Annotated in this window: 672 protein-coding genes, 10 tRNA genes, 2 other RNA genes and 7 pseudogenes (1 of these 691 only partly in view); 415 read left to right on the top strand and 276 right to left on the bottom strand. The window is 51.4% G+C overall.

Translation table 11 applies throughout. The annotated features are described in order from the left end of the window. Nucleotides 1-89: 89 nt before the first annotated feature. The 9 genes from tatC to KDX31_19505 form a co-directional block, all read right to left on the bottom strand. Nucleotides 90-872, bottom strand: coding sequence for a twin-arginine translocase subunit TatC (gene tatC / locus KDX31_19545; protein UTW03473.1), 783 nt, complete (start codon nt 870-872; stop codon nt 90-92). Next, nucleotides 859-1,239, bottom strand: a complete 381-nt coding sequence (tatB, locus tag KDX31_19540) for a twin-arginine translocase subunit TatB (protein ID UTW03472.1) — start codon at nt 1,237-1,239, stop codon at nt 859-861. The genes tatC and tatB overlap by 14 nt, the downstream gene beginning before the upstream one ends. A 17-nt stretch (nt 1,240-1,256) precedes the next feature. After that, the gene (tatA, locus tag KDX31_19535) at nt 1,257-1,502 is read right to left on the bottom strand and encodes a Sec-independent protein translocase subunit TatA (GenBank protein UTW03471.1); all 246 of its coding nucleotides are present in this window, start codon (nt 1,500-1,502) and stop codon (nt 1,257-1,259) included. A 107-nt stretch (nt 1,503-1,609) separates the two neighbouring features. Continuing rightward, the gene (locus tag KDX31_19530) at nt 1,610-1,945 is read right to left on the bottom strand and encodes a phosphoribosyl-ATP diphosphatase (protein UTW03470.1); all 336 of its coding nucleotides are present in this window, start codon (nt 1,943-1,945) and stop codon (nt 1,610-1,612) included. A gap of 9 nt (nt 1,946-1,954) precedes the next feature. Then, nucleotides 1,955-2,344 carry a phosphoribosyl-AMP cyclohydrolase gene (gene hisI, locus KDX31_19525; protein UTW03469.1) on the bottom strand — a complete coding sequence of 130 codons (390 nt, stop codon included), beginning with the start codon at nt 2,342-2,344 and terminating at the stop codon, nt 1,955-1,957. Between the two features lie 105 nt (nt 2,345-2,449). Further along, nucleotides 2,450-4,087 carry a ubiquinone biosynthesis regulatory protein kinase UbiB gene (gene ubiB, locus KDX31_19520; GenBank protein UTW03468.1) on the bottom strand — a complete coding sequence of 546 codons (1,638 nt, stop codon included), beginning with the start codon at nt 4,085-4,087 and terminating at the stop codon, nt 2,450-2,452. A 100-nt stretch (nt 4,088-4,187) separates the two neighbouring features. Continuing rightward, the gene (locus KDX31_19515) at nt 4,188-5,723 is read right to left on the bottom strand and encodes a diguanylate cyclase (protein ID UTW03467.1); all 1,536 of its coding nucleotides are present in this window, start codon (nt 5,721-5,723) and stop codon (nt 4,188-4,190) included. A 149-nt stretch (nt 5,724-5,872) separates the two neighbouring features. Continuing rightward, complete coding sequence (locus KDX31_19510) at nt 5,873-6,496, bottom strand: thiol:disulfide interchange protein DsbA/DsbL (GenBank protein ID UTW03466.1); 624 nt, start codon at nt 6,494-6,496, stop codon at nt 5,873-5,875. A gap of 131 nt (nt 6,497-6,627) precedes the next feature. Beyond that, nucleotides 6,628-7,230: a cytochrome c4 gene (locus KDX31_19505; GenBank protein ID UTW03465.1), complete on the bottom strand. Its 603-nt coding sequence runs from the start codon at nt 7,228-7,230 to the stop codon at nt 6,628-6,630. A 205-nt stretch (nt 7,231-7,435) separates the two neighbouring features. Here KDX31_19505 and KDX31_19500 point away from each other — a divergent pair, with 205 nt between their 5' ends. Continuing rightward, complete coding sequence (locus KDX31_19500; protein UTW03464.1) at nt 7,436-8,071, top strand: YihA family ribosome biogenesis GTP-binding protein; 636 nt, start codon at nt 7,436-7,438, stop codon at nt 8,069-8,071. Nucleotides 8,072-8,316: 245 nt separating this feature from the next. On the opposite strand, the gene polA is transcribed toward KDX31_19500, so the two are convergent. After that, entirely contained in the window at nt 8,317-11,058 is a 2,742-nt protein-coding gene (polA, locus tag KDX31_19495) for a DNA polymerase I (GenBank protein ID UTW03463.1), read from the bottom strand. 116 nt (nt 11,059-11,174) lie between these two features. Here polA and KDX31_19490 point away from each other — a divergent pair, with 116 nt between their 5' ends. The 4 genes from KDX31_19490 to KDX31_19475 all read left to right on the top strand — a co-directional run bounded on the left by KDX31_19490 (nt 11,175) and on the right by KDX31_19475 (nt 16,206). Next, nucleotides 11,175-11,462: a DUF2782 domain-containing protein gene (locus tag KDX31_19490; protein ID UTW03462.1), complete on the top strand. Its 288-nt coding sequence runs from the start codon at nt 11,175-11,177 to the stop codon at nt 11,460-11,462. 17 nt (nt 11,463-11,479) lie between these two features. Beyond that, entirely contained in the window at nt 11,480-12,430 is a 951-nt protein-coding gene (locus KDX31_19485) for a homoserine kinase (GenBank protein UTW03461.1), read from the top strand. Between the two features lie 245 nt (nt 12,431-12,675). Beyond that, a complete protein-coding gene (gene uvrD / locus KDX31_19480) occupies nt 12,676-14,892 on the top strand; it encodes a DNA helicase II (protein UTW03460.1) in 2,217 nt (738 codons plus the stop codon). Between the two features lie 84 nt (nt 14,893-14,976). Next, nucleotides 14,977-16,206, top strand: a complete 1,230-nt coding sequence (locus tag KDX31_19475) for a spore maturation protein (GenBank protein UTW03459.1) — start codon at nt 14,977-14,979, stop codon at nt 16,204-16,206. A gap of 8 nt (nt 16,207-16,214) precedes the next feature. Here the strand turns inward: KDX31_19475 and KDX31_19470 are convergent, their stop codons facing one another. Then, nucleotides 16,215-16,613 carry an acyl-CoA thioesterase gene (locus KDX31_19470; GenBank protein ID UTW03458.1) on the bottom strand — a complete coding sequence of 133 codons (399 nt, stop codon included), beginning with the start codon at nt 16,611-16,613 and terminating at the stop codon, nt 16,215-16,217. A gap of 219 nt (nt 16,614-16,832) precedes the next feature. Here KDX31_19470 and KDX31_19465 point away from each other — a divergent pair, with 219 nt between their 5' ends. The 5 genes from KDX31_19465 (at nt 16,833) to phoU (ending at nt 23,672) form a co-directional block, all read left to right on the top strand. Then, nucleotides 16,833-17,804: a phosphate ABC transporter substrate-binding protein PstS family protein gene (locus KDX31_19465; protein UTW03457.1), complete on the top strand. Its 972-nt coding sequence runs from the start codon at nt 16,833-16,835 to the stop codon at nt 17,802-17,804. A 185-nt stretch (nt 17,805-17,989) separates the two neighbouring features. After that, nucleotides 17,990-20,266, top strand: a complete 2,277-nt coding sequence (locus KDX31_19460) for an ABC transporter permease subunit (GenBank protein ID UTW03456.1) — start codon at nt 17,990-17,992, stop codon at nt 20,264-20,266. 27 nt (nt 20,267-20,293) lie between these two features. Further along, nucleotides 20,294-21,982 (top strand): phosphate ABC transporter permease PstA, encoded by a 1,689-nt coding sequence (pstA, locus tag KDX31_19455; GenBank protein ID UTW03455.1) that lies wholly within the window; start codon nt 20,294-20,296, stop codon nt 21,980-21,982. 105 nt (nt 21,983-22,087) lie between these two features. Next, nucleotides 22,088-22,921 carry a phosphate ABC transporter ATP-binding protein gene (locus tag KDX31_19450; protein UTW05464.1) on the top strand — a complete coding sequence of 278 codons (834 nt, stop codon included), beginning with the start codon at nt 22,088-22,090 and terminating at the stop codon, nt 22,919-22,921. Nucleotides 22,922-22,937: 16 nt separating this feature from the next. Then, nucleotides 22,938-23,672 carry a phosphate signaling complex protein PhoU gene (gene phoU, locus KDX31_19445; GenBank protein UTW03454.1) on the top strand — a complete coding sequence of 245 codons (735 nt, stop codon included), beginning with the start codon at nt 22,938-22,940 and terminating at the stop codon, nt 23,670-23,672. Nucleotides 23,673-23,749: 77 nt separating this feature from the next. On the opposite strand, the gene KDX31_19440 is transcribed toward phoU, so the two are convergent. Beyond that, on the bottom strand, nt 23,750-24,043 hold the full coding sequence (locus KDX31_19440) for a hypothetical protein (GenBank protein UTW03453.1): 294 nt from the start codon (nt 24,041-24,043) through the stop codon (nt 23,750-23,752). 194 nt (nt 24,044-24,237) lie between these two features. After that, nucleotides 24,238-24,813 (bottom strand): DUF1415 domain-containing protein, encoded by a 576-nt coding sequence (locus tag KDX31_19435; protein UTW03452.1) that lies wholly within the window; start codon nt 24,811-24,813, stop codon nt 24,238-24,240. 86 nt (nt 24,814-24,899) lie between these two features. Here KDX31_19435 and KDX31_19430 point away from each other — a divergent pair, with 86 nt between their 5' ends. The 4 genes from KDX31_19430 (at nt 24,900) to phoR (ending at nt 28,471) form a co-directional block, all read left to right on the top strand. Continuing rightward, nucleotides 24,900-25,448: a chorismate lyase gene (locus KDX31_19430; protein ID UTW05463.1), complete on the top strand. Its 549-nt coding sequence runs from the start codon at nt 24,900-24,902 to the stop codon at nt 25,446-25,448. Nucleotides 25,449-25,464: 16 nt separating this feature from the next. Further along, nucleotides 25,465-26,355, top strand: a complete 891-nt coding sequence (gene ubiA, locus KDX31_19425) for a 4-hydroxybenzoate octaprenyltransferase (GenBank protein UTW03451.1) — start codon at nt 25,465-25,467, stop codon at nt 26,353-26,355. A gap of 100 nt (nt 26,356-26,455) precedes the next feature. Continuing rightward, complete coding sequence (phoB, locus tag KDX31_19420; protein ID UTW03450.1) at nt 26,456-27,151, top strand: phosphate regulon transcriptional regulator PhoB; 696 nt, start codon at nt 26,456-26,458, stop codon at nt 27,149-27,151. Between the two features lie 9 nt (nt 27,152-27,160). Beyond that, the gene (phoR, locus tag KDX31_19415; protein UTW03449.1) at nt 27,161-28,471 is read left to right on the top strand and encodes a phosphate regulon sensor histidine kinase PhoR; all 1,311 of its coding nucleotides are present in this window, start codon (nt 27,161-27,163) and stop codon (nt 28,469-28,471) included. 61 nt (nt 28,472-28,532) lie between these two features. On the opposite strand, the gene cysZ is transcribed toward phoR, so the two are convergent. Next, nucleotides 28,533-29,330 (bottom strand): sulfate transporter CysZ, encoded by a 798-nt coding sequence (cysZ, locus tag KDX31_19410; protein UTW05462.1) that lies wholly within the window; start codon nt 29,328-29,330, stop codon nt 28,533-28,535. Between the two features lie 29 nt (nt 29,331-29,359). Further along, a complete protein-coding gene (locus KDX31_19405; GenBank protein UTW03448.1) occupies nt 29,360-29,584 on the bottom strand; it encodes a hypothetical protein in 225 nt (74 codons plus the stop codon). 143 nt (nt 29,585-29,727) lie between these two features. On the opposite strand from KDX31_19405, the gene KDX31_19400 reads away from it, so the two are divergent. After that, nucleotides 29,728-30,672 (top strand): NADP-dependent oxidoreductase, encoded by a 945-nt coding sequence (locus KDX31_19400; GenBank protein UTW03447.1) that lies wholly within the window; start codon nt 29,728-29,730, stop codon nt 30,670-30,672. A 15-nt stretch (nt 30,673-30,687) separates the two neighbouring features. Here the strand turns inward: KDX31_19400 and KDX31_19395 are convergent, their stop codons facing one another. The 9 genes from KDX31_19395 to KDX31_19355 form a co-directional block, all read right to left on the bottom strand. Next, entirely contained in the window at nt 30,688-31,476 is a 789-nt protein-coding gene (locus KDX31_19395) for a hypothetical protein (protein ID UTW03446.1), read from the bottom strand. Between the two features lie 13 nt (nt 31,477-31,489). Beyond that, nucleotides 31,490-35,356, bottom strand: coding sequence for a response regulator (locus KDX31_19390; GenBank protein ID UTW03445.1), 3,867 nt, complete (start codon nt 35,354-35,356; stop codon nt 31,490-31,492). A gap of 21 nt (nt 35,357-35,377) precedes the next feature. Then, nucleotides 35,378-37,519 (bottom strand): methyl-accepting chemotaxis protein, encoded by a 2,142-nt coding sequence (locus KDX31_19385; GenBank protein UTW03444.1) that lies wholly within the window; start codon nt 37,517-37,519, stop codon nt 35,378-35,380. Between the two features lie 41 nt (nt 37,520-37,560). After that, entirely contained in the window at nt 37,561-38,058 is a 498-nt protein-coding gene (locus tag KDX31_19380) for a chemotaxis protein CheW (protein ID UTW03443.1), read from the bottom strand. A 13-nt stretch (nt 38,059-38,071) separates the two neighbouring features. Next, nucleotides 38,072-38,434 carry a response regulator gene (locus KDX31_19375; GenBank protein UTW03442.1) on the bottom strand — a complete coding sequence of 121 codons (363 nt, stop codon included), beginning with the start codon at nt 38,432-38,434 and terminating at the stop codon, nt 38,072-38,074. Between the two features lie 51 nt (nt 38,435-38,485). Beyond that, nucleotides 38,486-39,292, bottom strand: coding sequence for a response regulator (locus KDX31_19370; GenBank protein UTW03441.1), 807 nt, complete (start codon nt 39,290-39,292; stop codon nt 38,486-38,488). Between the two features lie 583 nt (nt 39,293-39,875). Continuing rightward, nucleotides 39,876-40,310: a hypothetical protein gene (locus KDX31_19365; protein UTW03440.1), complete on the bottom strand. Its 435-nt coding sequence runs from the start codon at nt 40,308-40,310 to the stop codon at nt 39,876-39,878. A 20-nt stretch (nt 40,311-40,330) separates the two neighbouring features. Beyond that, a complete protein-coding gene (locus KDX31_19360; GenBank protein UTW03439.1) occupies nt 40,331-40,591 on the bottom strand; it encodes a hypothetical protein in 261 nt (86 codons plus the stop codon). After that, a complete protein-coding gene (locus KDX31_19355) occupies nt 40,591-41,187 on the bottom strand; it encodes a YjaG family protein (GenBank protein ID UTW03438.1) in 597 nt (198 codons plus the stop codon). Before KDX31_19355 ends, KDX31_19360 begins: the two co-directional genes overlap by 1 nt. A gap of 192 nt (nt 41,188-41,379) precedes the next feature. On the opposite strand from KDX31_19355, the gene KDX31_19350 reads away from it, so the two are divergent. Then, nucleotides 41,380-41,937 (top strand): TRAP transporter small permease subunit, encoded by a 558-nt coding sequence (locus tag KDX31_19350; GenBank protein UTW03437.1) that lies wholly within the window; start codon nt 41,380-41,382, stop codon nt 41,935-41,937. Further along, nucleotides 41,934-43,313 carry a TRAP transporter large permease subunit gene (locus KDX31_19345; GenBank protein ID UTW03436.1) on the top strand — a complete coding sequence of 460 codons (1,380 nt, stop codon included), beginning with the start codon at nt 41,934-41,936 and terminating at the stop codon, nt 43,311-43,313. Before KDX31_19350 ends, KDX31_19345 begins: the two co-directional genes overlap by 4 nt. Nucleotides 43,314-43,381: 68 nt before the next feature. On the opposite strand, the gene KDX31_19340 is transcribed toward KDX31_19345, so the two are convergent. Both KDX31_19340 and KDX31_19335 read right to left on the bottom strand, forming a co-directional pair. Continuing rightward, on the bottom strand, nt 43,382-43,633 hold the full coding sequence (locus KDX31_19340; GenBank protein ID UTW03435.1) for a hypothetical protein: 252 nt from the start codon (nt 43,631-43,633) through the stop codon (nt 43,382-43,384). A gap of 172 nt (nt 43,634-43,805) precedes the next feature. Next, the gene (locus KDX31_19335) at nt 43,806-44,927 is read right to left on the bottom strand and encodes a TRAP transporter substrate-binding protein (protein ID UTW03434.1); all 1,122 of its coding nucleotides are present in this window, start codon (nt 44,925-44,927) and stop codon (nt 43,806-43,808) included. Between the two features lie 232 nt (nt 44,928-45,159). On the opposite strand from KDX31_19335, the gene KDX31_19330 reads away from it, so the two are divergent. Both KDX31_19330 and KDX31_19325 read left to right on the top strand, forming a co-directional pair. Next, a complete protein-coding gene (locus KDX31_19330) occupies nt 45,160-46,041 on the top strand; it encodes an SIS domain-containing protein (GenBank protein ID UTW03433.1) in 882 nt (293 codons plus the stop codon). A 209-nt stretch (nt 46,042-46,250) separates the two neighbouring features. Beyond that, nucleotides 46,251-46,457 (top strand): hypothetical protein, encoded by a 207-nt coding sequence (locus tag KDX31_19325; GenBank protein UTW03432.1) that lies wholly within the window; start codon nt 46,251-46,253, stop codon nt 46,455-46,457. A 61-nt stretch (nt 46,458-46,518) separates the two neighbouring features. Here the strand turns inward: KDX31_19325 and KDX31_19320 are convergent, their stop codons facing one another. From KDX31_19320 to glmU, 4 genes are all read right to left on the bottom strand, one after another. Next, nucleotides 46,519-48,009, bottom strand: a complete 1,491-nt coding sequence (locus tag KDX31_19320; protein UTW03431.1) for an FMN-binding glutamate synthase family protein — start codon at nt 48,007-48,009, stop codon at nt 46,519-46,521. A 317-nt stretch (nt 48,010-48,326) separates the two neighbouring features. Beyond that, nucleotides 48,327-50,285: a methyl-accepting chemotaxis protein gene (locus KDX31_19315; protein UTW03430.1), complete on the bottom strand. Its 1,959-nt coding sequence runs from the start codon at nt 50,283-50,285 to the stop codon at nt 48,327-48,329. Nucleotides 50,286-50,548: 263 nt separating this feature from the next. Next, nucleotides 50,549-52,378 carry a glutamine--fructose-6-phosphate transaminase (isomerizing) gene (glmS, locus tag KDX31_19310; protein ID UTW03429.1) on the bottom strand — a complete coding sequence of 610 codons (1,830 nt, stop codon included), beginning with the start codon at nt 52,376-52,378 and terminating at the stop codon, nt 50,549-50,551. Nucleotides 52,379-52,390: 12 nt separating this feature from the next. Then, nucleotides 52,391-53,758, bottom strand: a complete 1,368-nt coding sequence (gene glmU, locus KDX31_19305) for a bifunctional UDP-N-acetylglucosamine diphosphorylase/glucosamine-1-phosphate N-acetyltransferase GlmU (GenBank protein ID UTW03428.1) — start codon at nt 53,756-53,758, stop codon at nt 52,391-52,393. 137 nt (nt 53,759-53,895) lie between these two features. Between glmU and KDX31_19300 the strand changes: the two genes are divergently transcribed. After that, on the top strand, nt 53,896-54,636 hold the full coding sequence (locus KDX31_19300; protein UTW03427.1) for a TrmB family transcriptional regulator: 741 nt from the start codon (nt 53,896-53,898) through the stop codon (nt 54,634-54,636). 104 nt (nt 54,637-54,740) lie between these two features. Here KDX31_19300 and KDX31_19295 read toward each other — a convergent pair whose 3' ends face one another. The 17 genes from KDX31_19295 to trxC all read right to left on the bottom strand — a co-directional run bounded on the left by KDX31_19295 (nt 54,741) and on the right by trxC (nt 69,505). Next, on the bottom strand, nt 54,741-55,376 hold the full coding sequence (locus KDX31_19295; protein UTW03426.1) for a DUF799 family lipoprotein: 636 nt from the start codon (nt 55,374-55,376) through the stop codon (nt 54,741-54,743). Then, on the bottom strand, nt 55,376-55,738 hold the full coding sequence (locus tag KDX31_19290; protein UTW03425.1) for a DUF4810 domain-containing protein: 363 nt from the start codon (nt 55,736-55,738) through the stop codon (nt 55,376-55,378). The genes KDX31_19295 and KDX31_19290 overlap by 1 nt, the downstream gene beginning before the upstream one ends. A 12-nt stretch (nt 55,739-55,750) precedes the next feature. After that, entirely contained in the window at nt 55,751-56,437 is a 687-nt protein-coding gene (locus tag KDX31_19285; protein ID UTW03424.1) for a CsgG/HfaB family protein, read from the bottom strand. A gap of 149 nt (nt 56,438-56,586) precedes the next feature. Continuing rightward, nucleotides 56,587-57,012: a F0F1 ATP synthase subunit epsilon gene (locus KDX31_19280; GenBank protein UTW03423.1), complete on the bottom strand. Its 426-nt coding sequence runs from the start codon at nt 57,010-57,012 to the stop codon at nt 56,587-56,589. Nucleotides 57,013-57,047: 35 nt separating this feature from the next. Further along, a complete protein-coding gene (atpD, locus tag KDX31_19275; protein ID UTW03422.1) occupies nt 57,048-58,424 on the bottom strand; it encodes a F0F1 ATP synthase subunit beta in 1,377 nt (458 codons plus the stop codon). Nucleotides 58,425-58,461: 37 nt separating this feature from the next. Then, nucleotides 58,462-59,325, bottom strand: a complete 864-nt coding sequence (atpG, locus tag KDX31_19270) for a F0F1 ATP synthase subunit gamma (GenBank protein ID UTW03421.1) — start codon at nt 59,323-59,325, stop codon at nt 58,462-58,464. A 73-nt stretch (nt 59,326-59,398) separates the two neighbouring features. Beyond that, nucleotides 59,399-60,943: a F0F1 ATP synthase subunit alpha gene (atpA, locus tag KDX31_19265; GenBank protein UTW03420.1), complete on the bottom strand. Its 1,545-nt coding sequence runs from the start codon at nt 60,941-60,943 to the stop codon at nt 59,399-59,401. 15 nt (nt 60,944-60,958) lie between these two features. After that, the gene (locus KDX31_19260) at nt 60,959-61,495 is read right to left on the bottom strand and encodes a F0F1 ATP synthase subunit delta (GenBank protein ID UTW03419.1); all 537 of its coding nucleotides are present in this window, start codon (nt 61,493-61,495) and stop codon (nt 60,959-60,961) included. Nucleotides 61,496-61,507: 12 nt separating this feature from the next. Further along, nucleotides 61,508-61,978: a F0F1 ATP synthase subunit B gene (locus KDX31_19255; protein ID UTW03418.1), complete on the bottom strand. Its 471-nt coding sequence runs from the start codon at nt 61,976-61,978 to the stop codon at nt 61,508-61,510. A 63-nt stretch (nt 61,979-62,041) separates the two neighbouring features. Then, complete coding sequence (gene atpE, locus KDX31_19250; GenBank protein ID UTW03417.1) at nt 62,042-62,272, bottom strand: F0F1 ATP synthase subunit C; 231 nt, start codon at nt 62,270-62,272, stop codon at nt 62,042-62,044. A 77-nt stretch (nt 62,273-62,349) separates the two neighbouring features. Next, nucleotides 62,350-63,192 (bottom strand): F0F1 ATP synthase subunit A, encoded by an 843-nt coding sequence (gene atpB, locus KDX31_19245; GenBank protein ID UTW03416.1) that lies wholly within the window; start codon nt 63,190-63,192, stop codon nt 62,350-62,352. Between the two features lie 15 nt (nt 63,193-63,207). Continuing rightward, nucleotides 63,208-63,624 (bottom strand): ATP synthase subunit I, encoded by a 417-nt coding sequence (locus KDX31_19240; GenBank protein ID UTW03415.1) that lies wholly within the window; start codon nt 63,622-63,624, stop codon nt 63,208-63,210. Nucleotides 63,625-63,834: 210 nt separating this feature from the next. Next, a complete protein-coding gene (locus KDX31_19235) occupies nt 63,835-64,716 on the bottom strand; it encodes a ParB/RepB/Spo0J family partition protein (protein UTW03414.1) in 882 nt (293 codons plus the stop codon). 3 nt (nt 64,717-64,719) lie between these two features. Further along, complete coding sequence (locus tag KDX31_19230; protein UTW03413.1) at nt 64,720-65,523, bottom strand: ParA family protein; 804 nt, start codon at nt 65,521-65,523, stop codon at nt 64,720-64,722. Continuing rightward, the gene (gene rsmG / locus KDX31_19225; GenBank protein ID UTW03412.1) at nt 65,520-66,152 is read right to left on the bottom strand and encodes a 16S rRNA (guanine(527)-N(7))-methyltransferase RsmG; all 633 of its coding nucleotides are present in this window, start codon (nt 66,150-66,152) and stop codon (nt 65,520-65,522) included. Before rsmG ends, KDX31_19230 begins: the two co-directional genes overlap by 4 nt. Further along, the gene (gene mnmG / locus KDX31_19220) at nt 66,152-68,041 is read right to left on the bottom strand and encodes a tRNA uridine-5-carboxymethylaminomethyl(34) synthesis enzyme MnmG (protein UTW03411.1); all 1,890 of its coding nucleotides are present in this window, start codon (nt 68,039-68,041) and stop codon (nt 66,152-66,154) included. Before mnmG ends, rsmG begins: the two co-directional genes overlap by 1 nt. A 1,026-nt stretch (nt 68,042-69,067) precedes the next feature. Then, the gene (trxC, locus tag KDX31_19215; protein UTW03410.1) at nt 69,068-69,505 is read right to left on the bottom strand and encodes a thioredoxin TrxC; all 438 of its coding nucleotides are present in this window, start codon (nt 69,503-69,505) and stop codon (nt 69,068-69,070) included. 132 nt (nt 69,506-69,637) lie between these two features. Between trxC and KDX31_19210 the strand changes: the two genes are divergently transcribed. The 4 genes from KDX31_19210 (at nt 69,638) to KDX31_19195 (ending at nt 72,478) form a co-directional block, all read left to right on the top strand. Continuing rightward, nucleotides 69,638-70,597 carry an extracellular solute-binding protein gene (locus KDX31_19210; protein ID UTW03409.1) on the top strand — a complete coding sequence of 320 codons (960 nt, stop codon included), beginning with the start codon at nt 69,638-69,640 and terminating at the stop codon, nt 70,595-70,597. 79 nt (nt 70,598-70,676) lie between these two features. Then, complete coding sequence (gene aguB, locus KDX31_19205) at nt 70,677-71,543, top strand: N-carbamoylputrescine amidase (GenBank protein UTW03408.1); 867 nt, start codon at nt 70,677-70,679, stop codon at nt 71,541-71,543. An 87-nt stretch (nt 71,544-71,630) separates the two neighbouring features. Next, nucleotides 71,631-72,257, top strand: a complete 627-nt coding sequence (locus KDX31_19200) for a hypothetical protein (protein ID UTW03407.1) — start codon at nt 71,631-71,633, stop codon at nt 72,255-72,257. Further along, a complete protein-coding gene (locus KDX31_19195) occupies nt 72,140-72,478 on the top strand; it encodes a helix-turn-helix transcriptional regulator (GenBank protein ID UTW05461.1) in 339 nt (112 codons plus the stop codon). Before KDX31_19200 ends, KDX31_19195 begins: the two co-directional genes overlap by 118 nt. A gap of 5 nt (nt 72,479-72,483) precedes the next feature. On the opposite strand, the gene mnmE is transcribed toward KDX31_19195, so the two are convergent. The 4 genes from mnmE to rpmH form a co-directional block, all read right to left on the bottom strand. Next, on the bottom strand, nt 72,484-73,851 hold the full coding sequence (mnmE, locus tag KDX31_19190) for a tRNA uridine-5-carboxymethylaminomethyl(34) synthesis GTPase MnmE (GenBank protein UTW03406.1): 1,368 nt from the start codon (nt 73,849-73,851) through the stop codon (nt 72,484-72,486). 285 nt (nt 73,852-74,136) lie between these two features. Further along, the gene (gene yidC / locus KDX31_19185) at nt 74,137-75,807 is read right to left on the bottom strand and encodes a membrane protein insertase YidC (protein ID UTW03405.1); all 1,671 of its coding nucleotides are present in this window, start codon (nt 75,805-75,807) and stop codon (nt 74,137-74,139) included. 18 nt (nt 75,808-75,825) lie between these two features. Then, the gene (locus KDX31_19180; protein UTW03404.1) at nt 75,826-76,212 is read right to left on the bottom strand and encodes a ribonuclease P protein component; all 387 of its coding nucleotides are present in this window, start codon (nt 76,210-76,212) and stop codon (nt 75,826-75,828) included. A 24-nt stretch (nt 76,213-76,236) separates the two neighbouring features. Further along, the gene (gene rpmH / locus KDX31_19175) at nt 76,237-76,371 is read right to left on the bottom strand and encodes a 50S ribosomal protein L34 (GenBank protein ID UTW03403.1); all 135 of its coding nucleotides are present in this window, start codon (nt 76,369-76,371) and stop codon (nt 76,237-76,239) included. Between the two features lie 520 nt (nt 76,372-76,891). Between rpmH and dnaA the strand changes: the two genes are divergently transcribed. Genes dnaA through gyrB form a run of 4 tightly spaced genes read left to right on the top strand, consistent with a single transcriptional unit; the run spans nt 76,892 to nt 83,175 of the window. Then, nucleotides 76,892-78,463, top strand: coding sequence for a chromosomal replication initiator protein DnaA (gene dnaA / locus KDX31_19170; GenBank protein UTW03402.1), 1,572 nt, complete (start codon nt 76,892-76,894; stop codon nt 78,461-78,463). Between the two features lie 29 nt (nt 78,464-78,492). Continuing rightward, the gene (gene dnaN, locus KDX31_19165) at nt 78,493-79,596 is read left to right on the top strand and encodes a DNA polymerase III subunit beta (protein UTW03401.1); all 1,104 of its coding nucleotides are present in this window, start codon (nt 78,493-78,495) and stop codon (nt 79,594-79,596) included. Nucleotides 79,597-79,641: 45 nt separating this feature from the next. Beyond that, the gene (gene recF / locus KDX31_19160; GenBank protein UTW03400.1) at nt 79,642-80,730 is read left to right on the top strand and encodes a DNA replication/repair protein RecF; all 1,089 of its coding nucleotides are present in this window, start codon (nt 79,642-79,644) and stop codon (nt 80,728-80,730) included. An 18-nt stretch (nt 80,731-80,748) separates the two neighbouring features. Next, entirely contained in the window at nt 80,749-83,175 is a 2,427-nt protein-coding gene (gene gyrB / locus KDX31_19155) for a DNA topoisomerase (ATP-hydrolyzing) subunit B (protein UTW03399.1), read from the top strand. Nucleotides 83,176-83,622: 447 nt separating this feature from the next. On the opposite strand, the gene KDX31_19150 is transcribed toward gyrB, so the two are convergent. From KDX31_19150 to KDX31_19130, 5 genes are read right to left on the bottom strand one after another with little or no spacing between them, the layout of a single operon-like run. After that, nucleotides 83,623-85,113 carry an aldehyde dehydrogenase gene (locus KDX31_19150; protein ID UTW03398.1) on the bottom strand — a complete coding sequence of 497 codons (1,491 nt, stop codon included), beginning with the start codon at nt 85,111-85,113 and terminating at the stop codon, nt 83,623-83,625. Between the two features lie 19 nt (nt 85,114-85,132). After that, nucleotides 85,133-86,167 carry an LLM class flavin-dependent oxidoreductase gene (locus KDX31_19145; GenBank protein UTW03397.1) on the bottom strand — a complete coding sequence of 345 codons (1,035 nt, stop codon included), beginning with the start codon at nt 86,165-86,167 and terminating at the stop codon, nt 85,133-85,135. A 13-nt stretch (nt 86,168-86,180) separates the two neighbouring features. Further along, complete coding sequence (locus tag KDX31_19140; GenBank protein ID UTW03396.1) at nt 86,181-87,089, bottom strand: flavin reductase family protein; 909 nt, start codon at nt 87,087-87,089, stop codon at nt 86,181-86,183. Then, nucleotides 87,086-87,916: an alpha/beta hydrolase gene (locus KDX31_19135; GenBank protein UTW03395.1), complete on the bottom strand. Its 831-nt coding sequence runs from the start codon at nt 87,914-87,916 to the stop codon at nt 87,086-87,088. The genes KDX31_19140 and KDX31_19135 overlap by 4 nt, the downstream gene beginning before the upstream one ends. After that, nucleotides 87,888-88,487, bottom strand: a complete 600-nt coding sequence (locus KDX31_19130) for an amino acid synthesis family protein (protein ID UTW05460.1) — start codon at nt 88,485-88,487, stop codon at nt 87,888-87,890. The genes KDX31_19135 and KDX31_19130 overlap by 29 nt, the downstream gene beginning before the upstream one ends. 166 nt (nt 88,488-88,653) lie before the next feature. Here KDX31_19130 and KDX31_19125 point away from each other — a divergent pair, with 166 nt between their 5' ends. The 5 genes from KDX31_19125 to ribB (KDX31_19105) all read left to right on the top strand — a co-directional run bounded on the left by KDX31_19125 (nt 88,654) and on the right by ribB (KDX31_19105) (nt 94,630). Further along, nucleotides 88,654-89,301, top strand: a complete 648-nt coding sequence (locus tag KDX31_19125) for a GntR family transcriptional regulator (protein ID UTW05459.1) — start codon at nt 88,654-88,656, stop codon at nt 89,299-89,301. A 14-nt stretch (nt 89,302-89,315) separates the two neighbouring features. Next, the gene (locus KDX31_19120; protein ID UTW03394.1) at nt 89,316-89,696 is read left to right on the top strand and encodes a carboxymuconolactone decarboxylase family protein; all 381 of its coding nucleotides are present in this window, start codon (nt 89,316-89,318) and stop codon (nt 89,694-89,696) included. A gap of 221 nt (nt 89,697-89,917) precedes the next feature. Continuing rightward, on the top strand, nt 89,918-91,381 hold the full coding sequence (locus KDX31_19115) for an NAD-dependent succinate-semialdehyde dehydrogenase (protein ID UTW03393.1): 1,464 nt from the start codon (nt 89,918-89,920) through the stop codon (nt 91,379-91,381). 313 nt (nt 91,382-91,694) lie between these two features. Then, complete coding sequence (locus KDX31_19110) at nt 91,695-93,308, top strand: BCCT family transporter (protein ID UTW05458.1); 1,614 nt, start codon at nt 91,695-91,697, stop codon at nt 93,306-93,308. A 215-nt stretch (nt 93,309-93,523) separates the two neighbouring features. Further along, nucleotides 93,524-94,630 (top strand): 3,4-dihydroxy-2-butanone-4-phosphate synthase, encoded by a 1,107-nt coding sequence (gene ribB / locus KDX31_19105; protein UTW03392.1) that lies wholly within the window; start codon nt 93,524-93,526, stop codon nt 94,628-94,630. A 170-nt stretch (nt 94,631-94,800) separates the two neighbouring features. On the opposite strand, the gene KDX31_19100 is transcribed toward ribB (KDX31_19105), so the two are convergent. Further along, nucleotides 94,801-97,071: a hypothetical protein gene (locus KDX31_19100; protein ID UTW03391.1), complete on the bottom strand. Its 2,271-nt coding sequence runs from the start codon at nt 97,069-97,071 to the stop codon at nt 94,801-94,803. A 210-nt stretch (nt 97,072-97,281) separates the two neighbouring features. On the opposite strand from KDX31_19100, the gene KDX31_19095 reads away from it, so the two are divergent. From KDX31_19095 to KDX31_19065, 7 genes are all read left to right on the top strand, one after another. Further along, nucleotides 97,282-97,449, top strand: coding sequence for a hypothetical protein (locus tag KDX31_19095; GenBank protein UTW03390.1), 168 nt, complete (start codon nt 97,282-97,284; stop codon nt 97,447-97,449). Nucleotides 97,450-97,753: 304 nt separating this feature from the next. Further along, nucleotides 97,754-98,548: a TOBE domain-containing protein gene (locus tag KDX31_19090; protein ID UTW03389.1), complete on the top strand. Its 795-nt coding sequence runs from the start codon at nt 97,754-97,756 to the stop codon at nt 98,546-98,548. Nucleotides 98,549-98,572: 24 nt separating this feature from the next. After that, the gene (gene modA, locus KDX31_19085; protein ID UTW03388.1) at nt 98,573-99,325 is read left to right on the top strand and encodes a molybdate ABC transporter substrate-binding protein; all 753 of its coding nucleotides are present in this window, start codon (nt 98,573-98,575) and stop codon (nt 99,323-99,325) included. Between the two features lie 20 nt (nt 99,326-99,345). Further along, a complete protein-coding gene (gene modB, locus KDX31_19080; GenBank protein ID UTW03387.1) occupies nt 99,346-100,020 on the top strand; it encodes a molybdate ABC transporter permease subunit in 675 nt (224 codons plus the stop codon). Next, complete coding sequence (gene modC / locus KDX31_19075; GenBank protein ID UTW03386.1) at nt 100,020-101,099, top strand: molybdenum ABC transporter ATP-binding protein; 1,080 nt, start codon at nt 100,020-100,022, stop codon at nt 101,097-101,099. Before modB ends, modC begins: the two co-directional genes overlap by 1 nt. A gap of 468 nt (nt 101,100-101,567) precedes the next feature. After that, entirely contained in the window at nt 101,568-102,866 is a 1,299-nt protein-coding gene (gene ilvA, locus KDX31_19070) for a threonine ammonia-lyase IlvA (GenBank protein ID UTW05457.1), read from the top strand. A 122-nt stretch (nt 102,867-102,988) separates the two neighbouring features. Further along, entirely contained in the window at nt 102,989-104,140 is a 1,152-nt protein-coding gene (locus KDX31_19065; GenBank protein UTW03385.1) for a DUF3095 family protein, read from the top strand. Nucleotides 104,141-104,328: 188 nt separating this feature from the next. On the opposite strand, the gene KDX31_19060 is transcribed toward KDX31_19065, so the two are convergent. Continuing rightward, complete coding sequence (locus KDX31_19060) at nt 104,329-104,706, bottom strand: DUF3135 domain-containing protein (GenBank protein ID UTW03384.1); 378 nt, start codon at nt 104,704-104,706, stop codon at nt 104,329-104,331. Nucleotides 104,707-104,876: 170 nt separating this feature from the next. On the opposite strand from KDX31_19060, the gene KDX31_19055 reads away from it, so the two are divergent. Beyond that, nucleotides 104,877-105,971: a response regulator gene (locus KDX31_19055; GenBank protein UTW03383.1), complete on the top strand. Its 1,095-nt coding sequence runs from the start codon at nt 104,877-104,879 to the stop codon at nt 105,969-105,971. A gap of 35 nt (nt 105,972-106,006) precedes the next feature. On the opposite strand, the gene KDX31_19050 is transcribed toward KDX31_19055, so the two are convergent. The 4 genes from KDX31_19050 to KDX31_19035 form a co-directional block, all read right to left on the bottom strand. After that, the gene (locus KDX31_19050; protein ID UTW03382.1) at nt 106,007-106,978 is read right to left on the bottom strand and encodes a zinc transporter ZntB; all 972 of its coding nucleotides are present in this window, start codon (nt 106,976-106,978) and stop codon (nt 106,007-106,009) included. A gap of 222 nt (nt 106,979-107,200) precedes the next feature. After that, nucleotides 107,201-108,232 (bottom strand): type I asparaginase, encoded by a 1,032-nt coding sequence (locus tag KDX31_19045; GenBank protein UTW03381.1) that lies wholly within the window; start codon nt 108,230-108,232, stop codon nt 107,201-107,203. Next, nucleotides 108,232-109,647 (bottom strand): aspartate ammonia-lyase, encoded by a 1,416-nt coding sequence (locus KDX31_19040; protein UTW03380.1) that lies wholly within the window; start codon nt 109,645-109,647, stop codon nt 108,232-108,234. Before KDX31_19040 ends, KDX31_19045 begins: the two co-directional genes overlap by 1 nt. A gap of 99 nt (nt 109,648-109,746) precedes the next feature. Continuing rightward, entirely contained in the window at nt 109,747-111,219 is a 1,473-nt protein-coding gene (locus KDX31_19035; protein UTW03379.1) for an alanine:cation symporter family protein, read from the bottom strand. Nucleotides 111,220-111,439: 220 nt separating this feature from the next. On the opposite strand from KDX31_19035, the gene KDX31_19030 reads away from it, so the two are divergent. After that, entirely contained in the window at nt 111,440-112,252 is an 813-nt protein-coding gene (locus KDX31_19030; protein UTW03378.1) for a helix-turn-helix transcriptional regulator, read from the top strand. A 50-nt stretch (nt 112,253-112,302) separates the two neighbouring features. On the opposite strand, the gene KDX31_19025 is transcribed toward KDX31_19030, so the two are convergent. The 5 genes from KDX31_19025 to KDX31_19005 form a co-directional block, all read right to left on the bottom strand. Further along, a complete protein-coding gene (locus KDX31_19025; protein ID UTW03377.1) occupies nt 112,303-112,581 on the bottom strand; it encodes a hypothetical protein in 279 nt (92 codons plus the stop codon). Between the two features lie 28 nt (nt 112,582-112,609). Beyond that, nucleotides 112,610-113,164, bottom strand: a complete 555-nt coding sequence (gmhB, locus tag KDX31_19020) for a D-glycero-beta-D-manno-heptose 1,7-bisphosphate 7-phosphatase (protein ID UTW03376.1) — start codon at nt 113,162-113,164, stop codon at nt 112,610-112,612. Nucleotides 113,165-113,276: 112 nt separating this feature from the next. Further along, complete coding sequence (gene glyS / locus KDX31_19015) at nt 113,277-115,364, bottom strand: glycine--tRNA ligase subunit beta (GenBank protein UTW03375.1); 2,088 nt, start codon at nt 115,362-115,364, stop codon at nt 113,277-113,279. Then, complete coding sequence (glyQ, locus tag KDX31_19010; protein ID UTW03374.1) at nt 115,364-116,338, bottom strand: glycine--tRNA ligase subunit alpha; 975 nt, start codon at nt 116,336-116,338, stop codon at nt 115,364-115,366. The genes glyS and glyQ overlap by 1 nt, the downstream gene beginning before the upstream one ends. Before the next feature lie 108 nt (nt 116,339-116,446). Beyond that, nucleotides 116,447-116,893, bottom strand: coding sequence for a YtoQ family protein (locus tag KDX31_19005; GenBank protein UTW03373.1), 447 nt, complete (start codon nt 116,891-116,893; stop codon nt 116,447-116,449). Between the two features lie 100 nt (nt 116,894-116,993). Between KDX31_19005 and KDX31_19000 the strand changes: the two genes are divergently transcribed. Next, nucleotides 116,994-117,878 carry a lysophospholipid acyltransferase family protein gene (locus tag KDX31_19000; protein ID UTW03372.1) on the top strand — a complete coding sequence of 295 codons (885 nt, stop codon included), beginning with the start codon at nt 116,994-116,996 and terminating at the stop codon, nt 117,876-117,878. A gap of 38 nt (nt 117,879-117,916) precedes the next feature. Here KDX31_19000 and KDX31_18995 read toward each other — a convergent pair whose 3' ends face one another. From KDX31_18995 to KDX31_18975, 5 genes are read right to left on the bottom strand one after another with little or no spacing between them, the layout of a single operon-like run. Then, on the bottom strand, nt 117,917-119,365 hold the full coding sequence (locus KDX31_18995) for a TrkH family potassium uptake protein (protein ID UTW03371.1): 1,449 nt from the start codon (nt 119,363-119,365) through the stop codon (nt 117,917-117,919). A 13-nt stretch (nt 119,366-119,378) separates the two neighbouring features. Further along, a complete protein-coding gene (gene trkA, locus KDX31_18990; protein UTW03370.1) occupies nt 119,379-120,755 on the bottom strand; it encodes a Trk system potassium transporter TrkA in 1,377 nt (458 codons plus the stop codon). A 39-nt stretch (nt 120,756-120,794) separates the two neighbouring features. Continuing rightward, nucleotides 120,795-122,093: a 16S rRNA (cytosine(967)-C(5))-methyltransferase RsmB gene (rsmB, locus tag KDX31_18985; protein UTW03369.1), complete on the bottom strand. Its 1,299-nt coding sequence runs from the start codon at nt 122,091-122,093 to the stop codon at nt 120,795-120,797. Beyond that, nucleotides 122,093-123,055: a methionyl-tRNA formyltransferase gene (fmt, locus tag KDX31_18980; GenBank protein UTW03368.1), complete on the bottom strand. Its 963-nt coding sequence runs from the start codon at nt 123,053-123,055 to the stop codon at nt 122,093-122,095. Before fmt ends, rsmB begins: the two co-directional genes overlap by 1 nt. Nucleotides 123,056-123,058: 3 nt before the next feature. Then, complete coding sequence (locus KDX31_18975; GenBank protein UTW03367.1) at nt 123,059-123,565, bottom strand: peptide deformylase; 507 nt, start codon at nt 123,563-123,565, stop codon at nt 123,059-123,061. Nucleotides 123,566-123,706: 141 nt separating this feature from the next. Here KDX31_18975 and KDX31_18970 point away from each other — a divergent pair, with 141 nt between their 5' ends. From KDX31_18970 to KDX31_18940, 7 genes are all read left to right on the top strand, one after another. Then, nucleotides 123,707-124,750: a LysM peptidoglycan-binding domain-containing protein gene (locus KDX31_18970; GenBank protein ID UTW03366.1), complete on the top strand. Its 1,044-nt coding sequence runs from the start codon at nt 123,707-123,709 to the stop codon at nt 124,748-124,750. A gap of 39 nt (nt 124,751-124,789) precedes the next feature. Beyond that, nucleotides 124,790-125,914 carry a DNA-processing protein DprA gene (gene dprA, locus KDX31_18965; GenBank protein UTW03365.1) on the top strand — a complete coding sequence of 375 codons (1,125 nt, stop codon included), beginning with the start codon at nt 124,790-124,792 and terminating at the stop codon, nt 125,912-125,914. 127 nt (nt 125,915-126,041) lie between these two features. After that, a complete protein-coding gene (gene purE, locus KDX31_18960; GenBank protein ID UTW03364.1) occupies nt 126,042-126,554 on the top strand; it encodes a 5-(carboxyamino)imidazole ribonucleotide mutase in 513 nt (170 codons plus the stop codon). Nucleotides 126,555-126,559: 5 nt separating this feature from the next. Beyond that, nucleotides 126,560-127,117, top strand: a complete 558-nt coding sequence (locus KDX31_18955; protein UTW03363.1) for a Sua5/YciO/YrdC/YwlC family protein — start codon at nt 126,560-126,562, stop codon at nt 127,115-127,117. Nucleotides 127,118-127,170: 53 nt separating this feature from the next. Then, nucleotides 127,171-128,085 (top strand): oxygen-dependent coproporphyrinogen oxidase, encoded by a 915-nt coding sequence (gene hemF, locus KDX31_18950; GenBank protein UTW03362.1) that lies wholly within the window; start codon nt 127,171-127,173, stop codon nt 128,083-128,085. 1 nt (nt 128,086) lies between these two features. Beyond that, complete coding sequence (aroE, locus tag KDX31_18945) at nt 128,087-128,923, top strand: shikimate dehydrogenase (GenBank protein UTW03361.1); 837 nt, start codon at nt 128,087-128,089, stop codon at nt 128,921-128,923. 84 nt (nt 128,924-129,007) lie between these two features. Next, nucleotides 129,008-131,383 carry an AAA family ATPase gene (locus tag KDX31_18940; protein UTW03360.1) on the top strand — a complete coding sequence of 792 codons (2,376 nt, stop codon included), beginning with the start codon at nt 129,008-129,010 and terminating at the stop codon, nt 131,381-131,383. A gap of 669 nt (nt 131,384-132,052) precedes the next feature. On the opposite strand, the gene KDX31_18935 is transcribed toward KDX31_18940, so the two are convergent. Both KDX31_18935 and KDX31_18930 read right to left on the bottom strand, forming a co-directional pair. Continuing rightward, nucleotides 132,053-132,649 (bottom strand): hypothetical protein, encoded by a 597-nt coding sequence (locus tag KDX31_18935; GenBank protein ID UTW03359.1) that lies wholly within the window; start codon nt 132,647-132,649, stop codon nt 132,053-132,055. A 38-nt stretch (nt 132,650-132,687) separates the two neighbouring features. Further along, nucleotides 132,688-133,230: a gamma carbonic anhydrase family protein gene (locus KDX31_18930; GenBank protein UTW03358.1), complete on the bottom strand. Its 543-nt coding sequence runs from the start codon at nt 133,228-133,230 to the stop codon at nt 132,688-132,690. 126 nt (nt 133,231-133,356) lie between these two features. On the opposite strand from KDX31_18930, the gene prlC reads away from it, so the two are divergent. From prlC to KDX31_18915, 3 genes are all read left to right on the top strand, one after another. After that, nucleotides 133,357-135,390, top strand: coding sequence for an oligopeptidase A (gene prlC, locus KDX31_18925; protein ID UTW03357.1), 2,034 nt, complete (start codon nt 133,357-133,359; stop codon nt 135,388-135,390). 96 nt (nt 135,391-135,486) lie between these two features. After that, nucleotides 135,487-135,756 carry a YheV family putative metal-binding protein gene (locus tag KDX31_18920; protein ID UTW03356.1) on the top strand — a complete coding sequence of 90 codons (270 nt, stop codon included), beginning with the start codon at nt 135,487-135,489 and terminating at the stop codon, nt 135,754-135,756. Between the two features lie 22 nt (nt 135,757-135,778). Continuing rightward, the gene (locus KDX31_18915) at nt 135,779-136,366 is read left to right on the top strand and encodes a DNA-3-methyladenine glycosylase I (GenBank protein ID UTW03355.1); all 588 of its coding nucleotides are present in this window, start codon (nt 135,779-135,781) and stop codon (nt 136,364-136,366) included. Here the strand turns inward: KDX31_18915 and KDX31_18910 are convergent. Genes KDX31_18910 through KDX31_18890 form a run of 5 tightly spaced genes read right to left on the bottom strand, consistent with a single transcriptional unit; the run spans nt 136,363 to nt 140,860 of the window. Beyond that, nucleotides 136,363-137,457: a PQQ-dependent sugar dehydrogenase gene (locus KDX31_18910; GenBank protein ID UTW03354.1), complete on the bottom strand. Its 1,095-nt coding sequence runs from the start codon at nt 137,455-137,457 to the stop codon at nt 136,363-136,365. The genes KDX31_18915 and KDX31_18910 overlap by 4 nt on opposite strands. Before the next feature lie 4 nt (nt 137,458-137,461). Then, nucleotides 137,462-138,793: an MATE family efflux transporter gene (locus tag KDX31_18905; GenBank protein ID UTW03353.1), complete on the bottom strand. Its 1,332-nt coding sequence runs from the start codon at nt 138,791-138,793 to the stop codon at nt 137,462-137,464. Continuing rightward, on the bottom strand, nt 138,790-139,581 hold the full coding sequence (znuB, locus tag KDX31_18900) for a zinc ABC transporter permease subunit ZnuB (GenBank protein ID UTW03352.1): 792 nt from the start codon (nt 139,579-139,581) through the stop codon (nt 138,790-138,792). Before znuB ends, KDX31_18905 begins: the two co-directional genes overlap by 4 nt. Continuing rightward, a complete protein-coding gene (gene znuC, locus KDX31_18895) occupies nt 139,581-140,369 on the bottom strand; it encodes a zinc ABC transporter ATP-binding protein ZnuC (GenBank protein ID UTW03351.1) in 789 nt (262 codons plus the stop codon). The genes znuB and znuC overlap by 1 nt, the downstream gene beginning before the upstream one ends. After that, nucleotides 140,366-140,860, bottom strand: a complete 495-nt coding sequence (locus KDX31_18890; GenBank protein ID UTW03350.1) for a transcriptional repressor — start codon at nt 140,858-140,860, stop codon at nt 140,366-140,368. The genes znuC and KDX31_18890 overlap by 4 nt, the downstream gene beginning before the upstream one ends. Before the next feature lie 72 nt (nt 140,861-140,932). On the opposite strand from KDX31_18890, the gene znuA reads away from it, so the two are divergent. The 3 genes from znuA (at nt 140,933) to KDX31_18875 (ending at nt 142,190) form a co-directional block, all read left to right on the top strand. Next, nucleotides 140,933-141,865: a zinc ABC transporter substrate-binding protein ZnuA gene (gene znuA / locus KDX31_18885; GenBank protein ID UTW03349.1), complete on the top strand. Its 933-nt coding sequence runs from the start codon at nt 140,933-140,935 to the stop codon at nt 141,863-141,865. 71 nt (nt 141,866-141,936) lie between these two features. Continuing rightward, a tRNA-Leu gene (locus KDX31_18880) sits at nt 141,937-142,023 on the top strand. 80 nt (nt 142,024-142,103) lie between these two features. Next, a tRNA-Leu gene (locus KDX31_18875) sits at nt 142,104-142,190 on the top strand. 609 nt (nt 142,191-142,799) lie between these two features. Here the strand turns inward: KDX31_18875 and KDX31_18870 are convergent. After that, complete coding sequence (locus KDX31_18870; protein UTW03348.1) at nt 142,800-143,711, bottom strand: DUF560 domain-containing protein; 912 nt, start codon at nt 143,709-143,711, stop codon at nt 142,800-142,802. Between the two features lie 104 nt (nt 143,712-143,815). Continuing rightward, nucleotides 143,816-145,144: a hypothetical protein gene (locus tag KDX31_18865; protein UTW03347.1), complete on the bottom strand. Its 1,329-nt coding sequence runs from the start codon at nt 145,142-145,144 to the stop codon at nt 143,816-143,818. 697 nt (nt 145,145-145,841) lie between these two features. Here KDX31_18865 and KDX31_18860 point away from each other — a divergent pair. Beyond that, entirely contained in the window at nt 145,842-146,804 is a 963-nt protein-coding gene (locus tag KDX31_18860; GenBank protein UTW03346.1) for a DUF3179 domain-containing protein, read from the top strand. Nucleotides 146,805-146,942: 138 nt separating this feature from the next. Next, nucleotides 146,943-147,335: a ribonucleotide reductase subunit alpha gene (locus tag KDX31_18855; GenBank protein UTW03345.1), complete on the top strand. Its 393-nt coding sequence runs from the start codon at nt 146,943-146,945 to the stop codon at nt 147,333-147,335. Nucleotides 147,336-147,453: 118 nt separating this feature from the next. Here KDX31_18855 and KDX31_18850 read toward each other — a convergent pair whose 3' ends face one another. Beyond that, nucleotides 147,454-147,651 carry a hypothetical protein gene (locus KDX31_18850; GenBank protein ID UTW03344.1) on the bottom strand — a complete coding sequence of 66 codons (198 nt, stop codon included), beginning with the start codon at nt 147,649-147,651 and terminating at the stop codon, nt 147,454-147,456. A gap of 96 nt (nt 147,652-147,747) precedes the next feature. Between KDX31_18850 and gcvA the strand changes: the two genes are divergently transcribed. Then, a complete protein-coding gene (gcvA, locus tag KDX31_18845) occupies nt 147,748-148,776 on the top strand; it encodes a transcriptional regulator GcvA (GenBank protein ID UTW03343.1) in 1,029 nt (342 codons plus the stop codon). A gap of 45 nt (nt 148,777-148,821) precedes the next feature. Here the strand turns inward: gcvA and KDX31_18840 are convergent, their stop codons facing one another. From KDX31_18840 to KDX31_18815, 6 genes are all read right to left on the bottom strand, one after another. After that, on the bottom strand, nt 148,822-149,895 hold the full coding sequence (locus KDX31_18840) for an LbtU family siderophore porin (protein ID UTW03342.1): 1,074 nt from the start codon (nt 149,893-149,895) through the stop codon (nt 148,822-148,824). A gap of 111 nt (nt 149,896-150,006) precedes the next feature. Continuing rightward, nucleotides 150,007-151,125 carry a DUF1513 domain-containing protein gene (locus tag KDX31_18835; GenBank protein UTW05456.1) on the bottom strand — a complete coding sequence of 373 codons (1,119 nt, stop codon included), beginning with the start codon at nt 151,123-151,125 and terminating at the stop codon, nt 150,007-150,009. Continuing rightward, on the bottom strand, nt 151,115-152,206 hold the full coding sequence (locus KDX31_18830) for an imelysin family protein (protein ID UTW03341.1): 1,092 nt from the start codon (nt 152,204-152,206) through the stop codon (nt 151,115-151,117). The genes KDX31_18835 and KDX31_18830 overlap by 11 nt, the downstream gene beginning before the upstream one ends. Further along, a complete protein-coding gene (locus tag KDX31_18825) occupies nt 152,203-153,666 on the bottom strand; it encodes a c-type cytochrome (protein UTW03340.1) in 1,464 nt (487 codons plus the stop codon). The genes KDX31_18830 and KDX31_18825 overlap by 4 nt, the downstream gene beginning before the upstream one ends. Before the next feature lie 3 nt (nt 153,667-153,669). After that, a complete protein-coding gene (locus tag KDX31_18820) occupies nt 153,670-154,947 on the bottom strand; it encodes a peptidase (protein ID UTW03339.1) in 1,278 nt (425 codons plus the stop codon). Nucleotides 154,948-155,072: 125 nt separating this feature from the next. Next, entirely contained in the window at nt 155,073-155,804 is a 732-nt protein-coding gene (locus tag KDX31_18815) for a glutathione peroxidase (GenBank protein ID UTW03338.1), read from the bottom strand. A 256-nt stretch (nt 155,805-156,060) separates the two neighbouring features. On the opposite strand from KDX31_18815, the gene nhaB reads away from it, so the two are divergent. After that, nucleotides 156,061-157,569: a sodium/proton antiporter NhaB gene (gene nhaB, locus KDX31_18810; GenBank protein UTW03337.1), complete on the top strand. Its 1,509-nt coding sequence runs from the start codon at nt 156,061-156,063 to the stop codon at nt 157,567-157,569. Nucleotides 157,570-157,633: 64 nt separating this feature from the next. Here nhaB and KDX31_18805 read toward each other — a convergent pair whose 3' ends face one another. Then, nucleotides 157,634-159,847 carry a copper-translocating P-type ATPase gene (locus tag KDX31_18805; GenBank protein UTW03336.1) on the bottom strand — a complete coding sequence of 738 codons (2,214 nt, stop codon included), beginning with the start codon at nt 159,845-159,847 and terminating at the stop codon, nt 157,634-157,636. A gap of 155 nt (nt 159,848-160,002) precedes the next feature. On the opposite strand from KDX31_18805, the gene KDX31_18800 reads away from it, so the two are divergent. The 6 genes from KDX31_18800 (at nt 160,003) to KDX31_18775 (ending at nt 164,815) form a co-directional block, all read left to right on the top strand. After that, complete coding sequence (locus KDX31_18800; GenBank protein ID UTW03335.1) at nt 160,003-160,347, top strand: hypothetical protein; 345 nt, start codon at nt 160,003-160,005, stop codon at nt 160,345-160,347. A 74-nt stretch (nt 160,348-160,421) separates the two neighbouring features. After that, nucleotides 160,422-160,835, top strand: a complete 414-nt coding sequence (cueR, locus tag KDX31_18795; GenBank protein ID UTW05455.1) for a Cu(I)-responsive transcriptional regulator — start codon at nt 160,422-160,424, stop codon at nt 160,833-160,835. Nucleotides 160,836-160,841: 6 nt separating this feature from the next. Then, nucleotides 160,842-161,321 carry a DUF411 domain-containing protein gene (locus tag KDX31_18790; GenBank protein ID UTW03334.1) on the top strand — a complete coding sequence of 160 codons (480 nt, stop codon included), beginning with the start codon at nt 160,842-160,844 and terminating at the stop codon, nt 161,319-161,321. Next, nucleotides 161,308-161,745 carry a cytochrome c gene (locus tag KDX31_18785; GenBank protein UTW03333.1) on the top strand — a complete coding sequence of 146 codons (438 nt, stop codon included), beginning with the start codon at nt 161,308-161,310 and terminating at the stop codon, nt 161,743-161,745. Before KDX31_18790 ends, KDX31_18785 begins: the two co-directional genes overlap by 14 nt. Nucleotides 161,746-162,011: 266 nt before the next feature. Continuing rightward, entirely contained in the window at nt 162,012-162,575 is a 564-nt protein-coding gene (locus KDX31_18780) for a hypoxanthine phosphoribosyltransferase (GenBank protein ID UTW03332.1), read from the top strand. 155 nt (nt 162,576-162,730) lie between these two features. Next, nucleotides 162,731-164,815 carry an elongation factor G gene (locus KDX31_18775; GenBank protein ID UTW03331.1) on the top strand — a complete coding sequence of 695 codons (2,085 nt, stop codon included), beginning with the start codon at nt 162,731-162,733 and terminating at the stop codon, nt 164,813-164,815. A 231-nt stretch (nt 164,816-165,046) separates the two neighbouring features. On the opposite strand, the gene KDX31_18770 is transcribed toward KDX31_18775, so the two are convergent. Together KDX31_18770 and cydD are read right to left on the bottom strand one after the other, a co-directional pair. Beyond that, nucleotides 165,047-166,666: an ATP-binding cassette domain-containing protein gene (locus KDX31_18770; protein UTW03330.1), complete on the bottom strand. Its 1,620-nt coding sequence runs from the start codon at nt 166,664-166,666 to the stop codon at nt 165,047-165,049. Then, complete coding sequence (gene cydD / locus KDX31_18765) at nt 166,659-168,398, bottom strand: thiol reductant ABC exporter subunit CydD (GenBank protein UTW03329.1); 1,740 nt, start codon at nt 168,396-168,398, stop codon at nt 166,659-166,661. Before cydD ends, KDX31_18770 begins: the two co-directional genes overlap by 8 nt. Before the next feature lie 97 nt (nt 168,399-168,495). On the opposite strand from cydD, the gene KDX31_18760 reads away from it, so the two are divergent. Next, entirely contained in the window at nt 168,496-169,812 is a 1,317-nt protein-coding gene (locus KDX31_18760; protein ID UTW03328.1) for a sigma-54-dependent Fis family transcriptional regulator, read from the top strand. Between the two features lie 29 nt (nt 169,813-169,841). On the opposite strand, the gene cydX is transcribed toward KDX31_18760, so the two are convergent. From cydX to KDX31_18730, 6 genes are all read right to left on the bottom strand, one after another. After that, complete coding sequence (gene cydX, locus KDX31_18755; protein ID UTW03327.1) at nt 169,842-169,940, bottom strand: cytochrome bd-I oxidase subunit CydX; 99 nt, start codon at nt 169,938-169,940, stop codon at nt 169,842-169,844. A 56-nt stretch (nt 169,941-169,996) separates the two neighbouring features. Next, the gene (cydB, locus tag KDX31_18750) at nt 169,997-171,133 is read right to left on the bottom strand and encodes a cytochrome d ubiquinol oxidase subunit II (GenBank protein UTW03326.1); all 1,137 of its coding nucleotides are present in this window, start codon (nt 171,131-171,133) and stop codon (nt 169,997-169,999) included. Next, a complete protein-coding gene (locus KDX31_18745) occupies nt 171,126-172,694 on the bottom strand; it encodes a cytochrome ubiquinol oxidase subunit I (protein ID UTW03325.1) in 1,569 nt (522 codons plus the stop codon). Before KDX31_18745 ends, cydB begins: the two co-directional genes overlap by 8 nt. A 450-nt stretch (nt 172,695-173,144) precedes the next feature. Continuing rightward, complete coding sequence (locus KDX31_18740; protein UTW03324.1) at nt 173,145-175,223, bottom strand: EAL domain-containing protein; 2,079 nt, start codon at nt 175,221-175,223, stop codon at nt 173,145-173,147. Nucleotides 175,224-175,228: 5 nt separating this feature from the next. After that, the gene (locus KDX31_18735; protein UTW03323.1) at nt 175,229-175,810 is read right to left on the bottom strand and encodes a YfiR family protein; all 582 of its coding nucleotides are present in this window, start codon (nt 175,808-175,810) and stop codon (nt 175,229-175,231) included. Then, nucleotides 175,807-177,780 (bottom strand): TonB-dependent receptor, encoded by a 1,974-nt coding sequence (locus KDX31_18730; GenBank protein ID UTW03322.1) that lies wholly within the window; start codon nt 177,778-177,780, stop codon nt 175,807-175,809. Before KDX31_18730 ends, KDX31_18735 begins: the two co-directional genes overlap by 4 nt. Nucleotides 177,781-178,263: 483 nt before the next feature. Here KDX31_18730 and KDX31_18725 point away from each other — a divergent pair, with 483 nt between their 5' ends. The 5 genes from KDX31_18725 (at nt 178,264) to KDX31_18705 (ending at nt 184,970) form a co-directional block, all read left to right on the top strand. Continuing rightward, nucleotides 178,264-179,289: a hypothetical protein gene (locus tag KDX31_18725; GenBank protein ID UTW03321.1), complete on the top strand. Its 1,026-nt coding sequence runs from the start codon at nt 178,264-178,266 to the stop codon at nt 179,287-179,289. A gap of 126 nt (nt 179,290-179,415) precedes the next feature. Then, nucleotides 179,416-180,459, top strand: coding sequence for a 2Fe-2S iron-sulfur cluster binding domain-containing protein (locus KDX31_18720; protein UTW03320.1), 1,044 nt, complete (start codon nt 179,416-179,418; stop codon nt 180,457-180,459). A gap of 138 nt (nt 180,460-180,597) precedes the next feature. Then, nucleotides 180,598-181,317, top strand: coding sequence for an ABC transporter ATP-binding protein (locus KDX31_18715; protein ID UTW03319.1), 720 nt, complete (start codon nt 180,598-180,600; stop codon nt 181,315-181,317). Nucleotides 181,318-181,438: 121 nt separating this feature from the next. Beyond that, nucleotides 181,439-183,745 carry an FtsX-like permease family protein gene (locus KDX31_18710; protein ID UTW05454.1) on the top strand — a complete coding sequence of 769 codons (2,307 nt, stop codon included), beginning with the start codon at nt 181,439-181,441 and terminating at the stop codon, nt 183,743-183,745. 7 nt (nt 183,746-183,752) lie between these two features. Further along, complete coding sequence (locus KDX31_18705) at nt 183,753-184,970, top strand: HlyD family efflux transporter periplasmic adaptor subunit (protein UTW03318.1); 1,218 nt, start codon at nt 183,753-183,755, stop codon at nt 184,968-184,970. 15 nt (nt 184,971-184,985) lie between these two features. Here the strand turns inward: KDX31_18705 and KDX31_18700 are convergent, their stop codons facing one another. From KDX31_18700 to KDX31_18670, 7 genes are all read right to left on the bottom strand, one after another. Continuing rightward, the gene (locus tag KDX31_18700) at nt 184,986-187,193 is read right to left on the bottom strand and encodes an EAL domain-containing protein (protein UTW03317.1); all 2,208 of its coding nucleotides are present in this window, start codon (nt 187,191-187,193) and stop codon (nt 184,986-184,988) included. Nucleotides 187,194-187,256: 63 nt separating this feature from the next. Further along, nucleotides 187,257-188,780, bottom strand: a complete 1,524-nt coding sequence (locus KDX31_18695) for a methyl-accepting chemotaxis protein (protein ID UTW05453.1) — start codon at nt 188,778-188,780, stop codon at nt 187,257-187,259. A gap of 162 nt (nt 188,781-188,942) precedes the next feature. Continuing rightward, nucleotides 188,943-191,603, bottom strand: coding sequence for a PAS domain S-box protein (locus tag KDX31_18690; GenBank protein ID UTW03316.1), 2,661 nt, complete (start codon nt 191,601-191,603; stop codon nt 188,943-188,945). Between the two features lie 232 nt (nt 191,604-191,835). After that, nucleotides 191,836-192,411 (bottom strand): response regulator, encoded by a 576-nt coding sequence (locus tag KDX31_18685; GenBank protein UTW03315.1) that lies wholly within the window; start codon nt 192,409-192,411, stop codon nt 191,836-191,838. A gap of 275 nt (nt 192,412-192,686) precedes the next feature. Next, nucleotides 192,687-194,297, bottom strand: coding sequence for an NAD(P)/FAD-dependent oxidoreductase (locus KDX31_18680; GenBank protein UTW03314.1), 1,611 nt, complete (start codon nt 194,295-194,297; stop codon nt 192,687-192,689). A 130-nt stretch (nt 194,298-194,427) separates the two neighbouring features. After that, nucleotides 194,428-196,092 carry a formate--tetrahydrofolate ligase gene (locus KDX31_18675; GenBank protein UTW03313.1) on the bottom strand — a complete coding sequence of 555 codons (1,665 nt, stop codon included), beginning with the start codon at nt 196,090-196,092 and terminating at the stop codon, nt 194,428-194,430. Between the two features lie 118 nt (nt 196,093-196,210). Continuing rightward, on the bottom strand, nt 196,211-197,404 hold the full coding sequence (locus KDX31_18670) for a YbfB/YjiJ family MFS transporter (GenBank protein ID UTW03312.1): 1,194 nt from the start codon (nt 197,402-197,404) through the stop codon (nt 196,211-196,213). Nucleotides 197,405-197,515: 111 nt separating this feature from the next. Between KDX31_18670 and KDX31_18665 the strand changes: the two genes are divergently transcribed. From KDX31_18665 to KDX31_18650, 4 genes are all read left to right on the top strand, one after another. Continuing rightward, nucleotides 197,516-198,328 carry a helix-turn-helix transcriptional regulator gene (locus KDX31_18665; GenBank protein UTW03311.1) on the top strand — a complete coding sequence of 271 codons (813 nt, stop codon included), beginning with the start codon at nt 197,516-197,518 and terminating at the stop codon, nt 198,326-198,328. An 88-nt stretch (nt 198,329-198,416) separates the two neighbouring features. Further along, nucleotides 198,417-198,638 carry a hypothetical protein gene (locus KDX31_18660; protein UTW03310.1) on the top strand — a complete coding sequence of 74 codons (222 nt, stop codon included), beginning with the start codon at nt 198,417-198,419 and terminating at the stop codon, nt 198,636-198,638. A gap of 200 nt (nt 198,639-198,838) precedes the next feature. Beyond that, nucleotides 198,839-200,728 (top strand): EAL domain-containing protein, encoded by a 1,890-nt coding sequence (locus tag KDX31_18655; protein UTW03309.1) that lies wholly within the window; start codon nt 198,839-198,841, stop codon nt 200,726-200,728. Nucleotides 200,729-200,915: 187 nt separating this feature from the next. Continuing rightward, a complete protein-coding gene (locus KDX31_18650) occupies nt 200,916-201,134 on the top strand; it encodes a hypothetical protein (protein ID UTW03308.1) in 219 nt (72 codons plus the stop codon). 242 nt (nt 201,135-201,376) lie between these two features. Here KDX31_18650 and KDX31_18645 read toward each other — a convergent pair whose 3' ends face one another. After that, nucleotides 201,377-201,961, bottom strand: a complete 585-nt coding sequence (locus tag KDX31_18645; GenBank protein ID UTW03307.1) for a peroxidase-related enzyme — start codon at nt 201,959-201,961, stop codon at nt 201,377-201,379. Nucleotides 201,962-202,070: 109 nt separating this feature from the next. On the opposite strand from KDX31_18645, the gene KDX31_18640 reads away from it, so the two are divergent. After that, nucleotides 202,071-203,063: a helix-turn-helix domain-containing protein gene (locus tag KDX31_18640; GenBank protein ID UTW03306.1), complete on the top strand. Its 993-nt coding sequence runs from the start codon at nt 202,071-202,073 to the stop codon at nt 203,061-203,063. A gap of 491 nt (nt 203,064-203,554) precedes the next feature. Then, nucleotides 203,555-205,393 carry an SLC13 family permease gene (locus tag KDX31_18635; protein UTW03305.1) on the top strand — a complete coding sequence of 613 codons (1,839 nt, stop codon included), beginning with the start codon at nt 203,555-203,557 and terminating at the stop codon, nt 205,391-205,393. On the opposite strand, the gene KDX31_18630 is transcribed toward KDX31_18635, so the two are convergent. Further along, complete coding sequence (locus tag KDX31_18630; protein UTW03304.1) at nt 205,390-206,301, bottom strand: LysR family transcriptional regulator; 912 nt, start codon at nt 206,299-206,301, stop codon at nt 205,390-205,392. The genes KDX31_18635 and KDX31_18630 overlap by 4 nt on opposite strands. Nucleotides 206,302-206,384: 83 nt before the next feature. Between KDX31_18630 and KDX31_18625 the strand changes: the two genes are divergently transcribed. Then, nucleotides 206,385-207,215 (top strand): phytanoyl-CoA dioxygenase family protein, encoded by an 831-nt coding sequence (locus KDX31_18625; GenBank protein ID UTW03303.1) that lies wholly within the window; start codon nt 206,385-206,387, stop codon nt 207,213-207,215. 266 nt (nt 207,216-207,481) lie between these two features. Here KDX31_18625 and KDX31_18620 read toward each other — a convergent pair whose 3' ends face one another. The 8 genes from KDX31_18620 to KDX31_18585 all read right to left on the bottom strand — a co-directional run bounded on the left by KDX31_18620 (nt 207,482) and on the right by KDX31_18585 (nt 215,470). Beyond that, on the bottom strand, nt 207,482-208,642 hold the full coding sequence (locus KDX31_18620; GenBank protein ID UTW03302.1) for an FAD-dependent monooxygenase: 1,161 nt from the start codon (nt 208,640-208,642) through the stop codon (nt 207,482-207,484). Between the two features lie 197 nt (nt 208,643-208,839). Then, a complete protein-coding gene (locus tag KDX31_18615) occupies nt 208,840-209,772 on the bottom strand; it encodes a transporter (GenBank protein ID UTW05452.1) in 933 nt (310 codons plus the stop codon). A 186-nt stretch (nt 209,773-209,958) separates the two neighbouring features. After that, nucleotides 209,959-211,089 carry an FAD-dependent oxidoreductase gene (locus tag KDX31_18610; protein UTW03301.1) on the bottom strand — a complete coding sequence of 377 codons (1,131 nt, stop codon included), beginning with the start codon at nt 211,087-211,089 and terminating at the stop codon, nt 209,959-209,961. Continuing rightward, complete coding sequence (locus KDX31_18605) at nt 211,086-211,457, bottom strand: Rieske (2Fe-2S) protein (protein ID UTW03300.1); 372 nt, start codon at nt 211,455-211,457, stop codon at nt 211,086-211,088. Before KDX31_18605 ends, KDX31_18610 begins: the two co-directional genes overlap by 4 nt. A 28-nt stretch (nt 211,458-211,485) precedes the next feature. Then, nucleotides 211,486-212,418, bottom strand: a complete 933-nt coding sequence (locus tag KDX31_18600; protein ID UTW03299.1) for a VOC family protein — start codon at nt 212,416-212,418, stop codon at nt 211,486-211,488. Nucleotides 212,419-212,442: 24 nt separating this feature from the next. Continuing rightward, the gene (locus KDX31_18595; protein UTW03298.1) at nt 212,443-213,603 is read right to left on the bottom strand and encodes a prolyl oligopeptidase family serine peptidase; all 1,161 of its coding nucleotides are present in this window, start codon (nt 213,601-213,603) and stop codon (nt 212,443-212,445) included. A gap of 31 nt (nt 213,604-213,634) precedes the next feature. Then, the gene (locus tag KDX31_18590) at nt 213,635-214,438 is read right to left on the bottom strand and encodes a cyclase family protein (protein UTW03297.1); all 804 of its coding nucleotides are present in this window, start codon (nt 214,436-214,438) and stop codon (nt 213,635-213,637) included. Between the two features lie 45 nt (nt 214,439-214,483). Next, entirely contained in the window at nt 214,484-215,470 is a 987-nt protein-coding gene (locus KDX31_18585) for a fumarylacetoacetate hydrolase family protein (GenBank protein ID UTW03296.1), read from the bottom strand. A gap of 311 nt (nt 215,471-215,781) precedes the next feature. On the opposite strand from KDX31_18585, the gene KDX31_18580 reads away from it, so the two are divergent. The 3 genes and pseudogenes from KDX31_18580 to KDX31_18570 all read left to right on the top strand — a co-directional run bounded on the left by KDX31_18580 (nt 215,782) and on the right by KDX31_18570 (nt 218,108). Next, nucleotides 215,782-216,690 carry a LysR family transcriptional regulator gene (locus tag KDX31_18580; GenBank protein UTW03295.1) on the top strand — a complete coding sequence of 303 codons (909 nt, stop codon included), beginning with the start codon at nt 215,782-215,784 and terminating at the stop codon, nt 216,688-216,690. Between the two features lie 575 nt (nt 216,691-217,265). Next, nucleotides 217,266-217,417, top strand: a pseudogene (locus tag KDX31_18575) (arginase family protein). 328 nt (nt 217,418-217,745) lie between these two features. Then, nucleotides 217,746-218,108: pseudogene (locus tag KDX31_18570) on the top strand (transposase). An 835-nt stretch (nt 218,109-218,943) separates the two neighbouring features. Here KDX31_18570 and KDX31_18565 read toward each other — a convergent pair. The 4 genes from KDX31_18565 to KDX31_18550 form a co-directional block, all read right to left on the bottom strand. Then, nucleotides 218,944-219,019: transfer RNA gene (locus KDX31_18565), tRNA-Phe, on the bottom strand. 226 nt (nt 219,020-219,245) lie between these two features. Then, nucleotides 219,246-219,518, bottom strand: a complete 273-nt coding sequence (locus tag KDX31_18560; protein ID UTW03294.1) for an oxidative damage protection protein — start codon at nt 219,516-219,518, stop codon at nt 219,246-219,248. Nucleotides 219,519-219,575: 57 nt separating this feature from the next. Beyond that, nucleotides 219,576-220,649, bottom strand: a complete 1,074-nt coding sequence (mutY, locus tag KDX31_18555; GenBank protein UTW03293.1) for an A/G-specific adenine glycosylase — start codon at nt 220,647-220,649, stop codon at nt 219,576-219,578. A 5-nt stretch (nt 220,650-220,654) separates the two neighbouring features. Continuing rightward, nucleotides 220,655-222,793, bottom strand: a complete 2,139-nt coding sequence (locus KDX31_18550; GenBank protein ID UTW03292.1) for an AsmA family protein — start codon at nt 222,791-222,793, stop codon at nt 220,655-220,657. 247 nt (nt 222,794-223,040) lie between these two features. On the opposite strand from KDX31_18550, the gene hisB reads away from it, so the two are divergent. The 3 genes from hisB (at nt 223,041) to hisF (ending at nt 225,130) form a co-directional block, all read left to right on the top strand. After that, a complete protein-coding gene (gene hisB / locus KDX31_18545) occupies nt 223,041-223,634 on the top strand; it encodes an imidazoleglycerol-phosphate dehydratase HisB (protein ID UTW03291.1) in 594 nt (197 codons plus the stop codon). Further along, nucleotides 223,635-224,282: an imidazole glycerol phosphate synthase subunit HisH gene (gene hisH / locus KDX31_18540; protein UTW03290.1), complete on the top strand. Its 648-nt coding sequence runs from the start codon at nt 223,635-223,637 to the stop codon at nt 224,280-224,282. Between the two features lie 74 nt (nt 224,283-224,356). Next, a complete protein-coding gene (hisF, locus tag KDX31_18535) occupies nt 224,357-225,130 on the top strand; it encodes an imidazole glycerol phosphate synthase subunit HisF (protein ID UTW03289.1) in 774 nt (257 codons plus the stop codon). Between the two features lie 389 nt (nt 225,131-225,519). On the opposite strand, the gene KDX31_18530 is transcribed toward hisF, so the two are convergent. The 7 genes from KDX31_18530 to KDX31_18500 all read right to left on the bottom strand — a co-directional run bounded on the left by KDX31_18530 (nt 225,520) and on the right by KDX31_18500 (nt 235,490). Further along, nucleotides 225,520-226,737, bottom strand: coding sequence for an OprD family outer membrane porin (locus KDX31_18530; GenBank protein UTW03288.1), 1,218 nt, complete (start codon nt 226,735-226,737; stop codon nt 225,520-225,522). A gap of 68 nt (nt 226,738-226,805) precedes the next feature. Continuing rightward, nucleotides 226,806-227,609 carry an ABC transporter ATP-binding protein gene (locus KDX31_18525; GenBank protein UTW03287.1) on the bottom strand — a complete coding sequence of 268 codons (804 nt, stop codon included), beginning with the start codon at nt 227,607-227,609 and terminating at the stop codon, nt 226,806-226,808. Beyond that, on the bottom strand, nt 227,606-228,511 hold the full coding sequence (locus KDX31_18520) for an ABC transporter permease (GenBank protein UTW03286.1): 906 nt from the start codon (nt 228,509-228,511) through the stop codon (nt 227,606-227,608). The genes KDX31_18525 and KDX31_18520 overlap by 4 nt, the downstream gene beginning before the upstream one ends. A gap of 21 nt (nt 228,512-228,532) precedes the next feature. Next, complete coding sequence (locus tag KDX31_18515; protein ID UTW03285.1) at nt 228,533-229,489, bottom strand: ABC transporter substrate-binding protein; 957 nt, start codon at nt 229,487-229,489, stop codon at nt 228,533-228,535. A gap of 160 nt (nt 229,490-229,649) precedes the next feature. Next, nucleotides 229,650-230,699: an amino acid dehydrogenase gene (locus KDX31_18510; protein ID UTW03284.1), complete on the bottom strand. Its 1,050-nt coding sequence runs from the start codon at nt 230,697-230,699 to the stop codon at nt 229,650-229,652. A gap of 47 nt (nt 230,700-230,746) precedes the next feature. Then, nucleotides 230,747-231,946, bottom strand: a complete 1,200-nt coding sequence (locus tag KDX31_18505; GenBank protein ID UTW03283.1) for an aspartate/tyrosine/aromatic aminotransferase — start codon at nt 231,944-231,946, stop codon at nt 230,747-230,749. Between the two features lie 19 nt (nt 231,947-231,965). Further along, the gene (locus KDX31_18500; GenBank protein UTW03282.1) at nt 231,966-235,490 is read right to left on the bottom strand and encodes an indolepyruvate ferredoxin oxidoreductase family protein; all 3,525 of its coding nucleotides are present in this window, start codon (nt 235,488-235,490) and stop codon (nt 231,966-231,968) included. A gap of 213 nt (nt 235,491-235,703) precedes the next feature. Here KDX31_18500 and KDX31_18495 point away from each other — a divergent pair, with 213 nt between their 5' ends. After that, entirely contained in the window at nt 235,704-236,174 is a 471-nt protein-coding gene (locus tag KDX31_18495) for an Lrp/AsnC family transcriptional regulator (protein ID UTW03281.1), read from the top strand. Between the two features lie 120 nt (nt 236,175-236,294). Here KDX31_18495 and KDX31_18490 read toward each other — a convergent pair whose 3' ends face one another. Next, nucleotides 236,295-237,263 (bottom strand): DMT family transporter, encoded by a 969-nt coding sequence (locus tag KDX31_18490; protein UTW03280.1) that lies wholly within the window; start codon nt 237,261-237,263, stop codon nt 236,295-236,297. Between the two features lie 102 nt (nt 237,264-237,365). Here KDX31_18490 and KDX31_18485 point away from each other — a divergent pair, with 102 nt between their 5' ends. Continuing rightward, nucleotides 237,366-238,346: a LysR family transcriptional regulator gene (locus KDX31_18485; GenBank protein UTW03279.1), complete on the top strand. Its 981-nt coding sequence runs from the start codon at nt 237,366-237,368 to the stop codon at nt 238,344-238,346. Between the two features lie 43 nt (nt 238,347-238,389). Here KDX31_18485 and KDX31_18480 read toward each other — a convergent pair whose 3' ends face one another. From KDX31_18480 to elbB, 3 genes are all read right to left on the bottom strand, one after another. Continuing rightward, entirely contained in the window at nt 238,390-239,640 is a 1,251-nt protein-coding gene (locus KDX31_18480; protein UTW03278.1) for a GGDEF domain-containing protein, read from the bottom strand. 174 nt (nt 239,641-239,814) lie between these two features. Further along, the gene (locus KDX31_18475; GenBank protein ID UTW03277.1) at nt 239,815-241,563 is read right to left on the bottom strand and encodes an EAL domain-containing protein; all 1,749 of its coding nucleotides are present in this window, start codon (nt 241,561-241,563) and stop codon (nt 239,815-239,817) included. A 112-nt stretch (nt 241,564-241,675) separates the two neighbouring features. Beyond that, complete coding sequence (elbB, locus tag KDX31_18470) at nt 241,676-242,329, bottom strand: isoprenoid biosynthesis glyoxalase ElbB (GenBank protein UTW05451.1); 654 nt, start codon at nt 242,327-242,329, stop codon at nt 241,676-241,678. 174 nt (nt 242,330-242,503) lie between these two features. On the opposite strand from elbB, the gene hemB reads away from it, so the two are divergent. From hemB to KDX31_18440, 6 genes are all read left to right on the top strand, one after another. Beyond that, nucleotides 242,504-243,514: a porphobilinogen synthase gene (gene hemB, locus KDX31_18465; protein UTW03276.1), complete on the top strand. Its 1,011-nt coding sequence runs from the start codon at nt 242,504-242,506 to the stop codon at nt 243,512-243,514. Between the two features lie 53 nt (nt 243,515-243,567). Then, entirely contained in the window at nt 243,568-245,796 is a 2,229-nt protein-coding gene (gene ppk1, locus KDX31_18460) for a polyphosphate kinase 1 (GenBank protein UTW03275.1), read from the top strand. Nucleotides 245,797-246,103: 307 nt separating this feature from the next. After that, a complete protein-coding gene (locus tag KDX31_18455; GenBank protein UTW03274.1) occupies nt 246,104-246,877 on the top strand; it encodes an ATP-binding cassette domain-containing protein in 774 nt (257 codons plus the stop codon). 73 nt (nt 246,878-246,950) lie between these two features. Further along, nucleotides 246,951-247,709, top strand: a complete 759-nt coding sequence (locus KDX31_18450) for an ABC transporter substrate-binding protein (protein ID UTW05450.1) — start codon at nt 246,951-246,953, stop codon at nt 247,707-247,709. 68 nt (nt 247,710-247,777) lie between these two features. Then, nucleotides 247,778-248,470, top strand: coding sequence for an ABC transporter permease (locus KDX31_18445; GenBank protein UTW03273.1), 693 nt, complete (start codon nt 247,778-247,780; stop codon nt 248,468-248,470). Then, nucleotides 248,467-249,219 (top strand): ABC transporter permease, encoded by a 753-nt coding sequence (locus KDX31_18440; protein ID UTW03272.1) that lies wholly within the window; start codon nt 248,467-248,469, stop codon nt 249,217-249,219. Before KDX31_18445 ends, KDX31_18440 begins: the two co-directional genes overlap by 4 nt. Nucleotides 249,220-249,240: 21 nt before the next feature. Here KDX31_18440 and KDX31_18435 read toward each other — a convergent pair whose 3' ends face one another. Next, entirely contained in the window at nt 249,241-250,104 is an 864-nt protein-coding gene (locus tag KDX31_18435) for an SDR family oxidoreductase (protein UTW03271.1), read from the bottom strand. A 53-nt stretch (nt 250,105-250,157) separates the two neighbouring features. On the opposite strand from KDX31_18435, the gene KDX31_18430 reads away from it, so the two are divergent. The 4 genes from KDX31_18430 to KDX31_18415 all read left to right on the top strand — a co-directional run bounded on the left by KDX31_18430 (nt 250,158) and on the right by KDX31_18415 (nt 254,714). Beyond that, on the top strand, nt 250,158-251,066 hold the full coding sequence (locus tag KDX31_18430) for a hydrogen peroxide-inducible genes activator (GenBank protein UTW03270.1): 909 nt from the start codon (nt 250,158-250,160) through the stop codon (nt 251,064-251,066). Between the two features lies 1 nt (nt 251,067). Beyond that, nucleotides 251,068-253,149, top strand: coding sequence for an ATP-dependent DNA helicase RecG (recG, locus tag KDX31_18425; GenBank protein ID UTW03269.1), 2,082 nt, complete (start codon nt 251,068-251,070; stop codon nt 253,147-253,149). A 63-nt stretch (nt 253,150-253,212) separates the two neighbouring features. Then, nucleotides 253,213-254,181: a succinylglutamate desuccinylase/aspartoacylase family protein gene (locus KDX31_18420; protein ID UTW03268.1), complete on the top strand. Its 969-nt coding sequence runs from the start codon at nt 253,213-253,215 to the stop codon at nt 254,179-254,181. A gap of 20 nt (nt 254,182-254,201) precedes the next feature. Then, entirely contained in the window at nt 254,202-254,714 is a 513-nt protein-coding gene (locus KDX31_18415; GenBank protein ID UTW03267.1) for a DUF501 domain-containing protein, read from the top strand. Between the two features lie 65 nt (nt 254,715-254,779). Here the strand turns inward: KDX31_18415 and KDX31_18410 are convergent, their stop codons facing one another. Both KDX31_18410 and coaD read right to left on the bottom strand, forming a co-directional pair. Beyond that, nucleotides 254,780-255,028, bottom strand: a complete 249-nt coding sequence (locus tag KDX31_18410) for a YfhL family 4Fe-4S dicluster ferredoxin (GenBank protein UTW03266.1) — start codon at nt 255,026-255,028, stop codon at nt 254,780-254,782. A gap of 35 nt (nt 255,029-255,063) precedes the next feature. After that, nucleotides 255,064-255,543 carry a pantetheine-phosphate adenylyltransferase gene (coaD, locus tag KDX31_18405; protein ID UTW03265.1) on the bottom strand — a complete coding sequence of 160 codons (480 nt, stop codon included), beginning with the start codon at nt 255,541-255,543 and terminating at the stop codon, nt 255,064-255,066. A gap of 209 nt (nt 255,544-255,752) precedes the next feature. On the opposite strand from coaD, the gene KDX31_18400 reads away from it, so the two are divergent. Next, complete coding sequence (locus KDX31_18400; protein ID UTW05449.1) at nt 255,753-256,991, top strand: M48 family metallopeptidase; 1,239 nt, start codon at nt 255,753-255,755, stop codon at nt 256,989-256,991. 350 nt (nt 256,992-257,341) lie between these two features. Here the strand turns inward: KDX31_18400 and KDX31_18395 are convergent, their stop codons facing one another. From KDX31_18395 to KDX31_18385, 3 genes are all read right to left on the bottom strand, one after another. Then, nucleotides 257,342-259,519, bottom strand: coding sequence for a S8 family serine peptidase (locus tag KDX31_18395; GenBank protein UTW03264.1), 2,178 nt, complete (start codon nt 259,517-259,519; stop codon nt 257,342-257,344). Between the two features lie 453 nt (nt 259,520-259,972). After that, nucleotides 259,973-260,596 (bottom strand): 16S rRNA (guanine(966)-N(2))-methyltransferase RsmD, encoded by a 624-nt coding sequence (gene rsmD / locus KDX31_18390; GenBank protein ID UTW03263.1) that lies wholly within the window; start codon nt 260,594-260,596, stop codon nt 259,973-259,975. Between the two features lie 31 nt (nt 260,597-260,627). Then, nucleotides 260,628-261,866: a hypothetical protein gene (locus KDX31_18385; GenBank protein UTW03262.1), complete on the bottom strand. Its 1,239-nt coding sequence runs from the start codon at nt 261,864-261,866 to the stop codon at nt 260,628-260,630. Nucleotides 261,867-262,031: 165 nt separating this feature from the next. On the opposite strand from KDX31_18385, the gene ftsY reads away from it, so the two are divergent. The 21 genes and pseudogenes from ftsY to KDX31_18280 all read left to right on the top strand — a co-directional run bounded on the left by ftsY (nt 262,032) and on the right by KDX31_18280 (nt 281,792). Then, complete coding sequence (ftsY, locus tag KDX31_18380; protein ID UTW03261.1) at nt 262,032-263,300, top strand: signal recognition particle-docking protein FtsY; 1,269 nt, start codon at nt 262,032-262,034, stop codon at nt 263,298-263,300. Nucleotides 263,301-263,376: 76 nt separating this feature from the next. Next, a complete protein-coding gene (ftsE, locus tag KDX31_18375) occupies nt 263,377-264,039 on the top strand; it encodes a cell division ATP-binding protein FtsE (GenBank protein UTW03260.1) in 663 nt (220 codons plus the stop codon). Then, complete coding sequence (gene ftsX / locus KDX31_18370; protein UTW03259.1) at nt 264,029-265,048, top strand: permease-like cell division protein FtsX; 1,020 nt, start codon at nt 264,029-264,031, stop codon at nt 265,046-265,048. Before ftsE ends, ftsX begins: the two co-directional genes overlap by 11 nt. A gap of 271 nt (nt 265,049-265,319) precedes the next feature. Beyond that, nucleotides 265,320-266,177 carry an RNA polymerase sigma factor RpoH gene (gene rpoH / locus KDX31_18365; protein ID UTW03258.1) on the top strand — a complete coding sequence of 286 codons (858 nt, stop codon included), beginning with the start codon at nt 265,320-265,322 and terminating at the stop codon, nt 266,175-266,177. 120 nt (nt 266,178-266,297) lie between these two features. Next, entirely contained in the window at nt 266,298-266,675 is a 378-nt protein-coding gene (locus KDX31_18360; protein UTW03257.1) for a DUF423 domain-containing protein, read from the top strand. Nucleotides 266,676-266,694: 19 nt separating this feature from the next. Beyond that, nucleotides 266,695-266,895: a sulfur carrier protein ThiS gene (gene thiS, locus KDX31_18355; protein UTW03256.1), complete on the top strand. Its 201-nt coding sequence runs from the start codon at nt 266,695-266,697 to the stop codon at nt 266,893-266,895. 58 nt (nt 266,896-266,953) lie between these two features. Then, a complete protein-coding gene (locus tag KDX31_18350) occupies nt 266,954-267,751 on the top strand; it encodes a thiazole synthase (protein ID UTW03255.1) in 798 nt (265 codons plus the stop codon). Between the two features lie 142 nt (nt 267,752-267,893). Beyond that, nucleotides 267,894-268,628 carry a tRNA (guanosine(46)-N7)-methyltransferase TrmB gene (gene trmB, locus KDX31_18345; GenBank protein ID UTW03254.1) on the top strand — a complete coding sequence of 245 codons (735 nt, stop codon included), beginning with the start codon at nt 267,894-267,896 and terminating at the stop codon, nt 268,626-268,628. Nucleotides 268,629-268,725: 97 nt separating this feature from the next. Further along, nucleotides 268,726-269,379: a TetR family transcriptional regulator C-terminal domain-containing protein gene (locus tag KDX31_18340; GenBank protein ID UTW03253.1), complete on the top strand. Its 654-nt coding sequence runs from the start codon at nt 268,726-268,728 to the stop codon at nt 269,377-269,379. Between the two features lie 687 nt (nt 269,380-270,066). Then, the gene (gene cofH, locus KDX31_18335) at nt 270,067-271,335 is read left to right on the top strand and encodes a 5-amino-6-(D-ribitylamino)uracil--L-tyrosine 4-hydroxyphenyl transferase CofH (protein ID UTW03252.1); all 1,269 of its coding nucleotides are present in this window, start codon (nt 270,067-270,069) and stop codon (nt 271,333-271,335) included. Continuing rightward, nucleotides 271,332-272,348: a 2-phospho-L-lactate transferase gene (locus KDX31_18330; protein ID UTW03251.1), complete on the top strand. Its 1,017-nt coding sequence runs from the start codon at nt 271,332-271,334 to the stop codon at nt 272,346-272,348. Before cofH ends, KDX31_18330 begins: the two co-directional genes overlap by 4 nt. A 14-nt stretch (nt 272,349-272,362) precedes the next feature. Next, nucleotides 272,363-272,974, top strand: a complete 612-nt coding sequence (gene cofC / locus KDX31_18325) for a 2-phospho-L-lactate guanylyltransferase (protein UTW03250.1) — start codon at nt 272,363-272,365, stop codon at nt 272,972-272,974. Between the two features lie 11 nt (nt 272,975-272,985). Further along, nucleotides 272,986-273,771, top strand: a complete 786-nt coding sequence (gene cofE / locus KDX31_18320) for a coenzyme F420-0:L-glutamate ligase (GenBank protein ID UTW03249.1) — start codon at nt 272,986-272,988, stop codon at nt 273,769-273,771. Next, nucleotides 273,768-274,436, top strand: a complete 669-nt coding sequence (gene npdG / locus KDX31_18315; protein UTW03248.1) for an NADPH-dependent F420 reductase — start codon at nt 273,768-273,770, stop codon at nt 274,434-274,436. The genes cofE and npdG overlap by 4 nt, the downstream gene beginning before the upstream one ends. 49 nt (nt 274,437-274,485) lie before the next feature. Beyond that, on the top strand, nt 274,486-275,490 hold the full coding sequence (locus KDX31_18310) for a TIGR03842 family LLM class F420-dependent oxidoreductase (protein ID UTW03247.1): 1,005 nt from the start codon (nt 274,486-274,488) through the stop codon (nt 275,488-275,490). A 172-nt stretch (nt 275,491-275,662) separates the two neighbouring features. Continuing rightward, a pseudogene (gene ribA, locus KDX31_18305) lies at nt 275,663-276,200 on the top strand (GTP cyclohydrolase II). Between the two features lie 244 nt (nt 276,201-276,444). Further along, nucleotides 276,445-277,674, top strand: coding sequence for a Zn-dependent hydrolase (locus KDX31_18300; protein UTW03246.1), 1,230 nt, complete (start codon nt 276,445-276,447; stop codon nt 277,672-277,674). Nucleotides 277,675-277,822: 148 nt separating this feature from the next. Continuing rightward, nucleotides 277,823-279,007, top strand: coding sequence for a Re/Si-specific NAD(P)(+) transhydrogenase subunit alpha (locus KDX31_18295; protein UTW03245.1), 1,185 nt, complete (start codon nt 277,823-277,825; stop codon nt 279,005-279,007). Beyond that, on the top strand, nt 279,007-279,294 hold the full coding sequence (locus KDX31_18290; GenBank protein ID UTW03244.1) for an NAD(P) transhydrogenase subunit alpha: 288 nt from the start codon (nt 279,007-279,009) through the stop codon (nt 279,292-279,294). Before KDX31_18295 ends, KDX31_18290 begins: the two co-directional genes overlap by 1 nt. Nucleotides 279,295-279,296: 2 nt before the next feature. After that, entirely contained in the window at nt 279,297-280,703 is a 1,407-nt protein-coding gene (locus KDX31_18285; GenBank protein UTW03243.1) for an NAD(P)(+) transhydrogenase (Re/Si-specific) subunit beta, read from the top strand. A gap of 195 nt (nt 280,704-280,898) precedes the next feature. Then, nucleotides 280,899-281,792 (top strand): DMT family transporter, encoded by an 894-nt coding sequence (locus KDX31_18280; protein UTW03242.1) that lies wholly within the window; start codon nt 280,899-280,901, stop codon nt 281,790-281,792. A gap of 125 nt (nt 281,793-281,917) precedes the next feature. Here KDX31_18280 and KDX31_18275 read toward each other — a convergent pair whose 3' ends face one another. The 5 genes from KDX31_18275 to KDX31_18255 form a co-directional block, all read right to left on the bottom strand. Continuing rightward, a complete protein-coding gene (locus KDX31_18275; GenBank protein UTW03241.1) occupies nt 281,918-283,420 on the bottom strand; it encodes an NCS1 family nucleobase:cation symporter-1 in 1,503 nt (500 codons plus the stop codon). A gap of 284 nt (nt 283,421-283,704) precedes the next feature. After that, on the bottom strand, nt 283,705-284,106 hold the full coding sequence (locus KDX31_18270; protein UTW03240.1) for a DMT family transporter: 402 nt from the start codon (nt 284,104-284,106) through the stop codon (nt 283,705-283,707). Nucleotides 284,107-284,224: 118 nt separating this feature from the next. Continuing rightward, nucleotides 284,225-285,667: a dihydropyrimidinase gene (gene hydA, locus KDX31_18265; protein UTW03239.1), complete on the bottom strand. Its 1,443-nt coding sequence runs from the start codon at nt 285,665-285,667 to the stop codon at nt 284,225-284,227. Between the two features lie 109 nt (nt 285,668-285,776). Then, nucleotides 285,777-287,279, bottom strand: coding sequence for an NCS1 family nucleobase:cation symporter-1 (locus tag KDX31_18260; protein ID UTW03238.1), 1,503 nt, complete (start codon nt 287,277-287,279; stop codon nt 285,777-285,779). Nucleotides 287,280-287,469: 190 nt separating this feature from the next. Continuing rightward, nucleotides 287,470-288,459, bottom strand: coding sequence for a LysR family transcriptional regulator (locus tag KDX31_18255; protein ID UTW05448.1), 990 nt, complete (start codon nt 288,457-288,459; stop codon nt 287,470-287,472). Between the two features lie 227 nt (nt 288,460-288,686). Between KDX31_18255 and KDX31_18250 the strand changes: the two genes are divergently transcribed. The 5 genes from KDX31_18250 (at nt 288,687) to KDX31_18230 (ending at nt 294,583) form a co-directional block, all read left to right on the top strand. Then, complete coding sequence (locus tag KDX31_18250; protein UTW03237.1) at nt 288,687-290,030, top strand: aspartate aminotransferase family protein; 1,344 nt, start codon at nt 288,687-288,689, stop codon at nt 290,028-290,030. 58 nt (nt 290,031-290,088) lie between these two features. Then, nucleotides 290,089-291,579 carry a CoA-acylating methylmalonate-semialdehyde dehydrogenase gene (locus tag KDX31_18245; protein UTW03236.1) on the top strand — a complete coding sequence of 497 codons (1,491 nt, stop codon included), beginning with the start codon at nt 290,089-290,091 and terminating at the stop codon, nt 291,577-291,579. Nucleotides 291,580-291,761: 182 nt separating this feature from the next. Further along, on the top strand, nt 291,762-292,430 hold the full coding sequence (locus KDX31_18240) for a response regulator transcription factor (GenBank protein ID UTW03235.1): 669 nt from the start codon (nt 291,762-291,764) through the stop codon (nt 292,428-292,430). A 133-nt stretch (nt 292,431-292,563) separates the two neighbouring features. Then, nucleotides 292,564-293,667: a 7,8-didemethyl-8-hydroxy-5-deazariboflavin synthase CofG gene (cofG, locus tag KDX31_18235; protein UTW05447.1), complete on the top strand. Its 1,104-nt coding sequence runs from the start codon at nt 292,564-292,566 to the stop codon at nt 293,665-293,667. A gap of 205 nt (nt 293,668-293,872) precedes the next feature. After that, nucleotides 293,873-294,583: a DUF5020 family protein gene (locus tag KDX31_18230; protein ID UTW03234.1), complete on the top strand. Its 711-nt coding sequence runs from the start codon at nt 293,873-293,875 to the stop codon at nt 294,581-294,583. Nucleotides 294,584-294,908: 325 nt separating this feature from the next. On the opposite strand, the gene KDX31_18225 is transcribed toward KDX31_18230, so the two are convergent. The 4 genes from KDX31_18225 to KDX31_18210 form a co-directional block, all read right to left on the bottom strand. After that, nucleotides 294,909-298,016: an efflux RND transporter permease subunit gene (locus KDX31_18225; protein UTW03233.1), complete on the bottom strand. Its 3,108-nt coding sequence runs from the start codon at nt 298,014-298,016 to the stop codon at nt 294,909-294,911. Beyond that, nucleotides 298,013-299,125: an efflux RND transporter periplasmic adaptor subunit gene (locus KDX31_18220; GenBank protein ID UTW03232.1), complete on the bottom strand. Its 1,113-nt coding sequence runs from the start codon at nt 299,123-299,125 to the stop codon at nt 298,013-298,015. Before KDX31_18220 ends, KDX31_18225 begins: the two co-directional genes overlap by 4 nt. Before the next feature lie 79 nt (nt 299,126-299,204). Further along, nucleotides 299,205-299,639: a hypothetical protein gene (locus KDX31_18215; protein UTW03231.1), complete on the bottom strand. Its 435-nt coding sequence runs from the start codon at nt 299,637-299,639 to the stop codon at nt 299,205-299,207. Nucleotide 299,640: 1 nt separating this feature from the next. Beyond that, a complete protein-coding gene (locus KDX31_18210) occupies nt 299,641-299,892 on the bottom strand; it encodes a zinc ribbon domain-containing protein (protein UTW03230.1) in 252 nt (83 codons plus the stop codon). A 144-nt stretch (nt 299,893-300,036) separates the two neighbouring features. Between KDX31_18210 and KDX31_18205 the strand changes: the two are divergent. Both KDX31_18205 and KDX31_18200 read left to right on the top strand, forming a co-directional pair. Next, nucleotides 300,037-300,381, top strand: a pseudogene (locus tag KDX31_18205) (4a-hydroxytetrahydrobiopterin dehydratase). A gap of 84 nt (nt 300,382-300,465) precedes the next feature. Then, nucleotides 300,466-301,086 carry a DUF2799 domain-containing protein gene (locus tag KDX31_18200; GenBank protein ID UTW03229.1) on the top strand — a complete coding sequence of 207 codons (621 nt, stop codon included), beginning with the start codon at nt 300,466-300,468 and terminating at the stop codon, nt 301,084-301,086. Nucleotides 301,087-301,228: 142 nt separating this feature from the next. On the opposite strand, the gene KDX31_18195 is transcribed toward KDX31_18200, so the two are convergent. After that, the gene (locus KDX31_18195) at nt 301,229-301,711 is read right to left on the bottom strand and encodes a Spy/CpxP family protein refolding chaperone (protein ID UTW03228.1); all 483 of its coding nucleotides are present in this window, start codon (nt 301,709-301,711) and stop codon (nt 301,229-301,231) included. A gap of 162 nt (nt 301,712-301,873) precedes the next feature. On the opposite strand from KDX31_18195, the gene KDX31_18190 reads away from it, so the two are divergent. Both KDX31_18190 and KDX31_18185 read left to right on the top strand, forming a co-directional pair. Beyond that, nucleotides 301,874-302,575 (top strand): response regulator transcription factor, encoded by a 702-nt coding sequence (locus tag KDX31_18190; GenBank protein UTW03227.1) that lies wholly within the window; start codon nt 301,874-301,876, stop codon nt 302,573-302,575. A gap of 36 nt (nt 302,576-302,611) precedes the next feature. Then, a complete protein-coding gene (locus tag KDX31_18185) occupies nt 302,612-303,922 on the top strand; it encodes a HAMP domain-containing histidine kinase (protein UTW03226.1) in 1,311 nt (436 codons plus the stop codon). A gap of 10 nt (nt 303,923-303,932) precedes the next feature. Here KDX31_18185 and KDX31_18180 read toward each other — a convergent pair whose 3' ends face one another. The 9 genes from KDX31_18180 to glnK (KDX31_18140) form a co-directional block, all read right to left on the bottom strand. After that, nucleotides 303,933-306,671 (bottom strand): EAL domain-containing protein, encoded by a 2,739-nt coding sequence (locus KDX31_18180; GenBank protein UTW03225.1) that lies wholly within the window; start codon nt 306,669-306,671, stop codon nt 303,933-303,935. A gap of 52 nt (nt 306,672-306,723) precedes the next feature. Next, on the bottom strand, nt 306,724-308,145 hold the full coding sequence (locus KDX31_18175; GenBank protein UTW03224.1) for an N-succinylarginine dihydrolase: 1,422 nt from the start codon (nt 308,143-308,145) through the stop codon (nt 306,724-306,726). Between the two features lie 18 nt (nt 308,146-308,163). After that, nucleotides 308,164-309,636 carry a succinylglutamate-semialdehyde dehydrogenase gene (gene astD / locus KDX31_18170; protein UTW03223.1) on the bottom strand — a complete coding sequence of 491 codons (1,473 nt, stop codon included), beginning with the start codon at nt 309,634-309,636 and terminating at the stop codon, nt 308,164-308,166. 3 nt (nt 309,637-309,639) lie between these two features. Further along, nucleotides 309,640-310,665, bottom strand: a complete 1,026-nt coding sequence (astA, locus tag KDX31_18165; protein UTW05446.1) for an arginine N-succinyltransferase — start codon at nt 310,663-310,665, stop codon at nt 309,640-309,642. A gap of 67 nt (nt 310,666-310,732) precedes the next feature. After that, the gene (locus KDX31_18160) at nt 310,733-311,956 is read right to left on the bottom strand and encodes a hydrolase (protein UTW05445.1); all 1,224 of its coding nucleotides are present in this window, start codon (nt 311,954-311,956) and stop codon (nt 310,733-310,735) included. Between the two features lie 2 nt (nt 311,957-311,958). Then, entirely contained in the window at nt 311,959-313,173 is a 1,215-nt protein-coding gene (locus KDX31_18155; protein UTW03222.1) for an aspartate aminotransferase family protein, read from the bottom strand. 139 nt (nt 313,174-313,312) lie between these two features. Beyond that, nucleotides 313,313-313,651 (bottom strand): P-II family nitrogen regulator, encoded by a 339-nt coding sequence (gene glnK / locus KDX31_18150; GenBank protein UTW05444.1) that lies wholly within the window; start codon nt 313,649-313,651, stop codon nt 313,313-313,315. A gap of 169 nt (nt 313,652-313,820) precedes the next feature. After that, nucleotides 313,821-315,080 (bottom strand): ammonium transporter, encoded by a 1,260-nt coding sequence (locus KDX31_18145; protein UTW03221.1) that lies wholly within the window; start codon nt 315,078-315,080, stop codon nt 313,821-313,823. Between the two features lie 52 nt (nt 315,081-315,132). Beyond that, nucleotides 315,133-315,471 (bottom strand): P-II family nitrogen regulator, encoded by a 339-nt coding sequence (glnK, locus tag KDX31_18140; protein ID UTW03220.1) that lies wholly within the window; start codon nt 315,469-315,471, stop codon nt 315,133-315,135. Between the two features lie 339 nt (nt 315,472-315,810). Here glnK (KDX31_18140) and KDX31_18135 point away from each other — a divergent pair, with 339 nt between their 5' ends. Genes KDX31_18135 through KDX31_18125 form a run of 3 tightly spaced genes read left to right on the top strand, consistent with a single transcriptional unit; the run spans nt 315,811 to nt 319,567 of the window. Next, nucleotides 315,811-316,077, top strand: coding sequence for an accessory factor UbiK family protein (locus KDX31_18135; GenBank protein ID UTW03219.1), 267 nt, complete (start codon nt 315,811-315,813; stop codon nt 316,075-316,077). A gap of 20 nt (nt 316,078-316,097) precedes the next feature. Further along, nucleotides 316,098-318,014 (top strand): EAL domain-containing protein, encoded by a 1,917-nt coding sequence (locus tag KDX31_18130; protein UTW03218.1) that lies wholly within the window; start codon nt 316,098-316,100, stop codon nt 318,012-318,014. Nucleotides 318,015-318,067: 53 nt separating this feature from the next. Further along, nucleotides 318,068-319,567: a YifB family Mg chelatase-like AAA ATPase gene (locus KDX31_18125; GenBank protein UTW03217.1), complete on the top strand. Its 1,500-nt coding sequence runs from the start codon at nt 318,068-318,070 to the stop codon at nt 319,565-319,567. Here the strand turns inward: KDX31_18125 and KDX31_18120 are convergent. Then, nucleotides 319,539-321,281, bottom strand: coding sequence for an EAL domain-containing protein (locus KDX31_18120; GenBank protein ID UTW03216.1), 1,743 nt, complete (start codon nt 321,279-321,281; stop codon nt 319,539-319,541). The two genes, KDX31_18125 and KDX31_18120, sit on opposite strands and share 29 nt — an antisense overlap. A 261-nt stretch (nt 321,282-321,542) precedes the next feature. On the opposite strand from KDX31_18120, the gene rep reads away from it, so the two are divergent. After that, entirely contained in the window at nt 321,543-323,558 is a 2,016-nt protein-coding gene (rep, locus tag KDX31_18115; protein ID UTW03215.1) for a DNA helicase Rep, read from the top strand. A gap of 66 nt (nt 323,559-323,624) precedes the next feature. Here rep and KDX31_18110 read toward each other — a convergent pair whose 3' ends face one another. Continuing rightward, nucleotides 323,625-324,047, bottom strand: a complete 423-nt coding sequence (locus KDX31_18110; GenBank protein UTW03214.1) for a cytochrome c5 family protein — start codon at nt 324,045-324,047, stop codon at nt 323,625-323,627. 416 nt (nt 324,048-324,463) lie between these two features. Between KDX31_18110 and KDX31_18105 the strand changes: the two genes are divergently transcribed. The 10 genes from KDX31_18105 to KDX31_18060 all read left to right on the top strand — a co-directional run bounded on the left by KDX31_18105 (nt 324,464) and on the right by KDX31_18060 (nt 337,732). Further along, nucleotides 324,464-326,590 carry an EAL domain-containing protein gene (locus KDX31_18105; protein UTW03213.1) on the top strand — a complete coding sequence of 709 codons (2,127 nt, stop codon included), beginning with the start codon at nt 324,464-324,466 and terminating at the stop codon, nt 326,588-326,590. A gap of 115 nt (nt 326,591-326,705) precedes the next feature. Then, a tRNA-Arg gene (locus KDX31_18100) sits at nt 326,706-326,782 on the top strand. A gap of 47 nt (nt 326,783-326,829) precedes the next feature. Continuing rightward, nucleotides 326,830-326,952: non-coding RNA, RtT sRNA (locus KDX31_18095), on the top strand. Beyond that, nucleotides 326,952-327,027: transfer RNA gene (locus tag KDX31_18090), tRNA-Thr, on the top strand. Before KDX31_18095 ends, KDX31_18090 begins: the two co-directional genes overlap by 1 nt. Nucleotides 327,028-327,311: 284 nt before the next feature. Beyond that, entirely contained in the window at nt 327,312-328,556 is a 1,245-nt protein-coding gene (locus tag KDX31_18085; GenBank protein ID UTW03212.1) for a L,D-transpeptidase family protein, read from the top strand. Between the two features lie 107 nt (nt 328,557-328,663). Then, complete coding sequence (locus tag KDX31_18080; GenBank protein UTW03211.1) at nt 328,664-329,209, top strand: DUF882 domain-containing protein; 546 nt, start codon at nt 328,664-328,666, stop codon at nt 329,207-329,209. A gap of 775 nt (nt 329,210-329,984) precedes the next feature. Then, nucleotides 329,985-333,335 (top strand): transglutaminase family protein, encoded by a 3,351-nt coding sequence (locus KDX31_18075; protein ID UTW03210.1) that lies wholly within the window; start codon nt 329,985-329,987, stop codon nt 333,333-333,335. Nucleotides 333,336-333,386: 51 nt separating this feature from the next. Then, nucleotides 333,387-335,945, top strand: a complete 2,559-nt coding sequence (locus tag KDX31_18070) for a circularly permuted type 2 ATP-grasp protein (protein UTW03209.1) — start codon at nt 333,387-333,389, stop codon at nt 335,943-335,945. Next, complete coding sequence (locus tag KDX31_18065; GenBank protein UTW03208.1) at nt 335,942-336,838, top strand: transglutaminase family protein; 897 nt, start codon at nt 335,942-335,944, stop codon at nt 336,836-336,838. Before KDX31_18070 ends, KDX31_18065 begins: the two co-directional genes overlap by 4 nt. Before the next feature lie 81 nt (nt 336,839-336,919). After that, nucleotides 336,920-337,732, top strand: coding sequence for a transglutaminase family protein (locus KDX31_18060; protein UTW03207.1), 813 nt, complete (start codon nt 336,920-336,922; stop codon nt 337,730-337,732). Nucleotides 337,733-337,778: 46 nt separating this feature from the next. On the opposite strand, the gene KDX31_18055 is transcribed toward KDX31_18060, so the two are convergent. From KDX31_18055 to KDX31_18045, 3 genes are all read right to left on the bottom strand, one after another. Continuing rightward, the gene (locus KDX31_18055) at nt 337,779-338,474 is read right to left on the bottom strand and encodes a phosphatase PAP2 family protein (protein UTW03206.1); all 696 of its coding nucleotides are present in this window, start codon (nt 338,472-338,474) and stop codon (nt 337,779-337,781) included. A gap of 4 nt (nt 338,475-338,478) precedes the next feature. Beyond that, a complete protein-coding gene (locus tag KDX31_18050) occupies nt 338,479-339,990 on the bottom strand; it encodes a glycosyltransferase family 39 protein (protein UTW03205.1) in 1,512 nt (503 codons plus the stop codon). A gap of 131 nt (nt 339,991-340,121) precedes the next feature. Continuing rightward, a complete protein-coding gene (locus KDX31_18045) occupies nt 340,122-340,526 on the bottom strand; it encodes a hypothetical protein (protein ID UTW03204.1) in 405 nt (134 codons plus the stop codon). A 266-nt stretch (nt 340,527-340,792) separates the two neighbouring features. On the opposite strand from KDX31_18045, the gene KDX31_18040 reads away from it, so the two are divergent. Together KDX31_18040 and KDX31_18035 are read left to right on the top strand one after the other, a co-directional pair. After that, nucleotides 340,793-342,028, top strand: a complete 1,236-nt coding sequence (locus KDX31_18040; protein ID UTW03203.1) for an HDOD domain-containing protein — start codon at nt 340,793-340,795, stop codon at nt 342,026-342,028. A 107-nt stretch (nt 342,029-342,135) separates the two neighbouring features. Next, entirely contained in the window at nt 342,136-342,882 is a 747-nt protein-coding gene (locus KDX31_18035) for a sulfite exporter TauE/SafE family protein (protein UTW03202.1), read from the top strand. A gap of 69 nt (nt 342,883-342,951) precedes the next feature. Here the strand turns inward: KDX31_18035 and ilvD are convergent, their stop codons facing one another. Next, nucleotides 342,952-344,787: a dihydroxy-acid dehydratase gene (gene ilvD, locus KDX31_18030; protein UTW03201.1), complete on the bottom strand. Its 1,836-nt coding sequence runs from the start codon at nt 344,785-344,787 to the stop codon at nt 342,952-342,954. A gap of 204 nt (nt 344,788-344,991) precedes the next feature. Between ilvD and KDX31_18025 the strand changes: the two genes are divergently transcribed. From KDX31_18025 to KDX31_17995, 7 genes are all read left to right on the top strand, one after another. Then, on the top strand, nt 344,992-345,246 hold the full coding sequence (locus KDX31_18025) for a hypothetical protein (protein ID UTW03200.1): 255 nt from the start codon (nt 344,992-344,994) through the stop codon (nt 345,244-345,246). After that, nucleotides 345,239-345,904: a Crp/Fnr family transcriptional regulator gene (locus KDX31_18020; GenBank protein ID UTW03199.1), complete on the top strand. Its 666-nt coding sequence runs from the start codon at nt 345,239-345,241 to the stop codon at nt 345,902-345,904. The genes KDX31_18025 and KDX31_18020 overlap by 8 nt, the downstream gene beginning before the upstream one ends. Before the next feature lie 121 nt (nt 345,905-346,025). Further along, nucleotides 346,026-346,214, top strand: a complete 189-nt coding sequence (locus tag KDX31_18015) for a DUF2892 domain-containing protein (protein ID UTW03198.1) — start codon at nt 346,026-346,028, stop codon at nt 346,212-346,214. A gap of 224 nt (nt 346,215-346,438) precedes the next feature. Further along, nucleotides 346,439-346,987, top strand: coding sequence for a glycine zipper 2TM domain-containing protein (locus tag KDX31_18010; protein ID UTW03197.1), 549 nt, complete (start codon nt 346,439-346,441; stop codon nt 346,985-346,987). 27 nt (nt 346,988-347,014) lie between these two features. Next, nucleotides 347,015-347,320 (top strand): PepSY domain-containing protein, encoded by a 306-nt coding sequence (locus KDX31_18005; protein ID UTW03196.1) that lies wholly within the window; start codon nt 347,015-347,017, stop codon nt 347,318-347,320. Between the two features lie 36 nt (nt 347,321-347,356). Continuing rightward, nucleotides 347,357-348,049, top strand: a complete 693-nt coding sequence (locus KDX31_18000; protein ID UTW03195.1) for a response regulator transcription factor — start codon at nt 347,357-347,359, stop codon at nt 348,047-348,049. Then, complete coding sequence (locus KDX31_17995; protein ID UTW03194.1) at nt 348,046-349,395, top strand: two-component sensor histidine kinase; 1,350 nt, start codon at nt 348,046-348,048, stop codon at nt 349,393-349,395. Before KDX31_18000 ends, KDX31_17995 begins: the two co-directional genes overlap by 4 nt. A gap of 78 nt (nt 349,396-349,473) precedes the next feature. Here KDX31_17995 and argA read toward each other — a convergent pair whose 3' ends face one another. The 4 genes from argA to KDX31_17975 all read right to left on the bottom strand — a co-directional run bounded on the left by argA (nt 349,474) and on the right by KDX31_17975 (nt 354,068). Continuing rightward, nucleotides 349,474-350,814, bottom strand: coding sequence for an amino-acid N-acetyltransferase (argA, locus tag KDX31_17990; protein UTW03193.1), 1,341 nt, complete (start codon nt 350,812-350,814; stop codon nt 349,474-349,476). Continuing rightward, complete coding sequence (gene argE, locus KDX31_17985; protein ID UTW03192.1) at nt 350,811-351,968, bottom strand: acetylornithine deacetylase; 1,158 nt, start codon at nt 351,966-351,968, stop codon at nt 350,811-350,813. The genes argA and argE overlap by 4 nt, the downstream gene beginning before the upstream one ends. A gap of 106 nt (nt 351,969-352,074) precedes the next feature. Next, complete coding sequence (locus tag KDX31_17980; protein UTW03191.1) at nt 352,075-353,340, bottom strand: inorganic phosphate transporter; 1,266 nt, start codon at nt 353,338-353,340, stop codon at nt 352,075-352,077. 47 nt (nt 353,341-353,387) lie between these two features. Continuing rightward, nucleotides 353,388-354,068, bottom strand: coding sequence for a TIGR00153 family protein (locus KDX31_17975; GenBank protein UTW03190.1), 681 nt, complete (start codon nt 354,066-354,068; stop codon nt 353,388-353,390). A gap of 284 nt (nt 354,069-354,352) precedes the next feature. Here KDX31_17975 and glnE point away from each other — a divergent pair, with 284 nt between their 5' ends. Continuing rightward, a complete protein-coding gene (glnE, locus tag KDX31_17970; protein ID UTW03189.1) occupies nt 354,353-357,247 on the top strand; it encodes a bifunctional [glutamate--ammonia ligase]-adenylyl-L-tyrosine phosphorylase/[glutamate--ammonia-ligase] adenylyltransferase in 2,895 nt (964 codons plus the stop codon). A gap of 143 nt (nt 357,248-357,390) precedes the next feature. On the opposite strand, the gene KDX31_17965 is transcribed toward glnE, so the two are convergent. Further along, nucleotides 357,391-357,975 carry a superoxide dismutase [Fe] gene (locus KDX31_17965; protein ID UTW03188.1) on the bottom strand — a complete coding sequence of 195 codons (585 nt, stop codon included), beginning with the start codon at nt 357,973-357,975 and terminating at the stop codon, nt 357,391-357,393. Between the two features lie 298 nt (nt 357,976-358,273). On the opposite strand from KDX31_17965, the gene KDX31_17960 reads away from it, so the two are divergent. Next, complete coding sequence (locus KDX31_17960) at nt 358,274-358,555, top strand: hypothetical protein (GenBank protein ID UTW03187.1); 282 nt, start codon at nt 358,274-358,276, stop codon at nt 358,553-358,555. Between the two features lie 71 nt (nt 358,556-358,626). Here KDX31_17960 and nudE read toward each other — a convergent pair whose 3' ends face one another. Beyond that, complete coding sequence (gene nudE, locus KDX31_17955; protein UTW03186.1) at nt 358,627-359,172, bottom strand: ADP compounds hydrolase NudE; 546 nt, start codon at nt 359,170-359,172, stop codon at nt 358,627-358,629. A gap of 68 nt (nt 359,173-359,240) precedes the next feature. On the opposite strand from nudE, the gene yrfG reads away from it, so the two are divergent. The 4 genes from yrfG to KDX31_17935 all read left to right on the top strand — a co-directional run bounded on the left by yrfG (nt 359,241) and on the right by KDX31_17935 (nt 363,063). Further along, on the top strand, nt 359,241-359,891 hold the full coding sequence (gene yrfG / locus KDX31_17950) for a GMP/IMP nucleotidase (protein UTW03185.1): 651 nt from the start codon (nt 359,241-359,243) through the stop codon (nt 359,889-359,891). Next, a complete protein-coding gene (gene hslR / locus KDX31_17945) occupies nt 359,892-360,302 on the top strand; it encodes a ribosome-associated heat shock protein Hsp15 (protein UTW03184.1) in 411 nt (136 codons plus the stop codon). Nucleotides 360,303-360,393: 91 nt separating this feature from the next. Further along, nucleotides 360,394-361,266 (top strand): Hsp33 family molecular chaperone HslO, encoded by an 873-nt coding sequence (gene hslO, locus KDX31_17940; GenBank protein UTW03183.1) that lies wholly within the window; start codon nt 360,394-360,396, stop codon nt 361,264-361,266. 249 nt (nt 361,267-361,515) lie between these two features. Further along, on the top strand, nt 361,516-363,063 hold the full coding sequence (locus KDX31_17935) for a phosphoenolpyruvate carboxykinase (protein UTW03182.1): 1,548 nt from the start codon (nt 361,516-361,518) through the stop codon (nt 363,061-363,063). A gap of 1,451 nt (nt 363,064-364,514) precedes the next feature. On the opposite strand, the gene ppx is transcribed toward KDX31_17935, so the two are convergent. Continuing rightward, nucleotides 364,515-366,029 (bottom strand): exopolyphosphatase, encoded by a 1,515-nt coding sequence (gene ppx / locus KDX31_17930; GenBank protein ID UTW03181.1) that lies wholly within the window; start codon nt 366,027-366,029, stop codon nt 364,515-364,517. Between the two features lie 178 nt (nt 366,030-366,207). Between ppx and trxA the strand changes: the two genes are divergently transcribed. The 7 genes from trxA (at nt 366,208) to KDX31_17895 (ending at nt 375,426) form a co-directional block, all read left to right on the top strand. Further along, nucleotides 366,208-366,534: a thioredoxin TrxA gene (gene trxA / locus KDX31_17925; GenBank protein ID UTW03180.1), complete on the top strand. Its 327-nt coding sequence runs from the start codon at nt 366,208-366,210 to the stop codon at nt 366,532-366,534. 270 nt (nt 366,535-366,804) lie between these two features. Further along, nucleotides 366,805-368,064, top strand: coding sequence for a transcription termination factor Rho (rho, locus tag KDX31_17920; GenBank protein ID UTW03179.1), 1,260 nt, complete (start codon nt 366,805-366,807; stop codon nt 368,062-368,064). Nucleotides 368,065-368,124: 60 nt separating this feature from the next. Beyond that, nucleotides 368,125-369,597: a 4-hydroxy-3-polyprenylbenzoate decarboxylase gene (gene ubiD, locus KDX31_17915; protein ID UTW03178.1), complete on the top strand. Its 1,473-nt coding sequence runs from the start codon at nt 368,125-368,127 to the stop codon at nt 369,595-369,597. A gap of 1 nt (nt 369,598) precedes the next feature. Further along, nucleotides 369,599-370,633: a 2Fe-2S iron-sulfur cluster binding domain-containing protein gene (locus tag KDX31_17910; protein ID UTW03177.1), complete on the top strand. Its 1,035-nt coding sequence runs from the start codon at nt 369,599-369,601 to the stop codon at nt 370,631-370,633. Nucleotides 370,634-370,922: 289 nt separating this feature from the next. Continuing rightward, nucleotides 370,923-371,639, top strand: coding sequence for an NYN domain-containing protein (locus KDX31_17905; protein UTW03176.1), 717 nt, complete (start codon nt 370,923-370,925; stop codon nt 371,637-371,639). Nucleotides 371,640-372,047: 408 nt separating this feature from the next. Further along, a complete protein-coding gene (locus KDX31_17900) occupies nt 372,048-373,391 on the top strand; it encodes an FAD-binding oxidoreductase (protein ID UTW03175.1) in 1,344 nt (447 codons plus the stop codon). A gap of 715 nt (nt 373,392-374,106) precedes the next feature. Beyond that, nucleotides 374,107-375,426, top strand: a complete 1,320-nt coding sequence (locus tag KDX31_17895; protein ID UTW03174.1) for a DUF4935 domain-containing protein — start codon at nt 374,107-374,109, stop codon at nt 375,424-375,426. A gap of 227 nt (nt 375,427-375,653) precedes the next feature. Here the strand turns inward: KDX31_17895 and KDX31_17890 are convergent, their stop codons facing one another. The 5 genes from KDX31_17890 to KDX31_17870 form a co-directional block, all read right to left on the bottom strand. Continuing rightward, a complete protein-coding gene (locus KDX31_17890) occupies nt 375,654-375,839 on the bottom strand; it encodes a hypothetical protein (GenBank protein UTW03173.1) in 186 nt (61 codons plus the stop codon). A gap of 45 nt (nt 375,840-375,884) precedes the next feature. Beyond that, complete coding sequence (locus KDX31_17885; GenBank protein UTW03172.1) at nt 375,885-376,163, bottom strand: peptidylprolyl isomerase; 279 nt, start codon at nt 376,161-376,163, stop codon at nt 375,885-375,887. A gap of 34 nt (nt 376,164-376,197) precedes the next feature. Beyond that, nucleotides 376,198-377,580, bottom strand: a complete 1,383-nt coding sequence (dbpA, locus tag KDX31_17880) for an ATP-dependent RNA helicase DbpA (protein UTW03171.1) — start codon at nt 377,578-377,580, stop codon at nt 376,198-376,200. Between the two features lie 89 nt (nt 377,581-377,669). Beyond that, nucleotides 377,670-378,500: an NAD-dependent protein deacetylase gene (locus tag KDX31_17875; protein ID UTW03170.1), complete on the bottom strand. Its 831-nt coding sequence runs from the start codon at nt 378,498-378,500 to the stop codon at nt 377,670-377,672. 45 nt (nt 378,501-378,545) lie between these two features. After that, entirely contained in the window at nt 378,546-379,880 is a 1,335-nt protein-coding gene (locus KDX31_17870; protein UTW05443.1) for a PLP-dependent aminotransferase family protein, read from the bottom strand. Nucleotides 379,881-380,020: 140 nt separating this feature from the next. Here KDX31_17870 and KDX31_17865 point away from each other — a divergent pair, with 140 nt between their 5' ends. Next, nucleotides 380,021-380,638, top strand: a complete 618-nt coding sequence (locus tag KDX31_17865) for a DJ-1/PfpI family protein (GenBank protein UTW03169.1) — start codon at nt 380,021-380,023, stop codon at nt 380,636-380,638. Between the two features lie 238 nt (nt 380,639-380,876). Here KDX31_17865 and KDX31_17860 read toward each other — a convergent pair whose 3' ends face one another. The 5 genes from KDX31_17860 to KDX31_17840 form a co-directional block, all read right to left on the bottom strand. Next, nucleotides 380,877-381,893, bottom strand: coding sequence for an IS110 family transposase (locus KDX31_17860; GenBank protein UTW03168.1), 1,017 nt, complete (start codon nt 381,891-381,893; stop codon nt 380,877-380,879). 109 nt (nt 381,894-382,002) lie between these two features. Then, entirely contained in the window at nt 382,003-384,180 is a 2,178-nt protein-coding gene (locus KDX31_17855) for a malate synthase G (GenBank protein UTW03167.1), read from the bottom strand. A gap of 311 nt (nt 384,181-384,491) precedes the next feature. After that, nucleotides 384,492-384,842, bottom strand: coding sequence for a hypothetical protein (locus tag KDX31_17850; protein UTW03166.1), 351 nt, complete (start codon nt 384,840-384,842; stop codon nt 384,492-384,494). A 25-nt stretch (nt 384,843-384,867) separates the two neighbouring features. Continuing rightward, nucleotides 384,868-385,281, bottom strand: coding sequence for an acyl-CoA thioesterase (locus tag KDX31_17845; protein UTW03165.1), 414 nt, complete (start codon nt 385,279-385,281; stop codon nt 384,868-384,870). 33 nt (nt 385,282-385,314) lie between these two features. Next, nucleotides 385,315-388,518, bottom strand: coding sequence for a mechanosensitive ion channel (locus tag KDX31_17840; protein UTW03164.1), 3,204 nt, complete (start codon nt 388,516-388,518; stop codon nt 385,315-385,317). A 145-nt stretch (nt 388,519-388,663) separates the two neighbouring features. On the opposite strand from KDX31_17840, the gene KDX31_17835 reads away from it, so the two are divergent. Beyond that, nucleotides 388,664-389,617, top strand: a complete 954-nt coding sequence (locus tag KDX31_17835; GenBank protein ID UTW03163.1) for an alpha/beta hydrolase — start codon at nt 388,664-388,666, stop codon at nt 389,615-389,617. A gap of 91 nt (nt 389,618-389,708) precedes the next feature. Here the strand turns inward: KDX31_17835 and serA are convergent, their stop codons facing one another. From serA to KDX31_17820, 3 genes are all read right to left on the bottom strand, one after another. Further along, on the bottom strand, nt 389,709-390,941 hold the full coding sequence (gene serA / locus KDX31_17830; GenBank protein ID UTW03162.1) for a phosphoglycerate dehydrogenase: 1,233 nt from the start codon (nt 390,939-390,941) through the stop codon (nt 389,709-389,711). 221 nt (nt 390,942-391,162) lie between these two features. Continuing rightward, nucleotides 391,163-391,444, bottom strand: coding sequence for a pyrimidine/purine nucleoside phosphorylase (locus tag KDX31_17825; GenBank protein ID UTW03161.1), 282 nt, complete (start codon nt 391,442-391,444; stop codon nt 391,163-391,165). 55 nt (nt 391,445-391,499) lie between these two features. Then, nucleotides 391,500-392,399: a LysR family transcriptional regulator gene (locus KDX31_17820; GenBank protein UTW03160.1), complete on the bottom strand. Its 900-nt coding sequence runs from the start codon at nt 392,397-392,399 to the stop codon at nt 391,500-391,502. Nucleotides 392,400-392,565: 166 nt separating this feature from the next. Between KDX31_17820 and KDX31_17815 the strand changes: the two genes are divergently transcribed. The 3 genes from KDX31_17815 (at nt 392,566) to KDX31_17805 (ending at nt 394,931) form a co-directional block, all read left to right on the top strand. After that, nucleotides 392,566-393,762, top strand: a complete 1,197-nt coding sequence (locus KDX31_17815; protein ID UTW03159.1) for an MFS transporter — start codon at nt 392,566-392,568, stop codon at nt 393,760-393,762. A gap of 75 nt (nt 393,763-393,837) precedes the next feature. Then, on the top strand, nt 393,838-394,500 hold the full coding sequence (locus KDX31_17810; GenBank protein UTW03158.1) for a fumarylacetoacetate hydrolase family protein: 663 nt from the start codon (nt 393,838-393,840) through the stop codon (nt 394,498-394,500). Nucleotides 394,501-394,517: 17 nt separating this feature from the next. Continuing rightward, nucleotides 394,518-394,931, top strand: coding sequence for a CopD family protein (locus KDX31_17805; protein ID UTW03157.1), 414 nt, complete (start codon nt 394,518-394,520; stop codon nt 394,929-394,931). Between the two features lie 92 nt (nt 394,932-395,023). Here the strand turns inward: KDX31_17805 and KDX31_17800 are convergent, their stop codons facing one another. The 8 genes from KDX31_17800 to KDX31_17765 all read right to left on the bottom strand — a co-directional run bounded on the left by KDX31_17800 (nt 395,024) and on the right by KDX31_17765 (nt 403,760). Then, nucleotides 395,024-395,647, bottom strand: a complete 624-nt coding sequence (locus KDX31_17800; protein ID UTW03156.1) for an SCP2 sterol-binding domain-containing protein — start codon at nt 395,645-395,647, stop codon at nt 395,024-395,026. Nucleotides 395,648-395,653: 6 nt separating this feature from the next. After that, complete coding sequence (ubiE, locus tag KDX31_17795; protein ID UTW03155.1) at nt 395,654-396,415, bottom strand: bifunctional demethylmenaquinone methyltransferase/2-methoxy-6-polyprenyl-1,4-benzoquinol methylase UbiE; 762 nt, start codon at nt 396,413-396,415, stop codon at nt 395,654-395,656. A 141-nt stretch (nt 396,416-396,556) separates the two neighbouring features. Next, nucleotides 396,557-396,934, bottom strand: a complete 378-nt coding sequence (locus tag KDX31_17790) for a DUF971 domain-containing protein (GenBank protein ID UTW03154.1) — start codon at nt 396,932-396,934, stop codon at nt 396,557-396,559. A gap of 58 nt (nt 396,935-396,992) precedes the next feature. After that, nucleotides 396,993-398,327 (bottom strand): ATP-dependent protease ATPase subunit HslU, encoded by a 1,335-nt coding sequence (hslU, locus tag KDX31_17785; GenBank protein UTW03153.1) that lies wholly within the window; start codon nt 398,325-398,327, stop codon nt 396,993-396,995. 30 nt (nt 398,328-398,357) lie between these two features. Continuing rightward, complete coding sequence (gene hslV / locus KDX31_17780; protein ID UTW03152.1) at nt 398,358-398,891, bottom strand: ATP-dependent protease subunit HslV; 534 nt, start codon at nt 398,889-398,891, stop codon at nt 398,358-398,360. Nucleotides 398,892-398,992: 101 nt separating this feature from the next. Continuing rightward, complete coding sequence (locus KDX31_17775) at nt 398,993-399,682, bottom strand: SPOR domain-containing protein (protein ID UTW03151.1); 690 nt, start codon at nt 399,680-399,682, stop codon at nt 398,993-398,995. A gap of 13 nt (nt 399,683-399,695) precedes the next feature. Next, the gene (locus tag KDX31_17770; GenBank protein ID UTW03150.1) at nt 399,696-401,381 is read right to left on the bottom strand and encodes an arginine--tRNA ligase; all 1,686 of its coding nucleotides are present in this window, start codon (nt 401,379-401,381) and stop codon (nt 399,696-399,698) included. Between the two features lie 177 nt (nt 401,382-401,558). Beyond that, nucleotides 401,559-403,760, bottom strand: coding sequence for a primosomal protein N' (locus KDX31_17765; GenBank protein UTW03149.1), 2,202 nt, complete (start codon nt 403,758-403,760; stop codon nt 401,559-401,561). A gap of 210 nt (nt 403,761-403,970) precedes the next feature. On the opposite strand from KDX31_17765, the gene rpmE reads away from it, so the two are divergent. Together rpmE and KDX31_17755 are read left to right on the top strand one after the other, a co-directional pair. After that, on the top strand, nt 403,971-404,186 hold the full coding sequence (gene rpmE, locus KDX31_17760) for a 50S ribosomal protein L31 (protein UTW03148.1): 216 nt from the start codon (nt 403,971-403,973) through the stop codon (nt 404,184-404,186). A 279-nt stretch (nt 404,187-404,465) separates the two neighbouring features. Further along, the gene (locus KDX31_17755) at nt 404,466-405,737 is read left to right on the top strand and encodes a malate dehydrogenase (protein ID UTW03147.1); all 1,272 of its coding nucleotides are present in this window, start codon (nt 404,466-404,468) and stop codon (nt 405,735-405,737) included. Between the two features lie 130 nt (nt 405,738-405,867). On the opposite strand, the gene KDX31_17750 is transcribed toward KDX31_17755, so the two are convergent. Then, entirely contained in the window at nt 405,868-408,390 is a 2,523-nt protein-coding gene (locus KDX31_17750; protein ID UTW03146.1) for a penicillin-binding protein 1A, read from the bottom strand. A 153-nt stretch (nt 408,391-408,543) separates the two neighbouring features. Here KDX31_17750 and KDX31_17745 point away from each other — a divergent pair, with 153 nt between their 5' ends. The 12 genes from KDX31_17745 (at nt 408,544) to can (KDX31_17690) (ending at nt 424,787) form a co-directional block, all read left to right on the top strand. Continuing rightward, a complete protein-coding gene (locus tag KDX31_17745; GenBank protein UTW03145.1) occupies nt 408,544-409,605 on the top strand; it encodes a pilus assembly protein PilM in 1,062 nt (353 codons plus the stop codon). A gap of 5 nt (nt 409,606-409,610) precedes the next feature. Next, on the top strand, nt 409,611-410,159 hold the full coding sequence (locus tag KDX31_17740) for a PilN domain-containing protein (GenBank protein UTW03144.1): 549 nt from the start codon (nt 409,611-409,613) through the stop codon (nt 410,157-410,159). A gap of 1 nt (nt 410,160) precedes the next feature. Beyond that, nucleotides 410,161-410,763 (top strand): type 4a pilus biogenesis protein PilO, encoded by a 603-nt coding sequence (locus KDX31_17735; GenBank protein ID UTW03143.1) that lies wholly within the window; start codon nt 410,161-410,163, stop codon nt 410,761-410,763. Then, nucleotides 410,747-411,295 (top strand): pilus assembly protein PilP, encoded by a 549-nt coding sequence (locus KDX31_17730; protein UTW03142.1) that lies wholly within the window; start codon nt 410,747-410,749, stop codon nt 411,293-411,295. The genes KDX31_17735 and KDX31_17730 overlap by 17 nt, the downstream gene beginning before the upstream one ends. A 5-nt stretch (nt 411,296-411,300) precedes the next feature. Further along, complete coding sequence (gene pilQ, locus KDX31_17725; protein ID UTW03141.1) at nt 411,301-413,406, top strand: type IV pilus secretin PilQ; 2,106 nt, start codon at nt 411,301-411,303, stop codon at nt 413,404-413,406. A 34-nt stretch (nt 413,407-413,440) separates the two neighbouring features. Next, complete coding sequence (gene aroK, locus KDX31_17720; protein UTW05442.1) at nt 413,441-413,935, top strand: shikimate kinase AroK; 495 nt, start codon at nt 413,441-413,443, stop codon at nt 413,933-413,935. Between the two features lie 13 nt (nt 413,936-413,948). Then, nucleotides 413,949-415,025, top strand: a complete 1,077-nt coding sequence (gene aroB / locus KDX31_17715; protein ID UTW03140.1) for a 3-dehydroquinate synthase — start codon at nt 413,949-413,951, stop codon at nt 415,023-415,025. A 12-nt stretch (nt 415,026-415,037) separates the two neighbouring features. Continuing rightward, nucleotides 415,038-416,675 (top strand): AAA family ATPase, encoded by a 1,638-nt coding sequence (locus KDX31_17710; GenBank protein ID UTW03139.1) that lies wholly within the window; start codon nt 415,038-415,040, stop codon nt 416,673-416,675. A 174-nt stretch (nt 416,676-416,849) separates the two neighbouring features. Beyond that, a complete protein-coding gene (gene gltB / locus KDX31_17705) occupies nt 416,850-421,304 on the top strand; it encodes a glutamate synthase large subunit (GenBank protein UTW03138.1) in 4,455 nt (1,484 codons plus the stop codon). Nucleotides 421,305-421,376: 72 nt separating this feature from the next. Further along, on the top strand, nt 421,377-422,798 hold the full coding sequence (locus KDX31_17700) for an FAD-dependent oxidoreductase (GenBank protein UTW03137.1): 1,422 nt from the start codon (nt 421,377-421,379) through the stop codon (nt 422,796-422,798). A 145-nt stretch (nt 422,799-422,943) separates the two neighbouring features. Continuing rightward, nucleotides 422,944-424,008, top strand: a complete 1,065-nt coding sequence (gene hemE / locus KDX31_17695; GenBank protein ID UTW03136.1) for a uroporphyrinogen decarboxylase — start codon at nt 422,944-422,946, stop codon at nt 424,006-424,008. 53 nt (nt 424,009-424,061) lie between these two features. After that, on the top strand, nt 424,062-424,787 hold the full coding sequence (gene can / locus KDX31_17690; protein UTW03135.1) for a carbonate dehydratase: 726 nt from the start codon (nt 424,062-424,064) through the stop codon (nt 424,785-424,787). 70 nt (nt 424,788-424,857) lie between these two features. On the opposite strand, the gene KDX31_17685 is transcribed toward can (KDX31_17690), so the two are convergent. Continuing rightward, entirely contained in the window at nt 424,858-426,132 is a 1,275-nt protein-coding gene (locus tag KDX31_17685; protein UTW03134.1) for an aminotransferase class I/II-fold pyridoxal phosphate-dependent enzyme, read from the bottom strand. 162 nt (nt 426,133-426,294) lie between these two features. Between KDX31_17685 and radA the strand changes: the two genes are divergently transcribed. Next, nucleotides 426,295-427,668 (top strand): DNA repair protein RadA, encoded by a 1,374-nt coding sequence (gene radA / locus KDX31_17680; protein ID UTW03133.1) that lies wholly within the window; start codon nt 426,295-426,297, stop codon nt 427,666-427,668. 14 nt (nt 427,669-427,682) lie between these two features. Here the strand turns inward: radA and KDX31_17675 are convergent, their stop codons facing one another. Both KDX31_17675 and ettA read right to left on the bottom strand, forming a co-directional pair. Next, nucleotides 427,683-428,042 carry a PilZ domain-containing protein gene (locus KDX31_17675; protein ID UTW03132.1) on the bottom strand — a complete coding sequence of 120 codons (360 nt, stop codon included), beginning with the start codon at nt 428,040-428,042 and terminating at the stop codon, nt 427,683-427,685. Between the two features lie 145 nt (nt 428,043-428,187). Next, a complete protein-coding gene (gene ettA, locus KDX31_17670) occupies nt 428,188-429,849 on the bottom strand; it encodes an energy-dependent translational throttle protein EttA (GenBank protein UTW03131.1) in 1,662 nt (553 codons plus the stop codon). A gap of 238 nt (nt 429,850-430,087) precedes the next feature. Between ettA and KDX31_17665 the strand changes: the two genes are divergently transcribed. From KDX31_17665 to ribA (KDX31_17600), 14 genes are all read left to right on the top strand, one after another. Further along, complete coding sequence (locus tag KDX31_17665; GenBank protein ID UTW03130.1) at nt 430,088-430,507, top strand: Hsp20/alpha crystallin family protein; 420 nt, start codon at nt 430,088-430,090, stop codon at nt 430,505-430,507. A 211-nt stretch (nt 430,508-430,718) separates the two neighbouring features. Beyond that, nucleotides 430,719-431,975 (top strand): serine hydroxymethyltransferase, encoded by a 1,257-nt coding sequence (locus tag KDX31_17660; protein UTW03129.1) that lies wholly within the window; start codon nt 430,719-430,721, stop codon nt 431,973-431,975. Nucleotides 431,976-432,164: 189 nt separating this feature from the next. After that, complete coding sequence (nrdR, locus tag KDX31_17655) at nt 432,165-432,650, top strand: transcriptional regulator NrdR (protein UTW03128.1); 486 nt, start codon at nt 432,165-432,167, stop codon at nt 432,648-432,650. Further along, nucleotides 432,647-433,768 carry a bifunctional diaminohydroxyphosphoribosylaminopyrimidine deaminase/5-amino-6-(5-phosphoribosylamino)uracil reductase RibD gene (gene ribD / locus KDX31_17650; protein UTW03127.1) on the top strand — a complete coding sequence of 374 codons (1,122 nt, stop codon included), beginning with the start codon at nt 432,647-432,649 and terminating at the stop codon, nt 433,766-433,768. The genes nrdR and ribD overlap by 4 nt, the downstream gene beginning before the upstream one ends. Before the next feature lie 2 nt (nt 433,769-433,770). Next, a complete protein-coding gene (locus KDX31_17645) occupies nt 433,771-434,448 on the top strand; it encodes a riboflavin synthase (protein ID UTW03126.1) in 678 nt (225 codons plus the stop codon). Between the two features lie 24 nt (nt 434,449-434,472). Next, nucleotides 434,473-435,591, top strand: a complete 1,119-nt coding sequence (ribB, locus tag KDX31_17640; GenBank protein UTW03125.1) for a 3,4-dihydroxy-2-butanone-4-phosphate synthase — start codon at nt 434,473-434,475, stop codon at nt 435,589-435,591. 5 nt (nt 435,592-435,596) lie between these two features. Then, nucleotides 435,597-436,070: a 6,7-dimethyl-8-ribityllumazine synthase gene (ribE, locus tag KDX31_17635; protein UTW03124.1), complete on the top strand. Its 474-nt coding sequence runs from the start codon at nt 435,597-435,599 to the stop codon at nt 436,068-436,070. Nucleotide 436,071: 1 nt separating this feature from the next. Further along, entirely contained in the window at nt 436,072-436,548 is a 477-nt protein-coding gene (gene nusB / locus KDX31_17630) for a transcription antitermination factor NusB (GenBank protein UTW03123.1), read from the top strand. Then, nucleotides 436,549-437,532, top strand: coding sequence for a thiamine-phosphate kinase (gene thiL, locus KDX31_17625; protein ID UTW03122.1), 984 nt, complete (start codon nt 436,549-436,551; stop codon nt 437,530-437,532). Further along, the gene (locus tag KDX31_17620) at nt 437,532-438,005 is read left to right on the top strand and encodes a phosphatidylglycerophosphatase A (protein UTW03121.1); all 474 of its coding nucleotides are present in this window, start codon (nt 437,532-437,534) and stop codon (nt 438,003-438,005) included. Before thiL ends, KDX31_17620 begins: the two co-directional genes overlap by 1 nt. A gap of 228 nt (nt 438,006-438,233) precedes the next feature. Then, nucleotides 438,234-438,560: a hypothetical protein gene (locus KDX31_17615; protein ID UTW03120.1), complete on the top strand. Its 327-nt coding sequence runs from the start codon at nt 438,234-438,236 to the stop codon at nt 438,558-438,560. Between the two features lie 10 nt (nt 438,561-438,570). Beyond that, nucleotides 438,571-439,233, top strand: a complete 663-nt coding sequence (locus KDX31_17610; protein ID UTW03119.1) for a response regulator transcription factor — start codon at nt 438,571-438,573, stop codon at nt 439,231-439,233. A 68-nt stretch (nt 439,234-439,301) separates the two neighbouring features. Next, nucleotides 439,302-440,582: a sensor histidine kinase gene (locus tag KDX31_17605; protein UTW05441.1), complete on the top strand. Its 1,281-nt coding sequence runs from the start codon at nt 439,302-439,304 to the stop codon at nt 440,580-440,582. Nucleotides 440,583-440,687: 105 nt separating this feature from the next. Then, a complete protein-coding gene (ribA, locus tag KDX31_17600; GenBank protein UTW03118.1) occupies nt 440,688-441,305 on the top strand; it encodes a GTP cyclohydrolase II in 618 nt (205 codons plus the stop codon). 56 nt (nt 441,306-441,361) lie between these two features. On the opposite strand, the gene dxs is transcribed toward ribA (KDX31_17600), so the two are convergent. From dxs to KDX31_17585, 3 genes are read right to left on the bottom strand one after another with little or no spacing between them, the layout of a single operon-like run. Further along, a complete protein-coding gene (gene dxs, locus KDX31_17595) occupies nt 441,362-443,137 on the bottom strand; it encodes a 1-deoxy-D-xylulose-5-phosphate synthase (GenBank protein ID UTW03117.1) in 1,776 nt (591 codons plus the stop codon). 5 nt (nt 443,138-443,142) lie between these two features. Next, nucleotides 443,143-444,024, bottom strand: a complete 882-nt coding sequence (locus KDX31_17590; GenBank protein ID UTW03116.1) for a polyprenyl synthetase family protein — start codon at nt 444,022-444,024, stop codon at nt 443,143-443,145. A gap of 4 nt (nt 444,025-444,028) precedes the next feature. Further along, nucleotides 444,029-444,268, bottom strand: a complete 240-nt coding sequence (locus tag KDX31_17585) for an exodeoxyribonuclease VII small subunit (GenBank protein ID UTW03115.1) — start codon at nt 444,266-444,268, stop codon at nt 444,029-444,031. Between the two features lie 228 nt (nt 444,269-444,496). Here KDX31_17585 and pomA point away from each other — a divergent pair, with 228 nt between their 5' ends. Both pomA and KDX31_17575 read left to right on the top strand, forming a co-directional pair. Beyond that, nucleotides 444,497-445,261, top strand: coding sequence for a flagellar motor protein PomA (gene pomA / locus KDX31_17580; protein UTW03114.1), 765 nt, complete (start codon nt 444,497-444,499; stop codon nt 445,259-445,261). Nucleotides 445,262-445,275: 14 nt separating this feature from the next. Next, nucleotides 445,276-446,229, top strand: coding sequence for a flagellar motor protein MotB (locus KDX31_17575; GenBank protein UTW03113.1), 954 nt, complete (start codon nt 445,276-445,278; stop codon nt 446,227-446,229). 74 nt (nt 446,230-446,303) lie between these two features. On the opposite strand, the gene KDX31_17570 is transcribed toward KDX31_17575, so the two are convergent. Both KDX31_17570 and KDX31_17565 read right to left on the bottom strand, forming a co-directional pair. Then, the gene (locus KDX31_17570; GenBank protein ID UTW03112.1) at nt 446,304-446,609 is read right to left on the bottom strand and encodes a cytochrome c5 family protein; all 306 of its coding nucleotides are present in this window, start codon (nt 446,607-446,609) and stop codon (nt 446,304-446,306) included. A 159-nt stretch (nt 446,610-446,768) separates the two neighbouring features. Then, on the bottom strand, nt 446,769-446,972 hold the full coding sequence (locus KDX31_17565) for a hypothetical protein (GenBank protein ID UTW03111.1): 204 nt from the start codon (nt 446,970-446,972) through the stop codon (nt 446,769-446,771). Nucleotides 446,973-447,270: 298 nt separating this feature from the next. Here KDX31_17565 and KDX31_17560 point away from each other — a divergent pair, with 298 nt between their 5' ends. From KDX31_17560 to KDX31_17500, 13 genes are all read left to right on the top strand, one after another. Beyond that, on the top strand, nt 447,271-447,738 hold the full coding sequence (locus KDX31_17560) for a hypothetical protein (protein ID UTW03110.1): 468 nt from the start codon (nt 447,271-447,273) through the stop codon (nt 447,736-447,738). 155 nt (nt 447,739-447,893) lie between these two features. Next, complete coding sequence (locus KDX31_17555) at nt 447,894-448,526, top strand: 2OG-Fe(II) oxygenase (protein ID UTW05440.1); 633 nt, start codon at nt 447,894-447,896, stop codon at nt 448,524-448,526. Between the two features lie 287 nt (nt 448,527-448,813). Beyond that, nucleotides 448,814-450,337 carry a glycosyltransferase family 39 protein gene (locus tag KDX31_17550; protein UTW03109.1) on the top strand — a complete coding sequence of 508 codons (1,524 nt, stop codon included), beginning with the start codon at nt 448,814-448,816 and terminating at the stop codon, nt 450,335-450,337. 217 nt (nt 450,338-450,554) lie between these two features. Next, the gene (gene ptsP / locus KDX31_17545; GenBank protein UTW03108.1) at nt 450,555-452,813 is read left to right on the top strand and encodes a phosphoenolpyruvate--protein phosphotransferase; all 2,259 of its coding nucleotides are present in this window, start codon (nt 450,555-450,557) and stop codon (nt 452,811-452,813) included. Nucleotides 452,814-452,926: 113 nt separating this feature from the next. Then, complete coding sequence (locus tag KDX31_17540) at nt 452,927-454,066, top strand: flavohemoglobin expression-modulating QEGLA motif protein (protein UTW03107.1); 1,140 nt, start codon at nt 452,927-452,929, stop codon at nt 454,064-454,066. A gap of 164 nt (nt 454,067-454,230) precedes the next feature. Then, nucleotides 454,231-455,706, top strand: coding sequence for a class II fumarate hydratase (locus KDX31_17535; protein UTW03106.1), 1,476 nt, complete (start codon nt 454,231-454,233; stop codon nt 455,704-455,706). A 478-nt stretch (nt 455,707-456,184) separates the two neighbouring features. Continuing rightward, nucleotides 456,185-457,390: an acetylornithine transaminase gene (locus KDX31_17530; GenBank protein ID UTW03105.1), complete on the top strand. Its 1,206-nt coding sequence runs from the start codon at nt 456,185-456,187 to the stop codon at nt 457,388-457,390. Nucleotides 457,391-457,564: 174 nt separating this feature from the next. After that, a complete protein-coding gene (locus KDX31_17525) occupies nt 457,565-459,013 on the top strand; it encodes a RimK family protein (protein ID UTW03104.1) in 1,449 nt (482 codons plus the stop codon). 23 nt (nt 459,014-459,036) lie between these two features. After that, nucleotides 459,037-460,167 (top strand): GNAT family N-acetyltransferase/peptidase C39 family protein, encoded by a 1,131-nt coding sequence (locus KDX31_17520; GenBank protein UTW03103.1) that lies wholly within the window; start codon nt 459,037-459,039, stop codon nt 460,165-460,167. Between the two features lie 194 nt (nt 460,168-460,361). After that, nucleotides 460,362-460,940, top strand: a complete 579-nt coding sequence (locus tag KDX31_17515; GenBank protein ID UTW03102.1) for a cytochrome c — start codon at nt 460,362-460,364, stop codon at nt 460,938-460,940. An 8-nt stretch (nt 460,941-460,948) separates the two neighbouring features. After that, nucleotides 460,949-461,860, top strand: a complete 912-nt coding sequence (locus KDX31_17510) for a cytochrome c (GenBank protein ID UTW03101.1) — start codon at nt 460,949-460,951, stop codon at nt 461,858-461,860. Between the two features lie 212 nt (nt 461,861-462,072). After that, nucleotides 462,073-462,918, top strand: coding sequence for a DUF3883 domain-containing protein (locus KDX31_17505; GenBank protein UTW03100.1), 846 nt, complete (start codon nt 462,073-462,075; stop codon nt 462,916-462,918). A 53-nt stretch (nt 462,919-462,971) separates the two neighbouring features. Further along, the gene (locus KDX31_17500) at nt 462,972-463,505 is read left to right on the top strand and encodes a hypothetical protein (GenBank protein ID UTW03099.1); all 534 of its coding nucleotides are present in this window, start codon (nt 462,972-462,974) and stop codon (nt 463,503-463,505) included. 111 nt (nt 463,506-463,616) lie between these two features. Here the strand turns inward: KDX31_17500 and KDX31_17495 are convergent, their stop codons facing one another. Then, nucleotides 463,617-464,888 carry an NAD(P)/FAD-dependent oxidoreductase gene (locus KDX31_17495; GenBank protein ID UTW03098.1) on the bottom strand — a complete coding sequence of 424 codons (1,272 nt, stop codon included), beginning with the start codon at nt 464,886-464,888 and terminating at the stop codon, nt 463,617-463,619. A gap of 382 nt (nt 464,889-465,270) precedes the next feature. Between KDX31_17495 and KDX31_17490 the strand changes: the two genes are divergently transcribed. From KDX31_17490 to KDX31_17470, 5 genes are all read left to right on the top strand, one after another. Then, nucleotides 465,271-467,196: an FAD-dependent monooxygenase gene (locus KDX31_17490; protein UTW03097.1), complete on the top strand. Its 1,926-nt coding sequence runs from the start codon at nt 465,271-465,273 to the stop codon at nt 467,194-467,196. A gap of 294 nt (nt 467,197-467,490) precedes the next feature. Next, a complete protein-coding gene (locus KDX31_17485; GenBank protein UTW03096.1) occupies nt 467,491-467,841 on the top strand; it encodes a DUF2282 domain-containing protein in 351 nt (116 codons plus the stop codon). Continuing rightward, on the top strand, nt 467,813-468,757 hold the full coding sequence (locus KDX31_17480; GenBank protein ID UTW03095.1) for a DUF692 domain-containing protein: 945 nt from the start codon (nt 467,813-467,815) through the stop codon (nt 468,755-468,757). The genes KDX31_17485 and KDX31_17480 overlap by 29 nt, the downstream gene beginning before the upstream one ends. Next, complete coding sequence (locus tag KDX31_17475; GenBank protein UTW03094.1) at nt 468,757-469,626, top strand: putative DNA-binding domain-containing protein; 870 nt, start codon at nt 468,757-468,759, stop codon at nt 469,624-469,626. Before KDX31_17480 ends, KDX31_17475 begins: the two co-directional genes overlap by 1 nt. Before the next feature lie 9 nt (nt 469,627-469,635). After that, nucleotides 469,636-470,184 carry a DoxX family protein gene (locus tag KDX31_17470; protein UTW03093.1) on the top strand — a complete coding sequence of 183 codons (549 nt, stop codon included), beginning with the start codon at nt 469,636-469,638 and terminating at the stop codon, nt 470,182-470,184. A 369-nt stretch (nt 470,185-470,553) separates the two neighbouring features. Here the strand turns inward: KDX31_17470 and KDX31_17465 are convergent, their stop codons facing one another. The 3 genes from KDX31_17465 to KDX31_17455 all read right to left on the bottom strand — a co-directional run bounded on the left by KDX31_17465 (nt 470,554) and on the right by KDX31_17455 (nt 473,256). After that, on the bottom strand, nt 470,554-471,219 hold the full coding sequence (locus tag KDX31_17465; GenBank protein ID UTW03092.1) for an RloB domain-containing protein: 666 nt from the start codon (nt 471,217-471,219) through the stop codon (nt 470,554-470,556). Further along, entirely contained in the window at nt 471,212-472,519 is a 1,308-nt protein-coding gene (locus KDX31_17460) for an ATP-binding protein (GenBank protein UTW03091.1), read from the bottom strand. Before KDX31_17460 ends, KDX31_17465 begins: the two co-directional genes overlap by 8 nt. 401 nt (nt 472,520-472,920) lie before the next feature. Continuing rightward, the gene (locus KDX31_17455) at nt 472,921-473,256 is read right to left on the bottom strand and encodes a DUF469 family protein (GenBank protein ID UTW03090.1); all 336 of its coding nucleotides are present in this window, start codon (nt 473,254-473,256) and stop codon (nt 472,921-472,923) included. Nucleotides 473,257-474,078: 822 nt separating this feature from the next. Here KDX31_17455 and KDX31_17450 point away from each other — a divergent pair. From KDX31_17450 to KDX31_17440, 3 genes are read left to right on the top strand one after another with little or no spacing between them, the layout of a single operon-like run. After that, a complete protein-coding gene (locus tag KDX31_17450) occupies nt 474,079-474,489 on the top strand; it encodes a hypothetical protein (protein UTW03089.1) in 411 nt (136 codons plus the stop codon). Between the two features lie 23 nt (nt 474,490-474,512). Next, nucleotides 474,513-474,866, top strand: coding sequence for a hypothetical protein (locus KDX31_17445; protein UTW03088.1), 354 nt, complete (start codon nt 474,513-474,515; stop codon nt 474,864-474,866). Continuing rightward, the gene (locus tag KDX31_17440) at nt 474,859-475,293 is read left to right on the top strand and encodes a hypothetical protein (GenBank protein UTW03087.1); all 435 of its coding nucleotides are present in this window, start codon (nt 474,859-474,861) and stop codon (nt 475,291-475,293) included. Before KDX31_17445 ends, KDX31_17440 begins: the two co-directional genes overlap by 8 nt. A 172-nt stretch (nt 475,294-475,465) precedes the next feature. Here KDX31_17440 and KDX31_17435 read toward each other — a convergent pair whose 3' ends face one another. The 3 genes from KDX31_17435 to KDX31_17425 form a co-directional block, all read right to left on the bottom strand. After that, on the bottom strand, nt 475,466-475,720 hold the full coding sequence (locus tag KDX31_17435) for a helix-turn-helix transcriptional regulator (protein ID UTW03086.1): 255 nt from the start codon (nt 475,718-475,720) through the stop codon (nt 475,466-475,468). Between the two features lie 345 nt (nt 475,721-476,065). Continuing rightward, entirely contained in the window at nt 476,066-477,004 is a 939-nt protein-coding gene (locus KDX31_17430) for a site-specific integrase (GenBank protein UTW03085.1), read from the bottom strand. 134 nt (nt 477,005-477,138) lie between these two features. Then, entirely contained in the window at nt 477,139-477,345 is a 207-nt protein-coding gene (locus tag KDX31_17425; GenBank protein UTW03084.1) for a helix-turn-helix transcriptional regulator, read from the bottom strand. 22 nt (nt 477,346-477,367) lie between these two features. Here KDX31_17425 and KDX31_17420 point away from each other — a divergent pair, with 22 nt between their 5' ends. Then, nucleotides 477,368-478,174, top strand: a complete 807-nt coding sequence (locus KDX31_17420; protein UTW03083.1) for a hypothetical protein — start codon at nt 477,368-477,370, stop codon at nt 478,172-478,174. Beyond that, nucleotides 478,171-478,455, top strand: a complete 285-nt coding sequence (locus KDX31_17415) for a hypothetical protein (GenBank protein UTW03082.1) — start codon at nt 478,171-478,173, stop codon at nt 478,453-478,455. Before KDX31_17420 ends, KDX31_17415 begins: the two co-directional genes overlap by 4 nt. A gap of 28 nt (nt 478,456-478,483) precedes the next feature. On the opposite strand, the gene KDX31_17410 is transcribed toward KDX31_17415, so the two are convergent. The 5 genes from KDX31_17410 to KDX31_17390 form a co-directional block, all read right to left on the bottom strand. After that, nucleotides 478,484-479,143 carry a response regulator transcription factor gene (locus KDX31_17410; GenBank protein ID UTW03081.1) on the bottom strand — a complete coding sequence of 220 codons (660 nt, stop codon included), beginning with the start codon at nt 479,141-479,143 and terminating at the stop codon, nt 478,484-478,486. 465 nt (nt 479,144-479,608) lie between these two features. After that, on the bottom strand, nt 479,609-481,747 hold the full coding sequence (fadB, locus tag KDX31_17405; GenBank protein ID UTW03080.1) for a fatty acid oxidation complex subunit alpha FadB: 2,139 nt from the start codon (nt 481,745-481,747) through the stop codon (nt 479,609-479,611). 140 nt (nt 481,748-481,887) lie between these two features. Continuing rightward, complete coding sequence (bktB, locus tag KDX31_17400; GenBank protein ID UTW05439.1) at nt 481,888-483,072, bottom strand: beta-ketothiolase BktB; 1,185 nt, start codon at nt 483,070-483,072, stop codon at nt 481,888-481,890. Between the two features lie 26 nt (nt 483,073-483,098). Further along, nucleotides 483,099-484,745, bottom strand: a complete 1,647-nt coding sequence (locus KDX31_17395) for a fatty acid--CoA ligase (GenBank protein ID UTW03079.1) — start codon at nt 484,743-484,745, stop codon at nt 483,099-483,101. 185 nt (nt 484,746-484,930) lie between these two features. Beyond that, a complete protein-coding gene (locus KDX31_17390; protein UTW03078.1) occupies nt 484,931-485,956 on the bottom strand; it encodes an AraC family transcriptional regulator in 1,026 nt (341 codons plus the stop codon). Nucleotides 485,957-486,171: 215 nt separating this feature from the next. Here KDX31_17390 and KDX31_17385 point away from each other — a divergent pair, with 215 nt between their 5' ends. From KDX31_17385 to KDX31_17315, 15 genes and pseudogenes are all read left to right on the top strand, one after another. Further along, on the top strand, nt 486,172-487,152 hold the full coding sequence (locus tag KDX31_17385; GenBank protein UTW03077.1) for a quinone oxidoreductase: 981 nt from the start codon (nt 486,172-486,174) through the stop codon (nt 487,150-487,152). Between the two features lie 11 nt (nt 487,153-487,163). Beyond that, entirely contained in the window at nt 487,164-488,012 is an 849-nt protein-coding gene (locus KDX31_17380) for a TauD/TfdA family dioxygenase (GenBank protein UTW03076.1), read from the top strand. A 78-nt stretch (nt 488,013-488,090) separates the two neighbouring features. Next, nucleotides 488,091-489,146 carry a 3-keto-5-aminohexanoate cleavage protein gene (locus KDX31_17375; protein UTW03075.1) on the top strand — a complete coding sequence of 352 codons (1,056 nt, stop codon included), beginning with the start codon at nt 488,091-488,093 and terminating at the stop codon, nt 489,144-489,146. Nucleotides 489,147-489,260: 114 nt separating this feature from the next. Then, nucleotides 489,261-490,583: an MFS transporter gene (locus KDX31_17370; protein ID UTW03074.1), complete on the top strand. Its 1,323-nt coding sequence runs from the start codon at nt 489,261-489,263 to the stop codon at nt 490,581-490,583. After that, a complete protein-coding gene (locus KDX31_17365; GenBank protein ID UTW03073.1) occupies nt 490,580-491,251 on the top strand; it encodes a DsbA family oxidoreductase in 672 nt (223 codons plus the stop codon). The genes KDX31_17370 and KDX31_17365 overlap by 4 nt, the downstream gene beginning before the upstream one ends. After that, nucleotides 491,244-491,561, top strand: coding sequence for a Rieske 2Fe-2S domain-containing protein (locus KDX31_17360; protein UTW03072.1), 318 nt, complete (start codon nt 491,244-491,246; stop codon nt 491,559-491,561). The genes KDX31_17365 and KDX31_17360 overlap by 8 nt, the downstream gene beginning before the upstream one ends. A gap of 2 nt (nt 491,562-491,563) precedes the next feature. Further along, a complete protein-coding gene (locus KDX31_17355; protein UTW03071.1) occupies nt 491,564-492,574 on the top strand; it encodes a putative sulfate exporter family transporter in 1,011 nt (336 codons plus the stop codon). Nucleotides 492,575-492,685: 111 nt separating this feature from the next. Continuing rightward, the gene (locus KDX31_17350) at nt 492,686-494,251 is read left to right on the top strand and encodes a methyl-accepting chemotaxis protein (protein ID UTW03070.1); all 1,566 of its coding nucleotides are present in this window, start codon (nt 492,686-492,688) and stop codon (nt 494,249-494,251) included. A gap of 256 nt (nt 494,252-494,507) precedes the next feature. Next, nucleotides 494,508-495,131 carry a serine hydrolase family protein gene (locus KDX31_17345; GenBank protein ID UTW03069.1) on the top strand — a complete coding sequence of 208 codons (624 nt, stop codon included), beginning with the start codon at nt 494,508-494,510 and terminating at the stop codon, nt 495,129-495,131. Nucleotides 495,132-495,358: 227 nt separating this feature from the next. Beyond that, a complete protein-coding gene (locus KDX31_17340; protein UTW03068.1) occupies nt 495,359-496,990 on the top strand; it encodes a DUF1302 domain-containing protein in 1,632 nt (543 codons plus the stop codon). A 28-nt stretch (nt 496,991-497,018) separates the two neighbouring features. Continuing rightward, complete coding sequence (locus KDX31_17335) at nt 497,019-498,392, top strand: DUF1329 domain-containing protein (protein UTW03067.1); 1,374 nt, start codon at nt 497,019-497,021, stop codon at nt 498,390-498,392. Nucleotides 498,393-498,515: 123 nt separating this feature from the next. Further along, the gene (locus KDX31_17330; GenBank protein UTW03066.1) at nt 498,516-499,589 is read left to right on the top strand and encodes a hypothetical protein; all 1,074 of its coding nucleotides are present in this window, start codon (nt 498,516-498,518) and stop codon (nt 499,587-499,589) included. A gap of 29 nt (nt 499,590-499,618) precedes the next feature. After that, nucleotides 499,619-502,054 carry an MMPL family transporter gene (locus KDX31_17325; GenBank protein UTW03065.1) on the top strand — a complete coding sequence of 812 codons (2,436 nt, stop codon included), beginning with the start codon at nt 499,619-499,621 and terminating at the stop codon, nt 502,052-502,054. A 177-nt stretch (nt 502,055-502,231) separates the two neighbouring features. Then, a pseudogene (locus KDX31_17320) lies at nt 502,232-502,759 on the top strand (IS5 family transposase). Between the two features lie 61 nt (nt 502,760-502,820). Further along, entirely contained in the window at nt 502,821-503,168 is a 348-nt protein-coding gene (locus tag KDX31_17315; protein UTW03064.1) for a hypothetical protein, read from the top strand. Nucleotides 503,169-503,840: 672 nt separating this feature from the next. On the opposite strand, the gene KDX31_17310 is transcribed toward KDX31_17315, so the two are convergent. Beyond that, on the bottom strand, nt 503,841-504,317 hold the full coding sequence (locus KDX31_17310) for a MarC family protein (protein UTW05438.1): 477 nt from the start codon (nt 504,315-504,317) through the stop codon (nt 503,841-503,843). 31 nt (nt 504,318-504,348) lie between these two features. Between KDX31_17310 and KDX31_17305 the strand changes: the two genes are divergently transcribed. Continuing rightward, nucleotides 504,349-505,704 (top strand): IS1182 family transposase, encoded by a 1,356-nt coding sequence (locus KDX31_17305; protein ID UTW03063.1) that lies wholly within the window; start codon nt 504,349-504,351, stop codon nt 505,702-505,704. Nucleotides 505,705-505,852: 148 nt separating this feature from the next. Here KDX31_17305 and KDX31_17300 read toward each other — a convergent pair whose 3' ends face one another. After that, complete coding sequence (locus tag KDX31_17300) at nt 505,853-506,095, bottom strand: hypothetical protein (GenBank protein ID UTW03062.1); 243 nt, start codon at nt 506,093-506,095, stop codon at nt 505,853-505,855. A gap of 669 nt (nt 506,096-506,764) precedes the next feature. Between KDX31_17300 and KDX31_17295 the strand changes: the two genes are divergently transcribed. The 7 genes and pseudogenes from KDX31_17295 to KDX31_17265 all read left to right on the top strand — a co-directional run bounded on the left by KDX31_17295 (nt 506,765) and on the right by KDX31_17265 (nt 517,017). After that, nucleotides 506,765-507,355 (top strand): restriction endonuclease subunit S, encoded by a 591-nt coding sequence (locus KDX31_17295; GenBank protein UTW03061.1) that lies wholly within the window; start codon nt 506,765-506,767, stop codon nt 507,353-507,355. Nucleotides 507,356-507,357: 2 nt separating this feature from the next. Beyond that, nucleotides 507,358-508,194, top strand: a complete 837-nt coding sequence (gene dinD, locus KDX31_17290) for a DNA damage-inducible protein D (GenBank protein ID UTW03060.1) — start codon at nt 507,358-507,360, stop codon at nt 508,192-508,194. A 4-nt stretch (nt 508,195-508,198) separates the two neighbouring features. Next, nucleotides 508,199-509,722: a type I restriction-modification system subunit M gene (locus KDX31_17285; protein ID UTW03059.1), complete on the top strand. Its 1,524-nt coding sequence runs from the start codon at nt 508,199-508,201 to the stop codon at nt 509,720-509,722. Next, nucleotides 509,712-510,353 (top strand): annotated as a pseudogene (locus tag KDX31_17280) (restriction endonuclease subunit S). Before KDX31_17285 ends, KDX31_17280 begins: the two are co-directional and overlap by 11 nt. Nucleotides 510,354-510,952: 599 nt before the next feature. Then, nucleotides 510,953-512,854, top strand: coding sequence for an AAA family ATPase (locus KDX31_17275; GenBank protein UTW03058.1), 1,902 nt, complete (start codon nt 510,953-510,955; stop codon nt 512,852-512,854). A gap of 72 nt (nt 512,855-512,926) precedes the next feature. Next, nucleotides 512,927-516,238, top strand: a complete 3,312-nt coding sequence (locus tag KDX31_17270; protein UTW03057.1) for a type I restriction endonuclease subunit R — start codon at nt 512,927-512,929, stop codon at nt 516,236-516,238. A gap of 8 nt (nt 516,239-516,246) precedes the next feature. After that, nucleotides 516,247-517,017, top strand: a complete 771-nt coding sequence (locus tag KDX31_17265; protein ID UTW03056.1) for a M48 family metallopeptidase — start codon at nt 516,247-516,249, stop codon at nt 517,015-517,017. Nucleotides 517,018-517,631: 614 nt separating this feature from the next. Here the strand turns inward: KDX31_17265 and KDX31_17260 are convergent. The 3 genes from KDX31_17260 to smpB all read right to left on the bottom strand — a co-directional run bounded on the left by KDX31_17260 (nt 517,632) and on the right by smpB (nt 520,400). After that, nucleotides 517,632-519,044 (bottom strand): site-specific integrase, encoded by a 1,413-nt coding sequence (locus KDX31_17260; protein ID UTW03055.1) that lies wholly within the window; start codon nt 519,042-519,044, stop codon nt 517,632-517,634. 399 nt (nt 519,045-519,443) lie between these two features. Then, nucleotides 519,444-519,802, bottom strand: a transfer-messenger RNA (tmRNA) gene (gene ssrA, locus KDX31_17255). A 124-nt stretch (nt 519,803-519,926) separates the two neighbouring features. Next, nucleotides 519,927-520,400, bottom strand: coding sequence for an SsrA-binding protein SmpB (smpB, locus tag KDX31_17250; GenBank protein ID UTW03054.1), 474 nt, complete (start codon nt 520,398-520,400; stop codon nt 519,927-519,929). A 205-nt stretch (nt 520,401-520,605) separates the two neighbouring features. Here smpB and KDX31_17245 point away from each other — a divergent pair, with 205 nt between their 5' ends. From KDX31_17245 to KDX31_17235, 3 genes are read left to right on the top strand one after another with little or no spacing between them, the layout of a single operon-like run. Continuing rightward, nucleotides 520,606-521,970, top strand: coding sequence for a sodium-dependent transporter (locus KDX31_17245; GenBank protein UTW03053.1), 1,365 nt, complete (start codon nt 520,606-520,608; stop codon nt 521,968-521,970). Between the two features lie 4 nt (nt 521,971-521,974). After that, nucleotides 521,975-522,406, top strand: coding sequence for a type II toxin-antitoxin system RatA family toxin (locus KDX31_17240; protein UTW03052.1), 432 nt, complete (start codon nt 521,975-521,977; stop codon nt 522,404-522,406). A 26-nt stretch (nt 522,407-522,432) separates the two neighbouring features. Further along, nucleotides 522,433-522,741 carry an RnfH family protein gene (locus KDX31_17235; protein ID UTW03051.1) on the top strand — a complete coding sequence of 103 codons (309 nt, stop codon included), beginning with the start codon at nt 522,433-522,435 and terminating at the stop codon, nt 522,739-522,741. Nucleotides 522,742-522,881: 140 nt separating this feature from the next. On the opposite strand, the gene KDX31_17230 is transcribed toward KDX31_17235, so the two are convergent. After that, on the bottom strand, nt 522,882-523,220 hold the full coding sequence (locus KDX31_17230) for an outer membrane protein assembly factor BamE (GenBank protein UTW03050.1): 339 nt from the start codon (nt 523,218-523,220) through the stop codon (nt 522,882-522,884). Nucleotides 523,221-523,310: 90 nt separating this feature from the next. Here KDX31_17230 and fur point away from each other — a divergent pair, with 90 nt between their 5' ends. Continuing rightward, the gene (fur, locus tag KDX31_17225) at nt 523,311-523,736 is read left to right on the top strand and encodes a ferric iron uptake transcriptional regulator (protein ID UTW03049.1); all 426 of its coding nucleotides are present in this window, start codon (nt 523,311-523,313) and stop codon (nt 523,734-523,736) included. A 107-nt stretch (nt 523,737-523,843) separates the two neighbouring features. Here fur and recN read toward each other — a convergent pair whose 3' ends face one another. Beyond that, nucleotides 523,844-525,520, bottom strand: a complete 1,677-nt coding sequence (gene recN, locus KDX31_17220) for a DNA repair protein RecN (protein ID UTW03048.1) — start codon at nt 525,518-525,520, stop codon at nt 523,844-523,846. A gap of 178 nt (nt 525,521-525,698) precedes the next feature. Between recN and grpE the strand changes: the two genes are divergently transcribed. The 7 genes from grpE to KDX31_17185 all read left to right on the top strand — a co-directional run bounded on the left by grpE (nt 525,699) and on the right by KDX31_17185 (nt 532,242). Further along, nucleotides 525,699-526,286 carry a nucleotide exchange factor GrpE gene (gene grpE, locus KDX31_17215; GenBank protein UTW03047.1) on the top strand — a complete coding sequence of 196 codons (588 nt, stop codon included), beginning with the start codon at nt 525,699-525,701 and terminating at the stop codon, nt 526,284-526,286. 98 nt (nt 526,287-526,384) lie between these two features. Beyond that, the gene (gene dnaK / locus KDX31_17210) at nt 526,385-528,307 is read left to right on the top strand and encodes a molecular chaperone DnaK (GenBank protein ID UTW03046.1); all 1,923 of its coding nucleotides are present in this window, start codon (nt 526,385-526,387) and stop codon (nt 528,305-528,307) included. Nucleotides 528,308-528,418: 111 nt separating this feature from the next. Beyond that, entirely contained in the window at nt 528,419-529,561 is a 1,143-nt protein-coding gene (gene dnaJ, locus KDX31_17205) for a molecular chaperone DnaJ (protein ID UTW03045.1), read from the top strand. Nucleotides 529,562-529,610: 49 nt separating this feature from the next. Further along, entirely contained in the window at nt 529,611-530,417 is an 807-nt protein-coding gene (gene cysE / locus KDX31_17200; GenBank protein ID UTW03044.1) for a serine O-acetyltransferase, read from the top strand. 51 nt (nt 530,418-530,468) lie between these two features. Then, nucleotides 530,469-531,275 (top strand): 4-hydroxy-tetrahydrodipicolinate reductase, encoded by an 807-nt coding sequence (gene dapB / locus KDX31_17195; protein ID UTW03043.1) that lies wholly within the window; start codon nt 530,469-530,471, stop codon nt 531,273-531,275. 184 nt (nt 531,276-531,459) lie between these two features. Continuing rightward, complete coding sequence (locus KDX31_17190) at nt 531,460-531,849, top strand: DUF3461 family protein (GenBank protein UTW03042.1); 390 nt, start codon at nt 531,460-531,462, stop codon at nt 531,847-531,849. 81 nt (nt 531,850-531,930) lie between these two features. Further along, nucleotides 531,931-532,242 carry a YqfO family protein gene (locus KDX31_17185; protein UTW03041.1) on the top strand — a complete coding sequence of 104 codons (312 nt, stop codon included), beginning with the start codon at nt 531,931-531,933 and terminating at the stop codon, nt 532,240-532,242. 274 nt (nt 532,243-532,516) lie between these two features. Here the strand turns inward: KDX31_17185 and KDX31_17180 are convergent, their stop codons facing one another. The 4 genes from KDX31_17180 to KDX31_17165 form a co-directional block, all read right to left on the bottom strand. Continuing rightward, entirely contained in the window at nt 532,517-533,125 is a 609-nt protein-coding gene (locus tag KDX31_17180; GenBank protein UTW03040.1) for a MarC family protein, read from the bottom strand. Nucleotides 533,126-533,240: 115 nt separating this feature from the next. Continuing rightward, complete coding sequence (locus tag KDX31_17175; GenBank protein ID UTW03039.1) at nt 533,241-533,402, bottom strand: YqaE/Pmp3 family membrane protein; 162 nt, start codon at nt 533,400-533,402, stop codon at nt 533,241-533,243. Between the two features lie 24 nt (nt 533,403-533,426). Further along, nucleotides 533,427-533,984, bottom strand: coding sequence for an NUDIX hydrolase (locus tag KDX31_17170; GenBank protein UTW03038.1), 558 nt, complete (start codon nt 533,982-533,984; stop codon nt 533,427-533,429). A 182-nt stretch (nt 533,985-534,166) separates the two neighbouring features. Continuing rightward, the gene (locus KDX31_17165; GenBank protein UTW03037.1) at nt 534,167-535,957 is read right to left on the bottom strand and encodes a sigma 54-interacting transcriptional regulator; all 1,791 of its coding nucleotides are present in this window, start codon (nt 535,955-535,957) and stop codon (nt 534,167-534,169) included. Between the two features lie 161 nt (nt 535,958-536,118). Here KDX31_17165 and KDX31_17160 point away from each other — a divergent pair, with 161 nt between their 5' ends. The 10 genes from KDX31_17160 (at nt 536,119) to KDX31_17115 (ending at nt 548,330) form a co-directional block, all read left to right on the top strand. Next, nucleotides 536,119-537,723, top strand: coding sequence for a benzaldehyde dehydrogenase (locus KDX31_17160; protein UTW05437.1), 1,605 nt, complete (start codon nt 536,119-536,121; stop codon nt 537,721-537,723). Between the two features lie 98 nt (nt 537,724-537,821). Next, nucleotides 537,822-539,468 (top strand): DUF1302 domain-containing protein, encoded by a 1,647-nt coding sequence (locus KDX31_17155; protein ID UTW03036.1) that lies wholly within the window; start codon nt 537,822-537,824, stop codon nt 539,466-539,468. A gap of 24 nt (nt 539,469-539,492) precedes the next feature. Continuing rightward, entirely contained in the window at nt 539,493-540,866 is a 1,374-nt protein-coding gene (locus KDX31_17150; protein ID UTW03035.1) for a DUF1329 domain-containing protein, read from the top strand. A gap of 88 nt (nt 540,867-540,954) precedes the next feature. After that, complete coding sequence (locus KDX31_17145; protein ID UTW03034.1) at nt 540,955-542,073, top strand: hypothetical protein; 1,119 nt, start codon at nt 540,955-540,957, stop codon at nt 542,071-542,073. Between the two features lie 4 nt (nt 542,074-542,077). Continuing rightward, the gene (locus KDX31_17140; protein ID UTW03033.1) at nt 542,078-544,576 is read left to right on the top strand and encodes an RND family transporter; all 2,499 of its coding nucleotides are present in this window, start codon (nt 542,078-542,080) and stop codon (nt 544,574-544,576) included. After that, a complete protein-coding gene (locus tag KDX31_17135) occupies nt 544,569-545,513 on the top strand; it encodes an alpha/beta hydrolase (protein ID UTW03032.1) in 945 nt (314 codons plus the stop codon). The genes KDX31_17140 and KDX31_17135 overlap by 8 nt, the downstream gene beginning before the upstream one ends. Before the next feature lie 28 nt (nt 545,514-545,541). Then, nucleotides 545,542-546,639: an NAD(P)-dependent alcohol dehydrogenase gene (locus tag KDX31_17130; protein ID UTW03031.1), complete on the top strand. Its 1,098-nt coding sequence runs from the start codon at nt 545,542-545,544 to the stop codon at nt 546,637-546,639. Between the two features lie 532 nt (nt 546,640-547,171). Then, nucleotides 547,172-547,765: a CoA pyrophosphatase gene (locus KDX31_17125; protein ID UTW03030.1), complete on the top strand. Its 594-nt coding sequence runs from the start codon at nt 547,172-547,174 to the stop codon at nt 547,763-547,765. Between the two features lie 48 nt (nt 547,766-547,813). After that, nucleotides 547,814-548,011, top strand: coding sequence for a DUF1289 domain-containing protein (locus KDX31_17120; protein UTW03029.1), 198 nt, complete (start codon nt 547,814-547,816; stop codon nt 548,009-548,011). A gap of 13 nt (nt 548,012-548,024) precedes the next feature. Beyond that, nucleotides 548,025-548,330, top strand: coding sequence for an MTH1187 family thiamine-binding protein (locus KDX31_17115; GenBank protein UTW03028.1), 306 nt, complete (start codon nt 548,025-548,027; stop codon nt 548,328-548,330). On the opposite strand, the gene KDX31_17110 is transcribed toward KDX31_17115, so the two are convergent. Together KDX31_17110 and ccsA are read right to left on the bottom strand one after the other, a co-directional pair. After that, entirely contained in the window at nt 548,331-549,611 is a 1,281-nt protein-coding gene (locus tag KDX31_17110) for an HlyC/CorC family transporter (protein ID UTW03027.1), read from the bottom strand. 111 nt (nt 549,612-549,722) lie between these two features. Then, complete coding sequence (ccsA, locus tag KDX31_17105) at nt 549,723-550,508, bottom strand: cytochrome c biogenesis protein CcsA (protein ID UTW03026.1); 786 nt, start codon at nt 550,506-550,508, stop codon at nt 549,723-549,725. A 259-nt stretch (nt 550,509-550,767) separates the two neighbouring features. Here ccsA and ffh point away from each other — a divergent pair, with 259 nt between their 5' ends. The 17 genes from ffh (at nt 550,768) to KDX31_17020 (ending at nt 569,537) form a co-directional block, all read left to right on the top strand. Beyond that, nucleotides 550,768-552,159 carry a signal recognition particle protein gene (ffh, locus tag KDX31_17100; GenBank protein UTW03025.1) on the top strand — a complete coding sequence of 464 codons (1,392 nt, stop codon included), beginning with the start codon at nt 550,768-550,770 and terminating at the stop codon, nt 552,157-552,159. Nucleotides 552,160-552,813: 654 nt separating this feature from the next. Then, the gene (gene rpsP / locus KDX31_17095; GenBank protein ID UTW03024.1) at nt 552,814-553,053 is read left to right on the top strand and encodes a 30S ribosomal protein S16; all 240 of its coding nucleotides are present in this window, start codon (nt 552,814-552,816) and stop codon (nt 553,051-553,053) included. A gap of 31 nt (nt 553,054-553,084) precedes the next feature. Then, nucleotides 553,085-553,618 (top strand): ribosome maturation factor RimM, encoded by a 534-nt coding sequence (gene rimM / locus KDX31_17090; protein UTW03023.1) that lies wholly within the window; start codon nt 553,085-553,087, stop codon nt 553,616-553,618. A gap of 3 nt (nt 553,619-553,621) precedes the next feature. Next, on the top strand, nt 553,622-554,371 hold the full coding sequence (trmD, locus tag KDX31_17085) for a tRNA (guanosine(37)-N1)-methyltransferase TrmD (GenBank protein UTW03022.1): 750 nt from the start codon (nt 553,622-553,624) through the stop codon (nt 554,369-554,371). Nucleotides 554,372-554,387: 16 nt separating this feature from the next. Then, on the top strand, nt 554,388-554,747 hold the full coding sequence (gene rplS / locus KDX31_17080) for a 50S ribosomal protein L19 (GenBank protein UTW03021.1): 360 nt from the start codon (nt 554,388-554,390) through the stop codon (nt 554,745-554,747). 164 nt (nt 554,748-554,911) lie between these two features. Further along, nucleotides 554,912-555,328 (top strand): hypothetical protein, encoded by a 417-nt coding sequence (locus KDX31_17075; GenBank protein ID UTW03020.1) that lies wholly within the window; start codon nt 554,912-554,914, stop codon nt 555,326-555,328. A 102-nt stretch (nt 555,329-555,430) separates the two neighbouring features. Then, nucleotides 555,431-556,342 carry a site-specific tyrosine recombinase XerD gene (gene xerD, locus KDX31_17070; protein ID UTW05436.1) on the top strand — a complete coding sequence of 304 codons (912 nt, stop codon included), beginning with the start codon at nt 555,431-555,433 and terminating at the stop codon, nt 556,340-556,342. 192 nt (nt 556,343-556,534) lie between these two features. After that, complete coding sequence (locus KDX31_17065; protein ID UTW03019.1) at nt 556,535-557,275, top strand: thioredoxin fold domain-containing protein; 741 nt, start codon at nt 556,535-556,537, stop codon at nt 557,273-557,275. Between the two features lie 196 nt (nt 557,276-557,471). Next, on the top strand, nt 557,472-558,767 hold the full coding sequence (locus KDX31_17060; GenBank protein UTW03018.1) for a homoserine dehydrogenase: 1,296 nt from the start codon (nt 557,472-557,474) through the stop codon (nt 558,765-558,767). Nucleotides 558,768-558,795: 28 nt separating this feature from the next. Beyond that, nucleotides 558,796-560,190 (top strand): threonine synthase, encoded by a 1,395-nt coding sequence (locus tag KDX31_17055; GenBank protein ID UTW03017.1) that lies wholly within the window; start codon nt 558,796-558,798, stop codon nt 560,188-560,190. 72 nt (nt 560,191-560,262) lie between these two features. Continuing rightward, nucleotides 560,263-561,072, top strand: coding sequence for a YdcF family protein (locus KDX31_17050; GenBank protein UTW03016.1), 810 nt, complete (start codon nt 560,263-560,265; stop codon nt 561,070-561,072). Next, nucleotides 561,065-562,798, top strand: coding sequence for a single-stranded-DNA-specific exonuclease RecJ (gene recJ / locus KDX31_17045; GenBank protein UTW03015.1), 1,734 nt, complete (start codon nt 561,065-561,067; stop codon nt 562,796-562,798). The genes KDX31_17050 and recJ overlap by 8 nt, the downstream gene beginning before the upstream one ends. A 46-nt stretch (nt 562,799-562,844) precedes the next feature. After that, the gene (locus KDX31_17040) at nt 562,845-563,027 is read left to right on the top strand and encodes a hypothetical protein (GenBank protein ID UTW03014.1); all 183 of its coding nucleotides are present in this window, start codon (nt 562,845-562,847) and stop codon (nt 563,025-563,027) included. A gap of 80 nt (nt 563,028-563,107) precedes the next feature. Next, the gene (gene nfo / locus KDX31_17035) at nt 563,108-563,962 is read left to right on the top strand and encodes a deoxyribonuclease IV (GenBank protein ID UTW03013.1); all 855 of its coding nucleotides are present in this window, start codon (nt 563,108-563,110) and stop codon (nt 563,960-563,962) included. 97 nt (nt 563,963-564,059) lie between these two features. Then, nucleotides 564,060-566,465 (top strand): type VI secretion system tip protein VgrG, encoded by a 2,406-nt coding sequence (locus KDX31_17030; GenBank protein ID UTW03012.1) that lies wholly within the window; start codon nt 564,060-564,062, stop codon nt 566,463-566,465. Then, nucleotides 566,462-568,639, top strand: a complete 2,178-nt coding sequence (locus KDX31_17025) for a hypothetical protein (GenBank protein ID UTW03011.1) — start codon at nt 566,462-566,464, stop codon at nt 568,637-568,639. The genes KDX31_17030 and KDX31_17025 overlap by 4 nt, the downstream gene beginning before the upstream one ends. Next, on the top strand, nt 568,632-569,537 hold the full coding sequence (locus KDX31_17020) for a sel1 repeat family protein (GenBank protein UTW03010.1): 906 nt from the start codon (nt 568,632-568,634) through the stop codon (nt 569,535-569,537). The genes KDX31_17025 and KDX31_17020 overlap by 8 nt, the downstream gene beginning before the upstream one ends. Nucleotides 569,538-569,927: 390 nt before the next feature. Here the strand turns inward: KDX31_17020 and KDX31_17015 are convergent, their stop codons facing one another. Continuing rightward, entirely contained in the window at nt 569,928-570,512 is a 585-nt protein-coding gene (locus KDX31_17015; protein ID UTW03009.1) for a dual specificity protein phosphatase family protein, read from the bottom strand. A 133-nt stretch (nt 570,513-570,645) separates the two neighbouring features. On the opposite strand from KDX31_17015, the gene KDX31_17010 reads away from it, so the two are divergent. The 8 genes from KDX31_17010 to rpsA all read left to right on the top strand — a co-directional run bounded on the left by KDX31_17010 (nt 570,646) and on the right by rpsA (nt 581,471). Next, the gene (locus tag KDX31_17010) at nt 570,646-572,412 is read left to right on the top strand and encodes an EAL domain-containing protein (protein UTW03008.1); all 1,767 of its coding nucleotides are present in this window, start codon (nt 570,646-570,648) and stop codon (nt 572,410-572,412) included. Between the two features lie 231 nt (nt 572,413-572,643). Continuing rightward, nucleotides 572,644-573,267: an NUDIX domain-containing protein gene (locus tag KDX31_17005; protein UTW03007.1), complete on the top strand. Its 624-nt coding sequence runs from the start codon at nt 572,644-572,646 to the stop codon at nt 573,265-573,267. 37 nt (nt 573,268-573,304) lie between these two features. Then, a complete protein-coding gene (locus KDX31_17000; protein UTW03006.1) occupies nt 573,305-573,745 on the top strand; it encodes a DUF1249 domain-containing protein in 441 nt (146 codons plus the stop codon). Next, a complete protein-coding gene (locus tag KDX31_16995; protein UTW03005.1) occupies nt 573,742-574,518 on the top strand; it encodes a metallophosphoesterase in 777 nt (258 codons plus the stop codon). Before KDX31_17000 ends, KDX31_16995 begins: the two co-directional genes overlap by 4 nt. A gap of 87 nt (nt 574,519-574,605) precedes the next feature. Continuing rightward, nucleotides 574,606-575,250, top strand: a complete 645-nt coding sequence (locus KDX31_16990; GenBank protein UTW03004.1) for an esterase — start codon at nt 574,606-574,608, stop codon at nt 575,248-575,250. Continuing rightward, nucleotides 575,243-577,135: a DNA topoisomerase IV subunit B gene (parE, locus tag KDX31_16985; GenBank protein ID UTW03003.1), complete on the top strand. Its 1,893-nt coding sequence runs from the start codon at nt 575,243-575,245 to the stop codon at nt 577,133-577,135. The genes KDX31_16990 and parE overlap by 8 nt, the downstream gene beginning before the upstream one ends. 61 nt (nt 577,136-577,196) lie before the next feature. Then, on the top strand, nt 577,197-579,476 hold the full coding sequence (parC, locus tag KDX31_16980; GenBank protein UTW03002.1) for a DNA topoisomerase IV subunit A: 2,280 nt from the start codon (nt 577,197-577,199) through the stop codon (nt 579,474-579,476). Between the two features lie 315 nt (nt 579,477-579,791). Then, nucleotides 579,792-581,471, top strand: coding sequence for a 30S ribosomal protein S1 (gene rpsA / locus KDX31_16975; GenBank protein ID UTW03001.1), 1,680 nt, complete (start codon nt 579,792-579,794; stop codon nt 581,469-581,471). A 374-nt stretch (nt 581,472-581,845) separates the two neighbouring features. Here rpsA and KDX31_16970 read toward each other — a convergent pair whose 3' ends face one another. The 3 genes from KDX31_16970 to KDX31_16960 all read right to left on the bottom strand — a co-directional run bounded on the left by KDX31_16970 (nt 581,846) and on the right by KDX31_16960 (nt 584,847). Next, nucleotides 581,846-582,469 carry a LysE family translocator gene (locus KDX31_16970; GenBank protein ID UTW03000.1) on the bottom strand — a complete coding sequence of 208 codons (624 nt, stop codon included), beginning with the start codon at nt 582,467-582,469 and terminating at the stop codon, nt 581,846-581,848. Between the two features lie 31 nt (nt 582,470-582,500). After that, nucleotides 582,501-583,271 (bottom strand): sulfite exporter TauE/SafE family protein, encoded by a 771-nt coding sequence (locus KDX31_16965; protein ID UTW02999.1) that lies wholly within the window; start codon nt 583,269-583,271, stop codon nt 582,501-582,503. A 115-nt stretch (nt 583,272-583,386) separates the two neighbouring features. Continuing rightward, on the bottom strand, nt 583,387-584,847 hold the full coding sequence (locus tag KDX31_16960) for a hypothetical protein (protein ID UTW02998.1): 1,461 nt from the start codon (nt 584,845-584,847) through the stop codon (nt 583,387-583,389). A gap of 156 nt (nt 584,848-585,003) precedes the next feature. On the opposite strand from KDX31_16960, the gene KDX31_16955 reads away from it, so the two are divergent. From KDX31_16955 to KDX31_16865, 19 genes are all read left to right on the top strand, one after another. Continuing rightward, entirely contained in the window at nt 585,004-586,260 is a 1,257-nt protein-coding gene (locus KDX31_16955) for a glutamate-5-semialdehyde dehydrogenase (GenBank protein UTW02997.1), read from the top strand. Between the two features lie 6 nt (nt 586,261-586,266). Beyond that, nucleotides 586,267-586,932: a nicotinate-nucleotide adenylyltransferase gene (nadD, locus tag KDX31_16950; protein UTW02996.1), complete on the top strand. Its 666-nt coding sequence runs from the start codon at nt 586,267-586,269 to the stop codon at nt 586,930-586,932. 6 nt (nt 586,933-586,938) lie between these two features. Next, nucleotides 586,939-587,289 (top strand): ribosome silencing factor, encoded by a 351-nt coding sequence (gene rsfS / locus KDX31_16945; protein UTW02995.1) that lies wholly within the window; start codon nt 586,939-586,941, stop codon nt 587,287-587,289. An 80-nt stretch (nt 587,290-587,369) separates the two neighbouring features. Further along, nucleotides 587,370-587,837: a 23S rRNA (pseudouridine(1915)-N(3))-methyltransferase RlmH gene (gene rlmH / locus KDX31_16940; GenBank protein UTW02994.1), complete on the top strand. Its 468-nt coding sequence runs from the start codon at nt 587,370-587,372 to the stop codon at nt 587,835-587,837. A 32-nt stretch (nt 587,838-587,869) separates the two neighbouring features. Next, complete coding sequence (gene mrdA, locus KDX31_16935; protein ID UTW02993.1) at nt 587,870-589,804, top strand: penicillin-binding protein 2; 1,935 nt, start codon at nt 587,870-587,872, stop codon at nt 589,802-589,804. Then, complete coding sequence (gene rodA / locus KDX31_16930) at nt 589,797-590,933, top strand: rod shape-determining protein RodA (GenBank protein UTW02992.1); 1,137 nt, start codon at nt 589,797-589,799, stop codon at nt 590,931-590,933. The genes mrdA and rodA overlap by 8 nt, the downstream gene beginning before the upstream one ends. Before the next feature lie 145 nt (nt 590,934-591,078). Beyond that, nucleotides 591,079-592,110: a lytic murein transglycosylase B gene (mltB, locus tag KDX31_16925; GenBank protein ID UTW02991.1), complete on the top strand. Its 1,032-nt coding sequence runs from the start codon at nt 591,079-591,081 to the stop codon at nt 592,108-592,110. Nucleotides 592,111-592,113: 3 nt separating this feature from the next. Continuing rightward, a complete protein-coding gene (locus KDX31_16920) occupies nt 592,114-592,959 on the top strand; it encodes a septal ring lytic transglycosylase RlpA family protein (protein UTW02990.1) in 846 nt (281 codons plus the stop codon). A 121-nt stretch (nt 592,960-593,080) separates the two neighbouring features. Continuing rightward, nucleotides 593,081-594,250, top strand: a complete 1,170-nt coding sequence (locus KDX31_16915; GenBank protein ID UTW02989.1) for a D-alanyl-D-alanine carboxypeptidase — start codon at nt 593,081-593,083, stop codon at nt 594,248-594,250. 72 nt (nt 594,251-594,322) lie between these two features. After that, nucleotides 594,323-595,174, top strand: coding sequence for an aminotransferase class IV (locus KDX31_16910; protein ID UTW02988.1), 852 nt, complete (start codon nt 594,323-594,325; stop codon nt 595,172-595,174). Between the two features lie 17 nt (nt 595,175-595,191). After that, nucleotides 595,192-595,473 carry a DUF493 domain-containing protein gene (locus KDX31_16905; protein ID UTW02987.1) on the top strand — a complete coding sequence of 94 codons (282 nt, stop codon included), beginning with the start codon at nt 595,192-595,194 and terminating at the stop codon, nt 595,471-595,473. Continuing rightward, entirely contained in the window at nt 595,473-596,153 is a 681-nt protein-coding gene (gene lipB, locus KDX31_16900) for a lipoyl(octanoyl) transferase LipB (protein ID UTW02986.1), read from the top strand. The genes KDX31_16905 and lipB overlap by 1 nt, the downstream gene beginning before the upstream one ends. After that, nucleotides 596,146-597,150 carry a lipoyl synthase gene (gene lipA, locus KDX31_16895; GenBank protein UTW02985.1) on the top strand — a complete coding sequence of 335 codons (1,005 nt, stop codon included), beginning with the start codon at nt 596,146-596,148 and terminating at the stop codon, nt 597,148-597,150. The genes lipB and lipA overlap by 8 nt, the downstream gene beginning before the upstream one ends. Next, nucleotides 597,150-598,085: a flippase-like domain-containing protein gene (locus KDX31_16890; protein UTW02984.1), complete on the top strand. Its 936-nt coding sequence runs from the start codon at nt 597,150-597,152 to the stop codon at nt 598,083-598,085. The genes lipA and KDX31_16890 overlap by 1 nt, the downstream gene beginning before the upstream one ends. Before the next feature lie 133 nt (nt 598,086-598,218). Continuing rightward, on the top strand, nt 598,219-599,253 hold the full coding sequence (locus KDX31_16885; protein ID UTW02983.1) for a glycosyltransferase family 2 protein: 1,035 nt from the start codon (nt 598,219-598,221) through the stop codon (nt 599,251-599,253). Then, nucleotides 599,228-600,814: a glycosyltransferase family 39 protein gene (locus KDX31_16880; protein UTW02982.1), complete on the top strand. Its 1,587-nt coding sequence runs from the start codon at nt 599,228-599,230 to the stop codon at nt 600,812-600,814. The genes KDX31_16885 and KDX31_16880 overlap by 26 nt, the downstream gene beginning before the upstream one ends. Continuing rightward, complete coding sequence (locus tag KDX31_16875; GenBank protein UTW02981.1) at nt 600,789-601,652, top strand: phosphatase PAP2 family protein; 864 nt, start codon at nt 600,789-600,791, stop codon at nt 601,650-601,652. Before KDX31_16880 ends, KDX31_16875 begins: the two co-directional genes overlap by 26 nt. 117 nt (nt 601,653-601,769) lie before the next feature. Then, nucleotides 601,770-602,210 (top strand): OsmC family protein, encoded by a 441-nt coding sequence (locus KDX31_16870; GenBank protein UTW02980.1) that lies wholly within the window; start codon nt 601,770-601,772, stop codon nt 602,208-602,210. Between the two features lie 264 nt (nt 602,211-602,474). Next, nucleotides 602,475-602,550 (top strand) — tRNA-Thr (locus KDX31_16865). A 73-nt stretch (nt 602,551-602,623) separates the two neighbouring features. On the opposite strand, the gene KDX31_16860 is transcribed toward KDX31_16865, so the two are convergent. The 5 genes from KDX31_16860 to leuS form a co-directional block, all read right to left on the bottom strand. Next, complete coding sequence (locus KDX31_16860; protein ID UTW02979.1) at nt 602,624-604,108, bottom strand: DUF4041 domain-containing protein; 1,485 nt, start codon at nt 604,106-604,108, stop codon at nt 602,624-602,626. A gap of 408 nt (nt 604,109-604,516) precedes the next feature. Further along, nucleotides 604,517-604,843 carry a cytochrome c gene (locus tag KDX31_16855; GenBank protein ID UTW02978.1) on the bottom strand — a complete coding sequence of 109 codons (327 nt, stop codon included), beginning with the start codon at nt 604,841-604,843 and terminating at the stop codon, nt 604,517-604,519. 136 nt (nt 604,844-604,979) lie between these two features. Then, nucleotides 604,980-605,999, bottom strand: a complete 1,020-nt coding sequence (locus KDX31_16850; protein ID UTW02977.1) for a DNA polymerase III subunit delta — start codon at nt 605,997-605,999, stop codon at nt 604,980-604,982. Between the two features lie 6 nt (nt 606,000-606,005). Then, nucleotides 606,006-606,515, bottom strand: coding sequence for a hypothetical protein (locus tag KDX31_16845; protein ID UTW02976.1), 510 nt, complete (start codon nt 606,513-606,515; stop codon nt 606,006-606,008). A gap of 10 nt (nt 606,516-606,525) precedes the next feature. Next, entirely contained in the window at nt 606,526-609,117 is a 2,592-nt protein-coding gene (gene leuS, locus KDX31_16840) for a leucine--tRNA ligase (GenBank protein UTW02975.1), read from the bottom strand. Between the two features lie 124 nt (nt 609,118-609,241). Here leuS and KDX31_16835 point away from each other — a divergent pair, with 124 nt between their 5' ends. After that, nucleotides 609,242-609,784, top strand: coding sequence for a metalloendopeptidase (locus KDX31_16835; GenBank protein ID UTW02974.1), 543 nt, complete (start codon nt 609,242-609,244; stop codon nt 609,782-609,784). Here KDX31_16835 and lnt read toward each other — a convergent pair. The 5 genes from lnt to miaB all read right to left on the bottom strand — a co-directional run bounded on the left by lnt (nt 609,728) and on the right by miaB (nt 615,024). Next, the gene (gene lnt, locus KDX31_16830; GenBank protein UTW02973.1) at nt 609,728-611,248 is read right to left on the bottom strand and encodes an apolipoprotein N-acyltransferase; all 1,521 of its coding nucleotides are present in this window, start codon (nt 611,246-611,248) and stop codon (nt 609,728-609,730) included. The genes KDX31_16835 and lnt overlap by 57 nt on opposite strands. Then, a complete protein-coding gene (locus tag KDX31_16825; protein UTW02972.1) occupies nt 611,248-612,105 on the bottom strand; it encodes a CBS domain-containing protein in 858 nt (285 codons plus the stop codon). The genes lnt and KDX31_16825 overlap by 1 nt, the downstream gene beginning before the upstream one ends. Before the next feature lie 28 nt (nt 612,106-612,133). Beyond that, nucleotides 612,134-612,592: an rRNA maturation RNase YbeY gene (gene ybeY / locus KDX31_16820; protein ID UTW02971.1), complete on the bottom strand. Its 459-nt coding sequence runs from the start codon at nt 612,590-612,592 to the stop codon at nt 612,134-612,136. Further along, a complete protein-coding gene (locus KDX31_16815; protein ID UTW02970.1) occupies nt 612,589-613,590 on the bottom strand; it encodes a PhoH family protein in 1,002 nt (333 codons plus the stop codon). Before KDX31_16815 ends, ybeY begins: the two co-directional genes overlap by 4 nt. 75 nt (nt 613,591-613,665) lie before the next feature. Beyond that, complete coding sequence (miaB, locus tag KDX31_16810; GenBank protein ID UTW02969.1) at nt 613,666-615,024, bottom strand: tRNA (N6-isopentenyl adenosine(37)-C2)-methylthiotransferase MiaB; 1,359 nt, start codon at nt 615,022-615,024, stop codon at nt 613,666-613,668. Between the two features lie 156 nt (nt 615,025-615,180). Here miaB and KDX31_16805 point away from each other — a divergent pair, with 156 nt between their 5' ends. Both KDX31_16805 and KDX31_16800 read left to right on the top strand, forming a co-directional pair. Next, entirely contained in the window at nt 615,181-615,495 is a 315-nt protein-coding gene (locus KDX31_16805) for a DUF1820 family protein (GenBank protein UTW02968.1), read from the top strand. 732 nt (nt 615,496-616,227) lie between these two features. Continuing rightward, nucleotides 616,228-619,560: an EAL domain-containing protein gene (locus KDX31_16800; protein ID UTW02967.1), complete on the top strand. Its 3,333-nt coding sequence runs from the start codon at nt 616,228-616,230 to the stop codon at nt 619,558-619,560. 55 nt (nt 619,561-619,615) lie between these two features. Here KDX31_16800 and KDX31_16795 read toward each other — a convergent pair whose 3' ends face one another. Together KDX31_16795 and epmB are read right to left on the bottom strand one after the other, a co-directional pair. Beyond that, on the bottom strand, nt 619,616-620,431 hold the full coding sequence (locus tag KDX31_16795; protein ID UTW02966.1) for a glucosaminidase domain-containing protein: 816 nt from the start codon (nt 620,429-620,431) through the stop codon (nt 619,616-619,618). Between the two features lie 7 nt (nt 620,432-620,438). Beyond that, nucleotides 620,439-621,449, bottom strand: a complete 1,011-nt coding sequence (epmB, locus tag KDX31_16790; protein UTW02965.1) for an EF-P beta-lysylation protein EpmB — start codon at nt 621,447-621,449, stop codon at nt 620,439-620,441. A gap of 110 nt (nt 621,450-621,559) precedes the next feature. Here epmB and efp point away from each other — a divergent pair, with 110 nt between their 5' ends. From efp to KDX31_16775, 3 genes are all read left to right on the top strand, one after another. Next, a complete protein-coding gene (gene efp, locus KDX31_16785; GenBank protein UTW02964.1) occupies nt 621,560-622,123 on the top strand; it encodes an elongation factor P in 564 nt (187 codons plus the stop codon). A gap of 537 nt (nt 622,124-622,660) precedes the next feature. Next, on the top strand, nt 622,661-623,632 hold the full coding sequence (gene genX / locus KDX31_16780; GenBank protein UTW02963.1) for an EF-P lysine aminoacylase GenX: 972 nt from the start codon (nt 622,661-622,663) through the stop codon (nt 623,630-623,632). A 291-nt stretch (nt 623,633-623,923) separates the two neighbouring features. Then, complete coding sequence (locus tag KDX31_16775) at nt 623,924-624,421, top strand: Hsp20/alpha crystallin family protein (protein ID UTW02962.1); 498 nt, start codon at nt 623,924-623,926, stop codon at nt 624,419-624,421. 120 nt (nt 624,422-624,541) lie between these two features. On the opposite strand, the gene KDX31_16770 is transcribed toward KDX31_16775, so the two are convergent. Together KDX31_16770 and KDX31_16765 are read right to left on the bottom strand one after the other, a co-directional pair. Continuing rightward, complete coding sequence (locus KDX31_16770) at nt 624,542-625,168, bottom strand: hemolysin III family protein (GenBank protein UTW02961.1); 627 nt, start codon at nt 625,166-625,168, stop codon at nt 624,542-624,544. 112 nt (nt 625,169-625,280) lie between these two features. Further along, on the bottom strand, nt 625,281-625,526 hold the full coding sequence (locus KDX31_16765; protein UTW02960.1) for a hypothetical protein: 246 nt from the start codon (nt 625,524-625,526) through the stop codon (nt 625,281-625,283). Between the two features lie 232 nt (nt 625,527-625,758). Here KDX31_16765 and KDX31_16760 point away from each other — a divergent pair, with 232 nt between their 5' ends. Then, entirely contained in the window at nt 625,759-626,382 is a 624-nt protein-coding gene (locus tag KDX31_16760; protein ID UTW02959.1) for a hypothetical protein, read from the top strand. A 60-nt stretch (nt 626,383-626,442) separates the two neighbouring features. Here KDX31_16760 and KDX31_16755 read toward each other — a convergent pair whose 3' ends face one another. Beyond that, complete coding sequence (locus KDX31_16755; GenBank protein UTW02958.1) at nt 626,443-627,633, bottom strand: PatB family C-S lyase; 1,191 nt, start codon at nt 627,631-627,633, stop codon at nt 626,443-626,445. Nucleotides 627,634-627,877: 244 nt separating this feature from the next. Between KDX31_16755 and KDX31_16750 the strand changes: the two genes are divergently transcribed. The 4 genes from KDX31_16750 to KDX31_16735 are packed head-to-tail and all read left to right on the top strand — an operon-like array spanning nt 627,878 to nt 631,638. Then, on the top strand, nt 627,878-629,416 hold the full coding sequence (locus KDX31_16750) for a 2-isopropylmalate synthase (protein UTW02957.1): 1,539 nt from the start codon (nt 627,878-627,880) through the stop codon (nt 629,414-629,416). Between the two features lie 56 nt (nt 629,417-629,472). Then, nucleotides 629,473-630,459, top strand: a complete 987-nt coding sequence (locus KDX31_16745; protein ID UTW02956.1) for a hypothetical protein — start codon at nt 629,473-629,475, stop codon at nt 630,457-630,459. Next, nucleotides 630,449-630,919, top strand: a complete 471-nt coding sequence (gene rimI, locus KDX31_16740; GenBank protein ID UTW02955.1) for a ribosomal protein S18-alanine N-acetyltransferase — start codon at nt 630,449-630,451, stop codon at nt 630,917-630,919. The genes KDX31_16745 and rimI overlap by 11 nt, the downstream gene beginning before the upstream one ends. Before the next feature lie 50 nt (nt 630,920-630,969). Then, nucleotides 630,970-631,638, top strand: coding sequence for an energy-coupling factor ABC transporter permease (locus KDX31_16735; protein ID UTW02954.1), 669 nt, complete (start codon nt 630,970-630,972; stop codon nt 631,636-631,638). Nucleotides 631,639-631,863: 225 nt separating this feature from the next. Here the strand turns inward: KDX31_16735 and KDX31_16730 are convergent, their stop codons facing one another. Then, nucleotides 631,864-632,415 (bottom strand): response regulator transcription factor, encoded by a 552-nt coding sequence (locus KDX31_16730; GenBank protein ID UTW02953.1) that lies wholly within the window; start codon nt 632,413-632,415, stop codon nt 631,864-631,866. Then, nucleotides 632,405-633,679 (bottom strand): HAMP domain-containing histidine kinase, encoded by a 1,275-nt coding sequence (locus KDX31_16725; GenBank protein ID UTW02952.1) that lies wholly within the window; start codon nt 633,677-633,679, stop codon nt 632,405-632,407. Before KDX31_16725 ends, KDX31_16730 begins: the two co-directional genes overlap by 11 nt. 244 nt (nt 633,680-633,923) lie before the next feature. On the opposite strand from KDX31_16725, the gene KDX31_16720 reads away from it, so the two are divergent. The 3 genes from KDX31_16720 (at nt 633,924) to KDX31_16710 (ending at nt 637,494) form a co-directional block, all read left to right on the top strand. Continuing rightward, the gene (locus KDX31_16720; protein ID UTW02951.1) at nt 633,924-634,574 is read left to right on the top strand and encodes a hypothetical protein; all 651 of its coding nucleotides are present in this window, start codon (nt 633,924-633,926) and stop codon (nt 634,572-634,574) included. 339 nt (nt 634,575-634,913) lie between these two features. After that, nucleotides 634,914-636,494 (top strand): peptide chain release factor 3, encoded by a 1,581-nt coding sequence (locus tag KDX31_16715; protein ID UTW02950.1) that lies wholly within the window; start codon nt 634,914-634,916, stop codon nt 636,492-636,494. A 232-nt stretch (nt 636,495-636,726) separates the two neighbouring features. After that, nucleotides 636,727-637,494, top strand: coding sequence for a TatD family hydrolase (locus KDX31_16710; GenBank protein ID UTW05435.1), 768 nt, complete (start codon nt 636,727-636,729; stop codon nt 637,492-637,494). On the opposite strand, the gene KDX31_16705 is transcribed toward KDX31_16710, so the two are convergent. Further along, nucleotides 637,467-637,880 carry a hypothetical protein gene (locus tag KDX31_16705; GenBank protein ID UTW02949.1) on the bottom strand — a complete coding sequence of 138 codons (414 nt, stop codon included), beginning with the start codon at nt 637,878-637,880 and terminating at the stop codon, nt 637,467-637,469. The genes KDX31_16710 and KDX31_16705 overlap by 28 nt on opposite strands. A 76-nt stretch (nt 637,881-637,956) precedes the next feature. Beyond that, nucleotides 637,957-639,864 (bottom strand): beta-ketoacyl synthase, encoded by a 1,908-nt coding sequence (locus tag KDX31_16700; GenBank protein ID UTW02948.1) that lies wholly within the window; start codon nt 639,862-639,864, stop codon nt 637,957-637,959. Between the two features lie 298 nt (nt 639,865-640,162). Between KDX31_16700 and KDX31_16695 the strand changes: the two genes are divergently transcribed. Beyond that, on the top strand, nt 640,163-640,816 hold the full coding sequence (locus KDX31_16695; GenBank protein ID UTW02947.1) for an OmpA family protein: 654 nt from the start codon (nt 640,163-640,165) through the stop codon (nt 640,814-640,816). A 281-nt stretch (nt 640,817-641,097) separates the two neighbouring features. Next, entirely contained in the window at nt 641,098-642,141 is a 1,044-nt protein-coding gene (locus KDX31_16690; GenBank protein ID UTW02946.1) for an IS110 family transposase, read from the top strand. Nucleotides 642,142-642,574: 433 nt separating this feature from the next. Here the strand turns inward: KDX31_16690 and KDX31_16685 are convergent. After that, nucleotides 642,575-643,128, bottom strand: a pseudogene (locus KDX31_16685) (hypothetical protein). A 129-nt stretch (nt 643,129-643,257) separates the two neighbouring features. After that, nucleotides 643,258-643,536 (bottom strand): DUF2489 domain-containing protein, encoded by a 279-nt coding sequence (locus KDX31_16680; protein UTW02945.1) that lies wholly within the window; start codon nt 643,534-643,536, stop codon nt 643,258-643,260. Between the two features lie 632 nt (nt 643,537-644,168). Between KDX31_16680 and ltrA the strand changes: the two genes are divergently transcribed. After that, a complete protein-coding gene (gene ltrA / locus KDX31_16675) occupies nt 644,169-645,482 on the top strand; it encodes a group II intron reverse transcriptase/maturase (GenBank protein ID UTW05434.1) in 1,314 nt (437 codons plus the stop codon). A gap of 81 nt (nt 645,483-645,563) precedes the next feature. Here the strand turns inward: ltrA and KDX31_16670 are convergent, their stop codons facing one another. Beyond that, nucleotides 645,564-645,893 carry a phosphotyrosine protein phosphatase gene (locus KDX31_16670; protein UTW05433.1) on the bottom strand — a complete coding sequence of 110 codons (330 nt, stop codon included), beginning with the start codon at nt 645,891-645,893 and terminating at the stop codon, nt 645,564-645,566. A gap of 418 nt (nt 645,894-646,311) precedes the next feature. On the opposite strand from KDX31_16670, the gene KDX31_16665 reads away from it, so the two are divergent. Next, nucleotides 646,312-646,593 (top strand): hypothetical protein, encoded by a 282-nt coding sequence (locus KDX31_16665; protein UTW02944.1) that lies wholly within the window; start codon nt 646,312-646,314, stop codon nt 646,591-646,593. 154 nt (nt 646,594-646,747) lie between these two features. Here the strand turns inward: KDX31_16665 and KDX31_16660 are convergent, their stop codons facing one another. Then, nucleotides 646,748-647,968: a flagellar assembly protein T N-terminal domain-containing protein gene (locus tag KDX31_16660; protein ID UTW02943.1), complete on the bottom strand. Its 1,221-nt coding sequence runs from the start codon at nt 647,966-647,968 to the stop codon at nt 646,748-646,750. Nucleotides 647,969-648,096: 128 nt separating this feature from the next. Here KDX31_16660 and KDX31_16655 point away from each other — a divergent pair, with 128 nt between their 5' ends. Both KDX31_16655 and KDX31_16650 read left to right on the top strand, forming a co-directional pair. After that, nucleotides 648,097-648,798: a hypothetical protein gene (locus KDX31_16655; GenBank protein UTW02942.1), complete on the top strand. Its 702-nt coding sequence runs from the start codon at nt 648,097-648,099 to the stop codon at nt 648,796-648,798. After that, the gene (locus tag KDX31_16650; GenBank protein UTW02941.1) at nt 648,795-649,295 is read left to right on the top strand and encodes an LPP20 family lipoprotein; all 501 of its coding nucleotides are present in this window, start codon (nt 648,795-648,797) and stop codon (nt 649,293-649,295) included. Before KDX31_16655 ends, KDX31_16650 begins: the two co-directional genes overlap by 4 nt. 75 nt (nt 649,296-649,370) lie before the next feature. Here the strand turns inward: KDX31_16650 and KDX31_16645 are convergent, their stop codons facing one another. The 3 genes from KDX31_16645 to map are packed head-to-tail and all read right to left on the bottom strand — an operon-like array spanning nt 649,371 to nt 653,188. After that, nucleotides 649,371-649,670, bottom strand: coding sequence for a DUF1244 domain-containing protein (locus tag KDX31_16645; GenBank protein ID UTW02940.1), 300 nt, complete (start codon nt 649,668-649,670; stop codon nt 649,371-649,373). 33 nt (nt 649,671-649,703) lie between these two features. Then, a complete protein-coding gene (locus tag KDX31_16640) occupies nt 649,704-652,394 on the bottom strand; it encodes a [protein-PII] uridylyltransferase (protein ID UTW02939.1) in 2,691 nt (896 codons plus the stop codon). A gap of 23 nt (nt 652,395-652,417) precedes the next feature. After that, nucleotides 652,418-653,188 carry a type I methionyl aminopeptidase gene (map, locus tag KDX31_16635; protein ID UTW02938.1) on the bottom strand — a complete coding sequence of 257 codons (771 nt, stop codon included), beginning with the start codon at nt 653,186-653,188 and terminating at the stop codon, nt 652,418-652,420. Nucleotides 653,189-653,480: 292 nt separating this feature from the next. On the opposite strand from map, the gene rpsB reads away from it, so the two are divergent. The 26 genes from rpsB to rpoS all read left to right on the top strand — a co-directional run bounded on the left by rpsB (nt 653,481) and on the right by rpoS (nt 681,211). Continuing rightward, nucleotides 653,481-654,218 carry a 30S ribosomal protein S2 gene (rpsB, locus tag KDX31_16630; GenBank protein ID UTW02937.1) on the top strand — a complete coding sequence of 246 codons (738 nt, stop codon included), beginning with the start codon at nt 653,481-653,483 and terminating at the stop codon, nt 654,216-654,218. Nucleotides 654,219-654,327: 109 nt separating this feature from the next. Further along, nucleotides 654,328-655,188: an elongation factor Ts gene (locus KDX31_16625; protein UTW02936.1), complete on the top strand. Its 861-nt coding sequence runs from the start codon at nt 654,328-654,330 to the stop codon at nt 655,186-655,188. A 98-nt stretch (nt 655,189-655,286) separates the two neighbouring features. After that, the gene (pyrH, locus tag KDX31_16620; GenBank protein ID UTW02935.1) at nt 655,287-656,045 is read left to right on the top strand and encodes a UMP kinase; all 759 of its coding nucleotides are present in this window, start codon (nt 655,287-655,289) and stop codon (nt 656,043-656,045) included. Beyond that, on the top strand, nt 656,035-656,592 hold the full coding sequence (gene frr, locus KDX31_16615; GenBank protein UTW02934.1) for a ribosome recycling factor: 558 nt from the start codon (nt 656,035-656,037) through the stop codon (nt 656,590-656,592). Before pyrH ends, frr begins: the two co-directional genes overlap by 11 nt. A 46-nt stretch (nt 656,593-656,638) precedes the next feature. Next, complete coding sequence (gene uppS / locus KDX31_16610) at nt 656,639-657,400, top strand: di-trans,poly-cis-decaprenylcistransferase (protein UTW02933.1); 762 nt, start codon at nt 656,639-656,641, stop codon at nt 657,398-657,400. Then, entirely contained in the window at nt 657,393-658,205 is an 813-nt protein-coding gene (locus KDX31_16605; protein ID UTW02932.1) for a phosphatidate cytidylyltransferase, read from the top strand. The genes uppS and KDX31_16605 overlap by 8 nt, the downstream gene beginning before the upstream one ends. A 12-nt stretch (nt 658,206-658,217) precedes the next feature. Continuing rightward, a complete protein-coding gene (rseP, locus tag KDX31_16600; protein ID UTW02931.1) occupies nt 658,218-659,570 on the top strand; it encodes a sigma E protease regulator RseP in 1,353 nt (450 codons plus the stop codon). 29 nt (nt 659,571-659,599) lie between these two features. Next, nucleotides 659,600-661,903, top strand: coding sequence for an outer membrane protein assembly factor BamA (gene bamA / locus KDX31_16595; GenBank protein UTW02930.1), 2,304 nt, complete (start codon nt 659,600-659,602; stop codon nt 661,901-661,903). A gap of 10 nt (nt 661,904-661,913) precedes the next feature. Next, on the top strand, nt 661,914-662,405 hold the full coding sequence (locus KDX31_16590; GenBank protein ID UTW02929.1) for an OmpH family outer membrane protein: 492 nt from the start codon (nt 661,914-661,916) through the stop codon (nt 662,403-662,405). Nucleotides 662,406-662,412: 7 nt separating this feature from the next. After that, nucleotides 662,413-663,459 (top strand): UDP-3-O-(3-hydroxymyristoyl)glucosamine N-acyltransferase, encoded by a 1,047-nt coding sequence (gene lpxD, locus KDX31_16585; protein ID UTW02928.1) that lies wholly within the window; start codon nt 662,413-662,415, stop codon nt 663,457-663,459. Further along, nucleotides 663,459-663,896, top strand: a complete 438-nt coding sequence (gene fabZ / locus KDX31_16580) for a 3-hydroxyacyl-ACP dehydratase FabZ (GenBank protein UTW02927.1) — start codon at nt 663,459-663,461, stop codon at nt 663,894-663,896. The genes lpxD and fabZ overlap by 1 nt, the downstream gene beginning before the upstream one ends. Nucleotides 663,897-663,898: 2 nt before the next feature. Further along, nucleotides 663,899-664,669, top strand: coding sequence for an acyl-ACP--UDP-N-acetylglucosamine O-acyltransferase (gene lpxA, locus KDX31_16575; GenBank protein UTW02926.1), 771 nt, complete (start codon nt 663,899-663,901; stop codon nt 664,667-664,669). Nucleotides 664,670-664,672: 3 nt separating this feature from the next. Further along, entirely contained in the window at nt 664,673-665,845 is a 1,173-nt protein-coding gene (gene lpxB / locus KDX31_16570) for a lipid-A-disaccharide synthase (GenBank protein ID UTW02925.1), read from the top strand. Next, on the top strand, nt 665,826-666,422 hold the full coding sequence (gene rnhB / locus KDX31_16565; GenBank protein UTW02924.1) for a ribonuclease HII: 597 nt from the start codon (nt 665,826-665,828) through the stop codon (nt 666,420-666,422). Before lpxB ends, rnhB begins: the two co-directional genes overlap by 20 nt. A 30-nt stretch (nt 666,423-666,452) precedes the next feature. Further along, nucleotides 666,453-669,947 (top strand): DNA polymerase III subunit alpha, encoded by a 3,495-nt coding sequence (gene dnaE, locus KDX31_16560; GenBank protein ID UTW02923.1) that lies wholly within the window; start codon nt 666,453-666,455, stop codon nt 669,945-669,947. Nucleotides 669,948-670,064: 117 nt separating this feature from the next. After that, on the top strand, nt 670,065-671,018 hold the full coding sequence (gene accA, locus KDX31_16555) for an acetyl-CoA carboxylase carboxyl transferase subunit alpha (protein UTW02922.1): 954 nt from the start codon (nt 670,065-670,067) through the stop codon (nt 671,016-671,018). A gap of 75 nt (nt 671,019-671,093) precedes the next feature. Next, the gene (gene tilS, locus KDX31_16550; GenBank protein UTW02921.1) at nt 671,094-672,413 is read left to right on the top strand and encodes a tRNA lysidine(34) synthetase TilS; all 1,320 of its coding nucleotides are present in this window, start codon (nt 671,094-671,096) and stop codon (nt 672,411-672,413) included. A gap of 66 nt (nt 672,414-672,479) precedes the next feature. Continuing rightward, nucleotides 672,480-674,111 (top strand): CTP synthase, encoded by a 1,632-nt coding sequence (locus KDX31_16545; protein ID UTW02920.1) that lies wholly within the window; start codon nt 672,480-672,482, stop codon nt 674,109-674,111. A gap of 30 nt (nt 674,112-674,141) precedes the next feature. Further along, nucleotides 674,142-675,437: a phosphopyruvate hydratase gene (gene eno / locus KDX31_16540; protein ID UTW02919.1), complete on the top strand. Its 1,296-nt coding sequence runs from the start codon at nt 674,142-674,144 to the stop codon at nt 675,435-675,437. A gap of 111 nt (nt 675,438-675,548) precedes the next feature. After that, complete coding sequence (gene ftsB, locus KDX31_16535) at nt 675,549-675,842, top strand: cell division protein FtsB (protein UTW05432.1); 294 nt, start codon at nt 675,549-675,551, stop codon at nt 675,840-675,842. A gap of 17 nt (nt 675,843-675,859) precedes the next feature. Next, nucleotides 675,860-676,912, top strand: a complete 1,053-nt coding sequence (locus KDX31_16530; protein UTW02918.1) for a tRNA pseudouridine(13) synthase TruD — start codon at nt 675,860-675,862, stop codon at nt 676,910-676,912. Beyond that, the gene (surE, locus tag KDX31_16525) at nt 676,912-677,661 is read left to right on the top strand and encodes a 5'/3'-nucleotidase SurE (protein ID UTW02917.1); all 750 of its coding nucleotides are present in this window, start codon (nt 676,912-676,914) and stop codon (nt 677,659-677,661) included. Before KDX31_16530 ends, surE begins: the two co-directional genes overlap by 1 nt. Before the next feature lie 26 nt (nt 677,662-677,687). Continuing rightward, nucleotides 677,688-678,326, top strand: coding sequence for a protein-L-isoaspartate(D-aspartate) O-methyltransferase (locus tag KDX31_16520; protein UTW05431.1), 639 nt, complete (start codon nt 677,688-677,690; stop codon nt 678,324-678,326). Between the two features lie 25 nt (nt 678,327-678,351). Beyond that, entirely contained in the window at nt 678,352-679,290 is a 939-nt protein-coding gene (locus KDX31_16515) for a DUF368 domain-containing protein (GenBank protein UTW02916.1), read from the top strand. 3 nt (nt 679,291-679,293) lie between these two features. Continuing rightward, complete coding sequence (locus KDX31_16510; GenBank protein ID UTW02915.1) at nt 679,294-680,145, top strand: peptidoglycan DD-metalloendopeptidase family protein; 852 nt, start codon at nt 679,294-679,296, stop codon at nt 680,143-680,145. A gap of 70 nt (nt 680,146-680,215) precedes the next feature. After that, nucleotides 680,216-681,211, top strand: a complete 996-nt coding sequence (gene rpoS, locus KDX31_16505; GenBank protein UTW02914.1) for an RNA polymerase sigma factor RpoS — start codon at nt 680,216-680,218, stop codon at nt 681,209-681,211. Nucleotides 681,212-681,308: 97 nt separating this feature from the next. On the opposite strand, the gene mutS is transcribed toward rpoS, so the two are convergent. Then, entirely contained in the window at nt 681,309-683,900 is a 2,592-nt protein-coding gene (gene mutS / locus KDX31_16500) for a DNA mismatch repair protein MutS (GenBank protein ID UTW02913.1), read from the bottom strand. Nucleotides 683,901-684,079: 179 nt separating this feature from the next. Between mutS and KDX31_16495 the strand changes: the two genes are divergently transcribed. Next, nucleotides 684,080-685,372 (top strand): tyrosine-type recombinase/integrase, encoded by a 1,293-nt coding sequence (locus tag KDX31_16495; GenBank protein ID UTW02912.1) that lies wholly within the window; start codon nt 684,080-684,082, stop codon nt 685,370-685,372. 194 nt (nt 685,373-685,566) lie between these two features. Here the strand turns inward: KDX31_16495 and KDX31_16490 are convergent. After that, a protein-coding gene (locus tag KDX31_16490) for an IS3 family transposase (protein UTW02911.1) occupies nt 685,567-686,726 on the bottom strand; the annotation gives its coding sequence in 2 pieces (ribosomal slippage) (nt 685,567-686,462 and nt 686,462-686,726; 1,161 coding nt in all). 409 nt (nt 686,727-687,135) lie between these two features. On the opposite strand from KDX31_16490, the gene KDX31_16485 reads away from it, so the two are divergent. Beyond that, nucleotides 687,136-688,368, top strand: coding sequence for a hypothetical protein (locus KDX31_16485; protein ID UTW02910.1), 1,233 nt, complete (start codon nt 687,136-687,138; stop codon nt 688,366-688,368). Between the two features lie 71 nt (nt 688,369-688,439). Here KDX31_16485 and KDX31_16480 read toward each other — a convergent pair whose 3' ends face one another. The 7 genes from KDX31_16480 to KDX31_16450 form a co-directional block, all read right to left on the bottom strand. After that, nucleotides 688,440-688,670, bottom strand: coding sequence for an AlpA family phage regulatory protein (locus tag KDX31_16480; GenBank protein ID UTW02909.1), 231 nt, complete (start codon nt 688,668-688,670; stop codon nt 688,440-688,442). A gap of 52 nt (nt 688,671-688,722) precedes the next feature. Then, nucleotides 688,723-689,283 carry a tyrosine-type recombinase/integrase gene (locus tag KDX31_16475; protein ID UTW02908.1) on the bottom strand — a complete coding sequence of 187 codons (561 nt, stop codon included), beginning with the start codon at nt 689,281-689,283 and terminating at the stop codon, nt 688,723-688,725. 142 nt (nt 689,284-689,425) lie between these two features. Continuing rightward, entirely contained in the window at nt 689,426-689,920 is a 495-nt protein-coding gene (radC, locus tag KDX31_16470) for a DNA repair protein RadC (GenBank protein ID UTW02907.1), read from the bottom strand. Nucleotides 689,921-689,941: 21 nt separating this feature from the next. Then, nucleotides 689,942-690,751: a DUF945 domain-containing protein gene (locus KDX31_16465; protein ID UTW02906.1), complete on the bottom strand. Its 810-nt coding sequence runs from the start codon at nt 690,749-690,751 to the stop codon at nt 689,942-689,944. 135 nt (nt 690,752-690,886) lie between these two features. Beyond that, complete coding sequence (locus KDX31_16460) at nt 690,887-691,831, bottom strand: hydrolase or metal-binding protein (protein UTW02905.1); 945 nt, start codon at nt 691,829-691,831, stop codon at nt 690,887-690,889. A 104-nt stretch (nt 691,832-691,935) separates the two neighbouring features. Next, complete coding sequence (locus tag KDX31_16455) at nt 691,936-692,988, bottom strand: YqaJ viral recombinase family protein (GenBank protein ID UTW02904.1); 1,053 nt, start codon at nt 692,986-692,988, stop codon at nt 691,936-691,938. 104 nt (nt 692,989-693,092) lie between these two features. Then, a complete protein-coding gene (locus tag KDX31_16450; GenBank protein UTW02903.1) occupies nt 693,093-693,422 on the bottom strand; it encodes a hypothetical protein in 330 nt (109 codons plus the stop codon). Between the two features lie 208 nt (nt 693,423-693,630). Here KDX31_16450 and KDX31_16445 point away from each other — a divergent pair, with 208 nt between their 5' ends. From KDX31_16445 to KDX31_16425, 5 genes are all read left to right on the top strand, one after another. Beyond that, nucleotides 693,631-693,828 carry an AlpA family transcriptional regulator gene (locus KDX31_16445; GenBank protein UTW02902.1) on the top strand — a complete coding sequence of 66 codons (198 nt, stop codon included), beginning with the start codon at nt 693,631-693,633 and terminating at the stop codon, nt 693,826-693,828. 291 nt (nt 693,829-694,119) lie between these two features. Then, a complete protein-coding gene (locus tag KDX31_16440) occupies nt 694,120-694,776 on the top strand; it encodes an inovirus Gp2 family protein (protein UTW02901.1) in 657 nt (218 codons plus the stop codon). Between the two features lie 111 nt (nt 694,777-694,887). Further along, complete coding sequence (locus KDX31_16435) at nt 694,888-695,283, top strand: helix-turn-helix domain-containing protein (GenBank protein ID UTW05430.1); 396 nt, start codon at nt 694,888-694,890, stop codon at nt 695,281-695,283. A gap of 127 nt (nt 695,284-695,410) precedes the next feature. Beyond that, nucleotides 695,411-695,653: a hypothetical protein gene (locus tag KDX31_16430; protein ID UTW02900.1), complete on the top strand. Its 243-nt coding sequence runs from the start codon at nt 695,411-695,413 to the stop codon at nt 695,651-695,653. 140 nt (nt 695,654-695,793) lie between these two features. Beyond that, nucleotides 695,794-697,245, top strand: a complete 1,452-nt coding sequence (locus KDX31_16425) for an AAA family ATPase (protein ID UTW02899.1) — start codon at nt 695,794-695,796, stop codon at nt 697,243-697,245. Between the two features lie 319 nt (nt 697,246-697,564). Here KDX31_16425 and KDX31_16420 read toward each other — a convergent pair whose 3' ends face one another. The 5 genes from KDX31_16420 to KDX31_16400 all read right to left on the bottom strand — a co-directional run bounded on the left by KDX31_16420 (nt 697,565) and on the right by KDX31_16400 (nt 703,029). Further along, nucleotides 697,565-698,086, bottom strand: coding sequence for a DUF1097 domain-containing protein (locus KDX31_16420; protein UTW02898.1), 522 nt, complete (start codon nt 698,084-698,086; stop codon nt 697,565-697,567). Nucleotides 698,087-698,440: 354 nt separating this feature from the next. Beyond that, complete coding sequence (locus KDX31_16415) at nt 698,441-698,911, bottom strand: hypothetical protein (GenBank protein UTW02897.1); 471 nt, start codon at nt 698,909-698,911, stop codon at nt 698,441-698,443. A 171-nt stretch (nt 698,912-699,082) separates the two neighbouring features. Next, nucleotides 699,083-700,522 (bottom strand): aldehyde dehydrogenase, encoded by a 1,440-nt coding sequence (aldA, locus tag KDX31_16410; protein UTW02896.1) that lies wholly within the window; start codon nt 700,520-700,522, stop codon nt 699,083-699,085. An 85-nt stretch (nt 700,523-700,607) separates the two neighbouring features. Then, the gene (locus KDX31_16405; GenBank protein UTW02895.1) at nt 700,608-702,398 is read right to left on the bottom strand and encodes a PQQ-dependent dehydrogenase, methanol/ethanol family; all 1,791 of its coding nucleotides are present in this window, start codon (nt 702,396-702,398) and stop codon (nt 700,608-700,610) included. A gap of 67 nt (nt 702,399-702,465) precedes the next feature. Beyond that, on the bottom strand, nt 702,466-703,029 hold the full coding sequence (locus KDX31_16400; protein ID UTW02894.1) for a Rieske 2Fe-2S domain-containing protein: 564 nt from the start codon (nt 703,027-703,029) through the stop codon (nt 702,466-702,468). A gap of 514 nt (nt 703,030-703,543) precedes the next feature. Between KDX31_16400 and KDX31_16395 the strand changes: the two genes are divergently transcribed. Genes KDX31_16395 through KDX31_16380 form a run of 4 tightly spaced genes read left to right on the top strand, consistent with a single transcriptional unit; the run spans nt 703,544 to nt 708,002 of the window. After that, a complete protein-coding gene (locus KDX31_16395; GenBank protein UTW02893.1) occupies nt 703,544-704,452 on the top strand; it encodes a hypothetical protein in 909 nt (302 codons plus the stop codon). Nucleotides 704,453-704,505: 53 nt separating this feature from the next. Next, on the top strand, nt 704,506-704,973 hold the full coding sequence (locus tag KDX31_16390; GenBank protein UTW02892.1) for a hypothetical protein: 468 nt from the start codon (nt 704,506-704,508) through the stop codon (nt 704,971-704,973). 27 nt (nt 704,974-705,000) lie between these two features. Then, a complete protein-coding gene (locus KDX31_16385) occupies nt 705,001-705,879 on the top strand; it encodes a hypothetical protein (GenBank protein UTW02891.1) in 879 nt (292 codons plus the stop codon). 41 nt (nt 705,880-705,920) lie between these two features. Then, complete coding sequence (locus KDX31_16380; protein UTW02890.1) at nt 705,921-708,002, top strand: 4Fe-4S binding protein; 2,082 nt, start codon at nt 705,921-705,923, stop codon at nt 708,000-708,002. A gap of 435 nt (nt 708,003-708,437) precedes the next feature. Here KDX31_16380 and KDX31_16375 read toward each other — a convergent pair whose 3' ends face one another. The 5 genes from KDX31_16375 to KDX31_16355 all read right to left on the bottom strand — a co-directional run bounded on the left by KDX31_16375 (nt 708,438) and on the right by KDX31_16355 (nt 714,041). Then, nucleotides 708,438-708,590, bottom strand: a complete 153-nt coding sequence (locus tag KDX31_16375; GenBank protein UTW05429.1) for a YjbQ family protein — start codon at nt 708,588-708,590, stop codon at nt 708,438-708,440. A gap of 118 nt (nt 708,591-708,708) precedes the next feature. Beyond that, complete coding sequence (locus KDX31_16370; protein ID UTW02889.1) at nt 708,709-709,809, bottom strand: malate dehydrogenase; 1,101 nt, start codon at nt 709,807-709,809, stop codon at nt 708,709-708,711. 97 nt (nt 709,810-709,906) lie between these two features. Continuing rightward, nucleotides 709,907-711,115: a hypothetical protein gene (locus KDX31_16365; protein UTW02888.1), complete on the bottom strand. Its 1,209-nt coding sequence runs from the start codon at nt 711,113-711,115 to the stop codon at nt 709,907-709,909. Nucleotides 711,116-711,388: 273 nt separating this feature from the next. Then, the gene (locus KDX31_16360) at nt 711,389-711,850 is read right to left on the bottom strand and encodes a hypothetical protein (protein UTW02887.1); all 462 of its coding nucleotides are present in this window, start codon (nt 711,848-711,850) and stop codon (nt 711,389-711,391) included. A 202-nt stretch (nt 711,851-712,052) separates the two neighbouring features. Continuing rightward, complete coding sequence (locus tag KDX31_16355) at nt 712,053-714,041, bottom strand: sigma-54-dependent Fis family transcriptional regulator (protein ID UTW02886.1); 1,989 nt, start codon at nt 714,039-714,041, stop codon at nt 712,053-712,055. 856 nt (nt 714,042-714,897) lie between these two features. Here KDX31_16355 and pqqA point away from each other — a divergent pair. The 14 genes from pqqA to KDX31_16285 all read left to right on the top strand — a co-directional run bounded on the left by pqqA (nt 714,898) and on the right by KDX31_16285 (nt 727,911). Further along, the gene (pqqA, locus tag KDX31_16350; GenBank protein UTW05428.1) at nt 714,898-714,972 is read left to right on the top strand and encodes a pyrroloquinoline quinone precursor peptide PqqA; all 75 of its coding nucleotides are present in this window, start codon (nt 714,898-714,900) and stop codon (nt 714,970-714,972) included. Nucleotides 714,973-715,125: 153 nt separating this feature from the next. Then, nucleotides 715,126-716,073, top strand: coding sequence for a pyrroloquinoline quinone biosynthesis protein PqqB (gene pqqB / locus KDX31_16345; GenBank protein ID UTW02885.1), 948 nt, complete (start codon nt 715,126-715,128; stop codon nt 716,071-716,073). A gap of 22 nt (nt 716,074-716,095) precedes the next feature. Next, complete coding sequence (gene pqqC, locus KDX31_16340) at nt 716,096-716,869, top strand: pyrroloquinoline-quinone synthase PqqC (protein UTW05427.1); 774 nt, start codon at nt 716,096-716,098, stop codon at nt 716,867-716,869. Then, on the top strand, nt 716,866-717,159 hold the full coding sequence (gene pqqD / locus KDX31_16335; protein ID UTW02884.1) for a pyrroloquinoline quinone biosynthesis peptide chaperone PqqD: 294 nt from the start codon (nt 716,866-716,868) through the stop codon (nt 717,157-717,159). The genes pqqC and pqqD overlap by 4 nt, the downstream gene beginning before the upstream one ends. Further along, the gene (gene pqqE, locus KDX31_16330) at nt 717,134-718,318 is read left to right on the top strand and encodes a pyrroloquinoline quinone biosynthesis protein PqqE (GenBank protein UTW02883.1); all 1,185 of its coding nucleotides are present in this window, start codon (nt 717,134-717,136) and stop codon (nt 718,316-718,318) included. Before pqqD ends, pqqE begins: the two co-directional genes overlap by 26 nt. A gap of 232 nt (nt 718,319-718,550) precedes the next feature. Then, on the top strand, nt 718,551-719,558 hold the full coding sequence (locus KDX31_16325) for an ABC transporter substrate-binding protein (GenBank protein ID UTW02882.1): 1,008 nt from the start codon (nt 718,551-718,553) through the stop codon (nt 719,556-719,558). Then, complete coding sequence (locus KDX31_16320; GenBank protein ID UTW02881.1) at nt 719,555-720,322, top strand: ABC transporter permease subunit; 768 nt, start codon at nt 719,555-719,557, stop codon at nt 720,320-720,322. Before KDX31_16325 ends, KDX31_16320 begins: the two co-directional genes overlap by 4 nt. Then, nucleotides 720,309-721,088 (top strand): ABC transporter ATP-binding protein, encoded by a 780-nt coding sequence (locus KDX31_16315; protein ID UTW02880.1) that lies wholly within the window; start codon nt 720,309-720,311, stop codon nt 721,086-721,088. The genes KDX31_16320 and KDX31_16315 overlap by 14 nt, the downstream gene beginning before the upstream one ends. Next, on the top strand, nt 721,085-721,855 hold the full coding sequence (locus KDX31_16310; GenBank protein UTW02879.1) for an ATP-binding cassette domain-containing protein: 771 nt from the start codon (nt 721,085-721,087) through the stop codon (nt 721,853-721,855). The genes KDX31_16315 and KDX31_16310 overlap by 4 nt, the downstream gene beginning before the upstream one ends. Then, nucleotides 721,845-722,822, top strand: coding sequence for a PQQ-dependent catabolism-associated beta-propeller protein (locus KDX31_16305; protein UTW05426.1), 978 nt, complete (start codon nt 721,845-721,847; stop codon nt 722,820-722,822). The genes KDX31_16310 and KDX31_16305 overlap by 11 nt, the downstream gene beginning before the upstream one ends. Continuing rightward, nucleotides 722,822-724,060 (top strand): amino acid ABC transporter substrate-binding protein, encoded by a 1,239-nt coding sequence (locus KDX31_16300; GenBank protein UTW02878.1) that lies wholly within the window; start codon nt 722,822-722,824, stop codon nt 724,058-724,060. The genes KDX31_16305 and KDX31_16300 overlap by 1 nt, the downstream gene beginning before the upstream one ends. A gap of 5 nt (nt 724,061-724,065) precedes the next feature. Continuing rightward, nucleotides 724,066-724,860, top strand: a complete 795-nt coding sequence (locus KDX31_16295) for an ABC transporter permease (GenBank protein ID UTW05425.1) — start codon at nt 724,066-724,068, stop codon at nt 724,858-724,860. Between the two features lie 1,148 nt (nt 724,861-726,008). Then, nucleotides 726,009-727,001: a U32 family peptidase gene (locus KDX31_16290; GenBank protein UTW02877.1), complete on the top strand. Its 993-nt coding sequence runs from the start codon at nt 726,009-726,011 to the stop codon at nt 726,999-727,001. 22 nt (nt 727,002-727,023) lie between these two features. Then, nucleotides 727,024-727,911 carry a U32 family peptidase gene (locus tag KDX31_16285; protein ID UTW05424.1) on the top strand — a complete coding sequence of 296 codons (888 nt, stop codon included), beginning with the start codon at nt 727,024-727,026 and terminating at the stop codon, nt 727,909-727,911. Between the two features lie 30 nt (nt 727,912-727,941). Here the strand turns inward: KDX31_16285 and KDX31_16280 are convergent, their stop codons facing one another. Beyond that, nucleotides 727,942-728,427 carry an SCP2 sterol-binding domain-containing protein gene (locus KDX31_16280; protein ID UTW02876.1) on the bottom strand — a complete coding sequence of 162 codons (486 nt, stop codon included), beginning with the start codon at nt 728,425-728,427 and terminating at the stop codon, nt 727,942-727,944. Between the two features lie 155 nt (nt 728,428-728,582). Between KDX31_16280 and KDX31_16275 the strand changes: the two genes are divergently transcribed. Genes KDX31_16275 through KDX31_16265 form a run of 3 tightly spaced genes read left to right on the top strand, consistent with a single transcriptional unit; the run spans nt 728,583 to nt 731,218 of the window. Next, complete coding sequence (locus tag KDX31_16275; protein UTW02875.1) at nt 728,583-730,310, top strand: ribonucleoside triphosphate reductase; 1,728 nt, start codon at nt 728,583-728,585, stop codon at nt 730,308-730,310. A gap of 37 nt (nt 730,311-730,347) precedes the next feature. Then, nucleotides 730,348-730,497, top strand: a complete 150-nt coding sequence (locus tag KDX31_16270) for an oxidoreductase (protein ID UTW02874.1) — start codon at nt 730,348-730,350, stop codon at nt 730,495-730,497. 16 nt (nt 730,498-730,513) lie between these two features. Next, entirely contained in the window at nt 730,514-731,218 is a 705-nt protein-coding gene (locus KDX31_16265; GenBank protein UTW02873.1) for an anaerobic ribonucleoside-triphosphate reductase activating protein, read from the top strand. A gap of 73 nt (nt 731,219-731,291) precedes the next feature. Here the strand turns inward: KDX31_16265 and KDX31_16260 are convergent, their stop codons facing one another. The 4 genes from KDX31_16260 to KDX31_16245 all read right to left on the bottom strand — a co-directional run bounded on the left by KDX31_16260 (nt 731,292) and on the right by KDX31_16245 (nt 737,801). Beyond that, the gene (locus KDX31_16260; protein ID UTW02872.1) at nt 731,292-733,043 is read right to left on the bottom strand and encodes a bifunctional protein-serine/threonine kinase/phosphatase; all 1,752 of its coding nucleotides are present in this window, start codon (nt 733,041-733,043) and stop codon (nt 731,292-731,294) included. 84 nt (nt 733,044-733,127) lie between these two features. After that, nucleotides 733,128-734,600: a NarK family nitrate/nitrite MFS transporter gene (locus KDX31_16255; GenBank protein ID UTW02871.1), complete on the bottom strand. Its 1,473-nt coding sequence runs from the start codon at nt 734,598-734,600 to the stop codon at nt 733,128-733,130. A 702-nt stretch (nt 734,601-735,302) separates the two neighbouring features. Next, complete coding sequence (gene narL, locus KDX31_16250; protein ID UTW02870.1) at nt 735,303-735,968, bottom strand: two-component system response regulator NarL; 666 nt, start codon at nt 735,966-735,968, stop codon at nt 735,303-735,305. 9 nt (nt 735,969-735,977) lie between these two features. Next, on the bottom strand, nt 735,978-737,801 hold the full coding sequence (locus KDX31_16245; GenBank protein ID UTW02869.1) for a type IV pili methyl-accepting chemotaxis transducer N-terminal domain-containing protein: 1,824 nt from the start codon (nt 737,799-737,801) through the stop codon (nt 735,978-735,980). A gap of 254 nt (nt 737,802-738,055) precedes the next feature. Between KDX31_16245 and KDX31_16240 the strand changes: the two genes are divergently transcribed. From KDX31_16240 to KDX31_16095, 30 genes are all read left to right on the top strand, one after another. Then, on the top strand, nt 738,056-739,348 hold the full coding sequence (locus KDX31_16240; GenBank protein ID UTW02868.1) for a NarK/NasA family nitrate transporter: 1,293 nt from the start codon (nt 738,056-738,058) through the stop codon (nt 739,346-739,348). Nucleotides 739,349-739,459: 111 nt separating this feature from the next. After that, a complete protein-coding gene (locus tag KDX31_16235; protein UTW02867.1) occupies nt 739,460-741,064 on the top strand; it encodes an antiporter in 1,605 nt (534 codons plus the stop codon). Between the two features lie 868 nt (nt 741,065-741,932). Then, nucleotides 741,933-745,685, top strand: coding sequence for a nitrate reductase subunit alpha (locus tag KDX31_16230; GenBank protein ID UTW02866.1), 3,753 nt, complete (start codon nt 741,933-741,935; stop codon nt 745,683-745,685). Further along, complete coding sequence (narH, locus tag KDX31_16225) at nt 745,682-747,259, top strand: nitrate reductase subunit beta (GenBank protein ID UTW02865.1); 1,578 nt, start codon at nt 745,682-745,684, stop codon at nt 747,257-747,259. The genes KDX31_16230 and narH overlap by 4 nt, the downstream gene beginning before the upstream one ends. Next, complete coding sequence (gene narJ / locus KDX31_16220) at nt 747,252-747,986, top strand: nitrate reductase molybdenum cofactor assembly chaperone (protein UTW02864.1); 735 nt, start codon at nt 747,252-747,254, stop codon at nt 747,984-747,986. The genes narH and narJ overlap by 8 nt, the downstream gene beginning before the upstream one ends. Before the next feature lie 16 nt (nt 747,987-748,002). Beyond that, the gene (gene narI / locus KDX31_16215; protein UTW02863.1) at nt 748,003-748,677 is read left to right on the top strand and encodes a respiratory nitrate reductase subunit gamma; all 675 of its coding nucleotides are present in this window, start codon (nt 748,003-748,005) and stop codon (nt 748,675-748,677) included. A 76-nt stretch (nt 748,678-748,753) separates the two neighbouring features. Continuing rightward, complete coding sequence (locus tag KDX31_16210; protein UTW02862.1) at nt 748,754-749,575, top strand: peptidylprolyl isomerase; 822 nt, start codon at nt 748,754-748,756, stop codon at nt 749,573-749,575. A gap of 20 nt (nt 749,576-749,595) precedes the next feature. Then, nucleotides 749,596-750,252 carry a carbonate dehydratase gene (gene can, locus KDX31_16205; GenBank protein UTW02861.1) on the top strand — a complete coding sequence of 219 codons (657 nt, stop codon included), beginning with the start codon at nt 749,596-749,598 and terminating at the stop codon, nt 750,250-750,252. 142 nt (nt 750,253-750,394) lie between these two features. Continuing rightward, nucleotides 750,395-751,396, top strand: a complete 1,002-nt coding sequence (gene moaA, locus KDX31_16200) for a GTP 3',8-cyclase MoaA (GenBank protein ID UTW02860.1) — start codon at nt 750,395-750,397, stop codon at nt 751,394-751,396. 1 nt (nt 751,397) lies between these two features. Continuing rightward, nucleotides 751,398-752,105, top strand: coding sequence for a Crp/Fnr family transcriptional regulator (locus tag KDX31_16195; protein UTW02859.1), 708 nt, complete (start codon nt 751,398-751,400; stop codon nt 752,103-752,105). Next, nucleotides 752,102-752,479, top strand: a complete 378-nt coding sequence (locus KDX31_16190; GenBank protein UTW02858.1) for a zinc-binding protein — start codon at nt 752,102-752,104, stop codon at nt 752,477-752,479. Before KDX31_16195 ends, KDX31_16190 begins: the two co-directional genes overlap by 4 nt. 11 nt (nt 752,480-752,490) lie before the next feature. Further along, nucleotides 752,491-753,039, top strand: a complete 549-nt coding sequence (gene moaB, locus KDX31_16185) for a molybdenum cofactor biosynthesis protein B (protein UTW02857.1) — start codon at nt 752,491-752,493, stop codon at nt 753,037-753,039. After that, complete coding sequence (locus KDX31_16180; protein UTW02856.1) at nt 753,036-754,265, top strand: molybdopterin molybdotransferase MoeA; 1,230 nt, start codon at nt 753,036-753,038, stop codon at nt 754,263-754,265. Before moaB ends, KDX31_16180 begins: the two co-directional genes overlap by 4 nt. Nucleotide 754,266: 1 nt before the next feature. Then, a complete protein-coding gene (gene mobA / locus KDX31_16175) occupies nt 754,267-754,857 on the top strand; it encodes a molybdenum cofactor guanylyltransferase (GenBank protein UTW02855.1) in 591 nt (196 codons plus the stop codon). A gap of 230 nt (nt 754,858-755,087) precedes the next feature. After that, on the top strand, nt 755,088-755,618 hold the full coding sequence (locus KDX31_16170) for a CBS domain-containing protein (protein UTW02854.1): 531 nt from the start codon (nt 755,088-755,090) through the stop codon (nt 755,616-755,618). Nucleotides 755,619-755,713: 95 nt separating this feature from the next. Beyond that, nucleotides 755,714-755,965 carry a molybdopterin converting factor subunit 1 gene (gene moaD, locus KDX31_16165; protein UTW05423.1) on the top strand — a complete coding sequence of 84 codons (252 nt, stop codon included), beginning with the start codon at nt 755,714-755,716 and terminating at the stop codon, nt 755,963-755,965. A gap of 599 nt (nt 755,966-756,564) precedes the next feature. Beyond that, nucleotides 756,565-757,059, top strand: coding sequence for a CinA family protein (locus tag KDX31_16160; protein UTW02853.1), 495 nt, complete (start codon nt 756,565-756,567; stop codon nt 757,057-757,059). Nucleotides 757,060-757,156: 97 nt separating this feature from the next. Beyond that, on the top strand, nt 757,157-758,200 hold the full coding sequence (gene recA, locus KDX31_16155) for a recombinase RecA (GenBank protein ID UTW02852.1): 1,044 nt from the start codon (nt 757,157-757,159) through the stop codon (nt 758,198-758,200). A gap of 133 nt (nt 758,201-758,333) precedes the next feature. Further along, a complete protein-coding gene (locus tag KDX31_16150; protein ID UTW02851.1) occupies nt 758,334-758,792 on the top strand; it encodes a regulatory protein RecX in 459 nt (152 codons plus the stop codon). A gap of 209 nt (nt 758,793-759,001) precedes the next feature. Next, on the top strand, nt 759,002-761,554 hold the full coding sequence (gene alaS, locus KDX31_16145; protein UTW05422.1) for an alanine--tRNA ligase: 2,553 nt from the start codon (nt 759,002-759,004) through the stop codon (nt 761,552-761,554). A gap of 52 nt (nt 761,555-761,606) precedes the next feature. After that, on the top strand, nt 761,607-762,842 hold the full coding sequence (locus KDX31_16140; protein ID UTW02850.1) for an aspartate kinase: 1,236 nt from the start codon (nt 761,607-761,609) through the stop codon (nt 762,840-762,842). Between the two features lie 150 nt (nt 762,843-762,992). Further along, nucleotides 762,993-763,175: a carbon storage regulator CsrA gene (gene csrA, locus KDX31_16135; protein UTW02849.1), complete on the top strand. Its 183-nt coding sequence runs from the start codon at nt 762,993-762,995 to the stop codon at nt 763,173-763,175. Nucleotides 763,176-763,242: 67 nt separating this feature from the next. Further along, nucleotides 763,243-763,332 (top strand) — tRNA-Ser (locus tag KDX31_16130). Between the two features lie 4 nt (nt 763,333-763,336). Next, nucleotides 763,337-763,413: transfer RNA gene (locus tag KDX31_16125), tRNA-Arg, on the top strand. Nucleotides 763,414-763,481: 68 nt separating this feature from the next. Continuing rightward, nucleotides 763,482-763,558 (top strand) — tRNA-Arg (locus tag KDX31_16120). A 51-nt stretch (nt 763,559-763,609) separates the two neighbouring features. Next, nucleotides 763,610-763,686: transfer RNA gene (locus tag KDX31_16115), tRNA-Arg, on the top strand. Between the two features lie 189 nt (nt 763,687-763,875). Continuing rightward, nucleotides 763,876-765,333: a tRNA 4-thiouridine(8) synthase ThiI gene (gene thiI / locus KDX31_16110; protein ID UTW02848.1), complete on the top strand. Its 1,458-nt coding sequence runs from the start codon at nt 763,876-763,878 to the stop codon at nt 765,331-765,333. 268 nt (nt 765,334-765,601) lie between these two features. Beyond that, nucleotides 765,602-765,844 carry an OadG family protein gene (locus tag KDX31_16105; protein UTW02847.1) on the top strand — a complete coding sequence of 81 codons (243 nt, stop codon included), beginning with the start codon at nt 765,602-765,604 and terminating at the stop codon, nt 765,842-765,844. Between the two features lie 61 nt (nt 765,845-765,905). Further along, entirely contained in the window at nt 765,906-767,687 is a 1,782-nt protein-coding gene (gene oadA, locus KDX31_16100; protein UTW02846.1) for a sodium-extruding oxaloacetate decarboxylase subunit alpha, read from the top strand. A 13-nt stretch (nt 767,688-767,700) separates the two neighbouring features. Continuing rightward, nucleotides 767,701-767,855 carry the 5' end (the start) of a sodium ion-translocating decarboxylase subunit beta gene (locus KDX31_16095; protein UTW02845.1) on the top strand. 1,147 nt of this gene lie beyond the right edge of the window, so the window shows 155 of its 1,302 coding nt (coding positions 1-155); the start codon lies at nt 767,701-767,703; the stop codon falls past the right edge of the window.

Below are 767,855 nucleotides of genomic sequence, written 5' to 3'. Positions count from 1 at the left end.
AGCGACTAGCAAGTTGCGAAGCAATGTCTGGCTCCTGAAAAGCGAAGCGTCTGGCTCCGACCAGCGACGCAGTCGAGTCTCACCGCTTTCTAATCCGCAACTTCATTCTGCTCTTCATCATCAGCAGGCGCCCTTCTCTTGATGATAACAGCCAGGATAATACCCAATTCAAACAACAACCACATAGGTACTGCCAACAGAGTTTGCGAGATAACATCCGGAGGCGTCAGTAACATCCCAAGAACAAAGCAACCGACAATGACGTAGGCACGTTTCGCTCTGAGACTCTGAACGTCGGTTATACCACTCCAGACCAACAGTAACGTTGCAATGGGAATTTCGAAGACGACTCCGAAGGCAAAGAAGATCTTGAGAACAAAGTTAAGATAACTACTGATATCAGTCATTACCGCTACATTTTCGGGTCCTACACTGGTGAAGAAACCGAAAATCAGTGGAAAAACCACAAAGTACGCAAACGCGATGCCTGAATAGAACAACACAATACTGGACGCCAACAAAGGAACGGCCAGTCGCTTCTCATGCTTATACAGCCCTGGAGAGATAAACCCCCACACCTGGTGCAGGATAAGCGGCATCGCCAGAAAAATTGACAGTACCAGCGTCAGCTTGAACGGCGCAAAAAACGGCGATGTAACATCGGTCGCGATCATACTGGTGCCTTCCGGCAGCAGTGCGGTTAAAGGCGCAGAAACGATTTCGTAGAGGTTATTAGCAAAATAGAACAGGCAGAGGAACAGAATCAGGATCGCCAGCAGTGCCCGCATCAGGCGACTGCGCAACTCTACCAGATGGGAGACAATAGGCTGCTCCTGATCATCCTCTGAATGGGTCTGGTTAGGGTCTATCATCGGCCTTGGTATTTTCCTGTTCAGGCGGCACTTCGGAAGTCTGCGGCTTTTCCGCCTGATCCGACTTATCTTCTACAGCGGTAGTGTCGGCAGTTTTGGGGGCATGAGTGGATGAGTCTTCAGATGAGGGACGACGCATCTCATCAAGTTCACGGTCAAGCTCTTCCTGCTTCATGACAATCTGACGTTTCATCTCATCCAGACGAAGTTCTTCACTTATCTCAGACTGTATACTGCCCAGGGTACGCTTTGCTTTACTCACCCAGAGACCGACGGTGCGAATAGCAACCGGAAGCTTTTCCGGCCCCAGCACTACCAGACCGACCACAGCGATTATCAGCAGCTCAGCAAAACCGATATCAAACATCTACAGTTACCTGTCGGTTACTTATCAGCTTTTGGCTCGTCTTTCGCTTGCTCTTTTGCTTCAGTTTTATCTGTTTCAGCAAAGTCGGCATCATTTTCCAGCTTTTTCTCTTCCTCTTTAGGCTCGTCATTCATCGCTTTCTTAAAGCCCTTGACTGCACCACCCAGATCACCACCCAGATTGCGCAGTTTCTTGGTGCCAAACAGCAGTACAACGATTACTAAAAGAATAGCCAACTGCCACAGACTAATACCACCTAACATATTATCGTTCTCCGATTGACTACATGGGAGGAGCTTCTCCGCACGTTAAGTTATGCTTCTTTGTTCCAGATTACTCATTTTATCATTTATCTGGAACCGCTTTAAAACTACTTTTTCTCAGTCCGGGATGCTTTCTCTTCCAGACCTGACATATCAAAGCGACTGGCAAGCTCATTTACCACGGCTTCCGGACGGACCCCCAAGTGAGAGAGCGCAACCAGCGTATGAAACCACAGATCGGCTGTTTCATAGACAACATCGCGGGTATCGCCATTTAACTCTGCATCTTTTGCGGCAATAATCGTTTCCGTTGCTTCTTCACCGACTTTTTCCAGAATTTTGTTCAGCCCTTTCGCATGCAGGCTGGCGACATAAGACTTTTCAGCCGTCGCCGCTTTACGCTGCTCAAGAATATCGCCCAACTGTGTCAGTACATCACTCATAATAAGGCCTTACTTATCGTAAATCGTATCGGGGTCTTTCAGAACGGGTTCAACCGCAACCCACTCCCCCTCTTTAAGGGTTTTAAAAAAGCAGTGTTCGCGACCGGTATGACAGGCAATACCACCTAACTGCTCTACACTGAGCAGAATGACATCATTATCGCAATCAAGGCGGATGTCATGCAGCACCTGTACGTGACCTGACTCTTCCCCTTTGCGCCATAGTTTCTGCCGCGACCGGGACCAGTATATAGCCCGGTTTTCCTGGACCGTCAGCGCCAGCGCCTCGCGATTCATCCAGGCGACCATCAACACTCTGCCCGTAATATGATCCTGGGCGATTGCCGGTACCAGCCCATCACTATTCCACTTAACCTGGTCTAACCATAACTCTGACATATCAATATTCTTCAAAATCTAAGCAGGCAAGGATACCCGATCCCCTGCAACACTACTATCCCCGGAAAATGGGAGGCGGCAAGAGTAATTGTTTATTGTTTCACTTCAGTGACGGAGCAGCAATACCGTAGCAGAAACACCCAACAGCCAGCTTATAGCCGGCAGATCCCGGACGACAAATAGCGGGTCATCTACCGAGAGCCCGACGGCAGCGATGAGGCACAGCAGACCAATCCAGCGCCCTTTCTGACTGCGTTGCTGCTGCAGCTCTTGCCGCGCCACGCTCAGCGCGAGCATATCCCGCCGCCGGTTATCATCCAGGCCCTTCAACTGATTCAGGGCATCATAAGCCATCTGCGGCAGGTGAGGCATTTTATCCAGCCAGTCCGGGGCTTGCTGCTTCATCGAACGGTAGACCGCTTTTGGCCCCATTCGTTCTTTCATCCAGCGCTCCAGGAACGGCTGTCCGGTTTGCCAAAGGTCCAGCTCCGGATACAGCTGACGCCCCAACCCCTCAATGTTCAGCAGAGTCTTCTGTAACAGCACCAACTGCGGCTGCACCTCCATATTGAAACGCCGGGCGGTCTGGAATAATCCCATCAGCACCATGCCGAAAGAGATATCCTTCAGCGGTTTTTCAAAGATCGGTTCGCAAACACTGCGAATAGCTGTTTCGAATGCCTGTACATTGGTATCCGCGGGTACCCAGCCGGAATCAATATGCAGTTGCGCAACCTGACGGTAGTCTCGCTGAAAAAATGCCAGAAAGTTACGCGCCAGATAATTTTGATCTTCCGGTGAAAGAGAACCGACAATACCGAAATCTACGGCTAGATATTGTGGCGCTGAAGGATTTTCCCGGGAGACAAAAATATTGCCCGGGTGCATATCCGCATGGAAGAAACTGTCACGAAAGACCTGCGTGAAAAATATCTCCACACCCTGCTCTGCCAGTTTCTTCATATCAGTATTCTGGGCTTTCAGCTGCTCTATATCAGCCACCGGAATACCGTGAATCCGCTCCATCACCAGGACATTCTGCCGGGTCAGATCCCAATAGATCTCAGGAACATATAATATAGGGGAGTTGTCAAAATTACGCCTGATCTGAGAGCCGTTAGCAGCCTCTTTACGCAGATCCAGTTCATCAAAGATGGTATTTTCATAGTCGGCGACCACCTCTACCGGCTTCAGCCTGCGGCCTTCGACCCAGAGAGCCTGAACCAGCTGGGCGATGGTATACAACACCGCCATATCTTTACGGATCGTTTTGTCGATGCCCGGGCGGATGACTTTAACCACCACCTCTTCACCGTTATATAACAGTGCCTCATGCACCTGTGCGACCGATGCGGATGCCATTGGCGTTGCATTAAACTCGGCAAAGATCTCGGCTACCGGGGCGCCCAGCGCACGCTCAATCAAGCGCTGAGAATAGGCTCCCTCAAAAGGAGGTACCTGATCCTGTAGTTTTTTCAGCTCCAGTGCCAAGTCATCGGATAACAGGTCACGTCGGGTGGAAAGCATCTGACCAAACTTAATAAACACCGGGCCCAGCTCTTCCAGCGCCAGACGTAAACGCTGTCCCTGCGAGCGGGAACCCACAGGAATAAAATAACGCCACAGCATCAGCTTTAATAGCAGGCGGGCATACCAACGCAGGTTGATCTGTTCAAAAAGGGTATCAAGCCGGTATTTCGCAAAAACCCGTGCAATCTTGAAAATTCGGAGTAAACGTCGCACCGCTGTTATGTTCCGTGGTCAGTTGTTCTGGAGTGAGGCAGGCATATTGCCCACTTCGACACTCAAGGTAAAGAGCTGCATCATACCGGAGTACACAAGGTTAACCCAGCTCAATACGATTTCGCCCCAGGCTCTTGGCTGCATAAAGCGCTTTATCTGCCCGACCGAACACCTCCTCAACAAAGTCATCGGCCTGTACCTCAGCCACACCAGCCGAGAGGGTAATATTGACTGGCTCGCCATGAAAGTTAAAAGGACTGCGTTCAACTGCATGACGGATTTTTTCTACGGCAGTGACCGCCTGCTCCGCAGCTGTCCCCGGCATCAGAATAACAAATTCTTCGCCGCCATAACGGGAGACAAAATCGGTGGACCGGCACTGTCGGGTAAGAATCGTGGCCACCAGACGCAATACTTTATCTCCCGCCTGGTGACCATAAGAATCATTGATCCGTTTAAAGAGATCCAGATCAACAACGGCGATCGAAAACACCTGTCCATAACGCTTCCAGCGCTCAAACTCAGAGGCGATCTGTTGATCATATCCGGCTCGGTTCGGCAGCGAGGTCAATGAATCTGTCAGCGCTTTATGACGCTCAGCTTCTATATGCCCTTTCATCTGCTGCGTCTGCGCTTCCATCTGCTCAAGGCGATTCTGGAGCTGCAGATAGCGCTCATGAAGCCGCTTTTCCCGGTTTTCCTCTTTCTGTTTAAACAGGTCCACTGACTTCACAATGCTCTGTAGCTGTGATGACACATTACTCTTCAGCTGATGCAGATCCTTTGACTCCTGCATCGCCTGCTGAATTGCCTGCACATCGTGATGGATCCCACTACTCAGCAACGCCGTCTCTTCATTCAGCTGTCCCTCTTGCTGACTCTCTTCAACGTAGGCCTGCACCTCTGCCAGCTGCCCGGTAAGGTTTAACAGATAATCTTCGAAATCCTCACTACTATAAGAACTCAACCGGGCCATCAGCCCGACAAGATCCTGAATAATCGCTGGCAGGGTGATCAGCGATATACCCGCTTCTATTCTGCTGACTAACTCCCGCGCCAGAGACATATCCCCCTGAGGAATATGCAGGCCGGACATCAGGCTAAGTAGCTCAGAAGCTATCTTTTGTAACAGCTCTTCATCTTCATGCCCCAGCTCTGCAAGAATTCCGTGTTGACGTTCGCCAATAAAATCGTCTGTCAGGAGAGGCGCCTGGAGGGAAACCAGGTCGTTAATCAGGGAGGAAACATAAGACGTCTGTCCCACAAAGGGAACCATCGTCTTTTCAATCTCACTCAGCCGCTCATTACTGAGATCGGTGGTCAGATTCAGGCGTAGCTGATATATCCACTTTTGCAGCCCTTGCACCAGTGCGTTGCGCTGCTTCTGCTGCTCAAGATCCAGTCCGCGAAGCTGCTTTTCAACCAGACTGACGGTATCGGGCTGACCGGTTTTATCTGCTTTAATCTGTTCACATAGCGTTTTTAATGACCGGTCCAGCGACTCTGACTGTCCATCAAGTGCTACTGCCATCTGACAAATAAGACGCACAAGAGGCTGCTCATCAAGTTGAGCCTGTAGCAGATCCACCTCTTCTGAAAGGATTTTGTAACGCTCTTTCCAGTCGTCCTGTTCCATCAATTACACCTATGAACCGGTCAGTCACTAAATATCAAAGGTCAATTTTATGCCAATACAGGGTATACAAGCTATAGACTCTCCCTTGGGCATTACCCAATACGCAATAAAAAAGCCGCTAAATGCGGCTTTTTTGATCTAACTTACTGTTACTGTGCATTGCGTTCCTGCTCAATAAGATACTCGGCCACTTTAAGCATCCCGGCATGCCCTCCGGCCTTATCCGCAGTAATGCGGTATTTGCCGTTCACAATCAGGGTTGGTACGCTCTGAATACCATAGCCTTTCAGCTTTGAGGCGCCCTGATTCATACGCATATTGACGGCGAAAGACTGGTTCATTTTGACGAACTTATCCTTATCCACACCCAGGTCTGCATAGTAATCAGCCAGGTCGTCAAAACTGCTAAACCGGCGCCGCTCTTTATGCAGCGCAGTAAAGGTTGCCTGATGGGTTTTATCAAGATCATTGAGAATCTCAGAAGCGTAATACGCCCGGGCTAAGGGTTCCCATGAGCGGGAAAAAACCACGGGCACCCGCGCAAAATCAACATCCATCGGCAATTTTTTTGTCCAGCTGTGCAGTAATGGCTCAAACCGGGCGCAATGTGGACAGAGATAACCAAAAGCCTCCACGACTTCAACTTTAGTTTTGTCAGCGGTCGGAACCGGCATAGCAATCACGTCATAGTTTACGCCGGCCTTATATTCCTCAGCCTGTGCGATGACGGCAGTCAGCGTTATTAACAATCCGATAGCGAGTTTTCTAAACATATCCGTCTCCAACCTTTCAGAAAATCAGTCTTATAAGACCGGCCAATATGCGTCAAGTTCAGCCCTGGCGCAAATATTTTTGCCAATAAAAAAGGCAGCTTACGCTGCCTTCCCTGACTCAGAGCTGAATATTAATTCAGACCCTGGATATAACTTGCAACCGCCTGGATCTCTTTATCGCTCAGTTTCGCGGCGATAGTCGTCATCATACCCTGAGGATCGTTATTACGGGCACCCGTGCGGAAATTCTTCAGCTGAGTCTCAACGTACTGAGCATGCTGACCACCGACCAGCGGGTAACCTGCGGTCTCAATACCCTGACCCTGGGCACCATGACAGGCAGTACATGCCGCAACACCTTTAGATGCGATACCGGCACGATAGATTTTCTCACCGGCTTCTACCAGATCAGCTTTAGCTGCGCCAATCTGTATGGACTTGGAAGAGTAATAAGCAGCAATATCAGCCAGATCCTCATCGTTCAGGTTGGTCAGCAGGCCTGTCATTTCAACAACCGTACGGCTGCCTGCTTTGATATCCTGCAACTGCTTCAGCAGGTAGCTTTCATTCTGGCCCGCCAGTTTAGGGAAGTTTCCGACAGCACTGTTGCCATCAGCTCCGTGACAAGCACCGCAGATTGCGGTTTTACCCTGTCCTGCAGCAGCATCTCCCGCCGCATGTGCAACACTTATGATACTCACGCTTGCCAGTATGGCGATCAGTAGTTTATTCATCGACTAACCCAGACTCTTGCTATAGATTGCTAACGGTTTCTGCCACAATCTGAATCTAATCAGATTGAAACAGGGCGACCTAACCAACTCCCGGGCTGGTGTAATATTACAGCCACAGGTAGAATTCCGGCGGAATTATAACCTAATATCCATACAAACTGGAACGATAAATGTCTGTATTTACAGGCTGATAGGCAAAAAGTATATGTCTTTACCCCAAATTCAGTACCATCTGACGCGTTTTAATACCAGCGCAAGCAAGCTGAGTCAGTGTCCCGAGGACACCGGAGCAGAGGTTGCATTTGCAGGCCGTTCCAATGCCGGTAAGTCCAGTGCTATCAACACACTGACCAACGCAAAGCTGGCCCGGACCAGTAAAACACCGGGCCGGACTCAGCTGATTAATTTCTTCGATACCAATGTGGAAGGCGTCCGCATCGTTGATCTGCCAGGCTATGGTTATGCCAAAGTCCCTATCGCCATGAAGGAGCACTGGCAGAAACATCTGGATGATTACCTGCAGAACCGTGAGTGTCTTCGCGGGGTTGTTTTGATGGTGGATATTCGCCACCCCCTGAAAGAGTTTGATCAGATGATGATTCAGTGGTGCAACGAGGCGGGAATGCCTTTGCACATTCTGCTGACTAAAGCCGATAAACTGAATCGCGGCGCGGCACAGAATGCACTGTTAAAAATGAAGCAGCTACTGGATGTAAAAAACAATCCGCTGCTGACGATTCAGTCATTCTCCGCGCTGAAAACAACCGGAGTCGAGCAGTTACGCGAACATCTCAACCGCTGGCTGTTAGAGGACGATGAAGCACAGCAGGACGCTGAATAGTCGTCAAACCGGAGCCATAAAAAAAGCTCCCGGAATCATCAAGGGGGAACCATTTGATTTCGAGAGCATTAAAGGCATACTTGTTTTCGTATGCTTCATTTATCATGAGAGCCTCCCAGGCATGGGCTTGTCGCTGCATCTGTATCAGATGCAGGAGTATAAGTATGACTCCCACATCCATAAGATTAGTTCAGCGCTGAAAAGTTCGCCAACCGGCCACGGCCAAACGACCAGAGGTGACTGAATCAGTGCGCCTCATCCCAGTTATTCCCGACACCCGCTTCCACCAGCAGCGGCACATCCAGCGTGGCAGCCGACTGCATCAGTTCCACCAGTTGATCAGTCACCTTCTCAAGCTGAGCTTCCGGCACCTCCAGAATCAGTTCATCGTGTACCTGCATGATCATTCGGGCCCCCGTATCGCTGCTCTGTAACCAGCTATCCACCTTCACCATCGCTTTCTTAATAATATCCGCAGCAGTTCCCTGCATCGGCGCATTAATGGCGGTGCGTTCGGCGGCCTGACGGCGCATACCGTTACTGGCTTTTATTTCCGGCAGATACAGCCGTCGACCAAACAACGTTTCCACATATCCCTTTTCCGCCGCCTGAGCACGGATATCATCCATGTAACGCTGCACACCCGGATAGGTATCGAAATAATGATTTATGTAGGTTTGCGCTTCATTCCGGCCGATGCCCAGTTGCTTAGCCAGACCAAAGGCTGACATACCGTAGATCAGGCCAAAATTAATCGCTTTAGCACTGCGGCGCTGATCCGCGGTTACTTTTTCCAGCTCCACACCAAACACCTCCGCTGCAGTCGCTTTATGGACATCCTCACCATGGGCGAAAGCATTCAGCAAGCCTTTATCCTGCGACAGGTGCGCCATGATCCGCAGCTCGATCTGTGAGTAATCCGCCGCCACCAGCTTATACCCTTCAGGGGCGACAAATGCCTGCCGGATACGGCGCCCCTCAGTGGAGCGAATCGGAATATTCTGCAGGTTAGGGTCCGATGAAGAGAGACGCCCGGTCGCCGTCACCGCCTGATGGTATGAAGTATGTATCCGACCGGTGGCCGGATTGATCATCTGCGGCAACTTATCGGTATAGGTGCTCTTCAGCTTGCTCAGGCTGCGGTGTTCGATAATCACCTTCGGCAGCGGATAATCCAGTGCCAGTTCCTGAAGCACCTCTTCTGCGGTGGAGGGTGCGCCTTTCGGGGTTTTCTTAATCACCGGCAGCTTCTGCTGCTCGAACAGGATCTCCTGCAGCTGCTTGGGTGAACTCAGGTTAAAAGGCCCTCCCGCCAACTCATGGGCTTGCTTCTCCAGCTCAACCAGCCGCTCCCCGTGCTCCCGGCTTTGAATGGCCAGCTGCGTTGCATCAACCATAGCGCCCTGTTGTTCCATGCGGGCCAGCACCTGAATCAGCGGTAGTTCGATATCAGAAAAGACTCCCTGCAATACCGGATCCTGTTCCAGCCGGGCGCTGAGCACCTGATGCAGACGCAGGGTTATATCTGCGTCCTCTGCCGCATAAGGCGCCGCCTGCTCCATCTCGATCTGATTAAAGGTCAGCTGCTTCTTACCCTTGCCGGCGATCGTTTCAAACTTAACGGTTTTCACCCCCAGATAAAAATCCGCCAGGTCATCCATATTATGTCGTGAGGCCGTAGAGTTCAGCGCATAGGATTCCAGCATGGTATCGAACGCGACACCTTTCAACTCAATCCCATAGCGGGCCAATACGTTCATATCGTATTTAATATGCTGGCCCACTTTTTTATGGGATTCACTCTCCAGTAAAGGCTTGAGCTGCGCCAGCACCGCATTCCGATCCAACTGGGCAGGCGCACCCATATAGTCATGGGCTACCGGCAGATAAGCGGCCTTACCCGCCTCGACAGAAAAAGACAGGCCGATCAGGTTCGCCTCCATGTAATTGAGACTATCGGTTTCCGTATCGAAGGCAAACAGCTCTGCAGCCTCAAGCACCTTAAGCCAGCGATCAAAGTCATCCTGATTAAGAATGGTTTCATAGATAATCTCATCGGGCAGCTGAGATTCATTCTCTATCATTCTCGCACCGTCAGCGGCAGCCGCATCCAACTCGCTGATCCAGCTACGAAACTCACTTTGCTTGAACAGTTCCAGCAATTGATCGTTATCGGCCACCGGCACCGGAATGTCTTCTATGCCACAGTCGAGCTCAAGATCGGTTTTAATCGTTGCCAGCAGGTAGGACAGTTCAGCAGCCTCGCGATTCTCCTCCAGCTTCTTCGCCATCGTCTTTGAACCACGAAAGCCCAGCGCCGCAATTTTATCCAGATTATCATACAGGTCGCTGATACCACCGATCCCCTGCAACAGCGCCAGCGCAGTCTTCTCTCCCACTCCCGGCACACCGGGGATGTTATCGACCTTATCCCCCACCAGCGCCAGATAATCGATAATCAGCTCCGGCGGAATACCAAATTTCTCATTGATCCCATCAATATCCATATGGCTATCATTCATGGTGTTGATCAGGGTGACATGCTTATCCACCAGCTGCGCCATATCCTTATCGCCGGTGGATATAATCGTATCCAGCCCTTTAGCACTCGCCTCCCGGGCCAGGGTACCGATCACATCATCGGCCTCGACGCCCTCAACGGAGATCAGTGGAAATCCCATCGCCCGGACAATATTGTGGATCGGCTCTATCTGGGTACGCAGATCATCCGGCATCGGCGGACGATGGGACTTATATTCCGCATAAATCTCATCGCGAAACGTTTTCCCCTTGGCATCAAACACCACAGCAACCGGACTTTCCGGGTATTGTTTGATCAGGCTGCGTAACATACTGGTGACCAGCCGCACGGCACCGGTTGGCACCCCCTCAGAGGTGCGCATATCGGCTTGCTGGGAAGCGAAAAATGCCCGGTACAGGTATGAGGAGCCATCGACTAATATAATAGGAGAAGTATTTGCGGTCATGGTATTGCAGTCATTGTCCGTCAGGAGATATGGTTATCGGGTTTGGTGCCCGGAAGGATCATCATATTAGATTAGTCCCTGACACAGAAGGGGCGATCCCAGTTCACGGAGTGGTTATGAAGAAAATATTATTCCTGTTTACCCTGCTTTGCTCAATTTCTCTGGCGCCGGCGGTGAGTGCAGATGTTTTACCAGAATTTGATGACAACGAGCCGGTGGTAACCATTCGCCACGGGGAAGAAGCCACATACTTTGAGTATCGGGTCAATGGCAAACTGAAGGAGATAAAAGTTGAGCCTGTGATCGGTGCAACCTATTATCTGAGGCCCACAGAAGAGGGTGAGTTTCAGCGATTTGAAGATTCAACCCTGATGTTACCTAAATGGATTCTTTTCAGCTGGTAAGAAGATAAGCGGTATTTATGGCTGTATATACAGAAGTGAGTAAGACAGATCTGGAAACCCTGTTAAAGGATTACGATCTGGGGAAATTGATAGATTTCAAAGGGATTGACGGCGGTATCGAAAACACCAACTACTTTGTTACCCTTAATAACGAAGGCCTGCAGCAGGAGTATGTACTCACTCTTTTCGAAGAGTTGAATCAGGACGAGATGCCCTACTTTGTCGAGCTGACCACCTGGCTGGCAGAGCGTGGCTGTCCGGTGCCTTTCCCGTTCAAGGACAACAACGGTATCGCCCTGAAAAGCCTGCATGGCCGCCCGGCACTCTTGCAACCCCGACTGTCCGGCCATCATATCGAAACCCTGACCGAGAGCCATTGCAGCCAGATCGGTGCGGCACTGGCACAGTTTCACCAGGCTGGGCGTGATTTTTACCTGCAACGTCAGGCCCACCGGGGGGTTTTCTGGTGGCGCCGTGAGTCACAACATATTGCCGATAAGCTATCGGATGAGGATGCACAACTACTGCGCACTGAGGTTGATCTGTTTGATCAGCTGCGTGAGCAGCCCTGGAATCTGCCACAAGGCGCTATCCACGGCGATCTGTTCTATGATAACGCGCTGTTTGAGGGTGATAAGCTAAGCGCCATTCTGGATATCTATAACGCCTGTACCGGATATCTGCTATACGATCTGGCAATTGTCGCCAACGACTGGTGCGTCAACGCCGATGGCTCGATTGATCCGCTGCGGGAACAGGCACTCCTGACCGCCTATGGCAAAGTCAGACCCTTCGACGAAAATGAATACCTCGCCTGGCCACAGCTGGTGCGTACTGCGGCGATGCGTTTCTGGTTGTCCCGCCTGATCCCGGCGCTGGACCCCGGTTCCACCCAGAAGATTAAAGACCCGGAAGAGTTCCGGCGGATACTGCTACAGCGGATTAAGACCCCCGCGACGTTGCCATAGCTAGTGGCTAGCCGGATTTTCTGGAAACCTCAGGGGGAGCGCCAACTATTTTTCTTTTAAGGCCCCACTAATGTCAGCCCTTTGATATTCCAGATAAGAAGGCTTTTCCTAACCACTGGCAAGTCACATTTTTAGTGACTCCAAGCGACTAACGGCTGCAGTTCCCCGCTTTGCGTCTGGCTACTCACCGCAGGCGCAGCTATAATCCCCTACTGAATATTTATACAGCTATCTGAAGAAGCCCTATGGACGTATCCCATCTCCTTGATTCCCTTAATGAAGCTCAGCGGGAAGCGGTCTCCGCACCGGTCTGCAATATGCTGGTACTGGCCGGTGCCGGCTCCGGTAAGACTCGTGTCCTGGTACACCGGATCGCCTGGCTGGTGCAGACAGAGGGATTATCGCCCTACTCAATCATGGCGGTAACCTTTACCAATAAAGCCGCTAAAGAGATGCGTGGACGAATTGAGGAGCTGATGGGGCTGAACCCCAGCGGCATGTGGGTCGGCACGTTCCACGGTCTGGCTCACCGGATTCTGCGGGCTCACTGGCGCGATGCCGGACTGATGGAAAACTTCCAGATAATGGATTCCGATGATCAGCTGCGACTGATCAAGCGGCTCGCCAAAGAGATGAATCTCGATGACAGCCGCTGGCCGGCCCGGCAGTTCCAGTGGTATATCAATGCCCAGAAAGATGAAGGCCTGCGAGCCCGCCATATCGATCCCGGCGGAGATCCCTATGCTCAGGTAATGGTCAATGTGTATAGCGCCTATGAGGATGCTTGCGATCGCGGTGGCATGGTCGACTTTGGCGAGCTGCTGCTACGCTGCCTGGAACTGCTGCGTGACCATAACCCTGCACTGCTGGAGCACTATCAGGAACGCTTCCGGTATATTCTGGTAGACGAATTTCAGGACACCAACTCAATCCAGTATGCCTGGCTGAAGATGCTTTGCCAGCCACTTGATCCCCGTAAGCCGAAACCTGAAAAGCTGATGGCGGTAGGTGATGATGATCAGTCGATCTACGGCTGGCGTGGCGCTAAGATCGAAAACATACAGCGCTTCAACCAGGATTATCACGAAACGATGGTGGTTAAGCTGGAGCAGAACTACCGTTCCAGCAACACGATTCTGCAGGCAGCCAATGATGTTATCCGCAACAATCAGGGGCGCTTAGGCAAAGAACTGCGCACAGATCAGCCGGATGGTGAGCAGATATCACTGTATGCCGCCTTCAATGAACAGGATGAATCCCGGTTCATTGTTGACCAGATCGACAGCTGGGTACGCCAGGGTAATCTTCGCAGTGAGAGCGCAATTCTGTACCGCTCCAACGCTCAGTCCCGGGTCTTGGAGGAAGCACTGATCCGGGCAGGAATGCCTTACCGCATCTATGGCGGTCAACGCTTCTATGATCGCCTGGAAATTAAAAACGCTCTCGCCTATCTGCGGCTGATCAGCAATCGTGAAGATGATACGGCCATGGAACGGGTCGTCAATGTACCGACCCGGGGGATTGGCGGCAAAACGATCGAAGAAGTGCGCTTGCACGCCCGCACAGAGGGCGTTTCTATGTGGCGCGCAGCGAACGAGGTGATCGAACTAAACAAACTCAGCGCCCGGGCGGCTAACGCCCTGCAGGCCTTTCTCGATCTGGTCAACCAGATGGCTCAGGATACCGAAGGTACCGATCTGCATGAACAGACTGAACATGCGATTAAAACCTCAGGGCTGATCGAGCACCATCTGAAAGAGAAAGGCGAAAAAGCGCAGGCTCGGGTGGAAAACCTGGAAGAGCTGATCAGTGCTGCGCGTCAGTACCTGTCCACCTGGCAGCCAGATAAAGAGGGCAATGAGAACAGCACGCCGCTGACCGCCTTCCTCGATGATGCGGCACTGGATGCCGGTGAAGCCCAGGCCGATGAGCATCAGGACTCAGTACAGCTGATGACCCTGCACTCAGCCAAGGGACTTGAGTTTCCGCTGGTCTTCCTCGCCGGTATGGAGGAAGGCCTGTTCCCCCATAAGATGTCTATTGAGGAACCGGGACGTCTCGAAGAGGAGCGACGACTCTGCTACGTGGGGATCACCCGCGCCATGCAGAAGCTGTTTATCACCTATGCTGAATCACGGCGCCTGCATGGCAATGAAACCTTTAACCGCCCCTCCCGCTTTATCCGCGAGATACCGGACAACTGCCTGGAAGAGGTGCGCCTGAATGCCAGCGTCAGCCGACCGGTCACCGCGCGTCAGCCGCAACGCCCTTCGATGTTTGATAACGCCGAAGTGCCGGACACACAAATTGTGCTCGGACAGCGGGTGAGCCACCAGATCTTCGGCGATGGCATTGTGGTGAATTATGAAGGCTCGGGACCAAAAGCCCGGGTCCAGGTTAATTTTGACTCCGAGGGGAGTAAGTGGCTGGTGGTTGGTTACGCTAATCTGCAACCGGCGTAAGCGATAAGATAATCACCAATTTCTCCTTTTCTTACCGGTGCAACTGCCGATACAGTGTTCTGAAACAGTCTGAAAGGAACCGGGATGTTACACAGAATCTGGCTGGGATTTTTCCTGCTCGCCTTTGCCGGCGGCCTGTATCAGTGGCTGGCAGGAGGCGATGCCGACATCTTTCAACGGATGGTGCAGTCAACCTTCGATATGTCGAAGCTCTCGGTTGAACTGGCGCTGGGACTGATCGGCACACTGGCCTTCTGGCTCGGCATCATGAAACTGGCAGAGGCGGCCGGGCTGGTGGAAAAGCTGGCCAACGGTCTCAGCCCGCTGTTTACCCGACTGATGCCGGAAGTCCCCAAAGGTCACCCGGCGATCGGATCAATGACGATGAATCTGTCGGCCAATATGCTGGGACTGGATAATGCGGCCACCCCGCTGGGGCTGAAAGCGATGCAGGATCTGCAGCAGCTTAATCCGGATAAGGCCCGCGCCACCAATGCCCAGATTCTGTTTCTGGTATTAAATACATCTTCCGTCACCCTGTTTCCGATCACAGTGTTTCTCTACCGGGCCCAGCAGGGATCAACTGACCCCACCTCGGTTTTCATTCCGATCCTGATTGCCACCTGCTGCTCCACTCTGGCAGGGCTGCTGGCCGTTGCCTGGGTGCAAAAGATCCGCCTGTGGGAACGGGTCACACTGTTCTACCTTGGCGGCTTCTTTGCCCTTCTGCTGGCGTTTATTGGTTACTTTGCCACGCTGACGGTCGAACAGTTGCAGCAACAGTCGTCTCTGATTGGTAACCTGATGATCTTCAGTGCGATTATCTGCTTTCTCGGAGTGGCCCACCTGAAAGGGGTGAATATCTATGAAACCTTTGTCGAGGGGGCTAAGGAGGGGTTTTCTGTCGCCATCATGATCATCCCCTACCTACTGGCGATGCTGGTAGCGATCGGCGTCTTCCGCGCCAGCGGCGTAATGGATGGGGTAATCTGGCTGCTGCGGGAGGGAGTATCACTGCTGGGCATGGACACCCGTTTTGTTGATGCCCTGCCCACCGCGTTAATGAAACCGCTGAGCGGCTCCGGCGCCCGGGCGATGATGCTTGATGCTATCGGCACCCATGGCGTGGATTCATTCGCCGGTCGCCTGGCGGCGATTATTCAGGGCTCGACCGAAACCACCTTCTATGTCCTGGCGGTCTATTTCGGTTCAGTGGGCGTACGCCACACCCGCCATGCACTGGCCTGCGGTCTGACCGCCGACCTGGCAGGCATTATCAGTGCGATTGTGGTGGGATACTGGTTCTTTGGTTAACCGAGAGCTTATTGTCCGAAATCCAGCGCCCGGATATGACCATGGCCATCAATGGCGACCTGTACACACTCGGTTTCTGATACTTTGCGAAGATCCCGCCCATCGGGACAGCATCCCCAGACCTCAACATTGATGCGCAAGGAACTGGTGCCCTGCTCCTTGATACGGGTATAAAAACTCAGAATAGTGCCTTCAAGCACCGGCGCCATAAAACTCATTGCCCCGATTGAGACGGTAGCAACCCTGCCCTCCGCCGCTTCCCCGGCACGGATCTCTGCGGCCAGAACCGCCTGCGATGCAACCCAGCCGCCATAGACGTCACCAAACATATTGGCTGCACTGCCAGAAGCGGGACAGCGAAGGCTTAGTTCACCTTCGGGCTTTAAGAGCGTTTTATCGGTATTCATATCGGGTCTGTTTCCGCATTGTATTTATATTTACTGGGTATATTTTACTACCAAATACCCGACCAAGGTCTAGCTAAAAAAAGTTTGTCTCGGAGAACCGCCAAGAGAAAATGTTTCAACATGTCACATGTTTGTCACAAAACACCCTTATATTCCTCACATCGAATCAAAACTGATCGTTTTTAAAGCGTATTCAAACCATACTCTGTGGAGCTTGTAATGAAACCAATGAAGAAAATTTTTGCAGCCGTTGCCCTGACCGCAACCTGCCTGACTGCATCTGCATCAGACCTGCTGGATCCAAACCTGCCAACTTACAACAAAGCTTCCGGAGTTTCTGGCAACTTGTCTTCTGTAGGTTCAGACACTCTTGCGAACCTGATGACTCTGTGGGCTGAAGAGTTCAAGCGTAACTACCCAAATGTTAACGTTCAGATTCAGGCGGCGGGTTCTTCTACTGCACCACCCGCGCTGACTGAAGGAACCTCTAACATGGGTCCTATGTCTCGTAAGATGAAAGACAAGGAACTGGAAGCGTTTGAGAAGAAATTCGGTTACAAGCCAACACCTGTTGCCGTTGCAATCGACGCACTGGCAGTATTCGTAAACAAGGATAATGCAATTGAAGGCCTGACTATTCCACAGGTTGACGCGATCTTCTCTGCTACCCGTAAATGCGGTCTTGCTGAAGAGGTTAATACCTGGGCAGATGTCGGTGCGACAGGTGCAATCGCAGCTCAGGGCTTCCAGGTTTTCGGTCGTAACTCAGTATCCGGTACTTACGGTTACTTCAAGAAGAAAGCGCTGTGTAAAGGTGACTTCCGTAATAACGTAAACGAGCAGCCAGGATCCGCTTCTGTTGTGCAGTCAGTGTCTACTTCCCTGAACGGTATCGGTTACTCAGGTATCGGTTACAAGACCTCTTCTGTTCGCGCCCTGGCTCTGACAAAGAAAGCCGGTACGCCTTTCGTAGAAGCAACTCCAGAGAACGCACTGAACGGTTCTTATCCTCTGGCCCGTGCCCTGTATGTCTACATCAACAAGAAACCAGGTCAGGAGCTGGCGCCTCTGGAGCGTGAATTCCTGAAGATGGTAATGTCTAAAGTAGGCCAGGAAGTGGTTGTGAAAGATGGTTACATTCCACTGCCAGCCTCTCTGGTTGAGAAGCAGATGAAGGAACTGGGCCTGTAATACAGACCTGTTACCCAGGAATTACTGAGCGACGCCCAGCGCGTCGAGACAGTAAACCAATCTGAAAGAGGAGCCCATGAGGGCTCCTTTTTTCGTCTGTAGCGCTTTATTACAGAGCTGTAACATATCTGTCATAAATTACGTTTATCTTTGCGCCATAACTTTTATCATTGTAGAAATATGTCATGAATATTGAGAACAACTCCGTTATTCCTGATCTGGATTTTAACTCACCAGCAGCACGTCGTAGCCGGAAATTCCGCGCTTTTAAAGATAAAACTGCATCCGTGGGTATTGGTCTGGGTGGTGTCAGCGTAATCATCGCGATCCTTTTGATCTTTTTCTACCTTCTTTATGAAGTAATACCGATGTTCCGTGGAGCTGAAGTTGAGCCCTGGAAACATAATGAGCAGGTTGTTGAACCTTATGCGGTTCCTGGCTCAGGACAAACCCTCTACATGGCGATGGAAGAGCAGGCTGAGATAGGTTTAAGGGTTACCGATCTGGGCGAGCTTAACTTTTTCAGCACCCTGACGGGTGAATTAATGAAAACGGTTCAGGCCCCTCTGCCAGCCGGAACCAGCATTACCAGCTTTGCCCTGGCCTCAGAGAACAGCCACTCTTTTGCACTGGGTCTGAGTAACGGCCAGGCACTGGTGTTCAAACATGAATATAAGTCCACCTACCCCGGCGGCGAGCGGGTGATATTACCCACGATCACGTATCCACTGGGAGAAGCCCCTATCGACGTCGCGTCGGTCGCCCTGAATCTACTGGCATTCAATGGCTCTGAAGGTAACTTTGCGCTGATTGGTGGCACACAACAAAACATGCAGGCCGTGTTTATCTCTCAAACAGAAAACCTGTTTACCGGCGACATTGAGCTTGAACAAACCACCACGGCACTACCTGATCTGGGTATCAAGATTAGAAAAATGCTGATGATGCCTGACCTGGCCTGGCTATTGGTTGCCGGGGAAAGTGGCAAAATGGAAGTTATCAATCTGCGTGACCGTGACGCACCGGTTATCACACAGGTGCTGGATGCATCATCCAGCAAGATCACAACCTTTGACCTGTTACTCGGCGGAAACGCTATCCTGATTGGCAATGAAAAGGGTCAAATCTCCCAATGGTTTCTGGTCAGAAACGATAAAGGGGAGTGGTTGATGACTAAAATCCGCGAGTTCGAAACCGGCAATTCACCGGTGATTGATCTTGCCATTGAGCATCGTCGTAAAGGGTTTGTCACTATCGATGCGGCTGGCGACCTGCGCATATTCAATAGCACCGCTAACGTTAATGTCCTGACCCAGAAAGTCGCACAGGCAAATGCCTCCATGATCACCCTGGCACCCCGGGCTAACGCAGCGCTGATAGAAGAAGCTGGCAAGCTGACCCTGTTGCACATCGATAATGAGCACCCGGAAGTATCCTGGAGCGCGCTCTGGGGTAAAGTCTGGTATGAGGGTCATGAAAAACCTAAATACGTCTGGCAGTCCTCGGCTGCAAACAATGACTTCGAGCCAAAATACAGCCTGATGCCGTTGGCATTCGGCACACTTAAAGCCGCATTTTATGCGATGCTGCTGGCGACACCCCTGGCAATCTGTGGTGCTATTTATACCGCCTACTTTATGGTGCCGTCACTGCGGCGCAAGGTGAAACCCTTTATCGAGCTGATGGAAGCACTGCCGACGGTCATCCTCGGGTTTCTGGCGGGCCTCTGGCTAGCCCCCTTCATGGAGGAAAACCTGCCGGGCATCTTTGTCACCTTGCTAATGCTACCCGCGGCAATATTAGGCTTTGCCTTCTGCTGGGCACAGATGCCGAAAAAGATTCGCTGGCTGGTCCCTGACGGCTGGGATGCGCTGCTGCTGATTCCGGTGATTATCCTGGCCACCTGGGGCAGTATTGCCATCAGCCCTTCGCTGGAGCTGGTGTTATTTGATGGCAATATGCGCCACTGGCTGACTAACGATCTGGGTATCGCTTATGATCAGCGCAACGCAATGGTGATTGGTATTGCGATGGGCTTTGCCGTTATTCCAACCATCTTCTCGATCACTGAAGATGCGATCTTTGCGGTGCCGAAGCACCTTAGCTACGGATCTCTGGCGTTAGGCGCGACCCCATGGCAGACCCTTACCCGGGTTGTCATGCCAACCGCCAGCCCGGGTATCTTTTCGGCCGTGATGATCGGTATGGGTCGTGCCGTCGGCGAAACCATGATCGTACTGATGGCGACCGGTAATACGCCGATTATGGATGTCAACATATTCGAGGGGATGCGAACTCTGGCGGCCAACATCGCGGTGGAAATGCCCGAAGCTGAAGTCGCTAGTACACACTATCGAATCCTGTTCCTGGCTGCTTTTGTGCTGTTTATGTTTACCTTTATGGTAAACACCCTGGCGGAAGTAATCCGTCAGCGACTGCGCAATAAGTATGGCTCCCTTTAACCTGAGTTGTTGAGGAAATATACGATTATGAACATCTCAGTAAAAGATTGGTTTAAGTCTGGCTCACCCTGGGTATGGATGAATGCCGGGGCGGTAGCCATCAGTATTATTATGGTTGTTGGCCTGCTGGGCCTGATCGCGGTACGTGGTCTGAGCCACTTCTGGCCAGCGGATATTCTTCAGGGTACTTATACCCAGAATGGAGAAACCCGTACGATCACCGGTGAAGTCGTTGAAACCAGTGAAGTATTGACAAAGCAGCTGATCGAAGCGGGCATAAATCTTCCCGAAGACAATGAGTTCTCTATCCGGCATCTGCTGAAAATTGGTAACCGGGACGTTTATGGTTCTGATTTCACCTGGGTACTGGAAGACTTTTTATCCGACCAGTCTCGCCCCGAAATGCTGTTTACCGCCGAACGACGCGAATGGGGAAACCTGTACGGTTATCTGCGTAGCATAAAAGAGTCCGGCAATGAGGTCGCTCGTTACGAAGGCTATGAGCCTTCCTCCGAGTACCTGGCCCTGTGGGATAACCTAGAAGCGCGGATTCAACGGGCTCTGGATATTCACGAAGATATTCTCCAGATAGAGAAACATGAGATCGGCGCAATTAACTATGAACTGGAGCGCCTGCGCCTTAAAGAGCGCAGCCTGCAACTTAAAAATGTCACCGAAACGGCGCCTTTTGCTAAAATTGAGCAGCGCCGTAAAGAGCTTGACGATGAGTATGAAAACTTGCAGCAACGCCTGATAGACCTCTACACCGACATTAACCGTGACTCTCTGACAGCTGAAGTTGCCAACGGTAAGGTTGTTGAGGTTCAACTGGCAAAAGTCGTTCGCGCTTTCCGGCCTAACGCTATGGGTATCGGTCAGAAGAGCCTTCACTATGCGGCTAAGCTCTGGGAGTTTGTCAGCGAAGATCCACGTGAGGCTAATACAGAAGGCGGAATTTTTCCGGCGATCTTTGGCACGGTGATGATGGTTCTGTTGATGTCTCTGCTGGTGACGCCATTTGGCGTTATCGCGGCGGTTTATCTGCGGGAATACGCCAAACAGGGGTTTGTCACCCGTCTGATCCGTATCGCGGTGAACAATCTGGCAGGCGTGCCGTCTATCGTCTACGGTGTATTTGGTCTGGGCTTCTTTGTCTACTTCCTTGGCGGTAACATTGACGACCTGTTCTTCCCCGAAGCCAAGCCCGCACCCACTTTTGGTACGCCGGGTCTGATGTGGGCCTCCCTGACGCTGGCATTGCTGACCGTGCCGGTCGTGATCGTTGCGACTGAAGAGGGACTCAGCCGTATACCCCGCTCGGTTCGCGAGGGTAGCCTGGCACTGGGAGCAACCAAATTTGAAACCCTGATGAAGGTTGTACTGCCGATGGCAAGCCCGGCCATGATGACCGGCGTCATCCTGGCAATCGCCCGTGCGGCAGGCGAAGTAGCACCACTGATGCTGGTGGGTGTGGTTAAACTGGCGCCCAGCCTGCCACTGGATGGTAACTACCCGTTTATCCACCTGGATCAGAAATTTATGCATCTGGGCTTCCATATCTATGATGTGGGTTTCCAGAGCCCTAACGTTGAAGCTGCACGGCCATTGGTATATGCCACCGCCCTGCTGTTGGTGGCGGTCATCGCATTGCTGAACATGTCAGCGATTGCAATCCGTAACCACCTGCGAGAAAAATACAAAGCACTGGAAATGTAAGCCATGAATAATATATTGATTCATTCATTGCGATTCGTAACCAGTAGCTTTAACGAACAATACCAAGCGCTTGAGATGTAAGCCGAACACTAGATAGGTTTAATGATGACTATGGAAGCTAAAACCCATTCAATCGATATTTCCGCGTTGCAGCGCCAGAATCAGAGCCTGCGCCTGGAAGATGAGACCATTGCCCTGACTGTACGCGATCTCCAGCTATATTATGGTGATAAACGTGCTCTGCATGGCATTAACATGGATATCCCGAAAAACCGGGTGACCGCCTTTATCGGTCCATCCGGTTGCGGTAAATCAACACTGTTGCGCTGCTTTAACCGGATGAATGATCTGGTCGACAGCTGCCGTATCGAAGGCCAGATGAGCCTGTATGATGAGAACATCTACGAGCGCGGTGTCGATGTTGCAGACCTGCGTCGCCGCGTCGGCATGGTGTTCCAGAAGCCGAACCCATTCCCAAAAAGCATCTATGAAAACGTTGCCTACGGACTGCGTATTCAGGGGATCAATAAAAAGCGTGTAATCGACGAAACTGTCGAGTGGGCATTAAAATCTGCCGCGCTATGGGATGAAGTTAAAGACCGGCTGCACGAAAGTGCCCTGGGCATGTCCGGCGGACAGCAGCAGCGTCTGGTTATCGCCCGGACTATCGCAGTAAAGCCTGAAGTGCTGCTACTGGATGAGCCGGCATCAGCGCTTGACCCGATCTCTACGCTGAAAATCGAAGAGCTGATCAATGAGCTGAAAAAAGATTTCACCATTGTAATCGTAACCCATAACATGCAGCAGGCAGCCCGGGTTTCTGATTACACTGCATTTATGTATATGGGCGATCTAATCGAGTTTGGTGTAACAGACCATCTGTTCACCAACCCCGCGAAAAAACAAACAGAAGACTACATTACCGGTCGTTACGGTTAATTAGGGGAGAACTATAATGAGTTACGAACAGGACCGTCATAGCAATCACATCTCCCAGAGCTTCAATGAAGAGCTGGAGCAGATCCGTACCGAATTGCTAACCATGGGAGGCCTCGTTGAGCGTCAGCTGAGTGATGCGGTTAATGCACTGGTAGCCGGTGATACAGAGCAGGCAGAGCAGGCCCGTAAGAGCGACCAGTCGATCAATGATATGGAGATGATGATCGATGAGCAGTGCACACTGATCATCGCCCGGCGTCAGCCAGCCGCAGCCGACCTGCGTCTGATTATCTCGGTCAGTAAAGCCACCAGCGACCTTGAGCGAATCGGCGATGAGACCAGTCGGATCTGCCGCTATGCCATTGAGCTGGCCAATGATGGCAAAAACGTCCGCGGTTATCAGGAGGTTCGCCATATCGGTAATCTGGTACGCGATATGCTGCAAAACTGTCTCACGGCGTTTGCCCGCAGTGATGCAGAGATGGCGTATAAGGTGGCTAAGCAGGATAAAGAGGTGGATTCAGAGTACCGCACCGCGATGCGCTCACTGATGACCTACATGATGGAAGATCCCCGCTATATCACCAGTATCATGAACGTTATGTGGATACTGCGTGGCCTGGAGCGGATTGGCGATCATGCCCGCAATATGGCAGAACACCTGATCTATCTGGTCAGTGGCACCGACGTTCGCCATAGCAGCCTGAAAGATATTAAACGTACCGTGCGCGAAGTTGAGCAGAAAAAATAAACCGCTGGTTTCGACAGCTATTAAAAAGGCAGCGTTAAGCTGCCTTTTTAATATCCGGGTTTTATCTCAGGTGCGCCTCAGCGTCGTAACTCTGAAATGCGCAGAGCGATTTTGCCACCACTCACCGGCTGAGCGGTAAGTTCCAGACCGTTAGCCTGATATCTTCCGGTGTTCTTCAGTTCAGACATAACTTCAGATGGGAGGTTACCGCCACTCCAGCCGGGTGCTATCTGTTTCATCGAGAGCAGAAAAACCGCATCAAGATCCCACAAGTCACCCTTCATATCACAAACTGCTTCACCCGCTTTACGCGGTTTATTACTCTGGCCCCCCAGCCCTCCCTGGGGTTGACTCTTTAGATCAACTGACACGCTTCCACCCTGTATTGATTCGGTTTAATTTCACTTACATCCTGCACAGTATAAAGCATCATCACTTACTTCAGTTCTAACTGCCGCTGGTGAATTTTAACTTAATTAAAAAACCTGTTGTACTACGTATTTAATGATTTACAAACAAACAGGAGAACGTGGGCATAGTTAAACGGAGTGCACCGATAACCGGACTAACAGTAATCGGCAAAGGGGGGAAAACGCGCAATAAGCCCTTCACGGCCTAACTCACGCAACAATTTGATATTACGCTCTGGAATCTGTTCCGGATTGGCATAGTGAGTCAGCGCACGGCTCATCTCAGCCTCTCTGATGATATGAAACGCAGGCCAGGGGGAACGGTTGCTCCAGTGGCTCAGATCATCTTCAGGGACCCCTGCAAAGCGATACGCCGGGTGAAAGCTGGCGAGCTGCAGCACACCATCCAGTCCGGCCTGCTCCAGCAGATCTTCAAACAACCGCAGATGATCCAGATAGTCGTAAAAATCTTCCAGTCCGACAGGCACTATAAACAACGTGGTCGATATCTCATGCTCATCCGCCTTAAGCATCAACTCAACCTCTGCCAGAAAAGCAGCGACCAGTGCTTCGTCCTCCTGAGCCGGGGTAACCGCATAGCGCAGAGTGTTATCTCTCACCACCGGCGCAGCAAACGGGCACAGATTCAACCCGACGACCATCGTTTCCACCCACTGACGGGTAAGCGCTTCTACCTCGGCGGGCGCATAGCCCGGCTGTGCTTTAATCATAAACCTGTACCTGACTCTGAACGGCGGCGAAACCGATACTTTTGACTTCAGCTAGGGTACTATACGGCCAGTTTTTTTGCTGAGAAATTATTGTGCCTGTCGCTCTGAGTCAGAACAGTTTTGATACCCGCTGGTATACCCTGAAACGCCCTGCAGCAACTGATGCGCCGCGGATCTGGCGCAGATGGTTACTCGACCGGGGGTCGTTAACTCAGCACCTAGTGCAGGCCAGTCAGGGCCACTTCAGAGTGGAAGTTGTGCGTCAGTTGTGGGGCCGACCCAGTCGCTCAGAAGCCCGGGCTCTGAATATTGATCCGCGGCAAAAGGTGCTGATACGGGAGGTCCGGCTGCTGGGTCATGAGCAGCCCTGGGTATTTGCCCGGACGATCATCCCCGCCTCAACGCTGACGGGCAAACAGCGAAAACTCAACGGGCTGGGGTGCCGCTCTCTGGGAACCGTCCTGTTTCGCGACCCAACCATGAAGCGAGGCCCGCTACAGGTGGGTCGCCTGACGCTGAACAGCGGGGAAATGGCCTGGGCACGGCGCTCGTTGTTCTATCTGGCCAATAAACCACTCCTGGTCACCGAGGTTTTCCTGCCCGCCCTGCAACAGGTAAACTACGGCCATAAATAAATTCGGATCGATCGCTATGCAATTGGGTACACAAATAATCAGCCCCGTCTGGCAACAGAAACTCAAAGCCTGTGGTGAACTGATGCGGGTGAGTAAACCGATCGGCACCTACCTGCTGCTCTGGCCTGCACTATGGGCGTTATGGATTGCAGCCGCGGGGATTCCGTCTGTCAGTTTACTCATTATCTTTGTGTTGGGAACATTCCTGATGCGCTCCGCCGGCTGCGTGATTAACGATTTTGCCGATCGCAAAATTGATGGTCATGTTAAGCGAACCGCACAACGTCCCCTGCCTTCCGGAAGAATCTCAGCTAAAGAGACGCTGATCCTGTTTGCCGCACTGCTGGCAGCTTCATTTGTACTGGTACTGTTCACCAACCAGTTGACTATTTTGCTATCCGTCGTTGCCGTGGCACTGGCATCCTGTTATCCCTTTATGAAACGCTATACCCACCTGCCTCAGGTGGTACTCGGCATGGCATTTTCCTGGGCGATACCTATGGCTTTCAGTGCGACCCTCAATGAGGTGCCAAAAATCGCCTGGCTGATCTATATCGCCGCAATTCTATGGATCATCACCTATGACACCATGTACGCAATGGTCGACCGGGACGATGATATCCGTATCGGCGTGAAATCCACCGCCGTGCTGTTCGGCGATATGGATAAAGCCATTATCGGCTTGCTGCAACTGCTGACTCTGGCAATTTTCATCATGCTGGGTATCGATCTGAATATGTCTTTCTGGTTCTATCTGGGCCTGCTGGGTATGGGCGGATTTTTTATCTACCAGCAATATCTCATCAGAGAACGTCAGCGCGAAGCCTGTTTCACTGCATTTCTGAATAACAATTATGCGGGTATGGCGGTTTTTATCGGTTTATTTATCCATTATCTGACAACCTGATGACAATTACCCTTCCACTGGAACTTTTGTCATATTTCTGTAACAGTTTCATAATCTAATATGACCGTCTTAATACATAGAATAAATGAGGTGATTGGTCATGACATCGGGTAAACGCGTTCTGATTGTTGACGACGAGGCTCCGATTCGCGAGATGATCGCTGTTGCACTCGAAATGGCTGGATATGATTGTATGGAGGCCGATTCCGCACAAGCGGCCCATCCAATGATCATTGATCGCAAGCCGGATATGGTTCTGCTGGACTGGATGATGCCGGGTATCAGCGGTATCGAATTTGCGCGTCGTCTGCGGAAAGACGAAATGACTTCAGATATTCCGATCATCATGCTGACCGCCAAAACCGATGAAGATAATAAGATTCAGGGGCTGGAAACCGGTATCGATGACTATATCACCAAGCCGTTTTCTCCACGTGAGCTGGTCGCCCGCCTGAAGACTGTCCTGCGACGGACAACACCGAAGGGGGTCGAGGAACCGATCACCATTGACGGTCTGACCCTTGATCCGGTATCTCACCGGGTCAGTTCAGAGCTTAAACCTCTGGAACTGGGACCCACCGAATTCCGCCTGTTGCAGTTTTTCATGACTCATCAGGATCGTGCCTACACCCGTAGTCAGTTGCTCGACCTGGTTTGGGGTGGCAACGTGTATGTCGAAGAGCGTACGGTTGATGTTCACATCCGACGTCTGCGTAAAGCCCTTGGCGACCGTCACGACTACCTGATCCAGACGGTACGCGGTACCGGTTACCGGTTCTCATCCCAGGTAGCCTGAGCCTAGCCTATGTACAACTCCAGCCATACAATAGCCGGCAACCTGCTGCTAACCGTGGTTGTCGGGCTGTTTCTGGGTTTTATTATCGGCTATCCCGGCTGGACCCTGGCACTGGCACTGATCCTCTGGGGGATCTATCAGGTCAGGCAGTTTAAGCGTTTACAGCAGTGGCTGATGCGCGAAGACCACACCGATGTCCCGGAAAGTAACGGCTACTGGGGTGAACTGTTTGATGAGATCTCCAGAGACCAGAAACGTCAGCTCCAGCGGGCCCAGTCGTTACGAAAAGTTATTCACCGGTTTCAACAATCCTCTGCTGCCCTCAGCGATGCTATCGTCATTATCGATGCCCAGAACCACCTGGAGTGGTGGAACAGGGCGGCGGAAAAGCTCTTAGGAATGAAAGCTCAGACCGACCGCGGACGTTCAGTCATGAATCTGTTGCGTGATCCCCGTTTTGTCCGCTACTACCGCAAAAGCCAATATGATGATCCGCTGCAGCTGACATCACCGGTGCATAAAGATAGCGTCCTCGAATACCGCATTACCCGCTTTGGTGATGGTGACCGGATTCTGGTCGCCCGGGACATCACCCGCCTGAAGCAACTTGAACAGACCCGTCAGGATTTCGTTGCCAACGCCTCCCACGAGCTGCGTACGCCACTCACTGTGATTCGCGGCTACCTTGAGACATTCCTTGATCAGGACCTGCCACGGCCTATGCTGCGAGGTCTGAGCCAGATGGAAAACCAGTCCCGTCGCATGGAAAACCTGGTCGCCGACCTGCTGCTGCTTTCCCGACTGGAAACCAGCGCCCATGTCTCCGATGAGCTGCCGGTTCCGATCCATTCAATGATCGCGCGCATCCGCGAGGATGCTCTGGTACTGGGGCAGGATAAAGATCAGACTATCGATATGGATCTGCAAGAAAGCAGCGCCCTGCTGGGCCAGGAATCCGAGATCTACAGCGCCATCTCAAACCTGGTCTTTAACGCGGTACGCTACACTCCGGCCGGAGGCAAAATCCAGCTCCGCTGGTGGACCGATAAAGAGGGTGGCCACTTCGCCGTTAAAGATAACGGACCGGGGATCGACAGTATCCACCTGCCTCGTTTACAGGAACGTTTCTACCGGGTGGATGAAAGCCGCTCATCCGATAGCGGCGGTACCGGTCTCGGACTGGCGATTGTAAAACATGTCATGCTGCGGCATGGCGGCAAACTGACCATCAGCAGCCAACTGGACAAAGGCAGTACCTTCACCTGCCACTTCCCCCATGAACTGGTCATTCCCGCTGCCGCCAGGGAAAAAGCCCAGTAACATAAAAAAAACGCACCCAGAGTGCGTTTTTTATGCTGAGAAGTGAACCAGATCAATCAGATTAACTACGTTTATCGTCTAACTGCTGCTGACGCATTAACCCGGAAAGATCAATCTCACTGCCATCGGTATACTCCTCAACCCAGAAGATCGTCGCACCCACCACCGCCGCAGGCATAATCAACAGGTTGAACAGCGGAATCATCATACCCACAGAGATCAGTCCGCCAAACCCCACTGAGGTCAACCGGCGCTGTTTAAGGGTGTCTTTCATATCGCGAAAACTTACCCGGTTATTATCCATCGGGTAATCGCAGTACTGTATCGCCATCATCCAGCAACCAAACAGGAACAGCAGCACGGGTGCAACCATTCCCAGTACCGGTATAAAGGCCAGAATAATCAGAAACAATAACCGGGGCAGGTAATAGAACAGCTTAGCAAGCTCCCGGGCAACCGTTCTGGGGATCAGCGCCAGAATCTCCTTCCAGCCGGAATCCGTGACCGTGACACCGCGTAAACGCTGCTCAACTTTTTCGGACAAAATACCATTGAATGGTGCGGCGATAATATTTGCGACAACGCTAAAACTGTAATACACCAAAATCAGCACCAGCGCCGCCACCAGCGGCCAAAGGATATAACGCAAAAACTGCAACCAGTCCCAGTCAGGCAGTATTGAACTGAGAAGATAATCGATCCAGTAGCCCATCTGATCAAACAGCAACCAGATGGCACCGGTAAACAGAAAAATATTGATTAACAGAGGCACCACAACAAAGTGCCGAATTCCCTTCTCTGGCAACATCGCCAGACCGCGCAAGAAATAGTTTGCGCCGCGTAACGGATTTCCTTTCATCATTTCCTCAATAAATTGGAACGTCTAAATCAGGCAAAAAAGTGGCTATAAAAACGCACAATCACGGCCAGAACCATCATCGACAGGCCGATCCGGTTAATCAGAAACTCCCGCTTGGTAAAACTGATCGTTGCCTGCCAGAATACCAGTATCGATTTGAAATCACTGGTCCTCAGTACATAGAGTATCAGTGACACCAGAAATACACCAAGACCGACCATCATTAACAGCTGTTCTGCTACCGCCAGAGTCATTTTTCTATCACCATAAATTACTTTTCAGAGGGATAAGATTACCAGAAATAGTCTGCATTAGTGGCTGGTTTAGCCTATAACTTTATGTGAATATACAAATCTCCTGCTGTTTATTTCTCTTCTGCAATTCACCGGAGTCTCTTATGCATGCTATCTCGATACATCAGTTTGGTGGCCTTAATGAGCTAATTTACAATAAACAACCCAGACCTCAGCTGAACCCGGGAGAGGTACTGGTGAAAACCGCTGCCGCCGGTGTTAACCCGATCGACTGGAAAACCTGCTCCGGTAATGGTGCCAGCGGCTTTATAGAAGAGTTTCCGTTTATTCCCGGCTGGGAGTTTTCGGGTGTTGTAACGGATCCCGGCGATACCGGTTTTAAAGAAGGTGATGCGGTCTTCGGTATGATCCGCTTTCCTCAGCCTGCTGGCTGCTATGCGGAATACATCGCCGCACCGGCAGAACAGATCTCCCATCTTCCGGATGCTGTCGACCTGATCATGGCCGGAGGCCTGGCCACAGCGAGTCTGACCGCCTGGCAGGCCCTGTTCGATAAAGGCGGATTAGAAGCGGGTCAGCAAGTTCTGGTGCTGGGAGCCGCCGGTGGTGTCGGTCATCTGGCGGTTCAGCTAGCCCGCTGGGCAGGGGCGCACGTTACCGGGACGGCCTCGCTCCACAATCATGAATTTCTTGCTGAACTGGGCTGCGAACACCCCATCGACTATCACAACCAGAGCCTCAATGAGTATGCCAACTCGATGGATCTGATTATCGACTGTGTCGGCGGTGAAACCGGTATCAGCGCGCTTCCCTGCCTTAAACCTGAGGGCGTTCTGGTGACCCTGCCATCGGTGACCAAAGAGCAGGTGATCGCTGCCGGAGCTGCACAGCGACGTCGGGTTGAGCCAATTCTCTGTCAACCCTCAGCAGAACAGTTAAATAAGATCGCCGAACTGGTCGCCGATGAGCAGCTCAAACTGCATATCGGCGAAACATTTCCGCTGGAGAAGGCCGACGAAGCATTCGAACTGAGTCAGAGCGGCCATGTCTGCGGGAAGCTGATCCTGACCTTTGATGGCCAGGAGTAAATCACCCGCAGAAGTTTATGCGCCAGCCAGAGAACGATAGTCCGACTGCAGCTGCTCCAGTTGCATAACCACTTTGACTACGGAACGGTCGACCAGCGCTGGCAGCAGGGCTCCAGGACGGGCTTTTGACACTTGCAGTGTCCGCTCCAGCGCCTGATTGAGCTGCTGCAGCTGCTCATTAATCTCAGCCGTATTCTGCGGTAGCTTCTGTAACAGAGCCATATTCTCATGCAGTTCGCTGGTGATAGTCTCATATGAGCTATCCGCTTCTGACGCAACGCCCCAGGCGGTCATCGCATAGAGAACTACCAGACGCTGACAAAGCAACTCCTGCTGTCCCAACAGCGACAGCGGTTGAGCACGCACATCCGGTTTCGCCTGAACGACCTTTTTCAACGTACTATCGGCCTCAGTCAGGAGTGTTTCGTTATCGGCATACAGCTCCTTAAAGCGCAATTTATCAGGTTTTCTCTGAAACTGTTGCTGCACTGCTGGCCAGCTCTGACTCATCCGTGCTAACTGTTGCTGTACTCCCTCATCGGCTACAAACTCAGCCAGCTGTTGCTGTTGCGAGGTAAACTGCTGAGTTGCCTCTGCTAACTGCTCATCAGCATTCCGGGAACGCACGCCAAGCGCAGAAAACAGATAATTTTTCATCATAACCTGTGTCAGCGTCCGCTGCTGCGCTGCGACACTGATCGCTTCGGGTTGAGTTTTGATATCTGCAGCCCGGGCTAATCCCGCCAGACAGATGGTCATGAGTAGGGTCGAGATTGATGCTTTGATGATTTTTTTAGTCTTCATATCAATACTGTCTTCAGGCTGTTTGCGTGGTTGTTTGTAACAGGGTTTGCACATGATCCAGCAGTGCATTTTCTGTCCAGGGCTTTGTCAGAAAAACGCTGACCCCTGAGCTATTTGCTTCATCACGATGCCGCTGTGTTGTTCTTGAGGTGATCATCAGTACCGGAATATCACTCATCCCTTCCCGGCCACGAATCATACTGGTCAGCTCCATCCCTCCCATCCGCGGCATCTCCAGATCTGTGAGCACCAGATCCGGACGTTTTTTCCGCATCTGATTCATGGCATCCAGACCATCAATTGCGGTGCTGACATCATAGCCGGTATCCCGCAACAAGGTTGACAGTGAGGCTCTTGCACTGAGTGAGTCATCCACCACCAGAAGCTTCGGCAGGCTCAGATCGCTCTGCATCGATACCGGATTAAACAGGTTCTGCTGATTCGCCAGCTTATAACGAATTCTGGCGGGCAGATCGATTACCGCAGCGGTATCACCGTTCGCCAGAATAGTCAGCCCCGGGATACCCGGCAGGTCAGGCAGATACTCGCCCATCGGCTTGAACGCCAGCTCCCGGTGGGCGATCAGCTCCCGCACCATGACCGCCGCCTTTTCCCCCTGTCCCAGATTTACCAGCAACACCGGATGAACCTCTCCCGGCGTGTATGGCGTGCCATGCTCACCCAACAGCGCTTCCAGGCCGTAAACAGGAAACTGTTCTCCATTGTGTTCAAACTTCATCCCGTCAGCGGTATCAAGCAGCACGCCGTCCAGTGAGATCATCGTCTGCTCCAGACCGTGACTGGCCAATGCATAGATCTGTCCACCAGAGCGTACCAATAGCGTTTTTATCATCAGCGCACTGGAGGGCATCGACATCTCGAAGGTGGTGCCCTGCCCTGCATCCGAGCGGATATCCAGAACGCCCTGCAAACGCATGATCTGCTGATGCACAACATCCATTCCGATGCCCCGGCCAGACAGCTGACTGATCTCTTCGCGGGTTGAGAATCCCGGAATAAGGATCAGCCGCTCCGCCTCACGCCGGCTTAACTGAATATCCGAACCGATCAGCTTCCGCTGGATTGCCACTTCACGAATCCGGTCAGTATCAATACCGCTGCCATCGTCGCTACAATCAACCCGGACCTGATCCTTGTCCAGCCAGAAGCGCAGCTCGATCCGCCCCTGTCGCGGCTTTCCGGCATTCTGTCTCTGTTCCGGACTTTCCAGACCATGATCAACCGCATTTCGAATAATATGCATCAGCGGACTGGTCAGCTGACTGAGTATATTGCTGTCAATCCGGACAGACTCTCCCTCAATAATCAGCTCGGCCTGTTTTCCGGTACTGCGACACGCCTGACGCACCACCCGGTGCAATCGGGCAGCAATCGATTTCACGTCCACCAGACGGGTGCTGAGCACCCGCTCCAGAGTCTCTTTCTGCACCCCTGACTGGGCGATATGCAACTCGCCGGTGCGACGAACATGACGGTCCATCAGTTGCTCTACTTCCTGAATATCGGCAGCTGCCTCCTGTAACCGGGACATACTGGTATGCATCTCGTTATAACGGTCCATCTCCAGCGCATCAAAGCTGTCGTCAGCATCATTTGCCGATTGCATGGTGAACTGCTCATTCAGTTGCTGCTCAAGCTCAAACATAATCCGCTGCAATATCCGCTGACGGTCACGGCTGAGACGAACATAGCTGCGCAGTTGCATAATCTGTTCATCTAACTGCGTATTCAGGGTGGTGCCTTCACCGGCAAGGCGCATCAGCTCATCCAGAGTTGTGTGCGGTACCCGGAAAAGTGTCTGTTCCTGACTCCTCTCTCCGGCGTCCGGAGATGGCTCGTTTGAAGTGTCTTCTGACAGCGCTTGCAGTTCGGGTTGAGACTCGGACAACTGCGTTGCACTCTGCGCAAGCTCCTCACTGCTCAGATCCAGCCCGTCACGGCGTAACCGATAATGCCAGTCCATTAACAGCTGCAACATGCTCTGAGCGTTCTCAGGCGCCGCTGACTGATTTATCACGGCCTCACACATCATCGCAAGGGTATCGGTGATTGCCGTCAGGTCATCGCAAAGCCGTTTTGCCGGAAGCTGTCCCGCCTCGGTATAGAGCTCGAGTATATCTTCCAGCCGGTGGGTCAGGTTAGCAATGCCACTGATACCCGCCATATTAGCCAGACCTTTGAGAGTGTGGGCAGCACGTTGCGCCTCGCGCATCGCATCGGCACTCTGGTTGTCTGCGACATCCTGAAGCTGTTCTGACAATTGCTCAGATAAAACCGGCAGCTCGCTGAACAGCATCTCCAGCAACTGGGGATCAATATCTGTCGCAATATGCAGTTGAATATCGCCCTCGCCTGCCAGCTCCTGCTCAATGGTTTGTGCTGTTTGCAGCCGCGCCAGTGACAACAAACCACCAATGTAACTGATCTGCTCCTCGGTCGGACTCGCAGGAAGCTCCAGCGCCTCAAGCTGATCCAGCAAGACCTGCTGCCGGGAGTCATCGTTAATGTCATCCAGATACGTGATCAGATCTCCGAGCAGGGCGCTGATCTGCAACAGCATTTGCGCCTGTAAGCGTGCCGGATGCTGCTGCAACCAGTCGATATTAACCCGGAGTCCCTGAACAATGTCGGCCGCACCGGACAGATGCACTGTTTGCATCGCCCGGATAACTGGCTCAAATAGCTGTTGCGAGCGATTCAGCAGGGTTGCAGTCGCTTCAGGACGGCTATCGGTCTGCTGCCACAGCGCTTCAAGCTGTTGTAGTGACCCGGTCAGCATCTGCAGCACCGCCGGATCCAGCTGTGGCCCGGGTTGTTGCAGTTGCTCCAGTGCCACCTGACAGAACAGTGGCGGTAGTTCTTGCAGCTCCGGCTCAGGTTGTATGTCACTGACAGGTTCTGGTTCTGGTTCTGGTTCTGGTTCTGGTTCTGGTTCTGGTTCTGGTTCTGGTTCTGGTTCTGCAACAACAGTCAAAACCGGTGGTTCTGACTCAGCGACCGGTTCGACCTTATCCGCCGGATTCAGCCGGTGCAGATCAGACAGCAGCAATGGCTGTAAAAACACCCGATCATCTTCCGGTAAGGGCTCCTGCCAGCGAGGCTCGCTCATCAGTAACAACAGCGTATCAACAACCTCGGGCTGCAACTCTGTCAGCAATCTGATGGTCTGGTGTTGTAGCTCTGGCCGTTGTGGATTCTCACACTCGGACTGCCACTGCTCGGCAACCAGCGCAAACAGATCGGCAAAGCCGGTGTACTCGGCATCTCCTGCTTCCTCTGCCAGCAGGTGCAGTAGTTCTATCCCCTGCCCGGTATCCGATTCGGACAGCTGTGCAACCTGTTCAGCCCAGCCGGCAGAGAGGGAGCTGATGAATGGCTGCGTGATCACAGCGGAGTCTTCAACGACTTCCGGTTCGGTTTGAACCGTGGTATCGGCAACATATCCTGACACGGTTTCCGAACTCTGTTCTGTCAGTTTCTGGCAGTCCTGCTCCAGCAGTTCTGCCAGAAACTCGCAATCCTCTTCAGGAAGCGGTTCCGGCCAGTGACTATCACTCAGGCTAGCGAGAAGATACTGCCAGATACCGGTTTGGGGGCGATGGATAAAATCATCCAGCGCTTTATGAAAATCAACCAACAGCACCCGCTGTTCGGAAGGCTCTTCAATCTGATTCAGTTGTTCAAGCTGCTCTGCAAACAGCGCCAGAGCATCAGCAATGCCCAGTAGTTCAGTCTCACTGAATGAGTCAACCAGCTGCTGCAGCGACTCAATCAACTCTCCGGTGTTCGGTTGAGTTTCAATCTGTCGCTGCAATAAAGCCAGAAATTGTTCTGCTGCGGTGATGCTTTCACGGATCATGCTATCGGCCTGTCAGGTTACTCAGGAGGCGGTCGGAGCCGCCAGCTTGAACACGCTTACAGATCGCTGAAGCTCCTGCGCGGCACTTACCAGCTCATCAGAGAGTTCAGCCTGTTGTAGCATCTCCTTGTTGGTTGCCAGGGTGGTTTCATCGATCTTACCCGCACGTACCCGCAGCTCTTTCGCTACCCGGGCCTGCCGGGCTGAGTTCTGCGCGATCCGCACGACGGACTCAACCAGCGTCTGTGTCGTAGCACGGGTTTCATCCATCCGTTCACCCGCTTCCTCTGCCAGACGGGTACCCTCGACCACGTCGGTGATTACGGTATTCATAACGTTGATGGTATCGGCTGTTTCCAGCTGAATATTGTTTACCAGAGACTCGATCTCTGACGTCGCTTCCCGGGAGTTCTCCGCCAGACGCTGTACTTCATCTACCACCACCATCAGACCCCGTCCCGCTTCACCGGCAGAGGCTGCGTGCATACTCGCATTCAACGATAACACATGGGTTCGCTCAGAGATGTTGTTGATCAGACCGACGATGCCGCCGATCTCCTGAGAACGTTCACCCAGGCGTTTAATCCGTTTTTCCGCCTCATGAATGGTCTGACGGATCTTATTGATACTGCCGATGGTCTGAGATACCGAGCTCATCGCCGTTTCCGAGGTTTTAATCGCCTTTTGCGAAGCGTTATTCGTCAGTACCGCCAGTTTTGAGATCAATTCCATCGCCTTGATTGCTGAGTCGAGTCCCTGCAGGGTTTCAACAATCTCTTCCTGTTCACGGCTGGCGTAGGTCAGTACTGTTTCAGACTGAGACTTCACCTGTACAGATGCATTATTTACCCGCAGGGAAACGGCATTTACATCGTTCAGTACCGTCACAATCGAGGCTGTCAGCTGGTTGATCGAGTCAGCGATCGCACCGGTTACATCTTCCGCAACCGGAACCCTGACGCTAAGATCCCGCTGACTGATCTGGAATACACTTTTAATCAGCTCGATAATAGAGCCGTTGAGCTGACGGTTTTCCTGCTCTTTAGTTTCCAGTGCCAGCTCCTTCTCATCCAGCAAGGTATCCAATACCAGACTGAACTGTCCCAGCTCATCCCGCGATTCAAGCTGGCTGCGGGCATCAACATCCCCCTCCCGCACCCGGTTTACCGTGTCCTGTAGTTTAGTTACCGGGTCGACCACGCCGAACTTGATAATGGACATCGCCACAGCCATTGCCACAATCATCATCGCCATCGAGAAAAAGAAGTAACTCACCATCGTGAGCGTCTCTTCTGCCTGTAACGCGCTGTTGTCTGCTTTCTGTTCATCCGCCAGCTTGATGATACGGATAATGTGCGGATCCAGTGCTACGATAATCGCGGGTAAAAGACGAAACAGGCTATCTCTGCGCTCGAGGGCGTCAGATAACTGTCCAAAAAGCTGTTCAGCTTCAGTGATATTGGCCAGAGCATTCCGGCTTTGCGATATCTGCTCAGCAGCCGCCGTCTGCAGCTGTCGCTTGAGCACCTCAATCTGCAATTTAACCGAAGCTTTAGGCACCGCCTGTCCGGCGCTGAAAACATAATCATTGATGCTGTTTTTCAAGCTGCTGAATGAACTAATCAGGTCAGGCTGACGGGTTCCGGAGACTCGCTCACCGGTGCTCGACAACAACGCTCTCATCTCCCCGGAAAGTCCCTGTTCAGGCGTCAGACCTGCGACAATGGCCGCCTCGGAAGCATCGTAAAGCGTATCCTGGTAGTTATCGATAACGGACTGCAACTTCAACACCCGTTCCTGGTCTTCAGGGGTCTCGAGATACTGCTGCAGTTTAAGAATATCCCGATCCACTGCCGCCATCGTGCGGTTAAACTGCATCAACTGCATCAGATCATTACCGATCTGAAAGCTCTTCTCATAATAGCGAGCCTGAGTGATATTCGCATCAATATTGCCCGCCAGCAGCAAGAATGCATTCACCTCCTGAGAACGCGCCTCTGCACGCTCATCGATAACAATGGTCTGGTAATAAGAAGCACCCATAAAGATGAGGCCGATCACCATCAGAACGCCGGCAATCGCGAACTTAAGTGGCATCCGTATATTACGGAATTCCCACATCTGAAAGCTGTTATCGGTTTTTATCTGCCTGAATGAAGTCATACGTGGTATTCCCCGTGTCAATATCTGCTTTATCCAGCGTCTCAGGCCGGGATAGCGGAATCTGTCTTGATAAAGCGCTGTTTCTGCCTGGAAAAATAGGCCCGATGATCGAACTCAAACCAGATGGAGTTACGATAGAGATACTGACCACTGCAGATCCCATCCACAAGTTCAGGATAAGGAGCCGCGTCGGCTACATCAGGGTTAGTGATTCCCTGAGGCGTTTCCTGCAACAGTACTGCAGCGGTAGCAGGCTGCGCATCCAGAAGCAGTAACCATCCCATTTTCGGATCGGTGATACCCAGCCCTAAAGAAGCAGCAAGGTCATATACAGGAACAGCATCTCCCCGATGATTGATAAACCCGACAAACCAGTCCGGGGTATCGGGAATGGAGCACAACCGCTCACACCGGTGCAACTCAGAACGGGTCTGTGATTGCAGCAATAACTGCAAAAAACCTACCCGGAATCCATGACGAAGGTCATAACTATCCTGAGGCCCGGCCTCACTGGCCGTGGTTATATTCTGCTGTTCCATTAATAACGAATCCTTAGAGAAATGCGTTTACCTGATCCACCAGCTCCTGATCAGAAAAAGGCTTGGCGATCATCGCTTTTGCCCCCTGAAGCTGCGCCCAGACTTTATCCGCTTCCTGGTTTTTACTGGAAACGATAACCACCGGGATCTCCCGGGTCTCATCACCTGAAGTGATCTGTCGACAGGCGGCAAAACCATCCACTTCGGGCATTACCACATCCATAAGAATAAGATCCGGTCTTTCCTCAATCGCCTTGCTAATCCCCTGTTGCCCATTCACCGCAATAATAATCTCGGCATCAACGCTTTTCAGTACATCGCAGATACGTTGCTGCTGTACGGGATCATCTTCAACGACCAGAATTTTCTTACTCATTACCACTCCATTTTAAATTTCAGTTACCAGACTATCTGGCAATACTCATATCTAGGTTCGCTTAAACTCATTCACCCAACTGGATACCCTGCCAATGACCTTCTGAAATTCATCCGGATCTATTGGCTTGGTCAGATAGGTAGAACAACCCGCCATAATCCCTTTTACCTCATCCAGAGGCGAGGTTTTAGAGGTCAGCATAATAATCGGGGTTTTCTTCAGTGCTGGCAGCTCGCGCATTCGGGTGCAGGTTTCAAACCCATCAATGCCGGGCATCATCACATCCAGAAAAATAAAATCAAACGGCTCACCGCTGACTTTATCTAATGCCTGTTCCCCATTATCAGCATAGGCTAGCTCAACCACAGCGGGTAGCTTTTCCAGCTCCAGCGTTAGTGCCTGTTGCATCGCACTATTGTCATCCACCACCAGCACCCGATAATTATCCTGCTGTGGCACTGGCTGCGGCAGCTCAATCGCGACCGCTGCATATTTACTGAAACGTTCCTCTGCTGCGGCAGCTGCAGCCTGAAGATCATCACACTGCTCCTCATTTTCAGAGGTCATCTCATCCAGAGTGCGGATAACCCGGGACGACACCAGCGGATAACGGATATGTCCCAGGCCACTCTCTGCCGGCGCCTCTTTACTCACCTGAATCATCCGCGAACGATAACCGTCAGACAGTTGCTCCAGAGCAGGATCCGCAACCGCTTGCTCACCGAACAGTAATAACAGATCCGGAGGCATTTGTGGATCAAAGGCCACCAGTTCATAACGCTGATTTCTCGATAATTCGAGTATCCGTGACAGCTTCTGCTGCTGATCGGCGGGAAAGCCTATAGTTCCAATATTCATGGTATTTCCTGATTAACCACTACAGCAAAACATTTATTCCACCTGCACCGGTGGGAATTAACATAAAACAGGTTCTCTTAATCAAAAAAGCGATAAACAAATATTCGGACAAAGGGGTACGCATGATGAAGGTAAAATATGACAGAGTCTTTAAACTGATTCAGACCAACACACTATTCGCCGCCGTAAGCGAGTTCAGATGTTGCGGAAAAAACACTCTGCATGTACCAAACTGGCCAGCCTGCTTATTAAGCAGTGCCAATTAACCTTTGTTATATTTATTTTCTGTAAACAGTGCTTTTAATTCCTTTAAGCCAGCCAGCAACACTCCGGCTCAAACAGCTGTATCAAATTACGGATAAAGCAGAATATTGACAAGCCCCGGATCGGCTGGTCAGGACAGCGAGGGGCTTTAACCGGTTATGAAAGCGTCAGAAAACGACAACCGGCATCCTGATGGATCACTTAAAAACCAGCCACTCACCAGAGAACACGCGGCCCTGGCGTCAATCACTCAAGACAAGGATTGCGGCACCAAGGGACTCCCCAATCTGGGTAGTCGATGAGGCAAATACACTTAAAACTACGGCTGCGCACCACAAAGCTGTTGTTGCTGACGCATAATCAACCGGCAACCTGTCGCCCGCAGCCCAAGCTCTGTACAGCGATCTTTTACCCAGGCTTTATCATCCTCAGTAGCCGTTTCATGATAGGCAGGAATCGTATTACAGATGCCCACTGAAGGCTGACTGCTCTCCCAGCAGGCTTTAAAAAAGGTGCCTCCGCTAACAGTACAGCGGTATTCAGACTCCTGGCAGCTTTCCACACGCTGTAACGCCTCGCTAACACACCCCTGCTGATCGGTTTCAATGCCGGCGGCAATGCCTGCCTGGCGCTGCTGCTCAACCATCTGCTGATGCTCTTCATTCCAGCCTTCCAGCCATTCCGGTGCGTTCAGCCAGCTATAGAAAACACCTACAATAATTGCCAGCAGCAGCCCCAGCCAAAAACGTCGCATATACCTTAAGTCCTTTTGATTCAGCGTCTGCGGACGTATAGCCCGAACAGACAACAGCAAAAGCCAGCGGCAGAGGCCAGCATGGTCAGATTTACAAACAGCGGATTACGGAGAGCAAAGGGGATGAATGGTTGTCTCCCCTGCATATCGCAGGCCTGCGCCGTGTAATTGTACGATCCCCCGGCTGCGAGGCACTCATTCACGGTATTCAGCTCAGACCAGAATGCCCCCATCAAAACCACGCCGGGGAGTATCAGCAGTATCAGACCCAGTCGCAACATCACTCTTCACTGACGCCTATATTACTGACACCTTCATTTGCCGCCAGGCGTTTAAGTTCATTGATGGCGGAGGCCGTAGCACTCTTCATCGTCGACAGCCGCTTAATGACCTCTTCCTGAAAGCTTTCTTCCTGCAACATCATGTCGTGATGGCTGATATAGACCAGCAACTCTTCGTCGGACATATCGGCATCGGCAGTTACTTCAATAAAGGTGGCAACACACTCCAGCGACAGATTGCCGATATTGGCGGCTTCCGTGCGGTTTGGTTCCAGCAGACAGTTGATTGTTGAGTACAGCGCAACCATCGCATCCAATGCCGGTGAAGCACCATACATATCAAACACCTGCAGATCCGGCATATTCGCTTCAACATTCGCCTGCTGAACCTCAAAGTTCATCTTCGCTCCGCTATTGCTAAGCCGGTTCCAGATACCATCCAGAATGCTGCGCACCTGATCACGGTCACCAAATTCAAGCAAAGTTGAAAACAGCGCAAAGTTGGGAAACATCCGCTCTGTCAGCGCCACTGAGAAGGCGCTCAGTTGCCAGCCATCGAGTGCTTTAAGCTCATGTTCAAGTGACCATTGTGACATCAGATATACCCCCAGGCTCTATTTGGTCCCTATTGTACCGCGCAGAAATCATTTTGCAGCAGTTATGCTCGATTTGCTGCTCCCACCCAAGCGCTTACTGCGCCTTCAACCAGGTTCATTAATCCGCTGATTCGGTTCGCTTTTTTACTGTATACTGCAACGGCAAAGTAAGCTCTGAATGGAATTTAAACCATGAATAATAAGAATCCGATTGCAACGGTCGTCAGGATACTTGACGGTCTCAGCGAATGGACCGGCCGAAGTATCGCCTGGTTGACGTTGCTGATGGTGCTGGTGACCTTTGTTGTCGTTGTAATGCGTTATGTCCTCAATATCGGCAACATCCAGTTACAAGAATCTGTGATCTATATGCACAGTTTCGTCTTCCTGCTTGGCGCGGGATATACACTCAAGCACGACGGCCATGTCCGTGTCGATATCTTCTATCGACCGCTAGGCGAGCGGGGTAAAGCCGTTATCAATATTATCGGCACCCTCTTTCTGCTGCTTCCCGTTTCGCTATTTATTCTGTGGATCTCCTGGGAGTATGTACTGTTCTCCTGGCATACCATGGAAGGCTCTCAGGAAGCCGGGGGTATTGAAGCACTGTACATCCTCAAGACCTCTCTGCTACTGATGCCTGTGCTGATGATCTTGCAGGGGATCGCTGAGCTGTTGCGCAATATACTGGTGCTGAGTGGGCTGGAGCATCTGACGGAAGCCGATACTCATGGGGAGCACCCGCTATGATTGAATATTTACCATTATTGCTGTTTGTCGGTGCAATATTTGTTCTGCTACTGGGTTACTCAGTGGCGTTCTCCCTCGCGGGAACCGGGCTGATATTTGCTGCTATCGGGATTATGACCGGGCACTTTGAAGCCAGTTTCCTTGAAGCGGTGCCTAACCGCCTGTTCGGTATTATGAATAATTCCGTTCTGATTGCAGTGCCCCTGTTTGTCTTTATGGGCGTGATGCTGGAAAAATCCAAAATCGCTGAAGAGCTGCTGGATACAATGTCCGCACTGTTTGGCCCGATGCGGGGGGGGCTGGGGATATCGGTCACCGTTGTCGGTATGCTACTGGCAGCCAGCACCGGTATCGTAGGAGCAACCGTGGTTACCATGGGTTTGCTGTCTCTGCCGACCATGTTGCGCCGCGGCTATGACCCCAAGGTAGCCACCGGCGTCATCTGTGCATCGGGTACCCTTGGACAGATTATCCCTCCCTCGATTGTGCTGGTTCTGCTGGGTGATGTGATCTCTTCAGCCTATCAGCAGGCACAACTGGATCAGGGGATCTATTCACCCGAAACAGTGACTGTCGGTGACCTGTTCCTCGGCGCACTGTTGCCAGGTCTGTTACTGGTAGCAGCCTATATCGCCTATCTGATTTTTAAAGCAATCTTCCACCCTGACACCGTCCCGGCGATCCCTAAAGAGGAACGGGATGCCATGGATAACATGTTTAAACGGGTGATCTCTGCGCTATTACCTCCGGTTTTTCTGGTCGGTCTGGTGCTGGGGTCAATACTGGGGGGCTGGGCAACCCCTACGGAAGCCGCTTCGGTCGGTGCCGTAGGCGCGATGGTGCTGGCGATGGTCCGCCGGTGCTTCACTCTGAGCATTCTCAAAGAGGTGATGCGCACGACCACTCAGGTCAGTTCGATGGTGTTCATTATCCTGGTGGGTGCATCGATCTTCTCGCTGGTGTTCCGTGGCTATGGCGGCGATGATCTGGTGCGGCAGTTCCTGTCCAACTTACCTGGCGGGGTATTTGGAGCGGTGGCGCTGGTGATGCTGGTGATCTTCCTGTTGGGGTTCTTCCTCGACTTTATCGAGATCACCTTTGTTGTTGTGCCGATTGTCGCCCCTATTCTGCTGGCGATGGGCCTCGATCCGGTCTGGCTTGGGGTGATGATCGCCCTCAACCTGCAGACCTCATTCCTGACACCTCCGTTTGGTTTTGCCCTGTTCTACCTGCGCGGGGTAGCACCGGAAAGTATCTCTACCATGCAGATCTATCGGGGGGTAATACCATTTATCATGATCCAGCTGGTGGCACTGATGGCACTTGCGCAATGGCCTGCACTGGCTACCTGGCTGCCAAATCTGGTGTATGGTTAGGTCAGAACTGATCAAAAAAAAGCCTCATGGTGCACCGTGAGGCTTTTTTATATATAAAGCTGTTTCAGTTACCTTGATGAATCAGCATCCCAACCAAAAACTGGGGCCATCATGTCGTGGCTCATCGCTTTATCAACAGATTGAGTAGACATAGACATACTACGCATTTCTGCATCATGAATTCCATAGCTGGAATTTACTTTTGAATTGTTCATTACATGTCCGGAATAAGGGTCATTTAGTGTAGGGCCAGCAGAAAATACGCTAGATGAGACCACTACCAATCCCAGAGTAATCGCTGATAAGAATTTAATGCTCATGGTGATATCCTCATTTGCTTCCATTTCACATTCAATATATGAGGCTATCCTGAAATAGAGCTGAAAATAGAGCTGAGAAGCCCTGATATCGTTATAACATTTAAAGCTTAATATTATAGATAAGTTATAAAAAAACAGGCATTAAAGCCTGTTTTTTCTTAGCCTGAATAGCTTACAGTGTCCGGGCGTTCAGATAAGCCTGCTCAGAAACAGCATGCCATTTGATCGCCTGGTCGCGGAACGTCACGAAAGACTCAAACACTTTCTGAGACATCGGATCTTTGGCTGCTTCCTCTGAAACCACCTCATCAGATAATGTCTTAATCTGTTTCAGTACATCGTCAGGGAACGCACGCAACTCAACACCATGTTCACTCTTCAGCTGTTCCAGCGCGCGGTTATTCTTCGCCGTGAAGTCAGCCAGCATATCCTGGTTGGCAACCCGAATCGCATTTCGTACGATAATCTGCAAATCTTCCGGCAATTTTTCAAAGGCTTCCTTGTTCATAAAGCACTCAAGGGTTGTGCCTGGCTCATGCCAGCCCGGGTAGTAGTAATACTTAGCCGCTTTATGCAGACCAAATGCCAGGTCATTATATGGACCTACCCACTCAGTCGCATCGATTGCACCAGACTGCAAAGATGGGAAGATCTCACCGCCCGGCAGTAGTACCGGAGTACCCCCGGCACGCTTAAGCACTTCACCGCCCAGCCCTGGAATCCGCATTTTCAGACCTTTCAGGTCTTCAACCGAATTGATCTCGCGGTTGAACCAGCCACCCATCTGCACACCGGTATTACCGGCAGCCCCCGGAACCAGACCAAACTCAGCATAAACCTCTTCCCACAACTCCATACCGCCGCCATGATACAGCCAGGAGTTCATCTCCTGCGCCGTCAGACCAAACGGCACGGCAGCAAAGAATTGTGCAGCACGGGATTTACCTTTCCAGTAATATGATGCGCCATGCCCCATCTCCGCTGTACCCCGGGAAACCGCATCAAAAATCTCCAGCGCCCCCACCAGCTCTTTTGCACCATACACTTTGACATTAATCCGGCCACCGCTCATCTGACCAATAAGATCTGCCAGTTGATTAGCGCCCGTTCCCAGGCCAGGAAAGTTTTTCGGCCAGGTGGTGACCATTTTCCACTCTATCGTTTCCGGCTTCTCTGCAACGGCCGGAGCGGCCGGCTTACAATCAGCAACCTCTTTCTTCTCTTCGGTACAGGCCGCCAGTCCCGCAGCAGCAACTCCCAGACCGAGGACTTTGACAATATCACGACGTTTCACAAGGCTTCTCCCTAATCGTCATTTTAGTTATCTAACTTATTGTATTTTTTATCTATAACGGACTGAACATAGCACCAAGTCATAATGGCTGCAATTTCAAATAGCCGGCATTGGCACATTGATTAATAAGCCACTATAAAATGCGCAGGTAATGAAAGACGCATTTATTCTATTAACCTGAATTACTGATATACTCTCTTCCGTTATGCCTAACCTGAATACGGAAACCAGCTTGCAGCCGCTTAATCTTCTTAAATCTATTGCAGACGCGAAAATTAGTCTGCGAAAATCAGAGCAGAAAGTTGCCGATTACGTATTGGAACATCCCTCCGATGTAATCCACATGCGCATTGTCGATCTGGCCTCTGAAGCGAATGTAAGTGAGCCTACCGTCGTGCGGTTCTGCCGCGCACTCCACTATGACGGCTTTCAGGACTTTAAGCTAACCCTTGCTCAGGGCCTTGCCAGCAACGCAAACTTCGAACAGTTCTCCCTGAATAGCAAAGATACCGTCAGCGAATTCAAGCAGAAGATCTTCGATTCAACGGTGGGCAATATGATGCGGGTTCGTGAAGAACTCGATGCCAATACGCTGGAAGAAGCGATCAATGCGATTGCCAGCACTAACCGGCTGGAGCTCTATGGTTTTGGCGCATCAGCGCCGGTATGCAACGACGCACAACATAAATTCCACCGCCTGAAAATTGCTGCGTCGGCTTACTCCGACCCTCACATGCAGATGATCTCAGCCACAACACTGACAGAGCAGGATGTGGTCATCGCCATCTCCCAGACCGGTCGTACCAAAGACCTGCTGCACGCAGTCAAACTGGTGAAAGATGCCGGCGTCACGGTAATCTCGCTTTGCCCCAGCAACACCCCCCTGTCAGATCTGGCCAGTATTGCCATCCATATCGATCTGGAAGAGGATAAAGACCTCAGCACGCTGATGTCATCCCGGGTGGTTCACCTGGTGGTAATTGATGTGCTCGCGGTCGGGGTGGCAATGAAACTGGGACCTGGCCTGCTGGATCATCTGAAAACGATCAAACGCAGCCTGAAGAGCCTGCGCCAGAACGATAAACGCCTGCCACTGCGAAAAACCGAAGAATAAATATCTCCGCTGTTTCCTCTTTCTGTAACATTTTTACGCCAGTATCTGCCCCGTCAGCGCCTTTGATAAGGCCTATGACTTATTGAAATTCTCTTTCTCCTGGTATAAAAAAGAGAATCCCTGTTAATCAGAAATACGAGGCGGTCGGTTAGCCTGTCAGATTTATAGGCTTCCAGGCGGACTTTACAGAGGGTATAGGAGCACATGCTATGCTTATACGGAAAGATCAGGATCTGAACGAAATCCAGACAACAGTCTTCGATATCATCGTCGGTATCGAGGAGCATGAAAAGCAAGCTAAACAAAAAATAGCCAGCAAGAAAAGTCTGGCACTCAGACGGGCGCTCGAAGAACGCAAACAGCGCAAAGAGCTCGAATATCAGATTAACGATGAGCGCTGGTTTGACGATATCTGAAACCAGAGCATAAAAAAGCCTGCAATCAGATTGCAGGCTTTTTTATTTACCTTCTGATTCACTACAGCTCGGGATACAGAATATCCAGCGGTACTGAACGGCCACTATCGATCACTATCGCCGCATGTTTACGCTTCAGTTTTCTCGGCTCTGGCACCCCGCAGGAGTGCGCAATCATCTCCACTTCATGGACCAGATTATCATGGTAGTGAGTTACCCTGACAGCCTTATCTTCCGGCACCAGCCCCCGTTGCAGAGCTTTATCATGAGTGGCAACACCGCTCGGACAGGTGTTCTTATTACACTGCAGCGCCTGAATACAGCCGAGCGAAAACATAAAGCCCCGGGCGCTGACACAGAAATCAGCTCCCATACAGAGTGCCGCAGCCACATCGGTTGGGTTGATACACTTGCCTGAGGCGATCACCCTTATTCGTTCACGCAGGCCATGCATAATCAACTTGTTCACCAGTATTGGCAAACTCTCCCGTAACGGCAAACCAACACTATCCATCAGCGGCATTGGCGCTGCACCGGTGCCTCCATCACTGCTATCCAGTGTTATAAAGTCCGGAGCCTCCTCAAGTCCCCTGGCAACCACCCGCTCACAGAACTCATCCAGCCAGTCAGTAGAACCCAGCACCAGCTTAAAGCCGACCGGCTTGCCGGTGACCTCGCGGATATGACAGACCAGGTCCAGCAGATCATCAGCAGAATCCACCTCTCGATGCCGGTTAGGACTTATAGAAGCAACCCCTTCAGGAATGCCTCGAATGGCAGCTATCTCAGCGGTCACCTTTTCAGCAGGCAACATTCCCCCTTTGCCGGGCTTGGCTCCCTGGCTCAGTTTGATCTCAAACATCCGTACCTGATGATATGCAGCCTTCTCTCTCAGCTTTTCATCGCTGAGCAGACCCTGTTCATCGCGCATCCCATATTTAGCGGTACCGATCTGACAAACGATGTCACACCCGCCCTCAAGGTGAAACGGTGATAATCCCCCCTCCCCCGTGTTCATCCAGCACCCCGCTTCACGGGCACCGTTAGACAGTGCCTGGATAGCAGGCTTTGAAATAGCGCCGTAACTCATCCCGGAGATGTTAAAAAAGGATCTGGCATCGTATGGCTGGCGACAGTAGGGACCAATTTGTAGCGGCTGATTCCTGACCGCATCTTCCGCCAGTGTCGGGAAAGGGCAGTTGAGAAAATAATAAGTACCCGGTGCCCGCAGGTCCCGGGAGGAACCAAATGCAATCGTGTTGTCGATGTTCTTGGCGGCGCGATAACACCAGCTGCGTTGCGCCCGGTTAAACGGCATCTCCTCGCGATCCATAGCAAAAAAGTATTGCCGGAAGAACTCTCCCAGATGCTCAAACACATAACGAAAACGACCAAACAGAGGGTAGTTGCGTCGAATGGTCTGGCCGGTCTGATGTTTATCGATCTGATATATAATCAGCGCAGCAATCAGTCCGACAACAAAAATTAACAGCAGGATGCCGCCCAGAATTGCTACGAAATTAATCGCAAAGCTACTGACGGGATCGATCATGTTCCGAACTCCTTAATAGTGTTTATCCGCAGGTCATTCAAGATATCAGCGCCAATCCTATCCTGTTATAACGGTATTGCCTACGGGAACTGCACCAGGGTTTCGACCCGGAACGAAAAAAGATGATCAGAAGTTTTAATCAGCTGCAGATTTAAGCACTTGATGAAGTGCTTAATTGAACCCTGGCCAAACCACACATTGATACGGTCCGAATGCAGCTCCTAAACCCGGTTTATACCACCGGGCTTAGAATAGCTGTTTAGCGGCCCTGCTCTGGCGGTTCAGTCTGTCTGGTTTACAAACTCCTATAACACTCTTCAGACTTTAAAAAGTCCGACCTGACCATGCATACCTTCAGAAAGAGAATGCAGTTTGCGGGATCGCTTCAGTCGGGTATCAGCATTTTCGAACATCTGATCGGCAATCATTTTAATCTGAGAGGTATTCTCCGATATGCCGTTATTGACCATACTCTGCTCCTCTGTCGCCGTGGCGATCTGGGCAGACATATCACTGATATTATTCACAGAATCCGTTATCAGAACCAACTGTTCATAGGCCTGATTGGCCTCAGCAACAGAAGTCTGAGCCATCGCTTCACTGCTGGTCATAATCGACACGGCCTGCTGTGTTGTAGACTGAAGTGTCGCGATCATATTGCGTATATCAGCAGTGGAGACCGTCGTTTTCTGTGAAAGACTTCTGACTTCATCAGCGACTACCGCAAATCCACGGCCATTCTCTCCTGCACGTGCCGCTTCAATCGCAGCATTTAGCGCTAACAGGTTTGTTTGCTCTGCTATTCCCTGGATCGTACCCAGAATCGAGTTTATCTGCTGAGAGTGTTCGCTCAGTTTGAGGATAACCTGCGATGCAGTACTCACCTCGCCCGCCAGATCATCGATTGAATCCCGGGCTTTCATTACCACGGCCTGGCCCTGCTTGCTAAAACGGGCGCTTTCACTGGCAGCATGGGATGTATGCTCAGCATTGGAAGCAATTTCCTGAGTCGCCGCCGACATCTCTTCCACTGACGTGGCCACCAGAGTAATCTGATCCAATTGATGCCTCACCTCAGCCATAGAACCATTCGCACTCTCCGCAGCCGCATCGGCACTACTTTTCAGTTCTCCGGAAAGCCCGACTATCTGTTGAATGATCGATTGCAGCTTTTCTATAAACTGATTGAATGAACGGGATAGCTCACCGACCTCATCATTTGACTCTATCGGTAACCGGGTGGTCAGATCCCCCTCTCCGTCAGCGATGCTTTTCAACACATCAGCGACACGATCAATCGGCCGGGTAATCAGTTTAGAAAATAATGCACCAACCGAGATAAACAGTGCGATAAGTACCGCAGCAATAATCAGCGATAGCCAGGCAATTCTGTCAGCCGTCGCAAAGACCTCATCGGCTGGAACCAGCGCAACAAAGCGCCAGCCCAGCGCAGAGGATTTAACCACCTTTGCCAGATAGTTTTCACCATTACGCTCGACTTCCAACAGACCAGAATCAACCGATACAAGCTGTTTAAACAGTTGGGTATCCAGCGCACTGACTTTTTTGAAGTTATGCTCTGGAAAAAGTGGATCAACTAAAACCGTTCCGCTGTCTTCAATCAGCAAGATGTGTCCACGCTCGCCAATTTTTATCTGCTGCACAATCTCCGTCAGCTGTTTCACGGAGACATCCATCGACTGCACCCCCATAACTTTGCCTGAACTGTCAGTAATCGTCTTGGCGGTACCAACAAAGGTGGCATCATCTCCCGCCCAGTAATAAGCCTCAGTACGCACCACCTCGCCAGGATTTTCCAGTGCTTTTTTATACCACGGACGGGGACGCGGATCGTATGCATCTTTAATGGCAACATCGGGCCACTGAATGTAACCGCCGTCAGCACGACCAGAATACACATAGGCCAGCCCAGGATGGGTCTGACCAAACTTCTCGTAAATGCGGAACAGCTCCGCCTCCTTTCCCCCGGCACTCAGATGCGATTTGAAACTGCCAGGCCCATTAAGAAAATTGGATAAGTTAAAGCTATTATCTTTAACCAGCGGAAGATCCGCCACGAAAGTTACATTATCGGCAATAGCTTTAAAAAAGATGTTAAAGGCATTATCGATCTGAGTGATCTCTTTACGGCTGCTGGTTTCAAAGTTATCCAGTGCGGTCACTCTGGCTTCATAGATAGAAAATGATGAAATGATAATAATTGGCACTATGACCGAAATTGCAATGAAGGCCAGCAACTTAGTACGAATTTTCATAGAGTAACCCTGACATATGAAATTATTATTATTTTTTCAGGAGAACGATCACTGACCCGAAAAGGTTCAAAACGTTCTGAAAAATGTAGTAATACCAGAGGGAACTATAGCAACGATTGCTTCACTATACTTTCGTATAACAACCAGATTGGGTAATAAAAGCGTCATCTTACCCTGAGGCCGCCCTTTATCTCCCTGAGCACTTGAGAGACTGGCCTGAAGACGATCAACAGGGCGTATTTCGCCATCAGGCCAGGTAAGCGTTATTCCACCGTGACGGATTTTGCCAGATTACGTGGCTGATCGACATCGGTGCCTTTCAGGCAGGCGACATAGTAAGCCAGCAACTGCAGCGGGATGGAGTAGATGATCGGCGCCATCACCGTTGGCACATCCGGCAGGGTGATCAGTTCCAGATCATTACCGGGTTTCACCTGCGCTTTAGAATCGGCGAACAGGAACAGTTTTCCGCCCCGGGCCCGTACCTCTTCCAGATTAGCCTGAAGTTTTTCCAGCAACGAGTTGTTCGGCGCAACGGCTACGACCGGCATATCCTCGTCTACCAGCGCCAGAGGGCCATGTTTCAGCTCACCTGCAGGGTACGCTTCTGCATGGATGTAGGAAATCTCTTTAAGCTTCAGAGCGCCCTCTACCGCCACCGGGTAGATGGTACCCCGACCCAGAAACAGAGCGTGGTGCTTATCAACAAAGTGTTCCGCCATTTTCTGGATCTGTGGATCCAGCGCCAGTACCTGATCAGTCAGGGCGGATAACTGCTGCAACTGAGCAACAATCTCCCGTTCGCCCTCAAAACCATAGCGACGGGCCAACACCAGAGTGGTCAGCATCAGTACGACTAACTGACTGGTGAAGGCTTTGGTTGAAGCGACTCCGATCTCCGGACCGGCATTGGTCATAATCGCCAGATCGGACTCCCGCACCAGCGAGCTGCCTGCGACATTACAGATCGACAGGAAGCCAAGATAGTTTTGCTCTTTCGCTTCCCGCAGCGCGGAGAGGGTATCGGCTGTTTCCCCGGACTGGGAGATGGTAATAAACAGGGTTCCGGGCATACACACGGTTTTGCGATAACGGAACTCGCTGGCTACTTCCACCATACAGGGGATTCCAACCAGTTTTTCAATCCAGTAACGGGCCACCACGCCGGCATTGTAACTGGTACCACAGGCAACGATCTGGACCATTTTCACCTGGTCAAACAGCTCGGATGCGCCGCTACCGAACACCTGCTCCAGCACATGCCCCTGATGGATCCTGCCTTCAAGCACGTTACGGATCACTGTGGGCTGTTCATAGATCTCTTTCAGCATGTAGTGACGGTACTCGCCCTTGTCAGCGGCATCATGACCATGTTCAAACAGCTGAACCTCACGCTTTACCGGCTGACCGGCAATATCTTCAACCTGAACCCCGGAGCGGGTAATAGAGGCGATATCCCCCTCCTCCAGATAGATAAAACGATCGGTCACCTGCAACAACGCCAGCGGGTCTGAAGCGATAAAATTTTCCTCGATACCCACACCGATCACCAGCGGACTGCCCATACGGGTCGCCAGCAGCAGATCCGGTTGCTGCTGATCGATCACTGCCAATGCATAGGCGCCGTCCAGTCGCTTTAAGGTCTCTTTCAGCGCCGCTTGCAGCCCTTTACCGGCGATCACTTCCCGGTGGATCAGATGGGTAACGACTTCAGTATCGGTATCAGATAAAAATTGATAACCATCAGCAACCAGCTCAGTCTTCAGCGCGGTGTGATTTTCGATAATACCGTTATGCACGACGGCAATGCGATCGGCAGAGAGATGCGGGTGGGCATTGCGCTGCTCAGGCTTTCCGTGGGTTGCCCAGCGGGTATGAGCGATTCCCAGATAACCGGGTAGCGGTAATTCACTCAAAGCGGCATCCAGTTCAGCCACCTTACCCACCCGCTTCAGATGATCAAGCAGGCCCGAAGTGCTATTAAGAACCGCCATACCCGCCGAATCATAACCCCGGTATTCCAGCCGTTTAAGTCCTTCCAGCAGAATCGCTGAAATATTCCGGCCAGCGATAGCCCCTACTATTCCACACATAATTCCGCTTCCTTATGATTTTTTAACCGGGCGCTGCCAGTTATTCAGATTAGTCTGTTTTGCCCGGGTAATTGCCAGTTGATCGGCCTTAATCTCTTTAGTGATAGTGGAACCTGCACCGACCGTCGCGCCTGCGCCGATTTTTACCGGTGCGACCAGAGCGCTGTTAGAACCGATAAATGCGCCATCACCAATCTCAGTCGTCGACTTATTCACACCATCATAGTTACAGGTAATGGTTCCTGCACCCACATTAACACCGGCACCGATCTCAGCATCACCGATATAACTCAGATGGTTAACCTTGCTGCCCTCGCCAATACTGGCTTTCTTAGTTTCCACAAAGTTGCCGATCTTGGCGTTGCTGGCCAGATGACTGCCGGGACGAAGCCGGGCAAACGGGCCGATATCACAGTGATCCGCCACCACTGCCTGATCCAGCAATGAGTTCGCCTTGATATGGCTACCAGACCCGATCACCGAATCCTTAATAATGCAGTTGGCTTCAATGGTTACGTTGTCGCCGATCTCTACCCGGCCCTCCAGGATCACGTTGATATCAATTGCGACATCGTGACCGACACTCACCTCTCCCCGGATATCGATCCGAGACGGGTCCGCCAGAGAAACCCCTTCCAACATCAGCGCGTCAGCCTGACGCGACTGATACCAGCGCTCCAGCTCAGCCTGCTGCAGGCGATTATTAACCCCCTGCACTTCCTGCTCGGTGGCAGGCTGAATCGCCTGTATACGCACTCCCTGCTCCGCCGCCATCGCAATAATATCGGTCAGGTAATACTCACCCTGCACGTTATTGGCGGAAAGCTGAGGTATCCACTCTCTTAGCAGCGCGGTGGGCAGCGCCAGAATCCCGGTATTGACTTCGGTAATCGCCCGTTGCGCTTCACTGGCATCTTTATGCTCAACAATTGCCACAACATCACCGGCATCGCTGCGTACGATCCGACCATAGCCTGTTGGATCGGCCAGATTAACCGTCAGCAGACCAAACTGGCCCCGTTCAGCAATCTTCACCAACTCCGCCATCGTTTCAGGCCGGGTCAGGGGGACATCGCCATACAGCACCAGCACTACCCCATTGTCAGAGATATTTGGCATTGCCTGAGCCACCGCATGACCCGTACCCAGCTGTTCGGCCTGAAGAGCAAACTGTACACCCTGCCCTGACAGGGCCGATTCAACTTTCTCAGCGCCATGCCCAATAACAATATGGGAGCGGGAATTTTCCAGCGTCATAGCGCTATCAATAACATGCTGTAACATCGATTTTCCGCCAATAGTATGCAGCACTTTAGGCAGATATGATTTCATCCGGCTACCCTGACCAGCGGCCAGAATAACGATATCAAGGGTATTCAAAGCAGAGGTATCCCTGGTTAATTACAGCAATGGCCGATCCGACGACCTGCTGTTGTTGACACGAACAGTAATTTAACAGAACTTTAATCTAACTGGTCTTAGATGCAATATTAAATGTCAGAGAAAAATTGACAATTATGAATAATGAACTGTTTGAACTGCTTGGCCTGAGTAAGCGTGAAATCACTCTTTACCGGGCACTGCTCTCGCTGGGCCCCAGCGCTATCCGAACAATTGCTGAAAAAGCGGCTATCAATCGGGGGACAACCTACGACTGCCTCAAAGAGATGCAGCAGAAAGGCATCGTCACCTATCTGCCAAAAGGAAAACGCCGGCTGTTCTCTGCCCGTGAGCCGGAAATACTGCTGCAGCTGGCTGAAGAGCGGCGTCACTCCCTTGATTCGGCAATTGATCAGTTGAAAAACCGGGTAGTACCAGAGTTGCACCACCTGATGCCAGACTTCAATACGGCCAACGTCAGCTACTACGAAGGCGACAGCGGTATCGAACAGGTTCTCAGGGATATACTCAATACCGTCGAAGCTCAACAACCCAAGCGCTATTCCGTGTTTTCTTCAAAACCGATCCGACAACATCTCTACCGTCCCTTTCCAAACTTCACTGCTCAGCGAATTCAGAAAGGGATAGAGGTAAAGGTCATCGCGATTGGTGACGGGGGCGAGGATGCGGAGCTGAGTGCACGGAAATGGATTAAAACCGAAGGCAGGGTTGATGCCGCCTATATCGCTGTATACCCGCCGAAGTGTGCAATTATCTCCCTGGCTTCAGCCAACTACCCAACCGCAGTGGTGATCGAATCGAAAGAGGTGGCTGCCGCCCAGAAAATTATTTTTGATACTTTGTGGGGGCTATTGTAGTTTCAAAATACACTATCGCGGCTAGAAGCAGCTCCTACAGTATTCAGACATTATGCAGGAGTGGCTCTCCGCTTTAATAGCGATAGAGCGGTGAAAAAATGCTGCTACGGAGCCCGGTAAGGACCATTGAGCAGCCCCCGTCCCTGATTATTAATTGCGATATTATTGGCAATCCTGGCGACGTTCGGAGTCGGATCTAAGATAGTTCCGACAACCTGATCCACCACAGCCTGAACCAACATACCGACGAGACCGCCACCATTGTCGCCTGAGCCCTGAGCATAGGACACTTTTGTGTTCCACAGGGTGGTACCTGTTTTTGCATCTACAAGTTTCATATCCGCTTTAACCACTGTTGTTGAAGAGAGGATCTCATACCTCTGCCCCCAGTCTTCAATCACAATATAGAGGATAGCATCCGGGTTAAGGTGTTCAGCAAACTTATCCAGAGAGACACTGTGCATATCAGCAGGCGACTGCAGTCCATTTTCCTGAAGAAACTGATTAATCACCGCAACCGGAAAAACGTAATAGCCTTTTTCCGCCAGAGGTCGGGATAACGTAGAAAGATAGATATTGGATGCATTAACCTCAACGGAATTATTCATCGGCGGAATCACCAGAATAGAACGGGGCTTACTGGCTTCCAGTGCGGAATAATCATAGCGTTCCTGAGTCGCACAACCGTTAATCAGCAACACCAGCAGCATTAAAGGTCCACACAAAATAGAACGTATCATCACTGATTAACTCCCTGTTTCTGATTCTTCAGTAGTGTATCAACCAGAGTGGTTGCCTCCGGATACATTGCCTTTTCTTTCAACAACGCTTCCTGAGCCAGGCCTGCTTTGCCTTCCGCAGCGTACATCATTCCCAAATGGGCATATAAACCCGGAGGAACCTTTTTACCCAGCGCATCCGACTTCTGAATATCCTCCTCCAGTTTCGCGATCTGCAACGCTGCAGGCGCATTACTAGGCTCAACGTACATTTCGTAAACCATCGCTTCGTATGATCCCCAGTAATAAAGACTGGTATCCTGAGTGGCGCAGCCTCCCAGCAAAACACTGGAAGTCATTAACAACACTGCAAATATTTTCACGTAACAAATTCCTTATTGTTCGATCGTCCAGATACCGTTTTGCATATCCATAACCAGATTATTCACCGCTTCCATAATCGCAAAATTCAGCACTTTACCATTGAGTGTTGCGTCATAACCTGCAGCTCCGCCAAAGCCGATAATTTCACGGTTTGACAGCTCATACTCACCCGCACCCTGGGTCGAATAGACGATCTGTGAGGTAACTACATCAACAATATTGAGTGATACTTTTGCGTAAGCGGTCTGCGTTTTGCCTTTACCAAGGATACCAAACAGCTGCTTATCACCCGTTACTTTGCGGCCAAACTCTGTGACATCACCGGTGACAACATATCGGGCACCCTTAATTTGCTGCTTAATACCGCTTAAGTTCGCTTCTTGCTGCATCTCAGGCATGTTTTCGCGGTCGACAACATTAAACCGGTTAGTCTGTTGCAGGTGTGTTTTGAGGATGGTTTGCGCCTGATTACCCAGCCGGTTGTTGTCGGAAGAAAACATACCTTGCAGGTAATTAGAGCGATTATCAAAATTACCCACGACCAGTGTGGTACGGGGCCCCTGATAATTTACCCGATAGGTTTCAACCTTCTGAGGCTGAATCTCACGATGACTTTCTGTCGCGCAACCCGTCACTAAAATAGTTGAGCAGATCACAACAGCACTTTTTGCAATCAATCCTTTGCCTTTAAAGAACATAAAATAAATCCTTTTTAAATTTGTATTGATAGAAGCCTATTGAGCTTCAGCGCCCATATTCACACTAAGCAATAATTCTCCTCCTTGAAAGCAAAAAAAAACAGCCCGGAGGCTGTTTTTTATTCGAGTAGCAGTTCAGTAAGCGTGGGTTATTTACCCATCTTCTTACGAATCTGCTGAATAGTACGCAGTTGTGCTGCAGCTTCGGCCAATTGAGCAGTCGCACGGGAATAATCCAGTTCGCTGCTCTTATCAGCCATCACATGTTCAGCATGCTTCTTCGCTTCTTCAGCAGCCGCTTCGTTGATATCACCCGCACGCAGTGCAACGTCCGCTAGGACAGAGACTCTGTGCGGCTGAACTTCAATGAAGCCACCGGAAACGTAGAAGACCTCCTGCTCACCACCCTGTTTCTTTAGCTCTACAGGACCTGGTTTCAGTTCCGACAGAAGCGGAGCGTGACCCGGGTAGATACCCAGATCACCCAGGCTACCTGTCACTGAAACGAACTCGATAAGACCAGAGAAGATCTCTTCTTCAGCACTTACGATGTCACAATGAACAGTCATAGCCATGTTGTTATCCTTTGTAAAAGGTTAACTAAGCGCAATTACATGCTCTTAGCTTTTTCAACCACTTCGTCGATACCGCCAACCATGTAGAACGCTTGCTCAGGCAGATCATCATAATCGCCCGCAAGGATGCCCTTGAATGCGCTGATGGTGTCTTTCAGAGATACGTACTTACCTGGAGAACCGGTGAATACTTCAGCTACGAAGAACGGCTGAGACAGGAATCGCTGGATCTTACGAGCGCGGGTTACTACCTGCTTGTCTTCTTCAGACAGCTCGTCCATACCCAGGATTGCAATGATGTCTTTCAGCTCTTTATAGCGCTGCAGTACACCCTGCACCTGACGGGCAGTATCATAATGCTCCTGACCGATTACCAGTGGATCCAGCTGACGTGAAGTCGAATCCAGTGGATCTACCGCAGGGTAGATACCCAGCTCGGCAATCTGACGAGACAGTACAACTGTCGCATCAAGGTGCGAGAAGGTTGTCGCTGGAGATGGATCGGTCAAGTCATCCGCCGGTACGTATACCGCCTGAATAGACGTGATAGAACCGGTCTTAGTCGAGGTGATACGTTCCTGAAGAACACCCATCTCTTCCGCCAGTGTTGGCTGATAACCTACCGCTGAAGGCATACGACCCAGCAGTGCGGATACTTCCGTTCCTGCCAGTGTGTAACGGTAGATGTTGTCAACGAACAACAGTACGTCACGACCTTCGTCACGGAACTTCTCAGCCATAGTCAGGCCGGTCAGCGCTACGCGCAGACGGTTACCGGGAGGCTCATTCATCTGACCGTATACCAGAGATACTTTATCCAGTACGTTGGATTCTTTCATCTCGTAGTAGAAATCGTTACCTTCACGAGTACGCTCACCTACACCCGCAAATACGGAGAAGCCAGAGTGCTCGATCGCGATGTTACGGATCAGTTCCATCATGTTTACGGTTTTACCTACACCGGCACCACCAAACAGACCAACTTTACCACCCTTCGCGAATGGGCATACCAGATCGATTACCTTGATACCGGTTTCCAGCAGCTCGTTTGAAGCTGACTGATCGGCATAGGAAGGAGCCTTACGGTGAATAGGCATACGCTCTTCTTCACCGATAGGTCCACACTCATCAATTGGGTTACCCAATACATCCATGATGCGACCCAGAGTCGCTGTACCTACAGGCACAGAAACTGGCGCACCAGTGTTAACTACGTCCAGACCGCGGCTAACGCCTTCCGTCTGACCCATAGCGATTGCACGTACAACACCGTCACCCAGCTGCTGCTGAACTTCAAGTGTGAGGCCTTTAGCCTCTACAGTCAGTGCATCATAGATCTTCGGTACACTGTCACGTGGGAATTCCACGTCGACTACTGCGCCGATAATCTGAACAATACGTCCGCTACTCATGTTCGGATCCTCTTAACATTTAAACCTGTTAACTGCCTTATACAGCAGCAGCACCACTTACGATCTCAGAAATTTCCTGAGTAATCGCAGCTTGACGAGCCTTGTTGTAAACCATCTGCAGCTCATCGATTAGGTCACCAGCGTTGTCAGTTGCATTCTTCATCGCCAGCATTCGTGCTGCCTGTTCACAGGCATTGTTCTCAACCACGGCCTGATAGACCAGGGACTCAATGTAACGAACCAGTAAGCCGTTCAACAGCTCTTTAGCATCGGGCTCGTAAATATAATCCCAGTGATGGTTAAGACGGTCATCATCGTCTTCTGCTTTCAGCGGAAGAATCTGCTCTACTTGTGGAGTCTGCGTCATGGTATTAACGAATTCGTTAGTTACCACAAACAACATATCCAGCCTGCCTTCATCGTAAGCATCCAGCATCACCTTAACGGTACCGATCAGCTCAGCTGCTTCAGGCTTATCACCCAGACCAGATTTTGCTGCGGTTACGTTACCGCCAAATGTTTTAAAGAAGCTTACAGACTTAGAACCCAACGCACAGATATCGATTTCGATATTCTGTTTGTCGAACTCTTTCATCTTGGCAATAGCTGCCTTGAACGCGTTAATGTTCAAGCCACCGCAGAGACCACGGTCAGTTGCTACAACAATGAAACCGACACGCTTTACTTCGCGCTGTTGCAGATACAGATGCTTATATTCAGGATTGGATTTCGCCAGGTGCTGAATTACGCCGCGGATATTCCGGGCATAAGGACGGCTTTCCTGCATACGATCCTGAGCTTTACGCATTTTAGATGCAGCCACCATTTCCATAGCGCTGGTAATCTTACGTGTGCCCTGAATACTGGCTATCTGCGTCTTTATCTCTTTTCCGGCTGCCATAGTTCCACCTATTAAACCTTTACTTAGTTCAGGTCTGCATCACTAGAATGCAGACCCCCACTCTGACGAGTTATTACCAAGTTTGGGTAGATTTGAACTTCTCGATACCAGCCTTGAACTGAGACGCGATCTCATCATTGTAGTCGCCGCCTTTATTGATCTTACCCATTACATCAGCGTACTCGCTGTTGAAGTAGGAGATCAGGGCCGCTTCAAAATCAAGGATCTTGTTCAGGTCGATATCGTTCAGGAAGCCTTCGTTGGCAGCGAACAGACTCAGACCCATGTCAGCGACTGACATTGGGGAGTACTGCTTCTGCTTCATCAGCTCGGTTACGCGCTGACCATGCTCAAGCTGAGCACGGGTAGCATCGTCCAGATCAGATGCAAACTGAGCGAATGCCGCCAGTTCACGGTACTGAGCCAGAGCCAGACGTACACCACCACCCAGTTTCTTGATGATCTTAGTCTGTGCTGCACCACCTACACGGGATACAGACAGACCAGCGTTGATCGCCGGACGGATACCTGAGTTAAACAGGTCCGCTTCCAGGAAGATCTGACCATCGGTGATGGAGATAACGTTGGTTGGTACGAATGCAGATACGTCACCACCCTGTGTTTCGATTACTGGCAGTGCAGTCAGGGAACCAGTCTGGCCCTTAACTTCACCGTTAGTAAACTTCTCAACATAGGTTGGGTTAACGCGCGCAGCACGTTCCAGCAGACGTGAGTGAAGATAGAATACGTCACCTGGATATGCTTCACGGCCCGGTGGGCGGCGCAGCAACAGGGAGATCTGACGATAAGCCCAGGCTTGTTTAGTCAGGTCATCGTATACGATCAGAGCGTCTTCACCGCGGTCACGGTAGTATTCACCCATTGAACAACCAGCGTAAGGCGCCAGGAACTGCATCGCTGCAGGATCAGATGCACCAGCGGCTACTACGATGGTATGTTCCATCGCGCCGTGCTCTTCCAGCTTACGTACCACGTTAGCAATAGTGGACTGTTTCTGTCCGATTGCTACGTAGATACATTTAACGCCGGTACCTTTCTGGTTGATGATCGCATCAATCGCGATCGCAGATTTACCAATCTGACGGTCACCGATGATCAGCTCACGCTGACCACGGCCAACTGGCACCATGGCATCAATGGATTTCAGACCAGTCTGTACTGGCTGATCAACAGACTGACGCTCGATTACACCAGGTGCAACCTTTTCTACAGGGTCAGTCAGTTTAGTTTCAATCGGGCCTTTACCGTCGATCGGGTTACCCAGGGCGTCTACTACACGACCCTGCAGTTCCGGACCAACAGGTACTTCCAGGATTCGGCCAGTACAACGCGCGGTCATACCTTCTACCAGACCCTGATAGTCACCCAGTACTACAGCACCTACAGAGTCACGCTCAAGGTTAAGCGCCATACCGTAGATACCGCCAGGGAATTCGATCATTTCCCCGTACATTACGTCAGCCAGGCCGTGAATCAGGATGATACCGTCAGAAACGCTGACGATAGTACCTTCATTACGGGCTTCAGAAGAGACATCAAGTTTCTCGATGCGGCTCTTAAGAATCTCGCTGATCTCAGATGGATTCAGTTGCTGCATGTTTAATCCTCACACTCAGGAGTTCATTGCTTCGGCTAGCTTAGCCAGTCGAGCACGAATAGAGCCGTCGATAACCAAATCATCGGTTCGAACGATCACACCACCGATAATGGACTTGTCCACTTCGGTAGTCAGACTCACTTCGCGGCCCAGCTTGGAGCTCAGTGCCTGAGTTAATTTTTGTTGCTGCTGCTCGCCCAGATCAAAGGCAGTTGTCACACTTACCTCAACAGAATGCTGCTGATTGGCTTTCAACTGTTCAAACTGCGCAGAGATCTCTGGTAACAAAGCCAGACGCTGATTTTCTGCCAGCAAAGTAATAAAGTTCTTTGCTGACGGTTCCATCTGCTCTTCACAGACAGAGATCATTGCCTCTGCTTTCTGATCGCTGGTGAGACCAGGATTACCCAGAACCAGTTTCATCGTCTCATGCTGTGATACTGCAGTTGCAGTTGTCAGCATTTCAGACCACTGGTCCAGGATACCCTTGCCCATTGCGTGCTCGAAAGCGGCTTTGGTATAAGGCCGAGCGACTGTATTGAGTTCAGCCATCGTAAACCTCGCTTAAAGCTCAGCAGCTAGTTTTTCAACAAGCTGTGCGTGCGCATTAGCGTCAACAGACGCCTCAAGAATCTTCTCAGCACCGGCTACTACAAGAGCAGCAACTTCAGCGCGCAGAACTTCTTTGGCACGGTTTGCTTCCTGATCGATTTCAGCTTGAGCAGCCGTTACAAGGCGTGCAGCCTCATCACGTGCTTTCTCTTTTGCTTCATCAACGATCTGGTTAGCTCGCTTATTAGCCTGTTCAATGATGGCGGCTGCTTCTTCCTTGCTCTTACGCATATCGGCCATGGCTTTTTCCTGAGCCAGTTCCAAATCACGTTGAGCACGGTCTGCAGCGTCCAGACCTTCTGCAATTTTCTTCTTTCGTTCTACCAGCGCACCAGTAATTGGTGGCCAGATATATTTCATACAAAATACAACGAAGAAGGTAAATGCAATGATCTGACCAAAGATGGTTAGATTGATATTCACGCCATTACCTCTCGCGGTTGTCTTAAAAAGTAGTTACCCATAAAGGGACGTATGTAGCTCTACTTATGCAACAGCGAACAGTACGTACAGACCCAGACCAACACCGATCATAGGTACAGCATCAACCAGACCCATTACGATGAAGAATTGAGTACGTAGCAGTGGGATCAGCTCAGGCTGACGTGCAGCACCTTCAAGGAACTTACCACCCAGGATGCCGATACCTACAGCGGCGCCTACAGCCCCCAGACCCATCATCAGTGCACCAGCGATGTACAGCAATGCCATTTCCATCAGTTTTTCTCCGATATTTAATTGCTAAAGTTTAAGTTTAAAAAGAAATCGTTTAATTATTCAGTTTTTACAACTACTTAGTGTTCTTCATGTGCCATGGCCAGATAGACAATCGTCAGAACCATGAAGATGAACGCCTGTAGCGTAATTACCAGAATGTGGAAGATCGCCCATGGCACAGACAACAGCCATTGCGCCCAGAACGGCAGCAGAGCGATCAGAATAAAGATCATCTCACCTGCATACATGTTACCGAACAGTCGCAGCGCCAGTGATACCGGCTTCGCCAGCAGGCCTACGATCTCCAGGAACAAGTTGAACGGCAGCATCCATTTACCCAGCGGCTGGAATGCCAGCTCACCCAGGAAACCACCCAAACCCTTCATTTTGATGCTGTAGAACAGAATCAGACCAAACACCGCAATCGCCATACCCAGCGTAGCGTTGATGTCGGTAGTCGGTACAACCTTCATATAGACATGATGTGGATCAGCGCCAAACGCTTCACCGATCTTCTGAGTCAGGAACGGAATCCAGTCAACAGGCACCAGGTCCATAGTGTTCATCAGGAAGACCCAGACAAAAATGGTCAGTGCCAGCGGGGCAATCAGCGCATTTTTGTAGTGGAAAATACTGCTAACGTTGTCTTCGACGAACTCGATGATTACTTCAACAAAGTTCTGCGCGCTGCCTGGCACACCGGAAGTTACTTTTTTAGCAACTTTACGGAACATCCAGATAAAAAACAGGCCCAAACCTACAGACCACAGCATAGTGTCAACGTGAATTGCCCAAAATCCCATTTCTGCTGCTTCCTGAGCGGTATGAGCAAAGCCCAGACCGTGTTCAGGATGCACACCAAACGTCCAGTTCGTCAGGTGGTGGGATATGTAGGCTGAGGAAGTCATTTCGCTAGCCATTACTATCTCTCTCATTCAAAGTTTTAAGAAACTGTTATTCAGCCTCAGCTGGGCAATAAAGCCTGTCAGCTGAAGCAATATATAAGTGCCAAATAGGGAAAATGGATTCAGAGGTTGAATCAGGATAAACACCGCAATGAAGAGTACGATGGATAAGCCCATTTTCCATATTTCACTCGTATACAGCTGCCGGATAACAGCGCCGGGAGTATTTTTTGCCTGCCGCACAATCAGTGCACGATAAGCAAATACATAGTTTGGAAGCAGAAATATCATCCCGCCACAGAGGGATGACCAGGCCGCAGTCCAACTATGCAGAAGTAAAACTCCCGCAATCACAATCAAACTAACTACTTGAATCAGGAAGACTTTCCTAAACTGCTGCAAGGCGATACGAGTATGAACGCCAGGTTTCCGGTGCCCTTTTCTCATATAAATACAGCCTCAGTTTCCCTTCATCTGCGCAAATAAAACGTCAACACGTCCTTTCACAGCCAGCGCATTATAGGGGCTTAATGCATCAGCTTCAACACGATTCAGACCGATTTGCACTTTTGTATTAGACGTCCAGAGTAGAAGAACTAAGTAAATACCCTATGAGCGGTATCTGCAGCGATCACCCGCTGCAAAAAAACGCCCTGTTTATTGTATCGCCTTAACAATCGCTTCAAATTTTTCGCGGTTTTCATACGCGATGGTGATTTTTCCCTTACCGGCCGCATTTTCGCTGATTGAAACTTTGCTGTTCAGACGACTGGAAAGTGAGTCGGACATGTCTTTAAGCAGCGGATCAGGTTTTTTAGGCTCCTGAGCCGGCTGGGTTTTCTTCAGCTGTAACTTGCGCACCAGATCTTCTGTCTGCCGCACAGACATATTCTTACCGACCACCTCCTTGGCCGCGATGACCTGATCCGGGCCGTCCATACCCAGCAGGGCCCGGGCATGACCCATCTCAAGATCACCATATTCGAGCATCTTCTTCACCTCATCGGTCAGATGCATCAGACGCAGCAGGTTCGTTACCGACGAGCGGGACTTACCAACGGCGTCTGCGACCTCCTGTTGAGTCAGATCAAACTCAATCTTCAACCGGTCAAGGGCGATCGCCTCCTCCATCGGGTTGAGGTTTTCTCGCTGTATATTCTCAATCAGCGCCATCGCAATTGCCGCTTCATCAGGCACATCACGAATAATCGTTGGTATATCCTCAAGTCCCGCCATCTGGCTGGCACGCCAGCGACGCTCACCGGCAATAATCTCATACAGATTTTCAGCCACCGGACGAACAACGATTGGCTGCATCACCCCCTGAGCTCTGATGGAGTTAGCCAGCTCTTCCAGCGCCTGCGGCTCAAGATCCCGACGGGGCTGATATTTACCCCGCTGAATCTGATCAATCGGCATCAGCCGGTAGCCATCGCCGCCCTCGGCTTTCGCCTCAGTTACCGCGTCCTCTGCAAATTTAGTACTGGTTGATAACAGTGCATCCAGCCCCCGTCCTAAACCACGCTTTTTAGCCGCCATCGATCAGCCTTCCTGTTCCTGTTTTTCTGCCTGTTTATCATTCAGACCCGATTTACGAATCAACTCACCCGCTAAAGCCAGATAGGCGACCGATCCCCGGGAATTTTTATCGTACATCAGTGCCGGTAGTCCATGACTCGGAGCTTCCGCCAGGCGCACATTACGGGGAATAACGGTGCGGTAGACCTGATCACCAAAATATTCCACCAGGTGATCGGATACATCTTTGGTCAGGCTCATACGGGGGTCAAACATGGTGCGTAAAATCCCCTCAATCTTCAACTCAGGATTGAGTCGCTTATTGATCTTATTGATCGTGCCAACCAGCGCACTGATTCCTTCCAGTGCATAGTATTCACACTGCATGGGGATAATAACACCGCTGGAAGCCGCCAGCGCATTAACGGTCAGCAGGTTAAGCGAAGGAGGATTATCGATGAGAATAAAATCATAGTTATCCTGCACCTTTTCCAGTGCCATCTTCATCCGGAACTCACGTCTTGGCAGCTGCAGAAGTTCAACTTCCGCCGCCGTCAGATCTCCGTTTGAACCGACGATATCATAACCGGCCGGGGCATTTCTGATAATCGAATCTTCCATGCTGGCTTCACCGATAAGCACTTCATACACTGAATTTTTCAGGTTGTGCTTATCCACGCCGCTGCCCATGGTGGCGTTGCCCTGAGGATCCATATCAATCATCAGCACACGCTTCTTGGTGACTGCCAGTGAAGCCGCCAGATTAACGCAGGTGGTGGTTTTGCCCACGCCACCTTTCTGGTTGGTGATGGTTAATATTTTGGTCACGTTGAAGTTCTCCCTAACATCAGCAGATGCCGCTCACCATCGGTGCCCGGAACGGTTAGCCGGATACTCTGACGCAGATTAATCGACTCGGGTAATAACTCAATTTCCTCTTCAGGATACATCCCTTTCATTGCAAGAAAAACACCCGAGTCTGAGCACAGATGTGAAGTCCAGTGAATCATATCCTGTAATGAAGCAAATGCCCTTGATATAACGCCATCAAAAGGGATTTCCGGATGATATTTCTCCACCCGTTCATGGATCACGGCAACATTGTCCAGTCCCAGTTCCGCTTTTGCCTGGAACTGAAAGCGACTCTTTTTGATATTACTGTCCAGCAGTGTGATCGGCAGATCGGGCCGACAGATTGCCAGCGGGATGCCCGGCAGACCCGGACCACTGCCCACATCGATCAGGCTTTCAACATCGATGTAGGGCAACACACTCAGGCTATCAATCAGATGGCGGCTGATCATCTCTTCCGGAGAACGCACCGCCGTCAGGTTAAATGCCTTATTCCACTTAATCAGCAACGCATGATATTTCAGCAGCTGTTGATACTGTGCATCGCTCAGCTGAAGATCGATCTGATGGCACTGTTGTTCCAGAAGGTTACGGTACTGCTGCATCAAGCCTGAGCCTTTTTATTGGTCATCTGTTTCTTTTTCAGGTGAATCAGCAACAGCGAGATAGCGGCTGGTGTCATTCCCTGTATCCGTGCCGCCTGAGCAATACTCTCAGGTCTCACCTGTTCAAGCTTGGCGGTCAGCTCATTCGACAGACCACCGACGCAGGCGTAATCAAAATCGATCGGCAGCAGAGTATCTTCCTGGCGACGAACCTTATCAATATCTTCTTTCTGGCGATCGATATAGCCGGCATATTTGATCTGAATCTCAACCTGCTCGGCCACCTGCGGATCACTCACCTGCTCACCTTTCAGACCGGCCACTGCGGCATAATTCAGCTCCGGACGTTTCACCAGATCCTGCAGGTTATATTCCCGGCTGATCGGCTGCTGCAGTTGAGCATTTAAGCGTTCCGCTTCAGGCGTTCCTGGCTGAATCCAGGTTTCCTTAAGGCGCTGATTTTCCAGCTCGATCGCCTCCCGCTTATCGCAGAAGCGCTGCCAGCGCTGATCACTGACCAGTCCCAGTTCCCGGCCCTTTTCCGTCAATCGAAGATCGGCATTGTCTTCCCGCAAAATCAGTCGGTACTCGGCACGACTGGTGAACATACGATAAGGTTCCGAGGTTCCCATGGTGATCAGGTCATCCACCAGAACACCGAGATAAGCTTCGTCACGACGTGGATACCACTGTTCCTTCTCCTGAGCGCGCAGAGCAGCGTTAACCCCTGCCAGCAGTCCCTGTGCACCGGCTTCTTCATAACCGGTGGTACCGTTGATCTGACCGGCAAAGTAGAGGCCGTTGATCAGTTTGGTTTCCAGGGTGTGTTTCAGATCCTGGGGGTTGAAAAAATCGTACTCAATGGCATAACCCGGACGGGTGATGAAAGCGTTTTCAAAGCCTTTGATAGAACGCACCGCCGCCAGCTGAATATCGAATGGCAGACTGGTTGAGATTCCGTTCGGATACAGCTCATGGGTCGTCAGACCTTCCGGTTCAACAAACACCTGATGGCTGGTCTTGTCGGCGAAACGAACAATTTTATCTTCCACCGATGGACAGTAGCGTGGACCAACCCCGTCGATAACACCGGTATACATTGGCGAACGGTCCAGTCCGGAGCGCAGAATATCATGGGTTCGCTCATTGGTATGGGTAATGTAGCAACTGATCTGCCGCGGGTGATCAGCCAGTGATCCCATAAACGACATTACCGGTGTCGGTGTATCGCCGGGCTGTTCCTGCATTGCACTGAAATCAACACTGCGGGCATCGATTCGCGGTGGAGTGCCGGTTTTTAACCGGTCAACCCGCAACGGCAGTTCCCGCAACCGGTCTGCCAAAGCGATCGAAGGCGGATCGCCTGCACGTCCTCCAGAGTAGTTATCCAGGCCGATATGAATCTTACCACCGAGGAAAGTACCGACGGTGAGAACAACGTTGTTGGCATAGAAGCGCAGACCCGCCTGAGTAATCACGCCCCTGACTGTCTCACCTTCGACAATCAGATCATCGACCGCCTGCTGAAACAATTGCAGGTTCGGCTGGTTTTCCAGGATCTCACGAATTGCTGCTTTATACAGAATACGGTCGGCCTGTGCACGGGTGGCACGTACTGCCGGCCCTTTACGCGAGTTCAGGGTACGGAACTGGATGCCTCCCTTGTCGGTGGCAATTGCCATTGCTCCGCCTAAAGCATCGATCTCTTTAACCAGATGACTTTTACCAATACCGCCGATAGCCGGATTACAGGACATCTGCCCCAAGGTTTCAATGTTATGGGTTAACAGCAGAGTTTTTACGCCTGTACGGGCTGCGGCTAACGCTGCCTCAGTTCCGGCATGGCCACCACCAATTACAATCACATCAAAGTGGTCAGGATAGTCCACTCACTTAACCTCATTATTTAATTGAAGAGAGCCCGAGTTGTTATGCCTGAAGGCAGTGGCTCAGAAAAAGGCGCTAAGTATAAACCTAAGGGGTCAATATAGAAATGGTTAAACTTTGTACAACCTTAAATCTGTTCTCTTTTCTTAATCTTTTATATATAAGTTAAATATGTTCTTAAGATATGTTTTTTATTTTTACTTCTATTATTAAGCAGCCTGTTTTCAGTTGATAACCTATATTATCGTTTAACTATCAACTATTTATAAAACATATAACCCTGTAGGATAACTGCGGTTAACCTCTTAACAGCTTGTCACAGAGCTGTGTATAACCAGGCTGTTTATGCACAGGCCCTTTTGTACACAGCTTTGTTAAGCGGTTGTCCCTATGTAGTTATACAGTTTACGCACAGGGTTTAGTGGATAAATTGCAGAGCTCAGTCGCTTTTTCCTGAAACCGCTCCAGATGACTCAATGAAGTTCAGTTCAGAATTTTCAGGCTGGGATAACTTTTCCGCCCCGTCGTTTCTGCTTGTGAGTTAAATGTACTCTTTCTGCAGTTTACCAGAGCCTGGCGAAAAGCTTTTGCCTGTTAACTATATGAATAACAATATATTAAGGTACAGAGCTGTACTGTGTTTATGACGCTATCGATGGCACTCTCTGTGTTAGGCCCACTGGAAAGAGGTTTTAGCATAAATAGTTCTGATTAAGATAAACACCGTATCTGCACAGCTTATCCGCGTTTAATACAGGGGTTATTCACATGTTTTTGTGAGTAAGTTATTTATATTCTGGGGTGTTTGTTTTAAGTTGTTGAAAAGTAAGGATATATTTCAAGTGATTTTTTTGTGTCGCGGTTTATAACTATGCATGGCTGATAGCTGTGTACAGACTTGTCGGGAGCGGAGGAATCGGAGACTGTGAATAATTCAGATTAACTGAGCTGCTAAACAGTATCGGGAGGCGTTATTCAGAGTCGGCTTGCTGAGAGTCATATGAAGAGTGATTGTTGGCAAGGGACGATCAGAGATCGACCCCGTTTTGATTAAGCCATTGCTTGAGTTGCCCCAGCGGCAGAGCGCCACTGATTCTGGCCACTTCCTTACCCTGCTTAAACAGAATCAGGGTGGGTATTGAGCGGATCTGTAGTTGCGCAGCGATTGCCTGTTGCCCTTCCGTGTCGAGTTTAGCCAGACGAAGTTTGGGCTCAAACTGTCCTGCTGCCTGCTCAAAAACCGGGGAAAACTGCTTACAGGGTCCGCACCAGCTGGCCCAGCAGTCAACCAGAACCGGAATATCATTACGCGTCACCATGTTCTGGTAGTTTGCTGCTGTCAGATCTACCGGTTTGCCCTGAAACAGTGGCTGTTTGCATTTACCACATTTCGGGCCGTCCTGAAGACGCTCCGCAGGCACTTTGTTGAGGGTTGAACAACCCGGACAGCTGATATTCAGGGGCATTTATACACCTTTGCTATATCTGTTTGAGATGAATTATAGACAAGAAAATTGTACCACGTAGTGGGGATACCGGGCACTTTCAAATACTTCTAGGCTAAAGATCAACGCAATTGATGGTAATGGTGATACATCATGAAAATAACAAAGATCAGTTTAGTCGCAGGCCTGGCGTTAAGTTTTTCAGGGTTTGTGGCGGCGGAGTCACAGACTCTCAACGTTTATAACTGGTGGGATTATATCAAGCCGGAGGTGATTAAGAACTTCGAAGCTGACACCGGGATTAAAGTTAACTATGACGTTTATGATTCCAATGAAGTACTTGAAGCGAAGCTGATGGCCGGTAACTCAGGATATGATCTGGTTGTACCCTCCGGCTCATTTCTTGAGCGCCAGGCTAAAGCAGGCATTTATCAGGAATTAGACCGATCAAAACTTTCAAACTACAGCAATCTGGATCCAACGCTACTTAAAAAGGCAGAGATCAATGATCCGGGTAACCGGGTTGGTGTTCCCTATGCCTGGGGAACGATAGGGCTGGGCTACAACGAAGATATGCTCAGGCAGCGTTTAGGAGACCGGCCATTTAATACCCTCGATCTGAGTAAAGCGACCGATCTGTTCAAAAAAGTGCGCGGGAATATAAAGTATTTTAACTCGGGGAACCTTGTTCAGGATCTGGTTAATGGTGATGTATGCGTGACGATTGGCTATAACGGTGACCTTCTCCGTGCTCAGAAACGAGCGGATGAGGCCGGTGTGAAATCAACCCTGAAATATGCCATTCCAAAAGAGGGTACCATTGCATGGTTTGACCTTGTCGCGATACCTGCTGATAGCACGAACAGCGACGCGGCCCATCAATTCATTAATTACCTTCTGAAACCTGAAAATGCTGCGGATATATCGAACTTCGTCATGTATGCCGTACCGAATACCAAGGTCGGACCCTTTCTGGATGAGGCAATACGTACCAATCAGGGGATCTATCCTGATGAAGAACTGAAGGCGAATCTTTTCTCACAAAAAGCTCACACCGCAAAATTTGATCGCAGGTTAACCAGTGCCTGGTCATCTATCAAAACAGGCCGATGATGATTTGTATCTGAATGCTGTAAGCCTGTCGCCAGGTTTGGGTGCAGGCTTTGAATAACAACGATTAGTGAGAAAAAGAATGAGAACAATAACAGTGGCAGCGACCCAGATGTCCTGCACATGGGATATTCAGAACAACGTGGCTAAAGCAGAACAACTGGTCAGGCAGGCTGTTCAGCAAGGTGCACAGATTGTGTTATTACAGGAACTGTTTGAAACCCCCTATTTCTGTGCTGAGCAGCATAGTCGTCACAACGAGCTGGCAAAAACAGTAGAAGAAAGCAGACTGATAGCACATTTTTCTGAGCTGGCTAAAGCGTTAGAGGTGGTGTTACCACTCTCTTTTTTCGAGCGTGCGGGAAATACCCGTTTCAACTCTCTGGTGGTAATCGATGCCGATGGATCAGTGAGTGATACCTATCGGAAAATGCATATTCCACAAAACCCGGGTTATGAAGAGAAATACTATTTCAGTCCCGGAGATACAGGGTTTATGGTTCATGATACCCGCTATGGCAGGATTGGTGTGGGTATCTGTTGGGATCAATGGTTTCCTGAGGCCGCGCGTATTATGGCCCTTAAGGGAGCAGAGATGATTTTTTATCCTACGGCGATAGGCAGTGAACCATCAGATCCGGATCATCACAGCGCCGATCACTGGAGAAATGTGATGAAAGGACATGCAGCCGCAAATATCCTGCCGGTTATCGCATCCAACCGAATAGGTCAGGAGACCGAGGGTAATACACCGATAAAATTTTATGGCTCATCTTTCATTGCCGATCAGACGGGCGTACTGGTTGCCGATGCTGATAGCGACAGCGAAACGGTTCTGTTATCCAGCTTCGATCTGGATCAGATAGCAACACAGAGGGACGGCTGGGGGGTATTCAGAGACCGCAGACCTGAACACTATAAAGAAATACTCTCTTTTGATCATCGTTAACAACATACGGGTCGTTAATACGGCCCGTTTTTATCCTTACCGGAACCTTATACTATTAAGGAGAAGCCTATAAATTCAGGAAGCTCAATGCATACGCCGCTGATCAGTAATAAGGAAATCAAAGAGGTTTTTGATCTCAGTGCTAAGGCAGTGGCGGCAATCGGTACTGATGAGTTTCCCCCTATACTCTGCCGAATCTGTGAGTACCTCTCGGCATATGACACAGTCATGGGCTATGCCTTTATTCCTGGCGAACTACCCCGCCCTCTGTTTAATGATTTCCATAAAAGAGAGATAGAGAACTGCTGGATTCCATATTTTGAGGGGGCCTATTTACTCGATCCTTTTTACGAGCTGTCCAAACAGAATGTGGAAGATGGCTTTTATCACCTCAGAGATATCGCTCCCGATGACTTCTTTGAAAGCGACTACTTTAAAAACTTTTATGTACCTACCCGGCTTCGGGATGAAACCACTCTGATTGTGAACATCAATGAGAGCGTTCAGATCCATCTGTCATTGGGGCTAAGAGATAACAGATCGGTTCTGACAACCGATGATCTGCATCGCTTAGACCTGATTGAGTCACTGTTTATATCACTGATCCGAAGTCACTGGCCCGAGATCAGATCAGATCAGATCTGTCTCAGGATACCGGACGTGTTGGAGCCCATCTGGAAAAATCGTTCCAGTTATTTGGCTCCTCATGTTTAAGTGACCGGGAATGCGAAATTGTCAGGTGTATTCTTCGCGGACATTCCAGTAAATCGATTGCCCGGTTACTGGAAATAAGCCCAGAGACCGTTAAAGTCTATCGCAAACGTATCCACCAGAAACTTGAGATAACATCCCATGGAGAACTCTTCTCTATCTTTCTGGAGTGTCTTAAAAGTGTTCCTGTCGGCTCTATGGAAGACCCTATCAAATATCGTTGATCCGATTATTTACCGATACAGAACGAACTGAAAATTCTGCCTAGCAGATCATCAGAACTGAATTCGCCGGTGATCTCACTCAGATGTTGCTGTGCCTGACGCAGATCTTCTGCCAATAGCTCACCGGCACCGCCGTAAATCAGTTGTTCCTGACCCGTGAGGAGTAAACTTTCAGCCCGGTTCAGGGCATCCATATGGCGACGGCGAGCGAGAAATCCACCCTCGGTGGTACTAGCATAGCCCATGCAGTCTTTCAGATGCTGGCGCAGGTTATCCACACCAATATCGGCTTTAGCAGAGAGTGATATCAGCGTATGGCCATCATGCTCACCAATTACCGGCTGCTCAGAGGTCAGGTCGCACTTATTACGGATAACGGTGATCTTACTCTTGTCGTCCAGTTGACTGACAAACTCAGGCCAGATCTGTTCCGGGTCATCGGTGGCTGTGGTGGTGCCATCGACCATCAGCAGCACCCGGTCCGCTTTACGGATCTCTTCCCAGGCGCGGCTGATACCGATCCGTTCAACTTCATCCGGCGCGTCCCTCAGGCCGGCGGTATCGATGATATGCAGTGGCATCCCATCGATGTGGATATGTTCCCGCAGTACATCCCGGGTGGTGCCGGCGATATCGGTGACAATAGCGGACTCTTTGCCCGCCAGGGCGTTCAACAGACTGGATTTCCCTGCGTTTGGCCGGCCGGCAATCACTACACTCATGCCTTCGCGAATCAGGCTACCCTGGCGGGCCTCCTGCTTTACTTCCGCCAGTGTATCGATGATCTGTTGCAGGTCGCCGGCAACCTTGCCATCGGCGAGAAAATCGATCTCCTCTTCCGGAAAATCGATCGCGGCTTCGACATAGATGCGCAGCTGGGTCAGTGCTTCAACCAACTGATGTACCCGCTCTGAGAACGCTCCCTGAAGGGATTTCAGGGCGCAGCGGGCGGCCTGTTCAGAGCTGGCGTCGATCAGATCGGCAATCGCCTCTGCCTGCGTCAGATCCAGTTTATCGTTGAGAAAGGCCCGTTCGGAAAATTCGCCGGGGTTTGCCAGTCTGGCGCCGCACTCCACTACCCGACGCAGAATAAAGTCCATAATGATCGGACCGCCATGGCCCTGCAGTTCCAGAACATCTTCGCCGGTAAAGGAGTTTGGACCGGGAAAATAGAGCGCCAGACCCTGATCCAGTTGATTGTTATCGGCATCAAAGAAAGGACCATAGTGGGCATAACGGGGCTTAGGCATAAATCCCACTACCTGTTGGGCAATAGTTGCAGCCAGTTTTCCTGAGACCCGTACAATACCCACGCCTCCGCGTCCCGGCGGCGTTGCTTGTGCGGCGATGGTGTCCTGGTTAATCAGCGTCATTGAAGCCTCGGAATATGAATAAGTGGCATATCAGATGGAGGGGATTTTAGCATAACTTAGACGCAGCTTCGCTGCTTGCCAGAACGGCACTGCGTGCCTCGCTAGTCGTTAGAAAAAGCCTGCAATCGTGCTATTACCTAAAATTTTGAGAGGCTCTTAAGTTTTTTCTAGCAAGCGACGTAGTCGCGTCTAACGACTAGCAGGAAACGAAGTTTCCGTTCTAGCGACTTATGCGAAGCGAAAAAAAGGCCTCATAAGAGGCCTTTTTTATTCGTCAGTGAAGGCTTACTTACTGCCTTCGCCTTCAATCTGCTTGTTGATCAGGTACTGTTGAGCAATCGACAAGACGTTGTTTACCAGCCAGTACAGAACCAGACCGGCCGGGAACCACAGGAAGAAGAAGGTGAAGACAATTGGCAGCATCTTCATAATCTTCGCCTGCATTGGATCGGGAGGTGTAGGATTCAGCAGCTGCTGAATAAACATCGTCGCACCCATCAGGATTGGCAGCATAAAGTATGGATCCATCACTGACAGGTCATTGATCCACAACGCGAATGGCGCATGACGCAGCTCAACTGATTCCATCAGTACCCAGTACAATGCGATAAAGATTGGCATCTGAGCCACAATCGGCAGACAGCCTCCCAGCGGATTGATCTTCTCTTTCTTGTACAGCTCCATCATCGACTGAGACATCTTCTGACGGTCATCGCCATACAACTCTTTCAGGCGGGCCATCTCAGGACCAAATTTACGCATCTTCGCCATTGACTTAAATGCCTTGGCGTTCACCTGGAACAGCAGGGCTTTAACGATGATGGTAATAAAGATGATAGAGACACCCCAGTTGCCTACAAAGCTGTGAATGGTTTTCAGCAACCATGCCAGCGGTGAAGCGATAAACCAGAGAATGCCGTAGTCAACGGTCAGTTCCAGGTTGGGTGCAGCCTGTTCCAGCAGATCGGTATCTTTAGGACCGGCATAGAAGTTAGCAACGACGGTCTTGGTTTCGCCGGGTGCAACATCGAATTCAGGTGAGACAAATCCGGCAATATAGTTACCGTTGGTCACCCGGCTGCTATAGCTGTACTCAGCTCCGGCAGCGGGAATCCAGGCACTGAGGAAGTAGTGCTGGGACATCGCGACCCAGCCATCAGGGCTGACTTTCTTAAAGTTTTCCTTCTGCATATCATCGAAGGATATTTTTTCATAGTGCTCTTCAGCGGTTGAGAAGACCGCACCCAGAAACGCCTGCATGCCCATACTGGTGGTTTGTGACGGATCCTGCGAGCCATCCCGTTTGATCTGACCAAACAGTTTAGCCTGCCAGTTTTCAGCCGAGCCATTGGTGACCAGAAACTCCTGTGCAATCGTGTAACTGCCTGGGGTAAAGGTGTAGCGCTTGGTAACAACAACCCCATCATCACCGGTATGCACCAGATCAACGCTCAGTGTGTCACCTTCCAGCTGATAGCTGTTTTTCGTTGTGGTGTACTGTGGACGACCCCCTTGCTTGGCGTCGAGTCCATCTTTACCGATCAGGCCACTCTGGGATACATAGGTACGGTTACCGTTCTGTTCCAGCAATACAAAGGGCTTGTCATCGTTCAGCGCTGCTTTGTGTTGCGGCAGCGTCAGCTCGATAATATCGCCACCTTTAGTATCGATCAGCAGTTCAAGCACATCGGTTTTAACTGAAATCAGTTGCTGCTGCGAAACGGTAGAGGCTGCTTTAGCTTCCGGAAGATCGCTATTGGCAGACGCTTCTGTGCCGGCTGAAGGCAGATCACTACCTTCCTGAGCAACGGTATCGTTACTGGACTGGTAAGCTGAAACAGACTCGCTCTGGGCAACCGCTGCCGGCTGAACCCCGTAGTCCTGGTTCCATTGAAGCACCAGCATATAGGAAATAATTGCCAGTGCTGCGATCAATATAATGCGCTGTACATCCATGGTTTCTGGACCATTCAGTTATGAGTTTGAATTTGATTTGTCAGATTTTGCCTTGGCTCGGCCAATCAGTCGGTTCCAGCTCTTATTAATAAGGGCGTGAACCTCGCTGTTATCAATATCCCCCAGACCCTGTCTGGCCAGAATTACGATATCGACATTAGGCAGCTTATGCTGATTAAGACGGAAAGACTCGCGAATGATACGCCGAACGCGGTTACGATTAACAGCTAAACGGATATTTTTTTTGGAGAAGACAAAGCCAACGCGGGGATGATCAAGATCGTTTGGACGGGCAAGGATCAACAGATGTTTATCTGACACCTTGAGACTGGCTCGGCTGAATACCTGTTTAAAATCCCCACCAGTTAAAAGTCTTAACTGGCGGGGATAGCTGAATTCATTCATTCAGAGAGCCTGACAGGCAAAAAATTATGCTGACAGACGCTTACGGCCTTTAGCACGGCGACGGTTAATGATAGTACGGCCGTTCTTAGTTGCCATACGTGCACGGAAACCGTGAGTGCGTTTACGCTTCAGGTTGCTTGGTTGAAATGTTCTTTTCATTGGTCAGTCCTACTAACATACAGTGTGGTGGTATCAGTAAGGTTGGCTGAATCCCACGGTCAAAAACAGACGCGAAATTGTAGAGAAAAGATATTCGCTTTGCAAACAATTCCTGACATCAATCGTAAAAAAGCTGTTCAGGTGATTTATGACAGAGAATAAAGCAGAGACTAATGGAGATGAAGTTATTTGCCGAAGGTTTTTTTAAGATATACACAAAGTTTTGTTGTTAACTTGTTTAAATCTATAAAAAACAATCAGATAGTCTGTTGATATATCTGAGTATTAACTGTTTTTAAATTATGGATAATTTTTTACCGCCTCCTCTGTTAACCGCGTAAACTGTGGGATTCTTGCTAATTGATTGAAAATTATACAAAAAAGAATTAGTAACAGATTGATACAAACTGTGGATAAGCAGGCGTTTAAAGGGTATTATCTGCTAATATTTTTTACGTTTACGGTCTTGTTCTCGATCACTCAAGTAGTAGTGAAAACAGAGGATGTTTAAGGATTCGCTATGTCGGCTGAGTTGTGGGAACAGTGTCTTCAAAATCTTCAGGATGAGTTCCCCTCACAACAATACAACACCTGGATCAGGCCTCTGAAGGTTTCTCCTGAGGCTGAGACCGGGCTTGTATTGCTGGCGCCTAACCGTTTTGTTAAGGATTGGGTGAGCGATAAATACCTGAACCGGATTCGCGAGATCGTCAATACGGTCAGTGGAGATATCGCCGCCAAGGTGAGTATCGATATCGCCGGACGTGCGAACGGTTTCTCCCAGCGCCCGGTGCGCCCTGCTCCACCGGCTGCACCTGCACGTCGGCCGGCCAGCCGCTTCGATGACGCAGAGCCGTTTCCATCAGCCTATGATTCTCAGAATAGTTTTGGCAACCGGCCTCAGCCCGCAGTTAAGAAGCAACCGGTCGAGGAAAATGCTCCTCAGCAGCTGGCGATTGATGACAGCAGTTTTCAGCCGATCAATCATCGCGAACATCGCGAAATCATTGTTCCCCCTTCTGTTCAGTCCACCGTGTCACGCAATGTCGATGTTGAAGGCAGTGTGCGACACCAGTCCAACCTGAATCAGTCGTTTACCTTTAACTCGTTTGTTCAGGGTAAGTCTAACCAGTTGGCATTGGCCGCAGCACAGCAGGTGGCAGATAACCCCGGCGGTTCCTATAACCCACTGTTTATATATGGTGGTGTGGGTCTGGGTAAAACCCACCTGATGCATGCGGTGGGGATGGAGATGCTGCAGCGCAATCCGAAAGCCAAGATTGTTTATCTGCACTCCGAACGGTTTGTAGCGGATATGGTGAAGGCGCTGCAGCTGAATGCGATCAACGATTTTAAACGTTACTACCGCTCGGTTGATGCCTTGCTGATCGATGATATTCAGTTTTTCGCCGGTAAAGAGCGTTCCCAGGAAGAGTTCTTTCACACTTTTAATGCGCTGCTTGAGGGGGGACAACAAATGATCCTCACCAGTGACCGCTATCCGAAAGAGATCAACGGTGTTGAGGAGCGGCTGAAGTCCCGCTTTGGCTGGGGCCTGACGGTGGCGATTGAACCGCCGGAGCTGGAAACCCGGGTGGCGATCCTGATGAAGAAGGCTGAAGAAGCTCAGGTTCGTCTGCCGGATGACTCGGCTTTCTTCCTGGCGCAAAAGATTCGCTCCAACGTCCGTGAGCTTGAAGGGGCGCTGAAACGGGTGATTGCAAATGCCCATTTCACCGGAAATGCGATCACTACACCTTTTATTAAAGAATCACTGAAAGACCTGCTGGCATTGCAGGATAAACAGGTTAGTATTGATAACATTCAGCGGGTTGTAGCCGATTACTATAAGATAAAAGTATCGGACCTGCTTTCGAAACGCCGCAGTCGTTCTGTGGCCCGGCCGAGACAGGTTGCTATGACTCTGTCTAAAGAGCTGACCAATCACAGCTTGCCTGAGATTGGTGATGCTTTTGGTGGACGGGATCATACGACGGTACTGCATGGTTGCCGTAAAGTAGCTTCGCTGCGTGAGACCGATACGGATATAAGAGAGGATTATCAGAATCTGTTGCGTCATCTGACCGCGTAACAGGCTGATCAATTAAGGGTAGCAAAAAGATGAAATTTGTTATTTCGCGAGAAGCGCTAATTAAACCTCTGCAGTTAGTTGCAGGTGTTGTGGAACGTCGTCAGACTCTGCCAGTGCTTTCCAACATCCTGCTGGTTGCAGAGGGTGATCAGCTGTCGATGACCGGTACCGACCTGGAAGTTGAACTGGTTGGCCGGGTCCAGCTGGATGAGCCGGCTGAAGCGGGTTCGATCACGGTTCCGGCACGCAAGCTGATGGATATCTGTAAATCCCTGCCAGATTCGGCGCAGATCGAGCTGACCCTGACCGGTCAGAAGATGGTGATCAAAGCGGGACGCAGTCGTTTCACACTCTCTACCCTGCCTGCGGCTGAGTTCCCCAATGTTGAAGATAGTCCTGAATCATTTGAGCTGAATGTGCTGCAGAGCCAGTTGCGTCATCTGATTGATCAGACCGGTTTCTCTATGGCTCAGCAGGATGTTCGCTATTACCTCAACGGTATGCTGCTGGAGATCACCGAGAACAGTCTGCGGGCAGTTTCCACCGACGGCCACCGTCTGGCGACCAGTGTGACCGAGGTCGACACCAACGGCCCGGCTAACCATCAGTTTATCGTGCCGCGTAAAGGTATCCTCGAGCTGGCCCGTCTGTTACAGAGCGGTGATGATCAGGTCAAACTGGTGGTGGGTGCCAACCATATTCGCGCCCATGCCGGTGACTTTACCTTTACCTCTAAGCTGGTTGACGGCAAGTTCCCTGATTATCAGCGCGTTATTCCGCAAGGTGGCGACAAGTTTATGCTTGGCACCCGTCAGGAGCTGCGTCAGGTATTCAGTCGGATTGCGATTCTGTCGAACGAAAAATATCGCGGCGTGCGTTTGTCACTGACTAACGGTTATCTGCAGGTTATGGCCAATAACCCGGAGCAGGAAGAAGCGGAAGAGACTGTTGCCGTGGACTATGAAGGCGATACTCTGGAGATCGGCTTCAACGTTAACTATCTGTTGGATGTTCTGTCGATTGTCAGCTCTGAGGTGGTTCGCTTTACCCTGGCCGACTCAAACAGCAGTGCGCTGATTGAGGGGCTGGACGATGCCAACTCCCTCTATGTTGTGATGCCGATGCGGATGTAATCCTGTCAGGGGGCCTCAGGCCCCCTTCCTATACCTCCCCCATATATGCCGATAACCCAACTCAATATTCGTGCGGTTCGCAATCTCAGCGACCTCAGTCTGTCACCTTCACCCAGTATCAATATCATCCACGGTGCCAACGGCAGTGGCAAAAGCAGTGTGCTCGAAGCGATCCATCTGCTGGGATTGTGCCGCTCTTTTCGCACCAATAAGCTTAATCATCTTATTCAGACCGGTTCGCAGCACTGTACGGTGTTTGCTCAGCTGGATGCGATGGGCAGTGGCGTCAGTCAGCCACTCGGGGTCGAGCGTAATCTCGAGAGTGACTGCCGCATCCGCTATGGCGGTAACAACATCGATATTACCACCCTCGCCGAGCTGTTACCGATCCAGGTAATCAACTCAGAAACCTTCATGATTCTGGAAGGAAGTCCGGCGATCAGACGGCAGTTTCTCGACTGGGGTGCATTTCACTCAAATCCTGAATTTATAAGGCTTTGGCGTGGTTTCAGACGGGTATTAAAACAGAGAAACTCTCTGCTGAAATATGGTAAAATCGAGCAACGGATTCGGGCGGTCTGGGACCGGGAATTTATTACCTATGCGGAACAGCTGAATACGCTTCGCGAACTGTATATTGAAGCATTAAAACCCGAATTTGATCTGATCCTTGCTGATCTGCTTGAAGGCGTCAGTATCGATCTGAGTTTTAGTCCCGGATGGGACAAAAAACGCGGCCTCGATCAGGTGCTGAACGATAACTTTGAACGCGATCTGCGACAGGGTTATACCAGTGCCGGACCACAACGGGCCGACCTGCGGCTTAAGGTGGATGGCCACACCGCTTCAGAACGTCTCTCCAGGGGGCAGAAGAAGGTGGTGGTGAGCGCCCTTAAGCTGGCGCAGGGAGTTTTATTTTACAAGTTGAACAGTCGCGCCTGTATCTATCTGATTGATGACCTTCCGTCAGAGCTGGATCAGCACCATAGTCGACTGTTCTGTAACTATTTAGAAAAAACAGCGAGTCAGTGCTTTATCACCTGTGTTGATAAAGATGCACTGACCGGATACTGGTCGGATCAGGCTGAACTCTGTTTTTTCAATATACATGAGGGTGCGTTTAGCACTCAGTAAGATAGCCAGGAGAACTGAATGAGTGTCGAAAATCAGGAATACGATTCTTCCAGTATTAAAGTCCTAAAGGGACTGGATGCGGTTCGTAAGCGCCCGGGGATGTATATCGGGGATACGGATGATGGTACTGGTCTGCATCATATGGTTTTCGAGATTGTGGATAACTCGATCGATGAGGCCCTGGCAGGCTACTGCAGCGAGGTTAAAGTTGTTATCCACCCTGATAACAGCGTCACCGTATCGGATAATGGCCGGGGTATCCCGACCGATATGCACGAAGAGGAAGGCGTATCGGCTGCCGAAGTTATCATGACCGTGCTGCATGCCGGTGGTAAGTTCGATGATAACTCCTACAAAGTCTCCGGTGGACTGCACGGCGTGGGTGTTTCTGTGGTCAACGCATTGTCCGCTGAGCTTAAACTGACTATCCGCCGTAAAGGCGATGTTTATGAGCAGACCTACCGTCACGGGGTGCCCGATGAGCCGCTGAAAGTGGTCGGTCAGACCGAAACATCCGGTACCTCAGTGCGCTTCTGGCCTTCTGAAGAGACCTTCCACAATCAGCTGGAATTTAAATTCGATATTCTGGCTAAACGTCTGCGGGAACTCTCCTTCCTCAACTCCGGTGTGGCGATCCGGCTGAAGGATGAGCGCAGTGGTGAAGAGGAACTGTTTGCCTACGAAGGTGGCCTGAGTTCCTTCGTTGATTTCCTCAATACCAACAAGAACTCTGTGAATAAGATGTTTCATATCAACGTCATGCATGAAAATGGTGTCGGCGTTGAGGTGGCGATGCAGTGGAACGACAGCTATCAGGAAAGTATCCACGCCTTTACCAACAACATTCCTCAGCGTGATGGTGGTACTCACCTGTCCGGTTTCCGAACCGCCCTCACCCGTGCCCTGAACAACTATATTGAAGCGGAAAAGCTGAATAAGAATGCCAAGGGCGCAACTACGGGTGATGATTGCCGTGAGGGCCTGACCGCCATCGTATCGGTAAAAGTACCCGACCCTAAATTCTCCTCTCAGACCAAAGACAAACTGGTCTCCTCCGAGGTGAAAACCGCGGTTGAGCAGGCGATGTATGAGCAGCTCAACGATTACCTGCAGGAAAACCCGCAGGACGCTAAAGCGGTGGTATCGAAGATGATCGATGCCGCCCGTGCCCGTGAAGCGGCGCGTAAGGCCCGCGAGATGACCCGTCGTAAAGGCGCACTGGATATCGCCGGACTGCCCGGCAAACTGGCAGACTGTCAGGAGAAAGACCCGGCCCTCTCTGAAATTTACCTCGTGGAGGGTGATTCTGCGGGCGGTTCCGCCAAGCAGGGCCGTAACCGTAAATCACAGGCGATTCTGCCCCTTAAAGGTAAGATCCTCAACGTCGAAAAAGCCCGCTTTGACAAGATGCTGGCCTCGGCTGAGGTCGGCACCCTGATCACCGCACTGGGTACCGGTATCGGTCGTGAAGAGTTTAACCCTGATAAGCTGCGTTACCACTCCATCATCATCATGACCGATGCCGACGTGGATGGATCACACATCCGTACCCTGCTGCTGACTTTCTTCTTCCGGCAGATGCCCGAGATCATCGAGCGTGGCCATGTGTTTATTGCTCAGCCACCGCTCTATAAGATCAAGAAAGGTAAGCAGGAGCAGTATCTGAAAGATGATGATGCGCTGGAAAACTACCTGCTTCAGGGCGCGCTGGAAGGTGCTTCGATGCATGTAAATGCCGATGCGCCACCGATCAGCGGAACCGGTCTTGAAGAGATCGTAAACCGTTATCGTGCTGTGGATAAGATGCTCACCCGCCTGTCCCGCCTCTATCCGGAGCCGATCATGCGTCAGATGGTGTATACCCCACGCCTGACACTGGATGATCTGAAAGATGAACAGAAGGTCGCCGAGTGGATCGATAAAGTCTGCGATGGTCTGGGTGATAGCCTGGATGGCGGTGATGTATATACCTCCTCCGCTGCAGAGGATATGGAGCACCAGGGTGTGTTCCTGCCAAGCGTTAAGGTGATTCAGCACGGCGTAAGCCATGACTACACCTTCGACCAGTCGTTCTTCGAATCCCGGGATTACACCGCCCTGACCAATCTGGGCGACACCCTCGACGGACTGCTGGAAGAGACCGCTTACTTTAAGCGTGGCGAGCGCACCCTGCCCACCACCGAGTTTACCGCCGGTCTTAACTGGCTGATGGAACAGTCCAAGCGTGGCTACTATATCCAGCGCTATAAGGGTCTGGGTGAGATGAACCCGGAACAGCTGTGGGAAACCACCATGGATCCGGAACAGCGCCGTATGCTGCGCGTCACCATCGACGACGCTATCGCTGCAGATCTGCTATTCACCACCCTTATGGGTGATGAGGTAGAACCGCGCCGAGATTTCATCGAGACCAATGCGCTGAATGTATCTAACCTGGATATTTGATGTGTCGAGTTTCATTTGAATTGAAATGAGCAACAAAAAGCAGCCTATGGGCTGCTTTTTTGTTGGTTGCTGACTTCAAATATAGAAGAGTTTAAAGCTTGGTGTAAGCCTCTCCTTGATAAGAGTATTCACCATTACCCTATCAGTGAGTCCTGCAACGAGAGCAAGATTTTATCTTCGCAGATGCTGATTATCCTGGGGCCGAAAAGTGGCCAGGGCTAAAGCATATAAAAGCAGACGGGTCGATGCATCGTTCTTTTCTATAAGCATAGGGACAAACGAAAGTTAACTCACGGGTCTGACCTGCCCGTCCGTGGTAAAGGGAGGATCGCCTGAGTAAGTTGATAAGCGAATCAGGGTGGCTACTACCGAATCGTTATAGATAAACAAAAAAAGACCCTCAGATGAGGGTCTTTTTATGAAGGATCACAGAGGTCCTTAACGTTATCACCTGATAACGAATGGATTGCTCATCGGCTCGGATGAGGTATTAATCCAGGTCGTTTTAGTTCTGATGTAATCAAGCACCGCCTGTACACCCGCTTCACGGCCATAACCGGACTGGTTGATACCACCAAAAGGCGCGATAGGTGAAGTCACCCGATAGGTATTTACCCAGCAAATACCCGACTGAATCTTGCTCGATACACGGTGTGCCCGGGCAATGTTCTGCGTAAAGACGCCGGAACCCAAGCCGTAGATACTGTCGTTCGCCATCGCGATCGCTTCTTCTTCGGTATCAAAAGCAACGATCGACATAACCGGTCCGAACATCTCAGTTTTGAGGGTTTCAATCTGATCATTCGGACACTCAACCATGGTCGGCTGGAAGTAGTTTTGTGAGCCATACTGTGGCGCACGCTGGCCGCCAAAACGGATAGTTGCGCCCTGTTCAACAGCTTTAGCAAGGGTAGCCTCAATGCACTCAACCTGAGCGACTGTACATAAAGGACCTATATGAGTGCTGCTTGACTGGGGATCGCCTATAACAATCTGCTTCGCTTTTTCTTCAATCTTTTTCGTCAGTTCAGCTAAAACAGAACGCTGAATGAAAGCCCGGGATCCGGCAACACAGGATTGTCCGGATGCACCAAAGTTACCCGCGATCAGACCATTCGCGGCACTTTCCAGATCGGCATCCTCAAACACGATGATAGGTGATTTGCCACCCAGCTCGAGCGAGGTCACTGCAAAGTTCTCTGCGGTATTTCGAATCACATGCTTGGCGGTTTCCGGACCACCGGTAAACGCCAGACGATCAATATCGGGATGCGAAGTCAAAGGGATAGCGCAGTTTGCAGCATCACCCGTAATAATCGATACCACACCATCAGGAATACCGGCTTCCTGAATTAACTTACCCAGTTCAAACAACGGTGCCGGCGCTAATTCCGACGCTTTCAGAACCACGGTACAGCCCGCAGCTAACGCAGGCCCCAGCTTTGAAGCGGTAAGGAACATTTGTGCATTCCAGGGCACTACGGCCGCAACCACACCGATCGGAACCGGTGTCGTAAAGACATGCATATCAGGCTTATCGATGGGTAGCGTTGCCCCTTCGATCTTATCAGCCAGGCCGGCATAGTAACGATAATAGCTGGCGACATAGCTTGACTGGCTAACCGTCTCCGCTGCAAGTTTTCCGCTGTCGGTCGTCTCTACTTCACCCAGTCGTTGCGCATTTTTCTCAACCAGATCTGCTAAGCGATACAGCAGTGCGCCACGCTGAGTGGCATTCATGGCAGCCCAGGGACCGGACTCCAGATTGCGTCTGGCGGCCTTCACTGCGCGATCAACATCGTCTTTATTAGCACAGGCAAACGTTGCCCAGTCATTGCCGTTCGCAGGGTTACTGCTACGCATGACCTGGTTATCAGTACCCTCGACCCACGCCCCGTCGATCAATAATTGGTAATGAGGTAAGTTATTGTTTGTCATTGTTTTTCTCGTCAATAGATTAGGTAAATGCAGGCATTACTTCATCGATGAAGCGTGCAAGAGACGTTTCTTTTTGCTCGCGGGTCATACCTGAATCAGACCAGTAAGCAAATTCGTCATAGCCTAAGTCCTGGTAGTGCTTTAAACGATCAATAATCTGCTTTGATGTACCTATCATCAGATCTTTACGCATCTGATCAGCCGAGTAGAACGGGTGTGCATCAATATCGGCCTGGCTCAGCGGTTTGATCAACCCCTGATTGATAGGCCGCTCGTTTTTGAACCAGGCACCGAAGTAACAGTAGAATTCATTTAACTGTTTGGCTGCACGGGCCAGCTCTGCCTCATCTTTACCGACATAAGCGTGCTGCAATATCATGATCTTCGGACGCTTATCATGGGTATTACAGGCCTGATTAAACTTATCCATCAACCCTTCGACTTCATCTAAGCCCTGCCATAGCGGCGTAACCTGGACATTGCAGTCATTTTCAACAGCAAATTCGTGGCTGTTAATATCGCGTGCAGCAACCCAGATCGGCGGGCCTTTTTCGGATAGCGGTTTGGGTGAAGATGTCGTTTCAGGATAGCTATAATGCTTACTGTCCATCGAGTGGTTACCTGCCCAGAGCCCTTTGACTGCAGGAACCATTTCGCGTAGCCGTTCACCGGCTTCCCAGGCATCAATGCCACCTTTAACCATGCGCTCATACTCAAATGAGTATGCCCCACGGGCGATACCAAGCTCCAGACGGCCATCGGTGATAATATCGGTCATCGCGGCTTCACCCGCGAGTCTGATAGGATCCCAGAATGGTGCTATGACCGTACCTGTTCCAAGGCGGACATTTTTAGTTCTGCGGGCTAAATCGATCAGATTCAGAAACGGATTAGGCGCAATGGTAAAGTTCATACCATGGTGTTCACCGGTCCAGACCGTGCACATGCCACCGTTATCGGCCATATCACATAAAGACAGAAACTCTTCATATAACTGAACCTGAGTCTGTTCTTCGTTGACCCGTTCCATATGTGCAAATAGAGAAAATTTCATCACATAGCTCCAGTTAGTGAATATCGCCGGTTTTGTTGTCCCCGACATACAAACGGAACACGCCGTTTTGTTTCTCGAGAACAAATCGCTGTAACATGCTCTGTATATCCGAAGACACAAAATTAAGATCTGCGATCTTATCGATATCGATATACACGCCTGATTGATTCACCGTATCGTTGTTTGCGTTGGCACGGTAATAGGTAGTGAACTTTTGCGCGTCCAGGTTTTCGTAAACGGAGTAGACGGAACCCATTTCGCAATCCAGTCCCTGGCTTTCAAGGTAGTTGCGAATGGTCTTATGTGAGCCCTGATCAGAACTGCTGGCAACCTGTGGCAAGCTGTAACCTTGCTCAGTCGAAGTGAGTAATACTTTATTGTCGTACTCAATAATAGCGCCAACAACACCATCAAGAGAGTGAGTCAGCTCTTCGGCACGGTGCTCCATACCTAAACTGAAATAACCCCCTTTGGCGTAGCCCAGGCCAAGCTTTTCATTCGCGCTGAAGTCACTGATCTGGCCAACCAGCAGGATATGATCTCCCGCGGGAATATTGCTATAGGTCGAGCAGGAAAAATGCGCCACTGTGCCATCTATGATCGGGCACCCGTTGTCATCGCTATGCCAGTTAATACCTTCAAAGCGATCGCCTTTGGCGCTGGCAAAGGTGTTTGAAATATCCTGTTGATCTTCGGCAAGGATATTTACAGCAAAGTGTTTGCAGTTATTAAAAATATCGAAGCTCGACAGATTATTTGCCGGGCACACCAATAACAAAGGTGGATCTACAGAAACGGAGGTAAAAGAGTTAGCCGTGAAACCAACTTTCTCACCTGATTCGCTGACCGCCGTTACAACGGTAACGCCCGTCATGAATGAGCCAAACGCATTACGCAGCTCACGGGTATCAATAGTTGTCATATCTGATTCCTTACTTGTGTGCCGCATTGCTTTATAAATTCGGCGAGTAACTGATTCATTTCATCGGGATGCGTCATCGGGACCATATGTCGGGCATTCTCAATCACTGCATAACGTCCATTCGGACACAGTGCGGCCATACGTTGTGACATTTCGCCTGATGAATTGCTATCGCCATCACCGGTAATAAAGATGACCGGTATCTCAAGCGCGGCTAATGCTTCATCCTGCGGACCATCATTCCGACTAAAAACGCGATAAGCTCGGGCATAACCGGCAGTGGGCGCTGCCAGCAACCACTGCTCACACAGGTCAGCCATCTGCTTTTCAAACCCCTGTGGATCCCGATTAAACCAACGCTTAATGGGTGTCGTAACTTTGTCCAAAGCTGGATTTTTGATCATATCCAGAGCGCGCTGCTGAACCGCCTGCTCGGCCTGGGGCGTTCTGCGATAAACCGAATTCAGCGCGGCAATCCCGATACACATCGCCTTGTAACGGATCCCAAAGTTAAGGGCGATCATCGATCCCATCGAGTGGCCCATCATGATGACGGGCTCCCTGATTTCAGAATCTATCCAGGCGGCAATCGCATCGACGTAGTCATCCAGGTCTGAGTCTTCCTCTGCCAGAAGATCGCTTTCCCCATGACCGGGCATATCGATTGCGTACACTGTATGCCGCTGAGTAAGCGTCTCTATCTGGTTTAGCCAGGCTTCTGCACGCAAGCCTACGCCGTGCACCAGCACGATAGGCGAACCAGAGCCGTACTTAAGATAAGCTATTCCGTTTTCTGACTTATACCGCTGCTGGGTTTTCAACGTCATGCCCCAATTCCTTCAGTTCCTGATATCTGTCACCAATTCGATGATGAGGCCGGCCACCGGTTGCCGCGCCTAAAACAACGACGACTTCATCGGGTCCCGGAGCATCTGAAATATTGAATTGCAGAGTCAGGTAGTGTGAACGGCGGCCGCCATCATCTTTATCCATCATTGGAATCATAATAGGCGCATTCGCAGGGCCGCGAGTGTTAGTGAAAGATAAGAATGACTTAGCCTGTACCGCCTCGCGAAAAATATTTCCAAAATGCAGTGTATGGATGAGTGCTGAAGCATGTTCAATTTCGCCGTTTTGTCCAACGACAGCAGCTTTACCAAAAGCCTCAATATTCGTTGCACCGCCGGCCATCGCACTGATTTTGTTAGTCAGAATTTCACCCAGGATTGGGCCATAGGCGAGCACTTCCGGACGCAGGTTTTCAACATAACGTCCTGCCCATGGGTTTTTAATAACCGCTGCAACAGCAAACATACGTACCGGCGTTTCGGCGGCTTTAAATCCTTCAATAAAGGTTTCTTCTTCAAAACTAACTATTTTTCTGATTTCAGGCTTCATGTCATGCTCACTTAAAGAATCAAGATCGTTTATTGTATTATGGTATACAATCATATAATCTTATCGCATGCAACAAAACGTTTGGAAATATAGTAATCTGGATTCCTTAGTGCTCCTCCGTTAAAAGAGAGCCCTTACCAGTCTAAATAATGGAATCATGGACAATATGCTGAAGGTAGATAGACCAAAAACGTTAAAAGAAAATGCTCTGGAATCTTTGCGAGATGCGATCACCAGCGATCACATTAAGCCAGGAGAACGCCTGATAGAACGCAGTTTATGCGAAAGTATGGGGGTTAGCCGCACAGTGGTTCGTGAGTGTATAAGGCATTTAGAAAGCGAACGGCTAATTGTGGGTGTCCCTAATGCGGGCTTTATTGTTGCAAGCATCAGTGGCGAAGAAGTTAAAGAGATTTATGAACTGCGGATTCTACTGGAATGCTCTGCAGTGAAAAGTTGCGCCCTGAAGGCTGATAAAGCGGTTATTGCTGAGCTGCGCCTGCTCTGTAAAGAGATCGCTGATTGCCTGAGAAAAGAACAAGTGATGCAGGCGCTGAAGCTGACCACTGTATTTTACAGACTCATTTTCACCACCGGCGGTAAACATATCACCTGGGATGTGGTTGAACGATTGAATGCCCGGATTTCCCGTTTGCGCGCCATGACGCTGAGCACCGCTGCGCGACGCGACAAGGGGCCAGAAAATTTAAGTAAAATAGTTGATGCAATCGAACAGCATGATACTGATCGCGCCGAAGCAATTTGCAAACAGCATCTGACTGAAGCCGCTGAAGTTGCCGCTGAAATGATTTAACTGAAGGTATAAACATGGATAAAGCACTGTTTGAATTAGGTTTGAGTAAGCGTAAGGCCACTCTGGGTGAAGAATATGTCACTAATAATTTGGCTAAAGCAGATGCCTTTAACTTACCTTTCCAGGAAGCCATGACCGAATGGTGTTGGGGATTTGGCTGGGGAGACGACACCATTGATGTGAAGACCCGCTCACTGATGAATCTCACTATGATCGCCGCCTTGGGCAAGATGCATGAATGGGAGCTTCATCTGCGTGGGGCAATCACAAACGGTGTCACTGTCGATGAAATCAGGTCTGCAATTCATGTAATCGCTATTTACTGTGGCGTACCTCAGGGTGTGGAATGTTTCAGAATCGCAAGAGACGTTCTGGAAGAACTCGAACTCATATAACGAATAACCGCTAACTCCCGGATTAGGGCGCGGTCGCTTTTATTTCGCACTGTGCCTAAGCCGCAATACAACCCTATTAAATTTTACAGGGGCAGACACCGGTCTGCCTTGTGGGTCTTCGTCGCCTTAAAAAAGGTCCCGAGCGATAAACTTCACGGCCGCTTTAGCGCATTGAGAAAGGCCGTTAATCACTAACGTATGTTAACGAGCAGAATACAAATATGTCTATTTTAAATCTGAAAGATCAATCCTTGTTAAGAACCCAGTCGTATATCAACGGAGAGTGGCTGGATGCGGATTCGGGAAAGACGTTTGCGGTAACCGATCCCTCAAACGGAAGGGAGATAGCGCAAGTCGCGGACCTGGGCGCTGCCGAAACGCGTCGTGCAATTGAAGTTGCAGATCAGGCGATGCAGGGCTGGAAAAAGAAAACCGCTAAAGAGCGTTCAGTGATATTGCGGAAGTGGTTCGACTTAATGATGGAGAATCAGGATGATCTGGCCATTATTATGACTGCGGAACAAGGCAAAGTATTTGCAGAATCTAAAGGCGAAGTGGCTTACGGTGCTTCGTTCGTTGAGTGGTTCGCCGAAGAGGCTAAACGTGTTTATGGTGACGTAATTCCAAACACGACTGCAGACCGCCGCTCTATCGTGATTAAGCAACCTATTGGCGTCGTTGCTGCGGTCACACCCTGGAACTTCCCTAACGCAATGATTACCCGGAAGGCCGCTCCGGCATTAGCCGTGGGTTGTGCCATTGTCTTAAAGCCTGCGGCTGAAACACCGCTGTCGGCATTAGCACTGGCGGAACTGGCTGACCGTGCCGGTATTCCTGCGGGTTTGTTCAATGTTGTTGCAGGCACAGCAGCCCCTGAAATTGGTGCTGAGCTGACTTCAAATCCAATCGTGAAGAAGTTTACCTTTACCGGTTCTACTCCGATTGGCAAATTGCTCATGCAGCAATGTGCTCAGACCGTTAAACGCACCTCAATGGAGTTAGGCGGCAATGCGCCGGTATTAGTATTCGAAGACGCTGATTTAGATAAAGCGGTCGCCGGTGCTATTTCAGCTAAATACCGCAACGCAGGCCAGACCTGTATTTGCGCTAATCGCATCATCGTTCAGGATACGGTTTACGATGCTTTCGTCGAGAAATTCACCGCGGCTGTGAATAAGTTCAGCTTAGGTAACGGCTTCGATAGTGCTACAACGATAGGCCCGCTGATTACAGCTAAAGCGGCCGCCAATGTGCACGCGCTTGTGGTAGATGCACAGGCAAAAGGCGCCAGCGTAACAACCGGGGGACAAATTGATACCCTCGGAGAGGCCTTCTATCAGCCGACTGTACTGGCACATCTGAGCAATAATATGCGTATCGCTAAAGAAGAAATTTTTGGTCCGGTTGCCCCTGTTTTTAAATTCAGTACTGAAGACGAAGCGATAGCCATGGCCAACGATACCGAGTTCGGATTGGCATCATATATTTTCACTAAAGATATATCGCGAGTCTGGCGTGTATCTGAAGCGATAGACTACGGCATGGTTGGGGTAAATGAAGTGGCGATCAGCTCTGAAGTTATTCCATTTGGTGGTGTTAAGGAGTCGGGTCAGGGTCGTGAAGGATCTAAGTATGGTCTGGATGACTATCTGGAGATTAAATATATCTGCATGGGTGATATTTAACGATCACGTTACAGCCTTCGGATCTAAGCCCCAACAAAAGCTCTGACTAAACGGTCAGAGCTTTTTTGTTTACAGATCAGACAGCGATTAAGTGCCCTGTCCCACCTGTTACCGAGTCTTCCATCAGTGCTACATCGAATAGAAACCTGTTGACGGCGACTAATGATTTGATCTCTGCTTGTATTATGGTATACCATAATACAAGCAGTATCGGACTGCGTTTATTTGTCGGTCTTCCCGCTACATTGGAAAATCCGACAAACATCAATTAACAAAGAATAAGAAGGGAGCATGCTATATGCAGCCCAAGAAGATGTTAGCAGATAAGGGGTTCTTCCTCGGGGTTCACCCTGGGATGGGGGTCGCTTCCAAAGCTATGGTGCTGGCCTTTGTCCTGTTCACCATAATGAATGTAGATTTCGCTAATGGAATCTACAGCGATGTAAAAAGCTGGATTCAAGCCACACTGAGCTGGTATTACGTCACCGTCGTTAGCCTGGTTTTGTTCTTTTCTATCTGGCTGGCCTTCAGCCGCTTCGGTCATTTGCGTCTTGGTAAAGATGATGAGAAACCCGAATTCGGTTTCATGACCTGGTTTTCGATGCTGTTCAGCTGTGCTATAGGCACCGGTATTCTGTTCTGGAGCATAGCTGAACCCATTTTCCACTTTCAGGGTAACCCGTTCATGGAGATGGCGGGGATAGCAGAAGGTACCAGTGAAGCCGCTCAGATGGCAATGCGTATCACCCTGTTTCACTGGGGTCTGCATGGCTGGGCAATCTACATTCTTGTCGGTCTGATGCTGGCTTATTTTGCCTACCGTCGGGGGCTGCCACTGACGGTTCGATCTGCGCTTTACCCTATTCTGGGTAACCGGATTTATGGACCTATCGGCCATGCGGTTGACCTGCTGGCGATCTTCAGTACCCTGTTTGGTACTGCAACAACACTGGGATTGGGTGTATCCCAGATGAATGCTGGCCTGAACTATCTGTTCGATATAGAGATCTCGACCACGACACAAGTGATCCTGATCGCCGTTATCTCTGTCATCGGTACACTGTCCGCAGTATCCGGCGTAGAAAAAGGCATTAAGTTCCTCAGTATCTGGAACATTCGAATCAGCGCTATTCTGATTCTGTTTTTCCTGTTGGCTGGTCCTACCGTATTCCTGTTGGGCTTATTCACCACCAGTGTAGGGGATTACCTCTGGAACCTGATTCCTATGGGTTTCTGGACCGATCCTAATCCAGAAAGTCAGTGGCAGGGCTGGTGGACAATCTTCTACTGGGGCTGGTGGTTATCCTGGGGACCTCTGGTTGGCATGTTCATCGCCCGTATCTCTCGCGGCCGTACTATTCGTCAATTCTTATTAACAGCACTGACTATTCCACCACTGGGAGGTTTCCTGTGGATCGTAATTTTCGGTGGTACCGCGCTGCATATTGAGCTTTATGGTGCCGGCGGTATTGTGGATGCGGTCAATAGTAATATGACACTTGCGCTGTACCAGACAATTGAAGCGATCGGGGTGGAGGCACTGACCTGGCCAATGGCTGCCCTGGCGACCTTCATGATCATCACCTGGTTTGTGACCTCGGCGGATTCCGGTACGTTGGTTATCTGTACTATTCTCTCCGTGGGCAACAAGAACCCACCGCAGCGCTTCCGTATTATCTGGGGTCTTGGTCTGGGTGCCGTTGCTGCCGTACTGCTGATGGCGGGTGGCCTTAAAGCCCTGCAAACCGCATCGATTGCTGCCGCACTGCCCTTCTCTGTCGTACTGCTGTTTATGTGCGCGGCCCTGGTGAAGGGACTCAACGACGAAGCTAACGGAGTGGTCTACCCCACGGCCCCTCAGCAACCTGAAGTTGAAGAGGAAGATAACGGAGCACTACTGGCTACTGAAGTAAAGGCTTCCTCCTAAGCGCATAGCCAGCATGAACTGTTCCATCTGTCCGTGGAACAGTTCTCTTACTCAGAGCTGTCTGGCTCTGAGTCTCTTTAGCGGTCACTACGACCGCTTTTTTGAGTCTGGAAGCAGATACTCTGCGCCAGATATCACAACTGCAACAGCGTAAGGTTATTCGGCTGGCCTGATGGCGATCCCGGAGCGGCCTGATTTTTAAGCGAGTAATAACGATGCAATTCAATAACAGTGAAGAGATCATCTCGGAGATCCGTCAGGGACGCATGGTCATTCTGGTGGATGACGAAGACCGGGAAAATGAAGGTGATCTGGTCATGGCGGCGGAAGCCGTGACACCTGAAAGCATTAATTTTATGGCAACACATGCCCGGGGACTTATCTGTTTAACGCTGGATGAAGCCCGTTGCGATCAGCTTGGGTTGCCGATGATGGTACCCAATAATGGCTGTGCTTATGGTACGGCATTCACCCTGTCGGTTGATGCTGCCCGTAATGTTACCACCGGGATTTCTGTTGCCGATCGGGCAGAAACAATACGTGCTGCGGTCGGCGCAGAAGCCACACCGGACGACCTGGTTCAGCCAGGGCATATATTTCCATTACGCGCCCGTAAAGGCGGCGTTCTGACCCGTGCCGGACATACCGAGGCCGGCTGTGATCTGGCGTCTCTGGCCGGATACCGACCCGCGGCGGTGATCGTAGAGATCATGAATGATGACGGGACTATGGCGCGTCGTCCGGATCTTGAAACGTTCGCCGCCAAGCATAATATCAAAATCGGTTCCATTGCTGATCTGATTCAATACCGCCTTGCAACAGAGACCACTGTGACCCGTATCGGTGAGCAGTTATTGCCGACAGTGCATGGCGAGTTCAATATGATTACCTTTGAAGATAAGCTCGATGATACTGTACATATCGCGCTGGCCATGGGTGATCTGAGCGAAGATGAAGCCACTCTGGTGCGGGTGCATGTAATTGATCCGCTGCGCGACCTGATTGGTGCTGAATACCACGGCCCGCAGAACTGGAGCCTCTGGGCAGCGCTGGAACAGGTCGCCAAAGAAGGTAAAGGGATCGTCATCGCGCTTGGAAACAGTGATACTGCTGCCAGCTTGCTACAACGTGCTCCACAGCTGGTAAAAGAAGCCAAAGACATCCGCAAGCAAGCATTTTCGGATGTCGGTACCGGTGCACAGATCCTTAAAGAACTAGGTGTACGAAAAATTCGCCATCTGGGCCCACCCTGGCGCTTCACTGGTCTCGAAGGCTATGATCTTGAAGTCGTTGAAACCATTTCATTTGAGCCGCAAGATTGATATTACCCGCCTGAGCCATCAGGCCTGTACCTGTTTTGATAGCGAGGCCTCTCCATCATAATCCGGAGCCATTTTGTTCTGTAAAACACAGATGGCCCCTCCCTTTTGATGGTCTGAGTTCTGCGTTCTCGACGGGCGAAACCCAAAACTCACTGATAATGTTTAGACATTCAGGCGTCGTCTGATGGCTTCTTATCGAGCTGTTTTTTTAACTGCTGCGTCAGGACGATAAATTCTGCGAGCAACTGTTTCAGTTGTGCGTCTTCCAGCCTCAGTTCATGCTCCGATTGAGACTGATCCATGCGCGCCTGCAGCTCGAGGAAGGTTTGATATTTCTGAGCGTCCATCCGTAAGCGATGAATCTCTTCGTAATGGCGATCTAACTTAGTGCGCATCGATTCAATGAGCTGTTCTTTTTCGCCGATCTCGACTTTCAGTTCCGCTATCTGATGCTGGAGCGCATCAACGGTGTCGCCTCTATGCTGTTCGGCTGCGCCAGGCGTATCGGTCTCCTTAATCTCTGTTGCGATATGGTGATAGATCGCTTTCAGCTCATTTGATTCTCTGGCACTGTATTGCACATAGTGTTGCATCGCCTGGTGTGAACTGGAGGTACCGATAGAGCCCGACAGTTCATTTTCAACCATGCGGTGAAATTCAACCAGTTCGATGATATTGATCTGTTTTTTAGTCGTTATGTGCAGGTCTTCCACGATCTGTTGTAACAGCAGGAGCGCTTTGTCATTGCGCAGGTAGTGAGACAGTAACTGTAAGGCTTCCTTATACTTTTCATCGAAAGATATATAGTCATCCAGTCCAGTGGGCCGTACCTGACGCTCAGTCTTGAGAGGGTTGAATAACTGCATAAAATCACTGGTCAGGTTGCGCTCCTGCTTATGCGGCGTGAACAGTACTGAGATGAGTATATAGATCAGCGTATTCAAGCCCATCGAAAAGAACATGCCATGGGCCGTCTTATCCAGCGTATCAACGCCGAAAAGCCCTTCTGGCCTGAGCCAGGAGAGATTACCGGGACCGAACTCCAGCAACCCCGGCAGCCATGCATATTCCCGCAACAGAATGGGCAGCAGAAGGGTGTAAAACCAGACCAGCAGACCCACCGACATGCCCCATATCGCCCCCCGCGTATTTCCCCTGGCCCAAAACAGTCCGCCAAATACAGGAGTCACAACCTGCAACAATGCGGTCATCCCTAAAGACCCCAGTGCGGTCAGAAAATATGAGCTGGTAAAAAAGGATATGAATACGTAGGCCAGCAAAATAACCAGCAGAGCAACAGCCCAGCGTACCTGTAACAGATAAGCCCGCAACCATGACAGCACAGACCAGCGCTCGGCTAATGGCAGCACCAGATGATTCGATATCATGGTGGAGACGGCGATGGTGGTGATTATCACCATTCCCGAGGCGGCCGCAAATCCACCGATAAAGGTGGTTAACGAGAGCACGGGACTGTTGGCCTGCAGGGGTAATAGCAGAACAAACATATCGGCCTGCTCCAGGGGTAAGCCCTTCAGCAGACCCGCTGCGGCAATCGGTACAATAAAAATCGAGAACAGCAGTACGTAGCCCGCCATCACCCAGGCAGCAGGTTTGATATGGCTCTGGCTGGTATTTTCCACCACCGCGATATAGAACTGTCGCGGTAATAACAGCAATGGAAAGAAGCCAATTATAAATAGCGACAGGAATGTTGAGATGCTATTTTCCTGGAGACCTGCCCCCGTCACCTGGTGCAGGTTGTTAGTTTTAGCCTGAGCGAAGATATCGCCAAAGCCCTGAAACAGCCCGAAAGTCACAAACAACCCTACGGCCAGCAGTGCCAGCAGTTTAATAACACACTCAACTGCCAGTACCACCAGCATGCCGTAATGGTGCTCGGTCGGGTCTAACTTTCTCAGGCCATAAAGAATGGTGAACAGCAGCAAGATGACACTGACAGAAAAACCGGCCAGCTGTTGGCTGGTATCTCCTGAGGCAGTGTTGGTGATCACCGCGATCGAATCGTTAACCGCTTTCAACTGTAAACCGACATAAGGGATGCTGCCAAACAGAGCGATCAATGAGACCAGCGCAGCAGCGTACTGTGAGCGGTTGTAACGGGCGGCAATCAGATCGGCAATACTGGTAATATGCAGCGCTTCTTTCACCTGCACCATACGTTTTAACAGCAGCCACCATAATGCCAGACAGCTGTAACTGCCGATATCCATGGCCAGATAGCGGAAGCCGTAGGTAGCGGCATCCCCGACATTGCCATAAAAAGCCCATGAGGTATCGAAGACACCCAGCGAGAGGCTGTAGATCCAGAAAAAATAGCCACCCAGAAGCGCCCGACGATTTTCAACCGCGGTTGCCAGGATAAACAGCAGGCCCATATAAAGGCAGATAACAATGAAAATGCTGAGGGGACTAAACATCGAAGTGCGAACCTGTGGATGTCGGCCAATGCCTGAATTATAGCAGCGGCCCCATCAGAGGGGGTTACAGCGATATCAATGCCGTGCTATCCCAACTTCCAGCGTAGTAAACGATAACCGTAAATCGGCTCCCTCCAGACTGCGGCCCGGTTATCAACGCTATGCTGTTTGGCGAGGATCAGGACGCTGGCGAAGGAGCACGACCTGATCATGATTATGGTGACCCATCAAATGGGATTTGCCCGGGAGATCTCCGACCGGGTGTGTTTCTTCTATGAGGGGCAAATTACCGAACAGGGAAAGCCGTCAGAGCGGCTGTCCTCTCCGCGTAACCCGCGCACCCAGACGTTTCTCGATGCGGTACTGGATGCGGACTGATGCGTATCACCGCACCCTTCCAGAGTGGGGTATGAGGCTGTGTCATAAACGCTACAGGCGATTACGTGGTTCTGTTTTTTTGTCAGCGATATAACAAAACAACAACAGACATCCCTTTATTTACAATAACTTATTATCTGGCACCTCTTGTGCAACAGGTTATTCAGCTGTTCCTGATAACAATAGTGAAAAGCTTTGCTTCTTTTTGTTATGTATTTCGCTATATAGTTAAAGGTAATAACGCTTTTATTTAAGGCAGCATTCGAGTCAACGTTTTCAGCAGACATGTGTTGAGAAAACCAGAATGAAGAAGGTGGTTGTGCAGCAACAGGACAAAAGCCCACTGATGAGCCGCGGGCGTAAATATGATCATCTGGAGTTGCTGGAGCAGATCGATGCCTGTGGCTCGATTACGGCTGCGGCAAATCGGATGGGGATGAGTTACAAAACCGCCTGGGATGCGGTTGAGGCGATTAATAATCTGGCTGAATCCCCGCTGGTTGAACGCCGGGTCGGTGGACGCAACGGTGGCGGTGCTGTGCTTACCGCAAGCGGTCGTCGGCTGGTTTCTGTATACCGGCATCTTGATAAAGAGCGGGAGCGGGTTTTGCATCAGCTCAATCAGGTGACGGACGATTTTGAGTCCTATTACAAAATCATCAGGAAGTACGATTTGAAAACCAGCGCACGGAATCAGTTTTCAGGCAAAATCAAAGCGATTAAAACCGGCGAGGTTAATGCCGAGGTGGTGCTCGACATTGGTGGCGGGGATGAGATTGTGTCGAACATCACCTGTGACAGTGTCGAACACCTGGCGCTCGAAGTAGGCGTAGAGGCCTACGCTATGATCAAGGCGTCCTGGGTGATTCTGACAAGCAATAATAATCTGAAAACCAGTTCCCGTAATGCACTTACCGGCACCGTGGTGCGATGTCATGAGGGGGCGGTTAACGCCGAGGTGATTATAGAGTTGCGCGGGGGTAAAACCCTGACCGCAATTATTTCTCACGCGAGTGTCATGGATATGACGCTGAAAACCGGGAGTCAGGTCACCGCGCTGATTAAATCATCCAACGTTATACTGGCCGTGGTCAGTTAACCGGGGAAGGAAATGAGTTTTATCATGAAGCAGATAGTCCGTTTTATAACCTGTTGTTTGCTGCTGGGCGTATCGGTTGTCCGCGCTGAAACGGTCATGGTTGCGACGGCGGCCAATTTTGCGACACCGATGAAAGAGATCACGGCGGCGTTTGAGAAACAGAGCGGACATACCGTACTGCTGACTTTTGGCTCATCGGGCAAGTTTTTCGCTCAGATTCAGAATGGCGCGCCATTTGATCTGTTTCTCTCAGCCGATGCTGCCAAGCCCCGTAAGCTGGAGAAACTGGGGTGGAGTGTGCCCGGTAGTCGTTTCACTTATGCGCAGGGTTCTCTGGTGTTGTGGTCTGCTCAAGAGGGGCTGGTGGCAGCAGACAGCCCGGATATCCTTCGCTCCGGTAGTATAAGACATCTCGCCCTGGCAAACCCTAAGCTGGCACCCTATGGTGCCGCAGCCGTTGAAACGCTGACAAGGCTGGGGGTTTACGACATCCTTTCACCTAAACTGGTGCAGGGGGAAAATATCGCGCAGGCCTACCAGTATGTGTTTTCCGGCAATGCTGAACTGGGCTTTGTGGCCCTGTCGCAGGTGATGCAAGATGGCCAGCTGAGTGCCGGGTCAGGCTGGGTGGTGCCGGCTGATCTGTATACACCGATTCGTCAGGATGCCGTGCTATTAACGCGGGGCAAAGATAATAGCGCCGCGATTGCGTTGCTGGATTATCTGCGATCAGACGCTGCGGCGGTTATTATCCGCGCCTATGGCTATAAACTCTAAACTAGCGGGGAGTCTCACCCATGTTCAGTGATGGAAACTGGGCGGCCATTATCTTAACAGTCAAGCTGGCCAGCATAGTGACCCTGTTGCTGCTGATTATCAGTACCCCGATCGCCTGGTGGCTGGCGCATACCCGTTGCCGTCTGAAATCTTTCTTTGAGGCATTGGTGGCACTGCCGATTGTATTGCCACCTTCGGTTCTGGGTTTTTATCTGCTGCTGGCGATGGGGCCACAGGGTTTTGTCGGCCAGATCACTCAGGCGCTGGGCATTGGCACCCTGCCCTTTACCTTTGCCGGGCTGGTGGTGGCGTCGGTGTTTTATTCCCTGCCCTTTGTGGTTCAGCCAATTCAACAGGCGTTCGAAAATATTGGCGAAAACTATCTCGAAGCCGCTGCGACCCTGCGCGCCACGCCGTTAGACCGTTTTTTCAGTGTCGCTCTGCCGCTAGCCCTGCCGGGATTTCTGACCGGCAGCGTTTTGGGTTTTGCCCATACGGTGGGTGAGTTTGGCGTGGTGTTGATGGTGGGGGGCAATATTCCCGGTGTCTCACGGGTGGTGTCAGTACAGATCTATGACTATGTGGAAGCGCTTGAGTATGGTCAGGCCCACTCACTGGCGATCACCATGCTGGTGTTCTCCTTCCTGACCCTGTTGCTGCTCTATACCTTTAACCCGAACAGAAGAAAGCTCTGATGTCTGTGTCCGCTGATATTTATGCTCAATTTAAGCTGAACTATGACGGCTTTGTGCTGGATGTAGATCTGAATCTGCCTTCACAGGGGGTGACGGCACTGTTTGGTCCCTCTGGCTCGGGTAAATCCACCCTGCTGCGCTGTATTGCCGGGCTTGAACGGGCTGAGGGTAAGCTAACCGTAAACGGTGAGGTGTGGCAGGATGAAACCACCTTTCTGCCCACGCATCAGCGTCCGATTGGTTATGTGTTTCAGGACGCTAATCTGTTTCCGCATCTCAGCGTTAAAGGCAATCTTAACTATGGTTTTAAACGCCAGCCGCACCGCCACGATGGCTTTTCTCTGGATCGGGTTGTTGATCTGCTGGGCATTGAACACCTGCTGCAACGCAAGCCGGACAGGCTATCCGGGGGGGAGAAACAACGGGTTGCCATCGCCCGGGCGCTGGCGGTTAATCCCCGCCTGCTGCTGATGGATGAGCCGCTGGCGGCACTGGATCTGGCCCGTAAACGGGAGATTCTGCCGTTTCTGGAGAAACTGCATGAGGAACTGGAGATGCCGGTCATCTATGTTACCCATGCTTCCGCTGAGGTTGCCCGTCTGGCGGATCATCTGGTGGTGTTGAATCAGGGGCGGCTAGAGTCTGCCGGATCGCTGAATGAAACCTTTTCCCACGTTGAGTTGCCGCAGCAAGCCAGCGATGCCGGCAGTGTGATTATCGAAGCGCGGATAACCGAGGTGCAACCGCAGTGGCATCTGGCGCTTGCCAGCTTTGATGGCGGTGAGATCTGGATCAGGGATCTCAACTTTAGCAGCGGCCAGAAGGTGCGTTTTCAGGTGATGGCCCGGGACGTCAGTCTGGCGCTGACCGCAGATCACAACAGCAGTATTGCCAATGTACTGCCGGCTGGAATTGATCGGATCAGCGAGGGGGATCATCCCGGTGTTGCGCTGGTACGATTGAAAATCGGTACAAACTTTATCCTGAGTCGCTTAACCCAGCGGTCTTTGCATACCCTGGGTCTTGCCGAGGGTGACCGGGTCTGGGCGCAGATTAAATCCACGGCGATAGTCGGTTAGGATTGCCGCGTCTGACCAGTCCAGTGTTGCCGGGTATGTTGGCGCTCACTTACTGTTTGGAGGCTGTTATAGCGGAGTGTTACTAGGAATATGAGAAGAGCTATCGTCTTGCTGGTTTGGTTCCCGACAAACATCTGATTACCGCCTGAGCACCCTCAAATTAGTCAGGCCGTGGCATTGCGATAGCATGATAAGCGCAGTATCTGCTTCAGTCAGAGCCCGGTCAGCTTAATTCGGCTGATTGACGTCACCAGAGAAATAGATCATTATCGAACCCATGAACAGATTTACAGCAGACAGCAACAGCATTATTACCATCATTTCCGAGGAACTGGTGGGTTAGCGCGTGTCTTAGCAAAACATAAAAACCCGCCCTCTCAGGCGGGTTTTTTTATATCTGAAACCCGCTGCCAGTAGAGGGTCTGGGGAAGCCATTATTCAATCACGAGTGAGGTCCACAGAGCCATGATGAACACCGCAGTTTCCACCGACACTACCGCTGAGACCAGCAACTACTACCCTGCCCTCGATGAGATCCTTGCCGCAGCGCAACGTCTTCAATCCGTGGTCACCCGCACGCCTCTGATTCGCAGTGAAAATCTGAGTGAGCGATATGCTGCTGATATCTACCTTAAGCGGGAAGATCAGCAACTGGTCCGCTCCTATAAGATCCGTGGTGCCTATAACAAGATTGTCAGCCTCACGGCGGCACAGCAGTCACAGGGAATCGTCTGTGCCAGTGCCGGGAATCATGCTCAGGGGGTTGCCTACGCCTGTGCCCTGTTGGGGTTAAAAGCCACCATCTTCATGCCGGCTCCGACGCCGGGGCAGAAAGTTGAACAGGTGCGAAAGTATGGCAAAGCACTCGTGGATATCCGTTTAGTGGGTGATACCTATGATGATGCCTATCATCAGGCGATGCTTTTCTGTTCCGCCGAGCAGGCCACTTTTGTACATCCTTTTGATGACCCGAAAGTGATTGAGGGTCAGGCATCGGTGGGGGTTGAGATCCTCAATCAGCTGGCTGCAACAGAGGGTCAGGTGGATATGTTGCTGATGCCCGTGGGCGGAGGTGGACTGGCATCCGGGGTGTCTTCCTACTTCAGAGCCCGCTCTCCCCTGACCCGGTTGATCGGTGTTGAACCGGAAGGTGCCGCGTCGATGAGTGGCTCATTAGCCGCTGGCAGCAATGAAACGCTGTCCCGGATCGATAATTTTGTTGATGGTGCGGCGGTAAAACGGGTGGGTGAACGTACCTTTGCGATCTGTAAGCAGAACCTGGACCGTGTCGTTACTGTGCCGGAGGGTCTGGTTTGCTCCACCATGATGCAGCTTTACAATCAGGAGGCCATTGTCGTCGAACCTGCCGGTGCATTATCGATTGCGGCGCTGGATAACGTTAAAGATGAGATCCGGGGTAAAACCGTGGTCTGTGTTGTCAGTGGAGGTAACAACGATATTTTGCGTACCGAAGAGATCAAAGAGCGGGCGATGCTGTTTGAGGGGTTAAAACACTACTTTATCGTTAACTTTCCCCAGCGGGCGGGCGCGTTACGTGAGTTTCTTGCTGAGGTTCTGGGACCGCATGACGATATCGCCCGCTTTGAATATGCCAAGAAGAATAACTGTGATCGCGGCCCTGCCCTGATCGGCATTGAGCTGGCCTGTAAAGAGGACCTGCAGCCACTGCTTGAGCGCATGACGGAGAGGCAGATCCGGTTTGAGTATCTCAACGATCGCCAGGATCTGTTCCGGTTTGTGGTTTAAGTCAGAGCATTCAATCAGCCCTGCTTTATCAACAAAGTGGTGTGTATAGCGTTGGTCTGCTCTGTCTCCCTGGCTGAATCTTGTTAAGATAAAACCTTCGGCAAGCTGGATGGGCAGAGCAGATGGATAACTTCTATCGGCAGTTGACAGGGTTTACTGACATCGCTCAGATTGTTGATGAGCGTTTCTACCAACCGGTACCGGATGACTGGTATGTCTCTGTTGTCGATGTGCGCGGTTCAACTGAAGCGATTGAACGGGGCTGCTACCGGGATGTTAACTTTATCGGGGCGGCCGCCATCACGGCCCACCTTAATCTGGTTAATCCCGATCTGCCGTTTATGTTTGGCGGTGACGGCGCGACGATTCTGGTGCATGAAAGTATGCGGGATAAGACCCTTAAGGTGTTGCAGTCGCTGAGTCACTTCGCCAGAGAGAGCTTTGCTTTAGAGCTTCATGCGGGGCTGGTTCCGGTCAGGACATTGCGCGCGATGGGTAAAGATCTGCAGATCGCAAAATACCTTTCTGGTGAGAACATTGCTCAGGCGATGTTTAAAGGCGGCGCAATTTCACTGGCGGAGGGTCTGGTAAAGACCCGCTCAGAGTTTCGTTGTGCACCCTGCCCGGTGTTCTGCAAAACGGAAATATTCACCGGCCTCACCTGTCGCTGGCAACCCGTTCCCTCGGGTAACGGCGTGACTATAGCGCTATTGATTCAGCCCCAGGATGAGAATAATCAGACGCTGTTAGCGGAGATAATTGCCAGAATAGAGACCGTTCTGGGAGGTTCTTTCGCCACCGCTAATCCGGTCAACATGGGTAATGCGCGTTATCGCTCTTTTCTGGATAACCTGAAACGGCAGCTGAGGGTGACGGATATTGGTTTCAACAAAGCGTCCTTGCGCACCCTTTATGAGCTCTTCTTGACGGTCCCGCTGTTCAATCTTAAGTGCTTCAGGTTTATTCCCAGCGTGCGGAACTATGTTGATAAAATTCCGTTGCACTGTGACTTTAAAAAATTCGACGATACGCTGCGGATGGTGCTGGACTGCTCGCCTTCAGATTATCGGGCAATAGAGGATTATTTGCAGTCAGAGCAACAGGCGGGCCGGGTTCGTTTTGGTATCCATGTGTCGGATGCCGCGCAGATGACCTGCTATGTGGAGAGTATAACCGATGGCGGTCATCTGCACTTTGTTGATGGTGCCGATGGTGGTTATGCGCTGGCCGCTAAAAAGCTTAAGCTCGAACAAAACCGTTTGCAGACGGCCTAGTCACTTAACAGCTTAGTCACTTAACGACTTAGCCACTTCAAACCCGGTGTGGGTTTAACGCACCACTCCAGAATTGTCATAGACGTCATGTACCCAATTGCAGAGGTGACAGGCGTTGTTGAAAGGGCCGTTCAGCGTTCTGTGATCTTGAGACCGTTGCAAGGCAGAACCATCTGTCGATGACGAACTCAGGCTTTAAATCTACCGGTACGCGACAGTGGTATCACCTTGTCAGCAGATCGCTTGCTGTTATCTGTTACTGATGTATTAGCCGGCCCCGGGTGATTTACAGAATCTCTGCTGCCATCCAAGACCTCTTTCAAACACCAAAGCTCATCGTGCATCATTTGAGATATTTTTATACAGGCGGCAAGTGGTGTCTTAGCCCGGTATCTGACCGCGTCGATACGAAACTGTAATCGCCTTAAATGAATCCTGTTCTCAGGCTTTGCAGCGTTAATTATCTGGTTAACCTTCAAGCGTAAATAACGCTCAAGTACCTGAGGTTTGGTTTGTGCCAGTGCTACCAGATGATCAAAGTCCAGCGGCTTATATTGAGAGTTCATAGAGCCCCCTACTCACTAATAGGATCCTTACAGTATGGCATTAACTCGCGTAAAGGCTCTGTTTCAGGCGCTGGAGTCACCAAAAAGTGGTTTGTTTGCCTGAGTATGGTCTATATTTCGATGAGGAGTGTAGTAAGTGCCTAATGGATTAATAGCAGAGATCTTCAGTGATGATGACAAAATCTGTGGTACTGGTTCTGAGCGACGGCGGGCATCTTCATGATGATACCGAAGATTTTTTACGGAGAAAGGGTCACGATGTGATTACCGATCCGGATAGCTTCGGTGATGCCTTTGCACAGGACTCGCATAAAATCATCCTGATTGCATATCAGGATCTGGAGCAAGGACTGGAGTGTTATAACCGGGTTGTCGCTGAGTTTTCGCTCGGGTGTTGTCCGCACTACTCGGTTATTTTGTGTATCAGCAAGGATGCTAGTGCAGCAGCTGAGCTGTGTTTAAATCAGACCGTCGATAACTACTTTATTGTGAAACCCATTTACGATATGCATCGCTTAGCGCTGCTGGTTAAGCAGGCAGATGACGCGGTCGTTCATGCAGAGCAACAAATGGCTTTAGCCTGCATTGGTGAAGAGCTGGTTGAACATAAACGGGAACTCGATCACTTCATTATCAGTAATATTGACAAAGGCGTTGAGTGTCAGGCCGATACGGTGAACGCTTTTTCTGCTGCACTGAATGAACTGACTGAACTGATTGCGGGGCACTACGACCACCATCTGATTATTGAACACAACAATGTTGCGGAACAGACCCGGCAATTAAGTGACCGAAAACTCAGGGATATATCAGAGTGGGCTGAAACCGCTAAAGAGGGCTATAACGAGATCAATCGGCTGAAGATGCCTGATGTTTCAGAAAATAAGCGTAATATTGCCCTGATTGGCAGTGATTCGAAGGATACTGTATCCGTTCAACAGACTCTATTTGACTGCGGTTACAATCCTGTTGTGTTCGCAAACGCCAGAGAAGCGCTGCCAGCGATGATCTGTCGAAAACCCGATCTGTTGTTACTTGATTACGAAGTGTCTGATCTCAGTGCCCTGAAAGTGCTGGCTTATATGCACAAGTTTAATCAGTTGACGGATATTCCGGTAATATTGCTGACTGAACTCAGGGATAAAGAGATTCTCTCAGCTTGTCTGAAAGCCGGAGCCCGTGATTTTATTGTGACACCGGCAGATAAAGAGACGCTGTGTGACAAAATTAGTAAACTGCTGCCGGACTATCAGGCTCAGACCTAGTAGCCCTGCTACAGGATGCAGCTTTATTAGATTCGTTAAAACCAGTTCTTACGTTTAAACAGCCATAGCTGTATTGCAACGGTAATCGTCATAAAGCCACTGACGATCCAGAAAGCCCAGGGGTTTTCTGCGCCGGGCATTCCGCCGACGTTGATACCCAGAAGTCCGGTCAGGAAACCGAGGGGGAGGAAAACGGCAGCAACAATCGATAGCAGATACATCCTGTTGTTCATCTGTTCTGCCAGCCGGTTCGAGAGCTCCTCCTGTGCCACCGCTGCCCGGTCCCGGGCGGAGTCCAGATCTTCAATGTAACGGATCAGCGTATCGGTGACCTCCCGGAGGTTTTGCCGGTCACCCTCTGTCAGCCAGGTAACTTTGGTATTGTTCATCTGCAGCAACGCATCCCGCTGGGGTGCCAGATAGCGCCGCAGGGAGATCACCACCCGGCGTACTGCCGATATCTTGTTTCTCAGATCGTAGCTGCTGGAGCTCAGTAGTTCCTCTTCGATCGAGTCGACATAATCTTCGGTATCGTTGATGGTGTCCTGCATCCGTACCATCAAAGTGGATGATAGCATGGCGAGAAAGTCCCCGGTGCTGGTAGGACCGGTGCCTGCTTCAATGGCATCGACGATATCTTTTGCCGACAACATCCGTCGTCGCCGGGTGCTGATAATCCGTTTTTCGTCGATCCAGATGCGGATGCCCACCATATCTTCGGGGTTGGAATCGGGGCTGAGGTTGACGCCTCTTAATGCAATTAAGAGGCCTTCATTCACCTGCGTCGTACGGGGACGGCTCTCCTCAGTCAGGAGTGCATCAATGACCACATCACTGAGCTGACTTTTTTCCGTTATCCAGTGACGGGTATCAGCATCGGTATAATCAAAATGCAGCCAGGTCAGCTGATTTTCGGGCAGACCCTTGTCGAGATCATCTCCTGACAGGACTCTGCCACCGCCCTTACCATCCAGCGAATAGCCATACACTAAACCTGAGAATCCCATATTATAATCGACCCTGAATTGTGCAAAAAAAAACTGCGTTGAGTAGATAAACTGCCACTTCAAGCGTTTACAGCATAGCATTGCAAAACAGCGTTCTGCGAGAAGTTATATCGTTCGAATATCGGTTTTAATTATCAGGTTTACGGCTGTTGAGATGCCTGAAGTGCCTGACAGGCAGACACTCGCTTTTTCGGTTATAACGGCACGACCGCCGTTGATGACTTAGCTCGCCAGGCTGCATTCACCACAGAGAGGCCGGGTTATATTTTCCCGGATGGCGGTGGCATCATCGCCCATACCAATCAGGAAGTGTAGTTTGGTGAACGCGGCTTCCAGGGTGAGATCCGCAGCGGGGATTACGCCGATCCGGTTCAGGGTTTCGCCGGTTGCATAGGCTCCCTGATGCACACTGCCCTGCAGACACTGACTGGTATTGAGTACTACGATACCGTTGTTGCCAGCGCGCTCGAGGGAAGCGATAAAGGTTTTGTTCTGGTCTGGAGGGTTGCCAACACCGTAGGATTGCAGAATCAACGCCCTGACCTCTTCAGCGTCCAGTAGTGCATCGATCACCCGGGCAGAGATGCCGGGATAGATCGGAGCTATAACGATTCCGTTAGGCTTGAAGTGAGGCAGATTAAAATTCGGCGACCCCGGCTTCAGTAGCAACGGGTGTTGTATCGCTATATGGATACCCACCTGCCCCAGCCAGGCAAAGTTGGGTGAATCAAAGGCGTCCAGTTCGGTGCTCTTCACTTTTTTACTGCGGTTGCCCCGTAGCAGACGACCGTTGAAGTAGATACAGACCTCTGGGATATCATAGTTGCCCGCCAGAATCAGACTGGTGACCAGATTGTCCAGGGCATCATTACGCAACTCAGATAGCGGAATCTGAGAGCCGGTGATGATCACCGGTTTGTTCATTCCCTGCAGAATAAATGACAGTGCTGAGGCAGTATAAGCCATGGTATCGGTGCCATGGAGCACGATAAAACCATCATAGTCGTGCCAGTTTTCGATCAGAGCCTGACCGATCAGCGTCCAGTCTGCAGGCATCAGATTCGAGCTGTCGATCAACTGATCAAACTTAACCAGCCGGTAATCGGGCAACTGATGAGCGGAACCCGGACTGTGATGCCGCTGAAGGCGACTGTTCAGCAGTGCTTCAAATCCGTCATCCGGAACATAGCCCTGCGCTGACGACGTCATGCCGATAGTGCCGCCGGTGTATAGAATCAGGATTTGTCGTTTCATCAGCTACGTTTCTCCAGTACAAATGACTGCGGTGCCAGCATCGATTGTGGGCTGAGCAGATGTTCCAGCTCGGCTTCGCTTAACAGCTTTTCTGACAGCACCAGTTCCCGAACCGTACGCCCGGAGTGCAGTGCGATCTGGGCGATCCGGGAGGCATTGCCATAACCGATATGCGGCACCAGCGCAGTGATACAACCGATACTGCGATCCACTAGTTCGGCACATCGCTCACGGTCTGCTTCAATGCCCTTTATGCAACGTGTCTCAAACATTGAGCAGGCGGAGCCCAGCATCTTCATTGAGTTAAGAAGGTTGTAGATAATCAGCGGTTCCATCGCATTGAGCTGCAACTGCCCGGCTTCTGCGGCTAGGGTCACTGCCAGGTCGCTGGCGATAACCTGATAGGCTGTCTGGTTGACCGCCTCCGGAATAACCGGATTCACTTTACCCGGCATAATGGATGATCCGGGTTGCATCGGCGGGAGTTTGATTTCGCCAAAGCCGGTGCGTGGCCCACTAGACAGCAGACGAAGGTCGTTGGCTATCTTACTCAGTTTGATCGCAAAGCGGCGCAGGACGCCTGAGAACAGCACAAAGGCTCCCATATCCGACGTTGCTTCGACCAGATTGGTCGCGGGCACCATTGGCTTACCGGAGATTTCCGCCAGATAGCTGACGGCCAGTGCCGCATAGCGGGGATGGGTATTGATGCCGGTACCAATAGCGGTGCCGCCGAGGTTGATCTCACACAGCAGCTTACAGGCGTCACCCAGACGGTCAATATCTTCGCTCAGGGTTACGGCAAAGGCTTCGAATTCCTGACCCAGGGTCATCGGAACCGCATCCTGCATCTGGGTACGGCCCATCTTAACCACATCGGAGAACTCCTGCCCTTTTGCTCTGAGGGCATCAATCAGGCTTTTGATGGTCTCTATCAGCGGGTCTGAAGCCAGCTGAATCGCCAGGCAGGCCGCAGAGGGATACGCGTCATTCGTCGACTGAGAACGGTTCACATCATCGTTGGGGTGCAGGTACTGATACTGCCCTTTCGGGTGCCCCAGTTTTTCCAGCGCGAGATTGGCAATGACTTCGTTGGCATTCATGTTGGTTGAAGTGCCCGCTCCGCCCTGAATCAGGTCGACGACAAACTGGTCATGCAGGTGGCCATCACGAATCTCTTCGCAGGCGGCAATGATCGCCTGTGACTTAAGCGGATCAAGACTGCCCAGGTCAGTATTGGCTTTGGCGGCGGCCATTTTTACCATCGCCAGTGCCTGCACCAGCTGCGGGAAATGGCTAATGGGAACGCCGGTTATGGCGAAGTTATCAACGGCGCGTTGTGTCTGAATGCCATACCAGGCGTCCGCAGGAATTTCCATATCGCCCAGCAGGTCATGCTCGTGACGTGTGCTCATTTTTCAGGTTTCCATCAGAGGTTGGGCATCTCGGCCCGTTACCATTTAGGTTATGAGTGTCCGCCGGTAACCATAGTTACCGGCGGGAGTTCGTTAATATCAGGAGGTCGCCTTAGCTGTGTCGTTGGCGGCATACTGATCGGCTGCGTCCTGTTGCGTCGGTAGCTGATCCCAGGCAGCCGGATCAATATTCAGATCGCTGAATTTCTCCGGGTCGAAAATAGGTGTTTCGATGCCATCTTTGCGTTGTTGCTCGTAATCACGCATCACCCGCAGACCGGTCTTGAACAGTAGTGCCAGCGCCAGCAGATTTGCCAGTGCCAGGAAGCCCATGGTGATATCAGCAAAGGCGAATACTGTGCCCAGATCCATAATGGCACCCCAGCAGCACAGGCAGATGATCGCGACCCGGAAGGTATTAAACAGATTCTGGTTCTCTTCACTGAAGAAGTTCAGGCTGTTTTCGCCCAGATAATAGTTGTAAAGAATGGTGCTGAATCCGAACAGCAGCAGGGCAATACTGACGAACATCCGGCCCCATTCGCCAACATGATCGGCCAGTGCGGACTGAGTGAGCGCAACACCGCCCTGCCCGGCAATAGTGGCAGGATCATAGATGCCACTCAGCAGAATGATGAATGCGGTACAGGAGCACAGAATCAGGGTGTCGATAAATACGGAGAACGCCTGCACGATACCCTGATTAGCCGGGTGTGGAACATAGGCAACCGCGGCAACGTTAGGTGCGCTGCCGAGCCCCGCCTCGTTGGAGAACAGGCCGCGTTTGACGCCCATCAGAATGGCTGCACCGATGCCACCACCAATGGCTGGATTCAGGCCAAAGGCGCTATTCACAATCAGCACGATAACGTCGGGAATACGCTCGATGTTCAGGCCCAGTACCACCAGTGTGATGCCGAGGTAGCCCAGCGCCATGACCGGAACCAGAACTTCGGATACTTTAGCGATGCGCTTTACACCGCCAAAGATGATCAGGCCGACAATCAGCGCCAGTGCGATTCCGGTGTAGTAGGTTGGGATACCAAAGGCATCCTCAAATGAGGTGGCAACCGAGTAAGACTGCATCGCGGTGAAGCCGAAGCCAAATGTTACCAGCAGCAAAACCGAATAGAGCGCAGCCAGCCATTGCCATTTTTTACCCAGTCCGCGACGGATGTAGTATGCGGGGCCACCCCGATAGGTGCCATCCGGCTCTGCTTTTTTGAAGGTTTGTGCCAGGGTACATTCGAAGTAACTGGTCGCCATGCCCATCAGACCGATGACCCACATCCAGAAGATGGCACCCGGTCCACCCAATGTAATGGCAACCGCAACACCGGCTATATTACCTCCCCCCACCCGTCCGGCAACGGAGAGTAGCAGTGCTTGAAATGAACTCAGGTGGCCCTGCTGTTCATGTTTGAAAAGCTGTTTGCCGCTAAAAATTTTGAACATCTGACCAAAGTAGCGGAACTGCACAAACCGTGATGCAATCGTGAACCAGAGGCCCAGAGAGATAAGCACACCAATCAGAACTTTTCCCCAGAGCAGATCGTTGAGAAATTCCAACATAAGACAGTCTCCATTTGCGACCACGGGTCGCTATTATTTTTGTGGTTGAGACGAATATTTAATCAGCTTCAGGGGGCGCAGAACATTTGATGCTTTAGTGCATATTGGTGTCAGATAGCGCACTCACTGCGCTAAACTGCGCCATCAATTGCTTTGCATCCGGTACAGCTTCCCCTTTAGAATGAAGTTCCCGGGCGTTGTTAAGTGGAGCAGGATCTGCATGCATCAGGACTTTGCCAGTAATCTCAGGCTGCTGTGCAGCTATTACAAATCGATAGCGGAAGTGTGCCGGCGGCTCGATATTAACCGGCCTCAGTTTAATCGTTACCTCAGTGGCCGATACAAACCCTCTGCTCATACGCTGCTGCGCTTTTGTGATTTCTTTGGTGTTGAAGAACACGAGATTCTCATGCCTCATGAGCAGTTTGAGCGTCTGATCAAAGTACGTCCCCGCCCTCAGGTTGCTGAGGCGTCTGAGCAGCTTGAGTCAGAACATCTGGATCGGCTGCAGCGAGGCGCGGCCAGCCTGGACAAATACCTGGGGTACTACTTTGAATACTATCAGTCGATGGCCTATCCCGGCCGGATTCTGAGAACGCTGATCTGTATTGAGCGGCGCGACGATCGGGTCTGCTATCAACGCACCGAGCGCCTGCGTGAGCATCCTGGCGACAAGGTCTTTCATGGGGTTTATCTCGGCATCGCCAGTTTTCTGACCGACCGTATTTTCATGGTGGATTATGAATCACTCACGGGTAATGAGATGACCCAGACCATTTTGTTTCCTTCCTTTAAGAACCGGGTATCGCGATTGAGTGGGCTTAAACTTGGCGTATCCGGTAGTGGTGAACGGATGCCCTGCTGTGCCCGGGTTGTGTATGAGTATCTGGGACGGTCGGTTGATAAGCAGCGAGCGTTGTCCCTCTGCGGATTATATGCGCAGGATTCTGATGAGATAGAGCCGTCGATCAAGGCGATGATCCGTAACGAGATGGGGGCTAAAGACTGGCACTTTCGGGCACTGTATATCTGACTATTGCGCTACAGATCTTCTTGTCAGTAGCTAACGTATACTCGCCCGGTTTATTCGTTCTTTATGAGGCCGTTTTTGATCAGCGTAGCATGAATTTTCATGGCGCTTTTCTTTAACCGATTCAGCTCACCCAGGTTTGGGATAATCCCGGCATTGATCTCCGACTCTTTCTCCTCCAGCTGCATATCCAGATAATCAAGTAACTTCTTGGCGCATCCGGTGCAGGGGCCATTGCAAAGCTTTTCTTGTGGCGTGTCGAATGGAATAGCTGATCGAATGTCTGCTATCAGCTTTCGCATCGCTATTGGAGTGTCAGGCTTGGTTATCATGGGTCAGTGTTCCACGTGGAACCTTTACTTAGTTGGTACTGTGTTGATGATAGATAATATACTGTGCTGCGGCTTCAAGGTCATCAACAATGACTGTGTTCTCAGGCAGTCCTCCTTTGGCTATCGTGCGCTCCCCCTTTCCTGTTCTGACCAGAATGGGCGGACAGCCTGCAGTTATCGCCGCTTCAAGATCGCGCAAAGAATCACCCACCACAAATACCTTGCCGGGATCGATATCCGGATAGCAGCTGAGAATGTGCTGGTAGAGACCTGGTTGCGGTTTGCGGCAGTAACAGTGATCATCCGGTGAATGAGGGCAGTACTCAATTTTCTCGATGCGCCCGCCCTGCTCCTCTGCCAGTGAGGTCATTTTTCGATGCATCTGATTCAGGGTCGTCAGATCGAAGTAGCCTCTGGCCAGGCCAGACTGATTAGTCGCCACGCAAATATCGAAGCCGGCTTTCGTTAATCGGGCAATAGCTGCCATGCTGCCTGGCAGCGGTTGCCACTCATCAACGGTTTTGATGTAGTTATCGGAGTCGTAGTTGATAACGCCGTCACGATCGAGAATTACCAGTTTCATCACTACCTTCTATGGCCTGATTGGTTACAGGATTGCAGTATAAAATCAAAATTCAGGGATAAAAAAGCCGGTTTGATAACCGGCTTTTTTGGTCAGTTTAATGGCTGAAATCTTAACTCAATGCTGAGATGTCTGCCACGCCCAGGAACAGGTTGCGAAGCTGGCTGAGAAGCGCAAGGCGATTGTTTCGGATCGCTTCGTCATCGGCCATTACCATCACCTCATCGAAGAACTTATCGACCACCGGACGCAGCTCAGCGAGTTGCTCAAGCACTGCTTTAAAATCACCCAGCGCGATCAACGGCTTCAGCTGAGTGTTTTTGTCTGCTACCGCTTTAGCCAGGTCTTTCTCAGCCTCTTCCTGCAACAGTGATTCAGATACGCTGCTGGCGATGCTGCCTTCCTGCTTGCTGAGGATGTTAGCGACTCGCTTGTTCGCTGCCGCCAGCGCTCCGGCCTCCTCCAAAGTGCGGAAGTGGCTTACGGCCTGTACCCGCTGATTGAACTCAAGCGGCTTAGTTGGGCGGAGTGCGTGCACAGCCAGGTAGACCTCGACAGCGATGCCCTCGTCGTCATACCAGGCGCGGAAACGCTCCAGCATAAAGTCAGTGATACGGGCTACCAGACCGTCTTTAGCCGGCAGGACGGCGTAGTTGTTGGCGGCAACCTGGATCAGGTCTTCCAGATCCAGATTGAGGCGCTGCTCAACGATGATTCGCAAAACGCCCAGGGATGCGCGGCGCAGTGCAAACGGGTCTTTGGAGCCGGTGGGTGGCTGGTTGATACCGAACAGGCCGGTCAGTGTGTCCAGTCGATCGGCCAGGGCAACGGCGATGCCAGGTTCGCTTTGCGGCAGTTCATCGCCGGCAAAGCGTGGCATATATTGCTCATTCTGTGCCAGAGCAACGCCTTCGTCCTCTCCGTCATGCAGTGCATAGTGGTATCCCATCAGGCCCTGAAGGTCGGGGAACTCGAACACCATATCGGTCATCAGGTCGGTCTTGGCGAGCATCGCTGCACGCTCTGCCTTGTCCTGATCCTGATCCAGTCGCTGTGCAATGTGTCTCGCCAGCGCAGCGACGCGGACGGCTTTGTCATGCAGCGTACCCAGTTCTTTTTGGAAGACGATGTTTTTAAGGTCATCGATACGGGACTCAAGGGTGCGCTTCTTGTCGGTCTCAAAGAAGAACGCGGCATCGGCCAGGCGTGGGCGAATGACCTTTTCGTTCCCGGCAATCACCTGTGCCGGATCGGTTGATTCGATGTTGGCGATGGTGATGAAGAATGGCATCAGCTGGCCATTGCTGTCGCGCACATGAAAGTATTTCTGATGCTCTTTCATTGAAGAGATCAGGGCCTCTGACGGCACCTCCAGGAAGCGATCATCGAAACGTCCGGTCAGTGCGACAGGCCATTCGTTGAGGGCGGTCACTTCGTCCAGCAGCTCTTCATCGATCTGAGCGATGCCGTTAATTGCCGCGCCTTCTGCTTCAACCTGGGCACGGATTTTTTCCCGGCGCTCCTCAAAGTCGGCGATGACATAGCCAACGCTTTCGAGGTTTTCCAGGTATTCATTTGCCTGGTTGAGAGTGATATCGTGGTTGTAGTGGAAGCGATGGCCGCGGGTGTCGCGGCCGGCTTTCAGACCGAGAATCTCGCACTCGATCACCTGATCTCCCATGAGCATGACGACCCATTTAACCGGGCGAACAAATTCAGTGCGGGAGGCGCCCCAGCGCATCCGCTTTGGAATTGGCAGCTTGCTGAGAGCAGTTTCGATAATGGCAGGCAGCTCGTCAGCAATCGCTTTGGCGGGTACGGACTGGCTGAAGCTCATCTTTCCGTCAATTTCTTGCAGGCTGTCTATGGTGGTGCCGCACTTGCGTGCAAAGCCTTCCAGTGCCTTTGACGGGTTGCCCTGCTCGTCATAGGCGATCCGCGCTGGAGGTCCCTGCATCATAAATGTGCTGCCTGGGACTTCGTCGGCAAGGTTGCTGATCAGCAGTGCAAGGCGGCGAGGTGCTGCGTATGAGCTAACAGTGGTTTCGGCAAATAGCGCTTCGGCTTGTTTGCCAAACAGCTCTTTGATACCTGAGACCACTTCGTTTTCAAGTGCCTTGGATAGTGTTTTTAGTGCTTTCGGTGGCAGCTCTTCTGTACCGAGTTCGAAGAGAAAATCCTGACGGTTAACATCGGTCATTACTTGCTCTCCTCTTCGCAGGCGGCTAAAACTTCGTTGCGGATGCTCTCTTCGGCTAATGGGAAACCCAGTCCCTTACGGGTGTTGAAGTACGCTTGTGCGACTTCACGAGCCAGGGTCCGGACACGCAGAATGTATCTCTGACGCTCAGTCACTGAGATTGCGTGGCGTGCATCCAGCAAGTTGAATGTGTGGGAGGCCTTCAGTACCTGCTCATAGGCAGGTAGAGGCAGCGGTACATCCAGTGCCAGCAGCTTGTTGCATTCCGCCTCGTGGTGGTCAAAGTTTTTGAACAGCTGGGGTACGTCTGCGTGCTCAAAGTTGTAAGTGGACTGCTCTACTTCGTTCTGATGGAAGACATCGCGGTAAGTGACCGGGCTGCCGTCAGGGTTGTAGGTCCACACCAGGTCATAAACACTCTCAACGTCCTGCAGGTACATCGCAATACGCTCAAGGCCGTAGGTGATTTCGCCGGTAACCGGGTAGCATTCGATGCCGCCGGCCTGCTGGAAATAGGTGAACTGAGTCACCTCCATGCCATTCAGCCATACTTCCCAGCCGAGGCCCCATGCGCCCAGCGTCGGTGACTCCCAGTTGTCCTCTACGAAACGTACGTCGTGTACGTTCAGGTCCAGGCCCATTCGTTCGAGCGAGCCCAGGTAGAGTTCCTGGAAGTTGGCTGGTGAAGGCTTCATGACTACCTGGAACTGGTAGTAATGCTGTAGTCGGTTCGGGTTCTCTCCGTACCGGCCATCGGTGGGACGACGGCTTGGTTGCACGTATGCGGAGTTCCAGGTTTCGGGACCGATAGCGCGCAGAAAAGTTGCTGGATGGAAGGTGCCTGCGCCGACTTCCATATCCAGTGGTTGCACTATTACACAGCCCTGCTCTGACCAATATTCTTGCAGTGCCAGGATCAGCCCTTGAAAAGTGCTTGCATCCGGTCTCGCTTTATCTGTCACTGAGATCACCATTTCGAATCTGTTTGTACAAAAATAGAGCGAAATTATACACGAATTCCAGATAGTTAGAGTGTCCGGTTAGTCGATAAGCGCTGTTTTTTCGGCTCCTTTTGGCTCAATTTAGTAGTCTTTGCACAGGTACTCTAAAATCTCAATCACCTGTCCGGTATTTTGCGCCACGGCCATTGCCGCAGCATCAATCTCTTTTAGTGGGTGAGTCAGTTCTTCGGCGTGTTCTATAATCAGGGATTTTCCCAGCGCTGTGGCTATGCCTGCATCAAAAGCAGCGTTCCACTGCTTGTATTTGTCACCAAACCGTACGATGACGATATCCGCTCTTTTGAGGGCTGTCATGTGTCTGATGCTGTTTAGTTTGGCTGCTTTATGGTCTTTCCAGAACGGGTTGTCCTCTGCCCCGAGAATATTCGTACCGCACTCGTCGCTGCTTTCATGGTCGGTATTCGGTGTCAGTATTTCTATGGGAAGATTGTTTTTGGCTATAGCGCTTTTGATCATCTCGCGCCATTCTGTATGAATCTCACCTGAGAGGTATGCGGTGTATTTCATCTCTATTTTCGCCTTCTGTTAGTTATATATGGATACTGCATTATATAATTCCTCCTGTGTTTTTGTTGTTGTTATCATTTCGCAATATAAAAGGTTCCACGTGAAACATCTTAAAGGCTGGTTGTCTGTATCGGTTCTCTGGTTGCTTGCACTGCTTCCTCTGTCTCTGGCGCAGAAGTTAGGTGTCTGGTTTGCAATGCGTGCCTATAACAAGAGAGGTAAGGCCTACCAGATTACCCGGATGAATATCGATTTTTGTTTTCCTGAGTTAACGGCCGAGGACAAAGCCGAGCTAACGAAAGCCAGTCTGATCGAAACTGGCAAGATGGCAGGTGAGTTGGGTATGAGCTGGCTGTGGAAGCCTGAGCGGGTGATGGCAAAGGTAACCCGGGTGTGCGGCGAGGAGGTCATGGAGGAGGCTCTGAGGCAGGGCCGTGGGGTGATTGTGATCGGCCCTCATCTGGGTAACTGGGAGGTGTTGGGGCTATATCTGAGTACCCGCTATACACTCACATCGATGTATCGCCCACCGAAGATTGAATTGATGGATCGGCTGATCAGAAAAAAAAGAGCCCGGTTGGGTGCGAAGCTGGCGCCGGCCAATGTTAAGGGCGTGCGTATGGCGATGAAGTCTTTGAAGGCCGGTGAAGTGCTGGGGATTCTGCCGGATCAGGAGGCCGATAGTGGTAGCGGGGTTTTCGTCCCCTTCTTCGGACAGGAAGCATATACCATGAAGTTGCTGCCGCAACTGGCAGCGCAAACCGGAGCGATTGTGGTCTCGGCGTATGCTAAGCGCCTGCCGGGTGCTGAGGGGTTTGAAATCTACTTTCATAAAACCCCGGAACAGATCAACGAGAAAGATCTGTTGCGCTCGGCTACCGCTATGAACTCAGAGGTCGAGTACTGTGTGCGACAGATTCCGGAGCAGTATCAGTGGGAATATAAACGATTTCAGCACCGGCCAGATGGTGGCCGGATGTACTAAACAGACGAAAAAAAAGGGCTTGCGCCCTTTTTTCTTTTCTAGCGTTTCCAGAAAGCGGGGGTGAACAGAACCAGCAGTGTAAACACCTCAAGCCGGCCCAGCAGCATGGCAAATGTCAGCACCCATTTGGCGGTGCTGTTCAGGTCGCCATAATGGGTTTTTACATCGCCAAGGCCCGGGCCCAGGTTGTTGAGTGTGGCGCCAACGGCCGACCATGCGGTTACCTGATCGAGACCGGTTCCCAGAAGAATGATCAGCATAATAATAAAGACGATCAGGTAGACCGAGAAAAACCCCCAGACCGCTTCCAGAATCCGGTCAGAGATAGGTTTCCTGCCCAGTTTAACGGGGATGACGGCATTGGGGTGGATCAGTCGCTTTATCTCCCGGTGACCCTGTTTCAGGATTAACAGGACGCGGATTACCTTCATGCCACCGCCGGTTGAGCCGGCACAGCCCCCGGCAAACGCGGCAACAAACAGCAGAAATGGCAGCATGACCGGCCATTGTGCAAAGTCCGCTGTGGCAAATCCGGTGGTGGTTGCGATGGACACAACTTCAAATATCGCCTTGCGGATCGACTCGCCGGGCGCATAGGTTTCTGTCAGGATGAGTACGCTGCCTGCCAGGCAGGAGATGCTGAACAGAATGGTCAGGTAAAACCTGAACTCAGGGTCCTGGAAGTAGTGGCTGAATGTGCGCTGCCGCCAGGCGAAGAAATGCAGGCCAAAATTGATGGCAGAAATTATCATGAAGAAGGTGCAGATCGCTTCGATGAGGGGGCTGTCGAAATAGCCTATACTGGCGTCGTGGGTGGAGAAACCTCCGATCGCCACCGTCGAGAAACTGTGGCCTACTGCGTCGAACAGGGTCATACCGGCAAGCCAGTAACTCAGCGCGCAGACGACGGTCAGCGACAGATAGATGTACCAGAGTGCTTTTGCCGTTTCGGTTATACGCGGAGTGAGTTTGCTGTCTTTAACGGGGCCGGGAGTTTCGGCCCGATAAAGCTGCATACCACCGATTCCGAGCATCGGCAGAATGGCTACCGCCAGAACGATGATACCCATGCCTCCGAGCCATTGCAGTTGCTGTCGGTAGAACAGAATCGACTCTGGCAGCGCATCGATTCCGGTTATCACTGTGGCACCCGTGGTGGTCAGACCGGAAAGTGATTCAAACACAGCATCGACAAACGAAAGCCCCGGATCATCTGCCAGCATAAAGGGGATCGCCCCGAACAGCCCCAGTACCACCCAGAAAAGCACGGTGATCAGGAATCCATCCCGATTTCTCAGGTCGGCCCTGACCCGGTAAACCGGTGACCAGATAATGAAGCCGGTTAGCAGAGTGATGGTGAAACCAGAGACAAAGGCCATATGGGTGCCATCATTGTACCCATAGGAGATTGCCAATGGTGGCAGCATAGAGATGCTGAATATCATCAGCAACAAGCCGAGGATCCGGAGGATTACCTTGTAGTGCATTAATACTCTCCGATCAGAAGAAACCCAGGCCTACCTGGAATAAGCGCTCGACTTCACTGATTTTTCGTTTGTCCACCAGAAAGAGGACTACGTGATCATCATTCTCTACAACGATATCATCGTGAGCAATCAGTACTTCATCCTGACGCACAATGGCGCCAATGGTTGTGCCGGCAGGAAGATCAATATCTTCGATTGTTTTGCCGACCACTTTGGAGGTGCGTTTATCACCATGGGCCACCGCTTCGATCGCTTCTGCTGCGCCGCGGCGCAATGAGTGTACCGCTGCGACATCGCCACGGCGGACGTGGGTTAGCAGGCTGCCGATGGTGGTTTGTTGCGGCGATATGGCAATATCAATCACCCCGCCCTGCACCAGATCAACATAGGCGGGGTTGTTAATCAGGGTCATGACTGTACGGGCGCCCAGTCGCTTAGCCAGCATTGAAGCCATGATATTGGCTTCATCATCATTGGTCAGTGCGCAGAAAACATCGGTGTCTTCAATATTTTCTTCCAGCAGCAGTTCTTTATCCGATGCGCTGCCCTGCAGGACGATGGTGTTATCCAGGTTTTTGGCGAGACTGTTGCAGCGACGGATATCCCGCTCAATGATTTTAACCTGATACTTGGCTTCGATATTCTGTGCCAGTCGTGCGCCTATATTACCGCCGCCGGCAATGATGATCCGTTTATAGGGGCGATCCAGTCGGCGCAACTCACTCATCACGGAGCGGATATCTTTCTTCGCGGCAATGAAGAACACTTCGTCATCCGCTTCGATGACGGTATCCCCTTTGGGGATGATCGGCCGGTCTTTACGGAAAATAGCCGCCACCCGAGTGTCCACGGCGGGCATATGCGAACGGAGATAGGATATCTCCCGGCCCACCAGAGGTCCGCCGTAATACGCTTTAACGGCGACCAACTGGGCTATGCCGTCGGCGAAATCAAGAACCTGCAGCGCACCGGGATGTTCAATCAGGCGGCGTATATGTTTGGTTACCAGCTCTTCCGGGCTGATCAGGACGTCGATAGGGATCGATTTGTCGGTAAAGATCGCTTTATCTTTGAGCAGGTAGTCATGCTCGCGGACCCGTGCGATCTTGGTGGGAGTATTGTAGAGGCTTTGAGCGATCTGGCAGGCGATCATGTTGACTTCGTCGCTGTTGGTCACGGCGATCAGCATGTCGGCATCGCGGGCTCCGGCCTGCTCGAGAATGGAGGGGTGGGATGCTTTACCCTCTACGGTGCGGATATCGAGACGATCCTGCAGTTCTCTCAGTCGGTTAATGTCGGTATCGACAATGGTGATATCGTTGGCTTCACTGGCCAGGTTTGCCGCCAGTGTGCCACCCACCTGCCCCGCACCAAGAATAATGATTTTCATATCTTAAAACTCTCCGGTCAGCTGGCAGAACAGTCTGCTTCAGTTCTGACCCTTTAGCAATACCGCATAATAAAAGCCATCGTGCCCTTGCGATCGGGGGAATAACTGACGGCCAAATGGCCGCTCAATGCCCCAGTCCGCTTCGATTGGGAGGTGGTGCGCGTCTGTTTGTGTTTTGGTAAAACGCTCAATTACCCGCTCGTTTTCCTGGGGAAAGACTGAGCAGGTGGCATATACCAGTCGGCCGCCGGGTTTCAGCATCTGCCAGCAATTCGCGAGAATAGCCAGTTGCAGCTCAGCAAGGGGCTTAATGTCCTCGTTCTGCCGCAGGTGTTTGATGTCAGGGTTACGCCGGATTACCCCCACTGCTGAACAGGGAGCATCAACAAGAATGCGATCATACTCAACGCCATCCCACCAGGTATTGGTAGCGGCATCTGCAATAATAACTTCAGCCGCGAGGTTGAGTCGGCTGAGGTTTTCCTCAATTCTGTTCGCCCGGTTGTGCTCCAGCTCCACGGCGGTAACATGACCGAGGTCCGGCTGGTGTTCAAGAATATGGCAAAGCTTGCCCCCGGGTGCGGCGCAGGCGTCGAGAACCCGCTGGCCGGGCTGCAGATCCAGTAGTACGCCGCTCAGCTGAGCCGCTTCGTCCTGGACGCTGGCGAAGCCATAGGCAAATCCGGGCAGGATGTTCACATCGACGGGCGTTTCCAGCTGAATACCGACGCTGGAATAAGGTATGGCGGATGCCGCTATGCCGGCATCATCGAGCTGCTGCAGATAGTTATCCCGACTACTTTTCTGTTGGTTTACCCGCAGTGTCATCGGTGGTTGCTGACTATTCTGCTCGAGGATCGCTTGCCAGTTCTCTGGCCAGTTATGCTGTAGCTTGGCGATCATCCACTGCGGGTGGTTGTAACGAAATTCGGGGTGCTCATTCAGCTGTTCAAACAGAGAGTCATGCTCTCTTTGCAAGTTTCGCAGCAGCGCGTTAAGCAGCCCTTTTGCCCACTCTTTATTGAGTTGGCTGGCTGCTTCAACGGTTTCGCTGATCGCTGCATGTGCGGGCACCCGCATCTCAAGTAGTTGATAAAACCCCAGCAACACCAGAGCATAAAGGTCCTGATCCTGCGGTTTGAATGGCTTTTTCAGTAACTGGTTTGCCAGACAGGAAAGGCGGGGTAAAAAGCGCATGGTGCCGTAGCAGATCTGCTGCAGCAGCGCCCGGTCGCTTTCCTGGCATTGTTGAAGTGCCCGGGGAAGCGCTGTGTTTAATGACTCTTTGCGACCAATAACCGGTCCCAGAGCGCGTGCTGCAATGGCGCGGATATTCATCAGCAGTGGCCCAGCTCCGTACCGTCGCTAAACAGCTCTCGCTTGGAGTTTAATACTGCGCTGCTATCCATCGCTTTGCTGCCGGGAAGTTGTATTTTCAGCAATCTGACCGCTCCGTCGCCGCTGGCGACAGTAATCGCCTGTTTGTCGGTGCCGATCACCGTGCCCGGTTTAGCGTTGCTCTGTTCATCGCTGGCTTCGGCGTACCAAATGCGCAGTGTTTCACCGTTCAGGGTGGTGAATGCTACAGGCCAGGGAGCCAGTCCCCGGATCTGCCGGGCGATCTCGGTAGCCGGTTTATGCCAGTCGATCTCCCCTTCCGCTTTTTCCAGCTTATGGGCGTAACAGGCCAGGCTGTCATCCTGGATTTCGGGCCGGATGGTCTGCCCGGCTATGGCTGGCAGGCTTTCCAGCAGAGCGGCTGCGCCTATCACGGCCAGCCGGTCATGCAGTTCACCGCTGGTATCTGTAGGGGTTATCGGACAGTGCTTTTTGAGCAGCATAGCGCCAGTGTCCAGTCCTGCATCCATCTGCATAATGGTGACGCCGGTTTCGCTGTCACCTGCCAGCAGTGCGCGGTGAATCGGTGCCGCTCCGCGCCAGCGTGGTAACAGTGATGCGTGAACGTTAATACAGCCCAGTCGCGGCGTATCGAGTACTGCCTGTGGCAGCAGCAACCCATAGGCGACTACCACCATCAGGTCGGCATCCAGCGCGGCCAGTTGCTGACGATCTTCGGCCAGCTTAAAGTTCAGTGGCTGATAAACGGGCAGGTCATGTTCCAGGGCAACTTTTTTGACCGGGCTTGGTGTGAGCTTGCGGCCACGTCCGGCAGGCCTGTCAGGCTGGGTATAGACGCCGATAACATTATGTCCGGCATCCAGCAGAGCCTGGAGGCTTGATGCGGCAAAGTCCGGTGTTCCGGCAAATAGTATGCGCAGTTGTCTGGCAGTGTCTGACATGTTTCAGGCCTTCTGACGGTGCAGTTTGTCCAGTTTACTGCGGATGCGATTACGCTTCAGAGGCGAGAGGTAATCGACAAACAGCTTGCCTTCAAGGTGATCAATCTCGTGCTGAATACAGACCGCCAGCAGATCGTCGGTCTCCAGAGTGTACTCCTCTCCGAACTCATTCATGGCTGTCAGGCGGATTTTGTTAGCCCGCTCAACATCTTCATAGAATCCGGGAACAGAGAGACAACCCTCCTGCATCCGCTCAGTTTCATCAGTAAGAACCTCAATCTGGGGATTAATAACCACAAGAGGGCTATTTTTTTCTTCAGAGGTATCGATAGTGATGATACGCTGGTGCACATTGATCTGCGTTGCCGCCAGGCCGATGCCCGGAGCGTCATACATGGTTTCAAACATGTCTTTGACCAGCTGACGCAGCTCATCGTTAAATTCGGTAACCGGCTCAGCAATTGTGCGCAGGCGTGGATCGGGAAATTCGAGTATTGGAAGTAGTGGCATGGCTGCTTGAGAAAGAAAAGGTTGAAAAAAATGGGCGCTAGAATCAATAATCTTCCCATTATACTGATATAGATACACAATGTATTGCCGATACTGTTATAGACTCTCAAAAATGTGGCGGTCTGAGACAAGGATTAGATGATGAAACAACTGGTAACAGGTTTTCTGGGCGCTCTTGCGGTTTGTATTGCATTAGTAATGCCGGTGCAGGCCGATGTTCGCAAAGATACCCTGGCGTTAAAAGAAAACCATCCGAAAACGTATGTCGTGGTTAAAGGGGATACGCTGTGGGATATCTCAGGGATGTTCCTGCAATCACCCTGGAAGTGGCCTCAGCTGTGGGGCTCTAACCCGCAAATTGATAACCCGCACCTTATCTACCCGGGTGATGTGTTAACACTGAAGTGGATCAATGGGCAGCCGCGCCTGGTGCTGAACGACGGTATCCTGCGTCTGAGCCCCAAGGCCAAAGTGACGCCACTGCGGGATGCGATTCCTGCGATTCCGCTGAAAGATATCATCAGCTTCCTGTCTGACAATATTATTATGGACAGTGATGAGCTGACAGCTTCACCCTATATTGTCGGTGGCACAGCAAACCGTATCGTCGCCGGTGCAGGTGACCGGGTATACGCCCGGGGAACCCTGGTGGGTGATTACGCCCGTCAGAACGTTTACCGTCCGGCAAAAGAGTATATCGATCCGGTCACTCAGGAACACCTGGGCTATGAGCTGTTCAAAATTGGCGATGCGGTCGTGGATAGCAAGAAGGGGGATATCATCACGCTGGATCTGCGCAAAACCCGGGAAGAGGTCTCTGCACTGGACCGGGTATACCCCAGCCCGAAAGAGGCCATACAGTCTGTATTCTATCCCCGCGCCCCTGAAGGTGAGATCGATGGTCGAATCCTGTCTGTGTTGCGCGGCGTTCGTCAGGCCGGACAGTATGATGTGGTCGCTATCAACCAGGGCGTGCGTGAAGGCTTAAAACCCGGTGATGTGCTGACGATTTTCCGTTCGGGTGAAGTGCTGAAAGATCCGGTGACTAAAGAACTGATCACCCTGCCGGCTGAAAAATCGGGCCTGCTGATGGTCTTCAAGGCATATGAGAAGATCAGTTATGCCCTGATTCTTAAGGCGACTGAGGTCATCGCGATCGGTGATGAAGTACATACCCCCGAGTAATCACCTTTAAAACGACCATACAATGGACAAGGAGTGTCCATGCACGACCATCTCAGAGAGTGGATCGCCCTGTCAGAGTTGCCCGGGATTGGTCCGGCAGGACTGCTCCGGCTTATGCAGCCGGAGTCAGGGTGTAGCGCTGCTCAAACATCTCTGCTGCAGCTGAGTCATAATCAGCTGCAGTCACTTAACCTGCCCGCCCGGACTATTCACCACATCAGGGGATATCAGAGGGGGGAGTGGCCGGACCGTGAATATCTCCAAGAGATTGATCGTTGGCTGCAGCAGCCCTGTAACCATCTGGTCACCTTTATCTGTGACCGATACCCGCCTTTGTTAAAACAGATTTCAGATCCTCCCCTCCTACTCTATATAAGCGGCGATCCTGAGCTGTTGCATCTGCCTCAGCTGGCCATTGTCGGCAGTCGATCTGCCAGTCGCAGTGGTATAGCGCTGAGCCGATCCTTCGCCAGTGACCTTACCGCGGCGGGAATTACCATCACCAGTGGACTTGCCAGGGGTGTTGATGGCGCAGCGCATATGGCGGCTGTGGCGCTTTCAAAGCCTACGGTCGCTGTGCTGGGCTCAGGCCTGATGAATGTCTATCCGCGTCAGCATCAGAGTCTTGCCGATGACATTATCCGCCTGGGCGGTGCGCTGGTGTCCGAATATCCATTAACGATGGCGCCGCTGCCGCATAATTTCCCCCGGCGTAACCGGATTATCAGCGGGCTGAGTGCTGGTGTGCTGGTAGTTGAAGCGGCCCGGCGCAGTGGCTCGTTAATTACTGCGCGACTGGCGCTTGAGCAGGGGCGCGAAGTATTCGCGCTGCCCGGGGCGCTGAATAATCCGCAGAGTCATGGGTGTCACGATCTGATTCGCGAGGGCGCGACTCTGATTGAAACCAGTGCGCAGATTATTGAGCCCCTGGCCAGTTTGCTGGGTAGTTACTGTTATGATGAACAACGGGAAGCACCCGACTCGATAAAGCTGACGGATGCCGAGGCAGTCCTGCTGGAGCAGATCGGTTATCAGTTGATAACGCTTGAGCAACTGATCGGGGTGACAGGGCTGAATGCCCCGGTATTGTTACCGCAACTGGTGGCGATGGAGCTGTCAGGCTACATCGAGAATACTCCGGATGGCTATCAGCGACTGATCTGAAAAAAGACTGATCTGTTTAACCCCCGGAAGCGTAAAAAAACCTGCATTTTGCGTGGTTGAATATTGTACAGTTTTAGAGTAATTTGCCACGTTTTCCCAAATAACTTCACGACTTCTGAAGGAAATCATGACTAAACCATTTGTTGCTATTCTGATGGGTTCCGACTCCGACCTGCCGACTATGAAGGCTGCTGCCGACGTGCTGCGTTCTCTCGAGGTTCCGTTTGAGATGAAAGTGAGCTCAGCGCACCGTACACCGGTACAGACTCACGACTATGTTAAAGATGCTGACCAGCGTGGTGCCGTTGCATTCATCTGTGCGGCGGGTATGGCTGCTCACCTGGCGGGTGCGGTTGCTGCCAATACCACTAAGCCTGTGATTGGTGTGCCAATCGAGTCCTCCCTGGATGGACTGGATGCCCTGCTTTCCACCGTGCAGATGCCGGGTGGTATTCCGGTGGCAACCGTTGCGATCGGTAAAGCGGGTGCTAAAAATGCAGCCTATCTGGCATGTCAGATTGTTGCTGTGCAGGATGCTGAACTGGCTGAGCGGATCAAGGCAGAGCGTCAGGCAAATACCGATGCGGTGATTGCCAAAGATAAAGCGCTGCAGGAAAGACTGGCGAACGGCGAAATCTGATCGCTATGGGCTGGTGGCATATTCGTCAGGCAGCCGGGGCGATGCACCGGGGTGGTGTTATCGCCTATCCTACAGAAGCTGTTTGGGGGCTCGGCTGTGACCCCTTCAATGAAACAGCGGTGTATCGTCTGCTTGCTATCAAGCGTCGCCCGGTGCAAAAAGGGCTGATACTGGTGGCGTCATCGGTGCAGCAGGTAAAACCATTACTGGACAATCTTGCGGCAGAAGACCGGGAGCGTGTAATGGCTTCCTGGCCTGGTCCGGTCACCTGGATTTTACCTGATCCTGATAATCTTATACCCTACTGGATTAAAGGCGATCATACTTCTGTTGCCGTGAGAGTGAGTGATCACTATCAGGTGAAAAGTCTGTGTGAAGCGTTTGGGTCAATGATTGTGTCGACCTCGGCGAATTATTCAGATAAAGAAGCTGCGAGGGATAAATTGAAAGTGAACATTCACTTCAGGGATAAAGTAGAGATGATTGTTCCCGGTGAGCTAGGTTCTCTGAGTCGGCCAACGAAAATTTATCGACTGGACAGTGATAAGCCGGTACGAAGCTAAATATGACAGCCGTTGGTTGTGACCAACAAGGCTGCAATGACAGAGGTGAGAGAATGTCAGCACCGGACATTAATGCGGTAAAAGAGTATCTGTTGGGCCTGCAGGACAGTGTCTGTGCGCAACTGGAACAGGCCGATGGGCTGGCAACGTTTGTCGAAGACAACTGGCAGCGGGAAGCGGGCGGCGGAGGTCGTACTCGGGTTCTGGTGGACGGTGCTGTGATCGAAAAAGGCGGGGTGAATTTTTCCCATGTCTTTGGCGATAAACTCCCCGGCTCGGCGACTGCGCATCGTCCGGAACTGGCCGGCCGTACATTTCAGGCGATGGGGGTGTCGCTGGTTATTCACCCCCACAACCCGTATGTACCCACCTCTCATGCGAATGTGCGTTTCTTTATTGCAGAGAAAGAAGGCGAAGAGCCGGTCTGGTGGTTTGGTGGCGGCTTCGATCTGACCCCCTACTACGGCAATAAAGACGATTGTCGTGCCTGGCATCAGGCGGCAAAAGACGCCTGTGATCCTTTTGGTGAGGATGTCTATTCCCGCTATAAGACGTGGTGCGATGAGTATTTCTATCTTAAGCATCGTGACGAACCCCGGGGTATTGGTGGTCTGTTCTTTGACGATCTTAATGAGCCCGACTTTGATACCTGTTTTGCGCTGATGCGTTCGATCGGTGATGCCTATGCTCCCGCATATTGCCCGATCGTCGAAAAACGTAAAAATATGCCTTATGGCGAACATCAGCGTGATTTCCAGCTGCACCGCCGGGGCCGTTATGTTGAGTTCAATCTGGTGTTTGATCGTGGCACCCTGTTTGGCCTTCAGTCCGGCGGGCGCACGGAGTCTATTCTGATGTCTCTGCCTCCGGAGGTTCGCTGGGGTTATGACTGGAAACCTGAGCCCGGTTCAGAAGAGGCGCAGCTGTATGAATATTATCTGAAACCGCAGAACTGGCTGGAGGATTGAGATGACCGATCATTATGCGGTATTCGGTAACCCGATTAAGCACTCAAAGTCTCCCCTGATCCATACGTTCTTTGCCAGGCAGACTCAGCAGGATCTGGATTACAGTTCAATGTTAGTCCCCGAAGATGGCTTCAACGAGGCTGTGGATAACTTTCTATCCCCGGAGGGTGACGGGAAAGGTCTGAATATAACCGTTCCGTTTAAGGTTGAGGCATGGCAGAAAGCCGAGTGTCACTCTGATCGGGCGAAACTGGCGGGTGCTGTTAATACCCTCTATCGCAATGAAGCGGGTCAGCTATGCGGTGATAATACCGATGGTCTGGGGCTGGTGGCGGACATCACCCGTAATAACGGCGGTGAAATCCACGCTAAAGAACTACTTATTCTGGGTGCCGGTGGGGCCGTGCGTGGCGTGCTGGAGCCGATTCTGGCGCTGCAGCCTGCCCGACTGGTGATTGCCAACCGGACGCTAGCCAGAGCGCAGGAGCTGGCTGAGCTGTTTCGTCATCTTGGGACGATCGAAGTGTGTAGTTTTGATCAGCTCAAAGGTCAGCAATTTGACCTGGTGATCAACGGCACCGCTGCCAGTCTGCAGGGTGAAGTGCCTCCCCTTCCGGATGATCTGCTGCGTCAGGATGCCTGGTGCTATGACATGATGTACGGTGCGGATGTTACCGCGTTCAACCGCTGGGCAGTCGCGCATGGGGCGGAAAAAGCCCTCGATGGACTGGGGATGCTGGTAGAGCAGGCGGCCGAGTCATTTGCTATCTGGCGCGGAGTTCGTCCCGATACTTCCGAACTAATTCAAGAGCTTAGACATCAACTACTGGCTAAGTAGTGACCAGTAAAATCGTTCCTTGCGTGGAGTTTCTACTCGGGTTATAACAGGAGGGGTCAACTCCAGTCGCAGGAATGATCCGTTATGGAAAAAGAGACCCGCCTCTCCCCCGATCAGCTCTACCGTCACTGCAACACTGAGTTGCTGCCTTTCAAAACTACCGAAACCCTTGAACCCTATGCCGGTTTTTTTGGCCAGGAACGCGCTGTCGAAGCGATGGAGTTCGGTATCGGTATGAAGCGCCCCGGCTATAACATGTTTGTTATGGGCAACCCGCATACCGGACGATTCTCGTTCGCCATCGAAAGCATCCGTTCAAAAGCCAAGAAAGAGCTGAAGAAGACCAGCGACTGGTGTTACCTGAATAACCTGGAAGAAACCCGTAATCCCATTGTGATTCAGCTGCCTGCGGGTAAGGGCTGGGTGTTTAAGCGGGATATCAAACACCTGATAGAGGGAATCCTCACTGAACTGCCGGCGGCATTTGAAAGCCCCGCCTATCAGCGTAAAAAAAGCAAGGTGGAACGGGACTTTAACCGCCTCTACGATCAGGCGATTGAAAAAGTTGATAGCCTGGCGCGGGAACACAGCATTGCCGTATACCGCGATGCCGGGAGTATCGGCTTTACCCCGGTAGTTGAAGGCCAGGGGATGGATGAAGCTGTTTTTTCCCAATTACCGGAAGATGTCCGCGACGAGTTCACCCGCAATATCGCCAAGCTGGAAGAGTATCTCAATGAAGAGCTTGCCAGTATGCCTAAGTGGCGCAGGGAAGCCGGCGATAAAATGAAAGTGCTGGACCGGGAAACCGCCCGCAATGCCGTGGCACCTTTGATTCAGCCCCTGCGTGAGAAATACCATAACTACTCCGGCGTTGTTGATTATCTCAGTCAGCTGGAGTCCAACCTGGTCAAGAATGCGCTGGATATCATTGAAGAAGAGAAGCCAAACGAAGCACGTACCGATCTGGCCCGACGGCAGTATATGGAGAACACCTTTGGCGTCAATATGATGGTGGATAACCAGAAAACCAAGGGCGCTCCGGTGGTGTTTGAGACCCACCCAACCTATGACAACCTGTTTGGCCGCATCGAATATACTTCAGAGATGGGCGCGCTGAGCACCAACTTCCAGCTGATCCGCTCCGGTGCCCTGCATCGTGCCAATGGCGGTTATCTGGTGCTGGAATCAGAGAAACTGCTGGAGCAGCCGTTTGTTTACGGTGCCCTGAAACGCGCCCTGAAATCCCATGAGATCCGTATCGAGAATCCGATGTCGGAGATGACCGGCATGGGCACCATCACCCTGGCCCCGCAATCGATCCCGCTGAATGTCAAAGTGGTGCTGATCGGCACCCGGGAAACCTACTATCTGCTTCAGGAACTGGATCATGACTTTGAGAAGATGTTCCGGGTGGTGGTGGATTTCGATGAGGATGTAAAGCGTGAGCCGGCCACCATCCGCAGTTATGCGCGACTGATGAAAACCCTCGCCGATGAGGAGGGGCTTGCGCCGCTGAACCGTCAGGCGGTCGCCCGGCTGGTGGAGCACAGCTCCCGGCTGACCGAAGATCAGGAGCTTCTTTCGGCACACGTCGGCGAGCTGGTGGATCTGTTGTGTGAGGCGGACTATAAGCGGATTAGTAACCGCGACGAGATCATCAACGACCAGCATGTGGAGATGGCGCTGCAGGCGAAAGAGCGCCGCACCAGCCGTATCTCATCGAAGATTCTCGATAGCATCCTCAATGAAACGGTGCTGATCGATACCGATGGCGAGGCCTCTGGCCGGACTAACGGGCTGACCGTACTGGGGGTCGGTGACGTCTCCTTTGGTTTCCCGGCACGTATTACCGTGACCGTAAATCCGGGCAACCGGGGCATCGTCGATATTGAGCGCGAGGTGACACTGGGGCAGCCGATTCACTCCAAAGGGGTGCTGATCCTGTCGGGCTATCTGGGGCATAAATACGCCAAGGACTTTCCGCTGACCCTGTCTGCCAGTATCGCCCTGGAGCAGTCCTACGGCTATGTCGATGGCGACAGCGCCTCCATGGCCGAGATCTGCACGCTGATCTCGGCGCTGACCGATATCCCGATTAAGCAGCAGTTTGCTATCACCGGTTCCATCAACCAGTATGGCGAGGTGCAGGCCATCGGCGGGGTTAACGAGAAGATAGAGGGCTTTTTCAACCTCTGCAAAACCCGTGGCCTGACGGGCTCTCAGGGAGTGATCATACCGAAAGCGAATATCCGCAACCTGATGCTTAAACGTGAAGTGGTGGACGCGGTCGCCGAGGGGCAGTTCAGCATCCATGCCGTGGCCACGGTGGACCAGTGTCTGGAATTGCTGATGGGCCGTAAAGCGGGTCAGCTGAAGGAGGATGGCGCCTTTACCCAGCGGTCGGTGAATGCGTTGGTGGTGAAGCGACTGCGGGAAATCGCTAAGGCGAAAGCCTGAAATCTGTGAAACAGATTTCAGGCCAGACCGCCGCTTCGCGGCTAGCTAGAACGCGCTTCGCGCTTGCCAGACGTCACTGCGTGACTTGCTAGTGGCTAGGAAAAGCAAAGAAAAAAGCAGTGGGTTAGCGTTGATATAACGCTTTGATTTAAGTAAAAGTGAATATTGGATTTAGACACAGTGTTGGCAGGGAAGCAGACTTTACGGGCACCATCATTCTGTAAGTAGCTCCTCTTAGTTATCCCTACCTTGTTGATATATAAAATAAAAGCGATTATTGGTCTATCAAATTTCCAGAAATATAGAGCCCGGGAGTTATAGTTCCAAATGGCTCTATAATAGCTGTTATGTATCTCGCGGAGACTTGATGTAATGAAGGACAGGATCTCCCTGCTGTAATCCTTGGTGTGGCCTGCGTTCCTTACCCGATAATCCTGACTAACCGGCAGTGTTTTCTGGATCATCTGGCGAATTAAAGAGGACAGATTTATTTTCTATCGCTAAGAATTCCCATTCTCTTTCGAGCAAGTAAACGAAATTTTACGTCGAGCAACGGCCTCTTCTTTTTCTAGCAAGGAAACGAAGTTTCCGTCTAGCCACTAGCTAGCCGCGAAGCGGCGGTCTCGCCACTTCCCTTCCCTTCCCTTTGCGAAACGGCGGTCTAGCCACTTATTTGCTTTGAGCCTCAATATTTCTGAAGCTGGTGGGTGCCAGCAGCGCTGCCAGAAACAGATAGGCGTAGGCTGCGATTTCCAGGTATTCCTCCCAGAACTTGGTCTCGGTTGGGATGATCTGTTTATCAAAGATGGCGGCCATGCTGATCAGAACGCCCCCCAGGATGATGTAGAGCATCATCGGAGAGAGCAGGTAGAGCAGGATATTGCGAAGGTAGAAACGGATATTACGGAAGATCTGCACCAGGATATAAAGCAGCGGCAGGAACCAGATATACTGACCAGGCTTACCAAAGAACATATGGGCAGATTCCGGCCAGTCGGTTTTGCGGACATCGAACTCACGGAAGAAGAACGCCAGGCAGACCCAGGCAAACATCCATGCGGCGTAGCGGGAGCTACCCTGCAGGTTTTTGCCAACCACCACCATATAAAAACAGGTCAGCAGCAGAATCCCGGCCTGCAGGTTTTCCAGTAAGCCGTTCTCTTTATAGATTGTGACCTGGTCTTCGAGATTGTAGATGAATGCACCGGCAAGGATCGCCAGTAGCAACCAGAAAATTTGCAGGGTTTTGCAATTAGCAGCTAACAATCCAGTGTCTCCAATGATTATTAAAAGGCGGCATTGTCCTACGATTTATAGTCTTCTGCCAGATGTTTATCTTTAAGCTTTACATAGTTGCCGGCGGTGTAGGTAAAGAAACTCATCTCTTTCTCTGTCAGCGCCCGGGCCTGTTTTACGGGACGTCCCACGTAAAGATAGCCGCTCTCCAGGGTTTTACCGGGTGGTACCAGGCTGCCGGCGCCAATGATGACGTCATCTTCAACCACCGCGCCATCCATCACCATCGCTCCCATGCCCACTAAAACCCGGCTGCCTATAGTGCAGCCGTGCAGCATCGCCTGATGGCCGATGGTGACGTCATCACCGATGATCAGTGGAAAGCCATCGGGATTGAAAGGGCCTGCATGGGTTATATGCAGCACGGATCCGTCCTGAACGCTGGTGCGGTTGCCGATGCGGATGCGGTGCATATCGCCCCTGATCACCGTTAACGGCCAGACCGACACATCATCGCCAAGTTCGACGTCGCCCAATACCACGGCGGTGGGGTCGATAAAGGCGGCCTTGCCCAGTTTGGGGGTGTTGCCCTGATAGCTGCGGATAGTCATATGCGTCTCTTGCTCTGATGCTCGTTGAGGGTTCTATAATAAACTCAGTGTGGTGATTGAAAACAGCGTATTGCTACCCCATTTAGTAAATACTACCGTTATTTATATCCCTGTTCAGGAGTTTATATGTCCAATCCATTGCTGCAAGACCACCTGTTGCCGCCCTTTTCTAAGATTAAACCTGAACAGGTCGAGCCCGCCGTGGATCAGCTGCTGGCCGAGTGTCGCGCGGTGGTCGAGACGGTGTTGGATGGCAATGACGCGCCTGACTGGAACAATCTGGTGGTGCCGCTGGAACAGAGCCATGACCGCCTGGCGAAAGCCTGGTCGCCGGTTTCTCATATGAATGCTGTGGTTAACAGCGATGAGTTACGCGATGCCTACAACGCCTGCTTGCCTAAGCTGTCCCAGTTCTGGACTGAGATGGGACAGCATCAGGGGCTGTTCGAGGCCTATGATAAGCTGGCCAAGAGTGAGGCGTATAGCGACCTGGACGAGGCGCAGCGCAAGGTGATTGATAACACCCTGCGGGATTTCCGCCTTTCGGGGATCGCCCTGGGCGCAGCCGACAAGCAACGCTATGGCGAACTGCAGCAGAAACTGTCTGAACTGACCACCAAATTCTCTGAAAATGTGATGGACGCGACCGATGGCTGGAGCAAGCTGATCAGCGATGAGGCGGAGCTGGCCGGGCTGCCACAAAGTGCGCTGGCCTCAGCGCGACAGCTGGCGGAAGCGAAAGGTGAAGCGGGCTGGCTGGTGACGCTGGACTTCCCCTCCTATTATGCGGTGATTACCTATGCTGATAATCGCGAGCTGCGCCGTGAACTGTATGAAGCGTATGCCACCCGGGCATCGGATCAGGGGCCGGATGCCGGCAAGTGGGATAACAGTGACCTCATGACCGAGATCCTGACGTTGCGGGCTGAACTGGCCCAGCTGCTCGGTTTTGAAAACTATGCCGCCTACAGCCTGGCCACCAAGATGGCGGAAACCCCGGAGCAGGTGGTCAGTTTCCTCAATGATCTGGCTGGCATGAGTCGCCCTCAGGCGGAAAAAGAGTATCAGGCGCTGCAGGACTTCGCCCTGGAAGAGTTTAGCGAACCGGAGCTGGAGTCCTGGGATATCTCTTACTACAGCGAGAAGCTGAAACAGGCCCGTTATGCGATCTCTCAGGAGGAGCTGCGCCCCTACTTCCCGATGGCGAAGGTTCTCGATGGCTTGTTTAACATCACCGGTAAGCTGTTTGATATCGAGATTGAAGAGGTGACTGAGTTTGATCGCTGGCATAAAGATGCCCGCTTGTTCAATATCAGTCGTGAGGGTGAGCTGATCGCCCGCTTCTTCCTCGATCCCTTTGCCCGGGCGAAAAAGCGTGGCGGTGCCTGGATGGATGATTGTCGGGTGCGGCGTGTTGATAATGGCGTGTTGCAGCTACCGGTCGCCTATCTGGTGTGCAACTTTAACCCACCGGTGGGTGATAAACCGGCACTGTTAACCCATAACGAAGTGACCACACTGTTCCACGAGTTCGGTCATGGCCTGCACCATATGCTGACCCGGATAGAGTATGCGGATGTCAGTGGTATTAACGGTGTTGCGTGGGATGCGGTTGAGTTGCCCAGCCAGTTCCTGGAGAACTGGTGTTATGAGGCGGAAGCGCTGGCGCTGATCTCGGGTCACTACGAGACTGGTGAGCCGCTGCCTAAAGAGTTACTGGAAAAGATGCTGGCGGCGAAAAACTTCCAGTCTGGCATGATGATGGTGCGCCAGCTGGAACTGTCACTGTTCGACTTTCAGCTGCATCGTGAATATAAAGCGGGTGTCACCAATATTCAGGCGGTACTGAATCGTATCCGCAGCGAGGTGGCTGTCATCACTCCGCCGGCCTTTAATCGCTTCCAGCACAGCTTCAGCCATATTTTTGCCGGGGGCTACGCGGCTGGTTATTATAGTTATAAGTGGGCTGAGGTGCTGTCGGCAGACGCCTTCTCCCGTTTTGAAGAGGAAGGCGTGTTCAATACCGCGACCGGCCGCTCATTCCGCGAGAATATTCTCGAGATGGGCGGTTCGAAAGAGCCGATGGCGCTGTTCGTTGCCTTCCGTGGCCGTGAGCCAAGTGTTGAAGCACTGCTGCGCCACTCCGGTATTACTGCCTAGACCTGCTGACTGGGGTATAATCCTGCGGGCACAGGGGTGTTAGACCTCTGTGCCTGTCTATGAAATAAGTCGTTGAGACGAGTCCTTGAGAAGAGTATGACGATTGTTAAACGTTTTATCGCCGGTGCCGTGTGTCCCCGCTGTGGCGAGATGGATTCCCTGAAGATGTACCGGGATGAGAGCCGTGAATTCCGCGAATGCATTCGCTGTGACTTCAGTGATTCGATGGCGCTGGACGGTTCTGATCAGCCCGACGGTGAGCTGGATACCCGGGTGAACCGGGGTGGGAAAGTTGAACTTGAGCCGGCACAGCCACTGAATTTTGTTGCGAATCCAGGCGCTAATCCCGGTTCTGGCAAACACTAACCCGAATCTATCAGGAACCTTTATGTGCCATCGCTGTGCCTGGGCCGCTGCCACCGAACTGGAGCAACAGTACCATGATGAGGTCTGGGGTGTGCCGCAGTCCAACGATCAGCAGTTGTTTGAGTATCTGATTCTGGAAGGCGCGCAGGCGGGGCTGAGCTGGCGCACGATTCTGCAAAAGCGTGAGGGTTACAGCCGTCTTTACGAGGGCTTTGATCCGGCCACAGTCGCGGATTTTACCCCGGAAAAAATTGAACAGATGCTGCTTGATCCCGCTATTGTCAGAAACCGCCTGAAAGTGACATCCTCAGTGAAAAGTGCGGCGATCTTTCTCGAACTGGCGGCGAAACATGGCAGTTTTGCCGACTATATCTGGCAGTTTGTCGACGGCAAGCCGCTTCAGAATAGCTGGCAAAGCCTCAGCGAGGTCCCGGCTGAAACGGTCGAGTCCCGGGCGATGAGCAAAGCACTGAAAAAAGCCGGGATGACCTTTGTCGGACCGACGATCTGTTACGCCTTTATGCAGGCTACCGGTATGGTTAACGACCATGAAGTGGACTGTATCCGTTATCAGCCCTGTCGCGCGCTGGGCGAGTCCTTCAGTCTTTAGTTTTGATAGTGCACCCGGTAGATGACCCCTGCACGGTCATCGGAGATCAGCAGGCTGCCGTCCCGGTCGGTGACAATATCCACCGGCCTGCCCCAGGCGCTCTGTCCGTTTAACCAGCCCTCAATAAATACCTCCTGTCTGGGTGGCGTCACCGACGTATCGATCCGCACCACCCGATAGCCCACTTTGCTGGAGCGGTTCCACGATCCGTGTTCGGCGATAAACAGTGTCTCTGGGGTGGTGTCGGGAAACTGGCCGCCGCCGTAGAAGGTTAATCCCAGCGGTGCTACATGGGCCCCCAACCTGAGCATCGGTGGCTGGAAGTCGGACAGGGGCTGGTCCTGATACAGGTCGGGGTCGGGTATATCTCCGGCATGCACGAAGGGATAGCCAAAATGCTGACCGGCTTGCGTGAGCCGGTTAAGCTCATCATCGGGCCGGTCATCACCGAGATGATCCCGGCCATTATCGGTAAACCAGAGCTCCCCCGTCAGCGGATGCCAGGTGAAACCGACGGAGTTGCGCACTCCCCGGGCAACGATTGTCTGCTGCCCGTTATCCGGGTTCAGTTTCATGATCGAGGCAAACCGGGGATCCTGGCTGAGACAGCTATTACAGGGCGCTCCGAGGTTAAAATAGAGATCATTGTCGGGGCCGAATTTAAGGTATTTCCAGCCATGGTGCGTGATATCGGGCAGATTGTCGGTGATCAGCTCTGTTTTGAGTGCTTGCCGGCTGACACGATCAGCATCGTCGATGCGCAGAATACGATCCACGGCTGCGATATAGAGGCTGCCGTTACGCCAGGCGATCCCGCTGGGCATATTTAAGCCCTTCAGCAGCGTCTCCCGTTTTTCGTAGTGGCCATCCCCGTCGCGGTCTCTGAAGCGGTAGACCCTGCCCTCCCGCCGACTGCCGACAAACAGTGTGCCGGGCTCCCCCAGCGCCATCTGGCGGGCATTGGTTGCCTGCGCCGCGATCGATATCTGATAACCCGGCGGCAGCTTAAGTCGCTCCAGAGGCAGTGCATGCAGGGGCTGCGACAGAACCGTGCTGAACAGCACGCTGAGCGTTAACGCAGAATGACGCATATATTTATCCCGGTGGTTGTTTGAACTCCTTAAGGAAAACATAGCCGCCAGTGACCCCGCGTGCCACAAACAGGCTTAAGAAAGCCAGCCACAGGCCGTGATTGCCCAGCGACTGGGTCAGATACCAGATGGGAGCGAACACGCCGAACACCGATATCAGCATGGTATTCTGCATCGCTTTGACCTGCGTGGTGCCGACAAAGATGCCATCGGTCATAAAGCTCCATACCGCAATCAATGGGAGAACGATTATCCAGGGCAGGTACGCTGCTGCGATTTCCCGGACCTCGGTAATATCGGTCAACAGGGAGATAATCAGTTCACCACAAAGCCAGAAGAAGAGGGTAAACAGCAGCGCGCTGATCAGCGACCAGCTGAGGCAGGCCGAGACGATTCTGTGGAATCCTTTATGATCCCTGGCACCATAAAATTTACCACTCAGAGCTTCTGCGGCATGGGCAAAGCCATCCAGTCCGTTGGATATGAGCAGGAAGAAATTAAGTAATACCGCGTTGGCTGAGAGAATCGTGGCGCCCTGCTTCGCCCCCTGAGAGGTAAAGAAGGCCAGCGTTAACAACAGCACCAGCGTGCGGACGAAAAGATAGCGGTTAACATTGATCAGGTGATAGTAATCACTCACTGACTTTAGCTGGGGCCAGGGCGTTTGGCCCGGCTGTTTCGCCAGCATCCGCAGCATCAGAGCGGTACCCAGTATCAGGCTGGCATATTCGGATATGACAGTTGCCAGCGCGACACCTTCGGCATGCATCCCCAGGCCATAGACCGCGATCAGATCCAGCAGCATATTCAGCAGGTTGGTAACCACCAGTAACAGGAGCGGGATGCGGGTGTTCTGATTTCCCAGAAACCAGCCTAGCAGCGCATAGTTGGCCAGTACCGCCGGAGCACCAAAGATTCTGATTTCGGCATAGAAGCGGGCTTCGGTGGTGACTTCAGGCTCGGCGCCGACCAGTGCCAGTGCTGTCTCTATCAGTGGATACTGAAATACCACAAGGGTCAGCCCTATGATCCCTGCCAGCACCAGCGACTGAGCGAGCAGTAACCGGCTCTGGTTATAATCGGGCGTTCCCAGCGCCTGAGCGGTGAGTCCGGTGGTGCCCATCCGCAGGAAACCAAACGACCAGTAAAGGATAGAAAATATCATCGCACCGACTGCCACCGCCGCCAGATATCGGGGGTCGGGCAGATGGCCGATCACTGCGGTATCCACCAGGCCCAGCAGGGGCACGGTAATATTGGACAGGATCATCGGCCAGGCCAGTGACCAGACCCGTTGATGATCCTGTTTGCGGGCCCGCTGCAGGTATCGGATCATGCAGCGCTGCGCAGCGGCAGCGAGTACAGCAACAGAAACTGAGCCAGTGCGGCCACAACCACAGAGGGGCCTGCCGGGGTATCAAACTGCATCGATGCCGAGAGTCCGAGTATCACCGCAACCACCCCCAGCAGGCTGGCGATCACCGCCATCTGCTCCGGAGAGCTGGCCAGTCGCCGGGCGCTGGCGGCGGGAATAATCAGCAGAGAGGTAATCAGCAGAATACCGACCACTTTCATGGCGATGGCGATAACCACCCCGATTAACAGCATCAGCGCCAGCCGTATGCGGGCCACCGGCACGCCCTCAACCTGCGCCAGCTCCTCATTGATGGTCACCGCCAGCAGCGGATTCCAGAGCTTCCAGATCAACAGCATGACGACGCCTCCGCCAGCATAGATCCACAGCAGGTCTGTGGGTGTGATCGCCAGCAGGTCGCCAAACAGGTATTCCATCAGGTCGACCCTGACATCATCCAGCAGGGCTACGGCGACCAGGCCCAGCGACAGACTGCTGTGGGCCATAATACCCAGCAGGGTATCGGTTGCCACCAGCCGCTGCCGCTGCAGACTGACCAGGATCAGCGCCAGAATCACGCAGCAGCTGACCACCGCCAGATTAAAATTGATATCAAACAGCACACCGACGGCGATGCCCAGCAGGGCCGAGTGCGCCAGGGTATCGCCAAAGTACGCCATCCTCCGCCACACCACAAAGGAACCCAGCGGCCCGGCTACCAGTGCAACCCCAATACCGCCCAGCAGGGCAAGCAACAGAAACTCAGGCATCAGTGGTGCCCTCCGCAGTGGCTATGATCGTTTTCCGTCTCTTCGGACAGCGGCAGGATATCACCATGATTATTGTGCTGATGATTGTGGTGGTGGCTATAGAGCGCGAGGTTTTCCGCACCGGGTATTCCAAACAGTTCGATATAGGAGGGATCTGCGCTAACCTGCTCCGGATGGCCGGAACAGCAGATATGATGGTTGAGACAGATCACCTGATCGGTGGCGGCCATCACCAGATGCAGATCGTGCGAGATCATCAGTACAGCGCAGTTGTATTTATCACGGATGCTGGCGATAAGCCTGTAAAGCTCTGTCTGACCGTTAATATCCACCCCCTGAGCCGGTTCATCCAGTACCAGAAGCTCAGGTTTACGCAGCAGTGCCCGGGCCAGCAGTACCCGCTGCATCTCGCCGCCGGATAAGCTGTGAACCGATTGTTTCAGTAAGTGTTCAGCGCGCACCGCCTGTAACGCGAGGCAGCGGTCTTCAATGCTGGCAAAGGCGGCGGTCTTCAGGAACCGCTCCACGGTCAGGGGAAACGTCGTATCGATATGCAGTTTCTGCGGCATATAGCCGATGCGCAGCGTGGAGGCGCGTCGAATGGTGCCGCTGGTCGGTGACAGAAGCCCCAGAACGGCTTTAACCAGCGTAGTTTTCCCGGCCCCGTTGGGGCCGATCAGCGTGGTAATCTCGCCCGGCTTGAGGGTCATGGAGACGTTATCGATAACGCTGTTGCTACCAAAACTGATGTTCAGCGCGGTAATTTCGACCAGGTTAGCCGGGCTCATACGCTCTCCTGACAGCTGGGGCAGCGTCCCAGGATTTCAATATTTTCCTGTTCCACCGAAAATCCGGCGTTGCTGGCGAAGCTTTGAATGCTGTCGTGCAGCTCGCTGGATTCAAGTTCAGCGGTAGTTCCGCAACGCTGACAGATCAGGAAATAACCCGAGTGTCTGTGCTCCGGATGACTGCAGCCAATAAAGGCGTTCAATGTGGCCAGTCGATGCACCAGTCCCTGCTCCTGAAGAAAGTCCAGTGCCCGGTAAACCGTCGGTGGCGCCGAGTTGAAGCCCGCTTTGGCAATCTCGGGTAGCAGATCATAGGCGCCCAGCGGTTTATGGCTTTGCCAGATGAGCTTGAGCACCAGTTCGCGGATCTTAGTCAGTCGCTGGCCATTGGTTTTACACAGGGTTTGTGCCTGTTGCAGGGCTGTTTTGACACAGCGACTGTGGTCATGATCGGGCTGGTGGGCGATGTTGTTCACGGATTGAGACGCCATAATAAAACCGGTTGATATATTATTTGTTATATTATAACTTTGCGTTTCTTCAATTAACAGTGGCTGCTCCCGATGATTTCCCGACTATCTTCAACAATTGTTCTGCTTTTGCTTAGTGTCGCTGTTTTCGGTACGCAAACGGTTACTGCAGGGCAGGTCCGGGTGCTGACCAGTATTAAGCCCATTCAGCTGATTGCTACGGATATGCTCGGCGATCTGGCACATATTGATGTGCTGCTACCGTCGGGAAGCTCGCCTCATCATTACTCTCTCAAACCCTCCTCGATAGGCCAGATACATGATGCCGATCTGTTTATCTGGGGCGGGCCGGGCCTCGAGCTGTTTCTGACGAAAACCGTTAGTCAGCTGGAGCACCCTGCCCTGGCACTGCTCGAAAGCGATCATGATGATGACCCTGGCGAGCATGAAGCGGAGCATGATCATAAGGCGCACTCCGATAGTGATGCCGGGGAGCATCATCATGACGGTGATGATCCCCATTTCTGGATGGCTCCGGAGCGCGCACTGGCGGCCGCTGACAAGATTAAAGACCGCTTGATAGCGCGTTATCCTGAAGATGCGGCACTTTATCAACAGGCGTATGATGATTTTGCCGCCCGTCTTGCGCAGACCGATCAGCAGCTTCAGCAACAATTGAAAAGTGTTGCTGCTTCCGGTTTCTATGTGTTTCACGATGCATTCGGTAGCTTTGTGGAACACTATCAGTTAAAGCAGCTGGGGTATTTCACCGTTGATCCGGGCCGTAAGCCAGGCGCCCGTCGGCTGAACGAGATCCGCAACGCACTGGAAACCAACCAGGCCCGTTGTGTTTTCGTTGAGCCGCAGTTCAGGGCGCCGGTTGTTGATAGCCTTATTCGGGGGCTGGATATCCGCGTGGGACGACTCGATCCGCTTGCGGTTGAGATCGAAGCGGAGCGTGGCGGATACAGTAAATATCTGCAATCTCTGGCAGATAGCTTCACTAACTGCCTCACCGGAGAATAAAAAGTAAAAAAAGTGCCCGCGGACCCTTCACAAATGAAAAGGTCGTCTTTATAATGCGCTCCTCTTTCGGAGCAGATGTGGTGGAATTGGTAGACACGCTAGCTTCAGGTGCTAGTGCTCGCAAGGGCGTGGGAGTTCGAGTCTCCCCATCTGCACCAACCGCTAACGGCGGTTGAGCGACGAAAGAGCTGGCTATGTTCATAGCAGGGGGACGCCCTTAAACGTGACAAGTTGATATGCAGATGTGGTGGAATTGGTAGACACGCTAGCTTCAGGTGCTAGTGCTCGCAAGGGCGTGGGAGTTCGAGTCTCCCCATCTGCACCAACTTATTTTTCCTGTTTCATTTTCCCTTTTTTATTCTTTGGCAGTGCAGTTTCTTAATCTGCTGCTGCAGGTTTTTCCGTTTGCCAGTCGATAGCGCTGTGATTATGTCTGATGTTACCAGTAGCATACTGATAATCCCTTCAGCTACGGGTTGAGAATTAAGTACCATCGCTTCAGGAATCATCTCGCACTACTGCTGCCAGCGCAGTAAGCTGTGCGCCTTTCTCTACGCCTGGCAATGCAACTGATCGGGTGTCGCAGATTAGCGCAACATACCCTTGATAGAGTCATGGAAATCGCCATTGGAGCCGTAAAGCGCCGCTGAGGCCGGGTTCGATTGTCAGGGAAGAGGTCGGTTCGTTATACGGCAACGCCGAAGATAGCTGCGGTTTGACGCATCGGCGTAGTCTGGCACTGCGCGCTAAGTGAAGATGCCCGGCGGTTACCCTTTGGCGCGAATAATTTGCGCCTGGGTAAGCTGGGGGCAGATAAGCAGGAGTAACGCTCCAAACTTTGTAGTTGCGCCCATGATTTCCATCGTCGACGTTGAATCCTGCGAAGGTCCTTGCATGGGCGTGAAAGCGGTCAATTTTCACCTTATCCGGTGAATTAAAAGTCCATAGCGACTTTTAATGAGATAACGTTACCCTCGGCATCTACGGAAGGTAGGTTAGATTCGGTGTTTGTGTACTCATAATTAAGTACAACATCAACGTTCTCATTGATCGGTTTGATGAACTCAAGACCGATCAGGTCCTGATTATCATCACGTTTTTTCCCTATCGAGGCAGTTGTATTGTCATAATCCCGCCAGTAATGCTCATATTTACCTTTAAAATCAATTACCTTTTTATTGTTGTAATGCAAAGGAATAGAGATAGCGGTCTTTAGATAGAGGGCCTGGTAATCCAGCTCGTTATCGTCAGCGTCTTCCTGTTCCAGTCTTGCGCCTAAAGTGATATAGGCGGCATTATCCATAAAGAAGTAATAGTTATCCGCAGATAAACTGTTTTGAGTCGCATCACGTCCAGAGGCTGAAGCAAAATCTTTTGCGACAAGGCTATAGCTAAAACGGTTATACCAGCCTTCAGCCAATGCGAGTCCTAAAGATGGGGTAAGGCTATGGGAGTCGTATAGCTCCTCGCTGCCTAAATCAACCATTGAATAGCTGTAGTAAAGGCCCAGATCTTTATCACCCACTTCTCTGGATCCAAACGCTGATAACGTGTGGATCTGTAAATCAAAGTCACTGAGCGAATTATGCTTACTTTGGTAGAGGTCATAGACCAGCTCGAGTTCAGCTGTTTCGCTCTTCATGGCCATATAGCCCGCTGAAAAGTCGACAATTAATGCTTCGTCAGATTGACCGGTCGTTGTATCCAGTGCGGAGACAGAGATATTATCATCGTATTCAGCACCAACTGATGCTGTTAGTGAGAGAGGGGCTTCCTGCGCAAATGATAGTGAGCTGGCTAGCAGCATCGCACTTGCACATAAAATATTCGATTTAGCTTTATCCATGATAAGCCGGTTATCCTTTTATCAAACGGGTATCGAGGGAACCTGAAAATAAGTCCCGTAGCGTTTATAGCTTACGGGACTTGGTATAGGTTTCCTGATTAAAGTTAAGAGAGTTTAGCTGCTTTCTTGGCGTTTTCCCGAGCGGCTTTCTTGGCAGCGTTTTTAGCCGTTTCTTTAGCGGTTGCTTTCGCCATTTCCTTGGCGGTTTCTTTAGCCGCGGCTTTCGCTGCCTTTTGGGCTTCACCTTTAGCTACTGTTTTTGCGGAGTCTTTAGCAGCACTTTTTGCGGTTTCCTGGGCTGCTTTCTTAGCCTGATTTTTTGCACCAGCTACGGATTGCGCAGAAAACTTTTCAATACGTGCGTCAAATTTTGCTTTTTGCAGGGCTCCCTTTTGCTCCATGGCAGTGGCCTTATCCAGAAAGTGCTCTTCACCGCTTTCTTCATATAAAGCGGTGAACTTATCCGCTTTCGTCAGGAAGCGAGCTTCTTGTTCAAATGACTGGGTGAAAGCGTTTATCTGCTGCTTATTAAAATTGCCGTCAATTACACGTTGTAAGTCATCAGCATCAATATCCAGCATTAATTTCCCGTTCGCTGCGTTATTTAACGCCCGGTTCATTGCAAAGAGCTGTTCTGAAGACAGCTGCCCAACCAGTTCAGCTGTTAAATCAATATCGGCTTGAATCGCATCAGCATCTGTCAGTTCAGCAATCGCTTGCAGCGCTTCAGCATCTGTCTGGTCTGCAATTGTTTGCAGTGCCTCAGCATCTGTCTCGTCAGCTAATGCCTGCATTAGCTCAGCGTCGGTTTCATCTGCTATTGCCTGTAGGGCATCGGCGTCAGTCTGATCCGCAATCGCCTGCAGCGAAGCTGCATCGGTTTCATCGGCTATAGATTGTAATGCGTCGGCATCGGTTGCATCGGCGATCGCTTGCAGCTCATTGGCATCAGTTGCATCTGCTAAAGCTTGCAGCTCTGCCGCAGTTGCCAGGTTTTCATCTGTAGGATCCGCTTCAGCGGCTGCTTGCGCTGCTGCTGCCTGAGCATCCAATTCGGCTGCTGCCTGGGCTTCTGCGTCGGCTGCAATTGCTGCCTGGGCTTCTGCGTCGGCATCAATTGCTGCCTGAGCGGCCGTGTCTGCGGCAGCCGCTTCAAGGCTAGCTGCATCGGCTTCTAGCGCGGCTTGTGCTGCGGCATCTGCTTCGGCGGCCTGTTGCGCTGCTGCATCAGCCTCTAGCGCAGCTTGTGCCATGGCATCATCAGCCAGTGCCTGCTCTAAGGCAGCCAGATCATCAGTCGTGAGGGTTGTGATTAACAGTTCTTCGCTACTAAATTTCTGATCATCAGCAGCATCAACCGCATAACTCACCGGAAGATAGGACAAAGAAAGTACCAGAGTGGAAATAGCCGTTTTTTTAAACATATAAAACATCCTTCATATACCCGTTATCAAAAATCGCTGTTAGTCAGCACAGAAACACATAGACAAGACCCTCCAGGACGTTTTCGCTGGCTGGGTATTAATATTCTGTAGAGGTGAGGATTCTTCACCGTATTTGTGAGGCGCGCTTCTAACCTTCCGATTTCCCGTTCACTGAAAGAGGGTCTGCTCCCTCGCTCACCAGAGCCCATGCCAAAATACTTTTATATACAGTGGTGGGTTATTTTTGCTGCTTCGGGGTATGGTGGTTTTAAAGTCATAACCCCAGCGCCAACAGGTGAAGCATTAACTACACCAATAAATAAATATTATTAATTTACAATGACTTATAGCTGTCCTGGTCGGTTGGCCAGCTTTGCTTCTGATCAATACAGACTGTTATAGGGGGTATGTGTCTCTTTTTGAGGGCGCTTAATGGCTTGGTATTAATAATTTCGTTATATATCAAGTGATTATCTTGTCTCTATTTTGGGTCAGCATATAAGCTAAACTTTACAGTTTGTAGTTACGGTAAAAGGGCTGGTGTCACTTGATGGCCTGAGGGCTACAGCACTGTGTTCTATGCATTCGGCCGTCAGCATAGGGGCGCTATGACGGCCTCTCTTTATTCATATTCAGGCGAAATATGAATTTTTCTCCTGACTTTGATTCTAATAGTTGATTATCCGTAGAGGTGAAGGAGTCTGTGATGACTGGTAAAGGTCTTACCTGGGGCAGGTTTTATACTGCATGGATATGTGCCTTGTTGCTGGTGCCTCTGGCTGTTTCGGCCCGTACCTTGAATGGTTTTGATCTGTCGGACAGTCTGCTCTATCAGGGACATATCATGCCGGGAGGCCCCGCTAAAGATGGCATACCTGCCATTGATCGCCCGGTATTTGAGCAGCCGGATCAGGCGGCCTGGTTAAAACCGGGCAGCCGGGTGTTGGGGGTAGTGCATAACGGTATAGCTAAAGCGTATCCGATCGCAATTTTGAACTGGCATGAGATCGTCAATGATCGCTTTTCCGATGAGGGGGTGGTGGTGACCTACTGCCCGTTATGCGGCAGTGGGGTGGTCTATCGGGCCAGAGTGGCTGAGCAAAGTTTAACTTTCGGCGTCTCGGGTCTGCTCTATAACAGTGATGTGCTGCTATATGACCGTCAGACAGGCTCGCTCTGGTCTCAGCTGCATAACTACGCGATTTCAGGTCCCATGAAAGGACAGCCGCTAGCCCAGTTGCCCTCTTCCCATACCCGTTGGGATCGATGGCGTGAGCAACATCCTCAGACGCTGGTGCTGTCCCGTAACACCGGCTCGATCAGAGACTACAACCGTAACCCTTACAGTGGATATGATGAAAGCCCGTTGCTGTTCTTTCCGGTTGAGTTTATGAGTCGGGCTTATCATCCCAAAGAGCGGGTCATCGGTATTGAGCTGGATGGCATCGCTAAAGCCTATCCTTTTGCTGAGCTCGCAAAGCTGGGGGATAACGGAGTAGTGGAGGATCGGCTGGGCAGTGTGTCTGTGGTGATTGAGTATGATGCTGAGCAGCGCGATGGCAAAGTCTTGCAGGGAGATAGGGAACTGGTGAGCACCAACCTGTTTTGGTTTGCCTGGTTTGCGTTTCATCCCCAGACGGAGGTGTTTACCGTCGAAGAAGATAAATAAAAACATCAAAACTTAGTTTTGATGTTGTGTCCTACCTCTTATGAATTGCGTTATGCAGCGGGGAAACTGATATATATCAAGATGCTTTTTATCAGACCGGTTAACCTGAATTGCATCAACTTGCGAGGTAGTTAAACAATGATTGCTAATTTTTCCGATCTGCTGGAGATCTCAGTATCCCAGGATCAACCCCAGCGTTTACTGATGCTCTTTGCTAATGCCGACGGCGGTTCATCGAACCCTAAGAAGCAACGTAAGCAGCAGCATGGCGCTATCTCTCCGGTGATGTGTGTGGATAAACTGCCCGAAGAGATTGAGTCTTTTAAAGCGTTGGTCGCGGAAGCGGATAATATTTCCAAAGAGTGGAACTTCATCATCATCGCCGGACTAAGCGGTGAGAATGGTGCTGCCCCGACAACAGAAGATGCCGACCCTTACCTGAACCAGATGGCAAATGGTCTGAAAATGGGTGAGGATCTGTCGCGATATCTGATTTTTGATCGGGATGAGAATCCGATTGTTATGCAATAGTAAAATCGTATATTCAGATCTGTAGGGGCCGCTTGCGGCCCTTTTTTGTCTCTGTCGGAAGTTATTCGAGGTAAAAAAAAGGCCACTAAAGAGTGGCCTAAAGGAGTCTCGTTTAGACCTATACGGTCCCGAATGAACGAGTGCTGTTAAAACTCTGTTTCTGGCGTTTCTTTGGCAGATTTTTTAGCCAGGCGCCCAGCGCAGTTAGCTGCTGTGCAAAATATTCGTTACGTGCCAGCTGACCCTGTCTTACATAGTAAGCGGTATCAACCATACCAAATTCGTCAAGCTTAATACCATGCGCGTTTGTGTTCATGCTATGCACCAAAATAATTCATTAAACCGTTATGTCGTTAAATGGATCAACCTGACTGGATTTAAGCGGCATATCTGGAGGTTTTCAGATTAAGCTATGATCTACAGTGTCTTGCGGTTGGATCATTGTTTCGTTGATGGTTATACTAAGGTCGCGGTGGTTATAAAACAAACGATAGAATTTCAGCTTAAATGTGAAATAAATTCACTTATTGAGGTGTGTATCAGACGCTTACCCCCTTTGAATGCTCTGCGCAGTTTTGAATCGGCTGCACGACTTGGCAGTTTCAACCAAGCTGCTGAAGAGCTGTATGTGACACCCTCTGCAGTCAGTCACCAGATTAAAGCCCTTGAGGAGTATCTGGGGTTAAAGCTGTTTCACCGTGAAAAGAGGCAGGTGCAGATCACCGTCGCCGGAGAAAAGTATCTGGTTGCGGTTTCACACGCCCTGGATGAACTGGATGCGGCCACCCGTCGCCTGATCTCTGCGCCTAACACCAGCTCGTTGACCTTTGAGGCGCCCCCCGCTTTTCTGAGTCGCTGGCTGATGCCAAGGATCAAAGATTTTCAGGCGCTTTATCCGGATGTGGAGCTGCGCCTGAGTACCGGATCTGTGAACCGGATCGACTTTGATCATTCCGATCTGGATATGGCGGTCTATTTTGGTGATCCGCCCGACGATGATGATATCGAGGTACGACTGGTACACCGTTCGGTGGTGGTGCCTGTGTGCAGTCCTCGCAAACTGGAAGAGCATCAGATTGAAACCCTGGCTGATCTGAGGAAGCAGACGCTGATTCATGTCACCAGCCGGCGCAATGAGTGGCAGCGCTTACTGCAAAAGGCCGGAATCTCCATGACCGGAGAGGAAAAAGGGTTGTCATTCTCCAGTACCCAGCTGGCGCTGGGGGCGGCCCTGGAAGGGCTGGGTGTCGCACTGTCAGATAAGTCGCTGATCAGCCGTGAACTGCAATATGGACAGCTCGTGGTACCGGTTGAAGCCGAACTGCTAACCGGAAAAGCGTTCTATCTGGTCTACCCGAAAGATCGTCAGCTGACCTACGGTATGCGTATTTTCCGGGAATGGTTGCTGGAGGTTATGGGACTGTCGGAAGAGCCTGAATAGACGGCTGCCCGGCCTATAGGTGCCGGGCAGTTACTTCATTATCGCTTAGAAACGGGTGGATAAAACAAGATTCAGTGTATCCGTGTCATCACCGGCGTAATCTTCCTCCCTGACCAGTTCAACAATCAGTTCGGCATTATCATGCACCTCCCGGGATGCCCCCAGAGTAATCCGGGAGTGGGCAAGCAGATTATCTCCGGCATCGGTCAGTAGTTCAGCGCCATCGGTGTGACTGTAGCCCAGTGACAGGTTGCCCGGAGCGCCCAGCAGCCCGGTTGCGTAATCGGCACTGACATGCCAGGCCGACACTTCCGCGCCGCCTGTTAGCTCTTTGAAGCTGCCGGTTCTCAGGTATTCAGCGGATAACGCCAGGGCCTCTGCCTCATAACTGAGATTGAGGCGTGACGCATCGACTTTTTCGTCGCTGGACAGGCTATCGGCCTGAAACGGATCGGTATTGCGAATATTGTTAATATAACCGGCGCCCAGAGCAAAACCGTTATCAAATGTCAGCGCGGCATTGAGCCCCAGATTTTCGACTTTGCTCTCATCGTTCTGGCCCTTAAACAGATAGCTTGCAGCGCTGAACATTCCCTGGCTGAAGCCAACCAGCAGCAGATCATCGGTATTATCGGTCAGGTCATTGGTCAGGGGATCAGACCAGGCATTGCCGTTGATGACCGCGAATGGAATCGCAGTACGTCCTGCAATCAGTGACCATGGGTTCCCGTCAGCAGCGATAGTGACAATGGCTTCATCGACGAACAGATCCTGATCTTCTCCATCATCCTCATACTTGAGCGTGGTTGAAAGCGCCATGTACTCATTAACTGCCGCGTCTACAGTCAGTTCCAGGCTGTCGACATCTAGATCGTTTTCACTGCTGCCGTCTGCCAGCCGGGAAGCCGTTGCCAGAAAGTCGGCGCTGCCACTGATGTTAACCGGATTACGATTATTTTCACCACTGGATTGCCTGGCCGTGGTGTCACTCAGCTGGGATTCGAGCAGGGCAATTCGCTGTTTCAGCGCAGTTAGTTCAGTTTCCATCTCGGTTGCCTGTACCGATGGAGTGACAGCGATTGTTGCTGCAATCAGTGATGCCAGAGCCGTTGTTTTCATGATTTATCCTTAATTTTGGATGTTAAAAGTTGCCCGTAAAGGCACAGAAGCGTACTTCTGGCCGGGTTACGGGGATCGGGTCGGTACTGTAAGTAGTGATTTATCTGGTGGTCACAAACTGACGCTTGTCAGGTGGTTGTCCCAGGCAGTTTTAAGCGTTAGTGGCATGCGGGTTGTTTCTCCGCTGAGGATGTTGTGGCGGATACAGCGTCCGGTGCCGGCGCTGATGATAAACTCTGCGGTGTTGTGCGTGGCTGTCAGGCCGCAGCCATCGGGGCTTCTGACAGAGGATATGAAGTGATTATCCTGCAGATCCCAGAAGGAGATCAGATCCCCTCTGGGGGCTGAAACAGCGGCGAAACGGCCGCTGTCATCAAATCGGGCACTGCCGCAGTAACCCTTCATTGCCCGGTTAACCGGCTCCGGGGCGGACAGCAGCTGAATCGCCTGGCCGGAGCGGTGCACCGCAACCAGCGGCAGGTTTTGACCAGCATCGCCCTGATGCTGCAGCGCGATCACGGTTGTCCCCTGCCGGTTGGTATCGATATGCCGGATGCTCAACTGGTGCAGCTCTGCGGGCAGTACCTGTTGTTCCAGCCGTTCACCGGTGTGCAGATTCAAGCGCATCAGCGAAGGTTGCATTGTCTCCAGATTGAGCTTCTCCCTGCCGTGATCCGGATGGGTAAGAATTCCACCGTTGGCGACCGTTAGCACTTCACTGTCCGGTTGCTGAATCAGCTCGTGGGGGCCGATGCCATAGCTGGGGTAGTCGGCAATGATCGAATAGTTGTCCTCAAGTGAGCGGATAACAATCCGGCCCTGACCGCTACTGATTTCATTTTCAGTGGTGATGAGCCAGCGCCCGTCATGGGAAAAAATCCCATGGCCAAAAAAATGTCGTCCGCTGCCGGCAATAATTCGCTTTACCAGCCGTTGCGCCTGGTAGTCGACAATATCGATGAAACTGCCCGGCCGTCGCGCAATGCAGGCAAGCAGTGGCCGCTGCGGGTGTGGCTCGGTATGGTGAGCCCGCCCCGGCAGAATATGATCCAGCAGCACCTGCGACTGCTGGCTGATGAGGTAGAGGTGGTATTGTCCGTCTCTGCCTTTGGCGGCCGCAGCAAACATCGGTTTCGTGCTGTTATCACCGGCACTCGCGGCCAGTGTGAGCCGGGGTAGCAACACGGCACTGCCCAACAGCTGGCAGAAACGGCGGCGATTAATCTCCATCACGGCTGTTAAACCCCAGTTGAATGTCCAGTGTTATCATCTCTGCACTCAGTTCACCATCCAGTTGCTGTAGTGTGTCGCTTATCTGGCGTAACCGTTTGACGGTTTCGGCTTGCGGCAGGTGGGTCACCAGCGGTGTCTGCACGGCCTTGAGCTGCTGTTCAATCGTGTTGAACAGGCTGCTGATATTATATGCCTGAGGCGCTCTGCCCTGTTCCCGCAACAGGCTGTCGACGCTGTGGGTGGTGCCGGAATAAAGGTCTTTGAGGCTGGCAATATTGAGCTGTATGTTGCGCAAAGAGCGCTGGCTGCGCCACGATTCCAGGCGACGGGGCCGTACCTGGTCACCCTCGTTTAATGGTCGGAGGATTTTCTGGTCCCGGATCGCCTCAACCGGTTCCACCAGTGACTTCATCATATCGACGGAGGCTTCCTGATGGCTTTCATAGTAGCTCGCTTCGCTGCCAGCCGTGGCGATTGAGTGACGATAGTCAGCGTTCCATTCAGCCAGCGTTGCCTGGCTGTTTTCGGCAATATAGGCGGCGATAGTCTGACTCAGATGACACCGGTAGCTGTTGTTTTCAAAGTCAGATAGCGTGCTGTCAAACAGCAGACGTTCCAGGGCGGGCAGCCCTTTTACGCCGATACTGGCTTTGTACAGATAGCCGGTCGACAGGGTTTGCGGATCCTGCTGCTGCAGTAGCAGATTAAGCTGTTTGCCGATCAGATTTTTCCGGTCTGGCCAGAACTGCATACTGAAATTACGCATCAGGGTTTCAATCGGGCCAAACTGGATATGTTGCACCGCCTGCCAGGCATCCATGGTCTGATGGTAATCGCTTTGCACTTGCTTAAGCTGCCGGGGATCCGGCTGGCGACACAGGACTGTGGAACTGGCTGCAAGCCGGGCACTGCTGTTCTGTAGTGCCTGGTAGCGAGGCAGTATATGCTCCTCTACCAGGCTGTGGTTAAGTGATTGCCATTGCTGCGCCGAGGGCGCTGCATGGAGTATGCCGAAGGTAGTGAGCATCAGAGAGATGCCCAGCAGTACCGGCCACAGGGGCTTAGAGACAGAATTCATAGTGACTCCAGGAAAGTTATTAAGGCGGTACGCTCTGCGGCAGGCAGGTTGATAACCTGATCCCGGGAGGCTGTGGCCTCGCCTCCGTGCCACAGAATCGCTTCGAGCAGGTTTCTGGCTCTGCCGTCATGAAGGAAATAGGTGTGTCCGTTTACGGTTTGGGTCAGCCCGATTCCCCACAAGGGGGGAGTTCGCCATTCGCTGCCGCTGGCGAGGAACTCAGGCCGGTGATCGGCCAGTCCGCTGCCCATATCGTGCAGCAGCAGGTCGGTATAGGGCCAGATCAGTTGCTTTGATTGTTCCGGCATGTCGGTGCGTGCGGCGGTAGTGAAGCTGGGCTGATGGCAGGTAGCGCAGCCACTCTGGTGAAATACCGCTTTACCCTTCAATACCTGAAGCCTGGCAAAGTCGGGCCGGGCCGGAGGTGCCAGGTTGCGGCTGTAAAATTCCACCAGTTTAACCATCTCTTCGGAAGCTTCGGCATTATCTTGCAGCGTGGTATTACCATCGGGCTGTCTCAGACAGTCGGCCTGTTGTGCCGTACAATCTCCCGCTGCTGCGGGAGCGAAGGGGGTGGAGATTCCCATATCGCCACTGAAAGCCCCCGCTGCCTGTTGGATCAGCGTCGGGTTACCGGCTTTCCAGCCAAACCGGCCCAGATCCTGTTGCCCGGTCAGACTGTTCCAGACCCGGTTGGTCCGGCCTGAAATCCCATCATTATTGAGATCCTCCGGATCAGCCAGTGCGTCAATATCGGCTGCAGCAATGGCTTCCAGTAATCCCAGCCCGACCATCGGCGGAGCAATCCGGGGAGAGAGCATTGTCTGAGGGTGTAACGGACCGTAACTGAGGCTGGCTATGCTGTATTCAGGCTGCCGCAGGCTGACCTGAGTGCCGTCGGCCAGGGAAACCGTGGTTTCGGTATAGTTGATCACCATCCGGCCCTCACCGGACAGTCCGTTGATCGCCAGATCCTGCAGCTGGCCACCGTAGGTCGGTTCCGGAATGGCACCGGCCCTGCCACTCTCGAGCAGTTGTCGCTGCGCTTCATTCTGCGGCGGGATGCTCAGGCGCAGGAACATCGATACGGCGTTGTCCTCCGGCCAGTTCGCTGCAGGAGGATGACCCCGGCCGTCTTTAATATGACAGCGCTGACAGGCGCGGGCGTTATAGAGCGGTCCGAGGCCATCGCTGGCGGTAGTCGATGATGGGGACGGTACCCATATCTTCTTGAAGATGCCGTTACCCAGCTTAAAGTTCAGTTCATTCTCAAAGCTCATATTCGCCGAACTCTGGGAGAAGGCATTGATATTCAGCCGCTTATGGTGGGTTGTGCTGCCACCTGGCAACTCCTCTCCTGGCTGCAACTGACTATGGTCTGCCGCCGCTGTCGCTGATACAGCGATGGCTAGCGCTGTCACAGCGATGCTGCCGGGGAGAGAAAATTGCCTGCTGATCATGCCTTACTCCAGAACCTGAGCCGGGTTATCCAGGCTGTCGGAGCCTTCCAGCTGTATTTCGTCCAGATGCAGCAGCGCGATAATATTTTCAATGGCGCGGGTCTCGTCTGTCAGCGCATCAACAAAATCCTGCACTACCTGATTGCCAGAGGTGTTGCCTTGAGCGATCAGTACATCAAAGGTGTCACCCTTGGCGGCACTATCCACCATCGCCTGGGCCGCGTCTTCTGTCGCTTGAAGTTTATTCAGCATATTCTGATCGGCTGTCGGTGCCTGAACGGCAACATAGGCTGACAGGCTGGGTCCGGAAATGGTGGAACCGTCGATACGGGTATAGGACCCTTGATACACATTACGGATTCCCCTGGCGTCGTAGTAATGAGACCAGTGGGTATTATCGGAGAAGCAGTCATGTTCCTCTTCCGGGTCATGCAGCATCAGCCCCAGTTTGGTTCGCTCGCCCGCCAGCTCGCCGTAGGCCAGGCTGCCTATTCCCGTCAGGATAGTGCCGATGGCGGTGGTATCATCCTGTTCCAGCAGTTGCTGGCGTGCAGCGCCCTGCTCTTTCCAGTTATCCACCATCTCCTGCAGGTCTGTGATCAGCAACTGAGTCGCCGCCTGCAGGTAGTCCCGGCGCCGGTCACAGTGGCCCCCGGTACAGTTTTCCAGACTGTAGTCGGATGCCGGACGGTTACCTGCACCGGGAGAGGTGCCATTCAGATCCTGACCCCACAGAAGAAATTCTATGGCGTGATAGCCGGTGGCAACGTTGGCCTCTATACCATCGATCTCATGCAGGGTGCCGGACAGCAGTTCCGGGGTGATACTGCTCGCATCAATCTGGGTTCCGCCGACCCGCAAAGTGGTATTGGCAATGATATTGGCGCGGTACTGGGTATTTTCGTCTGACTCTGAGCCGTAGTGGCCACTGTCAACATAATCGATCAGTCCCTCATCCAGCGGCCATGAATTTACCCGGCCCTCCCAGTCATCCACGATGGGGTTACCAAACCGGAATGCCTCGGATTGCTGGTAGGGAACCCGTGCTGTAATCCAGGCGGAACGGGCCTGCTCAAGTGTCTGAGCGTCGGGGGTTTGCAGCAGCGCATCAATGCTACCTTGCAGGTCTTTGGCCCCGGTCAGGGCGTCCTCATAGGTAGCCAGGGCGATATCGGCATAGGTGGTGATGATATCTGATGTCGCCGGTGTCGCGGCAAAAGTCGTGGAACAGCTGAAGGTGGCAGCTAACACGGCTGTAGAAACAATTGATTTGACGCGCATAAGAGGGGCTCCTGTCGATAGAATTCAGGAGATCGTAATACAAACAAGAATGATTCGCAATAAGGTTTGCGTTTATGCTCTGTAAATGAAACGGGAGCCGGTTGTTGCGGGCTCCCGTAGGCTAGTTAAGCGAAGTAGTGTTCTAAGTCGTCTGCGCCGCCGATGCGCTGTCCATCAATAAACACCTGAGGCGTCGTGCCCTGGCCGCTGATTGCTGCCAGCGAGCTGTAGCTCAGACCGTGGCTGCCCAGTTCGACCTCTTCGTAGCTGAAGCCCTTCTCTTGCAGCAGTTTCTTCGCCCGGATACAGTGTGGGCAGCCCGGTTTGGTCAGTATACTGACACGCTTTGGCTGCTCTGCTGTCGGGTTGATGTAATTGAGCATGGTATCTGCATCGGAGACGGTGAACGGGTCGCCCGGCAGGTCGGGTTCGATAAACTGTTTTTCAATGACGCCATCAACCACCAGCATAGAGTAGCGCCAGCTGCGTTTGCCAAATCCCAGTGCGTCCTTATCGACCAGCATATCCATGCCTGCGGTGAATTCGCCATTGCCGTCAGGAATAAAGGTAATATTTTCAGCGCCCTGATCGCCCTGCCATGCATTCATCACAAAGGTATCGTTAACAGAAAGGCAGATGATGCTGTCAACGCCCTCTTTTGCAAAGACCGGTGCCAGCTCGTTATAACGTGGCAGGTGAGTGGTTGAGCAGGTCGGCGTGAAAGCACCTGGCAGCGCAAAAACAATGACTTTCTTGCCCGCGAACAGTTCCTCAGTGGTGACATCTATCCACCGGTTGTTCTGCTGAGTGTGAAAGGTGACCTGCGGGATTTTCTGACCTTCTTGATTGCTGAGCATGATTTTATTCCTGAAAAGTAGTGGTGATTCGATAGAGAGATAATGCCAAAGCATGGATGGTTAATAAAATTAATTAATTTTAATTAATTGATAGCTTTTGGCTAATTGGAGGGGGATTCAGGTAATTAATTTATCTGAGCTTACCGCTGTTTTCTGTCATAGTGGTTAGCTGAAGTATTGGTTTAAAGTGGCTGCATAAATTAAAGTGAGGCTTCTTTAACAAAAGCACTGATATCTCTCTTTCCGGTATGGATCAATGACCAATTTTCGTCCATTTATGCAGGCTGTTTACAGTAACTTTTTGGGTCAATCTCCGAACTGGTACAAGCAGTTAATACTTTTTTTTCTGATCGTTAATCCTCTGTGTAATCTGCTTTTAGGCCCGGTGATGTGCGGCTGGCTGCTGATTTTTGAATTCATCTTTACCCTGGCGATGGCGTTGAAATGTTATCCACTGCAGCCCGGGGGGCTGCTGGCAATGGAGGCGGTGATTATCCATCTGTCGGAGCCGGGTCATGTTTACGATGAGATTGCGGCGAATTTGCCGGTCATTCTGTTGTTGATGTTTATGGTTGCCGGTATCTATTTTATGAAAGGGATGCTGCTGTTCGTCTTCACTAAGCTGCTGCTGAATGTGCGTAATAAGACCGGGCTTTCCCTGTTGTTTACCCTGTTGGGGGCGCTGATGTCTGCATTTCTTGATGCATTGACGGTGACTGCGGTGCTGATCAGCTCGGCTGTCGGTTTTTATGCGATCTATCACCGGGTCGTGTCCGGCAGCCACCCGGGCATGGATCACGATCACTCCAACGATGATAATTTGCATGACGATCACCGGCTGGAGCTGGATGAGTTCCGGGCGTTTCTGCGGAGTTTGCTGATGCATGGTGCTGTCGGGACTGCGCTGGGTGGGGTCTGTACGCTGGTGGGTGAGCCGCAAAACCTGCTTATCGGTGAGAAAATGGGCTGGCACTTTATGGCGTTCTTTACCCATGTCGCTCCGGTATCAATGCCGGTGCTGGCCTGCGGCCTCTTAACCACGGTGGTTCTGGAGAAGACCGGCTGGTTTGGCTATGGCGCCCGGATTCCTGAACCGGTATTTGAAATACTCAGAGAGTTTGATCAGGAGGAGCAGGCCAGCTGGGGCATGAAGGAAAAGTCCGAACTGTATATTCAGTTCGCCGTGGCTCTGTTTCTTATGCTGGCGCTGGCATTTCACCTGGCGGAAGCCGGCGTTATCGGTCTGACGGTGATCATTCTGCTGACCAGTCTGAATGGTGTGACTGAGGAGCATCGGATTGGCCGGGCGTTTGAAGAGGCGTTGCCCTTTACGGCATTGCTGGTAGTTTTTTTCACTATCGTCTCGGTGATTCATGACCAGCAACTGTTTACGCCGCTGATTGAGGCGGTGCTGGAGCAGGATCTTCGTAATCAGCCGGTGATGTTCTTTATTGCCAACGGCCTGTTGTCGGCGATCAGTGATAATGTTTTTGTCGCCACCGTGTATATCAATGAGGTTGCCAGCGCGTTTGATGCCGGGCGGATCAGTCGTGAGCATTTTGATGCACTGGCGGTCGCTATCAATACCGGGACCAACCTGCCCAGCGTAGCAACACCTAATGGTCAGGCTGCCTTCCTGTTTCTGCTGACCTCCGCCATCGCACCGCTGATCCGCTTATCCTATATGCGCATGGTGATCATGGCCCTGCCCTACACGATTATGCTGAGTGGAACAGGCTTGTTGGCGGTGTGGTATATGATCTGAATAGCGGCCGCCAGAGCCTGTGTTACCGGCCTGATTGTTCTGGCGGCCTATCTTCTCTCCCTGCTTATCTGGCTGAAGAGGGTTTAAACAGTCGTAGCCGGTTAGCATTGCTGACCACGGTGACCGATGAAAATGCCATGGCGGCGCCGGCAATGACCGGGCTCAGCAGCAGGCCGGTGAGTGGAAACAGTATGCCGGCCGCTACCGGAATCCCCAGGGTATTGTAAATAAAGGCGCCAAACAGGTTCTGGCGGATATTGCTCAGGGTTGCCCGCGACAGTTCAATGGCATCGGCAACTGAATGCAGGCTGTTACGAATCAGCACCATATCGGCGCTTTCGATCGCTACATCGGTACCATTACCGATGGCAAAGCCGACATCTGCCCGGGCCAGTGCCGGAGCATCGTTGATACCGTCACCGCACATGGCCACGCGGTTACCTGCCTGTTGCAGCTTAACAATTTCCCTGGCTTTATCTTCCGGCATTACGCTGGCAATAAAGTTATCCACAGCCACCTGTCGGGCCACTGCCGCCGCAGTATGCGGGTTATCGCCGGTAATCATTACCACGCCTATACCCATCTGTTTGAGTCGCTCAATCGCTGCGACTGAGTCCGCTCTGACAGGGTCGGCAATGGCGAGTATACCGGCAACCTGGTCATTCAATGCGATATAGACCGGGGTCTTGGCCTGTTCAGCCAGTTCCCTGGCTTGAGACTCGAAAGCGCTGGCGTCGATACACTGATCTGACATCCATGCGCGGTTACCGATAGTCACGGCGATACCGTCCACCCGCCCTGTGGCGCCGCGTCCGCTATGGGCCTGAAAGTTTTCCACAGCCAGGAGGCTGACATTCTGCTCCCGGGCAAAGCCGACAATCGCTTCAGCCAGCGGATGTTCTGAGGCGGCTTCAAGTGAGGCCGCCAGTTGCAGCATCTGCGGATGCTCACCGATAAGATCGGTAACCGCCGGTGCTCCTTCGGTAATAGTGCCGGTTTTATCCAGCACCAGAATATCCAGCTGAGAGGCGCTTTGCAGCGCCTGTCCGTTGCGGATCAGGATGCCATATTCGGCGGCTTTACCCACGCCCACCATCACCGACATCGGGGTGGCAAGACCCAGCGCACAGGGGCAGGCGATAATCAGTACGGTCATGGCGGTGACCAGCATATAAGCCAGCTGCGGTTCCGGGCCGACCAGATACCAGATCAGTGCGGTCACCATGCTGCACAGGATGACCACCGGGACAAAGATACCCGCCACCGTATCGGCCATTCGCGAGATTTCCGGTTTGCTGGCCTGCGCCTGTTTGACCATTTCGATGATCCGGCTCAGCGCGGTCTCGCTGCCGACCTTTTCCGCTTTGACTACCAGTGCGCCGGACTTGTTCAGCGTGCCTGCGCTGACAGTGTCGCCTACCATTTTACTCACCGGCACAGGCTCACCACTGAGCATCGATTCATCGATCAGGCTGTTGCCCTGCTCCACGATGGCATCTACCGGAACCTGTTCGCCGGGTCGGATGCGCAGCAGATCGCCGCTTTGCACCAGCTCCAGCGGCAGGTCCACCTCTTTCCCGTTACGCATCACCCGTGCGGTCTTTGGCTGCAGGTTGAGCAGTCGTTCGACCGCCTCGGAGGTCTTGCCGCGGGCGCGAATTTCCATCGCCAGACCAAAATTCACCAGACCGATGATCATTGCGCTGGCTTCATAATAGAGGTGCCGCGAGCCCTCAGGTAATACCTCTGGCAACACCACCACCGCAGTGGAAAAAAGCCATGCGGCCCCGGTACCCAGGGCGATCAGGCTGTCCATGTTGGCTGAACCGTGTTTCAGGGCGTTCCAGGCTCCGCTGAAAAAGTGACGGCCGGGAAACAGCAGAATCATCAGTGTCAGCAGACCCACGACTCCCCAGATTATCTGATCCTGCGGGGTTTGAACGCTCATATCATCCATCAGCATTCCTGCAGCCATCAGCGGTATACCGACACCCAGAGCCAGCAGGGTGTTGCGGATATATTGCCGGTACTGCGCGGCCTGCTGAGCTTTCTGCTGCGCCCGGTCCTCTGCTTCATTACTGGCCAGACGGCCGCGGTAACCAATCTCCGACAATGCTTCGATCAGCCTGTCGCCACTAATGCTTCCCTCGACATTGAGCCTTCGTTGGGGAAAGTCGACCGAAGCCAGCTCGACATCTGGCAGGGTGTTGATCCCTTTTTCAATCTTTTTAACGCAACCGGCGCAGGTCACATTTTCTAATAACAGTGTGGTAGTCATGATCTTCTCTCATAACAGATTTCTCTATCTGCAGGTTAGAGCTTCCAGCTGCTGTAAGGTCAACTGCTGGTGGACAAGAAAGTTGCATTTTTTCTCAGAACGGGCGAATCTGTATTCCACCAAACTGATTTTAGACGAGAATCTGGTCTGCCCCGATGTTGTATCGAACCCTGTTAATCCTGCTGCTCAGTGTGATGGTCATTAATCCGGCGATCTCTGCTGATAGGGCGCCTGCGGCTGTGCAAATGGATTGCCATGGCAGTGGTTCTGATATTAGCCGTGTTGATATCAACAACTGCGATATGAATCATTCGGAGTGTTGTGATGCGGAACTGTCTGGTTGCTGTCTGCAGCTTTCCGCGGCGGTGTTCATTTTGCCGACAGGTCTACAGCGCTTTGCATCGGTGGTAGTCATTCCTGAGTGGGTTCCTCCCGCTTATCACTCGGCTATAGCGCCCCCGGTTTATCACCCTCCCCGCTTTGTTGTGCTTTCTGTTTGACATATTGAAACGTTATTCCAGTATCTGAACGATAGCCAGTGTGACTATCAATTAAGCGATATCTACAAATGACTATGAATATTTCTCAGGCTGCAGCTGCCACCGGACTGACCAGTAAAACGATTCGCTATTACGAACAGCAGGCTGTGATTCCTCCGGCAGCGCGCTCAGCGAATGGTTACCGGGTCTACAGTAAGCAGCAACTGGATGCGTTGCGTTTTATTAAAAGGGCCCGGGATATGGGGTTCTCTCTCGATGAGAGCCGCGAGCTGTTGCAGCTGTCTCAGGATCCCTCCCGCACCAGTGCCAGCGTTAAACAGAAAGCCGAACAGCAGATTCAGCGGATTGATCAGCAGATTGAGTCATTGCAGCAGATGCGGGCAATGCTTGAAACCGCCGCCCGCGAATGTCGCGGTGACGATGGCGCTGAATGTCCGATTCTTGACCAGTTAAATGGCGTGATTGTCGATAACGATAGTCCGGAGTAATTAAAGATGAGAAAACTGATACTGATAGTGGCGGGCCTGCTGGGCTGGTCACTGAATGGCTATGCCGCTGATCCGGTGTGGCTGCAAGGCAAAACCGCACAGTCCTATGAGATTACCGTGTACCGCAGTGCTTCCTGTGGCTGCTGCAAAGGCTGGATTGACCATCTGAAAGCGCATCACTTCACCGTTAAAGATATTGTCGCGAACGATGTGAATGCTCATAAGCAGCGTCTGGGAGTGCCGCTCAAAGCCGCCTCCTGTCATACCGCCGAAGTGAATGGCAAAGTGATTGAGGGACATGTGCCGGCCCAGGATATCAAACGCCTGCTGGCTACGAACAGTGATATTCGGTTACTGGCGGTCCCGGGGATGCCGTCCGGCGGGCCTGGCATGGACACTGCGGGTGCCCGTAAGGATGCGTTTACCGTTTATTCGATGGACAGTCAGAAGCGGATTAGCAGTTTCAGTCATTATGAGGGTTATTGAGATGAAGCCGCTTTTGATTGTGCTGCTTGGCGCTGTTTTCCTGAGCGGCTGTGGTGAAACCGAGCCGACCGTTGATGGTCGATGGTATACCCAGTCTCAGGTGGATAGCGGTCAGCGACTGTTTATTGATAACTGCGCTGAATGTCATGGCGTGGCGGCTCAGGGAACCTCCAGCTGGAATAAACCCGGCGCGGATGGCAAATATCCACCGCCTCCGCTGAATGGCACAGCACATGCCTGGCATCATCCGCTAAAAGGGCTGAAACGTTCGATACAGCGTGGTGGAGTGCCTGTGGGCGGATCGATGCCCGGTTTTGCCGATACGCTTTCGGATGCAGACACTGAGGCGGTGATCAGCTATTTCCAGAGTCAGTGGCCGACACCGATCTATCAGGCCTGGCTTGAGCGAGGCGGTTTAAAGTAGCGAGCGGAATCGTTAAATAGCAAAGCGGCTATCGAGATGTGCGCTTCGAGAGAGGCGCTTCTTTATTTGCGGTTTGTCGGCAAACGGTACAGGAAAGCATGGCAAAAAAGCTGATCTGAGCTACCTTCATATAACGTTTTTCTCAATCATCAGGGCATTTTCCATAAAAGCAGCGACGACAGTTGCGCGACCTGATCAGAATACGTACAGTAGCGAGCCTTGCCGACAAGCCTGCATAATCAACGACCGGTGAGTGAGGTATAGAGATGACTGACAAAGTATATCTGAACGCACAGGAACTGCTGGAAGATTCATTCAGGCTGGCCCTGGAAGTATTTAACAGCGGCTTTCGTCCTGATTTTATTGTCGGTGTCTGGCGGGGAGGCACTCCGGTGGGTATCGCAGTACAGGAATTGCTGGATAATCTGGGTGTTCAGACGGATCATATCGCTATCCGCACATCTTCCTATACCGGTATCGGTACGCGGGATAAAGAGGTACGGGTGCATGGACTGGATTACCTGATCCGCAACGTTAACCACTCAGATTCACTGCTGATTGTCGACGATGTGTTTGACACCGGACTGAGTATCAAGGCGGTAATCGATACGCTGAAAGATAAAGCGCGTCTGAATGCCCCTCACGATATCCGGATTGCTACACCCTGGTTCAAACCAGTCAATAACAGAACCGATCTGGAGCCGGATTACTATCTGCACAAATCGGCAGACTGGCTGGTTTTCCCCCATGAACTCAAGGGGTTGGACCGGGAAGAGATGCTGGCGAGTAAGCCGGGTCTGAAAGAGATTTTTGAGGAATACGGAATCTGACACACTGATGTGATATCAGCGTATCCTGATGCCAGAAAATGAACCCTGAGCGGGGATATCAGAGCAAGGATTTTTCTTTGCTTAAAATATCTACAAATGCCAATGAATGCGGTATAATGCCGCGCATTTTACGCCCCTAACATTCGAGTGAAGAAATGTCTGACTTATCACACTACCGTAACATCGGTATTTTCGCCCACGTAGACGCGGGTAAAACTACCACCACCGAACGTATCCTGAAGCTGACAGGTAAAATCCATAAGACCGGTGAGGTTCACGATGGTGAGTCCACTACTGACTTCATGGAGCAGGAAGCTGAGCGGGGTATTACTATCCAGTCAGCGGCGATCACCACATTCTGGAAAGATCACCGCATGAACATCATCGATACTCCAGGACACGTTGACTTCACTGTTGAAGTATATCGTTCCCTGAAAGTACTGGATGGTGGTATCGGCGTATTCTGTGGTTCTGGTGGTGTTGAACCTCAATCAGAAACTAACTGGCGTTATGCGGATGAGTCGGGCGTTTCCCGTATTATCTTCGTAAACAAGCTGGACCGTATGGGCGCTGACTTCCATAAGGTTGTCGATCAGGTTGAAAATGTACTGGCTGCGAAGCCACTCATCATGGTTCTGCCTATTGGTCGCGAAGAAGACTTCGTCGGTGTTGTTGACCTGCTTACCCGCAAAGCGTACGTGTGGGATGATTCTGGCCTGCCAGAAAACTACGAAATCAAAGACATCCCTGCCGACATGGTAGAAGATGCTGAGATGTACCGTGAGCAGTTGATCGAACTGGCGGTAGAACAGGATGATGACCTGATGATGGCTTACATGGACGGTGAAGAGCCTTCTATGGAAGATATCAAGCGTTGTATCCGTACCGGTACCCGTGAACTGGCATTCTTCCCGACTTACTGTGGTTCTGCATTTAAGAACAAAGGCATCCAGCTGATTCTGGATGCGGTTGTAGATTACCTGCCAAGCCCAACAGACGTTATCCCTCAGGATCTGACGGATGAATTTGGTGAGCCAACTGGCCAGGTTGCTACTGTTTCCACTGATGAGCCTTTCCGCGCACTGGCATTCAAAATCATGGATGACCGTTTCGGTGCACTGACCTTTATTCGTATTTACTCTGGTAAGTTGAAGAAAGGCGATACTATCCTTAACTCGTTCACCGGTAAAACTGAGCGTGTTGGCCGTATGTGTGAAATGGAAGCCGATGAGCGTAAAGAACTTGATTCTGCTCAGGCCGGTGACATCATCGCAATTGTTGGTATGAAGAACGTTCAGACTGGTCACACACTGTGTGATCCTAAGCATGAATGTACGCTTGAAGCCATGGTATTCCCTGAGCCAGTAATCTCCATTGCAGTAACACCTAAAGATAAAGGTGGTGCTGAGAAGATGGGTATCGCTATCGGTAAGATGGTTGCAGAAGATCCAACCTTCATTGTTGAAACCGATGAAGACTCTGGCGAAACTATCCTGAAAGGTATGGGTGAGCTTCACCTGGATATCAAAGTAGATATTCTGAAGCGTACTTACGGTGTTGAACTGGTTGTAGGTCAGCCACAGGTTGCCTACCGTGAGACAATCACTCAGGCACTGGAAGACAGCTACACTCACAAGAAACAGTCTGGTGGTTCAGGTCAGTACGGTAAGATTGACTACCGCATCAAGCCGGGTGAGCAGAACACTGGTTTCACGTTCTCTTCAACCGTAGTGGGCGGTAACGTACCTAAGGAATTCTTCCCGGCGATCGAGAAGGGCTTCAAGAGCATGATGGATACAGGTCCGCTGGCGGGCTTCCCTGTGCTGGACGTTGAGATTGAACTGTACGACGGTGGTTACCACGCGGTTGACTCCTCTGCGATTGCATTTGAAATCGCGGCAAAAGGCGCTTTCCGTCAGTCCATGCCTAAAGCGGGTCCACAGCTGCTGGAGCCGATCATGAAGGTTGACGTGTTCACTCCTGAAGATCACGTAGGTGATGTTATTGGTGACCTTAACCGTCGTCGTGGCATGATCTCTGGTCAGGAAGCTGCGGGTTCAGGCGTTCGAGTTAAAGCTGACGTGCCTCTGTCTGAGATGTTCGGTTACATCGGACACCTGCGTACTATGACTTCTGGTCGTGGTCAGTTCTCTATGGAGTTCTCTCACTACGCGGCATGTCCTGCAACAGTAGCAGAGAAAGTTATCGCTGAAGAGAAAGAGCGTAAAGCCAACAAGTAATTGTTGCCTTACTGCTGATTAAAAAAGCCCGCGAAAGCGGGCTTTTTTTTTGTTCTTCGGAAATGATGCTGCGTTTCAGTTAACTGTTTCAGTCAATCAGTAAGTGACATTACAGATCCAGCAGCAGGCAGGCTGACAGCGCCCGGGAGCAGCAGGAGGCAATGTATCTGCGGCGGCGCGGTTGCTGAACCTGAAGCGGGGCAGCTTGAATAGCGGCTGAAAAAAATACAGCTAAAGCCTGAGCTCACTATCGTTGCCTGCCATCAGATCAGACTCGTGACTGCTGATTACAACGACACGGTTATACCATTGCTGGCGCAGCCGCTTAAGAATCCGCTTGCTGCGTGCGGAATCAATACCTGCGGTGGGTTCATCCAGCAGCAATACCTGCCGGTCCTGCAGAATTAACCTGGCCAGCCCCAGTCGCTTCAGCTCCCCTCCGGATGGCAGGTATGAACCTTTGCCCAGCCAGCTGTTCAGTTGTTCCGGCAGTCCGGTAGCCCAGTGATCGAGCTCCACAGTTTTCAGCACCTGCCATAGTGCTGCATCGCTATACTGCTGATGCAGGCAGAGGTTGAAACGCAGGCTGCCCTGCAGCAGGCTGATCTGTTGCGGCATCATCCCAATCTGTTTTGCCTCAGTGGCGGAAAAGACTATCCGGCCCTGCTGCGCTTGCAGCCGACCCGCTAACAGCTGCAACAGCGTGGTTTTGCCTTGGCCGCTGGGATTGGTCAGCCAGTACCAGTTTTTTCCCTGAAGCGAAGTGCTGAGGTGCTCTATAGTCGCTTCCTCACGGCTGGGATAGCGATAGCAGAGGTTCTCAATGTCAATGCTGATCGCCGGGCTGTCCGAATGGAGAAATTGCCGCCGATCGGGCTGCGGTTCTGCCGGGCATAACCGGTTGATGCGTTCCAGTGCCCGGTATCCCAGTGCGAAGGCCGCCAGGGAGCTGCTGCCGGTGGTCAGTACCTCCTGCAGTCCCAGCGTCAGTAGCAGCAGCATAAACACCAGCGTCCCCTCGAGCTGCCCGGTTGCCAGACCCTCAAGGCCGTGCCACAAGACCAGCAGGATCATCATCGCCTGAACCAGTTGATTGAGTACCTGAACGCTCTGACGGGCATTGCTGGCCCGCTGTTCGGTCTGGTCCGCCATAGCGGCACTCTGACATAGCTTATCGCTCTGTGGTGATAAGCGGTCAAACAGGATCAGGGTGCGCAGATTACTGAACAGCGAATGGGCGTCGCTCCACTGTCGGCTGCGCTGCTGATGCAGGGTGTTCTGGGGCTGCAGGACCCGGCGAAGATAGAGCGCTGGCAGTAGCAGTACGCAGGTGAGCAGTGGCAACAGCAACCACAGGGTGAGCTGGGGCAGAAACAGCATTACCGTCGCCAGATAGAGCAGCGCACTGAGCAGCATCACCAGGCCCGGTACCAGTGCGGATAGATAGAGGGCCTCGGCATGACGGATATCTTCCAGCAGGCGGCTGCTGGCCTCATGGCTGTTAAGCGGTTGCTCCTGCCAGTTATGTCTGCTGAGGGTGCCAAACATATCGCTGCGCAGGTGTGATATCACCCGGAAGGTGGCTTCATGGGTCGCCAGTCTTTCGCCATAACGGCCAAAAGTCCGGGCGATCGACAGCCCCCTGACAATCGCGCCCGGGGCAAAATAGTTAAACCCATGCGCGGCGACCAGCGAAAGCCCCGCCAGCGCCGTGGCGCTGATAAACCAGCCGGATACCGCCAGCAGAGCGATACCCGCGAGTGCCGTGATGGTTGCCAGCAGCAGTCCCAGCGCGGCCATGCCCCGTTGCTGCCAGAGCAGCTGAAAATAACGTTTTACCAGTTCAGGCATGATCAATCTCCCCGGCCGGCAAGGCTTCGAGGGCGATAACCTGATCAAACTGATCTTCGGCATCCCGGTGGCTGCTGATCAGCACGATGCCTCCCGTCGCGGTGAACCGTTTCAGGCTCTCCATAAACTGCTTCGCGGTTTCCTGATCGAGGTTGGCGGTGGGCTCATCAAGCAGTAGTAGCGCCGGTCGGTGCAGGAACACCCGGGCCAGGGCGATGCGCTGTGCCTGTCCCCCGGAGAGGAACCCGCCGGAGTCGCTGATCCGGTAATCGAGTTGTCCGGGTAGCTCCTCGACCAGCGTATCGGCACGGGCTTGCTGCAGGGCGGTAAACAGCTCTGTATCAGTGAACGTACGTCCCAGACAGAGATTATTGCGCAGGCTGTCAAACAGCAGTTCCGGCTGTTGAGTCATATAGCCGATTCGATGCTGCCAGCTGCGGTTGTGATAGACGCAGGCACGGCTGCCGTTAAGGTATATTTCGCCACTCAGGGCGGGTTGCAGTCCCGCCAGGGTGTCCAGCAGCGTGCTTTTTCCTGCGCCGGAGGGGCCTTTTAGAAGCACCGTCTGGCCCCGTTTCAGGGTGAACGTATGGGGGTTGCCGATCGCTGTTTCACCATAGCCGGTGTGCAGCTGCTGCAATGATATCTGTTCAATCACCGTGTTCTCTGGTAGCCGCGACTGCTCCGTGTCGGCTGGCACAGAGGGCGGTTTCAGCTGTATCAGTCTGAGCAGGTGATCGGCAACACTGCTGGCATCGGCGCGGGCATGATAGAGCGCTCCCAGGCGGCGTAACGGCAGATAGAACTCGGGTGCCAGCATCAACAGGAAGATGCCGTGGCTCAGGGTGAGCGGGTCCTGCCACATCCCCAGTTGATATTTGTCGAGATAGTGCAGACCCAGATATACCGCCACCATGGCGATACTGATGGCACTGAAAAACTCCAGCAGGGTTCCGGACAGGAACGCCAGTCGCAATACCTGCATGGTGGAGTGGCGAAACTGTTCCGACTGGCGGAACAGCGTGTGTTGTTCAGCGGCACAGCTGTCCGCCAGTTGCAGCGCAGAGATTCCTTTGATCCGGTCAGACAGCAGGTTGCCCAGCCGCGTCAGCTCGGTCAGGTTGCGTTGACTGGCGGCGGCTGCCTTGTGCCCGACGATAATCATAAACAGGGGAACCAGTGGGGCTGTTAGCGCCAGTAGCAGGGGAACCAGCCAGCCACTCCACAGGCAGGCAACGATGATCATCATCGGGGCCAGCATGGCCAGGCGTTGTTGGGGTAAGAACTCGGCGAAGTAGTCCCGGGTGCTGTCGAGTTCTCCGCTTAACAGGTTGCTCAGTTCTGCGTGACTGAACTGCTGCTCTAAGCTGAGCTGCAGCGTGGCACAGTGCTCAAGCACGATAGCCCGCAACTGATTACGGACTCTGATGCTGGCGCGGTCAGCCAGGCGGGTCTGCCACAGCGGCAGCAGGGCGCGTACTACCAGCAAGGCGGCCAGTAAGCCCCACCATGAGGGTTGTTGCCACAGCAGGGTGGTTGTTTCGGACTCCTCATAGACGGCATTGTTGATCAGCAGAGCGATCAGTCCGGTGATGGCGATGGTGGACGCGGTCTGCAGAATACCGGCCAGGGTCAGCCAGTGATTCTCGCGGCGGCTTATTTTCCCCGCCTGGCGCAGCAGTTGCTGGCCGTTGGCACAGTGTTGCAGTGCTGCAATATTGATCTGGCTCATCAATGATGGCCTCTGTCTGTAATGAACTGGTAATGTGTCATGGGGCTTGTCATTATTGGCATAATCGAGCCATAACTGACGGAATAGAGTCTGAGCTATGACCAAAATAAGCTGGTTGAGAACGATGCGCAATGTTCTGGATAGTTATCATAATCCCGCCGTATTGATTGATGCCGAATATAACGTCGTTGCCACCAACAGCAGTTACGACTTCCGTTTTGGTGGCCTTAACGGTCGCAGCTCGGCGAAATGTTTTTTTCTTTCCCATGGTTATCAGCAGCCCTGCGATCTTGAAGGGGAAACCTGCCCCATGCAGGAAGCCCGTGACAGCGGTCACCGGGCCAGCGTACTGCATATTCATAATACCCCGCAGGGCAAAGAACATGTGGGTATCGATACCATTCCGATCAGCGACGATGAGGAACGCGCCTACTTTATCGAGGTGATGAATCCGATTCGTGAAGTCAGCGCAGAACCGATCGCCAATAAGATGATTGGTCGCAGCGGGGCCTTCAATGAGTTGGTCGATCTGATTCAGCGGGCGGGCAAAACCGATATCAATGTCTTGCTGATGGGGCCTTCCGGAGCGGGTAAAGAGCTGGCCGCTCAGGCCCTGCACGCCTCCAGTTCCCGGGCCAGTAAGCCTTTCGTCACAGTTGAGTGCTCCGGTCTGACGGACAGCCTGTTTGAAAGTGAACTGTTTGGCCATATGAAAGGCGCTTTTACCGGTGCGATCAGTTCCCGTACCGGCCTGGTTCAGTCGGCCCACGGCGGGACCCTGTTTCTCGATGAGGTGGGTGATGTACCACTGCATCTGCAGGTCAAGTTGTTGCGACTGATTGAAACCAAAACCTTCCGTCCGGTGGGCGACAGTAAAACGATTGCGGCTGACTTCCGGCTTATCTGCGCCACCCATAAAGATCTGCCGGCGATGGTTGAGCTGGGGGAGTTCAGGGATGATCTTTTCCACCGCATCAGCACTTTTCCTATCCGTCTGCCCTCGCTGTCGGAACGGCGTCAGGACCTGCCGTTGCTGGTGGAGAGTATGCTGCTGCGGATTGAGGATAAGGCGCCCCTGAAACTGACCGATGAAGCGTTGCAGTTGCTGGCTCAGCAGTCGTTTAAGGGCAATATACGGGAGCTGAAAAATATACTCGAGCGGGCCGCAGTCTTGCGTCATAGTGACCTGATCGGCGTGGATGTCATTCGGCGCAGCCTGAACCTGATCCCGGTTTCTGCAGCGGCTGGTCAGAAAAAAGAGGGCCTGCTGCAGCTGGCGGAACAGGAACTGAGTCTGGATGAGGTTGAACAGCGGTATCTGCAGACGCTGATGCAGACCTATGCTGATAAGGGGCGGGTTGCTGAGATTGCCGGTTGCAGCCTGCGTACCCTGTACCGCAAGCTGGAGCCGTGATTCCCGGCTTTTCCCGCCCTGTTGTTTCTTTATTCAGAGTCGTCCATCTGGTTTTCCAGCCACATGGCATTGATAATGCCGAAGCTGCAGGCCAGAAGAACGCCGAGTATCCAGGCGAAATACCACATACAATTCTCCTTAGTTACGTAAGCGCGGGGCGCTTAAGTGTTGCCTTCTAAAGCGGTTAATAGTTAGAAACATTGTTCTGCTCGATAAAATCAGGCTCAATGCGGCGCCACATCTTGACGTAACACCAGGTGGTGTAGAGCAGAATGATCGGTACGAAAACCATCGCAACCCACAGCATAATCTCCAGTGTCAGTTTGCTGGAGGTGGCATCCCACAGGGTCAGGCTGCTGGACATATCGGTCGAGGATGGCATCACGAACGGGAACAGCGTGACACCGGCCAGCAGAATAATGCTGCTGATACCCAGACTGCTGGTTAAAAACGCCAGTCCATAGCGACCGGCCCAGGCGAGCAGGCTGGTTAGCAGGGGGAAAACGACGGCGGCCAGCGGCAGCAGCCATAGTTGCGGATAGAGGGCAAAATTACCAAACCAGTTTGCACTCTGAATCACGGTTTTGCTCAGTGGGTTGGAGCCGGCATCGGCAATCACGGAACTGCTGATGCTATAACCGGGAATGCTGGTGTAGAGCCACAGGCCTGCAATGATCAGCAATGCACTGAGCAGCAGACCGGTAATGCCGGCCGTATTGCGACTGCGTTGCTGAATGGCTCCGCCTGCCCGCATCTGTAACCACACGGCCCCTTGCAGTACCATCATCAGCACACTGATCAGCCCAGTGACAATGGCGAACGGGTTAAGCAGTGCCCAGAACGAGCCGGTATAGGTCGAACGGGTGAGTTCATCAAAACTGAAGGGTACGCCGAGGAACAGATTGCCGAATGCGACACCAAACACCAGTGCAGGCACAAATGACCCCAGGCAGAGTCCCAGATCCCAGTTATTGCGCCAGCGGCGGCCGGGCATCTTGCTACGGTATTCAAAGCCAATAGGGCGGAAGAACAGGGCAAACAGTACCAGTAGCATCGCCCAGTAAAAACCTGAGAAGGCGGTGGCATACACCAGTGGCCAGGCGGCGAAAATGGCACCGCCGGCGGTGATCAGCCAGACCTGATTACCATCCCAGTGAGGTCCGATGGTATTGATCATCACCCGGCGTTCGGTATCGGTTTTTCCCAGCAGGGGGAGGAGCATCGCTACCCCGAGGTCAAAGCCGTCGGTGATGGCGAATCCGATCAGCAGAACGCCTACCAGCAGCCACCAGAGCAGGCGCAGAGTTTCATAATCAAACATGCTGAGTTACTCCAGAATCTTCGTAGTGATAACGGCCGGTTTCCAGGGCGCTGGGCCCCTTGCGTACATATTTGACCATCAGGAAAACCTCGATACAGAGGAACAGGCTATAGAGGGCAGCAAAGCCGCCGATACTCATCCACAGATCGGTTTCACTGAGGGTTGAGGTGGCAACATAGGTCGGCAGAATCTCACCGATGGCCCATGGCTGTCGGCCAAATTCTGCAATAAACCAGCCGGTTTCTACCGCAATCCATGGCAGCGGCAGGCAGAGTACTGCCAGTTTAAGCAGCCAGCGGGTTTTGTATTCGCGGCGCCGGGCGGTGTAATAGAACGCGGCGGCAAAGGTAAACAACATTATCACGCCGGTTGCCACCATAATGCGGAAGGACCAGAACATCGGCGCGACCTTCGGAATGGAATCCAGTGCCGCCATTTTGATCTGTGCTTCGGTGGCATCGCTGACATTCGGGGTAAAGCGTTTCAGCAGCAGGCCGTAGCCCAGATCATCGCTGACGGCGTTGAAGGCTTCCCGGTTGGCTGGCGTATCCTCGCCGTTGCGCAGTTTCTGCAGCAGATCATAGGCCTGCATACCCCCGCGGATGCGCACCTCATTGGCGCTAATGTGATCCTTAATACCGGTTATCTCCTCATCGATTGAACGGGTGGCGATCAGGCCCAGTAGCCAGGGAATTCGCACGGCGTAGTCCGTGGTCTGCTGTTCCTGATTCGGCAGGCCCACCAGAGTAAAGGGGGCCGGAGCCGGATGGGTATCCCATTCCGCTTCAATGGCGGCCAGCTTGACCTTCTGCACCTCGCCAATCTCATAGCCACTTTCATCGCCCAGCAAAATTACCGAAAGGATCGATGCCAGGCCGAACGCTGAAGCTATCGCAAAGGAGCGACGGGCGAAGCCGACATCCCGGTTACGCAACAGATAGAAGGCGCTGATAGAGAGCACGAACATGGCGCCGGTGACGTAGCCTGCGGAAACGGTGTGGACAAACTTAACCTGGGCAACCGGGTTAAAGATGACATCGGCAAAGCTGTTCATCTCCATGCGCATGGTCTCGAAATTAAAGTAAGCGCCAACCGGGTTCTGCATCCAGCCATTGGCGATCAGAATCCACAGTGCTGAGAAGTTGGAGCCGATGGCGACCAGCCAGGTGACCGCCAGGTGCTGAACTTTTGACAGCCGTTCCCAGCCAAAGAAGAACAAGCCAACAAAAGTTGATTCGAGGAAGAATGCCATCAGCCCTTCAATAGCCAGCGGGGCGCCGAAGATATCGCCGACATAGTGTGAGTAATAGGCCCAGTTAGTACCGAACTGAAACTCCATGGTCAGTCCGGTGGTAACGCCCAGCGCAAAGTTGATGCCAAACAATTTGCCCCAGAAACGGGTCATATCCCTGTAGACTTGCTTGCCGGTCATGACATAGACCGACTCCATGATCGCCAGCATAAAGGAAAGCCCCAGCGTCAGGGGCACGAACAGGAAGTGATACATCGCTGTCAGCGCAAATTGCCAGCGCGATAGTTCGACAACTGTTTCAGAAACCATAGTTACAATACCTTAGGTTGATTTGGCTGCCAGGCCGAAGCGAAAAGAGCGTGCGTCGGGTGCAGGGTCAGGATACTCTGAATGAGTAATACGTTTTATTAGGCATATGCTGTGCCACGTCGGTTAAGCTTGTATTACTCTTTTTTTTCAATGCGTTACGTTGTCAAAGTTGGTCAGGTTAAAATGTGCTGCCATAACCTTTTGTCAATTATGGCGCAGATCTTGTCAGATTGTGATGCGGCACAGTGTCGCGGGATCAATCTCGACAATTATGGCAACTCGTCTGTCTGGCCCGCAGGCAGCAATTCCTTTCGGTGATTCAGCGGGTGCCGTGAGGACGCGAACATGGACAGCTTTATATTCCACGGCGGTCAAGTCAAGGCATGTGACATTGGGTGTCGGAGACTGAAAAGTGAGGGACGTATCTGTAGCCGTTTGGCGGTATAAAGGTCAGGCCTTAACGGGAGATTCCTGCTGCTCCATTAGCTGGATCAGTTGCTGCAGGGGGATGGGCGGGCTGAACAGGAACCCTTGTACCTGATCACAGTTGTATTGTCGCACAAAGGCCAGTTGTTCTGCTGTTTCAACCCCCTCTGCAACGACCTTCAGATTCAGGTTGTGGGCCATATCGATAATCGTTTTGACGATCACCTCGTCGTCCTGATCGCTGCCAATATCGCGAATAAAAGAGCGGTCAATTTTAAGGGTGTTCAGTGGCAGTCGTTTCAGTCGGCTGAGAGAAGAATAGGCGATACCGAAGTCATCAATAGATATTTCGACGCCCAGATCTCGAATCTGGTTCAGTTGCTCAAGCAGTGACTCATTTTCCGTTGCCATAAAGGTTTCGGTTATTTCCAGTTCCAGTGAGGTTCCCGGAAAACCGGTTTCTGAGAGAATTTCAGCTATCCGTTTATAGAGATCCCGGCGAATAAAGTGCGCCGGGGAGAAATTCACAGACAGCTGGATATGTTCGCCGAACTGCTGACGCACTTGCAGAATATCCTGGCAGGCTTTTTTAATGACCCACTGGTCAACCAGACCAATCAGACCCTGATCCTCGGCGAGGGGGATAAATTCATCGGGTGGTATCGCGCCTTCGTGCGCATCGAACCAGCGAATCAGGGCTTCCATACCCACAATTTTGTTGCGCCGGATACACCATTTTGGCTGATAATAGACTTCGAAGCGTTGTTCTTCGATCGCCTGTCTGAGCTTCTGTGCCAGATGAATGCGGCGTTCAGAGCGGATATTCATCTGTTTGGCAAAGAAACTGAACTGGTCTCTGCCGGCCGCCTTTGAGCAATACATCGCGGTATCAGCATGTTTTACAATGGTGGTTGCATCAGTGCCATCCGTCGGGTAGATACTGATACCGATACTGGTCGTCACCTGCAGGTTAAACCCATCAATAACAACAGGTTGCTGGATCGTTCTGATTAGTTTTGTGGCGATATCTGAGGCTCTGTTCTGTGAAGTATTGATCGCCAGAATAGCAAATTCATCGCCGCCTAACCGGGCCAGAGTGTCGCTGCTTCTCAGGCAGTGCTGCAGGCGTGATGACAGCTCTATCAGCAGCTGATCGCCCATATCATGGCCCAGAGAGTCATTGATATCCTTAAAACGGTCGAGATCAAGAAACATGACCGTCAGCTGTTCGTTGCGCCTCTGGGCATAACTGATTGCGGTGTTCAGGTTATTATCGAAGGTGGCTCTGTTGGGCAGGCCGGTCAGGCTGTCATGAAACGCCTGATGTTCCAGTTGCCGGGTCAGTAACAGTAATTCTGCGGTACGGTCTTTAACTTTCTCTTCCAGTTGTTGCCGGGCTTGCTCCAGTTCATTGTCGCGGACCTGAATCTGTTCAATCATCTGGTTGAAGTCGGTTGCCAGATTGCCAATCTCATCTTCAGAGCGGCTGCGAACCCTTAGCTGGTAGTTTCGTGTACGGGTGATTTTACGGACGGTCGTGGCCAGTTCAGTAATCGGCCGGGTGACTATTCGCTGGGCAACGCTTGATAGCAGCAGCACAACGATCAGGGACAGCAGAAATACCGCAAATGCGATACTCATCTGGTCGCCTCGTCGGGTTGTCAGGCTGCTGAGATCGGAGAGTAGCAGGGTGTAGCCGATGATCTCCCGATCTATTGTTACCGGTCGTACCACATAAAGGGCGTTGTTAAGCTGTCCTTCGCTGCTTTCGGGCAGCTCGGGTAACGGATAATTATGGGGTGAGTATTTTGCAAATAGCTGCCCGTCAGCATCATAGAGTACCGCCAGGACTATATCCTGAACATTATCCAGTGATGTCAGCGTGATTCTGGCGGCCTCGGCATCGCCAAAGGTGAGTGCGGCAATGGAGTTGGTGCTGATGATGTCCGCCTGGGAGCGCAGGTTCTCGGTCGCCTGCAGCTTGGAATCAAACCAGTCGTGCAGGGCAAAACCGGTGGTGGCCAGTGCCAGTACAGTACTGCTTATCAGGATTAACAGTGACATCAGCTTGCGACGCAGCGGGAGGCGTTTAAAGATCGACATCAGTGCTACCTCCTGACTCGGGCTAATTTGAGGAGTTCTGAGCTGATCGTCAGCCCGTTTCGTGTGACCTCAGGAAGATAGATGTCGAGACCTATGCGTGAACCCTGGCGGATGAGATTGACTGCCGCCCGGGAATCGGATGATTCGGTGGAGTAGCTTTCTGTCAGATCCGCGATCGTTAAGACAGGCAATGGGCCATGATGAGCCTGATCTTCAGCGAACGTCCTGAGCTGCGAGAGCGGAATGAACAGCATAGCACACTGGTCAGCCCCGGCGAGTGTACCAATCAGCTTGTCATTGATTGTTCTGTGTTGCACCCGCTTTCCATAAATGGACTGAAAAGCCGGACTAAGGGTATTTTCACGGTAGTGACAGATTGTCAGATGATCCGGGCTTTGCGATACCGTTTTGTCTGGCCAGCGGACGAACTTCGCAATATTGAACAGAATGGCGGCTTTGACCTGCTGCAGTTTGTATTCATGGGACTCGGCTTTGAGGTTGAGTGGCCACAGGCAGACGAGCAGCAACAGCAACACAGGTTTACGCCGCAGGTAAAGGGATGAAAAGTGGTGCACCGCATTCATCATAGAAGATCATGATTCCATTGCAGTCGGATCCAGAACTCTCTTTCACTGCGTTCATTGTTGTGCAGCTTGCCGAAGTCTGCGGCAGGGTCCATCACCCGTTTATCAAACAGGTTATCAACCCCAAATGCGTAATTCAGTTCCCGTGTCAGCCTTCCTGAACCAAACAGGTTGACCGTTGTGAACGAATCAGCGGCATCATTCCAGTTGTTGGTATCGGTTCGGCTGCTGCTATAGATCAGGCTGGCGCCCAGCAGATGATTCTGGCTTAGCTGATAATCGCTTTGCAGGCTGCCGCTCCAGGAGGCCAGATAGGGCTGGGCTCCTGCATCGGCGTCGGTTTCCAGGTAGCTGATGCCGAGGCGGGTATTGAGCTTTTGTGTGGGTCGCAGATTCAGCAATAATTCAGCGCCGCGCATTCGATAAACAGAGTCGCTGTTGGCAAAATACTCATCGCTACTGTCCGGACCGGGTGTCGGCATTTCCTGAATAAAATCATCAATCTGGCTTCTGAACAGGTTGATATTCAAGCTCGCCTCATCCCACTGGTAGAGGTAGCCCAGCTCAGTCATCGCGATTCGTTCAGCCTCTACCTGAGGGGGGATGAAACTGGTGCCTTCCAGTACCTTCAGATATTCCCTGAATCCCGGTGTGCGGATCGCGGTGCCGTGTTGCAGTTTCCAGGTTTGCTGATTATCAGGGGTATACACCAGTGCTGTGCGGTGGTTAAAGTAACCGCCAAACTGTTCGAAGTAATCATAGCGTCCGCCAATCGTCAGGCTCAGGTCCGGACGAATCTGCCAGATATCCTGAACGAATGCGGCATAATCATTGTTGGTTATATCGGGTTGGGAAAGCAGGTTGCCGGTTTCAGGGGTGGGCAGAAAACCACTGGCAAAATGATAATTACGGGTATAGTCGCTTCGCTCTGCTTTCTCATATCGCCAGTCCAGGCCGCCGGTCAGTGTGTGTTGATCAAACTGTTTCAGCAGGGTTAATGAGGCCCCGGCCATGGTGGCATTCTGATGTTCCTCGTACCCCAGCGACTGGGTTAGCTGCTCCAGCTCATACTCCCGGGTGTTATCCTTCTGATAATAGATGCTGCTTTTTAGCTGTCCTTCATCGATAGAACCGATTTCATAATGAGCCGACAGGTTCAGGTAGTCACTATCGATATACGCATCCTGGGTGGACGGAATGAAGAGGAAAGGGGTTTTATTGCGGTTGTAATCCAGTTGCAGCGTAAGCTGGGGCAGCGGCCGGGCTTTTATATGGATATTGCTGTAGTCCTCATTCAGAGGCTGAAGCGAATCCCCGCCGATAAAACTCTTTCGGTCCGAACTAAAGGGGGCGTCCTGCTCCAGGTAACTGGCAAACAGTTGCAGGTCTTTACTGTTATAGAGTGCTGTGCCTTTGCCGCGTCGATTGCTGCCAGCCTCCAGTCCCGCTTCCAGTTGTTCAGTGTTGCTGAAGCTTCGGGTGGTAACCGAAATAATGCCGGCAAATGCGTTGGCTCCATAGAGGCTGGATGCAGGACCCAGAATGACCTCGACGGTTTCAATGTATTCCAGTGGCAGGTTATCCCCAAGGCTGAAGTGGTTGTAGTAGAGCTGACGTACCCGTACTCCATCAACCAGCAGCACCATCTTGTCGTTATAGCGGTTCAAAACGCCGCGGGCCCAGATGGAGCGATGTCGTTTACGATACTGATTTAGCTGCAGGCCCGGAACAAACTGTAAAAGATCATCCAGTCGACGCACGCCGTAGCGGTTAAAATCATCACGACTGAAGGTGTATACCGTTCCCGGCGCTTTGTTGATCTGGGTGGGCACAAGGGAGGCCGAGGTAAATACATCCATTGCCACCAGCTCTTTCAGGGTGAGATCGCTGAAATCTTGCTGTGCCGCACTGGCTGTCGCGGAGGTAAATAATACTGAGTATATAAGCAGTGGTACGGCACTGTTTCTCGACATGCGCTTTATCCGGAGCAGGTAGCCAGCTTTAAATCGGTGGCAATATTATTATTTTAAGTAGGGGCTATCACGAGACTCCATTCTCATCAGTCTACCAGAACCCGCTATGATACAGAAAGCAAAAACAGGGGGGAATAATACCGCTACTAATTGCCATACAAATAGTATGTCTATGATGGGATTGCAATTAGTCATTAGGCGTGTCCGGTTGTAGTGATGCAGGTCGAAAGTTTAAGTTTCTGCAGATTAAATTATTGATATGAGTCAATAGTTATAGTTATTTGTATTTTTAGGTATCTCTTTTTTTGGTGCGTATTTTTGCGGATTTAATTTTTATAAAACATGTATTTAGGTTTTTTATTGAAGGTGTATATGGTTCCTATTGTGATACATTATCTTAATATTTAATGTTGATTTATGTATCTCAAATGCTAGCTTTGCCTCACTTCTACAACAAAAACAACCAGAATTGAGGTTTACGCTATGCACGATAAGATTGCTCAAACAATGGAGTTTCCACCTGCAACGCCCCAGCCAAATATCTACCCGCTGAGCTGGGAAACCAAAACCTCTAAGGCTGAGGAAATCTGGGATGCATCCTTGCGTGAAGCATGGAACCCGAAAGATCTGCCCTGGGATACCCTGGATGTTTCAAGCTATTCATGGGAGGAGCGGGAAGCGATCGCGTACTGGTGGACGCTGTTGTCGGTATTTGATGCATCGGCCCCGCCGGTGTTTGCCGAAGCGTTTATTAAAACCTATGAGGACCATGAGGAAGATGCGATTCGTCGCTGTTTCTTCTCTGTTACCCGGGATGAACAGAATCACGAGCAGATGTGTGGCATGGCCATTACCAAGTTGCTGGAAGCTAACAGTCCGCTGGAGTATGAGCCGAAAACCGATCTGGGACGCCGCCTGAAGCGCAATGCTGCCTGGTTGTATTACAACGGTGGCCGCTATTGGGGGGGGTATAAAAAAGCTGTACCCAAATACAGCCTGGCAGTGCTTTTCAGCTCTTTCCTGATGGGCGAAATTGCTGCGGCAACTATTTTTAAACAGATGTCTGAAAGCTGCGAAGAGCTGGTATTTCAGGAAGCGTTTAAAAACATCGGTCGTGATGAGGGGCGCCATATGGCGATCTGTCTGTCGCTGATGGAACGTGATTATCCTAAGCTGACAGCGGAAGAGAAAAGCGTCATTACCAAGCAGATTCGTGCCGGCTACCTGTTCCTCTCTGCAGTACTGTTTGAGCCACCCGCTGAGTTCTGGGATCTGCCGGAAGATTTTATCGCCAATCAGCGTGAAGCTGAGGCGATTGCCCGGGAAGCGGGTTTTGGTGTGCCGTCATACGATGCGAAGAAAGATAACTGGCGTACCGCAATGCTCAACCTGAAAGCGGTTCTGGATAAGTATGACACACCGTTCCCGGCGATTCCTGAAGTGGATATTACCGGTGAAGAGGTGACACAGGCGGATCTCGATTCAGCGGATATTATTCCGATCTTCTGATCTTCTGATCTTTGTTTCTTTGAGCGTCATGATGTGCCACTGGTCGGCAGACCAGTGGCTATCTGTATGCTGTGCATATAAAGATGTTGTTACAGGATTGGGCGAGTACCCGATCCGGAGGTGAGTATGACTTCGATCCGTTTATCCCCATCCGGTAAAGAGGTAGACGCTAAACCCGGTGAAACGGTATTAGAAACCCTTGAAAATGCCGGATATGCCCTGCCAAATAATTGCCGGGCCGGGGCCTGTGGTGAGTGTAAGGTTAAGGTGCTTGAGGGAGAGTTTGATCAGGGAATGGTGATGGATATGGCGCTGTCACAGGCGGAACGCGCCGAGGGCTACGGCCTGATGTGCATGTGTAAGCCGCTCAGTGACACGCTGGAGATTGATTGGGGTACCGATGATGCGATGCCAAAACTGTTTCCTCCCCGGGAAAATGTGCGCTGTGTGGTGGTTGACAGGATTGAGCGGACTTCGCGGATCGCTGAGATCCGCCTGCGTCCGGTGGGCGATGTGTTGCGCTTCTGGCCCGGGCAATATATCAGCCTGAGCGATACCTCCCGTACCGTGACGCCACGTTCCTATTCGATTGCTAATGCGCCACGGTCTGATGGTGAAATCGTTCTGCAGATTACCCGTGTTCCGGAGGGTAAAACCAGTCACTGGGTGCACGATGAGCTCCATCCCGGCTCAATGGTGAACGTCTCGGGGCCCTACGGCACCTTTATTGGTGATCCGGGCACCGATGGCCCGGTGCTCTGCCTCGCGGCCGGAACCGGTCTGGCACCGATTATGAGTCTGGCGGATGCCGCCCTGCGACGGGGCTTTAAACAGCCGGTACATCTGATCTTTTCCGCCCGTACGGAAGCAGAAATCTACTGTCGGGGGTTGATGTCGCTGTGGAATGTTCGCCATCGGCGGTTTAAATTTATTCCCACCCTGACCCGTGAAGAAAAAGAGGGCCTACAGCATGGCCGCATCCCGGATATTCTCGGTGACCTCTATCCTGATCTGTCCAGACACGCCATCTATATTGCCGGCAGTCCAGAGTTTGTGGATGCCTGTATCGGCGCGGTTAAGGCGCAGGGTGCCGATAGCCGCAATATCCATACGGAGGGATTCTTCGATCAGGCACAGCCAGAGAGGCCTTCGCCAGAACGGCTGATCTGACTCTGACCAACATGACTAAAGCCAGCTTTTCGCTGGCTTTTTGCTGTTGTTCTTATCTGGGGGAGATATTTTTTGTGCGTGTTCCCGCTTACCTATGTACTCTTATAGTGATTAGTCATTAATGCAGATGTGTCGGATATGGATTCAGACAACCCAGACATCGCCTATTCCACCAGTGGCCTGACCAAAGTGTATGGTGAGGGCAGCGCCGCTGTGCATGCCTTGAGGGGCGTAGACCTGCAGATTCCCGAGGGCGAGCTGGTGGTTTTATTGGGGGCCTCGGGCAGTGGTAAATCGACGCTGCTGAATATTCTCGGCGGGCTGGATCAGCCAACCGCAGGCGAGGTGCGGTTTTTTGACCACCAGCTGAGCCGTATGGATGATCGCGCACTGACGCTCTATCGCCGTGATCATATCGGCTTTGTCTTCCAGTTTTATAATCTGATGCCCAGCCTGACTGCGCGTGAAAATGTCGAACTGGTCACAGAGATCGCGGATAACCCGCTGACTGCGGAAGAGGCGCTGGCTCTGGTGGGGCTGAGTGAGCGGATCGATCATTTTCCGGCGCAGCTTTCCGGTGGTGAACAGCAGCGTGTTGCTATCGCACGGGCGGTGGCAAAACAGCCCCGGGTTTTATTCTGTGATGAACCCACCGGCGCCCTGGACAGCACCAGCGGCCGGCAGGTGATGGAGGTGTTGCAGCAGGTCAATCAGACGCTGGGAACGACGCTGGTGATTATCACCCATGCAGCGACGATTGCCGGCATGGCGGATCGGGTGATCCACTTTGCCGATGGACAGATACGGCAGATCGAACTGAATAGTGAAAAGTGTTTAGCTCAGGATCTGGTCTGGTAGGTTAGCGGGGTTAATGTATGAACATCAGGTTATGCAGATGCGAACCGGGCGGTTGCTAAGCGGGCTTTCACCGCTGGATCGCAAACTGTTGCGGGACTTGTGGCGGATGAAAGGTCAGGCCGTGGCGATTGCTCTGGTGATCGCTGTGGGTGTACTGATGTTGGTGATGATGAACGGGCTGGTCCGGTCACTGGAAGATACCCGCACCGCTTATTATGAACGCCACCGTTTGGCGCAGGTGTTTGCACCACTACAGAGGGCACCGCAGTCACTGTTATCCAGAGCCGCGGAGATTGAGGGTGTCACCGTCGTGGCTGGCCGGGTAACCGGCAGTGCGCTGATCAATTTGCCGGGTCAGCGATTGCCGCTGAGTGCTCAGGCGGTATCGTTGCCGGATCAGGGGGAGGCGCGGCTGAATGATATTTATCTCACCACTGGGCGGAGGCCGGATCCCGCCCATGAGGATGAGATTATTCTGCTGCAGGATTTCGCCAAAGCCCATGGCTTGAATCCCGGCGATCCGCTGTCCGCAACGATGCATGGTGCCCGCCGCACCTTCCGGATTGTCGGTCTGGCTCAGGCTCCTGAATTTCTCTATTCTGCCCCACCCGGGGAGTTTGCCCCTAATGACGCCCGCTTTGCGGTGATCTGGATGAGTCAGTCGGCGCTGGCGGCGGTTTACGATCTGAAGGGCGCTTTTAATCAGTTGCTGCTGGGGATCGCTGTAGACAGCTCGTTGCCTGCGATCCTGAATCGGGTCGATACTCTGCTGCAACCCTACGGCGGGCTGGGCGCTTATGGGCTGGAAGACCATATCTCAAACCGCTTTATTGAGGAGGAGATCAATGGACTGAGAGTCTCCAGTCGCACGGTACCACCGGTATTTCTGGCGGTGGCGGCTTTCCTCCTTAATATCGTTATCTCCCGAATGATTCAGGCCGAACGAAGCCCGATCGGTCTGCTTAAAGCCTTTGGTTACCGGGATATTGAGATCACCCTGCACTATCTTAAGTTTGTTGTGGTGATCGCCGTCAGCGGCGCGCTGGTCGGCTGTATCCTGGGAGTGTTTTCTGGCCGCAGTCTGGCGCAGGTGTATCAGAGCTATTACAAATTTCCGTTTCTGCTGTTTCAGGTTGATCCACTGACTTTTCTGATCGGGATTCTGGTGAGTATTCTGGCCGCAGCTGCCGGCGGTATGCTGGTGCTCAGATCGGTCTTTCGTCTTACCCCTGCCGTCGCGATGCAGCCGCCCACGCCGGCGGATTACAGCCGTTCCCTGGCGTTAGCCTCATTTCTTAAACACTGGCTGGATCAGCCCGGGCGGATGGTTGCCCGGCGCTTGCTGCGCCAGCCCGGCAGAGCCGCCGGCGGTGTGGCGGGCATTGCCGCGGGGATGTCTCTGGCGGTGGCGATGCTGAACGTGATGAGTGCGTTTGATCAGACCCTGGAGTTAAGCTTTAACCTGATCGATCGCAGTGATCTGTCGGTGAGTTTTGTTGAGCCGCTATCTGACAAAGTGCTGTTTGAGTTGCAGAGTATTGATGGGGTTATCGAGGTTGAGGCGCTACGCACGGTGGCTGTCAGGTTCAGCAATGGGCAGCATAGCTATCGTGGTGCCATTATTGGGTTGCCGGTTAATGCCAGGCTTAATCGTGCCCTGGATGACCGTCAGCAGATGATTCCGATGCGAACTGAGGGCGTTGTGCTGGGCACTGCGCTGGCAGATATCCTCAGGGTAAAAACCGGTGATGTTCTCGATATTGATGTCAGGGAGGGGCGTCAGCCGCAGTTACAGATACCGGTGACCGGGGTGGCGGAAACCCTGATTGGCTCGCCGGCCTATATGGCGCGGGACAGCCTCAACCGGGTTCTGCGTGAGCCAAACCGGGTATCCGGCGCTTATCTGCGTATCGATAGCGCAAAGCAGGATGCTATCTATCGGCGTATTAAAGCGTTGCCAGCCATTGCTGGCGTCAGCCTGAAGCAGGATGCCCGTGAGGCGTTTCAGACGCTGATCGACAGCAGTGCCGGAGCCGTCCGCTATCTGATGGCGCTGATAGCCGGTGTGATCACTTTTGGGATAGTCTATAACAGTGCGCGAATCGCCTTTGCCGAGCGCGCCCGGGACCTTGCCAGTCTTCGGGTGATAGGCTTTACCCGGGGGGAAGCGGCGTTTGTGCTGCTGGCTGAGCTGGCTATTATTACGTTGCTGGCGCTGCCGCTGGGAGGGTTGCTGGGCTATTTCCTGGTATTTGCCATATCGGAAGGCTTCAGTACCGATCTTTACCGGATTACGGCGGTTTTTGTACCACAAAGCTACGGCATAGCGGCGCTGGCGGTGATTGTTGCTGCGTTGCTATCCGGCTGGCTGGTGAAGCGGGATATCGACCGGATCGATCTGGTCTCGGCATTAAAAGTGAGGGAGTAAGGGGATTATGGGGTCAAAGCGGTCGGGTCACTGGGTATTGCTGGGAAGCGTTGCCATTGTGTTGTTGCTGCTGGTCTGGGCATTTATGCCCCGACCTTTGCTGGTGGATATTGGCCAGGTACAGCGGGACGCCATGCTGGAAACTATCGACGATGAAGGAAAAACCCGGGTGCGTGATGCCTACGTCGTCTCGACTCCCGTGACAGGGAGGCTGCTGCGTATCGATGTTGAGCCGGGGGACCGGGTGATTCAGGATGAAACAGTGATTGCCCGGATGCTGCCCGCCAACCCGGTCGCCCTGGATAGCCGCAGTCGGGAGCAGGCCCGTGCCACGGTGTCCTCTGCAGAAGCCGCTGTACGACTGGCCCAGGCCCAGTTAAATAAGTCGCTGGCCGACACCGAGTTGACCCGTGCCGAGCTGGCACGGCTCACCGATCTGCATCAGCGTGGCGCAATCAGTGACTCTGTGCTGGATAAAGCGAAACAGGCGTGGCGAGCGGCCAGAGCGCAACTGGACATGGCCAAAGCCTCAATCTCAATGCGTCAGGCTGATCTGGCCAGCGCCCGTTCTCAACTGATCACTTTTGTTCCGGGGCAGACTGATAACAGCGCGGCAGAGTCCGGTGTGATCAATATCGTGGCGCCCCATTCCGGCAGCATTCTGCGGGTATTGCAGGAGAGCGAAACCACGCTGCCCGCCGGTCAGGCGATTCTGGAGATCGGTGACATCAATGAAGAGCTGGAGGTGGTGGTTGAGCTGCTGTCAACGGATGCGGTGAAGGTAAAAGCGGGCAGCCGGGTGATTATTGAAAACTGGGGCGGGCCGGAGGCGCTTGAGGGTACCGTAGAAAAGGTTGAACCCTGGGGGTTTACAAAATATTCAGCGCTGGGTGTTGAAGAGCAGCGGGTCAAAACCACGATTCGTTTTGACAGCGCTAAAGCCCGTCGAGCCTCCCTCGGACACGGCTTTCGGGTGGAGGCCCGTATCGTCGTCTGGGAAGCCTCAGATGCACTCATCGTGCCTTCCAGTGCACTGTTGCGGCAGGGCAGTAGCTGGGCTGTCTATGTCATTGAATCCGGTAAGGCTGCGCTCAGAGTTGTTGAGGTGGGGCATAACAACGGTATTAGCGCTGAGGTACTGGACGGGCTTGAACAGGGCCAGCAGGTGGTGCTCTACCCCCCGGCAGAGCTGCACGATGGCAGCCGGGTAACGCCCCGGCGCTGAATTTAATCCACAGGCCTAGTCAGTGAACAGTGCGGTTATCTCATGTGAAGGCATGGGTTTATAGAAGTAGTAGCCCTGAAAGTTATTGCAGCCGATCTGTATCAGTTTGTTCAACTGCCCTTCTGTTTCGACGCCTTCGACGACGCAATGGATATCAAGGACTTTGCTCATCGCAACAATCGCCTGAATAATTGCTTTATTTCGTTCTGAAGAGATCAGCTCCTGAACAAACGACCGGTCAATTTTGATTTCATCGATATCAAGATCTTTCAGATAGCTGAGAGATGAGTAACCGGTTCCAAAATCGTCCAGTGCGATCTGAAACCCCATCTCTTTCAACAGCCCGGTATTGCGGACAGACTGTTCTAAATCAGACATCAGTATATCTTCGGTAATCTCCAGCTTGATGCTGGAGGGATTGATCCCCTGAGCATCGGTTACCTGCTTGAGTGTTGCCACCAGGTTGACATCCTGAAGCTGTGATACCGACAGATTGACTGACAATCCCAGCGCCGGATTCAGCGCCTGAATGGTTTTAAATTTTTTCAGTGCAACACGGTAGATAACCTGGCTTAGCTCGTTGATTAATCCGGTCTCCTCAGCAACCTGAATAAACTTCTGCGGAGGCACCTGTCCAATCACCGGGTCATGCCAGCGGGCCAGCGCTTCAAGCCCGCAAATTTTTGCGTCCTGCAAGACTTGTGGCTGGAAGTGAACATCAATCAGGTTCTCTTTGATTGCAATACGCAGTCGATTTTCGATCTCCATACTTTCCAGTAACGCTTCATGGTGTGCTGGTGAAAAGATTTCAAAGCGGTTCTTACCCAGCTTCTTCGACTGGAACATAGCTATATCGGCATTACGGATGAGTTCAGAGGTATTGTGAGCATCATCACCATAGATACTGACCCCCATACTTGCAGTGATACTCAGGTCACGGCCATTGATCAGAAAGGGTTGTTTAAGTGACTGAAGGTGCTTGGAACAGAACGTCTGGATTCCCTTGTGGCTGTCAGATACTTCAATCGCCATAATGAACTCGTCACCACCCCAGCGGGCAATACTATCCGCTTCACGGCAGGTTTCTTTTATCCGGCAGGCAATGGCAACCAGAAGCTGGTCGCCGATCTGATGACCCAACGTGTCATTAATGCGTTTAAAACCGTCGATATCGATGAAAATGACGCAGAGTTTCTTGTGAGTATTGTCATTGATCTGACATTGTAAACGCTCATTAAACAGGGTGCGATTTGCCAGCGAGGTCAAGCCGTCATAGTAGGCCAGTGTGCGTAACTTCTCTCTTACCAGCTCCTGTGCGGTGAACTCCGAGAACATGCCGATGTAGTGCGTGTCTTGTCCCGCTTCATCTTTAAGGGCAGTGATGGATAACCATTCCAGATAAATATCGCCGTTACGCTTTCGGTTCCATATTTCCCCCTGCCATGAACCATTTTTATCCATCGCGCGATACATTTTTTTGTAGAACTCAGCTCCCTGTTTTCCTGAGCTGAGAACAGAAGGGAACTTACCCTGAACGTCTTTATTACTGTACCCGGTGACCTGCTCGAAAGCTGGATTGGTATACTGAATCCGCTTATCCGGGCCGGTCACGAGTACGCCTACGGGGGTGTTTTCGAGTATTTTTTCGGCGATGGAAAGTTTGTTTTGTTCAGCCAGCTGCTGCGTGATATCCCGTCCCGAGAGGAAGAAGTGTTTACCCGAGCGATGCAGTTGCCACTCAATGATTATCATGGGTGTGTCTGCGGTCTGAAACCGCTGTTGCAGGGTGGTGCTTTGATGATAGTTGTTTTGCTCAAGCTGATTGAACAACTGCTCTATCTGTTGTTGTATGGATCGCAATCCCTGTAGTTGCGATACCTGGCTGAAGGCGTCGTTGCTGTGATGGATGACCTTGTGAGCATCCAGCTCAGCAATAGCATAGGGCAGCTTGTTCAGTAACTGAGCGTGTCGGGCATGGTGTTTTTTCAGTTTCAGGCTGACAATATACAGACGGCGTGCCTGACGTTGCTCAAACAGCAGCAACATAATGGCGGCTATCAGCAAACCGAGAATAATGTCCTTCAGATGTCGCGCATCAATGCCTGGATACTGCTGTAAATAATGAGTGACGAGTTGTGAAAGCTGAATCTGCATTGAGATAAGCGATACGATGACCAGTATGCAGCTAGTCAGTGTCAGGCGGAGAATTCTTATCTGGTTCATATGAAGTTCCTTTTCAGAGGCTTACTTGCAGCAGAGAGATGGCGTTATCCATTAACCTGATCTTTATTGTCTGGCCCAGAACTGAGATGAAAGCTCGGAGAAACCCTGAGAAACGGAGAGCATTTTTTCACTGGTTACAGAGGTTTGCTCAACCGCTGACAGGTTTTGTTCAGACATATCTCTGATTTTTAAGACGCTGCGATTTATCTCGTCGGCCACGACGCCTTGTTGCTCCACTGCAGCAGCGATCTGAGTGTTCATATTGCTGATCAGTTCAATCGCGCTATAGATGGCATCCAGGGCTTTTACCGTCCCCTCATTCTGACTGACACAGGTATCTGTTTTGATCTGTCCCTGACTCATTGTGAGAACGGCTTTTCCGGCGCTGCCCTGCAGCTTTTCTATCATTTCGCGTATCTCTTCTGTGGAGGTCTGGGTGCGGTTTGCCAGTAGTCGCACTTCATCGGCAACGACTGCAAAACCGCGTCCGGCATCACCTGCACGGGCAGCTTCAATCGCCGCATTCAGTGCCAGAAGGTTGGTCTGCTCAGCAATTCCACCAATCACATCGAGAATTGAATTGATACTTTTACTACTCTCCTCTACATCGGCGATGACCGTGACCGCCTGCTCAATCTCTTGTTTCAGGTCCTGTATTGATAACATGCTTTGATTTACAACCTGTTTGCCTTGCGATACTTCGAGCAAGCCATTGGCTGCGGAGTCCGAGCTGTTTTGTGCGTTAGCGGCGACCTCCTGAATGCTGGCGGACATCTGATTAACGGCTGCGGCAACCTGATCGGTTTCCGCAAACTGCTGGCGTACACCTATTTCGGATTGATTGACGGCAGAACTGAGCTCTGAAGAGCCTTGTGTCAGGGTGTCGGCTGAATCTGAAATACGTCCTACCAGTGCGCTGGCTTCAGATCTGAGCATTTTAATTGCCAGCTGGATCTGGCCTATATCATCGGTCCGCCCGGTGTAAATATATTGCGCCACCGGGTTGGTTACCATCTGTCGGGCCTGCCGCGACAGCTGTCGTAGCGGTGCAAAAAATAAACAGGTGAGCGCCGTAGAGATGAGAAGCGCGGCGCTGAAAATAGTGAGCAGCGTGGATGATAGTTCGAAAAAAAGGGCGCTTGTAGCGAGGCAAAAGAGGATTGGAAGATTAATGCTGAGAAGTATTCTGGTTTGTAACGAGGGGGTTTTTATAATGTGTCGCGGTTTTTTATTCTGTAGCAGTTGAGGGTAGATCTTTTCTGCGCGTTTCACATACTCCTGGTCGGGTTTGCGCCGGACTGACTGGTATTCAGCGATTTGTTCGCCCCTTTTAATGGGGGTTACATAGGCATCAACCCAGTAGTGATCGCCATTTTTACAGCGATTTTTGACTATTCCCATCCAGGAATTGCCTGCTTGTACCGTAGACCAGAGGTCGCCGAAGGCTGCCGGTGGCATGTCAGGATGCCGGACAATGTTATGATTCTTGCCAATTAGTTCACGGTTCTCAAAGCCGCTTATCTGAATAAATTCCGGGTTTACATAGGTAATAGCGCCCTTGGCATCGGTGGTCGACAAGATATTCAGATGCGGGTCATACGGCACTTCATAATTCGTAACCGGAAGATTTATTTTCATCAATGTTCTCTGTTTTTATTTTTAATTTGAGATCAGTGGGTTGGGGTCTGAACCCCATAGCCATATAAAAAATATGAGAATTAATATAACTAAAGGCATTATTGATAGATACTACATTTTATCAAATAGGGTATCAATTTTATCAGTTAAGGTTGCGGTTTGATGTTGCCTATCCTGATGACGATCTGGATCAGCGGGAAGCTCAAACCAGAAGGCAGACCCTTTGCCCGGCTGGCTGCTGACCCCGACCTGTCCTCCCATTAATTCAATCAGTTCCTGACTGATTGTCAGTCCGATACCTGAACCCTCGACTTTCGCGGAGGTTTGATCCAGGCGCTTGAACGGGATGAATAACTCATCAATCTGTGAGGCTGGAATTCCTGGCCCGTGGTCGATAAATTCGACTCTGACACGGCCGTTATTTGATGCTGAGGAATTGATTTTTACCGCTTCACCCGGAGGTGAGTAGTTGATCGCGTTGGTTAGCAGATTCAGGATGACCTGCTTCAGGCGCAATCGATCAGAGAATAACCGGTATTCCTCAAAGTCTTCAGATTGCAGACTGATATGGCGGGTCTCAGCCATGGGACGAAGCAGTGCTGTACATTCTGCGATAATATCAATCAGTGATACGGGTTCGAAAGCCAGACTGATCCGGCCTGATTCAATTTTAGAAAGGTCGAGGAGATCGTTGATCAGTTGTAGCAGATGATTACCGGCCTTCAATATCTCTGTGACATCCTGATGTCCTCCCGGGGGGAGTTGTGGATTTTGCTGCAACAGCTGCGCAAAGCCGAGTATCGAGTTCATCGGTGTACGTAACTCATGGCTCATGCGCGATAAGAATTCTGACTTGGTCCGGTTAGCCTGTTCGGCGGCCGCTTTTGCCCGAGTCAGCTCCTGCTGATTTTTCAGTTCCAGAGTGACATCGGTGAAGGTTGTGTAGAGGTGGGAAATAGTGCCCGATTCATTATAAATGGGGCCCGCCTGGTTCAGTGATATAAACTCAGAGCCATCCTTGCGCCGTCTTCTGGTGGTGCCCTTCCAGTTGTTTTTCTCTCTGAGCAGCATTTCTACCAGTTCTGTAGCGAGTACAGCGTCGCAGCTGAGAAGCTCTCTGCAGTTCCGACCAATGACCTCTGCCGGGGTGTAACCCATTACCCGGGTATAGGCGGGGTTTATAAACACTATTTTGCCTAGATGATCTGAAATCGCTATGCAGCAGTCACTGGTGTTAAACATCTGACGGAACAGTTTAAGGCTGTGGGAAATCTTTTCCTCGGCTACTTTTTGAACATGTATATCCTCCAGTATTCCCTGAATATGAATGGGCTTGCCATCCCTATCGCATATAGTCAGTCCTTTGACACAGAACCAGCGTTCACTGCTATTTTCTGGCGTTATTCTGAACTCTGCGTCGAGCTGAGTGCCGCTTGTCATAGCGGCGCTCAGTGCCTCTTTTATGTGCGTTCTATCATCTGGATGAATCATGTCCAGCAGCTGGCGACTGGTTAACGGAAGGTTCACGTTGTTCACTCCCAAAACGCTGGCGGCCAGCATTGACCAGCAGATCTTCTGTCTTTTGATATCCAGAACCCAGGGGGCCAGACCAGTGTGGTCCTGGTAGTTTGTTACCAATTGATCGAATTGCTGTCGCTGTGACCGGTCGTGTTGCGTTGAAGAGATATCTGAACTGATACAGATATATTGTCTTATCCTGCCGTTACTGCTTTGTAGGGGAAGTATGCGGGAATAAGTCCAGTAGAGCTGCTGCGATTTATTGCGGTTGCAGATCACCCCGTGCCAGACTTTGCCATTTTTTAGTGTTTGCCACAGGCTTTTATAGAACTGCCTTGAGTGATGACCTGATTTTACAAAACTGTGTGACCGGCCAATCAGGTCGCTCTCGGTGTATCCGGAGAGGCTGCGGAAGTTGTCATTAATGTAGGTGATTTTTCCAGCCCGGTCGGTCGCGCTGATAATGGCATGCTGGCCAAGAACCTGGGTTAACCGTTGAATCGCGTTTAAATACTGGCTGTCAGGCGTGTCAATCTGCTGCTGTGTTTTATCCTGCTGAAATTTTCTCAGTATGCCGGGTAGCAGTGATTCTGCCTGGTCGATAGGAATATCAGCATAAGCGTCTGGCAGGCAGAGTGTATCCGGCGAATTGTCAGTCAGGTATATCACCGGCAGAGCATTAGCATGCGGTTGGGATTTAAGTATTCTGACCTGGTTAATGCCAAACCCGTCGATGGCGATTATCAGGTCTGATGTTGCGTTATGCAGTGAAACATCGATATTGCTGTTTCTGGTAACCGTAACGCTGTGAATATTGTGCTTTTTCAGCAGAGCGGCGTACTTGCGGGTCGTCTGTTTTGACCCGGCAATCAGAAGTACAACCGTCTGCTCTGCCTCTGAGGCGGGCTGGGAGTGGCTCAGCAGCCGGCAGAGTGGTTGTTCAAATTCTGCAGGCAGCAGATGGTTTACCCCGGCCTCTAGCCAGTGCAGCATCGCATCACGTTTAAGCCCGGTGTCACTGATGCCTATCCATTGTGAGCACGTTTGAGCGGACTGGGTCAGGCGTTTTCTGTCAGGTTTTGACAGCGTCTCAAGCCAGCGAACGCTGGTGATGATGGACGCGTCGAGCGATTCAGGCAACTGAGTCAGATCTGTACAGGACAGTATTCTGATGCCGGGACTGAGTGCCCGGATAAAATTATACTCAGGCTGGCGCTGGAAGTTACCTATGAACAACAACTGATTGTGTTTCATAATTCTGTCCAGCCTTCAATTTCGATCATTCGGGCAGCCATTTAGAGATTGAGAGTATTGATGTACAGTAATGCTTATCAATTCATTATCAAATAAATGGATGTCTCAATTTGGCGACCTGCTTAATTGATACTCTGGTAAGACCCATGCGTAAAGCTATCTGTCATGGCGTGACACATTGATGAAGTAAACTTTGATATAGGACAACTTTGTACTTTAATGGGCAGGGCCGCTATTTCAGCTGGGTGAGGCATTTGCTCAACAAGTCTATATTCAATGGCTTGTGGAATACGCTGGTTACATAGGGGGGGATGGGTGGCAGAGATTTCAGTTCTTCTGCGTCGTAGGCGGTGGTTATGATCAGGGTGGGTTTTTCGTCACCGAGTTGCTTATGGATTGCTTCAATCATCTGCAATCCATTCATATTTGGCATATTCAGATCGGTGATCAGTATATCGGGTGGCTTTTTACCTACGCGGATTAGCGCCTCAAAGCCATCAGCCGCTTCAGCAATATCGGCATCTGGAAAAACCATCAGGATAATCTGGGTTAACAGGCGTGAATCAGTTTTGCTGTCATCGACAATCAGGAACTGTTTGGTTGCCGTGTGTGGTGATAAATCGGTGGTTAAAGCATTGCTTAACCGGTCTGAATTAAGATGTGCATGGACCGATTCTCTGGATAAACGCCGATGTCCGCCGGATGTTTTCCAGGATTCTATCCGGCGATCCTCAACCCATAATTGAACCGTGCGAATACACACGCCTAAAATCTTGGCAGCCTGTCCAGTTGTATAATATTTTGTCATAGGCTGCTTTATTTCCCTTCGGGCTGCCGCATACAATAAAAAAGCATCTGAAACAACATACCATATTTAGATAAAAACTGAATAAAAAAGCAGATACTTGGATAGTGTTATCAATTATAAGTTAAGAACGGATGGGGAAAGTGCATAAAGAGTATAGCGTCGTTATTGATACGCTATCCCTTTCTATACGGGAGGTCAGTGAACAGGTTCGAAGCGGGCTTAGAGCGCCACCGCTTGGGGGTAGCGCTGCTCATGGAGGATTCATGCCGGAGAGGTTAAATCCCGTGCTGCTCATTGATGCTCATAGCGATCGCTTCGGCGATCTTAATACCATCGATCGCTGCTGACATAATGCCGCCGGCGTAGCCTGCGCCTTCGCCTGCCGGGTATAAGCCGTGGGTGTTGATGCTCTGCATATCATAGCCGCGCTTGATAGAGACCGGCGAGGAGGTGCGGGTTTCGACACCGGTTAGCAGGGCATCATCTTTGGCAAAGCCTTTGATCTTCTTATTAAACTCAGGAATCGCTTCACGAATCGCTTCGATACAGAAGTCCGGCAGGGCTTTCGACAGGTCGGTTAATTTAATCCCCGGCTTGAAGGAGGGCTGTACCGTACCCAGTTCTTCTGAGGCTCCGCCTTTCAGAAAGTCTCCGACCTTTTGTGCCGGCGCATCGTAGTTCTCGCCCCCCATCAGGTACGCGTTGCTCTCCAACTGACGCTGAAAATCAACCCCGGCTAGCGGATTGCCGGGATAATCGGAAGGATCAATACCGACAACGATCGCGCTGTTGGCGTTGCGTTCCTGACGGGAGTACTGGCTCATACCGTTGGTCACTACCCGGCCCTCTTCGGAAGAGGCTGCCACTACCGTGCCTCCCGGGCACATGCAGAAACTATACACCGAACGGCCACTTTTACAGTGATGCACCAGCTTGTAGTCAGCGGCACCCAGAACCGGATGGCCGGCATTTTTACCGAAGCGGGCCTGATCAATCAGTGATTGTTCATGCTCTATACGAAACCCCACCGAGAAGGGTTTGGCTTCCATATAGACCCCTTTGTCATAGAGCATCTGGAAGGTATCCCGGGCGCTGTGGCCGATCGCCAGTGCGATATGTTTCGAGCGGATAGTTTCACCGCTGGACAGGGTAATCCCGGTCACCTGACCTGCTTCGGTGAGCAGATCATCAACCCGGGCACTGAAGCGGATCTCTCCGCCCAGGTCGATAATCTTGGCGCGCATCTTTTCCACCATGGATACCAGCCGGAAAGTACCGATGTGTGGCTTGCTGACATACATGATCTCTTCCGGCGCGCCGGCTTCGACAAACTCGGTCAGCACTTTGCGGCCGTAATGATTCGGGTCTTTGATCTGCGTGGAGAGTTTGCCGTCGGAGAAGGTCCCGGCGCCACCTTCACCGAACTGTACATTGGACTCGGTATTCAGTTTCTTCTGCCGCCAGAAACCAAAGGTGTCTTTAGTACGCTCGCGTACCGCTTTTCCCCGCTCGATGATCAGCGGCTTATAACCCATCTGCGCCAGTAGCAGCCCCGCCAGAAGACCGCAGGGACCAAAACCGATGACCAGCGGCCTTTCCTGCAGATCGGTGGGCGCCTGCGCGACAAACTTATACTCCATATCCGGCGTCGGGCGGATCGACTGATTACCGGTATGCTTTTTCAGTAACTCGTCGTTAACAGTGGTGTCGATATCGAGGGTATAGATCAGGAAGATGGTGTTCTTTTTACGGGCATCGTAACCACGGCGGCGAATCTCAACGGTGGTTAACTGATCAGCGCTGATCCCGAGGGTATTTAAAATGGCATCGGTGAGCGCCTGGTCATCATGATCAAGCGGCAGTTTGATATTGGAAACACGTATCATCTGAAAAATCCGGAATAGATGAGCCGCTGAAAAGCCGCTCAGTTGTTACTTAGTTATAGTAAAGCGGGCATTTTACTGTATTTCTGCGGCGGATGCCGAAGAGTTTGATGCTATAAGGGCTTTGTTTTAGTTATTCCAGCCCTTCGATTATGCCGCTGTTGAGCAGATGCATCTGGTTGGCCGCCGGTTCTTTCGGCAGCCCCGGCATGCGCAGGATATCGCCGGTCAGGATCACCAGAAATCCCGCGCCGGAATTGATCTGAATCGCGCGGACGGTGACTTCAAAGTCTCTGGGTCTGCCATGCAGTAGCGGATCATCTGACAGTGAACTGGGGGCTTTGGCGATACAGACCGGCAGATGGCTCAGGCCCAGCTGTTCGACCAGCTGAAGATCTTTTGCCGCCTCTTTTGTGAATGCCACATCATCGGCGCCATACATCTGCTTGCACACCGCCCGTACCTTCTCCAGCACGGTCAGATTCAGGTCATACAGCGGTTTGAAGGGGCTGTTGTGTTGCACTGAGGCGATGACCGCGCGGGCCAGCTCCAGCGAGCCTTTGCCGCCATCGGTATAGTGGGTGGTTTCAGCAAAGGCAATGCCTAGCTCGGAGCAGCGATCACGAATAATAGCGATCTCGGCATCGGTGTCCGTGACAAAGCGGTTAAGCGCCACCACCGGTTGTTTATTGAACATGACGACACTCTCGATATGTTTATCCAGATTACCCAGCCCCAGCTTTACGGCAGTCAGGTCTTCAGATTCCAGCGCGTGTATCTGTTTACCGCCATGCATCTTCAGTGCCCGTACGGTGGTCACCAGGACCACGGCATCCGGGTCCAGATGAGCGACCCTGCATTTAATATCGAAGAACTTTTCCGCCCCCAGATCGAAACCGAAACCGGCTTCTGTGATCGCCCAGTCGGCATACTGCATCGCCATCCGGGTTGCGATTACGCTGTTGCAGCCGTGAGCGATATTGGCAAACGGGCCGCCATGAACAAACGCCGGTGTGCCTTCAAGACTCTGTACCAGATTGGGTTGCAAGGCATCCCGTAGCAGCGCCATCATCGCTCCGGTAATCTTCAGCTGCGCGGCATATACCGGTTCGCCAGTATAGGTATAGCCGATCAGGGTGCGATCAAGGCGCTGTTTCAGGTCATTAGCATCTTCTGCCAGGCACAGCATTGCCATCACCTCTGAGGCAGCGGTAATGTCGAAGCCGCCCTCCCGGGGCGTTCCCTGTGTTTTACCACCAAGCCCCAGAACGATTTTACGCAGACTGCGATCATTCATATCCATGACCCGGCGCCAGACAATCTGTCGCGGATCAATCCTCAGGTCGTTGCCATGGTATATATGGTTATCCAGCGCAGCCGAAAGCAGGTTGTTAGCGCTGGTGATCGCATGAAAATCACCGGTAAAGTGCAGATTAATCCGGTCCGCAGGCATGATCTGACTGTAACCGCCGCCGGTGGCACCACCTTTCATCCCCAGGCAGGGGCCCAGAGAGGGCTCCCGCAACGCCATACACACCGACTCATTCAGCTGTGAAAACGCTTGTGCGAGACCGATTGTAGTGGTGGTTTTTCCCTCTCCGGATGGCGTAGGTGTGGTGGCAGACACCAGAATCAGTTTGCCGGGCTGACGGCCGTTATGGGTGAGCGCCTGCAGACTGACCTTGGCGATATCGCGGCCATAATGGTTCAGAAAGTTATGACTGATTCCGAGTTTCCCGGCAATCTCGGCAATGGGCCGGGGAGTGAATTGTAGAGCGATTTCGACATCGGTGGTCATACCAGACTCCTAAATGATCATTCAGCGATTATCTAAACATCGGAATAAAAAGGGCTGGCGTCAATTTATTCAGCTATTTAATTCAGTCACTTAATTTACATTTTGGGAGCCGGGGCGATTAAGCACTGTTACGGAGAGTCGCTGATAGTTCAGCCCGCTGCTCTATTCGCTGGGCGGTTAACAGTGCAGCGCTGCCGGTCAGCATAACCACCAGTGTCAGGATCAGACCGTTGTCAAAGTTACCATAGTACTCCGCCATCAGGCCCACGATAGCCGGGGCAATTGCCTGTGCTACACCGTAGCTGAAGGTGAGTCGGCTCATCGGTTTCGATGGATTTTCCGGAAACAGTCGTCCGACCATCGACAGCATCATACTGACGATACCGATAAAACTTGCGCCATAGATCAGGGCGCTGAGGGTGACGGCAAACAGCTGTTGGCTGAGTAGCAGAATCAGAATGCTCAGAGCATTGAGCAGGTAAGCAACAAACAGGGCCTGCCACAGGCCGGTGAGACTGGCCACTTTATCCCACAAGGCGCTGGCAGGCGCGCAGCTAAGCCCGGCAACCAGCCAGATCATCCATCCCTGTCCCGCCAGTGCGTCAATATTTTCAGCAATGGTGATCAGAAAGGTGGCAGAGATAACGTAACCGGCCCCGGCACAAAAATAGGCCAGCTGCAGAACAGGCATAAAGCTGGAAGGCAGAGGTATCTGCTGTTTGCTGTGTTTTGCCAGTGACTGCTCAGCACTGAAGTCGGGTAACCAGAGCCACACGGGCAGGATTAATAACAGGGTAACCCCGCCATAAATCAGCCACTGCTGCTCCCAGGTGAAAATATCCTGAATGATGACAGCGAGAATGGCGGTGATAACGATGCCGATACCCAGACCGGAAAAAAAGATACCCAGCTCTGCCTTATGGTTACGCTTCATTAACCAGTGCATCAGCAAACCACCCCCCAGCAGCATCCCTGCAGCGCTGCTCAGGCCAGACAGAAAACGTAGCAGATACCAGAGAGGCTCAAGCGTCGTGAGGGCCATCGCCATGCTGGTCAGCACCGCCGTCAGTAGTCCTGTTTTGTACAGGCGTGCTTTCAGCGCCAGGCTGTGGATAAACGAGATCAGCAGGGCGCCACTGAGATAACCGGCATAGTTGGCCGCCGCCAGATAGCCGGCGACCGATTCACTCAGGCCGACTCCCCGGGCCATCTCCGGAATCATCGGGGTATAGGCAAAACGGGCGATACCGATGGTTGCGACGACCCCTAAAACACAGGTGAGCAGCATGCGGAATTTACTGATTTCGGGCATGTTGATTTCTCAGGCAGGTAAACATCTATAGGTTAACGGCTAATGTTTTTGTTATCTTTCTATAAAATGACAGAATATATATAAAAGAAGACAGGAGCCGACTGGATGGTCATGACAACGGATACAGCCCGCGAACTCAGCCTTTTAACGATGCAGTCTCTGCCCCGTGAGCTGTATGTGCGTCAGCAAACGATGCCTGCGGGGCATTTTTTCCCGCTACATCAGCATGACTGGCATCAGCTGCTATACGCGGTTTCCGGGGTGCTGGTAGTCGATCTCATCGGCGAGCGCTATTTTATTCCTCCCGAGCAGGCGATCTGGTTGCCCCGTGGCTGTCAGCACAGCGTTTTTACCGAGTATGGTGCAGACCTGAAAAGCCTCTACCTTGATCCAGACTATAAGGGGCTGACATCAGAAAAGGCGGCAGTATTACAGGTATCCCCGCTGTTCCGGGAGCTGATACTGACGGCGGCGGAGTTTGAGGTCGAGTATCCGGTACAGGGCTATGAAAACGATCTGGTGCAGTTGCTGTTGCAGACACTGAGCCGCCTGCCGCGGAATGACCGATACCTGCCCTGGCCGGTTAGCGAAGACCTGATTGACCTGTGTAACCGCCTTTACAAACAGTCTGACAGTCGTGAAACGTCGGAACAACTGGCTGCTGGGCTGGCGGCTTCGTTGCGCACACTGGATCGCCGTTTTCGCCGGGAAACCGGTATGTCACTGAAGCAGTGGCGTCTGCAGTTGCGCCTGATGCAGGCGATCGAGCTGTTGAATACGGGGCAGAGCATCACTGCAATTGCCCTGGAGCTTGGCTACAGCTCTCCTTCCCCTTTTATTTACATGTTCCGGGAGCAGTTCGGCGTCAGCCCGGCGCAGTACAGAAAACAGCGCGTGTCACCAGGGTTACAACAACGCGGGTAAAAAATAACTCAACCAATATCACCGGCGATAAGCCCTGTGTTACTGTTTGCGGATTGGTTTTGAGTGTTGCTTAGCGGGAGATCGTAAGGTGAAAAAGTTTGAGCTGAATCTGGATGCGGTTATCGTTATGATACTGCTGTTTGTACTATCGCTGGGTGTTAATTTTGTCCTCTACCGGCTCTACTCCAGCGAGGCAAAAGCGAATGTTAAGCTGCAGATCCAGAGTCAGGTAGACCAGCTGAATCTGGCGTCCATGCAGGCCTATATTGATAAACTTAACATAGCTGAAAAGAGTTCTGGCACCGAGTAAAAAATTCACTCTATGGTTCACCATAATGAGATGGCCGGGTGCCGTTGCAGCCTGCTATTGGCTAAATGTTTCGATATAGTGACAGCGTTTATCAAAAGAAACCGCTGAGCGAGCTAAGGAGGGGGCTCTATTATCTGAGAGTAGACTGACCAGTGAGTTGTACATATCGGTGTCTGCGAGAAGTAATTTGGATCATATAGATGAGATATAGCACGAAAAGCAGTGATGAGATCCAGTCTGTCCGCAGTGACAGATATATTCTCCTATGCAAATTACTGCTGGCTATTGGCACGACCTTTCTATTGGCTTTCGGCACGCTATCATGGATTGATCAGCTTTATCTGCTGGGGACGATCCTGCTGGGCTGTACGGCAGCAGGTTATCTTGCCCTGTTTCTTCTGTTCCGCAATAACAATATTAAGTTTGCCGTCATCGTCATAAATACGGTCTGCGTTGTGTTGTCGCTGACGCTTCTGATCACGGGGGGGCGAGAAAATACCGGGGTATTCTGGATCTATCCGATTCTGGCGATCAATATATTTATTAACCGGTTCTGGCCAGCGGTTTTTTTGTATGGTGCTTTTCTGGTGGCCTGTAGTGCGCTGCTTTTAACCCCTTTGTCAGAACTTTTACTGACCAGCTATTCGCTCACGGAAGCGTTGCGCATAGAGTTTACGCTGACCGCTCTCTATCTGATCTGTCTGGCAACGCTGCATTCAGAGGAGCGTGCCCAGACGATGCTGGTGCAGATGCATGATGCTGATATGCATAAAATGGCTTTTTTTGACCGGCTGACCGGTTTACCCAATCGCTGGAATGTAAAACAGCGCCTTGACACATTATTGCTGAAAGCAAAAAAGAAAGATCAGCATATAGCCTTGCTCTATATCGATCTGGATAACTTTAAAAAGGTAAACGATAACTATGGCCACGATATGGGGGATAAGTTATTAAGAGCCTTTAGTAACAGCCTCCGGCAATTGGCTGAGGCGTTTAACCAGTCTTTTCAGGTTGAGCTTGGCCGCATGGCGGGTGATGAGTTCGTGGTGATAGTGAAGGACCCGCAGCATGCTGACAGGGCCAGAGAAGTGGCGCTGCAGATCCTGCAGGTGTTTGACAGTGGTCTGCCTGTTGAGAGTATCAGTCATTCGGTATATGCCAGTATTGGCATCGCCTTATTTCCTGAAAATGCAACCACAGCAGGAGATCTGATCCATTGTGCAGATCTGGCAATGTATCAGGCGAAAGGTAACGGCCGGAATCGCTTAGAGTATTTTTCAGATGAGCAGGCGCGGGAGTTGCGGGATCAGGATCTGATTGAGCGGGCCCTGAGGGTCTCTCTGCAGCAGAATTACTTTTCTCTGGTTTATATGCCGATGTTCGATTGCCAGACACTTGAAATTGTCGGTCTGGAAGTGCTTGTGCGGGCGGAAAACCTGCAGCGCCTCGGCATTGGCCCGGATCGTTTTATCCCGATTGCTGAGAAGACCAACCTGATTAAAGAGATCGATCTGTGGGTGATTGATAACGCCATGGCTCGTCTGGTTGAGCTCCAGGCTGCAACGGGTTTCATGGGTAAGTTTTGTATCAATATTTCCGGTGTGGAACTGTGTAATGAGTTGTTCCCGGCGAAGGTAAAAGAAATCATTGATAGCCATGGAGTCGATCCCTGCCTGATTGAATTCGAGATTACAGAAACCGCTTTTGTCCTGGACGATATTAAGAGTCGGACAATACTAAGTGAGCTCCGGAATCTTGGCATCTCACTGGCTCTGGATGATTTTGGTACCGGCTTTACCGCCTTCAGTCAGTTAATAAACTACCCTGCGGATTGTCTTAAAATTGACCGGTCATTTGTCAACGACCTGTTTTCAGTCGATGTGGCACGCCATAAGATGGTCAGGATCATTGAGGATCTGGCCGAACTTTACGGGCTGCGAGTCGTTGCTGAAGGCGTTGAGACAAAAGAGCAGCTTGAATACCTGCAAGAGATTGGTTGTGACTGGGTACAGGGCTACTATCTTTCACTCCCCTTGCCGTGGCATGAAATGCTGAGCCTGATCAGCCCGCCGGCTTCCGTGGCCAAGTAACCCTCATGCGCTGACTGGCGAAACGGATGCAACTGCTTGATTACCGGGCTCTGACCAGCGAGCCTGAATAGCCGTCTGATGTTGACTCTGGTGAGTTCTCATTCAGTCATTGCCGATGATTAATCTCTCTCCTGGCCGCATGTGCTATAGATAACAGTAGTATCGGAGAAAACTTCAGGAGGTGAGTATGGCTGACATTATGCCTCAGTCCAGGATTACCTGCCCCGTATGTGGTCATGAAAAAACAGAGACGATGCCCACCAACGCGTGCCAGTATTTCTATGAGTGCGAAGCCTGCCATTCGCTGTTAAAACCCAAAGCCGGAGACTGTTGTGTCTACTGTTCGTTTGGCACAGTCCCCTGCCCACCGATCCAGACAGCAGGGCAATGCTGTGGCGCAGACTGATTTTTAACGACTTCGTCTTTATTCAGCAGAGGCAAAGGCAAACGTAAAAATGCAGATACAGGGTCAGGTAGACCAGTTAAACCTGGCTTCACAGGAGGCTTATATCAAAAAGCTGCAAGCGTTGGAAAAGTGAATGGCTCAGAATCTAAAAAATTCTGTTTTTTAAGTCTGTATGCGCAAGGTAAGGCCTGCCCCAGAAGATCCTATTAACACATCCATGTGCTTGTTTTTAATAAGGCAGATTAGGACTTTGGCTCTCGTGCCATCGTGTAGAATTCACTGTTGGCCTGCATGTTAGTAACGATAGCCATTCTATTTGATAATCCGAAGAACGCCGTAACGCCTGCCATGTCTAAAATATCCTCATCATCATAGCCGTGGCTCTTGAGCTGATCATAATCGGATTGTGCGACTAATTCCGGAGTCCGTGACAGCTTAAGAGCAAATGCCAGCATAGCTTTTTGTTTTTCGCTGATGGGGGCATGGAGATAGTTTACCGCTATCTGATCGGCTAGCTGGGGTTCTTTAGAGAAAACGCGGAGCAGAGCCCCATGTGCCACAACGCAGTATTGGCAGCCATTCGCAGCGCTGGTGGCAACGACTATCATCTCTTTTTCAGTCGGACTAAGAGTGCTTCCTTCGCGCTCCATAATGGCATCGTGATAGGCAAAGAACGCTCTAAATTCTTCAGGGCGATGGGCGAGGGTTAAAAAGACATTGGGAATAAAACGTGCTTTCTCCTGCACCGCTAAGATACGAGAAAGAATATCTGCGGGTAAAGAATCCAGATCGGGGACAGGATAGCGACTTATTGGGAGTTGGCTCATTTTTGATCACCTTTTGGCTTCATTTTAAATAACTCGTAGGTTAGTCTATCGATCACTATCGACAAAAATGAGACATAAAGCTGCCAATTAGCGCGCGAATTAGGACAATATGTACCAAATACTTGGATTAGCATTTGATGGATGCCAGGCCTCTGGTCTGTGTTCTCCCTTTGATGTGTTTAATGTTACCAATACGATATGGAAGCAGCAGCGCGGAGCAGACACCGATCTGTACAATTGTCGGTTGGTGTCGCTTACAGGAGAGCCTGTGACCTGTTCAAATGGCATGCGTTTGATGGTCGATTCTTCCCTGGAAGACGCGCCTCCGGCGGACTTAATTGTGGTGCCAGGTATTCATCACTTGGATGCAAAATCGCTACTTAAAAACCTCAAATCTCTAGACAAAGAGAGACACTGGTTGCAACGCAGAGTGCAGCAGAAAACAGTGATCGCCGCCAATTGCAGTGGGGTTTTTCTATTGGCTGAAACCGGGGGGTTGGAAGGAAAAGAAGCAACGACAGCCTGGTGGCTTGGCGGACTCTTTCGTAGTCGTTATTCCGGAGTTAAACATCGAGCTGATCAGCTACTTGTGAAAAATGAAGGTACATACTGCACCGGCTCGATGACCGCAAACCTGAGCGTTATGCTGACGATTGTCGAGCAGCAAGTGGGAAGGCAGCTAGCCCAGAGTGCCGCGAGGACTATGCTAATAGACGCATCTCAAAACTATGCATCACCCTATCTGTTTATACAGGAGCAAACGGACCATCAAGATAGTCTGGTTCTGGCGGTTGAGAGTCAATTACAAAGAGATATTTCTCAGAAACTGAATATGGAAGAGTTGGCAAAGATGCATTCGGTCAGTTTGAGAACGCTGTCGCGCCGGTTTAAAAAAGCGAACGGTATTAACCTATCTGACTATCATCAGCGCATTCGGTTGGAACAGACTAAGTTGCTATTGGAAACAACCAGCCTCAGCATCGAACAGATCGTGGAGAGGGTCGGTTATAGTAGCCAAAGTTCATTGCGCCGGTTATTTAATAAGGAATTAGGGCTCTCCCCCAGTAACTACCGCCAGCAACATCAACAAGACGCGGGATAAGCCATCTCAGTTTTTTAAGTCCTGTACCGTCTTAAGCATGCATTTATCTGAGGTCTGATACTGAGAGGTTAATTCAGACGTTCGTTACTGCGCAGGCACCGACTCCGGACTATCCAGTTCGCTACAGACCTCGGCTATCTGCTCGCGTAACCACTCAAGGTCGTATAGCGTTCTCAACTCGCTGGTTGGGTGACGATGCAATCTGGGACCCCAGATCCGGAAGATGTCCGTGTTAAGCCAGGCAGCCATCCAGCGGATAATGCTATCTTCCCTGAGTATTATCGCGCTTAGATAGGGGCAGCCTCGCCACACAGAGCACCGAGGACACAGAGATAGAGTGATGGGAGAAAGAGGTGAATGAAAACTGGTTTAGTGAAGTTCTTTACTGACATTAAATACCAATTACTCTGATCCTATTGATTCCTATATAGTTTCCCCTACTGACTTTGCTACACTGCACAGACGCCTTTACCGACTGAGTAGCGTATATAATGATGCCCGCTGAAATAGTATTGAATACTCATGCCGTTGCCGTTTTATTGCTCACAGCCCTGGCACTATTTCTTTTCACGCGGGACTGGTTACCGCTGGAATCCTCCAGTCTGTTTGTGCTGGCCGCTCTGGCTACTGGTTTTCAGCTCTTTCCCTATACGTCAGATGGCAAGACCATTCACGCGGTAGATTTCTTTTCCGGGTTTGGGCATGAAGCATTAATCGCTGTTACTGCGCTGATGATAATAGGGCATGCGTTGGCCAGAACCGGCGCGCTTGAGCCTGTTGGCAGAGCGCTGACCCGTTTATGGGAGGTGTCGCCGAAGCTGTCCTTCTTGTTGACGCTGATCGTTGGGGCGGCATTGAGTGCGTTTGTTAATAACGTGCCAATTGTCATCTTACTGCTGCCTATTCTCATCAGTGTCTCGTTGCGGACTAAAACATCGGCATCACGCATTCTTATGCCGATGGGCTTCGCCACCCTGATAGGCGGTATGGGAACCACCATTGGCACATCGACCAATCTGCTGGTGGTCTCTGTGGCTGTCAGTATGGGTATGAACCCCTTTTCCATGTTTGAATTTGTGATGCCAGTGCTACTAAGCAGCATGTTGGCAATTATGTATCTATGGCTGGTGGCACCGAAAATGTTACCTGATAGGGTGTCAGCGCTTGGAGATGCGTCGCCGCGAATTTTTTCTGCTGCACTGCATATTAATCAGGATGGTATATCGGATGGTAAAACTGTCGAAGAGGTCATTGAAAAGACGGATCAACTGCTTGCTGTCAAATACGTAAAGAGAGCCGGCAGCGATGCGCTGACCCTGCCTTCCCGGCAATTAACCCTGAGGTCGGGAGATCAACTGCTGGTGAGTGATAGTCCGGAAAACCTGAAGTCCTATGAAAAGCTTCTGGATGCTGATCTATATAGCAGTGATACCAAAATAGATGAGGATCATCCCCTGCAGGCAGAAGGCCAGCAGTTAGCGGAAATTATCATTGCGCAAGGCTCTCCACTGCTTAACACTTCGGTTGCAAAAACGCGTTTTGCTGATAGGTATCAGCTGGTGGTTCTGGCTCTGCATCGTGCCGGTCCACAGAGCCCTCAGGCTGTGGCGGATATAGACAATGCACAGTTGCAGCTGGGTGACGTATTGCTGGTACAGGGGGCAAGTGAAACAATTGCAGAGCTTAAACAGCAAGGCAAGATTTTAGTACTCGATGCCACGTCTCATATTCCCCATACCGAAAAAGCACCGTTGGCATTGATGATCATGGTCGCGGTGGTTGCTATTTCAGCACTCGGCATTTTACCCATTGCCATTAGTGCCGTCTGTGGTGTGTTGCTATTGGCACTGACAAACTGCCTCGGCTGGAAAGATATGGCCGAAGCCGTAAATGCCCAGATTATCCTGATCGTTGCAGCATCATTAGCCCTGGGATTTGCAATGCTTGAGACTGGTGCCGCCGATGCGATGGCCGCAGGCTTTGTTTATCTGACAGCGGATCTGTCGGTGACTATGCAACTGAGTGGCTTAATGTTACTGATGGCGATAATGACCAATATCGTCTCTAACAACGCTGCCGCCGTGATCGGTACACCCATTGCGATAGGCATAGCCAATCAACTTGGCATGCCGCCAGAGCCTTTTGTGCTGGCGGTATTGTTTGGTGCCAATATGAGCTATGCCACGCCAATGGCTTATAAGACCAATCTGCTGGTCATGACCGTCGGGGGGTATACCTTTAATGACTTTCTGAAAGTCGGAATCCCGCTAACGTTAATTATGTGGTTATCCCTGAGCTTCCTGATTCCGGTGTTCTATCCGGTTGGTTAAGGCGGGTTATCAAGCTCAGTGCAGGTCTCGATGATCTGCTCACGCAACCATTGATGGGCCTTCGATTGGTGGGTCATTTTGTTCCAGTAGAGGCACAGTTCAAACCGGCTGACAAAGGGCGGGTCTTTAATCAGCATCGGCCCGCCAATCAGTCGTGCCAGACGTTCGGGCAGTGTCATAATCAGATCGCTACTGGCGATGGTCGGGATGAAGCCGGTTACACCGGGCAGGCGCAGTCCGACATTCAGGTTCGCCCCCTGAAGTTCCGGAGTGTTCAGATAGAGAGGTTTCCACCCACCTTCATAATGAATCTCTAAGTGCCTGGCCTGTATATAATCATCGAGTTCGATCTGCTGACTGGCTAACGGATGTTCTGCGGACATCAGGCAGACATAGCGATCCTCAAACAGCACGCGTTGATAGAGTGCTTCGTAATCATGTAGTACCGGTGAAAGCAGCAGGTCACACTGACCGCGCTGTAGTTGTTGATGACCCTTGAGATGCGACTGAATAAATGTCAGCCGGATATTGGGGGCTAACCGGTTTAATCTTTGCACCAGGCGCGGCGCGATCACCTGCAGTTCATACTGGTTACAGGAGAGTGTCATATCTAACGTTGCATTGGTGGGCTCAAACTCCTCCGGCTGAAACAGATCAGACATCCCTCTGAGCAGATTCTCAACCTCCGGCATGATCTGCTGACAGCGGCTGGTGGGTGCCACGCCCCGGCCCGAGCGTACAAACAGAGGGTCGTGCAGTGCTTCACGCAGCTGATCCAGGGTGTAGCTCACGGTTGGTTGATTCTGCCCCAGCTCAATTGCCGCAGCCGTCAGGGAACCCAGTTCATAGATCAGCTTGAGTGTCTTGAGGCTTTTGAAGCTCAGTGCGCTGTAATCAAATTTTTCCATAATAGATATCAAAATTATCGACTTAATCAATACTATTGATAGCGCTATAGTCGGGTCAACAATAAATATAAAAGGCAACCGATATGACCCAGAGAAATTTGACAGAAGATGAGATCCGCCAGTATCAGCAGGACGGCGTTGTCTATGTGCGTAATGCTGTTGACCCTGAGTGGATAGAGAAGCTGACGGCTTTTGGCAGACACCAGCTGGAAAATCCCGGAGAACTGTGTAATGACGCTAACCCAGGGGCCGATAAGGGGCGCATGTTCACCGACCGCTACCTGTGGCGCACAAATGATCTGGTGTATCAATATGCCAAGAACTCAGGCTGTGCCCGGCTGGTTGCCCAGGCGATGCAGAGCCAGACCGCGCGCTTTTATTTTGATCATCTGCTGATCAAAAAAGCAGAAACAACCACACCGACACCCTGGCATCAGGATGTCCCCTACTGGCCGTTCAGGGGTAAACAGATCGCCTCGATCTGGCTGGCCCTGACGCCGGTAACGGTGACCGGTAGCGGTCTGGAGTTCGTCAGAGGCTCCCATAGTGACGATGTGTTTTACCTGCCTGAAGCCTTTGGTGCCTCGGGTGAAAAGGCCAATGCCTGGACCGGCACCGGAGAGGGCATTCCCTGCCCCGATATTGAAGCTGCCCGTGAAAACTTCGATATTATCGGCTTCGACCTTCAGCCGGGTGACGCCCTGCTGTTCTCGGCCTGGACTCTTCATGGTTCCCCCGGTAATCAGTCAACCACGCAGGACCGTATAGCATTTTCAACCCGCTGGTTGGGCGACGATGCTATCTGGGACCCAAGACCTGGCACCGACCCTAGTGTAAACCCGGCAGAGGTGCGTGTTAGCCCCGGTAGTCATCCAGGCGATAATGCAATTTTCCCGGAGTTTTATCGGGCATAAGCGTTTACAGGGTGGTTGGGACTAAGTGTGATATTCTGCAACCTGGCGAAACTCATTAGAACATTGTGCTTTGATCTCTTTGACTGGCCCTAAGTGCAGGGTCAGGCATCAGGGGAAATAAAACCGGTCCCGTTTTCTCTTCTCAACGGTATTGAGTGTTTGTGTGGTTCTCCGCCGTCAGCGATTATCGGCGAGTCCGGCAGCGATCTTTTCCCCCGGACAATGCCGACAAACGGCTCCAGTATCTCCCCTAAAGCAGGCCAGCTTTAATTAGATGCCGGTTTAACATGTAGTTCATGCAGAGACAGACTCATCGCCTCCTGATCTTTGAGATAGTCCCGTGTGATCATCTTTTCCAGAAATCCGGTGTGGTCAAACACCAGGTCCCTGAGTCTGGCCAGGGGCGAGGGAAAATTGTGGAAGATATTGCCCAGCTTGCGGGCAAATTCCACATGGTGATTCACGTAATCAACCCGCTCTGCTTCGAATGCCGCAAAGCCCTGGGTGACGGAAGCGCCATTCCTCAAATCCTGTTGGCCCATGGCTTTACCCAGGAAATACCCGTCTTCGATCGCCATGCCCATGCCGTAGGCCGCATAGGGGGATACCGGATGTACTGCGTCTCCCAGGCACACCACCCGACCGCGACTCCATTGTTTGAGTGACGGGCGGTTGTAAATATCCCAGTAGAAAATCTGCTTGCTGAAATCGGTAACATCCGGGAAACGAGGTAAGGGATCCGCCCAGTCTTTCAGTATATTTTTAACATACGCTTTAACGTCTTTCGGTTCCGGCGCATTTTCCTTCACCGGCTCGACTATCCACCATTCATAGCCCGGTTTGCCGTCGTGCAGCATAGGAAAGAAACTGGCCTGATATTTGTTCGAGTGGGTAACCGCAGCGGTGTGCGGGGGAATACCCTCAAGACTCTCCGCATCGCACCAGGCCAGCCAAACCCGCAGGCCGACATGAAATAGATCCGGTTCGCCAAAGGCCTGGCTGGATACGCCCGAGCGAATACCATCAGCACCCACCAGAATATCCGTTTTCACCGAGTCGCCATTGGTGAATAAGATCTGGATATCATCGCTGCTCTCGCGGTAGGACTGAAACGCGTGATTGGCCACGAGGATGCCTTCCGGCAGGCACTCCATCATCCGGGCGAAGGCATTGGCGCGCAGCATGCCGTAGTGCCAGCCTTTGAGCCCGAAGGCCTCTTCAACCCGTGGATTGGAGGGCACACAGGTCCGCACCCGACCGCGATTGTTGCGAAATTCTGTATAGGTATAGGAGCCGAAATTGTTCAGATCAACGCCATAGTCGCGTAGTATCGCCAGCACCGGCGAACTTAGCAGGACACCGCCACCCAGTGGTTTGGGCTCCGGGCTCTTCTCATAGAGACGAACATCGTAACCCTGGCTATGCAACGCCAGCGCCGCAGAGACGCCCCGGACCAGCGCCGATAATAGCCACTCGTTTCCCTTTGCGCCAGGGCAATGCTGTTGCTGATGTCATCATGCACCTCTTCATTTGTAATGATTGGCTCTTCCCCGGACCGTCTAGGCGGTTTAGCCTCCCGCACGATCAGGAGATGAGAGGTATGGCTTTCAAAGTATTATCAATGTCAGAAGCTCATGGCCACGCGAACGGAGATGTTGTAACCCTCGCTACGGTTATGGGCATCGAATTCCTTGTAGGCGTGAAACCATACCGGTGGAAGACCCCGGCGGAAGAATTGTAGCGACGGCCCCAGGGCCAGGACCCGGGCACGATTGCCGTCATCTGAACCGGGGCCGCTATCGTCGGTCAACTGGTCGTAATAGTAGCCGCCCACCCCCAGGGTCCAAGGCCCGACGTGCTGACCAACGGCAAATTCGTTGCGATATTCGATGCCGTTGCGATACCCGGTGGCCTTGTTTCGGGTACTCACATCCAGTTCAGAGGTGGACGAAACTTCGAACCCGGAGTCGGTGATATAGGTCAAACTGATGATCGGGGAGTACGCCCAGTGATTCAACCCCGGGGAAACCATCCGGTCTTTGTCATAATCACCGATGGGCACCAGAATCTGGAACTGGCCATTAATAGACAGGTTTTCCGATGGGTGCCATTGCACCATCAGAGGCTGGAACAGCAGGTCGGCCTGGCGGAAAACCTGTGCCTCATCCTGAAAAACCGACATGCCGCCGGCAAAAATTTCGAGTTCGGAGTCCATCTTGAAGAACGGCGCCGCGAATCCGAACCCATACTGGCCACCCAGAATGGTTTTGTCCGTCATGCGGATATAGGCCAGCGTCAAGGCCTTCACATTCAATGAAAAATCATTGTTCTCCTTATCCCCATTACCATCCATAACGCGGTTACTGTCGTAATCCGCCAACCGCACGCCAAAGGTACCGTATTCGGTGACCGGAGGCAGCATGCCCGCGCCAAACCCATAGAGGCCCATCGCTGTTGTCGGCGCGCCGTTTTCGGTGGCACTGGCCGACAGGGGAATCCCCCACAGACCGCATAGAATCAAGATTATCGGTAACACTTTTGTTTTTATTGTGAACATTTCAATCCCAACCTTTGTTGTTTTTGTAGTTGTTTGTTCGTCCTGCGCAGTCAAACGACACTCCGGTCGTTTGCCTCACAGGGGACTGCAATCAAAGCTTCCTTCTATTTTTGTCGGGGATGTCCAAACCCCGACCTAGTTACATAAATCAAATCTGGCGACACATCCTGCCCGCAAGCGGGTTGCTCAAATGGGTTGCGCCAGGGCGATGGTGGACTCGCGCATGATATTAGCGTGCTCGACTTTGTCGCCGCCCTCAATTTCGATTTGGCCCAAACGACCCGAGTTATTGACCACCATACTGGCACGCGCCCAATGGCGATTCTGGTAAGCTTCGAAGGCCTCTTCCGCGGTCTCATGTCGCTCCAGCTCCTCAGCCAGGATAATGCCACCCTCGATGCCGATACCGGCCCCCGAAGCCAGGTGGGGCGTGGTGGCATGCACGGTGTCGCCAATCAGCACGACCCGACCGCGATACCAGGGACGCGGCATCAACAGTCCGTCCAGCGGGCGGTAGACGACAGAGTCCTCGATCATCTGCTCCGCTAGTTCGTGCACCTTGGGCGCGGTAAAGTTGTTCACTAATAGCTCTTTTAATCGGACGGCCTGTTCATTTTCCGGAATGTGCTGGCGCTGCTCGCTGTTTTCGGTCAGGAACAGGTACGCTTGATCCCCGGACACCGGGTTCAAACCCAGCTTCAGGTGCGGTCCTACCCACATCTTAAGCGTGTTTCCCTCGACGGGACGCGGCACTACCGCCCGCCAAACACCCTGGCCGGAGTACTGCGGCTTTGGTGCATAGGGAAACAGCCACTCCCGGGTTTTGGAGTAAACACCATCGGCGACGATCACCAAATCGTAACGATCGCTGCTGCCATCGGTAAGGGTCACGGTGACGCCATCCGTGTCGGGTTCGATGAACTCGTAGGTTTGCCCCAGACGCACCTGAGTACCGGATGCCACCACCTTGTCGGCCATGATACGCGCCAGTACCGGGCGCATAATCGCACTGTTGCCGGGAACATCAGGCCCCGCGATACGGGGGGTGGGTATGGTTTCAATCAGGTGGCCGTTGGGCGCGGTAATCTCTACCCCATCCTGAGCGCTGCCCTGCTGCAGAAATTGCTCCAGTATTCCCAGCGTCCTCAAGGCGCGTAAAGTCGCGCCACCCAGACTGATACCGGTGCCATCAGGGCCCCAGTTGGGATCGACCTCCAACAGGTGGGTTTCAATGTTTTGTTTACGTAACTGGATAGCCGCGGACATGCCGGAAAAGCCACCGCCGATAATCAGTACCTTACTCACGGATTTACTCATGGGTTTTCATCTCTATTATTGTTTGCTTCAAGCGTTGCCAGGACCTCACCGTCCTCGCTGACCCAAAGCGGTACCCGGACAAGTGATTCACCCAGGCAGGGGCCCGATGTACACAGGCCAGTGGTTATTTCAAAGTGAGCACCATGGGCAGCGCACACGATAGTCTCTCCCTTCCCGTCGAGGTAGGCGTCCTTGCGCCAGGGCAGTGTCGTATTGCCTAAGTGGGGACAGATATCACGATAGGCGTACACCGATCCCTCCCGGCGCACCACGAATACCGTGTCACGCCCCTGCTGCCCGGGATCAAAGCCCCGGGCACCCCGCTCGGGAAGCTCGTCCATGGTGCATAATTTTACTGTGCCGGACATAGCACCACCCTCGGAATAAGCAGCGATTTTATTCACCCATCTTCGGCGGCGGCCCCATAGGTGCCCACTTCTCGCGGGGCTGCAGCAAGAAGGCCTGCGTAGCGTCAGCGCTGAGGAAGGCTTCGCGAGGCGTCCATTGCTCATCATGTAGATCCATGTCCGCGTCATATTCCATATTGCAACCGAAGGGGCTTTTGAAATACCAGAACCAGTTGGAACCAAACAGGTGTCGGCCCGGTCCCCAGAAACTCTGGTTACCCTTGCTGACCATGTTGGTACCCGCCTGCATCAGCTCCGTCGGCCCGCCCATATGGAAAGTAAAGTGCTCACAGCCCTGCATATGCGGCGGGGTCTGGATGAAGAACAGCGTGTGGTGATCCTGGCTACCCGCCGGGCGCATGAAAGCGCCCACACCGGTAAAACGATCACTAACGATAAAGCCCAGACGCCCGGTATAAAACGCTTCAGCTCTGGCGGCATCCGGAAGGAAGTACACCACGTGAGACAGGGTACGCGGCCTGGGTTGCGCACCGTCCTCAATACCGACGACATTTACCGGCCGCTGCGGAGGCGCACCCGGAGCATTAACCGCTTCCGCCGGGAGGGACAGGGGTTTGCGCACGGTGATCTGGAAGCCCAGTACAAAACCGAGGTCATCGGTGACTTCGAGGGAGCCGTCCTGCAGCCGCTTGACTTCGCGGTCCTTGCCCAGCTCATCGACGATGGCCTCCAGCGTCGCCTGGTCGGCAACACCGTAGACGGTTTTGCGTAACATAGCACCGGTTTCAAGCGGTGCCGGCAACGCGGGATCATCCTTGGCGGTGATCATCACTGCCGTACCGTCCAGGGCTTCAAAGCGGCCGTTGCCGACCGGTTCCAGGCCGTAGTCGGTCAGGTACTGAGCACTGGCCTCGATATCGTCGACGCCAAAGAGCAGTGCGTCAGGTCCAATAATATTCATATAGTTTCCTCTTATTTTACTTATTCAGCTGGCTGTGTGTCCGCCCAAAACTTCGGCGACCCAATCGGCAATGTAGTGCCCGGGGTTAATGGCGTTATCAAAGGCAGCGTGCTGTACACCACCCTCGCGATCGGTGAAAATTTTCAGCTCACGATTCGGACTGTTAACCAATTGATCGTAAGTTCGGTGGGCCCATTTCAGGGGTATCTGGCTGTCCTTCTCGCCGTGGGTGACCAGGAAGGGCACTTTGATCTTCTCGACCACGCCGTCGAGATGAACGTTTTCGGCAATCACCATAAACTCATCGATATCCCGCGCCCCCCACACCCAGCAGACGTGCTCCCAGTAATGCGGAACCGGGAAGTCGCCCTCTTTCTCCAGGCGACGCTGTTGCACATCGCGCCAGTCGTGATTGGCGCCGAGGATCACTCCACAGGCAAAGCGCGGCTCAAAGGCCACCGCGCGCGGGCAGTAGTACCCCCCCAGCGACACGCCTTCCATACCGATGCGTTTGCTGTCCACATCATCGCGGGTTTCCAGCCAGTCCACCACGCGGCTGGCCCAGTGCTCGCTATCATAGCGGGCCGTGAAGCCCTGCAGACGCAGGGCCTCGCCGGTGCCAGGCTGATCCAGGACCAGAGAGGCGACACCGCGTTTCGCCAGCCATTTGGGCATGCCAACGCGATAGGCCAGCTCTTTGGTGGAATCCAGGCCATTCACCTGCACGAGAATTGGCGCGGGCCCCTCAACCCCTTCCGCCGGGACATAAAGTGCCGACAGGTGTTTGCCCTCATAGGGAATTTCCACCCGTTCACAGGCTTCGCCGGACAGCGCCACACCTTTCTGAAACAGCGCCAGGGATTCCTGGTAAAGTTCCAGGCGCCCGGGTGCACCGTGGGCCTGCAGACGCTCGCAGGTCGTCAGATAGATGCCGGCACGGGAGTATTTCTCGCCAGCGGACAACAGACGGCCGCGGGATTCATCTTCCTCCGCCAGCGCGCACAGCTTGTTTGCCATCTTGCCCCAGGTATCACGAAAAGCCCGGGTACCTTCGGCATCCGGCTGTTTCGCCGCTTCCTGCAGAGGCCCGCACATCGCTTCGATTTCGCCCATGCGGGCGCCCATTTCGATGGCCAGGCCGACCGACAGGTTCCAGACATAGTTGGTCGGAAAATACTTGAACATAAGAAGTCCTCAATCAGTCATTCGTCTTCAGCTATTTGTCTTCAATGATTGCAACCGCGCGCACAAAACCCGCGGAGGCGTGTTTGATCTTGTAAGGGAAGCAGGACACCAGGAAACCGTGATCCGGCAGACTTTCCAGGTTGGTCAGTTTTTCCATCTGGCCGTAACCGATATCGCGACCGGCCTTATGACCCTCCCAGACAATCGAGGCATCGCCGCTTTGGGCGAAGCGCTCCCGGGTAAAGGAGAAGGGCGCATCCCAGCTCCAGGCATCAGTGCCGACCACGCGCACACCACGCTCCAGCAGGTACAGGGTCGCTTCCCGCCCCATACCCACGCCGGCACCCAAATAGCCGGGCTCACCGAAGATGGCGCCGGCACGGGTATTCACCAGCACGATGTCGAGCGCTTGCAGATCATGATTAATACGCGCCAGTTCAGCTTCCACTTCTGCCGCGCTCACCACATGGCCATCGGGCAGGTGGCGAAAGTCGAGCTTCACCCCCGGCTGCAGACACCATTCAAGGGGCAGCTCATCAATACCGTAGGCCGGCTTGCCGCCATCAGTTGTGGCCTCATCGGTGGTGGATGCATAGTGCCAGGGGGCATCCATATGGGTGCCGCTGTGGGTGGTGATCTGCAGCCGCTCGGCCGCCCAGGCCTCCTTGCCAGGCAGATCCTCAAGTTTCAGGCCCGGAAACATGGCGGCCAAATCCGGCCAGCCCTGTTGATGGTCTACATACTCAATCTGCGGCAACAGTGGAGGGGGATCGGTGTGTGGGTTGTTGTCCAGGGTGACGGACAGATCAATCAGCTTGCGTTTGTTGAGGTTCATAAGTGTTCTCTTCTTATTATGGTGTTAGTCCGTTAGCGGCCGGTGCTATGTGGCCGGCGGGGCTACTACCCGTTGATCGATGGCGCCAAACAACTCACTCCCGTCGGGGAGAGTGGTGCTGATACGGACACGATCACCAAAGCGCATAAAACCGGTACGGATCTCTCCAAAGTCGATCATTTCGATGGCACGGCGCTCGGAGATGCAGGCCGAGCCGACACTGCGATCGTGATTGGAAACGGTGCCGGAACCGATCACAGTGCCCGCGCTCAGGCGTCGGTTCATAGCGACGTGGGCAATCAGTTCATGAAAGCCAAAGTTCATGGCGCCAGCGTGGGGGTGGCCAAACCACTCTCCGTTCCAACTGACATTCAGTGGCAGATGAATGCGGCCATCACGCCAGGCATCGCCCAGTTCATCGGGCGTCACGGCGACTGCGGCAAAACTGGTGGTCGGCTTGGCCTGGACGAAACCAAAACCGGTTTTCATCTCGCGAGGGCCCAAAGCGCGGAGGCTGACGTCGTTCAGCAGGGTTATCAGGCGCACATGGTCGAGAGCTTGTTCTGCCGTTGTTCCCATAGGCACTTCATCGACGATCACTCCGAACTCACCCTCGAAGTCGATGCCATATTCATCACCGGGCAGCACGACATCGTCACAGGGACCCAGAAAGTCGTCTCCCGCCCCCTGATAAACCAAAGGAATCCGCTCCATATCGTCGATCGGCTCCAACTGAAATGCCTGCTGCATCAGCTCACCGTGGCTCAAAAAACAGGAGCCATCCAGCCACTGCCAGGTGCGCGGCAGGGGCGCTGCTGCTGCCGAGGGATCAAAGGGCAGCGCCGTATCCAGCGAGCCGTTATTCAGCGCCCGGTCGACGTCCTGCAGGGCCGACTCAAGACTCGGCCAGTGCTCGATGGCGTATTGTAGGGTGGGCGCCAGGTGAGACACGTCTGCAACCCGTGCCAGGTCTTTCGATACCAGGACCAGGCGGCCATCTGGCGTATTGTTCTTCAGGGTGGCTAGTTTCATTATCGGTAACCTTTCTCGTCAGCAGGCTCCTGCCAGCAGGCGGTGTATATTGTTACTGCCGGTGCTCTCCGGCACCTCAGAACAGACTACGTCGAAAAAAGCATGTTTAAAAATCACTTATAGCGATGGTATGTATCGAGAATCGCAATACCTTGGAAGTGGGCGAGACGCTTAGTCAGCCGTTGTCCAGGAACATATTGTCCGGACGTGTACTAGTTGACAGGTTGATAGATAAAAGAGAATGTATTGCTAAAAATGATGATTGTATGGCCGACTTGTCACTGTTCCATACACTGGGAGAAAACCCCGTTATGCGTTTTGAACACCTCGATCTGAATTTGCTGGTAGCCCTGGACGTACTGCTGGAAGAGTGTCATATCACCCGGGCCGCAGAACGTTTGAATATGACGCAATCCGCCACCAGTGGGGTCTTGCGGCGTTTGCGCAGCTTTTTTAACGACGAACTGCTGGTGCAGGTCGGTCGGAAAATGCAGCCCACGCCTTATGCACAGGAGTTACGCGAACCGGTCCGTGAGATCATGCTGAAAATCCGCGCCAGCATTATCACCAAGCATTCCTTCGATCCATCGACCAGCAAACGTCATTTACGCATCGTCAGCGCCGATTTCGCCATCACTGTGCTGCTTTGCGATGTGTTCCGGACCCTACAGCAGGAAGCTCCCCACCTGACCTTCGAGGTACTCAGCTTCTTCCACCAGACGGAGAACCTGCTGGAGCGTGGTGAGGCGGATTTCCTGATCGTTCCCGAACGCTATACGGTGGATGGCCACCCCTCGGAACTACTGTTCGTCGAAGAGCATGTGTGCGTGGTCTGGAAGGACAACACACTGGTGGGTGAGCAGATGACCTTCGAGCAGTATATGGACATGGGTCACGTGACCGTGGGCTTTGGCAGCAGCCTGAAATTGAGTATTGAAGACTGGCTGATCAAGCAATACGACGTCAAGCGGCGCATCGAGGTCATCACCAGCGACTTCAATACCCTGCCGCAACTGGTGGTGGGTACTCAGCGCATTGCCACCATGCACCAGCGGTTGGCCCGCTATTACGCCCAATACCTTCCTATCCGCCTGCTGCCGACACCGGTCAAGTTGCCGGCGATGCGAGAACACCTGCAGTGGCATCGGGCGTTGGATAATGACCCTCTGCACCGCTGGGTGCGGGAAAAAATTCAAACGGCCGCCAGCGACCTGAATTAACCAAATACATCTACAGAGAGAAGCGTCCGGCCGAAAATTGCTGAATATGGTCGACAGGAAGCGTCCGACGGTAAGGATTTAGGGTCGAACGTTAAGCGTTCAGAATCGGCGAGTGGATTGGCAACCTCCAGTACACGGCTGCAGTCGTCCAGACTCAGCTAGTTGGCCGGTTCCGGACGAGGCTGCGGTGGTTGGGCGACGATGCTATCAGGGATCCTCGACCCGGCACCGATCCCACGTCAACCCGGCACCGATCCCACGTCAACCCGGAAGAGATCCGCGTCAGCCCCGGCAGCCATCCAAGGGATAATGCAATCTTCCCGGAGTTTTATTCTGGTTAAAGCCTTTAGGTCAGGCCAGTTGGGGTGTCCAGATGTGATTTTTTACACTGCCCTCATCTGCCTTCCCTACCTACCTTAGATAGCTGATCCCCTCAGTGTTCTCTGTGCCCTCTGTGGTGCAACGCACTTCAGCTCGTTTCTCTGCGAAGATTCACCACCGAGCCCACAGAGATAAGCCATTAATGAAAAAGGCATGCAGCACCAATTAGGGGGGGCTTAGTGAAATTTCACACTAACCCCCCAATGTCCCCTGGAACGCCGGTTGCCGGTGGGATGAATATGGACTGCGCCCTGAAGGTGGTTCGTGGCTTGCAGGGGCTGAACCTGGTGGGGATGGATGTGGTTGAGGTTGCTCCAGCTATGATCACGCCGAGATCACCTCTCTAGGGAAATGGGTAAAGAAAAAATACTTCCATGTCGAAGGGACAAGACACTGGGTGTTTGCGTCTGATGATCGGGTTAATGGCATAAGCCAACGGTTGCGGCTGTTTTCAGCAGCGACAGTTCTGATCGTAAGGCACATTAAAATACGTAGTGCAGTGAATCCCTATAATCCGACATGGAACGCTTACCTGGAGCGCCGTCATCGATCGGTTTTTCCGTAGTGATGCTCGGTCATATTAAGGCTGTTGAGAGGCTTGAGCCGTATGAGGGGTGACTCTCAAGTACGGTTCTTAGGGGAGGATGGTGTGGTAACACACTGTCCTTACCCGACTAAAAGCTCATATCGGTGTTGATGCCAGAACAGGACTGACACATAGCTTCACGACGACTGCCGCTAATGAGCATGATCTCAACCAAGCCGAACACCTTCTTCATGGCAAAGAAGAATTTATTTTCGCTGACAGTGGTTATCGTGGCGCTGAGAAGCGCGAAGAACTCAAAGCAACGAAGGCCGACTGGCAGATTGCTGAAATCCCCAGCAAGGTGCGATTGTTGTAAGTCGGGGGAAGACCATCTCATCAATTCGGTTTTACCAAGGCTCGTTACCGTGGGCTGATGAAGAACGATAGCAAACTGGCAATGCTATTTGCGTTGGCCAACATTGCTCGTGTGGATCAGATGATGCGAGTGTAGGACAAATCCGTCTGCGTGCTGGGATTTGAGCATGCAGACGGTAAAAAATTACCAGTAATCGCGCGATTCAGGTGCTAATTTTGTTTTTCAGCGGAATAGGCTAAAAGTAGGGACTTATTCGCATGTTCCTTAGCCTTGCTAAGCAAGGCAGTACATATACTTCCTTCTACTCCAAGAATTCCAAGGGCTAATGAATGACTACATCAGCACAAGATCAGAACTACTTCAGAAATCCTTTAATTGGGGATGGGATTGGTGAAACTCAAATCAACATTCAGGCAGCAATGTCACTGTTAAAACAGCTTCAGTGCGAGAATAACGGAAATGGGATAGATCTAACGGCTATATCTAACCAAGGGTTACACCTATTTAATACCTGCATTCTGCAAGCAATTGAGTACGAGATGTCTTATCGATCTGATAATTAAAAGCAAGAAATGAGAAGGGGCTATATTGCCTCTTCTCAGTTTTTTAGGCTACAGGATGTACTTGTTAAGGGAAGCAATTATCTGTGAGCATAAATTGATCGATAAGCCCATATACAAGCTGGTTCAATCAAAATGCAGGTCATACTCATCTTGCGAACAGGGTTATCCACAGAATTTGGGGGCAACTAAGTAATGATGTGCGTATCAGTTGTACAACAAGATGTGAGAAGTGCTTTGAAGCAAAGTGAAAAAATTGATGCTGGAGGGGAATAACAAATATTGAGTAATAGTAAATTACAGCAAAGAATAGGAGACAATGAGAAGATGTTTGACGTCGCCCCGACCAGAGAACGACCAGAGCCCAGAAACAACAAAGCCCTGCATTTGACTGCAAGGCTTGAAGTAAGTGGTGCCCGGAGGCGGAATCGAACCACCGACACGAGGATTTTCAATCCTCTGCTCTACCGACTGAGCTATCCGGGCAAACAGGAGGTGCGTATTAAACTGATTTCAGACCTCGCTGTCAATACAGCTTTACAGTTTTTTTAATATTCTGTCCGGTTAGTCTCTCCAGAACAGGAAACTATCCACTGCATGTGTGGCAGGCGCGTCCCCGTGGCGATGATTTTGCCTTATCGCGGCGGGGTACCCGGAGGGCATGCCAACGCCGCTCCCATAAGGTCGATCTTCTGCGAATATATTCAACCGCTTATTTTGACGGCGGTACGTAACCTTCGGCTTTCTCGTAGTCTTCGCCATCCATAAATTTTTGCATCTCTTGCTGCAGAAATTCGCGGGTGGAAGGGTCCATCATGCTCAGGTGTTTTTCGTTGATAAGCATGGTCTGGTGGTTGGTCCACTCGGTCCAGGCTTTTTTCGAAATGGTATTGAAGATCTCCTGGCCTTTGGCGCCCGGATACGGGGGCTTGTCCAGACCTTCGAGTTCCTCTTTGTATTTACGGCACATTACGGTGCGGGTCATCTCATTCTCCAAGGTTATTCCGGGCTGCTCTGAGCGCTTCATGCTCAGACCAGAGGTTTAGCTTTTTAGCTTACCCAGTAATTTTTTCACAGGGGCGGCGAGGCCGACCTTTTGTGGCTGGTGCAAGTTATACCAGAGAGTGGCGGGCTGTTCCATGACACGGTTTGTAAGGTCTTTGCTCCGCTCGTGCTCCTGATCCCCTTTCAGCAGGGCGATCTGTACCGGGGTAATATCCAGATGGAAGTGGCTGAAGGTGTGCCGTACCGGTGCCAGTGGTGAGGCGCTGTCAGGATCGACCGGCAGGCCGGTTTCCTCTGCTGCATCCCTGAGGTCGGAGGTTTCCGGCAGACTCCACAGGCCGCCCCAGATTCCGCTTGGCGGACGCTGGCGCAGCAGTATCTGTCCCTGCTCATTGCGGATCAGCAGCATCATGGTCTGTTTTACCGGAATGACTTTTTTCGGTCGGGGTTCCGGTAGTTGGTTTTCGCGGCCCTGCTGGTGTGCCTGACAGCCGGTTTGTAACGGGCAGAGCAGGCAGGCGGGTTTGCTGCGGGTACAGAGGGTGGCCCCCATATCCATCATCGCCTGGGTGTAATCGGCCACCCGCTCATGGGGCGTGTTCTGTTCAGCGTAGCGCCACAGCTGTTTTATATTTTCGGTGGTGCCGGGCCAGCCGTCGATCGCATAGTAACGGGCCAGCACCCGTTTTACATTGCCATCGAGTATCGCCGCCCGTTTACCGGTGGAGATCGACAGAATTGCACCCGCGGTGGAGCGGCCAATACCGGGCAGTTGCTCCAGTTCTTCAACGTTTTGAGGAAACTGTCCGCCGTAATCGTGGCTGACGATTCTGGCGGTCTTGTGCAGGTTACGGGCGCGGGCGTAGTAGCCCAGCCCGGTCCACAGATGCAGCACCTCATCCTGATCGGCAGCGGCCAGATCTTCCACCGTGGGAAACTGTTCCCGGAAGCGTTCGAAATAGGGGATTACCGTGGTCACCTGAGTCTGCTGCAGCATGATCTCTGAGAGCCAGGTGAAGTAGGCGGTTTTCTTATCCTGCCAGGGCAGGTCGTGACGGCCGTGCCGGTCAAACCAGACCAGCACGGCGTTGGCGAATTGTTCAGGGCTCATCTCTGTCAGTTACCAAATAACCCTTTGAGAAGCTTCTTGGCATCTTCAGTTTTACTGCCTTCACCGCCGCCGAGTTTATCCATCAGTTTGCCTTCCAGCTGCTTTTTAGCTTTCTGTTTCAGCAGCTCTTTCAGTACGCTGGCATCCGGACGGCACAGTTTAGCCGGCTCAGTGTCGAAACTGCCTTTACAGTTAACCGGCCATTCAACCCCTTCCAGGTTGTTGTTTACGGCACAGGTCTGCTTGAACAGGTTTTCTTCAATGGTCAGCCCCAGGCGGTAATCCATATTCTGTGCAGGCAGGCTGACATTACCTTTGCCGCGCAGCGTAATCGCATCCAGCTTGGTTATCAGGTCGTTGTTGCTGACCACGCCGTTAGTGAATCTGAAGTTACTGCTGAGATCGGCAAACGGTGTGGAGCGATCAACCTGATCGGCATTAACCCCCAGCGCGGCGACGTTGTTGAAGCCCTGACAGATGGTCTGCGCGATATCGATCCCTTTGACTGTACCATCGGGCATGGTGACCTTCGCGTTACCGTTAAGGCTGTTAACGATGGCGTGGACTGATTCGCCCTGAGCGGTGATATCGGTCTGAGTGTTGAAGGTGCCGGTCAGGCGGTCAACCTCAGCCATATCTTGCAGCAGGTCGCCGATCTGAATCCCGCTAATGTTTTTCTTCACATGGAAACGGGGAGTCGCTTTGCGCACATCGATCACCACTGAGTTACGCAGTGTGCCTTTGTACATATCCGCGTTGATCTTGCTCATATTGACCAGACCGCCGTGAGCGCTGGTATCCAGTTCCAGGTTGCTCAGGGTGAGGCCGTTGATCAACAGCTTGTTCAGTCCCAGATCAACGTCCATCTCCAGCCCTTTAAGCAGTTCCACCGGCACCACTGGCTCTTTCGAATAACCGCTGGATTTGGCTGCGCTGCCGGAACCCGTCTGCGCCGTCTGTTCTTTTGCCGGAGGCAGGTAACGGTCTGCATTGAGTTCATCGCCTTTCAGATTGAAAGCGATGGAACCAGTTGCCAGGTTCATCGCAAAGCTGCCGTTGAAGCGAGTGTCATCCAGTATCAGACTCATCTTGTTCAGCCCCAGGGTATTGGGGGCACCGCCGAGCTCTGCATTGAAACTGATCGCTTTCAGTACTTCCGGATCAGTGGTTTCGATAGCCGGTTGTCCCAGCGCGGCCAGCAGCTCCTGCAGGCTGAATTTTGCGACGTTTAGCGTGCCGCTGATGACCGGTTTGCTGAAACTGGTAACCGTGATATCACCATTGGCGCTGACATTGGCCGCGCTGAGACTCATCCCTTTCAGGGTGGCCGTCTCCTGATTCAGGTCACTTTCAATATCGGTGTTCAGCTTAACGCTGACGGTTTTACCGTTGAACGGTGCGCCGCCCAGTCCCAGCGTGCTTTCCAGCCCTTTGATCTTGTATTGCTGGTTGGCCAGATCGAGGAAAAACTCCGCTTTCAGGGCCGCATCGACAGTCATCTGTTGCTGATCGGCCTGATACTGCTCAGCCTGAAAACTCAGTTCGGCAGGAAAAAATGCGCCGGTGGTGACTTTACCGGAGGTCATAGTGAAATTTTTCAACAGCACTTTACTACCGCTGCTGGCATCGGTGTAACTGATATTACCGTTGCTGATGGCGATGCTTTCAATATCCAGTGCGATGGCTGCGCCCCCGGAGGCTTCAGCCGCGTCAGGCATCGGGGTTTCAACGGTGCCTGAGGCCTGCTGATCCGCACCGGAGACTGCCCAGTTGGTGCTGCCATCTTTGTTCTTTTCAAGATTCAGGGTCAGGCCGTCCAGCAGAATACTGCTCATCTTGACGTTGCCGGACATCAGTGCCGGGAGTTCTACCGATACCTGAGCCTGATTCAGCTCTGCCAGCTGAGGCTTGCCGGGGTAGCTGACCTTGATCTGGTTGATTTCGATTCCCAGCCAGGGGAAGACTGACCAGCCCAGATCGCCGTCGATCTCCAGCTGTATGCCGCCTTCCTCAAGCGCCAGTTTTTTGATTTCAGGTTTATATTCATTGGGATCAAAAAAGATCCCCAGCAGGACTCCGCCTGCAACGACGACTATCAGTAGCAGGGCAACCAGACCACCAAGAATCTTTAATAACGTTTTCATGATTTCTCCTTGAACCATCTATCGGCAAAACAGATCTCTCGGCAAACAAGAGTTATTACAGCATAGTAGCAGAACGATTTTACAGACCCTAGATTAACCGTACATGAAATCAGTCAGTTGGATATCAGCTTTTGACCGGGTTAATCGTGCCCGGTGCTACGCATTGACCCTGTATTGGTTGTATAATGGCTGCCTAATTTACGAATGTTTTTACCAACTCTACTGTTAACCCATAGCGGAGAAGATCATGGCTGAACGGAAAGCCTCCGTCACCCGTAATACCCTGGAAACCCAGATCACCGTTTCAGTGAATCTGGATGGCAGCGGTAAGCTGAATGTTGATACCGGCGTGCCCTTTCTTGAACACATGCTGGATCAGATCGCCCGTCATGGCCTGATCGACATGGATATCGTGGCGAAGGGTGATAATCACATCGATGATCACCATACCGTGGAAGATATCGGTATTACGCTGGGGCAGGCCTTTGCTCAGGCGGTTGGCGATAAGAAAGGTATTCTGCGCTATGGCCATGCCTACTGTCCGCTGGATGAGGCGCTATCCCGCGTGGTGATCGATTTTTCCGGTCGGCCGGGGCTGGATATGAATGTCGAGTTTACCCGTGCTGCTATTGGTCGCTTTGATACTCAGCTGTTCTGGGAATTTTTCCAGGGTTTTGTTAATCATGCCGGAGTGACGCTGCACATCGATAACCTGAAAGGCTTTAATGCGCACCACCAGGCTGAAACCATCTTCAAAGCGTTCGGCCGGGCGGTGCGTGGCGCCCTGACGATTGATCAGCGGGCCGCCGATCAGATGCCATCGACCAAGGGATCACTGTAAATGAGCAGTGTTGCAGTGATTGACTACGGTATGGGCAACCTGCACTCGGTTGCCAAGGCGCTGGAGCATGTCATGCCCGGCGTTGAGGTGATGGTTACCGCCGATCCTGAAAAAGTTCGCAGCGCTGACCGGGTATTGTTGCCCGGCGTCGGAGCGATTCGTGACTGCATGGCGGAGATTCGCCGTCTGGGTGTGGATAAAGAGGTGGCCGAGGCGATCGCTTCCGGTAAACCATTTCTGGGTATCTGCGTCGGCTATCAGGCGCTGATGCAGCGATCTGAAGAGAACGGTGGGGTTGGCTGTCTGGGGCACTTTGATGGCACCGTACGCTTCTTCGGCGATGACCTGAAAGAGCGCGATGGCGAGCGACTGAAAGTGCCGCATATGGGCTGGAATGAGGTTCATCAGAACTTCGATCACCCGCTGTGGCAGGGCATTGACGACGGCAGCCGGTTCTACTTTGTGCACAGCTATTATGTCGATGCGGTTGATAAACAGCGGGTGGCCGGAAACTGTCACTACGGCGTTGATTTCGATGTGGCGATCGCCCGGGATAATGTGTTTGCCACGCAGTTCCACCCGGAAAAAAGTCATACCGTTGGGCTGCAGCTGCTGAAAAATTTCCTTAACTGGGATGGCAAGCCCTGAACAGTGTAAGAGGCCGGAATCTCAGTCAGGGATTCTGGTCTAATGTTTTATATAAGTTCTTATAGGTAAAAACCATGGCACTGGCAAAACGCATAATTCCCTGTCTGGATGTTGAAAACGGCCGCGTTGTAAAAGGCGTGCAGTTCGTTGATATCCGCGATGCCGGTGATCCGGTAGAGGTGGCCAAACGTTACGACGAGCAGGGCGCCGATGAGATTACGTTCCTCGATATCACTGCGACTCACGAAGGCCGGGATACCATGGTGCATACCGTTGAGCGGATGGCATCACAGGTGTTTATCCCGCTGACGGTGGGCGGCGGTATCCGTACGGTTGATGATATCCGCACCATGCTCAACGCCGGTGCCGATAAGGTGTCAATCAACAGTGCTGCGGTGTTTAATCCGGATTTTGTGCGTGAAGCGGCTGACAAGTTTGGTTCGCAGTGCATCGTCGTGGCGATTGATGCTAAAAAAGTGTCTCAGTCCGGCGAGACTGACCGCTGGGAGATCTTTACCCACGGCGGTCGCAAGCCTACCGGCATCGATGCGGTTGAGTGGGCAAAGAAGATGGTGAAGCTGGGAGCCGGTGAGATTCTGCTGACCTCAATGGATCAGGATGGCGTCAAGAACGGTTATGATCTTGGTGTCACCCGGGCGATCAGTGAAGCCGTTAATGTTCCGGTTATCGCGTCCGGCGGCGTGGGTAATCTGGATCATTTGGTGGCCGGCTGTATCGAGGGGAAAGCGGATGCGGTACTGGCAGCCTCTATTTTCCACTTTAACGAATACAGTATCCCGGAAGCCAAGCAGTATATGAAAGAGCGGGGCATCGAGGTACGACTCTGAAGTCAGGAGCTTGTTCACAGCTTCCCGCACAAAAGCCCGGTAGCAGATCTGTTACCGGGCTTTTGTATTTTAGCGATTGGCAAAGGTTGTTTGCCCGTCAGTTGCTGTGACAGGATCTGTATCTGTTTCGAACACTCAGTGCTCCGGTGCAATGCTGGCGGGGATAGTCTGACGGGCATCATTACACGGGATCGATGCTGATGTGCGAGGTGAGTAGCCAGGATAATAAAAAATGCGGAGGCATTGCCTCCGCCAAGCGCGGTTGCCAGGGTAGACCACCAATAAAAAAATAGGCTGCCGAGCGAACAGGAGTGAACTCGCTTCGTGTGATTCGCGAGCCCTCACCGCCGATAAGGGGGAGGGCCAGCGGATGCCTGCAAAACCCGCAATCAGAACAGATTAGTCTTATAATCGATGATGAAACGGACGTCGTTAATACGCGGTACTACCGCGGCATCGCCATCTGCTCTGGCAACACGTAAACGTATGTTCAGCCCTTTTGCGGCGCCACTTTGCAGAGTGTACATAACGTCAATATTGGTTTCCCGTCGCTGTCCATCATCGCCGCCGCTGTAGTCAATATCCCAGCTTTCGGTGTGTCTGGCCATGAGGTGCAGACCTGGCAATGACGGCTGATCGTAATCAATACGGGCCTGCAGGGACTGTTCATCGCGCGCGTTGAAGTCCAGCAACTGAACGGCCCCCCAGGTGAAGAACTGGGTATTATCATCCCCGCCCCACTGCTGGTCGTATCCATCATTACCACCGATTTTCTGATACGCCAGGGTATAGGCAAGATTATCTTTCGACAGGCGGGCCGTCAGCCCGGTCAGATGGCTGTCATAATCACTGCCATACAGCGCCCCATCATCTTCTCCACGCATGTGTACCAGGTCCAGCATCAGGTCATGATCTCCCAGTGTGGAGGGATAGTTCAGATTGATGTAGCTCTGTTTCTGGTAATCGTCAGCCAGCGCATATTGCAGATGGGTGTTGAAGCCATTGTCCCATTGATAGGTTCCCCCTAAAGAGGCAATTTCATACTCTTCACCATTAGCTGAATAGGCCGTGTAATCCTCATCATTATTCATTGAGGCTTTATCTGAATAGAGGGCGTATAGCGAACCGTTGTCAAAAGTGGCGGTTGCATAAACCCCCTGGGTACTGGGTGCCGAGATGCGCGATGTCAGATCGTTCAGCAGCGGCGTCATCAGTACCATGCGGCCGGCACGCAGATCCAGGTTTTCCAGAGGGCGGAACTTGATATAGGCCTGTTCCAGTGAGTTATAGCCATTACCCTCAGGGGTCAGCACATCGGAAGAGTTCAGCGTTTTTTCGTCAATCAGCTCCACTACAGAGACCGCTGTAATATCAAACCCGATCATGTTGTTCCACAGCGGGGATTTCAGGTCCAGCTTGAAGGCCTGGCCTGCGGCAATTGTGTCCGGAATGCCCTGGTCAAAATCACGATTCATATAAAATGTTCGCAGCCCCAGGTCCAGGGTGAATTTATCGGCTCCGTCTGCAGCATTATCCGTAGCATAGGCCGGCAGTGCCGTCAGTACACTCAGCGCCATCATTGCCGCGGATCGTTTTTTAAGCATCATGTATATTTCCTTGTTATTTTTTATTATAAAAATCAGATGGTTGTAATATATGTTTAAGCCTCTGCCGCTCAGGCTTCCAGCAGCAGCTTGTCATCATCGAGTTCTTCATTATCGCCACGGGCTTTGGCAAACAGGTTGAGAAGGTCTTTAACGTCATATTGACTGCGCTCTTTGCCGCTAAGATCAAACATCACCTTACCTTCATGCATCATGATGGTTCGACTGCCATGATCCAGTGCCTGACGCATCGAATGCGTCACCATCATTACCGTCAGCTGCTTTTCCTCGACGATCTGGTCGGTAATATCCATAACCAGTGCCGCTGTCTTCGGGTCCAGGGCTGCAGTATGTTCGTCCAGCAACAGTATTTTGCTCGGTTGCAGAGCGGCCATCAGCAAGCTGATCGACTGTCGCTGGCCGCCAGACAGGAGGCCCATTTCAGCGCTGAGCCGGTTTTCCAACCCCAGATTCAAACGCTTCAACTGATCCCGGAACAGATCACGCAGATCGTCATTCAGGGCCGGCTTAAATCCACCCCGTCTGCCACGGCCATACGCCAGCGCCATGTTTTCTTCTACCGTCATATTGCCGCAGGTACCGGCCAGAGGGTCCTGAAAGACCCTGGCAACATCACGGGTACGACCTGCAGCTGATACACGGGTGACATCCCAGGCATCAAACATCAGCTTGCCACTGGAGGCGCGGATATCACCGGCGATGGTATTCAGCAGGGTCGACTTACCGGCACCATTCGAGCCGATCACCGTAACAAACTCTCCTTGCGGAATTTCCAGGTCGACACCCCTGAGAGCCTGTTTCTCAGATGCTGTACCGGCGTTGAATGTCACTTTAATCGCTTTGCAACTGATCATAATGTGCCTCCTGCTGCAGCCTTGCGCGCTCTCTGCTCGCGCCGGAGTTGTGGCACGATCAGCGCCAGTCCCACCAGTACAGCGGTAATCAGGTTAAGGTCGGATGTGGTAAAGCCCATGAAGTCCGCATTAAGTGCGGCAGAAACCGCCAGGCGGTATAGCAATGAGCCGATGATGCAGCTGAAGATGATCACCAGCATGGAGCGGCTGCCTGAGAGGCTTTCTCCCACAATGACGGCAGCCAGGCCTACCACAATGGTGCCTATTCCCATGGTGGAGTCGGCAAAACCATTGGTCTGCGCAAATAATGCGCCAGCGAGGGCGACTAAGCCGTTGGACAGCGCCAGGCCAGCATAGATTTTCTCCTTGATCACAATACCGTTGGCCTGTGCCATGCGCGGGTTTGCACCGGTTGCACGCATGCCCATGCCATACTGTGTGTTGAGGAAGTAGGCGACTGCCAGGCCGGTCAGAATGACGACTACCGCGATGAACATCAGCTTCAGATACATATCAGGTATACCCAGCGCTGCAAAGGGGGACAGCACAGTGGGTTCCATGATCAGCGCGAGGTTCGGTTTGCCCATGATACGAAGGTTGATCGTATATAAGGCGGTCATGGTCAGAATACTGGCCAGCAGGTGCAGTATATTGAACCGCAGATTCAGCCATGCAGTCACCAGGCCGGCAGCTGCACCACCAATAGCCGCACAGATCGTTGCCAGATACGGGTTAACGCCGGAAATAATCAGGGCGGCGGCGATAGCCGCCCCCATCGTGAAGGAACCGTCCACGGTCAGGTCCGGAAAATCCAGAACGCGGAAAGTCAGATATACCCCAATGGCCACCAGACCGAAAATAAATCCGATCTCAAGGGTGCCGAGGAAAGAAAATAAAGACATAGGGTCGTCCTCAGCTGTGATTTATTCTACGACTTTGGTGGCGCGTGCCAGTACCGCAGCCGGGATTTCAATCCCCATGCGACGGGCCATTTTCGGGTTGACGTACAGCTCCGAGCCCTGGGCAACACGTACCGGTATATCACCGGCTTTTTCGCCTTTGAGGATGCGCACAACTACTTCACCGGTCTGGCGACCGATATCACCATAGTTGAAGCCCAGTGAGGCAACGGCACCACGTTCTACGGCATTGGTTTCAGCGGCAAACACCGGCAGTTGACCGTCAATACCGGTTTTGATCACTGACTCGAGAGCGGTCAGGATGGTGTTATCTGTCGGACAGTAGATTGCATCCACCTGACCAATCAGCTTCTGTGATGCGATCATCACGTCGGAGGACTTCGGTGACGGTGCTTCGACGATCGTAATGCCTTTTTTCTTAGCTTCGGCTTTCAGTAGTTTGACGATCGCAACTGCATTAGGCTCACCCGGGTTATAGGGCACACCGACAGCTTTCAGGTCTGGCAGGAACTCCTGAATCAGCTCCAGATGCTGTTTAACCGGCGACATATCGGAAAGACCGGTGACATTCCGGCCCGGCTTGTCATAGTTACTGATCAGTTTGGCATCCAGCGGATCGGTGACCGCGGAGAATACGATAGGGACATCTTTGGTTGCGCTCACCGCGCTTTGTGCGGACGGTGTGGAAATAGCGACGATAACATCGGGTGTATCACCGGCCAGCTTGCGCGCAATCTGAGCCGCGATAGCCGGGTTTCCCTGAGCGCTCTCAAAGGTGAATTTCAGTGTCTGATCAGTATAACCCTGCTCTTCCAGTACCTCCCTGACACCATCGCGTACGGCATCCAGCGCCGGATGTTCAACGATTGCCGTCGCGGCAACATAGACAGGCTGCGCCTGTACTGTGGTGGCGAGAGCAGTCGCCATTAAAGCGGACGTGAGAAAATTACGTAGTTTCATGAATAACACTCCTGTTAGGAAGTCGGGGCAACCGCTTCCATAGTTATTTTTATTGCAGTTGTGCAGTCTGTTTCAGACTTGTTTACTTAGCTGATACTGTCAGCCACACATGGGTTATTGCTAAAGGCCCGCACAGACGGTGTACCTTCGGCGATTTTTATTACTGGTTGTGATGATCGAAGCTGGCAATACGCTCACGGCCGACCTGATCCGCTGCATCGCTGGTTGCAATGCCTTGCCTGTCTGCCCGTGTGAATACCTCGTTCAGGGTTTCGGCGATCTCATCTACTTTGCGCCAGACCCAGCCCTCATCGCTTTTTTCAAGGTCACCGGCAACGGCCAGCAGTCCTCCACAGTTGCTGATGTAATCTGGGACATACAGAATCCCTTTCTGCGCCAGATCAACTCCATGGGCGGGTCGGGTTAGTTGGTTGTTTGCCGCGCCGACCACGATTCCGGCAGAGATCTCATTGAGACTGTGATCATTGATCACCATGCCTAATGCGCAGGGGCTGTAGATCTCCACTGGCTGGGCATGGATGACATCCGGGGAGACGATATCGATATTCAAAAGATCCCGGGCACGGGCTGCTGATTCGGCGTTGACTTCGGCAGCAACCACTCTGGCACCGCGCTCTTTCAGCAGTTCTGCCAGTTTGAAGCCAACCTTACCCAAGCCCTGCACCGCGACAGTGCGGCCGTGCAGATCATCACTGCCGGTGCGATGCTTAACCGCAGCACAGATCGATGTCAGCACGCCATAGGCGGTCACCAGATCGGGCGCCAGAGTTGCGCGGCCCCCCAGGAAGGAGGTGCGTTCCGCCATGATTTCAACGTCGGCGGCGGTCAGACCCACATCAACACCGGTTGAGACACGCCCGCCGAGGCTTTCAATAAACTCGCCCATTGCCAGAAAGGTCGCCCGACGGTCCATCGTTTCAGGGTTGGCGATCATGACCGATTTTGAGCCGCCATAGTCGAGGCCGGACATCACCGACTTATAGGTCATGCCGCGAGACAGACGCAGGACATCGGTAAATGCCTCATCGGCGCTGGCATAATTACGCAGACGGCAGCCTCCGACTGCCGGTTTGCCGTTCCAGCGGCGGTGAACAGCGGTAATCGCTTTCAGGCCGGTCTGGTCATCGTAGTGAACGTAAACATTGATGTGTTTATCAAATTCGGGATGATCGAATAAAACTGTATTCATGGTTAACACTCATTATTTATTTTTATATTGTGTAGGTTCGGTCGGTTCTAGCAGGCGCTTAACACCTCAGTCAGGGCCGATACAAAGTAATCCATGCTGCCTTGATTCAGCCCGGCAACATTCATACGACTGGAGTTGATCATGTAGATGCTGTAGTCATGGCGTAGCTGTTCTACCTGTTGCGGAGTGATTCCGAGAAAGGAGAACATGCCAAACTGCTGTTGGATAAAGGCGAAGTCGCCATCAATGTCGGACGCTGTAATCGCGGTAACCAACTGCTGACGCAGCCCCTGAATCCGCTCGCGCATCGCTGCCAGTTCGCACTCCCAGGAGGCCGTCAGGCCTGCATCAGCCAGGATGGTTTCCACAATGGCAGCGCCATGGGCCGGCGGCATCGAGTAGTGGCTGCGGATTTTACTGAACAGCTGGCTGCCAGCGGTTTGCGCTTCAGCACGGTTGGCGGCGACAATAAACAGGGTGCCGGTTCGTTCACGGTAGAGACCGAAGTTTTTCGAGCAGGAGGTCGCTACCAGCATCTCCGGAAAACGTTCCGCCAACAGGCGCACACCGAAGGCATCCTGATCGAGACCATTGCCCAGCCCCTGATACGCCATATCGACGAAAGGGATCAGCCCCTTACGCGCCATCAGGTCTGCCACCGCACGCCACTGTTCCCGGTTCAGGTCAGCCCCGCTGGGGTTGTGGCAGCAGCCATGCAGGAGGATAAAGTCCCCCGCGCGGGCCTGCTCCAGTGCCTGCAGCATCGCCTCAAACTGAATGCCTTTGGTGGCGTAGTCATAATAGGGATATTCGGCGATCTCCAGGCCCGCACCCGCCAGCAGTGGCACATGGTTAGCCCAGGTTGGCAGACTCACCCAGACGCGGCTCTCCTGGCTGCAACCGTGGAGGAATTCGGCTCCCATTCGAAGTGCACCGCAGCCCCCCGGGGTTTGCGCTGAGACGATACGCTGATCTCTGAGCGCGGGATGATCTGCACCAAAAACCAGTGCACTCGCCAGTTGGTTATATTCAGCGGTACCGGCCGGAGCGGTGTAGCTTTTACTTTGCTCGGTCGTCAGTAACCGGTGTTCCGCCTCTTTAACCGCCTGCATGATTGGCGTATTACCCTGCTCATCCTTATAAACGCCGATGCCGAGATCGAGCTTATGCGGGTGCGTGTCTGCTCTGTAGTCTGCCAGCATCGACAGAATCGGATCCTGTGGCAGTGGTTGTAAATGTTCAAACATAGCGATCTCCCGACCGGACTTAAACGCGGTTCTGGTTGAGTTGTTGCTGCAGGGACTGAGACCGCGCCTGTGCTTCTCTGACCGCCTTTTCCTTGACCGGTCCGAAGCCGCGGATTTCTGCAGGCACGGCCGCCAGTTCAATGGCCGTCGCGAGGTTATCCCGGGTGAGCAATCTGCTGAGATCGTTGATCAGGGTGATATACCCGTCGCGTAACTGCCGTTCCAGCTTGCGTTCAGGGTTGTAACCGAACAGATCCAGAGGCGTGCCCCGCAGGCGACGCATCTGCGCCAGCATACGCAGACCTTTCAGGATCCAGGGGCCAAACTGCATTTTCTTCGGGCGTCCCTGGCTATCACGCTTACGCGCCAGTAATGGCGGCGCCATATTAAATTTAATACGGTAATCACCGCTGAAGGTTTGGGCGACTTCCTGCAGGAAGTCTGTCTCGGTATACAGGCGTGCTACTTCGTATTCATCTTTGTACGCCATCAGGCGGAACAGCTGTGTGGCAACTTGCCCGGTCAGTTTCGTGCTGTTAACTGCCAGAGATTGTTCCGCTTCAGCAATCTGCTTAACCAGTGACTGGTAGCGCTCAGCATAAGCGCTATCCTGATAGCGACTGAGAAACGCTGCATTGCGTTCAATTTTTTGCTCTAGGGTCAACGCCGGTGCGGGCGTGTGTCCACCGGCGGCCTGGCCGACAAATGCCGGATCCACCGCCGCCAGACGACCCCAGTTAAATGCGGTCTGGTTTTTCTCAATCGCTACGCCGTTCATCTCTATGGCTTTTTGCAGCGCCGTCAGTGAAACCGGCACCAGCCCCTGCTGCCAGGCGAAGCCCAGCATCATCACATTGGAAAAAACGGTATCGCCCAGCAGCGCTTCCGCGAGGCGGTTGGCATCCAGAGAGGCGAGACGATCATCGCCCAGCGCCTCGTTGAGGATACGTGTCCGGCGGGTGGATTCCATATCAGCATCCCGGTAGAGCACGTTGTCAGCTGTGGCAATCTCAGCTAGATTGAGGACTGCGCGACTATGATCCTTACGCAATACGGTGAGTGCTTTATCGGTCGTGGCTACCACCATATCGCAGGCAATCATCGCATCTGCCTGACCGGTTTCAATCCGTACCTGACGGATCGCATCGGGTTTCGGTGCCAGACGGACATAACTCAGTACGGTGCCGCCTTTCTGCGCAAAACCCATAAAATCAAGTACTGTCGCACCTTTGGATTCCAGATGTGCAGCCATGGTGATTAACGCCCCGATGGTGACGATACCGGTCCCCCCGACACCGCCAACCAACAGGTTGTAGCAGCCCGTCAGCGGTGCCTGTTGCGGCAGTGGCAGACTGGCAATTTTCTGCTGGAAGGCTGCACCGGTGGTGACGCCAGCGCCTTTACGCAGTGTGCCACCTTCAATGGTGACAAAACTGGGGCAGAATCCTTCGACACAGGAGAAATCCTTGTTACAGGATGACTGATCGATGCGGCGTTTACGCCCCTGTTCCGTTTCACGGGGAACCACGGAAAGACAGTTAGACTGTGCTGAGCAATCACCACAGCCTTCACAGACATTGTGGTTGATAAAAACGCGCTTCTGCGGGTCAGGGAACTGACCACGTTTACGTCGGCGACGTTTTTCGGCTGCACAGGTCTGATCGTAGATCAGTACGGTTACTCCCGCTATTTCCCGCAGTTCACGCTGTACGACATCCAGTTCCAGACGATCGTGGAAGGTTGCCACCGCCGGGAAGATACTCTTGTCGCTGTATTTTTCCGGCTCATCGCTGATAATGGCAATACGGTTCACACCCTCAGCATGCACCTGATTGGCAATGGCCGGTACAGTAATGACACCATCCACCGGCTGACCGCCGGTCATCGCGACCGCATCATTAAACAGAATTTTGTAAGTAATATTGGTGTTGGCTGCGACCGACTGACGGATCGCCAGCGTGCCGGAATGGAAGTAAGTCCCCTCGCCCAGATTCTGGAAGATATGCTTGTTGTCCAGGTAGCGCGACTTCGACACCCAGTTTACCCCTTCACCCCCCATCTGGGTCAGGGATTCGGTCTGTCGTCCCATCCAGGTCGCCATAACATGACAACCGATGCCGGCCTGAGCCTTACTGCCTTCCGGGACTTTTGTGGAGGTGTTGTGCGGGCAGCCGGAGCAGAAATAGGGTAAGCGGCGCACTCCCTGTGGATCACATACGTTGCTGCCACGGACGCCGATCTCTGCCAGCTGCTCGCGGAAATTCTCACCCAGCAGCAGGGTGATTCGGTCAGCAACCACTTTAGCCAGCATATTCGGGCCAAGTTCACCGACATAAGGCACCAGCGGCCTGGCCTGCTCGTCATGTTTACCGATGATCCGGACTTTAATGGTCTCATCGGGGGCCGACAGGTGTTCCTTGATCTGGCTTTCGATAATGCCGCGCTTCTCTTCAATGACCAGAACCTCTTCCTTACCGCGGATGAAGTCCATAGCGCCATGCTTTTCCAGTGGCCAGACCAGGCCTACTTTATAGATATCAATACCCAGAGCGCGCAGCTTCGCTTCACTTAGCCCCAGCATGTCCAGCGCAGCCATCAGATCAAGGTGCGCTTTACCGGTGGTGACGATACCCATGCGTGCCTGTTTGAGGTTATACAGGCAGCGGTCCAGTGGATTAGCACGGGCAAATGCCGCCACCGCTTTAAGCTTCTTCTCAATCCGGGTTTCCATCTGTGGTCCGGGCAGATCCGGCCAGCGATAGTGCAGACCATCCTCTGGCGCAGTGTAATCCTGTGGAAGGGTAAATTGCGGCAACTCAGCAATGTCGACCGAGGCGGCACTTTCGACGGTTTCTGAAATTGCCTTGAAACCGACCCAGGTGCCGCTGAAGCGTGACAGTGCAATGCCCCAGAGGCCAAACTCGAAATACTCTGAAATACTGGCTGGATTGATGGTTGGCATAAAGAACGAGATGAATGCCACATCGGACTGATGCGGCATACTGGAGGACACACAGCCGTGATCATCCCCTGCGACTACCAGCACGCCACCGTGAGGCGAGCTGCCAAAGGCATTGCCATGCTTAAGCGCATCTGCGGCGCGGTCAACCCCAGGACCTTTGCCGTACCAGATGGAAAACACGCCATCGACATTCTTATCTGCAGCTGTTTCTACCTGCTGGGTTCCCAGCACCAGGGTGGCGCCCAGCTCCTCATTCACCGCAGGGATAAAATCTATGTCCTGTGCCTGCAGCAGTTTTTTGGCCTGCCACAATGCCTGGTCATAGCCGCCTAAGGGCGAGCCACGGTAGCCACTGATAAAGCCTGCGGTATTGAGATTATTCTGGCGGTCCAGCTCCCGTTGCATCATTGGCAGACGAACCAGAGCCTGGGTTCCGGTCAGGAAGACGCGTCCGGTCTTGCGCAGATAGCGGTCATTGAGCGTATAGCTGTCTAAGCTTTGCAGCGCCGTATCGTCGGTAAAGGAATCAATAGCGGTCAGATCACTAGCGCCCTGATCCAGGCTCTTGTCGTAATGGTTCATGCCATACACCTCAGCAATCATTGTTATTGTTATGTGGTGGGAAGCGTTTATTGATCTGGATCAATTGCCCCATCTGATGGCGAAAAGTGTATGATTTTTTTTGCGAAAGGTGCTTGCGAATTATCTGAATATTTACGCGTAATAAGAAAGACTCTTTAGAATTAGTTATAATTATGTAAAGATTATTTTGTTTTTATGTGGATGTGTGAATTGATGACTGAAAAGCTTGATCGTTATGACCGCCATATTCTGGCCACCCTGCAGGACGACGGTCGTATTTCTAACCAGCAACTGGCAGACACAGTGGGTCTCTCCTCTGCCGCCTGCTGGCGCCGGGTGAAAGCCCTGGATGAAAAAGGGATACTGAAAAAGCATACGGCGCTGGTTAACCCTGAGGCATTGGGTTACGACCTATGCGTGTTGATTATGGTGACGCTGATCCGTCATCAGCAGGATCACGCCATGGAGTTTCAACAAGCCGTACAGAGTTATCCGGAAGTCCTGCAGTGCTTTGCGGTAACCGGTGATGCCGATTATGTTCTGCGGGTGATCATTCAGAGTATGGCCGCTTATGACCGCTTTTTGAATGATAAGATTTTCAGCCTGCCGGGAGTGAGTCAGGTGCGATCCAACTTTGCCCTGCGCGAGATTAAAAATGAAACTGCGATTCCTATTGATCTGTAAACGTTGCCTGTACTGATCATCTATCCTGAGCGTTTATCCGGCATTTCGGGCTGTGCTTATCGCTGCTGATTCCGCTATCTGGCGATCATCGGACTCAGTCGCGGTACAGTGTATTTTTTGTTAGCGGTCGGTAGCGACCGTTAGTCTGTGCAGAGCCTTTACCCGGCGTTTTTCCAGTACCGGGCTGATCAGCTGTACGGTGATAGCCGCAATGACCACCAGAGCCATTCCCAGCAGACTTAAACGATCGGCCTCAGCGGAAAAAATCACGCCGCTGAACACACCGAAGCTGACACAGACTTCAGACAGAATAAAGGTTACAACCGGCGCCATGGCAACGCCGGCGCTGACCTGTACGGTCTGCCAGTAATGCATCGCCTGAGCGAACGATCCATAAGCGATCAGTGTATTAACACAGCAGAACAGGGCCACCCACCGGTCTTGCGTATCAAGCTCCAGTAATGACGCCGGATGGGCGAAGGGCAGCATGACGACCAGCGCATACAGGTAGATGCTAAGCAGTATATTGGAGGGCGACAGCACCCTGAACAGAGACTTCTGCAGCAGTGCGTATGCGGTCCACCCCAGTGCCGACACCTGAATAATCAGAAAACCCAGTCCGGTCATTCCGGTACTGCTCTCAATCGCGGGATGAAAAAATAACAGCATACCGGTGGCCATCAGAGCGAAGCAGAGCCAGTGCTGCCAGAACACCTGCTCCTTCAGAAACCAGCAGCCTCCCAGCGTCAGAAACAGCGGCGCTAACTGAAAGCTGAGTTGCGCCGCACCGGGGTGGAGATAGTTCAGCCCCCAGGCCATAAAGGTGTAGTTCACGATCAGCATTGTCCCTGCCAGCATCAGCCTGACTGTATGGGGTGCCGACAGGTTGCGGAATTCTGACAGTTTGCCTCGTTTGGCCTGCCACATGAGCATCACCACACCGGCAAACGCAAATCGCAACCAGGTCAGAGTGACCGGGTCGATAAATCCGGTTGAAAGCTTCAGGGCGATTGGCAGCATGCCCCAGAACATCAGGGTGATGCAGCAGAAAAACAGGCCATATAAAAACCGGCTTCGATCCAGTGTCATGTCAGTGCTCGTCAGAGTAAAAAACCAGAGCCTGAAGCATGGCGTTTATTCTGTCTTGTTTCCAATGCATAATAGTTAATTACTTTATGCGTAATTCGGGTAATGCTAAGTGGGAACATCTGCGCAGGGAGGATTCGGGTGAGTAGTATTAAGCTGCCAGGTCTGTTTCAACAGCTGGATATAAAAAGCCTCACCGGGCTGCTATATCTGCTTGAGGAGCGCAATGTCGGGCGCGCAGCAGACCGTCTGTTTATCAGTCAGTCGGCGATGAGTCGGATGCTGATCCGCTTGCGTGAGGCATTTGATGATCCGTTATTTGTCCGCACCGCCAGAGGAATGATCCCGACCGCGAAGGCGGTCGCACTGGAGAATCCGGTCCGGCAGATGCTGGAACAGCTGGCCGGTCTGGTGTCGGCTCCGCCGTTTGTGCCGCATCTGAGTGACCGCACCTTTCGTCTGCAAACCACGCACTATCAGGCTCAGGCTTATGGGCCGAGTATTGCCGAACGCTTTTATCAGCAAGCTCCGAACGCCTCTCTGGACACCACGACAGTCACAGAATCGAGTTTGCTGGAGGACTCGGCTCAGGCATGCGATGTGGTCTTGTGCAGCAACTTTATTCAGTTGCCTCATCAGTTTGAGCGCCGGTTGCTGGGCCGGGAAAAATATGTGCTGATTATGGCCAGGGATCATCCTCTGGCAGAGCAGGATGAGGTCAGTGTTGCTGAGTATCTTTCCTTTTCTCATGTGCTGGTTAGCCTGGGTGGCGGTGCTAAGGTGCTGGGCAATGAGGCGCTGGGAAAGCTGGCGCGGGAAAAGCGTTTTGCCTTGCGCACTCCCTACTTTATGGCGGCACTGGAAGCGGTCGGCCGGACGCAGTTGTTGTTCAGTTCCAGTGGACTGCTGGCATCGCAATATGCGCAACGATTCGGTCTGACGATTAAGCCATTGCCCTTCGAATCTAACGATACGGAGTACTTCCTGGCCTGGCCTAAAACGGTCGATCAGGACCCGGGCAGCCTCTGGTTGCGTACGTTGTGCAGCCAGGTGGTAAAAGAACTGATTCCCTTTCCTGTCGGTTAAAGTAAGGCTTCACTGAAGCCTCGCGGCTTAAAGCAGGACCGGCTCAGCTTGCAACTGGCTCGGGCTGGTTATCGGAGACCGTTGCCGGTGCATCCGCGGTGCTACGGGCGATACACTGAGCGGAACTTGCCGGCCACAGCAGTTGAGTTTCCTGGATGCCGACGCTGCGCGCCCGTCCGCTGGTTTTTGCGGTGTACATGCGATGGTCAGCCAGTTCGATCAGCGCTTTCCAGTCTTTCACTGTATCCGCCTGGACTTCTGCCACACCGATACTGGCGGTGACTGGTGTCCCGTCGGGGCGCGATCCCAGACCGGCCTTCATCACTCTGGCAATAACATCGTTGGCTTCGTCGGGTGTGGCGGTCGGCAGAATAATGATGAACTCCTCCCCACCCCAGCGGATTACGCTGTCGCCTTTACGCACAGTGGCACTGAGTTGCTGTGCCGCGAACTTCAGCACAACGTCGCCAGCGTCATGGCCGTAAACATCGTTAACGGTTTTAAAGTGGTCCAGGTCGAGATAGAGAATCGATAGATTGTTTTCGCTGATGGTCGCCAGACGGTATTGCAGGTCAAGCATCTCTATCCCCGCCCGGCGGGTCAGCAGGCCGGTAAGTACATCATAACTGGCCCGGTTTACCTGCGAGAGCATGTAGCGTAGCTGGTTCAGCGAAGCGAACATTGCGACCCCCAGAATCAGAGAGAACAGCCAGATAGTTGAAACTGCCTGAGGAATATCACTCTTTGTTTCGGGGAGGGACGACAGCACAACCACCGCCAGCATCGGCGTGGCGTAGGCCAACAGCTCTTTCAGCGTGAGCGGAAACAGCGTCAGGCCGGCAATCATGACAAACGGCAGTAATGCATAAAGTTCTGCGATTACCTGTTCAGTCCCGCTCAGTTCATAGGCCTGTAGCCAGTGATTGGAGACCAGATAGAAAAGGGGTGTGACCGATAACATTCCGGCCAACATAAAGCGGGCGCGTTTCAGGTCGGGTTCTTTGCGTGCCTGCCAGGCAAGCAGTGCAAAAGCGGTAGCAGATAGTAGTCGGATCAATACTAACTCGAGCCAGAGAGAGTCCGGCAGGAACAGCCGGTCGATTAGTGACCAGGTCGGTACCAGCACTGCGAAAATAGCACAGAAGAAAAACACTCTGCTCTGCAGGATCGCCGCCCGGTGACGGGATATTGGCATGCTGTGCTGGTTGTTGCTGAGTAGCTCATGGAGCTGATCACGCGTATAGATACCCAACGATTCACTGAGTGAGATGTACATAGCGGTTAAGTACTTCATCCTTTTGCTTCCGGTGTTGATCAGAGATCGATCAGCAGAATACAAACTGGTGTCGCCAAAAACCATCGCTTTTTTAGTAAGAATGTCACTAAAGTGATACAGGTCAATCCCTCGTTAATGGTATCCACAGATTGGTTATTACGCGGTGGGGCCCCGGCGTTTTTTATAACTGCTTTAAAATGGGAATTTAGTTTTTCTGCGGGGGCTGAATTTAAGTGTCTGACGAGCTTCTCTGAGCGCCTGAAGCTCCAGTTTTTCTTGTAACAGACCGATAAGTAACGGCTCTGAATAGAGATAACCCTGCGCAAAATCACACCCCAGCCGGATCAGCGACTTTTGCTGTTCAGGCGTCTCAATTCCTTCTGAGACCGTCAGCAGGTTCATGGTGTCGGCGAGGGCGATAATCGCTTCTATGATGGGTTTGGAATTGTCAAAGTCGAGGATGAAGCTGCGATCAATCTTTACCCCGTCAATGGGTAGCCGCGCCAGATAACTCAGGGATGAATAGCCAGTACCGAAATCATCGATCCAGATGCTGTAACCTGCTGCTTTCCATTGCTGCAGCAGGGGCAGGGTGTTATCGATATCTGTCATCAGGCTGGTTTCAGTGATCTCCAGGCAGAGCCGGTGATCGGGAGCCTCAACCTTCAGCAGCGCATCGTTAACCTGCTGTGCCAGCTCCGGTTTATTCAGAATCGCGGAGGAGATATTGATCGACAGTTTGATGCCATCCTTCTGAACCGGCAGGTGCCTGAGCTCAGCGGCCACGGTTTCAATAATCCATACGGTCAGGTCACCAATCTGATCAGATTCCTCAATCACCGGAATAAAGGTTTCGGGTCCCAGGCGGCCCCGTTTAGGGTGGTGCCAGCGTAATAGTGCTTCCGCCCCGATCACTCTGTTTTTTTGCAGATGAACAATTGGCTGATATTCAAGATACAACTCGTTTTCAGCAATGGCCGTGCTGATCCCCTGTTGGATCATGACTCTTTCTTCGACCTGACGGTGCATCGCGGGAAGAAAATAGCAGGCACGGTTACGTCCGGAGCGCTTTGCCTCATACATGGCAATATCTGCGTGTTTAAGCATCCGCTCGGCGCTGTTGGCATCATCAGGATAGAGTGTGATACCGATACTGCAGGAGAGATTAAAGCATCTGTCGTTGACGGTAACAGGCCGTTGCACCGCGTCGATAATACGATTGCTGAGCTGCTTTGCTTCCTCGACCTGGCGGATATCGGGCAGCATGACAACAAACTGGTCGCCGCCGGGGCGCGACACCAGAAGCTCTTCGGGAAAAGGCAGCTGTGTATGCTGCGTTTGTTGCTGCACTGCCTGCAGCAGCCGCTGAGCGATATCTTTCAGCACCTGGTCACCATAGGCATGGCTGGAGGAGTCATTGATCTGTTTAAAATGGTCCAGATCGATATACAGCAGAGCGATCCGGCTCTCCTGTCGGCGTGCCCACAGGATCAGTTTGCTCAGTTCCTGATGCAGTCCCCTGCGGTTAGAGAGCCCGGTCAGAGAGTCCCGGTAAGCCATCATTTCCATTTTGGCGTGACTTTCTCTGAGGCTTTGCTGCATATCCTGCAGGGATTTACCTAATTGGCCAAATTCATCGTCAGAATCCAGTTCAAAGCTGACGGAGTCTCCATTGATGGTGTAGCTGCGGGTTTTTGCTGTTAATTCATGCAGGGGACTGAGCAGTTTTCCGGCCAGCACCCGGGAGAGGATAAATATGGGTGGCAGTAACACGATAAAGACTGCAGCCAGTATCGCGAGGCTATCCAGTGACAGGTTGTTTAGCTGTCCGGTATGGCTATCGCTGATCAGATAAAAACCGATCAGCAATATAACCAGAGTCAGTGCTGCGGATATCGCAGTAATGATCAGGCCGATACGCAGGGATAGTGAACGGGGCATCAGTGCAACCTGAGCGCCAGGGGCGGACTGAGATAACAGGTAAACTTCACTGATGGCATAGAACTACTCACTATCGTATCGCTTTAATTCTTGAGATTCATAATAACAGCGATCAGGAAAGTTGCAGCACCTTATCAACAAGTTTGTTAATACCGCTGGCCGCTTCGCTGATGCTGCCAGCTAACATATAAGCGGGCGTTGTTACAATTTTACGGGTCTCGTCGACGATAATGTTACTGCAGTCGCACTCCTGATGCCGGCCACCCATCTCCTCAATAGCCGCGGCAATCGCTTTATCATTGCCGACGGTGCAGGTTGTCCCTTCGCCGAACAGTAGTGGTGTCATTGTCGGTGCGATGCAGATCAGGCCAACCGGTTTCCCCGCCCCGTGAATTGCCCGGGCAAAGTTGATCAGATCCGGGTTAACCACGGCGGCAGCGCCAGCCACAGCGAAATTGCTCAGATTTTTTGCTGCGCCAAAACCTCCCGGGATAATCAGGGCATCATAGTCAGCAGGGTTTGCCTCCGCCAGATTTATAATCTCACCTCGGGCCAGGCGCGCGGCTTCAGTGAGTACATTGCGCTGCTGGTCAGGCATAACATCGCCGCTGCGGTGGTCGATGACATGCATCTGGTCAATGTCTGGTGCCATACACTGATAGCCGGCACCGCCCTGTTCAATCGCCAGCAGCGTCAAAACGGACTCATAAATTTCGGAACCATCGTAAACACCGCATCCTGATAATATCACTGCAACTTTCTTCATCATCTGTACTCCCCTGTGTGTGAAGGCCGGAATCTGTCAGCAAAAACCTGCCAGCATTAACAATGCTCTTCATCACCAAGTATAGTGCTTTATATATAGTCGTTACCAAGTTGCTTCTGTCATAATAACGTAACTGTTTTCTGGTCAAATAGCCGCTCCTGGAGGAAGATTTCCGTGTCATTTACAAATAGTCAGCGTTTTTTCCCTGAAACCCGTATGCGTCGTATGCGGGCCGATGATTTTTCCCGTCGTCTGATGCGTGAAAACGTGCTGACGCCTGATGATCTGATCTATCCGGTGTTTGTTATTGAGGGGGAGAATCAGCGTGAAGCGGTGCCTTCAATGCCGGGCGTTGAACGAATGAGCATCGACCTTCTGGTCAGGGAAGCCCGCGAGCTGGTGTCTCTAGGCGTACCTGCCATCGCCCTGTTCCCGGTGACACCGCTGAGTGTCAAAACCGAACTGGCGGAAGAAGCTTACAATCCTGATGGTCTGGCACAGCGCGCCGTTAAGGCCCTCAAAGATGCCTGCCCTGAGCTGGGCGTTATTACCGATGTGGCCCTGGACCCGTTCACCACCCATGGACAGGATGGCATTATTGATGCCAGCGGCTATGTTTTAAATGATCGCACTGTGGATACGCTGGTGCGGCAGGCGCTGTCCCATGCAGAAGCCGGTGCTGATATTGTCGCGCCAAGCGATATGATGGATGGACGTATCGGTTCGATCCGTGAAGAGCTGGAAATCAACTCCCATGTGAATACACGGATTATGGCGTACTCTGCTAAGTATGCGAGTGCTTACTATGGGCCTTTCCGCGATGCGGTAGGTTCGGCCGGAAATCTGGGTAAGGGGAATAAGTTTAATTATCAGATGGACCCTGCTAACAGTGATGAGGCGCTGCACGAGGTTGCACTGGATCTGGCAGAGGGCGCCGATATGGTGATGGTCAAACCGGGTATGCCCTATCTGGATATTGTCCGTCGTGTTAAACATGAACTGAAAGTCCCTACTTTCGTTTATCAGGTCAGCGGTGAGTATGCGATGCACATGGCTGCATTTCAGAACGGCTGGCTGGATGAGCGCAGTGTGATGATGGAATCTCTGACCTGTATTAAACGGGCCGGCTGTGATGGCATTCTGACCTATTTTGCCAAGCGGGCTGCGCAGTTGCTGAATGAGTGACATTTAGTCATTGCAGGGATGATGAAAACAAAAAGTGGTTGAAGGGTGCAGTAATGACAGAGCAGATTAAGGAACAGGTATTAGCCCAGGTTGCTGACGCGGGTGTTGAGGGAACTGGCCCGGAGCAGGTCGCTGAACTGGAAGCCGTGCATGCCGATGCGTCAAACGAAGCATCTATTGCTCTGGTTGAAAGCCGCGAAGCGATTGCCGTCACTGAACCGGTTGAAGAGCTGCCGCTGGATCTGAAGGCTTCGGAACTCTATATCAACCGCGAGCTGAGTCATTTGCAGTTTAATATCCGGGTGCTGGAACAGGCCCTGGATGAGACGCATCCGCTGATGGAACGGCTGATGTTTCTGCTGATATTTTCCAGTAACCTGGATGAGTTTTTTGAGATTCGGGTCGCCGAACTGATGTCTCAGCTAAAGTATGGCCGGGAGTCAGTCGGTCCCGATGCGATGCACCCTCAGGCGGTGATGAACCGGATTGGCGAGATTTGCAGTACCCAGGTAGAACGGCAGTATAAAATTCTCAACGAAACCATCTTTCCGCAGCTGAAAAATGCAAATATCCATTTTCAGCGACGCCGGGACTGGACCGATGAGCAGAAGGAGTGGATCCGGGTCTTTTTCGAAGAGAAGGTTCAGCCGGTTGTCAGCCCCATCGGTCTGGATCCGTCCCACCCGTTTCCTCGCCTGGTTAATAAAAGCCTAAACTTTATCGTTGAACTGGACGGCAAAGACGCCTTTGGCCGGGAAAGTGGTCTGGCGATTATCCCTGCGCCCCGCTCTCTGCCGCGGCTGATCCGTCTGCCGGATAATCTCTGTGATGGCGGCGATAACCTGATCTTTCTCTCCTCCATCATTCACGAGTTTGCCGATGAGATGTTCCCGGGCATGAAGGTTGAAGGGTGTTACCAGTTCCGTATCACCCGTAATGCCGACCTTACCTTTGATTCAGAGGAAGTTGAAGATCTGGCCCGCACCCTACGGGGTGAGCTGCACTCGCGTAAATATGGTGATGCAGTACGCCTTGAGGTGGATCAGCGTACCCCGGAAAACCTGATCCGTTTTCTGTTGCGTGAGTTCAGCCTGGATGAAGCCCACACCTACCGAGTCGATGGTCCGGTGAACCTCACCCGAATGATGGCGCTGCGAGACCTGGTTGATTGCAAACATCTGTGCTGGAAACCCTTTACGCCGGGAATGTCTGGCAGATATAAGCATAAAAACATCTTTGAAGTGTTGCGTCAGAAAGATGAGCTGTTACATCACCCGTTTCAGTCGTTTTCACCGGTGGTTGATCTGCTGCGTCAGGCCGCTAAAGATCCTAAGGTGTTGGCAATTAAGCAGACCCTGTACCGTACCGGTGTGAACTCCGATATTGTTGATGCACTTGTTGATTCTGCCCGAAGCGGTAAAGAGGTGACCGTCGTTATCGAACTGCGGGCCCGTTTTGATGAGGAATCGAACCTGCAACTGGCCGGACGTTTGCAGGAAGCCGGGGCGCTGGTGGTCTATGGTGTGGTTGATTTCAAAACCCACGCGAAAATGATGCTTATTGTCCGTCGCGAAGAGGGTAAACTGGTTCGCTACGCTCATCTGGGTACCGGTAACTACCATTCGGGAACAGCACGGCTCTATACCGATTACAGCTATATGACCAGCGATGCTGATGTCGGTGAAGATGTGCACAAAATCTTCCAGCAACTGACCGGTATGGGCAAAATCCTGCGGTTGAAAAAACTGCATAATGCGCCGTTCACGCTGCACTCACGCATGATTGAGATGATAGAGCGTGAAGCAAAGCATGGGAAACATGGACACATTATCGTCAAAATTAATGGCCTGACCGAGCCTCAGCTGATTCGTGCACTCTATCAGGCATCGCAGAAAGGGGTGAAGATAGAGCTGATTGTCCGTGGTATGTGTCGTCTGCGTCCGGGTATCGAGGGAATTTCCGAGAATATTTCCGTACGCTCTATTATTGGTCGCTTCCTGGAGCATACCCGGGTCTATTATTTTGGCAATAAAGGTAAGCCCGAAGTGCTCTGTTCCAGTGCTGACTGGATGGAGCGCAATATGCTGAACCGTGTTGAAACCGGATTTCCGCTGACTGGAAAACTGGCGGAGCGGGTTAAGTCCGATCTGGATCTTTATCTGGCCGACAACAGCCGTAGCTGGATGCTGCATTCCGATGGCAGTTACACACTCAATAAGCCGGGGGAGGGCGAAGAGCTGATCAGCGCTCAGGAAACTCTGCTGAGTCAGTTTGGTAGCTGATGGTCAGCGTTTAGTCAGGCACAAGCGCTTTTACAGCGCCCTCTTCAGGGAGATTTTCTGATCTCCCGCGTCACACAGAGTCCTCAGTAATGGGGACTCAGTTTTTTCTCAGCTCTATTTTTGTTTGCTTCCGCGTCTTTTTTGTGGACAATTGTCTGATTCAATTAAGTTTCTGATAGGAAACCTTTGTGATAGCGGCAGTCGATCCTGCTTACTCTCTCTAGCAATCAGTTGACGAGTTGAGTGCTATCCTTCACTTTATTAACCGTTACCCGCGGAACAATAAATACCAGACGGAAGCCTGATCATGGCGAATGCCCCAACAGCCCTGGTGCTGAAAGATATTCATAAATCCTACGGTGATCTTGCTGTGCTGAAAGGGGTCTCCCTGACCGCTTATGATGGTGATGTTATCTCTATTCTGGGTTCCAGTGGCTCAGGTAAAAGTACCCTGCTTCGCTGTATTAATCTGCTGGAAAACCCCAGCCGGGGAGAGATTACCGTTGGGGATGAAAGCCTCGACTTGAAACCCGCAAAAGATGGCAATCTGGTCGCCGCAAACCGCAAGCAGCTGGAACGGATGCGCTCGCGTATCGGTTTTGTTTTTCAGAACTTTAATCTATGGCCCCATAAAACCATTCTGGAAAATATTATTGAAGCGCCGATTCAGGTGCTGAAGCAGCCCAAAGCTGAAGCGATCACCCGGGCTGAGCAGCTGCTTGAAAAAGTCGGTCTGGCGGATAAGCGAAATGCCTACCCGGATAACCTCTCTGGCGGTCAGAAACAGCGGGTAGCGATTGCGCGGACGCTGGCGATGGATCCGCAGGTGCTGTTGTTTGATGAACCAACTTCCGCGCTCGACCCGGAGCTGGTGAACGAGGTGCTGGCGGTAATGAAAGAGCTGGCAGAAGAGGGGCGCACGATGCTGATTGTTACCCATGAAATGCGCTTTGCCAAAGATGTCTCCAGCCAGGTGATTTTTCTGCACCAGGGGCAGATCGAAGAGATGGGGCCGCCGGATCAGGTGTTTAATCACCCGAAGTCAAAGCGGGTACAGGAGTTTATGGCCAGTCATCGTTGAGCTTTTGCTCAGTGACAGGTTCTGAAAGCGTAATTTTTACTGAAACAATGCAATGTTTGAAGGGAAAAAGATGATGAATATACGTAAAGTGTTTGCCACAGCCGCCCTTATTGCCGGCGGTCTGCTGACCGCTCAGATGGCAACTGCGGGGGATAAGATCCGCATCGCCACTGAGGGCGCCTACGCACCGTTTAATATGGTTGACTCAAACGGTGAGCTGATCGGCTTTGATGTTGAAATTGCCAAAGCGCTCTGCGCCCAGATGCAGGCCGACTGTGAAATCGTCGCACAGGACTGGGACGGAATAATTCCGGGCCTGCGGGCGCGTAAATACGATGCCATTGTTGCCTCTATGTCGATCACCGAGGAGCGGATGCGGGTAGTCGATTTCTCTGAAAAGTATTACTCCAATGTACTGGCGTTTGTAACCCCGGAAGGCAGTGATGTTGTGGTCACTAAAGAAGGTCTTGAAGGCAAGACTGTCGGTGCTCAGCGGGCTACTATTGCGGGTCAGTATCTGGAGGATAATCTGGGTGATGTGGTTAATGTGAAACTCTATGACACCCAGGATAACGCTTATCTGGATCTGTCGACCGGCCGTCTGGATGCCCTGCTGTCGGATAAGTTCCCGGCCTATGACTGGTTGCGCTCTGATGATGGTCAGGGTTTTGCGTTCAACGGCGAAGATATCGATATCAACGATGAGATCGGTATTGCGGTACGCAAGGGTGACGCGCTGAAAGATAAGTTCAGTGCCGCGATTAAGGCGATTGTTGCCGATGGCACCTACGCTAAGATCAACGAGAAATATTTCCCGTTTTCGATCTATTAAGTGGCTGTCAGACTATCGTATTTATAACCGGGGCCGGCTCTGACCGGCCCGTTTTTTAGGCGAATTTCATGGACTTGCAAGGCTTTGGCCATCTGCTGTTATCCGGAACCTGGGTTACCATCCAGCTGGCCCTGTCCAGTTTGCTGGTGGGGCTGGTTTTTGGGTTGACCGGTGCGGCGGCTAAGCTGTCAAAAAATCCCATCGCCCGCTGGCTGGCGACAGGCTATACCACCCTTGTACGGGGTCTGCCTGAGCTGTTGCTGGTATTAACGATCTATTTTGGCGGCTCCCAGTTGCTGATGTGGATTGCCGGAAGTTTTGGCTATACCGAGTATATCGAAATCGGGCCTTTTGTTGCCGGGGTTGCGGCGTTATCAATTGCTTTCGGCGCCTACGCTACAGAGGTGTTCCGCATGGCGATGATGGAGATTCCGCAAGGCCAGTGGGAGTCAGGACTGGCCTGTGGTATGAGCCGCTCACGGACCTTTTTCCGCATTATCCTGCCGCAGGTCTGGCGTCTGGCGATTCCCGGCCTGGGGAATCTGTTTCAGGTGTTACTCAAGGATACCGCACTGGTTTCAGTGGTTGGCCTGAACGATATTATGCGTCAGTCCCAGGTGGCCATCAGCTCCACCAAAGAGCCGTTTACTTTCTTCATGGTGGCGGCCTGCATCTATCTGTTACTGACCGCCGCGACCACAGGGTTTACCATGTTTATGGAACGGGCTGCTAATCCGGCTGCCAGGGGAGATCGCGGATGACCTGGGAATGGGATGTTATCTGGAAATATTTTCCCCGCTTACTGGAAGGTGCCTGGCTGACCATGGAGCTGGTGTTGATCTCCGGTCTGATCGGTATCGCTCTGGCGATACCACTGTCACTGATGCGGGCCTCAAAGCGGCCGTGGATCAAAGCGCTGCCGTTTGCCTATATCTATTTTTTCCGCGGCACCCCGCTGCTGGTCCAGATTTTTCTGGTTTACTACGGCGCGTCTCAGTTTGAAGCGGTGCGGGAGTCGTTTCTCTGGCCGATGCTTAAGCAGCCTTATTGGTGTGCCATTATCGCCTTCAGTCTGAACACCGCAGCTTACAGTGCTGAACTGTTTCGCAGTGCCATTCAGGCGATTCCTACCGGTGAGGTTGAAGCGGCTGAAGCGATGGGCATGAGTAAGGCGATTCAGATTCGCCGGATCATTATGCCCCGGGCGTTTGGTATTGCGCTGCCGGCTTATGGCAACGAGGTGATCCTGATGCTCAAGGGCAGTGCCCTGGCGAGTACCATCACCCTGCTCGATCTGACGGGTATGGCGCGCACTATTATCGCCCGCACCTATACCCCGCTGGAGATGTTTCTTGCCGCCGGTGTTGTCTACCTGGCGATCAGTGCGCTGATCATTGCCCTGTTCCGTTTTATGGAATACCGCTTTAACCGCTATCAGTATTACCACCATACCGAGACTCCGGCAGATCTGGATCCGCTGCTGCGGGATCCCCATATCGATCAGAAGTAAGCAGATGCTGACCTCAGACGGTCAGTTTTTAAACTCATCTATCAGTTGTGGATATCCGGCGCGGTAGTTCGGGTATTTGAAGCGGTAACCGCTCTGTTTCAGCAGGGCGTTACTGCAGCGCTTACTGCCAATGGTTCTGCGTGCAGACCTCTCGGTTATCGTTACCTCCAGCTGTTCTGCCAGCCAGTCTCCCACCTCATGGAGCGGTGTTGGCTGATCATCACTGGCCAGATAGACCGGCTCCAGTGTCTGATGCTGTGACAACCGCCAGAGATGTAGCAGCGTGCCAACGCAATCATCCCGGTGAATCCGGTTGCTGTAGCGCGGCGGCTCAGAGGGGTAGCCGATACCCCGGCTGATCTGTGTCAGCATATAGTTGCGTCCGGGGCCGTAGATGCCACTGAAACGCACGACGGTCGCAGGGATGCTGCTTTGCAGAGCGATCTGCTCCGCCTCCAGCATAATCCTGCCCGAAAAGTTATCCGGCTCAGTAGCGCTGCGCTCATCGACCCATTCGTCACTGTGCTGGTGATAGACGGCGGTGCTGGAGATAAAGAACAGCTGGCGGGGGTGGATGCTCTGTTGTTGCAATGCCAGCAGCAGGTTTTGCAGGCCACCCGGGTAAGCCTGCCGGTACACCGATTCATCCCGGGAACCGGCCGCCACCACATAGAAAAGCGTGTCCAGTTGTTGCGGCAGGTTAATAAGCGTGTCAGGCTGACTCAGATCAGCTGCAATTCCTTGGATACCCGGGGGCAGCTGGTTTATATTACGTCGAAGGCCAAATACCTGGTGTCCTTCGGCAGCCAGGCTCAGTCCCAGCTGACTGCCGACATCACCGCAACCGGCGATTAGAATCTGGTCTCTGTTTAACTTATGCTTCAAAGTACTTACCCTGTTTCAGGTTGAGTCAGTATCATAACAAAGGAAAGCCCCGAATGACTCTTACTGAGTTACGTTACATCGTTACCCTGGCCCAGGAACAACATTTCGGACGCGCTGCTGAGCGCTGTTTTGTCAGTCAGCCAACCCTGAGTATCGCTGTTAAAAAACTCGAGGATGAGTTGGGTACTGCGCTGTTTGAACGCAGTAAACATGCGGTTCGGGTAACGCCGGTAGGTCAGAAAGTGGTGCGTCAGGCGCAGACCGTACTGGAACAGGCGGAATCGATTAAGGATCTTGCTCAGGAGGGCAAAGACCAACTGGCCAGTCCCCTGCGGGTAGGTGCTATCTATACGATTGGTCCCTATCTGTTTCCTCAGCTGGTGCCGGAACTGCAGAAACGGGCGCCGAAGATGCCGCTCTATATCGAAGAGAATTTTACCGAAAATCTGCGTCCTAAGATTCGCAATGGCGAGCTGGATGCAATCATCGTTGCCCTGCCATTCGACGAGCCGGATATTCTCACCCGGCCACTCTACGATGAACCGTTTATGATGTTGCTGCCTAAGGACCACCCGTTGGCGGGCCGGGACCAGATTGATAGTCAGACGTTGCATGAGCAGGATCTGTTACTGTTGGGAGAGGGCCACTGCTTCCGTGATCAGGTGCTGGAAGCCTGCCCAACTCTTTCAAGTAACGCTGCGGATAAGCACACCATTACCGAAGGCAGTTCCCTTGAAACGATCCGTATGATGGTGGCCTCCGGGCTGGGTGCCAGTGTCATCCCCCGATCGGCCACGGGTGGCTATTATCAGTCTGATATGGTGGTAACCAAACCGTTCAAATCACCGGCTCCGGTACGTTCTGTGGGGCTCGCCTGGCGTGCAAGTTTTCCCCGTCCAGAGGCAATAGATCTGTTGATTGAAGCGCTGAACAGTTGCCCTGTAGCGGATATGAACGACTGATATGAACGAGTGTCCCCTCGTGCAACGCCCGGTTACCGAGCTGAAAGGGGTCGGCGCCGCGCTGCAGCAGAAACTGGAAAAGCTGGATATCCATAACCTGCAGGATCTGCTGTTTCATCTGCCGTTGCGTTATCAGGACCGTACCCGGATCATGCCGATTGGCAGCCTTCGCCCCGGTGATGAGGGCGTGATTGAGGGCGAGGTTAAAGGCGCCGATATCGCCATGGGCCGCCGTCGCAGTCTGGTGTGCCGGTTGCAGGATGGCACCGGCACGATCACGCTGCGTTTTTTTCACTTCTCTGCGGCCCAGAAAAATAACCTCAAAACCGGTACCCGGATCCGTTGTTTCGGTGAGGTGCGCACCGGTGCCAGCGGACTGGAAATCTATCACCCTGAGTATCGCCGGGTGGATGATACGGTGATCACCCCGGTGGAGGAGTCGCTGACGCCGATCTACCCCACCACCGAGGGACTGAATCAGGCCCGCTTGCGGGCGCTGACGGATGGCGCTCTGGCGTATCTGGAGAAGGGTTCGCTGACCGAGCTGATTCCGGAACAGCTGCGTCAGCAGTGGCGCTTACCACCCCTTAATGATGCGGTCAGTTTTCTGCACCGGCCCCCCGTGGATGCAGATCAGGAACAGTTGCTGGACGGTTACCACCCGGCGCAGCGGCGGCTGGCGTTTGAAGAACTGCTGGCGCACCATCTGTCGCTGTTGAAACTGCGTCAGCGCGCCCGTCAGTCAGGGGCTCCGCCACTTGTGGCAAATGGCGGTTACCGGGATCGTTTTCTGCAACAGCTGCCCTTCCCGCTTACCGGCGCACAGCAGCGGGTCAGTCAGGAGATATCTGCCGACCTCTGTCAGCCTTATCCGATGTTGCGCCTGGTGCAGGGCGATGTTGGTTCAGGAAAAACCGTGGTTGCTGCGCTGGCTGCACTACAGGCGGTTGAGGGGGGCTATCAGGCGGCCGTGATGGCACCGACCGAGATTCTGGCGGAGCAGCACTTTATCAACTTCAGCAGCTGGCTGGAGCCGTTAGGGCTTAAGGTCGCCTGGCTGGCGGGAAAGCTGAAAGGTAAAAAGCGGCAGACACAGCTTGAAGTCATCGGGGACGGTTCGGCGCAGGTGGTGGTGGGTACCCATGCGCTGTTTCAGGATGAAGTTCGTTTTGCGAACCTCGGGCTGGTGGTGGTCGATGAACAGCATCGTTTTGGTGTCCATCAGCGTCTGGCGCTACGGGAGAAGGGCCGTAGTGATCACCGCGCCCCCCATCAGCTGATAATGACCGCCACCCCGATTCCCCGGACACTGACAATGAGTGCGTATGCGGATCTGGATTGTTCCATCATCGATGAGCTGCCGCCCGGACGAACGCCGGTCAATACGGTGGTTATTTCGGATCAGCGCCGCGCAGACGTGGTTCAGCGGGTCCAGGATGCCTGCCATCAGGGACGCCAGATCTACTGGGTCTGTACCCTGATTGAAGAATCAGAGGCACTGCAGTGTCAGGCGGCTGAGGTGACTGCAGAAGAACTGCATGAGGCGTTGCCAGAGCTGCGTATAGGCCTGATTCACGGGCGCATGAAGCCCGCAGAGAAAGCTGAGATTATGGCCCGCTATAAAGCCGCAGAACTGGATCTGCTGGTGGCCACCACCGTGATAGAGGTGGGGGTGGATGTGCCCAACGCCTCGGTTATGATTATCGAAAACCCGGAGCGTCTGGGGCTGGCGCAGCTGCATCAGCTGAGAGGACGTGTGGGGCGGGGATCGGTCGAGAGTTTCTGTCTGCTGATGTATCATGCACCGCTTTCACAGCAGAGCCGCGAGCGTCTGGCGGTCATGCGCGAAACCACCGATGGTTTCCGTATTGCTGAAAAAGACCTGGAGCTGCGCGGCCCGGGGGAGGTGCTGGGCACCCGTCAGACCGGTATGATGTCATTTAAAGTAGCCGACCTGCAGCGGGATGCTGATCTGCTGACCCGGGTTAAGCAGGTTGCCAGCCAGGTTGCCTCTGACCCGCAACTCAGCGATGCGATTATTCAGCGCTGGCTGGGGCGGGATGAGCAATACGCAGTGGTCTGAATCCCGCTTGAGTCTGGCAGCTGTCTGAGAAAACACCTTAACACTTTATTGTAAGAGTCCTATATGTCTGTACCACCATGCCGGTTCTCCATTGCTGAGTCTGACGCCCCTATCGAGCTGTTACCCCGGGATCTGAGCGCCTGGCAGCAGGGTAACTGCGGCGTTGATTATGTGCATCGGCTCGACTCAGGGCTGGAGGGGCCGGAACTGGTGATCCAGGCGCTGACCCACGGCAATGAGATCTGTGGTGCAAATGCCCTGCTATGGCTGCTGGAAAACAATATTTATCCCCTTAAAGGGGCCGTCACGCTGATCTTTGCCAATGTAGAAGCGTACAAAACCTTCGATCCTCAGCGGCCGTTTGCCAGCCGCTGTCTCGATGAGGACATGAACCGGGTCTGGTTGCCTTCGCGGCTGACCTGCCCGGACACTCATGAAGCCCATAGGGCGGTAGCGCTGCTTCCCTTCGTTGAAAATGCTGACAGTTTACTCGACCTGCACTCCACCACTTTTGCCGTCGCGCCGATGCTGATCTATCCACAAAACAGCGGTAACCGGCTTTTTGCCGACCGGCTAAGCTTTCCTTTTCCGCATCTGCTTTATGATCTCGGCAGTTACCACACCGGCATTCTGGTATCGGAGCATGAGCGCCATACCGATGGCGGTGTGTCGCTGGTGGCTGAATGTGGTCAGCACTTTGCCAGATCGGCTAGCCAGCAGGCGCTGGCGATTACCCTGCGCTTCATCGCCCTGCACGGTATGCTGGATGAATCTGTCGAGCTGCCTGACTGGGGCTATCAGCCGGATGACAGTGCGGGACATTATCGCATCGACCAGGTACTGCACGCACAGAGTGACAAGTTTCGTTTTGCCGAACCGGTCAGAGGTTTTGAGCAGTACCGCAAAGGGGAGCTGATCGCCACCGATGATCAGGAGCTGATCGCGGCGCCATTTGATAACTGTGCCCTGATTATGCCCGCCAGAGTGCCGGTTATGGGTGAAGAGGTGGCCACCCTTGCTGAACGTTTGTGAAATATTGAACAGGAACATACATGTCCATATCTGAGCAACAACTCCAACTCATCGAACAGCAGCTTGGGCGCACACCCCGGGGACTGGTGGCTATCGCCTGGCAGAATGCACAGGGAATCCCCGCCGTCTTACAGATGCGTTCACTGGTGGATGATCAGCCCTTTCCAACGCTTTACTGGCTGAGTTCTAAAGACCTTTATCAGGCGATAGCTGAGATCGAAACCGGGGGCGAGGTGAAGCGGATCGAGCAACAGATTGAAACCGACGGTGAGCTACGCGCAGCCCATCTGGCGGATCAACAGCGCTATGTGGATCTGCGCTGGCAGATGATGGCGGAGAGCGACCGGCAGCGGATTGCAGCGCTGGGCTTCAGTGAACTGTTTGATAGTTATGGTATTGGTGGTATTCGTCACTGGGAAAAGGTCCGCTGCCTGCATATGCAGTATGCCTATCACCTGGCAGTGGGTGGCACGGCCATTGGCCGGTTATTAGATATCCGTTACGGGCTGGATAAGCTGCAACTGACGCAGTAGCCGCAGGCATATTTCAGTTATAAAAAAAGCAGGCCGAGGCCTGCTTTTTAAGAGACTGTAAACGCTTACTTACCTGTTAGCTTATGGTATTTGTCCATCAGCTGATCTTCATTCTCAACATGATCCGGATCCTTAGGGATACAGTCTACCGGACACACTTCAACACACTGAGGTGTGTCATAGTGACCCACACACTCGGTACATTTTGAAGGGTCGATCTCATAGATCTCATCACCGGGAGCAATCGCCTCGTTAGGGCATTCCGGCTCACATACGTCACAGTTAATGCATTCATCTGTGATAATTAATGCCATTGTGGCTACCTCACTGACTCGTAATTACTTAAAAATTAGCGTCCGAAGTGATCTTTCAGTACCTGATTGACTGACGGATGCACAAATTGTTCTACATCACCCCCCAGACTCGCAATTTCACGTATCAGAGTAGATGAAATAAAGGACAGGTGTTCTGCCGGCGTCAGAAATATACTCTCTGTCTTCGGCGCTAGCTTGCGGTTCATATTGGCGAGCTGAAATTCATACTCAAAATCGGACACAGCACGCAGACCCCGCAGGATAATATTGGCGTTATGTCTGGTAACCAGTTCAGCCAGCAGACAATCAAAGCCAATGACTTCGATATTATCCAGATGCGATGTTACCGTTTCTACCAATCTGACCCGCTCTTCCAGCCGCAGCAACGGTTCTTTATTGGGGCTGGATGCTATGGCCACAACAACCTTATCGAACAGCTTCGAGGCGCGTTCAACCAGATCGGCGTGCCCATTCGTTATTGGGTCAAAAGTACCCGGGTATACTGCAATGTTCATTATGAGTTCACGTTACTCTGCTTGAATGAATATTAGCAAATCCGCAAGGGCGCGATATTAGCTGAATTGCAAGGCTATCACAAATACAATAATGGAATGTATTGATCTTTGGTGGTTATAAGAAGAATTATTTTAATAATGTTATAGAATATGTCTATTGAGATAGGTGAATTAAAGGTGATCGGATGAAAGTAACTCAGCGCTTAATTCTGCTGCTTATTGTGTTCAGTGTCGGCCTATTGAGCGGTTGTCAGACCCTGCAGAATATCGATAAGGGGCTGTATGACGTGGCTGAATCGATAACGGAAACGGACCGGGTAACCGGCCAGCGAACCCTGAGCGCGGCTGACCGGAGTGCTCAGATACGTCAGGGTAATGCGGCGGTTGAACAGTTACTGGCCGATGAGAACACAGCGGGCCGCAGGATAAATGCAGCGCTGGACCGTAAACAGTATCAGCGTCTGGTGCGGATTTTTGACCGGATTCATCGGGTCAGTCATCTGAGTCAGGAGCGCTGGCAACCGGTACTGATCGATCGTGACTCGTTTAATGCCTTTACCACGGGCGGGACCTATATCGTTGTTCACCGGGGGCTGATGCAGCAGCTCGATGATGATGAAGTCGCGGCGGTTGTTGGCCATGAGATTGCCCATACCGTGGCCAATCACGCCGGTGAGCGCCAGACGACACAGCAGATTAGTACGCTGGCATCCAGTGCTGCGCGTAAACAGGGTTATCAGGCCGCTTATACCCATGAACTGGAACGCGAAGCGGATCGTATCGGGGTGTTGTATGCGGCGCTGGCCGGTTTTGATCCCTATGCTGCCACCGGAATCTGGCAACGGCAGTACCGGCAGGAGGGCAACGCCCGCAGCCTGTTTGCCCATGATCACCCGGTGAATGCTGAACGGGCCGCCGAGACCAGAGCGCTGGCGGACCGGGTAAAACCGTACTACCAGGCGGGAAAAATTAACCCCGATGCGGCCGCCCTGCGGGACAATAACAGCCTGTGGCAGAAGCGCGAGAACCGGGATCAGCAGCTGGCCGGTGAGGGGGGCGGTGTTTCCGCTATTCTGTCCACCGCTCTGGGCGCTTATGTGGGCCATCAACAGGCTAAGCAGGAAGCGGTGCGTCAGTCGCAGTATGCTCAGTTTGTTCAGGCGGTGGAAAGCTACATGAAGCTTGAGCAGCAACGGCGGGTCAGTGATGAGAGCTGGACAACCCGCTGGCGCTATTCAGGTAATCTGCCTCTGAAAGGCGTTGTCATGGGCTTTCTCGCCCAGGACAGTGCGGGCAAACTGCATCGATATGTAGCCCATCAACCCGGCATCGTGCGTCCGGGACAACGTTTTGAGCTGGTTTTTAAGACCAGTGATGGCATATCACTGAAACAGCTGGAGCAGATGAAGGCCCGCTACTACGTCGATGATGCTATGCCTGCTAGGTAGAGCGAAGAAGTGGCTAGTTGCTAGAACGTCGCTTCGCGACTGCTAGTGGCTAGTCAGAGCCTCCGTTAGCGCGGAGGTCTGAAGCTGGTTTTGTTGGGGCGAGTCCTTATGGGATGCGTTTTTATTTGCGAGAAGCTTTAGGTCGGTTTTTGACATAACGCCGACCTTTCAGGAATTTTTGCTGTTCTTCAGCAAATGGCACAACGCTGACCTGATACTGAGGAAAGGTTTCCCATCCAGTTGGCCGGGGGACGAATCCCTCCTGGGGGGAATCCATCGCGGTGTGTGAAGCAGGGCGGTCACAGTGCTGACGCCCTTTCTGTTTATCCTAAGGCAATCCTGCCAGTGTTTCAGATATTAACTTCATTCGACGGGCCTGAGTATTCCACATCGGGTTCTGTACCCCTGTAGGCTCTTACCCGATAACGATAACCAAGATCAGTATCGGGATCCAGATCGACGCTCAAGTCAGAAACTCTGACGTATTCAGCATAGTTGCAAGTAACCACTCTGTTTTTGCCTCTGCCACTGGTTATCTCTTCGCAGCGCTCTACGACAAAACCGTCCTCGTTGGCTGAGTCATAGGCCCAGGATAGACTCGCAGCGCTGATAACCTTGTTCTTCCCCTTACCCGTCTTCTGCACATTGGCCACCAGATTGGTCGGTGCAGCAAGCGGTTGCTGAACCGGTTCTGTGACCGTTATGCCGTTGCTCACGTTACTGCTGGCGCCATCATTATCGGTTACGATCAGTGTGACTGTATAGCTACCGGCAGACGTATACGTATGATTCGGATTTGCCTCAGTCGAAGACGTATTATCACCGAACGCCCATGACCATGAATTAATGGAGCCGTCACTGTCACGACTGCTACTGGAATCAAACTGACAATCGGTATGGGTACAAATGTAACTGAAAGACGCAACCGGATCGGCGTTGGCATTTGATGGACCCGCAAGGGCGGCAGCCAGATCAAGGCGTCCGTGGCGAGTCCATTGCAGTAAATCCTGACTTTTGGCGCCGACTTTCGCTGCACTGTTTTCCAGTCGATTTCGTACTGCTTGATTACAGGGTTGACCATTAAACGTACAGTCAGCAGGCGCAAGGGAAGGGCCTTGTCCCAGGGTTTGATAAAGATCACTCCAGACCAGTGCGGCACTACCGGCGACTAAAGGCGCCGCCATGGACGTGCCATTCCACCAATCGACACAACTATCAGAGCCAGGATCTATGCCGCAGAAAGCGTCAGGTTGCAGACCTATAATTGCCTCGCCCGGTGCCGCCATTGCTACCCATGGATCAGCGTTATTGCTATAGGTTGAAAAGCTTGCTTTGTTATCACTGTCGTCTGATGCGGCTACGGATATTACGGTTGATTGCGTATTATCAGGTTGTAGTAAATCGCCATCCGCCACCGTACAGGCTGCCGGGTATACTCTCTCGGTAGAACCGTTGTTGCCCGCCGCTGCGACTACCACGACACCTTGCTGCCAGGCTTCGAGTACTGCGGCACATTCTGCGTTGGATGGAGAGGTCGGTGTAATAGTGCCATCTCCTCCTATAGAGTCACTACCATAGCTCATGGTAATGACATGGTATTGGCTTCTTATCAATTTGCTGTCGGCGTCATACTGATTACTGGCAGCGTTGATAATAGCTTCCGCCGATGCGGATACAGGGCAGAGCCCGGCAACAAAAACATTTACGCCGTCGGTTATTAACTCCGTGTAGCAGACTTTAAATATACCTGCACTGGTATTCCAGCCTACTCCGGCGATACCTTTGCCATTATCGGTATTGGCAATAATCTCACCGGCTGTGAATGTACCGTGCCCCAGGTTGTCGCAGGCCGCTTCAGGATCTTGACATGAATCCCAGGTCGAATTGCCAACCAGATTCACCTGTTCCAGACACTTTCCACTCAACTCCAGACTCATACAGTCGGCGCCACTGTCGAGTACCGCAACTTTGGGAGCATCATAGGAAGTTGGGTCCGTAACGGTTACTCCCTGGTTAATATCCCATCCCTGTGGTGCATTAATATCCGCATCGGCTGTGCCTCGGGTGGTGTTCAGGGTGGGCCCGAATATAGTTTGACGAATATAGCTATGGGGCTGTGCCTCATTATGCAGATACCACTGTTCGGTAAAATAATCCGCTCCCCCGGCAGGGGTCGGACCCTCTTCTTCATCAGGTACGACGAGCAACCGGTAGAAATCCGGTTCGGCATAAAGAACATTAGGGTTAGCCTGGTAAGCGGCCACTTTGGCAGGCACCGATCCGCTTTGTACCTGCACAACCTGAACGCCAATGACGGGAATGGTCTTTAAAACCAATCCTTTAGCGCTACGGTGAGCTTTCCCTATTTCGGATGCGGCAGTTCCTGGCCAGAATTTAACCAGTACTCTGTCGGGGGCAAACCGGGGAATATTCTGGGAACTCAGGTCAGGCGTTTGAGCGTTAGACAGGTTTGCTAAACAAAGGAAGCTTAGCGCGCACAATATTGCAAGAAATCGTTGGCGAGACATTGATAGCCTCCATTTGCTTAAATCAGATTGGCGGAAAATCGGCAGAGCTGTAACCAATGCTTTACAGGTTCAAAACTATGCGAGTACATTTATTTATAGGCCAGTTGTGCAGCGAAGACATTTAGGGGGATGTTGGTCAGCAAGATGCACAGTTAAAGGACATTGTTTTTTTATTCATAAAATCATGGCGTTATAGGGGAATAGTTCTAATTCTTCTACGCACATGATTTTTTTTCTTTTATGCACAGCAAACAGATAATTCTATTCATCTGTTTGATGATGCCGCTAGCGTGGCATCATCAGCGTAAGTTAAATTTTTTTTGTATACATTGACCCACAATTACAAGCGAAGAGACTGTTAAGATTGGTGCGTTTCAGGGGACGCTTGCTCCGATACTGAAAGAAGTTATGTTGATAGACCTTCTCGTCACTCGCTAGCTGCGAAGCGCCGATCTAACTACTACGGGTCACTGCTCTTTGATACAGCCGATAGGTCACCTGCCCGGCGGTTTTTTCCCGATACAGTTCCCAGTTTTCAGGCACCACCGGGTCGGTCAGCTCTTTCTCAGTTTCGAGATAGATCATTGCATTATTTGCCAGCAGGCCTTTCTGCTCCAGCAGCAGGCAGCACTGGGCGGCAAGGTCTTTGTGAAAGGGAGGATCGATAAATACCACATCGAACTGGACTTCAAGATCAGCGCTGCGTTTTTCCAGCCAGTCCAGCGCTGAATCGGTGATCAGTTCCGCAGACTGGGTTTTCAGGTCCTGTATGTTTTGTCGCAGCTGACGGATTACCACTGAGGAGTTGTCGACCATAGTGACATGGGCGGCACCGCGGGAGAGGGCTTCGAACCCCAGCGCGCCACTGCCGCTGAACAGGTCGAGGCAGCGTCCTCCGGGGATATACAGTGCTAACCAGTTGAACAGGGTTTCCCTGACCCGGTCGGGGGTCGGTCGCAGGCCTTCGACGTCCGGGAAATTCAGCTTGCGACCGCGCCACTCGCCGCCAATAATGCGCAGTTGCTGATTGCCTGAACTGACTTTCTGCGAGCTTCGTTCGGGGTGACGTCTGGCCATGGTAATTCCTTAATGTCTGACACGGTGTCTCTCAGTAAGCGGGCAGAATAAGCTGATAGTGCCCGGGATCACTGAGAAAGCCGTTGATTCTTTGCCTGATTATAGCGTTGTCGGCCTGGCTGAGGCTTTTCTCAAAGCGTTCCAGGTAGTCTGTGGGCTGCTGATAGAAGGCAACGGTATCGAGCATGTTCAGCTGGTTCCCGGTCTGTTCCATCTGTGTTTGAAAGCTTTTCTGTAACGCTGCCCGGGTGTTATCGATCAACTCATCGCTAAGCTGAGCCTGCAATTTTTCCATGGTTTGCGGCAGATCGGTATTGGCGTGGATCTGCGGACCGTGCAGAATCATAGCCAGATAACCCTGTTTGTCCAGTGATTTCCAGACCAGTCGCGCGGTGAACTGATCCTGCTGTAGCAGCAGTTGCCGCAGCGTTCTGACCGCCAGCAGCTCTGCCGCGAAATTCTCCTGTTGCCGTCCTGGCAGCGCGATCCCCCAGAGCTGATAGGCCTGATTGCCCACAGGCTCAAGCCGAAGGGGTGCCGGAGCAAGTGCGACTGACGGAATAATGGAGGGAGTACGATTTCCGCGCAGTAAGGGCGCCAGAGTTTCTGCTAATAGCCCGGCATCCGGTCCCCGCAGGGTCAGTGTGATCGCACCCGGAGCGGTGCTGCTACGGTAAAAATCGGCAAAGCGCTGCAGCGGATGGACCGATACTGGCCCGCTTATCTGGTTGCTGAACCGGTTTAGCAGGTGATTCTCAGGATCTTTCAGGTTGAGATACTGCTCGGCTTCCAGATGGGCCCAGCGCTGTTCAAGGCCGGGATCAGGCTGATAGATATTTAATTGCTGCAGCAGTGTTTCAGCGATCTCTCTGATCGAATCGCGTGCCTCGCTCTGGGTGGCCGGCAGCGTCACTAACAGGGTTATGCGGTCTGCCGCTGCCTCGGTTTTGAGCTTTACATTGAGTTGTCTGAACAGTTGCCGCGTTGTTAATTCTGTCAGCTGTTGTTCGATCTGCTGCAGTAACAGTTGTTGCAGCAGCTGCTGATCGCTGTTGATTGCCGCTCCCGTCCGCAGCAGGAAATGCAGTTGCAGGTAGGGCGCTTTTTCCTGACTAACGTAATATAGCGGAACCTCGGGTAGCTTTTTGATGTGGATAAAGTCAGGGTCTTTATTCTGGCCGGCCGTCAGCAGTACAATCGCAATGGCCACGATCCAGACAACGATCTTCAGGTAGGTACGGTTGAATAGTGGAGATTTGGCTTCCGGCATCAGTTGTTCCTGGTCATTTTCTGGCACTGTTTTCAGTGCCCCAGCCGGACTTTACTATGGTAAGATAAGCGGCCTAAATGAAACATACAGGACGACTCGCAGTTGGAACAGGGACTACCCTGTTTTTTTGCATCTTCAGCGCCTGACATCGGACAGTAATCAAGCATGTTTAAGAAGCTTAAATCAATTTTTAATTCTGAGAAAGGTGATACTCAGAAACCCCTTCCTGAGGAAGATGGCGTACATACAGAGGTAACTGAAGAGTCGGCTGCTGAGCCCTCTGCGGGCGCTGAAGCGACTGTTGATAAACAGGAAGCGGCAGCTGTAGTTACCCCTGCGGATGAAGCGGTAGCGGAAGGTGAATTGCAACAGAGCGACACGGTTGCTGCTGCGGACACGCGGATCGCTGAATCACTACCCGCAGCCGGGCCGGAATCAGAACCAGAAGCTGAAACTGCGCCGGAGATTGAGGCGGAGGTGGCTACAGAGCCTGTGGATAAGCCTGAGCCGGAACAGAAAGCCGGATTCTTTGGACGCATCAAGGCGGGGCTTAGCCGTACCAAGGCGAATCTGACCGAAGGGCTGGGGGATCTGTTTCTGGGGGCCAAGCAGATCGATGATGAGCTGCTGGAAGAGATTGAAACTCAGTTGCTGCTGGCCGATGTCGGCGTCGAAGCAACCACCGAGATTATCGGCAGACTCACCGAACGGGTGAAACGTAAGCAACTGGCCGACGCTGATGCACTGTATACCGCGCTGAAAGATGAACTGGCGTCGTTGCTGGAAGCGGCCGAACAGCCTATCGATTTCAGCCAGAGTAAGGGGCCGTTTGTGTTGCTGATGGTCGGTGTCAACGGGGTGGGTAAAACCACCACCATCGGTAAACTGGCGAAGAAGTATCAGGCGGAAGGTAAGTCTGTCATGCTGGCCGCCGGTGACACGTTCCGTGCCGCAGCGGTTGAACAGTTGCAGGTGTGGGGTGATCGCAACAATGTGCCAGTGGTGGCGCAGCATACGGGGGCTGACTCTGCATCGGTGCTCTATGATGCGCTGCAATCGGCACAGGCCAAGAATATCGATGTACTGATTGCGGATACTGCCGGTCGTCTGCAGAATAAAGACAACCTGATGCAGGAACTGGAAAAAGTGGTTCGGGTCATGAAAAAACTCGATCCAGAAGCACCCCATGAGGTGATGCTGGTGCTGGATGCCGGCACCGGACAGAACGCGATGAGTCAGGCAAAACTGTTTAAAGAAGCGGTGGGAGTCAGTGGAATTAGTCTGACCAAGCTGGATGGCACCGCCAAAGGCGGTATCATCTTTGCTATCGCCAAGCAGCTGGATCTGCCGATCCGCTATATTGGTGTGGGTGAAACGGTTGATGATCTGCGCCCCTTTAAGGCAAAAGAGTTTGTCACCGCGCTGTTTGACTGAGGTCAGACATTTTTTTAAAGGTTGGTTGATAGCCGCCAGGCATCACTTTTCGAAGTCTTTCTAAGGTAACCCGCCTGTGATCAGTTTCGACAATGTAACTAAGCGCTACCCCAATGGCTATGATGCCCTCAGTCAGGTGAATTTCAGCCTTGAGAAAGGCGAAATGGCCTTTCTTACCGGCCATTCTGGTGCCGGGAAAAGTACCTTACTTAAGTTACTGATGCTGATGGAGCGCCCTTCTAATGGTCGTGTGCTGATGGGTGATCAGGATCTGGCCAGCCTCGGAAATAGCCAGATACCCTATCATCGACGCCGCGTCGGCGTGGTGTTTCAGAATCACCAGCTGCTGTTTGACCGCTCGGTGTTTGAAAATATTGCCCTGCCCCTGCGAATCTGTGGTTTTGATCCTGCAGATGCGGCCCGCCGGGCACGTGCAGCTCTGGATAAGGTTGGACTGCTGAGTAAAGAGAAACTCAATCCGGTGGTGCTTTCCGGTGGTGAACAGCAGCGGGTCGGCATTGCGCGTGCGATTGTGCATAAACCGCAGTTTCTGTTGGCGGATGAGCCCACCGGAAACCTGGATCCTAAGCTTTCAGAAGAGGTGATGCGCTTGTTTCAGCAGTTTAATCAGGTGGGCACTACGGTGCTGATCGCCAGTCACGATCTGGGACTGATCGCACGGATGCCCCATCGGGTGATTACGCTTAATCAGGGCAGGCTGGTCAGTGATGGAAAATAATCTGCGCCGTAAAGGGGCTGTCCGGGTTGAGCCGAATACCAAAAGAGACGCCAAAGTTCACCGGGGTGCCGAACATCACCACCTGAAGGTTGCCGATCGTGGCCGCAGCTATATGCGTCACCATGTTGAGGTGGCCCGGCAATCCTATTTCTCCCTGTTGGCACAGCCGCTGACAACCTTTATGACCCTGGCGGTACTGGCGATCGCTCTGGCGTTGCCCGGAGCGCTGTATGCCGGGCTGAAAAATATCCAGCAGCTGGGGAGTGGCTGGGATGGCGATCCCCGGGTTGCTCTGTATCTGCAGCAGAGTGTAACCGAGGCTGAGGCGGAAACACTCAGCCGCGAATTGCTGTTGCGTGATGATGTTGCCGCAACGGAACTGATCACCGCCAAGCAGGGGATGCTGGAGTTTCAGGCGATGTCCGGCTTTGGTGATGTGTTCAGCTTTCTGGATAATAATCCGCTGCCGGCGGTCGTGATGGTGATTCCCCGGGATCTGTCAGTGGCTTCGGTGCCGCTGCTGCAGGCGAAACTACAGGCTCTGCCGCAGGTTGATGACGCGGTGGTTGATATGGCGTGGGTGCAGCGGCTGGCCGCCTTTGTGGTGCTGGCAGAGCGGGCGGTCTGGGTGCTAGCGGCGCTGTTTGTGATGGCGGTATTGCTGGTGGTGGGTAATACCATCCGGCTTTCGATAGAGAGTCGGCGTGAAGAGATTGTGATTGCCAAGCTGGTGGGGGCTACCGATGCTTATGTCCGTCGGCCTTTCCTCTATGACGGTGTCTGGTTTGGGGTAGCCGGTGGTGTATGTGCCTGGTTTCTGATTCAGTTCAGTTTGCTGCTTCTGGATGGTCCTGTCGGTCAGGTTGTGGCGCTTTACGATAGTCAGTTTGAACTGGCAGGGCTGGGCTTTGTTGAAACAATACTGTTACTCATGATCAGTATACTGCTGGGGCTGTGCGGCGCATGGCTTGCGGTGGGGCGGCATTTGCGACAGATCCAGCCACAATAGTTAAGCGTATACGCTACAGCAGAGACACAACCGGTAACGACATAATCGGACCGTTGAGTGTAAATATAGGTAAAGAGGCTAAACAGTCAGGCTTGCCATCTGTTAATGTTGCCGTTATCTTAGTCGGTCCGCTAAACTTGTATCGGTAAGGTAACTTAGATCATTGTTACCTAAAGCGGGCTGTATATCGTCGGAACTAGTCTGGCAGAAGTGTGTCATAGCTGTAACTTATATTGATACTCTTGAAATGAATAAGTAATGAGGTTGAGAAATGGGCAAAAGCCTTCGAGCCATTGAAGTATTATCTCCGGGTCAGAATCTGGAGGCGTATATACGTCAGGTGACTGCGATTCCTGTTCTCACGGTAGAAGAGGAGCGCGGACTGGCAGAGCGGCTGTATTTCGAGAACGATCTTGAAGCAGCGCGTCAGTTGGTACTCTCTCATATGCGCTTCGTGGTCCATGTTGCTAAATCCTACTCCGGTTATGGCCTGTCACAGGCTGACCTGATTCAGGAGGGCAATGTTGGACTGATGAAAGCGGTTAAACGGTTTGACCCTACCATGGGGGTTCGTCTGGTTTCCTTTGCTGTGCACTGGATCAAGGCGGAGATGCATGAATTCATTCTGCGTAACTGGCGCATTGTGAAGGTGGCGACCACTAAAGCTCAGCGTAAGTTGTTCTTTAACCTGCGCAGCAAGAAGAAAAACCTGGGTTGGCTGACCAACGATGAAGTGACCGCGATGGCCGGTGATCTGGGCGTGGATGAGCATGTTGTCCGGGAGATGGAAGGCCGGATGAGCAGCACCGATATGGCTTTTGATGCACCCGTGGGTGACGATGATGAGCGGGCTTATCAGTCTCCCGCCTACTTCCTCGAGGATCACAGCCAGGATCCGGCGAGTCAGTTGGAAGACTCTAACTGGGAGGCGGATTCCAATCAGCGTCTGAGCAAAGCGATGGATCAGCTGGATGAGCGTAGTCGGGATATTCTGGTACAGCGCTGGCTGGGTGAAGAGAAAGCCACCCTGCATGAGCTGGCTGCCCGCTATGAAATCTCCGCAGAGCGGATTCGTCAGCTGGAAAAGAACGCCATGAAGAAGATTAAAACAGCGATGCTGGAAGCCTGATCGCTCAGGTTTCCGGCTTCGTCGGTTATCAAGCCGCCCTCTGCTGAGCGCGGCTTTTTTATTGCTTATCGCAACCGATAAGCTTTGTTAGAATAGCCACCTTAATGTTCCGGAACTGTTATGTCTGCCCGTTTTGTCATTCTATGTACCGCACTGAGCGGCTTTATCACCGTCGCACTGGGCGCCTTTGCGTCACATATACTCAGAGCACAGCTGAGTGTCCGGTTATATGAAGTGCTGCAGACCGGCATTCAGTACCAGATGTTTCATACCCTGGCACTGTTCGGCGTTGGCTTGCTTATGCTGCGCCAGTCCGACAGCGGCCTGCGTCATACAGCTGTGCTGTTTATGGCGGGCATGGTTTTTTTCAGCGGCAGCCTCTATGCGCTGGCGCTCAGTGGTCAGCACTGGCTGGGCGCAGTCACTCCGGTGGGTGGCGTCTTGTTTCTGGCGGGCTGGTTAAATCTTGGCCGGGCAGCTTTCCGGCAATTAAGTTAATAAAAATGGATCAATCTCAATGTTGATACAGGTAAATGGTGACACTCTTGAGGTTCAGGAAAACACCTCTGTGGCGGGTCTGATCGAAACGATGCAGCTGGGTGAGCGTCGTGTTGCGGTGGAGCTGAATCTGGAGATCGTTCCCCGCAGCAGACATGCTGAAACAGTGCTGCAGGACGGTGATCGGGTGGAAGTGGTTCATGCGATTGGTGGTGGCTGATCAGCCCGGCCCTGATGTGTGTCTGAGAATATTACAGAATTTAACTGGGTAGAGAATAATGTCTGAACAACTTAACGATCCTTTGATTATTGCAGGCCGCAGCTTTCAGTCGCGGCTGTTGATTGGTACCGGTAAATATCGCGATCTGGAAGAGACCCGTCTGGCCATTGAAGCCAGTGGCGCTGAGATTGTTACCGTCGCGGTACGTCGCACCAACATCGGACAGAACCCTGATGAGCCCAATCTGCTGGATGTTATCTCCCCGGATAAGTACACCATACTGCCGAATACCGCCGGCTGTTTTAATGCTGACGACGCGGTACGTACCTGTATGCTGGCCCGCGAACTGATGGATGGCCACGACCTGGTGAAACTGGAAGTACTGGGTGACCAGAAAACCCTCTATCCTAACGTGGTACAAACCATAAAAGCCGCCGATATTCTGGTACGTGATGGCTTCAAAGTGATGGTGTATACCAGTGATGACCCGATTGTTGCCAAAGAGCTGGAGTCACTGGGTTGTGTCTCCATTATGCCGCTGGGATCGATGATCGGTTCCGGTCTGGGCATCCTCAATCCGCATAATATCAATGTGATTATGGAAGACTGCAAGGTACCGGTGCTGGTGGATGCCGGTGTCGGTACGGCTTCCGAAGCCGCGGTAGCGATGGAGATGGGCTGTGAGGCAGTGCTGATGAATTCAGCGATTGCCGGTGCCCGTAACCCGATTCTGATGGCCTCCGCGATGCGTAAAGCGGTTGAGGCGGGTCGTGAAGCGTTTCTGGCCGGGCGGATGCCGCGGAAGAAATATGCCAGCGCCTCTTCACCAATGGAAGGCACTATTGTTGGTAAATGATTAGCTGTAGGTAAGTGATTGGTTGTTGATAACTAATTGATTTACAAATAAAGGCTGCCTTTAGGTAGTTGGATTTAATGATAGATGACAGCAGCCTGATCCGTTGATCAGGCTGCTTTGTTTTAAGTGAGAACTCAGACAGATGTCAGAAGAAAACAAAACTGAACAGCCGAATCCGGATCAGTCAGTTGGTGAAAAGTATATGCGTACCGTCAGAAGCTTTGTGCTGCGTGCCGGACGGATGACCGAAGGTCAGCAGAAAGCGATGGAGACGCAGTGGCCACTGATGGGACTGGAGCCGGATGGCGGTATGCTGGATCTGGCGGAGGTGTTCGGCCGGGAAGCACCGGTCGTGCTGGAGATCGGTTTTGGTATGGGCGACTCCCTGATCCAGATGGCCAAGGCCCAGCCGGAGAACAACTATATCGGTATCGAGGTACACCGTCCGGGTGTCGGCCGTCTGCTGAGTAACGCTGAAAAAGAGGGCCTGACAAATATCCGGGTGTTCTGCCACGACGCAATCGAAGTGCTGGCCAACTGTATCCCCGATGGTAGTCTGAGCACCCTGCAGCTGTTCTTCCCGGACCCATGGCATAAGAAAAAGCACCACAAGCGCCGCATTGTACAGCCTGAGTTTGCTGAAACGATCCGCAAGAAACTCAAAGTCGGCGGCGTATTTCATATGGCCACCGACTGGGAAAACTACGCCGAGCATATGATGGAGGTGATGAGCGCGGCCCCGGGCTATCGCAACGTGGCAGGAGAAGACCAGTATTCACCTCAGCCTGAATGGCGTCCGGTGACCAAATTCCAGAAGCGCGGCGAACGTCTCGGGCACGGGGTCTGGGATCTGATGTTTGAGAGAACGGCAGACTGATACTAAACAGGGATATGATTCGCTGGTCGATTCGTTAATTACCACATGGTAAAATGTATTCTAAGTACTTAATTCTTATACCGGGTATTAATTCATCATGCCGAATTCATCGGAAGAAGTCGTTATTAACAAACCTCGTCGTCGCTCCCGTATTCGGGAGGGGCATGAGAATACGATTCTCAGGGCCGCAGAGCATCTCTTTTCCCTTAATGGGTATAACGGGACTGCGCTGGAAACGATTGCCGAAAAAGCGGGTATGTCTAAGCAGAACCTGATCTATTATTTTTCTTCCAAAGAGGTTCTCTATCAACAGGTTCTGAAAAACATCCTCGATATGTGGGTTGAGAAAATGGCTCTGCTTGATCAGCTCGGAGAGAACCCGAAGGAGATGTTGCGTAACTATATACGCGGCAAGGTTGAGTTATCCCGCAGTAACCCAGACGCTTCTAAAGTGTTTGCGATAGAGATAATCAATGGCGCGCCTTATCTGAAGGAGTATCTTAAATCGCATCTGACCCCGGCACTGGATGCTGACGTTAAACTGGTGAGAAAATGGATTGCCGAAGGGGTGATGGATGATGTCGACCCCTATCATCTGTTTTTTATGATCTGGTCGTCGACGCAAACCTATGCTGACTTCTCATCTCAGATAAGCATCTCTCTGGGGAAAGAAAAACTTCAGAATCAGGATTTTGATAATGCCACTGAGTTTTTGACACATCTGGTCATTAAAGGGCTCGGCATGAAGTAAATTCTGACGGCAATTTCATGCGCTAAATTCTTGCGCTAAGTTCTTGAATTAGTATCAAAGAAAAACAGGAACCAGATAATGCTCATAACCTGGCATTATCTGGTTTTTTTATATCTGACAGACATCCCTCTTCGTTTTACTCTTCGTTTCTAAATCTCCGATTATGACAGCAGTCAAACAACTTTTTCAGTCAGGTATCTGTCTGAAAACTGAGCTCGGGAGCTGATGTTTTTTGTCTTTCATGTCCGGTGAAATCTCACCAGGTTCAGTATTCTTAGAATATATTTATTTTATTTCAATGGCTTATGTCCATTCCTGGTATGAGATAAATATCCCTGAATAAATTCTTGACCAAGCGGTAAATATTGGTCTAGTATTATTTTACCGTTTGGTAAAAAGTTTGTGGATGCAGACCTATACCGAGAATAAGAATAAGCACGGAGTCATGAGACTGATGAATATTGAAGTATTCCCGCGTCATCAGCAGTTGGTATGTAACACCGCTTTCTATTCAGTCCGCGCGTTTAAGCACGTAGTAAAACGTGGAACTGTTCTCTCTGTTTCGTTCATTGTGAAGTCTTATTCCCGGACGGTTGGTTCAGCGTCGTGGCAGTCCAGCATTGCCCGCAGAATATGAACACCACGTCTTTTCTTAGGTGCCATTGAATTTAAGTTAAGGACAGAAATATGAACGCTCCAAGTATTTTAAGTTTGAATCACAGCGTCTCTGATCAGCATAAGCTGACAGCTCAGTTGGATGATATTGACATGAGCATCCGCAACATCTTGACCTCTGTTATAGCGGGGGCTGAGTTATCTGAGCCTGATGCAGTGACCCTGTTCGGTGTGACCGGTGCAGAACTCGACGCGCTTATTTCAACAGCCGACTTCATCCGCAATAAGGCCGTCGGAAACCAGGCCAGCTTTGTCATTACCCGGAATATTAACTTTACTAATGTTTGCTATATGGGCTGCAAATTTTGCGGTTTTGCAAAACGTAAGGAAGAGTCGACTGCCGAGTTGCTTAGTTTTGAGCAGGTTGCCGACCGGGCGGAAGAGGCCTGGAACCGGGGCGCTACCGAAGTCTGCATTCAGGGGGGCTTGCATCCGGATATTGATGGCAGCCATTACCGTGAAATTCTGAAAGCGATCAAAAAACGTATTCCGGGTATGCATATCCACGCCTTTTCGCCCTTTGAAATCTGGTTTGGCGCATTGAAAAGCAAGGTTTCAGTGGCTGAATTTATCCAGGATCTTATGGATCATGGTTTGGGGTCAATGCCGGGAACTGCCGCTGAGATTCTGGATGTTGAGATTCGTCAGCAGTTAACCCGGGATAAGCTGACCACCGAGCAATGGATAGACATTATCACCACCGCTCATCAACTGGGTTTACCCACCACCGCCACCATCATGTATGGCCATATCGATGGGCCGGAACACTGGGCATCTCATATCGGTAAAATCAGGGCGATTCAGAAACAGACCGGTGGCTTTACCGAGTTTGTGCCTCTGGGCTTCGTGCATTACGAATCGCCGCTCTATATGAATATTCCCAATGTCCGGCCAGGCCCCACGCCGGAAGAAAATATCCGCATGCATGCGGTAGCCCGTCTGATGCTGAATGGCTGGATTGATAATATTCAGGCGTCCTGGGTCAAGCTTGGGCCTGAGTATGCCCAACAGATGCTGCGGGCAGGCGCTAATGATCTGGGCGGTACGCTGATGAATGAAAGTATCTCCCGGGCCGCAGGTGGAAAGAACGAACAGGAAATTGTGCCTGAAGATATGATTCGGATGATCAGTGCTGCAGGACGTGATCCTGTGCGTCGCAACACGCTGTATGGTGTTATTGAACAGTATGAGCGGAATAGCGGAAACCGGACACTGACTCATAGTGATGCAACTGTACAGCTGATTGCGTCCTCGGCAGACGTGGTGAGGGTTGCGTCATGAATAAGCCATTGAAGATTGTGTTACTGAGTGGCGGTGTCGGTGGTGCCAAAATGGCGGAAGGCTTTGCCTTCAGCCGCTTTGCAGAGCAGTTTAGTGTGATTGGTAATGTTGCTGATGATCAGGAGTTTCATGGTCTGTGGGTTTCGCCGGATATTGATACGCTGACCTATACCCTGGCAGAACAGATCGACACAGAAAAGGGCTGGGGGCTGCAAGCAGAAAGCAATCAGGTTCTGGATCAGCTGAAGACGCTGGGAGCCGATACCTGGATGTATCTGGGTGATAAGGACTTCGCCACACATATCTACCGTACAGAGCTGCGCAGACAAGGGATCAGACCCAGTGAGATAGCGGCAAAGATTGCTCGCTCATATGGTGTTAAAACGCCGATTATCCTGCCGACAGACAGCTGTATTCATAACCAGGTGATGACTAACAGCGGCTGGATCGACTTTCAGGATTACTTCGTAAAGTATGCCTGCCTTCCGGAAGTGCTGGATTTCAACATAACGGGGATTGAGGCTGCCATAGCCACGCCCGAGGCACTCAAGGCTATTGCTGAAGCCGATCTTATTGTTATTGCGCCGAGTAATCCAATTGTCAGTATTAAGCCGATTTTATCGGTGCCGGGAATTACCGAAGCCCTGATGAGTTCTGCCGCGTTCAAGGTGGCTGTCTCGCCCCTGATTAATGGTGAGACCGTAAAGGGACCGGCTGATCAGATGATGAAAGTTGCTGGTTATCGCAGCGATGTGATCGGTGTTGCCGACTTCTATAGTGGTCTCATCGATGCACTGGTCATCGATCAGCAGGACCGTAATGCGGTTTCTGAATTGTCGGCTAGCGTGGAACATGTGTTGGCAACCGACACGCTGATGTTTAACCGGCAAAACAAGATCCGGCTGGCAGAAACGCTGGTTCATGTTTACCAGGCTGCGAATATAAAGGATAGCGCTGAAAAACCTTCGTTAGCGCATCTCTCCAGTGACACTGGCAGAAAGATCGCGGTGTAGTTGAGGACACTGTTATGAAGTTATCTATCGTGATTCCGATGAAAAGCCCAGAGCGATCGAAAAGCCGGCTTGCAAAGGTTTTAAGCCGGAACCAGAGGAAAAAGTTAACGCTTGGATTGTTTGAAAAAAACCTGCGTTTTTTCCGGCAGAGATATCCTCAACATAACCTGCTGGTTGTCACCGAATCTAAACGTATCCAGGAGATATCTGAAAGCCACGGAGCGGAGGTACTGCTAGAGGAGGAGAAGCTGGCAGGACTAAACGCCGCGGTCACGCTGGCGGCAGAGTATAACGCGAGGCGGGGGATTGAAACCCAGCTGGTTATACCGGGGGATATAGAAGCAATCGATTTTAATGAGATCGAATGTCTTCTTAGCCATCGTCTTTCGGTCCCTTCGGTTGTTGTCTGTCCCTCTTACGATGGCGGTACCAATGCAATTATGACGACCCCCCCCAATGTTTTGCCATTTAGTTTCGGACCGGACTCCTGCCAGATACATCTGCTTGCTGCTTTTGAAGAAGGGCTGCACTTTACGCGCCTTTTCCTCGAGAGCCTCTCTTTTGATGTTGACCGTCCGGAAGATTTGGACCGGGTTGATCTCTGGCCTGAAAAAATATCCGCATAGGACCTCTTATTATGAATAACAACAATCACAACCAGGTCAGTATTCATGCACTCGATGGGATTCCGGATATTCAACCCGGAGATGATCTGCCAGGCATCATTCTATCGGCCATCGATAAGAATCAATATCAACTCGATGACGGCGATATCCTTGTTATCGCGCATAAGGTGGTGTCAAAACAGGAAGGCCAGATCATTGATCTGGATGACGTTACCCCTACCGAAGAGGCTCTGAAGCTTGGCACAGAGCTGAATAAAGACCCGCGAAAAGTTCAGGTGGTTTTATCAGAATCGAAGCGTTTAGTCAGGGCATCGAAACGACCAGAACAACAGGAAGGCACCATTATTGCAGAGCACCGTCTGGGCTTTATCTGTGCCAATGCCGCCGTTGATGAATCCAATGTCGATGCCGCAGGCAAAGTCATTATTCTCCCCCATGATCCTGATCACAGCGCCCGGGAGATCTGTCGATCGATCGAGCAGGCAACAGGTAAAGCCCTGGGCGTCATCATTACCGATACCTTTGGGCGTCCATGGCGCATGGGGCTGGTGAATGTGGCTGTTGGGCTCGCCAATGTTCCCGCAAAAGTTGATCTGGCTGGTGACACGGATGCCTATGGGCGGGTGCTTTCGGTAACAGTTCCCGCGTTGGCGGATGAAATTGCAGCCGCTTCCGGCTTGCTGATGAGTAAAAACGGTAAAAAGCCGGTTTTGATATTTAAAGGCGTTGACTGGCAGGCGAGTGACAGCTCTGCCCGTGACCTGCTGCGCCCACAACAAGAGGATCTATTTCGATGAAAATTGCTATTTTGGGTGGAACAGGCCCGCAAGGGAAAGGGCTGGCTCTGCGTTTTGCTGCTGCCGGTATTGATGTTGCTCTGGGCTCTCGTGATGGTGAAAGGGCAGCAGAGATTGCTCAGGAACTGAATGAGAAACAGCCTGAGGCAACCGGTGTGATTAGTGGTGCTGATAACCGAGGTGCTACGGCAGTAGCGGATGAAATCGTGATTCTGGCGGTTCCGTTTTCAGCTCACAATGCCACGCTTGAGGCGATTAAAGGGGAACTGAGTCAGAAAATTCTGGTGGATATCGTTGTCCCTCTGGCGGAGGGCGACCCCAAAGCTGTCGATATGCCTGCGGAAGGCTCTGCCACGGAAGCGGCTCAGGCGCTGTTGGGTGATGATATTCCGGTAGTCGGTGCGCTGCACAATGTATCGGCCGCTACGCTGAACAAGCTGGAACAGACAATCAACTGCGACATTCTGGTATGCGGTAATGACCTGGCTGCCAAAGAGAAAGTGATGGAGTTGATTAGCACTTTGGGTGTGAATGCCTACAACGCGGGGCCAGCGGTTAATGCTCGCTGCATCGAAGCGATTACCCCGATTCTGATTCGCCTGAATATCTCTAAAAAGGTGCCGTTCTCCCACGCCGGGGTGAAGATCTGGGCGCCTGATCATTAATTGCCACCACTGACACGACAACAAAAAAATCCTTATCAGGAGAATAACTATGGATTTCGGTATTACTTTTAAAGGTTTTATTAGCCCAGAGCGGGCACGTAACCTGGCTAAACAAGCGGAAGATGCGGGTTTTACACACTGCTGGTTCTATGATTCTCATGTTCTGTGGCGCGAGTCATATCCAGCTATGGCGATGTGCATGGAGCATACGTCGAAGATCAGTTTTGGTCCCTGCGTAACGCACCCCAATGCGCGTGACTGGTCTCAGGCGGCAAGTTTGTTCGGTAGCCTGGCGTTGCAAAGTAATGGCCGTTTTCATGTCGGTCTGGGGCGTGGTGACAGTGGTGTTCGGGTGCTGGGTAAAAAGCCGGCCAACCTGGCACGGGTTGCTGAGTTCACCACCAAGGTTAAGGCCTTGGTGCGGGGTGAAGAGGTGATGTATGACGATTGTCCCGCGCCGGTTAAATTCCCATGGGCTGAAGGCTATGAACTGCCCGTTTATATTGGTGCCTACGGTCCTAAAGCGCTTCAGACAGCCGGTGAGGTTGGTGACGGTGTGGTGTTGCAGATAGGCTCTCCATCACTGGTTGAGTGGTTCAAGGATCAGGCCGTGAAAGCCGGTGAAGCCGCGGGTCGTGATATGAGTAACTATCAGGTAATTGCCTCAGCGCCTGCTTATTTTGGTACCAAAGAGCGTTGCCTGGAAGCCACCAAGTGGTTTCCGGCGATGGTGGGTAACCATGTTGCCGATATTGTTGAAAAGTATGGCGACAGCAGTGGCCAGGTTCCGGAAAGCCTGACCTCCTATATCAAGAACCGTCAGGGCTATGACTACTCGAAGCATGGACAGAGTGATAACCCGTTCCTGGATTTCATCACTCCCGATATTGTTGAGGAGTTCTGTGTGCTGGGTTCTGTAGAGGATCATATCGCCAAGCTGAAAGATCTGGCAGCGGCAGGCACCACGCAGTTCAACATCTATCTGGATAACGGTGATGAGGAAAGTATCGTAGAAAAATACGGTAAGCACATTATTCCAAAATTCACTCAATAATCCTGTGAATACCCGGGCCCGTGAGGGCCCGGGTCGGGTCTGCATATGTACTTAAAGTCGGGGCTTAGTGTGTCGGATTTTGGCGCAAAGGGGTTCAGCAAAATGTTTATACGGAGTGTCTATGGATAAACAAGCCAGTCTGCCCGACCTCACTGATTCTGTCACGGTGCCGATGCCGACCGCCTATGGTGAATTCGCGATGACGGTCTTTACCGATCCCTCTGATGGTAAAGAACATATTTATCTGGTTATGGGACAACCTTCACAGGTTTCTGAGCCTATCATCCGGGTTCACTCGGAATGTGCCACCGGCGATCTGTTTGCATCCTCCCGTTGTGATTGTGGTGAACAGCTTGATAGTTCGTTGAGGATTATCAGTGATGCGGGATGCGGTGTTCTGATCTATCTGCGTCAGGAAGGGCGGGGCATAGGCTTAAAGAATAAGCTCAGAGCTTATCAGCTACAGGATCATGGGCTGGATACCGTCGATGCAAATCTGCAACTGGGTTTACCGATTGATAGCCGCCGTACTGAAAGCACTGAGGATATCAAAACTACGTTTACTGACGAACAACCCTGAAAAAGTTATCAGCTTGCAAGCGCACGGGCTGGAAGTTAACCGCCTGCCGCTTCAGGCTGATTATCATCATCAGAATCTGGGCTATATGAAAACTAAGCAGATCCGCATGGGTCATCTGGTTAATCTATAGCATTTTTCACTGGTTTTATGCGGTCTGGTCCTGTGTGGCCATGGCGTTTCTGCAGGGGAAGTGGCCTCTGTATCAGTCGACTTTTAAACCTGATTTATTGAGTCTGAGAGATCTTTTGTCTTAGTGGGTACGTATTAAAAATAATTTGACCAAGTGGTAAAAATAAACTAGTTTTACCTGACGGGAAAGATTATGCAGCCCTTTTTCGGGCATCCCCAATAGAGTTAAATAGGAGCCTTTAGCGATGAAAAACATAACTACAAATGAGCAGCGACTTTGGGACAGCCTGATGCAGATGGGCGAAATCGGTGGCACCGAAAAAGGTGGTTGTTGTCGACTGGCTTTGACCGATCTGGATAAGCAGGCGCGTGATCTGTTTACTCAATGGTGTGAAGAGGCCGGTTGTACCGTACGTGTTGATAAGATGGGTAATGTCTTTGCCCGCCGTCCGGGAAAGAATAATGATCTTCCTCCCGTGGTTATGGGGAGTCATATTGATACTCAGCCTACCGGCGGTAAATTTGATGGTGTTTATGGCGTACTGTCCGGACTGGAAGTGATCCGTACCCTGAATGATCACAATATCGAAACAGATCATCCGGTTGAGGCCTCTATCTGGACCAATGAAGAGGGCTCCCGTTTTGCTCCCGCGATGGTTGCGTCTGGCGTATTTGCCGGGGTATTCGATCTTGAATATGGTTTAAGTCGTGCTGATCTCGATGGCAAGACGATGGGCGAAGAGTTGCAGCGTATTGGCTATGCCGGTGAGCATGAGGTTGGCAGCCCGGTAAAAGCCTTCTTTGAAGCGCATATCGAGCAGGGTCCTATTCTTGAAGAGGAGGAAACCACGATCGGTGTGGTCACTGATGCTCAGGGGCAGCGCTGGTATGAAGTCACGCTGACGGGGCAGGAAGCCCATGCGGGCCCTACGCCGATGCTGCGTCGCAAGGATGCGCTGCTGGGCGCTGCCAGGATCATTGATGAAGTTAACCGAATCGGTCTGACGAACCAGCCTAATGCCTGTTCGACAGTCGGTCTGCTGCAGGTCTTCCCGAACTCTCGTAATGTTATCCCGGGTGAAGTCTTTTTCACCATCGACTTCCGTCATCCGAATGACGAGGTGCTGTCTAAAATGGATGCTGAGTTACGCGAAGTGACGGCAAAGATTGCAGATCAGATGGGTCTGCAGATGAAGTTTGAGCAGATCTGGTATTCACCGCCGGTTCCTTTTGATAAAGGCTGTGTTGATTCCGTACGTCAGGCTGCAATGGATGCCGGATATAGTCATCGGGATATTGTCAGTGGTGCCGGCCACGATGCCTGCTATATCGCCCGTGTCGCCCCTACCGGGATGGTGTTCGTGCCGTGCGAAAATGGTATCAGCCACAACGAAGAAGAAAATGCTAAGCCCGAAGATCTCCATGCCGGGTGCAATGTACTGTTTCAGGCGGTTCTGAATCAGGCCTGTAACTGATCGCTTCACAAAACTCTAATAATAAATCTAAAAATAAATAAGTCCGGTTCCGGACACTCATTCACTTAAAAGAGATGCCTGTGCGTGTAAAAACACGCGCACAGGCCTTCTATTGTTTGAATAAACGGGCCGCTTAGGGAGTATCGATATGAGAATTGGTATTGCAAAAGAAACATCGGCAAATGAGTCCAGAGTTGCGCTAACGCCTGAAAATGTAGCGCGATTGTCGGGCTCAGGTGCAACATTTGCGGTTGAAAGTGGTGCGGGCCTTGCGGCCGGTTTTAGCGATCAGGATTATCGGGATGCCGGCGCAGAGATAAACCTGTCGGCAGAGGATATCTATCGGCAGTCGGATATTCTGGTGAGGGTGAATCTGTCCGGCCAAATGTTAAATACGGTATCTGCCTCGCTGCAGAGCAAGCAATTATTGATAGGCATGATGGATCCTTTAGCGGAACCCGAACGGTTTACTACTCTGGCAGAGCGGGGCGTAAGCAGTATCGCTATGGAGCTGATTCCCCGGATCAGCCGGGCACAGAGTATGGATGTGCTCTCCTCTATGGCAACGATTGCCGGTTATAAGTCGGTACTGCTGGCGGCCAGTGCGTCACAGAGGATCTACCCAATGATGATGACGGCGGCAGGTAACCTGAGCCCTGCCCGGGTATTCATTATGGGGGCGGGCGTTGCCGGTCTGCAGGCTGCCGCGACTGCAAAGCGAATGGGAGCTGTGGTTGAAGCCTATGATGTGCGTCCGGCGGCCCGGGAACAGATCATCTCTGTGGGTGCTAAGCCCATTGAGCTGGAACTTGACGCGAACACCGCTGAAGATCAGGGCGGTTACGCTCAGGAGCAGGGGGAGGCGTTTCTCCAGCGCCAGCGGGAGTTGATGGCGGACGTGTTAAGTCAGCAGGATATCGTTATCACGACCGCTGCGATTCCCGGTGCTAAGTCTCCGGTTCTCATTACGGCTGATATGGTCCGACAGATGAAGCGGGGCGCTGTGATTGTCGATCTGGCATCAGAACGGGGGGGCAACTGTGAGCTGACTCAGTATGGCAAAGTGATCGTTGCAGAGGGTGTCACTATCATCGGCCCGGACAATATCACCTCAACCGTCGCGCATCATGCCAGCCAGATGTACGGTAATAATATAGAGAATCTGCTTAACCACATTCTTGATGATCAGGGACGCCATGCGCTGGACTTTGATGACGAGATTATTCAGGAATCAGTAGTGACTCATGCTGGGGATATCCTCAACAACAGGATTCGTGAAAAGCTGAATCTGCTGCTACTGGGGCGTGAGTCTTTGCTGAAGGAGGTCGCCTAATGGAAGCCTTCATTATTTTACTATCACTGTTTGCGCTGGCGGTGTTTCTCGGCGTTGAACTGATTACTAAAGTGCCACCAACCCTGCATACCCCGTTGATGTCCGGTAGTAATGCGATCTCAGGTATTACGATTGTCGGTGCTATTCTGGCGGCCGGTTCTGGTGATGCGTCTGGCGTCATTGTCCAGTTGCTGGGATTTGTTGCGATTGTGTTTGCAACGATCAATGTGGTGGGCGGTTTTATGGTCACTAATCGTATGCTTAAGATGTTTAGGCGGAGGAGCTGATAATGAACAGCGTGATTATTAATCTCTTCTATCTTGTTGCCGCATTATTGTTTGTGGTGGGTATCAAAGGTCTGACGCGTCCGAAAACCGCGGTCAGCGGTAACCGCATGGCGGCACTGGGAATGCTGGTGGCAATTGTCATTACTCTGCTGGACCGGCAAGTGATCCACTATGAAATAGTGTTTGCAGGGCTGGCGCTCGGAACGCTCATGGGCGCGTTGATGGCGGTTAAGATCCAGATGACGGCTATGCCGCAGATGGTTGCGATCCTCAATGGACTGGGGGGCGGCGCGTCCCTGGGGGTGGCGGCTGCCAGTTATTTTTCCTTTATGGCGACAGACAGCGAACTGTCCAGCGCTACTCTGATTGTGGCCAACTGTGCAGTGATGCTGGCGATATTGATTGGTACGGTGACATTCTCCGGCAGTGCGGTGGCGTTTGGTAAGCTACAGGAGATTTTGCCGGGCCAGGCGATCGGCTTTAGCGGTATGAAGTTTGTCAATCTGGGATTGTTGCTGGCATCGTTGGCTGTGGCCCTTCTGCTGATCACGGGTCAGGCTGGCATGGGAGGCTTTATCCTTTTAGTCGCGTTATCGCTGCTATTGGGTGTCACCCTGGTGATGCCGATAGGCGGTGCTGATATGCCGGTGGTGATCGCCCTGCTCAATTCATACTCAGGTATTGCTGCGGCGGCGGCTGGGTTCATTATGGGCAACAATGTTCTGATCATCTCGGGAGCGCTAGTGGGTGCTTCAGGTATTATTCTTACCCGGATAATGTGTGTGGCGATGAACCGGTCTCTGCTGAATGTCCTCTTCGGTAAGATGGCCGAGGCTGATGGCAATAGTATTGATGCCGATGAAGTGTATAAAGGTAAGGTGACTTCGTCTTCGCCGGATGAGGTCAGTATGATGCTGGAAGATGCTCAAAGAGTCGTCATCGTGCCGGGATTTGGGCTGGCGATGGCGCAGGCACAGCATGCGGTACGGGAGTTGGCTGATACCCTTGTGAGCAGAGGTATCACCGTTGAGTTTGCTATACACCCCGTAGCCGGTCGGATGCCTGGCCATATGAATGTCTTATTGGCAGAGGCGGAAGTTGAGTATGACAGTATGAAAACCATGGAGCAGTCGAATCCCAATTTTGGTAAAACCGACGTGGTGATTGTGATTGGCGCTAATGATGTAACTAATCCGATGGCCCGGGAAGATAAAGGCAGCCCGATCTATGGCATGCCAATACTGAACGTCGATCAGGCAAAGAGTGTGGTCATCGTTAAGCGGAGTTTGAGTCCAGGCTTTGCCGGTTTGCCGAATCCACTGTTCGCTATGGATAATGCGGTGATGCTGTTTGGTGATGGCAAACAGGCTATCATGGATCTTACTGCTGCATTGCACGAAGCAGCCTGATTTTTACGTGTATAAACTTAACAACCCGGCTGGATAATCACAGACCGGGTTTTTTGCCTGATCTTTGGGGCTTTGTTGCGGGAGGCGGGATAGCTTCTTACCACGATGTGGTAACCATTGTGCCTTTGATGACGTACCCGGGTTTACGCATTAGTACTCTCTGATGCAGATGTGATTTTAAGTCTTGAGGACTTTATGGAAACGAACCCTCTGCGCGGCATTTTTTGCATGATGGGCGCCATGCTGCTGATCTCTGTTCAGGAGGCTTTGGCGAAATATTTAGGTGAGTTCTTACCTGTGGCGCAGGTCGTCTGGGCACGTTATCTGGGACATCTGGTGTTGATGATAGTCTTTCTCTGGCCTCGGCATGGTGCGAAGCTGCTGAAGTCTGAACAGCTATTCACTCAGATTGGTCGTTCACTGATCCTGTTGATTGATACGGTGTTGTTTTTTTTCGGCTTGACGATGCTGGGTCTTGCCGAAGCGACCGCCATTTTTTTCACTGTGCCATTGTTAGTCTTGTTGATATCAGTTCCATTGCTGGGCGAGCGGGTTGGTATCGCTTCAATTGTTGCTATTGCGGTCGGGTTTCTTGGTACCCTGATTATTGTCCGGCCCGGCATGAATGATCTGAATTCTGCTCAGACCGGGATAGGTGCTCTGTGCATTTTTGGCTCGGCGTGCTGCGCAGCTATTTATAACGTGACTACGCGAAAGTTGTCGGGCAATGACCCCCTGCCTGTCACGTTGTTTTATACCGCGATGGTCGGTGCTATAACAGCAAGCTTATTTGTTCCTTTTGTCTGGCAGATGCCGTCATCCCTTCTGGTATGGGCTGCTCTTCTCTGCATTGGGTTATTTGGTGGAATGGCCCATAGCCTGATAATTATCTCCCATAAATACGCACTGGCAACGACGGTAGCTCCCTTTATGTATTCTCAGATATTCTGGGCATTGGCTCTGGGGTGGCTATTATTCGCAGATCTTCCTGACTTGCCTGCATATCTGGGGGGCGTGATAGTTATCGGCAGCGGACTTTATCTGTTTTGCCATGACTATTCACGGGTTCGAACGGTTCACAAATCATAAGCCGGGAGTGCCCTCTTAACTACATCCGTTTGGGAAAAGCATCTCGGGGTTAGCGAGTTAAGGTAGCGACTGAGCTGGAAAGGCTGCCCCCGGCGTGGCGCAGGGGGCGGTGTGATATCTGAGTGTTATTCGCTCTGGGGGATCATTTTGCCGGCTTCTACGGCGTGCCCCTTGGCGCACAGCCAATAGGTTAAACCGCCGAGAATTGATCCGGTAAACCAGCCGTACTGGTAGAACCAGCTGAGCTGTCCGGTCATCAGCGAATAGAGGGTCAGTGCCACCGGAATGGCGAAAGCGATAAAGCCATTGATGTTAAAGCCGCTGTAGATTCCATGGGTTTTATACAGATCGGGCAGACTGAGCTGCTGGCGTTTAATGACGAAGTAATCGACGATCATGATGCCGGCAATCGGCCCTAGCAGTGATGAATAACCGAGTAACCAGCCACTGTACATCGCCTCAACGCTGACATCGGATTCAATCAGTCCCAGTTTTTTCAGTAGTTCCCAGGCCATCAACAGAACGCCGATCAGACCGGTCAGCAGCACGCCACGGGTCTGGTTGATCTTCTTGGGTGCAACATTCTGGAAATCGTTGGTCGGGGAAACGATATTCGCTGCCGTGTTGGTCGACAGGGTCGCAATGATAATGATCACCATGGCGATAACCACCCACACCGGGCTGTCTATTTTACCGATCAGGGTCACTGGATCAGAGATGGTTTCCCCTACCAGCGTGGTGGATGCTGCGGTCAGTACCACGCCCAGCGCAGCGAAGAAGAACATGGTCAGCGGCAGGCCGATAATCTGTCCGGCAATCTGGTCTTTCTGTGAACGCACATAGCGACTGAAGTCAGGAATATTAAGCGACAGGGTTGCCCAGAAACCAACCATGGCAGTGACGCCAGCAAAGAAGTATCCCCAGAAAGAAGCCCCTTCCGGACGGTTGGCAGGGATCGCGAGCAGTGCTTCATAGGAGATTTTAGGACTGGCCCACATCATCAGGCCGATGCCCACCGCCAACAGCAGGGGGGCCGCCAGGGTCTCCAGAACCTTAATCGACTCAGCGCCTTTAATCACGATATAGAGGTTGAGTACCAGAAAGGTGAAAAAGCCGATGACTTCACCGGTACCACCCAGGGATTCCCATCCAGGCAGCAGGTGTGAGAGCAGGATATGGATGGCGAGGCCACCGAACATGGTCTGTATTCCGAACCAGCCACAGGCGACCATCGCCCGGATCAGGCAGGGGATATTGGAGCCGACCATGCCAAAAGATGATCGCAGGAGAACCGGAAAGGGTATGCCGAACTTTGTGCCGGGGAATGCATTCAGTGTCAGTGGAATCAGCACGATGATATTGGCTACCAATATAGCCATCAGTGCTTCCATCACGGACAAACCGAAATACGCAGTGAGAACGCCACCGAGGGTATAGGTTGGGACGCAGATCGCCATCCCTACCCAAAGGGCGGCAACATTCCATACATTCCAGGTGCGTTCTTTTACTTGAGTGGGGGCGATGTCTTCGTTGTAGTGGGCACTATCGGAGACATCAGAGCCGGTCTTTAGCTCGTAGAACTCACCCACTTTTATGGCGGATGATCTGTCTGGCTTATTTATACTCATTGTGCTTCCTCATGTTGAGCCGGAAAGGTTCTAACAAGAGTGCTGCAGATAGCGTGCCATTATTTTACCATCTGTAAAATATATAGGACGCGCTAAAAATAAGACTTATTTTCAATGAGTTGAAGTGTTACAGATGTGGGTTGAAATGCTGTTCAGAGGTTTTAATTTGAACGCTCTGCCGAATTAAACTGTTTTTCTGCGTATTTATAGTGCGATCTGCTCCAAGGCAGTGCGCGGGTGATCATTAGCGAAATCGTTACTTTAAAGCAGACTGATAACAGTCGTCAGAATTTTCGGACCAGTAATACACCGGTCCCTATCAGGATGACGCCGAGGATTCGCCAGAGATTAATCTCATGAACATTGAAACCGACAGCGCCAAAGTGATCGAGCAAGAGTGAAGCGAGAATCTGCCCGCTAATGACCAGTGCCAACAGTGTCGTTGCACCAAGCCTGGGAGCGAAAAAGGCCATGCAGGTAACAAAAAATGCTCCCATCAGGCCGCCGCTCCAGGCCCATAGCGGTGCTTCTTTGAGTTCATCAAAAGAGGGCCAGGTGAGCCGCAGACTACTGTATACCATCAGGAGTGTCAGGGTACCGACGAGAAAAGAGATTCCAGACGCCCAAAGCGCATTTCCACCGGCACGGGCCAGTTGGGCATTCACCCCTGCCTGAAGCGGTAACATGCTTCCTGCGAAGAGTGCTGCAAGCATACTAAGCCAAACTATCATGGTGCAATTGCTCTATCTTAATGGGTTAAGCGAAGCTGAGGGGGATCGCTCCCCCGGTACTGATGACGCGGTTTTATGTGCGTTTCACGGCGACTGGTGTATTCAGTTCAGCTTGTTTTGATAGTGCTTCAAACACCGGATTGAAGGCGGGGCGGTTGATATAGCGTCCGGCCCCTTGTTCGACGTTGAGCTGACCATTCGCCCAGACTGTTTTACCCCGGCTGATGGTGTGGGTCGGGATACCTTTCACTGTTTTACCTTCAAAGATATTAAAGTCTACATTCTGGTGGTGGGTCTTGGCTGAGATGGTACGTGTGCCCTCTGGATCCCAGACCACAATATCAGCATCGGCACCCACAGAGATGGAGCCCTTCTGTGGGTAGATGTTAAAAATTTTGGCGGCATTGGTTGAAGTTACCGAGACAAACTCATTCATCGTCAGCTTACCGCTGTTGACCCCTTCATCCCAAAGGACAGCCATACGATCTTCTACCCCGGCGGTACCGTTAGGTATTTTGGAAAAGTCATCTTTCCCCGCAGCTTTTTGGTCCGCGCAGAAAGCACAGTGATCAGTGGCGGTAGTATGCAGATTGCCACCCTGAATACCTTTCCAGAGTGCGCTTTGATGTTCACTGGAGCGGAAGGGAGGGCTCATGACATGGGCCGCAGCAAATTCAAAACTCTCATTCCGATAAACGCTGTCATCAATAACGAGATGGCCTGCCAGACATTCGCCATAAACACGCTGGCCTTCGTTACGGGCGCGGGTGATTGCCTCAAGGGATTCTTTACATGACACGTGGACGATATAGATGGGTACATCCATGACCTGTGCGATCTGGATTGCGCGGTTGGCCGCTTCACCTTCTACAATAGGCGGACGGGATAACGGATGGCCTTCCGGGCCGGTTATTCCTTTACTTAACAGTTCTTGCTGTAGCTGGAAGACTAATTCGCCATTTTCGGCGTGGACCGTTGGCATAGCGCCTAACTCCATGCAACGGCGGAAACTCTTCACCAGGGTTTCATCATCGGCCATGATGGCATTTTTATACGCCATAAAGTGCTTAAAGCTGTTCACGCCATACTCCTTAACCAGCGTTTCCATATCCGCCGCTACCGAATCATCCCACCAGGTAATCGCAACATGAAAACTATAGTCCGCGGCAGATTTTTCAGCCCACTCACGCCATTTTTTGTAAGCGTCCAGCAGTGACTCCTGTGGGGCCGGGATAACAAAGTCAATAATCGTCGTATTGCCTCCGGCAAGACCCGCAGCGGTGCCGGTGAAAAAGTCATCGGTCGCGACAGTACCCATAAATGGTAGCTGCATATGGGTATGAGGGTCGATACCGCCAGGCATCACATATTGGCCTGAAGCATCGATGATTTCAGCACTGGATGGAACATCGAGATCAGGACCGATGGCTACAATCTTGCCATTTTCACAGTAGATGTCTGCACGAAACGTCTGGTCGGCGTTAACGACAGTGCCATTTCGGATGATAGTGGACATAGACACAACTCCTCAGTGTATTAGGGGTTGGCAGAGCAGTTGTCTGCCATTAAAAATAACAACGCTAACGGGTAAAACTGCCCTCTGCACAGGAACAGAGGGCCCTGGCTTAGTCGTTCTGCGTTACCAGACTGACGGTTGCTGCGGAGAAATTTTTAGCGCAGAACCAATAGGTTAAACCGCCGAGAATTGATCCGGTAAACCAGCCGTACTGGTAGAACCAGCTGAGCTGTCCGGTCATCAGCGAATAGAGGGTCAGCGCCACAGGAATGGCGAAAGCGATAAAGCCGTTAATGTTAAAGCCGCTGTAGATACCGTGGGTCTTATACAGATCAGGCAGGCTGAGCTGCTGGCGTTTAATGACGAAGTAATCAACGATCATGATGCCGGCAATCGGCCCTAACAGTGATGAATAACCGAGTAACCAGCCACTGTACATCGCTTCAACGCTGACATCGGATTCAATCAGTCCCAGTTTTTTCAGTAGTTCCCAGGCCATCAACACAACGCCGATCAGACCGGTCAGCAGCACGCCACGGGTCTGGTTGATCTTCTTGGGTGCAACATTCTGGAAATCGTTGGTCGGGGAAACGATATTCGCTGCCGTGTTGGTCGACAGGGTCGCAATGATAATGATCACCATGGCGATCACCACCCACACCGGGCTGTCTATTTTACCGATCAGGGTCACCGGGTCAGAGATGGTTTCCCCTACCAGCGTGGTGGATGCTGCGGTCAGTACCACGCCCAGCGCAGCGAAGAAGAACATGGTCAGCGGCAGGCCGATAATCTGTCCGGCAATCTGGTCTTTCTGTGAACGCACATAGCGGCTGAAGTCAGGAATATTAAGCGACAGGGTTGCCCAGAAACCAACCATGGCAGTGACGCCGGCAAAGAAGTATCCCCAGAAAGAAGCCCCTTCCGGACGGTTGGCAGGGATCGCGAGCAGCGCTTCATAAGAGATTTTAGGACTGGCCCACATCATCAGGCCGATGCCCACCGCCAACAGCAGGGGGGCCGCCAGGGTCTCCAGAACCTTAATCGACTCAGCGCCTTTAATCACGATATAGAGGTTGAGCATCAGAAAGGTGAAAAAGCCGATCACTTCACCGGTACCACCCAGGGATTCCCATCCAGGCAGCAGGTGTGAGAGCAGGATATGGATGGCGAGGCCACCGAACATGGTCTGTATTCCGAACCAGCCACAGGCGACCATCGCCCGGATCAGGCAGGGGATATTGGAGCCGACCATGCCAAAAGATGATCGCAGGAGAACCGGAAAGGGTATGCCGAACTTTGTGCCGGGGAATGCATTCAGTGTCAGTGGAATCAGCACGATGATATTGGCTACCAAAATAGCCATCAGTGCTTCCATCACGGACAAACCGAAATACGCAGTGAGAACGCCACCGAGGGTATAGGTTGGGACGCAGATCGCCATCCCTACCCAAAGGGCGGCAACATTCCATACATTCCAGGTGCGTTCTTTTACTTGAGTGGGGGCGATGTCTTCGTTGTAGTGGGCACTATCGGAGACATCGGAGCCGGTCTTTAGCTCGTAGAACTCACCCACTTTTATGGCGGATGAAGAGTCAGCTGATGCGTTCTTCATGGGACTTCCTCTTATTCTTATTTTTAAAATTCTAAATGAACTTTAGTGTTGTAAAGAGTGTATTTACGGCAATTAAAAATTTACCGTTTGGTAAATATAGTTTTTATTGATGCCTGTGGCAAATTTATTTGCCTGAATGACTCTGTTAACTTGGTTGTTTTTAACTTATTGATTATTAAGGTTTTTGTTTTTAGGTGCTCGATTCTGGTTGACTTTTTCTGGTGTGATCCTGATTTTTATCACCGCGGTTTCTTGGTAAGGGGGATTCAATTAACTGATTTAACCGGTCCATAAAACAGGAGAGAATCAGGTTTGGGGCCAGGTCTTTTCGAGCGATTGCAGCATAGGGCGTAGAGTAATTAAACTCCTCGGGCAACAGTGGTTTCATCTGGCCTGTCTCAACCCACCTTTGAGCAAAGTGGGCGGGCAGGTAGCCAATATAACAACCGGTTAATAAAAGGAAAGCGGCCCCTTCCCTATCTGATGCCTGGGCACTATTGCTAAACCTCCTTAGATGTTTTTTGATTTCCGGGGATTGCTGAGAAGAGGGGGAGACTATTTCATATTCGGTAATATGTTCTGCACTTATATGTTTTTCTGAGGTGTTAAACAGGGGATGTTCATTACCGCAGTACAGATACGATTGTTCATCGTAAAGATGAACATATTTCAGGTTCGGGTTCTTACTGAATACCGGGGCCACACCTATTTGTAGCTGCCCATCGAGCAGGTTTTTAATAACCTGGTTTGCTGGAATCATCTCAATATTTATATTTACTTCCGGGGCCTGATGTTTAAGCGCCTTGAGTGAATCCGTTATATACATGCTGGGCAGGCTAATCAGGCAGTCGGTAATACCGATCGCAAGATCGCCTTTAAGCTCTGAATGAATGGAGTTGATGCGCTGCTGAAACTCCTGGTGAGAGGCGAGCAGCTTCAGAACAGCCAGGTAAACCTGTTCCCCTTCATCGGTGAGAGAGAAACCACTTCTTCCCCGGTTGCAGAGCTTTAACGATAGCCTTTGTTCAAGATCAGACATCGCAATACTGATTGCGGCCCGGCTGATATTCAGCTCTGCTCCGGCGGCAGAAAAGCCCCCGCAGTTCACGACTGTTTTAAATATTTTGATCGTCCTGATATCAGCCCCGGCAATATGTCCTATTACATTTCTAGTTGTCATATGCACCCCAACCTGGATTTGACTGAATAGCAATCGAAGGTATATAAAATACACATAAGTTTTACCAAATGGTAAGTATTTGCTTGATTGAAAGTAAATTCTTTTGCATTTAACCGTTCGCGGAGCGGGTAGATGATGTAACCACTTAACCGCTGTGTATCCAGGCAGATCGTCGCGATGTCTGAGCCTCAGCCTGATAATAAGAAGACCTTATCGAGGTAATTGATATGTTTGAATTTGATGCTGGTAAAGCCGCGGGCCTGACTCGCGAGCAGCTGGAAGCTTACTGGATGCCCTATACCGCGAATCGCCAGTTTAAAAATGACCCGCGGATGTTTGTTGAAGCTAAAGGCGCTTACCTTACTGATGCCGATGGTCGGCAGGTTTTTGATGGCTTGTCAGGCTTGTGGACATGCGGTGCCGGTCATTGCCGTCCAGAGATTGCTGAAGCTGTTTCGCAGCAGCTTCGTCAGCTGGATTACGCCCCCGCTTTCCAGTATGGCCATCCAAAAGCTTTTGAACTGGCAAACAGAATTAAGGCGCTGACCCCGAAAGGACTGGATTATGTTTTCTTTACCGGTTCCGGTTCTGAAAGCGCAGATACTTCCCTGAAGATCGCCCGTGCTTACTGGCGTAAGAAAGGTCAGCCGACCAAAACCAAACTTATCGGACGTTCAAAAGGCTATCACGGGGTCAATTTTGGCGGTTTCAGTGTGGGGGGGATCGGTGCTAACCGAACCCTGTACGGCCTGGGTGTCGATGCCGATCATTTGCCTCATACATTGCTGAAAGAAAATGCTTTTTCCAGAGGCATGCCGGAAAACGGTGTCGAGAAAGCTGACGAGCTGCTGGAACTGATCGCGCTGCATGATGCATCCAATATTGCCGCAGTTATTGTCGAACCGATGGCGGGGTCGGCAGGTGTAATTCCACCGCCGAAAGGGTATTTGCAAAGGCTGCGGGAGATCTGTGATCAACACGATATATTGCTGATTTTCGATGAGGTCATAACCGGTTTCGGTCGTATGGGGTCTTATACCGGCGCGGAGGAGTTCGGCGTCGTGCCGGATATGATCAATGTCGCAAAGCAATTAACGAATGGTGCTGTGCCTATGGGCGCTGTGGTTGCTAAAACAGATATCTATCAGACCTTTATGGAGACCGGTGGGCTGGAATATATGATGGAAATTCCACATGGCTACACCTACTCAGGTCATCCGGTGGCTTGTGCGGCTGCGCTTGCATCTTTAGATGTTCTGGAAAATGACAAGCTGATTCCCCGGGTTAAAGAGATGAGTCCGGTTTTTGAACAGGCGCTGCACAGCCTTAAAGGCACTCAGTACATTAATGACATTCGTAATTATGGTCTGGCTGGCGGAATTACCATTGAGTCAGCTCCCGGCGAACCGGCTTTGCGTCCTTACCAGATTGCCATGAAGTGCTGGGAAAAAGGTTTCTATGTGCGTTACGGCGGCGACACCATCCAGTTGGGGCTGCCCTTTATTACCGAACGGGAAGAGATTGATAACGTCATTAATGCCATTGGCGAATCCATTCTTGAGTTGGATTAACAGACGATTCTTAACGTGATTTATCTCCGCTAAAAATATAAATATTTACGAGGTTACTATGCAAATTTTAGGTCATTTAATTAACGGTGAGATGCGTACAGGTTCAGCGCGGACACAGGCAGTATATAACCCATCCACCGGTGAGGAGAGCAAGCAGGTTGCGCTGGCCTCCGTGGCCACGGTTGAGGAGGCGATTGCCGCCGCTGAACAGGCGTTTCCTGCCTGGCGTAATACCCCTCCGGCGAAGCGTGCGCAGGTGATGTACCGTTTTAAAGCGTTACTGGAACAGCACGCCGATAAGATCTGCGAAATGATCGGTGAAGAGCATGGCAAGATTGCCCATGATGCTGCCGGTGAACTACAGCGTGGTATTGAAAACGTTGAATACGCCTGTGGTGCCCCTGAGTTGCTGAAAGGCGAGCACAGCCGCAATGTCGGCCCGGGCATTGATTCCTGGAGTGAGTTTCAGCCGCTGGGTGTGGTGGCGGGTATTACACCGTTTAACTTCCCGGCGATGGTGCCGCTGTGGATGTATCCGATGGCGATTGTCTGCGGCAACACCTTTGTACTGAAGCCTTCTGAGCGTGACCCATCCTCGACGATGTTTATCGCTCAGCTGCTGCAGGAAGCGGGTCTGCCCGCTGGTGTTATCAATGTGGTCAACGGTGATAAGGAAGCCGTTGACGTACTGCTGACCGATAGCCGTGTTAAAGCGGTGAGCTTTGTCGGTTCGACACCGATTGCGGAATATATCTACAGCACCGCGAACGCTAACGGCAAACGTTGTCAGGCGCTGGGTGGGGCGAAGAACCATGCCATCGTCATGCCGGATGCGGATATGGATAATGCGGTGAACCAGTTGCTGGGGGCTGCCTTTGGTTCCTCCGGTGAGCGGTGTATGGCGCTCTCGGTAGCGGTTGCCGTCGGTGATGAAGCGGCCGATGCACTGGTGGCGAAGATGCGTACAGCGATGGCGCCATTGAAGGTCGGGGCTTACAGTAATCGCGATAATGACTTCGGTCCGGTGATTACCCGGGCGCATCAGCTGAAAGTAAACGGTTATATCGATAGCGCTGAAGCGGACGGTGCGAAGATTGTTGTCGATGGCCGTAACCCTGCAGTGGCTGGCTTCGATAACGGTTTCTTTGTTGGCGCGACACTGATCGACGGGGTCACTGCCGATATGCAGAGCTACCAGGAGGAGATCTTCGGGCCGGTGTTGCAGGTTGTACGTGTGAATACCATGGAGGAGGCGATGCAGCTGATCAACGATCATGAATACGGTAACGGTACCTGTATCTTCACCCGTGACGGTGAAGCGGCACGCTACTTCTCTGACAATATTCAGGTGGGTATGGTGGGTATCAACGTGCCGTTGCCAGTACCGGTCTCTTATCACAGCTTCGGTGGCTGGAAACGCTCTCTGTTTGGTGATCTGCATGCCTATGGTCCGGATGCTGTGCGCTTCTACACCAAGCGCAAGACCATCACTCAGCGCTGGCCGTCCAGCGGGGTGCGTGAAGGCGTATCCTTCTCGTTTCCCAGCTGAGAGGGGGCGTCTGTTCTCATAAAAAACCATCAGGCTGATCTATTCTGTGATCAGCATGGATAATCAGCAAAGCAGGCTTGTCGGTGTTTAGCCGAGAGGCCTGCTGAGCAAGGATTCATCTGCATGATGCTCACCAGTGGATTGGTAGGGACACCTTTATAAAAACAAGAGTGAAGGTAGCTATGAGACTTAAAAAAATTCTTATTATCGATCCCAGGCCTTTATTAAGAGAGGGCTTAAAGAGTGTTCTTCGACAAACAGATCACGCTATAGGTTTTATCGATGCAGGCAATGAGTGCGAGTTTGTTAAAGCCGCCCGATACTCAAAGGCCTTTGATCTTATCTTAGTGCATGAAAGCATTTTATTGACCGCGAATCATGGAATGATAACTGCCTACCTGTACAAAACAGATAGTCCCATTATCGTCATCTGTGAAGAAATAAGTGAAAAGCTGGATATAAAACTAAAGTTTTTAAATGCTTCCGGAGTCATAAAAAATAGCGAACCTGTCGAGACAATCGTAACCCGCGTGTTCGATTTTCTCAGTCGCAGAAATCAGTCAGATTGTCTTTCGTATCCACATTGTTATGAAACTGAAAAAACGAATGTAGCTGATTATTTAGCTCAGCATATCCCTGTAGCCAATACACTTTTTACCCAAGACAAGCTTGAGTATCTGACTGAGCGACAAAGAGATGTACTGAATTACTTGAAAGTAGGTCTTATGAATAAAGAGATTGCATTTGAAATGGGTATTCGGGAATCGACAGTAAAAAGGCACGTGTCAGATATTTTTAAAAAGCTCAGAGTACACAACAGGACTCAGTTGGCTATAAGCTTAAGTTATTGAAATTATTGCAGGAATGAAAGCAATATAGAATATTTGACCAGATGGTAAAATTATTCTATATTGATCCTAGGAATCATCTAGTGGCGCCGTCATGCTGCCTGATTACAAAAACAATAACCCGGGAGGCTTTCCGATGATCACTGTTGAGCAAGCGTATAATCTTGAAAATGCCGATAGTCACCAGATTCAACAACTCAGAGATCAGGCGTCAGCACTGCGTGATCTGCACTGGGGTGATGTTGTTACTTACTCCAGAAAAGTATTTGTGCCCCTGACTAATATGTGTCGTGACACTTGCGGTTATTGCACCTTTGTAAAACCTCCCGGCTCTGCTGAAGCGAACATTATGACACCGGAAGAGGTTATGGCGGTTGTTTATCAGGGTGAAAAACAAGGCTGTAAGGAGGTCCTTTTCAGCCTGGGAGAGAAGCCTGAGAAAACCTACCCTGAAGCCAGAAAGTTTCTGGCTGAGCGAGGTTACAGTACGATTATCGATTATCTTTATGATATGTGCCTGCTGGTCATCAAGAATACCAGCATGCTGCCTCATATAAATGCCGGCACTTTATCTGAACAGGATATTATTAAACTGCGTCCGGTTTCAGCCAGTATGGGAATGATGCTGGAAAATGTCAGCCGTCGGCTTATGGAGAAGGGGCAGGCGCATTATGCCTGTCCGGATAAAGTTCCGCTGCAACGGTTACGCACGCTGGAGCTGACAGGAAAGCATAACGTGCCTTTTACCACGGGTATTCTGATTGGCATCGGTGAGACCTGGCAGGAGCGAATTGACAGTCTGATCGCTATTAATGAGATCCATAAACAGTATGGACATATTCAGGAAGTCATTATTCAGAATTTTAAAGCTAAACCGGGTACGGCCATGGCGGATGCACCTGAACCCAGTTATGAGGATATGCTGAAAACGCTCGCTGTAGCCCGGTTGATTCTTGATCACACTATCAGTATTCAGGCTCCGCCCAACCTGCAGGAGCATTACAGAGATTATCTGCGCTCCGGAATTAATGACTGGGGAGGGGTTTCCCCGGTTACCATTGATCATATTAACCCTGAGCGAGCCTGGCCTAATATTAAATCGCTGGAATTCAAATCATCGGAGTGTGGCTTCAGGCTCAAAGAGCGTCTGGCTATATATCCACAATATAAAAACCTGCCTGAAAAATATCTTTCCTACGCAATCTCTTGTCGGGTGGATGATATTGAAACAGCCGCATAATCTATACAGTTTTAACTGCCCTTTGCTTACAGTTATGGCCTGGAATTCTCCAGGCTTTTTTTTGTTTACCATTTGCTTAATCTAGTTAAGTTTTCACATGAGTATTTGGTTACAAAGATGTGTTTACCATTAGGTAAAAAAACCTCTAGTATCTTCTAGTCGATGTACAGATTGACTCGTATAAAAACAATTAGAGAGGTTTAAAATGAAAACAAAACTAATGTGTGCTCTTTGCTGTGCCGCAGTCTCAACGGGGGCATCCGCTAAGCAGTTGTGGAGCGATTTTAGTCTTAGTTACGTGAAAGGAAGTCAATTTGAGGTTGTTGACCCTGATCAGCAGACCATCACCGTAGAGCATGCCAGCGGTCATAACTGGGGTGATACTTTCTTCTTCGTTGATCGCCAGGAATCTGATGATGGTGATACCTCGACATATTTTGAGTTTTCGCCCCGTCTAAGCCTGGGTTATGTGACAGGAGCGGATCTCTCTCTGGGGTTGGTCAAGGATGTTTTTCTGGCGGGCACCTGGGAGAGTGGTGATGGGTTTGATAACTATATGGCAGGTGTGGGTGTCAGTCTCGACCTGCCTGGTTTTCAATATGCGAACGCGAATATTTATCAGGTTAATAATGACTCGACTTCGGATGATGTCATGCTGACATTAACCTGGGGTATACCTTTCTCTATTAGCGACGCAGAGTTTCTTTATGATGGCTTTATCGATTGGTCAACTGAAGAGGACGATCACGCGTCAGAGACCAACTTTACCTCTCAGCTGAAGTGGAATGCAGGCAAGCTGATCGGCACTGCGTCGCCCGTATATTTGGGTATTGAGTACTCACACTGGACCAACAAGTATGGAATTGAGGGTGCCGATGAGCGCAACCCATCGTTACTGCTGAAGTGGCATTTCTGATTCGTTTACTGTTGCAGGGTTTAACGGGATCTTATTAAAGGGAATCGACCATTTACAGCCCCTTCTTAAGCGATGGTCTGCACATTCCTGAATGACCTTAAATCCGCAGGCTCTTGTTGCGGCCTGATGATTCCGGAAATTATGTAAGGTTATAAATCACCGGAATCATCAGACCCGCCAGCATTGAGACGCTCAGCCCCGGATCACGGCGATCGACCGCCAGGGGCTGAAGTAGCAGATTGATCTGGCAGTGTTATCGGCAGGAAAACCTCTTTCGCTGGCCGACATGACCGGTAAATGGATTTTAACCGTCCCACGCAAGTGACTAGCTCCGGACTGAAGTTCTGTCATTGACCAGATGGTAGGTGACCGGAATAAGCACCAGACTTACCAGCATTGAGAAGCTCAGTCCCCAGATCACAGTCACGGCCAGGGGTTGAAGCATCTCGGCGCCGTCGCCCCAGCCCAGAGCCAGTGGCAGCATGCCGGCTACCGTGCTCAGGGTGGTCATGATAATCGGCCGCAGGCGCAGTCTGGCGGCCTCCAGGATCGCATCAGAGATGTTGTTGCCCTGATCTCTTGAGAGTTCAATATACTCCACCAGCAGGATGGCGTTGTTGACCACAATACCGGTGAGCATAATCATCCCCAGCCAGACCGGCATCGAGAGTGGCAGGGCGAGTAGCCAGATCCCTGCGGCAACGCCAATCGCGGCAAAGGGCACACCAAACATAATGATCAGCGGATTGCGCAGCGATTCATACTGGATCGCCATCACCACAAAGACCAGAAACAGTGCCAGCCCCAGCAGCAGGCTGGTGAGTTTATTCTGCTCTGCCAGCACTTTTTCCGACCCCCCGTCGTAGACGGTGTAGCCCGAAGGCATCGCAAAGCTTTCGCGCACCTTATTCACGGCCTCCAGCGCTTCTCCCAGGGTGATATCTGCTGCCAGTGCAGCGGATATCTCGACGATACGCATCTGGTTATCCCGCTGAATACTGGCCGGTGATTCGATCAGCTGCAGGCTGGCAACATCTGACAGGTGAACCGGTGGTGAGGCGCCGGTACCGGGAAACAGTAGCAGCGTCTCCATCGATTCCGGGGTGTTGAAGTGCTGTTCAGCCAGTCTGAGACGGATATCGTAGGCATGGTCATCGGTGATAAATTCGCTGATCACTTTACCCTGCAGTGCGATCTGGGTTGCCTCTATCAGGTCTGCCAGCTCTATACCCAACTGACTGGCACGTACCCGGTCGAGGGTGATCGACAGCTCATTGAGCTGATCCTCCGCCGAGTGGCTCAGGTTGCGCAGCTGAGGCAGCTTCTTAAGCCGGGTTGTCAGCTGTTCCGCCAGACGGGTGAGGGTTTTATTATCCGGTCCCTGCAGACGCAGGCTGATGTCCTCGCTGCCGCTATTGGTGCGGATTCCTCTGATACCGCGCTGTGTCATGCGTACCGAGAATCCTGCCAGTTGCAGTTTAGCGATCTGCTGTTGTAGCCGTTCGATCCACTGGTTGCTGGACAGATCCCGTTCGGTGACCGATTTCAGCTGCACAATCACCGTGGAGCGGTTGGAACGTTCCCGTTGAGAGCGGCCGAAAACGGAACCGCCCACCAGGGTAAACACCGTTGCGGTTTCCGGCTGACTGGAAAACAGCGCTTCCAGCTGCTGTACCCGGTTGTTCATCTCGGTCAGGGATATGCCGGTGTCCGCTGTAATTCTCACGGTAACCCGGCCATCATCCAGTGGTGGCAGGAAGATCTGTTTTCCACTGACAAATACCTGAGCGGAAATCCCCAGCGCAACGACAAAACTTAGCAGTGTTAACAGTCGATATTGCAGCAGTCTGCTGAGAATGGCGGTATAGCTGTGCTGCAATGCGCGTAAAAAACGGTCGGTCAGATGCCGAATGCCGCCACCATTAGTCGCTTGTCGGGTCGCGGCAGCCAGTGCCGGCACCAGTGTCAGTGCAATTACCATGGAGGCAAAAATGGCCGCCGAGATAGTGATAATCAGTTCCTGAAACAGCAGTCCGGTCAGTCCGCCGATAAACAGGAAGGGCAGCACCGCGCAGAGATTGGTTGAGGTCGAGGCGATAATCGCACTGTTAACCTCGGTGGCGGCGTTGTTGGCGGCGGCCAGCGGATGTTCATGGTTTTTCTGATGGCGATTGATATTTTCCAGCATCACAATGGTGTTATCCACCAGCATGCCGATCCCCAGCGCCAGGCCCCCGAGGGTCATAATATTCAGGGTCAGGCCGCCCAGCCCCATCAGCACGCAGGTAAACATAATGGCTATCGGGATGGCGCTGCCAATAATCAGGGTGTGACGCAGATTGCCGAGGAACAGATAAACCACGGTCATCGCCAGCAACGCGCCACTGATCGCTGCGGTGGCGGCATTGTTGAGGGCCTGTCTGACATAGATCGACTGATCTGAAACCTGGGTAACGCTGATATCTTCAGGAATAATCTGTTGTTGCTGCAACCACGCCAGCCGCTGTTTGACCTGATCGGCCACATAGGTGGTGTTGGCGGTAGGTTGCTTCTGGATCGATAGTTTTATGCCCTGGATAGCATCCGCGCGGATCAGAATCCGTTCATCTTCGGTGCTGAAATCCACCTGCGCCAGATCGGCAAGGGTCAGGGTCGAGTCGCCTCTGCGGGCAACGGGTAGCTGGCGTAACTGATCTAATGAGATGAGGCGGCCACTGATGCGGCTGTTCAGCTCATGACCGGGCATGGTGATCCGCCCAGCCGCCTGATCGCCATTGCCCTCTTTTACCGCAGAGATCAGGGTGCTGTAACTGATGTCGTAAGCGGCCATCCGCTGTTGATCCGGGATCACATGTACTTCACGGACGACGCCACCACCCACCTCAGCGGCAGCCACCCCGGGCAGATTAAGCAGCCATTTTGCGATGACATCGTCAGACCACTGGCGCAGGGCGGCACTGTCGCGAATCTGCGAGCTGATAACAAACTCCATAACCGGAATTTGTGAGGGATCGAGCTTATATATGACCGGGGCATCGATCGACTCCGGCAGGGTGCGCCTGGCCCTGTCTAACCGGGTACTGGCGTCTCGCAGGGCGATATCGATATCCTTGCCATACTCAAAGGCCAGATCTACGGTAGTACTGCCCTGAGTGGTGGTTGACTGAACATGGATAGCGTCTTCGGTGATTGCCAGCTGCTCTTCCAGCTTGCGGGTGACCCGGTCTTCCATCACGGGAGGGGGCACACCGCTGTCGACGACCCTGACCCTGATCTCGGGATAAATAATATGGGGCAACAGGTCAACCGCCAGACGATTGAGGGCGAAAGCGCCCAGTACAATCACCGCCAGTGCGATCATCACCACTCCGACAGGGTGATGAATGGACCAGTTAGCGAGTCCCTGGGAGTGACGCATCGCTTTCTGTTTCACGGTGCGGCCGTCCCGTCAGTCTGGCTATCCGCCGCCCGCTTAACAACTGTCACCTGCATGCCCGGTTTCAGGTTGGTAAAGCCGCGGGTGATCACCCGGTCTCCCGGCTCAAGCCCGGCCAGTACCTCAATCTGTTCGCCTGCCTTCAGGCCCGTTTGCAGCGGGCGTATCCGGACTGTGTCTTCATTATCAATGATATACACATAGCTGCCGTTGTCAGACTGGCGCAGGCTGGCAAAGGGCAGTAGCAATACCTGCTGTCGGGGAATTTGAAATTTTACCCGGGCAAACTGACCTGGGCGGGCCCCCTGCGGAGCCGGTTTGAGACTGATCTCCAGAGTGCCGCTACGGGTTGCCGGGTCTATGGTCGGGTAGATGCGGCTGACTTTTCCGGAGACCGCGAAGGCGTTGCTCCGGTTGGCAGTGCGCAACGCATCTATCTCTATTTCCACCGGCATATCGATGGCAAGCTGGTTGAGCAGCAACTCTGAGATATCCACTTTAAGTAGCAGACTGTCCAGATCGGCGACGGTCAGCAGCAGAGACGATTTTTCGGCAAGGTTTCCCGGTTCGGTATGACGGGAGGTCACCACACCGTCAATCGGCGATTTTATCCGGGTATAGCCGAGGCGGGTGGCGATCACCTGTTCATCGGCCCTGGCCACCGCAAGATCGGTCTCTTTTTGTGTCAGTTCTGATCGTGCCGTCAGGTTTCGTTTTATCAGGCCGCTGATTCTCTGAAGCTCTTTCTCGGCCTGCTGACGCACCGCCCGGGCACGTTGTAACTGGGCACTCAGCAGTTGGTCATCAAGTGTGATGAGCAACTCATCACGACGAACGGTATCGCCTTCGCGGGAGCGAATCTGTGTAACAATACCCTCTTCCTGGTTATAGATGTTGATGGTCTGAAAGGCTTCAAGGGTACCGGTTCGGATCCGTACAAGTTCAATATCCACCGGTTGCGCGGACAGAACTTCCACCAGATGGGGCTTTGGCTGACGTACTTTAGCAGGCGATTGCTGATCGCAACCGGACAGTATCAGGATAGCCCCGAGTAACAGGATATGAGCTTTGCAGAACATGAGCAGAAACCGCCGACTCTGTGACATAAAGGATACCCATATCTATATCACAGCTTGAATAATGTCTGACAGCAGTTTTCGTGGAACGTTAAAAAATAATGTTGTATCAGAATCCCAGGGACTGTTTCAGCGTATCGAGTAATAATTCAAACACACCGGGTTTCACTTTCTTATGGTATTCGATCCGTAACTGATCGACCTCTTTGAGTTGCGTCTGCAGCTGAGAAAGGTTGGTTTCAGTTGCCTCTGGCAGGCCACTGACGAGGGTTTGCACCTTGTTCAACCCTTCCAGGGAGAGTGCTTTGCGCTCCGGTGAGAATTCAAACGCCCGGGCGGTCTGTAATTCGGTTAAAAACTGGCTGATTTTGTCGTTGAAAACGGCGGGGTCTTGGGTATCGAGAGCCTGTTTATAGTACAGCCGCATCTCTTTCATGGTGGGCTTTAAGGCCCCGGCGGTAGCACTGGTGGAGAGCAACAGGCTCAGCAAAAGCCCCATAAAAAAAGGTGCCAGTGTTATTTTGCCTAAACGTTTAAAAAACATATCAGATTCCACAACGTCCGGGACAACCACCGCCACTCATACAGGGAGGGTTTTCCGGGTTTTTAAGGGTTTTATTGCTGATTACGCCAGCGGTGCTGAGCAGCTTGGTGACGGGCGCGTCAGCGGGTGTTGTTCCGGCGTCTAAGCCGCCAATATCACACAGGTCGGCCCAGGTTGATATTTTAATCGCCATTGGATGGCGCACTTCAATCACCGCCCCGGTGGTGTCACAACGATAATCATACGTCGGCATTGTTGATTTCCTGCACGATCGAGTCTTGTTTGGGGAGGCACTTTAACACGAATTCAGCTATCAGGTTAATCAATCTGCCTGGTGGCCAAGGCTGAGCCAATACCGGTCTATACTGTGCATCAGATACCCTTTACGGAGAGGCAGATGACTGAGAAATACCCCCTTAAAGAGCGCCGGTGTGTGCCCTGTGACGGCACTACGCCGGCGCTGACACTTGCCGAGAGTGAGCAACACTTAGCGCAGCTGGCGTCCGGCTGGTCGTTGAATGAAGCTGGCACGGAAATCCGCAAAAAGTTCCGCTTTAAAAATTTCTACCGCACCATGGCGTTCGTTAATTTGCTGGCGTGGATCGCACACAATTAGGATCATCATCCTGACCTTGAGGTCGGCTATGGGCACTGTGTGGTGTGCTTCAGCACCCATGCTATCGGCGGTCTGTCAGAGAATGATTTTATCTGTGCGGCGATGATTGATGCCCTGAATCCCTGAATTGTGCCGCTGTCGGGTATTTTGCCCTGATTCAGTTTTGATCAGGCATACTGGTCACCGGAAACGTTCAGAGGATGTATGGGCATGCATAGCCGAATTCTTATATTAATTATGACGCTCGGGGTATCGGGCTGTGCCACGCTGGACCGGGACAGTTGTCTGACGGCAGACTGGCAACTTATTGGCTTTAATGATGGTGTGGCAGGCTATGAAGCCAGCCGTCTGGAGCAGCACCGCGATGCCTGCAGTGAGTATGGTATCGCGCCACAGATGGATGATTATCTGCAGGGATATGACCGGGGTGTTTCACGTTACTGCACCGCGACCAATGGCTACCGGACTGCCCGGGCTGGAAAACAGTTGAATGCGGTTTGCAGTGGCGGACCCGGCCTGGCATTTGTCCGGGGCTTTGAGCTGGGTTCAGTGGCACATAAACAGGCGGTGCAGCTGGCGGATGCAGAGCGTGAACTCAGTACGATGAGATCGGAGCAGCGCTCGGATGACAGGGAGCTTAATGAAAAACGGGAGCAGTTGGTCGCGGATGGCATTTCCACGCAGGCCCGCTCTTTTCTGCTGCTCGAGATAGACGCGTTGCAGCATGATATGCGCGTACGCGCCACAGCGATTAAACGGCAAAAACAGGCGGTGCAGATGGAGCGCCATTATTTGAAAGATCTCGAGTCTGATCTGCGACAGCAGCTGTAAAAAAAATGCCCTGCATAAAGCAGGGCAAGTGGCCTGTTTAAAGGCGACGATGAATATATGATGAGAGTCATATAGTAAAAACAGATTTAACAAGCGGGCCGGCTGGCGCCTGATCCAGCCGGCCCTGATAAAGCTTAAGCGATTAAGAGCGGGGTTTCTCTGGTCGCATCTCCATAAACGTTTGCTGTTGTTCCGGCGTCAGAATTTCAAACATCGCTTTTTTCTGCTGAGCACGCATCTGAATCATCTGTGCCGTTTGCTCCTGCGCTTTAGTGACCAGGTCGGCGACCTGCTGGTCGTAGTCAGAGGCATTAACATCCAGATTCCTCAGGGCATGATGCATATCTCGCATTGCACCTCGCTGATCTTGTCTCTGACCGCGCTGTTGTTGGAAAAGTTCCTGCATCTGGTTTTTCTGTTCAGCCGTCAGGCTGAGCTTGTCTGCCATCTGATCCAAACGTCTGGCGGAATGTTTGCCTTCCATCTGCTCATACTTGCCATGGTGCCCACCCTCGTGGCGGTCACCGCAACGATCCCAGCCATCTTTAGCTGACGCCAGACCTGCGCTCAGGGCGCCGGCGCCGATGATGGTGGCTGTGATACCGATAATAAGTTGTTTACGCATGATTGTTCTCCTGAAGCATGACGTGTTTCGATGGGTGCAGTATGACTCTGGCCCCTGCTAAGTTGGGTAAAGGCGGTGTAAAGTTTGGTAAAGGGAGGCGCTGACAGGTGAAATCCCCCGCTGGCTTGATTACTCTGGCATTATCTGGAAAGGGAACGAATTATGAGTGATAACCTTAAATTGTTGCTGGTTGATGATGATCAGGAGCTGTGTGAGCTGATGGGGCAGTATCTTCAGTCTGAAGGCTTTGAGGTCAGTTTCGCCCATAGCGTTGAACAGGCACTGCCATTACTGCAGCAGGATGGCCGTTATGATCTGCTGATATTCGATATTATGATGCCAGGCCAGAGCGGTCTTGAGTTGTTACAGCAGGTCCGCCCCCGGATTAAAACTCCGGTGATCATGCTGACCGGACGGGGTGAAGATATTGACAGGATTATCGGACTGGAGATGGGCGCCGATGATTATCTGGGTAAGCCCTGTAATCCCCGTGAACTGGTGGCCCGCATCCGGGCGGTTCTGCGCCGCAGTGGACAGCAACTCGCACCCGGGGAGAGTTCTGACAGGTTAGAGATGCATGGCATTGAACTGGATTCCGGTAAACGCCAGGTTCAGGTGTCTGGCACAGAACTTGAGTTAACCAGTGCCGAATTTAATGTGCTGGCAGAGCTGATGCGCTCGGCAGGCGCCATTGTGAGTAAAGATGATCTTACTGAGAAAGTATTGCATCGCAAACTGACCGCCTATGACCGGGCGATCGATGTGCATGTCAGCAGGGTACGGCAAAAACTGGCGGGGGTGCTGCCTGGTCGGGAGTTGATTAAAACGGTTCGTGGCGCGGGCTATATGTTGGTAAACGAGTAATGATATCGTGAGACGCGAGCAAGGCAGGAAACACTGATGGCGATTCGCTGGTATAAACGACTTTTTCTGAAAATATTTGTGACGGTCTGGCTGACCAGTTTTTTGGTGATCGCCCTGACTGCCTTTGTCATCGGTCACCTTTCAGACCAGCAACGTGATCGTGATGTATTCAGTGCCCGGGTGTTGGGGCAAGCGGAACTGTTGATTGATCGCTATGAGCGCGACGGTCACCTGCCCTCCCCGAAAGAGTGGCGCCGCGGTCACGATGATGATCATGATCATAAGGCACCACGGATTTTCCCCTCCCGGGTGCAGATTACCGAGCTGAATACCGGCCAGGTTATCTTCGGTCGCGAAGGTAGCAGGAAGTTCCGAAATCCGGTGATGTTTACCGTGATTTCTGACACTAACCGGGAGTATCAGGTGGTGGCCGAGACCCGCACCCGTCCGGATCTGACAGCGAAGCTGTTCGGCTTCTTTCTCTCTGTTCAGGTGGTACTGTTGATGGTGGTTGCTGCAATCGCCGCACTGCTGATCAGCCTGATGGTGGTCAGACCGGTTAACCGCCTGCGTCAGTATACCCGTGACCTTTATAACGGTGATCTCAGTGCCCGGACGGATGATGGTCTCAGCCGTCGCGGAGATGAGATCGGTGAACTGAGCCGTGAGTTCAACCGTATGGCGGAGTATGTCGAACAGACATTGCAGTCCAATACTCATCTGTTGCAGGATGTTTCTCATGAACTGCGCGCTCCGCTGGCGCGTTTGCAGATGGCTGCAGGGCTGGCTGGGCAGAAAATTCCCGAAGCCGGTCAACAGTATATTGAACGGATCAATCAGGAGTGTGACCGGATCAACCGGCTGATAGATGAGATTCTCAGTCTTTCCCGGCTGGAGCAGATGGAAGTTTCAGATCAGAGCTTTGAGCTGACCCGGGTGATCGATACTCTGGTAGAGGATTTTCGCTTTAGCGCGCCACATCATCCGGTTCACTGGACCCCGGTCGACTATCGCATAAAAGGTAACCCGGCGTTGCTGGAGCGGGCGCTGAGTAATATTCTGGGAAACGCCGTTAAGCACACCCCGGCAGACACTGACATTACGATTTCGGCAGAGCTTGTCGCAGGAAAAGTCCTGATTCGGGTTGCTGACACAGGGCCGGGACTCAGTGCTGAACAATTAGACAAGATGTTTAAACCCTTTGTCCGTTTTACCGGGCAGCAGAACGGCTATGGTCTCGGTCTGAGTATCGCTCAGCGGGCGGTACAGTTATTGGGCGGAACGCTCACTGCCCGCAGTGATTTGGGCAAGGGTCTGGAACTGTTGCTGTCATTTCCGACGGCCTGAGAGGATTGGATCAGGCTTGTTCTGAGCTGGTTTCTGCTGTCGCTGTAGCGGTGTCCAGAATAGTATTGATCGGGCGCGGACGGCTGATAGTGTAGCCCTGAGCATAATCGACACCCAACTGTCTGAGTCGCTCCATAATCTCGTCCGTTTCAACGAACTCGGCAATGGTTTCCATCCCCATGATATGGCCGACCTCATTGATTGAACGAACCATCGCTTCGTCGATCGGGTCGGTGATTATATCCCGCACGAATATGCCGTCGATTTTGAGCAGGTCCACCGGCAGGTTTTTCAGGTACGCGAAAGAGGAGAGGCCGCTGCCGAAGTCATCAAGGGCAAAGCGGCAACCCAGGCTTTTCAGTGAGCGGATAAATATCTGGGCATCTTTAAGATTGGCAATTGCCGCCGTTTCTGTGATCTCAAACTTGATCATGCGTGCCGGAACAACCCCCTGTTCAATGCTGCGGATAATGTACCCCAGCAAGGCGTCATCGCCCAATGACTGGCCAGACAGGTTAATCGCCAGGCTATCAATATGGTCAAGGTGATCAATATTTTTTGCCATCCACTGCAGGGTATTCCGGATCACCCAGCGATCAATCTGAGACGCAATATTGTATCGTTCAGCGGCCGGGAGAAAGGCGCCGGGAGCGACCAGATCGCCCGATTCAGACAGTAGCCGGATCAGCACTTCATAGCCAGTGTTCTGCTTTTTTTGCAACGGCACAATCGGCTGAACGTAGAGCTGGAAGCGATTATCATCCAGGGCGTGGTGGATCTCGCTGGCCCACTGTATATAGCCTTTGCGAATCAGTTGCTGCTCATCATTGTCATTGTAGATATGAAACCGGTTGCGGCCGGCATCTTTTGCAGTGTAACAGGCCGTATCCACATCCTGCATCGCGCTAATAGCACTGGATGTCTGCGGGTCTATCACGGTGAGTCCGGCACTGATCTCAACCTGAAAGTTGTGATCTTCCCACTGGAAACGGAATTTTTTCAGGTCATTCATGATCATCTGTATGACCCGCTCACCCTGCGCCAGGCTAGCATTCTCGAGCAATATCAGAAACTCATCGCTGCCTGGGCGTGCGAGGATATCACGGCGGCGAAGCTTATCTCTGATAAGGTTACTGATCTGGCGCAACAGATCATCCCCCGCCATGTGTCCACAGGTGTCATTGACGATCTTAAACTGGTCGATATCGATAAAGCAGAGGACATGGTGGGAGTGGTGATTGTGGGCGTGTTCCACGATCCGGGTCAGCTCATTTTCAAACTGTCGGCGGTTTAATAACCCGGTAAGTGAATCATGGGTGGTTTGGAAGTTTATCTCATCGGAAATTCGGCGTACTTCAGTGATATCTTCCTGCAGTGCAATAAAATGAGTGATTTCGCCAAAGTTATTCGTGATCGGGGATATAACCTCTTCGGCCCAGTAAAGCTCACCGTTCTTCTTTCTGTTATGAAATACGCCGCGCCACTCCTGCCCGGCCAGCAGAGTTTTCCACAGATCTCCATAGATCTCTGCTGTGGTCTCTCCGGAGTTGAGCAGCCGGGGATTTTTGCCGATCACCTCATCCGGATAATAACCGGTAATATCCGTGAAACGGGGGTTAACGTACTCTATCTGGCCGCTTTTGTCGGTTATCACCACAACGTTAGGGCTTTGTTCGACAGCCATCGACAGTTTTTTCAGCGTATTGGTGGTGGTCTGCTGCTCTGTTGCATCGTTGAATACACCGACACCACCATTTATCTGGCCCTGAGCATCCCGCAGAGGAACAAACTCAGCGATCAGATACATTTTTCGCTGGCCTGTGACTGAGACATAAGGACCTTCGAAAAGACCGACTTTGCCATTTAATGCATCTTGCAGGGCTGCCCGGAGCTTTTCATCGGTCAGCTTGTCCAGCATGTTGAAACCCACCAGTACTTTATCGGAGGAGCCAAGAATCTCTCCAAAGCGCTGGTTGATCATGGTAATGACTGAATCCTGGTTATAGTGGAAAATTCCGACAGGCGAGTGTTCAATGATTGAACTGAGGCGTTTCTCGCTGTCATGCAACTCCCGGGTACGCTTCCGGACACTGGCTTCAAGATTGTTTGCCCAGCGGCGCTGTGCGGCAGAGAAGGTGAACATGACCGGCGACAAAAAAAGTAAAAATATAATGGCCAGCCCCAGTTGCTGAGCGAGTCGCTGGTTCAACAGGGATTCAATCTGGCTTATTTCCATATCGGCGGCGGTGATAAAGAAGCTGCCATCGGGGGATGTTTGAGGGATAAAGACGCTCCGGAAACTTCCCCACTTATCTGTGATATCAAGAAAAAGCGGTACCTTATTGGCAAAGACCTCATTTATTCTGGGATCAGCAGTCTCGTAGGGTTCGAAATAGCTGTATAGCTCTTTACCAGACGCCAGTTCAGCCTCTGTCGCGCTGGAACTGGTGAAATAGACGGTGTTCCCCTTTTTTATCAGGGTATAGAGGTAGATAGCGTCAGTATTCTGAGCGTATTGAGATAGCTGTAGTGTGTTTTTCAGGTCGTTTGCCGGATCGATATCGCCTGGTTTCATGTCCCGGTGATGGAAACTGTAGGGCAGTAACAGAGGAGCGGCGAGGGCGCTGGTAGTCAGAGTGCTATCAATCTTTTCATAGATACGACTCTGTTCACGTGAGTAATCCCACACAAGATAAAGAACTACCCAGGCAATATATACCAGGACAGCAATGTACACTCGGCCGGTCATCTTAAAAGTCATTGTGAGAGTATAGGTATGATTATACTAAAAGTGTGTGTTTTTATACCTGAAACGGGTAGAGCCCCGGGAGCTCCAGTATCTCCGTTAGTTCATCCAGGGCTGCCTGAATCTCAACCGGGAGACAGGGATCTGCCAGATCATCCGCTGTGAGTTGCTCCCGATAGTGTGTGTTGATCCAGCTTTTCAGCCGGTTGTAGAGGGTGAAATCAAGCATAACGCCCGGATGTACTGCATTTTGCTCAGTCTGACTCAGCGGAACTCTGAGACGCAGGCAGGCGGGGCCTCCACCGTTGTTCATACTCTGGGTAAGATCGATATACTCAACGGCCGCTACCGGGTTATCGCCCGCAATTAACCAGTCAATGGCTTTCAGGGCTGCGTCGGAAGCCAGGCAGTTTGTTGGCGCCAGTAACAGCATCTGTTTGGCTTCAGCGTTCAATATGTCAGGGCTCTGAATATCAGGGCTTTGCTTGTCAGGGGGATGAGGTGAACTAACGGGCGGCGATACGCTGATCAGCTGGCTATTAAAGAGATAGCTGGAAACCGCCTCCCTGACACTGAGCAGGTCCTGACTGAACTCAGTAATAATCAGGGGCTCACCACGGGAGTAGTCGGGGTGTTGCCACTGCTGTTGCAGTTGCTGCAATACCCGAGTCTGGTTGAAAAACGAGTCCTGATGCAGCATCAGAAAGTTACGGTGGCCGACACCGATAACATCATGGTGAAATACGCCCTGATCGATAACGGTCGGGTTTTGTTGTGCAAGAACGACATTAGCCGCCGGCAGCTGATGCTGTCGTACCAGTGTTTCACAGGCCGCCAGAGTCTGTCGGGCAGGATAGCGCTTCGGGGGTGGATTATTGCTGCCACGACCGTAGACCAGCAGGGTTATCCCGGGCTGGCTGTGAGAATCACACAGCCGCGTATGGTTGGCCGCACCCTCGTCTGCATAATCGCTTTGGCAAGGGAGTGATGGGTGATGACAGAAATGGGCCGGATCACTGAAAATCCGTTTTAGCATGTCGGCGCTGTAGTTCGTTTCAATCGAGCGGTGTAGGGTGGTGATCAGATTGGCCGGGGTGAAATGAACTCTGCCGTCCGGGCAGTCTCTGCTGGCGGAAACGGTCGCCGCATTGGCGGCCCACATGGTGGATGCGGAGTAGCATGCGGCCAGTAAATGGGGCGCCTGACGGTATGCCTGTCCGATAATCTCCGGAACTGAACCGCTGAAGCCGAAACGCTGCAACGTCTCAATATCGGGGCGGGAAGCGGGCGGTAAAACCCCCTGTACCTGCCCCAGCTGCACCAGGCGCCACATCTTTTCCAGCCCCTGAAGGGCTGCCTGTCGCGGTGATGCGATCTCCCCTTTATGTTGATCTGAGGCGATATTCCCCGGCGACAGGCCCGCATAGTTATGGCTTGGTCCGATCAGTCCGTCGAAGTTAACTTCCCGATAAAGCATAGCGCCTCCGTGACCCTGTTACAGTTCCAGCCCGGGACTGAGCTTATCCGGCAGGCAGGGTGAACTGCTTTCGATGGATGCCACCGGGTAGGCACAGTAATCTGCTGCGTAATAGGCCGACGGACGATGGTTACCGCTGATACCACAACCGCCAAACGGCATCGCACTGCTGGCCCCTGTCAGGGGACGATTCCAGTTGATGATGCCGGCGCGGATATGGCGTTTAAAGTGTTCATATTGTTCTCTGTCATCACTAAACAGGCCGGCAGAAAGGCCGTAACTTGTGTCGTTAGCGCTGCTAATAGCGGCATCGAAACTGCGGTAGCGGATCACCTGCAGCAAGGGACCGAAATATTCCTGGTCGGGTAACGTTCCTACGGCAGAGGTATCGATGATTGCCGGTGACAAAAGTGTTCCAGCGCTGTTTTGCAGCTGCGTCTCGAGGCGAACAGAGGCGCCGTTCTGAATCAGTTTCTGTTGCCCCGTGAGGATTGAGTCAGCTGCCTGTGTACTGATCAGGGTCCCCATAAACGGTTGCGGATCTCCGTTGTAGGCACCGATCCGTATTTTACGGCACCGCTGTACCAGTTTATCCACGAAGTGATCCCCCCAGTCGGAGTCCGGCACCAACAGGCGACGGGCGCAGGTGCAGCGCTGTCCGGCACTGATAAATGCAGAGATAATCGTATCGTGAAGTGTCGCTTTGAGGTTGTGTACCGGAGTAATCACCAGCGGATTATTGCCGCCCATCTCCAGTGCCAGAATTTTTTCCGGCTGGCCGCCAAACTGGCGGTGCAGTAACTGACCGGTCACTGCGCTGCCGGTGAAAAACAAGCCATCAATGCCCTGATGCGAGGCGAGTGCTTTACCGGTTTCGCTGTTACCCTGGATCAGATTCAGTACGCCGTCAGGCAGCTCTGCCTTTTGCCACAGGTGTAACATCAGTTCAGCGCAACGAGGGGTCAGCTCGCTGGGTTTGAAGACCACGGTGTTGCCTGCCAGCAGTGCTGGAAGAATATGCCCATTGGGCAGATGCATGGGAAAATTGTAGGGACCGAATACCGCGACCACGCCGTGAGGTTTATGTTGCAGAACCTGATCCCCCTGAGGACCGTGTTCGATCCGGGTCGGACAACGCTCCTTATGGGCACGGATAGAGATATCGGTTTTCCCGATCATCGCGGTTATCTCCGTGCGGCTTTCCCACAGGGGTTTTCCGGTTTCCTGACCGATGGTATCGGCGAGCAGTTCAGAATACTCTTTCAGCAGCTCGGTAAAGCGCAGTATATAACTCTGGCGCTGTTCCAGTGTCATGTCACACCAGCGCCCGGATGCGTTACGCGCGATCTCCACCGCCTCACTGACCTGCGATCCGGTGGCGCTATGGCCCTGCCATATCCTCTGGGCTGTTGCAGGGTTCAGTGAGGTAAAGCGTTCGCCTTTTCCCTGAACCCAGCGGCCGTTTATAAACAGAGATGCGTTTGCTTTCATGACTTAGCTCCTGCTCTTTAAGGGCACAACCCTTACCCTGTCGCCTTCACTGACCTGCAACAGGTGTGCGAGTTCTGCTGTCAGGGTTATCCGGCCTTCGGAGGGCGCTATCTCTACCACGGTGCAGCGGAAGTTTTGCAGCAATGTATTGCTGATCAGGAAAGGGGTTGTATGTTGCTGAAAGGGTCCGATATGGACCTCCACATAACGGCTTTTTCTGACGGCGCGGATATCTTTAAGCTCACAGGCCAGAGTGGGACCCGCATCAAAAATATCGATGTACTCCTCATAGCGAAACCCTTCACTTTCCAGTAGCTTGCGGGCGGGGACTGTTTGCTCATGGACCTCTCCGATGACCTGTCGGGCGGCTTCCGGCAACAGGTGTATATAGATTGAGTGTTTCGGCATCAGCTCAGCAATAAATACTTTATTGCCTAGCCCTGTGAGGTAATCCGCTTCAGAGAACTCCATACTGAAGAAGTGCCGCCCCAGACCATTCCAGAAGGGGGAAAGACCCTGAGCGTCACTGACGCCGCGCATCTCCGCGATCACCTTGCCGGGGAAGCGCTGTTTGAATTGAGCCAGAAACAAAAAACGGCAGCGGGACAGTAAACTGCCGTAATTGTCGCGCCGGTATTCCGGATCCAGATAAAGGGTACAGACTTCGGTGCAGCCGGTGTAGTCGTTACAGAGGTAGAGGGTCTGAAAACTGTTATGCACACCCAGCTCGCGGGATGCATGAACAACCGTTCCCAGGCGATAATGATAAAACGGTTCCCGCAGGCCAACCGCAGACTCGATACCGCAGACGCCGATCACTTTGCTATCCTGTGCAGCTTCGAGAACGAACAGGTAACTGGCGCCGAGCGGGTCTGCTGTGGTCTGACTAAAGGCGACTTCAGAGGCCATGATTTTGGCTTCAAGCAGGTCCCGGTTGCCGGGCAGTGAGGTGAATCCCGGACCGCTGTCCATGGCCAGCTCACAGAGGCGATCCAGATCTGATAATCTGATGGGGCGAATTATACTGATATCGTTCATCCCTAATCTCCTCTGTCTCGTTCTGAAGTAAAGCTTAGCTGCAACAGCAGATAAAAACTTACTGCATAGGTTGTCTGCGCCAGGTTTCCGGTTGCTCGGCCAGCCGCAACAGTATCAGTGTACTCAGTCGGGCGCGTTCGACCAGGCTGGGAAGCCGGATAAACTCCCTGTGGCTGTGAATATTGCCGCCCAGTACACCCAGGGTGTCAACATTGGGCAGCCCCGCCGCCGATAGATTATTACCATCACAGCAGCCTCCGGTTGGCTCCCATGAGAGAGGCACGCCGAGTTGTCCCGAACATTCGGTAACCAGCTGGAACAGCGCGAGGTGGGCCTGGTCTAACATTTTTGGGGTGCGACCGAAACTGCCATGCAGAGCCAGTGAAATCCCCTCTTTGCTGTTGATCTGCTGTCCGATTGTTTGCAGTTGCTGCTGACACCACTGTTCATCTGCGCGGATCCGGGTGCGAATATTAAAGCGGCAGTGGGCCTGATCGGGTACCTGATTGGTGGTCACTCCGCCATTGACGATGCCAACATTGATGGTGACCCCGTCGCGTTGCCCGTTCAGTTGATCAATTGCTGTTATATACTCGGCCATAGCACAGATTGCATTACGACCCAGATGGTGTTCCCGGCCGGCATGCGCGGCTACGCCCGCGATAATCGCCGTGAAATTGCCGCTGCCTTTGCGCTCACCGGCCAGTTGTCCATTGGGCAGTGCCGGTTCATAGATCATCCCCACATCATGATGTTCTGCCTGTTGTGCCAGAATCGGTGCAGAGCCGGGTGAGCCGATCTCCTCATCAGGGTTCAGAATAACGGTCCAGCCGATTCGTTGCGCCAGGGGGGATTGTTCAAATGCGCTCAGGGCTTCCAGCATGACTAACAGCCCGCCCTTCATGTCGCTTACTCCCGGCCCCTTCAGCGTCTGGTCATCTAGCCACTGACACTGCTGAAATTCTGATTCTGTCGGAAATACGGTATCGAGATGGCCGGTGAGCAATACCTGCAATGGGGCGTCCGGGCGTTTGCTCAGAATATGCAGATCCCCGAGGGGATTCTCGACGGCACGGCCATCGGAACGAAACAACGTATAGGGAGGCAGAGTTCGTTGCTGATGGTCACAACTGAGTCGCTTGCAGAACATGTCGCTCAGCAATGCGCCGACCTGATTAACTCCGGCCTCGTTGAGGGTGCCGGAGTTAATCTCAGACAACCTGATAAGAGACTCTATTAGCGACTTTTCCCTAGTCGATAGGGCGCTCACCGGGCGGGTCATCATTAGGTACCTGGTAAACCCATTTTCAGGGCTAGCATGGCCTCAGTCAGTTGCTTCAGGCCTTGATTGATATCTTTTGGCGGAATAACCAGCGAGGGAGTTAATCTCAGAATATTCGGACCGGCGGTTAAAACCATTACACCCTGTTTTTCCGCTAGTTGTTTTAGTTCGCTTGCTTTGCCGTGCCACTTTTCTTTCAGTTCACAGCCTATTAAAAGGCCTTCTGAGCGGATATCACGGAACAGACCTATCTTCTCATTGAGTATATTTAAGCTATTGATAAACATCCGCTGACGCTGATTGACTCCAGACAAAAGAGTGGGGTCATTGATCAGCTCCAGTGCTTTTGAGGCCACCGCACAGGCCAGTGGATTACCGCCGAAAGTACTGCCATGGCTACCGAAACTGAAACTCGCGGCTATTTTTTTAGTGGTCAGCATTGCGCCGATTGGAAATCCGCACCCCAGTGCTTTGGCACTGGTCAGAATATCCGGGGTAACGTTATATCCCTGGTAGGCGAACAGGTTGCCAGTACGACCCATGCCGGTCTGTATCTCATCAAAAATCAGCAGTGCATTATGCTTATCACAGAGGGCTCTCAGGCCCTCAAGAAAGACCGCTTCAGCGGGAATAATGCCACCTTCGCCCTGGATCGGTTCAACTATCACGGCGCAGGTGTGATCTGAAATATGGTATTCAAACGCGGCCAGATCATTATAGGGCAGGTGCGTGATATCCTCCGGAAGTGGCTCAAAGCCTTCGGTATATTTAGGTTGACCGCCCACGGAGACAGTCAACAGTGTGCGGCCATGAAAACTGTTATTAAAGGCGATGATTTCGGTTTTTTCGCGGCCAAAATGCTCTTTGGCATATCTGCGTGCCAGCTTCAGCGCGGCTTCATTGGCTTCGGCGCCGGAATTAGCAAAAAAGACCTGTTCAGCAAATGTAGCGTCGCACAATTGCCGCGCCAGCCTGATTGCCGGCTCGTTGGTCCAGACATTGCTGAGATGCCAGAGTTTCTGACTCTGCTCCTGTAATACTTTAACCAGCTCAGGGTGGCAGTGTCCCAGTGCGTTAACGGCGATACCGCCAGCAAAGTCGATATACTCTTTGCCTGACTGATCCCACACTCGTGAACCCGCTCCCCGAACCGGGATGATCGGGCTCGGAGCATAGTTGGGAACCATTACCTCATTGAACGTGTTACGCTTGATCATACTGTCAATAATCCTTATCAGCTGGAAAAACTTATCTCTAAGTTTAGACGCTGGAAAAGATTGGACAGTACTATTTGTCCCGTTTTGGGCAAAAAAAAGCACCCATCGGGTGCCTTTAAAAAATAAATTATTCAGTAGCTTATAGTGCGTCAGTGCCTGTTTCGCCGGTACGGATGCGGATCGCCTGTTCAAGTGGCGTAACAAAGATCTTGCCGTCGCCAATTTTACCGGTGTTAGCGGTTGAGGCGATCGCTTCAATCACCTGATCGACTAAATCATCAGAGATAGCCGCTTCAATTTTTACTTTCGGGAGAAAGTCCACAACGTATTCTGCTCCGCGGTAAAGCTCGGTATGGCCTTTTTGACGGCCAAAGCCCTTTACTTCGGTAACGGTGACGCCCTGAATGCCTATTTCTGACAGAGCTTCACGCACGTCATCCAGTTTGAACGGTTTGATTACCGCACTTACCAGTTTCATCATTATTATCCTCGCTTGGATCTGTTGTTCTGACAGGAGATGCCTGCAGGCCTCAGACGGTTGGAGATCAATCTTGGGCCTAGTATAACCAGAATCAATAACTTAATAAAACGTCAGAAGGGGAGCCGAGGCTCCCCTTTTTACAGATATCTATATATCGCTTGTTGAATTACTTACCAGAGGTGAACTCTGGGTAGGCTTCCATACCGCATTCAGCAAGATCAACACCTTCGTATTCTTCCTCTTCGCTGACCCGGATACCGATAACCGCTTTAAGGATTGCCCAGACAACCAGGCTGGTGACGAAGACCCATGTAAAGATAGTAGCAGCACCGATCAGCTGGCCGCTGAAGCTGACGTCACCGTTGGTTACAGGTACCAGCAGCAGACCCAGCAGACCACACACGCCGTGTACAGAGATCGCACCGACAGGATCATCGATACGCAGTTTGTCCAGAGTGATGATCGCGAATACCACCAGTACACCGCCGATCGCACCGAACAGAGTTGCCTGCAGAGCCGTAGGCGTAGAGGGTTCAGCAGTGATGGCAACCAGGCCAGCCAGAGCACCGTTCAACAGCATGGTCAGGTCCGCTTTACCGAACAGCATGCGGGCAGTGATCAGGGCTGCGATAGAGCCACCAGCGGCTGCTGCATTGGTATTCAGGAACACCATTGCAACAGAGTGAGCGCTAGAAACATCGCCCAGTTTCAGTACAGAACCACCGTTGAAACCGAACCAGCCCATCCACAGGATAAAGGTACCCAAAGTCGCCAGTGGCAGGTTCGCACCCGGAATAGCATTTACGCCATTAGCGGTATATTTACCTTTACGTGCGCCCAGTAGCAGAACACCGGCCAGTGCAGCGGCTGCACCTGCCATGTGTACGATACCTGAACCGGCAAAGTCAGAGAAACCAAGGTCGCCCAGGTTGTACATGCCGAAAACGTCATCGCCGTTCCAGGTCCATGCACCTTCCATTGGGTAGATAACGCCAGTCATTACCACAGCGAAAGCCAGGAATGCCCACAGCTTCATACGTTCAGCAACCGCGCCGGAAACGATAGACATGGCGGTAGCAACAAAGACTACCTGGAAGAAGAAGTCAGATGCACCGGAGTAAACAGAGCCACCATCGAATCCTTCTTCAGCAGAGTCGGCCAGAACCTGATCAACATCGAGTTCGCCAATAGTGCTCAGGAACAGGTCGCCGCCATACATAATGTGATAACCGCACACCATGTACATAACGCAGGCAATTGAGAACAGAGCCACGTTTTTAGTCAGGATCTCGGTGGTGTTTTTAGACCGCACCAGACCCGCTTCGAGCATGGCGAAACCTGCCGCCATCCACATAACTAATGCACCACACACCAGAAAATAAAAGGTGTCCATTGCATATTGTAATTCAAAAATTTGATTTTCCATCACTTCCCCCTGAAGCAAACGCTTAGAGCTATTTTAGGTTGTAAGTCAGTTGTTACAGTGCGGTATTGCCGGTTTCGCCGGTACGGATCCGGATAGCTTCTTCAAGATGCATCACGAAAATTTTACCGTCGCCGATCTTGCCGGTCTGAGCCGTTTTGCTGATCGCGTCAACCACCTGATCAACGATGCTGTCCTCCACAGCAGCGTCGACCTTTACCTTGGGCAGAAAATCGACAACATATTCCGCGCCGCGGTAGAGTTCTGTGTGACCTTTCTGACGACCAAAGCCTTTCACCTCGGTGACAGTAATGCCCTGTACACCGATTTCGGAAAGCGCTTCACGCACATCATCCAGTTTGAATGGTTTAATAATTGCTGAGATAAGTTTCATGGGATCTGATCTCCACTGAGTAAAACTGTTTTTAAGGGCTACGCTGGCTACCAGCGCAGCGATATTCGGTTGATCCATACTAAGCATTGAACATGCCATAAAGTTTTTTTTGTTTAAAAACAGCTGGTTGGTATGATTTAGTGCTGTTGTGTGATTCGGTGTTAGCGGTTTTTAAGGCTTTCTTGATGAATCACTGGTGCACAATTGTTGTGCAGGCACTTTTTTGGTGCGTTTGCCGGTGCGTACAGGCTTTCCGTTAAATGTGGGTCGGGTTATTGTCCGGTTATTGGTATAGTCTTAATGGAGATGATCAACCGATATTATTTGGATGCATGAGATATGATTAATCACAAAATACTGGAAGGGCTCAGTGAGCAGATCGGCCAGTTATTTGAGCAGGCCCGGCACAGTTCAGCAGAGTCTGAGGTTCAGCAGCAGGTCAGTGCACTATTACAGAGCGCGTTCAGGCGGATGGATCTGGTCAGTCGGGACGAATTTGATGCTCAGAGTGCGGTACTGGCCCGTAGCCGCGCTAAACTTGAACAGTTGCAGTCAGAGATTGAGCGACTGGATCAGATGGTCGATCAGACCGTTAACAAAGCCTAGTCACACACCAAGGAAACCCTATGCATCAGCCTATGTATGCCTGCATCCTGCCTGATCTGAGTTATCAGTTTGCTACTCAGGAATATCTTGGCATGCTCGGCTGGCAGGGCGAGGTGAGCGGCGTGTCGTTGTCTCGGGTTCATTCTGAGGCGGCGCTGTTTGAGTTGCGCCATGGGATGATGCTCGCCCGTTCACAGGGTACCGCCACACTCTCCTGGCAGCCTTTTGCTGAAAATCACAATCTCTGGTTGCAGCTGGAGATCTGCTGGAACCCGGTCGCCGGCCTGTATATTGTCAATGCCATGCGAACAGGACAGGCGGCGGGGCGGATACTTGCCCAGAATCCCGAGCATGGTTTGTTTGACTATACCCCTCAGGCGGTTATGTTGCTGGATGGCGATAACCGGATCTATCGGGTAAACCCCGGTTTTTCAGAAATTACCGGCTTCTCCTTTGAGGATGTTGTTGGCCAGGGGCCGGGAATTGTGACTAACCGGGAGATCTCTGCGGAAATGTTCGATCATCTGTGGCAGCAACTGATGCACAGGGGATTCTGGGAAGGGGAGTTGTGGAACCGGCATAAAGATGGCCGTAGTTATCCGGCCTGGTACTCCCTGATGGCGCAACGGGACGAGAGCGGGGAGATCGATGGCTTTGTTGCTCAGTTTTCCGATATCAGCAGCTCCTATGGCGACCAGAACCGCTATAGCCATGCCAGCTATGACGCCCTGACCGGGTTGCCGGATGAGTATACGCTGCTGGATCAGCTCAATCAGCAACTCCTGAGAGATAGCCTGGGGCACCGGGGACGGGGACTTATCTTGTTACAGCTGGAAAGTAGTGAGGGGGAATCTGCGCAGCTTATGACAGCGCTTGCAGCCCGGCTCAGTGCTCAGGTGCGGGAAAGCGATCTGTTAGCGGTGGATCAGGAGCATAATTTTGTTTTTATTCTGGAAGACTGTCCCGATGAGATGACGCTTGAGCAGTTTGCTGAGCGGGTGACCGCGGTGCTTCAGGAGCCGGTCGATGTCGATGGCCAGACGTTAGGGTTTGATCATGCTATGGGCGGCGTACTGGTAGAGAGTGGCGGGATCAGTGCTGAACTGATGCTGGACCGGGCCCGGCTGGTGTTGCGCACCCTGGACAGTCATAACGGCTTTCGCCTCTATGATGCTTCACTGGGAAGTGGAACCGTGCTCAGTCGGGATACCCTGAGTCAGGCCGTGTCAGAGGGCTGGTTGCAGCTAAGGTTTAATCCGGTTTACTCTCTGCAGGGGCATCATCTTGCTGCGGCAGAGGTTTCGCTGACGCTGAGTCATCCGCAGCAGGGGATCCTGTCACCGGAGCAGTTTATTCCTCAGTTATCCCGTTATGGATTACTGCAGGATTATCACCAGCAGCTGGAGCGTCAGTTATTGCCGCTGATCAGCCTCTGGAGTGGCTTTGAACAGTTTCATAATCTTTGTATCCGATTACAGGATGAGGAACTTTTCTCTGCGGAAGTCATTGAGCATCTGATTCGGCAGATGGTGAAGGCCGGAATACCACCGCAGCGTTTGATGGTTATTTTGAGTTTCGTTCAGCTGCAGTTGTTTCCTGATGAAATTGAAGAGCTTAAAGCCCATGGTGTACTGATTTTGCTGGATCCGCAGAAGTACTCGCTGGGGCGCTTATCAGCGCAGTTGTTTCCCGATATGTTGCTGCTGAACGCAGGCCTTGTGGAGCAGCAGATGCGTGATGACCGGTCTGTCCGGGATGTCGAAGCGCTGATCTCAATGGCGCGGGACAATGATCTGGAAGTGATGGCTGAGGGGGTCCGCACCACAGGCCAGATGACCCGGCTCACGCAGCAGGGCTGTCTGCGGATGAGTGGTAAATATGTCGGACGTGAGCTGACACTGGAACAGCTGATCGAACGGTTAGATCTGGAGCACTGAATAAAGGCCTTGGTATAACAACCTTTTAAACCCATATCCATGGATGGATTCGTATGGCACTGGCAATCGTTTACACCCGGGCTCAGCTCGGTATTCAATCCCCACCGGTTGCGGTGGAGGTTCATCTTTCGGGCGGTCTGCCCAGTTTCTCAATCGTTGGAATGCCGGAAACCGGTGTCAAGGAGAGTCGCGAACGGGTGCGAAGCTCGCTGCTGAATTGCGGTTTTGAGTTTCCGGCCCGGCGGATCACGGTTAATCTGGCACCTGCCGATCTGCCTAAAGAGGGGGGACGGTATGATCTGGCGATAGCGATCGGCATTCTGATTGCCAGTGGTCAGCTGCCGCAAAACTGTGCAGAACCTTTTGAGTTCTTAGCTGAACTGGCTCTGTCGGGTGATCTGCGCCCGGTATCCGGGGTGTTGCCGGTGGCGCTTAGCTGTCGGAATGCTAAACGTAGCCTGTGGGTCGCCAGTGATAATGCTCAGGAAGCGGGATTGGTAACCGGGCTGGGGTTATTTGCTGCCCGGTCGCTACTGGAGGTCAGTAACCATCTGGCGGCTGCCGCCCTGATCTCTCCGGTCATCGCTGCAGAGCGACAGGTTGAGGACTTTGGCGGATCTGATATGTCTGATGTCAGAGGCCAGTATCAGGCTAAACGCGCGCTTGAGATCGCTGCCGGAGGGGGGCATAACCTGCTGCTCTGTGGGCCACCGGGCAGCGGCAAAAGCATGCTGGCCAGCCGCTTGCCCGGGATTCTGCCGTCGCTGGATCCGGATGAGCGTCTGGAGATTGCGGCAATCTATTCCATTGCGGGTATAAAAGAGAAAAGCCTGTTTGCCGGAATTCGTCCTTTTCGCACCCCGCATCATACCGCATCAGCCGTTGCACTGGTGGGCGGCGGCAGTAATCCAAGGCCCGGAGAGATCTCCCTGGCCCATCAGGGGGTGTTGTTTCTTGATGAGCTACCCGAATATAGCCGGCAGGTACTGGAGGTGATGCGTGAGCCACTGGAGTCGGGCGTGATTAATATATCCCGGGCCGCGCTGCAAACCAGTTTTCCCGCCCGGTTCCAGCTCATCGCTGCGATGAATCCTTGCCCCTGTGGTTATCGTGGGGATCAGAGCGGCCGTTGCCGCTGTACGCCGGATCAGGTTCAACGCTATCAGGCGCGTATTTCTGGTCCGCTGTTGGATCGTATCGACTTGCAGAGTTGGGTCCCGGGGCTGACCCCGGAACAGTTGATGGGGCCGGCCGAAACCAGCGAAAACAGTATAGCGATCAGGGCGCGGGTGGTCAGTGCCCGGGCAATCCAGCAGCAACGTCAGGGGTGCATCAACGATCAGCTGAATGTTAAAGGGCTGGAGCAATATTGCCAACTCGGGCCGGAGCAGGAACGCTTGCTGATGCAGGCGATGACGAAGATGGGATTATCGGCCCGGGCAACCCATCGGGTGTTAAAGGTGTCGCGAACCATCGCCGATCTGCAGGGGGAATCTGAGATCAGTAGCGCAGCCTTGCTGGAGGCTATAGGTTTACGGCGCTCTCCGTTGTGAGCTGATAACCGTGTTGCAGCAGGTCTTTGAACTCAGCGAATGGCACCGGTTTGCTGTAGAGATAGCCCTGAGCCTGATGGCAGCCAAAGCTGGCGAGGAAGCTGAGTTGCTGAGCCGTCTCAACCCCTTCAGCGATAATCTCCTTATTCAGGCTGAGGGCCAGACGGATAAGGGCTTTGACAATCTCCCGGTCGTCAGGGTTATTGTTGTGTATGCCGGAGACAAATGAACGATCAATTTTCAGGCTGCTGATGGGCAGTTTCTGTAACAGCGAAAATGACGAGTAGCCGGTGCCGAAGTCGTCCAGTGAGAAGTTGATACCCAGCTTATGTAATTCCTCGATCCCTTCACGGACATGCAGCTCGTTATTAAACAGGGCGGACTCTGTCAGTTCAAACTCCAGTATAGAGGTGTCGATAGCGTACTTTTCTATTAATCGCTGGATCGTCCGGCAGAGATAACTATCCTGAAATTGCCTGAAAGACAGGTTGATACTCAGGCGTTTAATCTCCAGTCCGCTGGCCTGTAGTCGCTGGATATCCTCCCCTGCCTGCTGAATCACCCAGTAGCCGATCGGCACAATCAGACCGGTACGCTCGGCGGTAGGAATAAACAGGTCCGGATATATCAGCCCTTTTTCCGGGTGGCGCCAGCGAATCAGTCCCTCTGCGCCAATAATTTTTCCAGACAGAATATCAATCCGGGGCTGATAGAAAAGCTCAAATTCGTTACGGCGGATAGCGTTGATCAGGTCCGATTCAATGGCAACATGGGAATCATTGGAAAGGCTGTTTTTGTTATCGAAGATTATATAGCTGCAGCTGCTTGTCTCTTTCGCCTTTACCCTTGCCTGAGTGGCCTGGTTGATCAGCGTATCAGGTTCACAGCTGTGTTGCGGGGCCAGCGCTGCGCCGATGCTGCAGGGCAGAATGACTTCCAGATCATTGTAGTTATAGGGGTCGGTCAGCCGGTGGAGCAGTTGAATGCAGAGCTGGGTTGTTTGATGGGTGAGGCTGGCATCGACGGGCGCCTCCAGCAGCATAATAAACTCATCATTGCCCTGTCGCGAAATCAGCCCCGGGGCCAGTTCAGAGAGTCGCTTACTCATCTCTTTAACGACGATGTCGCCGGCTGAATAGCCATTAATATTGTTGAACCGCCTGAAACCATCCAGGTCAATACTGATCAGGGCGAAATGTTTCGAGGGTTCTCCTTTTCGCAGCAGCTTGAGTCGTTCTGACAGCTCTTTATAAAACTGCTGCCGGTTGATCATCCCCGTTAACGGATCTTGCTGATTGAGCCGTTCAATCTCGGAATCGTACTGACGAACTTTAAGGTTGTAACGCAGCACCCGTTGTAAAACGTCATCGGTCAGTCTGGCTGTGGATATATAGTCGCTGGCCCGCCAGAGCATCGATTCGTCAATGCGTTCAGCGTTCAGCTCCTGATCAAAAAGAATGACCGGAATATGAGGGTACTGCTGGCGAAGGTAGTGTAGTTCGGAGAGCGCGTTTGTATCGGTAAAGCAGGTGTGCAGGAAAATCAGATCGATATCTGTGTGTTCTAACCGCTCGGAGGTCTGGTCAAAGCTGCATTGCTGAATGCAGCATTGCTGCTGTTGCAGTCGTTTGACTATCTCCGAAGTATCTACGCCGCAACTATCTACAATCAGACATTCTATGCACGCTGGACCGCTGGAAGCTACAGATAACATATCGAATTTACTAGAGAGTAAACAGCCATGTTTATTCCCAATTGTTTTCTACTGATAAGACAATTCATTCCATGCGATAATTGTCCCCCTGTAAGCCTTTTAAGAGTAGCACGTCAATTTCCATAGTAAAACAAATGTTTAAGTATTTTTTGTTTAAAAAACAATTGATTATGGTGCTTTTGACGGTTTTTTACAGTGAGTTAACGTTACTTTATCGGCCGGGCACGGACAAAACTTTAGCAGTCAGAGTAAGTATTTAAAATGTCGAGACTTAATCCGAAGCAGCGTGAAGCTGTGGACTACATCAGCGGGCCGATGCTCGTTCTCGCAGGGGCCGGTTCGGGTAAAACCAGTGTTATTACCCGTAAGATCGCTTATCTGATTGAGACCTGCGGTATTAAAGCACATAACATCGCTGCCGTGACGTTTACCAATAAAGCGTCCCGGGAGATGAAAGAGCGCGTCAATGCGCTGGTGAAAGGTAATGCCACCCGGGGGCTGACCGTGTCTACCTTTCACAATCTCGGTTTGAATATTATTCGTAAAGAGCATAAAACGCTGGGCTTCAAAGCGGGATTCTCTTTGTTTGATGATCAGGACAGTAAGGCGTTGCTGAAAAGTTTGTTGTTACATCACAATGAAGAGACGGATCAACTGGACTTTATTCAGAGCACCATCTCAAACTGGAAGAACGATATGCTGGGGCCGGAACAGGCGCTGGCGAAAGCTGAAGGCCCCGCAGATGTCCTGGCGGCCAGAGCGTATGAGTCCTATCAGAAGAGCCTGAAAGCCTATAATGCCGTGGACTTTGATGATCTGATTCTGTTGCCGGTGCAACTGTTCCTGAATCACGGAGATATTCTCGAACGCTGGCAGCAGAAGATTCGTTACCTGTTAGTGGATGAGTATCAGGATACCAACATCACCCAGTATCTGCTGGTTAAAATGCTGGTGGGTACACGGGGGATGCTGACGGTGGTGGGCGATGATGATCAGTCTATCTATTCGTGGCGTGGTGCCCGGCCGGAAAATCTGGTGCAGTTACAGCACGACTTTCCGTCACTGAAAGTAGTCAAGCTTGAGCAGAATTACCGCTCGACCGGACGTATTCTTAAGGCCGCAAACACCGTGATCTCGAATAACCCTCACGTGTTCGACAAAACACTTTGGAGTGATATGGGGTTCGGTGATCCGATCCGGGTGGTGTTCACCCGTAATGAAGATGCGGAGTGTGATCGCATCGCCACCGAGATTCTGGACCTGCATCTGCGCAAGCGTTATCAGTTCAAAGATTTTGCCATTCTTTATCGGGGGAACCATCAGGCCCGCCTGCTGGAACTGAAACTGCAAAGCTATCAGGTACCCTATAAGCTGAGTGGCGGCACTTCATTTTTTGCCCGGGCAGAGATTAAAGACATCATGTCTTACATGAAGGTGCTGGTGAATCCGGACGACGATAACGCGTTCCTGAGAATCATTAATCTGCCACGCCGTGAGATCGGTCATACGACACTGCAGGGGTTGGGAGAGTATGCCTCTGAGCGGCATTGCAGTCTGTTCAATGCCTGTAGTGAGCTGGGCCTGGAGCAGGTGTTAAAGCCGGCGCAGGTTGAACGGTTACAGCGCTTTAAGAACTGGCTGGAAGGGATCTATCAGCAGTGTGAACGGGGTGATCCTATCGATGCTATTCGGAAGATGATAGAGGATATTGATTTTGCCGGCTGGATCGCTCAGAACAGTTCCGGTGAAGCGGTTGCTGATCGGCGGATGCAGAATGTCTGGATACTGGTTGATTCACTGCGTAATACGCTGGAGCGTTTGCGGGAGGATGATCCCGAGGCGGGTATCAGGGAGGCTATCGCCCGACTCGTGCTGATGGATATTATGGAACGACAGGAAGAGGAAGATGACTCTGACCGGGTACAGTTGATGACACTCCATGCATCCAAGGGGCTGGAGTTTAATCATGTCTACCTGATGGGGATGGAGGAGGAGATTCTGCCCCATCGCAACAGTATCGAGAATGGTGATATTGAAGAGGAGCGGCGGCTGGCCTATGTGGGAATTACCCGGGCTAAGCAGACGCTGACGATGACGCTGGCGCGTAAACGTAAACAGTTTGGTGAGCTGATCGATTGTCAGCCAAGCCGTTTTCTTGATGAGCTGCCTGAAGATGACCTGACCTTTGAAGGCCGGGGAGAGGTTTGTGAAGTGACCAATAAAGCGCGGGGTAATGCTACTCTGAGCGGTCTGCGGGGCTTGCTGGACGATCTTTGATTAATACCGTTATAAAAAAGGCCGCTGATGCGGCCTTTTTATCGGGTTTAGTTCGCTTCGTTAAGCTTACTTGGCACTGTCGACCATATACTCAACGGCGGCTTTTATCTCTTCGTCAGAACAGGTGCCGCAGGTGCCGCGTGGTGGCATAGCGTTGAAACCGTTCAGGGCGCTGTTCAGCAATGTATCCATGCCTTTAGCACCGCGGTCAGCCCAGTCACTGGTGCCAAACTTTGGCGCATCCAGTACGCCGGAGGCGTGGCATGCGGCGCAGCTGGCAGTGTAAACATCTGACCCGGAACGTGCACCGGCAGCGGCAGCAGGGGCAGCTGCACCACCACAGTCATCGCCTTCTACGCAGACAGAACCCACTTTTTGAAGACGCTCTGCAATAGCAGCGTTATCAGTGTTGGCTATAGCCGAGGTGGCCAGAAAACCCAGTGCTACAGCAAACAGGGCAGAAATAGCTTTGGCAGCAAATTTACTCACAGTCACGACCTCATCATCGCTAATTTTAGAAAAAGGTAGCTGTCGGGATGCCCTCTATGGGGCTGTTACAGCGTCTATAAATTATTATTCGGCCGGGATTATAGCGGTAAATAGGCACAACGAAAATGGGTGATGCTATTATCAGGACTAAATAATTAGTCAGCCGACAGCTGAAAACGCGACGAATGAAATCGGTTGTTATCATTTTGGGCAGTTAAAATGCGACTGTTGTTGCCTACGGAAGACGTTGGCGTTATTTTGTAGCGTTACAATTCAAGATTCTAATTCCCTTGCAGGACTGTGAGCCAGTCAGTTGTCGCATGATTTAAATACCGTAAAAGGATTTATTATGGTAACTGATAGTCTTTTTTATCTGTTGGTCTGTATCGAAGGCGCGGATTCGCAGGGATGTTCTGGTGAGTAAGCGTCCGATATTGTCTGTTACCGGCAGACTGCACCGTTTATTTGTGACTTCGGTTGCCGTGGTCCTGCTGATTACGGGGCTGGTGGTAATGAGTGTCGAGTTTTATAACCATCGCCGTCATTTGGTTGACAGAGCCCATGTTTTTTCAGGGCTGACCTCTCCCCAGCTTGCTCATGTCGTCATGACAGAGTCTCCGATGCTGGCGACCCTGTTGCTGGAAAGTTATTTCTCTGAACCCAATCTGCTGGGGATATATGTTTATCGGAATGATGGTTCTGAGCTGGTTAAACTGACTAAGCCGGGACTGGTCCAATCGCTGCCCACACCCTCCCTGCGACTTCGGGCTCAGCTTGAAAGCGCCTATAAAATCGATTTTGAACTACTCGAATACAGCGTTCCCTTAAGAGTGGAAGGTGAGCTGGTGGGGCAGCTCTATCTGCAATATGGGCTGGCTGCAGTCAAAAGGCAGATGCTTATCTATCTGCTGTTTGGTACCGCGCTGTATTGCTTCTCTCTGTTGGGGGTTTCTCTGCTCTCCAAGCGAATACAGCGTGGGATTTCGGAGCCTGTGGATAAAATTATAGATGCAATGGAGCAGGTTACCTTACATCAGAATTTCGCCCTGAAAATCCCTGAAGACGATAAGTCGGGTGAACTTCATGCCCTGATAAGTGGTTTTAACCGTATGCTGGGGCAGATAAACCGCAACGCAAAGGAGTTAAAGTCTCACCAGGCAACGATTGAGCAGCACGTGTACTTTGATCCACTGACCGGACTGGCGAATCGCCGGCTGTTAATGCAGAGCATGGAGCATGAGGTGATACGGGCAAAGCGGTCTGAACAGATCGGTGCACTGTTATATATGGATCTGGACCATTTTAAAGCGATCAATGATTCACTGGGACATAGTGTCGGTGATGCCGTGCTGAACAGTGTGTCGGCGCGTATACGCAAAGCGATAAGGGAGGCAGACACGCCAGCCAGGCTGGGGGGGGATGAATTTGTTGTATTACTACCTGACCTGGGAACCAGCGAGTCCACTGCCAGCCATAATGCCCTGAGTGTCGCGGAAAAGGTTCGGCAGTCTATCTCTTCGGTTCATCAGATTGACGGACGGGCATTACAGGTGACCCCCAGCATCGGTATCGCCCTGTTTGATGGAGAGAATGACGAGTTTGAAAACCTGATTATGCAGGCTGATCTGGCGATGTATCGGGCTAAAGAGGAGGGGCGCAACCGGGTACAGTTTTTTCTCGAGCAGATGCAGCATAGTGCCGATCATCGTCAACAGGTTGAGGCAAGCCTTCGACAAGCGATTGATAAAAACATGCTGTATATCTGTTATCAGCCATTGGTTCGGGGGAGTGGAAAAATTGTCGGTGCCGAAGCGCTGGTTCGCTGGTCAGATGGCGAGAAGGGGCCGGTTAACCCCGCGGCATTTATTCCGATTGCCGAGATGACGGACCTGATCTGCTGCTTAGGTCAGTGGGTGCTTGCTGAGGTCTGCAAGCAGATGGCTGCCTGGGAGGCGCAGGGAAAGAAACTGGTGGTGTCGGTGAACATCAGTCCGCGGGAGTTCCAGCAGAATGATTTCGTCGAGCAGGTTCAGGAGATTGTACTCAGCAGCGGTGTCAGGGCTGAGTATCTGGTATTTGAGCTGACAGAGGGCGTCCTGTTCAACAATATTGAAGCGGTGCGCTTAAAAATGGAGCGGCTTTCCCGACTGGGTATCCGTTTTGCACTCGATGACTTCGGTACCGGATATTCTTCGTTACAGTATCTGAAACAGCTGCCGCTGAGTACCCTGAAAATTGATCAGTCGTTCGTGCAGGATATAACGACCGACAGCAATGATGCGGCGATTGTGTCAACGATTATAGCGATGGCCCGTACCCTGGGTATTGATGTGGTTGCTGAAGGGGTTGAAAAGAAGGAACAGCTGGAATTTCTGGAACATTGGGGCTGTCAGCTGTTTCAGGGGTTTTATTTCAGCCGGGCGGTGAAGGCCAGGCGGATGGCCAGCCTGATACCTCCTGCAGGAAAGGAGCAGTTGCGGGAAGCGCAGATTATCTCTTTCGACCAGCATCGGTTCAGTGATGTGAACTGTGACTATAATTAAGTTACTTCGGCACAGAAATGCCGCTCTGACTGAATCAGTGAAAAATCTATTTTAGCAATAGACAGTACTCCGTTAGATCGGTAATATACCGCCCTCGTCATATCTGATGAATTGCGCGCCTGTAGCTCAGCTGGATAGAGTAGCAGGTTCCGATCCTGTTGGTCGGGGGTTCGAATCCCTCCAGGCGCGCCACTTTATAGATAGTTCTGCTATCTATATATACGCAAAACACTCTGCTCCGGGCACCAACACCTGGAGGGTGAGAATCCCCGATGGGGTTTGAGCCGAGTGAAGCGAGACAACGAAGCGTAGCGACGGCCCGAAGGGCGAGGCTAAGCCGAGTAATCCCGCTAAGCACAGTGCCGCTATAGCTCAGCTGGTAGAGCAACTGACTTGTAATCAGTAGGTCCCGAGTTCGACTCTTGGTGGCGGCACCATTTCTCCCCTTTTTTCTCTGTGATCTTCTCATGCTGTTACCAGAGGGTTGTGTCTTAGCTGACGCGTTCCTGGGAATGCCAGATACACTGTATTCGTTTCTCTCGCCCGAAGTCAGCAGGTCCCAAGCCTGGCGCTTTGTGTCGGCACGATTGCTAGTTCCCGCTCGCTTAAAATGACACAAATATCTTTGAACTGAAGCGCCATTTTTTGATTTTTGCTCTTTTTGGGTCTGTACTGAACAGGCGACAGGTTTTTATCGTGGTTAAAACCTGAAGGAGTGAATATGGGAGGTATCAGCCGGCTCGTATGTTTCTGTGCATACCTCAGTTTTTGTGTCGGTACTGCTGCGTCTGCAGTGGAGCACCCGGCTATTTATTCGGCATTGCTGCATCAGAATCAACCAGCGCCTGAAAGCCATTTTAAGAGTCTGGATAGTGCAATTAACTACTACCATGAATTGAATCGTCATGGGCCCTGGCCGCGTCTTGAAAAAGGCCCCTTATTGCGTCAGGGAGATCGTCACCCTCAGGTTGTTATTCTGCGTCAGCAATTAATGTTACTGGGCGATTATGGGCGACTGACGCTGGTAACCCGCGATGAGCAGTACTTCGATCAGGCGCTGGATGAGGCGTTGAAGCGGTTCCAGTCTCGTCATGGCGCAATAACGGATGGTATTCTGGGGCCTGAAAGTCGCCGCTTTCTGAATATAACACCGGCCGAACGAATTGATCAGTTAACGCTGAATCAGTATCGCATCAGGCAGTTCAGTGAACATGCCGGCGGACGCTATATCCAGGTTAATATACCGGAGTTCCGTCTGCGCCTGGTCGATCAGGGTGATGTTGTACTACAGATGAAAACCATTGTTGGCCGTCAGAAACGCAAGACCCCGGTATTCACAACAGCGATCAAAGGGCTGATTATGAATCCTTCCTGGACGGTGCCTAAAAGTATCGGCTGGAAAGATATTATTCCCGCATGGCAGGCTGATCCGGACTATCTGAGTCGAAAACACCTTAATGTGGCTCAGGGCCGCGGCGCGCAACGGGTCTTATTACCCAGTAACGAAGTAGACCCTCAGTCGATGTATCGGGGCGGCGAAGACCGTTATTTCTGGGAGGCCCCCGGAGAGGGAAATACTCTGGGAAGGCTCAAGTTTATGTCTCACAGTCCCTATGCGGTTTATCTTCATGATACATCGGCCCATAGTCTGTTTAATAAGGAACGTCGCGACCTGAGTTCGGGGTGTATCAGGGTTGAACGGGCTGAAGAACTCGCTCAATATCTATTGCAGCTGGATAGCCCGGGAAAGCTACCGTTGCTGCAACAAGGGCTGATGACAGAAGAAACCCAGGCAATATATCTTCGTCATCCACTGCCGGTGCATATGACCTACTGGACCGCATGGCTAGACGCTCAGGGAATGCTGAATTTTCGCCACGATATTTACCGTCGGGATGATTGGGAGCGTGATCAGCTTGTCTCAACCGCTCAGGCGGGGGGTTCAATATCGTGGCGTATTGATTAAAAACTGTACAGTTGTGCGTAATTAATAGATAATCGCTGTTCAATTTTTAAACGATGTAACTAATTTCCTACCTTATGACACATATGAAACATTCGCGCAGGCAGTTTTTGCGCAAAATCGCACTGTTATCTGCGGGTGCAGCTCTTTCTCCAAATGCTTTAGCCAGGAATACGATACCGGAATCGGGCAGCATCATGCCGCTCTCCGATATGTCCTTGTCGTTTAATAACCTGCATACCGGGGAAAAGCTGAACGCTACTTTCTTCTGTAATGGTAAGTTTATCCCCGACAGTATGGAGGCTATCTGCCACCTGTTGAGAGATCATCGTAATGATAAAGTCGGTGATATGTCACCTGAACTGATGGTCTTACTGCATGACCTGCAGCAGAAGCTGGGGGTTGATAAGCCCGTTGAAGTGATTTCTGGTTACCGCTCACCGGAGACGAATGCAATGTTGAGCCAGCGTAGCGGTCAGGTCGCGAAAAAAAGTCTGCACATGCAGGGTCAGGCGATCGATATTCGTATACCGGGAGTTCACCTGATGGACCTGCACCGGGCTGCCCGGCAGATGAACCGCGGTGGTGTAGGACTCTATACCCGCAGTAAATTTGTCCATCTGGATACCGGCAGACCCCGTTTTTGGGGGAGCTGACAGTATAAACAGAGTCGCTTAGTTAAACCCGGACGCTCCATTTATGCTGCTGTAGCCGGTCAATAGCAGCAGGAGCTGAGTTTCCGCTTCCGGGTTTACCCTGCTGTGCCGATCCTCGTAATAGGGTCGATAAGTCTCTGCCGTTAATCTGATCAGATTAACTCAGTTGTATCACCACTGTTTACAACGCGGTTCTTTGACGTAGTTACGACAACCTCGTCATCTACGCGTAGATCCATATCCCTGCAAACCACGGCGACACTATCGCCGCGCCGCATATTCTTCAGAGATGATTACCGTTTAAGTCTTTGTTAAAGGGAGGTTACCGTCGTGCCTAAAACAGGTTAATCTGTGGACTGTCTTTACAGAATTGAAGCTATCCTCTTTCTATTAAATAGCTATCGCTGGCCTGTTTATTGCTCTACCTTGTAGATAGCTCAAACCTTAGCTGTTCATGCGCTGTTTGGGGGCAAGGTTTCTGAGTGATGGAGATTTGGCTGCATTAGTCAGGGATGAGATGCTTTATTGTGGTGCGCAGCAGCGGTGAGACAGGGCGGTAATCGGATTTATAGGTTCAACCTGTCAGTGTTAATCAAAGAGCACTGCGATAAAAGTCATTATATTTGTCATATTGAACAGCGATGATGGGGGGACTCAGAGCTTAATAATCTCTGGCTGACAGATCTGAAGCAGTCTGACCAGTATCTGTTCCGCCCGGTCATAATTACTTTTGCTTTATCCAGAATAGGTTTTATATCGATCTACGGGGTACCGAATGGCCATACGAACCGCAATCCACCATATTACTGAATATCGCTTCGACAAAGCGGTAAAGATGTCCCCGCACACTATCAGGCTGCGGCCTGCGGCTCACAGCCGGACACCGATTAAAGCGTACTCATTGAAAATAAGTCCGGAAAACCACTTTATTAACTGGCAGCAGGATCCTTTTGGTAATTTCCTGGCCCGCTTGGTGTTCCCTGAAAAGAGTGACCATCTGCGTGTTGAGGTGGAAGTCATCGCCGATATGACGGTGATTAATCCGTTTGATTTCTTCCTCGAAGAGTATGCGGAGAAGTTCCCGTTTACCTATGAAAAGGAGTTGCTCTCCGAGCTCAAACCCTATCTTGAGATCGTTGATGACGGACCGTTAATTCAGGAATGGGTCCGTTCTGTACCCCGTGAACCGATGCCGACCAATGACTTTCTGGTCTATTTGAATCAGCGTCTGGAAAGTGCAATTGATTATAATATCCGCATGGAACCGGGGGTTCAGACCAGCGAAGAAACGCTGGAACTGAAACGCGGTTCCTGCCGGGATACGGCCTGGCTGCTGGTGCAGGTCTTGCGTCACCTGGGACTGGCTGCACGGTTTGCGTCCGGTTATCTGGTACAACTGGTCGCGGATGTTAAAGCGCTGGACGGACCGTCGGGGACGGATAAAGATTTCACCGATTTGCACGCCTGGTGTGAGGTGTTTATTCCGGGTGCTGGCTGGATTGGTCTGGATCCGACCTCCGGGCTGTTTGCCGGTGAGGGACATATTCCACTCGCCTGTACCCCTTCGCCACGCTCTGCTGCGCCGATCGCGGGTGGTATTGATCCCTGCGAAGTGGAATTCGCCTTCAGCAATGAAGTTACCCGGATACATGAAGATCCGCGGGTAACCAAGCCTTATACAGAACAACAGTGGCAATGCATTGAAGCGTTGGGTGCTGCGGTTGATCAGCAGCTGATCGATCAGGATGTGCGTCTGACCATGGGCGGAGAACCGACCTTTGTATCAATCGATGATATGGACGGAGCTCAGTGGAATACTGAAGCACTGGGCGAAGATAAACTCCGGCTGGCAAAAGACCTGTTGCTCCGATTGCGGGAAAAATTTGCGCCTGGCGGGCTACTGCATTATGGCCAGGGTAAATGGTACCCCGGAGAGGAGGTGCCCCGCTGGGCGCTGGGTTGTTTCTGGCGTACCGATGGTCAGCCTCTGTGGCGGGATTCCAGGCTGCTGGCGCGGGTTGACAAAGACTATGGCGTGACCCGCAAAACGGCGAAGAAATTTGCTCAACTGCTGGCCGAAAAAGCGGGCTTACCCTCCCGGCGGGTTATCCCTGCCTATGAAGACTCACTCTACTATCTCTGGAAAGAACAGAGCCTGCCGGAAAATGTTGATCCGCGTAAAGCTGACCTGAAAGATGATCTGGAACGTAAGAAACTGGCGCAACTGCTGTCGCAGGATCTGGGCAAGCCAGTTGGCTACTGTTTGCCGCTGGGCTGGAATTATGACACCCAGCATTGGCGTTCAAGCCCGTGGCCGCTTCGCCGTGATACGCTAACACTGATTCCGGGTGACTCTCCTGTCGGGCTGCGCTTACCGTTGAATTCGTTACCCCTGATGACCGATGAAGAGCTGCATCGGGAGCATGCACGTGATCCGTTTGCCCCCGTTGAGGCATTACCGGATGCTGGTGTGAGTGCGGCGCTTGCCAGTGCAGATGGGTCTGAATCTGAGCCGGTCGATAAAGCCACCACACCTGTGGAAGTGGTGCGCACGACGTTGTGTATTGAACCGCGGAACGGTTGCCTCTATCTGTTTTTGCCGCCGCTGGAGCATCTGGAACACTACATTGCCCTGATTGAGCTGATCGAAGATACCGCAGCAGAGTTTGACTTGCCGGTGGTGATAGAAGGCTATGAAGCGCCCAAAGATGAACGGATCCGATGTTTTAAAGTGACCCCTGATCCCGGTGTTATCGAAGTGAATATTCACCCTTCGGATAACTGGCGTGACCTGTCAGATAATACCCAGATGCTCTATGAAGAGGCACGTTTGTCACGGCTTGGGGCTGAGAAGTTTATGCTTGATGGTCGCCATACCGGCACCGGTGGCGGTAACCATATCACGCTGGGCGCGGCAACCGCTGCCGACAGTCCATTCCTGCGCCGTCCTGACCTGTTGCGCAGCTTTGTAACCTACTGGCAGCACCATCCAGGGCTGTCCTATCTGTTCTCCGGTATGTTTATTGGCCCTACCAGTCAGGCGCCCCGGGTCGATGAGGGTCGGGAAGAGATGCTCTACGAGCTGGAAACCGCCTTCGATCTGATGCCTGAAGGCATCGTTGATCAGCCCTGGCTGATTGACCGGCTGATGCGTAACCTGCTGGTGGATATTACCGGTAATACCCATCGTTCAGAGTTCTGTATCGATAAGCTTTATTCTCCGGGTCTGTCATCGGGACGTCAGGGGCTGCTCGAATTTCGCGGCTTTGAGATGCCACCGCATCCGCAGATGGCGTTGGTGCAGGCGCTGCTGATTCGCTGCCTGATGGCGCGTTTCTGGCAAGACCCCTATAAGAAACCGCTGGTGCGCTGGGGTACGGATCTGCACGACCGGTTTATGATGCCGCATTATGTCTGGGCAGATATCCGCGAGGTTGTTAAGGATCTGCAGGAGCATGGTATACCGTTCCAGCAGGAGTGGCTGGCACCCTTTGAGGAGTTTCGCTTCCCCCACTATGGCAGCGTCAATATTGATGATGTGCGGATTGAGTTGCGCTGGGCGATCGAACCCTGGCATGTGCTGGGAGAAGAAGTGGGTAGTTTTGGTACCGCGCGCTTTGTTGACTCATCGGTTGAGCGTTTGCAGATCAGAGTGGAGGGCCTGACCCCGGATCGCTATGTGCTGGCCTGTAATGGTCGTCGTATACCGCTGCGTTCTACCGGTCGTCAGGGCGAGTTTGTTGCCGCTGTGCGCTACAAAGCCTGGGCTCCGCAGTCGGCACTGCATCCCACTATCGGGGTTCATTCGCCGCTGATATTCGATCTGATCGATACCTGGAATGGACAAACCATCGGCGGGTGTAGCTACCATGTGGTGCATCCGGGTGGCCGCAGTTATGAAACGTTCCCGATTAACGCGTTCGAAGCCGAGTCCCGGCGTATCAATCGCTTTGGTGACACTGAGCATACGCCGACGCCACCGGCCACCACCCATATGCCGGAATTTTCCGGGATCCGCGAGTTTTTTGCCAATAATGCGCCACCACGGGCGATGGCGCCACCTGCGGAAATGCCGACCAATGAGTATCCGCATACTCTGGATCTGCGCAGGCAGATGGAAACGTAGCAAAGTCGTGGCATACTATGCAGCCTGAAATAACTTTGGTGCCGATAGCTGATGGAAAGACGAGCCGCAGAATCCCCTGATGGGTTGCAGTATTCACCCGCAGGCTCTGGATACGATGAGGTCTATGGCGATCAGTCGCAGATCCAGGCGCATTGGCAATATCTGCTTGACGGACTGAAGACTCTGGGTGTCCAGGGCATTCGTGATCGTCAGCTAAAGGCTGAGCGTATTCTGCGTGATGATGGCGCGACCTATAACAGCGGCTCGCCATCGGCTGCCACCTGGCAACTCGATCCGGTACCCGCCCTTATCTCCAGTGAAGAGTGGGCCGGTATTGAAGCGGGTCTGCAGGAGCGTGCCGAGCTGTTGGATCTGGTACTCAAGGATATCTATGGTAACCGTGACCTGATTCGTCTTGGCATCTTACCGCCAGAGTTGCTTTACAGTCATGGCGGCTTTCTGCGTGCCTGTGACGGGCTGTCCCTGCCGGGAGAGCATCAGTTGGTGATGCATGCCACCGATATGGTGCGTGATCATACCGGGCGTATGCAGGTGATTGGTGATCGTACCCAGGCACCCAGTGGTTCCGGTTATGCGCTGGAGAACCGCACAGTGATGTCCCGGGTGCTGCCATCGCTGTTCCGTGACAGTCATGTGCACCGGCTATCACTGTTCTTCCAGTCGTTACGCCTGAAGCTTAACAGTCTGGCCAGTTCGATTACCAATGAGCAACCGCGAATCGTTATTCTGACGCCGGGCTCCTATAACGAAACCTATTTCGAGCATACCTATCTCGCCAACTACCTTGGCTTCCCGCTGGTTCAGGGGAGTGATCTTCGGGTCAGTAAGGGATATCTGTGGATGAAGTCACTGGGAGGGCTGGAGCGGGTTGACGTGGTGCTGCGCCGGGTTGATGATTTTTACTGTGATCCGGTAGAACTTAAAAGTGATTCCCGTCTGGGGGTGCCCGGCTTGCTCGAAGTGGTTCGCGCAGGGCGGGTGATAGTCGCCAACCCGATGGGTTCAGGTTTTTTAGAAAATCCTGCGTTGCTGCGTTATCTGCCGCAGATTGCCAGTCACTTTCTGGGGCGTGAGCCGCAGCTATCGTCGGTAACAACCTACTGGTGCGGAGACCCTCAGGACCTGACCTATGTGATTGAGAATATCAGTCGTCTGGTGATTAAGAGCTGCTTCCGTAAACCGTCTGATCAGAGTGTGTTTGGTTCGACGCTTGATGAGACCCAGCGTCAGGCTCTGATCGATAAGATCCGCAAGGAGCCGTTAAAGTTTGTCGCTCAGGAGTATATTCGCCCCTCCACGGCTCCCTCATGGAGAGATAATCAGTTGTTGCCCCGGCCCTCTGTTCTGCGGGGCTATTCGGTGGCAACCAGCTCCTCTTACAATGTTATGCCGGGCGGACTGACCCGGGTGGGTAATCTGGCTGACAGCCTTAACCTGAGCAATCTCAGAGGGGCGATCAGTAAGGACACCTGGATACTCGCATCTGAGCCTGAAAAACAGGTCTCTTTGCTGGAGCAGCGGCCTCTGCCTGCCCCGGTTAAGACCCAGATGCAGCCGCGGATTTCGTTTCCCTGTCGGGTTGTCGAGAATCTATACTGGATGGGACGCTATGCTGTCCGGGCTGAGTCCGCACTGAGACTGCTCAGAACCGTGTTTGTCCAGCTTAACAGTACCTACCATATGCCTGCTGAGACCCGTAAGGTGCTGCTGCAGGCGGTGACCCAGCTGACCACCACCTACCCAGGTTTTGTCGTCCCTGATGAGTCGGCCTCTGTACAGCCCGAAGCGGAGTTGCTGTCGGTGGTGCTGGATGGCAAGCGCGCCGGTAGTGTTACCGCTAACCTGAACTCGCTGCTGGAGTGCTCGGATCAGGTACGGGAGATGCTGTCAGCGGATACCCAGAGGGTGATTAATGATCTTCGGGATGAACTGAATGGTCTGGCCGATTCCCTTAAGCAGGGACTGACTGCCGCCCCTGAAGAAGCACTGGATCCACTGGTCACAACATTGCTGGCGCTGTCCGGATTATGGCAGGAAAGTATGGTGCGGGGCCTGGGATGGCGCTTTATCGATATGGGGCTGCGGGTTGAGAAAGCCCTTCAGGGGGTGTCTCTGATTCGCTCCTCTCTGGTGACTGTATTACCCGAATATCAGCAGTTGCAGGTACTTGAATCAATACTGCTCAGCTCCGAAGTACTGATTACGTTCCGCCGCCGTGATCATTCCGGCAGTGATATGGCGCAGGGACTGGAACTGCTGTTGCATGACAGCAGCAACCCACGCTCAGTGTTTTATCAGGTTGATCAGCTACGCCGACATCTTGAAGTATTACCTTCGGCCGTGCATGGCGCAGGTCTGGCAGAAGAGGATCGCTGCATGCTCGAAGCGTCTTCAGCCATTCAGTTGAGTACACTTGATGCGCTGGTGGCAGAGGATAATAAAACCAAAACCCGCGCTGCGCTTGATCAGTTGCTGGCCCGTTTGCAGTATCTGCTGCAGGAAACATCGAACCAGATTAGTACCAAATACTTTGATCAGGTCAAGGTGCACCAACAACTTGTGCGCACCGATTGGGATGAAGAATTATGATCTATCGCATTCGGCATATCACCCATTACGAATATGAAAAGCCGGTGACGCTGTGCTACAACCGGGCCTACCTGTTGCCAAGGGATACTGAGTATCAGAGCTGCACCGATAGCCGGATTCAGATATACCCCGCGTATACTCTGGGGCAGCAGCGCACCGATTATTTTGGCAATAAAGCGTACTTCTTCTCACTGGAACAGCCTCATCAGGAACTGAAGATCGATGTCACCACCGATATTCGGGTGCATGAGAGTAAATATGCCCGGGAGTGCGAGCTTAATCTCGATTTTGGCAATACCTGTGGTCAGGCGCTGGTCGCACTGCAGGAAAGCCGGGAACTGGCGGTACTGGAAGCGCGGGAGTTCGTGCTCAATTCACCGATGATCAAAACCGCTGCCGGGTTGCGTGAATATGCCCGTTCATCATTCACCAGCAATCGCCCCCTGCTCTCGGCTGTACGCGAGCTGACACAGCGAATCTATACTGATTTTACCTACGACCCTGAGTCCACCAGTATCGCAACACCACTCGATGAGGTGCTGCGTAACAAACGTGGCGTCTGTCAGGATTTTGCTCATCTGGCGATTGGCTGTCTGCGCTCTCTGGGGTTTCCAGCCCGCTATGTCAGTGGTTATCTGGAAACACTGCCGCCACCGGGACAGGAAAAACTGGTCGGCAGTGATGCCTCCCACGCATGGTTTGCAGTTTTCTCCCCGGGGGAGGGCTGGTTTGAGTTTGATCCGACCAATAACAATATGCCGGCAGAGCACCATATCACCACCGCCTGGGGACGTGATTATGGTGATGTTTCCCCCTTGAAAGGGGTGTTTTTTGATGGTGGAAAGAGTCAGAAACTCACCGTGTCTGTCGATGTGAGCAGGCTGAAAAACTAGGGTTGCCCGTTATCACCCCGGCCGTTGGCGGGGGTGATCATTCAGCGAAGAATTCGCCTATTCAACCGCAAGGATATTCTGATGTGGTTACAAACGAGCTGTGATCTTTTCTTCGATATCTCAATACCGACCCCTTTTGTGCTGATGTTACGACCCCGCAGTGGTGCCCTTCAGTGGATCGCCAGTGAAGAGTATAAGATCGTCCCGAGTGTTCCGGTTTTTGAGTTTACCGATACCTACGGCAACCTGTGTCAGCGGCTGGTGGCTCCGGTGGGGAACTTCTCTATTCATACGACCTCCAGAGTGATGATCGCCGATACCCTGGACCGGGCCCCCGGAGCTCCGTTTGTCGAGGTGCAGTATCTGCCCGATGCGGTACTCAGTTATCTTCTGCCCAGCCGCTATTGTGAGTCAGACCGGTTCGGCCAGATGGCCAGTCAGATCACTGCGGATTGTTTGCCGGGTTATGATCAGGTCGCTGCCATTGAGAGCTGGTTACGGAATACGTTTCGCTATGAGCCCGGCGTCAGCGATCTGCTGCTCTCTGCCCAGGAGGTGAATCTCCTGCCTGCCGGTGTATGCCGGGATCTGGCGCATCTGGGAATCGCATTGTGCCGAAGCCTGTGTATTCCTGCACGGATGGTGGTTGGCTATCTGCATGACCTTTATCCGATGGATCTGCATGCCTGGTTTGAAGCCTATGTGGGTGGTCGCTGGTATACCTTTGATGCCACGCAGCACGATTTGTACGAGACCTTTCGTAAAGGCGGCTATGTGACACTGGGCTATGGCCGGGACGCTGCCGATGTAGCAATTTTTAACCAGTATGGTCCGGCGGTATTTCCGACGGAGCAGCGCGTGAGTGTGCAACTTTGCGCCAGTGAAAGCGCCTGATCTGCGCTTCTCAGCTGTCGTTATAACCCCTGAAAGTCAGGCCTGTTTATCTGGTGTTTAAATAGAGCGGGTGTCTGAAGTTAAACAGGGCACCCAGCAAGGAAATAACCAGATAGACCGCCCAGAAGGCAAGCACAACGTCGCTGAAAAAATGCCCCCCCTGTACTATTCGGGTCAGTCCCAGCACAACACCCACCATACAGCCGCCCCAGAACGCCCGGCGAGAGGCGAATAACCATCCGAGGATCATAAAGTAGAACCCCATCGCAGCATGGCCACTGACAAATGAACAGTTTTTGCTGCAGGCACCGGAATAAACGAATGCCGGAGTGAACGGCTTATCGCCGCCAAAGTTCTCTACCTGTACCGGGCGGGCGCGGCCGATGGAGTTATCTTTGAGGACCGTATTGACCAGCAGTCCGGGACCTAAGATCAGGGCGGTTAGCAGAAACGTGACGCTCCACTTTTTATAGTTTTTGAGTTTCAGTTTGTTAAATCTGATGAGGAGTCCTGTAACAATCAGTCCCAGCAGTATCGGGATATGGATCATCGCAAACAGCCGGTAGATAAACTGAATCAGCGGATTGTTTTTATAGATGAACTGCTGTGTCTGAGGATCGTAAAACAAGCCGGCGACAAACAGATCGATCTGAGGAAAACTGATGAAAACAGCAGCGCAGACCAGGAACAGGACGATTTCCCGACAGTGTTTCAGCTGTGTTAACGCGGTTAAGTGGACCATCTGATTACTCTTCAGTCTCTTGCTTAATGCCCTTGAAACCGCTGACTTTATAGAGGCGTGCAGTGCGGCTGAAGTTGCTGTACAGGGGCAGGGTTTGTTCTGTCAGCAGTGTTACATCAGTGAAATAGTGTGTCAGTTTAGCTGCCACATCATGCTCGCTGACAAACAGAAACTGTGTCTGCGTACTTTTGGAAAGCGGGTACTGAAGCTCATAGTGATCCTCGATATAGCTGTCATCACTCAGCGCGACCCCTTTAAAGTCCTGCGGTGTGATGTAGTAACCAAAGTAGGCCAGTAATTTACGGGAATCACTGGCCAGCTTGTAGTCTGGGTGCTGATCAAACCAGGGCTGAAACTGATGGACAAACTCTGGCCAGCCGAGTAATCGCTTATAGGGATCAGTACCCCACTTGCGTTCTATTCCAAGAGCGTTTGTCACTGCAGCGTAGTGATAGAAGGCGATCGACAACAGCAGGTTCGCCAGCAGACCGATCAGCAGTATACGGTATCCCTTGAGCTGGCTCAGATAGTAGCCCGCCAGTAGTGAGGCACCAATATAGGCGGGACCTGCCCAATTGACATTCGCGCGCGCCATGAACGCCTGCACGGAGAGCACCGCAAAGGTAGGCCAGAACAGGCTCCAGAGCAGGCGTTCAATATCGCTGCGGGGATGGCGTTTCAATCCCCGGATAGCGATATAGATAAGAAACACCGGACCAAACACAAACAGCTGGCCTGCCCAGAACTCCAACAGTCGGCTGAAGCTCAGTGAACTGCTGCTCTGGTGAGAGATCTCCGCAGTATGCTGGAAGCTGATAAAGTCGTGCTGGTAATTCCAGTAAAGGTTGGGCAGCAGGAAGCTGATCGCCAGCAGGCAGGTCATCCAGAAGCGGGGATTGAGTAACAGTTGCCGTCCTGCGGGACTCAGGGCCGCATAGAGCAGAAAGGTTGTGGGTAAAATAATAAAGGTATATTTCGACAGCAGTCCCAGTCCTCCGGCCACGCCAGCCAACAGCCACCAGAGGCCGTTATTGCTCTCTTTGGCCCGGAGGAAGGCGTAGAAGCAAAGGCACCAGAAGAAAATAAGGGGGGCATCGGTGGTGATAAACAGGCTGTTAAAGCCGACCAGAGGCATCAGCAGGAATATTGAACCACTGAACAGAGCGGCCTTCGTCGCTAACACTTTATCGTCTGAAAAACGTTCAGCGGTACGATAGATGATGATAGCAGCAGCGCTGTAAAGCAGGGGAGAGGCCAGCTTTACCGCCCACTCTGCGTTGCCAAAAACGGCAGTAGTCAGTGCGATCAGCCAGCCCACCATCGGCGGCTTTGAGTAATATCCCCAGTCCGGTGTCTGAGCCCAGCCAAGGTAATACGCTTCATCATAAAACAGGGTTATCGGGGTGCTGAGAACGATCCATTCACGGTAGAGAAACAGCAGGGCGATCAGCGCCAGAAACCAGCGGAACGGGTGTGCGGTAAAGGCAGTGGTTGAATCGGAAGATGCAGCAGACATTCTATTTTTCCGGACTGACAGGTTATATGTCCGGCAATCGGCCGGTGTTTCTTTTGGGGCGCTAAGTTTAACAGACGCCCTCTGGCAAAGAAATGTCCGGCTGCAGTTACGTCAGTAGCGGATTATGCCATCTACATCAGCCCTTTCGCCTGTAGCATCAGGCTCAGACGTTCAGATATTTCGATTTCCATATGCTTCAGCGCTTCGGCATCATCAGGATGACTGAAGTCCCAGCGGATATGCTGCTGATCGGTTGCCAGTTCCGGGAGGGCGTCGTGGCTTTTATCACAGAGTGTGATAATCGTATCAAACGGCTCCCGGGCCATCTCATTCAGGTCTTTGCTGACCGGCTTCGTCTGGCTGTGACTCAGCCGGGTGACCCATTCCGAGACGTGTTCTGGTATGGGTTCAGGCTCAGGCCCGGCGCTTGTGGCGAGCACTTTGCCATGACCCATTTTATTGGCTAAGGCTTCGGCTATCTGTGAGCGGATCGAATTGTGCCTGCAGACAAAAAGAATTCTATGGGGTGCAGTCATGCTGAGGGTTCCATTGTTCAGAGTATCTATCGGGCCTTAGATTAACCGAAACAGATAAAAACTATAACCATCAGCCATTTCCACTTGTATTCAAACTGCGTAACGCTCTGTTTTTCCCGCGGATGAGCGTGTCCCTGAAGCCTGCATCTAGTGGTGTAAAGGCTGTGGTTCTGAAGATCTGTCGGGAGCACATTTTTTTTCACTGCGGCCTCTAATGGCGGGGAATGATGGGGTATACTGGCTGATATCTGATCAGGGGATAACGAGTGACTATTGCGCTAAACGAGGATATGCAGACAGAATGTTCTGTTCTGTTAGCCAGACAACCGGTTTTTAATAAAAGTCAGGATGTGCAGGGTTACAGCCTGCTGTATCGATCCGATAGTGGCTTGCTGCCGGCGGAATTCTCTGACGAGCAGGCAACTGCATCGGTCATTCTGAATAACTATGCTGTTGCCTCGAATGATGGCAAAACTAAGCATCTGCCGTTATTTGTCAAACTGACTCAGAGTATGTTGCTGTCCGATATGTTGCCTGATCTTCCCCGGGAAGGGGTTATTTTCGAACTGTTGCGGGAAGACGGCATATCCAAGGAATTGCTGTCGGTGTTGCGTGAGCGTAAAGCGGAGGGCTATCGGTTTGCATTAACCCACTATACCGGCGATAAAGTGCAAACCCCGCTGCTGGATCTGATGTATGTGGTTAAGATCGATACCCAGCGTCATGACGATGCCGAACTTAAGCAACTGGTTAACTTCTGTAAGCCCTATCGGGTTCACCTGCTGGCCGATAAAGTTGAGAGTCAGGAGGATTTTCGCCGGGCTATCGATTTTGGTTTCAATCTGTTTCAGGGATATTTTCTCTGTCGCCCGGTATCGATTAAAGGGAAGAGTTTTGGCAGTTCTAAGGTTCTGATCCTGGAGCTGCTGGCTGAACTGAATAACCCTGCGGCAACCGCACAGTCCGTCGAGCAAATTGTCATCAATGATCCGGCGATGACCTATAAGATACTGCGTCTGGTAAATTCCGCCGCCTTCAGTACACCGAAACAGATCGACTCGATTTCCCATGCGGTGTCGCTGATCGGCATGGATCAGCTCAAGAAATGGGCTGCGCTGTTTCTGCTCAGTGGCCAGTCCGATAAACCGGTAGAGCTGACACGCATGATGCTGATCCGCGGGCGGATGTGTGAACTGTTGGCGGAGATGCTCAGTTATCAGAATCCGATCAATTATTTCATGGTGGGGCTGCTGTCTCAGCTTGATGCCATGATGGATACCGATATGCAGGTGTTGCTGGATCAGATCCCATTGGACGGCGCAATAAAAGAGGCTATTCTCTCCCGGACTAATCAGATGGGAGAGATTCTCACCGAGGTGCAGCATTATGAACGCGGCGAGTGGTCCGACATGCGTAACTTCTTAGATCGGCCATTCTATGAGGTTGCCTATCGCCATAGCTTAAGCTGGGCTGATCAGGTGTTGGCTTCGCTGCAGGAGTGATGCCAGTGGTAGCCGGAGCCCCGGCTATTGTCGCTATGCGTCTGCTCATCTGTTAATTATGTGCAGCAAACGCAGTTTTCCCCTTGCCGGATATAACAGGATAGATTGTGAACTGGCTGCCTGACCTGATCGGTATCGATACAGCGCTATTGCTGATTATAACCAGTACCCTGACCTCAATGCTGACGGCTGCAATGGGTATTGGTGGCGGGGTGTTGCTGCTGGCGGTGATGGCCACCATTGTGCCGCCCGCTGCGCTGATTCCCGTGCATGGTCTGGTACAACTCGGTTCAAATGGCAACCGGGCTTTGCTGACCCGTGAGTATATTGACTGGTCCCTGCTCCGATTGTTTCTGGGTGGCGCGCTGATCGGAGCAGTGGTCGCCTACTTTGTGGTGGTGCAATTGTCGGTTGAGCTGATTCAGCTCAGTGTCGCCGGATTTATTCTGTTTCTGGTCTGGGGCCCCGGGCTGCGTAAGCAGGAGATACCCCCTGCTGGGTTGGTTCTGGCCGGTGCAGGAACCACGCTGATTACGATGTTTGTCGGTGCTACCGGGCCTCTTGTGGCTGCCTTTGTTCATCGTCGGGGTTATGAGAAATATCGCATAGTCGCCACTTTTGCTGCCTGTATGACGGTTCAGCACCTGTTGAAAATGCTGGTGTTTGGCCTGATTGGCTTTGCGTTTACGGATTGGTTGCCGCTGATTATTGCAATGATTGCCGGTGGCTTTGCCGGCACCTGGGTCGGGTTACATATCTTGAAGAAGGTGCCTGCGGAGCGATTTCAGGAGATCTTCAGACTGCTGGTGACAGCGCTGGCTTTGCGCCTTGTGTGGCAGGTGTTTAGCAGTTAATCAATTTGCAGGCATAAAAAAGCAGCCGGATAGGCTGCTTTTTTGTTGCTGCTGATCTGCCCGGCAGGATTAATCTTCCAGCTTGGACAGGTCCCGCACCGCACCTTTATCGGCAGAGGTTGCCAGCAGTGCGTAAGCCTTAAGCGCTGCGGATACCTTACGCGGACGTGCTTCAACAGGCTTCCAGCCAATCGCATCCTGTTCTGCGCGGCGCTGAGCCAGTTCTTCATCGGACAACAGCACGTCGATGGTGCGGTTGGGGATATCGATGCGGATACGGTCACCGTTGCGCACCAGGCCGATAGCGCCGCCGGCAGCGGCTTCCGGAGACACGTGGCCGATAGACAGACCCGATGTACCGCCGGAGAAACGTCCGTCAGTCAGCAGTGCGCACTCTTTGCCCAGGCCTTTCGACTTGATGTAGGAGGTCGGATAGAGCATCTCCTGCATCCCCGGACCGCCTTTAGGACCTTCGTAGCGCACAATAATTACATCACCGGCTTTGACCTTGTCATCGAGGATGTTGGCAACCGCTTCATCCTGAGACTCGGTAATGTGTGCCGGGCCTTCAAATACCAGAATTGAGTCATCGACACCGGCGGTTTTCACCACGCAACCGTCCAGAGCAATATTACCCCGCAGTACGGCCAGACCGCCTTCCAGTGAAAATGCGTGTTCTATAGAACGGATGCAGCCGTTGGCACGATCACCATCCAGCGTTGGCCAGCGGGTTGCCTGACTGAAGGCCACCTGCGTAGGAATGCCGGCAGGGCCTGCTTTATAAAACTCCATCACTTCCGGGGATGGGTTACGCATGATATCCCACTTATCCAGTGCGTCTTTCATCGTCGGTGCGTGAACCGTTGGCGCATCGGTATGCAGTTTTCCGGCACGGTCCAGCTCTCCCAGAATCGCCATGATGCCACCGGCACGGTGAACATCTTCGACATGGTATTTAGGGGTGTTTGGTGCAACTTTACACAGCTGAGGTACCGTCAGTGACAGACGATCAATATCGGCCATGGTGAAATCGATTTCAGCTTCCTGAGCGATTGCCAGCAGGTGCAGGATCGTATTGGTTGACCCGCCCATGGCGATATCCAGTGTCATCGCGTTCTCGAAGGCATTGAAGCCTACTGAGCGTGGCAGCAGCGATTCATCGTCCTGCTCATAGTAACGCTTCGCCATCGCTACGATGCTGCGCCCCGCCTCCAGGAACAGCTCTTTACGATCGGCGTGGGTGGCAACAACCGTACCATTGCCTGGCAGTGCCAGTCCCAGCGCTTCGGCCAGGCAGTTCATTGAGTTAGCGGTGAACATACCGGAGCATGAGCCGCAGGTCGGGCAGGCGGATCGTTCAACAGCATCAACCATCTCATCGGAGGCGCTCGGATCAACCGCCATTACCATGGCATCGACCAGATCCAGCTTGTGCTCGGATAGTTTGGTCTTGCCGGCTTCCATCGGGCCGCCGGAGACAAAGATAACCGGAATATTGAGGCGCATAGCGGCCATCAGCATCCCCGGTGTGATCTTGTCGCAGTTGGAGATACACACCAGTGCGTCGGCACAGTGGGCATTTACCATATACTCAACGGAATCCGCGATAATATCCCGGGACGGCAGAGAGTAAAGCATGCCGTCATGACCCATGGCGATACCGTCATCGATCGCAATGGTGTTGAACTCTTTAGCAACGCCGCCAGCCTTTTCAATTTCACGGGCGACCAGTTGTCCCATATCTTTCAGATGGACATGCCCGGGCACAAACTGGGTAAATGAGTTGGCAATGGCGATGATCGGCTTCTGGAAATCGTCATCCTTCATCCCCGTGGCGCGCCAAAGTGCGCGGGCACCGGCCATATTTCGACCTGCGGTGGAGGTCTTGGAGCGATATTGTGGCATGCACAGATCCTCTGCGGCTGTAGTGAGTTTTTTGTATAAGACCGTCGATTATACAAAACTCTCGGCGGGAATACCTAACAATCCTGTTCATTCAGCGCAACACTTGGCGTTAATCGCTATTGCCGGCCTCTTAGCGACATATCGGGCTATTGTTTCCTGTAGTAAAAAAGTATTCTTAGTGGCATATGATCCCAGGAGGCGTTAATGGTTATAGATAAAAAACAGATCCGTTCAGATCGCTGGCTCAAAATGATGATGCGTACCGGTGTGCCGGTGGCGATCGTGAGTATACTTTGTCTCTGGCTGGGGCAGTTTCTGGCATCCCCGGCGTTGGGCAGCGTTTTTCTGGTGACGATGCCGATCGCGCTGATGATCGGCTTTATTTACAACATTCGTTATGTGACCCTGGCGTTACGTGCCCGGCGTCAGGCGGCAGATAAACCGGCAGACAATGACTGATCTGACTCTGCTGACCGACCAGTTTCCACTGCTACAGCAGCTGGATGAGGCCGGGCTGGCGATCCTCAGCCGGGCGCAGAAAGTTCAGCTGCCTGCTGATCAGGTGGTGTTTCATCAGGGCAGCGTTTGTCAGCACTTTATTATCGTGGTCTCCGGTGTGGTGAAAGTGCTGGGGCGACATGCGAATGGCAGGGAACTGATTCTGTACCGGATCGAAAACCAGGGTACCTGTGTGCTGACGACTTCCTGTCTGCTGGGCGCTGAGGACTATCCGGCAGAAGGGATTACCGAAACCGGGGTGACTGCATTTCTGCTTCCATTATCTGATTTTCAGCGCGCCATTGCGGAATCGGAAGGCCTGCGACGGTTTATATTCGATTCCTATGGTGAGCGACTGGCCCGTCTGATCGCTCTGGTACAGGAGATCGCGTTTGAGCGTATCGAAAAGCGGCTGGCCCGTTATCTGATTGAGCATGTGGGGCCTGGGTCTGTGTTGTTACGCTCCCATCAGGAGATCGCCGACGAGCTGGGCACCGCAAGAGAGGTTGTCAGTCGACAGTTGAAGCTGTTTGAGCAGAAGGAATGGGTTGCCCTGAGTCGAAATCAGGTATTGTTCCTGAATAAAGGGGCCGTCAAAAGTGCGGCAAAAGATCGTTAAGTAAAAGAAAATTAAGCAAAAGAGAGCATCAGCAATTCAGGTCAGTGTGACTTTGTCACAGACATTCTCAGCAACAGCGCCGATAATTGATTCAAACCTGAATAAATCTGAGGATGGAAAAATGGAAAAGAATATCGGATCTGTAGATAAAGTGGTGCGTATTCTGGTCGGTCTGGTACTGATTGCACTGGTATTTGTGGGACCTCAAACCGTTTGGGGATGGATCGGTGTGCCGGTCATTGCGATTGCGCTGTTTGGCTGGTGCCCTCTGTATCGGGTGCTGGGCGTCAGTACCTGTAAGAAGGGCTAAGCTGAGTCATTGCGCTGAAAACGATAAATAACAGTTTTTCAGACTTAAGAAACCGGCCCGTTCAGGCCGGTTTTTTTTATCCACACCACGCTCTGCTGCTTGTTGTATGCCCTATTGTAAAGATAGGTAAAGCAGCATCAGGCACTTTACAGTTCAGGATTGGTTCAGTCCTGCAGCACGACAATAGGCTACATACTCCAAAGAACAGAGAGGGGAGAGTAGCCATGAAAAAGTTAATTGTAGCAAGTCTTATTGCACTGGGGCTGACTTCCGGGATGGCTCAGGCGGATTCCCGCTTTAAAGAGAGCAAGCATCACCGGGAATTTGCCCGGGTAACCCATGTCGAACCGATTGTGGTTCAGACTCAGCGTCGTATTCCTCGTCGTGAATGCTGGGATGAGGATGTACGATACGAAACGCAGAGTCATCAGCGTAAATCGTACACAGGGCCTATACTTGGCGGTATCATTGGTGGGGCGATCGGCAACGAGCTGGGCGCAGGCCAGGATAATAAAAAAGTGGGGGCGGTGGTCGGAGCGGTACTGGGAGCCTCTATCGGTAATGATATTAGCCGGAACAGTCACCACCGTGGTAACAACATTGAATATCGCACCGAAACACGCTGTAACGTACAGCACGATGTTGAGTATTATGAACGGGTAACCGGCTACAAGGTGACCTACCGCTATAACGGTCGCACTTATAAGACGCGCATGGATCATGAGCCGGGTAAGCGGATCCCGGTGCGGGTCACTGTCAGCCCTGTTTTCTGATTAAGATGTAAATAATTGGTGATAATAATGTTCAGAGCGTTCTCATATACACTTTTTGCCCTGCTGATGGTAACGATTGGGGGGACTGTGGCAGCGGCAGAGGTGGTTGAGGCCAAAACTGAATTCAGAATTGAATCCATGAGTCTTGCTGTAAATGCGGTGTCGCTGCAACAGGCGGCAGCAACCGCAAAGCAGAATCATGGAGGAAAGGTTGTAAAGGCGGAAACCCGGGACCGCGACGGGCGGTTAGTGCATCTTATCCGGCTGATCAATCATGGTCGGGTAAAGACAGTTCTGATTGATGCTCAGACCGGTCAGGAGCTATCGCCTTGAGGTGGTACCCGCCATCCACAGGAATGGAGTAACAGAATGAAATTGCTGGTAATAGAAGATGATATGGATCTGCGCCGTCAACTGGTGACGGCGCTGACCGATAGTGGTTATGCCGTTGAGGAAGCAGAAGATGGCGAAGAGGGACTCTACCTTGGCAATGAGTTCCCTTATGATCTGGCGGTCGTCGATATCGGCTTGCCCAAGCTGTCCGGTGTTGAGGTTATTCGTGGCTGGCGCAAGAATGATGTGAATTTCCCGGTGATTATACTGACCGCCCGGGGCGACTGGCAGGATAAGGTCGAAGGGCTGGAAGCAGGCGCTGATGACTATCTGGTTAAGCCATTTCATATCGAGGAACTGATGGCCCGGCTGAATGCCCTGCTGCGCAGAGCAGCGGGTCATGCCAAGCCGATGCTTGAGTTTGGGCCGTTAAAGCTGGATAGCAGTGGTCGTAATGTTTATCTCAATGACAGTTCAGTAAAACTGACCAGCTATGAGTACCGAACGCTGGAGTATCTGATGCTGAATGCCGGCAAGGTGATCTCAAAAAGTGAATTGACCGAGCACCTTTACCACCAGGATTTTGATCGTGACAGTAACGTGTTAGAGGTGTTTATCCGGCGCCTGAGACAGAAGCTCGATCCGGATCAGTCACTGCAGCCGATCGCTACCGTGCGCGGACTGGGTTATCGCTTTGACCTGTCTGCGGGGGCATCAAACAACGCATGATGCCCCGTGCTCTTCGTGCCCGCCTGTTGCTCGCTTCACTGCTGTTGTTGCCGGTATTCTTTGGTCTTACCGGTTTTGCTTTACAGCAGGCGTTTCACCACAGTCTTGAAGCGGCGGAAGAGGAACGACTGAAACTTCAGCTCTACCTTATTCTGGGTGCTGCTGAGCTTCAGGGCGATCGTATTATGATACCTGATAACCTGCAGGAACCCCGCTATGCTCAGGTTGAATCGGGCCTCTATGGTTTCCTCCATGACCGTAAAGATATGCTGGTATGGTACTCAGAATCGGCCAAGCTGATCTCTGATGCGCTGGTTGATGAGTTGCAAGTGGATGGGCTCAATACCGGTGATTCAAGATTTTATCGCTTGCCGGAACAGGGTGTCTTTGTCTATCAGTTTGCCCTGTTGTGGGAGATTTCAGGGCGGGAACATAGTTATGTGTTTACCGTGCTGGAGTCTGATAATCAGGTAAAAGCAGAGCAGAAAGCTTTTAACGCCCGGTTGTGGGGCTGGCTGGGGGCGGCGATTTTCCTCTTCCTGCTGGTGGAAACCGCGCTGATTCGCTGGGGGCTAAAACCTCTGACCCGGCTGGCGGAAGATCTTAAACGAATCGAGCTGGGGCAGAGCGATAAGCTCACCGGTGAATACCCCACCGAGGTTCAGGCAGTCACCGATAACCTCAATCTGCTGATCAGTAATGAGCGTCTGCAGCGGGAGCGATATCGTAATACGCTTGGCGATCTGGCCCATAGTCTGAAGACTCCGCTGGCCGTGATCCGGGGAGCCCGCCAGGAGCGCCTCAGCTTCGATGAGTACCAGACTCTGGTGACCGATCAGGCGGGGCGGATGGATCAGATAGTGCAGTACCAGTTGTCCCGGGCGGTCAAAAGTCAGGGGCGGACCCTGGCGAAGAAAACGCCGGTAGCGCCGCTTATTGAGCGGATGGTTGCCGCGCTGAATAAAGTGTATCGGGATAAAAATATTGCGGTGTCGCTGACTCTGGATGGAGATTACCAGCTGCCTGCTGACGAGCGGGATCTGATGGAGTTACTGGGAAATATTCTCGAAAACGCTTATAAATATGGTCACAGCCAGGTGGCTGTCAATTGCAGCAACGGTGGTGGGATGCTACAGGTCGATATCGCTGACGATGGCGCCGGAATCTCCCCCGGGTTGCGTCAGACGATACTCAAGCGCGGACAGCGGGCAGATACTTCCGCGCCGGGTCAGGGCATCGGCTTGTCTGTTGCGGTGGATATTCTCAGTAGTTACGACGGTGAACTGGAGATTGGTGAATCGACTCTGGGCGGAGCGCTGTTTACTATCAGGATGCCGCTCAATTAGAGGCGGCGGATCTGTTGCCGTCTGGCAGACAGATCCGCTGTACAAAAAGTATTCTCAGGCAGCTTAACCGATGCAGCGTTAATTAAGCGATTTAATAAAAGCCTTGGAGTTACGCTGATAGTTATACATCTCCTGCTTTTTGTTGGGCAGGCCGCTGATCGCTGTCGGTTCAAAGCCCCGCTCGATAAACCAGTGCGCGGTTCGGGTGGTCAGCACAAAGAGGCGGTTGAGCTGCTGTTCCCGGGCAGATTCCTCAATCGCCTGCAGCAGTTTCTCGCCCCGCTCTCCACCGCGATATTCCTGTGAGATAGCCACGCAGGCCAGCTCGCCGATCTGTTCTTCCGGAAACGGATAGAGTGCCGCGCAGCCGACGATGGCGCCATCCAGGGCGACCACCATAAACTGATTAATTTCCGCTTCCAGCAACTCTCTTGAGCGCCGCACCAGAATACCGGCTTCTTCCATCGGCCTGATCAGCTCCAGAATCCCACCCACATCTTCAATGCTTGCCGGTCTTACCTGCTCGTAGGAATGCTCGATCACCATGGTGCCGATACCGTTACGACTGAACAGCTCAGACAGCAGCGCACCATCTTCCCGATAACTGATCAGGTGGCTGCGGGCGACGCCATGCCGGGATGCGGTCACCGCTGCCTGCAGATGACGGCAGAGTTCCGATGGCACCTGATCGGGTGAGCTGTGCTTTGCCATATACTGACTTACCAGGCGCTCAGCCGTATCGGCCAGCAGCTCAGAGCGCAGGGCTTCGCTACTGTCGCGAACCCCGCCGTCTTCGCCAAACATGATCAGTTTATCGGCATCGAGGCTGATCGCTACCTGCGTGGCGACATCCTCAACGGCGAGATTGAAGACCTCCCCGGTGGGCGAATATCCCAGATGCGACAGCAGAACGATATTGTTCATGCTGAGCTGTTGCCGGATCGCTTCCTGATCGATTCTGCGCACCTCTCCGGTATGGCACAGGTCCACGCCGTTGTAGATGCCAAAAGGCCTTGCGGTCACGAAGTTGCCACTACAGACCCGGATTTTGGCCCCATGCATGGGGGAGTTTGCCAGTCCCATCGAGAGTTTTGCTTCTATTTCGATCCGCAAGCTGGCGGCTGATTCGATCACACAGCGCAATGTGTCTGCATCGGTAACCCGCAGATGGTGGTGAACCCAGTCTTCAATATTCTGCTGTTCAAGTTTCGCTTCGATCTGGGGGCGTGAGCCGTGCACCAGCACCAGCTTGACGCCAAGACTGTTCAGCAGAGCGATATCGTGAATGATGTTGGCAAAATTCGGATCGGCGAGCGCCTCTCCTCCCAGCATCAGGACGAAGGTTTTCCCCCGGTGAGCATTGATATAGGGAGAGCTGTGACGAAACCAGTTTACGTATGGGTTGCTATCATTAATCACGATGAAAAACAGTACCTTGCAATCAGTTGTTCCAGTACCGCTACTGTAGGCTTAATCTGATCAAAAGCCAAATATTCATCGGGCTGGTGGGCCTGATCAATAGAGCCCGGCCCCATCACAATGGTATCCATCCCCAGCCCCTGTAAAAACGGGGCTTCGGTGGCAAAGGCGACGGCTTCGGCCTGATGGCCGGTGAGCTTTTCTGCGGTATTGACCAGTTCCGAGTGTTTGTCGTTGTGAAATGCCGGAATTCCCGGGAACAGGGGCTCAGTGATGATCTCTACGCCAAATGTATGCTGCAGCGGTTGTAAGCGTTTGCTTACTGCTTCGCGCAGGTTCTCTGCGGACATCCCTGGTAGCGGACGCAGGTCGTATTCCAGCTCGCAGGCGCCACAGATACGGTTGGGGTTATCGCCACCATGAATACAACCGAGATTGAGGGTGGGTACCGATACTGCGAAATCACTGTTCTGATAATCTCGCTGCAACTCCTTACGAAAGCTGAGGAGCTCGCCCAGCACTGAATGCATCGCATCCAGCGCGCTGGCACCCAGAGCCGGGTCGGAGGAATGGCCAGAGCGGCCCTTGATCCGCACCTGCTCCATCATAATGCCCTTATGCATGTAGATCGGCCGCATGCCGGTCGGTTCACCAATGACGGCATAGCGTGCCTTTGGTTGACCCGCTTCCGCCAGTGCCCGGGCACCGCTCATTGAACTCTCTTCATCGGCGGTGGCCAGAATGATCAGCGGTTGTTGCAGCGGTTTGTCGATAAACTTACGGGCCGCTTCGATGGCAATAGCAAAGAAGCCTTTCATATCACAGGTGCCCAGGCCATAGAAACGACCGTCTTTCTCGGTCAGTTTAAACGGATCGCTGTTCCAGAGTTCGGCATTAAATGGCACGGTATCGGTATGACCTGACAGCACCAGTCCGCCTGGACCGCTGCCCAGTGTGGCGATCAGGTTGGCTTTACCCGGGTGTCCCGGTATCGCCATTACCTCCGTTTTGAATCCCAGACCGGATAACCAGCTTTCAAGCTTGCCAATAACACTCAGGTTACTCTGATCCCAATGTGCTGCAGTGCAGCTGACCGAGGGGGTGGCGATCAGTTCTGTGAGCATGGTGAGCAGGTCAGGTGTGGAGGATTGCATAACGGTATCCGACTCTATTTAGTTATCCCATATTGTGCCGCTTTCAACAGAAATAAAAAAGGCGATCATTTCATGATCGCCTTTATTTATCTGATCCAGCTGTCTGTTAACTGAAAATTCCTTTCAGGGTAAAGAAGATCACAATCGACAGGAAAGCACCGGCAGGCAGGGTGACCAGCCAGGAGACGAATATGGTACCGACCACCTGCAGATTCAGTGCCGAAAGCCCCCGGGCCATGCCGACACCCAGAACCGCACCTACAAGAGTATGAGTGGTGGAGATAGGCAGACCGGTACCGGAGGCAAATACTACGGTTGAGGCCGCAGCCAGGGTTGCCGCAAAGCCACGGCTGGGGGTCAGCTCAGTAATATTGTTACCGACGGTGGCGATGACTTTATGGCCATACATGACCAGACCGGCAACGATACCACTACCGCCCAGCAGCAGAATCCAGACCGGCATTACGGATTTTTGCGCCACTTCTCCAGCAGAGTTTACCACGCCAACAACCGCTGCCAGTGGGCCAACCGCGTTGGCAACGTCATTTGAACCATGGGCGAATGCCATGGCGCAGGCGGTGAACATCATCAGTACACCAAACACCTTCTCGACACTGGCAAAGTGATAGTCAACATTATCTTCAGCCCGGGCATGTATCTTCCGCAGCATCAGAATACCGATGACCATCGTGATTAAAGCCACCCCGACTGAGATCATGGCGCTGTTGCCAAATCCCGGATTCATGCCAATATGCTTGAGGCCCTTGGTAAAGGTCACCATGGAGATCATAAAACCGACCACGAAAATATACATAGGTACATATTTCTTGGCGTTCTTGAACGGGTGTTTAGTATCGAGGATCAGTATCTGGACGGTACGGTAGAGGAAGAAAGCGATCACCCCTGCGGTCAGGGGAGAGACTACCCAGCTGGCGACAATCTTGCCGACCTTGCCCCAGTGCACCGCATCCACCGAGATGCCGACGGCCGCAAAACCGACGATTGCACCCACGATCGAGTGAGTTGTGGAGACTGGCCAGCCCATGGCTGTGGCGATCAGTAGCCAGATACCCGCTGCCAGCAGTGCTGACAACATACCGTAAACCAATAATTCCGGTGTTCCGGAGAGGATTGCCGGATCAATAATCCCTTTCCGAATGGTCGCGGTGACCGCGCCACCGGCAAGGTATGCGCCAGCAAATTCAAAGATGATTGCGATCAGAATCGCCTGTTTCAGGGTTAATGCCTTGGAACCTACCGAGGTTCCCATCGCATTAGCGACATCGTTTGCGCCCACACCCCAGGCCATAAAAAATCCAAACACACATGCCATAATGACCAGGATGGAGCCATATTCCGCAATGATGCTCATGATAACTACCTAATTTTTAAGATTCAGAGAAAGATTATTCGCAGGGCTTACTTTGCCAGTAACAACTGCAAACGACTGCCTACCTGTTGTGCTTTATCGGCGAGATCACCGATCCAGCTGATAATCTGATAGAGGAACATCGCATCGATAGGATGCAGTTCTTTCTCTACATCAAACAGGGATGAGCGAACTTCGCGTTCCATCTCATCGGCATCGTGTTCCAGATCATCGAGGTCGTGAATCATCTTTTCGACAACATCGACTTCATGTCCACGAAAGCCTGCGGTAATCAGTTCATCAAGCTCATTCAGTGCCATCAGCGCCTGACCGGATGTTTTCAGGGATGAGCGAACATATTCTGCGATAGCCGGTTGAATCTGTAAGGGAATCAGCATTTTCCGGCCAAGAATCAGACCGGCAATATCTTTTGCCCTGTTGGCGATCTTGTCCTGCATGCGAAGGAGTTCGAGGAGGTCGGTACGGGGGACTGGCAGAAACAGACTGTTGGGGAGATTCATGCGAATCTCCTTTTTCATCGTGTCGGCCTCACCTTCAAGCACGGCTATGCTATGTTGAATTTCGGCGGCCTTATCCCAGTCTTCAGCCATAACGGCATCAAAAAAGGGGATCAGCTGGATAGCACAGGAGTGAGCCTTTGCAATATGTTCCTGCATTGGCTGAAAAGGAGATCGTGCAAACATTTGCATAATCGGGTTGTTAGTCACCATAAAATCACCGGTATTCGAGCAAATTTTGCGCGAGTATACGTTGGCAGCCCGCGCATTTGTAGTCAAAATGAAACATAAGTGTAACTAAACTGACATTGAATATCTTAGCGTAGATAAATAAGTCGCTATTATTGGTCTGTAACATGCTGATTTTTGGTTTTTATTCGCTGCCTTTTAATGAATATGAAGTTTTTGTTACGGCGGGTTGCTTAGATAGCGGTCGTGCGAAAAACTGCTTTTTGGTAAGCTGAAAAAATAGATCGGTCATCAGGATACCTTCGGATATGCTCAGCCAGTTAATCAAGAAATTGCCTCCTCTGCTTCAGCCCTGTGCAAAACTAAACCTTGAAAAATGTTCAGCTTCACTCGAAAACCTCGACCACAGCGTCGATCGCTTTGATGATGATCTGATCCGGGTCCTGAGCGGTAGTGATTATGTCGCTGATCAGTTGAGCCGAAACCCCCGGTTGCTTGATGATCTGTTATCCGGTGCAGACCTTTACACTGACTATCCTGCCAGCGAATACCGTCGGCGACTGGAGCAAAGCCTGGCGCAGGTGGACAGCGAAGAGTTGCTGCATAGCGTGTTGCGCAAATTCCGTCAGCGTGAAATGGTCAGAATTATCTGGCGTGATCTGACCCGTACCACCGATATGCGCGGTACCACCGCCGATCTGTCTGCGCTGGCAGATGCCTGTATCGATCAGGCGCTGGCGTGGCTCTATAGTAACCATTGTGCTAAATGGGGAACGCCCTATTCAGTCCCCTCGGAAGACCGTCCCGCTCAGCCGCAGAAACTGGTGGTATTGGGGATGGGAAAACTGGGGGCCAATGAGCTGAACCTGTCCTCAGATATCGATCTGATCTTTGCTTACCCGGAAAAGGGCATGACACAAGGGGGCCGGGGGCTGGCCAATCAGGACTTTTTCAGTCGCCTGGGACAGAAACTGATACAGGCACTGGACAGCATTACTGCGGATGGATTCGTGTTCCGCACCGATATGCGTTTGCGGCCCTATGGCGCCAGTGGTCCGCTGGTATGCAGTTTCCCGGCGATGGAAGAGTATTACCAGAACCAGGGGCGGGACTGGGAGCGCTATGCGATGATTAAAGCGCGGGTCGTCGGTGGCGATCAGCAGGCCGGTGCCGAACTGCTGGAGATGCTCAGGCCCTTTGTGTATCGTAAATATATCGACTTCAGTGCGTTTGATTCACTGCGTTCAATGAAGGAGATGATCAATAAAGAGGTGCGGCGCAAAGGTCTGCACGGCAACGTAAAGCTAGGCTCCGGTGGTATTCGGGAGGTGGAGTTCGTCGCCCAGGCGTTCCAGCTGATACGAGGCGGCCGGGATCCCCGGTTACAGCAGCGGGAGTTACTGAATATTTTGCCGCTGCTACCGGAAACCGTTGGCATACCGGAGCAGGCTGCCACCGAGCTGGTTGATGCCTATACCTTTCTGCGCAATGCAGAGCATGCGATTCAGGCGGTTGCCGACCGACAAACTCAGGAGTTGCCAACCGATCCGGTTGGTCAGGCGCGTATCGCCTACAGCATGGGATTTGATAGCTGGGACAGCTTTATCGCAGAGCTGGATCGTCAGCGTGACCGTGTCACCGGGCATTTCGCCGATGTCATTGCGCCAACGGAGGCCGCACCGGCCGCCACAGACCAGACCAGTGACTGGCTGCAACTCTGGAATAGCGAACTGGATGATACCGAGGGGGAGGCTTTTTTTGCCCGGCACGGGCTGGATGATCCACAGCAGGCGTGGAAAGCGTTCAGTCACCTGAAGTCGAGTCGCTCCGTCCAGGTGATGCAGGCTGTCGGATATGAGCGCTTGCAGGCAGTACTGCCGAAACTGATGGACGAGGTCGCCGCCACAGAGAACTCCGCTGAGACCCTTGAGAGGGTGTTCTTGCTGATTCAGGCGGTTATCCGGCGCTCCTCCTATCTGGTCTTGCTGGCAGAAAATCCCGGTGCGATGAAACAGCTGGTGCGCTTATGTTCTGCCAGTGCCTGGTTTAGTGAGACCCTGGCGAAACAGCCGGTGCTGCTGGATGAACTGATCGATCAGCGCAGCCTCTATTCCCCGCCCTCGAAAGAGGCGCTGCAATCGGATCTGCGTCAGCAATTGCTGCGTATTCCGGAAGAGGATGAAGAGCAGCTGATGGACACTCTGCGCTATTTCAAAAGCGCTCATGCACTGATCGTTGCCGCTTCCGATATTACCGGTGTACTGCCACTGATGAAGGTCAGTGACTATCTTACCTGGCTGGCAGAAGTGATTCTGGAGGTGGTGCTTGAGATTGCCTGGCGCCAGCTGTCTGAAAAACATGGTGTGCCATTGAAAGCGCCGGGCGTTCCCTGCGACCCTGACTTTATTATCGTGGGCTATGGCAAAATGGGGGGGATTGAACTTTCCTATGGCTCTGACCTGGATCTGGTGTTTGTCCACGATGCCGATGCCAGCTTATATACCCAGGGCAACAAACCGATTGCCAACTCTGTATTCTTTACCCGTCTGGGCCAGAAAATTATTCATATCCTCAATACCTTTACCACCGGTGGCCACCTCTATGAAGTTGATATGCGCTTAAGGCCATCAGGCAATTCCGGTTTGCTGGTCAGCTCGCTGAAAGCGTTTTCCGAATATCAGGAGAAAGAGGCCTGGACATGGGAGCATCAGGCGCTGGTCCGGGCGCGGGTGATTACGGGATCTGAATCCCTCCGACAACGGTTTGAAGCGGTACGGGCCGATATTCTGATGCAGCCGAGGGAGCATGGCGCGCTCGCTGAAGAGGTGGTGAAGATGCGGGAGAAAATGCGCGAACACCTTGGGACATCGGAAAAAGAAGCGGGTGAATTGTTTAACCTGAAGCAGGATCGTGGGGGGATTGTCGATATCGAGTTTATTGTACAGTTCAGTGCGCTGGCGTATTCGCACCAGTACCCAGAGCTGATCGAGTTTACCGATAACATCAGGATTCTGGACGCGATGGAGCACACCGGGGTGATGTCTGCGGATGATGCAGAGACGCTCAGGGAGGCCTATAAAAAGTATCGTTCGGTTGGCCACCGACAGGTGCTGCAGAACCGTACCGGCCCGGTGAGTGCAAGTGAGCTGGAGGACTGTCGGGACGCGGTAATACGGATCTGGAATTCTCAGCTTAAACTATAAACGCTGTTGAACACCGGGTTTGAGGGGGCGGTTGGTGAAACCTGAGATCGGTTAAAACGTAGCAGCAAAAAAAACTCCGGTCTTTACCGGAGTTTTTTATCAGAGGTTACCGTCACCCTGAGGTGACTGGGTCACTGTTGCTGTTATGCCGCCAGGTTCTGGTTAACGAAGTCCCAGTTTACCAGTGCCCAGAAACCTTTCAGGTAGTCTGGACGAACGTTGCGGTAGTCGATGTAGTAAGCGTGTTCCCACAGATCAACGGTCAGCAGGGCAGTCTGACCATTGGTCATTGGCGTGCCGGCGTTGCTGGTGTTAACGATTTCCAGAGAACCGTCTGCGTTTTTAACCAGCCAGGTCCAGCTTGAACCGAAGTTGTTCACCGCTTTGTCGTTCAGCTCTTCCTGGAATGCCGCAAAAGAGCCCCATTTAGCGTTGATCGCGTCAGCAACTGCACCGGTTGGTTCGCCGCCGCCATTTGGAGACAGGCAGTTCCAGTAAAACGTGTGGTTCCAGATCTGGGCTGCGTTATTGAATACGCCGCCTGCTGGTGCTGACATGATAATCTCTTCCAGAGATTTTCCTTCGTATTCAGTTCCTGGTACCAGGCCGTTCAGCTTTACAACATAGGTGTTGTGGTGTTTGCCGTGGTGGAAGTCCAGAGTTTCTGCGGAGATGTGAGGTTCCAGTGCATCTTTGGCGAATGGCAGTGCTGGTAGTTCGAAGCTCATAATTAATTACCTTTATAGTGTCAGGTTCAGCATAGATTGTGAAATTGTTATATAAACCAGGATCTTTATATAGGGTCTTTATTGGAATAATTCAAGCGTTGTTGACCCGTTGGTGCTGAATCATAGCACCCTTATTTGCGCTTTTCATCGCCTGTAAATCCCTGTGAATATAGGGGAAATTCACTGTTTAACAGTCTCTATCAGACTAAAGTTAGCTGACAGATGTTACGGAACTGTTAGAATCGGATCATCTTTGAACAGATGACAATCAATACGACTACACAGGCGATAACGGGTTATGGGTAAAGTGTTTCTCTGGATTGCGGCGGTACTGCTGGTGGTATTTACCGTAAAAACTCAGTATCTGACATCGAAAACCTGGGAGCCTTTTAAGCAGGGCTGCATGGCAGGGGGCACGGCAACAGAGGAACAGTGCAGCTGTTTGTCGAACTATGTGCATAAGCATTTCAGTGATAATGAGGTTGAAAAGATTATGCAGGGCACCATCAGCGATCCGGTGATGAGACAGAAAGTCGAAGGCATTGTCCGGGTTGGCTCAAGGGAGTGTAAAGCACCTTAAGCTCTGGTGCGTATATTGCCTCTTACCGGTTGCAGTTAAGGGGCTTCCGGACAGGCGCCTTATCTAGACTTTTATTCGGAGTGCAGTTGCTGTCGTACCATATAGAGTGCAGCAATTGCCCTGCCTTCGGAAAAATCATCCCGGCTGAACAGTTCATCCAGTTTGTTCAGGGGCCAGCGAATGACCTCCATCTGTTCCGGTTCATCCCCCGGCAGGCGGCAGGCAAATAGTCCCTCGGCCATGACCACGGTGATCTTGTGGCCCATATAGTTGGGGGCCGATGTCATCTGCTTAATCACCCGCAGCTGTTCAGCACCAAAGCCTGCTTCCTCTTTGAGTTCGCGGTTAGCCGCCTGCAGGGCATCTTCACCGGGATCAATCAGTCCTTTTGGCAGAGTCAGCAGATAATCTTCCAGTCCAACGGCGTATTCTTTAATCAGCAGTACGTTCTGTTCAGCATCAATTGCCGCGATCATCACGGCGCCGCGACCACGGTTGGCCAGCCGCTCGTAGGTTCGCTCAACCCCATTAGAAAATCGTAGCTCTATCTCTTCCACCTGAAACAGCCGGCTTTTAGCTGTGGCGGTTACCTTCAAAATATCCGGTTTTACAGGCATACTGAATTGTTCCTCGTCAATCAGTGTTAAATCTGACGTAATACTAACCTGCGACTCTGACTTTTTATATGGACTGGACGAATATTGATACGGTGCTGCTTGATATGGATGGCACCCTGCTTGATCTGCACTTTGATACCTATTTCTGGCTCGAGCATCTTCCGGTTCGCTATGCTGAGCTCCACAGTATTGACCATGACGAAGCACAGACCTGGTTGCATAAGCGCATTATGCAGGAGCAGGGAACGCTGAACTGGTACTGTCTTGATTACTGGTCAGAGGAGCTGAATGTCGATATTAAAGCGCTGAAACGGGAGATCAGTGAGCGAATTGCGTTCCGGCCCCATGTACATGACTTTCTTGAACACCTTAAGGAACAGGATGTTCGGCGGGTGATTGTAACCAACGCCCATCAGGATAGTTTGTCGCTGAAGCTGGAGCAGACCGGACTGGACACCTTAGTTGACAGGATTATCTGCTCCCATGATTATCAGATACCTAAGGAACAGCAGGCTTTCTGGCACCGGTTGCAGGAGGATGAGCCCTTTGATCCGGCCCGGACCCTGCTGGTGGATGACAGTCTGTCGGTTCTGGCGTCTGCCCGGGAATACGGAATAGCCTATCTGTTAAGTATAATACAGCCGGATAGTCAGCAGCCCGGGCGTGAGATTACTGATTTTAATGCAATCGGGCATTTTAATGAGTTGATGAAAAAATAGATGAATAAACAGACCCATAATAAGCAGAATAATCCGGATCCGCATGTCCGGCTGGACAAGTGGCTCTGGGCAGCACGGTTCTTTAAAACCCGGGGTGCCGCAAAAGAGGCGATAGAGGGTGGCAAGGTGCATTATCAGGGCCAGCGGGCCAAATGCAGCCGCAATGTAGAGGTTGGCGCAAAGCTGGTGATTCGTCAGGGATTTGATGAAAAAACCGTTATTGTTATGGCGATCTCGGATCAGCGCCGGGGCGCTCCTGAAGCCCGGCTGCTGTATCAGGAAACGGAAGAGAGCATCAAGAGCCGCGAAGAGGGTGCCGCCGTGCGCAAAATTATGCGGGGCAATGTGGCTCCGGATCACCGGCCAAATAAGAAGCAGCGACGTAAGATTATACAGTTTAAGGATCGCTAGATTTGCCGCAGCTATGGTAATATACGGCCTTTCGCCGGGCTGCTTTTTTCTGGCAATGATATAGATATAGATATGGGTTTCGAACAACATCATGAGCAGTTCTGATCAGCTTCAACGGGTTATTTTTGACGAGGCGGACATCCGCAGTGTACTGGCCGGACTTGAACAGAGTTATCAACAGGCAATCGCCAAGCATAACTACCCTGCACTGATTAATATTCTGCTGGGTGAGATGATGGCGGCTGTGAGCCTTCTCAGCGCCACGCTTAAATTTGATGGACGGCTGTTACTGCAGGCCCAGAGTAATAATCAGGTAAAGGTGCTGATGGCTGAGTGTAATCATCAGCGGGACCTGCGTGCCATCGCCCGGTTTGACGGTGAGCTGCCTGAGCAGGCCGGGTTTTGCGAACTGCTACAGGGCGGCCAGCTGGTGATCACCATCGAGCCGGACCAGGGTAAGCGTTATCAGGGCGTGGTACCACTGGAAGGCAAGCGGCTGAGTGATTGTCTGGAAGCCTATTTCAGCCTGTCAGAACAGCTGCCGACTCAGATACATCTGGCCGCAGATGAACAGCGTGCCGCTGGTTTTCTGCTTCAGGTTATGCCTGCCAAAGGCGATTCTATGGCGGACTGGGAACACTTCAGCTGTCTCGGAGCCACCCTCACCGATGCAGAGCTTCTGCAGCTGGACAACGAGACGATAATTCACCGGTTGTTCCATGAGGAAAACTGTCGTCTGTACGATCCTGACTCGCTACAGTTTAAATGTGACTGCTCTCGTAAGCGCACCGCCGATGCGCTGCGCTCGATGACACAGGAAGAGTTAGAGGAGATCGTCCGGGAAGAGGGCAGTATCGATGTCAGTTGTCAGTTCTGCAATGAAGTGTATCGTTTTGATCTGGCCGATATTGCTATGATGTTCTCGGACAGCGCCAATATCGAAGGGTCTGATCAGCTTCATTAATCAACTCCGATTTATAAGTTACTGTTTTAATGTCAGTTTTAGTGCCTGTTGTTTTTTCGTCTCAGGAAGGTTTTCTTTTGCAGCCAAGAAATCTCCGGGTCGATGGTGTTTTGCAGGCTTTTTTGACATAATACGCCTCCTTATAATAACGGCCCCGTTGGTTTTCCGGCAGGAATTCACAAGAACAGGGGTCAGGCAGCTTTATCAGGTAAATTACTTTTTTTGGCTAGACGCCAAGGGAATCAAGCAATGAGCAAAGAAACCGTGAACACTGTACACGTAAATTTGAGCCCGGCTCAGCTAGTTGAAAAAGCCATTCAGCGTGGCGAAGGCACTCTCGCTGACACAGGTGCGCTGGTTGTTAAAACTGGCAAGCGTACAGGTCGTTCTCCGATGGATCGTTTTATCGTTGAGGAAGCCAGTACATCCGATGAGATTCATTGGGGTCCTATCAACCGTCCATTTGATGCAGATAAGTTTGATGCCCTGTGGGCTCGCGTTGAGGAATACCTGGCCGCCCGGGAGCATTTCGTATCCAATGTCCACGTAGGCTCTGATACTAATCATTACCTGCCGGTTGTGATGACCACTGAAACTGCATGGCAGAATCTGTTCGGTCAGAACCTGTTTATCCGCCCGGAAGAGTTTAATCCCAAGTCTAAAGAAGAGTGGCAGATTATTAATGCTGCCAGCTTCGAATGTGACCCTGAGCGTGACGGCACTAACAGCGATGGCTGTGTGATTATCAACTTTGCCAAGCGTAAAGTACTGCTGGCCGGTATGCGTTATGCGGGTGAAATGAAGAAAGCGATGTTCTCTGTGCAGAACTTCCTGCTGCCTGAAAAAGATGTGCTGCCGATGCACTGCTCTGCAAACGTCGGAGAAGATGGCGATACCACACTGTTCTTCGGTCTGTCTGGTACCGGTAAGACCACCCTGTCCGCAGATCCCGAGCGTTACCTGATCGGTGATGACGAGCATGGCTGGGGTAAAGGTGTTGTTTTCAACCTGGAAGGTGGTTGCTATGCGAAAACTATCGACCTGAGCCAGAAGAACGAACCGATTATCTGGGATGCTATCCGTTTCGGCGCGATTGTTGAGAACGTGACCCTGGACGAAAATCGTACTGCCGATTACAGTGACACCTCACTGACTGAAAATGGCCGTTGTGCATACCCTCTGGAGCACGTTGAAAAACGTACTGAAGAGAACAAGGGCGGCGAGCCTAAGGCGATTGTCTTCCTGACTTGCGACCTGACCGGTGTTCTTCCTCCGGTATCTATTCTGTCCAAAGAAGCGGCTGCGTATCACTTCCTGTCGGGTTATACCGCATTGGTTGGTTCAACTGAGATGGGTTCTGGTGGCGGCATTAAGTCGACCTTCTCTACCTGTTTCGGTGCTCCGTTCTTCCCGCGCCCGGCCAGCGAATATGCTGACCTGCTAATCAAGCGTATTGAAGAGTTTGGCAGCCAGGTATATCTGGTAAATACCGGCTGGACGGGTGGTGCTTACGGTACTGGTTCCCGCTTCAATATTCCGACAACCCGCGGCATTATTGCAGCGATCCAGAACGGCGCACTGATCGATGTTCAGACGCAGCATCTGGATGGTATCAACCTGACTGTACCGACCGCTGTACCGGGTGTTGACTCTGCTCTGCTGAATCCTCGTGATACCTGGGCAGACAAAGGTGCATACGACGCCACAGCAAAAGACCTGATCGGTCAGTTCACCTCTAACTTCACCAAGTTTGAAGGTGTTGCTGAATCAATCATCGCTGCAGGCCCGCAAGCTTAAGCGCTGATTGAATGAAAAAAGGCTCCCTCGGGAGCCTTTTTTTTAGAGCAGTCGCTAGTGGCTAGACGCGGCTTCGCCGCTTGCTAGTGGCTAGAAAAAGCGTTCTTAACTTCTTGCGAAGTGTGGGATTGTCTTATGCTTCGTAAGCTATTGCTTTAAAAGCGTAAGTTCAAAAAACAAAAGCCTCGCACCACTCCGTAACTGCTCTTCCTACTGCTAGAAAAAGCGTTCTTAACTTCTTGCGAAGTGTGGGATTGTCTTATGCTTCGTAAGCTATTGCTTTAAAAGCGTAAGTTCAAAAAACAAAAGCCTCGCACCACTCCGTAACTGCTCTTCCTACCGCTAGAAAAAGCGTTCTTAACTTCTTGTGCAGTGAGGGTTTGCTTTGCACTTTGTAAGTGATTGCTTCAAAAGCGGAAGTTCAGAAAACAAAGGCCCCGAACCACTCCGTAACCGCTCTTCCTACAGCTAGAAGAAGCGTTCTTAACTTCTTGTGCGGTGCGGGCTTGCTTTGCACTTTGTAAGTGATTGCTTCAAAGGCGCAAGTTCAGAAAACAAAAGCCCCGAATCGCTCAGTAACCGCTCTTCCTACAGCTAGAAAAAGCGTTCTTAATATCTTGTGCAGTGAGGGCTTGCTTTGTACTTCGTAAGTGATTTTTTCAAAAGCGTAAGTTCAAAAAACAAAAGCCTCGCACCACTCCGTAACTGCTCTTCCTACAGCTAGAAAAAGCGTTCTTAACTTCTTGCGAAGTGTGGGATTGTCTTATGCTTCGTAAGCTATTGCTTTAAAAGCGTAAGTTAAAAAAAAGCCCCGAACCACTCCCTAACCGCTCTTCCTACAGCTAGAAAAAGCGTTCTTAATGTCTTGAGCAGTGAGGGCTTGCTTTGTACTTCGTAAGTGATTGCTTCAAAATCGGAAGTTCAGAAAACAAAAGCCCCGCACCACTCCCTAACCGCTCTTCCTGCAGCTAGAATAAGTGTTCTTAATGTCTTGAGCAGTGAGGGCTTGCTTTGCACTTTGTAAGTGATTTTTTCAAAGGCGCAAGTTCAGAAAACAAAAGCCCCGAACCACTCCGTAGCTGCTCTTCCTACCGCTAGAAAAAGCGTTCTTAATGTCTTGTGCAGTGAGGGCTTGCTTTGTACTTCGTAAGTGATTGCTTTAAAAGCGTAAGTTCAGAAAACAAAATCTCCGAATCACTCCGTAGCTGCTCTTCCTACAGCTAGAAAAAGCATTCTTAATTTCTTATGCAGTGAAAGCTTGCTTTGCACTTCGTAAGCGATGGCTTTAAAAGCGTAAGTTCAAAAAACAAAAGCCTTGCACCACTCCGTAACTGCTCTTCCTAGCAACTAGCAGGCGCGTAGCGCCGTTCTAGCAAGTCACGCTCTTTGTGACGTCTAGCTACTCGCGCCGTTAGCAAAGTCTAGCTACTTGCGCCGTTAGCGAAGTCTGGCTACTTAAACGCCAGTGCATACCCCGCATTCGCGAGATAGCCCGCTTCCTGCTCCAGGTCCGCCTGAGTGAGTGGCTGATGGCTGAGCCAGTTGTCGGGAAATTCAAGCGTCAGTTGATTGTCTTCTGCGCTCAGATGGAAGGCTGGCAGGCGCTCTCTGCTGCGGCTGCGGTTGAGGACAAAGGCCAGTCTCAGAAGAATGGTCAGACGACTATAGTGCTTCGCCTCCCGGGGCAGTAACTGGTCAAAAGTCGACGTTGGAAACTTGCGGCGGTGCCCCTGTACAATGGCGGCCAGCTTAACCTGTTGGCGCTTGGTGAATCCTGGCAGATCCGAGTTCAGCACCAGATAAGCACTGTGTTTATGGTACTGGCTGTGGGCGATTGTCAGGCCGGTTTCGCAGCAGCGGGCTGCCCAACTGAGCATATTGTGATATTCATTATTATCCAGATGCCAGCTTTCTCTGACCTGAGTCAGGGCGATCAGGGCGGTCTGTTCTATCCGCATCGCCTGTTCCTGATCGACACGATAGCGTTGCATCATCGCATTGATGCTGCGTTCACGAACATCTTCGTGGCGCAGGCGGCCGGCCATATCGTACAGCAGCCCTTCTCTCAGCGCGCCTTCTGAAAAACGGATCTCTTTTATACCCAGCGATTCAAAGGCTGCAGAGAGGATAGCGATACCGGCGGGGAACACCGCGCGGCGGTCCTCTTTTAAGCCATCGATTTCGATCTCATCGACATGGTTGTAACTCAGAATTTTAGCTTTCAGCTGCTGCAGTGCTGAGGCGCTGACTTTGTCGGTCGCGTATCCGAGGGTGATACAGGCGTTACGAACCGCTTTAATGGTTCCGGACGCGCCAACACAGTCCTCCCAGCCCAGCTGTCGATAGGTGCGTTTGATAGACAGTAATTCGCGCAGGGCACCGAAAACGGCCAGCTGAAAGTTTTTCTCTGTGATGACACCATCGGGAAAGTAGCGGTTGTTGAAACTGACACAGCCCATCTCAAGGCTTTCCAGCTCCAGTGGTTCAAAGCGTTCGCCAATAATAAATTCAGTGCTGCCGCCGCCAATATCGATGACCAGCCGGCGGCCATTATCACCGGCAAGGGTATGTGATACCCCGAGATAGATCAGGCGGGCCTCTTCAATACCGGCGATGACCTCGATTGAACAGCCCATGATCTTTTCTGCTTCGAGAATAAAATCGTCGCTGTTGACCGCTTCCCGCAGCGCATTGGTGCCCACGATTCTGATCTGCTGCTCGGGAATATCCCTGACCCGCTGAGCAAAACGCTCCATACACTCCAGACCCCGTTGAATTGCTTCGGGCGTCAGCATACGGTTTTCATCGAGGCCCGCGGCGAGCTGAACTTTTTCTGATAAAAGATCGATTGGCTGTAACTCGCCCTGAACGAGTTTTGCGACGACGATATGAAAGCTGTTAGAGCCAAGGTCGATTGCAGCCAGCAGCGAGTACCCGCCTGAGCCGGTGGTTGTTTCCTGATTCATGTGCGTACGCTTCAAAAAGGACAATGAAACCATCTTAACAGATATATGTTGCTGATTAGAGCGCAAACAACCCGGATATTGATGCCTGTGGTATTCCCTGCATATTCACAATCGTTTGATGACAGTGGTATGATCGGTAACTATTAATATTTAGTGAATCTCACTGCAGAGGCTTTTTATGAGTGAAAATATTGTTAACGTGACCGATGCTTCTTTTGAAGATGATGTATTGAAAGCGGATGGTCCGGTACTGGTTGATTACTGGGCTGAGTGGTGCGGTCCATGCAAGATGATTGCCCCGGTTCTCGAAGAGATCGCCAAAGATTACGATGGCAAGCTGAAAGTCTGTAAGCTGAATATCGATGAAAACAATGAAACGCCGCCCAAATTCGGTATTCGTGGTATTCCGACGCTGATGCTGTTTAAAGATGGCAATGTAGAAGCAACTAAAGTCGGCGCTCTGTCAAAGTCTCAGCTGGCTGCTTTCATTGAAGACAGCATTTAAGGCGCATTAATTTACGACATTAGTCGGTAAATACGCAGGGAGTGACCGGGATCACGGTTTGCTCCCTGATTTACTGGACTCTTTTTAACCAACGCATTATAGTGTCATCTCCAAACACCGGATTCTCTTCCAGAACTCTTTTCTTCCAGAACTCTGGATTATTACTCTGGTTTAGAACTCTGATTTCACTTTATCAATTCAATCTGATCTGAATAGTTTTACTATTCCGCTCAAGGCATATTCCTGTCTTCCAACACTACACAAAAACCTATGAATCTTACCGAACTTAAAAAGAAAAGCGTTCCTGAACTGCTAGAAATAGCAAAAGAGATGGGACTAGATAACCTGGGCCGTTCCCGTAAACAAGATGTTATTTTTGCGATTCTCAAGCGTCATGCTAAGAGTGGTGAAGATATTTACGGCGATGGCGTGTTGGAAATCCTGCAGGATGGTTTTGGCTTTCTGCGATCGGCGGAAGGTTCATACCTGGCAGGTCCTGATGATATTTATGTATCTCCGAGCCAGATCCGGCGTTTTAACCTGCGTACCGGTGATACTATTTCCGGTAAAATCCGTCCGCCGAAAGACAGTGAGCGTTATTTTGCCCTGTTGAAAGTTGATCAGATCAACTTTGATAAGCCGGAAAATGCCAAGAACAAGATTCTGTTTGAAAACCTGACTCCATTGTTTGCCCAGGAGCGGTTGAAGATGGAGCTGGGTAACGGCAGTACAGAAGATCTGACAGCCCGGGTGATCGATCTGGTGTGTCCGATGGGTAAAGGCCAGCGGGCATTGCTGGTGTCTCCGCCGAAGGCCGGTAAGACCCTGATGCTGCAGAATATTGCCAACTCAATTAAACGTAATAATCCGGAAGTCCATCTGATCGTACTGCTGATCGATGAGCGTCCGGAGGAAGTAACCGAGATGCAGCGTACCGTTCGCGGTGAAGTGGTTGCGTCTACCTTCGATGAGCCGCCGTCACGTCACGTGCAGGTTGCGGAGATGGTGCTGGAAAAGGCCAAGCGCCTGACCGAGCACAAACAGGATGTGGTTATCCTGCTTGATTCCATTACCCGTCTGGCCCGTGCCTACAACACCGTGATCCCGTCATCCGGTAAAGTACTCACCGGTGGTGTGGATGCCCACGCACTGGAACGTCCTAAGCGTTTCTTTGGTGCCGCCCGGAATATCGAAGAGGGTGGCAGCCTGACCATCATCGCCACCGCACTGGTTGATACCGGTTCAAAAATGGATGAGGTTATCTTTGAAGAGTTCAAGGGTACCGGTAACTCCGAGGTGCATCTGGACCGTAAAGTGGCGGAGAAGCGGATTTATCCTGCCTTCAATATCCGTCGCTCCGGTACCCGTCGTGAAGACCTGCTGACCACTGAAGAAGAGCTGCAGCGGATGTGGATTCTGCGTAAGTTGCTGGATCCGATGGAAGATTCAGCCGCCATCGAGTTTGTCCTTGATAAGCTTAAGGACTTCAAGACCAACGAAGAATTCTTCCTCTCCATGCGTCGTTCCTGATTCATATCTCTGTTCTGAAAGGGTAAGCTTAGCGCTTGCCCTTTTTTATTGCTGAATACTATGTCGAACCTGAAATACAAAGACCTGCGAGACTTTATCCACAGCCTTGAAAAACAAGGTGAACTGGTGCGTATCACCGTCGAAGTCGATCCTGATCTGGAGATGACCGAGATCTGTGACCGGACGCTGCGGGCCGGTGGTCCGGCGCTGCTGTTTGAAAATCCCAAAGGCTATGATTATCCGGTGCTGGCAAACCTGTTTGGTACCCCGAGGCGTGTTGCGCTGGGGATGGGGCAGGAGGATGTCGCCAGTCTGCGTGAAGTGGGTAAGCTGCTGGCGATGCTGAAAGAACCCGAGCCGCCGAAAGGGATGAAAGACGCCTGGGAGAAGCTGCCGATCTTTAAGCAGGTACTGAATATGGGCCCCAAAAAGGTCCGTAATGCGATCTGTCAGACCCATGTCATTGAGGGCGATGATGTCGATCTGGGCAAGATTCCGGTACAGCGCTGCTGGCCCGGTGACGCCGGCCCGCTGGTGACCTGGCCGCTGGTGGTTACCAAAGGACCGTATAAAGAGCGTCAGAACCTGGGCATCTACCGCCAGCAGGTCATCGGTAAAAACAAGCTGATTATGCGCTGGCTGTCGCATCGGGGGGGCGCACTGGATTTCCGCGAATGGAAAGAACAGCATCCGGGCGAGAACTTTCCCGTAGCGGTGGCGCTGGGTGCCGATCCGGCCACTATTCTGGGGGCAGTGACCCCAGTGCCGGATACCCTGTCAGAATACGCCTTTGCCGGGCTGTTACGCGGCGGTAAAACCGAAGTGACTCAGTGTATCGGTAACGACCTGCAGGTGCCCGCCACCGCCGAGTTTATCCTCGAAGGCTATATCGATCCCGACGAGATGGCCGATGAAGGGCCGTTTGGTGACCATACCGGCTATTACAACGAAGTCGACAGCTTTCCGGTGTTCACCGTAGAGCGTATTACCCACCGGCCCGATCCGATCTATCACAGTACCTATACCGGACGTCCCCCGGATGAACCGGCGGTACTGGGTGTCGCCCTGAACGAAGTGTTTGTGCCGATTCTGCAGAAGCAGTTCCCGGAGATTACCGATTTCTATCTGCCACCCGAGGGCTGTTCTTACCGTATGGCAGTGGTGACGATGAAGAAGCAGTACCCGGGCCACGCCAAGCGGGTGATGCTGGGTGTCTGGTCTTTCCTGCGGCAGTTTATGTACACCAAGTTCGTCATTGTCTGTGATGATGATATCAATGCCCGGGACTGGAACGATGTGATCTGGGCGATTACCACGCGCATGGACCCGATCCGCGATACCACCATGATCGATAACACCCCGATCGACTATCTTGATTTCGCCTCCCCGGTCTCCGGACTGGGCTCGAAGATGGGGATGGATGCCACCAACAAGTGGCCCGGAGAGACGACCCGTGAATGGGGTGAACCGATCGTGATGACCCCGGAAGTTAAGCAGCGGGTTGATGAGATCTGGGATCAGTTAGGTATTTAGGGTGACTGAGCGTTATCATATAACGGTTAACGATCAATATGTTATAGAGGCTGACCCCGGGAAACCGGTGTTCGATACGCTGCAAAACGCCGGTTATACCATGCGTTTCAGTTGTCGCAACGGCGTCTGTCAAATTTGTAAAGTGACCCTGTTGCAGGGCAGCATTAAGCAACGATATCCAGAGCTGGAACTGCAGTTAGGTGAAGGCGACAACCCCGCACAGATATTTGCCTGTACCGCTGTGCCGTGTAGTGATATCAGGGTCAGAATTGATGGGCTGTTACGCCCTGGAGAGTTACGAGTGAAAAAACTGGTTTGTGATATCGCCGCCGTTGAGCAGCTAAGCCATGATGTTTACCGGGTGCGTTTGCATCTGCCGGTTACCGGCCGTCATGCCATCGAGTTTCATGCCGGACAGTATCTGGAGATGCTGTTACCGGATCAGCGCCGCGCCGCTTTCTCAATCGGTAGTGCACCGGACTTCAGCAGCGATATCGAACTGCATATCCGCCGGATGCCGGAAGGTGAACTGTCGGTTGCCATAATGGATCATCTGCAGAATAACCCCAGTGTCGAGATTGAACTGCCCAAAGGCGAGTGTTATCTGGAAGCTTCGTCGCTGAAACCCGATACCACGATTATCCTGGCGGCGGCCAGCACCGGCTTTGCCCAGATCAAATCGATAGCCGAGCACCTGCTGGCGAATCAGGTTAAGAACCCGATCCATATCTACTGGGGTGCCCGGGTCGAAGCGGATTTCTACCTGGAAAAACTACCACTGCAATGGGCCCATGAACACACCAATGTGCATGTCCATCTGGTGGTCAGCGAACCCGGCAACAGCCCTGGCTGGGGCGGCCGTACTGCATTGTTACCGGCTGCCGTGGTGGCTGACTTCGATAACTTCGATAACGCACAGATCTTCACCAGCGGTTCACCGGCGATGGTATACGCGCTGCTTGACGCTTGTGAAGAGAAGGGGCTTAAAGAGGTTCAGATACATTCCGACGTTTTTGCCTATGCTCCGAGGCAGTAGGCGTCTTTAGAACGCAACGAAGAGCGCGTTGCTCGTTAGATTGTCGCTGCGCGTTCAAAGCCGTTGCTAGACGTCGCTTCGCGACTGGCTAGACGGGCTTCGCCCTTGCTAGTGGCTAGAAAGAGCGTAAAACTAAAAAAGAGAACTGTTGGTTCTCTTTTTTGTAGGGGCCGCCAGCATGCCCCTCTGGACGCCTCACGGTAATCTGCTCACTTTTATCAGTAATACTTTGACAGCTTTACCGGTGCGGGGATAAGTTGTTAAGTCTATTCAGAGATGCGGTTTTAACATGAGCGAAATAAAGCAAAAGATAGCCCTGTTTATTGATGCGGATAACGCGCCGGCCAGCAAGTTCGTGGATGTGCTGAGCGAAGTGGCCAAGTACGGCGTGGTGACGATTCGCAAAGCTTATGGCAACTGGAAATCGCCCTCACTGAAATCCTGGGAAGAGCTGCTGCACGAGTACGCTATTCAGCCGGTTCAGCAGTATGACCTCACCAAAGGGAAAAACGCCTCCGACATCGCGCTGGTGATCGACGCGATGGATGTCATGTACACCAAAGATATCGATGTGATGTGCTTTATCTCATCCGACTGTGATTTTACCCCCATGGTCACCCGGGCATTAGCCGAAGGCAAAATGGTGCTGGGGTTTGGTGAACGGAAGACGCCATCGCCCTTTGTGAATGCGTGCTCAAAATTCCTCTTTCTGGATCAGCCGGAAGCCGTCGAAAGTGCCAGCAGCGCTAAGCCAAAAAATATCAAATCCGATACCAAACTGATCAACCTGTTGCGTCAGGCGATTGAAGCCACCGAAGATGAAGACGGCTGGGCCGCGCTGGGCCCGGTGGGTGCGAATATCTCCAACAGGACCTCATTCGATTGCCGCAACTACGGCTATAAAAACCTCAGCAGCCTGTTTAAAGAGGTCGATCTGTTCGAACTCAAACGCGGCCAGGGGCGGTCTTTTCTGGTACGCGACGCCCGGAAGGGTAAAAAAGCCTAAGACCGCAACGAAAAAACGCATTGCGTTTTTAGACCGCAACGAAGAGCACGTTGCTCGCCAGATCGTCGCTACGCGACTGGCTAGACGCGGCTTCGCCGCTTGCTAGTGGCTAGAAAAAGCGTAAAAGAAAAATAAGAAGAAGGGGGCTGTAGGCTCTCTTTTTTTGTTGGAGGCGCGTTAGCATAGCCTCTGGGGGCCTCGCGGCGATCTACCTCTTTTTGAGTAATTGAACCGGGTTTTTGTTTCAGGCACACTCAGGTGAATGGGTATTTAAATCAATGACGCTTACTTCATTGATTTTAAAGGTCTCTCCGCGGCACTATCACGCCAAAGGACCGTTGCCATCAAGTGCAGGTTCGATCATTTGGATCTTATTTATAACGCTACGCTAATCTTAAGGCTCTCATTATGATCACCCTGAACACGCCTGTTGCGTTTAATGACCCGCTACCTGATGAAGTTGATGTGGTGGTGATTGGTGGCGGAGTTATCGGTATTTTTTCTGCCCTGAATATCGTGCGCTCGGGGCTTAGCGTGATGGTGATCGAAAAAGGTCGTATTGCCGGTGAGCAGTCGTCACGCAACTGGGGCTGGATCAGACAGCATGGGCGTGATGCCGCAGAACTGCCGATTATGATGGAAGCCTCCCGGCTATGGGAGGCGATGGATAAAGAGGTCAACGGCCGCACCGGGTTTAAGCGGGTCGGGGTGATGTATCTGTCGCAAACTGAAGCGGCGCAGGCGCAACGGGAAGAGTGGCTGAGTATTGCCGCAGCCCATGGCGTCGATACCGTGGCACTGTCCAGCGCTCAGCTTGAGCAACATATTCAACTTGACCCTCGGGCAAAAAACATCTGGGTCGGCGCGACCTATACCGCCAGTGATGCCCGCGCAGAGCCATGGCAAGCCGTGCCTGCTGTGGCTGAATTAGCCCACAGCGAAGGGGTTTTTATCCGGGAAAACTGTGCCGTACGTACACTGGATATCGAAGCGGGCCAGATTACCGGGGTTATCACTGAGGCCGGCCGCATCAGAACATCACAGGTTGTCGTCGCCGGGGGCGTCTGGTCATCCCTGTTTCTGCGCCGTCACGGTATCAATATTCCGCAGTTATCGGTGCGCGCCTCCGTTGCCCGAACCGCGCCGCTGAAAAGCATTACCACAACCAGCTTTGCCGATAAAAAACTGGCGGTGCGCCGACGTAGCGATGGTGGCTATACTATCGCACTCACCGATTCACATGATCACTTAATTGGCCCGGATTCGTTCCGCTTACTGCCAAAATGGTTAAAAACGGGACTGCAGAACTACCACGAGATCAGGCCCTGGATAAACGAAATCGCCCACTCACCGGATGCCTGGCGAGTGCAACGTCACTGGAGCGCCGATGAGATCACCCCGTTCGAACTCACCCGCTTCCTCGATCCCGCCCCCGCCAAAGGTAAGGTCAAGGTGATGCAACAACGCTTCGCGCAAAGATTTCCACAGATTGGCATCCCCCCCATACTGGATGCCTGGGCGGGCATGATCGATGCGATGCCCGATATCGTACCCATCGTCGACAGAGTCCCCGATTTAGAAGGCCTCATCGTCGCCACCGGCATGAGCGGCCACGGCTTTGGTATCGGCCCCGCCTTCGGCAGAATCATCGCTCAGATCGTCAATAAACAAGAGAGTCAGCATGATTTGTCGCGCTTTCGGTTTTCTCGGTTTAGTGATGGCAGCCAGCTCGAAATTGGTCCTAATGTTTAGATCGGCTGTTAGAACGCAACGAAGAGCGCGTTGCTCGCTAGACGGGCTTCGCCCTTGCTAGACCGTCGCTTCGCGACTCGCTAGTCGTTAGAAAAAGCGTAAAAGCAAAAAGAGGAGGGCTATTGGTGCTCTTTTATTGTTGGAAGCGCTTGATCAAAATGGTTTTTGAACCCTTTAATCAGGAGGTCTACTTTATTACCGCAGTAATTCTTTGCTTCTTGTTCCGCTCTCGCTGAGCGGGTCAAGCCTTTTGGGCGCCCAAAAGTCTTAACAATCTAAAACCGTGCCCACTGTTTGGTCGGCTTCGCCGACTTCCCTACGCGTTTCGGTTTCAAATGGGGCTGCGACAGGCGAAGCCTGAACAGCTTCAGCTGGCCCGAAGGGTAGTCAGTTGCGACTATAAACTCGCCCTCAGACAGTCCTCGCCCTTATTCATTTGAAACCTGCAATGCTCGGCTGCACAGAGGGGAAGAGGTCCGTGCCATACTGTTGATCAGATTAATTGAATGGCCTTCCGGTTTAAGGCACACTCAAGGAATGGAAATGTATAGCCCCGCTATACAAACTGATCAATGAGCCCGCTCATTTTCAGTGGACGAGAATGCAGTAGCTGCCTTTTAGCTTTTCTCTTTTCTTAAAGATATGAAATAAGTGAAGTTAGAATGATTTAAGTCTGACCCCATTTGTCGTTAGATAACTGCTAAGAGGGCTGAAAATGAAGAACCAGTTTAAAGCTTTTTACAATCTTGATATCGATACACTAAAGAAAGCTTGGAAAGATGAGCAGGTCATATTTGTGTTTGATGCTAATGTGCTTCTAAATCTATATGGGTATGCAGAACAAACTAGAGATGACTTTTTTAAGATACTTCGGGCGCTAGAAGGCAAAGTATGGATTCCATATCAAGTAGGGTTGGAGTATCAACGGCGTCGTTTAGAGGTTATTAAAAATGAAAAGTCAGTTTTTAATGATATAGAAAGTAATTTAGAAAAAATACAAAATGTTTTTAACGGTGATTTTGAACGTTTGGCTCTAAAAAGAAGATTTCCTAAACTATTTGAAAATACGGAGAAGTTAGAGAAAGAAATATATAGAAGTATTTCAAACTACAAAAAATCTGTAGCGCATTGGAATAGCGAGCAGCCTTGTGTTAGATCCCATGACAAAATAAGGGATCAAATAAATTCTTGCTTCGAGAATAGAATTGGGAATAAACCAGAAGATCAGAACTGGTTGGACGAGTTATTTAAAGAGGGATCAGAAAGGTACGCTAAAAAAATACCTCCTGGATATAAGGATGCTGGGAAATCAGAGAGCGGAGATGAAACACACTTCTTTTTTGATGGATTAAACTATGAAAGACAGTATGGTGACTTGATCCTTTGGAAGCAGATTTTGCATAAATCAAGTGAAGAGAATATTAAAATAGTTGTTTTTATAACGGACGACTCTAAAGAAGATTGGTGGTATAGATTAAATTCAAATGGTAAAAAAATAATAGGCCCTTTAGCTGAGTTACAAGCAGAAATATATAGAGAGTCAAATATCGATTGTTTTCATATGTATAGCACATCAGCCTTTATGGAAGATGGTAAGACAAACCTGTCAATAGAAGTAAAAGAAAGTTCTATTGAGGATGCTAGTGTTAATCATATTAGAGAAAGAAGAGTAATCGATAATGAGAAGTTGAAAGAAATTATTGAAAGATCTAATTTGTCTAATATAAGCGCTGGGCGTCATAAAGAGATTTTGGAGTCGCTTAATAACTCTATGCGACATAAAGAGTTATTAGAGTCGATTGATTTTTCAGAAAGACCCACTAGAGATTATGAAGATTTAATGCGCAGGATAAAATCTAGAAAGCGTGATGTAAAGCACTATAAAGAACTACAGAGTATAATTGATATGAATAGGATTGACCCCGATTTTAGGGTTTTGAATCAATTCCGAAAAAGATCTAAAGGTAACGAACAAGATGATGTGTTTAATAAAGATGATGATAGTTTAAGGCACGATGATTCCGATGAAGATTGAAAAGCTCTTAGAATTCTTCGATGTGTTCGAATTTAGTTATTAAGGGAGATAGATTAATAGAAACGTGTTATTTCTTTGAGTTAAAGCCTGAAATGAACCTTGATTCACCAGCGGCGGCCTCAAAAAAAGAGAGCCTCCCGGCTCTCTTTAATCTTTTGATCTTTAAGCTTTTTCTAGCAACTAACCACTAGCAAGTCGCGAAGCGACGTCTAGCCACTTCTTAGCCCCTAATGAAGCTCCTCATATTTCCGCTGAATAGCCATCAACGCCGGCTGCGCTTCCAGCGGCGCGTAGGCGATGGCCTGATCAAACAGTTCTTTGTTCTCGTCGGAGAGGCGTTCATCTTCATTCATGGCAGAGAGTTTCTGCATCGCTTCAATAAACTTGGGGTGTTGTTTCTTGGCCGGTTTCATAGGAACCACCTCCTTAAGTTGGCGACTTTTATCGCGGCACTGGGCCTAGGTGCGATAGAGGGTCTGAATAAGATGAAAACCAAACTTCGTTTTCACCGGTCCGTGGATCTCCAGTACTTTCTTGCGGAAAACCACGTCGTCGAACGCTTTTACCATGGTGCCGGGCCGGAATTCGCCGAGATCACCACCCCGTTTGGCAGAGTTACACAGAGAGTGTCGTTTTGCCAGACGGCCAAAGTCCTCCCCTTTCTCCAGTTGTTGCTTCAGCTTTTCGGCTTCAGCCTTGGTCTTTACCAGAATATGCCGGGCCGATGCTACAGCCATATTAAAATACCTTTGCTCACACAGTAAAACTTTTTTACAACATTCTGACTTTAAAGCGACGGCCTTTGATCTTGCCGTCGACTAAGCGGCTGTGGGCTTTACGGGCTTCTTCCCGCTTTACCGCCACATAGGCCGCATAGTCATAGATGTCTATTTTGCCCACGGCGCTGCCGTCAATACCGGCTTCACCGGTCAGAGCGCCGAGGATGTCGCCGGGACGTATCTTATCCTTTCGACCACCGGCGATGCAGAGAGTTCGCATTACCGGTTTAACCGGTTCACCCGAGCTGGTTTTTTTCAGGCTGCTGAGGGAATGGGTCTGCAGGGTCTGCGACAGGTATTCGCTGATGGTTTCCAGTTTATAGGCTTCAGAATCGCGGTAGAGACTGATCGCGGTGCCCTCTTTGCCCGCGCGGCCGGTACGACCGATACGGTGGACGTAGATTTCCGGATCACGGGGCAGGTCGTAATTAATGACCATCGACAGATCGCTGATATCCAGGCCGCGGGCGGCGACATCGGTGGCGATCAGGATGGTGTTGCTGCGGTTGGCAAACTGCACCAGCACCTGATCACGGTCGCGCTGTTCCAGATCCCCGTGCAGGGCGGCGGCAAAATAGCCCAGGTTACGCAGGTAGTCTGACACCTCGCGGCACTGATCTTTAGTGTTGCAGAAGATCACCGTGGATTCCGGGCTGAAATGGCTGAGTATGCGTGCCAGCGCGTCCGGTTTTTTGGTCTGCTCCAGGGCGTAGAAGGACTGTTCGATCTGTCCGGTGCTGTGCACCGCTTCTACGGTGACCTCGACAGGATCAACCTGCAGATCGGCGCTGAGCTTTTTGATGCCCTCCGGGTAGGTGGCAGAAAACAGCAGTGTCTGACGCTGTTTCGGGGTATTGCTGATGACGCCTTCGATCTGCTCGTAAAAGCCCATATCCAGCATCCGGTCCGCCTCATCGAGTACCACGGTGCTGCAGCGGGACAGATTCAGTTTGCCTTTGCGGATCAGGTCCTGAATCCGGCCGGGAGTCCCCACTACGATGTGGGCACCGTGTTCCAGTGAGCCGATCTGCGGCCCGACGGACTGGCCGCCACAGAGAATCACCAGTTTTATATTGTCTTTAAACCGCGCCAGACGGCGGATCTCATTGGCAACCTGGGTGCTGAGTTCACGGGTGGGGCAGAGCACCAGTGCCTGAGTACCGAAATCCCGCTGATTTATTTGCAGCAGCAAACCGATGGCAAAGGCGGCGGTTTTACCGCTGCCGGTTTTGGCCTTGGCGATCAGGTCTTTGCCATCCAGGGCATGGGGCAGGCTGCCCGCCTGGATCGGCGTCATCTCGTTGTAGCCAAGGTCAGCGAGGTTGCTGAGCATAGCGGGAGGAAGGTTCAGGGAGGCGAAAGAGGTATCAGACACAGTGTACTCGGGATAAGAATTTAATTGGCGCTCAGTATACCTTATATGGATGTTTATCGCTGCCCTGAAGTGATCGTGGCCGGTGAGCTTTACTCAGCGGTTAAAGGGGGCAGTGCGCGAGCGCCGGGCTGCAGAAAGGCGCTGATATCGCCATCCAGTTTCAGGCTGAGGAGTTCATCGGCCCGGGTTTTGCCGCGGGTAATCGCCGCAATAGGGATATTCAGTTGTGCTGCCTGTTTGCAGAAGCGGAAACCGGAGTACACCATCAGTGAGGAGCCGACCACCAGCAGCGCATCCGCTTGCCGGAGACTGTCCAGGGCGCTGAAGACCCGCTCTTTGGGGACATTATCGCCGAAGAAAACCACATTTGGCTTCAGCATGCCGCCACAGGCGGGACAGTCTGTCACCCTGAAGCGGCTGAAGTCGATGCCCTCCAGATCGGCATCACCGTCCGGCGCCGCCGTGGCCGTGTAGTGAGCGAAAGCGGGATTTTCATCGGCCATCTGTTGATGAATGCTGTTGCGCGCATGCAGCGCATGGCAATCCATGCAGATCACCTGATCTGAGCGGCCATGGAGATCGATCACCCGTTGCTGACCGGCCAGCTGATGTAGCCGGTCGACATTCTGAGTCACCAGTTGCTGGCAATAGCCTTTCTCTTCTAATCGCTGCAGGCTTGTATGCACGTCGTTGGGCCGGGCATTGGCCATCAGCGGCCAGCCGATCAGGCTGCGGGCCCAGAAACGCTGGCGGGTGGCGAGGCGGGTGATAAAGTCGCGATGTTGCACCGGCGGCTGGCGTTTCCACTGGCCATTATGATCCCGGTAATCGGGAATGCCGGATGCGGTGCTGCAGCCGGCGCCGGTGAGGATAAACAGCCGGGGGTGGCTGTGGATAAAGTCGATCAGTGCTTGTGTCATAGTGCCAGTGTAATCTTTCGCCCCGCGGAGGCCAACGGAAAAGCGTTAATACAGATAGTGCCCGACCACCTCGCGGACCTGGGTTAAGGCGGCTTGCAGGGTGTTCAGATCGACCGATCCCAGTGCCAGCCGGATGGCGTGCGGGGTATGCCCAGCGATGCAGAAAGGTTCGGCGGTGGACACCGAGATATTGGCTTTGATCAGTGTCATGACAACCTGATCGGCCCGGGCCTCCTCGGGAAGGCGCAGCCAGAGAAAGTAGGATGCCGGGTGAGCGACGTAATCCAGTCCGGCGAGTACCTCTCTGGCTATCGTCTGACGGGCCCGGGCATCCCTGCGTTTCTCCGTTTCCAGGCGGGCTACGGTGCCATCCTCAATCCAGCCACAGGCGATGGCGGTCATCAGGCCCGGCGTGTTCCAGGTGGTAGCGCGGATGGTGCGCTCGATCAGTGGCACCCAGCGATCGGGTGCAACGATAAAACCGATGCGCAAGCCGGTGGCAACACTTTTGGACAGTCCGGACACATAGACCGTCAGTTCGGGGGCCAGGGTGATTAAGGGGGGCGGGGGATTTTCGGCCAGAAAGGCATAGGCTGCATCTTCAATGATCAGCAGGTTGTGCCGACGGGCGATTGCGACCAGCTGCTGCCGCTGTCCTGCATCCATAACCCATCCCAGCGGGTTGTGTAGTGTGGGCATGGTGTAAACCGCTTTAATCCGTCGGGTGCGGCACAGTTGTTCCAGTGCCTGCAGGTCGGGACCCTCATCCTGAATGGCAACCGGCACCAGTTCCAGTCGATGTACCTCTGCCAGTGCTTTGAAGCCGGAATAGGTCAGCGCATCCACGGCAACCACATCTCCTGGATTGAGCAGCGACATCACCGAGGCCGCCAGACCCTGCTGCGCCCCGCTGACGATCAGTACATTGTCGGCATCGACGCTCAGCCCCCGGGCTTCTAGGTGGCGGGCAATCACGGATCGTTCATGCTTGCGTCCCCCATGAGGCTGATAATGCAGCAGAGCTTCAAGATCGCCGGATACTGCTATCTGTCGCAGGGCTTTGCGCAGCATCTCAGTCTGACCCGGCAGGGAAGGAGAGTTGAAGTTGAGATCGATCATCCCCTCTGTCGCCGGGGGCTGATCGATACCGTGGCCCAGCGGCACAGCGGTTTCTCTGACAAAGGTTCCGCGGCCGGTTTCGCCGCTGACCAGCCCCATCCGTTCCAGCTCTGCATACACCCGGGTTGCGGTGACCAGCGCCAGTCCTTCCCGCATCGCGAGCTGCCGGTGTGTCGGCAACTGAGTTCCCGGAGGCAGGGTGCCTGAACGAATTTCGTGGGCAAACTTATCCACCAGATGTTTATAACGTGCGCGGGGCATCTTCAGATGTATCCATGACAATTTTTTTATTGTCATGAATTTAGTCCATACAATGGGACTAAGCAACTGACCTGATGGGTGTCTTCTCAGCCATGGGTGCAGTTATTTTTTAAGATTTTATGATTGCATAAGGTGGCACGATGCATATTGCTATTCTGACCTTTGATGGCTTCAATGAGCTGGATTCCCTGATCGCTCTGGGGCTTCTGAATCGGGTAAAACGATCGGACTGGCGGGTATCCATCGCCAGTCCCACGGCGCGGGTCGAGTCGATGAATGGGCTGGTCTTAGAGCGCCATATCCCGCTTAGCGAGGCGAACAATGCCGATGTCGTACTGATTGGCAGCGGTATGAAAACCCGTGCGGTGGTGGCCGATGACACCATTATGTCGCAGCTTCAGTTAGACCCGCAGCGGCAGTTAATCGGTGCGCAGTGCTCCGGTGCATTGTTGCTGGCGCAGTTGGGACTGCTCAATGGTGTGCCCGCCTGCACCGATTTGACCACGGCACCCTGGGTGCGGGAAGCCGGTGTTGAGGTTCTGAATCAGGCCTTTTTCGCCCGGGATAATGTCGCCAGTGCCGGTGGTTGTCTGGCATCGCAGTATCTGGCCTGCTGGGTACTGGCCCGACTAGAAGGCGTCACGGTGGCACAGGAGACGATGCATTATGTTGCGCCGGTGGGCGAGAAAGACAGCTACGTCGAGCGGATGATGGCGAATGTTGCTCCCTATCTGAGCGCTCAGCAGGGCCCTGCTTGAGGCACAAAAATGTATGGTTCCCCTCATGATTGCAACACAGATTTGTGATCATGAGGTGGTTTTGCGCTAATGTATTCGGAGTCTTTAATTAGGAATGTTTCATTCCTGCTCCACGATGAGCATCCGCGCCAGATAGCCCTTAAAAAACCGACAGCTTATAACAGCTGTTTTTTGTGACAGGTTTACTACCCGGACGGTCAACCCTTTTCATCATCACGCTCTGTTATTGCAAACCTGATTAAACCTGCTGTGACTGGTAAGGCTCATTCTTGCTTAAAACAGCATACGCTATTCGTGACAGCTTGTTTGCCAGAGCAATACAGACCGTATTAAATGATTTACTTGCTCTCAGCTTTCTTAGCCAGTCATACATCGGCCCCCGATAGTTATCCAATCGTGATAGGATCGCTCTGGCTCCGTGCACTAATAAGCATCTAAGGCGTTTATTTCCACGCTTACTAATACCTAATAACTTCGACCTCCCTCCTGTCGAATATTGCCGCGGCACCAACCCTAACCAAGCAGCCATTTCTCGACCGCTTTTAAACTGATGAGCATTGCCCACTTCTGCTGCTAATTGGCTTGCAGTCATATCACCAATACCAGGAACGGTTTTTAGTAGCTGGCAACGACTGCTTTGCTTAACCTGCCTAACGATTTTTATATCTTGTTCGGCTATTTGCTCATTTAAGTAGCGGTAGTGATCATGCATCACTTGAAGCTCACCTATGATGGCTGGGCATAGTGTAACTTTTTGTGTGCTTAGCCATGAAAACAGCTTTTTCATCGCTGAGTGACCACGTGGAAGGGATAAACCGAATTCCAATAACAGCGCGCCAATACGTGACATACAAGCTGTGCGCTCCGCTACGAAGCCTTCACGTACTCGATGTACGACTACCTGACTTTGTGCGTCAACTGACTTCACTGCGACAAACCGCATATCCGGACGACCTGCCGCCTCAGTAATCGCTTGCGCATCAATGAAGTCGTTTTTATTACCTTTAACAAAAGGTTTAACATATTGAGGCGGGATTAATCGGACGTCGTGACCATAACTCATGCAGAGACGGCCTAACCAGTGCGCGCCACCGCATGCTTCAAACGCAATAATGCATGGCGGTAGTTGTGCTATAAAAGTAATGAGCTGATGACGAGAGAGTTTCTTTTTGCAGACTTGCTTATCGTGAGAATCACGACCAATTAAATGAAAAGAAGACTTGCCTAAATCGATTCCAAGGACTTTGATAGACATGAGATGGTTCTCCTTGTTGGTTTCGTCGCCTTTCCAGCATAGCTGGTTAAAAGCGAGGGGAACCATCTCATTAAACCGCGCCGGGCGCGGTTTTTTTAAGGCTTAAAGCTTAACTGGCAAATTTAGCCTTGGCTTCAAGGCGGCGGCGATGCAGAACCGGTTCGGTATAGCCGTTTGGCTGAACGCGTCCCTGAATCACCAGTTCCAGAGCTGCCTGGAAGGCGACACTGTCGTCGAAGTCGGGCGCCATCGGACGGTACAGGGGATCGCCAGCATTCTGCTGGTCAACCACCGCAGCCATCCGCTGCATTGTTTCCATCACTTGCGCTTCAGAGCAGATACCGTGGTGCAGCCAGTTAGCGATATGCTGGCTGGAGATCCGCAGGGTTGCACGGTCTTCCATCAGGCCGACATTATTGATGTCAGGCACTTTAGAACAGCCCACGCCCTGATCGACCCAGCGAACCACGTAACCCAGGATACCCTGGGCATTGTTGTCCAGCTCGTTCTGAATCTCTTCGGCAGACCAGTTTGGATCAGTGGCAACCGGAACGGTCAGAATGTCGTCCAGATTCGCGCGAGGACGGCTCTTCAGCTCATCCTGACGGGCGAATACATCCACCTTATGATAGTGCAGTGCGTGCAGTGCGGCAGCCGTTGGCGAGGGTACCCAGGCGGTATTGGCACCGGATAGCGGATGACCGATCTTGGCGTCGAGCATGTTGGCCATCTGATCCGGGATCGCCCACATACCCTTACCGATCTGGGCGCGGCCCTGCAGGCCACAGGCCAGACCGTTATCAACGTTCCAGTCTTCGTAAGCGCCGATCCAGGCAGCGGCTTTCATTTCGCCCTTGCGAATCATCGGGCCCGCTTCCATGGAGGTGTGGATCTCGTCGCCGGTGCGATCAAGGAAGCCGGTGTTGATAAACACCACCCGCTCTTTGGCGGCGCGGATACACTCTTTCAGGTTGACGGTGGTACGGCGTTCTTCATCCATGATGCCCATTTTCAGGGTGAAGCGTTCCAGCCCCAGAGCGTCTTCGATACGGCCGAACAGTTCGTTAGCGAAGGCTACCTCTTCCGGTCCGTGCATCTTCGGTTTAACGATATACATAGAGCCGGTGGTGGTGTTGCTGAACTGACCGTTACCTTTGACATCGTGGATTGAGATCAGGCTGGTGATCATGCCGTCGAGGATACCCTCAGGGATCTCATTCCCCTCTTTGTCCAGAATGGCATTGTTGGTCATCAGGTGACCCACGTTGCGGACAAACATCAGGCTGCGGCCCTTGAGGCTTACTTCAGCGCCATCGACACCGGTATATTTACGGTCAGGGTTCATGCGGCGGGTGAAGGTTTTGCCGCCTTTGCTCACCTCTTCAGTCAGGTCGCCCTTCATCAGCCCGAGCCAGTTTTTATAGGCGATGACTTTATCTTCAGCATCCACCGCCGCGACTGAATCTTCGCAGTCCATAATCGCTGTCAGCGCCGCTTCAACGATAATGTCGCTGATACCGGCGGCATCGGTTGAACCGATCTGGCTGCTGCGGTCGACTTTAACGTCCAGATGCAGGCCGTTATGTTTCAGCAGGATTGAGTTGGGTGATTCTGCATCGCCGTTATAGCCGATCAGCTGCGACGGATCCTGCAGGCCGGTTTCGCTGCCGTTGGTCAGCGTGACAGTCAGTTTGCCATCAGTAATGCTGTAGCGGACGGAGTCTTTATGGCAGGCATCCGCCAGCGGGGCAGCTTCGTTGAGCACATTGCGGGCGAATTCGATAACCTTAGCGCCACGCACCGGGTTGTAGCCTGCGGTAATCTCCGCGCCATCGGTTGTAGCGATCGCATCGGTGCCATACAGGGCATCATACAGGCTGCCCCAGCGGGCATTGGCGGCATTCAGTGCGAAACGGGCGTTCATCACCGGTACAACCAGCTGCGGACCCGCCATGGTGGCCATTTCCGGATCAACATTGCTGGTAGTGGCAGAGAAGTCTTCACCTTCGGGGAGCAGATATCCGATCTCCTGAAGGAATGATTTATACGCGGCAAAATCAAAGCCGTCAGCACGGTTTTGGCGATGCCAGCTATCGATCTGTTCCTGAATAGCATCACGCTTTGCCAGCAACGTGCGGTTTTTCGGCGCTAGATCATGCACGATAGCGTCCAGACCTGACCAGAACTGCTCTTCGGTCACGCCGGTGCCCGGAAGTACCTGCTGGGTAACAAAGTTGTAGAGAGCTTCAGCAACCTGCAGGCCGCCCGTTTGTATCCGTTGACTCATAATTTACTGCCTCATTGTAATCGTCCCGTATCCGGCGCGAGGCAACCGGACCAGGTCTTTTTTGTATGCCGCAATAGCCGTGGCTCCTATCAGCGCTGCAGCTATTGTGGCTTGTGCGTTGCAACAATATCGCACTTTACAAACGCTGTCGCCCCTGAGCAATGCTAAAGTATGAAGCTTATACCCTGTTTGAGGCAGGTATTCATTTCACATTGTGGAATGTGGCTGAAAGGCATTGCCGCGGGTGATTGGCAGACACAAAAAAGCTGCCGGAGGGCAGCTCTTTGAGTGAAAACGTTGTGTTGTAACGCTCAGAACAGCCAGCTGGTGGGTTCAGGCAAGGGACGCTGTTTCTCCAGAGCGCTGAGACCCTTGACGCAGCGGATGATAAACCAGATCAGATTGAACAACAGGATCAGATAGCCGATCAGAAGCATGGTGGTGATCAGACCGATAACGGTGTAGAGCAGGCCCAGCCAGAAGGTCCGGATCTGCCACTGGTAGTGGGTTTTCAGCCAGTCGGGGGCATCGGCTTTATACACATAGGCCATGATCAGTCCGACGATACCGGTGACACCTACAATCAGGCTGACCAGATAGAGGATGTAGACAACTTTGGCATTGCTGCCATTACTCTTTTGCACTTCAATTACTTCACTCATTCGCGTTTAGCTCCTTGTTACGGTTTTATGAGATAGCGGTACGAATCGTCTCTGGCAGGGGCACGGAGCGACCCGTCTGATGATCCATCCAGACCACTTTTGAATAACCCTCACTGCAAAGCTGATCGGGATTATCGGTGGTGCTCAGTTCATACCAGACCATGAAGCTGCTACGGCCGATCTCTCCGACATAGCTTTTTATTATCATCGTGGCGGGATAACTGACCGGCCTCAGGAAGGTGCAGCCAACATTGATAATCACCGGATCGGTGCCGTTGCCGCTCATCGCGGCGCCGATATCCGCCAGAAACTGAACCCGGGCTTCTTCCAGATAGCGCATATAGAGGGCGTTATTGACATGTCCGTAGGCATCCATATCCCCCCAGCGCACCGCGATCTGGCACTGATGCAGTAGTTTTCGGTTCAGGTGTTCACTCATGCCTTAATTCCTCTCATCCCTGTAAAAACGTGCTTATTCTTTATCATTTTTGTCGGAACGCTCATCGCTGTCATTGCTGCGCAGATGCAGGTCCATCTGCGGGAATGCGATCTCGATATTGTGCGCCCGGAACAGCCGGTCAATCGCGCCGTGAAGTTCATGCAGTGCCTGGTTGCGTTTATCCATCGCGCTGATATGAGCGCGTAGTTCAAAGTCCAGTGTACTGTTTCCGAATGCCAGGAAAAAGGCCTGAGGCGATGGCTCTGTCAGGACATTTTCATTTTCCTCGGCCACCTGCAGCAATAGTTTTGTCACCAGCTCGGTATCGGATCCATAAGCGACCCCGACGGGGATCACGATGCGGGTGATTGCGTCGGTCAGTGACCAGTTGATCAACTGGTCCGTGATGAAGGTTTTATTGGGGATGATCACCTCCTTGCGGTCCCAGTCGGTGATAGTGGTCGCCCGGATATGGATCCGGTTGACAGTGCCGGTGACGCCGCCAATGGTGACGGTATCGCCGATACGCACCGGTTTTTCAAACAGGATAATCAGGCCGGAGACAAAGTTAGCGACGATCTCCTGTAACCCGAAACCCAGACCGACGCCCAGAGCCGCAACCAGCCACTGCAGCTTGCCCCACTCCAGTCCGAGAAAGTTAAGAAAACTGATCAGACCGATGATATAGAGGCTGTACTTCAGCAGGGTAGAGACCGCAAAGCTGGTGCCGGGGGGCAGTGGCAGATAGTTCAGTACCAGCAACTCTAAAAGCCCGGGGAGGTTGCGTGCGGCGATAAACGTCACACTCAGGGCGGCCAGCGCAAAAATAATCTGTTTGAGCGTGATGTAATTGAGGACCCCGTTTTCGCTGCTGCCGGTGCTCCAGAGTGTCACCGAATCGAGCACTTCCAGAGCCGGGAGTGTCCAGCCGAGGGTGAACCATGCCAGCGTGAGAAAGGTCAGGGCAGTGACCGTTTTCAGCAGCATATTGCCCTGCTCTGAAATGGTTTGCAGATCGATAAAGTTTTCATTCAGGGGTGGTGGTGTCTCTTTATGCTCCTCGCGGGCGGAAAGAATCTCGGCCCGGCGCGCCAGGGTTTGGGTAAACTGCAGTTTACGTTCCTCTATCAGCAGCCATCGACGCCCCAGATGGAAGATCAGATAGGCCAGAATGCCGATACAGATCAACAGGAACATCAGCCCGATCAGGATACTGGCAGAGAGCATGTAGCCCCACAGAATCAGCCCGGCCATCGCGACATTAAAGGCGATGATAGCGCCGATCCAGATATTGATATTGCCCCACGAATGATCGTCATCAGCCGCTTTCTGCTGTCGCGGGGCGGCGCGCCACAGACTGATCCAGAACAGCGTAAAACCGATAGTAATGGCCAGCAGGATTAAGCGGGTCGGGCCGGCAATAATGGTTTCATTGGTACTCAGGTCTAGCAGAAACAGCAAGGCGATCAGTGGCGAGTTGATCCAGAATAACCAGCGCAGCCGTTTTCGCAGCGTTGCGGTGGCATGTTCCGGCAGACTGAACTGTCCCTGCAGTAAGCCGTCTGGTTGTTGCAGCCATTGCATCACCGTCAGGTAGATCCAGCTGATCGAGGCAATAACATAGAGCAGATTTCTGACCGATGTTTCATCGCCATCCAGTTGTCGGCCCAGCAGATAGAGAAACAGGGGGATTGGCAGCGCGACTAACGGGCAATACAACAGTGGCCGGAGGGTGTGGCTGATGTGGTCCTGACTGACATTGCCGATCTGCTTACGCCAGCGGGGCTGGCGCTTCCTCAGGTATCGCTGGCAGAATAGCGCCAGCGGCAGGGCGATCAGAAACAGCCAGAATGGGATTGCTATTATGTCGGCCAGCATCGTTGAGTAAGGTCTGAGCAGAGCAGGTAACTCTTGGTTCAGAACGATCACGCCGCTCATAATCTGCGCCGGCCATCTGGCGGATACCGGCTCGGTGCTGGGTAGCCAGAGCAGGTGTTTATTAAACAGTGTCCGGCTATCGGCAACCTGGGCGTTAAATTGTTCCTGAACCAGCAATAACTGTGACAGTTCACTGATCAGCTTCTGTTGCAGCGAGCGCTGCTCGGAGATCAGCTCAGTCAGGCTCTGATTCAGTTGACTCAGTTTTGTTTTCTGCGGTTCTGTCAGAGCTGTGGTTTTCGCCGGTGATGGCGGCTGGCTCAGGGTCAGCTGGCTCAGACGCAACTCTTTAAGCCGGTTCCTGGTATTGTCTGATTTCAGGGGTTTTGGCAGTTGCTGAATATGTTTTCTAATCTCTGAACCGGTATAGCCGATACCCAGTTCCAGTTGTAACTGTATCGCCTGGTATGTCTGCTGAATAATCTGCAACTGTTGTTCCAGTTGCTTGCGCCGCTGTGCGGTTTGTTCTGCTTCAGCGAGTTCCTGGCGGATGATATCGGCGGTTTCATAGTTGCGGCTGAGGGTTTGCTGCAGCACCGGGTTGGTGTCCGTCGCGGCGGATTCGAACTGACTGAGGGTTTCTTCTGCGGACATACGGTCCTGTTGTTGCAGATGTTCTTCGGCTTTGTTGATCCAGTCCTGGTGGTTTTGAATCTGCGTTTGCAGGTTTTGCAGATTCAGCGAGGCCAGTTCTGTCCGGCCGGGCAGGGCGAGAATCTCAAGTTCGGTGACCTCAATAGCGGACTCAATCGCCATTTGCTGATACTGGCGGGCTTGCTCCCGGGCTTTTTGCCGTTCGGGGGTTGGTGCAGTAGCGGTGGCGGGCTGTGTCAGGTTGTTGAGTTGTTGTTGCAGGGCGGCCAGTTCTTCCCGCTTGCTGAGCAATAGCTTATTACTGTCGCGGATGGTACGTTGCAGTTCATCCCGATACTGTTCCAGATCGATCAGGCGTGCCTTAGCCTTCACCAGCAGGGGTTGTAGCTCTCTTTCCGCGGGAAAGGTTTGTGGCAGGTCTGAATCGGGTTGCGGCGCATGGCTGCGGGCCAGGTCGAGTTGTTGCGGCTGGGCTTCAATTTCAAGCCGCAGTTTCCGCGCCTGCTGACGCTGACTGATGAGCTCCTGAAGGTGGTTTATGGCTTGCTGATAGGCTTCTCTGGTGGGATTTTCCTGATCGTTTTCAAACTGTTGCAGCTGCTCCTCAAGGCGCGTCAGATCGGCAGTGAGATCGGCAGTGAGATCGGGTGTTGCAGCCAAGCCTTGCAGGCTGAAAAGAATAATGAAAACAAATAGCAATCGCATAGATCGTGCCTTGAGGTGATGGGGTTTACTATATACGCCAATTGACCCGGTACAAGGAATAAGTTGTAAATCTGGCCTAAATTATAAGACAGGGTCGCGCTTTTTGATGATCAGACTGGACGGCGCACTTAAGGAATCCGTAATTATGCAGATGTTAGATGCCAAATGCTTACGCGACACGCTTCCGGTATATAACCATGAGGATGGTGTGAGTGGTAGCGAGATGCTGGAGGAGTATCTTAACTGTTATCAGTTAAACCCTATTCTTCATGCCGGGCATAAGCTTTTTGCCACCCGGCAAACGGTTCTGGGGTGTACCCTGTTTGTTCAGCATTACTGTTGCCGGGATGAAAGCCGGGGAACCGTGGTGGTTCTGCATGGCTATTTTGATCACAGCGGGCTGTACGGTCATCTGATCTCATATCTGCTGGAGATCGGTTGGGATGTACTGATCTTTGACCTGCCGGGGCATGGGTTGTCTCAGGGGCAGCCCCTCTCGATTGACTGTTTCACCACCTATGCCAGACAGCTGACCGAGCTGCTTAACAGTCGTCAGGACCGCTTAAAGGCGCCCTGGGCCATGCTGGGACAGAGTACTGGCGCGGCAATATTGATGGAGCAGCAACTACAGTTTGGCTATCGCGACTGGCCAGTTCAGCATCAGTTGTTTCTGGCTCCCCTGGTGCGTCCTTGTGGCTGGCAAGAGATCGCCAGTAAGTATCGCTGGCTGAGGTTTCTGCTGCGTTCGGTGCCCAGAACGTATGGCCCCAGTTCAGGGGATCAGAGTTTTCTGGATTTTGTGCGCTATCAGGATCCGTTACAGCATCAACGGATTCCGGTGCGCTGGATCGGTGCGATGTTGCGCTGGATTGCTGAGGTGGAACAATCCGGCAGTTTACCGACTCAGCCGCTGTGTATTCAGGGGGTTGACGATGACACGGTGGAGTGGCGGCACAACCTCGGGGTGATCGGACGACTCTATCCGGGCCTTGAAATTAAACTGTTACAGAAAGCCCGGCACCACCTGGTCAATGAGGAGGCGAGCATACGGTTGCAGGTGTTTAATCTGATTGAGCAGAAGATTAATCCGTCGAACTGAACCCGTCCGCGTAATAAAACCTGACAATAAAATCGAGCAATAAAAAAGGCAGCTCCCGAAGGAAACCGCCTTTTTCATAACACTTTCTGTATCAGAACAGTCGACGGCAGCGAATCGTGCCCTTAACCTGTTTCAGTTTTTCCAGTGCAACCTCGGATGTATCAGCATCGACATCGATAACCACATAACCTACGTTCTCATTGGTCTGCAGATACTGGCCGGAGATGTTGATGTTGTTCTCAGAAAAGACGCTGTTGATGGAGCTCATCACGCCAGGGACGTTTTCGTGAACATGCAGCAGACGGTGAACGTCCGGATGCTCTGGCAGAGCCACTTCAGGAAAGTTAACGGAGGAAATTGAGGAGCCGTTATCACTGTACTTGATCAGTTTTTCGGCGACTTCGTAGCCAATGTTTTCCTGCGCTTCCAGCGTTGATCCGCCAACGTGAGGTGTCAGGATTACATTGTCGAATTCGCGCAGTGGCGAGATAAACTCATCATTATTGGAGCGCGGCTCAACCGGGAACACATCAATCGCAGCCCCCAGCAGGCGTTTTTCAGCCAGTGCTTTGCACAGCTCATCGATGACCACGACGGTGCCGCGGGCGGCGTTAAGGAAGATCGAGTCCTGCTTCATCTCAGCGAACTGAGCCGCTCCCATCATATCTTTGGTGGCAGGTGTTTCAGGCACATGCAGCGAGACAATATCACAGGTGTTCAGCAACTCTTTCAGTGAACCCAGTTGAGTGGCGTTACCCAGTGGCAGTTTGGTGATGGTGTCATAGAAGAAAACATTCATACCCAGGGACTCAGCAATAACGCTCAGCTGTGAGCCGATGCTGCCGTAACCCACGATCCCCAGCTTCTTGCCACGAATTTCGTAAGAGCTTTTGGCCGATTTCTGCCATTCTCCCCGATGCGCCTTGGCATTTTTTTCGGCTACGCCACGTAGCAGGAGAATCGCTTCGGCTATCACCAGCTCAGCAACGGAACGGGTGTTGGAGTAGGGCGCGTTGAATACCGCAACACCGCGCATGGTCGCCGCAGTGAGGTTCACCTGGTTGGTACCGATACAGAAACAGCCTACCGCAATCAGCTTGTCCGCCGCTTCAAAAACCTCTTCGGTCAGCTGGGTACGGGAGCGAAGGCCGATAAAGTGAACGTCTTTGACGCGCTCAAGCAGTTCTTCTTCTGGCAGTGAGCCGGTGTGGTATTCGATGTTGGTGTAACCGTGCGCATTCAGGGTATCCAGTGCAGACTGGTGCACGCCCTCCAGCAGCAGAATCTTGATCTTGCTTTTTTCCAGAGAGGTATTTTGGCTCATGGTATGGATCTCTTTTTAATGTGGAAATGTCCCGTGTGTGGCAGGCATCGCCGGATTAGCCGGTAAAAGAAAGGGCGCTATGTTAACACAGTGTCAGGGGAAAAGGGGTGGCCCCAATAGGGGGATTTGGTGGATTTTTATTCACTTGAAGATGAATCCAAATCAACTATTGAAAACAATGAGTGATTTGGATTCATGTTTTGGGCGGCTAAAGTGCTGAATCAGCTATAGATACAGATGTATGCCGTCGGCTGAGCAACCTGCAGCTGGAATGTCTGATTGGCTGCAACCCGGAACTCCGTGCCGGTTGGGAACGCCTGCCACTCGTCACTGCCGGGCAATTTGACAACCAGTTCACCACTGACAACTTTCATCAGTTCGTTTTCAGAGGTGCCGAATTCATATTCTCCAGCGGCCATAACACCGGAAGTTACTTTGCCTTCCGCATTTTCAAAGCCGATAGATTTTACCGCACCATCAAAGTATTCGTTTACGGTCAGCATGGTATTATTACTCCTATAAATGGGAGCGCTATAGTAGATAGCTTTGCCGAAATTGTCACCTGTTTGACGCATTTGGAGGCGTTGCCGCTGAGTGTTCAAGCAGATAGTCGACAAAGGCCTTGTTGGCCCGGGAAAGGTAACTCTGCCGACGCCAGGCGATGCTCAGATTAAACAGTAGCGGCTCGTCAAAAGGGATCCCGATCAGGTCGCGGGCATCATCGATGGCCGGTTTGAGCAGGGCTGAGATGCCAAACCCGTGCCGGACGACCGATTGAATCAGCGGAATCAGGTTGGTCTCAAAGGATATCTTCGGGGTCACGTGATAGTCTTTGGCCAGTTGTTCGGTGACCTGCCGGTGGAAAAACCCCTCTTTAAACAATACCAGCTCTTCATCCAGAAACGCCTGGTAGCTGACACTGGTTTTGCGCGCGAACGGATGGTCCGGACTGACACAGACGAGGGTTTCCACCTGCATCAGGTGAACCCGTTCAAGTTCATCCGTTTCACCGCCATCGACGACAATTCCGATATCCAGATCCCCCTTTTCGATCAGCCGGCGGATATGCGTAGTGCCCCCTTCGACGACCGATAGCTGCAGTGCCGGAAAGCTGTGGCGAAACCCCATTAACAGTTCGGGCAGATAGTAGGACCCCAGCATACTGGGAATACCCACCCGGACCTGGCCGCGGGTCAGACCGGTCAGTTCCTGCATTTCCAGCTCAGCATCGGCAACGGCCTGAAGAATCTTGTCGGCATGCAGCAGCAGCCGCTCCCCCTCATCCGTCAGGGTGATGCGGCGCTCATTGCGATGGAACAGGGTCAGCCCTAACTCATTTTCCAGCCGCTTAACCGACATGCTGACAGCGGGCTGCGCCAGGTGGAGCTGTTCCGCTGCCCGGGTGAAATTGGCTTCCCGGGCAACCATCTGGAAGCAACGTAGAGAACGGATATCCATTGGTTTACCTGTTATCTGATCTGTCTGAAAAGTGTCGATTACGCTCAGTGAGCAACCTATTGTCTGACATATCATCACAATAATTTATTAATATCATCATTTTTATATATTTCTGTGATTTTTGGTTGGCTGATACGCTTACAGCATCTAATCGGAGAGCGCTGTAATGATCGAATCGGGTAGCAAACAGTTCTGGCGGGCAACCCTTGCTCTGTGCATCGGCTCGTTTATGATTTTTGCCAATGTCTATGTCACTCAGCCAATACTGCCTCAGTTACAGCAGGAGTTTTCACTCACGACGCTGGAAGTGAGCTGGTCTTTTACCGTGACCACTTTGACGCTGGGGCTTTCATTGCTCTTTTATGGCCCGCTGTCAGACGCGGTCGGGCGCCGCTCGCTGATGCTGGTGAGTATGGCCGGTGTGTGTCTCTGTACACTGCTGCTGTCCCGGGCGGAGAGCTTTACGGCACTGGTGCTGCTGCGGGGTCTGCAAGGCGTATTCCTGGGCGGGCTGCCGGCTATTGCGATCGCTTATATGGGGGATGAATATTCCCGTAAGGCGCTGTTGCTGGCGGTCGGGCTCTATATCAGCGGCAACTCTCTGGGCGGGATATCAGGTCGTCTGATTGGCGGTTTTATCGGCGACTGGCTCGGCTGGGCGGATCTGTTTCTGGTGATGGGGCTGGTCAGCTGTGTTTGTCTGCTGCTGTTCTGGTGGCTGTTGCCAGCATCCCGGCAGTTCTCACCGCAAGTCCTTAATCTGTCGGCGATGGGGTCCCGCTTACGGGATCATCTGACAAACCCGTTATTGTTGCTGGTGTATCTGGTGGGTGGGCTGAATTTCTTTATTTTTATCAATCAGTACAGTTATATCACCTTTGTCTTGTCTGATGCCCCCTACCATCTGAGTCCGGTCTGGATTGGATTGTTGTTTCTGACCTATCTGACGGGGACTGTCGGCTCGACATTGTCGGGCCGTATAGCTCAGCAAATTGGCCAGCTGAACTGTATTAAGCTGGGCATCGTGATCCTTATCGCGGGTAGCCTGCTAACCCTGAGCAGCGCCTTGCCGCTGATTGTGACGGGCTTTTTTATCAACAGTTTCGGTTTCTTCTTCGCCCACTCCAGCGCCAGTAGCTGGGTCAGCCATCAGGCGACCCATGCCCGGGCCAGCGCATCCTCTCTCTACCTGGTGTTCTATTATCTGGGGGCCAGTTGTGGCGGTTTTTATCTTGATCCCTTCTGGCAGTGGCTGGGCTGGGAGGGCGTTGTGCTGGGCTCGGTGATGGTTCTGCTGGTGACTCTGAGTCTGACGCTGGCATTGAGCTCGCTGAACGCCAGGGGTATGATCAGAGCCCATTAAACGAAGAACATAACCGGGTCTGTAAGCCGCTTTGCAGGCCCCGTTGCAGGCGCTCAACCGGTATGGAGCATTATCATGCAGTATAAACATCAGTATGTAGACGGAACTGAAGCTAACTTTCCCGTGGGTAAGGTTGTTTGCGTCGGACGTAACTATGCCGACCATGCTGCGGAACTGAATAACCCGGTTCCGACGACGCCGATGCTGTTCATCAAGCCCTCAACCGCTATTGTGCCACTGGCTGAATCGTTTGAGGTACCGGTGGATTTTGGTTCGGTTCATTTTGAGACAGAGATGGCGATCCTGATTGGCCGGACACTTAAAAATGCTACCCATGCCGAGGTTAGCGAAGCGATTGTCGGGGTGGGTATCGCCCTCGACCTGACGCTGCGTGATCTGCAGAGCAAGCTGAAACAACAGCAGCATCCCTGGGAGAAATCTAAAGGGTTCGATGGTTCTTGCCCGCTGTCGGCCTTTCTGGAACCGGTCGCGGTGGGTGATCTGCAGGATCAGCAGATTCGTCTGACGGTGAACGGCCAGATTCGCCAAAATGGCAACAGTAGCCATATGCTGAACAAGGTTTACCCCCTGATCGCCTATATGAGCCATTATTTTACCCTGTTACCGGGCGATGTGGTGCTTACCGGAACCCCTGCGGGAGTCGGTGCGGTTAATCCTGGCGACAAGCTGTTAGTCGAATTAGGTGATCAGCTGCGAATAGAGACTCAGGCTGTCTGAGCACACGGAGTGTAACGATGTTGTGGGTTAAGGTGTTTCATATTTTGGCAATGACCAGTTGGATGGCGGGTATCTTCTATCTGCCGCGTATTTTTGTGCACTATGTTGAGGGCCGTGAAGCGGGACAGGAGGTTGCCCGGCTGGAGATTATGGCCGGTAAGCTGTTCGGTTTTATGTCAATTATGGCGCTGTTTACGCTGGGCTTCGGGTTATGGCTGTGGATGGGCTTCGGTATCTCAGGTGCCTGGTTACATGCCAAACTGCTATTTGTTGGCTTGCTGATCGGTTACCACGTCTGGTGTTTCGTCTATCTTAGAAAACTGCGAGCCGGTACGCTGGATAACAGCGGGCGTTACTTCCGTTTATTCAATGAGTTGCCGCTGCTGATCTTTATACCGATTCTGGTGTTGGTGGTGGTAAAACCATTTTAACGGGCTTGCTTTATGGGCTTTCTTTATGGAAGGGGCATTAACAGCAGGGTGCGTGTCGGTTGGGTGTTTTTTATGAGGACCTGACTGAAGCGTTAGCTTTTGAGTTGCCGACGCAGCCGTTCAATCCGCGCCTCTGCCCGTTCGGTTTCCTGACGCAGACTATCCACTTCAGTGTAAAAGCGCTTAAGTTGCGGCTGGCTTGGCAGCAGCTGCAGCTCTTCTTTCAGATACTCTTCCAGATTCTGTACCAGGCTGTGGCCAGCCTGCAGATAAAACCTGGTTTTCCATTTCAGCAGTCGGGCCAGCTCATGGGCAGGCAGGTCGCCCACCGTTTGCGCCAGAATGCCCTCCCAGTCCAGTGCTGCATCAATCATCACCTGACTAAAGCGCGTTGCCAGAGCACTGTCGCCCGAGAGCTTAATGGTTTTGCCAAACATCGCCTGGCTGTTGTCTGTGGCGCTTAACAGCTGGAAAAAGTCTGCGGCTGTCCCAGTCAGTGTGACGTCTGCATCGTCACGCGCTATCTGGTCTATCTGCAGGCCTGAAGCGCTGGGTTGCAGCGACAGAGAAATGGCCGGGGAGGTCAGCTGAATAGCAATGACTTTGCCGTCCAGCTGGCCGAGCCGGTCAACGGTTTCCGGACTGGCAAGCAGTAACCGGTTAATCGTACTTTCTGCGAGGGTCAGCAATGTTGCGTTGATCGTCTCGATAGTCATGGCGGGTCAGGGTTTGATCCCGGTATGCAGGGCGACAACGCCGCCGGTCATATTCTGGTACTTACACTGGGTCAGACCCGCTTCTTCCATCATCCTTTTCAGGGTTTCCTGATCCGGGTGCATACGGATAGACTCGGCCAGATAGCGGTAGCTATCCTCGTCGCCAGCGATCAGTTTGCCGATTTTAGGCAGCAGATTGAAGGAGTAGATATCGTAGGCTTTGGTCAGTAGCGGGTTTTCTGTCTTGGAAAACTCCAGCACCATCACTTTACCGCCGGGCTTGAGTACCCGCGCCATCGATGCCAGCGCTTTCTCTTTAAAGGTGACATTGCGCAGGCCAAAAGCGATGGTGATGCAGTCGAAGGTGTTGTCAGGAAATGGCAGTGCTTCAGCGTTGGCCTGAACAAATTCGACGTTGCCGGTGATACCGCGATCCATCAGCCGGTCACGACCAACCCTGAGCATGGAATCATTGATATCCGCCAGAACAACTTTGCCCTCAGAACCTACCAGTCGGGAGAAACGCATCGTCAGATCGCCGGTGCCGCCGGCAATATCCAGTACCTTATGGCCACGACGGACACCGCTCTGTTCGATAGTCAGGCGTTTCCAGATGCGGTGGATACCCCCGGACATCAGGTCGTTCATGATGTCATACTTGCTGGCAACCGAGTGAAAAACGTCGGCAACTTTTGCCTGCTTTTCATCGACTTTGACCTGTTCGAAGCCGAAGTGGGTCTTGTCCTGAGATTCTTTCTGGTCAGTCATAGAAAACCTGTAATCTGCATAATTCGCGTTGCCGCATTCTACCTTTGCCACAGGCAATTGTCTTTATTCTTCCGTCATCAACTGATCTGGATAAATAAAAAGCCGGATTCTGCGACCCATGATGTGTAAGGGTTGCAGTGTTTAGCCTTTGGCGATCATATTGCCGTGCCGGGTGGCGCCGGCTTCTGCCAGGGCTGCGAGATAACGGTTCCAGTAGCTATCGTGATGCTGGCACAGGTCGTAGAGATAGTCCCAGGTGTACAGGCCGCTGTCATGGCCATCATCAAAGATGATTTTGAGTGCATAGTTACCCGCAGGCTCAAGCCCTTTTATGCCGACCAGTTGCTTGCCCGTCTGCAGCACACCGTTACCTCTGCCATGGCCACGAACCTCGGCGGATGGTGAGTGAACCCGCAAAAATTCCGCGGTCAGTTCAAAGCGTTCCTGATCACTGTATTCCAGTTCAAGGGTTCTGGACTTGATGTGCAATCTGATATCTATGGGAAGTGGTGCAGCCATAACAGCCTCCGGTGACGGAGCCTTGTGGCTCCGTCTGACTGGGATTAAAGGGTTGGGTCTACAGTATATAGTGGCTCAGGTCTTCATCCTGGCTCAGCTCTGCCAGATACTGATCAACATAAGCACGGTCGACATTGATGCTCTGACCTGCGTTGTCGGCCGCCGTGAAGGAGATCTCTTCCAGCAGTCGTTCCATCATGGTATGCAGGCGACGGGCACCGATGTTCTCAGTTTTTTCATTCACCTGGTACGCCAGTTCTGCAATCCGGTCGATACCATCCTGAGTATACTCAACGGTGACACCCTCAGTTGCCAGTAACGCCCGATACTGCTCTGTCAGTGAGGCATTCGGCTCGGTCAGGATGCGGCGGAAATCATCCGGCGTCAGTGCTTTCAGCTCAACCCGGATTGGCAAACGACCCTGTAGTTCGGGAATCAGGTCGGATGGCTTGGACAGATGGAACGCGCCGGATGCAATAAACAGAATATGGTCTGTTTTGATCATGCCGTACTTAGTGGACACGGTGCTGCCTTCGATCAGTGGCAGCAGATCCCGTTGTACCCCTTCCCGGGAGACATCCGCCCCGGTGCCTTCGCGTTTGCACACCTTATCGATCTCGTCGAGGAAGACGATACCGTTCTGCTCAACCGCATCGATTGCCATCTGCTTCAGGTCATCATCGTTCACCATCTTGGCGGCTTCTTCGTCGATCACCTGTTTCAGAGCATCTTTAACCTTCATTCGCTTGCTCTTGGTTTTGCTGTTGCCCAGGTTCGAGAACATGCTCTGCAGCTGGCTGGTCATCTCCTCCATGCCTGGGGGAGCCATGATCTCGACACCGACCGGCGTCTGACTCAGGTCGATATCGATCTCTTTATCGTCCAGTTTACCCTCGCGTAGCTGTTTACGCAGCAGTTGTCGGGTGGCGCTGTCAGGCTTATGCCCGGTTGGCTGCTCATCTACACTGGTCGGGCGGACGGGAGGTAACAGAGCGTCAAGAATGCGTTCTTCTGCGGAATCCTCGGCCCGGAATTTGACTTTATCCATCGCCTGCTCACGCAGCATTTTGATCGCCATATCCATCAGGTCGCGGATAATCGTTTCTACATCGCGGCCTACATAACCGACCTCGGTAAACTTGGTGGCTTCAATCTTAATAAAGGGCGCGTTAGCCAGTTTTGCCAGGCGCCGGGCGATCTCAGTTTTACCGACACCGGTGGGGCCGATCATGAGGATATTCTTCGGTGATACTTCGGCGCGCAGCTCAGGCTCCAGCTGCATGCGGCGCCAGCGGTTTCGCAAAGCGATCGCTACAGAACGTTTAGCATCGGCCTGACCGACGATGTGCCGGTCGAGTTCGGAAACAATTTCGCGGGGTGTCATATTGGACATCAGTAGTTCTCTCTGGCTGTTCTCGGAGGCTCAGGCTGCGGTGGACTGCAGCTGCTCAATGGTCAGGTTGGCGTTGGTAAAGACACAGATGTCGGCAGCGATCAGCAGACTCTTTTCAACAACTTCGCGGGCCGGAAGATCGGTATTGGCGACCAGTGCCCGGGCTGCGGCCAGGGCATAGTTACCACCGGAGCCGATGGCGATGACTCCATCTTCGGGTTCAATGATGTCGCCACTACCGGAAATAAGGTAGGTTTTATCTTTGTTGGCAACCAGCATCAGTGCTTCCAGCTTTCGCAGCACCCGGTCACCGCGCCACTCCCGCGCCAGGCTAACCACGGCATTGAATATATTGCCCTGATGTTTCTCCAGTTGCTGCTCAAACAGATCCAGCAGGGTGATCGCGTCAGCGGTGCTGCCGGCAAAGCCGGTGATAACATCGTGCTTTGGCAGGCGGCGGACTTTGCGGGCGGTGCCTTTCATTACGGTGTTGCCAAGTGAAACCTGGCCGTCACCGCCGACAACGACCTGGTCGTCGCGACGTACAGAAACAATTGTGGTCATGGGTGCGTTTTCCCGAATAGCTATACTCAATTCTCAATGAGTATAGATATGGGAGCGCAGAGCGTTATTTCAAGGTTATGAATATCCGATGACGCAGGGATTTAGTCGATCTGTCGTACTAATGGCTGAATTCTCATCCTGACGAGACGGTCTTCGGCTTTACTCAGCATTGAACGGTTGTCGAATGGGCCGGACAGTACCTGATACCAGATGCTGCCATTGCTATTAGTCACCCGATGAGTTTTGACATTGGGCAGGCCTTCCAGAATAAGGCGTGCCCGCAGCTGCTCCGCATCGGTATGATTCTTGAAAGAACCGGCCTGAATGATATAAGTATGCGCTGATTTTGCATCTTTAGGTGTCGATTTATAGGGTTCGACATTGGCAGTATCAACTTCGCTTTCAGGCAGGATCTGATAGAAATCAAACCGTTCAGACTGTTCCTCGACCGGTATTGCCGGTTCAGCTGTCGGCTGGGTTGCTTTTGATGCTGCGGGCTTTGTTTCAGGTGCGGTTTTAGCCGTCGGTTTGGAGGCCTTTGCCGTACTCTCTTTAGTGGTTTTGGCGGTTTTGGTCGCTGCTGGTTGTGAGGTATCGCTGTTATCGGGCCTGACCGAAGTTAGCTGCCACAGGAGAAAGCCGAAGCCGATTAACACCGTCAGGCTGATAACCGAACGTATCAGCGGAAACGGTTGTTTTGCCGGCGCGCTTTTCGCCCTCGAATTGCTTCGCGTCGCCCGGCTTGCTGCCGTGCCGCTGTTGCGTTTCTTTGCGTAATCTTTGCGCGCCATCGGTTTAGCCTTCTTACATCAGGTCGGGAGCATTGACACCCAGCAGGTCCAGCCCGTTTGCCAGCACGTGTCTGACTGCAACCGCAAGGGTCAGGCGGGCGTTGCGCAGATCGGTGTCTTCAACCAGAGTTTTCTCTGAGTTGTAATAGGTATGGAAATCGCTGGCCAGTTCATAGAGATAGGTCGCGATCAGGTGAGGCTCGCGCACATCGGCTGCCCGCTTTACCACTTCCGGATAACGTCCCAGCTTGATGGTCAGGCGTTTCTCTGACTCGAGATCCAGACGTCCGAGAGCGTCCTGTCCGGTTGTCTCATCCCACTGCTGGTTGTTTTCTGCCAGTTTGCGGAAGATTGAGCAAACCCGCGCATGGGCATACTGAATATAGTAAACCGGGTTATCGGCTGACTCGGAACGCGCCAGATCGATATCAAAATTCAGATGGCTGTCTGATTTACGTGCCGCCAGGAAGAAACGGGTGGCATCGCGGCCGACCTCGTCGATCAGGTCGCGCAGAGTCAGGTAGCTGCCAGCTCGTTTGGATATTTTTACCTCTTCGCCGCCACGCATAACCGTTGCCATCTGGTGCAGTACATAATCTGGCCAGCCTTTGGGAATGCCGGCATCGAGTGCCTGCAGGCCCGCGCGGACACGGGTGATGGTGCTGTGGTGATCGGCGCCCTGTTCGTTGATGACGGTGTCGAAGCCGCGCTGCCATTTATTCATATGGTAGGCAACGTCGGGCACGAAGTAGGTATAACCGCCATCGGTTTTGCGCATTACGCGATCTTTGTCATCACCAAAATCGGTGGTGCGCAGCCACAGGGCGCCACCCTCTTCGTAGGTGTAACCATTTTTAATCAGTGTCTGTACGGTTTCCTCTACCTTGCCTTCGGTATAGAGAGACGACTCCAGAAAATAGACATCGAAGTCGACGCCAAAGGCTTTCAGGTCAAGATCCTGTTCATGGCGCAGATATGCCACCGCAAAATGGCGAATCGCTTCAAGGTCATCCGCATCTTTAGTACCGGTGAAGCTCTGGTCTTCAGAGGTCACGGTATCGCCGCGCATAAAACTTTCGGCCAGATCGGTAATATAACCGCCACGGTAACCATCTTCCGGCCAGCTTGGATCTTCCGGTGTCAGGCCTTTGCAGCGGGCCTGAACCGAGAGCGCCAGGTTATTGATCTGTTGGCCGGCGTCGTTGTAATAGAACTCGCGGGTCACTTCCCAGCCCGTTGCTTCCATCAGGCGACTGAGGCAGTCGCCTACCGCAGCGCCACGACCGTGACCGATATGCAGGGGGCCGGTCGGGTTGGCTGAAACAAACTCAATCTGAACCTTTTTTCCCGCGCCATCGTTGTTGCGACCGTAGGTGTTCTTGTGTTGCAGAATGGTTTTGATCAGGTTGCCGGTTGAGGCATCGCTGACAAAGAAGTTAATGAACCCGGGGCCGGCAATCTCGGTTTTTTCGACATTATCGGAGGCTGGCAGTGCGGCACAGATCTTTTGTGACAGCTCCCGCGGGTTGCATTTGGCAGCCTTAGCCAGCGTCAGAGCGATGTTGGATGCAAAGTCCCCATGAGACTTGTCGCGGGTGTTCTCTACCATGATTGTGGGCTGAGTGTCGGCGGGCAGGGTGCCTTCGTCCATCAGCGAGGTCAGGGCAGTACTAATCAGGTCCGCAATATGTTGTTTCATGCTCAAAAGATACCGGGTTAAATTCAGGAGCCAGATGCAACGACGCAGCGTTATCGGTTAGAAATATAAAAAAATACTCATAAAAACTAAGCCAGCTGCGCGGTTGTCTGTAAAAAAGACCGCGTATTATCCCTTTTCGTCCGCGTTTTGTTAACCCCTGAAGGGGGTTATTTGTGGCTAAAGCATATCCACTGGATCAACATCCACAGACCAGCGAACTTTGCGTGCCTCCGGATCGCCTTCTGCTTCCCGGATAATGTTTTGCAGCTGTTGATGCAGGGCTTTGCGATCGCGGCTTTGCAGCACTAGTTGGGCTCGGAAAAGGCCGGCGCGTTTTTCCATCGGTGAGGGCAGTGGACCAAGCCATTGAATGCCCTGAGGCTGGAGAATGTCAGGTTCGAGCAGGTCTCTGAGTTTGCGGAGGGCGCGTTCGGCCATCCCCGGGTGGCGGGCCTCCGCTCTGAACATTGCGCAGTGCATCGATGGCGGTAAATGAGCGGCGATTCGTTGACTGAGTTCCTGTTGCGCAAAGGCCTGGTAGCCTTCGGTGACCAGACTGGTGATCGTAGGATGATCGGCGTGGTGGGTCTGCATCACGACTTTTCCAGGATGGTCGGCTCTGCCCGCCCGCCCGGCGACTTGTAAAATAAGCTGAGCGGTGCGCTCCATGCCTCTGAAATCAGCACTGAACAGGCCGCTGTCGGCATTCAGAATGGCGACCAGCGTGACTTTGGGGAAATGGTGCCCCTTTGCCAGCATCTGAGTGCCAATCAGAATGCAGGGAAGCCCCTGATGGACCCGATCCATGATCTGTTGCATGGCGTTTTTACGTTGAGTGGTGTCTCTGTCGACCCGGATCACTGGAAAACCAGGGAACAGCTTTTGCAGGGCTTCTTCGGTGCGTTCGGTGCCCGCGCCCACGGGTTTTAGTTCTGTGCTGCCACAGCTGTTGCAGGTGGTCGGGACCGGGCGCTGGCTGTCGCAGTGGTGGCAGTGCAGGTGAAAGGGTTTGCGGTGCAGGGTCATATGCGCATCGCAGCGATTGCAGTCGGCCAGCCAGCCGCAATCGTGACACATCAGGGTCGGGGCAAAGCCTCTGCGGTTAAGGAATATAAGCACCTGGGTGCCCTGTTTCAGGTGGTCCTTTATCTGTTGGACAAGGGGGGCTGATAATCCGTCCTGCAGGGGCAACTGGCGAATATCCAGCAGTTCAAATTTTGGCGGTAGAGCGTTGCCCGCTCGCTGATTTAATTTTAACCACTGATAACGCCCCTGTTGAGCATTATAGAGGCTTTCAATGGCCGGGGTGGCTGTGCCCAGTACGACCGGAATCTGCTCAAAATTGCCGCGCATCACCGCCAGATCGCGTGCGTTATAACGAAACCCATCCTGCTGCTTGAATGAGGTGTCATGCTCTTCGTCGATAAATATCACCCCGGGGAATTTCAATGGCGTGAAGATCGCAGAACGGGTGCCGATGATTATCCGGGCAACACCTTCCCGGGCCTGCAGCCAGGCATCGAGCCGCTGGCGGTCCGTCAGGTTTGAGTGCAGAACCACGACCGGCAGATTAAAGCGGGCCTTAAAACGGGCTACTGTCTGAGGTGTCAGACCAATCTCTGGTACCAGTATCAGTGCCTGCTTCCCCTGGCGGATAAAGTGCTCTATCGCCTGCAGGTAGACTTCGGTTTTACCTGATCCGGTCACGCCCTGTAGCAGAAAGGTTTTGAAGCCATCCGCCGTAATGATGGCGTGAACTGCCTGTTGCTGTTCCGCGTTCAGCGTCAGCGGCGCTTCATGGAGTGGCTGATTGTCGTGGTGACCGTGATCCGGTTTATGTATAAAGGACTCCGCAAGTGCTTTATCGGTCAGTTTTTTCAACAGCGTAGTTTGTCCGCCTTCTGCGCGTATCGCATCCTCGCTGATGCCGTTGGGGTGCTCCAGCAGTAGTAGCAACAGCTCCCGTTGTCGGGCGGCAGTTTTACCGAGTTGGGAGATGTCGGCATCCGCAGTTGCCCGCCACAGGTGCTGGTGGGCATATTCACAGGGATCGCCTTTGCGAAGCAGCACCGGCAGAGCCTGACTCAGGGCGTCTCCCAGAGGGTGTTGATAGTAGTTTCCTGCCCAGCGCGCCAGTTTTAATATTGACTCCGGCATTGGCGGTGTTTCGTCGAGCACAGCGATTGCTGCCTTGAGTTTATCCGGGGGAACTTCCGTATGCTCGGTTACTCTGATCAGCACGCCGGTGACCTCTCTGCGGCCAAACGGTACCTTTACCCGCACGCCGGGTCTGAGCGACTCAGGTGAGCATCCTTGCGGCGGTCGGTAATCGAACAGACGGCGCAGAGGAGAGGGTATGGCTAGTTGCAGGTAAGGCATTAAAGAGGAGATCCACATCAGGAACAGATGCCACAGTGTATGTCTTTTTGTTTTCGCTGTTAACCAGTGGTTGTTTTAGTGTTGTGAAAGGCTTGCTGGGGCTGAAAACTGCGCGTATAATGTCCGGCCTTAATCCTATAGGCTTAATTGCCTGCATGCGGTGCCCGGCAAGAGATCGGGTGGCGGCATACAAAACAACTGAGGTTTCAGATGAAAAAAGATATCCATCCAGAATACTCCGAGATCAGCGCTAGCTGCTCTTGTGGAAACGTTGTAAAGACGCATTCGACTGTTTGTAAAGACATCCATATCGACGTATGCAGTCAATGCCACCCGTTCTATACCGGTAAGCAGAAAGATGCGACTACTGGTGGTCGTGTTGATCGCTTCAACAAGCGTTTCGGCGGACGTGGTCTTAAGAAGTAAACGATTCCGTATTATGAAAAAAGGCACCCTTTGGGGTGCCTTTTTTGTTTCTGGTGAATTCAGACTGATTTATATAAAACTTTAGCATAACTGGGCAGATCCCCTGATTTTGCTGGGTAATTCTTTTGTAAATTCTGCGTACTCCGGCAAAAGTAGTAGAAAATACACTAAATATCGAGAAAATTTCAGAGATATGGGCTGTTTTGGCAGTTGAGCACAAAGGATCTTTTCTATATGATTCGATCTCCGAATTTTTATAACTAAGTTGGAACCGCGACCATGTCTGAAGATATGAAACAAGCTGCACTCGATTATCACGAGTTCCCTCGCCCGGGTAAGATCAGTGTTGAGCTGACTACTTCTGCTGAGTCTGCCCGCGACCTGGCGCTGGCTTACAGCCCAGGTGTTGCTGAGCCTGTACGTGCCATAGCAGAAAACCCTGATAACGCTTATCGCTACACCGCTAAAGGTAATCTGGTAGCTGTTATTACGAATGGTACTGCTATTCTGGGTCTTGGCGATCTGGGGCCTTTGGCGTCCAAGCCTGTTATGGAAGGTAAAGCGCTGTTGTTTAAGCGGTTCGCCGGAATTGATTCTGTCGATATCGAGGTTGACTCTGAAAGTCCTCAGGCTCTGATCGATACCGTTGCCCGTATTGCTGATACCTTTGGCGGTATCAATCTGGAAGATATTAAAGCGCCGGAATGCTTCGAGGTTGAGCGTGCTTTGATCGAGCGTTGTAATATTCCTGTTTTCCATGATGATCAGCACGGTACTGCTATTGTTACCGCTGCCGGTATGATTAATGCTCTGGAAATTGCCGGTAAGAAGCTGGAAGAAGCTCAGGTTGTCTGCCTTGGCGCGGGTGCTGCGGCGCATGCTTGTATGAAACTGCTGGTGAATATGGGTGCTAAGGTCGAAAATATCTTTATGATTGACCGTACCGGTGTTATTCATTCAGGTCGTGAAAATCTGACCCCTGAGAAGGCTGCATTTGCCTCTGAGACTGATAAGCGTACGCTGGATGATGCTATTGAGGGCGCCGATGTGTTTGTTGGCCTGTCAGGGCCAAACCTGCTGAGTGGAGAGCAGCTGGCTAAGATGGCGCCGACGCCTGTCGTGTTTGCCTGTGCTAACCCTGATCCTGAAATTAAGCCTGAGCTGGCTCACTCTGTTCGTGATGATGTCATCATGGCAACGGGTCGTTCTGATTACCCTAACCAGGTTAATAACGTGCTGGGTTTCCCTTTCATCTTCCGTGGAGCGCTGGATGTTCGAGCCTCTGCAATTAATGAAGAGATGAAAGCCGCTGCGGTACGCGCTTTGGCAGATCTGGCCAAAGAGCCTATTCCTCAGGATGTGCTGGATGCTTACGAGCTGAGCTCTCTGGAATTTGGTCCTCAGTATATTATTCCTAAGCCGACAGACTCTCGTCTGCTGGGCGTTGTGTCTCAGGCCGTGGCTCAGGCTGCGATCGATTCAGGTGTTGCTCGTCTGCCGTTGCCTGCGCATTACCCGCTGACAACTGTTGATGCTCTGCTTAACCGCTAAGTTAAGTCGTTACTGAAAAAAACCCGGCATTGCCGGGTTTTTTTGTATCTGAGGGTTTTGGTGTCTCACTCGACTCGCGATTCTTAATAATGCAGTCTGTCAGGCTGAGACGAAATTCTTGTATGATCCCTCAGAAAATTTCCTCTGTTTGGGTTGTCCCTGTTGTATTAGTCAGCGCTGGATTGTGGGCAGCTTCAGTGGGTATGCTTGCTTCAGGGAATATCTCGAAAATAGCGTCTTCCTGTCCCGGGTAAGCGAGTAGTCCGGTTTTCGGGTCGATTCTGATGCTTACCAGTCCATCGGGCTGGGCGATAGGCTGGTCAGGGCTGTTGGTTAGTGCGGCTTCCATGAACTCAATCCAGACGGGTAAAGCTGCGGTGCCTCCGAACTCGCTTCTGCCAAGGGTTGATGGCTGATCAAAGCCGATCCATGCGGTCGCCACAATATCTTTGTTGAAGCCTGAGAACCATGCATCTTTCTGATCGTTGGTTGTGCCGGTTTTGCCCGCCAGGTCTGAGCGTTGCAGTACCAGGGCTCGCCGGCCGGTGCCCCGGGCGATAACATCCTGCATGATGTTGTAGATCATATAGGCTGTCTGGGGTTGCATAATTCGCTCTGCTACCGGGAAGGTTGTTACCTGCTGCCCGGTTTGCGGACTTTCTGTCGGTAACTGTTCGCTGGCAGGTTGAGTGCTGTTTTGGGTCTCGGCCTGAGTGGGGGTGATTGCGTTGCCAGTGATCTCTGTTTGCAGTGGTATCTGTTTAAAGTCCCGCGGTGGGGCGGATTTGTCAGCGATGTACGTGCACTCAGGACATACTGTAACAGGTTGGGCCTGATAGAGAATATTGCCGTCAGAGTCTTCAATCCGGGCAATAAAGTAAGGGCTGACTTTAAAACCCTGATTGGCCAGTCCGGCATAGCCTGTAACCAGTTCCAGTGGTGTCATGTCTGCGCTGCCCAGAGATAAGGACAGGTTATGAGGCAGACGGTCTTTATCAAAGCCGAACCGGGTCAGGAACTCAGTGGCCGTGTCGATTCCGATTGAGCGGAGGATGCGAATGGAAACCAGATTTCGGGATTTGTAAAGCGCCTCCCGCAGGCGGGTGGGGCCATAGAACTTTTTGCTGTAGTTTTGTGGTCTCCAGTTGGACTCCAGATTGTTGTCATGGAAAACCACCGGGGCATCGTTAATCAGGGTTGCCGGTGTATAGCCCTGCTCCAGCGCTGAGGCATAAATGAAGGGTTTGAGGTTTGATCCCGGCTGGCGTTTTGCCTGAGTTGCCCGGTTGAACTTGTTGTGGTTGAAGTTAAAGCCGCCGACCAGGGCTCTGATGGCGCCATTTTGGGGGGACAGGGCGCTCAGTGCGCCTTCGACACGGGGGATCTGGGACAGGCGCCAGCTGTTCTCGCTGAGCTCTCTGACCCGTATCAGATCGCCGGGAGAGAAAATATCAGCAGCCTGGGTGGGTTTGCTGCCCCGACGGTTAGGTCCTTTATATTGTCGCGCCCACTGCATATTTTCCCATGTCAGAGTGGCGGGTCCGTGATCTTTGATGTAGAGCTGCGCCTGTTGCTCGTCAGTGCTGATTACCAGTGCCGGCTGGAGTGAACCGTAAGTGCGTTGCTGCTCCAGAGTGGCGGTAATGTTTTCTTCCGTGAGTGATGTGGTTGCTGCGGGCTTTTCCGGGCCGAAATAGCCGTGCCTTTCGGTATAGGCGATCAGGCCATCCTCAACGGCCTGGTTGGCTGCGGCCTGCATAGTGCTGTTAAGGGTTGTGTAAACTCTGAAACCGTTGGTGTATAAGCTGTCGTTAAAATATTGATATAGCTCATTGCGAACCATTTCAGCGACATAGGGAGCGTATAGTTCAATCTGGGTGCCGTGATACTCTGCGCTAACGGGTTCGTTCTTAGCGGTTTCATAATCTTCATCATTGATAAAGCTGAGGCTGTGCATCCGCTTCAGAATCCAATTACGGCGTTCCAGTGCGCGACTGGGGTTGGTGATTGGATTGTATGCTGAAGGCGCTTTGGGAAGGCCTGCAATCATGGCGACCTGAGCCAGGCTAAGTTGATCGATATCCTTGCCGTAGTAAATGTTGGCGGCTGCCTGAATGCCATAGGAACGGTGACCCAGATAGATCTTATTGATATATAACTCGAAAATTTCCTCTTTGGTCAGTTCCTGCTCAATGCGCAGTGAGAGGAGAATCTCATTGAATTTGCGGACAAAGGAGCGTTCTCTGGTCAGAAAATAGTTTTTCGCGACCTGCATTGTAATGGTGCTGCCGCCGCTTTGAATCTGGCCGGTGCTGGCCAGCTGGAATACCGCCCGGAACAGTCCCTTGATATCGATGCCAATATGATCGAAGAAATTGCGGTCTTCCGCCGCCAGCAGGGCATTGATGTAATTTTGAGGAATCTGATTAAAGCTGATGGGGGTGCGGCGTTTTTCACCAAACTCAGAGACCAGTTTGTTATCCTCAGAATAGATTCTGAGCGGGGTCTGGAGTTGGACGTCTCGCAGTGTTTCGACATCGGGTAGCTTGGGCGCATAGTAAAAATACGCCGTAGCCAATGCCAGGCTTCCGATAACACAGCCCAGTATGGTGAGTTTAACGCTGATTTTGAGTAACGATGTCAATAGTTTCATGTTAAGTTGTTTAAAGTTAAGTTTTTTGTTGCCGAGTTATTATATCTGTAAGAAAGTGTCAGCCACTAGTGAAACAGTGGTTTAATTTTTGATGAAACCGCGCTAGAGTCAATTACGCTCGGTTTATGCGGGATTTTTTAAGGATAATTTACTGTGCTTAGCTTTCTTAGCAAACAGGAAAAAGGATGGGTCGGCATAGATATCGGCTCATCTTCAATAAAAATGGTGGCACTATCAAAGCGCGGGAAGGGACTACGTCTTGACTCGTACGCTATTGTGCCTTTGCCCTCAACTGCCGTTATAGAGAGCAGTATTCAGGATATCAGTCAGGTATCTGAAGCTGTCGAGAAAGGGTTGAAGATTTGCGGCGGCGGGCTTACTACCTGCGTTGCCGCGGTGCCTTCCTCCGCTGTAATTGCTAAGACGCTCCAGTTGAGTAATGCGTTCACTGACTTTGAACTTGAAGAGCAGGTTAAGCTTGAAGCGGATCGTTTTATACCCTACCCCCTGAACGAAATCGCTCTGGACTTTGAAGTGCTGGGGCCTTCTGAAAACAGTCCGCAACTGAATGATATCCTGCTGGTTGCCTGTCGTCGCGATGATGTTGAGATGCGTGAGGATGCGATCAACAGCAGTGGTCTGAAGTGTGAAGTGGTCGATGTCGATCGTTTTGCCACAGAGCGTGTCGTCAGTTTGCTTGATCAACCTGGGAACGCAGCCGATCAGCTTATCGGACTGGTTGATATCGGCGCATCAACCCTCACCCTGAACGTGTTCAAAAACGGCAAGATCGTTTATGACCGGGAACAGGCGTTTGGTGGGAATGACCTGAGTAATGTGATTCACCAGCAGTCAGGGCTGGAGGCTGGCGAGGTGGAGCACCTTTTGCGCAGCGGAGAGCTTTCTGAAGACCTCAAACAGAGTGTGGTGTTGCCTTTCCGGAGCACAGTTTCACAACAGGTTTCCCGTTCACTGCAGTTTTTCTACTCATCCGGACCGCATAATGAACTGAGTAAACTCTATATTCTGGGGGGGACTGCGGCGATAGAGGGGTTGGCGGAGCAGATGCAGGCTGAGGTCGGTGTACCGGTTGAAGTCGCTAATCCGTTTGCAGGTCTGGATTTTGACTCGAAAATAAATGCAGACCGGCTGCGTCAGGATGCTCCGACCCTGGTAAAAGCCTGCGGTCTTGCGTTACGAAGCTTTGAAGGGTAGCGACTATGGCAAAGATAAATTTAAGGGCCTGGCGCGAAGAACAGTCTGCCGAGAGGCAAAAACAGTTCCTTGTGAATCTGGTTGCTGCTGCATTTATTGCCGCCGTTGTAGTATTTCTGATCGGTTTCTATATCGATATGCAAACGGATCGGCAAAAAACGCGCAATAGCTTTTTACGCAGTGAAATTGCGCAGCTGGATAAGCAGTTGGCAGATATTAAACAGTTGAAAGAGCAGCGAGCCCGGCTGATTGCTCGTCTGAATGCTATCCAGGAGCTGCAGGGAACGCGTCCCCTGATAGTTCGGAGCTTCGATGAGATGGTCCGGGTACTGCCTGATGGCTTGTACTATCAGTCGCTGAGCCGAAAAGGCAATGTCATAAGCCTGGACGGGCGTGCTGATAAAAGTGACGATGTGTCGAGCCTGATGCGACATATTTATGCCAGTGTCTGGTTTGGTGAACCTAACCTCCATAAAGTGGCGAATGATGGCAAGATGAAGAGATTCAATCTCACCGTTCCGGTGTTAAAGCCCTCCCTGGAAGAGGTGAACTGATATGGCAATGGATGCATTAAAAAACAGCTTTAAAGGGTTTGATGCCGATAATCTTGACATTAGCATGGCGGGTAACTGGCCAGTTGGCATTAAGGTAATCGCTTACTTACTGGTTTTTTCGCTGGTCGTTGGCGCCGGTGTATATTTTTATATTACCGATAAAGAGAAAAGTCTTGATCGGGAAGTGCGTCAGGAAAGCGGTCTCAAACAGCAGGTTTCGGTGAAGATGACGCAGGTCGCTAGTCTGGACCAGCTTCGCGAACAGATGAAGGATGTTCAGGGGCGCTTTGCTGAGTTGCTTAAACAGCTGCCCACAGAGAAAGAGGTGCCTGGGTTGTTGGAGGATATTACCGAAATAGGCCATTCCAGTGGTCTTGATATTCAGTCAATAGCGCTCGGTGCTGAGCGAAAGAATGAGATTTTTATTGAGCTTCCGATCAATATACAGGTGAGCGGAACATATCACCAGATGGGTCAGTTCGTCAGCGGTGTCGCGGCAATTCCACGCATTGTGACGCTGCATGACTACGCTATAAAACCGGCTGGAAATCAGCTGAATATGACAATCAGTGCAAAGACTTATCGCTATGATGATACCCAGTAAACGTTTGCGTTTTCTTATTTTTGTCCCCTTTCTTCTGGGCGGTTGTGTCTGGATTGAGGATGTCAGTGATCTGCGTAGTTTTGTTGCGCAGGAGAAACAGAAAAAGAGTGTTAAGGTGGAGCCTCTGCCTGAATTTAAGCCCTATCATAGCTTTGTCTATGAGGGGGCGAGTATGCGCAGTCCCTTTAAGCCGTTAGTGTCTATAGCTGCACTGGATGCCGGGGATGGTGTCGTTACACAGGGGGATAGCGGAATAAAGCCTGATGTCGATCGTGAGAAGACCTATATGGAAACTTTTTCACTGGATAATCTTTCGATGGTTGGCAGTATCAAAATGAGTGCGGATGGTTCTCGCTGGGCGCTGATCAGGGATACCAAGGGTGAAGTGCACCAGATATCCATTGGTGATTATATGGGGCTGGATTACGGCAAAGTGGTTGCTGTTAACAGTGATAATGTTGAGCTTATTGAGATTGTTACAAACGGCCGGGGTGGTTGGATGCGACGTCCCCGTAGTGTGGTGATGGATTGATGACGATGATGGTGAATACTGTGAATAAGAATATTCAGGCGGGTAAGCTGACGTACTCCGCGCTCGCTAAGATGGCGGGAATGGTCATCGGGTTGTGGATGCTGGCTTTTAATGTATTAGCAGCGGATGCGAAACTAATGGCATCCTCTTTTGTTGCGCTTCCTGACAATAAGCTTGAGGTTCGCTTTGATTTTGATGTTCCTCCCGCGCTGCCTAAGGCCTATATGACCAACAGTCCTGCCCGGCTGGTTCTGGATATGTGGGGGGTTGAAAATACCCAGGATACCCGCTTACTGAGTGTAGAAAACGGTAATGTCGATAAGATTAACTTTGCTCAGGTCGCGGGTCGGCTGAGGGTCGTCGTAGATCTGTTCGAGGCCTCGGCTTTTGAAACCCGTACCGATGGTAATAGCCTGTTCCTGACGGTTGGTGATCAGGGAATGGCTAAGCAGGAGGTTGTTAAAGTCAGTAAAAGTGTGGCCGCAGACTCCACCGCCAAGCCAGTCGTATCCGATAAAACCCGGATAGAAGGGGTCGATTTCGAGCGGACGCCTGAGGGCGCTGGAAGGGTTGTGGTTTCTCTGTCAGATGATCGTGCCGGTGTCGATGTTATAGAAGAGGGTAATAATGTCGTTGTTAATCTTCTGGGTGTGGATCTTTCTGCCAGTATGCAGAACCGCATTGATGTTCAGGACTTTGCGACTCCGGTCATGTTTATCGATTCAATGGCCTCCGGTGAGAATGTATCAATTCTGATCAAGCCATCGCCTGAGCCATACGACTATATGGTTTATCAGACAAACAATCAGCTGGTCGTCGATCTTAAGCCGGTGACTCAGGCCGAGCTGGATAAAATTGAGCAGGAACGCTTTCCGTATCAGGGTGAGCGGATCGATCTGGATTTCCAGAACGTAGAAGTGCGTTCTGTGCTGCAAATCCTTGCCGAAGTGGCCGAGATGAACCTGGTTGTCAGCGATAATGTCGGCGGTAATATCACCCTGCGTTTGAAGAATGTTCCCTGGGATCAGGCGCTGGATCTTATCCTGACCACCAATAAGCTCGATAAGCGCGAAATGGGTAATGTGCTGTTGATCGGTACCGCCGAGGAGATTAAAGAGCGTGAACGGGTTGAATTGGAGAGCAGTAAGTCTATAGAAGAACTGGCGCCCCTGCGAACTGAGTTTATCCAGGTCGATTTCAGAAAGGCCACTGATATGGTTTCTCGTCTCAATGAGGCTAAACTGGTATCTGAGCGGGGGTTTCTGCTTGCCGATGATGAAACCAATGTGCTGATGGTGCGAGAAACAGCCAAGCGAATCGAAGAGATTCGTGCAACCCTGCGTCGCTTCGATACCGAGGTTGCTCAGGTGTTGATTGAAGCGCGCCTGGTAACGGCCAATAGCACTGTATCGCAAGACCTGGGGGTTAAGTGGGGGCTGGGATACGGTGATACAGACTCATCGGGTAATGCAATCTCCATTGGTAGTGATATCGCTGGTGTGTCATCCCCGGGAACAGTACCCAGTGGTTTGATGGTTGATCTTGGTGCCGGGGTGACCTCACCAGCATCGGTTGCGATTGGTTTAGCATCCAATAGTGCTTTGTTGCAGCTTGAGCTTTCTGCGCTGGAGACTGATGGCAAGATAGAGGTGATTTCTCAACCGAAAATCATGACCACCAACGGTAAAGCTGCCATGATCGAGTCTGGTAAAGAGATCCCGTATCAGACTGTTGAAGATGGCGAAGTGAATGTCGAGTTTAAAGATGTGGTACTGTCACTGGAAGTTACTCCGCGAATCAATCCTGGCGATCGCATCGCAATGGATCTTGTGATTCATAAGGATTCGATTGGTGAACAGTTGGATAATGGCGATATCAGTATTATCAAGAATGCCCTGGAGACCTCGGTTGTGGTGCCCGATGGACAGACCATCGTGCTCGGTGGGGTGTTTGAGAATGAGACTTTTGAAGTTGTGAACAAGACCCCGCTGCTGGGTGATATACCCGTGCTTGGAGCGCTGTTTCGGAATAAGTCGAAGTCAAATACGAAGACAGAGTTGTTGATTTTTATCACGCCTAAACTGGTACGTGAGTCTCTGTCGGCTCAGTAAGGTTGTTGTATTGAATATATTTCTAATTGGCCCTATGGGAGCTGGAAAAAGCACCATAGGGCGTCTTCTTTCTCACGAGCTGAAACTAAGATTTGTGGACTCCGATAAAGTAATAGAGGAGCGTGCCGGAGCCGATATTCCCTGGATTTTTGATGTGGAAGGTGAAGACGGGTTCCGGGACCGGGAAGCTCATGTTATCGATCTGTTGAGTGCTGAGGATAATCTGGTGCTGGCCACCGGTGGTGGCGCAGTATTGCGTCAGGATAATCGTTCAAACCTGCAGGGGCGCGGCACAGTAGTTTATCTGCAGGCTTCGGTAGCGCAGCAGCTGGAGAGAACCGCCCGGGATAAAAACCGGCCTTTACTGCAAACCCCTGATCCCGAGACTGTACTCAATCAACTGATGGAACAGCGGCACCCCCTTTACCTGCAGGTGGCGGATGTTGTCATCGACACTGAACGCCGTAACCCCAAAGCGGTAGTTACTGATATAATGGCGGAGCTTCGCGCACAGCAAATAGTTAAATAGAGAAAAGCCCGCCATGCAAACCCTGAATGTCGATCTTGGTGATCGTTCCTACCCTATCTTTATCGGAGCCGACCTGTTTCGTTCTGCCAACCTGGCACCTTATATCAGAGGTAATCAGGTTTTGATCGTCAGCAATGAAACAGTCGCTCCCCTGTATCTGGATCAGTTGAAAGCAGTGTTGCCTCCGGTTCAGATCGACGATGTGATTCTTCCCGATGGCGAGCAGTTTAAAACGCTGGAACAACTGAATGCTGTGTTCGATCGCCTGCTTGAATGCCGGCATAACCGGACCACGACACTGATCGCGCTGGGAGGAGGCGTTATTGGTGATATGACCGGTTTTGCGGCTGCCTGTTATCAGCGAGGTGTAAATTTCATCCAGATTCCTACCACGCTGCTCTCCCAGGTTGACTCGTCGGTGGGGGGGAAGACCGGGGTTAATCATCCGCTCGGTAAGAATATGATAGGCGCCTTTCATCAGCCGCAGGTGGTTCTGGCCAGTGTCGATGTGTTGCGTACTCTGCCGGATCGTGAGTTATCGGCGGGGCTGGCGGAGGTGATAAAGTATGGGCTGGTTTATGATGCTCGTTTTCTTGACTGGCTGGAAAAAAATATGTCCGGGCTGGTTGGACGTGATACTTCACTGCTGAGCTATGCAATCTATCGTTCCTGTGAGCTGAAAGCCGAAGTAGTGGCGCAGGATGAAAAAGAATCCGGTGTTCGTGCATTGCTTAATCTGGGACATACATTTGGCCATGCGATTGAGTCTTGTCAGGGGTATGGCAACTGGCTCCATGGTGAAGCCGTGGCTGCTGGAACCGTCATGGCTGCAGATCTGTCACAGCGTCTTGGCTGGATCAGCAGCGATGATTATCAGCGGGTTGTACGGATCATGAAAATGGCAAATCTGCCGGTTGAAGCGCCACAGGGTATGACTTCAGAAGATTTTATGACGCTGATGGCTGTGGATAAGAAGGTCATCGACGGGCAACTTCGCTTGATTTTGCTGAAGGCGCTGGGCAGGGCTGTGGTTACTGACCAGTTTGACCCTGCGTCGTTACAGCACACCCTTACCCGCTTCGCGTCATAAAGGAGCATGCAGATGGCGGATCTTCAGGGACGTGGTGTTGAGGCGCTGGCTGATGCATTTGCCAGTGCAGAGCAGCGTAAAAATTTCTTTTTTGAACCCTCTTCCCGGCTCCAGTTACTGGAGAAACTGGAGCATCTGAGTCGCTTCAGTGATTTTTTGTTGCTGGTGACCGGCCCGTCCGGGGCAGGTAAAACGACTCTGATTCAGCAGCTCCAGGCAGCTGAGAGCGATCGGACTTTACGGCTTTGCGCGATCGATGGCAGTAAGGCAAACGGATTAAGCGCAGTGCTGATCTCGCTGAGTGAACAGCTGAGTCCCGAGCTGGATACTCAGGTCGATAACCAGCAGATGCTGAATGCTATTTACAGCTTTGCTCAGGTCATGGCTGTCGAAAATATTCAATGGGTCATCATTATTGATAATGCTGACCTGCTGGAAAGTCCGGTTGTTCAACTTCTGTTACAAATGCTGAGCGAAGCTCAGGGGTTACCTGTTAAGCCACATCTGTTGATTGCGGCAGGCGACGGCTTTCACGAGCGGCTTCAGACGTTTGACGAGTATGCGTTGCTGGAGTCTCAGGTTCATCAAGTGGTGCTGGAGCCGTTAACCTTCAGCGAAGCCCAGAGTTACCTGCTGCAGCGTTACAGCGCCTCGGCTTCCCTGACCGAGAAGCAGCTACAGGCTGTTTATGACGCATCAGGTGGATATCCGGGCCGGCTTAATCAGCAGATAGAGTTGCTGTTTCGGTCAGGTACGGTAAAAAAATCAACTGAATCAGCGGGGCTTTCTCGTGTTCACTTGGCCAGTATTGCTGCTGTTCTGCTGGTTGTGCTGGTGGGTGGTTTGTGGCAATACTGGCCGGAAAGTGACGCCGGTACGACCCGCACGCAGGTGCAGATAGAGGTGCCGATAGAAGCCGGTCCGGTGATCGCTTCTGCAGCGGATGCGACTCAGGTGCCGGAAGTTACTTTCAGTCAGCCCGGGGCAGATCAGGATGTAGCAGCCCCCTCGGCACAGCTGTTGGCGGATAATAAGCCGATCATGGCGCCATCGCGGGTAGTCGTGCCGGAAACAACAGAAGTTCAGGCTGCAGAGAAAATAGTATCTCAGGAAACTGTTCCTCCGGTAATAGTGCCTCAGGAAGAGGTAGTTGCCGCTGAAAAGGCACAGGATATCGTTGTAACTAAAGCGCCTGAGGCTAAGCCTGTAACAAAATCAACAACCAGTGCCACATCAAAACCGGCGGTGACTGTTATTCCGGCGGAACCTAAAACGGTTAAAGTGGTAAAGCCTGAGCCTGCGCGCAAGACTACCCCGGTTGCAACAACAGTGGCTGCTGAAAGCCGGCTGACCGAAGCAGAGGAAAGTCTGATGCGCTGGCCGGCCAGCGGTTATACTCTGCAGATGTTGGGAGCTGGCGTGCGCAAAAGTGCGGAACAGTTTATCCGTGCGCAGGACGAGCCTCAAAAGTTTTATATGTTTCAGACTCGCTATAAAGGTAATCCTTGGTTTGTGGTAGTCTATGGGCAGTATAAAGACCGGGATGCGGCAAGTGCTGCAAGTGCGTCACTGCCTTCAGCGCTTGCTAAGCTGAAGCCCTGGGCGAGGACTATTCAGGGGATTCAGGCAGATCTGTCGGCCAGAAAGTAGTATTTTTTTGTATTGCCAGCGCAAACAAAAAATTTTTCTGTATTGCTTATAATTTGTCCTTCCCCCCCTCGCTGTGTAAAATACCTGTCCCTTTTTCTCTGCATTCACAACTGTGGCTGAAATTTGGTGGATGTAATATACTGATAATTAAGAACTTTTTGGTGGGATTCGTTTATGAGCATAGGTCTGTATCGCCCTGGTGAGTTCAAAGACAACTGTGGTTTTGGCCTGATGGCCCATATGCAAGGTGAACCAAGCCACAATGTATTGTTGAAGGCGATTGAAGCACTTGCATGTATGACCCACCGTGGTGGGATCGCGGCTGATGGCAAAACCGGAGACGGCTGCGGGTTGCTGATGCAGAAGCCGGATGTGTTTCTGCGTACGGCGGCAAAAAGCGAGCTGGGTGTTGAGCTGGGTGACAGTTATGCCGTGGGTATGGTGTTTTTGTCAAACGAGCCGACGCTGGCTGCGGCAGCACGGGATGTGTTGAATAACGAACTGGTGGCGCAAGGACTGAATGTCGCAGGTTGGCGGATTGTGCCGACAGATCCAAGCTGTCTTGGACCGATAGCAAAGGATACCTTGCCGCAGATAGAGCAGGTTTTTGTTACAACTGATAAAGCGGATCGTGAATTTGCGGTCAGTCTCTATACAGCCCGGCGTAAGGCTGAAATTGCTCTGAGTACAGACCCGGATTTTTATATCTGCAGCCTGTCAGATAAAGTTATCTCCTATAAGGGGCTGACAATGCCGGTGGATCTGCCGGTGTTCTATAAGGATCTCAGCGATGAGCGTCTGGAAACGGCCATCTGTACCTATCATCAGCGCTTCTCTACCAACACGGCTCCACGCTGGCCACTGGCTCAGCCGTTCCGCCTGCTGGCTCATAATGGCGAGATAAACACGATTGAGGGGAACCGTAACTGGTCCCGTGCCCGCTCAAGTAAGTTTGCAACTGAGCTGCTACCCAACGTTGATGAGCTTCAGCCAATCGTTAATACCACCGGTTCCGATTCGTCCAGCATGGATAATATGCTGGAATTCCTGCTGATCGGGGGTATGAACCTGTACCGTGCGGCACGTATGATCGTGCCTCCTGCATGGCAGAATGTTGATACCATGGATGCTGAGCTGCGCTCATTCTATGATTACAACTCCATGCATATGGAGCCCTGGGATGGTCCTGCCGGAATGGTAATGACCGATGGCCGCTTTGCCGTCTGTATGCTGGATCGCAATGGCTTACGCCCCTCCCGCTGGGTTATGACCAAAGATGGCTTGATCTGTACCGCTTCCGAGATCGGTGTGTTTGACTATAAACCTGAAGATGTTGTATCTCAGGGGCGTGTCGGACCGGGTCAGATTCTCTCTATTGATACTCAGACCGGTGAAGTACTGCATACCGCTGATGTCGATGACCGTCTTAAAAAAGCGCAGCCCTATAAAAAATGGATGCGTGAGAATGCGCTGCCTTTAGAGCAGACCATGAACCTGACTGAAGAGTCCCAGTCTTTCTGTGAAATGACCCCGGAAGAGGTTAAAACGCACATGAAGATGTACCAGGTCACCTACGAGGAGCGTGATCAGGTATTGCGTCCTTTGGGTGAAACCGCGATGGAAGCGGTGGGCTCTATGGGTGATGATAAGCCGATGGCGGTGTTGTCATCAAAAGTTCGCTCGGTATTTGATTATTTTCGTCAGCAGTTCGCTCAGGTAACCAATCCACCAATCGATCCGCTGCGTGAAGCGATCGTTATGTCACTGGAAACGTGCATCGGTGCCGAGCGTAACGTATTTGAAGAGACTCCGGAGCACGCCCGCCGGGTTATCCTTACCTCGCCAGTATTGTCTGCCAGTAAGTTTCTGCGGTTGAAGAACAATACCGTTGAAGGGTTTGGTGTTGCCCAGATTGATCTGAATTACGATCCTGAGGTTATGGGTCTTAAAGAAGCAATTGAGTCGGTTGCTGACCAGGCTGAACAACTGGTTCGTTCCGGCAAAGTTATTATCATTCTGTCTGATTTTGCGATTGTACAGGGGCGGCTACCCATCCATGCGGCGATGGCGACCGGTGCAGTGCATCACCGCCTGATCAATACCCGACTTCGTGCTGATGCCAACATTGTTGTTGAGTCCGGTACGGTGCGAGATCCTCACCATTTTGCTGTCCTGTTTGGTTTCGGTGCCACTGCGGTTTATCCATACCTGGCCTACCGTGTACTGACCGATCTCTGTGCCACTGGCGAAATGCAGATGAACTGGCTCGACAGCCACGAGAACTATCGTAAAGGCATCAAGAAAGGCCTGATGAAGATCCTCTCGAAGATGGGTATCTCGACCATTGCCTCATACCGTGGCGCACAGCTGTTTGAAGCGGTAGGGATTAACTCCGAAGTCGTTGATCTTTGTTTCCCCGGCGTTGCCAGCCGTATTGAAGGCGCTGATTTCAGTGATTTCCAGCTCGATCAGAAGAGTCTGGCTGCTGAGGCCTGGGTTGCCCGTAAGAAGATTCAACCGGGTGGCTTGTTAAAGTATGTGCATGGCGGTGAATACCATGCGTATAACCCGGATGTTATTCGCACCATTCATACTGCTGTTCGAAGTGGTAATCCGGCTGACTATCAGGCCTATGCCGATCTGGTGAATAAGCGCGGTGTCGCAACTATTCGTGACCTGATGGGATTGCGAAAAGATGTTAAACCGATTGCGCTGAGTGAAGTTGAACCGGCAGAGCAATTGTTCCCCCGTTTTGACTCCGCGGCGATGTCGCTGGGAGCACTGTCACCTGAGGCGCATGAGTGCCTGGCAATGGCAATGAATGAGCTGGGTGGGCGTTCCAACTCCGGTGAGGGCGGTGAAGATCCGGCCCGTCACGGCACTAATAAACGTTCCAAGATCAAGCAGGTGGCTTCCGGTCGTTTTGGTGTCACCCCGGAATACCTGATCAATGCCGATGTGATGCAGATCAAGGTGGCTCAGGGTGCTAAGCCCGGTGAGGGTGGTCAGCTGCCGGGCGGTAAGGTTAACAGCCTGATCGCTCGTCTGCGCTACTCGGTACCGGGTGTGACGCTGATATCACCACCGCCGCATCATGATATCTATTCGATTGAGGATCTGGCACAGCTGATTTTCGACCTGAAACAGGTAAATCCAGAAGGTCTGGTGTCGGTGAAGCTGGTGTCCCGTCCGGGTGTTGGTACTATCGCGTGTGGTGTTGCCAAGGCCTACGCTGACCTGATTACTATCTCTGGCTATGATGGTGGTACAGCGGCAAGCCCGCTGACTTCTGTGCACTATGCCGGTTCCCCGTGGGAGCTGGGATTGGCTGATGCGCATCAGTCGCTGCGGGGTAACCACCTGCGAGGCAAAATCCGTCTGCAGACGGATGGCGGCCTGAAAACCGGTCTGGATGTTGTTAAAGCCGCCATTCTCGGTGCAGAAAGTTTTGGTTTCGGTACCATGCCGATGGTGGCTGTGGGATGTAAATATCTGCGTATCTGTCACCTCAATAACTGTGCCACCGGCGTCGCAACACAGAATGATGAGCTGCGGGATAACTATTACCGTGGCACAGTGGAGATGGTTAAGAATTACTTCCGCTTTGTTGCTGAAGAAACCCGTCAGTGGATGGCATCAGTTGGTGTGCGGAGTCTGGAAGAGCTGGTGGGTCGTGTCGATCTGCTGGAGCTGCTGGAGGGTACTACTGCTAAGCATGGCAAGCTGGACCTGTCACCGCTGGTGTCGGATGCCGGTATTCCGGCAGAGTATCCACAAACCTGTCAGGTAGCGCATAACGATCCTTACGATACCGGTGCGCTGAACAGCCAGATGCTGGAGCTGGCTACACAGCCTATTGCGGATAAGTCGGGCGGGGTGTTTGAGCTGCCTATTACTAACTGTGACCGCTCTGTCGGTGCGCGGACATCGGGGGCCATTGCAAGGGTCCATGGAAATCTGGGCATGTCTGATGCGCCGCTTCGTTTTAACTTTACCGGTCATGCGGGTCAGAGTTTCGGTGTCTGGAACGCAGGCGGTCAGGAGCTTTACCTGAAAGGCGATGCCAACGATTACGTCGGTAAGGGCATGGCGGGTGGTAAGATCGTTATTAATCAGCCGGATGTGGTCACCTATGCCAGCAACGAAACCGCCATTATCGGTAATACCTGCCTCTATGGTGCTACCGGCGGTACTCTGTATGCTGCCGGTTGTGCTGGCGAGCGCTTTGCGGTGCGAAACTCCGGTTGTCATGCCGTTATCGAAGGTGCCGGTGATCACTGTTGTGAATATATGACCGGCGGTCTGATTACCGTGCTGGGCCAGACAGGTTACAACTTCGGTGCAGGTATGACCGGCGGCTTCGCTTACGTGCTGGATATGGACAACACCTTTGTTGATAAGTACAACCATGAGCTGGTGGATATCCATCGGGTTGCTCCACAGCATATGGAAGAGTACAAAAATCACCTGCGCTCGGTAATCATCGGTTTTGTTAAAGAGACCGGTAGTGACTGGGGTCAGCAGATTGTTGAAAACTTAGATGATTATATCGGTCGTTTCTGGCTGGTTAAGCCGAAAGCGGCAAGTCTGGGGGAGCTGCTGACTGATATGCGCTCCCGTCCGGAGTAATGGGTTCATCGAACAGGTGTTTAGTTATAGCTGTGTCTGCCTGCGGGCAGGCACTATTAGGCGGGGTGAAGAATGTCTGAACGTCTGAAGAATGATTTTCAGTTTCTGGAAGTAGAGCGTCAGGGACCAAATAAGATAGAAGCGGACATCCGTAAGCAGCAGTTTGCTGAGATCTATGAACCGTTTAACTCGGAAGATGCGTCTGAGCAGTCGCACCGTTGTCTCGAGTGTGGCAATCCATACTGTGAGTGGAAGTGTCCGGTACACAACTACATTCCGAACTGGCTCAAGCTGGTCTCAGAAGGCAATATTATTGAAGCGGCAGAGCTGAGCCATCAGACCAACTCATTGCCAGAAGTTTGTGGTCGGGTATGTCCGCAGGATCGTCTGTGTGAAGGTGCCTGTACGCTGAATGATGAGTTTGGTGCCGTGACAATCGGCTCCGTTGAGAAGCATATTACCGATACCGCGTTTGCCATGGGCTGGCGTCCGGATATGAGCAAGGTGCCGGTTACGGATAAAAAAGTAGCAGTCATTGGTGCTGGTCCTGCGGGCCTGGCGGCGGCTGATATACTGGTACGTAACGGCGTTAAGCCAGTGGTATTTGATCGTCATCCCGAGATTGGTGGTCTGCTGACCTTCGGTATTCCAGAGTTTAAGCTGGATAAAGACGTCATGGTTCGCCGGCGTGAAGTGTTCGCCGGGATGGGGGTTGAGTTTCGTCTGAACACTGAAGTGGGTAAAGATATCCAGATGCAGGAACTGCTTGATCAATATGATGCGGTGTTCCTGGGTATGGGGACCTATACCTACATGAAGGGTGGCTTCCCGGGTGAAGAGCTTCATGGCGTATACGATGCGCTGCCGTTCCTGATCTCGAACGTCAACCGCTGTCTGGGCTTCGAAAAAGATGTGGCGGACTATATCGGTGTAGAGGGTAAGAATGTTGTCGTTCTGGGTGGTGGTGACACTGCGATGGACTGTAACCGGACCTCTATTCGTCAAGGCGCCAGTAGCGTTACTTGCGCCTATCGCCGTGATGAAGCGAACATGCCGGGCTCTAAGCGTGAAGTTGAGAACGCCCGTGAAGAGGGTGTTCAGTTCATGTTTAACCGTCAGCCTGTCGAGGTTGTCGGTGATGCAGGCAAAGTGACCGGTGTTAAGGTTGTTACCACGCAGATGGGAGAGCCCGATGAGAATGGTCGCCGTCGTCCCGAAGTGGTTGCCGGCAGCGAAGAGGTGTTGCCTGCGGATGCTGTGCTAGTGGCTTTTGGTTTCCGTCCAAGCCCCTCTCCATGGTTTGCCGAGTTTGGTATCGAACTGGAGCAGGATGGCCGGATCAGGACGTCTGCGGATGAAGCGTTCGCCTTCCAGACCAGCAATGAGAAAGTGTTTGCCGGAGGCGATATGGTGCGCGGTTCTGATCTGGTGGTAACCGCCATTGATGAGGGACGCAAGGCTGCCGAAGGCATTCTGGATTATCTCAAAGTGTAAATGATCGTGTCAGGAAAAGGTCGCCTGCTCAGGCGGCCTTTTTTATTTGTGATTTACTTACAAGCGAACCTGCAGCAGTTGTTCGCTCCTGCCTGTAAAAACCTGTAAAATGCCCCCAGTTTTGAATCTGAGTCGAGAATATGTAATGGCTGAACTGAAGAATGATCGTTTTCTGCGCGCGCTAATGCGCGAGCCTGTCGATGTAACACCGGTATGGATGATGCGTCAGGCGGGGCGTTATCTGCCTGAATACCGCGCCACTCGGGCCCAGGCAGGCGATTTCATGAGCCTGTGTAAAAACAAAGAGCTGGCCTGCGAAGTGACCATTCAGCCGCTGGAGCGCTATGCTCTGGATGCCGCTATTCTGTTTTCCGATATTCTCACTATTCCGGATGCGATGGGACTGGGGCTGTATTTTGAAGCGGGTGAAGGCCCTAAGTTTAAAAAGATTATCCGCACTGAAGCCGATGTGGATGCATTGCCGGTACCCGACTCTGCCCGTGATCTGGATTACGTGATGGATGCGGTGAAAACCATCCGTTCTGAACTGAATGGCCGGGTACCGCTGATCGGTTTCTCTGGCAGCCCATGGACTCTGGCAACCTATATGGTTGAGGGTGGCTCCAGTAAAGATTTCCGTCATATCAAACAGATGATGTATGCGACGCCCGAAGTGATGCACCAGCTGCTCGACAAGCTGGCGCAGTCAGTGACCGATTACCTCAATGAGCAGATTCGCAGTGGCGCCCAGGCGGTGCAGATTTTTGATACCTGGGGGGGCGCTCTGAGTGGCCCGATGTATCAGGAATTTTCACTGAAATATATGCAACAGATTGCCAATGGTCTGATCCGTGAAAATGAGGGACGTAAAGTGCCTCTGATTATGTTCACCAAAAATGGTGGTCAGTGGCTCGAAGCGATGGCTGAGTCCGGTGCGGATGCGCTGGGTCTGGACTGGACGACCAATATTGATGATGCCCGCGCCCGGGTGGGTGATAAGGTCGCTCTGCAGGGTAATATGGATCCGTCAGTATTGTACGGTACCCCGGAACGTATCCGTGCTGAAGTAGCCGATATCCTGGCCCGCTATGGCAGTGGCCCGGGACATATATTTAATCTGGGCCATGGTATCCATCAGTTTGTGGACCCGGCGCAGCCGAAGATCTTCGTTGATGCGGTGCATGAGCTCAGTGCTCAATACCACGTTTAACCAACAGTTTATAAAGAGGGCCTAAAGCCCTCTTTTGCTATGTAACCGAAAAAATGAAACGACTGACGCAACTTTTAGAAAGTAATCGCCAATGGGCTGAGCAGATCAGCCAGGATGACCCCCTTTTTTTTGAAACGCTGGCTCAACAGCAGGCCCCGGAGTATCTCTGGATCGGTTGTTCTGACAGCCGGGTGCCTGCCAACGAAATAGTGGGAATGTTGCCGGGTGAGCTGTTTGTACACCGTAATGTATCCAATCTGGTTATCCATACCGACATGAACTGTCTCTCGGTGATTCAGTATGCAGTGCAGGTGCTGAAGGTTAAGCATATCATGGTGGTCGGGCACTACGGCTGTGGTGGTGTGAAGGCCGCGCTGGAAAGTACGCCTCATGGGCTGATCGATAACTGGCTCCGGCAGATTCGGAAGGTCAATCAGAAGCATCGTGAACTGTTGTCGGCCTGGGATCACTCCCATCAGCAGCTTGACCGGTTGTGTGAACTGAATGTGATCGAGCAGGCCTTTAATGTCTGTGAAACCACCATTGTTCAGGATGCCTGGGCGCAGGGACAGGATCTGACAGTGCATGGCTGGATCTATGGTTTGAATGATGGCTTGGTGAACGATCTTGAGTTTAATGCCGCCGATGCCGGCGAGGTTGAAGAGCAGTATGGTATGGCGATCAGTAAGATTGAAACCCTGCGGCAGCTGGCCAGAGCTTCAGAGAAAGGGCATAACGCCCGGACTTTGTGGGACCGGGTGCGGAAGATCTTTAACTAAGTGTTGTGGACGTTTCGCTAATAAAAAGCCTCGCAGTGCGAGGCTTTTTTTATGCTTTGCCGGCGTCAGATTACCGGGCGGCTTGCAGCGCTTGCTCCAGATCTGCCAGCAGGTCATCGATATGCTCGATACCGACGGACAGACGCACCATGTCGGGGGTTACACCGGCGGATTTAAGTTCTTCATCATTCAGCTGTCGGTGCGTGGTTTCAGCCGGAATGGATGCCAGAGATTTACAGTCACCGATATTCACCAGACGGGTGAACACGTTCAGGGCGTCGTAGAAGCTACAGCAGGCTTCGCGACCCCCTTTAACACCAAAACTGAGGATACCTGAGGCGCGACCGCCCATATATTTCTTTGCCAGAGCATAATCTTTGTGGTTTTCCAGACCGGCATACTTAACCCAGTTCACCTGATCATGGTTTGCCAGATACTCGGCCACTTTCTGCGTGTTTTCACAGACACGCTCCATCCGCAGTGCCAGGGTTTCTATCCCTTGTAGCAGCAGAAAGGCGTTCATCGGAGACAGGGCTGCGCCGGTGTTTCTCAGTGGTACAACCCGGCAGCGGCCGATAAATGCCGCAGGGCCGAAGGCTTCAGTGTAAACCACGCCGTGGTATGACACATCGGGGGTATTCAGTAGCGGGAAACGGTCGGCGTGGTCCGCCCAGGGAAATTTGCCGGAGTCGATAATAACACCGCCGATGGAGTTGCCGTGACCGCCAATATATTTTGTGGCAGCCTGAACAACGATATCAGCGCCATGCTCAATCGGGCGCCACAGGGCCGGACTGGCGACAGTGCTGTCAACGATCAGTGGCAGGCCATGTTTGTGGGCCAGCTCAGCGAGGGTCTCGATATCGGCAATACCGCCAGATGGGTTGCCGATCGATTCGCAATAGATGGCGCGGGTACGGTCATCAATCTGCGCTTCCATAGCGGCGAAGTCATCTTTGTTAGCAAAACGAACTTCAATGCCCTGGCGTGGCAGCGTATGGGCAAACAGGTTGTAGGTTCCGCCATACAGCTCACTGGTGGCGATGATGTTGTCGCCAACTTCAGCGATCGTCTGAATTGCGTAGGTAATCGCCGCCATACCTGAGGCGACTGCCAGTGCTGCAACGCCGCCTTCCATCGCCGCGACCCGCTGTTCCAGGACATCGGTAGTAGGGTTCATGATGCGGGTGTAGATATTGCCGGGAACCTTCAGATCAAACAGATCTGCGCCATGCTGCGCGTTATCAAACGCATAGGAGGTGGTTTGATAAATAGGTACGGCGACCGCTTTAGTCGTTTCTTCCGGGCTGTAACCGCCATGTATAGCAATCGTTTCCAGTTTCATCTGAAGCTCCTCATGAACAATATGATACGTCTGTAATCATTTTTTTTTCTGCATTACGTAGCGCATGATTGTAGCCCTTCAGCTGAATAAATAAAGTTCTCTTTGGTTCAAGGTGGCAGAGGGTTCCGATAGAATGCTCTGATCTATTCGCAGGAGAGTTTGATGGCCAAGGCAAAGAGTGCGTATGTCTGTAATGACTGCGGCGCAGATTACACGAAATGGCAGGGACAATGTGGCGCCTGTCATGCCTGGAATACTCTGACCGAGGTGAGGCTCAGCAGCGCTAAGCAAAGCAGTCAGCGCGGAGCCCGGTTTGAGGGTTATGCCGGCGCAGGTAGTGTGGCGAGAGTGCAGGATCTGTCGGAGGTCAATCTGGCTGATATGCCGCGCTTTGCGTCTGGTTCTGGCGAGCTGGACCGGGTTCTGGGGGGCGGGCTGGTGCCCGGATCGGCCATTCTGATCGGAGGTCATCCGGGCGCCGGTAAAAGTACTCTGTTATTGCAGACCATGTGCCATCTGGCTCAGCAGATGCCGGCGCTCTATGTCACCGGGGAGGAGTCACTGCAGCAGGTTGCACTGCGGGCCCAGCGGCTGGGGCTGACCACGACCAATCTGAAAATGTTATCAGAAACCAGTGTTGAACAGATCTGCACTATTGCTGAACAGCTGAAGCCTAAAGTGCTGGTGGTGGACTCGATTCAGGTGATGCATGTGGATGATGTCCAGTCGGCCCCCGGGAGTGTGTCGCAGGTGCGGGAAGCCGCGGCTTATCTGACGCGTTTCGCCAAACAGACAGGTACAGTACTGTTTCTGGTTGGTCATGTGACCAAGGATGGCTCCCTGGCGGGGCCAAAAGTGCTGGAACATATGATCGATTGCTCGCTGCAGCTTGAGGGAGACAGTGATGGGCGCTTCCGTACTCTGCGTAGCCATAAAAACCGTTTCGGTGCGGTGAATGAACTGGGGGTCTTTGCGATGCTGGAGCAGGGGCTGAAAGAGGTCAGAAACCCCAGCTCAATATTCCTTAACCGGGGCGAAAAAGCCAGTCCGGGGAGTCTGGTAATGGTGGTCTGGGAGGGAACCCGGCCGCTGCTGGTAGAGGTACAGGCGCTGGTGGATCAGAGTCATATGAATAACCCGCGCAGGGTTGCTGTGGGGCTGGATCATAACCGTCTGGCGATGTTGCTGGCGGTGCTGCATCGCCATGGAGGCTTGCAGACTGGCGATCAGGATGTTTTTGTCAACGTAGTGGGGGGCGTCAAAGTTCTGGAGACCAGTGCTGATCTGGCGTTGCTGTTATCGGTGGTGTCCAGCTTTCGCGACCGGGCCCTGCCACAGGATCTGATCGTCTTTGGTGAGGTCGGTCTGTCGGGAGAGATTCGCCCGGTACCCAACGGCCAGGAGCGGATTAAAGAAGCCGCGAAGCATGGATTTCGCAGGGCGATAGTACCTAAGGCAAATGCACCGAAGCAGGCCCCTGAGGGGATGGTCGTCGTGGGTGTCAGCCAGTTGTCCGAAGCGCTGGATGCGTTGTAGCAGGGCGTTGTGGCTTAGTTGCCCGTCAGGTGCTCAAGTTCTCTTTCGAGCAGTTCTTCATCACCCAGGTTCAGTTCTACCAGTCTGCGCAGGTGGGAGATGCTGTCAATATCCATGCTTTGAGCCTCAAAACCCAGATACCCGCCTAGCATGTGGCGCAGGATCACCGGCATACGGATAATAATGTCACTGGAGAGGTGGATAACCAGCTCTGCAGCATCACCAATATTCAGCAACGGGGTCTGGATGACTGAAGTCAGGGCTCCCTGGAAAGAGATGTCGATCAATTCTACCGGGCAGCTACAATCATTGGTGCGGATCTCACAGTCTGCATCAAAGGTGATTCGCTGAAAGCGGCGCCGCTCTTCTGTCATTCGTGTGCTCCGGGTTTAAGTGCCATTTAGTAAATCATTCTAGTGCATATTTTCTGCGGAGTACCTTTTATGGATACTCAGAGTGAGCAATATAAAAAAACCGGCTCGAAGCCGGTTTTTTTGAGTTGATAAGTGCCGGATCGGCTTATTTAGCCATCCGCTTATACTTAATCCGCTCTGGCTGATGATCTTTGCCGTAGCGGCGTTTGTAGTCTTCAGCGTATTCAGTGTAGTTGCCTTCAAAGAACGCTACTGTAGAGTCGCCTTCATAGGCCAGCATATGGGTGCATACGCGGTCGAGGAACCAGCGGTCGTGAGAGATCACCACGGCGCAGCCAGGAAACGCCAGTAACGCTTCCTCCAGTGCCCGCAGGGTTTCAACATCAAGGTCGTTGGTCGGCTCATCGAGTAACAGTACGTTGCCGCCCTCTTTCAGCAGTTTAGCCATATGCAGACGGTTGCGTTCACCGCCGGACAGGTCTTTAACAAACTTCTGCTGATCCGCACCTTTGAAGTTGAAGCGGCCACAATAAGCACGGGACGATGTTGTGTAGTTGCCGACGACAATGTTGTCCTGGCCATCGGAGATCTCTTCCCAGACCGTTTTTTCACCTGCCAGATCACGGCTCTGATCAACATAGGCCAGCTTGACGGTTTCACCGATCTCAATGGTACCTGAATCAGGCTGTTCCTGGCCGGTAACCATTTTGAAGAGGGTCGACTTACCCGCACCGTTACCGCCGATTATGCCAACAATGGCGCCCTGCGGAATGGTTACTGAGAGATCTTCAAACAGAACCTTATCGCCAAACGACTTGGTAACGTTATTCAGTACGATCACTTTTTCGCCCAGGCGAGGACCCGGGGGAATGTAGATTTCAGAGGTCTCATTACGGGTCTGGAATTCGCGGGAGTTCATCTCCTCGAACTGACGCAGACGGGCTTTGGATTTCGCCTGACGCCCTTTCTGGCCCTGACGTACCCACTCCAGCTCGGCATTAACCGCCTTATGGTGCGCCGCTTCCTGCTTGGATTCCATCTCCAGGCGCTTATCTTTCTGCTCCAGCCAGCTGGAGTAGTTGCCTTCATAAGGGATGCCGCGGCCCCGGTCCAGCTCAAGAATCCAGCCAGCCGCATTATCGAGGAAGTAGCGGTCGTGGGTGATTGCCACAACGGTGCCGGGATATTCCTTCAGAAAGCGTTCGATCCAGGCGATCGATTCAGCATCCAGATGGTTGGTTGGCTCGTCCAGCAACAGCATGTCCGGCTTATCCAGCAGCAGGCGGCAGAGGGCAACCCGGCGGCGCTCACCACCCGACAGATTCTTAATCTCGGCATCCCAGGGCGGCAGGCGCATCGCATCGGCAGCACGCTCCAGCATGATTTCCAGGTTATGGCCGTCTTTGGCTGCGATCAGATCTTCAAAGCGAGCCTGCTGTTTGGCAAGTTCGTCAAAATCGGCATCCGGCTCAGCGTAGGCCGCATAGACTGCTTCCAGCCCATTCAGCGCTTCTTTTACATCGGCAACCGCTTCTTCAACGACTTCGCGGACGGTCTTGCTATCGTCCAGCCGGGGTTCCTGTGGCAGATAGCCCACATTGATGCCCGGCATCGGACGTGCCTCGCCAATGTACTCCTGGTCAACACCCGCCATGATTTTCAGCAGGGAGGATTTACCCGAGCCGTTCAGACCCAGTACGCCGATTTTGGCGCCGGGGAAGAACGACAGGGAGATGTCTTTTAGTATTTCGCGCTTGGGCGGCACGACTTTGCCGACCCGATTCATGCTGTAAACGTACTGAGCCATTACACAACCTGTTAACTGTTATCTCAAAACTGCGCATATCTTAGCGGTACCGAGCGTTGATTGCCATTTGAACTGCGCCAAAAAAGATATTGGAGAAAGGTAAGTGGCATCACTACACCTAGTGTGTGTTTAGCGGCTGAGCTTATATGGGTGTTTTTTTAGGGTGCTGAGGCTATGTTGCTGAATACAGTGTTAAGGCGTGCGATCAACTGAAGTAATAACTCGGGAGGTGAAAAAGATGAGTAATCTGACACGTTTTAATAGCCTGTTTGACGATACGTTCTTTAATGATTTCTTTCGTCCGGTTCGTCGTGATGGTAGCGGAGACAGAGTGCCCGAGATTGATGTTCATGATGGCGAAGGGCAGTACCTGATCAAAGTGGATTTACCGGGCATTCGTAAAGAGGATATTGATATTAGTCTGGAAAACGGGGTGCTGTCGGTCAGTGCTGAAACGACGAAAGAGGATAAAGAAGAAAAGGATGGCAAACTGATCCGTCAGGAACGTCACTATGGAAAGTATCTGCGTTCCCTCTCAGTGGGTTCTGATGTTGATCCGGCGGGGATTAAAGCTCATTTTGAGGATGGTGTGCTGAATCTGACCTTGCCTAAGGCTATGGAAAAGCAGCCTTCTACTGTTTCTATCGCTATCGAGTAGGTCTTACCCGGTACTGGCTATGTTCCCGGCAGTTGATTGCTGTCGGGAATTTTCCCTTTATGAACGAAATTCTCTGTTAACTGACTTACTTTCATGTGCGCTTTGTCTATAAATTCGACTATAATATGCGGCTTTTCCAAGGTCCGGAATTTCGACGCTGTTAAAACAGTGTTGGCCGGGCCGGTGTAAATCTCAATCTTGGGGACCGCTAATGTTTAGCAAAGAGATGACTATCGCTGGTTTTGATCCGGACCTGTATGCTGCGATGCAGGCCGAGGCCAAGCGTCAGGAAGAGCATATCGAACTGATTGCTTCTGAAAACTATACCAGCCCACGGGTAATGGAAGCTCAGGGTTCTGAGCTGACCAACAAATACGCGGAAGGTTACCCTGGCAAGCGTTACTACGGTGGTTGTGAGTACGTTGATGTGGTTGAACAGCTGGCGATTGATCGCGCCAAAGAGCTGTTTGATGCAACCTATGCAAACGTACAGCCTCACTCGGGTTCCCAGGCAAACGCAGCGGTTTATATGGCGCTGTGTCAGCCAGGTGATACTGTTCTGGGGATGAGTCTGGCCCACGGTGGCCACCTGACTCACGGTGCGGCGGTCAGCTTTTCCGGACGTATCTACAATGCGGTACAGTACGGTCTGAAAGCTGAAACCGGTGAGATCGACTATGACGAAGTTGAGCGTCTGGCGCTGGAACATAAGCCTAAAATGATCGTAGCTGGCTTCTCTGCGTACTCCCGTGTTGTTGACTGGCAGCGTTTCCGTGATATTGCCGATCAGGTTGGCGCATATCTGTTTGTTGATATGGCGCATGTTGCCGGTCTGGTTGCTGCCGGTGTTTATCCGACACCACTGCCTTTTGCTGACGTTGTTACCACGACCACACACAAAACACTGGGTGGCCCGCGTGGCGGTCTGATCATCTCTGCTAATGCAGATGAAGAGCTGCAGAAGAAACTGAACTTCGCGGTATTTCCTGAGTCTCAGGGTGGCCCTCTGATGCATGTGATCGCAGCTAAAGCGGTCTGTTTCAAGGAAGCGATGCAGGATGACTGGAAAGCCTATCAGGCTCAGGTTGTTAAAAATGCGCAGGCGATGGCGAAAGTATTCAAGGAGCGTGGTATTAAGATCGTTTCCGACGGTACCGACGACCACCTGTTCCTGGTTGATCTGATCGGTAAAGAGTACACCGGTAAAGATGCTGATGCGGCGCTGGGTCGTGCAAACATCACCGTTAACAAAAACTCTGTACCTAACGATCCCCGTTCTCCATTTGTGACCTCGGGTCTGCGTATCGGTACACCGGCGATTACCCGTCGTGGGTTTGGTGAGGCTGAAGCTGAACAGCTGACTGGCTGGATCTGCGATGTGCTGGATAATATTGACAACGAAGAGGTGATTAACACAGTTAAACAGAAGGTACTGGATATCTGTGCACGCTTCCCGGTTTATAAGTAAACCGTTACAATAGAAACTGTTTATAAATCAGTTTCCCTGTCGGGGCGCCATGTGCGCCCCGGTTGTTTATATAAGCACTTTCAAACAGGTTTAATATCTGTTGTGCAAGCACTCATGACAAGTGCTTATATAAGCTTTTAACCGCTCTTTTCCGGCTGGATCTTCAGCCACGCTCTTTGAGGATGATATATGCACTGTCCGTTCTGTAATGCCCATGAAACCAAGGTGGTGGACTCACGCCTGGTGGCAGAAGGTCAGCAGATTCGTCGTCGGCGCGAATGTATCACCTGTCATGAGCGGTTTACCACCTACGAAGCCGCTGAGCTTCTGATGCCCCGTTTGATTAAAGCGGATGGCACCCGTCAACCCTTCGATGAAGATAAACTCCGTGCCGGTATTCAGCGTGCAGTGGAGAAACGTCCGGTCAGTGTTGAAGATATCGAAGCCTGTATCAGTCGAATCAAACAACACCTGCGTGCCACCGGTGAGCGTGAGCTGCCCTCCCGTAACGTTGGCGAGGAGGTGATGAGCCAGCTGCGCAAGCTTGATCAGGTAGCCTATGTTCGGTTTGCCTCGGTGTACCGTAGTTTTCAGGATATCAACGAGTTCAAAGAGGAGATCGACCGGCTGTCGGAACAGAAAGAGGACGCTGTAAAGGCAGAGTCATCGGAATGACAGACTGGAGCATTGCCGATCATACTTTTATGTCCCGCGCCGTGCAGATTGCCTGGCAGGGACTGTACACCACCGAACCCAATCCCCGGGTGGGTTGTGTGCTGGTTCGCGACGGGGTACAGATCGCCGAGGGTTACCACCGTAAAGCCGGTGAGGGCCACGCAGAGGTTAATGCACTTCGCCATGCGGGTGAGCAGGCAAAAGGCTGTAGCGCTTATGTTACTCTGGAACCCTGCAGTCATCATGGTAAAACCCCGCCCTGTGCGGATGCCCTGATCGCCGCGGGTGTCGCAGAAGTCGTTGTGGGGATGGTTGATCCGAACCCGCAGGTGTCCGGCAGAGGCATCGCTAAGCTGGAGCAGGCAGGCATAAAGGTCCGCTGTGGCCTGATGGAAACTCAGTGCCGGGCGCTTAATCCGGGCTTTATAAAACGGATGGCAACCGGAATGCCGTATGTCAGGCTTAAAATGGCGGCCAGTCTCGATGGGCGTACGGCGATGGCATCCGGTGAAAGTAAATGGATCACCGGGCCTTTAGCCCGTCAGGATGTACAACGTCTGCGGGCGCGCAGTTCCGCTGTGATCAGTGGCGTCGGTTCGATAATCAGCGATAATGCTTCACTGAATGTACGTGAAGCGGAACTGGGACTGGAGAATGCGGCGGAGGTGGCTGCCCGCCAGCCGCTACGGGTTGTGCTGGACAGTTCCGGGCGTATGCCGGAACGAGCTAAACTGCTCAGTTTGCCCGGCCGGACTCTGATTGTCAGCTGTGTGGATGCCCCCGGTTTTATCGCCGCCTGCGATTCAGTTGAGTGGTTAAAACTCCCCGGAAAACAGGGGGGTATTGATCTGCATGCGCTGTTAAAAACGCTTGTAGCAAGGGATTGTAATGAGATACTGGTGGAAACCGGAGCAACCCTGGCCGGTGCGTTTATTGCCGCCGGGCTGGTGGATGAACTGGTTATCTATCAGGCGATGAAGTTGTTGGGCAGTAATGCCCTGCCGATGTTTCTGTTGCCGCTGGACCGAATGAGTGAGCAGAAAAAGCTCACGCTTATCGACAGCAGAATACTGGGGGATGATCTGCGTCTGACGCTGATTCCCGGGTTGGAGAGTTAACAATGTTTACCGGAATTATTGAAGCGGTTGGCGTAATCGCCGCAGCCGAAGAGGTGCAGGGTGATCTGCGTTTGTATGTGCGTACCGGTGACCTGGATCTGTCGGATGTAAAACTGGGCGACAGCATTGCGGTCAATGGCGTCTGTCTCACCGCTGTGGCGCTGCCAGGCGATGGTTTCTGGGCCGATGTTTCGCGGGAGACGCTGGTGCACACCCGGTTTCCGGATCTATCACCGGGTGAACGGGTGAATCTGGAAAAAGCGATGCAACCGACCACGCGTTTTGGCGGTCATATCGTCACCGGCCATGTGGATGGGCTGGGTGAGGTGATTGCGATCGAAGAAGATGCCCGTTCGATCCGCTTTAAGATCAGCGCGCCTGAAACGATTGCCCGTTATATCGCCGCGAAAGGGTCAATTACCGTGGATGGCGTCAGCCTGACGGCAAATGCAGTAGACGGTCGTGTTTTTGACCTGAATGTTGTGCCCCATACAGCGCAGGAAACTATAATAGCCAGCTATACGTCTGGTCGGAAAGTGCACCTGGAAGTTGATATTATTGCCCGCTATATGGAGCGACTGATCAGCTATACAGGTGACGCTGATACTAATTTAACGGAACCGGCAGGTGGGGTGAGTATGGCTACCCTCGCTGCTGCGGGTTTCCTGAACCGCCGCTAGTGCGGCCACAGAGGTTTTAGTTTAATGGAACTGAATACACCCCAGGAACTGATCGAAGATATTCGTCAGGGAAAAATGGTTATCCTGATGGATGATGAAGACCGGGAAAACGAAGGTGACCTGGTGATTGCTGCGGAGATGGTGCGCGCAGACGATATCAACTTTATGGCGACCCATGCCCGCGGACTGATCTGTCTGACGCTGACCCGTGACCGTTGTCAGCAGTTGAAGCTGCCCTTGATGGTGCAGAGTAATGGTGCACAGTTTTCCACCAACTTTACGATGTCAATCGAAGCCGCTGAGGGAGTTACCACCGGCATTTCTGCGGCAGACCGGGCGCACACTGTACGCACAGCCGTACGTGCAGATGCCAAGCCGGAAGATATCGTTCAGCCGGGACACATCTTCCCACTGATGGCTCAGCCCGGTGGCGTGCTGAGCCGTGCCGGTCATACCGAAGCGGGCTGTGATCTGGCCCGTCTTGCGGGTATGACGCCAGCGGCGGCGATTGTCGAAATTATGAACGATGACGGCACTATGGCGCGCCGTCCCGATCTGGAAGAGTTTGCACAGAAGCATAATCTGAAGATCGGTACCATTGCTGATCTGATCCATTATCGTACTACCAACGAACATACGGTGATGCGCGAGAGTGAAGGGAGCCTGCCAACCGAGTTTGGCGAGTTTAACTTTGTTACCTATCTGGATGAGATTCAGGGCTGTACCCATATGGCGCTGACACTGGGTGATATTACCCCTGAAGAGCCTACCCCGGTGCGGGTTCACCTGCGTACAGAGGTGCTGCGTGATGTTGTCGGTGCGGCACAGGGCGAAGAGCTGAAATGGACGATGCGCCGGGCTCTGAAAAAAATCTCTGATGAAGGTAAGGGTGTGGTATTGCTGCTGGATACCGGTGTTCGTGTTGATCTGGGTGATGCCCTGAATCAGATGCTCAATAATGAGAAAAAGATTCGTCAGCACAATATCAGTGCTTCAGGTTCCTATCTGACGGTAGGTACCGGTTCTCAGATCCTGCGGGATCTGGGTGTAGGTAAGATGCGGGTGCTGAGTTCACCTATGAAATTTAATGCAATCTCAGGCTTTGATCTGGAGATTGTCGATTACATTGCATGCGAAGAGTAAAGAATATGTCAGTTCAGTATATTGAAGGTGATTTTCTGACCGGAAATGGTCAGTACGCGATAGTTGTTGGGCGTTTTAACAGTTTTGTTGTCGAAAGCCTGCTGGAAGGTGCAATTGATACCCTCAAGCGCCACGGTATTGCAGAGGAAAAAATCCGCGTGATTCGGGTTCCGGGTGCATTTGAGATCCCGTTAGCGGTTCAGAAGATCGCCGATCAGAAAAAAGATGACGCAATCATTGCGTTGGGTGCGGTTATCCGTGGCGGTACTCCGCACTTTGAATACGTTTCCGGTGAGAGCTCTAAAGGTGTGGCTCAGGTGTCTCTGGACTCGGGTATTCCTGTGGCTAACGGTATTCTGACCGTTAATTCTATTGAGCAGGCGATTGAGCGTTCCGGTACTAAAGCAGGCAATAAAGGTGCAGAAGCTGCACTGTCTGCGCTGGAAATGGTTAGTCTGCTGCGTCAGCTTGAGGTTTAAGATGAGCGACACTCCTGCACCTAAAAAGCAGAACAAAAAGTCTCATACCGAGATGCGCCGGGCGGCGCGAAGCTTCGCCCTGCAGGCGATCTATCAGTGGGAGATGTCCGGCAATGCGGTCAGCGATATTGAGCTGCAGTTCCGTATGGATAACGATATGACCGGTACCGATCTGAGTCTGTTCAACGAGCTGTTGCATGGTGTGCCTGCCAACGTCGCTGAACTGGACCGGGCTTACGAGCCGTTCCTGGATCGTGCGCTGGATGATCTTGATCCTATCGAGCGGGCTGTACTGCGTATTGGCAGCTTCGAACTGATCTATCGTATTGTGGTGCCCTATAAAGTTGTGATTAATGAGAGTGTTGATCTGGCCAAAATATTCGGTGCCACTGAGAGTCATAAGTATGTCAACGGCATACTCGACAAGCTGGCTGCCCGGGTGCGTATGACCGAGATAAACGCTAAACGCGGTAAATAAATGACCGTGGCCACAGATGAGTTTGGGCTGATCCGGGATTATTTCTCTGATATCGGCAGCGATAGCACCGGCTCGGTCCGGCTCTCTGTAGGTGATGACTGTGCGGTGATCGCGCCACCCTCTAATCGGGACATGGTGGTCTCCATTGATACCATGGTTGAGGGAACTCACTTCCCGGTGGGCACCCCCGGCGACAGAGTCGCGTCCCGGTTGCTCGGCGCCGCGCTAAGCGATCTGGCGGCGATGGCCGCTACGCCCGCTTTTTTCACCCTGGCAGTGACGCTGCCGGACACTAATGCGATCTGGTTGCGCGCATTCAGTACCCGGCTTGCCGAACTGGCCCGTCTTTATGGTGTGCAACTGGTGGGTGGTGATACTACCCGTGGTCCTCTGACACTGAGTATTCAGGTACATGGCTGGACCGTGCCGGATAAGGCATTGCTGCGCAGTGGTGCCCGCCCTGGCGACCGGATCTTTGTTACCGGCACTCTGGGAGACTCCCGGGGAGGGCTGGAAACACTGCTTAAAGATATCCATGGCGAGCAGGTCCCTTTCCTGCAACACCGGTTTTTCTGTCCTGAACCCCGTCTGGATACAGCGTTGCTGATTGCTCCCTTTGCGACCGCAGCGATCGATATTTCTGACGGTCTGCTGGCCGATCTTAATCATATCCTCGATGCTAGTCAGGTGGGTGCGATGCTGAATCCCGATGAATTGCCGGTCTCCGATGAGTTATATCATTGGGTGGGTGAAGAGCAGTCGCGGCAGTGGGCGCTGACCGGGGGAGAGGACTTTGAACTCTGCTTTACTGTACCGGCACTGCTGGAACCTAAACTTGCATGGGCACTGCGTGATCATAGTGTTGCTGTGACCTGTATTGGGCAGATCTCCGCCACTCCCGGTATTTTTCTGGCTGAGGATGGGCAGATCTGGCCTGTGGCGCCTCAGGGTTACAATCATTTTTCTGATAAAGGCAGCGCGTGATGAATCAGGCCCCAGCTTCTGTATGGCGAAATCCGGTCCACTTTCTGGCATTTGGATTGGGTAGTGGTGCCTCTCCCTGGGCGCCGGGGACGGCAGGCACAATTGCTGCTATCCCCCTGTTTCTGCTGATTCAGCCCCTCTCTCTTGCCTGGTATGCTGCTGTTTTACTGATTACGTTTATCGTGGGTATCTATCTGTGCGGCAAAACCTCGGAAGATATGGGGGTCCATGATCATGGTGGAATCGTCTGGGATGAGTTTGTCGGTTACTGGATAACGATGTATGCAGCGCCGCCCGGGTGGCTCTGGATTGTTATCGGCTTCGTGCTGTTTCGTCTGTTTGATATTATAAAACCCTGGCCAATCAGCTGGGCAGATAAAAAAGTAGCGGGTGGTCTGGGGATTATGCTGGATGATGTACTGGCGGGCCTGATGGCACTGGCGTGTCTGCAGTTGTTAACCCTGGTCTTCTGATTTTTATTCTGCTTCCGTCGTCAGATCATATTCCCTCTGCTCCCTCTCTTTGCTTTCAGTTTGAATTCAGATAGTGCTGATAGTCTTTTCATATAGTCCGGGATAACTTTTTCGGCGTGTTACGGGTATATTGATGAAATCGTAACAACTGCTGAAAGCCCTGAGACAGAATCGCAGTATACTGACTCCGAAAGCCTTGTGGCTGTTTCGGAGAGCAGTGGAGTCACTATGAAGACATTCTTACTTAAAATTGTATTTTTATTCCTTCTGGTCTCGCCGTCTCTGCACAGTGAAGCGGTCGGGATAAAGACGCTTGATGCGGAAGCTTGCCGGGTGCTGGTGCAGGCGGGTGAGATTCTCTCAATGAATGATCTGATGCGCTTGGTCAGCACCCTGTCGGAAGGTAAAATTATTGATACCCACCTGTTACAGAAAGAGCTGCTTTATATCTATGAGATGGAGATAGCCGGCTCGGACGGAATGGTGTCAATGCTCTATGTCGATGCCCGTAACGGGGATGTGGTCGATCCGGTTGTGCTCGATAGTCAGGACTAAGGGGGGGCAGATGCGTATTCTGTTAGTGGAAGATGATGCTGCACTGGGGCCTGAACTCAAGGCTTCGCTGGCGAAACATGGCTATGCGGTCGATCTGGCGATCAATGGAGTTGATGGTGAGATCATGGGTAAGGAGGATATCTATGATCTGGTGGTGCTTGATCTTGGCCTGCCTGACCGTTCAGGTCTGGAGGTGTTACGCCACTGGCGGGCACAGAAGAATAATATCCCGGTTTTGGTGCTGACGGCCCGTAGCGCCTGGCAGGAGCGCGTCGATGGGTTTGATGCCGGGGCTGATGATTATCTGCCTAAGCCGTTTCATACCGAGGAGCTTCTGGCGCGGATGACGGCCCTGTTACGCCGGGCGAATCATCAGATTTCGTCACAGCTGGAAGCCTCCGGACTGACGCTGGATGAGAATACTCAGTCGGTTATTCTCGAGGGTAAAGAGATCGCACTGACCGGGACCGAATACCGTCTGCTGCGCTATATGATGCATAATCCCGGACGGGTATTGTCTAAGCTGCAATTAGTCGAACATATGTACGATGATTGCGCAGAGAACGATAGTAATGTGGTGGAAGCCTATATCAAGATGCTGCGGAAAAAGATCGGTCACGAAATGATCTCCACCAAGCGGGGTCAGGGGTATGTTTTCGGAGCCAGTCGTTGAGGTCGATTCAGTCCAGACTTAATGTCAACTTTATCGTTGTAACGCTGATCCTGTTCAGCCTTTTCTGGGTGGGGCAGAGCTGGTTTTTGCGGCAGATGGCGTATGAGTTCGTGGCCGCGCGCCTGACCAGCGACGCCTATACCGTGCTGCGGGCCGTTGAGATGGATATCGGTGCTGGCTGGCGTATCAATGTGGACAATACCTCCTCGGTATATCAGCAGCCGATGTCAGGGCACTATTACCAGGTTGCTGTAGACGGTAAGTGGTTTTTTTCCCGTTCACTCTGGGATAGTCAGATACCTGCCGAAGTGGGGCAGGATATTGGTCAGGACAATATTCGCCTGATCCAGCAAAATAACAAACCCGCTCTGGTTTACTCAAAAACCTTTATGAAGCAGGGACGTGAGATTCAGGTGATGCTGGCTGAAGATATCAGCCGGATTGAGGAATCGTTGAATCAGCTGGGCTGGTTAATGGTGGGGCTGGGACTCATCGGCCTGATCATCCTGCTGGTACTGCAGATCTCTATTATCCGTCGTGGACTCCGCTCACTGAAAGAGGTGAAGCAGGATATATCCCGGCTTAAGTCCGGAGAGATCCGGCAGCTCTCATCAACCAATACTCAGGAGATTGAGCCGCTGGTGACTGAGATTAACTATCTGGTGCAGAATATGGAGCTGCGGTTGCAGCGTTCCCGTAATGCCGTTGGCAACCTGGCCCATGCGGCGAAAACACCGCTGACCGTTATCGATCGCCATATTGATACCCTGCTTGAACAGGGAATGCCCCAGGGACCGGTTATTAAAGAGCAGTCTCAGCGACTGCGGCAGATGATCGACCGGGAGCTGACCCGGGCACGGATTGCCGGTGCCGCCCTGCCGGGACAGCGGATCTATGTGGGTGAAGAGCTTGAGAAGCTGATCCGGACCCTGAAAGCGATCTATCGGGAGAAAGCGCTGGTCTTTGATCTGGATGTCAGCGCGAAGAGTTATTTTCCGGGTGAACGGGATGATCTGGTCGAGCTGCTGGGCAATTTGCTGGATAATGCCTGTAAATGGGCGGAGAGTCAGATTCGCATTAACGCGCACATGGATGAGCACTGTCTGGAGCTGATAGTCGAAGACGATGGTCCGGGCGTCCCTGCAGAGGCGCGGGAACGGCTGATGAATCGTGGTGAGAGACTTGATGAGTCAACCAGCGGGCATGGGCTTGGGATGAGTATTATCAATGAGATTGTTCGTCAGTATCAGGGCCGGATAATGCTTGATTCATCGGAGCCTTTAGGCGGGCTTAAAGTGATGGTTATGCTACCCCGCCGTGTTGATCCGGAGCTGGTTAAGCAAAATTAATACACCGCAACCTTTAATATTCTGATAATGCCCCCATTTCAGGGGTATGTGAAAGGCGATATCACTGCTAGAATAACCGCCTTATTTTTTCGAAGGAATCCCTTAGTGTCCGTAAAGTACGCCGCATCATCCAAGCTGCCGACCCCATGGGGGGTTTTTACCATGGTTGGGTTTGAAGACCTGGCATCCGGAAAAGAGCATGTGGCGCTGACCTATGGTGATCTGAACTCTGGCACGCCGGTACTGGCGCGTATCCATTCCGAATGTCTGACCGGTGACGCGCTGTTTTCGTTACGCTGCGATTGTGGCTTTCAGCTGCAGGAAGCGCTCAAGCGGATCAGTGAAGAGGGTTGTGGGGTGTTGCTTTATCTGCGTCAGGAGGGGCGTGGTATCGGCCTGCTGAACAAAATCAAAGCCTATCATCTGCAGGACGGTGGGGCTGATACGGTTGAGGCCAATGAGAAACTGGGCTTTGCCGCCGATATGCGTGATTACAGTATGTGTCAGGTGATGCTTGAACACCTGGGCGTTAGCAGCGTCAACCTGATGACGAATAACCCGCGTAAGGTGAAAGCGTTAGAGCAGTACGGTCTGAACGTTGCCGCCCGCGTGCCCCTGCAGGTGGGTAAAAATCGCCACAATGAGCAGTATCTGGCGACCAAGATGGGTAAGCTGGGTCACTTGATGAGCGAACATCATTTTCAGGATGATGAAGAGGAATAATTGAAAAACCGGCTTATGCCGGTTTTTTTATAGCTGATCGGCGATCAGGCGAATCGTTACAGCCGGTTTTGTATCGAGTCGATAATCCCCTGGCTATCCAGCCCGCACTCCGACAGCTGCTCTGAGCGCGTTGCATGTTCAATCCAGCGATCCGGAATGCCGAGGCAAAGTAACTGGTTGCTATGCCTCTGTGTGTGCAGGTACTCACTTACTTCAGCTCCGGCGCCGCCTTTGACGGTATGATCCTCAAGCGTAATCAGCAGCGGATGGGTTGTTACCAGTTGATCGATCAACTGATGGTCGAGGGGCTTAACAAAACGCATATCCACCAGTGTCAGATTCAGCTGTTCAGCGGCTATTCTGGCTTCAGTTAACAGCGGCCCGAAGTTGAGTAGCGCCGCTTGCTTTCCCTTGCGTATCAGCCGGGCTTTGCCGGGGGGGATAATCTCCGCAGCTTTAACGCTGACGCCGGGGCCTTTGCCCCGGGGGTAACGTACCGCTGCAGGCCCCTGATGGTCATAGCCTGTTTGTAGCAGGTTGCACAGTTCCTGCTCATCCGCAGGGGTCATGATTATCATCCCGGGGAGGCAACGCAGAAAACTGATATCAAAACAGCCGGAGTGGGTTGCTCCATCCTCACCTACCAGGCCCGCCCGGTCCAGGGCAAACAGGATGTCCAGATTCTGAATAGCGACATCGTGGATCAACTGGTCATAGCCGCGCTGTAAGAAGGTCGAATAGATCGCCACCACCGGCTTCATCTGACGGCAGGCCATGCCAGCCGCGAGGGTTACTGCGTGCTGTTCAGCAATGGCGACATCAAAGAAACGTTCGCTGAACCGCTGGGAGAATTCAATCAGATCAGAGCCTTCACTCATCGCCGGGGTTATCGCGACCGTCCGCGAGTCGTGTTCAGCCAGGTCACAGATCCAGTGACCAAATATGTTGGCGAAGCTGGGTTGTTTCAAGGTTGGTTGAGCGGGTGGCGGGTTGATCGGTTCAATTTTAGTGATGGCATGATAACCCACCGGATCTTTCTCTGCGGGAGCGAAACCCTTGCCTTTCAGGGTGGTGATATGGAGAAACTGCGGCCCTTTACTGTTCAGTGAGCGTTGCAGGGCGGGTAATAGCTGATTGAAATCATGGCCATCAACAGGCCCGTTATAGTGAAAATCCAGTGCTTCAAACAGGGCAGCGGTGGTTGCGCCCATTTTATCCTTGAGGTTTTTGGCCAGATAAGTCGCCAGTCCGCCCTCATTGTGGGAGATCGACATATCGTTATCGTTGAGGATCACCAGCAGGTTGGCGTGGGTATGGGCGGCATGGTTCAGCGCTTCAAATGCCATTCCGGCAGTCATGGCACCATCACCGATAACCGCCACCGTTTTATGCTTCAGGCCCTGCAGCCGGTCCGCCAGCGCCATACCCAGAGCGGCGCTGATCGAAGTACTCGAATGGCCCGTGCCAAAATCATCATATTGACTCTCACTGATGCGGGGGAAGGGGGCCAGTCCATCCTTTTGCCGGATGCTTAGCAGTGCTTGACGGCGACCGGTGAGAATCTTATGGGGGTAGCTTTGATGGCCAACATCCCAGACCAGATGGTCATCCGGGGTTTTGAGCAGATAGTGCAGGGCGATGGTCAGCTCGATCACGCCAAGGCCCGCGCCAAAATGCCCGCCGGTCTGGCCCACGGAGTAGAGCAGGAAGGCTCGCAGTTGTTCAGCCAGCAGAGGCAGTTGTTCGATCGGCAGCCGCCGCAGGTCGGCTGGAGCGTTAATCTGATCCAGCAGTGGCGTTTCCGGCCGGGACTCGGGGATGGCATAAAACATAGTAATCAATACTGGCGCTCAACAATATAGTCAGCCAGCCAGTGAAGTGGCTCGGCTGCATCTTTAAAATAGTCGATACTGGTATGGGCCTGTTCATTAAGCAGGGCCAGTTTTTGCTTTGCACCAGCCATACCCAACAGTGCCGGGTAGGTGGACTTCTCCAGTAGCAGATCGGAGCCCTGTGGTTTGCCCAGGGTTTCCGTGTTGCTCTCAATATCAAGGATATCGTCTTTCACCTGAAAGGCCAGTCCGATGGCGCGGGAATAGTCATTCAGCGCTTGCAGATCGTTGTCGCTGGCATGGTTGCTCGACAGCGCGCCCAGCTCGATACTGGCGCTGATCAGGGCGCCGGTCTTATACCGGTGCATCAGTTCAAGCTGTCCGGCACTGATCTGCTGGCCCTCGTTGCAGAGGTCGATCGATTGTCCTCCTACCATGCCGCGATAACCACTGTCCCGGGCCAGTATGCTGATCATTTTCAGGCAGATATCAGCCGGTAAGGTTGTATCGGCTGCCAGCAACTCAAACGCCAGGGCCTGCAGGCCATCGCCAGCAAGAATCGCAGTCGCCTCATCAAACGCAATATGGCAGGTCGGTTTGCCTCTGCGCAGCTCATCATCGTCCATCGCCGGAAGGTCATCATGCACCAGCGAATAGCTGTGAATACATTCGATAGCACAAGCCGCGGCATCGGCCTGCTCAAGCTTGCCGCCCAACAACTGATTAGCCATATAGACAAGCACCGGGCGTACCCGTTTACCGCCATTAAACAGGGAGTATTGCATCGCCTGACGGATCTTCTCGGCATCGCCTGAAAGGCTCAGGACGGTTTTCAGCTGTTGCTCGACCCTTTGCTGGTATTGTTGCAACAGCGGCTTAGCATCCATCAGATCACTCCTCAGGAAGGTCAAAGGGAACCTCTTTCAACTCCCCATTTTGCTCAATCAGCATCTGCACTTTCTGTTCTGCATCGGCGAGAATGGACTGGCACTCACGGGTTAAGCGGACGCCCTGCTCAAAGGTCTGCAGCGACTGTTCCAGAGACAGTTCGCCCTGCTCCAGCTGGTTTACCATTGTTTCCAGTTGTGACAGAGAGGTTTCGAAATCAGGTGTTTTTTTCTTTGCGCACATAGAACATACCGTCGGTGTTGGAACCGTTTAAAAGGCGACAAATTACCGGACAGGCCGGTCAGGGTCAATCAGACCCATAAATTGTACTCTAAACAGAGGGATATAGGGGGAACCCGGTTAAAATTTTGGTATCATCACGTTAAAGTTTCACCGCTATGCGGGCGATAACGTATCACTGTTCAGACCGTTTAGAGAGCTGATGCAGTCAGATACACGAAGGGGATTTGTGTGGATTTAGCAACACTGGTTGGATTAATTGGTTCATTAGGCATTGTTATCGCTGCGATGGTGCTCGGTGGTGATCCCGGTGTGTTTGTCAACGTGCCATCAATGCTGATTGTTGTTGGCGGTATGCTGCTGGTTGTGTTGATGAAATTTACCCTGGGACAGTTTCTGGGGGTAGGTAAAATTGCGGCCAAAGCATTTCTTTTTAAATCGGTCAGCCCTGAAGATATTATTGTTGAGACTGTCGAGCTTGCCGACGCCGCGCGAAAGGGCGGTTTACTCTCTCTGGAAGATAAAGAGGTCACCAGTGAGTTTATGCAGCGGGGGATTCAGTTGCTGGTGGATGGGCACGATCCCGACGTGGTAAAAACGTTGCTGAATAAAGAGATGAAGCTGACCACTGACCGTCACCAGACCAGTATATCAATTTTTCAGGCGATGGGCGATGTGGCTCCCGCGATGGGAATGATCGGTACTCTGGTTGGACTGGTGCAGATGCTGTCTAACATGTCGGATCCGAAGTCGATCGGTCCCGCGATGGCCGTGGCGCTGCTGACCACCCTGTATGGTGCGATGATTGCGACGATGATCGCCCTGCCTATTGCGGATAAACTGTCTGGTCGTAAAGATGAAGAATCACTGAATCAGGCGTTGATTATCGATGGATTATTAGCCATTCAGGCGGGCCAGAATCCCCGGGTGATCGAGCAGATGCTGCGTAACTATCTGCCTGAGTCTAAGCGTGCACCTGCCGCTGAAGAAGCTTAAAGGGGCCGACGCTGATGAGTGACGAAGAGCTCGAATGTCCCCCCTGTGCGGCAGGCTTGCCCGGATGGCTGGCGACCTTTGCCGACCTGATGTCCCTGCTGATGTGCTTTTTCGTACTGTTGCTGTCATTTTCAGAGATGGATGTCCTGAAGTTTAAGCAATTGGCGGGCTCGATGCGCGAAGCGTTCGGGGTACAGAATCAGATTAAGGTTCAGGATATTCCCAAAGGTACCAGTATTATTGCTCAGGAATTCAGCCCCGGTCGCCCGGAACCAACCCCGCTGAATGAAGTGAGACAGATGACCCTTAACAATGATTTACAGACACTGGATGTCAGGACTCAGGAGGGTGTGTCTGAGATCAGGGATAAACTTGAGGGTGAAACAGCAGATAAGTTGCAGCAGATGCTGCAACAGATGGAGGCTCAGGCTGAAGCTGAGGCGAAGAAGGAGGCGGTTGAGTTTGCTGCCGCTTTACGTCAGGAGATAGGTCAGGGAAGTGTCGAGATTGATACCGATGGTCGGAAGATTGTTATCCGGGTCAAGGAGAAAGGCTCATTTGAATCAGGCTCTGCTGCGTTAAAGTTTGCTTATATCCCCGTCATTGCCAAAATCAGGGATGTTTTGCTCAACGTGGGTGGCAAGGTTTCTATTGAAGGGCACACCGATAATATTCCGGTATCCGGCGGGCAGTATGAGTCTAACTGGGGATTGTCTTCTGCCCGGGCGCTGGCGGTTGGGCATGAATTGTTTGCTGATCCGCGTATCGATCAGTCACGTTTTACCATTACCGGCTATGCCGATAGCAAACCTCTGGCACCGAATAATACCACTGATAACCGCGGTATGAATCGTCGGGTAGAGATTGTTATTCAGAAAGGAAACGATCCTGAAGCGCTGCAAAAGCTTAAAGCTCAGGGGCCTGGAGATCAGGAGTTCGGACCGTTAGATCCGCAGGATGTGTTCTGAGTACAGCACCGGCTGATTGTGTGCAGACAATAAAAAACCCGGCCATGGCCGGGTTTTCTTATCTTAAAACTCTGTTACTTAGAGTTATCGATCATGTACTGAATAGCGCCTTTCAGTTCGCTTTCTGTGCAGTCCATGCAAGTGCCTTTGGGTGGCATTGCGTTAATGCCCTTAGTTGCTGATGCCAGAAGTGAATCAATACCCATAGCGGCTCTTGGGCCCCACTGTGCGGCATTACCAACGATGGGTGCACCGGCTGCGCCAGTCATGTGGCAGGCCATACATTTAGTGTTATACACGGTTGCGCCATCGCGTTCAGCCATCGCTGCAACAGGGGTCATCAGCATGGCAGTGACTGCCAGGATCATTGTTTTTTTCATCTCATCTCACCTTTATTAGTATCCGTTGAGTGCTGTCGTTTAATCAGCTCCGGAATTTTAGTCATCGCAGTTTATGCATATGGCTACTGACTGTAAATACTACAAAGGGTCTTAATCAAAGCTGAATCAAAAAAAGATGATACAGAGCAAGAGGGGTTTTCAGGAGCGCAGACTCATGGCATAGGTGGCCTGACTATGCTGGTTCGATGCCCTTAACTGTTGTTGCTTACGCTGTTCGATATAGTCTCTGTAGAGTGACATGACCTGATCGGCTGGCAGGTCGATTATATTCATAATCTGCTCGGCGCTGTGGTCATCACGCACCAGTTGGCCAATCTGGTGCTCAACTGAATTTGTCTTCATTGTTTTAAACCTTTCTTTTATTTAGCCGATATAGTTTCTTAGATAATTATGACAAAACGGTTTCAAAGGCTATTTTCCTATTAAATAAGGGGTTTTTGTTGTCGTACAGGGGCGGAATAGTATATGTTCTGTTTTATACTCAAAATGAGAGATCTGTTTGATTCAGCCGTTAAATGGGTGAGATGTAAGGGCAAAACGGATTTATACACATAATTATAATTAAGGGGGGGAGATGGATAAGGATAGTGCTCACGGGGCTGGTTCAGAAGAGGGTAAAAAATCTATTTGTGGAGGAGTTATGTCGACTAGCCTGCGTGCCAGTTATGATGCCGATGAGCTGGCTCAGAAGCTGGGCTTTGTTTCTTTTTCAACCGACTTTCTGATTCGTTGTTACCGGGTTTTCGATGGCGATATCAAATCAGCGATAATTTTTAATGTCATCTCTCTGTGGGCCCTGCGTCAGCGTGAAGAGGCGCAGGATAGTCAGGAAGTGGCAGGTTTTTCCTGCAATAATCATTCAATCAGTATTGCCACCGGCATCCCCTATGAGACCGTACGCCGTAAAGTCAAAGCGATGGTTGAGAATGGCTGGCTTGAGTTCAGCGACTCTTCGCACGTGTTATTGAACTCTGACAAGTGGCGGGAAGTGTTGAGTGAAGTTATTGATCCTGAGCGATGTGTTGTCGGTTATGTACGCAGCACCGATGTCGCTCCAACATTTGGCCGTAGCGAGCGCCGCGGAAGCCCTGCCGACCGCCGCAGCTGAAAGCTGATTATCCTGCACAGAAAGGGCCGCTATAGCGGCCCTTTCTGTTTTTTATCATTCAGGAGCAGGCTTTTTAGCAGAAATAGATTGCTGGCGACGTTGTTTTTCTATCAAATGCGATTTTCTGGGTAGTGTGACGAATGGGAAGCACGCAGATGTCAGCCAGTGAGTTGTTTGACCGCATCGCTAATGAGATTTATCAACAGGGTTTTTGTGTCATCCGTAATGCGCTACCTGAAGCGCTTGGCGTAGCGCTGGCTTCTGAGGTGAGAAGTTTGCCGGAAGAGAACTTCAGCCGTGCAGGTATTGGCCGTCAGGCCGATCATCAGAATATTGAAACGATTCGTCGCGATGAAATCTGCTGGATTGATAACACCACTGCTGCCGGGCAAGCCTGGCTTTTATGGGCTGATGGCCTGCAGCAGGCGCTGAACAGAAGACTGTTTCTGGGGTTATTTTCGTTTGAGAGTCATTATGCACATTATCATCCCGGGGATTTTTATAAAGTGCATCTCGATGCCTTCAGAGGGCAGCAGAACCGGGTGCTGACGGTGGTTACCTACCTTAACCCGGACTGGACCGATGCCGACGGTGGTGAGCTGCTCATCTATCCGGAAAAAAGTAATCAACCGCTGCTTACGGTAAAGCCTGAGTTTGGTACGCTGGTGGTTTTCCTCAGTGAAGAGTTTCCCCATGAGGTGCTGCCGACCCTGACTGACCGTTATAGTATTGCCGGCTGGTATCGCATCAATACCTCTGACAGCAACAGAGTCGATCCTGCCTTCTGAGGCTGGTGTTGTTCGGGTATAGGGCGTGATGGCTTTATCGCCCCAATAATGCAAAGTCTGTCAGCGTCTTATCTGTAAACAATAATTAACAATTAGATGTTAATATTCACAGAACTCTTGGCGTTCACTGATCGGTTTTGCCCACATCTGCAGCGGTTACACAGGGGCTTTCTGTTCTGCTCAGGCTTCCAGGTCAGCCTGAAAAAGCTGTCAGCAATAGCAGTATTCGGGTTCCCCGTCTCAGTGACAACATCGTTAACTCTACCTCTTCAGATTAAGGACTGCCGGTGTCCAGCTCTGTTAAAGCCATTGCCTCACCCCGTCTTTTTTTATTCTTACTGGCAGGCTATGTGTTGGTTCATCTGCTTGTGCGTCTGGCTATGGGCGGCACACTGGAGCTGGATGAAGCCGAGCAGCTGATTCTGGGGCAGCAGCTTGAACTGGGATATAACACTCAGCCACCACTGTATAGTTGGCTACAATGGTTATTTTTCCAGATGTTTGGGGCTGGGGTTCTTGCTCTGGCATTGCTGAAATCGCTGCCGCTGTTTTGTATCTATCTGTTTAGCTGGCTGACGGCAGGTAAACTGATCGACAATCAGCGCATAGCGATGCTGGCTGCTTTTTCACTGTTTCTGATTCCCAGTATCGCCTGGGAGTCGGTCAGAGATCTGACTCATACGGTGCTGGCGACGGCGATAGCAGCTGCGACTTTCTACACTGTAATACGGATCTATCAGAATCGCTCCCTGACGGGCTATATAGTGCTGGGAGTGCTACTGGCCAGTGGTATGCTGGCTAAATACAGTTTCGGGCTGCTGGTCCTGAGTCTGCTGCTTGCGGCCCTGTCGATACGGGAGTACCGCAGCCTGGTTGTTGATCCGCGCATTATCGTTTCAGGTGTTATTGCATTGCTGCTTTTGGCACCGCACATGCTCTGGGCTATCGAACATCTGGACGAGATCAGGACTTTTATCAGCAATCAGGTCGGCGAAGGCAGAGACGCGGGGTATCTGAATGGCGTAGTCAGCGGTTTTTCCAGTCTGGCGAAGAATTCAGCTGAGTTCCTGATTCTGGTGTGGCTGGTGCTGACGCTGCTTTTTCCTTCAATATACCGGCCGTTACCGGCCAATAATGCCAATATTCACCGGCTTCTGGCAGCCCGCTTGCTGATTGCTGCGATATTAGTGTGTCTGGTGTTGATCGTGGTGTTTGGGGCTACCCAGTTTCAGAGTCGCTGGTTTCAGCCGCTGCTGATTTTATTTCCGCTGTATCTGCTCAGCCGAGCTGAAGCGGCGGGCTTCTCGTCCCGCCGCGAAATGCTGTTGCGTTCTGTGCTGATATTCTTCGCGGTAAGCGTAATCGTGCTGAGGTTCAGTCAGTTCTGGCTGGCACCCTATATTCAGCGCAATGCAAACCGGATGCAGTATCCCTCTACGGAGCTTGCGGCACAGTTAAAGCAGCAAGGTTTTAGCGGCGGGACTATTATTGGCGACAGTAACCTCACCGCCGCTAATATCGGTCTCTATTTTGACGGAGCGCGGCTGCTGAGCCCGAAAACTGAAAGCTTTTTCGCTGATCCGCGTACAGATGAGGTTGAAGGGCAGTGTCTGATCGCCTGGCAAGCAACCCGCCACGATGAGATGCCGGCAGGCCTCGCCCGCTATCTTGATTCCATCGGTATTTCTGTCACTGATGCCGTACCGCGTTATATCAGGGCGCCCTATCAATATACGGACAGTGGCGAGTATCGTATCGGTTTTGTGCTGCTCAGTTCTGAGATGTCGTGTAATCAGCCGGGGACAAGCTGAGGCGTCAGGCATGCGTTGTCAGGCTTTGCCGGAGTGATTAAGCGGACGCTCACCCGTCAGTGGGTTACTGTGATTTTAATTGATTGTCATGATGCTTCGGGAACGATATAAACTTAATCTGTAAGGGATGTCATTGCCCGTTTCGCGATAGCCATATTGTGTTGTGAGCAGACCGGAAGTTAACGTTGATCGGGTTGTCTATATTAAGGCGTGTGTTATGAATCAGAATTCCAGTGAGAGTGCGTTCACGAAACTCACACAGATTATTCAGTCAGCAGCTAAAGCGAATACAATTGAGGCACAGGTTCAGCACATTGTTGAGGCCATCAGTGAAACGCTGCTGGTTGATGTGTGCAGTCTTTACCTGAGACAGCCCGATGATAGTCTGAGACTGGTTGCCAGTCGTGGACTGATTCGTAAGCATCCGGTTGTAATACCGTCTGAACAGGGTCTGGTTGGTCAGGTGATGCAACTGCAGAATACGATCAATATTAAAGATCCGGATCAGCATCCTGGCTATTATTATGTAGCGAACTCTGAAGAGGAACAGTTTCACAGCTTTTGCGGTGTGCCATTAGTTTATCGGGCTCAGGTTAATGGAGTTCTGGTTGTTCAGAGCCGTCGCTCTGAGGTATTACTGTCCGACTATGTCGCTTTACTCTCAACGCTGGCAACACATCTGGCGATGCTGATTTCGACCTATTCAAAAGATCTGTTTGTCACGCCTTCTCAGGTTAAGTTATATCAGGGGATCAGTGGTGCGCAGGGGGTTGCCCTGGGGACCGCGTTTATTCGTAAAGAGTCTAAGCTTTTCGATATTCAGAAGCTGAAAACGGATGATGTTGCGGCTGAGAAAAAGCGCTGGGCGAATCTGAAAACGGAGGCTATGGATGAGCTTCGGCAGGAGCGGGACACGGTAAAGGATACCCTGGGAGAGGGCCTGGCTTCAGTGCTGGATGCTTATCAGTTGCTGTTGAAAGATGCCACATTTGAACAGCGGATTCTGGATGAGATCGCTGTCGGGTTTCAGCTTCCCTGGGCGATACGACAATCAGTCAGTTTTTTTTCAGATAAATTTAAGGAGATGGATGACCCCTATCTGCGAGCCCGTCATGAGGATATTGAACAGCTGGGAGCGAAGCTTTATCAGATCTGGCAGCGGACCTCTGAGACGGAGACCCCGTCAGGGAGTGACCCTTTAATTCTGGTGGGCGACCAGATCAGTGTATCTGACATTGTTAATCTGACCACTGACCGGCTGGCGGGTATTGTCTGTTTTGCCGGGGGATCGTTGTCTCATATCGCGGTCTTCGCCAACGCTCTGGGGATTCCGGCAGTGATGGGGTTAGGGGATGTTTCGGTTCAGAACGGTGAACCGATAGTGGTTGACGGGGATGCCGGTCAGGTAATCTGTTCTCCCGGAAGGTCGACGCTGCGAGAGTACAAACGAATTATCTCTGAAAGGCAGTCTCTGGCGGACCGGTTACAGGCCGATAGTCAGCTGCCAGCGGTGACAACAGATAATGTCAGAGTTACCCTGCTGGCCAATTCCGGGCTGCAAGCGGATGTCCTGCCCGGGCTGAAATTCGGTGCAGAAGGTATCGGTCTGTTTCGTACTGAAGTCCCTTTTATGATCAGGTCCAGTCTGCCCTCAGAAGATGACCAGGAAAAAATATACCGCAGTCTGATCAGTCACTATAAAGATAAACCTGTTTATTTCCGCACTCTGGATATCGGTGCAGACAAACCACTCTCATATCTGCCGCTGGTTAAAGAGGATAATCCGGCACTGGGGTGGCGGGGGATTCGCTATATTCTGGATAATCAGCCTTTGCTCATTACCCAGTTACGTGCGTTCATGAAAGCGGCTGCCGGGAGTGAGCATGTACATCTGATGTTGCCGATGATCGCTTCTACAGAGCAGCTGGATCAGTGTCTGGCAATACTCAGTGAAGTGCATCATCAGTTGCTGGAGGAGGGCGTGCCGGTCTGTCGGCCTAAGGTTGGTATTATGGTGGAGGTGCCCAGCTGTATCGCCCTGCTGCCTTTCTGGCGAGACAAGCTGGATTTTATCTCCATCGGAACCAACGATCTCAGTCAGTATCTTCTGGCGCTGGATCGCAACAGCCCGCTGGTAGGTAAATGGTACGACTCTCTGCATCCGGCGGTGCTGCACGAACTGATGCGTATCAGCACTATGGCGAAGAAGATGAATCTGCCGGTGAGCGTCTGTGGCGAAATGGCATCAGATCCGGTCGCGGTAATGCTCCTGCTGGGTATGGGCATTCAGCAACTGAGTATGAGTGCCGCTAAGATTCCGCTGATTAAGTGGATTCTGCGTGGGGTTTCCAGAGCGCAGGCGGAGCTGCTGCTCGCTGAGGCGCTTGAACAGGATAATGCAACCGCCATTCGTCAGTTGGGGCAGCAATTTCTTGCATCAAAGCAGCTACTATTTAATGACAGTACACAAAAGTAGAGATCGCCCGCATTGAACGTCATGGCGTTGCTTGAAAACGGCCTGAGGGTGCTTACCCATGGCGTACATGAAAAAAGAGATCAGACTCCGGGGCATTCTGGAAGGACAAAATTATGAGTTCAGCTGAATTGATTACAGCACCGCTGCGAAGCCTGGATAATGAGCTTTACGAGCTGGTAAAAGGCATCAATATTATTGAAAGCGTCAGTCCGCTGAATTACCGGCTGGAGAAGGCTGCATTTTTTGAGTCCAGCTTCTCCCGCAACCCTGAATTTGTCTACTCCACTCAGAAGGTGGACTCTTTTTGTCTCAAACGCAGCCTGTTTAACCTTCCGGTCGATAAACTGGCTGAAGCTGAATTGAGTCAGCTATACAGCGATGTGATTGAGTCCCATGTGGATAAGATTGATCAGTATAAATCGATCGGGACGCCGGATTTTCTCTATGAGTCGTTCCGTTACTATGGTGAGCCCAGCGAAAAAGATATCCGTAATGCTAACTTCATTCTGCATCTGCCGGATATTGAACCGAACCGAGATGCGATCCTGTGCGCTGATGAGATTGTCGCCCGGCTGGAGAAATTTGCCCGGGCGGAAGGCTATCAGTATCAGATAAAGCTGGACGACAGCATGATCGCCAATGCGCTGGTGTCCGGCACCACCGTGAAGGTAAACAGCACTGCCCAGGCATCAGAAACGGAGGTGGATGCACTGGCGCATCATGAGCTGGGGGTGCATCTGGTCACCACCCTGAATGCCCGTAATCAGCCGTTGAAAATTCTGTCGATGGGGTGCCCGGTCAATACCATGACCCAGGAGGGCCTGGCGATACTCAGCGAATATCTTGCCGGATGTATGACGCTGCCCCGGTTAAAAGTACTTGCTTTAAGGGTGCTGGCGGTTGAATCGATGATCGAGGAAAGCGACTTCAAAAAAACCTTCCTGTTTCTAAAAGAACAGCATGATGTTGCCGATGATCAGGCCTTCACCATTACCGCCCGGGTCTATCGGGGTGGCGGCTTTACAAAAGATTATCTTTATCTGCAGGGGTTGCACCAGATGCTCAATGCCTACGAAAGCCGTCCTGATTTTAATAATCTTCTGGCGGGTAAAGTTTCAATTGAGCACTTATCGGTAATCAGCGGGCTTATAGAAAAAGGCTATCTGCTAAAGCCTGAGCTGATCAGTCCCGCGATCGCTCATCCGCAAGACAACGATGCGATTCAGAAATTCATCACTCATGCCATTAAGTAGTGAACTGCTGCTGTTTAGTCTATGGTTTAACCAGCGGAGGCAATCATTTCAGCCCCCGGAGTTGAGTGTTTTAAGTGAATACTTGATACGCTACCGATGCGGCGATTGTATCGCTGGCGACCGGTTCTGACGCTGCCTCTGCTAATACCGCGAGGCGAGGGGTCATGAAAAAAAGCGATACTCAAAATAGTATTAAAAGTACTGCCAAAGAGTCTGTTAGTTCTGCAAAACAACACCGCGGTAAAGCCTCCCGGAGCGGGGGCTATTTTGCGCCGGTCACCGTCGATGAAGGTGCGCTTTGGGGCGTGCAGACACAGCGCTCCCTGATCAACTTTAACATTGGTAATCAACGTTTTGCCGCGCGGTTTATCGATGCCCTGGTGAACATAAAACGGGTTTGTGCGGATGTTAATCATCGTCAGGGGCTTCTCTCAGCCGGTCACTATGATGTCATATTAAGGGCCAGTGATGATCTGCTGGCCGGTAACCATCGTGACCAGTTTCCGTTGCGGGTGTGGCAAACCGGCTCCGGCACTCAGACCAATATGAATGTGAATGAGGTGATCACGTCACTGGCTAATGCATTGTTGCAGCCTGCGGGACAAAAAAGTGAAGCACCGACGCCAATCCATCCCAATGATCATGTCAACATGTCCCAGTCTTCTAATGATGTGTTTCCGACCGCGATGCATCTGGCGGTGGCCCAGCAAAGCCACGATGAACTCTTGCCTGCACTGGATCATCTGACCCAGACCCTGAGTAACAAACAAACAGAGTTTGCCGCTACCTATACCGTGGGGCGTACCCACCTTATGGATGCCCTGCCGGTAACCGTCGGAGCAGAGTTGTCGGCCCAGATAAGTCAGTTGAAAGCGGCCAGAGAGGCGATTAACGAGAGCCTCAAGGGTATTTATAAGCTGGCCATAGGCGGCACCGCAGTCGGCTCGGGTAGTAATGCGCCGGATAGCTTTGGGGCCGATGTTGCTGCGGGTCTGGCGCAGCGTTATGGGTTGCCTTTCAGCCGTCATGAAAATCTTTATGCTGCGGTCTCCGGGGAGGATGATTCACTGCGTTTCAGTGCTGCACTGAAACAGCTAGCCGCAGCATTGCTTAAACTGGCCAATGATTTTCGCCTGCTGGGGAGCGGTCCCCGCTGCGGTCTGAATGAGTGGCAGTTGCCCGCTAATGAGCCCGGTAGCTCGATCATGCCGGGCAAGGTCAACCCAACCCAGTGTGAAGCGCTGAGCATGGTGTGCCTGCAGGTGTTCGGCAACGATCTGACCGTATCCATGGCGGCAAGTCAGGGGCAGTTGCAGCTGAACACCTGTCGCCCGGTGATTGTTCACAACCTGATGGAAAGCATCGAATTGTTGGCCGATGCGATGAACTCATTCGCGCGTAACTGTGTGGCGGGTCTGTCGCTGAATCAGCAGCAGATTGCATCGAATATGACCCATAACCTTTCAACCATCACCTTGCTGGCTCCACAGATAGGCTACGATGTCGCTTCCGCTATTGTTCATCAGGCACATATAAAAAACTGCTCACTGGGAGCTGCCGCCGAGGCGCTGGGTTATTACCCACAGTCAGATTTTGAAAAACTGATGAAAGATGTATTGGATCAGCAGTTAATGGGATAACCGCGCAGATGTTGAACGTTTGAACAGGGTTACAGGGGGGGATTACGGCCAGTGGTTTTCAGGCGATGCCGCCACAAGCACAGTGTCAAAACTCAGCAGTGTTAAGTCTTCGGGAAGTCTGTTTTTGATTCGGGTTTGGCTGGCAATATGACGGCCCAATATTTCATTTGAAAAGTTAATAAGGAGTATTGACCGGCAAAGTAATTCGTCCGATACTCCGCTCACTATGACATTACTTATCAACACCCTCGTATCCGCGACAGATTACCTCAATACATTGCGACGCCATGTATCGTATCCCTGTGTCTGTTTGGGTGTGGTGGTCCGACGACGATGATCGTCTGAGCCAGGAAGATACTCAAAGAGCCGCAGGTAACCCCTGCGGCTTTTTTTTTGTACAGGACGTACGGTATGCCGCGGGCGCATGGATGTGCAAGAGCGGTGATGCCCGAATTTTATTTTTTGAAGGAATACCCGAATGATTTCTCCATCTGCTAATGATGTTTTAGCGAAGCAAAACTACCTGATTCCGATTACCAAACGGCCTGAACTCTGTTTTCTGCGCGGAGAGGGGCACTATCTGTTCGATCAGGATGACAAAGCCTATCTGGACTGGGTTCAGGGGTGGGCCGTCAATACACTGGGCCACAGTCCACAGGTGATGCAGCAGGCGCTGATCAAACAGTCGGCACAGCTGATTAACCCCAGCCCGGCTTTTTTTAATCAGCCGATGCTGGAACTGGCTGAACTGTTGTGTGAGAACTCAAAATTTGATCAGGTGTTCTTCACCAACAGTGGTGCAGAAGCCAATGAAGGTGCGATTAAACTGGCCCGGAAATGGGGTCAGAAAAACAAAAGTGGTGCGTTTAAAATCATCACTTTCCAGCACAGTTTTCATGGCCGGACACTGGCCACCATGTCGGCCACCGGTAAAGAAGCGTTTGCGCCGCTGTTTGAGCCGAAAGTGAGTGGTTTTACCAAGGTACCCTATAATGATCTGGCAGCGACTGAAGCGGCAATTGATGGTCAGACAGTCGCGATTATGCTTGAACTGATTCAGGGTGAAGCGGGGGTTATTCCTGCCACTGCTGAGTTTGTTGCCGGACTGGATGCGCTGTGTAAACAGCATAATCTGCTACTGATTGTCGATGAGGTGCAAACCGGTATTGGCCGGACCGGCAGTCTGTTTGCCTATCAGCAATATCAGGCTGCCCCGCACATTATGACCCTGGGTAAAGGTCTGGGTGGGGGGGTGCCAATTGCGGCGATGGTGATCGACAAAGCGGTCAGCTGTTTTGATTATGGTGATCAGGGCGGCACCTACAACGGCAATCCGCTGATGTGTGCGGTATCAGCGGCCGTGTTGCAGCAAGTACTGGCTGAGGGCTTTCTGGCGCAGGTTAACCGGGTTAGCGATTATTTTTGCAGGCAGCTGGCCGTTCTGGCTAAAGAGTTTGGCCTGGGGACTACGCGGGGCAAAGGACTGTTACTGGCGATCAACACCGGCCAGCTGTCAGCCCCTCAGATTGTCGAGCTGGCCAGAGATGCCGGTCTGTTACTGAATGCGCCAAGGGAAGACTCTTTGCGGTTTATGCCCGCACTGACGCTCACCGAACAAGAGGTAGATCAGGGGATGGCTCTGCTGGCCGGTGTCTTAACAACGCTGACGGCTGCTGAACAATAATCGCTCTTATAGTGCGCTCTTTGTGGATAAAAAACCTGCGAAGGGCGCGGTAACAACAACGCTTCAGGGATATCCCTGAATTAAAAACTGTTTAATAACCCTGTGAATGTGGGGTGCCCAAACCGTCAGTTACTGATGTGCTCAAGCATCGCCCCAAACCCTTTGGACTGACATATGTATAAAACTCTTTTCGTGGTGGATGATGACGTTTCCCTGTCGGGTCTGCCGGCAAATACTCTGACATTTGAAACCTATCTGCGGGACTACCCCAAACTGGGTGAGCCCAAAATCCGCATCATTAACCTGTGTGATACCGAGCGTTATCTCAGTAAGGGCTATTACTGTTCTCTGCTGGCGGAAGCCCGGCAGCATCAGGTGCTACCCAGCGTTAAAGTGATCAACGCATTGCGCAGCCGGGGGAGTTCCGGTTTGTGGCTAAGCAGCGCTCTGCTGGCCGGGCTGGCTGAAGAGCCGGTCTCGGCAGACAGTCATATTATCTGTATGGGAATGGTTGAAGACCCGCGGTTGAAAAAAATTGCCAGTAAAGCGTTTCAGCAGTTCCCGGCGCCCCTGCTGGAGATGACGCTGAGTGCCAGTGAGTCGGGTATTGATATCCGCCTGATTCGCTGCTCATTGTCATCCCTGTCCACGGAACAGCTCAGTTTTGCCCTTGGCGTGATGGATGAATACGCCCGGATAAGCTGGCATAAGAAAGGCGCCGGTAAAAAATACCGCTGGGATCTGGCGATTCTGGTCGATCCGCAGGAAAAGGTGCCACCCAGTGATAAACGGGCGATCGGCCGGTTTGTTAAAGCGGCAGAAAAATTTGGCATCCGGGCACAAACCGTCACTGCGGATGAGCTAAACCATCTGAACCAGTTTGATGGCCTGTTTATTCGTGAAACCACAGCCATAGACCATCATACCTACCGTTTGGCGTGTGAGGCTGAAGAGAATGGTCTGGTGGTGCTGGATGACCCCAGCTCGATACTGCGTTGCTGTAATAAGGTCTATCTGCACGATGCGTTTAACTACAAGAAAGTTCCCAGTCTGAAAACTCAGGTGATCACCGAAGCCAGTGAGGGCACTCTGGACAGTATTGCCGCTGAGTTCGGTTTTCCGGTGGTGTTAAAGCTCCCGGAGGGATCGTTTTCAAAAGGTGTGTTTAAGGCAGAAAACCGGGAAGCGCTGAAAACCCTGCTGGATCAGTTGTTCCAGGAATCTGCACTACTGCTGGTTCAGGAATATATGTTTACCGACTACGACTGGCGGATCGGGGTGCTGAACGGGCGGACGATTTATGCCTGCCGCTACCATATGGCGCGCAACCACTGGCAGATCTATAACCATGGATCGAAGCGCAACTTTTCCGGTGGCTTTGACACCCTGGCGACCTTTGAGGTACCCCGGGTAGTGCTGGATGCTGCGTTAAAAGCGGCTGCGGTGGTGGGTGATGGTCTCTACGGTATTGATATCAAAGAGGTGGATAAATGTGCCTACGTGATAGAGGTCAATGATAACCCCAGTATCGACAGCGGTGTGGAAGATCTCTATCTGGGTGAAGAGCTGTATATGCAGATTATGTATGAGTTTCTGCGTCGCTTTGAGCTGCGGGGGCGATAGGCCATGATTCAGGATAACCGTTGATGAACGCCACACAGGAACACCAGGCCGTGACCTTTCGTCGGGCATCCGCCGATGATCTCGACACGCTGGAACAGATAGAAAATCGCTGTTTTGACGGTGATCGTCTGCACCGCCGCAGTCTGCGCAACTGGATAAAAGCACCCCATGGGGAATTTATAGTCGCGGTTCAGCAGGACAAGGTGGTGGGTTACGGGCTGGTCTGGTGTCATAAAGGCACCCGTCTGGCGCGGCTGTACTCTCTGGCGATTCTGCCAGAGATGCGCGGGTCCGGCACAGCAGCCCGACTGATGAGTGAGCTCGGGTCGGCCACCGCCGCCCGGGGTTATCTGTTTATGCGGCTGGAGGTGGCTAAATCCAATACTGCAGCGGTGGCGCTGTATCGCAGGAGTGGCTATCGGGTATTTGGTGAATACCATGATTATTATGAAGATCACTCCGATGCGTTACGGATGCAGAAAACCATCCGTTATCTGAGCATCGATAAGACCCAGCACCTGACCCCCTGGTATCAGCAAACCACCCCTTTTACCTGTGGCCCGGCTGCGCTGATGATGGCGATGGCCAGTCTCGATGAAACGCTGGTGGTGGATCAGAAGCAGGAGCTGGATATCTGGCGCGAAGCTACCACGATCTTTATGACCACCGGGCATGGCGGCTGCCATCCACTGGGGCTGGCACTGGCTGCCAGTCAGCGGGGATTTTCCGTTGACGTGCTGATTAACACCGAAGGCCCGCTGTTTGTCGAGGGCGTCCGTTCGGCCCATAAGAAAGAGGTGCTGGGGGTTGTGCATCAGCAGTTTGTGGAAAAAACCGGGCAGGATACGCATATACGTGTGGTGTATGCTGAGATCGGTCAGCAGCGCATCTCAGACTGGCTGCAGGAGGGATATGCGGTGATTATTTTGATCAGTACCTTCCGGCTGGATGGTAAGAAAGCCCCCCACTGGGTGGCGGTGACCGGGATTGATGAGCGTTGCTTCTATGTTCACGATCCCGATGCCGGGGATGATAGTCAGCTGGCGATCGACAACCAGTATCTGCCCATCACCCGTGAGGATTTTGATAAAATGTCCGCCTTCGGCAGTGGACGGCTGAGAACCGCACTGGCGATTAAAAAGCGCAGCAGATAGATAGATTCTCCCGGGGCATCCCGTGCGGTTGACATGCCACCGATCGGAACCTTTATACTGGCAGCGTTGCGTCAACTGTCGCGGGTGTACCTGGGTAGGGTAAAAGCGATTATTCCCTCTTCGCGGTTCTTTATTCTGATCCATACAGCAAACGGTTAGGCTATATTCTTACTGATTACGGGAATCCTGTTACGATGAAAAAAATCATATTATCCGCATGTCTGATGGCTGTGACGGCGCTTACGGCGCAACTGGTTGCTGCCCATGGTGGCGCCACCGGTATCGTTAAAGAGCGGATGGATCTGATGGAAGAGATGAAGGATTCTGTTAAGGCGGTGGCGGCTATCTTTAAAGGCCAGACCGGCTACAACGCAGACACCATTCGCCACGCCGCCGAAATCATTAAAATGCACTCAGGGGATGCCATGACGAAACTGTTCCCCGAAGGCAGCCTGTCAGGCCACTCTGAAGCTAAGCCACTGATCTGGGACGAGTGGCAGCGGTTTAAAAATCTGGCAGACCGACAGGTCAGACTGGCGGAAGGTCTGTACCGGGCCGCAGCTAATAAACAGAGTGATACCGGCCATATGATGGGCGGCTCCGGTGGCATGATGGGCTCAGATAGCATGATGGGGTCCGGCAGCATGATGGGTGGTTCTGAGCATATGATGGATGATCCGGAGCAACTGGCTCAGATGCCCGCCAGCATGGTGTTCCAGATGGTGACTGATAACTGTTCATCCTGCCACGAGCGCTATCGCGAAGAAGAGTGAGCCTGCTTATGAAGAAGCCCGGGTTGCTGCTTGTGTTGCTATTGGTGACAGCAGCAGGCGGCTGGTTCAGTCTGCCACTGCTGGCCACTTTTCCAGAACTGCAACTGACTACCGGCACGGGCAATGTCTCCAGGGGAGCCTATCTGGCCAGAGCCAGTGGTTGCATCGCGTGCCATACCGACAGCAAAGGCGCTGGTGCGGCACTGGCGGGTGGTGCACCGATGGAAACAGCGTTTGGTACCTTCTATCCACCCAACCTGACCCGGGATGTGGAAACGGGTATAGGTGGCTGGAATCTGGAGCAGTTTGCCACCGCATTGCGTCACGGGCGTTCACCGTCGGGCAAACCCTATTACCCGGCATTTCCCTACGAGTTTTATACCCGGCTCAGTGATCAGGATATTGCCGATCTCTGGGCTGCCTTTCAGACCGTACCGCCGGTCGCTCAGGACAGTCCAGAACATCAGCTGGAGTTTCCGTTTAATCTGCGCCGGGGCGTCTATCTGTGGCAATCACTGTATTTTGAGGCGCAGCGGTTTACGCCGCAGTCTGACAAAGATGAACGTTATAACCGGGGGAAGTTTCTGGTTGAGAGCGCAACCCATTGCGCCGCCTGCCACAGCCCGAGAAACCGGCTAGGGGCGCTGGATGACAGTGCACTCTATAGCGGTGGAGACGTAGCAGATGCAGACGATGGCAAGATTCCACCGATCACGGCAACGGCTTTAACCGAGGCCGGATGGAGCGAGGTGGATCTGGGGTACGCCCTGAAAACCGGGGTCAAAGCGGATGGCGATGTGTTCGGCGGCAGCATGGCGGAAGTGGTTCGTGAAGGCACTGCGTACCTGCAGCAACGGGATCTGAATGCGATCGCCTATTATCTGCTCAACAGGAGTGACAGGCCGGCTAAGCCCCTGTGAGGGCGTATTGCAGAGGAAGCTAAGCAAACGTCGAATCGTTTATCCGTTTTACTGATGACTACCCCTGAGCGCTGTGTAGCGCATGAGCATCAGAGTTGTGGGAAGCCCCCGTAGGGGATGTAGCATTATTTCATAAATGCACTCTAACTGTTTGAAAGTTTGGATAAATAGAGGCAGAGTGTGGATATAAGTTTTAGATTTCAGGGATGTAAATGGCTAAGAATTGGTCAGAATCTGAGATTGAGGCGGTTGTTCAAGACTACTTCAATATGCTCCGCCTTGAGTTAAGGGGCGAGCAATACAATAAAGCTGAGCATCGTCGTGCTCTTATTCAACAACTCAGCAATCGTACTCATGGTTCTGTTGAAATGAAGCATCAAAACATTAGTGCAGTGCTCATGTCGGAAGATATTCAGGGTATCGTAGGCTATAAACCCCTTGGGAATTATCAAGGTGCTTTATTTAATGAAGTCTTCAGTTATTTAGCTCGAAATCGTGATCTTTATGAGTTGTTTAAAAAAGATGCTGAAGCCCCTCCTACTATCCCATCCGTTAAGGACTTCTTGGCAGCCTATGAAGAAGCTCCTAAGCCTGTCGATATTAGTGCAAACTCTGTAGCTGAGCCCCAGGCTATTTATGTACCAGAGAAGGTTAATTTCTTAGAAATAGAAGCGAATAACATTGCATTGGGCGATGCAGGTGAACAGTTTGTTATGAATTTTGAAAGGGCGCGTCTTATTCGGGCGGGTAAAGAGTCATTGGCTGAAAGGGTAGAGCAGGTTTCTGTAACCCAAGGACCATCTGCAGGTTTCGATGTTCTGTCTTTTGAGGAAAATGGTTCAGACCGTTATATTGAAGCGAAGACAACCAAGAACGGTAAGAATACGCCATTTTATGTCACACCAAATGAGCTGCGTTTTTCACAAGCAAATGCCAAGCGTTACCACTTGTACCGTGTATTTAAATATCGAGCAGATCCCAAGTTATTTTCGTTACAGGGGAATTTAGAGGAACTATGTGATTTGCGGCCATCTGAGTATATGGCTAGAGTGGTGTGAATATTATTTTCAAATTGCGTTTTTATTTAAGCTGTTAATTTAAAAGGATTTATATGATTTCTGAATTAAAGGGAGTTACGATAAGGCAGAGTTTCATTTTTTTGTTTGTTTTTCTAGGATCGGTTTCTCCTGGAGCATTGATAATCTTTCATTTTGATCGTGATCTCTTTATTGACCTAGACTCTATCAAATTGATTATTTTGTCTTTAGCCATAACCTTACCTGTCGTTTTACTAAATTTGTTTGTAGCTTCGGTTCATTCAGATTCCTATGATCTGAAGGATAAGATGAATGATATAAATAAACAGAAAGCCGATGAGGACGAGGAAACGGATCTTAAGCAAGAGAGAGATCAGGTTCAATTAGTACAACTGATTGTTTCCTTTTGGCTTTCTGCCGTAATTTTATATTTCTCTCTAGGCTTGGCTTGCTGGAGTGGCGCTAGCGTAAAGCAATTTTTGATCTATGTGGTTGGTGGACAAGGCCTTGCGTATTTGATGACTTTTGGAGCATATCTTTCCAGTATGCGGAAGCGAAAAAAGATAGCTTCATTGGAAGGTAACAGCCTACCTAAGATGGAAGAGTAAATTACTCATAAGTTTGAAAAGCCTTACAGGCTATTTTTATGAAACTTTGCGAGTGTTCTTAGCGCGATTTATATAACCGCCCAGAATTCTCCGGGCGGCTCTGTTCTCCAGCTACTTCTTCAACTTATCTATATTCAGCATTTTCATCAGGAACTTCTCGAAAATCGGTTCGCTAACGCCGCTGCGGATCTTGTGTAAAAAGTATTTTTCAAAGCCGACTTTGGCCAGATGCACCCATTTGCCGGATCGCATCCAGTTGACGTTGCGCGGTGGAATCTGTGGCATCGCGACAAAGGCAATCCCCGTGTCGCCCATGTCGGCCAGACATACCGCATTCCAGGTGGCTTCGCTTTCCGGTTCCTGGTTGTCCAGCACCGCACGGATATTGTGGGCGGTGGCGGTCACCATACTCTCGATCATAAAGCCGGTTTTCGGCACGCCGGTTGGCACCGGGGTGGGTTTTTTCGGGGCGATGGCCACCGCTACACCGATACCCCAGATATTTGGATAGGCGGGATTGCGCTGATGTTTATCGATGACAATAAATCCGCGGGGGTTCACCAGCCCCTCGATATCGCGCACTGCATCGATACCGGTAAATGCAGGTAGCATCATGGAATAGCCGAACGGCAGCGCGTGGCGCTGTTTCTCTTCGCCCAGTTCATCGCATTCAATAACATGCATCAGGCCATCTTCGACCCGGTCGATCTTCGCATTACAGATCCAGTTGATATGATGTTTGCGCAACTCGCTTTCCAGCATGGTTTTGCTGTCACCGACACCGTCGAGGCCCAGATGACCGATATAGGGTTCCGAGGTGACGAAGGTCATCGGTACCTGATCACGGATTTTGCGCTTGCGCAGGTCTGAATCCATAACGAAGGCGGTTTCATAGGCGGGCCCGAAACAGCTGGCCCCCTGAACAGCGCCAACCACGATCGGCGCGGGTTGCTCCGTTAAGGCCTGCCATTTATCGCAGGCCACCTCGGCATGATCAATGTGACAGACCGAACTGGTAAAGCCTTCCGGGCCGAGCCCCTCTATCTCATCGAAAGCCAGCTTGGGGCCGGTGGCGATAATCAGGTGATCATAAATAAGCTTTGTGCCGTCTGCCAGCTCCAGCTCGTTGGTTTCTGGGTGTACACGTTTAGCTGCGCAGACAACCAGCTCGACGCCTTTTTTTGCCATAGGAGGGCCAAGAGGGACGGTAATATCGGCGCGCTTGCGCCAGTCGACAGCAACCCAGGGATTGGAGGGGACGAAGTGATAGTAATCCTTATCACTGACGATCGTGACTGTATCGTCTGGCCCGGCCAGGTCCTTCATTTCGTAGGCCATCGGAACACCGCCAAGACCGGCACCGAGGATGATGATATGCGCCATGCTCTTCCTCCAGAGATTCCTCTCTATTTAAGTATTATATTTATTAGATTTATCTAATATAAGTTCAAAATATAGCCAGAGTCAATGCACTCATTGTAAACATTGGTCTAAGAAGAGAGGTCGGAGTGGGTTCAGAGCTGGCAGCCGCTGATGTTTGAGGTCTGAGGCCTTACCTTAACTAAGCAGGTTTGACAGAAGGTCTGACGGAACAGCGGCGCTTCTGATGGCTCCCCGTCTCACTGCGACTTTCTGTATTATCAGCAGGTTAGAGTTTATATATGCGTAATCTTTATATCTGGCGTTAAATATCGATTATTATCTATATCTGTGATCGTTTACAGTGCTTATCTCTTTATAACAAGAAGATCGGAAGGTGTAAGCGATGCAGTATTATGTGGATGGTTTTCGTGGGGGTGATCCCGATATCAAAAACGCGACAGCGACGCGTCGTGACCGTAGCGAGTTTGCGCCGTTACCGGAAAAGGTCGACGTTTTAATCGCCGGTTGCGGACCGACGGGTCTGTGTCTGGCGGCGCAGCTGTCCCGGTTCCCTGAGATTGACACTATGATCGTGGACCCGGCTCCGGGGCCACTGGAAAAGGGTAAAGCTGACGGCATCAACACCCGCACAATGGAAATGTTTCAGGCGTTCGGCTTCGCCGATAAGGTTAAGCGCGAAAGTTATTGGGTAAACCAGACCAATTTCTGGATGCCCGATCCGGAGAATCCGGCGCACATAAAACGCATCGGCCGGGTGCAGGATGTGGCTGATGACTCTTCCGAGATGCCGCATATCCTGATTAACCAGGCGCGGGTGCATGAGCTGTTCCTTGAGGTGATGGGCAACTCGCCGACCCGGCTGGAACCTGACTATAGCTGGTCTGTGATTGATGTTGCGGTGGACACGACAACCGATGATTACCCGGTGACGGTGACGCTGGAAAACACCGGTATCAATGCCGGTGAAACCAAAACTGTCCGGGCTAACTATGTGGTCGGCTGCGATGGCGCACGCTCCAATGTGCGCAGGGCGATCGGTGGCGAACTGCATGGTGATGCGGCCCATCAGGCCTGGGGGGTCATGGATATTCTGGCGAATTCAGATTTCCCGGATGTGCGTCAGAAATGCCTGATCACCTCTGCCCATGAGGGTAATGTGCTGATCCTGCCGCGGGAGGGGGGCTATCTGTTCCGCATGTATGTGGAGCTGGATAAACTCAACCCTGATGAGCGGGTCGCTAGCCGCAACTTTACAGTCGATGATCTGATCGCCGGGGCTAACCGCATCATGCAACCTTACAGCATCGATGTTAAAGAGGTGGCCTGGTGGTCGATCTATGAGATTGGTCACCGCATGACCGACCGGTTCGACGATGTGCCGGAAGGGGAATCTGCCAGCCGTAATCCCCGTGTATTCACCGCCGGTGATGCCTGCCATACCCACAGCCCGAAGGCGGGACAGGGAATGAATGTGTCGATGCAGGATACCTTTAACCTTGGCTGGAAACTGGTGCATGTCCTTCAGGGGCGTTCTGCGCCGGACCTGTTGCGCAGTTACTCTGCCGAGCGCTGGGCTGAGGCCAAACGCCTGGTGGATACCGATCACGAATGGGCGCGTATTATGTCGGCCCCGGCGGGTGAATCTGAGCTCGACCGTGGTGATGAGCCACGTTTTATGCGTCAGTTCAAAGAGAACCTGGAGTTTACCGGTGGGCTGGCGGTGCAGTACGGTGAATCCGCACTGGTTGGCACGGCCGATTATCAGGTACTGGCCAGTGGCGAAGAGATCGGCCGCCGCTTCCATTCGGCCCCGGTGGTGCGGTTAGCCGATGCCAAACAGATGCAGTTGGGTCATGTGGCCGAGGCGGATACCCGTTGGCGCATCTATGCCTTTGCCGGTCAGCAGGACCGTTCGGCCCCCGGTTCGGCGATTCATAAACTGGCCGACTGGCTGCAGAACGATCCAGATTCCCCGGTGATGAAGTTCACCGGCAGGGATGAGGATATCGATGGCCTGATCGATCTGCGTGCGGTGTTCCAGCAAACCTTCGACGCCCTTGCCTACGAGGATATGCCAGCGCTGCTTTGCCCGACCAAAGGCCGGCTCGGTCTTCAGGATCATGAGAAAGTCTTCTGTGTCGATCACAAGGGACTGGGCGATATCTACGATATGCGCGGTATCAACCGTGAACAGGGCTGTATGATTGTTGTACGACCCGATCAGTATATTGCCCAGGTTCTGCCGCTGGATGGCTATCAGCAACTGGCCGCCTTGTTTGACGGGATCTACCGGCCTGCGGCTAAATAATTACACGCGCAATTAGCTAAGTGTTAAACAGGTGCCGGAGCGATCCGGTGCCTGTTTTTTTTAGGTTATTAACCCCCGAATTTTAATCTTCTGTGCCTTTCTGATAGCTTTTATGCTGCCATCAGCGTTCACAAGAACACACACTGAATATTGATCGTCTACATTTTTCGCGTTTTTTGTTTCGTTTCAGCTTTATTTCAGTTTGGGTCTTTACAGTAGCTAACATCAGACAGCGATGACTCGTTGCAGCAGTAACTAAACATAAAGCTATCGATTTAATTTGGAGCAATAAAAATGAACAAAGCAAGCTTAGCGACAGCACTACTTCTTGGCGCGTCAACTGCACTTTTAAGCACGGGCACCGTTGCCGGCCCCAGCAGTCAATTGAAGGTTTCTGAAACAGCGTCTGCTGAAGTTCAGGCTAAACTTAACAGTTGGTTAGCGGGTGAGACAATTAGCGGTCGTAAAGATAAGTGCTTTGGTATTGCACTCGCCGGTGAGAATAATTGTGCAGCAGGTGCCGGTACTAGCTGTGAAGGTACCTCTACTACAGATTTTCAGACGAATGCCTGGGCCTATGCGCCTAAAGGCACTTGTGAATCAATCGTGACACCAAATGGAATGGGTTCTCTTGAAGGTTCATGAATGCTCCTCGCCCCGGCAGTCTTTGATTGCGGGGGCGCATTTAGGTGCTGGCCTGGGGTTAAAGGCTGAACACCTGGATGATATTTTGACGTTACCTGTGGGAGAAGAAACTTGCACGGGTAATAGTCTGTGGTTTGAAGTTCATACAGAGAATTACTTTGTTGCGGGCGGCCCCCGGCTAAATTATCTCCGGTCAATCCGTGAGAGCTATGACCTGAGCTTTCATGGCGTCGGGGGATCACTAGGCTATGATCATCAGTCTATGCCTGAGCATATTCAACAGGTAAAAGCGTTAATCAATGAGTTTCAGCCAACGCTGATATCCGAGCATGCGGTCTGGTCTCGCTCTGGCGGTGCATATTTTGCCGACCTGATGCCCTTACCCAGAACCCAGGACGCACTGCAGTCGTTAGTGGAAGGGATTGACCGTTATCAGTCAGGCATAGGCCGGCGTATTTTAATTGAAAACCCGAGTAACTATCTGGATTTCACCAGCGAGATGGATGAACCTCAGTTTTTAGTCGAAGCTGCACAGCGCAGTGGTTGTGGTTTATTAATCGATATCAACAATTTATATATCAGTAGTAAAAACACCGGTATCGATGCAGCACAGTATTTGTCGCAGATTCCTGCTGAGCTGGTTGGCGAGATTCATATGGCAGGGCATGACCCTGACCCGAAATTAGGCCAGGCGTTATTAATTGATAGTCATGCCGCAGACATTGATGGGCCGGTATGGGCTTTGTTGGAGCATGCGTTGTCTCTGTTTGGGCATCGGCCGGTATTAATCGAGCGGGATGCTAATATACCGCCGTTTGCTGAGTTGATGAGTGAGCGGCAAACGGCACAGGGCTATTTAGATCAGTGCAGAAGTCATACCGCTTTGGCTAATGGCTTTCAAAAGGAGGCTCGCTGATGGCGTTGAGTCCTTACATTGATGCATTTGCAGATTACCTGCGTACCGGTGATGCCAGTGGTATGAACGACTTTTGCCTTAATCCTGAGCATACGAAACGATTGTCTGTGTATCGAAATGGTTTTTATAAAGGCTGTGTTGATGCGCTAGCCGCGAACTTTCCTATGTGCGAAAAGTTTGTTGGGAGCGAAACTTTCAAACGTATCGCCTGTGTTTATGTCGATCATTTTCCGCCTGAACAAGGGACGCTGGTGGGCTATGGGCACAACTTTCCTGGCTTTCTCAGTGACTTTATTGCGGAGTTAGAAACACAGCCCGAGACGGTAAAGCTATCCCCGGCTTTGGTCGACTTAGCGCGTCTGGATTACGCATGGTTAATGAGTCTGATGAGTGCAGACGCGACGCAGACGCTGACAGCAGAAAAGATCTCATGGCTGGTGGAAGAGGGACATGATTTTACTCAAGCCGTGGTGAAATTAAACGCCAGTGTTGCGCTTCTTCGAGTCAATCCCGGTACTTTGAATCAATGGATCGGATTAAAAACTAACGCAAGTGTAGCGGAGTCGATAGAGAACAGTACTGTTGAGGGAGAATTCAATAGCATCAGTGAGTTAATGCGGGAAGATAGCGTTTTAGCTGTTGATACTGTGATGTTTTGGCGTGTACAGGATGCCGTTCAGGCACGCTCGCTTTCCGCGCCTGAAATAGCGCTTATGGCAACGTTACAGGGAAAGGGCGGCGTACTTGAGAGGGCCTTTGATGCCGCTTTAGCTTTAGATCCTGGTTTTGAGGTCAGTGATGTTTTCTCAGCCTGCCTGCAAAATGAAATATTAGAAATTGATATGGCTAAATACAATTATAAGCACTAGGGAATACATATGGGTATGGTCGGAAAACTACGTGAACTTTACGTACAACTGGGCGTGCAGTTGTCACGATTTTTAGAGCCTCTGGCACTGTTCTTTCTCCGTTTTATGGTGGCTAAAGTCTTCCTGGATTCCGGGCTGAGTAAGTGGGACGGCTTTTTAACGTTTAATGTCGAGAAGTATGATCTGTTCATGTATGAATTCTTCTGCCCGGATCCGGTTAGACCCGGTGCATTACAGCTGTGTAACCCTGAAACACTTGAGTATGTTGAAGGCTCATTTGTAGTGAAAATGATTGAGTTACTGGCCGTGTTTGCGGGTATAACGGAAGTTGTGTTGCCAGTCTTACTCATTATTGGTTTGTTTTCTCGCTTTGCCGCGTTCGGTCTGCTGGGCATGACAATGTTTATTCAACTGGCGGTATTCCCAACATGGGATCACTGGATTAATCCCGCATCCTGGTGGGCCGTTTCCCTGCTTGTTATTGTTGCGCGTGGCCCGGGAGTTCTGTCAATAGATCGATTGCTTGGTTTAGAGGCGAAACCTTTTGTCGCTAAGTAATAGCGGGGATTCATACCAGAAGTGCGACACTTTTTGTTAAAGGGAGAGCGCTGGTTAACTGCCGACAGCAGTACGCTTCTTCCCGCAGTTTTTCAAAACTACCAATGAATGCGTCCAGGTTCGCCTCTGCGCTGGTGGATAGAATTACATGTAGCTCAAAAAGATTAACTGCAAACTTACCTGGATACAGCCCTTTTTCTTTGCATTTTTGGGGGGCGGCTACTGAATTTAAATAATAATTATTTGATTTTTATGGGTATTATTATGTGGTTATTTTTATGGGCCCCCTGTAAGGCCCCTGTTTTGATGTAGTAAAATAAGCTCAAATAGATTCGCTTATTTCGATGTAGGTATCTATATCTAGAATGATTAAGTTAACTCATCGACAAAAGTATCGATAGCATTCAGAACTTCATGAAAGTCGGTATACGGATTGTGTTCATATCGTTGTGCGTTTACTGGTGCTGCCGCAAGTGTAGCCTTGTTCAAGCGGTCGGCATTTTGCCTTGCAGTCTCAACAAGTGGCATAAGTATCGAGACTATATCAGCAGATGCTTTATCGTAATTTTGAATGCCGCGATTTCTTAGTTCTTGTTTAAGAGGGCTGTTGGCTAGCAAGTCTTCAAAGTTGCTATAAGGTCTGGCACTGTACATGAAATGAAGCAACACCCATTGCTCGATGCAAACACTTGAAATAGTAACATTGATATTATGTTGTTTTGCGCAATCTAACGCTTCAGGATGGAGCCTGTAGGCACCATCATTTTCGTCTTCTCTATCATATGCGACCCAATAGTCATCCGTTGAGATGTGGTCACTTGTTTGTTTATCTGAGACTACTCTGTTGATTATTGACTTCGGAGTTGTTTCTTTAATGTTTTGAACGTCAATAAATTCAATCAAACGGCAGTCCGCATGCTTCAATTGAATATAAGCATTGAGATAAAGAATTTCTGTTTTGCTGCCTTCACAATATATCCATAACTTTGAGTTTACACGTTTAACTTTTTTTCCTTTCTTCCTTGGCTTAGGCATTGGATGTATTTTTCTCCATAACTGAGCTGATGCTATCAATAATGTCTTTAAAATTGATACTCGGTATACCGCCTAATCTTCCTTCGTCATACCACTTCTCAAACGGACTTGAGTCTCTTAATGAACTATCAAATTGGTCAAGTGATACATAAGTAGTTTTTCCACCGACCTTCTCAGCCAACCAAATTTGATCTTTACGCATACTCTTAGATTTCATAGTGGTCAGGCTATGAGTGGTATAAATAAGTTGAGCATTATTTTGGTTTGTTCGCTTGTCATTGAAAAGCTTAATTATTAGTTCGACTACATGAGGATGAAAGCTAGTCTCCAATTCATCGCAGAACAGCACAGAACCTTTTTGAAGGGTAAAAAGAATGACAGGCAGAGAGTTTAGCAGCCTCTTTGTACCTAATGATTCAAGCCCAGGTTCAAACTCAATAAGCTCCCCGTTCTCAGATTTATGCATAAACACAATTTCTGACTTTAGGGTTTCAATCATGTGCTTGCGGTATTCATCAGGAACTTCCTCTAATATCTCAAGCTGATCTGGAGAGAGCTCTTTGCTGCGAAATTCAAAATCTGCAATACCGAGATCAGTATTTCGAATAAGGCACTTCATAGCAGACAATGATTCTGGGTCGTCTTTCCAAAAGTTAAACATGAATTCGTTAGTACGGAAGATGAAGTCCCACTGCTTTCGGAAATAGTTATATATCGCTCTCAGAAATGCAGGAGAATCTGCTCTTTTTCCAGCTACCGCTAAGTAAGAGTTGCAAGAAAAGTAAGGTACTCGTTTTTTGCCTCCCTTGAAGTAGGTTCCAAAAGAAATTCCTTCATCTGTTTCCCAGTTATCTGGGTTCGTTCTTTCAAAAATCTTTGCGGGTTTTCCTTTTGGATAGAAGAAAAGAGACTCGTAAGTTATTTCATATTGGTTGTACTGGATTTTATAGCTATGGCGGATATCTGCTAGCCAAAACTCAACTTCAAGACTGGTAGGTGCTTTCCTTGTATGAGGGCATAGAAGGTATGGCTCATATGGAGGTATCTCATCACCCCCTTCGAGCTGACTACTTTTCGTTGTCATGTATTGCAGAGCTTTAAATGCATGAAGTAGGTTAGACTTCCCGCTAGCATTTGCTCCTAATATTCCAGCAGTCTTTAATGTTCCGATCTTGCCATCAACAAACGATATGTTATCGGAATGTTTGCTGTTATCAGGTAAGGCGCCTTCTGCAAACATGCTGAACGTTTGTTCTTCTTTGATGGAAAGATGATTCTCTACAGTCAAATCAATAATCATGGCGGAGTCTCGTTTACTTCTATGTTTCGTCAAAAAGTGACGAATTCGGCATTAATATAGCACCTAACAATCCCTATAAATAGAAATAACTGCCTATAGATGACAATTTGAGGAGATTTCTTGAAAGAATTTGGGGCTTCGTGAGGATGATAGTTGTTATCATCAAACGGTTAAGAATTTTGTTTTCTTAGCTGCTTGCCTTGGGAGGGGGTTTTTAATTGCTCGAGGCTTGAGCTAGTTGTTACTATAATTTGGTGAACCCGTCTGCTACTTGCAAATGGGTGTCGTAAATTGCGACACCCATTGAAGGGCTCTTTCTGTCTTACGGTATGCTTTTGGACCCTGCCACATGATAGGTGGCTGTAGAAGCCTGTCCTTTTGATCGGTCAGGAGTTAAAACACTAAGCTTGATTAATGTCCATCAGCTCGCTCAATTCGACACTTTCAATAGTGGGGTAAGCGGCACACCACTCAGACAGTTCCTGTCTCTGGCCCTCTGATGGGGACTCGTAGCGTTGCTGAGAGAGTACATGTCCCTGAATTCCGTCAGGATCAGAGTAGCCAAAGTAGGTCAGACCCTGCTTTTCAAGTTGGTCAACAAAACTACCAATGAATGCGTCCAGATCACTCTCTGCGCTGGTGGATAGCTTTACATGTATCTCAAAGAGATTAACTGCAAATTCACCCAGGTACAGTTTTTTGCGCAGGCGGCGGTTGTGCTTCTGTCGTACTTCCATGATGGATCATCCTTATCAGATTGTATTTGTGTGGTAGAGGTGGGGTTTGTGGAAAATTTTTTAGCTTAGGAGCTTATCTATACAGCTTAACTAACAAAAAAGGCCGCCCAGAGGGCAGCCCTTTTTTTGCATTTGGTGGAGGTGGCGGGTGACGAACCCGTGTAGCTAACTAATTGTTTTCCTTGATTTGATCAAGGCTGATGGTTAAATAATGGCACACTTGAGTGGCACAAATCAAGATATCTTCGATACGTGAATGATTGTTTCAGCGTGATCGATATTGGGACAATTATTTTTCATAAAAGCGTGCCTAAATTGATGTTTGCCCAAGGTAGGAGTCGTATTGGTTCGGTAGTGGTTTAAGGCTTCGAATCAAGAGTTTAGAGTATGCTTAAATGAGGGGCCTCTGGGCTCTTCTTTCAGGGCCGGGTGGTCGGTTTCTCTGACTAAGCCAAGTATTCCCGCTAAAAAGTGCATTCATCAACAGGTTTCGTGTCTTTCAGCGTGCTGTCATTGGAGTTATGTTAGGTTCGTCGAAGCGTTATTGAAGAAAAATAGATCGTTTCTTCCCCCCCCCCTCAGGTGTCCCCATAAATGAAGTGTAGGACTCACTATTGATGCAATTTGTTTGTTGAAGAAGCAGTAAGAATTTTTGCAAACTTACGTTGTCCAAGTGTCCGTACACTACTCTAAACTAATTTCGTTAGTTCGATGCTAATAACTCTTTGTATTAAAAGGGCTTATGAACCGTGGGTTCATTTTTTATTGCTTCATTTTTGTGTATGCTAATGAGTGTTGCATTCGATTGATGTGAGGTCATAAATGAATTATGAGCTGGAAAAACTGATTGTTAAGCGCTTCCCGTTTATGGATCGGAAATGCTACCCAAACACCGATTTTGGCTATGGCGGCTTCGATATCCCAGACGGTTGGTTCCCGCTGATTGTTCAGTTTGCTAAAGAGCTTGATGAGATAAAGCCATCAGATTTGGTTCTTTTTCAGGTCAAAGAAAAGTTCAATCAGCTGATCATTTGTGCTGAATGCTCAGGCCCAGAAAAAGATCTTTTAGCGCTAGATGCACTCGAAGAAAATATTGAAAAGCTTTCCTTCAGTCTCTGTGGGGGTTGTGGGGAATTCTTGATGCCATCACATGTGTGTCATCCACGTAGTCAAAATGAAGACGCTTTGATCGAGTGGGCTGCTTTGTATCTTGAAGATACAAATATCGCTTAATAGCGGGATTAATGGTTTTAACGATGAATATCCTCTTTCTGTGCACTGCTAATTTACAACGATCGCGTACTGCGGAAGATCTTTTTCGTCCCCAGTTTAAACAGCATGTTTTCCGCTCTGCGGGTTTGAGTGAGAAAGAGTGCACTCGTAACGGCTCTGCATTGTGTACTGAAGCATTGTTGAAGTGGGCTGATACGATTTATGTGTTTGAACCGATGCATCTTGAACGTATTCGTCAACATACAGGAGAGCTCTATATGAAAAAGATCCAGTGTTTGCATATCGAAGACATCTACCAGTATATGCAGCCAAAGCTAATCAGCGAATTGAAGCCACTTTCCCAACATTTCAAGTCCCGGCGATCTTATTATGCATAGTTACCTTTACCTTATGGATATATTGAAAAACGGGCATGAATTTGATGCTGGGTGGCATCATGATTCCATTGATAGGGCACATGAAGAGATTCATGGGCTTGAACTGAAAAAAGATGTCTGTAGCGTCGAAAATTGGGTGTGGGTTGATATTGATGTGACAGAAGAAAAGTGGTCGCAAGTGATAAGGGGAGACCAAAACTGCTTACTACCCGCTTTTTTATTTTCAAGTAGTGTGATTCATGATGAGGCCGGGCGGTTTATAAAAGGTAGTTATGTACGTACCTCATTACTCCAAGCCTTTCACGAAGGTTACATTTTTGAGACTAAGAACACTGTGTACTGTTTAATCGGTACGGGGAAGAGATGTTCGGTTTCTCTTAAGGAAGCGGACTATATTTTTCATTTAGGTAGCTTAGAGTATATGTAAGAAGAGCATTCCGTCGAAAATTGGGTGTGGATGGATTGATATTGATGTGACTGAAGAAAAATGGTCGCAAGTGATAAACGGAGTCAAAAGCTCCTGACGAAAGATGGGATGCAAAGTGCCGTATGTAATCACTCCCATCTTATCTTCTGATAATTTTTCAGGAAAATAATAATCAGTCTTCACCATATAGCTCCTCTATCTCGTTAAATCGTGGCAATACAATCTTTTTAGGTGAGATATCCAATTCAAAGTCGAGCGCGTAAAGATAATTTTCAAAGATCCGCAGTGAACCATTAAACCGACCATTTTCAATCTTTGAGATGATTGCCTGATCTAGACCAGATAAATCTGACATATGCTTTTGTGTGAGCCCTTTCTGCTTTCGGGCCTCTGAAAGCTGTTTCCCTATTGCCTTTCTGCCTTGCATAATTATGACCATATAAACATATATATGCTTATTATTGGAAATTATGACTATATAGTCAATATGTGATAGCTAATGACACCTGAAATTTGCACCCCAGATACAATCGGCTTGCTTACTACCCGCTTTTTTATTTTCAAGTAGTGTGATTCATGATGAGGCCGGGTGGTTTATAAAAGGCAGTTATGTACGTATGTTGTTACTCCAAACCTTTCACGATGGTTACATTTTTGAGACTAAGAACCGCGGATAATGTGTATTTCAGCTAGCTCCCTCTTTCTAAAATCGGCACCTAGGGGGGGGGCAAAACTAACAGATGCTTTAGAGTCGCAGCCCATTCATATTCTTCTATCGCTTGGACTTGGCTTGTCTGCCAGAGTAGTGTTGTTGGATCTGCTGGCTAAGGCCATTGAATGTGAATGTTTCTTTTGGTTTCTTTTCACTGAGTCGATGCGTATTTTTACGCTTCACATCGTTAACAAAATCTTGGCTTGGTTTGAGGTAATCGCGAGAACTGCGGTAGCTTCTTGCGTTGCCGTATATTTTTACGCTCTCAGTCGACTGATGCCCCATAATCACGGCAATGGCATTAGGGTCTATATTACTCGCTTTGAGATCTGACCCTAGCTGGTGTCGCCATGTATAAAGTGATGGCCGAGTCTTACGCTTAGGCCAAAGGCGTTGCGTCAGTACATCAAGCCGCCTTTGAACATAACGAATAGGGTTAGTGTAGGGGGCCGAGACTAGCATCTCGTGACTCATTATAAGACCGTTAAATAGCGCGGTGTCTTCGATTTCTATAATGCGATCAAGACCTCGTTTACCATCGCTGGTTTGTTTAGCTGAAGGGATCATAATTGAGTGACCGTTCAGAAAAACAAGGTCGATTAATTCAGCAGGTCGACAACCTAGATGGCTAATCAGTGTGATCGCCGCAAATACTGTCGCTTCCTCGTTCTTAAACAGATAATCCATCAACAGTGTTTCGTCAGTCAGGTTGATCGCTTTTTGTCTGTGTTGTTTCGGCTTTATCTGATCGCGATTGCTAGGGTGTGAAGTGACGGGGTTTTTGGTCGCTCGTATAGTGTCAGCGGCCTTATAGGCACCGGCATCCATCGCCGCTAATACTAGTGCTGACCGTAATCGACGCCAATAATCCGGCCGATAGTTCTGGGCGCATTCCTTAAGCGCATCAGACACTTTTTTTGCTGTTGGTGTGTCGATGCCGTTCTTTTTGTAGAAATGTTTTGCAAGCTTTCTATACTCGGATTTTGTTTGTTCATTCATCTCTATCATCCTTGGTAACTAATTGATTTTAATAGCTCTTCCATGAGTCGGTATCAGGAGTATAGACTGGAATTTTTTTGATGCGGCTTTTTTCGTAAAATTGATGATGTGATGGGGACGTTGTGTACCTTATCTTAAAATAGATCAGCAATATCTACGTTCAATGCCTGGGCTAGGGCAAGTGCTTCGTAATCACTGACTTTTCTCACTTTGGCTTCAATCTTCGCTAAAGTTCCTCGGCTTATATCCCATCCAGATACATTGCAGCGTGCAGCGAGGTCATCCTGTGTCAAATCTTGTTGATCTCTGATCTTTCGTACATTAGGGCCGATAATGTTCATTTTATTGCTCCGATTGCGGAGCTTGATTGTCGCAGTAATTATTGCTTTAATTGCTCCGTTATCGGAGCAATTTAGGGTGAAGTCATTGAGTACTAGGCAGTTAAAACTGATCGATCAGATTAACGAACTGACACTTCTGAGGGCTTTTGGCCCTGAAAACTTGTGCCTAACACTACATGAACTGCGACACAGGAATATTTCTCCCTTTGTGCGGCGTATTGATGCACTCGTCGATCAAGGGGTCAAACTGGGTATTGTTCATTATAAAGATGCAATGTACGAAGAGCGTCGTTGGCGGGACGAAGATTGCACTGTCACATTGGTTAAGCGAATTGATGCGTCATATACGCAGGATCTTACGGAGAAAATAAAAAAAGCCAAGTTACCGGCTAAAAATAGGGTTTGTGCTGAACTATATGGGCTTTATTGTGATGCCATGTCTGCTGAGCTTGATCATGTTGCAAAAGAAGTTTGCAGAATACTCGGCGATACTCGATATTCATCGAGTAACTCTATCAGGCGTTGTGAAAACTACCAAGGGCTAACGTTACAGGAAATGACCGGGTTTATGAGCCTGGCTGTTAAATTAAGCAAAGGTACACACGGTTCTAAGGAAATATATACTCTTCTTGCCTTAACAAATGAACTGATGAATTTAGGTGATCGATATCAGTTTAAGCTACCGGCACTGTCAGACATAAAAAAATCAAATTATATTCAAAATCAAATATTCTTAGATGACTATCTGTATAAAGGCGAGTGGAGACTTGACCAACCGTTGTTCTTACCATTATTCGAATACAAGACTTTCCGTGGGGCAAAGTCATGAAAGAATCACTGGAAAAAGCGTTAGCTAGGCGTTTCCATATTTATGTGCAGAACCCCAATAATGAAGTCCCTTTTACGATCTTTAGATTTGAGTGTGGCCCCGGCTGGGTGCCTTTGCTAATCGAATTTGCACAAACTGCGGAACGCCTGGATGTGTACGATGTTCAGATCGGCCAGATCAAAGAGAAGTGGGATGCCTTGAGAATTTACTTTACGGCGGCGGGTTTAGATCAGGATGCTTTAGAAGATATCGCGTTGGATTTACCCTCATTAATTAAATAAAAACCCCATCCATCCTCTCGGGGCGAGTTTAAGATAAAGAGAAACCATCTGTATCCCGAGAGTAAAAAACTGCAACTAGCTGGGTCCGGTTGGTAACTTTAAGCTTACAAAATATATTGCGAAAATGAGATTTTACAGTATTTTTACTAACTCCCAAGCAATGCCCAATTTGATCATTGTTCATGCCTTTTAATAAATAGCTCAATATCATTTTTTGCCTGTCGGTAAGGTTATTAATTCTATCAAAAACCATCTTCCTTGCATTATTTATAATAGCCTGGCTCTCTATTAAAGGCCAACAACAACCACCATCGAGTACTGTCTGTATATCATTATTCAAGTCAAATAATGTATCTTTTTTCAAAGCAATATTTTTGACTCCAATGAAATTCGCCTGTTCAACTACATGAGACGTTAACTGATTACACAACAATATAACTTTCTTCGAGTTATTAGATATAAAATTTTTAATAGAGTAGTTATGATCAAGTATCCCAGTATCTACAATAATTAGATCTAGATCCGAGTGTCGTTCAAATTCAGATAAAATAGCAGAAGAATTATCGGCTTCAAATAGAATGAAACTGTTTTGATATGTCTCAATAATTATTTTTACACCTTGCCTGTATAGTGGTGATTTGTCCGCTACAAGTATCTTTTTTGAGGTGTTGTATATAGGCTCCTTCAATATCATTACCAATCTTATATCTATGAGAACTAACTGTAAAAATTCTGTGAATTAAAAATAACCTGAGAATGAATGGTTGATAATTTAACAAATATTACAATAAAACCTTTTTTAAACCTTATTACCATATCATCCTCAATTCTTTCCTCGTTAAAAAATCATCAATCCGTGGAGGTGCGAACAACATTATCAGTCGATTAAGAATCGCCCATGCTGTCTGAAGTATCTACATGAAGCAAGGACTTAATTATCAGCTTCTCTACTTCCGGAATGATTCAATAAAGTATGTTGGTTAGTCATACATGGCCATAGCTGAACTTTGTAGTAACTCAGACCAGATATTTATATTTAACTTATCTAATATCCTGCCACTTTACCGGTGTTCCGATTAGGGATTCTGTGATTAAGTCCTGCTTATTGAGCGGTATCTCTAATCTATGTTAACCCACATGTTTATTCTTTAAATTAGTAAAATGATTGCGCTCTATCTTGCATATCCTTAAAGGTTGCCGGCAAAGTATAGAGCGCGCCGTGCTGACTATATGCTTGTGCCATTGCTGCAAATTCTGACAGACCAATAGAGTCAATAAATCGTAATGCACCCCCACGGAAACGTGGAAAGCCAAGTCCCAGAATCAACCCCATATCCACTTCCGCTGGGGTCTCTACAATGCCATCCGCTAGACAGCGGACAGCTTCCAGGCACATAGGAACCATCATCCGGTCTACTATCTCCTGATCACTGATCTCTTTTGCCTGCTTCGCGTGTCGAGTGATCAGCTCTAGGGCCAAATCTGCCTGCTTCTTATATCGATGCCCATTCTCATCAACGCCATACTCATAGAAGCCTCTACTATTTTTCTGGCCCAGACAGTCTGCTGCAAGAAGCAACTCGGCGATAACTTCATCGTCATGCCCCATTCGTTCAGGAAAGCCGTTCTGCATTACATGGTCTGCATGCACCAGAGTATCAATCCCCACTACATCTGCTAGATATGCCGGTCCCATCGGCCAGCCGAACGCCTCCATTACCTGATCAATACGCTGGAAATCTACACCATTAATTAGCAGGCGGTTAAAGGCGTTGAAATAAGGAAACAGAATCCGGTTTACCAAAAATCCTGGACAGTCGTTGACAACGATAGGAGTCTTACCCATCGCGGTCGCATATGAAACAGTACGCGCTATAGTTTGATCACTGGTTTTACTTCCTCGAATAACTTCAACGAGTGGCATCAGAGATACCGGATTGAAGAAGTGCATACCACAGAACAGCTCAGGGCGCTGTACACTTTGAGCTAGTGTATCAATAGAAATGGTAGAAGTATTAGACGCTAATACGGTTGTTTCTCTCACCACAGCCTCTACCTCCGTGAGTACTGTAGCCTTAACGGAAGGGTTCTCAACTACCGCTTCAACAACCAGATCTACATCATCAAAACTGGAAAAATCCAAAGCAGGGGTAATTGCATTCATGACCGCTAATTTTCCGGCATTATCCAACTGACCTTTTTCAATCTTGCGGTCCAGCAGTTTTGAGGCGGTTTTCAGACCCAGCTCAAGCGCCTCTTCACGAATATCTTTCATAACAATAGGAGTACCCGTAGACGCAGACTGATATGCTACCCCTCCTCCCATGATACCGGCACCCAGTACCGCACTTTTGCCAACCCTGTCTGATTTCTTGCACCACGCTCTGGATTTTTTCTTCAACACCTGGTCATTCATAAACAATCCAACCAGACTCTTAGCTGCATCCGAGTGAGCCAGCGCCGTGAATGCATTGGTTTCTACTTTCAGAGCCGCATCAAACGGCAGCATCGCATGTTTACAAACGGTATTGAGAATCTCGCCTGCGGCCGGATAATTGGGGACCAGTTTGGTCGCATACTTTTCGTAAAGATCCGCTAACTCAGTTTGCACTGCCGTACAATCCAGTAATGGGCGCTGTTTACGTTGCCGGTTTTGCTCTGCACTCTGTTTACCTGCGATAGCATCCCGGAGAAAATTCAGCGCTTCGGCACGCAAGGATCCGGTTTTTACGACTTTATCGGCGGCCCCTAGTTCAAGAGCCGATGCGGCGGTTTGAGGCTTGCCGGTCAACATCCATTGCAAAGCTGCATCAACACCGATTAAACGACTCAGGCGCACTGTCCCTCCCCAACCAGGACAGAGCCCCAGATTTACTTCGGGCAAGCCAATTTGTGCATCATCCGCGAGAATACGGAAATCCGCACTTAAAGCCAGCTCAAATCCCCCGCCCAAAGCCATGCCATTAACGCCTGCCACGGTAGGATATGGTAGGTTTTCGATACCGCAGAATATGGCGTGAGTTTCATTGATCCAGTCCTTTAGATCTTCAGAAGCAAGGGTAAAATGTTGCTGAAACTCAGTAATATCAGCACCAACAATAAAAGCAGGTTTAGCACTGCTGATCAGCAGACCTTTAATATTGTCGTCTGCCGCTAATAACGCCGTAATTTTAGAAAGTTCATACTGTGCAACGCTGTTCAGGGTATTAACTGACTCATCCTGCAGATCAAAGATCATCTCAACCAGACCTGAACCCAGATTTTGCAAGCTTACCGCCTGACCTTTATACATAACTCAACCCTCAACTGATATTTCCTGCGCAAAAAGAGCCTCACTGGGCCCGAAAGGACAAAGTCCCGGCTGGAGTGCAAACAAAGTAATGATTTACTTCTTACCGAAGCGACGACTCCGGTAAGAGTTATAGAGAGCGCTTAAACCCGCTCAAACAATGCTGCAATACCCTGACCACCACCTATACAGAGGCTGGCAATCGCATAACGACCTTTAACCCGGTTTAGCTCATATAACGCTTTAACCGTAATGACCGCCCCCGTTGCGCCTATCGGATGGCCCAAGGAGATACCGCTGCCATTTGGATTGAGTCTATCACGCGGAAGGTCCAGCTCCTGAGCTACTGCAGCCGCCTGTGCAGCGAAAGCTTCATTGACTTCATAAACATCGATATCAGTGACCGATAGGTTGTTGCGCTCAAGAATCTGTTTAATCGCCGGTACAGGACCAATGCCCATCAGCTTAGGGTCAACACCTACAACCGTGTAATCCACTAACCGAGCCATCACTGACAGCCCTTCGGCTTCCGCTTTTTTCCGATCCATCATCACGAGGGCGGCGGCGGCATCATTCAACCCAGAAGCATTGCCCGCAGTGACCGTACCATCCTTTTTAAATACCGGTTTCAGGGCCGCCATCTCTGCGATAGTGCAGTTCATTCGCACATGCTCATCGGTATCAAACAGCGTCGTACCTTTGCGACTTTTCAGTTCCACCGGCATGATCTGCGCTTTGAAATAGCCCTGTTCAATTGCATTCTGAGCCCTGTTATGACTCAGGGCCGCCAGCTCATCCTGCTGTTCACGGCTAATGTTATATTTCTCAGCAACATTTTCAGCAGTAATGCCCATATGAATGTGGTTAAACGGACAGTGTAGTGCAGCGACCATTGGATCAATCATCTGACCATCCCCCATACGCTGACCAAAGCGCGCGGTTGGTAGGTGATAAGGCGCCCGACTCATTGATTCAGCGCCCCCGGCAACAACCGTGTCACAAAGTCCCAATTCAATCTGCTGTGCTGCAGTGATAATCGCCTGCAGGCCACTACCGCAAAGTCGGTTGAGTGTCAGGGCCGGGATCTCTTCCGGTAAGCCTCCCTTGATGGCTGCTACACGTCCCATATACATATCAGTAGGCTCAGAATGGATTACATTGCCAAATACACTGTGCCCAATAGTGTCAGGTGCGATACCTGCCCGCTTTACAGCCTCAGCAACCATCATCCCCGCCAGCTCTGTTGGCTTATGCCCCTTGAGGCTACCGCCATAACCACCGATTGCTGTACGGACACCACTAACAATGACGACGTCCCGTTTCTGCATTTCTCGTTTCTGCATTTCTAATTTCCTCAAAGCTGGTTGGCCAGTTCGGCACGAATACGTTTTTTATCTATCTTGCCGACACTGGTCACAGGAATGGATTTGACGATGTGAAACTGTTCAGGGATCGCCCATTTATTGATCTGACCATCGTCAACAAATTGCATAAGATGGGCCTTGAGCTCATCGGCATTAACTTCAACACCTTCGGAAAGAACAACCTGAGCCAGTGGACGCTCATCCCAGCGAGCATCGGGTACACCAACCACGGCCACATTATTCACCGCCGGATGCTTACTGATCAGGCTCTCTAGTAGCAATGATGAGATCCACTCTCCGCCGGTTTTGATTACATCTTTCATCCGGTCACGGATCTGAATCACACCCTCATCATTGATTGAAGCTACATCGCCAGTATGTAACCAGCCGCCCTGCCAGAGCTCGTCACCCTTTTCAGGCTCGCGGAAATACCCCTGAGTCAACCATGGAGTACGCACCTGAACTTCGCCAACGCTGGTATCATCCCGCGAAACTTCATTGCCAGCATCATCAATCAGACGCAGCTCAACCATGGGTATCGGCGTACCGGTGCGCATACGCAGTACTACTTGTTCATCCAGCGGCAACTGAGCTTGCTCGGGGCTCAGATGGGTAATAGTTAACAGCGGGCAAGTCTCTGACATACCATATCCGGTGTAGAAACTGATACCGCGTTCCATCATTTTCCTCACTAGAGCTTCAGTCGGAGCAGCACCGCCTGTCAGAAGCTTCCAGCGACTCAGATCAGTGGTCTTAGCTTCATCACTGTCCAATACCATCTGCAGCACAGTCGGGACACCATGGGAGAAGGTCACCCCTTCGTCACGGTACAAACGTACCAAATGGTTCGGCTCATAGCGCCCAGGATAGACCTGTTTCACGCCAAGCAGCGTTGCTACGTAGGGAACACCCCAGGCATGTACATGGAACATCGGCGTCATCGGCATGTAAACATCTTCCGAACGCAACAAGGGCGCGCCCTCGTAAGCGGCAAACGTAGTGGCAGCGTTTAGTGTGTGAAGTACCAGTTGTCGGTGACTGAAAAAGACGCCTTTCGGATTTCCGGTAGTACCAGTGGTGTAAAAGGTCGTAGCAGTGGAATTTTCATCGAAATCGGGGAAGACATAGTGATTATCTGCTGATGCCAGCAGCGTCTCGTATTCGCCGATAATATCGAAGGTGGTTTGCCCTGGCGCATCAGCATCGGTGAGCTGAATATACCCTTTCACCGTAGGCAACTGTTCAGCCAGTTGCTCAACGATCGGTATAAAATCGTCGTGAACCAGCACCAACCGGTCTTCTGCATGCTGCATAGTATAGGCGATCTGATCGGGACTCAGGCGCACATTGATATGGTGTAGCACTGCACCAATCATTGGTACCGCAAAATACGCTTCCAGGTAGCGGTGGCTATCCCAATCCATAACCGCCACAGTATCACCCGCACCTATTCCGGCATCGGCCAATACATTTGCCAAGCGGGCAACACGCTCATTCAAGTCAAGATAGTTATACCTCAGATCTCCGCTGACAATTTCATTCATGGGGCCATATCGCCGACCAGAGAGCAACAATTGCTTGATCAGTAAAGGGTATTGGTAAGCATCGGAAGATGACTCTATTATTTTTGTATTCATGCGTCTTTCCTGAATTCATTTTTTCTCGCCTATATACAATAGGCCGGTTTAATGAATCTATAAAAGAGCATGATTTCTGGCTTAACATATGATGCCATCAAATTTACATTTCATGACATTGACGTATAACAACACCTTTTAGTTTCAAGAGGGCACTGTTCAACAGCTTATTTGAACCACTGTTTTCAGCAACGTTTTTTACTCTCCGTTGACTGCTTATGTGAATCACGCCAACGTGCTGGCGACTCACCAAACTGCGCCGCAAACCAGCGTGTGAAGGAGCTTGGCATACCATAGCCCAGCAGATCAGCAATCTGACTTATTGAATAGTGCTCATTCTCAATATAACGCATTACCAGCTCACGTCGAACACTGTTTATCAGGTCGGAAAACGTTGCGTCATGCTCTTCCAGACGCCGTTGCAAGGTGCGGACATTAGTCCCCATCGCCTCTGCTATCTGTTCTATACTGGCCCGCCCCATTGGCAATAACAGATAAATCGCCTTGCGCACATCAAGCACAACAGAGTGTTCTTTATCTGTCGCTAGTGTATCGACGTAATGTTGGGCAAAGCGCGCCAGTGCCGGATCGGCCATGGGGTTGGGTTTATCAAGATCTTCAGCAGGACACACAATGCCGTTAAACTCGGCACCAAAAACCAAATTACACCGAAAAAGTCGGCGATGTAGTTGCAGGTTAGGTGGTGCATCGTGGGTAAAATTGACACTTCGGGGATTCCAGGAAACCCCGAGCAACGCACTACACAGACGAAACATCACACCAATCGCAAGCTCGGTCGCCTGCCTTGAAATCATCGGAATATCGGTGACAACTTCCTCTCGAATAACGATGGTCTTTTCAAACTCTTCCACGTAAATAGCCAGAGCCTCATTCAGGAGATGGCGGTACTGTACCGTGGTCATGATCGCATCACGTAACGTCGGCTGATGCATAAGTAACAGGCTGATAGCACCAAAATCAGAGAGTTGACGTGATTCAGCCATGCGTAATCCAAACGTCATACAACCACTATCCCGTGCGGACTCTTCCAGCAACTTTACCGCTGAAGAAGCGGGCAGACGTTGCTCTGGCTGTTCAATCAATGACCTACTCAATCCAGCATTGCGCAACAGCGGAATAGGATTTAATCCCAAATGTTTAGCGACTTCTATGTAGTTAGTTAAAACCCCGGCACGTGTCATCGTCGTCATTTCATGGACCTTATTATTATATAAATTCTGCGATTAAGAAGATCATCTTTACCATTTTTCAATACATAACTCATCCGACTTTAGGTAGTTTGTCATGTAATGAGAAGTCTCTGTCGTTCAATGAAAAGCATCAATCGGTTGCCTCTCATACATTGAATGACAACGGTGAGACATCATTTTCACCATTAATAATAAACAACGACTGGAGAATTGGTATGGCTAAAGCTGTACGTTTATACGAAACCGGTGGTCCGGAAGTGCTTCGCTATGAAGACATAGAGGTCGGAGATCCGGGGGCTGGAGAGGTGCGTATTCGCCACGTAGCGGTCGGATTGAATTTCGCTGATACCTACTTTCGCAACGGTACCTACCCAGTTCCTATGCCTAATGGCATGGGGGTTGAAGCGGCCGGTATAGTAATAGCCGTGGGAGAAGGTGTAACCAACGTGGCCGAAGGTGACCGTGTGACTTACACCGGCTTTATCAATACTTTAGGAGCTTACAGTACTGAGCGTCTTATTCCCGCTGCACCATTGATAAAGCTACCGGAGACGATCTCATTTGAGACCGCTGCGGCAATGACCATGCGTGGCCTGACAGCATCTTACCTTATGCGCCGTATCTATCCATTTCAGAAGGGTGACAGCATCCTGCTGCACGCTGCTGCCGGTGGCGTTGGGCTGATCGTATCGCAATGGGCCAAACGTCTGGGACTCACCGTAATCGGTACAGTATCCACTGATGCCAAAGCTGAGATTGCTCAGGCTCACGGTTGTGACTACACCATCAATTACAGCCACGAAGATGTTGCCAGTCGAGTACGCGAGATGACTGATGGCGTTGGCGTCAATGTAGTCTTCGACAGTGTTGGCAAAAACACCTTCATGTCATCACTCGACTCACTCAAGCGTCGCGGTCTGATGGTCTGCCTGGGTACTGCGTCAGGAACCATTCCGCCATTTGATCCACAGATCCTCGCCATGAAAGGTTCGTTATATATGACCCGCCCCGCTCTGGCCGATTATATCGCCGACCCGATAGAGAAGTCGGCGCTGATCAAAGAGCTATTTGATCAGGTGGGCAGCGGTAATATCCGAATCGATATTAACCAGCACTATGCCCTCGAAGATGCCGTTCTGGCACATCGCGATCTAGAGTCAAGAAAACTAACGGGCTCATCAATTTTTGTAATTTGAGGAGATTGACTATGCAAGTAGAAAAACTGACCTGCAGTATCGGCGCCGAGCTACTCAACATCAATCTGGCTAACGCTATCAAGGACGACGGGCTGTTCAATGAGATTAAAGCACTGCTGCTTGAGCACAAAGTTTTGTTCCTGCGTGACCAGTCAATCAGTCGCGCAGATCATGTAGCCTTCGCCCGCCGCTTTGGTGAGCTGGAAGATCATCCCGTCGCTGGCAGCGATCCTGATCATCCGGGTCTGGTGCGTATCTACAAATCACCGGAAACACCAAACGACCGCTACGAGAACTCTTGGCATACCGATGCAACCTGGCGCGAAGCACCACCTCTGGGGTGTGTACTGCGCTGCATTGAATGCCCACCGGTCGGTGGCGATACCATGTGGGCGAATATGGCTCTGGCGTACACAATGCTGCCTGAGGACATCAAAGTCAAAATTGAAAACCTGCGCGCACGCCACAGTATAGAAGCGACATTCGGTGCAGCAATGCCGATAGATAAACGCCACGCGCTGAAAGCTCAGTATCCTGATGCTGAACATCCGGTCGTACGTACGCATCCGGAAAACGGGGAAAAGATACTCTTCGTCAATAGTTTTACGACCCACTTTACCAACTATCACACCCCCGAAAATGTGCGGTTCGGTCAGGACTATGCCCCCGGTGGAGCCGAGCTACTACAGTATCTGATCCGTCAGGCCTGTAATCCAGAATACCAGGTACGTTGGCGCTGGCAGCCCAACAGCATGGCAATCTGGGATAACCGCTCAACCCAGCATTATGCAGTCATGGACTACCCGGCTTGCCATCGTAAGATGGAGCGCGCGGGGATTATTGGCGACCAGCCATTCTAATTCAGCAGTAAGCCCAACCCCCGTTGCGAACTCAATGAGCGCAGCGGGTATAACAAAAAGCACTGAGGATATAATAAGATGCAATTTTTAGACGATTCCCTGCACCCACAGAATCAAGACAAGGTGGTCATCACCGCAGCCCCCTATGGACCAGAATGGTCGCCGCAGGACTTTCCTGAAGATATCGCAATTACCATGGAGGAACAGGTACAAAAAGCAGTTGACTGCTACGAAGCCGGTGCAACCGTGCTTCACCTTCATGTTCGTGAGTTAGACGGTACCGGATCAAAAAGTCTGTCCAAATTCAACGAACTGATCGCCGGTGTACGTGAAGCCGTCCCCGATATGATAATCCAGGTTGGTGGATCCATCTCTTTCGCACCTGAAGGTGAAGGCGAAGCTGCCAAATGGCTGTCTGATGACACTCGCCATATGCTCGCAGAGCTGACGCCGAAACCGGATCAGGTCACCATAGCTATCAACACCGTCCAGATGAACATCACCGAACTGATGGCCGAGGACGAAGTCACGGGCACCAGCCTGTGTCAGCCCGCATATTGGGAAGCTTATCGCGAGATGACCGTACCTGCCGGGCCTGGTTGGGTTGAAGAGCACCTGAAGCGTCTACAGGATGCGAAGATCCAACCTCACTTTCAGCTAACCGGCATGCACTCTCTGGAAACCCTGGAGCGACTGGTAAGAAGAGGGATCTATCGCGGGCCTCTGAACCTGACCTGGGTCGGCATCGGTGGAGGTTTCGACGGCCCCAACCCATACAACTTCATGGAATTCATTCGTCGGGCACCAGACGGAGCCTGCCTGACTCTTGAATCACTGATGAAGAACGTGCTGCCAATTAATACCATGGCCATGGCTCTGGGATTGCACCCACGTTGCGGTATTGAGGACACCCTGATTGACCAGCATGGCAACCGCATGACGTCTGTCGAGCAGATCAAGCAGCTGGTACGCATGGCTCACGAACTGGGCCGTGAAGTTGCCAATGGTCAGGAAGCGCGTGAGATCTACCGGATCAATACTTGGTATAATAGTGTTGATGAAACATTGGCCGCAAACGGCCTGACACCTAATCGTCTGCCGGGTGAGAAAAACGTCCCGTTGCGGGGATTGTAACGACCGAGCATCCACGTAGCCTTATGGCAGTGTCGGGATTGGGACGCTATGCACCTGATCCCGACCTGCTCAATATAAAAGTTTAACCAATAACAATAATTATAAGGTAATACCATGTCACACTATCACTCATCTTCAGATGAAGTCGATAATTCGATCAGCATTTCACGCACTTATGCTTGGGTCATCTTTGCACTGACATTTGGGCTACTAATTTCAGACTATATGTCGCGGCAGGTACTAAATGCGGTATTCCCTCTGCTGAAAAGCGAATGGTCTCTATCAGATTATCAACTAGGCTTGCTCAGCAGCATTGTCGCGCTGATGGTCGGCCTACTAACATTCCCCCTGTCCCTCTTAGCCGACCGCTGGGGGCGGATCAAGTGCCTGGCCCTGATGGCAACACTGTGGAGCCTGGCCACCCTGGGCTGCGCCCTGGCACAAGATTATGAACAGATGTTTATCGCCCGCTTTCTCGTCGGTGTCGGGGAGGCTGCATATGGTAGTGTCGGCATAGCGGTAGTCGTGTCGGTATTTCCTAAACACCTGCGTGCTACGCTGGCAGGTGCTTTCATGGCCGGAGGCATGTTCGGTTCGGTGTTGGGCGTAGGCCTTGGTGGTATACTCGCCACCCATTTTGGCTGGCGGGGTGCATTCACAGGAATGGCACTCTTTGGCCTGACACTAGCTATACTTTATCCCATCATCGTGCGTGAGAAACGTATCTCACCGCAACGAAATACCGCTCAGCCTTCAACCGATATACGCGGGAGATCATTACGTACACTGTTCAACAGTCGCTCTGTACTCTGCGCTTATGTTGGCAGCGGGCTGCAGTTATTCGTGGGCGGTACCATGATCGTTTGGATGCCCAGTTATCTGAACCGTTACTACGCGATGAGCACCGATAAAGCGGGCGCGGTCGCCGCTGTCGTCCTACTCTGTAGCGGAATAGGTATGATTCTGTGTGGCATACTTAGCGACCGACTTTGCCTCAAATCTCCATCTCGCAAGATATCGCTTGCCATTGTTTACTGCCTTAGTAGTTGCATCATTCTGTCAATTGCTTTCAGTCTCTCACATGGAACCGCACAACTGATACTGATCTGCATTGGTATGCTGCTCGCTGCTGGTACCAGCGGCCCAGCCAGCGCCATGGTCGCGAACTTAACACACCACTCCATACATGCCACAGCATTCGCAACACTAACTCTCGCCAACAATATATTAGGTCTGGCACCAGGCCCCTTCATCACTGGCAAGGTCTCTGACCTGATCGGACTGCAGGCAGCCTTTCAGCTGGTGCCCCTGATCAGTATCGCCGCTGCAGCAGTGTTCTTTTATGCCCGGCATAGCTACCTGAACGATATCGCCCAGCTTAGCGGCTCAAACGATCACACTTCCGCTGTGGCCCCTGCTCAGGAGAAGCATGTATGAGTCAACAACTGACAATAGACGTCTATTTTGACTTTATCTGTCCCTGGTGTTTGATTGGCAAGCAGCATCTTGATGCCGCTCTGGCCCAATGGCAGAACGAAAATCCGAACCTTATTGCTGAGATTAACTGGCATGGTGTTCAGCTATTACCAGAGCTACCTACTGCAGGAGTGCCATTCGATGAGTTTTACCTGCGACGCCTTGGCAGTACTCTCTCCGTGCACAAACGTCAACAGCAGGTGCAACAGGCTGCAACTAGTACAGGCATAACAATCGATTTTGCAATGATCAAAACAATGCCCAACACCGCTGCTGCCCATCGTCTCTTCAGTCAGGCAGCAGCCCTGGGCGGAACGCCACGCAGAGACACTCTGCTGAAACGATTGTTCACAGCCTACTTCCACCGGGGAGAAAACTTGGGTAGCCCCGAAGTACTGCTCGAAATTGCCGAAGAATGTGGTTATAGCCTCTCAGAATTCCCCTGCGACTTGCTGAGGGACTCCGGCTGCTATTCGCCTACAACTACTCAACATGTCACCAACAGCGTTCCCTATTTCGAGATCAATAACCAACTCGGGCTAAGCGGAGCCCAGCCTGCCTCAGTACTGCTGGAGGCCTTTCTACGCGTACAGTCACCGATAATTGCGGAAACATCCTTCCATGATTAAACGCTACAAACTGTCCCCCGAACAGGTTCCCGCAGAAAACCAGCGCAGCTACGTAGAATATCAGGGCCGGGGGGTGACACTATTCAACATCGACGGACAGCTCCATGCCATCGATGATAGTTGCCCACATCAGGGCGCTTCCCTGTACGGTGGTCGCCTCGAAAAGGAGACTATCCAGTGCTGTGCTCATGGTCTGCGATTCAATCTCAGGACCGGTTACATGCTCAATTCGAAACACGTCAAATTGTCTCGTTTCAACGTCGAGAAGACCGATGGACGAGTGTTTATTATATTCCCAGAGGAGACTTAAGAATGGATGCCACCCTTGTTGTCAGCCTGCCTAGTCGCATCCGCGAGTTGGTGCCAGGCTTCGCTATCAGCCTAATTGTTGCTGCGGCGGCCAGTTTCCTGTCTGAACATTATGGTACGCCGGTGATGCTATTCGCATTACTTCTAGGAATGGCCCTGAACTTTCTGGCTGATGACACTAAATGCAAGCCGGGTATTGAGTTCACTGCCCGTAGCATCCTGCGTCTGGGTGTCGCGCTGCTCGGCATTCGTATCACCCTATCGCAAATCGCCGACCTTGGCTGGAAACCTGTGGTACTAGTGGTTGTACTCGTCATCGCCACGATTCTGCTCTCCGTTATCGCGGCAAGAGCGCTCGGCTTTCAGCGCATTTTTGGTATGTTGACCGGTGGCGCCACTGCCATCTGCGGCGCTTCAGCAGCGCTGGCGCTGTCAGCAGCACTGCCCGCGCACCCTCAAAAAGAACGGGCAACGCTGTTTACCGTCATTGGAATCTCTGCATTATCCACTCTGGCAATGATCATCTACCCCATGATTGCACACGCCTTCGATCTATCCCCGCATCTGGCCGGTATCTTTCTGGGTGCCACTATTCATGATGTCGCCCAAGTCGTGGGGGCGGGGTACAGCATGTCTACTGAGACCGGCGATATTGCCACCGTTGTAAAACTCATGCGAGTGGCCATGCTATTACCAGTGATACTTTGTGCCTCCATGATTACCCGGCGATTAGGCGCCAATGTTGACGGAAAAAAACCGCCACTTTTGCCCTGGTTCGCGGTTGGTTTTCTGTTGCTCGCCAGCATCAACAGTACCGGCTGGATTCCCTCGGCTCTGCAGCATCTCGGTAGCGATCTGTCGAGCTGGTGTCTAGTCATCGCAATAAGTGCGTTGGGTATGAAAACACGTCTAAAGGAACTGGCCTCTGTGGGTCTCAAACCTATCCTGCTGATGGTCGGCGAAACACTATTTCTGGCAACCCTGGTGCTGACACTCATGCATTATGGTTTCTAGTAGCAGCTGTTAGTAAAGCGCCTCTCTCCAGAGCCGCCTGTGGCGAGTTCCGTAAATAGACGCCTAGCTCTAGGCGCCAATCAAAAAGAATAAAAACAATGGACGGCATGAATGAACGACGCAGCTCCGACATCCTGCACGGAACGCCCTATTGCGGCGGACCAGAAACTAATTTCAGTCACTGATAAAGATGGGGTCATAACCTACTGCAACGACGATTTCGCCGCACTCAGCGGCTATTCTCAAGAGGAACTCATCGGTCAGCCACACCGTATCCTGACCCATCCGGATATGCCTCAGGCCATCGCTAACAGTATGTTCGGCCATCTAACCCACGGCTATAGCTGGATGGGTATTGTCAAAAATCTCTGCAAAAATGGGGAGTACTACTGGGCCGACGCTTATGTAACTCCCATTATCGATGGTGGCCACCTGATGGGTTTCGAATCGGTCCGGATTCGTGCTACCCCGGATCAAGTGAAGCGGGCACAGAAACTGTATCACCATTTGCAGCGCAACAGTCTGGTCTGGCGCGGGGGCGAACGTGTGATCAACAGCTTCCGCCTTGCTCTGCTACCGGCTGCAGTGGCGACAACTGCCCTTGCATTTCAGATACAGACCAGTCCAGTGCTGTTTACTGCAGCATTGGGACTATTGCCCTTCGCTCAGGCTCTGATTTATCGACGCCAGCAGTTGCAGTTGTTGGAGCGGATTCGGCGAGCTGCAGCCGGAGTCTTTGACGATGAGTTTAGTGCCCGCATCTACTGCGGCCAGCGTGGGTTTGAGGGGCGGTTAAAAATGGTCTTAATTAGTGAGCGCGCCCGCCTGCGGACAGCGCTCAGCCGCTTACAGGATTACGCTACTCGCACCGCCCGCCTGTCTGGGGAAGGCGGCAACCTGTCCAAACAGGCCAACCACGCAGTGCAAGAACAGCGGCAAGAGAGCGAACTGGTTGCAGTGGCCATGCAGCAGATGGCGGAGTCGATTGGCGAGGTATCGAGCCACATCTTACGCACCGCCGACGACGCTCGGCAGGTCAATCTGCTGGCACAGAAAGGTCAGCAAGAGGCAAAAGAAAGCCGATATCGCATTGAAGCACTGTCCAGCACCATGCAGGAGATTGGTAACTCGGTGTCCGATGTCGCCCGGCAGTCTGAAACCATCCATCAAGCGGCGAACATGATCAATGAAATCGCTGAACAGACTAACCTGCTGGCACTGAATGCTGCTATCGAAGCCGCCAGGGCTGGCGATCAGGGCCGAGGGTTTGCCGTAGTGTCCGATGAGGTACGAGCGCTAGCGGCAAGAACCCGCGACTCAACCGATGCGATCCAGCGCATCCTTGGCAACCTTCAGCAGATAGCAGAAGCCTCAGTTCAGATCGTGCGTCAAGGCAACATTCAGGTAGACGACAGCGTACAGCAGGTGATCAATGCGCAACTGGCACTGGATGCTATCGGTGAGAAAATCGTGCATATCGATCAGATGTCAGAACAGATGGCGGCCGCGTCAGAAGAGCAGGCACATGTGGCTGGCGAGGTATCTACACAGATTTCTCGCATCGCCCAACGCGCCGACGATAGTGCTTTGATGACTGAGCGCTCTTCGGCCGTAGGTCGCGATCTCAATAATACCGCCGATGCTCTGCATAAGCTGGTCGAAAGATTTAACCGTTAACCCTAACTGGCTTGTTTCATTCTTACCTATTTCCTTCCTTCGGTGCCGTCATACAGATTTAACCTGTACTGATATAGGCACCGTTTTTTTCTCTGCATAACTTTTGTTTCCCAGTCTTTAGAACCCTCCCTGGTAGAAAATTTGGCACGTTTAAATTATCCGGTAGAGATAGGTTCGACTAGTTACAAACGGACTGTCATCAAATGAAAAGTTGCTGACGTGATATGAAAAACAGCAACCATAAAGGGAAATTACTATGTATGTCATAGAGTCTTTAATAACAAATATTCCTCTAACATTTTGTAAGGAAAACCAAGTGACTCAACAGCCAAAAACAACAGTTCTTATCGTTCCGGGCCTACGCGATTATGTTAGCGATCACTGGCAGACACTTCTGGCCACCCGGCTACCTAACGTCCGTACTGTAGCGCCATTGGAAGCTGATAAGCTCAATTGTACCGCTCGCGTAGAGGCCATCCAAAGAGAATTAGAGCAGATTGATGGACCGGTCATCATTGTGGCACACAGTGCCGGTGTACTCATGGTCGCACACTGGGCAGCCAAATATGAGCATTCTATTAAGGGAGCACTGTTAGCTACGCCACCCGACCTCAATGCTACCTGGCCGGAAAACTACCCCACATCAGAAACCCTGAGTGCCAATGGCTGGAGCCCTCTTCCACGACAAAAGCTCCCATTTCCAAGCATTATTGCCGCCAGCACTAACGACCACCTGGCAAGTTTGGCATCCGTCAAAGCCCTGGCTGACGATTGGGGAGGCGAATTGGTCAATCTCGGTGCTGTTGGCCATCTCAATCCGGCTTCAGGATTCGGTGACTGGCCCCAAGCAAGCGCGCTTATCACCGCACTTGATAAATGAAACCGGCATCTTAGGCTGACGAGTTATGCTCCCGAGAGTCATTGAAACCAAACGCGAAGGATTAAAAGATCACCTAAACCCGAAGCTCACTATCAACAACCCCACATCCAATAACAATAAGTGGAACAAGCGATATGAAAAATAAGAACCTCGTCACTCACAACCTTCGCAGAAGTCTGCTGTCTTCTGCGATTCTGATCAGTATGGGCGTTTCTCAAGCCCACGCTATGGCAATCGAAACTGGAAATTCAGATCTTTCCATTCGATTCGATAACACCGTCAGGTTGAGTTACGGTCAGCGCGTAGAAAACCGCGATGCGTCAATCGCTCAAACTGTTAATTATAATGATGGCGACCTCAAGTTCGCGACCGGCGATGCGGTTAATCAACGCCTCGACCTGCTGTCGGAACTGGATGTCGTCTACAAAGATACTACCGGATTCCGTCTCAGCGGTGCAGGTTGGTACGATCATGCTTACGCTGACAACAGCGATGAACTGAGTGATTTTGCCGATCGATATTACCACGGCCCGTCAGGCGAGTTGCTGGATGCTTTCGTATTTTACAACGCCGAAGTCGGCAATGCCTTGCTCAATGTGAAACTTGGTCGACACACGCTCTTTTGGGGCGAAACTCTTTTTAATGCGGCCAACGGAATCAACTACGGCCAGTCAGCACTCGATCTTGGCAAACTCTACACTGTGCCGGGTAGCTCGACCAAAGAGCTTTTTATTCCCCGTAACCAACTATCCGCCTCACTGACACTAAGCCCTGAATTGACACTGGGTGCCCAGTATTTTCTGGCATTCAATCACTCACGCTTCCCCGAAGGTGGTACCTATTGGGGGCCTTATGATATGGCGCTGGATGGAGGTTCTGAGTTTCTCCTGCCAATGCCTCCTGCAAACTATTTGAGCGTGCCCCGCGGACAGGATGTTACACCTGATGATACCGGGGATTTTGGTCTGATGGCGTCCTGGAGCCCACAATGGCTGGACGGCACCCTTGGGTTTTACTATCGCAGGACGTCAGATTCGTTACCATTCCTGCTAGTTGATGCCTCAAACGGTCTGGGAAGTGCCAATTACTTCACCACCTACGGTAGTGATATAGATTTGTATGGCCTCAGCCTGGCAACAAGTGTCGGTCCGGTCAGCGTCGGTGTAGACATCAACTATCGTCAGAATATGACCCTTGCCAGTAACTTCGGTCTGGTCAATTCCACGTATTACAATTTAGGTCAGGCTGGCGTCATCAACGGTGCCAACATCATTGCCAACAAACCCAGCACTGGTGAAACAGGGCTAGCCCGGGGTGATACCCTGCACGCGGTCGTCAACGGCATGGTAATTTTCGGTGATACGCCGTTATGGGATTCCTCAGTACTGGCCGTCGAAGGTGCGTTAACTCATCTGGTGAAAGTCACCGACGGTGAGCAGAGTTTCAAAGGAGCTGCGAGCTACCGTGGTATTGATAAAGTCACAACCAACGCTTACTCCCTGACGGCCAAATTCACCCCCACCTGGTATCAGGTCACACCAGGGTTGGATTTGTCGTTACCGATCAGCGTTAACTTCGGTTTATCCGGTAATTCAGCAGTGCAGTTCGGAGGCAATGAAGATGCTGGCAGCTATTCGATCGGTCTAAGCGGCGATCTGCATCAGAAATACAAATTCGACCTGCAATATATTGATGCCTTCGGACCTGACAAAACCTGCTCAACTGGGAACGATAATAATACTCCAGGCACATCCGGCAGCTACGCCTGTATCCCCGGACAGATTACATCTCAGGCAGGCCTGGCTCCGCTATTGAAAGATCGCGGCATGGTCATGCTCTCATTCAAGACTACGTTTTAATCCCGCTCACCTGAAGGAGATAATAATAATGAACTTCAATACACAGACTTTGCTGCAGGGTGCGCTTGCCGCAACTCTGATAACATCATTATCGACCCCCATACTGGCTGCGGTTTCCTCTCAGGAAGCTGCGCTGCTTGAAACCACGTTAACTACCGTCGGTGCCGAAAAATCTGGCAATGCTGACGGCTCAATTCCAATTTATACCGGCGGATTGACTTCTCCGCCAGCGAGTTTTAAAGCTGGCGACACTTTCCGCCCAAATCCATTTGCCGATGAACAACCGGTACTCGTGATCGATCAGAGTAATATCGAGCAGTACCGGGAACAACTGACTGCAACAACAGTGGAGTTGATCAACCGCTATCCAACTTTCAAGGTCGAGGTTTATCCGACTCACCGAACAGCTGCACTGCCTCAGGCAAACCTGAATAACACACTCAAGAACGCCACCAACGCGGGCACTACCGACGATGGATTGGTGCTCGAAAATGTACTGCCAGGCGTGCCTTTCCCAATTCCACACTCTGGCAGAGAAGCAATGTGGAATCATCTGCTTCGTTTTCAGGGGAAGACCATTGAGACCAAATATGACTCTTGGAACGTTGACGCAGCAGGCGTCGCTACCCTAGCCACGACAGGCACCGCTTTTATTGACTATCCTATCTACCATGATATGTCCCGTACAATATCTGGTAAGGATATCTACTACCGCACCAAACTCTACTACAGCGGCCCCGCTCGTCGGGCCGGTGAAGCAATCATGGTGCAGGATGCCGCCGATCCACTGAAACAACCTCGACGCGCCTGGCAGTATCTACCAGGTCAGCGGCGTGTCAAATTGGCGCCGAGTCTGGCGTATGACACTCCAAATCCGGGCACAGCAGGTTCTTCCACCTATGACGACGTCTTTGTGTTCAGTGGCGCATTGGATCGGTTCGATTGGAAGCTGGTTGGCAAGAAAGAGATGTATGTACCTTACAATACTTACGATCTCACATACATCGATGATCCAAAAAAGCTGACCACGCCAAACCACTTGTCTCCAGAGCATGTTCGCTGGGAAAAACATCGTGTCTGGATCATTGAGGGCACACTTGCCGCGGGTAAACGCCACATTTATCACAAACGTAATTTCTATCTGGACGAAGACAGCTGGGGTGCACTCGCTTCGGATGAATATGATGCGCGCGACCAGCTTTACCGCGGTTCATTCTCATTTTTCACCCAAAGCTACGATAAAGCGATTCCCGATACGACCCCTCACATGGTGTATGACCTGATTGGAGGTACCTACAACATTAACGGCGTTGTCGGACCTTACGGCGGTATCCGCTATATAGATCCACTATCCCCAGCCAAGTGGTCACCACAATCCTTGGCGGGCGCAGGTCTGCGCTAAGGCCCCGAGCCCTCAGGGTGGTGTTTCTACCCTGAGAGCGCGGCACAGATTCCTCCCATCTGGGAGGTTCTGCCGTTCGTTGGGCGATAGATAGCCAGTGCCCAAGTTTTTCGAGGAAGTCCTATGCAAACAGTTAGCACTCTCATATCAGTATCACTAAGTCTTGTCCTTCTACTGCAACCCGCTTATGCATCGGATACCGATTTCGTTGATGTTCTGGATCGGCCAGCCAGTCACTCAACACTTAGCAGTCGTAGCCTGATGCTCGATGTAACACACGCAGGAGAGCGCCTCATAGTTGTCGGCCAGCGAGGTCATATCATCTACTCTGATGATAAAGGACATAACTGGCAGCAAGGCAACGTACCAGCAAGCTCAGACCTGACTGCGGTATCTTTCCCAACACCTCAACAAGGATGGGCGGTCGGCCATGATGGTTTAGTACTGCACAGTGCAGATGGTGGTGTGAACTGGGTAAAGCAACTAGATGGCCGTCAGATAGGCACGCTGATGCTTAATTATTATATCGCTCAAGCATCCGCCCACCCGGGTGAACAGCGTTATATTGAACTGATAGATGAGTCTCATCGTTTTATGGCAGAAGGAGCTGACAAACCGTTCCTTGATGTTTGGTTCGAGAACTCAACCAGCGGTTACATCGTTGGTGCCTTCAACCTTATTTTCCGTACCGATGACGGCGGACAAACCTGGACTCCTCAGCAACACCTCGTCGATAACCCTTATGCTCTCCATCTGAATGCGATAACGCAAGCTGGTGAAAGCCTTTATATAGCCGGAGAGCAAGGGTTGCTGCTGAAGAAAGAGCCCCACAACCAGCAGTTTGTTACTCTGCCATCACCTTACGAAGGCAGCTTTTTCGGCCTTTTGGGCAACTCGACACAACTCGTTGCCTACGGTCTTCGGGGCCACGCATTTCTCAGTACCAATGAAGGTGAAACCTGGACCACGATAAACACCGGTACATCTGCCAGCCTGACCACTGCAACTCGGGACGCACAGGGTCGCCTGTTCCTGTTCTGTCAGGACGGACAGGTACTGATGAGCGAAGACAACGGTCTCAATTTCACTTCGTTAGCATCAAATACGCTCCCTCTCATTGCCGGTGTCGCTGTTGAAAGGGACGAATATCTAGTCCTCGTAGGCGCTCAGGGCGTACATCTATTGACGGTTAAATAACGCGAACACACGAACAAAGGCAACGACGTATGGCTAACCTCAAACAAGGTGACAAACCGCAGATTCTTGAGCTGAAGGACCTAGATCCTCACAGCGGTAATTTTTTTGAGCGCATCATTTTCAATAATCGCCTGGCATTTATCATAGTCATCGCAGTTATCACACTGATACTTGGCTACATGGCCATCACCAAGCTGGAACTTAAACCCAGTTTCGAGAAGATGATTCCCCAAAGTCAGCCCTATATCCGTAATTTCCTTGAAAACCGCAGCGCGCTACGCGGACTGGGAAACTCTGTTCGGGTGGTCGTTGAAAATACGGATGGGGATATTTTCGATCCGCATTATCTGGAAGTATTGAAACAGATTAATGATGAGCTATTCCTTACCAAAGGTGTCGATCGTGCCTGGATGAAATCACTCTGGACTCCCAGTGTACGCTGGACCGAAGTGACTGAAGAGGGATTCCAGGGAGGTCCGGTGATGCCAGACAGTTACGACGGTTCACCGGAAGCAATTGAACAATTACGACAGAACATCGGCCGTGCCGGCATCGTTGGTAGTTTGGTGGCCAATGATTTCAAATCAACCATGCTCACAGTGCCACTACTTGACCGAGACTCAGCCACGGGGCAGAGTATCGACTATTTTGAATTTTCCAAAAAACTCGAACAGCTACGCGGCCAATACGAATTCTTCGAAAATATTCCCACTGAGGAGCATAGCAAAATCAAGATTCGGGTAATCGGCTTCGCTAAGCTAATTGGCGACCTGATTGATGGTCTGATGAAAGTCATGGTCTTCTTTGGTATAGCGGCCGTCGTTACACTGATCATTATCTACCTATACACCCGCTGTTTACGCAGCACCTTGTTGGTGGTGTTTTGTTCTCTGCTGGCAGTTGTTTGGCAGTTGGGGATCGTTTCCTGGCTGGGTTACACAATCGACCCCTATTCGATTCTTGTCCCCTTCTTAGTATTTGCCATCGGCGTCTCCCATGCGACTCAAAAGATGAATGGAATCATGCAGGATATCGGCCGTGGTGCCCATAAACTGGTCGCAGCGCGTTTCACATTCCGTCGTCTGTTTCTGGCGGGTGTCACAGCGCTGCTCTCTGATGCTGTAGGCTTCGCGGTATTGATGCTGATCGATATACCGGTTATTCACGACCTGGCAATCACAGCCAGTATTGGTGTAGCAGTACTAATCTTCACCACACTGTTGATGATGCCTGTCACGCTATCGTATGTCGGTGTCAGTCCGGCTGCAGCCAAACGTTCACTGCGAGCTATTCGCACGGCATCGAAGCACCAGGGTATCGGCAGATTGTGGGATCTTCTAGACCGATTTACCGACCGGAAATGGGCAACCCTAGCGGTGCTTACTGCGATCATTCTAGGTGTTGGCGGCTTAAGCGTCAGTCGTGACCTACAGATCGGCGATCTGGATGCAGGAGCACCAGAGCTTCGACCTGAGGCCCGCTATAATATCGATAACGCCTACATCACAACGCACTATGCTTTATCCAGCGACCTATTTGCGGTCATGATAAAAACTGCTCCAGAAGGTTGCCTTAACTACAAAACACTAATCCTGGCCGACCGTCTGGCCTGGCAGTTACGGCAAAACCCAAAAGTGCAAACAACAACCTCTCTGGCCGATGCAATGCGCCAGATAACCGCAGGCAGCTACGAGGGCAATCCCAAGTTCTACAGTATCCTGCGCAACCAGAACGTGTTGAACTACGGAGCCCAGCAGGCCTCAGTCAACCGGCCGGAACTGTTCAATACCGAATGCTCAGTGATGCCAGTGATCGCGTTTCTGAAAGATCACACAGCAAAAACGCTGGATGAGGTGGTAGCTATTGCCGAGGAGTTTTCCCAAAAAAACAGTAGTGAAGACCAGCAGTTCTTATTGGCAGCAGGTAATGCCGGTATAGAAGCGGCCACCAATATCGTGGTGCGCGATGCTAATCACACCATGCTGTTCTATGTTTACGCTGCAGTCAGTATCTTTTGCCTGATCACCTTCCGCAGTTGGCGCGCGGCCTTGGTTGCCATCCTGCCACTGATGCTGACCTCCATCCTCTGCGAAGCGTTGATGGTCTGGCTGAACATTGGTGTGAAAGTAGCGACACTGCCAGTTATCGCTCTCGGGGTGGGGATCGGTGTCGATTACGCCCTGTATCTATTGAGTGTGCAACTGCAATTCCAGCGTTCAGGGTTACCATTATCAGATGCCTACCGGCATGCGATCAGCTTCACTGGTAAAGTCGTGGCACTTGTAGGCATCACTCTTGCAGCTGGGGTAGTCACCTGGGTCTGGTCACCAATCAAATTCCAATCTGATATGGGCATTTTGCTAACCTTTATGTTCGTCTGGAATATGCTGGGTGCCCTGATACTAATCCCAGCCTTGTCCTATTTTCTTCTGCCGAAACACAAAGTGACTCGACGCGTAATATGATAGCCTGCAAAACAGGTAACATGACCCGGGCAGCGCAGGATTCCGCGCTGCCTTTTCCTAAGTAAACATCCGTTACATATAGCTATCGACTTTTCAATTGGTAATAAACCTAGGGAAGTTGCGAATAAGTCCCTCCTCTTGAGACAATCTGCGATGCAACCTTCTCAGAGATAAGCCATGGATCATCAACTTACTTTCGCCGACAGCGAGTTCAATCAAAAGCGCAGAAAAACCCGTAAAGAGATCTTTCTCGGACGCATGGATAATCTCATACCCTGGAAGCGTCTTGAGAAGATTATCACACCGCATTATCCCAAAGCGGGCAAGGGTCGTCGGCCATACCCACTCTCTACGATGCTACGAATTCACTGCATGCAGAACTGGTACAGCCTGAGTGATCCAGCAATGGAAGATGCGTTATATGAAATTGCTTCCATGCGCCTGTTTGCAGGTTTATCTCTGGACAAAGCCATTCCTGACCACACAACCATCATGAACTTTCGTCATCTACTGGAGCGAAGAGGGTTAACGCGAAAGCTATTCAAGGAAGTGAATCAGTGGCTGACTGAAGCAGGCGTTCTTCTAAAAGAAGGTACGCTGGTTGATGCAACGATTATTGAAGCTCTGACCTCAACAAAGAACAAAACAGGTGAGCGTGATCCAGAGATGCATCAAACCAAAAAAAGCAATGAATGGCATTTTGGACGTGCGACCTGAAGTCGCATGTATTTCTGTTTCGCAGGGTATGTCTACCTGACGAAACCGGTTGTTTCACCAACCGTTCCCTACCCGGACGTGGGGAGCCGGTAACAATGTAGCCACCGATTTAGTCGGTATGTCGATCCGTGAGGAAAGACATAATCTGCCAGTATCGAGGCGGAAAGGAGAATGGCTGGCCTTCCGAGGAAAAGACGCTGGCGCTATCTTTACTCAGGTACTCATCACCGGAGATATCACAGATCAGAGGCTATCAGATGAAGGGGGGTCAGTCGCAATATGTGAAGTATGCGGCAAACATAAAGTTGTTCAGAATGGCTGTGACCATGGTCAGCTGGATGTTGATGAGATCAATGCGCGGATGCTTGAGTATATATTAGAGAAACCGGTGCATTAATATTATGAAAGTAGATATGACTAATAGCCCATCAATAACCGGTATTGTGCAGTACTGCTCGCTTTGCCGCGCCCGTCATAGTTGTTGCTGCAATATAGAATGGTAGTCGACAACTTCATTCGAAACTTGTTGTCTTCAATAATCTGTTGCACTCAATCAGCACCTTTGCAAGGTGCGCCCGTCATTCCAATGCCTGCTCCAAGCGTCAAGCTCTACTCAAAATTACTGCGTAATTTTTCCGTTCCAGCTTGACCCTTTCCGCAATCATTTCCATTAGGGCAGGGGGTTCTCACCCCTCTCCGCTCCTTCGTCGCTACGGGGGATTCCGTCGACAGTACCTGCCGAACACCCCCATACTTGCAATTGCAAGTATGGTTAGAGCGGTTGAGTGCAAGTATGTCTTTTTGATGACAACGGAAAATGGCTCTGCTATGCAGATGTTGGCAGGTTTTTGCTTCTAGATTCATTAGCCTATTTTTTAAATAACAAACATCTCGCAGCACGGTTTGTTGCCTGTCTACGGTAACAAATACACTCCGCCATATGGAACCAGTGATCTGTATTGACTCTATGCGTAAATCATCTGTGGCTGCTGTCGCCTAACAGTATAGTACGGAATTAGGCTTTCGTTGAGACGTTAACTTGTCAGTACCTCCTATTTCTGTATGACAATCACAATTGAATTATTCCTAGAGTTCCAAGTCCGCCAAGAATCGCGTCGACGGCAATTGTTGTCAGCACAATACCCATTACTCTACTGATTACACTCGCCCCAGCATTTCCGATCACCTTATAGATAAGAGTTGCTGACAGCAGTAATACAAGTGTAATAATAAGCACAATCAAAAGCAGCGCTCCCGTAACGGCCTGCTCTGCGATTGAATTGCTATGGTTATCAGTTAGCACAACAACAGCTAGCATAGCACCAGGGGAGGCAATCGACGGAATTGCCAAAGGAAACACTGCCCCGTCAAGATGATTTTTACCTGCAGCTTCAATTTCCGTTTCAGGCTTTGAATCACCAAAAATCATACTCAATGCAAATAGAAAAAGAACAATCCCTCCCGCAATTTGGAATGAGCCTAGTCTGAGGCCAAGGGATTCTAGCAGCCCGTCGGACTTAATCGAATAAAGCTCCTGTGAGATAATGAGCTTCCCTGACTACATCCGGATAATGACTATGAGTCGTTTTGTCACTGCTGATCGAGATACCGTCTTCTTATTCCCTCCCTCGGTATCAGACTGGCTGCCCGAAGACCATTTAGCGCGCTTTATCGTTGAGATTGTCGATCAGCTCGATCTTTCTGAACTCACTCAACAATACACAGGCAGGGGTTCCAAAGCACACCACCCGGCAGTCTTACTCGGCTTGCTGATCTACGGTTATGCCACTGGTGTTTTCTCCAGCAGAAAAATTGAACGCGCTACGTATGACTCGGTCGCTTTTCGCTATGTGGCGGCTAACACCCACCCTGATCATGATACGATCGCGGCTTTTCGGCGTCGGTTTTTACCCCACTTTGAAGCGCTATTTGTCCAGGTTTTGCTCCTGGCCCAAGAGATGAATCTGGTGAAACTGGGCCGGATCGCACTGGATGGTACCAAGATTAAAGCCAATGCCAGCAAGCATAAAGCGCTGTCTTATGCTCATGCAAAAAGGATTGAAAAACAACTCCATGCTGAAGTGGAAGCCTTGACTGCGCTGGCTGAGGAAGCTGATCAAACACCCGTGGTTGATGGTCTGGACATTCCTGCGGAGATTGCACGCCGTGAAACTCGGCTGGAGGCACTGGCTGCTGCGAAAGTCGCCATTGAGGTGCGCGCCCAAGAGCGATTTGAACGTGAACAAGCCGAATATCAGCGTAAGCAGGAAAGGCGGCAGGCCCAGAGGGACGTGGGAAAAAAGCCTAAAGGTCGGGAGCCTATACCACCGGAGCCCGGCCCTAAAGATAAAGATCAGGTTAACCTGACCGATGACGAGTCGCGCATCATGCCAGTATCAGGTGGCGGCTTCGAGCAGTGCTACAATGCACAGGCCAGCGTCGATACAGAGACGATGCTGATAATGAGTACACATGTAACTCAGGCCCCGAACGACAAACAGCAAATAGAACCAGCGCTGAAACCCCTGACGGCCTTGCCGGTGAAGTTAGGTAAAGTGACGGACCTGTTAGCGGATACCGGTTATTTTAGTGCCAACAATGTTAGCCTCTGCACGCAGGCTAATGTTGATCCCTTACTTGCCATCGCGCGAGACCAACACCATCTTTCCGTTTTTGAACGGTTCGCACCTGACCTCCCTGCGCCGGAAACAGATGATTCTCTGTCTCTCATGAAACACCGACTGACAACGAAGACGGGGCGGGCATTATATGGGTTGAGAAAACAAACGGTGGAACCGGTTTTCGGTATTATCAAGCACGTGATGGGCTTCAGGCAGTTCTCGATGCGAGGGGTAGACAAAGTAACCGGCGAGTGGACGTTGGTGACGCTTGCATGGAATGTGAAACGAATGAATGTGCTAAGAATGGCATAACAAAGAGGTGGAGTTCAGGCTAACTGTAGTGTTCACGCAAGTGTAGCGGTGAATGATAAGTTGAATATCGAGCTTTGGTCTTAAAATACAATAAGACAAGCAAGCTCTGACGCATTTGCTGATAGGCATATCAGTGTCTCACCTTAAATTATGCCAGTCGGACGCTAGTCCGACGGGCTGCTAGTAGGATCTGGCCACCAGCTAAAAATGCCAGTAATACAATCATCGATATCACTACCGCGTGTACAGCAAAGCGCCTATGTAGTTTTTCGGGAACACTGGATATTGCAAACAGATAAACTGGAATTGTGCCAATAGGATCTATCACAACGAATAGTGTTATGAACTCACGAGCAAGGCTGTGAAAATTTAATATATTGTTCCAGTCCAAAAGCTATGATCCTGTCTTCAGTTAGATGAACAGCAACATCCTAAGATAACGTCATAGCTACTTGGAAATACATAAAATCCTAAGGAATATGCTATTAAGTCAGTTATCCATTCAAAAAATTCATTCCTGTTTAACGTAGCATACACATGTTCAATTGTGGCTCTTTTCGTATGCTGATATTGCAAAGAACCATGTTAATAATTATTAACAAACAATGATTGAAAAGTACTTTGAGGGCAGATAGGGAGCCTGCGAGCACACCCCATCGTGCTATCTACAGACAGTAGAACAGTCAGGTGTAAAGAAGGCAGCGCAGAGAAGTAACGAACTTTTTCAAGCTGCCTGCACGGCAATGTGAACATCAGAAGGTTTTCTAGGGCGCGAGTCATCAAAATCGGAGTACTCATAGAAAAGGCTCCGCAGTGCGCCGCCAGCTGAACTGTTCTGACTATCAATTATTTTCCTGTAATAAGTCTTATTTAACACTTGCTCACAATAGACCTTTCTACATCGCCTTTCAGCCCCTTTCTCTGGCAACCAATAAGCAGGCCTTGCTTTTCTTTACAGGGTCTTTTTGTTTGTTTTTTTTGCATAAATGACAATGAAACATTGACCCTGGTCTGATAATTTACGATTATATGCATCATCAACGATGTAAAGAGTACCAGAATGCAGCTCAAACAAATCGCAACCATCAGCGCAGGCTATCCGTTTCGGGGCAAAATCCTCGAGTCGGCAGGTACTGGCGTGGTCGCGGTTCAGATGAAGGATGTATCGGAGCGCGAAGGGATACAGTGGTCAGGTTGTATGGAAACCGAGCTGACTGGTAAGCGCGAACCCGATTGGCTTAAGCCTGGAGATATATTGGTTGCTGCTCGTGGTGGCCATAACTATGCGGCACTGATCACGGACCAGCTCCTGCAAGCCGGAACACGAGCAGTCGCAGCGCCTCAGTTTTTTATAGTACGAAGCAAACAAGATAACGTGCTGCCGGAGTATCTGGTGTGGTTTCTAAACCAACAGCCCTGTCAGCGCTACTTTGAGCAAAATGCCGAAGGTTCGTTAACTAAGAGCATTCGCCGAACGGTCGCGGAAGAAGCGCCTATAGCCGTCCCACCACTCGCCAAGCAGCAAACCATTATTGGCTTGGCTCGTGCGGTGCGACAGGAACAACGAATAGCAGAACAACTGATAAGCAATGGTGAGCGGCTGCAGAGCTCGATTGCTAAAGACTTATTGGATAACAAGGAGGGTTATTAGCCATGAACGAACAACATCATTCTTTCGAACGACTGAAGCACACGGCAGAGCAAGGACAAGAGTTCTGGTCTGCTAGAGATCTAGCTCCGCTGCTGGATTACAAAGATTGGCGTAACTTCCTTAAGGTTGTCAGAAAATCGATACAAGCCTGCGAATCCAGTAACCACGAGGTTTCAGACCATTTCGTTGAAACCACCAAAAAGGTCTCCCTTGGATCTGGTGCACAGAGGGAGCTAGATGACATCCATTTGTCTCGCTACGCTTGCTATCTTGTCGTGCAAAACGGTGATCCTAACAAACCAGTGATTGCCGCAGGGCAAACCTACTTTGCCGTACAAACCCGCCGTCAAGAGCTGGCTGACGACGAAGCCTTTAAACAACTTAAGGAAGATGAGAAGCGCCTGTTTTTGCGCAACGAGCTTAAAGAGCACAACAAGCAGCTTGTGGAAGCAGCGCAGCAGGCGGGAGTGGAATCCAGCCTGGATTTTGCCATTTTTCAGAATCATGGTTACAAGGGCTTATATGGCGGATTGGACACCAAAGCGATACATGCTCGTAAGGGGTTGAAAAAGAGCCAGAAAATCCTCGACCACATGGGGTCAACTGAACTTGCAGCTAACCTCTTCCGAGCCACCCAAGCTGAAGAGAAGCTAAAGCGCGACAACGTCCAGGATAAAAAGCAAGCCAACCAAACGCATTTTGAGGTAGGGCAGAAAGTCCGCCAAACCATTGAGGAGCTTGGGGGAGATATGCCAGAAAACCTTCCTACACCAGAAAAGAACATTAGACAGCTCGAATCAGCAGCAAAAAAGCTGGCCAACAAAACAGACAAGGAATAGCCCCGTGAGCGATAAGATCAACCAAGACAGCATCAACAAAGCGCTTTGGGGCGCCTGCGATACCTTTCGCGGCACCATTAGCGCCGATACCTATAAAGACTTCATCCTCACCATGCTGTTCCTGAAGTACATCTCGGACGTGTGGCAGGACCATTACGATGGTTACAAAGCCGAATACGGTGACGAGCCGGAGCTGATCGACGAAATGATGAAGAACGAGCGCTTTGTACTGCCCAAAAGCGGCAGCTTTTATACGCTGTGGGAGCACCGTCACGAGCCCGGCAATGGTGAGCGTATCGATCAGGCGCTGCATGCCATCGAAGAAGCCAACGGTACCAAGCTCAAAGACGCCGGAAAAAGCGTATTCCAGGACATCTCGTTCAACACTGACAAGCTGGGCGAAGAGAAGCAAAAGAACACCATCTTGCGCCACCTGTTGGAAGACTTTGCCAAGCCGCAGCTCAACCTCAAGCCCAGCCGTGTCGGTACGTTGGATGTGATCGGCAACGCCTATGAGTACCTGATCAAAAACTTCGCGGCCTCCGGTGGACAGAAGGCCGGTGAATTTTATACCCCGCCGGAAGTGTCTGATTTGATCGCCGAACTGTTAGAACCGCAAGCGGGTGACAGCATCTGTGATCCAGCCTGTGGCTCGGCCTCTCTATTGATGAAGTGCGGCAACAAAATTCGTCAAAACCACGATAGCAAACAGTATGCCCTCTATGGCCAGGAAGCGATCGGTTCTACCTGGTCACTAGCCAAGATGAACATGTTTCTGCATGGCGAGGACAACCATAAGATCGAATGGGGCGACACCATCCGCAATCCCAAGCTGCTCGATAAAAACGGCGGCCTGATGTTATTTGATATCGTCACCGCCAACCCGCCGTTCAGTCTGGACAAGTGGGGTCACGACGAAGCCGAGCACGACAAGTTCGGGCGCTTCCGCCGTGGTGTGCCGCCCAAAAGCAAAGGCGACTACGCCTTTATCTTACATATGATCGAAACTCTGAAGCCCGGCAGCGGCCGCATGGGCGTCGTGGTGCCGCACGGCGTGTTGTTTCGTGGCTCTAGCGAAGGGAAAATTCGTAAACAACTGATCGACGAAAACCTACTGGATGCCGTAATCGGCCTGCCCGAGAAGTTGTTTTATGGCACTGGTATTCCTGCAGCCATCCTGCTGTTTCGCAAGGATAAGCACGACGACAAGGTGCTGTTTATCGATGCCAGTAGTGAGTTTAAAGCCGGTAAAAATCAGAACCTGCTGACCACAGATCATATCGCCAAAATCCTCTCCACATACAAAGCGGGGCAGGACGTGGACAAATATGCCTATCTGGCCAGCCTAGAGGAGATCCAAGAGAACGATTACAACCTCAACATCCCGCGTTATGTTGATACCTTTGAAGAAGAGGATGAAATCGATCTTATGGAAGTACGTACCGAGCGTAAGCAGCTCCAAGTTCAGCTTAATGACCTTGAAAGTGATATGGCTAAGTATCTTGAGGAGCTAGGTTATGGTGCCTAATGGATGGGAGCTATGCGAGCTAAGTGATCTCTGTGAAAAAATATCTGTTGGCCTAGCAATATCAGTAACACCTTACATGAGGTCTGCTGGTGTCAAACTGATTAGAAATCAGAACATCAAAAGAAATTATTTCAACTCTGATTCCGTTGTTTATATAGATCCAGAATTTGCGGATAGAAACAAAAGTAAAAAGGTGAAACCTGGCGATGTTGTTGCTGTTCGTACAGGTTCTAACATTGGTGAGGCATGCGTTGTTCCGGCAGAATTCAATGGCGCGCTAACCTTTACGACTCTCATTGCTCGCCCAAAAATGGGATTGCTTGATCCGTTTTATCTTTCAGCACACATCAATTCAGATAGGGGATTAGCAGAGGTTAACCGGTTAAGTGCCGGTGGTGGCAAATCGAACTTGAATTCAGGGGAGTTAAAGAGGTACAGGATTTTAACGCCTTCTATGGGGGAGCAAAAAAGAATCGCCCAAATCCTCTCCACTTGGGATAAGGCGACCACCACCACTGAACAACTGCTCGCCAACAGTCAGCAGCAGAAAAAAGCCCTGATGCAACAACTGCTCTCCGGCAAAAAACGCCTGCTGGATGATAACGGAGTTAGGTTTAGTGGGGAGTGGAGGCCACAGCGATTAGGTGATAATTTTGAGAGAGTCACAACTAAAAACAATGGACACAGTGCAAACGTTGTCACTATTTCGGCACAGCAAGGATTAGTAAGGCAGGAAGAGTTCTTCAAGAAAAGTGTTGCATCCGATATTTTGGATGGATATTTCCTTCTTAAAAATGGGCAATTTGCATACAACAAAAGTTATTCCAATGGATATCCAATGGGCGCCATAAAGCGGTTGAATAGATATCCTGATGGAGTGGTTACCACTCTGTATATATGCTTCGAGATTTCTGACCACGGGAAGTGTTGTTCCGATTTTTTTGAGCACCTATTTGAGTCTGGGTTAATGATCAAAGGGCTATCTAAAATAGCTAATGAAGGAGGCCGAGCGCACGGTCTCTTGAATGTAAAGCCCAGTGATTTCTTTAATTTAAAGTTCGTTATCCCTTCATATGAAGAACAACAAAGTATTGCCACCGTACTTTCCACTGCCGATCTGGAAATTACCGCCCTGAAACAAAAGCTCGATACTTTGAAGCAAGAGAAAAAAGCCCTGATGCAGCAGCTTCTGACAGGTAAGCGTAGAGTCCAACTGGGTGGGGACTCATAATGCATTTAAGAATCAGCAGGATTGATATCAAGAACTTTAAGGTTTTTGAAGAGATTTCCATTCATCCCAACAGCGCCTTCAACATCATCATCGGAGAAAATAGCGCGGGCAAATCCACTATTTTTGAGGCTCTACATCTCTGGGAAAAGTGCTATCAGACGTACATTCTGTCTTCAAGAAAGGGCTTTTATAAGGTTCGAGGAACCAATAATCGGTATGTAAATTATCAAGAGTTAGACTTTCTTAGAATCACAAAAGATGATGACCTTTTTTTTCACCCCGGCAGAGGCACGAGTACCTGTGCAGAAGTTTCACTGATCCTAAGCTCTGGTGAGAACGACTATGAGCTAGGGTTCAAGATTTCAAGACCGACATCTATTGAAAATGCATTTTTGCGCGTTCAGCCTATCAATGAAGATCAGTTCTCTTCTTTTGCTGAGGCCTTCACTGGGGCCGGACGGTTTCTTGATGAAGCTGTGTTTATTTATCAAACTCGCCCTGTATCTGGTGTCCATCAATTTGAACCTTACTTCAATGAGGCGCAGGTTAAGAAACGAATACAAAGAGGACTGTCGCACGAGGTGTTACGCAATAAAATTGTTGTTCGAAGAGATTCCATAGAACAGCTTAGTGCCAGCATATCTGAAATTTTAGAAAGGGAAGTTAAATTTGAACTGCCGGCAAGAGGTAGGGAAAAGAAAGACGAATATGTATCACTCAAAGTAAGCTTAGATGACGGAAATAAGCATGACCTTCATCTTCAAGGTAGCGGTTTCCTCCAAATTGTTGAAATACTATCAACTATTGAGTTTGTGGACGCCCCACTTAAGTTGCTACTTGTAGATGAACCCGATTCCCACATACACAGTAAGCTGCAACAAAACCTGATTTCACACTTGCGTCGAATTGATCACAATCAATTTTTTGTCATAAGCCATAATGATCAATTTGTTACAAATGCTGGAGATGATGAGATCTTTTTTTTGAATGATGACGCCAAACGTGAACATGAGCTAAAGGCTATCAATTCTGACAGTTTCGATATCATTAAGAACAGCTTAGGCGGTGTCGTCCTCTCGCTTGAGAAACTCAATCGCTCCGAAAATGTTGTCTTTGTCGAAGGCTCTGATGATGTAACTTATATCACCGACCTGGCTGCTAAAGTTTCAGAAATTACTAACGGCAGCGCTTTAGGTTCTAAAAATACGTTTTTCCCGTTAAGGGGAAAGGACAACATCCTTTCTAAAATTGAATACAATAAGAGAACCCTATCAAGCCTGTTTAAAGATAAGCGGTGGGGTACTATTTTTGATCGTGATTTTTCCACGGATCAAATCGATGCCGATCTCAGGCAGAGCCTTTTAAGGAAGATGGGGCGCGGTACACCGTTTGCGTTTAGTCATGATGGCTATTGTATAGAGTCGGTGCTTTTCAGTGACCAGCGAGCTCTGGTTCGGATGATATGCCGTACGAATGACAGGTTAGATCAGGAATGTGTTGAAACCGCAGTTAATGACTTTTTCGATAGTGTTGAAGCTAGTTTGCGCGATATTACGTCAGACCTCTATTCAGAACTGAGAGGAAGGTTTGCCAGTCAGAAGAGAAATCGTACTGAATTTCAAGAATTGGAGTTTGATCAGGTAGTGCGTGAGTGGCTGTTAGAAACTCCCTTTCCTGTACGGCATGTGATGTCAAAACCATTGATATTGGCTTTCTGTCTGGAGGTAGAACTTCAGCTTGGCTCCTCAATTTTAATGCGTCATACGAACAGCGAGGAGGGGGTCTCTAGCGGTTTATTTAATATGTACATCAACACGCTGCAGGCTTTAGATGAGCTTATCCCATCTCTTCGAGAACTACTCACATCGCTTAACTATATAGCTCCTCCAGGAGAGAACTAGAGGGTACATCGAATTGATGTGCCGTCTGATATACATAGCCTTTGCTACTCGTAACTTTGAGAGATAAACGGAATGACTCAATACACACCCAAATTTCAGGAAGAATACAGCGCTAAGCTACCCGCTCTGGCGTTATTGACCAATTTGGGCTGGTCGTTTCTCTCTCCTCAGCAAGCACTGGCTGCTCGTGGCGGCAAGCTGGATGAGGTCGTGCTACGTGATGAACTTCGCAAGCAGCTGGCCGGGCGGCGCTTTACCTTCGCCGGACGCGAACACGCCCTCTCCAATACGGCGATCGATAACCTGATAGCGGAGGTGTGTAGCCCCGCACTCAATGAGGGGCTGAATACCGCCAATGAGAAGCTGTATAACCATTTGCTGTATGGCATCTCGGTCACTGAGTTTGTAGACGGTAAGAAGATCAGCCCGACTATCGCCTTGATTGATTGGAAGGACCTGAGCCAGAACAGCTTTTTGTTTACCGAGGAGTTCAGTGTCACGCGCACCGCAGGTATAGAAAGCCGCAGACCCGATATCGTCTGTTTTGTGAATGGTATTCCGTTAGTCGTGATCGAAGCCAAGCGCCCCGATGGCAACGCCAAGAAAGGCCCTACCATTGACGAAGGTGTATCGCAGAGTCTGCGCAATCAGCGCCATGACGAGATCCCCTTACTGTTTGCCTATAGCCAACTGTTGCTATCCATTAATGGTGCAGAGGGGCGTTACGGCACCTGTGGTACGCCTGCCAAGTTTTGGGCTGTATGGCGTGAGGAAGACATCGCCGATGCCGAGATGGTTGCCATCAAGAACAGGAAGCTGGATGAGGCTCAGGTAACTAACCTGTTCTCGTATAGGCCCGCTAAGGACCTGGACTGGTATCAAACCCTTATCGCCGGTGGAGAGCTGGCCGTTACCGGGCAGGATCAACTGCTGATCAGTCTGCTATCTCCAGCTCGATTACTGGAAATAGTGCGCTACTTCACCCTGTTTGATAAGAAGGTCGGCAAGATTGTCGCGCGTTATCAGCAGGTATTTGGGATCAAGCGTCTGATTGACCGCATCAACACCAAACGTCCTAACGGCGGACGCGAAGGGGGTGTGATCTGGCATACCACGGGGTCTGGAAAATCCTTCACGATGGTGTTTTTAAGTAAGGCACTGATTCTCCATGACACACTGAAGCAGTGCCGGATTGTCGTCGTCACAGACCGTGTGGACTTGGAAACCCAGCTCAGTAAAACCTTCAGTTCCGGCGGTGAGCTGTCCGGTAAGAAGGATCGTGAAGGTGCAATGGCGACGTCTGGCACTCGCCTGGCGGAGCAGATAGGCAAAGGCTCTGAGCGTATTATCTTCTCGTTGATTCAGAAGTTTAATAGCGCGACCAAGCTACCGCAGTGTGTTAACCACAGCGCCGATGTCATTGTATTGATCGATGAGGGGCATCGTAGCCAAGGTGGTGAAAACCACATCCGCATGAGGCAGGCGCTGCCCAATGCCGCCTTCGTCGCTTTTACCGGCACACCTCTGCTCCAAGACGATAAGACCACTAATAAATTTGGCCCCATCGTTCACGCCTACACCATGCAGCGTGCGGTTGAAGACAAGGCGGTGACGCCTTTGCTTTATGAGGAGCGTATTCCTGATCTGGATGTTAATGCCCGTGCTATCGATAGCTGGTTTGAGCGAATTACTGAGGGGCTGACCGACGAGCAACGCACCGATCTGAAGCGCAAGTTTGCCAAGAAAGGCCAGGTCTACAGCGCCGATGATCGTATTCGCCTGATTGCGCTGGATATCGCCAACCACTTTGTGAAAAACATCGATGATGGGTTAAAGGGGCAGTTGGCCTGTGACAGCAAAGCCTCCGCCATCAAGTACAAGAAGTACCTGGATGAAGCTGGGCTGTTTGAGTCTGCCGTGGTGATGAGCCCACCTGACAGCCGCGAAGGCAATACCGCTGTAGATGAGTCAGCCACGCCAGAAATTACACAGTGGTGGAAGGAAAACGTCGGTAGCAATGATGAGCAGACTTATACCAAACACCTGATAGAACGCTTTGGTTCTGAGGACACTGGGGATGACTCCCTGAAGATGCTGATCGTGGTGGATAAGCTGCTAACCGGCTTCGATGAGCCCAAGAATACGGTGCTCTATATCGATAAGCCGCTTAAAGAGCACAACCTGATTCAGGCCATTGCTCGGGTTAACCGCCTGCATCCGAAAAAGAAATTTGGTTTGCTAATCGACTACCGCGGCATTCTGGCCGAGCTGGATACTACCATCGCTAAATATCAGGATCTGGCTTCTCGTACTCAGGGCGGTTTTGATATCAATGATATTGCAGGCCTCTACAACCAGATGAGTACTGAATATAAGCGTCTGCCGCAGCTGTATAAGGCTCTCTGGGGTATCTTTGCGGACGTGAAGAACAAAAACGATATTGAGCAGTTACGCCAGGTGTTGGTGCCCAGGATTGAAGAGCAAGAGCCTTCAGCCCCTGGAGAAAGGGGCGAGCTGGTCGATGTACACCTCAAGGTACGTGAAGACTTTTACGAGGCGCTGACCGAATTCGCCAGTTGCCTCAAAGTTGCCCTGCAATCCGCTACCTTCTTTGACGATACGAGCTTTAGCGATGAGGACCGCCGTCACTATAAGGAGACCGTGAAGCAGTTCTCCAGCCTGCGACAGTTAGCAAAACAGGATGCCGGTGAAACCATTAGCTACGACGAGTATGCCGAGCAGGTTAAAAAGTTAATGGATAAGCATGTCGTCGGGGTGGAAGTAAAAGAACCGGATGGTGTTTACGAAGTTGGCAAAATGGGACAGCAGAAGCCTGAAGAATGGTCTGAAGATAAGACTCGTAACGAAACCGACATCATCAAGACCCGTGTTACCAAGATGATCGAGCAGGAACTGCGTAACGACCCTTATGCGCAGGAGGCTTTCTCCAAACTACTGCGCCAGGCGATCGACGAAGCAACAAGCCTGTTTGATCACCCGCTGAAGCAATACATGTTGTTCCGCGAATTTGAAGAGCAGGTACAGGAGCGTAAGCTCAATGACATCCCTGATGCATTCCATGGTAACCGGCATGCACAGGCCTACTTCGGCATCTTCAAGAAGACCTTACCCGAAGTGTTTGCGATTACAGATCTGCAGGCGCAGGAGAAATGGATAAAACTCGCTTTCACCATCGATGAGAGTGTTGAAACATCCGTCGCTGAGAACTCTATCAACCCTCAAAACATTGAAGCCGATATCCGTAAGAAACTGCTGCCAATGATGTTTAAAGAGTGCAAAGCCATCGGCGGCGGTATGGATCAGGCCAAGGCTATTGTTGAGTGGGTGGTGCAGGTTACCCGAGTCGGTCTGTCTGGCGTATGAATAGCGCAATGAACGTTACGATTACACCGCCAGATCAGCTCCAGGCCGAAGGAGGCTTTTCATTTAAGTACGGCGACGAGGCTATTTTCTTTGACCGGACGCCTCGTACTGAAGGAATCAGCAGGATACTGATCAAGGTACACCCTGACTGCCGCGTGCGGGTAAGTGCCCCCGTTCACGCAACTGATGATGAAGTACTGGCGGCGGTTAAGAAACGCGGTCGCTGGATCTACTTACAATTAAAAGAGTTCAAAGCCCAGCTGGCACATATCACCCCTCGGCAATATATCAGCGGGGAGAGTCACTATTACCTGGGCAAGCAGTATTTGCTCAAGGTGATCGAAGCACCCAACGAGACTCAGGGCGTTAAACTGCTGCGCGGCAAGTTGGAAGTTTCTGTACGCAAGAAGTCCTCAAGCAAGGTTAAAGCCCTATTGGAAGACTGGTACAAAGCGAAGTCTAAAGAAGTCTTCGCTCGACGCTTGGACGCGATGCTAGACCAGGCGCTTTGGGTGGATGAACGACCACCGATACGTATACTGACCATGCAAACCCAATGGGGCAGCTGCTCCCCAAATGGTCGGTTAACACTTAATCCGCAATTGGTGAAATCCCCTCGCGAATGCATCGACTACGTCATTCTGCATGAGCTTTGCCACATTGCGGAACACAACCATGGTGAGGGGTTTTATCGGCTGATGAAACAGGTGATGCCTAATTGGGAAGTTGTGAAAGTTCGCTTGGATGGGATGGCCGCTACTCTGCTCAATGGTTTTTAGAGAATCAATGATAGCTTTTACTTGGTTAAATACAGATTAAATCGAGTAAAAATACTCTGTTTTGGACAGTGCCTGACTTATGAAAGTGATGCTTGATCACAAGCATTTGAAAAACAGGAGGCTGGCATTTCAATAATACGAACTCCGTGACAGATAAAGTTGGAATCCTTGCTTCTACTCGGCCAGAGAACATAGTCACGTTAATCATCATTAACGTGCTTTTCCTAATGTCTCTTCTAATAGCTGCTATTCATTTGTCTAGGTAATTTGAAGATAAAGCGTCCTTCTGAGTAAAGTTCTGCACAGTGAACTATAAGAAGGTAGCCATAGCTCTCCTTAAAAACAGTAGTCGTCCGTCAAGCGATAGGGGGATTGACGCTATGTTTAGATTAAGGAGTCTTTTACGTGTTGGAATGGGGTGAAACAGGCGGTTGATGCATGAATCTTTTTCACAGGTGGCACGATGGTGGCACAGGAAATTTAAGGATCTGCTAAGCTATTGATAAATAGAAGATAAAAAAGATGTATGGCCTCCCCGACAGGACGCCATGTATTGGGCATCGGAGTAATAGTGAAAGCTACCCAGTCTATATGTTAGACCTTTCAATAAATAGTCATCCTTTACCGTCCGTTTTTTTGTATTCTAGGAAAGACTCATAGTTGAGATGGGAAAGCTCGATGTCATAATCCAGTAGTTCGATTTCTGACTTTAAACGGGGTAAAGCGACTTGCTTTTTCCCGTATTTCGCGGTCTGTAGGCTGATTTCATGGCCAACTATACGAGAGATCAATGCTATTTCAACACCAACGGTATCCGTCATTTTATCAATGAGTGTGTGCCTGAATGTGTGGAGGTTTTTGGCCTTAGGATTGTCAATTTTGCACGATTCCCGATAAGACTTCATTTTTCCGTTGCCGTTATACCAGTCACTGGCTTTTTTGGCCCACTTATTTTTTGTGCTGTAATACAGACCATCAAACAATTGCTCAGAATCAGCCACTTCTCGCTTGCGCTTTGCCACGAAGTCTAAAAAGCCCAGATCAATGAGGGTGCTGTGAATCGGCACCTTGCGTCTGGATGAATCATTTTTAACTACCTGAACCTTATTGCCAGCATCATCGTATTCATTTTTTATGTGTATGTAATGAATGGGGACAGGGATCTCGTATGAGTCTTTCTTTTTCTTTGGTGTCTCTTGTTTGATATCGCCTACTTGAAGTTGGCATATTTCATTTAAACGTGCGCCGCTGTACAACAGCACAGGAATGAGCCAAAAGTGATAATCAAAAAGGTCTCTAGCGCGGCTGAGTGTTGCTTGAGTATAGGGATAGCCTAGAAATAGTTTTTGGAGATCTTCTTCGCTGTAGACTTTATCATCATCTGATTTTTCTTCTTTCTTAAACAAGATGTCTAGGTCGTCACTGATATCTCTAGGGTTAAAGCCTTCTTTGGCCGCAAACTTCGCGAGCCTCTTGAATCTGTCGAGTATTTTTTTGGCCCGTGATGGCTGAATCGTTTGAGCGGTCTGTGTGTCTTTGGCTCGACCATCTTTCAACCTTAATAGCTGGTCTTTGAGCGCTTCGCCGTCATCGTACGTCAGCGTATAGTAATTTTCCTCTGGCCCTAACAGCTTTACACAGGTCTCTAGCATTTGAATATGCTCGTTCTGCGTTTGCTCATTTGCTTTGAGGTTTTTGCGTACTTTGTTTGTAATGTACTTATCAAATACCGTGCGTACAGAATGGAAGGGTATTGCGCCCCCGCCATTGTTTCCGCCGTTGCCACCGTGCCGTACGAGCATTCTTTCCGCTTGTTCGAATTCTAATTCAGGGTTATCTGGATGATCAAACGTGACCGGAATTCCATTGACATCAATGGTTATTTTATTTCTGGGAGCTTGCTTTTCAATGTACGTCGTCAGATGCACAACGTCTTCGTGGGGCTTTGTTCCAGCAGTCGGTTGAGGCGAGTTGTCATCCCGCTGCTTATTGTGAGGCTGTGGCAGGTCAAGTAACTCGTCCGTCATGTAATTCTTATCCTGAAGGTAATACCGGAGAATGATTTCCTTGAGTTTCAATGTGACCAACTGAGCAATATTGGTCTCAGGACTAGTAAAGCGATCATTACATATACAGTCAAGTATCTGAGGACACTGGTATCTTAATAAACATGACAGTGTGCATGCTTTTGCTTTATTCGTTGTTTTGAGTGCGAGCCGGATGTCTCGAGAGCTTAGGGGGAACTCAGTGAGTATTGATTTGGGGATGGTCAGTCGAATGTAATAAATACCAGACGAACGGCGTAACAGATGTGGGATGTGTGCAGACATAAAAAAAGCCTCGAGTGGCACACGGAATCGTCCATTGTGCCACTCGAAGCTTTTAGTAAGTCATTATTTCATTAAAAACAATGGCTTACATGTAATTGGTGGAGGTGGCGGGTTTCGAACCCGCGTCCGCCAATCCTCTGCCTCTAGATCTACATGTTTAGACACTTCTATTCAGTTAACCCAGCACGGCCCGAAGGTCAGGGCGTTTAGGGCGAGCCTCTTTAGTTTTAACCCTTCGTCTTGAGACAAAGCTTCCGGGCGATTCTATCTCGAATGACACTGCAAAATCCTTTAGTTATAGACACCTATAGGAGCAGCGCAAGCAGACTTAAGCTGCTAGAGCGTAGTTATCGTCGTTTGCAACTATAACTGTGTAGTAATTGATTTACGTGATTCACTACACTCACGACATGCACCAAAGGGTTCGCAATCGGCGTCGAAGCCAAGTCACCCCCATAGTCTTTCCGACCACACAATGCCCTGATAGTTCTGTTAAAGCAATGCTCAGGTTGTTATGTAAGACGGGCCGGCATTATAGCCGGTTTACAGCAAGAATATAGCTTTATCTTAACAACCGTTCTACTTTGCCGCCAGTACGCGTTGTTTCTGACGGTTCCAGTCGCGCTCTTTTTCAGAGTCCCGCTTGTCATGCTGCTTCTTACCTTTGGCCAGGGCGATTTCGCATTTGACCCGGTCGTTCTTCCAATAAAGGGAGAGGGCGACACAGGTGAAACCTTTGGCCTGTACGGCACCGATAAGGCGATCGATTTCGCGCCGGTGCAGCAGCAACTTACGCTGCCGGGTAGGTTCAGCAACAACGTGGGTGGATGCGGTTTTCAGTGGTGTAAAATGGGCGCCAACAAGCCACGCTTCGCCGTTATGCAGAACTACATAGGAGTCTACAAGCTGGCCGCGACCTTCGCGGAGGCTTTTTACTTCCCATCCGGTCAGAGACAGTCCGGCCTCGAACTTAGCATCAATCGAATACTCGTGTCGGGCTTTCTTGTTCTGGCAGATGGTATTGCCACTGGGTTTTGCTTTCTTCTTTGCCATGGTGCGGGATTATATAGAGGCCTTCAGTGCAATGAAAGAAAATTGAATCACTTCCAGAGCTGGGAAGTAGTGATTCGGGTTTTTCAGGCGAATAGTCGGTTTTTTGCCTGCTGTATGGCCGGTGTCATTGAATTGAATGCCCAAAATATGGACAATGCCGGGCTGTTTTATTATTTGAAATATCAGTCTACTTTAAGAGATTTACATGAAAGATCGCCAAAATATCCATGGATCATGGGCCAGTCGCTGGGTCTTTATTATGGCAGCGACAGGCTCAGCCGTTGGCCTGGGTAATATCTGGAAGTTTCCCTATATCGCTGGCGAGAATGGCGGTGGTGCATTTGTTCTGGTGTATCTGCTGTTTATTCTGGCGGTGGGTGTGCCAATTATGATGGCAGAGGTGCTGGTGGGGCGTCGGGGTCGTCAGAGCCCGATTAACTCGATGCGTGAAGTGGCTATGGAGGCCGGTCACCCGCCGGGCTGGTCAATGGTCGGCTGGGTTGGTGCGTTAGCGGGTTTTCTGATCTTTTCGTTTTATTCGGTGGTTGCCGGATGGGTGCTGGCCTATGTTGCGGCGATGGGCAATGGTGAGTTTCTCGATATTGGCAGTGAGCAGGCGGGTAAGGTTTTCAGCAATTTATTGGCCGATCCGCAAGCGTTGCTAATCTGGCATTCGGTGTTTGTGGTGCTGGTGATGGCGGTCCTGATGGGCGGTGTTAATAAGGGCCTTGAACGCGCCACTAAAATTATGATGCCAGCACTGTTTGTGTTGCTGCTGTTGTTGCTGGGGTATTCGATGAGCTCTGGCTCGTTTGGCGAAGGCCTGGAGTTTCTGTTCCATTTTGATCCTTCTGAACTGTCATGGGATGCGGTGCTGGTGGCGTTGGGGCACTCGTTCTTTACGCTGTCGCTGGGAATGGGATCGATTATGGCGTATGGCTCTTATATGCCGAAGAATGCCTCTATCGGCGGTACCGTGCTGACGATAGCTGCTCTGGATACCGTTGTCGCGCTGGTGGCCGGTATGGCGATTTTCCCGATTGTGTTTGCTAACTCTCTGGATCCCGGTGCCGGGCCCGGTCTGATGTTTATCACTCTGCCGGTGGCGTTTGGTCATATGCCGGGCGGCCAGGTGTTTGGTTTTCTGTTCTTTGTGCTGGTTGGGCTGGCCGCCTGGACCTCTGCTATCTCGCTGATGGAGCCGGGTGTGGCCTGGATGGTGGAACGGTTTGGTCTGAAGCGGGGGCCTGTCTGTACTATGCTGGGGCTGTTGGTGTGGCTATTGGGGATCGCGGCCCTGAGTTCGTTTAACTTTGGCAGCAATATCTCCCTGTTTGGGATGAATATCTTTGATTTTCTTGATTTCATTACAGCCAATGTTTTCCTGCCTTTGGGAGGGCTGTTTGTCGCGGTCTTCGCTGGCTGGGTTCTGAATAAGCGGATTACCGGAGATGAGCTGGCGGTTACAAATCCGTTATACTATCTGGCCTGGTCGGTTATGATTCGCTATATTGCGCCGATCGCGGTTGCAGCGATCTTTATTTTCAACCTGATCGAAAAACTGGGCTGATGGTATGACACAGGTAGACCGGAGCGCGCTGGTGCTCCACACGGCAGAGCAGATGTATGATCTGGTAAATGATGTGGAGAGTTACCCTCAGTTTCTGCCCTGGTGCTCCGGGACTACTCTGATAGAGTCCACTGACGAGACGATGCAGGCCAGTCTGAAGGTTGCTAAGGCAGGGCTTAAGTATAGCTTTACCACCCGCAATGAACTGAAGCGTCCGGAAATGATCAGGATAGAGCTGGTCGAGGGGCCGTTTTCCAGTCTTTCAGGGCTCTGGACGTTTAAGCCTCTGAGCGATGAAGCCTGTAAAGTGAGTCTGAGTATGCAGTTTGATTTTTCGGGAAAACTGACTAGTCTGGCGATGAGTAAGGTGTTTAATCAGATGGCGGCAACTATGGTGGACGCTTTTGTTAATCGCGCCGATCAGGTGTATGGCTAACAGCTTAAGGTTTAAAGGTAGCGGACATGATTAAAGTTGAAGTGGCCTATGCCCTTCCGAATGAACAGAAGATTATCGCGCTGCAGGTAGCTGAGGGTAGTTCTGCGTATGAGGCTGTGGTTCAGTCGCGCATTGCGGAGATTTTCCCGCAGATCGATATTGAAAACGACCCTATGGGGATTTTTGCTAAAGCCATAGCCGACCCCAAAAGTTATATTCTTAAGGCGGGTCAGCGGGTTGAAATCTACCGTCCGCTGATTGCTGATCCTAAAGAGATTCGTGCACGTCGGGCCGCTAAAGCTAAAGCTAAAGCGGAACGGGAAGCCAGTAGCTGATCGTTCAGGGCCTGTACTTATACTTAGGTTCCCCGGATTAATGAGCTCGGGATTTAAGCGACTTGCAGGTCAGCGCTTATGTGAAATGCAAAAACCGGATAGCATCCGGTTCTTGGCAGAAAAACGTCTGGAGGTGGTTGTTATTGCTGGGCGCCGCCGGGGCGGTAGTCACCGGCAATGCCTGACAGGTTGCCGTTGGCATCAAACAGAACAGTGAGTCGTTTTTGTGTGATAACGCCTGTTTCACCGGACTGGTTACGGTAGATGTAGTCCCAGCGGTTGTTGTTGAAACTGTCAGTCACCAGCGGTGTGCCCAGAACATAACGCACCTGATTCTGTGTCATTCCCGGACGGAGAGTATCAACCATTTCCTGGGTGACCACGTTGCCCTGTGGAATGTCGATTTTGTAAACGCCGGGGAATTCGGAACATCCGGCCAGTAAAATAGCGGCGATAACGCTAATAAGAATTTTTTGCATTAGTAAATGACTTCCACTTTCGCGTATAAAATCAGATAATTGAGATCGCAAGTCTAACATTCGTTGAGATAAACATCATAGAGAAAGATTATGGCACTTGAAAATCAAGAATTACGTAAAGCAGGCCTGAAGGTAACCCTGCCGCGGGTGAAAATTTATCAGATTCTTGAAAAAGCTGGCGAAGGTGATCATTTCAGCGCAGAAGATATCTACAAACTTCTGCTTGAACATAATGAAGATGTTGGACTGGCAACGGTTTATCGTGTCCTGACTCAGTTTGAAGCCGCTGGGCTGGTTTCACGGCACCATTTTGAGGGTGGGCATTCGGTATTTGAGCTGACTCAGGATGAGCAGCACGACCATATTGTCTGCGTTAAGTGCGGTAAAGTGCGGGAGTTCAGTGATCCGGCCCTGAAGAAGCGTCAGGATGAGATTGCCCGGGAGCTTGGGTTTAAAATCACCGACCGGACCCTGTATTTGTATGGTGAGTGTGCCGAGGGTTGCAGTAAAAAATAAGCGTGTCAGGCAGAACGTCTGAATATAAAAAAACCGGCGATGCCGGTTTTTTTTCGTTTAACGCCTGTGTTTTCAAACAGGCTGTTCCGGAATATGCGGCAGCCTCATCAGCTTTTGATTACATCCAGCCCAAGCATCTCCCGGGCATGATCCAGAGAGGTTTCGGTGACATCGATGCCACCCAGCATGCGGGCGACTTCCCCGACGCGCTGATTTTTTTTCAGCCGGTCGATACGGGTGATGGTTTTGTCTTTCACGGTCTGCTTGCTGACGAACAGGTGCTGGTGTCCCTGAGAGGCGACCTGCGGCTGATGGGTGACCACCAGAATCTGATTGTTCTCACCCAGCTGGCGTAGCAGTCGTCCGACCACCTCGGCGATAGCGCCACCGATACCGACATCGACTTCGTCGAAGATCAGGGTAGGGGTGCTGGAGGACTGCGCGGTAATCACCTGAATGGCCAGCGATATCCTCGATAGTTCTCCGCCTGAGGCGACTTTGTTCAGCGGACGGGGCGGCTGACCTGCGTTGGTGGTAATCAGGAACTCGACCTCTTCCAGACCATGGACATTCAGCTGATCTTTGTCATAGGGGGTGATGGACACGCTTAGCTCGGCTGCGGTCATCCCCAGGCTATGAAGCTGTTTGTTGACCTCATTTCTGAGTGACTGTGACGCTTTTTTACGGGCCTTGCTCAGGGTCTCTGCGCTGCCGAGAAATGCCTGACGGGCGTGCTCAGTTTCTTCGTGTAGCTGTTCAAGTGCCTGATCCGACATGCTCAGGCCCTCCAGTTCGTTCTGGATATCCAGATAGAATTGCGGCAGCTGTTCGGCCGGTATCCGGTGTTTTCGTGCCATATCAAATATGCTGCTGAGCCGTTCTTCGACGTCGGCCTGACGTTTCGGATTCAGCTCAACCCGGTCCATATAGTGGCTCATCTCCTGGCAGGCTTCTTCGATCTGAATCTGGGCACTGCTGAGCATCTCTATGGTCTGGCTGACCGAGGGTGAGGTGCCCTTTATGTTGCTCAGCAGGTGCTGGCACTGGTTTAGCAGGCTTAAACAGTTGACCTCTTCGCTCTCGCTGGTGAGTTGCAGTATCTGCTGGCCGGACTGCAGAATTTCGCCGGCATTGGCCAGTGTGCTCTGCTCCTCTACCAGTTTGTCATACTCTCCCTCAATGACTCCCAGCTGTTCCAGCTCCTCTGCCTGGTAGCTCAGCAGTTGCAGTCGCGCGGTTTGTTCTTCGCTCTGGGCCGATAGCTGGTGCAGACGGTTGTTGAGGCTCTGCCAGTGACGAAACAGTTTACGGGTTTTGCTCGCCAGTTCCCCTTTGCCGGAATAAGCGTCAAGAAGGTGGCGGTGATGATCTTTTTTTAATAAACGCTGATGCTCATGCTGACCGTGAATCTCGATCAGATATTCGCCCAGTTCCCGGACCTTGTTGATCGGGCAGGGGCTGCCGTTGATATAGCTTCTGGAGCGCCCTTCACTGGTGATGACCCGGCGCAGAATGCACTCATCGTCGTCCAGATCCTGAAGTTTCAGCCATTTTCTGGCTGTTGGGATATTGGCAATGTCGAAGCTGGCAATAATTTCTGCCCGTTCAGCGCCTTTACGAACAGAGCCCATATCGGCCCGGTCTCCAAGCGTCAGACCCAGAGCGTCAAGCATAATCGATTTGCCGGCCCCGGTTTCGCCGCTGACAACGGTCATACCGTTCTCCAGCTCGAGGTCCAGTTCTTCGACAATCGCGTAATTACGGATATTGAGTTGAGTGAGCATAATTGTATATCTGTGTTTTTATACAGTGTTTTATGTATAAGCTAATAAATAGTCCAGTGCAATCAATAACTACTCAGTCTGGTTAAAAAAATCTAAAAATACCCACTTGAATACTGATGTCATAACCCCATATAAAAGCTCAACAGAAATTTCACATATCAGATGGTTGGAGAAAGTGATGGCAGGCGAAGATAAGTCTCAGGTTGAAGAGCTGCAGCCGGAAACCGTGTCCACAGAGATTGAGCAGGTTGAGACCGCTGAGGAATCCGTTGAGCCGGTCCCCGAGGTTGACGTTGACGCTATACAACTGGAGCTGGCTCAGGTTCAGGATCAGATCGCTGCTTTGAAAGATCAGGAGCTGCGGACGAAGGCCGAGATGCAAAACGTCCGTCGCCGTGCAGAAAAAGACGTCGAGAAAGCGCATAAGTTTGCGCTGGAGAAGTTCGTCAATGAGCTGCTTCCGGTAGTGGATAGCCTGGAACGGGCTATTGAGGCTTCCAGTAGCGATGAAGAGGCGGTTGTGGCACTGCGTGAAGGGGTTGAGATGACCCTGAAAATGTTCGTGACAGGCCTGGGTAAGTTTCAGGTTGAACAGCATAATCCTGTCGGTGAGCCGTTCAGTCCCGAACAGCATCAGGCGATGTCGATGGTACCTAACCCGGATGTTGCTGCTAACCATGTTATGGCAGTGATGCAGAAGGGTTACAGCCTCAATGGGCGTCTGATTCGTCCGGCGATGGTGATAGTTTCTAAAGGCGCGGAATAAATCAGGACTTGAAACTGATAAATCCGCACCAATATAGCTAGCAAGTTCAAAAGAATTTTGCCCGTCTGAACGGGCACAGAATTACTGGAGTGATTAAAATGGGTAGAATTATTGGTATTGACCTGGGCACAACAAACTCATGTGTCGCTATTCTGGATGGCGATAAGCCACGGGTTATTGAAAACGCTGAAGGTGATCGTACCACCCCTTCCATCATCGCTTATGCAGAAGATGGTGAGATTCTGGTTGGTCAGCCGGCTAAGCGCCAGGCAGTAACCAATCCGAATAATACTCTGTTTGCAATCAAGCGTCTGATCGGTCGTCGTTTTAAAGACGATGTGGTTCAGAAAGATATCAAAATGGTGCCATATAAAATTATCGAAGCTGACAACGGCGATGCCTGGGTTCAGGTAAACGATAAGAAGATGGCCGCGCCTCAGGTATCTGCAGAAATCCTCAAGAAGATGAAGAAGACTGCAGAAGACTATCTGGGTGAAACGGTTACCGACGCCGTTATTACTGTGCCTGCTTACTTCAACGATTCCCAGCGTCAGGCAACTAAAGATGCCGGTAAAATTGCGGGCCTGAACGTTAAGCGGATCATCAACGAGCCAACCGCTGCAGCTCTGGCTTATGGTATGGACAAGTCTAAGGGTGATAAGACTATTGCTGTCTACGACCTGGGTGGCGGTACCTTCGATATCTCTATTATCGAAATCGCAGAGGTTGATGGTGAGCACCAGTTTGAAGTACTGGCGACTAACGGTGATACCTTCCTGGGTGGTGAGGACTTTGACTCCCGTGTTATTGAGTATCTGGCCGCTGAGTTCAAGAAAGAGTCCGGTATCGATCTGCACAGTGACCCACTGGCGCTACAGCGTCTGAAAGAGGGTGCTGAGAAAGCTAAAGTTGAGCTCTCTTCTGCTCAGTCTACCGACGTTAACCTGCCGTACATTACTGCCGATGCTACTGGTCCTAAGCACCTGAATGTGAAGATCAGCCGTGCCAAGATGGAATCACTGGTTGAAGCACTGGTTGACCGTTCTATGGAACCTTGCCGTATCGCACTGAAAGATGCTGACTTGTCGGCTTCTGATATCGATGAAGTGATTCTGGTGGGTGGTCAGACTCGTATGCCTCTGGTGCAGCGAAAAGTGACTGAGTTCTTTGGTAAAGAAGCGCGTAAAGATGTTAACCCTGATGAAGCGGTTGCGATCGGTGCATCTATTCAGGCAGCGGTTCTGTCGGGTGATGTGAAGGACGTATTGCTGCTGGACGTTACCCCGCTGAGCCTGGGTATCGAGACTATGGGTGGTGTTGCGACTCCGGTTATCGAGAAGAACACCACTATCCCGACTAAGAAGTCTCAGGTGTTCTCTACTGCCGACGACAATCAGACCGCGGTAACCATTCACGTGGTTCAGGGTGAGCGTAAGCAAGCCACCGGGAATAAGTCGCTGGGTCGTTTTGATCTGGCCGATATTCCGCCAGCGCCACGGGGTATGCCTCAGATCGAAGTAACATTCGATATCGATGCCAACGGTATCCTGAACGTATCGGCGAAGGATAAAGCCACCGGTAAAGAGCAGTCTATTATCATCAAGGCCTGTTCTGGTCTGAGTGATGAAGAAGTCGAACAGATGATTCAGGACGCAGAAGCAAACGCTGAAGCGGATAAGAAGTTCGAAGAGATGAGTCAGGCCCGTAACCAGGGCGACGCGATGATTCACTCCGCTAAGAAGACCCTTGAGGATGCCGGTGATAAGGCAACTGAAGAGGAAAAAACTGCGATCAACGGTGCTATCGAAGAGCTGGAAGGCGTGCTGAAAGGCGACGACAAAGAGGCTATCGAAACTAAGACAGCAGCGCTGACCGAAGCGGTCTCTGCTCTGGCTCAGAAGATGTATGCCGAAGCGGCTCAGCAGGCGGAAGGTCAGGAGGGCGAACAGGCCCAGGCTGAACCAGCTGACGATGCTGTCGACGCTGAGTTTGAAGAAGTTAAAGATGACGAGAAAAAGTAAGTTTCTTTAAGTGAATCATGCTTGAAATGACAGCGCGGGCCGGTCCCGCGTTGTCCTGTTTTTATTCTCAGCTGATTTAAAGTAGTTGTTAACCGGATTGCGAAACAGATTATGTCGAAGAAAGATTTTTACGATGTGTTAGGCGTTGCTAAGGACGCTTCTGACCGGGATATTAAAAAGGCGTTTCGTCGGATGGCGATGAAATACCATCCGGACCGTAATCCTGACGATAACTCGATGGATGATGCCTTTAAAGAGGTGAATGAAGCATACGAAGTCCTGTCGGATAAGCAGAAGAAAGCCGCTTATGATCAGTATGGTCATGCCGGTGTCGATCCGAATGGTATGGGCGGTCAGGGCGGCTTTGGTGGCGGCGCTGGCGGCTTTGGCGATATCTTTGGTGATGTGTTTGGCGATATTTTCGGCCAGCAGGGACACGGTGGCGGTCGTCGCAGTCATGTTCAGCGTGGTGCCGATCTGCGTTATACCATGGATCTCAGCCTGGAAGAGGCGGTAAAGGGGTGCGAAAAAACCATTACCGTTCCGACACTGGTGCCGTGTGAAGTGTGTGATGGCAGTGGTGCTAAACCGGGTACCAGTGCTAAAACCTGTGGCACCTGTGGTGGTATTGGTCAGGTGCGGATGCAGCAGGGATTCTTCTCTGTACAGCAAACCTGTCCATCCTGTCATGGTGAGGGCCAGGTTGTATCGGACCCGTGTACCAGCTGTCATGGTCAGGGCCGTAAGCAGCAAACTAAGAAATTGTCAGTCAAGATCCCGGCGGGTGTTGATACTGGTGACCGCATCCGCCTGTCAGGCGAGGGTGAGGCGGGTAGCCACGGTGGTCCATCCGGCGATCTGTTTGTTCAGGTTAATGTCCGTGATCATGCGATCTTTGAGCGGGATGGTAAACATCTCTACTGTGAGGTTCCGATCAGCTTTATTGATGCGGCGCTGGGCGGTGAGCTTGAAGTTCCTACACTGGAATCCCGCGTTAAATTGAAAATTCCTGCTGAAACCCAGACCGGCAAGTTGTTCCGTCTGCGGGGCAAAGGGATTAAACCTGTACGTGGTGGCGCCGTTGGTGATTTGCTGGTGCGGGTGATTGTTGAGACGCCGGTGAACCTGAGCGGTAAGCAGAAAGAGCTGTTGCGCGAGTTTGAAACCGCGATGGATGAGCGGCAGAAACATCACGGGCCGAAGAAACATGGTTTCTTTGACAGCGTGAAGAAATTTTTCGAGGATATGACCTGATATTCTCAGGGGGCTGCAGTGCAGCCCCTGCGACTTTTTGGAGTCTTACATGAGTGACTTTCCCACTCAACCGAAGGAACTGTGGCGACTGATTCAACAGGAAGCCCGTGAAGAGATGGCCAGAGAGCCCTTTCTGGCGAGTTTCTTCCACAGCACAATTATACGTCACCAGAGTCTCTGTGAGGCGGTGAGTTATTTGCTGGCCAATAAGCTGTCTGATGAAGTGATGGCTGCCATTACCATGCGTGAGCTGATTGAAGAGGCTCTCGGAGGTGATCCTGAAATCCTGAAATGTATCTGTAAGGATATCAGTGCAGTGCGGACGCGGGATCCGGCAGTTTCCAGCTTCACGACAGTGCTCCTTTATCTGAAGGGCTTTCATGCCCTGCAGGCCTACCGTATTGCCCACTGGATGTGGCAGCAGGGGCGACATTCGATGGCGCTTTATCTGCAGAGTCGTGTCAGTGAAGTTTTTCAGGTAGATATTCATCCTGCGGCACAGATAGGCTGTGGCGTGATGTTTGATCATGCAACCGGCATCGTCGTCGGCGAAACCTGTGTGATTGAAAACGATGTGTCTATTCTTCAGTCTGTTACGCTTGGTGGTACGGGTAAGCAGAGCGGTGATCGCCATCCCAAGATTCGTGAAGGGGTTATGATTGCAGCCGGTGCCAAGATCTTTGGCAATATTGAGGTGGGTGCCGGGGCTAAAGTCGGTGGTGGCTCTGTGGTGCTGGAAGATGTTCCGCCCCATACCACGGTGGTCGGCGTTCCGGCTAAGATCGTCGGTCGCCCTGAGGGTGATAAGCCGGCTTTCGATATGGATCAGAGCGTCAGTCAGCAAAAGAATAAATGACTCAAAATGCGGGCTGATATAATCAGCCTGTAATCAGACCAGGTGTACAGAATGATAAGAGTTGCAGTAACCGGCGCCGCCGGGCGTATGGGTAAAACGAATATTGAAGCGATTCAGGCGACTGAAGGTGTCACACTCGGCGCTGCTATCGTTGAGCCAACCAGCAGCCTGATTGGTGCCGATGCCGGTGAAGTGGCTGGCGTAGGCAAACTGGGAGTCAAAATTGTCGGTGCTCTTGATCAGGTGATGGATGATTTTGATGTTCTGATCGATTTTACTGCGCCTCAGGCGACCCTGGCTAATCTGGCTCAGTGTGCTGTAAAAGGCAAGGCGATGGTTATCGGAACAACCGGACTCAGTGAAGCCGAGCGCAATGAGCTGAAAAGTTTTGGCGAAGTGATGCCGCTGGTGTTTGCTTCGAATATGAGTGTCGGGGTTAACCTCTGCTTTAAACTGCTGTCGGAAGCCGCCAAAGCGTTGGGCGATGATTACGATGTCGAGATTATAGAGGCGCATCACCATCACAAGGTGGATTCTCCTTCCGGTACCGCCCTGAGTATGGGTGAAGTCGTTGCCGATGCCTTAGGCCGGGATCTGCGGCAGTGTGCCGTGTATGGCCGGGAAGGACAGGTCGGTGCCCGTAGCAAAGACGAGATCGGCTTTGTGACCATTCGTGCCGGTGATGTGGTGGGTGATCATACGGTGCTGTTCGCTACCGAGGGCGAGCGCGTTGAAATCACTCACAAGGCAAGTTCCCGGATGACTTTTGCCAAGGGTGCTGTCCGCGCAGCGGGATGGCTGGCGGGTAAAAAGAACGGTTTATACGATATGCAGGACGTACTCAGTCTGCGTGACTAATACAGGTCATATGGCCTTAGAAGCCGCCAGATGAGTCAGGTTTACAGGCCGGCTCATGTGGCGGTTTTTTTATTTTTACTGAACAATTAAACAAATATCCCATTATGGGACGAATCCAACCCCCACCGTAGTCATTTTCATCTATATTTATGGGATGACAGCCAACGGCTTATGGAGTGACCAAATGTCTGCCAATAAATTTGAGACCCTGAAAGAGATGGGGTTTGATGACCCCTATGAAATTGAGAAATATACCACCCGTACAGAAAATGATATTGATGTACTGAAGGTCTATCTGCATCGTCATCAGGGCGAATGGATGACCAAGAGTAGGAAGTTTAAGTTTAAGCGGCGGCACACCAATGTCTCTGTGGAAGGTGGTCTGGTGCCTTATCGAGCCAGTACCGAGCCTTCACCGTACTATCTGAAAGCGGTTGCCGAGCTTGAAAAACTGGTTGTTGAAGAGAAGTCAGTAAAAGATAAAAAGCAGCACCTGCTTGATGAGATTGATCATCTTGAGAAGGTGGTGACACGTAAGGTGGAAGATCTTCGTCGGCAGATCGAAGAGCTTTAAGCCTCGATGGCTTCAATGATCAACGGCTGGTGAGTAATCACCGGCCGTTTTTGTTTGTAACACAAAGCGCGAGGGGCGGTGATGTATAAACTGGCGTTCTATGTGCCGCAAGAGAATCTTGAAGCGGTTAAGCAGGCGCTGTTTGCAACAGGGGCTGGCAGGATTGGTGACTATGATAGCTGCTGCTGGCAGGTAAAGGGAGTTGGTCAGTTCAGGCCTCTGTCGGGCAGCAATCCTCATATTGGCAGCCAGCATTTGCTGGAACAGCTTGAGGAGTGGAAAGTAGAACTGGTGTGTGAGGACCATCTCATCCGGGTGGCTGTCAGGGCGCTTAAACAGGCTCATCCCTACGAGGAGGTGGCTTACGAAGTCTGGCCGCTGAGCGATTTATGAGCATGTTTATAACTGCGGATGTTATAAACATAATCTGTTGATAAGGCTGTTGATTAAGTATGGATAACCGCTTGATCTGTGTGTTAACTATTTGTTTTTATAGAATAAAATAGTTTTGCGTCAATTCTGATCTGGTTATTAACTGAGCGGTTGTAATCGCAGTAAATAAGTCACAAAAACTGTGTATATCGTTGTGGATAAAGTATGGGTATCACTGGGGTAAGCGACGCAGAGCCCGTGACAGTGGCATTCTGCGTCATTGGTGCTATAACGCTCAGTGACCGATGCGGGTCATGAAGCCGGTAATCCCGGTCAACACAATCTCTGACGCCATCGCGGCCAGAATCAGGCCGGTAATCTTACTGAGAATATTCAGCCCGGTTTTCCCCAGCAGGCGTTCTACCCGGGTAGCGGCATGGAGTAAAGCCAGCAGGCAGATCAGGGCCAGAAACATTCCGCTGAGTCCCAGCAATACCTCGATACCATGCAGTTCTGAACCATACACCAGAATTGCACCGATGGTGGCCGGCCCGATAATGGTGGGAATCGCCAGCGGCACAACCGAAGCATCCTCCCTTGCCTCTCCGGGCACCTGAGCGTTGGTGCGTATACCATCTTTGACCAGGCTGACGGCTGACAGAAACAGCAGTATCCCGGCTCCGATGCGGAAGGAATCGATCGTTATTCCCAGCAGTTCAAACAGCGGTGAGCCGAAGAAAAACAGCACCAGTGATGCTAACGCTGCGGCAAAAACCGCTTTGTTTGCGGTACTGCGGCGTTCTGCCGGTGTGTCACTGCGGGTCAGGGAGAGGAACATTGATACCACAAAAAAGGGCGCAAAGAGGACGAAAAATTTAATCCAGGTAGCGATTAACAGAGTCATAGGTGGTTCTCATCATCCGCGCCGGATAAGCGCAGTAAAATAAAAAAACGGCCTTATGGGCCGTTATTCATAGCTGTAGTCGGGGAAGGAAACCACGACAGGAACAGGGGAGTGGTTATTTTAACACCAGCCAGAGCGCATGCAGAATACCCGGGATGTAAAAAAACAGGCAGAGCACAATATTGATCACCAGTTGCAGCCCTGCCCCGGTTTTCATGAAAACTGCGATAGGGGGCAGCAGAATCGCGAGAATGATGAGAATCAGTTTGTTATCCATAGCAAGCTCCTTTTGTCTTATTGATTAAGACTTTTCAACGAATTGTCCGGGTGGTGTATGAAGATCGACGTGATGCAGGGGAAATACCCCCTTTTGCCGGTCTTCAAAATAGAATCGTAATGCGTTTCTGATGGTCTGAAATGCCAGCTCATCCCAGGGTATGGTCTCTTCGGAAAACAGCTGCACATCGGTGGTTTCATCGCCGGCAGAGAAATTCAGATCGTCCAGTTGTGCCAGATAGATCAGCTGTATCTGGCTGACCGGTACGATAGAGGTCAGGGTGTAGAGCTGTAAATCGCTGACCCGGGCATTGGCTTCTTCAAGGGTTTCCCTGGCGGCGGCCTGGCGGGTTGATTCGCCGTTTTCCATAAATCCTGCGGGCAGAGTCCAGTAACCGACACGGGGTTCAATCGACCGTTTACACAGCAGTATCTTGTCTTCATACACCGGCAGGCAGCCGGCGACCACTTTAGGATTCAGATAGTGGATTTCACCACACTCATTACAGATATGACGAGGGCGGTTATCGCCAGCCGGTATTTCGAATCGGACGGTCGATCCGCACAGATTGCAGTATTTCATAGCGTGTCCTTCAGTATTGGTCCCGGTCCGTAAATAGATCATGGTGTGTGGAGCATCTGTTAACACTTACTTTAATCTAATAGCCGCTGTTGGCTCAAATATTCAATCGAATATCGGTTAACTATTTTCTGAAGTTTTTCAGATGACCATTAAATACCGACTCTAAGCTGCGCAGTCAGGCGTTAGACATCCTGATTACTCTCGTTGATCTTCTTCATGCGGTAGGCGAGCCGTGAACGGGTTAACCCCAAGAGTCTTGCTGCCGCTGACAGGTTGCCATCGGACTGAGCGACCGCCTCACTGACCAGGCGGGCTTCCAGTTTATCGAGGGAGGGGCCGACAGCGTTAGCCGGGGCGAAACGGCGAAACTGCTCCAGCGCTGATTCTTCGCTATCCTGACTCAACTCCCCGTCTGAACTGATGGTAAACAGCAGCGCCCGGGTGGTTTCCTCATCCCGGAACAGGTGAGAGAGATCGATAAGCGATTCATCTTCGGCGGCGATCACCCCCCGCTCGACCAGGTTCTGCAGTTCACGAATATTGCCGGGGAAACGGTAGTTCAGCAGTGCCCGCATCGCTTTCAGAGTAAAGCCACGTACGCTTCTCTCGTGGCGTTGGTTGTAGTGCTCAAGAAAATGGGATAGCAGCAGCGGAATATCGTCACGCCGCTCCCGCAAGGGCGGCAGCAGTATTGGAAATACATTCAGGCGGAAAAACAGATCCTCGCGGAACTCCCCTTTAGCAACCGCATCCCTCAGTTCGACGTTGGTGGCAGCGACCACCCGCACATCGACACTGATCAGACTGGTGCCGCCGACCCGCTCTAATACTCCCTCCTGCAGTACTCGCAGCAGTTTGCCCTGAGAGCTGGGGCTGAGAGTGCCGATCTCGTCGAGAAACAGGGTACCTCCGTGGGCGCGTTCGAAACGTCCCGGCCGTGAGGTGGTGGCACCGGTAAAAGCACCTTTGTCGACCCCAAACAGCTCGGACTCGATCAGGGTTTCGGGAATCGCGGCACAGTTGATGGCGATGAAGGGTTCATCTTTACGGCTGCCGATCTCATGTAGCATACGGGCAAACAACTCTTTGCCCACGCCGGATTCCCCAGTGAAGAGTACCGTTGCCCGGGTGCTGGCAACCCGTCGTAGCATATGACAGGCGGCAATAAAGGCGGAGGAGATACCGATTAACTGCCGCTCGCCCAGTACCGGTAGTTCAGTATTGGCCATCGGTAGCGGCGCGGCAGTGGGCAGCGAGCCTGAACCGGTATTGCTATGACTGACAAAATCTTCAGCATTGAGATAGCGCAGATCCTCATCGACATCGCCCCAGAGTTCGACCGTTCGGCCAATGACGCGGCAGGTGGCGTGGCCCATTGCGCGGCACTCGACCTCGCGGAATACCGTCAGTCGTCCCAGCAACGTGGTGACGTAGCCCATGGCATAGCCCAGCTGCATCCAGCACGCCGGCTCGGTGCCGATGCCGTAGGCGGCGATATGTTCATCATCTTCACTGGAATGGTGCCAGAGAAATTCACCATCGTAGGTGCCCTGATGGGGATCGAACTCAAAGTGGATGGTTTCCACCTGCACCACTCCCTCCAGTGAGTGCAGCTGCGTGCCGGCAAAGAAGATCGCTTCCGGGTCGGCATCGGGCCAGCGTTCGCGCACCAGTTGCGCATCCCGGACGCCGGAGCTATAGCCCGATCGGGTCAGCAGTCCCCGCGCCCGTTCAATCCCCAGTCGTTCAATCAGTTCGCGCCGCAGGCTACCCAGCGACGAGTTGTGCATCAGTACCATGCGTTGGCCATCCAGCCAGATCCGCCCGTCTTTAGGGGAGAAATGCAGATACTCAGAGAGTTGACCAAAGTCCAGACCGGAACCCTCAGTGAGGTTATCGCTGTCGCCAGCGGGAAGTTCAGGGGGGCGCGCTTGGGTCAGATCCGGTTGATCTGTAGTGGGGTCAGAGGTCATGGGTGTACTCATTGTTATCATTATTGTTAACAAAAATATTAAGTCGTTTTGGTGTATTTAACAAACTTATCAATTGTTGAGTATTTAAATAATTTTTGTGCACTGCAATTAGGCATAAATAATTTGTTCATACATAAGGGGGCTCTGCTCGTGTTTTGTTGATGCTGCGTTGCAATAAAAAGAGCTATGGAGAAATCTGGCATAGCGGTTGCTCTATCCAGTTAACAATAAAAAACGTCCATTCCCATCTGTTTTTGGGCGGACAACACGCTGGAGGTTCTATTGTGACAAGTGTACATGGTGACTCAGATCTGTTGGATCAGTTGCTCTGGGAGGGACGGATATTCGATGGCAGCTGGAAGGTGGCTCAGGGTGGTAGTGCCGTAGTGACCGAACCGGCAACGGGCGAGGAACTGACCCGAACCGGTATGGGGGATGCTGCGGATATCGCCATTGCTGCGCGAAGTGCTGCTGAAGCTCAGGCAGAGTGGGTGAAAATGCCCAGCCGTGAGCGGGCAGATATCTTTTTTCGTGCTGCTGAGGCTCTGCAACAGGATTTTGAAGCGGCGAGAACCTGGATCGCCCGGGAAACCGGAGGCATCTATGCCAAGGGGGAGCATGAAGTTCGCGAGGCCGTGGTGATTCTGCGCCGGTCGGGGGCGATGCTGCTGGATTCGGGGCACGGCTTAGTGTTGCCTTCGGCATCCGGGCAACTTTCCTTTGCGAAGCGCCAGCCCCTGGGGGTTATCGGTGTGATCTCGCCGTTCAACTTTCCTCTGATTCTCTCTCTTCGTGCGGTAGCACCTGCACTGGCAGCGGGCAATGCGGTGGTGCTTAAGCCAGACCCGCGCACCCCGGTCAGCGGCGGCTTTATTATTGCCCGCGCGTTTGAGCTGGCGGGTTTGCCCAAGGGGTTGCTACATGTGGTTCCCGGCGGAGCGGATGCCGGTGAGGCGCTGTGTACCGATCCGCACGTGCGCATGATCGCCTTTACCGGGTCAACGCCGGTCGGCCGCAGAATCGGTGAGCTGGCAGGACGCCACCTTAAAAAAGTGATGCTTGAGCTGGGGGGTAAGAGCCCGCTGATTATCACCGAGGATGTCGATCTTGATCTGGCGGCCAGCAATGTAGCCTGGGGCGCCTGGTTCCATCAAGGGCAGATCTGTATGGCTTCAGGCCGCATTATTGTCCACGAATCGATTGCTGAACAACTGATTGAGCGACTGGTAGCTAAAGCCAGTCATCTGCCTTTTGGAAACCCCGCCGATGGCAATGTAGCGCTGGGTCCGATGATCAACCGCAATCAGTTGGAGCGTGTTGACGCCATTGTAAAAGATAGCGTTGCTGCCGGAGCGGTTCTGGAAGCGGGCGGAGAGCCCGAAGGGCCTTACTACCGGCCAACAGTACTGTCTGGCGTTAAACCAGGGATGCGTGCATACAGTGAAGAGTTCTTTGGCCCGGTTGCCAGTGTTATTACCTACCGTGATGACGAGGAGGCGATCCGCATCGCTAATGACACTGAGTACGGTCTTGCAGCCGCCGTTATTTGTCGCTCCGTTGGTCGCGCGACAGCGATTGGTGAACGTCTGAGTGCCGGCATGGTGCATATCAATGACCAGACCGTCAATGACGAGTGTAGCAATCCGTTTGGTGGCCGGGGCGCTTCCGGCAATGGTGGCAGCATCGGCGGGCCGGCTGACTGGGATGAGTTCTGCCAGTGGCAGTGGGTCACCGTGAAGGATGCCCCACCGGCCTATCCGTTCTGAGGGACTCTGGTCGATTAACCAATACTTTTTGCAGCGCTGCCGACGATCTGTCTGGTCAATCGCATTGCAACGTTTAATTCAAAGCGAAGGAATAAAATATGAATAACAACTCCCGCTTAAAACCCTTGTTTCTGACAAAGATGCCTTTAAAGCCTCTGACCGTTGCTATCTCACTGGTAACCGTTCTATGCGTTCCAGAGGCGCTGGCATTTAAAATTGATACCGGTAACCCCGATGTCAGGCTGCGCTGGGATAACACCTTCAAATACAGCACGGCGTTCAGGGTGGAAGACCAGTCAGATACCTTGCTGACGGATGTTAACTACGATGACGGTGATCGTAACTTCGATAAGGGGCTGATCTCTAACCGGCTCGACTGGCTGACCGAACTGGATGCCCGCTATAAAGATTATGGCGTACGGGTGAGTGGCGCTGCCTGGTATGACTCGGTGTATAACCAGCGCAATGATAACGACTCGCCATTTACCAATAATTCGACCAGCGCTAAATACAACGAATTCACCGATAAAACCCGCGATGTGCATGGCCGTAAAGCGGAACTGCTGGATGCGTTTGTCTACGGCAATTTTGATCTGGGTGATATGCGCAGCAATCTGCGTCTGGGACGCCACTCACTGGTGTATGGTGAAACGCTGTTCTTTGGCGCTAACGGTATCGCCGATGCTCAGGGACCAATTGATCTGATCAAACTGTTAACCGTACCGAGCACTCAGTTTAAAGAAGTGCTGCGGCCGGTTAACCAACTCTCCGGTACGTTGCAGATCAACCCCGAGCTGTCGCTGGGCGGTTATTACCAGCTCGCCTGGGAGGAAACCCGTTTGCCGGGGGCTGGCAGCTACCTGTCGAATATCGACTGGGCCGGTCCTGGCACTGAGTCGCTGATCGCTGGCCCCGGGGTTATATGGAACCATATCTCAGATGTGCAACCGGATGATTCCGGTCAGGGTGGTTTAAAGCTGCGGATTGCGCCGGAGGAGAGTGATTTTGAGTATGGTCTTTACTATGCCCGCTATCACGCCAAGACTCCGTCAGGTTTCTATTTTGACCCTGTAGGACAGACTATCCGTACCGTCTATGGGCAGGATATCGAAACCGTTGGTGCCAGTGCCACTACCTCAATTGGTCAGCTGAATATCGCGGCGGAAGCATCGATGCGCTTCAACGCACCGCTCAACAGTGATCCGCAGATCTCTGTTGGTCAGACCGCGGATAACGATAACAACATCCTTTATGCGGTGGGTAAGACCGCCCATGCCAACCTCTCCGGTATCTATGTAATGCAGCCTAACTCTCTGTGGGATGGTGGAGCGTTGCTGGGTGAGCTGGCATGGAACCGGGTGGTATCGATTGATAAAAACCCGAATGCGCTGGACCCCAACACCACCCGTGATGCCTGGGCGATGCGGATGATCTTTTCGCCGGCCTACTTCCAGGTATTGCCCGGTCTTGATATCGAGCTGCCAGTCGGCCTTGGTTATAACTTTCAGGGCCGTTCAGGCGCGGTTGCCAATATGAATGGCGGCGCCTCCTATGGCGGTGATTTCAGTCTGGGAGTCAACGGCACCTATCAGAACACCTGGAAGCTGGGGGCTAGCTATGTCCGTTTTCTCGGCGACGAGTTCAGCTTCGTAACGCCGCAGAACAGTCCTGCTCCGGCGCTTTCATTCAAACAGACCCGTGCCGACCGCGATTTTGTGTCGCTGTTTATCCAGCGCAGTTTCTAACCGAATTCAGTGGAGATAAGAATAATGAAAAACACACTTAACATTAAAACACTCAGAATGGTTGTCACCGGTGTCAGTCTGGCGATAGCGGCTCAGGCTTCTATGGCCGCTGTAGATGCCTCAATGGCAGAGCAGTTAAAGACAACGTTAACCCCAGTGGGCGCAGAAAAAGCGGGCAATGCTGACAACACCATCCCGGCCTGGAGCGGCGGCTACAGCAAAGTAGCAGAGGGCTATACCAGTGGCGAGCCACGTCCGGATCCATTTGCCGGTGAACAGCCGTTATTTACGATTACTGCGGACAATCTCAGCCAATACAGTGCTCAGCTCAATGATGGCGTTAAAGCCCTGTTTGCGAAAAATCCCGATTTTCGCATGAATATCTATCCGACTCACCGTACCGCAGCGGCGCCACAGTGGGTGTATGACAATACCCTGAAGAACGCCACCAATGCTGCGCTGGCTGCGGATGAGGCATCCGTCAGTGGTGCTTACGGCGGAATTCCTTTTCCGATACCTGAAACCGGTGCTGAGGTGATGTGGAATCACCGTTTAGGCTGGTCAGGGCAATCGGTCGAGTATGCGATGAAAACCTATATCGTGACCTCCGACGGGCATCGTTCGCTGGCCAGTGAAGGTGAAGAGCTGCTGCAGTTTCCTTACTACTACAAAGAGGGTAATGCTGCCAGCTATAGCGGTGTGAACCAGTTGGGTCGTTTTATTGTGACCGGACCGGCCTCCAAAGCGGGTGAAGCGATTCTTGTACATGATCCTTCGGTAGCCGAGAAAAAGCGGGCTATCTGGCAGTATCTGGTCGGTCAGCGCCGGGTGCGTAAAGCGCCATCGGTGGCTTATGATACCCCGGATTTCGTGACCTCCGGTGTCGGTCTTTTCGATGAGGCGTTCATGATGTTTGGCCCAATCGATCGTCATAGCTATAAGCTGGCAGGCAAAAAAGAGATCTTTATCCCCTATAACAACAACCACGCCGCTCAGGTGGGAATCGATGAACTGATGGGGGATCACTATCTGAATCCGGAAAATGTTCGCTGGGAACTTCATCGTGTCTGGGTTGTTGAAGCCGAACTGAAGCCTGGATTGCGTCACACCGTTCCTAAGCGGACCTATTACATCGACGAAGACAGCTGGAAAATTGTGCTGTTCGATGGCTGGGATGCGAAAGGCGACCTGTGGCGTATGAACTACTCACTGACCTATCTGGTGCCTGAACTACCAGCGCTGGTAACCAATGTGATGTGGGGGGGATATGACCTGCAGACCGGTGCGTACTATCTGAACGCTGCGATGAATGGTGGCACCCCGCATTACCGGGTGCGTGAACCGATATCTGAAGGCACCTGGAGTCCGGTAGAGCTGGCCAACCAGGGTGCTCGTTAATATCTCACAATCCGTATTTGATCGTTGTCTGACGACTGCTGCTGTCACTCGCAGCAGCAGATATCAGGCGATGATCAGGAGTTTTCTGATGGTCAGATTTTCCAATTCAATATTAAGAAACCGGCTGGCGGGTGGTTGCCTGCTGCTGCTGATGGCCGGGCAGAGCTGGATCGCTGTGGCCGCCGCTGAAACCGGTTTTTCTGCGCTGGACAAACCAGCACAGATCTCTGCTCAGTCAGCGCATAAGACCTTATTGTCGGTCGGACGTGCTGGTCAGCGGCTGGTGGCTGTGGGTGAAGAGGGCATTATTCTGTTATCGGATGATAATGGTCTGCACTGGAATCAGGTTGCGTCACCAGTGTCTGCAGCGCTAACCGAGGTGCAGTTTGTTGATCCCCGGCATGGCTGGATTGTAGGTCACTATGGCGTGGTGCTGGCGACCACGGATGGCGGTGAAACCTGGCAGAAACAACTGAATGGCATTCAGGCGGCACAGTTATTGTTGGCGGATGTTCAGTTGCGCGGTGGCGATGAGCGTGAGCTGCGTGAAGCGCGCCGGTTAGTAGACGATGGCCCTGATAAACCCTTTCTGAATCTGCATTTCACTGATGCCCTCAACGGCTTTGTTTTCGGTGCCTACAACCTCATCTATCGCACCCATGATGGTGGCCAGAGCTGGCAGCCGTGGCTGAGCCGGGTTGATAACCCGATGGGGCTGCATCTGTATGGTATGGCCGAAGCGGATGGGGTGCTGATGATGGCCGGTGAGCAGGGTACGCTGTTGCGTTCAACCGATGCCGGAGAGCATTTTGAAGCGATCGACTCGCCTTATGATGGGAGCTTTTTTGGCATTATTGCTGAGCCGGATGGGGCGTTTGTCGTCTACGGCCTGCGGGGACACCTGTTCCGTTCAGTCGACAGCGGCGACAGCTGGACTCAGCTTGATACCCGGGAAGAGGTTGCGCTTAGTGCCGCGTCGATGCTGGCGGATGGGCGTCTGCTGGTGGTGAGTCAGAGTGGCTCACTGCTGGTTGATCAGAATGACACCGGTTTTGCACCGGTACCGGATCTGCCAGCACTGCCGTTAGCGGGTGTTGTTCAGTCGGCTGACGGGGCAGCTATTGTTGCCAGTCTGGCCGGGGTTCACCGATTTGATCTGCCTGGACGTATCGCCAGGGATAGTGCGTCCGGCAGTGTGAAGGAATAGCGTTGTGAATAGTGCGAATAATATAGATACCGGTGCAGCGAGCCCGCAGCCGGAAACGTTCGATCCGCATTCCGGATCGGTTATTGAACGTCTGGTGTTTAATCAGCGTCGGCTGGTGCTGACAATTTGCCTGATCATCAGTATCGGACTGGGCTGGCAGGCAACTCAGCTTGGGCTGAATGCCAGTTTTGAGAAGATGATTCCCACCGGACACCCGTTTATCACTAATTTCCTCGCCAACCGTTCCAGTCTGGCCGGGCTGGGTAACTCGCTGCGGGTTGCGGTGGGCGTTAAACAGGGCTCCATTTATGATCAGCAGTACCTGCAAACACTGCAGAAGATAAATGATGAATTGTACCTGCTGCCGGGGGTTGATCGCCCCTATATGAAATCTCTGTGGACCCCCAGTACCCGCTGGATTGCCGTGACCGAAGAGGGCATGGATGGCGGTACGGTGATTCCTGGTGATTTCGATGGCTCTGCCGCGAGTCTGGAACAGGTAAAGCTGAATGTGCAACGCTCCGGTGAGATCGGACAGCTGGTGTCGGCTAATTTCCGCTCCAGTATTGTCTATGTGCCGCTGTTGGATAAAGATCCGCGTACTGGCGAGCCCCTTGACTACGGTGATCTGTCCCGACAACTGGAGCAGATCAGAACCAGGTATCAGAGTGATAATATTGAGATTCATATCACCGGTTTTGCCAAAATTGTCGGTGATCTGATTGAAGGTATGCAGCAGGTTCTGGTGTTTTTCGTACTGGCGGTGGCGATTGCCACAGCTGTACTGTATGCCTATACCCGCTGCCTGCGTAGCTCGCTGCTGGTAATGGGGTGCTCCCTGATTGGTGTTCTATGGCAATTGGGGATGTTGCAGCTGTTTGGTTTCGATCTGAACCCCTATTCCATCCTGGTGCCGTTTCTGGTATTTGCCATCGGTATCAGCCATGGTGCGCAGAAAATGAACGGTGTAATGCGCGATATTGGTAGTGGCATGGCGCCCTATGTGGCCACCCGCAACACCTTTCGTCGTCTGTTCCGCACCGGTATCGCCGCACTGATTACCGATGCCTTTGGCTTTGCGGTATTGCTGGTAATCGATATCGGTGTGATCCGGGAGCTGGCGATTGCGGCCAGTCTGGGGGTGGCGGTGCTGATTATCAGTAACCTGGTACTGTTGCCGGTATTGCTCTCCTATATCGGTGTGACACCGAAGGCGGCTGCGCGCTCGGTTCAGCATGATAGTGCGGCGGGGAGTGATCGTGAAATTCATCAGGTCCTGCCCGGACGGTTGTGGAAATTCTTTGCCCTGTTTACTGAGCGTAAATGGGCTTTGACTGCGTTGACAGTTGCGGCCTGTCTGGCAGTGTTTGGTTCGGTGGTCGGTAGCCGCTTGCAGATCGGTGATCTGGAACCGGGCGCCCCTGAGTTGCGGGCAGATTCCCGTTATAACCTGGATACCGCTTTTATGGCAGATAACTATGCCGCCAGTTCCGATATCTTCGTGGTGATGGTGAAAACCGCAGTGGATAGCTGTACCCATTACTCAGTCTTGTCGAAGGTTCGTGAGCTGACTGGCCAGCTGGAACGGCTACCCGGTGTTGAATCGACCAACTCAATGGCGCGGCTATCCCGCTATGCGATGGTGGGCTACAACGAGGGCAACTTTAAATGGCTGGAGTTGATTCCCAACAATGCAGCGCTGGGAGCGGTGCAGGCACGGGCGCCACGGGAGCTGTTTAATGCGGATTGCAGCTTATTATCGGTATATGTCTATCTGAAGGACCATAAGGCCGCGACGCTTAACAGTGTGGTTGAAGTCGCGCAGAGATTTGCGGCTGATTACAGCGATGATGAGGCTCGCTTTATGCTGGCAGCGGGCAATTCCGGCATTGAGGCCGCCACCAATATCGTGGTTAAAAAAGCGATGAACCAGATGATGTATATGGTCTACGGTGCGGTGATTATTCTCTGTTGGATCACCTTCCGCACCTGGCGCGGCGTAGTGGCGGCGGTTTTGCCACTGATGCTGACCTCGGTGATGTGTCAGGCGCTGATGGTCAAGCTGGGAATCGGCGTTAAGGTGGCGATTCTACCGGTGATTGCGCTGGGTGTGGGGATCGGTGTGGATTACGCGCTATATGTCCTGTCAGTGTTGCTGATGGGGCTGCGCTTCGGCATGACGGTAACCCAGGCTTATCAGCTGGCGTTGCGTCAGACCGGCCGGATCGTGATGCTGACCGGTGCAACGTTGGCGGTGGGGGTGGCTACCTGGGTGTTCTCCCCTATCCGTTTTCAGGCGGATATGGGCATCCTGCTGGCGTTTATGTTCCTGTTTAACATGCTTGGGGCGTTGATTCTGTTGCCTGCGCTGGCGCACTTTCTGTTTGGCTCTACTGTGATTGCTCAGCCTGTTAACAGCAGTGCGCCAGTTCAGGAACACAATGATAATCATCCGGGTGGTCTCAAAAGCCAGTCTTTTACAGAGGAGAACAGTCATGCTTGATCTGCAGATAAAAGGGATGCTGGAGCAGGCGACTGCTGCGGGAGCGCCGGACTTTGCTGACCTGCCCCCCGCTGTTGCCCGTGAGGTTTACAGTCAGATACTGACGGCCACCGATGTTGCCGTAGCTGACGGGGTGGATATTTCGGACCGGAGTATTCCGGGGCCTGCTGGTGAGTTGAATCTGCGCTGCTACCGGCCGGAGGGGCAGGGTGAACTGGCTGGCGCGGTGCTCTATCTGCACGGTGGCGGCTTTGTGGTGGGCTGTCCCCGGGATTATGACGGTGTTGTCAGTCAGCTAAGCCGGTTGTCCGGTTGCCTGATTGTGCAGGTGGATTACCGTCTGGCACCGGAGCACGCCTATCCGGCCGCCGTCGAAGACAGTTACGCCGCGCTCTGCTGGCTGGCGGAAGCGGCGACGGAACTGGGGGTTAAACCGGGACAGGTTGCCCTGGCCGGTGATAGTGCCGGCGCCAATCTGGCCGCGGTATGTGCGCTGCTGGCACGGGATAACCAAGGCCCCTCGGTCTGTCTGCAAACGCTGATTTATCCTACCGTCTCCGGGGTGGACGAGGTGTATGAGTCCTATGGCAGATATGGTGAGGGTTATACGCTGACGACCCGGAGTATGACCTATTTTATGGGCCATTATCTGAATGGCAGTGCTGAACCTGTCGATTTTCGGTTTGCACCGCTGGAGGCAGCTAACCTGTCAGGCCTGCCGCCGGCACTGATTCAGGTGGCAGGTTTTGATCCGTTGCGGGATGAAGGCATGGCTTACGCTGATGCGCTGATGCAAGCCGGTAGCCCCGTTAATCTGACGGAATATGCGTATCTGACGCATGGTTATCTCAGCATGTCGGGAGCGGTTGATGCTGCCGGTCGGGCAATCGAAGAGATCGCCGCTGTCTGGCGGCAGACTTTTAGTTCAGTTTTGTAAATCACGATAATAATAACAGGAGCGATATATGAAGATTCAAGCGGCGGTTGCCCGGACTGTACATGGGCCGCTAACACTGGAACATCTTGAACTTGAAGAGCCTCGTGCCGATGAGATCCGGGTACGTGTCGTTGCCACCGGTGTCTGTCATACCGATATTGTGGTGCGCGATGGCATGTTACCGACGCCAATGCCTGTAGTGCTGGGTCATGAGGGGGCCGGCGTGGTTGAGAGCGTGGGATCGGGTGTGACGAAAGTTGTCCCGGGCGATCATGTAGTGATGACCTATAACTCCTGTGGTGGTTGCCCCAGCTGTGAGGATCATGCGCCCAGCTACTGTCATGAGTTTTTTCCGCGCAACTTCTTTGCCATCCGGGCAGACGGTACGACGGCACTGTCAAAGGACGATGAGGTGATACAGAGTAATTTCTTTGGACAGTCCTCTTTTGCCACCCATGCGCTGTGTCATGAGCGCAACATCGTCAAAGTGACCGATGCCGTATCGCTGGAGCTGCTCGGGCCGCTGGCCTGTGGTGTACAAACCGGTGCTGGGGCGGTTATCAATGCGCTGCAGGTGAAAGCGGGTAAGTCGATTGCGATCTTTGGTACCGGCTCGGTGGGGCTGTCAGCCGTGATGGCCGCCCATGCGATGGGTGCCACAACCATTATTGCCGTTGATATGAATGATGAGCGACTGGCCTTTGCCGAAGGGGTAGGGGCGACACACAGCCTGAATCCCGCTAAAGGTGATGTCACTGCTGCGATCATGGAGATCACCGGTTACGGGGTGGATTATGCACTGGATACCACCGGACTGACTCCGGTGATTAAGGGCGCGGTATTGAGTCTGGCCCCTCGGGGCTGCTGTGGTGTGCTGGGCGCGTCGGCTCCCGGTAGTGAGATTATTCTCGATGAGGTGCATTTCATGAGTGGCGGTCGACGTCTGATAGGTATCGTTGAAGGCGAGTCGGATCCGGACAGTTTCATTCCGCAACTGATCGATCTTTATCAGCAGGGTAAATTTCCCTTCGATAAGATGGTCCGGTTCTATCCATTTGATCAGATCAATGAGGCGATAGCGGATTCTGAATCCGGGGTTACCATCAAACCTGTGGTCAGGATGTAGGATGCCTTAGCGAAAGTGATCTAGCCCATACTTTCGTAGGCAATTGGAAAACACTTTTTGTTTTCATGCCCGCCACCTGCATTATTTGGCAGGTGGTGTTTTTTTGCTTTCTTGATCGGTTAGCTGCACATGAGCCTCAGCCCGAAAACTGATAACTGTAGCTCTGCATTGCGTCAGGAAATGCATCAACGCTGCCGTCCCATTCGAACCTTTTAAGTCTGGTCTGTCTGACCGGAGCTCTGAACCATCGTCTCGCCATCAGTCGCGAGCTACCGTCTCCGCGGATAGCGGAAGCCATTCGGCAGAAGCTTGTCCATCAAAGCGCCTGTTCAGGGGGGGGATTTGCCGTCAAACAAAGCAATTCATCCCGCGGTGCCAATGTGACGTGCCGTCGGTGTCAAACTGATTAAACCCTGTTGAGATATCCAGATCGCGGTGTAGAGACGTATCAGAACTAAACTTTCGTCTAAACCAGCGGTATGATGTTGGTATACTATCCATTCATAGCTATAAGTAGTTTGCAGTAACACCCATGATAAATCAGCTGAAACAACGATTAGTCGGGTACGCCCCGAGGACGCTTGATAATGGCGGCCCGCAAGCCAGTGTGCTGATTGCGCTGACCAATAATCCTGCGGGTCCGGAAGTGATTCTGACCCGTCGATGTGATCATCTGAGTACGCACAGTGGCGAGATCGCGTTTCCGGGAGGGAAGCGTGATGCTACCGACCCGGACCTTCTGTTTACCGCGTTACGTGAAGCGCAAGAGGAGGTGGGGCTTCATCCCGAAAAAGTTGAGATTATCGGCTCCCTGGGTGATGTATTGTCAAAGCATCAGCTTCAGGTGAGGCCCTATGTTGGCATTATACCCGGTGATACCGAACTGATACCCAATCTGGATGAGCTGGACCGGATCCATCGGGTGCCGCTGAGCTTTTTTCTCGATGACCGGCGGCATCATACCGATAAAATCAGGTTCCGGGGGATGACTCATTATGTGCCGGCCTATGAGTTTGACGGGGATATTATCTGGGGGTTGACCGCGTATATGCTGGTGGAACTGCTCAATGTTGGCTTTGATGCGCGGATTCCAATGAAAATCAGACCCGAACACAGTATTCGTTAAACGATCACCTGATAGACCGTGTTTTCTTTAACCTGACAGAATTAAATTATGAATAATGAATTTGCACCGCCCCGTCCGATCCGCTCCCCCTGTATTGGTGTGTGCGCGCTGGATGAGAAAGATCTGTGTGTCGCCTGTCGTCGCAGCGGTATGGAGATCGCTGAGTGGGGTGTGCTCACGGATGAACAGAAAAAAGCAGTCTGGGCGCTGATCCGACAGCGGGAAGCGGAAGACAGCAAGGCCTGAGCCGGAGGTTAATATGAAAGTGATGATCGATCTGTGTGTCGTGCCGGTGGGCGTGGGGACCTCTGTGTCTGAGTATGTGACGGCCTGTCAGCGTGTCCTTCAGGATGCCGGGCTGGCTCATCAGATGCACGCCTATGGTACCAATATCGAGGGTGAGTGGGACGAGGTATTTACTGCGGTGAAGCGCTGTCACGAGGCGGTGCATGAATTGGGTGCTGTGCGGATCAGCAGTAGTATGCGGATCGGCACCCGCACCGATCGCGATCAGACCATGGATGACAAAATAAACAGCGTGAAGGCAAAGCTCAAGGAAGAGTGATTACTCTTCCTCCTCTTCACTCTCCCGGTATTGCTCAATAGCCCGGATGGTTTTAATCTGGTTGTCGCTGACCTGCAGGGTTTCAATCCGGTAATTACCTATCACCATGCAGATATTAGCATCGGGAATCGCTTCCAGAATCTCCATCACCAGCCCGTTAATGGTTTTTGGTCCGTCAGTGGGCAGGTTCCAGTTGAGCGACTTATTCACATCCCGGATATTCGCGGTGCCATCAATAAAGTAGCTGCCATCGGACTGTGGATAGACATCCTGGTTTTCTTCTTTGCCATTCAGTGACATCTCGCCAACAATCTCTTCAAGGATATCCTCCAGCGTCACAACGCCCTGGATATCACCGTATTCATCTACGACAAGAGCTATGCGGCGGCTTTCCTGTTGGAAGTTTAATAGCTGAGTATGCAGCGGCGTGCTTTCGGGGACGAAGTAGGGTTCATGAATAACCTGCAGAATCGCCGCTTTGGTGACGGCTTCCTGCCTGAATACCTGTGCCAGGTTGCGCATATGCAGAATGCCGACAACTTTATTCAGCTCACCACGGTAGACCGGCAGTCGCGTGTGAGCGGTATTACTTAACTGATCAATAATCATTTCCAGATCATTGTCCATATCGATACCGAGCACTTCATTGCGGGGGATCATAATATCATTGACGGTGACTTCATCCAGCTCCAGTACGCCCAGCAGCATCGACTGGTTGCGTTGCTGGAGTACGGCACCCGATTCATTAACCAGTGTTCGCAGTTCCTCAGTACTGAGGTGGTGATGCTCCCCAGCGGTCACTTTGACGCCAATCAGCTTCAGTAAGTTGTTGGTGATCAGGTTGACTATCCACACCAGGGGGTAGAGTAGTTTCAGTAATGGCTGAAGCACAAAGGCGGCCGGAAAGGCGATCCTTTCAGGATAGAGTGCGGCAACCGTTTTTGGGGTAACCTCAGCGAAAATCAGAATCACCATTGTCAGGGCGGCAGTGGCGATGAATATCCCACCCTCTCCCCAGAGCTGAACCGCAATGATGGTGGCAATTGATGAGGCAAGGATGTTGACGAAGTTGTTGCCGATCAGAATCACGCCGATCAGTCGGTCAGGGCGCTTCAACAGCTTATTAGCCTTAACCGCGCCGCGGTGACGGTTTTTCACCAGGTGCCTTAACCGGTAGCGGTTAAGTGACATCATGCCCGTCTCAGAACTTGAGAAAAAGGCTGAGCAGAGAATCAGAAATAGAAGCAGTCCCAACAGGGACTCGATCGATGCGCCTTCCAAGACGGTAAACCTATGGTTGCTAGTTGGAGAGCCATTGTCGGGTTTAACCCCCGATACTGTCAAGCATACTAAGGCTTCAGTGAAATGGTTTTGCCAGGTGCGGGAGGTAAATCATAACAACAGTTCGACAACAAACTTACTGCCAAAGAAAGAGAGCATCAGTACGATAAAGCCGCCGACGGTCCAGCGGATCGCCCTGTGGCTGCGCCAGCCCAGCAGATGGCGACCAATCAGAAGGGTCGCATAGAGTAGCCAGGCAAGAATAGAGAGAACTGTTTTATGAACCAGATGCTGGGCAAACAGATCATCAAAGACAATCACGCCACTGATCAGCGACAGCGTCAGCAGAATCAAACCGGTCCAGATCATCTCAAACAGCAGGGCTTCCATGGTTTGCAAGGGCGGAAGGGAGCGCAGCAAGCCTTTGGTTATGTGATGTTTCAGCTGATATTCCTGCTTTGCCAGCAATACCGCCTGAAATGCCGCCAGGGTAAAGATACTGTAGGCCAGAATAGAGATCAGGATATGGATCACCAGGCCCGTGTCATAATGTTTCCCCTGTTGTGAATCAAGCCCGAACAAGGTGAAAAACAGGGCGAAAGCGGCCAGCGGAAAAATGCCGATGTAGAGATTATCGATTTTTTGCCGCAATGAGCTTAACAGAACCAGTGCGGCTACCAGCCAGCCGATCAGTGAGCCGGCGCTGAAGAACTCCAGATGGATACCGCTCGGGCGGTGAAGATCCAGATAGGCCGAGAAACCGTGACTGATAACTGCCAGTAAACCGATGAGGCGGATGATCGTACTGTTGATACTGCGTCCGCCGACGACCTGCCACTGTAAAACAGCCGCGATCAGATAACATATTATGGCGAAAATAGCGGGCAGAATGTGCATTAGCGGTTAACTCATCAGTTCCATAGAGTGTGCAGGCGCTAAGTGTGTCATAAATATCAGTGTGATGAAATATTGATGCCTGCCCAATTGGGTCTGATCGGGGAGGTCCTGGTTGCCGAATAGTCAGGGCGCCATGATTATCAGGTTCCTAAAGCGCTCTGCTGCTGTATAATGCAGGACTTTATTTTACTGTAACAGAGCTGTAGCAAAGGCTGGCTCTGACATAAGCAGTAGCGGATTAACACCTCAAGGCGTAACTATGTTTGAGAATCTGACGGATCGTCTGGCTAAAACGCTTAAAGCGGTCACGGGTCAGGCAAAGCTGACCGAAGACAATATTCAAGGCACTCTGCGTGAAGTGCGCATGGCGCTGCTGGAAGCAGATGTGGCGTTGCCCGTTGTTAAAGCGTTTATTAACAACGTAAAAGAACGGGCGGTAGGCACCGAAGTCAGTAAGAGCCTGAGTCCGGGACAGGTATTCGTTAAGATCGTCCAGCAAGAGCTGGAAAAAGTGATGGGTGAGGCCAACGAGGGTCTTAACCTGGCGACGCAGCCGCCCGCTGTGGTGATGATGGCGGGCCTGCAGGGTGCCGGTAAAACCACATCGGTCGCCAAACTGTCCCGTTTTCTGCGTGAACGTGAGAAGAAGAAAGTGTTGGTGGTCTCTGCCGACGTTTATCGTCCTGCGGCGATCAAACAGCTGGAAACGCTGGCGGCAGAAGTGTCGGTGGAGTTCTTCCCTTCATCTATAGAACAGAAGCCGATCGATATCGTCAATGCGGCGATTCATCACGCCCGAATCAAGCATTTTGATGTGCTGATTGTCGATACTGCCGGTCGTTTGCATGTCGACAGCGATATGATGGACGAGATCAAAGCGTTACATGCGGCGATTAAACCGGTGGAAACGTTGTTTGTTGTCGATGCGATGACCGGTCAGGATGCTGCCAATACCGCTAAAGCGTTCAATGATGTGTTGCCGCTGACCGGTGTGGTTCTGACTAAAACCGACGGTGATGCCCGTGGCGGTGCTGCGTTGTCGGTTCGTCATATCACCGGTAAACCGATCAAATTCCTCGGTGTGGGTGAGAAGGTTGATGCCCTTGAGCCGTTCCATCCGGATCGTATTGCATCCCGGATTCTGGGGATGGGTGATGTTCTCTCTCTGATTGAGGAGGTAGAACAGAAGGTCGATAAGGAGAAAGCTGAGCGGCTGGCCAAAAAAGTTCAGAAGGGTAAGGGCTTTGATCTGGAAGATTTCCGTGATCAGCTGCAGCAGATGAACAACATGGGAGGTATGGCCTCCCTGATGGACAAGCTGCCTGGCATGGGGCAGATGGCTCCGGCGATGCAGGGGGCGAATCTGTCCAGCGCAGAAAAAGGCTTTAAGCAGTTTGAGTCGATCATCAACTCGATGACCCCTCTTGAACGCAAACGCCCGGATGTGATCAGCGGCTCCCGCAAAAAACGGATCGCTATGGGTTCCGGTACCCAGATACAGGATGTTAACCGTCTGCTGAAGCAGCATAAGCAGATGGCTAAGATGATGAAGAAGTTTTCATCAAAAGCAGGTATGGCCAAAATGATGCGCGGCATGAAGGGGATGATGCCCGGCGGTATGGGCGGTCCTGGCGGCTTCCCACGGATGTAACCGGGTAGCTGTTTGCGTCAATCAGCAAATGGCAAAAATGATGAACTCTTATCAAGAGCCTATTTCATCTAAAGCAGGTATGGCCAAAATGATGCGTGGTATGAAAGGGATGATGCCCGGCGGTATGGGAGGCCCAGGCGGCTTCCCACGGATGTAACCGGGTAGCTGTTTGCGTCAATCAGCAAATGGCAAAAATGATGAACTCTTATCAAGAGCCTATTTCATCTAAAGCAGGTATGGCTAAAATGATGCGCGGCATGAAGGGGATGATGCCCGGCGGTATGGGCGGTCCTGGCGGCTTCCCGCGGATGTAACCGGGTAGCTGTTTGCGTCAATCAGCAAATGGCAAAAATGATGAACTCTTATCAAGAGCCTATTTCATCTAAAGCAGGTATGGCCAAAATGATGCGTGGTATGAAAGGGATGATGCCCGGCGGTATGGGAGGCCCAGGCGGCTTCCCACGGATGTAACTTTCTGTCGTGTGATTATTTTATAATCAAAAAGCTTCACAGGGGTGGCAAATTCACGTAATATGCCGCCCTGTTTTTTAAATGGGTGCAGTCTGCGTCGGTATTCTAAAAGAATCCGGAATGGGACTGTTATCTGTAAACTGTGAGCGATTTCAAAACTCACTTAATAAAGGGACCTAACGCATGGTAACTATTCGTCTAGCTCGTAGCGGCGCCAAAAAGCGTCCATTTTATCACCTGACTGTGGCTGATTCTCGTAATCCGCGTGATGGTCGTTTTATTGAGCGTGTTGGCTTCTTCAACCCACTGGCTAAAGGTCAGGAAGAGCAACTGCGTATTAACCAGGAACGTATTGAGTACTGGGTAGCTAAAGGCGCGCAAATGTCTGACCGTGTTGCTAAGCTGCTGAAAGAAGCTAAGTAAACATATTAAAGCAATCAGTCGGGTTTGAGTGATGAGTGGCTATACGTCTGAAGATCTAACAACCATCGGGCGAATCACCACACTTTATGGTGTTAAGGGCTGGGTTAAGGTTTATTCCCATACCGAGCCGATGGAGAGCATCCTCGAATATTCACCGTGGCTACTGAACATTGATGGTCAGTGGAAACCGTTCAAAATTGCGGACGGTAAACGACACGGTAAAGGGCTGGTCGCAAAACTGGCTGGAGTCGATGATCGGGATCTTGCGCGACAGTATTGTGGCGTTGATATCGCGATTGAGAGGAATCAGCTTCCTGAACTGGAAGCAGGTGAATTCTATTGGAGCCAGCTGGAAAAGCTTGAAGTATTAACCGAGTCCGGCGAGAAGCTGGGTAAGGTGAGTCATCTGATCGCTACCGGTTCTAATGATGTTCTGGTGGTTAAAGGTAATGCAGAGAGTATTGATCGCCGTGAGCGATTGATTCCCTACCTGCCGGATCAGGTGGTTAAAGAGATAAACCTTGAAGAAGGTACGATTCGGGTCGATTGGGATCCGGAGTTTTAACCGGTGTGGATCGGTGTTGTAACCCTTTTTCCGGAGATGTTCGAGGCGATAACCCGTCACGGAGTCACCGGAAAAGCAGTGCGCAACGGCTTGCTGGATGTGCAGTGCTGGAACCCTCGCGAGTTCACCAGGGATAAGCACCGAACCGTGGATGACCGTCCTTATGGCGGTGGTCCCGGAATGTTGATGAAGGTGCAGCCGCTGCGGGACGCGATCCAGGCAGCGAAACAGTCTGCCGGTGAACAGGTCAGAGTAATCTATCTGTCACCGCAGGGGCGCCGACTAGACCATGCCGGGGTAAAGGAACTGGCCGCTGCAGAGCGGTTGATTCTGGTCGCAGGACGCTATGAAGGTATTGATGAGCGTCTTGTGGAGAGCGAAATCGATGAAGAGTGGTCATTGGGAGATTTTGTTCTCAGTGGCGGCGAGTTACCAGCAATGGTGCTGATCGATGCAGTGTCCCGATTGGTTCCCGGTGTGCTTGGCCACCAGGACTCAGCGGCAGAAGATTCCTTTAGTGATGGGCTGCTTGACTGTCCTCATTATACCCGACCAGAAAAACTCGACGATATGTCCGTACCTGATGTGTTGCTTAGCGGTAACCACGAGGCGATCAGACGCTGGCGTCTGAAACAGCAACTTGGGCGAACCTGGAAACGGCGTCCCGAATTGCTGGAAGACCTTGAACTGACCAAAGAGCAGCTGACATTGTTAACCGAATTTATCCGTGAGACAGAAGCGTCTCAGGGTTAGTATTTAGGAGCGTGCTATGAGCAGCAAAAACTCTATCATTCAGCAGATCGAAGCTGAACAGATGAATAAGCAAGTACCAGAATTTGCACCGGGTGATACCGTTGTTGTTCAGGTAAAAGTAGTTGAAGGCACCCGTCAGCGTCTGCAGGCGTTTGAAGGCGTTGTGATTGGTAAGCGTAACCGTGGCGTTAACTCTGCGTTCACTGTTCGTAAAATCTCTCACGGTGTTGGTGTTGAGCGTACTTTCCAGACTTTTGCGTCTACTGTAGACAGCATTGAAGTTAAGCGTCGCGGTGACGTGCGCCAGGCTAAACTGTACTACCTGCGTGAGCGTAGCGGTAAGTCTGCACGTATTAAAGAGAAGCTGGCTAAGTAATCGCTTACCAGTTTGAGTATAAAAGGGCAGCTTCGGCTGCCTTTTTTGTTGTCTGGCGTTCGCGACAGTGTTGAACGCGTATTAATATATAGGCACGATATAGTGGGGCTGAAGTGGTTTCGGACTTCAGGGTTGCAAAACTCATTGTTGCTTAGGTTTAGGGATTGAAAAGACTATCGTTCGGACTGGGCTCTATTATGTTGCTGGCAGTATTTGCGGCATATGCGGGTAATAATCAAGCGGCCGCCACGACTCAGCCGGGTGAGGCAGGAGCGGGTGCAGCGGCTAATAATAACGCTTCGCACCGGGAGGCTACGCGTGAGGCGATTCGTCGCTCTGTGGTGGGAGATAGTAGTCCTCTGAAAGTGGTAAAGAAGCGTTATGAGTCAGTCGATCATGAAGAAATCGACCAGTATGTGGGTAGCTGGATCAAACTGGAGACCTATTTTGGCCGGAAGGTTGAGGGTACACTTAAGAGTGTGAAAGGCGATATATTGTATGTCGATGAACATCTCGGTCAGGGTAGCGCAAGTTATCCGATTAATAAAAAAAAGCTTTCCCGGCTCAAAGTGTTGCGATAATGCTTCCCCGATAACGGACTCCCCTGTGTGACCAGTCAACTGCCTGACAACGAACCTTCTGCCGACGAACGATCAACTGAAAAGCTATCTGCCGATGCCCGGATGACGGCTGAACACCCTTCCCCCCGCGACTCTGAGTTGATCGAACAATATTTAGATGCGCTCTGGCTGGAGAAAGGGCTGAGTAAAAATACGCTCAGTTCATATCGTCGGGATCTTGCCATCTATGCCTGCTGGCTAAATAGCCGGAAGGCTTTTCTACTCGAATCGGGTCGAACCGATCTGCTGAGTTACCTTAACTGGCGAGTGCGTCAGCGGATGAAAGCCAGCTCAACATCGCGATTGCTTTCCTGTTTGCGGGGCTTCTTTCGTTATCTGGTGCGTGAGGGAATGTTAAGTGAAGACCCGACCCTGCAGGTTGAAAGTCCCAGGCGGGGCAGGTCACTGCCTAAAAGCCTGACTGAAACTGAAGTTGAAGCGTTGTTACAGGCGCCGGATCTGAGCGATGCGCTGGGCTTTCGCGACCGGGCGATGCTGGAGATGCTTTACTCATCAGGGTTGCGGGTAAGTGAGTTGACAGGCTTGCAGCTGTCTCAGATTAATCTTAGGCAAGGGGTTATCCGGGTCGTGGGCAAGGGGGATAAAGAACGTTTGGTGCCTTTAGGGGATGAGGCGGCAGACTGGCTGGTACGTTATCTCAGGGAGGCGCGCCCGGCGCTGATTCATGATGCTGAGAATGAGGTGGTCTTTCCCAGTCGCAGGGGGCAGCAGATGACCCGGCAAACCTTCTGGCACCGGATTAAGCGCCACGGACTGACTGCCGGGGTGGAACAGTTGCCGTCGCCTCATGTGCTGCGCCATGCCTTCGCGACACATTTGTTGAATCATGGAGCAGACCTGCGGGTTGTGCAGCTGTTGCTGGGGCACAGTGATCTGTCGACGACACAGATCTATACGCATATTGCCCGTCATCGGTTACAATCCCTGCATAAGCAACATCACCCCCGGGGGTGAATTTTAAAGCCGTTTTCAGGTTGTTTTCAGTTTTTATGGTTAGGCTGGAAACTAAGCTGCCTTTTTAGCGTCTTACAGGCAGATGCTTTTTCAGTAAACTCTTTTTGATTCAGACTTTTAAGACAGGCTTTATTTAAGCAGAGCGTTGATAGGGGGATTCAGATGGAGATCTCCCGGATAATTGAGGACATTATGCGAAAGATATTTTTCACGATAGTTGCAATGGCTTTGCTGAGTTTTAATGTTTCAGCCGATGAGAGTAAGGGGGCGGCTATCCGTTCAGCCCTGAGTGCGCTGAACAGTCAGGTGCCGATTGTTGCGGTGGCTGATGCACAGTTTCCCGGACTTTATGAAGTAACTCTCGCCAGTGGTGAAAAACTCTATGTCAATGAGGCCGGCAGTCACTTTGTTGTCGGTGAGATATATAAGGTTCAGTCGGATGGTCGTTTGGTTAATCTGACCGAAGAGGGGAAAAAAGAGGACCGGATAGCGCAGTTGGCGGCTATTGAACCACAGGATATGATCGTCTTTCCGGCAATCGGTGAAACCAAGGCGCATTTGACGGTATTCACCGATACCGATTGTTTCTATTGTCGTAAACTGCATAAAGAGATCGCCCAGATTAATGAGCGGGGTATTGAAGTCCGCTATCTGGCTTTCCCCCGTGCCGGAGCGGGCTCTAAAACGCATCGGGTAATGGATTCTATCTGGTGTGCTGATAAGGCGGATCAGCAAGCTTTGTTTACCAAGGCTAAATCGGGTCAGGCTATCCCCTCCCTGAGTTGTGACAATAGTCCCGTAATGAGTCAGTACGCGCTGGGGCAGAAGATGGGGGTTACCGGAACTCCCGCGTTGGTACTGCAGAATGGTACTCTGGTACCTGGCTATATGCCTGCCGCGCAGCTGGCGAAGATGCTGGGTGTGGCGAACTAGCGTTTTCGTGCTTGATTGAGAAAAGGGGGCTTTTGGCTCCCTTTTTTGTATGTGAATTATTCAACCCGGATTTTTTTTGCATCCGGCAGGGCGCTGCATAGAGCTTACGCTTGGTTTTCGCTATAATGCCTGCCTGTTTTTTAACCGCAGAAATGTCTGCCACTCGAATGGCAAAGTAATAGTGCGAGGTAATGGTTTGAAACCTGTAAAAGTTGGTATCTGTGGTCTTGGCACCGTTGGTGGCGGTACATTCAATGTACTGAAACGTAATGCGGAAGAGATCTCTCGTCGTGCGGGTCGTAACATCGTTGTTGAATCGATTGGCGCCCGCCGTGTAAATCCTGATTGCGATACCTGGGGTACCCATATTACAGGGGATATTTTCGAGATTGCTACCAACCCGGAAATCGATATCGTGGTTGAGCTGATCGGCGGCTATGACACCGCGCTGAAGCTGGTGATGACGGCGATCGAAAACGGTAAGCACGTTGTCACTGCCAACAAGGCGTTGATCGCAGTACATGGTAATGAGATCTTTGAAGCCGCCCAGAAAAAGAATGTGATGGTGGCGTTCGAGGCCTCGGTTGCCGGCGGTATTCCGGTTATCAAGGCGATCCGTGAAGGTTTGTCCGGTAACAAGATCAACTGGCTGGCGGGGATTATCAACGGCACCGGTAACTTCATTCTTACTGAGATGCGCGATAAGGGGCGCGATTTTGCCGATGTCCTGGCCGAAGCTCAGGCGCTGGGTTATGCCGAAGCCGATCCGACCTTTGATGTTGAAGGGATCGATGCAGCGCATAAGCTGACTATTCTGGCGTCCATCGCTTTTGGTATTCCGCTGCAGTTCGATAAGGCCTATACCGAAGGTATCAGTAATATTACCGCGGATGACGTTCAGTACGCCGAAGAGCTGGGGTATCGCATTAAGCACCTGGGTATCAGTCGCCGCACTGATGCGGGGATTGAGCTGCGCGTGCATCCGACGATGATTCCGGAAAAGGCGCTGTTGGCTAATGTTCATGGCGTAATGAATGCTGTGCTGGTGGATGGCGATGCAGTTGGCCAGACTATGTATTACGGTGCCGGTGCCGGGGCTGAACCTACCGCGTCTGCGGTGGTGGCTGATATTGTGGATGTGGTTCGTACGCTGACCGCTGACCGGGATAACCGTGTGCCGCATCTGGCTTTCCAGCCAGGTAGCTTGTCTGAAATGCCTATTTTGCCGGTCGATGCCATTATCAGTGGATATTATCTGCGTCTGACTGTGAATGAAAAACCCGGTGTTTTGGCGAAGGTTGCTACGATTCTGAGTGAATCAGAGATCAGTATCGATGCGATTGTGCAGAAAGAGACGCATCAGCAGCAGGTGCCGATCATCATTCTGACCCAGAATGTTGAAGAGAAACGGATGAATGCGGCAATTGCTCAGATTGAAGCACTGGCTGACGTGAATGAGCCGGTGACCCGTATCCGCGTTGAGCATCTGTAAGGCAACGGTAATAGCAGGAATTTAGACAGTGAAATATATCTCTACCCGGGGCAACGCCCCTGCACTGAATTTTGAAGATGTACTGCTGGCCGGTCTGGCCAGTGATGGCGGACTCTATGTACCGGAAGTCCTGCCGACTTTCACTCAGGATGAGATCGCTTCCTGGGCCGGTCTGCCCTACAACGAGCTGGCATATAAGATTATCAAACCGTTTGTTGATGACTGTGTCGAGGATGCCGATCTGAAACAGATGATCGATGATACCTACGCCGGCTTCAACCATATAGCGGTTGCTCCGCTGAAAGAGCTGGGCACCAATGAATGGGTGCTGGAGCTGTTCCACGGACCTACCCTGGCATTTAAAGATTTTGCGCTACAGTTGCTGGGTCGTCTGATGGATTATGCCCTGAGCAAACGTCAGGAGCGCCTGGTAATCATGGGGGCGACCTCCGGTGATACCGGTTCCGCCGCGATTGAAGGCTGCCGTCACAGCGATCATCTGGATATCTTTATTCTGCATCCCTATAACCGGGTATCCGAAGTGCAGCGCAAGCAGATGACCACCATTATCGAAGATAATGTGTTCAATATTGCACTGGAAGGTAATTTTGATGATTGCCAGGAGATGGTCAAAGACAGCTTTGCCAATCAGGACTTCCTCGGTGGCCGCAAGCTGGGTGCGGTAAATTCGATCAACTGGGCACGTATTATGTCCCAGATCGTTTACTACTTCTCCGCCTCGCTGGCGGTGGGTGGGCCACACCGCGAAGTGGCGTTCTCCGTTCCAACCGGTAACTTTGGTGATATTTTTGCCGGTTATCTGGCCAAGCAGATGGGGCTGCCGATCAGTCAACTGGTGGTCGCCACGAACAAGAACGATATCCTCCACCGGGTGATCTCCGGTAACGATATGAGCAAGGGTGAGCTGGTACATACCCTGTCTCCATCAATGGATATCATGGTTTCATCTAACTTTGAACGCCTGCTGTTCGATGTTTATGGGCGCGATGGCGCAGCGATCAGTGATCTGATGGCTAAGTTCAAAACGCAGCCAGTACAATTAGATAAGTCGCGCTGGGAAGCGGTGCGTGAACTGTTCGACAGCTATGCCTGTGATGACGACACGACCTGTGAAGTGATAGCTAAAGTCGCCGCTGAGACCGGCTACTTGCTGGATCCGCATACCGCTATCGGTGTGGCGGCAGGGCGTGAGTGTAATCGTGATGCCAGCGTGCCGATGATTGTTCTGTCGACCGCGCATCCGGTTAAATTCCCGGAAGCCGTGTTGAAAGCGGGTCTCGAATCACCGCAACTGCCTGCCCATATGGCGGACCTGTTTGAGCGCGAAGAGCAGTTCACTGTGTTGCCAAATGAGCTGGCTAAAGTACAGCAGTTTGTTGCAGATAACGTGCATAGTGATTAAATAGTTGCTGCTTTGATACCAGCCCGTTAGAGTCTCAGGCTTTAGCGGGCTTTTTATTGGGGGATAACAAGCATGGACCTGTTTTTTCTGTTGTCGAAAGGTTTCTGGGTGCTGGCCAATCCCGGTAATTTTCTGATTTTGATTCTGGTTATATCGCTTCTGAGAGGTTGGCGAAAGATCTCTTCGCTGGTCGCTTGCTGTTTGCTGTTTATCACTTTTTACCCTGCCGGTGATCTGTTGCTGCAACCATTAGAAAAACGTTTCGCCCCGCCAGTAGTGCTGCCTGAAGATATCGCCGGCATTATAGTGCTCGGTGGCGCAGAAGAGGCTGAGTTGAGCGCAATCTGGAAACAGCCCCAGTTTAATATGGCGGCAGAGCGGGATATGGCTATTCTGCCACTGCTTCAGCAATACCCGGATGTTCCGGTCATTCTTACGGGTGGTTCTGGCTCGGTGCGGAAACCGGAGTTTCGGGGTGCGGATGTGATCCATAGCTGGTTGCAGTCGCAACAGCTGGATGAGCGGGTGATTTTTGAACGGGACTCCCGTAATACCTTTGAAAATTCGATCTATAGTCAGGGTGTCTTGCCTCAGGGGGCTGATTTTGATGATCCCCGTGGCTGGTTGCTGGTGACCTCTGCTTTCCATATGCCACGTTCGGTGGGCATTTTCCGGACACAGGGCTGGAACGTTATTCCCTATCCGGTGGATTATTACTCCCGGCCTGCAGGCTTTGATAGCTGGCGGGCCGATCTTGGACGAAACCTCTATGAGCTTTCAATCGGTGTTCGTGAGTGGATCGGTCTGGGGGTCTATTATATGACGGATAAAACCGATGCTCTGTTTCCATCAGCTAACCTGGATATCAGCCTGAATGAGTGAACTCATCATTCGTCGCCGCGAGGCCGACCCGAATAGTAAAGTTTTCAGTCAGGTGCATCCGCTGCTGGCACGCATTTATGCCAGTCGCGGTCTGGATGATGCTGATGCTCTGGGCCGGAGCCTGCAGCAGCTGCAGACCGGCCGGGATATGCTGGGGCTGGATCAGGCGGTCAGCCGTTTGATTCTGGCCCTGCAGCAGGATCAGCATATTCTGATTATCGGTGATTTTGATTGTGACGGGGCTACAAGTACTGCGGTGGCTGTACTGGGGCTGGGCATGATGGGTGCCAGCCGTGTTAGTTACCTGGTACCCAACCGGTTTGAGTTTGGCTATGGATTAAGCCCGGAAATTGTCACGGTGGCGGCTCAGCAGCAGCCGGATCTGATCATTACGGTGGATAACGGCATCTCCAGTGTGACCGGGGTTGCCGCAGCAAATGAGCTGGGCATCGATGTATTGATTACCGATCACCACCTTCCGGGAGATCAACTGCCCGCTGCCTGCGCCATCGTCAATCCGAATCAGCCGGGTTGTCGCTTCAGTGAGAAATCTACCTGTGGTGTAGGCGTAATTTTCTATGTGATGACCGCGCTTCGCCGTGCTTTAGATGAGCAAAGCTGGTTTGAGCAGCGTGATCTGGCCAAGCCAAACCTGGCGTCCCTGCTGGACCTGGTGGCGCTGGGCACTGTGGCCGATGTGGTGCCGCTTGAACAGAACAATCGCACCCTGGTCTATCAGGGACTGCAACGGATCAGGTCTGGCAAGGCCCGGCCGGGTATCATGGCGCTGATCGACATTAGCGGGCGACAGCGAAGCCGTCTGAGCGCTACCGATCTCGGATTTGCCCTGGCCCCCCGCCTGAATGCCGCTGGCCGTCTGGATGATATGTCGATCGGTATCGAGTGTCTGCTGACCAATAATCCTGAGAGTGCGCAGAAGCTGGCCCTGCAGCTGGATACCCTGAATCAGGAACGCCGCGGCATAGAGCAGGAGATGCAGCAGCAGGCGGTGGCGCTGCTGGACGAGCTGGAGCTGGACGCCGAGGGCGAGCTGCCCTTTGGTCTGTGTCTCTATGATGCGGACTGGCATCAGGGGGTTATTGGTATCCTGGCATCCAGAATAAAAGAGAAACTCAACCGCCCGATAGTGGCTTTTGCTGTAGGGGATGAAGGTGAGTTGAAGGGCTCTGCACGCTCGGTACCCGGATTTCATATTCGTGATGGACTGGATGCGGTGGCGGCGAAACATCCGGAGCTGTTGAAGAAGTTCGGTGGCCATGCGATGGCTGCGGGCATGACTATCACTGCGTCAGATCTGCCCCTGTTTCAGCAGGCGTTTGATGCTGAAGTTCGACGTCAGCTAAGCGCTGAACAGTTGCAGCATGCGGTGTTGACCGATGGCACTTTATCCGGCGCTGAGTTGTCGATGGAGATTGCCGAACTACTGCGCGAATCAGGCCCCTGGGGGCATCAGTTTCCGGAGCCGCTGTTTGATGGTGAGTTCTCCCTGCTACAGCAGCGCATTGTTGGTCAACGGCACCTGAAACTGGTGCTGATGGAGCCTGACAGTGGTATCGCCATTGATGCAATCCACTTTAATGCCGATACTGATATCTGGCCCAATGATGCTATTCAGCGGGTGCGTGCTGTGTATCGGCTGGATGTAAATGAATTTCGCGGGCAACGCAGCCTGCAACTGATGATAGATCACCTGCTGCCACTCTGAACCGGCAGCGGTTTTTTAGTAAGTGCTATTTTAAGAGAGTTAAACGATGAATGATTTTACCCTGGACGAACTGAACACTCTGGTTGCTGTATTTGAAAAAGCGGGCATTAGCGATGATGCAAGTGCTGAAGCGCTGATGTTCAGTCGTATCAAAGCCGCACAGGCAGAGCGTGCTGAACTGGAAAGTATGGATTTTGATGATTGTCTGGGCGGTGCTTGCAAGCTGTAAGTCGCCCCTCTCATCATCTACTGCGCAACCTATGGACTGCGTTGAACGGTGCTCGTAACGCTTATTAGAGGTGCTTTTTCTTGAATTATTTTGTCGGTGCCCATGTCAGCGCCAGCGGCGGGGTGGAAAATGCCCCGTTGAACGCGGCTAAACTGGGCGCTAATGCGTTTGCCCTGTTCACTAAAAATCAGCGTCGCTGGGATGCAAAACCGCTGACCAAAGGCAATATCACTAAGTTCCGCGACGGTTGTGAGCGGTTAGGGTTTGCCCCTGAGCAGATCCTCCCCCACGACAGCTATCTGATTAATTTGGGGCATCCGGAAACGGAGCCGTTAGAAAAGTCCCGCGCAGCTTTTATTGACGAACTGCAGCGCTGCGAACAGCTGGGTCTGTGTTACCTGAACTTCCACCCCGGCAGTCATCTGCGCAAGGTGGATGAGGAAACCTGCCTTAACACCATCGCCGAATCAATCAATCTTGCGCTGGATAAAACCCGGGGTGTGACCGCCGTCATCGAGAATACCGCCGGTCAGGGCAGCAATCTGGGTTGCCGCTTTGAGCATCTGGCGCATATTATCGATCGGGTCGAAGATAAAAGCCGGGTGGCTGTCTGTCTGGATACTTGTCACACTTTTGCATCAGGTTACGACCTGCGCGACCGGGCTGATTGTGAGCAGACCTTCGCTGAGTTTGAGCGGATTGTCGGTTTTGACTATCTCAAGGGGATGCACCTGAACGACTCTAAAGCGGCGTTTGCCAGTCGCAAAGACCGCCATCACAGTCTGGGGATGGGAGAGATCGGTCTGGAGGTGTTTCGCTTTATCATGTCCGATGACCGTTTTCGCGGAATCCCGCTGGTGCTGGAAACCATCGATGAGACGATCTGGGCGGAAGAGATCCAGATGTTGCGAGGGTTTACTGATCCGATTGAGTAAATAGTCTGTACGGCATACTACTTGCTGTATAAAATAACACGCTATACAGTTATCTGACGGGGGCCAGGACGCTCCTCTCCGTTAAAAGGATTTAACGATGTTTCTTAACGCAAACGAAGAACGCTTTTTCTTTCAGCTACAGGGCGCAGACGATTCAGAACAGTTCAGTCTGGTGCGGCTTAACGGTGCGGAGGAGGTCTCGGCGCTGTTTGAGTTTGCTATCGAAGTGGTCTCCGATGATGGTGATATCGATTTTGCTACCCTGATCGGTCAGCCCGCGTTTGTCACCCTGCTGGATCTGACCGACAGAGGTGATGACTTCTCCAGCCAGGATAATGTCCGTTATATCCACGGTATCGTATCGGAAGTGACTCTCGGAGATCAGGGGGTTAATCAGAGCTCTTACCATATCTGCCTGGTGCCTAAAATCTGGGCGTTGCAACACCGGCAGAACAGCCGGATCTTCCAGTTTCAGAATGTACAGACCATCATCCAGACCCTCCTCACCGATGCCGGGCTGAGCACTGATGAGTTTCGGTTTGATCTGCTCAAAAGTTATCCGGATTACGACTACTGTGTGCAATACCGGGAAACAGAACTGGATTTTATCCAGCGGCTGCTGGCCGAAGAGGGGATTCACTACTACTTCGAACACAGCGATGAAGGGCATGTACTGATCTTCAGCGATACCTCCGGCTCCAACCCCGCCATCAGTGGTGATCCGCTACTTGACTGTTTTTACGACAGTCAGGGCGCCGTACGTGAACAACATATCTTCAGCTTCAGTTACAGCGAATCGATAGTCCCCGGTAAAGTGACCCTGCGGGATTTTGATTTTAAAAAGCCCAATCTTAAACTGGAATCTGCGAAATCCGGCGAGCTTGACGTGCCGCTGGAGATCTATGACCACCCGGGCCGTTTTATCGATTCAGGCCGGGGCAGTAATAACGCCCTGATACGGTTGGAATCCCTCAACCGTTACCGTCAAATGGCTAAGGGCAGCAGCGATGTTAACCGGATGACTCCGGGTTACAGTTTCGAGCTCACCGGGCACGATCGGGATGCACTCAACAGTGAGTATCTGATTGCGCGGGTTGAGCATGAATGTTCTCAGCCGCAGGTGCTGGAAGTGGGGGCCTCGACCGAGGGCAGTCAGTATAGCAACAATTATCTCTGCGTTCCCTTCGAGGTGCCGTTCCGTCCCGCCACCGAGGTCAAATCCCCCCGTGTGGAAGGCACCCAGACTGCGACGGTCACTGGTCCTGAAGGGGAAGAGATCTACACCGACGAGCATGGCCGCATCAAAGTACAGTTTCACTGGGACCGCGAAGGACTGGGCAATGAAACCAGTTCCTGCTGGATCCGGGTGAGTCAGTCGCATGCCGGCGGCAGTTTCGGCAGCATGTTTATCCCCCGCATTGGCGAAGAGGTGATCGTGGATTTCCTCGAAGGCGATCCGGATAGCCCGCTGGTGATCGGACGGGTGTATCACGGCCTCAACCGCCCCCCCTATATACTGCCGGAACATAAAACCCGTAGCACCATCAAAACCAACACCACCAAAGGCGGAGTGGGCTTTAACGAGATCCGTTTTGAGGATAAAAAAGGTGAAGAGCAGGTCTTTTATCATGCAGAAAAGGATGTCGATCAGCGAACCAAACACGACCATCGCAGTTGGCTGGGCAATGACCGTCACAAGATCGTCGAAGGTAATATTTACAGCGAATACCGCAGCGATGAGCATCATCTGACTCAGGGCGATCAGTTTCAGCAGGTGAATAAAAACCAGCACCTGACCATCGGTGAATCGCAGTTCACCGCGATTGCCGAACAACTGATGCAGTATGCCGGCAGTGAGATGCACTACAAGGCAGGCAACCAGATCATCATCGATGTCGGCACCGAGTTAACCCTGAAAGCCGGTAGTGGTCTGATTAAACTCGATCCCAGCGGCGTCACCATCGTTGGGGCTAATTTGAAGCTTAATGAAGGCGGAAGCGGTGCTGGTGCCGGTAAAGCCAGGCCTGTCCAGCCTAAGCGGCCTCTGGATGCGGATAACAGCACCTCAGGCTTTGTCACCGATCCGAAACAGGCTGAAACCATTCAGACCCCGTTGCCGCTCGACTTCCTTGAGAAAAAAGATGAAGTGCGTTTTAAAATCGCCCCGGTGCCGGGGGCGAAGGGGTATGCCAACGAACCTTACAAGCTTTATCGGGATGGCAGTCTGATTGCCGAAGGGCTGACCGATGCAAAGGGCTATATCAAGGCACCACATGTAGAAGGCACCGGGCAGTACAGCGTTGAGCTGATCAGTGGCCACCGTTTTGATATCGATGTGATTGAGAAATATAGCGAGGGTAGTCAGGGGAAGCTGGAGCGCATTGCCAATCAGGGATACCGGACTGAAAAAGGTGATCATGAAGATGACAGTGCAGCTCGAATAGCCCACTGGCAGGCAGATAAAGGGCAGTCAGTGACAGGTAAGCTGGAGGACAAGGAATGACCGAACAGATAACCGAGTGCAAACAGGTAACCGATGAAAAAAGCCTGAAAGCGACCACTGTGCCCAAATGGCTGCTCTGCCCAGAGACTGACTCTAATGTCATCTATCCTCATCGTGAAAACATAGAGATTACGCCATTAATTAATGGTAAAGAGGCCTTTGGTGCTCTGGAGGAGGCATTAACAAACGCCACCGACAGCATTGATATCATCTGCTGGGGATTTGATCCGTCATTGAGATTGTCAGGGCCGAAAGGGGAGTTGCGCTACGGCGAACTTCTGGAGAAGAAAGCGGCTGATGGTGTGCAGGTCAGGGTGATGATCTGGTATAGCACGATTGCCGATATATCGCCTTCGTTTAAAGATGAGAGCCTTCCGGATTATGATCGACAGACTGGTGGTGATTTCAGGAAAAAGCGATTTGAGGAGAACGGCGCGAACGCGCAAACGAATGATGCAGAATTGAAAGCACTTCGGAATGCCCAGCATGAGTACCAGCAAGCGGTTGGAGACTGGCGAAACCAGAATGTGTCTGAAGTTGAAGAGCCTTTCTGGAAAAGCAGAGAGTATAAGGCTGATCCCCACCAGTGGAAGCTGGATAAGCTTAAGTCCCGTATGGAACAAAAGAAAACTGCGTTTGAGACGCAGTATAATCAAGCGTATACAAAACATAATGGCTCGCCCTTCTTACAACAAGGCGACCGCGTATTCAACGAAGACTGGTATTTACGCGCCCGGCACCACCGTATCACTAACCTCAGTTTTACCACCCGGGATGTCAAAGATGTGGCCTCTGTTGCGAATATGATAAAGGACTCTGAGATGCCCTTTGCTTCTGAAACTCAGAAGTTTGCTGGGCTGACATTTCCCACCCATCATCAGAAAATGGTTCTCATTGATTATCTCAAACCGAAAACTTCGGTCGGCTTCGTGATGGGTCATAACATGCAGAAGAACTATTATGACGACGATCAGCATGTGTTTAACAGTTCGGTGCGTTATCCAGGTTTCCGTCCCTGGCAGGATATTTCAACCCGTGTACGTGGCACTGTGCTACTCGACCTGAATGATAATTTCAGTCATGCATGGGATAAGGAGATCCCTTATGATGCCTGGCGAAACCGAAACTCCCGCATCAATGAAAGTCGGGAATCGGTCACTCCTGAACAATTCCGCGAGGCAGTGACGTTTGATAGAGGGTTTCGTTGCCCGATAGCCCAGATATGCAGGACCGAAGAGGACTTTCAGGATCGATCGATCCGTAAGGCTTATGAGCGTGCTTTGAGTAATACCACAGATTTTGTGTACAGTGAAAATCAGTACTTCCGCTATACACCCTTTGCCGAACGTCTAAAAAAGCAGGCGTTGCAACGCAAGGAAAAAGGCGCAAACGACCTCTACTGGTTTGTGATAACCAATAAACCGAATAGTGGCGGTGAGGGCACGAATACTTATTCTATGCTGCAAGCGCTGGGGCAGGAGGAACGATTGCCGCAATTAGTCAAAGATGAGCGTCAGCACCTCATAGAGTTAGAATCGCGGTGTTCGCGTTACAAGCAGTTGTTGGCTAAAGAGGGCAGTCTGAGCCCTTATTATAATTTTCTTCTTCAGGGGCAGATTGCACAAACCAGGGAAGAATTACCGCAGCTTGAGTCAGATATTGCAGCGCTTCGAGAGCATCACCCCGAAGCTGTAGCCGAATTGGAAAAAAAGAATCAACAGGCGATTAAAAACGAGCTGGATGTGGATGATCCGAAAGAAGCCTTTGAACTGCAGAACAGCCAGGGTCTGAAAGTGCATATCGCCACACTGACCAGTTGTACCGGTAGTACCGCCGAGGCCAATCTCTACACCCAGATCTATGTCCACAGCAAGCTGCTGGTCGTGGATGACCACTACTTCCTGCTGGGATCAGCCAATATTAACAAGCGCAGTATGGAGATCGATACTGAACTGGCAATTGCCACGCCAACCCCCGCGCTGGCAAGCCACTGTAGAAACCGTTTATGGCAGATGCATACCAGAAAAGTTAAGAAGGACTCGAAAAGTAACTATAGGTACTGGGATGAGCTGATGACAGGTAATTGGCGGGCTATGCATTTAGGGAAAGCTTTAATTGGTACTCTAACGCATTTCTATGATCCAGATTGTGAGGTTGCGCCAGCTAATGATTAATTTTAAGAAAGTATCCTTATTGATAGCGGTATTGTTTCTAAGTGCCTGTAACAGTGAATCGCAAGGGAATAGTTCGATGACAGACAAGAGTACCGCCAATATAGAACCCTTTGTTTGCGCTTTTGAGAAAGACCACCTGCCTGAAGTCGATCCGGAGTTGGAAAAACAGTATCAGGAGGTCCGGGCGTATGAGAAAAAACAGATACCCAATAAAGATGAAGTGAATATCACCAATCGGTATCAGCTGTTAGCGGATCAGGGCCATTGGAAAGCGGCCAGCCAGCTAGCGACTCGCTATCTATACGGTAAAGGGACAGAGCAAAGCTACTTTAAAGCAGTGGAATGGTTTCAGTGGATGGCGGACCGGGATATCCCGCTGGGGTATTACAATCTGGCGGTTATGGCGGAGAAAGGGCTGGCGCTGAAAGAAGATAAAGAGGGGGCCTGGAAATATTATCACCGAGCCGCCCAGTTCGGTAATCCCCAAGCGCAATATCGATTAGGTGAGATATATATATATATAAAAAGGGAAGATGATATCGGGGTCGCTTATCACCGATGTGCTGAACAGCAGGAGTATAGAAATTCCGCAGATGCGTTGGGCTCATTTTACCAAATTGCTGAAGAAAACTACCCTAAAGCCCTCTATTACTACCAGGCGGCGGCGGCGTTAGGTCGTATAAATAGTATGTTAACGCTTGAGGGAGTCTTTCGTGATGGTGATTTTGGCTATGAAATCAACGAAACCCTGGCAGATAAGTATGACAAGCTTTATGACCGGTTGGATAAAAATCCAGACCTTAAATTTCCGAACTTAAGTGAAATGCTGCCTCTACCCCACCACCCAACGCTGGGCCGTTATAACCCCGAAACCGATCAGAACGAGATGACTGAATAATATAGACAGGCTCTGAAAATTAAACGACAAAGATGTCGGCGTTATGAAAAAAGTTCGTTACTTTCTATGTTATTACCCTTTTGCTGCTGGTTGCGTCGAGCTTTACTATTTTAGCTTTCCTTGCCGTAATCGCTGCTGCAGTTTCTGGTTCCGGGCATTGCCGCTGGTGTGTCCGGGGCCGGTAATACTGGGACGCAGAAGACTTCCAGCTGTTCGCTATCGGAGTCTTTTGGTGTTCTTTAGCGATGATTGTGGTTGCGGTTGTACTCCATCTTAAGAATCATGCTCGCAAGACAACGCTTAGTGAGTATGAGCAGTCAAGCATTGATAATGCGGATAGCCAGTATCCCTTAGCGTTGAAGGCTCTTGAAGGGTTAACTATCTGCAGCGTTAAAGATTTTTCTCAGAATTTAATGCTGTCTTTATCCGCTCCACATCCAGCCCATTAATCAGCTCCACCAGATTGGGAAAGATCGCTGCGTGGTAGCCATAACCGCCGTTGATCATCTCATCCAGCGCCTGCTGTTTGCTCCAGTCCTGTTCGACAATCCGGTATGTCGCTACTACGGTGCCGGTACGGTCGGAACCGTGCCAGCAGTGCACGAGTAGCGGTCCCTTACTGTTTTTGATAATCCTCAGTGCTTCAATCAACTGATCTTCTGTGACCTTGCCGGTGCGCAGTTTCAGCTGGTGGAGCGTTAGCTGTGTTTTGCGGGCTTCATCATCGTCGCTATGAAACTCCCTCAGATTAAGTACCTCGGTAATACCGAATGCCGTCAACTGGCCGAATGCTTCATCGCCGGGTTGTTCGGAACGGTAGAGATGATTGTCGATGCGGTAAAAGTTGTTCAGCTCTGAACCGATGACCGGGGATGCCCAGACCTCGGGACGAAGCCGGGTGTCTGCATAGCTTATCGAGCTGAGGGCGAGCAGCAGAATGGCGTAAAACCGGGGAGTAGTTCTGAAACCTGTCATAGTGAAATCCTTTTCCTGTGAGAGCTGACTGTAGCTTAACCCGAGTAGTTATAAAACCCTCTCTGCTGTCATCTCTTTGTCACCCGGGCTTAATAAGCTGTGAGAAATAACAACAATCGCCCACAGGCTCAAGATGACCGCTCCGCAGACTATACCTGATCGTAATACACAGCTTTATGAACTGATCGAGACTGAGCAGCTGTATCCACATTTTCAGCCGATAGTCGATCTGCGTCGGGGTGAGTTGCTCGGGTATGAAGCGTTGATTCGCGGTCCTGAGAACAGTGAACTGTATACCCCCCAGCTTCTTTTTAGCACCGCGATGGAGTGCGGCCTGACGCTTCGGCTGGAGCTGCTTTGTCGCAGGCTTTCTCTGGAGGCTTTTGCCCGGTTGTCGCTGGACGGAAAACTGTTTCTGAATGTCAGTGCATCGCTTCTGGGGACGCCTGAATACCGTCAAGGATTGACGGCGGAATGGCTGAAGTCACTCGATATTCCGTTAGATTCAATCGTTATCGAGATATCGGAGCAGCATCCGTTTGATAATTATGGGCTGACGCTTGAGGCGATAAATCATTACAAGCGGATGGGGTTTAAAGTTGCCGTTGATGATCTGGGAACCGGTTATTCAGGGCTCAAACTCTGGTCAGAGCTGCAACCGGACTACGTTAAAATTGATCGGCACTTTATCCACAATGTCGATCGTGACCCGGTGAAACGTCAGTTTGTAAAGTCGATCTGCAATATTGCGAACGGTGTTGGCTCCAAAGTGATTGTTGAGGGGGTGGAAACCCGTTCCGAGCTGGTTACCCTGAAAGAGCTGGGTGCGACTATTGGTCAGGGATATTATCTGGGGCGGCCAACTCAGAACCCGAAAATGCTGACGAACAGTGATGAGTGGTTGCCGCGTAAGCGGCGGGCGGGCAGTGAAAAGGATATGGCCGAGACCGCTGCTGTGCTGGTTCATCCGGCTCCGGCACTGAGTTTCGATGATCAGATGGGATATACCGCTAAACTGTTCCGGGAAAACCCGCTGTACGATATTCTGGCGGTGCTTGAAGATGGCCGGCCGATCGGAACTGTACACCGCTCTGATCTGCTCGAGCTGTTTTCAACTCAGTATGGCCGGGCGCTGTATGAAAATCGCCCGGTTACCCGGATTCTGGATACCAGGGCGATCATTATCGAGTCGGATACCAGCCTGGAACAGGTTTCACGACTGATCACTGAGCAGGATGCGGTTTATCTGCATCAGGGACTGGTTATTACTAAAGATGGCCACTATCAGGGCGTCGGTAATGTTCGTGATCTGTTGAAAAAGATCACTGAACTGAAGATTCGCAATGCCCGTTATGCCAACCCTCTGACTTTGTTACCCGGTAATGTGCCGATCAATCGGGAGATCGATGGGCTGCTTAAACAGACCGAGAATTTTCGGGTGGCGTACTTTGATATCAACTATTTCAAACCGTTCAATGACAGTTACGGCTATGTCAAAGGAGACCGGTTGATACAGTTGTTGGGTGAGTTGCTAACCAATAATGCCAATGGTGATAACTTTACCGGGCATATCGGTGGCGATGACTTTGTCGTGGTCTTCCGTACGGCTGACTGGAAAGAGCGCTGCGAACGAATTCTGCTTCAGTTTGACCTGGTGATCCGGGAGTTTTATAGCCCGAAAGATCTTGAACAGGGTGGTATCTGGGCGGCCAGTCGTACAGGGGAGTCGGTGTTCTATCCTGTGCTCAGTCTGTCCTGCGGTGTCGTGCATCCGGATCCGTACCGCTGTATCAGTTATCATGAGGTGGCGGAGCTTGCCGCCCAGGCTAAGAAAGAGGCGAAAAAGCGGGATGGCAGTTATCTGTTTGTTTCCCGGCGCCGAAAGCAACGCATCAACTGATACGGTTATCTCCCTGAGGCGGGTGACCTCTCATTGGGAGTAACGCCAGTCCCGGGCCTCCTTTTCAAATAGGCTGCGCTCATATTCTTCAGCTATATCAGGCTAACATTGACACCCGACGTTCACTCCAGACCTACATTCCAGACAGGCCCTTCAGACATGCTATATTGACGTCCTGAATACAGATCTGAATCTGTTACTAAAAAATAGAGACTGAGTCCGGAGTTCGGTATGGCCCACTGGCAACCACGATTTACCGCGGCGGATGCTGCGATTATTAAGCAGCAGCGTACCTGCGATGGTTTTTTCAAAATTAGTCGGTTAACGATCCGTCACTCATTGTTTGAAGGCGGCGAAGTAGAGATCGTTCGTGAGCAGTTTCAGCGAGGTGATGCGGTCTGTGTTTTACTGTTTGATCCGGATAACGAGCGCATTGTGCTGGTCGAGCAGTTTCGTGTGGGCGCCCTGAGTAAGGCCGATAGCCCCTGGTTGCTGGAGCTGGTGGCCGGGATAGTCGAAGAGGGAGAAACCCCTGAAGATGTGGCGCTGAGAGAGGCGGTTGAGGAAGCGGGCGCCGCTATTTATGATATTGTGCCGATTACCCGTTATCTGCCCAGCGCCGGTGGCAGTGATGAATATGTCGATCTGCTGTGTGCCCGGGTTGATAGCTCGGGTGTGGGTGGCGTGCACGGGCTGCAGGATGAGGGCGAGGATATTCTGGTTCATGTGCTACCCTTTGCTGAGGTGTGTGAGTTGGTGGCAAACGGTACTATTGATAATGCTGCGACCATAATTGCGGTACAATGGTTACAGTTAAATCGAGAGCAACTGCTGCACCGCTGGGGTTGTGTGTGAAGCAGCCTCTGATTAAGTGTTCTGAGTGTTGGAGAAGATGAAAAAACGTTATATCCCTGACCTGATAAAGCAGATGGCCGATTGTGAGGCCAACTATCTGCGTCTGATGCGGCTGATGCCGGATATTGAGCAGCGCGACGAGCGCGAGTTCGAGGTCCACTGGCATCAACAGCAGAGCATCGTGCGCCTGCGGGTTGAGGAACGTTTTACCTATACTACTACGATACTGGTATCGCAAAGCTTCGATAACAGCTGGCTGGAAGCGCCCAGCCTGGTTGTGCGGATGTATCATGATGCACGGGCCGCCGAGGTGATCTGCCTGAAAAGCCGGCGTCATTTCCGGGGGGTGTACAACTACCCGAATGCGCTGATGCACCAGAAAGATGAGAAAGCGCAGCTGAATCAGTACCTGGGGGAATGGCTCAGTCACTGCCTGACCCACGGTCAGGCCGCAGAACCGGTGTATAGCTTTTCATGACCCCACTGGTTATTGCTCAGGTTACCGACTGTCATCTGCAAAATGATCCAGACCGGGATTACCAGGGTTTTGATGTTGAGCGGCATCTGGATCGGGTGATCGATGATCTTCTTTTACAGACTCCGGCAGCGGATATGGTTATCTGTAGCGGTGATCTGGTACATCATGGCGGCCCCGAAGGGTATCAGCGGCTGAGTCAGCGATTGGCGCATCTGCCGGTACCGAGCTACTGGATTCCCGGTAATCATGATGATGCGCAACTTATGCTGCAGGCTGGCCATCAGCATGGGAGTCAGCTGAATCAACGTACGGTGGTGGCAAAAGGGTGGGCGATCATACTGCTGGACAGTACTTCCGATCCTGATGGTCAGGGTGGTGGCAGTCTGTCCCGGAGTCAACTGACCTTTCTCGAGCAGCAACTGCAACAGTATTCTACTCATCATTGTCTCGTGGTGTTGCATCATAATCCTCTGCCGGTCGACAGTGACTGGCAGGACCGGATTATGCTGGCCAATGCCGATCAGTTCTGGGCAGCTCTGGCGCCGCATCAGAATGTCAGAGCGGTGATCAATGGTCATGTCCATCAGCCCTGGGAGCTTGTCCGTGGAGATGTTCGGGTGATTATGACGCCGGCCACCTCGGTACAGTTTAAGGCCGGTTGTCAGCAGCTGATTCTGGAAGATGATCCGGTCCTCAGTCTGCCGGCCTATCGGTGGCTGACGTTACACGGGGACGGGCAGATTGAGACCTCGGTCAAAAGAGTCGCGGGTTAAGGTTGCATCGCCCGGCGCTCTCCGGTACTTTACCGAAAACATGTATATATATACAGATAATGATAGTCGCAGACAGAAAGGTTATTGATGGCACAGCCACTGTTTCTCTATATTCACGGTTTTAACAGTTCACCGGACTCCTTTAAGGCACGGTTTTTTGTTGACTGGATGACCGCTGAGGGAAAGGCTGACCAGGTGATTGTGCCGGCGCTGCCCCACTGGCCTGCCAGGGCGATCGGCATGCTTGAGCAGTTGATAGAAACCCACAGTGATCGCGCGATTATCCTGATTGGCAGCTCCTTAGGCGGCTATTACAGCACCTGGCTGTGTGAAAAATATGCCTTGCGGACGGTGCTGATCAATCCTGCGGTGCGTCCGTTTGAGCTGCTGGAAACCATGCTGGGTGAACAGGGTAATTTCTACAGCGATGAACGATATGAGCTGACCCATGAGCATCTGCAGCAACTGTTGCAGATAAACTGTCATATTCTGAAAGACCCTTCTCGTTACCTGTTGCTGACCCAGACCGGCGATGAAACGCTGGACTACCGGGAAGCGGTAGAAAAATTCAGGGATTCGCCGATGCTGGTGCAGCAGGGTGGTTCCCACGGTTTTGACCAATTTGAATCTGTTATCCCGGCGATACTGGCATTTGCCGAAGGCCGGGTTGAGTTGCCCGCTGTCACTGATCTGACAGCTGGGCGGATAAGGACTGAAACTTCCGATGAGTAACACCTATAACTCTGATGCAATTGAGGTACTGAGCGGGCTGGACCCGGTACGGCGCCGTCCCGGTATGTATACCGAGACCGACCGGCCAAACCACCTGGCTCAGGAAGTGATCGATAACAGTGTCGATGAGGCGCTGGCAGGTCATGCTACGCAGCTGGATGTGACCCTGCATAAGGATGGCGCTATCAGCGTCAGGGATAACGGCCGGGGGATGCCGGTGGATATCCACCCGGAAGAGGGGGTCAGCGGTGTCGAGCTGATTCTGACCCGGTTGCATGCCGGCGGTAAGTTTTCCAACGAGAACTACAACTACTCCGGTGGTCTGCATGGCGTCGGGGTTTCGGTGGTAAACGCTCTCTCGAAGTTGCTTGAGGTGACCATCCGTCGGGGTGGTAATGTCTATCGGATGACCTATGCGGATGGCGAGAAGGTTTCCGATCTGGAGATCGTTGACAGCTGCGGTCAGCGCAATAGCGGCACCGAAGTACGCTTTTTGGCCGACCCTCAGTACTTTGATACGCCAAAATACCATCTGACTAAGCTGCGCCATATGCTGCGGGCCAAGGCGGTGCTTTGTTCCGGTTTACGGGTCACTTTCACCGATGCGACCGGGGCGACCAAAGAGAAGGATGAATGGTACTACCAGGATGGTCTGGTGGATTATCTCAAAGGCACGACTCAGGTTTATGAAACCCTGCCCGAAGAACCCTTTACCGTTTCCTTTCAGGGGGAGATCGACGCTATGGATGTGGCGTTGCAATGGCTGCCGGAAGGCGGCGAACTGACCTGTGAAAGCTACGTCAACCTGATACCCACCGCGCAGGGCGGCACCCATGTCAACGGTCTGCGTACCGGTCTGCTGGAGGCGATGCGGGAGTTCTGTGAGTTCCGCAATTTGCTCCCCCGGGGGGTTAAGATCTCCGCAGAAGATATCTGGGAGCGTTGCTGCTATGTACTCTCTGCGAAGATGCAGGACCCACAGTTCTCGGGTCAGACCAAAGAGCGACTGTCATCCCGTCATATCGCCGGATTTATTTCCGGGGCCACCAAAGATGCCTTCAGCCTCTGGCTGAACCGCCATGTAGAAGATGGTGAAAAGCTGGCTGAGCTGGTGATCAGTAATGCTCAGAAGCGACTGCGATCAAATAAAAAGGTGATCCGTAAGAAGGTGACCTCCGGGCCTGCCTTGCCGGGTAAGCTGGCCGATTGTACCGGTAATGATGCGATGCAGGGCGAGCTGTTTCTGGTCGAGGGTGACTCGGCGGGTGGTTCTGCCAAGCAGGCCCGTGACCGTGAATATCAGGCGGTAATGCCGCTTCGCGGTAAGATTCTGAACACCTGGGAGGTGGACCACAACGAAGTGCTCGCCTCTCAGGAGGTGCATCATATCTCGATTGCGATCGGCGTAGAGCCGGGGTCGGATAACTTTGACGGTCTGCGTTACGGCAAGATCTGTATCCTCGCGGATGCGGACTCCGACGGTCTTCACATTGCCACGCTGCTGTGCGCGCTGTTTGTGCGCCATTTCAAACCACTGGTGACGGCCGGGCATGTCTATGTCGCGATGCCGCCTCTGTATCGGATCGATGTGGCGAAAGATGTTTTTTACGCTCTGGATGATAGTGAGAAAGACAGCATTGTTGAGCGGATCCGGTCAGAGCGGAAGAATGCCAAAATTGGTGTTCAACGCTTCAAGGGTCTGGGTGAGATGAACCCGCTGCAGCTGCGCGAAACCACCATGTCACGGGATACCCGCCGGCTGGTTCAACTGACGATCGAGCCGGGTGATGGCACCAATGATGTGATGGATATGTTGTTGGCGAAGAAGCGTTCTCCTGATCGCAAAGTGTGGCTGGAAAGCAAGGGTAATCTGGCAGACGTTTAAGCCACTTTTGGCCAAGTGGAAGATCGCGCGAACAATGAGTTATTAAGCTCCGGGACAAAAAATGAGCGGAACAGTACATATCGATGAAGGCATTGAACGCCTGTCACTGAAAGAATATACCGAGAAGGCGTATCTGGATTACTCCATGTACGTCATCCTTGACCGGGCATTGCCGAATATCGGCGATGGCCTTAAGCCGGTTCAGCGCCGTATCGTTTATGCGATGTCGGAACTGGGACTGAAGTCCACGGCAAAGTATAAGAAATCTGCCCGTACCGTGGGTGACGTGCTGGGTAAGTTCCACCCCCACGGTGATAGTGCCTGTTATGAGGCGATGGTGCTGATGGCGCAGCCGTTCTCATACCGCTATCCACTGATCGATGGTCAGGGTAACTGGGGGTCGCCAGACGATCCTAAATCCTTTGCCGCGATGCGCTACACCGAGTCCAAGCTGGCAAAATATGCTGAGGTGTTGCTCAAAGAGGTGGCACAGGGGACGGTTGAGTGGGGGCCAAACTTTGATGGCACCATTGATGAGCCTCTAACCCTGCCAGCCCGGCTACCTAATATTCTGCTCAACGGTACCACCGGTATTGCGGTGGGGATGGCAACCGATATTCCGCCGCATAATCTGCGGGAGGTGACTGAAGCCTGTATCAAGTTGCTGTCTAAACCGGGCATGAGCGTCGCTGAGCTGTGTGAGATAGTACCGGGGCCGGATATGCCCACCGATGCCGAGCTGATCACGCCGCGCCATGAACTGCAGAAGATGTATGAGACCGGTAAGGGCAGCCTTCGGGCCCGTGCCGTATACAGCCGTGAACAGGGTGATATTGTCATCACGGCGTTACCCTATCAGGTGTCCGGGGCTAAAGTGCTGGAGCAGATTGCGCAGCAGATGCAGCAGAAGAAACTGCCGATGGTGTCCGACCTTCGGGATGAGTCTGATCATGAAAACCCGACCCGTCTGGTGATAGTGCCCCGTTCCAACCGAATCGATGTTGAACAGCTGATGGCGCACCTGTTTGCCAGCACCGATCTGGAACGCACCTACCGGGTGAATATGAACATGATCGGTATCGATGGTCGCCCTAAGGTGAAAAACCTCAGGGAGATCCTTACCGAGTGGCTGATTTACCGTACTGAAACGGTGCGTCGCCGGTTACAGTTCCGTCTCGATAAAGTGCTGGCCCGGTTGCATATTCTTGAGGGCCTGATGGTTGCGTACCTCAATATCGACGAAGTTATTGAGATTATCCGAACCGAAGAGAAGCCTAAGCTGGTGATGATCGAACGTTTCGGTATCACTGAGATTCAGGCCGAGGCGATTCTTGAGATCAGGCTGCGTCAATTAGCCAAACTGGAAGAGATAAAGATCCGTGGTGAGATCGACGAGCTGACCGAGGAACGTAACTACCTGGAAGAGATTCTTGGTTCAGAAAAGCTGATGCGCAAGCTGATCCGGGATGAGTTGAAAGCGGATGCTAAAGAGTATGGTGATGATCGCCGCTCACCCATCGTTGCCCGTGAAGAGGCGAAAGTGATGGATGAGAAAGCGCTGCTGACCGCGGAGCCGATCACCGCAGTTATTTCCAAGCAGGGCTGGATACGTTCCGCCAAGGGGCATGACATTGATCCAGAGGGGCTTAGCTATAAATCCGGCGACGGTTTCAAGCTGGCGTGTCTGGGGCGTATGAACCAGCCAGTCATTTTGATGGACAGTACCGGCAGGGCCTACTCGCTTGAAGCGCATACGCTGCCCTCTGCACGGGGGCAGGGTGAACCGGTTACTGGTAAGTTGACGCTGCCAAAGGGGGCCACCATTGATGGCGCGATTGCCGGTAAAGATACTGATGCGGTGTTGCTGGCGTCGGATGCCGGTTATGGTTTCGTGACCAAAATTTCCGATATGACCAGTAAAACCCGTACCGGTAAGGCGGCTCTGACATTGCCTAAGGGCGCTAAAATTATGTCGCCGATGGCGCTGAAAAATAAAGACAGCGATCTGTTGGTCGCGGTAACCAATGAAGGACGGATGCTGGTATTTCCGGTGAAAGATCTGCCAGAGCTTGGTCGGGGTAAAGGTAATAAGATCATTAATATCCCGTCCGCCAGAGCGGCTTCCCGGGATGAGTTGCTGGTAGCGCTGGTGACACTGTCAGCGGAGGATACTCTGCAGGTTAACTCTGGACGGCAGCACCTGAAGATGAAACCCGCAGACCTGGAACACTACCGGGGTGAGCGGGGCCGTCGGGGTAATAAACTGCCCCGGGGTTATCAGCGGGTCGATTCTCTGGATGTTATCGCTAGCTCTGCGGTAGCCGCCGATGCGGAGGATTGACGATCAGAGGGGGTGAAAGCTCCCTTTTTTCAGCGCGTTCGGTGGTTATGCGCGGTTTGTCTGCGGGCAAGCCGCCCTTTCAGAATCGCTTTAGCTCCTTATAATTCTTAAAATTACCGATAGATAGTGACATTTACTTTCTTCTTGGCGCAGTAATCTGTAAAATACTGCGCCTAACCTTCTCCTGCGTGGTTGTTTTTTAGTCAGTCTCTGCAACCGCACAGGATAATTAAACTGCCCTGTATCAACTGACAATACAGGTATGACCCCCTGCAAATACCCTGTAATTCCGGTGTTTGTAGTATAGGAAAAAGCATGACCGAAAGCTTTGCTGACTTATTTGAAGAATCCCTTGAACTCGTTGCTATGGTGCCTGGTACCCTGGTTATGGGTGAAGTTATCGACATCGATAGTGACTGGGTTACCGTAAACGCTGGACTGAAGTCTGAGGCAGTTATTGCCCGCAGCCAGTTCCTTAATGATGCCCAGGAACTTGAAGTTCAGGTGGGTGACATGGTTAAGGTTACTCTGGAAAGCGTTGAAGATGGTTCCGGTGAAACACGCCTGTCCCGTGAAAAAGCGAAGCGCGCTGAGTCCTGGGGTGTTCTGGAAACTGCTTTTGAAGCTGAAGAAACTGTTAAAGGTTACATCAGCGGTACTGTTAAGGGTGGTTTCACCGTTACAGTTAACAAGATCAATGGCTTCCTGCCAGGTTCACTGGTAGATGTGCGTCCGGTTAAGAACGTTGACCACCTGATGGGTCAGGAGCTGGAATTCAAACTGATTAAGCTGGACCAGAAGCGCGACAACATCGTTGTTTCTCGTCGTGCTGTTCTGCAAGAAGCTAACAGTGCACAGCGTGATGAACTGCTGAGTACCCTGGAAGAGGGTCAGCAAGTTAAAGGTTACGTTAAGAACCTGACCAACTACGGTGCATTCGTAGATCTGGGCGGTGTTGACGGCCTGCTGCACATCACTGATATGGCCTGGAAGCGTATCTCTCATCCTAGCGATATGCTGACTCCGGGTGATGAGATCACTGTACAGATCATCAAGTTCGATAAAGAGACTAACCGTCTGTCTCTGGGTCTGAAGCAGCTGAACGAAGATCCATGGTCTTCTATCCTGGCTCGTTTCCCTGCCGGCACTAAGGTTCCAGCTCGTGTAACTAACCTGACTGACTACGGTTGCTTCGCGTCTATCGAAGATGGCGTTGAAGGTCTGATCCACGTGTCTGAAATGTCCTGGACCAACAAAAACATCCATCCTTCTAAAGTTGTTCAGGTGAACGACGAAGTTGAAGTTATGGTTCTTGATGTTGATGAGAAGCGTCGTCGTATCTCTCTGGGTATGAAGCAGTGCATCGCTAACCCATGGTCTACTTTTGCTGAGCAGTTCGCTGCGGGTGATAAAGTGACCGGTACTATCAAGACTATCACTGACTTCGGTATTTTCGTTGGTCTGGATAATGATCTGGACGGTCTGGTTCACATGTCTGACATCTCTTGGGATGCTGATAGCGAAACAGCGCTGCGCGAATACAAGAAGGGCGAAGAAGTTGAAGCCGTTATCCTGTCTATCGATGCTGAGAAAGAGCGTATCTCTCTGGGTATCAAACAGCTGGAAAGCGATCCGTTCTCTGAGTACGCTGCTGCAAACGACAAAAACACTATCGTTAAAGGTATCGTTAAGTCTGTAGATGCTAAAGGCGCTAACATCGAACTGGCTGAAGGCATCGAAGGTTACCTGAAAGTGTCTGACATCAGCATCGATCGCATCGAAGATGCTTCTACTGTCCTGAAAGTAGGCGAAGAAGTTGAAGCGAAGATCGTTAACCTGGATCGTCGTAACCGTTCTATCACTCTGTCTATCAAGGCTAAAGACCAGGCAGATGAGAAAGCGGCTATCAAAGCGGTTGCAGATGCTCCGGTTGAGATGGCTGGTCCAACCACTATCGGTGACCTGATCAAGGCGCAGATGGAAGCTAAGAAGTAATACTTCTCAGACTATAAAAAGGAGCGCTTTTGCGCTCCTTTTTTTGTTTTAAAAAAAGCTATAAGTAGGGTGGCTTGGGAAGGATCTGTGTATCTGGATTCCTGAGTCGGAGTCTTTACCAGGGATTCTTTAGCTGAGGCTCTTCAGGTCAGGTCTTGTTGGCAGGCTTTGCCGCACAGTAATATGCTGTCTGTGCAGGTTGTTTGATTGCGCGATAAAGTGTCTGTGAGCTACGCTGCCGCTCGCACGGGTTGTTTGCTGGTCTGAGTGCTCTGTCCAGCCTTCCTGGTTTTAGCGCTAACCTATCACCTTTCATCTCTCATGGGTTGGTTGATCTCTTCCTCTGAGACATGCTCTGCTGTTGTTGACCGGGCTTAGTGCTGGCGGGATAGCAGTAGTCCTAAGCCTGCCCCTGCCAGAAGTGTTCCGCAGCTGCGATTAAACAGGCGGCGCTTATGAGGTTGTGAAAACCACTGTCGCAGGTAGATGCCAAACAGGGCGTAGAGTGCAATAGCCAGCCACTCAAGCAGCAGAAATGTTACTCCCAGGGTGAAGAACTGCATGCCTGCCTGTGCATCGGGATTTACAAATTGCGGCAGAAATGCGGTGAATATCAGGATCGCTTTAGGGTTGCCTGCGGCGAGGAAGAACTCCTGTTGCATCAGTTCAAGCTGTTTTTTATCTCTCTGTGACGGATCTGTATCATTGTTGGTGGTATCGGTTGTCCAGAGCTTAAATGCCAGCCAGAACAGATAGCAGGCGCCGACAATTTTTATCATCATAAAAATAACTTCGGATGTGTGCAGGATTACAGCAAGGCCGGTGGCGGCGAGAAATATCATTCCCATAAATGCGATCAGACGGCCTGTGCCGGCAATGCAGGCGGATTGAAAGCCATAGCGTTTGGCGTTGCTCATTGCCAGTAGGTTGTTGGGTCCGGGGGACAGGTTCAGTGCAAAGCAGGCGGGTATAAACAGTAGCAGTGTCATGATATCCATTATTCTAACCTGTTGTTGTGGGGCCTGATAGTTAGCGATACACGTCATAGAAAAAGTACAGGGTGATGCCGATGCTGGCAACGATAACGAAGTTGCGAATCAGTTGTTGTGGCAGCGAGCGGGACAGATGTGCTGCCATATAGCCGCCGACGACTGTTCCTGCCAGTACCATTGAGCCTTCATACCAGGCGATTACGTCATCGTAAATAAACATCGCAATCGCGATCAGGGATACAAAGGTTGAGATCAGTAGTTTGAGGCCGTTCATTCGGTTGATATCAGTAAATCCGGCCAGCGCCAGATAACTGAGCGCTATAATGCCCAGACCTGCATTGAAGAACCCGCCATAAAGGCAGACGCCAAGCAGTAGTAGTGTTAGCAGTCCGGCGCCTGCGGAGGAGGCGTGGCGATGTTTAGTGCTGAGTTGTCGCAGTGAGCGGTTGAGTTGTCCGCCGAAGATAAACAGCAGAGTGGCAAAGAGCAGCAGCCAGGGGACTGCTGTTTCAAAATCAGACTCGGGGGTCTGAAGTAGCAGCCATGCACCGCTGATACCGCCGATTAGGCTGATAAGAATAAAGCGGGGTAGTTGGCCTTTAATCTCCTGCAGCTCTTTTCTGAACGCCCAGGTGCCGCTGATATAGCCTGAGCATGAGGCGAATGTGTTGGTGGCGTTTGCGCTGATGGGGGGGACGCCTGCCAGCAGCAGTGCCGGAAAAGTGATGAAGCTGCCGCCGCCTGCGATAGAGTTCAGCACTCCGCCAAGAAGTCCGGCTATAAATAGAATCGGCAGATCAGTTGGCATGGTTTCACCTTAAATAAAATTCGTGAGCTGAGCATAGGTGAATAGTGTTGTGCATTACAGATACAGGTGTGCTGCTATTTATAACCGATCTGTATAGCTGCAGCAGTACAGAGGGTCATGGGAAGAGTTTGCTGAGCAGGTGGCGGGCCTGTTTATCCAGTAGCCGCTGATAGTTGTCGTTGACTGATCTGATCAGAACTTTGTCCTCTTCGGCCCGTGTAATATCAGCACCTGCGAGCAGGCTCACCTTGAGGTCTGGTGCTTCACTGAGGGCGGTATGGGTGATCAGTTCGTTGCTGTCAGTGCTATGGGTCAGATAGCGGGCCTCTTCCTGCATTCGCGGGAGTTTCTTATATTGCCCGCGAACCAGGGCCATATGCAGATTCAGGACCGGTTTGAAGCTGCGGATTCGCTGCTGATTAAACAGTTTATATAGGCGGTTGAATAGCTGGGCGGCACAGATTGCATTGACTCCGTGGGAGTCATCTTTGTGGGGTTTGAGAAACGCCAGCTGCAGATCGCCGTTATTAATTCGGGTGGACTGTCCCTGATAGATGGCGATGACCATGTCCAGCATTCGGTAATAGTACTCCTGCAGCTCCTGAAGTTCGTTGCTGTGCAGGTTATCTGAGTGGCCTGATGACAGGTCGAGATAGAGCAGGTAGCCCGCCTCTTCAGCGGCAACGATCAGTTCCAGTTCCTGCTCAAATGAATACAGATCAAGCTGGATCTCATGCTGGCTGTTTTCAAGCAGGGGGTTGGGAGTCCTGTTGCGTGATTGCGGCTTCAGACTGATCTCTTCGACACTAACCTCTTCGGCAGCGCTATCGGTTGTCTGCTCTTTGGCTTCAGTCTTCGCTTTATGTTCGCAGAAGGGGGCAAAGCCTGGCATATGTGGCGCATCTTCATCCGGTCTGAGCAGGTCTACCAGTTCTTCCGGGTGAGACTCCTTGTCTCGTGTGGCTGTCTCTGCTGAGGTGTTGTCATTCTCTGTCGATAAGGGATTGGGGGTGCTAATGGTTTCTGGGGGCGCTTCGTGGGTGCTTTGCTCTGTCGTCTGGCGGTTGCGGTTGAGGCTGAGCCAGCAGCCGGTCAGTGTGATAATGACGGTTATCAGTGCCAGAATAGCAGCCTGCACCAGCAGGGCGTTGAGGTTTGATTTAGTCGCGTCTGGATTCAGGTATAGCTCAAGAATCGCCAGGGTTTCATTCTGTTGTCGGATCAGAATCTCTTGCTGTATCAGGTTGTCCTGGCGGATATCACCGGCCCGGCCGAGTAATCGGTCCTTGGGATCTGTGAGGATGATTGCGTCCAATTGAGGCTGCTTTACCAGTTGATTGAGAACGTAGTTCAGGCTGACGGAATCTCCTGACAGGAGTGCAGGCTTTATCATGGTAACGGTTTGTTGACCGAGTAGTTCACCTTGTTGGCGGGTCTGGAGCTGAGCGATTTTTTCTGCAACAACGGAGAGATAGATACCGGATAACAGCAGGCCTGCGAGTAAAATGCAGGCAAGCGTGGCCATCAGCCGGGTGCGCTGATTGATTATCGCTGTGAAAAATTGCGGTTTATCCATATTCCGACGGCTAAATATTCCCGGGCAGTAGAGCCTGCAGATGATAGCAGCTAAGTTACCTCGCAAAAACGGCTTTTTTACTGTTTTGCTTTCTCTGTCGATGACCCCCGCTGCCGGGCGGGTTATAATGTCCGGTCTCGACGGAGAAGGAAGGTTATGAACGTTAAAGAGTACATGGCAGAACTGGGTCAGCAGGCACGTATCGCGTCCCGCAAAATTGCGAAAGCTGATACCGGAATTAAGAACCGCGCGCTGCTGGCGATGGCGGATGCAATTGATGCGTCCCGTGAAAAGCTGGTGTCGGCGAATGCTGAAGACCTGCAGCAGGGCCGTGCCAATGGTCTTGATGATGCGATGCTGGATCGTCTGGAACTGAAACAGTCTCAGATTGATACCATGATCGAAGGTTTGCGTCAGGTTGCTGCTCTGCCCGATCCGATCGGCGCGATCACCGATATGAATTATCTGCCCAGTGGCATACAGGTGGGTAAGATGCGTGTGCCACTTGGAGTGGTTGGTATTATTTATGAATCCCGTCCTAATGTGACGGTGGAGGCGGCCAGTCTCTGTCTGAAATCCGGTAATGCGACGATTCTGCGGGGCGGCTCTGAAGCGATCCACAGTAATGCTGCGGTCGCTGAGTGTATTCAGACGGGTCTGAAGGCTGTGGGGTTGCCTGAACATACGGTTCAGGTGGTCAGAACCACTGACCGGGAAGCCGTGGGTGAGCTGATCACCATGCCAGAATATGTTGATGTGATTGTGCCGCGGGGTGGAAAAAGTCTTATCGAGCGGGTTAGTCGTGATGCCAAAGTGGCAGTGATCAAACATCTGGATGGAATATGCCATGTTTACATCGATGAAGATGCAGACAAGATCAAGGCGATTAATGTGGCAATTAATGCCAAAACGCATCGCTATGGTACCTGCAACACGATGGAAACGTTGCTTGTGCATGAAACCCGTGCGGCAGAAATTTTGCCTGAGTTAGCCGATCGCTATCAGGCGATCGGGGTGGAGCTGCGCGGCTGTGAAAAAACCCGTAAAGTGCTGCCGAATATCATCGCGGCAACCGAAGAAGATTGGGAAACTGAATACCTTGCTCCGATTCTGTCAATCAGAGTGGTCAGCGATATGGCCGGGGCGATTGAACACATTAACCATTATGGCTCTCATCATACCGATGCCATTATCACGGAGAATTATACCCGCTCGCGCAGTTTTTTGCGTGAAGTGGATTCCAGTTCGGTGATGGTCAACGCATCGACCCGTTTTGCGGATGGTTTTGAGTATGGGCTGGGGGCTGAGATCGGTATTTCAACCGATAAGATTCATGCCCGCGGGCCGGTTGGTCTTGATGGTCTGACCTCGCAAAAGTATGTGGTGCTGGGTGACGGCCATATTCGTCAGTAACGCTTGATGAGCGAATCCGTCAAAGTCTTTATGGGTGGGACGTTTGATCCCATTCATAATGGCCATCTGCGCACTGCGCTGGAAATCCAGCAGTGGCTGGGTGTAAAGCAGGTAACGCTGATGCCCTCTAAAGCCCCTGTTCATCGGAAATCGCCTGAACGCAGCGGTCAGCAACGTCTGGATATGGTGCGTCTGGCGGTAGCCGATGAACCCGCGCTGATTGCTGATGAGCGGGAGGTTATCTCTGCTGCTGCTTCCTATACTGTACTGACACTGGAATCGTTTCGGCGTGAACTGGGGGCGCAGGCCCCGATTTGTATGATACTGGGAATGGATGCCTATCTGTCGTTACCCCAGTGGGATCGATGGCTGGAGCTTCTTCAGCTGTGTCATATCGTGGTCGTTAAGCGGCCGGGCTGGATCTATGAGCCCTGCGAACAGATGCAGCACATCAGCAATGAACATGAAATTGATGATGTTGACGTATTGCTGCAAAAACCAGCGGGGCATGTGATCTTTCGTGAACTGACGCCACTGGGAATCTCTGCCACCCAGATCAGAGAGCTGATCAGGGGTGGGCACTCCCCCCGTTATCTGCTGCCGGATGCGGTGTGGGACTATATAAAACAAAACAGGCTCTATAATTTTGAGCAACATAACGAAGGTAAATAATTACTAATGGAAATGGATCAGATGATCAGCGCTGTACGTGAAGCCCTTGATGATATGAAAGCACGGGATATTGTCGAGATTGATGTAACCAATAAATCAACAGTGACTGACCGGATGGTGATTGCCAGCGGAACCTCTAAGCGGCATGTGATGTCCATAGGACAGCATGTACAGGAAGAGATGAAGCACAAAGGCTTTATGCCGATGGGGATCGAGGGTCAGGATACCGGTGAGTGGGTGCTGGTGGATCTGGGTGATCTGGTCGTGCATGTAATGATGCCGGATGCCCGTAGTTTCTACGATCTTGAGAAACTCTGGGGCTATGATGAGGAAGTCGAACAGGACGCGGCACATTAAGCGCGTCTGTGACTGAGTTATTTCAGTTGGTGGTCGATCCCTCTTTCGGAGAGACCTAAGTAAAGGAATCCGGTTTTAGCATGAAAATACGCCTTATCGCCGTAGGTACCAAGATGCCTGGTTGGGTAACCGAAGGGTTTAATGAGTATCTGAAACGACTGCCTCACGAGTTTTCTCTTGAGCTGGTGGAGATACCACTGGGACACCGCGGTAAAGGCGCTGATCTGGCCCGGGCAAAGCGCCAGGAGGGTGAGCAGATGCTGGCGGCGATCCCGAAAGGTGACCGGGTGATTGCACTGGAGGTAAACGGTAAAAACTGGAGTACCGAACAGTTGGCCGAACAGGCTGAACAGTGGCGGATGTCCGGGCAGAATTTCTGTTTACTGGTGGGAGGTCCCGATGGGCTGGCACCGGAGTGTGTCGCGATCGCTGATCAGAAATGGTCACTCTCGGGGCTCACCCTGCCGCACCCACTGGTGCGTATTCTGCTTGCCGAACAGTTGTATCGGGCCTGGAGCATTATGCAGGGCCATCCCTATCATAAATAACCTGTTACACATATCTGTGAAGAATTGCTTAGATGTCAGCGTTTGATAGCCTGAAGGATCATACAAAAGAGGGGCGGGTATTTCTGTCACGCGCGCTGATCGCCTTTGTGATCGTGGTGTTGCTGATGGGGGTGCTGATTGGTCGGCTCTACTACCTGCAGGTGATTCAACATGATCAGCTGGCCGCTGTGTCCGATGATAACCGTATTCAGCTGCAACCTGTGGCACCCACCCGTGGACTGATCTATGACCGCAACGGTACCCTGTTAGCGGATAACCGCCCCAGTTACAGCGTTACGCTGTTAAAAGAAAAGGTCGGTGATCTTGAGGCCACGCTGGCTGAATTACAAACGCTTATCCCGATCACTGACAGAGAGCTGGAATCCTTCCATAGGCGTCTGAAACAGCGTCGCAGACCCTATGAAACTGTGCCTCTGCGGTTTCGCCTGACCGATGATGAGATCGCCCGTATCGCTGTTAACTATCAGCGTTTGCCCGGGGTTCAGGTTGAGGCGGATCTGATCCGCTACTACCCGTTCGGGGCGAGTCTGGTGCATGCGCTGGGCTATGTAGGCCGCATAAACGAGAAAGAACTGCAGCGGGTCGACCCTAAAAACTACAGTGCAACACACTATATCGGTAAACTGGGGATTGAGCGGTTTTATGAACCCCTGCTGCACGGTGAAGTTGGCTACCACAAGGTTGAAACCAATGCCCGGGGGCGGGTGATGCGGGTACTTGAGCAAACGGATCCGGTACCGGGTAAAGATATAGTCCTCTATCTGGATATCCGTTTGCAACAGGCGGCTGAAAAGCTGGTGGAGGGCCGCCGGGCTGCGATTGTGGCGATCGACCCGAAAACCGGTGGCATCCTCGCGCTGGTGAGTAATCCGGGCTATGACCCGAACCTGTTTGTCACCGGTATCAGTACCAAAGATTATAAAGACCTGCGTGAGTCGCCGGATCTGCCACTGTTTAACCGGGCGTTGCGGGGGCAGTACCCTCCGGGGTCAACTATCAAGCCGATGGTAGCGATGGGGGTGATCGATAGCGGAGTGGTCAGTCCCGCGCATACCGTCTTTGATCCGGGCTTCTATACCCTGAGCCATGGTGGACGCCGCTATCGTGACTGGAAGCGAGGCGGGCATGGAAAGGTGGGACTGGATATGGCGATCTATCAATCCTGTGACGTCTGGTTCTACGATGTTGCCAACCGTGCCGGGGTGGATATTATCTCCGATTATCTGGGGCGGTTTGGCTTTGGCCAGGTCACCAGTCTTGATCTGCCAGAGGCTCTGCCCGGTATTCTGCCCTCCAAAGCGTGGAAGAAAAAAACCGGCCGGGGGTCCTGGTTTTCCGGTGATTCTCTTAACCTGAGCATCGGCCAGGGCTGGATGCTGGCAACGCCGTTACAATTGGCAACCGCTTCAGCCGTCATGGCTAATCGCGGCCAATGGAAACAGCCGCGAATGCTCAAAGGCGTGGTGAAGCATAACAAACATAAGACCGACCAGGTTGTTGAAGATGATGTAGTTGAGATCAGTGGATTGGAAGGAACCTCAGCGGTGTTGCCGGATATCCATCTGAAAAGTAATCAATATTGGAAACGCATTATTGATGCCATGATCGCGGTGGTTCATGGTCCCAGAGGTACTGCTCGTAAAATAGGTCATGGGCTGGATTTCCAGATTGCCGGTAAAACCGGTACGGCTCAGGTGGTAGGGATTAAACAGGACGAGGTCTATGACGCTGAAAGCATGGCGGAGCGTCATCGTGATCATGCGCTGTTTATCGCCTTTGCGCCGGCCGCTGATCCGGAAATAGCGGTATCGGTTATTGTCGAAAATGGCGGCGGTGGTTCAAGCACCGCAGCGCCGATAGCCCGGGATGTAATTGACGCATTTATGACGCTTAAGCGCCAGGATGCTGAGGTTGATGAGTTGGTAGGAGTCGCAACGGATGGCTGATTTTCAGCGCACAATGCCCGATGCACAGCCTCATCTGGCGCGGCGCCGGGGACTCTGGTCCTATACCCGACTGGATGCCTGGCTGTTGCTGTTTATTCTGGTGTTGTGTGGTTATGGGTTGTTAGTGCTCTACAGTGCTTCCGGCGGGGATATGGGGTATGTGGTGCGCCAGGCGGTTCGTATGGGGGCCGGACTTGTCGTTATGACTGTCCTCGCGCAGTTGAGGCCTCAGTTGTTTGCCCGCTGGGCGCCGGCGATGTACGTCATCTGTCTGGGGTTGTTGCTGGCCGTGCTGTTAGTGGGCGTTGGCGCTAAAGGTGCGCAGCGGTGGATTGCGTTACCCGGATTTCGCTTTCAACCCTCTGAAATTGTTAAGCTGGTCCTGCCACTGATGGTTGCCTGCTATCTGGCCAACCGGCCGCTGCCTCCGCGCTTTCGTCATATTGTGATATCTCTGGTGCTGATCTTTGTGCCGGTGGTGATGATTATGAAACAACCGGATCTTGGCACATCACTGTTGATTGCCGCCTCCGGAGTATTCGTGTTGCTGCTTTCCGGTATCTACTGGCGCTATATATTTGGTGCTCTGGCGGTTGCTGCGGCAGGCTTGCCAGGGCTGTGGATGGTGATGAAGGATTACCAGAAGCAGCGGGTACTGACTTTTCTTGATCCGGAGAGTGATCCCCTGGGATCTGGTTGGAACATTATTCAGTCGAAGGCCGCGATCGGCTCCGGTGGTATTGAGGGTAAAGGCTGGATGCTGGGGACGCAGTCTCAGCTGGATTTTTTGCCGGAAAGTCATACTGACTTCATCATCGCGGTGATGGGCGAGGAGCTGGGGATGATCGGTATATTGTTATTGCTGGTTATCTACCTGCTGATTATCGTCCGGGGGCTGGTGATTGCAACCAGGGCGCAGGATAGTTTTGGCCGTCTGGTGGCGGGAAGTGTAACACTGACCTTTTTCGTTTATGTCTTTGTAAATATCGGCATGGTGAGCGGTCTCTTGCCGGTTGTCGGTGTGCCGTTACCGCTGATCAGTTACGGCGGAACGTCGATTGTGACCCTGATGGCGGGCTTCGGTTTGCTGATGTCGGTACAGGCGCACCGTAAGATGATCAGTCATTAAGGATTCAGGTTAAATAAACATAATAACTCAGCGGTTTTGTTCTGGTGTCACTGTGATAAAGTCAGGATTCAGTTGAGAGCATTATGTAAGCGGTTCAAACGTTCAGGGAATGCCAGGCTGTTAAGGCAAATAAAGGTAGGGTTATATGTTCAGAACAAAAATTTCAGGAATCCTGACCGGAGTTGTACTCTGTACCGGTTTGTTATGGGGCGCTCAGGTTGCTGCTGGTGGTTATGGCGATCATCCCGCTGCCGAGCAGTTCATCGCCGATATGGCGAAAGAGGGCTTCGATGAAGGTGAGGTCAGAACGATTCTTGATGCCGCTGAACGGCAGGAAAGTATTCTGAAAGCGATCTCCCGACCAGCGGAAAAGCGTCTTAACTGGGGTGAGTATCGCAATATCTTTTTGCGGGATAAGCGGATTGATCAGGGCGTAGCGTTCTGGAATGAATATCATGATGCGTTGCTGCGGGCGGAACAAACCTACGGTGTGCCAGCGCAGATTATTGTTGCAATTATCGGTGTTGAGACCCGCTATGGCCGGAATATGGGGAGTTACCGGGTGGTGGATGCGTTGTCCACCCTTGGTTTTGACTATCCTCCGCGGGGAAAGTTTTTTCAGGGTCAGTTAAAAGAGTATCTCTACCTGTTGCGTGAGGAAAGTGTTGATCCCTTTAGTTTAAAAGGCTCTTATGCCGGTGCAATGGGATTCGGACAGTTTATTCCCAGTAGCTTCAGGAGCTTTGCTGTCGATTTTGATGGCGACGGTAGGAAAGATATCTGGAGTAACCCGGTGGATGCGATTGGCAGTGTTGCCAATTATTTCCGCGCCCATGGCTGGAAAACCGGCGAGCCGGTACGCAGCAATGTGGTAATGGATCAACTGGCGGATGAAGCCTGGATCAATGCTGACCTGAAACCCAAGCTGACGCTTGCTCAATGGTCTGAACGGGGTATCCGTACCCATAAAGGTCTGCCTGCTGAGAGCAACGCGACGCTGATGCGCCTGGAAACTGAGGGTGAGTTTCAGCACTGGTTCGGATTGCATAACTTCTATGTCATCACCCGGTATAATCACAGCCGGCTGTACGCCATGGCGGTTTATGAACTGAGTCAGGCGGTAGCAGAAAAACGTCAGCAGGCGCTGGCTGAAAAAACGACCGGCGTTGCAGGTTAATTGATGAAGCGAGTAATCCTCAGACTGATAGTGCTATCGCTGATAGCGGTACTGGGAGGCTGTTCCTCTGCTCCCAGTGGACGTTATGCTGTCGAGAAGGATTACGGCCCCTCAGACAGGGTAGATGTTTCCCATGTGCCGGATGCTGTCCCCCGGGTTGAGCCTAAAAGCAGGGGGGGGAATAAAAGCCCCTATACCGTGCTCGGCAAAACTTACTATGTGATGCCGTCCGGCAGTGGCTATAAGGAGCGTGGTATCGCTTCATGGTATGGCAAAAAGTTTCATGGGCATAAAACCTCCAATGGCGAAACTTACAATATGTATGGCATGAGTGCCGCGCATAAGTCGCTGCCTCTGCCCAGTTATGTTCAGGTGACCAATGTCAGCAATGGCCGTCGGGTTATTGTACGGGTTAATGACCGGGGACCGTTTCATGGTGGCCGGATAATCGATCTGTCCTATGCAGCGGCCTCTAAGCTGGATATGCTGGGTGGAGGAACGGCGCATGTTGAGGTGGAAGCTATCGATCCGGGCAGCTGGAGTACCTCGTCAGCCGCGATTGTGTCTGCAGGAAGCACGGCAACGGCACCGCCGGTAACCAGTACAGCCGCAGTCGGCAAACGCTATCTTCAGGTTGGAGCCTTTGGTCTGGAAGCCACTGCCGCCGAGGCTAAACAGCAGTTGCAGCAGATGTTGCCGGGGTATCAAATCAGAATAGTGCCGCTTAATCTGTCTGACCGGACATTATACCGGGTGCAGGTCGGGCCGGTTCAGCTGAATGCAGATCTGGCGGAACTGGTTTCAAGAATCGAAGCGGCAGGCTATCTGCGCCCACATTTGGTAGACTAGGTGCCGCTAATGGGATTTGTTGAAGAAAAGCGCTGACTATCGGCCGAACCTTTAGGCTGTTTGCAGGTCCCAGCTGTATCTGGACCCTCTGTAACCGTAATGAAAGTATGTATAAAACACTATGATTAGAAAATTTGCTTTTCGCTCTGTGATGTTCCGCCTGTTTTTTCTCTCCATCTGTATCGCTTCCCTGCCAGTACAGGCGGCGAAGATTACCCCGGCTCCTCCTCAGGTGGCCGCCCGGGCGTATATTGTTATGGATGCAGATACCGGTAAAGTTATCATGGCCAGTCGGGAGGGCGAACGTTTTCCGCCTGCCAGCCTGACGAAGATGATGACCAGTTATATCCTTGAGGGTGAGCTGACAAAAGGTAATGTCAGTAAGAACGATCTGGTGCCAATCTCTGTTAAAGCCTGGCGCACTCCGGGGTCGCGGATGTTTATTAAGGAGGGCACTCAGGTTCTTCTGAGTGATCTGCTGAAGGGAATCATCATCCAGTCGGGCAATGATGCCAGTGTTGCTGTCGCAGAGTATATCGCCGGCAGTGAATCGGCCTTTGCGGATATGATGAATCAGCATGCCGCCCTGTTGGGAATGCAAAATAGCCACTTTATGAACGCAACGGGCCTGCCAGCGGAAGATCATTACTCCTCTGCGTACGATCTGGCACTGCTGGCTCAGGCTATTATTCAGAAATATCCGGAACAGTATGGTATTTATTCTGAAAAGTATTTTACTTATAACAAGATACGTCAGCCTAACCGCAATAAACTGTTGTGGCGCGATGATTCCGTTGATGGCCTGAAAACCGGCCACACTGATGCTGCAGGCTTCTGCCTGGTGGCTTCAGCGAAGCGAGATGGTATGCGGCTGATTACCGTGGTAATGGGTACCAGCAGTGAAGAGGCGCGGGCGCAGGAGAGTCAGAAACTGCTGGCTTATGCGTTCCGTTATTTCCGGACTCATAAACTCTATGATGCCGGTCAGGTTCTGGAAACCGCGAAAGTGTGGGCCGGTCAGCAGAAACAGCTTAAGGTGGGTCTGCAAAGTGCGATGGCTATCACTATTCCCCGGGGGGAAGGTGAGCAGCTGCAGGCGGTTCTGGATCTGGATAAAGTGATTAAAGCACCGATCGAGAAAGGTCAGAGCTTTGGCTCGCTGAAAGTGATGCTGGAAGATAAAGTGGTTGCTGAAGCACCGATCATCGCGCTGGAAAGCATTGCTGAAGCAGGGCTTTTACAACGTATCTGGGATGCCATTGCGCTATTCTTTTATAATCTGATCAACTGACCCCGAGGGGCTGTGGAATGGATGCCCGGGCTGAGGATTAATCTGAGTCCGGGCATCTGTCGTTAAACAAAGATGAAAACAGTATATCTGAACGGCGAATTCATTGCGGAAGAGCAGGCGACGGTATCGGTATTTGACCGGGGTTTTCTGTTTGGCGATAGTGTCTATGAAGTGATTCCGTTCTATCGGGGACAAGGATTCCGGTTGAATGAGCACCTGCACCGACTGGAGTACAGTCTGCGTGCGATTCAGATTGCAGTCGAACATGACTGGATAGCGATCTTAACCCGCCTGGTTGAGTTGAATGGTGGCGGCAATCTGTCGGTCTACCTGCAGATCAGCCGGGGCAACTCCGGTAACCGCAGTCATGTCTATGATGCAGAGATGACGCCAACGGTGTTTGCCTGCTGTAGCCCGATCAAAGATATATACAGCGCGGGGCCTGAGTCGGTTGTGGGTGTCCGGGCGATCGTGACTGCAGACCTGCGCTGGGGCCGTTGTGATATCAAAAGCACGGGGCTGCTGCCGAATATACTGGTGATGCAACAGGCGCGGCAGGCGGGTGTAGAGGAAGCGCTGATGATTCGCGATGGCCTGCTGACCGAAGGCGCCTCCTGTAATCTGATGCTAGTGGATAAAGGCGTGATCTACACGCCCAAACGCGGCTCAGAGATTCTCGGAGGGACGACCCGCGCACTGATACTGGAGCTGGCGGCAGAGAATGGTATCCCTACCCAGGAGGTGGATATCGATTATGACCGTCTGATGTCTGCCGATGAAGTCTGGATCAGTAGCTCTACCCGGGCGGTGGTTCCGGTACTGGAAATTGATGGTCAGCCGGTGGCTGACGGTAACAAAGGGCCTTTATGGGCCAGAATGTTTGAACTGTTTACCCGTTATCAAAATAATCTGATGAACGGCTGAGCAATCGAGAGATAGTTATGGCGCAGCAAACTGAGCAAGAAGCACCGAAGATTGAATTCCCCTGTCCGGATTACCCTATAAAGGTGATTGGTCGGGACGGGCCGGATTTTCAGGAAGTTGTGATTGACGTAGTCCGTATACATGTACCTGATCTGGATATTACTAAGATCGAGATTCAGGCCAGCAGTAAAGGAACATTTACTTCGATCCGTATGAAAATCACAGCGACCGGGCATGATCAGCTGAAAGCTTTACATGAGGATCTTCTCAGCACCGGCCGTGTGCAGATGGTGATGTGATGGCTCTGGCTGAGCAGTCGCCGTTGTCGCAACAGATAGTGGTCCGTGATCTGGGGTTGGTGGAATATCTGCCCACCTGGCAGGCGATGCAGGATTTCACTGCATCCCGGGATCAGGATAGTGTTGATGAGGTCTGGATACTGGAACATCATCCGGTATTTACTCAGGGCCATGCTGGCGATGCAGAGCATCTGCTGGGTACCGGTGATATCCCTGTTGTTCAGGTTGATCGTGGTGGTCAGGTGACCTATCACGGGCCGGGACAGCTGGTGGTCTATCTGCTGCTCAATCTGCGGCGGAAAAAGTTTGGCGTTAAAGAGCTGGTTGCGCGGATGGAAGCCTGCATTGTGGAGTTGCTGGCAGAATATGGCGTTGAAGCCTACGCGAGACCGGATGCCCCCGGTGTTTATGTTAATGAAGCAAAAATCTGCTCGCTGGGATTGCGGGTGCGAAAAGGCTGTTCGTTTCACGGACTGGCCTTTAATCTGGATATGGATCTTGAACCTTTTAACCGTATTAACCCCTGTGGTTATGCCGGTATGGCAGTTACCCGATTGAAAAACCTGGTCGAGACGCTCGACAGGGAATCCGTTAAGGATTCACTTACAGAAATACTGGTGAAAAGACTCGAGTATAGCGAGCGCACCAATGCTAATTCGTTGGAAGGTACAGATGTCTGAAAATAGTGAAAATGTGCAAGCGGCCGTGGCAACTGAAAAACGACCGCAGCGTGCTGAAGCTGGCGTAAAGCTTCGCGGCGCTGAAAAAGTATCCCGTATCCCGGTTAAGGTAATTCCCACTGAGCGGGATCAGATCCTGCGTAAGCCGGAGTGGCTAAGGGTTTCGCTGGGAACATCCCCTAAAGTTCAGGGTATAAAAAACAAACTGCGTAAACATAAACTTGCCTCCGTTTGTGAAGAGGCCAGCTGCCCGAATCTGGGTGAATGCTTTAGCCACGGTACGGCGACTTTCATGATTATGGGGGATATCTGTACCCGTCGTTGTCCATTCTGCGATGTCGCCCATGGTCGTCCGAAGCCGTTGCCTGAAAATGAACCGGTTGAACTGGCTGAAGCGATTGCTGATATGGGGCTGCGTTACGTGGTAATTACGTCGGTAGACCGTGACGATTTGCGGGACGGTGGCGCCGAGCACTTTGCCCGCTGTATCACCGAAACCCGTAAGGCGGTTCCCTCGATTCAGGTTGAAACGCTGGTGCCTGATTTCCGTGGTCGCATGGATATTGCACTGGATGTGCTGCAACAAACGCCGCCGGATGTGTTTAACCACAATATGGAAACTGTCCCACGACTCTACCGTAAGGTTCGTCCTGGCGCTGATTATCAGTGGTCATTAGAGTTGCTGCAGAAATATAAGCAGCGCTGCCCTGATGTCCGGACTAAGTCGGGCCTGATGGTGGGGGTAGGGGAAACCAAAGAGGAGATCTTTGAGGTGTTGAAAGATCTGCGTGCCCATGATGTGGATATGCTGACCATCGGACAGTATCTGCAGCCAAGCCGCGATCATCTTCCGGTTGACCGCTATGTTACCCCGGAGGAGTTTGATGAGTATGCACAGGTGGCAAAAGAGCTGGGTTTCTCACAGGTCGCCAGTGGGCCGCTGGTGCGCTCATCCTATCATGCCGATCTGCAGGCTAAGGGTGAAACAATCAGCTGATGCGGCGCGCACACCTGCTTAAACTGCTGCTGTCGGTGGTGATTCTGGTCATCACCCTGGCGGTGGTGGAGTACAAAATCGGCTGGTATAGCCTGCTGACCTCGTGGCAGGGGTTCTCTGCGGGGACACTGGCTCTGCTGGCGATACTGTCGCTCAGCAGTAATGCATTACGGGCGTTGCGGATCAAAATCAGTTTTGAGCTGCCTGCGGCCCGTTATCCGAAGATGTTTTATCTCAGCACCAATCACAACTTACTCAATAATCTTCTACCGATGCGCACTGGTGAGGTGGCTTTTCCGGTACTGATTAAACGCTATTTTGGTATTGGGCTGATGAGTTCATCCTCTCATCTGTTGCTCTATCGTCTGTTGGATCTGATCGCGCTGTTATCCATTGCCGGTATCCTGGCAGTGTGGCAGTTTAACTCCCTTGCGGCAGTGGGCCTGGCATTGATCACGGTAACCGGTTTACTGCTGTTTGACCGGGTTAAGCGTCTGGTGGTCTGGCTGCTGGGGCGTTTCAGTAGCCCGAAATTGACAAAGCTGGCGCAGACGCTTGCTGTGTTGCCGACCCGTGGAGGACATTATGGCGCGATTGTGCTGACCACCTATGCGGTGTGGCTGACGAAACTGCTGGCGTTTCTGGGGGTGGTGATGCAACTGTCTCAGTTAACCCTGGTTCAGGCGGTTACCAGTGTTGCAGTAGCAGATCTCTCCTCTATTCTGCCGATCCATGGGGTGGCCGGTTCGGGCACTTTCGAGGCTGCCTTCGTGCTGGCTGGTAAGTTCTATGCGATCGATACCTCTACACTGCTTAAGGTGGCGGTACAGCTGCACCTGTTTCTGTTGTTGATGTCTTTTGTTGCCTTTGCATTAGGCTGGCTGGTGGCCAACGTTTTCTGCCGGGAAACATCTTTGCAGGCAGAAACCGAATAGGCGGGAAAGAACCGCTGTGAAGGGGCGGGTGCCGTTCGGATTCGCCTTGTGTCATAGGGCTTTACCTTCATATCAAAAGGGCTTTGTGATAGAGTCCGCTTACTATTTTTTGTGACCTGAATCCGGATAATTTATGAAATCATTATCGATCGTCGTACCGATGTATAAAGAAGAGGATTGTGTATTTCCGCTGGTCGAGCGGGTACATGAGTGCCTCAGTGATTATGCCGGTAAGTGGGAGCTTATCTGCGTCGATGATGGTAGTCCGGACAACACTGTTACACGTCTTTATGAGGCTCAGGAACAGTGGGGTGATCACCTGCGGGTGGTTGAACTGCAGCGTAACTTTGGTCAGACTGCCGCGATGCAGGCGGGTATTGATGCAGCCCGCGGCGAAATTATCGTCACTATGGATGGCGATTTGCAAAACGATCCAGCCGATATTCAGCGGATGATCGTTGAGATGGAAGAGCGTGACCTGGATATGCTGCAGGGCTGGCGCAAGCAACGGGAAGATGAGTCGACCCGTAAGTTCTTCTCCCGTCAGGCAAATCGCCTGATTGCCAAGGTTACCAGCGTGCGTCTGCATGACTATGGCTGCAGTTTGAAAGTTTATCGTGCCAGTGTCATCAAGCAGGTCCGCCTGTTTGGTGAGATGCACCGTTTTATCCCCGTCTGGGTGGCCTCTGTAACGAAGCCTTCACGGATTGGTGAAACGGTGGTTGACCACCATGCCCGCCAGTTTGGCGAGTCAAAATACGGTTTGTCACGCACCTTCCGGGTTATTTTGGATCTGTTGGTGGTGTTCTTCTTCCTTAAATTCAAAGCCCGTCCGGGGCACTTTTTTGGTTATCTGGGACTGGGAATGGGGGTGCTGGGTTCATTGATTATGACCTGGCTGATGGGCGTTAAGCTGTTCCTCGGTGAAGATATCGGAAGCCGGCCACTGTTTATGATCGGTATTTTCCTGCTGGTGGTTTCGCTGCAGTTTATCACTACCGGTGTACTGGCCGAGATGATGTCACGGATCTTCTTTGAAACCTCCAATACCCGTGGGTATACCCTGCGGGAGAAACTTAATGAGGATCAGGAGGGGCGCTGGTATGCTCCACAGCCTGACGTAATGGACGAGACCAGTGCGCATGACGCCGACTCTGCGCCAAAGTAATCTTTTTCATTACGGCCTGCTGTTTGCCGCACTCTTTCTGGCGTTCTTCTGGAATATCTGGGGCTTCCCTCTTTTCGATCTTGATGAGGGAGCCTTTTCTGAAGCTACCCGGGAGATGCTGGCCAACCGTAATTTTGCCGCCACCTATCTGGATGGCGAACCCCGTTACGATAAGCCGATTCTGAGCTACTGGTTTCAGGCCCTCAGTGTTTCGCTGTTTGACCTGAGCGAGTTCTCCCTGCGTCTTCCCTCAGCGATAGCCGCCAGTTGCTGGATGCTGGTGTGCTACCGCTTTGCCCATCAGCAATGGAACCGGACAACCGCGCTTTATACCGTGCTGATCATGGCCAATACGCTGTGGATCGGGATTATTGGTAAGGCAGCCATTGCCGATGCCTGGCTTAACCTGTTCCTTACCCTGACGCTGCTGGATATGTGGCGTCACTGGCAGAATCCCGGACGTGCAATCCTGCTGCGGGTCTATCTTTGGATGGCGCTGGGGTTGTTGGCGAAAGGTCCGGTGGCGGTGCTGGTGCCACTTTTGGTGAGCGGTATCTTTTACATCGTTCAGGGTGAGTGGCGTCGCTGGCTGGCAGCGATCTTCTACCTGCCAGGCTGGGCGCTGCTATTAGTTATCCTGACCCCCTGGCTATGGCTGGTCTATCAGGATCAGGGGATTGGATTCTTTCAGGGCTTTCTGCTGGATCACAACCTCAAACGCTTCAGTGATACCCGGGAAGGTCATGGCGGTAGCATCGGCTATTACCTGCTTGCACTGCCGCTGGTGTTGTTACCGTTCAGTTCGGCCCTGTTTACCCTGCTGCGTAATCTGCGTGAGTTGTGTAAGGACTTACTTACGCTGTATCTCATTATATGGTTGGGTGTGGTCTTTGTGCTGGTCTCATTTTCCGGTACTCAGCTGCCGCACTATGTGGTCTACGGCATCAGTGGACTACTGATGCTGTTTGCCCATTATCGCGAGCGCCTGTTCTGCGCCTGGGGGCTGGTGTTTCCGTTGCTGTTTTTTGTCCTGATGCTGGCATTACCCTGGATTCTGGAATCTGCTGCGGGCAGTAGTCGGAAGCTTTATGAACAGGAGATGCTCGCGCGGGTCTGGGAAGTGACAGGGCTGCCCTACATGCTGGCCAGTGTCGTGGCATTGTTGTTAACGCTGCTGCTGATATTCAGTTCAAGGCTGGAAAAACCGGCTAAGTTTGTGGCTATCGGCTTTATTCAGACACTGTTTGTGTTTACCTTCTTTATCCAGATAGTGGCCGGATTGCAGCAACAACCGGTTCAGGAAGCTGCTGCTATCGCCCGGGGGCTGAGCGATAAGTCTGTGATCGCCTATGGAGTGCACAGGCCTACTTTCAGTGTTTACCGGGATGCAATTACACCGCAAGACCGCTCGCCTGAAGCGGGCGAGGTGATCTTTACGGATGCAGATAATCTGCTCAAATTGCAGCAGCGAAACCCTGATGCGGTATTCGACCTGTTGTACAGTAAAGGCGGTATCAGACTGGTGGAGTGGCGTGATGCAAAACCTGCTGTCGCAAATTAAAGCGTGCTTTATCGTGGCGGACCTGCCCGCCCGGCTGGACGCTTCCCGGCAGCGTTTCGACGATCAGTATGACTCTCAGGCGCTGAAGCGGTTAATGCAGCTGGCTTTGGTGTTTCTGGGTGTGGCACTGTTGCTCTGGCTGGTTGCCGGATATCATGGCGCGTTCCATCTGTTGAATCAGATGACTCCTCTTTTACCTGCAACGTTCTGGCAGATCGTTACATTTATGGGGGATACCACCTTTGTTCTGACACTGGCGTTATTTGTTGCCCGGCGTAAGCCCGAACTGCTCTGGGTGCTTTTTATTACAGCGATATACGGCACACTGGCAACCCATGGTCTGAAAACACTGTTCGACGCTGAACGGCCTCCCGTAGCACTACCCGCCGGTGATTATAATCTGGTGGGTAACGCGCTCAGAAACGGCAGTTTTCCCTCAGGACACTCCTTCACCGCCTTTGCGTTTGTCTCGCTGGCCTATTACTTCTTCAATAACCGGCCGCTGCGCTGGGGGCTACTGTTGTTAGGTGGCCTGGTTGGCCTGAGCCGGGTGATGGTTGCGGCGCACTGGCCTGTGGATGTTCTGGTGGGTGGCGCGCTGGGTATGCTGATCACTGTCGCCGCAGTAAAAACGGCACGCTTGTCCTTAACAGGCTTCCGCTGGCCAATGCACCTGTTTATTCTGTTCCTGCTAGTGGTGGCGGCGTTGATGATTATGTTCGGACACAGTGGTGGTTATCCACAGGCGCAGCTGTTTGCGAAAGTAATCGCTTTTGCCGCGTTGCTGGTGTTCGTATCCGAGTATTTCCTGCCTGCACGTAAGCCCCCGGTTTCCTGACGCTTAGCGCTATTAAACTTCCTTTACAGAGCGTTTTAGCCTTTATCTTAGGCCGGCGCTTGTGCATAATATCTATATTAGATTTTTCTTATATAGTATTGGTTTAAGGTGATTATTATGTCAGCCAACAAAGTTATCTCTGTTTCGACTTCCATGAACGCCGGCTGTCAGGTGCATGCGGATATTCGTGGACACAAAGTCATTATCGATCAGCCAACGCAGGCGGGCGGCACCGATGAAGGTCCGACCCCGTTGGAATTCTTCCTTTTTTCGTTGGGCGGTTGTATCGCCAGCATCGCCCGTATCGCGGCCACTCAGCAGAAAATAGAGATGCGCTCTATCGATATCGATGTGGATGGCACTATGAATCCAGCCGGACTGCTGGGCAGGCCGACAGAGGACCGGGTTGGATTCCAGACCATTACCGTCAGTGCAAAGATTGACGCCGACCTGAGTGAAGCGGAAAAACAAAAGTTCTTCGAAGAGGTCTGCCACCGCTGCCCGCTGGATGACAATATAGCGCTGGAAACGAAAGTTACGCATTCTTTGATTCAGTAGCTAGCCGTAAAACTTCGTTTTACTTGCTAGAATAAGTGAAAAATAAGATGGTCACAAAAGGCTGACGATTAACACATCAGCCTTTTTTGTTTAAGAATTGAGTCCGCGGGTTATAGTCAGCTTTGGCCAGAAGCGGGCATTGGTATCCAAACGGTTAGGATGGGTAGTTGAAGGTTAGGTTCTAATCCTGTTGATCGAGGGGGGCGGGTCCCTTCAGAGGCACAAAACTCGCTTGGTGTTCACGAGAAAGTGTAATGGCACAGTGCCGCTATAGCTCAGTTGCTAGAGCTGCTCACCTGTAATCAGTGGATTCTTAGCTCGACTCTTGGTGGCGGCACCATTTCTTTTTAAACCCCTCGCATTTCAACTGCTTGTCTCAGGAGGAGCTGCGACTCTGTTGAGTTATTAGCTCACTAAATCATTTCAGGAAAGGCATGAATCTCATCTTGTATCTCTCCTGATTCTGATAGATTGAGTTTTTCTTTAATGCTCTGTGTTTCTCTATATTCTCTTGCTTCGGCTGTTTCGATGAATTCAATATTGTTTTTACCAATAACTGCCACCCGGTCTTTGATTTCATCCAAACTAACCTCAAAAAACTCTTTACGATTGTTGACCATATTCACACGCTTGTTAGTGAAGGAGTGATGTAGTGATTTTTCTAGAGCTGGGGCATCATCTGAATAAATCATAACGTGGACATCAAAAAGGAATGGAACGCTTGCGTCTCCAAGTTCTTTTACTCGATCTAGAGGTTCTAGTCGGCGAGTCATACCTATTTTGTAGACATGTTTACCGAATGAGCCAATATTAGAAATAACGTAGACATGCCCTGACCGGGTCTGTTGAGCCATAGACTTTGCTCTTTCTGCTTTTTCATGTGCAGCGGTAAGTTCTTTATCTAGTTCTGCTATCTTTGCTTGAAGGGCTTCTAGTTGACCCCCTGCTGAGCTTTCAGCATCTAATCGAGCTTTCGTTAGTAGCTTTTCATATTTTAATTCTTCTTTAACTGTATTCTCTAGCTCTTTCTGTAGCGCAACTTCCTCTCTCATTTGTCTTTTTATTTCTGCCTGTTCTTCTTTCTCATCCTGTTTTTTAACTTGGTATTCATAGGCTAACCGAAGCTCATCTAACTTTAGCTTTAGATAGTTTTGGTTTATTTCAACTTGATTGGTTTGATTTAATTTATTGATAGCATCGAAGGCTTTTTGAATACGTATTTCTAGTCTGGCTATGTTTTTCCATGTAACGCTTGTCACCGCAGCTTCGCATTCATTGTTGAATGCTCTTAGAGCAAGTCGGATTATTCGATCAGTGAATTTCTTACCTTCAGCAACGCTGTTTCCAACTCTCCACTCAGTATCACATGTGACAGCTGATTTTTTTCGGACCATATCTTTTTGTTTACTTCTGATCGTGTCGATCTTTCCTTTGTATTGTTCAGAGGTATCAAAGTCAAAATGAGGCTCATAGAAACCTAGCTCGGCAACTTCGATTTGATCATTGTAAATGGCTGCTTTCTTAACAAGCTCGTCAAAGATAGTTTTTTTGTTTTTATAATCTTTTCGTAATTGGTCTATTAAAATATCGAAGCGTTCCTTAGTTTTCTTTGCTTCGGCTACGTATTGATCAGCTTTTTGATGCTGCACCACTACATAGCTATCTGCCGACTGGTGCTGATTTTTGACGTACTCATCAGCATTGATGAGTTTTGAGTATTTTTGTTTGTATTTCTTGAGGAGATCGATCAGCTTTTTATTTTCTTTAGTCCGTACTTCTAATATTTTTGACGCTTTTTCTAATTCTCGCTTAAGGCTTTTTTGATTTTTTACTAAGACCAAGAGAATCAATATTACAATGATGATAGAGGCAATTGCCCCAAGTAAAATAGGGTCCATTTGAGAAGTCCTTTTATGCAGTGTCCGTTTGCTGAGCGTTCACTGTAAATCCTGGTTGGTTGGTTGTCCACGATAGACTGGTCGATTCACCCCTTCTCTTTCTCTTGAATGATTGTAATTGCTTTGGTCGTCTCTAGAAGAGTTGTGTCTCTGTTGAGCAGTCGTATTAGTTTCTTTTTAATTGCTGGCTATCCATCTGAGCAAAGGTATCCTATGTGAGGCCTGCTTTGTGTCGTAAGTGGATATAAAAGGTAGCTTTATTTTGGCGAGATAATTCAGCGTCAATTAATATATCGCGGCAAGATGCCGCTCCTACTTGTCTTTTAAATGTTTTACTAGCAAGGAAAACGAAGTTTTCCGTCTAGCCACTAGCAGCCGCGAAGCGGCGTTCTAGCGAGCTGAACGTGTTCAGCGGTCTGCTCTTAGACTGTAAAGGTGATCGACGATTGCTGCTGCCTGTTGCTCTGTCAGGTTAGAAAATGCTGGCATATCTGGTAGTGACGGATCACCCTGATGGATCAGTAGTATTATCTGGTCTTTCTGTAAGCGGGTTAGCCTGTTTGCAGGAATCCCTTTCAGGAAGTTGCCGCTGCCATCACTTTTATGACAGGTCTCGCAGTAGAGGGAGTAAAGTTCTTTGCCATCCGTTGAGTCGGTTTGAGGGGTACTGTCAGAGCAGCCACTCAGCAATAGTGCAAATACAGCGGATAAAATAGCTGATGAACTGTTTTTCACATTTAGCTTCCCTAATCAGAGTCCGTTCTGAGTATCGCCTATACGCACAAGATAGATCAACAGGCTAAATATAATCAGGCTCAAGCAAGAACGTTTGCTCTTTCGTCTGGGCACTAGCAGTCGCGCAGCTAGCCGTTCAGCGGTTTAAATGAAGCTCTACACCGGCAAGCTGGAGGGTGATGCCGGTCAGCGTTAGCCAGGGGTCCCCGAGGGCGCCTTTGATCTGTGCGTCGGCCTCTGCGCAGCGGCTGAGCATGTTGCTCAGTGTGTCGGCTGAAAATCGATTGGCGGCGTTGCGCATCTGATTTTTCCGGTTGCCCCAGATCCGTTCTCGCTGACAAATAGTGTCTAACGGGGTGCCTTTTTGCAGGCCGTTCTGGATAGCGATCAGCGAGCGAATCTCCCGGGTGATCGCCCAGAGTGCGACAGATGCTTCGGTGCCTTCCTGCCTGAGGACCTCGATAATTTTACTGCAGCGGGGTATCTGTTGCTGGATGGCCGCTTCTGTCAGGCCATAGATGTCGTAGCGGGAGCTGTCGGAGACACTGTCCATTACCATCTCTGCGGTGACCGTCTGTCCGGCATAGAGCAGATTGAGTTTATCCAGTTCCTGCTTCGCCGCCAGAAGATTGCCTTCGATCCGCTCACAGAGTAACTGAACGGCATCATTGTCCAGGGTCAGGCCGATCTGATGCGCCCGGTTATTGATCCAGCCGGGAAGTTGTTGCAGCTCCACCGGCCATATTTCGACAATAATCCCCTGTTGATCAATCGCTTTGAACCAGGCGCTTCTCTTTGCCGTACCGTCGAGTTTATTGGCAATAATCAGCAGTACATTGTCTTCGGCGGGGCGTTTCAGGTATTCCTGAAGAATATCGCTGGCCTGTTTGTTGGGCTTATGACCACTCAACCGCAGTTCAATGATTTTCTGCTCGGCAAACAGCGACAGGGCGTTGGCGCACTCGAGCAGGTATTCCCACTTGAACCCGCCCTCGACATGGAGTGTTTCCCGCTCGGTGAAACCGATTGAGTTGAGGTGTTGGCGCAGCAGATCGCAGCTCTCTTCGATGAGCAGCGTTTCGTCGCCGGTGATCAGATAAACCGGAGCCGGTTGCGGCCCGAGTTTGTTAGCAAGCTGCTCCGGTTTTATCTTCATAGTGGTCTAAGGTGTCGCAGGTTTCAGATTGGCGTAGAAGCGCAGAATCTGGTTGGCCAGTTGCTGATCCATTTCGATATAGAGCTGCTGTTCCTGAGCGCTGCTCGCGGTCTCTTTATCGGCATCGTAATCATAGGTGCGTTCGGCAAGGATCTTGCGTTGCAGAACAGGGTTGCCCTGCGGATCTGTCACTTCGAAGCTGACCTTGGTGGTCAGCTCGTACTCATCGATATCCGCATTCGCCCCCAGCGTTGCCTCGCGGCGGCTGCGGGACTCTGAGATGATCTGTAACAGATAGCCAGAGCCGCTGTTCAGGGTTACCCCGTTTGCTTCCAGTTGCCGGCGCAGTACCGGTTCAAGCTGACTGCGGGATCGTTCGGGGGTAATCAGCGTTAGCTGCCGAAGTGGCTCGGCAATGTCCGCACTGCCGCGCAGGTGAAATCCACAGGCAGGCAGCAGCAGGCAACATACCAGCAGCAATAGTGTGGCCGAAAAGCGATTCTGGCAGCGCGTCATCCTGGACCCCTTAACCAACAACAATGTTGACGAGTTTATTCGGCACTACAATCTGTTTACGGATTGTTTTACCATCCATGTGGCGCTGTACTCCCTCATCTGCAAGGGCTGTATGCAGCACAATACTCTCATCGGAATCGGCCGGGAGGGTGATCTTGCCCCGCACTTTGCCGTTGACCTGAACCACCATCTGGACATTGGCCAGGGTCATTGCGGCTTCGTCGACAACCGGCCATGGTGCATCCAGCAGATTGCTGCTGTTCCCCAGGTCTGTCCACAGCTGATGAGTGATATGCGGCACAATCGGAGCCAGCAACTGTACTGCTGCGGTCAGTGCTTCGCGAGCCACTGCGCGACCCTGATCACTGGCGTCAACGAAGCGGCTGATTGCGTTGCTCAGTTCCATCACTGCGGCGATTGCGGTGTTGAAAGTCTGACGACGCTCAATATCGTCGGAAACCTTTTTGATCGTTTCGTGTGTTTTGCGGCGCAGTTCTTTCTGGCGCTCATCCAGGCTGTCCGGATCAAGTGCAACGATCTCACCGGGATACTGGAGATGATCATAAACCAGTTTCCAGAGTCGACGCAGGAAGCGATGGGCGCCTTCAACGCCGGAGTCTGACCACTCCAGAGATTGCTCGGGTGGTGCGGCAAACATCATAAACAGACGCACCGTATCGGCGCCGTATTTGTCGATCATCACCTGCGGATCGATACCGTTGTTCTTCGACTTGGACATCTTGCCCATGCCGGCAGACTCAACCGGTTCACCGTCAGCCATAAGGATTGCCTTGGTCACGCGGCCTTTTTCATCCCGCTCAACCTTGACTTCCGTGGGTGAGATCCAGATCTTGCCGCCATTCTCGTCTTCACGGTAGTAGGTGTCAGCCAGTACCATACCCTGGCACAGCAGGCGTTCGAATGGTTCATCGGAGTTGACCAGCCCTTCGTCTCGCATCAGCTTGTGGAAGAAACGGGAGTAAAGCAGGTGGAGTATTGCGTGTTCGATACCGCCGATATACTGGTTAACCGGCAGCCAGTAATTTGCTGCTTCCGGTTCCAGCATAGAGTCTGCATTCCGGCAGGCGTAGCGGGCGTAATACCAGGAAGACTCCATGAAGGTATCGAAGGTATCGGTTTCCCGTTCGGCATCGGCACCACACTGAGGGCAGCTGGTTTTCTTAAAGCTATCCATCTTTTTGATGGGAGAGCCGACGCCATCAAAGGTTACATCGACGGGCAGTACCACCGGTAACTGATCTTCCGGTACAGGTACAGCGCCACAGCTGTCACAGTTGATGACCGGAATCGGTGTGCCCCAGTAACGCTGCCGGGATACACCCCAGTCCCGCAGGCGATAGTTGATGGTGATTTTGCCCTTGCCTTTGCTCTGCAGCTCGGACGCGATTGCTTTGAATGCAACCTCAAAATCCAGTTCATCAAAATTGCCGGAGTTCACCAGCACCCCTTTGTCGGTGAAGGCTTCCTCATCGAGATTGATCGGGGTGTTGTCATCTGCCGGGCGGATAACCTGTTTGATTGGCAGCGCGTATTTTTTAGCGAACTCGTAATCCCGCTGATCGTGCGCCGGAACAGACATTACCGCGCCAGAACCGTATTCCATCAATACGAAATTGGCCGTCCAGACCGGAACCTTCTGACCGGTCAGTGGGTGAGTCGCTTCAATACCCAGTGCAAAGCCTTTTTTCTCCATGGTGGCCATATCCGCTTCGGCCACTTTCATGTTTTTGCATTCATTGATGAAGGCGGTCAGCTCTGCGTTACCGGCTGCTGCCTGCTGTACCAGCGGATGACCGGGGGCAACTGCAACATAGGTCACACCCAGCAGTGTGTCAGGGCGGGTGGTGAACACGTCGAGTTCGCCAAAGCCATCGACATGAAAACTGACCTCCACGCCTTCGGAACGGCCGATCCAGTTGCGCTGCATCGTGCGGACCTGTTCCGGCCACTCACTCAGCTTATCCAGATCATTGAGCAACTCGTCGGCATAATCGGTGATTTTCAGGAACCACTGAGGAATCTTCTTGCGCTCAACCAGCGCGCCAGAGCGCCAGCCGCGGCCATCGATAACCTGTTCATTGGCCAGTACGGTCTGATCGACCGGGTCCCAGTTGACCTCAGAATCTTTCTTGTAGACCAGCCCTTTTTCCATCAGGCGGGTGAAGAACCACTGCTCCCAGCGATAATATGACGGGTGGCAGGTGGCAACCTCGCGGCTCCAGTCATAGCCAAAGCCCATCTGATCCAGTTGGTTACGCATGTAATCGATGTTTTCATAGGTCCAGCTGGCAGGCGGGACCTTATTTTTCAGAGCCGCGTTTTCCGCTGGCAAGCCGAACGCATCCCACCCCATCGGTTGCAGAACGTTTTTGCCCTGCATTCGCTGGTAGCGTGAAACCACATCGCCAATAGTGTAGTTACGTACATGCCCCATATGCAGCCGACCACTCGGGTAGGGGAACATAGACAGGCAGTAGAACTTCTCCCTGGACAGGTCTTCAGTGGCTTTGAAGCTTTCGTTGTCGATCCAGTGTTGCTGGACTTCAGGTTCTATATGCTGTGGTTTATATTGTTCGTTCATTTTGACTCTGATGGTAAAAACCGGCGGATGTTTGGTGCCGGTCAATGGAATGTTTTGTCTGTGGCGCATAGGATACAATATATGCAATGCTACATATAGTTTTTAGTCGGCTTTGGAGATGGATATGAGCAACAATAGCAATGGTAAAGATCGTAGTGCTCAATATGATCGGGTGCTAAGCCGGTTGCGTAAGGATCTGGAATCTGCAGAACACCGTTCCTGGGATTATCTGCAGGATAAAATTGAGGAGGCTGTTGAGCTGGAGTTAGCGGCCGAAGAGATGACCCGGGATGAGATGGATCTGCTCAGTGCCTATCTTAAAAGGGACCTGAAGCAGCTGGGTTATTATGCCCACGAGACCGGCGAGGGGATCGCCGCCTGGCTTCATTTTGATCTGAATGTGCTGGAACAGACCGTCGCGCGGCAACTGATGGATCTGGCAGATCGCACCCGTATCGGTATCACTGAGCTTGAACAGCGCCTGGCGGAAGGAGAGGATCACTATGCCGCCGGAGATACAGCAGCGGCAGGCACCTTTGTCTGCGTTGCCTGTGGCGAACAGGTGACCAATACCCATACCGCCCGCCTGAAAGTGTGCCCGAAGTGTGGCTCAGAAACCTTTACGCGACTCTCGGCTCCCTGGAGCGCTGACAAGACCGAACAGTAACATCAGTGCTGTCACGACCTGCAATGGCTTGATTCCCCATTCCTGATAGGGCGTCAGGCCAGCCATCCGCTGAACTTCACCGCGCATTACCGCTTGTTCATATTGGGGCACTGTGGCGCTGATTTTGCCATCAGGGCCGACCAGCGCACTGATACCATTGTTGGTTGACCGAATCAGCCAGCGGCCGGTTTCCAGTGCCCGCATCCGGGCGATCTGCAGATGTTGTGCCGGGGCACTTGAGTGACCAAACCAGGTGTCATTGCTAACGGTGAGTAACAGATCGCTGCTCAGACTTTGTTGTCTCACCAGTTCTGGATAAGCGATCTCATAACAAATAAATGGTGCAATCCGGCTGCCCGACGCATGCAGCAGTGGCTGATCCGGTGATCCCAGACTGAACTCTGACATCGGCAGATCAAAGAAGTCGATGATGCCGCGCAGTTGCTGTTCCAGTGGCACATACTCGCCGAAAGGTACCAGCCTTTGTTTATCGTAGTTGCCAATGCCGCCGGCAAACAGGGTCAGGCTGTTGGTATAGCGTTTTCCCTTCGGTTGCTCCGGATCGGTATAAACCGTTGGTATGCCGCTAATCATCGAGGTGCCACTTTTTTCCAGCTGCTCAGTAAACGGGGTAAGGATTACTCTGGCCCTCTGATAGAAGGTTGGAATGGCGGTTTCTGGCCAGATCAGCAGGTCTGCTTTTTCGCTGCCCTGACTCAGGTCGACATAGGTTTGCAGAATATATTCAAGTTCGCCGCGCTGCCACTTTTGCTGTTGTGGAATGTTGGCCTGGACCGCCATGACGCTGATCGGCTCACCGATGGGAGATGTCCAGCTTTGTGGTATCTTATTTTGCTGGATCGCAATCAGAGGCAGCCCGATTATCAACAGGATGGTGGCTGCCTGCAGCGGGTATTTTAAACGCTTTAAAAAGGTCACCAGCAGGGTGCTGGTCAGAACCACGTAGAGGCTGAGTAGCCAGACGCCCCCCAGCGGCGCAAACATTGCCAGGGGCGTATCGATCAGGCCGTAGCCGAGATAGAGCCAGGGAAAGCCGGTAAACAGCCAGCTTCGCAACCACTCAAACAGTATCCAGAGGGCGCTGAACCCCACTACATTGCGGAAAAAACGGGTGTAGACCCATCCCTGCAGGGCAAACAGAAGCGCCAGTGCGGCGACAAACAGGGCGGTCATTGAGCCCGCCAGTAAGGCGGAGGCGCTGCTGTGCTCATGGATGCTGACAAATACCCAGGACACCCCGGTGCCAAAGAATCCAAGGCCATAACACCAACCAAGCCAGGCGCCTGCCCGGGAGGTGCAGTTGTGTAACAGTATAAACAGCAGGGCAACCGATACGCCGCCCAGATACCAGTAGTCAAACGGCGCCAGTGACAGGGGAGCGATTGCACCGGCAATGATGCAAAGAATTACCCGCCAGAGTATGAACGGTGTGGGGTTATTCATCAGTAATCAACAGGTGCTGACCGGATAACCTGAAGCAACCGGATTCGCCGGTTGTCTGCACTAAGCACCTTGAATGTAAATGCATCAATTTCCACAGTCTCGTCCTTGCGTGGCAGATGGCCAAATTTCTGTGTTACCAATCCGCCAATCGTATCAAATTCGTCATCAGGCATACCGATATCGAAAAACTCATTAAAATCTTCGATCGGTGTCAGCGCTTTGACAATGTAGCCATTATCATCAAAGGGTTTAATATTGCCTTCATCGTCTTCGACATCATGCTCATCTTCAATCTGCCCTACAATCTGCTCCAGTACATCCTCGATGGTGATAACACCGGATACCCCGGCATATTCATCTACAACGATAGCCATGTGATTACGGGTGGCGCGAAACTCTTTCAGCAGTACGTTGAGGCGTTTACTTTCCGGGATGAACGTGGCTTTGCGGACATGCTGCCTGATATCAAAGTTTTCCAGATTGTTTTCGTCGAGAATCAGCGATAGCAGATCTTTCGCGAGTAAGACCCCGAGGATATCATCCGGGTTTTCACCAATGACCGGAAAGCGGGAGTGGGCTGAAGAGATAATAATCGGCAGGAACTCTTTGGGCGTCTGGTCGGCTTCAACCACTACCATCTGTGAGCGTGGAATCATGACGTCCCTGACCTGCTGGTCGGCTACCTGCATCGCCCCTTCGATAATGCTGAACGCTTCCTGATCGAGCACGTTTTCATCGGTGGCGTCTTTCAGATCTGCCAGCAGGTCTTCACGGGTTTTGGGTTCATCAGAAAAGATCTGGGTGAGCTTACCCAGCCAGGATTTCTGCGTGCCATTTCCCGATCGATCTTCGCTCATGTGGTACTCCGTTTCTTCGGCATCTTGCTTATTCAGTTAACAGGTAGGGGTCAGGGATGCCCAGACTGGCAAGGATTTCCTTTTCCAGCTGCTCCATCTCTTCCGCATCATCGTTATTTATATGGTCGAATCCAAGCAGATGCAATACCCCGTGTACCACCATGTGGCACCAGTGATGGAATAATGGCTTGTTTTGTTCGTGGGCTTCTCTGGCAACCACCTCTGCGCATACCACCAGGTCGCCCAGAAGATCCAGCTCTATTCCATCAGGCATTTCAAAAGGAAAGGATAAAACGTTGGTGGCACTATCCTTGCCCCGGTACTGGTGATTGAGTTCCCGGCTTTCCTCAGGGGAGACAATGCGGATGGAGAGTTCAGCTGCGTCAAGGCGCCCCTTGAGGGCGCTAGTGACCCATTCGGTCAGTTGTGCTTCAGAGGGAAGATTTTCATCGTCTATCTGGCACTGACGGTCAACAAAGTAGCTCATTTTCTGTCCTGTTGCGGATCCTGACGCTGTTCGTATTCATCATAGGCTTCGACAATATGGCCTACCAATGGGTGACGTACCACGTCTTTGGCGGTAAAGCGGGTAAAGCCGATCCCTTTGACCTCCTTGAGTACTTCACTGGCATGGATCAGGCCGGAACGGACTCCTTTGGGCAGGTCGATCTGAGTGGTGTCACCGGTAATCACGGCGGTAGAACCAAACCCGATCCGGGTGAGAAACATCTTCATCTGCTCACGGGTGGTGTTCTGGCTTTCATCGAGAATAACGAAAGAGCCGTTGAGGGTGCGGCCACGCATATACGCCAAGGGCGCGACTTCGATCACATTGCGTTCGATCAGCTTACTGACCCGCTCAATTCCCAGCATCTCATAGAGTGCGTCGTACAGAGGACGCAGGTAAGGGTCAACCTTCTGGCTCAGATCGCCGGGCAGGAAGCCTAGTTTTTCACCGGCTTCAACGGCGGGGCGGACCAGCAGGATACGGCTGACCTCTTCGCGCTCCAGTGCTTCGCAGGCACAGGCAACGGCCAGATAGGTTTTGCCGGTACCGGCCGGGCCGATACCGAAATTGATATCGTGGGTCAGGATTGAACGAACATATCCCTGCTGATTGGGGCCGCGGGGGCGGATCAGGGTTTTGCGGGTCTGGATGGTGATATCTGCTTGATACACCGCTGCTGTGGGTTCACCGCCGGTCAGCTGTTCAACGCCGGATTGTTGCAGGAGCAGGTGTATCTGATCCGGAGTGATCTGCTCCCCCTGTTGGGCATCTTCGTAGAGCTGTTCCAGCATCTTGGCTCCGGCACGGACGACGTTTGATCGGCCTGCCAGTTTGAAGCTGTTACCCCGGTTGCTGATCTCTATGCCGAGTCGTTGTTCAATCAGACGCAGATGCTCATCGAGCTGGCCGCACAGGTTGGAGAGGTGTTGCGGATTATCCGGCTCCAGTGTGAGCTGAATGGTTTGCGCTGTGTTCAAAAACGAATCCTTTAATAGAGAGATACTGTTTAGTTTAGCAGGATACCGGACTGCCCTGATGACAGTCGCTTTAAATTATGCCCCGGCCTGATCCAGTTCGGAACCGACCAGCTCACCCAGCAGCGAATTGCTGTAGGCTTCGACGATACGGACATCAGCAAAATGACCGATCTGGTCAGGGTTCTCGCAACGGAAGTTAACCACCCGGTTATTCTCGGTGCGACCCTGTAGCATCCCCGGATCTTTGCGTGAGTAATCGGTCACCAGAATTCGTTGCACCGAATCGACCATCCGGCGGCTGATCTGCATCGCTTGCTGGCTGATGCGCTGTTGCAGAATATTCAGACGCTGCTTCTTGGTCTCTTCTGAAACGTCATCGGGCAGGTCCGCAGCAGGGGTTCCCGGACGACGGCTGTAGATAAAGCTGTAAGAGTTATCAAAGCCGATCTCAGCAATCAGGTTCATAGTCGCTTCGAAATCGGCATCGCTTTCCCCCGGGAAACCCACAATAAAGTCGGACGACAGGGTAATGTCAGGCCGGGCGGCGCGGATTTTACGAATCAGTGACTTGTATTCCAGCGCCATATGGCCGCGCTTCATCGCCATCAGAATCCGGTCAGAACCACTCTGCACCGGCAGGTGCAGGAAGCTCACCAGTTCAGGCACTTCACGGTAAACATCCACCAGGCTATCGGTGAACTCGACCGGATGGGAGGTGGTGAAACGAATACGATCGATACCGTCGATAGCTGCCACGCAGCGGATCAGCTCCGCCAGGTCAGCACTGTCGCCATCATGAGTTGCGCCCTGGTAAGCATTTACGTTCTGGCCCAGCAGGTGGATCTCCCGCACCCCTTGCTCTGACAGCTCAACCGCTTCGGTAATGATGTCATCCAGTGGGCGGCTGACCTCCTCACCGCGGGTGTAGGGGACAACGCAGAAGGTACAGTATTTACTACAGCCCTCCATCACCGAAACAAAGGCTTCAGCGCCTTCAACCCGGGGCGCTGGCAGGTGATCAAATTTCTCGATCTCGGGGAAGCTGATATCGACAATGCCTTTCTTCTGGTTGCCGGCGTTCGTGAGGTCGATCATCTCCGGCAGGCGGTGTAGCGTTTGCGGACCGAAGATCATATCCACGTATGGCGCGCGCTTGAGAATCGCATCACCTTCCTGTGACGCAACACAACCGCCGACGCCAATCTTCAGGTCGGGGTTCTTCGCTTTCAGTTTGCGCCAGCGTCCCAGTTGATGGAATACTTTTTCCTGCGCTTTTTCGCGAATGGAACAGGTGTTCAGGAGCAGCACATCCGCCTCGTCCTGATTATCGGTTAACTCAAGTTCATGGCTTTCGCCCAGCAGATCCGCCATGCGTGAGGAATCGTACTCGTTCATCTGGCAACCGTGGGTTTTAATGAATAGCTTTTTGGCCATTGCACACCTGTTCTACATTTTGGAGAAATTAAAAGGGCGGGAATTATACTTTATGGCAATCCGGCTGCATAGTTTTTAACCGCATCGGAAATGACTTGTAATCAGCTAAAGCGTCCCCATAATAACCGCAGTTAACCCTTTTGAGTGCAGTGAATCATGGCCAGTGACCCGATCTACCGGATAAAATTTCTTAATCAGAACGAGATCTATGAGATCTACGCTCATAATGTTTATCAAAGTGATTTATGGGGCTTTCTGGAAGTAGAAAACATCGTTTTTGGTAATCAGGGTTCGATGGTTGTTGATCCTTCCGAAGAAAAGCTTAAAAAACAGTTTGAAGATGTTGAACGCAGCTATATTCCGATGCAGGCGATCATCCGCATCGATGAAGTGAAGCATGAAGGACCGGCAAAAATTACGGAAGTTAAGGGGACGGTTACCCCGTTTCCGGTGATGCCGCCGAGAAACTGATCCCGCCTTTAGCCTGTTAAAGCGATTGTCAGAACCGATCGCTCAGAACCGATAACATGCGCCAAGCCGATGAGGCTTGGCGCATTTTTTGTATCTGGCGCTGGGTGGACCGTAATTGTTAGCCGCCGGGCTCCCCGCCATAAAACCCCGCTTCAATCAGCACCCTGTTGCCGGGACCAACATAATCAGAATCCACCAGGCGCTGTGTCGCTTGAGACGGTAAAGATTAAAAAGGCTAGCCCGGCGATCACCACTCATGTGATCAGCGCCGATACCAGCGAACAAAGTCAGAACGTCTATCGGCCAATGCGTCCCTGACATGAAAACAGGATCTGCTTCAGTGTTAACGGCGTGGCGATATCTGATGGGGGTTCTCATACCGCCTGGGGTGAAGCGTAGACATTTGTATCCATTGTGAAATTTCTTTTTTATCTGAACATTTCACTGACCCTGAACCGGGTAAATTATTCTGGCGTATTCGTAGCGTTCGGTTATGTGCGTATCGTCTAATAGCGGGCCTTAAAATAGCGAAATAGAATGAAAGATCAAGTCGTCGGGTTGAGGCATGTCACAGTTTGGCGGGCTGATTTTCTGAGTGATCAATCTGTATCGGTAAATTGCAGTTTGAATATGCAGAGTGAGTAGTTAAGACTCAATATTATTAATGAATTAGGGTACATTGTTGACAGAGCTTTCAATCAGCCAGCATATATAAGAGAACGCAGCCGCTGTATGTCGTCAAACCTACAACTTGCCAAAGCACCGCAAAGTCGCCTTTCGGATCTGTTTTGCACACATATATTACCCGGTCTGGCTTACCTGTTGCTGGCTCAGGTTTCGGTAGGCTTGCTATCGATCCCTCCAAGCGATGCCTCCGCAGTGTGGCCGGCGGCGGGCGTTTCGATCGCCGCGATTCTGCTGCGGGGATATCGCGCCTGTTTCGGTCTGTTTATCGCGTTGATGGCGTTCTATGCAACCAGCTGGCTGGATACCGACACGACAACAGGGCTGCTACGCTCGCTTGTGCTGATGTCTTTACTCAGTATGGCAGCCATTCTGGAAGCCGCCGGCGCGGTCTGGCTGACTCACCGGCTTTTGGGAGGCATGCCTGATCTGATTGATGATAAGCAGATAACGCTTTTTCTGCTGATCATCGGGCCTCTGGCTTCGCTTATGTCGAGCCTGATGGCGATCATTTCACTGCTGTTATTTGACGTTATCAGCGGGCAACAATTTTTTATCAGCTGGCTGACCTGGTGGATTGGTGACAGCATCGGTGCCATTGTGGTTGCACCGATGTTGCTGGCTCTGTTTGCCAACCGGCAGAGTACTTTATTTACCCGAAAGTGGTCGATCGTCCTACCGATGGGGGGCTTGCTGATAGTTATTGTTGTCCTGTTTTCGATAACCAAAAACTATGAGTCACAAGAACGAACCCTGAAGTTTAATCAGCAGGCGGAGCAGTTGCATTCCAATATGGAGGCACGCTTAGATAGCGGTATCGAGGTGCTTTACTCATTACGCAGTCTGTTTCTGAGCAGCTCGTCCATCAGCAGAACCAATTTTTACAGTTTTACGCAGCATATGCTGCAACGTTATCCTGAAATACAGGCGCTGGAGTGGATTCCCCGGATTGCTAACGATAACCGGTCTGAGTATGAGCGTTCTGCCGCTGCCCCTATGCGCATCGTGGAGCGGGGTGAAGATGGCGCCATGCTAACGGCACCCGAGAATGACGTTTACTATCCGGTCACCTACGTCGAGCCACTGGCAGTCAATCAGCGGGCGTATGGTTTTAACGTGATTAGCAATCCGCTGGCGATGGAAGCTCTGCAGCGGGCACGCAGGCAAAACAATGTAGCCTTTACCGCCCCGATCAGATTGATTCAGGAGGCGGGAGAACAAAAAGGTATTGTTGCCTATCTGCAGGTAAATCATGGGGGCGTTGATCGGGGACTGTCTGAAGAAGGGGTGGTTGCGGCGGTTTACCGGGTGGGTGACTTTATGAATTACGTGCTGAGTGAACGCACCGATCTGGCAGAGCAGATCGCCGTTGAGGCCTTTGATGTGACGGGTACAGAGCAGCAGATATACGCTTCCGGTTTAAATCATAAGAATGGTTATGAGTCGCTGATCTGGACTAAAGAGTATTTATCTGGCGGCCGGGTGTATCGCTTTGAGTATCAGGCAAAACCTGAGTTTTTTGTGCATTTTTCTCAGTGGAGCAGCTGGATTGTTCTATTAGGCGGGATGTTATTTGCCGCCCTGCTTGATGGCTGGTTGCTCTCCCTTACCGGTCGTACGTTGCGTATCAGTCAACTGGTAAAAGAGAAAACGGCTTCGTTGCAGTATGAAGTTGAAGAGCGTGGCAGGGCAGAACAGGCACTGGTTAAAGTATCCAAAGCGGTAGAGTTCAGTCCGAATATGGTGCTGATTACGCTTCCGGATGGAGAGATTGAGTATTCCAGCCCTAAGTTTACCGAAGAAACCGGGTTTGTTCCTGAGGACGTTGTGGGACAGGGTCTTCATATGCTTCATTTTGCCCGGGAGGAGTCGGTCTCTTATAGTGATATATGGCCTGAACTGGTCAAACAGCCAAACTGGCGTGGCGAGATTGCTAACCGGAAAAAGTCAGGAGGGCATTACTGGGCGCAGGTTAATATTGCCCCTATCTATGATTGTCACGGGGTGCTGACAAACTATGTGGTCACCCTACAGGATATTACCGAAAACCGGCTGATTTCTGAGCAGATCAGCTACCATGCCAGCCATGATCAGTTGACCGGACTGATTAACCGGCGTGAGTTTGAAATACGCCTGCAAACTCTGTTTCAGACGCAGCGTCAGCCCGGCTGTCAGCATGCTTTCTGCTTCCTCGATCTGGATCAGTTTAAAGTCGTTAATGATACCTGCGGTCATGTGGCGGGTGATGAACTATTGCGGCAGGTTTCCTCATTGCTGCAGAGCCGGGTAAGGTCTAACGATACTCTTGCCCGCCTGGGGGGAGATGAGTTCGGTATTCTGCTGCAGAACTGCCCCCTCGAAAAAGCTGAGATTGTCGCTGAAAGTGTCCGGGATGCCATTGCCGACTTTAAGTTTTGCTGGGAGCAACAGGCGTTCAATATCGGGGTCAGTATCGGCGTGGTGGCTATTAATGAGCACTCAGCTAATTTAACTGAAATTCTCAAACAGGCGGACTCTGCCTGCTATACCGCCAAGGATGCTGGGCGTAACCGGGTGCATCTCTACACTCAGGAGAACGAGATGCTGGCCCGCCGTGAAGGTGAGATGCACTGGGTCTCAGAGATTAATGCTGCGCTCGAGGAAAATCGTTTCATACTCTATGGCCAGGTGATTGTACCGTTACAAAACCCGCTGCTGAAGCCCGATGTGGAGCTGCTGCTACGAATGAAAGACCGCGAGGGTAATATCGTTCCCCCGGGGGCTTTTTTGCCTGCGGCAGAACGCTATCAACTAGCCGGGCGTATTGATGAGTGGGTGGTCAGTAACGCCTTTCAGTGGCTGGATCGTAACTTTACCCAGTTCAGTCAGTATTTTGGCTGTTGTGGCATTAACCTTTCGGGTGGCAGCCTGGGCGATCCGCGTATTAAAGAGGCCATCATTAAGCATCTGGAAAGCTCTTCGCTATTGCCATACAAGGTGAAGTTTGAGATTACTGAAACCTCGGCTATCGCTAACCTTGTTGAAGCCCAGCGGTTTATTACCGCGCTGAAGGCCTACGGTTGTCAGTTTTCACTGGATGATTTTGGTAGCGGTCTCTCATCCTTTGCCTACCTGAAAAATCTGCCGGTGGATAATCTCAAGATTGACGGCCTGTTTGTGAAAGGGATTCTGGAGGATGAGCTGGATCTGGCGATGGTTAAGTCGATCAATGATATCGGTCATGTCATGGGCAAAACCACCATTGCTGAATTTGTTGAGAATGATGAGGTATGCGAGATGCTGCGCGAGATCGGCGTCGACTATGGGCAGGGCTACGGGCTGGGTCTGCCTGTGCCTCTGGATACGCTGTTACAACAGGTTAGCGGAAAGGATGACCGCTAAGCAGGGAGGCTAACCTGCCTGGCCCGCCTGGCTGAAAGGCCGCGATAATCCTGTTTTACAGCTGGTAGCTATCATAGCGTTTTAAGCGATTATGCCGGATCATACCGTTGAGCCGTTCAACGTAGTCATTGCCGAGCTCACTGTAGCGATGCAGGTGTTTTATCAGTACCAGACTGTCCTGAGAGTGTTGGGCTGCGAGGCGCAGCTCGGTATATGCGCTGCCCCGCCCCAGCGTGAGAAAATAATCCTCAATTGCACCGAGTAACGAGCCGTAGCGCTTGACGTAGACCGCTTTACCATCGCGCCGCTGACTCGCCATAATGCGCTTCTCGGTCGGATCAAACGACCAGACGCCGAACACATTGTTCGCCTGCACGAAAAAACGTGAACTTCCCCAGCCGGTTTCAATGGCTGCCTGAGCCAGTATCAGGCTGTTTGGCAGACCGATCATTCGCTTGCGCAGTTCTGCGGGAGAGCCTGTTGTACCGTACACCGCCTGGAGCTGGTCCAGCCAGGCCTGTTCATCGGTCGTCAGGCGGGATTTTGAGAGTAACTGATCGAGCCTGTTTCGCTGCTGTTTCAGATGCTGCTTGCTGATCAGAATGGCCGGCAGCAGCAGCGCTATAAAACGTTGTTTCTTATCGGCCACCGGTAGTTTCGCCAGTGACACCACCGAGGTGTAGGCAACGGCTTTAACCGGATTGCTAAGAAGAACAATATCGGCGGGTGTCTGCAGGGACTTGTAGACTACCGGGACCGCTGTCTGAGCACGCCGATCAGCGATCTGCACCAGGGCGCCGAAGCCAAACGTCAGTGCGGCGATAAACAATAATACCGTCTGTAGTGGGGTGTGTTTTGTGGTTGCGTTCATATCTTAACTACTCCTGATCAGCAAACAGCAGGGTTTTTGCGCCCCGTCCCGGAATTTCACGGGCCAGTCTGGGGACCAGATAGCCTGGTAGCTGATCCTGCAACTGTTTTAACAGCTGTCTGGCTTCATCATCCGGCAGATCGAAATGCGCCGCACCTTTGACCGGATCAAAGGTAAACAGGTAGTAGGGTAACACACCTATATTGAACAACTGTTCACTGAGTTGCTTCAGGGTGGCGGCACTGTCGTTAATACCCCGCAGCAGCACCGCCTGATTCAGCACGGTAATACCCGCCTGTGTCAGCCGCTGCATCGCTGTGGCAACGTGGTTATCCAGTTCCTGAGGGTGGTTGCTGTGGATAACGGTCACCACCTTAAGGCGGGTCTGCTTCAGGACACTGACGAAGGACCCGGTAACCCGCTGGGGCAGCACGACCGGCAGCCGGCTGTGAATACGCAGGCGGGTCAGATGGGGGATCTGCTCAAGGTCAGTGATCAGTTGTTGTAAGCGCGAGTCACTCGATACCAGCGGATCGCCACCGGAGAAGATAATTTCGGTGATCGTGCTATCTGCCGCAATGTAGTCGAGAATCTTCTGCCACTGCTGTGGCCCAAGACGGTTTTCAGCATAGGGAAAGTGACGCCGGAAACAGTAGCGGCAGTTGATCGCACAGGCGCCGGTCAGAATTACCAGTACCCGGCCTTTATATTTATGAATCAGCCCGTCAACCGGGTTGCTGTGCATCTCTTCCAGCGGATCCTGGGTAAACCCGGGCACCTCATCCAGCTCTTGTCCCAGCGGCAGAACCTGACGGAGCAGCGGATCATCCGGATTGCCTTTTTCGATACGGTCCAGCCAGGGGCGGGGGATCCGCATTGCAAATTCCAGGCTGGCCCGGTTGGCACCTTCCAGCAGGTAGTCCGGCAGTCCAAGATAGCGAATCAGTGCTTCCGGGCTCTCTAATGTCTGGCTGAGGAGGGTCTGCCAGGTATCGGGCAACTGAATTGATGAGTTCATAGTAGAATAATTTCGCTGGAAAATTTGCTCGCATTCTCCTTTCAAGTAGAATGTGTGTCAATTTTGCGGTGGCAACAGTTCACCTGAGTCTAATCTATTTCGAGATCAATATGGCAAATTACCCATCCAACCAGTTTAAAAACGGCCTGAAAGTGATGATCGAGGGTGACCCTTGCTCAATGGTAGATGTCGAGTTCGTGAAACCAGGTAAAGGTCAGGCTTTCACCCGCGTTAAACTGAAAAACCTGATGACCGGGCGTACCTGGGAGCGTACCTTCAAGTCCAACGAAACCGCTGAAAGTGCTGATGTCATGGATACCGATATGGAATATCTCTACTGTGATGGTGAGATGTGGCACTTCATGGATCCGCAAAGTTATGAACAGGTTGCTGCCGATAAGACCGCTGTAGGCGATTCTCACCTGTGGCTGAAAGAGCAGGATAAGTGTCTGGTAACCTTGTGGAATAACAATCCGATATCGATTACACCGCCAAACTTTGTCGAACTGGAAGTGACCGAGACCGATCCGGGTCTTAAGGGTGATACAGCACAGGGTGGCTCTAAGCCCGCAAAACTTCAGTCTGGTGCGGTTGTGCGGGTACCTCTGTTTATTGAACAGGGTGATATATTGAAGATCGATACGCGTAGTGGCGAGTACGTGTCCCGCGCTTAAAAAATTGTTTGAACGCTATTGCGCTTGTGATAACTGCGTTATAAACCGGTTCGCAATGCTCATTAAGGGGACTTAACTCCGCGTGCTCACCGGTTTAAGCCTTGTTCTCACTGCACTCTTAACGCGTTCAATTCAATTTTTACTATTTAAATGGCAGCCTCGGCTGCCATTTTTACGTACAGGACGTACGGTATGCCGCAGGTGCAGGGATGCACAGGAGCGGTAAGGACAGGACGTACGGTATGCCGCAGGTGCAGGGATGCACAGGAGCGGTAAGGACAGGACGTACGGTATGCCGCGGGTGCAGGGATGCACGGGAGCGGCAAGGACAGGACGTACGGTATGCCGCGGGTGCGGGGATGCACAGGAGCGGTAAGGACAGGACGTACGGTATGCCGTGGGTGCAGGGATGCACAGGAGCGGCAAGGACAGGACGTACGGTATGCCGCGGGTGCAGGGATGCACGGGAGCGGCAAGGACAGGACGTACGGTATGCCGCGGGGCAGATGCAATGGTATTTTTGAAAGGTAATCTCATATGAGTGAGTTGTGGCAGGCGACAGCGCCGATTGAGAATCTGCGCAAACGGGCGGATATTTTTGCCCGGATCCGCCGTTTTTTCTCCGAGCGTAATGTGATGGAGGTGGAAACTCCCCTGATGACTGCAGCGGCGGTGAGTGACCCTTATATTGATACGATTGAGTGTCGCTACCACCCGCTGCCCGGGCAGCAGGAACAGACCCGCTATCTGCAAAGCTCTCCTGAGTATGCGATGAAGCGGTTGCTGGCCTCGGGCAGCGGCGCCATCTATCAGATCTGTAAAGCGTTCCGTAATGGCGAGTGTGGCCGTCGCCATAATCCCGAATTCACCATGCTGGAGTGGTATCGCCCCGGTTTTGATCACCATCAGCTGATGGATGAGGTTGAAGCCCTGGTAGGGCTGGTTATCGGTAATAACGGATTTCAGCGTATCAGCTATGGTGAGCTGTTCCGGCACTATCTTAATATTGATCTGCCAGCGGTAACCGTTGCCGAACTGGCAGCAATCACCCGTCAGCACATCGATGTGGAGATGGAGGATGAGAACCGGGATAACTGGCTGAATCTGCTGATGTCCCATGTGATCGAACCGCAGCTGGCTGACAAGGGCGCGGTATTTGTCTACGACTACCCGGCCAGTCAGGCAGCTTTGTCACGTATCGCCGAAGATAACGAGGGGCACGCGGTGGCGTGTCGGTTTGAACTGTTTGTGGCCGGAGTGGAGCTGGCGAACGGTTACTATGAACTGACCGATGCGGATGAGCAGGCGCGCCGTTTCCAGCGGGATGTAACTCAGCGGCAACTTGAAGGCCTGCCCGTCAGACCCACCGATAGTTTGCTGGTGGATGCACTTGAAGCCGGTATGCCCGCGTGCGCCGGAGTCGCTATGGGGCTGGACCGGTTGGTTATGCTGACACTGGGAACCGAACAGATCAGTGATGTGATTGCACTGCCATTTGAGCGGGCATAACCGCAGTTGCCAGATCACCGTTACGTGGCTCGCGAGAAAAAGCGTAAAGAGCAGCTTACAGGCTGCTTTTTCGTTTGCTCTCTCATTGATTATGCGGCTAAGAATGTCCTTTGCGCCACGGTCCGGTCAGTATCAGGAGAAGCCATCCGGAGTTTAGAATAACGCTTTAAAGGGTAAACCTTTGGTTGTTTATTGATCGGCATCAGTTTAGATGTTTTCTCCTTTCAACCTCAAAAATTCTCAGCTATACCTTAAGTGCACTTAACATTCCCAAACACTGGAGGTAGTAAGATGAGTAATCGTAAATTCAAAAAAGTGCAAGAGCTTGAGCCTGCAAAGTCCCATCAAAAGCTGAGCCCATTTAGTGAAATTGAGCAGCTATTTGAGAACTTCTTTCCCGGTCACTGGATGACTCCCAGGGGGCTTGAGCTGACAAACTGGCCTAACTTTCAGTTACCTAGCAGTATGCAATCTCCAAAAGTGGATGTCATTAATAGAGATAATGAAGTCATTGTTCGGGCAGAAATGCCTGGCTTCAATAAGGATGAAATAAAGCTTTCACTCACGGAGAATTCAGTGACCATTAGTGGTGAAAGAAAAACCGAAGAAAAAGAAGAGGAAGGTGAATATCACCGTTGTGAGATTTCTCAAAGTTCATTCAGCCGGACGGTGGGTCTGCCTTCTTATGTCGATAGTCAAGCGTCGAAAGCTAAGTTCAAGGACGGTATGCTTGAGCTCACGCTGCCAAAGACAGAGAAAACAAAGCGTATAGATCTGAAAATTGATTGAATCTGCCATCAGTTTTTATATTGTGGTGGCCAATAAACGCATAACCTGACTGAGCCAGTCTGAAACGATAAATGCTCAGGTAGCTTTATTGGCCACTTCACAGAAACGTCCCCTCGTGTGTTATCTGACGTAGCCAATAATCGAAATAAAATGACTGATCGAGCCCGATAGAACAAACACATGCCAGATACCATGTGCATGGGGCAGTTTGTTGAAATGATCCAGTACATAAAAGATAATACCGCAGGTGTAGGTAATACCGCCCACCGTCAGCCAGAACATTCCGGCAGCAGGAATTACTCTTTGCAGGCTGGAATACTCGAAGATGCACGCCCACCCCATGACGAGGTAAATACTGATTTGCAGCGCCTCAATGCGGTTTGGGTTAAGGGTGTCAATTAAGATTCCGATAACCGCCATCCCCCAGATAATGCTCAGTAATAATGGCCCATTATTTTCAGCCAGAGATACCAGCATATAGGGAGTGTATGTCCCTGAAATCAGAAAATAAATGGCGACATGATCAAGCTTCCGGAAGAGCCGTTTTATGCTGTGCTGCTGCAAGCTGTGATAGAGCGTTGAGACGCTATAAAGCAAAACCAGGGTCAGACCAAAAATAATGAAGCTAATGGTCATAGGCACACTATCGTGTTCAATAGATATAGCCAGTAACGCCCCAAACCCCACTAACGCGAGAACGGTACCTATTAAGTGGCTGATACTGTTTAATTTTTCACCATAATACATAGCGAACCTTACTGCTTAAGGTTTAGCCGTGATTAAACTTCCCTCATTATGCAGCTTGGCGAACTGCTCCGGCATGCCGGGTACAGCATTAAGCCTGAACCGTTCATTGAGGCTACAAGTTATCTGTATCGCTACTGCCTACATTAAGCCAGATGCCATTGTTACAGACGAACATCACCGTGCCACTGGTCACATAACACCCGTGAGGGTAGGTTGCATTGTTAAACAAGCAGGCTGCGTGGTCATCTGATACCTGCGATAACAGATCAAAATCCTCATCCATCTCTCCGGTGATAGGTGATGTTTTTAATTCAGGGTCTTGTGCGCCTACATCTATTGTTTTACCTGTACTAGCCATGTCCCGGACTCCGTTTACTTTGCCCCGGAAGGGGCGTTTGTGAACCCAAATAGCGGGTATTCTACCGATGCTATAGAGTCAGATTAGCCAACCAAAATTTCATGTGTTTTATAAGTATAGCTGTTGCTGATAGTTATCCGATTACAGTTATAGAAAAGCCCTGCCACACTTGGTATTTATGGCCAATGAGATCTATGGTGATTGCATAACTATCGTTACGGCAGACGCGCTAATGAATGATAAAATCCGTAAAATCATTTTCCAGATTGAGTCGCTGAAACAGGAGCTTGAAAGCGTATTAAATGAACAAGATCTGCTGTATCGGGTAGAAGGTACCCGAATTGAGTTTGAAGAGAAGTTCAAGCAGACGCATCAGCTACTCAGGGAGGGCTTGTTTCAGTGGTTCAAATCAAGCAAGCCCCGCAACGTACTATCTGCCCCGATTATCTATTCGATGATCGTACCGATGGTGGTTTTTGACCTGGCGATAACACTCTATCAACATACCTGCTTCCGGCTGTATCAGATCCCCAGAGTAAATCGGGGCGATTACCTGGTATTTGATCGACACCATCTGGCCTATCTGAACCTGATGCAGAAGATAAACTGTGTCTATTGTTCATATGGCAACGGCCTTCTCAGTTATGCCCGGGAAGTCTCAGCCAGGACAGAGCAATACTGGTGCCCTATCAAACACGCCCGCAAGATTGTTGATCCCCATGAGCGTTATCTCTACTTTACCGCCTTCGGCGATGCCGAAGCATTTCAATCAGGAAAACTGGCTTTTCGGGAGGCGCTCAGAAAAGGGGATATTCCCATTGTAGATATCGATGATGTATCAGACCGCAATGAATAAGTCTGTTATACATACCATCCATCTAACGACTGGCAAACGAGGCTATCGCATCTGACGATTTTATCCCCCGGGCAGATGGCTTAGCATCGCCCGGCGGATCCGCTCTACCGCTTCAATCAGCAGACTGCGGGTGCAGCCGAAGTTGAGGCGCATAAAGTGGTCGTCACCGAAATCCCGGCCGGGTGACATGCCAACACCGGCCTGTTCAAAGAAGTGTGCCGGGTTTTCCAGTTTGGCGGCTGAAACATCGATCCAGGCCAGATAGGTGGCTTCCACAGGATTGAGCCGTAGCCCGGGGATCTGATTGATCTCTTTCATCAGATAGTCGCGGTTGCCTTTGAGGTAATCCAGCTGCTGTTGGTGCCATTCCCCGCCATCTTTATAAGCCGCCATCGTCGCAGTATAACCGAGCAGGTTGACGTCCGGCACGATCCCTTTGCGAACCTGCTGAAACTGTTTACGTAACTGAGCGTCGGGAATGATGGCAAAGGAACAGCCCAGTCCGGCGATATTAAAGGTTTTGCTGGGGGCCATCAGGGTTATGGTTTTACTGGCGATCTCGCTGTTCAGTGATCCCAGCGGGATATGCTTCAGTCCCGGTTCCATGATCAGGTCGCAGTGGATCTCATCGGAACATACGGTCAGACCGTGTTTCAGGCAGATCTGCGCCAGCCGTTCGAGTTCCTCCTGACGATATACGGTGCCGCCGGGGTTATGCGGGTTGCAGAATAGCAGCAGGCGGGTGCTATCGCTGACCGACCGCTCCAGGGTGTCGAAATCGATCAGCCAGCGCTGCTGTTGCTCCACCATAGGAATGGTGATCAGACGCCGGTCAGACAACCGGGGAGCCGACATGAAGGGGGGGTAGACCGGTTTGGCGGTGGCGACTTCATCCTGACTGACTCCAACGCTGCGACAAGCCAGATTCAGGCCGCAGACCAGTCCTGGCAGCCAGACCAGCCACTCCTCCTGAATGGTCCAGTTATAAAGAGTTTGCAGTCGTTCAATAATCAGCTGGCTGAGTTCAGCCGGGGTATTGGTATAACCGAAGATGCCATGGTCGACCCGTGCCTGCAACGCCTCAATTACCGCCGGTGGTGCCATAAAATCAGTATCGGCGACCCACATCGGAAGAATGTCGGTATCGCGGTATTTCTCCCACTTCTGGCTGGAGGTTGTCTGGCGATCGACCGGCTGATCGAAAGCTTGTGTTGTGCTGGATTTCTGGTTGCGTGCACCGCGGTTACTCATCGGTTGAATCCCTTTCATTCAGAGGCTGGCAGACATCTATTTGTATGTCATTCAGTTGCAAATAGCCATCAGGAAGTTATATTAGTCGGTATCAGATAATATAGTGGATGTGGCTCTGATTTCCCGGCAAATTTTTTCATTTGCACGCCTTCGTCACGTCACCTGTCGATCTCTTTTCAGGCTAATCATTACAGCTAATGCGGCACTATAATCGTGTCAGCCAATCAGTTTCTGGAGTCCGGTCATGACCGATAACAACCGTGTAATTATTTTTGATACCACTCTGCGTGATGGTGAACAGAGCCCCGGCGCATCAATGACCCGTGAAGAGAAGCTGCGCATTGCCAAACAGCTGGAAAAGATGCGGGTTGATGTGATTGAGGCAGGCTTTGCGATCGCCTCACCGGGAGATTTTGCCTCGGTTAAAGCGATTGCCGATACCATTAAGGACAGCACCGTGTGCTCACTGTCCCGGGCGTTGGATGCGGATATTGACCGCGCCGGCGAAGCGCTGGTGAATGCCAATTCGGGACGTATTCATACCTTTATTGCCACCTCGCCTATCCACATGAAGTATAAGTTGCAGATGGACCCTGACAAAGTGGTTGAGCAGGCGGTCTATGCTGTTAAGCGGGCGCGGAATCTGATCGGCGATGTGGAGTTCTCGCTGGAGGATGCCAGCCGTTCAGAGCTGGACTTTATGTGTCGTATCATTGAGAAGGTTATTGATGCCGGTGCCCGCACCATCAATATTCCCGATACGGTGGGTTATGCCGTGCCGGAAGAGTTTGGTCATACAATCCAGCAGCTGCTACAACGGATTCCCAATGCCGATAAAGCGGTCTTCTCGGTACATTGTCATAACGACCTCGGCCTGGCGGTAGCGAACTCGCTGGCGGCTGTCAGCGCGGGAGCCCGGCAGGTGGAGTGTACCATTAACGGCCTGGGAGAGCGGGCCGGTAATGCTTCGCTCGAGGAGGTGGTGATGGCGCTGCGTACCCGTCAGGATGTGCTGGGGCTGCATACCGGCATCGATACCACACAGATTGTGCCTGCGTCACGACTGGTTTCCAGTGTTACCGGTTTTCCGGTGCAGCCCAACAAGGCGATTGTCGGGGCCAATGCCTTCGCGCACGAGTCCGGTATCCATCAGGACGGTGTACTGAAACATCGGGAAACTTACGAAATTATGACCGCCCAGGATGTTGGCTGGAATGCTAATAAAATGGTGATGGGGAAACACTCTGGCCGGAGTGCATTCCGGGCCCGTCTGGAAGAGCTGGGAACGACCTTTGAATCGGATGCGGAACTGAATACCGCGTTTGCCCGGTTTAAAGATCTGGCAGATAAAAAGCATGAGATTTTTGATGAGGACCTGCAGGCGCTGGTGAGCGATACCCGGGCGTCGCACTACGAGAAGTTTAAACTGAGCAGCCTGTCGGTGACCTCCCAGACCGGAGAAGTGCCGGTTGCTAAGGTGACGGTGGCGGTGGATGATATTGAAAAAACCGCTGAGTCTGCTGGCAGCGGGCCGGTGGATGCTGCGTTGAAAGCGATTGAATCGCTTGTTCAGTCAAACGCATCACTGGAGCTGTACTCGGTTAATGCGATTACCAGCGGCACCGACTCTCAGGGCGAAGTGACCGTTCGGCTGGAAAAAGGTGGGCGTATTGTGAATGGCCTGGGGGCTGACACCGATATTATTATCGCGTCGGCGAAAGCCTATATCCATGCGCTGAATATGCTGGAATCGACCGAAGAGAAAGCCCACCCTCAGGTTTAACCCGCCGAGACCTCGGTTCGTTTCAGGGTATAAAATTGAGCCTATAAGGAAAAAGTATGGAGCAGTCGCAGCGCGATCAGTATCTGGAAACGATGGGCATTGTCAGCTGGCTGCCCCGTCGCCAGCTCCCCGGTGCCCGGCCGACACCCGACTGGGTGTGGGAGTACTGCTGGTCGGAAAATGAGACTGCCGGAGTATCGGGTGATGCTCAGGGCTCCGTTGCGAAACCTATTCTGAAGCCGGCGGATCGCGCTATCGCTGCTAAACAGGCCCGTGCTGAGCTGAGTGCCAGCTTCGGTTCACAGCAGAAAACGGCAGCGGTCAGCGCCTCAGTAAGCGCACCGGCTTCAGTGTCTCCTCAGCCCCAGTCTGAGGCTATTCCTCCGCATCAGCCTGCTGTCTCGCCAGCACCTCGGTCGACAGCGCCGGAATCTGTGCCGGCTGCATCGATAGCTGACGATATAACCCCGCCTCAGCCGGTGGATATTGATCTGCCGGACCCCTCTGCGCAGACCGACCAGAAACCGTTTAAACTGGCTTTTATGATTTATCAGGATTGTCTGGTGGTCGACTCCCTGCCGCCGGTATCGGTGTCCGCCCGGGGGCAACAGAACAGCGGTCATGCGGATGCCCACCATCAGATATTGTTGGATAAAATTCTGCGCTCGATCGGCCTGAGCGGGGGAAGTACGGCCGAGTTTTACACCTTGCCCTGGCCGATGTTTGCCAGTAAATCACTGGATCAGGGGGCTCAGCAGGCCCGTCTTACCGTACAGCATAAACTGAAGAAAAGTTTACAGAAATTCCCGGTAAATACTGTGCTGTTGCTCGGCGAGTCTGCCGCCCAGATGGTGCTTGAGCGGTCTGAACCGCTGGATCAGCTACGCGGAATGCTGTTCAGTCTGCGCTCCAGTGTTAAAACGCTGGCCTCTGCCAGCCTCACCGAGATGATGATGCTGCCGGGATGTAAGCGGGAGGTCTGGAATGATCTGCAACCGCTACTCGATCACCTGCAACTGCAATCGGCTGCCGATGAGCAGTAATCTCCTGCGGCCGCTTACTGCCGCCGAACTGCCACAGCTATCTGAACTCGAAGCCTGTTGTTTCACTCCCCCATGGTCTGATGCTCAGTTACTTTCGTATCTCTCGGGTGAGCGGTATCTCTGTTACGGTATCTGGCAGGCGGAGCGGCTGAACGGCTTTGCCCTGCTATCAACGGTTCTGGATGAGGCAGAGTTACTGCAGATTGGCGTTCGACCGGAGTGTCGTGGTCAGGGGCTCGCCAGTGAGCTGATGCACTATGTTCATGAACAACTACAGCGCTGTGGTGTGAACCGGAATATGCTTGAGGTTCGCAGCTCCAATGACGCGGCCCGCAAACTCTACCGTCGTCTGGGTTATCAGCAGGACGGTATCCGTAAAGGCTATTATCCGACCGACAATGGCAGCGAAGATGCAATTTTAATGAGCTGTAACAATCTTATTTTATTGTCAGAGCGTTAAACTCAACAGAGCTCACTATAGATAGTTTGCCGAAGGGGTGCCGCACGGATATGAATTTAACCACAGATCTGATTACCGGCTTCTGGTTCTGGTTTGCACAAGTCGGCTATTTCCTGTTGCTGGGGCTGGCGATCTGGTCTGCCCCCTGGTCCACGCTTGTCAGCAACCGCCAGCTGCAACATCTGTTTCTTGGTACCACTGTAGGCCTGATGGTGTTGTGGCAGATGCGGGCGGGTATCTCCCCCGGTCTGGGGATCCATTTTCTGGGAGTCACGGTACTGACACTGATGTTTGGCTGGGATCTGGCGATCCTGTCAGCCAGTCTGGCACTGCTGGGTTCGACCCTGATGGGACAGGAGAACTGGAACGGTTTCGCCGTAAACGGACTCTGTACCATCGTCATCCCGGTATTGGTCAGCTATTTTATTCTGCGCCAGGTAGAAGCGCGTCTGCCGCCCAACTTCTTTATCTATCTTTTTCTCTGTGCCTTTCTGGGCGCCGGGATGGCGACCCTAACCGGCGGGCTGAGTATGGGGTTTCTGTTGTGGATCAGTGATGTTTACAGCAGTGATAAAATCTACACAGAATATATTCAGATACTGCCACTTATCGTGTTTCCTGAGGGATTGCTTAACGGCATCATAATGACCGCTATGATGGTATTTTACCCAGACTGGATCCGTACTTTCGATGCAAAAAAATATATCGATGATCAGTAAAGGAATCTAGCTCGATTGTCACAGGAAACGTGATTTTTTAAGAGCCGTCGCTCGAACGTCACAAAGAGCTTCAAAAGCCGTTGTTCGTAGCTCGATGTCACAAAGAGCGTGACTTGCTCGTCGCTCGATAAAAGCCTTCTTTGTATTTGTAGGAGCGGCTTCCAGCCGCGAATGAACATTTTCACATATTCTCGCGGCTGGAAGCCGCTCCTACAACGAGCAACGTTAGTGCTCTTCTCTGACGGGACGCTTCTGCAGTTTGCGTTGCAGTGTGCGACGGTGCATTCCCAATGCCCGGGCAGTGGCGGAGATATTGCCGTCATGTTCGGTCAGCACTTTCTGAATATGCTCCCACTCCAGCCGTCCAACCGACATCGGTTTGTCGGCAATCTCCACATCCGGGTCCGGCTCAGCACCGTTCAGTTTCGCCAGAATCTGATCGGTATCGGCAGGTTTGGCGAGATAATCGGTAGCCCCCAGCTTAATTGCCTCAACGGCGGTAGAGATGCTGGCATAGCCGGTCAGAATCAGAATTCTGATATCGGGGTTGAGCGCTTTCAGCCGGGGGATCAGTGTGATGCCGGAAGCGCCACCCATTTTCAGGTCCAGGGTCGCAAGATCCGGGGTAAACTCAGTGAGTATCTCCAGTGCCTGCTCAGCCGAACCGGCAACCGCGGTATCGTAGCCGCGTCGCTTAATAGCCCGGTTCAAAACCCGTGAGAAAGTCTCGTCATCATCAACAATCAGAAACCGTAAAGCGCTCGAATTAGTGTCCATTTTTCTGGCTCTCTTGTATGACCGGTAGTTTGACTTCAGTCAGTGTGCCGCCTTCAGGGTGATTAAACAGGCGGACTTCACCGCCATAGCTGTCCAGCGCGCTGGCCGTCAGAAACAGTCCGATTCCCAGCCCCTTACCCTTAGTGGTGATGAAGGGGCTGCCCAGCTTTTCCGCCTGCTCAAGCGGAATCCCCGGCCCCTGATCCAGAAGGGTAAAGAGTATCTGCTGTGAGTCAGATGATACTTCAATTTTAAGCGGTTTATCGGAAGCATCGGCAGCATTGTTGAGCAGGTTAATAAACGCCTGCTGAAGCGGGATCGAGCTATATATGGCAGGTTCACCGCTGAGATTAAAAATCACAGGCGTAAAGTTTGCTGTGGGGCGCATCAACAGCCAGCGGTCCATAATTTCATCGAAAAACTGCCGGGCAGGCAGAAGACGTGATTCTTTCTGCTCCTGTTGGACTGAGTCGGCCAGATGTTTCAACCGGTCGGAACAGTTTTCTACCTGCGCCTGCAATATTCCGATATCCTCAAGCAGTTCTGTATCGTCACTGTGGTCAAGCTTGATCTCATGGAGCAGTACCCGCATGGTTGCCAGCGGCGTGCCCATCTCATGGGCCGTACCGGCCGCCATGGTGGCCAGTGACAGTAGCTGCTGATTGCGCAGGTTGGAGGCCCGGGCGCGGTTCAGTTTTAGTTCCTGACGCTGCAGATTATCGCGGATATTGACGACAAACCAGGTGATCAGTATTGCGGTCAGGATAAAGTTAATCCACATCCCCGCAAGGTGCAGGTTCAACAGCGCCGCCGCCTGATGCTGATGTCCGGTATCCGGCAGATTGATCGGAATAAAAAAGTGCATCAACAGAGAGTAACTGATGATAACCAGGAGTGCTGTCAGCCAGGTGTAATGCCGGGGCAACGAGGTTGCACTGATAATCAAAGGAATCAGCAATAGTGCTGAGAATGGGTTACCTACCCCGCCCATCTGATATAACAGGCAGACATAAAAAGCGATATCGGCAACCAGCTGGAAGAAAAACTCCAGCTGCGTCAGCGGCATGGGTGAACGAAGTCGCAACAGTGACAGCAGATTGAGTAGTGCCATCGCCAGCAGCGCAAAGGCGATCAGCCAGAAATTAAGCGTGACATGCAGAGCAAAAAAAAGGTACAGCAAAAGTCCGCTCTGGCCGAAGATAGTGACCGTGCGGATATAACAGAGCTGCAGTAGCTGATGGCGGGTGTTGCTGGTGTAGTTCATAACGCTAGCTTGGCAGAAAGCGAAATTATAACCAAGAGCGCTGCATCATGGATGTGTCAGATTGTCGCACTGTTTTTGACCTGAACTTGTAAACTGCAGGGGTTCTTTGCTACTTTGCTTTTTTATTATCGCGCTGGTGGCGTGTTAAACGTCCGGATGAGCCCGGGGTATTATATCGGTGGCGTTATACAGGGGCGTTATATTTGTTCTGCTCTGATTAGGTGAATATAAAACGGGTCTGATGATGGAACGCAACAGGATTTTTACACGACTACTACCCGTTATTCTGTGGGCGGTGGTTTCAGTCAGCTATGCCGGAGATCTGCCTGCATTGAGCTGTGAGGCCGATGAAACTCCAGCGTATGTGATTACCTACGATCATTTTGTGACCCGGTTGATTGACGATCAGCCGGATAAGCAAGGTCGCCAGCTAGTCATTGCCACCGCAGATACCCGATATTATGCAGAAACGGGCGAGATGCTGGCGATGGCTGCCCGGTCGCGTGGTGAAACGACCTACTCCCCCTATCGGAAAGAACGCTGGGAAACCCCTGATGCGGTATACACCTATCTCTCTATCGGCAATATCGCCAGGGTCAGGATGCATCCGCTTATTGAAAAAAGCGCTATCCCCTATGGCTTGCTGTCCGGGAGTGCTCCTGTGAGAACTGTCGCGGGTTATCAGTGTAACTGGAGTGAAGAGGATATTGTCGGGATACAGAAAACGCAGCAGTGCGAAGCGGCTTTTTACGGTTGGAGAACCCCTCTCTATACCCGGAAAATGGCTGAAGGCCGGGATGTTCTGTTGTCTGAAGCGACCGCTATCAGTCAGCGCTGTATCAAAAAAGAGAGCCTGTATGTGCCTGAAGATAAGCCGTGGAAATTCTCCGAATAAGGTTTTTGTATCGGCAGTGCGGGTCTGAAAACTGGCATAAAAAACCGGTAAAAGAGTCGACTGGCGATCGGGACAGGGGGGCTGAAGGCGCACTGCCCGGTGGAGTATGTGCTGCATAGCCGGATCCGGAGTCACAGGTGTCAACTCAACGATAGCGAGGGCGTTGCGGGAACAGCGTTGCAGATTCACGACTTTATCCGGCTGTTTGTCAGGAATCTGGGCTGAGTTAATCGCTTTCAGTTGCTGATTTGATGCCGATCGGCGAAAATAGCGCCCAATGATATTTTCTGGCTTCTGCAGGTTGGTGTGCAGGGCAGTTTCCAAAATAACCGGATCTCTATGTCTAGTATCTCTAAGGAAGTCTCGATTCGTCGGACTTTCGCAATTATTTCCCACCCGGATGCGGGTAAAACCACGATTACCGAAAAACTGCTGTTGTTCGGAAACCTGATTCAGAAAGCCGGTACCGTTAAGGGTAAAAAGTCTGACCGTCATGCAACGTCCGACTGGATGAGTATGGAGCAGGAGCGGGGTATTTCGGTTACCTCATCGGTGATGCAGTTTCCTCATAATGGTCGTATCGTCAACCTGCTGGACACTCCGGGACACGAGGACTTCTCAGAAGATACCTATCGTACACTGACCGCAGTAGACTCCGCTTTGATGGTGGTGGATGGCGCCAAGGGTGTCGAGGCTCGCACCATTAAACTGATGGAAGTCTGTCGTCTGCGTGACACGCCGATTCTGTCTTTTGTTAACAAGATGGACCGGGATATCCGTGATCCGATTGAACTGCTGGATGAGATTGAAGAGGTGCTGAAAATTGCGGCAGCGCCGATTACCTGGCCGATCAGTATGGGTAAGGATTTTCGCGGTGTGTATAACCTCTACACCGATACTATCCATGTGTTTACGCCGGGGCAGGGTAGCGTTATTCCCGATGATATTCAGGTTCAGGGGCTGGAAAGCGATGCCGCCCGGGAATTGCTGGGTAACCTCTATGAAGACTTTGTCGATGAGATCGAGCTGGTTCGGGGGGCAAGCCATGAATATGATCAGGATGAATATCTGGCGGGTCGGCAGACACCTGTTTATTTTGGTACCGCGCTGTCTAACTTCGGTGTCCGTGAAATGCTTGATGGTTTTGTTGAGTTTGCACCGTCACCGATTGCCCGGGAAACCATTAGCCGCCCGGTCGCGGCAGATGAAGAGGCCTTTTCCGGTTTTGTGTTTAAAATTCAGGCCAATATGGACCCTAAACACCGTGACCGGATCGCCTTTATGCGAGTCTGTTCAGGGAGTTATACCCGTGGCATGAAGATGCGTCATGTGCGGATCAAAAAGGATGTAAAGATTGCCGATGCGGTGACCTTCCTGGCCGGAGACCGTTCCAATGTCGAGGAAGCCTGGTCCGGCGATATAATCGGACTGCACAACCACGGTACTATTCAGATCGGTGATACCTTTACCGAAGGTGAGGACCTGAAGTTTACCGGTATTCCTCACTTCGCGCCGGAGATGTTCCGCCGGGTGCGGCCTAAAGACCCGCTGAAGATGAAGCAGTTGCAGAAAGGCTTGCAGCAATTATCGGAAGAGGGTGCGGTCCAGTTGTTTCAGCCGATCAATAAGAACGATCTGATTCTGGGTGCCGTAGGGCAGCTGCAGTTTGAGGTGGTGGTATACCGTCTCAAAGATGAGTACAAAGTTGAATGCATGTACGAGCCGGTCACGATAGCGACTGCCCGCTGGGTTGAGTGCGAGGATGCCCGTAAGCTGGAAGAGTTTCGCCGTAAAGGGGGAGATAACCTGGCCCTGGATGGTGGAGGCTTGCTGACCTATCTGGCGCCGACCCGGGTGAATCTGAGCCTGACCGAGGAGCGCTGGCCGGATATGCGCTTCCGCTCAACCCGGGAGCACTGATAAAAAACGCGCCTTGGGGCGCGTTTTTTTTTGTTTCCAGAGGCGATGGTCTCGTCTGCCAAAGGGGATCAGGACTCTCTACCGAGTGGCTGCAGCCGTCTTCTTACAAGGCCATGCAGTGGTGATAAACTTGATTCTCCCGAATAAGGCTCTTAAGCTTTTTCTTATCACTGGCGCGTCACGAAGTGACGTTTAGCAAGCGGCGAAGCCGCGTCTGGCAATGAATGACTCTATGCAGCTGATCGATACCCACTGTCATCTGGATTTTCCAGCGTTGGCAGACGACATAGGCACTGTGCTTAAGCGTGCCCGGGACAAGGGGGTAGCCCGGTTTGTGGTGCCGGGTGTCTCTGAGCCGCACTGGAGCCGCTTACTGGCACTCTGTGCTGCGCATTCCGGCCTTTATCCCGCGCTGGGCTTGCACCCCTGCTTTGAACATCCCGATGCTGAAAATGACCTGTGCCGACTGAAGCTGGAGTTACAAAACCGTTCTGATCTGGTGGCTGTGGGAGAGATAGGTCTGGATCTGTTTATCCCGCAGGCCGAGCTGCAACAGCAACTGGATATCCTGTTACCTCAACTAAGGCTGGCGAAACAGTTTGCTAAACCGGTATTGCTGCACGTTCGCAAGGCCCATGATCAGATGCTGAAGCAGTTACGTCAGGTGAAGCTGGAGCGGGCCGGGCTGGTACACGCCTTTTCAGGCAGCGAACAGCAGGCCCGGGAGTATCTTAAACTGGGATTCAGGCTGGGAATCGGTGGGGCGGTAACCTATGATCGCGCGACCAGATTGCGACGCCTGGTGGCTGAGTTGCCGCTTGAAAGCTTTGTCCTGGAGACCGATAGTCCGGATATGCCGCTGCTCGGCTATCAGGGGCAGGTTAACTATCCTGAACGGGTCGCGAAGGTTGCCGCGGTTGTTGCTAAGCTCAGGCAGCAGCCACTGGAAGAAGTTATCGAAGCAACCGCAGCTCAGTCGGAAATGATCCTGTTGTTATAGAGTGAATCATTGATATCCCCAAGCACCTTCCATACGGTATCGGTATGTTCGTTGGCGGGGACACGGTAGTAACGACCGTTTTCGCTGATCTTATCTGCTGTATAGGGGGCTCCCTGAGGCTCGAGTATCATCCGCAGCAGGCTGCCGCGATAGTTCGGGCCGCTGATCTTGGTGCCGTAAACGTCTTCAACCGGTCCGGCGAACTGAGTGCCGGTGCTGATTGTGCTGAGGCTGTGGCAGGTCGAGCTGCTGCCCTGGCAGTAACTGTAATCTTTCAGATCAATGGTGTAGTAGCTGGTATCTGTCGGTTCGGGCAGCTTGGTGATGCTGTCCATGCATCCGGTCAGGGCCAGTGTTATAAATGTTGCGATGATAACTCTGAGCATAATAGTTCCTGATAATGGTCTGTTGACGTTGTGCGCAAGCTGCCTTTCACTTGTACCGCCTTTACGGTTTTAAATCTTATTTCATATCGTCGAACGGGTTATCTATATCCAGGCTGACTGGCTGAGCATAGCCTGGCAGGCGGATCTCCCGGTTACTGATTTCAAGATCTTCACCCGCCAGAACGTTGTGATCATAGAGATAGATAGGCCGGGTCAGGCCCTTGATGCTGTTCTGATCATAGGCGGTTGCGGCTTCCCGGGTTGCAATCAGCTTATCCTGATAGCGGTTAAGCGTTTCCTGTCCGTAACGCTTCAGCAGCATCTGGCGGGTAATATGGGGCGCCAGTACAACGGCACTCGCATTATTACCACCAAATCCTTTTGAGTTGAGAATTATGGAGTCTATCCCCTGTGGACCAACCTCAATGTGCTGGTTGCTCAGGTTAAGGTTGCTGTTATGGATATCGCTGGCAAACTCCGGTGTAGTGGTGATGCCCGGAATGTAACCATACTCCCATACGCCCAGTGACAGGTTCATCTGGTCGCCGCCGGCGGTGCCCTGTGAATGGCCGATAAAGCATTTCAGTGCAGCGACGGTCCAGTTCTGAATGCCAAACGCTTTGGCGGTTTCATTGATAACGTGGGATTCGGTGACTCTGTTCTGCGGCGTGCTGGTGCCGTGCGCCTGAACGAAACTGCGCTGATGCAGCGAGGTCTGTCCGAGCATGCTCTGTACCAGCGAGGCGGCCTTACCCATCGTGATATAGTTACCGATACCGGGGGCTGAGATCGACTTCTTGTGGCCATCGGCGTTGACGAATACTTCGGCTACGGCGCCGTGGATGTCGGCTCCCAGTTCAATCGCCAGATCATCGCTCATTAACAGGGTGAACTGTGAAGATTCGGCGATGGTAAAACCGCAGTTATTACCAAACGGGCGACAGGCCTTACGATAATCATCGGCACACAGCTCGGCGAGATTATCCAGCGCCTGCAGGTCTTTATCCTCTGCCAGTGCGCCCATTGAACGAAAGCCTTCGATTATTTCCTGAGTCACCGGGGCATCGCTGCCACCGACCAGGACGACCTTACGGCGGCCGGAACGGATATCGTTTACTGCACTGCGCAGGTTGTAGAGAAAGGTGGCACAGGCGCCCAGTGAACCGCCGGTTACACCGACACTGCCGAGAATGTAGGCGTTAACAAAGTCAGCCGGCATCTGTGCGTAGCCCAGAGGCATCTGTTTTGAGGTGGTTCGCTTGCCGATTGACGGATATTTAGTCAGGCCGCCAAACCCCAGATCATCAAGCTGACCGATTGAGTTGCTGGCATAGACACCGATCTGATCAGGGCTGACAGCCGCGGCAATTTTGTCCCACGGAATGCCGGCAGAATTAAGGGCATCGGAGGCCCCGAATACCGTCATCTGGATATTGCGTGGATGATTGCGCGACTGGTACAGCTTGCCGGGTTGGAAACCGCTGGGCAACTGTCCGGCGGATTGCACCAGAGCTTCTTTGAAATCGGGGAAAATAACGTCCAGATCACCCTTCAGTGTCACTTCAATCTGGGTGCCAGACAGTGGCTTAACTGACCAGTTTGAAGGAATATTCTGGGGCAACTGTCGCTTGCGCAGGGTAAAGGTGATCGGCTCGTCCGCATTGATGGTAGCGGGTTTGTTGAAGGTGACATTATGAACATCAAAGCACTCTTTTTCGATACGACGAATCAGAGTGTTGTTACATACCTGAGGGGTGATCGTTTCTAAGAGTTCGCTGACCGCGGTGGCGTTGCCCTGCTGATCGATGTAGCTGTTGTCTCTGTAACCTGCCAGTCCCATCAGCGTGGCCAGGTCCAGTAACGTCTCACTGCGCTTTTCGCTATTGAGTTTATCGAGGATCAGGCGCCGATAGCCATGGTGAAATGAACTGCGTCCGGCTGGGCTGATGCCGCCGAACCCCACGATGACTGGTAGCTGAGACAAGTGATAATCCTCGGGCAGAATGTTTCGATCGCAATACAAAGGTCTTACTTATGTGTTAAAAGAGATTCTATAAGGTGTTGTAACCTGAGGCCAGTTCTATATCGTGAAAAATGCCCCGCTAAGGTGATATTCAGCTTAAAAAACGATAATTTACTAACTAGATTGGCTAAGGGGGAACTAAGTTGGCAGAATAGCAACTAACCCCGATTAAAGAGAGCGCGATCGTTATCGGTTTTATCAGTTCGCAGTAATGTCTGAATCAGGCTGAACTTTTTCACAGATCCTCAAAGGAGTGATAATGAAAAAAATAATTGTTTTAGCTGGTGCTATTGCACTGGCGGGATGCCAGACAATGGATCCATATACCCAGGAATCTAAGACCAGCAATGCCACTACCGGTGCCGGCATTGGTGCTGTTGCCGGTGCGGTTCTGGGTAATGCCGTGGCGGGTAAAGGTAAAAGAACGGAAGGCGCGATTGCCGGTGCATTGCTGGGTGGTGCCGTGGGTGGCGGTATCGGTTACTACATGGACCAGCAGGAGATGTTGTTGCGTCAGGAGCTGGAAGGCACCGGCGTACGGGTTGAACGCATTGGTGACTCAATCCGCCTGATTATGCCGGGCAATGTGACATTCCCGACCAATTCATACGTGGTTGATCAGGGTTTCTATCCAACTCTGAACTCAGTCGCCAAGGTACTGGTTAAATTCGACAAGACGGTGGTAAATATTGACGGTTTTACCGACAGTACCGGATCTTTTGAATCCAATCAGACCCTGTCGGAGCGTCGTGCAGCCAGCGTTGCCCAATATCTGGCCGGTGGTGGTGTAGCGCCGTTACGACTTCAGTCGCGTGGCTATGGTGAGCGCTATCCGGTGGCCAGCAATGATACCGCCGGTGGGCGGTCGATGAACCGTCGCGTAGAAGTTAATATTCGTGGGACTCAGAACTAATTGCGACTCGCTTCGCGAGAGTAGCTAGAACGGAACCTTCGGCTCCTGCTCGTGGCTAGACGGAAACTTCGTTTCCTTGCTAGAAAAAGCATAAACAAGAAACCGCCAATATGGCGGTTTTTTTGTGTCAGGTTTCGACACACAGCGGACATTAACGCCTCAAGAAGAGGCGCGCGTTAGCGCGTCCTTCTTGCTTGACTTGATACTCATAGAGCCTTCTCCCCCCAGCTTACTGTTTTCACACTAAGCTGGAAGGCGACCAAACCAAAAGGAGAAGACCCATGAGATTTTACACCAACAAACATCCCTTTTACTGCGGTATCGACTTGCATGCACGCTCCCTGTACGTCTGTATCTTAGACGATGATGGGCAAACTGTGCTTCATAAAGAGATTAAAGCCAAGCCTGAACCCTTATTAGATCTTCTGAAGCCCTATCTCGGCAATGTCGTTCTGGGTGTCGAATGTATGCATTGCTGGTACTGGATTTCCGATTTCTGCCATGAACATAACATCGATTTTATTCTGGGTCACGCCCTGTATATGAAAGCAATCCATGGGGGAAAAGCTAAAAATGACCGGATCGATTCATACAAAATCGCACACTTAATTCGCGGTGGAAACTTTCCTTTAGCCTACGTGTATCCCGCTGAAATGAGGGCGACCCGTGATCTGCTGCGTCGACGCACCCGCATTGTCAGGCACGGTGCAGACCTGAAAGCCCATGTTAAAAACACCACCAGTCAGTACAACCTGCCACCTAACAACCTGAATCTGCGTTACTCCAATGCCCGGGAGCAGATGCGTGATAAGTTTGCCGATGAATTGGTGCAGAAAAATATCGATCTGGATCTGAATATCATTGAGTTTTACCACCGTCAGCTCAGTGCAATCGAATGTTATATCGAAAAGCACGCCAAGCATCACAATGGCCGGGATTACCATATTTTAACCAGCGTACCTGGCATGGGACGGATACTGGCACTCACCATTCTGTATGAGATCGGCGATATTACACGCTTTGAAAGCGTGCAGAAGTTTGCCTCGTATAGCCGGTTGATCAAATGCAGGGCTGAGTCCGCAGGCAAGGTGTATGGGACTCAAGGCAATAAAATTGGTAACGCACATTTGCGATGGGCCTTTGGTGAAGTTGCCGTAGGTTATCTGAGAGGGAATGAGAAGGCTCAGTCGTATCTGGCCCGACTACATAAACGTATGGGCAAAGCGAAGGCATTGACTGCCCTGGCTCACAAGCTCGGGCGCTGTGTCTATTTTATGCTTAAGAATCGGCAGGTATTTGATGAACAAAGATTTTTAGCCGGGTAAGTCACGCAGTGAAGCGAGCTGAACGTCTAACTGGAAACAACAGAGACCGTCGAAGGCCTGGTAACCCTTATTAAATTCAACAGGTCTTGTGGTCCGGGCACATTAGCCCCTGGCCTTGATTAGACGCTTCACTGGCGTGCATTAACAATCAGTAAAGCGGTTTGCACCTGAACTGAGCCTGATACTAACTGGAATGTATTCCACGGTTTTGAATAGCGCCTTTCTCAGGTTAACCGATGAATGTCTAGTACCCCTACTTACGTCAGGGATGAGGTATTGGTAGGCACCCGTTGAGCACGGGGTAAGAGAGTCTCAATATGTGTTTGTTGCAAACTCGTTTTGGCAACGACAATGACAGACGAAGACAACTGGCTGACTGATTGATTGAAATAAATGCACTGGCCGCTTCGCGGCCAGATAAGAGCGTTATACTCTATTGACTCCGAGGCGGCTCATATGTGTTACGTGTTTGAAGCGCAGGAAATAGCTGATTAACAAAGTCTGCGCATGACGATATGTGGTGCAAACAGTCGCCAACCAACATTGACGAACCATGAGCCTTAGAGTTTCTCAGATCAGAGATTACATCCACCATTGATTTGCACCATTCATTATCAGGGCTTGGGTTATCTATATGACGAAACCCTGAATCTTTAATCCAACGCTGTGATACAGCGTGGTTTATTAAGGCTTTGAGCATCATTTTCTTTTAGGGTTAGTCTTAAGCCTTAGTGCGTGCTCAATGACTGTATACGTTTTAAGGTGAACCTCAGGAGCTAACGCATAGAAATAGTAGGAATACAGCGCCATGTTTTTAACAACATTAAACTGTCCTTTGATTTCGTCAGGAACTTCATCGTTTAGAACTTCCTCCGAAAGATACTTATGCATTCCCTCCAAGCTAGGAACAGAGCCACAGATAACTCCCATCAACCGATGCTTTTCATCCATCTCTGTTAATTCTTCTAAGCTTTTAAATTCTTCCATGCTTGACTCTGAAGTGACACGTAACGCCCAAAGCAGCGGCGCGCGGTTAGCGCGTCGGATTGCCTTTGCTTGTTAAGCATTGAACCTTGCTACTATAGATTTACATTCTGACAAAGAGAATTCCTTTGCCTACTTAATTGATTGCTGTATTTCAGGCTCATGCCGATCGAGAGCTTCTTGAGACCAGTATTTCCTTGGTGCGCCAATTGGCAAATGATCAACTTCAGACGCAACACCAGTAAAAGCTAGAAAATCTTTGTCATCTTCAGGCAGGTCAACCTCAAACCTTAACGAAGACAATTCAATAGCCCCCTCTAGGTAGTGAATAGAACCATCAAGCATTCCGTTTGCTACTTCTACGGCACGCTTACGTTGCTTCTCGATGTATTCTTCATGGTTCATTTTCATAGAATGCTTAACGTCTTGCTAAGGGGCAAACTGCGCAGCAGTTTGTCCCGCGGAGGCCACTTGTGGCCGGAGTGTACTTGAGCAACTTGTGTACGCCCAGCATGGGCATGAACTAATGAGGTGAAAGTCCTCTGTAGGAAGGTCACCATCCATAGCGATTTATAATCGTTATTAGATGTTAACTACTAGCGAATGGCAAGGGCTTAACCGCGAGGTTCGGTCTGGAGGAAGCCGCTAGCAAAACTGCGTGCTGATGAACAAAAACATCATATGAGGCGTAGGCTGGAGGCGAGTCAGCACAAGATGACGAAGCCATGTGATCTAACGGCCACCGTAAATGATGCAGCAGTGCAGCGAAAGTTCATGCTCTTATCTGGGGAGATCTGCTTAACCGGCGATCGATAAATTACCAGTTCTCAGCCACTGGTTTCAACAGGCTCGGCAAGCAGGCCCCATCACCCTGCTTGAGCAAAATGATGAAAATCGATAGCGCTTGGCAGGGTAACCTGCTGAGTGATTAAGCAGAAGTCAGCAGACGGCGTAGTAGCCAAACGCCCAGCGTAATGGCTGGGATAGGGTGAAGGCCTGAACATTTGTATAAAGGAGGAGCCTTGTCACACTTGAACACACGAATGCCGACCGGCAGTGACGTAACTCAGCGTCGTGTCAAGAAGCCAGCCTTTAGCCATGATCTATTCGAACAGGTACTGCAAAGAGATAATCTGCAGGCTGCATGGAAGCGAGTTCGAGCCAATAAGGGGGCTGCGGGAGTGGATGGGATGACCATTGATGAATTCCCCGCATGGGCGAAATCAGGCGAATGGAAACGGGTGGTAAATGAACTGGAAACAGGACGCTATCGCCCCTCACCGGTCAGACGGGTTGAGATAGATAAACCGGATGGCGGTAAACGCCAACTGGGTATCCCAACCATCACAGACCGTGTGATCCAGCAAGCCATCGCCCAAGTCCTCACGCCCATTTTCGACCCGGAGTTCTCAAACCATAGCTATGGTTTCCGTCCGGGCCGAAATGGGCAACAAGCGGTTAAACAGGTACAAGGCATCATCAAGGAGGGACACCGCATCGCGGTGGATGTTGATCTCTCTAAGTTCTTTGACCGGGTGAATCATGACCTGTTGATGACGCTCCTGGGTCGTAAGATCAGGGACAAGCGTTTGCTCAAGTTGATCAAGCTCTACCTTCGAGCTGGGGTTATCGATAACCAGTTGTTTAGGGAAAGCCGAGAAGGTGTTCCACAGGGTGGCCCCTTATCGCCACTACTGGCGAATATCATGCTCGACCCGCTAGACAAAGAATTGGAGAAACGCGGTCACAAGTTTGCTCGTTACGCCGATGACTTTACCATTCTGGTAAAGAGTCAGCGAGCGGGTGAACGCGTATTGCGCAGTATCAGCCAATACCTGCAAAACCGTTTAAAGCTGGTCGTTAACTCGACCAAGAGCCACGTCGTTAAAACCAGTGATAGCAAGTTTCTGGGATTTACGTTCCAGAAAGGTCGCATTCAATGGCATGCGAAAACGCTGCACAAGTTCAAGCAGCAGGTTCGACGATTAACGAACCGTAACTGGGGTGTATCGATGCGATACCAACTCTTCAAGACCAGTCAATTTATACGCGGCTGGATCAATTACTTTGGCATCGCCAATTGCTATCAACTCTGTGTCGACCTGGATCACTGGATACGGCGCAGAGTCAGAATGGCTTACTGGCGACAGTGGCGAAAACCACGCACCAAAGTCAGAAACCTGATGAGGCTGGGCGTTCGAGTTCAGGCAGCAGTTGCGTGTGGCATTACCAGCAAAGGCCCATGGCGCAGTTCAAAAACACCGGGGATAAATCAGGCATTATCCAATGCCTATTTAAAATCTCAGGGGTTGTATGAGTTACGTGATGGATGGATCAAGCTTCACTATGGCAAATGAAACGCCCTGTGCGGACCCGCATGCAGGGTGTTGTGGGGGCTGAGGGTTAGAGACCCTCGGCTACCCGATTAGAGGCATTATTCAGTTTAAGTCCAAGTAACTACTAACAGCTTGTTGCATAATATCTACGAGCTCTGCATCCATATATTGATACTCATCTGGGACATCTAATACCTGAATGTCCTTATGGTTGAGTAGTCTCGTAAATTCTGCTTTTAGACGATTTTTATGTTTTTCTTCCATCACAAAAATTACGTCCGCCCACTGTATATCTTTAGCATTTACAGTTTTCTTTGCTCGTGGGCTCGTACCCGCAGATCTAACGTTTAAACTGGGATGTTTCCTCCAGACATTCTCCGCTGTGGGACTTCGCCATTGATTACGACTACAGATAAATAGGATATTCTTCATCTCAGCACTTTCAAGAGGCATCTCATCATCCAATTTTTGTCTCAGTGTTTTGGGTGGATAGTCAATCCCAAGCCGCTCGGCTCGTTTCAATTTCTCCGAGCGAATGTACATGAGCTTCCAGTTCTTCTCAGGTGAAATTCGTTTATCTATAAAGTCTTCTTTTGCTTCCTTACTATTCTTTTTTGCTTGTCTCCACGCCTTATTTCGGTTGTTGTCCATTGTGAATCCTCATCAATTATCGGGTTCAACAGCCGCGATAACACGGTGAGATTAAATACAGGTCTTGAAGGCCTCTAACAATTTATTATTGCGCCCATGCAAGGTTCTAAAGCTTGCAAGCTCTGCTACCTTGTAAGGTACATTTATATCTAGGGACGGGTAAAAGATGTATCGCAGAAGCCGTAAGTATCAGGAATATGTGACTAAATATGCAAAGGCAAGGGCTGTCAGAGAGGAAAAAAGGATCAATGGTATTCATCCTGAATATCCGCCTGAGTTACCCGAGCTACGCAGGTTAATCAAAATTACAGACTACGATACGGGTACTCCAGTTACCCATCGAATTGAACTATATCGCAGTAACCGTGTTGATTGCTACAACGTTTGGGTAAACGACAAACTTTGGAAAAAACGCATTGGTTGGAGCAAAGTTCTTGAAGGATTAAGAAAAGCTTTACCACGTCGTATCAATCACTGGTGAGCATGTCCGCTATTGGCACAAAGCAGACATGAAAATGAGAGTTAAGTAGTTCTCTTTAATTTTTTCTAGCAAGGAAACGAAGTTTCCGTCTAGCTCCTAGCAAGCGACGCAGTCGCGTCTAGCGAGCCGCGCAGCGGCGTTCTGTGTCGTGATCTCACCAAGAGATCACGACATCGTCCGGCTGTATGTTGAAGATAGCGCCGTCCTCTGCCAGCCGACCGATAGCGAACATCGGTTGCACTTCTGTCACAGTGAGGGTTTTGCGGGTGTTGGTCAGCTGTACATGGCTGCGCATATCGTCGGTGAAAAAGTTCGACTTCCGATACACCGTGAGTTTGTCGCCGGCTTTGATGCCTGCCAGCGCGCCGGCATTGAACCAGAGCAGGTTATCTTCACTTTTGGTTATGCGGGCCGAGAAGGGCATGCACCGCAGTTCATCATTGAGATCGGCCGCTATCTGGTTCAGCAGTTCACGGGTTTGCTTACCATAGTCCAGACGCCAGAATTCGGCACTGGCAAAGCCCGGTCTGGCTTCGGGTTCCAGATTCCAGCGGCCGGCGGTCGCGTACTGTCTGCTGAATAGCAGGGCACCGGAAAAACCATCGTGGATATAGAGATCCAGCACCAGGGTGCGCAGGTGACGTTTGCTGCGGTAATCGAGTCGGTTATAGAGGTCTACCAGAATATTGCGCTGTGGATCGATGACGGAGGAATCGTACAGGCTGATATCACGGATGACGCCGGAGACGATATATTGCACATCCAGCTGTCGGGTATGGTCCAGTACAGTGGTCAGTGCGCCGGCACTGAGCTGGCGTGTGGGGGCGTTGGCAGCGGTTTCATGGACATTCAGCATGCCAGCGTTAAGCGCCCTCAGATTGCTGATCTGGTTGATCTGATTGCTGAGAATGTTACTCAGCTCTGTCTGAATGTTGCTGAGAGATCCCAGATTGGCCTGTTGCGGGTAAAGTAGCGGAAAAGCGACCACTGCGACCGATTTCTGGTATCCATGTCCCGAGACCCCCGCAGCGCAGCCCTCTTCAAAATCGATATCTGCCCGGACTTTAACCCAGAGCATCCGGCCCTGAATATTCTCATCCAGAATCTCAATGTTGCTTACCATACCGAGGGTGCTAACCTGCATATTGTCGATGCTCAGTACGCCCTGATTCATGCTCTGGGTACTGCTGACAATCGCGCTGGCCTGCAGCGAGGCTTGCTGGGTGGCGTTTTTGATCGCGGCCTGGCGTGCAGAGTCTATATCCTTGTCGAATATCAGTGCGCGCCCCTCTGCTTCCATCGTAACGGCGTGCAGTGACAGGCTGAAAAGGCTGAACAATAATGCTGCGGCGATACGAATCATAGGGCTAAACATACTTTCTGGCTGACCGATAAGACACTAAGGTATGCAAAATATTGATCTGTTGCAATACGGCGGGGACTGTTTAAGTACCTGATTTATGTTAGTTTAAACGGATATTTAATTCTGGGTGTCGGGTGTCGATGAGATATTCTTTACTGCTTTGGCCGCTTCTGCTGGCCGGGTGTGCGCTGAACGAGCCGGTTCCTGTGACGGTGCAGAGTGTTGATCCACAGGCGCTGGCGCAGCTGCGCGAAGCGGAAACTGCCAATCTTGAGGCGCGACGTGAGCTGACCAGGCATGAGGTCAGGGTCGTTGGTGATCAGCCTTCCGGCGCCGATCCGCTGAGCGAAGCGGTGGCTCAGATGGCGGTTCAGCTGAATGTGGGGCTGACGGAAAACCGTGTTAAACGGCTGCCAATCGCTATCCTGCCTTTTGTTCAACTTGGCAGTAAAGCTTCCGGAACACCGACCGGTGAGCGGCTCAGTGAGAACTTCATCTTTCAGTTACAGCAGCATGGCTATAACCTGGTCGATTTTCGTGCGGTGAGTCTGAATACTACGGTTAAAGACCCCCTGTCCGCTGACAATCTTTCCGGAATACGCTACCGCTATCGTATCCATTTTGTGCTGACAGGAACCTATAGTCAGCATCCGGATGGCATCATTATCAATGCCCGGGTGCTGGATACCACCAGTCGTCAGATTCTGGCGGCATCGCAAACCAATATTCCTGCGGTTCGCCTGGAAGGCGCGTTGCCGGGGTATGACCCGATTAAAGCGATGGATGACGGCATGATCATTGAGAATGGAACACGTCAAACGACGTCGGAGAGTAACCAATGAAGGCGCGATTCCAGCGGACAAAAATCGGGTTGAGAAACCTGACCCGGGGCGTTCTGGCGACGTTGCTGGTTATCTCGCTGGGTGGCTGTGAAACCTTTGTTGAATCGACTAAAGACATTGTTTCAGCGCTGCCGGATCTGCCGCCCAGTGTCGATGACACACCGATACAACCCAACTGGGTTCAGGTCACCGGGTATGCGCCGATCAGTCTGCAGGAAGGGCAGACTCAGCAGCATAAGGTGCTGATGGCGATGAAAGCCTCAAAGCTGGATGCTTACCGGGAGCTGACGGTGCTGGTTCATGGACAATACCTTGCGGGGACTACCTCGGTGCAGGATATGGTGTTGAAGAACAATCAGTTTCAGGGGGCTGTGGCTGGAATCGTCCGGGGCGCCCGGGTGGTGAAGAGCTATCCGGTACAGACGGATGTTTACGCTACAATTCTTGAGATCGATCTGAATCAGGTGCAGCGGGCCTGGCAAGCCAGTAACCAATAGTAACGAGACCTATTAAGTTAGAGATAAAAAAACACAGGCGTGTCCTGTGTTTTTTTATGTCCGGGTCGGTGCGGTTTACTGCTTCGGTTTCTGGGTCGCCTCATAAGCCGCCAGCTGTTCCGGGGTGGCTTTCTTCTGGTGTTTTTCTTTCCACTCTGAGTAGGGCATGCCGTAGACCTGTTCACAAGCCTCCTCATAGCTCAGTTCAATGCCCCGTTCGTCGGCCGCCGCTTTATACCACTTTGACAGGCAGTTACGGCAGAATCCCGCCAGAATCATCAGGTCGATATTCTGGACATCTTTTCGCTCATCCAGATGTTTTACCAGGCGGCGAAAAGCGGCGGCTTCAAGTTCGGTCTGTGTCTGTGTATCCATAATTGATTCCTGTGTCAGGTTGTCTGCCGGTCATCAGGCTGACTTACTGTACTCATCAAGTTGCTGACAAATGGTTTGTTGTAATTGCATGCAGATATCCGGGTCGCTGATAGGCTGACCCTGATCGTCACTGATGAAGAAAAAGTCTTCTACCCGCTCACCGATACTGGCGATCTTTGCCTTGCGCACCGAGATGCCAAAATCAACAAAGATGCCGCCCAGTCGTGCCAGTAGTCCGGGTCGGTCGGGCGTAATGATCTCCAGGGTGGTCAGTTGGGTTACCGGATCGGTACTCATATTGACCTGTGTCGGGTAAGCGAACAGCTTCATCTGTCGGGGAATGCGCCGCTGAATAATGGCCGGGAAGTCATCCGGGTCATCAAGCTCTTCAACCAGATGGTTGCGGATCTGTTCCAGAAACGCTTCATCATCCGGCAGCGGCATGCTGTCCTCTGATAGCACAGTATAGGTGTTCAGGGCCTGATTATTGTCGGCCACCATGATCCGTGCGTCCTGGATGTTCAGGTTGAGCTGATCCAGTGCAGAGGCGGCTGCGGCAAACAGACTTGGCAGGTCGGGCATATAGATAAATATCTCGGTGGCCCCTTCGAATGCCCGGTAAGAGGTTTTGCGGATCATCACCAGCGGCTGATCGGAATCCCCGTGCTCGAGTATTGCCTGGGTTTGCCAGGCGATATGCTGTGGTTGTTCTCGCAGGAAGTAATCATCGCCAAGGAGATTCCAGAACTCCCTCACCTCCAGCTCGTTGAAACCTTTGCGTTGCATAATCGCCAGTGCTTCGTTCTGAATCTGCTCGACCCTGTCATCTTTATTTACCGGGTTTTCCAGTCCGCGGCGCAAGGCGCGTTTGGTTTCCGTATACAGCTGACGCATCAGGGTTGCCCGCCAGCTGTTCCAGAGGCTGTGGTTGGTCGCGTTAATGTCCGCGACCGTCAGAATATAGAGATAATCCAGATGGACGATATCCCTGACCTGCTTGGCAAAATGCAGGATTACATCCGGATCAGAGATGTCTTTGCGCTGTGCGGTCATTGACATCAGCAGGTGGTTGCGTACCAGCCACTGCACCAGGTGCGTGTCCCATTTGCCCAGGTGGTGGCGCAGGCAGAACGCTATCGCATCTTCGGCGCCCAGTTCTGAGTGATCGCCGCCGCGTCCCTTAGCGATATCGTGATACAGTCCGGCAATGTAGATCAGTTCCAGCTTGGGCAGCTGATTGATAATGCGGTAGGCGATCGGGAACTTTTCCCGCTGATTCTTATGCCGGAACTTGCGGACTTTCTGTATCACTTTCAGGGTGTGTGCATCGACGGTGTAGATATGGAACAGGTCGTGCTGCATCTGTCCGACAATATCGCCAAATTCGGGTAGGTAGAGGCCGAGAATGCCGAACCGGTTCATCCGTTTCAGTTCGGTTGAAACCCCGTTTTCCTGTTTGAGCAGCTCCATAAACAGGGATGTATTACGAATGTCGTTGCGGAATTCGTCGTCGATCCGGTGCCGGTTGTTTCTGATCAGGCGGATGGTGGAAGCCCGCACACCTTTGATTTCAGGGTTTTGCGCCAGCAGTACAAACATCTCCAGCATCGCAAACGGATGGTGTTCAAACACGGATTCGTAGGCGACCCGGATAAAACCGTTGTGCAGGTTGAAGCGGTTATTCAGCGGTTCGATAACCTGCTCCTCTTCGTGGCGCAGAATGACCTCGTCGAAATACTGCAACAGCATGCCATTGAACTCGGACATCGCCTTGGCGACCCGGTAGTACTTGCTCATGAACTGTTCAACGGCCAGCGCCCCGTTCTGATCGGTATAGCCGAACAGGTCGGCCAGGCTGCGTTGGTGATCGAACAATAGCCGGTCTTCCCGGCGCTGGCAGAGCATATGGAGGGCGTAGCGTACCGTCCAGAGGTAGAGCTCACCTTTGTTCAGTGTGTCCAGTTCGAGCTCGGTGAGAAAGCCGTGATCGACCAGGTCGCGGATATAGGTGGCACCGAAGTGGCGCTTTGCCACCCAGCCGATCGTCTGAAGATCCCGCAGTCCCCCAGGGGAGTTTTTCAGGTTTGGTTCGAGGTTGTACTCGGTGTCGTTGGTTTTGTCGTGGCGACTGTTCTGTTCATTGACCTTGGCGAGGAAAAACTCTTTATCGGTCCATGCGCCTTCCGAGGTTACCCGCAGGTACATCTGAATATGCAGATCGGCATTGCCTACCAATGGACGCGATTCGATCAGGTTAGTGGCGATGGTGATATCGTTTTGAGCTTCGTCATAGCACTCATCAAGGGTGCGGACGCTGGAGCCGATATCCAGATTGATATCCCACAGCAGGGTGAGAAAGCGGCTGATACTATCCTGGACTTCGCTGTCGCTGATGTTGTCCAGCAGAATCAGAATGTCCACATCGGACCGGGGGTGGAGTTCGCCCCGGCCATATCCACCGACAGCCATCAGGCAGATATGTTTTTTCTCAGGCCAGTCAAATAGGTTCCAGGCTTGTAACAGCAACTGATCGATCAGCCAGGCCCGGCCGTAGATCAGCTTACGAATATCTTCGCCATCCCGGAAGCGGGCATCCATGGTGTCCTGTGCTGCTTTCAGGGTGTTTTTAAATACGGGTATCGGTGATTTCGATTCCGCAAGCGCGGCGGTAAAGTCACTGACTGAAAAGAGCGTTTCATCAGCAGCAAAAGCAGTGTGCGACATGGATTGCCCCCGTCAGCGGTAGATTAGAATGTTTCATCCTTGCGTCTGGTCAGTGTTTCATAGCCATCGGCCGTTACCAGAATAGTATGTTCCCATTGAGCCGAGAGGCGTTTATCGACAGTTTCTACTGTCCAGCCATCGCGCTTCAGCAACTTAACGTGTCGCTTACCGGCATTGATCATCGGTTCGATGGTAAAGCACATGCCCTCCTGTAATTCGACACCGGTGCCTGGTTTACCGTAATGCACGACCTGAGGGTCTTCGTGAAAGCCGATACCGATGCCGTGGCCACAGTATTCGCGTACCACCGAATAATGATTGGCTTCAGCGTGTTGCTGGATAACGTGTCCTATGTCGCCGAGGCGGGCGCCGGGTTTTACCAGGGCCATCCCTTTATAGAGGCATTCCTGAGTGATTTCACACAAGCGTTGGGCATGGGGAGGGACGTTACCGACATAGAACATCTGGCTGGTATCGCCGTGGTAGTCATCTTTGATTACGGTGATATCGATATTGATAATGTCGCCGTTCTTAAGTGGCTTGTCATTCGGAATGCCATGACAGACAACATGGTTGACCGATGTGCAGATCGATTTAGGAAAGCCATGGTAGTTGAGCGGAGCTGGAATGGCGTTCTGTTCATTGACGATATAGTCATGACAGATGGTGTTGAGCTCTTCTGTGGTTACGCCGGGCTTGACGAAGGGGGCGATCATTTCCAGGACTTCTGCCGCCAGGCGTCCAGCGACGCGCATTTTTTCGATCTCTTCCGGCGTTTTGATAGTGATGCTCATATAAACCCTTAAATTTGTAAGCCTTTGGGGCGTAAGAAGATATTAGCCGATTGTAGCGAATTTAGCGGCTAAGAACAAAACACTGCGAATAAATAGATTGTAATTCATACTTCAAAACAAGGCGCGTTTATGGTATAAAATCGCGCTCGAAATTTGTGTTTCTGAATCCTTATAGGTTTTAAAAACACCGGTTTCATAAATCCACACATGTTACCGACACATCTCCTTGGGTGCCGCTTGCGGTTGGGAGGTGGGGTGCATGGACGTCTAACCCTATACTTAGGAAAATATAATGGCAAAAGTTACAATGCGTGACCTGCTGAAAGCAGGTGTTCACTTCGGTCACCAGACCCGTTACTGGAATCCGAAAATGGGTAAGTACATTTTCGGTGCTCGTAACAAGATTCATATCATCAATCTGGAACACACCCTGCCAGCACTGAACGGTGCGCTGGATGTTGTTAAAGGCATGGCTGTCAACAAGAACAAGATCCTGTTCGTTGGTACTAAGCGTGCTGCCAGCAAGACCATCAAAGAAGAAGCATCTCGTGCGAATATGCCGTACGTTAACCACCGCTGGTTGGGTGGTATGCTGACTAACTACAAGACTATTCGTCAGTCTATCCGTCGTTTCCGTGATCTGGAAGCGCAGAGCCAGGATGGTACTTTCGCACAGCTGACCAAGAAAGAAGCTCTGATGCGTCAGCGTGAGATGGAAAAGCTGGAACTGTCTATCGGTGGTATCAAGGATATGGGCGGTCTGCCTGACGCACTGTTTGTTGTTGATGTTGATCACGAGCGTATCGCTATCAACGAAGCAAACAAGCTGGGTATCCCTGTAATTGGTATCGTTGATACTAACAGCAACCCTGACGGTGTTGACTACGTTATCCCAGGTAACGATGACGCACTGCGTGCAATTCAGATCTACGTTAAAGCCGTAGCTGATGCCTGCACTGAAGGCGCTGATGTTAATGCTGGTGACAAGAGCGAATTCGTTGAAGTTGAAGACGACGCTGCTGCTGAGTAATCAGACTGTCAAGCGGTTTGGATAAAATATTCAGACACGCGGGAGGGGAGCTGAGTTGCTCCCCTTTTTTTGAATTTGAATCAATAGATTGTTAATGGGGTAAAACCAAATGGCAAACTTCTCCGCTAAGCAGGTAAAAGAACTGCGCGATCGTACCGGTCTGGGTATGATGGAGTGTAAGAAAGCGCTGGCTGCTGCTGAAGGCGATGTGGATAAGGCGATCGAAGAGCTGCGTAAAGCGTCTGGTATGAAAGCCGCTAAGAAAGCGGGTCGTACTGCTGCTGAAGGTATCGTTGTAGTTAAAGTCGCTGACGACAACAGCTGTGCTGTTGCAGTTGAAGTGAACTCTGAAACTGACTTTGCTGCTCGTGATGCTAACTTCACTACTTTTGCTAACACCGTGCTGGAAAAAGCATTTGCTGAAAAGCAGACTGATGTTGCAGCGCTGATGGCTGGTGAGCTGACTGACGTTCGTGATGCTCTGGTACAGAAGATCGGTGAGAATATCAGTGTTCGTCGTGTATTGATCGTTGAAGGCGAAACGGTTTCTGCGTATGTCCACGGTACGGGTACTCTGGCAGCCATTGTTGCTCTGAACGGCGGTGACGCTGAGCTGGCTAAAGATATCGCTATGCATGTAACTGCTGTTAACCCTCAGGTGGTTAGCAAAGATGACATGCCTGCTGATGTTGTTGCGAAAGAGAAAGAGATCATTCTGGCGCAGCCTGATATGGCTAGCAAGCCTGCAGAGATCGCAGAAAAAATGGTTGTTGGTCGTATCAACAAGTTCCTGGCTGAAAACAGCCTGGTTGAGCAGCCATTCGTTAAAAACCCAGATGTTAAAGTGGGTCAGCTGGTTAAAGATGCAGGCGCGTCTGTTGCATCATTTATCCGCATTGAAGTAGGTGAAGGTATCGAGGTCGAACACAAAGACTTCGCTGCTGAAGTTGCTGAGCAGTTGAAAGGTTAATAACTGATCCTGCGCAGATTGCGCGCCTGTTCTGGGTGCGCAATCTATTTCTTTCTTGTTACACTGGTGCGAACTCAGTCCGGGTGGAGACGATACCAATGCCTGCCTCAAATAAGCATTCCAAATATAAACGTATACTTCTCAAGTTAAGTGGCGAAGCCCTGATGGGTGAAGCAAATTTCGGCATCGATCCCAAGGTGTTGAACCGGATGGCGCTGGAAATTGGTCAACTGGTGGGTATAGGTGTTCAGGTCGGTATGGTTATTGGTGGTGGTAACCTGTTCCGTGGTGCTGCCCTTAGCGCAGCCGGCCTTGACCGGGTAACCGGTGATCATATGGGCATGCTGGCAACGGTTATGAATGCTTTGGCGATGCGTGATGCCCTGGAACGTTGTAATATTGCAACCCGGGTCATGTCTGCTATACCGATGCGCGGAGTGGTCGACGATTATGATCGCCGTAATGCGGTCCGTTACCTGAGCCAGGGTGACGTTGTGATTTTTTCAGCGGGTACCGGTAACCCGTTTTTTACTACTGACTCAGCCGCGTGTCTGCGGGGTATCGAGATCGATGCTGATGTAGTAATAAAAGCCACCAAAGTTGATGGTGTGTATACCGCAGATCCAATGAAAGACCCTTCTGCCAAGCGCTACCAGCATCTGACATTTGATGAGGCGCTGGATAAGCAGCTGGGCGTTATGGATCTGACTGCAATCTGTCTGGCCCGGGACCATGATATGCCGGTCCGGGTTTTCAATATGAACAAACCAGGTGCGCTTGCCAACCTGATTGTTGGTAGCGACGAAGGAACCGTCATTGATAATAATGAGGCGGTAGGAGATATATATGCTGAATGAGATCGCTCAGGATGCCCAGGAACGCATGGGTAAAAGTCTGGAAGCTCTGGCGACGAACCTGAGAAAGATTCGTACCGGCCGGGCTCATCCGAGTATTCTGGAAACCGTACATGTGAACTATTACGGTTCTGCTGTGCCGCTGAGTCAGGTGGCAAATATCAGTGTAGAGGATGGTCGTACCCTGTCGATATCGCCATGGGAGTCCAATCTTGTCCCTGATATTGAAAAGGCGATTATGAAGTCTGACCTGGGGCTGAACCCCTCGACAGCGGGTGCAGTGATTCGTGTGCCTATGCCTGCCCTGACCGAAGAAACCCGTAAAGGGTATATCCGTCAGGCACGTCAGGAAGCCGAAAACGGTCGTGTTTCTATCCGTAATGTTCGTCGGGATGCCAATGGTGATATCAAGGACCTGCTGAAAGAGAAGGAAATTACCGAGGACGACGCGCGTCGCGGTGAAGATCAGATTCAGAAGCTGACGGATAAGTTTATTGCTGAAGTTGATCAGTTGCTTCAGGATAAAGAAGCGGATCTGATGGAAATTTAATAGGGAATAGCCGGTAACGTGTTCACTCTGGGTGCCGGCGTCTGATATGTCTGAAAAATTACAGCTCAGCTTGCCTGCGGGAAAATCTGTACCGCGTCATATTGCGATTATTATGGATGGTAATAACCGGTGGGCGAAAAAAAATGGCAAGGGCAGTCTTGCGGGTCACCGGGCGGGTGTCGACAGTGTTCGCAGTGTGGTGCAGGGATGTGCAGAACTGGGCGTGGAAGTACTGACACTGTTTGCTTTCAGTAGCGAAAACTGGCAACGGCCGGCCCTTGAGGTTAAAGGGCTGATGGAGTTGTTTGCGCTGGCGCTGGACCGTGAGGTGAAAAAGCTACACAAACACAATATTCGTTTGCGTGTTATCGGTGATAAGAGTCGCTTTAGCAGTTCATTACAGAAAAAAATCGATAAGGCCGAGACGCTCACGGCTGCTAATACCGGGCTGATAGTCAATGTAGCGGCTAACTATGGTGGTCAGTGGGATATCGTTCAGGCGGCTAAACGCTTTGCTCAGGGATGCCTGGAAGGGCTATATACCCCGGATCAGCTGGATGAGGAACTGCTAGGGTCGATGGTGTGTCTGAGTGACCTGCCGTCGCCGGATCTGTGTATCCGTACCGCCGGTGAGCAGCGAATCAGTAACTTTCTGATCTGGCAGATGGCCTATAGCGAGTATTTTTTCAGTGACCTGTTGTGGCCTGATTTTGATAAATACGCGCTGGGCGCTGCGATTCAGAGCTATGCCACCCGTGAGCGCCGTTTTGGTAAAACCAGTGAACAGATAGAGGCTGATAATGCTTAAAGAGAGGGTCTGGACCGCTGTCCTGTTAGCTCCGTTGGTTTTGGCGGGGCTTTTCCTCTCCAGTTTTGAAGTGTTTAAACTGTTTGTCGCCGCAATCGTCCTGTTTGGTGCCTGGGAGTGGGCTAATCTGTCCACTCTGAGTGCTTCAGCAGTCCGTTTTGCATATACCTCCCTGATTGCCGCCCTGATTGCTGCACTTAACTACTACTCTCCGGACGCCGCGTTTGGAGGGTTTCTTCTGGTGGCCGTCGCATTCTGGGGGCTGGCTGCGTTCTGGGTTGTGCGTTATCCCTCGGTAGGGGGGTGGCAAAGAGGCTGGCAGCGGGCGCTGATCGGTATTCTGGTGCTGACCTCCAGCTGGATGGCGCTGGTAAGCCTGCATCACCTCCCTAAAGGAGGGGTGCTGTTACTGATGCTGTTGTTACTGGTCTGGGGGGCTGATATCGGTGCATATTTCGCGGGTAAAACCTGGGGACGTGCTAAGCTGGCTGCAAATGTCAGTCCGGGGAAAACCCGTGCCGGGTTGTGGGGAGGGCTTGCCTCCTGTGCGGTTATCTCACTCTGTTTTATTTTCTATCTTGAACTTGATCTGTTTAGTGGAGTCTATTTGTTGCTGATGGCGATGATTGCCGGGCTTGCTTCGGTGCTCGGTGACCTGTTTGAAAGTATGCTCAAGCGTCATCGTGGCATTAAAGATAGTAGTCGACTGCTTCCCGGTCATGGTGGAGTTCTCGATCGCATAGACAGCATTACAGCCGCCGCTCCGGTGTTTGTTGTGGGTGTGCAGCTGTTAGCGATTAGCTGACTCTGAGGAACGATGGAAATTATAAATACTGTATTAGCACTGATCGTTACCCTGGGGATTCTGGTAACGATCCATGAGTATGGTCACTTCTGGGTGGCCCGGCGCTGTGGTGTCAAAGTTTTACGTTTCTCTGTAGGTTTTGGTAAGCCGCTGGTGCGCTGGCGCGACCGGCTTGATACTGAATATGTTATCGCCATGATTCCTCTGGGTGGTTATGTTTCGATGCTTGATGAGCGGGAGGGCAGCGTCGAGCCTGGATTAATCAATCAGGCATTTAACCGTAAACCCGTATTGCAGCGGATTGCGATTGTTGCGGCCGGGCCTGTGGTGAATCTCCTGTTTGCTGTATTGGTTTACTGGGTGATGCTGGTGTCGGGTGTCGAAAAAGCGGTGCCGGTGATTGGCAGTATCTCAGCAGGCAGTATTGCGGAGCAATCCGGACTGCAACCGGGTTATGAAATACTCTCGGTAGCTGGACGGGAAACACCTTCCTGGGAAGATGTTAACCTGGCGATGGCAACCTATATCGGTGAGTCGGCAGTTGTTCCAGTGACAGTGCGACCGGCGTTCAGCGGTCAGCAAAGTGACTATCAGTTGAATCTGTCAGGCTGGCACTTTGATCCTGAAGCAGAAAGCCCTATGACGGCACTCGGTATTCAGCCGTTTCGGCCGGTTTATCCTGCGGTGATAGGGCAGGTTGTGGATGGCGGAGCGGCGGCTCAAGCGGGGCTGTTGGTCGGCGACCGGGTGATCGCGATAGATCAGCAGCCGGTGGCGGAGTGGGGTCAACTGGTAGAAACGATTCGCCAGAGTCCGGGACGGCCGCTTCAGCTAGAGGTACAGCGCAATAGTCAGCAGTTGTTTTTAACCGTGATCCCGGCAGAAAAAGCTGAAGAGGGCGGTGTGATCGGATATGTCGGGGCGGGCGTTGAACCGGTTGAATGGCCTCCGGAGATGTTACGTCATGTACGCTACGGTGTTTTTGAATCAATTGGCGGGGCGTTTGCAAAAACCTGGCAGATGATCAGCCTGATCCTTGATTCGATCTGGAAAATGTTCGAAGGCGTGTTGTCAGTAAAAAACTTGAGTGGGCCGATAACCATTGCTAAAGTGGCAGGCGCTTCAGCGGCTTCGGGTATTGAAGCGTTTGCCGGATTTCTGGCATATCTGAGTATCAGTCTCGGTATTCTCAATCTGTTACCGATTCCCATGCTGGATGGCGGCCATCTACTGTATTATGCAGTAGAGCTGCTGAGGGGACGGCCGGTATCTGAAAAGGTACAGATGGTTGGCTTAAGAATCGGAATGGCAGTTTTGTTTTCGCTTATGGGCGTCGCTATTTTTAATGATCTAATGCGACTTTAAATTTTCTATCTCAATATAAGAATCAGTTCATGAAGATCAGAATCGGACTTCTCTTTTCCCTGGCACTGTTTTCAGCGGTTGTTGGTGCACAATCATTTACGGTGGAAGATGTGCGCCTGGAAGGGCTGCAACGGGTGGAACCTGGCCTGGTGCTACGAAACCTTGATATCGACTCGGGTCAGAGTGTTGGCCAGGGCGACATCGCTGAGGCAACCCGCAGGGTGTTCCGCACCGGCTATTTTGATGACATCCGCATTGACCGTGATGGTAATGTGCTGATTGTCAGGGTTCAGGAACGTCCGGCTGTGAGCCTGATCCGCCTCGACGGCAATAAGGTGCTTGAAGATGAGGCTCTACTGGCGGGGCTGAAGCAAAGCGGCTTGCGTGAAGGTGATGTTTTTAAACGCGCCACGCTGGAAAAAATTCGTCAGGATCTGTTGCGTCTGTATGCAGGTCAGGGGCGCTATGGCGCTGCCATCGAAGCGGAGGTAGAGCCGTTGTCGGAAAACCGGGTTGCACTGAATATCGATATTAAGGAAGGTAAGGTTGCTACCATCCAGCATGTCAATATTGTCGGTAATACCGTGTTCGGTGATGAAGAGCTGAAAGAGGAGTTCTCTCTCAAACTTCCGGGTTTCTGGGACTTCTTCAGTGATTCTGACAAGTATGCCAGAGAGAAACTGGCGGGTGATCTGGAGCGACTGCGTTCCTATTATCTTGATCGCGGCTATATTAATTTTACGATTGATTCATCCCAGGTTTCACTCTCCCCCGATAAGAAGCATGTTTACATTACTATAAGCGTTACCGAGGGTGACAAGTTCACCGTTGGCAGTGTGGCTATTGCCGGGGATCTGGTGGTGGATGAGCAGGAGCTGTTGAGTGTCATTACTGTCGCACAAGGGGCTACTTTTTCACGCCGGGAGATGACTGGGTCACAGGATGCGCTGATTCGCAAGCTGGGGGATAAGGGTTACCTGTTTGCCAATGTCAGTCCGGTGCCTAAGATTAACGATGATAATACCGTTAACCTGCAATTCTTTATTGCTCCGGGTAAGCTGACCTATGTGCGGCGTGTCTCGGTAAAAGGCAATACTAAGACAGCCGATGTGGTAGCCAGACGCTCAATATCACAAATGGAAGGTGGTCTTGTTTCGTCCGCTGACATTGAACGCTCCAAGCAGCGTATTGCTCAGACCGGTTATTTTAAAGATGTGAATGTGGAAACCGCCCCGGTACCGGGTACCGATGATCAGGTGGACCTTGAATACAGTGTTATCGAAGACAATACGGGTAACTTCTCTGCCAGTGTCGGCTTTTCTCAGACCAGCGGTGCAATTCTTAACCTGAGTGTCGAGCAGGAAAATTTTCTGGGTTCCGGTAACAGTGTCGGCTTTGGTATCACGCAGAGTGATACCATTACTGAATACAAATTCAGCTATGTTGAGCCCTACTATACCGTAGATGGGGTTAGCCGAGGCTACAATATATTCTCTCGTGAAACTAACTATGATGAGGAAAACGTCAGTAACTACTCCACCGATACTCTGGGTGCGGGCGTTAACTTTGGTTATCCCATGGATGATTATCAGCGGCTTAATTTTGGTCTGAATTACGAAGGGATCAAGGTTAAGCCTTCTAATGATGCCTCAGACGAAGTATTAGATTATATAGCGGTTGAAGGCGATAGCTTTAATATTTTCAATGTTCAGCTGAGCTGGAGTGATAACCATCTGAATCGGAAGATTTTCCCAACCGAAGGGTATTCGCAGAGTGCTTCAGTTGAGATAGGAATTCCTGGCAGTGATCTGTCCTATCATAAGGAGCAGTACAAAGGGCGGATCTATTTCCCTCTGTCCGAAGATAAGGAGGGGTTGATTGGTTCTTTGAGAGGGCGGTTGGCGTTTGCCGGTAAATTAGGCGATAACGCTTACCCGTTCTTTAAGAACTATTACAGCGGTGGTCTGAGTTCGGTGCGTGGATTTGAGTCCAACTCGCTGGGTCCGCGTGACTCTGAAACTGATCCCTACGGTGGTGATGTTGCCATTGATATGAGTGCTGAAGTTATCTTTCCGGTGCCCTTTGTTAAAGACTCCAGCTCAATGCGGACTCTCCTGTTCGCCGATGCCGGTAACGTTTTTCTGACAGAGTGTCCTACTAATAACAGCTGTGACAGCGGTATTAAGTTTGATGAGTTGCGTTACTCTGTCGGCTTCGGTTTCAGCTGGCTGACGCCGATCGGACCGATCTCAATTGCGCTATCCAGGGCGCTAAACGCTGAAGATACCGATGATGAGCGATTCTTCGAATTTGCTCTTGGACGAACTTTCTAAGGAGAACACTATGTTTCGATCACTGATTATTATTGTGGGGCTGTTGTTCAGCTTCAATGCTATGGCCGAAAAAGTCGCTACGCTCAGTGTGCAGCAGGCTCTCCTGACCAGTAAAGCAGCTGGTGCGTTCCGTGAAAAGCTCAAGGCAGAGCTGAGTGGTGAGCAGAAACAGTTGGCCGACCTTGAAGCTCAGGCGAAAAAGATTCAGGAAGCGATTAAAAAAGGTCAGGGTACTCAGTCTAATGAGGTGCAGGACCAGCAACGAGTACAGTTCCAGAAAGCTTTTGGTGAATATCAGCGTCTGGGGCAGGAGTTGCAGCAGAAGCAGCGTCAGCGTGAAGATGAATTCCTGAAACAGATGCAGCCTAAGCTGGATGCTGTTATCCGCAGCCTGATCGACTCAGAAGGCTATGATATGGTGGTGAACAAGCAGGCGACCATCTATGTAAAGCCTGAGCTGGATATCACCGCCAGGGTTGTTGAACTGTTGGATAAGCAGTAACCGCCTGATGACCACCCCTACTTTTACCGTGTCAGAACTGGCAAGCCTGCTGGGGGCTGAAGCTGTTGTTTCCGATCGACCTATCGAAGGGATAGGCACGCTGCAGTCGGCTACTGAAACGCAGTTGTCATTTTTACATAATGCCCGTTACCAGCAACAGTTGTCCGCTTCCAGAGCCGGAGCGATCCTGGTCAGGGCAGAGCATCGTGATGCTGTTGCGTCTGTTGCGCTGGTTGTTGCAGATCCCTACATTGCTTATGCCAGGGCCACCGCGTTGTTTTGTGAGCAGCAGGATGCTGGTGTGAGTTCAATCAGTCCTGCCGCTGATATCAGTGCCTCGGCGCAGCTCGGGGAGAATGTAACCATCGGGGCGAATGCCGTGATCGGTGATGATGTCAGCATCGGCGCGGGTGTAACGATCGGCGCTAACAGTGTTATTGGTTGCGGATGTGTGGTCGGTGAAAATACCCGCATTGCGGCTAATGTGACGCTGTATAATCGTGTCCGGGTGGGAGCGTCATGCTTTATCCACAGTGGTGCAGTCATCGGTGCAGATGGCTTTGGTTTTGCTGACGATGGTGGCCGCTGGTTGAAAATCCATCAGCTTGGAAGTGTCAGAATTGGTGATCGGGTCGAGGTTGGCGCAGGAACGACCATCGACCGTGGGGCGCTGGATGATACGGTTATCGGCGATGGCGTCATACTGGATAACCAGATACAGATCGGCCATAACGTCAATATTGGTGATAATACGGCAATCGTCGCCTGTAGCGCTATCGCTGGTAGCACACGGATAGGAAAAAATTGTACTATCGCTGGCGGTGTCGGAATTGCCGGGCATCTGACGATCGCTGATGGTACTCATATCACGGCGATGACAATGGTCAGTAAATCTATATTGCAGCCGGGAGTTTTCTCGTCCGGAACGGTCATGGAACCGCATCAGCAATGGAAGCGTAATGCGGTGAGGTTTCGTCATCTGGATGAGATGTCTCGCCGAATTAAACATTTAGAAAAAACTGTAAAGCAGCAGAATACGGAAGGTCAGCCTTAATGATGGATGTAAAAGAGATCCGCAAATATTTACCACACCGTTACCCTTTCCTGTTGGTCGATCGGGTTGTGGAATTGATTCCGGGAGAGTCAATCGTTGCTTATAAGAACGTGACTGTTAATGAGCCGTTCTTTAATGGTCATTTTCCGGATTATCCGGTGATGCCGGGGGTATTAATTCAGGAGGCGATGGCGCAAGCGGCGGGTATTCTGGGTTTTAAAACCATGGATAAGACACCTCAGGATGGGTCAATCTATTATTTTGTAGGGTCTGATAAACTGCGCTTTAAGCGTCCGGTAGTGCCGGGAGATCGCCTGCAATTAGAAGCACAGATTGTTTCTGAAAAACGGGGTATCTGGAAATTTGATGTTCGTGCTACAGTTGACGGAGAGCTGGCAAGCTCAGCAACTATTCTTTGTGCAGACAGAAAGGTTTAAAATTGATCCACTCCAGCGCCATTATAGACCCGTCCGCCCGCCTGGCTGATGATGTTGAGGTGGGTCCCTGGACCATTATCGGCCCCGAGGTAGAGGTCGGTCCCGGGACAAAAATTCATTCTCACGTCGTTATCAAGGGGCCGACCAAAATCGGTTCAAATAACCATATTTATCAGTTCTCCAGTATTGGCGAAGATTGTCAGGATAAGAAGTATAACGGCGAACCCACCGAGCTGCAGATCGGAGACAGTAACGTTTTCCGTGAAGGTTGTACTGTTCACCGGGGCACGATTCAGGATAACAGTATCACCATAATCGGCAGTCATAATCTGTTTATGGCGAATGTTCACGTTGCTCATGATTGTATCGTTGGCGATAACAATATTCTGGCCAATAACTGTGCCCTGGCCGGACATGTTCAGCTGGGAGATTTTATTATTCTGGGTGGTTTTACGGCCGTTCATCAGTTTTGTCTGATCGGTTCCCACAGCATGTGTGGAGCCGGCAGTGTAGTGCTTAAGGATATTCCTGCCTTCGTTATGTCGAACGGTAACAGTGCTCAGCCTCATGGCATTAACGCCGAAGGCCTGAGGCGGCGTGGTTTCTCTGCGGCAGCTATCCAGAATGTCAAACGTGCCTATAAGATTATCTACCGTCAGGGGCTGAAACTTGATGAGGCGATCTCTCAGCTTGAGCCTCTTGTGAATGAAACACCGGAGCTCCAGTTGCTGTCTGACTCACTCAAGGCTTCCAGCCGGGGCATCATTCGTTAGGGTATGAGTACCCTGCGCATTGGTATCGTAGCGGGTGAGGCATCAGGAGATATTCTGGGTGCCGGACTGTTGGCGGAGCTTAAACAACGTTTTCCTGATATCGAGATAGAGGGTATCGGAGGTGAGCTGATGCAGGCGGAAGGCTGTCACAGCCTCTATCCGATGGAGCGTCTGTCGGTGATGGGGCTGGTCGAGGTGCTTGGCCGCTTACGCGAGCTGCTGGGGATCCGCAGATCGTTGGTGTCGCACTTTACTGAGCAGCGTCCTGATCTTTTTATCGGTATCGACGCTCCGGACTTTACCCTGAACCTTGAAGGTAAGCTGCGCCTTGCGGGTATCCCGACGGTACATTACGTCAGCCCCTCTGTCTGGGCATGGCGCAGTAAGCGGGTTTTCAAAATTCTCAAAACGACCGACCTGATGCTGACACTGTTTCCGTTTGAAGCTAAGTTTTATCAGCGCCATGCGATGCCGGTTGAGTTTGTCGGACACCCTTTGGCGAATATGATTCCTGTCGAGCCGGACCAGGCGGCTGCCAGGGCTGATCTTAACCTGCCTTATGATCAAAAGATCGTCGCGCTGATGCCCGGAAGTCGTGGCGGTGAGCTGAAGTATCTGGCTGAGCCTTTTCTTGACACGGCACGCTGGTTGCTGAAACGTAATACTGACCTTGTCTTTGTGATGCCGGCGGCCAATCAGGAGCGCTTCGATTATTTAAGGGCTCTTATAGACCTCCACTACAGTGATCTGCCAGTCAAGCTGGTGCTTAAGCGCTCCAGGGAGGTTCTGACTGCTGCGGATGCCGTGCTGATCGCTTCGGGGACTGCGACGCTGGAAGCATTGCTGCTGAAAAAACCGATGGTAGTGGCGTATCGGATGGCTCCTGTCACCTATATGATTCTTTCCCGCTTGGTTAGCAGTCAGTATATTTCGCTGCCTAACCTTCTGGCGGATGCCCCTCTGGTGCCGGAAATACTGCAGAATGATGTGCGTCCCGAGATACTCGGCCCCGCTATTGAGCAGGCGCTGATCGATAGTGATGAGCAGAGCGTATTGAAACAGCGTTTTTATCAGATCCACCTTCAGTTACGGCAGGATGCCAGTAGAAAGGCGGTCGATGCAATTGTCCGGTTGCTACAATCCCGCGGGAGGCTGAGTGGAAACACTGGGGTTTGATTTTTCTGCCGGACGACTGATCGCCGGTGTTGATGAGGTGGGGCGTGGTCCGTTAATCGGTAATGTTGTGGCCGCGGCGGTGATACTGAATCCGGCTAATCCGGTCGCCGGACTGACCGACTCTAAGAAACTCAGCGAAAAGAAGCGTGAGCAGCTGTTTCCCCTGATCCAGGAGAGGGCGCTCGCCTGGTCAATTGCCTGGGCATCTCCGCAGGAAATTGACGAACTGAATATTCTCCATGCTACCATGCTGGCGATGCAAAGGGCTGTCAGTCAGCTGAGTGTCGTACCTCAGTTTGCATTGATAGATGGTAATCGTTGTCCTCCTGGACTGCCCTGTCCGGCGGAAGCCATTGTTAAAGGCGACCTCAAGGAACCTGCGATCAGTGCTGCATCCATTCTGGCAAAGGTCTACCGGGACCGTGAGATGGCAGAACTGGACCTTCGTTACCCGGATTATGGCTTCGCCCGCCATAAAGGGTATCCGACCGCACTGCATATGGAACGGTTGCGCCTGCTGGGGCCATTGCCGGAACACCGGCGCAGCTTCAGACCCGTAGCGGAACTGCTGCTTTAATCACCTATTGAACTGAATACACGAGCTGAAATGACTGATCCGGCATTTGTACATCTTCGTTTGCATACAGAGTTTTCACTGGTTGATGGACTGGTGCGCATTAAAGAGCTGGTTAATGTTGCTAAAGACCAGCAGATCCCTGCTATCGCCATTACCGATCAGGTAAATCTGTTCGCCCTGATTAAGTTCTTTAAAGCGACAACCGGGGCGGGAATTAAGCCGATTTTCGGCGCAGATATCTGGATCGAAAATGATACTGATCCGGAAGCGACACCGCATCGCATGACGCTGCTCTCAATGAATGAGAAGGGTTATCGCAATCTGATGGAGCTGATTTCGCTGGCTTATGAGAAGGGGCAGAATATCCAGCCAGAAAGGGCGCTGCTGCAAAAGCGATGGATCGCAGAGCGCTCAGAGGGGCTGATTGCACTGTCCGGTGCAAAAGACGGTGAAATCGGTCGGGCGCTGGCGGACAACGATTCTGCCCGTGCGGTGCTGGAGCAGTGGCAAAAAATATTTCCTGAGCGTTTTTATCTTGAGATTCAGCGCACCGGGCGTCCGGGTGATGAAAGCTGCGTTCATGCGTCGGTTCAGTTAGCGCATGAAACCGGCTGCCCCCTGGTTGCCACCAATGAGGTGATGTTTCTTAAGCCGGAGGACTTTGAAGCCCATGAGGTGCGGGTTTGTATCAACCAGGGGCGTACCCTTGAAGACCCTCACCGGCCGAAAAATTATACCGAACAGCAGTATCTGCGTACGCCCGAAGAGATGATCGAATTATTCAGTGATATTCCTTCAGCAGTCGAAAATACCGTAGAGATTGCTAAACGGTGTAATGTTGAGCTCGATCTGGGAACCTACTACCTGCCGAAATATCCTATCCCGGAAGGGATGACCATGGATCAGTTTTTCGCCGATGTCTCCTGGAAGGGTTTGGAAGAGCGTCTGGCGATTCTGCTGGACAAGGATGACCCGGATTACGCAGAGAAGCGCAGGCCTTACGAAGAGCGGTTGCGATTCGAGCTGGATATCATTACCCAGATGGGTTTTCCCGGTTACTTCCTGATCGTAATGGACTTTATTCAGTGGGGTAAGGATAACGGTGTGCCGGTGGGGCCTGGTCGGGGCTCGGGTGCGGGTTCCCTGGTCGCCTATGCGCAGAAGATTACCGACCTTGATCCGCTGGAATATGATCTGCTGTTCGAACGCTTCCTGAACCCCGAGCGGGTATCGATGCCTGACTTCGATATCGACTTCTGTATGGATAACCGGGACCGGGTTATCGACTATGTGGCAGAGACCTACGGTCGGGATGCGGTTTCTCAGATCGTGACTTTCGGTACCATGGCCGCAAAAGCAGTGGTGCGCGATGTTGCCCGGGTGCAGGGTAAAGCGTTTGGTCTGGCGGACAGACTCTCTAAGCTGATCCCTTTTGAGGTGGGTATCACCCTCTCCCGGGCGATGGCAGAAGAGCCGCTGATGAAGGAGTTCGTCGATTCCAGCGAAGAGGCCCAGGAGATTATGGAGATGGCCCTCAAGCTGGAGGGGCTCACCCGTAACGTCGGTAAACATGCCGGTGGCGTGGTAATTGCACCGACCAAACTCACCGATTTTTCGGCAACTTACTGTGATGAGTTTGGTCACGGTCTGGTAACGCAGTTCGATAAGAGTGATGTCGAGGAAGCCGGACTGGTTAAGTTCGACTTCCTGGGGCTGCGGACCCTGACAATCGTTGACTGGGCGGTGAAAACGATCGACCGGATTCGGGCCCGCAACGGTGAGGAACCTCTGGATATCGCATTGATTGATCTGGAGGACCGGGCGACCTTTAATCTGCTGCAGTCGGCTGAAACCACAGCGGTATTCCAGCTTGAATCCAGTGGTATGAAAGACCTGGTTCGTCGTCTTAAACCCGACCGTTTTGAAGATATTGTCGCGCTGGTGGCATTGTTCCGCCCCGGACCGCTGCAGTCGGGCATGGTGGACGACTTCATTTTGCGTAAGCATGGTCAGGCAGAGCTCGCCTATCCCCATGCTGACTATCAGCTCGACAGTCTGCAGCCGGTTCTGGAACCCACCTACGGCATCATCCTGTATCAGGAACAGGTTATGCAGATCGCCCAGGTGATGGCGGGCTACACCCTTGGTGGAGCCGATATGCTGCGTCGGGCGATGGGTAAGAAAAAGCCCGAAGAGATGGCGAAGCAGCGTAGCTTATTTATGGAAGGCTCCGCCGCAAATGGTATCGATCCCGATCTGGCGGGTAACATCTTTGACCTGGTAGAAAAATTTGCCGGTTATGGTTTTAACAAATCGCACTCTGCCGCCTATGCGCTGGTGTCCTATCAGACCGCCTGGTTGAAAGCGCATTACCCGGCACCGTTTATGGCGGCGGTACTCTCCTCCGATATGCAGAACACCGATAAGGTGGTGATCTTTATCGAAGAGTGTCGCACCATGAAACTGCCGCTGGTGCTGCCGGATGTTAACTGGGGCGAGTACATGTTCACCGTGAATGATAAGGGTGAGATTGTATACGGTCTGGGGGCGATCAAAGGCGTGGGCGAAGGCCCGATTGAGGCGATTGTCGAAGCCCGGAATGAAGGCGGTCATTTCAAGGATATATTTGATTTCTGTAAGCGAGTGGGCAGTAAAAAACTCAATAAACGGGTGCTCGAGGCGCTGGTGCGTTCCGGCGCGCTGGATCATGTGGGGCCGGATCGCGCCCAGTTGTGGGCGTCCATCAGCGAAGCACTGAAGGCGGCAGACCAGTCTGAGCGAAATCAGAGCGCCGGAATGTTCGATCTGTTTGGCGATGTCGAAGCTGAGCAGCCCCGCGATCCCTATGCGGAGTATATAAAACTGCGCAAATGGACCGATAAAGAGCGATTACAGGGCGAGAAAGATACTCTGGGTCTGTATGTTACAGGGCATCCGATAGATGAGTATGAAGCTGAGTTGCCTAACTTTATCAGCCGCAGGCTGGTTGAGCTGATGCCTCAGCGAGGCCAGCAGCAGAAAATGCTTGGGCTGGTGGTGGATGTGCGGGTTAAGAAAACCAAGAAAGGGGATTCGCTCTGTTTCGTCACCCTCGATGACCGGACCTCAAGAATTGAGGTTTCACTCTTTGGTGAAGCATATGATGAATATCGCACCATGCTGAATAAGGATTCGATATTGCTGATCGAAGGTGAGATCTCTATCGATAGTTATTCCGGCACCGATAAACTGAAAGTGCGGGGCAATAAAGTGGTCGATATTACCCAGTGTCGCGCCCGGTATGGTCGTCATATAGAGATCGACTGCGGCAGCGGCCAGCTAAAAGAGCGGCCTCTGAAGTCGTTTGGTGAGCTGCTTCAGGTGCATAAAGGTGATGTTAATATGCCGGTGGCCCTGCGTTACCGCAGTGATAATGCCTCCGCCACGCTCTGTCTCGGAGAGGGATGGCAGGTGAAACCGACCGATGAGCTGTTGCTCAAGCTGAAAGATCAGTTTGGCGGAGATGCGGTCAGAATTCGCTATTGATCAGGGTGGTTCTTAATCCTCACACAGGGTAGAATTAGCCCAATTTTTTATCGTCGGCTGATCTCTGTTGCTACTGTGTCCCGGCCGGAACGAAGCAAACTTACGGAATATCAATACATGAATCCCAATTATCTGGATTTTGAACAGCCAATTGCAGACCTGGAAGCCAAAATTGAAGAGCTGCGTCTGGTTGGTGATGACAATGAGCTGAACATTGAGGAAGAGATCTCAAAGCTGCAGGCTAAGAGCCGTACACTGACCAAATCACTGTTCAGTGATCTGAGTGAGTGGCAGATCTCCCAGATCGCCCGTCATCCACAGCGTCCCTATACCCTGGATTATGTAAAACTGATTTTTGACGAGTTTGAAGAGATTCATGGTGACCGCCATTTCGCCGATGACCGTGCGCTGGTGGGGGGGATTGCCCGTCTCGAAGGCCGTCCGGTGATGGTTATTGGTCATCAGAAAGGCCGAGAAGTTAAAGAAAAAGTTCGCCGCAACTTTGGTATGCCGCGTCCCGAGGGTTATCGTAAAGCGTTGCGTCTGATGGAGATGGCCGAGCGTTTTAAGATGCCGATCCTCACCTTTATCGATACGCCGGGAGCTTATCCGGGGATTGATGCAGAGGAACGCGGGCAGTCTGAAGCGATTGCCTTTAACCTGGCTGCGATGTCCCGCCTGAAAACTCCGATCATTGCCACGGTGGTGGGTGAGGGCGGCTCCGGGGGCGCCCTGGCGATCGGTGTCTGTGATGAGCTGATGATGCTGCAATACTCAACCTATTCGGTGATCTCTCCGGAAGGTTGTGCCTCTATTCTGTGGAAGAGTGCAGATCGTGCGCCGGATGCAGCCCGGGCAATGGGACTGACCTCTGATCGTTTGCATGCGCTTGGGCTGGTGGATCAGATTGTAGATGAACCGCTGGGAGGTGCTCACCGGGATCACGCTCTGATGGCTGCAAACCTGAAGAAACACCTGTTAGAGACGCTGGGACGACTCTCCGAGATTGAACAGGAAGGGTTGCTGGAGCGACGCTACCAGCGCCTTATGTCCTACGGCATTAGCCAGTAACACAGCAACCGTCGGATATACCGGCGGTTTTTTTTGCCTGTCACTTGAGTGATAAGGCGGCTATAGATAATCCTTATGAAAGATCTTCAGTCTTACTTCAATCAGAAGCTTAAAAGCCGGGCCGACAGGGTAACCCGCTGGGTGATTGGTCTGAGTGGCGGGTTGGATTCGGTAGTACTGCTTCACCTGGCAGCCAGGTCCCTGCCTGCCGGGCAGTTGCTGGTAGTTAATATTGATCATCAGTTACAGCCTCAGTCGGCACACTGGAGTGACTTTTGTGGTCGCCTGGCCGGTTCTCTTAACCTTCCCTTTGTTAGTCATAAAGTTGTTGTCGCTGCCGGCGCCAGCCTGGAGCAGGCCGCCCGTCAAGCTCGCTACCAGGTATTTGAAGAGTTGCTACAGCCCGGTGATTGTTTGCTGCTGGCCCATCATCTGGATGATCAGGCCGAGACTATGCTATTTCGTTTGCTGCGGGGGACTGGTGTTCGTGGGCTTGCAGGGATGCCTGACAGCCGGATGCTGGGGCAGGCTGAGTTATACCGGCCGTTGCTGAGCATTACCCGGCAGGGATTGCAGGACTGGGCCCGGGCAGAACAGCTGCAGTGGATTGACGATCCCAGTAATGCCGATCTGAGTTATGACCGCAACTATCTCCGACATAAGGTGCTGCCCCTGCTGCAGGCACGCTGGCCTGGGTTTTCCCGCCGCTGGTCCGACACCGCCGGGTATCTACGGGAGGCTGAGCAGCTCCATACAGATCTTGCTGAAATTGATTTACAGCAGGTCAGGACCGGCGCCGGACTGGATTGTAGCGCCCTGATGGCACTGAGTGCGCCGCGCCGCGCCAATCTGCTGCGTTACTGGTGTCTTAAGGCCGGACAGTCCATCGGTGAGCGGCATATTCAGAGCGTAGTAAAACTGATCGCTGCTGCGGATGACCGGCAGCCGGTTGTTCAGCTTGGGGATCTTCAGCTGCGTCGCTATCGGGGGACGCTGGTATTGCAGCCGCAGCAGACGACGATAGAGTGGGGCAACCGGCCGCTCACTGAACCGGGGGAACAGACTGCTCAGGGACGTTTAGAGGTGGTTGGTGGTGCAGACCATGCCGGATTAAAGTCCCTCACCGGAGTGACACTGCGGAATCGTTATGACGGGGATCGCTGTAAGCCGGTTGGGCGGGGCGGATCATGCAGTCTGAAGAAGTTATTTCAGGAACATAACATCCCTGCCTGGCAGAGAAGTTCATGGCCGGTGTGTGTGGTCGGTGATGAGATTGTGGCGTTGCCGGGGATCTGCATCTGCGAAGGCTGGCAAAGTGATAAAAAAGGCAGCGGTTTTACGCTGAAATGGCTGCCAACTGCATTGTCTGCGCGGGGCGATTCTGATACCCTGTAGCCCCATCTCTAGTAGCTGTTTTCGGAACAGCTCGACTCACTTTTCACGACCAGATACAGGTTCCTCATGACGCGATATATTTTCGTCACAGGCGGTGTTGTTTCCTCATTGGGGAAAGGCATCGCATCCGCATCACTTGCAGCAATCCTTGAAGCCCGGGGGCTGAAAGTAACCATGCTGAAACTGGATCCGTACATAAACGTTGATCCGGGGACAATGAGTCCAATCCAGCACGGTGAGGTATTTGTTACCGAAGATGGCGCTGAAACCGACCTGGATTTGGGTCATTACGAGCGCTTCATCCGTACCACAATGTCCAAGCGTAACAACTTTACCGCCGGTCGTGTATACCAGCATGTATTGCGTAAAGAGCGTCGTGGCGATTATCTGGGCGGAACGGTTCAGGTTATTCCGCATATTACCGATGAAATCAAACGCCGGGTACTTGAAGGTGCCGGTGATGCTGATATTGCATTGGTAGAGATCGGTGGAACCGTAGGTGATATTGAGTCGCTGCCATTTATGGAAGCGGTTCGTCAGCTGAAAGTTGAACTGGGTGCCCGCCGGGCGATGTTTATGCACCTGACACTGGTACCTTATATCGCCACTGCCGGTGAGATTAAGACCAAGCCTTCCCAGCATTCGGTAAAAGAGCTGCGTTCAATCGGTATTCAGCCAGACATTCTGGTGTGCCGTTCTGACTTTGCCCTGCCAGTATCCTCCCGCCGTAAACTTTCCCTGTTTACTAACGTTGAGGAGCGTGCGGTGATCTCTTTGCCGGATGCCGACTGTATCTACAAGATTCCGAGAATGCTCAGCGAGCAGAAACTGGATCAGATTGTAATCGAACAGTTCAACCTGGAATGTCCTCCTGCCGATCTGACCGAGTGGGACCGGGTTTCCGACGCCAAGCTGAATCCTCATCGTGAAGTGACTATTGCGATGGTTGGCAAGTATATGGAACTGCTGGATGCCTATAAGTCGCTGATTGAGGCGATCTCCCATGCCGGCATCGGGTTGCGTACTAAAGTCAATATCAAGTACATCGACTCCGAGCAGATCGAGCGTGATGGTATTGATCTGCTGAAAGATGTATCGGCAGTCCTGGTGCCCGGCGGCTTTGGTGAGCGCGGTGTTGAGGGTAAAATTGCCGCAGTAAAGTATGCCCGGGAAAACAAAGTACCCTATCTGGGTATCTGTCTGGGTATGCAGCTGGCGGTTATCGAGTATGCCCGCCACGTTGCCGGCATTGCCGATGCCAGTAGTACAGAGTTCGATGCCAATGCGGCTTCACCGCTGGTTGGCCTGATTACCGAGTGGATGACTGAAGAGGGCGCCAGAGAGATTCGGGGTTATACGGATGATCTGGGTGGCACCATGCGTCTTGGAGCGCAGGTCTGTAACCTGAAAGAGGGCACTAAAGCTCATCAGGCCTACGGGTCAACTGAGATTAAAGAACGCCACCGCCATCGCTATGAAGTGAATAACAATTATGTCTCTCAGCTGGAAGAAGCGGGCCTGATCATTTCGGGCCGTTCTGTTGATGGCGAACTTGTTGAAGTCGTGGAAGCGCCGGATCACCCGTGGTTTGTGGCCTGCCAGTTCCACCCCGAATTTACTTCAACTCCCCGCGATGGTCACGGTTTGTTCAGTGGCTTCATTGAGGCGGCTCTGACCTACCAGGGCCTTGAGAAATAAAGAATACCTATAATTTTTGGAGTTTTACCCATGGCACAGATTGCTGACATTAAAGCCCGTGAAGTTCTCGATTCCCGTGGTAACCCCACCGTTGAAGCCGATGTTATTCTGGCATCCGGTGTAATCGGTTCTGCCTGTGCACCATCCGGTGCGTCTACCGGTTCCCGTGAAGCCCTTGAGCTTCGGGATGGTGATAAAAGTCGTTATCTGGGAAAGGGCGTACTGAAGGCCGTTGCCGCCGTTAACGGTGTGATTCGTGATGCTCTGATTGGCATGGATGTGACCGATCAGCGCGCTCTGGATAACAGAATGCTGGAACTGGACGGAACCGAGAATAAAGAAAATCTGGGTGCTAACGCTATTCTGGCGGTGTCTCTGGCTGCAGCTAAAGCGGCGGCTATGGTTAAAGGGATCCCGTTATACGCACATATTGCTGACATCAATGGTACTGCCGGGCAGTATTCTCTGCCTGTGCCGATGATGAATATCCTTAATGGCGGCGAGCATGCAGACAACAACGTTGATATCCAGGAATTCATGGTTCAGCCGGTGAACTTCACCCGCTTCTCCGACGGCCTGCGCTGTGGTGCCGAGATATTCCACTCCCTGAAAGCGGTTTTGAAAGCCCGTGGCCTGAGTACAGCGGTGGGTGATGAGGGTGGTTTTGCACCTAACCTGGCGTCTAACGAAGAGGCACTGGTGGTGATCAAAGAGGCGATCTCTAATGCCGGATATGAGCTGGGTAAAGATGTCACTCTGGCGCTGGACTGTGCTGCGTCTGAATTTTATAAAAACGGTCAGTATGATCTGTCCGGTGAAGGTAAAGTGTTCGATGCCGAGGGCTTCAGTGATTATCTGGCTGAGCTGACCGAAAACTACCCGATCGTCTCTATTGAAGATGGTCTGGATGAATCCGACTGGGATGGCTGGGCGTATCTGACGAAGAAGATCGGTGATAAGGTTCAACTGGTAGGTGACGACCTGTTTGTAACCAATACCAAGATCCTCAGCCGTGGTATCGAGCAGAGCATTGGTAACTCCATCCTGATCAAATTTAACCAGATCGGTTCGCTTTCTGAGACGCTGGATGCGATCAAAATGGCGAAAGATGCTGGCTTCACGGTGGTTATTTCGCACCGTTCAGGCGAGACAGAAGATACCACCATCGCCGATCTGGCCGTGGGTACTGCTGCGGGTCAGATAAAGACCGGTTCACTGTGTCGTTCGGATCGTGTTGCCAAGTACAACCGTCTGCTGCGCATTGAAGAAGAGCTGGGCGCAGGCGCTGTGTATAACGGTCTGGCAGAAATTAAGGGTCAGGGTTAATTTTTAACTGATCTGTGAAATACTAAGGGGGCTTAACGCCCCCTTTTTTGACTATATAAAGAGTAAGAGTGCTGTCGGATTGTGTTTCGTCTGAGTTTATTTCGTTCGATTATGTTGTTGCTGCTGATCTGTCTGATCGGGCTGCAGTACCGGCTGTGGTTTGGCGAAGCAAATCTGGTTGAAGTGCAGGCATTACAGCAGGAGATTGAGCGGCAACGGGCCGAAAATGACCTTCTGGTGAATCGAAACCATCAGTTAGATGCTGAGGTCAAAGACCTTAAGCAGGGACTGGAAGCACTGGAAGAGCGGGCCCGAAATCAGCTGGGAATGGTGAAAGAGGGTGAATCTTTCTTTCAGCTTGTACCGGCGTTGCCAGGTAAACCACCGGCCGATACCGGTCAGTAACGGAAGCCCTAGCGTTAATGAACTTTCCAATCGAGTTAAACTATCTCTACGGTGAGCCAGCCAGTCGTGCGGTTATCCGGACCGAAGCCGATGATTTCAGGGTCACTGAAGATCTCTCTTTTGAGCCTGAAGGCAGCGGCGATCATGTCTTTCTCTATATCCGCAAAACCGGTGAAAATACTGACTGGGTAGCCCGACAGCTGGCACACTTTTGTCAGGTAAGCCCGAAAGAGGTTGGCTACGCCGGTAAGAAAGATCGTCATGCGGTGACCGAACAGTGGTTCAGTGTGCATCTGCCGGGTCGCTCTCCCCTGACCTGGTCACTGTTTGAAACCGATACCATCAAAGTGCTCAAAGCGGTTAAGCATACCCGCAAGCTCAGACTGGGCAGTCTGAACGGCAACCGGTTTCAGATCCGCCTGCGCCAGGTGACTGAGCCGGCGGCGTTGCTGAGTCGTGCACAGCAGATTGTTGCCGGGGTCCCCAACTATTTCGGTGAACAGCGCTTCGGGCACCATCAGGGGAATTTACATAAAGGCTCTCTGTTGATTGCCGGTAAACTGAAAGAGCGGCAGCGGCACAAGAAAGGGCTTTATATTTCAGCCGTGCGCTCCTATATGTTTAATCAGCTGGTTTCGCAGCGCATCGGTCAGTCGCTTTTTAGTCAGCCGATGCCTGGAGATGTCATGATGATCAATGGCAGCCAGAGTTGTTTTCCGTTTGATGCCGCGGATGACACTATTCTGACGCGTCTGCAATCGGGGGAGTTGCACCTGACGGCGGCGATGTGGGGCCGGGGGCGCTCAATCTGTACTGAGGAAGCGGCCGCGTGGGAAGCTGACCAGTTAAAACCCTGGCAAGAGCAGCTGGAAGGGCTGGAGCGGCTGGGCCTGAATCAGGAACGTCGCTCAACCCGACTGATACCGGCTGATCTGACCATTGAACAGGAAACCGAAGATCAGTTTGTGCTTGCCTTTAATCTGCCCGCAGGCAGCTTTGCCACCAGTGTGCTCCGGGAGCTGGCGCAGGTGTCATCGGCTTCAGCGCAGCAGGAACCGGAGTCTGAGTGATGAGATTATTACTATCTAACGATGATGGTGTGTACGCGCCGGGGCTGGAAGCGCTGGCGCGAATTCTGGCCAAAGATTCTGAGCTGGCAGTAGTGGCTCCGGATCGTAACCGCAGTGGCGCCAGCAACTCACTGACACTGGATCGCCCTCTTGAGGCGCACCATCATCAGAATGGTTTTATCGGTATCAATGGTACGCCAACCGACTGTGTTCATCTGGGTATTGGCGGGATCTACCATGAACCCCCTGATATGGTGATCTCGGGCATTAACTGTGGCTCCAATCTGGGCGATGATGTGCTCTATTCAGGCACGGTTGCCGCGGCGATGGAGGGGCGTCATCTGCATCTGCCTCCGATCGCAGTATCATTGGCGGGCAGTGCCCCGGTTCACTATGACACCGCTGCGGAAGTCGTGCGTCAGTTGATCCGGGATATCCGTGGACTGGTGCTGGCTCCCCGAACCGTGTTGAATGTTAACGTACCGGATCTGCCTCTGGATCAGTTAAAAGGGATCCATGTAACCCGTCTGGGTCATCGGGTGGTGGCTGATAGCCCGGTCGAATCAATCGATCCGCGGGGCACACAGCGTTTCTGGATTGCCGGTGCTGGCGTGGCGGCTGACTGCGGTCCGGGCACTGATTTTTTTGCGGTTAAGTCTGGTTATGTTTCAATAACCCCGCTGAATATCGATATGACGCAGTACTCCGGAATGGATAATCTTAGTAACTGGCTTGAGGATTCAGAGTGAATAAGTTGCAGTTGCAGGGTATTGGGATGACCTCCCAGAGAACCCGCGGCAGGCTGGTGCAGCGGCTGAAAGAGCAGGGAATCACCGATCAGCAGGTGCTGGATGTTATGGGCAATACGCCACGTCACATTTTTATCGATGAGGCGCTGTCGCATCGGGCGTATGAAGATACTGCACTGCCGATCGGGTTTAATCAGACCATCTCGCAGCCCTATATTGTGGCGCGAATGACAGAAATACTGCTGGCGGGTGGTCCGCTGGAAAAAGTACTCGAGGTGGGAACCGGGTCGGGTTATCAGACGACTGTCCTGGCGCAGTTGGTTGATAAAGTGTTCAGTGTCGAGCGGATTAAGCCGTTACAGGAAAAAGCCCGACAGCGTTTTTCGTTGCTTAAAATTCGCAATGTCTCCCTAAGACACTGCGATGGCGGCATGGGATGGGCTGACCGGGGGCCCTTTGATGGCATTATGGTGACGGCGGCGCCAGAGGATGTTCCATCTGAGCTGTTAGCGCAGCTGGCCGTGGGCGGCCGCTTAGTGATTCCGGTCGGTGGCACGCATAATCAGCAACTTAAGCTGGTTGTTCGGGTCACAGAAACAGAGTATCAGACAACGGTACTTGAAGGGGTTAGGTTTGTGCCCCTGTTAAGCGGAACGATACGCTGAACTGATTAATGTAACGGGATATTGAATGAATACAAAGCGAACACCCCGGCAGTTTGTGGGGCTTTTTTTGAAAGGAATTATGATGGGGGCCGCGGATGTGGTTCCCGGCGTGTCTGGCGGCACTATCGCTTTTATTACCGGTATCTATGAAGAGCTGATCAATACCATCAAGGGCTTTAATCTGGGAGCGGTCAGAGTGTTGTTTCAGGAGGGCCCCGTGGCTTTCTGGAAACAGGTTAATGGCAGCTTTCTGTTGGTGTTGTTGGCCGGAATTGTCACCAGTATTGCCACTATTGCCGGGGCGGTGTTGTTTCTGCTGACCAATTATCCGATTCTGTTGTGGGCGTTCTTTTTTGGTCTGATTCTGGCATCGGTGTGGCTGGTGATGAGTCATGTTGAAAAGTGGAATATGAACCTGATATCCAGTTTTATCATCGGCTCAATTATCGCCTATACCATTACCAGTATTGCGCCCGTCAATGTTGAACCCACTGCGCTGATGGTGTTTATATCTGGCGCCGTTGCGATCTGTGCGATGATCTTACCCGGCATCTCGGGTAGCTTTATTTTGTTGTTGCTGGGGATGTATGCCCATATTCTGGCGGCGGTCAAAGGGGCTGATTTGCAGCTTATTGGTCTGTTTGTGGTTGGCTGTATCGTCGGTATTATGAGCTTTTCCCGGTTGCTTAGCTGGATGTTCAGTCACCATCGTCAGGTGACACTGGCGTTACTTGCAGGTTTTATGCTCGGTTCCCTGAACAAAGTATGGCCCTGGAAGTACACGCTTTCTTATACTATTAACCGGCATGGAGAACAGGTGCCGTTGCTGCAGGACAACATCCTCCCCTGGAACTTTGAAAGCATTACTGGCCAGTCAGCCTTTATGTTCTGGGCGATTGGGTTAACCCTGATTGGTATCCTATTGGTTGTGGTGATGGAGCGTTATCAGGCCGCTAAGGAATAGATTATGGTGAGAGCAGTTGCAGATTTTATCTCAGCTCCGGCATTGTTTGCCGTTGTGCTGATACTGTCTGCCTGCAGCTCAACCAGTCTGTACACCCCGGTTGATGAGCGCTCTATCAGTGGCCGCCACCCGGTTAAGGTGGTCAGCAGTCAGGCTCGCCCCGGTCAGTATCGGGTACGTCGGGGTGACACCCTCTATTCAATAGCATTTCGTTATGGGCTGGATTTCAGGCAACTGGCTCATAGCAATGGTATCAGCGATCGTTACGAGATATTCCCCGGCCAGCTTCTGGAGCTTAAGGAGACACCTCGTGCTAATAAAGGCGCGCAGCGGAGTGTCGCCGTTACCCGGCCTTCCCAATCTTCAGCTTCGGTTAAACCCGCATCGTCGGTCAAACCTGCTCCGACTAAACCGGGTGTTTCGCCTCCCGTGTCAGCCCCAGCCGTTGTGAAAAAACGTGTCGAGCCGGTGGCTGATCGCACACTGAGCTGGCGCTGGCCCGCGTCAGGTAAGGTTATTGGCCATTTTAGTAAACAGGGAAAAGTGAATAAAGGGATCAACTTTTCCGGTAATAAAGGCGAGCCTGTGTTTGCGGCTGAGTCGGGCAGGGTGGTGTATGCCGGGAGTGGTCTGTTGGGTTACGGTAACCTTGTCATAATTCATCATAACCACAAATATCTGAGTGCTTATGCGCATAACAGTCGCATTCTTGTGAAAGAAAATGATAAGGTAAAAACAGGTGACAAAATTGCCGAAATTGGTAATAGTGGAGCCTCTAGAACAATGCTGCATTTTGAGATTCGCAGGGATGGACAGCCTGTGGATCCTATGGTGTATCTGCCGCGGAAAAGATAAATACTTAAATGATTATCACTATGTAGTAACTGCTAAAAAGCTATAAAAAAGGTTACTCGGGAATAATGCAATGGTAAATGTTGAAAATAGTGATCAGGAGCTGGATGCGGTTTCCAGTGATATGGACAACACCAGTCCGGGTCCTGACGAAGTTGCTAACGACGAGCCAGAGTTTCTGAACAGTGGGCGAGGTAAGGGCAGTATGGCCCATAATGACCTGCTGAATGCCAAAACACTGGATGCAACACAGTTATACCTTAATGAGATTGGTTTCTCACCGCTGCTGACGGCTGAGGAGGAGGTGTACTTCTCCCGCCGAGCTCTGAAAGGCGATGAAGCATCACGCAAGCGGATGATTGAAAGTAATCTGCGGCTGGTGGTTAAAATTGCCCGCCGTTATATCAACCGGGGGCTGACGCTACTGGATCTGATTGAAGAGGGTAATCTTGGTCTGATCCGGGCGGTCGAAAAGTTTGATCCGGAGCGGGGCTTTCGTTTCTCAACCTATGCGACCTGGTGGATCAGACAAACCATAGAGCGGGCGATCATGAATCAGACCCGTACTATCCGGTTGCCGATCCATGTGGTTAAAGAACTGAATGTCTATCTGCGTGCCGCCCGTGAGCTGGCCCAGAAGCTTGACCATGAACCAACAGTGGAAGAGATTGCCACGGCAGTTGATAAGCCTGTTGAAAATGTTGAGAAGATGTTCGGCCTGAATGAACGGGTTAGTTCCATCGATGTTCCGGTCGGTAAAGATTCAGATAAGATGTTGCTGGATACGATCGCGGATGAAGAGTCATCGGATCCGGAGACTCTGCTGCAGAAATCCAATATCAGCGGCAATCTGGAAGGCTGGCTGGGAATGTTGCCGGAAAAGCATGCTGAGGTTCTGTCCCGCCGCTTCGGACTCAGAGGCTATGAGATGAGCACACTGGAAGAAGTGGGTAAAGAGATCGGCCTGACCCGTGAACGGGTGCGACAGATACAGGTTGAAGCACTGCGTAAGCTGCGTGAGATCGTGGAGCGAAATGGTCTGAGTGGCGAAGATCTGCTGAAAGGCTGAGCGCTTGAGAGATAAAAAAACCGGGTTGTTAAACACCCGGTTTTTTTATCGCTAAAATTCGCGGATCTCTGCGCTTTCAGAGGGGCGGCTCTCTGAATCAGTTACGCTCAGCTGCTTTTTTCAGACTATAGATAAGCTCCAGTGCTTCCCGGGGGCTCAGGTTGTCAGGTTCAAGCGCCTGAAGCTGCACCAGGGCAGGGTGGGGACGTGGCGCAACAAACAGGTCATCCTGAACCGGTGGCGGCTGGCGACGCTGCTCAGTCTGACCTGCATCCTCCTCGAGTTGAATCAGTTTCTGGCGGGCACGGCTGATCACATTGCCGGGCACTCCCGCCAGTTGGGCCACCTGTAAGCCATAACTCTGACTCGCCGGGCCCTCCTGAACTTCATGCATAAAGACAATATGATCCTGATGCTCAATCGCGGTCAGATGAACATTGAATACCCCCTGACAGAGCTCCGGTAGCACGGTCAGCTCAAAATAGTGGGTGGCAAACAGGGTCATCGCCTTAACTTCATTTGCCAGGTATTCCGCCGCAGACCAGGCCAGAGATAATCCATCGAAGGTGCTGGTGCCGCGGCCGACTTCATCCATCAGTACCAGACTTTGTTCGGTTGCGTTGTGCAGAATATTGGCGGTTTCCGTCATCTCCACCATGAAGGTCGAACGGCCTCCGGCCAGATCATCTGACGATCCCATGCGGGTAAATATCCGGTCAACCAGACCGATAGTTGCGCTCTGAGCCGGGACATAGCTGCCAATATGAGCCAGCAGTGTTATCAGCGCAGCCTGACGCATATAGGTGGATTTACCACCCATATTGGGGCCGGTAATAATCAGCATCTGCCGTTCAGGGGAGAGATTCAGGCTGTTGGCGACAAAAGGATCGTCGAGTACATCCTCAACCACCGGGTGGCGGCCGCCGGTAATCTGAACCTGCGGTTCATCCGTCAGTGTTGGAACCACATAATCCAGGCTGTCGGCACGTTCTGCAAGGTTGCACAGGACATCCAGTTCAGCCAGCGCCGCCGCGCTGTCCTGCAGTTGGGCGAGCTGCTCTGCAAGGGTCTCAACCAGCGCTTCATACAGCGCTTTTTCACGGCCTAATGCCCGGCTTTTAGCGCTCAGGGCTTTATCTTCAAACTCTTTCAGCTCCGGGGTTATGTAGCGTTCTGCATTTTTGAGTGTCTGGCGACGGATATAGTCGGCAGGGACCTCTGCCTTCTGTGCTTTACCTATCTCGATAAAATAGCCGTGCACCCGGTTGTAGCCTACTTTAAGTGTTGGGATACCGGTGCGTTCCCGTTCACGGGTTTCCAGCTGTACCAGATAGTCACCGGCGTTTTCACTCAGGCCCCGCAACTCGTCCAGCTCGGCATCGTAACCGGTGGCGATGACGCCACCATCACGGATAACCACCGGTGGATTTTCTGTGACTGCCCGGTTCAGCAGGTCGCAAAGATCAGGGAAGGTGCCGGCGGTTTCCGTCAGCGTTTTGAGCAGGGCCGGTTGTGTCGCTGCCAGAAGCGCCTGAACCTCAGGCAGAACCTGAAAAGCGTTCTTTAGTCGTTCAAGGTCGCGGGGACGGGCGGAACGCAGGGCAACCCGGGCTAACACCCGTTCGATATCGCCAATCTGTTTCAGTGGAGGCGATAACTGTTCAAAACGGTAGTCAGTGATCAGCCATTGCAGTGCAGCCTGGCGGGATTGCAGCGTATTGCGACAACGCAGCGGCCGGTTCAGCCAGCGTCTGAGCATGCGACTGCCCATCGGTGTTGCGGTTTTATCAATTACCGAGGCCAGGGTATTTTCACGCCCGCCCGCCAGATTGATATCGATCTCCAGATTCTTGCGGGTGGCGGCATCCAGGATAACGCTTTCATCCCGCTGTTCCAGCAGCAGGCGGCGAATATGAGGTAGTGCGGTTCGCTGAGTGTCTTTCGCGTATTGCAGCAGGCAGCCCGCGGCACCCAGAGCCACCGGCAGGTGATCACAGCCAAACCCTGTCAGGTCCTTGGTCTGGAATTGCTGACATAACAAGCGTTCAGCGGTTTCCCGTTCAAAATTCCAGGGAGCCTGAGGACGCAGGCCTTTGTAAGATTGCAGAGACTGAGCCAGATTGTGACCATCATTGAACAGAATTTCAGCCGGTTTTATCCGCTCAAGTTCACCGTGCAGCGCTTCTTCGCCCGTCACCTCAAGTAAACTGAAGCGACCGGTACTGATATCCACAATCGCGATACCGTAGCGTTGCAGGTCGGTGTTCACCGCGATCAGCAGACTGTCCCGGCGTTCATCCAGCAGCGCTTCGTCACTCAATGTCCCCGGCGTAACGATACGCATCACTTTACGCTCGACCGGTCCCTTGCTGGTGGCAGGATCGCCCACCTGCTCACAGATCGCTACCGACTCGCCTGCGCGTACAATTTTTGCAATATAACCGTCTGCCGAGTGGTAAGGGATTCCTGCCATCGGTATTGGATCGCCAGCAGACTTGCCTCTTGCCGTTAGCGAGATATCCAGTAGTTGCGAGGCTTTCTTAGCATCATCAAAAAACAACTCGTAGAAATCGCCCATGCGATAGAACACCAGTTGATCAGGGTGTTCAGCCTTGATCTTAAGATACTGTTGCATCATTGGTGTGTGTTTGTTCTCAATGGATTGATTTTCTTTACTTATATTTTTCATAAGTCACTGAAGTATAATGTATTTTCTGTATGTATCGACTTTATTTGTTTCATTGTATTCCATGAGGTTCCATTGCAGCGCAAAAATAAGTATAGGTTTTAGTATAGGTTTTTCTGGTTGCTTTGTAGTGCTATCATAAAACCTATACTGGCTATAGAGTTAGGCTTGGAGACAATGCAATGACAACGCATCAGGGTAGCAAACCGCTCACTTCAAAAACAGTTGAAAATATGAAACCTGGAAGCCCAGATCGATCTGATATTGGTGAATACCGAGGATTGAGAGTTAGTCGTGGTAAATCAGGAAGGACATCTTTCTACTATAGATATCGAAGCCCTTTAACGGGCAAACTGGTGCAAATGAATATCGGCAGATTCCCTGAGATGTCTCTGGCTGAGGCAAGGAACCAATTCTTAATTTTAAAGGAGGCCCGTTTATCCGGGATGTGTCCTGCAAATGAGAAAAAGAAACAAATAGAGGCTGAAGCCACAGTTAAAAATGAAGAGGCTCTAAAAGCCTCCCATCAAGGCTTTAGTGTAAAAAAATTGATCGATTTATATCTGGAAGAGTATATCGAGGACCGGAAGACGCCCGACGGCAAACTTGTTCTAGGTGCTAGAAAGCCAAAGGGACAGGCTGAAACGCGACGTACCCTGGAAAGTGATCCAATAAGGGGGTTTGGCTCACTTGAAGCGAATGAGTTAACTCGTCAGATGGTAGTGGAGCACATCATGGGTATAGTCAATCGAGGAGCAAATGTACAAGCAGGAAATGTGCTTCGTGAATTAACGGCTGCTTATGAGTACGCGATTGGTCTTGGTCGATTACCGCCTGATTTTGCTAACCCAGCACTTCTTGCTAAAGCTAGTCTAAGGCAGGCCAAGGTCAAGCTAACTAGCCAGAAGGGCAAAAGAGCGCTATCTGATCGGGAGTTGAAGAAGCTTCTTGAATGGTTGCCCGGATCAATTTACACCCCTACACAGAAAAATATCATTAGGTTTACATTATGGACGGGCTGCCGGACTGGAGAAGTCTGCGTTGCTGAATGGAAAGATATTGATATGGAAAAAGGAACCTTTCATATTAGAGAGTCTAAAACGGGTGCGGAAAGGTCTGTCCAGCTTCCAAAGCAGGCCGTTGAATTCCTGCGTTTTCTTCGCCTCAATACTGAGAAATATCTGTTCCCTTCCACTAAGACTAAGCTGCCAATCCAGCAAAAGCAGTTGACTGAGCAGGCTTGGCGCATGCGAAAAAATGGGAAAATGTTGGAGATAGATCCGTGGGTGCCGCATGACCTTCGCAGAACGGTTAGGACTGGGTTGTCACGTTTGCGTTGCCCTAATGAGATTGCTGAAGCAGTACTTGGTCATGCTCGAGGTGGGATAGAAGGAACGTATGACCTTCATCGTTACGAAGCAGAGTGCTGCGAGTGGTTGCAGAAATGGGCTGATCATTTAGATGGCTTAATTTAATTTGTAAAAATCGGGGCTAGCCGACGCGCTACCGGCTCACAGCAGGGTCTTTGGAAGCCGTTAAGGTGTGATGGCTGTACGGTTTACCGTAGTCAAGGTGTGAATGTTATGAGGTCTACGATTAAGTGTAAAGTTTGTGTTAATTACTTAACTATCCAAGGTCCGTCTTTTAATTTCTCTGCAAGATGTACTGGTCAACTCCAACCGGACACCTTTTTTTGTAAATTTTCAAAGTTGACCGGAGATAAACTTCCGTTCGCCGTATGAAGCCTTTCCAGATTGTAATATCTCATGTACTTAACCACATCCTGCCTCATATGCTCTCGCGTTGGCTGGTTAACCTTCAGTATCCAGTCATGCTTTAAGCTACCAAAGAAGCGCTCAACGACTGCATTATCCCAGCAGGCTCCAACGTCACCCATAGATGAACGGAGGCCGTAGCTTTTCAGCAAGCGCCGGTGCTGTTTGCTGGTATATTGTGAACCTCGGTCACTGTGAAAGACCAAGCCCTGTTTCGGCTGACGCAGATTAACTGCTTTCATCAACGCTCTGCAAACCAGGTCAGCACTCATGCGCTTATCAATATGCCAGCCCACAATACGACGTGAGTACAAGTCCATCACGATCGCAAGATACATCCACCCCTCCGCAGTTCTGAGATACGTGATATCGCCAGCCCAAACCTCATTCGGAGCAACCGGGTTAAAATTCTGGTTCAGCAGGTTGTCAGCCACCTGATCGCTATGTCTGCGTTTAGTCGTTACCTTGTAAGCGGTACGCTGCTTAACCTGTAATTTCAGTTTACGCATGAGTGTGCGGGTGCGATAACGTCCAATTCTAAAGCCTTCTTCACGTAGCTTTTTCGCCAGCTCTCGACTGCCCAGGCTCTCTCGGCTAGCCCTAAACAACTCTTTGGCTCTGCGATACAAGTGCAGAGTATCAGCGCTGATGACCTTCGCTGGCCGTTTACACCAGCTGTAATATGCGGAGCTGCTCACTCTCATTACACGGCACAGAACACGTACTGGATAGATCGCGGCTTGGCGCTGAACGAAGCGATACTTTACTTCATTTCTTTTGCGAAGAAGGCTGAAGCCTTTTTTAAAATCTCTTTCTCCATACGCAGCTCTTTATTTTCTTTGCGCAGGCGTTTTAGCTCTTCTCGTTCATCCTCGGCCAGCGTCTGTCCTTGTTGCTGCTCTTCAAACTGCTGTTTCCAGCGATAGAGCATATTGGCCGCAATACCCAGTGATTTAGCAGCTTCAGGCACTGAGTAACCTTGGCCAATGACCAGCGCAACAGCTTCTTCTTTGAACTCTTTCGGGTATTGCTTGTAACTACGTTTCTGTCCCATTCCTACACCTCAATGTTTGACGTTTATAGTCTCTCATTAAAGTGTCCGGTGTCATTAGACCATTACAATGCTTCAGAGTCTGTCTGCTTTTCCAGCCTTGTCAAAAACGCCAGTGCAGATTCAGACTCATTCCACTCTCTTGACGCAGAAAGACCGTCGTTGGAACGAGTCATACCTGCTCGCTTCTTTAGGAGATACTGTCTCGCCCAGAGCTCCTGTATTCTATCATTCTGTCTAATCCATGACTGCGCCATGACGTCACTCTGATTTCATTATTGAATATATTAGACTATATTAAATCAAATATATTAAACAATAATTCATCTTAAAAAAAATATCATAAGGCATTGTTCTGTCATACTGTATTTCTACATATAGTCTACCTCTTGAATGGTTAGAGAAAATTCATATGTCTTTCAATAGAGGACTTTCCACCGCTAGCAGGTTTGTATGGATTGGCCTAAACCACTTGGCCTATGAGCAAAACAATACATGTATCGAAGGGAGCGTGAAGAGCATCGGAAATCGGTTGGGCTTGTGCGATAGGACCTTCAAAAAGGCTATTGAAGAGCTTCGGAAAGCTCGTTTACTGACTCTCATTAATATGAAAACTAACTTAGGGGCAAATTCATTTAAATACGACCTAACCCCTATTCTTAATGCCTCGTGCAATGAGGAACTCTCGCATCCATCGTTTCGTAACTTACTATTAAGTCAAAAGCCTTTCGCAGGTAAAAAGATCACAGTACGCCAGAGGATGTTAATGATTGCTGTACTAGCGATTTCTGAAGAGTTTGGTTTTGTAACAGATCTTCATAAAGTAAAGCTATCAAAGCTAACAGGAATACCTCGTCACAACATTTCACCGAATCTATTCAAGCTAGAAGCCAAAGGCCTCATTAGCCCCATAATACAAAGCAATTCAAAAAAATCGATCTGGGCGCATCAACCGGAACTATCTGCAGGCTCATCAGGAATCAAGCTCCTTTTCTCTAGCTATCAATACCTTGAAACCAAAGTAATATCGCTCTTTACTCGGAATAAAGAGCTTGAAAAGCAATTGAGTACATTGGACCCACTCAAGCTTGGAAAGAAGCCCATGAATTATCCAAATATGCGTTGGGCGGATATAGATCGTCATCTAAGTAATCCATTTCACACGGCCCCTGATATGGCCCGTCAATCATTGCTTGAAGCGATAACCTTAGAATCAGGCAGGACCGTGTGGAAAAGGCTTGAGAAAAAAAACTTACTTTTCGACTTAAACCTAGTGCTGCTGCAAGCTGCAGTGCAAATTTTACTTTCGACGGACAGCTCAGGTATGTACAACGAATCTGCTCAAACTAACGACATGATTCAGCAGCAACTTCAGTTTTTCCCGATTACACCAAAGCAACGGGAGACTCTAATCCAGATTGCAGTATTGTTAAGTGCAATGATAGCCACAGCAATAAAGAACCAAATAAAGCACATATTTCCCAAGTGGAGATTAACCGGGAGTCATATCTGGATTGTATCACTCCATCCAATTTTGACTTTGCATTGCTACGGTGCCAATGAGTCAGGTATGAGCAAGAATTACATATTCAATTATGAGCCCAATTACAACGACCGGAACGAAACAAGCAGGTCAGGAACTTGAACACACAACAAATTAATCAATTGCAGGCCACTCAATCCAAAATCGAATAAGTACTGAGGTACCTTGCATATTCACCTAAGGCTGACTGCAATCAGAGTAGATCTGTCGATACCTGATAACTGAAGCTGTCTAGTAAAAAACCAAAGTATACGGAAAGGGACACGCAACTTAGGTTGCAACAATCCCAAAAAAATGAAGACTGTGCCTCCATTTGATAAAAACCTGCCCTTAACTGGCCTAGGAAAGCTATTCTCAGCGCAATACTTGTAAACCGTGGAACTGGCTAGACCTGTAATGCCCATCACTTGCCTAAGGTTCAGCAACTTGAATGCACCGGGGGGGCTTCCGAAACAATCATAACTCTAGCTCCTTAAAGTCGCGGTCCACTTCCTCCTGAGTAATACCAATATAGCGAAGGGTTACGCCCTCAGAGCTATGCCTGAGCATTTTCATTACTCTCGCAATATCACTAGTGGATTTATAGAGATGGTAGCCACGGGTCTTTCGCATGGAGTGTGTACCAAGCATCAGCTTCAACTCCTTTCCAACCGATCCGAAGGCTTTACTTACGGCTCGCCGAGAAATTGGACGAGGTGCACGGTTAACAGATTGTTGGTTTCTGTAAGATTGAAACAAATAAATGTGATTAGGATGTTCCCGTTTGATGCGGCAAATTATTTGTAATGCTTTAGGGTTGAGTTGAATACTGGCCTGCTTGCCAGTCTTTTGTTCACGGAGGACCAATCGGTCCTCTTCTATGTCGCTATACTTGATAGCAAGTAGATCAGAGATACGTAACGCCAAGTTAATCCCAATATTCCAGATATCCGACATCTGCTGACTATGCCGAATCCCCAGAAGATGGCTAATCAACTTGATGGTATCCGTATCTTTAACCGCTTGGACTTCTGCCATAGCGTGTTCCTTTTTTCGAGTGAAATGACTATTTTGAGAACTTCGAAGAGGAAATTTACCGCAAAGCCCCATGTGGCAAGGGTTTGCAAGTTCCCAAAAGACTAAAATGGGAACCTGAATGGCTCCCTTGAAAATAAAAGACCTAAAGCAGACCACGTTCAGCAAACGATACGGTTCCTTCCAGACCAACGACGATATGATCCAGTAGACGCACCTCCACTATGTTCAGGGCTTCGTTCAGCCGATTGGTGATTGCGCGATCAGCCTGGCTGGGTTCAGGATCTCCGGAAGGGTGGTTGTGAACCAGGATGACTGCTGCTGCATTTTGCGCCAGGGCTTTTTTCACCACCTCCCGTGGGTGTACGCTGGCTGAATTGATTGAGCCCATGAAGAGTTCGACGAACTCGATAATCCGGTGGCGGTTATCCAGTAAGACCATGCCGAACACCTCTCTTTCGTAATGCATCAGCAATGTCTGCAGGGCACTGATAACGGCTTCAAGGTTTAGCAGAGGGCGGCCACGCTTAAGCCGTCTACGGGCCAGCATATTGGCTAGTCGCATCAGCTCTCTATCGGTGACTGCGTCAGGTACGACATAGGTGCCGGGGAGTTCCCCGGCGATCAGCTGTGTTGTCATTGTTGTAATCTCCTTGATGTCTCAGGCTGCCTGGGACTGACCTTTAAGTTGGGCAAAATGTTCGGTGAGCTGCCACAGCGCCCGGTTGAGCCGAACATCTTCAGTGACAGAGCGGATAGCGCGAGTGCGGGTGTTGCGCCCATTGCGGGAACGTCCAGACATACCGCCTTTCAGCAGGTTTTCCTGAGTACGATTGAAGACTCGCCAGAGGTCTTGGTCCCGGTCTTCAGAACGTCGCGCCTGAAGCAGCGCATCAGGCTTAACAGGACTAACCTCGCGCCAGTCTTCGCCATAGCGCAGCGTGAGGGCTGATTGAGCGTATAGACGTGACTCTTCCGGTGTTAGTCGCATCGACTGAAACTGCTCGACGCTGCCCGCTAGATTAGGTACTTCATCAATCAGGGCGATAGAACCATCCAGTATCTGATCGACAACCTGTTTGCCATGTCTTACCCGGATGCCGCCCATCTCACCAACGGGGGTGACCATGCCGTTACTACAGATCAAACGGAACAGCCCCAGGTCTAGCTGATAGGCTGCTGTGCGATTATGACTGTTGGTCAGTACTAATTCGGCAACGCTGTCGCCGACTAAGATCTGACGATCAGGGTCCTGACGAAAGCGCACCATGTGGCGGGTGGTATCCCGGAGCTCGGGATTACGAACGCGTGTTTGCTGTGCTCTTACGGGGTGCCAACCTTCCGCTTGCAGAGCGTTGACCACCTCGATGGTGGGTACAAAACCATAACGGTCTGATACTGCCAGATCCGGTGCCTGGGCAAAGATAGCGGGTGCCTGACGGTACAGTTGATCGTGGGATAAAGTATTCATATAAAGCCTCCTGACCTGCACAGGCATGCCCCACAGGGCTGCTTATCCCGGCAGGGTGATTGTGATGTAAAGGTTTAGGGAGTGTTGCTGGTGGAATCCGGTTTGATTGCCGGGTGTTGGGCTGATGGGGTTTGATTACCCCGTCGCTTGGGATCCGGATTGAGTTACACGAATCCCCTGTGATTTGGCGACCAGTTTCTGGGTCAGTCGCTCAGGTTCCAGACCATTGCGAGGCAAGTCAGTTTCCCAATGAGCACTGGCGTGAGTGGATATTGCCGTTTCATGGGGATAAAACTCTTCGACAATAGCGGCCGCATCTTCCTCCTGTTCTTCAAAGTCACCATTGGCAAAGCCCAATCGGGCTGCCTGATCCAGCGCCTTTTGATTGAATCCAACTTCATGTCGATCCAATGCCATCTGTTGCGCGTTGGCCAGCGCCTCTTCCAGGTCCATACCTTCTCGCAACGTGATATCCACGTAATAGATCGGTGTTCCATGACTCTGTCGGGTTGATTTACCCCGCAAGCGAAGCTCAAGCGGCAGACATGCGAGTGTGTTATTTGAGACTGCTTTGAAATACGCCAGGCGTGCTGCCAACGTACGTATTGAGTTGAAGCCGGTGGTGCGAAAGATAAAGGTACCTAATGGATCTTCATCGCCGACCACCACGTTCAGCCGGGCATAAGGCTTACATCGGCCTCCCTGAGCCAGTTCACAGCCATCGGGGCCTGGACAGGGTAGTGTCTGCATCCCTTCACGGGTTCGGCGTCGGCATTGTTCACCGTCACCAACACACAAAGGTCTGGCCGTGTTACGATCAAACAGAGAGTACTCGGCTCTAAGGTTTAACTCGGGTTCATTGAACAGCAGCCGAATCGGGATCCGGCGTAGCTTATTTTCCTGGGTTGCACGCAGTGATTCATCTAACGGGTGTGGCAACCAGCCCTCCCGTGTCTGAATCTGCGAAGTCAGTGTGAACTGATCATCTTTTTGCGGCAGACGCTTACCGTCTTTTTCGATCACCTTGCCAATGGCGATACGCCCCAGAATCGGTGGGGTGATAGCGAGACCTTTCAACATGGTTTACCTCCAAACGAAATAGAAAAAGCCCCACCATGACCGAATGGTAACGATGAGGCTTGATTAGGGATAACGAATACGTGGTGCTGTTGTTGCGATATGATTCAGCGGCTATGCACCACAAAACGACGACTACCTTGCTTTATGGTCAGGTACTGTTTTATCAGATCAGGCTGTTCCTGCTTTAAACGTGCTAGATCAACCGTGCGAGTGTCACTGCTTTTCTTCCAGGTAATACGGCCTGCCGAAAACTGCGCTTCACTGGCGCAGCCCATGGCTTGTTGTAACTGGTGCTTCAATTGAGCTTCCTGCTGTTTAGCCTCCTCCAATACCGAACGGACGGTCTGAAGTTGTTCAAACGCATCACAGAGCTCCGTGTGTTCACTCAGGTCCACCACTTCATGGTCATCATTGGGGTATAGATTGCGCAGTGCTCTTTCCGCAGATTCACTGGCATCAGCCGGAGGGGCAATATCCTCTTCGACATGACGCCAGAACGCTTGTTCAAGTGCTACCAGACGCTCGATCAGTGCCTCATCCCGTTGCAGCCTGAAGATTCGCAGTTCATTACCGCCAACCAATACCGCCACATCAGCAGCGGCCTGACCGGTGACCGCCAGTTGATGCATCACCTGAAGCTGCACATATTCCGGGACACCATCACGCCAGAGTTTTGCGCCATTAATCCCGGCGGTTTTGCACTCCAGTATTTGCACCTCAGTAGATCCCGCGACCTCGCGATCCAGATTAGCCAGCATCCAGGGATAGTCTGTGTGCTGTAGTACGGCATTCACTCGACGTACCTTATGACCGGTACGCTTTGCATAATGCTCCGCCACAATAGGCTCCAGTACCGTGCCCCAGAACAGCGGACCATTGTCCTCATCTGGCGTTTGGGTGTCGGGTGCATGAGCATCACTCAACCGCCCGGTTTTCTCCATCCATAGTTCCAGCTGAGACTTATAAGGGTTCAGGCCAACGGCTGCCGCCGCATCCGAACTCCCTATACCGCGTTGGCGAATGGACAGCCAGGTATCGCGATCCATCTGGCGGGTATTCACCAGACGGTGTGCATTCCCGTGACGGCGTTTGGTTGTAGTGTTCAAGGCCTGAATATGTTCAGCCTGAATGGTGCCGTGTGTGCAAAGTGTTGTCATAACGACCTCCTATTCCTGGACGGCATAAAGCCCGGCACTGGGCCGGGTGCCGAGGAATCAGTTGTGTGTAATGTGAAAGGGGTAGGTGCTAACCAAGGCAGACGTTAGCTATCAACACGGAAGGTGTGACCGCAGTTAGAACACTGGTAGTTATCCAGCACTTTTTCATCAACGATCTTACCCATATTAGCGCCCGCAATGCTGCCGGTCGTGCCGCCGACTAAACCGCCCAGTAAAGCGCCAGCAAGTCCACCTAACGCCATGCCGATAGGGCCACCGGCAGCGCCAGCGATAAAACCCGCTTGTGCTCCTGATGTTGCGCCAGCAATACCTGTTGCAGTGCCTGCGACGCCACCTGTAATACCGCCGATTTTGCGACCGACATCGCGAGTGGTTATCTGAGTTGAAGAGCAGGCTGGGCATGCATATGACATATCGATTCTCCTAAGAAAGAACATAAGAACCGGACGGGATAGCCCGGAAGGACAGCGATGTACTGTTCTCGGGTAGGTGATATATATCTGAGATTTTTTTATTTGAATGGGAATGATATTTGGAACGGGCTGACTGTCTCAGGAGTGCCCAGTAAGTTCTTACATATACGCCCTATCGCATGAAACAATCACTTTCGGAGAAAATCTCATGCGACTCTTACGTTTACCAGAAGTAAAAAATGCAACTGCACTGTCCCGTTCCAGCGTTTACCGCTTAATGGAAGTTGGAGCGTTTCCAGCCTCTGTTCAAATTAGCGCCCGATCTATTGGTTGGGTGGAAGAGGAAGTGCAGAACTGGATTCAGCAACGCATTGCTGATCGTGAAAGCAACTCAACATCAATGTAACGACAAACCCCTCAGATAATGAGGCTTAGGCCTCATCGTCTTTATTCGCAAAGCCATAATAGTTTCCCAGAGTAGCTCTATTGGAAAATCGACGAAGAATCTCGGTAAATTCGATGCTTTACATCGAGAATCCTCGTTGATAATTTCCGGTATAGGAATATAACCCCCTCCGGGCTATCCAGGCGTTCAAGACGCTAACCTCTATAGCATACGCATAATTCTCAGATTAAATTCAGAGCTGCAATGCTGTCTGAGCAAAGGGCTACTCTGTTCTTATTTACGGAGTTCAAAATGACAAATAAACGCGTACCAGACAATACTAATTTGAAAGTATGGACTCAGCCTTCTTACCAAGGGCTGTCAGTCAATATCACGTATGAATTGGTCGAACAGTACCTACACAAACTAAAGCAGGTGATTGATCTCTCAATACAGGATTATCCACGAGTCTTCGCTGTGTGTTTACAACTTCACTGCAAATGTCCGACAGAGGACTTAGCCAATAACAACAAGGTGATGAGCCGCTTCAAGGATGCGGTTGATTCCAGAATCGCGAGTTATCAAAAACGATCGACGCGATGCGATCTGACACTCGATCTTTGTAGGATGAGAATAGCCTGGGGACGAGAGCAGAGTGGATCACATGTTCCTCACTTCCATGTGGTATTACTGTTTAACCGGGAACTTTTCTATACCCTGGGGTCATTCCTCCCAGATGCAGGTAGTCTTTTTCAAATCATTCAGAGTGCTTGGTGCTCTGCATTGAATATCCCAAGGGAATATGCGGCTGGTTTAGTTCATGTCCCATCTAATGCGGAGTACTACCTGAATCGTTCTGATGACTACGCGCAACTACCAAGCTTCTTTCAGCACGCCAGCTATCTCTGCAAAGTGGATACGAAATGCTTTGGCCAGCGGCTGCAAAGCTTTGGTGGATCTCGCAAGTAACCCGCAGATTGTTTCTCTCTATACATGTTATGACCACGGCGATGCCGTTATATCAACATGATCAGGAGAACTCTCATGTCACATCAACCCTTATCCGCTACTGACTATTGGATGCAGCGCTACGAGCAGGAGCATCCCGAAGTAGTGCATCAAGGAGTGCACCGCCCATGTGCTCAGAACTGCTGGCAGCCTTCCTCATTAGAACCTGTAACTCCGTCACAGCAGCCGAAAACAGGGGGTAATGCGTGTCTCTGGAACACATCACCTGAAACAGCGTCTGCTGAATTTCGTAAGCAAGCAACCGACCCGGTGGTACTGGCGGCCATTGAGGCACGTAAATCACTGAAACTGACCCAGGCAAAGTTTGCGCGATGCCTGGGGCTCAGTCCTCGTACTGTCAGTGAGTGGGAACAGGGGCGTCGCCAGCCCAGCGGAGCTGCGCGCACGCTACTGCACTGGGTAGCCAAGCGTCCGGATTATTTGAAAGAAGCGCTAAAAGCCCTATAGCTGTGTTCACCAAGCATCTTAGGCTGATACGTCACCGCAGTAATTTCTGACACAAAACCTCAATGATAAGACAAGGACGTCACCCTTAAACATGAACGGAATCATTACATTCATTGAGGATTTCAACATGTCAGATATCAAAGACAAACCTTCCAAAAGTAAACGTAACCGTATTTCTAGCCTGAGACTGTTAGAAAGCCGTGGCATTGAATACATGACCAACAATGACGGGATTCATCTGATTGTCACCGGTAACTATGGGTTTATCGACTTCTGGCCTGGTACGGGTAAATGGAAAACACGGGATAACTCCATGAGTGGTTTCGGTGTTTTTGGGCTATTAGAGATGATCGAGTCTGGTCAGATCTGAAGCACCGAGTATCGGTGCTTCGTTCCTCAAGAGGCTAACCTTTCAAGGTGACGCCTCTTTTTACCTTATCTAAATGCGACGACAATCAGGCTGGGCTTTCATACCCACGTTAGTCGTGACAGCACATCATGAGATTACACATGAAAACTCCTCTTGAACTGAATGCTGATCAGCAAGCGGCTATGGCCGCAATAGAATCATTTTTAACTGACCCATCACAACAGGCTTTCGTGCTGTGTGGTAGTGCTGGCACCGGCAAAACAACCCTGGTGGCTCGGATTATCGAACTGGCATACTCACGTGAACTCCAGTCAATGTTGGTTGCACCTACCGGACGAGCGGCCCGAATACTGCAGGGCAAGCTGGATCGTATGTTGCCGCCCCAACTGTCGGGTATCAAGGTGTCGACACTGCACGGAGCTATTTACTACCAGTCCAATCTGACAGTAGATGAGTCGCGTAATGAAGATGGGCTATCCGCGATCCAAACGGATTTTTCACTCAAAAAGCAGGGGAACACATTTGATCTCTTGATAGTTGATGAAGCATCGATGGTGGGCAATATTGGAATGTATCAGCAGTCCCTGCGTTTTGGTAGCAGTCGATTGTTGAACGATCTGATGGCCTATGTAGATTTTCTGCACACAGAAGGCATAGCACACCAGCCAATCAAGCTACTGTTTGTCGGAGATCTGGCACAGTTACCCCCTGTTCGCAGTAATGAATCCCCCGCGCTATCACCAGACTATTTATATGAGAACTTCGGTATTCAGGCTCGACGTTACGAACTAACGCAGGTCATGCGACAAGCGGATGGCAGTCATATTTTGCCATTGGCTAGCGCTATTAGGGAGACGATCTTCCAGCACACAGACCAACAGGTTCAGATCAACTACAACGAAACCGATGTGCAACAAACTGACTTTAATTCAGCTGTTAAATTGATCGCTGATAACGTTCGACAAAATCGGTCATCCGTTGCGGTTGTCTACCCCAACAGTATCGCGATGCAATACAACCTGGGGGTGCGAGCGCTGTTGTGGGGAAATGGCTATTGCTTTACGCATGAAGGGGATCGGTTGCTGGTGACCCGCAACTCACCAACGCTTGGACTTAGCAATGGTGACCTAGTGAGAGTGCACAGTGTACTGACATCACAGCTGGTAGAAGCAGTGAGACTGCCGAATGGTAAGGTGGTTTACCTTAAGTTTCGGGAAGTGCGCTTGCTACCGGAACCTGATGGCAGTGACGAAGATACGATTCAGTGCACCATTCTCGAAAACTTGCAGTATTCCCCCAACAGCGACTTAAAGATTGAAGAACAGGATGCCCTCTATCAACTGGTCAAGCAGCGTAACCCTTATCTGGACCCCAATGGCGCTGCGTTTGAAGAAGCTATACGTGATGATCCTTATTACAACGCTCTGCAGGTACGGTTTGGTTATGCACTGACCTGTCACAAAGCTCAGGGCGGAGAATGGCAGCAAGTTATTGTTGATCCGATGGGTGTGCGACTGGATACGGAACAGGGGAAGCGCTGGCTGTATACTGCAGTGACTCGGGCGTCTCATTTTTTGCTAATGGTTCAATGAAGCCACGACCTTGGTAAACCTATCTTAGCAAAGCTGTACATATTAGGTATCTCGTTCTCTGGCTATATTAAAAGGATCGATTCCCTCGGGCTTATTCGCAATATACCCAGAGCCATTTTATATCCTTATAATTAGCAAAGAAGATTCGAAAGTGGATTAAAATTTGGACGAGAATATAAGGTTTTAATATATATAAAAAAAGGTCCTGAACAGAAAGTTCAGGACCAAAGCCGCCGTGATCAAGCGGAAAGCCGGCACCGCCGAAGGGGATGGTAGTGCCAAGAGAGAAAGCCCACAAATAGTTATAAACTATTTGAACTTATGAAGCAGAAACACGACCTGCTACATCTGTCGATAATTTACCAAATACTGCACCTAGAATTACAGATAATGAAATAATCAATAAAGGATTTTCAAAGGATGAAGAGGTCAATGTACCAACAGACATTTTTCCTTCTGTCTGCATTAGATATGCGAATGTAGCAGCGTAAGACAATACTGAAGCAGGTACTGCGCCAAATAGAGAAATATTTGAAGCAAACACGACTGCAAAAGCTGTTATGGCAACGACTATAGCTGCCCATAAAGGCACGCCTAGTGTAGCGGCAAAAGGTAATGCCACGAAACTAATAGCCCCTACCCATCCGATAAATACACCAAATAGGCCACAGATGACGGTATTTTTAAATGCTGTGATGTCGGCGCCTAAAGCTGCAAATGCAGCCCAAGCAATAAAAATAGCCCAAATCAGTACAAAACCAGATAGTGGACTGAGAGCCATCCAGGTAGCGATTGCACCAAAAATAGCGATGCTTAGTGAAGTTGCAGTTAATGGATTCATAAATGACATTTCCTTAATTATTTTTTGAGTTAGTCATTTGGCATTTTGCCAATTTACTATTATAACAATGCAGGTAGTGTGCCAATGTTTGAGTATTGAATTAGGCGGGCGTTTTTTTGATATGCATCACATCTAAGTTATTGAAAAATAATAATTATTTTTTTAATTGATTGATTGTTCATGATGCTTATTATTTTGTTGTGTGCCATTTATTATCAGATTAGGTACAGTTGATGCTACAGTTGTTGCAATTCCAAGAAAATATTTATGGGGTTTGTGTGTATATTAAAACTATATATTTGATTTTTAATTAAGGCTAATTTAACCAATAATGATTGAATTGTTTTTATATATTTATTGGTGAGGTTTTTGTTGATTTTTTTTGAAAAATACGATTATGTTTTTACGGTTTTTTATAGGCTGGATTATCTTGATGGATTTGTTTTTTAGTGTAGAGTCGTTTTTTATTTTTAATAAAGCGATTTCAATATTTTCTACAATGTTAGTTTCGTCCAGAACTAATGCGTGATAGAAGTCTACATTCTTTTCGTAAAAGTAGTCTAAAGGAGTTTTTTCAATAATAAATATGGCAGTTTCTTCTATGGCTAGCAAAGCTTTATATATAAAAAAATCATTTTCTTTACTGTGTGGTTCGGTTTTTGGTTTGTGTGAGTTGTATTCATTAAAATGGAGGTTGGATTGTTTTTGGTGTTTTTTTTCTTGGTTTTTTATATGTTGATTTATTGAGGGTATAATGTGTATATCATTATCTATATCATAATATTTAATATCAAAAAGCTTTAATTTTCTTTTTATTCTGTCCATGATGTTGGCCGATATTAATAATATGGTTTGATGGGTTTTACTTGCGGTTTTTGAATTTGAATTGAAGTTGGTTGTTTTTATTCCGCTAAATTATTTAAGCCAGTGTCAAATCTGCAGTTTGATATTAAATATAGAGAGGTGAGTAATCTTCACCTCTCTATTTAATACAGCTTAACTTTGAATATACGCTACATGCGTGTGCATATATTCATACAAGCCATGTTTGCCGTCAGCACCACCTATACCTGACTTGCGAACACCTGCATGAAAACCCTGCATTGCTTCGAAATTCTCACGATTGACATATGTTTCACCAAAGTCGAGACCGTTAATCGCTCGCATTGCCTGACTTAAATCACGTGTATAGACAGATGAAGTTAGTCCATATTCAGATGCATTTGCATAAGCAATCGCTTCATCAAGGTCATTAACAATCTGAATAGGTAATACTGCACCAAAAATTTCTTTATTCATGATTTCCATACCCCCATGACAGCCGGTAAGAACTGTTGGTTGATAATAGAAACCCTGTCCAAGATCGGCGATAGCACCACCGGTAACAACAGTTGCTCCTTGCTGTTTAGCTGTTTCAACCATTGCAGCAATTTTATCCAGACCAACTTTGTTAACTAGTGGGCCCATATCGACATCGGGCTGAGCAATAGGATCTCCATAAGTTATGGATTCCATTGCTGCTGAGATTTTGCTGATAAACTCATCAGCGACTGAAGCCTGGACATAAACTCGTTCAGCACAGTTACAAACCTGACCTGAATTAATAACTCGCGAACTAGTGATTGCCTTCACAGCCAGATCAATATCTGCATCAGCTAAAACAATAGCTGGTGCTTTACCGCCCAGCTCCAAATTTAATTTTGTGATATTCGGCGCTGCGGCTGCCATGATGCGAGCGCCGGTATCAACACTACCGGTGAAGCTGATCATGTCAATATCAGGATTTGTTGTTAGTGCGTTCCCTACATTGGCTCCGGAGCCACAAACAACGTTGAATACGCCGGGAGGAATGTCTGTTTCTGCAACAAGTTTTGCAAATTCGAAGCAATTGTTAGGAGTTTCTTCGCTAGGTTTGATAATGATAGTGTTACCGGTTACCAAAGCAGGGGCCATTTTGCGTGCTATCAGAAAGAACGGAAAGTTCCAAGGCAAGATCCCGGCAACAACGCCGACCGGTTTGCGAAACAAGAATATATTTTCACCAGGACGATCACTCGTAATCACTTCTCCCTCTATTCGACGAGCCCATTCGGCCATATAATCAATATAGTCTGCAGTGAAGTCGACTTCAACACGAGCTAACCCTAGTACTTTGCCTTGTTCTTCAGTAATTATTCGTGCAAGCCTATCAGCGTTTTCACGAATTTTATTTGCAATTTTACGCAAATACCCTGCACGTTCATTAGCCGTTGTTTGAGACCATTTTTTTTGCGCTGTTTTTGCTGCCGCGATTGCCTGTACTATTTCACTTTCACTCGCATCCGGGACACGTGAGAGTAATTGGCCGTTTGCTGGATTAAATACATCAATGGTATTGGCAGGTTCAGCCATAAATTCGCCATTAATATAGTTACTATATACTGGGACTTCAGACATGACATTATTCTCTTTTTTCTTATTGGAAAGTTGAGTCAGGAGAGTACGAAGGGGTGTACTAACCTGACTCAATAGTGGGCTACTTTTAACGAGCAGCAGCATCCATCAGTTTTTTAGCGTTTTTCTTCAAAGCAAACACATGAAGTACGCCGCCTTGCGGAACTGAAGTGGTATGATCCATAACAGCATCGAATGCACCCTGCATGCGCTGTGCATCAACACCCCAGCCAGCCTGTACACCGATGAACTGTGTACCGTTTACCATCCAGCTAGAAGGTACAGCTGTTATTCCCGAGTTAGCCCGGTATTGCCACAGTTTTTCTCCGGTTCTGGCGTCTAAAGCACGGAACATACGATCGTTTGAACCGCCAGAGAACACCAAGTTTCCGCCGGTGGTCAGGATTGGTCCCCAGTTCATCTCTTTCAAGTTAAACTGCCATACTTTTTCACCTTTCTTCAGATCCCAGGCCTGAATCTCACCTATGTGATCTTCAGCACCGTCAGCTAGGCGAATATTGGTCAGGATGTCTGCAATAGGTACACCGATATACAACTCTCCAGATTTGCGTGGCTCTAGCTTTACACCACCCATTTCAGAACATAGGTTCTCATGTGCAGGGATGTAAAACAGTCCTGTTTTAGGATTGTATGCTTCTGGCGGCCAGTCTTTACCACCCCATAAAGAAGGACAGAAAGTTACAGTCTTACCTGTGCCTGGAACATGCGCAGGGTCATAAGTTGGACGACCTGTTTTAGGATCAATGCTTTTGAATACATTCTGCTTTACGTATTTTTCGGCATCGACAAAATCGATTGAACCATCTTTATTGCGTTCCAGAGTCCACAGAACGCCATTACGACCAGCATGTACTAGTCCTTTAATTTTCTTGCCTTTGTGCTCATAATCAATAATGACGGGAGGGGATACTTCATCCCAGTCCCAGGCGTCATTGTGGTGATACTGGTGATAACCTTTCAGATCACCTGTTTCAACATCCAAAGCAACTACTGAGTTGGCATAAAGGTTGTCACCTGGACGAGTATCTGGCATCCATGGGCCACCATTGCCCGTTCCATAGAAAGCTACCCCAAGATCAGAATCGTAGGTCCCTGCAATCCAAACAGATGCGCCACCAGTCTTCCAGGCATCTCCCTTCCATGTATCACTTCCAGGCTCGCCAGGTGCAGGTATCGTATGAGTTTTCCATTCGATTTTACCTGTCTCGGCATCAACAGCTGTGATGTGGCCTCGAATGCCATATTCCCCACCCGATACACCAACCATAACTTTGCCTTTAGCAATCAGCGGTGACAGAGTCATGTAATAACCATCCTGCCAGTCTGCAACACAAGTCACCCAGGACTCTGCTCCAGTTTTAGCATCTAGTGCTACAAGGCATGCATCAGTTGCGGCCAGATAAACCTTGTCTCCATAGAGGCCAACGCCTCGGTTAGTCGGGTGCAGCTGGAATAACTCTTCTGGAATCTCTTTTTTATAACGCCACAGTTCCTCTCCAGTTTCTGCGTTCAACGCAATAACCTGATTGTTTGGCGTTGAAATAAACATCACACCATCATTTACAATAGGAGGTGCCTGATGACCTTCTAATTCTCCAGTAGAGTATGACCACACAGGTACCAAATCATCAATATTGTCAGCGTTGATCTGATCTAACGAACTATATGTCCAACCCTCATAGTTACCTCGCCATTGAAGCCAGTTCTCTGCTTCTGGATTTTGTAATCGGTCTTCAGTAACCGGATTGTAATTCGTCAATGGGTTTGACTTAGCACCTGTTGCTTCTCCTACTGCGAAAGCAGAAGGTGCCACAGCCAGTGCAACGGCCAGAACTCCAAATCGTTTAGCTAATGACATAGCTCACTCCTTTTTTTATTTTGTCTTCTGAGGACCCCACATGGGGAATAGAGACTCTTTTTAAATGTTATTGCTTGTAACCAGGTTTTCGCGTGAATGAATCTTTCACCACTAGCAAGTCATCTTTGATTTCAATGGGTAGCATTGCTAGCTTCCTGGTCGCAGGCCCATTGGTAACTTTGCCGGCTGCGTATGGGTTGAATCTTGAGTAGTGGCAAAAACAGAAAAACTCTTTTTTCTCGGCAACAAATGAATTAACGTCACATCCTTGGTGAGTACATATTGCAGAATAAGCAACAACACCATCGGCAGAATGCGTTTTGGTTTCTTCATCCATTAGAGCCGGATCAAGACGCATCACCATAACCTTGTTAAACCGAGAGCCACTTCTTATCACTCCAGTCGTGGGGTCTTGTGGAAAAGCCAACACCTGCTGAGCTTCTAGCACCAGTTCTGATGCTGAAATTGCGCGTGCATTTCCATGACCATCCTCAATTACCAGGCGGTCACCTGGTTGAGGGCGCATGATTTCAACTTTCTTTGTTGCAGCTTCTGCACGACTTGATAAGCCTTCTGTTGCACCAACAGCTGCAACACAGGCACACGACTTCAAAAATGATCTACGTTCCACAATCTTTCTCGCTATTTTGTTATCGTTATTTACTTGTCAGTCATCGCTAGAGATTCAAAAATGCGAGACTTCAATACTCTTGAGATCGCAAGCTATGTGCCAATCTGTAAAAATTTGCAAAATAACAAATTAAGTGTTTGATAAATAAAGACTAATTTTTTTGGTAAGCCTATCGCGCTTCAGTTCTTTACTGAATCAATTAGCATGATTAAAAGACAGTTGTTTGCTACAGGTGGTGCAGCGAAGCGACAATAGACTCTCGGTTTATGCGGAGATGATCTGATTCAAAACACTTGTGGAAGAGTGCGTTATTGGGCATCTAACAACTTAATTTTCGGATGGTATAGGGCGCTGAGAAAGCTTTAGATTAGTGGTTTCAAGCTGAATTTAGTGATCTTAATAAGGTAAAATAAATCAGCTTAACATCGAACGTCTCAGGATATTTAATTCGAAAAATGCATGCGGCATATATCTTGCTGTAAGTTTCATAAACGATAAAAATGAGACGTCATCCGTGAACTATTTAACACTCTTAAAATCATTATTAACGATCACCTGCCTCTTTCCACTTGTGGTACTTGAAGCCTCACCGAAACAGATCTGGAAAGACGGAATAGATTACATAGAAGTATCAGGCAAAGAATCTTTACCTGTTACCAATCATTCCTATCAGCTTGAAACTAAGAAGCTTGCAAGAATATTGAGTCAACTCAAAATAGTCGATAAAACATCTGACGACGGTATCAACCAAAAGAATGAGACATTAGTATTTACAGATAAAGAAATTAGTATTCTTGCTCAAGGTATAAGCAAAGCGCTGAACCAAACTACTAACGGAGAGGTAGTAAAATTTTCGGTTTCAGATTTTCGCAATGTTTACTTGGGAAGTAAGCGCCTTTCCGTCAGTGGTACGGTATTTGTGCACGACCATAAACTGAATATTATTTTTGGTGAAGTTCATGTCGATCTACAGAGAAAATATGTCCGTGATGGCAAAGGAGTAAGCAATAGTAGGTTCGCCTCCAATGTTGAGCTATCAAACTTTAAACTAAATACAGGAGATTTTTTAGTGCCAGGTGAACACGACTGGCAACTACAGAATTTCGTCGGTGCTGCCCGAGTTGACGAGCGTTATGATTGGCTCAGCATTGATCTAAACAAGGAATATGACTACTTTCAGCAGATAAGTAATTCTCAGACGTACTTATCAGAAGCACAGAAAGCGCAACAACAGGCCGATAATTATTTACTGGAAGAGCGAATAAAAAAGCTTGAAGCAGTCTCTGCACCAACATTATCTGTATCAAGGATAGAAAGTTCAGTTGAACTACGTTTAAAAAAAATTAAGGTCCTCTATTTACAAGGTGATATCCCAGAAGAAATCTATCTTGAAAAATTAAGAGAAATTGTGAATGATCTTTAAGGGTTGAAACTGTGATTATCTAATATTTATATGAGTCAGGCTATAGGTTTTTTATGAATAAATTTATGTATATATCACTCCTAATTTTTTCCATGGTTTCTTCGGCTGCTGCTATGGCATCAGAAAAAAAAGATCTTTTGATAGATTTTAAGAAAGACATATTTGCTGAGATAATTCGAAGTCATGGAAAGCAAATTGAAACAGAAGTATTACTTCGGTGGTGTCAATTTGACGATCTTGCAAACGAAATTGGTTTAACTGAGAACGCACTTAAACGTGTTGTATATGACTCTTTTGTTGTGGCTGGAACGGATAATGTTAAAGCCACAGAAATAGCTAGAAAGATGGCTGATGAATCATGGGATCTATATAATTTTTCTTTATTTAGTGATCTTTCTAGCTACAGAGAAGGACTTAAAAAAGGGTTGGATATTTCATATTCAGAACCAGACATGTATAAAAATTTCTGTCATAAAGTTGAGGATGAGACGCTTGAAGAAATGCGGATAATCCCTAACTAAAATTGTTGAAAATTGTAGGTGTAACAAATGATAAAAAAAATAACACTATGTCTTATTCTTATCCTTCCATTGAGTGATAATGCATTATCTGAAACATTATCTTTGGAAAAAAAATGGCAAACTAATTCTGAATTGAAACAGCCTGAGTCAGTTATCTATGATATTTCACGTCGTTCTATATATGTATCTAACATCAATGGTGAATCATCAGAACCTGATGGAAATGGTTTCATTTCCCTCATAGCAAACGATGGGAAAATTGAAAAGCTAAAATGGGTTGATGGTCTGAATGCGCCCAAAGGAATGGCAATATTTGGTAAAAACCTATTTGTATCAGATATCAATGAGTTACTGATTATTGATATTGAGAAAGCTGAAGTAACTAAACGTTTTAAAGCGGACGATACTAGTTTTCTTAATGACGTAGCTGTTGCTAGCAGTGGCGTTATATATGTTACCGACACTGCAAACAATCGTATCTATAGACTCTATAAAGGTCATCTTGAAATTTGGTTAGAGGATAGTCGGTTAGACAATCCGAATGGGCTATATATTGATAATAGTTCTATTGTAGTAGCGAGTTGGGGAAAACCTGTTGATGGTTGGAAAACTGATATACCAGGGCATATTTTACAAGTTTCATTCGAGAACATGAGCATAACTGACTTTGCTGATGGAGTACCCATAGGTAACCTGGATGGACTTGCTAAAATTGATGACACAAGCTTTCTTGTTACTGATTGGATGATAGGGAAATTGCTGCTAGTAAAAGCTGATGGAACTGTCAAAACTTTATTGGAACTTGGCCAAGGTAGTGCAGATATTCTGTATATACGAAGCAAGAATTTACTCTTAATTCCACAAATGATGAAAGGTAATATGGCTGCATATTCTTTTAAAAAATAATTGAAATTTATTTTAGTAAATAAAAGTAAAGGTAAACAGCTATGATTTTCAGTAACTCTGATAAAGTTGCCTTATGGAAGCTGATTTACCTTACTTTTGTCATGCTGATTAGTCCGCATGTCAATGCTGAAGATATACCATTGTCTGCTTCATTAACTAAGTTATTTCCCAATGCTACTCATATCAATAAAGAGGATGAAACCCTAGATATTATTCCCGTATATAGTTCAAATATATTAGAAGGGTATGCGTTTCATACAGCTGAAATCTATCCAGTCAGGGGCTACGGAGGTAAGCCGATCGATATTCTTGTCGGGCTATCATCGCAGGGGCTATATACCGGATTTGTAACACTTGAACATCACGAACCTATATTTATCAAAAATGATGGTCCGCGAAGGCTTGAACACTATATGGCGCAGCTTATAGGTGTAGCCGCCTCAGATAATATCTATATCAAAAAGAGCAGTAAAAAAACACTAGAGGGGGGGCGAAAAAGCACCTATATAGATGGTATCACCAGCGCCACGGTTACCATCAAAGCACTTAATAAAACGCTTACGACCGCGGCGCGTGCTGTGGCACAAGCCAAAGAGCTTGAGGGATACTCTCTGTCTTCCTGGTATACCCCTAAAACAGACATATTCGAAAATTTGACTTTGGAGCAGTTGATTAACAAAGGATTAGTAACTCACTGGCCAATTTATGCTTCGCAAATTCGTTCAGCCAAAGTTGATAAAAAACTAGGCTACCCCAGTCAGCCTATATCGACGGAAAACGAGGAGCCGTTAGCTGAGCTATATATCGCATATTTAAGTCATCCTCTTGTCGAAAAAAACTTGCTAAATGGATCAAAGTACGAGGAATTTATCAAAAAAAATGACTCAAAAGATCAATATATTCTTGTTCTTTCCAAGGGGTCTTGGGAGGGAATGAATTTATCAGAAAAAATCAGTATGAGTCAGCGAGGTTCTGAAGTAGTTCGTAAGGTTTCAGATTTAAAAATAACAAGTTATGATTTGAGTATTTCTGATAATAACTGGAGTGAACTTAGTGTTTTTAAGATTCCATCAGTGGCAAAGTTTTCACCATTGTTAAGAACAAATTTAAAATTTAATACTGATAAAAAAATAATTTTAAACGAAGTATATCAACTCCCTAGGGATTTTTTTACACAGCATAAAAAGAAGGTAGAAATTGATTTGCCGCTATGGATAGAAATATGGCAGCAGCGTCAAGATGATATCTCTTTGTTATTGATAGGTTTGACTATCCTGACCATTGTTTTTCTAAATCAACATTTTTTTGTTAAGAGTTCTACTTTTTTTCATAAAGTTCGCTGGCTGTATCTATCATTTACCTGTCTATTTATCGGCTTTTATTCGCAAGGCCAACTCAGCATTGTAAACGTATTAACTTTACAAAATTTACTCATCGATGGCAGCTCTATAGAGCTTTTTTTACTTGATCCTATCATCGCTATTCTTTGGTGCTACGTTCTAATTAGTCTTGTACTTTTTGGCAGAGGTCTTTTCTGTGGCTGGTTATGCCCATTTGGTGCTATTCAGGAATTCGCAGGGCTATTAGGTAAGCGTTTGAATATAAATAAATGGAAGATTGGTGATATTTGGCATAATAGACTTCAAAAATTCAAGTATTTTGTTTTGGGAGCCATTGTATTTACTTCCTTTTCTTTCCTCAATATTGCTGAACAAATAGCTGAAGTAGAACCTTTTAAGACAAGTATTACACTCTATTTTATCAGAGAGTGGTACTACGTGCTGTATGCAGGGGGGATGATTTTTCTTGCTATGAAAGTTCACAAATTCTATTGCCGCTACATATGTCCATTAGGTGCGTTTATGGCAATTGCGGGAGCCTTTCCAATATTTAACTGGCTTACAAGGCGTCCGGAGTGCGGATCACCTTGTCAAAACTGTCGGGTCAATTGCGAAATTGACGCCATTCCAAAGCATGGAGTAATTGATATGAAAGAGTGTATTCAATGCTTAGAGTGTATTGTCATTAATTACAATCCAACGTTATGCGCTATAGAAGTTGCAAACACAAAAAAACGTAATAGGGTTAGAGCAAAATATATACCTGCCTCCTTAGTAGAGTAGTTGTAAACCTCCGGTGAATCCATCTGGCATCACAAAGCCTGCCCCTCTAAACTAGGAAAGGTGCAAACAAGTCTAATTATTAGTTTTTAGCTACCTAACTATGCGGTCTGTAGAGCGCCGCTAATTAGTACTTAATCGCAGGTTAACTAGGTGTTCACCGATCTTTAAGTGGACACCTAATATGACTCTCAATGCACCTCCATCAGTAACCGACCAGCCAGTAAGCGACGCCGCTTTGATTTGCCGTTCAAAGCTATGATCTTTGACCCCTGTCAGTAGCCAGAAAATTCCATTGCCCAACTCGCTCGTGATAATACACTCAACGCTAACCTGGTTCATAAGTAGCTGATAAATTCCCGGCAGTAGGAATCTACGGATATGCCCGCATTCCTGCATATTCCTGCCGGTCATTCTCCCAACAACGGCATCAGTGACTCAGGCTCCTGATTCCGTCACGCTGGAGATCGACTTGCCATTCCAACAAAAGATGCCGTGCCTAGTCCCAAGCATCAAGTAGCTATTTTTAAGTGGTATTGGAAGTGTGGTTGCCGTCAGCGCTGATTTGATATGTGCAGACGTTTCATCCAGGCCTTAAATGTATAGGTATTTAACTGTAATAATCTTAACAATCTATCGTTATCAATCATAAAAAAGCCCTGCCGGAACTAATCAGGCAGGGCTTTAATTCTGTATCAACAACCTGAGATCAGAGTACCCGATTGTTGTTCAGGAACTTACTTTCCTGACTAGGCCCTGTGCCATCTGCGTAGAGGGTGACTCCAGATTTCAGGCAGATAGTCAGATTATTATGTGATTCCTCAGTATCTTTCGGCAACAGGTGTTCGACTATCGCTTTTTCCTCGAGTAATTCGAGTTCGGTCGCAGTGAGATGTTTGCGGCTGAAATCATTGATATCAAGTCCATGTACAATCTGATAACGCCCATAATTACATCGCACAGGGAAGGAGAAGAACACGCCCTTCTCTATGCCATAGCTGCCATCGCTCAAAATACCCATGCTGACGATCTCACCCGGCTCAGTACCCTGAGTCCAGTTGTGCATCTGATCAACAATCGCCTGAGCGGCTGAGGCTGCACTGGATAACCCACGGGCTTTAATAATCTCACTACCCCGCTCCTGCACCCGCGGAATAAACTCATTACGATACCAGGAGGTATCGATCTGTCCCATGGCAGGCCGACCGAACACTCTTGCGTGATGGAGGTCCGGGTACTGGGTTGGAGAGTGATTACCCCAGATAATGATGTTTTGAATGTCACGTGCAGTAACACCACACTGACTGGCCAGCATACCTTTAGCTCGGTTGTGGTCTAGCCGTGTCAGGCAGGTAAACTGAGAAGGACTGAGTTTTGGCGCATTACGGCTGGCGATCAGTGCGTTAGTATTGGCAGGGTTGCCGGTCACGAGAACTTTAACATCGCGGTTAGCAAAGTCGTTCAGTGCCTTACCCTGACGGGCGAAAATCTCTGCGTTCACTTCGAGAAGATCGCTTCGCTCCATTCCCGGTCCGCGGGGACGTGCACCAACTAGCAGTGCATAGTGGCAGTTGCTAAAGCCATCTTCGACATTATCATGCAAAGTGATGGTGTGTAGCAGCGGATAAGCACAGTCTTCCAATTCCATGGCCAGACCGCGGAGAGCTTCCATAGCGTCAGGAATTTCTATCAACTGGAGAATAACCGGCTGATCACGGCCCATCATTTCACCGGCTGCAATTTTGAATAACAGGTTATAACAAATCGCCCCCGCTGCTCCGGTGACAGCGATCCGAACAGGTCTTCTCATTACATATTACCTCACCTTTCACAAGGTACTTAAATGTTTTCCTGATTTATGTACTTTTATAAAAAGGTGGCCATATTAAGCCACCTTTATTTTTCACTTAGAAAGTAACAGATGCTTCTATAATGAAACCATCCCATTCAGAACCGCCAGCGGCACCAAATATGGTAGCTCCGCCACCGGAAAACTGCTCTTCTTCCTGTTTAACATATTCTGCTTTAAACAGCGTAGAATCGTTCATCCAATAGCCAGCACTTAATTGCAAACGATCGGCTTTATTTGGTCCGTTTACGCCAGTGCTTTTGTTGGATGATTCTGCATAGCGCGCAGCCAGATAATAATCTTTACTGATGTCATATTTACCTTCGACAGACCAAAATTCCATTTTGGATTCTTCGGCGATATAGGCTGTTTGAAGAGAGCCTTCACCTGCAGCCCAGCTGTAATCATCTTTAGCTTCACCATATATAGCGTGAACCAGGAAATTGTCCCCTTTGTATTGAACATCTGCTTGCCAGACTAATGCTTGAACACCAGGTACGATTAATGGATGAGTTGCACGAGCACTTGGTGCAGTATTGGCGAACTGATAGTTATCACCATCACCGATAGCGATAAGCGAACCAAACGGCTTACCCGTTACTGCAGATTGTTTGTGGTCGGTCTTAAAAGCACCTGCACCGAAAGACAGTCCGCTTTCTAGATTAACTGTACCGCGCAGGCCGATGTTATACCCATGTCCTTCAGAAAAGTCAGTGAAAAAGTCAGGAGTAGCCAGCACTGCATCCCAGGTTAGGTTGGTTCCGCTGTCCAGTGTATGAGAACCATATGCCCACAGGCCTTCTTCTGCAGTAATCATATCTATAAGACTGTTACCCACAAAAGGGTTACTTTGTACGGCGGCGCCATCAGAGTAACGGATGAAGTTCTGGGTAGTTGAAACGACGTTACCTAGACGAACACCGGTATTGTTTGGTAGATCAAATTGAATCCATGCCAGATCCTGACTGATAGCAGCGCTGCCATTGTTCCAGTCATTAGGCTCTTCTGCTAGTTCTGCAAAAACAGAAACATTTTCAGCAACCTGTGCATTAATATTTAGCGCGAAACGCATACGTTGGAATGCAGAGTCAGCTGCAGCGTCATTCGGATTAACCGCAGCGCCTTCAACTTCAATGCCGGACTGCCATGCCTGCATTGCAGCTCCGCTGATTTTTACTTTTCCATCCATGAATTCTGCAGCAGAAGCTGCTGTAGACATTGCCAGGATTCCTGCCGCAATATGCATGCTAATAAGTGTTTTTTTCATTAAGAAAACCTCAATCGTTATTTATTCATAGGTTTTTATTTTTTGTGATTAAAGAAAAAAATTTGAACTTTATTTCTTTATCGCTGTACCTATCGCAATTGCTGTGCCAGAAAGTTTTCTTTAGATGTGTATTTTATAAGCCTATGTAATACAATGACTTTTTTTGTTTTTGATTTTTTCTATTGTTTTTATAACATATTGATTAAAGACAGTTGTCGCAGGTTTGCATTAAAAATGCGACAACTGTCTTTTTTGTAATTCCATATATGTTATTTAATGTTCTGCTGTCGCCTGTGAAGGTTGATCTTTTATTACAACCGCAATTTGAAAACCTTCAGGTTTTTCTCCAACCAAATATACGACGGAACTATACTCAGGCTTTTTATCCTTGGTAGGTTCTTCGAAATATATTCTCATCAGATGTGTCACCGGTAGATTGCTCTTGTACTTTTTGTCTCCTAAGTTGAAGCTTTTTAGAAAATTTGTATCTGCTTTCTCAAATTCAGTGTGATTTATTTCACGGCCAAAGTTGTTTTTAGTATAAACTCGGATCATTTTCTGCTTATGTTTTCCCACATCTTCCCAGTTAATCAGGCGTGATATCTCTTCGTAGTTCTTCGCTTCATGAGCTTTAATGAAGCTATCAAGTAAAGCTTCTTTGCTAGAAGATATCTCAGATGCATTTGCAATCATGCAATTAAAAACGATTACAAGTGTAAGTATTTTTTTTATCATTTCATGCTCTCCAATTTATGTTCGAATGCGAGGGATGCTTTCGATAGGTTGTTGGAGCAGGTATCATGCCAGTTTTTATTTTATCTTTTTGTATAAGTAAACTGAGGATTTAAGACGGGTATGAAAGATTACTTGAAGGAAGAAATAAGTAAAACATCCCTGTCATTATAATGACAGGGATGTTTTACTTATAAGAATAGATTTAATACATATTATTTGGTTGTTCGATATTGTATTTCTTCATTTTTCTGTAAACAGTAGATCGGCATATGTTGAGCTCTTCTGAAACTTGCGTTATGTTCCAGCGGAGCCTGCGAAGCGTTTCAAGTAAGCGTCGACCCTCTTCATCGCTTACAAAATCGGAAAGGCTCATTGTTTTAGATTCTTCTATTTCTGTCACGATCTCTCCCTCTTTGAATAAGTCCTTATTAGCGCGGACTTCAATTGGAAGATCATCAACAGTAATATGTTTGTTTTGTGAAACAGCAAGCGAATATCGGAGAACGTTACCTAACTGTCTGATATTTCCGGGCCAGTGGTAATCGTTCAGTAGCGTGGTTACCTGTGGCGAAAATGTTACATCCTCTGAGCCGCCTAGCTCGCTATTAAGAATGCAGCGAATGATAAACTCTTTGTCGCTACGTAAGCGTAATGCGGGTAATTTGAGGGCCATACCATTTAGGCGGTAATAAAAATCCTCCCTGAAGAGTTTGTCTTTTATTCGTTGGATCAGGTTTTGGTGGGTTGCCGATATCACTTGAATATCCAGAGATGTAGGCTCAGATGCCCCAAGTGCTAGAATTTCTCTTTCTGCCAATGCGCGTAATAGCCTGGTTTGCAATTGAATAGGCATATCACCAATCTCATCGAGGAAGATTGTCCCTCCGTTAGCTTGCTCTAGCTTTCCTTTCATGCCTTTGCGATTCGCCCCCGTGAATGATCCGCTGCGGTAACCAAACAACTCACTTTCAATTAGGGATTCGGGAATGGCTGCACAGTTTAGAGCTATGAAAGGGCCGTTTTTCTTTGCACTGGCATCGTGTATGGCTCGGGCAAATGCTTCTTTACCTGTACCTGTTTCACCAGTTATCAGAATAGGAATGTCTTTATCTATGACGTGACGGATCTGCTGTACATTTTGCAGTACATCTAAGTCTTCACCTGCCAATTGTTCCAGTGTAGGGTGCTTATGTTTATTTGAACGTTCTGTCTGTTTGTTTCCAGGTTCAACTGTAGGACTGATTATGCCTGCAGGAACTCTGATAGCAACTTCGATTTCATCCAGTAATTTTGGTGACTGATTATAAACAGTATTTGCACCACCGTTACTTTTGCTCAGTAGCTCGTTTATTGTAAGACCTGTAATATCTTCAATTTGACAGCCGAGTAGTTGTTGTCCAGGTAGTAGTAAGCCTTCATATTCAGCAAATGCTGCGCGATTAGCGCCTATGATGACACCTCGTTCATTTACCGCAATTAATTGCTCCTGAGCCAGGTCAGAGAAGTTCTTTGTCTCTTTTATATGCATGGTGACCTGACTGCGGTAGCTTTGTCGGAAGTAGCTATTCTCAATCATTCTGCCGTACATCATTACCATCTGAAGAGTAAGAAGCTGAGTCTCCTTGCTTCCACTTGAACCCAGACAAGATGCATTTAGGCATCCTTTCAGGTTGCCAAGAGGATCAAAAATTGGAGTTACAGAACAGCTAAGTTGTTTATGGTTATCAAAGAAGTGCTCATGTTGATGGATGATCATCGATTCTTTTTCTATCAGGCAAGTGCCGATACCATTTGTGCCTGCATTCTTTTCACCCCATTTAGATCCAATCAGTATACCTGCGTCCTGCCAAATATCTTTCATCTGTGGAGGGAGTTTTGCGTCGAGAGTCAGGCCAGATTCATCGGTAAGTAGTACGGAAAAGCCTGCGGCAGAAATACGCTTAGACAGTCCTGTCAGACCATTTCGGGCGATATTCAGATAGCTTTCATGACGTTCGAGATGTTGCTTAATTTCATGATTTGTAATGACCTCGACGTCTTGAGGGGAGTGTGGATCCAAGCCGTAATTAAGAAGACTGCGTTGCCAGGATTTGGCAATTATTTCTTCTGGTTGAATACTTCGTTCTTGAAAGTTTCCTGTTACGTAAGCGACAACATCCTTGGTGCCATTTAATCGTGGCATGTTTCTCATAGTGGATTCGCTCCAGCCTTATTACACTGTGACTGCACTTTCACTTAATTAATTCGTACAGCAGTGTATAAGGTATTATTATTTTAATTTCATTATAACAATGTTTATGAACATTGGAAAGCAATATAAGCAGGATGTATGCCAGTTGCTTGCTTGGTTATGATAATGTGACAAATATTGTATAGATGAGTTGAGTGATTAGCAGACTTGATTTCTTTGATGTAAGAGTGAAGCCTTTTAGGGCTGTGATGTAATCTATAGTCAGTGATTATTTTTGCATAGCTGCTCAGAAAAATAGCCGGGGCGATAATTTAATTTGGCTAATGTTATTACTTGGCGTATAGGCTATCAAGTGTAGCATTTTAGATTCATCTGTTTCATAAATGATACAGTTGTCTCATTTGTCTGGCGTGTTGATTTTCCGCTTTATCGGGTTTGAAGGGATGATGTGAAGTGTGGAGTTTTCGAATTTGATAATGTTTGTATGTTCTTATTATGTATGATCAGTTATTGGCGTTAAGCTAATGTCGGTCACGCTTATGTTTAATTCAATAAATTTTCCATGCGAGCTTATAGGCAAGGGTTTTATATTTATAATCCGATTTATAAGTTTTTTTGCTTACAGGTAGAACTATCCTGATTTATATGTCTGTAGCTGTCTAATTTTTAGGCTTTCTATCGTGTATTTTGATAATTAAAACTCGAAGAGCACTCTGGCCTGGAAATTGCTCTATTTTATTCAGAGTTGTTTCTGGGTGTAAAACGCTGAATTTATTGGTCTGTTTTGCTTCAGGTGTCGCAACTCTCGTTGCAAGAATGCTACGGTTGAAAATAAATCTAATATTAGGAGTTACCCATGAGCTGGACAAAACCATCTTACAAAGATCTGCGTATCGGTTTCGAAGTTACAATGTATTTCGCCAACCGATAAATTTCTTTATCAATCTCCAAATAATGCATGCAACCATGCCCGGTAGGTTCGGGTTGCATGTATAGGTTTCTGGCCTGAAATGGATTTGCTCTGAAGTTAAGTTGATTTTAGTGTGAGTTTGTTTTGGGTCGGTTTCCGCCATATGGAAAAAAAATGAAAATTCAGATTCTTGGTTCCGCAGCGGGCGGCGGTTTTCCTCAGTGGAACTGTAACTGCCGCAACTGTGCCGGCTATCGGGCCGGAACGCTTAATGCAAAATCCCGGACGCAGTCCTCCATTGCGGTGAGTGCCAATGGCGAAGACTGGATTCTGTTTAATACCTCCCCGGATATCCGTCAGCAGCTGGCTGACTTCGCACCGATGCAACCGAATCGCAAAATTCGTGATACCGGCATTGCCGCGATTGTCTTCATGGACAGCCAGATCGACCATACCACCGGTCTGCTGATGCTGCGTGAAGGTTGCCCCCATGAGGTCTGGTGTACCGATATGGTGTATCAGGATCTGACCACCGGTTTCCCCATCTTTAAGATGCTGGAACACTGGAATGGCGGTATCAAACGCAACCGCATTCCTGTCGGGGGAGCGGCAGACGAGGGCGCTAACAGCTTTGTGATCCCTCAGGTCCCCGAACTGAAACTGACAGCGGTCGCGCTGCTCAGCAGTGCTCCACCCTATTCACCGCATCGCAACGACCCCCATCCAGGGGACAATATAGGTATCCTGATAGAAGATACCCGCAGCGGGAAAACCCTGTTCTATGCCCCTGGCCTTGGCCAGATTGAACCCCACCTTAAACCGATTATGAAAGAGGCAGATTGCTTGCTGGTCGACGGCACTATCTGGCGTGACGATGAGCTGATCACCACCGGTGTGGGCGATAAGCTCGGCGTCACCATGGGCCATCTGGCGCAGTTGCGTAATGATGAAACCGGCAGGGGTGGCATGATCGACTTTCTGGATACGCTGGATAAGCCCCGGAAAGTGCTGATCCACATTAACAATACCAATCCGATCCTGGATGAAGACTCACCGGAACGGGCCGAAGTGGAAGCCCACGGTATCGAAGTATCCTGGGACGGAATGGGTATAGAACTCTGAGAGGTTTGCCATGAATGCACAGATGAACGAAGCCGGTACACAAGCCGATCTGCCACCGATGAGCCGGGACGAATTTGAACAGGCGCTGCGGGCGAAAAGCGCTTTTTATCATACGCAGCACCCTTACCATATCGCCATGTACAACGGCAGCTGCACTAAAGAGCAGATTCAGGGCTGGGTGGCTAACCGGTTTTACTATCAGATCTCCATTCCGGTGAAAGATGCGGCGATTATGGCCAACTGCTCCGATCGCGAAGTGCGTCGTCACTGGGTGCAGCGCATACTGGACCATGATGGTTATGATGGCGCGGTGGGTGGCATCGAAGCCTGGTTGCAACTGGGTGAGGCGGTCGGCCTGACCCGCGAAGAGATCCTCTCGGAAGAACATGTCTTGCCGGGGGTTCGCTTTGCCGTGGATGCCTATGTCAATTTTGCCCGCCGGGCTGACTGGCATGAAGCCGCCAGCTCCTCGCTGACTGAGATGTTTGCACCAACGATCCATCAGAATCGTCTGGACAGCTGGCCGGGCCACTATCCCTGGATTAAAGAGGAGGGCTATCAGTACTTCCGTAACCGTCTGACCGAAGCCCGCCGCGATGTGGTACATGGGCTGGAGATCACCCTGGATTACTACAAAACCCGTGAGCAACAGGAAAAGATGCTCAACATCCTGCAGTTTAAACTGGATGTGCTGTGGACCATGCTGGACTCGATGACCATGGCCTATGAACTTAAACGTCCACCGTATCATACGGTGACTGACGAGAAGGTGTATCACAAAGGATTGTTTGCATGAGCAGCCCGGCGAACGCCCCCGCGATAACGCCGGATCAGACCCCGGTGCTCAACCGGATGTTCCGCTTCCAGTGGGAGAAAGCGCAGGACTGCTATGTGCTGCTCTATCCCGAAGGGATGGTCAAACTCAATGGCCCGGCCGGTGAAGTACTGGCGCTGGTCGATGGTCAAAGCACTGTAGCGGATATTATCCAGACACTGCAGGCAAAGTTCCCGGATGCTGAGGGGATCGACCGGGATATTCTGGATTTTTTAGGAGACGCCCGTGAGCAACTCTGGATCAGCCTGTAACGGTCAGCCTTCACAGGCGCCGTCTTTAAGCCATTTAAACAATGTCCCAACCCATGGTCAGCCGCTCTGGTTGCTGGCCGAACTGACCTATAAATGTCCTCTGCAGTGCCCTTACTGCGCCAATCCGGTGGATTTTGCCAGCAAAACGGGAGAGCTGACGACGGCTGAGTGGATCGACGTCTTCACTCAGGCGCGTGAACTGGGGGCCGCCCAACTGGGTTTTTCCGGTGGCGAGCCACTGGTGCGCCAGGACCTGATTGAGCTGATTAGGGAAGCGCGAAACCTCGGCTACTATTCCAATCTGATCACCTCAGGGGTGGGGTTAAACGAACGCAAGATTGCTGATTTCAGAGAAGCGGGTCTGGATCATATCCAGGTCAGCTTTCAGGCGGCCGATCCTGAAGTGAACAACCTGCTGGCGGGTTCTGAAAAAGCGTTTAAACAGAAGCTGGCGATGGCCCGGGAAGTGAAAGCCCAGGGTTATCCGATGGTGCTGAACTTTGTCACCCATCGTCACAATATTGATCAGATAGACCGTATTATCGAACTCTGTGTTGAGTTGAAAGCGGATTACGTCGAACTGGCTACCTGTCAGTATTATGGCTGGGCGTATGAAAACCGTAACGATCTGCTGCCCACCCGGGTGCAACTGGAGCGGGCCGAACGGATCACCAATGAGTACCGTGACCGGCTGGCGGCGGAAGGTAATCCGATCAAGATTATCTTTGTAACCCCGGACTATTACGAAGAGCGCCCTAAAGGGTGTATGAACGGCTGGGGCCAGGTATTTCTCACGGTCACCCCGGATGGCACCGCGCTGCCGTGTCACAGTGCACGCATGCTGCCGATCGAGTTCCCCAATGTGCGGGAGCAGAGTATCGAGGCTATCTGGAACCGGTCCAATGGCTTCAACCACTTCCGTGGCTATGAGTGGATGAAAGAACCTTGCCGTAGCTGTGATGAAAAAGAGAAGGACTTTGGTGGTTGTCGCTGCCAGGCCTTTATGATGACCGGTGATGCCAACAATACTGACCCGGTGTGCAGTAAATCGCCGAACCACGGTATGATCATTCAGGCGCGGGAAGAGGCTGAACTACCCTCCCACAAAGAACCGATCTACCGTAACGAACGTAACTCCAAAGTTTTTGCTAAAAGTTAGTCAATGGCTTTTGGCTCTCGTTGTTTCAGTGTGTTCCATTTATGCGGCACGTGTTGCATTTTTTACAAGACATCTGTTGCTGGTGCAGTTGTTTAACTTATCAATATAACCGAACTATGCTTGGTCCCCGCTATGGCTCGGTAATTGCATTATCAAGTGTGTTATAAGTGCAAGCTTAGCTTCCACGGAAATAGCATCATTTGTCCATATGAATAATAAAGAAATAAAAATTATGGCTTATATCATTAATATTGTTCTTATTAGTATGTTATCAATTCATGCTTATGCCAGTGAATTGCCCCAGATTCGGGTAGCCGTATTACAGTTTGGTACAGTCAACTGGGAGATGGATGTTATACGGCACCATAAGCTCGATGAAAAATACCATTTTTCCCTTGAAGTGACCCCTGTTGCAGGCAAAAACGCCAGTTCAGTTGCCCTGCAAAGTGATGCCGTTGATCTTATCTACAGCGACTGGGTCTGGGTTAACCGCCAGCGGTTTAATCAACGGATGTTTGGTTTCTCACCAGTCTCGTCCGCATCCGGGGGGCTGTATGCTCAGTCGGATAGCGTTGTTTCATCCCTTAATGATATTAAAGATGCCCGACTGGGCGTGGCGGGAGGCTCTGTTGATAAGAGCTGGTTGCTGCTTCAGGCCTACAGTAAGCAGACTCTCGGGCGTAACATTGTAGACATTACTGAGCCTGTCTTTGCAGCGCCTCCTTTGTTAAATCAGTTGATGTATGACGGCAAGCTACCATTGAGTCTTAATTTCTGGCACTACAGTGCACGACTTAAAGCCAAAGGGTTTAAACCGATCATCACTGTTGACGAGATGATCCGAGGGTTGGGCGTCAATTATCAGATCCCGCTGCTGGGCTGGGTGTTCACTGAGGCGATGATTCAGGAAAAAAGTGAGCAGTTGGGTAATTTTTTAAGGGCGTCCCGGGAAGCCCGGCAGATATTGTTAGAATCAGATGCAGAATGGCAGCGCATTAAACCGCTGATCAAGGCGGAAGACGACTCTATTTTTGCCGCACTTAAAACGGGTTATCGTGGTGGGGTACAGCAACAGTTTGGTATTGATGAGCTGGATTCACTGGAAAAACTCTACGCCATTATGGCTCACGAGGGTGGTGACAAACTGACGGGCGGAGCTGTAAAGCTGGATCGTTCATTGTTCTGGGTTGCGGGCGCTGAAAAGAGTATCAAGCAGGTCACTACAGGAGGGAATAAGTGATCGTTTTCGCTATAAAACGTTTTGTGCTGGTGTCGTTGCCTCTGGTGATATTGTTTGTTGTGTGGCAGTTGGCTGCGGTGCTGCTGGATGACAACACTTTCCCCAGTGTGCTTCAGGTGTTTGCCAGTTTTCGCACCCATCTATTCGACGGCGATATGCTACATCATCTGGTTGTTACCATGATAAGAGTGATGATGAGTTTTACTATCGCGATGGCGCTGGGGGTGCTGATCGGCATCATGATGGGGGCGTTTACCCGTTTAAACGCGGCGGGCGACTCTATCCTAATTATCGCCCTTAATGTGCCAGCGCTGGTTACTATTATGCTCTGCTATGTCTGGTTTGGGCTGGTGGAAGCGGCAGCGATTGCGGCGGTGGCGATTAATAAAATCCCGACCGTTGTGGTTATGGTGCGTGAAGGCGCCCGGGTTGTTGACCGGGATCTGCTGGAGGTTGCAAAGGTCTTTCAGGTTGCGCCGCTACGTTACTTTTTTAAAGTTTATCTGCCTCAGCTTTACCCCTTCATTATGGCGTCGGCTCGTTCCGGTCTGTCACTGATCTGGAAAATTGTGCTGGTGGTTGAACTGTTGGGACGTAGTGATGGCGTGGGCTTTCAGCTGGGCACCTATTTTCAGTTTTTTGATATAGCCAGCATTCTGGCTTACACCCTGGCGTTTGCGGCCATTATTCTGGTGATTGAGGGGCTGATTATGCGCCCGTTGGATCGTTACATCGCCCGGGGGGGATACCATGGTCAATCTTGATATTGCCTTACAGAGTAAGTTCTATGCCAATAGCCCTGACAAAGTACTAGGGCCGCTCTCTTTTAGCGTATCCCCGGGTGAGTTTGTCGCGCTGGTTGGCCCTTCGGGTGCGGGCAAAACGACCCTGCTGAATATGATTGCGGCGCTGCAAAGCTGTGCTCCCGGTGAGATTAAGTTTAACGGTTACCCTCTCAGCGGTAAGCCCGACTGTAAGATCGGTTATATCTTTCAGCAGCCGAGACTGATGCCCTGGCTAACAGTGGCTGATAACCTGCGTCTGGTGAAGCCTGACACCACTGAGTCTGACATCGAGGCGATACTGACAAAGGTTGGGCTGGCGGGAAAATCCGATCTCTATCCAAAACACCTCTCGGGCGGGATGCAGCGCAGAGTCAGTATCGCCCGGGCTTTTCTGACCGAACCGGATCTGTTGCTGCTGGATGAGCCCTTTGTATCTCTGGACGCGCCCAATGCGGACAACCTGCGTGCACTTCTCGGGGAATTATGGGTAGAACATCAACCGACGGTGATTTTTGTCACCCATGATCTCAATGAGGCGATTCAGCTGGCGGACCGGATTCTGTTTCTCTCTTCTGCACCGGCTATGGTGATTCTGGACAAACCGGTTGATTTGCCTCGTCCCCGGGCTGTTGACGATAGCAGACTTCAGTACTGGAAAAATGATCTGCTGAGTGAGCATGTTGGTTTATTAGAAGGGGCCCTCTCAGATCCCGTTCTGAAATTGATCTCAGGGGGAGATGTATGAATTCAGATGCCGCACTGGAACTGATCACCGTCAGCAAAACCTACGGGCAGATTAAAGCTTTAGACAAGGTCAGTTTAGCGATTCAATCATCTCAGTTTGTTGGTTTGCTGGGCCAGAATGGCGCGGGCAAAACCACACTGTTTCAGCTGTTAACCGGTCTGTTTAATAACGATAGTGGTCAGATACAGGTATGTGGGCATGATATCCGCCGTCATCCGATTGACGCACTTTCTTCTATTGGTGTTGTCTTTCAGCAGTCAACCCTGGATCTCGATCTGACGGTGCAGGGCAACCTTAAATTTCACTGTCTGTTACATGGACTGAGCCGGTCTGAAGCAGAGCACCGTATTGCCAGTGAGTTAGAACGCTTTGACATGACCGCTGTGCGATATCAGCCGGTGCGAAGTTTAAGTGGCGGCAACCGCCGCAAAGTTGAACTGATTCGTAGTCTGTTACACCGGCCCCGATTGTTATTGATGGATGAAGCCACCGTTGGGTTAGATCCGGAATCACGTAAGTCGCTGGTTAATCATGTTATTTCCCTGTGTAAAGAGCGGGATCTGGCAGTGCTTTGGAGTACCCATATCGTTGAGGAGATTCAGCAGGCTGATCGGGTCGTGGTGCTCGACAAAGGTAAGATTCTGGCTGATTCATCCCCCGACAAATTGCTGGCTGAAGAGGATAGCGGAGTCTCCCTTTCAGACGCATTTTTACACCTGGTCAATCTTAATAAAACTATTGGAGTCGTTCATGGACATGCTTGTTAAAACCTTTAAATCGGTGGCGCTGGTATTGCTGTTGTTAGTGGCACAACAGAGTCAGGCAAAAAGTGGATATGTTTTTGTCAGCAGTGAAAAAGATGATCTGGTCACCGTATTTGAAGCAAAAAGTATGGATAAAGTAACGGCGATTAAAACCAGTGAACGCCCCCGTGCCATGAAACTGAGTAAAAATGGTGCACTGCTCTATGTTGCTTGCGGTGATGCGGATGCGATTGATGTGATCGATGTGGCGACGCTTAAAGTTCAAAAGAGTATTGAGATCGGTGAAGACCCTGACCGCTTCGATCTGTCACCGGATGAAAAATACCTTTATGCCTCTAACGAAGATGATGGACTGGTGACCGTTTATTCATTAGAAGATGACAGGAAAGTGGCCGAGATTGAAGTGGGTGAAGAACCGGAAGGGGTGTTGGTCTCTGCGGATAATCGTCTGGTCTACGTGACCTCTGAAGTCGCTAACATGGTGCATGTGATCGATGTGCAGAGCCATGAACTGATTGAGAATATTGTGGTGGGCAATCGCCCACGGCGGATGCTGCTGACCCCAGATCAGCAACAGCTCTGGGTGAGTAATGAAGTGGGCGGTACCATTTCCATTCTGGATACGGTGTCTTATCAACCCGTCGCTGAGTTGTCCTTTTCACTACGTGGGGTGCGTGCGGAAAGTATCTCTCCGGTCGGCATGGTGATGACTAAAGATGGTCAGCGTGCCTATATCACACTGGGTGGTGCCAACCATGTTGCGGTGGTTGATATAGCGGCTAACAAAGTGATCGATTATATTCTGGTGGGCAAGAGGGCCTGGGGAGTCACCCTTAACCATGACGAGAGTCGGCTCTATGTCACCAATGGCAAGAGTGATGACCTGGCGGTGATTGATACCGAACGTCTCAAAGTGATCAAGTCGGTGCCCGCAGGGCGGGTGCCCCACGATGTTGTGGTGGATGACTGATGTTCTGTTTTACTCAAACTCTCAGGATTATTAATCTTAGGATAGCTGCCGCACTGCAGGTTCTACTGCTGTCCTCCAATGTGTGGGCCAGCGATCTTACTAGCTTCAATATTGCGCTGATACAGTATGCAGATGATCCCCGTTATCGGGATGATATTATCGATGCCCGTTATCAGGCTCAGCCCTGGGGACGCCTCGATACGGCGGTTGAACTGGCGATTAAAGAGTCCCGTTTTGCCGCCCAGAAGAGAGGGATCAAATTTGAACTGGTCATACATGAGGTAGACGAATTAGCCCTGCTTCCTGAACTTATTCTCAGCTTGCAGGCGGAGGGCTCTCAGTTTTTGTTACTGGATCTTCCTGCTGAAGGGGTAAAGCTAGCCGCTGATGCTGCACAGGGTAGCAACACGGTTCTGTTTAACCTCAGTGCCCTTGAAAACAATCTGCGGGATGAAAACTGTCAGGCTAATTTGTTACATATCTTACCCAGTCGTCGGATGCTGACCGATGCGACGGCGCAGTATCTGATCTCTAAAAAATGGAAAGAGGTACTGGTACTCCACAGTGAAGCCGAGCCTGATCGACGTTATCTCGATTCATTACAGGCGTCAGCTAAAAAGTTTGGCCTCGATCTGGTCGCTCTTAAACCCTATACCCTGGGCAATGATCCCCGACAGCGTTACCAGAACAATATCTCACTATTAACCGCTAAGGATGACTATGATGTGGTCTATGTGGTTGATACCACGGGTGAGTTTGCGGTTGATGTGCCGTACTCCATCGTTAAACCGCGTCCGGTCGTTGGCGCATCGGGCCTGGTAGCAGACTGGTGGCACTGGGCCTGGGAGCGCAACGGTGCCCCCCAGGTGAATAAACGCTTTGTTAAAAAAGCTAAACGGCAGATGACCGGTTACGACTGGTCAGCGTGGCTGGCGGTTAAGGTAATTGCTCAGGCGTTGCTGGATCGGCCCCAGCAGGGCAGTAGCTCGTTTAGCGTGGAATCGCTGCTAAAAACTATAGGTTCTGAAGAGTTTAAGTTGGATGGTGCTAAAGGTTATCCGTTAAATTTCAGACCCTGGAATAATCAGCTCAGACAACCCGTTTTCCTCACCTCGCTGAACCGTGTCATCGGACGTGCGCCCATTGATGGTTTCCTGCATCCGGTGAATAACCTCGATGTGCTCGGCAGTGATAATGATGAGGGGCGCTGCCAACTGAACCCGGGAGGCAGTCTGTGAATTCCATGCATGCGATCAATGCATTCAGCGCACTGTCCGCCCGCGAGACCAGCAAATTCATACGTCAGAAAGGGCGTCTGTTCTCAGCACTGGTGAGGCCCGCCTTATGGCTTCTGGTGTTTGCCGCCGGTTTTCAGAATGTCTTCGGGGTAGCGGTTATCCCCCCGTATGAATCTTATATCGAGTATGAGGTGTACATCACGCCGGGTCTGTTGTGTATGGTGATGCTGTTCAACGGTATGCAGTCATCTTTGTCGATGGTGTATGACCGGGAGATGGGGCTGATGCGTCTGTTACTGACAGCGCCACTGCCGCGCTGGTATATCCTGTTTAGTAAACTGATGGCCGGGACACTGTTATCGCTGTTGCAGGTGTACAGCTTTATGATTATCTGCTGGCTGTTTGATGTGGATATCCCGCTCTATGGTGCGCTCACCGCACTGCCTGCGTTTATCCTCGCCGCGCTGATGCTGGGTGCACTGGGGTTGTTACTTTCGGTATCGGTGAAACAGCTGGAGAATTTTGCCGGGATGATGAACTTTGTAATCTTCCCCATGTTCTTTATCTCGCCTGCACTCTACCCGCTGTGGAAACTGGAAGAAGCAGGTGCTGAATTGGTATTTCAGGTAGCTAAGTATAATCCCTTTACTCATGCTGTGGAGCTGGTCCGCTTTGCCCTGTATGGTCAGTTAAACTGGCTGTCACTCAGCGTGGTCTTCGGTGCATTTGTGCTGTTCTTCAGCTTAGCTGTCTGGGGTTATGATCCTCAGAAAGGTGTTGTCGCTCGCTGGAAATCATGATTATGCTACAGAGTAAGGTGAGTAAACTACATTTACCGGATTAATCTTGATTTTTTAACTGAGATACATCAGCGATTGAATAACTCCGTTCGGTTGTATGACTGCTTTATCTTTAAATTCTTGTGTGTGACGTAGCCTGTAAAATACTTATCGCGGCCGAGTGATACTGGACCGTAGCGGGGCTCGTCATTATAGCTACGTGTATTGTTTGTGTGTCATATTAGTTAGTAGCAGGATCCATCAATTCCTCCAGCCGATCCCCCAATGAATTCCATGCTTGTGCCATCTCGTTACGGTATTCGTGTCTTAAATAGGTACGGCGAATCCTGTTTTGCTCGATATGGTTGAGGCAGCAATCAATTACATCTGGTAGCACGCCTAAGTCAGTCATTGTTGATACGCCAGTGCGTCTCAGGTCATGTGGTGTCCGGCGCTCACCTTTATCTGATTGTAGTAGCTGAGAGTCATTATTATTTTTAGTTCGGCCCTCAAGTACTTCCTTATCAGCTCGTTGGCGGTTCCTTATATGACGAGTGATAGTTTTTGTATCTAAGTGTGCTTTCCATGTTCTATTTGGATATAGATATAGCCATTCTGTGGTATCACTGAGTTCGGTAATCTGTTGCATATCTTATATGGATGTGGTGGTTTTGAACTCATTGTAATGATGTTAAACATAATTTCGGAGAGTGTAGCAGACGAATGAGTTTCAGTGCCCTTATTTACAAATGAGGCTTATTTGTTAGGGATTCTATAAAGGTTATTGGTGTAGGTGTTGGTGTAGGTTTTGTTTTTATTTTAAAATAAGTCTATTAAAATCAATGGCAAAACACCCATGCATCATGGGTGTGTGAGGCGCGGTTGTAGAGTTCGTACTGGTCATTGCTAGCAATCTTATTAGGTGATTCGCTGGCTGTATTGCCATCTTTTTAGTAAGCAGAGCATTCTACGTTAATCAGATAGACTTACATAGTCCGGGGGGCAGAGGATATTACCGCTGCCGGCTTCCCGACTAAACAGAGACTGCTTTTAGTCGATGCCCGGTCAACCTTAAGCATCACTAATCTTCCGGTTTGATAATGGTCATGTCTGCCGCCATGACTTCCTGATAGTTTGTCTCCTTGTCATCATTGGTACAGGAGATTGCTGTGGAACTAGTGTGCCCGGCGGGCAGTTTTCCCGCATTGAAAGCGGCGGTGGACGGCGGAGCCGATACGGTGTATTTCGGTTTTCGGGATAAAACCAATGCGCGTCAGTTTGCCGGTCTTAATTTTGACCGGCGCAAGGCGGAAAAAGGTATCGACTATGCCCGCTCCCGGGGGGTTAAAGTGCTCTGCGCTATCAATACCTATCCCCAGCCCGAAGGGTGGGAAACCTGGCGTGCGGCGGTGGATATGGCTGCGGACTTACAGGTAGATGCGCTGATCGCCGCCGATATGGGGGTGCTGGGTTATGCTGCCGGGCGTCATCCGGATCTGCGGCTGCATTTGTCGGTACAGGGATCGGCGACCAACTACGAAGCCCTGCGCTATTACCAGCAGGCGTTTGGTATTCAGCGTGCGGTGTTGCCCCGGGTGCTTTCCCTGGCTCAGGTGGAGCACCTGGCGGCGCACTCTCCCGTAGAGCTGGAGGTATTTGCCTTTGGCAGCCTCTGTATCATGTTGGAAGGACGCTGTTATCTCTCCTCTTACCTGACCGATGAGTCCCCTAATACCTGTGGTGCCTGCTCGCCCGCTAAGGCAGTGCGTTGGCAGGAAACCCCTCAGGGGCTGGAGTCGCGCCTCAACGAAGTGCTGATCGACCGGTATAGCGCAGACGAAAAAGCCGGTTATCCGACGCTGTGTAAGGGGCGCTTTGAGGTTGAAGGGCATGTCTATCACGTGATGGAAGAGCCGACCAGCCTGAATACGCTGGACCTGATTCCTGAATTGCAGCGGATCGGTATCAAAGCGGTGAAAATCGAAGGTCGGCAACGCAGTCCCGCTTACGTTGCCCGGGTATCCCGGATCTGGCGTGAAGCACTGGATACAGCCCGTGCGTCAGGGGGTTTTCGGGTTCGCCCGGAGTGGAATAACGGTTTGAACGAACTTTCGGAAGGTGCCACGACGACGATTGGCGCCTACCATCGTAACTGGCAGTAGGGGACCGGATATGGAACACACCATGCGCTTGTCACTGGGGCCTTTGCTTTATTTCTGGCCGAAGCAGGATGTTTATAATTTTTACGCAGAGATGGCCGAGCAGCCGTTGGATACCATCTATCTGGGAGAGACTGTCTGTTCCAAGCGGCGCCAGCTGAAACTGGATGACTGGCTGGAGATAGGTCGCGATCTGACTGGCTGCGGTAAACGGGTGGTATTATCCAGTCTGGCGCTGCTGGAGGCGGAGTCCGAGCTGAAAATGCTGCGCCGGATTTGTGATAACGGTGAGTTTATGGTCGAAGCCAATGATATGGCGGCGGTGTATTTACTCAGTCAGCAGGGCGTGCCTTTTATCACCGGCCCGTCGATCAATATCTACAATCTGGCAGCGCTGAAACGGCTGTATGCCAGCGGTATGCGGCGCTGGGTGATGCCGGTGGAGCTGTCCGCACAGACGCTGGATACTTTGTTGCGAGGCGTTGCGGATGATGGCCAGCTAACGAAGCTGGAGACCGAAGTGTTTGCCTATGGCTGTCTGCCGCTGGCCTATGCGGCCCGCTGCTTCACCGCCCGCTACCGCAACCTGCCGAAGGATAATTGTAACTTCTGCTGCATCGAATATCCCGACGGTATTCAGGTGCGCTCTCAGGAAGGTACCGAATTGTTCAGTATGAATGGCGTTCAGACCCTCTCCAGTGGCTTGTATAATCTGGAACATGAGCTTGATCGGATGTCACAGATGGGTGTCAGTCGGGTGCGTCTCAGTCCGCAACAGCGGGGAATGGTGGAGGTGATTAAGCGCTTCAGTGATCGCCTTCAGGGCGACACCCCGGACACTATTCCACTGTTAAATGCCAGTCAGTGCAACGGTTACTGGTATGGTCAGCCCGGTATGAATCGAGTGGAGTAACTGTTTTTATGAAGGAGTCAGGGCGGTGGTTCAGCTACCGCTCTGGAATTGTTGCATCAGTTTCAGACTGCGCTGAAATAGCGCTGGCATCTCACACCAGTCGACACTGTCCAGCAGGTTTTTGACTGCCAGTCCCAGTTCTGTATCGCCTTCAATCGACAAGCGGCGCTGGAAAAACAGGGTGTCAGGGTCCTCCGCCTGGTTCGCCAGTTGAATAAAGTCCCCTTTGTTACCACGAATCCAGGCATCCGGCCGATCCGCGGGTACTACCCGTATTTGTTCGTCATGACAGCCGAATGCCAGTGTTATACCCAGATCTTTGACTTCCAGTCCCAGCAGCCGCCCCTCGAGAAAGTCAAACTCTCCGTCCTGCAGTTGTTCCCGGAACAGGCGATTAAGCAGCGGCTGCAGCAGCGCCTGCTTCAGGCGAAACGGGATATGCGACTGGCAGCGTTGAAATAATCCGGTCAGGGATATCACCCGGGCGGGGTGGGGCAGTTGAGGCAAGAACGGCATGGTATGACTCCGGTAGTGTTTATCCGATAGTAAGCGAAAAAAAAGTTTATGCCCTTGATATCTGTCAAGGTTATAGAGGGGCGTGATTACACATAATGCACTATATATTGTGTTAGATATTAAAAGATAATACTGCATGTTGTGTGAGGCGAAGTATGGATAGGAATGATAGCGTTGCTGTAAGGAGTACCATTGATGAATATCTTGAACGCAGTGACTGGCGGGTTAATGCCAATGCCAATCAGGGCTATTCGCTCGGTGGTCTGATTCTGAATGTCTCCGGCAAGGTGATTGCCAATTACTGGCTGAACGAGGTGTATACCCCGCAGATCGGTTTGGCACACCGGGAAGGGGATCTGCATATCCATGATCTGGATATGCTTTCCGGCTATTGTGCAGGCTGGTCCCTGCGGACCCTGTTGTATGAAGGCCTGAACGGTATTCCCGGACGACTGGAGAGTGGGGCGCCAAAACATCTGAGCAGTGCTATCGGTCAGATCGTTAATTTCCTCGGCACTCTGCAGAACGAATGGGCCGGGGCTCAGGCGTTCAGTTCCTTCGATACTTATCTGGCCCCGTATATCCGTAAAGATAACCTCAGCTATGAACAGGTTCTGCAATCGATACAGGAGCTGATCTACAACCTTAATGTGCCGTCACGCTGGGGGACTCAGACTCCGTTTACCAATCTGACGTTCGACTGGCACTGTCCGGAAGACCTGCAGCAGCAGGTTCCGGTCATTGCAGGCGAGGAGATGCCGTTCACCTACGGTGAACTGCAGCGGGAAATGGATATGATCAACCGTGCCTATCTGGAAGTGATGGCTGCGGGCGACGCTAAAGACCGGGTGTTTACCTTCCCGATACCGACCTACAACATCACCCGGGACTTTGACTGGGACAGCCCCAATGCGGATCTGTTATTTGGACTGACGGCTAAATACGGTCTGCCCTATTTCCAGAACTTTATCCGCTCAGATCTGGAGCCGAATATGGTTCGCTCGATGTGCTGTCGTCTGCAACTCGATCTGCGGGAACTGCTGAAGCGGGGCAATGGTCTGTTCGGCTCAGCGGAGCAGACCGGTTCCCTCGGCGTGGTGACGATTAACTGTGCCCGGCTGGGCTATCGCTACCAGGGTAACTGGGAACAGCTGTATCAGCAGCTGGATCACCTGTTGCTGCTGGCGCGGGATTCGCTGGAGTTGAAGCGGCAGCGTATCCAGCAACTGATGGACGAAGGGTTGTTCCCCTATACCAAACGCTATCTGGGAACCCTGCGGAACCATTTTTCCACCATCGGGGTTAATGGTATCAATGAGATGCTGCGCAACTTCAGTCAGGATACGCTGGATATAAGCAGTGATTCAGGACAGGCGCAGGCGTTGCGTTTGCTGGATCATATTAATCAGCGGCTGACGGAATTTCAGGAACACACCGGACACCTGTTCAACCTCGAGGCCACACCGGCGGAAGGCACGACGTACCGCTTTGCCCGCGAGGACCAAAAGCGCTGGCCGGATATCCTCCAGGCGGGTACGCGGGAGCATCCGTATTATACCAACTCCAGTCAGTTGCCAGTGGGTTATACCGATGATCCGTTTCTGGCGCTGGAAAAGCAGGATGACCTGCAGACCCGCTATACCGGCGGCACTGTATTGCATCTGTATATGCGCGAGCGGATCTCCAGCGTCCGTGCCTGCAAGCAGATGGTGAAACAGTCGCTGACTCGTTTTGCGCTGCCATACCTGACGATTACGCCGACGTTCTCCATCTGTCCGCAGCACGGCTATCTGGCAGGGGAACACGAATTCTGTCCGCGCTGTGATGCCGAGCGGATGCAACAAAAACTCTCAGAAGCAAAGCAAGCAAGCGCCTGTGTCTAATAGTGGCCAGGCTATCACTATACCAAGGAGCATGACCATGAATGCAGCATACGTACTGAAAACCGAAGAACGTCAGCGATGTGAAATCTGGACCCGGGTGATGGGCTATCATCGTCCGGTGTCGCAGTTCAACGTCGGTAAGCAGTCAGAGCACAAAGAACGTCGCCATTTTAGCGAAAAACCCTAACCCATCGGAGCGCATCATGGCAGCAGGTCTTCAGGTCAGTGGTATGACGCCGCTAACCACCATCGACTTTCCGGATCATCTGGCGTGTGTGCTGTATACACAGGGCTGCCCGTTGCGTTGTGGTTATTGTCATAACCCGGAACTGATTCCTTTCCAAACCGATACGGAGCCCCTCAGCTGGAGTGATATTGATGATTTTCTCAAGCGTCGACAGGGATTACTCGAAGCCGTGGTGTTCAGTGGCGGCGAGCCAACCCTGCAGCCGGGATTGCGCGAAGCGATGCTGAACGTGAAACAACGGGGTTATAAAGTGGGGCTGCACACTGCCGGTGTGCAGCCCTCCCGCCTGAAAGCAGTACTGAGTCAGTTGGATTGGATCGGGCTGGATGTAAAGGCGCCGTCCCATCTGTATGCCCGGGTGACCGGGCGTCATAATCAGGCTTTCAAAAACCGCCAGTCGTTACAGCTGTTATTGGCGTCCGGCATTGCTTTTGAGTGTCGGACAACCGTGAGCTGGCAGTTGCTGCAGCCTGAAGATGTTCTCCTGTTGGCACGACAGCTGGCAGCGATGGGGGTGACCCGCTATGCTCTGCAGATCAGTCATGGGAATAACTGTCTTGATCCCCGGCTGCAACGACCGGTTAGTCTGGCTACCGGGCAACTGACGGAGCTGCGCCAGGCGCTGGAGTCATTGTTTACCGTATTTGAGTGGCGGGGATAACCGGTCTGCAACTTTTTAGCTGTCAGCCAGAGTGGCGCAGCGATTTTAGCGGACGCGCTATTGATGTAAGGGGTTACTTTAGCCAGAACGCGATTAACGTGAACAGGGCCGTCATAAACCACATCAGTGACATCAGCTGCCAGAACAGCAACGCATTGGGCGTTTTCTGTTCTTTCTCCCGGGGTACCAGAAAATCAGGATTGGGTTGGGTCAGATCCTGAATCATCTGGTTGATGCTGTCGTAGCGTTGTGTCGGATCTATCATTAACGCTTTCTCCAGGGCACGGTCAAACCAGACAGGAATAATCGGGTTGTAGCGGTCGGCCGGAATATAATTGAGTTTTTGTAGTTGCTGAGGGTTATCACAGTTTTCCAAGGCATTGCCAAAAGGGAGTTTATGCGTGAACATTTCGTAGGTAATCGCGGCAAGGGAAAACATATCGCCCTTGATGCCGGTATTCTGGCCCAGGCGGAATACCGGATCGGAGTAGTTCATCGTGCCCAGAATCCGGTCACGTTGTAGGGGCACGAAGATCTCATTGATACCGGCGACAAAGACTGAACCAAAATCCACAATGACTGCGCTGTGGTCAGGACGCACCATGATATTGCTCGGTTTGAGATCCTGATGCAGGGTTTCACGCTGATGAAATGCCTTCAGTCCCTCGGCGATCTGTTTGACCAGTTGAATCGCCAGGGCCGGTTTCGGTGACGGGTTCTGGCTGATCCATGTATCCAGTGCCACACCGTCGATAAACTCCATCAGGTAGTAGAGAAAGGTTTTGGCCCGGTTGGGGATATGAACCGAAACCACATGGGGACTGTGGATACGGCTGCCGACCCATTCCTCCATGATAAAGCGCTCAATATAGGCGGTATCGTCTTCGTAATTACGCGAGGGGGTTTTCATTACCCAGGTCTGATCAGTTTCCAGATCACGTACCCGGTATAGCTGACTGCGATTACTGGCATAAAGCTCCTCTTCAATCAGGTAGCCGTCAATCTTCATACCCGGCTCCAGTTCAGGAGGGAAGGGTAATAGGGTAAGACGATCGGTCATCTGATTCAGAGAATCATCATTTAACTGATCCACCCGCACCAGCAGGCAACTGAGATTGTCGCTGCTACCTGCGTCATAGGCGGCTTGCACCAGCGCCTCACAGTTATTTTGCAAATCCTCCGAGGACAGCGATAACTGTTTCAGCATCGCCGGCGCCAGACTATCGTGAACACCATCGGTGGTGAGGAGAAACAGATCCCCCTGTTTGACTTCCACAGCGCGGTAGTCAATTTCCAGATGCGTATCCATGCCCATGGCACGGGCCAGGCAACTATCCTGACGATTCAGCTGGGTGGTATGGTCTTCGGTCAGCAGTTCCAGTTCATTGTCGCGAATAAGGTGGATCCGGCTATCGCCAATATGGAACAGGTGAGCCGTTCTGGATTTGATAACCAGCACCGAGAGCGTACAGATATGCCCCCGGGAGGTGGTCAGATATTCATGACTGCGGGAATAGAGAAGGCGATTGATCGATGTCAGCACCTTTTGCGCAGACTTACCAACGGTCCAGATATCCGGGGTGTCAAAATAATCGCTGAGAAACTCTTGCACGCAGTAGAACGCGGCTTCGGCACCGGCTTCGGCCGTACTGACGCCATCGGCGATCACGGCAGCAGCCCCTTTGGTGGTCAGCAGGTTGCCTTGCGGCTGGAAAAAGCCCAGACAATCTTCGTTACGTGCCTTACGTCCCTGATCGCTGTGCTGCCCCGCCGACAGCTGAATACTGTCTTGCAGGTAGATCGTTTGCGATTCAAGATCATTCATCGTTTCGGCCATTTCAGTCTAAGTGCGAAAGGGTGGGCTGTTGTCAGCCGCACCCTCATCGCAACGCTAATTCCCGCCCCCGGGTTAATCGACATTGATGAGCTGCACGGTACCATCCGGTAACACTTCGGCCATCTGACCACTGGGTTCGTCCATAAACTGTACCAGCAGGAACACTATGCCAGCGGAGGCGCCTATCACCATAAAGAACGTGGAATAATCGACGAAACTCAGCACGGTAAGGTAGCATACCGCGCCGACGTTGCCATAGGCTCCGGCCATTCCGGCAATCTGTCCGGTCATCCGTCGCTGAATCAATGGTACGACCGCGAATACGGCGCCTTCTCCCGCCTGCACAAAGAATGAGCAGGCCATAGTGGCGATGACGGCCAGCGGAATCCACCAGCCACCGTCGATCTGACTCAGTACGAAGTAACCCGCGGCCAAGCCGATAATCAGTATACTCAGTGTTTTGCGTCTTCCGATAGTATCACTCAGGTGGCCGCCGGTAGGCCGGGCCACCAGATTCATAAAGGCAAATCCGGAGGCCAGCAGTCCGGCTTTGACAGGGTCCAGCCCGTCAAAGGTTTCCAGAAAGAACAGTGGCAGCATAGAGACAACCGCCAGCTCGGAACCAAAGGTAACGAAATAGGCTACATCCAGCACGGCCACCTGTTTGAACTTGTAGCGCTGAATTTCAGGTACTCCGTTTTTAAGGTTGTCTGCATTTACATGGTAGATAGCCCGCAGTTGTACCAGAAAAAGCACCACCAGAACGACATAGATGGCGTAGGTTGCGAACTGATCCAGCAGGCCGATATTACTGGGCGACAGTTTCCAGGCAAGTACCGCCAGGGCAGCATACATCGGCAGGTTCATCAGAATGTAGAAAATAAAGTCCTTCTTGCTGGTGACTTCCAGGCCGCCGTGCTTTTTCGGTTTGAAATAGGTAGACCCCTTCGGAGTATTACGGGCTATTTTGTAGAACAGTAAACCGTACAGCATGGCAATGATACCGATAGAGATCAGCGCATAACGCCAGCCATGCTCACCGCCGAACATCAGCGCGATGGTGGGCAGTGCCATGGCACCTGCGGCTGAACCAAAGTTACCCCAGCCACCGTAAATACCTTCGGCGACACCGACCTGTTTCGCCGGAAACCATTCACCGACCATACGGATACCGATGACAAATCCGGCCCCGATAAAGCCACTGAGAAAACGCATGATCGCCAGCTGTTCATAGGTCTGGGCGAGTGCAAAACCGATACAGATGCCTCCGCCGACAACCAGTAGCATGCTATAGACTATTCTGGGACCGTATTTATCTACCAGTGTGCCGACCACTATGCGTGCGGGAATGGTGAGTGCTACGTTGAGTATCATCAGTGCCTTGATCTCTGCACTACTGAGGCCGAATACATCCTTAATATAGGCCAGCATCGGGGCGTGACTGAACCAGACCACAAAGGTCAGGAAGAAGGCAAACCAGGTGACGTGCAAAGTTTTTATTTTGGGGTCGCCAAAATTAAGTAAACGCAATTTATTAGTGGACATTTGACTGCTCCTGAGGAATGGACCTCTGCCCTGAAAAAGTTTGGAGATTAAAATTAAGTTAGAAAATAGGCTTTTCCGAGAAGAAAACCGTTGATGCACGTCAACGCATTGGAGCGCCTCAATTATCCGCTCAGGTCGCTATACTCCCTTGGTGGTAGGTCGTTTTGTTTTATTTAAGTGTTTGATTTATAGGTATTTATATTGATTTTTAGCGTTGTTTTTAAGGTTGTTTGACGGGGATGAATCTTAGGAGGTATCCATCGCTAAAACGGGATCTGGCTGGTGCTGCGCGGATAAGAAACAGCATGTAATTCCGTCAGAAGTGGCAGCGGCTGTCTATGATGAAAGTCAAACTCTGGCTGGGCATAGGGGGTAGATAGGATATCTCTTCAGGGTGATTTATTTTTCTGGGCGGTGGGATTAGCCTTGTTCTTGCGTTGCTACATAAAAGCAATCTCATCCTCAGGCCGGGTATTGAACTGAAAGGCCAGAGGGGAGTAACGGTATGCAGCGATATCAGGCTCAAATTTACAGGTACTTTCTCCCCCGTTACCTGTGTTTCGGGGGATTTTTTTATTCGGGCAGCCCTGTGCAGAGGTTGCTTGTTCAGGCTATTGCCAGCCGCGTCCACCTGAGTTTAGCAAGGTGTCGCTGAGTGATTGATAGTCCGGGCTGTTAAGCGTGTCCGGAGCCAGATAAACGTTATCCCAGCCCTTCCTGAACGGCCCATACAGCCACCTCAACCCTTGAGCGAAGGTTGAGTTTTTTAAACAGATGCTTCACATGTACCTTCACTGTGCCCTCGGTAATATTCAGCTTCCGGGCGATGAGTTTGTTCGGCAGCCCACCGGCGATTAGCTTGATGATCTGCTTTTCTCTGGGGGAGAGGCTGCTTATATCCGGCCCGGTCCGTTTACGATTACTTTGCAGGGCCTGGGCCAGCATGGCAGACAGGCGTTCACTGATCACCATTTTACCCAGAGCCGCCTGATTCAGGTTGCTAAGCAGATCTTCAGGCTCCATGTCTTTGAGCAGGTAACCGTCGGCTCCGGCTTTCAGGGCGGCGATGACGTCTTCTTCATTGTCAGAAACGGTAAATACCACAACCCGGGACGCAACACCGGCATCCCGCAGTAGCTTAAGGGTTTCAATGCCGTTGATTTCCGGCATGTTCAGATCCAGCAGTATGAGGTCAGGCTCCAGTTGCTTCGCCTGGGTAATGCCTTCTTCTGCATTACTGGCTTCACCGATGACGAGAAGCTGACTGTCCAGTTCGATCAGCTGTTTTACGCCTTTTCGTAACAGCGGATGGTCATCTATCAGCAGAATCGATGCGGGTCCGTTGTTGTCATTATCTTCTGTGATCATTACTGCCTCTTAATTATGTTTGGCGGTAAAATTGAGCTGTACCCGGGTACCGCCGGGTTTGCGATTTTCCACTTTAAATTCGCCGTTGAGCGTGGCGCTGCGGTCTTGCATTATCACCATACCGTAATGGCCGGCAGGATTTTGATCTTCAGGCAGTCCGACGCCATTATCTTCTACGCAGACCTCTATCTGATAGCCGTTTTTTTGTACGATCCGCACGGTGGTCTCTGAAGCCTGACTGTGTTTTACCACATTTGCCAGCGCCTCACGCACCAATTGTAATACATGTATTTCCTGGTTAGCGGTCAGTGTGTGTGGTAACAGATCATAGGTTAACCGAATCTCAAAATTTAGCCGTTCAGAAAACTCTTTAATGGTGGACTCCAGAGCGGGCTTGAGCCCGGGCTGATCCAGTGTCAGGCGGAACGTTGTCAGCAGCTCCCGTAACTGACGGTAAGCATTATTGAGGCCTTCCTTGAGTTCATTAACGACGTCATCGATCTGTTGTTCACTCTGATGCTTTTTACGCAGAATTTGCAGCCGGCCAACCTGCATTTTCAGATAGGAGAGCGATTGCGCCAGCGAATCGTGCAATTCCCGGGCGATGACAGCCCGTTCCTCCATCAGCGACATATGTTGTTCCTGCGAGGCTTTCAGCTCCAGGGAGAGAACGGTTCCCAGATTACCCACCAGGGTTTTTATCAGCGTTGTTTGTTCTTCATTGGGTGGTGCGGAGGGTGGATAAGCGATGGTAAGTTCGCCGAAATATGCTTCCCGGGTCTGAATCGGAAAGTTGGCTGAATGATGAGGTTGGTTATTCAGGGATGGTACGAGACAGTCGTTGCAGTTTTCCTGCATACAGTCAGCAGGCCGTTCCAGCGATTGGGTGGTGATTTGTCGGTAACTGCTGTGTTGGTTGGGATCACACAGAGTGACGCTCACCGGCCCGACCGGAAGGGTCTTTTCCAGCTCTTTCATAACGGGCATCAGGCGACGACAAATATCTTCATCGCGGTTAAAGCGCCGGGTTGCGTTGTACAGCAGTTGCAGTCGCTGGTTGGTTTCGCGTAGCAGGGTGGTTTTCTGCTGTACCCGGTTTTCCAGGTCAGCATAAATTTTAGACAACTCTTCTGCCATGTGATTGAACGTTTTACCCAGCAGGCCCAGTTCGTCATCGCTCTGATAATAAACCCGGGCGCTGAGCTTACCTTCACTGGCGTCTTTAGAGGCCTGTAACAGTTGTCCAAGCGGTTCAATCACATTGCACTTGATATCGTACAGGGCGATGAAGATGATCATGACCGTCATAAACAGACTGATACCCTGTACCAGACTGAGTAGTTTGATTTTAGATTCAGTACTCTCTTCCAGTAACCTGACCATGTGATCAATACGTGGCACAAAGTCCTCAAACAGTTTCTGGTTTCTGGTGCTTCCCTGTGGGCCTGTTTGTAATTGCGTCTTTAGGTCAGGGGAGAGTACATTGCGCCATTCAGATGCCAGGGCCTGGTAAATTTGATACAGCCTATGGTCCTTGTCCCCTGGGATGACGTCGGTCAGCACTTTATCATTGATGCGGCGATCAAACTCGTCAATGGATTCCAGAACGCGGGTTAAGGTTTTATCCGATGGTTGATTCTCATGCTGTTGCGCTTCAGCAATGATTCGATACGACATCATGCGCAATGAGCCCGCCAGGTTGATACCGGTGGCGTCTCCCTGAGTGCTTTCGGCCACGATGACAGAGCTGATCATACTGATGAGTGCCATCAGGCTGATGGCGAACATCGCGGTGCCCAGACGGGCGATGATGGACTGTTTCAGAAAATTCATGCGGGTCTCTATCCTCAGAGAACAAATCTACTCACAAAGAATCGATACGTCATCTGGTGTTTCTCAAGAATCGAATCAGAGTATCAAAAATACAAGTTAAAACATTAAGTTACAACTATAACTAGTGGTATCACTAAAGTGGTATTAGAGGAAAAACATAAACTTTTCAGTGAGTTGTGTATTGATTTGGATCAATACCCGCTTCGGGTTGCAGGTTTAGCTTAGCGGTAAGCCTATAACCCGGATAGTGACCCATGCCTGCCCAGGAAACTCAAAAACAGATATCAGCTTTGGTAATGAGCACCCTGCTTTTTGCCGCCTGTTTTGCGACCTGGACACTGATCTCCGTGATTGGTTTGCAGATTAAAGAGGATCTGCAACTGAGCGAGACTGAGTTTGGCTTATTGATCGCCACGCCGATCCTGAGTGGTGCGCTCGCACGGTTGCCGATGGGCATCCTGGCGGAACGTTATGGCGGGCGGCAACTGATGCTGGGGGTGGTATTACTGGTGAGTATTCCATTGTACGGCTTCGCCTATGCCCAGTATTACTGGCAATACCTGTTATTAGGATTATGTATCGGACTGGTCGGTAGCACCTTCGTTATTGGTATTCAGTATGTCTCTTCCTGGTCGTCACGGGAAAATCAGGGACTGGCAATGGGAGTTTTTGGCGCCGGAAATCTTGGGGCAGCGCTGACCAACCTGGTGGCTCCGCTGATTATTATCGCCTATGGCTGGCGCATGGCCCCGATTGCCTATGCCTTTGTGCTGGTGCTGCTGGCACTGTTGTTCTGGTTGTTGACTCAGGATGACCCGGTGCATCAGAGCCGCAGCCAACAACATAAAAGCCTGTCTCTGAGCGAGATTCTGACGCCTCTGCTGGAACTGCGGGTGTGGCGTTTTGGTTTGTATTATTTTTTTATGTTTGGTGGCTATGTCGCACTGGCGCTCTGGTTGCCGGACTACTACGTACACCACTATGGGCTGGATCTGAAAACAGCCTCCTTTATTACGCTGTTGTTTACAGTGCCGGGGGCATTAACCCGGATACTCGGTGGTTGGTGTGCCGACCATCTGGGTGCACGGCAGGTCAACTGGAGCGTTTTCTGGGTCTGCCTGTTCTGTCTTTTCTTTCTCTCCTATCCCCCTACCACGATGACCATCCATGGCATCGACGGAGACATGACGTTTCTGCTGGAGATGCCGGTCTGGCTGTTTACTGTATTGATCATGGTGGTGGGTGTGGCTATGGGGTTCGGGAAAGCCAGTGTGTTTCGCGTCGTTTACGATTACTACCCGGACCGGATGGGAACGGTAGGTGGCGCCGTGGGACTGCTGGGAGCGATCGGAGGGTTTGTTCTGCCGATTCTGTTTGGTCTGGTGACAGACCTGTTCGGGGTTCGAAGCTCCTGTTTCATGCTGCTTTACGGGGTGTTGGCGCTGTGCATGACGGTCATGTACTACGGCATCAACCTGCAGGATAAACAGAATCGTTTGCAGGAGGCGATCCGAAATAATTTTTTACACGAGAACCTGGATGCCTGATTTGTAGGCAGGCGAGGGCAACGAAGTCCGTGTTGTGCCACCGCAGACAGGGTTTGAAATCGAAGGCAGCAGGAGATGACCTCCTGACTGCTTCAGTCTGGAGAGTCAGTTATGTCTGATTTAAAAATATGGGATGTCGAGAACACTAAGTTCTGGGAAGAGGAAGGGAAGAGGGTAGCGAATCGCAACCTGTGGATCTCTATTCCGAGTCTGCTGTGTGGTTTTGCTGTCTGGTTGTACTGGGGCATTATTACCGTACAGATGCTTAACCTGGGGTTTCCCTTTGAGAAAGCGGAACTGTTTACGCTGGCCGGTATTGCCGGTCTGACCGGTGCGACCCTGAGGATTCCGAGTAGTTTCTTTATTCGTATCGCCGGGGGGCGCAATACTGTCTTCTTCACCACCGCATTGCTGATGGTGCCGGCGTTTGGTACCGGGCTGGCACTGCAGGACAAGGATACGCCACTGTGGGTGTTCCAGTTGCTGGCGTTTCTGTCGGGGATCGGCGGCGGTAATTTTGCTTCTTCTATGTCCAATATCAGCTTTTTCTTTCCCAAGCGACAGCAGGGTCTGGCGCTTGGACTGAATGCCGGGCTGGGTAATGCCGGGGTAACCACCATGCAAATTCTGGTGCCTCTGGTGATGACGTTCGGGATCTTTGGTGGCGATGCCATGATTCTGGAAAACACCTCAGGGACGTTGATCGGAAAAATTCCGGCCGGCTCAGAAACCTATGTGCATAATGCCGGGTATGTCTGGCTGTTGTTTCTGATACCACTGGCGGTGATGAGCTGGTTTGGTATGCACAATATCAAAACCGAGGCGGTATCACCGGATGTGGGCAGTTCCGCCGGGGCGATGGGCAAAATTCTCGGTCTGTTGCTGATCGGTTTCTTTACTGCGGCCTGTGGTCTGTATGTGATTTTGCCAGCCCCTGTGGGGATGGGCGCACCGGCAATTGCCAAGTGGCCGGTGATAGCGGGTATTTTGCTGTTGACCGTGGTGCTGATGAAGATGGTTCCCGGGGATATCAAGCCCAATCTGCAGCGTCAGTTTAAGATTTTCAATAATAAACATACCTGGATCATGAGTGTTATTTACACGATGACGTTCGGTAGCTTTATCGGATATTCTGCCGGTTTTGCGCTGGCGATTAAGGTGGTATTCGGTTATCAGCACCTGATGGTCGATGGCATTATGACCCATGAAACCGTCAACAATAATGGTCCTTCTGCATTGATGTACGCCTGGATGGGGCCCTTTATCGGTGCCCTTATTCGCCCGGTTGGTGGCTGGATTGCCGATAAAGTCGGTGGTGCTAAAGTGACTCAGGTGGTTGCGATTGTCATGATTGCCAGTGCTCTGGGAGTGGCTTATTACCTCAAGGCGGCGTATCAGTCTGCCAATCCGGAAGAGTTCTTTGTACCGTTTCTGCTCTTGTTTCTGGTGCTGTTTGCCGCGACAGGCATTGGTAATGGTTCTACTTTCCGTACCATTGCGATGGTGTTTGATAAGGAACAGGCCGGTCCCGCGCTGGGCTGGACCTCTGCGGTAGCTGCTTACGGGGCGTTTGTTATTCCTAAGGTATTCGGTGAACAGATCAATCTTGCGACACCGGAAAACGCGCTCTATGGCTTCGCGCTGTTCTATCTGCTGTGTCTGCTGATGAACTGGTGGTTCTACCTGGGACCCAAAGCTGAGTATAAAAATCCGTAGCCATTAATATTGGTAAAAAACACTGTGTATAAGGGGCCTGCGGGCCCCTTTTCTTGTTGAATGTCCGGGCACTGACGGATTCCGGCTGTGAGTTGTTGTCTGTCAGTGTCTCATATTCCACCGACTGAGCTACTAACTGAGTTGCTGACTGAGGGGCCATACCAGAGGTTGTACAGGTTCAGTGGTGAAACTGTGCCGTCTGACGCGCTGGTGGGGTGCTCCTGTGGCGCGCCGTCGCTGGTGGCGGAGCACGTTAATCGTGCGGCTAAGGTTGCTACCGCTGTCTGTACGTCGAAGTCGTCACAGGTTTGGGCGGGCGTCCTGCCTGAGGTTTATTTCCGGGTGGCGTTGCGCCGTTGCCAGCATCTCTTACCTCATTCTCAAGTCTGTCGTCTCTCTATTCTCTATTCTCTATTCTCTGTTCTGTTGGCGGCTGTGGGCAGCGTTCTTACGTGTCTTTCTGTCGCATGAAAAAGTCGCTTTTGTGGTTCACCAGGGTGGCATACCTATAAAGAACCTGGTTGTTGATAAGTCCTCTGTTCTACTCCTCTCTGTTCTTTTTTTATTAAATAAAACAAATGGTTATGTGTTTTTTGTGGGCGTATCACTTTGGTGGTATAGGCTTTTTTCGGGCGCTTTCGAGTTTTCAGAGTGTTGATCTGGGTCAACAGACTTCAGCCGGATATCACGTACTTTCAGCACTACAGTAAACCGCAGGCCGGGCTGCAATGTCGCAGCATCGCTTGCATCCAGACCCGATGGAATCCGGAATCGCAGTACAGTGGATGTCTGCTCCGGGGAAATAAAGCAGAGAAATTCATCAGCCGATGAATTTTGTCCTGACCAAGAGGCTTCAGGAGATAATGAAATGAGCCATTTGCTTGATCGACTAAAATATCTGAAGAAGAAGCCGGAAAGTTTTTCCGGCAGCCACGGCCAGACCACCACGGAAAGCCGTGACTGGGAGGATAGCTATCGCCAGCGCTGGCAGCATGACAAGATTGTCCGGTCCACCCATGGGGTGAACTGTACCGGTTCCTGCAGCTGGAAAATTTACGTTAAAAACGGTCTGATTACCTGGGAAACCCAGCAGACTGACTATCCGCGTACCCGACCCGATCTGCCTAATCATGAGCCTCGTGGTTGTCCCCGTGGTGCCAGTTATTCCTGGTATATCTACAGCGCTAACCGGCTGAAATATCCAACTATTCGCAAGCGCCTGCTGCAACTGTGGCGTGAGGCTCGTCTAAGTCATCAGGATCCTGTGGATGCCTGGGAGTCTATTGTCGAGAACCCGGAAAAAGCTAAGTCATATAAATCGGTACGGGGACTGGGTGGCTTTGTCCGTTCCAGTTGGGATGAGGTGAATGAAATTATCGCCGCGTCCAACGCTTATACCATTAAGCAGTATGGCCCGGATCGGGTGGTCGGCTTCTCGCCAATTCCTGCGATGTCGATGGTTTCCTATGCGGCCGGTGCCCGCTATTTGTCACTGATCGGTGGAGCCTGTCTGAGTTTCTACGACTGGTACTGCGATCTGCCACCGGCGTCACCGATGACCTGGGGAGAGCAGACAGACGTACCTGAGTCGGCCGACTGGTATAACTCCAACTACATTATCGCCTGGGGCTCCAATGTGCCGCAGACCCGTACCCCGGATGCTCACTTCTTTACTGAAGTACGTTACAAGGGAACTAAAACCGTGGCCGTCACTCCGGACTATTCCGAAGTCGCTAAGCTGTGCGATCAGTGGATGAACCCGAAACAGGGTACTGATGCTGCACTGGCGATGGCCATGGGGCATGTGATTCTGAAAGAGTTTTATGTCGATAAGCCCAGCGAGTACTTCAACGATTACGCGCGTAAATACAGCGATATGCCGTTCCTGGTACAGCTGGAGCAGCGCGAAGACGGCAGCTATGCGCCGGGCCGCTTTATCCGCGCCGCCGACTTCGATCAGTCGCTCGGACAGGAAAATAATCCGGACTGGAAAACCGTCGCCTTTGATTCAGACAGCAACAGCTTTGTGGTGCCCAACGGTTCCATCGGTTTCCGCTGGGGAGAGAAGGGTAAGTGGAATATTGAAGAGAAAGAGGGTGGCGAAGGTCAGGATACCCGTCTGGCAATCAGTCTGATCGATAGTCACGATGACGTGGTTTCGGTCGGTTTCCCATACTTTGGTGGCGTTGAAAATGAATACTTCACCAATAACGTCTTCAGTGATGTGATCCATCACAATCTGCCGGCGAAAAAAATCAGACTGGCCGATGGGGGTGAGTCCCTGGTGGTCACCGTTGGCGACCTGATGCTGGCAAACTATGGCGTTAATCGTGGTCTGGGCGGTGATTTTGTGGCGGACAGCTACGATGATAATGCGCCTTACACCCCGGCCTGGCAGGAGAAGATCACCGGTGTGGATCGCAATGTGGCGATTCAGATCGCCCGTGAGTTTGCCGACACTGCAAACAAGACCAAAGGTCGCTCTATGATCATTGTCGGTGCCGGTATGAACCACTGGTATCACATGGATATGAACTACCGTGGCCTGATCAACCTGCTGGTAATGTGCGGTTGTATCGGTCAGAGCGGCGGCGGTTGGGCGCACTATGTGGGGCAGGAAAAGCTGCGACCACAGTGTGGCTGGTTACCGCTGGCATTTGGTCTCGACTGGCAGCGTCCGCCACGGCAGATGAACGGTACCAGCTTCTTCTACAACCACTCCAGTCAGTGGCGCTACGAAAAACTGGAAGTGAATGAAATTCTGTCACCACTGGCGGACAAGTCCAAATATACCGGCAGCCTGATCGACTTTAATGTGCGTTCCGAACGGATGGGCTGGTTACCGTCTGCACCACAGTTGAATCAGAACCCGCTGGAAATTACCAAGGCTGCGGAAGCCGCCGGCGTAACACCGCAGGAATATACGGTTGAGCAGTTAAAATCCGGTGGTATTGCGTTTGCCGCTGAGGATCCGGATAACCCGAAGAACTTCCCACGGAATATGTTTATCTGGCGTTCTAACCTGCTGGGTAGCTCCGGTAAGGGCCATGAGTACATGCTCAAGTACCTGCTGGGTACCAATCACTCGGTGCTGGGTAAGGATCTGGGCGCCGAAGATGGGCCTAAGCCGGAAGAGGTCAAATGGCACGAACAGGGGGCAGAGGGCAAGGTTGACCTGCTGGTGACACTGGATTTCCGTATGTCTACCACCTGCCTGTACTCCGATATCGTGTTGCCGACTGCCACCTGGTACGAGAAGGACGATCTGAATACCTCGGATATGCATCCGTTTATTCATCCGCTGTCTGCGGCCACCGATCCCGCCTGGGAAGCCCGTTCCGACTGGGATATCTACAAAGGCATTGCGAAGTCATTTTCCAAGGTCTGTGTCGGTCATCTGGGTGTAGAACAGGATCTGGTTACCGTGCCTTTACAGCATGACTCACCGGGAGAACTGTCTCAGCCCTATGATGTTAAAGACTGGAAGAAAGGCGAGTGCGAACCGGTTCCGGGTAAAACGCTGCCAAATCTGGCGGTGGTCGAACGCGACTATCCGAATACCTACGCTCGCTTCACCTCGGTCGGCCCTTTACTGGAAAGCCTGGGTAATGGTGGTAAGGGAATTAGCTGGGATACGAAGGATGAGGTTGAGTTACTCAAGAAACTCAACTGGACGCATAGCGAAGAGGGTGCCGGTAAAGACCGGGCTAAACTGGAAACCGCGATTGATGCGGCGGAGATGATCCTCGGTCTGGCGCCGGAAACCAATGGTCAGGTTGCCGTGAAGGCCTGGTCGGCACTGGGTGAGTTTACCGGTCTGGATCATACCCATCTGGCGAAGCCGAAAGAGGATGAAAAGATCCGCTTCCGTGATGTGCAGGCGCAACCCCGTAAGATCATATCTTCACCGACCTGGTCTGGCCTGGAAGATGAGCATGTTTCCTACAATGCGGGTTATACCAACGTTCACGAGTTGATTCCATGGCGTACCCTGACCGGACGGCAGCAGTACTATCAGGATCATCAGTGGATGCGTGATTTCGGTGAAAGTCTGCTGGTTTACCGGCCGCCGATTAATACCAAGTCGGTCAAACCGATGATGAATAAGTTGCCTAATGGTAACCCGGAAATCGCCCTGAACTGGATCACTCCGCATCAGAAGTGGGGTATTCATTCGACCTACAGCGATAACCTGCTGATGCTGACGTTGTCCCGCGGTGGTCCGATCATCTGGATGTCTGAAGTGGATGCACAGAAGGTCGGCATAGAAGATAACGACTGGGTTGAAATCTTCAACAGTAACGGTGCGATTGCCGCCCGTGTCGTGGTGTCGCAGCGGGTTAACGAAGGGATGACCATGATGTATCACGCCCAGGAACGTATCGTGAATATCCCGGGTGCGGAGACCTCCGGAACCCGTGGCGGTATTCATAACTCGGTCACCCGCGCGTGCCCGAAACCGACGCATATGATCGGTGGTTATGCACAGCAGGCGTACGGTTTCAACTACTACGGGACTGTGGGCTCCAACCGGGATGAGTTCGTCATTGTACGTAAGATGAAGAACATCGACTGGCTGGATGGCGAGAATAATGATTATGTTCAGGAGGCGGTACAATGAAAATCCGTTCTCAAATAGGCATGGTGCTGAACCTTGATAAGTGTATCGGTTGTCACACCTGCTCGATCACCTGTAAGAACGTCTGGACCTCCCGCGAAGGTATGGAGTACGCCTGGTTCAACAATGTCGAGACCAAGCCCGGTATCGGCTACCCCAAAGAGTGGGAGAATCAGGATAAGTGGAACGGTGGCTGGCGGCGGAAAGCCGATGGCAGTATCGAGCCGCGTATCGGTGGCAAATGGCGGGTACTGGCGAATATCTTCGCCAACCCGGATCTGCCGGAAATCGACGACTACTATGAGCCGTTCGACTTCGACTACCAGCACCTTCATAGCGCACCCGAAGGCAAACATCAGCCAGTAGCCCGGCCGCGATCACTGATCACCGGTGACCGGATGAAGAAGATCGAATGGGGCCCCAACTGGGAGGAGATCCTCGGTACTGAGTTCAAAAAGCGCTCCAAGGATAAGAATTTCGACAACGTCCAGAAAGAGATCTACGGCGAGTTCGAGAATACTTTCATGATGTACCTGCCGCGACTGTGCGAGCACTGCCTGAACCCGGCCTGTGCTGCATCCTGTCCGTCCGGTGCCATCTACAAGCGTGAAGAGGACGGTATTGTTCTGATCGATCAGGATAAATGCCGCGGCTGGCGTATGTGTGTCAGCGGCTGTCCGTACAAAAAGATCTACTACAACTGGAAAACCGGTAAGTCTGAGAAGTGTATCTTCTGCTATCCACGGATTGAATCCGGTATGCCAACGGTGTGTTCTGAAACCTGTGTGGGTCGTATCCGCTACCTGGGTGTGATGTTGTATGACGCAGACCGGATTCAGGAAATTGCCTCTGCCGGTAATGAGCAGGACCTGTATGAGAAACAGCTGGAGATCTTCCTCGATCCGTTCGATCCGGCGGTCATTGAACAGGCCCGTAAGGACGGTGTTACCGATAGCGTGATCACGGCGGCACAGAACTCTCCGGTGTACAAACTGGCGATGGACTGGAAGCTGGCTCTGCCACTACACCCTGAATACCGGACGTTGCCGATGGTTTGGTATGTGCCACCGCTGAGCCCGATCCAATCCGCTGCGGATGCCGGAAAGATCGGTATGAACGGCACTATTCCGGATGTGGAAAGTCTGCGTATACCGGTGAAATATCTGGCTAACCTGCTGACTGCCGGGGATGAAAAACCCGTCATCAGTGCTCTGAAGCGTCTGTTGGCTATGCGTGCCTATAAACGCGATGAACAGGTGGAAGGCAAGATCAATCTGGAGGTTCTGGCAGATGCCGGGCTGACAGAGCATCAGGCGAAGGAGATGTACCGCTACCTGGCAATTGCCAATTATGAGGATCGTTTTGTGATACCGACCAGCCATCGTGAGCTGGCCCGCGAAGCGTTCCCTGAGCGTAACGGTTGCGGTTTCAGTTTTGGTAACGGCTGTGCCGGTGGTGAGACTGAATTCAACTTGTTCGGGGCGAAGAAACAGAACGTCACCATGGTTGAGAAGGTCAGCGCTGTTCAGCATGTGGATCCACAGTTACTGCAGGACCGGGAGGTGGAAGATGCGTAGTCTGAAAGTTATTTCGGCGTTGTTGGGCTATCCGGAAAGCGAACTCTTTGAAGCACGTCAGGCACTGATTGATGAAGTGCAGTCAGACGAGGGTTTACCTGAGGCTCAGCAGGCAAAGTTGATTGAATTCATCGAGCAACTCTGTAATCAGGAACTGATGGATGCTCAGGAGAACTATGTATCACAGTTTGACCGTGGCCGTTCACTGTCACTGCTGTTGTTTGAACACGTTCACGGCGAAAGCCGTGACCGTGGTCAGGCGATGGTCGACCTGATGGCGGTGTATGAAAAAGAGGGTTTTGCAATCGATGTGCGTGAGCTGCCCGATTATCTGCCGCTGTTTCTTGAATACCTGTCCCTGCGTCCGGCATCTGAAGTACAGCAGTGGCTGGCAGACGTCAGTCATATTCTGGCCCTGCTTGAGACCCGGCTGCATCAGCGAAAGTGCAATTATGCACTGTTGTTTGAAGTCTTGTTGAGTTTCACCGGGGTGCCGGTGGAACGCAAAGAACTACGGGAGAAAGTGGCTGCTGAGGTGCGTGATGATACGCCCGAAGCGATGGATGAAGTCTGGGAAGAGGAGATGGTGCGGTTTACTGAAAACAGTGCACAGGACTGCGGGGATAATGCGATTTCCCAGCGCCGCCGTGAACTGGATAAGGTACAGCCGCTGAATATTCAGCCGCTGTCCCCGTCCGCTCCTTCTGAATCAGCCGGTTCTTTCTGAGCCCTGGAGAAGAGAAATGTCTTATCTGAATGATCTGTTTTTTGGCGTTTATCCTTACATTGCCGGTGCGATATTTATTATCGCCAGTTGGATCCGTTATGACCGTGAGCAGTTTACCTGGCGCGCGAGTTCCAGCCAGATGCTCAGCTCAAAGGGGTTCCGTCGGGCCAGTAATCTGTTTCACGTCGGCGTTCTGGTGATCTTTTTTGGTCACCTGGTTGGCCTGCTGACGCCGCATGCTCTGTATGCGCCGTTTATTTCGGCCGGTAACAAGCAGCTGCTGGCAATTATTGTCGGTGGTCTGGCGGGCGTGGCCTGCTGGACGGGCGCACTGCTGTTGCTGAAGCGGCGTCTGGGTGACGCGAGAGTGCGTGCCACCGGTACTAAAGCCGATATTTTTATCCTGGTGCTGTTATTTGTGCAGGTGAGTCTGGGTCTGCTGACCATTCCCTTTGCCCTTGGGCATCTGGATGGCGGTGTGATGTTGTTGCTGGCTGACTGGGCGCAGGGACTGGTGACTTTACAGGCGGATGCTGCAACACACCTGCTGGGGGTTGGCCTGGTGTACAAACTGCACATTTTCATTGGCCTGACCATGTTTGTGGTGTTCCCCTTCACGCGCATGGTGCATATCTGGAGTGTACCGGTGAAATATTTTGCCCGTAACTATCAGATAGTCCGTCAGCGCTGAGCTGACTGCAGGAGGGGGGCTTTGCCCCCCGACTCATCCCCAGTGATCTAATTAAAGAATATACGAGGTAACCGGCATGCAGATGATTGAACATGCAATGATAAGTGGAGAGATGCCCGAGTTTGCTCCGGTGGTGGTTAACGGCACTACCCTTGATGAGCAGCGTATCGTGCAGGAGATCCAGTATTATCCGGCTGAATCATTGGAAATATCGCGAGCACAGGCCGCTCAGGCACTGGTGGTGCGTGAGTTGTTATTACAGCGGGCCGATGCGTTACAGCTGACAGTCAGGCCTGAATCGGGTGAAACCGGAGAGGAGGCCCTGATCCGGCAATTAATTAAGCGCGAGGTCGATCTGCCGCAGGCAACCGATCAGGTGTGCCGTCACTACTTTGAAGCCAATCGGGACAAGTTCTGTACCCAGCCGTTGCTGGCGGTATCGCACATCCTGCTGGCCGTAGCGCCGGATGATGAGGAAGGACGTGCGGAGCGGAAGGCGCAGGCTGAGGTGCTGATTGAGACACTGCAACAGCACCCCGAGATGTTTGCTGACATCGCTCAGCAGCACTCTGCCTGTCCATCGAAAGAACTGGCCGGGCAATTGGGGCAGATCGACAAAGGACAGACCGTCGCCGAGTTCGAACGTCAGATATTCAGCCTGCCTGAGGGGCTGGCCGGGCGTCCGCTGGAGAGTCGTTACGGTTTTCACGTTACCCGGATCGATAAGCGGATCGACGGTGAACCGCTACCCTATGAGGCGGTGGAAGACCGGATACGGGCCTATCTGATCGAGCGGAATTACCGTCGTGCCGTGAATCAGTACATCTGTTTACTGGTATCTGATGCTGAGGTCGAGGGAATAGAGCTACAGGCTGCCGATTCCCTTCTGGTGCAGTAAGGCGGGGGGAGAGCGAAGCAATGCTAGCCGATCTGTTACACAATAATCGCTGCTGGTCTGAGCGGATCGAACGGGAGCAACCGGGATTTTTCAAACGGTTGGCAGCCCAGCAAAGCCCCGAATATCTATGGATCGGTTGTTCTGATAGCCGGGTGCCGGCTAATGAGATTGTCGGGATGTTACCGGGTGAGCTGTTTGTCCACCGTAATATTGCCAATCTGGTGTTACACACCGATCTGAACTGTCTGTCAGTCATTCACTTTGCGGTTCATATTCTTAAGATTAAACATATTATCGTCTGTGGCCACTATGGCTGCGGCGGTGTTCGTGCCGCGTTGAGTAATCAGGATTTCGGACTGATTGATAACTGGCTGCGGCATCTTAAGGACATTGGTCACCGTTATCAGGATTTACTCTCGGCAGAAGAGGATGAAGAAAGCCGCGTTAATCGTCTCTGCGAACTGAATGTGTTGCAGCAGGTGGAAAATATCTGTCGCTCGGGCATCGTACAAAAGGCCTGGCAACAAGGTCAGTCACTGGCTGTGCATGGCTGGATCTACAGTATAGAAGACGGACTGATTAAAGATTTGAAGATGGATATCGACAGTGATGGGGATACGCCTGCCATCTATGTCATGCAGAACGAGATCAGCCAGGGGCGGACGTCGGGTTATTGAGTCCGGCTGGTCCCTGAGCCGCCCCAATATTGAGCCAGATCAATACCACCCCAAAGGAGTCGGTTGATTACCTCTACGTAGGTATAGGTGGTGGTCTGGCCGTCAGGAATAATCGATGCATCTGTAGCAGAGGATCACAGCGATGATTGACACGTCACAAGGCCTGATCGACGGCCTGGGGAGAAAAATTGATTACATCCGCTTATCGGTAACTGACCGCTGTGATTTTCGTTGTGTCTACTGTATGGCCGAAGACATGGAGTTTCTGCCCCGGGCCCGGGTTCTGTCACTGGAGGAACTGGTCGCGCTGGGCCGGTCGCTGGTGAATCTGGGAATCCGCCGAATTCGCCTCACGGGCGGAGAGCCGCTGGTACGCAGAGGGATTGTCGAACTGATCAGCGCGTTAGCGTCTCTGCCCGGGCTGGACGAAGTGACATTAACGACCAACGGTTCGCAACTGACCCGGTTGGCTCAGCCGTTAAAAGATGCGGGTCTGAAGCGTATTAATATCAGTCTCGATAGTCTGGATGCGGAGCGCTTTTCCCGCATGACGCGTCGGGATATGCTGGCTCAGGTGCTGGCTGGGATCGATGCTGCAGTTGCGGCTGGCTTTGAACGCATCAAACTCAATACAGTGGTGATGCGTGGCTATAACGATGACGAGATTTTTGATCTGCTGGGATATGCCCAGGCGCGAGGCATTGATATCAGCTTTATTGAGGAGATGCCGCTGGGACAGATCAGCAGTCATGATCGAAAGCAGGTGCATTGCTCCAGTGATGAGGTGAAACAGCATATCGAACAGCGGTTTCAGCTGTTGCCCAGTACCGAGACGACAGGCGGGCCTTCCCGCTATTACCGCATTCCCGGACAGTCAGGCCGCATCGGCTTTATCTCACCTTACAGTCATAATTTCTGCAGTAGCTGCAATCGTCTGCGGGTCACTGCCGAGGGGCGCTTGTTGCTCTGCCTGGGCCAGGAAAATTCAGTGGACTTAAGGGCTGTGTTACGTCGTTATCCGGGTGAACCCCTGCGGCTCGAGAGCCTGATACGTGATGCCATTACCCGTAAGCCGGAAGGGCATGGATTTGCCGATCAGGATGCTCCCCAGGTGTTACGCTTTATGAATATGACCGGTGGATAATATGATTGTGTTACCCGGTTTGAATAGCGTGACTCACTATTCTATGGAAAAGCTGCGTCAGCATGTATTGCTGTCAGCTCTGACCGATGGTCAGTTCTCTTCTTTGATGAAAAAAGCCCGGCTTTTGCAACTGCTCGCTGGAGAACGTCTGTTTAATCAGGGGGAAGAGGCGAAACGGTTTTATATTGTGTTGCAGGGGAGTATTAAGTTTTTTCGACTCACCTCCGGCGGCAGAGAGATTGTGATCAATGTTTTCGGTGAACAGGATCCTGTTGGCGAAGCGGCCATGTTTATGACAGAGCAGCATTACCCGGCGCATGCTACGGCGGTTAAGCCCGCTACCGTGTTGTCGATCTGTAGTCAGGATTATCTGGCGTTGCTGCACCAGTCCTATGAAAGTTGTTTTGGCATCTTAGGCTCACTGGCGAGTCGGCTGAAACGAAGCATCGGCGATATTGAGACCCTGACACAGCAGAGCGCTGCCCACCGTGTCGCCCATTTTATTCTGAGCCTTATCGATGAGAGCGAGCAGGAGGGCGTCGAAGTGAAACTGCCGGCAACGAAACAATTGATTGCATCACGGTTGGCGATGCAACCAGAAACACTATCCCGGGTTATGCGTGATTTCAAAGAGAAAGGTCTGCTGGATGTCCATGGTCGTCACCTGACTATTTTCAGTGTGGCGGGGTTGAAAAGGCTGATTCAATGAAACGACGTGATTTACCGCTGGTATATGCCTGTTCGGGCTGCTCTGATGTTGCGCAACTGGCCAATGATGTTGCGGTGCGCCTGGATCACCGGAATAAGGCTGAAATGTCCTGTATTTCAGGGGTCGGTGGCGGGGTTCCCTCGCTGGTCAGAACGGCGTGTTCCGGTCGTCCGATTATTGCCATTGATGGTTGTCGGCTGCACTGTGTTGCCGCCTGCCTGGAACAGTGTTCGGTGGTCGCCGACCGGCATGTCCGGCTCTATGAACAGGGTTATAAAAAACATATTGGCTGCAAAGTGGGCAGCAGTGAGGTTGACCGCGTGGTATTGCACGTGGAGCAACTGATTGATGGCCTGCAGGTCGAATCGAATTAAGGAGTTTTGTCATGGGGCACGCGAAAAAAGATGCACAGTTTCAACCCCTGAATATAGCTTTACTGACCGTTTCCGATACCCGGACTCTGGCAACGGATGGTTCGGGTGATACGCTTCAGACTTGTCTGCAAGGTTCCGGGCATCTGTTAGCGGATCGGCAGATCAGACCGGATGATATCTATCAGCTTCGGGCGGTTGTGTCTGACTGGATCGCCCGGGACAATGTGCAGGTGGTGCTGGTGACCGGTGGCACCGGTTTCACGGTCCGCGATAATACGCCGGAAGCGTTACTGCCGTTGTTCGATAAGACGATAGAGGGCTATGGGGAGTTGTTCCGTCAGCTGTCTCATGCCGAGATTGGTACCTCCACGATTCAGTCCCGGGCGATCGCGGGGGTCGCCAACCGGACTGTGATTTTTGCCATGCCGGGCTCTCCCGGGGCCTGTCGTACCGCGTGGGAAAAGGTCATCTGTGAGCAGCTTGATGCCCGTCACCGCCCCTGTAACTTTGTCGAAATGGTGCTGCCGGACGTCAGCAGTGCCTGTGGGCCACGCTCATGAGTGGCTGTAGTTGTGACGGTGGTGGGCTGATGCCCTTTGCTGAGGCGCTGAATAAGTTACTGGCATCGGCTCAGTGTATTGATGCAACCGAAATTCTGCCCCTGGATCAGTCCTGTGGACGGGTGCTGGCGGAGACGCTGATATCGCCGATTGCGGTTCCGCCCGCTGCCAACAGTGCGATGGATGGCTACGCGGTGAACACCCAGTCCCTGCCGGAGGATCTGTGTCTGCCGGTCAGTCAGCGTATCGCAGCGGGTCAGCAGGGAGATCACTTACTGCCGGGTACGGCAGCACGGATCTTTACCGGTTCTGAAATACCGCCCGGTGCCGATGCCGTAGTGATGCAGGAGCGCTGCAGCCGGGATGGCGACCGGGTCATCCTCAGTGAGACGCCGTCAGCCGGGGATAATATTCGTCCGGCAGGGCAGGATATTTTACCCGGCAGCTGTGTCGTGGAAAAAGGCGTCAGGCTTGATGGCCGCCATCTCGGGGTGATCGCTTCCGTTGGTCTCAAGCGGTTGAGAGTCTATCGGCGTCTGCGAGTGGAGATTATCACCACCGGTGATGAACTGGTGATGCCCGGTGATAGCTGTGCTGCGGGTAAAATCTACAACTCCAATTATTACACCCTGAAAGGGATGCTTGAGACGCTGGGTGTCGAGGTGTTATTCAGCGGTATTGTCGGTGATTCGCTGGCCGAAACCCGCGATGCACTCAGTTTAGCTGCCGAACGCGCTGACCTGATTCTCAGCAGTGGCGGGGTATCCGTCGGCGAGGAAGATCATGTTAAGGCCGCAGTTGAAAGTCTCGGTGAGCTGAATCTCTGGCGGCTGGCGATCAAGCCGGGCAAGCCTCTGGCGTACGGCCGTATCGGTCAGGTGCCTTTCATGGGGTTACCGGGTAACCCTGCAGCAGTGCTGGTGACTTTTCTGATGATTGCCCGTCCTTATCTGCTCGCAATGCAGGGGTGCAACGTAGTCGAGCCCCCCTGTTTTCCGGTTAAAAGTGGTTTCCGGCGTGACCGGGCGATACCCCGGGATGAATTTCTGCGTGCCAGTCTGGAATGGCGCGATGGACAGTTGTATGCCGCGCCGGTCCATAGTCAGAGCTCGGGTGTACTGAGCTCCTCGGTGTTGGCGCAGGGATTCTTGCGGATACCGGCAGAACATGCGGTGGGTGAGAGCGATTTACTGGCCTTTTATCCCTTCGACGGGTTGTTGAGCTGATATGTCTGGCACAGGGTTTAACCGACTCGCGGGCGTTGTGCTTGCCGGTGGACAGGGTAGCCGTATGGGAGGCCAGGACAAGGGATTACTGTCTTTCCGTGAAGCCCCCATGATTAGCTGGACACTACAGCAGGTCAGGCCTGTGGTTGATCAGCTGCTCATCAGTTGTAATCGTAATGAACACCTCTATGCCGGTTTTGGGGAGACGCTGGTGGGTGATCGGAAGGCGGGCTTCGGCGGGCCGCTGGCAGGTGTTGAGGCCGCTCTGGCCGCACTGGAAGCCGACGTTAGTCACCTGTTGGTATTACCCTGTGATACCCCTCTGGTCAGTCAGCAGGTGTTAGGCTTGCTGGTACGTCATGCCCGGCTTTATCCCGGGCATATTGTTTTCCTGAAAACCGGAGCGCGTGAACATTACCTGCATGCGATTATTCCGGTATGTTACCGGGCCGCTTTGGAGCAATGGCTGGCTTCGGGTCAGGGAGCGGTGGGGCGCTGGTACCGACAGTTGCCGCATGTTGCCCTGGATGTCAGTAGGGATAGTGATTGTTTGTTGAATTTTAATACCCCCGAACTGCTGGCTGTGGGGTGATGCAGGCCCGCTTTAGTGGTTGTTCTGATGGGATTACTGTGACTGGAAACAGCCTGCAGCGGTTGAAGTTCTCCACTGTTTCTTAACTCAGATCAATGTCTGGGGTATTAATGCCCCTGCTGCGGTCCGATTACCACTTCTGAGATATAGCCCGTCTGGTTGCCATGTGTAATCGTAGTTTCAGGCCTGCAGTTAACAGGTCGCTAGAACTGATGCAGAGGATGAAAACGATGAATACCCGCACAGAAATGGTCGCCGGCGATATAATGTCACAAGACTTACTGACAGTGTCAGAGCATTGGTCTATCCAGACCCTGATCGATTTTTTTAACCGTCATAAAGTCACCGGCGCACCGGTGTTATCGTCTAAGAGAGAGTTTATCGGCGTCGTCAGCCTGAGTGATATTCTCACATTTGACGGTAATCCATCGCACTCAATGAATGAAAACCCCACCACGCAGTACTATTACAATACCCTTGAAGGCTTCTCACCGGATGAATTAGGTTTATCCGATGGTGATCAGCATAAAAACCATCTGGTCGCCGAGATTATGACCCGGTCTATTATTTCGGCATCTGACACGACGCCGGTGACTGAACTTGCCGAAACGATGCACAGCAGAGGCGTGCACAGGATCTTTATTACACGGGATGAAAAAATCTGTGGTGCGGTCTCGACTCTGGATATCCTGAAGCTGCTATCGGGCATCAAGCTTTACCATACTGAGAATAGTACGCAAGCAGATCAGGCGGCTGTCTGATCAGTCTGAAGTATCAGGCAAGCTGGGACAGGGCGATGGTTAAACGGATGACGATAGCGATATTGAATCCACGGAGTTGAGGTGCAGGAGTAATGCTGACACTGTGTTATTTTGCCGGCTTAAGAGACGTTCTCGGAGTCGACAGGGAGGCTGTTGAATTGCCTGAACAGGTCCAGACCGTTGCGGACTTAATGATGTATCTGGGGAGCCTGCGAGGCGATAAATGGCAATCAGCCCTTGCGAGTAAATTGATCTGTACTGCGGTTAATCAGGAAATTTGTTCCCGCGATAAAGCCATTACTCCGGGCGATGAGGTCGCTTTTTTCCCGCCGGTAACCGGCGGTTGAAGCGTATCTGAATAAATCTTGTTTCGTCAGCTAAGTAGTCCGTTGCGACGGATGGCGGCCTGGGTTGTGTAGCTGCATATAATTTACCCTGGGAAAACACACCGACAGTCGTGTATTACTGGTATGTTTTCAGAGGCATTAAATCAGTTATAGACAGTATCTCTTACGATTAAAAATATCGGTTATTGCCCTGTACCCGCTCTGCCATAACGGCTGAGAAACTGTCCGGAGTACTCAACCGGATCTGCGCGTGCCGCTGCCGGGAGTCGCTCAGAATCCTCACCATTCCTGCATTCCACGGGTTACCGCTAGTCTTCCAGTACTGACGGGGCTTTTCCCGGGCTGTGTCGATTTAATTAATTCCGGATTTCAGGGACATTGGTGACTGTATTGTCATATTTGAGTGTGCAGCGCATGTTATTTTGATCATCTATGCTTACATCGCCTGGGGGTTGCGGGATATGATTGTCGCCTTGCCAATCCCGTCCATAAAGTCCCGAAAATAGCGTTGAGCCTAGTAAAGGTGGAGCTGACGACGGCGGTCTCAGGCGGCGCGTGAAAATATTTTTTGTATAGTAATTACAGCGTTCGGAATAGTGATGACAGAGATAAACCCGCTGGTTGAAACACTGGCACAACTGGCACTGAATAAGCAGATCAGGATTGCAACCGCGGAGTCCTGTACCGGGGGATGGGTGGCGCAGGAAATTACTGCGCTGGCAGGAAGTTCAGACTGGTTTGAATGTGGCTTTGTTACCTACAGTAATGAGGCTAAAGCCCGGATGCTGGGCGTGCCGGCAGAGCTGTTTATCAGTGATGGTGCGGTCAGTGAGCCGGTGGTGATGGCGATGGCTAAAGGAGCCGTTGATAACAGCCGGGCGGTATTGAGTGTGTCTATCAGTGGTGTGGCAGGCCCCGGGGGCGGAACCCCGCAAAAGCCCGTGGGCACGGTATGGATGGCCTGGTATTTTGAGGGGCGTGAGGTGGAAGCCCGTTGTTTTCAGTTTGCCGGCGATCGCCATGCAGTCCGTCTGTCAGCAGTCAGGGAAGCGTTAAAAGGGCTTATAAAACAACTAAATAAAAACACTGTATAAAAAAACATATTTTTTTCTTGCAAACACAACGCGCTATGTTAATAATGCTGGTCAAACATACAGTATTTTAACTGCGTTGCAGAGATAGGTCATTACAATGGATGCGAACAGACAGAAAGCACTTGATGCTGCCCTGAGTCAGATTGAACGTCAGTTTGGTAAAGGTGCCGTAATGAAGATGGGGGATCATCCCCGGGAAGCGATTCCGGCAATATCAACCGGCTCATTAGGGCTGGATATTGCGCTTGGAATTGGCGGCCTGCCGACTGGCCGGATTGTTGAGATTTACGGACCTGAATCTTCGGGTAAAACGACTCTGACTTTGCAGGTTATTGCTGAAGCCCAGAAAATGGGTAAAACCTGTGCCTTCGTTGATGCGGAGCATGCGCTGGATCCTGGTTACGCAGAAAAACTGGGTGTGAATGTTGATGAAATGCTGGTTTCTCAGCCCGATACCGGCGAGCAGGCACTGGAAATTACCGACATGCTGGTGCGTTCCAATGCTGTCGATGTGCTGGTGGTTGACTCGGTAGCCGCCTTAACACCTAAAGCTGAAATTGAGGGTGAGATGGGGGACTCCCATATGGGGCTTCAGGCTCGTCTGATGTCTCAGGCGCTGCGTAAATTAACCGGTAATGTAAAGAATGCTAATACTCTGGTTATTTTCATTAACCAGATTCGTATGAAGATCGGTGTCATGTTCGGTAGCCCTGAAACAACCACCGGTGGTAATGCGCTGAAATTTTACGCATCGGTTCGACTGGATATCCGGCGGATAGGGGCGGTGAAGCAGGGCGATGAGATCGTTGGTAACGAGACCCGGGTTAAGGTTGTTAAAAATAAGGTCGCACCGCCTTTCCGCGAAGCGGAGTTCCAGATTATGTATGGTGCGGGTATCTACCATATGGGCGAAGTGATCGATCTGGGCGTTAAGCATGGCTTTGTTGATAAGTCCGGCGCATGGTATGCCTATCAGGGAACCAAGATTGGTCAGGGTAAGGCTAATGCCGCAAAATATCTTGAAGAGCACCCTGAGATCGCAACCGAGGTAGAAGCGGCGATCCGTGAAAAACTGCTGGCGGTAGTGAAGCCCAAAGTTAAAGAGGAACAAGCGGAGGCAGAGCCACAACTGGATCTGTAACCGATTGATCTGTATAAATGAAAGGAGCCGAATGGCTCCTTTTTTGTATCCACAGGTTCGTTACGCCGGTTAGTAATACGGCGATACGTCTGGGGAAATAGTGTCAAAAAATCAGTTTAGATAGGTGGGGGGTATGTACCAGACTCAATCTGAAGCCAAAAATGCTGCGATCGGGTTGCTGGCACGCAGAGAGCACTCCCGCAAAGAGTTACGGGATAAGTTGGCGAGTCGTTGTGAAGACATTGATATCGACGCTGTGCTTGATGGCCTGGCACTCAATGGTTATCAGTCCGATCAGCGTTTTACCGAAAGTTTCATCCGTATGCGGATTGGGCAGGGGCAGGGACTGATAAAAATACGTTTTGAACTGCAGCGTAAAGGGATTGACGGTGAGTTGATAGCGGCGGCTTTTGAATCGGCAGAGCCTGACTGGTTCACGTTGGCGCTGGATTTGTATCAGCGCAAATACAGAACGGATCTGGACCCGTCTGATTATAAGGAACGTGGCAAAAGAATGCGTTTTATGGCTCAGCGGGGCTTCACTTCAGAGCAGATTAGCTATGTCATCGGATCCGCAATGGGCCAGGAGTAACGCCTATGTATGACTGGTTGCTCTGTTGTCCATGAGAAACTTTTAAAAAACAGCCTCGAAGGTAAAAAAATTCGTAGATTTAATCGTCTCGTTATATACTACTTCGCCATTTTTATAATGAATTCCATGCCTGTTTCTAAGTTTTTGTTTTGTATCGGAAGCAGGTCCGGTGACGGTTAGGTATTAGAGCGACTAAAGCTATGAAAAATATGACAAGTGCTGAACTGCGTCAGGCCTTTCTGGGATATTTTCAGTCTCAGGGGCATGAAGTTGTAGACAGTAGTTCACTGATTCCCGGGAATGACCCCACCCTGATGTTTACCAATGCGGGGATGGTACAGTTTAAAGATGTCTTCCTCGGTAGCGATAAACGCTCTTATACCCGGGCAACGACCAGTCAGCGCTGTGTTCGTGCCGGTGGTAAACATAATGATCTGGATAATGTCGGTTACACTGCCCGTCACCATACTTTCTTCGAAATGCTGGGTAACTTCAGTTTTGGTGACTACTTTAAGCGCGATGCTATTCGCTTTGCCTGGCATTTTCTGACTGAAGTGCTTGAGTTACCCAAAGAAAAGCTTTGGGTAACCGTGCACATTTCCGATGATGAAGCTGAGAAAATCTGGAAAGACGAGATGGGCATCGATCCGGAGCGCTTCTCCAGGCTGGATGAAGATAATTTCTGGTCGATGGGTGATACCGGTCCCTGTGGTCCCTCAAGTGAGATCTTTTACGATCATGGCGCCGATGTCTGGGGCGGGCCTCCCGGGAGTCCTGAAGAGGATGGCGATCGTTACATCGAGATCTGGAACCTGGTATTTATGCAGTTTAACCGGTCTGCTGATGGCTCAATGGAGCCACTGCCGAATCCATCTATCGATACCGGTATGGGACTGGAGCGAATTGCGGCTGTACTGCAGGGCGTTCACTCTAACTATGAGATCGACCTGTTTCAAAACCTTTTGAAAGCCGCCTCAGCGGCGGTTGGCTGCCAAGAGACCGATACCCAGTCATTGCGGGTAATTGCAGACCATATTCGTTCCTGTGCCTTTCTCATCTGCGATGGCGTGATCCCCTCCAACGAGGGCGCGGGCTATGTCCTGCGTCGGATTATCCGACGTGCCGTACGTCATGGCAATAAGCTGGGAGCCACCGGGTCCTTCTTTAATTCACTGGTGGCAGCGCTGGTTTCCGAGATGGGCGATGCCTACCCTGAGCTGAAAGAGAAACAAGCGCAGATTGAGCGGGTGTTGCTGAAAGAGGAAGAGCAGTTTGCTAAAACCCTGGATCATGGACTGCGCCTGCTGGAAGAGGTTATTACTAACCTGAGCAGCACGGAGATTCCCGGTGAAACAGTGTTTAAGCTTTATGATACCTATGGTTTTCCTGTCGATCTGACCGCCGATGTTGCCCGTGAGCATAAGTTAACCGTCGATATGGATGGCTTTGACCGGGCGATGGACGATCAGCGTACCCGTGCCCGTGCAGCTGGTAAGTTTAACGTTGATTACAATGAAGCTATCCGTCTTGATGGCCAGACAGAGTTTGTTGGTTATACGCAGCTGGACGGTACATCAAGAGTGGTTGCTCTGTTCAGTGATGGTGAAGCTGTTGAGCAGTTAAATGCGGGTGATAAAGGTATGGTGGTGCTGGATCAGACACCATTCTACGGTGAATCCGGTGGACAGGTGGGCGATAAGGGCTCATTAATCGCGAACGGAACGGAGTTCCGGGTTGATGACTGTACTAAAGAATCAAAGAATCACCTGCATCATGGTGTGCTGGTTAATGGTAGTCTGGCAATCGGCGATACTGTTTCTGCGCAGGTTGATCAGGCGAAGCGCCGGGCTACGGCAGTCAATCACTCGGCAACTCATATTCTGCATGAAGCACTACGCCTTGTATTGGGTGAGCATGTCCAGCAGAAAGGTTCGCTCTGTGATGCTGACCGGCTGCGATTCGACTTCTCTCACTTTGAAGCGGTAAAGCCTGAAGAGATAAAACAGATTGAGCAGATCTGTAACGAACAGATCCGTCTGAACTCAGCAGTAAAGACCGAAATTATGGATCTCGACGACGCGAAACAGACCGGCGCAGCGGCTCTGTTCGGTGAGAAATATGAAGATACTGTCCGTGTTCTGACGATGGGTGAAGGGTTTTCTGTCGAGCTTTGCGGCGGAACCCACGCTAGTCGCACCGGTGATATCGCGCTGCTGAAAATTATTTCAGAGGGCGGTATTGCTGCCGGCGTACGCCGTATCGAAGCAGTAACCGGCGCGAGAGCACTGGAGTATATCGATCAGTCTGCGGTTCAGCTGGAGTCGAAACTTCAGGAGCAGGTGAGTAAGAGCCGGCAGCTGGAAAAAGAGCTTGAGCAGATGAAGGCCAAACTGGCAGCCGCCAAAGGCGCTGACCTGTTGAGCAGTGCTGTCGATGTTAAAGGGATCAGGGTGCTGGCCGAGCAGTTAGAGGGCGTGGACCCGAAGACGCTGCGCGATACGATTGATCAGCTGAAGAATAAGCTCGGTAGCGGCGTTGTGGTTCTGGCAACCATCGCTGACGGTAAGGTGAGTCTGGCTGCGGGGGTCACTAAAGATCTGACCGGTCAGGTTAAGGCCGGTGATCTGGTGCGCGAACTGACTGCCCGGCTGGGTGGTAAAGGCGGCGGTCGTCCTGATTTTGCTCAGGGCGGCGGTACTGAAACTGATGCTCTACCCGCGGCGCTGGCTGATGTTCAGCAGCTGGTCGGGCAGAGCTTGTAATAAGAGCGTGTAATAACTGCAGCCGTTAGGCTGATGAAGGGAACGGATAAGTATGGCCCTATATGTACAGAAATATGGTGGAACCTCTGTCGGTACTGTTGAACGTATTCAGGGTGTAGCCGATAAGGTCAAAGGGTTCCGTGAAGCAGGGCACGATATCGTGGTTGTTGTCTCCGCGATGAGCGGTGAAACAAACCGATTGATAGGCCTGGCTAAAGAGATGCAGGAGCAGCCGAGTCCCCGTGAAATGGATGTGCTGGTGTCAACGGGGGAGCAGGTAACGATTGCCCTGTTATGTATGGCGCTTGAAGCGCGGGGCGTCAGTGCCCGCTCGTATACCGGTGGGCAGGTCAAAATTCTGACTGATGATGTGCATATGAAAGCACGGATTCAGGATATTGAAGTTGATGGTATGCGTGCTGACCTTCAGCAGGGACGGGTCGTGGTTGTTGCTGGTTTTCAGGGGGTTGATCCTGACGGTAATATAACCACTCTGGGGCGTGGCGGTTCAGACACAACTGGCGTAGCGCTTGCTGCTGCTCTGAAGGCAGACGAGTGTCAGATCTATACGGATGTTGATGGTGTATATACCACTGACCCACGGGTCGTGGAAGGCGCGCAACGTATGGATAAAATCACTTTTGAAGAGATGCTGGAAATGGCCAGTCTCGGTTCAAAGGTTCTGCAGATTCGCTCTGTCGAATTTGCGGGTAAATATAATGTGCCACTGCGGGTTCTGCATAGTTTTCAGGATGGTCCTGGCACACTTATTACAACAGAGGAAGACGATACAGTGGAAAAACCGGTCATCTCAGGTATTGCATTTAACCGCGATGAAGCAAAGCTGACAGTTCTGGGTGTGCCCGATATTCCCGGTGTCGCTTCTCGTATTTTAGGACCGATCAGCCGCGCAAATATTGAAGTTGACATGATTCTTCAGAATGTTGCGGCGGATAAATCCACTGACTTTACATTCACCGTACACCGCAATGACTTTGCCGCTGCGCATGATATTCTGCTCAAAATTAAAGATGAGCTGGGTGCGCGGGAGATCGTTGGCAATAATAAAATTGCTAAAGTCTCCATTGTGGGTGTAGGTATGCGATCTCATGCTGGTGTTGCAAGTAAGATGTTTGATACATTGGCTGGGGACAATATTAATATTCAGATGATATCAACGTCTGAAATTAAGGTTTCTGTTGTGATTGCAGAGAAATACCTTGAGCTGGCTGTGCGTGGATTGCACTCAGCATTTGATCTGGACGCGGCTGATACAGTTAGCGAATAAACTTAACAGCAGTGGTCTATAGTTAGATCATTGCTGGACAATTATGATGTTTAACGCAAGGTCACCCTGCGGCAGCCCGTTGTTACGCTATAATGCAAACAGGAGCGGTCAGGTCTGTAGTACTTGTCTGTTAAATAAGGAGATTTTTCTATGCTTATTCTTACTCGCCGTGTTGGTGAAACCCTAATGGTTGGTGATGACGTTACCGTTACCGTATTGGGTGTCAAGGGCAATCAGGTGCGTATCGGTGTTAACGCACCTAAAGACGTATCTGTCCATCGTGAAGAGATCTATCAGCGAATTCAGAAAGAAAAAGAGCAGGATAGCGAATAATTTTTCTTTTCTGGTTTTTATGCTTTTCTTTTGAAAATCAGTATTGTACTATACGCGCCGTTGTTTAGGTGAGCTGGCCGAGTGGCTGAAGGCGCGCCCCTGCTAAGGGCGTATAGGGGAAACTCTATCGAGGGTTCGAATCCCTCGCTCACCGCCATTTAGCGCCCGTAGCTCAGCTGGATAGAGTACCTGGCTACGAACCAGGCGGTCGCACGTTCGAATCGTGCCGGGCGCGCCACTTCCAAAAATTGTTTTGTGATTTTTGAAAGTGTTTAAATAATGGCAATGCAACATTTTTTGGGTTAAGCGCCCGTAGCTCAGCTGGATAGAGTACCTGGCTACGAACCAGGCGGTCGCACGTTCGAATCGTGCCGGGCGCGCCATCCCATTAAATATCTCACCACCGTTTTTCTTGCTTGAAGTATTACCTGTACGCGCCCGTAGCTCAGCTGGATAGAGTACCTGGCTACGAACCAGGCGGTCGCACGTTCGAATCGTGCCGGGCGCGCCACTTGTATCCCTTTTCCCTGACTGAATCTTCCTTAGTAGTCTCATTTCCGTTTGCCTGAAAGGCAGCTGATATTCCTTAATCAGAATCTCCTTTTCGTCTGATTTATATCTGCGATGACTGTATGAATTTTGTCCCCTCTTCGCGGCAATGTATAATGGCCGGCCTTCTAACCCTGTGCAGATGTAAACCATGAAATTTATCGTCAAACTCTTTCCCGAAATCACTATCAAGAGTAAACCTGTGCGTAAGCGCTTTATTCAGCGTCTGCAGTCCAACCTGCAGGTGACACTGAAGCGTATCGATAATGATATTAAGGTGCGTGGACTCTGGGACAGGGTTGAGGTCGAGTTGCCTTCTGCGGAAGCGGAGCTGAGAGAGCGGGCTATCGAACTGATGCAGTGTACGCCGGGTATTCAGCATATCCTGGAGGTCGATCAGTACCCTTTAGGTTCTTTTGACGAGGTGTTTCAGATCACTAAAGCGGTTTATGGTGAGCAGATAAAGGGTAAAACCTTTGTTGTACGTATTAAACGGGGTGGCAAGCATGAGTTTAAATCCACCGACCTGGAGCGTTACATCGGCGGAGGCTTGTTAGAGCACTGTGAAACCCGAGGGGTGGATCTGCACAACCCTGAAGTCACAGTTAAGCTCGAGATCCGTGATCAGCACCTGTTTCTGATATCGCACCAGCACAAAGGGCTGGGGGGCTATCCTCTGGGCACGCAGGAGGATGTTATATCGCTTATCTCCGGTGGCTTTGATTCGGTTGTTGCCAGCTATATGACGATGCGCCGGGGTAGTAAGACTCATTTTCTTTTTTTCAACCTGGGTGGGCGGGCGCATGAGATCGGTGTGAAGCAGATAGCACTCTATCTGTGGCAGCGTTATGGCAGCGCTGCCCGGGTGAAATTTATCTCAGTGCCATTTGATGAGGTAGTGGGGGAAATTCTGCAGAACGTTCATCACACTCACATGGGCGTGATCCTGAAGCGGATGATGATGCGGGCTGCAGAAAAAGTCGCTGATCGTATGAAGCTTCCTGCATTTGTCACAGGAGAGAGTATTGCCCAGGTCTCCAGTCAGACGCTGATCAATCTGCAGGTTATTGACTCAGTGACCTCTAAGTTAGTTGTGCGTCCTCTTATTACGATGGATAAGCAGGATATTATCGATATCACCAAAGAGATCGGGGCCTACGATTTCGCCAAGAATATACCTGAGTACTGTGGTGTCATCTCTGATCGTCCGACGACTAACGCCAAGCTGGATCGGATCGAAGAAGAGGAAGCCAATTTCGATTACGCGGTTCTCGAAGAGGCGCTGGAAAACACTCAGGTGATCTCCATCGATAAGATAGTTGAGGATATTAATATTCATACAACTATTGAGGCATTGACCCGTGTCGCTGAGAATCAGATGATTATTGATATCCGCCACAGTCGTGAGCAGGAGCGCAAGCCCCTTAATATGCCTAAGGCTGAAGTCCTGGCGATACCGTTTTTTGATCTTGAAACAAAATTTCAGGATCTGGATCAGACGAAAGAGTACTTGTTGTATTGCGACAAGGGGGTTATGAGTCAGATGCATGCCCAGAACCTTCAGGACAAGGGTTATACCAACGTTAAGGTGTACCGTCCGGAGGCTTGAGGCCGGTGATTTGAGTCAATTGGTTAAGATCGTAAATGTCGCATTTTAGCTGTTTTTTGTAGTTTATTTACAGACGTTTACGGCACTTTTTATGCTTTAATTGCATTGTAACCAGTTGCCTGAAGATCGTAATTCAGGTTTAATTGTGCACCGTTTATTAACTGTTCATCTGTTCTGTTGCAGCCGGATCTTCCATTCTGAGGGAGAACTGCGGCCACAAGCCGGCAGCAGACTTATGGGTTTCGTACAAAGAAGGAGCACCCGTTAGATGGATAATCTAATGTCAGAAGGCCTGAATTTGATGGTCTTTGGTATGGGATTCGTTTTCGTTTTCCTGACCCTGTTGGTTTTTGCTACAGGCTTCATGTCGAAGCTGATTGCAAAGGTTGCGCCTGAGGCTCCACCTCAGCCCGCCAAGCCAAATCCAGCAGTAGTTGCACCTACCGCTTCGGGTGGTGATGAACTGGTTGCAGTGATGACTGCCGCAGTGCATCAGTTCCGCAAGGGCTGATTTGCAACTAAAACCAAGAATTTATTTTTAAAGAGCATTAATCGACAAAAGGCCTATACCCATGTCTGATAAAAAACCTCTTGGCATTACCGATGTAGTACTTCGGGACGCGCATCAGTCGCTGTTTGCTACCCGCATGCGCATTGACGACATGCTGCCAATCGCTGAGAAGCTGGATAAAGTTGGTTTCTGGTCCCTGGAAAGCTGGGGCGGAGCAACTTTTGACTCATGCATTCGTTATATCGGCGAAGATCCATGGGATCGTATCCGCGAACTGAAAAAAGCGATGCCGAACACTAAGCAGCAGATGCTGCTGCGTGGCCAGAACCTGTTGGGCTACCGTCACTATGCTGATGATGTTGTGAGTAAGTTCGTTGAACGTGCTGCAACCAATGGTGTTGACGTTTTCCGTATCTTCGATGCAATGAATGATCCACGCAACCTGGAAACGGCTATCAAGGCGGTGAAGGACAGCGGTAAGCACGCTCAGGGTACTATCTCTTATACGAAGAGTGTTGTGCACACCATCGATATGTGGGTTGAGTATGCTAAAACGCTGGAAGATATGGGTGCAGAGTCCATCGCGATTAAGGATATGTCCGGTATCCTGACGCCATACGATGCGTTCGACCTGGTTTCGCGTCTGAAAGCTCAGACACATCTGGAAGTTCAACTGCATGCCCACGCCACCTCAGGCCTGTCTGATATGACGATCCTGAAGGCTGTAGAAGCCGGTATCGACCGTGTTGATACTGCAATCTCCTCAATGTCTATGACCTATGGACATACCGCAACTGAATCGGTTGTGGCTGCACTGGCAGGTACTGACCGCGATACCGGTCTTGACCTCCTGCAACTGGAAGAGATCGCTGCTTACTTCCGCGAAGTACGCAAAAAATACGCTAAATTTGAAGGTTCCCTGCGTGGAACGGATTCCCGTATCCTGGTCGCTCAGGTTCCGGGTGGCATGTTGACCAACATGGAAAGCCAGCTGCGAGAACAGGGTGCTTCTGATAAGTTTGATGAAGTGCTGGCTGAGATTCCGCGGGTTCGCGAAGATCTGGGCCTTATTCCGCTGGTCACGCCTACTTCACAGATAGTGGGTACTCAGGCTGTCATCAATGTGTTGATGGGCGAGCGCTATAAAACGATCTCGAAAGAGGTTCAGGGTGTTCTGAAAGGTGAGTATGGCGCAGCGCCAGCACCTTATAACGCTGAGCTGCAGGCCCGGGTTCTGGATGGCGGTGAAGCGCTCACCTGTCGTCCGGCAGATATGCTTGAGCCTGAAATGGAGAAGCTTGTTGCTGAGCTTAAAGCACTGGCAACGGAGAAAGGCGTGAGCCTGGCGACCGGTGAGAATGAAATTGATGATGTTCTTACTTACGCGCTGTTCCCACAAATTGGTCTTAAATTCCTTGAAAATCGCGGCAATCCAGACGCATTCGAACCCGCCCCTACATTAGAGGACGCCCTAGCCATGGCTGCACCTAAGAATACTGGTCCACAGACTTACACTATCAATGTTAACGGTCAGAACTATGTAGTTCAGGTTTCTGAAGGTGGTGATATCACTGCAGCTGCACCCGCAGCCGCACCTGCCGCCGCCGCGGCTGCACCTGCTGCCGGTCCTGCTGAATCTGTTCCGGCGCCGCTGGCAGGTAATATCTGGAAAGTTGTTGTCTCTCCGGGTCAGGCTGTTCAGGAAGGTGATGTACTGGTAATTCTGGAAGCGATGAAGATGGAAACTGAGATTCGTGCGGCACGCGCAGGTTCTGTTTCCAGCATCGATGTTAAAGAAGGCGACACTGTTCAGGTCGGTGACAGTCTGCTGACTCTGGTGTAAGGGCGGATTCTAAATGGATAAGCTATTAGATCTCTGGCATGCGTCAGGGATATACAATGTGACAGGTGGTCAGGTCGTTATGATCCTGGTCGGCCTGTTGCTTTTGTTTCTTGCGATTCGCAAGAACTTTGAGCCATTGTTGCTGGTTCCTATCGGTTTTGGTGGCAT

Origin of the sequence: Amphritea atlantica (assembly GCA_024397875.1) — a bacterium.
Taxonomy (GTDB): domain Bacteria; phylum Pseudomonadota; class Gammaproteobacteria; order Pseudomonadales; family Balneatricaceae; genus Amphritea; species Amphritea atlantica_B.
Note: the sequence above shows the minus strand (reverse complement) of the source record. Positions and strands in the feature narration are given on the sequence as shown.

Coding starts and splice junctions, on each gene's coding strand:
- ettA (UTW03131.1), bottom strand. CDS start 429,849: ATGGCTCAGTACGTTTACAGCATGAATCGGGTCGGCAAAGTCGTGCCG.
- KDX31_16720 (UTW02951.1), top strand. CDS start 633,924: ATGGAACGCAACAGGATTTTTACACGACTACTACCCGTTATTCTGTGG.
- accA (UTW02922.1), top strand. CDS start 670,065: ATGAATCCCAATTATCTGGATTTTGAACAGCCAATTGCAGACCTGGAA.
- KDX31_18200 (UTW03229.1), top strand. CDS start 300,466: ATGCATAGCCGAATTCTTATATTAATTATGACGCTCGGGGTATCGGGC.
- glyQ (UTW03374.1), bottom strand. CDS start 116,338: ATGGTGATCTCAGTGACAGATAAAGCGAGACCGGATGCAAGCACTTTT.
- csrA (UTW02849.1), top strand. CDS start 762,993: ATGCTTATTCTTACTCGCCGTGTTGGTGAAACCCTAATGGTTGGTGAT.
- KDX31_17565 (UTW03111.1), bottom strand. CDS start 446,972: ATGAAGACAAATTCAGTTGAGCACCAGATTGGCCAACTGGTGCGTGAT.
- KDX31_17840 (UTW03164.1), bottom strand. CDS start 388,518: ATGCGATTGCTATTTGTTTTCATTATTCTTTTCAGCCTGCAAGGCTTG.
- KDX31_17435 (UTW03086.1), bottom strand. CDS start 475,720: ATGCAAGGCAGAAAGGCAATAGGGAAACAGCTTTCAGAGGCCCGAAAG.
- KDX31_18605 (UTW03300.1), bottom strand. CDS start 211,457: ATGTCCGGCACAGTAAAATTATGCACCATGGACGAGCTTCCCGAGCGG.
- radC (UTW02907.1), bottom strand. CDS start 689,920: ATGACAACACAGCTGATCGCCGGGGAACTCCCCGGCACCTATGTCGTA.
- KDX31_16590 (UTW02929.1), top strand. CDS start 661,914: ATGTTTCGATCACTGATTATTATTGTGGGGCTGTTGTTCAGCTTCAAT.
- KDX31_18075 (UTW03210.1), top strand. CDS start 329,985: ATGGCCATACGAACCGCAATCCACCATATTACTGAATATCGCTTCGAC.
- KDX31_17660 (UTW03129.1), top strand. CDS start 430,719: ATGTTTAGCAAAGAGATGACTATCGCTGGTTTTGATCCGGACCTGTAT.
- KDX31_18685 (UTW03315.1), bottom strand. CDS start 192,411: ATGACAAAATATTATACAACTGGACAGGCTGCCAAGATTTTAGGCGTG.
- can (UTW02861.1), top strand. CDS start 749,596: ATGCTAGCCGATCTGTTACACAATAATCGCTGCTGGTCTGAGCGGATC.
- KDX31_16450 (UTW02903.1), bottom strand. CDS start 693,422: ATGTCATATGCATGCCCAGCCTGCTCTTCAACTCAGATAACCACTCGC.
- KDX31_17620 (UTW03121.1), top strand. CDS start 437,532: ATGAATCAGGCCCCAGCTTCTGTATGGCGAAATCCGGTCCACTTTCTG.
- KDX31_17440 (UTW03087.1), top strand. CDS start 474,859: ATGCATAGTTACCTTTACCTTATGGATATATTGAAAAACGGGCATGAA.
- purE (UTW03364.1), top strand. CDS start 126,042: ATGACTAAACCATTTGTTGCTATTCTGATGGGTTCCGACTCCGACCTG.
- surE (UTW02917.1), top strand. CDS start 676,912: ATGAGATTATTACTATCTAACGATGATGGTGTGTACGCGCCGGGGCTG.
- KDX31_17555 (UTW05440.1), top strand. CDS start 447,894: ATGTCAGCCAGTGAGTTGTTTGACCGCATCGCTAATGAGATTTATCAA.
- KDX31_16730 (UTW02953.1), bottom strand. CDS start 632,415: ATGGACACTAATTCGAGCGCTTTACGGTTTCTGATTGTTGATGATGAC.
- KDX31_19500 (UTW03464.1), top strand. CDS start 7,436: ATGTCTTTACCCCAAATTCAGTACCATCTGACGCGTTTTAATACCAGC.
- KDX31_19030 (UTW03378.1), top strand. CDS start 111,440: ATGCATCAGGACTTTGCCAGTAATCTCAGGCTGCTGTGCAGCTATTAC.
- KDX31_16755 (UTW02958.1), bottom strand. CDS start 627,633: ATGAGTAACCGCGGTGCACGCAACCAGAAATCCAGCACAACACAAGCT.
- KDX31_19100 (UTW03391.1), bottom strand. CDS start 97,071: ATGTTTAGTCCCCTCAGCATTTTCATTGTTATCTGCCTTTATATGGGC.
- KDX31_17855 (UTW03167.1), bottom strand. CDS start 384,180: ATGAGTCAACGGATACAAACGGGCGGCCTGCAGGTTGCTGAAGCTCTC.
- npdG (UTW03248.1), top strand. CDS start 273,768: ATGAAAATTGCTATTTTGGGTGGAACAGGCCCGCAAGGGAAAGGGCTG.
- KDX31_16520 (UTW05431.1), top strand. CDS start 677,688: ATGACCTCCCAGAGAACCCGCGGCAGGCTGGTGCAGCGGCTGAAAGAG.
- KDX31_18360 (UTW03257.1), top strand. CDS start 266,298: ATGTCTGCCCGTTTTGTCATTCTATGTACCGCACTGAGCGGCTTTATC.
- KDX31_18940 (UTW03360.1), top strand. CDS start 129,008: ATGGAAAAAGAGACCCGCCTCTCCCCCGATCAGCTCTACCGTCACTGC.
- KDX31_16660 (UTW02943.1), bottom strand. CDS start 647,968: ATGTTTAGCCCTATGATTCGTATCGCCGCAGCATTATTGTTCAGCCTT.
- KDX31_17450 (UTW03089.1), top strand. CDS start 474,079: ATGAATTATGAGCTGGAAAAACTGATTGTTAAGCGCTTCCCGTTTATG.
- KDX31_17570 (UTW03112.1), bottom strand. CDS start 446,609: ATGAAAAAAACAATGATCCTGGCAGTCACTGCCATGCTGATGACCCCT.
- KDX31_18020 (UTW03199.1), top strand. CDS start 345,239: ATGACTGATCTGACTCTGCTGACCGACCAGTTTCCACTGCTACAGCAG.
- KDX31_17260 (UTW03055.1), bottom strand. CDS start 519,044: ATGACGGACGAGTTACTTGACCTGCCACAGCCTCACAATAAGCAGCGG.
- KDX31_16745 (UTW02956.1), top strand. CDS start 629,473: ATGGAGCAGTCGCAGCGCGATCAGTATCTGGAAACGATGGGCATTGTC.
- KDX31_19435 (UTW03452.1), bottom strand. CDS start 24,813: ATGATTAAAGCACAGCCGGGCTATGCGCCCGCCGAGGTAGAAGCGCTT.
- KDX31_16405 (UTW02895.1), bottom strand. CDS start 702,398: ATGTCATTAGCTAAACGATTTGGAGTTCTGGCCGTTGCACTGGCTGTG.
- KDX31_16510 (UTW02915.1), top strand. CDS start 679,294: ATGGTGAGAGCAGTTGCAGATTTTATCTCAGCTCCGGCATTGTTTGCC.
- KDX31_17245 (UTW03053.1), top strand. CDS start 520,606: ATGAAAGATCGCCAAAATATCCATGGATCATGGGCCAGTCGCTGGGTC.
- KDX31_18130 (UTW03218.1), top strand. CDS start 316,098: ATGCATCAGCCTATGTATGCCTGCATCCTGCCTGATCTGAGTTATCAG.
- KDX31_16705 (UTW02949.1), bottom strand. CDS start 637,880: ATGCTCAGAGTTATCATCGCAACATTTATAACACTGGCCCTGACCGGA.
- hslU (UTW03153.1), bottom strand. CDS start 398,327: ATGTCCAATATGACACCCCGCGAAATTGTTTCCGAACTCGACCGGCAC.
- KDX31_18275 (UTW03241.1), bottom strand. CDS start 283,420: ATGAGTATAAATAAGCCAGACAGATCATCCGCCATAAAAGTGGGTGAG.
- KDX31_19140 (UTW03396.1), bottom strand. CDS start 87,089: ATGACAACTATTGATACCCGTGAGCTGCGTAATGCGTTTGGCTCATTC.
- KDX31_17030 (UTW03012.1), top strand. CDS start 564,060: ATGTTTCTTAACGCAAACGAAGAACGCTTTTTCTTTCAGCTACAGGGC.
- KDX31_18525 (UTW03287.1), bottom strand. CDS start 227,609: ATGATCAGTTGCAAAGCGATTAAAGTGACATTCAACGCCGGTACAGCA.
- elbB (UTW05451.1), bottom strand. CDS start 242,329: ATGAAGAAAGTTGCAGTGATATTATCAGGATGCGGTGTTTACGATGGT.
- KDX31_19180 (UTW03404.1), bottom strand. CDS start 76,212: ATGAATGAATTCAGCTATCCCCGCCAGTTAAGACTTTTAACTGGTGGG.
- KDX31_18830 (UTW03341.1), bottom strand. CDS start 152,206: ATGAATTCTGTCTCTAAGCCCCTGTGGCCGGTACTGCTGGGCATCTCT.
- KDX31_17905 (UTW03176.1), top strand. CDS start 370,923: ATGAGCGAAATAAAGCAAAAGATAGCCCTGTTTATTGATGCGGATAAC.
- KDX31_19470 (UTW03458.1), bottom strand. CDS start 16,613: ATGAATACCGATAAAACGCTCTTAAAGCCCGAAGGTGAACTAAGCCTT.
- mutY (UTW03293.1), bottom strand. CDS start 220,649: ATGAGCCCTGAACAATTCGCCAACGCCGTGCTGGTCTGGTTTGACCGG.
- phoU (UTW03454.1), top strand. CDS start 22,938: ATGAGTTACGAACAGGACCGTCATAGCAATCACATCTCCCAGAGCTTC.
- KDX31_18175 (UTW03224.1), bottom strand. CDS start 308,145: ATGCTTTATCGGGAAGTTAACTTCGACGGACTGATCGGACCAAGCCAT.
- KDX31_18640 (UTW03306.1), top strand. CDS start 202,071: ATGTACCAAATACTTGGATTAGCATTTGATGGATGCCAGGCCTCTGGT.
- KDX31_19375 (UTW03442.1), bottom strand. CDS start 38,434: ATGAGTAAGAAAATTCTGGTCGTTGAAGATGATCCCGTACAGCAGCAA.
- ptsP (UTW03108.1), top strand. CDS start 450,555: ATGAATCAGAATTCCAGTGAGAGTGCGTTCACGAAACTCACACAGATT.
- recA (UTW02852.1), top strand. CDS start 757,157: ATGGATGCGAACAGACAGAAAGCACTTGATGCTGCCCTGAGTCAGATT.
- KDX31_19060 (UTW03384.1), bottom strand. CDS start 104,706: ATGAACTCTCAATATAAGCCGCTGGACTTTGATCATCTGGTAGCACTG.
- KDX31_18490 (UTW03280.1), bottom strand. CDS start 237,263: ATGACACTGGATCGAAGCCGGTTTTTATATGGCCTGTTTTTCTGCTGC.
- KDX31_18740 (UTW03324.1), bottom strand. CDS start 175,223: ATGTCGATCTTTAAACGCCTCCCGCTGCGTCGCAAGCTGATGTCACTG.
- KDX31_17445 (UTW03088.1), top strand. CDS start 474,513: ATGAATATCCTCTTTCTGTGCACTGCTAATTTACAACGATCGCGTACT.
- KDX31_17515 (UTW03102.1), top strand. CDS start 460,362: ATGAAAAAAATCATATTATCCGCATGTCTGATGGCTGTGACGGCGCTT.
- rep (UTW03215.1), top strand. CDS start 321,543: ATGTCGAGACTTAATCCGAAGCAGCGTGAAGCTGTGGACTACATCAGC.
- KDX31_18515 (UTW03285.1), bottom strand. CDS start 229,489: ATGAAACTACGTAATTTTCTCACGTCCGCTTTAATGGCGACTGCTCTC.
- xerD (UTW05436.1), top strand. CDS start 555,431: ATGACGGCTGAACACCCTTCCCCCCGCGACTCTGAGTTGATCGAACAA.
- nusB (UTW03123.1), top strand. CDS start 436,072: ATGAGCGACACTCCTGCACCTAAAAAGCAGAACAAAAAGTCTCATACC.
- KDX31_18780 (UTW03332.1), top strand. CDS start 162,012: ATGACTGACAAAGTATATCTGAACGCACAGGAACTGCTGGAAGATTCA.
- KDX31_19115 (UTW03393.1), top strand. CDS start 89,918: ATGTCTATTTTAAATCTGAAAGATCAATCCTTGTTAAGAACCCAGTCG.
- KDX31_18450 (UTW05450.1), top strand. CDS start 246,951: ATGAATATACGTAAAGTGTTTGCCACAGCCGCCCTTATTGCCGGCGGT.
- ribE (UTW03124.1), top strand. CDS start 435,597: ATGTCAGTTCAGTATATTGAAGGTGATTTTCTGACCGGAAATGGTCAG.
- KDX31_16920 (UTW02990.1), top strand. CDS start 592,114: ATGAAGCGAGTAATCCTCAGACTGATAGTGCTATCGCTGATAGCGGTA.
- KDX31_16150 (UTW02851.1), top strand. CDS start 758,334: ATGTACCAGACTCAATCTGAAGCCAAAAATGCTGCGATCGGGTTGCTG.
- KDX31_16385 (UTW02891.1), top strand. CDS start 705,001: ATGATAAAAAAAATAACACTATGTCTTATTCTTATCCTTCCATTGAGT.
- KDX31_16425 (UTW02899.1), top strand. CDS start 695,794: ATGAAAACTCCTCTTGAACTGAATGCTGATCAGCAAGCGGCTATGGCC.
- leuS (UTW02975.1), bottom strand. CDS start 609,117: ATGAACGAACAATATAAACCACAGCATATAGAACCTGAAGTCCAGCAA.
- KDX31_18260 (UTW03238.1), bottom strand. CDS start 287,279: ATGAAGAACGCATCAGCTGACTCTTCATCCGCCATAAAAGTGGGTGAG.
- aguB (UTW03408.1), top strand. CDS start 70,677: ATGAGAACAATAACAGTGGCAGCGACCCAGATGTCCTGCACATGGGAT.
- KDX31_18340 (UTW03253.1), top strand. CDS start 268,726: ATGCCGAATTCATCGGAAGAAGTCGTTATTAACAAACCTCGTCGTCGC.
- KDX31_18255 (UTW05448.1), bottom strand. CDS start 288,459: ATGACAACTAGAAATGTAATAGGACATATTGCCGGGGCTGATATCAGG.
- KDX31_18560 (UTW03294.1), bottom strand. CDS start 219,518: ATGACCCGCACCGTAATGTGCCGTAAATACAAAGAGGAACTCGAAGGT.
- uvrD (UTW03460.1), top strand. CDS start 12,676: ATGGACGTATCCCATCTCCTTGATTCCCTTAATGAAGCTCAGCGGGAA.
- KDX31_17860 (UTW03168.1), bottom strand. CDS start 381,893: ATGTCTATCAAAGTCCTTGGAATCGATTTAGGCAAGTCTTCTTTTCAT.
- cueR (UTW05455.1), top strand. CDS start 160,422: ATGAATATTTCTCAGGCTGCAGCTGCCACCGGACTGACCAGTAAAACG.
- znuA (UTW03349.1), top strand. CDS start 140,933: ATGATTTCCCGACTATCTTCAACAATTGTTCTGCTTTTGCTTAGTGTC.
- KDX31_18855 (UTW03345.1), top strand. CDS start 146,943: ATGATTGCTAATTTTTCCGATCTGCTGGAGATCTCAGTATCCCAGGAT.
- KDX31_16460 (UTW02905.1), bottom strand. CDS start 691,831: ATGTTGAAAGGTCTCGCTATCACCCCACCGATTCTGGGGCGTATCGCC.
- KDX31_16680 (UTW02945.1), bottom strand. CDS start 643,536: ATGAAAATGAACCATGAAGAATACATCGAGAAGCAACGTAAGCGTGCC.
- KDX31_17240 (UTW03052.1), top strand. CDS start 521,975: ATGACACAGGTAGACCGGAGCGCGCTGGTGCTCCACACGGCAGAGCAG.
- KDX31_17180 (UTW03040.1), bottom strand. CDS start 533,125: ATGACTCTGTTAATCGCTACCTGGATTAAATTTTTCGTCCTCTTTGCG.
- KDX31_16295 (UTW05425.1), top strand. CDS start 724,066: ATGCATGCGATCAATGCATTCAGCGCACTGTCCGCCCGCGAGACCAGC.
- dapB (UTW03043.1), top strand. CDS start 530,469: ATGATAAGAGTTGCAGTAACCGGCGCCGCCGGGCGTATGGGTAAAACG.
- KDX31_19235 (UTW03414.1), bottom strand. CDS start 64,716: ATGGCGGCTAAAAAGCGTGGTTTAGGACGGGGGCTGGATGCACTGTTA.
- trxC (UTW03410.1), bottom strand. CDS start 69,505: ATGCCCCTGAATATCAGCTGTCCGGGTTGTTCAACCCTCAACAAAGTG.
- KDX31_18790 (UTW03334.1), top strand. CDS start 160,842: ATGAGAAAACTGATACTGATAGTGGCGGGCCTGCTGGGCTGGTCACTG.
- KDX31_16445 (UTW02902.1), top strand. CDS start 693,631: ATGCGACTCTTACGTTTACCAGAAGTAAAAAATGCAACTGCACTGTCC.
- uppS (UTW02933.1), top strand. CDS start 656,639: ATGTCTGAAAAATTACAGCTCAGCTTGCCTGCGGGAAAATCTGTACCG.
- KDX31_17825 (UTW03161.1), bottom strand. CDS start 391,444: ATGCTGACCGTAAACGAATACTTTGATGGTGCGGTAAAATCTATCGGC.
- KDX31_16760 (UTW02959.1), top strand. CDS start 625,759: ATGAATGATAAAATCCGTAAAATCATTTTCCAGATTGAGTCGCTGAAA.
- KDX31_17895 (UTW03174.1), top strand. CDS start 374,107: ATGAAGAACCAGTTTAAAGCTTTTTACAATCTTGATATCGATACACTA.
- KDX31_18280 (UTW03242.1), top strand. CDS start 280,899: ATGGAAACGAACCCTCTGCGCGGCATTTTTTGCATGATGGGCGCCATG.
- KDX31_17995 (UTW03194.1), top strand. CDS start 348,046: ATGATGCCCCGTGCTCTTCGTGCCCGCCTGTTGCTCGCTTCACTGCTG.
- KDX31_17330 (UTW03066.1), top strand. CDS start 498,516: ATGCAAACAGTTAGCACTCTCATATCAGTATCACTAAGTCTTGTCCTT.
- KDX31_19380 (UTW03443.1), bottom strand. CDS start 38,058: ATGGAACAGCAGAATATAACCACGGCCAGTGAGGCCGGGCCTCAGGAT.
- KDX31_19005 (UTW03373.1), bottom strand. CDS start 116,893: ATGAAATACACCGCATACCTCTCAGGTGAGATTCATACAGAATGGCGC.
- pqqD (UTW02884.1), top strand. CDS start 716,866: ATGAGCAGCCCGGCGAACGCCCCCGCGATAACGCCGGATCAGACCCCG.
- KDX31_18820 (UTW03339.1), bottom strand. CDS start 154,947: ATGCGCGTCAAATCAATTGTTTCTACAGCCGTGTTAGCTGCCACCTTC.
- KDX31_18155 (UTW03222.1), bottom strand. CDS start 313,173: ATGATCAAGCGTAACACGTTCAATGAGGTAATGGTTCCCAACTATGCT.
- KDX31_18500 (UTW03282.1), bottom strand. CDS start 235,490: ATGAACCATTACGACAAGAGCCTGGATCAGGGCGCTAGTGATCTGACC.
- KDX31_18085 (UTW03212.1), top strand. CDS start 327,312: ATGGGAGGTATCAGCCGGCTCGTATGTTTCTGTGCATACCTCAGTTTT.
- KDX31_18455 (UTW03274.1), top strand. CDS start 246,104: ATGGCGAATGCCCCAACAGCCCTGGTGCTGAAAGATATTCATAAATCC.
- KDX31_17270 (UTW03057.1), top strand. CDS start 512,927: ATGACTCAATACACACCCAAATTTCAGGAAGAATACAGCGCTAAGCTA.
- trxA (UTW03180.1), top strand. CDS start 366,208: ATGAGTGAAAATATTGTTAACGTGACCGATGCTTCTTTTGAAGATGAT.
- KDX31_17490 (UTW03097.1), top strand. CDS start 465,271: ATGCAGTATTATGTGGATGGTTTTCGTGGGGGTGATCCCGATATCAAA.
- KDX31_17065 (UTW03019.1), top strand. CDS start 556,535: ATGCGAAAGATATTTTTCACGATAGTTGCAATGGCTTTGCTGAGTTTT.
- KDX31_17015 (UTW03009.1), bottom strand. CDS start 570,512: ATGACAGGTTTCAGAACTACTCCCCGGTTTTACGCCATTCTGCTGCTC.
- KDX31_16960 (UTW02998.1), bottom strand. CDS start 584,847: ATGGATAAACCGCAATTTTTCACAGCGATAATCAATCAGCGCACCCGG.
- KDX31_16915 (UTW02989.1), top strand. CDS start 593,081: ATGATTAGAAAATTTGCTTTTCGCTCTGTGATGTTCCGCCTGTTTTTT.
- gltB (UTW03138.1), top strand. CDS start 416,850: ATGAGCATAGGTCTGTATCGCCCTGGTGAGTTCAAAGACAACTGTGGT.
- KDX31_18410 (UTW03266.1), bottom strand. CDS start 255,028: ATGGCATTAATTATCACAGATGAATGCATTAACTGTGACGTATGTGAG.
- KDX31_17135 (UTW03032.1), top strand. CDS start 544,569: ATGCTTGATCTGCAGATAAAAGGGATGCTGGAGCAGGCGACTGCTGCG.
- KDX31_18970 (UTW03366.1), top strand. CDS start 123,707: ATGAAACAACTGGTAACAGGTTTTCTGGGCGCTCTTGCGGTTTGTATT.
- lnt (UTW02973.1), bottom strand. CDS start 611,248: ATGAATAACCCCACACCGTTCATACTCTGGCGGGTAATTCTTTGCATC.
- KDX31_18125 (UTW03217.1), top strand. CDS start 318,068: ATGGCACTGGCAATCGTTTACACCCGGGCTCAGCTCGGTATTCAATCC.
- atpG (UTW03421.1), bottom strand. CDS start 59,325: ATGGCAGCCGGAAAAGAGATAAAGACGCAGATAGCCAGTATTCAGGGC.
- KDX31_17590 (UTW03116.1), bottom strand. CDS start 444,024: ATGGATGCTAAGCCGCTGTTGCAACAATACCAGCAAAGGGTCGAGCAA.
- KDX31_16890 (UTW02984.1), top strand. CDS start 597,150: ATGCGGCGCGCACACCTGCTTAAACTGCTGCTGTCGGTGGTGATTCTG.
- KDX31_17365 (UTW03073.1), top strand. CDS start 490,580: ATGAGTCAACAACTGACAATAGACGTCTATTTTGACTTTATCTGTCCC.
- KDX31_19050 (UTW03382.1), bottom strand. CDS start 106,978: ATGGGATTCTCAGGTTTAGTGTATGGCTATTCGCTGGATGGTAAGGGC.
- KDX31_16140 (UTW02850.1), top strand. CDS start 761,607: ATGGCCCTATATGTACAGAAATATGGTGGAACCTCTGTCGGTACTGTT.
- alaS (UTW05422.1), top strand. CDS start 759,002: ATGACAAGTGCTGAACTGCGTCAGGCCTTTCTGGGATATTTTCAGTCT.
- KDX31_18870 (UTW03348.1), bottom strand. CDS start 143,711: ATGGATAAAGCTAAATCGAATATTTTATGTGCAAGTGCGATGCTGCTA.
- KDX31_16265 (UTW02873.1), top strand. CDS start 730,514: ATGGCAGCAGGTCTTCAGGTCAGTGGTATGACGCCGCTAACCACCATC.
- KDX31_19395 (UTW03446.1), bottom strand. CDS start 31,476: ATGAAGACTAAAAAAATCATCAAAGCATCAATCTCGACCCTACTCATG.
- KDX31_17460 (UTW03091.1), bottom strand. CDS start 472,519: ATGATTATTGATTTGACTGTAGAGAATCATCTTTCCATCAAAGAAGAA.
- KDX31_19025 (UTW03377.1), bottom strand. CDS start 112,581: ATGATAACCAAGCCTGACACTCCAATAGCGATGCGAAAGCTGATAGCA.
- KDX31_16770 (UTW02961.1), bottom strand. CDS start 625,168: ATGTATTATGGTGAAAAATTAAACAGTATCAGCCACTTAATAGGTACC.
- KDX31_18720 (UTW03320.1), top strand. CDS start 179,416: ATGACTTCGATCCGTTTATCCCCATCCGGTAAAGAGGTAGACGCTAAA.
- can (UTW03135.1), top strand. CDS start 424,062: ATGAAACGACTGACGCAACTTTTAGAAAGTAATCGCCAATGGGCTGAG.
- KDX31_16670 (UTW05433.1), bottom strand. CDS start 645,893: ATGAAGAATATCCTATTTATCTGTAGTCGTAATCAATGGCGAAGTCCC.
- recJ (UTW03015.1), top strand. CDS start 561,065: ATGAGTGAACTCATCATTCGTCGCCGCGAGGCCGACCCGAATAGTAAA.
- KDX31_18805 (UTW03336.1), bottom strand. CDS start 159,847: ATGACTACCACACTGTTATTAGAAAATGTGACCTGCGCCGGTTGCGTT.
- KDX31_18505 (UTW03283.1), bottom strand. CDS start 231,946: ATGTTTGAACATTTACAACCACTGCCACAGGATCCGATTCTGTCGATG.
- moaB (UTW02857.1), top strand. CDS start 752,491: ATGGGGCACGCGAAAAAAGATGCACAGTTTCAACCCCTGAATATAGCT.
- KDX31_17425 (UTW03084.1), bottom strand. CDS start 477,345: ATGAACATTATCGGCCCTAATGTACGAAAGATCAGAGATCAACAAGAT.
- ilvA (UTW05457.1), top strand. CDS start 101,568: ATGAACACCGCAGTTTCCACCGACACTACCGCTGAGACCAGCAACTAC.
- KDX31_16325 (UTW02882.1), top strand. CDS start 718,551: ATGGCTTATATCATTAATATTGTTCTTATTAGTATGTTATCAATTCAT.
- KDX31_18055 (UTW03206.1), bottom strand. CDS start 338,474: ATGGTCCACTTAACCGCGTTAACACAGCTGAAACACTGTCGGGAAATC.
- KDX31_18510 (UTW03284.1), bottom strand. CDS start 230,699: ATGAATACAGTTTTATTCGATCATCCCGAATTTGATAAACACATCAAT.
- KDX31_18800 (UTW03335.1), top strand. CDS start 160,003: ATGTTGTATCGAACCCTGTTAATCCTGCTGCTCAGTGTGATGGTCATT.
- KDX31_17390 (UTW03078.1), bottom strand. CDS start 485,956: ATGACGACGATGACACGTGCCGGGGTTTTAACTAACTACATAGAAGTC.
- KDX31_16860 (UTW02979.1), bottom strand. CDS start 604,108: ATGGACCCTATTTTACTTGGGGCAATTGCCTCTATCATCATTGTAATA.
- KDX31_18420 (UTW03268.1), top strand. CDS start 253,213: ATGTCTGTACCACCATGCCGGTTCTCCATTGCTGAGTCTGACGCCCCT.
- KDX31_17380 (UTW03076.1), top strand. CDS start 487,164: ATGCAAGTAGAAAAACTGACCTGCAGTATCGGCGCCGAGCTACTCAAC.
- pyrH (UTW02935.1), top strand. CDS start 655,287: ATGCCTGCCTCAAATAAGCATTCCAAATATAAACGTATACTTCTCAAG.
- KDX31_17305 (UTW03063.1), top strand. CDS start 504,349: ATGAGTCGTTTTGTCACTGCTGATCGAGATACCGTCTTCTTATTCCCT.
- KDX31_19530 (UTW03470.1), bottom strand. CDS start 1,945: ATGAGTGATGTACTGACACAGTTGGGCGATATTCTTGAGCAGCGTAAA.
- KDX31_17900 (UTW03175.1), top strand. CDS start 372,048: ATGATCACCCTGAACACGCCTGTTGCGTTTAATGACCCGCTACCTGAT.
- KDX31_18920 (UTW03356.1), top strand. CDS start 135,487: ATGACGATTGTTAAACGTTTTATCGCCGGTGCCGTGTGTCCCCGCTGT.
- KDX31_16825 (UTW02972.1), bottom strand. CDS start 612,105: ATGAGCGAAGATCGATCGGGAAATGGCACGCAGAAATCCTGGCTGGGT.
- KDX31_16905 (UTW02987.1), top strand. CDS start 595,192: ATGGCGCAGCAAACTGAGCAAGAAGCACCGAAGATTGAATTCCCCTGT.
- mobA (UTW02855.1), top strand. CDS start 754,267: ATGTCTGGCACAGGGTTTAACCGACTCGCGGGCGTTGTGCTTGCCGGT.
- KDX31_18745 (UTW03325.1), bottom strand. CDS start 172,694: ATGGTTTCTGAAACAGTTGTCGAACTATCGCGCTGGCAATTTGCGCTG.
- KDX31_16465 (UTW02906.1), bottom strand. CDS start 690,751: ATGAATACTTTATCCCACGATCAACTGTACCGTCAGGCACCCGCTATC.
- KDX31_17535 (UTW03106.1), top strand. CDS start 454,231: ATGAAAAAAAGCGATACTCAAAATAGTATTAAAAGTACTGCCAAAGAG.
- KDX31_18385 (UTW03262.1), bottom strand. CDS start 261,866: ATGCCGGAAGCCAAATCTCCACTATTCAACCGTACCTACCTGAAGATC.
- KDX31_17355 (UTW03071.1), top strand. CDS start 491,564: ATGGATGCCACCCTTGTTGTCAGCCTGCCTAGTCGCATCCGCGAGTTG.
- KDX31_18485 (UTW03279.1), top strand. CDS start 237,366: ATGCTAAGTGGGAACATCTGCGCAGGGAGGATTCGGGTGAGTAGTATT.
- KDX31_17115 (UTW03028.1), top strand. CDS start 548,025: ATGAAAGTGATGATCGATCTGTGTGTCGTGCCGGTGGGCGTGGGGACC.
- KDX31_17375 (UTW03075.1), top strand. CDS start 488,091: ATGCAATTTTTAGACGATTCCCTGCACCCACAGAATCAAGACAAGGTG.
- KDX31_19365 (UTW03440.1), bottom strand. CDS start 40,310: ATGCGACGTTTTTGGCTGGGGCTGCTGCTGGCAATTATTGTAGGTGTT.
- hydA (UTW03239.1), bottom strand. CDS start 285,667: ATGTCCACTATCATCCGAAATGGCACTGTCGTTAACGCCGACCAGACG.
- KDX31_16170 (UTW02854.1), top strand. CDS start 755,088: ATGAATACCCGCACAGAAATGGTCGCCGGCGATATAATGTCACAAGAC.
- dnaN (UTW03401.1), top strand. CDS start 78,493: ATGAAATTTGTTATTTCGCGAGAAGCGCTAATTAAACCTCTGCAGTTA.
- KDX31_16430 (UTW02900.1), top strand. CDS start 695,411: ATGTCAGATATCAAAGACAAACCTTCCAAAAGTAAACGTAACCGTATT.
- bamA (UTW02930.1), top strand. CDS start 659,600: ATGAAGATCAGAATCGGACTTCTCTTTTCCCTGGCACTGTTTTCAGCG.
- KDX31_17975 (UTW03190.1), bottom strand. CDS start 354,068: ATGGTGACTAACAACCCGATTATGCAAATGTTTGCACGATCTCCTTTT.
- KDX31_16845 (UTW02976.1), bottom strand. CDS start 606,515: ATGACGCGCTGCCAGAATCGCTTTTCGGCCACACTATTGCTGCTGGTA.
- KDX31_19295 (UTW03426.1), bottom strand. CDS start 55,376: ATGATACGTTCTATTTTGTGTGGACCTTTAATGCTGCTGGTGTTGCTG.
- KDX31_18070 (UTW03209.1), top strand. CDS start 333,387: ATGGAAAGACGAGCCGCAGAATCCCCTGATGGGTTGCAGTATTCACCC.
- atpA (UTW03420.1), bottom strand. CDS start 60,943: ATGCAGCAACTGAATCCATCTGAGATCAGCGAGATTCTTAAGAGCCGC.
- dnaA (UTW03402.1), top strand. CDS start 76,892: ATGTCGGCTGAGTTGTGGGAACAGTGTCTTCAAAATCTTCAGGATGAG.
- KDX31_19150 (UTW03398.1), bottom strand. CDS start 85,113: ATGACAAACAATAACTTACCTCATTACCAATTATTGATCGACGGGGCG.
- nhaB (UTW03337.1), top strand. CDS start 156,061: ATGACCAATTTTCGTCCATTTATGCAGGCTGTTTACAGTAACTTTTTG.
- KDX31_17865 (UTW03169.1), top strand. CDS start 380,021: ATGCATATTGCTATTCTGACCTTTGATGGCTTCAATGAGCTGGATTCC.
- fabZ (UTW02927.1), top strand. CDS start 663,459: ATGATGGATGTAAAAGAGATCCGCAAATATTTACCACACCGTTACCCT.
- KDX31_17235 (UTW03051.1), top strand. CDS start 522,433: ATGATTAAAGTTGAAGTGGCCTATGCCCTTCCGAATGAACAGAAGATT.
- KDX31_18590 (UTW03297.1), bottom strand. CDS start 214,438: ATGAACCTCAACAAACGCAAGCTGATTGATCTGTCCGTCACCCTGGAC.
- KDX31_16695 (UTW02947.1), top strand. CDS start 640,163: ATGAAAAAAATAATTGTTTTAGCTGGTGCTATTGCACTGGCGGGATGC.
- KDX31_18635 (UTW03305.1), top strand. CDS start 203,555: ATGATGCCCGCTGAAATAGTATTGAATACTCATGCCGTTGCCGTTTTA.
- KDX31_17345 (UTW03069.1), top strand. CDS start 494,508: ATGTATGTCATAGAGTCTTTAATAACAAATATTCCTCTAACATTTTGT.
- mrdA (UTW02993.1), top strand. CDS start 587,870: ATGTCAGCGTTTGATAGCCTGAAGGATCATACAAAAGAGGGGCGGGTA.
- glnK (UTW03220.1), bottom strand. CDS start 315,471: ATGAAACTTATCTCAGCAATTATTAAACCATTCAAACTGGATGATGTG.
- KDX31_16650 (UTW02941.1), top strand. CDS start 648,795: ATGAAGGCGCGATTCCAGCGGACAAAAATCGGGTTGAGAAACCTGACC.
- hemE (UTW03136.1), top strand. CDS start 422,944: ATGGCTGAACTGAAGAATGATCGTTTTCTGCGCGCGCTAATGCGCGAG.
- KDX31_17800 (UTW03156.1), bottom strand. CDS start 395,647: ATGACTATCGAGACGATCAACGCAACATTGCTGACCCTCGCAGAAAGT.
- ubiD (UTW03178.1), top strand. CDS start 368,125: ATGTCGAACCTGAAATACAAAGACCTGCGAGACTTTATCCACAGCCTT.
- KDX31_16485 (UTW02910.1), top strand. CDS start 687,136: ATGTCTTTCAATAGAGGACTTTCCACCGCTAGCAGGTTTGTATGGATT.
- KDX31_16380 (UTW02890.1), top strand. CDS start 705,921: ATGATTTTCAGTAACTCTGATAAAGTTGCCTTATGGAAGCTGATTTAC.
- KDX31_16230 (UTW02866.1), top strand. CDS start 741,933: ATGAGCCATTTGCTTGATCGACTAAAATATCTGAAGAAGAAGCCGGAA.
- KDX31_17230 (UTW03050.1), bottom strand. CDS start 523,220: ATGCAAAAAATTCTTATTAGCGTTATCGCCGCTATTTTACTGGCCGGA.
- KDX31_18625 (UTW03303.1), top strand. CDS start 206,385: ATGACCCAGAGAAATTTGACAGAAGATGAGATCCGCCAGTATCAGCAG.
- ubiE (UTW03155.1), bottom strand. CDS start 396,415: ATGACTGACCAGAAAGAATCTCAGGACAAGACCCACTTCGGCTTCGAA.
- KDX31_16260 (UTW02872.1), bottom strand. CDS start 733,043: ATGAATGATCTTGAATCGCAAACGATCTACCTGCAAGACAGTATTCAG.
- ubiA (UTW03451.1), top strand. CDS start 25,465: ATGCAATTGGGTACACAAATAATCAGCCCCGTCTGGCAACAGAAACTC.
- KDX31_19260 (UTW03419.1), bottom strand. CDS start 61,495: ATGGCTGAACTCAATACAGTCGCTCGGCCTTATACCAAAGCCGCTTTC.
- cydX (UTW03327.1), bottom strand. CDS start 169,940: ATGTGGTATTTCGCCTGGATACTCGGCGTTCTTCTGGCCTGCAGCTTC.
- KDX31_17275 (UTW03058.1), top strand. CDS start 510,953: ATGCATTTAAGAATCAGCAGGATTGATATCAAGAACTTTAAGGTTTTT.
- KDX31_17610 (UTW03119.1), top strand. CDS start 438,571: ATGCGTATTCTGTTAGTGGAAGATGATGCTGCACTGGGGCCTGAACTC.
- atpB (UTW03416.1), bottom strand. CDS start 63,192: ATGGCTAGCGAAATGACTTCCTCAGCCTACATATCCCACCACCTGACG.
- KDX31_16275 (UTW02875.1), top strand. CDS start 728,583: ATGGATAGGAATGATAGCGTTGCTGTAAGGAGTACCATTGATGAATAT.
- grpE (UTW03047.1), top strand. CDS start 525,699: ATGGCAGGCGAAGATAAGTCTCAGGTTGAAGAGCTGCAGCCGGAAACC.
- KDX31_17520 (UTW03103.1), top strand. CDS start 459,037: ATGAACGCCACACAGGAACACCAGGCCGTGACCTTTCGTCGGGCATCC.
- KDX31_18025 (UTW03200.1), top strand. CDS start 344,992: ATGGTTATAGATAAAAAACAGATCCGTTCAGATCGCTGGCTCAAAATG.
- KDX31_17000 (UTW03006.1), top strand. CDS start 573,305: ATGAAAAAACGTTATATCCCTGACCTGATAAAGCAGATGGCCGATTGT.
- KDX31_18645 (UTW03307.1), bottom strand. CDS start 201,961: ATGAGCCAACTCCCAATAAGTCGCTATCCTGTCCCCGATCTGGATTCT.
- KDX31_16245 (UTW02869.1), bottom strand. CDS start 737,801: ATGAATTTTCTGAAACAGTCCATCATCGCCCGTCTGGGCACCGCGATG.
- KDX31_17325 (UTW03065.1), top strand. CDS start 499,619: ATGGCTAACCTCAAACAAGGTGACAAACCGCAGATTCTTGAGCTGAAG.
- KDX31_18215 (UTW03231.1), bottom strand. CDS start 299,639: ATGTTTTTTAAACGTTTAGGCAAAATAACACTGGCACCTTTTTTTATG.
- KDX31_17120 (UTW03029.1), top strand. CDS start 547,814: ATGAATAATGAATTTGCACCGCCCCGTCCGATCCGCTCCCCCTGTATT.
- modA (UTW03388.1), top strand. CDS start 98,573: ATGAAGCAGATAGTCCGTTTTATAACCTGTTGTTTGCTGCTGGGCGTA.
- KDX31_16870 (UTW02980.1), top strand. CDS start 601,770: ATGTCAGCCAACAAAGTTATCTCTGTTTCGACTTCCATGAACGCCGGC.
- ppx (UTW03181.1), bottom strand. CDS start 366,029: ATGAATCAGGAAACAACCACCGGCTCAGGCGGGTACTCGCTGCTGGCT.
- frr (UTW02934.1), top strand. CDS start 656,035: ATGCTGAATGAGATCGCTCAGGATGCCCAGGAACGCATGGGTAAAAGT.
- mutS (UTW02913.1), bottom strand. CDS start 683,900: ATGAAAAATATAAGTAAAGAAAATCAATCCATTGAGAACAAACACACA.
- KDX31_19130 (UTW05460.1), bottom strand. CDS start 88,487: ATGAAGCCTGAAATCAGAAAAATAGTTAGTTTTGAAGAAGAAACCTTT.
- ilvD (UTW03201.1), bottom strand. CDS start 344,787: ATGCCACAATATCGCTCCAAGACCTCCACCGCAGGTCGAAATATGGCC.
- KDX31_17385 (UTW03077.1), top strand. CDS start 486,172: ATGGCTAAAGCTGTACGTTTATACGAAACCGGTGGTCCGGAAGTGCTT.
- KDX31_16300 (UTW02878.1), top strand. CDS start 722,822: ATGTTCTGTTTTACTCAAACTCTCAGGATTATTAATCTTAGGATAGCT.
- KDX31_17020 (UTW03010.1), top strand. CDS start 568,632: ATGATTAATTTTAAGAAAGTATCCTTATTGATAGCGGTATTGTTTCTA.
- mltB (UTW02991.1), top strand. CDS start 591,079: ATGTTCAGAACAAAAATTTCAGGAATCCTGACCGGAGTTGTACTCTGT.
- KDX31_18000 (UTW03195.1), top strand. CDS start 347,357: ATGAAATTGCTGGTAATAGAAGATGATATGGATCTGCGCCGTCAACTG.
- KDX31_18955 (UTW03363.1), top strand. CDS start 126,560: ATGGGCTGGTGGCATATTCGTCAGGCAGCCGGGGCGATGCACCGGGGT.
- cofE (UTW03249.1), top strand. CDS start 272,986: ATGAATAACAACAATCACAACCAGGTCAGTATTCATGCACTCGATGGG.
- KDX31_18700 (UTW03317.1), bottom strand. CDS start 187,193: ATGAACCAGATAAGAATTCTCCGCCTGACACTGACTAGCTGCATACTG.
- KDX31_16880 (UTW02982.1), top strand. CDS start 599,228: ATGACGCCGACTCTGCGCCAAAGTAATCTTTTTCATTACGGCCTGCTG.
- ppk1 (UTW03275.1), top strand. CDS start 243,568: ATGACAGAGCAGATTAAGGAACAGGTATTAGCCCAGGTTGCTGACGCG.
- KDX31_18295 (UTW03245.1), top strand. CDS start 277,823: ATGAGAATTGGTATTGCAAAAGAAACATCGGCAAATGAGTCCAGAGTT.
- gmhB (UTW03376.1), bottom strand. CDS start 113,164: ATGAAACTGGTAATTCTCGATCGTGACGGCGTTATCAACTACGACTCC.
- KDX31_18760 (UTW03328.1), top strand. CDS start 168,496: ATGACCAAAATAAGCTGGTTGAGAACGATGCGCAATGTTCTGGATAGT.
- gcvA (UTW03343.1), top strand. CDS start 147,748: ATGATCTACAGTGTCTTGCGGTTGGATCATTGTTTCGTTGATGGTTAT.
- KDX31_17740 (UTW03144.1), top strand. CDS start 409,611: ATGGCAAAGATAAATTTAAGGGCCTGGCGCGAAGAACAGTCTGCCGAG.
- rpoH (UTW03258.1), top strand. CDS start 265,320: ATGGGCAAAAGCCTTCGAGCCATTGAAGTATTATCTCCGGGTCAGAAT.
- KDX31_17455 (UTW03090.1), bottom strand. CDS start 473,256: ATGGAAGTACGACAGAAGCACAACCGCCGCCTGCGCAAAAAACTGTAC.
- KDX31_16210 (UTW02862.1), top strand. CDS start 748,754: ATGCAGATGATTGAACATGCAATGATAAGTGGAGAGATGCCCGAGTTT.
- KDX31_19210 (UTW03409.1), top strand. CDS start 69,638: ATGAAAATAACAAAGATCAGTTTAGTCGCAGGCCTGGCGTTAAGTTTT.
- fur (UTW03049.1), top strand. CDS start 523,311: ATGGCACTTGAAAATCAAGAATTACGTAAAGCAGGCCTGAAGGTAACC.
- KDX31_16305 (UTW05426.1), top strand. CDS start 721,845: ATGCTTGTTAAAACCTTTAAATCGGTGGCGCTGGTATTGCTGTTGTTA.
- KDX31_18065 (UTW03208.1), top strand. CDS start 335,942: ATGATCTATCGCATTCGGCATATCACCCATTACGAATATGAAAAGCCG.
- KDX31_19090 (UTW03389.1), top strand. CDS start 97,754: ATGAAGAAGGTGGTTGTGCAGCAACAGGACAAAAGCCCACTGATGAGC.
- KDX31_19240 (UTW03415.1), bottom strand. CDS start 63,624: ATGAGAAAAGGGCACCGGAAACCTGGCGTTCATACTCGTATCGCCTTG.
- dnaJ (UTW03045.1), top strand. CDS start 528,419: ATGTCGAAGAAAGATTTTTACGATGTGTTAGGCGTTGCTAAGGACGCT.
- KDX31_16735 (UTW02954.1), top strand. CDS start 630,970: ATGAATTTAACCACAGATCTGATTACCGGCTTCTGGTTCTGGTTTGCA.
- KDX31_17295 (UTW03061.1), top strand. CDS start 506,765: ATGCAGCTCAAACAAATCGCAACCATCAGCGCAGGCTATCCGTTTCGG.
- coaD (UTW03265.1), bottom strand. CDS start 255,543: ATGAACATTGCAGTATACCCGGGTACTTTTGACCCAATAACGAATGGG.
- pstA (UTW03455.1), top strand. CDS start 20,294: ATGAACATCTCAGTAAAAGATTGGTTTAAGTCTGGCTCACCCTGGGTA.
- KDX31_17890 (UTW03173.1), bottom strand. CDS start 375,839: ATGAAACCGGCCAAGAAACAACACCCCAAGTTTATTGAAGCGATGCAG.
- recN (UTW03048.1), bottom strand. CDS start 525,520: ATGCTCACTCAACTCAATATCCGTAATTACGCGATTGTCGAAGAACTG.
- KDX31_17370 (UTW03074.1), top strand. CDS start 489,261: ATGTCACACTATCACTCATCTTCAGATGAAGTCGATAATTCGATCAGC.
- ribD (UTW03127.1), top strand. CDS start 432,647: ATGACAGACTGGAGCATTGCCGATCATACTTTTATGTCCCGCGCCGTG.
- KDX31_19110 (UTW05458.1), top strand. CDS start 91,695: ATGTTAGCAGATAAGGGGTTCTTCCTCGGGGTTCACCCTGGGATGGGG.
- KDX31_17790 (UTW03154.1), bottom strand. CDS start 396,934: ATGGCTGCACCACTTCCCATAGATATCAGATTGCACATCAAGTCCAGA.
- KDX31_17510 (UTW03101.1), top strand. CDS start 460,949: ATGAAGAAGCCCGGGTTGCTGCTTGTGTTGCTATTGGTGACAGCAGCA.
- fmt (UTW03368.1), bottom strand. CDS start 123,055: ATGTCAGACACTGCCAGACAACTGCGCATACTATTTGCCGGAACACCG.
- eno (UTW02919.1), top strand. CDS start 674,142: ATGGCACAGATTGCTGACATTAAAGCCCGTGAAGTTCTCGATTCCCGT.
- KDX31_18005 (UTW03196.1), top strand. CDS start 347,015: ATGTTCAGAGCGTTCTCATATACACTTTTTGCCCTGCTGATGGTAACG.
- efp (UTW02964.1), top strand. CDS start 621,560: ATGGCAAATTACCCATCCAACCAGTTTAAAAACGGCCTGAAAGTGATG.
- argE (UTW03192.1), bottom strand. CDS start 351,968: ATGCAATCCTCCACACCTGACCTGCTCACCATGCTCACAGAACTGATC.
- KDX31_16910 (UTW02988.1), top strand. CDS start 594,323: ATGAAAACAGTATATCTGAACGGCGAATTCATTGCGGAAGAGCAGGCG.
- KDX31_17540 (UTW03107.1), top strand. CDS start 452,927: ATGAGTTCAGCTGAATTGATTACAGCACCGCTGCGAAGCCTGGATAAT.
- KDX31_19345 (UTW03436.1), top strand. CDS start 41,934: ATGATTGAATATTTACCATTATTGCTGTTTGTCGGTGCAATATTTGTT.
- KDX31_17755 (UTW03147.1), top strand. CDS start 404,466: ATGTCTGAAGATATGAAACAAGCTGCACTCGATTATCACGAGTTCCCT.
- KDX31_18585 (UTW03296.1), bottom strand. CDS start 215,470: ATGAAACTAGCCACCCTGAAGAACAATACGCCAGATGGCCGCCTGGTC.
- narH (UTW02865.1), top strand. CDS start 745,682: ATGAAAATCCGTTCTCAAATAGGCATGGTGCTGAACCTTGATAAGTGT.
- hisB (UTW03291.1), top strand. CDS start 223,041: ATGGCTGAACGGAAAGCCTCCGTCACCCGTAATACCCTGGAAACCCAG.
- ltrA (UTW05434.1), top strand. CDS start 644,169: ATGCCGACCGGCAGTGACGTAACTCAGCGTCGTGTCAAGAAGCCAGCC.
- KDX31_18905 (UTW03353.1), bottom strand. CDS start 138,793: ATGATCCGATACCTGCAGCGGGCCCGCAAACAGGATCATCAACGGGTC.
- KDX31_19040 (UTW03380.1), bottom strand. CDS start 109,647: ATGAGCACACGTCACGAGCATGACCTGCTGGGCGATATGGAAATTCCT.
- KDX31_16455 (UTW02904.1), bottom strand. CDS start 692,988: ATGACAACACTTTGCACACACGGCACCATTCAGGCTGAACATATTCAG.
- KDX31_19200 (UTW03407.1), top strand. CDS start 71,631: ATGCATACGCCGCTGATCAGTAATAAGGAAATCAAAGAGGTTTTTGAT.
- pilQ (UTW03141.1), top strand. CDS start 411,301: ATGATGGTGAATACTGTGAATAAGAATATTCAGGCGGGTAAGCTGACG.
- KDX31_18770 (UTW03330.1), bottom strand. CDS start 166,666: ATGCCTGAACTGGTAAAACGTTATTTTCAGCTGCTCTGGCAGCAACGG.
- hemF (UTW03362.1), top strand. CDS start 127,171: ATGTCAGCACCGGACATTAATGCGGTAAAAGAGTATCTGTTGGGCCTG.
- KDX31_16775 (UTW02962.1), top strand. CDS start 623,924: ATGAGTAATCGTAAATTCAAAAAAGTGCAAGAGCTTGAGCCTGCAAAG.
- dxs (UTW03117.1), bottom strand. CDS start 443,137: ATGTTTTATGCCATCCCCGAGTCCCGGCCGGAAACGCCACTGCTGGAT.
- KDX31_18330 (UTW03251.1), top strand. CDS start 271,332: ATGAATAAGCCATTGAAGATTGTGTTACTGAGTGGCGGTGTCGGTGGT.
- rho (UTW03179.1), top strand. CDS start 366,805: ATGAATCTTACCGAACTTAAAAAGAAAAGCGTTCCTGAACTGCTAGAA.
- map (UTW02938.1), bottom strand. CDS start 653,188: ATGAGCATCACTATCAAAACGCCGGAAGAGATCGAAAAAATGCGCGTC.
- KDX31_19510 (UTW03466.1), bottom strand. CDS start 6,496: ATGTTTAGAAAACTCGCTATCGGATTGTTAATAACGCTGACTGCCGTC.
- KDX31_18010 (UTW03197.1), top strand. CDS start 346,439: ATGAAAAAGTTAATTGTAGCAAGTCTTATTGCACTGGGGCTGACTTCC.
- rpoS (UTW02914.1), top strand. CDS start 680,216: ATGGTAAATGTTGAAAATAGTGATCAGGAGCTGGATGCGGTTTCCAGT.
- KDX31_16805 (UTW02968.1), top strand. CDS start 615,181: ATGGCCAGTGACCCGATCTACCGGATAAAATTTCTTAATCAGAACGAG.
- KDX31_19485 (UTW03461.1), top strand. CDS start 11,480: ATGGCTGTATATACAGAAGTGAGTAAGACAGATCTGGAAACCCTGTTA.
- mnmE (UTW03406.1), bottom strand. CDS start 73,851: ATGACGCTGATTAACCAGGACACCATCGCCGCACAAGCAACGCCGCCG.
- KDX31_19065 (UTW03385.1), top strand. CDS start 102,989: ATGGATAACTTCTATCGGCAGTTGACAGGGTTTACTGACATCGCTCAG.
- nadD (UTW02996.1), top strand. CDS start 586,267: ATGAGCGAATCCGTCAAAGTCTTTATGGGTGGGACGTTTGATCCCATT.
- KDX31_18850 (UTW03344.1), bottom strand. CDS start 147,651: ATGAACACAAACGCGCATGGTATTAAGCTTGACGAATTTGGTATGGTT.
- KDX31_18520 (UTW03286.1), bottom strand. CDS start 228,511: ATGTCTTTATTTTCTTTCCTCGGCACCCTTGAGATCGGATTTATTTTC.
- KDX31_16515 (UTW02916.1), top strand. CDS start 678,352: ATGAATACAAAGCGAACACCCCGGCAGTTTGTGGGGCTTTTTTTGAAA.
- KDX31_19475 (UTW03459.1), top strand. CDS start 14,977: ATGTTACACAGAATCTGGCTGGGATTTTTCCTGCTCGCCTTTGCCGGC.
- KDX31_17870 (UTW05443.1), bottom strand. CDS start 379,880: ATGCCCCGCGCACGTTATAAACATCTGGTGGATAAGTTTGCCCACGAA.
- KDX31_17190 (UTW03042.1), top strand. CDS start 531,460: ATGTCTGCCAATAAATTTGAGACCCTGAAAGAGATGGGGTTTGATGAC.
- KDX31_18735 (UTW03323.1), bottom strand. CDS start 175,810: ATGATGAATGCGGTGCACCACTTTTCATCCCTTTACCTGCGGCGTAAA.
- KDX31_17980 (UTW03191.1), bottom strand. CDS start 353,340: ATGAGCATCATTGCGGAATATGGCTCCATCCTGGTCATTATGGCATGT.
- KDX31_16875 (UTW02981.1), top strand. CDS start 600,789: ATGCAAAACCTGCTGTCGCAAATTAAAGCGTGCTTTATCGTGGCGGAC.
- dnaE (UTW02923.1), top strand. CDS start 666,453: ATGACTGATCCGGCATTTGTACATCTTCGTTTGCATACAGAGTTTTCA.
- KDX31_17850 (UTW03166.1), bottom strand. CDS start 384,842: ATGAGTGAAGTAATTGAAGTGCAAAAGAGTAATGGCAGCAATGCCAAA.
- KDX31_19285 (UTW03424.1), bottom strand. CDS start 56,437: ATGTTCTTTAAAGGCAAAGGATTGATTGCAAAAAGTGCTGTTGTGATC.
- KDX31_19120 (UTW03394.1), top strand. CDS start 89,316: ATGGATAAAGCACTGTTTGAATTAGGTTTGAGTAAGCGTAAGGCCACT.
- KDX31_16545 (UTW02920.1), top strand. CDS start 672,480: ATGACGCGATATATTTTCGTCACAGGCGGTGTTGTTTCCTCATTGGGG.
- KDX31_16180 (UTW02856.1), top strand. CDS start 753,036: ATGAGTGGCTGTAGTTGTGACGGTGGTGGGCTGATGCCCTTTGCTGAG.
- KDX31_18415 (UTW03267.1), top strand. CDS start 254,202: ATGTCCATATCTGAGCAACAACTCCAACTCATCGAACAGCAGCTTGGG.
- KDX31_18675 (UTW03313.1), bottom strand. CDS start 196,092: ATGACCACCGATGTCGAAATCGCTCTACAATTCACTCCCCGGCCCATT.
- KDX31_18530 (UTW03288.1), bottom strand. CDS start 226,737: ATGATGCTTAAAAAACGATCCGCGGCAATGATGGCGCTGAGTGTACTG.
- KDX31_16645 (UTW02940.1), bottom strand. CDS start 649,670: ATGGATACACAGACACAGACCGAACTTGAAGCCGCCGCTTTTCGCCGC.
- KDX31_17335 (UTW03067.1), top strand. CDS start 497,019: ATGAACTTCAATACACAGACTTTGCTGCAGGGTGCGCTTGCCGCAACT.
- nrdR (UTW03128.1), top strand. CDS start 432,165: ATGCACTGTCCGTTCTGTAATGCCCATGAAACCAAGGTGGTGGACTCA.
- fadB (UTW03080.1), bottom strand. CDS start 481,747: ATGTATAAAGGTCAGGCGGTAAGCTTGCAAAATCTGGGTTCAGGTCTG.
- thiI (UTW02848.1), top strand. CDS start 763,876: ATGAAATTTATCGTCAAACTCTTTCCCGAAATCACTATCAAGAGTAAA.
- KDX31_17175 (UTW03039.1), bottom strand. CDS start 533,402: ATGGATAACAAACTGATTCTCATCATTCTCGCGATTCTGCTGCCCCCT.
- KDX31_16965 (UTW02999.1), bottom strand. CDS start 583,271: ATGCCAACTGATCTGCCGATTCTATTTATAGCCGGACTTCTTGGCGGA.
- KDX31_19125 (UTW05459.1), top strand. CDS start 88,654: ATGCTGAAGGTAGATAGACCAAAAACGTTAAAAGAAAATGCTCTGGAA.
- aldA (UTW02896.1), bottom strand. CDS start 700,522: ATGTCTGAAGTCCCAGTATATAGTAACTATATTAATGGCGAATTTATG.
- znuC (UTW03351.1), bottom strand. CDS start 140,369: ATGAGCCCGGCTAACCTGGTCGAAATTACCGCGCTGAACATCAGTTTT.
- rlmH (UTW02994.1), top strand. CDS start 587,370: ATGAAAATACGCCTTATCGCCGTAGGTACCAAGATGCCTGGTTGGGTA.
- yidC (UTW03405.1), bottom strand. CDS start 75,807: ATGGATGTACAGCGCATTATATTGATCGCAGCACTGGCAATTATTTCC.
- rpmE (UTW03148.1), top strand. CDS start 403,971: ATGAAAAAAGATATCCATCCAGAATACTCCGAGATCAGCGCTAGCTGC.
- KDX31_17730 (UTW03142.1), top strand. CDS start 410,747: ATGATGATACCCAGTAAACGTTTGCGTTTTCTTATTTTTGTCCCCTTT.
- pqqB (UTW02885.1), top strand. CDS start 715,126: ATGAAAATTCAGATTCTTGGTTCCGCAGCGGGCGGCGGTTTTCCTCAG.
- KDX31_16800 (UTW02967.1), top strand. CDS start 616,228: ATGTCGTCAAACCTACAACTTGCCAAAGCACCGCAAAGTCGCCTTTCG.
- KDX31_17770 (UTW03150.1), bottom strand. CDS start 401,381: ATGAAACAACATATTGCGGACCTGATTAGTACTGCCCTGACCTCGCTG.
- KDX31_18290 (UTW03244.1), top strand. CDS start 279,007: ATGGAAGCCTTCATTATTTTACTATCACTGTTTGCGCTGGCGGTGTTT.
- lpxB (UTW02925.1), top strand. CDS start 664,673: ATGAGTACCCTGCGCATTGGTATCGTAGCGGGTGAGGCATCAGGAGAT.
- KDX31_18250 (UTW03237.1), top strand. CDS start 288,687: ATGTTTGAATTTGATGCTGGTAAAGCCGCGGGCCTGACTCGCGAGCAG.
- KDX31_18185 (UTW03226.1), top strand. CDS start 302,612: ATGGCGATTCGCTGGTATAAACGACTTTTTCTGAAAATATTTGTGACG.
- KDX31_17040 (UTW03014.1), top strand. CDS start 562,845: ATGAATGATTTTACCCTGGACGAACTGAACACTCTGGTTGCTGTATTT.
- KDX31_18655 (UTW03309.1), top strand. CDS start 198,839: ATGAGATATAGCACGAAAAGCAGTGATGAGATCCAGTCTGTCCGCAGT.
- KDX31_18910 (UTW03354.1), bottom strand. CDS start 137,457: ATGCGTCATTCTGCGTTAACGCTCAGCGTGCTGTTCAGCACGGTTCTG.
- KDX31_17805 (UTW03157.1), top strand. CDS start 394,518: ATGTTGTGGGTTAAGGTGTTTCATATTTTGGCAATGACCAGTTGGATG.
- KDX31_17735 (UTW03143.1), top strand. CDS start 410,161: ATGGCAATGGATGCATTAAAAAACAGCTTTAAAGGGTTTGATGCCGAT.
- yrfG (UTW03185.1), top strand. CDS start 359,241: ATGGACTGGACGAATATTGATACGGTGCTGCTTGATATGGATGGCACC.
- trmB (UTW03254.1), top strand. CDS start 267,894: ATGTCAGAAGAAAACAAAACTGAACAGCCGAATCCGGATCAGTCAGTT.
- gyrB (UTW03399.1), top strand. CDS start 80,749: ATGAGTGTCGAAAATCAGGAATACGATTCTTCCAGTATTAAAGTCCTA.
- KDX31_18135 (UTW03219.1), top strand. CDS start 315,811: ATGATTAATCACAAAATACTGGAAGGGCTCAGTGAGCAGATCGGCCAG.
- trkA (UTW03370.1), bottom strand. CDS start 120,755: ATGAAAATCATTATTCTTGGTGCGGGGCAGGTGGGTGGCACACTGGCG.
- ffh (UTW03025.1), top strand. CDS start 550,768: ATGTTTGAGAATCTGACGGATCGTCTGGCTAAAACGCTTAAAGCGGTC.
- KDX31_18230 (UTW03234.1), top strand. CDS start 293,873: ATGAAAACAAAACTAATGTGTGCTCTTTGCTGTGCCGCAGTCTCAACG.
- recG (UTW03269.1), top strand. CDS start 251,068: ATGAACGAGTGTCCCCTCGTGCAACGCCCGGTTACCGAGCTGAAAGGG.
- KDX31_18650 (UTW03308.1), top strand. CDS start 200,916: ATGGCTGACATTATGCCTCAGTCCAGGATTACCTGCCCCGTATGTGGT.
- KDX31_18665 (UTW03311.1), top strand. CDS start 197,516: ATGACAACGGATACAGCCCGCGAACTCAGCCTTTTAACGATGCAGTCT.
- KDX31_18775 (UTW03331.1), top strand. CDS start 162,731: ATGTCTGACTTATCACACTACCGTAACATCGGTATTTTCGCCCACGTA.
- KDX31_18785 (UTW03333.1), top strand. CDS start 161,308: ATGAGGGTTATTGAGATGAAGCCGCTTTTGATTGTGCTGCTTGGCGCT.
- KDX31_16105 (UTW02847.1), top strand. CDS start 765,602: ATGGATAATCTAATGTCAGAAGGCCTGAATTTGATGGTCTTTGGTATG.
- KDX31_19370 (UTW03441.1), bottom strand. CDS start 39,292: ATGAATATTGGAACTATAGGCTTTCCCGCCGATCAGCAGCAGAAGCTG.
- KDX31_19450 (UTW05464.1), top strand. CDS start 22,088: ATGACTATGGAAGCTAAAACCCATTCAATCGATATTTCCGCGTTGCAG.
- KDX31_17675 (UTW03132.1), bottom strand. CDS start 428,042: ATGACAGAAGAGCGGCGCCGCTTTCAGCGAATCACCTTTGATGCAGAC.
- modB (UTW03387.1), top strand. CDS start 99,346: ATGTTCAGTGATGGAAACTGGGCGGCCATTATCTTAACAGTCAAGCTG.
- KDX31_16415 (UTW02897.1), bottom strand. CDS start 698,911: ATGGACAGAATAAAAAGAAAATTAAAGCTTTTTGATATTAAATATTAT.
- KDX31_17165 (UTW03037.1), bottom strand. CDS start 535,957: ATGACCTCTGACCCCACTACAGATCAACCGGATCTGACCCAAGCGCGC.
- KDX31_19095 (UTW03390.1), top strand. CDS start 97,282: ATGATTATGGTGACCCATCAAATGGGATTTGCCCGGGAGATCTCCGAC.
- KDX31_19490 (UTW03462.1), top strand. CDS start 11,175: ATGAAGAAAATATTATTCCTGTTTACCCTGCTTTGCTCAATTTCTCTG.
- cofC (UTW03250.1), top strand. CDS start 272,363: ATGAAGTTATCTATCGTGATTCCGATGAAAAGCCCAGAGCGATCGAAA.
- pqqC (UTW05427.1), top strand. CDS start 716,096: ATGAACGAAGCCGGTACACAAGCCGATCTGCCACCGATGAGCCGGGAC.
- radA (UTW03133.1), top strand. CDS start 426,295: ATGGCCAAGGCAAAGAGTGCGTATGTCTGTAATGACTGCGGCGCAGAT.
- dinD (UTW03060.1), top strand. CDS start 507,358: ATGAACGAACAACATCATTCTTTCGAACGACTGAAGCACACGGCAGAG.
- KDX31_16655 (UTW02942.1), top strand. CDS start 648,097: ATGAGATATTCTTTACTGCTTTGGCCGCTTCTGCTGGCCGGGTGTGCG.
- KDX31_19315 (UTW03430.1), bottom strand. CDS start 50,285: ATGAAAATTCGTACTAAGTTGCTGGCCTTCATTGCAATTTCGGTCATA.
- KDX31_19045 (UTW03381.1), bottom strand. CDS start 108,232: ATGAAACGACAAATCCTGATTCTATACACCGGCGGCACTATCGGCATG.
- KDX31_16280 (UTW02876.1), bottom strand. CDS start 728,427: ATGCCGTTCTTGCCTCAACTGCCCCACCCCGCCCGGGTGATATCCCTG.
- nudE (UTW03186.1), bottom strand. CDS start 359,172: ATGCCTGTAAAACCGGATATTTTGAAGGTAACCGCCACAGCTAAAAGC.
- KDX31_18865 (UTW03347.1), bottom strand. CDS start 145,144: ATGTTTTATATGTTTAAAAAAACGGCTATTTCCACTCTGGTACTTTCT.
- KDX31_17360 (UTW03072.1), top strand. CDS start 491,244: ATGATTAAACGCTACAAACTGTCCCCCGAACAGGTTCCCGCAGAAAAC.
- KDX31_16850 (UTW02977.1), bottom strand. CDS start 605,999: ATGAAGATAAAACCGGAGCAGCTTGCTAACAAACTCGGGCCGCAACCG.
- KDX31_19405 (UTW03448.1), bottom strand. CDS start 29,584: ATGACTCTGGCGGTAGCAGAACAGCTGTTAATGATGGTCGGTCTTGGT.
- cydB (UTW03326.1), bottom strand. CDS start 171,133: ATGTTTGATTATGAAACTCTGCGCCTGCTCTGGTGGCTGCTGGTAGGC.
- KDX31_16195 (UTW02859.1), top strand. CDS start 751,398: ATGATTGTGTTACCCGGTTTGAATAGCGTGACTCACTATTCTATGGAA.
- rsmD (UTW03263.1), bottom strand. CDS start 260,596: ATGGCCAGACGTCACCCCGAACGAAGCTCGCAGAAAGTCAGTTCAGGC.
- hslO (UTW03183.1), top strand. CDS start 360,394: ATGAGCAGTTCTGATCAGCTTCAACGGGTTATTTTTGACGAGGCGGAC.
- KDX31_18480 (UTW03278.1), bottom strand. CDS start 239,640: ATGAAGTACTTAACCGCTATGTACATCTCACTCAGTGAATCGTTGGGT.
- KDX31_16725 (UTW02952.1), bottom strand. CDS start 633,679: ATGAACTACACCAGCAACACCCGCCATCAGCTACTGCAGCTCTGTTAT.
- KDX31_18240 (UTW03235.1), top strand. CDS start 291,762: ATGAGACTTAAAAAAATTCTTATTATCGATCCCAGGCCTTTATTAAGA.
- KDX31_18860 (UTW03346.1), top strand. CDS start 145,842: ATGACTGGTAAAGGTCTTACCTGGGGCAGGTTTTATACTGCATGGATA.
- polA (UTW03463.1), bottom strand. CDS start 11,058: ATGACCGCAAATACTTCTCCTATTATATTAGTCGATGGCTCCTCATAC.
- KDX31_16690 (UTW02946.1), top strand. CDS start 641,098: ATGAGATTTTACACCAACAAACATCCCTTTTACTGCGGTATCGACTTG.
- hisF (UTW03289.1), top strand. CDS start 224,357: ATGGCACTGGCAAAACGCATAATTCCCTGTCTGGATGTTGAAAACGGC.
- KDX31_18270 (UTW03240.1), bottom strand. CDS start 284,106: ATGTTACCGCTTCAGGCAGGGGTGAATGCCCAACTGGCCCGTGCCGGT.
- KDX31_18835 (UTW05456.1), bottom strand. CDS start 151,125: ATGGAGATTAATCGCCGCCGTTTCTGCCAGCTGTTGGGCAGTGCCGTG.
- KDX31_18440 (UTW03272.1), top strand. CDS start 248,467: ATGACCTGGGAATGGGATGTTATCTGGAAATATTTTCCCCGCTTACTG.
- KDX31_16270 (UTW02874.1), top strand. CDS start 730,348: ATGAATGCAGCATACGTACTGAAAACCGAAGAACGTCAGCGATGTGAA.
- KDX31_17170 (UTW03038.1), bottom strand. CDS start 533,984: ATGAAATACTGCAATCTGTGCGGATCGACCGTCCGATTCGAAATACCG.
- glnK (UTW05444.1), bottom strand. CDS start 313,651: ATGAAACTGGTAAGTGCGGTAATCAAACCGTTCAAACTGGATGACGTG.
- KDX31_18310 (UTW03247.1), top strand. CDS start 274,486: ATGGATTTCGGTATTACTTTTAAAGGTTTTATTAGCCCAGAGCGGGCA.
- rseP (UTW02931.1), top strand. CDS start 658,218: ATGGAAATTATAAATACTGTATTAGCACTGATCGTTACCCTGGGGATT.
- narL (UTW02870.1), bottom strand. CDS start 735,968: ATGATCACAGAAGATAATGACAACAACGGACCCGCATCGATTCTGCTG.
- KDX31_19505 (UTW03465.1), bottom strand. CDS start 7,230: ATGAATAAACTACTGATCGCCATACTGGCAAGCGTGAGTATCATAAGT.
- rsmG (UTW03412.1), bottom strand. CDS start 66,152: ATGCAGCAGTACCGTAACCTTCTGGAACAACAGTGCCATCAGATCGAT.
- KDX31_17010 (UTW03008.1), top strand. CDS start 570,646: ATGACCGCTCCGCAGACTATACCTGATCGTAATACACAGCTTTATGAA.
- KDX31_16495 (UTW02912.1), top strand. CDS start 684,080: ATGACAACGCATCAGGGTAGCAAACCGCTCACTTCAAAAACAGTTGAA.
- KDX31_16995 (UTW03005.1), top strand. CDS start 573,742: ATGACCCCACTGGTTATTGCTCAGGTTACCGACTGTCATCTGCAAAAT.
- rimM (UTW03023.1), top strand. CDS start 553,085: ATGAGTGGCTATACGTCTGAAGATCTAACAACCATCGGGCGAATCACC.
- KDX31_17050 (UTW03016.1), top strand. CDS start 560,263: ATGGACCTGTTTTTTCTGTTGTCGAAAGGTTTCTGGGTGCTGGCCAAT.
- KDX31_17575 (UTW03113.1), top strand. CDS start 445,276: ATGAGTGACGAAGAGCTCGAATGTCCCCCCTGTGCGGCAGGCTTGCCC.
- KDX31_17265 (UTW03056.1), top strand. CDS start 516,247: ATGAACGTTACGATTACACCGCCAGATCAGCTCCAGGCCGAAGGAGGC.
- KDX31_19460 (UTW03456.1), top strand. CDS start 17,990: ATGAATATTGAGAACAACTCCGTTATTCCTGATCTGGATTTTAACTCA.
- KDX31_18220 (UTW03232.1), bottom strand. CDS start 299,125: ATGTCACAGAGTCGGCGGTTTCTGCTCATGTTCTGCAAAGCTCATATC.
- KDX31_18430 (UTW03270.1), top strand. CDS start 250,158: ATGACTCTTACTGAGTTACGTTACATCGTTACCCTGGCCCAGGAACAA.
- KDX31_16530 (UTW02918.1), top strand. CDS start 675,860: ATGAACTTTCCAATCGAGTTAAACTATCTCTACGGTGAGCCAGCCAGT.
- atpE (UTW03417.1), bottom strand. CDS start 62,272: ATGGAAATGGCATTGCTGTACATCGCTGGTGCACTGATGATGGGTCTG.
- cysE (UTW03044.1), top strand. CDS start 529,611: ATGAGTGACTTTCCCACTCAACCGAAGGAACTGTGGCGACTGATTCAA.
- phoB (UTW03450.1), top strand. CDS start 26,456: ATGACATCGGGTAAACGCGTTCTGATTGTTGACGACGAGGCTCCGATT.
- KDX31_17495 (UTW03098.1), bottom strand. CDS start 464,888: ATGGCGCATATCATCATCCTCGGTGCCGGTCTTGGCGGTGTTCCGATG.
- KDX31_18145 (UTW03221.1), bottom strand. CDS start 315,080: ATGGAAAATCAAATTTTTGAATTACAATATGCAATGGACACCTTTTAT.
- KDX31_17155 (UTW03036.1), top strand. CDS start 537,822: ATGAATAACAACTCCCGCTTAAAACCCTTGTTTCTGACAAAGATGCCT.
- rpsP (UTW03024.1), top strand. CDS start 552,814: ATGGTAACTATTCGTCTAGCTCGTAGCGGCGCCAAAAAGCGTCCATTT.
- KDX31_17820 (UTW03160.1), bottom strand. CDS start 392,399: ATGGATATCCGTTCTCTACGTTGCTTCCAGATGGTTGCCCGGGAAGCC.
- KDX31_18445 (UTW03273.1), top strand. CDS start 247,778: ATGGACTTGCAAGGCTTTGGCCATCTGCTGTTATCCGGAACCTGGGTT.
- ftsX (UTW03259.1), top strand. CDS start 264,029: ATGGAAAATAATCTGCGCCGTAAAGGGGCTGTCCGGGTTGAGCCGAAT.
- KDX31_18580 (UTW03295.1), top strand. CDS start 215,782: ATGCGTTTTGAACACCTCGATCTGAATTTGCTGGTAGCCCTGGACGTA.
- cydD (UTW03329.1), bottom strand. CDS start 168,398: ATGAGCCAGATCAATATTGCAGCACTGCAACACTGTGCCAACGGCCAG.
- KDX31_18915 (UTW03355.1), top strand. CDS start 135,779: ATGTGCCATCGCTGTGCCTGGGCCGCTGCCACCGAACTGGAGCAACAG.
- KDX31_19280 (UTW03423.1), bottom strand. CDS start 57,012: ATGGCTATGACTGTTCATTGTGACATCGTAAGTGCTGAAGAAGAGATC.
- KDX31_16255 (UTW02871.1), bottom strand. CDS start 734,600: ATGTCCACTAATAAATTGCGTTTACTTAATTTTGGCGACCCCAAAATA.
- KDX31_18975 (UTW03367.1), bottom strand. CDS start 123,565: ATGCCACTACTTCCAATACTCGAATTTCCCGATCCACGCCTGCGCACA.
- ribB (UTW03125.1), top strand. CDS start 434,473: ATGGAACTGAATACACCCCAGGAACTGATCGAAGATATTCGTCAGGGA.
- KDX31_18180 (UTW03225.1), bottom strand. CDS start 306,671: ATGACCGGCCGAGTGTACATTGCTGTCCTGGTATATATTGCCTGGGTA.
- KDX31_16765 (UTW02960.1), bottom strand. CDS start 625,526: ATGGCTAGTACAGGTAAAACAATAGATGTAGGCGCACAAGACCCTGAA.
- parC (UTW03002.1), top strand. CDS start 577,197: ATGAGCGGAACAGTACATATCGATGAAGGCATTGAACGCCTGTCACTG.
- epmB (UTW02965.1), bottom strand. CDS start 621,449: ATGAACTCATCAATTCAGTTGCCCGATACCTGGCAGACCCTCCTCAGC.
- modC (UTW03386.1), top strand. CDS start 100,020: ATGTCTGTGTCCGCTGATATTTATGCTCAATTTAAGCTGAACTATGAC.
- KDX31_17845 (UTW03165.1), bottom strand. CDS start 385,281: ATGAGTGAACACCTGAACCGAAAACTACTGCATCAGTGCCAGATCGCG.
- KDX31_19385 (UTW03444.1), bottom strand. CDS start 37,519: ATGACTTCATTCAGGCAGATAAAAACCGATAACAGCTTTCAGATGTGG.
- KDX31_16625 (UTW02936.1), top strand. CDS start 654,328: ATGGCAAACTTCTCCGCTAAGCAGGTAAAAGAACTGCGCGATCGTACC.
- KDX31_17475 (UTW03094.1), top strand. CDS start 468,757: ATGGCGTTGAGTCCTTACATTGATGCATTTGCAGATTACCTGCGTACC.
- KDX31_18475 (UTW03277.1), bottom strand. CDS start 241,563: ATGCCCCGTTCACTATCCCTGCGTATCGGCCTGATCATTACTGCGATA.
- KDX31_18670 (UTW03312.1), bottom strand. CDS start 197,404: ATGCCCGAAATCAGTAAATTCCGCATGCTGCTCACCTGTGTTTTAGGG.
- KDX31_19135 (UTW03395.1), bottom strand. CDS start 87,916: ATGACGTTGAAAACCCAGCAGCGGTATAAGTCAGAAAACGGAATAGCT.
- KDX31_19340 (UTW03435.1), bottom strand. CDS start 43,633: ATGAGCATTAAATTCTTATCAGCGATTACTCTGGGATTGGTAGTGGTC.
- KDX31_16235 (UTW02867.1), top strand. CDS start 739,460: ATGTCTGATTTAAAAATATGGGATGTCGAGAACACTAAGTTCTGGGAA.
- ccsA (UTW03026.1), bottom strand. CDS start 550,508: ATGCACATTCTGCCCGCTATTTTCGCCATAATATGTTATCTGATCGCG.
- hslR (UTW03184.1), top strand. CDS start 359,892: ATGAATAAACAGACCCATAATAAGCAGAATAATCCGGATCCGCATGTC.
- KDX31_17560 (UTW03110.1), top strand. CDS start 447,271: ATGTCGACTAGCCTGCGTGCCAGTTATGATGCCGATGAGCTGGCTCAG.
- cysZ (UTW05462.1), bottom strand. CDS start 29,330: ATGAAAGGAAATCCGTTACGCGGCGCAAACTATTTCTTGCGCGGTCTG.
- KDX31_16475 (UTW02908.1), bottom strand. CDS start 689,283: ATGGCAGAAGTCCAAGCGGTTAAAGATACGGATACCATCAAGTTGATT.
- KDX31_17615 (UTW03120.1), top strand. CDS start 438,234: ATGAAGACATTCTTACTTAAAATTGTATTTTTATTCCTTCTGGTCTCG.
- KDX31_16355 (UTW02886.1), bottom strand. CDS start 714,041: ATGAGAAACATGCCACGATTAAATGGCACCAAGGATGTTGTCGCTTAC.
- rpsA (UTW03001.1), top strand. CDS start 579,792: ATGACCGAAAGCTTTGCTGACTTATTTGAAGAATCCCTTGAACTCGTT.
- KDX31_18890 (UTW03350.1), bottom strand. CDS start 140,860: ATGGCGTCTCAATCCGTGAACAACATCGCCCACCAGCCCGATCATGAC.
- KDX31_16365 (UTW02888.1), bottom strand. CDS start 711,115: ATGAAAAAAACACTTATTAGCATGCATATTGCGGCAGGAATCCTGGCA.
- glmS (UTW03429.1), bottom strand. CDS start 52,378: ATGTGTGGAATAGTAGGGGCTATCGCTGGCCGGAATATTTCAGCGATT.
- thiS (UTW03256.1), top strand. CDS start 266,695: ATGTTGATACAGGTAAATGGTGACACTCTTGAGGTTCAGGAAAACACC.
- dnaK (UTW03046.1), top strand. CDS start 526,385: ATGGGTAGAATTATTGGTATTGACCTGGGCACAACAAACTCATGTGTC.
- KDX31_19035 (UTW03379.1), bottom strand. CDS start 111,219: ATGTTGGAATTTCTCAACGATCTGCTCTGGGGAAAAGTTCTGATTGGT.
- lipB (UTW02986.1), top strand. CDS start 595,473: ATGGCTCTGGCTGAGCAGTCGCCGTTGTCGCAACAGATAGTGGTCCGT.
- KDX31_17585 (UTW03115.1), bottom strand. CDS start 444,268: ATGTGCGCAAAGAAAAAAACACCTGATTTCGAAACCTCTCTGTCACAA.
- tatA (UTW03471.1), bottom strand. CDS start 1,502: ATGTTAGGTGGTATTAGTCTGTGGCAGTTGGCTATTCTTTTAGTAATC.
- KDX31_16390 (UTW02892.1), top strand. CDS start 704,506: ATGAATAAATTTATGTATATATCACTCCTAATTTTTTCCATGGTTTCT.
- KDX31_18610 (UTW03301.1), bottom strand. CDS start 211,089: ATGAGTAAATCCGTGAGTAAGGTACTGATTATCGGCGGTGGCTTTTCC.
- KDX31_16315 (UTW02880.1), top strand. CDS start 720,309: ATGGTCAATCTTGATATTGCCTTACAGAGTAAGTTCTATGCCAATAGC.
- KDX31_17765 (UTW03149.1), bottom strand. CDS start 403,760: ATGCCTTACCTGCAACTAGCCATACCCTCTCCTCTGCGCCGTCTGTTC.
- KDX31_17505 (UTW03100.1), top strand. CDS start 462,073: ATGGCTAAGAATTGGTCAGAATCTGAGATTGAGGCGGTTGTTCAAGAC.
- KDX31_19515 (UTW03467.1), bottom strand. CDS start 5,723: ATGGAACAGGACGACTGGAAAGAGCGTTACAAAATCCTTTCAGAAGAG.
- hisH (UTW03290.1), top strand. CDS start 223,635: ATGAGCAGTGTTGCAGTGATTGACTACGGTATGGGCAACCTGCACTCG.
- lipA (UTW02985.1), top strand. CDS start 596,146: ATGTCTGAAAATAGTGAAAATGTGCAAGCGGCCGTGGCAACTGAAAAA.
- rpsB (UTW02937.1), top strand. CDS start 653,481: ATGGCAAAAGTTACAATGCGTGACCTGCTGAAAGCAGGTGTTCACTTC.
- aroK (UTW05442.1), top strand. CDS start 413,441: ATGGGAGCTGGAAAAAGCACCATAGGGCGTCTTCTTTCTCACGAGCTG.
- KDX31_18160 (UTW05445.1), bottom strand. CDS start 311,956: ATGACCCGCCCGGTGAGCGCCCTATCGACTAGGGAAAAGTCGCTAATA.
- KDX31_17750 (UTW03146.1), bottom strand. CDS start 408,390: ATGAAACTATTGACATCGTTACTCAAAATCAGCGTTAAACTCACCATA.
- serA (UTW03162.1), bottom strand. CDS start 390,941: ATGAGCCAAAATACCTCTCTGGAAAAAAGCAAGATCAAGATTCTGCTG.
- KDX31_18595 (UTW03298.1), bottom strand. CDS start 213,603: ATGTTCAAGTATTTTCCGACCAACTATGTCTGGAACCTGTCGGTCGGC.
- KDX31_17835 (UTW03163.1), top strand. CDS start 388,664: ATGCAGATGTTAGATGCCAAATGCTTACGCGACACGCTTCCGGTATAT.
- KDX31_18630 (UTW03304.1), bottom strand. CDS start 206,301: ATGGAAAAATTTGATTACAGCGCACTGAGCTTCAAAAGCCTCAAGACA.
- KDX31_18715 (UTW03319.1), top strand. CDS start 180,598: ATGGATTCAGACAACCCAGACATCGCCTATTCCACCAGTGGCCTGACC.
- KDX31_19145 (UTW03397.1), bottom strand. CDS start 86,167: ATGAAATTTTCTCTATTTGCACATATGGAACGGGTCAACGAAGAACAG.
- KDX31_18815 (UTW03338.1), bottom strand. CDS start 155,804: ATGCTCAGCAATCAAGAAGGTCAGAAAATCCCGCAGGTCACCTTTCAC.
- KDX31_17150 (UTW03035.1), top strand. CDS start 539,493: ATGAAAAACACACTTAACATTAAAACACTCAGAATGGTTGTCACCGGT.
- KDX31_18825 (UTW03340.1), bottom strand. CDS start 153,666: ATGATCAGCAGGCAATTTTCTCTCCCCGGCAGCATCGCTGTGACAGCG.
- KDX31_16310 (UTW02879.1), top strand. CDS start 721,085: ATGAATTCAGATGCCGCACTGGAACTGATCACCGTCAGCAAAACCTAC.
- miaB (UTW02969.1), bottom strand. CDS start 615,024: ATGGCCAAAAAGCTATTCATTAAAACCCACGGTTGCCAGATGAACGAG.
- KDX31_18195 (UTW03228.1), bottom strand. CDS start 301,711: ATGCGTAAACAACTTATTATCGGTATCACAGCCACCATCATCGGCGCC.
- ribB (UTW03392.1), top strand. CDS start 93,524: ATGCAATTCAATAACAGTGAAGAGATCATCTCGGAGATCCGTCAGGGA.
- aroE (UTW03361.1), top strand. CDS start 128,087: ATGACCGATCATTATGCGGTATTCGGTAACCCGATTAAGCACTCAAAG.
- KDX31_16285 (UTW05424.1), top strand. CDS start 727,024: ATGCGCTTGTCACTGGGGCCTTTGCTTTATTTCTGGCCGAAGCAGGAT.
- atpD (UTW03422.1), bottom strand. CDS start 58,424: ATGAGTAGCGGACGTATTGTTCAGATTATCGGCGCAGTAGTCGACGTG.
- tilS (UTW02921.1), top strand. CDS start 671,094: ATGAAAGATCTTCAGTCTTACTTCAATCAGAAGCTTAAAAGCCGGGCC.
- KDX31_18840 (UTW03342.1), bottom strand. CDS start 149,895: ATGAAAACAACGGCTCTGGCATCACTGATTGCAGCAACAATCGCTGTC.
- KDX31_17530 (UTW03105.1), top strand. CDS start 456,185: ATGATTTCTCCATCTGCTAATGATGTTTTAGCGAAGCAAAACTACCTG.
- genX (UTW02963.1), top strand. CDS start 622,661: ATGAGTGAGTTGTGGCAGGCGACAGCGCCGATTGAGAATCTGCGCAAA.
- ybeY (UTW02971.1), bottom strand. CDS start 612,592: ATGAGCTACTTTGTTGACCGTCAGTGCCAGATAGACGATGAAAATCTT.
- KDX31_19055 (UTW03383.1), top strand. CDS start 104,877: ATGATGACAAAATCTGTGGTACTGGTTCTGAGCGACGGCGGGCATCTT.
- KDX31_16795 (UTW02966.1), bottom strand. CDS start 620,431: ATGAACGCAACCACAAAACACACCCCACTACAGACGGTATTATTGTTT.
- tatC (UTW03473.1), bottom strand. CDS start 872: ATGATAGACCCTAACCAGACCCATTCAGAGGATGATCAGGAGCAGCCT.
- lpxD (UTW02928.1), top strand. CDS start 662,413: ATGACCACCCCTACTTTTACCGTGTCAGAACTGGCAAGCCTGCTGGGG.
- KDX31_18350 (UTW03255.1), top strand. CDS start 266,954: ATGTCTGAACAACTTAACGATCCTTTGATTATTGCAGGCCGCAGCTTT.
- KDX31_17465 (UTW03092.1), bottom strand. CDS start 471,219: ATGCCTAAGCCAAGGAAGAAAGGAAAAAAAGTTAAACGTGTAAACTCA.
- ftsY (UTW03261.1), top strand. CDS start 262,032: ATGTTTAAGAAGCTTAAATCAATTTTTAATTCTGAGAAAGGTGATACT.
- KDX31_16480 (UTW02909.1), bottom strand. CDS start 688,670: ATGGGCATTACAGGTCTAGCCAGTTCCACGGTTTACAAGTATTGCGCT.
- rpmH (UTW03403.1), bottom strand. CDS start 76,371: ATGAAAAGAACATTTCAACCAAGCAACCTGAAGCGTAAACGCACTCAC.
- KDX31_17775 (UTW03151.1), bottom strand. CDS start 399,682: ATGGCGCGCAAAGATTACGCAAAGAAACGCAACAGCGGCACGGCAGCA.
- dprA (UTW03365.1), top strand. CDS start 124,790: ATGCACGACCATCTCAGAGAGTGGATCGCCCTGTCAGAGTTGCCCGGG.
- KDX31_16240 (UTW02868.1), top strand. CDS start 738,056: ATGCCTGCCCAGGAAACTCAAAAACAGATATCAGCTTTGGTAATGAGC.
- narI (UTW02863.1), top strand. CDS start 748,003: ATGTCTTATCTGAATGATCTGTTTTTTGGCGTTTATCCTTACATTGCC.
- KDX31_16715 (UTW02950.1), top strand. CDS start 634,914: ATGTCTAGTATCTCTAAGGAAGTCTCGATTCGTCGGACTTTCGCAATT.
- KDX31_18190 (UTW03227.1), top strand. CDS start 301,874: ATGAGTGATAACCTTAAATTGTTGCTGGTTGATGATGATCAGGAGCTG.
- KDX31_18705 (UTW03318.1), top strand. CDS start 183,753: ATGGGGTCAAAGCGGTCGGGTCACTGGGTATTGCTGGGAAGCGTTGCC.
- rplS (UTW03021.1), top strand. CDS start 554,388: ATGAGCAGCAAAAACTCTATCATTCAGCAGATCGAAGCTGAACAGATG.
- KDX31_19350 (UTW03437.1), top strand. CDS start 41,380: ATGAATAATAAGAATCCGATTGCAACGGTCGTCAGGATACTTGACGGT.
- KDX31_17885 (UTW03172.1), bottom strand. CDS start 376,163: ATGGCTGTAGCATCGGCCCGGCATATTCTGGTAAAGACCAAGGCTGAA.
- KDX31_17025 (UTW03011.1), top strand. CDS start 566,462: ATGACCGAACAGATAACCGAGTGCAAACAGGTAACCGATGAAAAAAGC.
- bktB (UTW05439.1), bottom strand. CDS start 483,072: ATGCAGAAACGGGACGTCGTCATTGTTAGTGGTGTCCGTACAGCAATC.
- aroB (UTW03140.1), top strand. CDS start 413,949: ATGCAAACCCTGAATGTCGATCTTGGTGATCGTTCCTACCCTATCTTT.
- KDX31_19320 (UTW03431.1), bottom strand. CDS start 48,009: ATGATCGATCCCGTCAGTAGCTTTGCGATTAATTTCGTAGCAATTCTG.
- KDX31_17185 (UTW03041.1), top strand. CDS start 531,931: ATGTATAAACTGGCGTTCTATGTGCCGCAAGAGAATCTTGAAGCGGTT.
- KDX31_18300 (UTW03246.1), top strand. CDS start 276,445: ATGAAAAACATAACTACAAATGAGCAGCGACTTTGGGACAGCCTGATG.
- thiL (UTW03122.1), top strand. CDS start 436,549: ATGACCGTGGCCACAGATGAGTTTGGGCTGATCCGGGATTATTTCTCT.
- rsmB (UTW03369.1), bottom strand. CDS start 122,093: ATGAATATCCGCGCCATTGCAGCACGCGCTCTGGGACCGGTTATTGGT.
- tatB (UTW03472.1), bottom strand. CDS start 1,239: ATGTTTGATATCGGTTTTGCTGAGCTGCTGATAATCGCTGTGGTCGGT.
- KDX31_18730 (UTW03322.1), bottom strand. CDS start 177,780: ATGTCGAGAAACAGTGCCGTACCACTGCTTATATACTCAGTATTATTT.
- KDX31_19400 (UTW03447.1), top strand. CDS start 29,728: ATGCATGCTATCTCGATACATCAGTTTGGTGGCCTTAATGAGCTAATT.
- KDX31_16360 (UTW02887.1), bottom strand. CDS start 711,850: ATGATAAAAAAAATACTTACACTTGTAATCGTTTTTAATTGCATGATT.
- phoR (UTW03449.1), top strand. CDS start 27,161: ATGTACAACTCCAGCCATACAATAGCCGGCAACCTGCTGCTAACCGTG.
- glnE (UTW03189.1), top strand. CDS start 354,353: ATGCTCAGCCAGTTAATCAAGAAATTGCCTCCTCTGCTTCAGCCCTGT.
- KDX31_16440 (UTW02901.1), top strand. CDS start 694,120: ATGACAAATAAACGCGTACCAGACAATACTAATTTGAAAGTATGGACT.
- KDX31_19300 (UTW03427.1), top strand. CDS start 53,896: ATGAATAATGAACTGTTTGAACTGCTTGGCCTGAGTAAGCGTGAAATC.
- KDX31_18680 (UTW03314.1), bottom strand. CDS start 194,297: ATGATACGTGTTTCCAATATCAAACTGCCGCTTGATCATGATGACCAG.
- KDX31_16835 (UTW02974.1), top strand. CDS start 609,242: ATGAGCAACAATAGCAATGGTAAAGATCGTAGTGCTCAATATGATCGG.
- prlC (UTW03357.1), top strand. CDS start 133,357: ATGTCCAATCCATTGCTGCAAGACCACCTGTTGCCGCCCTTTTCTAAG.
- KDX31_16160 (UTW02853.1), top strand. CDS start 756,565: ATGACAGAGATAAACCCGCTGGTTGAAACACTGGCACAACTGGCACTG.
- hslV (UTW03152.1), bottom strand. CDS start 398,891: ATGACCACAATTGTTTCTGTACGTCGCGACGACCAGGTCGTTGTCGGC.
- KDX31_16370 (UTW02889.1), bottom strand. CDS start 709,809: ATGAGAAGACCTGTTCGGATCGCTGTCACCGGAGCAGCGGGGGCGATT.
- KDX31_18615 (UTW05452.1), bottom strand. CDS start 209,772: ATGTTCACAATAAAAACAAAAGTGTTACCGATAATCTTGATTCTATGC.
- recF (UTW03400.1), top strand. CDS start 79,642: ATGCCGATAACCCAACTCAATATTCGTGCGGTTCGCAATCTCAGCGAC.
- KDX31_17145 (UTW03034.1), top strand. CDS start 540,955: ATGGTCAGATTTTCCAATTCAATATTAAGAAACCGGCTGGCGGGTGGT.
- hisI (UTW03469.1), bottom strand. CDS start 2,344: ATGTCAGAGTTATGGTTAGACCAGGTTAAGTGGAATAGTGATGGGCTG.
- KDX31_16970 (UTW03000.1), bottom strand. CDS start 582,469: ATGGATATCATGACACTGCTACTGTTTATACCCGCCTGCTTTGCACTG.
- KDX31_17525 (UTW03104.1), top strand. CDS start 457,565: ATGTATAAAACTCTTTTCGTGGTGGATGATGACGTTTCCCTGTCGGGT.
- KDX31_16190 (UTW02858.1), top strand. CDS start 752,102: ATGAAACGACGTGATTTACCGCTGGTATATGCCTGTTCGGGCTGCTCT.
- KDX31_18725 (UTW03321.1), top strand. CDS start 178,264: ATGCACGATAAGATTGCTCAAACAATGGAGTTTCCACCTGCAACGCCC.
- KDX31_17005 (UTW03007.1), top strand. CDS start 572,644: ATGGCCCACTGGCAACCACGATTTACCGCGGCGGATGCTGCGATTATT.
- KDX31_16605 (UTW02932.1), top strand. CDS start 657,393: ATGCTTAAAGAGAGGGTCTGGACCGCTGTCCTGTTAGCTCCGTTGGTT.
- rodA (UTW02992.1), top strand. CDS start 589,797: ATGGCTGATTTTCAGCGCACAATGCCCGATGCACAGCCTCATCTGGCG.
- astD (UTW03223.1), bottom strand. CDS start 309,636: ATGAAAGCAAACGCATCTCTGTTTATAAACGGCCGCTGGGTTCAGGGA.
- KDX31_17125 (UTW03030.1), top strand. CDS start 547,172: ATGATAAATCAGCTGAAACAACGATTAGTCGGGTACGCCCCGAGGACG.
- KDX31_18930 (UTW03358.1), bottom strand. CDS start 133,230: ATGACTATCCGCAGCTATCAGGGCAACACCCCCAAACTGGGCAAGGCC.
- KDX31_18995 (UTW03371.1), bottom strand. CDS start 119,365: ATGCACTACAAGGTAATCCTCCGGATCCTCGGCTTGTTGCTGATGATA.
- KDX31_17430 (UTW03085.1), bottom strand. CDS start 477,004: ATGAATGAACAAACAAAATCCGAGTATAGAAAGCTTGCAAAACATTTC.
- cofG (UTW05447.1), top strand. CDS start 292,564: ATGATCACTGTTGAGCAAGCGTATAATCTTGAAAATGCCGATAGTCAC.
- rsfS (UTW02995.1), top strand. CDS start 586,939: ATGGAAATGGATCAGATGATCAGCGCTGTACGTGAAGCCCTTGATGAT.
- glyS (UTW03375.1), bottom strand. CDS start 115,364: ATGACCGATGTTAACCGTCAGGATTTTCTCTTCGAACTCGGTACAGAA.
- KDX31_19355 (UTW03438.1), bottom strand. CDS start 41,187: ATGTCACAATGGTCACTTGAACATGAGCTTAAAGCACTCGATGGCTGG.
- KDX31_18690 (UTW03316.1), bottom strand. CDS start 191,603: ATGAAACACAATCAGTTGTTGTTCATAGGTAACTTCCAGCGCCAGCCT.
- KDX31_19360 (UTW03439.1), bottom strand. CDS start 40,591: ATGTTGCGACTGGGTCTGATACTGCTGATACTCCCCGGCGTGGTTTTG.
- KDX31_17935 (UTW03182.1), top strand. CDS start 361,516: ATGAGCAAAGAAACCGTGAACACTGTACACGTAAATTTGAGCCCGGCT.
- KDX31_16710 (UTW05435.1), top strand. CDS start 636,727: ATGCAGCTGATCGATACCCACTGTCATCTGGATTTTCCAGCGTTGGCA.
- KDX31_17130 (UTW03031.1), top strand. CDS start 545,542: ATGAAGATTCAAGCGGCGGTTGCCCGGACTGTACATGGGCCGCTAACA.
- KDX31_18015 (UTW03198.1), top strand. CDS start 346,026: ATGGAAAAGAATATCGGATCTGTAGATAAAGTGGTGCGTATTCTGGTC.
- KDX31_16955 (UTW02997.1), top strand. CDS start 585,004: ATGAACGTTAAAGAGTACATGGCAGAACTGGGTCAGCAGGCACGTATC.
- oadA (UTW02846.1), top strand. CDS start 765,906: ATGTCTGATAAAAAACCTCTTGGCATTACCGATGTAGTACTTCGGGAC.
- KDX31_18050 (UTW03205.1), bottom strand. CDS start 339,990: ATGTCTGCTGCATCTTCCGATTCAACCACTGCCTTTACCGCACACCCG.
- KDX31_17350 (UTW03070.1), top strand. CDS start 492,686: ATGAACGACGCAGCTCCGACATCCTGCACGGAACGCCCTATTGCGGCG.
- KDX31_17395 (UTW03079.1), bottom strand. CDS start 484,745: ATGAATACAAAAATAATAGAGTCATCTTCCGATGCTTACCAATACCCT.
- KDX31_17875 (UTW03170.1), bottom strand. CDS start 378,500: ATGACACAAGCACTGATCGACTTTATCCACAGCCACCCCCGGCTGTTT.
- KDX31_17340 (UTW03068.1), top strand. CDS start 495,359: ATGGCAATCGAAACTGGAAATTCAGATCTTTCCATTCGATTCGATAAC.
- KDX31_16420 (UTW02898.1), bottom strand. CDS start 698,086: ATGAATCCATTAACTGCAACTTCACTAAGCATCGCTATTTTTGGTGCA.
- KDX31_18060 (UTW03207.1), top strand. CDS start 336,920: ATGTGGTTACAAACGAGCTGTGATCTTTTCTTCGATATCTCAATACCG.
- KDX31_17685 (UTW03134.1), bottom strand. CDS start 426,132: ATGAAACTGGAAACGATTGCTATACATGGCGGTTACAGCCCGGAAGAA.
- rimI (UTW02955.1), top strand. CDS start 630,449: ATGAGCAGTAATCTCCTGCGGCCGCTTACTGCCGCCGAACTGCCACAG.
- KDX31_18495 (UTW03281.1), top strand. CDS start 235,704: ATGACTGAAAAGCTTGATCGTTATGACCGCCATATTCTGGCCACCCTG.
- KDX31_18245 (UTW03236.1), top strand. CDS start 290,089: ATGCAAATTTTAGGTCATTTAATTAACGGTGAGATGCGTACAGGTTCA.
- KDX31_17965 (UTW03188.1), bottom strand. CDS start 357,975: ATGAGCTTCGAACTACCAGCACTGCCATTCGCCAAAGATGCACTGGAA.
- narJ (UTW02864.1), top strand. CDS start 747,252: ATGCGTAGTCTGAAAGTTATTTCGGCGTTGTTGGGCTATCCGGAAAGC.
- KDX31_18395 (UTW03264.1), bottom strand. CDS start 259,519: ATGTCTCGCCAACGATTTCTTGCAATATTGTGCGCGCTAAGCTTCCTT.
- KDX31_17700 (UTW03137.1), top strand. CDS start 421,377: ATGTCTGAACGTCTGAAGAATGATTTTCAGTTTCTGGAAGTAGAGCGT.
- KDX31_17710 (UTW03139.1), top strand. CDS start 415,038: ATGGCGGATCTTCAGGGACGTGGTGTTGAGGCGCTGGCTGATGCATTT.
- KDX31_18550 (UTW03292.1), bottom strand. CDS start 222,793: ATGAAAACGTTATTAAAGATTCTTGGTGGTCTGGTTGCCCTGCTACTG.
- KDX31_17960 (UTW03187.1), top strand. CDS start 358,274: ATGGGTAAAGTGTTTCTCTGGATTGCGGCGGTACTGCTGGTGGTATTT.
- KDX31_17470 (UTW03093.1), top strand. CDS start 469,636: ATGGGTATGGTCGGAAAACTACGTGAACTTTACGTACAACTGGGCGTG.
- KDX31_19390 (UTW03445.1), bottom strand. CDS start 35,356: ATGATCCGTGAAAGCATCACCGCAGCAGAACAATTTCTGGCTTTATTG.
- moaA (UTW02860.1), top strand. CDS start 750,395: ATGATTGACACGTCACAAGGCCTGATCGACGGCCTGGGGAGAAAAATT.
- KDX31_16640 (UTW02939.1), bottom strand. CDS start 652,394: ATGTCGCACACTGCTTTTGCTGCTGATGAAACGCTCTTTTCAGTCAGT.
- KDX31_19465 (UTW03457.1), top strand. CDS start 16,833: ATGAAACCAATGAAGAAAATTTTTGCAGCCGTTGCCCTGACCGCAACC.
- KDX31_18285 (UTW03243.1), top strand. CDS start 279,297: ATGAACAGCGTGATTATTAATCTCTTCTATCTTGTTGCCGCATTATTG.
- KDX31_18210 (UTW03230.1), bottom strand. CDS start 299,892: ATGCCGACGTATGATTATCGTTGTGACACCACCGGGGCGGTGATTGAA.
- KDX31_16990 (UTW03004.1), top strand. CDS start 574,606: ATGGCACAGCCACTGTTTCTCTATATTCACGGTTTTAACAGTTCACCG.
- KDX31_17160 (UTW05437.1), top strand. CDS start 536,119: ATGCTGCGTTGCAATAAAAAGAGCTATGGAGAAATCTGGCATAGCGGT.
- KDX31_18120 (UTW03216.1), bottom strand. CDS start 321,281: ATGTTATCTGTAGCTTCCAGCGGTCCAGCGTGCATAGAATGTCTGATT.
- smpB (UTW03054.1), bottom strand. CDS start 520,400: ATGGCAAAGAAGAAAGCAAAACCCAGTGGCAATACCATCTGCCAGAAC.
- KDX31_17645 (UTW03126.1), top strand. CDS start 433,771: ATGTTTACCGGAATTATTGAAGCGGTTGGCGTAATCGCCGCAGCCGAA.
- KDX31_16885 (UTW02983.1), top strand. CDS start 598,219: ATGAAATCATTATCGATCGTCGTACCGATGTATAAAGAAGAGGATTGT.
- KDX31_17480 (UTW03095.1), top strand. CDS start 467,813: ATGGAATGGGTTCTCTTGAAGGTTCATGAATGCTCCTCGCCCCGGCAG.
- ftsB (UTW05432.1), top strand. CDS start 675,549: ATGTTGTTGCTGCTGATCTGTCTGATCGGGCTGCAGTACCGGCTGTGG.
- KDX31_17485 (UTW03096.1), top strand. CDS start 467,491: ATGAACAAAGCAAGCTTAGCGACAGCACTACTTCTTGGCGCGTCAACT.
- KDX31_17415 (UTW03082.1), top strand. CDS start 478,171: ATGAAAGAATCACTGGAAAAAGCGTTAGCTAGGCGTTTCCATATTTAT.
- parE (UTW03003.1), top strand. CDS start 575,243: ATGAGTAACACCTATAACTCTGATGCAATTGAGGTACTGAGCGGGCTG.
- KDX31_19325 (UTW03432.1), top strand. CDS start 46,251: ATGCTTATACGGAAAGATCAGGATCTGAACGAAATCCAGACAACAGTC.
- KDX31_17665 (UTW03130.1), top strand. CDS start 430,088: ATGAGTAATCTGACACGTTTTAATAGCCTGTTTGACGATACGTTCTTT.
- znuB (UTW03352.1), bottom strand. CDS start 139,581: ATGCCTGAGTTTCTGTTGCTTGCCCTGCTGGGCGGTATTGGGGTTGCA.
- KDX31_17500 (UTW03099.1), top strand. CDS start 462,972: ATGATTTCTGAATTAAAGGGAGTTACGATAAGGCAGAGTTTCATTTTT.
- KDX31_16435 (UTW05430.1), top strand. CDS start 694,888: ATGCAGCGCTACGAGCAGGAGCATCCCGAAGTAGTGCATCAAGGAGTG.
- KDX31_18045 (UTW03204.1), bottom strand. CDS start 340,526: ATGACTGCACCCCATAGAATTCTTTTTGTCTGCAGGCACAATTCGATC.
- KDX31_16750 (UTW02957.1), top strand. CDS start 627,878: ATGACCGATAACAACCGTGTAATTATTTTTGATACCACTCTGCGTGAT.
- KDX31_17810 (UTW03158.1), top strand. CDS start 393,838: ATGCAGTATAAACATCAGTATGTAGACGGAACTGAAGCTAACTTTCCC.
- KDX31_18600 (UTW03299.1), bottom strand. CDS start 212,418: ATGAATATTATTGGACCTGACGCACTGCTCTTTGGCGTCGACGATATC.
- KDX31_17815 (UTW03159.1), top strand. CDS start 392,566: ATGATCGAATCGGGTAGCAAACAGTTCTGGCGGGCAACCCTTGCTCTG.
- cofH (UTW03252.1), top strand. CDS start 270,067: ATGAACGCTCCAAGTATTTTAAGTTTGAATCACAGCGTCTCTGATCAG.